The following is a 922746-nucleotide window of genomic DNA, read 5'->3' as shown; positions in this document are numbered from 1 at the left end:
CCAGAGGTTCACCCGCTCATGGAGGCTCGCCGACACCCACAAGGCGATGGGGGGCTCCCAGTGGACATCTGACGAATAGGCTTTGTCCCATTCTTTGGTCGAATTCCACCACGCACGACGCGCCCGGACATGCTCCAAGGCATCCCGACGACTCGGACCGACGACAAGGCGATCGGACGCGCACACGACATGGGTCGCACCAACTTGCAATAGCTGCTCCGTGGTCAGCCCATCGAACGCGACATGGGTGCCCTCGCCAATATCAACAAGGCTCGCCATATTCAATAGAACCCGCACTTGTAGCACTGCCTGAACTTGTAATCATGGCCCTTCAAACAATTTTCTTGACATACGGCACAGAGCGTTATCCCCTCATCAACAAAGCGCGAACAAGGCCATGGCATATCTATGCAGTCGACATACATGTCGGCACATGTCTTCATCGGCGTGCACGCTCCCGCCATCTCAAGCTCTGCGCTGCCCACTTCTTCGTCGTCCGGCTCGTCATCTGCGCCGTTGCTTGGATAATCTCCCGCACCTACAGATCCTGTCGGATATTCATCACCCGCACCTCCCGGCTCCACCGTGTCGCAGGTGTAGGTCAAGTCGCATGCCGACACGAGACCCATCGCGAGTCCGCACAGCACGAGTGCGCTCGCCTTCTTCAAGCCGTTTCCCATGTTTTCCTTCCTATTCCTGTTACCGAGCACGCTCTTTGATGGGCGTGCGATCCGCAGGTAGCGCTTGTGAAGCCTGCGAGAAAGGCTACGGCTTCAATGGGGCCGCCGCCTTTCAGCGGCGGAGAGGGTCACCGCGCTGTTCACCATCGACCTTCCACGAACCCTCGCTTCAATGGGGCCGCCGCCTTTCAGCGGCGGAGAGCGAGCCTCCCCGACACGCGCGGTGAGCTCGGCCTGGGTGCTTCAATGGGGCCGCCGCCTTTCAGCGGCGGAGAGCCACAGCTTTCCACGTGGCACGTTGATCGACTACGAGCTTCAATGGGGACGCCGCCTTTCAGCGGCGGAGAGGCTCGAGCTCTCGTCGTACGTGTACGTGACATAGAGGCTTCAATGGGGCCGCCGCCTTTCAGCGGCGGAGAGAGAGGCAGCGAGCCGCCGATGCTTCCCGACGCAGACGAGGGGCTTCAATGGGGCCGCCGCCTTTCAGCGGCGGAGAGCAGGTGCGCGAGGACGTGGCGACGCCGGCCGAGTCCGCTTCAATGGGGCCGCCGCCTTTCAGCGGCGGAGAGTCATGCTCTGGCCGAGCAACACGTCCGAGGACATGATGCTTCAATGGGGCCGCCGCCTTTCAGCGGCGGAGAGTGCGAATCTTCCACGGGGTGCCGCCCTCTGCCGTGTGCTTCAATGGGGCCGCCGCCTTTCAGCGGCGGAGAGCAAGGTCGTCCGGTTCGGCGCATGCTCCGCGGGCGTGGGCGTCAATGGGGCCGCCGCCTTTCAGCGGCGGAGAGACATCTGGCTTTCGGCGGATGACTACAACACCGCCCGCGCTTCAATGAGGCCGCCGCCTTTCAGCGGCGGAGAGCCAGCATGGAAGCGAGGTAGGTCATGCACCCTTACGAGCTTCAATGGGGCCGCCGCCTTTCAGCGGCGGAGAGGAGGCGCCTCGGCAGTCGACCGCCGAGAGCTCGAGATAGCTTCAATGGGGCCGCCGCCTTTCAGCGGCGGAGAGAATGGACATCGATGGACGCAAGGCGCGCATCCGCCTCGCTTCAATGGGGCCGCCGCCTTTCAGCGGCGGAGAGTGCCAGAGCGCGTGTCTGGCGATCCGGTCCTTGGTGACGCTTCAATGGGGCCGCCGCCTTTCAGCGGCGGAGAGTTCCTGCCGAAGGCGGTGCGCCACAACGCGCCGGCGCTTCAATGGGGCCGCCGCCTTTCAGCGGCGGAGAGAAGCGGAGCGCAAGAAAAAGAAGCTGAACGCCGACATGCTTCAATGGGGCCGCCGCCTTTCAGCGGCGGAGAGGGTGATGCGTCGCTCTCTCAGGTAGCGGCCATCGCACTGCTTCAATGGGGCCGCCGCCTTTCAGCGGCGGAGAGTCCAACGTCGCCGGGCGCTTCGGGACGAAGCAGGGGATGCTTCAATGGGGCCGCCGCCTTTCAGCGGCGGAGAGCTCGAAGTTTTGCCGAAGTGAGAACAGCGACCTGTTGGCTTCAATGGGGCCGCCGCCTTTCAGCGGCGGAGAGTCTCGGCAGCAGGGAACACGCTGTTGTCCACCGGGATGCTTCAATGGGGCCGCCGCCTTTCAGCGGCGGAGAGCCGGTATCGGTCCAGCGATTGAGTGCCTTGTGGGTGGTCTGCTTCAATGGGGCCGCCGCCTTTCAGCGGCGGAGAGCGGGGGATCCAGCCCCAGCCGATCGCAATTGGACCAGGTGCTTCAATGGGGCCGCCGCCTTTCAGCGGCGGAGAGGAGCCGAGCCTCCGTGGCGAAGAAGACGTGGCCAAGATCGCTTCAATGGGGCCGCCGCCTTTCAGCGGCGGAGAGAATAAGTAACTAAGGACCAGTATGGAGCCGGTACCCACTTGCTTCAATGGGGCCGCCGCCTTTCAGCGGCGGAGAGGTCGCGTTCGAGAGGCGCTGCGCGCCGCAGGCGGTCTGCTTCAATGGGGCCGCCGCCTTTCAGCGGCGGAGAGGGTGAGCTCGGCCCGGAGGCGCAGGCCAAGGGCGTGGCTTCAATGGGGCCGCCGCCTTTCAGCGGCGGAGAGCGAGCGCCCGGTTCGGCTCGCTCTTGAGGCTCGCGAGGCTTCAATGGGGCCGCCGCCTTTCAGCGGCGGAGAGCGGCCGGCAACCTGGTGCCGATCACCGCGAGCACGACGATGCTTCAATGGGGCCGCCGCCTTTCAGCGGCGGAGAGCACTCCTCCGGCGGGAACGCCGCGGTGCGGAGTCCGTAGATGCTTCAATGGGGCCGCCGCCTTTCAGCGGCGGAGAGCTGCCTGTCGGTTGGCCGCGCGCGCTTCTCACGATCGATGCTTCAATGGGGCCGCCGCCTTTCAGCGGCGGAGAGAGCGCGTGTTCGCCTACGCCCCGAAGGGGTACATCCTGCTTCAATGGGGCCGCCGCCTTTCAGCGGCGGAGAGCGCTGCCAGCCGCACGCGGGGGCCTACGGGGTGATCGGGCTTCAATGGGGCCGCCGCCTTTCAGCGGCGGAGAGCCCCGGACGATGCGAGCCCAGGAGAGGCGAGAGCATGCTTCAATGGGGCCGCCGCCTTTCAGCGGCGGAGAGTCCTAGGAGAATGCGCGCGATCTCTATGGGCATGGGCTGCTTCAATGGGGCCGCCGCCTTTCAGCGGCGGAGAGGAGTTGACTCCCTTCAGGAGCTTTTCTACGTTCACGTCCGCGCTTCAATGGGGCCGCCGCCTTTCAGCGGCGGAGAGCACCTTAAAAGCCGGGCGGTCGTCCGAGCCCTTGACGATGCTTCAATGGGGCCGCCGCCTTTCAACGGCGGAGAGCACTGACCACCAAGACGGGGTTACGGTCCGCCCTGTGTGCTTCAATGGGGCCGCCGCCTTTCAGCGGCGGAGAGCGTCCAGCGCAGCTGACGCCGAAAGCCCGCACGCCGCTTCAATGGGGCCGCCGCCTTTCAGCGGCGGAGAGAGCCCGGATCGGAGTCCTCAACAGGTGCAGCAACAGGCTTCAATGGGGCCGCCGCCTTTCAGCGGCGGAGAGGAACGTACGTGCCGAGGAGCTTGTCCAGGGTCCGCCAGGCTTCAATGGGGCCGCCGCCTTTCAGCGGCGGAGAGCACCTAATGAGGGCAAGATGAAGCTAAGAGAGTGGATCGCTTCAATGGGGCCGCCGCCTTTCAGCGGCGGAGAGGTGGAGAAGAAAGGTCGACAGAAGCGACCAGGTAGAGGCTTCAATGGGGCCGCCGCCTTTCAGCGGCGGAGAGGACGAGCACCGGCGCCAGCGGGTCGCGCGCGAGCAGCGTGCTTCAATGGGGCCGCCGCCTTTCAGCGGCGGAGAGTGCTCAGGCACTGGAAGGCGATCAGCGTCTACTGTAAGCTTCAATGGGGCCGCCGCCTTTCAGCGGCGGAGAGTGCGCCACGCCAAGCACGGCTGGATCGAGGTCCCGGCGCTTCAATGGGGCCGCCGCCTTTCAGCGGCGGAGAGCTGCGGCGAGAGCCTGGCGCGGGCCAGGGCGCGAAGAGGCGCTTCAATGGGGCCGCCGCCTTTCAGCGGCGGAGAGTACGTCGTGGGCATGCGCGCTCGCCTGGTCCAGGACGGCTTCAATGGGGCCGCCGCCTTTCAGCGGCGGAGAGCCGCCCGGACTCTGGGTCGGCAATAAAATAGGCCCTGTCGCCGCTTCAATGGGGCCGCCGCCTTTCAGCGGCGGAGAGCCGTGGGGGCTAGCGAGATCTGGCCGCGGTTCACGACCGCGCTTCAATGGGGCCGCCGCCTTTCAGCGGCGGAGAGAGGCCTCCCAGGGGTACCTGACATTTCGCGTACTTGCAAGCCGGTTTGCGAGAGGTTCCCGTTCGCCCCCCCTTCCCCGGGGGCCGGGGGCCTTCCGGAGGCACCCCTCCCTCTCGAAAACTTTCGTCATTTCAAACACCTGCCCGCCTTGCGAGCGCCCCCCGGGTTTTTCGCGTCACTCCACCGCTCGCAGCCGGTGTTCCCGCCCTCGTCATACCACACCCCGTCCTCTCCTCGGGCAGCCCTTCCGCTCTCGCCGGCGGCTCGGCTCGTACACTCGCCGGCGGCTGCGCTCGTGCCCCCCACCTCCGCCGCTCGCTGCCCCGCCTCCGGCGCTGTGTCCTCCGGCTCGCACGACGCATGCCCCACCTCGGCCACGTGGCCCCCCGCCTCGCTCGACTCATCCCCCACCTCGCCCGACTCATCCCCCACCTCGCCCGACTCATCCCCTGCGGGGCGCTTGCCCTCGGACCCGGGGGAGACGTCTTTCGCCGCGGGGCGCCCGTCTACCGCCTCGGGGCGCCCGCGCTTTCTGCGGGGACCTCGCCTTCCGAGACCCCGCGTGCATCGCCCGCCCCTGGGGGCCGCTCGTTCGACCCAGGTGTCCCTTCACCCTGGCCGGAGCGCCAGCTTGCCCGGCGCGTCCTGGGCGCACGTGACGCCTTCTGTCACGACGCGGCGCACTGCCGCGGTGTGGAAGCCCGATCCTTCGATGACGACAGCAGAGCACCTGAGCGGAACGCGCTGCCCTCCGCGAGGATTGCCGCCATCAACGCGTGCACGGGCCCCGAGGGAGGCGCCCCGCTCTCGGCGAGGGGGAGCCTCTATACCAGCTGCCGCACACGCAAATGCGGCCGACTCCGTTCGGAGGATGGGTGAGCAACCAGGCGAATGCGACCACGATCGCTGCCGCCGGCAGGAGGGCTGATTCGGTTCAGGGCGAGGCCCGCGGGGCGAGGCTGGCGGCGCGGCCGGCGCAGGCGGCGCGCGGCGGCATCGCGGAATTCGCCGCGGCGCATTTGCGTTGAATTTGCCGCGCCGCAGTGCGGTAATCGCCCGAGGAGCCCCCCGGATGCTCGGGGGACGCGGCTCGCGGCATCACCATGGACAGGGACGCGTGACGGGCGGACGAGACAGCGGCGGGGACCTTCCGGTGGGCGAGAGCGTCCCGCCCGCGCCCGTCGAGGCGAGCGGCTGCGAGGGCGCGCCCGGGGCCGAGCTGCGGTCGGTCGCGGCGGGCGGCGCCACGCTCTGGCTCACGCAGGCGCCCGGGTTCTCGCTGTGGCGCGGCGAGGTGGCCGCGCCGGATCGGCTGCGGATCGAGGGGCGCGACGGCTACCTCCACGAGCTCCGGCTCGAGCCGGTCGGCGCGCTGCGGCTCGGTCGCGTGGAGCGCGTGGGCGACGAGCGCAACGAGCTCGTCTACCCCGACGTGGCGTCGCGGCTCGCGGCCTCGCTGCGCCACGACGGCGTGCGCTGGTGGCTGCGCCGCCGCGAGGAGTGCAGCGTGCCCGTGCAGGTCGGCGCGCGGCACCTCGCGCGCGGGGAGGAGTCGCCGCTCGTGCACGGCACCTTCGTCTGCGTCGGCGGCATGCGCGCGACGTTCTTCGACCGCCGCTACGCCGCGCTGTCGGTCCCCGCCGGCGCGGTGGACCCGGCGACGGGCCTGCTCGCGCGCGCCGGGCTGGAGCAGGAGTGCGCGTCGCTGCTCGCGCGGAAGGGCCAGGGCGCGCTCGTCCTGCTGCGGCCGATCGAGGCGGGCGCGCCCTCGCGCGCGGCGGCCGCGCTGGTCGCGGTGCACCGGCTGTGGCCGGATCTGCCTGTCGGCGACGCGGACGGCACGGCGGTGGTGCTCGTGCGGGGCGGCGCCGCGGAGGCGGCCGCCGCGGCCCGGCAGGCCCTGGAGGCCGCCGAGGCCGCGGGGCTCGGGGCGTTCGCGTGCGGCTACTTCACGATCGCCGGCGAGGCGGACGTCGCCGGCCGCGAGGTCGAGCTCGGCCTGCACGCGATTGCGTCGCTCGCGGCGGAGCGCGAGCGGGGCGCGTCGCTCGCGGCGGAGCGCGAGCGCGGCGCATCGCTCGGGGCGGAGCGCGAGCGGGGCGCCTCACTCGGGGCGGAGCGCGAGCGCGGCGCGGCGGGCGCGAACGGCGCGTCCACCCCCGTGGCGGAGCTCCGCGACGGCACGGCCAGCGCGCGTTTCGCCGCGCCGTTCGAGGTGATCGAGGCGTCGCGGAGCGGGCGCCGGGCGACGGTCCTGTTCGGCATCGAGGAGCAGAGCGCGCTCGGCGGCGTCGGGCCGCACGTCATCGGGGCGCTCGCGCAGGAGCTCGCGGCGGTCGTCGCGACCCACGCGGGCGCCGGCGCGCTGATCGCGCCGCTCGCGCCCGGCGTGGTCGCCGCGTGTGTGCCCCGCAAGGCGGATCCTGCGGTGATGGCGAGCGCGGTGCAGTGCGACTGGCACGGCCGGCCGCCCATCCTCGACGGGAGGGTCGAGCACGCGCGGACCCTGTCGTGGGAGCTCCTGCACGACGCCGACGCGGGCGCGCGGGCGGCGGAGATCTCGCGCGAGTGCGGCGATCCGCACGGGGTGCTCTCGGCGCTGAGCGGCGGCCTGCCCTATCCCATCGCGGGGCGGGTGCGGGCGGCGATCGGGGCGTCGAGCGCGATCGAGCGGGTGAAGATGCTGTTCGACGTGCTCGAGGGCACGTGGCGCTTCATCGCGACGGTGCTCGTCTCGGCCTTCTTCAGCGGCGGCAGCGCGCCCCCGACCTCCGCGCGCGGCGGCGTCCCGAGCGGGCCGGGCGTGGGCGGGGGGAGCGCGGGCGCGAGCGGGCCGGGCGCGGGCGGGGCGCCTCCCGGGTGGAGCGCGCTCCTCGACTTCCACGGTCGCACGCGCACGCGCGACGGCCTGGCGCTCGGCGCGTGGCGCGAGCTCGCGCGCACGGCCGCGCGGGCGTTCGGCGATCGCGACGATCCGATCGGCTCGATGGCGAGGGAGGTGCTCGACGTCAAGCTGTCGCACAACCAGACGTTCGAGACGCTCTCGAACCTGATGCAGGCCGAGCGCAACCAGTTCGCGCACGGCCACTACACCGAGGCGCGGGCGGCCGCGGATCTGCCCGACTTCGAGCAGATGACGCGCGCGCTCCTGCGGGCGCAGCGGCCGCTCTGCGCGTGGACGCTGGTGACGGTCGAGAAGACGGAGCCGGACCTCTACGGCGATCTCCAGACGGTGGAGTTCATCGATCACACGGGCCCTTACGCGTCCGGGACGCGGCGGCGCATCGGCCTGAACTCCCCTGTTCGCCTGTCGAACGTGGTCTATCTGGCCCGCTTCCGCGAGGGGCTGATGCTGCCGCTCGAGCCGATGGTGCGGCGGCTCGCGCCGGACGACCGGTTCGATCTCTATTGGATGGATCACCTGCCGCGGCCGGGGACGTGCCATATGAGCGCGGTCGTCGCGGGCCGGGCGGTGAAGGCGCCCTGCGATCCGCGGCGCACGCCGCCGCTCCTGCGCGCGATGCTGGACGCCGCGGGCGGCTGAGGGGGTGGCGAGGCGACGGGGGCGGCGTCGGTCGGCGAGCGGACGAGCTTGCAGGTCGCGTCGACAGGAGCGCGGTTGAGGCAACCGCGATGAGCCGCGGAGGCCCACCCGCGTCGGCCCGCTCCGCCTTCGATCGTTCGTCGCTCTAGCTGGTCTCTTTGGGCTTTCGCGGCCGCGGGAGGTCGTATTTCTCGATCTTGCTGACGAGCGTGCGCCGCGAGACGCCGAGCATCTTCGCGGCATACGTCTGGTTCCCCACACACTTCTCGAGCGCCTCGATGATGCGCTGCCTCTCGTTCGGAGCCGACGCGAGCGCTTGCGACGGGCTCGCCTCTTTCCCGCGTGGGGCCATCGGCTCCTCAGGACGGCTCTTCGCATCGCGGTCGTCCACGGCGGCGCCCGGCGCCGGGACCCGAGGCGCGTCGCCGGCCGTCATCCTGGGCGGCAGGTGCTCCGGGAGCAGGCGATCGCCGGCGCAGAGCATGACGGCGCGCTCCATCACGTTGCGCAGCTCCCGGATGTTGCCCGGCCAAGGATAGCGCTCGAGCAGCGCGACGGCCTCGCCCGAGAGCGCGGGGATCTGCGATCGCTCGAACGCCTTGCACGCCCTCGCCGCGAAGAGCTCGGCGAGAGGGGCGATGTCGGCGATGCGCTGCCGCAGCGGCGGAATCGTGAGCGTCACCCCGTTGAGCCGGAAATAGAGATCTTGCCGGAAAGCCCCGCGCGCGACGTCGGCCTCGAGATCGCGGTGGGTGGCGGAGAGGAAGCGGACATCGATGCTGCGCGGGACCCGGCCGCCGACGCGGAGCACCTGGTGTTCTTCGAGCACGCGCAGGAGCTTGACCTGGATCGTCTGCGGCAGCTCGCCCACCTCGTCGAGGAACACCGTGCCCCCGTCGGCCGCCTCGAACAACCCCGGCCGCGCCTGCACCGCCCCGGTGAAGGCGCCCTTCTCGTGACCGAAGAGCTCGCTCTCCAGGAGCGACTCGGACAGAGCAGCACAGTTGAGCCCGAGAAACGGCCCTCGCGCGCGGGCAGGCGAGGAACGGCGGTGGATGGCCTGAGCCAGCACCTCCTTGCCGGTGCCGGTCTCTCCGAGCAGAAGGACGCTGATGCGGCCCGGGGCGGCGAGGTCGGCCTGCTCGTAGAGGGCCCGCATGGACGGGTCCCGCACGACGATATCGCTGCTCCGGCCGGACGCGGAGGGCGAGCGCCCGCCGGCGGAAGGTGCGCTCTCGGCGGTCTGGGTCCGGCGGACGACCACGAAGACCGAACCCAGGGTGATGCATTCGCCGGGCGCGATATCGATCGTCTGCTTCGAGACCTGCCGCAGCTCTTCTGTCTTCAGCGTCTCGACGGTCGCGAGCGGGGCCCGGACGAAGGTCGCGTTCGTGCCGCCGAGATCTTCGAGCCGCAGCTGGGGACCGAGGTGCAGGATCGCGTGCCGGCGCGAGACGGAGCGGTGGTTGATGCAGATGTCGTTGTCGGAGGAGCGGCCGATCGAGACGGAGCCGCTCTCGGGCAGGGGATAGGCCACGACCCCGTCGCTGGCGAACACCGCGAGCTCCCGGAGCACCTTCTCTCCGGAGAGGCACGCCGCGGCGCGATCCTTCGGGGGCACCGCGCTGGCCGGCTGGATCCGACGTGAACGATCCATACTCACCGATCCTTTCTACACCTCGATGGTGCTCCCAGGGAAGATGCGGTGAGCTCGACGTGCTGGAGTGCCCGGCGTGCAACGGTAGGATGAAGCGCGTCGCCGTGGTCGCGGAGCCGGAGAGCCGCCGCCAGCTCTCTGGCCGCGCTCGGCGAGCCGACCGAAGCTCCAGTACGCTCGCCTGGCATGGGGCTGTTGATGTGAAATGTTGCCGCTTTACTGTAAACGTGCCGTCCTGCTCTGCGAGACGCTCGGTGACGCTGCGTGGCCGCACGCACGGGTGCAGCGGGGCCGAGATAGCGCGCCACCGGCGGGCGCCCGACGCCTTGCCGGCTTTTGCCAGGAGGCAGTATCTTCGGCCGACATCGATGTGGACCAGAGGGCACCGCAGGCCATGACGCAAGCGCGACGCGACCATCTCGGCACGGGCGCCTCGACGGCGCCGGCGAGCGGGATAGCGACCGAGAACGTGCCTGGCCGCCCCGGCCTGCGCGACACCGACGCTCCGTCCGGACAGCACGAGCCGCTGCCACCGGGGACGCGTCTCCACCACTACGAGATCATCCGCGAGCTCGGGCACGGCGGCATGGGCGCTGTGTACCTCGCCCGCGACACCAAGCTCGGGCGCCGGGTCGCCATCAAGCTCATGCAGCGCGACCGGCCGTCGTTCACCGAGCGCTTCATCGTCGAGGCGCGGAACACCGCGCGGTGCAGCCACGAGAACATCGTCGTCATCCACGATGTCAGCGAGTTTCAGGGCAATCCGTTCATCGTGCTCGAGTACCTGAAAGGCCAGACCCTCCACGCCCTCGCGGCCGGCGGGACGATGCCGGTCGGCCGGGCGGTGCAGCTCATGGTGCCCGTGTTGCGCGCCCTGGCTTGCGCGCACGAGCACCAGATCATCCACCGCGATCTCAAGCCCGACAACATCTTCGTCACCGAGTCCGGCGCGATCAAGGTCCTCGACTTCGGCATTTCCAAGCTCGTCCACGAGAGCGAGCTCGAGCCGATCGTGACGGCGATGGCGACCACCGTGGAGGTGCTGCCGCCGGCTCGCCGGCTCACGCAGCGGGGCGCGCTCATCGGCACGCTGCCCTACCTGTCGCCCGAGCAGTGGAACGGCGAGGAGCTCGATTATCGATCCGATCTGTGGGCGATCGGGATCATCCTGTATCAGCTGCTGGTCGGCAAGCACCCGCTCTCGCCGCTGTCCTGGGAGCAGCTGCTGCTCACCGGGGTGCTCGAGCAGCCGATGCCCAGCGCTCACGACGCGAGCGTGGCCATCCCGCCCGCGCTCGCGGACGTCATCGATGGTTGCCTCCAGAAGCACCGGGACAAGCGCATCCCCAGCGCGACCGACGCCCTCGCGGCGCTCGAGCGCCTGCTCCCCGGCCGCGAGGGCCGAGAGCTCGGCGACGCCGAGAGCCCGTACGCTGGCCTCACCGCGTTCCAGGAGGCGGACGCGAACCGGTTCTTCGGCCGCTCGCGCGATATCGCCACGGTCATCGCGCGCCTGCCCGAACATCCGCTCATCGGCATCGTCGGCCCGTCCGGGGTCGGCAAATCGTCGTTCGTCCGCGCCGGTGTCATTCCGGCGCTCAAGCACTCGGGCGACGAGTGGGAGTCGTTCGTCGTGCGCCCGGGACGCCAGCCCGTCGCCGCGCTCGTCCGGATGCTGGCGACCGTCGCCCGCGACCGCAACGCGGACACGACCGACGCCGCCGACATCGCTGACGGGGATGAAGGCGGCCATCTCCGCGATCTGGCGAGCAGGCTCGGCAGCGAGCCGGGATTCCTCGGCGCGAGCCTGCGCGAGCGAGCGCGCAAACGAGGCTGCAAGATTGCCTTGTTCGTCGATCAGTTCGAAGAGCTCTACACGCTCACGCCCGACGCCAAGGAACGGCTGAAGTTCACCCAGGCGCTTCTGAGCGTGGCCGACGACCCGACGTCGCCGCTGCGCGTGATCCTGTCGATCCGCTCCGACTTCCTCGATCGTGTGGCCGAGGACGGCCAGTTCATGGCCGAGCTCGACAAGGCGCTGTATTTCCTCGTCCAGCCCGACCGCGAAGGCCTGCGCGAGGCCATCGTCAGGCCGGCCGAGCTGGTCGGCTACCGGTTCGAGGCCCCATCCATCGTCGCCGAGATGCTCGATCAGCTGGAAGCGTCGGCCGGGGCGCTGCCGCTCCTGCAGTTCGCGGCCAGCAAGCTCTGGGACGGCCGTGACGTGGCGCGGAAGCGCCTGACCCAGCGCGCGTACCAGGAGCTTGGCGGTGTCGAGGGCGCCCTGGCGAGCCACGCCAACGCGGTGCTGAGCGGGCTCGCACCGCAGGAACAGACCCTGGTCCGCGCCATCTTCCTGCAGCTCGTCACCCCGGAGCGGACGCGCGCGATCGCGTCGGTGAACGAGCTTCGCGAGCTGTGGCACGAGCCGGAGGTCATGCAGCGGCTGATCGACGAGCTGGTCGACGCCCGCCTGCTCGTGACCCAGCCCGGCGAGAGCGAGGCCGGCTCGCTGGTCGAGATCGTGCACGAATCGCTGATCCGCAGCTGGCCGATGCTCGAGCACTGGCTCGACGAGCACGCCGAGGACGCGCCCTACCTCGAACAGCTCGACGCCGTGGCCAGGCAGTGGGACCGGAAGGGCCGCCCGAACGGCCTGCTCTGGCGCGGCGAGGCGGCTGCCGAGGCGGAGGTGTGGTATCGCCGCTACCGCGGCCTGCTCCTGCGCGTACAGACCGACTACCTGCATGGCGTGCTGGCGCTGGCGGCGCACGGGCGGCGCACCAAGCGGCTGATGGTGGTCGCGACCATCGCCGTCCTGTCGTTGCTCGTCGTCACCGCGGGCATCGGGCTCATCGTCGTCAACGACGCCAGGAAGGAGGCCCGCGCCGCCGAGAGCGTGGCGGTGGAGAAGGAACGGACCATCCGGCAGCAGTACGACGAGCTCCAGGCCGAAAAGACGGCCAAGAAGCAAGCCGAGGACAAGGCCGACACGTTCAGGCAGAAGGCCGACGAAGCCTCGACCCAGGTCGAGCTCAGCAAAGATCAGCTGAAAGCGAAGAACCGCGAGCTGACCGCGGCGCTCGAACAGGCGCGCAGAAACGAGGAGGTCGCCAGGAAATCGGCCGAGCTGGCGCTGCACAAGACCGAGGAGGCCCGGCGCGCCAAGGACGAGCTGGAGGTCCTGTACAAGCTCGAACAGGACCGGCTCGATCGCGAGAAGGCGCGGGTCAAGGAGCTGGAGCGCGAGCTGGGCGCGAAGCGCAGCACGAAGTTGAACTAGGGAAAGGGCGATCCGCCCGTCAAGCTGATGGAATCATAGCCGGTGTTGTTGTTCTCGCTGGACTCGTTCACCCGGGACGAGCTGTCGGCGATGACGCCCACGTACTCGACGCCAGCGTGCCCCATGGGAATCGTGCCACGGCAGGTGACCACCTGCGATCCGCCCGCTGGAATGGAGAATGGACTGTCGCAGCTGCCGATCGATGCGCCCAAGCTGAAGTTGCTTGGGACCCGGGAGAGGTACATCGCGGTGCTGAACGAGCCCGCGGGGCCGCCTCCCTGATTGCCGATGCGCGCCGTGCAGCGGATCTCGCCGGGGGACGTCGCGCTCTGGGGACAGTCGACCGAGGACACCACCAGGTCGGCCAGGCCCTGCTGTAAGGAGACCGTGGCGTGACCGGTATTGTTGTTCTCGTTGGACTCGCTCACCCGGGAGGGGCTATCGGCGATGACCCCCACGTACTGGACGCCAGTCTGCCCCGCTGGGATGGATCCACTGCAGGTGATCGTCTGTGACTGCCCTGCGAAGAGGCTGGGGCCGTCGCAGGCGCCGATCCGGCTGCCGAAGCTGGCGATGTTTGCATCTCGAGATAGGCGCATCTCGATGCCGAACGAGCTTGCGTGGCTGCCTCCTTGATTGCTTATGCGCACCGAGCAGCTGATCTCGCCCGGGGACGTCGCGCTCCGGGGACACTCCACCGAGGATACCACCAGGTCGACCGGGCCCGGATCGATGCGGATCGAGGCATAACCGGTGTTGTTGTCACCGTTCGACTCAGGTGTGAAAGCCGGGTTGCCGATGATGATTACCACATTCCGGGAGCCGAAAATCCCCCCTGGGATGGCGCCGTCGCAGTTGATCGTCGTCGAGCTGCCTGCTGGCAAGCTGAAGCGATCGCAGGTGCCGAGCAGGGGGTCGAGAGTCGTAGCGTTCGTGAACTGAGACAGCCGCATTTCGCTGCTGATCGAGCTCGCGAAGCCGTCTCCTTGGTTGCTGATGCGCACCGAACAGGTGATCGCCCCCGGGGACGTCGCGCTCACCGGGCAGTCCACCGAGGATACTACCAGGTCTGGCGGGCCCTCCTCGATGAGGCGAAGATGCCAATCGTGCTCGGTGTTGTTGCTCTCGTCGGACTCGGGCACGGTGTCCTCGCTGTCGGCCACGGCGCCCACGAACCAGGAGCCGATCCTCATCTCCCCGGGCCTCGTGAAGGCGCAGGAGATCGTCTGTGACGACCCGGCTCCCACGCCGGAGACCTGGCACGTATTCAGGAGAAGATCGGGATCGGCGATGAGCGCGTCGCTGAATAGACGCAGATCGACGAGGAACGGACCGGCGTCCTGTTTGCCGATATTGGCGACGGTCACCGAGCACTCGAATTCATCGAGTTTTGAAGGCGACCGGCAGTACACCGAGGGAATGACCAGATCGGCTGGCGGCACGTAGTCTGAATCTACGACGACCGCCTCGCGGCCGAGGTTGTTGCTCTCGTCGAGCTCGACGACCGCGTCCGAGCTGTCGGCGACGAAAACCAGGTACCATGTGTCGGCCTCGGTCGCAGGCGGAACCGTGCCGTTGCAAGCGACGGTCGACGTCGAGCCAGCCGCGAGGCCGGCCGATCTACAACCGCCGAGCAGCGCGCCACCGCTGAAGACGGTCTCATCGCTCGAGAGCCACAGTTGATTGTCGAACTCACCTGTGTCGACGGTTCCCTGGTTGACGAGCACCACATCGCACGAAACCGGGCCGCCGGCTTCGATCGGCCGATCGCAGTCGATCGAGGCGACCGCCAGGTCGGCGACCCGAGGACCGCAATCGCTGTAGCACGTCGACGGCGTCTCCCAGGCGTCGCAGGTGCCATCGCCGCAGGCCTCGGGACAGGCTGCCTGCTCGCACGAGGCGTAGCGGACATCGCGTACGCACATCCAGGCGCCGTCCGAGGCGCTGCCCGCCAGAGGAGCGGCGGCGCAGCGGCTCTCTCCGGGCGACCAGTGCTCGACGGTCAGCTCGTAGCCGGGCTCGTCCAGCGATCTCGCCGGCTCGGCAAGCGGCAGACCCACGACGAACAGGCGCTGCGCTGCGCCCTCGGCGGGCGTGCCGTCAGCGTGCTCGCACGACCAGCGCGCGTGGTCGAGCCGATAGGCAGGCCCGAAGCCGGAGACCAGCGCGCCATCGATCTTCCAGCCCAGCGAGCGCTGCTCCACGACGATCTCGGCGGTGACGACGCCGGCGGTGGGGAGCGGGATGCCGTACTCGTCCTTCAACGCGCATTTGAGCTCATAATCCTGGGGAGCATGCGCTGGCAAGACCTCGTGACGCCCGTGCGGCGCGGTGGCGTCCAGATCCAGCTGCGGCGTGCTGTGGAGGCGCACGACGGGGCGGCACCTACGAGCTCGCTCATCGGTCGCGGAGCCGCACGGCCGGCGACACTCGAGAGCGACGGAGAAGCTGCGAGCCCAGTCTGGAGATCCACCATCCGTGCCTCGGGAGAGCGCTACTTCGATGACCTGGTCGTCCCCCAGCTGGGCGGCGAATTCGACGGCATACGTGCCCGGCCCACCGTCGACCGGCGGGTGCGCCACCATGGCCCCCACGCCGCGATTCAATCCCAGACACAGCCTTCCTGGAAGCGAACCGTCGACGTAGCTGTGCGAGTGTCGATGCTCGCACACCACGCGCGACTCCCACCCTGTGTTCAAGGACCACCCGTCGATGACCCCGAGCGGCACGGGCGACGGAGCCGCGCCGCCATTGCAGCCGAGCTCCGTGATCGGCTGGAGCGGGCCGGGAAACATGGTCTCCGGCGGCTCCGAGCAGGAGCACAGGACGATGGCACACAGCGCGCTCAGCAGGGTTCGGCTCTCATGGGTCATAGGCGTGTCTGTCGTGTCTTGTGTTCGGCGTTGTACCATTGCATGCTCTGGCAAGAGCTCGCGGCTCACTGCGGATTGCAGTCCGCCGGGCAGCTCTCTCCTGGGCTGCACAGGAAGTCGCCGCAGACCGGCGGGCAGACGCCGCAATCCTGCGGACAGAGGACACAGGTCTCCAGCTGCGCGTCGCAGACGTCATCTCCGCAGCGCGGGAGTGAATCGTCGCAGTCCCCGGCGCTGGTGGGAGGACAGGAGGGAGCGCAATACCTCCAGCAGTCGGGATCGTTGCATCCAATCAAGCCGTCGCCGTCGTTGTCGAACCCGTGGAGGCAGGTCTCGTAGACCTGGTCCCCGCGATGATAAGAGAATTGCCACGTGTCGGCCGTCGCGCTCGGGAAGTCCTCGCCGCCGCCGAAGAGCACGACGCGGTTGCGAACGGCGTCGTAGGCCATCGAGGCGAACGCCCTCGGCGCGGGGGAGGTGGCGGGTGTGACCTCGCTCCATAGGGCGCCATCCCACTCCCACGTATCGGCGCGGTAGATCCCGTCGAAGCCGCCGAGGAGCACGATGCGCCGGCGGGCGGGGTTGTAGACCATGGAATGGCCATACCGCGGGGACGGCGTGGTGCCGGAAGAGGTGAGCTCTGTCCATCGCGAACCGTCCCACCGCCAGGTGTCGCTGAGAGCTGAATCGCTTCGGCCGCCAAAGAGGACGACCCCGCCGCGCTCGGGGTCGTAGGCCATGGCGTGGTCGTATCGGGGAGGGGGAGAACGACCGGAGAGGGCCACCGCGATCCAGTCCGTGCCGTCCCACTCCCAGGTGTCGCCGCGAGCCTGGTCGGCGAACTCGCCACCAAAGAGGACAATCCTGCGACGCGCGGCATCGTACGCCATTGCATGTCCAAATCTCACGGGAGGAGAGCTGGCAGGGGTAAGTCGAGTCCAATCCGTGCCGTCCCACGCCCACGTCTCACCCCAGCCAACCAGGAAGGTGCGATCGCGGCCGACATCGTAGGCCATCTTGGCGCAACATGGGGGAGACGAGCTCGGGGTGCGCTCGGTCCAGGTCGCGCCGTTCCACTCCCACGTGTCGGTGGCCCCTGCGACGTCGCCGCCGAACAAGAGGACGCGGCTGCGCGCCGTGTCATAGGCCACCGCTGCGCTCCATCGACCGCCTGGCGAGGCGTCGGCGAAGGTACGCTTGGTCCACTCGGCGCCATCCCAGAGCCATGTCTCGCCATCGTCGACGGCGACGATGCGGCCGCGCGCGACGTCGTAAACCATCGCGTTGTCCACCGAGGAGGGCGAAGACCCGGCGGGGAGCCGCTTGGTCCAGCTGGCGCCGTCCCATTCCCAGGTGCTGGAGCCGAGCAGAAGGACGACGCGGTCACGAGGAGCGTCGTAAGCCATCGCGTGTGCGGCATCCCAAGCTAGCGAGGGGCCGACGGAGAGCCGCTCGGTCCATGTCGTCCCATCCCACTCCCAGGTATCCGGGAGAGTGGAAAGGTCCTGGAAACGAGCGTTGTAATAGATGCCCCCATAGAGCACGATGCGATTGCGCGCGGCGTCGTAGGCCATCATGTGATCGAATCGGGGAGACGGGCGGGACGAGCCCACGGGGGTGATCTCGGCCCAGGCTGTGCCGTCCCACTCCCAGGTGTCGTCGAGCCCAGTGTTCACCACGCGAGAGCCGCCAAACAGGGTGATCCGGCGTCGCGCAGGGTCGTAGGTCATGGTGTGAGCGTGCCGGGGCGCGGGCGAGGAGCCAGCCGGCCTGACCTCGGTCCACGTCCTTCCGTCCCACGTCCAGGTATCGCCGCGGCTCGTACCCCCGGCGAAGCCGCCAAACAGCACGACGCGCTTGCGTGCGGCGTCATAGGCCATCGCGTGATCGGCGCGAGGAGACGGAGAGGCTCCGGTGGGGGTGATCCTGGTCCAGGCCGCGCCGTCCCATTCCCACGTCTCGTTGTTCAGATCGTCGAAGCGGCCCTTGCCGCCGAACAGGACGGTGCGCCCGCGGGCGGCATCGTAGGCCATCGCATAGGCCGACGTGGACGGCAGCCCGGTGAAGACCTGCTCGACCCAGCGAGGCTCCTCGGCGACACAGCTCGACGTGCAGCCGTCGCAGCTCAGCTCATTGCCGTCGTCGCACTGCTCGCCGGGGATGATATCGATATATCCGTTGCCGCAGCTCTCGTCTGACTGGCAGTCCGGCGTGCAACCGTCGTCGGCGGCGAGGTTGCCGTCGTCGCACACCTCTCCGGCGTCCTGGATGCCGTCGCCGCATCGTCGCGGCTGGCAGTTCAGCCGACAGTCGGCGTCGGGCTCGCTCGAGTTGCCCGAGCCTTCATCACACGCTTCGTGGAACTCCTCGTCCAGGACCCCATCGCCGCAGAGCGGAATCACGCAGTTCGCCTGGCAACCGTCGCCATCGACGTTGTTGCCGTCGTCACAAGCCTCGCTCTCCGGATCGACCACCCCGTCGCCGCATTTCTCCGTCGAGCTGCAATCCGCTGAACAGCCGTCCCTGTCCAGGTTGTTGCCGTCATCGCAGACCTCGTCCGGGCGATCGACGACGCCATCGCCGCACCTGAACCGGATGCAGATGTCCCGGTTCGCCGCGCAGAAGGTTCCAGCGGGACATCGCCGTCCGTTGGGACACAGGGTCGATGTCGTCTCCACGCAGCCCGGGCCGGCCAGCCAGCAGCAAAGGAAGAGGGCGAACGCCGCCGTCCGCATCAAGCCATTCATCCGTCGGCTCCTGTTCTTGAGCGTGGTCCTGGCTCAGAATCGCCCGGCGATGGCCAGCCCGCCGCCGCGCGGGGACTGGGACAGCCCGAGCTTTATCCGCGCCTCTTCCGAGCTGCGGTCGAGGCGCACCGTGCGTGGCAGGTTGACGACGACGCCGACGATGCCGGCAGCGGCGACCAGGCCACCGGCGACATAGCTCCCCCAGGCGATCTGTTGCTGCAGCTCGCCCGTTCGGAGCCGCGGCGATGGCGAGGCGGCCTCGTTATCGTGGCATCCCAGCGGACAATCCCTGGCCAGCTCGTCGTCGAATCCCTTGATGTTGGAGCGCGCGCCCCAGTAGTGGAGGGCGCCTCCGGCCACGGTGATCCCCATTCCAGCGGCCACGACAGCCCACGGCTGCCAGGCCTTCCAGTAGCGTTCGTTCACCGTGAGCTCCTCCTCCGTGAACAGGCGGAGTCGAACCTCGACGGTCGCGCCGGAGTAGACCGGCAGCGATCGCGTGACGGTCCGAAACCCGCGCTTGCCGGCGACGAGCTGGTGCTCGCCGACGAGCACGAGCGCCCGCGCCGTTCCCGGGCCGGTGAGGACGAGCTTGCCGTCGAGCTTGACCTCCACGCCCGCCTGGGCGCAGCTCAGCTCGAGCTCGCCGATCTGTCTCCTCAGCAGCTGCTGATAGTTCTGCGCCTGCTTGTACTGCTCCGGATCGAGCGGCGCGGCGCCGTGACGAAGCGCCTGGGTGATCGTCCGGTAGGCCTCGATCGGCTGGTCGAGCTTGATGAGCGCGATCGCGAGGTTGTACTGGATGGCCGGGTGGGGCCAGCGCTCGATCGCCTGCCGGTACCTGGCCGCGGCCGTGGCGAACCCGAGGTTGTCGAGATATCCGTTGCCCTCCGCGAACAGCTCCTGCGCGCGACGCTGATCCTCCGCGGACACGCCGCTCGCCCACGGCCTCGGGTCGGGGTCGACGGCCGGCGGCGCCGATGCCTGTGGCGGTGGTGGTGGCGGTTCGTTCGCGTCTTGTTCGGAGGACGGCTGAGCGATGGCCGGCGAAGCCAGCGTGGCGGCCATGACCAACGTCAGCGTCAGCGAGGCCGGAAATCGACTCCCTTGTGACATGCGTTGACTCCCCGGGACTACCTTCCCGAACGATGCGGCGATCAGCCGACGCGCTGGCAGTCGCCGGAACAATGCACGATAACGCAAAACTGGCGCGGACGGCAACTCGGAATCATCACCCGTCCTCACCCGGCGCGGGCCAGCCGCCCGAACCTGGAACCGCAATCGTGGTCGCGCTCGTCTGGACGGACCTCGGAAAACGATGACCTCACGACGCTGGCCGCGCACCTTTCATGTGGAACGTCTCCGGGCAAATGACGGGGCCACCCGCACCCGGGGGTGGGGACCGTCGGGCACGTCTCCTCGACGAGCGGATGCCGCCACAGAGGAAACAAATTCGAGGCCATGGCGCGTACCCGCGCCGGAGATCCATGGAGCACGAGCGGCGGCCCGGGGTCCAGCCGTGGAAGCGCACCGGTCGGCAGGGGCGGTTGGATCGAACGGATCGATCCATTTGATCGAACGATCGACGATATCTGAGGTTCGCGAGGTTCGCGTGCCCTGAGCCGCAACCGGACCGTGCGCCGTGGCTCCCTCTCGTCGGCGGCACCTCCACGCTTGCTGAGGGGAAGCCGTAATGATCACGAAAAAGCGCGCGAGCGCACTAACCCTCGTGAACGCACGCTGCATTTCGCGAGCGGGCGACGCTCGTTCTCCTGCTCGCTCTTGCGCTCCACCCTCACCCTCAGGCTCACCCGATCGGTGCCGCACGGCGGCGGTCGTGGTACCCTCGGCGCAGGCATGTCAGCCATCGAGCCCACGGTCCGCCCGCCCGCTGCGCCTCGCGAACGGGTGCGGGCGCACGTCTACAGCCGCCCGCCCGAGCCGGTGTACTTCCCGGAGAGCGAAGAAGTGCCCGAGACGAACCGCCACCTGGAGCTCCGCACGGCGCTGTACCTGATCCTCAAGCGCGAGCTCGCGCAGGTGGCGACCCTCGGGTCGGACCAGTTCGTCTACTGGGATCCGACGACGCCGAAGAAGCGCCTCGCCCCCGACGCCTTCGTCCGGCTGGGCGTGCCTCACCGGACCTTCCGCACCTGGAAGACGTGGCTGCATGGGGCGCCCGACCTCGCGGTCGAGATCGTGAGCGAGTCGGATGAGGGCGAGCCCGACTGGGAGGAGAAGCTCGCGCGCTACCGTGCCTCGGGCATCCGCGAGGTCGTGCGCTTCCATCCCGACGATCGAGAGCGGCCAATCCGCGTCTGGGACGCGCACGACGGCGATCTCGTGGAGCGGGCGTCCGGCGACCCGGAGCTCCACGCGTGCGAGGCGCTGGGGCTCTGGTGGACCGTGGTGGACGACCCGTCGGTCGGCCCGATGCTTCGGCTGGCGCGCGATCGCGAAGGCCACGAACTGCTGCCGACCCCGGACGAGGCCGAGGCGAGGGCGCGCGAGGGCGAGGCCAGGGCGCGCGAGGCGAACAAGCAGCTGGAAGCCGAGGTGGAGGCGTTGCGGGCGGAGCTCGCGCAGGCCAAGGGGAAGCGGCGGACGCGGCGACGCTCGCCGGGATGAGGCGCTCGCCTGGCCCCGGCGTGGCTTCAGGGCCGCCCGGCGCGCTCGGCGGACTCCGCCGGAGGTAGCGAATCACCACCTTCCAGCGCGCGGCTCGGGCTCCCCCGAAGGTGGTTGAGCGCCGCCCCGACAGCGCGCTGGGCTCCGCCGGGAGCGCTGGGCCACGTTCCGCTGCATCGATGGCTATCACAGCGACGGAGACGTCCCTCGGCATCCCATCACGCCACGCTCCGCGGCGCTCCTTCCTCCCGCTCGTGACGCGGAGCGCGCGCCCGGTCGCGTGCACAGCGCACCTTCTCACTTTGTGCAAATCGCTAGCTCAGTTTGCGCATCGCTTGTGTAACAGCCCCTCTCCGCAGCCGGCGAGTCCCCGCTAGAGGCGCCTCCCGCCCGCCCGCAGCCCGCTGAAAGATCCCCGTTTTCCTCGAGGATCTCGCCGTCCTTCCCGTGACACGCACCTCGGACGCTCCGCGCCCGGGGCCCCGCCGCGGCCCCTGGTACGGCGCGTGCGATATCCGCTGGCGAACGGACGACGCCGCTCTCACGAGGGTTCCGGCGAGCGCTCACGAGGTGCCCCTCCTCGATGACGCTCGCCGACGGCCAGCGTGGGTCCTGATTGCCACTCATGATCTCATGAGCGGCAGTCCGGCCATCGAGCGGATCGCCCGCGGAAATCCCTGCAACAGCGGCCCTCCGGCCGCTCGATGGAGAGGTGCGATCATGGCTCGTCACATCCTGAAGTCTCTTGGTCTGTCTTCGCTCTTCCTCGCTGGCCTCGTCTCGACGCTGTCCGCGACCGCGTGTGTCGCGTCGAGCGAGGACAGCCCCTGTGGGCTCGGCGCTGGGGCCGGCAGTGAGCATGGTGATGGCGCCTGTGATGAGGAGGGCGCGGGCGAGAGCGCGGACGAGGAGGCGCCCGCAGGCGAGGAGGACGCCCCGAGCGTGAAGGCGCCCTCGAGCACGCCTCAGGTGATGTGCCAGCCGTTCTGCGGTCGCATCTGACGCGCAGGGCGAGGAGGCCGGTACGCGCGCGCCGCCGCGCTCAGAGCGACAGCTGCGATCGCAGCCACGTCGCGCAGGTTCGCTCCCACTGCTCCGACGGCGCGCGCGTCTCCAGCGACGCGCGCGCCGCGGCGTGCTTGCCGGCCATCCGGTAGGCGAGCGCGCGGTGGAACGCCTCCGTGAACGAGCCCGGGGCGCCCACCTTCCCGAGCCAGCCCACGGCGGCGTCGGGATCCGTCCACAGGTACGCGCCGGCCACCGCGGTGGCCACGTACGGGTTCTTCGCCGCGCCCTCCTGGAACTGCCGCTCCAGCACGGCGAGGCGCTGCTCCAGCCGGGTGTTGCCCGGCTCCCCCTTCTGACGCGCGATGCGCAGGAGCCCCCGGATCGAGGTGGCCTCGAACGGCCTGTCGGCCTTCGCCCCGGTGTCGGCGGCGAGCTCCTCCGAGAGCTCCCGCCGCGCCTCGTCCAGCCGATCCTGGCGCAGCAAGACCGCGGCGCGGAGCAGGTGGGCGCCCGGCTCCGGCAAGACGCCCATCCGCCGGGCGATGCCGCGCGCTCCGAGCGCCCGCTGCTCCTCCTCGAAGGCGAGGAGCCGGAGCGACACCCGATCTGCGACTTCCCACCTGTCCTCTTGCACGGCGAGCATGATGCGATGTCGCAGGACCCTGCCCGACAGGCTACGATCCAGCTCGATCGCCTGCTCGGCGACCTGATCGACCAGGTCGCTCTGGCACGTGTCGTCGTAGAGCCGCGTGAACACGAGGAGCACGTCCGCCGACCCGGGATCGGCGTGGCGCGCGGCCTCGCAGGCGTCGAGCGCGGCCTTGTTGTCGGCGTCCGCCGCGTGGTCCTGGGCCTGGCGCTTCACCTGGAGGACGCGGCAGCGCATGACCAGCGCCTGCGCGTCGTCCGGCGCGCGCGAGAGGGCGCGATCCAGGTCGCCGAGCGCCGACGCGTACAGCGAGGGCTCGTCCTGCGCGTAGGCGTGCAACGACCGGAGATAGGCCCGCTCCGCGAGCGCCGGCACGTAGCCGGGATCGGCGGCGAGCGCCTCGTCGAGCAGGCGCTCGCCCTCCGCGTGGTGCTGCGGGCGCGGCGCGGGGCCGATCAGCTTGTAGTACTGGAGCAGCCTCGCCCTGGCCGTGGCGTCGCTCGTCCCGCGGACGGCGCGATCCTGGCGGTGATGGTCCCGCCACAGGAGCCGGACCTCGTCGATGGCGCGGCTCCGCAGCGCCTCGAGCAGCCGCGGCACCTCGCCCGGGTCGCCGTCGATCTCGATCGGCTCGCCCGCGACCGGGCCGCCGGTCGCCCGGAGCTGCGCCGAGAGGCGGAGGCTCGCCCCCACGCGCTGGAGGGTGCCCGTGAGGACCCAGGTCGCGCTCCGCCGCATCGCCTCGGCCGCCGGATTGCCGGGCGGCGCCGAGCCGAGCGCGCGCACCTGCGGCATGGTGCGGAGCCCGCCGAGGATCGCCTCCGCGGCTCCCTGGCCGAGCCCGGCCCACGTGGGGTCGTCGGTCAGGTTGTCGAAGGGCATCACCACGACGGAGGGGCGGGGGTCCTCGGGAGGGGCCGAGCGCGCGCCCTGCGCCTGCTCCTCGGGCGGGGCGACCTCGAGGGAGGCCGCCTGCCCGCCGCCGGCGGCGCGCCAGGCGACGGCCGCGAGCCCGATCGCCGACGCCGCCGCGAGGGCCGCACTCCACCGCCGCCTGCGGGGCGGCAGCGACGTGTGGCCGCCGGGGGGCGCCGCGCTCGCCGCCGGCGGCAACGGGACGCCAGGCGTCGTCGCGTCCAGCGTGATCGACAGCGACGCCCGGCCGTCCGGCAGCGTCGGGGCGAGCGCGCATGCAGGCATCGACGGGCCGCGGCGCGGCATCGCCTCGCCCGTCGCCGTCGTCCTGCCGTTCGCCTCGTCCAGATCGGCGATGACCGCCGCGAGCGCGGCCTCGAAGCCGGCGGCCGAGGAGAAGCGCTCTTCCGGGCGCTTGGCCATGGCGCGCGCGAGCAACGCATCCAGCGCGCAGACGGTACCCGCCGGTAGCGCCGGCACCTCGAGGCGCTGCGGTGGATCTTGCAGGATGCCGCTCGCGATCACGAGGGGCGCGCCGCTGCCGAAGGGGGAGCGACCGGTGAGCAGCTCGAAGCCGAGGATGCCGAGCGAGAAGACGTCGCTGGCCGGGCTCAGGGGCTCGCCGCGCAGCTGCTCCGGAGACATGTACGCGGGCGTGCCGGCGATGCTGTCGACGGTCGACGCCTGGGCGAGCGTGCCGCGCGCGAGGCCGAAATCCGCGACGATCGCCCGCCCGTCGCGCCGCACCAGCACGTTCTCCGGCTTGAGATCGCGGTGGATGATCCCCTGCTCGTGCACCGCGGCGAGCCCGCTCGCCACCTCGTGGAGGAGCGAGAGCGCCCGCTTCGGATCGAGGGCGCCTTCCACGAGGACGGCCCGCAGCGTCTGGCCCTCGACGAGCTCCATGGTCAGGAAGCGCAGCCCGTCGGCCTCGCCCAGCTCGAAGACGCGGCAGACATTGGGATGGGAGATCCTGCGCGCGAGCTTCAGCTCACGGTGGAAGCGCGCCACCATGATCGGCGCGCTCGACCGATCGGCGAGGAGGACCTTGACGGCGACCTCCTCGTCCAACGCGCGATCGAGGGCGCGCCACACGGCGCCCATGCCGCCCACGCCGAGCCGAGAGAGGATCTCGTACCGGCCGGCGATGACGTGCCCAGGGCCGAGGTCGGCGCCGGTGCAGGCGCGCAGGACGGGCGGCGCGTGGGGGGAAGTCGACGCGTCGAGGACCCGCGGTGCGTCGGGCGCCGTCGGGATGTCTGGCGACTCGTGCTGCGTCATGCTCAACAACGCAGACTACCCGAAAAGTGACCTGGACCGGCAATGGTCGCGCTCCGCGGCGTGAGGCGCTGCGGACCGGGCGAGGCGGGGGAAGGAGAGGAGAGGTGGGGTGAGCTGATGAACCTGGATCCATCGCGCCCGTGAGCGTGAACCGTGTCCGGCCGGGGGCTGATCGGCCGTCGTCGCTGTATCGGTGCGCGGTCCGCGGGGTGGTGAGCGGGGGGCGGCCTCGCCGCGCGCGGCGAGGCGCGCGGACCGGGGGCGCTCGGTGGGAAGAGCGGCGCTGGAGGATCAGAAGGTGCCGCCGACGGCGAGCCCCGGGGTGTCCGGCCGCCCTGCGAACTGGTGGGTGGGGGCGACGAAGAGGCTCCCTCGCTGTTCGCTCGAAGGGCTCTTGTTCAGCGCCCCGCGCGATCCCGCGTTCGTCGCGATGCCCCAGAGCATGATCGGGAGGCCGATGCCCATCGGGAGAAAGACGCCCGTGCAGAAGGCCGCGCCCTCGGTCTCGCACTTCGGGAGCCCCACCGCGAGGTTGAGGGCGCCGTACGCGGTGACGATGCCGCCGAGCACACCGGCGGTGGAGCCGGGATGATCGATGTCCGCGATGTCGCTTCGCGGGATGGTCTCCTGTCCGCCCAAAGGCGTCTCGACGTACACGTCGTGGCGGTCGCCGCCTACGATCTTGGCCTCGACCGCGGGGCCGTTGACGCGCGTGATGGTGGCGGTGGTGCCGCAGCCGGTCAGGAACACGAGCCCGAGCATCGACAACTTGATCGTCATGGATAACTCCTTCCGTTGAGGGGCTATTGAACAGGTGGGCATCCGAGCGCGTCTCTGCCGCGCTCTCCGCGAGGGGACCCCTTCAACGATTCTGCTCGAGCGATTCAGCAATCCCCGGGCCAGCGCGCTCGGAGGCCGGAGGAGGCCCGACGGCGGCGCCGGGCTGGCGCGCGGATGGATCGAGCGGATCAACCTGCTTGATCAAACGATCAACTCCGGTATCCTGCGCGATGTCGGCCTTCGTGTTCCATGGGCCGGGCGCCGCTCGACGCCCGCGCCAGGTTCGGCCCGGACCTCTCATGGCATGCGCGGTGCCTGGGGCCGCCGCAACGCGCGCCGGGAGCGGCGTCGCGCCGGACGGAAGGGAATCCATGCGCAAGAACGACTTGATCTGGGGTTTGCTGCTGTTGACAGCCTGCACCGCGCCCTGGCAGCAGTCCTCCGGCGATCACGGCGGAGGCGGCGCCGACGCGTCGAGCGCCGGGAGCGGCGATCCCTCGGGAACCACGGCGAGCGGGCCGGCCACCGTCGGTGGCACGGGCGCGGGTACCGGCGGAGAGGGCGTGGGTGGGCATGGCGGCGTGAGCGTGGGTGGTCATGGCGGCGACGGCGGCGCGGGCGGCGACGGCGGCGCGGGCGGCGATGGCGGCGCGGGTACCGGCGGTGAGGGCGCGGGAGGTGTGATCGGCAGGCACACGTACACGACCGATCCTGGCTACTTCGACGTTGTGCTGGACACCGAACGAGACAGGGTGTTCTTGAGCTACGGCGGCGATGGTCGGGTGAACGTGGTGGACCTTGCGTCCGGGGTCGTGACCGCGGTCCCCACCGGGTGGCGCGCCGAGTTCATGCATTTCGACCCCATCCTCGATCAGGTGATCGTCTCGCTGCCGATCGACGATCATTCAGCGTACTGGTGGGACGACGAGCAGGAAGGCTACGTCGCCGCGATCGACGCCGTGACGCTCGCGGCGCCAGCGCCGGTCTGGATCCCCCTCGATCCGTGGCAGGTCGTGTCGGACGGGACAGGCCACGTGCATGTGGCGGGCGGCTCGGGGCAGTGGACCTCCGTGGCCTCGGTCGACGTCGCCACGGGGTGGTACACGCTCTCCGGGACCATCCGCCATAACACCAACATCAAGCTCCATCCGAGCCGGGACCGCTTCTACGGGGCGGATACCGATGTCTCGCCGAGCGACATCGAGCGGTGGAACCTCGCGGACGGGGCGGCCAGACCGGCCTACGACAGCCCGTACCACGGCACCTACCCGATGTGCGGCGATCTCCGGATCCACCCCGCCGGGGCCACGATCTACACCCGGTGCGGCCATATCTTCCTTGCGAGCAACTCGAGTCCGTCGGACATGACGTGGGTCGCCGACATGGGGCTCTCCTGGAGCGATCTCGCCTTCGGCCCTGGCGGCAAGCTGGCCTACATGCTCGCGGGGACCGCGCCAGTGCTTCACGTGTACAACACCGAGACGCTCGAGCCCGAGGCGACCCACTCCATGGATGCGGCCGCGCAACGCCTCCTGGCCGGGCCCGAGTACCTCGTCCTGGTCCGGAACATCCTCGGCGGCAGCCCGCACACGGAGATCGAGGTCGTCCCGTTCGACGAGCTCTGAGATCGGCCCGGCGGAGGCGATCGTTCGATCAAGCCGATCGATCGTTCGATCCATCGCCCGGCCCGCTGGACGCCGCCGCGCGGGGGCGAAAGCCCAGCGCGGCGGCGAGCGCCGGCGCACGCGGTCTGCTGCGAAGCCCTGCGAGCGCACGGCGGACGCCGGCGGCTACCCCCGGGCCCTTCCGCCGCGAAGACCGGCGCGTCCGTGATGGCATGGCCGTTGCGATGACGGATGGCCGACTGACCGACTGACCGACTGACCAGACGCCGACGCGCGACGCTCACGCGCATGTCGGCAGCAGCCGCGGCGCACAGCGCGACCGCCGGCATCGATCGCCACACGCAGGCTGACAGCGATGACGATCCCGCCGCCTCGTCCCGGCGCGATCGACGTCGAGGCCAGGCTGCGCCCCACGCGCCGAGCACGCAGAAGGATGGATGATCAGATGAAATTCAGGTGGTTTTCTCTCGGATTTGCGCTCCTCTTCTCCGCAGGAGCGATGACGACGATCGGTTGCACGTCGCCCGTGGACTCGCAGGACGAGCAGGCTGCCGGGAGGGTCAGCCTGCCGCTCGTGACGTCGGCGGGAGGCGAGTTCCGCCTCCACAACGCCGTGTTCGCCATCCACTCGACGAACGGCGCCCACGCTGCCACCCTCGATTCCGAGAGCGATCCGGGCGCGGCGACGCTGACGGCGGCCCTGTTCCAGGGGCCTTACACGGTCCGCCTGGCGGACGGCTGGGAGCTCGCCAAGATCGAGCCGGACGGCACGGAGTCTCCCGTCTCCGCGGCGCTGCTCTCGCCGAACCCCCAGGCATTCGAGGTCAGCGCGTCAGCGACGACGGAGCTCTCGTTCACGTTCACGACCGGACAGGGCGCCATCACCCTCGGCGATGGCTCGGTCGGCATCCGCTTCGATGTCGCCTCGAACGAGGATCGGGGGGAGTGCAACCTGGTCCCTTCCTATTATTCTTACAGCTACTGCCCGTCGGGGCAGGCGTGCCTCCTCGCGGACTCGAGCGGCCGTACCTTCTGTGCATCCCCGGGATCGCTGCCGGTGGGGTCTCCATGCACCTCGGATCAGTGCGTCGCGGGCGCCCAGTGCCTCAAGGTGGATCAAGCCACCCCGGACCAGGGCTCGTGCGTCAAGTTCTGCCGCGTGAGCGACGCGACGTTCGGCGTCAACTGCCTGAGCCTCGGCCTCCCGGACAGCGACATCGGCTTCGAGGGGCCCGCGCCCGAGGGGACGTGCGATCTCTTGACGCAGACGGGATGTGCCGCCGGCGAAGCGTGCCAGTACACCGGCGGCAGCTTCGCGAGCTGCGCCCAGCCGGGCTCGACGCCCGCGGGGGGGGCCTGCTCCGGGGAGACCTGCGGGGCCGGCTACCAGTGTTATGACGGCAGGTGCGCCAGGATCTGCGACGCGCGCCTGGGGTACATCGGCGAGCCGGGCTGCTACGTCTGTATCAGCGTGGGGACCGGCAACGCCGGGCGCTGCTACAACTAGCCTCTTCGGCGCCGCGTCGGGTCCGCCGCCACGCGGCGGCCGACCGGCCCCGGCGCGCCGCGCGAGGCCCCCCCGTTTCCGGACGGCGAGCAGCGGGGCCCGCGGCGCGGCCAGGCCAGGGTGAGCGCGATAGCGCCCCCATCTCGTGTCATTGCGCCGCTCCGTCATCGTGGGCGACAATGCCGCGGGCTCCGACGCCCGCGCCCATGCCCTACCTCGTCGTCCGTGAACCCGGCCAGGTGTCGTACACGCTCCCGCTCCGCGAAGGCCTGCGCCTCGGCAGGAGCGAGCAGAACGACGTCGTGCTCGACGATCATCAGGTCTCGCGCTTCCACGCCCGGTTCACCCGATCGGAGCAGGGCTGGCTCGTCGAGGATCTCGGGTCGACGCACGGCACGCTGGTCAACACCGTCAGGATCACGACCCACCTCCTCAACGCCGGCGACCGCATCCAGGCGGGCAACACCCTGCTCGCGTTCCGCGACGACGGGGAGCCGGAGTTGGTCCACCAGCAAGCCACGGCGGCCTTCGCGCCCCTGCGCCACGACAGCGACCGCCGCCTCGAGCTCGTCTACGAGCTGAGCCGCGCCGCCTTCGGCCTCGCGGACCGCGACGAGCTGCTCGGCAGGATGCTCCAGGCCATCCTCGACGCGCTCGGCTGCGAGCGCGCCCTGGTCGGCCTCGCGGAGCCGGGCGCGCGGGGCTTCCGCCGCGTCGCGCGGACGCGCGCGGGCGGCCCGGGGGCCGACGACATCGCCGTGAGCCGCACGCTCCTCGAGGCGGTCACGGTGCGGCGCGAGGGGGTCATCTTCCACAACACCGGGGAGCGCGGCGCCCCGAAGACCCTCGTGCGGGAGGGGATCCTGACGGCGATGGCGGTCCCGCTCCAGGCGGGCTCGCTCCTCCTCGGCTTCCTGTACGTCGACGCGCGGCAGCGGCCGGCGCTCTTCACGCCGCAGGATCTCGATTTTCTCCTGGCGCTCGGGCACCTGGCCGCGGCGGCGCTCGAGAGCGCGCAGCGCTACCGGCGGATGGAAGCCCTCGCCGAGGCGCTCGGGCCAGGCGGCCCGGCCAGCGAGCTGCTCGGCGCGAGCGAGCCGATGCGACAGCTCAAGACCGAGATCCAGCGGTACGGCGCGTCCACCGCCCACGTGCTCATCCAGGGCGAGAGCGGGACGGGGAAGGAGCTCGTCGCGCGCACGCTCCACGGCGTGTCCCCGCGCGCGGCGGGCCCGTTCGTGGCGCTGAACTGCGCCGCGATCCCGGAGTCGATGGTCGAGAGCGAGCTCTTCGGCCACGAGAAGGGCGCGTTCACGGGCGCCGTCGCGAAGAAGCGCGGCAAGTTCGCGCTGGCCGACGGCGGGACGCTGTTCCTCGACGAGATCGGCGATCTCCACCTCGCCGCGCAGGCCAAGGTCCTTCGCGCGCTCCAGGAGGGGGAGATCCATCCGCTCGGCGCCGAGAGGCCGGTGCACGTCAGCGTGCGCGTCGTGTCGGCCACGCACAAGGACCTCGCCGAGGAGATCGCCAACAAGCGGTTCCGCGAGGACCTCTATTACCGGCTCAACGTGGTGGAGCTGTCGGTGCCCCCGCTGCGCGAGCGCGGCGACGACATCGAGCTCCTGGCGCGGGCGCTGCTCGGGGCGGCGGCGTCGAGCATGGGCAAGCGGGAGCTGGAGTTCACGCCGGCCGCCCTGGCGGCCCTGAAGGCGTACAGCTGGCCGGGCAACGTCCGGGAGCTCCGCAACGAGATGGAGCGCGCGGCCATCAACGCCGAGCTCCCGATCGTGGACCTGCACAACCTGAGTGCGCGGCTCCGCAAGGGGCCCAGGGAGGCGCCGGGGGGGCGCGAAGGCATGTCGCTCGCCGAGCAGTTCGCGGCGCTCGATTCGACCGAGCGGCGGCTCATCGAGGAGGCGCTCAAGGCCGCGCGCGGCAATCTGTCCGAGGCGGCGCGGCTGCTCGGGATCACCCGGATCATGATCAAGCGGCGTATCGACCGGTTCGGGCTCGGCTTCCGCGACGAGTGATCCCGGCAGTCACCGGAGGTTCGGCGGCGTCCACGTCATCCACCGGCTCAGGTCGGCCTTCGCCCCGTCGCCCTCGAGCAGGTTGGTGTCGTCGGTGCCGCCTCGGACGAGGAACTGATGGGGAACCGATCGGGGACTGATGGGGAACCGATCGGGAACTGATGGGGAACTGATGGGGAACCGATCGGGAACTGATGGGGAACTGATGGGGAACTGATTGTTTGAAATTTTACTTGTTTGATCCCGCGAGAATCGTCGGTGGTCATCACCCGATGAGGCGGTCCTGACCCAACGAATTGCGGGGCGGAAGCAATCTTGCGCCAGCACGAAAATACGAGAAAACTCGTGATCTGCGACCCATGACAAGGCATTCTATGTCTGGGTGATGGCCGATGTAAGAGCCCCTCGGATGAGGTGAGTGTTATGAACACGTGGGCGAGACGGTTCATCGTTCCTGTGCTGCTCACGGCGAGTTATGCAGCCATGGGCGGTTGCACCGCGATGATAGGCGGCGACGACCCTGAGGCGAGCAGCGGCTCTGGCGACGGGCCTGGGAGCGGGTCTGGCGACGGGCCCGGGAGCGGGTCTGGCAACGGGCCTGGCAGCGGGTCTGGCAGCGGAAGCGGCGCCGGAGGGGGCGGCCCCGGCGTCGAGCCGACGGTATGCGTGCCGGGCGTCCCGCAAACGTCGGCGCTGCCGCGCCTGACGAGGACGCAATACGACAACACGATTCGCGATCTGGTCGGCATCGAGAACCAGCCGTCGTCGATGCTCGCTCCGGACGGGGTCGGGAGCGTCGATCAGCGCGCGTGGGACGGGTACAAGACCGCCGCAGCGACGGTGGCGGCGGCGGTGATGGCAGACGCGAGGGCGCGCGCCAAGACCATCCCGTGCACGCCAGCAGGCGACGGCACCGCGTGCGCGAACCAGCTCATCGATACGCTGGGACGGCGCGCCTTCCGGCGACCGCTCACCGAGGAGGAGCGAGGGCTCTTCCAGGCCCTCTACGCCCGCCGCCAGGCGCTCACGCCGACCGGCTCGTTCGAGGACGGCGCCCAGCTGATCATCGAAGGGTTCTTGCTCTCGCCCTCCTTCCTGATGCGCGCAGAGATCAGCGAGAAGCCCGAGGGCGAGTACTTCGTGCTGAACAGCCACGAGGTGGCGTCGCGCCTCTCGTACCTGATCTGGGGAACCATGCCGGACGACGAGCTCTTCGCCGCCGCAGACGCCGACGCGCTGCAGACGCCGGAGCAGATCCTCGCGCAGGCACAGCGAATGCTGGCGGATCCCAAGAGCCGCGGGATGGTCAAGGCCTTCCACGAGCTCTACCTCCACATGGGCCCCGGCACGCGCTGGTCGGACATCCAGCGTGATCCGGCCGCCTTCCCGGACTTCAACGCGTCGATGATCCCGCTCTTGTCGGAGGAGACCGATCGCTTCATCGAGCACGTGGTCTTCGACAAGGCCGGGACGTTCCAGGATCTGGTCACCACGCCGGTGGGCTTCGTCAACGCCTCCCTGGCGCCGCTCTATGACCTGGATCCTGCGGAGTTCAACGGCGCGGAGCTCGTGCCTGTCGAGCTCGACCCGACGCAGCGCTCTGGCCTCTTCACCCGCCTGGGCTTCCTTGTGTCGCACTCGGGGTACGACCGGACGTCGCCCATCCTGCGCGGGGCGTTCTTGCAGAAGGAGGTCCTCTGCGCGGACATCCCGCCGCCGCCGCCGATGGTGGAGGGCACGCCGCTGCCCACGGACGCGAACCTCACGACCAACCGTGCCCGGGTCGACGCGCAGACGGCGGGAGACTCCTGCGCGTTCTGCCATCACACGTACATCAACCCAGCGGGCTTCGCGCTCGAGGCGTACGACGCCGTGGGCGCCTTCCAGCAGACCGAATCGTTCTCTGGCGCGCCCATCGACACGCGGGTGGACGTCGGCGTGGGCGAGGACGTCGTGGCGGTCGACGGCCCGGTGGCGCTCTCCGAGGCCATCGCGAGCTCCCCGGCCGCGCACACGTGCTACGTGCGAAAGTGGGTCTCGTTCGCCTACCAGCGCGAGCTGAACAACGAGGACTCGTGCACCGTGGACGAGCTGACCGCCAAGCTCACCCAGGGCGGCTACACGGTGCTCGACCTCATCGCAGACCTCACACAGAGCCAATCGTTCCGAGTTCGTGCCCTGCAGGCGGAGGTGGAGCCGTGAACCGAAGACTGTTCCTGCGCGGAATTGGCGGCGCGGCGCTCGCCGTCCCCTTCTTGAATTCGCTCGGCCGCTCGGCGCGAGCGCAGGAGGCGCCGTCGCCGCGCCGCCTCGTGATCTTCTACACCAACAACGGTTGCCTGACGAACCGCTGGTTCCCGACGGGGATCGAGAACGGGGCCGGGGCCGTCACCGCGGCGTCCCTGGAGACGACGCAGGCGGACGGGAAGCCCCGGACCCTCGCCGCGCTCGCGCCCTTCGCGGCGAAGCTGCTCTTCCCGCGCGGGCTCGCGATGCCGCTGAACGGCTTCAACAACAAGGTGGACGGCACGGCTTATTTCGATCCCCACGATCAGGGCATGGGCAGCAAGCTGACCTGCGCGCCCCTCGATCCCGCCGGCGATCACTGGGCGCTGTCGCACTCGCTCGATCACGAGATCGCGCAGCGCTTCAACCCGGGCACCAACAAGGTCCCGCTCGTGCTCTCCGTCGGTAATGCCTTCACGAACGTCAAGGGCATCGTGTCGTACTCGGCGCCAAAGACGCCGTACGCGCCCGTGACCAACGCGCGCACGGTGTACAGCAGCCTGACCGGGCTCTTCGTGAGCGGCTCCGAGACCGAAGCGGATTATCGCGTGGCTCGCGGCGAGAGCATCATTGATCTGGTGAGCCGCGACCTGAACGCCTACAAGGCCCGCAAGATGAGCGGCGCCGATCGGAAGAAGATCGACGACTGGCTCTCCCTGCTCCGCGAGACGGAGCAGCGGGTCATCCCCTCTGCTTGCACAGCGGAGTCGGCGACCGCCCTCGGCGTCACGGACGCCGCCCTCACCGAGGCGGGTTACCCCGCCCGCGGCGGCGGCTTCCCCAACAACGAGAAGGTGTACACCCTGGGCAGCGAGATGATGATCCGCCTCATCGCCCTCACGATGATGTGCGACAACAACCGTTCCATCGTGCTCCAGTGGCCGGGCTTCGTGACGTTCAAGTGGGACGGCATCGCGCACACCCATGATCATCACGGGCTCTCGCACCGGAACGGGAGCGCCGCCGTCGGAGGCCAGTGCGTGAGCGGCGTCATCGAGCAGATCCACGAGATCGACCGCTGGTATGCGGGGCGCTTCGCCAAGCTGGTGAAGACCATCGACAGCATCGAGGAGGGGGGCGGCACCATGCTCGACAACTCCGCGGTCATGTGGCTGCCGGAGCTCGCCGACGGCAACGCGCACAACAACAACAACCTGCCCATCGTGATCGCCGGCGGCGCCGGCGGTTACCTCAAGCAGGGCGTCTCGGTGAACGTCGCGGGCGGGAAGCTCGAGGCAGGCAACAGCGAAGCCACCTGCTCGAGCGGCACGGAGGGCGAGGACAACAGCGGCAACACCGGCTCGTCGGGCGGAACCGTCCCGCTGAACAAGCTCTACACGACGTTGATCAACGCGCTCGGCGCCGGGATGCCCGACTGGCGTCCGGTCGATCGCTTCGGCGTCTCGGATGCGGTCGCGGTTGGCTTCGGTGGCAGCGGGCCGTCGTTCACCACCGACGGCGCAGGCAAGGTCACCGACGGGCCTGGCATCAGCAACCCGGGGGAGCTCGACGCCATCAAGGCGTGAGGCGACCGAAAGCCGCCGCAGTCCCGGGCCTGCGCGTGCACGAGAGCGCCGTCGGCGCTCTCCGACTTCCACGATCGGTTCGAGCGTGACCGCCCGACCTCACCTCGCCGGCGGGCGCGCGCGGGCTGGCCCCGAGGGCAGCGGCGCGCTCATCCCGGTCGACTGGCCGGCGCGGCGGAGCGCATAGGCGATACCGCTCTGAAGGGTGCCCATGGTGACGATGGACTTCAGCTCGATGTCCAGGCCCACCATCGCCTGGGCGACCTCGGCGCGCGTGCCGGTGAGCACGGCCTCCGTGCCGAGCAGCCGCAGCGCGTTGGCGGTCCCCACGAGCGTCTGCGCGATCTGGGTATCGATGTGCTTCATCCCGGTGATGTCCAGGATCACGACGCGCGCCTGGTGGCGCTGGGCGCCGTCGAGCGCGACCTCCAGCACCTGGGCCGCCCGCGCGGCGTCCATGGTGCCGATGAGCGGCATCACCATGATCCGGTCGGTGATCGGGATGAGCGGCGTCGAGAGCTCCGCCAGCCTCGTCTGCTGCGCCTCGAACATCTGCCGCTGCAGCGCGGCCCGCTCCCGCTCCGCCTGCTCGCGCTGCGTGAGCTCGATCTTCAGGCGCTCGTTGCTCGCGCTGAGCTGGGCGTTGGAGCGCTGGAGCTCCTCGGTGCGCTGCGCGACCTCGGCCTCGAGCCGCCGGTTGGCGTTCTGGACCTGCTCCTTCACCTCCCGCATGCCCGAGAGGAGCAGCGCATTTTCAATGGATATCGCGGCCTGGGACGACAACAGGCCGAGCAGCTCGACGCGGCTCGCGTTGAACGCCCTGCTCGCGGCGTTGTTCTCCAGATAAAGGACGCCGTTCATGCGGCCCTGGTGGAGCAGCGGAAGGCACAGGACGGATCGCGTGCCCTGCCCGAGGATGCACGGATCGTCGGAGAACCGGGCGTCGGCGCTGGCGTCGTCGAGGACCAGCGGCTCGCGGGTGCGAGCGACGAACAGCGCCACCTTGTGCGGCAGGTCGGGGCGCGTATCGAGCGGCTCGCTCGGCCCGAGCGCGAGCGTCCCGGGCTCGACCCCGAAGGTCGCCTCGACGAAGAGCCGCCCGTCCCGCTCCAGGACGAGCGCCCCCCGCTGCGCGCCGGAGTTCCCGAGCACGAGCGTCACGAGGCGCTCGATCACCCGCTCGAGCTCCGTCTCGCCGGCGATGCCCTGCACGGCGCGCACGATCAGCGCGGCGTCCCGCAGGTTGCCGACCGTCGTCCGGCCGAGGATGGTCCCCGCGTGCGCCGGGCCCGACGTCGCCGAGGGGATGGACGAGATCGGCACGCTGTCGCCCGAAGAGGGCAGCAGCGCGGCGTGATCGCGCGCGAGCGCGTCCGCCTTGGCCGTCGCTCCCCAGTGCCGGTAGCCGAGGTACGCGTCCGCCATGTACGCGCGCGCCACCTTCGTCCTGCCCTCGTGGAGGTGCAGCTTCGCGCACAGCTCGTTCGCGAGCGCCTCGTCGTGAGGAAACCCGTTCTCCCGGGCCAGGGAGATCGCCCGGTCGTAAAGGCCCATGGCCTCGAGCTGGTCGCCGGCGACGCGCGCCTCCTCGGCCTGGACGAGCAGCAGCAGGTGCTGGAAGTTCATGGGGGCGCTCGCCGCGAGGCCCGCGATCCGCTCCTTGTGGCGGGTGATGGTCTGCGCGCGGCGCTCCGCCTCTTCGGGCGACGCCGCGGCGGGCAGCCCGAGGAACGCCATGCAAGTGTAGAAATGCAGCTTCGTCGGTTGATACAAACCGAGCATGCCGGCGCCGTAGGCCTCGGCGTCCGCGGCGTGCGCCGAGGCCCTCTCGCAATCGCCGTACAGATAGGGGAGCTGCAGCTTGAGCAGCGCGTAAAAGAAGAGGCCCGTGATCAAGTTCCTCTCTCGGAGGCGCGCGACGAACTCGCCCTCGTCGAACTGGTCGTCGCTCAGGCTGTCGGGGGCCCGCGTCCGCCCCTGCAGGCTCGCGATCGCCTGCCTCATGAGCGTCATCACGGCCGTGCCGCTGACATCCGCGGTTCGCCGCAACACGACGAGGCCTCGCTCCACCTCCTCGCGCAGCTCCTCGAGCGGATAGCCCGCGGTGAACATGTTGCTTGTCACGCAGTTCCACAAGTTGCTGAGGTGGGGGAAGTCGCCCGATTCCAGCAGCCCTTGCCGCGCCTGCATGAAGCGAGAAATGCCGTCGCGCACGTCGTGGAACAGGTGGGAATACGTGGCGAAGATGAAGCTAACCCTGGCGGCCAGAGCGGCGTTCGAGAACCTGTCGCTCAAGGTGATGGCGAGGCGGCCGAACGCATGGCCGTCCGCGGGCCGCCCCTGCAAGACCGCGAGCAGGAACCCGTACGAGGTGTACGCGAGGGCGGACACGTCGGCGTGGCCGTACCGCAGGGAGATGTTGACCTGCTTGAGGACGAACAGCGGGTAAAGCTCCGGCCTCAGGCAGAAGACCGGCCCCATCATATCGCTGATGAGCTGGACGAGCGCCCTTTGCTCCGGGTTGTCCATCACCGGCGCGTCGATCAGGTCTTCTATGCGCCGGCCTGCCAGGTTCGCGTCCACCTCTGCAAGCTCGGCCCCGACGCGCGCCTCTAGCTCCGCCTCGCTGCTCGGCAGCGTGAAGCCGAGGGCGCCGGTGCCCTCGCCGCCCAGGCGCACCGCGTCCGCGAGGTTCCCCAGCGTCACGTGGAGCAGCACGCGAAGGCTGTAGATCTGCGCCCGCTCCACGTTCGACCGCGCCCGGGGCATGAGGGACGTGAAGAGCTCCTCGGCCCGCTCGGGCGCGCCGCTCAGGTACACGCACTCCGCGTTCTCGCGGCTGAGCGCGAAGCAGAGCTCCTCGTGGCGCTCCCAGCGCGCGTCCCCGAGGAGCTCGAGCCCCGCGCTGAAGTGGTCTGCGGCCGCCTGATAGGCTGTCCTGAGCTTGGCAGCCCTGCCCGCCCGCTGGTTGAGCCGGGCCAGGGCCAGCCGCTCGGCCTCGCCGGTGATGCCCCGCGCGCCCAGGTTCAGGTGGCGGACGATCTCGATCAGGTCCTCGTCCGGCGGCGTCTCGCCGGCCCGCGCCCAGAGCAGCCGGCCGATCGAAAGGTGCAGCGCTTCCCTGCGCGAGGGCTCGACCAGCGAGTAGGCCGCGTGGCGCACCCGGTCGTGCAGGAACCGGTACGATACCTTGATCTCCTGGGGGGCCGAGGGCTCGGTGTCCGCGCTCTCGTCGAAGAAGCGATAAGCGCTGTCACGCGGCACGATCAGGCCCCCGCGCAGCGCGTCCCACAGGTCGGCGGCCGTCGCGGCGGGCGATTTCTCGTGGACGGCCGCCAGCGTGGTGAGATCGAACGTGTGGCCCAGGCACGCGGCGAGCTTCAGCGCGCGCTGCGTCGCCGGCGGGAGCCGGTGCAGCCTGTCGAGCATGAGGTCGACCACGTTGTCCGCGGCGACCGCCTCCCGGACGCGCGCCTCGTCCCATGCCCAGGCTTCCGTGGGCGCGTCGAACCACAGCGCCCCCGCGTCGTGGAGCACGCCGAGGAGCTGGCCCAGGAAGAAGGGGTTGCCCTCGGTCTTCTCGAAGACCAGCGTCGCGAGCGGCGCGACAGCGTGCGGCCGCGCGCTCAGCGTGTCGGCGACGATCTGCGTGACCGTCGGCATGTCGAGGGGCTTGAGCGTGAGCTCGGCGATGGCCACGCCCGACTTGCGAAGCTCACCCAGCGTCGCGTGCAGCGGGTGGGCGGCGTCCACCTCGTTGTCCCGATAGGCGCCGATGATCAGGAGGTGGTTGCCCTCCACGTCCGTGAGGAGGCGGTCGAGGATCCTGAGCGACGCCGGATCGGCCCACTGCAGATCGTCGAGGAAGAGGGTCAGCGGGTGGGTCGGCGCAGCGAAGACCCGCAGGAAGCGCTGCACCAGCAGATCGAAGCGGTTCCTCGCCTCGGTCGGCCCGAGCTCCGGCACGGCCGGCTGAGGCCCGAGGATCAGCTCGAGCTCCGGGATCAGCTCGATGAGGAGCTGCCCGTTCGCGCTGACCGCGGCGAGCAGCTTGCGTCTCCACTCCTCGACGGCCGCCGCCGACTCCGTCAGCACCTGCCGGATGAGCTCGCGGAAGGCCTGCGCCACCGACGCGAGCGCGACATCCCGGTTGATCGGATCGAACTTCCCTCTCGCGAAATACCCCCCATGACGGGCGATGGGCTTGTGGATCTCGTTCACCAGCGTGGTCTTGCCGACGCCGGAGTAGCCCGAGATGAGCACCAGCCCGGCCGCGCCCCGGCGAGCCCGCTGAAAGGCGGACAGGAGCACGTTCACCTCGTGATCCCGGCCATAGAGCCGCTGGGGAACGCGCAGATCCAGCGGCCGGTCGTGCTGGCCCAGCGGGAACGGATCGGCGCGGCCCGTCGCCTCCCACCGCCGGAGGCACTCTTCCAGGTCGAGCTTGACCCCGCGGGCGCTCTGGTACCGATCCTCCGGCATCTTGGCCAGGAGCTTCACGATCACGTCCGACAGCGCGCGGGGCACCCCCGGCGCGCGCTCGTGCGGCGGCGTCGGCATGCGCGCCATGTGGCTGTGGATGAGCGCGGTGGGATCGCCCTCCTGGAAGGGGAGGGCCCCTGTCAGCATCTCGTAGAGCGTGACGCCGAACGAGTAGAGATCGGCGCGCAGATCCACGCTCCGGTTCATGCGGCCAGTCTGCTCAGGGGCGATATACGACAAGGTGCCCTCGAGCGCGTCCGGCGGGAGCGTCTCGGGGGTCTCCCGCGAGAGGCGCGCCGCGATGCCGAAATCGACGAGCCGCGGGCTCTGCGTCTTCTCGTCGATCAGGATGTTGTGCGGCTTGATGTCCTTGTGAATGATCCGGAGTCCGTGGAGCGTGTCGAGGGTGCCGGCGAGCGCGATGGCGGTGCGGAGCGCCGTGCCCACGTCGAGCCTGTGCGCCCTCAGGACGGCGTGCAGCGAGGAGGGGCCGAGGTCCTCCATGATGAGCGCGAGGCCTCTGCCGCACTTCTCGATGGCGTGCGCCTTGACGACGCCGGCCACCTCGCCCGCGTCCCGAAGGATGGCGAACTCGCGCCGCAGCCGCGCGAGATCCCTGGCGGTCGGGAACTCGGACCGAGGCATCTTGACCGCGACCGGCGCGCCGTCCTCGTTCCGTCGGCCGCGGTACAGCACGGTCTCGGAGCCTTCGTATACCCTCTCGAACAGCGTATGACCTGACAGATCGATCATTGCAGCAAGACCCCGTATTCCGCGTCAGCCATCCAAAGGAGCGTGACGCCCCCCACACATCAGCTCGAGCTCCCGCCGTCCCCCGTCGGACAGAGACCCGCCCGCCGGCAGAATACGCGGCAAGGCATGGAAGTCCAGCCTGGCGGCGCTCAGCGCTTCTCGCGACCTCGGGGCGACTCCCCGCTACAGCGCTGGTGGATCGGCTCGATGCGGTGTCGCTGAAACCGTGGATTCAGAGGTTGGTGGCCGCGAGCACGCCCCGATACACGTCGTCCACGCCGATCTCGCACCCCACCGACGACAGCGCAGCCCGAGCGCCGGGGCCGTAGACGCGGAGCACCCAGCTCCCGTCGGCCTGGCGCGCGAACACCTCGATGCGAGGCGCCTTCTGTGACGCCAGGACGACCTCTCGGATCGACGCCACGGTCTGGTAATGCGCGAACTTGTCGCCGCGATCGTACGCCTCGCTCGAGTCGGAGAGCACCTCGATCACGAGGACTGGGTTCAGGAGGGTGTCGCGCCGCTCGTCCTCGAACTCGGGGCGGCCGCAGACGACCGAGCCGTCCGGGTAGACGTAGCGATCCGCGGCGGGGATCTTGATGCGCATGTCGGATTTGAGCGCCACGCTTCCGCGCTCGCCCAGCGCGTTGCCGAGCAGTCGGCCGATGTTCGCGGCGATGGCGCTGTGCTCGAACGTGCCGCCGGACATCGCGAAGAGCTCGCCGCCGGCGTACTCGTGCCTCGCCTCCGATGCGCGCTCGAGATCGAGGTACTCTTCCGGCGAGAGCTTCCTTCGCGGCGCCGCTTCTCCCATGTGCGGCAGTGTCGCGCGCCGGGCTTCCGATGTCCACGCGCAGCCGGGCGGACCGCCGCGGCGCCGGGGACCGCGGTGAGCGCGACCGTCCACCTCTCGCCGCGCCGGTGATACCGTCGTCTCGCGATGGACCGCACGCTCGTCGACGAGGGGAGCTCCTCCCGCGATCCGGGCCCGGTGCCCATGCCCGCGGGCGGGCTCGCGCACGCCCCCGGCGACGTGCTCGACCGCCGCTACCGGCTCCGCGTCCGTCTCGGCCGCGGCGGCTTCGGCGACGTGTGGCGCGCCGAGGAGCTCCTGCCCGACGGCGCGCCGTTCCGCGAGGTCGCCCTCAAGCTGCTCGTCTCGGACTTCGCCGACGCCGCCGACTGGGCCGACGAGGCCAAGCTCCTCGCCTCGTTCCGCCACCCGTCGCTCGTCACCATCTACGCCGCCGGCATCCTGCACGGCGCGCCGAGGACCCCGTTCGTCTCGATGGAGCTCCTTGAGGGCCGCAACCTCGCCGACCTGATCCGCTTCCGCCGCCGCATCCCCTGGCGCCGCGTCGTCGCCTGGGCCCGCGACGTCGCCGGCGCGCTCGACGTCATCCACGCGCGCGGCGTCGTCCACCTCGACCTCAAGCCCGCCAACCTGTTCCTCACCCAGGACGGCGCGCTCAAGGTCCTCGACTTCGGCATCTCGCGGCGCGCGGGCGCCCCCGTCTCCCGCGCCCCCGCCGTCGCCGTCGGCGGCGGTCATGACAGCGGCGGCGGCGACCTCGGCACGGCGGCCTTCCTCGCCGAGCGCGACGTCTACGCCTCCACGCGCCGCGCCTTCGTCGGCGCGGACAGCCCCGCCGCCGCGCGCAACGTCATCGGAACGCCGGGCTTCATGGCGCCGGAGGTGCTCGAGATGGCCGAGCCCACCGCCGCCACCGACGCCTATGCCCTCGCCGTCTGCATCGCGCAGCTCGCCACCGGGCGCCTCCCGCACGCCGTGCCCGACGAGCCGGACGACTGCTCCGACCCCGCGAGCGTCTCCGCCTGGTGGACCGAGCTCCGCGCCGCGACCCTGCGCGGCACCATGCGCGACCTCGAGCGCGACCCCGCGCGGCTGCCGCGCGGCCTCGTCGCGCTCCTCCAGCGGCTCCTGTCCGTCGATCCAGCGCACCGGCGCGTCGCGCCAGGGAAGCTGACGCAGCTGATCGACGAGGCCTGGGAGCGGCCCCACGGCGTCCCCGATCGGCCCTACAGGGGCCTCGCGGCGCTCTCGTCCACCGACGAGGGGCTCCTGTTCGGGCGCGACGACGACACCGCGCGCCTCGGGCGCGAGCTCGAGTTCGAGCCGTGCGTCGTGCTCCAGGGGCCGCGCGGATCGGGCAAGAGCTCGCTCGCCTCCGCGGGGCTCGTGCCCCACCTCGCGCGCCGCCACGTCGACCAGAAGGACGACTGGATCGAGGCGCGCCTCACCCCGGGCGACGACCCCGACGGCGCCCTCGCCCGCGCGCTCGCCGCCGTCTCGCCGGAGCTCGAGGCCGCGGACCTCGACGCCCTCACCAGGTTCTGCATGGCGTCCGCCGTCGGCGTCGCGCTGATCGTCGACCCCATCGCGCCCCTCGGCGACGGGCGCCTCGCCGCCCTCGTGGGCGCGCTCGCGACCGGCGAGCCGCGGCGAGGCCTCCGGCTCATCGGTGTGCTCGACGAGGCCGACGACCGCACCGCGGCCCTCCTCGCCACCCCGGCCGGCGAGGGCCTCCGGGCCGCGCTGCGCTACGTGGGGCTGCCCGCCGCCGCCGCCGTGAAGGACCTCGTCGCGGGCCCGGCGAAGCTCGCCGGCGCCGAGGTGCGCGGGCTCGCCCAGGTCGCGGCCGAGGCGCAGCGCGAGCTCCGGCGCGGCGGCGCGGCGCTCTCGTTCATCGCGCTCGCCCTCGCCGAGTGGTGGGAGCGCGCGCGCGCCCTTCGCGGCGCGCTGAGCGGCGAGGCCTGGCAGGAGCTCGGCGGCGTGCGCGGCGCCCTCGCGCGGCACGCCGACGCCGCCCTCGCCGCCCTCGCCCCGGAGGACCGCGCGATCGCCGACGAGGCGCTGCTCCGGCTCGGCGCGATGGACGGGTCGCGCGTCCGCTGGCTCGAGGCGGAGCTCGCCGAGGCCGTCGCCGCGCCGCCCGACGATGTCGACCGCGTCCTCGGCGCCCTCGAGCGCGCGCGCCTCCTCGTCCGCCGCGACAGGTCCGTGGAGCTCGCCCACGAGTCGCTCGTCTCGAGCTGGCCGCACGCCGCCGCCACCCGCGCGCTGCACATGGAGCGGCTCATCCTGCTCGAGCGGCTCCGCGAGGCCGCCGACGTGTGGGATCGCTCCGGCGAGAGCCCCGATCTCCTCCTGCGCCGCGACCTGCTCGAGCAGGTGCAGAAGAGCGCGGCCCTCGCTTCGCGGCTGCCGCGGCGCGAGCAGGCGCTCGTGCGGGAGAGCCTCCGGCGCGCCCGCGCCCAGCGCGCCAAGAACATCGGCGCGGCCCTGGCGCTCGGGCTCACCGTCGCCTCGGGGTTCGTGGCCGAGCGGTGGGTCGCGGCGCGCCAGGCGCAGGCCGAGGCCAAGGCGCGCGAGGCCGAGGAGCGCGCCGAGCTCGCCGAGCTCATCGGCAAGGCGCGCCGCACGGAGGACCCGTACCACCGCGCCGCGTGGATCGCCGCGGCCCTCGCGCGGCGCGCGGACGACGCGGCGCTGCCGCTCGATCTCGCGTCGGCCGCGGTGGGCCTGCCGCGCGCGCGCTTCCTGACCGTCGACGGCGTGGTGGGGCCGGCGCTGCCGTGGGACGATCGGTGGGTCATCGCCGGCGGCCCCGGGGGCTCGCTGCTCGTCGCCGACCTGCGCCCGCCCGACCCGGAGGTCATCGACGACGTGGCGCTCGACGCCGACCCGGAGAGCATCGAGCGCGCCAAATCGCCGCGCGTCCTCGCGCTGCGGCCGCACGACGCCCCGCACGTGGAGCGCGTGCCGTTCGCGTTCGACACGGCGCTCGCGACGCGCTCGGTCACCGGCGAGGTCCGCGTCTTCCGGCTGCGGGAGGGCGGCACCGTCGCGCTGGCCGCTGTCGCGCCGGTGCGCTGCAGCAGCGCCGTCCACGCGGCCGAGGCGGCGCCCGTCCTCGCTTGCTCGACCGACGGCGGGATCGCGCGCTGGGACATGCGGCGCGGCGGCGGCGCCGAGGCGGTCGATCGGCACCCGTTCCGCGGCAACGTGCTCGGCGTCTCGCCCGACGGCGCGCGCGTGGCGGCGGTGCTCGGGCGCAGGGCGCTGCTCTGGGGGTCGGGCGGCGGCGCGGGCGCCGAGATCACCCTGGGCGCGCCCGCCGTGCTCGGCCGCTTCAGCCCGCGCGATCCCGTGATCGCGCTCGTGCAGCAGAGCAGGACGTCGATCTACGCCCTCGACCGGCCCGAGGCGCCGCTCTTCGAGCTCGACACGGATCCGGCGCCCGCGTCGGCGCGCTGGGACGCGGGCGGGCTCGATCTGGGCGTGTGCGGCGGCGGCGGCAGCGTCTGGCACTACCTCCGGAAGGGCGGCCGCGCCGCGGGCGATCCGCCGCCCGAGGGCTCGCCGTGCGAGGCGACCCCGGGCAAGGGCGCGCCGCGGCCGCTGCGCGCGCGCGGCGAGGTGGCCGACATCGCCGAGCGCGACGTCGGCCCGCACGCGCTCCTCGGCGGGTGGCGGCTGCCGGACCGGCGCGTGCTCACGCGCGATCTCGTCCTGTTCAGCCCGGGCGCGCCCGCCGCGGAGCGCCTCCTCGGCTTCGAGGGGCTCGACCCGGAGGGGAGCCCCGAGGTGCGCGGCGCGGCCGCCTCGGCCGCGGCCGCGCTGCGGCGCGGGGGCGTCGTCGCCTTCGAGCTCGGCGGCGAGGTGCGCCTGTACGACGAGGGCTCGCGGCGCCGCACGGCCGCGCGGCGGGGCCACCTCTTGCGCGCCTGCGACGACGGCCGGCTCATGGCGTACCGGCGGGACGAGGGGGTGTGGACGCTGTTCGACGCGACGACCGGCGCGACGGTGGAGGTGGTGCCGAGGGCGCCGGCGCTCGTGCTCGGCGTCGACGCCGCCTGCCGGACGCTGTTCACGCAGGAGCTCGACGGAAACGTCGTCGCGACGTCGCTCCGCGACCTGTCGTCCCGCACGATCGCGGTGACCGACGGCTATGTCTACGAGGCGCGCCCGAGCGCCGCGCGCGGCGACGTCGGCCCCGGGCTGTGGCTTTCGTTCAGCTCGGGCGCGCTGGCGCGCATCGACGAGGCGCGGGGCGAGGTGCGGGTCCTCGGGTATGCCACGCCGCGCGCGACCGCGATCGCGGACGGCCCCCTGCCGGGGGACGCGGCCTTCGCGGACGCGACGGGCGTCGTCGTGATCCGCCGCGCCGGCCTCACGGAGCGGGTGCTCGAGGGCGTGAGCGGGGCGGAGTGGGAGGACATCGCCGCCGCGCCCGACGGCAAGACGTTGCTGCTCTCGTCGGCGGACCGGATCGCGGCGCTCGACCTGGAGCGGCACGAGATCGTCGGCGCCATGCCGTCCGAAGGCCGCGAGCGGCTCGCGCCGTGGGACGCCGACGGCTCGGTGCTCTCATGGTCCTTCGGCCGCGTGGGCGGGGCGACCGGCCTCGTGGTGCCCCGGGGGCTGCCGCTCGCCCAGCGCGTGGGAGAGGCGGTGTCGAACCTGAGGGCCCAGGGCAAGCGGCTCGTCCCGCGGCTATGAGGCCGCGGTCGACGCGGCAGGTCAAAGCCAAAGTCAAAGCCAAAGCCAAAGCCAAAGCCCGCCGTCGCGCCGTATTGTAGGGCCTGCCCTCACCCGCGCGCTCGCGACCGCGCTCGCGCGAGAGCAGAAGGCGTTGGCTCCGCTGCGGGAACGACGTAGGCTGTGGCAATCGTGCCCGCGTCCGAACCGAACCTGAATGCATCACTTTTCCTGTGCATCACGTTCTTCCCGAGCGACCGCCTGGCGACCGCGGTGCTGCGGCTCGTGTCCAGTTTCTGCGGGATGATCCTGGACGACGCGAACGTGAGCTCGCGGTTCTACATGGCCGCGCACGAGCTCGCCGAGAACATCACCAAGTATTCGACGGGCCCCAAGGTCAGCCTGGAGCTCGCGCTGGAGGAGGCCGAGAGCTCCTGTATCCTGAAGATCCGCGCGCGGAACGAGGCCTCTGCCGATCGCCTGCGCGAGGTGGAGAGGCGGCTGCTCGAGCTGAAGACGACGAGCGATCCGGTGAAGCACTACGACGAGCTTATCCATGAGACGGCGATGGTAGACGGGGTGTCGGGGCTCGGCCTCGCGCGGGTGCGCGCGGAGGGCGGGCTCGACGTGGACTACAAGATCGAGGGGAACGAGCTGACGATCATCGCGCACGCGCCGGTTGGGAGATGGAGGGGAGATGAGCAGCTTGAGGGTTGAGTCCGTCGTCACGGACAGCTTCGGGATCGAGCCGACCCTGAGGGAGGACACCCTCAGCGTCAAGCTCACCGGCACGGGCGACATGGCGGCGGCCGCGCCGCTCGGCTCCTACTGCAAGGCCCTCCAGGCGGAGGTGGTGCGCCTCTCCGTGAGCGCCGTGGAGTTCGACGTAAGGTCTCTTTACTTTTTGAACTCGAGCTGCCTGAAGGCGTTCATCGGCTTCATCTGCGGGCTCGCGGGCCTGGGGCTGAAGTGCAAGGTGCAGTTCCTCACGGACGCGAGGCTGGGGTGGCAGCGGCGGAGCCTGACGGCGCTCGAGCGCATGTCCCCCGAGCTGGTCTCCATCGCGGACGCCTGAGGCGAGGACTGCAGGGCACGATGAAGAAGCGCCGGACGATCGCCCTCCTCATGGACTACGTACGAGGCGAGTACCAGTCCGAGGTGCGCTTCGGGGTCGAGCGCGCCGCCGAGGCGCACGACGTCAATCTCATCATCGCCTTCGGCGAGACGCTCGCGCTGCCCGGGGCGGCCAGCACGGCCCAGAACAGCATGTATCACCTCATCGGCGCGGAGACGGTCGACGGCATCATCGTCGCCTCGACGACGCTCTGCCACCACGTCGGCACCGAGGGGATGAAGCGGTTCTGCCGGTCCTACGCGCCGCTGCCGATCTGCAGCCTCGGGATGGCGATCGACGGCATCCCGAGCCTCCTGGTCGACAACGGCCTCGGGCTCGATCTCTCGGTCGGACACCTCGTCGACGGCCACGGGTGCCAGCGCGTCGCGTACATCGGCGGGCCGCCGAGCAACGAGGAGGCGGAGGTCCGCGCCGACGCCTACCGGAGGGCGCTCGCGGACCGCTCGCTCCGCGCCGACGAGCGCCTCGTCGCGTTCGGCGGCTTCACGATCGACACGGGGCGCGCCGCGATGCGGGAGATCATCGGGCGCGGGGCCGCGTTCGACGCCGTTGTCGCCGCCAACGACAACATGGCGCTCGGGGCCATCGAGGAGCTCAAGGCGCACGGCCTGAGCGTCCCGAAGGACCTCCCCGTGTGCGGCTTCGACGACGCCGTCATCGCGCGCTTCGCGAAGCCGTCGCTGTCCACCATCCGCCAGCCCATCAAGCGCATCGGCGCGCGCGCCGTGGACATGATCGTGCGCATGATCGAGGGCGAGCCGGTCCCCGAGTACAACCTGTTCCCGGTCGAGCTCACGCTGCGCGAGTCCTGCGGCTGCGGGTACCAGGTGGAGCCCGCGGGCGCGCCCCCGAGCAAGGCGTGGAGCGCGCCGCTCCCGTCCGCTGGCCAGCGGGACAATCTGGAGCGCCTGCTCGAGAAGAGCGTCGCGATCCCCGCCGGGTCGCTCGACGGCTGGGCCCGCCTGCTCCTGTCGGCGCTGGAGGAGGAGCTCGCGGGGACCGAGGGCCGCTTCCTGCGCGCTGTCGAGTCGCTCCTCGACGCGGCGGGGCGCGAGGGCGCGATCCTCGAGCACTTCCAGGGCATGATCACGCTGCTCCGCGAGCAGTTCCGCCGGGGTAACGGGGCCCTCCGGGACGCGGTCCTCGACGAGGCGCTCGAGCGGATCTGGCACGCCTCGCGGATCGTCATCGGGAGCGCGTCCGTGCGCGCCGAGGGGCAGCAGCGGCTCAACGTGGAGCTCGCGTCGCTCTACCTGAGCTGGAGCGCGCGGAGCTTCTCGACCTGCCTGAGCCTGCCCATCCTGCGGCGCATGATGGCGTCGGAGCTGCCGCGGATGCAGTTCTCGCGGGTCGCGGTGTCGCTCTATGACACCGCGCACGACCCGCAGCGCACCACCATGAAGGCGCTCTTCCTGATGGAGGACGGCCGCGAGCTGGAGCCGCCGGCGGAGAGCTTCCCGGCGCGCCGCCTCGCGCCCGAAGGGTTCCTGGGAGGCCGGGAGCGCACGAGCATGATCGCGCTCCCCGTCGCGTTCGGCGACGAGGAGAAGTTCGGTGTCGCGGTGCTCAACAGCGGCGCGAACGAGATGGTCTATGACGCCCTGCGCCTCCAGATCGGCTCGGCGGTCAAGGCCGCGGCGCTGCACTGGGAGGTCGTGCGGCAGGTGGAGCTGCGCGAGCGGCTGGAGCAGGAGAAGGTCCGCCAGGAGAGCGTCGTCGCGGCGCGCATCCAGACGACGCTGGTGCCGGCGCAGCTCTCGGTCGAGGGCCTCGAGCTCTCCGCCGTCATGAAGCCGGCCGCGGAGGTCGGCGGCGATTACTACGACGTGCTCGCGACGGACGAGGGCGGTTGGCTCGGGATCGGCGACGTCGCGGGGCACGGGCTCGCTGCGGGGCTCGTGATGCTGATGATCCAGAGCATGATCTCGGCCCTGACGCGCAACGACCCGCGCGCCAGCCCCGGGGACATCCTCTCTGCGGTGAACGGGGCGGTGTACGAGAACGTCCGCAGTCGGCTGAAGCGGGACGAGCACGCGACGCTGCTCCTCTTGCGGTACGAGCGGAGCGGGCGGGTGACGTTCGCGGGGGCGCACGACGACATCATCGTGTGCCGCGCGCGCACCCGCCGCTGCGTGTGCATCCCGAGCTCGGGCGTCTGGATCGGCGCGCTGCCCGCCATTGACGCGATGACGCGAGACGCCGAGTTCGTCCTGGAGGACGGGGACGTGCTCGTGCTCTACAGCGACGGCGTGACGGAGGCGCGCAACGCGCACCACGAGCAGTTCGGCCTCGAGCGGCTGTGCTCCACCATCGAGTCCTCCCAGAGCGCGCCCGCCGAGGCGATCCGGGACCGGATCCTCGGCGAGGTCGAGGGCTGGTGCCCGAGCCCCGATGACGACATCACGGTGGTCGTGGCGAGGTACAGCGCGCCTCGAACACTGTAACTGTGGCAACTGTGGCCCGAGGCCGCCCGCTTTCCTACATGAGCGCTATCGTCGGTGTCAGCAGAAGGGATTGGATCCGGGTTGAGAACCACGTACGCTGCGCCAATCGTGTCAGTGTCCGAACCGAGTCCGAACGGGTCACTGTTTCTATGCATCTCGTTCCATCCGAGCGAGCGTATGGCCAACAGCGTGCTTCGGCTGGTGTCCAGCTTCTGCAGCATGGTGCTGGACGACGCCAACGTGAGCTCGCGGTTCTACATGGCCGCGCACGAGCTCGCCGAGAACATCATCAAGTACTCCTCGGGCCCCAAGGTCAGCCTCGAGCTCGCGCTGGAGGAGCGCGAGAGCTCCTGCGTCATGAAGATCTCCGCGCGGAACGAGGCGTCGCCGGAGCGGCTGCGCGAGGTGGAGAGGCGGCTCTTCGAGCTGAAGGCGGCGAGCGATCCTGTGAAGCACTATGACGAACTCATCTGTGAGACGGCGATGGTAGAAGGGGTGTCGGGGCTCGGCCTCGCGCGGGTGCGCGCGGAGGGCGGGCTCGACGTGGACTACACGATCGAGGGCAACGAGCTGACGATCATCGCGCACGCGCCGGTGGGGAGGTGGAGGGTCGATGAGCAGCTTAAGGGTTGAGCCCGTCGTCACGGACAGCTTCGGGATCGAGCCGTCCCTGAGGGACGACACCCTCATCGTCAAGCTCACCGGCACGGGCGACATGGCGGCGGTCGCGCCGCTCGGTCTGCTGCTCAAGGACCTCCACGCCGAGGCGGCGCGCCTCCGCGTGAGCGCCATCGAGTTCGACGTGAGGGCCCTTTACTTCCTGAACTCGAGCTGCCTGAAGGCGTTCATCAGCTTCATCGCCGGCGTCGCGAGCCAGGGGCCGAAGTGCAAGGTGGAGTTCCTCACCGACGCGAGGCTCGGCTGGCAGCGGCGGAGCCTGACGGCCATCGAGCGCATGTCTCCGGAGCTCGTCTCCATCGCCGATACCTGACGCGAGAGCCGCGGGAGATGAGCGAGAAGCGCCGGACGATCGCCTTCCTGATGGACTATGTCGGGGGAGACTACCAGTCCGAGGTGCGCTTCGGCATCGAGCGCGCCGCGGAGGCCCACGACGTCAATCTCGTGATCGCCTTCGGAGAGACGCTCGCGCTGCCCGGCGAGGGGGGGGCGGCTCAGAACAGCGTCTATCAGCTCATCGGCCCGGAGACGGTCGACGGCATCATCGTCGCCTCGGCGACCCTCTGCCATCACATCGGCATCGAGGGGATGCGCGAGTTCTTCCGGGCTTACGCGCCGCTGCCCGTCTTCAGCATCGGGATGGCGATCGACGGTATCCCGAGCCTCATCGTGAACAACGGCCTCGGGATCGAGCTCTCGGTCGGGCACATGATCGACGTCCACGGGCGCCGGAACATCGCGTACGTCGGCGGACCGTCCAACAACGAGGAGGCCAGGGCGCGCGCCGACGCCTACTGGGCGGCGCTCGCGGCGCGCGGCCTCCCGCTCGACGAGCGCCTCTTCGCGGCGGGCGCGTTCACGATCGACAGCGGCCGCGTCGCGGTGCGCGACATCCTGGACCGCGGGGTCGAGGTCGACGCCGTGGTCGCCGCCAACGACAAGATGGCCCTCGGCGTGATCGAGCTGCTCGCGGAGCGGGGGCTCCGCGCCCCGCAGGACATCCTCGTGTCCGGCTTCGACGACGCCTTCATCGCGCGCTTCTCCAAGCCGTCGCTCACCACCGTTCGCCAGCCCATGAAGCGGCTCGGGGCCCAGGCGGTGGACACGATGATGCGCATGCTCGACGGCGAGGTCGTCGAGGACGTGGCGCTCCTCGACGTCGAGCTCACCTGCCGTGAGTCGTGCGGCTGCCGGGTCCAGGCGAGCGCCTCGCTCGCGCCGTCGGCCTCGACGCCGCGCGACGGGGCGTCCCTGATCGCGGCGCGGCGGGAGTCGCTGGAGACCGCGCTCAGGAGGAGCGTGGCCATCCCGACGGGCTCGCTCGATGGCTGGCCTGGCGAGCTCCTGTCGGCGCTGGAGGACGAGCTCGCGGGGCGGGAGCACCGCTTCCGGCACGCGCTCGAGGCGCTGCTCGACGCGGCGGGGCGCGCGGGCGCGATCCTCGATCACTTCCAGGGCGTGATCGACGTGCTCCGGGAGCGGCTCGGCCGGCCGCCGTCGGGCGGCGGGGGCGTCGCTCTCTACGACGCCCTCGAGCGGCTCTGGCACGTATCGCGCATGGTCATTTCGAGCGCGTCGATGCGCGTCGAGGGGGAGCGGCGGCTGACCGTGGAGCTCGCGGCGACGTACCTCAGCTGGAGCGCGCGGAGCTTCTCGACGTGCCTGAGCCTGCCCGGCCTGAAGCGCGTGCTCGCGTCGGAGCTGCCGGTCCTCGGGATATCGCGGGCCGCTGTGTCGCTGTATGACGACGCTCCCGAGGCGCAACGAGGTGTCATGCGGTCGCTCTTCCTGATGGGGGACGGCCGCGAGGTGGACCCGCCGGCGGCGAGCTTCCCGGCGCGGCGCCTCGCGCCCGACGGGTTCCTTGGAGGCCGGGAGCGCACGACCATGATCGCGCTTCCGGTCGCGTTCGGCGACGAGGAGAAGTTCGGTGTCGCCGTGTTCAGCAGCGGCGCGCACGAGCTGATCTACGACGCGCTCCGCCTCCAGATCGGCTCCGCGACCAAGGCCGCGGCGCTGCACCGGGAGATGGTCCGCCAGGTGGAGGCGCGCGAGCGGCTGGAGCAGGAGAGGGTCCGCCAGGAGAGCGTCGTCGCGGCGCGCATCCAGACGACGCTGGTCCCGGAGCGGCTGTCGGTCGCGGGGCTCTCGCTCTGCGCCGTCATGAAGCCGGCCGCCGAGGTGGGCGGCGACTACTACGACGTGCTCGCGACCGCCGACGGCGGCTGGCTCGGGATCGGCGACGTGGCGGGGCACGGGCTCGCGGCGGGGCTCGTGATGCTGATGATCCAGAGCATGGTCTCGGCGCTGACGCGCAGGGACCCGAGGGCGAGCCCCGCCAGGGTGATCTCGGCCATCAACGCGGCGCTGTACGAGAACGTCCGCGGCCGCCTGAAGCGGGACGAGCACGCGACGCTGCTCCTGCTCCGGTACGAGCGGAGCGGGCGGGTGACGTTCGCCGGGGCGCACGACGACATCCTCGTGTGCCGCGCCAAGACCCGCCGCTGCGTGTGCATCCCGAGCTCGGGCGTCTGGATCGGCACGCTGCCATCCATCAACGAATTGACGCGAGACGCCGAGTTCGTCCTGGAGGACGGCGACGTCCTCGTGCTCTACAGCGATGGAGTGACCGAGGCGCGCGACGCCCACCATGAGCAGTTCGGCCTCGAGCGGCTCTGCACCACCATCGAGGCCGTGCAGACCGAATCCGTCGTGGTCATTCGTGACAGGATCCTGAAGGAGGTCGAGGGGTGGTGCCCGAGCCCCGACGACGACATCACGGTCGTCGTGGCGAGGTACCGCGCCCCCCGGCAGCCCTGATGCATCGGTCGAGGCGCGGCGGCGCGCCGGCGAAGCGGCGAGCGCCGTGGTCGAGAGGGACACCGTGAACGGGAACGGCGCGCCGGGGCGCTCGCGATCGTTCGCTCGCCTACATGGGCACACGGCCGATCAAGGGGGATTGGATCCGGTGCAAGAATTACGTACGCTGCGTGAACCGTGTTAGCTTCCGGACTGAGCCAGGACGCTTCACCGTTCTTGTGCATCACGTTTTTCCCGAGTGAACGGATGGCTAGCGCGGTGTTACGGCTGGTGTCCAGCTTCTGTGGGATGGTGCTGGACGATGAGAGTGAGAGCTCGCGGTTCTACATGGCCGCGCACGAGCTCGTCGAGAACCTCATCAAGTACTCGTCCGGCCCGGAGGTCAGCCTCGAGCTCGCGCTGGAGGGGGGCGAGGGCGCGCGGGTGCTCGTGATCCGCGCGCGGAACGAGGCGTCGCCGGAGCGGCTGCGCGAGGTGGAGCGGCGGCTCTCCGCGCTGAGGTCGGCGAGCGATCCTGTGAGGCACTATGACGAGCTCATCCGTGAGACGGCGATGGTAGAAGGGGTATCGGGGCTCGGCCTCGCGCGGGTGCGCGCGGAGGGCGGGCTCGACGTGGACTGCACGATCGAGGGGAGCAGGCTGACGATCATCGCGCAGGCGCCGGTTGCGGGATGGAGGGGAGATGAGCGGTTTACGGGTTGAGCCTGTCGTCACGGACAGCTTCGGGATCGAGCCGACCCTGAGGGACGACACCCTCGGCGTCAAGCTCACCGGCACGGGCGACATGGCGGCGGCGGCGCCGCTCGGCCTTTGCCTCAAGGCCCTCCAGGGAGAGGTCATGCGCCTCTCCATCAGCGCGGTGCAGTTCGATATAAGGGCTCTTTACTTTCTCAACTCGAGCTGCCTGAAGGCGTTCATCAGCTTCATCTGCGGGCTCGCGGGCCAGGGGCTGAAGTGCAAGGTGCAGTTCCGCACGGACGCGCGGCTAGGATGGCAAAGACGGAGCCTGGCGGCGCTCGAGCGCATGTCTCCGGAGCTGGTCTCGATCGAGGACACCTGACCGGAGAGCCGCAGGACAAGATGAAGAAGCGCCGGACGATCGCCCTCGTGATGGACTATGTGCGCGGCGAGTACCAATCCGCGCTGCGGATCGGGGTCGAGCGCGCCGCCGAGGCGCACGACGTCAACCTCGTGATCGCCGTCGGGGAGACGCTCTCCGCCCACGGCCCCTCCGAGGCCGCCCAGAACAGCATCTACCGCCTCGTCAGCGCGGAGGCGGTCGACGGCATCGTTGTCGCGTCGGCGACGCTGTGCAATTTCGTCGGCGCCGAGGGGGTGCAGCGCTTCTGCCTGGACTACGCGCCGATGCCCCTGTGCAGCATCGGGATCCCGCTGGAGGGCATCCCGAGCATCGTCGTGGACAACGGCCTCGGGATCGAGATGGCGTCCGGCCACCTGCTCGACGATCACGCGTGCCGGCGCGTCGCGTACATCGGCGGGCCGGTCAACAACGGGGAGGCGAGGATCCGCGCCGACGCGTTCCGCAAGGCGCTCGCCGCGCGCGCGATCCCGTACGACGAGCGCCTGGTCGCGAGCGCCCAGTTCACGATCGAGACGGGCCGCACCGCGATGGCCGAGATCCTGGACCGCGGGGTCGAGATCGACGCCGTCGTCGCGGCGAACGACAACATGGCCCTCGGCGCGATCGAGCTCCTGAAGGCGCGGGGCCTCGACGTGCCGAGGGACATCCTTGTGTGTGGCTTCGACGACGTGGGCGTGGCGCGCTACGCGAAGCCGTCCTTGACGACGGTTCGCCAGCCGATCAAGCGGCTCGGGGAGATCGCGCTCGAGACGGTCGTGCGCATGCTCGACGGCGAGCCCGTCCCCGATCGGAACATGCAGCAGATCGAGCTGACGCGGCGCGAATCCTGCGGCTGCGCGTACCAGGCGATCGCGATGCGGCCGCTCACGAACCCGCCGCGCGTCGGGGCGATGTCGCTCGGCGGCCGGCGCGACGAGCTGGAGCGCGCGCTCGAGCAGGCCGTGGGGATCCCGACCGCGTCGCTCGACGGCTGGGCCGGCGGGCTCCTGTCGGCGCTGGAGGAGGAGCTCGACGGACACGACGGGTGCTTCCTGCACGTGCTGGAGCGCGTCCTCGACACGGCCGGGCGCGAGGGGGTGTTCCTCGATCTGTTCCAGGGCGTGGTGACGCTCCTGCGCGCGCGGCTCCGGCGGCCGGTCGAGGAGGGGGGCGACGCCGCCGTGAACGAGGCCCTGGAGCAGCTGTGGCATGCGTGCCGCGTCCTCATCGGGAGCGCGTCCGTGCGCGTGGAGGGGCGGCAGCGCCTCGACGTCGAGGTCGCCTCGATCGACCTGAGCTGGAGCGGGCGGTGGTTCTCGACGTGCCTGAGCTTGCCCCTCTTCCAGCGCATGCTGGCCTCGGAGATGCCCAGGCTGCACTTCACGCGCGCCGCGGTCTCGCTCTACGACGACGCCCAGCGAGCCACCATGAAGACGCTGTTCCTGATGGAGGACGGCCACGCGGTGACGCCGCCGACCGAGGGCTTCCCGTCGCGCACCCTGGCCCCTCCCGGGTTCCTGAGCCCGAGCGAGCGCACGAGCGTCGTCGTGATGCCGCTCACGTTCGGTGAGACCGAGTATTTCGGGGTGATGGCGCTGAACAGCGGCATGAACGAGATGGTCTACGACGCGCTGCGGCTCCAGATCGGCTCCGCGGTGAAGACGGTGGCGCTGCACCGGGAGATGGTGCGTCAGGTGGAGCTGCGCGAGCGGCTGGAGCAGGAGAGCGAGCGGCAGGAGACGGCGCTCGCGGCGCGCCTCCAGACGACGCTGGTGCCGGAGCAGCTGCACATCGAGGGGCTGGAGCTCTCGGCGGCCATGACGCCGGCGGCCGAGGTGGGCGGCGACTACTACGACGTCATCGCGACGCCCGAGGGGGGGTGGCTCGGGATCGGCGACGTTGCGGGGCACGGGCTCGCTGCGGGGCTCGTGATGCTGATGATCCAGAGCATGGTGTCGGCGCTGACGAGCAGGGACCCGGGCGCGAGCCCGAGCGAGCTGCTCGCGGCGCTCAACAAGGCGCTCTACAAGAACGTGCGCGGCCGCCTGAAGCGGGACGAGCACGCGACGCTGCTGCTGCTCCGGTACGAGCGGGGCGGGCGGGTGACGTTCGCCGGGGCGCACGACGACATCATCGTGTGCTCGGCGCGCACGCGGCGGTGCGTGTGCATCCCGAGCTCGGGCGTCTGGATCGGCGTGTTGCCCGTCATCGACGAGGTGACACGGGACGCCCAGTTCGTCCTGGAGGACGGGGACGTGCTCGTGCTCTACAGCGACGGGGTGACGGAGGCGCGCAACGCGCACCGCGAGCAGTTCGGGCTGGAGCGGCTCTGCACCGCCATCGAGGCCGCGCAGACCGCGCCGGTCGAGGCGATCCGCGACAGGATCCTGAGGGAGGTCGAGGGGTGGTGCCCGAGCCCGGACGACGACATCACGGTCGTCGTGGCGCGGTACCGCGCGCCGGCGTAGCGCCCGAGGCTGGTTACCGTCGCGACCCAACCTGGGTGGGCAGCCCGGACGGCCCAACCCGGACGGCCCAACCTGGGTGGGCAGCCCGGATGGCCCAACCTGGGTGGGTGGCCGCGGATGACCCAACCCGGGTGGGGAGGCGCGGATGGCCCAACCCGGGTGGGTGGCCGCGGATGACCCAACCCGGGTGGGGAGGCGCGGATGACCCAACCTGGGTGGGTGGCCGCGGATGGCCCAACCCGGGTGGGGAGGCGCGGATGACCCAACCCGGGTGGGTAGGCCGGCCAGGCCCGCTCCGGCTCAGTCGACCGAAGGCACGGTGGCGTCGACCCGGGTTGGGAGCCCGCGCGCGCCTGCGGGCGCGCGGAACGCTGCGCCCGACAGCTCCCGCCGCATGCAGGTGGCCGCCTCGTCGTAGCGGGGGTCGGACGCACTCCCGATGATCGTCGGCACCACGATATAGCCCTCGGCGTCGACGTTGAACTCCACCCGGATGGCGTCAGGCGGCAGCAGGCTCCCGCCCGGGCCGCGGCAGCGCTGCACGAGGTCCCAGTAGAGCTGCGCCCGCGCCGCCTTCTCGATCGCCGGGCTCGACATGTTGGCCTGCACCATGGGCGCGCCGATCTCGACGCGCGAGCGGGGGGCAGGGGTGGGGGCGGGCGCCGGCTCCGGCGGGGGCGCGGAAGGCGCCGGGAGGCCGGTGCTCGTGCCGATCTTCGCGACGCTCACGCCATCGGCCGGCCCGGGGGCGGCCTCCCGCGCGGCGGCGAGGATCTCCTCGAGCGCATCCGGCTCGACGGACCCCACCGCCGGCGCGCTGTCCGTCCGGAGGCGGGCGCCGCGGTCGTCCAGCGACGCGGCGGCGCCGCGCGCCCAGGGGGTGAGCGCCCCGGCGTCGGCCCCCGCCGGCGGCGCGGGCGGCGGGCGCTCGCAGGCCGCGAGCAGCGGGAGCAGGGCCACGAGCGCGGTGCGCACGAGGAGAGGGTCGATCGAATGCGCGTCGCGCGCAACAGCGCCGGCAGTGTACCGTGGCATCGCACGTCGATGCGCGCGCTCCTCGCGATCCTGCGGATCGGTCTTCGCTCGCTGCGCGAGGGGAGCGTGTCGCCCATGTCGTCGTCATCGGGAGGCTCGCGAGGCGGCTCTTCCAGCGCCGCCGCGCGCCTCGCCCTCGTCGTGGCGCTGTCGTCGCTCGCGGGCGCGCTGTCCGGCCTGCTCCCGGCGATGGCCGGCGTGGCCATCGGCGCCGTCTCCGGACGCGAGGCGCCGCCCTCGGGCGGCATCGGCGGCGCGCTCGCCCGGCTGCTCGCCGGCGCACCGCCGGCGGCCGTGGTCCTCGCAGCGCTCGGCGCCACGCTCGTGTCCGCCTCCCTGGCGGTGCTCTCGGGCCGGAAGAGCTCGGAGCTCGGCGGCGACCTCACCGCCGCGCTCCGCGTCGCGCTCTTCCGGGCGGCGCTCTCCGCCTCGCCCCGCGACGTGGACGCCGCCGGGCGCGCGCTCATCGCGGCGCAGGCGGCGGGGCCCGCGCCGCGGCCGCCGAGCGCCGGGCCCGCGCCGCCCGTCCGGGGCGCGGAGGTCGTGCGGCTCGCGATCGCGCGGGACGCCGGCCTCGTCGCCGATTTCGCGATCGCCGTCGCGACCGGCTTGCCCCAGGCGCTCGCGACGCTCGCCGTCCTCGCCGGGTCGCTGGTCTCGAGCGGCATGGCGCTCGTCCTCGCGGGCGGCGCGGCGCTGTTCGCGGCCTCGCGCCTCGCGGCCGACCGGGCCTCGGGCCGCGTGGCGCGCGCGATACGGGAGATGCAGCACGCCGACACGGCCGTCTTCGGCGCGGTGGGCGAGGCGCTTTCGGGAGCGGAGGACCTCCGCCTGCTCGGCGCGCGCGCCCAGGCCGAGGGAGAGCTCGCCGCGGCCGCGCGCCGGGTCGCGGACGCGCGCCGCCGCTTCGGCCAGGCGCTCGCCGTCTCCGGCCAGATCAAGGGCACGCTCGCCGCGCTCTCGCCGCTCGTCATCGTCGCCGCGCTCGCGGCCTCTCGCGGGGTCGCCGGCGCGGGTCAGGTCGGAGAGCTCCTGCTCGTGGTGCCGCTGCTGATGGCGCGCCTCGAGGCGCTCGACGCCCTCCGCGCCGGCTTCATCGAGCGCGCCTCCCTGCTGCGCGCGACGCTCGCGCTGCTGCGCCTGCCCGAGCACCCGCCGCGCCCCTCCGGCGGCCTCGCGGTGCAGCTGGACGGCGAGGCGAGGCGCCCCCTGTCGATCGCCTTCGAGGGGGTCACGTTCACGCCGCCGGGCGCGAGCCGCCCCGTCCTCGATGGCGTGTCGCTCTCGATCCCCGCCGGAGCGGTCGTCGGCGTCTGCGGTCGCTCCGGCAGCGGCAAGTCGATGCTCCTGCGCCTGCTCCTGCGCCTCGACGAGCCGTCGTCGGGCGCGATCGCCGTGGGTGGCGTGGATCTGCGGCAGATCCCGCCCGAGGAGCTCCCGCGGCTGTTCGGCGTGGTGGGGCAATCGACGCGGCTGTTCGAGCGGAGCATCGCGGACAACCTGGCGCTCGGCCTCGATCCCGCGCCCACGGAGGAGCGCATGCGCGAGGCGCTCCGCCGGGTGGAGCTCGACGAGCTCGCAGGCGCGCCGCCGGCGGGGGGCGAGGCGCGGCCTGCGCGCGGCCTCGCGACGGAGGTGCGCGCCTCACCGCCGAGCCTGTCGGGCGGTGAGGCGCGGCGGCTGCTGCTCGCGCGGGTGCTGCTGCGCGAGCCGCGGGTCTTCGTGCTGGACGAGCCGGAGGCGGGCCTGCCGGGCGCCACAGCCGAGGCGGTCCTCCGCACGGCGTGCGAGGTCGCCGCCGGGCGCACGGCCATCGTCGTGACCCACGCGCCGCACCTCCTCAGGTCGACGTTCAACGTGCTGCTCGACGGCGGTCGGGTCGCGGCGGTGGGCACGCACGAATCCCTCCGCGAGAGCTCGCCGCTCTACCGGTCGCTCCTGGCCGAGGCGCTGCAGCGAGCGCCTGCTCCCGCGAGGCCGGCTTCGGGCTGACCCAGGGAGGTCGTGGCTCTCGAAGCGGCGCTGCGGCAGGAAGAGCATGGACTGTTCATAAATGTTGAGAAGGATTCGATGGATAGCCAGGGAGCGGTTCGTCGACAGCTCCTTGACCGCGAGCGGCCCAAGGAGATCGACGGAGCCGAGATCCTGCCTGCGAAACGGCCTGTTCCACGGGGTCTTCGGCGAGAGGTCGGCCGGTAGATCGAAGGCGGGGGAGGAGAGATACTGTTGAATCGAGTGCATCGCTTCGCTTTCTTGGCGTTCGTCTGGCCGCGAGCGTGGCGGTCGTGCGGGGACCGACGCACGAGCCCGAGCGGGGCTCGCAGCGCCACCGTGCTCGGCGCAATTGGGCGGGGTCGTCGCCCTCAGGCTCGGCGCGCGAGTGCAATCCACAGACCATGCCCGCACGGAAGGTCGGAGCGGCTTGAATCTGACCGAGGCGCGCACCCCTGGAGCGGGCAGCGGGAGAGCCTCCGCGCGGTCATGGCGCTCGGCAGGGCTTCTGCGCGCAGGGGTCTTGCTCGATCGAGCAACGGTTGGAGACGATGCGGGCAGACTGGACGACGCTTCTCGGGCTCGTGCGCTGAGCACCAGCGCTTCGAGCGACACACGAGCTGCCTATCGGCCGGGCGCATCGGGACGCCCACGGACAGCGCCCGTGCCGCGCCTTTTCAGCTGGGTAACGGGCTCATCACGGGCGCGGTGTTTCGCGTAGAAGGCCGCGCCGGCTCGTCGGATCCACACGTGGGCCGCGTGTGCTGTCCTGCCGAGTCCGGCATCAGCGCCGCTCTTGTTCATGAGGCGGCCTCCATGGTTGTGCGTCAGGTGTCTATTGAGAAGTAGTATTTATAAAGCGGCTGCCGCCGACGAGCGCGACGGCAGCGACGAGGAGCAGGAGGCGACAGGTGAGGCCGCAAGGCGGTTCAGCTCAGGGCGCGCCGCGGGCCGTGCGGATCGAGGGATAGAGGGCGCTCGCCTGACGGGGCTCCGCTGCCGTGCAGATTGGCCGCTCGTCCGGATATCATGGTTGGAAGGGGTCGTGCGCTCGCCTGCGCGGCCTCACCGGTCGCCGGGGCCGCTCGCTCTCACGGTCTGGTTGGCGATCTGCTCGGTATCGCTGCCGGGGCGGAGCGCCTCCTCCGGCACGTCCGCCGGTACATCGGGGGGGCGGCCTGCGAGCCCTCGCGCGAGGCAGACGAGGATGGAAGCGGTCCCCCAGGCGAGCGCGAACGCGACGCCTGCGTCGACGATCGCGCGGTACGGCGGGGGCATCTGCCGGACGAGCACGATGAGCGCCACGATGCCCGCGATGAGCACCCACGTCGCGATCAGCCGGCGGCGCGTCGTGTGAAAGAGCGCCATGCAGTAGAGCGGCGCCAGCGCCACGTGCAGCGGACGACGGTGGTCCGCGAGGTGGAGCGCGCGCGCGACTACCCGCGGCGAGAAGCGCTGCTGAAAGCCGCGATACCCCTCGAAATAGGCGATCGCGACCGTCCAGACCCCAAGCAGGACGAGCTGGCCTGTCGTGAGATCGTGGGCTGTCAGGATGCGAACCGCCGTGGCCCCGAGGCGGTAGATGGCCTCGACCAGGACGGCCACGACGCCGAGGACACCCCAGAGGACGACGGCGAGACGGCGCTGCTGCTCGCGGGTGGACGAGCTCATCGGACCCGCGCCGGATCGAGGGGCCTCGCGGCCGCGGGGCGCGAGCCGTCTGCCGCGTACGGGGGCGATCGCTTCGGACGGTGCGCAAGGCAGCCGAATCGCGGCATGTCGTCGCATGCTAGGAGAGGTTCGGAGCACGTCAACCGGAACCTCAGCCGGCAGGAGACCGCCTGTGGCACCTGCGCCGGCAGCGCTGCACCGGGCCTCTGCCGGCTGTCGGCGCGCCGGCATCGCGCCGGCGGCATCGCCGGCATCGCCGGCATCGACCCGGGTTGGGGGCGCGAGGCGACCCGGGTTGGGGGCGCGAGGCGACCCGGGTTGGGGGCGCGAGGCGACCCGGGTTGGGGGCGCGAGGCGACCCGGGTTGGGGGCGCGAGGCGACCCGGGTTGGGGGCGCGAGGCGACCCGGGTTGGGCGACCGGTGGGCGACCGGGGTTGGGCGCGCGCGCGGAGCGGCTCGCGGAGCGGCTCGGCGGGGAGCGGCTCGGCGCGGGCGTCATTGCGGTTCGCTCGAGGGCCCTCCGGCGGTAGCATCGGCGGCCCATGCCGCTCGCCGCCCGCTCCGCGCCGGGTGTCCCGCCCGCCCCGGCGCGGGCCCTCCCGCCCCACCCGCACGCGTTGCGCTCGCCGCTCGCGCCCTTCACGGCGCGCCTGCGCGACCTGCTCTCGACCGTCGAGTCGGCGGCGCTCCTCGGCGCGGTGGAGGCGCGGGTGCGCGGGCTCGGGGAGCACCTGCGCTTCGCGTGCCTCGCGATGCCGTGCTCGGAGGCGCTCGTCGCGCTCGAGATGGAAACGCTCGGGCGGCTCACGGTCCCCGTCGTCGCTGACGCTGTCGGCTTCCGCGCCCCGGGCGCGGAGCTGCCGCCGAGCGGTACCCCGTTCGCGTACCTGCTCGGTGGCGGCGGCGGGCACGCGGTGGAGCTGTCCGACGGCGACCCGATGATCGCGCCGCTCCGGCCGCTCCTGGCCGCCGCGCCGGCGTCCGCGATCTTCGTGCCCATCCGCATCGGCGCAGCGACCGTGGGCGGCGCCGCGCTGTTCTCGCACGAGGCGCCCCTCGGCGGGCGGGAGCTCGACCTGGCCGAGCGGCTGGCCGAGGTCCTCGCGCTCACCGTGGAGTCGTTCCGCACCGAGCGCGTCGTCTTCGAGCTCTTCGCGCGCGCGATGCCGGACCTGCTCGCGCAGGCGCCAGGCCAGCCGGCGGCGGGGCCGGGCGGGCGCGCAGCGTCGGGCGCGGAACCCCCCATCCCGGAAGGGGCGGCCCCGCCGCCGACCTCGCTCCGCGCCGCGCTGGAGCGGCACATCCACGCGCTGCGCCTCACGCCCGAGTACCGCCGCCGCCTGGAGCTCGCCGCGGTGGTGGGCAGGCTCGCCGAGCGCGGCGAGGCGGAGGCCCGCCTGGCCCTCGATCTCCTCGCGCGGATCGACGCCTACGCGAGCGGCGCCGGCGATGCTGGGGAGCCCGCCTCCGCAGGGGAGGGGAGCTCCGCGTGACCACGGCTTCTCCCGCAGGACCGGGCGGCGAGCTCCACGGCGCGCCACGCCCGGGCGCGCGAAGCGGCGCCGGCGTGCGCGTCGCGCTGATCGACTCCGGCGTCGATGCCTCGCACCCCGCGCTGCGCGCAGCGGCGCTGCGGCACGTCGCCCTGGTCCAGCGCGGCGCTGGCGGCGGCGCGTACGGGGTCGCGCCGTGCGCTCCGGGAGATCTCAGCGGGCACGGGACGGCGTGCGCGGGCATCGTCCACCGCATGGCGCCCGCGGCCGAGATCACGAGCGTCCGCGCGCTCGGCGATGACGGGCGGTGCTCGCGTGACGGGCTCGTCGCCGCGCTGCGCTTCTGCGTCCGCGAGCGATTCTCCGTGGTCAACCTGAGCCTCGGCATCGACATCCCGAAGAACGCGCCGCTCCGCCCGGGCGACTACCGCTCGCTGGTCGAGCTCTACGAGGTCGCGGACGCCGCCTACACCGCGGAGGTCGTGCTCGTGGCCGCCGGCCCGAACGCGGCGGCGTTCCGCACCTATCCAGGCCGCTTCAAGTCGCTGATTGGCGTCGGCAGAGGGGACTTCCAGGACCCGGAGGCGCTCCGGAGCGAGCTCACGCTCGACCACGAGATCCTCGCGCCCGGTGACGACGTGCTCGCGCCCGCGCCCGGCGGCGGCGAGCGGCGCTGGACCGGTACGTCGTTCGCTGCGCCCCACGTGACCGCGCACGTCGCGCGGATCCGCGCCGCCTGGCCGGAGCTCTCGATCGAGGCGGTGAAGGCGGCGCTGCACGGGCTCGCGCGCGGGGCGCGCGGCGAGGGGGTGGAGGAGCGCGGTGCTCCCGCTTGATCCGATCGACAGCGTGTCGCCGCTGTCACGGCTGCTGCGGAGCGCGCCGGGCGCGGAGGTCCGCGCCGAGCTCGACCGCGTCGAGGGGCTCCTCGGTGTCGGCCGCGATCCTGCGGCGGCGGTGCTCGAGGGCGGGCCGCTCGTCGCGGCGGCGCTCGGCTTCGGGCGCGGCGCGCTCGCGTTGCGTGAGGGAGCGCTGGACGCGGCCGTGCTGCACCTCGAGGGCGCTGTCGCCGCGTTCGACCGAGGAGGGGCCGCCGAGGCCCGGGACCTCGCGCGGTGCGAGGCGGCGCTCGCGCGCTTGCGCCGCGACGTCCGAGCGGCCTGTGCGTCCGCCATCGAGGAGCTCGACGCCATCGCGGCCGCAGGCGATCCAGGACGCCGCGCCGCGGTCGTCGCCGTCCATTACCGCGGTACGGCCGAGCGGCTCCTCGGCGACGCGGCGGCTGCGCAGCGCACGCTGCTGTCGGCGCTGCGCCGCTCGGAGCCGTTCCTCGGCGAGCGCGCGCAGATCCTGAACTCGCTCGGCACGCTCTATGTGACCCTCGGCGCGCACGGCGCGGCCGAGGCGCTGCTCGAGCACGCGGCCGAGCTCCACCGCCGCCGGGGCGACTCCGTAGGCGAGGCGATCGCCTGCGGCCAGCTCGGCGCGGCGGCGCTCGGCCTCGGCGCGCTGGAGCGCGCCCGAGCCCCGCTCCAGCGACAGGAGTGGCTGTGCGCGCGTCTCGGCGACGCCTTCGGCCGGGCGCGCGCACTCACGTTCCTCTCCGAGCTAGCGCTCGAGCTCGGCCGCGCCGACGATGCCCTCGCGCTCGCGACTTCCGCCCGCGACATTGCCGAGCACGCCGCGCCGCCGCTCCGAACCTGGGTCGCTTACGCATCGCGGGCGATCGGGCGCGCGCGGCGGGATCTCGGCGATCCGGGTGCGGCGGCGGCGCTGGATGAGGCGGGCGCGCTCTTTCGCGCGCTCGGCCTTCCGCTCGGCGAGGCGCTCGCCGCCTGGGATCGCGCCTCGACCGAGGCGCTCGCGCTCGCGGAGCCAGCGGACTGGTTCTCCGCCGCCTGGTCGCTCGGCTCCCTGGGTCTGTCCTCGCGGGTCGCGCAGCTCCTTCGGGAGCGTCTGGAAATCGAGCAAGCCGCGCCGCTGCCAGAGAGGGGAGGGCCGGCGCCGGACGGCGAGGCCTGCGAGCGGGCGCTTGCCGCGGCGGCGCAGACCTCGCCTCACGTGGCGATGCAGCGCGAGGTCGAGCTCGTTTACGATCGTCCCGACCACCTTGCCGCGATCGCCGCTCGCCGGACGGCGGCTCAGCGCAACCTCGGTCGGCTCGCGGCGTTGACGCTCGCCCGGCCGGGGCTCATCGTCGCCGCGATCGCGGCATCACCCCTCGGTGCCCGTGGCCGCGCGCTCCCCCCCGAGCGCGCGATGGCGGTCTGCGTGGCCGACCTGCCCGGCCTCACGGTATGGATCTGGCCGGCGGCTGCCACGCCAGCCACCATCGGCAACGATCTAGCCGTGCTGCGCGCGACGCTGGGCGAGCCGCTGCGCGCAGCGCTGGCGTTCGCGCCTGCAGGGCGCGTGCTGTGTCCGCCGTTCGCGGGCGACACTGGCGCGGAGCTCGATGCGGTCGAGCTCGTTGGTCTGATGGCGCTGCCCGCCGTGCTCGCGCCGGGCGAGCTTCGCCTAGATCCGCAGCTCGGCTGGGACGGCGACGCTCGTGCGAGCGTGGAGGCACTGGGATTCGTCGTCACGAACAACCCGTGCCACCCAGGTTGACCCGAGAGCGGCGCGCGCTACCTCACCCAGGTTGTCCCTGCCCTTTTACCCTCAAAGTACCTACATCGCGAGCACAACATCGGCCATATTGGCGCCGTGAAACGTGCACATCCACCACGTCCCTGCCGGGAATACCACGCTGCGCACGCCGGCACGCCACCGCTCGAGCGCCGCGCGGTACAAGGCGCGAAACCCGCGTACAGTGGCACGAGCCGCGCGCCACGCGTCACCCTGCTTCCGGCCGACAGCAAACGTCGGATTGACAGCGCGCGGCGCCTCGAGGCTCGTGATGCGCTCATGGGGCGAGACCTTGCCGGCTTGTTCGGCGCCGAGGAAGCGGCCCCCTCGCTGCTTCACCTCCGCTTGCGCCTGCAATTCTTGCCTCTCGAGCTCGGCGGCGATGGCGTGGCGAAAGTCCTCCGCGCTGTCATGCTCGATGGTCGGCGGCAGCGTGAGTGACAGCGTTGCTTCCTCCGGCCACTGTGGATTTTTTGGGTTGAAGTATGCGGCGGGACGCGCCGCGCACAACACGCCCCGGCCGATCTCGCCCACCTTCACTTTGGCGCCCGGCCACTCATGCGCATGCGGGACGAGTCCAGCGGCCACAGGGTTTGCGAGGACATAGGCGATCTTCTCCACCACCGCCGCGTGTGTCAGCAACCGCACCACGCTCGTGGCCTCATGATCCCATACCGGCCCTTCCCACGCGCGGAGCACCTTCGTGCCGAGCGCGACGATGCGATGGAAGAACTGCAGGAAGCGCGGCAGGACGCCGTTCACGTCGGTCACGACGAGGTGCAGGTGCGTCGACATCGCGCAATGCGCGTGGACCTCGATGCCGTAGCGGTGGGTCGAGACCGCGAGGGCGTAGACCAAGAGCTGAGTGATGGCTGCGTCGGGCCGGAAGAGGAGATGCCGGCGCAGGACGCGACGGGTGATCAGGTAGGTTGCGCCGGGCGCGATCTGGCGGGGCTGGCTCATGGTCGGGCAGAATTCCAAGAGCCGTGCCGGCGATCGTGGTGAACGATCTCAAGTACTTACCAAGTACTTACCCATGCCTGCGGGTGGCGGCGCCATGGCGGACCGTGCTCCGTCACCCGGCGGGTCGGGTCAACCTGGGTGGGTCGGGTTTGGGTGGGTCGGGTTTCCCCGGTCAACCTGGGTCGGATCAACCTGGTTGCAGGTCAGCCTGGGTGGGTCAGGTCCTGGTTGGGTCAGGTCAACCTGGTTGGGTCGCGCCCGCGCGGATCGCCTTGCTGAGCCAGGAGCGCAGCCAGCGATGGCCTGGATCGTCGTGCACGCGCTCGTGCCAGACAGCCGAAGATCGGTCCACGCCGAGCTCGACGGGGGGCCGGGCCGCGCGTAGGCCGAAGGGCGTCGACACCGCCGCGAGCGTCGCTGGACACGTCACCACGAGGTCCGAGGCCGCGATCAGGAAAGGCACCGTCACGAAGTGCTGGACCTGCGCGACGATCCGCCGCCGCCGCCCACGCGCTTCCAGCGCGCGATCGACAAGGCTGCCCGGCATGCCGTGCGGAGCGATGAGCACGTGCCCGAGCTCCAGGTAGCGCTCCAGGGTCAGCCGCCGTGACGCTGCGGGGTGGTCCCTGCGCATCAGCGTCACGAATCCCTCCTCCGGCAAGCGCAGCTGTCGTGACGACGGGGGCACGAGGAACTCCGGGACGAACGCGAGATCCGCCGTTCCCCGCTCGAGCCGCCTCACGAAGTCCGCTTCGGCGCGGTCGACCTGCACCGTGATGTACGGTGCCTCGCGCGCCAGCAGGGGCAAGAGCCGCGGCAGCGCTACCGCCTCCAGCAGGTCGTTGCCGAGCAGCACGAAGCGGCGCTCGGACATCGCTGGGTCGAACGGCGCGCCGGCCTGGACCGCCGCCCGCAAGCTCGCGAGCGCCTGTGCCAGCGGATCGGCGAGCGCCTCGGCGCGCGGCGTGAGGGCCAGCAGCGGCCGCCCCGGAGCGAGCAGCGCATCGCCGAAGAACTCGCGCAGCCGCCCGAGCCGCTGGCTCGCAGCCGACTGCGTGATGCCGAGCCGCTTCGCCGCGCGCGTCACGTGCCGCTCGCGCAGCAGCACGTCAAGCGCGAGCAGGAGGTTCAGGTCGTCGGGGAGCGCCTCGAGCATTAGACACACTGATACATCATAGTAGAGCGATTTCCTGTACTAATCGTTTGAGCCGCCTCAATCTCTGCGCATGGCCGTCGCTCGCGGAGCCCGGTCACACGTCCTCTGGAGGATGGAGCGCATCATGGAGAGGAAACTCAAGGTCTCGCGGCGGCGCCTGCTGGAAGGCGTCGCGACGCTCGCCGTGGCCGCGGGAGCGGGCTGGTACGCTGCTGGCCGGGGTGTGTTCGACGATCGGACGGGCGAGCCGTTCGCCCCTTGGACCGCGTTCCGCGGGCAGCGCGGCGGCGAGCTCGCCGAGCTCGTGCGCGCGGCGGTGCTCGCCGCGAGCCCGCACAACACGCAACCCTGGCTGTTCGAGGTCCACCCGGATCGCATCGACGTACTCTCGGACAGGTCTCGATCGCTCGGCACGATGGATCCGTTCCTGCGCGAGATGCACATCGGGCTCGGTTGCGCGATAGAGAACCTGGCGCTCGCGGCGGGTTCGATGGGATGGGCCCCCCGCGTCGAACTCGAAGCCGGCCCTCTGCCGGGCTCCGACCCGGAGGGATCTCGCGCTCGCGAGCGCGCGGCGCCGCGGGCGATCCGGGTGGCGAGCGTCCGTATCGAGCCAGGCGCAGCGGCGTCCCCGCTGGCGGAGGTCATCGCACGGCGACACACGAACCGCGGCCCGTACAAGGCGCAGCGCGTACCTGGCTCGGCGCTCCAGGAGCTCTCGCGCCTGAGCGAAGCGGGCTCCGATGGTGAGGTCGTCTGGCTGGAGCACCCCGATCAGCGCGAGAGCTTCGCCGCTCACACGCTGCGCGCCACCGAGACCATCGTCCGCGACGCGGCGATGGTGCGGGACAGCGACGCGTGGTTCCGGCTGGCGCCGGAGGCGGTACCGAGCCATAGGGACGGGCTGACCCTCGATGTGATGGGGCTCGGCCCGCTGCTCACCGCGGCCGTCAAGCTCCTGCCGCGTCCGTCGGCGGAACAGATGCACGACGACTGGCTCCGCGTCACCCGCGAGGTCCACCTCGCCGGCGATCCCGCCATCGGCGTCATCACGGTCCGCGACCGCTACGACCTGGGCGCGACGCTCCGCGCCGGGCGCCTGTGGCAACGCATGCATCTCTGGGCGACCGCGCGCGGCATCGCGATGCACCCGCTGAACCAGGTGCCGGAGGTCATCGACCGGGAGCGTATGCTCGGACGAGCGCCGGCGATGGAGCGCTCGTTCACCGAGGCGCTGGGTCCAGGCGACCGGCAGCTCACCTTCGCGTTCCGGCTGGGCTTTCCGGAGCGAGAGGGCGTGTGCGGCCCGCGCCGCGCCGCGGAGGAGGTGATCCGCGCCGCGTGAGCGCCGCGCCCCGGCTGGCGTGCTGACCGAGCGCGGCGAACCCTGGACGCCGAGGAACGACCGTCACCGCACGGCGATGCCCTGGGCGCCGCCGCCGGGCGTCAATCCACCCGCCTCCCCGCGTGGGATCAGGCTGCCGTCGCGGCTCACCTGGAACGCCGCGATCGTCCCGGTGCCCGCGTTGAGGGTGTACAGAAACCGGCCGTCGCGCGTCATCGCGAGGTCGATCGGCGCCGTTCCGGTGGGGAACGAGGCGGACACGCCGTCGTCGAGCAGCGTCAGCGCGCCCCGGGCGTCGACCTGGAGCCCGGAGAGCGTGTTGCTGCCCGTGTTGGCCGTGAAGACATAGCGGCTCCCAGGGGCGCCGGTGATCCAGCAGGTCGCCCGCTGGAAGGTGTCGACCGTGTCGCTGATGACAGCGAGGCTCCCGTCGTGCCCGATTTTATACGAGGACACCACGCTCGTGTCGCCGGTCGCGGGCACGCCGTCGCCGCCGACCTCCGCCACGATGAGGTGGCCGCGACGATCGAAGGCGAAATCGAACGGGACAAGGCCCCTGGAGATCGTCGTGACCGGCGCGTCGCTGGGCAGTCCGCGGCCGCTCATGGGGAACACGTGGAGCTGATTGGACCCCTTGCCCGCCACGACCAGCGCCTCGCCGTCGGGAGAGAAGCCGATCTGACCCGGCGTGGCGCCGAGCGACGGCGGCGTCGTGCCGCCGAGGCCGAGGCCGCGGTTCGATCCGTCGAGCGGGACGAGCTCGCCGCACGGGTTCACTTCAAAGCCGGCGATGTTGCCTTCGCCACCCACGTTGAGGACATAGAGCAGGTCGCCGTGCGAGGCGACGCTCACCGGGAAGTCGCCGCCCGAGTCGACCACATCGAGCAGCGTCAGGCCGCGCGGGCCGACGCGGAACATCGACACCTCGCTGCTGCCCGCGTTCACGGCGAACAGGAGCTTCCCGTCCTCGCTGAGGACGAGCGAGCCCTGGGATCCGAGCGCGTTGATCGGCCGGGTCGGCGCGCCGAGCCCTCCGGTCGCGTACGTGCCGGCGTACGAGAGCGAGCCGTCCGCCGCCCGGTCATACGCCATCACGGCGTTGCCGTCTCCGGCGTTGGTCATGACGAAGATCTGGCCGTGCCGGTGGGCGCCGCTGCCGTGCGCCATGGCGTCGCCGGGCGCGCCCGCCGCGAAGAGACCGAAGCTCAGGGCCGTGATGCTCATCGTGCTGCGAAACATGAGAAAGCTCCTGGGGAATGGCGCCGCGAACCCAGCGGCGCGGGCTTGTCGGTGCGTCGATCGTCGAGGCGCATCTCCGTCGTGGCGACGGGCACGGCGCGCCCCGAGCTCGCGGGCGCGCGGCTCTGCGCGCTCCGCCGAGCGGGTTCATCCGCTGCTACGCGGAAGCCCCTCCGCGGTTTCGCTGCCGTCGACCGGTCCGCTCCGGCGCGCCTCAGCCCTTCACTCGAGCGTCGATCCGCCTGCGGCAGCCTGGTCGGCGTGCGTGCGTGGCCCTGCCTTGCGTGACGAGGGACCGATGACGTCTCCGCTGGCGTCGCCCAACCTGCAGATCGCCCAACCTGGGTCGGGTTGCCTGCCGGATCGCCCAACCTGGGTAGATCGGATCGCCCAACCTGGGTAGATCGCCCAACCTGGGTCGGGTTGCCTGCCGGATCGCCCAACCTGGGTCGGGTTGCCCAACCTGGGGTCGGGTCGCAGTCGTCCGGGTCGGATCGCCGCCGGATCGCCCAACCTGGGTCGGGTCGCGCTCGTCCCAACCTGGGTCGGGTCCGCCGGGTCGCAGTCGTCCGGGTCGGATCGCCGCCGGATCGCCCAACCTGGGTCGGGTCGCGCTCGTCCCAACCTGGGCCGGGTCCGCCGGGTCGGGTCCGCCCCGGTCCGCCCCCGGGTCAGGTCGCTGCCCCCGCTGCCCCAATCTGGGTCAGGCCGCTCCCCAACCTGGGTCGGGTCGCTGGTCGGGTCGCTCACGGCTTCTTGCGTACCTGAGCAACCGTTCGCCGGGCGCCACGGCACCCCCGCCCTCGGCGGCCCGGATCCAGCGCGAGGTGCCGCGGAAACCGCGCTTCCCCCAGGGCGATGACGCGTGGCATCGCCGATGCTTCGGACGCGATCGCGAAAATCCATCCACTCTCCAACGGGAGTTGAACCATGTCCGTCTCGAACGCCCCGCTCACTGGAACCCCCGACGCTCGCCGGCCCGCCCGCGGCTGCGAGCCCGACGCAGGCGCCAGTGTTCGGGACGAGTTCCTCACGCTCGCGTCGCACGAGCTCCTGACGCCGCTGACCTCGCTCAAGTTGCAGGTCCAGCGGATGAAGCGGCTGAGCGAGCAACGGGCGGAGGACGGGTCAACGTGGGTCGCCTCGCTCGAGGTCGTCGGCCGGCAGGTCAACCGGCTCACCCGGCTCTGCGATGACATGCTCCAGGCGATCCGGCTCCGATCAGGCCCGCTCGATCCCGAGCGCGAGACCGTCGATCTCGGGGCGCTCGTCCGGGAGGTGATCGCCGAGCTCTCGGTGGAGCTCCGCTCCCCGTCCTCCACGATCTCCATCGACGCCCCGGAGGGCGTCGTCGGCCGCTGGGATCGGGAGCAGATGGGACGCCTCGTGTTCCATCTCGTCAAGAACGCCATCCAGTTCGGCGCGGGCCGGCCGATATCCATCGAGGTGAAGGCCTGTCCCGGCGGAGCGGAGCTCCTCGTCCGCGATCGCGGCGCGGGCATCGCGGAGGAGGACCAGGCCCGCATCTTCAGGTGCTTCGAGCGCGCGGGCGGCGTTGTGCACTTCGGCGGCCTCGGGCTCGGGCTCTACATCGCGCGCGAGATCGTGCGCGCTCACGGCGGAACCATCGGCGTGGAGAGCTCGCCGGGCTGCGGCTCGACGTTCATGATCGAGCTTCCCCTCGAGCCCGAGCCCGCCAGTCGCGCCGCCATCTCGCTCGCTCCCTGACACCGTCGCTCCCTGAGACGTCCTCCCACACGCCGTCTCCCTCCCCATCCCGTCGTCGAGCGCGCGCCCACACCGCGAGGCGCCGCGCATCCCCCACCATCGACGTGAGCTCATCGGTCGCGCGCGTCGCGCGCGTCGCGCGCGTCGCGCGCGGCGCGCCCGACGCCCGCCGCAGCGCAGGCACGCGCCCGCGCGACTTGTCCGCTCGCCGCGAGATCTCGTGATCTCCCGCCTCGCAGAGGACGCCATCACCCGTCGACAACGGGGCGTGCCCTCCCTGGCACGCAATCCATTGCTCGATCGTGTAGCGGTCCGCGCGCTCATCCCCGCTCGCGCGGCCAGCGCCCCGATATCCCCGTGAATCTGCGCGAGCTCCGCCGGCACGAGGTGTGCTCTGGCTCACGTGAGAGCTAGGGCCAGATAGGCAATCCGCGTTCGACGAATGCTCGATCGAAGCGGAGCCGATCGATCGATGGGGCGTCGTCGTGGCGCCCGCGTCGCAGGGAGAACCATGAAGATCGAAGCGACCAGCGACCTCATCCGCATTGTGCTCGGCAAAGGTCACCCCACCATCGTCTCGGAGGCCGCGAAGAGCACCGAGGCTCACGGCGCGCGTCATTCCATGAGCGCGCGACCCGCCGGCCTCGCGGAGCTCGACGGGGAGAGGGCGGCTTCCGGCCGCCCCGCCGCCCCTCGCTACCAGAGCGCCGTGACCCAGCCGGCCGCCGGCCTCGCCAAGGCGCCGGAGCTCCTCGCCGCGAAGCAGCGCGTGCTGTCCGGCAGCAGGCTACCTGCGGCCTCGGTCCGCTTCGCCGGGCCTGCAGAGATCGACGTCTTCCTCGGCGAGCTCGATCAGGCGATCCGTCCTTTCGAGGACTGCTTGCGGAAGGCAGGGGCCCGACACGGCGACAGGGCCGCCCAGCTCAAGGCCATCATCAAGAAGGCCTCGATCCAGACCAGCAAGACCCGGTTCGAGTGCCCCCGCGACATGGCCGAGTTCGACGCCAGGCTCGAGCGGATCGTGCGGACGGGTGAGCCCATCGTGCTGGCCATGCCGGAGGGCGGCGGCAAGGTGCCAGTGCCGCTCAAGACAGGCAGGTTCGGCCGGGGGCCCGATTTCGCGGAGTTCCTCGGCATCAAGATGCGAGCGGCGCTGGCGCGCGTCCTGCGCGAGTTCCACCCTGGCGGCGCCCACGTGGTGGTCGTGCCGGATACGTGCCTTCACACCCGCGACATGGGCTTCTGCGCGGACGAGGTCCGGAGCCACCTCGAGCAGCTCTGGCGCGATCTACCCCGCCTCGGCGTCCGTGACGAGGTGATCGTCGCCGATACCCTCGCGTACCTGCCCGCGGACTGGGGCAGCGTCGTCGAGCGCAGCGCCGCGGAGGTGGTCGCCTCGATCGCGGAGGATGAAGCGGTGAGGGAGGCGGCCGCCGCCCAGTCGAGATCGCTGATGTTCATCAAGGACTGCGGCCTCTCCGACGAGGACGAAGCGGTGCTGTTCTATGCCGCCGTGGCCGGGCACCCGGACGGGATCCCCACCGCGCTCGCCGCCCAGGCCAGGGCCTTCCAGGCGGCGACGGACGAGGTGACGCCCCTCTACATGGCCATCAACCATCATGGCATCCGGGGCCTCGGCCTGATCGAGCGGGTGGTCGACGGGCTCGGCTTCTCGAGCGCCAGCTACCTCCGCGCGAGCGTCCACGCCAAGCCCGGCTGTCCGCGGCCCGCCCTCAGCGTCTTCCATGCCCTGGCGCCGGTCGCCCTCTTGCCGATGCACGCCCTCGGCGTGCGCGTGATCGACGAGACGCCTCGCTGGGGGCTCTCGTTCGATGTCGTCGGGCGGATGCGCGGCTGGCAGGCCGTCTGCGAGGCGACCACCGGGCGCTTCCTGTTCTATGAAACCACGCAGGAAGGCGCGGAGATGGGCGGCGCCTGTGCCGAGCGGGCAGCCGCGTGACAGCGCCGCGGAGGCCGGCGGGGGCGCCTGCCTCACCCCCTGTCCAGGAACCGAGGAGGACGCGCGTGCAAGAGTTCGATACGATCGTGGTCGGCGCCGGCATCACCGGCCTCTACTGCAGCTTTCGCCTCGCCCGGCGGGACCCCGGCCGCACCGTCGGGCTCTTCGAAGCCTCGGAGCGGTTCGGGGGCCGGATCGAGACGGTCGAGCTCGATGGTTTCCTCGCCGAGTGCGGCCCCATGCGCTTCGAGAAGCGCCGGCAGCGCCTGCTGATGGGGCTGCTCGACGAGCTCGGCCTGAAGACCAGGCCGTTCACCGCGTACGCGGCCGAGCCCGCCCAGGGGCCGCGGTTCTCCCTCGCCCCCGACGAGGCCGGACCCGCTCATCGCCCCCACACGACGCTCGAGCTGATGAAGCTCGGTATCCTGAGGATCTTGAGGGACACCCCGTGGGCGAGCCCCGGCAACCCGGACGACCCCAGGGACGCGAAGCACCGGGAATGGCTGAGGCGCCTCGCGGAGGACGATTATGCCAGCATGCGCCGCGGCGCCAGGCTGGGAGGCGCCTTCCTCCACGAACAGGGGTTCTGGAACGCGCTGAGCGACGTCCTCAGCCACGGGGCCGTGCTCGCGATCCGCGATCAGGGCACGTTCTTCCACCTGATTCCCGAGAACCCCAACGCCATGGACTGGATCGTCTTCTGGCTTCGCGCGCTGTCCAGCGAGGGGGAGGGGGACGCCTCGCTCGTCAGCATCGAAGGCGGCTCCCGGGCGCTGCCCCTCGCCCTGGTGCGGGAGCTCGAGCGGCGCCCCGAGCAGGTCGCCATCCACCTTCGCCACGCGCTCACGTCGCTCGCGGCGGCGGAAGGAGGGAAGATCCGCCTGCAGTTCGCCCGCGGCGCGGAGACGGTGGAGGCCGTCGCGAAGCACGTGATCCTCGCCTTGCCCCGCAGCCCCCTGATGCGGCTCGCCGGCTGCTTCTCCCGGGAGATCCAGCGGGATCTCGACGCGGTCTTCGGGTTTCCGCTCCTCAAGTGCTTCCTGGTCACGGACGCGCCGTGGTGGACGGCGCGCACGCCGCCCCACAGGAACGCGTCGCTGATGCCCGCCAGGGAGGTCCATACCACCTACCGCGAGAGCGACGGCAAGGGCATGATCATGCTCTACACCGATCGACCGGCCACGGAGTTCTGGAAGGTCTATGTCCAGGGCGAGGCCCACGATCGCGCGGAGATCGACGGCAGCGAGGCGCTGAAGCGGCAGCTCCTGAAATACCTCGGCGTGGATCTCCAGGACCCGGCCGGGCGGCAGCGCGCCGCCGGCGCCGTGACGACCTGGGCCATCCGGGACTGGAGCCGGGAGCCCTACGGGGCGGGGGCCCATACCTGGCGGCCAGGCGTCAGGTCGTGGGAGGTCCTCGAGAGGCTGAGGGCGTTCGACCTCCCCGGCAGCAACGCGCCTGTCGGCAGCGTCCATGTCTGTGGCGAGGCCTACTGCGATTATCAAGGGATCGAGGGCGCGCTCCGCTCGGCCGAGAGCGCGCTCCAGACCGTGCCCTGATCGTCGATGCGGCGCGCGCTACGGCTCCCGCGGGGGCGCGTACCCGAGCCGCTTGATGCCGAGCGCCTTGAGCTTGTACACGAGCGTGCGCAGCGGCATGCCCAGCGCGCGCGCCGCCTCCGTCTGGTTCCCGCTCGCCTTGCGGAGCGCCTCGACGATCAGCTCGGCCTCGCAGCGCTGCAGCCGCGTCTTCAGGTAGTCCCCGCCCGGGGCCGCGGCGGTGAGCTCTCCGACCTGGTACGGCAGCTCCCCCTCCGCCGGCTCGGAGGAGGGCGCCGCCCGGGCGCGCTCAGGCAGATCCTCCTCGGCGATCCACTCGCCCTCGGCGATGACCACGGCCCGCTCGATCGCGTTCCGCAGCTCCCGCGCGTTCCCCGGCCAGGAGTACGCCCGGAGCCGCGCGAGCGACTCGGCGTCGAAGCCGCGGATCGCCCGGCCGTTCGCCTGGTTCGCCTGGTCGAGGAAGCGCAGCGCGAGCGGCTCGATGTCCTCCGGGCGCGCCCGGAGCGGCGGGATCGTCATCGTCATCGTGTTCAGGCGGTAGAACAGATCGCTGCGGAACGCGCCGGACGCGCACATCGCCTCGACGTCGCGGTGGGTCGCCGCGACGACGCGCGCGTCGACGTCGATCGGCTTGTTCGAGCCGACGCGGGTCACCTGCCGCGTCTCGAGGACGCGCAGGAGCGCGGCCTGCACCGCGGCCGGCAGCTCGCCGATCTCGTCGAGGAAGACCGTCCCGCCGTCCGCCGCCTCGAACACCCCTCGCTGCTGCTGCCACGCCCCGGTGAACGCGCCGCGCTCGTGGCCGAAGAGCGTGCTCTCGACGAGCTGCTGCGGGATCGCCCCGCAGTTGACGCACACCATCGGCTTGCCGCTCCGCGGGCCGCTGTCGTGGATCGCCCGCGCCACGACCTCCTTGCCCGTCCCCGTCTCGCCCAGCAAGAGGACCGGGATCGACGAGCGCGAGACCCGCTTGACGATCTCGAAGACGCGGCGCATCGCCGAGCTCACGACGACCGGCTCGAAATTGCAGGCGCCCGGGCCGCTCTTCCAGGTCCCGCCCGGCGCCGAGCGCACCGGCTGCTCCACCGTCGCGCTGCGCACGGCGCTCCAGCACCGATCGAGCAGCTCCTCCGCCACGGTCCCCGCGTCGGGGAACGTCGCGAACCCCGCGAGCACGACGGGCGACCCGCCCCCGGGCGGCGCGGCGAGCGCGCGCGCCACGTCGAGCGCCACCTCCGTCCCGGCCTCGAGCAGCAGCGCCGCCACCACGTCCGAGCTGTAGAGCGCGATCCGGTCGACGGGGCGCAGCAGCGCCCGCACGCGCGGGAACAGGTGGCTCACGTGGGCGCCGGGCTGGCGGGCGACCCGGGCCATCACGACGGCGAAGCTCCGCCCGAAGTACCGCGCGCGCTTCACCTCCTCCTCGAGGGCGACGCGGAGCTGCTCGTGGCTCATCAGCCCTGGCAGCTCGTCCTCGGCCGCCGTGATCGAGCGGACGGCGACAACGACCTTGCCGAGGATCACCTCCTCCCCCGGCTTCACCTCGCCTCGCGTGATGCGCTCGCCGCCGAGCCAGGTGCCGTTGGTCGAGCGCAGATCCTCGATGACGACCTTGTCGCCGGACTGGGTGAAGCGGGCGTGCTCGCGCGAGAGGCTGACGTCGCCGATCTGGACCTGCGACGGCGGCGCCCGGCCGATCACGACCGGCACGCCCGGGCTCAGCACGGCGCGCTCGGCGCCGTCGCGGTGGTAGACGAGCAGGGCGACGCGTCGATCGTCCTGCCTGACCCCCTGGATCGCATCGATGAAGCTGCTGGACAGCGGCGTTGTCTCCGGGCCGATGTCCGTCTCGCGAATGACTGCCACGCTGTTCACCCCCTTCTCACACGACCTCGCCCCCGGGCTCGCGCGCCCCCGCGGCGTGCACCGGCGAGCCCGCCCGCCCGCGCTCCAGGCAGGCGCTCGCTGACGCTGAATTGCGCACCAGCACGGGCGTCTCCGGCGGGCGTCGACGCACCAGCTTGTCCATCAGGGTCCGGTGTTCATGAAGCGCATCCCACGCACTCCGCGCCTCCAACGCGTTCAATGCACCCGGCGCACCTTGCAATTCAAGCACCACCTGGGCGTCGAGCTCGCTGGTGACAAGGAGACCGTGTTCCTGATCGGCGAGCGCGAGCGCACCATGCTCCGCGGCCGTGTCGTTCACCTCGTGGGGCCGCCGCTCGACGGCCGGCGGACGGCGGACGAGCTCGTCGCCGCGCTCGACGAGAGGAACCCTGGCCGGATGTCTGACCTGCGGCACCAGACCAGAGGAGATGTCCCGTGCGCGACGGCTATCGCATCCTCGACGCGGATCGTCACGTGATCGAGCCGCTCGATCTGTGGAAGACCCACCTCGAGCCGGAGCTCCGCGCTCACGCGCCGTACCTCGCGTACGCCGGCGACGGCGAGCCCCTGGCCGACCGCGTGGCGCACCTCGGGCCGGAGGGGCTGCTCCGGCTCCCCCCGCAGCCGATGGTGGATGGCCGGCCGGTCCATCACCGGATGAGCGCGCGGACCTGGCGCGCGATCGCCGCCGCCGGCCGCCGGCGGCTCGGGGCGCTCGCGTCGCTCGGGCGGCTCGATCAGCCGCAAGCGCAGCTCGACGACATGGATCGCGAGGGCATCGACGTGGCGTTCCTCTACCCGACGCTCGCGCTGGCGCTCCTCGGCATGACCCCGCTGGAGCCCGCCCTGGCGAGCGCGCTCGCCAGGGCGTACAATACCTGGTTACGGGGCTTCTGCGATCACGACCCCTCGCGCCTCCGTGGCGTGGCCCTGATGAGCCCGCACGATCCGGCGCAGATGGTGCTCGAGCTCGCGCGCGCGGCCGCGCTCGGCTTCCGCGCCGTCGTGCTCCGGCCGAACCCCGTCGCGGGGCGGACGCTGGGCGACCCTGCTTATGAGGCGTTCTGGGCCGAGTCCGAGCGGCGCTCGATCGCCGTCGCCATCCACGAGGGCACACACGCCTCCTTGCCCGCAGCCGGCGCCGATCGCTTCCGCAGCCGCTTCGCCCTGCACGCCTGCTCGCACCCGATGGAGCAGATGATGGCCTTGCTCGCGCTGATCGAGGGCGGCGTGCTCGAGCGCCACCCCGGCCTGCGGGTGGCCTTCCTCGAGGCCGGCTGCGGGTGGCTGCCTTACTGGCTCTGGCGCCTCGACGAGATCGAGTACCGGGGCCTGGCCGAGGAGGTCGCGCCGCACGTCCGCCGCGAGCCGTCCGCGTACTTCCGCCGCCAGTGCTTCATCGAGATCGAGCCGGACGAGCCGTGCCTGGAGCAGGCGATCCCATGGCTCGGCGAGGACAGGGCGATCTTCGGGACGGACTTCCCCCACATCGATCACGACGCAGGCATGGTGGAGCGGGCGCTCGCGCTCCGCGGCAAGCTCCCAGGAGAGAGCCTCCGCAAGATCCTCTGGGACAACGCCGCCAGCTTCTACGGCGTCGAGGGTTGACTCAGCAGATGATGCAAGACGAGCCGGGGTCGCTCGTGAGCTCGGCCAGCGCGACGGGCTGATCCTTCAGCTCCGGCGCTGGTGGGATACAGAGCGTGATGGCGCCCGCCGACGGGTCCCAGCCCCTGCGCTGCTCGCAGAAGCGCAGCGCGTCGCCGCCCGGCGAGCCTGGCTCCCGCGCCTCGCGGATGGTGAGGTCGATCCCCGGCGGCAACGCATAGCCGCAGCGAGCCATCAAGTACCCCCGCGGGTCGCTCTTCAACCGATCGCGCTGCGTCGGATCTTCCCAGCAGAGCGCGACGGCGCGCAACCAGGCTCCTTCCAGCCCCAGGAGCCGTTCCTCCATCGCTCCTCGCTCGTGCAGGAGGCGCGCCTCCTCGTCGAGATGCGCGGGAGCACCGTCGGTTTCCGCGATCCTGGACATGTATTTGAATGATTGATGGGAAAACATGGCCACCTCCAATATCGCCGGTGCCGCAGGCCCTGGCATGGGATATGGATCTCATTGAACCGGCGCCGCGCGTCGTCGAGCCCTTCGCGCATCCAATGCAAATGAACGCAGATCCAGATGCGCTGAAAGCGACCGAGGTGCCGCCGCGGCAGATCAATCGGTCACTTCCTGGAGCAGCGCTCGCGCCCTGGCAAAATCGGGAAGATCGGCGCACTCCACAGGCCAGTCGGTGAGCTGCCTCAGCAGGGGACGCGCCTCGTCGCGTCGGGCCTGCTGCACGAGCATCTGGCAGAGCGCCAGCGTCGAGCGCAGCTCGAACGTCCTCGCGCCCTGCTCCCGCGCGACGGCGATCGATCGCCGCAAGCACCGCTCGCTCTCCTGATCCGCGTCGGCGCCCAAGGCGTGAAGAGACAGCCCCTTCAGGCGGTAGAGCTCCGCGACGTAGTACACGTCCCCCGACTCCTCGGCGAGCAGCAGGCAGCCCGCGAGCTGCTCCACCGCGGCCTCGTGTTGCCCGCGCTCGGCCTCGAGCTCTGCCACGAGAGAGAGCCAGTACGGTAGGCCGCTCTGCTGGCCGCCGTCCCGGATCGTCTCGATGTGCTGCCTCAGCTGCTCGAGGTCTCGCTGCGTCCAGCAGCGCAGGGCCCAGCAGTGGGCCGTGACCCAGAGCTGATGATGCTCCGTCAGCTGGAGGAGGGAGTCGAGCATCGCGGAGACCTGCTCCCGTTCGCGGGCATAGTGGTAGACGCCGGCCAGGTGGAGCAGCGCCATCCCAAGGCTGTTCAGGTGATCGAGCTCGCGCGCCCACGCCACCGCGGCCTGCCCGTGGGCGAGCGCCTGAGCTGGACAGCCCATCAGGTAGAGCACCACCGCGAGCGTGTACTGGGCCCACACCTTGACGTCGACGCCGGAGAAGAACGCGTGCTCCCGATGTGCCTGAGGGTCGTAGAGCGCGATGCCGCCATCGAGTTGCTGGCGGGCGTCTGAGAGCTTTCCTTCGAAGAACGAGCACTGTCCCAGCAGCACCATCGACGAGACCAGCTGCGCGGCGTCCTGCGACCGCCTGGCCAGGTCGAGCCACCGCTCCGCTGTCGCCCGCGCCTCGCGGCGATGGCTCCGCATGTGGTGGTACCAGAACATCGCCCAGAGCGTCGGCGGGGTCATCGAGCTCTCCCCGAGCTCGTCGCTCAGCTCCTCGCAGCGGTGGACCGCCGCCTCGAGCTCCCTCGGCATGTACCCGCGCCGGCGTACGAGCGCCAGGATCAGCAGGCTGTTCAGGCGCAGCTCCGCCAGCGCGCGCTCCCGCGCGTCCGCGATCGCCGGCAGCCAGCCGAGCGCCTGCGTCACGTGGACGATCGCCTCGGTGTCGTCGGCGTTCGCGGGCCGCTTCAGCGCGCGCTCCGCCGCGATCTCCGCGTACGCGATCGCCCGCTCCAGCTGCTCGGCCGCCGCGTGGTGGTGCGCGAGCAGGTTGGGCCGCGCCGCGACGATCTCGGGGAAGCGCGCCTCGAGCGTCCGGGCGATGATCGCGTGCACCTTCCGCCGGCTCCGCTTCGAGAGCGACTCGTAGGCCGCGTCCCGGATGAGCACGTGCTTGAACTGGTACGTCGGGTTGCTCAGCCGCCGCTTCCTGTGGATGAGATCCGCGGCCATCAGCCGCTCGAGGTCCTCCTGGACCTGCTCCCCGCCGAGCGCGGACACGGCGCAGAGCACGTCCTGGCAGAACTCCCGGCCGAGCGCCGCGGCGATGCGGGCCGTCTCCTTGGCCCTGCCGAGCCGGTCGAGGCGCGCCACCAGGAGGCCCCGCAGCGTCGTGGGGATCGCGAGCTCCGAGAGCGGCTCGGCGAGGCGGTAGTGGTCCCCCTCCTCCACGAGCGCCCCGGACTCGAGCACCATCCGCGTCAGCTCCTCGACGTAGAGCGGGACGCCGTCGGTCCGGTCGACCACCTGCGAAAGCACGGGCCCAGGCAGGGCGCGGCCGCCGGCGAGGCGCGCCACCAGGTGCTCGACGTCCGACCGATCCAGGCGGCTCAGCTGGATCTGGAGCATGCCCGACATCGACCAGGGCGGCGAGAACTCGGGCCGCGCGGTGAAGACCGCCATCAGCCGCGCCGAGGGCACGTCGGCGATCATCACGCCCAGCCACTCGAGGGTCGTCGGATCGGCCCACTGCAGGTCCTCGACCATGAACAGGACGGGCTGCTCCTCGGCCATGTCGAAGAGCATCGTCACGAGCACGTTGAGCGTCCGCTCCTTCTGCCGCGGCGGCGGGTCCAGCGGGGCCGAGTAGCGCCCGTCCAGGGGGATCGACAGCAGCGCCGCCAGCAGCGGCACCATCTCCGGAAGGTCGAAGCCGCGGCGCGAGAGGAGCGCCTCGAGCCGGGCGAGCCGGCGCCCCGGCGCGTCGTCCCGGCCCGTCTCGATCAACCGCTCCAGGAGCTCGATCAACGGGTAGAGCGCGCTGCTCCGCTGATCGGGCACGCAGCGGCACTCCAGGCAGCTGTGCCGCTCGCCGTGGAGCCGCCGGACGAGCTCCCCGGTGAGGCGCGACTTGCCGATCCCGGGGCCGCCGGTGACGAGGATGCTCTGCCCGATGCCCTGCCGGACCTGGCCCCAGCGCTGGAGCAGGAGATCGAGCTCCTGGCTCCTCCCGATCGGCGGCTCGGTGTCGCGGCCGGCGATGTCCTGGTCCTGGGCCGGGGGAGGGATCTCCTGCCCCATGCGGTAGATCGCGAGCGGGCGCGCGACGGACGAGAGATCGGGCGGCGCCATCGGCTCGAGCGCGAACCGGCCCCGGAGCAGCCTGAAGGTCTCGCCGCTGACCACGACCGTGCCCGGCGCCGCGGCCGCGCTCAGCCGGGCGGCGATCTGCGGTGTCGTCCCGAGGTGCTGTGTGTACCGATGGAGCTGGCCGGCGACCACGAGGCCGGTGTGGAGCCCGATCCGGACCTCGAGCGCCACGCCCCGCGCCTCCGTGAGCCGCGCGCTGCGCGCCTCCACGTCCGCCACGACCTCAAGCGCCGCGCGGGCGGCGCGCCGGGCGTCGTCCTCCTGCGCGGAGGGATAGCCGAAGTGCAAGAGGATCTGATCCCCCAGCGCGCCCGCGAAGCGCCCCCGGTGGCGGCGGGCGATCTCGGCGCAGACGTCCTGTTGCTCGTCGAGCAGATCGTCGATCTCCTCGACGTCGGTGGTCTTCAGCCCCGGGCCCGAGGCCGTGAAGGTGCAGCAGACGACGGTGAGGGGCCGCCGCTCGCCGTCGGGTCGCTCCAGCGCCGGTGCCTCTGGTCCCGGCGGGGCCGGCGCGTCCACGCGCCGGGGCGTGGCCGGAGACGGCATCGTCTCGGCCGCCGCGCGGTCGCTCGGCGGCGCCCGGGGCTCCCGCGAGGGCGCGTCGATCGGCGCCGTCTCGCTCGCGACGACGCGCCACGGGCTCGCGTCCGCCGCGCCTCGTGTCGGGGCCGGCGGCGAGCGCGGCGCTCGCGCGGGCTCGACGAGGTCCTCGCGGCTCAGCGCGTCCACGTCGCAGGCCTCGAGCTCGCGCAGCAGGCTCGAGGCCGTGACGACGCGCGCGGCCATGTCCTTGAGGGTCGCGCGCCGGAGCAGGGCGCCGAGCGGGTGCCCGAGGAGCGCCGGGGGGATCGGGATCGGCTCGGGGCTGGCCTGCCGGAAGAGCACCTCTTGCAGCGATCTGCCGGTGATCGACGGCTTGCCGGTGAGGCACTCGAGGAAGACGAGCCCCCAGGCGTACAGGTCCGAACGCACGCTCACCGGCTGTCCGAGGAGCTGCTCCGGCGCCGCGTAGGCGGGCGTGCAGAGGATCTCGTTGCTCGGGGTGAGCTTGGGATCCACGCCCTCCATGGCCCCGGCGATGACCGCGCCGATGCCGAAGTCGAGCACCAGCGCGTTTCGCCGCGCCCCGGTCGAGACGATCATGATGTTGCTGGGCTTGAGGTCGCGGTGGACGACGTTCTGCGCGTGGGCGCAGCCGAGGGCGTCGAGGACCTGGAGCATCAGGTACCGCGCCTCGCGCGGATCGAGGGCGATCTCTTCGGCCAGCACCTCCGCCAGGTTCTGGCCGGGCACGAACTCGAAGATGGTGTAGAGGGTGCCGTCGTCCGTCTGTCCGGCGTCGATGAGCCGGACGATGTTGGGGTGGTGGAGCTGCGCGCAGAACCGCGCCTCCTGGTGGAAGCGGGCGCAGCGCCGCGCGACGTCGGCGGGCTTGCTGCCCCGGATCGGGTGCATGACCTTGATGGCCACGGTCTGTCCGGTGGCGAGCTGACGCCCCTTGTAGACGTCGGCGAAGCCGCTCTCGCGCAGCGCGGCGACGATCTCGTAGCGCTCCTGGAACACGGCGCCCGAGGCGATGGCGCTGCGGCTCATCCCATCTCCCTCCGCCGGGCGGCCCGGCGCGACCGGGGGAGCGGGCGTGATCGGGGAAGGGCGGCGCGCTGCGCCTGTCGGCCCGCCTCATCGATGAAGCGTCTGGACACACCGGCTGTCGATCTCGTCAGCACAGCTTGTCCGCGGCCGACCTCGCTGCTCACGTGGGTGCATATAGGGTGGAACTCCTTCGACGTCCGTCGATGCCGACCGGCTTCCGGCGCCTTCGGCGAAGAAACCCCCGGAAGACGCTCGCGCCCGGTCGGCTCCGTGGGGTGCGGCTCCGGAGGCGGGCAGACGTGCGCGGGCTCGACTCTCGCGGGGCGGCGGCCGAGCTCCGCCTGCATGTTCGCTTCGGCTACAATCTTCTATCGTGGCTGCTGTCGTGGCGACCGAGCAAGCCGCGGTGAACAGCGGCGAGTTGACCTCTGGCACGGCCGGTGAGAGGGCGGATACGCGGACTTCGTCGGCGCTCGACGCGCGCGGGGCGCCGAGAGCGTTCCTTGGGCGGTGAGCGACGATTCAATGCTTTTTCAATCCTTTGTGGAAGGAGCACGAAACATGCTGAGGCAACTGGCGACCCACATCGTTTTGCTCGCGCTGGCGGCGGCTGGTCCGGTCGCGTGCGGGGGCTCGGGTGACAGCCCCGCGGACGCCGGCAGCGTCGCCAGCGGGAGCGGCGGCGCGGCCGCTTCCGGCGGACAGACCTCGGGAAGCGGCGCGACCGGCGGAGGGGGAGACGGTGGAGCGGGCGGCAGCGCCTCGGGGAGCGGCGGCGCGGGCGCGGGCGAAGCGGGCACGGGTGGCGGCGGTGCGGGTGACGGCGGCGCGGGTGACGGCGGCGCGGGCGCGGGCGAAGCGGGCACGGGCGGCGCGGGCACGGGCGGCGCGGGCACGGGCGGCGCGGGCGGCGCGGGCGCCGGCTGCCCGGGGACGGGGGGAATCACCTACACGCTCGCGAAGGTCGCCTCGCCGACGGCGGAGCAGCAGTCTGCGTACGACAAGATCACGAGCGCGATGGACGAGGCGCTGTCGCACTACAACTGTCAAACGAGCATCGAGAAGCGCCTGTCGGTGTCCTACGTGCCGTCGGTCGCGACGGCGGACGGCAACGTCAATGGGTCCATCCGGTTCGGCGCGACGAGCTCCATGAACTACATCACCGCGATGCACGAGATCGGTCACACCCTGGGGGTCGGCAGCCGTGAGTTCGGCGCGCTGGTGGTGGACGGCGTCTTCACGGGCGAGGCGGCGACGCGCCAGCTCAGGGCCATCACGGGCAACGAGAGCGACGTCGTGCACGCGGACACGCAGCACTTCTGGCCGTACGGTCTCAACTACACGACCGAGGTCAAGTCGACGGACGATCTCGTGAACCACTGCAAGATCGTGGTCGCCATCCGCGAGGACATCGGGTTCTGACGGAGCGATTCCGCGGGGGTGAACCGGTGCGATCCGTCGGATCGCGAGAGCTCTCGCACCTGACGCATGAACGAACGTACCGGGGTCGTCGGACAGAGCCCAGCTCCGCCCGCCAGAAGTCCGGCCATCTCTGGCCGGACTTCTGCGCCGCTTCGCGGCGGCTTCGGGCGGGCGGCACTGGCTTTGTTTCCTCGGGCCTCCGCCCCGAACCCCAGCGCCGGCTTCGCGCCGCGGGCTCTGCCGATTCCAGGGCGACGCCTCAGTGAGCGCGGCTGGACGTCGCGCGCGCCGGGCCGACGCCACGGCAGTTGCCGGCGCAAAGCGTCGCCTGCAGGAAGTCTTCGCGGAGCTGCAGGTCGGTGGTGAGCAGGAACGGCGAGAGCCGGCCCGTGCCGTCCGAGCCCCCCGTGCGCAGCGGCGATACGTGGTAGAAGTTGTCGATCACCGGCGCCTCCGCTGCGTGACAACCGTTGCACGTCTGCTGGGCGAAGGCGTGGCGCACCTGCTCGCTGACCCCCGGGACCGTCCATTCGAAGTCCGCGTCCGACTCACCGCCGAGCATCCACCCAGGGACGATCGCGGTGCCAGCAAGGATCGCCGACGCGTTGCGGGAGACGTAGCTCGCAAGCTCCGCGGAGCGTTCGAACGCGAACGACTTGGCAGGCGTCTGCTTGGTGGTGGTGATCCGTAGGCGCGCCGGGCTGTCTGCGACCAGGTTGAACTCGCGCAGCTGCCAGGGGGAGAACAACGGATCGAGCAACTCGTTGGTGCGCAGCTGGCCGAGCGCGCTTCCGTTCACGCCGGCCAGGTTCGCGCCGCGCGCTGCGTACTGGTCGGTGATCATCTGCAGCCGCGCATTGTAGTTCTCGCCGAAGGGCAGCGTGCCGAGCGCGTGGAACCGCTGCGTCCACACCTCCCGCGACGCGCTCGCGGGCAGCTTGTACTCGAAAATGACGGTCATCGCCTGCGCGGATCCGCCCTGGTTCAGGCCGAAGACGAAGCGACCTTCACCCGCTCCGCCTCCCGAGGCGAGATCGATCCGGTTCACGATGGCGAGCAGCTTGAACGGGGATTGGCTGAGATCGATCTTGTTCGTCCCCGGGATCTTCGGCCATGAATCGATCAGCGCCATCACGTTCACCCGATCCTGGACGGGGTATTCATTGACGGTCCCCGCCGCGAACCCCTTGCTCAGCCAGCTCGCGACGAACTCCGACGGGTCCGCGCCCGGGGTCACCATCTGCTCCATGAGCCAGCGGAAGCTCCAGTGCCCGTTCTGCGCGCTGGAGGCGCGCACCGGATCGTTCACCACCGAGGGATTCACGATCATCAGCTCCTTGAACCGCGAGACGGTCTCCTCCGTGGTCCGGGCGCAGAACACGCCGGGGCCGATGGGATCGCAGGCGGCGCCGATGTCCCCCTGGAGCACCGTGTCCTCGAACAGCACGACCGGCGAGCTCGGGGTATCGCCGCTCCGGAGGTTGACCCGGTTCAGCCCGATGACCGGTGACGAGGAGGTGATCTCGACCCACCCGACCGAGCGTCCGTTGGCGGGATCCGAGGCCGGCAGCGAGAGCCACTCGGGATCGGCGCCCGAGCGCCACATGCCACGCCCGGCGATCTGCCGGGTGAAGAACGTCAGATCGCCCGAGCCGTCCACCTTGTGAATCCGGACGGTGATGGTCGCCGGGGAGCTGCTGGGGTTGTTGACGACCAGATCGGTCCACTGCGTGTATCCCGCCGTGCTCGGCCATTTCTTCAGGTAAAACGTCGCGAAGCTCTGGCTGCCGGTGGTCTGGACGAGCGGCTCGTCGTCGAACAGCTTGAAGGGCGAGCTGGCCGTGTTTCCGTCGCGGAACATCACCCGGTTGAGACCGAACACAGGCTGGCTCGCGGTGATCTCGGTCCAGCCGATGAGGCCGGCGGCGCTGGACCAGCTCGCGTCGCCGAAGGCGTTCCACCAGCCCATGGCCGGGATCGTCCTCGAGAACGAGGCGAGGTCCGGGAGGGTGCCGTCCGGCCGCCGCACGACGACGTTGATGGTCGTGGGCGTCGGGTTGGGATTGACGACGACGGGGTGTGACCACTGGGTGCTCGTCCCGCCCGCCGTCGAGCCCTTGAGGAAGAGGGGCGCGCGCAGGGTATGGGCGGCTCCGGCCTGGAAGCCGGAGTCATCGAGGAGGAGGGGCGACGCGTCGTACGTGGCGCCGCTGCGCTTCGCGAGCCGGCTGGAGGCGACGACCGGCGCGTCCGAGAGCACCTCGATCCAGCCGATAGCGCCGCCGTTGCCGGGGTCGGTGGGCGGGATGTTCAGCCACTCGGGTTTGCCGTAGGATGACCAGGAGCCCTTCGCGGGCACGGTGACGTTCCGGGTCGCGTGCACCCCGCTCCCGTCAATCTTGTGCACCCGCACCGTGACGTGCGCCGGCGCGGCGTTCGGGTTGTTCACGGTGACGTCCGTCCACTGGGTGACGCCGGTCGTCCCCGTGGGCCACTTTCGCAGGAAATAGGGAGAGAAGAGCCGCAGCGACGGGGAGTTCAGGAACGGAGCATCATTGAAGAGCGCGACCGGGGAGTTGAACGTCGTGCCCGTCCGCACGTCCAGCCGGTTGTTCGCCACCACGGGCACATCGGAGGTGAGCTCGATCCAGCCGGCCGAGCGATGGTTCACCGGATCTGTCTCCGTTGCGCCGAGCCAGTCTGGCTGGCCGTACGAGTTGTACCAGCCGCGCGCGGGAATCGTCTTCGAGAGCACGGCGAGCGTTCCGGTCCCGTCGTTGCGGTGGATGGTGAGCGTGACCGTGGCCGGGGTGGGGTTCGGGTTGTTGATGACGACGCTGGACCACTGCGTCCGTCCGTCGGTCGTCGGGACGTTCTTGAGGTAATCACCGGCGAACTGATGCGTGGAGCTGGCGATGGACTGTTGGGCGCTGCCGAGCGGCTCGTCCATCGTCCCGTCATCGTTGCCGCCTGCGCAGCCCGCGGCCAAAGCGAGCGCCCCGTACACGGCTGCTGTTCGTATGATCTTGAGCATGACTTCCTCTTTCGATGTTCGTTTTCAAGCGATCAGATGTGATTCATCCGTCTCGCGCGTCCGGCATACGCATGACGTCGAGCTTGCCGCTCGAGGTGCGCACGAGGCACGCCCGCGACGACTGGACCAGCGCCCTGGCCGACGCGTACCGGTCAGGAGCACAGACCACGAAGTTATCCGTCCGGTATCGATGGCCGCGCGTGCGCGCGTGACAGCCATCCCCTGGCGTGGCGTGGCCGGGGGGAGCCTCGCCCTCGGTGAGCGATCAAGCTAGGGTGCGACCTCTTCGACGCAGGAGAGGTTGCGCGACCGAGTTGAATGTACCTTAGCCGCGGCGTGAAACGTCGACGAGCTGGGTGTGTACGCCGTGTGAAAGCAGCGGGAGGCGGATGGTGAACATCGCTCCCTGCCCCGGTGGCGAGGCGACGGCGATGGATCCCCCGTGCGCCTCGACGATGGCCTTCGTGAGCGCGAGGCCGAGGCCGGTACCCCGGCCGCCGGGCCGGTCGGTGAAGAACCGGTCGAAGATCCGGTGCACGTTCTCGGGCGCGATCCCCGGCCCCGTGTCGCTCACCTCGATCTCGCACGCGCCCTCGACGGCGCGCACCCGGGTCACCACGGCGCCCCCCTCGCCGGCGAAGGAGACCGCGTTGTCGAGCAGATTGCGGAGCGCGACCTCGATCCGCCCAGCAATACCCAGGACCCTGGCGGGGGTAGCGTCAACCTCGAAGCGGAGGCCGGCGTGCCGCTCGTCGATGCGCATGGCATCGACCATCCCGCGGAGGAGCTCCGCGACGTCGATCTCGGCACGCTCCTCGTTGGGCAGGCCCGCCTCGGCGCGCGCGAGGTCGAGGAACTGGGTCACGAGCGCGTCCAGTCTGCGGCCACTCTCGAGCAGCGCACGGCCCAGGCGCTCCGCTCGCGACGCGGCGAGCGGCCCCTCGCGCATCGCGTCCGCGGCCGTGAGCACGACGGCGACCGGGCTCTTGAGCTCGTGCACGAGGTCTGTCATGAAGTCGTGATTGCGGCGATTTCGTTCGGCGATGGCAGCGAGGAGCGTGTTGAAAGCACCGGCGACATCGGCGATCTCCACAGGCCCGCGCAGATCGATGACCTCCCCCGACAGCGGCGTGCGGGCGCGTGAGAGCACCTGGTGCCGCAGCTCGTGGAGCGGCGCGATCATGCGCCGGACGAGCCAAGTCGCGACGAGGAAGCCGACCAGGAGCATGTATAAAGTATACTTGAGCACTGGATAGCGCACGTCGTAGAGCGCGAGGAACGCCAATCGCGCGCTTTTTTGCGAGAGCACTACCCGCGAGCCTCCTGGCCCCGCCGTCCGGATCGCCGTATGGCAGACGAGCAACGTGCCGTTGATCGTGCGAACGCAGCCATCGTCGCGGCCATCCGCGAGCGCACGACGGATCTCGGGACGCTCTGGAAGCGGCAGCGCTGCCTCCTCGTAGGTGCGCAGGGTCGGCGGGCCTTCGGGGCCCCAGAAGAGCTCGCCGATCCGGTCCCGGAGCGAGGTGGCGGGCTCATGATCGCAGTCCACGATCACGCGGCCGTCAGCGTCGATCACCCGAACGCGCACCTGGTTGTGAAGGGATGCCGCGTCGACCGCGGCGCGAAGCGCGCTCCCGTCGCGATCATCCATTTCCACGACGGCCTGGGCAGCCTCGGCGCCACGCAGGGCGCGCTCCTGGTTCCGGCGGATCGTCTCATCCGTACTGTCGAGGATCCTTGAAGCGAAGAAGAGCGCGGCGACGGGCAGCGCCAGCACGGTCAGGATCCCGGCGTAAGTCTGACGGCGTAGCGAACCCCTGCTAAGCACCAGGCTCCCTCCAGCGATAGCCCGCGCCGATGACGGTCTCGATGCGCTCGAACGCCGGGTCTATCGCCTCGATCTTGCGGCGCAGGCGCCGGACGTAGGTGTCGACGAGGCGTACGTCGACGGTGGAGTCGTCGCCGCGCGCAAGATCGAGGAGCCGATCACGCGAGAAGACCACGCCTGGCCGTGCCGCAAGCGCCTCGAGGAGCCGAAACTCGGTGAGCGTGACGGTGATCGGCGCGCCGCGGTAACGTGCTTCTAGCCGCTCCGGGTCGAGATCGAGCGCTCCGACTGCCACGACGCGGCGTGCGTTCGGCGAGCCCGCGCGGATCTCCTGCCGCCGGAGGAGAGCGTTGACGCGCGCGAGGAGCACCCGGGTGCTGAAGGGCTTGACCACGTAGTCGTCTGCTCCGAGTTCCAGGCCGAGCGCCTGGTCGATCTCGGCGTCGCGCGACGTGAGCAGGACGATCGGAACGAGGTTCTTGGCCTCGCGCAGGCGACGGCAGAGGCTGAAGCCGTCGAGGCGTGGCATGTTCACGTCGCTGATCACGAGATCCGGCACGTCGCGCTCGATGCGCCGGAGCCCATCGAGACCGTCGTGCGCCCGGAGGACCGCGTGCCCGGCGTCCTCGAACGCGAGCGAGAGCACGTCGACGAGCGCGGCGTCGTCCTCGATGAGAAGAATCCTTTTCATGGGTATCACAAGTCTCGCGAGGGCCTGAATCTCGTCCTCGCGGCGGGCCGGACGAGGTGACCCGAGGGTAACACGGCGTCCTGGTCGCTGAGGGCGCGCGCGCGGGACGCGACCGCATCGCGCCGCGTCCACCGCAGCCCGCCCTAGGTGCGGGGGCATCGCGGGCGCGAATTGCGGCGTGTCCTCGTGCGCCTCCTCCGAGGCCTCGGGTGCGGGCGCCCCCGGGGGAGCGCGCAGCGGGCGCGCACGCACCGCGGCGAGCGCGCCCCCGGCGCGAGCGCGGGCGGGTCAGTACGTGAGCGAGGGCGTCGTGCAGCCCAGGCCGAAGGCGCCGATGGCTCCGCCCTCGACGACGGTCTGAACGAGGTTCGCGACCTGGTCTGCACCGCAGAAGGTGTCCGGGAACTCGCCGCCGCCGTCGCCGCCCACGCCGTCCGGCCACGTGACGGGGCCGATCTCGACGCGGAGATCGCCGGGAGGTCCCGTCACGAGGAGCGGCGCACAGGCGATGAAGAGCAGATCGAGGTACCTGCCAGATGAGCCGCTGAAGCCCACCACCACCTCGTTCTCCGGGCACACCATCTCCCAGGGCTCGGGGCCCTCGCTGCCCCGGAAAGGGGTCACGTCGCCGGGCATCGTGGTGATTGTGTACGGGCCGTCTCCCGTGAGCTCCAGGTGGCCGCACTGCGCCTGGATCTTGGCATGGATGAGCGACTCACCCAGCGGTCCCAGGGACCCTCGAAACCCGAGGAGCACCTGGCTCTCCGGGCACCGGTCCATGGCAGGGGTGGCCGTACCGGGGCTGCCGTGCAGCTCGGTGTAGGTCTGCTCCACGACGTCGACGCCTGTCGGCGCCGGGCACGGCTCCCCGTTGCACGCGCCGCCGCCGCCCGCGCCGCCGCCGCCCGCGCCGCCCGCCGCGCCGCCGCCGCCCGCGCCGCCCGCCTCACCGCCGCCACCGCCCAGCCCGCCACCCCCATCGCCAGGCGGGGCGCCGCCTCCTCCGCTGGCGGCCACGCCGTCGAAGGTCAGGCTGCCGATACCCGAGATCGCATTGCATCCGGCGAGGACGAGACCGGAGATCAACGCGGAGAGGCCGAGCAGATGGCGCGTCACCGAGATCAAGTACCCGATCCGCGGCCGGACCGGTAGCTGCTCGCCCGAATGCCGCGCGGGCTGATCGAGGAGATCCCGAAGGTCACGCATCGCGGGCATGCTGACAAGGATGTGCCGATAGACACGTGGGTCGTGCACGCGCACGCGCACGCGCACGAACACGCGCACGAACACGAACACGAACACGAACACGAACACGAACACGCGTTCGTGCCGTGTGATGGCCTGCCCCTTTTCCTTGTGGGGAGGCGTACATATGCGACGCTGGGGTGAACTTCACCGGATTCCCGACCGGGTTGCCGCGATCATCAACACTCGGGGATGAGCGGCGAGAAACGATTCCCGAACAGATCCTCCTGCGTCTTCTCAAAGCAGCGGCAATAGGCCGCAGCTGGGGCTCGACGTCTCCAAAGCGTTTGGATTTTCTTCCCTACATGGAGGCTTCCCGAGGCTGCACAGCAGCAGCGACGGCCATGCGCAGGCGTCGAGCCATGGTGACGCAGGCCACCAGCTGGGCGCGCAAGGAAGCGCTCGAGCTGCACAGGAGCCCTGACATTGTATGATAGAACACCAAAATGCATGCGCAGGAGGGCTGCCGGGGCTGCGCAGGAGCCCTGCGATCCTGCGATAGGACACCCAAATGGGTGCGCGGGAGGGTCGCCTGGGCTGCGCAGGAGGGCGCCGAGGCCGCACAGGAGGCGGCTGGGGGCCGCGCAGCAGGGCCGCCGGGGTTGCACAGGAGGGCGCCGAGGCCGCACAGGAGGCGGCTGGGGACCGCGCAGCAGGGCCGCCGGGGTTGCACAGGAGGACGCCGAGGCCGCACAGGAGGCGGCCGGGGACCGCGCAGCAGGGCCGCCGGGGTTGCGAGGGAGGAGGCCGAGGCTGCACAGGTGTACGAGCGGAGCCCTGGTAACACTTCTGACCGGGAGCTGCGGTGACACTTCCTTGAGCCACGGGGCCCTGCTCCGGGAGGACTGGAAACAGGGACCGGATCCTCGTCGACGCGACACGCTCGCCGCACGTTCTCGGACCGCCAGGATCGAACCACGAACCGCTCCCCGTTGGCGCGGTACACACGCGGCTCTCCTCATGATCCGGCGCGCGCGCCGGCGGGGATCACTCGAGGTACGCGGCCAGGCCGAGCTTCTGATCGCGGACCGCGCCGGCCATGACCTTCGCGATCTGCTCCGCGCCGGAGCGCGAGAAGTGCGTGTGATCATCGCAGAAGAACTCGCCCACGGGGCCGCTGGTCGTCGCGCTCACGTCGCCCCCGGGGACCGGGCAGAAGCCCAGGGAGCCGTAGAGCGCGACGCTGAGCTCGTGCAGGTCGATCACCGGCACGCCGTACTCCTTGCCCGCCTCGTGGGTCGCGGTCACGTAGCCGCCGCGCGTCCCCCGGGCCGTGCTCCCGCTGCAGGAGATCGCGCTCACGGGGGTCACGAACACAGGCTGGGCGCCTCGCTCCTCCGCGGCGCGGGCCATCATCCCGTAGCTCGACTTGAAGGCGTCGAGCCCCACGTGCCGATCGCACGTGCGCGAGCCGTCGTTGATGCCGAACTGGATGAACAGGTAATCGCCCCGCTTCATGCCGTCGAGCATCTGGACCCACCTGGCCTGCAGCACGGGCTCGCCGCTCGAGTCGCGCGCGAGCTCGCACTCCCCCGCGCTATCCATGGTGGTCTGCACGTTGTAGAGCCACGTCCGCACGCTGCGGCCGCCGACGGCGCTGTTCACCACGGTGACCCGGTCGTCGAAGAGCGCCGCGAACCGGCCGCCCCAGCCGGCCGGGCAGGGGGTCTGCCCGTTGGCGACCGTGGAGTCCCCCGCGATCCAGATCGTGATGTCCGGCAGCGGCCCCGCGCCGCCCGCGCCGCCCGCGCCCGCGCCGCCGCCGCCGCTGCCGCTCGGCCCACCTGAAGATCCCGCCGAGCCTCCCGATCCGGCGGGCACGTCGCCCCCGGCCCCCGCGCCGCCCGTGGAGCCGGCCGAGATCGCGCTGCTGCCCGCGCTCGCGCTCGAGCTGCTCCCTTCCGGTTGCGAGCTCCCGCCCGCGCCGCCCGTCCCCCCGCCTCCGCCGGCGCCGCCCGCGCCGGTCTCCGGATCAGGGGAGCAGGCGGCGGTGAGCAACGCGAGGCAGGACACCCGGGCAAGCATCCGGCCGCGCGCGCGCGCGGCCGATCGAACGTTCCAGTCCATGAACATGCCTTTCCTCCAGTCACGACACGAGCATCAGCCCATCCACGCCGGATGGCGCTGGCCCGTCGCCTCCCGGTCCCGCAGGCCGCCAGGGCACGCTCGGTCGAGGTGCCGGGCCGGCGGCGCGACGAGCGCGCACCGCCGCGGGCGCAGGGCGCGCCGCGAGCGGCAAGGCAACGCCGGCGAGGCGAGCGGCGGGGGCGACGGGGGGCGAGCACGGCTCGCGTCACTGTGTCGGGAACGGCTCCCAACCAATCACGGACAGGAGTTTTTTTTCGGATCTGCGTGCCGGAGTGCGCTCCGGAGCACACCCATCGCAAGTCTGAAGCAGTGGCGGAATCCAGGCCCAGGCGAGCGCCGGCGCGAGCGCGCCCGTCTGTCCACCCGCCGCACCGACGCCGCGCTCGTGGAGAGGAGACCCGCGGCGGTTCGTTCACGACACATGGCGATGTCCGGCGACGGATTGGCCAGGTGGCTGTGCATCCAGGGCAATCACGCGGATGCAGCGCAGCGCAGCGCAAGGAGCATGAGGGCGGAAGGTGGACGGAAATCCGTTGAACGGAGATGTGCTGTGGAAGGTATTATTATGCCGTTGACTGACACAAACTTTGTCACGTATGTTTATCAAGGGTGACGCTGGTTGAGGGGTGGCGTCGCACCAAGCGTGTAGACGTGCAGACGTGACCGATGGCACGGATCGGCCAGGCGCGCTCTCGTGCGCCCGCGACGCAGCGGCGCGAGGCTCGGGTGCGCCATGGCCCCAGGGAGACGGCGCTTGTGTCAGTGTCTTTAAGAACTCATCCCGAGCTCTCCCACGGTCGAGGCGACGGCGGCGTCGGCGCGATGGTGCAGAGAAGGGTTCGAGTGCTGCTCGCTGGCGGCGACGGGCGAGCCGCGCTGCGCGCGAGGGCCGAGGAGGGTGGATCGGCATGAACAGCTGGGATCCCCTGGGTGCGGCGGAGCAGGCCGCGGTCGCGGACGAGATCCTGTCCGTGCTGCGTCACGACCTGCGCAACCGCTTTGCGATCGTCCGGAATGCGTCGTTCTACATCAAGCGGAAGGTCGCGCGAGACGCGGCCTACACGGCGGATCCGAGGATCGAGGAGTTCTTCGGGATCATCGAGGAGGAGGTGATCGCGGCGAGCGCGCGGCTCGAGGAGTCGGTCGACGCCGCGAGGCTCTTCACCCGCAGGAGCGTGTGCGTGAGCGCGGCGGGCTGCGTGCGCCGCGCGGCGGCGTGCGCGCGCATCGGCGCGTCCGGGGCCCGCATCGTCCTCTCGGCTCAGGACGGCGACGTCGAGGCGGACCCGATCGAGCTCGCCGTCGCGGTGCGGTGCCTGATCGAGAGCGCCGTGGAGTCGACGCCGGGGGACGGCGTGGTCACGGTCCGGGGCACCTCGATCGGGGCGCGGTACTGCATCGAGGTCACGGACGCGGCGACCGTCCCCTGCGAGTCGGACAGCGAGGCGATCCTGCGGCCGTTCTACACGACCAAGCCGGGTCACTCCGGCCTGGCGCTGAACATCGCGAGGCGGGTCGCCCGTCGCTACAGCGGGTCGCTCGCCGTCGAGCCCCGGGCGCACGGCTCGTCGGTCGTCATCGCGCTGCCGCTCGCCGCCGCGCCGGTGCTCCGTGGCGCCGGATCGGAGCCGGCGCCGTGAGCGCGGGCGGTCCGCCCGCAGGGCGCGCGCCGGAGGCCCGGGAGCCAGCGGCCGGGCCCTCCGCGCGGCGGGCGCGCCCCCGGGCCTCGCTGGTCTCGCTCCTTGTCGCGTCGACGGCGGCCGCGCCCGCGGAGCCGGAGCGGACGGAGGCAGAGGACGAACCGGCGCGGCCGCCGATCGAGGAGCTTTTCCTCGGCGAGACGGCCTTTCCGCAGGAGGCGCTCGAGCTGCAGATCACGAGCGCGCCGAGGTGGGAACGCGACGGGCGCCAGGTCGGCTTCCGCGTCCCGCTGCTGCTGGAGCTCGGGATCACCGATCGCCTGCAGCTCGGGGGAGAGCTCCCCCTGGAGCTCGCGCGCCAGGACAGCGGCGTCGTGGCCGGGCTCGGCTCTGTCGAGCTGGAGGCCCTGTACAACCTCGTCAACGAGCGGGGGCTCGGGCTCGCGCTGTCCGCGGGGCTCGGGGTCGGGCTCCCCGCCGGCGCGCGCGAGCTCGGCGCGCCGGGTTACGCGCTGGAGCCGTTCGTGAGCCTCGACAAGGCGATCGGGGGCGTGCACGTGGGCATCTCCGCGTCGGCCGAGATCCGGCTCCCGGCCGCCGGGAGCGACGCCACGGAGCTCAGCCCCGGCGCCTCGCTGGGCTTGATCCTGCCGCTCGGCGACGTGGTGCCGACCATCGAGCTCGCCGCCGAGATCGAAGACACGACGTCGCTGCTCCTCGCGCCCGGCGTGCTCTGGCACCCGGCGCCCGGCCTGGAGCTCGGCGCAGCGCTCGAGCTCGGCCTCGCGGGGGAGGCGCCCGACGCCGGGCTCATGCTCCTCGTCACGCGGGAGTTCGAGCTCGCGGGCGACGGCGACGACCACGCGAAGCACGCGAGCAGGAGCCGCTCCCCATGAGCATTCGAGCCACACTGGCCGCCATCTTCGGCGTCGCGCTGGCGGCGGTCCTCGTCGCCGGCGGCGCCTTCTACTTCGCCGTCGCGGAGATGCTCGTCTTTCAGCGGCGCGCCGAGGCGTCCTACGACGACCTGAAGCTGCACGTCACCCTCGCCAGCAACGCCAGCCGCTACATGAACGAGGCGGTCAAGTCGGTGCTCCACGGCAGCGTCAGCGAGGAGCTCACGAGCGCGGCCGAGGCCACGGAGCGCGATCTCGACGCCATCGAGGCGCGCAAGAGGGCGATGATCGCCGACGAGGAGATCAGGGAGAGCGACGAGGAATCGGCGGAGGAGATCGAGCACATCGGCTTCATGCGAGCGAGCTTCGAGCGCATCGTCGAAGGCGTGGCGGCCGCGACCCATGTCGAGCGCGAGCGCACGAACGAGCGGCACGAGATGCTCGTGCAGCTCTCCGACCGCGAGTACAAGGCGGGGTTCCTCCCGCACATCAGCGCGGCCGTGCGCGACGCGGAGCGCGACGTGGCCAGGATCCTCGACGACGAGCGCCACCTCCGGGCGCGGGTGGCGTTGCTCGGCGCGGCGGCGACCGGCGGCGCGCTGCTCGTCCTCGTCGTGCTGCTCGGGCGGCTCCTCCGCTCGGTGGACCGCGGCTTCAACTCGCTGATCGACGGCTCCCGGCGGATCGCCCAGGGAGATCTCGGGCTGCGCCTCTCGGTGCTCGACGAGCACGAGTTCGGTCGCATGAGCGCGGCGTTCAACGAGATGGCCTCCAGCCTCCGCGACGCCCAGGAGGCCAGGATGCGCATGGAGAAGCTCGCCGCGGTGGGGCAGCTCGCGGCGAGCGTCGGGCACGACCTGAGGAACCCGCTCGGCGCCGTCCGGAACGCGACCCATTACCTCAAGAAGCGGATTGCAGGGACAGAGCTCGGCGCGGAGCCCCGCGTGGCGCAGTTCCTCTCGATCATCGAGAAAGAGCTCGCGGCGTGCGCCAGGATCATCGGCAACCTGCTCGACTTCGCGCGCGAGCGGCGGCCGCGCTTCGCGGCGTGCGCGCTGAGGCCCCTCGTGGACGACGCCATCTCGGTCGTCGAGATCCCGCCGCGCGTGCGCGTCGACAACGACGTGCCGGACACGCTCCCCGTCGTGGAGATCGACAAGGACCAGGTCCGGCAGGTGCTCGTGAACCTGATCCAGAACGCGGCCGAGGCGATCCCGGCCGAGCGCGAGGGGCGCGTGCGCATCGCCGCGGAGCGGACGGGCGACGGGGTGACGCTCTCGGTCGCCGACGACGGGACGGGCATCTCCGAGGAGACGCTCGCGCGGATCTTCGAGCCGCTGTTCAGCACCAAGCTGAAGGGGACGGGCCTCGGCCTGGCGATCAGCGCCGGGATCGTGGAGCGGCACGGCGGCACGATCGAGGCGACGAGCGCGCTCGGCGACGGCACGACCTTCGTCGTGCGGCTGCCGGTGCGCGAGGCGCCCGAGGCCGCGGAGCCAGCGCTGACGCCGACCGGAACCCAGGGCGTATGACGGGGGGCAAGCCATGCAGGTGCAGGAGCCCGCGCAGCGGGGCAAGCGGGTGCTCGTGATCGACGACGAGGAGGGCATGCGCGTCACGCTCGCCGCCAGCCTCGAGCTCGAGGGCTACGAGGTGGTGGAGGCGAGGGACGGCATCCACGCGCTCGAGCTCGTCCGGCAGCAGGCGTTCACGCTGGTCATCAGCGACATCCGCATGCCCGGGCTCAACGGCGTCGAGACGTTCCGGGAGCTCAAGAGGATCCAGCCGGAGCTCACCGTCGTGCTGATGACCGCGTTCGCGCTCGAGAGGCTCATCGAGGAGGCGATCGCCGAGGGCGTGTACACGGTGATCCACAAGCCGTTCTCGATGGACCACCTCGCGCGCATCGTCGCCCGCGCGGTGGACTCGCCGGCCGTCCTCGTGGTGGACGACGTCCCGAAGGTCGCCGACTCGATCGTGGCGGTGCTCCGGGCCGCGGGGCTGTCGGCCCACGCCGTCCACGATGGGCGGGCCGCCGTCCAGCACGTCGTCGAGCGGGGCATCGACGTCTGCGTGCTCGATCTCGTGATGCCCGATCAGGACGGCGTGACGACGTGCGCGCAGATGCGGGGGCTGAAGAAGCGCGTCACGGTGATCGCCATGACCGGGCACGCGGTCCCGGAGATGGTCAGCGCGATCATGAGCAAGGGCGGGTACGCGTGCCTGCACAAGCCGTTCGACGCGCGCGAGCTCATCCACACGATCGCCCGCGCGCGCGGGGACGCGGCGCATGGATGAGCGCGCGCGCCCGCCTCACGCGGGCGCGCGCCCGGCCGGGGAGGGGATCTCGCCGAGCCACGCGCGCGCGAGCGAGAGCGTGCGGGCGTTGGCGGAGACGTCCTCGAGGAAGCCCCTCCTGAACGCGGGGTCGCCGATCCGGTCGGCGCGCGCGAGCAGATCGTCGCGCGCCGCGCGGAGGATCTCGCGGGCCTCCTCGACGTCGCCCTTCGCGCGGAGCGCCTGGGCGTAGAGCGCTGGGAGCGCCTCCTGACGAGGCGTGAAGACCACGCCGGCGCGCCGGTCCGCCGCGAGCGCCTCGCGGGCGAGCGCGGCCGCTTCCTCCGCGCGCCCCTGCCGGAGCCGGATCTCGGCCATCAAGGACAGGTGCGTCGCCTGGAGCGGCGGCATCAGCGCGGCCGGGTCCCCCACCGCGCGGAGCTCCTCCTCCGCCTCGACGAGCTCGCCCCGGAGGCAGCGCGCCTCGACGCGGAGCAGGCGCGTCGTCGCGCTGCGGCTCCTGGCGATGGGCGTCGTGGCTTCCCGCTGGAGCGCGGCGCCGGTTTGCTCGAGCGCCTCCGTGAGCCTCCGCCGCTCGAGGAGCGAGACGATCCGGAACGTCAGCGCGCGGCTCGAGACGAAGCCGGGCGCGCCCTCCGCGGCGAGCACGCGATCGAGGTGCTGCTCGGCGGCGTCGAAGGCGCCGAGCCACACGCAGTCCATGGCAGCGAGCACCGACGCCACGAGCCCGTAGAGGTGATGGCCGAGCGACTCGAAGTGCCGCACCACGGCGAGGTGCGCGTCGAGCGCCCCCCACGGGTCGCCCGCCGCCTGGCACAGCCAGGCGCCCCGCGCGATCCGGACGCAGATCTCGGCGTGACGATCGCCCGCGAGCGCCGTGGCGACGTCGCCCTCGAGCCGGCTCAGGTAGCGCTCGGCCAGATCGGGCCTCCCTTCCCACAGCAGGCAGAGGATGATCCGGCACGCGAGCTCCGCTCCCCGGAGATCGGCGGGGAGATCCGCTGGATCGAGCCGCGGGAGCAGCGCGTCGAGCGCCGCCCGGTCGTCGAAGCTCACGACGTAGCCCAGCGCGCCGATCAGGGCGCGCCGGTAGGTGTGACTGCCGGGGGCGGAGGCCTCGAGCGCCCGGAGCGCGGCCCTGTAGGCCTCGTCGTGGGCGTCGCTCCAGAGGAGGCCGTCCATCTGGCGCACATGGAGAGCGGCCAGCGTCTCTCCCGTGGCCCCGCAGTCGAGCCCCTTCTGCGCGCGCGCGAGCGCCGCGGGCACGTCGGCGCGGCGCAGCGCGAGCTCGGCCGCGCGCAGGTGCTGCTCCGCGGCGCGCGCGGGGTCGTCGCCCCGCGCGAAGTGGTCGGCCAGCACCATCGGATCCTGCTCGCCGGCCTCGATCAGCCACTCGCCGGCGAGCCGGTGGCCGAGCGCCCGGTCGCGATCCGTCAGCATCGCGTAGGCCGCCTCCCGCAAGAGCGGGTGGCAGAAGGCGATCTCCTCCTCGCCCGCGAACCGGGAGCTCGGCCGTCGCTCGATGATCTCGCGCTCGACCAGCTCGGCCCACGCGTCGCGCTCGCTCGTCCCCGGCGCACCGGCGCCGAGCAGCGCGCGCACGCCGCCCACCCAGGCGACCTCCCCGAAGACGCTCGCCGCCCGCAGCTGCCGCCGCGCCTCGGGCCCGAGCGCCGCGAGGCGCGCCTCCGCCATGCCCAGCACCGTCTCCGGCAGCGCGCCGCCGCGCCCCTCCGCCAGGGCCCGGATGAGCTCCTCGAGATAGAAGGCGTTGCCCCCGGCCCGCTGGACGAGCGCGGAGATCTCCCCGGGCGCGAGCTGCCCGCCCGCGCCGCCGAGCGCGCTCCGCACGAGCTGCTCGGCCGCGCGGGCGGGCAGCTCGCGCAACCGGAGCTCCGAGAGGCCCCGCTCGGCCCAGAGCCTCGGGAAGACCGCGTGAACCTCGGGCCGGGCGAAGGCGAGCAGCGCGTACGGCCGGTCGCCGAGCTCCCGCAGCGCCCGGTCGAAGATCCCCATCGAGGGCGCGTCCCCCCAGTGCAGGTCCTCGAGCACGACGAGCACGGGGCGCGCGGCCGTCACGGCGCGCGCGTAGTCGAGGTACGCGCGCTGGATCCCCTCGGCCATCAGCGCCGGGTTGTGCCGCGCGGCCCGCAGCGCCGGCAGATCCTCGTCGGGGAGGGGGGCGACGCCGAGCAGCTCGCCCAGGAACCCGCCCACCCGCAGCCCTCCCTCGCCAGAGAAGAGCGGCGCGAGGGCCTGCGCGAGCTTCCGTCGCCGCGCGTCGACGGCCTCGCCCGCGGCGATCCCGAGCGCGCCCCGCAGCGACCCGGCGAGCATCGCGAACGCGGCGCCCGTGCCGATCGAGTCGCCGCGGACGACGCTCAGGCTCACGTCGGGGTGGCGCTGGCGCAGCACCTCGACGGCCTCGTGGCGCAGGCGCGACTTGCCCATGCCCGCCGCGGCGGTCACCAGCGCCACCGCGGCGCGCCGCTCGGCGAAGCTCTCGTCGACGAGGTCGAGCAGGTGGCGCAGCTCCCGCTCGCGCCCGACGTGGGGGCTCGGCTTGCCCAGGAGCTTGCGCGGCCCCTCGCCGATCTCCCGCTCCGCCCTGAGCCAGGAGAGCCCGCCCCGCTCCACGACCTCGAAGCGCACGTCGAGCAGGGCGCGCGTCACCGCGTCGATGTGGACCCCCTCGCGCAGGCTCTCCGCGCGGCCGGTCGCGGCGGCCTCGTCGAGCAGGGCGGCCGCCCTGTCCAGCACCTCGCTGAGCGGCGATCGACCCGCCGGCTCGCCCCACCCCGTCACCAGCACGACCGCCGCGCCGGGGAGCTGCGCGCAGATCTCGAGCGCGCAGCGCGCCACGAGCGCCGCCTGGTCGGTCGCGCTGCCCGCGCTCACCACGAGCGTCACCACCATCCCGTCGCCGAGCTCTTCGACCTGCGCGCTCAGCGGCATGGCCGCGCGGCGCACGACGGCGAGCGTGTTCGGCGGTGACGCGTGCAGATCGAGCGACTCTGTCGACTCGAAGAACGAGGCTTGCGCCGGCCGGACCGCCACCATCGAGACCAGGCGCTTCTCGCCCGTGGTGATGACCGCGCCGGGAAGGGGGGCCGAGGACACCTTGCTCCTCGTCCAGGCGCCGAGCGTGTCCAGGGTGCGCGCCACGGCCGCGCCGTCCTCGGGCCGCGCCGAGGGATCCTTGGCCAGCATCTGCGCGACGAGCTCGTCGAGCGCGTGGGGCACGTCGGGCCGCAGCTCCCTCGCCCTCGGCGGCTCCTCCAGGAGCAGCTTCCACACGAGCGCCATCGGGTGTTGCTTGCGGAACGCCGGCTTCCCGGTGAGGCACTCGTAGAGCACGCATCCGAGCGAGAAGATGTCCGCGCGCGCGTCGAGGGTGTCCCGCTCGCCCCGCGCCTGCTCCGGCGCCATGTAGCCCAGCGTGCCCAGCACCGCCTCCGTCCGCGTCAGCCGCGTCGAGGCGTCCGCCAGCTGCGCGATGCCGAAGTCGAGGAGCTTGACCTTATCGAGCGCGCGTTCGACCAGGAAGAGGTTGCTGGGCTTGATGTCGCGGTGCACGATCCCGCGCGCGTGCGCCGCGCCGAGCGCGTCCGCCACCGTCCTCACGAGGGCGATCGACTCGTCGATGCGCAGCTCCTGCCGCGCCAGCCGATCCGAGAGGCTCTCGCCGGAGAGCCACTCCATCGCGAGGTACAGCTCCCCCGTCGGCGCCATGCCGTGCGTCGCGTAGCGCACGATGTGGGGGTGCTCCAGCCGGGAGAGCGTCTCTGCCTCGCGGAGAAAGCGCGCCTGCGCGCGCGCGTCCGCCGCCTTGCGCAGCAGCTTGACGGCGACCACCGTCCCGCTCGAGCGATCGAAGGCCCGGTAAACGGTGCCCATGCCTCCGGATCCGGCGATCTCCGCCAGCTCGAAGCGGCCGTCCAGCAGCCTGCCAGGCAGCATGCGCGTGAAGGATGCACTCTCCTCGGAGCGTGAGGCAAGGCGGACGAACGGTGCAAATGTGCCGTGGCACCCGCGCGGGGAGGCTGGGTCGCCTCGATGCGTCAGGTCTTCGGGTCGGCGCCCGATCCGCGCCGGAGCTGCTCCAGCAAGAGCGGCATCGCGCCGGTGCCGGCCGCGAGGAGGCGCTCGTCGAGCGCGGCCAGGCCGCAGCGGTACTCATAGACCCTGAGCTGCGCCTCGTTGTGAAAATACCTGAGGTTCAGGCCGGCGCCGGTGGCCGCGTCGATATCCATGGCGACGATGCGGAACCCTGCTTTCAGCTTGGCGATGATCACCGCGTTGTTGCAAGGGGCGTGCTCGCTGACCACGTAGTCGAAGCCGAGCTCTCGCGTGTAGGCGAGGACCCGGCGGAGGAACTCCCGGTACAGGCCGCGCCGGCGGTACTCGGGGTGAATGACCGAGTGCCACATGCGGTAGGTCTCCGCGTCCCGCTGGTGGCCCGCGAACATGGCCACGACCGCCTCCCCGTCGCGCACCGCCCAGAAGTCTGCGAGGCGGTGGGCACCCTCCGACGCCGTGAGGCGGGAGCGGGCGCGCTCCCCCTCCTCGCCGGACAGCGCCCGGAGGTCGAAGAAGACCTCGGGCGGGAAATGGCGGAGCATCTCGGCTTTGTGCAGCGCCCAGTAGGCCTCGCCGTCGGCGAGGCGCTCGAGCGGGTAGAGGCCTCCGAGCGGCTCGCCGAAGTGCTTCTGTCGTAGCGGCACGACCCAGTCCCACGCGGTGCTCATGGCTCGAGCCCTATCATGGGGGCTCGCTCCACCCCAAGAGGCGTGTTCGCGGAGGCGCTCAGTCCGTTCAAAGGCCCGTGGACCGCGTTAAACAGGAGCCGTTACGAAGCGCTGTCGCCGCGATCGAGGTCGAGCCGCATGGCGCAGCGCTGCGTCGGGTCGAGGCCCTGGCGCGCCTCGTTCTCGAGGATCTCCGCGAGCCGCGGGGACGCCTCGGCCGGCGACAGCTCGCGGAAGCCCATGGAGGCGTAGAACGGCCCGTTCCAGGGGATGGTCCGGAAGGTGGTCAGGGTCAGCGCCTTCAGCCTCGCTGCCCGCGCCCACGCGATGACGTGGGCGAGCAGGCGTCGCCCCAGCCCTTGCCCCTGGCGGTCGAGGACGACGTCGAGCTCGCGGATGTGGAGCTCCTCGCCGGCCGCCTCGGCGCCCAGGAACGCGATCGGCTCGCCGGCGCCGTCGTCCATCACCCAGAGCGTCCCGGCCCGGAGCGCGCCGCGCCAGCCCTCCGCCGGCGTCACGTTCGCCAGGGCCTCGACGTCGAGGTCCGTCCGCCGGAACGCGTCGCTCGCCGAGCGCTCGATCTCGGGTAGGTGAGGCAGGTCGGGCTCGACGGCAGGTCGGATGAACGTTGATGCCATCGGGGCTGCGCAGGCTAGAGCAACGCTCACGTTGAAACCCGGAGAATTTTCACCGGGAGGCGGGGAGGCGGGGAGGAAGAAAAAAATGAATTTCTTTCTCTTGCCGTCTCTCGCTCCCCGCCTCCCCACCTCCCGGTGAAATTCCTGCTTTTTGGCCGTCGCGGACGAAAGAGCGGCGTCGATTGAACGTTCCGCGCGCGTCCGGGAACCGAGGTCCATCCAGTCACGCCGCGGCGCCCCCCACGGAGGGAGGCCCGAGGCGTGCTCGCAAGGAGCCCCAGATGACGCTCGTCTCCTCGGCCCGCGTGGCGCGGAGCTCCGCGCCGCGATCCGCCCGGCGCCGGCTCGTGAAGCCGCTCCTCGGCCTCACGGTCTTCGCGGCGCTCTTCCTCGTGCTCGCGTGGCGGCTCGACACGCCTTCTGTGGCCGCCGGGCCGCTCGACGCGGCGGCCGGGAACCCGCTCGGCCAGCTCTCCCGCGGCGCCGCCGACAGGGCGCCCATCGCCGGTGTCGTCGAGGAGCGACTCCCGGCTGGCTCGTACACCTATGTCGCCGTGCGCACCGGCGAGAGCCTCACATGGGCTGTCACCGTCGGCGACGCGCCGCCGCCCGGCACCCCGGTGCAGGTGCGGAGCATGGGTCGCAAGGCGAATTTCCACTCTCGACGCCTCGCGCGGACGTTCCCGGACCTCGTCTTCGGGATCGTCTCGCGCGCTGACTGAGCCCCCGACAACGGACAGAGCCTCCGGCAACGGACAGAGCAGAGAGGACATGACCATGACGACACGTGGATTCGACCAGATTCCGGGCGCGACGATCGCGCGATCCTCGGGCGCGCTCGCCGCCGCCGTCATCGCGGCGCTCGGCGCGATCCTGTCGGGGTGCAGCTCCGATTCCGGCGGGAAGACGACCGACGCTCCCCTTCCCGAGCTTCCCGAGTGCACGGGGGGCGTGCTCGAAGCCGATCTGGAGGCAGACCCGCTGAGCGGGCCCGGCGTCGATCCGGAGACCGGGAAGCTCCGGCCGCCTCCGGAGGGGTCGTCGTACGCGGTCAGCGCGACGTACGGGGTTCCACGGCCGGGCGACGCCGTGATGCAGCGATACGTGCAGATCTTCGGGGCGATCCAGGCGGAGCTCGCGTCGCAGCCCGGCCTCCTGGCCATTCAGCTGGGCCAGTCGCCGTCCTGCGGCTCCGGGCGCACGCTGGCCGTGTGGGCCTCGACCGACGCGATGTACGAGTTCGTCATGGGCCCGGCCCACCTCGCGGCGGTCAACGCCGCGGACGAGCTGCTCGAGCCCACCTATGTGGTCACCCACTGGGAGACGGCCGAGACCGATGGCATCACGCTGGCCGACTCGGTCAGTCGCATCCGGGCGCTCGACGCTCGTGCGCCATGAGCCGGCGCGGCGGCGGCCTCGCCCTGCGCGCGCCGCCGACGCCCGCCCCGGCGCCCGAGCTCTGGGGGCGGGCCCCCGGGCTCAGCGGGCGGCCGCGCGCTGCGCGCTGAGGCGGCTCATCGCGTAGGCGAGCCCGCTCTGGAGCGTGCCTTGCGTGGTGATCCGGCCGAAGTCGATGCCCAGCCCGACCAGCGTCCTGGCGATCTCCGGGCCGATGCCCACCATCACGCTCCGGCAGCCGAGCAGCTCCGCCGCCTGCACCGCGCGCACCAGGTGGCGCGCCACGGCGGAGTCGATCACCGGCACGCCGGTGATGTCGAGGATCACGAACTCCGCGCGCCGCTGCCCGATGGCCGCGAGCAGGCTCTCCAGCGCCTGGGCCGCGCGCCGATCGCTCATCTCGCCGACCAGCGGGATGAGCAGGATCCCCTCCCAGACCTGGATGACCGGCATGGCCACCCGATCGAGCAGCTCCGCCTGCATCTGGATGATCGCGCGCTGCTCCCGGTTCTCGGCCGCCATCCGCTCGGCCTCCATGTGCCGCTGCTTCAGGTCGGTGATGTCCGTGATGAGCCCGCACAGGCCGACCACCTCCCCCTGAGCGTTCTTCATGGGGAACTTGCGGGTCCAGATCGTGCGCGCCACCCCGTCCGAGCCCGTGGCGCTCTCCTCGTTCTCGCTCGGCTCACCCGAGTTGAAGACGACGTCGTCGTAGCTCCAGAAGACCTCCGCCTGCTCCTTCGGCCAGTAGTCCGGGTCGCTGCGGCCGATCAGATCGTCGTAGCGCTGCCCGATCAACCTGCAGAAGCCCGGGTTGCAGGCGATCCAGCGATGTTGCCGATCCTTGACGAAGATGGGATCCGGGATGGTGTCGATCACCAGCTGGAGCAGCCCGAAGGTCTTCCAGTCCGAGACGTCGATACAGCGGAGTGTGAACGCCATTCAGCCAAGCCCATCTCCCCCGACCCCGACCAGCCTCCCTTTATCAGCCATCGTGGATGGCCATGCAAGGGCAGAAATGCGGCGGATCACCGCGGAGACCCGGAGACGTTCGCGCCGCTTCAGGGAGCGCCTGAGTGTGCCTCCCCTTGCTAACTGCCGCTACACGATGACGCGAGGGTTCGACGGGAGGCGCGCGCGAACTCGACTCTATAACGAGGATGCCGTGGTCGCCCTCCAGCGGTTCGCGGAGGAGCGCGGCATGAGAGGAGACGCAGCGCCTGGACAGCGAGCGGCGGTGAACCCCCAGCGTGGCTCCGGCGTGACAGCGCGGCGCGGCAGCGACCTCGGCGCGCCGCCCTCCCGGAGGTCCCCTGCGGCGTCGTCGACGAGCTCGAGCCCTCCGTCCAGATTCGACCGCGAGGTGTGATCAGGGCGACACCGCCCGGGAATTCATCGGGGCCGTACGGCAGGCCCCGCGCAAGCGAGGCCTCCACATGGAGAACCCGCCACCTCGCCGGTTCATTCCCCGCTTTCTGCACGAGGAAGATCGAGCGAGGCGCGTCGGAGGCAGGTGTCCCTGCCCGCTGGGATGCCTTTGTCGAGGCACATTGGACCGCTGGGGGCCCTGGAGTCCCGTCCCGCATGAAAATCGTCGACATCCGCGCCACCACCGTCACCGTGCCGCTAGAAGCGCCCCTGCGTCACGCCAACGGCTGTCACTGGGGTCGCTTCGTGCGCACGATCGTCGAGATCGAGGCGGATAACGGGTTGATCGGCCTCGGTGAGATGGGCGGCGGCGGCGAGTCGGCCGAGGCCGTGTTCCGGGCGATGAAGGGCTACCTCGTCGGCCACGATCCCGCCCGCCTCGAGGAGATGCGGTTCAAGATCGCGAACCCGACGGCCTCTCTTTATAACAACCGCACCCAGGTCCTCGCCGCGCTGGAGTTCGCGTGCCTCGACCTGCTCGGGCAGGCCTTCGGCGTGCCGGTCCACGATCTCCTCGGCGGCAAGCTGCAGGACGAGGTGCCGTTCGCGTCCTACCTCTTCTTCCGCTACCCGAACGCCGACGGGTCAGGCGAGGTGCGGACGCCAACGCAGCTCGTCGAGCAGGCGAAGGCGCTGAAGAAGACGCACGGGTTCACCTCGCACAAGCTCAAGGGCGGGGTTTTCCACCCGGACTACGAGCTCGAGTGTTACCGCGCGGTCGCCGCCGCCGTGGGCGAGGATCGCGTCCGCTTCGATCCGAACGCGGTCTGGTCGACGGAGCAGGGAATCCGCTTCGGGCAGGCGATCGAGGACCTGAACAACGACTACCTCGAGGACCCCGTCTTCGGCCTCCACGCGATGCGGCGCACCCGCGAGAAGGTGCGGATGCCGCTCGCGACGAACACCGTGGTCGTGGGCTTCGAGCAGCTCGCCGCGAACGTCCTCGACACGGCGGTCGACGTCATCCTGCTCGACACGACGTTCTGGGGCGGCATCCGGCCGTGCGTGAAGGCGGCGGGGATCTGCGAGACGTTCGGCCTCGGCGTCGCCGTCCACTCCTCGGGCGAGCTCGGCGTGCAGCTCGCGACGATGCTGCACCTCGGCGCCGTCATCCCGAACCTCTCGTTCGCCGCCGACGCGCACTATCACCACCTGCGCGACGACGTGATCCAGGGCGGCCCGCTCCCGTACCGGAACGGCCGTATCCGCGTCCCCGCTGGTCCCGGCCTGGGCGTCCGCCTCGATCGCGAGAAGCTCGCTCACTACGCCGAGGAGTACCGCCGGCTGGGCTCCTATCCGTACGACAAGGACCCGCTGCGGCCGGCCTGGTGCGCGACCGTGCCGAACGACCGCTGGGCCGATCCGAAGGACGACCGAACCCCCGAGGTGCCGAGATGACCCTCGCCGAGCGCGTGGCCGCGGCCGTCGACGCCGCGCCCATCATCGATCTTCACACCCACCTCTTCGCGCCCCAGTTCCCCGCGCTGAACCTCTGGGGCGTCGACGAGCTCCTCACGTACCATTACCTCGTCGCCGAGACCCTGCGCGCCGAGCCGAAGGTCACGCCCGAGGTGTTCTTCGCGCTCGACAAGAAGGCGCAGGCCGATCTCGTGTGGGCGTCGCTCTTCGTCCGCCGATCGCCGCTGTCCGAGGCCACCGCGGGCGTGGCGACGGTGCTCGCCGCGTTCGGGCTCGACCCCGCCGCGCCGGATCTGCGCGAGGCCCGCGCCTTCTTCGCCGAGCGCCGGGTCGAGGATCACCTGGAGGACGTGCTGCGGCTCTCGGGCGTGAGCGCGCTCGCGATGACGAACGATCCGACCGACCCGGTGGAGCGCGCGATCTGGGACGCGGGCGCCACGCCCGATCCTCGGTTCTACACGGCGCTGCGCCTCGATCGGCTCATCCTCACGAAGGATCTCGCGCCCGAGCTCGAGCGGTGGATCGCCCGCATGCGGCCGCGCTACCTGGCGATCTCGGTCAACGAGGTCTCGGCGCCGCCCCGGGCCGTGCTGGACGCGTGCCGCGATCACGGGCTGCCGTTCGCGATGATGATCGGCGTCCGGCGCGCGGTGAACCCCCGCCTCGGCGTGGCCGGCGACGGGGTGAGCACGGTCGACCTGACCCCGCTCGAGCGGCTCGCCCACGAGAACCCCGACGTGCGCTTCCTCGTCACGACGCTCGCGCGCGAGAACACGCACCCCCTCTGCGTCGTGGCGCGCAAGTTCGCCAACGTCCTGCCGTTCGGCTGCTGGTGGTTCATGAACAACCCGAGCCTCATCGAGGAGACGACGATGATGCGCCTGGAGATGCTCGGGCCGACCTTCGTGCCGCAGCACTCCGACGCGCGCGTCCTCGATCAGCTGATCTACAAGTGGCGCCACTCGCGGCGGTCGATCGCCTCGGCGCTGACCCGGCGCTACGGGGCGATGCCCGTCCCGCCGACCGACGCGCAGATCGAGCGCGACGCGCGGGCGCTCCTCGGGGGCATCGCGAAGGAGTGGCTGGGATCATGACGAGCCGCTTCGACATCTCGGGCCGCACGGCCGTCGTGGTCGGTGGCACCTCCGGTATCGGGCGTGCGATCGCCCTCGGCCTCGCCGAGGCGGGCGCCCACACCGTGGCCACGGGCACCCGCGCGGACCGCGTGCAGGCGGTCGCCGCCGAGATCCGCGAGCGGGGCGTCCGCTCGATCGAGGCGGCGTGCGACGTCGGCGATCGCGCGACGCTCGACGCCCTGCGCGACCGCGTGATCGAGGCGTTCGGCGGCGTCGACATCCTCGTCAACTGCGCCGGTCGGACCTTCCGGAAGCCCACTGTCGATGTGGGAGAGGCCGAGTGGGGCGGCCTGCTCGACACGAACGTCACCGGCATGCTGCGCGCCTGCCAGGCCTTTCATGGTCCGCTGAAGGACAGCGGCCGGGGCCGCATCGTCAACATCGCCTCGCTGTCGAGCTTCGTCGCGTTCCACGAGGTCGCGGCCTACGGGGCGTCGAAGGCGGCCGTGCTGGCGCTCACCCGGAGCCTCGGCGCCGAGTGGGCGAAGCACGGTATCCGGACGAACGCGCTCGTGCCGGGCGTGTTCGTGACGGACCTCAACCGGGCCCTCCTCAACGGCACGGGGCGCGGGCAGGAGCTTCTCGCTCGCACGCCGCTCGGCCGCTTCGGCGACACGCAGGAGCTGGTCGGCGCGGCCCTCTTTCTCTGCTCTGACGCGGTGAGCTTCATCACCGGTACGAGCATCACAGTCGACGGTGGATTCCTCGCCTCCGGGGTGAACCAATGACCGCAGCGTCTCCCGTGGCCCCGGCGACCGCCGGCGTCATGTCCCGCACGCGCTGGACCATCTGCGCGCTCCTCTTCTTCGCGACGACGATCAACTACCTCGATCGGCAGCTGTTCTCCCTGCTGATCCCGTTCTTCGAGAACGAGCTGCGCCTCGGGCCGACGGACCTCGCGCTCATCAACGTGAGCTTCCTGCTCGCCTACGGCTTCGGCATGGTGTTCGTCGGCCGCTGGATCGACCGCGTCGGGCCGCGCAAGGGGCTCAGCGTGACGTTCCTGCTCTGGAACATCGCCTCGGCCGGCCACGCCATCGTCGGCAGCTTCGCCGGCTTCGCCGGTATCCGCTTCCTGCTCGGGGTCGGCGAGGCCGGCAACTTCCCGGCCGCCGTCCGCACCGTGGCCGAGTGGTTCCCCAAGAAGGAGAGGGCGCTCGCGACCGGGCTGTTCAACTGCGGCTCGAACGTCGGCGCCATCCTGGCCCCGCTCCTGGCGGTGCGCATCGCGGAGGCCTACGGATGGCGGACCTGCTTCCTCATCCTGGGCGGCGTCGGCGTCGTGTGGATCTTCTTCTGGACGCGCCTTTATCGGCGGCCCGAGGAGCACCCGAAGGTGTCGCCCGAGGAGCTCGCGCACATCCGCTCCGACCCGAAGGAGGCGACAGAGTCCCTCGGCGTCGGCGAGGTGTTCGGGATGCGGCCCGTCTACGCGGTCGCGGCGGCGAAGTTCTTCACCGACGCGCCGTGGTGGTTCTACCTCACCTGGCTACCGAAGTTCCTTGTCAGCGAGTTCAACCTGAAGCCGACCTTCATGGCCTACGCCATCCCCGTCGTGTTCCTCGTGGCGGACGGCGGCGCGATCGGCGGCGGCTGGCTGTCCTCCAGGCTCATCGCGAGCGGCCGCTCGGTCGGCACGGCGCGGAAGCTCGCGATGCTCGCGTGCGCGCTCTCCGCGGTGCCGGTCATGTCCGTCGGGCTGCTCGTCGATGTCCCGAGCGTCGCGGGCATCCCCACGATCTACGTCGCTGTCGCGATCCTGTCGATCGCCGCCGCGGCGCACCAGGGCTGGAGCAGCAATCTCTACACGCTCGTCTCGGACGCCCTCCCGCGCCCGGCGATGGCCACGGTGGTCGGCGTCATGACTGCGTTCGGCGTCGTCGGCGGGGCGCTCTTCCAGATCTTCGTCGGCTGGGCGCTCACGGCCACGGGCTCGTACGTCCTGCCGTTCCTGCTCGCGGGGACGCTGTACCTCGTCGGCCTGCTGGCGCTGCACCTCATCCTGCCGCGCGTCGAGCCGGTCGCGCCGAAGCGGCGCGTGCCGAACGCGGCGGTCGTCGCCGGCGGCCTGGTGATGCTCGCCAGCATCGCGGGGCTGCAATTCGCCCTCAACCGCCCTGCGTACACCTCGGTCGACCAGTACCGGGCGACGCGGCCGGCCCAGCTGAAAGCGACGGGCGCGCCGGTCGAGGGCCCCGCCGCCCACGTGGGCTGGATGGACGCGCGCTGGTACCTCTGGCCGACGGACGCGGGGACCAAGGCGGAGCTCGTCAAGTTCGACCGCGATGGGCGGCCCATCGTCGAGGGGAAGGGCGCAGCCGCCAAGGGCTACACAGGCCCGTCCGCCGCGGAGGTCGAGTCGTCCCGCGCGCCAGGAGGCGATCGGTAATCACCGCCATCGGCGCGCCTCATCGCGATACCCGCGATGGAGGCGGCCCCTTGAACCCTGCCTGTCCACCAGCTCTTCCGCCTCACGGCCTGCACCACTGCAAGGTAGCCATGTCCTTCACGCTCCGTGATCCTTCCACCTGCCGCTGGGATCTCGTGTCCCTCGGCGAGGTCATGCTGCGCCTCGATCCCGGCGACGGGCGGATCTCCACCGCCCGCAGCTTCCACGCCTGGGAGGGAGGCGGCGAGTACAACGTCGCCCGCGGCCTGCGCCGCTGTTTCCGGCTCAGGTCGGCCATCGTGACCGCCCTCGCGGACAACCCCGTCGGCCGCCTGCTCGAAGATCTGATGCTGCAGGGCGGCGTGGATCTCACGCACGTCCGCTGGGCGACGCACGACGGCGTGGGGCGCCTCGTGCGCAACGGCCTGAACTTCACCGAGCGGGGCTTCGGCATTCGCGGGGCGGTCGGCCTCTCGGACCGTGGCCACACGGCCGCGTCTCAGCTGAAGCCCGGCGAGATCGACTGGGATACGATCTTCGGCGCCCAGGGCGCGCGGTGGTTCCATACCGGCGGGATCTTCGCCGCGCTCTCCGAGACCACGCCTGCCGTGGCGAAGGAGGCGATGGAGGCGGCCAGGCGGCACGGCGTCGTCGTCTCCTACGATCTCAACTACCGCCCGTCGCTCTGGAAATCGATCGGTGGTCAGGCCCGCGCGCAGGAGGTCAATCGAGCGCTCGCGCCGTACGTCGATGTGATGCTGGGCAACGAGGAGGACTTCACGGCTGCCCTGGGCTTCGAGGTCGAGGGCGTCGACGAGGGGCACGCCAACCTGCGCGTCGGCGCGTTCGAGGGCATGATCGAGCGCGTCCTCTCGGTGTTCCCGAACATCCAGGCGGTGGCGACGACGCTCCGCGTGGCGACCTCGGCGACGCGCAACGACTGGAGCGCGGTGCTGTACCAGGGCGGCCAGCTCTACAGGGCGCCCGAGCGCAAGGACCTGGAGATCTTCGACCGCGTGGGCGGCGGCGACTCGTTCGCCTCGGGGCTCATCTACGGCTTCTTGATGGGCAAGGGGCCGCAGTGGGCGGTCGATTGCGGCGCGGCGCACGGGGCGCTCGCGATGACGACGCCCGGCGACACGACGATGGCGACCCTCGATGAAGTGCTCAAGGCGATGAAGATGGGCACGGCCCGGGTGGACCGATGAACAAGCAATCCGTGCTCGAGTGGATCGCGCGCGGGCGCATCGTCCCTGTTGTGCGCGCCGGCTCGGCCGGCGAGGCGCTGCAGGCGGTCGAGGCCCTCCTCGAGGGGGGGATCGACGTGCTCGAGATCACGATGACCGTGCCCGGCGCGGTGGAGGTCGTGCGCGAGGTCGCCGCGCGCCACGGCGAGCGGGCGCTGGTCGGCGCGGGGACGGTGCTCGACGCTCGCACCGCCGAGGCGTGCATCGAGGCCGGGGCGCGCTTCGTTGTCAGCCCCGCGCTCGACGAGGCGACGGTGAGGGCGTGCGTCGCGATGAACGTCGTCCACGCTCCCGGCGCGCTCACGCCCACCGAGGTCGTGGCGGCGCACCGGGCGGGCGGAGATGTCGTGAAGGTGTTCCCCTGCGATGCCCTCGGCGGCGCCTCGTACCTCAAATCGCTCAAGGCGCCTCTGCCCCATATCCCGCTCATGCCCACGGGCGGCGTGACGCTGGAGAACGTGGGCACTTTCTTCGCGGCGGGCGCGGTGGCGGTCGGCGTCGGCGGTAACCTCGTGGATCTCAAGCTCCTGCGCGACGGGCGGCGCGACGAGCTCGTCGCCCGCGCCCGCGCGTTCTGCGACGCGGGCCGCGCGCCCTGAGGGAGCGCGCAGGAGGCGCGCCCGCCGTTCACCCTGTCGATTCCAGCGGCTCCCCGGGGGGAGACGGCCGTGGTGCGCGCGCTGCGCGGTGCGACGTAAAACGTAGTTAAAACCAATAGTTGCGGCGTTTGCAGGGGATTCCTGGCGCCATGGATAACCCAGGGGCTTCGAACATGAATCAATCGAAGATTGCGAACCTAGTCGGTGCGTCGATTTTCTTCGTGGCGGCGGTCGCGCACGCCCAGACCCCCCCGCCGGCGCCGGACGCGGCCGCTCCGCAGGCCGCTGCGCCGGCCACGCCGGCGGACGCGCAGGCGCCGGCCACGCCGCCTGCGGAGGTGGCGGCTCCGGCGGCGCCGCCGGCGGAGGCCGTCAAGCCGGCCTCCAAGGATCCTGTTCCGGTGACCTCCAAGTGGAAGGCCACGATCTACGGGATGGCGGAGTTCGACATCATGCACGACACCACCGAGAGCTTCGGGGAGTCGGTGGGGGCCACGGTCATCCAGCGCGAGGACACCTACGCCGGCTCGCACGGGCGCACGCACTTCACGGCGCGTAACTCCAGGTTCGGCGTCAGGGTGAACGCGCCCGAGGTGTCCGGGATCAAGACAACGGCCGTGCTGGAGCTCGACTTCTTCGGCAATCAGCCGCCCACCGTCTCCGAGGCCTCGCTGGTGAGCAGCGGCACCTTCCGCTTGCGTCAGGCCCACATCAAGGTCGAGTCGGACTACGTCGACCTGCTGATCGGACAGGGCTATCACCTGTTCGGGTGGCAGCCGTTCTTCTTCCCGGCCACGACGTCCTTCTTCCCGGTGATGAACCAGGTCTTCGGGCGGATGCCGCAGCTGCGCGTCGGCCACAACTTCAAGTCGGACGCCGCCAACGTGGAGATCGCCGCTGCCGTCCTCAAGCCGCCGCAGCGCGACTCCGAGGTGCCTGACATGCAGGCGGGGTTGCGCATCGGGATCAACGGCTGGAAGGGAATCCACACGCTCGGCGCCGGCGGGATGTTGCACGATCCGCTGTCGATCGGCGTCTCGGGCGTGTTCCGCCATCTCAGGGTCAACGAGCACTCCGCGACCCCGCTCGAGCTGCGCTCGGCCAACGGCTACGGGCTCTCGGTCGACGCGATGGTCCCGATCATCCCGGCCGAGGCGCTGGACGACGCCGGGAACGCGCTGACGTTGACCGGCTCGTTCTTCTCTGGCACGGGCATCGCGGACATCGTCGGCGTCGCGAGCAACGTGCCGCACCCGCCGCTCCCTGACGGAGCCGTCTATACACCGAACATCGACAACGGCCTCGTCGTGTTCGACGCGAACAACAACCTGAAGACGATCGGCTGGACGGGGTTCATGGTCGGGCTCCAGTACTATCTGCCGCCCTCGGGGCGCTTCTCCGTCTCCGGCAACTACACCCAGGGCTCGAACGACCGTGTGACCGAGGAGAACGGCTACCGCGATCTCCGCACGGCCTACCACAAGTCGCGCTACATCGACGGCAACCTGTTCGCCGACATCACGCCGGCCATCCGCGCGGGCCTCTCGTTCCAGTACTCGGAGCAGACCTTCGCGGACGGCGTGACCGCGACCAACGAGCGCATCAAGCTGTCCCTCTACAGCTTCTTCTGAGCGACGGCGGCGGGCGACCCGACCCGGGTCGAGGCGAGCCGACCCGGGGGGGCGGCGAGCTGACCTGGGTCGAGCGACGATCCTCGGCGAGAAAGCTCCGGATCGAGCGGCCTGGAGCGTACTATCGCTCCAGACCGACCATGGATGCCGTCACGACCTACGAGGTCTTCTCCGCCGCGCAGTGGGCCGGCCTGCGCGCGGCCACGCCGCTGCCCCTCACCGAGGCCGACCTGATGGTCCTTCGGGGCCTCAACGAGCGGCTCTCGCTCGACGAGGTCGCGACGATCTACCTGCCGCTCTCGCGGCTGCTCAACCTGCACGTCGGCGCGGCGCAGCAGCTCCGCCGCGTGAAGGACACCTTCCTCGGCCGCCCCGCCGGGCGGCGGCCTTTCGTGATCGGCATCGCGGGCTCGGTCGCGGTGGGCAAGAGCACGACGGCGCGCGTGCTGCAGGCGCTGCTCGCGCGGTGGCCCGACCACCCGCGGGTGGATCTGGTGACCACCGACGGCTTCCTGTACCCCAACGCGGTGCTCGCGTCGCGCGCTGGCCTGCACCGCAAGGGCTTTCCCGAGAGCTATGATCTGCGGCGGCTCGTGCAGTTCCTCGCCGACCTGGAGGCCGGCGTCGAAGCGATCGACGTGCCGGTGTACTCGCACGCCACCTACGACGTGCTCGCCGGGATGGCGCAGACCGTGAGGCAGCCCGACATCGTGATCCTCGAGGGGCTGAACGTCCTGCAGGGCCCCGACCGCGCCGCGGCGATCGCCGTCAGCGACTTCTTTGACCTCGGGATCTACGTCCATGCGGACGAGGCCGACCTCGAACGATGGTACATCGAGCGCTTCTTCGCGCTGCGGGCCACGGCGTTTCGCGACCCGTCGTCCTATTTTCATCGCTATGCCGCGATGGGCGACGACGAGGCGCGCGCGTTCGCGCTCCAGATCTGGCGCACGATCAACGGCCCCAACCTCACCGAGAACATCCTGCCGACGCGCGCGCGCGCCGACGTCGTGCTCGAGAAGGGGCCTGACCACGCCGTGCGCGCCGTGTGGCTCCGCCGGCTCTGATGCGAGAAATGGAGTGCTATTGCCATGGACTGGAAAGAGGGTTGTCGCGCCCGCCTCCGCGCGCACCTCGATGCGCACGGTGACATCGCTCCGCCGTGGGAGCGCTTCCCCGACTACGAGCGCTACACGATCGGCTGGCGCATGGGCTCCGGTGAAGACTGGCTGGGGATGTGGGGGGTCTTTCTCGAACAGCTCGCGCCGGACCGCGAAACACGCGTCGCCTACCTGCGGCGCCACCCTCCGGCGCCGATCACCTGGGCAGAGGCCGTTCACAAGGTCTTGCACCCGACGGAGGAACGGGCAGATGACGAGGACGGCGACGAGGAGGACGGCGACGAGGAGGAGGACCCGAGCGCGGCGGCCTCGCGTCGATCGGCGCTCCTGGAGCAGGGGTTCATCGCGGTCGACGTCTCCTTCACCATCTGGCTCAGCCAGCAGGACGGCGTGCGCTGGCCATGGCAATCGTACGAGACGCCCGAGAAGGCGGCCCGCTACAACACCCGCGAGCTCTGGTTCTGGTCGCGCCAGGTCGCCGAGCTCCGGAGAGGCGACGGGTGGATGCCTCCCGCCGTGCCGGAGGGTTGGCGAGCGTGCGCGACCGCGCTCGCGAGCGGCGACGCAGGGCCGATCGCGCCTCGCGACGGGCTCCTTTCGCTGGCTCGGCTGCTCTGCGCCGGGCACGTCAAGGCGCCCTGGCAGCTCGGCCTGGAGCTCGCCGACTTCGCCGATTCATTTGACGACGACATGGGTTACGTCGACGCGTTTCGCCTGTGGGGAATGTCCGCCTTCGACGACGCCCACCAGCTGCGTAGCTACCTCGAGGCCACCCGAGCGCCGCCGGGCTGGGAGGCCTGGATCGCGGAACAGTTCCCCGTGGATTGAGCGGCGGGACCGGTCTTGCCGACTCGACCCGGGTCAGCCGACGCAACCTGGGTCAGGTCGCCACACCGGCCGACGCCGCCTGGGTCGGATGACCTCCGGGGCCGGGTGGGCGCCCAACCTGGGTCGGGTCGGCGGCCGGCGGCGTGGCCGAGCGGGCCAACAACTTGGCCGTACGGGCAAAGGCCGGCGCCGGCCGCGGCGCGTAGCTTCCCGGCATGCTGCTCGCTGCTCATCGCACCTCGCGCTTCCTCCAGACCCGCGCCCTCGTGGCCGCCGCCCTGCTGGTCGGGCTCGTGCTGGTCGGGCTCGTGGCCGCCGGCGGCTCGCTCGCAGTCCACGCCGCTGCGCATCCTCGGGCGCACGCTGACCGGGACGTCGCGGGAGACGCGCCGCCCGGCAGCCCGCTAGGCGACCTGTCGAGATCCCTCGGCGACCTCGCGCCCGTGGTCGGCGTCGTCGAGGAGCGGCTCGCGGCAGGGAGTTACACCTACCTCGCCGTGCGGCCGGACGGCGGCAGCCCGATGTGGGCCGTGACCCTCGGCGGCGGACAGCCGGTGGGCGCGCGCGTCTCGGTCAGGAGCTTCGGCCGGCGCACGGAGTTCGTGTCTCGCCGCCTGCAGCGGACCTTTCCCGTCGTCGTCTTCGGCGTGGTCTCGCCCGCGCGCGCGGATGAGCGCTGATTCGCACCCGACACCATCACCTTCTTTCCTGTCATGAGGTCCATCATGTCTCGAATCGACTTTTCTCTCTCTCGCGTCGCGCTCGTCCCGCTCCTCGTCGCGGTCGCCGCGCTCGTCCCGGCTTGCGGCGGGGACGACGGGACACCGAGCGACACGAACGGCGGCTCCGGCACACAGACCGCCGCCTCCGAGTTCACGTGCACGGATGACGATCTGCAGAGCGCCCCGTTCGGCGGGCCCGGGTTCGCGGACGGCGCGCTCACGGGCGCCGCGCAGGACTCCTATATCGTCTCGTCGACCCTGCTCTGGCTCAAGACCGACGAGGCGGCGCAGCAGAGGTTCGGCGAGGTGATGGGGCCCATCCTCGCCCAGCTGCCCGCGCAGGAAGGGCTGATCGGCTTCACGCTCGGAACGTCGGCGAAGTGCGGCTATGCGAGGACGATCACGGTGTGGAAGGACGAAGAGGCGATGGGGAAGTTCGTGATGTCGGACGCCCACCTCTCGGCGATGAGCGCGGCGAGCGCCGTCAGCGTCCACGGCGTCGTGACCCAGTGGACCGTCGGCGCGGGGGATCTCCCGCTGTCGTGGGAAGCGGCGAGAGAGAAGGTCGCCGCCGCCGAGATATCGTACTGAGGCCGGGCGCGCTGGACGGCCGCGGCCCGAGGCCCCGGGCCAGGGGGCCATCGCCCCGGCGGTCAGCCGTCGTCCGCCGCGCGGGCCACGCCCGCCGCGGCGCGGCGCCCCGGGGCGCCGCGCGCCTCCTCACGGAACCGGCCGGGCGTCCTCCCGGACCAGCGCTTGAAGGCCCGCGCGAAGGCCGTCACCTCCGAGAACCCCAGCAGAAAGGCGATCTCCGACATCGACGTGTCGCTCTCGCGGAGCAGCTCCTCGGCGGTCTGACGGCGCACCTCGCCGACGATCTGCCGCAGCGTCGTCCCCTCGTCCTCGAGGTGCCGCCGCAGCGTGCGCTCGCTCGTCCCGAGCCGCCGCGCGACGGCGGCCGCCGACGGCTCGCCCGAGGCGAGGAGGTGCGCGATGACGTCACGCACCCGATCGGACATGGGCGACGCGTCGGCGACGCGACGGCGGCGCAGCTCCTCCGCGTGCTGGTGGAAGAACGCGCTCAGGGCCGGGTTCGCGTCGCGAGGCACGAGGTCCAGCAACGACGCTGGGAAGGCAAAGCCATCACGGGGCGCGTCGAACTCGACAGGGCACCGGAAGAAGTCCCGGTGCGTGGCGAGATCGCGCGGCGCGGCGTGCCGGAAGCTGACCCGGAGCGGCGAGAACTCGACGCCAGCGCACTGGCGGAAGCAACGGACGTGAATCGCCAGGCTGCACTCGGTCGCGACGCGCGCGCCCAGCGTGAAGCGGGGCGAGCGGTGCAGCTCCGCGAACGGCGCGTCCCGGTCCGTCGTAGTATCGGTCACCCAGCGCGGCGTATCCGCCAGGAGCACCATGTAGCGGTCGACACGGTCGAGCGACTCACGGGCGCTCGTGCTCGTCATGACCGCGAAGCCCATGACATGCATCTCCTCCATGCGCGTCTGCGCGGCGAGGCGGATGGGCGCCCCGGGATCGTCGAGCGCGCGTACCACGTGCGCCCACAGCGCGTCGAACGACGTCACCGGCAAGCGGCTGTCCGCGTCGGTCAGCGACTCGGCGGAGACGCCGGCGACCTCGAGAAGATCGCCGCGGCGGAGGCCGCGAGAGGCGGCATACGAGATCACCCGGCCGGCGAGGGCCGTGGACACCGTGGGCCGCGACGGAGAAGACGGCATGCCCGAGCGAGTCTATCATCCGCCGTGGACCGCGAGATGAGCGGGGTGGGCAGGGTGAGCACTGCGGCTCGCCGAGCGCCCGTGATACGGCACGACGGCGACGGGCTCGATGGCCGCGTCAAGTTGTCGTTATATCCGGTACACAAGAAATTCATGGCGACGATTCGTCGTAAACGCGGTTCGAGCCCGCGCTCCGACGTGAAACGGCGCGCATCGAGCGACCAACAGAGGACATCGCCGCGTGGCACCGATGTTGCTCAGTATCCGATGTTGCTCGACATCCACGAGCATCCGATGGAGGTGTGACGATGTCGTTCCGATCCGAGCGCGTCGCTGCGATCGACCGGCCAGGCCAGGGCCGCGAAGCGCCCCGGCCGCCCACCTCGCAGCCTGCTCCGGCGCGGTATCGGATCCCGGTGGCGTCGGCGCTCCGGCGCTGCCTTGCCAAGGGGTACGGCCTCGGGGATCTCCAGGCCGACCTCCTGGCGGGCACCGTCGTCGGCGTCGTGGCGCTCCCTCTCTCCATGGCCCTCGCCATCGCGGTGGGGGCTCCTCCTCAGCACGGGCTCTACACGGCGATCGTGGCCGGCGCGCTCGTGGCGCTGCTGGGCGGCTGCAAGTTCCAGGTCACCGGCCCGACGGCGGCGTTCGTGGTGATCCTCGCGCCCATCGTGGCGGAGCACGGGCTGTCCGGGCTGATGACGGCGGGGCTCCTGGCCGGCGTGCTGCTCGTGATCATGGGGCTCGCGCGGCTCGGCCGGCTCATCGAGTACATCCCGTACCCGGTGACCACGGGCTTCACCGCCGGGATCGCCACCGTGATCGCGACGCTCCAGGTGAAGGACGTCCTGGGCCTCCAGGCCGGGCCGCTCCCGGAGCACTACACCGCCAAGGTGGCGGCCTTGTGGGCCGCGCGCGGGACGGCCGACCTCTTCGAGCTTGCCGTCGCCGCATCGACGCTCGCCCTGCTCTTGCTCGTCCCCCGCGTCATCAAGAAGGTGCCGGCGCCCCTCATCGCCATCACCGTCGTGTCGCTCGCCGTGGCGGCCGTCGACGCGGTTTACCCCGCGTTCTCCGTGGCGACGATCGGCAGCCGCTTTCGCTCCACCGCCTTCGGCGTGGAGATCGCCGGCATCCCGTCGATCCTCCCGACGCCCTCGCTGCCGTGGGGTGATGGGCTCTCGCTCGAGCTCGTGAGGGAGCTGCTCCCCGCCGCCTTCGCGATCGCCATGCTCGGCGCCATCGAATCGCTGCTGTCGGCGGTCATCGCCGACGGCATGACAGGGACCAAGCACGATCCGGACTCGGAGCTCATCGGCCTCGGTATCGGGAACATCGTCGCGCCGATCTTCGGCGGCATCGCGGCGACCGGAGCGCTCGCGCGGACGGCCACGAACATCCGGGCCGGCGCGCGCTCTCCGATCGCGTCCGCGACCCACGCCGTGGTCGTCCTCCTGTCGATCGTCGTCTTCGCCCCGCTCGTGGCCTACGTCCCCATGGCGTCGCTGGCGGCGCTGCTGCTGCTCGTCGCGTGGAACATGTCCGAGCTCCACCATTTCATCCGCATCGTGAGGCTCGCGCCGAGGAGCGATGTGTTCGTGCTCCTGACCTGTTATGGTCTCACCGTCCTCCTCGACATGGTGATCGCCGTGTCGGCCGGCGTGATCCTCGCCGCCATCCTCTTCATGCGCCGGATGGCCGAGCTGACAGGGAGCCGGACGGTGCTGGACGCCGCCGGCGGATCGAGCGAAGTCGAGCTCCCGAGGCGGGTCGCCCTCTACGAGATCAACGGCCCGCTGTTCTTCGGCGCCGCCCAGAACGCGATGGCGGCGCTGCACGCCATCCGCGGGGACAGCTACGAGGTGATGATCCTCGACCTCGGCAAGGTGCCGTTCATCGACAGCACGGGGTTCGTCGCCCTCGAGAACGCGCTCGACGGGCTCGCGCGGCGCCAGAAGGCGGTGATCCTGGCCGGTCCGCTGCCCAGGCCGCGCGAGATCTTCGACAAGGCGCGCCTCCCGGAGCGGTACCAGCGCATGTACGTCGCGGAGGATCTGGCGGCGGCGCTCCGCCTCGCCGGCGAGCTGGTGAACGGCTGAGCGCTCGCCGCCGGCAGGTCCGCTGTACCGCTCCTCTCTCGCCGGACACCGCTGCGGCCTCTGCGCGCGCCGCGCGGCGCGCTACTTCAGCGCGTCGCTCAGCCGGGCCGCCTGCGTCGCCAGATAGCTCTGCTCCGGGATGCTCGTCGTGCGGCTGGCCGCGCGCCTGTAGTGCGCGATCGCCGCCTCGTGATCGCCGGCCCGCTCCAGGAGGTGCGCGCGGGCGGCGTCGAGGCGGTGATGACCCGAGAGGCGCGCGTCGGCGTCGAGCGCGTCCAGCAGATCGAGCCCCGCCCGGGGGCCGTGCACCATGGCGGTCGCGATCGCGTGGCTGAGCGCCACCATCGGGTTGTCGGACATCCGCATCAGCACGCCGTACAGCGCCAGGATCTGCGGCCAGTCCGTGTCCTCGGCCCGCGCTGCCTCGTCGTGCACCGCCGCGATCGCGGCTTGCAGCTGGTAGGCGCCGACCGAGCCCCTGGACAGCGCCGCCGTGACGAGCGCGACGCCCTCGGCGATCGCGCGCTGATCCCACAGGCCCCGATCCTGCTCCGCGAGCGGGATCAGCTCGCCCAGAGGCCCTGTCCGCGCCGCGCGCCGCGCGTCGGTCAGGAGCATGAGCGCGAGGAGGCCCGCGACCTCGCCGTCGTCCGGGAGGAGCGCGTGCACGGCGCGCGTCAGGCGGATCGCCTCGCCCGACAGATCGTCGCGGTGCAGCGCGGGGCCGGAGCTCGAGGTGTAGCCCTCGTTGAAGATCAGGTAGAGCACGTGCAGGACGGCGCCGAGGCGCGCTGTGCGCGCCTCGGGCGTCGGCCGCTCGAAGGGCACGCCGGACGCCTTGATGCTCTGCTTCGCCCGGCTGATCCGCTGCGCCATGGTCGCCTCCGGGACCAGGAACGCCCTTGCGATCTCGGCCGTCGTCAGGCCGCCGACGGCGCGCAGGGTCAGCGCGATCGCGGACGGCGTGGACAGCGCGGGGTGGCAGCACATGAACAGCAAGGTGAGCGTGTCGTCCTCGAGCGCCGCCTCGTCGCTGTCGGCGGCGAGGGCGATCTGCAGCTCGGGCGGCACGAGGCTGACCACGATCGCCTCGCGGCGGCGGCGCGCCGCCTCGCTCCGGACGTGATCGGCGATGCGCCGCGACGCCACGTGGATCAGCCAGGCGCGCGGCTCGTCGGGCACGCCCTCGCGCGGCCACTGCGAGGCCGCCGCGATCAGCGCCTCCTGGACCGCGTCCTCCGCGGCGCCGAAATCTCGGAATCGCCGCATGACGGCGCCGAGCACCTGCGGCGCGAGATCGCGCAGCAGGCGCTCGGCCGTGGCGCCCTGGGACGGAGAGGTCACTAGAGATCGCGGGGCGGCGCGCTCATCACCTCGCGCACCTCGATCCCCATGTTGAGCGGCGCGCCGCCGGGGCCGGGCGCGGCGGACGCTTGCGCGGCGATCTCGTACGCGCGCTCGGGGCTCTCGACCTCCACGATCCAGTAGCCGGCGAGGAACTCCTTGGTCTCCGGGAACACCCCGTCGGTGATCGGCGCGCCGTCCTTGCCAGCGCGCACGAGCTTGGCCTGGTCGGGCCCCGCCAGGCCCTCGGCCGCCACGAGCTCGCCCGACGCGCTGAGCTTCCTGTGGAAGCTCTTCATGAACGCGATGTGCGCCTGGAAGTCCTTCTGCTGCCAGTTGGCGACCTGGTACGGCCCCCCGCTCGGGGTGTTCATCATCAGGATGTACTTCATGATCGGCTCCTTCTCTTCGCTGTCGCCCCGGGATCGGGCGCGCGTTCGTGGGGTTGTCGGAGCCGAGGGCGGGTCCTCGACATCCCGGGCGACGATAGCGAAAAAATCCGAACCCCGACACAAGGGACGGCCGCGTGTGGGTGTAGGTACGCCTGCGGCGCCAGCGGGAGTGTGCAGGTCCGTCGTCGCGAGCGTGTGTCCTCCGCGGTGCGATGTGCTCCATGGTCGCAGGTAGTCGGCGGAGGAGGGGAGATGTGCGTCGTCTTCGCAGGTCGCCGATCGCAGGGCGGCCCATCACGGGCGGATTCCGCGGATGACGTCCGGCGCGCCCCCACGCGACCTCTCTGCTGACGAAGCGCTCGGGCGTGGTGATTCCGCGCGTCGCCGGCCGTCGTGATCGGTGAAGCGCGCGCCGGCGGACCGCCCTGCGAGTCGACTCTTTGGCTCAGGCGCGGGACATGCACCCTCGCGCTCCGATTCTCACGGATGCATGAACCTGGAGGAGCGTCGATGGAGAAGCGTGTTCCGCAAGGGAAACTTGGACGCCGGCAATTCGCCGGCGGCGCGATGGCCACCGCGGGGGTCTCGCTGCTCGCCACACCGAGCCTCGCGCAGCCCGACAAGAGCTACGCGGTCTGCGAGTCGATCGCGCCCCTCGCCCTCCCGGCAGGGGCCGCCTATACGCCCGGCATCTCGGTCGACCGGCGCTCGAGGAAGCCGGTCTTCCTGCCCGCCCCAGGCGCCGGCTATGCAGCGCACGCCGTCTCGGAGGTCCTCTTCTGGACGGACCAGATGATGGAACATGCGTTCTTCATCGCGCTGCTCATGCCCGGCGACCATCTCCGCGGGCCCCGGGACGAGGCGCGGCAGTACCAGAACCTCTTCGCCAGGCACTTCCTCGCGGCGCGCGACCGGGGGTATGGCGATTACGGGATCTCCTCGCTCCTCACCTCGACGCGGTCGAGCGTCCAGCGCTTCATCGAGTACAAGCGCCGCATGCAGCGCGCGCAGGAGAGCGGCTCGCTCCGGAGCCTCGTTTGGCCGCTCTTCTTCGACCACATCGCGCGGGAGGCCGAGCGCTTCGTCGCCCGGCTCGATCGGCTCGCGTACGGCGACATCGCGCTCCAGAGCGACGAGGTCTCGGCGTTCTGGACGACGATCATGGCGGATCACCTCGAGTTCATCGCGCACCTGCTCGACCCGCAGGAGCGCGCGCTCATCGACCAGGCGACCGCGCGCGCCGGGCAGATGTACCAGGCGCACGCGTTCCGCGTCGACAGCGGGCAGCTCGCGACGATGGCCGACGAGGTCATCGATTTCAAGTCGGCCGCGGAGCAGGGCATCGAGACGGGGCAGATCAAGAGCATCATCGATCCGACGCTCGCCGATCACGTGCTCCGCGAGGCGGTGAGGTTCTCCGACGAGGTCAGGCGCGCCCTGTGAGGCCCTGGGCGCCGCGCGGCGGGGGCGAGCCTGGCCCCGCCTCCTGCTCGCCGCGCGACGCCTGTACAGCGGCCGCGCGCCGGGATACTCCTGGTCGCGGGCCCGGCGGAGCTCTCCGCCGAGCCCGCGGCGCAGAGGCCGTGTCGGAGGGATGGCCGCCTCTGGCGCAGGCAGACCTCGAGCTCGATCGCTCACCACGCACGCCGATTCCGAGCGCGATCCAGGCTGTGCCGTACAGCCATCGAGAAGAACGGTTCTTGTTCATGCCGACCTGAAGCATCCCCCAGAATTTCGGGAAATTCACAGGGAGGCGGGGAGACGGGGAGAAAAATCCAACCAATCTCCCCGTCTCCCTGTTCAATTCCTCTCGCAAGCTGAACGATCGTGGCCGGCGATTGTCATCGAGCCGGCCGCGCGGTCACCGGGGCGCCGCCCTCAGCGAGGAGGCGGGGTGCAGGTGAAGCACCCGCCGCACTCGTAGTGCTGCGTCGTGGTGCCCCACGCGATCCGGTTGTTGCAGCAGTCGCGGCCGTACTGGCCGACGACGGTGGTGTAGCTCTCGTCGCTGTAATAGGTGCAGTTTCCCCCGGGCGCCGCCTCGCTCGAGGGGACCAGCAGGGCAGTGGTTCCCAACATCGCGGTGCCTGCCGTCAGGGCAGCGAAGAAGTAACGAACGCGGGCAGCAGGACTGAGACGGCGCATGGACGCTCCTCTTGTAATGGGGGGCCTGTTTCGGCCTCCGAAGCTATGTGAAGCAGCTTAGACCGCTCGCTCGGCTCGAGCAAGCGCTCCGGCCGGAGTGGGCTTTGCGGAGCTCTGCAAAGTTTCATTCGGCGGTGGGAGGCGGCGAGCTCATGTGCGCGCTTCACGAGGGCAAGAGAGGCATCCTGCCCCGAGGCCGGCTGAGTGATTGCGGTGTCAAGGAAATTCAGCCGCCCCGATGGGGCTTGGGCCGGCGTATCGACGCGGTACGCATCGAGAGGGTCGTTGAGGCAGGCAAGCGAGCGTCCCCAGCGTGACGGCGCCGAGGATGGCTGGACTCGGCCGTGGTAAAAAAGCAGGTGTTCCCCATGACGAGACAGCTCACCGGCCAGCGCGACCGCGTCGAGGAGCGGACCGGCGCGGGCCGCGTCGAGGAAGCGAGCGCCGGGGCCGGGCCGGATCCGGCCTGCGGCGCGCTCGCGGGCGGCGGGGAGATGGGGGCGCTGATACGCTCGATCGACTGGTCGCAGACGGCGCTGGGCCCGGTCGAGGCATGGCCCGAGTCGCTGCGGACCGCGCTGTCCATCCTGCTCTCGTCCGAACACCCCATGTTCCTCTGGTGGGGTCGGGAGCTCATCCAGTTTTACAACGACGCCTACCGCCCGATCCTCGGATCCAAGAAGCACCCGGCCGCCATGGGCCAGGCGGGCCGCGAGTGCTGGAAGGAGATCTGGGACATCCTCGGGCCGATGCTCGAGAAGGCCTTCGCGGGAGAGGCCACCTACGTCCGCGATGGCCTGCTCGCCCTCGATCGGCACGGCTTCATGGAGGAGTGCTACTTCAGCTACGGTCAGAGCCCCCTCCGGGACGAGAGCGGCGCCGTCGCGGGCATCCTCGTCGCGTGCTCCGAGAGCACGGGGTACATCCTCGGCCAGCGGCGGCTGCAGGTCCTCGGGGCGCTGGCGGCGAGGGCGGCTGACGCCAGGAGCGTTCATGAGGTCTGCCGGGTGATGATGGAGACCCTGGCGCAGGACGGGCGCGACGTGCCCTTCGCCCTGCTCTATCTCGTCGACGATGACGGCGCGCACGCCCGCCTCGCGGGGACCGCGGGGCTCGACCCGGACCACGCGGCGGCGCCGGCCACGGTGGGCCTCGGCGCGGCGGCCGGCGCGGTGTGGCCGCTGCATCGCGCCCTGCGCGAGGACGTGGAGGTGGAGCTGTCGGCGCTGCCCGCGCGCGTCGGCCCCCTTCCGGGAGGGCCGTGGCCGGAGGCCGCGCGCCAGGCGGTGGTGCTGCCGCTCCCCCGCGCCGGCGCCGGAGGCCGACCGGCCGGCTTCCTCGTCGCGGGCGTAAGCCCCCGGCTGGTGCTGGACGACGACTACCGCCGCTTCCTGCGGCTCCTGGCCGGCCACGGCGCGGCGGCGCTGCAGAACGCCCGGGCCAGCGAGGAGGAGCGGCGCAGGCTGGACGCGCTCGCCGAGCTCGACCGCGCCAAGACGGCGTTCTTCAGCAACATCAGCCACGAGTTCCGCACGCCGCTCACGCTGATCCTGGGCCCCGTCGAGGACGGCCTCTCGGACGCCGAGCACCCCTTGCCCGCGCCGCAGCGCGACCGCCTCGCGATCGTCTACCGCAACAGCCTCCGGCTCCTCCGGCTCGTCAACACGCTGCTCGACTTCTCGCGCATCGAGGCGGGCCGCATCCGGGCCAGCTACCAGCCTACCGATCTCGGCTCCTTCACCGCGGAGCTCGCGAGCTCGTTCCGCTCGCTCATGGATCGGGCCGGCCTCGCCCTCACGGTGGAGTGCCCGCCCCTCTCCGAGCCGGCCTACGTCGACCGCGAGCTCTGGGAGAAGATCGTGCTCAACCTCGTCTCGAACGCCTTCAAGTTCACGTTTTCGGGGGGCGTCCGGGTGACGCTGGAGGAGGCCGGGGGGCGGATCGTCCTGGCGGTCGAGGACACGGGCACCGGCATTCCGGAGGAGGAGCTGCCGCGCGTGTTCGATCGGTTCTACCGCGTCGAGGGGGCCAGGGGCCGCAGCTACGAGGGCAGCGGCATCGGCCTCGCGCTGGTGCGGGAGCTCGCGAAGCTCCACGGCGGCAGCGTGGCCGTGGAGAGCCGCCTCGGCGCGGGCAGCCGCTTCTCGGTCGCCATCCCGCTCGGGAAGGCGCACCTGCCCGCGGATCGCATCGACCTCGCCCCCGCGCCGGCCGCGGAGGGGCGCGGCGCGGCCCCCTTCCTCGACGAGGCCGCGCAGTGGGAACGCGACGAGCGGGCTCCGGATGCCCTGCCGGCGGAGGGGCGCCCGGCCCCGAAGCAGCCGGGGCACATCCTCGTCGCGGACGACAACGCGGACATGCGCGATTACGTGCAGCGGCTACTCCTCGACGAGCGGTGGACGGTCGAGGCCGTGGCCGACGGTCAGGCCGCGCTGGAGAGCGCCCGCGCCCACGTCCCGGACCTCGTGCTCACCGACGTGATGATGCCGCGGCTCGACGGCTTCGGCCTGCTCAAGGCGCTGCGCGCCGACGAGCGCACCCGCGGCGTCGCCGTGATGATGCTCTCCGCGCGCGCGGGCGAGGAGGTGCGCGTCGACAGCCTCGGGGCCGGCGCCGACGACTTCCTCGTGAAGCCGTTCTCCGCGCGGGAGCTCCTCGCGCGGGTCCGCATCCACGTGGAGCTCGCGCGCCGGCGGCGGGAAGCCGAGGGGCAGCGCCAGTACCTGAACGACCTCTTCATGCAGGCCCCGGGGCCCATCGCGATCCTCCGCGGGCCGGAGCACGTCTTCGAGGTGGTCAATCCGCTCTACCAGCAGCTCGTCGGCGGGCGAGCGCAGGTGGGCAAGCCCATCCTGGCCGCCCTGCCCGAGCTCGCGGGGCAATCCATCCTGGATCTCCTGGACACCGTGACCCGCACCGGTGAGCCCTACGTGGGAAGGGAGCTCGCCGTGCGGCTCGATCGCAAGGGCGACGGCACGACGGAGGAGCGCTTCTTCAACTTCGTCTTCCAGCCGATGCGCGACCGCGACGGGGCGATCGAGGGCATCTTCGTGTTCGCCTTCGAGGTGACCGACCAGGTGAGCGCCCGCCGGCGCGTGGAGGCGCTCGTCGAGGCGCTGAGGCTCGCCGATCAGCGCAAGGACGAGTTCCTCGCGATGCTCGCGCACGAGCTCAGAAACCCCCTGGCCGCCATCAGCCTGTCGCTCACGCTGCTCGGCGATCTCGCGGGCGAGGCGCCCAGATCGGCGCGCTACCGCGAGATCGCCCGGCGGCAGGTGGGCAACCTGGTGCGCCTTGTGGACGATCTGCTCGACGTGTCGCGCATCACGCGCGGCACGGTGGAGCTGCGCCTGGAGGACGTCGATCTCGCGGCGGACGAGGCGCCCCCAGTGTATCGGCGTGGAGTTGAGGTGGAGCTGCGCCTGGAGGACGTCGATCTCGCGGCGGCGGTGCGGAACGCCGCCGCCGCGGTGAGCCCGGCCGTGGAGGCGCGGCGCCACGCGCTCTCGGTCGAGGTCGGGCCGGGGGACTTCGGCATGCGGGCCGACGCCACGCGGCTGGAGCAGGTGGTCACGAACCTCCTGACGAACGCCGCGAAGTACACGCCGCCGGAGGGAGCCATCTCGGTGCGGCTGACCCGCGAGGCGGCGGGCGCCGCGCCCGAGGCCGTGCTGCGGGTGCGCGACACGGGCCGCGGCATCCCGGCGGCGATGCTCGAGCGGGTGTTCGAGCTCTTCACGCAGGTCGATCAGACCATCGACCGCAGCACGGGCGGCCTGGGCCTCGGGCTCACGCTGGTGCGGCGGCTGGTGGAGATGCACGGCGGCAGCGTCGTCGCGGAGAGCGCCGGACCGGGCCTGGGCAGCGAGTTCATCGTGCGCCTTCCGCTCGGCCGGGGCGCGGCGCCGCAGCTCGCGCCCGGCGCGGCGCCCCCGCTCGCGCCCGGCGCCGAGCCGCCCGCCGCCCCGCCGCCGGCGGAGGCCGCCGAGCGGCGCCGGGTGCTCGTCGTGGAGGACGTGGAGGACGTGCGCCGGGTGATGAGCGAGTTCATCGAGGCGCTGGGGCACGAGGTGACGGTGGCGGTGGACGGGCTGGACGGCGTGACGAAGCTCCTGGAGCTGCGCCCCGAGGTGGCCTTCATCGACATCGGCCTGCCGGACATCGATGGCCACGAGGTCGCCCGCCGGGCGCGGGCCGCGCCCGGGGGCGGCGCGCTCTGCCTTGTGGCGATCTCGGGCTACGGTGGACCCGAGGACCAGGCCAGGTCGAGGCAGGCCGGCTTCGACCTGCACCTCACGAAGCCCGTGGGCGGCGCGACGCTGCGTCAGGTGCTCGCCGAGCGGCGCGCGTGAGCGAGCGCGCGCCGGCAGGGCTACGACTGGATCGCCTCGGGGGCCATCCAGACGACCTCCCAGTGGTGACCATCGATGTCGTAGAAGCTCCAGCCGTACATGAAGCCGTGATCCTGCGGATCCATGGCGTGCGACCCGCCCGCCGCGATCGCCTTCTTCACGATCTCGTCGACCTCGGCCCGGCTGCTGCACGAGAGCGCGAACATCCCCTCCGTGTGCGTGCGCGTGTTGCAGATCTCCCGCTTCGTGAAGCCCTTGAAGAACGGCTCCGTGAGGAGCATCACGAAGGCTTCCTGGCTGACGATCATGCAGGCGGCGTTGTTGTCCGTGAACTGCGGGTTGAACTCGAAGCCGAGCTTCGCGAAGAACTCCATCGACCGCTTCAGGTCGCTGACGGCCAGGTTGACGAAGATCTTGCGGGCGCTGTTCGTTGTCATGGTCCTCTTCTCCTGTTCGAGCATGGATGCCGGGTGATGCCGGCCACGATCGCGGTCATGCGGGCCGTCGTGCCGGAGTTCACCCCATAGACCCCCGCCTGCGCGGGGACTCATCGGTCGACCGGAAAAAAAGATCGCCGCCCCGATCCGGCCGGGCGCGGGGGCTACGCGGGGAGCTCGAGCGGCAGGCCGAACCGCGGGAAGATCGTCTCGGTGTCGAGGAAGGACGTCATGCCGGTGATGCGGTCCTCCGCGAGATCGAGCACGATGAGCGCCCAGGCCCGGTGGCCGCCCTCCGGCGCCGGGCGGTACTGGGCGAACGCCGGCGAGCCGCAGGCGGCCGTCGGCACGAGCCGCGACCCGCGGCAGCCCGCGCCCGGGCCCAGCAGCCACGCGCGGATGGCGTCGGGGCCGCGAAGCCAGAGGGTGAAAGGCGGCATCGACAGGGTCGCGTCCTCGTGCAGCAGCGCCGCGAGCCGGTCCACGTCGTACTGCTCGAAGGCGGTGACGTAGCGGTCGAGCAAGGCGGACTGCGGCTCCGGCAGCGTGGCGCGCACGTCGTCGAGATCGCGGCTCGCGAGCGTCGCCCGCGCGCGCTGGAGCGCGCTGTTGATCGCGGCGACCGAGGTGCTGAGGCTGTCGGCGACCTCCGCGGCGGACCACCCGAGCACCTCCGTGAGCAGGAGCGCGGCGCGCTGCTTCGGCGGCAGGTGCTGGAGCGCCGCGACGAACGCGAGGCGGATGCTCTGGCGGAGCACCACCCGCTCCGCGGCGTCGATGTCCGCCGGGAGGGCGTGCGCGTCGGGGACGGGCTCCAGCCAGTGCGTGCGCGGGCGCGTCTGGAGCTCGTCGTCCACGGTGCCGACCGGGCCTTCCTCGATGGGGCGCGCTCGGCGCGCGCGATCGGCCCGCGCGTCGAGGCAGACGTTCGTCGCGATGCGGTACAGCCAGGTGCGCAGCGACGACCGCCCGTCGAACTTGTCGAGGCTCCGCCAGGCGCGCACCATGGTCTCCTGGACGGCGTCGTCGGCGTCGACCACGGAGCCGAGCATCCTGTAGCAGTGCCCGGTGAGCGCCGAGCGGTGTTCCTCGAGCTGATCCACGCTCCCCGACATCGCGGCGACGGTACCACCGGTCTTCGGGCGGATCCACGGTCACGCTCCCTCGCCGCGCGACACGCGCGCCTCGGGCAGGGCGCTGGTCTCGACTCGGGCCTTTTTGTCGGCCTGGTCGGCCTGCGGCCGCGCTCGGCCGGCGACGCACCCGGGACGGCACGCCGCGGGTCGCGCGGTCACGACGAGGTCGCGCGGCCACGGCGCCACGGCCAATCGGCTAGGATGGGCGACGGTCAGGGCGGCGCTGGCGCGCCGCGAGGGCTCCGTTCGGCAAACTGGCAACCTTGAACCCGGATATGGACGACCAGGAACTGCAGCGCAGAGTCGGCGCCGTGTTGTGCGGGAAGTGGACGATCGAGCGGCTGCTCGGCTCGGGCGGCATGGCCGCCGTCTACGTCGGCGTGCACAAGATCGGGCGGCGAGATGCCATCAAGATCCTCCACCCCGAGATCGCGCGCATGCCCGAGCTGCGTGCGCGGTTCGATCAGGAAGCGCAAGCCGTCAATCGATTCGTCCATCCCGGCGCGGTGGAAATACGCGATATCGACGCGACGGCGGACGGCTGCCCGTTCCTCGTCATGGAGCTGCTCGACGGTGAGTCGCTCGCCGGGTACGCCAGGCGCCTCGGCAGGATGGACATGGCCGAGCTGCTGGCCATGGTGGACGGGCTGCTGGACGTGCTGGCAGCGGCCCACGCGCACGGCATCATCCACCGCGACATCAAGCCAGACAACCTGTTCCGCCTCCGCGACGGGCGCCTGAAGGTGCTCGACTTCGGCGTCGCCCGTGTCAGGCAGGCCGCGGCCGACTACGTTCGGACGCGCACGGGAACGACGCTCGGCACGGTCGCCTACATGCCACCGGAGCAAGTCAGAGGCGACGAGATCGACGCGCGTGCCGACCTGTTCGCTGTCGGAGCGACGATGTTCCGTCTGATCACGAAGCGGCGCATCCATGACGCGAGCTCTGACACCGATCTGGTCGTCAGGATGGCCACGCTGCCTGCGCCGCCGCTCGCGAGCGTCGCTCCGGAGACCCCGCCGTGGGTGTGTACCGTCGTCGATCGCGCGCTCGCGTTCGATCGAGGCGAGCGCTACCCGAGCGCGACGGTCATGCAGCAGGACGTGCGCGCGGTCCTGGCCGGTCAGCCGCCCGCTTTTGCTCTGCGGTTCGGCGCGGCCGGGCTTCCCGCCCCCGCGGCGGATCCGCTCAGCACCGCCACGACGGTGTGGATACCCCAGGGGCTCGCCCCTTCCTCGGCCGTACCGGTGCGCGCCGCGGGCGCCGGTGGTCTGCATCCCGCCCCGCCGCCGGCGGGTGGCATGGGGAGCGTCCTCCGCGATGTCTCCATCGCCAGCGTCCCGAATGCGTCGAGCGCGCAGGGCGCCCCGGGCGGCGGATCGGCCGTCGCTCCGGCTCGTGCCCCCGCGCCGGCGGCATCGGCGTTCACCCAGGCGACGCAGTGGACGCCGACCACGGTACGTGGACGGAGGCTGCGATGGGCCGTGCTGGCGTTCCCGCTGCTCGCCGCGGGCGTGCTCGCCGCCGTGTATCTCCGTGCGGTGAACGTCGAGCCCGACGCGAGATCGCCGGGGGCGACCGGCGCGCAGCGACCGGCGGCCTCACCGCCCGCCAAGGTTCCCGGCGGTCCGGCGGCGGATCGCCTCCTGGCGAAGGCTCCGGAGCCCGGCCCCGAGAAGAAGGGCGACACGAGAGCTCGCCTCCCTGACTCACCGAGCCCCGGCCCCGAGCAGGGGCGCGGCGCGTCGCAGCGGGCCAGCTGTATGCAGACAAACGACTGCGATCACGTGTGTGATGAAGCGTGCCAGATTGCTTGTCAGGACGGGACCGTCTGCGACATCGGGGCGCGCCGGGACGCGCTGGTCAACTGCATGGGATCGGGGATGCACAAGATCTGGTGCGAGGGCGATTGCTCGGTCAATTGCATGACGAGCGCTCCCTGTCTGGTGTACTGCACGCCTGGATCCGATTGCGTCATCGGCACGTGTCTCGGGCAGATAGAAGCCTGTCCTGGCAACGTCATCGCGTGCGGGGCCCCATGCCCCGACTGATCGTCGCGTCGCGCTCATGCGCTGCTCTCATGGCGTCTGCGAGGAGGGCGCCGCGGCACGCGCGCTCGGCCCGCACCGCGGAGGAGTTGGATGGACATGGACCGGTTCGGCCGTCGTGACGACCTCGCGTCCCCCTCGCCGCGCGGCGAGGATCCCCGCCGTGACGAAGCGGCGGTGGGGGAGCCCGCGACACAGCTCTGGGTGCGCTCGCCGCAGGCCACCCCGCCGATCCCCGAAGAGGGGGCTCGCCAGGCCGGACCGGAGCGACCGACGCTACCGTGGTCGCCGCCGCCCGGGGGCGGCGCCGCACGGTCGTCGCCGGCCGATGCCTCCGCCCAGCCGGCCGTACAAGGCGCGCTGCCGGCGCGGCGGCTCGCGAGGGCCGCTGGTCGGATCGCATCGGCGCTGGGTGCTCTGTCGAGCGCGATCGAGCGCGCCGTGGCGGCCCGCCGGGCGCGGGAGCAGGGACATCCGCGCCCGCGAAAGGTCCAGTGGAAACGACGCTTGCGGCGATGGGCGTGGCGCATCGCGATGGCCGCTTCGACGCTGCTGGGCCTCGGTCTGCTGATGTTTGCGGGGCTCCTCTGGTACTACGGCCACGACCTGCCGCGGACCTCGGAGCTGAGGAGCTATCGTCCGCCGGAGGTCACGCGCATCCTCGCGCGCGACGGGACACCGCTCGCGGAGCTCTTCGTCGAGCGACGCACCGTCGTCCCGATCTCGGCGGTGCCGGCGAGCATGAGGCTCGCCGTTCTGGCCGCGGAGGACGCGAACTTCTACAAGCACGAGGGGCTGAACTACCTCGGCATCCTGCGGGCGCTCCTCGTGAACCTGCGGTCCGCGCAGGCCCGCCAGGGAGGCAGCACGATCACCCAGCAGGTGATCAAGAACGTGCTCCTCACGCCGGAGCGCACCTTCGCGCGCAAGATCCGTGAGCTCATCCTCGCGCGCCGCATCGAACAGGAGCTCACGAAGGACGAGATCCTGGAGCTTTATCTCAACGACATCTATTTCGGGCACGGGCGTTACGGCGTCGAGGAAGCCGCGCGGTACTACTTCGGGAAGAGCGTTCGAGACGTGCAGCTCGCCGAAGCGGCCCTGCTCGCAGGCCTGGTCAAGGGGCCCAGCATCTACTCTCCGCGCGTGGACCTCGCCCGCGCCGAGGAGCGGCGCAGCTACGTGCTCCAGCAGCTGGGCGACAAAAAGTTCGTATCGCGCGCCGACGTGGACGCCGCCGCTCGCCAGAAGATCGCCCTGGCTCCCCCGCCGGAACACGCTTCCGAGCTGGCGCCCGAGGTCGTCGCCGAGGTCGAGCGCGCGCTGGTCGCCGCGGTCGGCCCGCAGGCCAACCGTGGCGGGTACACCGTGACGACCACGATCGATCCGGCGCTGCAGAGGGCCGCGAGAGCGGCGGTGCGCAGCAATCTCGACGCGTACGCCGCGCGCCGCGGGCTCATCGCCCCGCTGAAGCGTGGCAAGGGAGATCCGGCCCCCTTCGAAGGAGCTCCCACGCAGGGCAGCGAGCGCGTCTACCACGGCGTGGTCACGAAGGCCGACGACGCGGCGGGCACGCTCACCGTGCGCGTGGGCACGGCGCAGGGCGTCGTGAAGCTGGAGCGAGCGGCGCGCTACAATCCACGCAACCTGCCCCCGAGCCAGTTCGCCGAGATCGGCAAGGTCGTGCGCGTCACCTTTGTCGGCGGCGACCCGCGCAGCGGACGGCTGGAACTCGCGCTCGGGCCCCAGAGCGCGCTCGTCGCCCTCGACGTCCGGACGGCCGAGGTGCTCGCGGTCGTCGGCGGCTACGACGCGGTGCGCGGCGCCCTCAACCGGGCAAGGTCGGCGCGCCGCCAGCCTGCATCGACGTTCAAGGCGATCGTGTACAGCTACGGGATCCAGACGCGGGCATTCTCCGCGGCGTCCATCCTCGAGACCGATCCAGCCGCGCTCGGCGGGAAATACAGGCCCGACAACTACGACGAGAGCGACGGACAGGCGCCGCGCCGGCTGCGCGAAGCGTTCGCCCAGAGCGTCAATGTTGCCGCCGTATGGGTCCTCGATCGGCTCGGGCCGGCCAAGGTCGCCGAGTGGGCGCGATCGCTCGGAGTCACGTCGAAGCTCGGCGCGGACCTGTCGTTGGCGCTCGGCGCATACGAGGTGACGCCGTTCGAGATGGTCGGTGCGTTCAACGTGTTCGCCGCGGGCGGCACGTACCGCGATCCAGCGCTCATTCGCAGCATCATCGGCCCGGGCGGCCAGCCGCTGCCGCTGCCCGCCGCGGCGCCGGCGCGCCGGGTGATGGGCGAAGCCGAGGCGTACATCACGACGAGCCTCCTGCGTTCCGTCGTCGACTCGGGGACAGCCAAGCGCGCGCGATCCATGAGCACGCCGGTCGCGGGCAAGACGGGCACCTCGAACGCCGCGAAAGACGCGTGGTTCGTGGGTTACTCGACCGACATCGCGTGCGCCGTCTGGACGGGCTACGATGACGCCGTCCCGCTCGGCGCCGGCGAGACGGGCGGCGCGACCTCCCTGCCGGCCTTCATCGCGTTCATGCAGGACGCACACAAGGCGAGACCGCGCACCGACTTCGCCGCGCCGCCGGACGGGCTCGTGCGCGTGCTGATCGACGCGACGACCGGTCAACTCGCGCTGCCGGGCGCCGCGGGGGCGATCGAGGAGGTGTTCCTTGCAGGCACCGAGCCGGCGGCGTACGCCGAGCTTCCGTCGAGCGGCGAGGTACCCCGCATCATGTGGCCATTTTGAGCCTCGGTCAGCTCGGGGGCTGCCTGCTACACCCCGTCTGTCGTACACACCGCGCCGGGCTCGCAGTGGACCACGCAGTCTCCCGAGCCGGGGCACCGCACGTCGCAGTCGCCCTTGCAGACCACATCACAGTCGCCCGACCCGGTGCAGTCCACGGTCGAGCCATGGCCGACCGTGAGCGTACAGTTGCCCGAGCCGGTGCAGGCGACGTCGCAGTCAGGGCCGCAGTCGAAGTCGCAGCTCCCGGAGCCGGCGCACTGGAGACCGCACTCGGCGGTGCAGAAGATCGCGCAGTCGCCGGACGAGGGGCAAATGCATTCGGCGCCGTTGCACTCGCACGTCGGGCCCTCGTTGGGATCGCCGACCGTGCAGTCGTCGGCGGGGTCATCGCCGCATGCGGCGATTCCGCCCCAGAGGAGGGCGAGGAGCGACAGAGCGACTACGTGGTGGGTACGAATGTGCTGGCGCATGGGTCCTCCGATCGGGGTGGATGAATGCAGGGGCGGAACCGACGGCGTCCCCCGAGCTTTGGTGGAGCGGCGAGCTCCTCGCGTCGTGTGGTCATCTGGAGTCCTGGTCAACTCGGGGCCGCGGGCCGCGTTGCCGCGGTCAGTCGCACACGACGGGTGGCAGAGCTTCCAGCGGCGCGACACCGTAGTTGTCGAGCAGCGTCGCGTTGCTCGACGGCACCACCGTCTCACTACAAAACACGTTTCGTACGAACGCCCCCGCGTTGCCCGTGATGCTGACATTGCCCCGGACGAGCGAGAAGCTGATCCCGAAATTGTTGCCTCTCGACGTGAGATCGCCCGTGATCGTCAGGCCTCGCAGCCGTACCTCTTCGCCTGCCGCCGTGACGCTGCCGTCGATGACCACCGCGCGATCGAGGAAATCCTCGCCGTAGAGGAGCGTGCCCTTCCCGGTGATCGTGATGCTGCCGACGTACGTACCCGGGCGCAGCACGACGACCCGATCGTCCTCGGCCAGGTGACCTTCGATGTCTGCCAGGGGCACCGACGGATCGAGGAAGATGGCGCCCGATGCCTCGCTGACAGCGTAGCGGATGGGCGTGTTGTCGAAGAAGGCCGCAGCCGACCCGGAGAACGCGACAGGCGCATCCACGACATCGCCCTCTGCCTGGACCGTATGCGCGAGGCTGGCTCCCGAGACATCGAGCTCGATGCCGCCGGGCGCCACGCCCACGACCGCGACGCCGTCCGCTGTGACGTCGCTGTCGCCCGGCCTGGCGGTCACCGTGAGCCCATCGCGCGCGTCCCCGAGCTCGTCGGGAACTCCCGTCGTGTGGGGCGTGTTCACCACCGGGTTGACGATCGCCACGATCGCCGTGGCGCCCGCCGCGACGTCGACATCATCCGGGGTTCCCGTCGCGTCATCACCGCCGCAGCTGACGGAGCCGATGCACGCGAGCGCGAACAGGGCTCGTCGTGCAGAGAGGGCGCGCGACGGGATCGTGCCGCCGAAGCCAGCTTTCTCCTCACATGCGTCGTTTTGGCCAGTCATGGCGAGATGTCCCTCCGGGTGAAGACCTTCACTGCGTGATCGCGGGAACGTGGATCGTGAAGCGGGCCGCGGCGCGGCGCGCTTTCATCATCACTTCCAGCGCCATTTGCCCTTGCCCTTCCACTTGCCCTTTCCCTTGCGGACGACGATGACCCGGCGGCCGTCGTCGTCATCGTCGTCGTGCACCACCACGGTCGGCTTGACGTTGACCTTCACGGCCCACGTGGTGGCCACCAGGATGCCGATCACGGGCGCGCTCGCGCCGACCACGATCACCGAGCGTGGGTGGTAGTTGCAGAGGACCACGTGCGTGCGCCCGCCGTCCTTGAGCACCACCGTGATCTTGGTCGGGTTGACCTTCACCTTCAGCTTGCCCGTGAAGTAGAGCCGATCGGGGCCGGGCGCGAGCACGAGCACGTCCGGGCCCGACGCCGTCTGGATCGCGAGCTTGATCTCGCGCTGGCCGATCGGGACCGGCTTGAGGTCGAGATCCAGCACGTACACGCGCACGTCGCCCGTCGCCTTGTCCGCGACGATCTCCACGATGTCGTCCCCGACGGGCTGGAGCACGCCCCCGTTCGGCCCCTTCTTCCCCTCGACCTTGAGCGCCTGGTTCTCCTTCGCGCTCTCCTGGAGCTCCCGGGTTCCGCCGCGCGGCACGTGCAGCGCCCCCTTGAACGGCTCACCCTTGACCTTGAGCTCGTAGCCGACCTCCGTGAGCTCGTCCTCGAGCGGCGGGATCTTGGCGACCAGGACTCCCCCCGCCTTGGGCTCCGGCACGAGCTCTGCCGTCGCGGGGGCTCCCTCCTTGCCAGGCACCTTGACCGTGAGGTTGCCCGACACGCCCTCCTCGATGGGCTTGCCATCGCGGTCCTTGACGAGCGCCGTCACCTTCCCATCCGGGGCTACCGTCATGACGACCGAGCCGGGCTCGTGCTGCTCCGTCAGCGCCCAGTTGTCCTCGATGCTCTCCGCCGTGATCTGCGGCGGCTTGCTGCAGGCAGGCGAGGCGAGCGCCATGGAGGCGACCGCGAGCGAGAAGAGCACGGAGCGGAGACAACGTTGGATTCGCATACAACCCTCTCTGGCGACACCTTGAAGGCTTGATCGCCTCACACCTGCTTGCGCGTCACGGACCAGATGAAACCGTCGTACCAGAAGTGCAGCAGGGCGACGCGGGAGCAGGAAGAACGCCCAGTCGTACCAGCGGCTGACGATGTACGCTTCGCTGCCCGGTGAGGCGAGGAGCGCAGGAGACGCGGGCTCGGCTCGGGCGCTCATGCCGCACGCTCGACCGCCGCGGGCCGCGGCTCCGGAGCTGCCTGCGAGAAGCCGATCGTCCACCCCTGCACGCCGAGATGGTCGACGAGCGAGAGCAGGAAGAGATTCACGCCGAGCATCTCCATCGACTCCTCGACGAAATCGATGAGCCCATAGACGAGGTTGTTGCTCCCGGCCTGTTCGGTCCAGTACCCGAGCGGCAGCTCGAGGACGAGCGCGCCGGTGACATAGATGCAGCCCGAGAGCAAGAACCGGTTCCTGGTGCCGCGCGGGAGGTGCGCGAGGAACCTGAGGTACGCGACCGCGAACGCCGCCACCACGACGGCCGCCGGGATCACCCAGCTGAAGTAGAGGACCCCACCCAGATCGAACCAGGAGCTCGCCGCTTCATGGATCTGCACGACCTCGTCGAACGAGATGTAGAGGAACGCGGCGGCGAGCCCCCACCAGTGCTTCACGAACCGGCCCTCGCGGCGGGCACCGGCGGCGATCGCCGCGAGGGTGAGAGCGCACGTGAACAGCAGACACGATGTGTACCACGTGGGCACGTTCTGCTCGTAGCTCAGCGAGAGCAGCGGGACGACGCCGCTGCGGCTCCTCAAATTGAGGATCGGCTTGAGCACCTCGACGGCGAGCCCGGCGCTCGCGACGGCCGCCAACAAGGCGAACAGCGCGACCTGCAGCCTGGCTCTGGCGAGGGTGATCTGCATCGACAAGGAACAGCTACACGACTGCGTGAGTCGCGGTCAATGTGCGTAGCACCGGTGTTGCAGCGCAGGTGCGCCCATGGCGAACGGGCTCAAGCGCGCTCGCACGCCTTCGCGAGGCCATCAACGGCACAACACCGCTTGCGCAAGAGTGACACCGTTGTTCGTCCTCACGGTAGCCGCTACCCCGCCGTGCTGGCCGCCATCGTGGCCAGGTATACGGGCGCAAAGCACAACGTCAGGCACGCTGGCGGCAACGCAAATCGCAGGTACATGAGCGCACATCGCCCCCCATGCAGGGATTGTCTGAAGGAGCAGTCGCATCGCCGCTCGTCGACGGCTCAACAATCGGCAGCTCGGCCGCCCGCCGGCGGTGTCTCCTGTGCGGGGGACCGCCGCTCTGCTGCGGCTCTGGATGGTGCAGAGGGGGGCGGAGACCGCTGTCGTACTAGGCGACAGGCGACGCGCCGTTGGGCGCTGGGCCGGACACCGCCGCGCCGGGCGGTGCAGCGCCGGACACCGCCGGTGCCGCCGTGTCCCGCGGCACGACCGGAGGCGCGGCGCCCGGCGACGCCGGCGGGCCAGCAGGGGCGCCGTCCTCCGGCGCCTCGGCGGTATCGCTCGACGACGCGGCGCGACCGCCGCGGCCCTTGTACAGCGACGGCGCGATCGTGTCGGCGTCCCCCTCGTTCCAGCGGAGGTAGGCGATGGCCCGGCGTGTCTGATCGTAGGCGTGCACGAGCAGCGCGAGCCTGTCCAGCTGCCTGCCGCTAACCGGATCCGGTTTCCCGGGGCTGCCCAGCTGCCTGCCGGCAATCCGGTCCGGTTTCGCGAGGCTGCTCTTTCTCTCGCTGCTTCACCTTGCCACCCGGTCGCGTGTGAACCCGAGGCTTCGTGGTGCGCTCCTCCTCCGCAGCGAGGCGCCTCGCGAGCGCTTCCTGCGCGCCGTGGAGCGCTCTCGTGCGCCACTTGTACGCCGTGCTGAGGGGCACGTCTCTCGTCTCGGCGATGTCTCTCATGGGGATCTCGTAGAGGTCGCGCTGGACCAGCACCGAACGCAGCTCGAACGGCAGCTCCCGGACGAGTGATCTCAGCAGGCGCCGCCGCTCCGCTGTGAGCAGGAGCTCGAGGGCGGTCGCGCTCTCGCCGGCCTCGCTCAGCTCCACGGGATCCGTGATGACCTCGTGCCGCCGAGAAGCCTTCGCGTGGTAACGTGCAGCCAGGTTCACCGCGAGGCCGTTCAGCCACCGCCCGATCGGGCCACGCGAGGGGTCATAGTTGCCGAAGCTCATGACAGCCGCCAGGAAGACATCCTGGCTCAGGTCGTGCCGATCGCGCTCGGGCACACGGAGCCGCGCGAGCCACCGGCGAACGCGCCGAATCGTTTCTCCCTGAAGGAGGCATTGGAACGCATGAGCCCGAGACGGGCTCGTGGCAGGCTTCACCTCGTTCCTCCGGGGTCCCGGCTGCGCCGCCGTCCGCTGCGCGGTGCGAGGCGCGCCGGATGCGCTCGAACGAACCGACCTGTCGTGCCGCGACGGAGGAGCCGCCCCCTCGGCGAAGACGTGTGTTCTGATGGAATGCATCATCACCCCTCGCGAGGGCAGCGCCAGGAGCTCCATGGCTCGCCTCCAGGTGAAACGTGAATGCTCCGCGCGAACGCTCGTCCGCGCGCGGACACGATCGCTCCTCTGCGGGCGTCGCTCGGCGCGCGACGCCCTCTCAGGAGGCGCTCAATCCGCTACGACGAAGGCCGCGAACCACGGTGGTCCAGCGCCGCCTCCGTGACGAAGGCGCACGTCGTGTGCGCAGCGATGCCTATGGCGCGGTCATCACCTGAGCCCGGCCAGCTGCGCCTCGCGTTCACCCGCCAGGCGACCGCGCGGGAATCTCCGCCCGTGCTCCTCCAGCAGGCGTCGCGCCTCGACGAGCGACACGACATCACCGGCCGCCATGGCCGTCCGTGCGCGGGCGATCAGCTCCTGCTCGCGGGAGCTGATCCTCGGGCGGCGCTGCGCCGCTCGCCAGCCTGTCGGCGTGGCGGGGACGGCACCGGCCGTCACCACCCCATCCAGCGCCGGAGGGGCCATCACCGCCCCGTCCAGCGCACCGCTCACGCGCGCCGGCTGGGCGGGGTCCCGCGCGGCCTGTCCGGTCGCTGGCTCGGTCGTCCTCCTGGAGAGCAGGGGGGTCAAGCAGGGGCGGAGAGGCTCGACGGGCTCCATCGGGCCCACGGCCAGCGCGCCGAGCGCCGCGGCGCAGGCGACGGCGAAGCCTCGGGCCATCCAGCGCGCGGGAGCGCCTCGCCGCCAGGAACACCGCTCCAGGAGCCAGGGCGGGAACAGCGCGGCGCGCAGCCGGCGAGCGCCGCGGCCTCGTTGCCTCGCTTCCCAGCGGGCCGCCGCCTCTTCGAACTCCTCCCAGGCCCGGCGCAGCCGACTTCGTGCCGTCTCCAGCGGGATCTCCTGCTCTCGGGCGACGTCGGCGATCGGCCGCTCCAGGAGCTCGCACGCGATGAAAACCCCGCGGCACCGCTCGCCGATCTTCTCGATGAGCTGCCGCACCAGCGCCGCCTCCTGGCGAGCGATGGCGTGATCCTCGGGGCTCTCTCGCTCGTCGCAGAGCGCCGCCTCGTCGAGGCCCGTGAGCGCTTCCTCGCGCCTGCGCGACGCCCGCCGGTGATCGCGGGCCGTGTTCAGGACGACGCTGTCGCACCACGCGCTCGGGTTCCTTGCCGATCGGGCCTGCTCCCGCCGCTCCCAGAGCCGCACCATCGCGTCTTGCGCGACGTCATCGCGGTCCCGCTCGGGCACGCCAGCGTAGCTGATGAGCGATCTCACGCGGGCGGGTACAGGGCAGGTCGGCGTTGGTCGGTCCACGCTCCAGCAGACGATCCTAGCCCGGCCCGACGGTCAAAAAATCGACCGAGCCCTCGCAAGAGGCGCGGCGAGTGGCTCCACGGCGGGCGATCCCGAAGAGACGAGCCGGCGCTCGGTGAGGTCTCCTCCGCCGCCACACCTCCGCCCGCTTCGGATCTCAACGGATGCCGAGCAGGCGTGGGTGCGATGCTCGTTCCGTCCCCAAGGCGCTCCGAGCGGAGCCACGCATTGCATCATCATTGCTGAAATTCTCGTGCATCCGGTGGCTTGAGGACGATTTCTGATCATCGTGAGCTCACTGGACCACGAGGCGAAACTACGAGGCGGCTCGGCGGTCGTGGGGGAACCTGCGCGTTGACATGGGCTTGCGTGCAGGAGTATCCAGCGTGGCGTGCGCCATGCGCTCCTCTCCGTCTTGCCGTGCGTCTTTCTCGGCGTCGTCGCGGTGCTGGAGGGCGTGGCGAGCGCGCAGGCTCCCCATGGGCTTGCGGGGCCGCAGGAGACATCGACCGCGGAGGATCTGCTGCGCCGCGCTCGGCAGGCGCGCGACGCCAGGCGATGGGGCGAGGCCGAGGCGGCGTACGAGGCGGCGCTGAAGGCGGCCGACGCGGCGTGGACGACCGACGCGGAGCGCGCCGAGATCGCCGCGGAGCTCGGCCTGTGCGAGCTCGCGCTGGGCAGCTATCGAGACGCGGCAGACCACCTGGCGCAGAGCTTGAGACACCGCGGCGCGCTCCGCAGCCCGCTGGCGGAGCGGGCCGAAGAAGGATTGTTGAAGGCCGAGCGCCGGGTGGTGACGCTCTACCTGGGTGTGAGTCCACCGGACGCCGAGGTCTTCGTCGATGGCAAGGCGCTGGGTCGACGGGCGCCGACGTACGAGCTGTTCCTGGAGCCGGGGCAGCACACCGTGCGGGCGCGGCTGGACGGCCACGGCGAGGCGGTGGGCGCGTTCGACGGGCAGGCGGGCAAGACCAGCTCGCTGACCCTGAAGCTGCCTCGCGCGCCGGAGCGCGGCGCGCCGGGGGCGGCAGGCGCCGGCCCGGCGCGGCCGGCGGCCCCGTCGCCTCCTCCGGCAGCGCGGCGGGCGCTTCCGCTGACAGAGCTGCGGATCGGGGGCGCGGTGCTGGCGACGGCCGCGGTGGCGGCCGGCACGGTGTTCCTGCTGCGGGCCCATGTGATCGATGACGATGCCGCCGAGCGCGAGGTGGCGCTCCGCCGGCAAGGCTGGACGCCGACGACATGCTGGTGGCCGAACGCGCCCTCGGCGTGTGTGGAGATCCGCGACGACGTGGCGGAGCGGGATCTGTTCGCCACGCTTGGCAACGTGGCGCTGGCGACTGGCGCGGTGTTCGGGATCGCGACGGCGGGCTCCTTCCTTGCAGAGAAGTGGATCCTCGACGAGACGCCGGTCCGCGGGCGCGTGAAGGTGGTGCCGAGCACGACGGGAATGCAGGCCGGGTTCGTCCTTCAGGGCGTGTGGTGAGGCGAAGCGGAGCGATGGGGATGCGCGGGGGGCGACGTCGAGGAAGGCTGCGTTCGATCGCGATGATCGCGCTCGGCTGCGCGAGCGCCGCGGGGGGCGCCGGGTGTTATTATGCCGAGGATTGCGCGAGGACGTTCACGTGCCATCCGCTTCCCGGCGAGATGCCGCCCGTCCTGCCGGCGTCGCCGTGTGACGGCGATCCCGCGACGAGCCCGGCGAAGGACGGGTGCGGGGTGTTCGTCGCGCGGCGCGGGGACGACGCGAGCGACGGGACGAGGGAAGCGCCCGTCAGGACGCTGCAGCGCGCGGTGGAGCAGGCATCGAAGCCCGGGGGGACGCGGCGGGTGTACGCGTGCGCGGAGGACTTCGAGGAGGCGGTCACGCTGCCGTCGGGCGTCGCGATCTGGGGCGGCCGGGACTGCGCCACGGCGGCGTGGACCTGGGGCGGCAAGGACCGCCTCACCGAGATCGCGCCGGGACCGGAGCGGGTGCCGCTCGTCGTGGAGGCGCGCGAGGAGAGCATGACGTCGGCGGTGTTCGGCGTGCGGCTCGTGGCGGCGGACGCGACGCGGCCGAGCGGGTCGGCCATCGGGATGATCGTGCGGGAGGGCGCCGCGGTGGACGTGGTGTCGAGCGAGATCCTGGCGGGGAACGGCGCGGATGGGGCGGATGGCGAGAGCGCTCCGCAGGCATGGCGGGCGCCGGATGGGGCCCCTGGCCACCCGGGCGCGCCCGGGTGCCTGGCGGACTGGACCGAGGGCGCTCCGCCGGCGATGACTGTGTGCGAGGACGGGACGACGTCCATCGGCGGCGCGGGCGGCGACGGCGACGTCGCTGCGGGCGGCGAGGGCGAGCCAGGCGCACCGGCGGCCGGCGTGGCACCGGGGCCTGGCTCGATGGAGGACGGCGAAGGGGGAACGGGCGGGCCGATGACCTGCACATCCGGCGAGAAGGGCGGCGCTGGGGAGGCCGGCGCGCACGGGGTCGGCGGCGGGACGGGCGTGGACGACCGGCTCAAGTACGGAAGCATCAGCGCGCGCGGCTGGCAGGGTTTCTCGGGGCGGGACGGCCAGAACGGGAAGATCGGCCAGGGAGGCGGCGGCGGGGGCGGCGTCGGAACGAACGGGCAGTGCCGCCCTGTGGATCCGCAAGGCGGACCATCCGGCGGCTCGGGCGGGGGCGGCGGCTGCGGGGGGCGGGGCGGCCGAGGCGGCGGCTACGGGGGCGGTAGCTTCGGGATCATCGCCCTGCATGCGCACGTCCTGGTGGACAAGACCGCCATCATCACCGGCAACGGGGGTCGCGGCGGGAACGGAGGGCGGGGGCAAGACGGTGGCCGAGGCGGGGCTGAGGGCCAGGAGGGAGCTATCGTAGGCACGGCCTACCGCGCATGCGAGGGTGGGCTCGGGGGCGATGGAGGCAAAGGCGGCTACGGCGGCGGAGGGCTCGGGGGCGTTTCCGTCGCCATCGCGCGCGTGGACAGCAGCGTCCACTTCACGGAGAGCGCAGGCTGGATCGGGGGAGAAGCCGGTGCTGGTGGCGTCGGAGGCGACCCGACCATGGAAGAAGCCTGGGGGGAGCCCGGCACGTTTGCCCAGATCTGGGACTTCCCCGAGCTGGTCGTGCCGCCCCAATGAGATGGTTCACGCGGGGATGAACAGGAAGCGAAGAACATGAAGTTCACAGCCGCTGCATGGGTCCTTCTGCTGTCCTCCCCGGCCGCCCTGGGGTGTGGAGCGGAGACGTCCACCCCGCCGTGCGCGGAGGGTGGCACCTGCGACGCAGACCCCTCGGCCGAGCCCTCGGAGGAGGCGTGTCTCGAGAGCCTCGCCGCACGGCGCGTGCTAGACCGCTGCGGGGTGTTCGTGACCGCGGTCTGGGGGGACGACGGCAACCCCGGCACGAAGGAGGAGCCGGTGAAGACGCTCGCCCATGCGATCGCGATCGCGCCGCGTGCACGTGGGCGGGTGATCGTCTGCAACGAGAATTACTTCGAGGCCATCACCCTGCCCTCCGGCATCGACCTGTTGGGTGGCTACGATTGCTTCGGGACCAGGCCATGGTGGAAGCACCACACGGAAAGGATGACCAACTTCTTGGTAACGCTCCGACCACCGCTGGACAACGCCGTCCCGATCACCGTGGTGGCAGCGCAGGACGACGGCGAGGGGGCCACCGACGGCGTATCGACGATCGTGGACATCCAGGTGCTGCAGGAGTGGAGATTGGGGCTGGGCCTCTCGTCTATCGCGATGAGGCTCCGGCCGGGCGCGGTCGTGGAGGTGCTCCGGAGCGTGATCCAGGCGGACGGTGCCGAGAAAGGCGAAGACGGCGAGGACGCGGGGTACTTTGCCCCAGCGGCATCGTATGGGGAGATCGGCGCGATCGGCAGGGACGCTTGCTCGGCAGCGACGGTGGCCGGCGCGCCCGCCGTAAGGACCGTGTGCGGCGATCTGGTCTCGACTGGCGGCAAAGGGGGCGACGGCTATCCTGATCGCGGCGGCGATGCTGCGGACGGCAAGCCGCTGCCGACGCCGAATCCCGGGGACACGGGCCTGGGCGGCTTGGGCGCGAAGGACGGCGCCACGTGCGATGACGGCCGCCGTGGAGAAGACGGCGCGCCGGGCGCGCCAGGCGCAGCCGGCCAGGGTGGACGCCTCACCGAGGCCGGGTGGGAAGGCGTGCCCGGCCGCCAGGGCGGCACGGGAGCGCCCGGCCAGGGGGGCGGCGGCGGCGGCGGGGCGCCGGGCGGCCGGAGCGCCTGCGGCAACGCGGCGCTGGGCGGCGCGTCGGGCGGCTCGGGCGGTGGTGGCGGGTGCGGCGGCACGGGCGGCAAGGGCGGCGGCGGGGGCGGCGCGAGCATCGCGATCTTCGCCCACGCGGGCAGCAAGCTGACCCTCCGGGAAACGCGCGTCATTACGGGCAGGGGCGGCTACGGTGGCCGGGGAGGCGAAGGCCAGATGGGCGGGCAAGGCGTGCAAGGAGGCCCGCCGGGGCTGGATCCGCCCATGCTCGGTGAACACGCCTGCCGAGGCGGCTACGGCGGCTGGGGCGGCAAGGGCGGCTACGGCGGCGGGGGCTCCGGCGGGCCCTCGATCGGCATCGCCTATGCCGACGACGAGCAGCTCACCCTGGATCGCGTCACGTTCGAGATCGGCCCAGGGGGCCTGGGCGGCATCGCGGATGTGTTCGACGAGACGCGCGACAAGGCGAACCGAGGCAGCGACGGCTTCTCCGCCGAGACGATGCGCTTCTCGCCATAGCGATCCACCTGCGCCCAGGCGCGCTGCCGTCGCCACCTCGACAACGACGCCGAGATCCGTCCAGACGGTCACCAGCGCGGACGCCGCGGCCCTGGGGGCGTCGACGCACTCCGGCGAGCGCGCGCCGCGCGTACTCCGCCCAGGAGCGCAAATCTACTTTGGGAGTACGGGCACGGGGCGGGATGGCATCGCAAGGACATTTGCGTGTCCCAGATCACTATTGACGCCGCGCTTCAGCGAGAAAACCATAGCCAAGTTCGGAACGGACAAGGCGATCCATCTGCGTTTTGTGATTCACATCACTCACCATGCCTGTTCTGCGGCGTGGTGCCGCTCGCCAGGACAGCGCCCGCGTCGGGTCCGGATGCAACGCCGCTTCCCTGGACGCGAGCGACCCGCGCATGGGCCATGCATCGCCGCCCGTCACGCGTGCGGGGCGCGGGACGTGAGCTTGCCCCCCAAAGGAGATTCGCATGAAGCGATTCGTTTTGCGCGCTGTGGTGCTCATGTTTGCTCTTTGCTCAATCGGAGGAAAGGAATGCACTCCCGGCATCGGAGCTTCTAGTCAAAACTCGGGCCTGCCTTTCTGTCATTCGGACCCGCCCATCTTCTGCGCCGCATATTGCTCTGGTTATGATAGCGTCACATTCAGGCCCGAGTGCTCGGACATCGGCGCTGACACGCTGGAGATCCTATTCGAGCTAAAGGTAATGAGTCTCTATCAGGAGCAACTAAACCAGGACATTCACCTGTGCACCCAAGCCGATCCATTCACGTTCGTGACGCCGTGCCAGGTTGGCATCATTCCCCAGGAGTGGCCAAATCAGGACCATGAAGTTTGCCAGCCTGTACCCCCAGGCTGTCCGTTGTAGCCGTGAGATGCGCCATGACAATTCGTAGCTCGGTTGCACTCATACTCATTGCCGGCGTTGTCGGCGTCTTCATCGGACGCGCCGTGCCGCACGATGCACCAAACGCCCAAGCGGCGCCGAGCACATCATCCGCGCCTTCGGCCGCGACGCCTGCCGGCCATAACTGCAAGGCTGAACGCGCCGAAGTCGCATCGACCAAAGCGCAACTGGCTATCTGCATGGCATTCGATACGCGTTTTTTCGAGGCTGAACCGTCCGGCGTTCCCGAGCTATCCGAACCCACAGACCCGCAACGCAGGTCGAGAGCCGAGGAGATCCAGCGGAATCGCAAGCTCTTGAAGACCTATCCCGAGGCCGTGATCGTGCAACACCATGACGGGAGGACCGGTGTCTATCGATCCGACGAATGGCCCATCGACGGTGATGGAGTAATCGTCGCGAGAAAGTTACCAAGTGGAGACATTGGATGGTATTCTGGGCCCGATGCCGGACCACGTTCGGATCCTGCCGCATTCCACATCTTCTCCGCGTCGTCCGATTTCATGGAGCCCATCATCGAGACTGCGCCGGACGGAACGATCATGGTAAATGGCGAGCCCGCTGATCCTGTCGTGCAGCGCATGGTTGGCGGAAGGGTCAAGCCGAAGCAGGGAGATGCACCATGACGATTCATCGCTACATCGCCCTTGCGCTCGCACTCATGGCCGGCATCGCCGGCGCCGTCATCGGATACGAAGTGCCGCGCAATGCACCTAGAGCCCAAACGGTCGCGAGCGCATCACCCGCGCCTGACACGGCGCCCGCCGTCCATGACTGCAACGCTGAACGCACTGAGCTTGCCTCCACGAAGGTGCAACTGGCTATCTGCATGGCCACCAGCACACGGGCTCCCGCGACCGCGCCGCATGACGTCCCTGACGCATCTACCCCCAATCCTCAAGAATTTGAGTCTCCAGAGGTCAAGCGCAATCGTGAGCTGTTGGAGAGCGATGCCGAGGCTGTGATCGTCCGGCGCACGGATGGAACGATCGGCATCTATGAACCCGATGAATGGCCGGCCGACGGCGACGGACTGATTATTGGGCGAAAGTTTCCTGATCGACAGATCGGATGGTACTCCAGACCAGTTGCCGGGCCGCGTTCGGACGCTGCCGCATTCGGGCAACCCATTCCCCCAATCTTCCGGGGGACATCTATCGAGCTTGAGCCAGATGGAAAGATCTCAGTACGTGGAAAGCCTCCGCCGCCTTGGGTGACGCGCATGCTCGGCGGAAATGTTGATGAGCCGGCCGGAAACTGACTCTGAGGGCCAGGTGTCGCGTGGAGGCGTCGCCGCCGCACGCGTGAACAGCAGCGTTCACCGCACGGAGAGCGCTACCTGGACCTCCGGAGAAGCCGGCGCTGGTGGGCTCGGCGGCGGAGGCGATCCGAACGACAAGACAGCCAGGGAAATGAGCAGTCGGACCGCCTTCCTCTGGGATTTCCTTCCCCGCGCTGATTGTCCACGGGGTGATCGGAGCGATCGGCAAGGACGCTTGCTCGGCAGCAACCGTGGCCGGCGCGCCCGCCGTGACGACCGTGTGCGGCGACCTGGTGTCGACGGGCGGCAAAGGGGGCGACGGGACCCAGGACAGTGGTGGCGATGCCGAGGACGGCAAGCCGCTGCCGCCCCCGAACCCCAGGGATGCGGGCCTGGGCGGGGTGGGCGCGAAGGACGGCGCCCCGTGCGCGGATGGCCGTCGTGGGGATGACGGTGCGCCGGACGCGCCCGGCGCTGGCGGCCAGGGGGGCGCCTCACCGAGGCCGGGTGGGAAGGCGTGCCCGGCCGCCAGAGCGGCACGGGAGCGCCCGGCCAGGGGGGCGGGGGCGGCGGCGCGCCGGGCGGCCGGAGCGCCTGCGGCAACGCGGCGCTGGGCGGCGCGTCGGGCGGCTCGGGCGGCGGCGGCGGCTGCGGCGGCACGGGCGGCCGCGGCTGCGGCGCGGGCGGCGCGAGCATCGCGATCTTCGCCCACGCGGGCAGCAAACTGGCCCTGCGGGAAACGCGCGTCATCACGGGCCGGGGCGGCGCCGGAGGCAGGGGGGTGAAGGCCGGACGGGCGGGCAAGGCGTGCAAGGAGGCCCGCCGGGGCGGGCGCCGGACCTGGGCGGCGAACACGCCTGCCGAGGCGGCTACGGCGGCTGGGGCGGCACGGGTGGCTACGGCGGCGGGGGCTCCGGCGGGCCCTCGATTGGCATCGCGTATGCCGATGACGAGCAACTCACCCTGGATCGCGTCACGTTCGAGATCGGCCCGGAGGGTTTGGGCGGCATCGCGGATGTGCTCGACGAGACGCGCGACAAGGCGAACCGAGGCAGCGACGGCTTCTCCGTCGAGATGATGCGCTTCTCGCGGTAGGTTCGCGCGCGGGAGCGCCGCGACCGGTTCCCCTGCCCGATCGGGAGAAGGGACGGCCTCTCGGGTGGAAGCGAGCGCCGCTTCCCGCTGCCCCAGGTTCGCCGCCCGAGGAGCCGTCGATGCCGGACACGGTGCGCTGCGGGGTCGTGCGTGACGGCGTTTGGACGAGCTCAGCGTGGTGTAGACAATGTCACACGGTCGAGTGAGCTCGTCGGAGCTGGTGGCCTTTCGCGCTCGCTCCTGGTGAACGGGATGGTACCCTCCGCCCGCTCGATGGACGACGAGGAGCTCGCGGCGCGGCGTATCGGCACCCAGATCGGGACCTGGACGGTGGAGCGCGTGCTCGGGGGCGGCGGGATGGCGAGCGTCTTCCTTGGCCGGCGCGCTGACGGCCAGGTCGCGGCGGTGAAGGTCCTGCACCCGTCGCTGAGCCAGATCGAGGAGCTCCGGAAGCGCTTCCTGCGCGAGGGCCCGATCGGCAGCGCCCTGGCGGCTGTCGGCCCGCTCTGCGAGGGGTTGCCGCTCGTGCTGGAGTCGGGCATCGCGGAGGACGGCGCCGCTTACCTTGCGATGGAGGTGCTCGAGGGCGAGACGGTCTTCGACCACATGGCCCGCGTGGGGACGCTCGCGGTGGGCTATGTGCTGGCGCTCGCCGAGCGGGTCCTCGATGTGCTGGTCGTGGCGCACGCGCACGGCGTCGTTCACCGGGACATCAAGCCCGAGAACCTGCATATCGGGAGCGATGGGCGGGTGAAGGTGCTCGATTTCGGGATCGCCCGCGTGCTCGATCCGCTTCCTTTCGGGATGGGGGAGCTGCCGGAGAAGACGGCCACGAAGACGGGCGTGGCGCTCGGCACGTGCGAGTACATGGCGCCGGAGCAGGCGAGGGGGATGGTCCGCGAGATCGACGGCCGGACCGACGTCTTCGGCCTGGGCGCCACGATGTTTCGGCTGCTCTCCGGTCGCGCGATCCACGGCCACGTGGCCGAGGCGCGCCTGCTCATCGCCGCGGCGACGGCGCGGGCGCCGTCGCTCGCGCAGTGCGCGCCGGACGTGCCCTCGGAGGTGTGCGACGTCGTGGATCGTGCCCTCGCGTTCGACAAGGTCGAGCGTTACCCGGACGCAGCGACGATGCGCGCCGACGTCCGCGCGGTGCGTGCGGGCCGCCTGCCGCCGTACGTCGTGGCCGTCGAGGAAGGGCGGATCCCGGCGGGGGCCCCGCTTCCTCGTCGCTGAGGGAGCCCACCTCGCGAAGGGCGCCGTGCGCGGCCGTGGCGCGCATCAGCGGCGGGGAGACCGAACCGACGCGGCTCATGGAGCTGCCGTCGAGCGACGAGCCTGCTCCCTCGATGTGGCCTTTCCACGTCTCTGTCAGCTGAGCAGGATGGCGATCAAGAGCGCGACGCTGAGCGAGAGCGATACGACGATGGACGCGATGAGCCACGGCCGCATCGCCGGCGAGGTCCACCTGGACGCGAGCGGTGTCGCGCTCGTCTGGCGCCCCGGAGCGCCGGGCTGCATCGCAACGGTCGGCTCGAGCTGCCTCGGCGCGCCCTCCATCGCCGCGATGGCCCCGTCGATGGCCGCGATCACATTCGTAGCCGTCGGATAGCGCTGGATCGGGTCTCGCTGGACGAGCCGCATCACGAGCGCCTCCACGTCGGGGCGGATACCCGATCCCGGAGCACGCTGGCGGAGCGGGGGCGCATCTTCGAGGAGCCGCTTCCGGAAGGAAGATTGGCCGTCGCTCGCGTCGAACGGGCTTCTCCCGGACAGCATTTCGTACATGATGATTCCAAGCGCATAAAGATCTGCGCGAGCATCGACGGCATCCATGCCGCGCACGGCCTCCGGCGCGAGATAACTGAGCGTGCCGAGGACCTGGTCGGCGGCGGTGAGGTCCTGGCCTTTGAGCGCGGCCTCGCGGCTTTCGGTGGACAGGAGCTCCACATTCACCTTGGCGAGGCCGAAATCGATGAGCTTCACCTGATCACGGGCGCCGAGGAGGATGTTCTGCGGCTTCACGTCGCGGTGCACGATCCCCTTCGCGTGCACCGCCTCCAGAGCCGACGCGATCTGCCGCGCGATGTGGAGCGCGCGTCGCGCGGGGAGCGGCGCCGAGGCGATCACGTCCTGGAGCGGGGTGCCCTCGACATACTCGAGGACGAGAAAATGCGATCGATCCGCGAGCTGGCCGAAGTCGCTTGCCGAGACCACGTTCGGATGCTGGATATGCGCTCCCGCGATCGCCTCGCGCTCGAACCGCGCCACGATCTGGGGGAGGTTCCGGGCGCCCGGCTGGAGTACTTTGATCGCGACCTGCTTGCGGAGGTGCACCTGCTCGCCGCGGTACACGGCGCCCATGCCGCCTTCCCCGATGAGCTCGTGGACGCGGTACCGCTCCGAGATCAAGCTCCCGATCAGCGCTGGCGCTCTGTCGTCTGAGCGCACCAGCGTCGGTGCGTCGTCCGACCACGGCCGCGCCGCGGTCTCGATTTCTTCCACCAGCGCCGAGCTTGTGAGCTCGACGACGGATGCGTCGCGTTGTCTCCCGAGCATCGGCACCGTGACGTCGTCGGTGCTCGAGCGCTCCTTGGGTGGGATTGTCCCTGGCATGCCGGGGAGTGTACACGCACAGAGGTGCTGAGAGCGGAGGAACCGCACCGCCGTCCGAGCGGACATCACGCTCAATCCACGCATCGCACGGAAAAACTGTGCAGTTTCGCGATGTTCGTGGATCTGGATCCATGCACCGGTATCAGCCTACAAGGATGTCCACAGTGCATCGAGCCGTGGCTCGCTGGTCGCCGCCCGCATCGCCGGAACCTCCAGCCCCGAAGGCGCGATGAAGACGTCGGTGGCCAGCGATCGAAGAGCTGGGCGGCGGCGCGCTCTTCGGCACGCCGGCACGGTACGAGACAAGGCCGCCGCACCTCACAAAGCTATTGCCATTGAAGCTGGGAGGGGTGGTAGGCTTTGAGGCCGTCAATCGGGATGGGCCCGTCGGGGGTGCCGCTGCACACTTTGACGCCCTCGTCATTCGTGCGTACTGGATAGGCGTGTTTCAGCTTCGACGTGACGCAGAATGGATATTTCCCGTCTTTGATGAGGAGGCGATACTTGCTATCGGAGGCGGGCCGGCGCGTCGGTGGGGGGGCAGCGGTCGAGGATGGCATGGATGGCGTGGATGGCGTGGATGGCGTGGATGGCGTGCTGGTAGTGGAAGACGTGGCCATCGTGCGAGCGCTGCCGCTCGCCTTGTCCTCTTGCGATGTCTCATCGTCCGCGCTCTCACGAGCGTCTTCGGCGGGGGCTCGCGAACGAACAACGAAGAAGACAGCGGCGAGGCAAACGGCGACGGCAAGCGAGCCGATCACTGCAATGATCAAGAATGGCGGATTCGAGCTCGCTCGTGGGCTGGTTGCAGCAGATCGAGGCGGCACCGGCACGACCATCGGCGCCTGCATCGCTTGGCCGGGAGCAGGAGCGACCATCGTCGGGCCATCGACGCTGATTGGAGACGACGCGTCGGCTCGGAACGACACCGGGGCTGGCGCGTGAGGGGTAGCCTTGGCGCCCAGGACCCGCTCGATGTCTTCGCGCATGGCGCGGGCCGTCGGATAGCGGCACGACAGATCGAAAGCGAGCGCGCGATCGACGATGGCGCAGACCTCTGGGCTGACAGAGGGGGCAACGGTGCGCAGGGCCGGCGCATGCTGCGTCGCCATCTTGATGAGGAGCTCGCTCTCCGTGGAGCCCTCGTGCACATGGCGTTTTGTCAGGATTCGAAACATCGTCGCGCCAACGGCGAAGACGTCGGTCCGCCCGTCGATCTGGCCACCCGTGATCTGTTCGGGCGACATGTAAGGTGTAGTCCCGAGCACCGCGCCGGTGCGTGTATGAACATTGGAGCCGCCCTGCTTCATCCGAGCGATCCCGAAGTCGAGGACCTTGACGCCGCCTGAAGAGGTCAAAAATAGATTGTCAGGCTTGATGTCTCGATGGACGATGCCGAGCCCGTGCGCGACGTCGAGCACTTCGAGCACGGTCGAGACGATGCGGAGCAGCTCGCGCTCCTCGATGCCGCCGGAGCCGCGGGCGCGCTTGCCGAGCGAGTCACCGTCGAGCAGCTCCATCACCAGGAACGGCGAGCCATCTTCGCTCGTATCGATGTCGAGGACATTGACGGCCGCGGGGTGGCCGAGCTGGTTTACCGCGAGCGCCTCTTGCTCGAACCTGGCTCGAAGCTCCTTCGAGACCGCGATCTCCGGATGGAGGATCTTGATCGCGCAGCGCCGGCCGATCCTGTGTGTCGCCTCGTAAACCGCGGCCATCCCGCCGACGCCGATGAGCGAATCGATGCGCCATTTGCCCCGGAGGACCGTCCCGATGCGTGCTGTACAGTGTGCTAGCTGGGGATCATCATTCATCGAGGTTCAGGCTCCAATGTATCCCGGAGGCGAGGAGCTGAACAACATGCTCGGCATGGCCACGGGGAGCGCCGGCGCACGCCCTCGCGCTTGTCTCCCCGGCACAGGCCTGCTGGTTGCCGACAACACGTTGCCGGAGGCCTCCGGGGGCGCTTCGGCGCGCAACCGCTGCGCACGGGCGATCTCGGCAGAGCCCGCGGGCGCTGGCGAGCCGCGAGCGCCCGCGCCGGCGGCTTCCCGCGCCCCGCGGTTCGCGCGAGCATGGGGCCATGAGCATCGACCGCGCCGTGCTGGAGCAGCTCGATCGGGTCGGCGCCCGCCTCTCCGAGGGCAAGGCGCTCCGGCTGCTCGAGGACATCGCCTGGCCTCGCGAGGTCGAGGAGCGCTTCTTCGCCGCCGGCGAGGACCGCCTCCCCGAGGTCGAGCGCCGCGTGGATCGCGACGGGCTCGCGCGGCGCATCGCCGAGCTGCGCGAGCTCCTCGGCTCGATCGACGGCGACGCGCCCGCGCTCGACTGGCTGCGGGACAACGTCCGCGCGCAGATCCAGGCCGCGGAGCTGCTCGAGGCGGCGGGGACCCGCGAGTTCTCCGAGCGGTCGCGGGCGCTCTACGGCGGCGCGCGCTCGCGGTTCTTCGGCGGCGAGGTCCGCAACATCGACCTCGCCGAGCACCTCACCGCGCGCCTGCGCGTCCACGGCTGGGACGAGGCCAGCGATCCCGACGAGGCGCCGCTCGACGCCGGCGCGCTCCGGGAGCTGCTCGCCGCCCGCGTCGCCGCGCGGAGGCCGCCGCTCGACATCGAGATCGTGCTCGACCCGAGGATCACGGCCAAGGTGGTGGCGGGCATGAGCCGCGTCCGCATCCGCCCCGAGGCCACGTTCGCGTCCTGGGAGGCCGAGGGGCTGTGGCACCACGAGGTGGAGACGCACGCGCTCACGGCGCACAACGGCGCGGCGCAGCCGCGGTGCGCGTTCCTGCGGTCGGGCGGCCCGCGCACGACGCGCACGCAGGAGGGGCTCGCGATCTTCGCCGAGCTGTACAGCCGCTCGCTCTCCATCGGCCGTCTCACCCGGCTCGCCGAGCGGGTGCGGCTCGTGGACATGGCCGAGCAGGGCGCGAGCTTCCTCGATCTCTACCGGTACCTGCGCGAGCGCGGCGCCGGGCGCCGCGACGCCTATTTCGACGCCCAGCGCGTCTGCCGCGGCGGGCTCGTCGAGGGCGGCGCGCCCTTCACGAAGGACGCCTGTTACCTGGCCGGCCTGCTCGAGGTCTACGCCTTCCTGGCCGCGGTCCTGCGCGGCGGCCTGCGCGACGAGGTGGAGCTGCTCGTCTGCGGCAGGATCGCGCTCGACGACATCGCTGTCCTGGCGGAGCTGCGCGCGGTCGGCGTGCTGGAGCGGCCGCGCTACCTGCCGGGCTGGCTGCGCGCCTGGCAGACGCTGCTGCCCTACTTCGCGTTCACCTCGTTCATGGATGGCATCGACCTCGGCCCGGTGGAGCGGCACTTCCAGGAGCTGCTCCGCGTGGCCGCCGAGGCGCGGCCGGTCGGGGACGGGGAGGGGAGCAAGCGTCGCGGCCGGCCGCGGGAGAGGTGAGCGCGCCGCGATCGCGGGCGCAAACCGGACGAGCGGGACAAGGCGGATGTCCCTCCGCCACGGTTGAGGTATGCCGCTCGCTGATGGGACGAGTCCATTCTTGCTTCGCGCATCCCAGCGCGCCCCCGGCGCGCGCGTCTTCCACTGCCGCGACCGCGGTGCGCCGCCGCCTCGTCGCGTTGGCGCTCGCCCTTGCCGGCGCGGCGCTCGCGTCGAGCGCGGCCGCGCAGGCGCCGGCGGAGGGCGCGGAGCGCGCGCCGCCCCCGCAGCTCGCGCCCTCCGCGCCCCCTGCCGCGCCGGCCGCGGAGGAGCTCCCGCCGCAGGCCATGTGGGAGGCGACGGTCGCTGCGTACGAGGCGAGGATCGAGGCGCTCAAGCACGAGGCGGACGCCGTCCACGATTTTGTTGAAGACGAAGACATGCGAGACGCCCGGGGGCGCCAGATCGAGCTGGAGATCGAGGCGACGAAGAGAGAGCTCCGCAACTTCATGGAGCGGACGACCGAGCGGAACAGCACGGTCATGATGGTCTCGGGGATCGTCCTCGCGGGCCTCGGAGCAGCCGCCCTCGTCACCGGCGCCGTGCTGATCACCGCGAAACACGACGAGGGCGCCACGAAGCACCGTGACACGTACACGGTGGCCGTGGCGACGGCGGCCGGGGGCGTGGCCGCCGTTGGCGTCGGCCTGCCGCTCTACGTGATCGGCAAGAAGCGGGTGCTGCGGCAGGGGCTCGATATGCGCGGGCTGGCCGCCGCGCGCCTCCTCGTCGGTCCGGGCGCCGTCGGCGGGTCGCCTGGAGCGATCCCCCTCGGCGTGGGGCTGCGCTTGACGTTCTGAGCGGTGGCTCGGCGCGCCCGTGCGAGCTCCTGCCGCTCGTGGAGCGGGGGGGAGAAGCAGACGTTGAATGAGGAGAGGAACGCTCCGCGAGGACAGCGCTCCTCCACAGACACAGAACGTGGGTGGTGGGGGAATTCCCCCACCCTGCCGGAATGACCGCCAAGAGACGCCAAGAGACGCCAAAAGACGCCAAGAAAACACAAAAATTTTGGCGTCTCTTGGCGTCTTTTGGCGGTTCAAAAGACCCCATTCTCGGCCGAAGCACCCCACCACCAGAAAATGCTGGGCGATCTCGGGCTCCGGTGCTAGCGTTGCTCTCGACGCGTCGCCCGCGTCAATCATGGACACTTCCCTCTGATACCACCGCTCCGTCACGCGGCCCCGAGGGGTGAGCGCCTGTTGCCCAGGTAGGCACGGCGCCCTTCTGTTGCCGCGCGTGAGCAGCCACGACAGCCGCCCGCGGAACCCCGCGCGAGCGTGGTCGTGTGCTCGCGGGGACGGAGCGTGGCCGACATGCGAACGAGTCCGATGCGCTGGAGGTCGCTGACCTCGCGGGCGCAGCCCCTCGCTCGCTGGCCGCTCGCGCGAAGCACCGAGCCGGATGGTTCGTGGCGCGGCGGGCCGACTCGCCATCTCTCCTGACGGCGAGGCGCTGAGGCGCCTTGCCAGGGGGCGTGTGGTGAGGCGGACCGCCCTGCCCCGGCGATGCGTGGAGGTGCGTCCATCGCGCGAGAGCGCCAGTCGAGCGGCCTTTGGGCGGCGTCCGGAGCCAGCGTCCGTCGCGGCATCGGTGTGCCTGCAATCCGGGGTCGTACGATGAATGGAGGGTGTATGAGAGCTGGTTCCTCGAAGGGTTCGTTCAGCCTTGCTGCTCTTTCTGCCGTGGTGATGTGTGATCGAATGGAGGATTCCATGACCGAGCGACCCGCCCATCTCCCCGAGCGCGCGCTGGAGCTCGGCTCGGCCAAGACGCCCGAGCGGCGCCCGCCGCAGACGGGGCATGTCCCCGCGCCGAAGCCCGCGCATCGGGAGCCGCGCCCGCCGAGCAAGCTCCCGAACCAGGACCGCTCCCGGCCGGCGCTGAACATCCCGCAGCGCCGCCGCATGGGTGTGCAGCGGTAGATCCGCTGCCGCCCCGGCGCCGGGGCGCCGCGAACGGGCGGCGCTCCGGCCGTGCGCGCCGGCGGCGTGGAGCCGGAAGGCCTAGACTTCCGCGACTCCACGCCGTCCGGCTGCACCATGGCGGCTCCGATCGTGATTGGGCCAGGGCGAGGGCTGCGGTAAGACCTCGCCACCCGCGCGGCCTCGCCGCCGAGGCCGCAGGGGTCCCACCATGATCCAAGCCGAACCGTTCGAAGCCCGCCTCGCCGCCGTCCGGCCTCTCAGCCCCTTCGTGCGAGAGCTCTCGTTCGAGCGCGCTGACGGCAGGGCGTTCCTGTTCGAGGCCGGGCAATGGGTCAACCTCGTCCTCCCGCTCCCGGGCGGCGAGGTGAAGCGCGCCTACTCGATCGCTTCTGCTCCCGACGGCTCGCCTCGCTTCGATCTGGCGGTCACCCGCGTGGAGGGCGGGGCCGGCTCGGAGTACCTGCACCGGCTGGAGCCCGGCGCGACGCTCCGCGCCGTCGGCCCGCACGGGCTCTTCACGCGCGATCCCGGGAGCCCTGCGCCCTCGCTGTTCGTCGCCACCGGCACCGGCGTCACGCCGCTCCGGAGCATGCTGCATGCGTCGCTGCGCGCCGGGGCGGCCGCGCACCTGTGGATCCTGTTCGGCGCGCGCTTCGAGGAGGACATCATCTACCGCGACGAGCTCGAGGCGCTCGCGCGCGGCTCGGACCGGATCCGCTACGAGATCACGCTCTCGCGCGGCGGCCCGTCCTGGTCGGGCCGCCGCGGCTACGTGCAGGCGCACGTGCCCGAGCTCTACCGGGAGCTGGCCGGGGCGAGCGGGGATCCGGCCCCGCACGTCTTCATCTGCGGCCTCGATCGGATGGTCTCGTCCGTGCGCGAGCTCGCCCGCGGCGAGCTCGGCGTCCCCCGCAAGCACGTCCACGTCGAGCGCTACGACTGAGCCGCCGTCCCGGCGAGCGCGTCCGCGTCGAGCGCCGCGGCGGAGCCGCCGGCCTCGCCAGGACGGAGCCGCCGATCTCGAGCGGGCGCGAGCGCGGATCGCCCTCCGGTGACGCGGCGCGCCTTGAGCGTTACCCTGGGTACGACGTAGGATGCGCGCCCCCGCGGGCGGTACCTGCGGGGTCAGTTCTGCAGGTGATCACGTGACGACCAAGAAGACGTTCCGCACCATCGATCCAGCGACGCTCCCGAAGCACTTCGACTCGCCCGTCGCCGAGCAGCGCCTGGCCGACGCGTGGGAGGCCGACGGGACGTACCGTTATGACCCCTCGCGCCCCCGCGAGGAGACCTTCGTGGTCGACACGCCTCCGCCGACCGCCTCGGGCTCGCTGCACATCGGCCACGTCTTCAGCTACACGCACACGGACGTCATCGTCCGGCAGCGCCGGATGCTCGGCTTCAACATCTTCTATCCCATGGGCTGGGACGACAACGGCCTGCCCACCGAGCGGCGCGTGCAGAACTATTTCCACGTCCGCACGGACGTGCGCACGCCGTACGAGCGCGGCCTCTCGCTGCCGCAGGCGGCGCCGGAGGCGCTCAAGAAGGAGCAGCCGCGCATCGTGTCGCGGCCGAACTTCATCGAGCTCTGCCACAAGGTCACGCGCGAGGACGAGCAGGTCTTCAAGGCGCTCTTCCGCCGGGTGGGCCTCTCGGTCGACTGGCAGTACGAGTATGCCACCATCGATGATCACTGCCGCAGGACGGCGCAGCTGTCGTTCCTGGATCTGCACGAGAAGGGCCACCTCTACTCGGTCTTCGCGCCCACGATGTGGGACGTCGATTTCCAGACCGCGGTCGCCCAGGCGGAGGTCGAGGATCGCCCGCAGTCCGGCGCGTTCCACGACATCGCGTTCGCGGTGGAGGGCACGGGCGAGCAGCTCGTGATCGCCACGACGCGCCCGGAGCTCCTGGCGGCCTGCGTGGGCGTGACGGCGCACCCCGAGGATCCGCGGTATCAGCACCTCTTTGGCAAGACGGCGCTCACGCCGATCTTCCGCGCGCCGGTGCCCATCTTCCCGAGCACGCTCGTGGATCGCGAGAAGGGCACGGGCATCCTGATGGTCTGCACCTTCGGCGACGCGACGGACGTGATCTGGTGGCGGGAGCAGAAGCTCCCTCTCCGGCAGATGCTCGGCAAGAACGGCCGACTCCTCCCGGTGACGTTCGGGGAGGGCGACTTTCAGAGCCGCGATCCGGCCGCCGCGAACGCCGCGTATGCCCCGCTCCAGGGCAAGGGGGTGAAGCAGGCGCGCACGGCCGTCGTCGAGCTCCTCCGCCGCGAGGAGCACGCGGCGGTGCCCGGCACAGGCCCGGCGCTGCGGGGCGAGCCGAAGCCGATCGAGCGGGCGGTGAAGTTCTTCGAGAAGGGCGATCAGCCGCTCGAGTTCGTGCCCACGCGGCAGTGGTTCGTCCGGCTCGCCGACAAGAAGGAAAAGCTCCTCGAGCTCGGCGACAAGATCGAGTGGCACCCGGATTTCATGCGCCTCAGGTACCGCAACTGGACCGAGGGCCTCCAGGGCGACTGGTGCATCAGCCGCCAGCGGTATTTCGGCGTGCAGTTCCCGGTCTGGTATCCGCTCGACGCCGAGGGCAACCCGGATCACGGTAGGCCGCTGCTCGCGACGCGCGAGGTGCTCCCGGTCGATCCGACGGTCGACGTGCCGCCCGGGTACGACGCGTCCCAGCGGGACAAGCCGGGCGGCTTCACGGCGGAGTCCGACGTGTTCGACACGTGGTTCACGAGCTCGCTCACGCCGCAGATCAGCTCGCACTGGGGGCTCGACGAGGGGCGCCACGCGCGGCTGTTCCCGGCCGATCTGCGCCCGCAGGCGCACGACATCATCCGGACGTGGGCGTTCTACACGATCGCGAAGGCGATGCTGCACGAGGCGTCGGTGCCGTGGCGTCACATCGCGATCTCGGGGTGGATCCTCGACCCCGATCGCAAGAAGATGTCGAAGAGCAAGGGCAACGTCGTGACGCCGATGCACCTGCTCGACAACTACTCGTCGGACGCGGTCCGCTACTGGTCGGCGAGCGCGCGGCTCGGCACGGACACGGCCTTTGACGAGAAGGTGCTGAAGATCGGCAAGCGCCTCGTCACGAAGATCTGGAATGCGGGCAAGTACGTGCTCAGCCAGTCGGCGGAGGTCCATCCGGTCTCCGAGGAGCTGGATCGGGCGTTTTTGCACAAGCTGTCGGCGGTGGTGGCGGACGCGTCGCGCTCGTTCGAGGCGCAGGAGTTCGCGGCGGCGCTCGAGCGGACGGAGGATTTCTTCTGGCGCTGGTTCACCGACGCTTACCTGGAGCTGGCCAAGGCGCGTGCGCGCGGCGAGGGCGGCGCTGGTGAGGCGGCGCGGGGCTCGGCCGTGGCCGCGCTGCGGCTCGGGCTCTCGGTGCTGCTGCGGCTGTTCGCGCCGGTGCTCCCGTACATCACCGACGAGGTCTGGGCCTGGGTGTACGCGGAGGAGACGGGGCAGCGGTCGATCCACCGGGCGAAGTGGCCGTCGGCGGGGGATTTCGCGGAGGTCGCGGCGCCGGCGGACGCGGGGCTCCTGGAGCTTTCGGCCGCGGCGATGGCGGCGGTCAACAAGCGGAAGAGCGAGCTCGGGGCGAGCGTGGGGCGCGTGGTGACGGATCTGGCGCTCGGGGCGAACGCGGCGACGCTGGCGCGGCTCGGGCCGGCGCTGGGGGACGTGCTCGCGGCGGTGCGGGCAGGGGGGGCGCACGAGCTCGTGGAGCGGGCGGAGCTGGCGGACGGCGAGGTCCAGGTGGTGCGCTGCGAGCTGGAGGTGGCGGCCGCGGCGGCGGCCGGGGCAGGGGAGGCGGCGGCGGCCACGGAGTAGCCCGGATCGAGGTGGCCCGGCCCTCGTGGAGAGAGCACGCCGCGCGGCGGGCTCCCTCCGCGACGGCCTACGGTTCTTGCTGAAGGGGGGAGAGCGTGGCGGTATCCCGGGGCATGCGGAGCCTGGGGCATCGAGGGGAGCCCAACGCTCAGATGATGGGAATCACCTCGCTTTTGTGGTGGTCTGTGCCGGCCGCGCGCGAGAAGCAGGCACCCGGGTGCTCGTGCAAAGTACATAGGGACGGTGATGCGCGCTTCGGACGTGGTCGAGGATCGGTTCGAGATCGAGCGGCTCGCCGGATCTGGTGGGATGGGCGACGTCTACCGTGCGCGGGACCGGCGCTCCGGGGAGGTCGTCGCGCTGAAGGTGCTGCATAGCGCGAACGTACGCGACCTGAGCCGGCTCTCCAGGGAGGCCGAGGCGCTCGTCACACTCCGGCTGCCAGGGGTCGTGCAGTACGTGGCGCACGGAATGACCGCCACAGGGCGGCCCTACCTTGCCATGGAGTGGCTCGACGGCATCACCCTGGAGGAGAGGCTCGCCCAAGGACCGCTCTCGATTGCTGAGAGCGTGACCTTGGTGGCGCAGCTGGCGACCACGCTCGGCGCGGTCCACCAGCTCGGCATCGTTCACCGCGACCTGAAGCCGAGCAACCTGATGCTGGTAGATGGCGCCGTCGAGCGCGCTACGCTGCTCGACTTCGGCATTGCTCGGGATATCCGGCTCGTGCGGAGCCTGACGGCGCATGGCGCGATCCTCGGCACACCCGGGTACATGGCTCCCGAGCAAGCACGCGGGGAGGCGTCGATCGATGCCCGCGCCGACGTGTTCGCGCTCGGGTGCGTTCTGTTCGAGTGCCTCGCGGGCCGCCCGCCGTTCGTCGGCGGCAACGCGCTCGCGCTGCTCGTCAAGGTCGTGCTGGAAGAGCCGCCGCGGCTCGGGGAGCTGCGCGACGGCATCCCCGAGCCGCTCGAGCGCCTCGTGGCCCGGATGCTGTCGAAAGAGGCGGGGCAGCGGCCGCGCGATGGCGCCGCTGTCGCCGAGGAGCTCGCAACCCTGGCGCACGGGGTGCTCCCAGGCGGAGAGGGCGAGACCGCGGAGCTGCCCGCGCCGAGCGTAGAGATCACGACGGCGGAGCGCCGGGTTATCTGCGTCATCCTGGCCGCTGATGGCAGCGCGGAGACGGACACCACGCTCTCGGAGGCCGAGTGCGCCGCTCGTACAGAGGCGCTGCGGGACATCGCCGCGCGTCACGGCGGGCGCCTCGAACTCCTTCAGTCGCAGTGGTTGCTCATCGCGCTGTCCAGCGCCGAGGCCCCGACCGATCTCGCCGCGCGTGCGGCGCATTGCGCGTTCGCGCTGCGGGTTGAACTCGGCGGTGTGCCCATGTCCATCGCCACGGGGATGGCCGAGGTCGCCGGGCGGCTGCCCGTCGGCGCGCTGATTGACCGCGTCGTACAGCTCTTTCCGCAGCGCGCTCGGTTGCCAGAGTCGGGCATCCGGCTCGACAGCGCGACGGCGGGCCTGCTCGCCAGATCCTTCGACATGGCGCAGGCGGACGAAGGAGCGTGGCTCCGCGGCTCGAAGGAGGAGCCGGACAGCGTCCCTCGGCTCCTCGGCAAGCCGACGCCCTGCGTGGGGCGCGAGCGCGAGCTTTCGCAGCTCGCGGCCGAGTGGCGCCATTGCGTGGACGAGCCCACGGCGAGCGCCGTGGTCGTCGTCGGCGCTCCCGGGCTAGGCAAGTCGCGCCTCGCCTGGGAGTTCCTCCGTGAGAGGAGCGAGGCCGCCGGGGTCTGGATCGGGAGGGCCGACCCCATGGCCGCCGGCTCTGCGTTCGGCCTCCTCGCCCAGGCGCTCCGCCGCGCCATGGGCATCCTCGACGGCGAGCCGCTGGAGGTGCGGCGGCGCAAGGTGCTCGCCCGGGTGGAGCGGCTCGGCGAGCTCGGGGCCAAGGCCCCACACGTCGCGGCGTTCCTCGGCGAGCTGGTGGGGGCGCCCTTCCCTGGCGAGGGCGATGTGCAGCTCCAGGCGGCGCGCCAGAGCCCCGTGCTGATGGGGGACCGCCTCCGCGAGGCGTTCGAGGACTTCGTTCAGGCCGAGTGTCAACGGCAGCCGGTGCTCCTCGTGCTGGAGGACCTGCACTGGGGCGACCTGCCCACGGTGACGCTGATCGACGCCGCGCTCCAGCGCGCCGGGGATCTGCCGTTCTTCGTGCTGGCGCTCGCCCGCCCGGAAGTCCACGAGCTCTTTCCGACGCTCTGGAGCGAGCGCCACGGGCTCCGTCTTCGCCTTGCGCCGCTGTCCCGGCGCGAGAGCGAGCGGCTCGTTCGGGAGGTGCTCGGCGATGGCGTCGGGCCCGAGCAGGTGGAAGCGCTCGTCGCGCGCGCCGAGGGCAATGCGTTCGTGCTGGAGGAGCAGATTCGCGCCGTGGCCGAGGGCAGGGGTGAGGGTATGCCCGAGACGGCGCTGGCGATGGTGCAGGCGCGGCTCGGGGCGCTAGGCGTCGAGGAGCGCCGCGTGCTGCGCGCGGCGAGCGTCTTTGGCGAGACGTTTTGGGAAGGCGGGGTAGTCGCTCTGGTAGGCGGCGCGCCGGTGGCGCGGCAGCTCACCGAGCTCGCCCGTCGAGAGCTCATCCGGCGGCGGCGCGAGGCGCGCGTCGCGGGCGAGGTGGAGTACGAGTTCCGGCACGCGCTGGTGCGAGAAGCAGCTTACGAGATGCTCACCGAGCGCGATCGCCGCGTCGGGCATGGCCTTGCGGGCGACTGGCTGGACCGCGCCGGCGGCGCGGATGCGATGTCGCTGGCCGAGCATTTCGAGATTGGCGGCGCGCCGGCGCGGGCGGCGGAGGCGTACCTGCGCGCCGCCGAAGAGGCGCTTCGCGGCGGCGATCTCGGGGCGGCGATCGCGCGGGCCGACCGGGGCATCGGCTGCAGCGCGGCCGGGGACACCGCCGGCAGGCTCCGCCGGGTTCAAGCGGAGGCGCATAGCTGGCGCGGTGATCTCGCGCTTGCCGCGGAGCGGGGGAGCGAGGCGCTGGGCTTGGTGGAGCGCGGCTCGGCCGCATGGTTCTTGGCCATCATCCCCATGGTATGGGCCGCCTTTAAGCTGGGGCGCTCGGACGAGGTCGACCGCTGGACGACCGAGGCAGTGAACGTGGCCGCTCCAGACGACGCGCAGGGCGCGAAGCTCCGCTGCCTGTCTGAGGGCGCGAGCGCGCTGTCGATGGGTGGACGGTACGTTGAAGGCGCCGCATTGCTCGCTGTCGTCCAGCGCGCCATCGAGAACGCGGAAGTGCGAGATCTCGAGGTGATCGCGCACCTGAATGACGCGCGCTCGGCCTACGAGATCTGCACTGGCGATCTGGGCGCCGGAGCTGCCAGTCTGGAGGCCGCATTGCTCGCCTTCGAGCAAGCCGGCGACCATCGAAATGCATGTAGTGCTCGCGCAAATTTGGGTGTCATATACGGGGAGCTCGGCGATTTTGATAGGGCAGAGTCCATGCTGCGCGCGGGACGGGTCGAGGCTGGCCGGATGCACCTGCATGAGCAGAAGCTGGGCACCGATATAAACCTCGCGCAGCTTCTTGCGCACCGTGGTCAGCTCGCCGACGGGTGGGTGCTTGCCGAGTCTGCGGCTGCGTCCAGCCGACGAGCGGGCCTGGTGCGCTGGGAGCTAGGTGCTCGCTGTTACCTCGCCAAAATCGCCTCTGCCATGGGCGATTTCGAGGCCGCTGAGCGCGAAGCGCGCGCCTCCATCGCGCTCTCCCAGCATGCACCGACGCTCGCCGTGCAAGCTTTTTCCATCCTCGCGCGCACGCTGCTCGGGCTCGGGCGTATCGACGAGGCGGTGTGGGCTGCCACCGAGGCGAACTCGCGGCTGGTGGAGTTCGGCACCGTGGAAGAAGGCGAGTCGCTCGTCCGGCTGACCTACGCCGAGGCGCTCGCCGCGAGCGGCAGACTCGCGGAGGCTGCCGCTGCGATCGCGTCGGCCAGGACGGCGCTGCTCGCGCGCGCCGAGAAGCTCAGCGACCCGACCTGGCGCGAGCGCTTCCTCCGCGACGTGCCGGACAACGCCCGCACGCTCGAACTCGCGCGGCAGTGGCTCGGCGGGTAAACGATCGGGGGCTGGGCGAGGTCGATGCACCCCTGCACACATGCCATGTCCCGGTGCGCCACGAAGGTTGGCCAGAGTGCCCGCGAGGTGCCGCGTTTCAGCGCAGCGGCGGCGCTGTCGTCAGCGACCCACACCGAGGTGGCGGGAGGCGCAGGCAGCCCCTGGCGTGGGATCGCGCATCGCTGAAACCCGGAGAGATCAGGCGCGAATCACGACGACCTCGCGTCCCGCGGGGGTCAACGCGTGCTCGCGGCGCGTGCGCTCGGCGATGGGAGGCTGTCCCGAGCGCTGGTCGAAGAGGATGAGCCACCCGCGATGGAGCCCCAGCCCGGCGAGGTACTCGTCGAGCTGAGCGAGCCCCTCGGCGAGGGGATCGGGCCGGCCGTCGCGCCAGACCTTGAGCTCTATCGCGAGCGTCTCGCCAGCATAACGAACGCAGAGATCCATCCTGCCCCGACCGATAGCGTACTCGCGCTCGATGCTGCCGCCGCCGTTCACGACGCGGTGGAGGAAGGCCATGACCACGAGGTGCGGGGCGATCTCGTGGTAGGGCGCCGCTCTGAGCAGCGGCTCGCCGTGCTGGCGCCAGAAGGAGAGGAAGGCGTCGAGGAGGTGATCGGCGTCGAGGCGACCGTCCTGCGTGAGCCAGGTCGCCGGGATGCGCGGCAGCGAGTCGCGCACGCCGCTCGCGAGCTCACGGACGATGATCTCGCGGTAGATCGGGTTGGCGATGGCGAGACCGCCTTCCGCCGTGCGGCGCACGAGGCCCAGGTCGACGGCGAAGCGCCGGTCGTCTTCAGGGACGTCGCCCAGGGTGGTGCCGGCGAGCATGGGCTCGATCACGGCGCGGATGCGCGGCTGGCGCAGCCGGTCCACCAGGCTGTCGAGGTGCGTGTCCTGCCGCTCGATGAGGATCTCCCTGGCGCGATCGACGTCCGCGGCCGTGATGGGCAGCGCGCGATCCTTGACCAGGACATCGACGAGCTGGCGGGCGAGCGCGTTCACGAGCCATGGCTGACCCTGGGTGAGCTCGAAGGCCCGGTCCACGGCGTCCGGACGGAAGACCTGGCCGGTTTCGGCCGTGTGCTGGGCGTAAAGCGCCGCGACCTCGTCGTGCGTGAAGTTGCGCAGGGTGAGGGACTCGACCTTGATGTTGAAGGGGCTCGACGTCCCGAGCCTGTCGCTGCCGCCGGACGTGACCTTGTAGTCGCGCACATCGCGCAGGCCGACGAGCGCGAGCGCGTGCGGGAAGTCACTCGGGCGATCGGGATAGCCGCTGCGGATCTGGCGCAGCAGGGAGACGAGCGTCGCGTCGCGCAGGGCGTCGGCCTCATCGAGGAAGACGACGAGCGGACGCGGCGCAGCCTTGGCCCAGGCGCGCAGGGCCGCTCCGATGCGCTGGCCGGGGGGGGCATCGGGGAACGGTGGCGGCCGCAGATCGGCCGGGAGCTGCGAGCCGGCGGTGCCGCGCCATTCGGCGAGCATCGCGAGCTCGGCTGCGCCAGGGTCGTCCGGGAAGGGAGCGCCGATCTCCGCCGAGACGAGGACCGCCACATAGCGCCCTTCGGCCGTGAGATCCCGGGCGAGCGTACGCAGCGAGGTCGTCTTTCCGATCTGCCGCGGCGCGTGCAGGACGAAGTAGGCTTTGCGATCGATGAGCTCGCGCACCCCGGGCAGGCGCTCCTCGGCCGGGAGCATGTAGTGATCGGCCGGATTGCAGGGGCCTGCCGTGTTGAACCAGCGGTGCATCGCGGCGGTGAGCCTAAGGGCGGCGGCGCCGGGTGACCAGCGCGGCGACGCCGGTCGCGTTCGCCCGGCGGCGAACCTCGATGGGATAGGATGCGTGGCAATGTCGAACGGGCGATTCGGAAGCGGCGCGGCGGGGCTGGGCGCGATCGCCCTGGCGGCGGCGATCGGCGGCTGCAGCGGCGCGCCGCCGGCGCAGCCGCAGCCGACGCAGCTCACGCCGGCCGCCCCTCCGGAGGCCTGGCCGCCGCCGGGAGCGCGGCTGGCGAAGCCGGAGGGGCACCTCGCGAAGGGCTGGCCAGCGCGGCGATGTCGGCCGCGTTCGCCCGGCGGCGGCGCCACAGCGAGCGCACCGGCGTCGTCACAGCGGCCAGCGTCGGCAGCGACGCCGCCGAGACGCCGCGCGGGGGCGTGTTCACGCAGGCGCTCGTCGGGGCCTGGACCGACCCGGCGGCCGTGGATCCCGAAGGAGCCCGTGCGTATCGGCGTGTACGCGGTCGACAAGACGTCGTCGCGAATGCCCCCGGACGCCCGGGCACCGGAACGCGCTGTCGTCGCGAATGTCCCCGGGCGCCCGAGCACCAGAGCGCGTTGTGGTCGCGCTGCGACCCAGGTACCCGAGACCGGCCACACGCCGGGGTTATCGTGGTGTAGATTACATCTATCTCCCGACAGGGTACCGTGATCCTGCGGGTGAGGGCCGTCGCTGGAGGCCCTTGTGAACGACATCGCAGACGCAATGCGCGATTTGGACGTGGTCGAGGATCGGTTCGAGATCGAGCGGTTCGCCGGTTCGGGCGGGATGGGGGAGGTCTATCGCGCGCGTGACCGGCGGTCGGGGGAGGCGGTCGCGCTCAAGGTGCTGCACAGCGCGAGCGCGGGCGATCTGCGGCGGTTCGCGCGGGAGGCGAAGGCGCTCGTCACGCTCCGGCTGCCAGGGGTGGTGCGGTACGTGGCGCACGGGACGACGGGCGCAGGACAGCCGTACCTCGCGATGGAGTGGCTGGAGGGCGTGACGCTGGAGCAGAGGCTCGCTCAAGGGCCGCTCTCGATGGCGGAGAGCGTGACGCTGGCGGCGCAGGTGGCGACGACGCTGGGCGCGGTGCACCAGCAGGGCATCGTCCACCGCGACCTGAAGCCGAGCAACCTGATGCTGGTGGGCGGCGCGGTGGAGCGAGCGACGCTGCTCGACTTCGGCATCGCGCGCGAGCTCTGGCACACGCAGAGCCTGACGGCGCCCGGAGCGATCCTTGGGACGCCCGGGTACATGGCCCCCGAGCAGGTGAGCGGCGAGGCGCCGGTGGACGCCCGCGCGGATGTGTTCTCGCTGGGGTGCATCCTGTTCGAGTGCCTCGCGGGGCGCCGGCCGTTCGTGGGCGACAACCTGCTGTCGCTGCTCGTGAAGGTCGTGCTGGAAGAGCCGCCGCGGCTCGGGGAGCTGCGCGACGGCATCCCCGAGCCGCTCGAGCGCCTCGTGGGCCGGATGCTGTCGAAGTCGGCGGAGCACCGGCCGCGCGACGGCGCCGCCGTCGCGGCGGAGCTGGCCGTCTTCGCCGGTGAGGGGCTCGCCGCAGGAGGGAGCGCGATCGCGGCGCGGCGCGCGTCCAGCGAGGAGATCACGACGTCGGAGCGGCGGGTGATGTGCGTCATCCTGGCCGCGCATGGCAGCGAGGAGACCGACGCGACGCTGGCGGAGGCCGATGGGGTCGCGCAGGCGCAGGCGCTGCGGGACATCGCGGCACGCCACGGTGGGAGGCTCGAGGTCCTGCGGTCGAAGTGGCTGCTCGTCGCGCTGTCGGGGGCCGAGTCTCCGACGGACCTCGCGGTGCGAGCGGCCCACTGCGCGCTCGCGCTCCGGACCGTGGTCGGGGGCGTGCCCATGTCGGTCGCGACGGGGCTTGCGGAGATCGAGGGGAGGCTGCCTGTGGGTGAGCTGGTCGAGCGGGTGGCGCAGCAGCTCGTGGGGCGCGACGGCCCGCCGTCCGGGGGGATCCGGCTCGACAGCGCGACGGCGAGCCTGCTCGCGAGCCGCTTCGATACGGGGCGGGGGCCCGAAGGATGCTGGCTGCGCGGCCGGAAGGAGGAGCCGGACACGGTGCCGAGGCTGCTCGGGAAGCCGACGCCGTGCGTGGGGCGCGAGCGAGAGCTCTCGCAGCTCGCGGCCGAGTGGCGTCATTGCGTGGACGAGCCGACGGCGAGCGCGGTGGTCGTCGTGGGGGCCGCGGGCATGGGCAAGTCGCGCCTCGCCTGGGAGTTCCTGCGCGCCATCAAGGAGCGGCGCGAGGCCGTCGAGGTGTGGATCGGCAGGGCCGATCCGATGGCGGCCGGCTCGGCGTTCGGCCTCGTCGCCCAGGCGCTGCGCCGCGCCATGGGGCTGCTCGACGGCGAGGCGCTGGACGTGCGGCGGAGCAAGGTGCTGGCGCGGGTAGAGCGGCTCGACGGGCTGGGGAGCAAGGGGCCGCACGTGGCGGCGTTCCTCGGCGAGCTGGTGGGGGCGCCCTTCCCCGACGAGGGCGATGTGCAGCTGCAGGCGGCGCGGCAGAGCCCGGTGCTGATGGGCGACCGCATCCGCGAGGCGTTCGAGGACTTCATCCGGGCCGAGTGCGAGCGGCAGCCGGTGCTGCTGGTGCTGGAGGATCTGCACTGGGGCGACCTGCCGACGGTGCGGCTGATCGGCGCGGCGCTGCAGCACGCGAGGGACCTGCCGCTGCTGGTGCTGGCGCTGGCGCGCCCCGAGGTGGACGAGCTGTTTCCGGAGCTGTGGCGCCAGCAGGTCGGGCTTCGGCTGCGGCTGGCGGCGCTGCCCCGGCGCGCGAGCGAGCGGCTGGTGCGGGAAGTGCTGGGCGAGGGCGTGAGCGCGGCGCAGGTGGACGAGCTGCTGGCGCGGGCCGAGGGCAACGCGTTCGTGCTGGAGGAGCAGCTCCGCGCGGTGGCCGAGGGGCGGGGCGAGGGGATGCCGGAGACGGCGCTGGCGATGGTGCAGGCGCGGCTGGAGGCGCTGGGCGTGGAGGAGCGGCGGGTGCTGCGCGCGGCGAGCGTGTTCGGCGAGACGTCGTGGGAAGGCGCGGTGGCTGCGCTGGTGGGCGGCGCGCCGGTGGCGCAGCCGCTGGCGGAGCTGGGGCGGCGGGAGCTCTTGGTGCGGCGGCGCGAGGCGCGGATCGCGGGCGAGGTGGAATACGAGTTCCGGCACGCGCTGGTGCGGGAGGCGGCCTACGGCATGCTGACCGAGCGCGACCGCCGCGTCGGGCACGGCCTTGCGGGCGACTGGCTGGCGCGCGCCGGCGGGGCGGACGCGACGGTGCTGGCGGAGCACTTCGAGCTCGGCGGGGCGCCGGCGCGGGCGGCGGAGGCGTACCTGCGCGCGGCGGAGCAGGCGCTCCGGGGCGGCGATCTGGACGCGGCGATAGCGCGGGTCGACCGGGGCATCGGCTGCGGCGCGGCCGGGGACGCCGCCGGCAGGCTGCGCTGGGTCCAGGCGGAGGCTCACGTGTGGCGCGGCGAGCTCGCGCTGTCCGCGGAGCGGGGGAGCGAGGCGCTGGGCCTTGTGGAGCGGGGCTCGGCCGCGTGGTTCTCGGCCATCATCCCCCTGGTATGGGCCACGTCCAAGCTGGGTCGGCTGGACGAGGTGGAACGCTGGACGACCGAGGCGGTGGGCGTGGCCGCCTCCGGCGACGCGCAGAGCGCGAAGCTGCGCTGCCTGTCCGTGGGCGCGGGCGCGCTGGCGCTGGGGGGGCGGTACGCCGAAGGCGCCGCGTTGCTCGATGTGGTGCAGCGCGCCCTCGCGAGCTCGGAGACGAGGGATCTCGAGGTGGTCGCGAATCTCCACGACGCGCGCGCGGCCTATGAGATGTGCAGAGGCGACCTGGGCTCCTGTGCCGCCAGCCAGGAAGCCGCGTTGCTCGCCTTCGAGCAGGCCGGCGATCATCGCAACGCGCTCAGCGCCAGGGCGAGCCTGGGCGCCGTGTGCATGGAGCTCGGCGACTTCGAGACGGCGCAGTCGATGCTGCGGGCAGCCCTGGAGGCGGCCGACCGGATGCACCTGGACGAGCTGAAGGTCTCTGCACAGGCCAACCTCGCGCAGGTCCTCGGGTACCGTGGTCAGCTCGCCGAGGGGCGGGCGCTCGCCGAGGAGGCGGTCGCGTCGAGCCAGGGAGCGGGCATGGTGCGCACGGAGCTCTTCGCTCGCTGCTACCTTGCGAAGATCGCCCTCGCCATGGGCGATCTCGAGGCCGCCGAGCGCGAGGCGCGCGGGGCCATCGCGCTCTTCGAGAGCGCGCCGACGCTGGGCGTGCAGGCATTTTCCATCCTCGCGCGCGTGCTGCTCGGGCTCGGGCGCATCGACGAGGCGACGCAGGCTGCGGCCGAGGCGAGCGCGCGGCTCTCGGAGTTCGGCACGCTGGAAGAGGGGGAATCGCTCGTCCGCCTGGCCCATGTCGAGGCGCTCGCCGCGAGCGGCAGGCGCGCCGAGGCCGAGGCAGCGATCGCGTCGGCCAGGACGGCGCTGCTCGCGCGCGCCGGGCAGCTCAGCGATCCGGCCTGGCGCGAGCGCTTCCTCCGCGACGTGCCGGACAACGCCCGCACGCTCGATCTCGCGCGGCAGTGGCTCGGCGGCTGAGCCCGCGGCGCACGAAGCGGCACGCCGGTGCCGGCGCCACGGGCCCCTCGCTTGCCGGCGCTTACTTCGTGGCGAGCTTCGTCAGGTCGAGCATTTCGTCGACGTCCGGCAGCACGATCAGGTCGCACCGGCGGTTCTTCTGCTTGCCGGCCGGCGTGTTGTTGCTCGCGATGGGGTCCGTGTCCGCGAACCCGGCTGCGCTCCAGTGCCTCGTCGGCAGCTGGCCCTCCTTGCCGATCAGGAACAGCAGCACGGCCCGGGCGCGCATCAGCGACAGCCCCCAGTTGTCCTGGAACGGGCCGCTCTTGTAGCGCTGGCTGTCGGTGTGCCCGGCGACCTGGTAGTCGCGGTCCACGAGCGACTTGTCGCCCCGGATGACGTCCGAGATCTTCTTCAGGATCTGCTGGCCGTCCTTGCTCAGCGTGTCCTTGCCCGAGTCGAACAGGACGTCTCCGGGCAGCGAGATGACCATCCGGTTCCTGCGGACCTGGACCTCCAGGCCGAGCTTGACGAGCTCCTCGAGCTTCTTCCGGAGCAGGTCGAACCGCGCCTGGATCGCCTCGAGCTGCTTCGCGCGCGCCTTGTACTCGGCCAGCGCCTTCTCGCGGTCCTCCAGCGTCGAGCTCATCTTCGAGATGTCGGCGCCCTGGTCCGCGAGCTTCTTCTCGAGCTCCTCGACGCGCTGCTTCGCGTCGGCGAGCTCCTTCTCGAGCTCGGCCTCCCTCTTCTGGCTCCGGTTCTGGAGCTGGTTGTACTTGTCGAGCTGCGATTTCCACTCCTGCTCGGAGTGGCCGCAGCCCGCGGCGAGCAGCGACGACAGCGCGAGGGGTAGTGCAATGAGTGTCCGGTTCATGAGCGCTTTCTCCATGGCTCCGTCGGCGGGAGCGGGATGCTGCGGGCGAGAGCGTCGCTCAGCTCGGGCGAGAGATCCAGAGGGGAGGACGGCGAGATCCTCCCGTCCGCGCGGCCGTGCGCTGCAGGTGAGGCGGGATCGGGGCTCCGGCGGCGCAGGTGAGAGCGGCGACGGCGCGGCCGGCGACGGCGCTGGCGCGAGCGAGGTGGCCCCGACCGAGGTTGAGGTGGACCCGACCGAGGTTGGGCGGCCCCGACCGAGGTTGAGGCGGACCCGACCGAGGTTGAGGCGGACCCGCCACCCCGACCGAGGTTGAGGTGGCCCCGCCAGCCGTCCCTGCCAGCCGACCGGGGTTGAGGTGGCCGGCGGCCCCTGCTCCGATGCGTCCCGGGTGTGTATCCGTGACCGGGTTCCAGGGCCCGGGGCCGAGCGGTGCCTTGACCACACAGGCCGGGCGTGAGACATCGGCCCCCGGCCTCCGGGCCACCGAGAGCTCGGATCTTCAACCTCTTCCTGCGCGCGGGGCGAAAACGCGCGAACGAAACCAAGCAGATGCCCATCTCGTCGCGGTCTCCGGGTACGTCGTGCCGCCCTGGCTCCCCTCGCCGTCGCCTCCGGTCGGGCCTCGCGCTCGCGCTCGTGCTGGGCGCGTCTTCCGCGTCCGCCCAGCCGGCACGCCGGCCGGCGCAGCCGCCGGCGGCCCCAGCGCAGCCGCCCGCCGGGCAGGCGGGCACCCCCGCAGCGCAGCCGGCCGCGCCGGCCCAGCCCGGCGCAGCGCCGCCCGCCGCGCCGGCCCAGCCCGGCGCGGCGCCTGCGCAGCCCGGCGCGGCGCCGGACGGCGCCGAGACGCCCGAACCCCCGGCGGCGCGCCAGCCGCTCCTGCCGCCAGCCGACACGGCCGCTCCCTCCGCGCCGCAGCCGGCCACGCCGGCGGCCTCGGAGGCGCCCGCTGCCGCTGCGGCGGCCGAGCAGCCCGAGCGGCAGGCGATCCAGGCGGAGATCGGCGCCCGGCCCAGCGAGGTCTACGCCGAGGACTGGTGGTCCCACGCGCGACCGACGTTCGAGTTCCACGGCTACTACCGGCTCCGTTGGGAGCTCTTCAACAGCTTCGCCCTCGGCCGCACCGGCCTCCGTAATGAGGCGCTCTGGCCGCAGCCGGCCGACAACTCCTACACGGGGCACGTGCTCGAGCGCTGCAACCCGAGCGAGACCACGAGCGGCGGCACGCGCTCGTTCGACTCGTGCAAGAACGACACCCAGGCCGGCGCGAACATGCGGTTCCGCCTCAATCCCGAGCTGCACATCAGCGACAACCTGCGCATCCTCACTCAGGTCGATCTCCTCGACAACGTGGTGCTCGGCTCGACCCCGGACGGCTACGCGAACCAGCCGGCGGCGGGCGGCGGCTACCAGGTCGCCCGCCGGGGCGGCTACTCGCCGCTCGGGGCCTTCTCCAGCACCCAGTGGGCGCCCAGCGCCGGCATCAACTCGACGAAGGACTCGATCTCCGTCAAGCGGGTCTGGGGAGAGTACATGACCCCCGTCGGTCTCCTCCGCTTCGGCCGCATGCCGAACCACTGGGGCCTCGGTATGGTGGCGAACAGCGGTGACGGGTACGACTCAGACTACCAGTCGACCGTCGATCGGCTGATGTTCGTCACGGGCATCAAGAAATACGACATCTACTTCGCCGGTGCGTGGGACTGGGCCAACGAGGGCGCGACGAGCGCGTCGATCCAGGACCTCGAGGGCCAGCCGTACGACCTCGCCCAGTCCGATGACGTCGATCAGTACGTGCTCGTCGCCGTCCGCCGCAAGAATCCCGAGCTCCAGAAGCTCGAGCTCGCCCGCGGCAACATGGTCATGAACGGCGGCGTCTACTTCGCTTACCGGCAGCAGACGCTGGCGAACGACATCACCGCCGGCGACACCAACGACGACCTGTCCGCGTCGCTCGGCCAGAGCGCCGACAACGTCGCGGCGGGGTACGTGCATCGGGGTGCGGAGATGATCATCCCCGACGTGTGGTTCCAGCTCCTTTACAAGAAGTTCCGCTTCGAGCTCGAGGCGGCGATGATCTACGGATCCCTCGATCTGCGCGGGCAGGACGAGAGCGATTATGCGAACGTCCTCTCGCCGAAGGACACCGGCTGGGGCGTCCGGCAGTTCGGGCTCGCCACGCAGGCCGAGCTCACCGAGATGGAGGGCCGGCTGCGCGTCCACTTCGGCTTCGGGTACGCGACCGGCGACGACGACGTGCCCGCCCTCGAGCCGCGAGGGACGGAGCTCGGGGCCATGGATCCCCAGAACTCGACCGATCGCACCTACTCGACATTCCGCTTCCACCCCGATTACCGGGTCGACCAGATCCTCTTCAGGAACATCCTCTCTCGGGTCCAGGGCGCCTATTATTTCCGGCCTGGCGTCGACTGGGACTTCGCCCGCGACAAGAACGGCCAGCGCGCCGGCCTCGGCGCCGCGGCCATCTGGAGCCGCGCCTCCGAGTTCCTCCAGGCTCCCGGCAACTCCCGGGATCTCGGCATCGAGCTGAACGCGCAGCTGTACTTCCAGTCCAAGGACGGGACGCTCAACGACGACCCCGACAAGATGGGCGGCTTCTACACGGCGGTGCAGTACGGCGTGCTGTTTCCTCTCGGCGGGCTCGGCCAGCTCAGGGGTGAAGAAACGGTCCAGAAGATCGATCTCGAGACCGCACAGACGGTGCGCTGGTATCTCGGTATCCTCTTCTGAGCCGAAGCCGCCCGGCGCTCAGCCAGCCTCGCGCGTCGCCGCGTGTCTGGAAATGAGCGCTGGGGGCGGCGAAGCCGCGCCAAACGGTGCGAAACGGCGACGTCGTCGCTCTCGTCACGAGTCCTGCATGAGCCATCCGGGGCCAAACAGCCCTTGATCTCGCGACCGTCCTGGCCAAGGATAAGGATTGTCTGGACGCCAGGCGCGTCGCGATACTTCCGTGGCTCACCGAGGAGAACGGGTGGCGCAAGCCGCCGTTCTCCGGAGGGACGTGATGGTTCGTCGTCTCCTCATTGCGATGTTCTTGGCGGCGTCGATGGTGCTCGGGTCGACCGCCCTGTCCGTCGCCCAGGACGCAGACACGTCCGCTTTTCGCGACATCGCGGTCGGCAAGGACTACCGGCTCCGTGTCGCGGCGGCCCTGTCGCTCAGCAGGTCGAAGAGCCCCGGCGCGCGGCCAGCCCTCGAGAAGGCGCTCAGGGATCCACACCCGGCGGTGCGCGCGTCGGCCGCGGCGGCGCTCGGCGCGATGGGCAATCCCGCGGCCGTCCCGGCGCTCAAGGCGGCGCTCAACCTCGAGCCTGCCCCCAACCTGAAGCGCCCGATCGCGGCCGCCATCGAGAAGCTGTCGCGCTCGTCGCCCAAGGCGCGCTTCCTGGTCAGCCTGGGCAAGTTCGAGAACCGCTCCGGCGTGAAGGACGCGAAGCTCGGACCGCAGCTCAAGCAGCAGACGCGCAACCGCGTGGCGCAGTTCGCCGACATCGAGATCGTGGCCGACGGCACGGACCTGGCTGCGGAGGGCAAGAGCCGCAAGCTGCCGGCCTTCACGCTGGACGGCTCGGTCACGCACCTGAGCAAGCGCCATGGGGCGGACGGGGTCGGCTTCGCCGCCAAGGTCGAGTACGTGATCCGCGAGATGCCGAGCCAGACGCTGAAGGGCTCGATGACCGGCTCGGCCCAGGCGCTCGCCGAGGCGAAGCGCGCCCAGGGCCTGAGGGAGCTCGCCCAGCTGCAGAGCGACGCCGTCGCGGGCGCGATCGAGAGCGCGCTCCATCGGGCGCCGCTCGCCCTCGAGGCCGCCTCCGGCAGCAGCGTCGTCGCCTCCGGCCGCTGACCCGGCGGTCCGGCCTCGCCGGCGTGGGCCGGCGCGCGCCGGCTCGCGCACCGGCCCGGCGCAAACCGGCCCGGCGCGCGCGTCTTCCGCGGCGGGCGTCGCGGGCGCGTCGAGCAGGCGGAAGCCGCTCTCCGGTCGTGCTAGACCGCGCGTCCTCCTATGTCCATCGCAACGCCTGCCAGCTCCGACCTGCTCCGCCGCACATTCCTCGAGTTCTTCGCCCAGCGCGGGCACGAGATCGTCCCGAGCGCGCCGCTCGTGCCCCAGAACGATCCGACGCTGATGTTCGTGAACGCGGGCATGGTGCAGTTCAAGGACGTCTTCACGGGCAAGGACAGGCGCCCGTACCAGCGCGCCACCTCGAGCCAGAAGTGCATCCGGATCAGCGGCAAGCACAACGATCTCGAGAACGTCGGCGTCACCGCGCGCCACCAGACGTTCTTCGAGATGCTCGGCAACTTCAGCTTTGGCGACTACTTCAAGGAAGACGCGATCGCCTTCGCCTGGGAGCTCCTGACGAAGGTCTACGATATCTCGCCGTCGCGGCTCGTCGTCACCATCTACAACGGCGAGGGGGGCTTCCCGGCCGACGACGAGGCCGCGGCGATCTGGCGCAAGGTCACGGGCTTCGGCGACGACCGGATCCTCCGGCTCGGCCTGGCCGACAACTTCTGGACGATGGGTGACGTCGGCCCGTGCGGCCCCTGCTCGGAGATCCACTTCTTCCACGGGAAGGAGCCCGATGTCGCGCGCTTCGGCGAGGAGCCGCGCATCGACGGCACGGGCTGGACCGAGATCTGGAACAACGTGTTCATGCAGTACGACCGCGTCGAGAAGGACGGCCCGCTCGTGCCGCTGCCGGCACCGAGCATCGACACCGGCATGGGCCTGGAGCGGCTCGCGAGCGTGCTCCAGGGCGTGACGTCGAACTACGACACGGACCTGCTCCGCGGGCTCGTCGACAAGGCCGCCGAGCTCAGCGGCAAGCCGTACACGGGGGGCAGCGCCGACGACGACGTGTCGATGCGGGTCATCGCGGATCACGCGCGGACGGCCGCGTTCCTGATCGCCGAAGGGGTGATGCCCGAGAAGCAGCGGCGCGAGTACGTGCTCCGCCGGGTGATGCGCCGCGCGATCCGCCACGGGCACCGGCTCGGGATCGATCGGCCGTTCCTTCACGAGGTCGCGCTCGAGGTGGTCCGCCGGATGGGCGAGACGTACCCCGAGCTCCGCGACCGGCGAGAGCTCATCGCCCGCGTCACCGAGGACGAGGAGGTCCGCTTCCGCTCCACGCTGAAGCGCGGGATGAAGATCCTCGACGAGCGCTTCGACGAGATGCGCTCGTCCGGCGAGCGGACGCTCCCGGCCGCCGCTGCGGCCGATCTCTACACCACCTACGGCTTCCCGCTCGATCTGACCCAGGTCATCTGCGCCGAGTCGAACTTCGACGTCGACGTCCAGGGGGTCGAGGCGATCATCAAGGGCGCCGGCGAGGCGGACGAGGCGGACGGCCCGATCGATCCGACCTCCGCGGTGGACCCCGCGCACCGCGAGGCCCGCGCCAAGCTCGCGCAGCCGGTGGTGTTCACGGGCTACGAGCACGAGGAGGGCGACAGCGAGGTCGTCGCGATCGTCCGGGTCGAGGTCCAGGGCGAAGGCGACCGGGCGCGCAAGGTCCGTGCGCTTGTCGAGCGCGCGGAGGCGGGGGCGACGGTCGAGATCGTCGTGCGCGAGACGCCGTTCTACGCCGAGTCGGGCGGCCAGGTCGGCGACGTCGGCGAGGCGACGGCGGACGGGGCGCGCGTCGAGGTGAAGGACACGAAGAAGCCGCTCGCCGGGCTGGTCGTGCACGAGGGCGTGGTCAGCGAGGGGGCGATCGCCGTGGGGCAGCGCGTCCACCTGGCGGTGGACCACGCGGCGCGGTCGGCGACGCGGCGCAACCACTCGGCCACGCACGTCCTGCACTGGGCGCTGCGCAAGGTGCTCGGCGAGCACGCGCAGCAGAAGGGCTCGCGGGTCGGCCCGGACGTCCTCCGCTTCGACTTCACGCACAACCGGCCCCTCACCCGCGAGGAGATCGCGCGGATTGAGGATCTGGTGAACGAGAAGGTCCTGACGAACGCGAAGGTGACGACCGAGATCCTGCCGATGGACGAGGCGCGGCGGCGGGGCGCGATGGCGATCTTCGAGGAGAAGTACGGCGACACGGTGCGGATGCTCACGATGACACCCGAGGTGGTGGAGCTCTGCGGCGGCACGCACGCGTGCGCGCTGGGGGACATCGGGCTGTTCAAGATCACGAGCGAGGGCGGCGTGGCCGCGGGCGTGCGACGGATCCTTGCGTCGACCGGCCTGAACGCGCTCGCGTATGCGCGGGACGTCGAGGCCGAGCTCGCCCGGGCGCGCCAGGTCGCGAAGGCGCAGGGCGGCGATCTCGCCGAGAAGATCGGGAAGATCGTGGCGCACGAGCGGGAGCTCGAGAAGAAGGTCGCCGAGCTCGAGCGCCGGATCCTGGAGGGTGCGGGCCCCGCGCAGGGCGGCGGCGGCATCGACGCGATGCTGGACGGCGCCCGGGACATCGGCGGGATCAAGGTGCTCGCGCGCCGGGTGCCGGACGGCACGAACCCGGGCGCGCTGCGCGATCTCGCGGAGAAGCTGCGCGACAAGCTCGGCGATCGCTCGGCGGTGCTGCTCGGCGCGGCCGTGGGCGACAAGGCGCAGCTCGCCGTGATGCTCTCGAAGTCGGCCACCGAGCGGCTCAAGGCCGGCGAGCTCATCAAGCCGATCGCCCGCATCGTGGGCGGCTCCGGCGGCGGCCGCCCGGACATGGCGCAGGCCGGCGGGACCGACGTGGCGCAGCTCGACGCGGCGATCGCGGCGCTCTACACCGAGGTCGAGCGGGCGCTCGCGTCGTAACGCGCGCTGCCTGCGCCCTGCCGGGACAGCGGTTCAGGCGTCACGCCACTTGGTGCGGGCGAGCGGGAGCAGCTTCGGGGCTTTCCCGCCCCGCGCGGGGCGCGCCGGCAGCCGCGCTGGCTCGCCCGGCGCGGCCGCCCGGGGCCGCGCGCCTCGGCCGTGAGCGCCGATGGTCGCGCGGACGATCGGCGGCAGGAACACGGACTCCAGATCGACGCGCGCGAGCGCGGCCGCGACCGTGGCGATGCGATCCGGCAGCGACGCGTTGGCGTCGACCAGGATGATCCGCCGGCCGAGCACCGTGCAGAGCCCGCCCCGCGGATTGCGCGCGTCCGACAGGTGCGGATCGAACGCTTCCATCCTGACGGCGATGCCGACCTTGTCCGCCGCCAGGGTGAGCTCGTCGAGCAACCGCGAAAGCTCCACCCACACAGCGTAACCCTCCTGTCCGGCAGATGGCAAAGCGCAAAAGCGCTGTTGTCCGCGCCGCGCCGCGCCGCGCCGCGCCACCGCTGGCCGGGCGAGCTGCGGCCGTGACGACCGCGCGCCGACCGGGGTGCGCCGTCCGGGAGCGCCCGTCCACGCGTAGTTACGCGTGGTTACGCATGAACACGCGCGGTCACGCATGAACACGCGCGCTCATGTACGGTGATGCCCGGTCCGTCCAGCGCGCTTCGACCAATCGCTTCCTCCATCATCGCATAGCGCTCCTCGGCCGCGCGGCGGTGGTGCTGTCGTGCGGCGATGCGGTGAGTCGAGGGAGAGCCTTCGACTCCTGGACTCCCGGACCTGTCGTCGCACTCGACACTTCGCCTCAACAGATCAACCCATCGACTCCTCTTCTCCCGTGGTCTTCTCCCGCGCTCCGGACTGGCCGACATCCGCTCGCGAGCCACATCGATGCTCGTCCACGGGCCCGCGCGCGCCGCTGACTGCGCGCCGCGCGTTCATCGTTCATCCAGCCTGCCGTCGCCGGCCGCCGCGCGCTCGCCTCGGCGCGGCGCCCGGTCGATCCGGGCATCGCGCCGCCCGGCCCCCGGTTCCGTGCCCTAGAGGTCGGCCAGCGGCTTCTCTTGAGCCGGATCGCGCGTCCCGTTGACCGCCGTTTCCGAGCATGCTACGAGCAGGCCGTTCCGCGCGTCGTGGCCGAGTGGGAGCGAATGTGCGTTTCCCGGCTGCGGTGGGGTATCCCGCGCGCTTCGTCAGCCACTTTGGACGGGGCGGCCGCGATGGGGACGACGAGGGCGCCCGCCGGGCGGCGCGCCCGAAGGGCGAACAAAGATGACGTTCACGGATGCAGCCGCCGAGGTGCTTCGCCTCATCGGTAGACCGCTTCACTATAAAGAGATCACCGATATCGCGATCGAGAAGAACCTCCTTAGCCATGTTGGAAAGAGCCCAGAGGTGACGATGGGCGCCCGCCTGGCGGCGACGTTGAAGAAGGACACGGCGGACAACCCCCTGGTGCGCGTGAAGCCGGGCGTGTTCGCGCTGCGCGAGTGGGACGAGAAGACCATCAAGTCCGGGCTCGACGGCAAGAAGGCGAAGCGCGGCGGAAAGCCCGAGGCGGCCAAGGCGCGCAAGGACGAGGAGCAGCCGACCCTGTTCGACGCGGGCGCCGACGACGACGCGGCGGAAGAGAGCGAGCTTGGCGCTCCCGCGGAGATCGAGGCGGAGAGCGGCGCGGTCGAGGTCGAGGTCGGCGCCGCGGACGCGGCGGCGCAGGCCGCGCCTGCGATCGACGATGAGGACGAGGACGACGAGAAGGTCGCCGCCGGCGCGACGAGCGCGGCCGGGCTGAACGGCGTGGAGATCGCGGCAGCGCGCGAGCCCGTGCCGCCGCCGACGCCGTCGTCCCCGCGCGCCGCGAGCACGTACATCGACGAGGAAGAGGGCGAGCTCGACGACGCGGAGCCGCCGGGCCCGGACGAGGCGATGCGGGCCGAGGCCGTCGCCGGCGCCGCGGAGCTCTTCGACGAAGAGGACGACGACGATCAGCCGATCCTCGGCGGCGAGGACCGCGCGACGCCCGGCTCGTCGGGCGAGCAGGGCGAGGGCCGTCGCCGCCGCCGCCGTCGCCGCCGCGGCCGCGGGACCGCGGAGGCCAACCCGAGCACCGGTGGCCTGCCTTCCTACGTCGCGACGCCGGTGTTCGAGGCGCGGCGCGAGAACGGCCGCGAGCCGCCGCGCTCCGACCGGACCGAGCGCTTCGATCGTCCCGAGCGAGGCGAGCGCACCGACCGGGTCGAGCGCACCGACCGGGCCGAGCGCATCGACCGCGCGGAACGCCCCGACAGCTTCGGCGCCGAGCCCGTCTACCGCGGTCCGCAGGTCATCGAGCTCACGGGCGGCGAAGGGCACGCGCTCGACGACCTCGCCGGCCGGGATCTCGCCGATGCGGTCGCGGGCATCCTCTCGACCTTCGATCGGAACGCGGGCGCGGTCTCGCTCCGGCAGATCGCGGAGACGGCGCAGCGCCGCGGCCGCCTCGCCGGCGATGTGCAGCTCGTGCAGTCCCAGGTCGCGGCCGCCGTGCGCGCCGACAACGCGCGCCGCACCGCCGCGGGGCAGCGGCCCCGCTTCCGCTTCGCCGGCGGCAGGATCGCGCTGACGGACTGGCTGTTGCCGGGCGACCTGGCGCGGCTGGAGCAGGAAGCGCTCGCCGCGGTGGAGCGCTACCGCGACGCCGCGCGGCGCGCCTTCGTGCGCAAGCTCTCCGAGCTCCCGGGCCATGCCTTCGTCGAGATCTGCGTCCTCGCCCTCGAGCGCATCGGCATCGGCCAGCTGCGCGCGGTGCGCCGCGCCGGGGCGCCGGGCGGCGAGAGCCACTTCTCCGGCGCGCTCCGCACGGCGGGTGACGAGATCAAGCTCGCGCTGGTCATCCGGCGGGACGGCCGCGAGGTCGGCCGCGAGCGGGTCACCGAGCTGCGCGGCTCGCTCCACCACTACGGCCCCGCGACCGCCGGCTGGATCCTGACCGCCGGTCAGATGCTCTCCGGTGCGCGCGAAGAGGCCGCGATCGTGGGGACCGCGCCCATCTCCCTCTTCGATGGGCTCGCTGTGGCTCGCCTCTGCGAGGACAACGACGTCGCCGTCCTCCGCGCCCGCCTCCCGGTCGCGATCCCCGACGTCGATCTGCTCGAGGCGCTCCGGGCGTCCTGATCCCGCTCGCGCGCGTCCGGCCGGGGGCCCGCCCCGGGCCGGACGCGCGGCCCTCCTCGTCGCCGTCTTCCGGGCCCTCGGCCCTCGCTCGACACCCCTCCTCCACGGCCACGCCCCTCGCGCCGCTCCGCCGGCGGATGAACTCGGCGCCGCTTCCGCGGTTGACGGGCTCGGCGATCCTTGCCAGCGTCCGCGCCCATGCGCCATCGCGCGATCGCCTGGGCCGCGCCCCTCGCCGTGCTCGTGACCGGCTGTGCCTCCGTGGATCCGCCCGCGTCCCGGTTCCCGACCGCCGACGCGGCGCTCGACCGGATGAAGGCCACCTATGCCTGCGTGAACGGCGTCCAGGGCACCGCCAAGGTCGACCATTTCTCGCGCCAGGGGCGGCTCCGCGGGGACATGTACATCCTCGCGGTCAATCCGGATCGGGTGCGCTTCGACGTGGTGAGCCCGTTCGGCGCGACGCTCTTCACGCTCACGTCGAATGGCACCCAGTTCCAGATGCTCGATGTCGGGGAGAAGCAGCTCCTGCACGGGCCCGCGAGCGCGTGCAACCTGGCGCGGCTCACCCGGGTGCCCATCCCCGGGCACGCCCTCGTCTCGCTGCTCCGCGGCGAGGCGCCGGTGCTCGCTCACGAGCCGCGCGGCGCCTCGATCGCCTGGGACGGCGATGGGTTCTACCGCGTGCTGATCCAGGGCTCCCGCGACGCGGTGGAGGAGATCCACCTCGAGCCGCACCCCCGCGACTTTCTCGCGCCGTGGAGCCAGCAGCGCCTGCGCGTCCGCGAGGTCCGTGTCGCGCAGCGCGGGACAGACCTCTATCACGTGGAGCTGAGCCATCACGCGGCCATCCGCACCGCGCCGCCGCGCGTCGATCCGGAGGGGATCGACGATCCGATCCCGCCGAGCGGCGGCGCCTGCCTGGCCGAGATCCCCCGCTCGATCCGCATGCGGGTGCCCAACACCGAGGACGACGTGATCTTTCAGTACAAGGAGGCGAAGTGGAATCCGCCCATCATCTCGGGGGCGTTCACCCAGCCGGTCCCGGGCGGCGTCGCCCGCCGTCATGTCGACTGCCAGGACTAAGGTGCTCTGAGCAGGCGCGTTCAGGCGGCTCCTGAAAGGACAATGGCCATCACGGCTGGCGCCCGCTGGCTCGTGGCAGCGCTCGCCTGATGGCGTGGACGCCGCTCGCTCGAACGTCTAGACAGACGAATTCCACCTCGCCGTGGCCGGAGGAGTCGGCGATGGACGTCGAGCCGGGAACGATCGTCGGCGACAAGTACCGCCTGGAAGGGCCGCTCTCGCGGGGCGGGATGGGCTCGGTGTGGCTGGCCCGGCACCTCCAGCTGGGGGCGCCGGCGGCGATCAAGTTCATGGATCCGGAGCACGCGGCCTCGCCGGAGTTCCGCGCGCGCTTCTACCGCGAGGCGCGGACCGCGGCGAACCTCGGTAGCCCGCACGTGGTGAGCGTGCAGGACTACGGGATCTGGAGGGCTGTCCCGTACCTCGTCATGGAGCTGCTCCGGGGCGAGGATCTCAGCCGTCGCCTGAGGCGGGTCCGCCGCCTCTCCCTCGCCGAGGCGGCGCGCATCGCGGTCCAGACCGGCAAGGCGCTGCGCCGCGCGCACGAGTCCGGGCTCGTCCACCGCGACCTCAAGCCAGGCAACCTGTTCCTCTCGCGCGTCGACGAGGACGAGGAGATCGTCAAGATCCTCGACTTCGGCATCGCCAAGCAGCTCACCGGCAAGCTCCTCACCGACGAGACCACGAGGACCGGCGAGCTTTTGGGCTCGCCGTTCTACATGAGCCCGGAGCAGGCGCGCGGCGACAGGAACCTCGACGCGCGGAGCGACCTGTGGTCGCTCGGGGTGATCCTCTTCCGCGCGGTGACGGGCAAGCTGCCGTTCGAGGGTGACGTGCTCGGCGCGGTCCTGTCGCGCATCCTCGTCGAGCCGATCCCGCTCGCGACGCACCTCGCGCCCGACGTGCCGGCCGATCTCGACGTCTTCTTCCTGCGCGCCCTCTCGCGCGACAGGGCTCAGCGGTTCCAGTCGGCGCAGGAGATGGTGCACGCCTTCGTCGTCGCGATGGGCGATCCGGGCATCCCGCTGCCCGTGCCCTCGACGCCGGCGCCCGTGACGTCGCGGCCGGCGCCCGTGACGTCGCGCACGGGGACGCTGCTCGGGCTGTCGCCGGGCGGCACCGGCGCGCTGGAGGGCTCAGGGGAGCTCGCCCCGCTCTCCCGACCCGGGGACCAGGGCCCGCGCTCGCTGCAGGACACGCTCGCCTCGCTGGCCGATCCGTCCCAGCCCGGCACGCTGACGGCGGCAGCGGCCGGCGAGGTGCGCGCGGACCGCAGGCCTCACGCGAGCGCGACGCTCCGCTGGCTCGTGGCGTGCGGCGCGCTGTCCGCGATCAGCGCGACGGTCGCGGTCACGGCGCTGCGGCCCGTCGGCGTGGAGGGCGCCGCGCCCTACCACGTGGCCGCGCCGATCGAGCCCGAGAGCGTGAGCTCGGCTGCGCCGCCTCTGGAGGTGGTCCGCGCATCGACCCCGGTGATGGCACGCGTGCCCCTGGCCGAGGACGTGCCCGCCGCGGACGCCGCGCGGCGGGCGGCCACGGCGGAGCCGGCGGCGTCCGCCGAGCGAAAGGCCCCGCCGGCTCCGTCGGCCCCGCGCCGGGGCCCGCGCCGCTCGCGCGAGATCATCGACCCCTGGCAGCGAAGGTAGCGCGCGGCCGCGCCTGTCCGACGAAGCCGGCTACGCGAGCGCGTCGCGGATGCGGCGCGGCGCGTCCGTGATGAGCCCGTCGACGCCGAGCGCCGCGAGGTCCTGCGCTTCCCGCGGGTCGTTCACGGTCCACACGTTGATCACGCGGCCCTGCCGCTTCAGGAGCGCGATGCGCTCCGGGGACGCGATCGTCCGCTCGATGTGCGCGGCGAGCGCGCCGAGCGCCGGCGCGAGGCGCACGGCCGTGTCGTGGTAGCGGCTCCGGTGCACGAGGAGCGCGCGCGGGACGGCGGGCACCAGGGCGCCGAGGGAGGCGATCATGACAGGATCGAACGACGAGACGAGCAAGGCGTGGCGCGGATCCCAGGCGCGCACGAGCCGCGCGGTCGCGAGCACGACGGCGGTGCGATCGGGCACGTCCCGCTTCATCTCGATGTTGACGGCGAGCCGAAGGCCGCGCGCGAACGCGAGCACCTCGGACAGGAGCGGCACCCGGTCGCCGCGGAGGTCGACCCGCCGGAGCTCCTCCCAGGGGAGCGCCGCGGCGGCGCGCGGGTCCGCGCCCCCGGTCACCCGCGCGAGGTCCGGGTCGTGCAGCGCGACGAGCTCGCCCGAGCCGCACACCCGCACGTCGAGCTCGATCCCGTCGGCCCCCTGCGCCGCGGCTTGCTCGAAGGCGGCGAGGGTGTTCTCCGCGGGGGCGCCCTCGCCGCGCACGCCCCGGTGCCCGAAGAGGAGCGGCGCGCGCGTGGCCCGCGCGCGTGACGACGCTGCCCGCCCCGTCTCGCGCGCGCTCCTGCGGAAGCGCTGCTCGGCCCAGGTCACCGCGCGGGCTCCCCGTCGAGCTCCTCGGCGACGGCGCGGGCCGCCTCGCGCGCGCGCTCGAGCGCGGAGAGCGGGAAGGACGCCGCGCCGACCGCCGGGTGCCCGCCCCCCTCGTAGCGGCGGCAGATGGGGGCGATGTCGCGATCGCGGGGGACGCCGCACCAGGGGTTGTAGCCGACCGAGAGCTTGTAGTGCTGCTTCTGCCGGGAGAGCGTGACCGAGTACACGCAGTCCGGGTACATCGCGTACGTCATGAACTTGCCGACCGCCTCGAGCGGCGCGTCGGAGAGGTCGACGAGCACCACGCGGCCGAGCTTCCGCGCGCCGCGCTCGATGCGCGTGACGAACGTCTGCCGCGAGACGGAGAGCGGACGCCAGAGCTCCTGGATGTCCGCCTCGCGCGCCACCTCGCTCACCGGCCGCTCGACGAGCCGGGGCACCACGGAGGCGAGGAACGGCCCGTCGCCGTGGTGCTCCACCACGGAGGCGAGCTGCATGATCGGCTCCTCCCGGCTCACGGCGGCCTCGGCCGAGGGGAAGCGCGCGGTGTCGATGAGGTCGGCCCACCGGATGAGCTCATCGGCGCCGGCCATCTCGACGCCGAAGTGATCGCGGGCGACGTCCGCGATGAGCTTCGTGCACGAGCCGTAGGCGGCGTCGTAGAAGACCTGAGGCGCGTCGCCCGCGACCTTCGCGCGCGACGCGCCGGCGAGCGCCGCGTCGCGCTCCTCGTCCGAGCCGAACCCGGTGACGTGGTGGTCGAAGTACCACGTCAGCTTCTTCGTCGGCGTGTAGCGGAAGTCGAGGATCGCGTTCTCGTCGCCGTCGAGCCACGAAGGCGGGATCATCGTCATGCCCGGGCCGTACCCGCAGGAGCGGTACCGCAGCGCGAGCGGCTCGCCGGGGCGGAGCGCCTGCATCAGGCGGGTGAACAGCGCCGCGCTCGCCATGCCGTCGAAGCAGTGACCATGCGTCGCGACGACGATGTCCCTGGGTTTCATCGGGCGAGTGGGTAGCACGACCCACGGCCGGCCGCTCGCAGACCGAGCGCGGCGCGGCGGTTCTGGTAGGCTCCGCGCGGTGCGGCGCGCGCTCGCTCTCGTCGAACTCCGTCCGTTCGGGCCGGCGCGCCGCCTGCTCGCTGCGTCGCTCGCGCTCGCCGTGTCGGCGTGCGGCGGAGAGCGCGCCGAGCTCCTGCGCCCTAGCCCGCCGCCTCCGCCGGCCTCCTCGCCCGCGCCCGACGCGCCGCGGAACCCGCCGCCTCCGCGCGACGCGCCCGGGCCGGACCCGGAGGCGTTGCGCCTGTTCCTGAGCCGCGCGGCGGAGCAGCGGCCCGCGGCGAGCGCGCCGGTGCCGCGCGTGACGGCGCTCGCGCTCGCCAACACCGCGCGCGGGGAGGCGAGGGGCATGGAGCCGCTCGGCGACGTCGCGTCGCTCGCCATCGAGGAAGGGGAGAGCGCCGCGATCCCCGTGCGCGTCCCGCGCGGTGTTGACGAGTGCGCGGTGTTCATCGCGCAGGGCGGGCTCGGCGTGATCGAGGTCGACCTCTTCGTCACGAGGGGCGCGCCGCCCGCGCTCGAGATCGTCGCCCAGGACGCGGATCGCGGGCCTGTCGCGGTGATCGGCGGCCGGGGAGCGTGTTTCTCGGCGCCCGGCGCCGCGCCGCTCGCCGTGGAGCTCCACGCGCAGGTGCGGCGCGGCGCGGGCGTCGTGCTCGTCCAGGGCTTCCGCGGCGCGCGCCCGGCCCCGCCGCCCGGCGCCGCGCCGCCCGGCGCGACCCCGCCTGACACGGCGCCGCCGAGCGCCGCGCCTCGCGCGCCGCCCCGGTAGCGCGGCGACCGCGCAGGGAGCGGGCGGCCGCGCGCTCCTCGCGCCGCGATCCTCATTTCGCGCAACTCGTCCCGGGCGTCGGTCGACACGCCGCGTATGGCGTCGATCGAGATCCAGCCCGCAGATCCCTCCTACCCCGCGCAGCTCTGGGCCCTCGTGACGGAGACCGAGGCCGCGCCGCCGACGCTCTACCTCCGCGGCGCGCTCCCGGCGTGCCCGGGCGTCGCGATCGTCGGGACGCGCGCCGCGAGCGACGAGGCGCTCCGGTTCACCCGCGCGCTCGCCGCGGCGCTCGGCGAGGCGGGCTTCTCGATCTGGTCGGGCGGCGCGCGCGGCGTCGACGCGGCCGCGCACGAGGGCGCGCTCGACGCGCGCGCGCCGACGGTCGTCGTCGGCGGCGGCGGCCACGCGCGCCCGTACCCGCGCGAGCACGCGGCGCTGTTCGCGCGCGTCCTCGCCGCGGGCGGCGCGCTGCTCGCGCGCGTCCCCGACGACACGCCGCCGCTGCCGGCGCTGTTCCTCCAGCGCAACGCGGTCCTCGCCGCGCTCACGCTCGCGACCGTCGTGGTCGAGGCGGGGGTCGAGAGCGGCGCCCGCTCCGCCGCCGCCGCGGCCCGCCGCCTCGGCCGCCACCTCTGCGTCGTCCCCCACGCCCCGTGGAGCCCGCGCGGCGTGGGCTGCGCGCTGGAGCTCGTCTCCGGCGCGCGCCCCATCACGCGCGCGGCCGACGTCATCGAGGTCCTCGGCGGGCAGGCGCCGCCGCCCCGCGCCCGACGCCGCGCGCGGCGCTCGGCGCGCAACAGGTCGCCCGGCGGGGGCACGCTGCCGCTCCCGGAGGCCGCCTTCGGGGCGCGGACGGGCGTTTTGCCCGAGGAAAATGGGCCACCTCCGTCGATGAGCGCGGCCGAGCGCGCCGTCCTCGACGCCCTGGACGCCCGGCCGGCGCACGTGGATGAGGTCTGCGAGAGGACGGGGCTTCCGCCCAGACGCGCCGTGGAGGCACTCTTGACGTTGACGCTCCAGGCCGTAGTAGTAGAGGGGCCCGCCGGGTTGTTTCGGCGGGCTCTTCGTTGAAGGGGCGCGCCGGCTCACCCTGCCCAGTGCGGTTTCCGGGTGGCCGCCTCCTCGCGGGGGGGCCTCCCTCGCACCGAAGGGCGCCCTTCAATCCTCACAAGCCCGATCTCGTTGCTCAGAAGGTGGTGATGGCCAAGACGCTCGTCATCGTGGAGTCGCCGGCGAAGGCGAAGACCATCAAGAAATATCTCGGCAACGGGTACGAGGTGTTCGCCTCGAAGGGGCACGTCAAGGACCTGCCCAAGAAGCAGAACGCCGTCGACGTGCAGAACGATTTTGCCGAGACCTACGAGGTCATCGAGGGCAAGGAGAAGGTCCTGGAGGAGCTGAAGTCCGCCGCGAAGAAGGCGGACGAGGTGCTCCTGGCGACCGACCCCGATCGCGAAGGGGAGGCGATCGCGTTCCACATCTCGGAGGAGATCAAGAACCCGAAGCTGAAGGTGGCGCGGGTCGAGTTCCACGAGATCACGAAGAAGGGGGTCGACCACGGCGTCCACAACCCCCGCAAGCTCGACGAGAACCTGTACGACGCGCAGCGGGCGCGGCGCGTGCTCGATCGCATCGTCGGCTACGACGTGTCGGCGCTCGTCTGGTCGAAGCTCGCGTTCGGCCTGTCGGCGGGGCGGGTGCAGTCGGTCGCGCTGCGGCTCATCGTGGACCGCGAGCGCGAGGTCGAGGCGTTCGTCCCGGAGGAGTACTGGAACATCGCGGTCGGCCTCGGCGCGGCGAGCCCGCCGCAGCGCGCCCCGTTCGTGGCGAAGCTCGCCTCCGCCGACGGCAAGAAGCTCGAGGTGACGAACGGCGAGGTCGCCGGGAAGGTGCGCGCCGATCTCGAGACCGCGCGCTACAAGGTGGCGAAGGTCGTGCGGCGCGAGCAGAAGCGCAACCCGCCCGCGCCGTACACCACCTCGAAGCTCCAGCAGGACGCGACGAACTACCTGCACTTCGGCGCCAAGCGGACGATGCAGATCGCCCAGGCGCTCTACGAGGGCATCGACCTCAAGCGCGACGGCGGCCCGGTCGGCCTCATCACGTACATGCGTACCGACTCGACGCGCGTCAGCGACGACGCGATCGCCGAGGTGCGCGGCGTGGTCGCGAAGCGGTACGGCAAGGAGTTCGTCCCCGAGCGCCCGAACGTCTACAAGTCGAAGAAGAACGCGCAGGACGCGCACGAGGCGATCCGGCCGACGAGCGTCGAGATCCACCCGGACTCGATCAAGAAGCACCTCAAGGACGAGCAGTACAAGCTGTACAAGCTCATCTGGAACCGCTTCGTCGCCTCGCAGATGACCCCGGCGGTGTACGACCGCACGACGCTCGAGATCGACGTCGCGCCGACGGTCGCGGCGCCCGCGTACCGGAGCTACCTCGCCCGGGCGACAGGGCGGATCCTCAAGTTCGCCGGCTGGCTGCAGGTGACCGAGGGCCAGCAGGAGTTCGCCGGCGAGGAGGAGAGCGCAGGCGCCGCCGCGGAGGGCGGCGCCGCCGCGCCGGCGCCCGAGGCGACCGCCGCCGAGGCGGAGCGCGCGGCGCCGGGGCCCTCGGCCGAGGAGGACTCGGAGGCGCTCCTGCCCGACATGAAGGAGGGCGAGGCGCTCTCCGTGTCGCCCCCGGGGGTCATCACCGACCAGAAGTTCACGCAGCCGCCGCCCCGCTACAACGAGGGCTCGCTCGTGCGCGAGCTGGAGAAGCGCGGCATCGGCCGCCCGTCGACGTACGCCGAGATCATCAGCAAGGTGCAGCAGCGCGCGTACGTCGAGAAGCGGGACGGCGGCGCGTTCCAGCCGACGCTCCTCGGGAAGTTCGTGGTCGACGGCCTCGTCCGGTCGAACCTCGACATCATGGATCCGAACTTCACGGCGCAGATGGAGGAGGAGCTCGACGCGGTCGGCGCCGGCAGCCTGAAGCGCGAGCAGCTGCTCAAGAGCTTCTACAAGAAGTTCAGGGAGCAGCTCGACAAGTCGAAGAAGCTCGCGCCGTGGAAGCCCGAGGCCGAGAAGACCGACATCGTCTGCGACGAGTGCGGGTCGATGATGCTCAAGAAGTGGGGCAAGAACGGCTGGTTCTTGAGCTGCGAGCGCTACCCGAAGTGCAAGGCGACGCGCGACCTGTCCGACGCGCGGGGGACCGCCGCCGTCCGTGAGACCGACATCTCGTGCGACAAGTGCGGGAAGCCGATGATCATCAAGACGGGCCGCTTCGGCGACTTCCTGTCGTGCACCGGGTACCCGGCCTGCAAGAACACGCGCCCGGTCCCGCTCGGCGTCGCGTGCCCGAGCTGCGGCGGCGATCTCATCGAGATCCGGCCGCGCAAGAAGGGCGGGCGCACCTTCTACGGCTGCTCCAACTGGAACGCCGAGCAGAAGTGCGAGTTCAAGCTCTGGCAGAAGCCGGTGCCGGTCCCGTGCCCGCAGTGCGGCGCGAAGTTCGTCACGCGCACCGCCGGCAAGAAGGCGATGCTCGTCTGCGCGACGAAGGACTGCGGCTTCAAGCAGGAGATCGTCGAGGGGGAAGGGGAGGACGGCGCCGCCGACGGCACCGCCACCCCGGACGCCGCGGCGGTCGTCGCGAGCGCCGCCCCGGCGCCGGCCGCCCGGCCCGCGCCGGCGGAGCCCACGCCAGCCGGCCGGCCCGAGGCCGCGCCAGAGGGCGCTGGTGCGGCCCAGGGGGCCGCCGAAAAGCCGGCGCGGGCCGTGCGCGCCCGCCGCACGGCGAGCTAAGAAGCCCGCGAGACCCCCACCCTGGTGAGCTGTATGAACGGAGCGGAGAGCCCGCACGACGTCGTCGTCGTCGGGGGCGGCCTGGCCGGTTGCGAGGCGGCGTACCAGCTCGCGCAGCGCGGGCTGCGCGTGCGCCTCGTCGAGATGAAACCTCACCGGCGCACGCCTGCGCAGACGAGCGATCGGCTGGCCGAGCTCGTGTGCTCGAACTCGCTGCGCGGCGCCGCGCTGAGCAACGCGGTGGGGCTCCTCAAGGAAGAGCTCCGGCGCGTGGGCTCGCTCGCCTTGCGGTGCGCCGACGAGACCTCGGTGCCGGCCGGCGGCGCGCTGGCGGTCGACCGCGAGCGGTTCGCCGAGGCGATGACGCGGGCGATCGAAGCCCACCCCCGGATCACCGTCGAGCACCGGGAGGTGACGGAGATCCCCGCCGAGCGGCCCGTGATCCTCGCGACGGGGCCGCTCACCTCCGACGCCCTCGCGGCGAGCCTCGCCGCGGCCGTCGGCGCCGAGCACCTCGCCTACTACGACGCGATCGCGCCGATCGTCAGCGCCGACTCGATCGACTGGTCGCGCGTGTGGAAGCAGTCGCGCTACGGCAAGGGGGGCGCCGTCCGCGGCGACCGGGGCGCGCAGCGGGAGCAAACCGCGCCGCCGGACCGGGCCGCGCAGCGGGAGCAAACCGCGCCGCCGGAGGACGCGGCCGAGCGCCGCGACGACGCCGAGGCCGGCGACGAGGCGTACGTGAACTGCCCCTTCGACGAGGCGCAGTACAAGGCGTTCGTCCAGGCCCTCGTCGCGTCGGAGAAGGTGGAGGCCCGCGCCTTCGAGGAGGTGCGCTACTTCGAGGGGTGCCTGCCCTGCGAGGTGATGGCGGCGCGCGGCGAGCAGACGCTCTCGTTCGGGCCGATGAAGCCGGTGGGGCTCACCGATCCGCGCACCGGCCGGCGCCCCTACGCGGTGCTCCAGCTGCGCCCGGAGGACGAGGCGGCGACGGCGTACAACCTGGTCGGGTTCCAGACGCGCATGAAGTACGCAGAGCAGCTGCGGGTGTTCCGGATGGTGCCCGGCCTCGAGGAGGCCGAGTTCCTCCGCATGGGCTCCGTGCACCGCAACACCTTCGTCGACGCGCCGGCGCTCCTCGGCCCCGCGATGGAGCTCCGCGCGCTGCCGGGCGTGCACCTGGCCGGCCAGATCGCGGGCGTCGAGGGCTACGTGGAGAGCGCCGCGGCGGGGTTCGTGTGCGCCGTCCTCCTCGCGCAGCAGCTGCGGAACGAGCCGCTCCGGCCGCCGCCGCCCACGACGGCGCTCGGCGGCATCCTCACGCACCTCGGCCGGAAGCAGCCCACGTATCAGCCGTCCAACATCACCTGGGCGCACATCGCGCCGCTCGATCCAGCGCACGGCAAGCTGCGCAAGCGCGCCCGCTACGAGGTGATGGCCGAGCGCGCCCTCCGCGACCTCGACGCGTGGTGGGCCGCGGGCTGACGGCGGCTCGCGGCGCTCCCGCATGGCGCGCGGCGCGCCAATCGTGCCCGGGCTGCCCGCCGCGCGCGGGCTTGGATAGCCTGGCGGTGGTGCGCCGCGCGCCGCCCGCGCGCCTCGAGAGCCCGCCCGCGCGGACCCGCGCCCATGGAGGTAGCCGATGAAACTTCGCTTGTTCGCGCTCCTTGCGCTCGCCGTTCCTTCCGCGACGCTCCTGTCATCACCGCGCGAGGCGCTCGCCTGCGGCGGGTGCTTCGCCCCGCCCACCGAGACGACGGTCGTCAACGCGCACCGGATGGTGCTCTCCGTGTCGCCCGTCCAGTCGGTGCTCTGGGATCAGATCCAGTACTCCGGCGATCCGAGCGCGTTCGGGTGGGTGCTCCCGGTGAAGCGCGGAGCGATCCTCGAGGAAGGCTCGGACGCCTGGTTCGAGACGCTCGAGGCGGCCACGTCGGTGCGCATCACCGCGCCGAGCTCCACCTGCGCCCGCAGCGGCGGGGGCTGCGGCTCGACCCTCGGCTCCGCGGACGCGGCGGGGGAGGCGTTCGGCGGCGGCGATCACGTCACCGTGCTCCACCGCGGCACCGTCGGTCCGTACGACACCGTGACGCTCGCGACCGACACGCCTGGCGTGCTGAACGCGTGGTTCGACAGGAACGGCTTCAACGTGGACGAGTCGACGCAGCCGATCATCGACGCCTATGTCGACGAGGGCTTCGACTTCATCGCCATCAGGCTCCAGCCGGGCAAGGACGTGAAGGAGATGACGCCGGTGCGGGTCGTCACGCCGGGGGCGAACGCCGCGCTCCCGCTCCGGATGGTCGCCGCCGGGACGGGCGCGAACGTCGCGATCACCCTCTTCACCATCAGCGAGGCGCGGCTCGCCCCCGAGGGGTTCGCGGCCGCGGCCGTCCCCATCGACCTCCTCGCGTGGGACTTCGCCTCGCAGGAGTCGAACTACGGCGTGCTCCGCGAGAAGGCGATCGCGGCGGCCGACGGCGGCCGCGCGTTCCTCACCTCCTACGCGCAGCAGGGGTCGCTGTTCTCGCCCGTCTCGAGCCCCGGGGCGCCGTTCGGCGTGCGCTACACGACGAGCGGCTCGACCACCCCGGTCGACACGATCGCCGCCGCGTTCGCCCAGCAGGGGCTCGCCAACGGCGAGACCGGCGAGGTCCAGGACGCCGCGTGCGCCGTGCGCTTCGCCGAGATCGCGACAGAGAGCCGCGCCGTGGCGAACCCGTGCCCGGCCGGCGTCCCGCTGTCGGATCCGAGCTGCGGGGAGGTCGCCGCAGGCCAGATCGACGCGCGCGAGCTCGCGTGCGGGGCGCTCGACGACCTCGCGATCGCGATGGTCGGCCTGCACCCGAAGGACGTCTGGCTGACGCGTCTCGAGGCGAACCTGCCGCGCGCCGCGCTCGACACGGACCTCGTCCTGAGCCCCGCGCCGCAGGAGCGGGTCGACAACTGGCTGCGCGCCCGCGTCAGCGTCCACGCCGACGTGCTCTGCGGCGGGGCGACCCCGGTCCTCGACGGCGATCGCCCCTCGCGGACCCGCGGGCAGGGCACGCTCGTCGGCATGACGCTCGGCGCCCTCGCCCTCGCGGCGGCGATCGCCCGGCGCGGCGCGCGCCGCCTCGCCTCCCGCCCGGCCTGACCGGCGTCTCTCGGCGTCGCGTTCGCGCCGTTCTTCGACGTCGAGCGGCTGCGCGACCTGCAGCGTGAGCAGGGCGGCGCCGGATCGAGGCGCTGAGGAGCGAGGCAGCGCCGGCGTTCGCCGGGCGCGGCGTGCCTGGGTCCTCACCGGCCGTTCATGGCCGCGTCGATGGCGCGGAGAAACATGCTGTCAGGGAAGGCCGCGCGGAATCGCTCGGCTCGCGCGTCGGCGTCGGCGCGCAGCCCGGCCTCGATGAGGGCCTGGATGGCCAGCGCCTCGCGCTGCTCGGCTCTCGGGCTGCGCGGATGGTTCCGTGCGTGCAGGGCCAGCACGTCGAGCGCTCCTGTCGCGTTCCCTTCGCTGAGCGCAAGGACGGCGCTGCTGAGCAAGGCGCTCTCCTCGGTCGCGTCGTGCTCGCCGGGCGGGGCGGCCTTGCGAGAGGGGGCGCGTGACGGCGCCGCGGCCGCCACGTCCACGGCCCCCGGGGGCCCGGCGTCCATGACGGCGTCGGCCACGACGAGCCCGCCCGCGGCGCGCTCGCCGACGGCGTCGGCCACGACGAGCCCGCCCGTGGCGCGCCCGCCGCGCCCTGCGCCGGTGCGCTCGGCTCGGTCGGACGCGGCGCCTTCGTCCTCGGCGCTGACGGACACCACCTCGGCGCTGACGGACACCGCTGGCGCCGCGGCAGGCGGCGCGAACGCGGCATAGACCACGACGGCGCCCGTCCCGGCTCCCCCGAGGAACAGCGCCACGCCTGCCTTGATGAGCCTGGATCGCGCGATCGTGACGACCGGCGGCGTGCGCTTCTCGCCGGTGGCGCCGGCGGCCTCCACCGCGTTTCCGGGACGGCGCTGGTGCGACGAGATAGCGCCTGTATCGGGCTGTGTTGCAGGGCTGTCGGAGATGCCGTCCGTGCCGCGGGCCAGCCCTCCGGTCGAGGCGAGCGACCGCTGAAGCCGCGCCCACAGCGGTCCGGCGAGCTCCTGCGAAACGCCGATCCGGACCCTGCCTGCGTCGAGCAGCATGGGCCTGTCGGCCAGGGTGAACGGCACCAGGGCGAAGCGCAGGCCGCGAAGGCCGAGCGCGTCCGGGTCCCGCGCGGAGAGCCGTTTGACCGCGGCCGTGAACTCGTTGCGGGCGCGCCTCAGCCGATCCCATGCCGTGTTCACGGAAATCTGGAGTGCCTGGGCGATGTCGTGCATGTCGCAGCCATCGAGGTCGTAGAGCACGAACACCGCACGTCGTTCCTTCTCGATGTGCTGGATGAGCTCGCGGACGATGCGCTGGGTCTCGGCCTGCGCAACCCGGCGCTCCGCGTCGAGCCCGGGGTCCGCGAGCTCGACGGGCTCGGCGCCGTCGAACTCGAGCAGCTCCCGCTGGTTCCGCGCGAGCTCCCGGTGGCGGAGGGCGACGTGCGCGCTGATGCCCGCGACCCACGATTTGAGCGACCGGCGAGGCACATGGTCCTCGAGGCGCCGGTGAACGACGAGAAACACCTCGTGAGCGACATCGTGGAGATCCCGAGACGCGACGCCGAGCCGCCAGAGCACCGCGAGGACGTACGGGAACAAGGTCTGGTAGACCTCCTCGAACGAGGGCTTCGGGGACGACCCGATGGCGGGCGCAGAATCACGACCGGGTGCGGTGGCGGGCTCCGGCGCGGGCGCGAGCGCCGCCTCTGGAGCGGGTGCAGGTGCCGCCGCCGGGGCGGGCGGAGGGGCGAGGGCGGGCGCAGGAGGGGACGCGGGGCGTGGTCGGGGTTCTTTCATGGATAGGTAGTCCGGCGAGGCGGCCCGGCTCGTTGCGAAATCGTACAAGGGCTCGACGCGACCGGCCGAGCGGGCCCGAGCGTGGACCGAGAGGAGGCCTCGCCCCGGCGCCGGTGTCACCGAGCGGCGCCCGCACTGAAACCGCAGCCTCGATGAGGCGAGCCTTTCGGCCAGCGCCCTCCTGGCACGACGCAGCCGGCTTGCGGCGGAGTTGGGGTTCATGCGGCGCTTTCGTGCCCAGGCCACGAGGCTGAGGCGCCCGGCCGCCGCGAGGAGGATATCGCGATGGCCCCTGGGCAGCGCGGCGACCTCGCGGAGCGCGGCGCGGGCGAGGAGCGCTCCTTGGATCTCGACGTGCGCCTGGCCGGCGGGCGCGAGGGGCGCGCCGAGCAGGATCTCGCAACGAACATGGGCCCTTTCCCGGTAATGGGACACCTGGTGCCAGACGACGCCGTGCAACCAGGCGCGCAGCGCGTGGCGCGGGTGCCGCAGCGGGTCCGGGCGGTACCTGCGCGCTCGGATGGCTTTCCAGGCGCCGAGGAGCACCGTCTGGAGGAGATCGTCTCGATCGCGGGCGGGAACGTGGAGGGCGCGGAGCAGGAGGGCGACGAACGGCCGCTCGGCCCAGAGGACCTCGATCGAGGGTGAGGCTACCGGGTGGAGCACCGCTTTCGGCGCGCTGCGTGCGCGACGGCGCGTCCGGGCTCCCGGCGCATCGGTGGACGGGCGGCGGGCTTCCCGCCGGGGAGGGATCGGCAATGGGGTCTTCATCGGAGCGGAGTCCGGGACTGCCCCGCTTCTCGTTGCACAATCGACGGGCCAGCGTACCCGGGAGTGCCAGAGCGCGCGTTCTGGGGGCAGGCGGGGGACGGGTGCACGACGAGGACAGGTCGACCCCTCGCGAAGGGGCGATGTGCGCTGTCGGCTGGCGAAAAAATGAGAAAAATATCTCGCTCTACATAATGCGATCGAACGTGGGTGGTCTGCCCGGGGTTGGTCTGGCGGCGCCCTTGGGTTCCCTGGTAACGTGGCCGCACTTACGGCGGCGCGCCGTCAGCGGCGCCGCAGATCATGAGGAGCGGCGATGGCGACGCGGGCGCGACGTTGGCAGCGTGAGATCGTGGCGGTTTGTTGTGCGAGCGCGCTCGGGCTCGGTGTCGCGTCCAGCGGGTGCGGGACGCCGACGACGTACTTCTGCCCCTGGGATGAGGATGAAGGACCCAAGGGAACGCCTTGTGAAGCGACGGAGCCCCCCGATGCCGGCGGAGCTGGCGGGTGTGGCGGCGGTGGCGGCGATGGCGGCGATGCCTGCGCGGCCGAGGACGACACGGACGCCGCCATCGCGTCCGATTTCGGCGATCTGATCCCGTCAGTAGAGGTCTGCGCAGGGCAGTGCGTACCGAAGGAGCCGCTCGGGTGGTCCGAGCCGGCGCTGCTCTGGATCGGCTCTCCTGATGCCGTGCCGAGCTGCCCTGCGACCGCTCCGAGCGTCGGCTACGAGGGCTACGCGGATTTCGCGGCTCCAGTCCCGCACCAGTGCCCCGCCTGCGCGTGCGACCCGCCGGAGGCGACATGCGAGGTGCCGGCGGAATGGAGCGCCTACGCCAGCTTCCCTTGCGGCGGCCCCGAGGCTCCCGCGATCTCATTCGCTGCCCCGGAGGGGTGGGACGGGACCTGCACCTCAGCGAATGCCGTCGAGGCCGGACGGACCTGCGATGGCGCCCCGTGCGTGCAGTCGCTCGCGATCCAGGCGCCTCGCGTCGTCTCCGCAGGTTGCGCACCGAGGGTCGCCGAGGTGCCAGAGAGCCCCGACGAGTTCGCGACGACGGGGAGCTTCGCGATCGTCGCCCGGGCGTGCACCGGAAACGCGTCCCCCCCGTGCGCGGATCCGGGCATGACCTGCACGCCGGCACCGCCGAGCGGTGACGCCGCGCCGCCGGAGGGGTTTCTCACGTGCATCCACCACGAGGGAGAGCAGGACTGCCCCGCCACGTACCCGGACCGATACGTTTTCTATGCCGGCGTCGAGGACACCCGCGGCTGCGCTCCTTGCGGCTGCACGGAGCCCACCGGAGCGACCTGCAGCGTCCTGGCCTCCGCGTTCAGCGACGAAGGGTGCTCGCAGCTCGTTGCGGCCCAGGTGATCACGGCCGCCGCCCCCGACTGCGGGACGGTCGCGACCGGCACGGCGCTCGGAAGCAAGTCGGTGAGCGTCGTCAGCCTTGACCCCGGACGATGCGAAGCGTTCGGCGGCGAGCCGGTCGGCAGCATCGCGCCGACCGCGGCGGCGACGTTCTGCTGTCATCGCACCAGCGCTGTACCGGCCTGAGTCGACGGCTCGTTCCGCATGGGACGCGGCAGCAACCTCTCACGGAGGTGGCAGGCCGCGAAGGACGCGCCTGCGACCCCAGCGCGCCGCACGCGCTCGCAACCCCCGCATGGAAATCGCTCCCGCGCGCGCGTCCGATGCTTCGCGAAACCGCACGAAGGTTTAGAAGAAAGCGATCAGACGGAGCGCCACGGCCTCCGAGATGGGCGCGGCGGACCACCCTTCGCCATCGATTGGCCGAAAGTGCGGCCGAAGCATGTTGACCAAGAGGTCTCCGCTGAGCTGCCCGGCGAGGCGAGCCGAAAGCGGCGCCTCCAGCCCCACACGAAACCCGAGCGCTGCGTAGGGCACTGCGCGCTCTCTGGCGGTGCTTTCCCTGACGTGCCACACCCCGCCTGCCGTGGCGAGGGCGCAGCCGAAGAACCAGTCCGCGTGGCCGCAGGGAACCAGCGAGCCGCCCAGCCCCGACACCTCAATGATCCTCCCGTGGTAGGGCTCAGTGTCGATCGGAAGATCCCCGCGGGCCTCCAGCGAGAGCGAGAACCTCTCCCAGCGGAGACCGGCGACCCCCGAGAACCCGACCGCCACGGAGGGCGCCACGCCGGCGCCGAGCAGGACCCCGGCGCCCACCTGAAGGCGAGGGCGCTCCGGCGGCGGCCCCGGGCGCGGAGCGAGTCGGGCTGGCGCAGCGACGGGGCGGGGCGGCTCCGAGGCCGGCGCCTCGGGCGGCGCGTCCGGTGGGGTGGGTCGAGCGGCCTCCCCCGGCGCCGGCGGAGGCGACGCTGCGTGGGGCGGCGCGCTCGGCGAGACGGATGGAGCGGCCTCCCCCGGCGCCGTCGGGGTCGGCGGCCCTGAGGGCGGCGTGGGAGCGCCCCCCGGTGCAGGCCGTGGTGGCAGGAACGGGCGCATGAAGATGCTGAGGGAGAGGCCGATGTGCTGCACGAGCACGCCGCAGACCGGGTTCGAGAGCTCCTGGCGGCCGAGCTCCCGGCCATCGCGGTCATGGAGCACGATCTCTCCCTGGAACACCGTCCCCTTGCGCTGGACGACGACCTCGATGTGCCGCGCACCGTCGTGAACGAACGGGTCGACCCCGGCGAGCTGGCTGGCGACGATCGCCCGGAGGCTCGGCTCCTCGAGGCACCCCTCGGCGCCAGGCCCCCGCGTGTAGGACAGCCGCGCGCCGCGCTGCGCGCCCTGCGCGAGCGCCGCGGGCGCCGCCAGGAAGAGCGAGGCGGCGAGCGACAGCACGGCGCGATTCATCCTCCGGATCCGGTTGCGGGCGAGCGCGAGGCGGACATGAGCGGAGCTCCCTCCTCTGTACTATTTACGATGTCCGGCAAGGTCCTCCGGATCGTTGCGAAATCGTGCGCCGGAGCCGAAGAAAGAACGAGCCGGCGAGGCGCCGTCCGTGCGCCGATTCGGCCGGAGGCCCCGGCCGCCGCGCCGGGCTGAGAGCCTCCGCGGCGCCGGGCGCCCGCGCCGCTCACCCCCTCGGACAGCAGCCGCCCGCGCCTCCCGCCCGGCCTGACCGCCGCTCACACGCCTTCGTCCCGCGTCCTGGCCGGGGAGACGGGCAGGCCGTGGCCCTGCTCCGGGACGATGGTGAGAGCGCCGTCCGCCTCCAGGATGGCCCATCGCACCTGGGAGAAGCGCTCCAGCCCGCTCTTGTGCATCTCGGACAGGATCTCCTCCGGCTGGATCCGCTCGCGATTGCACGCCTCCTCCAGGATACGGCCCTTCGCGACCAGCACCGTGGGCGAGCCGTCGATGACCTCGGACGCCTTCGGGAAGAGGTGCGTCAGGAGGGACGTCAGGAACACGAGCACGAGGACGGTGGACACGCCCGCGAGCGCGTTCGCGAGCGACGCCTCGCGCACGAGGGCCTGAGAGACGATCTCGGGGATCAGCATGAGCGTGACGAGCTCGAACGGCGACATCGAGCTGAGCTCGCGCTTGCCGAGCACGCGGAACGCGGCGGCGAGGAACACATAAACGAAGGCGACGCGGGCGACGGTCTCCATGGTGATCTCACGGGAAGATGAACGTGCGGAGCGGCACGTGGACGCCGCGCTCCTCACCGCACGACAGGGTCGCGTTGCCCGAGGCGAGCCAGCTGCGCTCGCCGCGGAGCTCGACGTCGATCCGGCGGCGCTCGCCGGGCGCGAGGTCGCCCAGCGCGAAGCGCCCGAACGCCGCCTCCAGAGGCGTTGTGTGGTGCTCCTCGAAGCTGTCCAGGTACGCCTCGTCGATCGTGAGGGCGGCCGCCCGGCAGGGTTCGTCTGCCGTGTTCTCCACGTCGAACGTGACCCGCTCCATGTCGCGGAAGCGCATCCGCTCGGGGTAGGCGACGCGCAGCGTGAGCCCCTGCGCCGTCGCCTCGCGCGTCCCCCGCGCGTGCATGAACAAGGCGCTCGCGGCCACGCAGGCGAGCGCGAGCGCGCCGATCGCGTGCAGAGGATCCAGGGCGAGCCGGCGCCGCAGGGGCGGCGCGGACGGCGGTGTGGGCTCGGGCTCGGACGGCGCCCGGCGTGACCTGGTGCGCGTCCGGGCGGGCCGAGGAGCGGAGAGCTCGCGGGCGGCGGGGATCATCGCGCCCACGCCGTTCAAGACTGGTGCCGCGGCCCGCTCGCGCCCGCGCGGCCCGCTCGCGCCCGCGCGGCCCGCTCGCGAGGCGGCCGCTGCGCCGGAGAGGCCGCTTGCCCCGCAGGCGCCGCGGACGGCGCCGTGGGCGTGGCGCTTTGCCACGTGGTGAGCCTCCTGTTGCTGACTTCCCCGCGCGATCGCGCCCTGGCAATGTGGCACACGGGCTGCTTGAGCCACGGCGGTGAGGGCGCGCGGGCCCCTGTGGCAATCGAGCTGCAGCCGCCCGGCGTTCGGGACTCGACATGACCTGCTCGGCGCCGACGTTTCCTGGCTCCAGGGCGGACTCCAGCACCGGTCGCGCTGGGGCAGGGGGCGCTCTCCACACGACGCGCCTCCTCCCCGGGATGAAATGGGTGCTCGAGTCGCTCCTCGACGACATCGCGCTCGCCCGGGAGCGGATATGGATCTCCACGTACATCTACCGCAACGATCTCATGGGTCGTCGCTTCGCCGACGCCTTCGCGAGCGCCGCGCGGCGCGGCGTGGATGTCCGGCTCCTGTACGACGCGCTCGGCAGCCACACGACGCCGGCGGCGTTCTTCGAGGACATGCGGGCTCGCGGCATCCGCGCCCGCGCCTACAGGCCGCTGGGCGCCGTGCTCCGCGGGGGCGCCCTGTTCCCGCGGGAGCACTCGCGCATCGTGGTGATCGACGGCGCCGGGTACGTCGGCGGCGCCGCGTGGGCCGACGAGTGGCTGCCGCGCGACGAGGGCGGCGACGGATGGCACGAGGTCTGTAGCCGGGTGATGGGGCCCTGCGTGACCGACATGGCGCGGGCGTTCGAGTGCCGCTGGATGCTCGCCGACGAGCTCGCGGGGCGCTCCTTCGATTACTGGACGGGCGGCGTCTACGGCGACGTGGAGTTCATCACCGACGCGCCCGCGCCGCCCGCGGTCATCTACGCGCGCCACCTCGCGCGGGTGCGCGCGGCGAGGCGGCGGGTGTGGATCGAGAACGCGTACTTCTGCCCTCCGCGCGGGCTCGAGCGCGAGCTCATCGACGCCGCGCGCCGCGGGATCGACGTGAAGATCATCGTGCCGCGCGACTCCGACCTCCCGGCCATCCGCCACGCGAGCCTCGCGCGGTACACCTCATGGCTGGAGAACGGGCTCCAGATCCACGAGTTCCTCCCGTCGATGCTCCACGCGAAGTTCGCGGTGATCGACGACGACTGGGCGACGGTGGGGACCTTCAACGCGAACCCGACGAGCCTGAGGTGGGTGAGCGAGGCGAACCTCATCGTCAAGCAGCCCGCCTTCGTGAGGGACGCGGCCCGCCTGTTCGAACAGGACCTCGGGCGGAGCGAGGCTGTACGCCTCGACAACCTGCCCAGGCAGGGCCTCTTCGCGCAGGCGCGCAACGCGCTGTGGAGCTTCGGCCTCGACCTGGTGGAGCCTCGCTATGCGGGCGCGGGCGCGCTCCACGAGGCCGAGCGCGAGGGCGGGTTTCTGCGGGCGCTCGGCGTCTAGAGCGCCCATCTCATCGATCCACCGAGAGATGAACCGCCAAGCGCGCCAAGGACGCCAAGAAGAGGATAAAAATCCTGGCATCCTTGGCGTCCTTGGCAGTTCGAAACTCTGCCCTGTTCAGGCGGTTTCAACCGGTGTCCGAGGCGCTACGGCGCCGCTGGAGCGCTCGAAGAGCCCTCCGCTGCGCCGGCGTCCGCCGCCGGCGGCCCCTCCTCGGTGGTCGCCGGATGGTGGACGCCCGGCTCCTTCTCGGCCGTCCCGGCGTCATCGTAGACCTCCACGGGGCTCGTCGGCGCCTCGGCGGCCGGCGCCGGCGGGCAGGCCGCTTCCCCGCCTTCCCGGCCTTCGCCAGCCGGACAGTCGGCGCTCCCTGGCGCCTGCGCCGAGCCGGCGGCGACCGGCTGCGCAGTCGAGGCCGGCGCCTCCGCGCCCGCGCTGGGCCCGGGCGACCCGGGCGGCGCGCTCGCCGCCGGCGCCGGCGGCTTCCCTGTCGCGGCTGGCGTGCTCGCCGCCGGCGCCGCGATCGCGGCCCGCGTGGCGGCCGCGGCCGGCGCCTGAGGCGCGGGGGCCGCGGCCTTCAGCGCGCGCGCCGGGCGCGGCGTCGTGGGCCCGGCCGGCGGCGCCGCGGCCGCGCTCCCGTGCGCCACGCCGGCCGGAGGGGAGCTCACCTCGAGCGCTGGCTGCGCCGGAGACGGCGCCGCGGCCACCCTCGCCACGGGCTGGACCGGCAGCGCCGGCGTCGACCCGCCCGCGCGACCGGCCTTGCCCAGCGCGACGCTCCACACCGCCGCTCCCGCCAGGGCCACGAGCCCGGCCGCCGCGACGCCGCGGAGCGGAAAGCGCTCCCGCCACGACGACCGCGGCGACGGAGGCGCCGCCCCCGGCAGATTCACCATCGCGGTCGCCTCGGACCACGCGCGCTCCCCGCTCTCCTCGATCCCCTTGCGCTCCGCCGCCCCCGGCGCGCCGTGACCCGCCGCCGCCCCCGGCGCGCCGTGACCCGCCGCGGCCGTCGCGGGCAACGGCAGCTCCAGGGAGTCGTCCGCGCGGCGCGAGTGCAGCGTCGGCGCGGAGCTCACCGCATCCAGCCGCGGCGACGGCGACGGGATCTGGCTGGACCGCTCGTCCAGCCATTGCGCGCGGAGCGACGCGCCGCACACGTCCTCCGAGACTCCCCTCGAGACAAGCCACGTCGCGAGCGCGCTGCCCAGCTCGCGCATGCTCCCCCAGCGATCCGCCGGATCCTTGCGCAGCCCGCGCTCGATGATCGACCACAGCGCCGGATCCGAGCCGCACCGCTCGACGAGCGAGCGCACCGGATCCTGGATGATCGCGCGCAGCGTCCCGAACCCGTTCTCCCCGGCATACGGCGTCTCACCCGCGATCACCTCGTACAGCATCGTGCAGAGCGCCCAGACGTCCGCGCGATGATCGATGTGGCCTTGCCCGAGCGCCTGCTCCGGCGGCATGTACTGCGGAGTCCCGATCACGGCCGCGCCCGTCGATCCGGACTCGGGCTCGGTCCACGTCACCTTCGCGATCCCGAAATCGACGACCTTGGGCCTTATCCGCCCGTCGCCCTGATTCGCGAGCATCACGTTGTCCGGCTTGAGATCCCGGTGGACGACGCCCCGCTCGTGGGCCGCGTGCATCGCGCTCGCGACCGGCAGCACGATCGCGACCGCCACCTCGGGGGCGAGCCGGCGCTCGCGGCAGAGCACGTCCCGGAGGGCCTCGCCCTCCAGGAGCTCCATCACGATGTACGGGGTGCCGCCCGCGGTCTTGCCGAGATCGAAGACACGCACGATCCCGGGGTGGCTGAGCTTCGCCGCGGCCCGCGCCTCGCGCAGCAGGCGCTCGGCGATCGCGGGAGAGCGCATCTCCGGCCGCAGCACCTTGATGGCCACATTGGCCTCGAGCGCCGTGTTCGCGGCGACCCAGACAGACCCCATCGCGCCCTCTCCCGCTTTGCGCAGGAGCTGGTATTTCTCGCCCACCACCGTGCCCACCTCGAAGCATTCCCCTGAGGTGTGCTCGAACGCCTGGGTCATGTTGCTCGACATGCGCTCTCCTGCCGTCTGCTCCGGCCATCCGCCGCTCGCCACGCGCCGAGTCTGGAGCATCGCGTGTGCCAGGCGAACCGCTCGGGGAGCTCCTGAAACCCTGCACGGGCGCGTCAGCGGCAGCGCGCCTCAGCGAGGCAAGTTGCCACGTGCCTCCCGCCTTCCCCGCGACCGCTCAGATGAAGCTGTCGTAAGGACGCCGCTGCGAGCTGTCGCTCCGGACGTCCTCGGCGCCGGCATACTCGAGGATCAATTCCAGGATCTCTGCGTCTCGCTCGGAGGAAGCATTTACGCCCACGAGGATCGCGCCTTGTCGTAGGCCGCTGTCGTAGATGCTCGCCCGGTGCTCGGGAATGCCGGCGCTGACGAGCGCGTCGACGAGCCCGCCGGCCGCGCCGCCCGCGCATGCTCCGGCGAGCGCGGCCCCGATGGGCCCCGCCGCCACGAGCCCCAGGCCAGGGAACACCACGCCCGTGCCGAGCACCACGAGCGCGGTCGAGGCCGCCCCCGCCGCCCCGCCGAGGCCCGCCGCCGCGCCCGCGGCTCCGTCCACGGCGCGATGGTCGCGCCCCGCGCTCATGACAAGGCTGATGGCGTCACGCGTGTATCCGCAGCTCATCACGCGCTCAACCGACCTCTCGGCGTCCGACCACGTCCTGACAAGACCGGTCACCAGCTTTGGCCTCACCTACAGCTCCTTTCCCGATCAACGTCCTCGCGCGCGCGCCCTGCCTGTATTCTGGAAACCCACATCGCCACAGAAGGCGACAGCAGGCGGCATGCCAAATGAAAATGCGGAAAATGCTCGGTACTCTGCGCAGTCGATCACCCGTGGGCCGCGCAAGAGCTTGCGCAGGTGCGCCACACTGAGGCGTCGTTGCAGCGCGGACGAAACTGCCGGACGTGCTCGGGGGCGATCGCGGGGCGTTGTGTGGAGAGTGGCGGTGACGGGAGATGGAGCGAGCTCAGCGATGCAGCCAGATGCGGAGCTGCGCCAGCAGCTGCTCCGTGTCGACAGGCTTCGAGGTGTAGTCGGTCGCGCCCGCCTCCAGGCACTTCTCCCGATCGCCTTTCATCGCCCTCGCCGTGACGGCGATGATCGGCAGCGTCTGGAATGCCGGCTGTTTGCGGATTGCGCGGATCGTGTCGTATCCGTCCATCTCCGGCATCATGATGTCCATGAGCACGACGTCGATCCCGCTCGTGCTCCCCAGGAGCTCGATGGCGGCCTTCCCCGTCTCGGCGGTGAGGGGGGTCATCCCGTAGCTCTCGAGGACGGTCTTCAGCGCATAGATGTTGCGGAAATCGTCGTCGACGATCAGCGCACACTTGCCGGCGAGCGCGGCGGTCGACTCGTGGAGCTGCTCCACGATGAGCCGCGCCGGCTCCGGCAGATCCGAGAGCCGGCGGTGCAGCGCGAGCGTAATCTCGTCGAGCAGGCGCTCTCTCGACTGGACATGCTTCACGGGCAGCTTCTGCGCCAGCCGGGAGAGCTGCGCCTCGTCCTCCCCGGCGACGCCGGCCGGCGCGTACACGATGGCCGTGAGATCCGCGAAGCGCCCCGCGCGATCGAGGCGCTCGATGAGCTCGAGGCCGGGCATGTCCGGCAGGCGCAGGTCGATCACGATCGCGTCGAACGCCTCGCGATCGAGCGCGTCGAGCGCCTCCTCGGCCGTCGCCGCGCTGGCGACCGTGACCGCCTCGTCCCCGAGCAGCTCGGTCACCGGGGCGAAGGAGGCCTCGTCCGGCGCGACGACGAGCAGCCGGCGCCGCGGCGAGCCGATCAGCCCGGCGAGCCGCGCGAACGCCTCGTCGAGCGCCGTCCTGCTGCTGAGCGGCTTGTTGAGCAGGCCCACCGCGCCCATCCGCCGCGCGCGGCTCCGCTCCTCCTCCGTCTCTGTCGTGATCACCTGGACCGGGATGTGCCGCGCCGAGAGATCCCGCTTCAGGCAGTCGAGCACGCGCCACCCGTCGACGTCGGGCATGTTGATGTCCAGCGTGATCGCCGCGGGCTGGATCTCTCGCACCAGCGCGAGCGCTGTCGCGCTGCGGAGCGCGACGACCGCCTTGAAGCCGTGCTCCCGCGCGACATCCACGAGGAAGCGGGCGAACACGGTGTCGTTCTCCACGATCAGGATCGCGCGGTCGCCGGGGCGGACGCTCTCGCTGTCGTCGATGATCTGGACGTCCGCGCTCGCGGACGTGCGATCCGACGGCCGGCTGCTGTGGACGGCATCCTCGATGGACGGCGGCGCGTCGAGGACGTGAGTCGGCTGCCGCCGCGCCGCCCGCACGGGCCGGAAGGTGCGCGGCAGGTAGAGCGTGAACGTGCTGCCGCGGCCGGGCGCGCTGACCAGCGTGAGATCGCCGCCGAGCATCCCCGCGATCTCCCGGCTGATCGCGAGCCCGAGCCCGGTGCCGCCGTACTTGCGGCTGGTGCTCCCGTCCGCCTGCTGGAACGCCTCGAAGACGATCTGCTGCTTGTCCGGCGCGATCCCGATCCCCGTGTCATGGACGGAGAGGGCTATCACCACATCGGCCCGGCTGAGCACTTCGTTCTCACGGCTCCAGCCGCCGCGGGCCACTGTCACCTCCAGGACCACCTTGCCGCGCTCGGTGAACTTGAAGGCGTTGGAGAGCAGGTTCTTGATCACCTGCTGGAGCCGCTTCGCGTCGGTGAACATCGACGCCGGCAGCGTCGACGAGAAGGAGAGCTCGAAATCGAGCTTCTTCGCCTCGGCGACGTGCCGGAACGTGCGGCGAACGTAGTCCGAGAGGTCCGTGAAGCTGATCTCTCCGACGTCGACGACGACGGTGCCCGACTCGATCTTCGTGAGATCGAGGATGTCGTTGATGAGCCCCAGCAGATCGGTGCCTGACGCGTGGATCGTCTTCGCGTACTCGACCTGCCTCGCGGTGAGGTTCTGGTCGTTGTTCCTGGAGAGCTGGTCCGACAGGATGAGGAGGCTGTTCAGCGGGGTCCTGAGCTCATGGGACATGTTGGCCATGAACTCCGACTTGTACTTGGACGTGAGGGCGAGCTGGCGCGCCTTCTCCTCCAGGGCCTGGCGGGCCTGCTCGACCTCGTGGTTCTTCCGCTCGACCTCCACGTTCTGCTCCGCCAGGAGGCGCGCCTTCTCGCCGAGCGCGGCGTTCGTCTCCTGGAGCTCCTCCTGCTGGCTCTGGAGCTCGCGCGCCAGCGACTGGGACTGCTTGAGCAGGTCCTCGGTGCGCATGTTGGCCTCGATCGTGTTGAGCACGATGCCGATCGACTCGGTGAGCTGATCGAGGAACGCCTGGTGGGTCGGGCTGAAGCGCTCGAGCGACGCGAGCTCGATGACGGCCTTCACCTGCCCCTCGAAGAGCACCGGCATCACGATGATGTTGACCGGGGGCGCGTCGCCGAGGCCGCTCGTGATCGTGATGTAATCGGGGGGCGCGTTGACGAGGAGGATCTTCTCCTTCTCGAGGGCGCACTGCCCGACGAGCCCCTCGCCCAGCTTGAACTGGTTGTCGACGTGCTTGCGCTCCTTGAACGCGTAGCTCGCGAGCAGCTTCAGGACGGGCTCCTCGCCGGAGGCATCCATGATGTAAAAGACGCCCTGCTGCGCCGTCACGACGGTGGCGAGCTCGGACAGGATCCTCCGGCCGACGGTGAGCAGATCCTTCTGCCCCTGGAGCATGCGCGAGAACTTGGCGAGGTTGCTCTTGAGCCAGTCCGTCTCGCTGTTCTTCAGCGTCGTGTCCTTGAGGTTCCGGATCATCTCGTTGATGTTGTCCTTCAGCGCGGCGACCTCGCCCTGCGCCTCGACCTTGATGGACCGGGTGAGATCGCCCTTGGTCACGGCGGTGGCGACCTCGGCGATCGCGCGCACCTGCGTGGTGAGGTTCGCCGCGAGCTGGTTCACGTTGTCGGTGAGGTCCTTCCACGTGCCGGCCGCGCCGGGCACGCTCGCCTGCCCGCCGAGCTTGCCCTCGACGCCGACCTCGCGCGCCACCGTCGTCACCTGATCCGCGAACGTCGCGAGCGTCTCGATCATGCCGTTGATCGTGTCCGCGAGCGCGGCGATCTCCCCCTTGGCGTCGACGACCAGCTTGCGCTTGAGATCGCCGTTGGCGACCGCGGTCACGACCTTGGCGATGCCGCGCACCTGGTTCGTCAGGTTGCCGGCCATCGAGTTCACGTTGTCGGTGAGGTCCTTCCAGGTGCCGGCGACGCCGCGGACGTCGGCCTGCCCGCCGAGCTTTCCCTCGGTGCCGACCTCGCGGGCGACGCGGGTGACCTCGGAGGCGAAGGAGCGGAGCTGATCGACCATCGTGTTGATTGTGTTCTTGAGCTCCAGGATCTCTCCCTTCACGTCGACCGTGATCTTCTCGGAGAGATCGCCGTTGGCGACGGCGGTCGTGACGGCGGCGATGTTGCGCACCTGGGAGGTGAGGTTGCCTGCCATCGAGTTCACGGAGTCGGTGAGGTCCTTCCAGGTGCCAGCGACGCCGCGGACGTCGGCCTGCCCGCCGAGCTTTCCCTCGGTGCCGACCTCGCGGGCGACGCGGGTGACCTCGGAGGCGAAGGAGTTGAGCTGGTCGACCATCGTGTTGATGGTGTTCTTGAGCTCCAGGATCTCGCCCTTCACGTCGACGGTGATCTTCTTCGAGAGATCGCCCTTGGCGACGGCGGTCGTGACGGTCGCGATGTTGCGCACCTGGGCCGTGAGGTTCGACGCCATCGAGTTGACGGAGTCGGTGAGGTCCTTCCAGGTGCCAGCGACGCCGCGGACGTCGGCCTGCCCGCCGAGCTTTCCCTCGGTGCCGACCTCGCGGGCGACGCGGGTGACCTCGGAGGCGAAGGAGTTGAGCTGATCGACCATCGTGTTGATGGTGTTCTTGAGCTCAAGGATCTCGCCCTTGACGTCGACGGTGATCTTCTTCGAGAGATCGCCGTTGGCGACGGCGGTCGTGACGGCGGCGATGTTGCGCACCTGGGAGGTGAGGTTGCCTGCCATCGAGTTGACGGAGTCGGTGAGGTCCTTCCAGGTGCCGGCGACGCCGCGGACGTCGGCCTGCCCGCCGAGCTTTCCCTCGGTGCCGACCTCGCGGGCGACGCGGGTGACCTCGGAGGCGAAGGAGCGGAGCTGATCGACCATCGTGTTGATGGTGTCCTTGAGCTCCAGGATCTCGCCCTTGACGTCGACGGTGATCTTCTTCGAGAGATCGCCCGTGGCGACGGCGGTCGTGACGGCGGCGATGTTGCGCACCTGGGAGGTGAGGTTGCCTGCCATCGAGTTGACGGAGTCGGTGAGGTCCTTCCAGCTGCCGGCGACGCCGCGGACGTCGGCCTGCCCGCCGAGCTTGCCCTCGGTGCCGACCTCGCGGGCCACGCGGATGACCTCGGAGGCGAAGGAGCCGAGCTGCTCGACCATCGTGTTGACGGTCTTGGCGGTCCGGAGGAACTCGCCGTCGAGCGGCCTGCCGTCCACCTCGAGGGCCATCGTCTGCGAGAGATCGCCCTTGGCCACGGCGCCGATGACGCGCGCCGTCTCGGCGGTGGGGTGGACGAGATCGCCGATCAGCGCGTTGATGCACGCGATCTCGTCGGCCCACGCGCCGCTCACCTCGCCGATGAAGGCGCGCTGGGAGAGCTTGCCCTCCTTGCCCACCGCGCGGCTCAGGCGGGCGAGCTCCTTCGCGAGCTTCTCGTTGCGCTCGACGACATCGTTGAACGTATCGGCGATCTTCCCGTCGAGCCCGAGCCAGTGGACGGGCAGCCGCACCGAGAAATCGCCCTTCTTCAGGCCCGTCAGCGACATCAGCAGCGTCCGACGGTCGAGCTCGTCGCTCTCGAGCGGCGCGGCGGCGCGGGGGCGCTCGGCCGGGCGGGCCTTCCTCGCGCGCGCGGCGCCGTCCTGCAGCCCATCCCCGGACGCGGCCTTCTTGCTCTTGCCATTGGCGGCTCTCGCCTTGCGGGCCGCCTTGTCGAGGTCGCTTCGCTGCTCCATGCCGCTGTTCTCCTGGTCCCGCCTGTTGACAGGACCGATCGGTCAGTAAGTCGGTCAGTAAGAAAAATGAGCGCGCGCCCCGGGCGCGGAGGGGCCCAGGGGCGCTCTGGGCCGTCGGAGCCGGTGCCCCGGCGTGATCCCAGGGCGCCGCGCGAGAGGACGGCAGGAGGACAGGCCCTCTCGCCTGGATGGCGGACTCATCCGTAGAGGCTGCGATGGGGCTCTCTGCAGCCGAGGAGCGGGGCCCTCGCTGAAAGGCCGCGAGGCGGCCGTCGGGGCCCCCTCGGGTTCAGGCTTCATGGCACGTCGGCCATGCGCTTCTGCTCCCACCGCGCAGCAGCATGGGCTCGTATTACTAGCAGGCGCTCGGCCGGGCAAGCTTCGCGCCACGCGCAGCACGCAGCGCGCGCGCACGGCGCGCAAGGCGCGCGCGCCCGCGGCGCGCGGTCGGCAGAGCGCGCGCGTGAAGCCGCGGCGGGACACCGGCGGAAGCGGCCCCCCGCGCCGGCGGGGCGGCCCTCCGAGCCGGCGCCTCAGGCCACGTCGGACTTGGGCGTGCGGCGCCTCGTCGGGAGATCGCTCGGCTTGTTGCGCGGCGTGATGATGCTGTAACGCCCTGCCTCTCCCACCCTCTCATGGACGCCCGACTCCATGGCATCTCTCGCGGTCCTGAGCGGCGGCAGCCATCGCGACACGTTCGCGAGGCACGAGGTGCGCTCGGGAAAGGGAGAGTGACGGGGGGGCGGCCTCTCCGTCGCTCCGCGGAGCGGCCGCTCCGACGCCGCGTCGTGCGCCCGCTCTTCGGCGGCTTCAACCGGCCGCTCCGGTGGCCCGTCAACCGGCCGTTCCGCGGCGGTGTCGTACGGCCGTTCCGCGGCGGCGTCGCACGGACGCTCCGGGGTCGCGCTGTGCGTCCGCTCCGGGGGGGACCCGTGCGGCGGCGCGAACGGGGCGGCGCTCTGCGCTGGGAGCGTGCCGGAGGACGCGCGCCGCTTCGCGGTGGTCGCGGCGATCCGGTGCCGGAGATCCTCGACGTGCCTCGCGAGCCGCTCGGTCTCCTGCGTGAGCCGCGTGAAATCCTCCTCGGTGAGCCGAGTGAAATCATCGACCTGGCTTCTGCGCTCTGACATAAACGATCCCTTTGCCGCGTCTCTTCAGCCGATCTCGACGCGCCGTCGGCTCTGCTGCACCTCCCGTTGCGTTTGCACACCGCATGCCGCGCCGCTCGGGTCGGTCGCACGCACCCGGCGCGGGTCGAGCGACGCTGGCGCGGATCGCCGCAATGGGGCGCGCCGGCCTTCATCCGTCCTCGCGAGCTCTCGTCGTCGAGCGGCGGAGATAGGGCTGGACGCGCGGGGGAGGGGGCCGCGGCACGCCGTGTGCCGTGGGGAACGCCGCACACACGATGGATGAGCCCGGCGCGCCTCGCTTGGTAAGGGCCCTCTCCACCGCTCTCCAGAGCGCGGCGGGGAGGCCCGTGTCCCCGGGGCTCCAGGCCACGGAGGCGCGCGCGGCGCTGGTGCGCTGGTGAAGGAGTGGACGCATGCAGAGCTCGAACTTTGAATCGCTCGGCGCCCGGCTGGGGATCCCGGGGGATGGAGTGTGGCCGTGGGTGATCGTCGCGGCGAGCGTTCCGGTCGGCTTCGGGCTCGCTCGGATCGCCGCGGGCGTCTTCCGGCGCGCCGGTTCGGTCGTCGCCCGGCGGACCGCGACGCCGTGGGACGAAAAGACACTCGACGCGGCAATCGGCCCCGTGACCCTTTGTCTCGGGGTCGTCCTGACAGCGGGGCTCGCCAAGCTCACGCGGCTCGGCCAGGGCCTCGTGACCGATCTGCGCTCGCTGCTCTCGGCGCTGTTCATCGGCGGGGTGGCGTGGCTCCTTCTGCGCATCGTGGGGATCCTCACCGAGGTGCTGGACGCGCGCGCCTTGCGTCACCTCGAGGAGGGGAGCGAGTCGTCCCGCGGGCTCCGCACCCAGGCGCGCGTTCTCGGGCGGGTCGCGCGGGTGCTCATCGTGATCGTGGCGAGCGCGCTCGTGCTCCTGAACTTCGAGGCGGTGAGGAACGTCGGCGTCTCGTTGCTGGCGTCGGCTGGCATCGCGGGCGTCGTGCTCGGCCTCGCGGCGCAGAAGCCGGTCGGCGCGATCCTGTCGGGCCTCCACATCCTGTTCACCCGCCCCATCGACCTCGGCGACAAGGTCGTTGTGGACGGTGAGTTCGGGACGATCGAGGAGATCCGGCTGACCCACGTGGTCGTGAAGATCTGGGACGAGCGGCGGCTCATCGTCCCGACGGCGAGGCTCCTGGACCAGTCGTTTCAGAACTGGACGAAGCACGGGGCGGCGAAGCTGGGCACCGTCGAGATCTACGTGGATTACCGGACCCCGGTGGACGCCCTGCGGCGGCATTTCGAGTCGCTCCTCCCGAGCAGCGCGCTCTGGGACGAGCGCGTGAAGGCCGTTCAGGTCACGAAGGTGACGGAGCGCACGATCGAGGTGCGTCTCCTCGTCTCGGCGCGCGATCCTGGGCAGCTGTTCGATCTGCGGTGCTGGCTTCGCGAGCAGATGCTCCGCTGGGTCCAGGAGCAGGAGGGCGGCGCGTACCTGCCGCAGGAGCGTTTGACCCGGAGCGCCTCTCTCTCGGAAGCGGCAGAGGGTCGTGGTCCGGCCTCGGGCCGCGCGCGCCGGGCTGGAGCGGGCGACAGGCTGCCCGATGTGGCGCCGTGACGGTGTGCGCCCACCATGTAGCGGAACGCCACACCGCGGCATTCAGGCGACGTGTGATGAGCCCGGCATTCGCTGCGTCCCCCGAAATGGCTCCGCGCGCCGCTCCCTCGCAGGTGAGGCGCAGGAAATCGGCATGTGATTTGCAGTAAAATCAGAAAGATCTGGGACAAATGCCCGTCCGCCGAGCCGTTGTCGAGCGCGCGACGAGGTGTTCGCCACGCCCCGGGGGAGGGGGCAGTGGCACGTCGGAACTGCGCCTCTCGCCATGTGCAGGTGCCTTCGGGAACCCAGGAGCAACACACCATGAAGTCGGTCATCAGGATCACGCGGCTCGGCGGTGTTGATGTGTTTGTGCATGCGGCGTTCGGCCTGCTGCTCCCGATCGGGGCGCTCCAGTGGGGAGCGCGGCACGGCTGGAGCGGCGCGCTCTTCGGCTGCGCGCTGGGCGCGGCGCTGCTCGGGTGCGTGGGGCTCCAGGCGCTCGTGCAGGGGATCGTGGCCAGGCAGCTGGGGCTGAGGCTGCGGGAGATCCAGCTCTCGCCGCTCGGCCCGATCGTCAGCCGCTCGCGTCCTGCTGTGGGACGGGCGCAGGGCGGCGCGCTCGGCCTTGCGGCGAACGTGGCCCTCGCGGCGCTCTTCGCGCTGGCCGTCGAGGCCGAGCGCGGGGTGGGCGAGCTCGGGTGGATCTCGGCCCTTCAGGCCGCCGAGGCGCCCTCGCGCGAGGCCGCGATCGTGTGGATCGCCAGCGCGAACCTTGGGATCGCCCTGCTCGGCCTGCTGCCGGCGTTGCCGCTCGCGGGGGGGCGCGCGCTGCGCGAGGCGCTCTCGCCGCTCACCGGCGCCTGGCTCGCGACGTCGATGACGGCGGCGCTCGGGCAAGCGGCGGCGGCGGTGCTGTTCTTTATGGGCCTGTTCGGCGGCCAGCTCGTCGTGGCCGCGCTGTCGGCGCTCCTCTTCGTGGAGGCGCGGCGGGAGTGGAGCGCGGCGCAGGCGGTGATGGCGCCCGTGGCGCCGCCCGAAGAGCCTCCGAGCGAGGGCAGGGCGGTCCAGCTGTGGCCTGGCGAGCTCGTGGGCGACGCCGCGCGGCGGATCCTCGCGAGCCAGGAGCCGGACTTCCCGGTCGTCTACGAGGACCGCGTGATCGGGGTCGTGACGCGCACGGACGTCATGTGCGCGCTGGCCGCCGGCCAGGAGGGGTCGTTCATCGCGTGGATCATGCGCTGCGACGTGCCCCGGGTGGAGGCGGACGTGTCGCTCGACGAGGTGGGGCGGCAGATGATCGAGAAGAACACGCCGGTGGTCGCCGTCTTCGACGGAGAGAGCTACCTCGGGCTCGTCAAGCACTCGGACATCGCGGGCGCGCTCACGCGCGGGGGCCGGCTCGGCAGGATTCACCTGGCTCTTCAGGTCGGCTCGGCATAAGCGTTAACCAAGCTTCCCGCCGCGTCCTCCCACAGCCGAACGTTCACGTAAACGTTCACGTTGGTGACCGATGGGGGCTCGGCGGGATTCCCGCCCTCCGGGATCGGGAGCGAGCGTGGTTCCGGACTCAACGACGCTCGAGCAAAGCGCCCCGCCAACCCGGAGAGGGGGCGGGGCGCTTGTCGGCAACCGCGAAGCTCAATCGCCTCGAACGAAATTGAGCTTGAAGGAGACCACGAGCACGAGCGCGTCCTGACTGATGCGGCGCTTGCCCCAGGCGACCCCGATGTGCAGCCCCTCGATCGGATCGAGGTTGGAGGGGAGCCCCACGGTGTGCGTCAGCGTCTTCGTGAAGTTCCACTCAGGCCGCTTGTTCGCGAGCGCCGCGTTGACCGCCTTCATGACGGTGTGATCGAGGATCGAGGGGATCCCCCGGATGTCCGCCTCCTCGAGCTCGACGTTGAACGCCAGGACACTCCCCTTGTTCCTCTCGATGATCTCGGGGCAAATCAGCACCTTGAGCTCATCGAGCCGGATGGTGGGGTTGACGCCCGCGATGGACCACTGGAGCTCCGCCGGGCAGGTGACCCGCAAGCCCAGGTCGTCGGCCAGGGCAATCTCGGTCGCCTTGCCCAGGTACAGCCAGCGATCGGTCGACTCGTCGTCGTCCAGGTGGATCTTCACCGGGAGGAACTCGCCCAGGATCTGCGCGAGATCCTCCCGCGTGATGATGGCTTCGAGCCACACGGCCAGCGCCTCAGCTCAGGTGATGGCCGCTCTCGCCGCCGTGGGACAGCCCAGCTCCCTCGATGCCGTAATGCGAGTTCGCGGAGCCCGCGTCGGACGGCGCGACCGCGCCCTTCACCGCGTCGACCGCGCTGCCGACCTTGTCCTGGACCTTGCGCTCGGCCTGCTCGACCCCGCGGGTCGCCTGGCGCTTCAGGCCGTCGAGGCGGGTCAGGAGCTCGCGGCGCAGCGCCTCGCCCGACGTCGGCGAGAGCAGCAGGGCCACGCCCGCGCCCACCGCGAGGCCGGCGCCGAAGAGGCCGAGCGCCGTGAGCGGGCTCCGCTTGCGCGAGAGCCCGACCCAGCCGAGCACGTCGTCGAAGCCGAGCGCCCCGACCGTGGCGGCGACGCCGGCGACCGCCTTCGCGACGTCGAACGCCGTCGTCTTCGCCGCCGTCGCGGCGACGCCCGCGCCGGTAGCCGCCGACTCAACCACACCCTTCGCAGTCCCCACCGCGCTGTTCATTCGGTTCGTCATGGCTCTTGTCTCCTCGTGACGGACACGACATCCGCCGGTTCGTGTCAGGAAACCATTGCAGGGCCCGGACCAACCGAGAGCTTGCGCCCCGAGCGCCTGTCCCCGGGGCCGCGGAGCGCCGCCGTGGCGCTCGCGTGACGAAACGCCACAGCTGTCGTGACGCGCCTCGGGCGCAACACGCGCCGTGAGACGGGCGCCGGTGAACCAAGGGCCGCGGCGCGCGGCGCCGTCGCCAACGGAAGAGATGGAATTGGAGGAGGAGAGCCGCCCTGCCGAGAGGGAGAGAGCCAGCTGCAGCGCCGCTCCGGCAGGGCTCCGAGCCGCGTCCGCCGAGCGGGCGAGCGGGCGAGCGCGCGCGTCACCGGGGGGCATGGGCGACGCCGATCAGCGCGACGTCGACCCTGCGATCATAGCCATAGGAGTACATCGGTTGAGCTCCGACCGCCCCTGCGGCGCCCGTCGCGCGCGTCGTGATGCGATCCGCAGGGATGCCCTCCCTCACGAGGATCTCCTTCACCCGCGCGGCGCGGCGGAGCGAGAGCTCCTGGTTGTACGCCGGGGTGCCGCGCGGATCGGCGCGGCCGACGAGCTCTATCCTCGCGCCCTTCAGGCTCGATGAGCGCAGGCAGTCGACGAGCGCCCGGAGCTCCACGTGCTCCTGCGGGAGCGGCTCGGAGGAGTCGAAGGCGAAGCTCGTCTTGGGAAGGCGGCAGACATCGGCGATGTCGGCCCCGAGGGTGAGGCCGATGAAGCGATCTTCGCCTTCCCTGAGATCGGGCCATTCGACCTTGTAGACTCCATCCGGGCCCGGGCTCGGCAACCTCGGCTCGGGCCGAGCCTGCTGCGGGGGTGGCGCCGCGGCGCACGCGGTGAACAGCGAGAGCGCAAGCGCGCCCAGGCAGAGCCTGGGCAGGTTGGACATCGACAGCATGGGAACCCTCCTTTCGAGGTCGGCCGCGACAAGCCGCCTTGTGTTTGGAGGAGGTCGTTCAAGCTCCGTGCCTGTCCGGCGATCGAGGCGTGTCGCCGCGCGCCACGCCCCGCGCTCGAGGCGGGCTCATCAGGGGGATGAAGGCTCCCTGGCCTCGATCTTGGGCCAGGTGAACCGGAAGGTGGCGCCGGCGCCGACGGCGGACTCGACCCAGGCGCGCCCGCCCTTGCTCTGGACGATCTTCTGCACGACCGACAGGCCGATGCCGGTGCCCTCGACCTTGTCGCGCGCCTTCAGCGTCTGAAAGATGCCCCAGATGCGGTCGTGGTACTCGGGCGCGATGCCCGCCCCGTTGTCGGAGACCGAGAACTCCCAGAACGGCCCGGCGTCGCGCGCGCTGATCCGGACCTCCGGATCGGCGCCCCCGGCGTGCTTCAGCGCGTTGCCGATCAGGTTCAGGAACGTTTGCTGGAGCGGCGCGCGCTCGGTGACGAGGACGGGCATGTCGGGGGCGATCTCCACGAGCGTCTCCGGCGGGGGCGCGAGCAGCTCGATGACCTCCCGGAGGAGCTTGCCGACGTCGATCGCCTCGGGCTTCTCGCGGGCGCGGCCCGCCCGCGAGTAGCTCAGGATCCCGTCGATGAGGTTCTCGAGCCGGTGGACGCGCCCGCGCAGCAGATCGAGCTGCTTGCGGCTCTCCGCCGTCATCTTGTCGTTCAGGTCCTCCTCGATCCACTGCGAGAGGTTGGCGATGCCCCTGAGCGGCGCCTTGAGGTCGTGGCTCGTGACGTACGCGAACTGATCGAGCTCCTTGTTGCTGCGCTCCAGCGCCTGGACGAGCCGCTGCCGCTCCTCCTCGGCGCGCTTCTGATCGTCGATGTCCGTGTACGTGCCGAACCAGCGGACGATGCGGCCCGATCCGTCGCGCGCGGCGACCGCCCGGCCGATGAACCAGCGGTACACGCCGTCCGCGCGCCGGAGGCGGCACTGGCTCTCGTACGGCTCGCCCGTGCGGAGCGCCTCCCGGAAGGCCTCGATCGCGCGCTCGTGCTCGTCGGGGTGGATGATCCGGCTCCAGCCCTCGCCGCCGGTGTCCTCCGCGGTGAGCCCCGTGTAGTCGTACCAGCGCCGGTTGAAGTACTCGTGATGACCGTCCGGGCGGTTCGTCCACACGAGCTGCGGCATCGTCTCGGCGAGCAGCCGGAACTGCGCCTCGCTGTGCTTCAGCTCCTCCGCGAGCGTCTCGACCTCCTTGCGCACGGTGACCTCGCGCTCGAAGAGGAGGGCGTTGTCGACGCTGAGGGCGGCGCGCCGGGCGAGCTCCTCGGCGAACTGCACGTCGACCTTCGTGTAGTGCCGGCCCGACTCGGCGTGCGCGAGCGTGATCGCGCCGAGGACGCGGCCGCGCGCCGCCAGCGGCACGACAAGGTACGACCGGAGGCCGAGCTCGCGCGCCATCCGGAGGTGCTCCTCGTCCCGCGCGTTCTCGACGAGCAGGGAGTCCGAGAAATCGGAGGCCCACTCGGCCTCGCCCGTCCGGAGCACCTTCGGCACACCGCGGCTCGCCGCGGGATCGACAGGATAGCTCTGCTCGATCTGGCGGATGAGCTCCGCCTTCTGCGGGTCGGTGTGCAGGACGGCGACGCGCTGGATCGCGCCGTCCTGGCCCTGGATGTCCACGGCGCACCAGTCGGCGAGCAGCGGAACGACGAGCCGGGCGAGCTGCCCGAGCGTCTCGCGGAAGTCGAGCGAGGACGAGAGGATCTCGCCCGCGCCGGCGAGGAGGCTGACGTTGGCCTCGGCGCGCTTGCGCTCGCTGATGTCGAGCACGTAGGTGAGGTTGCGCCGCTGCGTCTCGATGCGGGCGGACCCGACGAGGACAGCGACGCGCTTGCCGTCCTTGCGGATGTACTCCTTCTCGAACTGCCTCGTGACGCCGTGGAGGCTCAGCTCGTTGACCGCGTCGTGGTGGACGTGCTCGTACTCCGGCGGGGAGAGCTCCTGCCAGCTGAGCCGCCCCGCCTTGAGGTCCTCGCGGGTGTAGCCGATCATCGAGAGGAAACAGTCGTTCGCCTCGATGACGCGCCCCTCGTAGTCGCTGAAGAGCAGGCCCATCATGCTGGTGTCCATGATGCGCCGGAACACCTCGTCGCTCGCCTGGCGCTCCAGCTGGCGGAGCGCGGCCTCCTGCCGCTTGATCTGCTCGGCCCTCCGGTGCAGCTCGACGAAGACCGCCACCTTGGCGCGGAGGATGTCGGGATTGAACGGCTTGACGACATAATCGACCGCGCCCTCGCGGTAGCCGCGATACCGTCGGTCCTCGTCCTCCGGCAGCCCCGAGATGAAGATGATCGGCGTGTGCCTCGCCCGATCGAGCCCCCTCACGCGGGCGGCCGTCTCGAAGCCGTCGATTCCGCGCATCTTCACGTCCATGAGGATCAGCGCGAACTCCTCGCGGTTGAGGTGCTCCAGCGCCTCCTCGCCGGATTGCGCGGTGACGAGCCGCTGGCGCAGAGGATCGAGCACGGCCTCGAGGGCGAGGAGGTTCGCGCGGTGATCGTCGACGAGCAGGATGCTCGCCACCGGCTCGGACGGAGCGGACGGGAGGGGAGCGCCCGGCTGGACCGAGGACCTCACCTGAAGCGGGCTCAGCCCTGGCTTTCGGTCGGGCATGACGAAGACGGTTAACGGCGCCCGGACCTTCTGGCAAGCGAAAGCGGCGCTCGCGCGGCGAGGGCCATTCTCCTGCTCCAAGCAGGTATCTCCGGCTCGCCGCGGCACCTCCAGCGCGCAGCGACGAGGCCGCGCGGGATCGGGCTCCGCGCGCCACGCTGTGGCGATCCGTCACGCGCGCCGAACGGAGCGGACCGTCGTGGATGCGGCGCCGCGACGCCGCGGCCGGCAGCGCATGGCTGGCATGGGGCCTGCTGGACGTGCCGCAGAGGGAGCTCGTATGCGATTCGGACTCAAGCTGGCTTCATTCGTTGGAGCGCTCGTGGGCGCGCTGCTGCCGTCGCCGGCGGCGGCGGCCGACGGAGCGGGGCTCTTCGCGCTCCCGCCGAGCCGGCTCGACGCGGCGGACGGCGCGGGGATGCCGACCTCCGAGCCGCCTGCGATGTCCGGAGGGACGTTCGTCGAGCTGATGGCGCGCGCGGTGATGGCCGTGCTGTCGCCGCCTCCGTCGGAGCTCCGCGTGGCGCCCCTCGTGGGCCGAGGTGGCGGCGGAGGGCTCCGCCTCGTCCTGCCCGTGTGCGAGGACGGCTGTTCGCGCTACGCGTCCCGCGCCGTCTTCCTCGTCGCGCAGAGCGCGCCCGACTCGCCGTTTGCGTGGCTCGCCGCGGTGACCCACCGCGGCGGGCGATCGCCCGAGGGGCCGCCCGGCCTCGCGGCCGTCCGGGAGGAGGCCCGCCGCGCGCGCGCGAAGGTGCCTCAGGAGGAGGCCAGCGCGCTGCCCGAGTAGGCGCCCGCTCACCGCGTCACCGCGTGGCCCGGGTCGACGTGACTGCCTCGTGGAGGGCGCGGAACATCGCAGCGAGCCTGTCCGGCTGGTAGCTGGCGTTGAGCCCGCTGGGGTTCGGAAGCACCCAGAGCCGCGTTGCGCCGAGCGTCTCTGTCTGGGGGCCGGGCACGGCGCGGGGCCTGCCGAACGCGCCTCGATAGGCGCCAATCCCGAGCACGGCGAGGAAGCGAGGGCGGTAGCGTCGCACCGTGGCCTCGAGCCGCCGCCCGCCCGCGGCGAGCTCCTCGGCGGACAGCTCGTCCGCCGATGCTGTCGCGCGCTCGACCACGTTGGTGATCCCGTACCCCAGCTCGAGCAGCTCGCGCTCCTCGGACGGGGAGAGCACGCGATCGGTGAACCCGCCGGCGTGCAGCGCCGGCCAGAACCGGTTGCCGGGGCGGGCGAAGTTGTGCCCGACGGCGGCGGTGTAGAGGCCCGGGTTGATGCCGCAGAAGAGGACGTCGAGGTCCGGGGCGATGACGTCCGGCACCGTCTTGCCGGCGGCGGCGAGGAGCTCGTCGCGGGTGGGTCGTCGGGGGCGGGGAGGGGAGTGCACAGGCTTTCCGGGCGGGCGCAGGGCGCCGCGGCTGCAGCTTACGACGCCGCTGCGCGAAGGCGCGCGGGCGCCGAGGGCGAGGAGCGCGGGCGCCGGGGACGACGGGCGCGGCCGCCGGGGGCGACGGCGTGGGGGGGCGAGGACGTGGATCGGCGCTGGACGGGGGCGCGACAACGGATACCGTCGTGCTTTCCCCGGATGCTGGTGCGCTCGCTCGGTCTGATCTCGGCTCTCCTCGCGGCCGCCTGCGCGCGTGCGCCCGAGCCGAGCCCGGCGAGCGGCGCGGGGGCTCGGGCCGCGCGTGCGCCGGGCGCGACCGGCTCCGCCAGCGCTGCCCCGGCGGGGGCGCGCTATTTCCAGGCGCTCTCCGAGGGCGTGTTCCGGGCAACGCACGACGGACCGGCCGCGGCCGTCGCGGCGCGCGTCGTCATGGAGGGCGCGCGGCTCGAGCTCGGCGGAGACGGGCGCGTCGCCGCGGCGGCGTGGGAGGCCGATCTGTGGGCGTCCGGCGAGCCGGTCGTCGGATCGCTCGCGATCGCGCCCCACCTCGGCGGGGGCTTCCTGCACTGGACCCGGCGCAGGGCGTTCCGCTCGCGCGGCTTCACGGGGCCGCTCGCGGAGGTGGCGCTCGGCGGCGGCGGCGCGGTGCGGGGCGCCCGCAACGGCCTGCGAGGCGTCGTTGTCTTCACGGAGCAGGGGCCGCGGGAGCTCCTGCCGGGCGAGGATCGGGGCCGGGCGCTCGACACGCCGGCCATCCACGATCTGGCCGCGCTGGACGCCGCGCGCGCGGCGCGCCTCGACGTCTTCGGCCGCGCCGCGACGACGGCGGACGGCGGCAGGACGTGGATCGACGCCGGCCAGCGGCTCGGGCTCGCCGTGCGCGCCCTGAGCGTCGCCCCGGACGCGCTCTCGCTCGACACGGCGCTCGGGCGCGTGGCCGTCCTCCCGGACGGCTCGCTCGGCCGGCCCGACGGCGATCCCCGCGCGATCTGGCAGCCGAGCGGGTCGTTCCAGCTGCTCTTCGCGGGCGCCCAGGCCGCCTCGCGCGACGCCCCCGTCCTCGACGATCTCGCGCCGCTCGCGGCGGCCGTCTCCGCGGGCGCGCTCTTGCCCGACGGGACAGCGCTCGCGGTGTTCGACGGCGGCGTCGCGCGGATCGACGTGAGCACGGGCGCGGTGCGCGAGCGGTTCTCCGGCTGGCTCCCGGACGGGCTGGGCTGCGCGCCGGTGCCCGCGAAGGACGGGCCGCTCTTCCTCTGCGCGTGGGACGATTACGACGGCTACGGCAGCTACGTCCTGCGCTCCGAGCGCGGCGAGGCGCCGCGGATGGAGCGCGCCTTCAGCGACGAGGGGTTCTTCGTGGCCGACGATGGCGGCGCGCTCGGCTACGTCGGCGGCTGCGCGGCGTCGCCGCGGGTCGCCAGCGACGAGGAGCGAGATCGCCGCTACGGCGAGGTCGTGATCCACCCGAGGATCTGCGTGCGGCGCGGCCCGGACGACTGGGTCGAGCATGCGGTCGAGCTCGGCGAGTCGCAGGCGCTCGTCGGCTGGGCGCCGCGCCGCGACGGGAGCGCGATCGCGCTGCTGAGGGGCGAGCGCGACGCGCGGCTGCCACCGCCCGCCGGGGCGCCGCGGGGCCGCGACGAGGGGGGCGCGCGGGTCGTGCAGCTCCGCGGGCACCTCCCCGGCTGGTACTGGACGCCGCCCCTGCGCGACGGGACACGGGCGCTCGTCGACAGGCGCTTCCGCGCGCGCGAGGACGGCGGGGTCGACGGGTGGCTGTCGTCGGTCGAGTGGCCCGATCCCGTCGGGCAGGGGAGCCTGGGCGTCACGATCGCGGACGACGGGACGGTCTCGCCGCACGCCCTGCCGCCGGATCCGGCGGGGATGGTGGTGACGGGCGACAACGGCGTGCTCGTCACGGCCGGCGCGGAGCTCTACGAGACGCTCGATCACGGCCGCACGTGGCGCGCCGCAGGGCGCTCGCCGGTGCCCCCGCCGTCGTTCCAGGGCGGGTGCTCCGCGCTCGGCTGTGCGTTGAGCGGCGTGGTGCGGCTCGGCTGGGGCGCGGGCGAGCCGTCGCCGGCCATCGCCGCCGCGCCGGGTCCCGGCTGCGGGGCGGCGGGGGCCGGCCGCGCGGGCGGCGCCGGGGCGGGCGCGGCGGCTTGCGCGGGCGGCGCCGGCCGGATCGACGGGCCGCCGGAGGCGCTGCCGTCGCTCTCCTGTGCGCCGATCGAGCTGCCGGCGCTGCGCCCGCGCGCCGCGCCCGAGGCTGGCTCGGACCGCTGGACCGTGCCGACGCCGTATGGCGAGACGCTCGAGGTCGTCGCCGACGCGCCGGCGCCTGGGCGCGCCGCGCGGCCGGCCGAGGAGGCGCCGCCCGCCGAGGAGGCCGCGCCCGAGGAGGCGCCGCCGAGCGGCGCGGCGCCGGGCAAGGGCGGCGGGGCGCCGGGAAAGGGAGGCCCGAAGGTCGCGGCGGTCCGGACGCACAGCGTGCTCTACCTCCCGCCGTTCGATCTGCGCGGCGAGGCGCTGCGGCTGAACGCGACCGAGCTCGCGCTGCGCGGCGGGCACGGCGGGAGGCGCGGCGCGTCGATGCCGCTGCTCGCCGCGAGCGGCGAGGTCGGGCTGCTCGTCCTCGCCGAGGGGGGCGAGCTGCTGCTCGGCCCGCAGGGCGCGCTGGCGCTCCCGGCGTTCGAGCCGCGCCGAGGTTACGCGGACACCGCGCCGGGGCGGGCCCCGGGTCTCCTGCTCGGCCCTGGCCGCGCGCTCGTGCTCGGCGAGCTCCGGCGCCGCGTGGCCGTCGAGGAGCACACGCCGGAGCCCCGGCGGCCTGCGCGCCTCGTGGCGCTCGACCGCGAGGAGCTCCGGGGCCGGCCGATGACCCTCGCGTGGCGCGACGACGGCGAGGCCGGCGTGCTGGTGCTCGACGGCGCGGCCCTCGAGATCGCGGGCGCGGCGGTGCTGGACCGCATGGGGGGGACCGCGGGCGAGGTGGTCGCGCTCGCGCCCTGGGCGACGTTGACCGCCGCCAGCGACGCGCGCTGCCGCGCCCAGAGCGGCGCGTGGCGCGCGCTCGTGGCGCTCGATCCGGAGCGCGCGCTGCGCCTCGACAGGAGGGCGCTGCCCGCGATCGCGCTCGGGAACCAGGGCCTCGCGCTGGTGCGCTGGGGGCGCGAGCGCGTCTGCCTCGAAGCGCTGCACCTCGCGGCCTCCGACTCGAGGCGGCGCGGTGAGCGCGCGGAGGACGCGGCGCTGATCGCGCGGTGGACGGCCGCGCGGGGGCAGGGGGGCGGCGCCGGCGCAGGACAAGGCGCGCTGCGAGCGCAGGCGACGACGCAGCGCCTCGTGTGCTCCGTGGGCGCGCGGCCCGAGGACGGCTGAGGCGCGGCGTGGATGTGGGTCTGCCGCTCCGAAGACCCCCCGCGAGCACGATCGGCTCGGACGAATGATGCGCCCGGCGGACGGATAGGTTGGTACCATCACCATTTCCAATGCACGGCGACGGGACAGAACGGTCGAAGGACATCGATAGTACAGCGTCAATGCAATTTCGTGCTCCGTTCTCTCGGCAGACCAGCGCCGGGGCGGGGCTCGTGTTGCTCTACGCCGACAACTACGAGCAATTCCGTCCTGCGTACCCCGTGCTCGAGCAAGGCTCGGTCCTCGGCCGCGATCCGACAGCGGATGTGTCCGTGCCGACGCGGAGCGCTTCGCGCCATCATGCCCGGATCGAGCGGCGGGGCGGCGTCTGGCGGCTGACCGACCTCGGCGGCCGCAACGGCACGCTCTGCAACGGCGCGTTCGTCACGGAGGCGCCCATCGCGCACCTCGACCAGGTCCGGGTGGGCGACGCCATCTTCAAGTTCGTCGAGCGCGACGTCGAGAGCTACGCCCGCTACCGCATCGACGGGGCCTACGTCGAGGCGCCGGGCTCGCAGGAGGGGCCGCCGAGCTTCTCGATGGGGCGGATCGTGGGCGGCTACCAGACCCGGACCCTCGCCCGCAGCCTGTACGAGATCGCGCGCAGCGAGCTCTCGGTGCTGATCCGCGGCGAGAGCGGGACGGGAAAGGAGATCTTCGCCCAGCAGCTCCACGACTGGAGCGGCCGGCGCGGCCCGTTCCTGGCCGTCAACTGCGCCGCCATCCCCGCCGCCCTCGTCGAGGGGGAGCTCTTCGGGCACCGGCGCGGCGCGTTCTCGGGCGCCGACCGCGACAGGGCGGGCATCCTCCGCGCGGCCCACGAGGGCACGCTCTTCCTCGACGAGATCGGGGACATGCCGGCGGAAGCCCAGGCGAAGCTCCTCCGGGTGATCCAGTCGAAGGAGTTCACGCCGCTCGGCGGGACGCAGGCCGAGCGGATCGACGTGCGGATCGTCGCCGCCACGCACCGCGATCTCGACAAGCTCCAGCAGACGGGCGCCTTCCGCGCCGATCTGTTCGGTCGCCTGAACGAGCACAGCGTGACCCTGCCCCCCCTCCGCGAGCGCAAGGAAGACATGTTCTTGCTCTGCACCGCGCTCGCGGCGCGCCACGGCCGGTCCGAGATCCGGCCCAGCATGGTCTCCATGACGGCCCTGCTCCACCACGATTTCCCCTACAATGTGCGGGAGCTCGAGGCGCTCCTGAAGCGCTGGGCCGCCGCGGATCGCGGCGCCGAGTTCGGCATCCAGGATCTCAGCGACAGCATCCGCGATCGGATGAAGACGTACGGGGCCCGGGGCGCTGCCCTCGCGAGCCCGCTCGCGGAGGACGCCCGCGCCACGGTCTACCCGCAGTACGACGAGGAGCCCGCGGAGGACGGAGCGTCCGCGCCGGGCGGGCCGCTGCCGCCGAGGACCGCCCCGGAGGAGAGCGTGCTCCGGGATCTCCTGGCGAGGCACCAGGGGAACGTCGCCGCCGTGGCGCGCGTGCTGGGGAGGGATCGCGTGCAGGTGCACCGCTGGATGAGGCGGTACAACCTCAAGCCCGACACGTTTCGCGGGTAGCACGCGCTCGAGGCCGCGCAGAGCGGCTACACTCGCGCCGAACGGGAAGGACACGCGCTGAGCGGCCTGCCCTCGATCGCGCCGAGCACCGCACGGGATGGATCCTGCCCGCCTGAGACTGGATGTCGTGGCTCCTCTCCTCGCCGCGCTCGCGCTCGCGGCGTGCGGCGCGGCCGAGCCGGCGGCCGCGCCGCACGGCGCGCTCGAACCGCCTCCCCGCGCCCCCTCGACCGTCGCGCTCGGCCCGGCCCGGTACGTCGCGCAGCCGTACTTCGGCCTCGTCGAGCGCGTGGTCATCGACGGCCGGGAGGTCGACAGGGCGATCGTCAACGGCCAGCGCGCCGAGCTGCACGGCCTCGATCGGCTCGATCCGCTGGGCGCGGACCGCGTGGTGCTCGCCGGCGGCGCGGCGTTCCCCGCGTGGGCCCGGCCCGGCGGGCGCGCAGCCGGCGTCGCGCGCGTCGCGCCCGCCGCGCGCTACCTGTTCTGGAGCGGCGGCGACATCTACGCCGCCGAGAGCTTCGGCGGGGAGCTCCGCAAGCTCGCGACCCTGCCGGGCGACGTCGCCAGCGCGTTCCCATGGCTCGACGGCATCGGGCTGCTCACGGCGGCCGGGAGCTTCGTCGTCCAGGGCGCGAGCGGCGCGCTGCGGCCGCTCGGCGCGCCGTCCCTCGTCGCGGCCGCGGCGGCCAGCGAGCGCCGCGCGCTCGTCCTGACCGTCTTCGGGCGCGCGCTCCTCACGCTCGACGCGGGCGCTTCGTACCGCGACGTCACGGCGGAGCTCGGCGACGCGATCGCGCTCGACGTCCGCGGCGAGGAGATCGTCGCCTCGCTGGCCTTCGGCCTCGAGCGCGCCGTCGAGCCGAGCGGTCGCCTCGGCGAGCCCCGCGCGCGGCGCGCGCCGCCGGAGGCCGGCGTCGATCCGGGGTGGCTCGGCCGCGCGCCCTTCCAGCAGCTCGCGGAGGCCGTCGCCTCGGGCCTGCCGCTCGCCGACGGCGGGGCCGCGCTCGCCGTGGACGGCCTCATCGGCCGCGTCGACCTCGCCACCGGCCGCGCCTCGTCCGTCGCGCCGCTCCCGCCCGGCAGCGGCGAGTGCGCGCCGTTCCGCGCGGGCGACGCGCTGCTCGCTGTCTGCGCCGGCCCGGAGCGCGCGAGCGTCGTCGACCTCTCCAGCGACGCGCGCGCGCTCCGCGTCGAGCGCTCGTTCGAGCTCCTGCCCGAGCCGGCGCGGGAGACCGATCGCTTCGTCGGCGTCGACGGCGAGGCGCTCGGTTACGTGGGGCCGTGCGAGGGGCGGCCGAGGCCGCGGATCGATCTCCGCGCGCTCTCTCAACAAGGGGCGCTCGGCGGCGACGCGACGCAACAGAGCGCGGTGTTCTGCGTGCGGCGCGGGCCGGGGGACTGGGTCGAGCACCGCCTCGACGCGGCGGACGCGAGCGACGTCCTCGCGTGGATCCCGCGCCGCGGCGGGGGCGCGGTCGCGCTCATCGCGCGCCCCGGCACGTTCCTGCCGGACGGCGAGCGCGTCGAGGTGCGCGGCGCGCTGCGCGTCGTGCGGCTCGCGCGGGGCGAGCCGCCGCTCCTCTGGCCTCCGTACGGTGAAGAGCAGGCGGAGCTGCTCTCGCGCGCGCTCGCCGCGCGCGCGGACGGCGCCATCGAGGGCTGGCTCCCCGTGCACGGCTACGCGGCCGATCCCGCGCCGATCACGATCGACCCCGCCGGCCGGCTGCGCCGCCGCGCCGTGCCGGCGCGCGCGCGCTCGATCGCGGCGTCGGGCCCCTTCGCGCTCGCCGAGACCGAGGACGGCGAGCTCTTCGAGACGATCGATCGAGGGCAGCGGTGGGCGCCCGTCGCGCCGCCGCCGGGCGGCGGGGCCGCGCGCCTCGACGCCTGCTCGGCGGTGGGCTGCAGCCTCGGCACGTTCCTCCGGCTCGGGTGGGCGTCGGCCCCGCGCTCCGGCGGCGGCGGCGGCGCCGGAGGCCGCGCCGCGTCGCCGCCCGGCGCGGCCCTTTCGGAGCCGCCCCTCGCGCGGCCCGCGCCGGATCGCGACAGGGCGGCGCGGCCTCCGGCGCCGCCGCCCCTCGCGCGGCTCGCCTGCAGCTTCGCGGGGCCGCTCGACGCCGCGCGCGTGCCGGAGTCGTCCGGGTTCGGCGCCGTCGCCGCGCCGCCCTCGCGCATGGCGGGCACGCTGCGGCTCGGCACCCTCGGGATGCTGGCGCTGCCGTCGTTCAACGTCGGCCAGCCGGGCAGCGTCGGCCCGTCGGGCGGCGGCGGCCTGCCGGGCTCCTCCTTTGCCGACGCGGAGCTCGCGTGGATCGCGCCGCTCGACCTGCGCGCCGAGATCCACCGCGCCACCGTGCCGCTCGCGAGCGCCGGGCTGCTCCAGCTCGCGTACCGGCCGTACGAGGCGCCGATCGGGCTCGTCATCGATCGCGAGGGGCGCGTCGCCCCGGTCGCGGCCGGCCCGGCGGAGGCGTGCCTCGCCGGCCTGCTGGACGCCGCGCGCGTCACGCGGCCGGTCGGCGGCTGCGCCCCCCAGCCCGCGATCGGCGTCGATCTCGGCGATCGCGCGGTGTTCCTGAGCCCGCGGCACGACGGCCTCGCGGTGAGCTCGGTCGACCTCCGCGGCGCGCGCGGCGAGGCTCCTCTCGCGCGGCCCGCGGGCGGCGGGCCGCCTCCGGCGATCCGGGAGCTCCACGTGCAGCGCACCGCGCGCGCGGCGGCGGCGCAGCGGGCGCGCTTCGCCTTCGGCGCGGGCGCTCGCGCGGGCGCGCCCGTCTTCGTGGCGGTCGCCGGAGACGGCGGCGCGGTGCTCTCGGTGGTCGACCCCGTGCTCGGCACCCTGGGGCCCGAGGAAGCGCTCGCCCCGCTCGGCGCGCTCGGCGCGGGCGGCGACCCCGCCTGCGCGCCGCGCGCCTTCGATGCGCGCGTGGTCCTGTCGTTCGACACGGAGATCGGCCTCGTGCCCGGCGCGCTGCCGGGGATCACCGCGGCCGGGACGGCCGGCGTCGCGGTGATCCGGTGGTCGCGCGAGCGCGCGTGCCTCGACGCCGTCGAGCTCGTCGTGCGCGACGAGCGCTACGAGGGCGGCCTCGGCTTCTACGAGCCGCCCGGCGTCGTGAAGAAGCTCATCGCGCGCTTCGCGGGGCCGACGCCCGCGGCGCCGCTCGGCGCGTACGCGAAGGGAGGGCGCGGCGGGCCGAGCCCCGCGGCGGCGCGGCGGAGCGAGCCGGTCGAGCGCGCCGGGGGAGGCACCCTCGCGCTCGTGCTGCAGGGCCAGGAGATCCGGCAGCCGGTCGAGTGCAAGGCGGTCGTGAGGGGGCCCTGAGCAGTCTCTGCGCTCTCCAGCGTGGCCTCCGCGCCCCTGCTGTGCGGCCCTGGCGCCCCTGCTGCGCAGCCTCGGCGCCCTCCAGCGCGGCCTCCGCGCCCCTGCTGTGCGGCCCTGGCGCCCCTGCTGCGCAGCCTCGGCGCCCTCCAGCGTGGCCTCCGCGCCCCCGCTGCGCGGCCCTGGCGCCCCTGCTGCGCAGCCTCGGCGCCCTCCAGCGTGGCCTCCGCGCCCCTCCTGTGCACCCCCTTGTGTGTCCTGCGTCACGATCACGTGGGTCCAGCGCGGCCCTGGCGCCCCTCCTGCGGCGTCTCAGCGGTCTCCAGCGCGGCCCTGGCGCCCCTCCTGCGCACCCCTCCCCAGAGCGACAAGCGGGTTGAAGCCACGAGAAAAAGCAGGAATTTCACAGGGAGACGGGGAGGCGGGGAGCGAGAGACGGCAAGAGGGAGAAATTCATTTCTTCTTCCTCCCCGCCTCCCCGCCTCCCTGTGAAAATTCTCCGGGTTTCAACGTGAATCGGTGTCCTGGGAGCCATGGAGGATGCTGAAAGCCTTCCTCATCCTCTGAGATCGACACCTCGCTGCCCGCTCCGGTGTGCTTTGGGATCGTCTACAGTGCCCTGCGTGGTCCCCTGGGAGGGCGACGGAGGCGCAGGTCATGGAACGGCAGACCGGACCCGGAACGACGCTCGCCCCGGACCTCATCCGCACCACGACGGCCGCCGGCGTGCTCTGCTGAAGCCGCGGCGATCGCTCCTCCGCCTCGCGACGCTCGCCGCTGCGATCCCGTCCCGCGCAGGCGTCCTCCTCGGGCTCGCCCTCGCCGCTGCCTGCAGCGCAGCCCCGGAGCGCCCTCCGCGGCCTGCGCAGCCTCCGGCCGCGGCGCTCGCCGACCCGCTATCGCTCTCTCCCGCGCGCTACGTCCTCACCGAGGACATCGGCGTCCTCCTCGACGCCGCCGCCGGGGCCGACGAACGCGCGCCCGCGCCCCGCCCGGAGCCCGCGCTCTTCGAAGGGCGCCGCGTTCGCCTCGACGGGGGCGTCGTGCTCGCCGACGCCCCTGCGGCCGAGCTGCTCCGCGGGTTCCGGTCGATCCCGGCGCGCCTCGGGGGCGGGTTCCTCCTGTGGTCCGAGGGCCGCGTCTACCGCGCCGCCGACTTCCTCGGCGAGCTCGCGCCCATCGCCGACGTCGGCGCCCCCGGCGGCGCGCGGCCGTACCTCGACGCGATCCTGCTGCGCAGCGATCGGGGGCTCCTCGAGATCGATCCCTCCACGCTCGCCGTTCGCCGCTTCGGCGCCGCGGGCATCGTCGACGCGGTGGCCGTCGACGCGCGCCGCGCGGCGCGCCTCGACCTGTTCGGCCGCGCCTCGGTCACCCTGGACGGGGGCGCCACCTGGATCGACGTGCTCGAGACGCGCGGGCTCGCCACGTCGCTCCTCGAGGAGCAGGACGGCGGCAGAGCGGTCGCGCTCCTGGCTCCGCTCGGCGGCGCCACGCTCCACGTGAGCGCCGCCGGCCTCGCACCCGCGCTGCCCCCTCCGCCGCGGGCCGGGCCGAGCGCCTCGCTCTCTCTCCCGCCTGCGCGGGACCCCACGCTCGGCGCCTCCTCGGTCCGCGCGCTGGCCCCGGCAGGGCTCGCGCTTGCCGCGGCCACCGGCGCGCTCCTCCCTGGCGGCCGGTTGCTCGTCGCTCGCGACGGCGTCCTCGCCGTGTTCGCGGCGGCGACCGCCCAGCCCCTCGCGGAGGCGGCGATCGAGAGCCTCGACCCGAGTTATGCGCGCTGCCAGCCGTTCCGCTCGGGCGACGACGTCTTGCTCGCGTGCGCGCACGAGGGCGCCCAGGTGCTCCGGCTCGAGACGACGCTCTCCGCGCCGCAGCTGGAGGCCACGTTCCCGCCCCGCGGCCGAGGCCTCGATCCGATCGCGGGCCCGCAGGGCGCGTTCGTCGGCGACGATCGCGGACGCCTCGCCTTCCTCGGCCGGTGCGGCAGCGTCCCCCCTGGGCTCCACGACTTTCCGGAGAGCCCGGGAGGCGCCGGCCCGACGGACGACGAGGCGCCATGGCCCCCGCGCTTCGCGCGGCTTTCGCCGGACGAGCCGCGAGAGGACGCCGCGAGCCGCGAGCCCGCAGAGGAAGGCGTCGCGCGCGTGTGTGTGCGCGTCGGCGGCGGCCGCTGGGTCGAGCGCCGGATCGAGGGCGAGGACGCCGACCGCCTCTACCGCTGGATCGTCGGCGAGCGCGGGACCGTCACCGCGCTCGTGCTGGAGGCGCCGGAGGGGCCGCGGCCGCGGCCGCGGCCGCGGCACTCCGAGGAGGAGGAGGACGAGGAATCTGCCGAGGAAGTGCGCCGGCCCTCCGAGGGCGAAGAGGAGGACGGCGCGCCGCGGAGGTCACCTCCCGGTTCCCCCCCGCGCGCGCGCGAACATCGTCCTGCGGGCCCGCCCGAGGGCGTCCGCGTGGTCCGCGTGCGCGATCGCGACCCGGCGCTCGCGGGCGGCGCCTTCCCGGCGCTCGCGGGCGGCGTCTTCGCGGGGGCCGCCGACGCCTCATCGCCGCCGCGCCTCATCGACACCGATTTCTGGGAGGACGACGACGGCGCCGTGCGCGGCTGGCTGCACCTGCCCGAGGAGGCCTATGGCGTCTCGCCCGCCCGCGAGGCGCTGCCGGAGGCGGGCTCTCTCTCTCGCGCCCGTCGAGCGGAGCGCCTGCTCTCGCGCCGCCGCGGCGGCCGCATCGCCGGCCTGCGCATCGACGCGCGCGGCGGTGTCACCGTCTTTCCCCTCCCGGCCGGCGTCCAGAACGTCGTCGTCGGCGGGCGGTTCGCGCTCGCCGCCACCGGCGACGACCCGCCGGCCTTCTTCGAGTCGACCGACGGCGGCCGCTCGTGGCGCCCGGCCGAGGGCCCGCCCGCCCGCCAGATCGAGCCTCCATTCGACGAGGGGGCCCCCTTCGCCTGCTCCCCGATCGGCTGCGCGATGGGTGAGCACGGCCTCGTCCGCCTCGGCTGGGGCGGCCCTCCGCCCTCGCCGCGCGGCGCGCCGCCGCCCTTCGCTCCCGCGGTGAACCCATTGCTCCGCGCCGCTCCTCCGCCGCTCGTCTCCTGCCGCCTCGACGACGACCCCTCGTCCTTCCCGCCGCCGTCGGCCGCCCCGGCGCCGCCCCCCTCGGGTCGCCGCGCTCCCCGGGGCACGCCCGCGGCAGGGGGCGTGCCCGCCACGGCCCGCCTGGCCGGCGGCGCGCCCCCTGTCGTCTCGCTGTCGACCGCCCCGTCCTCGCCCCTGGGCGCGCTCCGCGACGGCACCTTCACCGCGAGCGTGCTCCTGCCGTTCGCGCGCGCCGGAGCGCCGCGCCGCCTGTCGCTCCGCGACGGCTCGCTCGGCGCCGCGTCCGGCGACATCGTCCCCGTGCTGCTCGCGCCAGGCGCCAGGGCGCCCGCGGATCTGCTGCTTCTATTCGACGCGAGCGGGCCGCACGGGCGGCGCGGCCTCCGCGTGCGCGCGGGCGCCGAGCCCCCGGCGCTCCTGCCGTTCGACAACGCCGGCACGATCGCCGCCGCGGTCGAGCTGCCGGGCGGCGAGCTGCTCGCCCTCGACGCCGGGAGGCGCAGCTTACTCGTCGCCGTGCGGCAGGGCACCTTCCCGGCCTTCGGGCTCGCGCGTGTCCCCGAGCTCGCGGGCGCCCGCCTCACCCTGGGCCGCCGGCTCGACGCCCCTGGCGTCGCCCTCATCGGCTACTCCGTCGCTTCGGGGGAGGTGGTCGCGGGGCCGATCGACGTCGCCCGTGGCCAGGTCGGCCCGATCGAGCCGCTCGGGACCCTCGCGTCGCTCGCGGAGATGGGCGCCGGCGGCTGCGGCGGCGCGCGGCCGTCGCACCGGTTCATCGCCGAGCTGCCCGCCACGCTGCGGGTGGCGTCGAGGAGCGGGGCGCCGCTGTTCGAGGGGGAGGCCCCCGCGTCCGCGCTGCTCTCCGGCGGCCGCGGCGCCCTGTGCGTCGAGGCGATCGAGATCCGCGCCGCGGCCCGGGGCGGGCTGGACCTCGGCGTGGTCTTCGGCCCCGACGGCGCCGCCGCGCTCCGCGACGGCGGGGGCGGCGGCGCCGTGAGACTCCGCTGCGAGCTTCTGCCAAACCGGCCATGACGGGCGGCGAGCATCCGGAGATTCCGCGTCGGCGGGCCTCCCGTGCTAGGGTCCGCCAATGCCCGCCCTTCGATCCTTGGCCCTGCCGATCGCGGTGGCCGCGTCGATGCTCGCGCTGAACGCATGCTCTGAGCGGCCCACCAACTTCCCCGATCGCGACGGTGTCATCGCCGCCCAGGCCGAGTGGTGCGCCGCGCTCGCCAAGCTCCAGCGCGCCGGTTCTTCCTGGGAGCACCTCAACGCGTGCAAGGCCGCCTACCCGACCTCGTCGCCAACGTACCTCCGCGCGATGACGAGCTGCTTCTCGCGCCGCATGGAAGCCGCCGCCGAGAGCTCGCCGGACCGGAGCCAGATCATCCTGGAGTGCAACGACGAGGTGGCCGTCAAGCTCAACCCGGACGAGCCCACGGCGGCGCCGGTCATCGAGTCCCGCTGCGCGCGCATGGCCCGCTGCGAGAGGGTGCCCGTCCCCGCGTGCAAGAGCGCGTTCAGCAAGCTCGAGGCGGCCCAGCGCGCGATGTTCACCACCATCTACAACGCCTCCGGCCGCTACGAGATCATCGACTGCCTCGAGAACGCGAGCTGCACCGACAACGAGGAGGCGGGCCGCCAGGCCTGTTACAAGCCCACCTCCGACGCGCTGCTCTGGTTCCCGGACTGAGCCCCGCGCGCCGGCGGTCGCCGCCTCGTCCACGCTGGCGGTGATCTTCTCGTCCACGCTGCCAGCCCTCTCGTCGTCCGCGCCGGAAGCCCCATCGTCCGCGGCTCGTTTCCACGAAATCCCTGGTAGCGTGCCGCGTATGCGAACCGCCCGATCTCGAACCGGTCCCCTGTCTCAGCTCGGCGCGCGGCGTCCGCGCGCCGAGCGTCCTCACGCCCGCCCCGCCGCGACCCAGCCCGGCGCGGCGCGCCGCCTCTTCCTCGCCGCGCGCGTGGTCGCCGCCGCGCTCGCGCTGATCGGGGCGTGGCTGCCCGCGAGCGCCGCGCACGCGGCGGGCACCGTCACCATCGTCGACCGCTCGCCCAAGGAGGACAGCGGCCGATGGAAGCTGAAGATGACGATGAACTACGGAGGGATGCCGCACCTCGGGCACATCCCGATGCTGTTCTCGTTCACGCCGACGGTGCACTACGAGCGAGCGCTCACCGACAAGTCGCCCGAGACCCCGGTCCTCGTCCGCATCCCGCTCCAGAACCAGCAGTCGATCAACGAGAGCATGGACGTCGGCTTCTCCGACAGCAGCGGCAAGGTCTATGCGATCACCAAGTTCGACTTCGTCCTCCGGCGCGATCGGGGCTTCGAGGCCGGCGAGTACGAGCTCGTGATAAAGCGCGCGAGCGACGGCGTGCAGATGGGGCAGAAGCAGAAGATCACCCTGCAGGGCGAGAACCCCGTCATCGATCGCCGCGCGATCGTCTTCAGCGGCGAGAAGAAAAAGAAGGACGAGAAGACGGACAAGGCCGAGGCCGAGAAGAGCGACGAGCCCGCCAAGGAAGAGGCGCCCGAGGGCGCGCCCGAGGAGGGCGCCGCCGAGGCGGAGGCGCCCGTCGACGACGCGCCGCCGGCCGAGGCGCCGCCGCCGGTGGAGCCCAAGCAGGGCGGCTGCGGCTGCCGGCTCTCGCCCGACGAGGCCGCGACGCCCCTCGCCCTGCCGCTCGTCGCCCTCGGCGCGGCCGCCGCGCTCGCGCGAAGGCGCGGCGAGCGCCGCGCGCGCCGCGCCTGACGGCGCCCGCGCCGCGAGCGCCCGGGATCGAGCGAGGCCGCCTCTGTGCTGGACGTTGCGCGCGTGGCCTCGGCCGGCCGCGCCTGCAGCTCATCGTGATCCCGCTTGCAGGGACCACCCGAGCGCGCAGACAATCCCCGGCCGACGCCCGCTGTCCGCGACTCCCTCGCGGGCCCCGCCGTCCCCAATCCAATCGATGAGCTCCCTAGTCCCTGCCCACCAGCACCCCCTGCTGTACGCGATCTTCGTGCGTGTCTGGCTCCACGAGCTCTCGCGCGCCGCCAAGGCCAGGGTGACGCTCGCCAGCGTGCCCGACGCGGCGCTCGACCGGCTCGCCGCGCTCGGGGTCGACTACGTGCACCTGATGGGCGTCTGGTCGCTCGGCGAGGAGGGCCCGCGCCGCTCGCTCACGGATCCCGACCTGCGCGCCGAGTACGACCGCGTGCTGCCGGACTGGACCGAGGCCGACGTGGCCGGCTCCCCGTTCGCTGTCGCGCGCTACGAGGTGAACCCCGCGTTCGGCGGCGACGCCGGCCTCGCGGATCTGCGCCGGCGCCTCGCGGCGCGGGGCATCGGGGTCATCCTCGACTTCGTGCCCAACCACGTCGCGCGCGATCACCACTGGGTGGCGGAGAAGCCCGAGCTCTTCATCGCCGGCGACGACGGCGCCCCGCTCAGCGGGCGCGATCCCTACATCCCGCCGTGGCCCGACACGGCCCAGCTCGACTACCGCCTCGCGGCGACGCGCGCCGCGTCCGTCGAGGCGCTCCGCGGCGTCGCGTCGCGCTGCGACGGCGTCCGCTGCGACATGGCGATGCTGGTGCTCGACGACGTCTTCCGGCGCACGTGGTCCAAGCGCCCGCCGGCGGAGCGAAAGGCCGAGGCCGCCGGCGAGTTCTGGGCCGAGGCCATCGACGCCGTCCGCCGCGACCACCCGAGCTTCGTCTTCATCGCCGAGGCGTTCTGGGACCTCGAGTGGCGCCTGCAGATGCTCGGGTTCGACTACACGTTCGACAAGAGCCTTTACGATCGGCTGAGCCACGCCTCCGCGTCGTCGGTCCGCGGCCACCTCGCGGCGACGCCCGACTACCAGCGGCGGAGCGTCCGCTTCATCGAGCACCACGACGAGCCGCGCATCGCGGCCGTGCTCCCGCCGGATCGGCGCCGGGCCGCCGAGTTCATCGCGGCGACGGTGCCCGGGATGCGGTTCATCCACCACGGCCAGCTCGAGGGGCGGACGGTGCGCGCCTCGCTGCACCTCGCCCGCGCCCCCGAGGAGCCGGTCGATCAGGCCTGCCTCGCCTTCCACGAGCGGCTGCTCGCGGCCGTGCGCCGCCCCATCCTGCGCACCGGGAGCTTCGCCACGCTCACCGCGCGCGGGCCGGGCGCCGACGCGTTCGTCGCCTACCGGTGGGAGCCGCTCCCGGCCTGCGGCGCGCCCCGGAGCGCGGCGCCCCTCGTGGCCGTGATCAACTTCGCCCCGTCGCGCAGCGGGTGCCGCATCCCGCTCGACATCGCCGGCATCGCCGGCCGCAAGGTCCTGCTCGCCGACCTCATGACCGGCAACGAGCACCCGCGCGACGGCGACGAGCTCGTCGATCTGTCGCGCGGCCTCGGCGTCGAGCTCCCCGCGTACGGCATCCACCTCTTCGAGATCCGGCGCTGAGGCGCGCCTCGCGCCCGCGTCGCCCGGGGCCCTTGGAAATTCTTTATGCCTGATCCTGGCGCGCGCGCGCCCCTCCGCCTCATCACCATTCCCTGGAGCCACTTCTGCGAGAAGGCGCGGTGGGCGCTCGATCGCGCCGGCGCGCGGTACAGGGAGGACGCCTACCTCCCGCTCGCCCACGCGCTCCCTTCGCTGAGGGCCGGCGGGCGCCGCTCCGTCCCGGTGCTCGTCTCGCCGGCGGGCGTGCTCGGCGACTCGACCGACATCCTGCGCTACGCCGACACGCTCGTGCCGCCGGAGCGCGCGCTCTTCTTCCAGCTCCAGGGTGCCCGCGAGCCCGACGCGGCCCGCGCCGAGGTCGAGGCGCTCGAGCAGCGCTTCGACGTCGACCTCGGCCCCGCGATCCGCCGCGTCGCGTACTTTCACCTCCTGCCCGACGCGGAGGGCGCGTTCGCCTTCATGGGCGGATCGTTCCGCTCGCTCGATGGCGCTGGCGCGGCGCCGCCGTGGTGGTTCGGGCGGGGCACCTTCCGCGCTTACTACCCGGTCGCGCGGGCGGTCATGAAGCGCGTCATGCGCATCGACGCCGCCGCCGCCGAGCGCTCGCGAGGCAAGCTCCGCGCGGTCTTCGACGCGGTGAACGAACGCCTGCGCGATGGGCGCCCGTACCTCGTCGGAGACCGCTTTTCGGCCGCGGATCTCACCTTCGCCGCGCTCGCCGCGCCGCTGCTCGCGCCCGAGCACCACCCGTCGCCGCTGCCGCCGCCCTCCGAGCTGCCGTCCGAGCTCCGCGCGCTCGCCGAAGGGCTCCGCGGCGAGCCGGCCGGCGCCTTCGCCCTGCGCATGTACCGCGAGCACCGGCGCGCGAAACCTGAGCGAAGCGCCGGCGGGTGACGCTCGACGCCGCCCGGCCGCGTGCCGGCGCTCACGCGAGCGGCGCGCTCACGCGAGCGCGCGCTCACGCGAGCGGCGCGCTCACGCGAGCGCCGGCACGCCCGCGAGGAGATCCCGCGCCCCGGGCCCTGCCTTCAGCGGGTCGCGGTGCGCGCCGAAGTGCCGCGCGTGATCCCGGACCGCGCCGATCGCCGCCTCGGGGGAGAGGCCGTGCCGGGCGCGCAGCCACGCTGCCAGCACGACGCCCGCGCGGCCCGCGCCGGACGCGCAGTGCACGACGGCGGGCGCGCCGCTGGACTCGGCGCGCCTGAGCGCGTCGAGCGCGCGCTCCAGCGCGTCGGGCGAGGGGAGCGCGCCCCCGTCGAGCGGCACGTGCGTCACCCGGAGGAACTCGCGCTGGTAGCGGCCGAGGAGCGGGATCCGGTGGAGCGCCAGCTCTCCCTCGTCGAGCAGGCAGAGCACCTCGCGCATCCCGTGCCGCGCCATGAAGGCGAGCCACGCCTCGACGGGCGCGTCGCTCGGATCCGCGTGCGCCGCCGGGCTCGGCGGCGCGACGACGGACGAGCGGATCCCGGAAGCCGACCAGCTCGCCATCCCGAAGCCGGGCCGCTCCGCGCCGTGGACGATCCGGTCGAGCGGCGACGCGGGCGCGAAGTTGAAGGGCGCCGGCGTCGCCTGCTCGTGCGCGCTGCGGTAGAACAGCTCGAACTCCGCGACCGACACCTCGAGCTCGGGGTCGTCGATGGAGCCTGGCCGCACGCGCCGCACCTCGGCGATGGCCTCGGACGCCGATCTGCCCAGCGACACGAGGCGGCACGCCAGGACGACCCCGGTGCGCCCGACGCCGCCCTCCCCGTGAACGGCGATCGGCCGCGGCGCCCGGCCGAGGAACGCCACGGCGCGGAGGAGGTCCACGCCCGGGATGCGCGTGAAGTCGGCGAGCGGGCAATGCAGGTGGATGAGCGGGCCCACCGCCGCGGGCGGCGGCGCCCGACGCGAGAGCGACACCAGGCTGCGGAAGCCGAGCTCCGCGAGCTCCTCGACCGCCTGGGGCGCGTGGGGATAGGCCATGCCGGCGAGCTCGCCGGGGATCACGAACGAGAAATTTTCGAGCTCACTCATGGCCGTCGCTCGGTGCACAGGAGGTCGTGGCGCGCGCCTCGGGGTGGGGCATCCGTCTGCACCTCACCTCGAGATCGCAGCTCGTCGCAGCGCTTCGCCGCCTCGCGCTGCGAGGCGACCGGGAGCGGCTGCTCCGGGCCGTCGGGCGGCGGCCGCTCGTCCGTCCTGCGGGCGAGCGGGGCGCCGGGCGGGCGGCGGCGGCGAGGCCGAGGACCGCCGGGAGCGTGGGCCTGGGCGCAAGGGCATTCCTCATGGTGGGGGAGCATTGTAACGGCAGTTCACCGCCGCATGGCAGCCGTCACCGCGGGGTGGTTCGTCCAGGTCACGCCGACCCGTGCGAATCGCGGACGGTACGGGTGAATCGCGGACGGTGCGGGTGACTCGCGGAGGGTGCGGGTGAATCCGGAGGGGCGGCGCGGCGGGGTCGCGCCCCGACGATCACACGTCGCTCCTGGTTCCCTCGGCACGGTCCGGCGTGTATGAAGGGCCCGTGGTCCGCTTTGCCCACGCCCGGACGGCCATCGCGCGTCCGCTGATGCTCGTCGCGCTCGGGCTGGGCGCGGCGTGCAGCGGCGCCGCTCCGCCGGCGGCGGCGACAGCGCCGCCGCGCCAGGGGGAGGAGGCGCCCGCGACCCCGGCGCCCGCGGAGGCCGCCCCCCCGCAGGCGGCGCCGCCCGGCCCGGCCGAGGCGGAGGCCTTCGTGGCCGCCGTCGACCGGGAGCTGCGCCGGCTGCGGATCCAGTCCGCGCGCGCGTCCTGGGTCAACCAGACCTACCTCACGGACGACACCGACGCGCTCGCCGCCTCCGCCGAGGAGGCGAGCATGGAGTACCTGAGCCGCACGATGAAGGCGGCGGCGCGCTTCGACGGGCTCGCGTTGCCCGCGGACGTCGCCCGCCAGCTTTCGCTCCTCAAGATCTCGACCTCCCTCCCGGCGCCGAGCGACCCGGCGGAGCGCGCCGAGCTCGCCGCGCTCTCGGTCGAGATGACGAGCCTGTACGGCAAGGGCAAGCACTGCCCGAAGGCCAGGCCAGGGCGGGCGGCGACCGCGGGCTTGGGCGCGGCGCGCGCCGCGCGCGCGGGCGCCGGGGCCGAGCCGAAGTGCCTCGCGCTCGACGAGCTCTCCAGCCTCCTGAAGACCAGCCGCGACTGGGACGAGCTGCTCGATGCATGGGCGGGCTGGCACGCGATCGCCCCGCCGCTCCGGCCGAAGTTCGAGCGTTACGTCGCCCTCGGCAACAAGGGGGCGGCGGAGCTCGGCCTCCCGGACGTCGGCGCGCTCTGGCGAGCCGGATACGACATGTCCCCCGACGCGTTCGAGGCCGAGACCGAGCGGCTCTGGGGCAAAGTGAAGCCGCTCTACGACGAGCTGCACTGCTATGTGCGCGCGAGGCTGCGCGCGATCCATGGCAAGGACAGGATCGGCGAGAAGGCCCCGATCCCGGCGCACCTCCTCGGCAACATGTGGGCGCAGGAGTGGTCGAACGTCTACGGGCTCATGGAGCCGTACAAGGGCCAGCCCTCGCTCGACGTGACGCGGAAGATCAAGGCGAAGAAGCTCGACGAGAAGCAGATGGTCTCGCTCGGCGAGCGGTTCTTCACCTCGCTCGGGTTCGACCCGCTGCCTGCGACCTTCTGGGAGCGATCGCTGCTCAAGAAGCCGGCCGACCGCGAGGTCGTCTGCCACGCGAACGCCTGGGACGTGGGCGACCGGGGCGATCTCCGCCTCAAGATGTGCGTCGAGCCGAGCGAGGAGGATCTCATCACGATCCACCACGAGCTCGGGCACGTCTACTACTTCCACCAGTACTACAAGCTCCCGATCCTGTTCCAGTCGGGCGCCAACGAGGGCTTCCACGAGGGGATCGGGGACACGCTGGCCCTCTCCGTGACGCCGCGCTACCTGAGGTCGCTGGGGCTGCTCGACAGGGTGTCCGAGGACGAGAAGGGGGTCATCAACTTCCTCTTCAAGAAGGCGCTCGACAAGATCGCGTTCCTCCCGTTCGGCAAGCTCATCGACCAGTGGCGGTGGGATGTCTTCTCGGGCAGGACGAAGCCGGCCGACTACAACGCGGCGTGGTGGGCGCTGCGGCTGAAGTACCAGGGCGTCGCGCCGCCGGTGCAGCGCAGCGAGGCCGATTTCGACCCGGGGGCGAAGTACCACGTTGCGGCGGGCGTCCCGTACATGCGCTACTTCCTCGCGCACATCTACCAGTTCCAGTTCCACCGCGCGCTGTGCAAGACGGCCGGGCACACGGGGCCGCTCCACGCGTGCTCGATCCACGGCAGCGCGGCCGCGGGCGAGAAGCTGCGCGCCATGCTCTCGCTCGGCGCGAGCCGCCCGTGGCAGGAGGCGATGCGGGCGGTGACGGGGGAGACCGCGGCCGATCCGGGCGCCATGCTGGAGTACTTCGAGCCGCTCCGGAGGTGGCTCAAGGAGCAGAACAAGGGTGAAGTCTGTGGGTGGTAATTGAGCGTGGGTGAGCGTAGGTGAGCTGTGCGCGTCTTCGTCGCCGTTGATCCGGGAGCCGAGCTCCTCGCCAAGGTCGGAGATCTCCTGCGGGAGATCTCGCCGCGGGCTCCGTCCGCCAAGTGGGTGGAGCCTGCTGGGCTGCATATCACGCTCGCCTTCATGGGCGAGATCGGAGAGGAGCGCCTGCCGCTCGTCATCGCTGCTGCCGGGAGCGTCGCCGCGTTCCACAGGCCGCTCACGTTGCGCATCGAGAAGGGCGGCGCGTTCGGAACGCGGCGTCGCCCGCGCGTGCTCTGGCTCGGCGTGGGCGGCGCTGTCGGCGCCCTCACCGCGATCCACCGCGACCTGGAGCAGACGCTCTCGATGTCGACGGGCTACGTCCCCGAGGACCGGCCGTTCGAGCCGCACCTCACCCTCGCCCGCTCGCGCGATCCGCGCGGCGATCCGGCGCTCGACGCGTGCGCGCAGGCGGTCGGCAACGTCGACTTCGGCGAGACGCGGGTCCAGGAGATCATCGTCTACCAGAGCGAGCTGACCCCGAAGGGGGCGCGCTACACGGCGCTCGCGCGCGTGCCGCTCGAGGGGATCGGCGCCCCCGAGCCGGCGCGCTGAGCGTCGTCCTCCGTGGAGGCGCTGCGCTCCGTCCTTCGAGAGGACGGCGTCTCGCTCGGGCTCCTCAGCGCTTGCGCGGCCCGGCCGGGGGGATGAGCCCGAGGCGCACCGCCTCCTTGTAGGCGAACGATCGGCTCAGCCCGAGCAGCCGTCCGGCCGTCGCCGCGTTGCCGCCCGCTGCCCGGAACGCTCGGGCGAACGCCTCGCGGCGGGCCCTCTCGAGCGCCTCTGCCAGGAGCTCCACGGGCTGCTCCAGCGGCGCGTCCGCGAGCCGCAGCCGCTCGCCGGGGAGCTCGATCCGCGGGGCGAGCGAGCGCTCCTGCGCGCCGCCGTCGATCGCGTCGAGATCCTCGCGCCGCACGACGAGCGCCCTGCCGGCCGCGCTCTTGCCGTCCGCGATCGTCCGGCGAAGCACGGCGCGCTCCACGGCGTTCTTCAGCTCGCGGACGTTGCCCGGCCACGCCCCCTGGGCGAGCGCGCCCAGCGCCGGCTCGGTGAAGCCGACCCGCGCCGCGCCGAGCTCGGCCGCGAGCTCGGCGGCGAAGCGCTCGCAGAGGGCGGGGATGTCCTCGCGCCGCTCGCGCAGGGGCGGCACGCAGATCGGGTAGACCCAGAGCCGGTGGAACAGATCGGCGCGAAAGCGCCCCTCGGCGACCTCCCGCCGGAGATCGCGGTTCGTGGCCGCGACGACCCGCGCGTCGACGCGGCGCGCCCGGTCCTCGCCCACGGGCTGGATCTCCCCCTCCTGCAGCGCGCGCAGGAGCTGCGCCTGCGCCGAGAGCGGGAGCTCGCCGATCTCGTCGAGGAAGATCGTCCCGCCGTGCGCCGCCTCGAACCTTCCGGCGCGCGCGGCCGTGGCGCCGGTGAACGCGCCTCTCCTGTGGCCGAAGAGCTCCGACTCGACCAGCTGCGCGGGGATCGCCGCGCAGTTGACGATCACGAGCGCCCGGCTCGCCCGGGGCGATCGCTCGTGCAGCGCGCGGGCGACGAGCTCTTTCCCCACGCCCGTCTCGCCCGTGACGAGCACCGGCACCGACAGCGGGGCGAGCACCGCGATCTCGCGCTCGATCCGCAGCATCCCGGCCGAGCGGCTCGCAGGCGCCGGGCCGATCGACGCCGGGCCGATCGCGCGGCGCGCCTCCGGGCCGGCGTCGAGCAGCACGGCGCCGGCGTCGAGCCGCAGCGCGCCGGCGCAGAGCCCCGCGAACACGCGCGCGTCCTCGTCGCGCAGGCCGCGGAGGCCGTGGGGATCGCAGGCGTCGAGCGTGAGCAGCCCGGCGAGGCGGCCCTGCACGTGCAGCGGCACGGCCATGCAGGCGTGGATCGGGTGGATCTCTCCCGGGCTGCCGAGCAGCCAGCCGCTGTAGGGGTCGGGCTCGCTCGGGTCGAGGAAGCGGATCGGGCCGGCCGCCTGCGTCGCCCTGCGGAGCCGCGGGTGCTCCGCGGGCCGGAAGCTCATCCCCAGGGCGGCCGGCGACAGCCCGATCTGCGCGGCGACGCCGACCGAGCCGTCCTCCGCCGCCGTGAGCACCGAGAGCGCGTCCGCCGCCGACACCCGCGCGAGCGCGCGCAGGATCCGCTGCAGCGCCTCGTCGCGGGCGGGCGCTTCGGACAGGCTGAGCACGGCGTCGAGCAGGGTCACGCGGGTTCCTCGAGGAGACGGAGGCGGCGGAGGTTTCCTGTCGGAGACTCCGGCAGGAAACACCGTGGGGTGCAGCGGAGCAAGGCGCGCGGCGGGGCGGCGCGCGGGTGGGCGCGCGGGTGGGCGCCGCCGGCGCGGCCGCGCTCGGCAGCCGGCCAGGTTTCCCGTGGGAAACCGCCGCAGGTCGCCGGGCGCGCCGACCCGGCGAGGATCGAGGCGATCCACGGAGAAACGCCCCTGGCACAGCCCGTGCGAACGCGTTCGGCCAGCGCGTGCCGTCGGGCGAATCGATCGCCGACGACGGCTAGCACGGGCACCTCGCCCGGCCTGGAGGTTTGTCATGGGATTGAATGTTGGCTTGCTGCGGGAGAGCTTCGAGCTCGTGATCGAGAGGGCGCCCAACCTCACGCACCGTTTCTACGGGATCCTGTTCTCTCGGTATCCGCAGGTGAAGCCGCTCTTCGGGCGCAATAGCCAGGAGCAGCAGGAGAAGATGCTCACGGAGGCGCTCGCCGCGGTCATCGACCGGCTGGAGGACGCGTCGTGGCTCGAGGAGAAGCTCATGGCGATGGGGGCGAAGCACGTCGACTACGGCGTCACGGACGCGATGTACCCCTGGGTCGCCGACGCGTTGATCTCCGCGATGGCCGAGGTCGCGGCCGCGGACTGGTCCCCGGCGCACAAGGAGGCCTGGACCGACGCGCTCGGCGCGATCGCCTCGCTCATGCAGCGCGGGGCGAGGGAGTACGGCGCCGCGAGGCCCCACGCGCCGCAACCCGCGGCGCCCGCGGGCGGCTAGGGAGACGAGCGCCCTCGACCCTGTCGCCCGCGGAGCCCGCGCGCCGGCCGGCGGTGTCACTCCCCCATCGCCTTCACGACGACGCGCTTGCGCCGGCCGCCATCGAACTCCGCGTAGAAGATCTGCTGCCACGGCCCGAGATCGAGCTTCCCCGCGGTGATGGGCACGATCACCTGGTGGTGCACGAGGATCGATTTGAGGTGGGCGTCGCCGTTGTCCTCGCCGGTCCTGTGGTGCTTGTAGTCGGGCCCCTCGGGGGCGAGCTGCTGGAGCCACGCCCAGATGTCCTCCCAGAGGCCCGGCTCGTGGTCGTTCACGAACACGCCGGCGGTGATGTGCATGGCGCTCACGAGGACCATGCCCTCCCGGATGCCGCTGGCGGTGACGACGGCCGCGACGCGCTCGGTGACGTTGATGAGCTCGCGCCTGGCCTTCGTCTCGAAGTAGAAATAGTCGGTCTTCGATTTCATGGCTTCTCCCCGGCGCGGGTCACGGGGCGTGACGGAGCGCGCCTGATCGACGATCGCGCCGCGCTCAGGGGTAGAGCCGCTCGACGCGCCAGCCGTCGCCGTGGCGGACGTACACGACGCGGTCGTGCAGGCGGTTCTCCTGGCCGTACCAGAACTCGACGCGCTCCGGCACCACCCGGTAGCCGCCCCAGAACTCCGGCCGAGGCACCGGCCGGCCCTCGAAGCGGCGCTCGATCTCGCGCACCCGATCGAGGAGCGCCTCGCGCGAGGGCAGCGGCGCGCTCTGCCGGGACGCCCACGCGCCGATCTGGCTGCCCCGCCCGCGGGTCTCGAAGTAGGCGTCCGACTCCGCGTCGCTGACCCGCTCGATCCGCCCCTCGACGCGGATCTGCTCCGCGGCCTTCGCCCAGTGGATGCACAGCGCGGCGAACGGGTTCGCCGCGAGATCCATCGACTTGCGGCTCTCGTAGTTGGTGAAGAACACGAACCCGCGATCGTCGATGCCCTTCAGCAGCACCATCCGCGCCGAGGGGCGCCCGGACGCGTCCGCCGTGGCCAGCGTCATGGCGGTCGCGTCGGTCGGTTCGGTGGTTTGCCGCTGCTCGAGGAGCTCGCGCGCGAGGACGAACGGTTCGGTCGGCTCGGTGATCATGGTGAAGCGGTGCTCATGGTGAAATTGCGTCATGCATATACAAGCAGAGCGCGCCGCTGGCGAACCCGCGATGCGAGCAATGCGCGCAATCTCGGGTGGCAGCGTGGCAGCGTGGCTGCGTGGCTGCGTGGCCGGGTGGCTATGGCGGCGCGGCGGTTTCCCTCGCCCCTCGCTGATTTCCGGGAAAGCTCGCGTTGTCGCGCCCGCGCCGTTTTGATACTAGCGGAGGGGCGGAGCGAGGGCGTGCATGGTCGTACCGGTGAGCGTGGGGGACGTCCTCGCGGAGAAATACGAGGTCGAGCGCGTCCTCGGTGAAGGCGGGATGGGCGTGGTCGTCGCCGCCCGCCATCTCCTGCTCGGCGAGCGGGTCGCCATCAAGTTCCTGCGGCCCCAGGCCCGCGAGCGCGCGGACCTCGTCGCCCGCTTCCTGCGCGAGGGGCAGGTCGCGGCGCGCATCCGGAGCGAGCACGTGACGCGCGTGTACGACGTCGGCACGCTCGCGCGCGGCGAGCCTTACCTCGTCATGGAGTACCTCGAGGGGACCGACCTGAAGGCCGTCCTGCGCGATCGCGGGCCGCTCCCGAGCGCGCTCGCCTGCGACTACCTGCTCCAGGCGTGCGACGCGCTCGCGGAGGCGCACGCGCTCGGCATCATCCATCGGGACCTGAAGCCGGGCAACCTGTTCCTGACCCAGCGGGCCGACGGCAGCCCGCTCATCAAGGTCATCGACTTCGGCATCTCCAAGATGGCCCTCGCGGCGGAGGCGACCGGGCCCAAGGCGCACGACATGACCGAGAGCTCGACGATGCTGGGCTCGCCGTTCTACATGGCGCCCGAGCAGATGGTCTCCTCGAAGAGCGTCGACGCGCGGGCCGACGTCTGGTCGATGGGCGCCATGCTCTATCAGCTGCTCACGGGCGCCGTCCCCTTCCGGGGCGACTCCGCGATGGCCATCTACGACCGCATCCTGGAGGGGCCGCCGCGGATCGACGCGCAGCGGCCCGACGTGCCCGAGCGCCTCGGCTGGGTGGTCCAGCGCTGCCTCCAGAAGAGCCCTGCCGATCGCTTCGGCAACATCGCCGAGCTCGCCGCCGAGCTCGCTCGGTTCGCGCCGCCGCACGCGCAGCACCTGGCCGATCGCGCCGCGCGGGTGCTGCAGATCCGCCTCGACGCGGGCGCCGAGGCGGGCCGCGCGCCCGGGCCGCCCCGGCGCTCGAGCTCCACGTCGCCTGGGCCCGCCGGCGGGACGCCGTCGTCCAGCGACCCGGATGGAAAGGGCGTGGCGGCCGGCTCCGCGTGGTCTGGCGCGCCCACGGCGCTCCTCTCGGACGGCGCGGCGACGGATCGCTCCTGGGGCGGCACGCGCGCCTCGTCGGGCCAGGGCGGCGGGGCGCGCACCCTGGGGATCGCGGCGGCCCTCACGGCCGCGCTCGTGGGCGCCGCGGGGCTCGCGTGGCTCGTGTGGTTCGCGCTCCGCGTCCCCGCGTCGGGTGGGGCGCCGCTCGCCGCGTCGGCGCCCTCGGAGGCGCCGCTGGCGCCGGAGGCACCCTCGCGCGACGCGGCGGTGCCCGCGGCCGATCTGGCTGCGGGCAAGGCGGCCGAGCTCCTCGACGGCGGCCCTGCGCCGCCGCCTGAAGCGCCCGTGTCCGAGGTCGCGACCGCGCGCCCGGCCGCGAGCGGGCCTGCGGCGCCGCGGCCGCCGGCGTCGTCGAAGGGCGCGCGGCCGTCGGGGCGGACCCCGCCGCCGACCCGCCCCACATCGACCGCGCCGCAAGACCTCTTTTCCGATCCGCGATGACATCCCGTGAGCCCAGGAGAGCTGCCGTCTTGCTTTGCCATCGTCGTCTCTCGAGCCCCTGTCCGGAGTCCGGCTGCCCTGCTGCGGTCTCCCGCGCCCCGCTTTCCGGGGCCGGCCGCCGTCGAGCGGTAGCGCTCCTGTCGGCGCTCGCTGCGCTCGCCTCGCTCGCGCCGGCCGCGCGCGCCGCCGAGCCGACCCGGGAGGAGCGCGCCGCCGCTGTCGCGCTGTTCGACGAGGGCCGCGCGCTGATGGCCGCGGGGAAGCACGCCGAGGCCTGTCCGAAGCTCGCCGAGAGCCATGCGATCGACCCCGGCGTCGGCACCCTCTTCAACCTCTCCGACTGCTACGAGCGCACCGGCAAGATCGCGACGGCGTGGATCGGCTTTCGCGACGTCGCGGCCGCCTCGCTCTCTGCCGGGCAGACGGAGCGCGAGCGGGTGGCGCGCGCCCGGGCCGCCGCGCTCGAGCCGCGGCTCTCCCGCCTCCAGATCGTGGTCCCGCCCGCGGCGTCGATCGCGGGGCTGGGCCTCACGCGGGACGGCGTCGCCGTGGGCAGGGCGCTCTGGGGGACGGCGGTGCCGCTCGACCCGGGTGAGCATCGGATCGCCGCCTCCGCGCCCGGGTACGAGCCCTGGGAGGTGAAGGTCGCGATCGACAAGCCGGGCGTGGTGACCGTCACGGTGCCGGCGCTCGAGCGCGCCACGGAGCCGGCCTCCGCCCCGGGATCGAGCGGCGCGTCGACGCCGGCGGTCGCGCCGCCGCCTCCTGTCCGTCCGCCGGCGAGCGACCCGCCCTCGGCGCAGGGCGGGAGCATCCGCAAGCCGCTCGGCATCGTCGGGGTCGGGCTCGGCGTGGTCGGGCTCGGCGTCGGCACGGCGCTCGGCTTCATGGCGAAATCGACGTTCGACAAGGCCACCGAGGGCGGCCATTGCGACGAGGCGGGCCGCTGCGTCGATCAGACGGGCCTCGATCTGCGCGACGACGCGGTGGCGAAGGGCAACATCGGGACGGCGGTGTTCATCGCGGGCGCGGCCTTCGCCGTGGGCGGGGCGATCCTCTGGATCACCGCGCCGTCTGCGCCTGACGCCGCGGCGTCAGCGCGCGGCCGCGGGCCGACGGCCGACGCCCCCTGGAGCGCGCGCGTCGGCCTGGGCCCCGGGAGCGTGTGGATCGCGGGCACTCTCTGAGCAGAGCGCCACAGGAGCAGGAGGGGGCGTCGTCGCTGCGGGGGAGCTCGCGGGACGCCGTACGACGTGCGGCGTCGAGCCGGGTGAGCCGATTGGCACCGACGGCAGAGGAGAGCCGGAGTGAGCGAGGGCGTCCGGAGATTCCGGCGTTCAGCGCGGCGCTCCGATTGACACGGATCTCCTCTCCGACATGGCGCCGTGCGGCGAGCTGACCGATGATGCCGAGTCGGCCGGCATCGATTGCGGTGCACGGGTGAAACACAGCACGTCTCTCCGCCGGGCTCGTCCGGCGCGGTGAGCCAGGCGCCGTCGCGCCATGGCGCGGCGCGGCTGGCCTGCTGGTGACGCCGCGCGCCGCCGGCGAGCGTCGGCGGCGCGGGCGTGGTGAGCGATGATCCGTCGCAGGCGATGATCAGAAGGGGCCTGGACGGGAATATAGCCCCGGCCCCGAGCGGACCTCGGGGACTCGCACGTACCGCTCTGTTTCAAATATCCATCTCGACGAGTGAGCAGCGCATCGATGGCCCACGTCCGCGTGCGCCAGGCGCATTTCATCTGAACGGCTGATCAAATCGTGGGCAATGCTGCTCGACGCCGGTCGAGGGGCGCTGTTCTCCCATGGCTCGATTGCGGTGGCGACCAGGCGAGCGAGCCTGTCGAATGCCCTTGAGCCCACACGCCCTGGGGAGACGCGCGCCGCCGGCGTCTCCGAGCTCGCATCGAGCAAACGTGCGCCGTCGGCCGGCCAGGCGAGCGCGTGTTGACGTCCTGCAGGCATGATCCGTCACCTGCTCACCCCGGGCTCCGATGTCCTGTTCTTTCGCCCGGCGATAGTTCATGAGTGCGCCACGGCGCCTGTCATGTATAGAATGCGCCTCATGACGAAACAGCGTTCAACCTTGGCTTTGTGGATGACCTTCGCGCTGGGTGGCGGCGCGTGTCTCGCGCTGGGCGCCGGTGCGTGCAGCGACGACGGGGCGACCAGCTCTGGCGACGCCGTGACGAGCGGGGGGAACCAGGGCTCCTCCGGTGCGCAGACGGGGACGGGGGCCGGCGCTGGCTCCGCCTCCAGCTCCGGCGCGGGCGCTGGCTCCGGCTCTGGTTCCGGCGCAGGCGCTGGTTCCGGCGCAGGCTCCGGCACCGGCGGCGGCAGCAGCACCACGTCGTCGTCCGGGACCACCACGGGAGAGGGCGGCTCCGGCGCCGGCGGCGGCGACCCGGTGGAGTGCAATGCCAGCGCGGCGCCCGACGTCGGGAAGCTGGCGCTCGCTCCCGTCGTCACCGGCGTGGACAAGCTGGTTTACGCCGCTCAGCCGAAGGGGTCGAGCGACTGGTATCTCGTGCTGCAGACCGGGCAGATCCGCGTGTTCTCCGGCGGCCAGCTCCGCAGCGGGGCCTTCCTCGACGTGAGCAATCAGATCACGCTCGGCTCCGGGCCCTTCGACGACGAGCGCGGGCTCATCAGCATGGCGTTCCCGCCCGACTACGCGACGAGCGGCAAGTTCTACATCATGATGACGGCGACCACGGGCACGAACATGAACCGTGACATGGTGGTCGAGTACAAGCGGTCCAGCGATCCTTACGTGGCGGATGCAAATTCGGCGAAGACGATCGTGCGCCTCGACGCGTCCGCGGTGAATCACAACGGCGGCCATATCGCGTTCGGGCCCGACGGCATGCTCTACGTCGGCACGGGCGACGGGGGCGGGTCCTGCAACAGCGACAAGCCTGGCGGTTCGCAGGACCCGGCCTCGCTGTTCGGCAAGATCCTGCGCCTCGATCCGAATGCTGCCGAGCCGTACGCCGCGGCCGGCAATCCCTTGGACGGCGCGGCCTCGCGGACCTGGCACTATGGTCTGCGCAACCCGTATACCTTCACCTTCGATCGGGGGACGGGCGATCTCTTCATCGGCGATGTCGGCCAGGATGGCTACGAGGAGGTCGACTACGTTCCTGCCGGCACCTCGGGGCTGAACTTCGGCTGGCCGAAGTGGGAAGGCACCCACGCGGATACCTGCCAGGGGCGCACCATGCGCGCGGGCGATACGCACACCCCGCCCATCGCCGACATGGATCGGCGGCAGAGCGCGACAGGGCCGTACCGCGACTACAAGTCCGTCGTCAGCGGGTTCGTGTACCGGGGCAGCCAGGTGCCGCAGCTCCGGGGCGTCTACCTGTTCGGCGACTACACCGGCGGGAAAATGGGCGCGCTCATGCAGTGCGGGGCGCAGACGTCGCCCATCACGATCATCAACAAGAACCCCGATCCGAACGCGCCGAACGCTCCGGCGTTCGCGCGTCAGGGCAGCCTGCCGACCTTCAACGCGCTCACCGCGATCGTCGAGGACAACGACGGCGAGCAATACTTCGTCGCGAACCGCAACAGCCTGGTGAAGATCGTTCCCGGGACCTGACCAGGGCGCGGGCGCCGGAATCTCGCGCCCGGCCCTGGATCCGGCGCGCGAGCTCCCGCACGGCTCCTGCACGTTCTTGCACGCGGGCGGCCACGCGCGTCCGCTGCCTCCTCCGCGCAGCCAACCCCGCGCAGCCGCCGTCGCGCCGCCTCCGATGGCGGCGGACGGCGCGCCCCCCTTCCGAGCGCCCAGCGGATGTGCTTCGCTTGCCCCGCTCGTTCAGGAGGAGTCCCATGAAGAATGTCTTGACAGTGCTTGTTGCGCTCGGCGCGATGTGTCTCTTCGGCTGCGAGGGCAAGCCCCAGGCGACGCCCGAGGCGAAGCCCGCGGCCACGACCGAGGCGGCGAAGCCCGCGCCCAAGGCCGAGCCGGCGAAGGCGGCGCCGGCCGAGACCGCGAAGCCGGCGAGCACCGGCGGCTGGTGATCGGCGCGGCGGCTCGGCCCGCTGCACCGCGGCGCAGGCGCATGGCCGCGGTCCGCCTTGCGCTCTCGCTCGGCCTGGCCGCCGTGGCGTGCGACGGCCGCCCTGCGCCCCCGGTCCACGGCGGGGCGCCCGATCCGGACCCGCTCGAGCCGCTGCGGCGCTTCGAGGCGGCGCGCCGCGCGGAGGCCGATTTCTCCCGCGCACCCGGCTCCGACCGGCTGTTCGGGCCCGACCCGATCGCGCTCCGCCCCGTGGATCCGCTGGGCCGCCCCGCCGCGCCGGGCGCGCCCGCGCTGCTCTCTCCGCTCCGCGGCCGCGACGCGCTCGTCCTGCTCGACCCGTCGCTTCGCGAGCTCTCCCGCGCCCCCGCGCCGGCCTCGCCGACAGGGGTCGCGGTCACGCCCACCGGCGAGGTCTTCGCGAGCGGCGAGGCGTCGCCCTCGCTCTTCCGCTACGCCGTCCGCGGCGCCTCGCTCGAGCCCGCGGGGCGCATCGAGCTCGCGGGCCTCCACGGCGTCCGCGACGTCGCGGCCGGCCCCGAGGGCCTTCTTTACGCGCTCGACGAGCGCGCCGGCACGCTCGTCACGCTGCGCCCTGGTCGCACCGGCGCGGACGGGCGCATCGAGGTCGAGCGCTGGGACGAGCCGATCGGCGCTGGCCCGTTCCGCGTCGTGCGCCTCCCGCATCACCTGATCGTCGATTGCCTCCTCGACCAGACGCTCGTCGTGCTCCCGGTCGGCGCCGACGGCCGCCCGCTCGCGGGCGGCGCGGCGCGCGTCCGCCACGACGGCCCGATCTGGAGCTTCGACGCGCTCGAGACGGGCGGCGCCGGGGGCGGGCTCCTTCTCGCGGCCGGCGGGGTCGAGGATCACCCGCTCGACCGGACCGGCGGCTCGTTCGGGTACATCGACTCGTTCGTCTTCCTCTACCGCGTCGCCGCCGGCGCCCGGCCCGAGGTGACACGGCTCTCGGCCGTCAACGTCTCGGAGCTCGGCGTGCTTACCCCGAAGGCCGTCGCGCTCTCGGCGATCCCCGGATCCAGCGGCGTTCGGGTGATCGCGACCGGCTATGGCGGCGATCGCCGGGCCGAGCTCCTCTTCCGCGCCACGGACGCCGGCCTCGCGAGCGCGCCGGAGGTCTCCACCCGCCCGCTTTCCCCCGGCGTGGCCGCCGTGGCCGCGCTCGGCGGCGGCGCCTTCGCCTATGCGAACCCGTTGCTCGACGCGTGGCTGCTCGACGCGGGCGACGGCGCGGTCGTGAAGCAGCCGGTCCTGGACGGCGGCGAGGACGCCCGCTCCGACGAGATCCGCCTCGGCGAGGCGCTCTTCTTCACCTCGCTGATGGCCCCGTGGAACAAGGCCGACGGCCCGCTCAGCCGGTTCACGTGCGAGACGTGCCACTTCGAGGGCTACGTCGACGGCCGCACGCACCACACGGGTCGAGGCGACGTGCGCGCCACGACCAAGCCGCTGCTCGGCCTGTTCAACAACCGCCCCCACTTCTCCCGCGCCCTCGATCCGGATCTCACCGCGGTGGCGGACAACGAGTTCCGCGTCGCCGGCGCGCTGAGCGGCCACGACCCATGGTTCTCGATCTCGAGCGAGGCCGCGCCGTGGCTCGCCGATCTCGGGCTCGCCGACGCCGGGCGCGCCGCGCGGCCGCCCGAGGCGCTCCGCCGCGCGCTCATGGGCTTCCTCATGGCGTTCTCGCACCGCGCGAACCCCGCCGTCCTCGGCCGGACGAGCTTCACCCCGCTCGAGCGCGGCGGCGCCCGGGGGTTCCGGGACCGCTGCGCCCGCTGCCATGCGCCGGTGCTCCGCAGCGACGACCCCGGCTCCGCGGCCCCGTTCGAGCGCTGGGAGGCGCTCGTGCTCGCGCCCGAGGGCCCGATCGTGTGGGGGAGGGCCGGCTACGAGAAGACCGGCGTCGTGCCGTACGTGCACGAGGACGGCGCGCGGGTGCCATCGCTCCGGCGGCTCTACAAGAAGCGGCCCTACTTCACGAACGGCTCCGCGAAGACGCTGCGCGATGTGCTCGAGCGGGCGCGCTTCGAGGACACGGGCGGCCGCGCCGCCGGCGATCACCGCAGCACGGCCGCTGCCGCTGCGCCGGGCGCCTTCTTCCACGACGGCGCGCCCGCGGGCGAGGGCCTCGTCGCGCTGGACGCCGGCGCGATCGAGGCGCTCCTCGCCTTCCTCGATCTGCTCTGATCGCGCGGCGCGCCCGCTCGCCCGCGGGCAGGCAGACCGCGGGCACGCCGCGCGGAGCGCGCGTGTCCGCGTGCGCCCCGCGTGCACCCCGCGTGCACCCGATTCCGGCTGCGGCCAGCCCTGAGCCCGCCCGCGCGGATCCCCCAGCATCGCCGCGCGATCCGCGGTAAATGGGGGAGATGCGACAGCACCCCACGTTCCCCCGCCCGTCGGCGTCGGCCATCGACAAGGCGCGCCGGCTCCTCGAGCGCGCGCTCGGCCCGTCGAAGGTCATCACGTCGGCCGACGGGTGCGCGGCCTACGCGGGCGACGAGTCCGATCAGCCGCCGGTGAGCCCGGATGCGGTCGTGCTCGCGTCCTCGGCCGCCGACATCGAGAAGGCGGTGCGGGCGGCGAGCGAGGCGGAGGTGCCGGTCGTGCCGCGCGCCGCTGGCAGCGGCAAGTCGGGCGGCGCGGTGCCGGTCGGGGGCGGGATCGTCATCGCCACGATCGGCATGAGCTCCATCAAGGAGATCAGCCGCGAGGAGCAGATCGCGGTCGTCGAGCCGGGCGTCATCCTCGCCGACCTGCACGCGGCGGTCGAGGCCGAGGGGCTCTTCTACCCGCCCGATCCGAACTCGCTCAAGATGTGCGCGCTCGGCGGCAACATCGCCGAGAACGCCGCCGGCCCGCGCGCCTTCAAGTACGGCGTCACGCGCGAGTACGTGCTCGGGCTCGACGCGATCCTCATCGATGGCACGCGCCTCCGCACCGGCCGGCGCACCGTGAAGGGCGTGACGGGGTACGACGTCACCGCGCTGCTCGTCGGCAGCGAGGGCACGCTGGCGATCACGACGGAGGCGACGCTCCGGCTCATCGCGAAGCCCCCGTCGGTCATGACGCTGCTCTGCCTGTTCCCGGACGTGCGCGCCAGCGGGCGCGCGGTGAGCGCCCTGGTCGCCGCCGGCGTCGTCCCGCGCTGCCTCGAGCTGCTCGATCGCCCCACGCTCGACGCGGTGCGCGCGCGCGGCGTCGGGGTCGACGAGCGCGCGGGCGCGATGCTGATCATCGAGGTCGACGGCGAGCCCGCGGACTGCGAGATCCAGGCCGAGCGGGTGGGGGAGGTCTGCATGGATGCCGGGGCGCTCGACGTGCTCGTCGCGCAGGACGAGGCGCAGCGCGAGCGGCTCTGGGAGGCGCGCCGCCAGCTCTCGCCCACGACGCGCGCCATGGCGCGCTACAAGATCTCGGAGGACGTCGTGGTCCCGCGCGACAAGATCCCGGCGCTGCTCGACGAGGTCGCGGAGATCTCGGCGGCGACGGGCGTCCGCATGCTGACGTACGGCCACGCCGGGGACGGCAACCTCCACGTCAACCTGCTCTGGAACGACCCGGACCTCGTCCCCCAGGTGGAGACGGCGCTGTCGCGCCTGTTCCGCGCCGTGATCGGCATGCGCGGCACGCTGAGCGGCGAGCACGGCATCGGGACGTCGAAGGCGGACTTCCTCGCGCTCGAGCAGTCGCCGGAGCTCATCGCGATCGAGCGCAAGATCAAGGCGCTGTTCGACCCGAAGGGCCTGCTCAACCCGCACAAGATCTTCCCGCGGCGGACGCTCGAGGCGGCCGAGCGGGGCGATCGCGACGGGGGGGCCGAGCGCGCGCCGGGCTTCCCGGCCCACGTCGTGGCGCCCTCGCACGGGGCCTGCTGAGCCGATGCGGGTCCTCGGCATCGACCCCGGCTCGCGCCACCTCGGGTGGGGCCTGCTCGTGCGGCAGGGCACGCGCATCGAGCACGTCGCGCACGGCGTCATCGACATCGACACGAGCGGGACGTTCGCCGCCCGGCTCGTGGAGATCGACGACGAGCTCGGCAAGGTGATCGCGTCGCTCGCGCCCGACGCGGCCGCGGTGGAGAGCCTGTTCTTCGCCAAGGACGCGCAGAGCGCGGCGAAGCTCGGCCACGCGCGCGGGGTCGTGCTGCTGCGGCTGGCGCGCGCGGGCGTGCCGATCTCGGAGTATCCGCCGGCGCTGGTGAAGCGGACCATCGTCGGCCGGGGCGCGGCCGAGAAGGCGCAGGTCGCGCAGGTGATGACCGCGGTCCTGCGCCTCGCCGCGCCTCCGCGGCCGGACGCCGCCGACGCGCTGGCCATCGCGATGACCCACCTCAGCGCCGCTGGCTTCGCGGCCGCGCTGGCGGCGTCGGGCGCGCCCGTCCCGCGCCGCGCCCGGCCGCGACGGGCGCGCCTCGGGTGAGCGTGGGCCGACGCGGCTCCCTGGTTGCGCATGGGGACGCCGGGGAGGCGCCTCGGCTGACCGCTGACCGGGGGCCGGCGGGGGCGGTCCTGGCGCACATCCCGTGTGCTATGGAGCCTGCATCGGACGCTCCCGCGCCGCGTCCAACATGAAAATGTGCGGCGCGCCCCGGCTTCAGCGAGGGTGCGGCTGCCAGGGCACGGAACCGGCGGTGCATCGCCGGCGCCCCCGTCGCCGACGGGTGGGGGCGAGACGCCTCTGGACATCAAAGGAGATCGGGAAGGATGACGCGAACCTCACTCAACCGCCTCGCCGCCGCGTGCCTCATCGGGCTGACGGCGCCCCTCACGGTCGTGCTCGCGACGCTCGCGACCGCCGGCGAGTCCCAGGCCGCGGGTCCCACCGCCGAAGAGCTCGGCAGGCGCGTCCAGCAGTTCTACGACTCCACGAAGACCTTCAAGGCGAGCTTCACCCAGACCTACACGATCAAGGTCCAGGACGTGAAGAAGGTCTCCACCGGCAAGGTGACCTTCGAGAAGCCGGGCAAGATGAGCTGGATCTACGACGCGCCGAACGGAAACCGGGTCGTCTCCGACGGCGTCACGATCAAGGTCTACGAGAAGGACAACGAGCAGATGTTCGAGACCCCGGTGAAGGGCTCTCAGTATCCGGCGGCGCTCGCGTTCTTGATGGGCAAGGGGCAGCTCACGAAGGATTTCTCGCTGCGCCTGCTCGATCCTGCGCAGATGAAGTTCGAGGGCGGCTATGTCCTCGAGGGGACGCCGAAGGAGGCGACCCCTGCGTATCAGAAGATGCTCCTCTACGTGGACGGGCAGACCAACCAGGTCCGCCGCGTGCTGATCCTCGACGCGCAGGGCAACCGGAACCGGTTCGATTTCTCGTCGCCGGTCGTGAATCAGCCGGTCGGGAAGACCGAGTTCGATTTCACGCCTCCGCCGGGCACGCGCGTCGTCCGCCCCTGACGTTCTCCCGCCACGTTCCCGGCGCGGAGGAGCCGCTGCCGCGTTACCCCGCCGACCCCCGACAGCTCGTGGAACCCGTGGAAGCGGAGCGTCACAGCCTCCGCGCTCTTCGCCGGCAGCGCGCCGTGGCGAAGCTGCTGGGATATATGCCCGGCGCGTCCCCGCCGTGGTAGAAATATTCCGTGATACTTCGATCCCACGGGCGTGAGCGACAGCTCCGAGGCTGGCGTCGCCCGCCGCGGATCGTCACCGCTGCTTTCGGCTCCACGCGCGCGGCGGGGATTCGCCTCGGCTGAACGGTCACCCGCTGTCACGAGGCTTTCGCGAGAGCGCTCGATCCATGAACAATCCCCACGGACATCGTCCCGATTCCCCCGGCGTGCCGCAACAACCCCGGCCGGCGGAGCGCTTGAGCGAGCGCGCGCAGGGCCCTTCGGGGTATCCGGCGCAAGGTGCGGGGCAGAGCTCCATGGGGCAACCGCCGCATGGGCAGCAGGGCCACGGGCAGGCGCCGCAGGGGTACGCGCACGCGCAGCCAGCGCAGGGCTACGGGCAGGGGCACGCGTATCCGCAGGGGCCGCAGGGCTATGCGCACGGACCGCAGGGGCACGCGTATCCGCAGGGGCCGCAGGGCTATGCGCAAGGGCCGCAGGGCTATGCGCAAGGGCCGCAGGGCTATGCGCAAGGGCCGCAGGGGCACGCGTATTCGCAGGGGCCGCAGGGCTACGCGCGGGGGCCGCAGGGTCACGCGTATGCGCATCACCACGCGGGCTACCCGGCGGCCGCTCGGAGGTTCGACCCCGACCGGCGGCTGCGCATCGCCGGGCTGTGGCTGTGGGCCATCGGCCTCATCGCGGGCGCGGTCCTCAACGTGCTCTTCACGCTCCTCGGCGTCATCGAGTCCGGGGGGAGCATGCTGAGCGCCATGCTCGTCGGGGCGCTCTTCGCGTTCCCACCGCTCGTCCTCTACCTGTTCGTCCCGATGATCATCGATCGGTACGATCCCGAGCCGTGGTGGTGCTTGCTGATGGCGTTCCTCTGGGGCGCGCTCGCGGCGACCGGCTTCTCGATCCTGATCAACACGGGCGTCCACATCGGCGTCTCGAGCAACTTCGGCGAGCCGGCCGGCGAGCTCGTCAGCGCGTCGGTCAGCGCGCCGTTCGCAGAGGAGCTCTTCAAGGGGCTCGGCGTGTTCGGCTTCTTCTACTTCCTGCGCCGGGAGTTCGACGGGATCGTCGACGGCATCATCTACGCCACGTTCTGCGCGCTCGGCTTCGCCGCGGTGGAGAACGTGCTCTATTACGCGCGCGCCTCGATGCAGGGCAGCGACGTCCTCGCCGGCACGTTCGTCCTGCGGGGCGTCTTCACGCCCTGGCTCCACCCGCTGTTCACGTCGATGACCGGCATCGGCTTCGGGCTCGCCCGGGAGTCGTCGAAGACGTGGGTGCGCGCGGCGGCCCCGATCGGCGGCTACCTGCTCGGCGTCGCGCTGCACGCGGTGTGGAACTTCCTCCCCACCGCGCTGGGGCGCGCGATGGGGGACATCTTCATGCCGTGGCTCCTGCTCTGGTTGTGCTTCGTCGCGTCGTTCTTCGGGATCATCGTGGCGCTCGTGATCCGCAAGGGCTGGGTGATCCGGGATCATCTGCGCGACGAGGTCGCGCTCGGCATGCTCACCCAGGACGAACTCGAGCTCGTCTGCTCGCCGATCGGCCGGCTCCGGTGCACCCTGGGCTGGCGCGGCGCCACAGGGCGGAGCTTCATCCGCGCCGGCGCGCGGCTCGCGCTCAGCAAGTGGCACACGGCGCGCGCGCTGCAGGGCCGGAACCGCACCCTGAGCGCCGATTTCATCGGCCCGCTCCGGCAAGAGATCGCAGAGCTCAGGCAAGAGCTCCTCTCCCGGGCGCCTCGATAGAGCGCCGGTCAGCTCTGCGAGCTGTTCGTCCCGTCCGCGGCCGGGCGCGCGGCGGGCCGGGCGGCGCGGTCCTCGCGCCGCTGCACGGGCTTCGCGGGGATGCCCACGACCGTGGTGTTCGGCGCGACATCGTGCACGACCACGGCATTGGCGCCGATCCTGGCGCCGTCACCGACCGTGACCCCGCCGACGATCTTCGCCCCCGCGCCGATGAAGAGGTCGCTCCCGAGCACCGGTGTCTGCCGCCGATCGGCGCCGATGGTCACCTGGTGCTCGATGAGCACGTTCGATCCGCCGCGGACGTTGCCATTGATGACAACGCCGTTCGAGTGGATGAGCACGAACCCGGGCCCGAAGTCCGCGCCGCGCCCGATCACGCAGCCGCCGGCCAGGTTGGTCGCCTTGTTGAGCACCATCTCGAGCACCGGCATCCGGTGGGCCCGCGCGGCCTGCGTGAACCTGTAGAGGACCATCGCCGCCGTGCCGTCGGTCGCCAGCGTCTTCAGGATGGTCGGCAGTGGATCGCTGCCGTAGCACCATGTGGCCTTCTGGCGCACGTCGGCCGCGATGAGTCGCAAAGTCCGCAGCATCCCGGCGAGACTAGCGCATCTCGCCCCGCCCGTGCGACCTTTCGCCGCGCGCCTGCGGGGCACCTCGTCTGTCTCGTCTCGTCTCGTCTCGTCGCGCCGCGCCGCGCCGCGCCGCGCCCGCGTGACCTTTCGCCGTGCCTGCGCTCCCCTACCACATCCCGCCGTGCGTCCGCCGCGCCTGCGTGCCCGTGCGGTCTTTTCGGGGCCGCACCGCCCTGTTGCGATCCGGTCATCGGTCCGTCACATCGCTCGGGTACACGCGCTCTTCACCATGGCGCGGATTTTGGTCATCGAGGACGAGCCGGCGCTCCAGAAGGTGCTCGATTACAACCTCAGGCAAGCCGGGCATGAGGTGCTTCTCGCGGGGCAGGGCGGTGAAGGGGTCCGGCTGGCCGTGGACCAGCGGCCCGATCTCGTCTTGCTGGATCTCATGCTGCCCGACATCCCGGGGACCGAGGTGTGCCGTGCTCTCCAGCAGAGCGATGGCACCCAGCGGATCCCCCTGATGATCGTGTCGGCGCGCGGGGACGAGGTCGACCGCATCGTCGGCTTCGAGCTCGGCGCCATCGACTACGTCGTCAAACCGTTCAGCGTGCGGGAGCTCGTGCTGCGCGTGCAAGCCGTGCTCCGCCGCGCGAAGTCCTCCGGAGAGGGAGAGCGGAGCATCGAGTTCGGGTGCCTGCGGATCGACGAGGGCGCTCACCGCGTGTGGGTCGAGCGCGAGGAGATCGAGCTGACGCTCCTCGAGTTCAAGCTCCTCGTCGCGCTGTACGAGGCGCGCGAGCGCGTGCAGACGCGCACCGCGCTCCTCGACGGCGTGTGGGGCATCGACGTGAGCATCACGACGAGGACCGTGGACACCCACGTCAAGCGGCTTCGCGACAAGCTGCGCCGCGCCGGCGATTACATCCAGACCGTCCGCGGCATCGGCTATCGATTCGCCGCTTCGCCCGACCTCCCCGAGAGCCGCAGCGCCTGAGCGCCCGGCCGGGCGAGCACGACAATCGTTGCCCCGCCGTCACCGGGCCGCAACGGCAGCCAGTGTACCGTGCAGACGGTGATTCACATGCTGGGCGACATCGTTGAAGCGTGCAGGTCCCTCTCATGAGGTCAGGTGGAGCTCTGGTGTCGTCGCCGGCGTGTGCCGGGAGCCTCGATGTATCTTGAAACGTGGAATGCAGGGGAGGCCGATCCTGAGCGGGCAAAGCGCCTCGCGATCGGGGTTGCGGCAGGGCTGCTGCTGTTCGCGGCCATCGGGCTCGCCGCCGCCCGCCTGAGCGGCGCGATCGCGCATCCTCCGCCCGAAGAGGATGTCGTCGAGGTGAAGCTCGCCACCCAGGTCCCCGAGGCGCCCCCCGTCGCCCCGGCGCCCGCGCCCGCGCCCCCGCCGCCGGCGGCGGAGGCTCCGGCGCCTCGCCCCGCGGCGCCCAGACGTCCGGCGCTCGTCGCGCCGACCGCCGTGCCCAGCGAGGCGCCGGCGGAGGCGGACCCGAGCCAGGCCAAGGCGAGCGACGACGACACCTACGGAGAGCCTGGAGGCGTACCGGGCGGCGTGCCCGGCGGGGTCCCCGGCGGCACGGGGACGGCCGCCGTGGCTGCGCCCGCGCCGCCGCCACCGCCGCCTCCTCCTCCGCAGCCGAAAGGGCCGATTCACCTCCCCGAGAACGCCACGCCGCCTGTCGCGCTCTCCAATTCCCTCCCTCCCATCCCCGAGGGGGCGCGGAGCGCGGGCATAGAAGCCACCGTGGTCGTCAGGTTCGTGGTGACCGAGACCGGCGAGGTCACGAACGTGACCATCGTCCGCGGCCATCCGCTGTTTAACGACGTGGTGCTCGCGACAGTGAAGACGTGGCGCTACCGGCCGGCGATCCACGAGGGGAGGCCGGTGTCGACCTTCAAGACGGTCCGGATCCCGTTCAAGGCGAAGAGATGACGTCGAGCGCGCGGCCGCGGACGCGGCCTCTCGCGCGAGGAACGAAGGAGGTTGTAACCATGATGCAGTTTGATCTCGGGCACATCTGGGCGACCATGGGGCTTTTGAGCAAGCTCGTCGCGTTCGCCCTCGTGCTCATGGCGCTGGCGAGCGTCGCCGTCGTGGTGGAGCGGCTCATCGCGCTCGCGCGTCAGGCGTCGGAGACCCGGCGCTTCGCGAGGGAGGCGCGCCCCGTGATGGAGGCCTGGGACACCGCGCGGCTCGTCTCGATCGCCGACGGCTATGGACGCTCCGCGCTGGCCCGGCTCGTCGGTGCGGCCGTGCGCCGCTTCCAGCGCGCCGTCGAGGCCGGCGACGGCGGCGTGCCGCCGGTGGAGCTCGCGCGCCGCGAGGTGTCGCGGCGCCGGGAGGCGATCTCCGCCGACCTGCGCCGCGGCCTGTCGGTGCTCGCGACGGTCGGCTCGGTGGCCCCGTTCGTCGGGCTGCTCGGCACCGTCATCGGCATCATCACGGCCTTCCAGACCATCGCCTCGACCGGCTCGGGCGGCCTCGGCGCCGTGAGCGCCGGCATCGCCGAGGCGCTCATCGTCACCGCGCTCGGGCTCGGGGTCGCCATCCCGGCGGTGCTTTGCTTCAACTACCTCACCACCCGGATCGCCGCGGTGGAGCTCGCGCTCGAGCGCAGCGCGGGTGAGCTCATCGACGAGATGGAGAACGAACATGGGCGTTCGAGCGGAGAGCGGTCGCTCGGGTCGGCAGCAGCCGCCTGAGCCGGAGATCAACGTCACGCCGCTCGTCGACGTGGTGCTCGTGCTCCTCATCATCTTCATGGTGATCGCGCCCCAGATGGAGCACGGCGAGCGGGTCGAGCTCCCGGCGGTGTTTCAGCCGGATCCGAAGTCGAAATCGAAGCTCGATCCGATCTACGTGACGATCACCGGCGCAGGCACCATGTTCCTCGAGAAGGAGGCCGTCGCCGACCTCGGCGCGCTCGGCGAGCGGCTGCGGGCCATCCGCGCCGCCGAGCCGGAGCGCCGGGTGGTCATCAAGGGCGACTCCTCGGTGCGGTACGGCCGCGTCCGGGAGGCCTTCGCGCTGTGCCAGGAGGTCGGGTTCGCCGGGATCTCGCTGCAGGTGAGCCAGCGGGGCGGCGGGGCGTCCGCGGCGCCGGAGGAGGGATAGCGCCGTGGGGATGAGCGTTCCGCAGGGCGGAGGCAGCGGAGGGAAGACGCGCGGCGTCGCGCCGAGCATGAACGTGACGCCGCTCGTCGACGTGGTGCTCGTACTCCTCATCATCTTCATGGTCGTGACGCCGCTGCTCGCCAAGCAGCTCTGGCTGAACCTGCCCAAGAAGGACGACACCGCGAAGCTCGCGCCGCCTCCCATCGACGCCGACAAGCCCGTGGTGCTCACGGTGGATCAGCGCGGCGTCCTCCGCATCAACCAGGCCGAGGTGCAGCGCGGCGAGCTGAAGGAGCGGCTCGCGCGCATCTTCGCGGCGCGCTCGGACAACGTTCTTTACTTCGACGCGGATGACGAGGCCGTCTACGCGGTCGCCGTGGAGGCCATGGACGCCGCGCGCATGGGCGGGGCCAAGACGATCGCCGTCCTGACGGAGAAGCCCGCGCGCTGAGCCAGGGCAGAGGCCCGATGAGGTGAAGTCGAGGCGCGCGGGAGCCGCCGCCGCGTCGCTCGAGCGCGCGGGCGCGGCGGGGTGCACGGGAGAGGGCGCGAGGTGGCCCTCCGCTCTCCTCATCAGACGGGCGCGCGTGCGCCCGGCCATCGAATCGAGAGTCGCGCCCGGGCTCGGAGCGCGCGAAGGGACAGGTGCATGAGTCGCAGAAGGATCTCGGGGGTAGTCGCAGCGCTGGTGACACCGCTTTGCTGGGGGGCCACGGCCCTCGCGCAGGGCGACCCCGGAGCCGCCGCGCCGCAGCCAGACGGCGCGGCGCCTCAGGCCGGTGGTCCTGCGGCGGAGGACGTCGCGGGGCTCGACGAGCCGAGCCCGTCGCGCCCGCCGCCCGCGGGGAAAGGCGTGGTGTGGGGCGTCGTCACCGACACCGCCACGAAAGAGCCCTTGCTCGACGCCCAGGTGTCCGTCGTGGGGACGAAGCTCAAGGCGATCGCGGACCTCGACGGGCGGTATCGCCTGGAGCTCCCGCCGGGCACCCATCAGCTGCGCGTCTGGTACGAGGCGCACAAGCCGCAGCGCGTGCAGGACGTACGTGTGACGGCCGGGCAGGTGGTCCAGGTCGATGTCGGCCTCGATCCCGATCAGCAGACAGAGGAGGTCATCGAGGTCGAGTTCGAGCCGGAGCGGGCGAGCGTCGCGGCGCAGCTGCTCATCCGGAAGAACGCGGCCCACGTGGGCGATGCCGTGGGCGCGAAGGAGATCGCGAAGACACCCGATCGCAACGCCGCCGAGGCCGCGAAGCGCATCGTCGGCGCGACCGTCGTCGACAACAGGTACGTCTACGTCCGCGGCCTGGGAGAGCGCTACACGAACGCGCTCCTGAACGGCGCCCCCCTGCCGAGCCCCGAGCCCGACCGGCAGGCCGTCCCGCTGGACCTCTTTCCGTCGCTGGTCCTCAGCGACATCACCGTCGTCAAGACGTTCACGCCCGATCTCCCCGGCGACTTCGCGGGCGGCTCGGTCCAGATCAACACGCGCGAGCTCCCGACCCAATTCCTGTTCCAGGCATCGCTGTCGCTCGGGTTGAACAGCCAGGCGACGTTCCGTGATCGCCTGACCTACGCCGGATCGGGCACCGACTGGCTCGGGATCGACGGCGGCGCGCGCGCGCTCCCCGCCGAGATCCCCGACTACAAGGTGGTGCGGCTCGGCCCCAAGCCTGGCGGCGGCACCGTCACGAGGGACGAGATGACGGCCTATGGGCGGGCGATCAACTCGTCGATGGCGACGACGCGGTCCTTCACCCCGCCGAACGGGAGCGGCAGCGTGGTCGTCGGCGACACCCTGAAGCTCGGCGGCGAGCAGCGCCTCGGTTACATCGCCACCCTGAGCTATGGCCGGAAGTTCGCTCCGCGCACTGAAGAGCGCACCAGAACCTTCGATCCCGATCCTCTGGGCGGCGAGCCCGTACCCAACGGCGACACCAGCACCGGAAGCATCCGTGATCAGGTGTCCTGGGGCTCCTTCGCCAGCGTCACCTACAACCCGGATCAAAACCACAAGGTGACGATCACCGGACTCCACAGCCGCTCGTCGGAGGATCTGGCCAGCGAGATCAGCGGGAACCCTACAGACGGCAGCAGCGCGTTTCGCGACACCCTGCAGCGGTTCATCTCCCGCGCCCTCTCCTTGGGTCAGCTCCAGGGAGAGCACCGCTTCGGAGCGCTGGACGGCGGCACCCTCGACTGGAAGGCGTCCATCTCCCACGCGTCCTCGGACGAGCCCGATACGAGGGAGACCGTCTACATCAGGGACGACACGAGCGGAGCCTACGCGTGGGACGAGGGCACGCTGAGCGGCGCCCACTTCTTCAGCGACATGACCGACACGAACTACGGTGGGCAGCTCTCCTATACCCAGCCTCTCGTTCGTGGGGACACCCCGACCCGGGTGAAGCTGGGCGGTCTGTTCAACCTTCGAGAGCGCGAGTTCAACGCGCGCCGGTTCCGGTTCAAGCAGCGCCCGGGCTCGGACCCGACGATCCTGCGCCAGGAACCGGGCCAGCTGTTCTCGGACGAGAACATCGGCACGGCGCTCGAGCTGGAGGAGATCACGCGCGAGACCGACTCCTACACGGCGAACAGCGATCTCTATGCAGGCTACGTGATGACCGACGCCGCCATCACACGATGGCTCCGCGCGGTGCTCGGCGCCCGGATCGAGGCCTCCACGCTGTCGCTGCGGGCGTTCGACAGGTACTCCCCGGCAAGCCCGGAGATCAAGGAGGAGAGCGACAAGGTCGATATTTTGCCTGCGGCCAACGTCATCTTCAAGGCGAGCTCGATCTCGAATGTCAGGCTCGGCGTATCCAGGACGCTGGCCCGACCCCAGCTCCGCGAGCTCAGCCCGACCTTGTATCAGGAAGGATACAGCGGGATGGAGGCGGAAGGCAATCCGGACCTCGGGCGGACGAGCGTCGTGAACGCCGATCTCCGCTTCGAGACCTTCCCGACGGCCGGTGAGGTGGCCGCGGTCAGCGTCTTTTACAAGCACTTCCAGGATCCGATCGAGGAGATCATCTTCCCGAACGGCGGCAGGGGCAGGCTCAGCTACGTGAACGCAGAAGCCGGTTATGTCGCCGGGGTCGAGCTCGAGCTCAGGAAGGGCCTGGGCTTCATCACCCCGCTCCTGAAGGACGTCACGGCGCTCGGAAACCTCACGTTCGTGCAGTCGGAAGTGACGATCGATCCCGATGACAACGAGGGAGGGGTCACCATCGAGAGCACCCCGACGCACCCTCTTCAGGGGCAATCCCCCTTCGTGGTGAACCTGGGGCTCGATTACGCCAGCGAGTCGACGGGCACGAGCGCCCGGCTCCTCTACAACGTGTTCGGCGCCCGGCTCAAGCGGGTGGGTCGCAAGGGGCTGGCGGACGAGTACGAGCAGCCGCGACACCAGATCGACCTGACCCTGGCCCAGCGCCTCGGCGAGCACATCGAGCTGAAGCTGGCCGGCGAGAACCTCATCGATGCGCCCATCCGCGTCACCAAGGGGAGCGACGGCGATGAGGACAAGATCGTCAGCCAGTACAGTGTCGGAACGACTGTGACGTTGAGCGCAGCGTTCACCTACTGAGCACCTGCCATTGAATCGTCACGCCGCGCTCGTCACGAGTTTTCCTACATGCGCCATGTTGGGGGAGGAGGTAGAATAAATTGCGTACATTCAAATTGGGCTTGGTTTGCGCCTCGGCGCTCTCCGTCGCGGCGTTCGCCGCGTGCGGCGATGACGACTCGGTCTCCCCGACCTCGACAAGCACCTCGTCCGCGAGCAGCTCCGCCAGCGGCGGTGACGGTGGTGGTGGCGGCGAGGGCGGCGGTGGCGAAGGCGGCGGTGGTGGCGACGTCAGCGCCGATTGCTCCTCCCCGGTGGAGGTCAGCGAGGCGATCACCGCCAGCACGACGTGGACCGCCGACAAGTGCTACCTCATGAAGGGGATCCTCTTTGTCGAGCGCGGCGCGACCCTGACCATCGAGCCCGGCACGAAGATCATGGGCGAGAAGGTGAGCCTCGCCACGCTCGTCGTGAAGCCCGGCGCCAAGATCAACGCCAAGGGCACGGCGAGCAAGCCCATCGTGTTCACGAGCCAGGGCGAGGAGGGCGATCGCGCCGCTGGCGACTGGGGCGGCGTCATCCTGCTCGGCGAGGCGCCCGTCAACGTCGAAGGCGGCAAGGCCAGCGTCGAGGGCATCACCGGCGAAGGCACGGAGTACGGCGGCGACAAGCCCGCGGACAGCAGCGGTGTCCTCGAGTACGTGCGCATCGAGTACAGCGGGATCCTCCTCTCCCAGGACAACGAGGTCAACGGCCTCACCTTCGCCGGCGTGGGCTCCGGGACGACCGTCGATCACGTGATGGTGCACCACACGCTCGACGATTGCTTCGAGTTCTTCGGCGGCACCGTCAACGCGAAGCACCTCATCTGCGCGCAGAACGGCGACGACGGCTTCGACTTCGACCTCGGCTACACCGGCAAGCTCCAGTTCCTCGCGCTCCAGCAGGATCCGTCCGTCGCCGACGAGACGAACGGCTTCGAGGGCGACAACGACGCCGACTCGTCGGCCAACACGCCCCTCAGCGAGCCGACGATCTACAACGCGACCCTGTGCGGCAAGAACAAGGAGGTCGACAAGCAGCAGTACGGCATGCTGCTCCGCCGCTCGACGAAGGCCCACGTCTTCAACACCATCGTGACCGGCTTCGAGGCGGGGGTGGATCTCCGGAACGAGCTCACCGAGGTCGAGCTCGCGAGCTCGATCTTCTTCGGCAACATCGAGGCGAACATCGCCTACGAAGAGACCGACACCGAGGCGGCGACCGAGTCGAAGCTCGACGACGACGACGACGCTGGCACGGACGAGGTCGCGTGGTTCGAGGGCGAGGCGACCAACAGCACCGAGGATCCTGGGCTCGCCGACTGCTTCGCCGCCACGCCCGACTTCCGGCCTGAGGCCACGCTCACCGAGAACGCGGCGACCCCGCCGGATGACGGCTTCTTCGACCCGGAGGCGAGCTACATCGGCGCCTTCAAGGCCGATGACACCTGGGCGACGGGCGCCTGGGTCTCGTTCGACGCGAACTGACGCGGCGCCGTCCGCGTCGGCCCTCCGCGATGCGGCGGGCGGACAGGATCCGTGGCGAGAGAAATGACGAAGGCCGGCTCTTCAGCCGGCCTTTATCGTCTCTGGCGTCACGACTCCGCCGCAGGCGCTCAGCGCACCCGCGGCGTGAACCCGGACACACTGCTGCGATGCTCGCTGCATACGCCTCGCGCGTCCGCGGTCTCCTTGAATGACACCCTTCCGCACACCTCGCAGATGCACAGGTGTGCGCGATAGAACTCCCGGTCGAGCAGGATGTCGGCGGCGAGCAAACTGAGCACAATGTCGCCGAGGAAGTCGATCTCGCGCGGCGAAGCGACCCAGACGGGACGGCCGCCGACCGCCGCCCGGCGGACCCTGCCCCCGTAGATCGCCGCGTTCAGGAATCGATCGTCGGCGACGGGCGCGATCAGCCCCCGGAGGGCCGTGATGACGCGCCCGCGGGCCTTGTGGATGAGCTCCTCGAGGTTGCTGCCGCCGTCGGCCCGGGGATCGAGCATGACGGGCGTCGCGCCGGGCTCGCGCACGATCTGGGGGCGCTTCATCAGGCCCGGGGTCACGAGGTGGTCCACGAACCACTCCTGGAGGTCCTTGGGCGTCCACTCGGACGCCGGCCACTCCAGGAACTCGAGAGCGCCGCGGAGGCCGCTGATGCTCTGGAGGCCGGGGTGGGTGGGGAGGCTCGGCAGGGTGCGGGATGTGTGCAGACGCCGGGACGAGCGGCGGCTCGCCTCCTCGATGTTGCGGCCGGATCCCATGTTCACCTCGAGGGCAGACCCCCGGTCCCGATGGATGCGAGCTCTTGCAGAGGCCACCATGCCGAGGGAACAAGCACAACTTGTGCCGAACCTGGCGAACGGGGCGACCTGGATTTGCTGGGAGTTCTGCCCAGAGAGCCTTCGCAGGCCGTTGGGATGGCCGGCCACTGGCCGGCCAGGTTCTTCAACGGGTAAGATTGTGCCCGATGGACCACTCCACCGTCCGCGTCTCGGTTTCACCGGAGCCCTCGGTCGCCGAGCCTGTCCCCGGCATCGTGCTGATCTTCTCGGGGGATCAGCCGCGCTGCGCTCCCATCCCGCTGGATCGTGGCTCCGTGGTGGTGGGTCGCGGAGGCGTCGGCGGCGTGCCGCTCATGGACGACTCGCTCATGTCGCGGCGACACGCCCGCATCGCGTACGACGGCGGCGCCTGGACCGTGGAGGACCTCGGCAGCACCAACGGGACGTCGGTCAACGGCGAGCCCATCCGCGGCGAGGTGCGGAGGGACGCGATCCAGGTCGTCGGCGCGGGGACGTCGGTGTTCCTCGCGCTCAGCGACATCCGGAGCTTCGCGCGCGGGGGCGTGCGCCTCGAAAAGGAGAGCGTCCTCGGGCCGAGGCTGCAGCTGATTTACGACACGATCATCCGCGCCGCGGCCGGGGGAGACAGCCTCCTCGTGACGGGCGAGAGCGGCACGGGCAAAGAGCTCGCGGCGCGCGCCTACCACGAGGCGGGCCCGCAGGCGCGCGGCCCGTTCGTCGCCGTCAACTGCGCGGCCATCCCGGAGGGCCTGGCGGAGCGGCTCCTCTTCGGCGCCAGGCGCGGCGCTTACTCCGGCGCGACGCACGACACCGACGGCTATGTGCAGGCCGCCCACGGAGGCACGCTCTTCCTCGACGAGGTGGCGGAGCTCGACGCGGCCGTCCAGGCGAAGCTGCTGCGGACGATCGACACCCGGCAGGTCCTCGAGCTCGGCGCGGTCGCGCCTCGCCCGGTGCAGATCCGGATCTGCGCGGCGACACACGACCTCCGCGCCCGCGTCGCCCAGGGCCGCTTCCGGGATGATCTCTACTACCGTATCGGCCGGCCCGAGGTCCGGCTCCCGCCCCTCCGCGAGCGGACCGAGGAGATCCCGTGGCTGTTCGCGCAATGCGCAAAGGCGGTCGGCGCGGCCGCTCAAAGCGCGCCGCCCGCGATTCACCATTCGATGATCATCGCGTGCGCGATGCGCCGATGGCCGGGGAATCTGCGCGAGTTCGTCGGCGAGGCGCGGCGCGCCGTGACGCGCGCGCTCGACGAGGGGCGGCGCACGGTCGAGGCCAAGGATCTGGATCCGCTCGCCGGCGTCGGGCTGAGCCCGGAGGCGGTCGAGCCGCAGGCCCGGCCGACGGCGAGCGATGTTCGATCGGCGCGCGCAGGCCAGGCGCCGCCCGAAGACGAGATCGCCGAGGCGCTTCGCCTCGAGCGAGGCAATGTGTCTCGCGCGGCCATCCGGCTCGGAGTGCACAGGAATCGAATTCGACGCTGGCTCGAGAAGAATGGCGTCGATCGCTCCCACTTCGCCGAGGGAAGCGACGTGTCCGATAACGACTGAACCGCTGGCGCCCGCCGTCGCATGCACAGGTGCAGGAGTGCGTCAATGGTGCCGCCGCGTCGCCGGAGAGCGCTCGTCCTCCGGCTGCGTTGCGATGACGAAGTCGCTCCCGGCGTAGGCTGCTGAGCCCGATGGGGCGGTCGTTCCATACATCACCTCCAGCAAACGCTCTGCTCTTTCCGAAGGCCTGAAGGCCGTCGCGGCGCTGTTTCTCGGGCAGGGGAGCGCCCGATCGTCGCAGGGTTGCCTCCATCTGGCGACGCAACGTGGGCTCGATCGACCGAACGGCCATGTATAGGGACTTTACAGAGCTGATTATGCGGGTTGTAATGTGGTGTGTAAGCCCCGTCTCCAGCGAGGTGCTGTCACGACCACGGTCAACTCAACGAGTCCGGCGCGTGCTCGCCAGGTCGGAGCCCACGATGCGCCCTGAAGAGACCATCGGTGAAGTGTTCCGTGGCCCGTGCGTCGCGCGCGGCCTGCGTCATCGAGGCCGCGCTCCTCGCGATCCGCGCGCGCCGCGGCCGGCGGGGCTTCCGCCTGCGGCGCGATCACGCGCGCCTCGCGGGACGCCTACGAGTGCCTACGTCTGTCGCCAGAAGACAGGCTCGGACGGCGCGCGGAACACGAGGACGGGGGCGCGACGCACAATGACGATCTTGGACTTGACCGGGCGGGCGGCTTCATCGATGTACAAAGAGTTGTCTGTCGGGTCTCCCTGCGAGCTCAGGTCGCGTCACGGGTGGGCGCCGCGCTTCGCGGCCTCGCCGCGGGCGCGCGGCCGCCGAGCGCCTGCCCCTTGCTCGCCGTCGGGCTCTCCCTCAGCGACATGTGCAAACATTGAAACCCCTGGCTCCTGCGAGGTGGTCGACGTCATGCGTTCTCGCCTGAAATCGGCTGCCCGCGGAGAGCCCAGCCAGGACGGCGGGCTGCCTGGTTGAACAGCCCTGGACACCATGAACGCGATCCGTAGACACGAATCGGCCGAAGAGGCGCCTCTTAGCCTGCGAGCGCACATCGAGGGGCCCACCAGCTCGACCGCGTCCAGCCCAGGGCAGCAGCCGAGCTCGGGGACCCGCCAAACCCACTCGCGTCGCCGCCCGTTCCTGAGCCGCCTCCTGGCGGCGGGCGAGGCGATCGACGCGGGGGATACCGAGCGCGCGAGGGCCCTCATCGAGGGCATCCTGCGGGCCGAGCCCGATACGGGGGACGCGTCCGAGCGCATCTCTGGGGTGTTTGGCCGGGCGCTGCTCGCCCGCCTGGACGGAGATCGCTCCGGCGACGGGAATCTGTACCTGCGCAGCGCCGGGCCGCGGGACATGCTCGCGGCGTTTCAGCTGCTCGTCCACGCGACGCCGCTCATCCGGTTCGGCTACCTCAGCGCGAACGCGGCCATCGTCGAGGCGTTCCAGGACGAGGGGGAGATCCATGTCATCGACATCGGCGTTGGCGGCGGTACGCAGTGGCCATTCCTGCTACACCGGCTGGCGACGCGGCCCGGCGGCCCGCCGCGGGTCCGGCTGACCGGCATCGATCTGCCGTGCCGGGGCCCCGATCCCGAGCAGCGGTTGCGCTGGGCGGGCGCGTTCATCGGGGGGTGGGCGGAGCGGCTGAAGGTCCCCTTCGAGTTCCACGGCGTCGCGTCCTCGGTGGAGCGCGTCGACTGGAGCCGTATCGCGTCCCGCTCCACGGCGCCCATCGCGGTCAATGCGGCGTTCGCATTGCACCACGTGCCGGATGCCTCGGTGCACGCCACCGCGAACCGCGACACCATCCTCACGAGGATCCGCGCGCTGTCGCCGCGCGTGCTGACGCTCGTCGAGCCGGATGTGGAGCACAACGCACATCAATTCCTCCCGAGGCTGTCGGAGGCGATCGGCCACTACTACGCGGTATTCCAGGCGCTCGAGGCGCTGCTCCCGCCGCACATCGCCGCGCGGGAGACCATCGAGCAGGTCTTCTTCGGGCAGGAGGTGATGAACGTGGTGGTGGGCGAGGGGGCCGCGCGGGTCGAGCGGCACGAGCGCCGGGGCGCCTGGCAGCGCCGCCTCCGCATGAACGGCTTCGAGCCGCTCCGCGTCTCGCCGCACGAGTCGCTGGTCCGCGGAGCGCTCCGCCTGAGCCAGGGGTTCGACGTCCGGAGCGACGAGCCCGCGCTCCTGCTCATGCGCAACGGCGTGTCCATCGTGGCCGCGTCGGCGTGGCGTCCGCGGCAGCTCCCGCCGCCATCGCGGTTCATGTCCGGCCTGTTCCGCCGCTAGGAGCGCCGCACAGCGCAGGTGCGCCCATAACGCACGACCGGACGAGCTGACCGAGCTGACCAGCGCGCGGAGCTCAGCGGGTGACGAGCACCTTGAGGGCGCCGGGCGCCGCGGCGGCCGTCAGCGCCTCTGCGGCGCGCTCCAGCGGGAGTCGCGCCGACACGAGGGAGCGGACGTCGACGGCCCGGGCCTCGAGGGCGCGCAGCGCTGGCCCGAACAGCCCGCAGCGCGACCCGACGACGGTGATCTCGTTGATGACGAGCTCCGCGAGGTGGACGCTGGAGAGCCCGGCCACCGTGCTCTTGAGCACGAGCGTGCCCCTGGGCCGGGTCGCGCGGACGGCCCGCACGAACCCCTCGGCGGTGCCTGTGGCCTCGACCACCAGCTCAGCCGGATCTCCGGCCCAGGCGCCCAGAGGCGGCGAGGCACCGGCGTCGGGCTGGCCCGAGGGCCCCGGGCGAACGAGCTCGGTCGCGATGCCCTGCGCGCGCAGCAGGGCGAGCTTCTCCTCGTGTTTGCCGACCGCGAGGACGCGGGCGCCAGCCTGGTGGAGGACCTGCGCGATGAGCAGGCCGAGCTTGCCGTCGCCGAACACGAGCGCCGACGCGCCCGGCGACACGCGCACCTGCTCCAGGATCGCGAACGCCGCCGCGAGCGGCTCCGCGAACACCGCCTCCTCGTCGTCGACCCCGTCGGCCACGGCGTGGAGGTTCACCACGGGCACCGCGACGCGCTCCGCCAGCGCGCCGTCGGCGCCGACGATGCCCATGACCGTGCGCGTCGGGCAGTGCCTGCCCAGCCCGCGCGCGCAGCTCTCGCAGCGGCCGCATGCGAAGTTGATCTCGCCCACCACGCGGCGGCCGAGCCAGGCGGCCGGGCCCTCCACGACATCGCCGACGAACTCGTGCCCGAGCGTGCCGCGGAAGCCCATGTAACCTTGGATGATCTCGAGATCCGTGTTGCAGATCCCGGCGCACCGCACCTCGACCACGGCCATGCCGGCCGTGGTCGAGGGGGGGTCGCGGTCGATGACGCGCGCGGCCGTTCCGTCCCAGACCAGCGCTCGCACGGTCGAGCTCTAGCCCGCCGCGAGCGCCAGCCGGCGCTTCGCCGGCTGCATCAGGTACGCGTCGACCGCGTCCGCGGCCTTGCGCCCCTCGGCGATGGCCCAGACGACGAGGCTCTGTCCGCGCGACATGTCGCCGGCGGCGAAGACGCCCTCCACGCTGGTGCGCCCGCCGTGGGCCTTCACGTTGCCGCGCTGGTCCATCTCGACGCCGAGCTGCTCGAGCAGCCCCTCGCGCTCGGAGCCGACGAAGCCCATCGCGAGCAGGACGAGCTCGCACGGGATCTCGAACTCGCTCCCCGGGACCGGCGCGAACTTCCCGCCTTCCAGCTTCACCCGCGTCGCCTGGAGCGCGCGGACGTGGCCGTGCTCGTCCCCGAGGAACGCGGTGGTCGACACCGACCAGTCGCGCTCGCCGCCCTCCTCGTGGGAGGACGAGGTGCGGAGGATGAGCGGCCACGCGGGCCACGGGTTCGTCAGCGAGCGCTGCTCGGGGGGGCGGGGGAGGAGCTCGAGCTGCGTCACGTGCGCCGCGCGGTGGCGGTGGCTCGTGCCGAGGCAGTCGGAGCCGGTGTCGCCGCCGCCGATGACGACCACCCGCTTGTCCGTGGCGAAGATCGCCTCGCTGTCGGGGATCACGTCGCCGGCGACCCGCTTGTTCTGCTGGGTCAGGAAATCCATCGCGAAGTGGACGCCCTTCAGCTCCCGGCCGGGCACCGGCAGGTCGCGCGGCCGGCGCGCCCCGCCGCACAGCACGACGGCGTCGTACTGCTCGCGCAGGGCGTCGCCGGTGATGTCGACGCCGCAGTGGACGCCCGTGCGGAACGTCACCCCCTCGGCCTGCATCTGCTCCATGCGCCGGTCGATGAGGTGCTTCTCCATCTTGAAGTCGGGGATGCCGTACCGGAGCAGGCCGCCGATGCGGTCGTCGCGCTCGAAGAGCGTCACATCGTGGCCCTTGCGCGCGAGCTGCTGGGCAGCAGCGAGCCCGGCGGGCCCCGAGCCGATCACCGCGACCTTCTTGCCCGTGCGCTGCTTCGCGATGACCGGCACGACCAGGTTCCGGTCGAACGCGCGATCCGCGATCGCGCGCTCGACGTTCTTGATGGTGACCGGCTTGCTCTCGATGTTCAGAACGCACCCCGCCTCGCAAGGCGCGGGGCACACGCGCCCGGTGAACTCGGGGAAGTTGTTCGTCGCGTCGAGCGACGCGATCGCCTCGGGGAGGCGATCGCGGAACATGTGATCGTTCCAGTCGGGGATCAGGTTCCCGAGCGGACATCCGTCGTGACAGAACGGGATGCCGCAGTCCATGCACCGCGCTGCCTGATCGCGCAGCTCGGCGTCGGGGACCGGGAGCTCGAACTCCTGCCAGTCGTTCAAACGCTCGGAGACGGGCCGCTTCTTGATGTCGACCCGCTGGATCTCGAGGAAGCCTCGTACCTTACCCATGGGCGGCCGACCTCTCTCCCGTGCTCAGGGGACCCGCGTTGGCGGGGATGTAACGTCCGGTGGAAACATAGGGGGTGGAAGGAGAAAGGAGAGACACGAGCCTGTCGGACCCGTCCGCCCCGTTCGTCGCGGGCGACGCCGCGGCCTCCAGGGCGCGGCGGTACTCGCTCGGGACGACCTTCACGAACTTCGACAGGACGGCCTGCCAGGACTCGAGCAGCTCGATCGCCTTCCGGCTGCCCGTGCGCCGCACGTGCTCCTCGAGCAGCGCCCGCACCGACTCGGCGTCGGCGGCGGTCATCGTCTCGAGCTGCACCATCTCCTTGTTGCAGCGCGCCTCGAAGAGCGCGTCCTCGTCGAAGACGTAGGCGAGCCCGCCGCTCATGCCGGCCCCGAAGTTGCGGCCGGTGGTGCCGAGGATGATCACGGTGCCGCCCGTCATGTACTCGCAGCCGTGGTCGCCCACGCCCTCGACGACGGTGGTGGCCCCGCTGTTCCGGACCGCGAAGCGCTCGCCCGCGCGGCCGTTGAAGAACGCGCGGCCGCCCGTCGCGCCGTACAGCACGACGTTGCCCACGATGACCTGATCGTCCGGCCGGAACGGCGCCTCGCGCGGCGGCCGCACCGCGACCACGCCGCCCGAGAGGCCCTTGCCGACGTAGTCGTTCGCGTCGCCTTCGAGCTCGAGGGTCATGCCCCGCGAGGCGAAGGCGCCGAAGCTCTGGCCCGCGCTGCCGGCGCACTTGACCACGATGCTGTCCTCGGGGAGCCCGGCGCTGCCGTGGCGGCGCGCGATCTCGCCGCTCAGCATCGCGCCGAGCGTCCGATCCGAGTTCTTGACGCGGGTCTCGATGACGACGGGCGCCCCGCCGTCGATCGTCGCGCGCGCCTTCTCGATCAGCTTGAGGTCGAGCACCCGGTCGAGCTTGTGGTCCTGCAGCTCCACGCAGTGGGTCGGGCTCGTGAGCGCCTCCTTCGGGCGGTACAGCACCTCGGAGCAGTCGATCTTCCTCGCCTTCGGGTGGAGCCCGGCGCTCCGCTGCACGATGCAGTCGGAGCGCCCGACCATCTCGGTCAGCGTGCGGAAGCCCAGGCGCGCCATGATCTGCCGGAGCTCCTCGGCCACGTAGAAGAAGAAGTTGATGACGTGCTCCGGCGCGCCCGTGAACTTCTTGCGGAGCTCGGGGTCCTGCGTGGCGATGCCGACCGGGCAGGTGTTGAGGTGGCACTTGCGCATCATGATGCAGCCGGTCGCGACCAGCGGCGCCGTGGAGAAGCCGAACTCCTCGGCGCCGAGCAGCGCGGCGAACGCGACGTCGCGGCCCGTCATCAGCTTGCCGTCGGTCTGCACGATGGCGCGGCCGCGGAGCCCGTTCATCACGAGCACCTGGTGCGCCTCGGCGAGGCCGAGCTCCCACGCGACGCCCGCGTGGTGGATCGACGTAAGCGGGGAGGCGCCGGTGCCGCCCGAGTCGCCGCTGATCAGCACCACGTCGGCGTGCGCCTTCACGACGCCCGCGGCGATCGTGCCGACGCCCGCCTCGGCGACGAGCTTCACGCTGATGCGCGCCTTCGAGTTGATGTTCTTCAGGTCGAAGATGAGCTGCGCGAGATCCTCGATCGAGTAGATGTCGTGGTGCGGCGGCGGCGAGATGAGCGTCACGCCGGGCGTCGAGTGGCGCACCTTCGCGATCACCGCGTCGACCTTGTGGCCCGGGAGCTGGCCGCCCTCGCCGGGCTTGGCCCCCTGCGCCATCTTGATCTGCAGCTCGTCGGCGTTCACGAGGTACTCGGCCGTGACGCCGAACCGCGCCGAGGCGACCTGCTTCACCGCGCTCCGCTTCGAGTCGCCGTTCGGCAGCCGGAGGAAGCGCACCGGGTCCTCGCCGCCCTCGCCGGTGTTCGACCGCGCGCCGATCCGGTTCATCGCGATCGCGAGCGTCTCGTGCGCCTCCTTCGAGATGCTCCCGAAGGACATGGCGCCCGTGGCGAAGCGCTTCACGATCGAGGCGGCGGGCTCGACCTCCTCGATCGGCACCGGCGGGCCCGCGGGCCTGAAGTCCCACAGGCCGCGGAGCGACATCGGGTGCTCCTGCTGCTCGTTGATGATGGAGGCGTACTCGGCGTAGCTCTTCGCGTCGTCGAGGCGGACCGCCCGCTGGAGCGACGCGATCGACTGCGGCGTCCAGAGGTGCCGCTCGCCGGACACGCGGAAGTGGTGGTGGCCGCCGACGTCGAGGTGCGCGCGCGCCCGCTCGCCGTAGGCCGCGTGGTGGCGCGCGAGCGCCTCCTCCGCGATCTCGCGCAGCCCGACGCCGCGGACGCGCGACGCCGTGCCGGTGAAGTACGCGTCGATGACGAGCTGATCGATGCCGATCGCCTCGAAGATCTGCGCGCCCTGGTAGCTGGAGAGCGCGCTGATCCCCATCTTCGACATGATCTTCAGGATGCCCTTCTTGAGCCCCTTCACGTACCGCGAGCCCGCCGCGGTCGGCGAGAGGTCGGCGCCGAGGGTCTTGTCGCGGCACATCGCCGCGATCGACTCGAACGCGAGGTACGGGTTCACCGCGCCGGCGCCGTAGCCGATGAGCAGCGCGATGTGGCCGACCTCGCGCGCCTCGCCGGTCTCGACGATGATGCCCGCGCGCGTGCGCGCCCCCTCGTTGATGAGGTGGTGGTGCACGGCGCCCACCGCGAGCAGGCTCGGGATGGGGGCGAGCGTCTCGTCGATGCCGCGGTCGCTGAGGATGAGGATGCTCGCGCCGTCGGCGATCGCGCGGCTCGCGTCCTTGCAGAGCTTCGCGAGCGCGGCGCGCAGGTTGTCCTCCGGGTCGCCGTCGACCGGGAAGTACATGGGCAGCGTGGCCGCGCGGAAGTCGGGGAAGACGTTCTTCCGCAGCTTCGACAGGTCGTCCTGCGTGAGGATCGGGTGCGGCAGCTCGAGCATCCGGCACTGGCGGGGCGTCTCCTCGAGGAGGTTGCCCTCGCCGCCGACGCAGCTCACGAGCGACATCACGATCTCCTCGCGGAGCGGGTCGATCGGCGGGTTCGTGACCTGCGCGAACAGCTGCTTGAAGTAGCGGAAGAGCAGCTGGGGCCTCTCGGAGAGCACGGCGAGCGGGATGTCGATGCCCATCGAGCCCACCGGCTCCTCGCCGAGGGTGGCCATCGGCCCGAGGATCATCCGCAGGTCCTCCTCGGTGTAGCCGAACGCCTGCTGCAGGCCCCGGAGGTCCGCGTGCGGGATGGTGTAGAGGCTCGGCACGTCCTCGAGGGCGCGCAGATCAATCTTGTTCTCGGCGACCCACGCCGCGTAGGGCTTCTGCGTCGCGACGCGGCGCTTGATCTCGTCGTCGCTGACGACGCGACCCTCGGTCGTGTCGACGAGGAACATCTTGCCCGGCTGGAGGCGCCCCTTCTGGATCACGCGCGCCGGCTCGATGTCGAGGACGCCGAACTCGCTCGCGAGCACGACGAGCCCGTCGCTCGTCACGACGTACTTCGCGGGGCGCAGCCCGTTCCGGTCGAGCGTCGCGCCGATCAGCCGTCCGTCCGTGAAGCACAGCGCCGCGGGGCCGTCCCACGGCTCGATCAGACAGCCGTGGTACTCGTAGAACGCCTTCTTCTCGGCCGACATGTCCGGGTCGAGCGCCCAGGCCTCGGGCACGAGCATCATCATCACGTGGGGCAGCGAGCGGCCGCTCGCGAGCAGGAAGTCGACCACGTTGTCGAGCGCGGACGAGTCGGAGCCGCCCGGGCGGATGATCGGCTTGAAGTCCTCGATCGCGTTCGCGAAGACATCGCTCTTCAGCAGCGCCTCGCGCGCCGACATCCACGCGGTGTTGCCGCGCACGGTGTTGATCTCGCCGTTGTGCGCGATGACCCGGTACGGGTGCGCGCGCTCCCACGTGGGGAAGGTGTTCGTGGAGAAGCGCGAGTGCACCATCGCGAGCCGCGACACGGTGCGCTTGTCGGACAGATCGGGGTAGAACGCCGCGACCTGCTCCGCGAGCATCAGGCCCTTGTAGACGACCGTCCGCGACGAGCACGACGTGATGTAGAAGTCGTCGGCGTTGGCGGCGCGGCCGGCGCGCTTGCGGATCGCATACAGGACCTGCTCGAAGGACTGGCGCGGCGCGACCCTGCCGATGAACAGCTGGCGGATCGCGGGGCGCGAGTCACGCGCGGTCGGGCCGATCGCCGCGTCGTCGATGGGGACGTCGCGCCAGCCGAGGACGCGCTGTCCGTGGTGCACGACCGCGGCCTCGAGGATCGCCTCGCACTGGCGGCGCCGCGACGGGAGCTGGGAGAAGAACGCCGTCGCGACGGCGTAGTCGCCGGGAGCAGGCAGCGCGATGCCAAGGGCGGCCAGGGACGTGGCGTACAGCTCGTGCGGGATCTGGAGGAGGACGCCCGCGCCATCGCCGGTGCAGGGGTCGCAGCCAGCGGCGCCGCGATGGGTTAGATTTTCGAGGATCTCGAGCGCTTGGCAAACGACCTCGTGCGTCGCTTCACGGCGGAGCGTGGCGACGAATCCGAGACCGCATGCGTCGTGTTCGAAAGCCGGATCGTAAAGACCTTGTCGTTGGGGCAGAGGCATGGTGCTGACTTCACACGCGCGTAGCACAGATGGCACAAGGATTGGAGCCCTAGTTTAATGCGGCGCGCCAGGAGCCGCGGAACCGGGCCCAAAATGGGGGAGGGCAGTCGCCTTGCCCCGGGGACCGCTCCGCCCGGCGGCGGCGCTCGGCAGTGGACGCCCGTCGTCGGCCGTGGTGTGGGTGGGGGCGGCCGGCTCGCCGGTCCGGCCCCCGGCGGCGCGGTATTCGGATGAAGCTCTTCGCACTCAGCGATCTCCACGTCGGGTATGCGGAGAACCGGTGGGCCATCGAGCGCATGACGCCGCGGCCGAGCGACTGGCTCATCCTCGCCGGTGATCTCGGGGAGACGGAGCAGCACCTCATCTACGTCCTCGAGACCCTGGGTCCGCGGTTCAAGCGGCTCGTGTGGACGCCGGGCAACCACGAGCTCTATACGATGCCGAGTGAGCGCGGCGGCCCGCGCGGCCAGGCCCGGTACGAGCGGCTGGTCGAGCTGTGTCGGAGCCGCGGCGTGCTCACGCCGGAGGACCCCTACGCGATCTGGGACGGCGAGGGCGGACCGCACGTGCTGGCGCCGATGTTCCTGCTCTACGACTACAGCTTCCGGCCGGACGGCGTGCCCGAGCGCGACGCGGTGGCGTGGGCGATGGAGAGCGGCGTCCTCTGCAGCGACGAGGAGCTGCTCGACCCGGCCCCCTACGCGAGCCGGCCCGCGTGGTGCCGGGCCCGCCTCGCCGCGACGGAGGCCCGCCTCGGCGCGATCGAGGGGCGCCCCACGGTGCTCATCAACCACTTCCCGCTGCGCGAAGAGCTCGTGCGGCTGCGGCACATCCCGCGTTTCTCGATCTGGTGCGGGACGCGGCGCACGCACGACTGGCACACGCGGTTCCGCGCGCGGGTGGTCGTGTCAGGGCACCTCCACATCCCCCGCACCGACTGGATCGACGGTGTTCGTTTCGAGGAGGTGTCGTTCGGATACCCGCGCCAGCGGCCCGTCGAGCGCAGCGCCGACAGCTGTCTTCGGGAGATCCTGCCGGGCCCTGCAGGCGCGGCGCCGCCGAGGATGATGTAGATGCTCACGATCGGCCCCGGCGCCGCGCACCTCTGGTACGTCTTCTGCGACTCGGCTCGCGACGAGGCGTTGCTCGAGGCGTACCACCGGCTGATGGCGCCTGACGAGGCGGCGCAGCAGGCGCGCTTCCTGTTCGCCGAGAACCGGCACGAGTACCTGCTCACCCGCGCCCTCGTGCGCACGGTCCTCTCGAAGTACGCGAACGTCGCGCCCGAGGCGTGGTCGTTCGTCCGGAACGAGTTCGGCCGCCCGCAGATCGCCGGACCTCCGGGCGTGCCGCCGATCCGGTTCAACCTGTCGAACACGCGGGGGCTGATCGCCTGCCTGGTCGCGCTGGATCGCGACGTGGGCGTCGACGTCGAGGACACCGAGCGCGCGAGCGGCGCGGTGGACATCGCCGATCGCTTCTTCTCGCCGGGCGAGGTGAGGGCGCTGCGCGCGCTGCCGCCGGAGAGGCAGCGCGCGCGCTTCTTCGAGTACTGGACGCTCAAGGAGTCGTACATCAAGGCGCGCGGGATGGGGCTCGCGATCCCGCTCGATCAGTTCTCGTTCCACCTGGACGATGGCCCTTCGATCGGCATCTCGTTCGATCCTCGGCTCGGCGACGACCGCTCGGCCTGGCAGTTCGCGCTCTACCAGCCCTCGGCGCGGCACACGATGGCCGCCGCGATCCGCAGCGGGGGCGGACCCCCGCTGTCGATCGAGCTGCGGGAGACGGTGCCGCTGCGCGACGGCGGATGAGCGACGGCCGGGGCCGCCCGCGCGAGGCCGGCGCGCGGCGCGCGAGGTCAGTCGGGCCGCGCGATCGAGAGCTCGACGTTGCGCCACGAGGGCTCTCCGCGGCCGTCGTCGCCGAAGCCGGAGGTGACGTCCACGACGGCCCGGCGGCGCCCTTCGGCGGCGATCGGGTCGTCGTCGACGGCGTAGTCGAGGGCGGCGCCCCGGATGGCGAGGAAGCCGTTGTCCTCGTCCCAGATCTCGATGACGCGGACCTGATGGGGGTAGTCGGCGAGCGCTGAGGTCTCGAGCTCCCAGTACGCGTGCCCGCCGGCTGGAGAGACCCGGGTCACCCGGTGCACGTGGGTGTGTCCGGCGAGGTGGAGCAGGACGTTGTCGTAGCCGCCGACGAGCGACTGCCACGCATCGACGTCGATCGCGCCGGGCACGGCGGGGGTGCCCGTCGCGGCGAAGGAGCCGTCCCCGAGCGAGCGCGACGCGTGGTGGGACGTGAGGATGACCCACCTGCGCTCGCGCTTCGCGCGGTCGAGCGCGGGACGGATGAACCGATCGACGTCGTCCTGGAGGATCACGCCGTTCGGCCCGCCCGTCTCGGCGGCCGTATCGAGCACGATGACGCGAAGGGGGGTGTCCTTCATGTCGAACTCGTAGAACGCCTTGCCGTACGCGCGCTCGTCGGGCCCGATCCCGTGCCCGTCGCCGGTCGCCGCGACCCGATCGAGCACCTCGGGGCGGCTCAGGAGCGCTCTCCTCGGGTCGGGGACGACCTCGCCCGTGATCACCGGAGCGCCGGGGAGAGACCAGTCGCGCGTCCCGCCGTCCGACCAGCTCCCCGTCGCGAGCTCGGCGCGCGTGTGCACCGGGAAGTTCCCCTGGTGCAGGACATCGTGGTTGCCGGTCACCCATCGCCAGGGCACGAGCAGCCCCTCGGCGAAGAACGGATCCTTGGGATCGTTGTCGGGGCCTGGCTCGGGATCGTCGTCAGCGCCCGAGTCGCACTCGACGCGCTCGGCGCCGTCGAGGATGGCCGAGAACCACGCGATCTCGTTCGTCTGCGCGCTGTCGGCGTTGTCGCCGCCGAGCAGGACGAAGTCGATCGGCGCGCTGCGATGGAGCGCGTTGATCGTGCGGACGGCGGCGTTGAGGATCCGGCACTCGTGCCCTTCCTGCGGGCGGAACGCCGACGCGAACACGCCGGGCGAGTCGAAGATCGCCAGCCGAGCGGGCGACTCGTCGTCCGCGAGCTGGGTGTCGGCGAGGTGGACGAACCTCGTCAGGAGCGTCGGCCGCTCGCCGCGCGGCGGTGGAGGGGTGTCGTCGAGCGTCGCCGGGGCGAGCGGCTGCCCCGGCCCGCCCTCGAGCTCGCCGTAGCCCTCCGCGAGCATCTGCTCGATCTCCGCCGGGACCGCGGGGTTCCTGTCCGGCGGATCGGCCACCGCGGCGCGCGGCGCCCAGGTGCGAGCGGTCGTCAGCGGCGCGCCGCTGAGCGCTGGCAGCGGGACCGGCGCAGGGAGCGGCGCCGGAGCGATGGACTCCTCCCCGGCGCACGCCGCGAGCGCGAGGGATGCAAGGAAGAAGCGCGCCGCGGGGCGACCTGGGCGCGCTCGCGCGATCCTCCGCCGACCGGGCTCCCATGTTGCGATGCCCACCGCTCGTGTCTGGCTCATCGCTTCCTTACATGACAACACCACAGCGCCCGATCAAGAAATGTTCACTCGAGCGGTAGCGCTGCCGTTGGGGGCCGGCGCCGACCGAGGAAGAGAGAGCGCAGAACGCGCGTAGTACGTCCCACATCGCGCCGCGCGGCGGCGGACGTCGGCCGAGCGTCACGTCGAGGCGTACGAGCGAGCCGAGCCATGGTAGGGCGGAGCCGCCGGCCGGCGCGCCGGCGGCTGCTAGGATGCGGCGCGTCCGAGCCGGAGGCGCTCGTCTCGAGGTCATCTATGGTCATTTCGCGATTCCTGGGTTGCGCGCTCGCGGCGGCGATGCTGGTGAGCTGCAGCGATCCCGAGCCCATCATCGAATACCGCTACAGGGCCTACGAAGGCGACGCGTATCCGGACCGACTCCCCGAGATCACGATTCCGGAGGGCGGGATGGGCCTGGTGAGCGATAGCCTCTCCGATACGATCTCTCTCGTCTCGCTCGCGACCGGGGAGCGGTTCGGCGTCCACCCCGTGGGCCGCGATCCCGTGACGATCGACGGGCCTCACCATGTGGCCGTGGACGCCGAGGGCGGCGCCGTTTACGTCGCGCTGTCGTACCCTGACATCGCCGGCGCGATCGGCCCCCACGCGGTGCACGGCGGGAGCGTGGTGGCGGGCTACGTCCAGAAGCTCGCGCTCGACGATCTGCGCATCCTCGGGCAGGTGCGCGTCGAGGCCAACCCGGGCGATATCGTGATCTCGGAGGACGGCAAGCGCGTGGTCGTCTCTCATTTCGATCTGAAACGCGTGCTCGACAACCCGGGCGACGCCGAGGCGGCGCGCTCGTCCCTCGCGGTGATCGATCCCGAGGAGGTCCTGCTCTCGGGGTCGCCCGAGCCGGAGTTCATCCCGGTCTGCATGGCCGCCCACGGAATCGCCCTCTCGCGCCCGGACGGCGCCCGCGCCTACGTCGCTTGTTACGGTGAGGACGTGCTCGCGATCGTCGACCTGACGGACCCTTCCGCCGAGGTGAAGCGCGTGCCGGTGGGGTCCACCTCCAGCCCGTCGCCCCATGCCAACAACTACGGGCCCTACGCCGCCGTCATGTCGCCCGATGGGAAGACCATCGCCGTGAGCAGCACGGAGAGCAGGGACGTGCGCTTCTTCGACGTCGCGTCGGAGACGTTCGACGATTCCCGGAAGATCCTCACGATCGGCGCGCCCTACTTCCCCGCGTGGACCCCCGACGGGAGCGCCATCTATGTGCCGACCCAGGTGCCCGACACCATCGTGAGGATCGGCGTGACCGCGGACGACGACGGCGTCGTCACCCGGAACATCGCCGACGAATGCATGCGGCCGCACCTCGCGCAGCTCGACGAGGAGCACGGGCTCTTCCTCGTCTGCGAGGGCGACAGGAGCGCGACGCCCGGCAGGGTGCTCCGGCTCGATCCAGAGACGCTGGAGACGCTCAGCGACACGGAGGTGGGCCTCTATCCCGACGGGCTCGTGCGCGTCGCGCCGGAGGCGCCGTGAGGGCGCCCGTCAGCCTTGCGGCCGCGCTCGCGTGCGCGGCGCTCCTCTGCGGCTGTCCGGGTGATCCCGAGACGAAGGTCGTCGACGCGACGGCCGTCGACCACGGCGCGGCGCTCTTCCGGGACCCGTCGATCGCGGAGACGCGCTTCAATCGCTATTCCTGCGCGACGTGCCATGAAGCTGTCGCCGGCGACGCGGGCGACGCCATGCTCCCGGGCGCCCCGCTGGCCGGCGCCGTCGAGCGCCCGCATTACTGGGGCGGGCAAGAGGTCGAGCTCCTCGGCGCGATCAACCATTGCCTCTATTACTTCATGACGAAGGACCTGCCCTGGACGGCGGACGACGACGCCGCGCAGGCGATCTATGCCTACCTGGAGTCGCTGCCCGGCGATGCAGGCGCGGCCGAGGCCGTCCCCTTCACGCCGGTCTACGAGCTGAGCCAGATCCCGGCTGGCGACGCGGCCGCGGGCGGGCGCATCCACGAGCGCGCCTGCGCCTCGTGCCACGGGCGCGCCCATTCGGGGGAAGGCCGGCTCGTGGCGCGGGCGCCGGCGCTGCCCGACAAGACGCTGGAGGAGCACCCGCTCGGCGAGTACACGGAGGCCGACCGGCGGCTGGTCTTCATCGAGAAGGTCCGGCACGGCGGGTTCGTCGGCTACGGCGGGCAGATGCCGCCTTTCTCGCGCGAGGTCCTCTCCGATGAAGAGCTCGGCGATCTGCTCTCGTTCTACGGGCTGCCCTGGCCGCCGTGAAGCGCGCCGAGAAAGCCGCGAGGATCGCCGAGATCCTCGACCGATTGTACCCGGCCCCGCCCATTCCGCTGGCCCACGACGATCCGTATTCGCTGCTCGTCGCGGTGATGCTCAGCGCCCAGACGACGGACAAGATGGTCAACGCGGTGATGCCGGCGCTCCTCGCGCGCGCCCGGACGCCCGCGGCCATGGCGGCGGTGCCCACCGAGGAGATCGCCCAGCTCATCCGGAGGATCGGGTTCGCGCCCACCAAGGCGCGGCACCTGAAGGCGCTGAGCGAGCGGATCGCGACCGAGCACGGCGGCGTCGTCCCCGCCTCGTTCGAGGCCCTGGAGGCCCTCCCGGGGGTCGGTCACAAGACGGCCTCGGTGGTCATGGCGCAGGCCTTCGGCCACCCCGCCTTCCCGGTCGATACCCACATTCACCGGCTCGCGTTCCGCTGGGGGCTGTCGTCCGGAAGGGACGTCGTCGAGACGGAGCGCGACCTGAAGCGCACGTTCCCGCCCGAGCAGTGGAACAAGCTCCACCTGCAGCTCATCTACTTCGGCCGCGAGCACTGCCCGGCGCTGCGCCACGACATGACCGGCTGCCCCATCTGCAGCTGGGCCGCCCGCCGACGATGATCGCGGCGCCCGGCGGCCGCCGACGACGGGGGCGGGTACAACGCCGCCAGAGCGGCTGGCAGGCTATCGAGGCGGCGCGTTTCCGTCAAGCAGGGTGCAACGTCCCGGCGAGCTCATGAGCGTGACCACCGCCCGCCGCGCTGCGGCGCGAGGCGGCCGGGCGCGGTCGTGTGCGGGTGTGCGGTTCCCGGTCGCGGCGCGCCTGCGGTTCAGGTAAGGCACTTCTGTGACAAAGATTGGATTTGAGATCATCGGGACGGGCCACTACGTGCCCGGAGAACCTGTCACCAACGACGACCTCGCGCGGGTGATCACGACCTCCGACGAGTGGATTTACCAGCGCTCCGGTATCCGCCAGCGCCATTACGCGCCGGACGGCGTGGGGGTGAGCGATCTCGCGTGCGAAGCGGCGAAGCGCGCGATCGAGTCGGCGCGCATCGCGCCGTCGGAGATCGATTACATCCTCTTTGCCACGATGACGCCGGACTATATTTTCCCTGGCTCCGGGGCGCTGCTCGGCGCGAAGCTGGGCATTCCGGGCGTCCCCGCGCTCGACATCCGGCAGCAGTGTGCCGCGATGCTGTTCGGCCTCCAGACGATCGACGGGCTGATCCAGACCGGGGCCGCCAAGACCATCCTGTTCGTGGGCGCAGAGGCGCACGCCGGCTTCATGCCCTGGGAGGACTGGGGAGCGCTCGACCCGAAGAATGGCCGCTCCGCGACGCCGGAGGCGCGGGCGCACGCCGACCGCCACCGGAACCTCGCCGTCCTGTTCGGGGACGGGTCGGGGGCGCTCGTCCTCCGCGCGACCGATCGCGACGCGGGCCTGCGCGGCAACAAGATCTGCTCCGATGGACGCTTCGCCGAGCTCCTCTTCGTGCCGGGCGGCGGCTTCCGCTCGCGCCCGTACTGGAAGCCGACGTCGTTCGACGAGGATCTGCATATCCCCCGCATGGATGGCCGCGAGCTCTTCAAGTTCGCGGTGACCAAGCTCCCGGCGACGGCGCGGGAGCTCTGCGCCTCTCAGGGCCTCGCGATCGAGCAGATCGACGTGTTCCTGGCGCACCAGGCGAACGGCCGGATCAACGAGCACATTCGCAAGGACCTCGGCGTGCCCGTCGAGAAGCTCCCGAGCAACATCGATCGATTCGGCAACACGAGCGGCGCCACCGTGCCCATCCTCATCGACGAGGAGATGCGCGCCGGAAGGGTGAAGAAAGGGCAGCTCGCCATGGTGCTCGCGCTCGGGACCGGCGTCCACTGGGGCTGCGCGCTCTGGAAGCTCTGAGCGGCTGAGCGGCGGCGCCTCGCTCGCAGGCGTCACCGTCCTCCTCGTCATCGTCATCGTCATCGAGCCGCGCCGGTTGCGCGTGGCGTATTGCGTCCGGCGCGGAACGTCGCGGAAATTTCGTGCGATCGTGTCGCGACGGATTGCACGTGGCGTATCCCTTGTTACGTTTCCATCAACGCCCGCAGCAGACCCCGTGTTTGCAATGCGATCGACCTTGCGCGGGCGCTACCGGGAAGGGAGTCACCTCAGGGCTCGGCGGCACGGCCCCTTCCCGGCCAGCGGCGAATTGCGCACGAAGCACCCAACGCGCAGCAGGTAACGCGCAGCAGGTAACGCGCAGCAGCCAAAGCGCAGCGCGGGACCTACGTGCGGGGGTGCGGTGTTCGTGAATGCGCGTGTGTGCGTGTGTTTGGATGTCGTCTCTTGCCGCTCTTGCTCATACGATTGTAGGCCATTCACTTCATTGGAGCATGTTTTCCTTGATGGCGAGGACGCAAACTCTTCGCATTGACTCGGACGCACAATTATCGGATTTTGCACACTGAGGTGAGTGTGATCGGAGAACACGGAGCGTCGATCTTGAGAGACACACCGACCCAGCTTGGGCTCGGCCGGTATCGTCCCATCGCGAAGCTCGGCCGCGGCGGGATGGCGGACGTCTTCCTCGCGATGGCTCACGGGCCCGCCTCGGTGAACAAGCTGGTCGTCGTCAAGCGTCTCCGCAGCTCCGGGGACGAGGAGGATCGCCAGGTCCTCATGTTCATGGACGAGGCCAAGCTCTCGGCTCGCATGAACCACCCGAATGTCGTCCAGACCTACGAGGTCGGCAGCGATCGGGACGGCTATTTCATTGTGATGGAGTACCTGGAGGGCCAGCCGCTGAAGCGCGTCATGAAGGCGGCTGTCGAGCGGGAGTCCGGCACGGGCGGGCTCGTCCGCGGCACGTGGATCCGGATCGTGGCCGAGGTGCTGCGCGGGCTCCATTACGCGCATGAGCTCTGCGATTTCGACGGTCGGCCTCTCGGCATCGTGCATCGCGACGTCTCGCCGCACAACATCTTCATCACGTACGACGGCGCGGTGAAGCTCGTGGATTTCGGCGTGGCCAAGGCCGCCGTCAACGCCTCCAGCACCGAGAGCGGGACCTTCAAGGGCAAGCTGACGTATATGGCGCCCGAGCAGGTCACGGCGGGCAAGACGGTGGACCGCCGGGCGGACATCTTCGCGGTCGGCGTCGTGCTCTGGGAGCTCCTCGCCGGGCGGCGGCTGTTCGAGGGCGATCAGATCACCGTGATGCACCAGCTCCTGCTGGGGAAGATACCGCGGCTCTCCACCGTCGTTCCGGGCATCCCCATCGCGCTCGATCAGATCACCGCGAGGGCCCTCGATCGCGAGCCATCGAGGCGCTTCGCGACGGCGCAGGAGATGTGCGATGTGCTCGAGAACTACCTTCAGTGGTCGGGCGAGGACGTCCGCAGCGAGTTCCTCGGCGCCTGCATGCGGGGGATCTTCGCCGAGAGCCGGGCCTCCATACGCCAGCAGATCAAGGCGCAGATCGAGCGGGTGGCCAGCGCGTCGCTGCTGAGCGACGCCTCCAGCCAGGTGACGATGAGCGGCATCGGCGTCGCGATGGCTCCCTCGGGCTCCGGCTCGGGCAGCAGGCTGCCCTATGTCGGGGAGTCCAGCCGGTCGGGCGTCGAGCGCGTGTCGGGCTTCGAGCGGGCGTCGGGCGTCGAGCGGCCCAGGACCCCCGTGAGCGACTCGGTGAGCCTGCGAGCGACAACGTCGGGGCCCGTGTCGGCCTCGAAGCGCGGCTACCTCATCGGCGCGTCCGCCCTGACCGCGCTGGTCGCGCTGGTCGGTGGCGCGGTTCACGTCGCGAACCAGCACGCGCCCGCCCTCGATGCTCCTGCGGCCGTGGTCGCCTCGCGCGGCGCCGAGGCCGGGGAGACCGTCGAGAAGAAGCCCGAGGAGGGCCCCAGGGCGAGCGTGACGATCGCGAGCGATCCGCCCGACGCGACCGTGAGCTGGAAGGGAAAGACGCTCGGCAAGACGCCGCTCAAGACCGAGCTGCCCGTGGGCACGCAGGTCGTCGTCGTCTCGAGGTCCGACTGCTTCGATGAGACGCTCATGCTGGCGCTCTCACCCGCGGAGGCCGTGGAGCGCTCCGTAAAGCTCCGCCCCAAAAACTTCACCCACTAGAGCGGCGGGCACCCGCTTCGGATACGGGCCCACCTCGGCGTTTTCGGTGCTCAGCGCACGGGAGTGCGCTTCCGCGCCGAAAACGCCGATCTGGGCCCGTCTCCTGTGCGGGTGACCGCCGCTCTGCTGCGGCTCGGGATGGGGCAGAGGGGGGGCGGAAGGCGGGTGATCCGGGGGGCATCCGCTCGGCGGCGACCGGGGGCACCGCCTTGACTGCGGCCAGGTCGACGGCCTCAGGGCGTCATGAGCCGTGACGGATGTAGGAGATCACCTTGGTGACGCCATCGGCGTCCATTGCCTCCTTCACCGCCTCGGTCGCCTCCTTCACGCTGGCGACGGTGCCTTGCAGCGTGACCACGCCGTCGCGCACCGTGACGTGCAGCTTCTTCACCGCGTCATGATCGCTCTCCGCGAGCTTGCCGCCGACCGCGTTGCGGAGCGTCTCGTCGGACGGGCGCGCGCCGGTCCGCTTCGCCTCCTTCGTGGCGATGACCGAGCCGTCACGGCCGAAGGTGACCTGATAGTCGTTGTCCTTCGCTGCCTGCGTCCACTCGTCGCGCGTCATCGCGGCGGCATTTCCCTCCTGCTTCTTGGCTCCCTCGGCCTGGCCCTGTTGCGGGGGCTGCGGCGCGGCCTTGTCCTTGGGAGCGGCAGGCGGCGCCGACTGCGGGCGCGCGCCCTGGTCGTCCTTGAGCGCGCCGGTCTGCTCGCCGACCCTGTTCATCTGGTCGCCGACATCGCGGCCCGCCTGGCGCCCGCGCTCGGCGAGCTGCTCGGCCTTCTCGCGCGTCTCCTGGCCGAGCTGCTGGCCCTCCCGGGCGAGCTGCTCTGCCTTGTCACCCGCGCGCCCGGCCTGCTCTCGCGCCTCCTTGCCGAGCTCCTTGCCCTCCTGGGCGAGCTGCTCCGCCTTTTCGCCCACGCGCCCGGCCTGCTCGCGCAGGTCTTTGCCGGGCGTCTGGTCCGGGCCCGGAGGCGGTTCGCCTCTCCTGATCGTCTGGTCACCGGGCTCGCGGACCGCTCCTTCAGCTCTCTCGCTCTCGCTCCTGCAGGCCGTGCCGGCGAGCGCGAGCGCGAGGACGGTTGGGCCGGAGAACCAGCGTATTCTGCTCATCGTGCAGCGATAGCTCATGGTGCATCTCCGGGCGCACACCGAGGCAGACGTCGTGCCAGGAACTCGGTCGTTCCCGGCCGCCCGGGAACAACGGCGCGCCGCGCGTGTCGACGGGGGCATGCCGAGACCCTCCCTGGCCACCGCGCAGCGGCGGCACCGGACACCGGACGAGCGCTCCGGCCCGACGCATCGTAGTAGGCTCGAGGTCGTGAGCGCGGCGCCGCCGGAACCCGTCCTGCCTGACGCCCCGCCAGGACAGCGCTCCGCGCCCGATCTCCTCTCGCACCGGCCGGCGCTCCGGGTCGACGCGCGGGCGGTCAAGGAGTCGCTGGCGTTCGCGTTCGCGGGCGGCGCGCCCGCGGGGGCGTTCGATCGGCACGTCGAGTCGGCCTCGCTGCCCGCGTCGACGTGGGATCCCGCCCGCTTCGCGCAGCACGTCTTCCTGCGCGAGCTCATCGTGGGCTGCCTCCCTTTCACGAGCGAAGGCCGCACGTACATCCCGAGCCCGGCGCTGCTGGGCCGCGCCCTCTCCCAGCCGCCGAGCGATCGCGACACCGTCGAGCTCCGGCGCGCGATCTTCCGGGAGCTCACCGGGTCGGAGGCGCAGCGCCGCGATCTCGAGCGCGCTTACGCGGCGCTGCGCCGCTGGGTGCGCCAGATCGAGACGATCCCCATCTCTCGCGGCGAAGGCAGCCGGCGCCGGCTGGACATCCTCGCCGCCGCCAAGGACGCGTTCGACGCGCTCGCCGGTGGGTTCGCGGGCGCTCGCTCGGGCCTGTCGCGGCTCTCGGCGTTCGGCGCGGCCGTGCGCGAGGGCGAGGGGTACCGCCGCCTCGCGGATCTGCTCGCGTACGACGAGGAGATCGCGACGCTGGACGTCCGGATCCGCGTCGGCTCCGACGGCCATGTCCGCGATCTGCGCGCCCTGTCGATCCGCGAGAACAGCGAGAACCGCTTCCACCAGTCGCCGCTCGGGCGCCTGGTCACGAAGCTCGTGATGCTGTGGAGGGGGTACCGGTTCAGCGACGACGAGCTGCTCGCCCGCCACGTCAACAGCGTGTTCGACGGCATCGAGGACGATCTCGTCGCGCTCGTCCAGCTGCTCGGAGATCTCGAGTTCTACCTCGCCGGCCTCGCGCTGCGCGACCGCGCCCGCGCGGCCGGGCTCTCCGTCTGTCTGCCCGAGCTCGCCTCGCCGGGCTCGTCGGGCGGCGCGCACGGCGCGCGCGGCGGGAGCCCTGGGCGCGAGCTCAAGGGGCTGTTCAACCCGCTGCTCCTGGCGAGCTCGGCGAGCACGGTCCCGTGCGACATCGCGACCGATCACCACGACGCGACCGTCATCGTGACCGGGCCGAACTCGGGGGGGAAGACCCGGCTGCTCGAGGCGCTCTCGCTGGCCCAGATGATGGGGCAGGCGGGCTTCTTCGTGCCGGCCGCGGAGGCGCGCCTCTCGCCGTGCCACGGGCTCTTCGTGTCGCTGATCGAGCAGGCGCAGGCCGATCAGAGCGAGGGCCGCCTCGGGATGGAGCTGCTCCGCATCAGGTCGCTGTTCGAGGCGATGCAGGTCGGCGACATGGTGGTGCTCGACGAGCTCTGCTCGGGCACGAACCCGTCGGAGGGCGAGGAGATCTTCCAGCTCGTGATCTCGCTCCTCTCGGAGCTCCGCCCTCAGGCCTTCATCACGACGCACTTCCTCGAGCTCGCGGCGCGGCTCGAGCGGGAGCGGCCGGTCGATCGGCTCGTGTTCCTGCAGGTCGAGCTCGACGCGCAGCAGTGGCCGACATACCAGTTCGTCGACGGGGTGGCCCGGACCTCGCTCGCGCACCGGACGGCGGCGCGGCTCGGGGTCACGCGCGAGGAGCTCGTCGCGCTCGTCGAGCGCAGCAAGCGCGCGCACCGCCGCCGCGGGGCCGAGCCCGCCTGAGCGCGGCCACGCTCGCCGTGGCGGGGGAAATCTGGTTGTATGCGCCGCCATGGAGTATCGATCTCTTGGCAGGACGGGCTTCCGCGTCTCCTCGGTGAGCTTCGGGGCCTGGGCGATCGGGGGCACCTGGGGCGACGTCGACGACAAGGAGTCGCTCGCGGCGTTGCACCGGGCCGTCGATCGAGGCGTGAATTTCTTCGACACCGCGGACGTGTACGGGGACGGCCGGAGCGAGCGGCTGCTCGCGCGGCTCAGGCGCGAGCGGCGCGAGGAGATCGTCGTCGCGACGAAGGCGGGCCGGCGCCTGAGCCCGCACACGGCGGCAGGCTACACCGAGGGGAACCTCACGGCCTTCATCGAGCGCAGCCTGAAGAACCTCGAGACGGACGCGCTCGACCTCGTCCAGCTGCACTGCCCGCCGACGGACGTCTACTACCGGCCCGAGGTGTTCGACGCCCTCGATGGGCTCGTGAAGGCAGGCAAGATCCGGTTTTACGGCGTCAGCGTCGAGCGGGTGGAAGAGGCGCTCAAGGCCATCGAGTACCCCGGCGTGCAGTCGGTGCAGATCATCTACAACGTCCTCCGGCAGCGCCCGGCCGAGCTCTTCTTCCCCGAGGCGAAGCGCCGGCAGGTCGGGGTCCTGGCGCGACTGCCGCTCTCCTCGGGGCTGCTCACCGGGAAGATGAGCGCGGCGACCCGGTTCGCGGCCGACGATCACCGCAATTTCAACCGCGAGGGCGCCGCGTTCGACAAGGGCGAGACGTTCTCGGGCGTCGACTACAACCTGGGCCTCGAGGTCGTCGACGAGCTCCGCCCGCTCGTGCCCGCCGGCGTGAGCATGGGCGCGTGGACGATGCGCTGGATCCTGATGCAGGACGCGGTGACGTGCGTGATCCCCGGCGCGAAGCGGCCCGAGCAGGTGGACGAGAACGCGAGCGCGGCGGACCTTCTGCCCGTGCCAGAGGAGACGATGGCGAAGATCCGCGAGATCTACGACCGGCGGCTCCGGCCTCGGGTTCACCAGCTCTGGTAGACGCCGCCCGGGCGAGGGCTGCGAAGGCTCACAAGATGCGCGGCAACAGCCATCCTGCGAACGAGATGAGGGCCGCCGTGCCGAAGAGCGGCCCTAGCCCCCGGATCTCGAAATCGTCGATGAGCTTGTCGGTGACGTAGATCAGCACCGAGTTCACGACGAGGCCGAAGAAGAGATACGCAAGGCCCAGCGTGAGGATGGCGGCGGGCAGGAGCGCCACCGCGACCAGGAACTTCACGAGCCAGCCGAGCAGCAGGTTGAGGACGGTGAACACGGCGGCGACGACGAGCGCCGTCTGGGTCTTTCGGATCCGCACGCCGGGCAGGATCTTCGTTCCGACGAGGACCGCGAGGCCCGCGGCGAGTGCCTGGATGATGAGCGCCTTCATGACCACCTCCCTGGGCCGGCACCGCTCGGGCGGGCCGGCGTTCGCACCTTCCTCGTGACCCAGGCAGGTGCCGGGCGCAACCTCGTCCGGCGCGGCGCGGCGCGGCGTGAGCGGAGCCGGGGCGCGGCCTCCGCTCAGCCTCAGCGGCGCCGCCCCGGCTCATTCCTTCGGCTTGTCGCCGCCGAGCAGCTCGCCGATGGCGGGGGCGCCGCCCGGGCCGAGGGCCTGCGTGCTCTCGATGAGGTGGATCAGGAACTGGCGGTTGTCCGTCACCGAGAGGTTCTGGAGCTCGAGCGCGCCGATGCGGTCCTCGGGGGTGAAATAGGCCTCCTCGACCTTCTCCATCGAGAGCTTGTGCGGCGCATAGGCCATGTAGTCGGCGCGCGTGTTCAAGATGTTGTAGTCGTCGCCGCGGCGCAGCTCGAGCGTCACCTCGCCGGTCACGCCGGGGGCGATCCAGCGCGAGAGCGCGTCCTTCAGCATCATGGCCTCGGGGTCGTACCACTTGCCCTCGTAGAGCAGACGCCCGAGGCGCCTGCCCTGGGTGAAGTACACGTCGAGGGTGTTCTCGTTGTGAATGGCGGACAGGAGCCGCTCGTAGACGGCGTGGAGCAGGGCCATGCCCGGCGCCTCGTAGATGCCGCGGCTCTTCGCGTCGATCACCCGGTTCTCGATCTGGTCGCTCATGCCGAGCCCGTGGCGCCCGCCGATCCGGTTGCACTCGACGAACAGCTCGAACAGGGAGCCGAAGCGCTTGCCGTTGATCGTCGTCGGGACGCCGCGCTCGAACCCGAGGGTCACCGTCTCGGCCTCGATGGCGACCTCCGGCCGGAAGGAGGCGACGCCCATGATGGGCTGGACGATCTTGATGCCGGTGTTCAGGTGCTCGAGGTCCTTCGCCTCGTGCGTCGCGCCGAGCACGTTGGCGTCGGTGCTGTACGCCTTCTCCGTCCCCATGCGGTAGGGCAGCCCGTGGCGCTCGAGGTACTCGCTCATCTCCTTGCGCCCGCCGAGCTCTCCCACGAACCTCGGATCGAGCCAGGGCTTGTAGATCTTGAGCGAGGGGTCGACGAAGATGCCGTAACGGTAGAACCGCTGGATGTCGTTGCCCTTGTGCGTGCTGCCGTCGCCGAAGACGTGGACGTCGTCGTCGCGCATCGCGCGGACGATCGCGGTCGTGGTCACCGCGCGGCCGAGCGGCGTGGTGTTGAAGTACTTCTTGCCGCCCGTCGAGAGGTGGAAGGCGCCGCACTGGATGGCGAGGATGCCCTCGCGGACGAGCGCCTCGCGACAGTCCACCAGCTTCGCGGAGACCGCGCCGTGCTGCAGGGCGATCGGCGGGATGTCGCCGGGGGAGTCCTCGTCCGGCTGCGCCAGATCGGCGGTGTACGCGTGCACCTTGAGCCCGTTGCGCGAGAGCCACGCCACCGCGCAGCGCGTGTCGAGGCCGCCCGAGAACGCGATGCCGAGGTGGGTGCCCGCCGGGGGGAGTGAACGGAAGATCCTGCTCATGGCGGCGCAGCATAATCGCAACGCCCGCGAGCGCGCGAGCGGAGATCGCGGGGCGGCGGAGGCGCCTGACGGCGCGTGTGCGCGACGTCAGAGGCTCCGTCCGCTCCGCCGGGGCGGCGCTGCCGCGCGCTGGCTTGCACGAAACGGCGCAGACCGGGCCTCATCGGACTAGGATGGAGGACACCGTGTCGCGCGAGCCCTGCTCGCAAACGAGGTGCACGTCCATGCCGAAGCTGTCGTACGCCGAGATCGCCCGGATCGAGGAGCGCCGGCTGGCGGTCAGCATCGCCGCCGTGGTCGCCTGCGCGGAGCCCATCGCGGGCGGGTGGATGGCCTTTGATGGAGAGGGCTCCTGGGGAAACTTCGCTGTCGGGCTCGGGCTCGATGGGCCTGTCTCCGGCGAGGATCTCGATCACCTCGTGGCGTTCTACGCGGCGCGCGGCGCGGAGCCGCAGATACAGGTCTGCCCCTTCGCGCACGGATCGCTGGTGCGCGGCCTCGCCGAACGAGGGTTCGTGCTGCGCGAGTTCGAGAACGTGCTGGCGCGCGAGCTCGCGCCGGACGAGGACCTCCGCGCGCTGGCGTCGTATGGTGGCCCCGGGGAGCTGGAGATCGTGCGCATCGATCCGGGCGACGAGGCGCAGGTCCGGGTGTTCATCGAGATCGCGACGAGCGGCTTCCGGCCCGCGGACGCGCCGATCTCGCCGGTGCTCTTCGAGATCACGCGCCGCGTGGTCGCGCACCCCGGATGCGACTCGTACCTGGCGCTCGTGAACGGCGAGCCCGCCGGCGGCGGCAGCGTGGAGATCTCCGGCGAGGGCGCCGCGCTCTTCGGCGCCTCGGTGCTCCCCCGGTTTCGCGAGCGCGGCGTCCAGCAGGCGCTCATCGCCCGCCGCCTGGAGCGGGTGCGCGAGCAGGGTCGCCTGCTGGCGTGCATCAGCGCGAGCCCCGGTATCCCCACGGAGCGCAACGCGATGCGGCTCGGCTTCTTCATGGCGTACAGCAAGGGGATCTTCACGCGGCGGACCGAGAGCCCAGAGACGCCTGCCTGAGCCGCTCCCGGGCGCCCCGGGCCTCGTCGGCGGCGGCGCACAGTTCGCACATTTCAGGTGTGCAGCGCTGCTCGTGCAGAACCGAAATGAACGCCCAGGACATCCATGCGAAATGCCCGACCCTGACGGAAGTGCGCCATGGCACGCCTCATGCTGATATTCTGGTTCAGCGCCGCTGGCGTGGCCTTTCCCCCCCCGAGGCCCCGGCGGCGCTTTTTCATTTCGCCGCCAGCGCCCCGCTTCACCGATCGACCGTCACCGCCCGCCGCTCCGCTGCAGCTCGGTGACCGCGTTCCTCACGAGCCGGAGCCCCACGTTGTCGTCCTGCGACAGGATCGACTCCGGATGGAACTGGACGGCCGCGACGGGCAGCTCCGTGTGCTCGATCGCCATCACGACTCCATCCTCGGTCTCGGCCGTGATCTTCAGCGACGCGGGGAGCGCGTCGCGCAACGCGTAGAGCGAGTGGTAGCGACCCGCGCGGAACTCGCGCGGCAGCCCCTCGAAGAGGCGCCCGCCGAGCACGCGCACCTGCGAGGCCTTGCCGTGCATCGGGTAGTCGAGGACGCCGAGCTTGCCGCCGAAGTGCTCGACCATCCCCTGCAGGCCGAGGCAGACGCCGAAGACGGGTAGCCGGCGCTGGAGCAGCGCCGCGAGCGTGCCCGAGAGATCGAAATCGCTCGGCGTGCCGGGGCCGGGCGAGAGCACAACGAGGTCGGGAGCGTAGGCGTCGAGCTCCTCGTGAGGGAAGCCGGCGCGGAGCGTCATCACCTCGGCGCCCGTCTGCCGGAGGTAGTTGGCCAGCGTGTGCACGAAGGAGTCCTGGTGATCCACGAGGAGGACCTTGCGCGTGCCGCCAGGCACCGGGTGGATGGCCGCCGGGGGCGGCGTGGCGATGCCGCGAGGCCTCCGGATCGCGTCGAGGAGCGCCGACGCCTTCACCTGGGTCTCGCGCTCCTCCTCGTCGGGATCGGAGTCGAAGAGCAGCGTCGCGCCGACCCGGACCTGGGCCACGCCGTCCTTGACCCGGATCGTGCGCAGCGTGAGCCCCGTGTTCATGCTGCCGTCGAAGCCGACGATGCCGACCGCCGCCCCGTACCAGGCGCGCGGCGAGCGCTCGTGATCCTCGATGAACTGCATGGCCCAGGCCTTCGGCGCCCCCGTGACCGTGACCGCCCACGTGTGCGCCAGGAACGCGTCGAGCGCGTCGAAGCCGTCGCGCAGGCGGCCCTCGATGTGATCGACCGTGTGGATCAGCCGCGAGTACATCTCGATCTGCCGGCGCCCGATCACCCGGACGCTCCCCGGGACGCAGATGCGGGACTTGTCGTTGCGATCGACGTCGGTGCACATCGTGAGCTCCGACTCGTCCTTCGCGGACGCGAGCAGGCGCGCGATCTGCGCGGCGTCGGCGAGCGGGTCGCTGCCGCGCGGGATCGTGCCCGAGATGGGGCAGGTCTCGACGCGATTGCCCTCGACGCGGACGTACATCTCCGGCGAGGCGCCGATCAGGTACTCGGCGTTGCCGAGGTTCATCAAAAAGCCGTAGGGCGCCGGGTTGCGCTCGCGCAGGCGGTAGAACAGCTCGGTGGGCGCGACCGGGCACGGCTCGTAGAGCGTCTGCCCCGGGACGACCTCGAAGAGATCGCCCCGCTTGAAGGACTCGCGCGCCACCCGGACGAGCTCGGCGTACTCGCCCGGCGCGTACTCGTTCTGGGGCGCGCGGTCGGCGCCGACGTAGGCGTGCGTCGCGCCCTCGCGCGGCAGCCCTTCGGTCGAGCGATCGCCGAACTTCAGCTCGTAGCGCGTGCGCGTCGCGCGCTCGCGGCGGTGGTCGACGGCGACGATCTCGTCGGGGAGGTAGAGGACGAGATCCCGCTGATCCGCCGGGCGCTCCAGGCGGAGGCGGATGGGCTCGAACTGGAAGGCGAGATCGTACGCGAACGCGCCGTAGAGCCCGAAGAGCGGGTCGCCGGGGACCCCGAAGAGCTCGATGAGCCGGCGCAGCACCGAGAAGATGGACGGCTGCCGGCTGCGCAGCTCCTCCGGCACCCGCTCGCCCGGCGGCCGGACCGCGCCGACCACCTCGTCGCCGCGCCGCTCGAGGGCCGCGACCGCGTCGAGATCACGGAGGGCCTCGTCGATGGCCGGCAGCAGCACGCGCCCGCGCTCGTTCAGCGCGGTGAACCGGAAGTCGCGGCCCCGGGAGACGAGCACGAGCGGCGGATCGACGAAGCCGATGTCCCAGCGCGTGTACCGGCCCGGGACCTCGTAGCTGGACGCCAGGACCACGCCGAGGTGGCTGTCGAGCGCCTCGACGATGGGCTGGATGGCGCCGTCGACGGCGAGGTCCTCGACCGTCCGCCGCACCGCGACGCCCCTCCGCGTAATGTTGCTCTCTCGTTTCACGACCGCGTCTCCTTCTGTGCGATGAGTATACGCGGTGCGGCATGCGCGCCGTACCGGCATCTTGCCGCGTGCACGTCTGCGTCGGGCGCGTCATCCGCGCAGCGCGCTCGTCGCGCGCACTTCTTGCGCGGACGCCCGGCCTCCGTCCGCGGCTCGCTCCGCGAGGTAGATGGCGCGGAGCAGGGGGAAGCTCTTGACGAGGACCTCCTCGTACTCGGCCTCCGCGCTCGACTCCGCGACCACCGCGCCGCCGCTGCCGAAGCTGAGCGCCCGGCCGTCGGCGATGAGGGTCCGTATGGCGATGTTCATGTCCATGGGGCCCTCGTACGCGAGGTACCCGATCGAGCCCGTGTACACGCCCCGCGTGCGCCGCTCCAGCGCGTCGATGATCGAGATCGTCCGATGCTTCGGCGCGCCGGTGATGGACCCGCCGGGGAAGCACGCCTCGAGCGCGTCGAGCGCGCCCTTCCCCTCGCGCAGCGCGCCCGTGACCACCGAGGAGAGCTGGAGCAGGGTCGCGTGCTCCGTGATCCGCTGGAGCGCCTCGACGTCGATCGAGCCCATGGCGCAGACGCGGCTGAGGTCGTTGCGGACGAGGTCGGTGATCATGAGGAGCTCGGAGCGGTCCTTGTCGCTGGTCGCGAGATCGCGGCGCAGGGCCAGGGTCTCTTCCTCGGTGGCGCCCTTCGGTCGCGTCCCCTTGATGGGCTCGCTGCGCACCCGCCGCTCCCGGTCGACCGCCAGGAACCGCTCCGGCGACGACGAGAGCACCGCGCCCTCCGGCATCCTGAGGAACGCCGAGAACTGCGCGGGGTTCGTGCGGCGCAGGACGCGGTAGAGGGCGAACGGATCGAGCGAGGTCCGCACGTGGAACTCGTTCGTGAGGCACACCTCGTACGTCTCGCCCTCGCGGATCTCGCGGAGGATGGCCTCGATGGCGTCGAGGTGCTCCCGTCGCGACAGGCGCGGCGCGTGCGCGATCCGGTCGGCGAAGCCCTCCGGGACGGGCGGCAGGAGCGGCTCCGAGAGCGCCGGGAGGCCCTGGAGGCGCGCCGCGATCTCGTCCAGCCACGGTCCGGACGGGGGCGACGCAGGCTCCTCGGCGTCGAGCGCGTCGATCGCGTCGAGCGCGTCGAGCGCGTCGATCGCGCACGCGTACACCGCGCGCTCGACGTGGTCGAAGGCCAGGATCCGCCGCGCGATCATCATCGCGCTGTCCGGGAGCGCGCGGCGCGGGTGAGCGGACGCGCCGAAGCCGAGGTGCTCCTTGAGCTCGTAGCCGAGGTAGCCCACGAGGCCACCGGTGAAGTGGAAGGGCAGGCCGCTCGGATCGAGCGATATCGAGGCGAGCTCCCGCCGGAGCGCGACGAACGGGCTCCCCTCGGACGTGGTCGAGGTGAGGGCGTCCCCGGGGCCGCCGGCGCTCCACCGCGTCACGGCGGCGCCGCGGCTCTCGATCGCCTCGGTCGCGCTCCCCATGAACGAGAAGCGCCCGTCCCGGCCGGTCGCGCTCGAGTCGAGCCAGAACGCGTAAGGGGCCGCGGCGAAGAGCCCGGCGAAGGCCCGCTCGGGATCGACCCACGGGAGCCGGAGGTGACGCACGCGCCCGCGTCGCCGCGCGCCCGGCGCGCAACCGCCCGGCGCGCCTGCGGAGAGGCCCGGCGCGCGCGCGATCCGGCGGAGCGCCGCGCCCCTCCGGTCGCGCGGCGTGTTCATGGCGATATTCCTGAAGTTGCTGATGATCCTCTTGCCGTGCTCGGTGCCGATCGACTCGGGGTGAAACTGCACGCCGTAGAACGGCCGGTCCTTGATCTTCAGGGCCATGATGAGCCCGTCGCCGCGCGTGCGCGCGGTCACCTGGATCTCCGCCGGCAGCTCGCCGTCGCCGACGATGAGCGAGTGGTAGCGCACCACCTGGAACGGGCTGGGCACGCCCTCGAAGAGCCCGGCGCCGTCGTGCTCGATCTCCACGATCTTGCCGTGCATGACCCGCGGGGCGTGCTGGACGCGCCCGCCGAAGCGCGCGGCGAGCCCCTGGTGGCCAAGGCAGACGCCGAGGATTGGCGTCCCGGCGAGGGCCTCGATCACCTCGGCGCAGACGCCGAAATCGGCCCGTCGCTCCGGGCGGCCGGGGCCGGGCGAGATGACGATGCTGTCGAGCTCCAGGCCCTCGATCTCGGCGAGCGAGAGGCTGTCGTTCTTGACGATGATCGGCTCCTCGCCGCTCACCTCCCAGAGGTACTGCCCGAGGATGTGGGTGTACGAGTCGTAGTTGTCGATGAGGAGTGTCTTCACGGCGAAGCTCGCCTCGGGGCCCGCATCGAGGCGGTCGATGCAGGCGAGCCGGCGCGGATCCCGGCTCGGGTGAGGCGCCCCGGCGGCGGGCGCGGCATCAGGGGCGGATGATGGCCGCGAGCATGGCCTGGAGCTTGAGCTGCGTCTCGACCAGCTCGGCCTCCGGGTTCGAGCCCGCGACGACCCCGACGCCCGCGACCATCCGCGCGCGCGCGCCGTCGACCGTGGCGCTGCGGATGCCGATGAACCAGTCGCCGTCGCCGCGGGCGTCGACCCAGCCCACGAGCCCCGCGTAGAGCCCGCGCCGGATGCCCTCGTGCGCGCCCAGCCAGGCCTCCGCCGCCTCGCGCGGCGTGCCGCACACGGCGGGCGTCGGGTGGAGCCGCGCGGCGAGCGTGAGGGCGTCCGGCGCCGCCTCCGCGAGCTGGCCGTGGATCGGGGTGCCGAGGTGCATCACGTTGCGCAGGCTCAGGATCGACGGCTCGCTGGGGACCTCGAGCGACGCGCACTCGGGCGCGAGCGCGGCGGCCACGGCGTCGACCACGAAGCGGTGCTCGCGCTGGTCCTTGGCCGAGCGCCGCAGGACCTCGGCGAACCGGCGGTCGGCGTCGACGTCGGCGGAGACCGCGTAGGTGCCGGCGAGCGGGTGCGAGGAGACGGCGCGCCCGCGGCGCGAGAGCAGGAGCTCGGGGCTCGCGCCGAGGAAGCCGTCGACGTGGAAGATCGCGCACGAGGGGTAGAGCGCGGTCAGGCGGCGCAGGACCTCCTCGACGACGATGGGGCGGTTCGCCTCGACGTCGACCGCGCGGGCCAGCACGACCTTGGAGAGGGCCCCCTGCTGGATGTCGGCCACCGCGCGCGCGACGCGCCCGCACCACTCCTCGTGCGGGAGCGCCGAGCGGAGCGTGAAGCTGTCGGGCGAGCGCCGGTGGCCCTCGGCCCGCTCCAGGTGCGGCGCCGGGGCGGCGCCCTCGCCGATGGTCGTGACCCACGCGGTCCCGTCGGGGGCCGCGCCGACGATCTGGGCCGGCACGACGAGCGCGGCCGGCTCGGTCCGGTCGAACGGCAGGGCGCCGAGCGCCACCGGGCCGCAGCCCGGGCGTCCCACGGCGTCGGCGGCCTCGATCGACGCGAGCGCCTCCTTGATCCACCCCACGCCGCCCTCGATGCCGTGCGGCAGCTCCAGGCGGGCGGCGACCCCGTGCGCGACCAGCTGGGTGCCCGGGTGCAGCCAGACGCGCGCGCCGTCTCCCATGAGCGACGAGACGCCGCCGGGCAGCTTCGCGAGCATGTCGGCGTCGAGCCGGAAGGTGCGGGCGACGAGCCGCGCCGCCTGGCGGGGGGCGTCGGCCGAGGAGGAGAACGTCAGGGGAGTCATGCACCGCCGTGCGCAGGCCGGTTCGGGCTCGTCCTGCTCGGCAGGACCAGCCTGGAGCCAGCAGGCCACGAGCCCGCGGCACCGTGCCGGATCGCGAGCGCCGGCCACGCAGCATCGGCTCTACCGCCTCCGGAAAGGCTCCGCAAGCGCAAAGCAGCCCACGTTCGGGGCGCGTGCGACGCGCGCCTACCGCTGAATTGCCGCTGAAATTGCGCTTCGAGGCGAGGTGGTGGCGTCGGCGCGCGCACACGCACGTATTGCGCGCGTTGCGTCCGCGCGACGCAGGCGCATCGCGTTTCGTCTCACCTCATCTCGCCGCCAGCGCGCGTCGTGTCGCGTCTCGCGGCCAGCGCTGCTGTCTCGTCTCACCTCGCCGCCAGCGCGCGTCGCGTCTCCGCGCGGCACATCGCGCTTCGCGCTTCGCGCCGCGCGCCTTCGCGACGCGCTGTGTGCGGCGCGCCGCGCGCCGTCTGCTGCGCTGCCAGCGAGCAGAGCAGTGCCGAGCAGCTAGCAGCGAGCAGAGCAGTGCCGAGCAGCGCGCGCTCCGTCCCGTCTGTGATCGACGGCTCTTTCCTGGGCTTTTTACCCCTGCAGAGGTGGCGCGATCGCTTGCCCCCGAGCGCGCATCTGGTCGATGCTGCCGCGGGCACTCGCCCTTCGCGGCGCGGGCGTGAGCGGCGCGTCTCGATAGCCCTGCCGGCCACCGGGAATGCGAAAACTCTCCAGAACAGAGCTCAGAAAGGATCCTGCGATGGACCCCACTCGGCAGCATCATCTCCGCGCATGGCGAACCGCAGCGCTGCTCCTCTTCGTCGTCGGGCTGTGCGCCTGCCGCGGAGACAAGAGCCCGCCTGCCCGCGAGAACCCCCCTGCCGCCGCCGCCACGACGGCGGCCGCGGTGTCGGAGGCGCCGGGCGACAAGGCGATCAAGGCGCAGCCCCCCGCCGTGCCGAACGCCGCCGAGGCGAAGCGGTACGCCGGCAGCAAGCTCAAGTATTACAGCGAGCCGGTGGGCGTGGGCGCCGAGCTCGACAGGGTGATGATCCAGCAGTTCCAGAAGGACACCGGCATCGAGGTGACGATCATCCCCCGTCCCAAGGACGCGACCGAGACTTACTCCGTCTACCAGCGCCTCTTCCAGGCGCAGTCCGGGGACATCGACGTCATGATGCTGGACGTCATCTGGCCCGGCGCCTTCGCGCAGAACCTCGTCGATCTGAGCGAGAAGCTCGGCGAGGCGGCGAAGCAGCACATCGAGAGCATCGTCCAGAACAACACGGTCGACGGCAAGCTCGTGGCGATGCCGTGGTTCACCGACTTCGGGCTGCTCTACTACCGCACCGATCTCCTGGAGAAGTACGGCTATCAGAAGCCGCCGGAGACGTGGGACGAGCTGGAGCAGATGGCGAAGAAGATCCAGGACGGCGAGCGGGCGGCGAGCCCGAACTTCCTCGGCTTCGTCTGGCAGGGCAAGGCCTACGAGGGGCTGACCTGCAACGCGCTGGAGTGGATCGCCTCCCACGGCGGCGGCGCGATCATCGAGGAGGGCAAGATCACCGTGAACAACCCGGAAGCCCAGAAGGCGCTCGCGCGCGCCAGGGGCTGGGTGGGCTCGATCTCCTCCGCCGGCGTGACGAGCTACGAGGAAGAGGACGCGCGCAACGCGTTCCAGGGCGGCAACGCCGCCTTCATGCGCAACTGGCCTTATGCCTACGCGGCGGGCAACGCCGAGCGGTCGCCGATCAAGGGCAAGTTCGCGGCGGGCCCGCTGCCGCACGAGCCCGGACAGAAGAGCGCGGGCACCATCGGCGGATGGCAGCTCGCGGTGTCGAAGTTCTCGCCGAACAAGGACGCGGCGATCGAGCTCGTCCGCTACATGACGAGCCCCGAGGCGCAGCGGTTCCGCGCGACCGCGGGCTCCTTCCTCCCGACGATCCGAGCGGTGCAGCAGGACCCGGAGGTGGTGAAGTCGCTGCCCTTCCTGGCGAGCGCGAAGGACATCGCGCTCGTGCCGCGCCCCTCGAACAGCACCGGCGCCCGGTACAACGAGGCGTCGATCGCCTTCTTCCAGGGGGTGAGCCAGGTCCTGCAGGGCAAGGAGCCGAAGGCGGTGCTCGGGCAGGTGGAGCAGCGGCTCACGCGCGCGCTTCGCTGACACCGCGCGCTCGCGAGAACGGATATCCCATCCCATGAGCAGCATGCCGGCGAACCCAGCGGCCACGAGCGCGGCGGCCCCTCTAGACCACCTATCGCTCGACGCGCGGCGACGGCGGCGCGCCTGGCTGTTCCTCCTGCCGACGCTCTCGGTCGTCGCGTTCATCGCCCTCTATCCCCTCGCCGAGACGTTCTACCTGAGCTTCACGAACGCGCGCCTCGGCGCCGGGGAGCCGGCCAGGATCATCGGGGCGCAGAACTACGTCGATCTCGTGCAGGACAGCTACTTCCACGACGCGGTCCTGCTCACGGTGCTCTTCACGGTCGTCACCGTGCTCGGCGAGCTCGCCCTCGGGCTCGGCGTCGCGCTCGTCGTCAACTCCCGCTTCAAGGGGCGCTCGGCGGTGCGCGCGGCCATGCTCATCCCCTGGGCCATACCGACCGTCATCTCGGCCCAGATGTGGAAGTGGATGTACAACGACGTCTACGGCGTCTTCAACGACCTGCTCGTCAACCAGCTCGGCGTCCTCGACCGCAACATCGCCTTCGTCGCCGATCCTGCGGTGTCGTTCTGGGCCGTGGCGCTCATCGACGTCTGGAAGACGACGCCGTTCATGGCGCTCCTCCTCCTCGCCGGGCTGCAGCTCATCCCGCACGATCTCTACGAGGCCGCGCGGGTCGACGGCGCGACGGCGCTCCAGCAGTTCACCCGGATCACGCTGCCGCTCCTCAGGCCCGCGATGCTCGTCGCGCTCATCTTCCGCACGCTCGACGCGCTCCGGGTGTTCGACGTCTTCTTCGTCATGTTCGGCAACCGGCCGGACATGCAGACGATGGCGACGTACGCGCAGCAGACCCTCGTCAGCGTCTCGAACATCGGCTACGGCTCGGCGATCTCCGTCGCGCTCTTCCTCATCATCGCGGTGTTCATCACGATCTATCTCGCGGTGTTCCGCGCCGAGGAGGTGTGAGATGAGCGGCGCGTCGCGGGGCGCAGGGCGGCGCCGTTCGCTGGGACAGGGCGCCTTGCGGGCCCTGCTCTACCTGATCGTCGCCGCGGTGCTCGTGTTCACCGTCTTCCCGTTCGTCTGGGCGTTCGTCTCCTCCATCAAGCCCGACGACGAGCTCTTCACGACTCCGGTCCGCTACTGGCCCGGCCGCGCGACGCTCGACAACTACCGCCTCGTGCTGGCGAACGGCGAGTTCCAGACGGCGCTCCTGAACAGCGTGATCGTCGCCGTCTCGGTCACCGCGGTGTCGCTCGCCGTCGGCTCGCTGGCCGCCTACGCGCTGGGGAGGTTCCGCTTCCGAGGGCGCAGCCTCGTGCTCTACGTGGTCCTGGGGATGACCATCTTTCCGCAGATCGCCGTGCTCGGCGCCCTGTTCCAGATGATCAACTTCTTCAAGCTGTACAACCAGCTCCCCGCGCTGATCCTGACGTACCTCATCTTCACGCTCCCCTTCACGGTGTGGGTGCTCACCGGCTTCATGAAGGCGATCCCGCGCGAGATCGAGGAGGCGGCCTACGTCGACGGCGCGACGCACTGGCAGGTGTTCACCCGGGTCATGCTGCCGCTCTCGGTCCCCGGGATGGCGACGACGGGCATCCTCGCCTTCATCGCCGCCTGGAACGAGTTCCTGTTCGCGCTCTCCTTCACCCAGACGCCGGACAAGCGCACCGTGACCTACGCGATCCAGGCGTTCTCGACGACGAGCAGCGGGCTCTACGAGATCCCCTGGGGGCAGACCATGGCGGCCTCCATCGTCGTGACGGTGCCGCTCGTGGTGCTGACGCTTGTCTTCCAGCGGCGGATCCTCGCGGGGCTCACGGCGGGCGCGGTGAAGGGCTGACGGCGCGTCAGGCGGCGCGCGCGGCGCGGGCGCCGGCTCACGCGCGCCCCCACGGGAAGCGCAGCCAGCGAGGCCCGCAGGCGGCGCCGAGGTCGCGCAGCCCCGAGAGCAGCACGCCTGCGGCCATGAGCGGCAGGATCACGCGGAGCGAGAGCGGCGCGTCCCAGCGGGAAAAGCCGGTGGGGCCGCGCGCCCAGCGCCAGATCTCGGGGACGAGGTGGGCGAGCGCGCCGCCGTAAATGATGCCCATTACGGCGTGCATCACCCGCTCCCCCGGGTAGACGCCGCCGAGCGGCCGCCGGACCGTGTCCTCGACGACGAAATCGCGGAGCGTGATCGCGATCTCCGCGAGGAGCAGCGCCGCGAGCGCCCACGCGGCGAGCCCCTCCCAGCGCACGAACGGCAAGGAGGCGAAGAGCACCGCGTACAGGAGATCGCGCGCACCGTGGAGGACGAGCTCGGGCGCCGTGCCCGGCACGCCGCCGGGCAGGCGCGCCCGCCACTCGTGGTAATAGAGCGTGTCGAAGGCGCCGAGCGCGCCCTGCACGGCGAGGAGCACGAGCGCCGTGATCATGCGTGGGGCTCCGGCGCTGACAGCGCGGTCGATTCCGGCGTGGACCGGCCGGCGCGAGCAGGGGGCGCGTCGCCGCCCGCGTCGTTCGCCACGCGCCCCTCGTACGCGACGAGCAGCCCGGCGACCGGCGCGAAGATCCGCACGTCGACGTGGACCTCGTCCTGGAGCGGCCCGGCCCGCCCCTCGATCCGCGGGGCGAGCCACCGGGGCAGCGGCAGGCCGAGGCGGCGGAGCCCGAGCGTCGACCGCACCTGCTCGAACACGAGCGCGCCGCCCTCGGCGCGGAGCCGGAACCAGCACTGGACGAGGCCGAGCCCCTCCACCAGGAGATCACCCGCGCGCCACTGCGAGGAGAAGAGCGGGCGAACCCCGAAGGTGCGGAGCCACCGCTCGCCGTCGCCCGCCGGCTCGACGGCGAGCGTCACGGCCACGTCCTCGGCCGCCTCCGGCATGCGCAGCAGGCCGGCGACCAGGCGCGCCGCGAGCCCCCGGCCGCGCCGCACGCGGAAGCGGCCGCGGGCGCGCACGCCGCCCGCGTGGAGGCGCTGCACCGGCGGCGCGAGCGCGGCCCACGCGGCGCCGAGGAGGGCAGGGTAGAGCGCAGGCGCTGGAACACCCCGCGCCGCGCTCGAGCAGGGCGCGGGAGCTCCCCGGGGTCGACTGTCAGGCGCCCCGGCGGAGCCGCGCATCAGGCGTCCTCTGGGAGCATCTCCCGCGGCACCGCAGGGCTCCTCGGGGCGACGGCCGCGTCGGCGAGATCGCGGATCTTGACGATGATCGCGTCGTCCGAGTCGCTCCGCGCCTCCTCGCAGTACGACCGGATCTGCCAGAGCAGCTTGCGGGTGCGCCGCAGCTCGAAGACGAGCCATCGGGTCTCCGGCTTCGCCTCCTGGGGGTGGCGCTCCAGCTCGACCTCGATCTCGCGGATGCGCTCCTCGATCTGCTCTCCGGTCGGGAGGATGCGGCCGTTTCCGTGACAGTCCTTGCACAGATAGGGGCCGGAGTCCGTGTTGATCTCGCCTTCGCCATAACAGCTCGCGCACGTCACCAGCTCGTAGGAGTTCATGCGGCGCACTCTATCCGATCCCGTGCCGTGCTCGCGACCGGCGTTGCCGTCGTTCGATCGGCCGCTCGGTCGCGCCACGGGCGGCGGCGTCGTGCCCTCCGGCGTGGCAGGCGGCGACGCCTCCGCCATGGAACGCGCGCCGTCGCGACCGGCGTCGCCCGCAGGCGCCGGGGGCCTGGCCGTCTGGAGGTCTTGCCCTCGCGGCGATTTCGCCCAAGGCCACAGCGCTCTGCGCGTCCTAATTCCGCTTGCGCCGTTCCTTGCGGTAATGGGAGGCATCCTGTGACCTGCCCTCATCCCTCGCGTCGAGGCGCGCTGTGCGTCCTGGCCGTGTGCGCCTTTTCCCTCGGTTGGCCGAGCGTCGTCGTGGCTGCCCCGCTCCCGCGGCTCGCGGTCCAGCGAGCGCCCGCTGCGGCCGACTGCCCGGACGCGCCGTCGCTTGCCGTCGCGGTCGAGCGGGTGATGGAGAGGCGGGCTCTCGACCCCGTGAGCACCGCCGGCCCGCCCACCGGCGCCGGCGCCCCTACCGGCGGCACGGCGAACGCGGGCGGCGCTCCTTCTGGCGACCCGTCAACGAACGCGGGGAGCGCCCCTCCTGGCGACACGCCGGCGAACGCGGGCGGCGCCCTGGCGAGCGCGAACGGGGCGACCGAGCTCGAGGTCCGCTTTCTCCACGACGGCGCCACGTACACCGCCGTCCTTCAGGCAGGTGGTCGCACCCGGCAGCTCTCGTCCGAGGTGGGGGCGTCCTGCGGCGAGCTCGTCGAGGCGGTGGCGCTGACCCTCGCCATCCTGCTCGACAGCGATCCGCCTGCGCCGGCCCCTGTAGCGCCCGCGCCGGTAGCGCCCGCGCCTGCGCCGGCCCCTGTAGCGCCCGCGCCGGTAGCGCCCGCGCCTGCGCCGGCCCCTGTAGCGCCCGCGCTGGCTCCTGCCGCGCCCGCGCGGGCGCCTGTCGTACCGGCGCCGCCGCGTCCTCCGCCTCGGGCGGCGCGCGGGGACGTCTCGATGGAGCTCGGCGCCGCGCAGACCATGGGCATGCTCGATCCCTTCCGGGCGGCCGCGATCGCCGATGTTTCCCTGCGGCGCCGCGCGTGGTCCGCTGGCGTCGGCGGGGTATGGCTGCCCCCCCAGGACACCGAGCTCGCGCCGGGCGTCGTCTCCCTCGGGCTCGGCGCCGCCACGGCGCGCGGCTGCGCCACGATCGCGGGTGATCTCGACGGCCTCCGGCTCTCGGCCTGCGCGGTGGCGGTGCTGGGCGCCGTTTACGGCTCCGGCAAGGGGTTCGCCCCGGACCGCGAGGCCTCCGCTCCCTGGTTCGCCCTCGGCGGCTCGGCCGTCGCGGAAGGGACCCTCCTCGGCTCCAGCGCGCTGGGCTGGTCCGCGCGCGCGACGCTGCTCGCGCCGGTCGCGCGGGCACGCTTCACGGTCGAGCGCCGCGCGGGCGGCGAGGCCGGCACGCCCCTGACGCAGGACGTGGCGCTCGACCCCTCCCCGGTGGGGCTGCTCGTCGGCCTGAGCGCCCGCGTGTCGATTTTCTGATGGCGAGCCACGGGACCCGCCACGGAGGCGATGGGCATGGCGAGAAGCGGCAGGACAGGATGACCTTCGGAGAGGTCTATGCGCAGCACTTCCGGTTCGTGTGGCGGTCGCTGCGACGCCTCGGTGTGCCCGAGAGCGACGTCGCCGACGCGGTCCAGGACGTGTTCCTGGTCGTCCATCGGCGGCTGTCCGAATTCGAGGGTCGGTCGAAGATTACGACCTGGCTCTACAGCATCTGCTTTCACGCCGCCCGTGACCGGCGCAAGCTCGCGCATATGAGGCGGCGCGCTCACGACGACGAGCCGCTGCTCGACTGCGCCGATGACCGGGCCGACGTCGGCGCGGAGGCGGAGCGGCGGCAGGCGATCACGCTGCTCGAGGCGATCCTCGACGAGCTGCCCCTCGAGCAGCGCGCCGTGTTCACGCTCTTCGAGCTCGACGGCATGGGCGGCGAGGAGGTCGCCGATCTGCTCGACGTCCCGCTGGGGACCGTCTACTCGCGCCTCCGCCTCGCCCGCGACGCGTTTCGCCGCGCCGTCGCGCGCCTGAAGGCGCGCGACGAGTTCCACGTGGGCGGGCCCCGGGTCATGCGGTCGCAGCCCGTGTTGAAGGCGGCCGTCGAGGCAGCGCCGGTGCCCGAGGGGCATCCCTCGGTCGTGCTTCCGCTGCCGGAGGTGGAGCGGCAACCCGTCTGGAAGCGCGCGGGAGGGGAGCGATGAGCGATCCGGTGCGCTGGCTCGACGCCGAGGCGAACGCGCTCGCGATGGAGCGCGAGCTCCTGCGAGCAGCGCCGTCGGCGGACCCGCCCGACGGGGCGCAGGAGCGGGTGTGGGCCGCGATGGCCGCGCAGATCGGCCTCGCCGGAGCCGCCGGGCTCGGAGGGGCTCAAGGCGCCGCGGGAGGGGCGCTCCCGGTGAACGTGGGTGGCGCGGCGAGCGCGGGCGCTGGCGAGATCGCCGCGGCCGTGTCCGCGGGCAAGGTGGCGTCCGCAGCGGCGGGCGCCGGCGCTGCCGGCGCGACGGTCACCGGCGGCGTGGCCGCAGCGGCGGGCGCTGCGGGTATCCTGAAGGCGATGCTGTTCGGCGCCGCCTGCGGGGGCCTGATCGTCGCCGGCTATGTCGTCGTGGCTCCGTCGAGCGAGGCGCCGCCGGCTCGGATCGTCGAGGCCGCGGAGGCCGTCGCGGCGCCGGTATCCGCGCCGGTTTCGCCGCCGGAGGGCCAGGGGCCTGCCGCGCAGGCCGAGCCGGCACCTGCCGAGCCGCCGCCTGTCGAGCTGGCGCCGCCTGCCGAGCCGCCGCCGGTCGAGGCGCCGCTGCGATTCAGGCCGCTTCCGCCGGCCGAGCCGCCGCTGCCGGACAGGCCCCCCGCGCGGACCGGCCCCCGCGCGGCCACGAGACCCGCGAGCCCGGGCGCGCCGCTATCGGAGCGCGCCGCGAGCGCGCGGCCCGCGGCCGGGACGGACGTCCTCGAAGCGGCGCCCGCGCCGGAAGCCATTGGCGCGGAGCTCGGCGCGGAGGGCGCGTCCAGCCCGGGGTTGCGGGAGAGCCGGCTGCGCGAGGAGCTGACGCTCCTCGGCGACGCGCGCGCGGCGCTCCGGCGCGGCGACGCCTCCGGCGCGCTGAGGATCGCCGAGCAGGCGCGGCTCCGCTTCCCCGGCGGCGCGCTGGCGCAGGAGCGCGAGGCGCTCACCATCGAGGCGCTCTGGCAGAGCGGCGATCGCGCGGCGGCCGCGCAGCGCGCGTCGGCGTTCCTCCTCGCTTATCCGTCGAGCCCGCACATCCCTCGCCTCCGCTCCTTCACCACTCACTAGACCGAGGGGCAGAAGTCCTGACAGGGATCTGCCTCGCGACCCGCGAGAGTTCAACGCAAAGGCGCCAAGACGCAAAGACGCAAAAAATCACGAGAATTTGTTCTTTCTTTTGCGCCTTCGCCTTTGCGCCTTGGCGCCTTTGCGTTGAACTCTCTCTCCGGACTTCTGGTGGGTGGCATTTGAGCGAAGCGCTCCCGCTTCGGAGACGGATCCATCGCGACGCTTTCGGTGCTCAGCGCGCTTGAGTGTGTTTTCGCGCCGAAAACGACGAGCTGGGCCCGTCTCCTGTGCGAGAGCGCCCCGCTCTGCGATCTGCGGGGGGCGATCCGGGGGAGGGGCGGGAAGGGGGGCTGTCCGCGGCGTTTTGGGCCAGGTGTTTTTTTTGAAATGGGAAGCAGGGCGGGCGTCCCTTCACGTTCGGTCACTGCCGGTGTTTGACGGCGCGTCATGGCACCGCGCGCAAGGAGGAATTATGTCTTCGAGACTATCAAGAACACTCTCACCCTTTCTCGTCCTGAGCGCCGTCTCGCTCGTGGCATGTCAAGTCGAGCTCTCCCTCGGCGGGGCCGGCGACAGCTCCAGCTCCACCACCAGCTCGGGAGTCGGCGGCAGCGACGGTACCGGGGGCAGCGGCGGCAGCGATGGTACCGGGGGCAGCGGCGGCAGCGATGGTACCGGGGGCAGCGGCGGCAGCGATGGTACCGGGGGTGGCAGCTGGGTTCCGCCGCAGTTCACGCCGGACAAGGTCGATCTCCTCTTCGTGGTCGACAACTCCGCCTCGATGTCGGACAAGCAGGAAGTGATGCGCCTGGCGCTCGCCGACTTCGTCGACGGCTTGACCAACCCGCTCTGCGTGGATCCGACCGGCGTTGCTCCGGGCGTCCAGCCCGCGAGCGGGTTGAGCGCATGCCCCGCAGGCACATTGCGCGTGCGCACTCCGGTGCAGGACATGCACATCGGTGTCATCAGCAGCAGCCTCGGCGGCCACGGGTCGAGCACCTGCCAGGCGCAGACGTCGCCTTCGAACGTCGACATGGCCCGCCTCCTCGCGCGCTCTGAGGCGTCGAGCGAGAACGATCTGCCGACCTACCAGGACAAGGGGTTCCTCGTGTGGGACCCGGCCGGAAGCCACGTCCCCGCGGGAGACTCCGATCCGGTGGCGCTCGCCGGAAAGCTCAGCGACATCGTGCAAGGGGTCGGGCAAGCCGGGTGCGGCTACGAGGCGCCGCTCGAGAGCTTCTATCGCTTCCTCGTCGATCCCGAGCCGTATGAGACGATCGGTCTCGTGAACGAAAGCGCCGTACCGGCAGGGCTCGACACGACGCTCCTGGCGCAGCGGAAGGCCTTTCTCCGGCCGGACTCGCTCCTGCTCATCGTGATGCTCTCCGACGAGAACGACTGCTCGATCAGGGAGGAAGGCAAGAACTACCTCGTCGCCGAGACGGGAGCGGGCTTCAGGATGTGGCGGCCGCGGAGCGAGTGCGCCACCAACCCGAACGATCCGTGCTGCAGGAACTGCTCCCAGAGACAGGACGGTTGCCCCAGCGATCCGGTCTGCACCGGTCCCGATGGCAACACCGCCAGGCTCTCCGCGGCGGAAGACCCGGTGAACAGCCGGTGCTGGGACCAGAAGCGCCGCTTCGGGTTTGACTTCCTCTACCCGGTCGATCGGTACACCCGGGCGCTCACGGAGCCCATGGTGGCGTCGAGGAGCGGAGAGCTCGTGCCGAACCCGATCTTCTCGGATCTGGACCCGAGCGACGACAACACCCGGACCCGAGGGCCGCAGCACATCGTGTTCACCGGCATCGTCGGCGTCCCGTGGCAGGACCTCGCGCGCCAGAACGCGCTCGGCGAGCCCGATCTCCTGGACGGCCTGAACCAGCTCGGCCAGCCGGTCGGCGGGCTCAAGAACGCCGCCGAGCTCGCCGATCCGCCGTCCGGGACGACCCTCAGCAGCACCTGGGGAGCCATCCTCGGCGATCCGGCGAACTACATCCCGCCCGCGGATCCGCTCATGGTCGAGTCGGCGGCGCCCCGCTCGGGCGTGAACCCGATCACCGGTGACGCGACCGTCCACCCGAGCAACGCGGGCTGGAACCCGATCAACGGCCGCGAGTACACGATCCCGCCGGGGAGCACTGGAGATCTCCAGTACGCCTGCATCTTCCCCCTCGCCGAGGAGCGCGTTTGCGAGGGGAGTGCCCAGTCGTGCGATTGCAGGTCGATCGCCGGCACGCCCAGCGACAACCCGCTGTGCAGGCCCGAAGGCACGAACGACCCGGCCGACCCCGGGGCGCGGTCCACGACGCAGGACCACGCCAAGGCCTACCCCGGCCTCCGTGAGCTGCAGCTGATCCGGAGCCTCGGGGAGCGCGGGGTCGCCGGCTCGATCTGCCCGGCGCAGCTGGCCGACACCACGTCGGCTGACTACGGCTATCGGCCGATCATGAACGCCGTGCTCGACCGGCTCTCCACCGCGCTCTGACGCGTCGGCGCCCCCGTCGACGCGGCCCGCCCAGGGGCGGCGCGCGGAATGCATACAAAGCATACGCCGCCCCTGGGCTCGCGGAGGAGACGACTTCCGCGCGCTCCCGCGGATCCTCCCGTCAAGCCGCTGGCACAACCGCGACACAGCAAGACACCGCGATCGCGGTGCCCGCGCCGAAAACCGCGCGCTCCGCCCGAATTGCGTCCGCTTCCCGTGGCACCGAAGCTGCTTCATGGTGGGGTTCGGACAAACGCAACGCGGAGGTTCTGATGCGCCACAAAGGGATGGCTCTCTTGCTGATCGTGATCGGGCTCGTGGGCTGCCACAGGGACGGCGGCGGCGACACCGGAGGGCCGCCGGATCCGCCCGGATCAGAGACCTGCGGCGGGTTCCTCGGGACCCCCTGTCCCGACGGGCTCGCCTGCGTCGACGATCCGGGCGACGACTGCGACCCCGAGCACGGCGGCGCGGACTGTCCCGGCGTGTGCGTCGAGGACCCGCCGACGACGATGTGCGGGGGATTCGCGGGTTTCCCGTGTCCCGACGGGCTCGAGTGCGTCGACGATCCGAGCGACGACTGCGACCCGGAGCGCGGCGGGGCGGACTGCGGCGGCATCTGCGTGGAACCGACGCCCAAGCCGCCGTTTTGCGGGGGGTTCGCGGGGATCGAGTGCCCCGAGGGGCTCGTGTGCATCGACGATCCGAGCGACGACTGCGACCCGAAGCACGGCGGGGCGGACTGCGGCGGCATCTGCGTGGTGCCTGACGAACGGGCGCGCCCGCTGCGCGACGGCGCTCAGTAGCGGTGCTTCCAGAGCAGGTCGAGGCTCGTCGCCGGGTTCGCGCCGGTGGCCATCGCCGCCCGCAGGGACCAGTCCCGGCGGAAGCGCCACTCGAGGCTCACCTCGGTGCGCGCCTGCGCGCCGGTGTTGCCGCCCCCGGACCCCGGCCCCTGTCCTTGCCCCGTCGGCCCCGCCTCGTAGGTCGCGCTCGCGGTCACCTGCTGCCCGAGCTGGTAGCCCACGGTCGTCTTCAGCGCGCCTTCTTCGGTCGTGCCCAGCCTCGTCTCGAAGTTCCGGAGCGGACCGATGCTCTGGAGGATCATGTTGAGCTGCGCGGACGCGAGCCCCGTCCCCACGCTGGCCGCGACCCCGCCGGCGGCGCTGCCGCCGCCCGACGCGGGCTGCTCGGACGTGCCGCCCGCCAGCGTCCCTTCCGCGAACTCCCTGCCGAGCAGGAGCTCGGCGATCACCTCGTTCTCCGGGCGCGGCGGCTCCGAACGGAAGGTGATCTTGTCCTCGGTGATCGGGTTGAGCTGCCCCACATAGTCGATGAAGATGCGCGTCCCCTCCGGCGTGTCGTGGAACGCCCTCACGTTCAGGAACGGGTTCGACGGATCCCCCTGCAGGGCGACCACGCCAGGCTCGATCTCGAACTCCTTGCCGAGCACCTCGAGCCTGCCCGACACGATGTTCACGTTGCCCCGGATCTCGGTCTCTCCCGCGACCTTGATGCGGAGGGGGTGCGCCCGATCCCCCGACAGCGAGGCCCGCACCATGTCGCCCTCGACGCCGATCCTGCCCAGGTGGACCTCCATGGCGATCGGCGTGCCGCCCGCGCTCTCCTTCGCCTGCTCCGGCGGCTCGGCCGGGGCTCGCCGCGCCTCGTAGTCCTCCTGGCTGAGCGGCGCCGACGTCGTGATGGTCGGGTTCTCGCCGAGCGGCTGCACGCTCCGCCCGATCGTGGGCGGCAGCGTCAGAGCGAGCGAGGGCACGTCGACGCGGACGGCGATCTCCCCGGCGCGCTTCTCCGCCGCGAGCGCCACCCGGCCGCGCACCTCGCCCATCGGGACGCCCTCCAGCGTGATCGGGAGGGCCCGGCCGCTGGGGATCGAGAGCTCGGCGCGGGCGTTCCGGAACGCGAGCCCTTCCATCTGGAGGGTCGCGCTCCCGCGCACCTGGCCGTTGCCTGCGTCGGCGCGGAGGTCGTCGACGCGGAGCTCGCCGGAGGGGCTCGCGGCGACGCGGAACGAGGCGTTCTCGAACGGCTGGCCGATCGTGGCCACCTGGACGACGCCGCCCTCGAGGCGCATCTCGCCGGAGAAGCCCGCCTGCGCGCCGAGCCCGAGCCGCACCTCGCCGTCGAGCGTGCCGTCGAGCCGGTTCACCGAGCCCTGCACGAACGGCTCCAGCGCCCTCAGGCGGAAGCGATCGACAGCGAGCGACACCGAGGCGTTCCGATCGTCGGTGAGCGTCGGGATCGCGTTCGCCTCCCACACCATGGGCGCCTGGGCCCTGGCCTCGAGCCGGCCGCCGTCGCGCCCCTCGAGCCGCACGCTGGCCACGGCCGCGGTGCGCCCCGCGCCGCCCGGCGGCGCGATGTCGAGCGACGCCTCGGCGGTCTCGTACCGCGCGTCGGGGCCGAGCGTGAGGCCCGGGACCTGGAGGTGCGCCCTGACCTCGGGCGCGGCCTCGAACAGCCCGCGCACGGAGATCTCGCCGCGCGCCTCGCCGCCGATCTGCATGTCGGCGAGGACGGGCACCTCCGCGAGCGGCAGATCCGCGATCTTCGCCTCGAGGCTGCCATTGCTGAAGCGCCGAGCGGAAGGGGCCCCGCCGAGGAGGGCGGCGGCGTCCGCGCCGAGCTTCGCCTTCGCCGTCATGTACGTGATCGGTCCGCGGAACGCGTACGCGTCGAGCGCGGCTTCGCGCCCGTCATAGACGAGCAGCGTGTCGAGCCGGACCTTGCCGAAGAGCGAGGGGCCGGCCGTGCCGCTCACGTTCACCGCCGTCGCGCGGGCCACGAGCCGGGGCTCGGCGAGCTTCCCCGCGAAGTACACGTCGAGCCCCGCGGAGCCGGAGAGCACCGGCGTCCGCTTCCCGAGGGCGGCCAGCTCGGTGAGATCGTTGAGCCGGCGGCGCGGCACGCGGAGGTGCGCGGCGATCGACGCCCGCGGGAGCGCGGCGGCCGGATCGGCGAGGAGCGCCGGCAGATCGGCGTCGAGCGCGGCCGAGAGCTCCGCCACGAGCTGGCGATCGAACACCGACAGCGTGACGTGGGCGTCGCCGGTCTTCGCGTCGAGATCCCCCGCGATCCGCGCGTCGAGCTTCCTCGACACCCACGCCGGCGCGCCCGTCTGCGCGTCGATCGGCCCGGCCGCGCGCAGGCCCTCCGTGCGGACAAGGAGGCTCCGCACCGACGGGAGCCGCTCTCCCGCCTCGCGCGCCACCGCGAGGCGCGCGGTGAGCCGGCCCGAGAGCTCGCTCAGCGCGAGCTGGACCGGCGACACCTGCGCCAGGCACCCGAGCTGCCACGCGTCGGCGTCCATGCGGGCCGAGCCGGTGACGGTCTGCCAGGTGCGCGCCGAGAGGAGCGGCCCGCGCAGCCTCGCCGCGCTCCCGTCGACCAGCACGCGCGCGATGGCGCCGTGGCACACCGGCGGGGGTGGCGCCTTCTGCTGCGACGCCGCGTCGAAGGCCGTGGTCAACGTCGGGTCGGGCGTTGCGCCCCGGCGCTGGGCCTCCTGCCCCTGCGCGGGCGGCGGCTCGGGCGGCGCGAGCAGCCGGACCAGGCCGTCCGCCTTCAGCGCCTCCCCGTCGAGGCGCGCCGTCACGTTCATCGAGAGCCGCGGCGCCACGCCCGGCGCCGAGCCGTCCTCGAGCTCGATCTGGAAGCGCCCCGCGCGGCGCGCCCCCCGGCCGTGCACCGACACGTCGAGGTTGGCGAGGCCTCCTATCCCGAGCGGCGCGCCGGTGATGTCGGCGATGCGCGCGAGGTCGATCGCGGTGCCGCGGAGGTCTCCTTCGATCTCGTCCCCGGCGAGCGAGAGGCTCCCCTCGATCTCCCCCACGCCGTCGCCGCGCAGCGCGAGCCCGCGGAGGGCGATCCCGCGGTCCCACGCGACGCGGGCGGCCTGCGCTGTCACCTCGTCCTCCCCGCGCGCCACCTCGACGCGGAGCTGCCGCGCCTCGCTCCGCGGCAGATCGAGGCGGGCGGAGGCCGTGATCCGGCGCTCCGCGCTGGCCAGCGACACGCGGACGCGCGGCGCCGTGACGGGCCCCGCGGCGCTCGCCGCCACGCTGCGGAACGCGTACTGCTGGGCGCGGAGGTCGGCGCCGCGGAACACGCCGTCGATCGTGAGCTTGTCGAGCGGCCCCCTGGCCTTGGCCCGGACCTCGCCGCGCCCGAGCTTCAGATCGGACCCGACGCGGAGCCCGGCGACGCGCACGGTCGCCTCGGCGTCGAGCGCCTCGTCCCTGAGCGATCCCTCGACGTGGAGCGCGGCGCTGCCGTGGATGCCGCGCGGGACGCGCTGCACCGCGCCGAGCGACGGGATCTCGCTCTGCGCCTCGAACCTGAGCGCCCCGTCCTTCGAGCGGGCGACGCTGGCCTCGATGGGCGCGCCGGGCTCGTGGATCGTCGCCGCGGCCCGCAGCGCGCCGCGCTCGAGCGTCGCGCGCGCCTCCGTCGCCGGCACGCGCTGCCCCGCGACGACGAACGGCTCCGTCCTGGCCTCGGCGACGATGCGCGGCCCGCCCTCCTCGTCGAGGTGGATCTCCCCGCGGGCCTCCGCGCTCACCCGCGCGGCGGGCGCCGCCCCGACGAAGGCGCGCGGGTCGAGCTCCGAGATCCGCACCTCGGCCGTGATGCGCTTCGGATCGAGCGCGTCGAGCCGGGCGCTGGCGGTGACCTCGCCGGTCACGGCGTCGCTCGCGACGAGCGGATCGAGGACCGCGACGCGCGCCGTGACGGCCAGGTCCGAGAGCGCTCCGTCGGCCGTCACCAGCACCGAGAGCGGCCGGGCGAGCGGCGCGCTCGGATCGATCGCGAGGGCCGCCTCGGGCGTCACGCGCGCGGACGAGACCCGCGCCGTGAGGCGCTCGTCCTTCAAGGTCCCCTCGGCCGTGAGCGGGATCGCGCCGACGCTCCCTTCGAGCTTCGCGGTGAGCTCCATCGGCGCGTCCGCGGGCACGCTGACGCTCCCTTCGATCCTTGTCGCCTCGACCGGGACCGGCAGCAGGCGCCGCTCCGTGATGCGCACGCGCTCGAGCGCGTACCGGCTCCGGTCCGCGACGACGACGCCGCCGGCGAGGTCCTCGATCGTGGCGTCGATGGGGCTCCCTGGCGCGACGGTGCCGTGGAGCGCCGCGCGATCGAGCACGACGCGCGACAGCTCGAGGCGGAGCGGCCGCGCAGGCTCGGCGGGCGGCTCCTCCGGCGGCTCCGACGGCGTCGGCGTGAACGCCTCGGCCAGGGTGAGCGCGCCTTGCTCGTCCTGCTCGAGCAGCACGTCCGCGTCCGCGATCCGGACGAGCGGGATCGTGACGGCGAGGTCGCCGTCGCCGAGGAGGAGCTCCCTGGCGATCGACAGCGCGTTGAAGTCCGCGTGGACGCCGCTGACGCGCAGGAGCTCGGTTCCGTTCGGGTGGCTCACCGTCACCCTGGAGATGTCGGCGGTGAAGAGGCCGAGGCGGTCGACGTGCTCGATCTCGATCCGCCCCTCGAGGCTGGACCGCAGGGTATCGTTGACGAGCTGCCTTGTCAGGTTGCGGGTCGACCCGGCGTTCAGGTGGATGACGGCGCCGACCGCCGCCGCAGCGACGAAGACGCCGCCCAGGCCGATCACACTGGCCGACACCGCGGCCGCGCGGGCCAGCGCCCGGCGAAAGCGGCCTTGCCGGCGCGGGACGCCGGTGCCGGGCGCGGGAGGGCGGGCGGGAGTCTCTGGCATATCGCCTAGGGACCGCTCCGGGCGCGCGGGAAATCGTGGCCGGGGACCTCGTGAGGCGGCGGCGCCGGGATCTCCTGCGTGTGCGCGGGCGCAGGCACCTCGGGCTGGTGCCTCGTCCCCGGATCTCCTCCGGGCTGTGGCGTCCCCGGGAGCTGGATCTCCCGGTCCGGCGACGTGCGACCAGGCGAGCCGGGGGTCGCTGGCGGCGCCGGCGTTTCGCCGGGGGGGCTCGCCGCCGGCTGCGGCGCGCCGGGCTTCCAGGGTTCACCGTTCGGCGAGATGTCCGGCGCGCTGTTCGACGCGCTGTCCAACGTGCTGTCCAACGTAGCGTTCCTCTCACCGTTCCGCGGTTGCGACGCGTTCTTCATGGCCTCCACCCTGTCTCCGGATCATGCCGGCATGCGGCGCCCGAGCGCGAGCGAAATCACGGCGAGCACCAGGAACGCGACGAACAGGATCTTCGCGATCGACGCGGCGCTGGCGGCGATCCCGCCGAAGCCGAAGATTGCGGCGATGATCGCGATGATGAAGAAGGTGACAGTCCAGCCGAGCATGATGTCCTCCAAAGGGGGTCTCAGGGGTCGATCCGTTGTCTTCGTGGGGACGACCTCAACGTGGTTCCTGACGGCGGCTGTTCGCCGCGGTTCCTTGCTGTTCCCTGACGTGGCCAGTTGCAGCCCCCGTGCCGCCCGGCGGCAGAGGCCGTCGGCCGGCGCGCTCTCGCCGGCGCGAGGCGGGCAGCGTCGAGATCGGCCCAGCCGCTTCCGTCCGGGCGCGCGCGCGGCGCCTCGCGCCTGGGGCAAGATGCCTCGATCGTGACAGGGTGGACCTGCGCGGCGGGGCGCGGGCGTCGGGCGAGCGCGCGCCTGCGCCGCGCTGCTCCATGCCGGCAGCGTCTGCACGGAGGCTCCACGCGGACGCCCCGCAACTTCCCGGAACGGGCGACTCTGGACGGGTTATAAGGGCCCCGCCATGCCGAAATCGAAGGTCGCTGTGATCCGCACGTCGCCTGCGACGGTGCTCTCGGACTACCACCGGCTGATGAACCTGGCCGGTTACCAGGATGTGGTCGCCAAGGACGCCGACACGGCGCTCAAGGTGAACATCTCCTGGCACTTCTTCTACCCGAGCTCATCCACGACGCCCTGGCAGCTCGAGGGGGTCATCCGGGCGATGACGCAGGACGGGTACTCGAAGGACCTGATCCACGCCTGCCACAACCGCACGGTCGTCATCGACGCCCACCTCGGCGAGCGCGAGAACAAGCAGATCGACGTCGTGCAGGCGCACGGCCTGCGCAACGTCCACCTCTACGAAGGGGAGGAGTGGATCCCGATCGGGGACGCGGTCGGCGATCTGCGGAAGAAGTTCCTCTGTCTGAACGAGGTGTACCCGAAGGGGTTCTCGATCCCGAAGCGCTTCATCGGGGAGAACATCATCCACCTGCCGACGGTGAAGACCCACATCTTCACGACGACGACGGGCGCGATGAAGAACGCGTTCGGCGGCCTCCTGAACGAGCACCGGCACTGGACGCACCCGGTGATCCACGAGACGCTCGTGGATCTGCTGATGATCCAGAAGAAGATCCACCGCGGGGTCTTCGCGGTGATGGACGGGACGTTCGCGGGGGACGGCCCGGGGCCGCGCTGCATGGTGCCGCACGTGAAGAACGTGCTGCTCGCGTCCTCGGACCAGGTGGCGATCGACGCCGTGGCGGCGAAGCTGATGGGGTTCGATCCGCTGCGCGATCTCAAGTTCGTGCGGCTGGCGCACGACCTCGGCCTCGGGACGGGCGACGTGCGCGACATCGAGCTCGTGGGCGACGTGGACGCGGCGAACGAGCAGTGGAACTTCGATGGACCCTTCAAGGAGATGACGTTCGCCTCGCGCAACCAGCACCGCATCTACTGGGGTCCCCTGAAGAAGCCGATCGAGTGGTCGCTCAAGACGTGGCTCGCCCCCTGGGCCTACGTGGCGTCGGTCACGTATCACGACATGTTCTGGTACCCGCGCTACGCGAAGGAGAAGATGGCCCCCGTGCTGGAGAGCCCCTGGGGGCGCCTCTTCGCGAACTGGGGCAAGGTGCAGCCCGACGCGGCGGGGCAGGGCTACCCGGAGGTCGGCGAGGCGAGCCACGAGCTCGTCCGGAGCGGGGTGAAGCACTTCCTGGAGGGCATGCGCCTCGTGGGGATGGCGGTCGCGGAGTCGCCGGAGATCATGGTCCGCAAGCGGGCGCGCGCGCAGGCGGCCAGCGGGGGCGGGGCGGCGGCGGTGTAGTCCTGGAGCGGCGGCTCCGCGCCGGCCGAGCGCCGAGCGGAGCCGCTCAACCGCTCGTGGGCCGAGCGAAGACCTTGAGGTAGAGCTCGTCCACTGCCAGATCGCAGCCGATCGACGCGATCTGGAGCCGCTCGCCCGGCCCGAGCACGCGGAGCAGCCAGGTCCCGTCCGGCTGGCGACGGAAGTGCTCGACCTCCACCTGCTTCTGGGACAGCAGGATGTAATCGGCGATGGATGGAATGCCCCGATACAGGGCGAATTTGCCGCCGCGGTCGTAGCTCTCCGAGGAGTCGGAGAGCACCTCGAAGACGGCTGTGGGGTTGAGCAGGGTGTCGCGGTGTTCGTCCTCGAACAGGGGCTGGCCGCAGACGACCGAGGCGTCCGGGTAGACGTAGCGGCCCGTCGTCACGTTCTTGATCCGCAGGTCGGACGCGTGCGCCTCGCAGGGACGCGCTCGCAGCGCGCCGCGGAGCTCACCCACAACGTTGGCCGCGATGAGGCTGTGCTCGCGCGTGCCGCCCGACATCGCGAACACCTCGCCGCCAGCGTACTCGTGCTTCACCTCGGAGGAGCGCTCGAGCGCGAGGTACTCCTCCGGGGACAGCTTCGCCTGGGGCGCCTTCTGGGCCATGCCGGGTTCTACCATGCCCTCCCGAGGGCAGGCGGCCGGCGGGAGCGGAGCGGCGGCGGTATAGCGCCGGGTGGGCGGCCCCAGGCGCCGCCCGCGACCCGCCGCGCCTTTCAGCCGACGCCGCCGCCCATGGCCGTGCCGTCCGAACGATAACACGCGTAATGATAGCCGAGCTGCCCCGGTACCCCCCGCTCCGTGTAGCTCGCCGTCAGGTAGTACGTCATCGCCCAGCCCCACTGGCCGAGCGAGTACGAGTAGCCGTAGGACCAGCTCCCGCTCGTCGAGTCGACGTAGAACTTCGAGACGCCGTTGAGCGGACCGCTGTACATCGTGCCGATCGTCGCTCCGCCGGGCTGGTTGCGGAGCGTGAGGGACTGGGCGCAGGCGGCGTTCACCGCGCCCTTCGTCTCCGCCTGCTCGGCGACGGCGGTCTGCTCGTCGACCTCCGCGTCGTCCCCCAGCTCCGACGAGGAGTCCGCATCGACGACGCACCCCGTCAGCGCGAACACCGAACCCAGGATTGCGAATGCATTGAAACTTTTCATTCTATGATGCCTTTGAACTCCACCGCGCGACGACCCGCACGCGGCTTCCCCAAGCAAGCGCGCCGAAGGCGCATGTCCTATCGACTCCCGGAGCCTCCTCCTGTGCTTCGCTGGCTCGGGGGCTCGGGGGCGACGGACCTCCAACGAAGGAATTTAACCGATCGTGAAGGCTTGTGGGAAGCCCATTTGATCCGTCGTTGATGCATCGATGATGCATCGATTCATCGCGTGTGCGACGACAGGCCGCTTTCACCTCACGTCGGACGACATCGCCGTCGCGGCGCGCGGCCACGCAAGCAAGCCACCCATGCCATCGTCCGCGGATCCGCGCCTCGATGCGCGACGGCGAGCCATCGCGTGATGCGTCGATCGCCGTTCCTGTGCGGATCGAGGCTCAGCGTGCCGCGCTGGTCGCGTGCGACGGCCGTCGCCCCGACGTCACGGCCGGCGCGGCGCCCGCGACGAACCTGACGCGCACCGGCCTCGGCCGGAGCGGCGGCAACGACCGGGCGAGCCGCTCGTAGGCGTCGCGCCCCACGCGCCGCTCCTCGTGGACGAGCGTCGCCCAGATCTCCGCCTCGCGCGCCTCCGCGTGCTCGGCGGCGCGCGGATCGAAGCGCAGCCCGCGCTCGATGGCGCTGGCTCCGGGGATGCCGTCGTCGGGGCGGCGCGCCGCGCGATCGCGGAAGACGCCGGGGCCGAAGCGGTCGTACTGGAGGATCGTGTGCGCGGTCGACACGGCGCCGGCCCACGGATAGCTGCGCAAGGTCCAGCCGCGCGACAGGTCGGAGAGCCGCGCGTCGACGTCGGCGCGCTCGGCGTCGGTCTTCCACGGCTCCCGCGGGACGAAGAACAGGCCGAGCCCGAGCTCGTCGCCCTCGAGCGCGAACACCTCGTCGATCCCGAAGCGCTCCGGGGTCTGCGCGACGAGCGAGCCGTGCGTCAGCCCGAACTCGCCGACGATGTAGACCGCGAGCGCCTCCCGCCGCGCGCGCAGGAAGTCGAGCGTCTCGACGGCCTCGGCGTGCGTCTCGGTGGGGAAGTCCGTGAAGCACATCGCCTCGGCGGCCACGCCCGCGGACGCGAGGTGGTCGATGACGTCGGAGACGACCTCGACGGGCGCGCCCTTGTCGATGAGGCCGAGGACGCGCGGCGACGCGGACTCGACGCCGAGCGCGCACGCGACGGCGCCCGCGCGGCGCAGCACGTCCGCGCGCTCCCTGGTCAGGTACTTCTCCGGCTTGAGGTCGGTGGCCCACCGCACGTCGAGGCCGGCGTCGAGGATCGCCTGCGCCATCTTCACGAGCGTCTTCGGCGCGACCGAGTCCTGCGACAGGTAGAAGTGGCGCGTGCCGTGCCGCGCGCCGAGGGCCGCGAGGTGCGCCACGATGGTCTCGACGGCGCGCTCGCGGTACGCCGCCGTGCCGACCTCCGCGAGCCCGTAATGGCAGAAGGTGCATTTGCCCCAGTAGCAGCCCCGCGTCGGGTCGTACGGGAGCACGAGCGCCGGCGCGAGGTACGCCTCGAGGGGGAGCCCACTGAAGTCGGGCGCGGGGAGCGCCTTCAGGTCCTCCATGCCGTGACCGGGCGTCCAGCGCGCGCCCATCAGGCGATCGCGCGCGACGACGTTCGGCACGTCCCGGAGCGGCCGGCCCTCGTCGAGCGCGCGCGCGAGCGCGAGGAGGGTGTGCTCGCCCTCGAACAGGCACGCCGAGTCGAACGGGCCGAGCGCGCGCGCGAGCCGCTCGCCCGACAGCCGGAGGAGCAGCTGCGTGACGCCGGGGCCGCCGCACGTGACGTGCGCGCCGGGCAGCGCCTCCTTGATCTTGCGCGCGAACGCGTACGCGGGCTGGAGCTGGCCCGGGAAGCACACGGAGAGGCCCACGATGTCGGCGCGCGCGTCGCGGAGCCGGGGCACGAGCGTCTGCTGCACCCAGGCGTCGAAGGGGTCGTGCTCCGGCCGGCTCGACCGGGCGATCTCGTCCATCGACGTGAGGCCGAACGGCGTGCGGTACGCCGTGAAGTCGAGCTTGAGCGGGTGGTGCGTGGCGGACACGACGCCGAGCGCCGCGTCGAGCGTCGCGACCGCGCGGGCGTAGGCGTCCGGATCGTAGAAGGCGTCAGGGGAGCGGAGCGTGGCCTTGGCGAGGTCCACCGCCTCCGGGACGGCGTGCGCGTCGCCGCGGGCGCGGGCGAGGGCGACGTACTCGAGCTGCTCGACGTGCGGGAGCGCGGGGCGGCGGTCGAGCTCCCCGAGGCGCGCCTCGAGGCGGTCGCGGAGGTCGGCCATGCGCTGCGCCGTGAGGAGCGCGTCGAAGGCCTCGACGTTCGCGTCGACGGGCAGGACCTCCACGCCGTTCGCGCGGAGGAAGCCGGTCAGCATCGGCACCGCGAGGTACGGGGCCGTGGGATCGCAGGTCGGCGGATAAACGAGCGCGATGCGCATCGGGGCGGCGGTCTAGCACAGGGCTGGAGGAGCGTCCGGCCCGGGCGTCCGGCCTCACGGCGCGGCGCGGCGAGGGGCTCGGGCGCGTCCGACGGCGCGTATCCCTGCATCCGCGGTGGTATCTTCTCCGCCATGTCGCACGCGTCGATGTCTGCGTCCGGCCAGCGAGTCGCCATCACCCCGCTCGGCCCGGCCGTCGCCGCGACGGTCTCCTGGCGTCTTCGCGGCCGGCTCCATGTCACCGTCGTCGTGAAGGCGACGTTCGCGCTCGTCCCCGAGGGGCGCATGTCGCTCGTCGCCCCGGAACCGATCGCGGCGGAGGAGCAGCCGGATCCTTCTGGTCAGCGGCTCCAGATCGCGAGCGATCTCGCGCCGTACCTCGATCCGTGCGGTGTCGTGGTGACCGGCCATGCAGAGCTGCCGCCGGGCTTCTCGTCGCCGCACGCCATGGTCCGGCTCACGGTCGTGCAGGACGGCCAGGTCCGCATCGACAAGCAAGCTCAGCTCGACGGCTCCGCGCGCGTCGGGCCAGCCCGTTGCCACGTCCGTATCGACGGCCTGGGGCCGCTTCCCCGCACATCACCGCTGCGCAGCCGGCTGCTCGGCGCGGTCGACGCGCGTCGCGTTCACGGCTCGCTGCTCGACCTCCCCGAGGGGCTCGACTGGAGCTACTTCCAGGCGGCGCCCATGGATCAGCGCATCCCGGCGCTGCGCGGCGACGAGTGGATCGTGCTCGGCGGCATGATCGCGCAGCGGCCGAAGCTCCGGACGCAGCTGCCCGAGGCGCGCGGCGTCGCGCGGCTGTACCGCCAGAAGCTCGCCGCGCCGCGCGCCGGGGAGCCGATCCCGCTCCGCGCCGACGCGGTGCACGTCGACGTGGATCGGCGGCGCTGCGCTGTGGTGTGGCGAGGCCATGCGCCCGTCGAGGAGGCGGAGATCCAGTCGCTGCGCGTGCTCGCGGGTGTGGAGCTCCCGGCGCAGCCGATCGCGTGGGCCGATCCGTTCGCCGCCGGCAGCGCGCCCGCTGCGCGCGCGGCGCCCTCGGGATCGGCCGCGCAGCAGAACCCCAGGGCCAGCACGCTCGACGGCACCAACCAGCTCAGCCCCGAGGACGCGGCCAGGCTGGTCGCGGCGGCGGCGACGCCGTTCAGCGCGACGCGAAGGCCCACGCCGGCGGCGTTGCAGCCGGCCGCCGCCCCGCAGGCTGCGGCCGCCGCGCCGGCGCGGCCCGGCGGCGTCCGCGATCTGCTCGGGGAGACGGACGCGCTCGATCCCGAGGACGCGGCCAGGCTGGTGGCCGCCGGGGCGATGCCGTTCAGCGCGACGCGAGGGCCTTCGGAGCCCGCGCGCTCGGCGACGCCGGCGACGTGGCAGCCGGCCGTCGCCCCGCGCGCGGCAGCCGTCGCGCCGGCGCGGCCCGGCGGCGTTCGCGATCCGCTCGCGCAGACGACCTCACTCGAGCCCGAGGACGCGGCGAGGGCGATCGCCTCCGCCGCGACGCCGTTCGACGCGCGCCGGGCTCCGATCGCCGCGCCTGCCGGGCCTCCGCGCCAGGCAGCGTCATCCAGCGCGCCTCCAGCGCCCCCTTCGCTTCTCTCGCCAGCGCCTCTCGTCGCCGCGCAGGTCCATGCGGCGCCGCCCATCGTGCACCCGCAGCGCCTCGGCGATGCGGGCGCCTTGCCGGAGGCGCTCGGCGCTCAGTTCCTTGCCGCGATGGCCGAGGCAGGGCTGCTTCACGGCTAGCACCCCCCGGGACTGCCGAGGCCGCGCCGCTCCGGCGCGCGCCCGTCGCCGCGCCAACGTCGCGTTCGGCTGTCCCGGCGCGCCTCAGGCATCGAGCTCAGCCGTCCATTGCGGTCGAGCGGTCGCAGCATGTAGGATGACTCCGGTTGAATGCTGCCCGCGGTCTGTCCGCGCACGCGCTCTGAACAGGGGAGAGTCCATGCACTCGTTTCAGGTCGACGGACTGGAGCACGAGCTCCGTGTGACGCGGTTCGAGGGGCGCGAGGGCATCTCCGAGCTCTTCCATTTCGATGTGCTCGTCGCTTGCGCGGACAGGGACATCGCGTTCGCGGACGTCGTGGGCAAGACGGCGCTGCTCACCTGGCAGGTCGGCGAGCTGCCGAGGCACCTTCACGGTGTCGTCGCGAGCTTCGAGCAAGGTGAGGAGGGCAAGCGGGTCACGGCGTATCACGCCACGATCGTGCCCGACGTCTCCCGCCTCAAGCACCGCAGGAACAGCCGGATCTTCCAGGCGCTCTCCACCCCGGAGATCATCGAAAAGGTCCTGGGCGCGGCCGGGATCGCGAGCAAGGGGTATCGCTTCGTGCTGAGCGGCGCCTATCGCCCGCGGGAGTACTGCGTGCAGTACCGGGAGAGCGACTTCGCCTTCGTGTCGCGCCTGCTCGAGGAGGAGGGCATCTGTTATTACTTCGAGCACGACGAGGGCGGCCACGTGCTCGTGTTCTCCGACGGTGCGTCGGGGCACGGGCCGATCGCGGGGGAGAGCACCGTCGTGTTCCGGCCGCCGCTCGGCGCGCTCCACCAGAGTGAGCACGTCTCCCGCTTCCGTTATGCCGAGCGGGTGCGCTCCGGGAAGGTGACGCTGCGCGACTACAACTTCAAGAAGCCCAGCCTGTCGCTCGAGAGCAACGCCCAGGCCGAGGCGGACGACGATCTCGAGGTCTACGACTATCCTGGGGACTACGACGCGCCCGGCGCGGGATCGAGCATCGCCAAGATCCGGCTCGAGCAGCTCCAGACCTCACGCAAGACCGGCAGCGGCGAGGGCGTCTGCCCGCGCTTCGTTCCTGGCCAGACCTTCACGCTCGCGGAGCACGCGCGCGACGATTTCAACCGGGAGTATCTGCTGGTGTCCGTGCGCCATGAGGGCCACGAGCCCGTGGTGGACGCTGTCCCCGAGGGCGACGCCGCGGCCTACCGGAACGAGTTCCATGTCGTGCCGTCCGACGTCCCCTTCCGTCCGCAGTCGGTGACGCCTTGGCCGACGATCAAGGGGATCCAGACAGCGATCGTCGTCGGTCCTGCTGGCGAGGAGGTCTATACGGACGAGCATGGCCGCATCAAGGTCCAGTTCCACTGGGATCGGGAGGGCAAGAAGGACGCCCAGAGCTCGTGCTGGATCCGCGTGAGCCAGATCTGGGCGGGCTCCGCGTGGGGCGCGGTGTTCCTGCCGCGCATCGGCCACGAGGTGGTCGTCGACTTCCTCGAGGGCGATCCGGACCGGCCGCTCGTGGTGGGGAGCGTCTATCATGGCACCAACGTGCCGCCGTACGCGCTCCCTGCGGAGAAGACGAAGAGCACCCTCAAGTCGAACAGCTCGAAGGGCGGCGGGGGGTCCAACGAGCTCCGGTTCGAGGACAAGAAGGGCTCGGAGGAGATCTTCCTGCACGGCCAGAAGGACTGGAACATCGCGATCGAGCACGACAAGAAGCAGTGGATCGGGAACGACGAGGCGCTCGAGGTGGACCACGACCGGAGCAAGGTGGTGGGGAACGACCAGAGCGAGCAGATCGGCGGCAACAAGAGCATCGACGTCGCGAAGAGCCACACGGAGAGCATCGGCGAGGACGAGACCCTCTCGGTCGGGGGGAGCCGTTCGGTCACCGTGGAGGGGGATCACACCGAGTCGGTCGGGGGGAGCCAGTCGATCGACGTGGGCAAGAGCCAGAGCGCGTCGATCGGCAAGAACAAGAGCGAGACGGTGGGCGGCTCGAGCTCGGAGAGCGTCTCCAAGGGGAAGTCGACGAGCGTGGACGAGGGCTACACCGTGACGGTGGGCAAGGACATGACGGTGACGATCGGGAAGAGCGCGAAGGAGGAGGTGAAGGAGAAGAAGACGATGATCATCGGCGAGAAGCTCTCGATCCAGTGCGGGGACGCCACGATCACGGTCGAGAAGAACGGGAACGTGACGGTGCAGGGGAAGAAGATCACGGTGAAGGGCGAGGGGCCGATCCGGGTCGAGGGGAAGAAGCTCGACGTGAAGAGCGAGGGGGCGGTGAACGTCGAGGCGTCGGGGAACGTGAAGATCAAGGGGAGCAACGTGGGGGTGAACTGAGGCGGATGGGGGGATCTCGGGCGCTTCGGGGATGAGGGGGAGCAGAGGAGCTGGGCAATGAGAGACGACGGGCGGGCACCGGCGGCGGAGCCGAGCGGCGAGGTGATCCTGATCGAGGAGGGGGAAGAGGAGGCGGCGGCAGCCGGCGGGGAGGTGGCGGACGAGGGCGGGGGAGAAGCGGGAGCGAGCGAGGGAGCGGAGGGGCTCCTCGAGCTGGTGGTCGCGGCGCACGAGGAGCGTGTCCGGGCCGAGGCGGAGAAGGCCGGGCCGATCGAGGGCGTCGTTGTCGGGCGGATCGTGGGGTTCGCGCAGAGCGGTGAGCCGCTCGTCGAGGCGGCTGTCCTGGGAGAGGGGGCGCGCGGGGGGATCGCTGCGCGGGCGATGACGGCGCTCGGGCCCGAGGACGAGGGGCGGGAGGTGGCGCTCCTGTTCGAGGGCGGGCGGCGCGACAGGCCTGTGGTGATGGGGCGGATGCACGTGGCGGGGGAGAGCGCGAGCGCGGCGGTGCGCGACGGGGCGACGGCGACCGCGGACGGCGAGCGGCTTGTGTTCACCGCGGAGAAGGAGATCGTGCTCCAGTGCGGGAAGGCCAGCATCACGCTGACGCGCGCCGGGAAGATCTTGATTCGTGGGGCGTATCTGCTGACCCGGTCCTCCGGCGTGAACCGGATCCAGGGCGGCTCGGTGCAGATCAATTGATCTCGACGATCGAGGTCGAGATCTTCGGGCAGCACGCCTCGGAGGCGGCGTTCCTGTGGTCGTACAGGGACGCTGCGGTGGTGGATCCGCTCTACGATTTGCAGAGCCTCGGTGAGCTGGACGAGCGGCTGGAGGCGCATGTCGACGGGCTGCGGCTGGCGGGTGATGCGGGATGGGAGATCTGCAAGGACGCCATCGACGAGGAGGAGCCCGGGAGTCTGTTTGCGCCCATGGTGCTCGCCGTGGAGCGGCGGGATCTGCGGGGCATCGCCGGGGTGCTCGACGTGGGCGGGAGCGTGCCGGCGCTGTCGCGGGCGATCGTGTCGGCGCTGGGGTGGGTGAGTTTTGACAAGGTGCGGGGGATCCTTCCGGGGCTGCTCTCGCACCGGGTCGGGCCGGAGCTGCACCGCATCGGGATCGCGGGGTGCGCGGTCCAGCGGCAGGACCCGGGGGCGGCTTTGGGATACGCGGTGATGGCGAGCGACCTGCGCCTGAGGGCGCGGGCGCTGCGCGCCGTGGGGGAGCTCGGGCGGGGGGATCTGCTGGGCGAGGTGCGCGGAGCGCTGGGCAGCGAGGACGAGGCGTGCCGGTTTGCAGCGGCGTGGTCGGCGGCGTTGCTCGGCGATGCGGCGGCGCTGAGGGTGCTCGGGACAATCTCGGATCGTGGCGGGCCGTTCGCGGAGAGGGCTTGCGCGATGGCGATGCGGAAGATGGATCCGGGGGTGGCGTCCACATGGCTGCGCGCGATCGCCGGGACGATGCGGGGGGCGCGCGTGGCACTCGCGGGGGCGGCGGCGCTCGGGGATCCGGCGCTGATGCCGTGGATCATCGAGTGCATGGGGACGCCCGAGCTTGCGCGGGTGGCGGGCGGGGCGTTCACGATGATCACCGGGGTGGACCTCGAGGCGGCGAAGCTGCGGGGGGCGCGGCCGCCGGGGTTTCAGGCCGGGCCGAGCGATGATCCAGAAGACGAGGACGTGGCGATGGATCCGGACGAGAGCCTCTCGTGGCCGGACAGGGAGAAGATCGCGACGTGGTGGGGCAGCCGGGGGAAGGAGCTGAAGCGGGGAACGCGGTACCTGCTGGGGAGGCCGATGGCGGTGGAGTGGATGGGCGAGGTGCTGCAGAGGGGGAGCCAGCCGGCGAGGGGGGCGGCTGCGGTGGAGCTGGGCTTGGGCAGCGCGGGGCCGGGCATGGTCGAGGTGCGTGCGCCGGCGCGATGCCGTCGGCGGGAGCCGTAGCCAGCGAGGCTCTCGATGACCCTCGTTGACGCTCTCCGGTCGATACCCTCGGATGAACGAGGCGTTGCTCATCCATGACGCACGCAAGCGGCGCCATCGGCTTCGGGATCACGGCACTGGGAATGGTCAGCGCGCTAGGCCGTGATGTGGAGACCTCATGCGCCGCCGCCCGGGCCGGGCTCAGCGCTGCTTCCGAGCTGACGGTCATGGACTTCCGGACCCAGGCGCTCTTCGGCTCGGAGACCCTCGACGGGCCGCCGATCGTGTTCGGCCACGTCGTCAGGGAGGTGGCCGAGGGGTTTGCTGGGCCTGGCAAGGCCCTTGTCCTTGGTGCGGCGGCGCTCCAGAATCTGATGCGGCGCAGGGGCCTGTCGCATCGCGAGCTTCGCCACACCGGGCTGGTCGTCAACCTATCCGATGCGGCGGTGCAGGACGCCGACGCGCGCGGCAGCTCTTCCGACGTCCACGGGGCCTCTCCCTCCGCCGCATGGCGAGCCCGCACGGCGTCCTTGGCGCAGCGGCTCGCGGACATGGCCGAGATGCCCATTCCAGGCCAGCTTCAGGCCGTGCGCCACGCCGGCAACGCAGGCATGTCGCTCGCGGTAGCGGACGCGATGACCATGATCCGGGATGGAAGAGCCGAGCGCTGCCTCGTCGGAGGCGTCGACTCGCGCGTGGAGCCGGGGTTCCTCAAGGCGGCTGCCCGCCTGAGGTTGCTCCGGACCAACGAGAACCCGGTTGGCCTGGTCCCTGGCGAGGGGGCGGCGTTCTTCCTCATCGAGCCGATCGATTCACGCCGGGCCCCCACCGCTCCCACAGGCGCTCCGCTCGCCTTCATCGAGTCCGCGGTGTCCGCCGGCGATCCAGTCGGTCTGCTGTCCGAGGCCACCCCGAACGGGGACGCGCTCGCCCGGGCCGTGCTCGGGTCGCTCTCGCCGAGGCACGTCGTCGAGCGGCCGATGTCGGCATGGCTCATCGGAGACCTGAACGGCACCGAACGGCGAGCCATGGAGTGGGGCGGCGCCCTGATGCGGGTGCGCGAAAAGATCGACATCGGCGGCCTGTCCTGCTGGTTCCCGGCGACGTCGTTTGGAGATACGGGGGCGGCGAGCGCAGCGATGGCCCTATGCATGGCAGCGCGGGCGTTCGAGCGAGGCTATGCGCCCGCGCGAAGATGCGTGATCTGGATGTCCTCGGAAGGCGGCGCCAAGGGCGCTGTCGTGCTGCACGGCGGCTCGGGCTGACTGCGCGAAAGAGGTGGAGCGTGAGCAACAGGCATATGGAGGAGGCCAACGGCTGGAAGTTCAAGCGCCACCGCGACGGCGACAAGCACGAGAAAAATTGCTCCGACGGGTACTACCGCACGCTGACCATCCGCGACGGGACGGAGAAAACCAGGGGGGAACGGCGGGTCACCGAGATCCACCACGTGCTCTGCGTGCATGCCTGCTCGGACGAGACATTCCCGCCCACCTTCACCCAGGAGAGGATCGGCTTCATCCACAAATTGCTTGCGATCACCGACTGGGACATCAACGGATCCGGCAACAATATCGGTCTTCCGAAGAAGTGGGCCTATGTTCTCGATCCTGGCAACACGACACAGTGGGGCGGGTTGCCGTGCCACCAGGTAGATCACGACATCTATCTTGATGCGCTCGAGCTGTGGATGGCCGAGAACGTATGGGACAAGATCGAGGAGAATAAGCAGCAAAAAAAATGTGAGAAAATGGCCCCCGAGTCTGTCAAGGAGTTGTTCGAGTGCGGGAGCATCGAATGGAAAAAGTTCTTGAAGAAGAGAGGCACGGATCACGGCGGCACCAAGGCGTGCCTCGATTACTGCCTCACCGGGTCGAACGACCCAGCCAAGGAGAGCGTATGGCACATACCGTTCTCTATGGCATGTCCGGAGAGTGACGTACGACGCCGCGTCAAGCCGCCGGCGGGGGCCTCGGTGGCAAGGAAGCACCTCCTGGCTGCTGCGGTTAAGTAGAGTCGAATAGCTGCCGGGATGTCGCAAAGAAAGGAGTGGATGAACGTATGAGCTTCTTGCTGTGGAGGCCGGGGCGAAACATCGACGGTATCTGCAAGATCCTGGACGTGGAGGGGGTGGAGGACGCCTTCGAGCTAGCGCAGGGGGTGTCTCGGGCCACCGGCTGGCCCAAGGACGCGCGCTGCCGGATGGACCCTCGCAAGCCGAAGGACATCGCACTGGCGGATAGCCTGCTCGGAGCGAAGCGCCTGGTCGTCTCCGGGCGGGTGAAGAAGGCGCTCGAAGACGCCGAGGTCAGCAACGTCGAGCTCTTGCCGATCGCGATCATCAACCACAAGGGCCACACCGCATCGGCTGACTATTTCATCGTCAACCCGCAGGACGTCTGCGACTGTATCGATGTGGCGCAGTCGGGCGTCAAGTGGAACGCGCTCGATCCCGATTCGATCTGCGCCTGCGACTCGCTCGTGCTCAGGCAAGACGTGGTGCCCGCTTCGTACAAGGTGTTCCGCCTCCACAAGTGGCGGAACCTGGTTGTGATTCGCCGGGAGCTGGCTGATTCCATGCTGGCGCAGGGGCTTTCCGGGCTGAGCTTCATCGAGCCCTCCAAGTACACAGGGCTCGGCTGAGATGGATATTGCCGACGTTCATGCGGAGCTGGTCTCCGAGATTCATTACAACATGCTCTGCGTCGGCAAGGCGCCCATTGCAGAACTCGGCGATATCTTTGATGAGCTCGCCGCTCAATTCGGAGCTCTCGGGATCTGTCACCTGCTCGAGTTCGCGGATGTCGGCGAGTTTCGTACGAACCTGATCCGCAGCGGGCATTCACGGCGGTACTTCTTGCGGCGCTCGCGCGCGGAGGGCAACGTGCGCGACAGGCACCTGGCGCTCAACCGGACGAACTCCGTCCTCGACGCCGTCGTCGCCGGCGACCTCGCGCTAGCGCGCCAGATCGCGGACGAGTCAACCGAAGTGTGGAATCCCGATTGGGAATACGAGGATGACCATTGCTTCTTCCTGCTGCTTCACAGGATGCTGCAGAACCCGGGTACCTCCCCACCGCCCGATGCACCGGTGCTCCTGACGCGCTTCGAGCGCTCCCTGGAAAATCGGCGATCGCCGCGGTATGACGTATGTCGATCGCTGGTGGCACGGGACTCGGAGGGGTTCGAAGCGTCGGTATCGGCGCTGCTGGAGGAGGAGGCGGGGAGGAACGACGAGGCTCGTGATTCAGCGGCTGTGCACGAGGGTGACGTCGTGTACTGGCCGCGCAGTTATCTCTCCCTCGAGGGCCTGGCGCTCATCAAAATCGCCGAGCTTCTGGGCATGAAGGTGAGCGGCGAGCTGGCCCGCTGCCCCAGGATCGCGCGTCTGCCCTGGGCCAGTCACTCCGTCGAGGATCTCTTCGCGGCGATCGAGGGCCTGCCCTGACGTGTCCGTGCGGCCCAAGAGGCCGCCGTGCACGTGCACAGCGGGCTCGGCCGCTATTTCAGAATTCCTTTTCGCACGCGGCGCACACCCGCTTCGGCGCCTGCCCTGCTGGCAGGATCACCACCACCGGCCCCTGCATCACCGGGAACGGCGGCGTGTTCTTGTCGTTGTGCAGCATCAGGTCGAACGCCCTCGCCACGTTCTTCCCCTCGAACTTCACGTCGAACGAGAAGTTCACGAACTCCGCCTTCCCCTTGGTCTTGCTCGACACGATCCCGCCGAGCGAGCCGGCCTCGTCCCCGGTGCTCGTGCTGAAGTTCGAGTCCTTGACGCAGACCGACTCCCCGTCGCACTTCACCTTCTTCGTGCCCTTGGCCGTGTCGCCGCTCTTGGCGATGTTCGGGTAGGGGATCGGCAGGGGCGGCGCGGGCGGCGCCGGGGTCTTGCAGACGTCCGGGAATGCGATCGTGATCCCGCTGCTCTTCGCGTGGACCACTGACATCATGTTCACGCCTACGGTCACGCCCATCGCCATCTCCTCAATAGGCCAGCGTTCACTGAGGCCGAGCCGGCTCACGGGACCATCCCGAGGGGACCTGTCTCCGGACAGCGCCCAGATCTTCCTCGATCGCGATCGTGCGCACGTCGTGCGGTCCGTCCCGCAGCACGACGTGCCCTCGGTACAGCAGCAGCACCCGATCAGCATCGGTGTCCACGACCACCGTATCGAGCCGGAGCTCCACGGAGGCGTCGTCCTGCCGCACCAGCCCTACCCGGCACCTCGGCGCGCTGAGCCCTGGCAGCCGGAACGAGAGCCTCCCGAACGGCGACGCGTTCTCCACCAGCACCGGCTCGTCGCCCCGCAGGTATCCCGGCGCGACGAGCCCCCTCGACGCCGCGTTGAAGAAGCGCCGGTCGAAGTCCTTTGGCAGGAGCGGCATCCGCTCCTTCGACCATGCCTCGTCGTAGGTGCCGGCCAGCGCGGCCCGAGGCTGCCAGCCCGGCGAGACGAACCCGAGCCCCGCCGGCGCGACCACCTGACCATAGCGCTGGAGGGGGTCGTTCGGATCCTCGATGTTTGGTAGCCGGAGCCCCTCTTCGCTCGCCGCGTTCGGCGCACGGAAGCCGATTCCCACGGGGTTCCTCGGCTCGAGCGTGTGCTTCGCCGGATCCGGGTGGCTCCGGTCCCAGCCACCGAAGGCGTGCTCGTAGTTGAGCGGGACGCGATCGAACGGCCGCGGCCGCGAGGGAACGAGCCCCCCCGGGCTCTGCACCCACGCCCGATCGCCGACGACCCGCACGGCCTTCCCGACCGGTCCGACGCGGAACGCCACCTGGAGCTCCGGGACAGCATGGCGCGGCACCTGGGCGTGGCCGAGCAGGACCACGTCCGTAGCGGGCTTGAAGAAGGCGAACGCCGGCTCGATCTTGTAGCTCGACGTGGCGGCGTCGGCCCCCCACAGCTCGCCTGCGAGGCTCGGGGGCAGCTGTTGCTCGGCGCGCTCGAGGCCGCGCAGGGCGTGCAGCGTGAAGGTCGCCTGCACCAGCACGACGAGGAGCGGGCGGTTCTCTTCATCGGCGAGGAAGACCGGCTCGATGGCAAACGGCGTCGTGTTGTCGATCGCAGGATGCCCCACGGATGGCAGAATCTCCGATCCGCCAGAGCGGCGCAATGGCCTCAGCGCGCCGTCCTCACCGCTCCCGCCGCTCTCCTCACCGCACCACCCGGGGCGCGCCGCCGCAGCTGCCGACGACGACCGGTATCTGCATTGTGCTCTCGTCGGCGTCTGCAGTAGCGGGGCTCCCCCGGGCCGCCGCAACTCGCCGCGCGGGCGGGGCGCTCCTTCGGCTCGGAGGGTTCCTTCGAGGGCCATAGCTCAGCGCCGTGATAGCGGAGAGGACGAACGCACAGTCTTGACAACACGTCGGCGCGCGGCGAGCAGCAGCCCCAGCAACACGCCGACCTCGCCGCTGCCTCCCGACGGGGCGCCGCCCATGGCGCAGCCGTTGCCGTGCACCCTCAGCTGATCACGAGGCTCAGGGCTCATGCCAGGCGCACCGCCAGCGTCCTGGCCGCTCGCTTCGCCGCCTCCGGTGCCTCCGCCGATGCTGCTGCTGACGCCCGTGGAACCATCGTTCGCGCCCTCGCCGCCGGTTCCCGCGTTGGAACTGCTGTCCTCGCCCCCGGAGCCGTTGCCAGGGATCTGGTCGATTAGGCAGGTGCCGGCAAAGCACTCCCCGCGCTGGTCCCCAACGACGCAGGGGGTACGTTCGAGCTTCGGGACGGGTGCGCAGGCCCCCGTGCGAGGGTTGCACCACCCGGCGACGCACACCGCCACGTCGAGGCAGGTGACGGCGGCGCCGCTGAGGCAGACACCGTCCTGGCAGGTGTCGCCCCGGGTGCAGAGGTCGCCATCATCACAGGCGGCGCCGTCGGGCCTTGGGGGGCTCGCGCAGTCGCAGGCGTCCCCGCGACCGTCCCCGTTCGCATCGGCCTGGGCGGGGTTCGGGAGCGTCGGGCAGTTGTCGGTCGGGTCGGGCACGCCGTCGCCGTCGGTGTCGAGGGTGCAGACGCCACCGAGGCACTGGGCGCTCAGGCACTCGTTGGCCGCCGTGCACGCGGCACCGAGCGGCTTCTTCGGCGAGCAGGTGCCGGAGGCGCAGTACGCCTCGGGCACGCACGCGGCATCGTCGGCGCACGTCGTGGGGCAGGTGGCCTCCGCGCATAGGAAGAGGCCGCAGCTCTGGGAACCGCCATCCGTGCAGGTGCCGCGGCCGTCGCACTGATCGGGTAGCTCCAGCATGGCGCCGCTACAAGCTGACGGGCCGCAGAGGACACCGGCAGGCTTGAAAGGATAGGCGCACTGGCCGGTAGCAGGCTGGCAGATCCCAGGCTCGTGGCAGGCGCTGGGCGGCGCGCACACGACAGGGTTCGAGCCGACGCAGGCGCCTGCCTGACAGGTGTCCGTTTTGGTGCACGCGTTGCCATCATTGCACGCGGGCCCGGTCACCGGAGCACAGACGCCGTCGGCCACGGCTCCAGCAGCGACCGAGCACTTCTCGCATGGGCCAGCACAGGTCGAGTCGCAGCAGGTGCCGTCGACGCAGAAGCCGCTCGCACATTCGAGCGCGGTGGTGCATGAGCTGCCGAGTTCAAGCCGGAGACGGAAGACGTAAGCCGAGCCGGAATCAAAGCCCGCGTCGTCGTCAAGCACAGCTCCGACCAGCGCAGTGTCACCCGACAACGCGACCGACGCGCCGAAGTCGTCACTTGCCGACACATCAGCCGCGATCAGGTTATCCTGCTGGGACCATGCTGCGCCGTGACGAACGAAGATATGTGCTGTTCCAGATTCTAGGCTTAAGTCGTCTTTTCGGATTGCTCCAAGCAGCGCTATGTTGCCTGATAGCGCAACTGATTTCCAGAAAAGGTTATCATCCGTATTAATCAGCTTGGCCTGCTGGGGCCATGTTGCGCCACTGCGAACGAATATATACGCCGGGCCGGGGTTTTGATTCGTGCCGTACAGTCCGTCCGCTGTAGCTAACGCGGTGTCACCTGACAGTGCAACCAATTTCCCAAAATTGTCGTTGGGTCCCCCATCGGAAGCAACCAATTTGGCCTGTTGGGACCATGTTGTGCCGCTGCGGGCGAAGACATAGGCGGATCCATGCTTTGCCCCGTCGCTGTCATTCGCATAGGCTCCAATTAGCGCGGTTTCGTTGTGTAGTGCAATCGATGTGCCAAAACGGTCTCTTGCTGTCCCGTCGGAGGCAAACAGTTTGGTCTGTTGGGACCATGTTGCGCCGCTGCGAACGAAGACATAGGCCGAGCCAGAATCTGTACTAGCGCCATCGCTGTATGGTGATCCGATTAGCGCAGTGTCGCCAAATATCGCCACCGAGTGACCGAACCCATCGTTTTCCCTACGATCGGAAGCAACTAGCTTGGCCTGCTGGGACCATATTGTGCCGCTGCGAACAAAAATATATGCTGAGCCGGACGGTGTGCCGGTGTCGTTGTTTTGGCTGTCTCCAATTATTGCGGTGTCGCCGGAGAGTGCAACCGATCCGCCAAACATGCGACTCGAGGCGTCGTCGAAAGCAATCAGCTTGGCCTGCTGAGACCATGTTCCGCCGCTACGAACGAAAACATAAGCCGAGCTAGCGTCGCGACCATGGATGGATCCAATTAATGCCGTGTCGGCTGACAGTGCAACCGAGTGGCCGAATTCGTCGTTTGCCGCCCCGTCGTCTGCCAGCAACTTCGCCTCCTGCAGTACGATCAAAGGATCGACCATCACTGGATACGCCGCCCGCCGCACGTCTACTCGAATGGCCACCTCTCTATCTTGCACCTCCAGCCTTGCCGGCAGCACCTGCCCAGCCGCATCGTGCACGAACAATTCTCCATAGCGCGCGACCCGCGCCCCATCTGGCTCGCGCAGCACCACCGCGCCGCCCCCGTCCACCGGCTGTACTGGCACCGCGCCGGCTACCGACAGCTCGATCACCACTTCGTCCGGCTGCGTTCCGTTGCCGCAGTCCGGCGCCGCTGGCAGCGTAAACCCCTGTTCGAGCCCGAGCGGACCGTTGACGTACCACTCCACCAGGCCCACCCCCGCGGCCTCATCGCGGCGATACTCCACTCGGTTCTTCTCGCCCGTGGGTTCGACGGAGCTGACCGGATGCAGCGCGCCCGCGCACCCGTAGTGCGCGGTCGCCAGGGAGAAGCTCCATCCCTCGTGCTCCAGCCGCACTCCTTTTGCCGTGAGCTCTACACCGAGCCGTTGCCTCGGGTTGCGGGCCCGTAGCCTGCCCGTAGTCTCTGGCGTCACGTGATACGCCGCCGGTGCCCCGGCCTGGATTGCCGCGATGTGCGCGGCGCGCAACCCGGGCGGCGCGGCATCGTTCCGCGCAGGCCGTCTGGGCCGTCGCGGCCAGGGATCCGGCATCGCGCCCGTGGCCTCGGCCGCGGGCTGTTCGCCTCCGGCGCCTGAGTCGACCTCCAGGCTGGCGCAACCCAGGCCTGCCGCCTGAACTGCACCCACCACCAGCAGAGCAACGCGCCGCGCCGCCACACCAAATTTCTCCATTATGATGCGGCGTACCCTCTCAAGAAATGCTCGCGGATGCAACGAGCGCCGCGGAAGTTGCCAACGGGTTTGAGACAGGCCGGACGAGAATCCTATGAGGAGATCGTGCTGAGGGGCGCGTTCCGGCACTGGGCCCCCACCAGTCGAGGTCGGGGCGGCCGCGTCACAGCGGCGGGCGTTGCGCCAGGTTCGGCCACGGCGCTGCTCGTGCCCGTATGCGGCCCCGCGGCCTCGTCGTCAACGGACAGCGGATTGATGGCTACCGAAGCGGGCGGCCGACGCACGACGGGCGGACCGTTCGGGAAGCGTTCCGGGTGCGCGGCGTAGGCTGTGTCGAGGGCGACTTGGCGCCGAGCCGCGACATCTTCGACTCGGTCGTTGAATACATTAGCAGGTGTGAAGAGCGCAAGGCCAGAATGCTGATGAAGGTCATTATACCAGCCGAAGAACTCCTGGCACCACGCTTGTGCATGAGCCAGCGAGGCAAAGCGGTCCGGATAGTCGGGCTGGTACTTGAGCGTCTTGAACTGCGACTCGGAGAACGCGTTGTCATCGCTGACGTGAGGCCTGCTGAAGCTACGAACGACGCCAAGCGAGCCGAGGAGCTGAGCGAGCCCCTCCGACCTCATCGCGGAGCCGCGGTCGGCGTGCACGGTGAGCGAGCCGGGCTCGACGCCGTGGCGGGCGACCGTCTCTGCGAAGAGCTGCTCGGCGAGCTGCGCGCTCTCGCGCTCGGCGAGCAGCCAGCCAACGGTCATGCGACTGAACAGGTCGAGGACGACGTACAGGCAGTAAAAGACTCCAGGGAGCGGCCCGCGCAGTTTGGTGATATCCCACGTCCAGATCTGGTTGGGGGCCGTGGCGGTGAGCGTCGGCTTGGCATGCTTCATCGGCCCACGCTGCGCGCGTCGCTCGCCGCTCTCGCCGGACGCCGCGAGCAGGCGGTACATCGTGCGGATGGAGGCGAGATAGACGCCGCGCGACAGCAGCGTCGCGTAGACCTCCGGCGGGGGCTGGTCGACGAACTCGTCGCTGTGCAACACATCGAGCACGGCTTGCCGCTCGGGGTCACTGAGCCGGCGTGGGCTCGGAGCGCTCCCGTGCAGCGCACGCGGCATCGCGGGCTGGGTCTGCCGGTAGAGTGTGGCGCGGCTGATGCCGAGTGCCGCACACGCCTGCGCGATCGGGACGTGTGGATCATCGAGCTCTTCGATGACGTCCATCAGCGCTCTTCGTCGTTCGTGAGGTTGATGCCCAGAATGGCAGAGACTTTTTTTGGAGATCTATGAGCTTCTCAGCGAGCGCAAGCTTCTCCTCGAGCCGGGCCGAGCGCTTCTCGAGCTCGGCGATGCGCCGATCCTTCGCGTCCTGCTTCGGCTTGCGGCCGGGCTTACGTCCCGCGAGAGCCTCGCTGCCGTGGAGGGCGAGCTGCTTGCGCCATGCCGTCAGCAGGGAGCTGTAGATGCCCTCGCGGCGCAGCAGCGCCTCGATGTCGCCGCGCTGGGTGCATGCGGCCGCCTCGCGAACGATGCGCAACTTCTCCGCCGCCGAGAATTTCCGCCTCTTGCCCGGCTTCGGCACAGTCTCGACGGTGACGCCACTCGATCGGGGAGCAGCGCCCTGCGCCGCTGGGGCGGGCGTAGGATCGACGGATCGGAGATGGGAAGGCTTTGGCACGGGTCAGGTCCATTCTCCGCCCTCTCACCACAGATTTCCAGGGGGAGCTTGTCTCACCCGACGTTGGCACAGAGGGTCCACGCGGACCGCTGAACCACGCCGCGCCGGGCAGGTGTGGAGCGGTCGACGTGTGCTGCCTCGCTGTGGACGACCGCGGGGATCGCACGCTGCGCGGGCGCAGTTACGAGGGAGGGACGAGCAGGTCGCCGCGGTAAGGCGTCGGGCTCAGGGGTACTGGTTGGCGGGCAGCAGCTGTGCGATGAAGAACTGGCCGTCGAACCACCATCCCAGGCGGTGCGGACGGCCCTCGTGCAGAAGTGCGCCGCCGGCGTCGAGCGTGCCGGCGCGGAGCGCCGCCCAGACCTCGCGCGAGGACAGAACCCCGCCCCAGGTCGGCGAGCCCGCCCCGTTCGCGCCTTGAGCGCCGCGTGGGTCACGGAGCGCGGGGGGGGCGGCAGTTCCGGGACCGTCCATCGCGCCTGGCCCGGCTCGGGCCACTCGACGAGGGACAGGCAGAGGCGCAGGTCCCCATCGGGCGCGAACGTTCCTCCCGCCATGCTCGCGCCGAGCGATCAGTAATCGAGCCGCGCAGCCGCCGCGAGCAGATTGGCCTCAAGGAGCGGTCACGGCGGCTGGAGCCCACGCACATCGGCCGGAGCCCGCTTCAACGGATCCCAGGGGTGCGCGCGACGTGACCAACGGACAGGCGAGCCAGGTGCCCTTTCTTCGTCGAGCAGAACCCGCGAGAGCAGCAGAGGTCCGCTTCGCAGCGCTTTCCCGTCCCGCTCGGTGTACAACCGCCATCCCCGTCTCCGAGGTGTCCGACCCGTGGCAAGGCCACATCAGCCAAGCAGGTCCCCATGCGCAAGATCGTCGTCCACGCCCCCGGCAGCCACGACAAGCTCCGCGTCGAGGAGCACCCCGATCCGACCCCCGCGCCCGGCGAGGTGCTCGTCGACGTCCAAGCGGCGGGCGTCAACTACGCCGACTGCGTCGTCCGCATGGGCCTTTACGAGTCGGCGAAGAAGTACGTCGGCTGGCCGATCACGCCCGGCTTCGAGTTTGCCGGCACCGTCGCCGCGCTCGGCGAGGGCGTCTCCGATGGTCTCGCGCCGGGAGCGCCTGTCTTCGGCGTGATGCGCTTCGGCGGCTACGCCTCGCGCGTCGCGGTCCCGCGCCACCAGGTATTCCCGCTGCCGGCGCGGCTCACGCCGGAGGAGGCGGCCGGCTTCCCGGCGGTGTTCATGACGGCGTACTACGCGCTCTTCGAGCTCGTGCGGCTGCGGCCGGGCATGTCCTTGCTCGTGCACTCGGCCGCCGGCGGCGTGGGCAGCGCCCTGGTGCAGCTAGGCAAGATCGCCGGCTGTCGGGTGGTCGGCGTGGTGGGCGCGGCGCACAAGGTCGAGGCGGCGAGGCGCCTCGGCGCGGACGCGGTGATCGACAAGAGCAGCGAGCCGCTCTGGGCGGCGGCGGAGCGGCTCGCGCCCGAGGGCTACGACGTGGTGCTCGACGCGAACGGGGTCGAGACGCTGCGGCAGAGCTACCGGCACGTGGCCTCGGCCGGCAAGCTCGTCGTGTACGGATTCCACACGATGCTTCCGCGGCAGGGCGGCCGCCCGAGCTACCCGAAGCTCGCTGTCGACTTCCTCCGGATGCCGCGCTTCAACCCGCTCGATCTCTGCAACGACAACAAGAGCGTGCTGGCCTTCAACCTCTCGTATCTCTTCCACAGGACGGAGATCCTGCGCGAGGCCATGGAGCGGCTCATCGGCTGGGTGGAGGAGGGTCGCCTCTCGGCGCCGCCGGTGAAGACGTTCCCGCTGGAGAGAGCCGGCGAGGCGCACAGGGCGATCGAGTCGGGCAGCACCGTGGGCAAGCTGGTGCTGACGCTGTAGGGCGGCGGCCGCCAAAGGCCATGAGCCAGCTCGCCCAGAACGGCTGTCGCGCGGCTTCGTCCAGGCCGGCGCTGGGGTCGAGGATTTCTGAAGAAGACGGATGCGGTCATTCGTTCTCGGAATACTCGATTCGAGAATTGCGGGCATGGCTGGACAACTACCATTGCTCTGGTAGCGTAACGCCGTCGCGACGTGCTGCGGCGTATTCCTCGCCCGCAACCCCGAGGGGGGAGCGCGTTCGAGCGTGACGGCCGCGTCAAATGGTGGGGGCGCAACGGCCATGGCCAGCTCGGACTGGGCGACGCGAAGCCCCGTGGCCACGAGCCCGGCACGATGGGCGATGCTCTCCCCGCGGTCGAGCTCTTCAAGAGCCCCTGACCCGTCCAAGGATCGCCCTCCGCGCGCCCGGCGACCCGGACACGCCTCGCAGGGGGGCACCGCGCTGGCTTCACCGAGAGGCGTGCGTCCGGGGCTCCCGGCGCGTTTCATCCCGCTCTCTTGCCGGAGGTAGGTGAATGGATCCCATCGAGTGCAGGAAAGGATCTTCCTTGATGATCGTCGCCGCCGTCCTCGCTGGCTGCGGATCGCCGGAGCCCCTGGGGACGGCCGCGGAGCGCGCTGTGGCAGGCGAGCCGGGCAGCAGCCGCGAGCCGAGCCCGGCTGGAGACATCTGGATCCACGTGGCGAGCGGGGGCCGCGATCGCGCGGCCCTCCTGCACGTTCCGAGCTCTCTTCAGAACAAGAAGAAGCGCGCCCCGCTCGTGCTCGACTTTCATCACTTCAATGGCACGCCCGAGCGCGAAGCGGCGCTCTCCGGCCTCAGCGCGCTCGCGGACGAACGAAAGCTCCTGGTCGCCTATCCCGCGGGTATCGGCGGGAGCTGGAATGCAGGCCGGTGCTGCGGCCAGGCGTGGGAGGAAGGCGTCGACGACGTGGCCTTCACACGAGATCTGATCGACGCGATCTCCGCGGAGCACAGCGTCGACCCGAGCCGCATCTTCGTGACCGGCATGTCCGGTGGCGCGCTCATGGCGCACCGCCTCGGCTGCGAGCTCGCGGACAGGATCGCGGCGATCGCCCCGATCGCCGGCGTCCTGCACATGCCGCCGGAGACCTGCGAGCCGGTGCGCCCCATCTCCGTCCTGCATGTGCACGGGACCGCGGACTCCGTCATTCCCTACGGCGGAGGCCTGGGGCAGGTCCCGGTTCCGGTGCCGGGGAGCCTCGAGTTCATCTCCGTGGCCCAGAGCCTCGCCATCTGGCGCGATCGCGACGGCTGCGCCGATGTCTCGCACCGCACCTATGCGCATGGCGATACCACCTGCAGGGCGTGGTCGATCTGCGCTGACGAGGTCGAGGTCGAGCACTGCGCGGTCGAGGGGGGCGGGCACACGTGGCCCGGCGGAGGAGATCTGCCGCCGGTGTTCGGGCCGAAGAGCGAGACGTTCCACGCGAGCGAACGGCTGCTCGATTTCTTCGAGGAGCACCCGAGGTGACGGGCGAGCCCGCCGCACGGGAGCCTTCGCTCCGCGTCCCCGGCGCGGCGATGCGCGGCAGGGAGCCAGGCTGGGTCGCGTCGCGCCCCCGGAGAGGCTCCCGGGAGAGATGAACCTCTGGGCGGAGGCTGTCGAGAGGCTCCCGGGAGAGATGAACCTCTGGGCGGAGGCTGTCGAGAGGCTCCCGGGAGAGATGAACCTCTGGGCGGAGGCTGTCGAGAGTCCTGCGGGTCTCTTTTTCTCGTGTTGGTGAAACTTCGCGCAGGCAGGGCCCGTGCCCGACGGAGCCGCAAAGAAATCGACCGACCCAGGTCGATTGTCGTGACCCGATCGGGGTCGCGCTCCCGATTGATCTCCTCGACGGGACGGAAGGACGCCGGGCGACGGATCCCCTTCGCGCGACGCGCTCGGTCCCGGTGGCCCTGGTCCATCGTTCGCTCGCGCTGCCTGCGCGGCGCGGCGACGGCTCGGGTCGAACGCAACCAACAGCCTCCCTTTCGAGGAGATTTCAGGAGGAGAGATATGCCTGCTGTGACGAAGTCGAAGAAGCGCTCCGCGACCGCTGCCGCCTCTGGAGAGCCATCGTACGCTCCGCCCATTTACGACCCCGCGGCTGGAAAGAAGGCGCTCGAGGCGCTCGCCCCGGAGCTCGACCGCCTCGCCGAGGCCGAGCTCATCACCGTGAGGATCGATGTCGAGGCGGCCACGTACGCCGCCCTCGGCGTCGTCGGGTTCGTGTCCTCGCCCGACGTGCGCGCGCGCTTCGCGCGGCTGCCCCGGGAGGAGTTCGACGTCACGCACGTCGACGAGCTGGAGCTCGCGTGCTTCGCCGTGCTGCACGCGCTCGCGGAGGCCCGGGCAGCCGGCGCGCTCGAGACGGAGGCGCGGCTGCCGATCGCGCTGGTCACCGAGGGGCTGGAGGTCGAGGCGCGCATGCAGGCGCTGTGCGAGTACCAGCTCGCGGACGACCCCGCGATCAAGCCGGAGCTCGATCGGCTGCGGCCGGGCACCGGGCACCGCGACCTCGCGAACGATCTGCTCGGCTACGCGCGGATCTACGAGCTGCGCGCCGACGTCGTGAAGGCGGACGCGAAGCACTACCGGGCTGACGACGCGGCGCGCGCGCGGGAGCTGGCCGGGGCGATGATCCAGAAGCTCTCGACGGCGATGACGCCGAGGGCCCGGCAGGCCTTCGACCGGTACGTGCGGGTCTGGACGTTGCTCTGCCTGCGCTACGAGGAGGTGCGGGCGGCAGCGCTGTGGCTGTGGCGGAAGAGCTCGCGCACCCAGGAGCGGTTCCCGTCGCTGTTCGCGGTGGGCAGGCCCAACTCGGCCCGGTCGTCGAGGAAGGAGGCGCCGAAGGGAGGCGAGGGGGACGGGCGCGGTGATGGCGGAGGCGGCGGTGGGAGCGACAGCGGCGAGCAGCCGGGGGCGACGCCTGTCGTCCCGGAGCTCGTGACGGAGAGCCCTGGCTGAGCTGGCGCCGAGGCGCTGCGCTGCGCGCTCCCGGTCAGCGTGCAGCGCGGCGGCGAAGCGCCCCCGGGCCTCGGCCGAACCGCCGAAAATGACGCCCGGGCCTCCACAGGACAGGCTTCACCGGCTGGTCCCACGGGCGTACCTTTCCGCCTGCCCGTGGCGCCTGACGCGGCGGGCGGCCCCGGATGCCGCTGCTCTCCGGCCAGGGGAAGCTCGACCTGTAGGAATTTCCGCATGATCACGTCCGTTCGACTCCAGGAATTCAAGGGCCATCGGGACAGCACCGTCGCGCTCGGCCGGCTCACCGTGCTCGTCGGCCCGAACGGGTCCGGGAAGACGAGCGTGCTCGAGGCGCTCGCGCTTCAGAGCCGCCTCGTGCGCTACGCGCCCCGAAACTTGCTGACAGGTGATTGGTCGCCCGGGGATCTGCTTCGCCGGGGGACCAAAGAAGGGGCGATCGCGCTGACGTCACGGGGCACATGGGAGGACGAGGCATGGAGCTTCCGGACCGTGCTCTCGGAATCGTCGGTGCTCGTCGACTGGGAACGGACCGGCGATGCGCGGCAGTTCACCGCTGAAGGCCACCGCCCCCTCCGCGGTCAGGTGCCGCGGCTGGACGAGATCGTCGCACCCACGACCGTCTACAAGCTCAACGCGGAGCGCATCGCCGCCGCAGCGTACAGCGATGAGCTCGCGCCCACCGTCGGCTACGACGGGACCAACACCGCTGTCGCGCTCGCCGCAATCAAACTCGGCCACGACGAAGTGTTCGATCGTATCGAAGAGTCGCTCCGTCGGATCATTCCGAACGTGGAGCGGGTTCGCATCCGGCAGGCCAGGGTCAGACGCCCGAACCCAGAGCTGCCTCACAAGGCCGAGGACGTCGTCGGAAGCAAGGTGTACTTCGATTTTCGCGGAGCCCCTTCCGTCCCCGCGCACGCGGCGAGCGAGGGGACCCTCATCACGCTGGCGCTCCTGACCGTGCTTCATGGCCCGAACCGCCCGGAAGTCCTGCTCCTGGATGACTTCGCCGAGTCGCTCCACCCGCAGGCGCAGATGGAGCTGGTGCGGCTGGTCAGACGCCTGCTCGAGGAGTTCAGCGATCTCCAGATCGTCGCCACGACGCACTCGCCCTACATCCTCGACGAGCTCGACCCCTCCGAGATCTACGCCTTCGCGCTCCGCGACGACGGCACCGTCGCCCTCAAGCGCCTCTCCGAGCACCCGCAGGCGAAGGAGGTGAAAGGCACGCTCTCGGCGGGCCAGCTCTGGAGCATGGATCCAGAGCGAGACTGGGTGCTCGCCGAGAGCGCGCCGTGAAGCTCCTGGTCTTCTGTGAGGCCACCGCCGACTTCCTGACAGCGAGCGCTCTCGTGGACCGCGTGCTTCACGACGAGGGGCCCGCCTGGGTGAGCGACCTCCTGCGTTCCCACCCGGAGTCCATCCGTGAATGGGCGAGCGACGGCCACGGCAAGGAGTTCTTCGACATCCACAAACTCGAGGCGTACAGGCGAGGCCTCGGCAACGTGCGCTTCATGCCGGGGCATTTCGACGGAAAGCCGGGGGCGGCGGGCGCCCAGGCCGCGAGGAACGCATTCGCGATCGCGCGCGAGGTAGGGAAGCGGGATCCGCCGACCCGCCTGGGAGCGGTCTTCATCGTCTGGGACATGGATGATCAGGGGGAGCTCCGCCGGAAAGGGCTTGCTCAAGCCCGGACCGAGGCCTCGCGGTGGGCGTCTTTTCAAATCGTCCTCGGCTGCCCTGATCCGATGCGCGAGGCCTGGGTGCTCGCGGGGTTCGAGCCCGAGTCGGACGAAGAGCGCGCTCGCCTCGGCGAGCTTCGACGCGAGCTCGGCTTCTCCCCCTGCGACGAGGCGCACCAGCTCAACGCGAAGGACGAGCAGGCGAAGCGGAACCCGAAGAGGGTGCTCCACCGGCTCACGGGCGACGATCGCGAGCGCGAGGCGCGCTGCTTGACCGAAGCGCCGCTCGAGCGGTTGCGGGAGCGGGGGGCCGCCTCTGGGCTGCGCGCGTTTCTCGAGGAGGTGAAGGCGCGCGTCGTGCCGCTGTGCCAAGGGTCTCCTGCGAGCTCTCGGTATGCTCGACCGCAAGAATAGCGGCAGCGGGGAGACGCTCCGCCTGGCGCTCTACCCGGACGTCGCGCCAGCCAGCCCCACCCGATCCGGCGCGGCGGCGCCGCCCTGCGCGCGCTCCCGGTCCGCTCGCAGCGCGCCGGCGAACCGCTTCTGGGCCTCCGCGCTGCGCCGCTTCGCGGTCCGCTCCGAGCAGCCGAGCGCCGCGCCGATCGCGTGCCAGGTCCGCTCCTCGACGTGGCGGAGCACGAGGACGCGCCGCTCCTCGTCCGGGAGCCGCGACAGGGCGGCCTCCACCGCGCGGATGGCGCGGTCGTACGCGGCGCGGAGCCGCTCGCCCTCCTCGCCCTGCGCCGTCAGCGCGCGGCCGACGAGGCCGAGCACCGCGGCGGCCGCGACCTGGTCGGCCATCCCGTCGGCCTGCGCGGTCGTCTCGGCGTCGCCGTCGGCGAGCACGTCGCTCGTGTCCTGCGCCGCCTCGGCGGCGTCGTAGCCGTCCTCGCGGGCGGCGCGCCAGTGCTTCGACTCCTGCTGCAGCGCGTCCGACAGCGCGCCGTCGACGCGCCGCCATGCGTAGACCTGGAAGGGGACGCCGCGGGCGGGATCGTAGCCGAGCGCGGCCTCGTGGAGCGCCTGGACCGCGGCGGAGCGGAGATCGTCGGCCACGTAGTGCGCGCGCGTCCGCCGGAGGAAGTGACCGCAGAGCTTCTCGACGAGCGGCACGGCCTCCGCGACGAGCGCCTGCTGGTCGGGGCGGAGGGGCCTCCGCGGCCGGTCGCCGTGGCTCATCGGGCGCCGCCTTGCCCTCGGCCCTTGGCGGCGCCCGCCTTCGCGGCGAGCCGCTGCGCGGCCTCGGCCAGCGCCGCGGGCTCGCGCCGGTCGACCTCGCCGCTCGCGGCGGGCGGCGTGCGCGGGCGGAGCCGGTCGACGAGCGGGGCGGCGACGGGGTGCGTCGCGAGGAAGCGCGAGGTCAGCGCGCGCAGCGCCTCGAGATCCTCCGCGGGCAGGAGATCGGCGTACGGCGCGACGGCGTGGGCGACGCGGGCCTCGAGGGTCGGATCGCCGTCATCGGGGTCGGGGCGGGGGCTCGACATCGGGCTCCGGGGGCGCGCTGCCCGCTGGCGCTGCATGCGCTCGGCGCGCTTCGCGCGATGGACACCCGACGCTACCTTTCCCGGGGAGGGTCAACAAGGGCAGAGAAGCGGGGAGGGCCGGGCGCTCTTTCGCTATCGTCAGCGGCTGCGAGGTAGGGTGTCGCGAGGTGACGAGCGTCGATGAGCCGCTGAGCCCCGGGGCGCTGTTCCAGGGGCGCTTCCTGATCGATCGCCTCCTCGGACGCGGCGGGATGGGCGAGGTCTGGGCCGCCCTCGACATGGCGCTGGAGCGGCCGGTGGCGATCAAGATCATCCATCGCGCCCTCGCGGGGGAGGCGCGTTACGCCGAGCGCTTCCTCCGGGAGACGAAGCTCGCGGCGCGGGTCGCGCACCCGAACATCGTGCGGCTGTACGACGCCGGCAGGGCCGCGGACGGGCGGCTCTTCATGGTGATGGAGCGCGCCTCGGGCGTGCCGCTGCGGGAGATCATCGCGGGCGGCGCGCGGCTCGATCCAGTGCGCGCGCTCCACTACGCGATCCAGATCGCGGACGCGCTCTCGACGGCGCACGAGGCCGACCTCGTGCACCGCGACGTGAAGCCCGAGAACATCCTGGTGAGCGACGGCGTGCGCGCGCGGCTCGTCGACTTCGGCGTGGCGAAGGACGCGCGGGGCGTGGGCCTCGGGCTGACCGGGCAAGGCAGGGCGGTCGGGACGTCGCGCTACATGGCGCCGGAGCAGGTGGCCGGGGGCGCCGTGGACGCGCGCGCGGATCTGTATGCGCTCGGCGTGGTCACGTACGAGATGCTGGCGGGGGCGCACCCGTACGCGGTGCTCGACGAGGCGTCGGGCATCGGGGAGACGGAGATCCTTGCGGCGCACGTGCACCTGGAAGCGATGCCCCTGCCGGAGGTGCTCCCGGGGTGTCCGGAGGCGCTCTGGACCGCGGTGGCCAGGTGCCTTGCCAAGAGGCCCGAAGCCCGGTTTGCGCGGGCGGCGGAGCTCGCGGCGGCGCTGCGCGAGGTGGCGGGGACCGCGGTGACGGCCGAGAGGGCCGTGGACGACGTGGCCGCGCGGCAGCTCCTGAGCGAGGCGGCGGACGCGGCAAGGGAGCGGGCGATCCGCGAGCGCGGGGGGGCGCCTCGGGAGGAGAGGGCGGCGGGCGCGGTGCAGCTCGTGGCGGCGCTGCCGGGGCAGGGCGTGATGGCGGGGAGCGCGGCGCCGGGCGCGGATGCGCGGAGCAGGCTGGCGATGGCGCAGAGCTTCCGGGTGGAGCCGGCGTGGGAGCTGGGTGCGGCGAGCGCGGGGACGGGGACCCGGCGCGAGGATGCGGCTGCCGGGCAGCCACTGCGGGGGCCGGTGCTGCCGGCAGCAGCAGGGGGTGAAGTGGCGGGGCCGGCACCGGGGGAAGGCGCGAGCGTGATCGAAGCCGGCGCGGGAACCAGCCTGCTGGTGAGCACGGAGCGGTGGGAGGGGGCGGCTGCTCCAGTGACAGGAGCGGGGACGCGGGGGAGCACGGAGCGGTGGGACGGGGCAGCGGCCATCGCGGCGGCGGTGCCTGGTGCAGAGCGGCTGGCGAGGACGGAGCCCTGGGATGCCGCGAGGGCTGGCGCGCGATCGTCGAGAGCGCGCGCGGCGTCTCCGCGGACCAGGTGGGGGCTCGTCGTGCTCGTCATGCTCGCGCTCGGCGTGGCCATGGCGCTGATCGCTGCGGTGATGCTGGGTCTCGCCCCGGCGTGACGCATCGCCGTCGGCGGGCTGTGGTTCGAGAGTCCAGGCTCCACATCCGCGATTCCTGGCGTACTCTTCGCCTCCGTCCATGCCCAGCGAGCGCCAGGTGTTCGACCTCCTGTCCCGTGACGAGCTCGCGGAGCTCGTCGGCCGCTGCGATCCGCTCGTCCAGGAGGGTCGCTCCAAGGCTCAGCTCGTCGGCCGCGGGCGCTTCCGTGGCGCCGAGCCCCGGCCTGAAGTCCTCCGGCATGAACCGAGCTGGCGCGGCTTCGAGCGGCTGCAAGCCTTCCCCCGCCTTCCGGAGCGGCTCGACCTGCGGACGGAGAGCGTGCACGCCCTTCAGCGCAGGCGAGCGGCCGACGCCCACGTGGAGCTGCGATGATTCACACCTTCTACGCTCGGAACTACGGCTGCCTGGTCGATACCGAGGCCTCGCTGACCCCGCTTCATGCGTTCATCGGCCCGAACGATAGCGGCAAGAGCACACTGCTGCACGGCCTGCGGACCCTGGTGCAGTTCGCCGGGGCCCACTTTCGGCAGGATGATCAGGGTAGATGGGAGCCCTTCGAACCCTATCTGCCCACGAGCTATCCACCCTCTCAATCACCGAGGAAACCGCACGATATCCTGCTCGAGTGCGGCGTCGACGAAGGCTGGTTCGCCATCGAAACGGGGCTGCGAAACCTGGAAGAGCGTGCCGGGAAGCGGCGTAGCAGCGACACGTCTGCAGGTCACGATCGGTCGAATGTTCCGCGGCACTGGGAATCTCTCGGCGTACTGCGGAAAACCCAGCATCCATGGGAACAGCGGATCCTGAGCCAGCTCCGTCAGGCGAGGCTTGTTCGTTTCGACCCTGATGCGCTGCGTGAACCAAGCGGTCTGATCCCCGAAACGCAGCCGGTCGGCTTCCTCGACGACCGGGGTCATGGCCTGGCCGGCATCTACTTCGCCATCCGCAACCGCAACGACGATGCTTTTTCCCGCATCGTCGACGACGTTCGCCGCCACTTCCCGACGATCAATGGCCTTCGTGTCAAGGCAGTGACGAGCAGCAAGGTCGTCTTGGAGGTCGAGCTCGTGAATGGCGCGCGGGTGGAAGCCGCTCGGCTCAGCGAGGGCCTCCTTTACTATCTCGCGTTCGCCGCGCTCCGCTACATGGCTCCGGTCTCGCTCCTGCTCGTGGAAGAGCCCGAGAACGGCCTGCATCCGGCGCGCATCGCCGAGGTCATGCGCATCCTCCGTGCCATCGTCGAGGAGAGCGGCACACAGGTCCTCATGGCGACCCATAGCCCGCTCGTCGTGAACGAGCTCAAGCCCGACGAGGTGTCCGTCGTCACCCGCACCGCCGAGGGGGGGACCCGGGTCAAGCGCATCAAGGATACGCCCGATTTCGAAGAGCGCTCCAAGGTCTACGCGCTCGGCGAGCTGTGGATCGCCTATGCCAACGGCGAGGACGAGGCGCCGCTCCTCGAGGGCACCGAGCCTTGATCCGCGTCATTCTCGCCGGTGAGGGAAAGAACGAGCTCGGCGGTTTCGCAGTCGAGCCGAGCTTCCGCGACGACAACCCCGAGCCCGGTGTGGTCGAGGCGCTGCTCCGGCAGGTCCGTCCCGAGGGGTGGAAGGTCGTGGACGCCATCCTCTGGAAGAGCATCCCCAAGCTCCGCGTGGGTATCGGTGGAAAGGGCGAGGAGCTCAACGTCCAGCGCGCCTTCCACCATGCCAAGAAGCGTGGGTGCGAGGTCTTTGCGTTCACGCGCGACCGTGACAAGGCCAAGTTCGCCCACCGCGAGGACGGCATTGAACGGGCGATCGAAGGGCTGGGAAGTACCGCGGACCAGCCGCCGGCTGTCGTTGGCGGTGTTGCCATCGAGAAGCTGGAGTCGTGGCTGGTGGCCGTTGCCGGCCACCATGGCTCCGAAGCGATGCGCAGGCCGCAAGAGAGGCTCGCCGAGCTCGGGATGAACGAGAAGGACACCGCCGCCATGGTGCGCCTCGTGGAGGAGAGCGGCCTGACCAGCATCCCCGCTGACGCGCACTCGTTGCGGCGATGGATCGGGCGCGCGCGCCAGGCGCTCGGCGAATCCACGTAGAGCCGCGCCGATCCCGCATGAGCTCGTACGGCCTGCGGTGTCCGGGACGCGCCGGCTCAACCGGTGGATTACACACGCGCCGCCGCGGCTCGTGGACCACTCGCCCGAGCAGGAGAGTTCTCTGCTCGGCGCGTACATGGCCGCACCCAGCGCGTCACCTGCTCGCCCCCAGGGCAGCGAACACGCTGGCATTCACTTTGAGCCACCTTCGAGATTTGAACTCGAGACCTACGGTTTACGAAACCGTTGCTCTACCACTGAGCTAAGGTGGCACGCCTCTCGTCGAGGAGGCGCGCAGATTACCCACTCGCCATGCCGAGTCAAGCTCTTTTATTTCCGTCCTCGAGCGAGCCGGTTCCGTTCGCTGCTGCGGCTGCGCCCGCTCCTCCCGCGCCTCGCGCTCCTCGCCTGATTCCCTGGCCCGCCGCGTCCCCGGCGTCTCCTCCCGCGGCGAAGAAGTCGCCCAGCCGCTCCGCCAGCTCCGCCGCCGCCGACCAGTGCATCATGTGCCCGGCCTCCGGCAGCTCGACGTGCTCCGCGCGCTTGAGCCTCGCCACCCGCTCCGCTTCGTCCTCCGGGTGCCACCCCGTCGGCCCGCCGCTCACGAGCAGCGTCGGGCACGCGATGCGCTCCAGGAACGTCATGAACGCCTCCACCTGGAACAGCAGCGGCGAGGTCGTCCGGTGCATCGGATCGTACGCCCACGCGAGCCCGCCGTCCGGCTCTTCCCGCGTGAGCAGCGGCGCGCGCGTCGCCAGCACGTCGCGCGGCACGCGCGGGTGGTTCGCCACGAGCCGCGCGATCGCGTCCTGCATCGACGAGAGCTTCCGCGGCGCGCGATCGAGCTCCGCCATCTGGCGCAGCCACGCCTCGACGCGCGCGACGGCCACCTCGGGGCCGCTCGCCGGCGGCCCCATGCCCTCGAGCAGCGCCAGGCGCTCGACGCGGCCGGGGCACGCGCCCGCGTAGTACACGGCGACCGCGCCGCCCATCGAGTGGCCCACCACGCCGAGGCGCGCCGGCGCGAGCGCGTCCACGAGCGCCGCGACGTCGGCGATGTAGTCGGGGAAGTAGTAGTAGCTGCCCGCGCCGACGCGGGCGCTCCGGCCGAACCCGCGCAGGTCCGGCGCGACGACGTCGTGCCCCGCCCGCGCGAGCGGCTCGGCCACGAGGTCCCACGTGCTCCCGGCGTCGAGGAAGCCGTGGAGCAGCAGCAGCGTGAGGCCCGTCGGCCGCGCGTGGTCGTCGCGGAAGCGATGGACGCAGAGATCCAACCCGTTGGTGTTCAAAAATTCCGACGACCTACGCACCACGCGCGCGCTCCCGTCTGCAGATCTCCCGTCAGCCCTCCGCGCGGCCCGCGCGGTCAGCGCGCGGCCCGCCGGCGCTCCTGCGCCGCGTGCGCGCGCGGGCGTCACCGCCTCGCCGGCGGACCTTTCGCCGGGGGCGCCGCGGGGGCCGCCGGGGGCAGCATCGTCCCCGTCGCCACCGGAGCGGCCGTGGCCGGCTCCGCCGCGCCCGCAGGCGCCGCCGCGGGCGCCGCCGCGGGCGCCGCCCCGGTGGCGGCCGGCGCCGCGGTGTCCGGCGCGGCCGGCGCTGCGCTGCCCGGCGCCGCTGGCGCGACCGGGAGCGCGGCGCCCGTGAGCTGCGCGGCGTCCTTCAGCACCTCGTCCGCGTGCACCCCGGGATCCACGTCCGGATAGACCTTCGCGATCTTGCCGTCCGGATCGACGAGGAACGTCACGCGCGCCGTCGCGCCGAGCCGCATCGGCACGCCGAACGCCGTGGCCCACGCGTGATCGGTGTCGACGAGGATCGGGAACGGCAGCTTGTTCTCGGTCGCGAACTTCTCGTGCGACTCGCGGGTGTCGGACGACACGCCGAAGACCTGCACGTTGGCCTGCTTGAAGCGATCCCACGCGTCGCGGAACGCGCACGCCTCCGCGGTGCAGCCCGGCGTCCCGTCCTTCGGATAGAAGTACACGACCACGGCCCGACCCCGCTGGTCGGACAGCCGCTGGATCGCGCCGTGCTGATCCGCGGCGAACACGTCGGGCGCCGCCGCGCCGACCGGGATCAGCCCTTGTCCACCATCGGGTCGCTCGGCCGCGCCACACCCGAGCAGCGAGGCAAAGGCAAAGACGACAGCAAGTACGACAAAAACGACGGCAATCGGGAAGCGTCTCTTCATCAGAGCGCCACGTTAGCACGCACTCGGTAGGATCGATCGGACGCTTCTGGTACGTTCCCGCGCCAGGAGACGAGGCCGATGGCGATCTTCGGAAACGACAGCGGCGCCGCGCCCGGCGTGGTGCGCCAGGGCAGGGAGGTCACCTACCCCGATTTCTCTTCGCCCACCGTGGATAAGGTCATGGTCGAAGAGCGCGCAGCCGGGCTCGGCAAAAGGAGCATCAAAGGCCCCGCCAAGGTCGCCGGCCTCAAGCTCGCCATCTCGATGATGGACCTCACCACCCTGGAGGGGAAAGACTCCCCGGGAAAAGTTGAGCAGCTCTGTCAGAAGGCGCTTCGACCCCACGAGCGCGCGGACATCCCTTCCTGTGCGGCGGTGTGCGTCTATCCCAAGCTCGTCGCTGTGGCGAAGCGAGCGGTCTCGGGCTCGGCGGTCAAGGTGGCCAGTGTGGCGACCGCCTTCCCGAGCGGCCTCTCCACGCTCGCCGTCAAGCTCGCCGACGTCCGCCAGGCGGTCGAGCTCGGCGCCGACGAGATCGACATGGTGATCGACCGCGGCGCGATGCTCTCCGGCGAGTACGGCGCGGTGTACGACGAGATCGCCGCGACCAAGGAGGCGTGCGGGCACGCGCACCTCAAGGTGATCCTGGAGACGGGCGAGCTCGGGTCCTACGATCGCGTCCGCAAGGCGAGCCGCATCGCGATGCTCGCGGGCGCCGACTTCATCAAGACCTCGACCGGGAAGATCACGCCGGCGGCGACGCCCCCGGTGACGCTGGTGATGCTGGAGGCGATCCGCGATCACGCGCAGGCGACCGGGCGGCGCGTCGGGATGAAGCCGGCCGGCGGGATCCGCACCGCGAAGCAGGCGCTCCACTACCTCGTGCTGGTCAAGGAGACCCTCGGCGACGCCTGGCTCACGAGCGACCTGTTCCGCTTCGGCGCGTCGACGCTCCTCAACGACGTGCTCATGCAGCTCGAGAAGGAGCGGACGGGCGCCTACCAGAGCGGGGATCATTTCAGCAAGGACTGACCGCGCCGCGAGGGCGGGGCCGCGTCGGTGTTCAACGCGCGGCCGCGGGCGTAGAGTGCGCCGCATGAGCGACAACAGCACCGCCGCGGCTGGCGGCGACGGGGGCTCGCCCCGGGACGCGACCGCGGCGCGCGACGCGGCCGTCGTGTTCGGCGACGCCTGGCGCTACGCGCCGGCGCCCGAGGGGCGCGACCACGTGAAGATCGCGCCGCGGTACGAGCTCTTCATCGGCGGCGCGTGGCGCGCTCCGGCCTCGGGCCGCTACCTCGACAGCATCAGCCCGTCGACCGAGGAGAAGCTCTGCGAGTTCGCCGAGGCCTCGGAGCAGGACGTCGATCTCGCCGTGCAGGCGGCGCGGGCCGCGTACGAGAAGCACTGGTCGCGCATGCGCCCGCTCGATCGCGGCAAGTACCTCTACCGCGTCGCCCGGGCCCTCCAGGAGAAGGCGCGCGAGCTCGCCGTCGCCGAGTCGCTCGACGGGGGCAAGCCCATCAAGGAGTCCCGCGACGTCGATTTCCCGCTCGCGGCCGCGCATTTCTTCTACCACGCGGGCTGGGCGGACAAGCTCGAGCACGCCTTTCCCGGGCGCGATCCCCGGCCGCTCGGCGTCGCGGGCCAGGTGATCCCGTGGAACTTCCCGCTGCTCATGGCGGCGTGGAAGCTCGCCCCGGCGCTCGCGGCGGGCAACACGTGCGTCCTCAAGCCCGCCGAGACGACGCCGCTCACCGCGCTGCTCCTCGCGAAGATCATCGAGGAGGCCGATCTCCCGCCCGGCGTCGTCAACGTGGTCACGGGCGCCGGCGCGACCGGCGCCGCGGTCGTCGGCCACCCTGGCGTCGACAAGGTCGCGTTCACCGGATCGACCGAGGTCGGCAAGCGCATCCAGCGCGCGCTCGCCGGCACCGGGAAGCGGCTCACCCTCGAGCTCGGCGGCAAGGCCGCGAACATCGTGTTCGAGGACGCGCCGCTCGATCAGGCCGTCGAGGGGATCATCGGCGGCATCTTCTTCAACCAGGGCCACGTCTGCTGCGCGGGCTCGCGCCTCCTCGTCGAGGAGAGCGTCCACGACGCGCTCCTCTTCAAGCTGCGCGAGCGCATGGCGACCCTGCGCGTCGGCGATCCGCTCGACAAGAACACGGACGTGGGCGCCATCAACTCGCGGGCGCAGCTCGCGAAGATCGAGGAGCTCGTGGCGGCGGGGGAGCGCGAGGGGGCCGCGCGCTTCTCGGTGAGCTGCGCGCTCCCGCAGCGGGGCTACTGGTTCGCGCCGACGCTCTTCACGGGCGTCGCGCAGTCGCACCGGATCGCGCGCGAGGAGATCTTCGGCCCGGTGCTCTCGATCTTGACCTTCCGCACGCCCGAGGAGGCGATCGAGAAGGCGAACAACACGATGTACGGGCTGTCGGCGGGCGTCTGGACCGGCAAGGGCTCGAAGAGCTTCTGGGTCGCGCAGCGGCTCCGCGCCGGCGTCGTCTGGGCGAACACCTTCAACAAGTTCGATCCCAGCGCGCCGTTCGGCGGCTACAAGGAGAGCGGCTTCGGCCGCGAGGGCGGGCGCCAAGGGCTGCTCGCCTACCTCGAGGTGGACTGATGGCGCTCGGCGACAAGGACAGCGGCGGCGACGAGGGGTGCACGTCGATCGGGGAGTGCGCCGGCGCGGCCGCGCTCGACGCTCCTCCCGGCGAGGCGCGCGCGCGGGTCGGCGTGCGCAAGGCGTACAAGATGTTCGTCGGCGGCGCGTTCGTGCGCTCGGAGTCCGGGAGGTACACGCAGGTGCGCGATCACGGAGGCGCGGGCGCGGTCGAGAACATCCCGCGCGCCTCGCGCAAGGACGGGCGCGACGCCGTGCTCGCGGCGGCCGGCGCGCTCGGCGGGTGGTCGGCGCGCGCCGCGTACAACCGCGGGCAGATCCTCTACCGCCTCGCCGAGATGCTCGAGGCGCGGCGCGCGGAGCTCGCGGCCTCGCTCGAGCGCGGCGGGCAGGGCGCAGGCGCCGCCGAGCGCGAGGTCCTCGCGGCGATCGATCGCGCTGTCGCTTATGCGGGCTGGGCCGACAAGTACCAGAGCCTCTTCGCGAGCCTGAACCCCGTGTCCGGCCCGCACTTCACCTTCACCGTGCCCGAGCCGATGGGGGTCGTCGTCATCGCGGCGCCGCCGCGGCCGGCGCTGCTCGGCCTCGCGGGCGCTCTCCTGCCGGTGATCACCGCCGGCAACACCTGCGTCGTGCTCGCGAGCGAGGCGGATCCGCGCACGGCGCTCGTCTTCGGCGAGGCGCTCGCCACGAGCGATCTCCCGGGCGGCGTCGTCAACGTCCTCACCGGCCAGCTCGCGGAGGTGCTGCCGCACCTCGCCGCGCACATGGACGTCGCCGCGCTCGATCTGCACGGCGTGGACGCGGCGCTGGTGAAGCGCCTCGAGGAGGCGGCCGCGGCCAGCGTCAAGCGGGTGCGGGCCCGCTCGCTCGGCGAGGCGGAGTGGTTCGACGACAGGGCGGCGACGTCCCCCCGCTGGATCGAGCGGTTCGTCGAGATGAAGACGATCTGGCACCCGGCCGGGCCGTGACGCCGGCGGCGCTCGACGACCGGGCGCCGTGACGCGGGCGGCGCTCAACGACGGGGCGCCGTGACGCGGGCGGCGCTCATCGACCGAGCACCATCCCCGTCTGGAGCGTCCGCCCGGCGACGAGGTCCGCCGCCGCGAGCGGCTTCCGCCCCTCGACCTGGGCTCGCACGATCTGGATCGCGCCCGCGCCGCAGGCGACGATCACGACGCTGCGGCCGGCCATCACCACGGTCCCCGGCGGCGCGCCGGCCTGGTCGGCCTCGCTCTCGACATGCGCGGCCAGCACCTTGAGCGCCTTGCCGTCGATCGTCGTGAAGGCGCCTGGCCACGAGGTCATCCCCCGGATGTGATCGTGGATCTGCCGGGCGCTCCGCTCCCACCGGATGCGCCCGTCTTCCTTCTTCAGGAGCGCCGCGTGCGTCGCCGCCTCGTGGTCCTGCGGCGTCGGCGCGAGCTCGCCGTCCACCGCGCGGCGGAGATCCTCGCGCACGACGCGCGCGGCGAGCGCCCCGAGATCGATCGCGAGCTCGTCGGCGGTCGTGTCCGGGCCGATCGGCGTCCGGCGCACCGCGTAGACGGGCCCCGTGTCCATGCCCTCGTCCATCTGCATCAGCGAGATGCCCGTCTCGGCCTCGCCCCCGACGATCGCCCAGGTGATCGGCGCGGCGCCGCGGTAGCGCGGCAGGATCGACGCGTGCAGGTTCATGCAGCCGCGCCGCGGCGCCTCGAGCACCGCCTTCGGCAGGATGCGCCCGTAGGCGATCACCAGCGCGACGTCCGCTCCGGCGCCCGCGACCCACGCGGCGAACTCGGGCGTGCGGACCTTCTCGGGCTGCAGCACGGGCACGCCGAGCTCCAGCGCCTTCACCTTCACCGGCGGCGCCTTCAGCTCGAGCCCGCGGCCGGCCGGCCGATCCGGCTGACAGACGACGCCGACGACGTCCGCGATCGACGCGAGCGCCTCGAGCGACGGCACGGCGATGGCGGGGGTACCGAAGAACAGGGCGCGCACGCCCTGGCTTCTAGCAGGACCTGCGCCCGTCGTGCCGCCTTCTTCGCTCGCGGCGAGCGCCGCCGTGGAGGCTCGGCCTCAGGGGCCGGGCGCTCGCCCGCCGCGCTCGTCGTCCGCCGCGGGCGCCGCCGCGCCGCGCGAAGGGAGCGCCGAGCGCGGATCGGCGCAGCAGCGGAAGCCGGTCTCGTAGAACACGAACTTCGGATCGTGCGCGTCGTTCGTCCCGCGGCAGCCCGTCCACGGCTTGGCCCAGAAGCCGCCCATGAGCGCGCCTGGCCACCGGCGGCCGCGGCGCGAGGCGACCCACTCCTCGACGTTGCCCATCATGTCGAAGATGCCGAAGGTCGAGGCGCACCCGGGATGGGAGCCGCTCGGCGCGCCCTGCCAGAGCCGCTCGACCTCGCGCTGCGCCACCTCGCCGGAGGCGCCGAGCTTCCGCTCGTCGACCGGCCGCCAGGCCTTGCCGCTGTTGCAGACCGCCTTGTCCACGCGCCAGCCGTAGGCGAGGGGACGCCGCTCGGGGCCCTCGCACGCGAGCTCCCACTCCTGCTCGGCGCACACCCGCTTGCCGCGCGCGGCGCACCACGCGGTCGCCGTCTCGAACGACTGCATGACGAGCGGCTTCGCCCCCCGCTGGTTCGGCGCCTCGAACTGGTCCATGCACACGGAGATCTCGGTCGACGGCCCCTCCTCGGCCGTGATGTCCTCCCAGTACGCGAAGCAGTGGGTCGCCTTGCCGCTCTTGACCGGCTCCACGCAGACGTGCTGCACGTCGTCGCGGTGCGTGCCGGTGACGAGCCGCATGTCCGCCGGGCACGCCGGGCTGGGCCCTGGATCGAGCGACGGCGCCGCCGGAAGGCCGAGCATCGCGATCGCGAGCGCGCCGAGGCCGAGCAGGGGATCGATCATCGTTCAGCGAGGGCCAGGGTGTCGCTCCGTGCCGGGCGCAGCCTCGGCCTTGCCGCGCCGAGCGGCAAGGCCGACGCGCGCCTCCTTGGCGCGCGTCGTTGACCCGGCGACCCGGCCGCCGGGGATCCTGCGCCGCGTCGCGCGCGCGCCAGCAGGTGGTGACGAGCGTGACGAGCGAGCGCTGCAGGTCGGAGTCGGAGCCGACCACCCGCAGCGTATCCTCATTCAAAAAAATGGCCAGGGCTGTGGCACGCGGCATGCGCCGTGTCTATGGTGAGTTCCCGTAGCCTCGCGGGCTGTCTTCCACCAAGAGCTGCCAGCAGGGCTCCGCGTTGCACCATCCGCATCCGTCTGGATGCAAGCCAAGATGACCGGGGCGCGCGGTGGCCGCGCGGCCCGGCTGCGTGTTGATGAAGGGGTTTACCTCCCCCGGTCGGGTGCCTAGAGGAGATCGCCATGTCCGAGAAAAAGAACCCGCCGATGCCGCCGCGCTCCGAGGAAGAGGTCGTCTTCGGCGACGAGCTGCCGGTTCTGCCGATCCGCAATGCGGTGCTGTTCCCGGGCGCCGTCGCGCCCTTCGATGTCGGCCGCGAGAAGTCGGTCGCGCTGGTGGAGGATGTCGACAACCTCCCCGGCCCGGTCATCGCGATCTTCGCCCAGCGCGATCCGTCGACCGACGATCCCGGGGCGGAGGACCTGTACCCGATGGGCTGCGCCGCGCGCGTGCTGAAGGCGCTGAAGCACAGCTCGGGCAACTACTCGTTGATCTTGCAGGGCCTCACGCGGATCAGGCTCGATAGCGTCACGGCCCACACGCCGTACCTGCGCGCCAAGATCCGCCGCATGGACGAGCCGGCGACGGAGGACGTCGAGGCGGAGGCGCTGGCGATGAGCCTGCGCGACATCGCGAAGCAGGTCATCCAGCTGATGCCGGAGCTCCCGCGCGAGGCGGGCTCGCTCATCGACTCCATCCAGGCGCCCGGCGCGCTCGCCGATCTCGTCGCGGCGAACCTCGACGCTCCGGTCGAGGAGAAGGCGCAGCTCATCGAGACGATCGACGTCAAGGAGCGCATCCGCAAGGTGCTGCGGCTGCTCACGCGGCAGCTCGAGATCCTGAAGATGCGCGAGCGCATCAACTCCCAGATCAAGGAGGAGATGGGCAAGAACCAGCGCGAGTACGTGCTGCGCCAGCAGCTCAAGGCCATCAAGGAGGAGCTGGGCGAGGACGACGGCGATCAGGGCGATCTCGACGGGCTCGAGGATCGCATCGCGAAGGCGAACCTGCCGACCGAGGCGGAGACCGTCGCGAAGAAGCAGCTGAAGCGGCTGCGCACGATGCAGGTCGGGTCGGCCGAGTACACCGTGGTGCGGACGTACCTCGACTGGATCCTCGACGTGCCCTGGACGCAGTCGACGCAGGACAACCTCGACATCGGCAGCGTCCGCAAGGTGCTCGACGAGGACCACTACGGCCTGGAGAAGGTCAAGAAGCGCATCCTCGAGTACCTGGCGGTCCGCAAGCTGAAGCAGGACAAGAAGGGCCCGATCCTCTGCCTGCTCGGGCCTCCCGGCGTCGGCAAGACGTCGCTCGGCCGGAGCATCGCGCGCGCCCTCGGCCGCAAGTTCCACCGGGTCTCGCTCGGCGGCGTGCACGACGAGGCGGCGATCCGCGGCCACCGGCGCACCTACGTCGGCGCGCTCCCTGGCCAGATCATCCAGGGCATGAAGAAGTCGGGGACGATCAACCCGGTCTTCATGATGGATGAGGTCGACAAGATCGGGCACGACTTCCGCGGCGACCCGTCGGCGGCGCTGCTCGAGGTGCTCGATCCGGAGCAGAACAACACGTTCGCGGATCACTACCTGGAGATCCCGTACGACCTGTCGCACGTGATGTTCGTCGCGACCGCGAACGTGGCAGATCCGATCCCGCCGCCCCTCCGCGACCGCATGGAGATCCTCGAGATCCCCGGCTACACGCGGAAGGAGAAGCTCGCGATCGCGCGGCAGCACCTGCTCCCGAAGCAGCTGTCGGAGCACGGGCTCACGACCGAGCAGCTGGAGGTCACGGACAAGGCGCTGGAGGAGATCATCGATCACTACACGCGCGAGGCCGGCGTCCGGTCGCTCGAGCGGCAGATCGCGGGCGTCATCCGCGGCGTGGCGGTGAAGGTCGCCGAGGGCGACACGCAGAAGCGGCGCGTCGACAACGAGGACGACCTGCACGAGTTCCTCGGCCCGGCGAAGTACACGAGCGAGGTCGCGGAGCGCACCGCCGAGAGCGGCGTCGCGACGGGCCTCGCGTGGACGAGCGTCGGCGGCGAGATCCTCTTCATCGAGGCGACGCGGATGTACGGCACGGGCAAGCTCCAGCTGACCGGCCAGCTCGGCGACGTGATGAAGGAGTCGGCGCAGGCGGCGCTGTCGTTCGTGCGCAGCAACGCGTCGAGGTACAGCATCGCGAAGGACTTCCTCGAGAAGAGCGATCTGCACATCCACATCCCCGCCGGCGCGATGCCCAAGGACGGGCCGAGCGCGGGCGTGACGATGTTCACGGCGCTCGTCTCGCTCCTCACCGGGATCAAGGTCCGCCACGACGTCGCGATGACGGGCGAGATCACGCTCCGCGGCCGCGTGCTCCCGATCGGCGGCCTGAAGGAGAAGGTGCTGGCGGCGCACCGCGCCGGCATCAAGCGCATCATCGTCCCCGAGCGCAACCGGGCGGATCTCGAGGAGGTCCCGAAGGAGGTCGTGGACGAGCTGCAGTTCTTCTTCGTGAGCCGGATGGAGCAGGTCCTGGAGGCCGCGCTCGAGCGGCTGCCCGAGCCCGCGCCCGCGACCGAGGAGTCGAAGGACGGCGAGAAGAAGGAGATCGAGAAGTCGGAGAAGAGCTCGATCGCCAGCAACTGATGACGGCCGTCGCCAGCGATCGCTGAGCGACCTGTCTGCGAGGCGCCGCGCGGCTCGAACGCGCGGCGCCTTTTTTCGTGCTTCTTTCGTGATTCGTGAAGACGCCCGCGCGGCGGCGACGGACACGTCTCCCTCTCGGCGAGCTTGGCGCGCTCGCGTCGCAGCGCGTGGCAGCGGCGTCGCATGGCCTGCGCCGCGCGGCTTGAACGCGCGGCGTGCTCGCGCGCTCTCGCCAAAGCGCGGCTTTCACCTCGACGGATGTCAAGCGAATCGGTAGCCTCGAGTCCGCATGAGGCCGTGTCCGAACTGCGCGTGGATGCTCAAGGAGACCGACGCTGCCTGCTCGATGTGCGGTACGAGCGTGGCGGGCGCAGCGCCTGGAGCCTCTGTTCCGGTCGCGCCTCCGCCGGTGCAGGCGGGGGCTGGCGCCTATGCTCCGCCTGGCCCGCCTGGCTATCCAGGGCAGCCAGCCGTCTCGGGTTATGGCGGCGCGGCGTCGCCAGGCTACGCGGCGGGGGGCGCGCAGGGCGCCTATCCACCTCCTCCTCAGGCCTACGGGGTCGGGGGAGGCGGGCTCGCGGTGCCGGCATCGCCGGGGGGAGGCGTCGCCTTCTCGACGGGCGCGGAAGCTCCCTTCCCGGTCTCACCCTGGGCCCGAGCGGCGCCTTCCGCGGGGCTCACGTCGCAGCCGGCGTCTCCTCCGATGAACGCGCCGGGCGTCCCGCCGGTCCAGCCGGCGCTCGGGGCGCCGGGGCCGGGTATGGTGCCCGGCGCGTCGATGGGTGGCGCGATGGGGCAGCAGCCCGTGGCGCCGGCGCCGGTCTTCGGCGCGCCTCCACAGATGGTTGCGCCCCCGCCGATGGTCGTGCCGACGGGGGCGCCGGGGCTGGTCGCGCCGCCGATGGTGCAGCCGGGCGTGGTGGCGCCGCCGCCGATGGTGCAGCCGGGCGTGGTGGCGCCGCCGCCGATGGTGCAGGGGGGCGCGGTCGCGCCGCCGCAGATGGTGCAGGGCGGGGTGCCGGCGGTCGCTCAGGCCAGGGCGCCTGCGATCGTCGCGCCGCCGATCGTCCAGGGCGCGGTCTCGGGCGCGGTGCCGCAGGTGGCGGCGCAGCCCGCGCGTGTCCTCGTCGGCTTCATCGTGACGTTCCAGAACGATCCCGGAGGCAGCTTCTGGCCGATCTACAGCGGCCGGACGCAGGTGGGGCGCGCCGGGGCGGACCCGGCGACGGAGATCGGGCTCGCGGATGCGAGCGCCTCCTCACGGCACGCGTCGATCCACGCGGATCCGACGACGGGTCAGGTCTTCATCGAGGACGACGGCTCGCGCAACGGCACCTTCGTCAACGAGCAGCGCCTCGGGCAGGGCGAGCGCCGGCAGCTGCGCGACAACGACCGGCTGCGCCTCGGGAGCACGACGTTCGTGGTGAAGGTGCTGGTCGCCTGAGCGGAGAGCGAGGCTACTGGCCGCCTGCGCCGCCTGCGCCGCCTGAGCCGCCTGCGCCTGCACCGCTTCCGGTGGTGGCGCTTGCGCTGCTGCTGGCAGCTGCCTGGCATTTGAGGAAGCCGCTGCTGTCGGTTCTGCACGTGCCGGTCGCGCAGTCGCTGTCCAGAGCACAGGACTGGCTTTCCGCACACCGCTTCGTGCAGAGCGTGCCTCCGCAGTCGATGTCGGTCTCCAGGCCGTCCTTCTCGCCGTCGAAGCAGAGCGGCGCCGGAGCTGGGATACGGCAGTTGAAGTACTCGACCACGACAGGCGGTTGCTCCACCCGCGTTTTTCCCTTCTCGAACTCCACTATCGAGTTGCTCTGCGGATAGTGAACGTTGAGCTTGACGGAGCCTGCGTAGTCGCCTGTCATCGTGGGGTCGGCATCAGGCGGGGGCTGGTTGCCCGCGTTCGCCTCGAGCACGGCCCGAGGCTGCAGCTGGTCTTGTCCTTCCGTCGCGCACTCCTGGATGTCGACGCGATTGAAGTGGTGCGATGACCCGTTCGTGCAGCTCACGTCGAGGGTGCTCCTGCCCTCCGGAGTCGCGAGGGTCATCGTCTTGCCGATCTTGATGGTGCTATCGGCGCCGGCGTCCGCGCACTCCGCCACGCCACCCTCTATCTCGTCCGCGGTGCAGGGCACCTGGACGGTCACGGAGTAGCTGAACTCTCCTGAGAACGTGACGGAGCCGCACTCCGCTGCCGTCCGATCGAGGCGCTTGAAGGCCATGGTCTTCGGGGGGAATGCTGCGATATCGAGAGGGGGATCGAAGACGATCTGGCCACCTTCATCGAGGAAGCAGACATCGAGCTTGTCGCGGCTCGCAAAGGCGCCGCTTGGTCCGTTTCCTGCGCCCGGCGTCCAGCACCCAGCCGCGGTTTCAGATTGGAACGCGTGGTAGCAGCTCTCGGGATCGTTGAGGAACGCGCAGATGTTCTCGAACTCCTCGCTGCAGCCGGGCACGGAGACGGCTGCGGTCACGGCGAGGATCGGAGCGACGGCGGCGGCGAGCAAGACGTAACGGCGCATGGGCGCAGTCTACGCGTTCTCCCCGAGCGTGGGCCAGCTTCGCAGAGGTCGCCGACGGCGCGCCGGCGGCGTGCGCCGCCTCCACCCCGCGCGGCGCCGGCTCCCCTCACAGCTCGGCGTAGGGCCCGGGGACGACGTACGCGTCGTCGTTGGCCGCGTACGTGAAGACGCCCCAGCAGACGAGCTTGTACTTGATGGCGAACGCCATCGCCTCCCTCAGGCTCGCCTTCGGCGCGAGCACGGCGAGGTTCGAGCGGCGGACGCCCCACCAGCCTGGCCCGTGCTGCAGCACCGCGTCGTGGAGATCCTGCGTCGCGTGCTTGGCGTCCTCGAGCACCGCAAGGCGCAGCCGGATGAACGACTTGTCGCGCGCGGGGAAGTCGAACCAGTACAGGTTCGACCTCGCCAGCTTCGGGGTGATGCTCCCGGCGCCCTGCGCCGCGAGGAAGCGGCTGAGATCCTCGGGCGAGAGCTTCTGGGTGACCGGGTGCGTGTCGACGCCGCTGCACGTCTCGGGGCCGATCTTGAACTCGCCCAGCGCGAGCGGCGCCTCGGGGCCGTTCTCGGGAGTCAAGAGGTTCCGATCGATCGCGGGCAGGTCGTCCGGGTACTCCACGCCGGCGTCGATGCCGCTGCACGCAGGGGCCCCCAGCGCAAGCGCGAAGGCTGCCGCGAGCGCGGGGCGCCGGGGCGCGCGGCGGCCAGGCGCCGGACGCTCGTGGCCCTGGCTCGTGCGGGTGGAGGGGGGGCTCGGCGCGCTCGCCGCCGGTGCTCCGGCGGGCTCGCCCTTGCGACTCGGTTTGCTTTCGTTGGACATGTCTCTCTCACGGCACGGGGTACCGCCTCGATCGGCGGGCGCAGCGCTGCCCGGGCCGGGCAATCATTCAATGCCGGGCACCCCGAGGGCAAACTCCTCGGCGAACATTTGGCTGGCGTGCCCTCGCTGGCCTAGAGTTCCCCCGATGAGGCACCTCGGAATGCCGATGCTCGCGCACGTCCCCGCCTTCCGCGCCCGCCGTCCGCTCGCCGCCGGAGCGGGGCGCGCGGGCGTGGCCTGCGCCGCCGTGGCCGCGATCGCGCTGCTCGCCGGCTGCGGCGGCTCCCCGACCGCCCCCAAGCAGGACGACGTCTTCTACCTCCACGGCGCGGCCGGCTCCCTGAGCAAGGACTCTAGCTTCGAGGTGTACTTCCCGCCGCTCGACGCGCCGGCGACGGACCGGGTGCCGCGCCGGATAGGCGTGGGCCTCATGAACGGCGACGTCCGCATGAGCCGCCCGATGGACTGGAACGTCGGCGGCGCCGACTACACGCCCGAGCGCCGCTTCATCACGTACCAGTCCCCGCGGCAGTTCCTGTTCTCGATCTACGAGCGCATCGACAGCCCCGAGGATCCGTGGCCCGACGTGCTCAAGCGCTACGAGGCGGACCTCGAGGAGCAGGGCGCGGAGATCCTCTCCGGCCGCGCGCCCGTGGCCACGGCGAACACCCAGGGGCGCAGCTACCTCGTCAAGGCGAAGATCCCGTCGAAGCCCATCTCGGACGCCTTCGCCCACGAGATCCTGCTCCGGAGCCCCCGCCGCATCCTGCTCGTGCAGATCGTGCACCACGAGAACGTCGACGCGAACGCCGACGAGATCTCGGCCGCGCTGCAGAGCCTCACCGTTTACTGAGCGCAGGGCGGGGCCGCGGCGCTCGCGCCTCCCGGCGGGCCCGCGGCGGCGGCGCTCGGCCTGGGTCACATCGGCGGGGGCTCGCCCCGATCGTCGTCGTCCTCGTCGTCGCCGCCCGCGAGGTGCTTGTCGTCGAGGGGGATCGTGATCACGAGCCGCTCCGCCGCAGAGCCGCCGATCCACGCGGTGCGCTTGAGCGTCGCGGCGCGCGGCGAGCCGAGCTGGAACCGCGGCGCCTCCTCCGTGTCCACGTGGATCTCGAGCATCACGTCGTGGATGCCCGGCGTGAACGTCTCGATGACGCCGCGGACCAGATCCTGCCGCCGACCCCCGGGCAAGAAGGAGAGGTACTCGTCGTAGCCCACCGGGCCGAGCACGACCTTGTAGCGGCCGGAGCCGTCGAACACGTAGCGCCCCAGGGTCAGGCTCTCGCCCAGCTGATGGTTCATCACGCCGAGCTTGTTCCTGAACGGCTTCTCGATCTTCGTCCAGTGGCCGACGAACTGCTCGATCTTCACGCCGATGTTGCCGAGCATCTCGGACAGCACCGTCTCCAGGTTCCTCGCCGAGCGCGACTTCGAGGCGAGGACCGACGCGTAGCGGAGGAAGAAGAAGCGATCGAGCGGCGTCTCGTAGCCGCGGAAGCCGTCGATGCCGACCGCGCAGAGCATCCGGCGCGAGAAGGGATCGGCGCCCTGCTTGCGGTACGTGACGGGCAGGCGGTACTTCGTCCACGCGCGGTAGAGCAGCGACAGGAGCCGGTGGTGGAAGACGTCGAGGAGCTCGCGGATCGGCTGCGGGCCGCCCTGGTAGTCGGCCTGCGCGATCTGCTCGATGAAGTACGCCGGCAGCGGCGACACCGAGCCGTACAGGGCGAGGAACGTGGTCGAGACGCGGGCGCGCTCCACGCCGTCGGCGGCCTTGACCGGCGCGAGCTCGCTTACGTCGCTCGAGGCGAAGATGAGCGAGGGGTCGCCGCGCAGCCGGATGCGCTCGTCCTGCACCGGCCCGAGCTGGCCCACCGGCGGCGCGGCAGGGAAGAGCCGCTCGAGCAGGTAGATGAGGCGGTAGTACGAGAAGCGTGGCGCGGTATCCGCGAAGCGCCGGAGCGTCTCCAGCGCGACGGGGTCGGCGCTCGCGGCGCCTCTCGGCGCAGCCGGCTTCAGATCAGCGTCAGGCTGCCGCTCTTCGGGTCCCATTTGTGCACCACGCGTGTATTCGTGCCGGTGACCGTCAGCTGCGTGAACGAGTTCAGCGAGACGTAGGACCCGAGCATCTCGTTCAGGATGCTCGCGAACAGGTACATCTCGCCCTCGCCGACGAACCCGCCCTCGTCGAGCTCGACGTCGACCGCGACGCCGCGCACCGGCGCCCCTCGGTACAGCCGATCCGTCGGCCGCACCCGGATCGCCTTGATCGCGGCCAGGCGGAGCTGGTTCGCGCGCGCCGCCTGACGATCGATGATCGCCTGGAAATTGTAGAGATCGACCGTCGCCCGGAGCACCTCGAGCTCGGTGATCGAGCGGTAGCTCATCGCCATGTGGGCCAAGACGCGCCACTGCAGCTCGCGCCCGAGCGGCGGCGGGAGCGGCGCGGTGACGCCCGTGAGGTTGGTGAAGCTCGCCACGGCGGGTGAGGTCGCCGTCGGCACCCTGAGATCGCCGAGCTTCAGCTGCGCCGGCAGGCGGCGGTTCGTGCTCGTCGCCTCGATGCTGATCACGTCGAACTCGGGGAGGGCACCCGCGTCCTGCGGGGAGCCGAACGAGAGGTACATGTCGATGCCGTCGCCGATGGCGGCCGGGCGGAGGTGCGCCTGGTAGAAGATCGTCCGCGCGGCGGCCTCGGGATCGAGCTCGTGCTGGAAGCTGAAGAACGAGGGGATCTCGACGCGCTGGCTCGTGCGCCGGGCGATGCCGACGACCTTGTCGATGCTGTGGATCTCGAAGGCCGAGGGCGCCGCGCCCGCCGGGCGGCAGAGGTACTCGTGCTTCGTGGCCTCGGGCTTGATCGGATCGCTCGTGTGCTCGAACAGGTTCACGACCGGCGAGCAGAACAGCCGGATGTTCTCCTTGCCGAGCCGCGTCCCCGGCGGGAGCCCGTCCCTGAACTGCAGCAGGATCGCGAAGCGGTCGGAGATCCGCTCCGCCGAGAGCGCCTGCAGGCCGGTCACCTCGAAGAACGCGAACTTCTGCGGGAGCGTGAAGAACTCCTGCAGGAGCCGGAACCCCGGGTAGACCGTCTTCGGGTACGGGATCAGCGACTCTTCATCGGAGAAGCCGGTGAGCCGCACGGCGCGCGCCGGGAGCGACGCGATCGTCGTGTCGCGCCCCGCGGCGTCCACCGCGGCGAGCGCGACGGTGTCGACGTGCGCCCCGACCCAGAGGCGGAGGTCGTCCTGCAGCCTGCGCTCGCCGTGGATGTAGAAGCGCAGCGAGGAGAGCGACAGGCCCGACAGCGCGGCGCCGCCGGTCAGGCGGAGCTCGATGCGGAGCGTCTGCGCGAGCTGCGCGCCCGTGTCGACGCGCACGTCCTCCACCGCGAGCGGCACGAGCTCGACGTCCTGGGTCGTGCGGAACCGGCACGAGACGCCGTCGACCGGCACCGACCCGACCTCCGCGTGCCGAGCGACGACGAGCTTCTCGCGCACCACGTTCGGGAGCGGCGTGAACTCGATGATCGAGGTCGCCGGGATCTGGCGGAGGTAGTGCGGAAAGAGCAGCGACGCGACCGAGTGGATCACCTCGGGGAGCTCGTCGTCGAGCTTCTGGCGGATCTTGCCGGTCAGGAACGCGACGCCCTCGAGCAGGCGCTCGACGTCGGGGTCCCCGCCTTTCTCCGCGAGCATGGGCGCGATCCCGGGGTAGGCGGCCGCGAACTCGCGCCCCAGATCCCTCAGGTAGGTGAGCTCGTCCTGGTAGTACTTGTTGAACATCCTCTCGCCACCGCCAGTCGACCGCCGGGGCCGAAGGCTGTCAACCGCCGTGAGCCAGGCCGCCGGGCGGGGGCTACGTCATCCGGACGTTGCCGCTCTGATCCACTGCAGCGCCGAGCCGGAGCGCTTGGCGACGGCCATCGGGAAAGTGGATCTGCGCGGTGATCTCGAACTCGAGGACCATCGACTGGATCGCGTCGCTGCGCAGGTGCCGGACCTGCACGTTCTTCAGCCGCGGCTCGTAGGTCTGGATGCAGTTCTTGAGCGAGCGCTGCACCAGGCCGATCGCCTCGGGGAACTCATGCAGCACCTCCGAGACCTCCATGAGGCCGTAGTCCGGGCAGGTCAGCGAGCTCCCCTGGCGGGTGTTCAGCATGTGCCCGAGGTGCGTCAGGATGGCCGACTCGAGGTCGTGATCCCGGTAGGTGTGCCGCTCCGTCGAGTGCGGGTCGGCCGCGTGCGCGATTCGGGTGAGGAGGGAGGCGCCGGCCACCGCGGGATCGTAGATCAGCTCGCCCCTCGAGCGGAAGCCCGCCCGCTCAGCGCGGGGTGAGCCAGTCGTCCTCCGCGGAGGCACCCCCGTCGTTCCAGGTCCAGACGACCTTCTGGTACGTGAACGCGACCTCCTCCTGCTCGGGCAGGCGCGATTGCCCCGGGTTCCTCACGTTGAGCATGTGGAACTGGATGCTCGAGATGTTCGCGTTCGTGAGCTGGACCGTGAAGACAGGCCTCTCGACGCCGATCGCGATCGACCTGTAGAACTGGAGCTCCCAGCGGGGGATGCTCTCGTTGTGGCTGAGAATGCTGAGGAGGAGCGGCGTGGACCGATCGAGGTCCTTCGTGACGATGAAGGGCTTGTGCATCCGCTTGCCCGTCGGGCGCCCGGTGACCGGGTCGCGCGGCCCCACCAGCGAGTGGAACACCTCGGTGACGAGGATGCTACCTTCTCGCCCCTTCTGGGTGACGGAGCCCCTGATTTCCCCTTGTCTTTCGCCGACGAGTCTGAGGTAGGCGCTGAGGGGCATGCCAACATTCTGAGCTTGCTGCGCGTGATGGCCATGCCTGATTTTGAGGAACCCCCTGATGCCCCAACGTCAGGACGACAAACGCAACCGGGCGACCCGAAGGTCGCCCGGTGCGACGAGACCTCAGCAGCTAGGTACTACCCCTGCGGCGTCTCCCAGTCGTCGTCCGCCTGACGCGCGCCGTCGCCGTCATCGAACGACCACTCGATCTTCTGGTACGTGAAGGAGACCCGCTCGTACTCCGGCCGATCCTTCGCGCCGTCCCCGCCGCGCGTGTTGTCCATGTGGAAGTCGATGCTCGCGACCGTCGCGTTCGTGAGCTTGACCGTGTAGTGGTTCTGCTCCTTGCCGACGTTCTTCGACGCCGCGGTGCCCGGCGTGTAGAACTTGAGCGTCCACTCCGAGATGCTCTCGTTGTTGACCAGGGCGTTGTAAAGAAGGGGGGTTGCCTTGTCGAGCTCCTTCGTGATCACGAAGGGCTTGTGCTGGCGCTTCCCGCTGGGCAGCCCGGTCGCCGGGTCACGCGGGCTCACGACCTGATGCTGCACCGAGATGACAGCGATCGACTTCTCGCGACCCTTCTGGGTGACCGAGCCATCGATCGGGCCCTGGGTAACGCCCTTCAAAACGAGGTGAGCTTGCAACGCCATGATCAAATGCCTCTTCCTTCAAGAACTCGCCGCCTGGGCTCAGTCTACGCCCCATTGCGCGCTGGCAGACGGTGCGCTCCGTCGGGACTAGGAGTTCAGAGACGCAGAGATAAGACTCTTATCGTATCTCTACCCCTGTTCGTCTCAGGGAGTCCAGAAGGTAACTCCCTCTTTGGGAGCGTCAAGACTTTTGTGTCCGGGAGCGGTGCGGGTTTCTTGGCATTCGGTTCGCTTTTGGTTGGGGTTTGGCTCGCGTCTGGTTCCTGAGGGCGCGCAATATTCCGTCGCGAAGCCATCGCTTCCATAAGAGGACGCGGGCGTGTCCATCGCGTTGCGGGCGTGTGGGGAACGTGACGACGCGCGGGGCGGCGGCGTGATCTGGCATGCGCGCGACCGCCGACCCGGAGAGAACGAGGCGGGCTGGCCGGCCAGAGCCGTTGGCCGGCCAGGGCCGTTGGCCGGCCAGCCCCGTTGGCCGGCCAGGGCGTTGGGTCGCGAACTCGCCTTGGCGACGCCTTGCATGATACGAAGAGCGCGTGAGCATCGTTCGCTTCGGCTCCGTCGTCGGCCTGGGGCTCGCCGCCGCCCTCGCGGGCTGCGGATCGTACCCAGAGCAGCCACACGGCGAGCTCCAGACACGCAAGCAGAATCCGATCCCGGTGTGCACGACCCAGCTGCCGCCTGCGAAGCGCGGGGCGGGCGGCAAAGCGGCCGTCCGCACCCTCGATCCAGACCAGTGGCTGAGCGTCGTCGTTCCCGGCTACAGCGAGGAACGGGGGATCGGGCCGACCGACGTCGACTGTACCGGCCACTACGTGTTCGCCAACGAGACCCTGCGCGGCGGCATCTCCAAGTCCGGCTGGCCGCGCAAGATCGACCCCGACGAGGTCGAGATCCGCTCCGGGCCGGAGGGGCTTCGCGCCGTGTGGGTGCGCGTCCTCAAGTTCGAGAACGGCGACGAGGGCGGCCTCGTCGCGCTCGTGCGAGCGGCCGGCGATCGCGCGGACGTCTACGGGGTCGGCAGCTTCCGCGCGCCCGCGAAGGGGACCAAGCTGTCCCCGGTGCGCCTCGGCAACGACAACCTCGTCGTGGCCGAGACGAAGGACTGCCCTGATCCCGACGACTGCCGACAACGAGCGCACTTCTACCTTGCGCGAAGGGGACGGCTGATCGAGGCGGCGTCCGTCGACCTGGAGCGGACGGCGGTGGTGCCCTCCGTCACCGAGCGCGGGCTCTACGCCCGCTACGCGCTGCGCACCGACGTCTCCTACAAGCCGAACGGCATTCAGCTGCTCGAGCAGGTGCGGGTGAAGATCGTGAAGCACGACGACGGCAACCGCGACAGCGACCGCGAGCTCCGCCGCGTCGAGTTCCAGCGATTCCTCCGGGTGGAGCGGGATACGATCTTCTCGTCGAACGATCCGCTCTGGGAGCGCGTCGTCGGCCAGGACTAGAGCGGCGGTCACCCGCTTCGGATACGGGCCCATCTCGACGTTTTCGGTGCTCAGCGCACCGGAGTGCGCTTGCGCGCCGAAAACGCCGAGCTGGGCCCGTCTCCTGTGCGGGTGACCGCCGCTCTGCGACGCTCGTGCCAGGGGCGGGCGGAAACCGCTGTAGAATGGCGGCCGAGGCCAGGGGGGCGCGGGGGACGGGCGGCCCCCTGGCTGCTCCCGCGAGCGGAGGGATGCCTGGCGGGGAGGCGGCTACCAGCAGAACAGCGCGTTGCCGTAGCCGCAGTTCGGGCGCTGGAGCATCGCGTAGGCGGTGCCGACGGCGAGGCCGCTCAGGAAGCCGGTGACGCCGCCGATCGCGATCTGACCGGCGTTCTCGTGCGGCCGCGTGTCGCCGGGGGCGACGCCGCGGGCGATGGTGGTGACGACCGAGGCGGTGAGGGGGATGGCCACATTGCCGATGAAGGCGCCGGCGTTGAAGCGGCCAGACGAGTAGCGGAACGTGTCGACCACGAAGATGCCCGTGCCCGCGCCCGTCGCGCCCCAGGAGGCGAACGCGTGCGTCGACGGGCCGCCGAACGACTCGCAGCCCGAGTCGGACACCGCCGCCTTCGTCTCGTCGATCGAGCAGCCAGGGCGCGTCGACTCGAGCGCGTTCTTGATAGGCAGGTCCACGAGCAGCGTCAGCGCGGTCATCGTCATGGCGGGCGCCATGACCGAGAAATGCCAGCGCCCCTTCCAGCCGACCGTGGCCTCGGGATCGCTGTAATAGACACGCGGCATCAGGAAAACGACGGAGCTTCCCAGCACGAGGCTCACGTCCGAGACCGTGGCCCAGTTCTTATCGCGTTGGACCGTCGTCTGCGCGGCCGCCTCGCGCGGGGCGAGGAGGCACGCGGCGACGGCCAGACAACCTGCTGCTACGACTTTCTCCCTGATTCGCATGAACGGCGCCTCGCGTTCCGCCGCGCCTCCGGCGAAGATCGGCGAGCCCAAGGCGCGGCTCGCCGCGCGAAGCCCCGCCGTTGTGGGGCGCTAGCGTTTGTTCGGATTCCCAGAGCCGGGGAAGCGGACGATGCTCCGGCCTCCCGACTCGCCGGACGACCCATAGTCCTCTGCGGCGGTCGCAGCGTACGCCCGAGAGAACTGCTCGCCAAATATTTCCCGAAAGGTCTCCTTGTCCTCCCCCGAATAGTCGCCGTGGCGGCGCTCGTAGAGCTTCCAGAGCTCCTCGTACCTGTTCGAGAACAGCCCGCCTTTCTTGCCCGCGCGCTCGAGCTTCTCCTCGAGCGTCTTCGGGGAGAGCTTCACGAGCAGCGACCTCACGCCCCCCATCACGCCGTTCAGGAGCGCGATCTGGTGGCTCATGACATCCACGAAGATCTCGTGGAGGTGCCGCGCGGCGTCCGGGCCCCCGACCGGCGTGAGCAGGACCGTGCCGAGCTCCTTCGCGTCCTGCGCGTTCGCGACCTTGTCCGTCTCGGCGGAGCGATCGCGCGCCAGCACCTCGGCCTCGAACTCCTGATAGCCGTCGCGCAGGCTCACGAAGCACTTCAGGAAGACGTCCATCGTGTCGCGGAGCCGCCGCGCGAAGTTGACGATGCCCGCGACGTCGTCCGGGGGCTTCGCGCCGGGCGCGAGGGCGCCCGCGAGCTCGGAGAGCGCTGCGAACGCCGCGTTCGCGGGGGCCAGCTCGCCGAGCGTGCGGTAGTCCACGCCGTAGTACTGAGAGATCTTCTGAAAGTCCCGCTCCGCGAGCACGCTCGGGTGCTCCTCGCCGAGCCGGCGCAAGTAGCTCTGGCGCGCGTCGGGCGGGAGGCGCGCGAGGTGATCCCAGATCATCCGGTAGACCGCGGCCCACGCGGTCCGGTACGCCTCCAGGTACGGGACCACCTGACGCAGGTAGGGGTCTTCTCCGCCGGGAGCGGCGCGCTTCTGCGGGCTGATCAGCGCGGAGAGGTTGTCTCCGCCCGTGCCGAGCAGCGTGCCGTCGTTCGGGCTCTCGGACTTCAGCGGCGCCTCGATGATCGCGAGCCGGATCTGGATCGGGCCGATCGTGATCTCCGGCTGGCCGGTCACGTCCACCGAGGTGTCGCGCGCCAGCCGGTGCCCCGCGAACATCGTCCCGTTGGTGGAGCCGAGGTCGCGCACGAAGATCCGGCGATCGCGGACGTCCACCGCCGCATGGAACTGGGAGATGTAGGGCCGGTCGATGTGAAGGTCGTTCAGCTGATTCCTGCCGATCCGGACAGGGAAGCGCTCGAACGAAACGTCGAAGCTTTGGTTGGCCTGGGTGTCGGACACGCGGGCCGAGAGCGCCGCCGGCATGGGGGCAGACTAGCAGACCCGCTCCGCCGGACGGGAGTGCCTGACGTCCATCCGCACCCTACGGCCCGCCAGTCTGCGTGCAGCCCACCCAGAGGCCACGCCGAGGCCCGAGAGGGCGCCGAGGCCGGCCGAGAGGGCGCCGAGGCCGGCCCCCCAGCGGCGCGCCACGCCCGGCTCGCCCGGGCCGGCCGGTTTGTTGACCGGTTTGCCTACATGGTGCGACGTTGAACCACACACCAATGAGCCTCGTCCACAAGATCCCTCCCCTGGTCTCGGCCCTGGCGTTTGGCTACGGGGTCGGGATGGCGGCGCCCCAGTCGGCGATCACGTCGGTCCAGTCGGCGGTATCGACCTACCAGCTGGGGGCAGCGCGGGCCACGGCGCCGGTCGGGGCGCTCGCCGCGGCGCCGCCGCCGTACGCGGCGCCGGCGCGCGGGCTCGACGGCCCGGCAGCGCCGCCGGGGGGCGAGTCGCGGGAGCTGTGGCGGCTGCGCGAGGCGGCGGGGCGCGACGCGCGGGAGGGCGCCGCGTGCGAGCTCGATCGGCCGAGCTTCTCGCGGCCGCCGCGCGCGTTCTCGGCCGAAGGCAGCTACGCCGACGACGTGGACGACCTCGACTCGGCCGGCGCCGAGGCGCTCTCGAAGCTGCAGCTGCCCGACCTCCGGCTCTCCGTGTCGCGCCGCACCCTGAAGTACGTCCGCTTCTTCACGCGCACCGACCGCGGGCGGCAGATGTTCGAGACGTGGCTGAAGCGGAGCGGGCGCTACCAGGAGATGATCCAGGCCGAGCTCAGGGAACGACGGCTCCCGGAGGATCTCATCTGGGTGGCCATGATCGAGAGCGGCTTCGACCCGCGGGCGAAATCGCCCGTCGGCGCCGTGGGGCTCTGGCAGTTCATGCCCGCCACCGGCGCGGTCTACGGGCTCCAGCAGACGCGGCACCTCGACCAGCGGAAGAACCCGCGCCTCGCCACGCAGGCGGCGGCGCACCACCTGCGCGATCTCTACCTGCGCTTCGGCAGCTGGGACCTCGCGCTCGCGGCCTACAACATGGGCTACGAGCAGCTGCTCGACCGCATCGATCGCTACGGGACGTCCGACTTCAACGAGCTGGCGCGCCAGGAGGCGATCCCCTCGGAGACGGCCGCGTACGTGCCGAAGATCGGGGCGGCGGCGATCGTGGCGAACAACCTGGAGCGGTTCGGGTTCGATGAGGTCGCGGTGAGCCGGCCGATCGACGCCGCCGAGATCGCGGTGTCCCCGGGGACGCCGCTCAAGACGCTGGCGAAGGCCGCCGGCATCGGGACCTCGGCGCTGCGGAAGCTGAACCCCGACATCCTGGGGGACCGCGTGCCGCCCGGACGGGGAGACTACCTCGTGATGCTCCCGCCGGACACGCTCGCTCGAGCGCAGGCCGCCCTGCCCGCGATGCTCTCCACGGAGCTGAACTCCACGGACGACGCGTCGATCCTCGATCCGGTCGATCTGCTCGGCGGACGCGACTTCGCGCCGCGGAGGGGGAGCCGGGACGACGAGAGCCTGCTCTCGCTGCTCCCGAAGCCCGCGCGGAAGCGGACGGCCCAGACGGCGGACGCGGACGACGCCGGCCGGTCCGCGCTCGGCAAGCGGCGCTCGATGCGCGATCCCGTGGCCACGTCCTCGCTCGACGACGGCGCGGAGGGCTCGTCCGACGACGACGCGGTCGACGTCTCGCGCGCCCCGCTGCGGACGGGCGCCGCGCGCGGTCAGCCGCGGTCCGCGCGCGAGGTGATGCTCTACCGCGTCGCGCCCGGCGATACGCTGATCGGCGTGGCGCGGCAGTTCGTCATAGACGTCGAGGACGTCGCGCGCGATAACCGTATTGAGCCGGACCAGAAGCTCCGCGTCGGCGCCCTGCTCAAGCTGCGGATACGGCCCGACATGGTGGACCGCGTCGCGGCCGGCGAGCCGCTCGCCGCGCAGCAAAAGGACGAGAGCGCCCACGACGCCGCGCCGGCGCCGCAAGGCGACGCGACCCGCGGGGGGGCCAAGCCGGCCGCGCGGGAGCGCGGAGAGGCGGGCGGGGCGGCGGGCCGCGCCCCGGAGGCCGCGGAGAAGAAGCGCAAGGGGCGAGGCTGACGAGGCGCTTTCGGACGAGGGCGCGCCTCGGCTAGCATGCCGCGCATGCAGCTCGTCGACACCAAAGCCATCGTCAAGCGACTCACCAAGAACTGCACCTCTGCCCTCGAGGCGGCGATTGGCCAGTGTGTCAACGCGCGCCACTACGAGGTCACGCTCGAGCACCTGCTCCTCGCGCTGCTCGACGACGCGAACTCCGACATCGCGTTTCTCGTATCCCACTATGATCTCGACCCGTCGCACCTCCGCGCCGCGCTCCAGCGCAGCCTGGAAGAGCTGAGGAAGGGCAACGCCGGGAGGCCCGTGCTCTCGCCGACGATGCTCGAGTGGATGCAGGACGCCTATCTCGTCGGATCCATGGAGTACGGCTACCAGCGGGTCCGGAGCGGCGTGCTCTTCCAGCGCCTCGTCCAGCAGCCGACCCGGTACTCGGTGAGCAGCATCGGCGCGTATCTCGAGGGCATCTCGAAAGACGATCTCAAGAACAACCTCCCCAAGATCGTCTCCGGCTCCAAGGAGGAGGCGGAGGCCGCCGCGGCGGCGGGCGCAGGCGCGCCCGGGGCCGGGAAGCTGCCGGCCGGGATGGCGAGCGCCGGGCCCGATTCGGCGCTGGCGAAGTTCTGCGTCGACTACACGGGGAAGGCGCGCGCGGGGCAGATCGATCCGATCTTCGGCCGCGAGCGGGAGATCCGGCAGGTCATCGATATCCTCGCGCGGCGGCGCAAGAACAACCCGATCATCGTCGGCGACGCGGGCGTCGGGAAGACGGCGCTCGTCGAGGGGCTCGCGCTGCTCATCGTCGAGAGCACGCCGGAGAACCCGAAGGTGCCGCCGCTCCTGCAGGGCGTCGACATCCTCGGGCTCGACATGGGGCTGCTCCAGGCAGGGGCCGGCGTGAAGGGCGAGTTCGAGAACCGGATGAAGCAGGTGATCGCCGAGGTGAAGGGGTCGTCGAAGCCGATCATCCTCTTCATCGACGAGGCGCACACGCTCATCGGCGCGGGCGGCCAGCAGGGCGGCGGCGACGCGGCCAACCTGCTCAAGCCGGCGCTCGCCCGCGGCGAGCTCCGGACGATCGCGGCTACGACGTGGAGCGAGTACAAGAAATACTTCGAGAAGGACGCGGCGCTGGAGCGGCGCTTCCAGCCGGTGAAGGTCGACGAGCCGAGCGAGCCGGCGGCCGTCGTCATGCTCCGGGGGCTCCGGCCGAAGTTCGAGGCGGCCCACAACGTCATCATCCAGGACGAGGCGGTGACCGCGGCCGTGCGGCTGTCGGCGCGCTACCTGACCGGCAGGCAGCTGCCGGACAAGGCGGTCGACCTGCTCGACACCTGCGCGGCCCGCGTGAAGGTCGCGCTGCAGCAGCGCCCCGCCGCGGTCGAGGACGCCGAGATCCTCATCGTGAACACAGAGACCGAGCTCAAGGCGCTCGAGCGGGATCGGGACAAGGGCGTCCACATCGATGAAGAGCGGGTCGCGGAGCTCAAGGACAAGCTCGCCAAGGCGAAGGCCGAGCTCGAGTCGGTGCGCGCCGACTACGCGAAGGAGACGGCGGGCACGCAGCGGGTCATCGACGCCCGCAAGAAGATGGACGAGGCCAAGACGACCGAGGAGCGGGACGCCGCGCGCCGCGACGTGGTGAAGGCCCTCGACGAGCTCAAGCAGAGCCAGGGCGAGGTGCCGCTGATCCGGCCGGACGTCGACGAGGCCATGGTCGCGAGCGTTGTCGCCGCGTGGACGGGCATCCCCGTCGGCAAGATGGTCCAGGACGACGTGAAGGCGCTCCTCGAGATGGAGGACCGGCTGACCCGGCGGATCAAGGGGCAGACGCACGGCATCGTGAGCATCTCGAAGGAGCTCCGGAGCGCGCGCGCGGGCCTGAAGCCGCTGAGCACGCCGCAGGGCGTGTTCCTGCTCGTGGGGCCCAGCGGCGTCGGCAAGACGGAGACCGCGCTCGGGATCGCCGACCTCATGTTCGGCGGCGAGCGGATGATGACGGTCATCAACATGTCCGAGTTCCAGGAGAAGCACACCGTCTCCCGGCTCATCGGCTCGCCCCCCGGCTACGTCGGCTACGGCGAGGGCGGCATGCTCACCGAGGCCGTGCGCCAGCGGCCCTACACGGTGGTGCTCCTCGACGAGGTCGAGAAGGCCGACCCCGACGTGATGAACCTGTTCTACCAGGTGTTCGACAAGGGCATGCTGAGCGACGGCGAGGGGCGGCTCGTCGACTTCAAGAACACGGTCATCATCCTGACGAGCAACCTCGCGACCGACAAGATCACGAACATGACGGTCGCCGCGCGGGAAGAAGACCCATCGCGCCGCCTCGACGCGGACGGCGAGTTTATCAAGGAGATCGTCGAGTCGATCAAGCCGACGCTCTCCGCGCACTTCAAGCCGGCGCTGCTCGCGCGCATGACGACGGTGCCGTACCTGCCGATCTCGCCCGACGCGCTCGGCGAGATCACGCGGCTCAAGCTCGACGCGCTCGTCGACCGCCTGCGCAAGAGCCAGCGGATCGAGGCGTCGTACTCGGACGCGCTCGTCGAGACGATCGCGGCGCGCTGCACCGAGGTCGACACGGGGGCGCGCAACATCGACCATATCCTCCGGGCGTCGCTCCTGCCCCTGCTCTCGGTCGCCGTCCTCGAGAAGATGGCGGAGGGGCCGCTCCCCAAGCGGCTCCAGATCGGGGTCGACGCCGAAAAGAACTTCACGATCGCCTTCTCGGACTGAATCCGTTCTCGGACCGATCGACGCCGCTCGCACACCGAAAGTTGTACTGGCCGCGAGACTCCGCATAAATTGGGCGGAGCATGGTCCCGTTCGCCAAGCTCCTACAGCGTTCGATGTGGATCGGGGAGCCCCGTTCGCCCTCCCCCGCAGGGGAGGGCTCGGCGCGCCAGCCGGGGCCTCGGCGTCGGCCGGCGTCGCTCCTCCGCGGGGCGGCCCCGGCGAAGGTCGCGGCGGCCGTCGCCGCGGCGACCTTCGCCGCCTTCCTCGGGGCCGCGCTGCCCGCCGCGCTCTCGGGCTGCACGTCCGCCGCGCCGCCGCCCGCGGCCCCCGAGCCGTGCGACGTCCAGATCGTGACGCTCTCGATCTACGCGTCCGACAACATCAACCCCAACGAGAACGGGAACCCCCGGCCCGTGGTCGTGCGGCTCTACCAGCTGAAGAGCAGCGCGCGCATGGAGAACGCGACCTACGACCAGATCCTCCTCAAGGACAAGGAGACGCTCGAGGACGACCTCGCCAAGGTCGACGAGGTCGAGGTCTTCCCGAACGACCTCGTCGAGGTGAAGTTCGAGCGCCTGCCCGACGCGAGCCACCTCGTCGGCGCCGCCCTGTTCCACAGCCCGAAGGGCAACAGCTGGAAGACCTTCTACGAGTTCCCGCTCCCGCCCGGAGAGGCGCAGTGCGGCGGCCGCGAGCCCGACGCGGGTCCGCCCGTGGCCGATCCGCGGGTCGCGTTCTTCATCGACTCGACCAAGATCGACAACGGGGTCGAGTTCGACGAGTCGATGTTCCCCAACGCGAGCGCCGTTCGCCGGCTCAGCCTGCCGAAGAAGGTGGCCGCGCCGGAGGCGCCCGCCCGCTCGGGGAAGTGATCGCCGTGGCGCGCGCAGGTCGTCCTCCCAGCGGCAGTCCGCGCGGCGTGCGCGACGCGACCGCGCGGCCGTCGGCGACGACGAGCGGCCCGATGCGCGCAGCGCCGCGTCGGCGCTCCCCGCGCCTGACCCGCTTTCGCGACGCCGCGCACGGCACATCTGGTAAGACTGGACGGGCGACATGATTCACCCGCGCAAGCCGGTCTGGACCGAGGGGCTCTTCATGACCCCTCAGCACCTGCAGCAAACGGACGCCTACCACGAGACGCTGCTCCACGCGCGCCTCCATGCCGTCGTGGGCTACGACTGGGGCATCACGTCCGCCCAGTTCGATGAGCGCGCGCTCTCCGCCGGGCAGTTCAAGGTCGTCAAATGCCATGGCGTCTTCCCCGACGGCACGCCGTTCTTCATCGGCGATCGCGGCGAAGACCAGGTCGAGGCGCGGCCGCTCGAGGGCGCTTTCCCGGCCGCGTTGAAGACGCTCGACGTCTTCCTCGGCATCCCGAACCTGCGCGAGACCGCGGCGAACATCAGCCTGGACCCGGCGAAGGCGGGCCCCGCCCAGCGGTTCGTGGCCGCCCAGACGACGGTCCCGGACGTGAACTCCGGCCGCAACGAGCAGTCGGTCACCTGGGCCCGCACCAACCTGCGGCTCCTCTTCGGCACCGAGCCGCGCGACGCGTACCAGACCGTGCGCATCGCGCAGCTCGTCCGCGACAGCTCCGGCGCGATCGCGCTGCGGAAGAGCTTCATCCCGTCGGTCCTTCGCATCAACACGTCGGACCACATCATGTCCGGCCTCCGCCGCGTGCTCTCGGCGCTCGTCGGCAAGCAGAAGTCGCTCGTCGAGGGGCGGCGCATGCGCAACGCGGCGTCGGTCGACTTCCAGGCCTCCGACCTCACCAAGTTCTGGCTGCTCCACACCCTGAACTCGTACATCCCGATCGTGTCGCACCTCGTCGACCACGGCGGCGCGCACCCGGAGCAGTGTTATGTCGTCCTCGGCTCGCTCATCGGAGAGCTCTGCACCTTCGCGGCCACCGACAGCGATCCGACGACGATCCCCAAGTTCAACTACCTCGAGCTCGATGGCGTCCTCGACCCGATGTTCGACCGGGCCTACCGGCTCATCAACGAGGTTGTCACGGAGCAGTTCGTCATCGTGCCGCTCGAGAAGCGCGAGGACGGCATGTACCTCGGCAGGTTCGAGGACCCGAAGCTGCCCCGCAGCCACGAGATGTTCCTCGAGGCGAAGGGCACGGACGAGGGCACGCTGCGCGAGCGGCTCCCGCGCCTGCTCAAGATCGGCTCGTGGACGCAGATCGGCCACATCCTGCACTCCGCGACGCCCGGCGTGAACGTCGCCATCGAGTACCGGCCGCCGGGCGCCATCCCGGTCAAGCCGGGGCTCGTCTACCTCCGCGTCAACCAGAACGGCGATTACTGGAACGATATCCTCGGCTCTGGCACGATCGCTATCTACCAGCCGATCGAACCGCAAAAGGTCGATCTCCGGCTGATCGCCGTCCCGGCAGGAAAGTGAACGTGTCAGGCCGCCCCTTCCGGGTGAGGAGCCCATGAGCCTCTCGCAGACGATGTACTTTGTGTGCTCCGACGTGCTCTCGCTGATCCTGCAGCTCAGGAACTCGCGCGACCTCCCGGCGCCCGACATCCTCCAGCGGCGCGTCCTCGGCCTGTTCGACACGATGATGCAGAACGGCCGGGAGGCGCGCATCCCCGAGCAGGACATGATCGACGCGAAGTTCGCGCTCGCGGCCTTCGCCGACGAGGTGATCTTCAACTCGAACTGGCCGGGGAGGACGCAGTGGCTCCAGAACCCGCTGCAGTTCCAGTTCTTCCAGCTGAACACGGCCGGCGACGGGTTCTTCACGAACCTCGACAACCTCTACGGCCAGCGCGGGAGGAACCACGTCGCGCAAATCTACTTCCTCTGCTTGGCCCTCGGCTTCCAGGGGAAATATCGTCTGCGCCAGCAGGAGGGCCTCGGCGCCGTCATCGAGGGCGTGGGCAACCACGTCGCTGTCGCCGAGGGCGGCGGTGAGGCCCTCGCGCCGAACGCGGAGCGCAAGGACGGCGGCGCGAACGCGGTTCGCCGCGAGCTGCCCTACCTGGCCATCGCGCTCGGGCTGCTCGTGCTGGCCGTCCTCGTGGTCATCGTGCTCCGGCTCGTCGTGGCCTCGGACGCGGAGGGCGTGGCCGACCAGATCAAGAAGCTGATCAGCACGGGGACCTAGGCGACTCCGCCGTCCTCTGCTGTTCCCGAGGGAGACTTCCGATGTGGCTGTGGATCCTGAGCGCCCTGTTCCTCACCGCCGTGTGGGGAGTGTGGTTCATGCTGCGCCCGGCGGCAGGGGAGGGGGCCGAGGCGTTCCCGATCGAGATCCCGCTCGTGGCGACGGCGGTCGTCCTCGCCCTGCTCGTCGGGCTGGCGGTCTATCGGCGCATCCGCGCGGCGCGCGCCGCGCGGGCGCTCGAGAAGGCGATCGCGCAGCAGGCGCAGGAGCAGGTGATCAACGCGAAGCCGGAGCGGCGCGCGGAGATCCAGGAGCTCAACCGGCAGATGCAGGAGGGCATCGCCGCGCTCAAGGCCTCGAAGCTCGGCGGAGGCAAGCGGGGCGCTGACGCGCTCTACGTCCTCCCCTGGTACGTGATGGTCGGCCCGCCCGGGGCAGGCAAGACGACCGCCCTCCGGCACTCCGGGCTCGTGTTCCCGTACATCGACCCCGAGCGCACCGGCGTGCGCGGCGTCGGCGGCACCAGGAACTGCGAGTGGTGGTTCACGAACGAGGCGATCCTCCTCGACACCGCCGGCCGGTACACGACCGAGAGCGACGACCACGACGAGTGGATGGCGTTCCTCGAGACGCTGCTGCAGCACCGCGAGCAGAAGCCGCTGAACGGCGTCATCGTCGCGGTGAGCCTGAGCGAGCTGCTCGACGCGAGCGACGAGCAGATCGATCAGACCGGCAAGAAGATCCGCGCGCGCATCGACGAGATGCAGCAGACGCTGCACATGGTCCTGCCGGTCTACGTGCTCTTCACGAAGAGCGACCTGGTGGCGGGCTTCACCGAGTACTTCGGCGACCTGAAGAAGAGCGAGCGCGCCCAGGCGTGGGGCGCCACCGTGCGGCTCGACGAGAACAAGGACGAGCCCGGGAAGATCTTCGATCGCGAGTTCGACGTGCTCGTCGAGAAGCTCCACGCGCGCCTGACGAAGCGGCTCATCGGCGAGCGCAACCGCGAGGTGAAGGAGAAGAGCTACCAGTTCCCGCTCGAGTTCGCGGCGGTGAAGCGCAACCTGTCGGACTTCATCGCGGCGGCGTTCGCGCCCAAGGCGGGCGCGGCGCCCACGCCGATCCTGCGCGGGTTCTACTTCACGAGCGGCGTCCAGGAGGGGCGGCCGCTCGACCGCGTGGTCGGGGCGATGGGGCGCGCGTTCGGGCTCCGCGCCGGGCTCGGCGAGGGCGAGGAGGACGCGGCGGCCCCGAAGGAGTCGAAGAGCTTCTTCCTGCACGACGTCTTCACCAACGTCGTCTTCCCGGATCAGGACCTCGCCGCGCGCTCCGAGGCGGAGCTCCGGCGGCGGCGGATGCAGCGGATCCTGGTGGCGGCGGCCGCGGCGCTCGTGGCGCTGCTGTTCCTCCTGCCGGCGGTGATCTCGTACTTCAACAACAAGGGGCTCGTCGCCGAGACCCGGCGCATCTCGGACGAGATCGCGTTCGTGGACTGGTCGGGGCGGAGCGGCGCGCCGCCGAACGTGCGCGCGAACATCGACAAGCTCGATCGGCTGCAGGAGCACGTGGGGCGGCTCGACGGGTACGTCGAGAACACGCCGATCGAGTACGGCTGGTTCATGTTCCAGGGGGACAAGCTGTTCCCGCCGACGATGGGCCAGTACATCATGAGCTTGAAGCAGGGCTTCGTCAGCCCTGCGAAGGCGCAGCTCGAGGCGAAGCTCGAGAAGGTGCGCGAGGGGGAGTTCCTGGACGGCTACAACGCCCTGCGGAGCTACCTCCTGCTCGGCAAGGAGTACCAGGGCCACATGGATGAGCAGGCGGCGCGGTGGCAGACCGGGCGGCTCGTCCAGGTCTGGGCCGACACCCTGAAGCCGTTCACCGATCTGCCCGAGAGCGAGCTCAAGGAGCGGCTCACGCCGCACGTCGCCTACTACATCGACCTCGTGCGGCGGAAGAAGCTCGAGGCCGAGGAGCTGAACGAGCCGCTCGTCGCCCGGGCGCGCGCCGACCTGCTGCGGGTCGATCCGACGAAGCGCTACTACGATCAGTTTGTAACGAGCCTGATCGATCAGAAGTACGACGAGTCGGGGCCGAACACGCCGGAGAACCTGAAGTACCCGCCGGTGTCGCTCAACGAGATGTTCGCGGATCGGCCCGAGGTGCTGACCGTCGTCCACAGCGCGCAGAAGAACCGGGGCGGGACGTGGTTCGAGGTGCAGGGGCCCTACACGGCCAAGGGGCACGCGCAGGTGCTCGAGTCGCTGAAGGAGGGGAGGAAGAAGCTCGAGCGCGAGCTCTGGGTGCTCCCCCTGTCGAGCGACGAGAAGCGGCAGGGCGACCAGATCCAGAAGGAGCTCGACCGCGTCCGGCAGGACTACGACAACGCGTACATCGCGCAGTGGGAGGCGTTCTTCCGCGACATCCAGGTCGACGTCCCGAAGACGAACCGGGAGGCGATCCACGAGTTCAGGGTGCTCTCCACGCCCGACTGGCCCTACCGGCGGCTGCTCCAGCGGCTCTCGGACGAGACGCAGTTCGGGAAGGACGAGAAGCCGAGCCTGCTGACAGCGGACGGCGGCCTGCTCGACAGGGCCAAGGACATGATCGCGCAGAAGGTCGATCAGCGGACGGGCGTGCGGATCGACTCGATGCTCACGGGGAACCAGCGCCAGCACTACGATCCGGTGCCTGACAAGTTCGAGTCGATGGCCAGCTTCGGGGTGCCCCAGCCGCCGGCGGGCGAAGGGCAGCCCCCGCCGCCCCCGCCCAAGCTCGGCCAGTACGTGGGCCACCTCGAGCGGCTGGCAGGGGAGATGAGCGTGGTCGAGGACGGGCCGCCGGACGCGGACACCTCGAAGGCCACGGAGGCGTTCCAGGACGCGGTGAAGGAGACGCAGGGGCTGCTGCTCTCGATGGACCAGACCGGGCAGCGGCTGATGGAGCCGCTCCTCATGAACCCGCTCCGGCAGGCGTACAAGGCCGTCGTGCGGCGCGCGGGCGGCGCGGCGAGCGGGATCTGGGAGGTCGAGGTCTGGCCGCACTACCGCGACAAGATCAAAGACCGCTACCCGTTCAACCTCGCGTCGTCACGCGACGCCTCGCTCGAGGACGCGATGGCCTTCTTCAAGCCGAAGGACGGGGTGCTCTGGGGCTTCTACGAGACGTACCTCAAGGGCTTCCACTACCAGGTCGGGCACGAGTTCTTCCCGAAGGCGCACCTGTCGGGGCAGCCGCAGGCGGCGAAGCCGTTCACGCCGTTCAGCGCGAACCTGTACAACTGCCTGAGGCGCTCGAACGAGATCTCCGACGCGCTCTTCGGGAACAGCGGCGGGGCGGAGCCGAAGGTCGTCTTCCACATCAACATGAAGACGGTCAGCCCGATCGTGAGCGAGGTGGTCTTCGAGGTCGACGGCCAGAAGAGGCTCTATCGAAACGAGAAGGAGTTCTGGCACACCTTCAACTGGCCGGGCGAAGGCGCGAAGGGGGCGAGGATCCAGGTGCGCGGCGCGGGGGGGCTCGACGAGGAGCTCGTGCGCGAAGGGCCGTGGGGGATCTTCCGGCTCTTCGAGGCCGGGACGACCACCGCCCAGAAGGACAACGACGAGCTGTTCACGGTGACCTGGCAGATGACGGCGCCGCCGGTGACCGTGACCATGGAGATCAGGCCGACCCGGGGGAACCACCCGTTCCCGACGAGCTTCTTCCGGGCGACCAACTGCCCTGCCAGCATCGGCGATCGCTTCGGTAAAGGGTGATCTAGGCAGCAACGGAGCCAGCGGGGGAGGGGGTGTCGTGCGGGGGGCCGGCGGGGACCCCCTCCCGCGAACTCGCGCCTTTTGGGGGGCTATTGCCGTGAGAACGGGGGGCCGAGACCGCGCGCGACCAGCTCCGGGGCGGGCCGGCGCTCGGGTTCGCGGGGCCCTCCCCCGCCGGCCCCCCGCACGACACCCCCTCCCCCGCTGGCTCTTTGTGAAAAGGGGGGGAGAGGGGGAGAGAGGATCCGGGACGGGGGCGCGCCCCCTCCCCGCACGCTCCCGCCGCAACCGGGAAGGTGGTAGCGCTCGGTGAGCAGTTCGTGGTTCACTCCCAGCAGTCATGTTCTGGCGCCGCAAGAAGGGCCCTGCCGCTCCGCCGCAGATCGGCTGCTTCGGCAAGCTTCCCGCCACGGGCGATTTCATCCGGCTGAACGCAGGTGGCGAAGAGCTCGCGGCCTTCGACCGCTGGCTGGGCGCGTCCATCGATTTCGCCCGGCGCGCCATGGGCGCCCATTTCGATGCGCACTACCAGACGGCCCTGGGCCTCTTCGTCTTCCACGGCGAACCGAAAGGCGACGAGCCGCCCACCCGCGGGCTCGTGGGCGCCTGGGCCGCCAGCGGCGATAACGCCGGGCGGCTCTACCCGATGGTGGTGTTCGGGTCCTACGATTACGATCAACTCGTCTCCGCCGGGCCGTCGCTCCCCATCACCCTGTTCCCCCTCCTCGCCGCCGCCCACGACGCCGCGACGAACGGCAGGACCCTGCCCGTCGACGCCTTCCTCCACCGCGTCTCCCAGATCGCGCCGCCGTCGCTCGACGACCCCGAATCGGCGCAGGCCGCCTACCGCGCATGGCTGAAGACCCAGCCGATGAAGGCGCTCTGGGACGCCGGCTTCGGCACCGACGCGAGCCGCTTCTGGGTGCTGCAGAACATCCTCGACTCGGTGGTCCCATTCCGCGGTCAGGAGCTCCCGAGGACAGGGCTCGCCCTCAGGCTGCCGCTCGGCGCAGGAGACGCCTACGCCGCCGCCGTGTGGATGGACATGACCCGCCGCCTGTCGAAATGGGGACGCACGCTGATGAACGCGTTCTGGACACCACAGCGCACCCTGCTCCTCCACCTCGGTACCCCCCACGTGGGCTCGTTCCGCGAGATGATCGCGCCCACCACCCAGGCCGAGCACATCGCCGACCTCTGCGGACCCCCACGCGTCGAGGAGCACGTTTCCCGACATGCGCTCGGGCCAGAGCTCGACGCGCTCGTCGCCCGGACCGATCTGTCGCTCGACAGCTTCCTGGAAGCCCTCGGCTGAGCCGGGGCCGAAGGCACCCGCTCCACCCCGCGCACGGCCGCTCCGGGGCGCCGCCCGGCTCACCGCCGAAGTCGCCGTGCAGCGGTCGCGCAGTCGTCGTGCGGTCGCCGTCTGATTCGCCGTCTGATTCGCCGTCCACACCCGGGACGCCTTGATATCCTGCGCGCCCCATGGCCGCTGAAGACGCCGTCCAACAATCCAAAGAGCGGATCGAGGCGCTGTACGCGCCCATCAACGGCGGCGTCGGCGCCGACGTCACCTACGACGAGGCGTTCGAGGGCCTCAAGAACGAGGTCGACAAGCTGCAGTCGCTCGCGGGCGGCAAGGTCGACTGGGGGCGCATCGCGAGCGTCGCGGACGAGCTCCTGAGCGAGAAGTCCAAGGACTTCCGCGTCGCGCTCTACTACGGGGCGGCGAAGTCGCAGGTCGACAAGCTGCCCGGCCTGCTCGACGGGCTCGTGCTCGTGCAGGAGCTGAACAACGCGTTCTGGGACACCATGTATCCCGCGATCAAGCGGCCCAAGGCGCGCGGCAACCTGTGCGCCTGGTTCGGAGACCTCGCGGCAGGGACGCTCACCGGCATCACCGTCTCCGCCGCGGACCGCGACGTGGTGAACGCCATCGACCAGGTGAGCCGCGCGCTGGACGTCGACCTCGCCGACAAGCTCGGCGACGCGTACGGAGGGCTCGGCCCGCTCCGGAACGCGATCCGCAGCCTCGTCGCTAGCCTGCCCGCGGAGGCGCCGCCTCCGCCGCCGCCTCCTCCGCCCCCGCCGCCTCCTCCTCCGCGGGTCGAGCCGCCGAAGGCCGAAGCGCCGCCGGCGGTCACGGTTGCGGCCGCCGCGCCGCCGCCCCCGCCCGCGCCCGTCGCCGCCGCGGGCGATCCGGCGCTCAGCCTCGAGGCGATCGTCGACGAAGACTCCGCGCTCACCGCCCTCGGCAAGTGCTCGCCCCTGATGGCGCGCGCGGGCGACGCGCTGCGGGCGGCGGATCCGAAGCGGGCGTCCGCGTACCGCGTCCTCCGGGTCGGGCTCTGGGTCGACCTCCTCGACGATCCGGGCGCGTCGTCTCCGACGGGCAGCACGGCGATCCCGCCGCCGCCCGAGCACGTGCTGCAGACGCTCCCGGCGCTCACGACCCAGGGGGCGTTCGCCGATCTGCTGCAGGTCGCCGACGAGTACGCGCAGAGCTACCCCCTCTGGCTCGATCCGCACAGGTACGTCGCGAACGCGCTCGAGCAGCTCGGCGACGACTACGCCGACGCCAAGCGGGCGGTGCTCGTCGAGGTGGGCGCCCTGCTGCTCCGCGCGCCGCTCCTGCCGACCCTCAAGTTCAGCGACGGCACGCCGTTCGCGGACGGCGAGACGCAGGCGTGGCTCTCGTCCGAGGTCGCGGCCGCGCTCGGCGGCTCGGGCGCGAGCGGCGCCGCGGCCCCGGCGAGGCCCCGGAGCTACCTCGACAAGCCGCTCTCCGAGGCCCGAGGGCTCGTCGCGAACCAGCAGCCCATCGACGCGATGGCGCTCCTCGAGAAGGCCGCCGCCGCGGCGCCGACGGCGCTGGACCGCTTCCGCGTGAGGCTCGCGATGGCCCAGATCAACATCGAGCTGTCCCAGTTCCTCGTGGCGCGGGCGCAGCTCGAGGCGCTGGAGCACCTCGTCGACCACCACCGACTCACCACCTGGCAGCCGGATCTCTGCGCGGAGCTCTACGCCGCGCTCCACACGTGCTACCGGGTCCTGAACCAGGGCTACGAGACCACCCCCGAGGCCAAGGCGAAGGAGACGCTCTGCTTCGAGCGCGTCTGCCAGCTCGACGCGGCGCTCGCCTTGAAGATGTCGCTGGGGGAGTGAGCCGGGGGGCAGGGGAGGCTGCGTGGCAAAGACGGGGATGCGCGTCGCGCCGAGAAGCTTGCCCGAGGGGCGGGGGTTTTGTTCTATGCTCGTTCGGCCTGCGGGCGCTCCGCCCGCTGCTGACGGGGAAAGGAGCCTGCGATGAAAGAGGGATCGGTCGCGCCGAAAGAGCGCGTGAACATCACGTACAAGCCGGCCACCGGGAACGCGAAGGAGGACGTCGAGCTGCCGCTGAAGCTCCTGATGCTCGGCGACTACACGCAGCGGCCGGATCCGCGGCCCCTCGAGGACCGCAAGCCCATCAACGTGGACAAGGACAACTTCCAGAAGGTCATGAGCGAGCAGAAGCTCGCGCTCACCTTCAACGTGAAGGACGTCTTGTCCGAGCAGGAGAACAGCGAGCTCACGGTCAACCTCAAGTTCCGCCGGCTGAGCGACATGGAGCCCGAGGCGATCGCGAACCAGGTGCCGGAGCTCAAGAAGCTGCTCGACCTGCGCGCCGCGCTGACGGCCCTCAAGGGCCCGCTCGGAAACGAGAAGGCGTTCCGCAACAAGATTCAGCAGATCCTGAGCGACCCGGCTCAGCGCAACAAGATCGTGAGCGAGCTCGGGCTCGACAAGGAAGGGGAGTGAGCGATGGCGACGGAGACACAGGCCGCGGGGAGCGCGGGCGTCCAGACCCTCGAGGGGGGGTCGCTGCTCGACGAGATCCTCGCCGAGACGAAGATGACGCCCGGCGACGAGGGGTACGAGATCGCCAAGCGGGGCGTGCAGGCCTTCATCTCGGAGCTCGTCGCCCCGCGGCGCGAGGGCGAGAAGGTCGACAAGGCCTTCGTCGACGCGCTGATCGCGGAGATCGACGTCAAGCTGTCGCGGCAGATCGACGAGATCCTCCACAACCCGAGCTTCCAGAAGCTCGAGTCCGCGTGGCGCGGCCTCAAGTTCGTCATCGACCGGTGTGACTTCCGCGAGAACGTCAAGGTCGAGATGCTCAACTGCTCCAAGGATGACCTCCTCGCCGATTTCGAGGACGCCCCCGAGGTGCCGAAGAGCGGGCTCTACAAGATCGTCTACTCGGCCGAGTTCGGGCAGTTCGGCGGCAAGCCGGTCGGCGCGATCATCGCGAACTACGAGTTCGGCCCGGGCCCGCAGGACATCGCGCTCCTCCAGAAGTGCGCCGCGGTCGCGACGATGTCGCACGCGCCCTTCATCGCGGCGGCCGGGCCGCAGTTCTTCGGCCTGAAGGACTTCCAGGGGCTGCCCAACCTGAAGGACCTCAAGGCGCTCTTCGAGGGGCCGCAGTACACGAAGTGGAACGCGTTCCGCGAGACCGAGGACGCGCGCTACGTCGGGCTCGTGATGCCGCGCTTCCTGCTCCGCCTGCCCTTCGGCGCCAACACCGTCCCGGTGAAGGCGTTCAACTACGAGGAGGACGTGGTCGGCAAGCACGACGCGTACTGCTGGGGCAACGCGACGTACGCGTTCGCCACCCGGCTCGCCGACAGCTTCGCCAAGTACCGCTGGTGTCCGAACATCATCGGCCCCCAGGCGGGCGGCTCCGTGGAGAACCTGCCGCTCCACCAGTACGAGGCGATGGGCGAGATCCAGACGAAGGTGCCGACCGAGATCATGCTCACCGAGCGGCGCGAGTTCGAGCTCTCCGAGGAGGGCTTCATCGGGCTCACGTTCCGCAAGGACTCGGACAACGCCTGCTTCTTCTCGGCCAACTCCGCTCAGAAGGCGAAGTTCTTCGGGCAGAGCGACGAGGGCAGGGCGGCCGAGATGAACTACCGGCTCGGCACGCAGCTGCCGTACATGTTCATCATGTGCCGCATCGCGCACTACCTGAAGGTGCTGCAGCGCGAGCAGATCGGTACGTGGAAGGAGCGCGGCGATCTCGAGAAGGAGCTCAACGACTGGATCGGCCAGTACGTCGCCGATCAGGACGTCGTCTCCGCGGCGACCCGCGGGCGCAGGCCGCTCCGCAAGGCGCGCATCATCGTGACCGAGGTGCCGGGGAACGCCGGCTGGTACAAGGTCGACATGCAGGTGCGCCCGCACTTCAAGTACATGGGCGCCTTCTTCACGCTGAGCCTCGTCGGCAAGCTCGACAAGGAGTGACCCGCCGGCCACGGCACCGCCGCCGCGCGGGGGTGCCGGGCCGCGGCGCGGGGGCGCCAGGGCGCGCCGCCGGGGAGAAGGCTACCCTCCACGGCGCGCCGGCCCACCGCTCCCCGCTTGGACGAGCTCGCCGGCCGGCGTAGGCTCGGGCCCATGAGAACGCTCTCCAGGATCTGCGTTTACTGCGGGTCGAACCCCGGCGCGTCGCCGGCCTACCGCGAGGCGGCCGTGCGGCTCGGTGAGCTGCTCGCGGCGAGAGGGATCGGGCTCGTGTACGGCGGGGGCCGCGTCGGGCTCATGGGCGTGATCGCCGACGCGGTGCTCGCGCGCGGCGGTGAGGTGATCGGCGTCATCCCGGGGTTCCTCAACCAGCGGGAGATCGAGCACCGCGGGCTGACCGATCTCCGCGTGGTCGAGACGATGCACCAGCGCAAGGCGGAGATGGCCGCCCTCGCGGACGCGTTCATCGCCCTGCCGGGGGGCATCGGGACGCTGGAAGAGCTGTTCGAGGTGTGGACATGGACGCAGCTCGGCTCTCAGGACAAGCCGGTCGGGCTGCTCGACGTGGCGGGGTATTACCGCCCGCTGATCGCCTTTCTGGATCACGTCGTGGCCGAGCAGTTCATGAAGCCGGCCCACCGCGCCGTGCTGCAGGTCGCCGAGGAGGCGCCGGCCCTCCTGGATCTGCTCGCCGCGTGGCGCCCGGGCGCCGAGCCCAAGTGGATGACGCCCGGCGAGCGGTAGGCGCCGCGGCGCCGTGTGATCGCGCCGCTGCCCTTCAGAACACGCGCGCGAGGACCACGACCGAGTAGCCGACCGCCGGCTGCTTGCCGGGGTTGTGGTACGAGTGGCGCTGATCGCCGCGGAACACGGCGACGTCGCCGGAGCCGAGCGTGAACCGCTCTCCGCTGACGACGAGCTGGAGCTCCCCCGACTCGCACGTCAGGTACTCGCGGGTGCCCGGGGTGTGCGGGACGCCCGTCATCCGCCCGCCCGGGGGGATCGCGATGCGATCCATCTCCATGCCCGGGATCGGGTCCGGCAGGAGCTTGCGGACGAGCGCCTGCCCGGGCGAGCGCGTGGGGAGCGCGTCGCGCGCGTAGAGCTGGCACGTGGCGCGGGGCGCGGAGAGCATCTCCTCGATGGACACCTGGAGCGCGGCGGCGGCCCGGTGCAGCACGCCGAGCGTCGGGTTCGCCGCGCCGGACTCGAGGTGCGCCCAGGTCGCCCGCGGCACGCCGGCGAGCTTGGCCAGCTGCTGCTGCGTCAGCCCGCGGGCCTCGCGCAGCTGCTTGATGTTCTTCGCCAGCCGCCCCGCGAGCTCCGCGTCCTGGTCCATGCCCGGAGATTAGCACTCTTCCAGGATATTGGCGCCCGCTCCAACGAGAGAACCCGCGCGGCGTAGGCTGGTGTCGAGGAGGAAGGCACCATGAACGACGAATCGACCGGAAGCGAGGCGCTGATCCAGGCCGAAGCGAGCTCCCGCCCGTCGCTCGCCCGCGCCGCGCGGGGCGAGCGGTTCGCGCCACGGGCGGCGCTGGTCACCGGGGCGAGCCGCGGGCTCGGCGCCGCGCTCGCCAGGGAGCTCGCCCGGCGGGGCGCGAAGGTGGTCCTCGTGGCGCGCGAGCGCGCGCCGCTCGAGGCCGTCGCGGCCGAGATCGCCGCGCAGGGCGGGGAGGCGCACGCGCTCGCGGCGGACATCGGGGACAAGGGCCAGACGCACGCGATCGCCGGCGCGGCGGCGGCGCTTGTCGGGCCGATCGATCTGCTCATCCACAACGCGAGCACGCTCGGCAAGACGCCGCTGCCGATCCTGCTCGACACCGAGTGCGAGGATCTCGGGCGCGTGCTCGAGGTCAACGTGGTCGGGCCGTTCCGCCTGACGAAGGTGGTCGCCGGCGCGATGGCGCTGCGGCGGCGCGGGGTCGTCGTCCACGTCAGCTCGGACGCGGCGGTGAACGCCTATCCGCGGTGGGGCGCGTACGGCGCCTCGAAGGCGGCGCTCGATCACCTGAGCCGCACCTGGGCCGCCGAGCTCGAGGGGACGGGCGTCGCGTTCTACGCGGTGGACCCGGGCGAGATGAACACGCGGATGCACGCGGAGGCCATCCCCGACGCCGACCCGAGCACGCTGGCCGATCCAGCCGACGTGGCGAGGCGCATCGTCGCGCTCGTCGGCCGCGCCGGCGAGGTGCCGAGCGGCGCGCGCCTCGAGGCCGCGCGCCTCGAGGAGGCGCCATGAGCCCCGCCGTGTGGCCTCGCGAGAACCCGCTCGAGGAGCGGCTCCTCCACGTGGACCCGCGAGCGGGGTGCCTGCGCGACGCGCGCATCGCGGATCTGCCCGCGCTCCTCGAGCCGGGTGATCTCCTGGTCGTCAACGACGGCGCCACGCTGCCGGCGTCGCTCCACGGCGCGACCGAGCGCGGTGAGGAGGTGGAAGTCCGTCTCATCGGCGAGCTGTCCGAGGGGCGCTATTCCGCCCTGCTGTTCGGCGCCGGCGACTGGCACACGCGCACCGAGGATCGCCCGGCGCCGCCTGCTCTTGGGCCGGGGGACGCGGTGACGTTCGGCGAGGACCTGTCGGCCACGGTCGAGCGCGTGTCTCCGGCCTCGCCGCGCCTCGTCGAGATCGCCTTTCGCGAGCGGGGCGCCGCGCTCTGGTCGGCGCTCTACCGGCGGGGGCGCCCGATCCAGTATGCGTACGTCGCGGGCCCGCTCGAGATCTGGCACACGCAGACGCGTTATGCGAGCCGGCCTCTCTGCGCCGAGCTCCCCTCGGCCGGCCGGCCGCTCGTCTGGGGGCTGCTGCTCGAGCTGATCCGCCGCGGCGTGCGCGTCGCCTCGCTCACGCACGCCGCCGGGATCTCGTCGACGGGCGAGCCGGCCCTCGACGCCCTGCTGCCCTTGCCGGAGCGCTTCGACATCCCCGAAGAGACGGTGGCGGCGGTGCGCGAGGCCAAGGCGCGCGGGCGCCGCGTCATCGCGGTCGGCACGACGGTGACGCGCGCGCTCGAGGGCTGCGCTGCCCAGCACGGGGGTGAGCTCCAGGCCGGGCCGGGGGTCACCGACCTGGTCCTTCACCACGGCTTCCGGCCGAGGGTGGTCGACGGGCTCTTGACCGGCGTGCACGATCCGACAGAGAGCCACTTCCGGCTCCTCGAGGCGTTCGCGCCGGCCTCACTGCTCCACCGCGCGAACTCCTATGCCGAGGAGGCAGGGTATCTCTGTCACGAGTTCGGCGACTCCTATCTTGTCCTGAGCTGACGCGGGCGACGGAAAATCATCGCGCGGAAACCACGGCGAAACTCCTGTCCGCACATCATCGACCGCGTTGGGTGTCGTGCTCGGCCGGCGCGGCGAGCCCGAGCGCAGCCGCCTTCCCGGGCGCCCTCGTGACGAGAGGGCGTGTGGTAGGGCCGCCCCGCCGTCGCGGGTCGGTGGGATTCGTCCGGCGTTGCCGTCGCCTCGGAGCCATCCATGGAAGGAAATCCGGTTCGGGTCAGTTTCGTTGCAGGTTCCGCCGGGGAGTGGCGGGTCGAGAGGACGGTCCTGGTGCGAGGCGAGGAGCTGCCCGCGGCGCCGCGGCTGCAGCGCGTCGAGGGGAGCAGCTTCGTCGCGCCGCCGGGAGCGGCCTGGGTCCTGAACGGCGTGAGGAGCAACGAGCGCTACGTCGAGCTCGAGGAGAGAAGGCGCCTCGTCGCTGTCCAGGAGGACCTCGGCCGGGCGTCGAGCACGCAGGCGGCGCTGATCCCGCTCAGAAAATCGAAGGCGTGGTGGGCGCTCGCGCAGGACGAGCGGCGGGCCATCTTCGAGGCGAGGTCGCGCCATATCAAGATCGGGCTGGAGTACCTGCCGGCCGTGGCGAGGCGGCTCTACCACAGCCGGGATCTCGGCGGCCCGTTCGACTTCCTGACCTGGTTCGAGTTCGCCGAGGGCGACGCCGGCGCCTTCGACGAGCTCGTGGGCAGGCTGCGCGAGACGGAGGAGTGGTCCTACGTGGAGCGGGAGGTCGAGGTGCGGTTGTCGCGCGCGTAGTACGGAGTCGGCTCGCGACGGCCGACCCGTCTTTGCGAGCGTTCTCGCCCCGACTCGAGATCTGCTGCACCCCGAGCGCGCCGACAGAACGAAGAAGGCGCCCAGGTTGCCCCGGGCGCTCTCCACGCTGTCGCGATCACTCGCAGGCGTGCGTCGTCGTGTTGCACGTGGCCGGCGAGGTGCAGCTCGAGTCGTCGTTGCACTCGACGCACGTGCCGGCCGCGAGCCCGCCGCCGCACACCGTCTTGCCGGGCAGGCCGTCGGCGGTGCAGTCGGTGCCCGCCGGCGCCGTCGTGAAGCTCGGCATGGCCGGCGTGCCCGTGCACACGGGGTCCATCAAGCAGACGGTCGCTGACACCGGGACATCGGTGACGTCTTCGTCCGTCGTGGTGCCGCCGGCGCCGTTGCACACGCGCTGCTGGCAATCGCCCGGCGTCTGCCCGGACGGCACCACCGTGCCCGCTGCGTAGCGCTGGCAGGCGCCCGCACCGTCGCAGGACCCGTTGGTCCCGCACGACGCCGCGCCCGTGTCCGGGCACTCGCCGTCCGGATCGCCTCCGGCCGCGATGTAGCCGCAGACGCCGTCGGAGCCGCCGAGCTTCTTGGCCGCGGAGCACGCCTGGCAGGCGCCGGTGCACGCCGTGTTGCAACAGACGCCGTCGACGCAGCGCGCGCTCGCGCACTCGGCGTTGGTCGCGCAGGACGCGCCGTCCGGCTTGGCCGCGCAGGTGCCGCCGCCGCAGAAGCCGGTGGTGCAGTCGCTCGCGACGTCGCACTTCTGTCCGACACCGCACTTGTTGCAAGCCGGAGCGCGCTGGAAGGAGGCGCCGCCGCAGTCGACGTCGGTCTCGTTCCCGTTCTGGTCGGTGTCCATGCAGCTGGGTGTCGCGCACAGGCCGGCCGTGTTGCAGTAGCCGCTCGCGCAGTCCGAATCGAGCGCGCACTCCAGGTCGTCGGCGCAGGGCGCGCAGCCGGAGCCGGCGTCGACGCCGCCGCAGTCGACGTCGGTCTCGCCGCCGTTCAGCGCGCCGTCGGTGCAAGACACGTCCACGCACGTGCGCGTGCCCGTCGGATCGCAGACCTGGGGCGCGGAGCAGTCCGTGTCCGCGAGGCAGTCGACGCAGGCGCCGTTGCCATCGCAGACCTTGCCGCCGGTGGTGCACCTCGTGCCAGCGGTCTTCGGTGTGCTGCCCGGAGAGCCGCCCGGGCACGTGCCGACGTTGCATTCGTCGTCGGCCGGCGTGTCGCTGTCGTCGCGGATCGACGTCGTGCCGCCGTGGCCGTCGCAGACCTGCTGCTTGCAGTCCCCCGCAACCTGGCCCGCCATCGTGGCGGTGCCATCGGGCACGCTGGTCGTGCCGCAGCACCGTGCTTCGCACGTGGCCTTCACGCACTCCGCGGCCGGGGCCGGGCAGTCGCCGATCGCGTCGCACGGTGTCGCGCCGCCGGCGCACGTCATTGAGCCACCGGAGCCGTCGGAGCCACCGGAGCCGTCGGAGCCACCGGAGCCGTCGGAGCCGCCCGTGCCATCCGAGCCGCCGGAGCCGCCCATGCCGCCGGTGCCTGATGACGAACTGGCGCTGCTGCTCGTCGTCGTGCCGCCGCCGGAGCCACCGGTCCCGCCGGCGCCGCCCGTGTCGGAGATCCGGCTGCGATCGACGGCGACGATGAGCTCGCAGCCAGTCACGTTCACCGTGAGCGCGCCCGCCGCGAGCACCAACGCAGGGAGGAATATCGCTTTCTGGTTCATGCCAACAAGCACATTGGCCAGGGGACAGACCTGACCTCGGGCCGAGCCTACAGCAAAAGGCACAAGGGATCGCCGGCTTTCTCTTTCTGAGCCAACGAGGGCCCGGCCGCCGACGCCCGAGATGGGAGATCCCGCGCCAGGCGCCCTGTTCCACCGCGCGAGCGGGACGCGGCCAGATCGCGCCCTTGACCGCCGTCCGTTCATGAGTAAATAAACATTTACCTGATGCCGGGAGACGAGAAAAAGGAAACGCGACGGGCGCTCCTCGACGCTGCCGCCGAGGAGTTCGCGCGGCATGGGCCCGAGGGGGCTCGCGTGCACGCCATCGTGAGGCGCGCCGGGGTCAACGAGCGCATGATTTACCATCACTTCGGGAGCAAGGACGGCCTCTACCGCGCGGTCCTCGAGGACCAGTGGTCCGGCCTCATGGAGGGGTGGCGGCCGGCGCTCGAGGAATCGGCGGCGCTCGAGCCGCGCGAGGGCCTCTGGCACGCGTTCACCATGTTCTTCCGGCTGCTCCTCTCGCGCCCCCTGTGCATGCCGCTCGCGATGCACGAGGCGATGAGCGGCTGGCAGGCCGCGCCGCCCGCGACGCTCGCGATGCTGCCGTCGCAGCTGCGCGATCTCTACGAGCGAGGTCAAGCCAGCGGTGTGTTCCGGCGCGACTGCGAGTTCGAGCTCCTGTATTGCACCGCCGTGGGCGCGCTGGCCGGGATCGGCATCTTCGGGCCGCGCTTCTCGGACCTCCGGGCGCGCCTCTCGTGCGATCTCGAGCTCGCCGCGCGCCTCGGCGAGCAGACCGTGAGCCTCGTGCTGGATGGCGTGACCACGCCTGGATGGGGCGGCCGCGCGGGCACCGGAGAGGCCACGTGACGTGAGCCTCGTTCATCCCTCATCGCGCGCAGGTCGTCGCTGAACCATCGTTGTCAATCGATCGTTGCTCGACAAGGAGAACGCTTATGAACGTCGATGTCGTCATCGTGGGCGGCGGTCCGACCGGGTTGATGCTGGCCTGCGAGCTGCGGCTGGCCGGCGTGCGCCCCGTCGTGCTGGAGCGGCTTCCCGAGCCCACGGGGCTCTCCAAGGCGCTCGGCCTCGGCGGGCGCGCCGTGGAGATCCTCGACCACAGGGGCCTCCTCGATCGCTTCCGCGCGGAGCAGAGCGCCGCAGAAATGACGCGCTTCGTGCACTTCGGCGGGATACCGCTGGCCCTCGGCGGCGACCACGCGCGCGTCTCCAGGCGCTTCCTGAGCATCCATCAGGCGCGCATAGAGGCGCTGCTGGAAGAGCGGGCGCGCGAGCTGACGACGGAGATCCGTCGAGGTCACGAGCTCATCGCGCTGACTCAGGACGGGGAGGGCGCGACGGTCACCGTCCGAGGCCCGGACGGCGATTACCCGCTTCGGGCGCGCTTCGTGGTGGGGTGTGACGGCGGCCGCAGCGCCGTGCGCAAGCTGTCCGGGATCGGCTTTCCTGGACTCCCACCCTCCCGGCTCCTGCGCCTCGCCGACGTCACGCTGGCCGAGGGCGCGACGGAGGACGGGCACCTCGTCCTCTCCGGCGGGCGCCGCGTTCGGTTCGGGCTCGGCGGGATCGCCCTCGTTCCCCTGGGAGCGGGCGTGTTTCGCGTGGTCACGTCGGAGCCGTATCCGCCGGACTTCGACCGGGACGCGCCGATGACGCTCGACGAGCTGCAGGCCAGCGTTCGCGCGGCGCTCGGCGAGGATCTGCCCGTCCGCGAGGTGCGGTGGTTGTCCCGGTTCACCGACGCGAGCCGCCAGGCGGAGACGTACCGCGCGGGCCGCGTGCTGCTCGTGGGCGACGCGGCGCACATCCATCTCCCCGCCGGCGGGCCAGGCCTCACCACCGGATTGCAGGATGCGGTCAACCTCGGCTGGAAGCTGGCCGCGGAGGTCCACGGCTGGGCGCCGCCGGGGCTCCTCGACACCTACCACGCGGAGCGGCACCCCGAGGGCAAGCGCGTGATCATGCACACCCGGGCGCAGGGCGCGCTGATGATGCGGGACGAGCGCGTCGCCGCGCTGCGTGAGCTGGTCGGCGAGCTGCTCAAGCACGAGCAGAGCCTGCGGTATGTCGTCGAGATGCTGGACGCGGCCGACGTCCGTTACGAGATGCCGACCGAGCCCGGCGAGCAGCACCCGCTGCTCGGGCGATGGGCGCCGGACGTTTCGGTGACCACGCAGAAGGGGGAGACGCGCGTCGCGCAGCTCATGCACGGGGCCAGGGGCGTGCTGCTCGACCTGACCGGCGGCGCCGCGCTCGGCGGCGTGGCCGCGCCCTGGGGCGATCGCGTGGACGTCGTGAGCGCGCGCTGCGCTGCGCTGCCGCGCCCCGCGGAGGCGCTGCTGATTCGCCCCGACGGCTACGTGGCCTGGGCGGCCGCGGCAGGTGAGCCCGAGGCCTCCGCCCATCGCCGGCTGCGCCGCGCGCTCGCTGCGTGGTTCGGCGCGGCCTGCGGCAGCTCCGCGGCGGCCTGAGCCAGCGGCGTGCAGCGCCGGCGCAAATCCGGTAGAGGGCATCGTTTATGGCCGAGCCGTCCGAGACCCCTTTCGATCTGCTGGGCGGCGAGCCGGCGGTGCGCCGGCTCGTCGAGCGCTTCTACGACCTCATGGGCCGCGACGAGCCGGCGCTCGCGCGCCTCCACGTCTGCGACGAGGGCGACCAGGTCGCCCGGGAGAGCCGCGACCGATTCGCGCTCTTCCTGATCGGCTGGCTGGGCGGGCCGCAGGACTACATCGCCGCGCACGGCCACCCGCGGCTGCGGATGCGCCACGCGCGCGTCCCGGTCGACGTGGCGATGCGCGACGCCTGGATGCGCTGCATGCGGGCGGCCATGGCCGAGCTCGACGTGCCCGCGCCGCTCCGCGCCTTCCTCGACCAGCGCTTCGCCGAGGTGGCGGACTTCATGCGAAACCGTCCGGGCTGAGCGCCAGATCCGAGCGTCGGAAACTCCGCCAGAAAACCCGGTCGATGACGAGTGGCCGCCGGAAACAGCAGCAAATTTGATAGTTTTCGCATGTTTCGCCGCCGAGGGCAGCTCCGGTGTGGCCCGACGGGACGCTCTCCGCCGCTTCCCCAGCCCGAGCCGTGAGCGCGCTCGGGCTCGCTCCCCGTCGGCCGCGCGGTCTCCCCGATCGTCCGCCGGCGCTCACCGACCTTCGATGATCAGGTCGCGGAGCGTGTCGTCGAGCTCGGCGCGCGCCATGGCCACGTCCTCGATGCGCTGGGTGATCTTCGCGCCGATCTCCTCCGACTGTCGGGCCACCTCGGCGAGCCGGTCGAGCAGGGTTTGGCGGAGCTTGCCGGCCTGGGGCGTGCGCTCGATGGTCCTCAGGCTCTCGCGCAGCTCGGCCGCGCGGTCGATCAGCTCGGCGCGCCTCCGCCGGAGCGGGTCGAGCTCGTCGTTCGCCGCGTCGAGCGCGCGCCGGAGCGCGAGCGCGCGGTCCAGCCTCGCGCGGAGCTCGGCCGGGAGGCTCGAGCCCTTCAGGTAGAGCGAGAGCCGCTCGCTGTCGGCCTGGACGAGCGGGATCTCGCGCTGAGACAGCCGCGTCTCCTCGACCGCGACCTTCTGGGGCGCGCCGGGCGCGAGCTTCTTCTCGACGAGGCAGGCGTCCGGCGTCGCGTCCGTGCACCCCGGGAGGCCTTGCGGCTCGAACCCCGTCGCCCTCGCGTGGCGGATGAGCAATGTCTCCGGCACGTCCCGGCCGGGCCTCACATCATAGACCGTCACGCGCCGGTACCGATCCTCCACGCGCAGCGCGCCGCGGAACAGCGACACGACCCGCACCGGCACCTCCGTGGTCATGCTCGTCGCGCGCACCTCGGTCGAGCTGTCGATGGCGTACGGGATCGTCGCCCTCTGCCCGGGCAAAAGGCGCGTGAGCACACCCTCGCCCACGAAGGTCCCGCCGGAGAAGATCGACACGGATCCGGGCTGGAGACCGAGCGCGCTCCGGTTCTCGATCTGCGCTGCGCGGAAGGGGTGGGTCGCGCTCGCGGGCGCCGCGGGATCGGGGCGGAACAGGAGGACGTCCTCGCCCGCGACCGGGCGGTTGATGAGCGTGATCAGCGCCGACGACTTCTTCGGGAGCGTCACCGGGTTCGCGATCGCGTACCGGAAGGCCCCGGCCACGGCGTCCACGCTCGCCGCGCCCTCCGGCGCCTTCTCCATCGCCTCGGGCGTGACGGCCGGCGCCTCGCGCCCCGGGTTGGGGGCCTGCGCGTGCCTGACGTCCGTGGCGCGCAGGAGGACGCGGCGGTTGCGCTGCCGGGCTTCCTCGGTGTCGCTGGCGACGAGGGGCATCTCGGCGCCGCGCGAGCGCGTCACGAGCTCGGCCGTGACCCCGAGCTGGAGGAGCGCCGCGCGCACGGCCGCGGCGCGCCGGGCCGCGAGATCCGCCGCGCCGGCCTCGTCGGACGACGCATGCCCCTCGACCTCGAACGCGCGGAGGTGCGGGACGCTCTTGATCGTGCGCGCGATCTCCTCGATGAGCGGCCTCGCGCGCGGCGGGATGACGTCCGATCCCTTGTCGAAGGGCACGGGGGTCAGGATCTGGATCTCGCTGCTGGTGGCGCGGACGGCGTGCGGGCAGCCGTGCCGGCCGGGTTGCGGGCTCGCCGAGCCGGGTTCGCGCGGGCAGGCGTCCTCGTGGTCGAGCACGCCATCGCGGTCGGCGTCGGGCCCGGGCGAGCTCTCCGCGAGCACCGGGGCGAGCGCGCCGCCCTCGCCGTCGTAGACGCCCTTCAGCTCCGGCCTGTCGAGCATCGCCGGCGCGCGCAGGTTCGAGACGTAGGAGAGCGGCGCGCCCGTCGCGAGCGTCACGTTGACCTCGCTCCAGTCCTCGTCGCCGATGTTGCTGATGAGCGCCCAGGCCTGGAGGAGCGCCCGCTTCTCCTTCTGCCCCTTGGCTGGGAGGATCACGCGGTAGGTCGCCTTCCAGGCGGCGGTCGGCACCGCGTACGCGATCGACACGGGCCTCCTCGCGGCCGGCGAGAAGACGAGCTCGATCTCGGTGGGATCCTCGGGCCCGCCCGCCTGCCCGGAGCGCGGCAAGAGCGCGCTCACGGTGGAGGGCGTCTCGTTCGGCCCGAGGTCTTGCTCGACGACCACCATGCTCTTCAGCACGTCGTCGACCTCGCGCTCCCGGAACCGGAGCGTGAGCCGCTCGCCCGGCATGACGCCGGTGCGCTCGAAGTAGCCGAGGCCGTTCTGGTAGAGGACGACGTTCCGCAGGCGGAGATCGACCGACGGCCCTTTCGCCAGCGGTCCGGCGCACGCGCTGAGGGCCAGCGAGAGCGCCGCGAGGAACGCGTGCTTCATGGGGGCGAGCTTTCTGTGAAGAAGTAGGTGGAGGCGCTGATGCGCCGGCAGTGTACCCGACGCAGAGCGACGGCAAGCGGCCGAGCACGGCGGCGGTGCAGCAGCTCCCGGCTCGCCCGGCCGCCGCGAAGGCGCATACCGCGATCCCGGCGTCGTCCGCCTCGTACGATGTCGTCGTGCTCGCGCCGCCGCTCACGGGATCCGCGACAGATTTGTTGCTCCCGGGGGCGCTGCCCCTGCGTTAAACCTTTCGTTGCCGGCGGACGGCGCGTGAGCACGCGACGCGCTCTCCGCGGAGCGGCACGAGCTCCCCTGGGTGAAGATCCAAAAGGAGCACGTCTTCGTGGGCCGAGCGGGCGCGCGTCGCTCCGCGATTTGTTCGAGAGACCGTCGTCACGTGGACGCTCACAGAAGTCCACGACGGCGCCCGGATTCGCCTGGTGCATGCCGGTTTCTGCGCGACGAAGTATGATATTTCGCTCGAGAGCATGAGCGAAGCGCTGGTCCCGAGGGCGCGCTCGGCGTATGGACACGGCCACCATGCATCGGGTGTTCATCGACGGACAGGAAGGTACGACGGGGCTCCAGATCCGCGAGCGGCTGCAGGGCCGCGGCGACCTCCAGCTGCTCGAGATCGACCCCGAGCGCCGCAAGGACCCGGCGGCGCGCCGCGCGCTGATCAACGAGGCGGATGTGCTCATCACGTGCCTGCCCGACGACGCCGCCCGCGAATCCATCGGGTGGATCGAGAACCCGAGGACGCGCGTCATCGATCCGAGCACCGCGCACCGCACGGCCGACGGGTGGGTGTACGGCTTCCCGGAGCTCCGCCCCGGCCAGCGCGAGGCCGTCCGCGGCGCGCGGCGCGTCGCCGTCCCCGGGTGCCACGCGACCGGGTTCCTCGCGCTCGTGGCGCCGCTCGTCGACCAGGGGCTCCTGCCCAGGGACGCCCGCGTGATCGCGCACTCGCTCACCGGCTACAGCGGCGGCGGGCGCAAGATGATCCAGGCCTACGAGCAGGCCGACGGGGCGCGCCGCGAGCAGCTCCGCGGCCCGCGCCCGTACGGGCTCACGCTGCAGCACAAACACCTGCCGGAGATGCGCGCCATCGCGGGCCTCGACAGGGCGCCGCTGTTCCAGCCGGTCGTGGGCGACTTCTACAAGGGCATGCTCGTCTCGGTGCCCCTGTTCGCGGACGCCCTGGCCCGGCCGGCGACGCCCGCCGCGGTCCACGAGCTCTACACGTCCCATTACGCCGGCGAGCCGTTCATCCGGGTGATGCCGCTCGGCGGCCAGGGCGCGCTGGACGACGGCTACCTCGGCGCGGTGGAGTGCAACGACACGAACCGGCTCGACGTGTTCGTGTTCGGCAAGCCGGACCAGATCCTCGTCGTGGCGCGCCTCGACAACCTCGGCAAGGGCGCCTCCGGCGCGGCGGTGCAGAACCTGAACCTGATGCTGGGCGCGCCGGAGGCCACCGGCCTCGACTGAGCGTCATCCGGGTCACCGGGTCACCGGGTCACCCGGCGCGCGTGTAGAGCCGCGGCGCCGAGCTCTCGAGGGCGGCGATCAGCCGCTCCGCGGCGTCGGCCGACGCGCGCCGGAACGCGATCCGCCAGGGCCGGCGGAGCGGGCCCGACGAGAGCCGCTTGACCAGGAGGTCGCCGCTGCCGAGATAAGCTTCCGCCACCCATTCCGAGAGGGTCGCGATCCCCATCCCGGCGCGCGCCGCGTCGACCACGGCCTCCGTGAGCGGGAAGCGCAGGAGCTCGATCTTGGGCCGCTGCCGCCCGAAGACGGCGCTCATGAACCAGCGCGCCTCGGCCGGCGTCGCGTTCGGCGTGATCAGCGGGCCCTCACGGAGGTGGTCGCGCGTGAGCGACGCCCGCCCGGCGAGCGGGTGCGAGGTCGAGATCACGAAGACGACCTCGTCCGAGAAGAGGGGCCGCTCCACGAGCGCGCAGCCCGCCTCGCGGTCGGTCGGCAGGGACGACGTGGTGAGCAGCGCGACGTCGATGTCCCCCCGGACGAGCGCGGCGACCGGATCGTGGGTGTGCTCGACCGCGAGCACGATCTCGAGGCGGGGCAGCCTTCGCCGGAGGCTCGTCATCGCGGAGGGCAGCCAGCGGTACGCCGTGTAGCACTCGCACACGAGGCGGACGCGCGTCGTCGCGGCGACCGGCGCCGCGACCTCTCGCTCGAGCTCCCGGAGCTGCGCGAGGACGAGCCCGGCCCCCGCGATGAGCCGCTCGCCTGCGGCGGTCGGCGCGACCCCGCGCGCGGTGCGCTCGAAGAGGCGCGCGCCGGCGCGATCCTCCGCCTGGGCGAGCGCCCGGCTCACGGCGGACTGCGTGATGTGCATCGCCGAGGCGGCGCCGGCCGTGCTCCCGGCGGCCGCCAGCGAGAGGACGAGCTCCAGATCGCGGATCTCGAGCCGAGGCCGCGGCCCGATCGCGGGAGGCGCAGGGGAAGACGGTATGCGTGACACGCATAGACTCTATCACGACGATGCGTTGGACGCACAGCCCCGCGAGGCGCACCTTGGGCGCCGTCAGGAGGTTTTCATGAAGCTCTATTTCGCTCCGCTCGCATGTTCTCTCGCCACGCGCATCGCCTTGTACGAGGCCGGCGCGGAGGCCTCGTATGTGGAGGTCGACCTGAAGGCGCAGCGGACCGAGGGGGGCGCCGACTACCGTTCGATCCACCCGCTCGGGTTCGTCCCCGCGCTCGAGATCGAAGGAGGCGAGATCCTCGCCGAGAACGCGGCGATCCTCCAGCTCGTGGCGGATCGGTTCCCGCAGGCGGAGCTCGCGCCGCGGGATCCGCTCGGCCGGGCGCGCCTCCAGCAGTGGCTCGGCTTCATCGGGAGCGAGCTCCACAAGGCGGTCTACATGCCGCTCCTGGACAAGACCGCCTCGGCCGAGGTCAAGGCGTATGCGCTGGCCGGCGCGCCGCGCCGCCTCGGCTGGGTGGCGGATCGGCTCGAAGGGCGGGAGTTCCTCCTCGACCGTTTCTCGGTCGCCGACGCGTACCTCTTCGCGGTGCTCAACTGGTCCGTCGTCACGCCGATCGACCTGAAGTCCTGGCCGGCGCTCGCCGCGTACCATGCGCGCCTCCACGGACGTCCGAGCGTGGCGCGCGCCTTCGCCGAGGAGCGGGAGGGCTACTTCCGGGAGCAAGCGCGGCACGCGAAGGCCGCCGAGGCCGTCGCCGCGCCGGCGCCGAGCATCTGACCGGCCAATCGCCGCATGGCCGGCCAATGGCCGCATGGCCGGCCAGTCGCCGCATGGCCGATGGACGCGCGACGTCATGGAGCCCTCCCGAATCCAGCTTTTCACGCGCGATCGGCTCTGATACGACAGTCATCATGAGACACTTGCGACAACTCTTCGTATGTTCGGTCCTGGCCATTGCTGCGATCCCGGTCGGTTGCACGGCGGACGCGCCGGATGACGCCGCGCGGGAGTCCGAGGTCGGCTCGCTCAGCCTGGCCCTCGTCGGGAACAGCTCCTCGGGCACGACGTACCGCCTGTCCCAAGCGTGGTTCGATATCCACGGCCCGACGGCGCGGACCCTCTACGGAGGTGGCGACACGTCGGCGCTCACGGAGGTGCTGCCGGTCGGCCCCTATGACGTGATGCTCCGGCCGGGCTGGGTCCTCGAGCGGTGGACCGGCGGGGGTTACCAGCCCGTCTCGGCGTCCCTCACGTCGGCGAACCCGACGTGGGTCTACATCGGCGAAGGTGCGACGTCGACCGTGGCGTTCCAGTTCCGGGCAGACGGCGATGTCATCTCGGTCGGGCATGGAAGGCTCGACATCGTTATCGGCGTCGACGATACGACACCACTGCGGGAGGACACCGATTGGGCCTGCAGCAATGGCTACGATGACGACTTGGACGGCCTCGCGGATTGCGCCGATCCGGAGTGCCAGTGGAGGCCGTTCTGCGCGCCGCCGCGCGAGGACAACGAGTGGGCGTGCAGCAACGGCTACGACGACGACATGGACGGCCTCCCGGATTGCGCCGATCCGGAATGCCAGGTGTATCCGTTCTGCTCGCCGTGGCGCGAGGACACCGATTGGGCGTGCAGCAACGGCTCCGATGACGACGGGGACGGCCTCGCGGATTGCGCCGATCCGGAGTGCCAGTGGATGCCGTACTGCATGCCGGTGCGCGAGGACACCGACTGGACGTGCAGCAACGGCGCCGACGACGACGGGGACGGTCTCACGGATTGCGCCGATCTGGACTGCCAGTCGCAGCCGTACTGCATGCCGGTGCGCGAGGACACCGATTGGGCGTGCAGCAACGGCTCCGATGACGATGCGGACGGTCTCACGGATTGCTCCGATCCGGACTGCGTGTGGTTGCCCGTCTGCGCGATGCCGGGCCTCGTCATCGAGGACTTCGAGGACGGCGATTTCCACTTCTCCCCGCCGTACGCGGGCAGCGCCCCGCCGTTCACGGGGCCGTGGGTGACGTACGACGACGGGACCGTCCCGCCGGTCGACCTGTTGCCCGCTCCGGGGCCTTTCAGCTCGACGGCGCTCGCGGCGTACTCCCCTGGGGTGCCGTCCGTGTCGGGGGCTGGCGTGACGCTGGCCTTCGAGATGTGGCCCGTCGATGTGTCGTCGTTCCAGGGCATCCGCTTCCACATCCGTGGCCAGGGCACGCAGGTTCGCTTCGACGTCGGCACGCTCCTTACGACGCCTGAGGGCGGGCTCTGCTCGGCTTGCTACGACAGCCACGGTATCGACCTCTGGGTCGGCACGGAGTGGGTCACCGTCGAGCTGCGCTGGTGGGATCTGATTCAGCAGGGGTGGGGCACGCTGGTGCCGTTCGAGCCGTCGAGCGTCATGAACCTGAACTGGCGCACGCCCGTGGGACAGCCGCTGCGCATCGAGATCGATGACGTCCAGCTGTTCTGAGCTCGGTCGCCCAGGGAGCAGCGCCAGCGCCGGCGCTGCTCCCGGGCGCCTCGTCCTCCGCTTCCGTGTCAGGCGACGTCGCGGGGGGGCGGCGCCGGGCGCGCGGTCAAACGCCGCATGCAGTGCATCAGGCCGGCCCGCAGGTTGGCCTTGGTGACGATGGCGCTGAGGTCGAGCCCCAGCGCCACCATCGTCTGCGCCACCGTCGGGCGGATTCCGCAGATGATCCCCTCGGCGCCCAGCAGCTGGATGGCTCGCACGAGCTTGATCAGGTGATCGGCGACCTTCGTGTCCACCATCTGCACGCCGGTGAGGTCCAGGACCGCGAAGCGCGCGCCGCGGCTCGAGATCGCCTCGAGCAGGCTCTCCATCGCGTCGGCCGTCCTCGCGCTGTCGACGACGCCGATCATGGGCAGCGCCAGCACGCCGTCCCATACCTCGATGATCGGCGCCGCGAGCTCCCGGATGACCCGCTGCTGCGCCTCGATCACGTCGAGCTTCGTCTGGAGGGCCTGCTGCGCGCGCTGCCCCTCCGTCACGTCGAGCGAGAACCCGACGGCGGTGCTGACGTGCCCCCCTTCCTCCGCGAGGGGGACGATCCAGCTCTCCCATACACAGCCGTGCGTCTCGGCCAGCCCGTGCACCGGGTCACCGGCCAGCGCGCGCGTGACGGCGCCCCTGGCCTCGCCGTAGAGGTCAAAGATGTTCTCGCCGACGAGCTGTCCAGGTTGATGGCCGACGGCCTCCAGCCCCTTGCCTTCATGGTAGAGATACGTTCCGTCGGTATCGACGGCCCACATCGCTATCGGAAGCGTGTTGATCAAGGCGCGGAGCATCCTGTCCCGTGCCCTCAGCTCGGTCAGCTCGTCGAGCGCGCCGTCGCCGACCGGCGCGTCACGGAACGAGCCGTAGACCAGCCCATCCGAGCGCGCGCCGCGCACGACGCAGGCGAGCGGTCTGTAGCTGCGCTCCGCGCTCACGACGCGGCCGTGGACGTGAATGGGGGCCGTGCTCTCGCGCACTTGCTCCCACCTTCGGGTGAGCGCGCCGCGGTCCTCCGGGTGGAAGAGCTCGGTCAACGGGGTTCCTTGCGCGAGCGCGGGCCCGATCGTCTGGCCCAGCGCGTCGCTCCATCGCAGCAGCGCGCCGTCGCCTCCGGCGACGAACAGCATCTCCGTCGAGTGTGCGATAAAGTCATCCAGCGAGCTCAGTGCTCCGTTTGCGTCAGCCATCGTATTCCCCTCCGCAACCGGACAGGCATACCGGGATTGCGCATAACAAGGTAGATCGATGACCGCACGCGAATAGTAGGGTGCAATCCGCGACGCGCACGAAGGCATGGCCTTACTCCAATCGTCGGAGCGCACGAGGGGGACATACCGCCTCGGGCGACGCTCGCCGCGGGATCTCCGGCGATCCGTACGACCGGTACGTACCGGTTCGTCCGCGCCGGAGCGGCTCAGCCGCCGGCGTCGCGGGTAGGAATGCCGAGCAGATAGAGCTTCTTCGCTCTCCCGCCGATCACGCCCTTCTCCCATCTGTAGTCTTCGCTCCGGAGCCCGCTCAACAGCTCATCGAGGTCATCGAGCGTGTAGGTCCTCGCGTTCGAGACCGCCCCGTCCCACGCGAAGCACAGCGGGATGATCGGCACGATATAGGTGAAGACGAGCTGCCGCACGGTCATGGGCCTCGCCAGGGGCGTGATGAGGAGGCACATCACGAAGTTGATCGGGAGGGCGAGCCAGCCGAGGAACAGCGGATGACTGTTGTCGCTGATCTCGAAGATACAGATGGGCTGCCTGCTCCTCTGGGCCGACTCCAGTATCTTCCTCGCGTCGTCCGGCCTCATGTGATGAAAGCTGCTGACCATGGTTCTGAGACCCGCGAGACCTGCGGCACCCGTGGAGCCAGCTATCTCGCCGTCGATCTTCGTGGCGTCCACCGGGCTCGTCCGGTAGGATACGTTGCTCCCTTTCTGGTCGTTGATGAGCTCCGCCGCTTCCATGCTCGGGTACAGGTCCGTGAGCGTCAGCTGGATGCCCTCGAACCCGGGCTTCTCGCGCAGCGTCCGCACGACGTCGATCATCGGCCCGCCGCTCCCGGAGCAGAGGTCGACGATGTTCGATGTGTTCGACTCCTTCAATGCCCTGGCGATCAGCTCGACCAGCGCCTCGCGCGTGCCCAGCGCCCTGTGCATGATCACGAGCAGGCGTGTCATGCAGGCCCGTAGCCACCCGGGAAACCAGCTGAAATCCTCTATCTCGAACAGGTGTATGCGCTTCATTCGCTCCTCGGGGTCGTGCCGCCTGACCGCGCGCTGCAGCGCGGGTCGAGCGCTGGCTCCGTCGGGCGGCCGGTCGTCTCTCCGGCTGCCCGCTCGGAACGAGACTATTCAATTTTGCTCTGCGGCGCGATGGCATGGAGGTGCGGCGTGAAGCGCATGATCTTCGAGATGGAGACCGCGGACCCGGATGATTTCATGACGCTGCTCTGGCTCGCCGATCACCCCGACGTCGAGCTGCTCGGCGTGCTCGTCACGCCCGGCTCCGAGGATCAGTGCCGGCTGGTCCGCTGGGGGCTGGATGGCTGCGGGCGGGCGGAGGTCCCGATCGGCGCGCTGCACGGCCCCGCGTGGTGGGCGACGAGCGAGGGCAAGAAGGCGCGGGTCTCCGGCTTCCACCAGGCGTGCTACGGCCCCGGCGTCCTGGAGCACCCGGCCGGCGAGGTCGCGGGCGGCCCCGCGCTGCTCGCCGAGCTGCTCCGCGACCCGGACGCCACGGTGCTCGTCGGGGCCGCGCCCAAGAACATCGGCAAGGCGTTCAGGGACGTCCCCGAGCTCCGGCTCGCTCGCTGGGTCCAGCAAGGCGGCTTCGCGGGCGACAACCTGGTCGCCGAGCCGCTCGAGAAGTTCCGCGGGCGCCTCACCTGCCCGAGCTATAACCCCGGCGGCGCGCCCCGGGAGACGCTCGCGCTGCTCGCCTCACCGCAGATCGGAGAGCGCAGGTTCGTCTCGAAGAACGTATGTCACGGGGTCGTCTACACCGAGGCCATGCGCGAGGCGCTGAGCCGCCGGGTCTCCGGGCGATCGCCGCGGAGCGGCCTGACGAGGATGATCGACGCGCTCGATCGGTACCTGGCAGACAAGGGCGCGGGCAAGGCGATGCACGATCTCGTGGCGGCCGCCTGCGCGCTCGACGAGCGCGTCTGCGACTTCGTCGAGGTCGAGATCTACCGCGAGAAGGGCGCGTGGGGGGCGCGCGCCATGGAGGGCACGAACACGCGGATCTCGGTCGGGTTCCACGAGGAGCGCTTCCTCGACGTGCTCGCGCGCTGAGCCGCCGGCGGAGCCCGCCTCACCGGGCTGCGCAGGTCTTGCGGAGGGCGCGCGCCCTGTCGATGCACGCGGCGAGGGCGTCCTCGGGCGGCTCGTCCGGGCACGCGGCCTCGAAGGCGCGGATCGCGTCGCGGAGGCCCCCCGCGCCGCCGGCGCCGAGATCGAGCTTGTGCTTGCGATCCTCGTCGTCGTCGTCGCCGCCGACGAGCAGGAGCGTCCCGACGACCGCCCCCACGACGACGACGCCCGTGACGACGCCCGCCACGATCACGCCCGTCTTGCCGTCCACGTCCGGCGGCTCCGCGTCCGGGAGCGACGGCGTGCCCGCCGGGATCGGCTTGGCCTCGAGGCCCGCGGCGAGCGCGGTGGTGGCGATGCCGCCAGCGAGCCCGAGGCCGCCGATGACGAGGCTCGACAGCGTGAGCGCGCTCGGCCCCGCGTCCGCGCGCGCGCTCACGCTGGCTTCGATGCGCACCTGCGCCGCGTTGCACGCGGCGTAAGCGTCGAGGCGGTGGATCTCGAGCGATGCGCGGGGCGCGGTCTCGGGCGGCAGCTTCGCGGCGAGGATGATGTCGTCCGCCGATCGCCGGAACGTGAGCGGTGCGAGCGGCTCGGGGGCGGCCGCGGGCGGCGTGGAGGCCTTGCCGCAGCCGGCCAGTCCACACGCGATGAGCAAGAGCGTCGTGCAGGAGAGGGCATGATCGCGCCTTTGGGTCATACAGCCACGCTACGCCGAACGAGCGCGGTTTCGTCGAGCGAAATGGGCCTCGTCGCAGATCGGAACGACCGCCGGCGAGCGGGCTGAGCCTGGATGACAACGTGGTGTGGCCGACGCGCCGAGGAGCGGAAGGTGCGATATGCGCAGGCCTGTTGGCCGTCCCGAACGTGAGCTCCACCGCGTGTGTTAAGATACCCTCCCTGGCGGGCGGCCTCGTGCTCCGCGGGAAGAGGGCCGGTCACGGCGAGGGTCTTCGCAGGATGGGATTCGAGCAGGCGTCGCGCGAGGTCAGGAGATGAGCACGGCCGATCGCCGGCGACCGGCGGACGTCCTCGAGGCGCTCGTCCGGGAGCCGCAGCGTCGCGCGCTCTGGCACGCGTCGGCCAGAGCGCTCCTGCCGCCCCGCGGCGGTCCGGTGCCCGCGGAGCTCTCGGCCGAGCTTCTGGTGCGGGTCCTCGCCCTGCGACGTGTTGCGGAGGGGTACGACGAGAAGCTCCATGCACGTCTGGACGTCGCGCACCTGCGCGGACACGTGGCGCGCACGCTCGGGAGGATGGGCCGTCGCGCCGCCACCACGGTGCCGGCGCTCGTCGAGACGCTGCGTGAGCCGCTCGGGGAGCGGTGCTCGCCCATGTGCTGCTCGGCCTCGTCGGTGCGTCACGAGCAGATCCTCGCCCGGGTCAGCGTGCTCGATGCGCTGCGCCGGCTGGGCCCGGAGGCGGGGAGGAGCGTGCCGGCCGACGTCGTGGCGGAGCTCCTCGCGCCGGCGTCCCGCAGGATCGCCCTGAGCGCGGCGGAGCTCCTCGCGCGACATCCGGAGAGCGCGCTTCAGCACCGCGCGGCGCTGCTCGAGGCGCTCGAGCATCCGTACGCGCCCGTGGTCGAGGCGGCCGCGCGCGGGCTCTCGCGGGCGGCCCCGAGCGCCGCGCGCGAGGCGGTGCGTCCCCTGACGACGCTGCTCCGACACGAGCAGGGCGGCGTGCGGCGCGCCGCGATCCGGGCGCTCGTCGCGATGCGCCCGGGCGCGAGGGGAAGCGAGATCGCGCGGGCGGAGGAGCGCTTCGTGTGGCTCGCCGAGCGCGATCCGGACGCCGCCGTTCGGGTGGTGGCCCGCCGCGCTCTCAGGTCGCTCGAGGGCCCGTCGACGGTCGAAGCTGGCTAGGACTTCCGCTCGCCGCCGTCGCCGAGCATCCCCTCGGGCTTGAGCCCGATCACGAACTTCCCTCCGGCCTTCGCCATCTCCCCGAGCGCCTCGATCTCGCGCAGCTTGAGCAGCGCGGGGTTGTCGGCGACCGCCCGCGCCTCCTCGATCTGGGCCGTCAGCTTGAGCTGAATCCGCTCCTTCTCCGCCTCGGCCATGAGGCGCGTCTGTTGCATCGTCGCCTCGATCTTCTGGCGCGCGCGCTCGTTCTCCGCCTCGGCCTGGATACGGAGCGCCTCGGCGTCCTTGCGCGCCTGGATCACCTTGGCCTCGGCGCGCCGCTCGGTCTCGAGCACCTGATTCATGATCTCGCGGAGGTTGCCGGGGAAGACGAGGTCCTTCACGTCGGCGCGCACGATCTCCACGCCGTAGCGGGCGGCGGTGCCCTTCACGTCGTCGCGCACGGCGTCCGAGATCTCGTTCCGGTCGCTGAGGATCGCCTCGAGGCTCCGGCTCGCGAGGAAGCGCCGCGCGGCGAGCTGCACGTCCTCGTAGATGCGCTCCTCGTAGGAGGCGACGTTGTGGACCGCCGCGGGGGCGTCGGTGATCTTGAAGTACACGAGGAGGCTCACCCGGATCGCGACCTTGTCGGCGGTGAGGATCTCCTGCCCCTTGATGGTCAACGAGCGCTCGCGCATGTCGACGAGCGTCACCGTGCGGACGACGTCGTCGAACCACCCGCGCTTGAGCTGCGCCTTGCCGGGGGGCAGCACGGCCTTGAAGGCGCCGTCCTCGTAGAGGAGGCCGACGAACGACTGCTGGATGATGACCTCTGTCTTCGTCTTGCTCATGGCAGGTGGCGAGGAGGATGGGGGGACGCGCGGCACGGAGAGAGAGCGCCGGCGCCTACACACTGGCGATGTGCAGTACGGGCCTGGGAGGACGATGGCTTCTGATCTCTTGGAAGGAGACCGATCGCCCCAGCCCGCTACGGCCAGGTGGGCGCCGACCGCGACAGGTTACGCGGCCCGCCACGCAGCGCAAAGGCCCAGCCTGCGCGCCCCGCGCCCTCTGGAAGGTACGCCGCGCTCCTCGGGGGAAGCGGGATTGACATCGCTGCCGTTCGCCAGATAGCCTGAACAGGTTGGACGGACTTGGGTGGACTCATGGAACGGTAGTTCGGCCGGCGGATGGTTGGACGACGACCACCGGCTCGGGGGCCCGAACCATCGCGCGACAGGTGTGAGCGCGTCGCACGTCGCCTCGTGACCGACGTGATCCCACCGAGACCCCGACAAGGCACGCGGACGCCGAAAAGCCAGCCTGCGCGCCGGCAAGGATGCTCCGTGAGGTCTGGTGACGTGTTGTCGTGTCCGAACCTTCGAGAAGGTTGATCCAATGGGTGCCATCAGCGAATGGGATCGTGACTACAACCTCGTCGAGGCGAGGAAGCATCCGTCGAAGAAAGCCGAGGCGCCGCACCAGACGGAGGCCCTCGCGAGGCTCCGGGTGTGGTACGAGTCAGCGCCCACGCCCGATGCGGGAGGACTGCTCGTCCTTCCGACCGGAGGAGGCAAGACCTTCACGGCGGTGCGGTTCCTTTGCCGCAATCCGCTGAGCGATGGCTACAAGGTGCTGTGGCTCGCGCACACGCACCACCTCCTGGAACAAGCCCTGGATGGCTTTGGAAAGCGCAGCGACGGGGCCGAGGCGATGGAAGTCGGCTTGATTCACGAGCCGAAGGAGCGGCTGCGGGCGAGGGTCGTCTCGGGGACGCCGGGGCACAGCAAGATTGCAGCCGTCAAGCGCGATGACGACGTGGTGATCTGCACGCTGCAGACCGCCGTGCGCGCTCACCGCGAAAATCACGCTGCTCTGCGCGCGTTCCTGACCGCGGCGAAGGGGAAGCTGATGGTGGTGTTCGACGAGGCGCACCACGCGCCCGCCCCGTCGTACACCGAGTTCCTCCTCGCGCTGCGCGAGCAGGCGCCGAAGATGAAGCTGCTCGGGCTCACCGCGACCCCGATGTACAACGACAAGAGGGGAGAAGGCTGGCTGGCGAAGCTCTTCCCGCAGAGGATCCTGTTCGAGGTGAGCGCCTCCAAGCTCATGGCGATGGGCATCCTCGCCAAGCCGATCCCGATTCCATGCAGCACGAAGTTCGAGCCAAAGGTCGACGCCGGGCAACTTCAGCGGTGGCACGCGACCTTCCAGGATATGCCAGAAGAGATCATCACCCGGCTCGCGGAGAACCAGGAGCGTAACGACAAGATCTGGAAGACCTACGTCGACCGTCGCCAGGAGTTCGGGAAGACGATCATCTTTGCCGACCGGTGGTTCCAGTGCGACTACCTGCGCGAGAAGCTCCGCGCGCACGGCGTGCGCGCCGATGTCATGTACTCGCACGTCGAGGTGAAGCAGGGCTCTGTCGAGGCCCGAAATCAACAGTCGCGCGACAAGAACGCCGCCGTCCTGAAGAAGTTCCATGAAGGCAAGCTCGACGTGCTGATCAACGTGCGCATGCTGACGGAAGGCACCGACGTCCCCAACGTCCAGAGCGTCTTCCTCACGCGACAGACGACGAGCCCGATCCTGCTGCGCCAGATGGTCGGCCGCGCCCTCCGCGGGCCGAAGTTCGGTGGAACCTCCACAGCGAACATCGTCCTCTTCATGGACGAATGGCGCGAGGCCATCCAGTGGGCGCATTTCGATGACGTCTGGGGCACGGGCACCGACAGACCGAAGCCTGAGCCGAGAAAGAGAATGCCGCTCCAGCTGGTGTCGATCGCGCTGGTCCGGCAGCTCGCACGGTGGATCGAGCTCGGCGAGATCGCGCCGGCGTCGTTCCTCGAGATGCTGCCGCTCGGCTGGTACTTGCCCGAGTTCGACGTCGAGGTGTCGGGCTCCGAGGACACCGAACACGCGCGCCCGATGGTCCTTGTCTACGGAGACGAGAAGGGGCACTACGACGCGTTCCTTGTGCACGCGGCCAAGGCCGATCTCGGGCGCTTCGCGGATCCAGAGGTACAGTACGACGCCGTCGAGGCGCAGATGGAACGCTGGTGCAAGAAGTTCTTCGCCCACGCGGGCAAGTCCGCGAGCGGGCTCGGCATGAACCTGTTCCATCTGGTTCGACACCTCGCGCAGACGGGCGGGAAGCCTCCGCCGTTCTCCCCGTTCGAGCACCGCGAAGAGCACGATCTGACGCCGCTGGCGAAGGTCGCCGCGGCGGAAGACTGGGGGCCTGCGCGGACGCGGCAGCAGCTCGAGGCGATCTACATCGACGAGCGGCGCTTCTGGCGCGCGATGATCCCCACGTTCGATCTCTTCCGCGAGCAGTTCCGCATGCTGGTCGAAGCGGAGATCCAGCGCACGACGGGCGCAGGTGGCGCTCGTCGGGCGGGTGGCGTGATCGCGCCGGCTCAGCGGCTCGTCGATCAGGAGCCGCCCGAGCAGGTCAAGCGGGAGGTCATCCGTCGTGACGGGGAGCGCTGCCTCTGCTGCGGCGAGACGCGGCGAAAGAGGCTGCAGGTGGACCACATCATCTCGCTCTATCACGGCGGGACGAACGAGCCCCACAACCTGCAGACGCTGTGCTCCGTGTGCAACCGCGACAAAAGCATCAAGGAGATGCACTTCCGCAAGACAGAGACGACCCTGAAGTCGGCGCCACCGCTGAAGTTCCCGGCCGGATTCGACTCGGCGGAGCTCGACCAGCTCATGCTCGACATCCAGCGCACGATCAACATGTTCTACCAGTGCGCTGCGGTCGATGAAATCGAGATGAAGAGCAAGGGAGTCAAGCGCAGAGAGTGGCGCATCCGGCTGCGTTCGAACAATCCGCGTGCGTGGTTCGAAGGGCATATGGATGCCCTTTTTGGTCGGATTGTCGAGGCGCAGAAGGACGGTCGAACCGAGCCAGTTCGCAGCATCGTTCTCGACGCCCCCGGACACGAGGACGGTTTCTGCGTCTACTCGAAACAGATCGGCGATATCCAACCTCTCCGCATTTCCGAGATCCGGCCGCGGATGTCGGTTGCGGTCTACTGGCCCTTGGGGCCGGGGGTGCCGAACGAGCCTCTCGCCGCCAAGGTGATTCGCGTCGACGCCCGGCGGAGAGAGGCACACGTCCGTGCGACGATCGGCCGCTTCGCGCGCGAGCTCACGAACGTGCCGTTCGATGCGCTGTTCGCCTCTCGCGCCGCGCTTCGCGAGGAGGAGCAGGAATGAAAGCTCGCGCCCGGGTCCCTCACGCTGTGAATGCCCGCAGCAGCCGATCGCGCTGCGCCCGCAAATAGCGGATGTCCTCTTCGTACAGCGCAGGGTGCCCGGCCGCGATGTGCGCCTGGGACGCGACGTCGCCAGCCGCGGCATGCGCGCGCATGGAGGCGAGCAGCGCCGCGAGTCGGTCGGCCATGGTGTCGAGCAACAGGGGCCCTGGCGGGAGGCCATAAGCGCGGCAGAACCGAGCTGCGTGCCGCGCCTGGTCCTCGAGGCTGCCGGCGCTGTCCGGGTTGCTCGGCGCGTGCAGCGGCGCGAAACGGTAGACGGCATACGCCACGTCCCACACGCGCGGGCCCGGATGAGCGGTGTCGAAATCGATGAAGCCGACGACCCGGCCGCCGCGGACGACACAGTTGTACGGCGCGAGGTCGCCGTGACAGATCACCTCGGCCGGTGGGCGGGGCGGGAGCTGCCACCGGTCGTCCGATCCTGACACGAACGTCGCGCTCGCGTCGTGGAACCGGCGCAGCAGGATGGCGGCGGACGCGAGGAGCTCGGGCGTGCGCAGCTCGGCCGGGAGCGGGTTGTGTACCTCGCCATCGAGGTACGACAGCACCTCGTTCCCCTCGTCGTCGCGCCCGAGCGGCTCCGGCGCCGCGTCGAAGCCCGCCGCCCGGACGTGCCGCAGGAGCCGGTGGATGGCAGGCGTGGCCGCCGTCGCGGGCCGGTGGACCCTGTCGCCGCGCCGGCGCACGGTGTTGACGCCGCCCTTGAATACCTGCTCGTCGACCATGCAAAGCCCTCTCCGCCGGGGCGCCAGCTCCGCGGTGGCGGAGTCGGCCCCTGTTTCGTCGCTGGTTGCGGAAAAGCGGGTCTCCCCTGGTGCACCTCGACCGCCTCGGCGCGCTACGGCCGGAGGAGGAGCTCCTCGAGGACGGTGGTCAGCTCGTCGACCCTCACCGGCTTGGTCAGGTACCGATAGAACCCGGCCTGCTCGGCGCGGCGGGTATCCCGGGCCATCGCCGCCGCGCTGAGCGCGATCACGGGAATGTCGCGCGTCTCCGGCCACTCCTCGAGCTTGCGCATGGCCTCGTAGCCGCTCATCCCGGGGAGGTTGATATCCATGATGACGACCTCGGGCTGCCGCGAGCGCGCGAGCTCGATGCCGATCTCGGCGTTCGGCGCGGTGATCAGGTGGACGCGCTCGAACTCGGAGATGAGCTCCTCCATGAACGCGATGTTCGACGGGTTGTCTTCGACGTACAGGACCGAATGGCGGACGCCGCCGGGCCCGGCGAGCGGCGACGCCTCCAGGCGCGCATCCGCCTGCGCCGGGGCGGCGACCGCCGGCGGCTCCTGGTGCGCCGGGAGCTCGATCCAGAACTCGGACCCTTCGCCCGGTATGCTGGCGAAGCCGACGCCGCCGCCCATGAGCTCCGCGAGCCGCTTCGTGATGGCAAGGCCGATCCCGGTCCCCTCGATCGGCCCCGTCTCCTGCCCTGCGCGCTGGAAGGGCTGGAAGATCTTCGCGTGCTGCTCCTGGGGGATGCCGATGCCGTTGTCGATCACGCAGATCTTCACGACCCCGTCCTCGGGCAGCGACACCGCGATCGTGGCGCGACCCCCCCTGCGGCCGTACTTGATCGCGTTCGAGCCGTAGTTCATGAGGATCTGCGCGAAGCGCGTGCGATCCGCCGTGATCTTCGGGAGGTCGGCGGGGAGGGGCGCGAGCGCGATCTCGATCCCGGCGCGCTGGGCCATCGGGTCGAGCGTCGTCTTCACCTCGATCAGCACCTCGGGGACGTTCACCGGCTCGATCGACACCGTGACGCGGCCCGCCTCGATGCGCGAGAGATCCAGGATGTCGTCGATGAGCTTGAGCAGGTGCTCGCCGCCCTTGAGGACGTGCTCTATCCGCTCCTTCTGCCGATCGGTGAGCGGCGTCTTCCTGTCGCGGTGCAAGAGCTGCGCGAAGCCGAGGATCGCGTTGAGCGGCGTGCGGAGCTCGTGGCTCATCGAGGCGAGGAACTCGCTCTTCGCGGAGCTCGCGGCCTCGGCGATGCCTCGCGCCTTGCGCAGCTCCTCCTCGCGATGCACGTCGCCGGTCATGTCCCAGAGGGTGCACACCGTCCCGCCCTCGGCCGTGCGGCGCTCGGTCGCGCGCAGGCTGCGCCCGTCGCTCGTGCAGAGATCCAGCGTGCCGTCCGGCTCCGCGTGGTAGGCGAGCATCCTCTCGCGGAAGGCGGCCGGAGGCTCGCCGCCGAGGGCGAACAGCCCCGCGGCGAGGCCCTCGCCGACGATCTCGTCATAGCTCCGCCCGATCATGGGGCCGCTCACCCGCGCGCCGAGCCAGTGCCGGTAGACGCTGTTGCAGAGCGCGAGCCGATCCTGCGCGTCGAACACGGCGAACGCGCCCTGGAAGCTCTCGACCGCGCTCCGCAGGAGGTCGCTCGTGCGCTGCGCCACGGCCTCCAGGCGCTTGCGGTCGCTGATGTCGCGGATGGCGCTCGAGAAGAGCGTGCCCCCCTCGGTCGTCAGCGGGCTGAGGCTGATCTCGACCGGGAACTCGCTGCCGTCCCTCCGGCGGCCGAACAGCTCCAGCCCCGAACCCATGGGGCGCGCCCTGGGCGCGGCGATGAACGCCGAGCGGTTCGCGACATGAGACCGCTGGAATCGCTCCGGGAGCAGGATCTCGATCGCCTGTCCGAGGAGCTCGCCGCGCGTGTAGCCGAACATCCGCTCGGTCTGGACGTTGACGAACACGATACGTCCCTGCTCGTCGACGACCACCATGGCGTCGGGCGCCGCGTCGATGAGCAGGCGGAACGTGCCGTCATCGAGCTGGCGAGCGCCAGGCCCGTGGGGCGCCTGCTCGGGTGCTGACAGGCGTTCGGCGGAGGAGATCTCATGTGTCATCGGGGAGCCTCACACAGAACACGGCGCCAGGGGCGTTGTCCTCGATCCGGATGTCGCCGCCGTGCGCCTCGACGGCCATCTTGCAGAACGCGAGCCCCAGGCCGCGGCCCGCGCGGTGGAGGGCCGGAGCGTCGCCTCCGAGCTGGACGAAGCGATCGAACACCTGCGCGCGCATCTCGGCGGGGATGCCCGGCCCCGCGTCCGCCACGCGGATCTCCACGTCAGCGCCGCGCTTCACGGCGCCCACGGTCACCGCCGTCCCGGCCGGGGCGTGGACGATCGCGTTCTCGAGGAGGTTCTCGAGCGTGCGGCGGAGCAGGTCCGGATCGGCCCTGACGGCGGGCACCTCGACGGCCTCGCGCAGCGAGAGCGATCGGGAGCTCGCGCGCAGGTCGAGCGCGGCGAACGTCTCGAGGACGAGCGCGCGGAGATCGACGCTCGTCCGCTCGGGGGCGAGCCTCCCCTCCTCGCTCTTGCTGATGTCGAGCAGGTTGTAGATGAGCCGCAGCAGGGCCCGCGCCTGGTCGCGGATGTGCCGCGCGGAGTCGCGCGCCTGCTCCGGGAGCGCGCGGTCCCGGAGCAGGAACTGCGCGTGCAGGTCCATGGTGCTCACCGGGTTCTTCAGATCGTGCACGACGAACGCCATGAGCCGCTCCTTCTGGAGCTGGAGGCGCATCAGCGCGTCGCGCTGCTGCCGGACGAGCTCGACGTGCTCGCGCAGCTCCGCGCCGAGCCGGCGCAGCCTCAGGGCGGCCTGGACCCGCACGAGCAGCTCCGACGGGCGGATCGGCTTCGTCAGGAAGTCGTCGCCGCCGGCGCGCAGCGCGCTGTCGAACGTGTCGACGTCGCGGAGCGCCGTCAAGAAGACGATCGGCGTGCTCGCGCCCTCGGGCAGGCCGCGGATCCGTGCGCACACGGCGAACCCGTCCATCCCCGGCATCCGCACGTCGAGCAGCACGCAATCCGGCTTGTGGCGCTGGAATTGCTCGATTCCCTCCTCGCCCGTGACGGCGAGCACGACCTCGTAGCCGTCGTCCTCGAGCGTGGCCTGGGCCAGAGCGCGGTTCTGTTCGTTGTCATCGACGACCAGCACCTTGGATCTCGGCTCGTGCTGTTCCATGCGGCCTCGGCTCCGGGCGCGAGGTTACATGAGCGGCAAGTGCCCTACCACAGCGTTCAGGTCATGGCGTCGACGTGTCGTTCGCGGGCAACCGCCTCACTGCGAGCGGGAAGCGCGAGGAGAAGGAGACGTAGCTGGACGCCCCTCGGTCCGCGGCGCTCGACGCTGGCGCTCACGAGGCAGAACAACGCATTCGGTTGCGACCCAATCAACGGACGACTGTCCTGGTGCGCGTCGCGCGCACCGCCAGCGCCGCGAGCAGCGCGCACAGCCACGCGACGCCGTAAGCGGTCGCCGAGGACACCCGCGCGAGCCCGATGTGCAGCGCCACGAAGAAAGAGGCGAAGCCGAGCAGGCCACGCAAGAAGCCCGCGAGCAAGGCCACCGTGGCGGCCGCGCCGTGCCGGGGCAGGGTGAAGCACGGCAGGACGTTGCCGGTGATCGGGATCGCGAGCAGCAGCCCGCTGAAGCCCACCGGCGCGGCGCCAGCGCTGCGCACGATGCACCAGGCCATGGCCATCGCCGCGGCCACGCGGCAGGCGAGCTCGACGCGCGGAATGGCCACCACCGCGGGCGGCTCGCGCAGGCGTGACAAGGAGAGCGCGCCCAGGGCGGGCGACGCCAGCGCCGCGGCGCACGCGAGCAGCGGGGGCAGCCGCAGCGCGAGCAGCGCCGCGCCCACCGACAGGAACGCCGCGTTGGCCGCGAGCAGCGCCACGCCCCAGCGCCGCCCCCGCCGCGCGCACCAGGCGAAGGTGAGCACATGAACGATCGTGGCCGGGACGCACACCAGCGTCGCGAGCGCGATCGCGCCCGCGTGGGCGGGCGTCTCCTGCAGCAGCACGAAGCCCATGATCGGGCCCACGATCATGGGCAGCCCGGCGAGCGTGCCGCCCACCGCGTGGCCGAAGCGGCGCGCCGCCAGCGAGGAGAGCAGCACCGACGCGCCCACCAGCGCGAGCTTCAGCAGCACGAAGGCCCGCGCCTCCATCGATCGCGCCGCACGACACGCATGGCTCGCGGGGCCCTGTAGGGCCACGCCCCGTGTAAGACAATGCCAGAGGCTCTCCTGCTCGGCGCCTCGAGGTGGTCAGACCTCCGGCGCGCGCCTCGCGCCCCGCGGGGCCGCGAAGCCGGGCCTCGACGCGGGCGGCTCGGCGCCGAAAGGACGCCTCACGCTGCGCCCGCCCGCCGGAGGCCGGAGCACAGCGCGCCCGCCGGTTTGCGACGCTCGGTGGCTCTGGGCTGCGCCGGGCTCCCCGTGTACGCTCTCCGTGGCTTTCTCATGTCGACATGCCCTACGTGCCGAACCGAGCATGCGGACGGCGTCGCTGCCTGCGCGACGAACGTCGAGACGCTCGCGGCGGAGCCCGCGCCGCCTGGCGCCGATCCGGAGCTCGCGCCGGGAACGCCGGTCGGCGAGTACCGCGTCGAGGCCAAGATCGGGGCAGGGGGCTTCGGCACGGTCTACCGCGCGATCCACCCCGTCATCGGCAAGGCGGCGGCCATCAAGGTCCTGAGCCGCCAGTGCTCCGCGAACCCGCAGCTCGTCTCCCGCTTCGTCGCGGAGGCGCGGGCCGTGAACCAGATCAGGCACCGCAACATCATCGACATCTTCTCGTTCGGCGCCCTCGAGGACGGCCGGCACTACTACGTGATGGAGCTGCTCGAGGGGATGACCCTCGACGCCTACCGCCGCAAGCGCGGGCGCCTCCCGCCCGCCGAGGCGCTGCCCATCCTCGTCAAGATCGCGCGCGCGCTCGACGCGGCGCACGCGGCGGGCATCGCGCACCGCGACCTCAAGCCCGAGAACGTGTTCCTGGTCTTCGACGAGGACGGCGCGATCTTCCCGAAGCTGCTCGACTTCGGCATCGCCAAGCTGCTCGGCGAGTCGTCGAGCGCCGTGCACAAGACGCGGACGGGGCACCTGATCGGGACGCCGCTCTACATGTCCCCCGAGCAGTGCCGCGGCAAGAACGTCGATCACCGGACGGACATCTACTCGTTCGGGATCCTCGCGCACGAGCTGCTCGCCGGCGCGCCGCCGTTCGACGGCGAGAACGCGTTCGACCTCCTGATCAAGCACACGTCGGAGGCGGCGCCCCCTGTGTCGACCGTGGCGACGCACCTCTCGCCGGCGCTCGACGCGCCGCTCCTGCGGATGCTCGAGAAGGACCCCGCGAGCCGCCCGGCGTCGCTGCTCGAGGCGACCGTGGCGCTCGTGGAGGCCGCGCGCGGCGCGGGATACGAGCTGCCCGGCGGCCTCCTGCGGGCGAGCGACGCCGCCGTCGGGCGAGGCGCCGCCGCGCGGGACCGCGCGCGCGGCGCGGCCGTGGAGGCGCTGGACGCCGGGCTCGCGCCGACGCAGCGCGGCCCCGCCGCGGAAGCGAGCTCGGGGCTGCACGGGAACGAGACGTTGCTGCAGGGATCGCTGCCGAGCAACCTGGAGAGCAAGCCGGCCACGGCGTCGCGGCGGAGGGCGGCGCTCGCGGCGGTCGCCGTCCTCGGCATCGGCGCGGCCGCGGCGCTCACGCTGCACTTCGGGCACATGCAGATCGGCCACGGCGAGCCGGCGGCCGATGCCCCGCGCGCGCCCGCGTCGGCCGCGGCGATGCCGAGGACGGAGGCCGCGCTGGTCGCGCCGGTCCTGCCGGCTTCCGCCGCCGCCGCGGCCGCCCCGGAGTCGGCCGCGCCGTCTCCGCCGCTGGAGGCGACAGCCGCAGCCGCGGCGAGCGCCGACGCGGCGCCGCCCGACGTCGAGCTCCGGATCCGGGCGACGCCGAAGGAGCTCGAGGTATGGAGCGAGGGCAAGCTCGTCGGCAAGGCGCCGGGGCCGCTGCGCCTGCCGCGCGGGCGCGCCGTGAAGCTCACCTTCAAGGCGCCCGGGTACCAGGAGCAGGCGCAGGAGGTCCCGGCCGAGGCGGACGGCGCGATCACCGTGTCGTTGAAGAGGGTGGCGCCGACAGCGAGGGGCGCCGTCAGGAAGGGCGACCTGGAAAACCCGTTCCAGTGAGCATGCGCGCGAGGCCCGGCTTCAGGCGATACGTGCGGGCGATCGGGGCGGCCGCGGCGCTGCTCGTCGCGGCCGCCGGCTCCGCCGGGTGCGTGGAGCTCGGCGAGATCTCCCCGGGCGTGTGCGGCAACGGCGTCATCGAGCCGTCGCGCAACGAGGACTGCGACTGCTTCGAGGCGCGCGAGCCCTGCGAGGTGACGACGCGGGATGCGCAGGGCGCCACCTCGACGAGCTGGTGCAACCCGCGCGGAAGCGAGAACGAGTGCCGCTTCGTGTGCAACGACGTGGACGCCGCGTGCCCGAGCGGGTGGGGCTGCGGGGTCGACGGCGTGTGCCGCGCTTCGACGGGCAATTTCAAGCCGCTCGGCGCCGCGCTGCCGCTCGGCGTGCAGCGGCTGATCACGGGTGATCTCGACGGCGACGGCCGCGGCGACCTCGTGGGCGTCGGCTCGACGAGCCTCGAGGCGCTCTATTTCGATGCGAACAGCACGGTGGGGACCCAGGTGTCGATCCCCTCGGCGGGGGACACGCCCGCGCTCGCGCGCCTCACCGACGACGAGACGACGGACATCGCGCTCAGCGTGGGGCCCGGCGTGGCGATCCTGAGCGGCGAGCCGGGCCGCACGTTCGCGCCGGTCCCCGTGCTCGCGTCGGTGTTTCCCCTGGGCTCGCTGCTCGGCGCGGCGTCCGAGACGACGACCCTCCGCGGCGCGCGGCTCTTGCCCGTCGGCAGCACGCGCGAGGACGGACAGACGTGGGTCGCCCTGGTCGTCGGGACCGACACGCGTGGGGCGGCGCCGGAGGATGTCATCGCCGTCGTGCAGGGGTCGGAGAGCGGCCAGCTGGCGTTCATCGATCGGCAGCGCGGGCTGCGCGACGTCGCCGGTCCGCTCGTGAGCGCGGAGCTCGGCGGCGGCCCGCTCCACGAGGTGGTCGTCGCCCTCGCGGACGACTCGGCCGTGCACATCTACTCGCCGGACGACGGCGCGCACACCGCGGTGGAGCTCCCGGCGGGCGCGCGGATCGCGGGCGCGGCCTTCCTCCGGGACGTGAGCGGCGACGGCGTCCTCGATCTGCTCGTGGGCGCCACGTGCGCGCAGCCTGACCCCCGCTTGCCCGCGGGCGCGCCTTGCTACGCGCTCGACGTCGCGGAGGGCGCAGGCGGCGGCGCGTTCGGCGCCATGGCGCCGTACGGCGATCTCTCGTACCCGGCGGGCGACATGAGCTCCGGGCGCTTGCCCGGCTTCGGGGCCCCCGTCGCGATCGGCGATCTCAACGGCGACGGGGTGATCGACATCGTGGACCCCGACGCCGTGAGGCTCGGAAAGGCTCGGCCGTCTCCTCCCTACCAGGTCGAGTTCGACCGGCTCGCGCCGGCGAACGGCCGGCGCTGGACCAGCGCGGTGATCGCAGACCTGACCGGCAACGGCGCGCCCGACGTCGTCGCCGGCTCCGCGGACGCGACGGATCTGACGTTCTTCAACGGCGTCCCCGGCGCAGAGGCCTCCGATTTCAAGCTCAACGAGCTCAAGATCCCGACGCTGGGCAACGTCTCGAGCTTCGTCGTGGGCGACTTCGACGGCGATCTCCTGCCGGATCTCTCGTTCGCCGAGAGCGCCGGGAGCTCGCTGTCGAGCGCGGACCACCCGACGCTGGCCGTCTGCTTCGGCCGGTACATGAAGGCGCCGGAGCCGCCGGTGCGGCTCGGCGCCTTCGAGGGGCTCCTCGACATCGCGGCGGTGCGGCTCCCCGAGCCGGACGACGCCGTGGACGACATCAGCGTGCTCTTCTCGCACGGCGGCGACGTCGCGTTCAGCCTCATCGAGGGCAGCAGCTCGCGGTCGCTGCTGCCGCCGCTACCGCTCGTCCGCCCGGGCGACGCGCGGCAGGCAGGCGAGCTGCGCGCCGTGAGGAGCATCGCCGGCCGCTTCGGGGGCGATCGGGCGGAGGTCGCGTCGCTGACGATCGCTCCTCCGAGCCCTGGCTCCTCCCGGGGCTCGGCCGAGCTCTGGCTCTTGCCGGCGGTCGACTCGGGCGTCATCGCCATGGTCGACGAGGTCAAGCACAGCGTCTCGCTCCCCGCGGAGCTCGTTCCCTCCCGGGAGCCCGCGTGGGCGCTGGATGGGGTCGCCGTCGATCTCGACGGCGATGGAACCGATGAGCTCGTCCTCTCGCTGCCGATCGAGGTCGCGGCGGAGGACGCGGCGGCGGAGCCGGGGACGCCGGCCCTGGCCGGCGCGGTCACCCTCGTGCGCCGCGGCGCGAGCGGCGCCTTCGAGGCGCCGGAGGCGGCCTTCTCGCCCGCGCCTCACACGCTGTACGCGGGGCTCCGCGCCGGCGACATGGACGGCGATGGCCACGCGGACGTCGTGGGCATCGCGTACGAGCTGGCGAAAGGGACGCGAACGATCACGGCGAGCCGGCTCGCCGTCTTCTGGAACACGGGCGAGGGCGCGCTCGACGCGCCGATCGAGCTCGAGGTGCCCGACCCCAGCCTCGTGGATCTGGCGAGCGACGTCACCAGCGCCGACTTCGCCCGCGTCGACGACGGGATGGGAAGGTCGCTCGTCGTGCTCACGCGCAGCGTGGCCTACGCGCTCGACGTGTGCGGCGACGGCGCGGCGGGCTGCCATGATCTCGGCCAGCTCCAGCTCCGCAAGCTGGACGGCATCCCCGGCGGCTCCGCGATCGCGACGTGCGACGTCCTCGGAGATGGGGTGGACGATCTCGCGGTGCTCAGCGACGGCGCGCTCCGCGTCTACGAAGGAGTGCCGATCCGCCGATGAAGACCTCGCTGTGCGTCGTGCTCATGGCCTTCGCGACGACCGCGCTCGCGCCGAGCGCGGCCTCGGCGGAGGAGGACATCGAGCAGGCGAAGGCGCTCTACAACGCCGGCGCCCAGGCCTACGCCGCGACACGGTACCGCGACGCGGTGCAGTCGTTCGAGGCGGCGTACAGGAAGGCGCCGCGCCCTGCCCTCCTGTTCTCGCTGGCCCAGGCCTACCGGCGCCTGTACGTGGTCGAGCAGAGCCCCGAGGCGCTGCGGGCCGCGATCGCGAACTACCGGCGCTACCTGGAGCAGGTCCCGCAGGGCGGGCGCCGCGCGGACGCGACCGAGGCCCTGAGCGAGCTCGGGGTGATCGCCGCGCGCCTCGAGGCGAGCGCTCCGTCGTCGCCCGCCGCGCCGGAGGCGGCGCCGCCCGACACAAGGCCGCGGACCCGCATCAACGTCACCTCGCCGACCGCGGGGGCCCGCGTATCCATCGACGGCGGCGCGCTGGCCGACGTGCCGCTGATGGCCGAGGTGCAGCCGGGCAAGCACCGGATCAAGATCACGGCCGACGGCCACGTCGACGAGGAGCGCGAGGTGGTCGCGATCGAGGGGGACATCCTCGGGATCGACCGGGAGCTGCGCGAGCGGCCGGCGCTCCTCCAGGTGAAGGGCCCCGTCGGCGCGCAGGTCACGCTGGACGGGCGCTTCGTCGGTACGACGCCGCTGCCGCTCCTCCAGGTCGCCCCGGGCAAGCGGTTCTTCGTCGCCACGAAGAACGGACACCGGCCGTTCTCTCGCGAGCTGTCGCTCCGCCGCGGCGAGCGCCTCGTCATCGAGGTGGGCCTCACGAGCTCCTTCCAGCGGAAGATGTCCTATGGCCTCGTCGCGATGGGGGTCCTGTCCGCCGGCGTCGGCGTGCTGACGCTGGCCTCGGGCCTCGAGGAAGAGGACCAGGCGCGCGAGATCGCGGAGAAGCGCGCGGCGCAGGGGATCTCGGAGAAGGAGCTGGGCGACTACCGCGCTCACCTCGACACGCGCGACGAGCTCGCGAACGCGACCGTCGGCCTGTTCGGCACGGCCGCGGCGTTCGCCCTCGGCGGCTTCGTGTTCTACGCGTTCGACACGCCGAACCCGCCGCCGCTGCCCGCGCGCACGGACCCCGCGCCCGCGCGCACCGGCGGCCCGATGCTCGAGCTCTCGGCCGCGCCGATCCTCGGGCCGGGGCTCGGCGGGGTGGGGCTCGTCGGCCGGTTCTGGTGAAGGCACTGCGGAGCCCCGGGCCGCCGAGGGCGGCCATCGCGAGCTAGCGGCGGTAGCTGGGAGGAGGTCGACCCGAGCGACGCGCGGCGCTGCGCCGGCGTCGCGGGCCCGCGGGGGAGGCGTCGAACGACGCCTTCGCCCCGCGTGCCCGCCTTCGCTCGATCAGTTGGGGAACCCGTCGAGCTGGCAGGTCAGGCTGCAGCCGTCGCCGCCCGTGCGGTTGCCGTCGTCGCACGCCTCGTAGGCGCTGTGCACCTTGCCGTCGCCGCAGTACGGGCCGTAGACGCAGCCCGGCGCGCACTTGCCGTAGCCGCCGGTGTTGTTGCCGTCGCCGTCGTCGCACTGCTCCGGGCCGTTGCGGATGCCGTCGCCGCAGCGCGGGCCGAGCTGGCAGCGCGGGCCGCACTGGCCGTAGCCGCCGTCGTTCTTGCCGTCGTCGCACTGCTCGCCGGGCTGGACCACGCCGTCGCCGCACTGCCCGCCGAGGCGGCAGTTGTTGCTGCAGCCCGTGGCCTCGTTCGGGGGATCGCACTGCTCGCCCCACTCCTCGTCGACCCGGCGGTCACCGCACTTCGCCGCCGGGCTGCAGTCGGGCATGCAGCTCCCGTAGAAGCCGTCGTTCACGCCGTCGTCGCAGGTCTCGGCGCCGTTGACGCGGCCGTCGCCGCAGTACGGCCCGTACTGGCAGAGGGCGTCGCAGCCGTCGTACTCGCCGCTGTTGTTGCCCTCGCCGAGATCGCAGTCCTCCTCCACGGGCTGGACGATGCCGTCACCGCAGCGCGGCCCGAAGATGCACGAGGGGCCGCACTTGCCGTACTCGCCGTCGTTGATCCCGTCGTCGCACTCCTCGCCGAACTGCGGCTGGATCACCCCGTCGCCGCAGTGCGCGCCGAGCCGGCAGCTCACGCAGTTCGGGTCGGTCGCGCTGTCGCACTCCTCGCCCCAGTCCGCGTCGACGCGGTTGTCGCCGCACCTCGGCGCCGGCGTGCAGCCCGGCGCGCAGGTGCCGTAGGTGCCGTCGTTCACGCCGTCGTCGCACGGCTCGGCGCCGTTCCTGATGCCGTCGCCGCAGTACGGCCCGTAGTCGCAGGTCGCGGTGCACCCGCCGTACCCGCCGGTGTTCTGCGCGCTGCCGAGATCGCAGTCCTCCTCGGTGGGCTGGACGATGCCGTCGCCGCAGCGCGGGCCGTGGAGGCACGCGGGGCCGCACTGGCCGTACCCGCCGTCGTTGACGCCGTCGTCGCACTCCTCGCCGAGGGCCGGCTGCGTGATCCCGTTGCCGCACTGCGCGGGGAGCCGGCAGCTCACGCAGCTCGGGTCAGCCGCGTTGTCGCACTCCTCGCCCCACTCGGTGTCGACGCGGTTGTCGCCGCACCTCGGCGCCGGCGTGCAGCTCGGGTTGCAGGTGCCGTAAGCGCCGTCGTTCACGCCGTCGTCGCACCCCTCGGCGCCGTTCCTGATGCCGTCGCCGCAGTACGGACCGTAGTTGCAGGTCGCGGTGCACCCGCCGTACCCGCCCGTGTTCTGCGCGCTGCCGAGGTCGCAGCGCTCTTCGTCGGGCTGGACGATGCCGTCGCCGCAGCGCGGGCCGTAGAGGCACGCGGGGCCGCACTGGCCGTACCCGCCGTCGTTGACGCCGTCGTCGCACTCCTCGCCGAGGGCCGGCTGCGTGATCCCGTTGCCGCATTGCGGGGGAAGCTGGCAGTTCAGGCAGTTCGGGTCGGCCGCGTTGTCGCACTCCTCGCCCCACTCGGTGTCGACGCGGTTGTCGCCGCACCTCGGGGCCAGCGTGCAGCTCTCGTTGCAGGTGCCGTAAGCGCCGTCGTTCACGCCGTCGTCGCACCCCTCGGCGCCGTTCCTGATGCCGTCGCCGCAGTACGGACCGTAGTTGCAGGTCGCGGTGCACCCGCCGTACCCGCCGGTGTTCTGCCCGCTGCCGAGGTCGCAGCGCTCTTCCTCGGGCTGGACGATGCCGTCGCCGCAGCGCGGCCCGTAGAGGCACGAGAGCCCGCACTGGCCGTACCCGCCGTCGTTGACGCCGTCGTCGCACTCCTCGCCGAGGTCCCGCTGCGTGGTCCCGTCGCCGCAGTGCTCGCCGCGCTGGCAGCTCACGCAGTTCGAGTCGGCCGGGTCGTCGCACTCCTCGCCCCAGTCGGCGTCGACGCGGTTGTCGCCGCACATCGGCGCCGGCGTGCAGTTCGGGTTGCAGGTGCCGTAGAAGCCGTCGTTGACGCCGTCATCGCACCCCTCGGCGCCGTTCCTCGTGCCGTCGCCGCAGGACGGCCCGATCTGGCACTCGCGCGTGCAGCCGCCGTAGCCGTTCGCCGTGTTGCCGGAGCCGAGGTCGCACGCCTCGTACGGCGCGTTGACCGCGCCGTCGCCGCACCGGGGCGGGGCCACGCACCCGGGCGCGCAGGCGTTCGAGGCGTTGGCGTACGTGCTGTTGTTGACCCCGTTGTCGCAGGTCTCCATGCCGTTCCTGACGCCGTCGCCGCAGTACGGCCCGAGCTGGCAGTTGTTGCACTGGCCGTAGCCCGTCCCGTTCTCGCTGCCGTCGTCGCACTCCTCGCCCGGCGTCACGACCGGCGGGTCGACCCCGCACTGCGGCGTGCACACCGACGTGCCGGCGCCGAAGCCCGACAGCGTGAGCTGGTAGTTCGACCCGGTGACGTGGCGCTCGGCCTGGAACACCGCGATCTCGTAGACCTTGCCCGGCTCGAGGTTCAGGTCGACGTCGTAGGTGGCGCCCCGGTTCGTGCAGCCGGCAGCGGCGGTGCACGGGGTCACGCGCGCGTCGCCGTTGTCCAGGATGGTCACGCTCTCCTGGAGCTGCCCGTGGATGCCGCCGATGTCCGCGGTCAGCGTGTTCTTGATGAACACCCAGACGTCGTCGTCACCGAAGAAGGTGAGCACCGGATCGGCCGCGGCGCCGTTCGGGTTGAACTGGAACCAGTACCGGACCTCGCTCGTGAAGTAGAAGTTGTGCCCCTGATCGCGCGCCCGCTCCAGCCCGGCGGAGACCAGGTTGTCGAGCACCGGATCGCCGTTCGTCTGGGTGCGATCCACGGGCCAGAACGGGTTCCGCTGGTACACGTACCTGGCGGCGTCCGGGCGCAGCTCGATGGTGGTGACGAGCGTCCTATTGTACGTCTGGTTGTCCCGGTACCACCACTGGAAGTTGGTTTGCCCCGTGGTCCAGCCGTTGTTCGCGGTCGGCAGGAAGGGGCCGGCGCCGTAGGCATTCACGGGCTTGCCCGCGCTGTCGAGCGTCGGCAGGACGGTGTAGTCGGTCTGCCCGTTGCCCGTGATCTCGAAGTCGAAGTGCCCGATGCGGTTGTCCGCCAGGTTGGCGTCGCAGTCGGTGTTGTTCGAGCTGCTGTTGTTGCCCTCCGGGCACCAGCCGATGAAGTCGCGGATGACCATCGGCAGCCGCATCTCGGTGGGCTGAACGGCGCAGGTGTAGCCCGGCTCGATCGTGCACGTCGCGGAGCATCCGTCGCCGCTCACGGTGTTGCCGTCGTCGCACGCCTCGGTGGTGTCCCCGGGCAGGAGCATGCCGTCGCCGCACCTCGAGACGCACGCGCCGCCGCTGCAGTCCGGCTCGCCCTTGCAGTCCGGCGTGCAGCCGTCGCGCCAGTTGCCGTTGCCGTCGTCGCAGGCCTCGGTGCCCTCGCGGATGTTGTTGCCGCAGACCGAGAAGCCCGTGCAGTCCTGGGGCTCCCCGTCGTCGCAGACGCTGCCGGGCTCGATCCGGCAGGTCTCGTCGCAGCCGTCGTCCGAGAAGGGATTGCCGTCGTCGCACTGCTCGGCGCCGTTCTTGAACCCGTCGCCGCAGACGGTCTTGCAGGGGAACCCCACGCGCGAGCAATCCCACCCGTCCTCGATCGTCTGGCAATCGGCGCTGCAGCCGTCCCCGCTCGCCGGGGGCTGCTGCCCGTCGTCGCACACCTCGGTGCCGCCGATCTTGCCGTCGCCGCACACGGGCGGCGGCGGCGGGGTGCAGCGCCCGCCGCCCGGCGGGCACATCCAGCCGACCTCGATCTTGCACTGCGCGGTGCAGCCGTCGCCGCCGACAGGGGTCTCCCCGCCGCCGTCGTCGCACTGCTCGCCGAGCTGCACCGTGCCGTCGCCGCAATAGGTCCTCACGGTGCAGGGCTGGCCGGGCTTGCAGATGAAGCCCTCCTCGAGCCGGCAATCCGCCGTGCAGCCGTCGCCCGACACGGAGTCGCCGTCGTCGCACTCCTCGCCGTTGTTCACCCGCCCATCGCCGCACTGATAGACGAGGACGCAGGCCCTGCCCGGCTCGGGGCACACGTACGCCGGGTCCACCGCCTTGCAATCCGCGCTGCAGCCGTCGCCGCCCGCGGTGTTGCCGTCGTCGCAGAGCTCGCCGGGGTTCACGGCGCCATCGCCGCACCGGAACAGGAGCACGCAGGGCTGGCCTGGGGTCGGGCAGCTGTAGAAGGACTCCTGCCGGCACAGGCTCGAGCAGCCGTCGCCGCCCGCGGTGTTGCCGTCATCGCACTGCTCGCCGGTCTCCCTGAGGCCGTTGCCGCAGGCCGGCAGCCGCGCGCACGGCTGGCCCGGCCGGCTGCACTGATACCCCGGCTCGCGCATGCAGTCCGCGCTGCACCCGTCGCCGCTCACGGTGTTGCCGTCCTCGCACTGCTCGCCGTCGTTCACGCGGCCGTCGCCGCACCAGTAGTTGAGGGTGCAGGGCTGACCCGGCGTGGTGCACGTGTAGATCGGGTCCACCCCGCTGCAATCGGCGCTGCAGCCGTCGCCGCCCACGGTGTTGCCGTCGTCGCAGACCTCGCCCGGGCTGAGCACGCTGTCGCCGCACCGGATCAAGAACTCGCAGGGCTGGCCCGGGGTCGGGCAGCTGTAGAAGGACTCCTGCCGGCACAGGCTCGAGCAGCCGTCGCCGCCCGCGGTGTTGCCGTCATCGCACTGCTCGCCGGTCTCCCTGAGGCCGTTGCCGCAGGCCGGCGGCCGGGTGCACGGCTGACCGGGGCGGCTGCACTGATACCCCTCCTCGCGCATGCAGTCGGCGCTGCAGCCGTCGCCGCTCCGGGTGTTGCCGTCCTCGCACTGCTCGCCCTCGTTCACGCGGCCGTCACCGCACCAGTAGAGGCGGGTGCAGGGCTGACCCGGCCTGGGGCACGTGTAGATCGGCTCCACCGCGCTGCAGTCGGCGCTGCAGCCGTCGCCGCTCACCGTATTGCCGTCGTCGCAGACCTCGCCCGGGTTGATCGCGCCGTCGCCGCACCAGTAGAGGAGGGTGCAGGGCCGACCCGGGGTCGGGCAGGTGTAGAAGGACTCCTGCCGGCACAGGCTCGAGCAGCCGTCGCCGCCCGCGGTGTTGCCGTCGTCGCACTGCTCGCCGCTCTCCAGGGCGCCGTTGCCGCAGACCGGCAGGAGCTCGCACGGCTGCCCGGGCTTCGAGCACACGAAGCCGGGCTCGCGCATGCAGGTCGCGCTGCAGCCGTCGCCGGAGGCGGGCGGGTCGTCGCCGTCCTCGCACTGCTCGCCGTTGTTCACGCGCCCGTCGCCGCAGCGATAGAGGAGGATGCAGGGCTTCCCCGGCTCGGAGCACGCGTAAAGCGGGTCCAGCGTCTTGCAGTCGGCGCTGCAGCCGTCGCCGCCCTGGGCGTTGCCGTCGTCGCAGATCTCGCCCGGATCCACGGCGCCGTCGCCGCACCGGATCAGGAGCTCGCAGGGCTGCCCCGGGGTCGTGCAGACGTAGAAGGACTCCTGTCGGCACAGGCTCGAGCAGCCGTCGCCGCTCGCGGCGTTGCCGTCGTCGCAGTGCTCGCCGGCCTCCTTGACCCCGTTGCCGCAGACCGGCAGGCGCTCGCACGGCTGCCCGGGCTTCGGGCACACGAAGCCCGCCTCCCGCTTGCAGTCCGCGCCGCAGCCGTCGCCGGGCGTCTCGTTGCGGTCGTCGCACTCCTCGGAGCCGTTCACGCGGCCATCGCCGCAGTCGTAGAGCAGCGTGCACGGCTCGCCCGGCCTCGGACAGACGTACGAGGGGTCGACGACGATGCAGTCCGCGCTGCAGCCGTCGCCGTCAGCGGTGTTGCCGTCGTCGCAGAACTCGCCCGGATCGACCACGCCATCGCCGCAGGCGATGGTCAGCACGCACGGCTCGCCGGGCGTCGGACATGCACAGTAAGGCTCGATCTCGCACAGACCGGAACAGCAATCGCCGGGCAGGCTGTTGCCGTCGTCGCACGCCTCGCTGGCCTGGTTGATCTCGCCGTCGCCGCAGGCGGGCTCCTGGGGCAAGAGGCACTCGGGGGGCGGGTCGTCGACGGCGCAGGGATCGGGCCCGCCGCCGCTTCCGCCGCCGCCGGAGGCGACGCCAGAGCCGAAGTCACTGCCGCCGCCGCCGTCGCCGGAGCCGCTGGAGGTCACGCTTCCCGCGCCGCCTACGCCAGGATCGCCCGTGGTGGAGGGCGCGCCCCCTCCACAGGCGGCGACTATTTGCAGCAATCCCACGGTCAAAGCCAGATAAGACGTTCTCAACCTCACGACACACCTCGACGAACACGAGCGGCTGCGCTCGGGCAGGACCAGGACGAACACGAGCGGCTGCGCTCGGGCAGAAAGGCCGACGACCCGTCTCCAGGGTACCCCGGCCGCCCTTCGCACCCCTAGACGAAAATCACTTCATCCTGCGCCACTCCGCCACACCCGAAGGAGCGCCCGTTCGCGGCGGAGCCTGCGGAGCATCGCTGACGAATGACGCGCGTTGCGCGACGCAGCGACGGATGGACACGGTGTTTCATTTCAGCTGCTGGTGCACAGGCGCGCGAGCCAGGCTGGCAGCCCGGTTCGGTCTTGACAATCGCGCGGTGACGGGGCTCGGAGATGGTTTGTGTCCCAGGGAGGCGCGGAGATCGCCGCGCCCCGCGGATCCCGGCTGCCGCGCGCTATCCGCCGGCTCGCCTGAGCGCGCCGCCGAGGCCCATCCACGCGATGTACGCCCGCTGCACGTCCTCGGTCCTGCGGTTGATCTCCTCCGCGGCGCCGTTGCCCAGCGGGTCGAGCACGGTGCGCAGCGGCCGCTCCCCGGCCGGCAGCGCCGTGAGCTTCAGGATCGCGTCCGCGATCTGCTGCGGGTCTGCGCCACGGTGAACGCCTCGATCGGCCCCTGCGACAGGACGCCCGCGTTGTTGATCACGACGTCGACGCCGCCCGCCTCGTCGAGCACGCGCGCGACGCCCGCGTCGACCGAGGCGTCGCTCGTCACGTCGAGCTCGAACACGCGGAGCGCGAGCCCCTCGCGCGCGGCGAGCTCCGCGAGCTCGGACGCCGGCCCCGCGTTCTTCGACGTGGTCGCGCGCATCCCGGCGAAGACGCGGTGTCCCGCGCGGGCGAGGGTGACGGCGGTCGCGCGGCCGAAGCCGCTGCTGGATCCTGTGATGAGGGAACGGAGCTCTCGGGTCATTCTCACGCTCGCTTTCCGAAGGGGGAGCAAGGAGCGTATCGCGATGGATCCCTCCGGTGGAACCGGCGAACGGCGATCGTCGGGGTGCGCGGGACAATTTGCCACGCCCTCATCTGGGTATCGTCGCGACAGGATCGATTTCAATGCGAATTGCAGCGGTCGATTCGCAGGCTCGCGCGTGCGCGCGCCGAGATAGTTTCATTGGTCCTGGAGCGGCCGACTCGGCGGATGGCCGGGCGGCGCGATCCACCCACGGATTGCCTGCCTTGACCCCTTCGGGTTGAACCGTATAGTCAGCCAGACGGTCGGGCTGCCCACAAATCGTGTCTGCCGGACCGTCGAGCACACGGCCGCCGCCCTGCGCGGGTCGCGGACGTGTGCGCCGTGGTTGCATCGTCCACCATCACATCATCGGAGGTTCGAATGGAACACCTGATTCGGCAGATCGCCCAGGATCGTCTCTGGAAGCAGTGGATCGCGGCCAACACGTCCGGTGCGCCGACACTCGACGCCGGCTGCATCTCGCGGAAGGAAGGCTGTATCTCGAAGAAGGCCGGCTGTATCTCGAAGAAGGCCGGCTGCATCTCGAAGAAGGCCGGCTGTATCTCGAAGAAGGCCGGCTGCATCAGCTGACGGAGCCGCCGGGGCCGCGGGCGAGGCGGCAGGACCAGGTTCATCTTGCCGTGGTCTTCTGCCTCGCTCGCGCGCGCCCGGACCGATGGGGGCTGCGCTTCTCGATGGCTGTTCAACCTTTTTCCTGGAGTCGACCGATGGACGCCCACGGACCGACGCTCGCGGCGATGATCGATCAGGTCAGGGACATCCCTATCTACCGACAGTCGATCGAGAAGGGCTCTTTCCCGATCCTGGACAAGCCGGAGATCGCAAGAGGCTTTCCGGACAACTGGATGACCCCGAGGCTCGCCGAGGCGCTGAAGGCCGGCGAGGCGGAGCTCGTGCTCTCGACCGGGACCAACCACGCGCGGATGCAGATCATCCGCCCGCCCTTCTTCCTTCTGAAGTCGTACTACCGCCTGTGGAGCGAGCACCCCGACATCGCGGTCACCTGGCATGAGGGCTGCCAGCGCGTCTCGATCACCACGGTGCTGGCGACCGAGCACGTGGCGCGGCTCGCCGCGAGGCGGCGCGGCGCCGAGGCGTCGGCGCTCCCCAGCCTCGAGGAGCGCCGGCTCGACGAGCGGACGCTCTATGTCAACCTGCGGCTCGACCCGGGGCTCTGGGATCGCGGCGACGTCGAGCGCATGCTCGACGAGATGACCGCCGTCCGAGAGGCGCATCCGCGGCGTCTTTACCACCTCGACTGCGATGGCTACCACCTCGCTCACCTGGTGAAGAAGGCCATGGACATCGGAGCGTGGGAGCGCTTTCCGAGGCCGGCCAGCGTCGTTCACGCCTACGAGCTCACGCCGAGGAACGTGCGGCGGTTCCTGGCGGAGCACGTCGAGTGCCCGATCGTCGACCTGTTCGGCAGCACCGAGCTCGGATATCTGTATTACAGCGATCGTCACGGCCGCTACTGGCCTTACCTGGACCAGATGCACCTGGAGCTGATCCCTGTCGAGGAGGGCAGCGCGATCTACAGCCTCATCGTCTCGAGCGTGCGCAACCCCTGCATGCCGCTCATCCGCTATCGCTCGGGCGACTGCGCCGAGACGGTCGACGGCTCCCCCGATCCGCTCCGGATCCGCCGGTTCTGCGGGCGCGAGCGGGAGCTCTTCTGGGCCGAGGAGAGGGGACCGATCTCGCAGGCCGATCTCGATGACTGGATCGCCGTCTCCGCGCCGTCCGTCTTCGTCTATCAGCTCCACGCGGAGGGACAGCGGCGGGGCCGGTTGCTCTATACCACCTTCGACGGCGCGCCCGTCGGCCCGGCCGCGGCGCGCTCGCTGCGAGAGCGGATCTGGGAGGGCGCCGGCCTCGACTGCGTCCTCGAGCACCGCGCCCAAATCGCGATCGGCAAGTCCGGGAAGTACGCATGGCTGGTGCAGGGCGGCGAGGCCGCGGTGCGAGGTGGCTCGTGACGACGGAACGACCCAGGGTGACGGCCGCCGCGCTGAAGGCGCGGCTCGACGGCGCGTTCTTCTCCGGCGTGGTGCGCCATTTCGTGCGGACCACCGGCGAGGAGCCCGCCTATGTCGAGCGTCAGGTGCTCGAATGCCTGCGGTACCTCTACCTGATATCGCGCTATCCGGAGCCGCTGGCCGGGCTGTTCCTGCCGGTGGAGCAGGCGATCGACGAGGTCTGGCATTACCTGATCTTGCAGACGCGGGAGTACCGCGAGCTGTGCGAGGAGCGCCTCCCGGGGCGCTTCTTCATCCATCACCGCAGCCTGCCCTACGAGGACTATCAGGAGGCGCAGGCCAGCCGGGAGCAGGCGATCGAGGAGGCGCTGCGCTGGCTGCCGCTCTACCGCGACGAGTTCGGCCCCTTCGACGAGGGCGCGCTGCCTCACTGGACGATGGTGCGCTTCCTCCACGAGCGCCTGGGCCTCTCTCTCGAGGCGATCGCCGCGCTCGACGCGGGGAACGGGGCCGCCCTGCCTTCCGTGGAGGGCGTCCGTTGAGCCGTCAGGCTGTCGTGCCCGCGCCCGCGCCCGCCACGTCCGTCAACACGCTGGTCCTGCTGCTTTGCCAGGTCCTGGGGATCGCTTCTGTTGTGTCGGTCCAGTTCGCCGGCAGCGTGGTGGGTGAGCGGCTCGCGCGGGACATGCGGCTCGCGACGCTCCCGGTGGCCGTGCTCGTGCTGTCCTCGGCCCTGGGCACCTGGCCGGCCAGCCAGCTGATGCGCCGCTTCGGGCGCAAGCCCTGCTTCATCGCCGCGGCGCTCCTGTCCGCCGGCTGCCTCGCGCTCGCGGCGCGCGCGGTGGACCGCGCCGATCTCCCGCTGTTCTGCGCGGCGGTCTCCGGCGTCGGCCTGCACGGCGCCTTCGTGCAGCAATATCGCTTCGCGATCCTCGAAGGGCAGGAGAGCCACCGGGCGCCGCGCCTCTTGACCATGATCCAGCTCGCCAGCGCGCTCGGCGTCGTCCCTGGCATCTCGCTCTTCGGCCTGCTGGAAGGACGGACGTCGAGCGAGCTGCCCTCTGCCCTGCTCGTCCTCTCGGCGCTCCAGCTCGTCGCGGCGCTCGCGTTCGTGTCGTACCGGCCGCAGGAAGCGCGGGTCGCGGAGGCCTCCGCCGCGGCCGACGCGGGGGCTCCGGCGCTGTACTGGCCCATGGTGGCGATGGGCGCCGGCGCTTTCCTCGTGATGAGCCTGATCATGGTGCCGACGCCCCTCCAGATGTGCGGCGTCGAGCAGCGCTCGATCCGGCAGGCGGGCTGGGTGATCGAGGTGCACCTCCTGAGCATGTACCTGCCTTCGCTCTCGGTCGGCGCCCTCCTGCAGCGGATGTCGATCGCGGCGCTCCAGGGGCTCGGGCTGCTGTTCTTGCTCGCGGGGTTCGTGATCAGCCTGGCCCCAGGGTTCGGAGGGCACCTTGTCGGGCTCTCGCTTGTCGGGGTCGGGTGGTGTTATGTCTTCGTGACCGCGACGACCCTGGTCGCGCGCAGCCGGTCCGGTCCCGAGCGTTTCCGGGCGCAGGGGGTCAATGATCTGTGCGTGTTCACCGCCAGCGGCGCGGCGTCGCTCACGTCCGGCGCGCTCCTGTCGGCGCTCGGGTGGAGCGGCCTCGTGCACCTCGGGGTGGTGCTGGTCCTGAGCCTGATGGCGCTCGCCCTTCGCGTCCACCGCGCCCCACGCCCGGCGCCGGCGCAGGGCGGCGCGCGTCTCTGAAGCGATCGCGCGGGGCCTCGAGCGGCCTCCCGCGCACCCATGTCCGGAGAGGGAGGCGAACATCATGTCTGACGTGCAGTCGAATCGTTCAGGAGACACCCCGGCGCCTCTGGGCCGCGTCGACGCCGTCGTCGTCGGCGCCGGGTTCGCGGGTCTGTACATGCTCTACCGCCTGCGCCGGCTCGGCCTCTCGGTCCGCGTCTACGAGGCGGGCGGCGGGGTGGGCGGCACCTGGTACTGGAACCGCTACCCCGGCGCGCGCTGCGACATCGCGAGCATGGACTACTCCTATTCGTTCTCTCCCGAGCTCCAGCAGGAATGGACGTGGACCGAGCGATACGCCACGCAGCCGGAGATCCTGCGTTATCTCGAGCACGTCGCGGACAGGTTCGAGCTCCGCGCGCACATCCAGCTCCGGACGCGGGTGACCGCGGCCGCCTTCGACGAGGCGGCGGATCGGTGGGTGATCCGGACCGACGACGGCGCCAGCGTGTCCGCCGGGTTCTTGATCATGGCGACAGGCTGCCTGTCCGCCGCGAAGGTGCCCGACGTCGAGGGGCTCGAGGCATTCCGGGGCGAGCGATACCACACGAGCCACTGGCCGCACGGCGGCGTCGACTTCACCGGCAAGCGCGTCGGCGTCATCGGCACGGGCTCGTCCGGCGTCCAGGTCATCCCCGCCATTGCCGAGCAGGCGGCGCGCCTCTTCGTCTTCCAGCGGACCCCGTGCTTCAGCGTGCCAGCGCGCAACGCACCCCTGGAGGCCGCTTACGAATCGTGGATGAAGGCGAACTACGCGGAGCACCGGCAGAGGGCCCGCGAGACGCGCGCCGGGGTCGTCATGGACGTCGACCCGCGGTCCGCGCTGGAGGTGCCGCCCGAGGAGCGGGAGCGCGCGTATCAGGCTCGCTGGGAGCAGGGCGGCACCGGCTTCCTCGCCACGTTCTCGGACGTGATGCGGTCCCGGGAAGCCAACGAGACAGCCGCCGAGTTCGTCCGTTCCCGGATCCGCGCGACGGTCCGCGACCCTGCCGTCGCCGAGGCGCTGTCGCCGAGGGGGTATCCGCTGGGCACCCGGCGGCTCTGCGTCGACACCGGTTATTACGAGACCTTCAACCGGGAGAACGTCACGCTCGTCGACGTCAAGGCGTCGCCCATCGAGGAGATCACGGAGACGGGGCTCCGGACGCGGAGCGCGGAGTACACGCTCGACAGCCTCGTGCTCGCCACGGGCTTCGATGCCATGACGGGCGCCCTGACCAGGATCGAGCTCCGCGGGAGGGGCGGCGAGCCGCTCACGGCGAGGTGGGCCGACGGCCCGCGCACGTTCCTCGGCGTCGCCGTCGCCGGCTTCCCGAACCTGTTCACGATCACCGGGCCTGGGAGCCCGTCCGTGTTCAGCAATGCGATCGTCTCCATCGAGCAGCACGTGGAATGGATCGCGGACTGCATCGCGTACCTGCGAGAGCGAGGCTTCGCGTGCATCGAGGCCACCGCCGAGGCGGAGGAGGGGTGGGTCGCGCACGCCAGCGAGGTGGCCGGCGGCACGCTGTATCCGCTGGCCAGCTCCTGGTACGTCGGGGCGAACATCCCTGGCAAGCCGCGCGTCCTCATGCCCTATGCCGGGGGCGTCGGCGCCTACAGAAAGCGGTGCGAGGCGGTCGCGGCTCAGGGATATGAGGGGTTCTCCCTGTCGAGGGCAGGGTAGTTGCGGTTGACCGGGGTGGGCCCTCGTGATGGGCGCGATCGGCGCGGAGGCCGAGCGCGGCGGTCCCCGCTCGCCCAGCGCCCCGTCGGCGCGGCTCGCTGGCTCGAAGGAAGACGCGCGAGGGGGTCATCTGCAGCGCACGGCCGCCGGCTGCCCACCGCCTGGCAACTGTGGTAGCTGACCGCGGTGAACGCCACACATGAACCGTCGTACCTGGTCCCGGAGGCCGTCGCCGCCTTCGACGAGGGAGCGCGGCAGGCGGTCTACGACGTCATCGCCCTGCGGCGGGACGTGCGGCATTTCGAGCCGGGGCGCGCGCTCGACCGGGCCGTCCTGCGGCGCATCCTCGAGGCCGCCCACCTGGCGCCCAGCGTGGGGTTCTCCCAGCCCTGGGGCTTCGTCGTTGTGCGCGACGAGGCGCAGCGCGCGCGGATCCGCGAGAGCTTCCTTCGCTGCCGTCAGGCGGAGGCTGCCCGTTTTCCGGAGGGCCGGCGCGAGCAGTACCTCTCCTATCGCCTCGAGGGGATCCTCGAGGCGTCGCTCAACGTGTGCGTCGCGGTCGACTTGAGGCCGCGCGGGGAGGCGATCCTGGGCACCATCGTCCAGCCGGAGGCGGTGCGCGCGAGCGCGTGCTGCGCCGTGCAGAACCTCTGGCTCGCCGCGCGCGCCGAGGGCGTCGGCGTCGGCTGGGTCAGCATCGTGGAGCCCGCCGTCCTCCGCGCCGAGCTGCGTCTCCCGCCGGGCGTGGAGCCGATTGCGTATCTCTGCCTGGGCCACCCCGTCGCGTTCCGGCGGCGACCGATGCTGGAAGAGAGCGGCTGGCGAGCGCGGCGCGCGGTCGATGAGGTCGTCCACGAACATGGCATCTGGCAAGACCGCGACGACGCCAGCACGCCCGCGGCGGGCCGCGCGAGCGAGCCGCCGCGCTCATCGCTCCGCACGACGGCGATCTCACCGCTCGACGCCGCCGCCATGGAGGCCTCGCGTGCGCACCAGGCCACGCTCGGCCTGCCGGCGGGCAGCCTGGGGCGGCTCGGGCAGCTCGCGGCGTGGTGGGCCGGCGTGCGCGGCGAGCTGCCGCTCCCGCTGCCCGCGCCGGGGCTGGCCGTGTTCTGCGCGGACCACGGCGTCGTCGCGGAGGGCGTGAGCGCTCACCCCTCGTCGGCGACGACGGCGAGGCTCGCGAGCGTGATGGCCGGGGGCGCGGCGGTCTCCGCGCTGGCGGCGCGCCACGGCGTGCGGCTCGTCGCGGTCGACGTCGGCCTGTCGGGCGATCTCTCGGCGCTGCCGTGCGCGCCTGTCGTCCCGCTGGCGCCGCGGGTGGTGCGGCGTGGCACAGGCAACCTGCGGCGCGAGCCGGCGATGACGCGCGACGAGGCGGCATGCGCGATGGAGGCGGGGGCCGAGGCCGCCCGCGCGCTCGCCGCGGAGGGCGTCACGCTCGCGGGCGCCGGCGACATCGGCGTCGGCAACACGACCGCGGCGACAGCCGTCCTGTGCGCCCTCACGGGCGCGCCGCCGGCGAGCCTCGCGGGGCCGGGCGCCGGCCTCGACGCGGAGGGCGTCGCGCGCAAGGCCGGCGTCGTCGCCGACGCGCTCGCGCTCCACGCGCCCGATCCCACGGACCCTCTCGATGTGCTGGCGAAGGTCGGTGGGCTGGAGATCGCCGCGATGGCCGGCTTCGCGCTGGAGGCCGCGCGGCTGCGCATGGGCGTCGTCGTCGACGGGCTGACGGCGTGCACCGCGGCCCTCTGCGCCGTCAGGATGGCCCCAGCGCTCCGCCCATGGCTCCTCGCCGCGCACCGCTCGGCCGAGCCGGCGGCGGCCCTCGCGCTCACCGAGCTCGGGCTCGAGCCGTTCTTCGATCTCGGACTAGGGGCGGGCGAGGGGATCGGCGTCGTGCTCGGGTTGCACCTCGTCGGCACCTGCATCTCGATGTCGAGCGGGCTCCACCCTCGTCGCGAGCTCGCGCGCAGCTCCGGCGCTCACGGGGTCGTGGCCTCGGGCTCCGTCTCCGGCGCCGGCTCCTTGTAGAACGCCACGTCGTCGATCCACACGCTGAATTGACGGCTCGCCGCGAAGCGGAACTGGACGGCCCAGACCTGCGTCAGGTCGGCCGCGTCGAACGCCTGGCCCCAGCCGGACTGCTTGAGGCTGGCGAAGGGCACCTTGATTTGAGTCCAGCACTTCGTCAGCGTGACGGTCCTGGTGAAGTGATCGCTGCACCCGCCGTCAGCATCGGTGCAGATGCCGCCATCCTGCCAGGTCTGCGCGTCGACGACGTCCACGAGAACCTTGTTGTAGGAGCCTTCGTCGGCGTAGGCAAAGAAGGTGACGCCGCTGAACTCGGAGACGTTGTAGAGGCCCAGCTGGGACGACGAAGGGCTGTTCAGCTGGAAGCCGAAGAGGGCTCCCCAGCTCTCGAACAAGTCGTCGGCCACGACGTGCGCTGCCAGCGTGCTGTCGCCGCGCGGCGGTTCGAGGAGGCTCATCACGAACTGCTCGCCCACTCCGGGCGTTTGCGTCCCCTTGCCATCGTTCGCTACGAACCAGAGCCCTCGCCGTGGGTTCGTCTCATCTTCCACGTCGATGATGAAATGGTCGTCATCTTCCATGTCGTCGATCAACGACAGCTCCAGCGTGGGGTCGCCCAGCGGCGGCTCCGGGCATCCTGCCCCCTCTCCTCCACCTCCCGCATCCCCGCCGGCGCCGCCCTCGCCGCCAGCGCCCCCGCCTCCCGCGTTCGTGCCGCTGGTGCTGCCGGTTGTACCGCCCTCGCCGCCGGCGCCCCCGCCTCCCGTGTTCCCGCCTTCGCCGCCTTCGCCGCCAGCTCCCCCGCCTCCGGTGTTGCCCTGCGCGACCTCGTACAGCTTATCGAAGCCGAAGATCTGGGCACATCCAACCCCGAGCACCGCAATGAGGCACCCGCTGGTCCACCGCGCAAAAGCCAGCTTGCTGTTCATGGTCATGGAAGGGATCTCCGAGAAGCTTCAGCCAATCACGATAGGACGCTGCGTGCCAGAATGGAAGCGCGTCGGTCGCGACGCGAGCCGCCGCGGCGCGGGCTCGAGACAACGGTTTCAGGCCCCTCGCCGGCCCAGCGCTGCTCAGCCTGTCGAATCAAGGCAGCTCGACTGCGCCGAGCGACCGTTCCCTACATGAACTGTCGGCGTGAGGAAGCCTCCGCCATCGCCTGTCGGCGACTCGGTAGCTCTGGCGAGCTCCGTGGTGACAGCCCTGCGTGTCACGGCGCTGCGGGAGCGCCCTTCCCCGACCGCGCATTGGCCAGGTGGCGCTCGACCGGGGCGATGAGCTCGGCGTGATCGAGCGGCCTCGAGAGGCAATCCGCGGCTCCGCGATTCACGGCGTCGACGGCCGCCTTCACGGTGGCGTGGCCGTCATGAGCGCGAGTCAACACGCGCCTTCCGCGCGGCGGCCGCGGGCCGCGCCGGCGAGCGCGAGCCCGAGCAGCGCTGCCTGGACGAGGCATGTCTCGACCGCGGGGTCGATGCCGAGCGCGGTGAATCGAGGGAGCGGCAGCCGGTGGAGCGGCAGCAACCCGCAGAGCTGGAAGGCGGCCACGGCGCGGCCGGCGAGCGGGACGCACAGCAGACAGGCCAGCCATGCGGGAGGGCTCGCCCAGCGGCGCGCGGCCGCCCGGCTCGCGCGGGCGACCAGCGCCGCGCCGGCGGCGAGCAGCGCGAGCGTGAACAACACCCCGGCCACGGCGGACGGCGCGACGGCGAGCGACACCCCGAGCGCGGCGTCGAGCGCCGAGAACGCCGCGCCGAAGCCGGCCAGCAGCGCGGCCGCGAACACCGCCGCTCGGCCGCCTCGCGACAGGCCGCCATGCAATGGCTCGTGCGAGCTCACCTGCCGCGCGCCGCGCCGCCGGCCGAGCGCCGCCGCGCCGGCGAGCGCCGCGAGCGCGAGCGAGATCGTCGCGCCTGCCGTGAGCGTTCGCCAGAAGCCGGCCATGTGCCCGAGCACCGCCGCGACCCAGGCGGCGAGCGCGAGCAGCAGCGCCGCGCCCGACGCGACGTGGACGACTCGCCGGCTCCGTGACGACGCGACGGCGGCGAGCGCGGCGAGGAAGAGCGCCGCAGCGGCGAGCTCGCGCAGCGCCAAGCGGCTCGAGACCTGGGCCACGAGCCGACCTTCCGCGCGCCCGGACCGCGCGAGCGCGACCTCGGCGTAGGTCGCGTCGCGCAGGAGCGTGGCCATGCCCGCGTCGAGCGTGTCTGTCGTCGCGCCTGCCGCGAGCGCCGCTCGGAGGGCGAAGGCGCCGTCGCCGAGGTCGTCCGCGAGCGCCTCCTTCACGGTGCGGACGCTCGCCTCGGCCACGTCGATGCCGTCGAGCTGGGCTGTGCTGAGCGCCTCCCGCGCGTCGACGAGCCTGCCCTCGCGCAGCGCGGCGCGCCCCCTGTCGAGCGCGGCGCGCGCGATGGAGAGGGGGTGTGACGCGGCCTCGCCGCCATAGGCGACGCGCCGCCGGAGCTCCGCGAGGAGCGCCGCGTGCCGCTCGGCGGGGATCCCGCGCGCGGAGAGCTCGGCGCGCAGGTCCGCGTCGGAGCGGACCGCGAGCTCGACCATGGAGTAGTCCGGCAGATCGAGCGGCCTCGGGCCTTCGCCGGGCTCGGGGTGGTGGAGGCCGGCGACGTGGAAGGCGAGGTCCCAGCGGTCGCGGGCGGAGAGAAAGGTGAACGGCACCATGGCCGTGCCGCTGACGCCGAATCGAACCGCGGACTCGACGCCGATGGGCGCGAGCTGCTCGGCGAGGATCGCGTCGTGGAAGTTCGCCGGGGGCGGGACCAGGCTCGCCGCGCGCCGGGTATCGGCGTGCCCCGTCGGGCCGTGGCAGGTGGCGCAGTTCTCCTGGTAGAGGGCCGCGCCGCGCTCCGCGTCGGGCCGCGAGAGCGGCGCCTCCGCCAGCCGGAAGGCGGACGCGACCCGGTCGCGCGCGCCCCTGGCCGCGAGGGCGACTCGATCCGCGGCGACCTTCGCCTCGACGAGCTCGCGCACGCCGACGATGCCCTGCGCGAGGTCGCCCGCCCCGCTCTCGAGCGCGGACGGCTGGATGCGGGTGGCGACGTGGATCGCCTCGCCGAGCAGCGCCAGCTGCTCGTCATACTCGATGACGCTGGTGACGGCGCCGTTCGCGACGCTCCCGCCATAGTCCATGGCGACATAGCCGAGCACATGGACGAGGCGGCGCGCCTCGACCTCGGCCGGCTCCCCCGGATCCGCCAGCGCAGGGCGCTCGCCCAGGAGCAGGACGGCGGCCATGGCGGCCGCGCTGACCGCCGCCATGGCGGTGAGCCCGGCCGTCGTTGCTCGCGGGATATGCGGGAATCGCGGAAGTCGCGGAAGTCGCGGAAGTCGCGGGAGGCGCGGGGTGGAGCCGGCCCGCGCCGGCGATCCAGCGCGCACCCCCGTCGCGATCATGCGCCCGGGTCCCGCGCGGAAAGTCAGAAATCGCGATGACACATATCCCTCATACAATCGAAAAAGAGTTCATGCTAGCTTCCCTCGATCGTGCAGCGACCCCGCTGCTCGACGACAATGCTTTGAGGTCCTCATGATGATCCTGCCGCGTGGCGCTCAGGGGCGCCGCACCAGCTGGCCAGGGAGCAGAAAGGTTTTGCAAGACTGACCTACCGTTGTCGCGCGAGGCCGCTACGGGCGAAGGCCCCGGCGTCCATCCTCCGTGCGAGAGCAAGCGGACGCGGAGGACGCGGAGGACGCGACTGAGCGCTGGGACGACGAGCGCCGACCGTCGGCGCCGTGCACGCATTCAGTGTTGGCCAGTGTTGGCGCATTCGTTCGACAGTGGCGACGGAATTCTGTTGTGCTTTGAGCGCGCCCCGGCAATCGCTGCCCTCCGGCCCCCACTCAGAGACAGAGGCAGAGACAGAGACCGGAGTGGCCTGCCGCCAGCGCGAGGCTCTCCGATTTAAGATGATCCCCCACGTGTGTGTTCGGTAAGATGGTAGCAGCGCATTCACGTCCGATGCGCTGATAGCGCACGGTATCAGGCGCGATGCGATCGCTGGCGTGACCGGCCGGGAAGGCGCTCGGCTCGCCGCACGGCGATCGTTTGTTGGAGGCAAGGCGGGATGAATCAGGAAGCTCGGAGGGTGAAGCAATGAAATTGAACCCCGGACATCTGACCGCGGCGTCGGTGGCAGTGACGATGGCGTGGGCCGGTCAGGCGGCCGCCCAGTCGGTGATGAGGCAGCCCTATCTGCAGTCGTTGACGCCCAGCTCGGTCTACGTGGTGTGGACGACCGACGTGGGCACGGACAGCCGCGTGCGCTACGGGACCGATCCGGCGAATCTGACGCAGACGGTGGATCTCGGCGCGCTCGCGACCCAGCACGAGGTGCTCATCGGCGGGCTCACGCCGGACACCCGCTACTACTACAGCGTCGGTACGTCGAGCGCGGTGCTGGCCGGCGGCTCCTCCTCCTTCTACTTCGAGACGGCGCCGCCCGTGTCCACGCCGAAGAAGTTCCGGGCGTGGATCATCGGCGACACCGGCTACGGCGGCACGGCGCCCTGGGCGACGCGAGACGCGATGCTGAACGTCGTCGGCGCGTACCGCCCCAACCTGTTCCTGCACATGGGGGACATGGCGTACAACTTCGGCACCACCGAGGAGTTCACCAACGGCTTCTTCAATCAGTACGCGGAGATCCTTCGCAACACCGTCGTGTGGCCGACGTTCGGCAACCACGAGGGCCTGAGCTCCGACTCGGCGACGCAGACCGGTCCTTACTACACCGCCTACGTGCTCCCCACCGCCGGGGAGGCCGGCGGGGTCCCCTCCGGTACGGAGGCTTACTACTCGTACGACTACGCGAATGTCCACTTCGTCGTGTTCGACGGCTATGGCTCCTCGCGGTACTCGACCGGCGCGATGGCGGCCTGGCTCGCCGCCGATCTCGCCGCGACGGAACAGGACTGGATCATCGCGTACATGCACTTTCCGATGTACACGAAGGGCACGCACGACTCGGACGAGGACTGGCTGATCATCGAGCACCGGGAGTACCTCGCGCCCATCCTCGACGCGGGCGGGGTCGACCTGGTGCTCGCGGGCCATTCGCACAACTACGAGCGCTCGTTCCTCGTGGACGGCGCCTACGATACGCCGACCACGGCGGACGGGCACATCGTCGACGGGCGCGACGGCAAGCCGCTCGGCGACGGCCCCTACGTGAAGCTCCCTGGCAAAGGGAGCCACGAAGGGGCGGTCCATGTCGTCGCCGGCCACGGCACGTACGTGGGCGGCTCTGGAGGCCACCCGCTCATGTACTTCAACGAGGCGCAGAGCGGCTCGTGCCTCCTCGACGTCGAGGACAACCGGCTCACGGTGTCCAACGTTCGCTACGACGGCGTGATCAGCGATCGCTTCGCCATCGTGAAGGGAACGGCCCTCGACGTCGCGGCGCCCGACGGCGGGGAGCGCCTGCCGCCGGGCGGCATCTTCCCGATCCGCTGGGCGACCGTGGGGAACATCCCCACCGTCCGGATCGAGTACACGACCGACGACGGCGCGACCTGGACCACGATCACGAACAGCACCGCCAACACGGGCCGCTACAACTGGGTGGTTCCCTCCATCGACACGACGACGGCCCTCGTGCGCGTCTCCGACGCCGAGCACCCGCTGCTCTCCGACGAGAGCAACGCCGGCTTCACGATCCAGAGCCTCCCCCGCACGGCCGTCTACTTCGGCGATTACTGGGTTTACGACGACCTGGGCGTCGACCGGGGTACGGAGTGGCGGAGCCTCACGTTCGACGACTCGTCGTGGAAGGGGGGCTGGGGGCAGCTCGGCTACGGCGACGGCGGGGAGAGCACGGCCCTTTACCGGGCCACGCCGTCGTATCCCACGGCCTACTTCCGCAAGATCATCCCGATCGACGGGCCGGTCGCGCAGGCGACCATGAAGCTCATCCACGACGACGGCGTCGTCGTCTGGCTCAACGGCGCCCAGGTGGCATCGAAGCGCGTGACCGGCACGGCCTACGGTGACTATGCGTCCGCGGAGTCGCGCGACGACGAGCTCACCACGGTGACGCTCTCCCCGAGCTCTTTCGTGGTCGGAAGCAACATCCTCGCCGTGATGGTCAAGCAATCGGCCCCCAATTCGACCGATCTGTCCTTCGACATGGAGCTGACGCTCACCTATGCGCCACCCGGCAGCGGGAGCAGCAGCTCGAGCTCGTCCAGCAGCTCGAGCTCGTCCAGCACGAGCGCCTCGAGCACGAGCGCCTCGAGCACGACCAGCAGCACGAGCAGCAGCACGAGCGCCTCGAGCACGAGCGCCTCGAGCACGAGCGCCTCGAGCACGAGCAGCAGCACGAGCGCCTCGAGCACGAGCACGGGCAGCGTCATGATGAGCAGCGCGATGAGCGTGGGCAGCACCGGCGCGGGCGGCGCGGGCGGCGCCGGCTCTGGAGGCACGCCCGTCTGCAGGACCGTGCAGCGCGGCGTCTTCGGCACGGTCTGGGACGCGACGCTCTGGTCGGCCTCGCCGACCTACAAGGAAGGGTCGTACGTGTCGATCTATACGGGCGGAGCCGGCACCGGAGGCTTCCGTGCTGCGCTGGTCTGGTTCGACCTCTCGTTCATCCCCGCGGGCGCGCCGGTCTACTCGGCCACCTTGACGATGAATCAGGTGTACAAGTCGTCGGTCACCACCGTTCATCTCCACGAGGCCCTCGCGCCCTGGGGCGAGACGACCGTGAGCTGGTCCAGCTACAACCAGAGCTGGGAGCCGCTCAGCTTCGCGTCGATCGTCACCGTCAACGGCGCCGGCGATCGGACAGCCAACCTCACCGACCTGGTGCAGGACTGGGTGAACGGCGTCCTCCCGAATTACGGGTTCGTGATGGAAGAGGACGTGGCGGGGGCGTCGCAGTGGCGGGCCAGCGAAGACTCCACGCCGTCGCGCCGCCCGCGCCTCGAGGTCTGCTACGCAGAGTGACCGCGCGCGGCGACGCCCCGGCGGGCACCGCCGGCCAGCCTCGTCGCCCCCTGCGCGTCCACGATCTCCGCCCCATCCCTGGTGAGCGCTGAGCGCCGCGCTGGCCAGCTCGGTTGCGCGGCCCAGCCGCACTGTCTACGCTCGTCCGCCGAACAGCGAGTGATCCGCGTGCGCCGCGGCGGGCTGTCGAGGCCCGCCGCTTTCGCGCGATGGCGCTGAAAGGGAGGGGATCGTCCATGTGCGGCATTGCTGGATGGGTGGACTACGAGCGCGATCTGACGCTGGAGCGTGATGTCCTGCAGACGATGACGGCGACGATGAGGCTCCGCGGCCCGGACGACGAAGGGGTATGGCTCGCTCCGCGCGCGGCCCTCGGGCACCGCCGCCTCGCCATCATCGATCTCGACGGGGGCCGCCAGCCGATGATCGCCGACCAGGACGGCGCGCCGGTGGCCGTGCTCATCTACACGGGCGAGGTCTACAATTTCCGCGAGCTGCGCGGCGAGCTCGAGGCCCGGGGCCACCGCTTCAAGACGCACAGCGACACCGAGGTCGTGCTCCATGCGTATCTCGAGTGGGGCGCGGGCTTCCCCCGGCGGCTCAACGGAATGTTCGCCTTCGCCCTCTGGGACGTCCGCGCCGAGGAGCTGCTGCTCGTCCGGGATCGGCTGGGCATCAAGCCGCTGTTCTACCAGCGGATCGGCTCGGCGGTGCTCTTCGGCTCGGAGCCCAAGGCGATCCTCGCGAACCCGCTCGCGTCGCCGGTCGTCGACGCGGGCGGCCTGCGGGAGCTCCTCGCCTTCGTCAAGACGCCCGGAGCCTCCGTGTTCCGCGACATGCGCGAGGTCCGCCCAGGCCATGTCGTGCACGTGCGGAGGGATGGGATCTCCGAGCGCCGCTACTGGGCGCTCGAGGTGAGGCCGCACGAGGACGACCTGCAGGCCACGATCCGCGCGATCCGCGGGCTGCTCGAGGACACCGTGGCGCGACAGCTCATCTCCGATGTGCCCCTCTGCTCCCTCCTGTCGGGAGGGCTCGACTCGAGCGCGGTGACCGCCCTCGCGCAGCGGGCGCTCAGGGCGGAGGGCGCGGGGCCCGTGCGCTCCTTCTCCGTCGAGTTCGCGGGGCACGCCGAGCACTTCACGCCGGACGCGCTGCGGAGCACGCAGGACACGCCGTACGTCGCCGAGGTCGCGCGGCACGTCGGGTCGGACCACGCGGGGATCGTGCTCTCCGCAGCCCAGCTGGCCGACCCCGAGATCCGCGCCGCCGTGCTGCGCGCCCGGGATGTCCCGATCGCCTTCGGTGACCTGGATACTTCGCTGTACCTCCTCTTCCGCGCCATCCGGGAGCGCTCCACGGTGGCGCTCTCCGGCGAGTCGGCCGACGAGGTCTTCGGCGGATACCCCTGGTTCCACGACCCGGAGATGGTGGCGGCAGAGACGTTCCCCTGGCTCGCCATGCGCATGAAGATCCGGGGCGCGAGCGCCGCCGCTCAGCTGCTCGCCCCCGCGCTCCTCGCGCAGATCGACCTTCAGGGCCATGTCGCCGCGCGCTACCGGGAAGCCCTCGCCGAGGTCCCGCGCCTGCCGGGCGAGGACGGAGCGGAGCGGCGCATGCGGGAGATAGGTTATCTGCACCTGACGCGGTTCCTGCCGATCCTGCTCGACCGCAAGGATCGCATGAGCATGGCGACCGGCCTCGAGGTCCGGGTCCCGTTCTGCGACCACCGGCTCGTGGAGTACGTCTTCAACGCCCCCTGGTCGATGAAGACCTTCGACGGGCGCGAGAAGAGCCTGCTGCGCGCGGCGTCCGAGGATCTCCTGCCGCGCTCGGTGCTCGACCGTCGCAAGAGCCCGTATCCGACGACGCAGGATCCAGCGTATACGGAGCGGCTCCGAGGCCAGCTCGCGGGGCTCCTCGCCCGGAAGGACGCGCCGGTGCTGCCGCTCGTCGACGTGGCACGCGCCCGCGCCGTCGCCTCGGAGTCCGCAGGAGCGGTCGACGAGCTCGCCCGGTCGAGCATGCATCAGGTCCTCCTGCTCAACGACTGGCTGACTCGTTATCGGATCGAGCTGGCGCTCTGAGCCGCCGCGGCAGGCGCCGCCGACGAGCGCGACCGCTGCCGCGCCCGGAGGGCAGGCTCGCGCCGTCGAGCCGCCTGCGGGCTCATGTGTCAACCGCCGGTTGACGTCGTTGACGTCGGCCCATGACAGCGGCGAGCGTGCCTGTCCGCCGGAGCGGGTGAAACGCTGTCCTTCAGCGGAAAAATGCAATCATGGTGCCCTGATCTGCGGCGGCGGGTGACGGCGCGCCGTGGCCTGGGCATTGCTCTCGCGCCAAGACAAGACAAGACAAGACAAGAGAAGACAGGACAGGACATCTCGTAGACATCGCGAGGCCACGACGACCCGTGGGGGAGGGTATGCAGAGGGAGTGAAGGGTGGGGTCGTCGGTCGCGCGCAACGTTAACGATCGAGGGATAAAATCATGAGCTTGAAATTGACCTATGCTTTCGGTGCCCTGTTGTCGTTCGGCCTCGCCGGCTGCCTCGCGGCGGACGGCGCCGACCTGGATGTGGACGTGGACTCGGCGAGCGACGCGCTCAGCGCCGTCAGGATCGAGGCCGAGAACCAGAGCTGGTCCATCTCGTCGGGCGACAGGATCGAAGACAACGCGGACAACGTGAAGCTCCGCGCCAACCAGAGCGGGGACACCTTCAAGTTCTCCGCGTCGGTCGCGTCAGGCACATACAAGATCGTCCTTCGTTACGCCAAGCGGAACGTGTACGGCAAATACGAGCTCGCCGTGAAGGGATCGTCGGTGAAGTCCTTCGACGCTTATGGCTCCTCCACCGGTGACAGCTGGACGACAGCGACGCTCGGGGAGAAATCGCTCTCTGGCAATGTCGAGTTCGCGCTCACGTGCAAGGGCAGGAGCTCCTCGTCGTCGGGGTATGACCTGAAGGTCGACTACATCGAGCTCGTGCCGGTGGGCGGCGGCGACTCTGGCGGGAGCTCGGGCGGCGGCAGCTCGGGCGGCGGCACCACCACGGCGGGCAACGGCGGCGTCGTCAGCTCGACGATCATCGTGAAGGCGGGCGAGACGTTCGACGGCGGCGGCAAGCGGTACATCGCCGACAAGAACACGCTCGGGGACGGCAGCCAGGCCGAGGGCCAGAAGCCGGTGTTCAAGCTCGAGGACGGCGCGAAGCTGAAGAACGTGGTCCTCGGCGCGCCGGCGGCCGACGGCATTCACACGTACGGCAACGTCACGCTCGAGAACATCGTCTGGGAGGACATCGGCGAAGACGCCCTGACGGTCAAGAAGTCCGGCACCGTGGTGCTGAACGGCGGCTCCGCGAAGAACGGCGACGACAAGGTGTTCCAGATCAACGCGGCCAGCACCTTCAAGGTGTCGAATTTCACGGCGCAGAACGCCGGCAAGTTCATCCGGCAGAACGGGGGGACCGACTTCAAGGTCGACGTCTTCATCGACCGGTGCGACATCTCGAAGATGAAGGAGTCCATCTTCAGGACGGACAGCAGCAGCAGCAGCGTGACGATGACGAACACCCGCTACAGCGGCATCGGCAAGGCGCTCTTCATGGGCGTGAGCTCCTCGAAGATCACGACGTCCAACAACACGCAATATTGACCCAGCGGTTCTGCACATTTCCGCCAGGGCAGGAGCGTCCTCGCGGGCGCTCCTGCCCGCTCTTGCGCGGTGTCAAGGGTCAAGGGCCCTCCGCTCCGCCTCTTCCTCTCTGGCGAGCAGGCGAGAGACCTGGAGCGATGTCTCGCGCAGGGCGCGCTCATGTCAACGTTCACATTCTTCGATCACTCACTGTTCCGGGAAATGTACCGCTAAATTGCGGATCTTTGTCGCAAGGGGAGAAGCGACTGTCATCGCGATAGGAACGCCGGTGTGGCATCATGCGCCAATGCGTACCATCACGGATAGGCTCACACGTAGCGCTCGATACCTCGCCTTCGCGGCCCTGCCGTTCGCCATACTGAACTGCTCGAGCGGCGATCCCGATGAGTCCGGGAACGGCGGGAGCACCGCGGCGAGCACCAGCTCCCAGAGCGCCAGCAACAGCAACAGCAGCAGCAGCGCCGACAGCTCGAGCTCGAGCTCGAGCGGCGGCGACCCCACGACCACCACGACGTCGGGGGTCGGGGGCAGCGGAGAGGGTGGCGCGACGGGAGTCGGCGGGAGCGGAGAGGGCGGCTCCGGAGGGAGCGGCGGCGCGCCCTCCGAGGAGTTCGCGCTCGCGAGCACCAATCACGAGGAAGGCGCCAAGTTCGCCGACAAGTACACCTGCCAGACCGCCGGCTTCCAGAACAGCGTCATGCCGGAGCTCCACTGGACCCCGGGGCCTGCGGGCACGAAGAGCTACGCCATCACCTTCATCGATGTCACCCTGGCGCACGCGACGCCGTCGCAGCCCAACGGCTACCACTGGGTTCTGTACAACATTCCTGCCACCACCACCTCGCTGCCCGAGGGGTTCAAGCAGGCGGACGCGACGCAGCTCCGCGCCATGCAGAACTCGAACTACCTCGGGCCTTGCCCCAATTTCGGCTCCAGCAGCGGCACGAAGACCGACACCTACGAGTTCACGATCTACGCGCTCGCCGAGGAGTCGATCACGATCACGGGGACCGGCACGGCTGCAGTGAGGGACGCGGAGACCAAGCTCGAGGCGAAGAACCTGGGCAGCGCGAAGCTCACCGGCACGTCCAACGCCTTCTCGACTCGATGAAGCGGTAGCCGCTTTCTCGGTCTGAAGCATCCTCTCGAATGTTTCGAGGAGATTCACAGGGAGGCGGAGAGTCGGGGAGTAGAATCTCGCGAACCTCCCTGTCTCGACGCCTCCCTGTTCAAGTTTCTCTCCCCAGAATGCCAACGAAATGAGGGGATCCGTCGGCTCTACAGCCTGACCCCGGGGTCGCAGGTGTGCTGTCTCGGTGACCGTCGTTGGACGCGCAGCGCCTGCCGACTCGATCCGTCCGTCATCCAGACGTGGGCTTCCGGCGGCGGCCATCCGGACGCTTCGGGGCCTGCCGCGTGGAAGACAGGCTCTCTGCCAGCTTGCCGCTCCCCTGGTCGATCACCTTCTTCTCGTACCAGGGCCGTGTGGCCTGCGCGCGAGCGAGGTAGGCGAGCGCGATGACGCCGAGGAGCGGCAAGGCGGCGTAGGCCGCGGAGTGGGCCGTCACGCCGGGGCCGATCGCGCTGGCTGAGCTCCACGAGGGGACATGACGCGCCTTCACCGTCTCGCCCTCGCGGAGCCTGGCGAATGCGCGGTGGGACACCTCGTCGGAGAAGGCGCCGCCCTCGCCCCGCATCGTGACCTCGAAGCGGGTGTGGTCGCCGTCCTCCTTCTCCTGGAGCTGCGTCACCCGGACGTCCACCGTCTCGCCCAGCCAGCGGCGCGCATGGAAAGCCGCGAACGCCATGTTGAACGCGAGCGACGCGACGGTCGCGGTGATGGCCCACCGCTTGTGGAACGCCGCCCTGCGCGCGAACCGCTCGCCGAGCGGCTCGGACGAGAGGAGCATGCGCCCCCCGCGCGGAGGCGCGAGCAGGTATCCCTGCGCCTGCTCGCGGTACCCTTGGGCTTGCGCCTCGGGATCGGGCGCGCGCCGGAGCTCGCCTATCGCGAAGACCCGCTCGCCGGGGATGAGCTCGGCCACGCGGACGCGCCGGGTGAGATCGACCCGGATCATGCCGTCGAGCGCGTCGACGAGCTGCACGTCCTCGCCCGGCTCGACCCGGATGCGCGCGCCGGACGCGTGGCGGAGATAGAAAGAGTGGACACGGACCTTGCGGCCGGTCTCGGCCCACTGGTGGGTCCAGACCCCGGAGGTCTCGGACTCGGACCCTTTCTGCTCGACCTCGACGCGCACCGCCACGTCCGCGCCTTGCTCCCGCTCGACGGTGCCGACGACGACGGCCTCGCCGGGCGCGAGCGCGGCGCCGGGCGTGAACGAGGCCTCGGCCTGCGCGGCGGCGCGGCGCTGCCGGCGCGAGAGCCGGAGCGCGAGCGCCGCGAGGACGAGCAAGCAGGCCGTCGCGACGCCGTCCACCAGGAGCGACGACAGCCCGGCGTCGAGGTGGTATCGGCTCACGAGCAGCCAGATCCGGGGTTCCATGGCCCGACATGAGAGCGCAAACCGGCGCGCCCGTGCGAAAAACCCGGCGCGCCTACCTTCCGGAGGAACGATGCCTGCCACGCCGCCTCCCTTCCGCGTCCACGAGCCTGAAACGGCGGGGCCGATCGTCGTCGAGGTCCCGCACGCGAGCCTCGTCGTGGACGAGCTCGCGGCGCGCTTCACGCGCGTGCCGGAGCGCGCCCTCGCGGCCGACGCGGACGTCGCGGCGGACGCGCTCTTCGGCGACGTCACGCTCGAGGGCGCCGCGCTCGTCGTGGCGACGGCGAGCCGCTTCGTCATCGACCTCAACACGGCCCCGCGCGTGCCCACGCCCTACGAGGACAAGCTCCCCTACGGGCTGCGGGAGGTGCGGCGGCGCTCCGCGAGCGGCGAGCAGTGGCTCGAGAGCCCGCCACCCCGCGCGGAGGTCGAGCGCCGCGTCCGCGACGTGTTCGAGCCGTACCACGCGGAGGTCGCCGCGCGCCTCGCCGACGCGCGCGCGCGCCGCGGCGTCGCGATCCTCGTCTCCGGCCACACGTACCCCGACGTCATGTTCCCGGGCGCGGCCGACGTCGTGCTCGGGACCCGGCGCGGCGAGAGCGCGGCGAGCTGGGCGCGCGACGCGGTCGCCGAGGTCGCGCTGGCGCACGGCCTCTCGCTCGCGCTCGACGATCCGTTCCTCGGCGGCCACGCGCTCGAGCGGCACGCGCGCCGCGACGAAGGGATCCACGCGCTCCAGATCGAGATCGCCCGCAGGCTCTACTGCGACGCGCGCACCCTCGCCCTTCGCCACGACGACGTCGCTCGCCTTCGCGGCTTCACCCGCAGCGTCATCGCCGCGCTCGCGAGTGCAGCCGCGCGATAACGCGGCACGCACACGGTACGGTCGCAGCGCGCACACGGTACGGTCGCAGCGCGCACACGGTACGCGCGCAGGGCACACACGGTACGCGGCGCACGCGCGGTGAAGGCGCGATTCGCGCGCGCAACGACCTCGGCAGGCGCGCGCCATCTGGCCCGCGCTGCTCGGCGAACGTCGCACAGGTGCGCGCTCGTCCCACTACCGGATCCGCTGTTCCACAGCACGCTCGTGGCGCATGCAGACGTTGACGCCGCGACGCGATGCACGGAGATTCCGCCCTCAACACCAGGCCAGGGATGGGGAGGCTCTCCATGCGCCCAGACGGTTTCTCGCTCTCGTGCTCGGCACTCGCCAGCGTTGCTTTCATCGGTTTCCGCGGTACCGAGCACGTCTCGCAGCCGTACGAGTTCGAGCTCTTCTTCTCCGTCCCGACGAGCACCGACGTGCGCAAGGCGGTGGGCGAGCGGGCGACTGTGCGCGCGAGCCGCGGCGACGGGAAGGACCCGCTCGTCGTGCACGGCGTCATCGCGAGCGTCCGCCTCTTGCACCAGAACGCGGACCGGGCGCTGTACCAGGCGCTGCTCGTGCCGAAGCTCTGGTTCCTGCGCCACTTCTGGCGCAGCCACGTCTTCACGAACCAGCCCGTCAAGGAGTTCCTCTCCGCGACGCTCCAGAACGGCGGGCTCGCGGGCGGCGACTTCCGCTTCTCGATCAACGACGGCGACTACCCGGTCGAGGAGTTCGTCGCGCAGTACCGCGAGACGCACCTCGCGTTCTTTCACCGGTGGCTGGAGCGCGAGGGCCTCTACTACTTCTTCGAGCACCCGGAGGACGGGCCCGGCGAGGTGCTCGTCATCGTCGACGATCGCGGGCTGCACGACGACTTCCCGGGCGGCGGGGTCGTGCGCTACGTCCCGCTCTTCGGCGACGACGTGACCGCGCCGCCGGGCCTGCACCAGATCGAGCAGAACGTGCAGTGGCTGCCGAAGACGGTCACCATCGCCGACTACAACTACTCGAACCCGTCCGCGTCGGTGAAGGGCGAGAGCAGCATCACCGCGAACGGGGTGGGCGCGATCCGCGAGTACGGCTTCCGCGTCTTCGTGCAGAGCGACGCCGAGCGCCTGGCGCAGGTGCGCGCGCAGTCGATCGGCTGCCGCGAGGTGACCCTGCGCGGGAGCGGCGACGCGCTCGGGCCGCGGGCGGGGTACCGGTTCTCGCTGGACGATCAGCCCGCCGACATCGTCGACCAGTGGCTCGCGCTCGAGGTGCAGCACAGCGCGTCGATCGCCGGGATCACGCCCGAGGTCGCGCGGCTGACGGGGCTCTCGGCCAGGGACATCTACGCGATCAAGCTGCTGGCGATCCCGGCCGACGTGCAGTTCCGCGCGCCGCAGGCGACGCAGTGGCCGCGCATCTACGGGTTCGAGAACGCGATCGTCTGCGGCCCCGCCGACAGCCAGTACGCGCAGATCGACGCCGACGGCCGCTACCTCGTGCGCTTCGAGTTCGACACGAGCGGCCTGCCCGACGCGCGCATCTCGACGCGGGTGCGCATGATGCAGCCGCACGGCGGGACGACGGAGGGCTTCCATTTCCCGCTGCGCAAGGGCACCGAGGTGATGATCGCCTTCCTCGGCGGCGACCCGGACCGGCCCTTCATCGCCGGCGTCGTGCCCAACGCGCACCGGCCGAGCGTCGTCGCGGAGCGCAACCTCAGCCAGAACATCATCCGGACCGGGAGCGGCAACCAGCTCGTGCTCGAGGACGAGCAGGGCAAGGAGTTCATCTTCCTCCACACGCCGAACAACCGCACCGGCATCTACATGGGGACGCCGAGCGGCAACCACGGCTCGGTCTACACGGGCGACGGCGACACGCAGACCGGCACGTTCCTGTCCCCCGAGAACGCCGACCCGGCCATCGCCGGCAGCAGCCTCGTCGACGTCACGTTCAGCTACCTGGAGACGACGTGTGGGGACGGGGGCTCATGGATCGGCGGCGACTCCTGGGAGAACGTCAGCGGCGACAAGTTCAGCATGGTCGTGGGCAACCTCTGGGCGGGCGTCGGCGCGACGTACACGCTCCAGGTCACCGGCGCGGCGGAGGAGACGTACTACGCGACGCGCACGACCACGATCAAGACGGGCCGCGTGGACACCGTGGAAGCCGGCGGCATGAAGCAGACGATCACCGACGGGATGGAGCTGACCATCACGAGCGGCGGGATGAAGCACGACGTCCACGGCGTCTTCGAGCAGACGATCGAGCCGGAGGGCTCGTCGACGGTGACCGGGCCGTGGATGCACAAGGTCACGGCCGAGAACTTCGACGACTACAAGAGCTGGAAGACGGAGGTCGCCACCACCTGGAAAGGCCACTTCGGCGGCGACGTCGACCTGAAGTCCGACACGAACTTCCTGATCAAGGCGCCCAACGCGAAGATCACGGCCACCAACCTGAAGTGGGAGGTGCTCGGGCTGACGTTCGACCTCACCCCGAACAAGCACGAGCTCTACTTCTACAAGGGGGCGACCGGCGTCATCAAGACGGACCACGCCGCGCTCGCCCAGCAGGCCTACTTGCTCAAGCTCGAGACGTCGTTGATCAAGCTCGACTTCGCCGCGTTCGATAAGAAGGCCGTCGGCGCCAAGATGGATCAGTTCGGCACCTACCTGAAGCATCAGGCGGTCGCCCTGACCCTCGCGGGGCTCATCGCGTGGAACAGCGCCTTCACGAAGATCTGAGCGCAGATGCGAGTCGTCAAACCCCTCAAGGTCCCGGCGCTCACGCGCGTCGTCGAGGTCGCGCGGCGCCTCAGGTTCCACGTGGGCGCCATGATGGCGTTCCCCCTCGACGCGCCGCGCGCGCTCGTCGATGAGATGTCGTTCTGGCAGGCCGCGACGGCGGCGCTCGGGAGCATCCCGCTCGACGACGGCATCACGAAGGCGCGCGGCGAGCTGCTCGTCGCGGGCCGGTGCTACGCCCCGGAGGGCCGCCGCGTCGGCGCGTCGTTCGTCCGCACGCGGCTCGGCTCCGTCGACAAGCGCCTGGCCGTGCTGGGCGACCGGCACTGGAGCGGCCACGGCTTCACGGAGCCGGAGCCGTTCTCGGAGATGCCCATCGACTGGGCGCGCGCGCTCGGCGGGCCGAAGGACGCGGCGAACCCGTACGGGAAGGGGATCGAGGAGGTCGAGCGCGGCGGGCAGCGCGTCCGGCCGCTGCCGAACGTGGAGCACTACGGCGCGCTGATCCGCTCGCCCGGCGACCGGCCAGGCCCGGCGTCCTTCCTCGCGATGGACGTGACGTTCGCCCAGCGCCGCGCCCGCGCGGGGACGTACGGCGCCGACTACGCCGAGAAGTGGGCGCCCGGCCTGCCGCCCGACGTCGATCCCGCCTTCTTCAACGTCGCGCCGAGCGATCAATGGATCGCCGAGCCGCTCCGCGGCGACGAGGCGTTCCTCGTGGAGAACATGCACCCGACGCGGCCGCGCATCGAGGGCGCGCTCCCCGGCCTCGCCGCGCGCGTGCTCGTCACCCGCCGCGACGCGAGCGGGGAGGCGTTCCTGGAGCTGCCCGTCCGCTGCGACACGGTGTGGCTCTTCCCCTCGGCCAACCTCGGCGTCGTGATCTTCCACGGCTCGATGCCCGTGGCCGACGACGACGCCGGGGAGATCGTCGACCTCGTCGTCGCCTGCGAGGAGATCGGCCGCCCCCGGCCGATCGAGCACTACCGCGAGGCGCTCGCCCGGCGGATCGACAAGGACCGGGGCTCGATCGCGTCCCTCAGCGACAGCGATCTCATGCCGCCGCGCGAGTCGGGCGTCGCCGCGAACGTCGCCGGGATCGAGATGGTGCAGTGGCTCAAGAGCGAGAACCTCGCCACGCAGAACCTGCGGCGCGGCGCGGAGCGGGAGCGCGAGCGCCGCCGCGAGGAGCTGCTCGCGGACGGCATCGACCCGGCCCGCTTCGGCCTCGACGCGCCGCTGCCGGAGGAGGAAGCGCCTCCGCCGGTCGACGATCTCGACGCGCTGGTGACGTACCTCGACGCGGCGTCGCGGAAGATGGAGGAGGAGAAGGAGAGGGCCGAGCGCCTGAAGAAGGAGGCCGAGGAGCGCATGAAGGCGCAGGCCGCCGAGATGGACGTGTCCGAGGAGGCGCTCCGTCGCGGCCAGACCGGGGAGGAGCCGCCGGGCGGCCCGCCGCGCTTCTCGGCCAAGGCGCAGCTCCAGCAGTACGCGGAGCTGGCCGAGGCGGCGCGCCTCGGCGGCGTGCCGAACCTCGAGCTGGAGGCGATGCTCGCGGATCCAGGCTTCCCCGAGCAGCTGCTCCGCCTCGAGCAGGCGGCGCGCGAGGGCTACCGCGGCTCGGCGCACCTGAGGTCCGCGGCCCTGCCGATGACCGCCGAGGCCTCGCAGATGGCGCGCGTCGTCGTCGACGCCGCGCGCGAGGCGGGCGAGCCGCTCGACGAGCGCGACCTCACCGGCGCGGACTTCCGCGGGGTCGACCTGCGGGGGATGCGCTTCGCGCGCGCGTTCCTGGAGGGGGCCGACCTGCGCGGCTGCGACCTCTCGGGCGCGGTGCTCGAGGGCGCGGTGCTCGCGAAGGCCGACCTCTCGGGGGCGAACCTCACGGGCGCGCGGCTCCGGGGCGCGAACCTGGGCAAGGCGAACCTGGAGGGCGCGGTGTTCGACGACGCCGATCTGACCGAGGCCGTGCTGATGGGCGCGAGGCTCGCCGGGGCGAGCCTGAAGCGGGCGAAGCTCGAGCGCGCCGACGCCCTCCAGGTGAGCTGGGGCGGCGTGGATCTCTCGGGCGCGGATCTCTCGCTCTGCTCGTTCCTCCAGACGAGCTTCGCCGGGGCGAACCTCGCCGGGGCGAACCTCGAGCGGGCGATGCTGCTCGAGTGCTCGCTCGACGGCGCGGACTTCTCGGGCGCTCGGCTGCACAAGACGTCGCTGATGAGCTGCACCGGGGCGAAGGCGCGCTTCGCGGGGGCGCGCTTCTCCGAGGGGGTCGCCGTCCACAAGAGCGGCCTGCCGGAGGCCGACTTCCGCGACGCCGTGCTCGACAAGACCTGCTTCCGGACGACGGACCTGCGCGGCGCGCGCTTCGATCGAGCCCAGATGACGATGACCGATCTCTCCGAGGCGGACGCGACGGGCGCGACCTTCGACCGCGCCGTCATGAAGAACGCCCTCTTGATCCGGACGAACCTCGACCGCGCGTCGCTCCGCGGGTGCAACCTGACGGAGGCGATCCTCTCGAAATCGCGCCTGGCGGGGGCCGACTTCACGGGCGCGCAGCTCTGCCGGGCCGATTTCAGCCGCGCGCGCGGCGACAACCGGACGACGTTCGCCGAGGCGAGCGTCGAGTTCACCCGGTTCGACCGGCAGGCGGCGCCGGCTCCTGGAGGCGCGACATGAACCGCGACGAGGTGCTCGACAAGGTCCGCCACGGGGACCCGATCCAGGCCGTGGACATCTCCGGGCTCGACCTGACGGGCGCGGATCTCTCGGGCGCGGTGTTCGACCGGGTCCGCATGCCGCGCGCGATGCGGGGCGCGCTCGTCAAGGAGTCGACGTTCTCGGAGTGCGACTTGTCGGGCGTGGACGCGGCGGGCGTGGACCTTCACCTGACGACGTTCTTCCGGAGCCGCCTCGACGGGGCGACGCTCTCGGGGGCGAGGCTCGTCGGCGTGAGCTTCATCGAGTCGACGTTCGAGGGCGCGGCGCTGTCGGGCGCGGAGGCGCCCGTCGCGACGTGGGCGACATGCTCGCTCGAGCGCGCCTCGTTCGAGGGGGCGAACCTCGACCGGGCGAACCTCGTCGAGGTCAAGGCCGGCGGCGCGAACTTCTCCCGCGCGAACCTCGAGAAGGCGACGCTGTACAAGCTCGACCTGCGCACCGCGCTGCTCGACGGCGCGAACCTGACGCTCACGACGCTGGTCGAGACGGCGCTTGGCGCGCGGGCGTTCCAGGGGACGAAGCTGTTCCGCACGCAGTTCATGCGCGGCAGCGTCGCTGGCTCGAGCTTCGCGGGCTGCGACGCGACGCAGTGCAACTTCACCGGGGTCGACGTGTCCGACTGCGACTTCTCCGATGCGGTCCTGACGCAGGCGCTCTTTGGCGATGCGAACGCGGCGAAGGCGCGGTTTCCGCGGGCGAAGCTGCAGAACGCCATCTTCGAGCGGGCCGCGCTCGCCGAGGCCGACTTCTCGGGGGCGGAGCTCGTCGAGGCGTACCTCGCCTTCGCGTCGTGCGCCGGCGCGCGCTTCGTCGGCGCGAAGCTCGCGTACGCGGACCTCTCGCACTGCGACCTCTCGGGCGCGGACTTCACGCAGGCGGCGATGTTCCGCACCAAGCTGCACCGCGCTCGCCGCGACGGGGCGAAGGTGCCGGCGGGCGCAGGCTGGCTCGGCGACGACGAGAAGCTCGCCGCGCTCGAGGACTGGAAGCCGCGCCGCGGCGGCGAGCGTGATGGGCAGCGCGCGTGACCGTGCCTGCTGCGCGGGCCGTGCGGAACCACGAAGTTGTGCGGAACCACGAAGCCGTGCGGAACCACGCGACACGAGACACAAGACTGCGGCCGCGACCCGTGAGACTCGGGACGACGCCGCGTTCCACGAACTTCATTGATTCCTGCCGTGAAATGGTTGAAACTAGCGTTGCGGCGCGCACGTCCTGACCGGGCGGATCCAGGCCGAGGAGACCCGAGATGCAGAGCATGGCGGCCCGCGAGCCCCTGACGGTGGCACACGACGACAGCGCGCAGGACGACCTCCTGGCCGCGGTGGATCTGCCGGCGATCGAGCGCTCGCCCTCGCCCTCGCCGCGACGCGTGCCGTCGCTGGAGACGGGCGTCGTCCGGGGCACGGCGTCGGGGCTCGTGGTCGAGCTCGGCGGCGGGCCGGTCGCGGCGCGGCGCGCGAAGAGCTGCCTCGTCGCGCCGGACGCGGGGGATCGGGTGCTCTGCGCGGTGGACGGCGAGCAGGTCTTCGTCCTCGCGGTGCTGGAGGGCGAGGCGGGCGCGACGACGCGGATCGTCGCCGAGGGCGATATGAAGGTGCAGGCGACGGGGCGGCTCGGCCTCGGCGCTGGCGACCAGATCGAGATCGCCGCCGCCAGGGAGGTCGGGCTGTTCGCGGGCAAGCTCCAGGTCCGCGCGCAGGCGGCGGCGGCGGCGATCGAGGAGATCGGGCTCGTCGGCCGGTCGCTCGAGGCGCACTTCCAGAAGGCCGTCGTCGTCGCCGAGCGCATGGAGGCGCGCGCGGATCGGCTCGTCCAGCGCGCGAAGCAGGCGTTCCGCTTCGTCGAGGCGCTCGAGCAGGTGCGCGCGGGCGTCTTCGATCTCCGCGCGGAGGGCCTCGCGGCGGTGCGCGGGGAGAACACGATCGTCGCCGCGCGGACGCTCGCGAAGCTCGACGGCGAGCAGGTCAAGATCGGCTGAAGGGGCGCGCCGCGCGGGGCCGCGGGCGCCAGCAACGACGAGGGGTGAAGCGATGCTCGCGAAGACGACCGCAGGGGGGATGTGCCTGGCGTTCCCGGACGTGTGCCTGACCCCGACGCCGGCCCCGGTGCCGATCCCGTACCCGAACATCTCGCTCCATCCGATGAGCGTGCTCTTCGTGCCGAACGTGCTCGTCACGTGCGCGCCGGCGCACAACATGCTGACGGTCGCGCCGCTCACGATGGGGGACAACCCGGGCGTCGCGCTCGGCGTCGCCTCCGGGATGGTGATGGGCCCGTCGCGCAACGTGACCGCGGCCTTCACGGTCATCGTCGGCTGCGCGCCCATGACGCGCCTGACGAGCATCTCGATCCAGAACAGCACGAACGCTCCGGGCATGGCCATCGTACCGAGCGTCACCACCGTCCTCGTGCTCGCGCCGTGAGGAGCGCGAGCAAGGGGTCGGCCACGGATTCAGGGACGGCGCCGGAGAAGAGCGCGCTGACCGAGGCGCTCGCGAAGCTCGAGGCGGCGATGCGCAGGCCGACGGGCAGCAGCGCCGATCCGGATCGGCGCCGCGTGGCGGCCCGGCTCGCGGATCTCGCTCGATGCGAGGACGACGAGCTCAACGCGTTCGCCAGGCGGCACCTGCCTGGCCGCGCGGCGGACGAGGCGGCGCTGCGCGCCGCGCGAGAGATGCTCCTGGCGATCGGCCGCGTCCTCGGTCCGGAGGGCGAGAGCGCCGAGGCGCTGGCCGTGCTCAAGGACGCGCACGGGGCGCTCGACGAGCGGCTGGCGGAGGCGAAGCGGGCCGCGGCGCAGCGCGCGGCGGACGAGGCGGCGGCGCAGCGCGCGGCGGAGGAGGCCGCCGCGACGACGGGCGCGCCGGCGCTGGTCGAGGCGCAGGGGCCGCTGTCTCGCCTGGGCGGAGGGCTGCCCTTCGTGCCGCCGAGCGCGGCGAAGTACGAAGCGGAGGAGGTCACCGCGACGACGAGCGCGCCGGCGCTGGTCGAGGCGCATGGGCCGCTGTCTCGCCTGGGCGGGGGGCTGCCCTTCGTGCCGGCGGCAGCGCCGACGGCGGAGCCGATGCCCGCGCCGATGGCGGTGCTGGGGTCAACGGTGGTGCCAGGGCCGGCGCCGCTCGGTGTGCCCGCACCGATGGCGGTATCCGCGCCGACACCGATGGCGGTACCTGTGACCGTGCCCGCACCGGTGGCCGTGCCCGCACCGGTGGCCGCGCCCGCACCGGTGGCCGTGCCCGCACCGGTGGCCGCGCCCGCACCGGTGGCCGCGCCCGCACCGGTGGCCGCGCCCGCACCGGTGGCCGCGCCTGCACCGGTGGCCGCGCCCGAGCCCGAGCCCGCCCCGGCACCCGCGTCCACACCCGCCCCCCAATCCGTCACCCAGCCCGCGATCGTGCCTGTTCCCGCGCCTGCGTCGGTTCCTCGGACGGACCCGCCGGTGAGCGGCGCGGAGTCGAAGCCTCTGAGCAAGACGTTCCCCGATACGCCGCGGGTCATCGACTCCGCGCTGCCCTTCATCCCGGTGGCCTCCGAAGAGCGCCCTCGGCCGTCCGTCGCTCGTTTCGACTCGGCGCTGCCGTTTCAGCCCGTCGCCAGCCCCGATGGACAGCCGGTGCGCGAGCCTGGTCCGGCGCCCGCGCACCACTCCCCGGCGGTGCCGCTCCACGACGAGCGTCATTCCGTTGCGGCCACGCCGAGCGCGCAGGCCGCTGCCACGGCGAGCCCGCTGCCGGTCGCTGCGTCGAGCGCGCAGGCCGCTGCCACGGCGAGCCCGCTGCCGGTCGCTGCGTCGAGCGCGCAGGCCGCTGCCACGGCGAGCTCGCTGCCGGTCGCCACGCCGAGCGCGCCGCCGGCCGCCGCGCCGAGCGCGCCGCTGGTCGCCACGCCGAGCGCGCTGCCGGCCTCCGCGTCGGGCGCGCTGCCCGTCGCCACGCCGAGTGTCCCGCCCGCCTCCACGCCGGCCCCCGCGAGCGTGAGCGACCCGCTCAGCGTGCGCCCGCCACCCTCGCTCACGCTCAACCAGTACGCCGGCCTCGTCGTCGCGTGCGAGCTGTACCCCGCCTACGTGGAGAGCACGAACGCACGCTACGGGGTGCCGACCCCCGCGGCGCGCGCCGCCCTCGACGCCTTCTGGGCAGGCCGCTTCGCCGCAGATCCCGCGCTTGCCCAGCGCTGGCCCGAGCTCTGCGAGGCCGCGCGCAGGTACTTCCTGCAATCGCGCTGAACGCCGGCGCCGCACGCGCAGCGCCTCGCAGGAACACCTCGTGGAGCAGCAGCCGCACCGGTACGCTGAAGCCGACCGAGGTTCGAAACCACAAGGCGCCGGACGCCAGGAAGAGATCCAGATCTCGGCGCCGGTGACGCTCTGGTGGATTTTTCCTTCGTTGAACGGTGTGCCGGCGCCAGCGTTCAGCCGGCGGCGCTCGAGCAGGCTCGGATGAGCTCGGCCACGAGCGGCGGCAGCCGACCGGCGAGCGCGGCGCGCTCCGGCTGGAACAGCGTGGCGACGAAGAACGGATGGCCGTCGAGCTCCACGGCGCGCACGTCGCCGGCGTCGTCCTCGGCTCCGATGCGCAGCGGGCCCGAGACCAGCGCGGCCTGGAACTCCGGGTTCAGGCCGTAGCGGCACCGATACCCTTCCGTGGCCTCAGGGCGGCCGTAGGCCCGCGCGATGCGGGTTCCGGCGTTGAAGCGGATCTTGCCGGTGGCCTCGACCAGCGAGCACGCGAGCGGCGCGATCACCGCGCGCTGCGCCTCTGGCGCGGTCTCCGCGTGCTCGGCGTCCGACCAGCCCAGCACATGGCGCGCGTACTCGACGACCGCGTGCTGGAAGCCCCCGCAGGTGCCGAGGAACGGGCGCCGCTGCTCGCGGGCGAAGCGGATCGCGCGCAGCGCGCCATCCATGCTCCGGTACGGGCTCGCCGGAACGCACCACAGGGCGTCATAACGAGCCACCCGCGAGGCGTCGGTCACCTCCTCGGTCGGCACCCAGTCAAAGGAGAGCGGCGCGGATAGCGCCTCTCCCGCCAGCCGCAGCGCCACCGGGATGGCCCGGTGGGCCGTCACGGCGTCGTCGCGGTCACCGATGAGCCCAACATGAAGCATCGTCTGCATCGTGGCCTCAACGCCGCCAGGTGTACGGCGGTGCGACCGTCACCTCGGTGACCGTCGAGACGCCCGCCCAGTCGTCGGGGACGAACCCGTAGAACGTGTTGCTCGATTTCGACGTGGCGACGAACTCGACATCCCCGAGCAGCGTTGCTGTCCCGGAGACGGACTGGCGATCGCCGAACCAGCCGAGCGGATAGAAGGTGGTCTGCACGTTCGCCGAGCCGCTCACGCTGAACCCGCGCGCCTGGATGCCCGAGCCGCGTTGCCCGACCAGGCTGAGCGCGCCGACACGGCCGCCGGAGATCACGCCGTTGACGATGGTCGCATGATCCTCGACGCGGACGTCGCCGCTCACCTCTCCGCCGAGGATGGTCGCGTAAGGACCGACGTGGACGCTCGACGGCGTGCCCGCGGGCGCGCAGCCCCCGCCGTTCGTGTGTCTCGCCGTGCCCCGCGGACACGCATCGAGCTGACCGTCCTGAAACCCGGCGGGCCACGCTCCATCGAGCTCCACCATGTACGGATAGCGGTAGATCGACGGGTACGCCGGCCCGTCCGAGGGCTTCGTCCAGACCAGCTTCTGGTATTCGGTCGGCGTCGCGACCACGACCAAGTAGACGTTCTCGCCGGGGCTGACGCAGAAGTCCATCTCGCCGTCGCTCCCCCGCTGCAGAGGGCTGTAGCGCGATGTGGTCAGCTCCGGGTCCGTCGCGACGAGGCCCCAGCGCCAGCCGGAGTCGGCGCCGGCCTGCGTCACGCCCCGGAACACGACGCGCACGCTGGTCGCGTCCGATTTCGGGTGCAGGCGCACGACGTTGTAACCCCAGCGCTGCGGCGCCCAGTGATACGGCGAGACGAAGCGGCGATTCTGCGCCCAGTCCGCGTCGAGCGCCTCGAGCCGCGTGAGACGAAGCCGGCGATCGGTGCGGCCGTTCGACGTCATGTCGGCCTCGATCGAGCCGTATTTCCGTCGATACACGCCGGAGGGATCGCCTCCGTCCGTGGGCGGAGGGTCCTTGTAGTCCCAGGTGATGTTGTGCATCGCCCACTCGCCGAACTCGTCGTTGAGCCGCTCGATGTCCCAGCCACGGCTCAGCATGAGCTTCTGCCATGGGTCGCCCTGGCCGCGCGGCGCCTCGTGGGCCCACATGTCGTTGACCGCGCTGTAGCAGTGCTTGTCCTTCAGGAACTCGAAGAACTGCCAGTTGCAATAGCGGTTGCGGGTGTTGCCGTAGTAGAGGTGCGGCATGTTCGGCAGCATGTCCGAGCAGTGCACGTTGTCCCGCCATATCTGATGCGGCATCCAGTTCGCGTGGCTCTCGAAGACCCAGCAGCCGTCGCCGCCGCAATCAGGGAACGCCTGCGTCGTCGACTGCACGCCGTGCATGAACTCATGGGCGAGCCCCCACGGGTCGCGTGCGGCGTCGGGGCCGATCCACATCCCCATGTAATTGATGCCGTTGCGGCTCCACCCGCCGCCCCAGAGCGGGAAGCTGTTGTCGAAATGGACCGCGGCCTTCCATTTTTCCGCTGATTTGCAGTACGGCTCGGGGAAGAAGATGGGGCTGCCGAAGTACGCGCTCCAGATGCTCTCGAGCGTGTCCGCCGCCTCCTCCGCCTGGCTCAGGTTGATGTCCGTCCCCTCGGGCCAGTAGAAGGCGAAGTGCGCCGACTCGTGGCGCAGCGGCGCGCGCGTCTCGCCGCCGTCGCGCGGCGCCCTCCAGGTGCCTGCCGTGCAGCTGGCCGCCGTGGTCTGGCAGCTCGTCGCCCACGCCGTGCTCGTCGTGCCCTGCTCGCAGGCACCGGGGTTGCCGCCTGCAGCCCCGGTCGAGCCGCCGGTTCCCGCCGCCTCGGCCGTCGAGTCGGCGGTGCTGCCGGTAGCGCCGGCGCCGCCGGCGCTGCCGGTGCTGCCGGTGCTGCCGGTGCTGCCGGTGCCGGCTGCGCCTGAGGTCGCCGTCGTGCCGCCGCCGGACCCCGATCCCGGAGCAGGTTCCTCCGGCGCCGGACCGCACGCAGCGAGGATCGCGGCGACAGCGAGCGTCGAGCCGTTCACGAGAAGCTGCTGGAACAATGTGCGAGTCGCGCGACGAACGCCCGCGAGGGTGCGGCATGTGTAAGTGAAGCTCTCCCCGGCTGCGTGTTTGTGTAGCGCGGATGAGTCATAAGCTGGGTCGAGCATGCTGTATTCTCGTTCGGAGCGCGCTCTCCATGCAAAAGAAAACAAGGCCGGGGTGAGACCCGACCCAGGTTGGACCGATCCAGATCCGACCTCATCCACATCCAGACCAGACCCATCCAGACCTGACGCTGACCCATCCAACACAACACAGCTGACCCAGGTTGAGACCTGACCCAGGGTGACCACAGACCGACCCAGGTTGAGACCTGACCCAGGTGAGACCTGACCCAGGTTGGACCCGCAGACCGGACCCAGGTCGGAGACTCGACGCAGGTCGTCCCAAGACACGACTTACATTTGCTCCTAAATCTTAACCTATGTTGGGTTGAAGGGAGGGAGGGGAGAGGTTGGTGGAGGTGGCGGGGGATGGGCTGCGATGTCTAGATGTGGTGAATATAACATTCGCGGTGGAAGACGGCATGGCGGCCGCCACCTCTGGCGCAGTGATCGCCACCCGCGGGGGCGTGGCAAGTGCTTGAAATGATTGACTACAATCTCTGGCACAGCGTTTGTTGATATGCACGGGCCATGAGCCACCCCCGCGAGATCTCGCCCGGCGCTACCTATATGATCACCCGTCGCGTCTTGCGTCGGCACCTGCTCTTGCGCCCCGACGCAGCGATCACCCAGCTCTTGGTCTACGCCCTCGCGGTCTCGGCTGGTCGCTTCGGGATCGAGGTACACGCGTTCTGCGCGATGTCAACGCATCTGCACCTGGTCGTGACCGACGTGAATGGCGTCCTGCCGCGTTTCTTGCAGTTCTTTCATCGCATTGTGGCGCTCGGGACCAAGGTGCTTCGCGCGTGGGAAGGGCCGGTATGGGACCACGAAGCCACGAGCGTTGTGCGCCTCCTGACGCGCGCTGCTGTCGTGGAGAAGATCGCCTACGTGCTCGCGAACCCTGTGGCCGCAGGCCTCGTCCGGCATGCGCGTGAGTGGCCCGGAGCGAAAGTCGATGTGAGAGAGCTCGGCTGCGGCGTGCTGCGTGCGGCGCGTCCTGTGGCGTATCTTGACCCGGAAAATCCACAGTGGCCCGAGGAAGTGATGCTGCCTCTCGCGCTGCCACCGGCGGTCGAGCAGGATGGCATCGATGACTTTCGGCACTTGGTCGCCGCCGCGCTCGAAGAACAGGAGGCGCTGGCCCATGCGGCGCTCCAGCGGCAAGGGCGTCGCTTCCTTGGTGCTGAGCGAGTCAGCAAGATCTCCCCGTACGAGCGCGTCACGAGCTTCGAGGCGCTGGGCGAACGCAATCCGACATTTGCGGTTGGTCGCGAGCAGGGTGATGTACGGCGAATCGCTGGTGCTGCGGTGCGGGCGTTTCGTGCGTCGTACCGCGCGGCGCTTGAACGGTGGCGCGCCGGGGTACGCGGTGTGGAGTTCCCGGCGGGAACCTGGTGGATGCGCACGTTTCACGGCGCCAGCGTGATGGACCTCAGACTCGTGGTGTAGATACCGCATGGCGCCGTTCTCAGCGATGCGAAAAGCGCGGGAGCGGGTTCGACGCGTTGCTGTCGTGTTGTGGAGAACGTCCGTCTGGAGAAGCCGGAGCGGGCGGAACGTTTGTCTGGTGCTGCGCGTAGGCCCAAGAATGGGGTATGCCGGATCGAGCGCGTATGCGGCGATTGGTATGGTGACGTTAGATAGGTTCTGACTGACAGAGCGGGACGGTTATGGGCCGATAGGTGAGACGAAGTGATTGAATCAACCCGGGGCAACCCATAGATTGCGGGCGCGCAGATCCGGTGGCCGACCACCCGGGTCGAGTTTCCTCTTGCGTACGCTTTCGCGATGATGGCTCAACCTGGGTCGGTCGGGTGGGGCGGGTCGGGCCGCTGGGTCGCTCTCACCTGTACATACGGTCGATCCGCTCTTCGGGGGCGCGCGGGTCGAGCAGAAGGAGCGTCAGGTAGAACGCCCACTCCAGCGGCTTCATCGCGAGATAGATGACATCGGCGGCCCAAGCGGCGCCGATGTATCGGCTCACGGGCAGCCCCATTCGGTCGTAGAGCTGGCGCGCCGCGCGGCCGAAGCGCGGCCAGCGCTCGTGCAGCAGATCCTCGAAGGCGTTGGCGATGGCGAGCTGGCGATTGACGAGGATCGGCGTGCCGCCCCGCCGTCCGAGCCGGATCGGGCGCACAAGCCAGGCGTGGCCGCGCGCAGCGACGGTGCATAAGTAGTGGCAATCACCGGGCAGCTTCACGATCGGGAGCTGCGACAGCGTGTACCCGCACGTGCGGGTGAAGACCTGGAGGGCGGCTGCCGGATGTCCCAGCCAAGCCGCGTGCAGGACGGCGTGAACCCCGAGCAGCAGCGGGGTAGCCGCGAGGGCGCGCCACAACGTGGGTCGGTGAATCGCGGGCGGCGGCGGCAGCGGGACTTGCGGCGGCCCTGTGCGATAGGCGGGATCGGCAGCGGCCAACGGAGCGGGCGCGCTGGCCTCGACGCCCCGCCTCAGGAGGCGCGCGCGCAGCTCGGCGGAATAGAAGACGACCGTGAACACTGGCGCGACGCACGGCAGGAGCAGCGGCGGCACGAGCAGGCCGGCCGCCACCCAGGGGCCGAAGTGCACCGCCAGCAGGACGTGGAGCGCGATTCCGACGATCAGCGCTGCATGGACGACGAGCTCTGCAGGGCCAGGCAGCGCTTCTTTCCGGCGCCGTGACACGACATAGGCGAGCGCGGTGAGGGCGTGCAGCGCGATCAGGCCGTGGACTTCCGGCTCGGCGAGCGGCCGGAACGCCGTGGTGCCGACGTCGCATGCCGGGACGGCGCACGTCCCGGGGGCATCGTGGCTGTATGCCAGGCCCCAGGCGGGCAGGAGGAGCAGCGTGAGCACCTCGGCCGCCACCTGGAAGGGGGCGCGCCCCCGGCGCCGTATCGCGTGGTATGTCCGCACGGTCAGGCCGATCCAACCCGCCAGCCCGAGTGCTCCGGCGACGAAGATCGCGCCATCGAGTTGGACCAGCATCGTCGCGCCGAAGAGCGGCGCTGCGAGCACCGGAACGCCGTAGCCGGTGGCCACCAACGCGGCGAGAGCGCCGTCTGTCAGCGAGAAGGGCTGCTCGGGCGGCGATTGCTGCGGCTCGGGCGGTGGCTGCTGCGGCTCGGGCGGTGACTGCTGCGGCATGCATCCACCATGCTAACGGCTCCAGTCTCAGGAGATCCATCCTGGGAGGTGGAGCGCGCGTCCTTCGCGAGCCACGTCGCACGTTGGAGAGTGAGCCGTGCTGGCTGCTCGCGCAGGGAACCCCGGTTGCGTCGAACGGATGCTGATAGGATCCAAGGGATCTGGCATGAGCCCGGACCGAAAGCGCCGTCTGCGCCCCGCAATCTCTGCCGAAGGGCGGCCGCTCCGGCGGTGGGGGGCGTCTACGGCGATCGCCATCGATCGCCCGTGACGATCGCCCGTGAGGTGGTTGGGTCGCGACGACGTGGTTGGGTCACGACGTGGTTGGGTCGCGACGCGGACGCCGCGCTAGCGCCCCGCGGGGTCGAGCGGGCGCCCCTCGGTCGGAGGCGTCGGCCCGGAGGACGTCTCCAGCACGAGCTCGCCGCCGTGGGTCAGCACGTGCCAGCGCGGATCCCGCGGCTCGGGCGGCAGAGGCCCCGGCATTCCCTTGACGTCCGGCGCAGGATTTGGACGCACGCGGAACCACACCTGCCCGTCCCGTATCTCCATCCGCGTCAGGTCCTGGTCGACCTCCACGTTGCGCGCCAGGGGGAGCGCCGGCTGCCCAAAGCGATCCAGCGTCACATCGAGGCGTTTGCCGGCCGAGGCCGCGGGCGAGCTCGCGAGAAGCGCCGCGCCGCCGGGAGCGGGAAGCGCCGCGACGCCGTCCGGCGCCGTGATCCGGCGCCACGCTTGCGGTGCGCCGAGCGGCAGCGGGCTTCGCACGAGCGCCTGCAGCGGCTCGCGCTGCAGGGCGCCTGCGGGCGGCGCCGACTGGAGCAGGAGCAGCGTGCCATCCGGTGCCGCGGCGATCCACTTGAGGGCCTCGGCCGGGGTCGCCTGGCTTCCCTCCGCGTGCCACGGACCTTGCGCGCCCCGCACGAAGAGGGTCGCGCTCCCGCTGCCTCCGCGGCAGATCAGCACGCCGACGCCGGCCGCGTTGTGCAGCGCGACCGGTTGCGGGCACCCCTCGGGCGCCGCGACGGGCGTCACGGTGCTCGCGATGTGGTCGACGACCGCGAACGTCGGTGGCCGCGTGACGTGCGCGGCGCAGGCGCTGCCGGGCGGTCGCGCGCTCGTCGGTTCGCAGATCCCGTCGCCGAACGTCGCGATCCGTGTGCGCGTCGGCTGTGGCAGCGGCGTGGCGCTTTCGAGCAGACAGAGCGCGCCTCCGCACGAGGCGCCGAGCACACCCATGAGTCCGAGACCGCCCACGACGCCGCCGCCGTCGCTCTTGCACGGCGGCTCCCGCCCGACCGCGGCGCCCCCGCGCGGGGGCGGCTCGGGCGCCGGCGGGGCGACGGCCGAGCGGAACGAGCCGGCCTCGATGGCGCGGATCGCGGGGGAGAGGTGCAGCGCGATGCCCAACGTGGGTCGGGCGTAAAGGCCAGCAGCGGCCCTGGTCCACGCCTGGCCGTCGCGGCTCAGCACGGCGGGGCAGCTCGCATCGCCGTTCCAGATCCAGGATCCCGCGCGCTCGATCGAGCGCGGCTGAAACGCGGATCGCTTCCAGGTTTTCCCGCGATCCAGCGAGAGGAACGAGTCTGGCGCCGCCGGCTGCTGGCCGCGCGCCGGCGCCTGGACCACGGCCGCGAGCACGCCGTCGGGTCGCACGAACACCGCGCGCACCGGCTTGCCGGGCGCGACGACGGCTGAGGTGAAGCTGCGGCCCTCGTCGGCGGAGACGCTGACACGCTCTCCCGCCGCGGCCGCGATGAGGGTACCGGCGGCGTCCCAGGTCGTCGCACCAGGCACGCTGCCGCGCGGCTCGAAGCCGTCCGGCCTCAGCGCACCGCGGACGCCGGCGGCGCGGTGGAGCACGCCCTCCGGCGTGGCCGCATAGAGCGCGTCGACCTGCGGTCCGGCGACGCCAACCCAGGTGAAGCGAGCGGGCAGCTTCAATGGGCCGACGACGCCGAGCTTCTCGTCGACCGCGAACGCCCCGCCCGCGGGATCGGCGCCGCCTCCCTTCGCCGCGAAGATCGCGACGCGCTCGCCGAGGGCGATCTCGCTGTGCTCGCGGAACGGGTCCCGAGCGGCCCTCGCCCGCTCCTTCTCTCCGAGGGGCGGCTCGACCCAGGTTGCCGGCGGGGCCGCGGCGATCGGCAATATCAGCGGGGCCGAGGGATCCACGGCCGGCGCGCCCGCGGCGCGCGCGGGCGCTTCCAGCGGGGCCGCGGGGATGGCGACCCAAGCCGGCGCGAGCGCCGCGGGGGCCGACCCGGCGGCGGGACCACACGAAGCGGCGAGAAGCGGGAGGGGGAGGAGCGCGAGCCGCGAAGCCGTCATGCAGGGAGGGTCTCCTGGTCCACCCTTACCAGGCTCCCCGACGAGGATCACCAGGCGGGCCCCCCGACAATCTCGCTGCCTGGAGCGACAGGCTCACGGCTCGGGCAGCACGTCGCGGAGAGCGGCGATCAGCTGGCCATGGTCTGCGATCAAGCGGGCAGCGGCGATCGACATGGGCAGCCAGTAGAGATCGAAGGCGATCGGCTCACGAGCACCGTCCGATCCATCCCGCTCGTGGTGTCTCCACCTCTCCGGGACGGGGGCCACGACCGGCAGGTGGAAGAAGTGGCGAAGGTGCATCTCTTCCTTCCCCACGCGTCGTGCGTCGAACTCCGACGTGCCGATGAACTCCACCGCCGAAAACGCGCCCAGCCCGGTCTCCTCCCGCGCCTCGCGGACCACGGCCGTATCAGGTGGTTCGCCTGGAAGGATCGTCCCGGCGGGCACCTGGAGGCCCGCCTCCGGGAAGTCCGCGTGCTCGAAGACCAGCAGTCTCCCTCCATTCGTGATGTAAGCGAACGCCTTTCCCACCACGCGCACAGCGGCCGCCCTCCCTCCGGAACCGCTCTATCATTCCCCCGCGTCGGCCAGGAGGGCCATCGGCACGGACAGCGACGCCGCCTCGCGCGCGCCGCGCCGTGACAGCCCGCCTTCCTCCGGGGATCTCCTGAAGATCGCGTCGAGGAGCACGCCAGCGAGGCGGCCGACCTCCGGCACCTCCCTGGCCCGGGGGCGTGGCAGATCCACCGCGACGCTCTCCACGACGCGCCCCTCATCGAACACCAGCACGCGATCTCCGAGCAGGACCGCCTCCTCCACGTCGTGCGTCACCAGGATGGCCGTGAAGCGGCGCTGCGCCCACAGCGACTCGACGAGGCGTTGCGCCCCGATCCGCGTCAGGGCGTCGAGCGCGCCGAACGGCTCGTCGAGCAGCAGCACCTTCGGGTCGTGCACGAGCGCGCGCGCGAGGGCGACCCGCTGCCGCTGACCTCCCGAGAGCACGCCCGGGTAGTCGTTCAGCCGATCTCCGAGCCCGACCCGGTCGAGCACGTCGCGCGCGCGCGCGTCGCGCCCTCTCGGCCCGCCGATGCACGTGTTCTCCAGCACCGTGCGCCAGGGCAGCAGGCGGGGCTCCTGGAAGACGACGCGCACGGCCTCGCGCGCCGCGACCTCCCTCGAGGCCAGGACGCGCGCCGCGCCGCGCGTCGGCTGCTCGAGGCCGCACAGGACGCGGAGCAGCGTGCTCTTGCCCGAGCCGCTCCGCCCGACGATCGTCACGAACTCGCCAGGGCGGATGTCGAGCGCGATGCCCGAGAGCGCCAGCCGGTCGCCGTACCGCTTGTCGACCTGCTCCAGCACGACGCGCGCGCCGGCGGTCTGATCGCCCGAACCGCTCATTCGCTCACCTCGCCTCGAGCCGCTGCAGCTGCGGCTGCCACGGCAGGAGCCGGCGCTCGAGCCACCGCGCCAGGGAGTCGGCCAGCTTGCCGAGGATGGCCCAGAGCACGATCGTGAGCACCAGGAGATCCATCTGCATGAACTCGCGGGCGTTCATCGCGACATAGCCCAGGCCCTGGCTCGCGCCGAGGGTCTCCGCGACGATGAGCACGAGCCACGAGAGCCCGAGCGCGAAGCGCAGACCCACGAGGATCGAGGGGAGCGCGCCCGGGAAGATGACCTCGCGGTAGAGCGCGAACCCCCGCACGTCGTAGACCTGCGCCATCTCGATGAGCTGCGGATCCACGCTGCGCACCCCGTGGAACGTGTTCAGGTAGACGGGGAACAGCACCGTGATCGCGACGATGAAGAGCTTCGCTGTCTCGCCGAGCCCGAACCACAGGATCACGAGCGGCACGAGCGCCAGCGCGGGGATCGCCCGGAGCATCTGCAGCGGCCCGTCGATGACCAGCTGCAGCGGGCGCGAGAGCCCCGTGCCGAGGCCGAGCGCGAGCCCGACGGCGGCGCCGACGACGAGCCCGCCGGCCGCCCGCAGCGCGCTCACGCCGAGGTGCGCGGGCAGATCGCCGCTCCTCGTGGCGTTCGACGCGGCCACGAGCACCTCGACGGGCGACGGCAGCAGGCTTTTCGGGATGATCTGCAGCCGCGACAGGACCTCCCAGAGGATCACGAGGGCCAGCGGGGCCAGCCAGGGCGCGATGCGCACGCCGAACCCGCGCGCCGCGCCGCCTCGGATCGGCGCTTCGCCGGCCGTCATCGCGCGCCTCCGACGATCGCGGCGCCCGGCAGGAGCGCCTCCTCGACGCGGATGTCGCGCGGGATGATCGCGAGCTTGTGGAACGTATCGGCGATGGCTTGCTGCCTTTGCACGATCTCGGGCGTGATCGGCAGGATCTGGAACGCGCGCCGGTGCTCGGACCGCAGGAACGCCTCGTACGAGATCCCCGAAGATCTCGCGAGGATCTGCGAGGCTTCCTCGCGGTGCCCGTCCTCCCAGGCGCTCAGGGCGCGGTACTCGTCGAACACGATCTGCAAGATCGCCGGCTGCTCTTCCGCGAACTCTCGCCGGACGACATAGAAGAGGCGGTTGTCGACGAGCCCCTCGCCGTCCTGGAGGACACGGGCCCCGGCGAGCTCGGCCGCTGCCAGGAAAGGATCCCAGATCACCCAGGCATCGACATTGCCACCCTCGAACGCGGTCCGCGCGTCGGCGGGCGCCAGGAAGACGACCTGGATGTCGTCCAGCGTCAGCCCGGCGCTCTCGAGGGCCCGAACCAGCAGGTAATGCACGTTGGAGCCGCGGTTGAGGGCGACGCGCTTGCCTTTCAAGGCCGCGAGCGTTCGGATCGGAGAGTCCTTCTTGACGACGATCGCCTCGGCCCTGGGCGCCGGCGCGTCGGTGGCGGCATAGATGAAGGGCACGCCGCCCGCCTGCGCGAACACAGGCGGCGTCTCGCCGACGTGGCCGACGTCCACGGCGCCCGCGCGCATCGCCTCGAGCAGCGGAGGACCGGCCTGAAACTCGACCCACTCGGCGCGGGCGTTCCTCGCCTCGAGCGCCCTCGTCAGGGCCTCCGCGCGCTCCTTGAGGAGAAACGGCGTGCCGATCTTCTGGTACCCCAGCCGGACCACCACCGCCGCCCGCGTGTCCTCGGCCGCCTGTCCGGCGTTCGCCGCCTTCTCGCCCGTGGCGCCCACCTCGCCCCCGTCGCGGCCGCACCCGAGCAGCAACAAGCTCGAGAGAGCTGCGCAGCCCAGCAGCGCGGAGCGGATCGTCGTGAACGAGATGTACCTGCTCATGAGGGCTCTTTCGCCTCCTCTACAACCCACGTCAGCACGCAAGAATTCTATGTTCGATGCAAAATTGCATCTGTGACGGAGGCGAGGTGGTGAGTTTGGTCCAGCAGCCCCTGTGCCAGGTCGAGGCGCGGCGCTCCGCCGGGGAGGCCCCGTGGAGGAGCCGTCGATTGCTGCTTCATCAGCAGTCGATCCGCAGTTGGTGTTGCTGGGGCAGCAGCGGCGTCGCGGCGGCCTGCCCGGCGAGGTTCCTTGGCGCCGCGGGCTCGAGCGCGCGGCGGCGCGCGGTGCGGATCGTGCTCTCGCGCGCCTGACCCGGCGACCCACGGGCGAGGAGCTTCTCCATCGATGAACGTCTTCTGGTTTCTCCCAACGCACGGGGACGGCCGCTATCTTGGCACCGCCGAGGGCGCGCGCCCCGTCACGCTCCCTTATCTTCGTCAGATCGCGCAGGCCGCCGACGACCTCGGCTATCACGGCGTGCTGGTCCCCACCGGGCGATCGTGCGAGGACGCCTGGGCGGTCGCGTCGGCGATGATCCCGCTGACGCAGCGGCTTCGCTTCCTCGTCGCCGTGCGGCCGGGCGTCGTCTCGCCCACGTGGGCCGCCCGCATGGCGTCCACCGTCGATCGCCTGTCGGACGGCCGCCTGCTCGTCAACGTCGTGACCGGCGGCGATCCGGCGGAGTCCGAGGGGGACGGCGTCTTCCTGAAGCACGACGAGCGCTACGTCGTCACCGACGAGTTCCTCGGCATCTGGCGGCGCGTCATGGCCGGCGAGACGGTCGACTTCACGGGGCAGCACCTGCGCGTGAAGGGCGCGAAGATCTTGTTTCCGCCGCTCCAGGCGCCGCACCCGCCGCTCTACTTCGGGGGGTCGTCGCCCGCGGCGCACGCGCTCGCGGCGCGCCACGTCGACGTTTATCTGACCTGGGGAGAGCCTCCGGCCGCCGTGGCCGAGAAGATCGCGGACGTGCGCCGCCGCGCGGCCGCGGAGCAGCGCGCGGTGCGCTTCGGGATCCGCCTTCACGTCATCGTCCGCGAGACGGCCGAGGCGGCGTGGGCCGCCGCGAACGACCTGATCCGGCACCTCGACGACAGCACCATCGCAGCGGCGCAGCAGGCCTTCGGGCGCCTCGACTCCGAGGGGCAGCGGCGCATGGCGGCGCTGCACAAGGGGCGGCGCGACGCCCTCGAGGTGAGCCCGAACCTCTGGGCCGGCGTGGGCCTCGTGCGCGGCGGGGCCGGAACGGCGCTCGTGGGCGACGCGGAGACGGTCGCGCGCCGCATGAAGGAGTACGCGGAGCTCGGGATCGAGACGTTCATCCTGTCGGGGTACCCGCACCTCGAAGAGGCCTATCGGGTCGCCGAGCTGCTCTTCCCGCGGCTCCCCGTCGAGCGGAGGGCCGCAGGCGTCCGCCCGAACCTCACGGGGCCGTTCGGCGAGATCATCGCCAACGACATCGTCCCGCACCGATCGCAGAGCTGAGGCGGCCGATCCCCCCCGAGACGATCACCTTGTCAGATAGGCCTCCCAGGTTCCAGGCTCGGGAGCGCCCGGTCGATCCAGCTCGAGGCCCCTCGCGCCGTCAATGTCGGGTTCACTGCCGACGCCCTCGTCGTCCTCGCCGGAGCGTGGCTCCAGGCCAACCCGGGAGGGTTTCTGGATGCTGCGCCAGCGCCAGGCCAACCCGGGAGGGTTTCTGGATGCTGCGCCAGCGCCAGGCCAACCCGGGAGGGTTTCTGGATGCTGCGCCAGCGCCAGGCCAACCCGGGAGCGTTTCTGGATGCTGCGCTCGAACACCGGGTGGGCGCCGATGAAACTGCGCGTGGACCTGCGGTAGATCGCCCGGACCACCTCGGCGGCGATCCGATCGGGCTCGTCGACCAGGATCTCCGCTGACACGTGGGAGACGATGGGCGCGGCCATCTCCGGCTGGAAACGCAGGAGACGCAGGGGGGAGGCGGCGGAGAGCTCGCCGGCCACCGGTCCCCGAAGACGATCAGCGTCAAAAAATCGATGCCACGAGAATTTCCATGGCAGCGGTCCGGGACGGAACTACGGCGCCCCTTGTGCGGCGGATTCGTCCCGGAATCGATGAGGACGTTACGATTTCATGAAGGGCGACCGGGCCTGACCGCATCCAGTGAGCAGGAGCGGGTGCAATGAACCTGGCCCACGCAGGTCCCGCGGCTGGGGCTTGACGTCTCCGAAGCGACTGGACTCTCCCCCGGGCCCGCTCCCTTCGAAGGCGGCCTGGCGGCTCGTCACGTCGTGAGCCCCGAGCCTGCGCGTGGGTTCGAGGTCTGGAGTCCGTGATTCCAGACACGCTCGCGTCCGCTGTTGTCACGCGCTTTTTCCGACATCACAGAGGCACAATGCGCAACGTTTTGTCCGCCCATCGCAGCGGGTTTCTTGTTCTCTGCCTCGCGCTCTCCGCCTGCAGCGCTGCGACGGAGGAGGGTGAGGCGGAGGAGGTCGAGTCGATCTCCGCCGTCCAGCAGCCGGCCATCGTCGGCGGCTTCAAGGTCGCGGCGATCTTCATCCGATTCAAGAACAGCCCGGCTCCGACCTACACCATCAATGACGTGCGGGACCGCCTCTTCAACGACCCGGATTCGGCCAACAACTTCTTCATTGAAGCCTCGTACGGAAAGATGAACCTGACCGGCCACATCAACCCCGACGGGGACTATTACGGCTGGTACACGATCAACGCGGAGATGCCCACGATCTGCGATCTCGGCCTGCACATGGCGCTGGGCAGGCAAGCGGCCGCGAACCTCGGGGGCTACGTGGAGGCCAACTACGATAACACGATGCACTTTTTCAACGGGTTTCCGTCGAGCTGTGCCGGCGCTTATTCCTCGGGGTCCCACACGTGGTATCCCAGCCCCACCGACGCTGGCACGTATGCGCACGAGCTGGGGCACAGCATGGGCCTGGTCCACGCCAATGTGCTGAATTGCGCCGACAGCGCTGGCAACTGGGCGCCGATGAGCACGACCTGCGCGCAGCCCAATCTGCCTTGGTGCGCCAACCCCGGTCAGCTCAACGCGGGGAACACGAGCTGCGTCCAAGATATGGGAGACTCGTTCAGCCCGGTGGGTGGGGGGTACATGCACTACAGTGCTCCGGAGAAGGCGCTGTTCGGCTGGTTCAATCCGGAGAACACGGCGACCGTGAGCGCGAGCGGGACCTCCATCGTCAGCGTCAAGCCGATCGAGGTCATCTCGACGGGCGTGCAGCGGCTCGTCATCCCCATCCCCGGCGGGGACGAGACGTACCAGGTCGAATATCGTCAGCCGATCGGCTTCGATCAATATCGTCAGTCCACCCCCGATAGGGTCGACGGGTTCACGGCAAACGCGCCGGTCGCTCGCGGGATCCTCGTGCACCGAGGCCCGCTGGAGGGGAGCCCGAAGGGCATCGTCAACATGACGCCCTCGTGGCCGATCATCGACTTCGCTCATCTTCAGGCAGACGCCTCGCGCGAGGCGCTCCCCTGGGGTCATACGTTCGTTGATCGCGACGCGGACCTCGCCATCTCGTTGCTCGGGGTCTCGTCGTCCGAGGCGACGGTCAAGGTGACCCGCGGCACGGCGGCAGCGCCGATCCCCGCCTGCGCCGGCGCGCCCAGCCACTGGTACCTGAAGTGTGGCGCGACCGGCGTGACCTCATGGAATGCAGCGACCGAGCTCGCGGCGGCCGGCGGTGATGCCCTTGAGCTCACGTACCAGGTCAGCCAGACAATCGCGAACCAGAGCGGTGGAGACGCCTGCGTGCTCGTCCAGACGCACACGGCTGGGCAGTCGGATGCGTGCACGCAGTTCTGGAAGCCGGAGGGCGGCGCGCTGGCGTCGGGGGAGACGAAGACCCTCTCGCCCAATAGCGCCGTGTTCCACATCACCTATCCTGCGCCCGGGAGCTACAAGGCGTCCCTCAGCGCCAAGGGCGCGCTCAGCGTCACGCCCGCTCCCTGATCGCGGGCGCCCCTCGGGGGCGCGGCCCGTCACCGTGATCTTCTACAGGAGGTCTCATGTTGTTCAAGCATTCGAGTTCGAGCATTTCGGTGCGCTCATGGTCTGGTCCCGGCTCTGCCCGTGCGAGGCGGAGAACGCGAAACGCCGCGCTGGCCACGCTCGCCCTCCTTCCTGCCGCGTGCTCGGACTTCAGGCCGGAGGACGGCGGGCTGGCCGGGGCCGGTGAGCTGGCCGAGCTCGCGGAGAGCGAGATCGCCGCGGCCGCCCAGCAGCTCACGCTGCCGTTCCCGATCGATCCGCGGAAGTCACTCGTCGTCACGGACGTCGACATCGTGTCCAGCTTCACGCTGCAGACGGTGCTGCAGCAGCTGATCAACCAGTCGGGGGCCACGGGCCGGACGCCCCTCACGCTGTTCCGTCAGTTCATGGACACCCACCGGACAGCCGCGACAGCGACCTTCTTCTCCGCCCCGCACTGCGACGATGTGCCGGCCAACACCGCCGATATCTACCCCCCCGGCTCCTCGGCCCCGGCCGAGCAACCCACCGGCTCGATCAACGGGTGGCCGGTCCTCTGCCCGCGTACTGCGGACGAAGCCGCGAACGATCCTTTCGCCGACCCGAACGCCGACAGCGCGTACATGGCCACGACGCTCTCGAACCGCTTCGACCTCGCCCCGCCGGACGGCTCCAATTGCGGGGAGTACCGGATCGTCTTCGCGAGGCGCAGCGGCCGGACGGATGCCGGCAACTTCAATCGGAATTTCATCATCTTCGAGGGCCGGCTGCCGAACCCGAACCCGAGCCTCGGCCGGGAAGCTTGCCTCCCGGTCGTCCAGTTCTGGCTGAACCAGTCGGATCCCGCGAAGAGCGTGGCGACGCGGAGGATCGAGCTCTGGCAGTTCTACTTCCTGGGCCTGCCCGGGTTCGAGCCCGTCTTCCACATCGACCATTACGGCCACGCCGCGGGGCCCGACCGCGGCCAGATCCGAACCAACGAGTTCCTGAACGGCACGGGGTCGCCGGAAGCCTGGTCGCTCCGTGAGTTCAGGCTCGTCCACGGCACGAGCGGCAGCCCTTCGCTCAATATCGTCCCGTCCTTCGTCAAGGACAACCCGGGCGCGAGGCTCTTCTCGCCCGCCGCATCGAGCGACCCGCGGGTCACGGACTTCCGGCACAACATCTTTCCAGGCGCGGTGGAGCGGCTCGCGGCTGCCGACGATATCAACCGCTTCGGCTACCCGTCGGCCCTGCCCGATGCGATCAACGGGGGCGAGAGCCTGATGATCCCCCTCCAGAACAACTACTTGAACGCGCTCGGCACCGGGACGTCGACCCTCCGGACCAACATCGAGAACCAGCTGGCCGCCATGGGCAGCGACCTGTCCGGCACGCCCGGCAACCTGTCCGTCGACCAGATCGTCGGGCGCGCGCAGACCCTCGCGTGCTCGGGGTGCCACGAGCCGGCTGACCGTAATGGCGACCCGTCGAGCACCTTCGATGTAGGCCTGTCCGCTCCGTTTCCGAGCACCCTGGTCTTCACCCACACCTCCGAGAGGACGGAGCCTGTCGACCCGAGCAACCCGAGCGGTCCGCAGCGCTTCATGATCTCGCCGGCCCTCATCAACGTGTTCCTCCCGTTCCGCCAGCAGGTGATGACCGAGTACCTGCTCAACAACCCGATCCTCGGGTTCGAGACGCCGGGCGCGTGGACGTCGCCGGACGCCCAGCTCGCGACCCACACGGGCCGAGTGAGGGAGGGCATCTCGTCGCTGGAGATCAGGAGCTCGCTCTGGCAAAGCGAGATCATCAGCCCGATCTTCAGCACCTCGGGCCTCACGCCGGTTGGGGACAAGATCAAGGTCGATCTCTTCTTGCCCGTCGCCGTGCCGGCCCCGGCGAACAACGGCGCCCTCCAGGTGTTTATCGAGATCCCGTCCGCCAGCATCTCCCAGCTGTCGGTCGGGCTGGTCAGTCTCAACGGCCTCACCCGGGGCGCATTCAACACCGTCGCGTTCCCGCTCCCGACGCTCCCGGCGATCCAGGCCGCGCTCAACGCAGGGCCGAGCGACGTGAAGCTGAAGCTCAGGCTCACCGTGCCCCCCAACTCCGGCTCCTACTATCTGGACAACGTTCGATTCGAGGACTGATCCGCGTCGCGCTCTCGTGACGGGGCGCCCGGCTCGCGTCCCGTTCGGCGCTTCCGGCGGCCTCCGCTCAGGTCCGATCGAGGCGAGCGCGGAGCCGATTGACGCGCGGGAGGGCGAGGCGGCATGAGGGCGCGACGGCGATCGCGCGGTTGCGTGGTGGCCACCTCGGACGATGACGATGAAGACAGAGATGGCTCCTCCTCCGAAGACCGGCGGCAGGCGCAGCGCCGAAGGAAGGCAGCCGGCGGAAGGGAGGCGGAACGCCGGAGGCGAGCAGAAGGCCGAGGGGAGCCCGCGCCGCATGGGCCGGCCGCGCAAGGCGCCGCAGCGGAGCGATCTCGCGCCGCGGGAGCAGATTCTGCAGGTGGCGGGACGGCTGTTCGCCGAGCGGGGGGTGGCCGAGGTGTCGATGCTGGAGGTCGCGCAGGCGGCGGGGCTCCGGCAGTCGTCGCTGTACTACTGGTTCCGGCGCAAGGAGCTGATCGTCGCGGAGATCCTGCAGCAGGTGAACCGGCTGCCGCTGTCGTACGCGCGGAGCCTCGAGGCGGCCGGCGAGACGGCGGACGTGCAGCTATGGCGCTTCGTGCGCTTCGACGTGCAGACGGTGTGCGGGTTTCCGCTGGAGATCACGGAGATCCACCGGTTCAGCGAGCGGGATCCGGCGGCGTTCGCGACGTACTGGGCCGAGCGGCGCGCGCTGACCGAGGCCGTGGCCGCGATGGTGGGGCGCGGGATGGGGGAGGGGAGGTTCCGCGAGGTGGACGCCTACCTGTGCGCGCTGACGGTGCTGGCGCAGGACGAGAGCGTGCAGAACTGGTGCCGTCCCGAGGGAGGAGCGCGCGTGCATCCGCTCGCGGCCAGCGACCCGGCGGCGCTGGGCTACGGGCCGGAGCAGATCGCGGAGCTCGTCGCGGATCAGACGGTGGGCGGGCTGCTGGTGCGGCCGTCGAGGCTCGCGGCGCTCCGGAAGAAGGCAGGGGGAGCCGACCCAGGGGGAGCCGACCCGGGTTGAAGCGGACCCGACCCAGAGCGGACCCGACCAGCGGACCCGACCCAGGTTGAGGCGACCGGAGCCGACCCAGGTTGAAGCGGACCCGACCCAGAGCGGACCCGACCCAGGTTGAGGCGACCCGGAGGCGACCCGACCCAGGCGACCCGACCCAGGTTGAGGCGACCCGACCCAGGTTGAGGCGACCCGACCCAGGTTGAGCGGAACCGGGCGACCCGACCCAGGTTGGGATCGCCGCAGGTTGGGATCGCCGCAGGATCGCGCCGACCCAGGTTGGGATCGCCCAGGTTGGGATCGCCGGGGCGCTCAGAGCGGGTTGAAAGGCGCAAGCCCAGGGAGGTCCTTCGGCCTGCGCCCCGCGGCACCGACCGCCGGCACCTCCTTGATCTTCTCGCGAGCACGCCCCGTGCCGTCATCCACCACGGTCCATTCATTCCAGAAGTGACCGTCGACGACGAACAGCTGCGGGTGATCGAACGGCGCCTCCTCGAACCGGACCCGCTCGTCCGTGAGCGTCGCCAGGAACGCCACGAGCGCCTTCTTCTCATCTTCCGTCAGCCCGAGCGGCTGAATGTTCGGAGCCAGGTTCGTCCCGTTGGTCCCAAACCCGGTGGTGTCACCGCCCTCCCGTTCTCGCCGGCCGCCGCCACGGTTGTAAAATTCGACGACTTGCCGCAGCGTCAGCGCGCCTCCGTTGTGGAAATAGGGGCCCGTCAGCTCGATGTTCCGGAGCGTCGGGACCTTGAAGGCGCCGTCGACCGCATCGCGCTCGCCCGATGCGATCGGCACCCCTGGTTCGACCTCGAACGACGCCGGGTTGATGCCGAATACGTCCGGGGCGCCCTCGCCCGTGGCGAGCAGCTTCCCTTGCCGCGCGAACGAGAACGGATGACCGAAGGGGTCGACCCCCCCGACGCCGATGTCCTCCTCGCTCGGTCGAACGCCAATGTTGTAGTAGCCCCTGTCGTACAGCGCGGCGCCGCCGTCCCCGACCCGCATCCGCGAGATCAAGCCGCCCACCTGCTCCTCGCGCTGCGGGCGGGTGGCGGCGCTGGTGAACTCGGGGCCATGGTGGCAGTTGATGCACCTGCCCTTGCCCTGGAAGATCGCGAGCCCCGCGCGCTCCTCGTCGCTCAGGGCGGCGCTGTCCCCGTCGGCGAAGCGATCGAACCGGCTGTTGTCGGACACGAGCGTGGCCTCGTAGAGCTGGATGGCGAGGCCAAAGAAGAGCGAGAAGTTCGCCTCCACGAGCGGCCGATCGCCGACGCGCTGATCCGACCGCCAGTACGCGTCCATGAAGGCCTCTTCGACGAGCTGCCCATAGGACGGAGCGAGCCCTTTTCCGCTCGAATCCCGGAGCTCACCGAGGATGCTGTCCGTGGGGTCCACGATCTGGAGAGCGAGCGGCCTGCGCGGCAAGAGCTTCGCGGCGACGTCAGCGTACGTCCTCCCCTCACACGACATCTCGAAGGGGTTGACCGGCGGGCCCACGGCCTGAGATGCGAGGCTCGAGTTCTCCAGGTCGACCCTCTCGCGGACCAGGACGCCATCGCGCACGGCGTGGACGGCGGCGTCCGGATCTCGCCTGCCGAACGGGTTCACTCCGTTGAAATGGTTGCTTGCGCGTCCGTCCCAGAAGTTGCGGAAGTTGAACACTGCGTTGATGACGGTGGGCGTCTGCCGCGGCTCGACGCGCCGCACGTTCACCCCTTGCACCTGGAAGACGTCCGGCAGCAGCGTGCAGTCGTCCTTCTCGCTCCCGGGCACGATGCCGTTGAATCGAGCGTGGAACACCCCCTGCGAAGAGATGACGTCATCGGCATCCGCGGGGAAGTCGCGGCGGAAGGTCCAGTCGCTCGCCACGAGCGCGTAGTTCGGTCCGCCCTTCCCGTCCGACCTCGTGGCTTCAAACCTCGTGCGCCGCTCGGGATCCTGGTTGTTGATACCCGGGTTGATCTGGTTTCGCTTGCGGTGGTCGGCGCCGGCGTGGAAGTGGCACGTCGCGCACGCCACGCCGTCGCTGCCGACCTGCATGTCCCAGAACAGCGCCTTTCCGAGGGCCACGGCCGTCTCCCTGCTCTTGACGTAGCGGGACAGGTCGCGCGGCTCCGGGACGGCGACGCCTCGGAGCGAGCCGACGGACGGCGGCGGAGTGGCTGGCGCGGGCGTCGCGCCGTCGTCCGGCGGATCCGACGGCGAGTCGCCGCTCCCGGGCGTGACCGGCGACGAGGACCCGCCGTCCCCGAGCGACGAAGACCCGCCGTCCCCGAGCGATGCTGAGCCGCCGTCCCCGAGCGACGAAGCCCCGCCGCTCCCGAGCGACGAAGACGGTCCGGGCCTCCCGCATCCCGAGCACGGTGGCTCGCGTCCCTCGGGCCAGCAGCCGGCGGTTGACGATAGACCCATCAGGACGACGAGGATGCACGCCCCGATCTCGCCCGTGCGCGGGTCTTCAGAACGAGCTCTAACCATCACGAGGAAGCCTCCTTCGCTGCTGCGCGAGTGAATGACAGGCGGAGCGATCCAGCGTCCTCGCGGGACACCGCGGGTCGCCGGCATGTTCGTCCGACCTGCGATGAGCGGATGTCGCGAGCGCCGACGCTCGACGCGGTTCCGCCCGGCATCGTTCGAGTCTCTTCAAGTCATCCGATCTTCAGAAAGACAGCGCGTGTCCAGGGTGCGCATCGACGTCTCGTCCTGTCTCGTCTCGGCCGGGCGTCTCCCCGTGTCGCGAGCGCACCGGCTCGCGCGGGGGATTCGAGGGAGAAGACGACCTCTGTCGAGGACCGGACGAAGTGGGATGAAGGGACAGGACATATCCCTTCATCGCGCCGTCACCGCGCCGAGCAGGCGCGGCCGTGTGCGTCGCCGAAACCCTGACTCATCCACCGAGTTCGGGCAATGTCGTCGATGAGGAAGCGCGGGAGTGAGCCGATCGAGCGCGGATCGCCTGGTGAACGAGGCGAAGGCGAGAGGGCTAGACTCTGGTCTTCGAGGAGGCCTCGAAGGAACGGAAAGCGCGCCGCGGGAGCTTCGCTGTCCGCGCCCGAGGCGAGGTGGCGCCGCGCGACCGACCCGGGCGGAGCGCCCCCGGCCTCGACGGCGCCCCTCGGCGGGCTTCCCGCGTCAAGGCGCCTGGATCTTCTGCTTCACCCACCGCCCCGACTCGGTCAGCTGGCCATCCGACCACGGGCCGCCGGCGCTCGCGCCGGGCCTGAGCGCGGCGCAGGACTCGGCCTTGTCGACGATGGACCAGTTGAGCCAGCTGATGCTGTTGCCGGCCATGAAGTCGAGCCACCGCTGCGCCTCGGCGAGATCCAGCGCGCCGTCCCCGGTGGAAGCGCAGGTGCCCCACTCGGTGACGAACAGCGCGAGGCCCTTGGTCATCGCGGTCGTCGCCTTGGCGCGCAGCCAATCCTTGTGCGTCGCCGCATAGAAGTGGAGCGTGTAGGCGATGTTGTCGTGGCTCGTGATCGGGTTGTTGGCGGCGACGTCCACGTCCTGCGACCAGTTCGGCGACCCGACGATCACGAGGTTGTCGGAGCCGGCGCCGCGGATCTCCCGGATCACCTCCTCGGCATACGCCTTCACCTGCGCCCAGGTCTCGGTGTCGGGCTCGTTGAACACCTCGAAGATCACGGCGGGCTCATCGCCGTACTCCGCCGCCATCTCCCGGAAGAAGCGCTTCGCGGCCTCCTTGTTCTGGATGGCGTCATGATCATGCCAGTCGACGATCACGTAGATGCCTCTGGCGATGGCGGCGTCGACGATCGCCTTGACCTTCCGCTTCTCCGCGTCCGGGTTGTTGACGTAGCCGAGCCGCGATGTGTTGGCGGTCATCGCGGCGCGGACGACGGTCGCATCCCAGTCGTTCACGAGCGTGTCGACGGCGGACGTGTTGTAGAACTTCTCGCCCTCCCAGACGCTCCAGAACATGCTCATGCCCTTGAGCTGGAGCTCTTCGCCGTGCTCGTCGACGACGCGGTTGCCCCTCACCTTCAGGCGGCCGTGCCGCTCCACCGGCGTCCTCGCGAGGGGGCCCGTGCCGGTCGAGGTGGTCGAGCTCGTGCCGCTCGAGGCGGTGGTCGCGCTCGACGTCGAGGCATCGCCGCCACCCATGCCGCCGCCCGAGGAGGCCGACGAGGATGCTACGGCCGACGTCGAGGCATCGCCGCCGCCCGCGCCGCCGCTGCCGGACGAGGCCGATGAGGAGGCCACGGTCGACGTCGAGGCATCGCCGCCGCCCGTGCCACCGGCGCTGCTCGAGGAGGCCGACGAGGAGGCCACGGTCGACGTCGAAGCGCCGGTACCGCTCGAGGACGCCGACGAGGACGCGGCGGTCGACGCGTCATCGCCTCCTGTGCCGCCAGCGCCGCTCGTGCCGCCCGAGGAGGCCGACGAGGAGGCCACGGTCGACGCATCGTCGCCGCCGACGCCGCCTGAGCCGCCGTTTCCGGCCGCGCCGCCCGAGCCGCCGTTGCCGCCCGAGCCGCCATTGCCGCCTGAGCCGCCCGAGCCGCCATTGCCGCCTGAGCCGCCCGAGCCGCCATTGCCGCCTGAGCCGCCCGAGCCGCCGTTGCCGCCCGAGCCGCCATTGCCGCCCGAGCCGCCATTGCCACCGTTGCCGCCCGAGCCGCCGTTGCCGCCCGAGCCGCCGTTGCCGCCCGAGCCGCCGTTGCCGCCCGAGGAGGCCGACGCCGTCGTGTCGACGCCGCCGCCCGAGGAGGTCGACGCCGACGCCACGCTCGATGCGTCGCCGCCGCCTGATGCCGAGTCTTCCGACGGGCCGCCGCATGCGAGCAGCACCATCGCCGGCAAGGCGAGCTGCAGAAGACCGCGCGTCCACTTCGGCCCGGTGAACCGTCCGGGGGTCAAGTCATGGGTCATCGTAATTCTCCAAGGAAGGCGCCTTGCACGGCGCGCCCGGCCTCTATCGCGGGCGTCAAGCAAGGACATCGGCAAAGAAGGCAACCCACTGCATAGCAGGCCCGGCGCGACGGGTGAAGGTGAAAGTGGGAGAGCCACCGAGGCCTGCACGCGCGATCCACACGATTCGCGATCCACACGATTCGCGATCCGCGCGATCCCGCGCGGGATCACCCGTCACTCCACCCGTGGGCGTCTCTCTCGGAGCCTGACGGCGCGAGGGGCCGACGGCCCCTCCCTACGCGCGGCGGACGATGTCTTGCAGCGCGCTCTCCAGCCGGCGCTCGATGGCGGGGTCGTCGAGCGTCGGCGTGATCTCCTCGGGCACGACGCGCGCGCGCATGATGACCCGCGCATAGATGAACGCGTCGCGCGCGTTCGGAGGGTCCTTGTCGCCGAGACAGGAGCGGAGCAGCTGGTACGCTCGGCCTTTCACCACGCCTCCGCTGTTCGCGCGCGCTCGACGGTGGTGATGATCCGGCGCACCGCGGCGGTCGCGGTCTCGTGCGCCGCGAACGCGTCCCGCACGACGTGCGCTGCCCTCGCGGCGGCGCCCTCGTCGAGCGTGCCCTCGAGCACGCTCTCGGCGAGCCGGACGAGCGGGCTGATCTCGACCATGTCCCGCGTGAGGGACCGCGTCGCCTGGGCGAGCTCGGACGCCGCCTCGGCCGGAGCGGAGCGCGAGAGGGCCATGGCGTCGTCGGCCAGCTCGGCCGCGATCGCGAACATGTCCCGGTAGCAGTCGACCGCCGCGCGCAGATCGTCCGGGCCCGGCGCGAGCTGCGGCGCCTCCGGCAGCGTCGCCGCCGCGCGCTGCGCCTCGGCGATCACGGGAGCGATGGCCATGAGCGCGCGCTCCAGCGCGCGCGCGGTCTGCCCGAACCGGGCGAGGCGCTCCCGCGCGGTGCGGCTCGGCGGCGGCGTGTCGCTCTCCAGCGCCTCGAGCCGCGCGCCGGCCTCGGCGGCGATCCGATGGAGGCCCTCGACGACGCCGGGCTCGAACGTGCGCGGGACGAGGTCAATCACGCAGAGCGAACCGACCACGTGCCGTCGCACCCGCACCGGCACTCCCGCGTACGCGCGGATGCCGTAACGCTCCACCAGCTCCTTGGGCACGCGCTCGTCGTGCACGGCGTCCTCGACAACGAGCGGCTTCTCGTGGCGCACCACGAGCTGGCAGAACGAGCTGCTCCGTGAGGTCGCGCAGCTGACGCCCAGGTCGGGCGGCAGGCCCCGGTGCGCGCGGAACAGCTGGATGTGTCGGACCACCAGGCTCACGAGCGCCATCGGCGCCCGGGCGAGCTCGGCCGCCCGCTCGACGCAGGCGTCCAGGATGGCGTCCGCGTCGTCGCGCAGCAGCACGTGGTGCAGCTCGGCGAGGCGCGCGGGATCGTTCAAATCGGCCATGGGGGTGTTCTTGCCGGGGCGACAGGGCGGGCTCAACCGCGAGCGCCGCCGTGCCTGCGCCCGGCTCACGACCTTACCGCAACCCGGCGCCTCGAGCTGCCCCCGCGGGCGCTTCATCGGCTCCGCGCTCCAGGAGACACGACCCCACCCTTTTTACTCGCGTGCGAGCGGCAGCGCCCAGGGCCCTCCGGCGCCGGCGCGAGAGATCACCTGGGGCAACGCGTCGCTCGCCCGCTCGGGCGTGTAGTCGTAGGGGGGCTCGAAGACGTCATCCGCTGGCTCCCCGTCTCCCCCCAGGTGAACGCCGCTCTCGTCGCGGTAGAGGTTCGAGCCAGGGACGGCCAGGAGGAGTCCCCGGCCCGTCCCGTCGCTGCAGTCCGAGCGCCGCGTCGCTGCCTCGGCGTTCTCGAACACGCTCGCCTCGAGCAGCACCTGCCCCTCACAGGCGGCGCCGACCGCCCAGTCCGAGATGTTCGAGAACACATTGTTGAAGAGGTGGGCGCGCGCTCGGGGGCCGGTGGCGAGGGGGGCGCGCGTCCTCACTTCATCGAAGCGACAGTGGTGCATCGTCACCTCGGCGTCGGTGATCGTGCAGGCCCAGCGCTCGCGGCCGCCGCACTCGGCCTCGTTGCTGCCGTCGAAATGGCCGTAGGAGAAGGTGACCCCGCTCGTGCCCGCGTGGACGTCGGCGAAGGCGTCGCCGATCCGCTGGATGGTCGTGTGATCGATCCAGACCCTGGAGGCTTGGGTCAGCGTGAACGCATCGCCCGCTTCGTGCACGTTCGAGTTCAGATCGTAGAGGGCGAGATTGCGGATGATCACGTTCTCGCTCTGGTTGAGATCCATGTTCACGCCCGGCAGCGCCGCGCCGCGGCCGAGCCCGACGACGGTCTTGTTGGAGCCGAACTGGAGGACGCGATGGTTCCGCGTCGCCCCGACGAGCGGACGCTCGCAGGTCGCATCCCCGGTGAGGACCTCTTGGAACGTCTTCTCGGGCTCCTCCGAGCAGGTGCTGGGACAGACCTCGATGTCCTGGACCTCCGATCCCGTGCGGCGGAAGTCGTAGAGGCCTTCGGCGAGCAAGATCACGGCCGGCTCGTCCGAGCGGGCGAGCGCCTCGAGCTCGGTCCAGCTCGAGACAAGCACGGGCGTCGCCCCCGCGCCCCCCGTGGTGCCCTCGCCAAAGCCGATCGCCTCGACCCGTATCACCTTGCGGAGGGCGATGGGCCCCCGCGTCCCCGGCGCGGGCCCGATCCAGCGCGCCTCCGTGCTCGCGGGGAACGCCGCCTCGGGATCGCAGCCCGGCAGATCGCCAGCGCTCCCCAGCTCGCGCGCCGCCGTCCAGCCGCTGTCGTCGTAGCCGGGCGCGGTCCAGTCTCCTTCCGGCGCTGTGCTCAGCTTCCAGTCGCTGCCGCTCCCATAACTGCGCTCGAGCTCGTCGAGGTGGATGAGCGCCGCGGGGGTCCCGACTGCGGCGTGAACGCTCACGGCGATCACGTTCTCTCCCGGCAACAAGGAGAGGGGCACGAAGATCGGAGCGCGCGCCGACTCGCTCGCGGCGATGAGATCCCCGTTGACGTGGACGCGGAAGGTATCGCGCGCCGTGATCGAGAGACCGGGGCCCTCGAGCGCGCCGTAGCTCGCGCTGACGAGCGGCGAACTCGCGAGCTCCTCTCCCTCTCCGAAGGCGGCCCCCGGAGGGAGCTCCGCCGCGGGCGGCTCGCCGTCGCAGGCGAGCTCCGTGAGCGTAGGAGAGCTGCCGCCGACACCCGCGTTCCCCGGGGGTCGGGTGGCCGTCTGGATGAGCTGATCCTCGCAGGAGAGCCCCCAGGCCAAGGCCGAGAGCGCGGCGACTCGGAGCAGCCAGGTGCGGCAGGAGAGGCGCATGGCGAACAGGGCAAAGCTGCGGGGCGACGCCCGGGAGCGCAACCCAAATGCTCCGAGTTGCCTGCTCCGATCCAGCGTCCTGGCGGCGGGCGAATTTTTCTGGAGGCTCGGGATGCCCCCAAGTAACTAGGAGCGAGTGGCTCAACCCACGCGCTCCGCCCCGCCGCCCGGACCCACCTTGGCCCGCTTCCCCGCCGACAGGCGGTCGGACGCGAGCTTGGTCGCTGGCGCCGCCGCTGGAGAGCGGGAGGCCCTCGCCGTCATCTGGGACAGGTACTCGGGTCTCGTGCGAGGTGTGCTGTATGGCGCCCTCGGTCCCGATACGATCCTCGAAGATCTGGTCCAGGAGGTCTTTCTCGGCCTGATCCAGGGGGCCGCGCGCATCCAGGACGGGGGGGCCCTCCGTGGCTATCTTGCGTCCATGGCGGCGCGGCAGGCAGCGCTCGAGATCCGGAAGCGCAAGATACGCCGCTGGGTGGGCCTTTCCCCGAGCGGAGAGCTCCCCGAGCGCGCCTTCGAGCGCGTCGACTTCGAGCATCGCGAGGTGCTCAGCGCCCTCCACCGTGTGCTCGACAGGCTGAGCACGCGCCGGCGCATGGCCTTCGTGCTGCGCCACGTGCAAGGCCTCGAGATGCTCGAGACGGCCGCGGCGCTCGGCGTGTCCGAGTCGACGGTGCGCCGTGAGCTCGAGAGCGCGCGCGCGTTCTTGCTCAAGGCGCGCGAGCCAGCCCTCCAGGAGTTCCTGTCCCGGTGTGAAGGACGTTGGCCATGAGCGAACCCGAACGACAGCTCGATCCCGTCGCGGCCCTCCTGCAGAGAGCCGCTCAGCTGAGCGAGCCGGAGCGCCGCGAGGCGCGCGCCGCCTTCCTGCGCCGCGTCGACGAGGCGCAGGCGCGCGCGAGCAAGGCGCGGGTGGTCGTTCGCTGGGTGGCTCCGCTCGCCTTCGCCGCGAGCGTGCTGATGGTCGTTTTCTTCTTCTGGCGAGCGGAGCGAGGTCTCGATTACGTCGTCGAGGGCGCGGTGAACGAGAGCGGCTATGTGCGCGTACCCGTCGATCACCCGGCCGCCATCACCTTTTCCGATCAGACGCGGATCCAGGCCGCGTCAGGGACGCGGCTTCGTATCGACGAGACCAGAAACGAGCGCGGCGCCCGCATCTCGGTCGAGCGCGGCCGGGTCGAAGCCGAGGTCACGCACACCGGGCACAGCGAGTGGCGCTTCGTCGCGGGTCCCTTCGTGGTCCGCGTGGTGGGCACGCGCTTCGAGCTCCTCTGGGACGCCGACCGCGAGCGGCTCGAGGTGATTCTGCGCGAGGGGGCGGTCGAGGTGGAGGGCTACGCCGGCTCTGGCGCCGTGAGCGTGCGCGCGGGGCAGCGCTTTGTGGGGGACGCTCAGGCGAGGACCCTGCACGTCAGCGACACGACGGCGCAAGCCCTCGACACGGCGGCGCAAGCCCCCGACACGGCGGCGCAAGCCCCCGACACGGCGGCGCAAGGCCCCGAGCCCGCGCCTCCGGCGGCGCAGGGACAGCTCGCCGAGGTCGCGGCACCGCCGCCGGAGCCCGCTGCTCCCCCGGCGCCGAGCTCCGCTGAAACCCCGGCGCCCCTGGTCGCCCCGCCGAGCACCAGACCGCCCTGGAGCAAGCTCGTTTCCCAGGGCGAGTTCCGGCGCGTCGTCCAGGAGGCCGCGGCGCGGGGCACGCAGAGCTGTCTCACCTCCTGCGATGCCGCCGACTTGAACGCTCTGGCCGACGCCGCTCGCTACGTGGGCCAGAACGAGCTCGCCGAGCAGGCCCTGCTCGCCCTGCGCGCGCGCTACGCATCGACCGCGGGGAGCCGCGCGGCCTTCTTGCTCGGGCGCCTTCACGAGAGCCGCGGTGCCGCCGCGCGCGCCAGGACCTGGTACGAGACGGCCCTCCGCGAGGCGCCGGGCGGCGCCTTTGCCGCCGAAGCGCTCGCGGGGAAGATGCGCGCGGTCCAGAGCCTCGAGGGACCGGCCGCCGCGCGCGCCGTGGCGCAAGAATACCTGCGCCTCTATCCGAGCGGGGTCCACGCCAAGACGGCTCGACAGCTCGCCGCTCAGCCCTGATCCATGGTCCGGCGAGCGCGAACGCTCCTCGTCCTGCTCCTGCTGCTCGTCTGCCCTCGACTGGCGTGGGCGCAGCGCGTGCTCGTCGTCCGACCGGACCCGCGCGACGCCACGCTCTTCGAGGCCTTCGGGCGGCTCTCCGCCGAGCTGGAGCTGCAGTCCTTCGAGGTCATCGTGCTCGGGAGCGCCGCGCGATCGCCCGGGGCCGAGGAGCTCGAGCGAGAGGCGCAGGAGAGCGGGGCCTTTGCGGCCGTTGCGCTGCGGCGCGACGGGAGCGGCACGGCGGCCGAGGTGTGCATCGTGGATCGCGTGACCGGCAAGACGACCACGCGAAAGCTCCTCATCGATCCCTCCAGCGATGGCCCGATGCTCCTCGCCGTGCGCGCCGTCGATCTGCTGCGTGCAAGCCTCCTCGAGCTGGGCCCGGGCCAGGCGCCCGCTCGGGATGTGCTCGGCGTCGAGGCCCAGCCGCCCGCCCCCGAGGTGCTCCGCTTCTCCCGGGAGCCGCCCCGCTTTCACGTGCGCACAGGAGGGCTCGTGCTCTTCACGCCTCCGGTGGGCGGCGGCGTCGGCGCGCAGATCGGGGCGCACACCCGCCTCGACGAGCGCTTCCGTCTCGGCCTGCTCCTCGGTGGTCCCCTCTTCGGCGCCGAGTTCCGCGCAGCAAGCGGCGCCGCCCGGGTGCGCCAGGAGCTCGCGCTCCTCCGGGCCAGCTGGAACCTCGGGCAAACAGGTGCCGGTCTTCACTGGGAATGGGGGCCGCTCCTTGGCGTCGGCGCCTACCACCTCCAGGCCACCGGCCATGTCGAGCCACCTCTCCAGGGGCGCAGCGAGGAGTTCTTCAGCTTCGCCGCGGACGCGGGGCTGAGCGTGCAGTACTTCTTTCATCCGAGCGTGGGCCTCGGCCTCGAGCTCACCTGCCTCACGCTCCTGCCGCGCCCCGTCATCGCCGTCGACGAGGAGCGCACCGCTCCGCTCATCGCTCAAGCCCTGGGCACGCTCAGCCTGGGGGTCTCGTTCTGAGGGAGCATGGCGAGGCCCGCGTGCGTCCTCGAGGCGTCACGGGACGAGGGAGTTGATGTACTCCTCGAGGTTCGTCCAGCCGTCGCCGTCGCGGTCGCCATTGCGATCCTCCGGGTCGCGAGGATCGAGCGAGGCGGAGACCTCCCACGCATCGGGCATCCCGTCCTGATCCGTGTCCGTGGGCGCAGGGCCCCCCGGGATGTCTCCAACGGTGCTGGGGAGGCCGAGGCTCTTCTCGTCGCTGATCGTGGCGCCCTCGGTCCCGAGGGACGCGAGCTCGTCCATCACGAAATCGTCGACCGGGTCACGCCAGAGAGACGCCCCGGCGTGCTTCATCACGTGGTCGAAGGCGTCCTCCGCGCTCATCGCGGGCACGTCGGGGACCTCGACGCTCGGCGCCGTCTCCCAGGTCACCGAGCCGAAGTCCCCCTGGCCGAGCAGGCGGCCGTTCAGGACTCCATCCTTGTTGCTGTCGTACCAGTTGTCGGCGGCATGGAGGTGGTACTCGGGCGTGGGGCTGTCCAGGGTGCCGCCCTTCGTCTCCGGGCCGGGGATCAGCGTATTGCCGACCATCACCCCGTCCGAGCGCCCGCTCGTGTCGCCCAGGATGTACCCCGAGGCGACCCAGTTGTAGACGACGTTGTTGACGAACTGCAGCGTCCCGCGGGCCTTGGGGTTACGGGAATTGTTGTCGATGTACAAGGAACGGATGATCGACGTGCCGGTCGTGTTGACGATGCCGCCCGTGCTGTGGGTCTGGAGCCCCTGTGCGACGATCGAATCTTGAAGCGTGATGTTGTAGAGCTCCGCCCCGCTCTCCCGGTTCAGATCGAAGGTGCCGTCGCGCCCCCAGCTCAGGGAGCAATGGTCCCAGATCACGTCGTGCCCGCTCGCCATGGTGACGGTGTCCTTGCCGGAGTCGCCGATCTTGCCCATGCGAAACCGCACGTAACGAACGATCGTGTTCGACGCGCCGGAGAAGGACGTGCCGTTCCCGTACACGGTGATGCCGCCGCCGGGCGCGGTTTGCCCGGCGATCGTCTGGTTATTCTTGAACACCAGGCGGGAGTCGATCTTGATGACGCCGCCGACGTCGAAGACCACGGTGCGATTCGGCTGGCTGATGGCGTCCCGCAGGGAGCCGGGCCCCGCATCGTTCAGGTTGGTGACATGGTAGACGTCGCCGCCGCGGGCGCCGGTGGCCATCCGCCCGAAACCCTCGGCGCCAGGGAAGGCCCCGAACGCGACGGCGCCCGACCCGCCCGTCCCAGCGCCGCCGCCCACTCCCGCGCTCGGTGCGCCGCCGCCCGCGCCCGGGCCCGGCGCGCCGCCGCCCGCGCCCGGGCCCGGCGCGCCGCCGCCCGCGCCCGGGCCCGGCGCGCCGCCGGCCCCTCCAGCGCCCGTCGTCACCCCGGAGGCGGCGTCGCTGCCCGATGCCTCTCCACCCGGCGTCGCTCCGCCAGCGCCAACAGGATCCGTCGAGGGAGCCCCGCCGCCCCCGGAGCCGTCGTGCGGCGCCCCAGAACACGCCCACGCGGCCGCACCCAGAGCACAAAGTGACAGCCAAGAGGTGCTCGCCCGGCCTGGCGGGCATCGCGCCCAGGTCTTCATGCGCCCGGAGTTGATCCAGCCCCTGCTCACCTTTCAGAAATCGTCACCCGCGGCGTGGCCGTCCTCCTTGCTGATCCTCCGCAATGAGCCCACAGCAAGCCAGGAGAACTCATCCGCAGCCCTGGAGATGCGGCGCAGGTCCCGCCCGCCATACGGTGTTTGGTGACCGGACGGCCCGGTCCACCTTGGAGAGGATGGCAGGGGACACCATGGGCACACTGAGCACTTCCAGACGGATCCTGGTCACCGGCGCGTCGCGCGGGATCGGACGCGCGGCCGCGCTCGCGCTCGGCAAGCAGGGGCACACGGTGGTGCTCGCCGCGCGCGACGAGCACGCGTTGAGGTCGCTCGCCGGCGAGATCGCTGGCGCGGGCGGGCGGGCCGAGGTCGTCCCGATGGATGTCACGGACGACGGGAGCGTCGAGCGCGGGATCGCGCGGCTCCTCGAGGCGGGGCCGTGCGACGTCGTGATCAACAACGCAGGTTCCTGCGACCAGACGGATTTCATGGCGCAGGACATGAGCGCGCGACGCGCCGAGATGGATCTCAATTACTGGGGTGCGGTGCGGGTGACGCGCGCGCTGCTGCCGTCGATGCTGGCGCGCCGCTCGGGCGTCATCGTGAACGTCTCGTCGTTGCTCGGGATCGTCGCTTCGCCGACGACGGCCAATTATTCGGCGACGAAGGCGGCGCTCGGCGCGTGGTCGCACGCGCTCCGAGGCGAGGTGGGCCGCTTCGGCATCAAGGTCGTCGTGTTCGTGGCGCCCCACACCGACACGGCGTGCGGCCGCGGCGCCCGCTTCGACGGCGTGGTGAGCTTGCCTGTCGAGTACACGGCGAAGGAGCTGCTCCGCGCCGTCGATCGGGCGCCCCGGCAATTTGCGGGGAGCCCCGTCTATCGGCTCCTCGTGCGGCTCGCCGGGTTTTTTCCGGCCTTCCTCGAGGCGCGGGTCGCCGCGTCGGCGCGGGCTCATCTGCTGCCTGGCTATGGGCCGTAGGAGCGAGCGCGGCGGTCTGTCCCGAGAGCCCCGGAGAGCCCGCTCGCGCCGGTCACCGCGCTACCGCAGGATCTCCTCGAGGAGCGCGTTCGGCACGCCGCGGCGATCCTCGCCGAACGACGAGACGCCCAGGCCGTAGTACTGGTTCATGATGGTGAACCACAGATCGCGGAGCTGGCGATCGCTGCCGAGGGCGTCGTAGGCGACGTGCGCGTCGTTCAAGAAGACGCCGTCGCCGCCGAGGAGCACGATGGGCAGGTCGTACCCGTCGTGGTCGTGCGACCGCATCTCGCTCATGTGCACCATGACGCAGTGATCGAGCACCGTGCCGTCGCCCTCGGGGATCGCGTCGAGCCGCTGCGCGAGCTGCGCGGTCTTCTGGGCGAGCCAGCAGTTGATCGCCGCGTAGTCGAGGTTGCTCTGCGCGATGATCTTGTACTGGCCGTCCTGGGTCGCGCGGTCCAGGTTGCCGGCGGCGTGCTGGGAGGAGTGGAAGTGCAGGCTGGCCTCTCTCCTGTACGCGAGCCCCACCTTGGCGCGGACGTCCTCCGGGATGCACCGGTACTCGAACTCGGAGCGCATGTCGTCGAGCATGTGGGTGATCACGCGCGTCACGTCGCATTGAATGGCCATGACGATGAGGTCGATCATGACCTGCGCGTGATCTTCGTGCTTGTACGGGCCGGCTCCCGTGTTGTCGTTCTCGTTGAGCCCCTCCGCCTGGCCCGGCGGCTCGGGGACGACGCCGGGCTGGCTGATCGGGCTGCAGCCAAGGCCCGTCGAGGGGGTCATCGTCGACTGGACGCGGGTCGCGTTCTTCTCGATCTCGCGCAGCGAGTCCAGGTATTGCTGGACGATCTTGCGATCGTCGGAGCCGACCCGGTTCATGAGCGAGTTCGCGTCCGCCAGCACGCCGTCGATGACGCTCTTCTCCATCGCCGCGCGGCGCTCCGCCTCGATCCTGGCCTCCTCGTCGCTCTGCCCTGGCATGGACCCCACCGCGCCCGCGCCGACGAGCGCGTCGAACACCGCCTTCGGGTTGACCGAGCGCTTCAGCGGCTCGCGCGGGCTCTTCCAGGAGAGGACCTGGTTGTAGGCGTAGCTGCGCTGGTCGAAGAAGCCGGGCTTGACGCCGAGCCCCGTCTGCAGCGACGGGATGCGGGTCGCCTGCTCCGGGCCTGCCTTCTGGACGATGAGCTGGTCGACCGAGACGCCGTTGCCCACCCACTCGCCGAGGTCCCGGCGCGCCTCCCTCCCCAGCTGATCGGCGTCCACGCAGGTCGAGAGCGCCGCGCCGAGGCGCGAGTGGGAAGGCTCGATGTAGGGGTGCTGCTCCGTGCTCCACGTGTAGTTGCCGAGGCGGCTTATCATGAGCATCTTCGACTTCACCGGCGCGAAGTGCTCGAGCACCCTCGGCAGCTTGAAATCGGCGCCCTTCAGCGTCTTTCCGAACGCCGGGGCCGTCTCCCACCAGTGATGGGGCGCCCCGTTCGGGAAGGTGCAGAGCACGAAGCGCTTCGGGGTGCCGGGCTCCCCGCCGCGCGCGCTGCGCGGCGCGAGGCTCTCGAGGAACGGCAGAGCCAGGCAGACGCCGGCGCCGCGCAACAAATTTCTGCGTGTCATCAAGCGTTTCATGTGCGCATCGCTCCTTCGTGCTTCGTCTTGTGCAGAAACAACGCGTGCGGCCTCACCGCGCCTTGTCCTTCGCTCGAAGGCGGAACGCCTCGCTGGTCACCACCTGCTTCACCAGATCCGCGATCGTGCCGCCGCCCCAGCGCGCGGCGATCTCCTTGATCCTGGTCCTGTCCCCGGCGCTCGGGCGCCGGCGCAGGGCATAGCTGAAGACCTGCTCGGAGGGGCAGGTCCCCGACCGGGCGGCCTCCACGAGCGCCGGCACGAGGCCGGAGATGTCCTCGAACGCTTCGCCCTCGTACACCCCCGTCGCGTCGATCGGGTCGCCGTTCGGGTACTGGGTCCGGTAGGCGCCGATCGGGTCGAAGTGCTCCAGGCTCAGCCCGATCGGGTCGAGCACGTCGTGGCAGCCCGCGCAGTCGGGCGACGCGCGGTGCTTCTCGAGCTCCTTGCGCACGTTGGTGACGCCGCCCTCCTCCCCGTCCGCAGCGCCGAGCTCCGGGATATCCACGTTGGCGGGCGGCACCATGGGCGCGCAGAAGAGCTGCTCCAGGATCGTCTTCGCGCGGGACGTGGGAGAGGTCCTGTCGGCGCGGGACGACAGCGTCAGGAACGCTGGGAGCGTGAGGAACCCTTCGCGCACGCCCTCGGGGTCGTTCGCATAGAGCGGCTCGATCAGCCGGCTCTCCGGGTGGGGCGCCGTGAGGAACTCCGACCACGGCCGCCCGCCGGTCGTGAAGCCGGCGAAGTACTCGTTGACCTGGTCGAGCATCGCGCCCTTCAGCTCATCGTCCCAGCTCGGGAACTGGGTCGTGTCGGCGTTGTGGCTGGGGAGCGTGCGCGTGCCGAGCCACTGGCCGTAGAAGTTCTGGAAGAAGGCGGCGCTCTTCGGGTCGGCCAGCATGCGGTCCACCTGCTGCCCGAGCTCGCCCTCGGTGACCAGCTGATCGCCCTCCGCCGCGTCGAAGAGCTCGTCGTCCGGGAGCGAGCTCCAGAGCAGGTAGGAGAGGCGCGACGCGACCTCGTAGCCGTTGAGGGCGCCCGGCGATCTCGCCGAGTCGGGGCCCAGCTCGATCCGGAGGAGGAAATGCGGCGACGTGAGCACGGTCCGGACGACGTGCTGCACCGCCTCGACGGGGGACATCTCGAGGGTGGTCCGCGCGTCGTCGTACTGCGCCGCGTACCGGTCGACCTCCGCCGCCTCGAGCGGGCGCCGGAACGCGCGCAGCCCGAAGCGCTCGATGATCTCGCGCGCGCACGCGTCGTCCGCGCCCGCGCCCTCTGCCGGGTCGCACACGAGGATCTTGGCGCGCTGCGCCTCGTCCGAGAACGCGTCCTCGGCGAGCGTCCTGGCGGCGTCGTAATACCCCTGCACCAGAACCTGCGAGAGGTTCGAGAGCGCATTCACGTTTGCGTCGAAGCCCTTCGCGCCGAAGGCCGGGAAGCCGTCCGCGGGCCTCAGGCTCGTTCCCAGGAGGTGGGCGACGGTGGAGTTGTACTCCGACGCTGTCATGTGGTGCAGCGGCATCCCGTCGATGGCGATGGCGGCGTCCTGCTCCGGAGTCTGCTCCGGAGGGCTATCGTCCCCGAGGGCGCCAGTGCACGAGATGCTCAGGAGGCACCCCCCGGCAGCGATCCAGGGACTCGCGAACACTCGGTCCAGTCTGAATGTCATTGTCGGCTCCCCGTGTGGAATCGGCAGTTCTCGTTTTGTGACCGGAGCACACGATCTTCGTGATCTTCACCCCGCGGGGCGCGCTCGTCTGGATCTACTGCTCCAAGCTCGCCCTTCGAGAGGAATCGCAATCCGCATGGGACATCTCCCCCTGTTCCTGGCTCGACCTCTCGAGAGCGCGGCATGGATAACCCCTTCAGAGGGCCCGGATTTCAACATGACGGCGCCGCGCGTCAGGGGCGGGGAGCGGGAGATATTTCTGACAAAGCGATGCTATATCAACAGATGAACAGCAGCTGCAATCGCTGCTGCACAAAGGTGCTGCTTGCCAGGGCTGCGATTCCAGCCGCGGGCAATTTGATTGAGCTCACCGTTGCCCGCGTCCGCGACGACCGAGCGAATCGACGCCGATGTCGATCGGCGACATCAAGGTCTCGGCGCGCGTGGCGACCCCTCCAGCGGGGAAGCGAAAGGATACCCGCAGACGCATATTGTGAACGCTCACATTCGCAGTGTCAACCCCTATCGGCGGGACCGCGGCCAACTCCTCGAGCGCGAGGGAGGGCACGGCTGGCGGGGCTCCTCCGGAGCGCCGGTCCGAGAGGCGACGCTCGGCGTGCATTGCTATCGAAACGGGGCAGCCGTGCTGGACCTGCTCGAGACGATTCGCGAGGAGGGGTGGGAGATCCCGGCTCGCACAGCCGTCCCGGCGTGGACGGCCGTCGCTCAGCGAAGGCCGGGGAGCGCGCGGAGGCAGACCTCGATGCCGGCGCGGAGGTTGCCATGTGTGGTGACGCCGGAGAGGTCGACCCCGATGCCGCACATGGATTGGGCGACGGCGGGCCCGATGCCGGTCAGGACGCCGCTCGCGCCGAGCAGGCGGATCGCGCGGACGATGCGGACGAGGTGGTCGGCCGTCGCGGCGTCGACGCTCTCGATGCCGGTGACGTCGATGATGGCGAAGCGAGCGCCTGTGCGCACGACCTCGTCGAGGAGCTTGCTTGTGACGTCGGCCGCGCGGGCGTCGTCGAGCGCGCCGATGAGGGGCACGGCGAGCACGCCCTGGGCGACCTGGAGGATGGGCGTGGACAGCGCGCGGATGAGCGCCTGCTGGCGCTGGATGACCGCGAGCTGATCGACGATGGCCTGCTTCTGCCGCTCGAGCTCGGCGATGGTCGCCGTCATGTGCTCCTCGTGCTCCCGCTGCGCCGTGATGTCCGTTCCAATGGCGAGGATGTGCGCCGTGCCGTCCTGCTCGACGAGAGGCACCTTGACGACGGACATCCACCGCGTCTTGCTGTTCGGGCGCGTGACGGGCTGAACCCTCGAGACCGGCTGCATGCGCGCGAGCACCTCCCGGTCCATCTCGCTGATGACGGAGAGCTCGGCGTGGGAGCGCGGCAGATCGTCAACGGTCTTTCCCACCGCGCCCTCCGCCGTGGTGTTGTACAGCTCGGCGTAGCTCTTGCTGACGAGCTTCATCTTGCCGTCCCGATCCTTGACCGTGACGACGATCGGGATGGTGTCGAGCACGAGGCGGATGAACTGCCGCTCGCGCTCGAGGGCGAGCTCTGCCTCCTTGAGCGCGGTGGTGTCGATCCGCAGGCCGACGAAGCCGCCGTCGGGGAGGCGGCCGCTCTTGAGGGCGATCCAGCGGTCCCCGAACCGCCGCACGTAGACGTCCCCGGGGCGGCGATGCTCCGCGAGGCGAGCGGCCACCCACTCCTCTTCGCCGAGGCCGCTGTGGAGGTGGATCCCGTTCCGGCAGCCCTCGCGGACGACATCTTCGAACGTAGTGCCCATCTGAAGGGCGGCGGCACATTCGGGGTAGAGCGATTTGTAAGCTGTGTTGAAGAAGCGGAGCCGCTCCTCGACGTCGTAGATGACGAAGCCGACGTCGAGCGCCTCGACGGCCGCTTGCAGGCGCGCTCCTCGATCGCACGCCGCCCGCTCGGCCCGGCGTTGCTCGGTCACGTCGCGCAGCGCGAGGAGCACGGCGGCGCACGCGCCCGCAGGGTCGACGAGCGGGCTGAGGCTGCCTTCGGCGAGGACGACGCGCTCGTCCGCGAGGTGGAGCGTGAAGCCGGGCGGCAGGGCGCGCGGGGCGCGATCGCGGAGCACCTGCTCGAGCAGCGCGCCGAGGGGCGCATCGGGCCGCAGGACCTCATCGACGGGCCTCCCCCGCGCGGTCGCCCCGGGCGTGGAGGAGAGGCGCTCGGCGGCGGGGTTCAGCGCCAGGATCAGACCGCTTCCATCGAGCAAGAGCAGCGGCTCGACGCTGCAGGTGAAGGCGAGCGAGCAGAGATCAGCAGGAGCGTCGCTGGGCATCGGGAGGAGCGTAGATCAAGAGCTCCTCAGGGTGTCGGCCTCGGTGACCTCATGAGACGCATCGGCAGGCAGCGGAGCCGCTGGCCGAGCTCAGCCGAGGCTCGGTTTTGCGAACCGCCGGACGAGGGCCGCCGGCGCCGCGCCGCCTGGAGCACCGCGCGCCGCGGCACACCGGCAGGCCGCCTGGTATTGCCCGCCCATGCGCTCATACACTGTGTGATTTGTCCCTCTGTTCCTCTCCTCGTCGCCGAGCTCGCCTGGTCACTTGCGCTGTTCGTCTCACCATCGAGGCCATCGGGCAGAGCGGGACGGTGGCCGCGAGTCGGCGCAAGCGCGAGAGCGGATGGAGAGAGCGCCGCTCCACGCCCTTGACGAAGACGCGCGTCAACGATCCTGCAGCCATCGCGCCCTCCTCCGCCCGACCCCCGTCGCGGCAGCAAAATTCCTGTCGCCTGACAACGGCTCGCCTCGAGGCATAGGCGGGTATGCCTATGCCTCGAGCCAGAAGGCTCGGGTACGAAGTCGTTGCAGTCACCTCGGGTCCGTCACGCTTCACCAGCTACGTTCAAACACCGCATCGGTTCGGCTGCCGCCGGCTGCAACCATCCCGGGCAACGGGAACGAAACGGGAGGTTTCCCCATGGGCGCATCGCCCCCCCACGCGCCGCGCGGCGCCGTCACGCTGTCGCTGTGCTTCTTGATCGCGCTGCTGGAAGGGTTCGACATCCAGGCGGTCGGCGTGGCCGCCCCCCTGCTGATCCCCGCCTTGGGCCTGACGCCAGGGCAGGCGGGCGTCGTGTTCGGGGCCGGCATGGCCGGGCTGGTCTGCGGCGCGCTGGCCGGCGGCTGGATGGCCGACCGCATGGGCCGGAAGCCGCTGCTGATGCTGGCCGTCGGCGTCTTCGGCCTGTTCACGCTGGCCACCGTGGTGGCGGGAGGGCCGGTGTCGCTGGGCATCTACCGGCTCCTGGCCGGGGCAGGGCTGGGGGCGGCGATGCCCACCCTGGTGGCCATCGCCCTGGAGATCGCCCCGGCCGACCGGCGGACCCGCACCACCACGTTGATGTTCAGCGGCATGCCGGCCGGCGGCGCGCTGGCGGCGCTGTTCGCGGCCGGCTTCCTTGCGCAGTTCGGCTGGAAAAGCATCTTCGTGGTCGGCGGCGTGCTGCCGCTGCTGCTGCTGCCGGTCATGGCGTGGCTGATGCCCGACAGCCGCACCGCAGCGGCCAGCGGCGCTGAGCAGCCGGGCGGGGGGCAAGCGCTGTTCGGCCAGGGCCGGCTGCTTGTCACGCTGCTGGCCTGGTTCACCTTCGGCCTGACGCTGCTGGTGCTGTATCTGCTGCTGAACTGGCTGCCGTCGCTGGTGGCGGCCAAGGGCCTGGGCGGAACGGGGGGCGCTGGCGCCGCCTTCGCCTTCAATGTTGGCAGCGTGATCGGCTGCGGGGTCATCGGCATGCTGGTGGACCGGTTCGGGCCGCGCGTTCCCATCATCGCGGCCTATCCCGCCCTGGCCCTGTCGCTGTTCGGGCTGGCGGGGGCCGACAGCCTCCTTCCGGTGGTGGTGCTGGCCGGCCTGGCGGGGTTCTTCTTGCTGGGCGCGCAGTATTCGCTCTATGGCGTCATCCCGCTCTATTACCCGGCGCGGGCGCGCGGGCTGGCCACCGGCGCCTCCATCGCCGCCGGCCGGCTGGGTTCCATCGGCGGTCCGATGGTGGCGGGCCACCTGCTGGGGCAGGGCTGGGGTCCCGCCGGCGTGGCCATGGCCATGGTGCCCGTGGTCCTGTCGGCCGGGGTGGCGGCGGCGGTGATGACCATTCGTGGGCGTTATGCCGCTGATTGAGCAAAGGGCGGAGGCGATCCGCGCCCGGCCGCGCGCCGGGCGCCATCCGGGCGGCGGGGCCTTCGGCCTGCGCTGTCCCGAGGGTCGCCGCCCGCTGGATCGTTCGAGTGGACTGGCTGCTGCTGGCGCTGGCGGCGCTGCTCGTCGCGCGCTTCGCCCGCTCGGCGGCGGCTTCAACGAGGTGCGGCGTCATGCCGCATGTCTGCGGGAGGACTCATGCAGGTAATCGTCGCGGGCGCCGGGATCGGCGGCCTGGCCGCAGCTCTGGCGCTACACGCCTCGGGCCATGAGGTGACGGTGTTCGAGGCCGTGCCCACCATCCTGCCGCTCGGGGTCGGCATCAACCTCCTGCCCCACGCCGCCGAGGTGCTGGACGAGCTGGGCCTTGTCCAGGCCTTGATGGCCCACGGGGTGGCGACCCGCGAGCTTGTCTATTTCAACCGCTTCGGCCAGCGCATCTGGGGCGAGCCGCGCGGCCGCTTCGCGGGTCACGCCGCGCCGCAGATCTCCCTGCACCGCGGCGCCCTCCAAGGCGTGCTGTTCGACGCCGCCGTCGAGCGGCTGGGCACAGACCGGGTGATCTGCGATCGGCGCCTCCTGGCCCACGAAGAGGGCGAGGGCCGCATCGTCGCGCGCTTCGTCGACCGCGAGGGCGTGGTCAGGGCGGTTCCAGCCGATCTCCTGATCTGCGCCGACGGCATCCATTCGGCGGCGCGCGCCGGCCTCTATCCGGACGAGGGGCCGCCGGTCTACGGCGGTCGCATCCTGTGGCGGGCGACCAGCCTGGCGGCGCCCTTCCTCACCGGCGCCAGCATGATCATGGCCGGGCATCAGGACCAGAAGTTCGTCGCTTATCCCATCTCCCCACCGGGGCCGGACGGTCGCCAGACGATCAACTGGATCGCCGAGCTCACCGTCGCCGAGAGCCTGCGGCGGGAGGACTGGAACCGGCGGGGCGATCCCGCCGACTTCCTGCCCAGGTTCGAGGCCTGGCGCTTCGACTGGCTGGATGTGCCCGGCCTGATTCGGGGCGCCGAGGCGATCTACGAGTTCCCGCTGGTCGACCGCGATCCGCTGCCGCGCTGGAGCCATGGGCGCATGACGCTGCTGGGGGACGCCGCCCATCCGATGTATCCCATCGGCTCCAACGGGGCGAGCCAGGCCATCCTGGACGCCCGCGCCCTGGTCCGCGCGCTCGCCGCCCACGCCGATCCAGCGGAAGCGCTGGCCGCGTACGAGGCGCAGCGCCTGCCCGCCACCGCCGCCATCGTTGCGGCCAATCGCGGCAACGGCCCGGAGCAGTGCATGCAGATGGCCCAGGACCGCGCGCCCGACGGGTTCGAACGTATCGAGGACGTCTTCGCCCCGGGCGAGCTGGAGGCCATCGCCGCCCGCTACAAGGTGCTGACCGGGCTGAAGCGCGCCTCGGAGCCCCGCGCGTGAGCCCTCCTCTCATCCCTCTGATGACACTCGAGGTGGCGGTGGACCCGCCGGTCACCGTCAATCCGGGCTCGCCCGGCCGGCGCTTCATCCCGATCGTCGGCGGCACGGTGGCCGGCGGCCTCGAGGGGCGGGTGCTGCCGGGCGGCGACTGGCAGACGATCTGGGCCGACGGGCGGATGGAGATCTCCGCCCACTACATCCTCGACATCGCCGGCCATGGGACCGTGGAGATCCTCTCCGAAGGCGTCCGCGCCGGGCCGCCGGAGGTGCTGGCGGCGCTCGGGCGCGGCGAGGCCGTGGACCCCGGGCTCTACTACTTCCGCACCGCCATCCGCATGCGCACCTCGGCGCCAGGCCTCCTGCGGCTGAACGCCGTGCTGGCCCTGTCCGTGGGCGAGCGGCTGGCCGACCGGGTGCGGCTCACGGTGTACGAGATCGGCTAGGGGGCGCGAGCGCGGCTGAGAGCTTCAAGGCCTCGGATGGCCTGACACGGAGAACGCATGAGCACACAGACGAGAGCGGCGAGACGCCGGGGCGATATCGGCGCAGGGTTCTTGGCCGTCATCCTCGGCATCACCTCCTTCCATCGCTCGGCAGGGGCACAACCGCCGCCCGAGGCGCCGCCGGCGCCCCCGGGCGAGACTCCGCCGGATGCGGCCCCCGCCGCGGACGCGAGCGCGGCGCCGGCGCCGCCTGCGGAAGCCCTCGCCGGCGCGCCGGCGCCCGAGAGCGCTGCCGGGCCCGGCTCAGCCGCGACGGCACCGCCGGCGGAGAAGGAGCCATGGAAGAAGCCGATCAGCGTCGCGGCCTGGGCCCGCGTCGGAGGTCGCTTGCAGAACCCCGGCGCGCGCGAGAAGATGGACCGGCTGCTCGGGGACGGAGAGCTGGATCTGATGGTCTCGGGCGAGATCAACCGGTTCATCGGCCTGCAGGGCGCGTTCGTCGCTCAGTTCGGGCCGACCCCGACAGGGGGCAACATCACGGGCAGCGCGACCATCCGTGACGTCATCGCCAAGTTCCAGTTCCATGATCTGCTGAACGTCTGGATCGGCCGGATGATCGTGCCGTCGGATCGCTCCGCCTTCTCCGGGCCGTGGTCGATGGGGCCGTGGAACTATCCCGGGTTCTTCGAGCCCTATGCGCCGCCGATCGGGCCGAGACAGGGGCCTCTCGGGCGCAACGATGGGGTGACCGCCTGGGGCAAGGCGGCGGGCGGCCTGTTCAAGTATTACGTGGGGGCTTTCAACCTGCATGACTCGTCGGTGAGCCCGCTTTACACGGCCAGGCTCAACCTGAGCTTGCTCGACCCGGAGCCAGCCTATTACCAGAAGGCCACATACCTCGGGGAGAAGAGCATCCTCGCGCTCGGCGTGGCGGGTGAGGTGCAGAAGGAAGGTTCGGTCGAGTCGCTGCCGCCCCCTGCGGCGGGCGAGCCCGCGGGCGTCCCGCGCAAGGACACCTACGGCGAGGTCAACGCCGACCTCCTGTTCGAGAAGAACCTCGGCGCGTCGGGCACCCTCACGCTCGAGGGCGCGTTCTACAAGTACTTCGGCGACTTCGAGAGGTTCGACTATTCTTATTTTGCGCTCGCGAGCTACCTCACGCCGAGCAACGTCGGCGTCGGGAAGCTGCAGCCTCTGGTCCGACTGCAACAGGCGAAGCCGAAGAACGCCGACGCCTATCTGCTCATCGACGCCCAGATGGGCTACATCATCGAGGGGCACGCCGCGCGTGTCGCGCTCGGCTATCAAAGAAGCGATCTGTCGGGGGCGAAGGGGAACGCCCTGTTCCTCGGCGTCCAGCTGCAAAAGTGATCCCCAGGACGGTGGGGGTTCGCGCCCACGACCCGCGGCATGGGCGCGTATGCCTATGTCGCGAGCCAGGGGGATCGGGTACGAAATCGTCGCAATCACCTCCATGGCGCGCCGCGCGAGATCGTGGGGCGTCGTGAAACCATCCAATCCGGTGTTCATGCGGATCCGTTCAACCGGTTACCCGGTGCACAGCGCGCAAACGAGGACGAGCCCTGGCAGGCGCGACGGGGTTTCTGCTCGTCCGGCGGAGACGATGCCACTGCCGGGGCGCCACGGGGAGCTCGCACGCGCATGAAGCTCGCCTCTCTCCGCAGCCCCGGCCGCGATGGCACGCTCGTCGTCGTCCGCCGCGACGGCCTCGCCTACGCGCCTGCCGGCGAGGCCTTCCCCACGCTCCAGGCCGCGCTCGACGACTGGGAGCGCGCCGAGCCCGCGCTCCGCCGCATCGCGGCCGACGTCGAGCGCGGCGGCGCGGCGGTGACCCCGCTCGCCGTGGAAGATCTCGCCGCGCCGCTGCCCCGCGCTTACGAGTGGGTCGACGGCTCGGCGTACATCCACCACATCGTGCTCGTGCGCAAGGCGCGCGGCGCGGAGCCCCCCGAGACGCTGACGACCGATCCGCTCGTGTACCAGGGCGGCTCCGGCGTCCTCCTCGGCCCGGCCGACGACATCGTCCTGCGCGACGAGGCCTGGGGCCTCGATTTCGAGGCCGAGGTCTGCGCCGTCCTCGGCGACACCCCGCAGGGCACGCGCCGCGAAGAGGCCCACCGGCACATCCGCCTCTTCCTGCTGGCCAACGACGTGACGCTGCGCAACCTCGTGCCCGCCGAGCTCGCGAAGGGGTTCGGGTTCTTCTGCTCCAAGCCCGCCACCGCGTTCTCGCCGTTCGCGATCACGCCCGACGAGCTCGGGGATGCATTCCGCGACGGGCGCGTGCACCTGCGGCTCCGCTCGACCTACAACGGCGCGCTCATCGGTGATCCCGAGGCCGGCCCGGAGATGCATTTCTCGTTCTTCGATCTCATCGAGCACATCGCCCGGACCCGCGGCTTCACGGCGGGGACGCTCCTCGGCAGCGGCACCGTCTCGAACCGGGATCCGGCGCGCGGCGTGTCGTGCCTGGCCGAGAAGCGCATGCTCGAGATCCTCGCGCACGGCGCGGCCACGACACCTTTCATGAAGCCAGGAGACACGATCATGATCGAGATGCTGAATCGCGCGGGAGAGAGCCTGTTCGGGCGCATCGCGCAGCGGGTGGTACCCGGATGAGCGCCAAGGTGGAGTCGATCGGCATCAAGCGCGTGGAGGCGCTGCACTACTACGTGCGCGACCTGGAGCGGAGCCGCAGGTTCTACACCGAGAAGCTCGATTTCCAGGAGATCGCCGCGAGCTCGCCGGAGCTCACGGCGGCGGCGGCGCAGCAGTCGGTCGTCTTCCAGGCCGGCGAGTGCGTCGTCGTCTGCTCGCAGCCGATCGCCGAGGGCGGGCGGGCGTGGCGCTACCTGCGCAAGCACCCCGACGGCGTGGGCACGGTGATCTTCGAGGTGGAGGACATCGATCGCGCCTTCCGGCTGCTCGACGGCCGCGGGGGCACGCCGATCGACGAGATCCACCGGGCGACGGACGAGGGCGGCGCGTTCGCGTCGTTCTCGATCACGACGCCGTTCGGCGACACCACCTTTCGCTTCGTGGAGCGGCGCGGATACCGTGCGCTGTTCCCCGGCTGCGTGGCCTACGACGCGCCGCGCGGCGGCGAGAACCGCTTCGGGATCGCCCGGTTCGATCACATCACCTCGAACTTCCAGACGATGGCGCCCGCCCTGCTCTGGATGGAGCACGTGCTCGGGCTCGAGCCGTTCTGGCAGATCGCGTTCCACACGAACGACGTCGCGAAGGACGCCAACCACGGCTCGGGCCTGCGCTCGGCCGTGATGTGGGACCCGGCCTCGGGCGTGAAGTTCGCGAACAACGAGCCTTACCGGCCGCACTTCAAGAGCTCGCAGATCAACGTCTTCAACGAGGAGCACCGCGGCGACGGCGTGCAGCACGTGGCGCTCGCCGTCGACGACATCCTCGCCGCCGTGCGCGCGATGCGCGGCCGGGGCGTGGAGTTCATGCCGACCCCGGCCGCCTATTACGACATGCTTCCCGAGCGCCTGCAGCGGCTCGGCATCGGGCAGATCGACGAGGACGCGGCGGCGCTGCGCGAGCTCGAGGTGCTGGTCGACGGCGACGGCGCGAGGTCGTACCTCCTCCAGATCTTCCTCAAGGAGTCGTCGGGCACGCACCGCGATCCCGAGGCCGGGCCGTTCTTCTTCGAGCTCATCCAGCGCAAGGGGGACCGCGGCTTCGGCGCCGGCAATTTCCGGGCGCTGTTCGAGAGCATCGAGCGGCAGCAGAAGGCGGGGAGCGGCTGATGCTCGATCGCGTCGTCGCCGGGATCGTCCCGCCCAAGCACCACATCGCCCTGCGCAGCGAGGCGGGGGATCTCCGCTACGAGGAGTGCCTGACGCGGGCGGGCTTCGACGGCCCCTACACGATCGCCTACCACGAGCGCCGGCCGCACGAGCACCGGGTCGCGGAGGCCGCGCACGGCTTCGCGCTGCCGGTCGCCGCGCCGGCGCGCCCGCTCGCGAAGCGGCACTACCGGTCGCAGGATCTGCCGCGGCGGGGCGGGCCCGCCGTCGACTGCCGCGTGCCGCTGCTCTTCAACGACGACGTGGTGATCGGGCTCGTCCAGCCGGACGCGGCCGATCCAGTGTACTTCGCGAACGCGGACGCCGACGAGCTGTTCTTCGTCTTCCACGGGGGCGGCGTCCTGCGCACGATGCTCGGCGATCTCCGCTTCGAGCAGGACGACTACGTCGTCATCCCGAAGGGGCTCTTCTACCGCTTCCTGCCGGACGCCGCGCCCCAGCGGTGGCTGTCGATCGAGGCCGCGGACATCCACCTCCCGCGCAAGTGGCGCAACGAGGTCGGCCAGCTGCGGATGGACGCGCCGTACTCGCACCGCGATTTCCGGCGGCCCACGTTCGTCGGCCCGCTCGACGAGGGCCTCCGCGCGCTCGTCGTCAAGCGCGGCAGCGCCTTCCACGGCTTCACCCTCGAGCGCTCGCCGCTCGACGTCGTCGGCTGGGACGGAGCTGTGTACCCGTTCGCGTTCCCCATCCAGCGCTTCCAGGCGCGCGTCGGGCTCGTGCACCTGCCTCCGGACTGGCACGGGACGTTCGCCGCGCGCGGCGCCCTCGTCTGCAGCTTCGTGCCGCGCCCGGCCGACTTCCACCCGGAGGCGATCCCCTGCCCGTACCCCCACGCGTCGGTCGATTGCGACGAGTTCCTGTTCTACTGCCGCGGCAACTTCACCTCGCGCCGCGGCGTCGGCCCCGGCAGCATCTCGCACCATCCGGCCGGCGTCCCGCATGGGCCGCACCCAGGCGCGTACGAGGCGAGCCTCGGGGCCCGCGAGACGAGCGAGCTCGCGGTCATGCTCGACACGACCCGCCCGCTCTCGGCCACCGCGGCCGCGCTCGCGGTGGAGGACCCGGGCTACCAGGACAGCTTCATCGCGGGCCCATGATCGAGGTCAGGCGCCCGGCCGACGATCTTCTCGCTGGATTCCAGCGCGCGCCGGACGTCGAGAATCGACAAGGGACAGGCGACAGCGCGCTACTCGAGGTGCCACACCACGATGGCGATCGTCAGCGAGCCCAGCACGCCCGTGACGTAGATCGCGGCGGCGTGCTCCGGGAAGACCGCGGCGGCCGCCGCGCACGCCGCGCAGAGCGCGGCCGCTAGCCAGCTCGCCCTCGGCAGGCTCGGCGCGGCGGTCGCGTGGACGGCCGCGAAGAGGAGCAGGTTCGTCGCGAGCGCGCGCTCCACGGGCTCGTCCGTGATCACGGCGAGCGCCCGATGAAGGAGCATCGCGACGAGCAGCACCTTCACCACGTGGCCGATCCGCCGGTTCACCGCGCTCTTCGAGAGCGGGCGGCGGAAGACCCGGAGCAGCGTGAGCCCCGCGAGCGCCGTGACGCAGCCCATGGCGAAGAGGTCCACGGGGCGGACCACCGGGACGACGCGGCCGATACCCACCGTCGCCATCACCACGCCGAGGGCGCCGATCAGGAGGCCGAAGCGGATGCGCTCGCGCCTGGAGACGGTGAGATCGAACTCGGAGCTCCTCGCCAGCTCGTCGGCGAGGACGCCCAGCAGATCGTCGAGCCTCGGCCACCGCTCCTCCGGCCGCGCGCGGAGCCCGCGCGCGAGCGCGCCGCGGACCCGCGCGGGCACCTTCGAGCCGGCCGGCGCGGGCCTCAGGAGATCGCGCCGCGCCCCGTCGAGCCGCGCTCGGACGTCCTCGCCCTCGAACGGCGGCTCCCCGTAGAGCGCCTCGTAGAGCGTCGCGCAGAAGCTCCACTGATCGCTCCTCGCCGTCGCCGGCCTCCGCTCGGCCTGCTCGGGCGCCATGTACGCCGGCGTCCCCATGAACGCGCTCCCGGCTGTGAGCGGCGCGCGGAGCGCGTCCTCCCCGGGAATCTCGGCTCCGGGGCCCCCGCTGGAGAGGGGCCGGTCCTCCTCGACGTGGAGGCGCGCGAGCCCGAAATCGGCGATGCGCGCCCGGCCGTCCTTGCCGATCAGGATGTTGTCCGGCTTGACGTCGCGGTGGACGAGCCCCTCCTGGTGCGCCGCCGCGAGGCCGCGGCCCGCCTGGATCCCCGCGGCGAGCGCGGCCTCCCAGGCGCGGGGCTGCTCGCCGCGCAGGTCGCGGAGCGTCCGGCCGTCGACGAACTCCATCGCCACGAACACGCCCCGCTCGTGCTCGCCGATCTCGTAGATGGGGACGACGTTCGGGTGCGAGAGCCTGGCCATCACCTGCGCCTCGCGCACGAGGCGGGCCCGGTCGTCGGGATCGACCCTCCCCGGCGCGATGAGCTTGAGGGCGACGCGGCGGTCGAGCTCCGCGTCGTAGGCCGCGTAGACGACGCCCATCCCGCCCTGTCCGGCCTTGGCGAGCACCGTGAACCGCCCGATGCGCGCGCCGGGGCTCAGCGGTTCGTCGCGGCCGGGGAGGGCGACGGCGGCGCCTTTCAAGAAGCCGTCCGGCTGGGCGCCGTCGCTCCGGAGCAGGCTCCACACCTCCCGGAGGAGCTCCGGGCGGCCCGCGCACCGCGCCTCGAGGAACGCCCGGCGGTGCTCGTGGCGCTCATCGAGCGCCGCCTCGAAGAGCGCCTCTACCTCGCTCGGATCAAGGGGCGGGCTCATCTCCGCCGTGGAGCGCGCGGTAGAGCCACGCCTTGGCGAAGCGCCAGTCGCGCTCGACCGTGCGCGTCGTCACGCCCGAGAGCTCGGCGATCTCGTCCTCGGTCAGGCCCGCGAAGTAGCGCAGCATCACGATCTCGGCCTTGCGCGGGTGCTCCTGGCTCATCTTGCGCAGGGCCTCGTCGAGGGCGAGGAGGTCCTCGACGGGGAGATCGAGCGCGAGGGGCAGCTCGTGGAGGTCCTCCTCGGGGGCGCGCACCTGATCGCCGCCCCGCTTCCGGGCGGCCTTGTGGCGCGCGTAATCGACGAGGAGATCGCGCATGGCCTGGGAGGCGGCGCCGAAGAAATGGGCGCGGCTCTGGAAGCGGGCCTCGCCGTCCCGGAAGAGCTTCTCGTACGCCTCGTGGACGAGCGCGGTGGGGCCGAGGGTCTGCCCGGCGCGGAGGTGGCGGACGCGGGCCAGGGCGATCGTCTTGAGCTCGGCATAGACGGCGCGGAGCAGGGCGTCCGCGGCGTCCCTCTGGCCCTCCTGGGCGGCGTGCAGGAGGCCCGTGATGGCCTCGCCGGCGCTCGGTCCGGGGGCGCGTCGGTCGCTCGCGTTCATGGGGGCGCCTCGATCAGGCCGGAGCGTACACCAAGTGGCCGCGCCGACGAGCCCGACCGCGCGCTCCACGCCACGGCGGGCCGCGCGCCGCTCCGCCGCCCGATCGGCCGAGACGAGGCACGCCCGCCCCGCGGCCGGGCGCGGCCCCGCGGTGGCGGCGATCTCACGTCGCCTTGCGCTTGCCCGACCGTGCCTTCCGCTGCGTCGGCGCCCTCCGCTGCGTCCGCTCGGGGGCCGCCGCCTTCTCGGGCCGCGTGGCCAGGGCCACGACGCAGCCGAGCTCCTCGCGGAGCGCGTCGGCCCTGCTCTCGCCGAGCTGCTCGCGGACGTGCTTCTGCGTCCGCTCCCACAGCGGGAACGCCGCCTCGATCGCGCGCTCTCCCTGGCGCGTCAGGGAGATGATGCGGACGCGCGCGTCGCCGGGCGCCCGCGCCACGCGGAGCAGGCCCGCCTTCTCGAGCGGCACGAGGTTCCTCGTGAGCGTCGTGCGATCCATGACGAGCCCGTCCGCGAGCGCGCTGAGCTGCACGCCCTCGTCGCCGCAGGTCGCGACCGCGGCGAGCATCGTGAGCTGCGTCGACTGGAGCCCAGCCGCGCGCAGGCTGTCGTCGTAGAGCCGCGTCAGCGCGCGCGACGCGCGGCGGACACGCACGAGGGCGCACTGGCTCGCGATGATCTGGGCTGCGCGGGCAAAATCGGTCACCAGTGTATCTACACTATTTCGACCAGGTCCGTCAAATCGCGGCCAGGATCCCTGCTTGACATACGTTCAGGTGTGGCTACACCTATCTCGTCCTCGACGACGTGGATCCGCCTCGTCTGCTCGACCGCCTGCTCGGCGTCGGCGGTCCGGGCGGCCCCGGCGCGCGCTGGCCGATCCCTCGATCGATCGGTCATCCGTCGCCAGGGCCATGGCGGCGCCGAGGCGAGCACCGCGGCATCACCCGCGCGGCCGGGGGCCATGGGCCCGCGGCGCGCTCCGAGCATTTACGTGTAGGTACACTTATTCGAGCGGCCCGAGCGGCGCAGCGGTGAAAAGCGCACGAAACATCGGCTGGCACGCGGTGCCAGGCGTGCGTCGACGCGTGCGCGGGCGGGTCGCGTGGAGAGGATCTATGGGCGAGTTCTTCGTCGTTCCGTACTGCGTGAAGTTCGAGGACAGCATGGCCTATGGCAGCCATCACTACCTCACGAACTTCCGCTTCCAGTGCATCGCGCGCGAGACGCTCTACTTCGCCGAGGCCGCGGACGGCACGCTCCCGCACGAGGAGGATCGCGCCGCGATCCGGCTGCTCACCACCGAGGGGTACAGCCGGAACCTCGCGCCGGTGCGCGTGGGCGAGCGCGTCGCGATCTTCATGAGCCTCGGCGCCGTGACGCGCTCGAGCGCGTACGGCTACTTCCGCACGGTCCGCTTCGACGGCGAGCCCGTGGCGTGCGGCTACCAGCGCATCGTCGCCGTCTCCTCGGGGAGCGACGAGCTCGCGCCGCTGCCCAGGTCGGTGACGGCGCACGTCGGGGCCCTCGACGAGCGCGTGCCGCACCAGCGCTTCGTCGAGCTCTGCCTGCGCGGCGGCTCCGCGCTGCGCGAGCTCTTCCCCGAGCGCCTGCTCCGGCACGCCGCCGAGGTCGCGCGCGGGCCGCTCCACGAGGCGCGCCCGCACAGGGCGCGGTGGGGCGCGGAGACCGCGGCGGGCGGGGAGGCCGCGCAGGGGCGCTCCGGGGAGGCCGCGCGGGAGAGCGGCGGCGTCGCCGGCAAGATCGCGCTGCTCCTGCCGGGCCAGGGCTCGTTCGACCTCCGGCTCCTGCGAGCGCTCCACGCGCGCTTTGACGCCGCGCGCGAGGCCGTCGCCGCGGCCGAGCCCGCGGCGCGCGAGCTGCTCGGCGCCTCGCTCGCGGCGCTCGTGACCGCCGGCGAGGCGGAGGCGCGGGCCGCCCTGGAGGCGTGCGTCGATCTCGATCAGCTCGGGATCCTCGTCCAGGACCACGTCGCCGTCGCGCTGCTCCGGTCCGCCGGGCTCGAGCCGGACGTCGTGGCGGGGCACAGCCTCGGGGAGATCGCCGCGCTGGCCGCGGGCGGCGCGTTTCCCCTCGCGACGGCCGCCGAGGTCGTCTGCCGCCGGGTGCTCGCCCTCCGCGGCGCGCCGCCCGGCCGCATGCTCGCCGCCCACACCGGCGCGGAGCGCCTGCGCGACGAGGTGCATGCGCTCGGCCGGGACGACGTGTTCGTCGCGGTGGTGAACGCGGCCGATCAGGCGGTCGCGTCGGGCACGGCGGACGGCATCGCGGCGCTCGAGCGGCGGCTCACCGGCGCCGGCGTTCGCGCGACGGTGCTCGCGAGCCGCTACGCCTTCCACTCGCCGCTGCTCGCGCCGGCGGTCGGTCCGTTCGCGAGCGCCCTCGCGCGCGCCGGCGCGGCGCGGCCCGCGCTGGCCACGTACTCGCCGATCGATCGCGTCCACTACGGCGACGGACCGCTCGCGCCCGCGCGCCTGCTGCCGATGCACCTCGTGACGCCGCTCGACTTCGAGGCGGCCGTGCGCGACCTCCACGCGGCGGGGGTCCGCACCTTCGTCGAGTGCGGCGGCGGCGGCGCCCTGACCGCGCTCGCGCGGCGGAGCGCGCCGCCCGGGCCCGATCTGCGCGTGATCTCGACCTTCCGCGCCGGAGAGGACGTCGTGGCCGAGCACCGGCGCGTGATCGACGCGCTGCGCGCCGCGGGGCGCCCGCTCACGGCGGTCGCGCCGCTCCCGGAGGCGGAGCCGGACGGCCGCCGCCCGCGCGAGGCAGCGAGCCCCGCCGCCGCCGCGAGCCCGCGCGACGACGCCGCCTCCGCTGCGGGGGCGGCGCCGATCGCGATCGTGGGCATGGGCGCGGTGCTGCCGGGGGCCGGCGGCGTCGACGCCTACCTCGCGCAGCTGCTCGCGGGCACGTGCGGGATCGCCGACACCGGCGAGCGACACCCGGAGCTCGCGACCGACTTCCTGAACCGCGGCCGCGCCGCCGACAAGACCTACAGCCTGCTGGTCGGCACGGTCGACGCCCTCGGCCCGTACGCCGAGCAGACCGGCTACGACGCGGCCACGCTCGAGCGGCTGCCCAAGACGGCCCGCATGCTGGCGTGCGCGCTCGCCGAGGCCCGATCACACGCGGCCGCGCTCCGCGGCGGCGCGCCCCTGCGGATCGTGTGCCTCCTCGGGTCCACGGCCGACGGCTCGATCGAGCACGACGAGGCCACGCTGCTGCTCGGCGTCGAGCGCGCGCTCGACGGCGCCGCCGCGGACGAGGCGGCCCGCGCCGCCGTGATGGACGCGCTGGCGGCCGAGCTCGGGCTCGACGCCGGCCGGCGCGCGGCGTGCCGCGGCCACCTCGAGCCGCTCGCGCGCGTCGTGCGCGACGTGGTGGGGGAGGGCGCGCGCACCGTCCTCGTCGACGCGGCCTGCGCGTCGTCGATGCACGCGGTGCACCTGGGCGCCGCGATGCTCCGCCGCGGCCTCGCCGACGTCGTGATCGCCGGCGGCGCCTACCAGCCCGGCCCGACGAACGCGTGCCAGTTCTCGCAGTTCGGCGGGCTCTCGGCGACCGGCAGCCGCCCCTTCGACGCGTCCGCCGACGGCGTCGTGTTCGGCGAGGGCGCCGCGGTCGTCGTGCTCGAGCGGCTCGACGACGCCCGATCGCGGGGCGATCGCGTCGACGCCGTGCTCCTGGGCAGCGGCCTGTCGAGCGACGGCCCGAGCCCGTCGGTCACGGTGCCGCAGCGCCGCGGGCAGGCCCTGGCGATGCGGCGCGCCCACGCGCGGGCCGGCGTCGAGGCGCGGAGCGTCCAGTACGTCGAGGCGCACGCCACGGCGACGCCCGTCGGCGACGCCACCGAGTTCCAGGCGCTCGCCGAGGTGTTCGCGAGCGACGCCGGCGACGCGGGCGCCCCGCGCATCGCCCTGGGCAGCGTCAAGTCGCTGCTGGGCCACACGGGCTGGACCGCGGGCGTCGCGTCGCTCATCAAGGTCGTGCTCGCGATCCGCGAGCGCACGCTCTTCCCGCAGCACGGGTTCCAGGCGCCGAGCGCGCGCATCGATCTGGCGCGCTCGCCGTTCGCCATCCCGACGGCGGCCGCCCCCTGGAGCGCCGAGGGCGGAGCCCCGCTGCGCGCCGCGCTCGACAGCTTCGGCTTCGGCGGCACCAACGCGCACCTCGTCGTCGAGGAGCACCGCCCCGAGCGCCACCCCGCGCGCCCGCGCCCGCGCGACGGCGCCCGCGCCCTGTGCGTCGTCGGGCTCGGGTCCGTGTTCCCAGCCACAGGAGGCGCGACCGCGGGCGCCCCGTCGGACGTGCTCGCGTTCGACGAGGGCGCGCTCCGGCTGCCGGCCCGCGCGCCGGTCCTCCCGGACGCCCTCGAGGCGATGGACCCGACGCAGCTGCTCGCGGCGATGGCCGCGGAGGAGGCGCTCGCGGCGCTGCCCGCGCGCGAGCTCTGCGAGCGCATCGGCGTCGTCGTCGGCCACGAGGGCAAGACGCGCCGCGGCGCGCGCGCCAACGAGCGCATCTTCGCCGACCGCGTGGCGCGGGCGCTCCGGGCGCGCGGCGTCGGCCCCGCGCTGGCCTCCGCGACGGCCGACGCGCTCCGCGCGGGATCGCCCGCGACGGGGCCGTACACGCAGCCGGGCAACATGCCCAACGTCATCTCCGGGCGCGTCGCCAACGTCTTCGGCCTGCGCGGGCCGAACTTCGTCGTCGACACCTCGGCGACCTCGCTGCTCGACGCGCTCGCTGCCGCCGATCTCGTGCTCGACGAGGACTGCGACGTCGCGCTCGCGGGGGCCGTCAACGCCTTCAGCGACGACGTCGCGCGGGGCGCGTCCGCTACCTGTGACCCGCGGCCGGTCGGCGAGGCGGCGCTGCTCGTCGCGCTGTGCACCGAGGACACCGCCGCGCGCCACGCCTGGCCGGTGCTCGCTCGCCTGCGCCTCGTCGGCGGCGCGGCGGAGGGCGCCGCCGGCGCGGCGGGGCGCGGCCCCTCGGCCCGCGATCTCGCGGTCGGCGGATCGCGCGCGCGGCTGCGCGGGGCCGAGGGCGCCGTCGAGCTCCACGCGGCGATCCGCGGCGCGCGCGCGCACGGCGCCGCGCTGGTGCGCTGGCCGTCCGATCCCCGCGCCGTCCAGGTCACGCCTCCCGAGGCCGCGGCGGTCGCGCCGGCGCGAGCGGCCTCGGGCTTCGCGACGGGCACGCCGATCCACGGCTTCGTCCCCGAGATCGCCCCCGCGCCGGCGACGGGGCCGGCGGCGCGCGTCCCGTCCCGCGTCCTCTACGTCTGCACCGACGCGGCGCTCGCCATGGAGGTGCGGCGCGCCGCCCGCTCCGGCGAGGAGCGCGCGCGCGTCCTCGCGCTCGCCGTCGAGGAGGCGTCCGGCACGGCGGAGCCCGGGATCCCGCGCGACCTCGCGGCGCCTGGGGCCGAGGCGTCCGGCGGCGCGCCCTCGCTCGACGCCCGCGACGAGGCGCGGCTCGGCGCGTCGTTCGCGGCCCTGGCCCCCGATGACGTCGACGCGGTCGTCGTGCTCACCCGCGCCACGGACGCGCTCGCGTTCGTCGACGGCGCGCCGGGCTCGTACAGGCCGGCGCTGCGCGCGCTGTTCGGCGCTGCGCGCCGCTATTACGGCGCCATCGCGCGCGGCGAGGTGGCCTTCGCCGCCGTCGTCGCCTCCGCCGTGGACCTCCACGGGCGGCTCGCGCCGGTGAGCGGCGCCGTCGGCGGCTTCGTGAAGTCCCTGGCGCGCGAGCTCCCGGGCGGCGACGTGCGCGTCGTCCACACCGACGCGCGCGACGTCGCGGCCGCGCTCGGCGCGCTCTCCGAGGAGTGGCGGCGCGCCCGGCCCGCCGTTCCCGAGGAGGTGGTCGATCTCGGCGGCGCGCGGCACGCCGTGCAGCTCGCCCACGCCTCCGCGAGGCCGCGCGCGCGCGCCGTACCGCAGCTCGGCGCCGACTCGGTCGTGCTCGTGACGGGCGGCGCGCGCGGCATCACGGCGGAGCTCGTCGAGGGCCTGCTCGACCGCTTCGGCTGCCGCGCCGTGCTCCTCGGCCGCTCGCGGCTGGAGGACGCTCCGGCCCGCGCGCTCGCGATGACCGACGCGGCGTTCGACGCGTACGAGCGGGACTTCTATGCAGAGGCCCTGCGCGAGAGCCCGGGCCTGCGGATGGGCGTCCTGCGCGAGCGCTACGCGCGCCTCCGCGCGGCGCGCGAGGCGCACCGGGTCCTCGCCCAGCTGCGCGCCGGGGGCGCCGGTGGTCGCGTCGTCGACTACCACGCCGTCGACGTGACGCGCGGCGAGGACGTCGACCGCGCCGTCGCGGCGGTCGCGGCGGCGTACGGCCGGGTCGATCTGGTCGTGCACGGCGCCGGCATCCAGGTGTCGAGCCGGCTCACGTCGAAGCCGCTCGAGCTGTTCGAGCGGATCGTCGACACGAAGCTCGCCGGCCTCGCCCACCTCCGCCGCGCCCTCGCGCGCCACCTGCCCGACGCGCGCCCGCACGTCCACCTCGTCACCTCGGCGTTCAGCGTGCTCGGCAACGACGGGCAGCCGGACTACGGCGCCGCGAACGAGGCGATGAACCGCGCGGCCGCGTACTTCGCCGCCGAGGCGGGCGCGGGCCCGTGGTCGAGCATCGCGTGGCTCGGCTGGAACGGCGTCGGCATGACCGCCGGCTCCGAGTACAGCGCGCTCGGCGCGGCGCGCGGGCTCCGGGGCGTCGAGCCGGAGGAGGGGAGGCGGATCTTCCTCGACCTCGTCGCCGAGCCGCCCGCCGGCGCGGCGCATGTCCTGCTCGGCGACGGCGAGATCGAGCGCTTCGCCCCGCGCCTCGTCGCGGCGGATGCGGCGGTCGCGGCGGACGCGTCGGGGAGCGCGCCCGCGAGCGCGTGGACGCTCGATCCGCGCGTCGATCCGTGGCTCTCCGACCACCGCGCGCGCTCGAGCGCCGTCGCTGCCGGGGCCTTCCTCGTCGACCTGGCCGTCCGGCACGCGCTCGCGACCTCCGGCGGCGGCGCGCTCGTCCGCGAGGTCCGCGACGTGCGCTTCCTCGAGTTCCTGCGCCTCGCCGACGACGCGCCGCGCGACGTGCGCGCGGTGACGACCCGCCGCGAGCGCCTCGCCGGCGGCCGCGTCGCGTGCGCCGTCGAGGTGCGCGGCGACTTCGTGCACCGGTCGGGCGTGACCCTCCGCGCCGGCGTTGTCTTCGCGACCTGCGTGGTCGAGCTCGCCCCGATCCACGTCGGGCGCGATGGCCTCGCTTCGCGGCACGCCGGGCGGATCGACGGGCCCCTGGTCCGCGACCCCTACGCGAGCCCTGGCTCGCCGGTCCGGCACGCGGGCTGGTTCGATCACCTCGGCACCTTCGTGCTCGGCGCCGCGCTCAAGGAGGCCCGGTTCCGCCTCACGACCGACGGCGCCCTCGCAGGGCAGCGCGGGGCCGCCACGCCGTTCCTCCTGCTCGACGCGCTCCTGTCGCTGGGCACCCTGCGCCGCGACGAGGCGGGCGCGTTCCCGGTGTGCGCCGCGGGCGGCGTCGACCGGATCCGCTTCGGGACGGCGGCCAACGACCTCGCGCTCCGCGACGCGGGCGTCCCCGTCCGGCTCGTCGCCACGGCCCCGACCGCGGCGGGCGACCGCGTCCTCGGCGCGTGGGCGCAGGCGCTCGACCCCTCGGGCGGCGTGCTCCTGGAGGTCGAGGGGCTCGAGGGCCGCGTCGTGGGGCGCGTGGCCGCGGACGTCCGCCCGGCGGCGCAGGCGACGCTGACGCTGGGGGCGCCGTGACGCCGCCGCTCGCCATCGCGGTCGCGCGGGCGGACGCCGAGGCCGCGGCGCGCCTCGAGCCCTACCTGACGGCCGGCGAGCGCCGCGCGTGCGCCGCGCAGCGCGTCGCGGCCCGGCGGGCGCAGTCCGCGTGCGCGCGCGTCGCGGCGAAGTGGCTGCGCCTCGAGCTCGCCGCCGGCCGCGGCGCGCCGCTTGTCGCGCTGGACGCGGCCTCGCTCGAGGCGCACCCGCGCGCCGCCTACCTCGCCTGCGCGGTGACGGGGCCGTGCGGCCGTCGCCCGCGCTTCGAGGACGGCGCGTTCGCGCTGTCGCTCTCGCACGCGGGCGAGCTCGCGGCGGCCGCGGTCACCACGGCGCGCGCGGTCGGCGTCGACGTCGAGCGGGTCGAGGCGCGCGCGGCGAGCTTCGCCGACGAGCACTTCACCCCGCGCGAGCGCGAGGGCCTCGCGCGGGGCGCCGCGGCGGGCGCCCCGCGCGCCGCCCTCGAGACGTTGCTCTGGAGCGCCAAGGAGGCGCTCTACAAGACGGGGGCGCTCGCGCTGCCGGCGCGGTTCTCGTTCCGGGACATCGACGTCGCGTTCCCGCCGGGGGGCGCGCGCCTCGCGCAGCCCTCGATCCGCTCCTTCGCGCTGGGCGCGCGGGGCGGGCAGTTCTTCGGCCGGGCCGTGCTGACCGGTGCGTTCGCGCTCGTCGCGGCCGTCCCGCTCCCGCCGGCCGCCGCTCTCGGATGAATGGCACTCACCAAACACGAGGTTTCGACGATGCAATCTCATGATCTCCTCGACCACGTTCGCTCCGTCTTCGTGCGCATGACGCGTTACCCCGACGAGGTCGTCGTCGCCGACGCCGATCTGGAGCAGGACCTCGGCATCGACTCCGTGAAGCGCGGCGAGATCCTCGCGACGCTGCGCGCCGATTTCGGTCTCCCGAACGCCCTCAAGGCGGCGCCCGACGAGCTGCGCACGGTGGCCCGCGTCAGCGAGCTCCTGTCGCGAACGATCGCGGCCAGCGCGGAGGCCGGAGAGCACGCCAAGGGTCACGTGGAGACCGGAAGCCACGCCAATGGCCATGTCGAGGCCGGAGCGCACGCCAAGGGGCACGTGGAGACCGGAAGTCACGCCAATGGCCATGTCGAGGCCGGAGCGCACGCCAATGGCCACGTGGAAGCTGAAGGGCGCGCCAATGGCCATGTTGGGGCGGCGAAGCACGCCAATGGTCATGTGGAAGCCGGAGGGCATGCCAATGGCCACGTGGAGGCCGGAAGGCACGCCAATGGCCACGTGGAGGCCGGAAGGCACGCCAATGGCCACGCGGGCGAGGCGCTCCATGTCGTGGTCCAGGCGCTCGCGGACGCGACCCGCCACCCGGTCGATCTGCTCGTCCCCGACGCGCGCCTCGAGGAGGACCTCGGGGTCGACCGCCGCCGGCGCGACGAGCTCCGCGCGCTCCTCTGGCAGCGCGGCGCCCAGCCGGGCGCGCTCGAGGTGGCGCTCGACGAGGCCCGCACGGTCGGCGATCTCGCGCGCCTCGTCGAATCCGCGCCGCCCGCGCAGGTCACCGCGGCGCGCGCGCCCGCGGCCTCCGCGGCGCAGCGGGCGCTCCCTGCCCCCGGGGTGGCGCTCGCGGGCAAGACGGTCCTCGTGACCGGATCGAGCCGCGGGCTGGGCCGCGCCATCGCCGCGAAGCTCGGGCGCGCCGGCGCGCGGGTCGTCGTCAACAGCTTCCACTCGCGGGACGACGGCGAGGCGGTCGCCGACGAGATCCGCGGGGCCGGCGGCGACGCGGTGCACGTCTGGGGCTCGGTCGCCAACCCCGCGCACATCGACAGGCTCTTCGACGCGATCGCGCGCGACGTCGGCGAGCTGGACCACTTCGTCAGCAACGCGTCGAACGGCCGCTTCGGCCCCCTCGAGCAGACGACCCCGGAGCACTGGGAGCTGGCCTTCCGCACGAACGTCATCGGCTACCACCTGTGCGCCATGCGCGCGGCGCGCCTGATGGAGCGCCACGGCGGCGGGCGGATCGTCGCGCTCTCGTCGAACGGCTCGTCGAGGTACCTCGAGCACTTCGGCGCCATGGGCGCCGTGAAGGCCGCGGTGGAGTCGCTCACGCGCGCGCTCGCCGTCGAGCTCGCCCCGCGCAACGTGCAGGTCAACTGCGTCTCCGCCGGGCCGATCTATGGCCATGTGACGAGCAACTACCCGGATCACGAGCGGATCCTCCCGTACTGGGAGTCGCGCACGCCGGGCGGCCGGCTCTGCACCGAGGACGACGTCGCCGAGGCCGTCCTGCTGCTGCTCTCGGACGGGGCGCGGAGGATCAACGGCGCGACGCTCACCGTCGACGGCGGAGGCTCGCTGTGCGTCTGACCGCGCCGATGCGCGGCGCCGGGGTGCGCTCGGCGCGGGTCCGCGCGGAACAGCTCACGTCAGCTTCCTTGAAGCTCGCGAAGAAGGAGGAATCATGAGTGCCACGCTCGATCGGCAGCCCCCGGGCCCCGGCCCGCTCGCCAGCCTGCGGTACCTGGCGAATTTCAGGACCGGTGACATGCGTCATTACGAGGACCTCTTCGCGCGTTACGGCGACGTCGTGCGCCTGCGGGCGCCCGGGGCCGAGGACTTCGTCATGGCGTTTCACCCGAACGACATCGCGCACGTGCTTCGCGCGAACGTCCGGAACTACCCCAAGGGGAAGCGCTACCACGAGCTCGCGCCCGTGCTGGGCTGGGGCCTCGTGAACAGCGAGGGTGAGCTCTGGCGGCGCCAGCGCAGGCACGTGCAGCCCCAGTTCAACCACGCCAACACGCTCACGTTCGTCCCCCTCATCGTCGAGCACATGGAGGCGGCGCTCCGGCGCTGGGACGCCCAGCCGGGCGAGTTCGAGCGGGACATCAACGACGACATGATGGACGTGACGTTCGGCATCGCGGGCGAGGCGTTCTTCGGCGCCGCGCTGGAGGCCCACACGGACACCGTCCGCGAGGCGTTCAAATATGCGCTCTCGATCGCGCTCAAGCGGATGTACTCGCTGGTCAACCCGCCCCTGTCCTGGCCGCTGCCCAGCCACCTGCGCTTCCGCCGGGCCATGGACCGCGTGCACACCGTGATCGACGGCATCATCGACGGCTACCAGCGCGGCGCGGGCGGCGAGGACAACGTGCTCGTCCGCCTCATGAACTCCGTCGACCCCGAGACCGGCGCGAAGATGGACCGCGCGCAGCTGCGGGACGAGATCAAGACCATCCTGATGGTCGGGCACGAGACATCGAGCGTCACCGCCTCGTGGGCGCTGTACCAGGTCGCGCAGCACCCCGAGGTGTGCGCTCGCCTCACCGACGAGATCGATCGCGTCCTCGGCGGCCGGTCTCCGACGGCCAGGGACATCGAGTCGATGCCTTACCTCACCATGGTCTTCAACGAGTGCCTCCGGCTCCTGCCCTCCGTGCCGTTCATCCTCCGCAGCCCGCTGGAGGACGACGTCCTCGGCGGCTACAAGGTCGCCGCGGGGTCGACGGTGGCCATCGTCCCGTGGGTCACGCACCGGCACCCGGAGTTCTGGAGCGATCCGCTGGAGTTCAAGCCCGAGCGCTTCGCGAACCACCGGCGGAGCGCGGACGACAAGCTCGCCTTCATCCCCTTCGGCGCCGGCCAGCGGATCTGCCTGGGGGAGTTCATGGGGCAGCTCGAGGGCAAGATCATGGTCGCGATGGCGCTGCAGCGTTATCGGCTCCGGCTGGTCCCCGGCTTCGACCCGCGTTGCCGCGGGTTCATCTCGCTGCAGCCGGTGAACGGGATGCGCATGATCCTGAAGCGGCGGGAGCCGTCGAGCGCCGTACGCGCGGCGCCGGCGGGGCGGGAGGAGCCCGTGGTGACGGAGCCCGTGGCGGCCGCCATGAGAGCCCACGGCTGCCCGTACAGCGCCCGCGCCTGAGGGCCTGGGCCCGGTGCACCTGGCCGGCGGCGCGACCGCCCGGCCTCTCCTCTCTGGTGGAGCCCCCGCCATCATTTTTCTCTCGGTCCATGTCAGGCCCCGGGGAGCCGCGGCGAAGTAGCAGGCAGGCAGGCGGACGGCTCGGGACGAACCCCTGAGCGCTAGATCATGACGCGCGCTTCCCACGCTTCCCACGCTTCCCACCCAAGTTCCGGCCTCGTTGTCTGTATCATCGCCTCATGAGGCACCGCGGGGGACGGGGCTCGAGGGGATGGCCATCACGGCGGCTCGGGCCGACAGGACCGCTGGCCGTCGCCGTCCCGCTCCTCTGTGCCTCGCTGTGGCCGTCGGTGGCCCGCGCCGACAGCTACGAGCGGTGCGTCCGCGAGGCGGCGACCCAGGCCGAGATCGACGCCTGTGCCCCCAAGGACGAGCCCCTCGAGGTGAGGGTGCGGGCGAAGCCGCCGGCCCGGAGCGCCTCCGACGTCGAGGCGGACGCGCAGGTCCTCGCCGCGGCGCCGCACGGCTCGGGCGCCGACGTGCTGCGGGTCCTCCCGGGCGTCTTCATGAGCGATCGCGGCCTGCCCGGTCGCGCGCCGCGCCTGTCGCTGCGCGGCTTCGACGGCACCTCGGGTCAAGACGTCGAGATCTTCGCCGGCAACATCCCGATGAACCAGGTCTCGCACATCCGTGCTCCCGGATATGCCGACATGCGCCTCATCATGCCGGAGGTGGTCCGCTCCGTCCGGATCGCCAGCGGCCCGCACGATCCGAGGCAAGGCGATTTCGGCGTCGCCGGCTCGCTCCGCATGGATCTCGGCCTGGAGGCGCCGGGCTTCTGGTTGAAGGGGGGAGTCGGCTCGTTCGGGACGAGGCGTGTCCTCATCGCGTTTGCGCCCGAGCACGACGAGATGATGGACACGTTCGCGGCCTTCGAGACCGACGCCACGGACGGGCCGGGCGGCGTGCGCGGCGGCGAGCGCAGCTCCTTCGTCGGGCAGCTCGGCGGGGGCGAAAACCGGGTCCAGTTCCGCGCGACGGTGGCCATCGGCTCGGCGCGCTTCGACTTTCCCGGCTACCTGCCGCAGGGCCCCGTGGAGCGGGGCGCCGACCCCTACGCGGCGCAGCGGCCGCTCGGCCGCGATAGGACGTCGCAGGCGCTCGTCGGCTCCGATGTCCTCTGGAGCCTAGGCGAGGGCACGATGGGCATCGGCGGCTTCGCGGGCAAGACCAAGACGACGTTTCACCAGAACCTCACCGGGTACGCGCTCGACCAGCTCGCCGGCGAGCCGATCGTCCGGAGCGACGACAGCGAGATGGTGAACGACGCCGCGACCTTCGGCCTCACGGTGCTTTACCGCCATGGCGTCGAGATCACCTCGAAGCGCGATTCCATCGAGATGGGCGCCTACGCGCGCGTGGACACGGTCGACCAGACCGACACGCGCCTGTTCGAGGACGGCACGAGGAACGCCGCGCTCGTCGACGCGACGATCGACGCCACGAACGTGGCCGCGTATGCCGATCTCTCGCTCTATCCGATCAAGCGCGTGGTCGTCCGTGGCGGCGCGCGCCTCGACTCGCTCTCGTACGGCGTGCGGGATCGCACGAGCAACGCCGGGCTCGAGCGCACCGCGCAGGGCTTCGTCGTCTCGAGCAAGGCCATGGCCGACATCGCGGTCCGCGGCGGCGTACACCTCGTGGCGAGCTACGGCGAGGGGTTCCGTTCCCCGCAGGCGCGCGACCTCGACGAGGGCGAGCGCGTGCCGTTCACCAGGGTGCGCAGCGTCGAGGCGGGCGTCCGGCTCAAGGAGGGCAAGACCTTCCAGGGCTCGGCCGTGGGGTTCGGCTCGTGGCTCGGCAACGACCGTGTGTTCGACGCGGCGTCCCGGCAGCACGTCGAGGCGCCGCCGTCGGTGCGCGCCGGCGCGCAGGTCGTGATGAGCGCGCGCTCCGGCCCGTTCGGCGCGCACCTGAGCGGGACGTACACCCACGCTCGCTTCACCGGCTCCGACGCGCGCTTCGCGGAGGGCGACCCGGTGCCCAATGCGCCGGCGTTCGTCCTGCGCGACGACGTGTTCGCCTCGGGGGTCGTCGGCCGGCTCTCCGGCAAGGAGGTGACGGTCCGCGTGGGCGCCGGCGTCGAGGGCATGGCGGGTCGCTCCCTCCCGGGCGGGCGGGACGGCAAGGACGCTGTCAGCCTCGATGCCGTCGCAGCGGTCGGCTGGCGCGGCATGGAGCTCGCCCTGAACGGCACGAACCTCCTGGGCCTGCAGTATTACGACGCGCAGTACGTCTACGCCTCGAGCTTCGTGAAGGACAGCGCGCCCCCGCTGCCGTCGCCGCACGTGCTCGTCGCGGCGCCGACCGCGTGGATGCTGACGCTCCAGATCCACCTCCGTGGCAAGGAGCGCGAGCCGAGGCCAGGCCTATAGCAGCCCCTTTCAGCGGAGAAATTGAACAGGGAGGCGGGGAGTCAGGGAGTATTTGAAAAATTCCCTCCCCGTCTCCTCGCCTCCCTGTGAATTTCCGAAGAACTGAAGGGGATCCCTTAGGCTGTCCCCTGTGTGGACGTCACCCGATCTCGCGGTAGTCGAACCAGTCGAAGTCCGCGTGCAGGCGTGTGCCGGCCAGGTCCTGGCACGCCATCCCGACGAAATTGCCCGTGAACCCGCAGGGCACCGCGTGCTCGTCCGACAGGATCGACGCGTCGTGCTCCCACCCCACCGCGTGGTAGGTGACGCCATCCCGCGAGTAGAAGAACGATATCCGCTCGTCCTTGATCTCGAGCCGCAGGAAGATGTTCTCCACCCCGTCCAGCACGTACTCCTTCTCGACCGGGAACGTCAGGTTCCCGCGCTCGCACTTCATGAGCGAGAGGGCCTTCTCGGCGTGGTCCGCCCGTGAGACGTAGAGATAGTAGAACGAGTCCGTGCTGTAGAACGCGACGAGGCCCGCCATCTGCTGGAAGTGCTGAGGGGCGAACTGCATGCACGTCGTCGCTTGCACGTGTTTGGCCTGCTGGCGCCGCGCGACGAGGCTCTGCTGGAAGTTCGAGGTGATGCTCTCGCGCCCGATCAGGCGCAGGTACCCGGGTCGGGCGGCGAGGCTGCTCACGTCCGCCGGCCGCACGCGCGGCGACTGCCACTCGATGTCCAGCGCGGGCTTGTCGAAGTCGTCGCGCTCGGGTGTCTTCGGCCATTCGTGGCGAGCCAGGTTCGGCCCCTCGTAGACGTCCAGCGGAACCTGCCCGCCCGAGGTCAGCCGCGGCCACCCCTCGACCCAGGTGATCCCCTGGAGCGCCGTCTCGCGTCCCAGCGTCGACCGGCCATTCTTCAGCGGGCGGCGGCACAGGTGCGCGAACACCCACGAGCCGTCCTTGTTCTCCACGAAGCTGCCGTGACCGGCGCTCTGGAGCTGCAGCTCGGGGTGGGACGCGCTGGAGATGAGCGGATTGTTGGGCATGACCTCGTAAGGGCCGTGAATCGAGCGAGAGCGGGCCACCGTCGCGGCGTGCGTGATGAACGTGCCACCCTCCGCGGTGAGCAGGTAGTAGTAGCCATCTCGCTTGTAGAGGTGCGGCCCCTCCACGAGCCCGAGCGCCGTGCCTCGGAAGATGTTCTCCACCGGACCGACGAGCTTCTTCTCCTTCGGGCTGTACTCCTGGAGCAAGATCCCACCGAACGGGTTGTTGCCCGGCCGGTGATCCCACACCATGTTCACGAGCCACTTGCGGCCGTCGTCGTCGTGGAACAGCGAAGGATCGAACCCCGAGCTGTTCAGGTAGATGGGCTCCGACCACGGACCGGTGATGGAAGGCGCGGTGACCAGGTAGTTGTGGACGTCCTTGAACGCCCCCGCCCAGCGGCGCGAATTCGTGTAGATGAGGTGAAACAAGCCGTCCGCGTAGGTCAGGCACGGCGCCCAGATCCCGCCGGAGTTCGGGTTGCCGCGCATGTCCAGCTGCGAGTACCGCTCCAGCGGCCGCGCGACCACCCGCCAGTTGGCGAGGTCTTTCGAGTGGGAGATCTGGACGCCCGGGAACCACTCGAACGTCGAGGTCGCGATGTAATAATCGTCCCCCACGCGAACGATCGACGGATCGGGGTTGAACCCTCTCAGTGCCGGATTTTCCACCTTGCTCATTCACTCACCTTGATTGTCTCGTTGTGTTCCAGCGCAGCCAGTCCTGCTTCCAGAGCTCGACGGATACGCCCGGCACCGCAGGCGCTCCCTGCCCAGGTCCCACCGCTCGCGCGCTGGAGGAGGCACCGCAGGTGCGTGTCCACAGGCGGCTCGCGACGCGGCGCGAGCTCGGGATGCGGCGTGGGGGAGAAGGCATCATAAGGGAACGTGGCGTCTGCAACGTCGCCCCTGCTGGTTCCCGCGTCTGCCGTCTGTGGCCGCGCTGCCGGACCCGCCGGAGGAGCTCCGCCGTCGGCGCGCGAGGGTAGCACCGCGCGCGCGCGCGTCCAGGCGCTTCGTCTCGCCGCGCGGGCGCCTCCGGCGGGCTCTGGCGACCGCGCGCCCGCTCACTCCGCTGCCGCCGCGAGCTGCGCCGCATCCGCCGGCCGCGCGCGGTTCCACGCGGACGCCACGGCGGCGAGCGACGCCATGTCGGCGTCCCCGTGCGTCCCCGCCCCGAAGCTGCGCTTGCGCCCGACCGAGAGGGCCACATACGCCGCCGTCTCGTCGCCGGCGCTCCTCGGGAGCGCGTGCGCCGCGTGCTCGTCCACCGCGATCGCGATCCCCGCGTGGCGCGAGAGCGCGCTCGCGAGCGCCTCGGCGGGGCTTTCGCCGGCGGCGCTCAGCACGTGGGCGGCGCCCCGGATCTGCACATGGAACTCGTGTCGTTCGTCCGCGCCCTGGCCGACGCGCCTGTGCCGGGTGACGCGGAGCGGCCCTGCGCGGTTCACGTACTCCCGCTCGAAGATCGCCAGGATCTCGGCCTTCTGCACCTCGCCCTCGGTCCGCTCCGCCCTGCGCTGCACGGCCTGGCTCACCTCGACGGCGAGCCCCCTCGGCAGCGCGTAGCCGTGGTCGTGCTCGAGCACGTAGGCCACGCCGCCTTTGCCCGACTGGCTGTTCACGCGGATCACCGCCTCGTAGCTGCGGCCGACGTCCTGCGGATCGATGGGCAGGTACGGCACCTCCCAGAGCGGGCTCCCGCCCTCGCGCAGCGCCTTGAACCCCTTCTTGATCGCGTCCTGGTGCGACCCGGAGAAGGCCGTGTACACGAGCTCGCCGACGTACGGGTGGCGCGGGTGGACCGGCAGGCGGTTGCAGTGCTCGACCGTCTCCTTGATCGCCTGGACGTCATGGATCTCGAGCTCGGGATCCACGCCCTGGGACATCAGGTTGAGCGCCAGCGTCACGACGTCGACGTTGCCCGTGCGCTCGCCGTTCCCGAACAGCGTGCCCTCGACGCGGTCGGCGCCCGCCATCACGGCGAGCTCCGCCGCGGCCACGGCGGTGCCGCGGTCGTTGTGCGGGTGCACGCTCAGCACGATGCTGTCGCGCTGCTTCAGGTTCCTGTGCATCCACTCGATCTGATCCGCGTACACGTTGGGCGTCGACATCTCGACGGTGGCGGGCAGGTTCAGGATGATCTTCCGTGATGGCGTGGGCTCCCAGACGTCCATCACGGCCTCGCAGATCTCCTTCGCGAAATCGAGCTCGGTGCCCGTGAAGCTCTCGGGGGAGTACTCCAGCACGATTTCAGTCCCGGGCGACCGCGCCGCGAGCTCCTTCACGAGCCGGGCCCCGCGCACGGCGATCTCGGCGATGCCCGCGCGATCCAGGCCGAACACCACGCGCCGCTGGAGCGTGGAGGTGGAGTTGTAGAGGTGGACGATGGCGCGGCGCGCCCCGCGGATGGCCTCGAAGGTGCGCTCGATCAGCTCGGCGCGCGCCTGGGTGAGCACCTGGATCGTCACGTCGTCCGGGATGAGCCCCTGGTCGATGATCCAGCGCACGAAGTCGAAGTCGGGCTGCGACGCGCTGGGGAAGCCGACCTCGATCTCCTTGAACCCCATGCGCAGCAGCTCGTGCCACATGCGGAGCTTCCGCTCGAGGCCCATGGGCTCGACCAGGGCCTGGTTGCCGTCGCGCAGGTCCACGCTGCACCAGCGCGGCGCCCTCTCGATCACGCGGCTGGGCCAGCGGCGATCGGGCAGGTGGATGGGCTGAAAGGGCTTGTACTTGTGGACAGGCATCGTGGACATGACGGGACTCCCTGAAAGCTAGCGATGGGAGTCGTCACGACACGACGACGATGCGGACGACCCCACCTGGACCAAGAGAACCGAGCGGGCCGTACTGCGAGGAGCGACGTCGATCAGCAGCGCGCGCAAAGGCCCCCGGGCCGTAGGCCTGGGCAGGGGCGTAGGGAGCGCGCGCGAGGGACGGACATCGATGTGCAGCCTAGCGAACATCCGCGCGCCTGTCCAGCGCGGCGGCGGGTGTGGGGTTCAACACCGCCGGCGCGACGCTCTGCGCCTGCTCGGACCTGACCCGTCTCGTGTAGGCTCGTCTGTCGGGCGCTGCCGGCGCGAGGTCACGGGGCATGCGAGAGCGGGGGGCTGAAATGTGGAATCGAGGATCGGTTGAACGATGGTCGCTCGCCGTGGCGACCTGGCTTGTTGTCTCCTTCTCTGGCGCGGAGCACGCACGGGCGGACGACGGGACATTGCCGGCTCCGCCGCTCGTGCAAGGACAACCCACGCTCGCGCCACAGCCGCTGCCCGCGGACATCCGGGGCCACGGCGCCCTGCCCGCGGCTCCGAAGGTGCTCCCCTGGAGGGAGGGCGAGCCGGTGCTGCCCGGCTATCATCCGGAGACGCGCGTCCGCAAGGGGCTCGTGATCAGCGGCTCGATCGTCTTCGGAACCGTCTACCTGTTCACCGCGATCGGCGGCGGCGACGCGGTATACCGTGGCTCCCCTGGCTATGCGGCGCTGTTCGTGCCGTGCGCGGGCCCCTTCATCACCCTGGCGACGACCCGGCAGGACGACCTCGAGACGATGGCGCTCGTCCTCGACGGGCTCGTCCAGATCACGGGAGCCGCCCTGCTCATCCCCGGCCTCCTCGTGCCGCGAAGTGTGCTGGTCCGCGACGACGTCAGCCAGCCGTTCGTGCTCCCGGCGCCGGTGGCGCTAGGCCCGAGCAGCGCCGGGCTCGGCCTCGTCGGTCGGTTTTGATCGCCCCTCAGCTACATGCCGAGCAGAGCGGCGGTCTCCCGCACAGGAGACGGGCCCAGATCGGCGTTTTCGGCGCGGAAGCGCATTCAGTGCGCTGAGCACCGAAAACGTCGAGGTGGGCCCGTCTCCGAAGCGGGTGACCGCCGCTCTAGGGGGTGTCGAACTCGGGGATGAGCTTGCCGATCTGGCGGATGCTGCCCATGACCTGCTCGTGCGACAGGCGCCCGACCTGCTGGAAGCTTAGCAGGCGATCGATGCCGAGGTCCTCGTAGAATTTGATCTTCTGCCGGCACGTCTCCGGGCTGCCGACGATGAGCGAGTTCTGCTCCTTCAGGGCGTCGAACACCTCCTCGTTCGGGACGTCCTCGTTCTGCATGATGCGGGCGAGGACGGCGTTGGCCTTGGTCTCGGCCGGCGTCTTCCCCGCGCGGTCGCGCAGGAGCTGGCCCACGAGGCCTCCGCCCGCCGGGTCCTTGGCCAGCGCCTGCTCCTCGGCGTGGGTCCGCAGGAAGTGCTCCTTCGCCTCGAAGAACGTGAAGGACCCGTTCGTGTACCACGCGGCCGCGGAGGCGGCGCCGTTCTCCATGGCCTGCTGGTCCGTCTCGGCGCAGTGAGCGAACGTGAAGAACCCGACCTGGTTGTTGATGAACGCGCCGACGGGCCGCTCACACCGGCGGATGGCCTCGCGGTAGATGCCGATCCACTCCTTCACCTGGTCGGGCGGCGCCCACAGCGTGACGCCGAGCGCGCCGACCCCGTTGCGCCCGGCCTGCTCGAACGAGGCCAGGCTCGAGCAGGCCTGCCAGAGGGGCGGGTGGGGCTTCTGGTACGGCTTCGGGAGGATGGGCACGTTGTTGATCTCGGCGTCCTCGCTCTTCCAGGAGAACCGCTCCTGCGTCCACATCTTCGGGATCATCTCGAACGCCTGCTGCATCTGATCGCGCGTCCGGTCCGGAGGGATGTTGAACGCGCGCCACTCCGGGATGGTCGAGCGGGCCAGGCCGAGCTCCAGGCGCCCGCCGCTCAGGTGATCGAGCATCGCCGCGCGCTCGGCGACGCGGATGGGGTGGTTGAACCGGAACGGCGACAGCACCGAGGAGTGCCCGAGCCGCATCGACGTCGTGTGCTGCGAGATCGCCGCGAGCATCACCTCCGGCGCCGACGAGTAGCTGAACTCCTCGGCCGTATGGTGCTCGACCTGCCACCAGCAGCCGTACCCGAGCCGATCGGCGAGCTTCGCCTGCTCGAGGGTGTTCATGATGATCCTGTGCTCGTGGTCCTCCGACCACGGACGGGGACTCTGCATCTCTGTGAACAGGTCGATCTTCATTACTTCCTCCCGCGCGATGGCTGCGCGCCAAGCATCGATCCGTCACGTACAAAACGGCAATGTGTGGTTTGGCGCACACCGATCTACATGTCGATGGATCACCGGAGTCGGGCGCTCAGAGGCTGTGATGTGCGTGTGGACCGTCGCGGGAGACCTCCCGTGGAGGGCTCCTCGGGCGCCGGCGGTCCCGGCCCCGGGGCGCTCCGGGGGCGCGCGCCGTCGCCACGTCTTCGCCACAACCTCTCCGCGTTTGTTCCTCGTCGGGCGCGCGGGTGCGCCTCACCCGGGGGGTACGCCCAGGGAGGTCTGCGGCGGTCGTGACCAGGCCGCGCAGCGCTCACCCCGAAGGAGGTCCACGTGCAGGTGCAAGCTACCTGTCTCCCCCTGACGTCATCGCTCGAGGCCGGCACGGACGCCGGCGCAAACGAGCCCGCGGCGCGTCGAGACGACGCTCCCGCGGCCCCCGTGCCCGGCCCCGCCGTGGAGCCCGCCGAAGGCGCCGGACACCGCGGCTGGACGGCCGCCCTCCTCGCGGAGCGGCCTTCGGCCTCGCTCCGCGAGGAGCTGTCCCGGTTCGGCGTCGGCGTCGGCCTTGCCTCGCTCTACGGGCTCTCGCTCGGCGCGCGGCACGGCGGCGTGTCGTTCGCTCACCACGCCGCCGGCGTCCCTGCGGCCATGGTCGCCGTCGCCTTCGTCGGCGTGCCGGCGCTCACGATCGTGCTGACCCTCTTCGACGCGCCGCTCGACCCGCCCCGCGCGCTGTCGGCGACGGCGCGCGCCGCCGCCGCGACGGGCCTCGTGCTCGGCGGCCTCGCGCCCGCCTCGGCGCTCTTCGTGGTGACGGGCGGGTCGGACCTGACGGCGGCCCTCATGGGGCTGCTCGGCCTCGCGGTGGGCGGCGTGGTCGGCGTCGGCGTCCTGCTGCGCGATCTCGGCGCGGCGCTCCGGCGCGACGGCGGTCTCGTCAGGCTCTCCGGGGCGACCGCGGCGCTCGTCGGGTTCGCTGTGTTCGCCGCGGTGCTCGCGCTGCGCGTGTGGGTGGAGACGCTCCCGATGCTGAAGGGGGGGGCCTCGTGAGCGCCTCCGTCGTGAGCCGTCTGCTCCGGGCGCCCGCCGAGGTGGCCGCGAGCTGCCGTGAAGACAGGGACATCCGCGCCATCGCGCTCGCGTCGCTCGGCGCCATCGCCCTCGGCTCGGCCGTGTTCGGCGGCGTGGTCGGCAGCTTCCGCGGCAGGGAGCAGATCGTCTATGCGGCCATCAAGGTGCCGCTGGCGATGCTGATCACGCTCGCGATCTCGGCCCCGGCGCTCCACGCGTTCTCGGCCGTGCTCGGGCGCCCGTGGCCCATGCGGTCCGTCATCGCGCTCGCCCTCGCGTCGGCGGGCCGCTCGTCGCTCGTGCTGCTCGCGTTCGCGCCCGTGCTCTGGCTGGCCATCGACGTGGGGCTCGGCTACCACGCGTCGTCGGTCGCGGCCTGGCTCGCCTACGCCGTCGCGGGCCTCGCGGCGCTCGGCGTGCTCGTGCGGGGCATCGGCGCGGGCCCGGGCCGCTGGCTCACCGCGGTCGCCTTCATGGCCGTCTTCTTCGCCGTCGGCGGTCAGGCCGCGTGGATCCTCCGGCCCTACCTCGGGCGGCCGAGCGAGAAGGAGGTCCCGTTCCTGCGCGCCAGCGAGGGGAGCTTCTCCGACGCGCTCTTCCGGAGCTTCCGATCTGCGCGCGGGATCTACGACGACGACGGGCTTCCGCCCGATCCGGACGACCACGCGCACGGCCACCGCTACCCGTACGAGAACGAGGACGGCGGCGCGCGCGACGGCCTGACGGGGAGCGAGCGATGAGCCTGCGCGACCTGGCGGTCCTGTACCTGATCGCGGGGCTCGCGTGCGCTGTGGCGGTCTACCGCGGCGCGCGCCCTGACGGCCAAGGCGCGCGCCGCCGCGCCGCCCTGTCCGCGGCCCTCTGCGTGCCGCTCTGGCCGATCTGGGCGCCCGTCGCGCTCACGGCGGGCCGCGGAGAGAGCGGTGGGCGCCCTGGCGGCGCCGCGGGCGAGGCCGCCGCGCGCGTCCTGGGCGCGCTGCGCGAGGGGGTCAGCGCGTGCGCTGGCACCGCGTTCGAGGCGCTCCTGTCGCGCGAGGCGGCCTCGCGGATCGAGGCCGAGGTGGCGCGCGCCGCCGCCCGCCACGCCGAGCTCGACGCGCTCTTGCGCCAGAGCGGCTTCGACGAGGGCGCCGCCGCGGCGCGCGTCGCGGAGATCGAGCGGGGCGGCGGCGGCGCGGGCGCGCGGTCGCTGGCGACGGCGCACCTGCACCTCGAGAACATCCGGCGCCTGCGGGCGATGCGCGACCGCGACGCCCGAGCCCTCGAGGAGCTCGCGGATCTCGTCCAGGCGCTGCGCACGCAGCTCGTGCTGGCGCGCTTCGCCGGGTCCTCGGTCGAGGGCGTCGGTGGTATCGTGTCCGAGGTCTGGGCGCGCGTGGAGGGCCTCGGCGCGGCGATCGACGCGCACGGCGCCGGAACGGACGGAACAGACGGAACAGTGGGACCGATCGCGACGTGAGCAAGCACATCCTGGTCGTCGACGATGAGGCGCGCATCCGCGAGGTGCTGCTCTACGCCCTGCAAAAGGAGGGGTACGCCGTGACGGCGGTGGCCGACGGGCGCGCCGCCGTCGAGGCGGCGGGGGCGGGCACGGTGGACCTCGTGGTGCTGGACGTGATGCTCCCCGAGCTCGACGGCCTCGAGGTGTGCCGGCGGCTGCGCGCCGGGAGCAGGACGCCGATCCTGTTCCTGTCGGCGCGCGCCGACGAGGTCGACCGCATCGTCGGCCTGGAGCTCGGCGGCGACGACTACCTCACGAAGCCGTTCTCGCCGCGGGAGCTCGTGGCGCGGGTGCGCGCGCTGCTCCGGCGGACCGAGGCGCCGCCTCCCGCGCCCGCGCCGGCGTCCGCCGGCGCGCGCGCCGCGGTCCTCCGCCACGGCCCGATCGAGGTCGACACCGAGCGTCACGAGGCGCGGTACCTCGGCCAGCCGGTGTCGCTCACGGCGACGGAGCTCGGCGTGCTCGGCGCGCTGCTGGAGCGGCCCGGGGTGGTGCTCTCGCGCGGGCAGCTCATGCAGCGCGCCTACCGCTACGACAACCTGATCACGGAGCGCACCATCGACACGCACGTCCGCCGGATCCGCGCGAAGTTCCGCGTGGTTGGCGGCGATCCGATCGCGACCGTGCACGGCGTCGGCTACAAGCTGCAGGGGGCGTAGCCGGGCCGCGATGCCTGGCCGCACGATGCGCGCGATGCGCACGATGATCGAGCGCCTGCGCTGGGAGCTCGGCCGGATCCGCGTCCGGCTGCTCGTCGTGAACCTGGTTGTGCTGCTCGTGCCGGTGGCGGGGCTCGAGTTCGCGCGCCTCTACGAGCGGCAGCTGCTCGGCTCGCTGGAGCGCGACATGGCGAACCAGGCGGTCCTGGTAGCCGCGATGCTCGCGTCGGATCTCGACCGGGGTGTCGAGCTTGGCGCGCTCGATCACCGCCACGTCTTGACCCGGGCCGCGAGGCACACGCGCACGCGCGTCCGGATCCTCGACAGCGCGGGCGCGGTCGTCGTGGACTCGCACGAGAACGGCCCGCCCGAGGGGCCCGAGCCGGCGGTTCCGCGTCTCCTCTCGACGAGCGGCCGTGGACCTGGCTCGTCGGGCCTCGCGGATCTCGCCAGCGGGGTGCGCCATTTCGGCGAGAACGCGCGCGAGAGCTGGCCCGAGGTCGGGGACCGCTCGGAGGTGCGCGAGGCGCTCGCCGGGCGCCGCGCCGCATGGACGCGCGTGCGGGAGCGGCAGCCGGCGGTGTTCCTGTTCCTGGCCGAGCCGATCTGGCGGGGCGGCGAGGTGGTGGGCGCTGTCTACGTGGTGCGCTCGACGCAGCCGGTGCTGGTCGAGCTGCACAGGATCCGCTCGGGGCTCATCCGGGTGCTCGTCGTCGCGAGCCTGTTCACCGGCCTCGTCACGCTGGCGCTCGCGTGGTCGATCTCGAGGCCGCTCGGCAAGCTGTCGCGCGCGGCGAAGCGCGTCGCGGCCGGCGAGCGCGACGTCGTGGTGCCCGTGTCGGGGAGCGGCGAGATCCGCGAGCTCGGCGCGTCGTTCGCCGCGATGAACGAGCGGCTGGGGGCGCGCCTGCGGTACATCTCGGATTTCGCGGCCGACGTGGCGCACGAGTTCAAGTCGCCGCTGACGTCGATCCGGGGCGCCGCCGAGCTGCTCGACGAGGGGGCGGCGGACGATCTCGAGGCGCGGCGGCGCTTCCTGCGGAACATCGAGCTCGACGTGGCGCGGCTCGACCGGCTCGTGTCGAGGCTGCTGGAGCTGAGCCGGATCGAGGCCTCGAGCGAGGCGATGACGGTGCTCGATCTGGAGGCGCTCGTGGCGCGCGTGGTGGAGCGGCGCGCGAGCCCGGGGCAGCCGGTGGAGCTGCGGTACGAGATGCGGACGCGGCTGCTCCGGGCGCGGCAGACGGACCTGGAGACGGCGCTCTCGAACCTCGTCGACAACGCGGTGAAGTTCTCGCCGCCGGGAGAGGCGGTGGTGGTGACCGTCGGGGGCGGGGAGGGGCGGGAAGGGGAGAGGACGGCGAGGATCGCGGTGCGCGACCGGGGGCCGGGGGTGCCGCCGCAGCACCTGCCGAGGATCTTCGACAGGTTCTTCACGACCGACGAGGGCCGCGACGGGACGGGGCTGGGGCTGGCGATCGTGAAGAGCGTCGTCGAGGCGCACGGCGGGGCGGTGACCGTGGAGAGCGCGCCGGGGGAGGGGGCGAGCTTCGTGGTGGAGCTGCCGGTGCGGCAGTGAGGAGCGGGCGGGGAGGGCTGCGGGCAGCGCTCTCCGTGCTCTTTTCGAGGCGAGCGGAGCACGGCGTGGGATGTCGCCGCCCCCTGATACGAGCTACCCCGTCATCTTGTTTTCTTCGGAAAAGACGGAAAGCGTTGGAGCGGACCGCTGGCTTACCGGGCGTGGTGATCTTCATCCGTGCGACGGGTGGCGGGCGCTCGGATACCCGGTGGTCGCTCGGCCTCTTCCGCAGGGGCACGATGCGTTGCTGCTCGCAGGCGCAGCCACGATGCTGCGGCGTAGCTCGCGCGTGGCTGCTAGGATCGCGCCTCGGTCCCGCGGCGAGAGGCAAGGTACGGTGAGACGTCGGCATATCGAAGCCGTGTGTCGCGAAAGTGGCTTTCGGCCACCCATCATCTGCACTCCGGAGGAGCTCGCTTTCGAGGAAAAACCATGACACCTGACCCGATTGTGGACGAGGTCCGTGCGATCCGCGATGCTATCGCTAAGGAGCACGACTATGACATTGACGCCATCTTCGAGGCGCTTCGGCGCCAGGGGGCGGCCGGCGGAACACCCACTGTTCCAATTGTCGCCCGACGAACGCCTGATTTGCAGGATTCCCCCTTGCCGGACTCACCGGAAGAGCCCGCTGAGCAGGGTACTGCGGCGGACGATGTCGAGCGCGATCGCTGAGCGCTGAATCGCACGGCATAACCGATAGTACGCACTCGTGCTGTGGGCCGCCGGTCGTCCATGTCCCTCTGGAGTTCGTCGAGGAATAGCGCGATACGACAGCCTGATCCGATAGTCGACGAGGTTCGCGCAGCCCGCGGAGCCGTGGCGAAGGAGTTCGACTATGACATCGAGAGGGACGCGCGCGCCTTCAAGGCTTGAGAGGTCCACAGCGGGCGCGACGTCGTGCGCCTGCCTCGAAGAATGGCGCCTCGCGGACCCATCGTTCGAAGAGTCCGACTTCGAGCGTGCGCGCGCCGAGGCGATGCTGCGGCAGCTACGGGCGAGGGAGATCGTGGAGCGCACGTACTGGGCTGAGAACGCTATCCCCTTCAGCCTGCGCGTGAAAGCGTTGGAAACCGGGCTGTGGAGCGCGGAGGAGGCGATCGACGGGCTCCGGCGCATCGACTTCGTGAGCCGTCACGTGTTCGTCTTCCATCACCTTCGGCTGTTTCCCGATGCCTCGCTTCGCGCCGTGCTCGCGCTCGTGCGGCAGCCGCAGCCCGGCGATGGCGCGGAGTGGTTCCCCGACGAGGCGGCGCTGACCGCGGTCGCGGTGCGCGCGGTCGCGGTGCGCCTCGCGCGCGCTGAGGGCGCGCCGCGGCGAGGCGCTGCGCTCATGCGCGCCGTCGAGGCGATAGCCGCGGTGATGCCGCTCGTCCCGGCGGTGCGCGCCGTGGAGCTCGCCGGGCGGGTGCTCGAGACGGTCGCGGAGGGGCAGATCGGCAGGACGCAGGCAAGCCATCGGCTAATGGCCATTCCGGATCCGGCTTGGGCCGCGCTGCCGGCCTCCCGGTGGGAGCCGGCGCTGCGCTGGGCGCTGGAGGAAGGGGCGGAGTTCTTCGATTGGACATCCTGGCGGCAGAAGACCTTGCCACGCGAGGTCTGCGCCTTGATCGAGGTGCATGCCAACGCGTCTTCGCCCGCGTGTGAGGGCGAAGTAGAGGCATCGCCGAGCGCCCCCGAACCCGATGTTGGGGGCGCGGGAGGAGAGCTGTCGCCCGAGCAGCGGCTCCGCCGGTGGGCCAGCGAGGCGGCGTTGCTGTCCGAGGCCGAGCGCGCGGCCCTCGCGCCGGAGATCGACGCCGCCGTGCGCTCCGTTCTCGCGCAGCCGGACACGAAGGACGGCGTGCTCTGCGACACGATGGCGAGCCTGCTCGACGCCGCGCTCCGGGCGATCTGGTCGGCGCGCGCACGCGCCGACGCGTGGCGACGCACCATCGACATCAGCGATCCCGCCCTCTTCGCCTATCTCCCGTCGGAGCACTACCTCCACGCTGGGGCCGTCCTCCAGCTCATCCTGCGGCTCGGCGGCGCCTCGGCGCTCTGCGACTTCGGGCGCATGCTCGTCGGCCTTCGACACGAGTCCGCTGCTTGATGCCCTTGATCCGGAGGGCAGGTCAGGGCGCGGGTGGCTCACGCACGCTCATGATCAGATCGATCGCGCCCTGCACCTGCGCCAGCCGCTCCGTGGGCGACAGGCTGAGCATCCAGCGGACGAGGGAGCGGTCCACGCCGTTCTCGTCGTAGGGGCTGTCGTCCCGCTCCTCGGCGGGAGGGGCCAGACGCTCGGGCATGCTCGGAGTCTAGCACCAGGGGGCCGTGGGCACCTCTGCGAGGCGCTCGCCGGGATCCGCGCCAGAGTGGGCGCATGGTCGTGCGCCTGGCCCCCAAGAGAATCATCCCCACACAGAAGGCATGGTAAGCTGCGAGCCCAGGCGTCTGTCGCATACAGCGCCGCTCCCGATCGCGTGAAGCCTTTCCCACCGGGCGCTGCTTGCGCCACGCGCTCAGCCTGCCAGCACGCCCCGGATCCGCGGCTCGAATACCGTCCAGAAGAATCTTACTGAGTCGATGATCTGTGCCCGGTAAGGCGCGAGGTCGTTCCAGTACTCCCCCGTTGCCCCCTCGTAGCGGTAGGCGGGCCACCAAGCGCTGGTGACGAGCTTGTGCGGTTTGATGAGGCCGGCCTCCGCGAACGCCGCACGAAGCTGCTTCGATACCTCCTTGCCGCCGTCAAGGTTATTATTCACCCACACACCGGTGTACGCGCAGCCAGGAGATGTAGTGAAGTTCAGGCGGCCCGATCTGTTCCACTCCAGGCCGATCCCGATCTTCGGAACGAGCTCTCCTTCGCTCGAATCCAGCCATCCTGGCGGAAGCACGAGGACCTTCGGCCAGTCTGCTTCCAGATCTTTGTGAACGTGGGCGTCTAGAGATAGCTCCGAGGCGAGCCCGGCGATCTCATCTGCGCAAGAGCACAGAAACGAGTGCGTGAGCTCGGCGGCGGACTTGCTGACGGCGGCCCACTCCTCGATCAGCGTCTGATGTCGAAGGTAGAATACGGCACGCGGATCGTCGATGCGGTTCATTGAAATTCCCTCTCCAGCGTTGCGAGATAATTGGACACTACCTCACGCCCGCGGGCCGTCGCGCCCTTCCCAGGAGCACGTGCCCACGATGACCGGAGCATCGAGGCGATATCAGCATAGCTAACCTTCTGGAACGCTTCCCGCGCGCTGCCCGTGGCGGTCTCAGGAGCCCGTCCGGAGGGCGACAGGAATACGAACAACGCACCCGGCTCTCGCCCGAAGCTCTCGAAGAGCCGATCGCATTGTCGGGGCTGCTCCCCCGCATCGACCTTGTTCTCGATCACGAGGCAGAGTCCAGGCCCAGCTACGACGACATCGGCACGCGCATTTCCCTTGAACACCTCGAGTGCCGGCTGGGCGCGGTGCAGCTCGGCCGTGAGCGGGGCCGATGTGCAACGGCGCAGCAAGTCCTCGAGAAAGCGGGACCCTAGAGGACCGATCAGGTTGATTTTGCGGTAATTCTATGCGCTTCGATGGAAGGCTCGACCGTCTCGCCGGGCCATGATCTCGTCCGCGGCCGGAGGTGCACGGATGGAACGATGGTCGCCGCCGGTGGAGCTGTCGCGGCAGGAGCAGTCGCTGATGAAGCGGCTGACACGCGTGAGAGCACTGTTCGGCTTTCTCAGGTTGCACCGGCACGAGCTGTTCGATGAGACGTTCCAGGAGCAGCTGGAGGGCATGTACCGGACGACGGGGGCAGGCGAGCCGCCGCATCCGCCGGCGCTGATGTGCATGGTCACGCTGCTCCAAGGCTACGTAGGCGCATCGGATGCCGAGGCGGTGGAGCTGTCCGTGGTCGACCTGCGCTGGCAGATGGTGCTCGGCTGCCTGGGTGCGGCTACGCCCCCGTTCTCGCAGGGCGCGCTGCAAGCATTCCGAGAGCGGATGCTCGCGCACGAGATGGACCGAGTGCTGCTGGAGCGGACCGTGGCGCTCGTTCGGTCCGGCGCTATGACGGAGGGCGAGAGGCGTGCGGTGTCCAAAGCGCTGCGCGTGGCCATTGATAGCCGCCCTTTAGCGGGGGCCGGGCGGGTTGAGGACACGATCAACCTGCTCGGCCATGCTGCACGCAGCATCGTACGCGTCGTGTCGAAGATCATGGATCGACCGCCCGAGGAGATATGCCGCAAGGCTCGCATCCCCCTGCTCCTGGCGCCCAGCATCAAGGCCGGGCTCGACCTCGACTGGAGCGACCCGAAACAGAAGGTGCTGGCCATCCAGATGCTGGAGCGGCAGGTGTCCTCGCTACAGCAGTGGGTGGACCGTCACCTCGACGACGTCGTCGAGCAACCCCTTCGTCCCTACCTCGATGCCATCACACAGGTTCGGGGCCAGGACCTGGAAACAGCCGAAGACGGGACCGTTCGCATCCGGCAAGGCGTCGCGCCTGACCGCCGCGTCTCCATTGAGGATGCCGAGATGCGCCACGGCAGAAAGAGCCGCTCGAAACGGTTTGACGGCTACAAGGAACATATCGCACGAGACCTTGACCTTCCCGTCATTGTCGCCTGCGCGGTCACGCCCGCGAATCGGCCCGAAGAAGAGGGAGCCGTGCCGATCGCCAAAGACATCCAGCATCAGCGGCTGCGCATCGCCGAACTCCACATTGATCGCGCCTACGTGAATAGTCCCGTCGTTGGCGACGTGATCCACGCGAAGGGTAAGGTGTTCTCGAAGCCTTGGGGCCAGCGGGCTCGCAGTCCCGACTTGTTCAGCAAGCGCGACTTCAACATCGACCTGCGCACCAAGACGATCACGTGCCCGGCGGGACAGGTCGAAGCGTTCGAGCCCGGCGACACGGTCGAGTTCGATCCTGAGGAGTGTGGCGCATGCCCCCTCCGAACCAGATGCACCCAAGCCGCCTCGGGACGAGGGCGGACCGTGTCCATCGCCGAAGACGAAGCGCTGCAGAGCAAGTTCCGGGAGCTACAGCAGACCGCACCAGGACGCGCCGTGCTCAGGCAGCGCACCGCTGTGGAGCATGCGCTCGCCCACATCGCGGCGCGGAAAGGACACAGCGCGCGCTACATGGGCGCCAGGAGAAACCTGTTCGACCTCCGGCGCGCCGCAGCGATCCAGAATCTCGAGGCTGCCCAGCGGCTGGTCCAGGAGGCTGCGTAAACTATTGGAATCAGACAATTTTCAATATGTTCGCTGCTCTAGGCCATGCCGGCCCCGGGGATCGAGAAGCCACGCCAGCAGCGCAGAATGGAATAGCTCCTTTCGGCCAAGGCCGAGGATGCTCAGCATGTCGTCCGGTCCACCGACCCAGGCGCCATCACGCACGAGCTCATCGTGCTCGGCGCGGAGATCGGCGAACCGGATTTCCCACATAGCCGCCAGCGCCGTGCTGCTCTGTTGCTCGGCCACCAGGATGGCGCGCCATTCATCCGCGAGGGTGTTGAGCTGCGACTCGTCCGCCGTGAGCTGCGCCGTCCCCTTGGCCCGCTCGTCCGCCAGGATGGCGCGCCACTCGGCGGCTAGGGCGGCGAACTGCGACTCATCGGTTTCAAGCCCTGGTGCGACGTTGGTCATCGGTCTCCTCCACCGGTACCTCCCCTGAAGTAGCCAGAACACGGTCCACGGACAGGGCGAATCCTCGAGATTCGGGCTCGTTGGCTACCCCCGTCCGAGCTTGTGTCCGTCACGCCGCCCACTCCAGCGCGAGCAGCTCGGCCTGCTTGAGCACCGTGTCGACCGCCTTCTCCGTCTTGTCGGGCGGGTAGCCGAACTTCTTCAGCTTGCGGCGCACGAGGGTGCGGAGCTTCGCCCGCACTGTCTCCTTCACCGCCCAGTCGATGGTCACCGAGTTGCGGATGGTCTCGGTCAGCTCGCGAGCGATCTGCGCGAGCACCGCGTCGCCGAGGACCTTCACGGCCGAGTCGTTCGCCTCCAGGGCGTCATAGAAGGCGAGCTCGGCATCGCTGAGCTTCAGGTCCTCGCCTCGCTGCTGGGCGGACTTCATCTCCTTGGCGATCCGGATCAGCTCCTCGATCACCTGCGCCGTCTCCACGGCGCGGTTGCGGTACCGAGCGACGGTCCTCTCCAGTTTCTCGGAGAACGCCTCCGACTGAACCAGGTTGGTGCGCTTCCGGACCTTCAGCTCGTCGTGCAGGAGCTTCCGCAGGAGCTCCAGGGCGAGGTTCTTGTGCTGCATCGCGTTCACGTCGGCGAGGAACTCCTCCGACAGGATGGAGATGTCCGGCCGCTTCAGCCCGGCGGCGGCGAACACGTCGAACACGCCGTCCGTCGAGATGGCCTTCGACACGATCTGGCGGATCGCCAGCTCGACCTCGGCCTCCGACTTGCCCGAGGCCGACAGCGAGGTCTTCACGACGGCGGCCTTCACGGCCTGGTAGAACGCCACCTCGTCGCGGATGGCTAGGGCTTCCTCGTGCGGTACCGAGAGCGCGAACGCCTTGCTCAGCTCCATCACGGCCTTCACGAGCCGGTCGCGCCCGCCGTCGAGCGCGAAGATGTGCTCCTGGGCGGCCGGCAGGAGCATGAGCCGCTCGATCGGCGAGCCGTGCATGAACGCCATGACATCGAAGCCGTGGAACAGGTCGCGACAGATCTCGACCTTCTCCAGCATGACCGGCACCGCCTCGTCCTGCACCTGGGCGGCGTCGCCCTTGCCGCCGCTCTCGGTGTACGTGTCGAGCGCCTTGCGCAGGCTCTCGGCGAGGCCCAGGTAGTCGACGACCAGCCCGCCCGGCTTGTCGCGGAACACGCGGTTCACGCGCGCGATGGCCTGCATGAGGCCGTGTCCCTGCATCGGCTTGTCCACGTAGAGCGTGTGCAGACAGGGTGCGTCGAACCCCGTGAGCCACATGTCGCGCACGATGACGACTTTGAGGGGGTCGTTCGGATCCTTCAGCCGGTCGGCGAGGTCGCGGAGGCGTGCCTTGTTGCGGATGTGCTGCTGCCAGGCCAGCGGGTCGGACGCCGAGCCGGTCATCACGACCTTGATGGCGCCCTTGTCGTCGTCCGGGTCGTGCCAGTCGGGCCGGAGCGCGACGAGCGCGGCGTACATGTCGACGCAGATGCGGCGCGACATGCAGACCACCATCGCCTTGCCGGCCATCGTCTCGATCCTTGCATCGAAGTGCCGGACCAGGTCCTCGGCGATCATCTTCACGCGCTTCTCGGCGCCGACGACGGCCTCCAGCGCGGCCCACCTCGACTTGAGCCGTTCCTTTCGCGACTCCTCTTCTTGCTCGGTGACCTCCTCGAATTCGTCGTCGATGACCTTCTTGAGATCGTCGTTCAGGTCGAGCTTCGCGATGCGGCTCTCGTAGTAGATGGGGACGGTCGCCCCGTCCTCGACAGCGCGCTGGATGTCGTAGACCGAGATGTAATCTCCGAAGACGGCGCGGGTGTTCTTGTCGATGGCATCGACGGGCGTGCCGGTGAAGCCGATGAACGACGCGTTCGGCAGGGCGTCGCGCATGTGCTGCGCGAAGCCGGGCACGAGGTAGCCGCCCTCCTTCGTCTTGACGAGCTTGCTCTTGAATCCGTACTGGCTGCGGTGCGCCTCGTCGGCGATGACGACCACGTTCCGTCGATCGGAGAGCTTCGGGAACCTGTCGCCCTTCTCCTCGGGCAGGAACTTCTGGACGGTCGTGAAGACGACGCCGCCGGCCGCGACCTCCAGCAACTCGCGCAGGTGGCTGCGGTCGCGCGCCTGGACCGGCTTCTGTCGGAGCAGCTCGTGGCAGCGCCCGAAGGTCCCGAAGAGCTGGTCGTCGAGGTCGTTGCGATCCGTGATGACCACGAGCGTGGGGTTCTCCATGACCGGGTCCAGCACGACCTTGCCCGCGTAGAAGGTCATGGTCAGCGACTTGCCCGAGCCCTGCGTGTGCCACACGACGCCGACCTTGCGGTCGCCGCCGGGGCGGGTGGCGCGGACCGTCGCCTCCACGGCGGTGCGCACGGCGTGGAACTGGTGGTAGCCGGCGATCTTCTTCACGACCTCGTCGCGGTCTTCCTCGAACACGACGAAGTGGTGGACGAGATCGAGGAGGCGCGCCCGGTCGAAGACGCCCTCGAGCAGTGTGACCATCTCCAGGGTGCCCGGCGCGGCCACGGCGCTGCCGTCGACCGTGCGCCAGGGGCCGAAGCGTTCCCAGGAGGACGTGAGGGTTCCGAGGCGTGCCGTCACCCCGTCCGAGACAACGAGCAGCTCGTTGTAGACGAAGAGCGACGGGATCTGCGCCTTGTAGGTCTGGAGCTGGTTGAACGCGCCCTGGACCGTGGCGTTCTCGTCGGCGGCGCTCTTGAGCTCGACGACGGCGAGGGGGATGCCGTTCACGAAGACGACGATGTCGGGGCGGCGGTGGTTGTGCTGCCCCTCGATGACGGTGAGCTGGTTGACGACGAGGTATTCGTTCTCGTCGATATCATCGAAGTCGAAGAGGCGGAGGCGCTCTCCGCGGACCTCGCCGCCGGGCGTCGCGATCTCGACCTCGATGCCATCGCGGAGCAGGCGGTGGAAGCGGCGGTTGTTCTGGAGGAGCGAGGGGGTTTCGGGGACGAGGATCTTGCGGAGCGCCTCGTGGATGGTGGTCTGCGGGACGCCGGGGTTGAGGCGGCGGAGCGCCTCGTCGAGGCGGCCGCGAAGGACGACGTCGGCGTAGGTGAAGCGCTCCTCGGCGGGCTCGCCGGGAGCGATATCCGGGCCGTGAAGGCACTCGTAGCCGAGGCGGGCGAAGGTCTGGAGGGCGAGCTCCTCGACGGCCGACTCGGTCACGGCGGGTACGCTGGCGGCGGGGCTCACAGGGCGGCCTCGGCGAGTTTTTCGGCGTCCTTGATGCGGAGCTCGCCGGAGAGGAGGCGGGGGAGGAGGGTGTCGCGCAGGGCTGAGAGCGTCGCATTCTCAGCCTGATTCGCGTGAATTCGAGCCCAGATAGGGTTCGCGAACTTTTCAAAGCGCTCCACGAGCCGAGCATCGGGCTGCAGCACGGGGTACTCGGGGAAATCTTTAAGCCAGATGCGATCGACGGTGGAACCAGGTTGCTTGTGGGCTTGCAGAAAGCTCTGGAACGGCGGCGAGACGAACCAGTGGAACAGAAAATGATTGTTTCTCGCATCCGAGCTCGGGCGCACAAGGGCCGTTCGCCGCCCTAAGCAGCAGCGAAGCCCGGGCGGAATCAGTGCGAAATAGCCGAGCGTTGCCTCATAAGTGAAGACGATGTCCCGATGCGCCGGGATAATGCGCTTCGTCCATGCGGGCCAGTCGACCTCAGAGATATAGCGAGCCTTGGTGAGGTCGAGCGATGTCGGAGTGAAGCACGGTATGCCAAGAAAGATTGCGCCGGTGTCCGATTCCGGCGGTGTTGCGTGTGGGCCATCATATAGTCCCTCCGAGACATCGCGAACCGAATGATACGCCCAGTGCCTTGGAATCGGCCCCAGCTCCGCGTCCTCGAAGCTGTCGGGGAAGAGCGCCGCCGTCTCCGCGTCCATCCCGGCGGGAGCCCGCCCCTCCATCTTCGCCCGCACCGGGTCGAAGTCGACGAACCAGCTCTTGAAGAGCGCCCGCGCCATCGCCTCCAGCGTCTCGTTCATTAGCCGGTTCAGCTCGATCTTGTCGTCAAGGGAGCCGAGAATGGAGGCGATAGCGCGCTGCTCGGCGAGGGGAGGGACCGGAACGCGCAAGCTGTTTATGGACGTAATGTTTATATTCTGCTGGACTGATCCGGTAGCGATCGTTCCGATGAGGTTGCGCCCCATTGGAGAGTTGAATAGGTATCGAAAGAAGAATGGGTCGGCGACGTTGCGATGCAATCGAAAGCGTACAAGAAAGGCTCCGGGGAGAACAGGAATTTGGAATCCAGTGAAGACTGCTGCGGTTCCTACACGGCCACTGCGGGTGATGACCAGATCGTTTACCTTGAGGATATGCTGCTCGAATTTGGATAGATCGAGCTTAGCTAGCGGCATGGACGAGTAGCAAATGTGTCCGTCTTCGGCTATGTCGGTCGTGCGCAGAGTCGCAACGTTGCCGTCTGTCGAGTAAGATGCTCCGCTGAATCTTGGGCCGAATGCACTGTGCTCGCACAAGCTGCCGAAAGGTTCTTCGCGAATCATCCCAGCCTCTGCAGGTTCCTGCGAATCACCGTTTCCAGGCGTCTCGCGTCGGCGAAGTGCGCCTCGAGCTTTGCCACCAGCTTCGGAAATCGCTCCTCGAAAGGCTCGTCGTCGTCCTCCACGTCCTCTGCGCCGACGTACCGTCCCGGCGCCACCACATGCTGGTGCGCACGCACCTCAACGAGCGTCGCGCTTTTGCAGAAGGCGGCAACATCCTCGTATCTCCCCGCGCCTTCGTCGCCGCGCCAGGCGTGATAGGTGCCCGCGACGCGTGCAACGTCCTCGTCGGCCAGCTCCCGCTGCGTCCGGTCGATCATCCGCCCGAGCTTGCGGGCATCGATGAACAGGATCTGCCCCCGCCGATCTCGAAACCGCCCATTCTTCTTGTCCCGGGCCAGGAGCCAGAAGCACACGGGGATCTGCGTCGAGTAGAAGAGCTGCCCTGGCAAGGCGACCATGCAGTCGACGAGGTCCGCCTCGATGATCGCTTTCCGGATCTCGCCCTCGCCTGACTGGTTCGACGACATCGAGCCGTTCGCCAGAACGAACCCTGCCTGCCCCGCTGGCGCGAGGTGATGGATGAAGTGCTGAACCCACGCGAAGTTCGCGCTTCCGGCGGGCGGCGTGCCGTACTTCCACCGCACGTCCTCCTTCAGCCGCTCCTGCCCCCAGTCCTTCGCGTTGAAAGGCGGATTTGCCAGGATGTAGTCGGCCTTCAAATCCTTGTGCAGATCGCGGTGGAACGTGTCCGCGTTCTCCGGGCCGAGGTTCGCCTCAATGCCGCGGATGGCCAGGTTCATCTTGGCGAGCCGCCACGTCGTCGGGTTCGACTCCTGCCCGTACACGCTGATGTCGCCGACGCGGCCGCCGTGCTGCTCGATGAACTTTTCGGACTGCACGAACATCCCGCCCGACCCGCAGCACGGGTCGTAGACGCGGCCCTTGTACGGCGCGAGCATCTCGACGAGCAGCCGCACGACCGAGCCCGGCGTGTAGAACTGCCCGCCCTTCTTACCCTCGGCGAGCGCGAACTCGCTCAGGAAGTACTCGTACACCCGGCCGAGGATGTCCTTCGACTTGTTCCGCTTGTCTCCGAAGCCGATGGTCCCGATGAGATCGACGAGCTCCCCGAGCCGCTGCTTGTCGAGCTGGGGGCGGCCGTAGTTCTTCGGCAGCACGCCCTTCAGCGACGGGTTGTCGCGCTCGATGGCGACCATGGCATCGTCGATGAGCTGGCCGATCTTGGCCTGCTTCGCGTTCGCCTGGACTGCTGCCCAGCGGGCCTCCTTCGGGACCCAGAAGACACGCTCGGCGCGGTACTCGTCCCGGTCCTCGGGGTCGGCGCCCTCGTCGACCTGCGCGGTGAGCCGCTGGTGCAGCTCGTCGAAGGCGTCGCTGATGTACTTGAGGAAGATGAGCCCGAGGACGACGTGCTTGTACTCGGCCGCGTCCATGTTGTTCCGCAGCTTGTCGGCCGCCTGGAAGAGCTTGCGCTCGAAGCCCAGGTCGCCGCCGCCGCGCCCTTCGGCCTGCCCGCCGCCGTTCGCCGCCTTCCCGTTCGCCCTGGCCGCGGCCTTCCCGTGGACCTCCGCCGCGGCCTTCCCGTTCGCCTTCTCGGCCGCCCTGGGCTTCGGTCCTGGCGCCGCCTGCTCGAACGGCAGCGCGCGCTGCGCCTCGGCCGCCGCGGTCGCGGTCTTGCCGAGCAGCCGATCGACGATCGGCGCCTTCTCCTTGCCATGATCGTCGAGGCTGAGCTTCCGGCAGAGCTCTTTCAGCCGGTCGCGGGGGTAGCCGAGGAGGACCTCGGACAGGTCGGCGCTGCGGGCCTGGACGATGGCGTCGATGAGCTGATCGCGGACGCGTCGGTCGCTGACGGGGAGTTCGAAGCGGGCCACCACGGCCAGGAGCTCGTCCCGGGTGAGATGGGTGAGAAGGTCTCGCTTGGTCGGCATGCGGTGCGAGCAGATTACGCCTGCGCCGAATGAGCGATCAACGCCGAGCGCTGCACGTAACGCCGCACGGACGCTGGATGTCTGGCGAGGATGTCAGCGCATGGCCCCTGCCGGCCTACCTCGACGGCGGTCGCTTCGCCCGCGTGCTGCGCGGCCTCCCGCGCGTCACCGCCGGCAGCACGGCGCGGCGCAGCAGAACGCCTGGCTCGACGCCGAGCGCGTCGGCGAGCCGGACCAGCACCACGACCCCAACGTTCGTCTTCCCCCTCTCGACGCGCTGCAGGAAGCCCGTGCTGATGTCCGCCGCCTCGGCGAGCGCCTCCTGGCTCAGGCCCAGGCGCACACGGAGGCGATGCACGTTGGCTCCGATGTACTCGAGCACCACGTCCGCGTGATCGCGCTCCATGCGCCGGGCCTACCTTCGGGCGCGCCACGAAAACACAATCTATACATTGTGTTCTATTGACCGCGCCGGAGCGCGCTCGGTAAGCTGCAAGGCGCACAAAGAAGTGCAGCCCGCGGGCGCGCCAACGCCCCGGGCTGCGTGGCCGAACCCCGAAGAAAGCGAGGTCCGACGTGCAGATCGTTCGCATACTCCCCGATCCCGGGCAAAGTCCCCGTTCCTTCGAGCCCCGCCGCCGCTGCGCTTACCAGGCGCTCGCGCCGGCGGACCGCCCTCCGTCGCGCGGAGGTGCTCGATGAAGCCCGCTCCCGTCGACGTCCCTGCGATGCCCGACGCGGCCCTGCTGGATCTCCTGCTCGGCCGGGCCGACGCGGGCCGCCGCGCGCTCCCGGCCGAGGACCTCCCGGCGCTCGCCCGCCTCTCCCCCGTCGCGCTGGCGGAGCGCGCCGAGGTCGCCCTCCAGGCGGCGACCCGCCTCGCGGCCGCTTTCGAGCTCGGGCGGCGTCTTCACGCCGCGCGCTCGCGCCGCTCGCAGCGCCTGCGGCGCCCGCGCGACGTCGCCCGCTTCTTCCACGCAACGCTCGCGCCGCTCGTCCACGAGGAGGTCTGGATCGCCGCGCTCGACGTGCACGACCGCGCCCGAGGCGCCCGCATGATCAGCCGCGGCGGCCTCCTCTCCGCGTCCGTGCGCCCCGCCGACGTCCTCCGCGCGGCCCTCGAGCTCGGCGCCGTCACGTTCGTGATGGCCCACAACCACCCGGGCGGCGACCCCGCGCCGTCCGCCGACGACGTGCTGCTCACCCAGGAGATCGAGCACGCCGCGCACCTGATCGACGTACCTCTTCGTGACCACGTCATCGTGACGCCTTCCGGGCGCTTCTCCTCCGTCTTCCGGGCCGGCTCGTCCCTCTGAACCAAGGCTCCCGGCGAAGCGGCGCGTTTGCCGCAATAGCCAAATCAGTGCCAACCACTCTATCCCCGCAACATCCCTCGATCTTCTCTCCTCCCGTTCCTCTGCCATCGCCCGCGGACAGCAGGAATTCGACACCGCACCTTCTTCTGCAAATCGCCCTCCCATCAAAATATCCCTGGACAACCATCTTCATCTCATCGATAGCTCACGATGGCCCGTCTGGCATTCCAGCGCAATCCCGCGCTCGTGCCGCGGACGAGGGTGATCTCATGAGCAAATACACAGCATCGGAAGTGATCCAGCTCCCCCGCTTCACGGCCGTGGGGGCGATGGCGCTCGGCGAGCAGCTGCTCACGGCGGCGAAGCCGGCGAAGAAGCAGCTCGTGAAGGGCGTCGCGCGGGTGCTCGCCACGCTGGCGTCACGCCACGACGACCTCGCGTCGGCGCTGCGCGATCAGGTGTCGCTGTCGGAGGGAGGGGAGGCGAGCGAGGATGCTGTCCAGTGCGATCGCGTCCTCGACAATTGCTGGAGCGGTCTCCACGACTTCCTGACGGCGTACACCAAGCTGCCGTCCGGCGCGCCCGAGGCCGCCGAGGCGAGCGCGCTGAAGGCGGCCATCTTCACCGGAGGGCTCAAGTTCCTCCAGCTCACGTATGTCCTGGAGTGGTCCGAGAGCGAGCTCCGGATCCAGCGCATCCGCAAGAGCGGCCTCGACGCGCGCATCGAGGCGCTCGGCGGCAAGCGCTTCCTCGCCGCGCTCGAGGCCGCGCACGCCGCGTACGGCAAGGCGCTCGGCGTCACCGCGCCTGCGGCCACGGCCGCGGCGGCGCCGCCCAGCGTGCGCGACGCGCTCGCCGCATTCACCGAGGCGCTGCGCGCCTACGTGATCAAGGTGATGGGCTCCGTCGAGCCCGACGAGCCGGAGACGCAGGAGCTCGCCGACAAGCTGCTCGCGCCGCTCGCGAGCTGGAGCGTCGGGTCGAGCGGCCGCGGCGCGCCCCGGAAGAACGACAAACCCGAGGGCGACACCGCGGCGCCCGCCCCGCCCGGCGCCCCCCTCCAGCCCGGCGCGCCGACGGCCGCGCCCGTGGCCGCCGATAGCTGATCCCGGCTGCCTGACGCGCACCGCCGGCGCCGCGATCTTCTCCCGCCTCGTCCCCTCCTCGTGACCCCGTCCCGGGGCCAAGACCCCGCAGATCCCTCTGTACGCTCCGGACGGCGTGGCCGTCGCCGCCGCGGCTGTGCCATCCGGGTCCACCGGCACATCCCGGGGCGGCCGGCGCCGCACCCTGTGCCACCTCGGCCTCGGTCTGTGCCAAGTCAGGAGGGTCCGACACTGGCTCAACCGCAATGCATTGCGACACACCGGGGACCGGACCCCTCCGAGGCGCTCCGGAGAGCGTCTCACCAGGGTCAAGTTGTGTCAAAGTTCGCTGTCCATCTCGTTTTTCTGTGCCATCGACCCCCGGATCCGCAGCGTATTGTGCCAGATGGAGGGGTCCGGACCCCTCCCGACCGCAATGAAGAGCGCTTGCCGGGGTGCCGGACCCCCTCCGGACCGCAACGCAGAGAGCCCGCGCGGGCGCCGGACCCCTCCGGATCGCAGCGCAGAGCGGCCGCTGGCCGACCGCCCATCCCCTCGGGCGTCGCGGACCGACCCACGTTGAGGCACCGCCAACCCACGTTGAGGCACCGCCACCGCCCGCCGCCGACCGAGGTTGAGGTTCCGGAGCCGGATCGAGGCCTCGATTGAGGCGATGACGGTGCTCGATCTGGAGGCGCTCGTGGCGCGCGTCGTGGAGCGGCGCGCGAGCCCCGGGCAGCCGGTGGAGCTGCGCGGTACGAGCTGCCGACGCGGCTGCTCCGGGCGCGGCAGACGGACCTGGAGACGGCGCTCTCGAACCTGGTGGACAACGCGGTGAAGTTCTCGCCGCCGGGGGAGCCGGTGGTGGTGACCGTCGAGGGCGGGGAGGGCCGGGAAGGGGAGCGGACGGCGAGGATCTCGGTGCGCGACCGGGGGCCGGGGGTGCCGCCGCAGCACCTGCCGAGGATCTTCGACAGGTTCTTCACGACCGACGAGGGCCGCGACGGGACGGGGCTCGGGCTGGCGATCGTGAAGAGCGTCGTCGAGGCGCACGGTGGGGTGGGGTGGGGCGGGGCGGGGCGGGGCGGGGCGGTGACGGTGGAGAGCGCGCCGGGCAGGGGGCTAGCTTCGTGGTGGAGCTGCCGGTGCGGCAGTGAGGAGTGGGCGGGGAGGCTTGCCCGTGCGGCTCGATGTAGCGGTCAGGGCGCTCGACGCTTTTCGTCGAGGGTCGCCTGGAGCAGAAGGAGCATCGCCCGGTCCTTGGGCCTGGTCAGCTTCGCCTTGATCTCGATCAACCGTTCCAGCGACAAAACGCGGACGCGTACGCCGGCTACCTCGAGCACCGTCGAGTCGGGCAGAAGATCGTCATAGGACGTCGACTCCTCGATCGTCGCCAGCACGTCGAGCAGACCGTGCTTCGTCTGGAGCAGCTTGTGCCCCGCCGAGCGCAGGTGCGACTCGTTCGGGACGAGCCGTCGTGGGTCGGTGCGGAAGACGGCTTCCAGGTTTGCCAGGGCCGCCATGAGCCGGGCGATGTTCTCGTCGGAACGCGAGTACACGATATCGATGTCGAGGGTGTTCACCGGGGCGCCCTGCAGCGCCGCAGCCATGCCTCCCACGACGATGAACTCGACGTCGTGGTGTACCAGCGCGTGCAGGACGTCAGCGAGCGCCATCGGATGGCTCGCGCACGCTCATGACCAGATCGATCGCCCCCTGCACCTGCGCCAGTCGCTCCGTGGGAGACAGGCTGAGCATCCAGCGGATGAGGGAGCGGTCCACCCCGTTCTCGTCGTAGGGGTTGTCGTCCCGCTCCTCGGCGGGAGGGTCCAGAGGCTTGGGCATGCTCGGAGCCTAGCATGCGGGGGCCGGCAAGCCGCGGGCACCCTGCTTCGGGTCGACCTGCGCGTCGAGGCCTGACCCAGGTTGAGGCACCGCCCCGCCACCTGTCCGATGCTCCGGCCGCCCGCCCTCGCCAGCCGCACTGCCTCCACCTTGAACTCGGGCGTGACCGCCCCTCCGCCTTCCCCGTCCCATCCGTACCTCCTGGTGTCGTCGGGCGTGTTCGCGGACGCGGGGGAGCACCAGACCGAGCCAGCCTCAACGCCCGCGCTTCTTCCGTGCGCGCTCCTTGAGAACCGCGGCCACTATCTCGCCCACGCGCTCCGTTTCCTCATCCACGAGCTTTTCGAGTCTGCGCTGAAACCAGAGCCCGAACGGACCATCTACAGGAAGCGGCAGCCCGATGTCTCCGGGCTCCTGACCCAGCCATGTGATCGGCAGCCCGGAGTTCTCGATCGCGTGTTGCGCATACCGCATGGCACTTTGGATTGCCTGGACGGCGTCGACCCCTTCGGCATACTTGATGTCCGGCTCCAGCCCATCAAGAGAAACAGGGCACGTCCACGAGCCGCTCGGCGAGGCAGGTTGTATTGGTTCGCCGATCTTCAGGACGATCTCGCGATCTGGTTCACCTTCGACGCCATACCGACGAACGGCTATGACCTTGTATTTTCGTCGAGCCACCCACGCAGGGTAGCTAAAACCCGTCGTCGAGGCCCGACCCAGGTTGAGGCACCGCCGCTGCCGCTCACCGGGGTTGATGTTCCCGATCTCGGCGCCGCCCGCGCGGCAACGCTCGCGCGCCGAGCTGGCTCGCCCACCCCCCTCGCCTCGCCTCGCCTCGCCGAGCCCGCGCGGCGCCCTCCTCGACCGCCCCGCCCGCTCGTCGATGTCTCGCGGGGCGTTGCCAGGTCGCGATCGCTTCGCTATCTTCTCGCTCGCCGAAAGAGGTAGGCCGGTTCAGGCGAGCCCCGGCCACTCCCATGACGGGAGCCCATGTCCCCTCCACCACGGAGTGAGGTCCCACGGCACCTGGACGCACGTGCGTCCTCCGTGGAGGCTCCCATGCAGCTCAATCACATCGATCTCCAGGTCCCCGACGTCCTCGAAGCGGCCGCGTTCTTCGAGCGGCACTTCCAGTTCGAGGTCCACGGCAACCGGCGCTCGCCGGCGCTCGCCATCCTCACGGGGGCCGGCGGCTTCACGCTCGTCCTCCAGCGCCGGCGCGAGCCGGACGGCCCTTATCCGGAGGGCTTCCACATCGGCTTCATCATCGACGACGTGGCCGCCGTGTACGACAAGCACGCGACGATCGTCGCGGCGGGCGTCGACAGCGGCCCCGTGAGCGAGGACGGCCGCGGTGTGATGTTCTATTTCAAGGCGCCCGGCGACATCCTCGTCGAGGTGAGCTGCCGCCGCCGCCCGCTCCCGGCGGCGCGCGCCGGCGCAGGAGGCACCGACCCAGGTTGAGGTGCTGCCGGACGCGCCGCAAGGCGGCTCACGTCATGCCCTGACCCGCCTGCGCGGCCATCGCTGCCCAGCACGGCGGCTTCCCTCGCATGTCTTCCATGTGCGACCATCTCACCACCATGGGCAAGGTCACCGCGCTCCACATGGACACCATCACCGAGAAATCCGGTCACCAGATGACCGGCATGGCGGTGAGCGTGTGTCTCACCCCTGCCGCCCCGAGCCCCTTGCCGATCCCCTATCCCACGATGGGCACCGTGGCCGAGGGGATCATCGATCCGTGCATGCGCACCAAGATCGAAGGCGCGAAGATCCTCACCGTGGGCGGCTGCATGAAGGCATGCCACGGCAACGAGCCCGGCACGCTCAAGGAGGTCGTCAGTCTCAACACGGGCGGCCCCTGCTTCCCGTGGCTCGGCGCGCCGAACGTCATCATCGAGCTCGGAATGGCCGGCATTACCGGCAGCATGGGGCAGATGAACAAGTCGATCACTGTCGGCGCGGGCGCGATGGTGAGCGGCGCGGGCGGCGGCGCCGGGGGAGGGGGCGGCGGCGGCGGCGGCGGCGGCGCAGGCGGGCCGGGCGGGGGCGGGCCGCAGGGCGCCGGCAATGGCGGTGGAGGCGGCGGCGGGAGCAATCAGGGGGCAGGGCCGCCCAGCCCCCCGGCGCCCCCGGGTACGGAGGGGCAGGCAGCCGGTGGCCACCCCATCGACGTCGTAACAGGCACGCTGTTCACAGAGCCTGTCGTCGACTTCCAGCTCCCGGGCTTCTTATGGGTCACGCTGATCCGACACTACAGGACCTCGTCGGTCGCGTTCGACGCCGGCATAGGGCGTGGATGGTCGCACAGCCTGCTCTGGTACGCAGAGCGCCACGGCGACCACCTCGTGCTCGTCGATGAGACGTTCCGGCGGACCACGCTTGCCCTACCGAGCGCCGATGAAACGCTGCTGCTCCCCTACGGGCGGCGCCTCTGGCGCGAGCAAGACCGCCTCTTCGTCGACCTGCAGGATGGCATCCTCCGCGTGCTCGCGCCCTCGCCGACGCGTCATCGGTGGGAGCTCGCGGAGCTACGCGATCTGAGCGGGAACGTCGCCGAGGTCCGCTGGCGGGACGGCGCGGTCGTCGAGATCGTCGACTCGGTGGGGCGACGCGCTTGGCTCGAACGCGACGACCGGTTCGTGAGCTGGTGGGTCGCTGCGTCGGACGAACAGGGACACGAGCACCGCCAGCGCCTGGTCACCTACGAGCTCAATGAGCGCGGGGACCTGGTGGGCGCCGTGGATGCTGGTGGGGCCGAGACGCGCTACGAGTACGATGAAGACCATTACCTCGTGCTCGAGGAGCGGCCGGACAAAATTCGCTACCATTTCGTCTACAAGACCGCGTTCGGACAGCGGCGCTGCGTCGAGACATGGGGCGACCTGAGAGGCGAGGACGTGCTCGCAGCGCTCGGCGCGCCGGAGGCAAACGCGCCAGACCGGCCGAAAGGCATCTTTCACACCCGCTTCGCGTACGGGCCAGGACTCCACGAGACCACGATGGTCGACGCGTGCGGTGGTGTCCATCGCTACTGGGGCAACGAGCTCGGCCTCATCACGCATTACATCGATCCGTGCGGATACGCGACGCACTTCACCTACGATGCAGCCGGGCGGGCCGTCTCCTCCATCCAGCCGAACGGACTCCGATGGTCGCGTGCGTACGACGCCACCGGCACGCCGGCGCGCACGAGCGCCAACGACGCCCGCGCGCAGGTGAGCGTCAAGGACGGCGCGCGGATCAGCCGGCTGCCGAACGGGCTGTACGTGACCGAGTGCACGCGCAACGGGCGCACGCTCGAGCACCTCTCCCCCTCGGGCGCCGCCACGCGCGCGTCGTACGACGATCGCGGCAAGAATCGCGCAATCGACTGGCCGGACGGCTCCACGACCCGCTTCCAGTACGATGCCCACGGCAACGTGCGCGAGATCATCGACGCGGCGGGGGCCGTCTGGCAGTACACGTTCGACCTGTTCGGTTTGCCGGTCCGCCTCCGACTCCCGACCGGCGCCACCTTCGATCTGTCCTACGACTCGCGCGGAGACCTCGTCGCGATCGAGGGGCCCGAGGGGCAGCGCACGAGGTGGACGATCGATGCCGCGCAGCACGTCGTCGACGTCGAGTGGCCAGGCGGCGGCCGCGAGTCGTTCCGCCATATAGCCGGTGCTCTCGTCGAGCGGATGCGGCCGGACGGCACGCGCATCCGCGCCGGATACGACGCCCTGCTCCGGCTGCGTTGGATCGAGAACCCGGCCGGCGAGCGCCACGAGCGACAGTACGACGGCCGCGGGCGGCTCGTCAGCGAGCGGTCGTTCGCGGGTCTGTGGACCCGCTTCGACTACGATGGCGGCGATCGGCCCGTCACGATCACCCGCCCGGACGGGATGTTCGTGCGCTTCGTCCTCGACCACCTCGGCCGCGTCGTCGAGCGCCAGCACTCCAGCGGCGAGCGCGCGCGGTTCGACTACGACGCGTTCGGCGAAGTGCGCCGCGCCTCGAACGCCTCCACGTCGGTCCTCTTCGAACGCGACCCGCTCGGCCGCGTGGTGCGGGAGGTACAGGAGTGCGGCGGCCACCGTTTCACGGTGGAGTACACGCACGACCTCCTCGGTCGGATCGTCGCGCGACGCTACTCGACCGGATGGTCGGCCGAGCTGCAGCGCGGCGCTGGCGGCTGGCTCGCCCGCGTCGGGTCGCGCGAGGACGAACGCGGCACGGCGTCGCTCGATCTGTCCCTCGAGCGCGACCACGAGCGTCGCGAGGTCGCGCGCTCGCTCGGGGATCTTCGCCTCACGACCGAGCGCAGCGCCCTCGGGTTCCCGACGCGCGTCTCGCTGCGGCGGGCGGACCAGACCCTGCGCACACGCGCGTACGCGTGGGATCCGCGCGGGCCCGTCGCCCACATCGACGACGATCGCCACGGCGCGCGGAGCTACGCGCTCGATCCGATCGGGCGGCCGCTCTCGGTGCGCGGGCTCGGGGCGAACGAGGCATTCGAGATCGCCCCTCAGGGGACCGCGGTGCCGCGCGGCGCCAGCTGGCAGCTCGGCCCGGGCGGGCGGCCACTCCGTACCACCGCCGCCGAGCTCTCCTGGGACGACCGCGGCCGGCTCGTGCGGAAGGTGACCGGTAGCGCAGCGAGGAGCTGGACGTTCGAGTACGACGCCGAGGACCGGCTCGTCATCGCGCGCTCCGACGCCGGCCACCGCGTGCGCTACGTCTACGATGCCTTCGGACGACGACTCGCGGAGCGCGGCGACGACGGCCGGAGCACGTTCTTCCTCTGGGACGATGAGGCGCTCGTCGAGGAGGTCGATTCGAGTCATCTGCGCTCGGTAAGGCGTGTCTTCGATGACGACGGCTTCACGCCGCTCGCCGAGCGCACCGTGGAGGGAGAGTGGCGCCTCATTGCCACGGACCTGACCGCGACGCCCTGGCTCTACGCGGCGCCGAGCGGCGAGCTCGCCGACGTCGACCTGTCAGCGTGGGGCCGCGTCGCGCGCTCGAGCGGCGCGATCGGCACGCTGCGCTTCGCTGGGCACCGCGCCGATCCGCGGACGGGCCTGCATTACAACCGGTTCCGGTACTACGACCCTGACCTCGGCGTCTATCTTACGCCAGACCCGCTCGGCTTTCCGGCCTCGTTTCAGGACATCGGGTTCCTGCCGAACGCGACCTTCCACCTCGACCCGCTCGGGCTCGTCGTCATCATCCAGGGGAGCAACGACAAGGTCATCAACGACTCGGTGGCCATGTACCAGAAGCAGTATCCCGGAGCGACGGTGATCCAGGGACACCAGCTGCCGAGCGCGAACCTCGCCGGTGAAGATCACGTGATCGTGGTTTCCCACGGCGATCCAGGCTCGATCGAGTGGAACGGCAAGAAGAAGAGCATCGGGGGCAGGGAGCTCGGCAAGCAGCTCAACGCCGCTGGATTCAACGGCGCGGCGCCCGGCGCCAAGGTCGACGTCGCCTCCTGCAACGGCGCCACCAAGCCGCTCTTCGGGCCGAGCATGGCGCAGGGGGTGGCCGACATGACGCTCGCGCCGACCTCGGGCGCCAAGGCGGACAGCCGTGTCGGCGCCTACCTCGGCTCCGACGCGATCATAGGGAAGATCGTCCCCTCGTATGGCGCGACGATCACCAAACCCGGCCCCCCGGTCCACGAGAAGGTCATCAAGGGCTCATGGACCACGGTGGATCCGCGGCCCTTCTAGCTAGGAGCCGCGCTCACCCGCTCATCCAGGCTCCACAGGAACGAACGCCGCGCCCGACTGCAGCCACGCGGCGAAGTACGGCGCCGGCGCGCCGGCGCGCCGCAGCGCGAGCAAGAACGGTCCGTCGCACACGAGCTCGCGCCCACGGCGACGGCGGCTCTTCATGCCGAGCGCGAGCGCCTCGGACACGAGCCGCGCTCCGTGCTCGTCGAGGTCGAGCTCCAGCGTCTGACACGCGGCGACGAGGACGCGATCCCCCGGCACGATGTGCTTGCCGACGAGCTCGTCGAAGGACGCATCGACGCGCAGCGACACGACCGGGACTTGGAAGATGTCGTCGTCCTGCAGCGAGGTCTGCCCCCACAGACGAGCCCAGCGGCCAGGCCCACGATCGACCGCGCCGAGCGCGTCGTGCGTCGCCTCCGCGAGCGTCGACCAGCCTCCACGGCGAGCGACGACGACCGACGCGCCGCCGCGGCCGCGGAGCTCGATGACGAAATCGCCCGGCGACTCGTAACGGTGTACGGTCGCGGCGCCCGCATAGGCGCTCGCCCCGGCGCCGCCCCAGTGGCCGAAGCACTGCACGCGGCCACCCAGGAACGAAAGCCCCGCAGAGCGATCGCGGACAAAGGGCCGCTCGAATGCAACCCTGGTCCGCAGCAAGGCGAACGCCACGAGAGTGTGCGCCGGCACGCTCTGCGGCAAGAGCCGCGTCTGCGCATCGCCGAACCGGCGAGCCAGCTCGGCACGGATCGCAGCGACCGCCGCATCACCCTCTCCTGCGCAGGCAAATGACTCCGCCGAATCCACGGCGCCGGCGGCGACGGCAGCTGCGCGGCCCAGCGCCCGCGAGAGCTCCGTGGGCTCGACCAGCACGTCCTCGGATCCGAGCAGCCGCTGGAGCTCCGCCCACGCGAGCGCGAACGTCGCACAGTGGACGAGGTCACGGTCGATCGGCAGCGCGTGCTCGAGCGTCGGCGTCACCAGGGGGGCGGTCATGAGCTGCTCGCCGTGCACTGTACGTCGATCAGGAGGAAATCGGCACCTGGGATCGCTGACACGCGGCGATCGTCGCGGCGGGCATCGACAGCGGCCCCGTGAGCGAGAACGGCCGCGGCGTGATGTTCTATCTCAAGGCGCCCGGCGACATCCTCATCGAGGTGAGCTGCCGGCGCCGCCCGCTTCCGGCGGCGCGCGCCGGCGGTTGACGGCGGCGCGCCGCCGGGACGCGCGGTGACCGGCGCAGGGAGAGCCCGAGATCTCGCGGACATTCCGCCGCTTCCACCGCCGGCCCGCCGAGGTCGACGTTCCGGGCCTCCCCCCACGTGTCCGGGCCGGCTACTGCAGCTTGATGAACTTCGCGACCGACGGGACACCCTGCGTCGAGACGACGAAGAGCATGTAGTAGCCAGGCGGCGCGACCTTGCCGTTCGGCGGAGCCGTGAGCGTCAGGGTGCTGCCCGACTGCCCGGTGATCGCGAGCTTGACGGCGCGCTGGCTCTGGTCGAATCCGTGCGTGACCGAGCCGGGAGACATGAGCATCGCGCTGCCGATGCCCGTGGCGGCCACCGCCGAGGACAACGTCACCGAGATGGACTGGCCGTACGACGCGGTCGAGGCCACCGACTGGATCACCGGGCGCGCGTTGCCGCTCAGGAGATAGGGGGGCGTGAAGATCTCGACCCGCCGCTCGGGCCATTTGTAGGGGAGCTCGTTGAAGGCGTGGTCCCGGCCCGCCGTGAGCACGCGCGCGTCGGGCAAGAGCAATGCGGTCGAGTGATAGAGCCGAGCCACGCGCATCGGACACATCTTGGTCCAGGTGTCATTGCTCGGGTTGTAGATCTCGGGCGTCATGACCGGCACCGTCGCGTGGTCGGACGAGCCTCGCGCGCTGCCTCCCACGACGAACACCTTGCCGTCCGGGAGCAGCACGGCGGTGTTCAGCACGCGCGCGTAGCTCATCGACGCCTTGTAGGCCCACGCCGGCGACGCCGCGCCGAGGTCGAGGAGCTCCGTGGTGGCCGTGGCGGGGATCGGGGTGTCGTTCGGGTCGCTCGTCGCCGCGTTCGAGACGGCCCCGCCTCCGCCGATGAGCATGACGCGCGCGCGGTAGCTGTCGGTCGGCGAGAGCGGCAAGAGCACCGAGCTCCCGTAACCGGGGTACGTGCGGGAGTTGGCGTACTGCGTCGTGTACTGCGTCGCGCTCCAGGTGTTGTTGCTCGTCGTCAGCAGCCGTGAGCCTCGGCCCGAGTGGACGAACACCTTGCCGTCCGGCAGCTGGTAGACGAACGGGTAGAGCTGTATCGGGCGCCCGTCGCTCGTGAACGGCTCCGGCACATCGTTCCGCGCGGAGAGGGTGCCCGCGGTGTTCAGCGTCTGCCAGCTGCTGTTCACCGGCTTGGTGCTCGAGATTCGCCCCGTCTTCGTCGTGCCGGAGATGGCCAGCACCGAGCCGCCGTCGAGGCGCGTGAGCGTGGGGTACCAGCGCCCGAGGGTCATGTCCGTGAGCGAGGCCCACGTCGAGCTCGAGGGGTCGAACCGGTGCGAGCCCTTGACGTGGGGGTCATTATGGCCCCCCGCGACCCAGAGGCGGCCGTCGCTCAGAAACGCGTGGCCAGAGCAGAAGGCGTGCGGCTGCGTCCCGCTCGGCAAGGACGCCTGGCCCGTCGCCGGATCGAACACCTCGGAGTACCCCTGGTCCGCGTCATCCGTGAACCCGAAGAGCAGCACCTTGCCCGTCCGCAGGAGCGCCGCGTGGATGCCGATCGCCCCCGCGTAGAGCGGGTCGCTCCACTGCCCCTTCGTCGCGGGATCGCAGCACGGCTCACCTCCGAAGACCGAGCCCGCCCACACGGTGCTGCCGGAGGCGTCCTTGCCGTGCCTCACCCAGCCGCCGTTGTAATAGAAGGACGCCAGCGACCCATCGGCGCTCCGCCGGCCGACGACCTCCAGGTTGTCGTAATCGCTCCAGATCACGCCCGCGGCCGAGTACGCGTTGATCGGATCGACCCACGTGGCCGACGTCTTCCAGGGGTACGCGCTGTCGTCGTTGTCGCGGTAGTAGTGCCGCAAGCCGCCGCTCGAGAGCGGCACGACGAGCTCGAAATTCCCTTTGGTCCCGGACTTTCCCTGGATGAACTGATGCACCCCGGTCGCCGAGATCGCCTGGTTGTTGTCCACGCGGATCTCGGCCGGCGTCGTCCAGCTGCGGTCATCCCTGCGATACATGGAGTAGAGCGTCGATCCGGAGCGCGCGATCACCTCCAGGCGGTTCGTGCCGAAGTTGCTCTCGACCACGCTCACCGCGGAGTACGTTCGGCCCGTCGCGAACGTGGTGCCCGAGCTCCATGGATGGGACGCGACCGAGTTGTCGCGCCAGTAGTGGGCGAGGCCGCCGCTGGCGAGCGGCACCACGACCTCGAAATTGCCGGGCGATAGCTTGGCCTGCACGATCCCAGGCTGCCCGGTGACGCCCGTCGCGACCGTCGTTCCGCTCGACCAGTCCTTCGTGGATTGATTGCGGTAGTAGTGCACGAGGCTGCTGCCCTGCACGGCGATGACCTCGAGGTTCCCGCCGCTCGAGTTCTCGAGCATGCTGATCCCGTTCACGTCCGCCGAGCCCACCTTCTTCGGGCCGAACCAGGTCGGGGTCGACACGAGCGAGGTGGTCGCGTTGTTCCGGTAGTAAGCCGAAAACCCGCCACCCGTGTGCGGCACCACGAGCTCGAAGTTGGGGACCGTCCCGGTGCCGTCCGAGCCCTGAACGAACCCGATTCCGAACGTCGGGCTGCAGGTGCACCCGGCTCCGCTGCACACGAGCTCATCGCTCTCGGTATCCAGACTGAGCTCGTCCCCGTTCGTCCACTCGGCGCAAGCCGCGCCACCCAGCGCCAAGCCGCCGAGCGCCAGCAGCGTCCTCGGCCCACTCCTCCACCCACCGAGCAACCGCATCATCTTGCTGTTCATGTTCTCCTTACTGCTTCAGAGGGGCGGTGCCTCGGATGGACTCAAGCTCCAGAGCGAGCGACATCTTGACGTCCTGCGCGCTGATCGACGCTTCCTACCCCGTCTGGCGCGAGCATCGACGACGGTTGAAAGCTCACCTCATCCCGGGGCTCTTACGTCGGGCAGCGCTCACACATAGAATGCATTGTCAGGGACGGCAGAGCACCAACTTTTTTCGTGTTTTTGTGCTGGCGCAAGTTTGTTTCGGCCACGAAATTCCCATCGATGACGTGCTCTGGGGATCGATGCCACGGGCGTTGGGAGTCAGGTGGCATGCGGCTCCCTGGCGCTGCTGGGACGAGCTGTTGAGGCCTCCACCGCGTGATGGACCGCGACGAGCACGCCCAGCGGAGGAGGCACGCCCAGCCGAGCGCGGGTTTCTCCGAGTGGATGAGTGAACGTTCGCGGGACGGTGGGGATAGGCCGAGCTCGACGAGCGGAGCCAGGTTTACGACGACACGAAAGAGGGATCGGCTCTCTGGCAGGCCCTCCCCGCGCGGGATCTGCCTTGTCTCGTCTGCGCGTACAAAAGCGCTGTCCTCGGAGAATCGATGGGCTCGCGCAGGCGTGTGCGCGGGGATGCCGTCGCGCTGGCCGCCCAGGTGAATCCTCGGTTGCGACCGCCACCGCGGCGAGTCGCATGCACCTGGTTTCTCGACGCCTTGCTGGTCATGGCGGCTCGCCCGCCCGATGCGACGGCGACGCGCCGTGGTTGGGCGCGCGGCCGGGGGTCACGCGACGGCGAGCGAGGCGGCGACGCCCGGGGAGAGCGGCGTGCGGGGGCTCCAGCTCGTGGCGGCCTGGAAGCGGCGGGGATCGCCGACCAGCCACGGGGGCTCGCCGGCGCGCGGCGGACGGGCGCCGAAATCGAGGAGCGACTCCGGCGCGCCGAGCTGCCGCGCGACCTCGAGGCAGACCTCGCGCACGCTCGTGGGGCGCCCCGAGCAGACGTTGTAGGCGGCGCCGGGCTCGAGCCCCGCGGTCGTCGCGCCGAGCAGCAGCGCCTCCACGACGTCCTCCACGAAGGTGAGATCGCGGCGCTGCGTGCCGGCGGTGAGGTCGACGCGCTCCCGCGCGCGGAGCCGCGCCCCGAGGTGCGGGATGAGGCGATGGGGCGCCTCGCCAGGGCCGTAGACGCCGAAGAGGCGGAGCGTCACGAGCGGCACCGACAGGGCCTGTGCCACGGCGCGCCCGTAGTCGTGGGCGGCTGCCTTGGCGGCGCCGTAGAGGTCCGAGGGGGCGCGCGGCGCGCCCTCGTCGACGAGCTGCCCCTCGACGACCGCGCTGTACTCCGAGCACGATCCCGTGAAGACGACCCGCGCCCCGCCCCAGCGGGCGGCGGCCTCCAGCGTCGCGACGAGGGCCGCGACGTTGCCCTCGAGGAGCACGCCCGGCGCGCGCTCTCCCGGGTTCACCCCGGCCGACGCCAGGTGGAAGACCGCGCCCGGCGGCTCGTCGCCGGCCGCTTCGAGGAGCGCGTCCCGCGTCAGCCGATCGAGCGGGAGCCGCCGGAGCCGCTGGCGCGGCGAGAGGCGCGCCCACCCCGCCGATCGCGCCGGCGCGGTCGCGACGACGTCGCTCCCGCCGGCGAGGAGCCGCCGGACGAGCGCCGAGCCGATGAACCCGGTCGCGCCCGTGACCAGCGCCTTGCCGAGCCTCACGCGAGCCCCGTGGCGAGCCGGAGCTGCTCCTCGACGAGAGGCCGCGCGCGCCCGCGATCGTCGAGGTACCGCGCGTACCACGCGCTCGTGAGCTGGATGGCGCGATCGGTGTCGAGCAGCGGGCGCCAGCCGAGCCGGGACCGCGCCTTGCTGCAGTCGAGCCGCAGCGTGCCGGCCTCGTGGAGCCGCTCGCCGTCCGAGGGCTCGGCCAGCTCCAGCGCCCGCCCGAGCTCGCGGACGATCGCCTCCGCGAGGACGCGCACCGTCCGCGGCTCGGCGTCGTCCGGGCCGAAGTTCCAGGCGCCGCTGTACCGCAGCGGATCGTCCCAGAGCCGGCGCGCGAGCAGGAGGTACCCCGAGAGCGGATCGAGGACGTGCTGCCAGGGGCGCACGGCGCGCGGGTGCCGGATGCGCACGGCCTTGCCCGCGGCGACGCTGCGGACGATGTCCGGTACGATGCGGTCCTCGGCCCAGTCTCCCCCGCCGATGACGTTGCCGGCGCGGGCGGTCGCGAGCGCCACCTCCCGCCCGTAGAACGACTGCCGGTACGCCGCCGCGACGAGCTCGGCGCAGGCCTTGCTCGCGCTGTACGTGTCGTGGCCGCCGAGGGGATCGGTCTCGCGATAGCCCCAGACCCACTCGTGGTTCTCGTAACACTTGTCCGTCGTCACCACGAGGACGACCCGCACCGACGGGAGGCGCCGCGCCGCCTCGAGCACGTGCGCCGTCCCGAGGACGTTCGTCGAGAAGGTCTCCAGCGGCCGCGCGTACGACCTCCGGACGAGCGCCTGCGCCGCGAGGTGGAGCACGATCTCGGGCTCGGCCTCGCCCATCGCCCGCGCGAGGTGATCCGCGTCGCAGACGTCGCCGAGGATCGAGGTGATCCCGTCGTCGATCCGCGCGTCGGCGAAGAGGCTCGGCGCGCCCTCCGGCGGCAGCGAGTACCCGGTGACCTGCGCGCCGAGCAGGCGCAGCCAGGCGGTGAGCCAGGAGCCCTTGAACCCCGTGTGCCCGGTGACGAACACGCGGCGGCCCGCATAGAAGTCGAGGTGCTCGCTCATCGTCAGGCCCTCCAGGGCGCGCGCCCGTCGTCCCAGAGCCGCTCGAGGAGACGCTTGTCGCGCAGGGTATCCATCGGCTGCCAGAAGCCCTCGTGCTGGTAGGCCATGAGCTGCCCGTCGCCGGCGAGCCGCTCGAGCGGCTCGCGCTCGAGCGGCGTCGCGTCGTCGCAGTCGAGGTACTCGAGGGCGCCGGGCTGGAAGACGAAGAAGCCGCCGTTGATCCAACCCGCCTCGGCCTGCGGCTTCTCGGTGAACGCCGCGACCTCGCTGCCCCGGAGATCGAGGACGCCGAACCGGGCCGGCGGGCGGACCGCGGTGATCGTGGCGAGCTTGCCGTGGGCGCGGTGGAAGGCGACGAGCTTCGCGAGATCGATGTCCCCGACCCCGTCGCCGTAGGTGACCATGAACGGCTCCCGCCCGAGCACGCCACTCAGCCGGCGGATGCGCCCGCCCGTCTGGGTGTGGAGCCCCGTGTCGATGAGCGTCACGCGCCAGCTCGGGCAGTGGACGCCGAGCGCGTCGATTTCACCGCTCCGCAGGTTTACCGTGAAGTCCGCGCGGCGCGTCCGGAGCCCGGCGAACCAGTCCTTGATGACGTCGCCCTTGTAGCCGCAGGCCACGACGAAGTCGTCGAAGCCGTACGCGGCGTACCTCTGCATGATGTGCCAGAGGATGGGCTGGCCGCCGATCTCGACCATCGGCTTCGGCCGGTCGACGGTCTCTTCACTGAGACGGGTCCCGAGCCCGCCGGCGAGCAACACGGTCTTCATCGCTGGACCTCCTGTGCGTGGTTCTCCTGCGCCGCGAGCGCGCGGCGCACCGCGCCGGCGACCGCGGGGTCGTCGGCGAAGGCCCACGAGAGCGGCTCGTGGGTCACGGTCGCGTCGCTCGCGACGTGGAAGAACAAGAGCGCCTTCACCGCGGGGTGGCGCTCGGCGAAGCCCGTCAGGGCCTCCTCGTACCAGCGTGCGCGGTCCCCGCCGGCGGCGAGCGTGCCGAGCTCGGCGATCATCAGCGGCTTGCCGAGCGGCGCGAGGCGCTCGTAGTGCCGCGCGAAGAGCTCCTGGAACGAATACCACCTGGACCAGCGGACGGCGGTCCCGTAGTTGAGGACGCCCGTCGCGACCCAGTCGACCCACGCGCTTCCCGGGTAGTACTCCCAGTAGTTCTCGTACGAGACGCTCGGCGCCCAGACCCAGAGGACGTTCCCCGCCCCGGCGGCGCGGAAGCGCCCGACGACGTGCCGCCACGCGCGGATGAACTCCCGCGGGTCCGGGTTGTTCACCGGCCCCCAGGGGTAGCGGTAGCCGTCGTTCATCTCGTGCGCGAAGCGGAGGAGGATCGGGTGGCCGTGCTCCGCCGCCGCCTTCGCCCAGCTGTCGATGTAGGCGTCGTACGCGCCGCCGGCGATGTCGGTGAGGCCACCGTGGTCCGGCGTCGCCGCCGGGCGGAGCGAGAGGCGCGGGCGCTGGAACGCGCTGAGCCAGGGCTCCCACGTGATGACCGGCACCGAGCCCACGGCCCAGATGGCCCGCGCGGCCCGGCTCGGGAAGCGCTGCTCCGCGCCGTCTCCCCAGGCCGCGTAGATCTGCGTGAGGAGGAGCGTCTGGCCCACCGCCTCCTCGAGGGCGAGGTACCCGCCGACGTCGCCCGGCAGGCCCCCGTCGTGCGCGCCGTAGAGGAGGCGCGCCGGGGCGCGGAGCTCCGAGAGCTGGCGCGACGCGCGCTCCGCGGACACGCGGGCGAGCCGCGCGTCCCGCTCGGGATCGGCGATCCAGGAGAGCTCCGCCGAGGCCACCGCCGCGCTCGCCGTGCCGAAGAGCGACGAGAGCCAGAGCTCGGCGGGCGCGCGCCCGTAGGTCGAGGAGAGCACCGCGAGGGCGGCGCCTGTCGTGGCGGCCGCGGCCAGCGCGGCGCGGTGGGAGCGCTTCATGGTCATCCTCCTGGGGTGATCGTGGTGATCGTCGTGGTCGTGGCTCCGGGCGCGGGGAGCCGCTCCCAGGGGTCGGCGCGCGGCGCGCGGCGCGGCGCGCGCGCGGCCCAGGCGATCGCGCCGCTCATCGAGGCGGCCCCGAGCGCGCCGAAGACGAGCGTCGCCCAGTAGGACTCCGCGTCGCTCCAGCGCTCGGCGAGCCCGCGCGCGGAGGCCCGGAGCCAGAGGCTCGCGGCCGTCGTGGCGAGGAACGACACGACGACGAGCAGGTGCGGCCACGCGAGCGGCAGGAGCCGGCCGCCGAGCCCGCGCTTGGGCGTGGGCACGTAGCGGACGAGGCGCTTCGCGATCGCCAGGGCCACCCCGAGCGTGTAGATGGGAAAGGCGGCGAGCTTGAGGAGGAGGGCGCGCCAGTGGACGCCGCCCTCCGAGGCGCGGTCGCAGAACCACCGCTGCCCGTAGGCGTGGAGCGCGACCGCCGCCGCGGCGACGGGGGCGCCCGCGGCGACGAACCCCGCCGGATCCACGCGCATGGGCCAGAGGTCGCCCCAGAGCGCGAGGAGCGGCAGCGCGAGGTACGTCAGCGTGGCGGGGCCGGTGAGGTAGTACGTGCCGATGGCCACGTACGAGAGCCGCTGGCGCGCGCTCAGCCGGAAGAAGCGCGGCACGACCTCGGAGAAGAGCGCGTCGACCGCGCCGGTGGCCCACTTGAGCTGCTGGGCGAAGTACCCGCCGAGGTCGTCGGGGACGAGCCCGCGGCTCACGATCTCCGGGACGTAGACCGATCGCCACCCGGCCGCGTGCAACCGGACGGACGTCATGAGGTCCTCCGCGAGCCCCACGGCGTGCCCGCGGACGGACGCGAGCGCGGCGCGGCGAAAGGTGCAGTTGGCGCCGATGGCGACCGCGCAGCCGAGCCCGTGGAGCCCGAGCTGCATCGGCCCATAGAACCCGTAGGTCTGCTCGGCCGCGCCGCGGGCGATCGGGGAGTCGGCCTGGTTGTAGTAGCCCTGCGAGACCTGCACGAAGCCCACGCGCGGGTCGTCGAAGTGCCCGAGGACCCGGTCGAGGAACTCCGGGAACGCCAGGTGGTCCGGGTCGAGGACGAGGACGAAGTCCTCCGTGGTCCGCGCGAGGGCCGCGTTGATCTTGCCCGCCTTGGCGCCCGGGACGCCGTCCGAGTCGAGCCACGCCGCGCCGTGCCGCTCGGCGAGGGCGCGGAAGCGCGGGTCGGCCGTGCCGTCGAGGAGGTAGGTGCGGTGCGGGTAGCGGACGCGGGCGAGCGCCGCGAGGGTCGCCTCGAACATCGCGAGGGGCTCGCCCGGCGCGGCCGTCGTGAAGACCGCGACCGAGAGCCCCGGGGGCGCCGGGCGGTGCTCGACGCGGTCCACCGCGAGGTACCCGATCCAGGCGAGGACGATGCGGCTGATGCCGTACCAGACCGCGATCGACAGCGCGACGAAGGCCGCGAGGTGGGCGACGTGGCGCTCCTGGAACCAGAAGCTCGCGAAGCCGGCGACGCCGACGAGCCCGAAGGCCACGAGCGCCCAGACGATGACGCGATCGACGAGCCGCACGGGCGCGGCCGACGACCACCGGAAGAGCTCCGGCTCAAAGAGGGAGCTCGAGACGGATCGCCGCGTCATGGACGTGGTAGTGGAGGTTCTGGTTGTGGTGGTAGGTGGCGCCCACGCGGGCGCCGCCGAGGTCGAGCGAGGCGCCCGCGCGGAGGTCGACGTGAGCGCTGTCGACGCGCGACGTGACGCCCCAGGCGAGCGCGGTCGGATCGAGCTCGCTCGCCTGCACGGCGACGTCGCCGCTCGCGTCGAAGCGGAGCTTGCCGAGCGAGAGCGCCGCGACGACGATGGGTCCGTGGCGGCGCAGGCCGAGGGGCGTGAAGTACGGCGAGTAGGTCCGCGTCGCGAGGGACCAGCGCGAGCGCGAGGTGTCGGCCCAGGCCGCCCCCCACCCGGCCTTGAGGCCGAGCGCGCCGCGCAGGACCGGCGCCACGGCCCAGCCGCAGGCGAGGACGCCGTCGTTGCCGTCGGAGTACCAGCGCCCCTCGCCGCGGAGCTCTCCGCTCCAGCCGCTCCAGTCGGTGACGGCGAGCGCGCCGCCCGCCGCGGCGACGAAGGCGTGCTCCCGGATCGCCGCGTGGGTGTCGAGGAGCTCGTCGCGGCGCGCCGAGGCGCGGAGCCGCAGCGGCGAGAGCCACCGCCCCTCGATCTCGCCGCTCCCCGACACCTGCGCGCTGCCGTCCGCCCAGACCCGCCCGAGCCCCGTCGCGCTGACGTCGAGGTCGGCCCGGGCCGGGCGGAACAGGAGCCCCACGAGCCCGCCCACAGCGTGGGCCGGCGTGGCGCGGCCGCGGGTCTCCGCCGTCGCGCCCGGGGCGCTCGGGTACCACAGACCGAGCGCGCGGAGCCGCAGCTGCAGGCTCGCGTTCGGCCAGAACGACAGCCCGGCGCTCTGCGACCAGCGGTCGAGCGGTTGCGTGTCGGCGAGGGCGCGGGTCTCGAGCTCGAGGCGCGGGGCAAGTGCCGCGTCGAGCTGGCCGCGCAGGATGTCGGCGTCGCGCGCCGCCTCGCTCCCCGGGGGGATCCGCGCGAGGAGGTCCTCGACCGCCGCGTGATCGGCGATCGCGAGCCGCTCCTGCGCCTCGGCGATGTGGCGCCAATCTCCGGGGAGCTGGGGCGGCGCGGCGCCGGCGGCGCCCGCGAGGGCGGCGGCGGCGACGAAGCAAGAAGCGAAGGCGGCGAGGTGCATGGCAGGGGAGGGGACGGCGCGTCCCGGTCGACCCCAAGGGACCGCCTCCGCCCAGGGACGGCTCACAGGAGCGAACCGAGACGATCCGTGAGCCGTCTCGGACCCCTGCCGGTCCCTTGACGGAGAGCCGTGCCCACCCGCATCGAAGCCGCCCCGCCCCGCAGCGCCGCGCCACGGCCCGGCGACCTCGCAGCGTCCCGTCGAGGAGGCCGCCGTGCCTAGCGGATCTCGCTCGGCGCTGCCGCACCCCGCGAGCCGCGCCGGCGCCGCGCCGAGCGGCGGGCAGCTCGTCGCGCTGCCGGTGGAGCGCGACGACGCCGAGCTCCTCCGACGGCTCCAGCGCGGGGACCCCTGGGCGAAGGCGATGCTCTTCGAGCGTTACGGCGCCCTCGTCGAGCGCATCGCGCGCCGCATCCTCGGGACCGAGCGGCACACGACCTTCGAGGACGTCGTGCACGACGCCTTCGTGTCGGCCTACTCGAGCGTCCACCAGGTGAGCGACGCGGCGGCGCTGACGTCGTGGATGAGGTCGGTCGCCGTCCACACGGCGTGCAAGAGCATCCGCAAGGCCCGGAGCTGGCTGAGCTTCCTCTCACCGGAGGACCTCCCCGAGCTCCCGGCGCGCGGCGCCGACGCGGAGCTCCGGGAGGCTCATGATCGGACCTACCGGCTGCTCGAGTCCTTCCCGCTCGACGAGCGCGTGGCCTTCGCGCTGCGCTACATCGAAGGGATGGAGCTCACCGAGGCCGCGGCCGCCGGCGGCGTGTCGCTCGCGACGATCAAGCGGCGGATCGCCCGGGCCGAGGCGCGCTTCGTGAGCGCTGCCCGGCGAGACCCCGTGCTCGCAGCCTGGATCGAGGAGGGCGCGCGATGGACCCCGTGACACGACGCATCGAGGCCCTCGGGGCCGAGGTGGCCCGCACATCCGACGAGCGCGCCAGGCCGGCCGAGACGCTGGCCGCGGCCCGCGCGCGGCTCTTCGCCGCCGAGGTCGAGGCTCGGCCGCGCCGGGCGCGCTACCCGCTCTGGGCCGCGGCCGCCGCGCTGCTGCTCGCGGCGGGGGGCGCCGCGAGCTTCCGCGCGGCCTGGGCGCCCGAGCGCGGTCCCGGGCTCGCCGCCGCGCCGAGCGCGGCCCCCGCGGGCGAGCCGGCGCCGGGCGCGGGCGCGCGGGTCGAGGCGCGCGACGCGCCCGTCGCCTTCACCTTCGCCGAGGGGACCTCCGTGCGGCTCGACGCGGCGTCCGCGCTGCAGGTCCTCGCGACCGACGCGCGCGGCGCGGAGCTGCGCGTGGAGCGGGGCGCCGTGGACTTCCGCGTCGTCCACCGGAGCGACACGCGCTGGGTCGTCCACGCCGGGCCCTACGCGGTGCGCGTGACCGGGACGCGCTTCGCGGCGGGCTGGGCGCCCGAGGCGCGGCGCTTCACGCTCGCGCTCGCCGAGGGGAGCGTCGAGGTGACGGGCCCGGAGCTCGGGACGGCGCGGCTCTCGGCGGGCGATCGGCTCGACCTCACCGCGCCGAACGAGCCCGCGGCGAGCGACGCGTCCGCTGCCCCCTCGGCAGGCGCGAGCGCCGCGGCCGCGGCGCCGCCCGGGGACGGGGATCGCTCCGCGCGCGCGCCGGGGGCCGGCGGGACAGACGCCGCGCCGCGCTGGCAGTCCCTGGCGAGCGCGGGGCGCCACGAGGAGGCGCTCGCGGCGGTCGAGCGGCTGGGGATCGACGCCGTGCTCGCGCGGGCCGCGCCCGACGAGCTCCGGCTGCTCGCCGACGCCGCCCGCTACGCGGGGCGCCCGCACGCGGCGCGCGCCGCGCTGCTCGCCCTGCGCGCGCGGCACGGCGCGCGCGGCGACTCGGCGTTCCTCCTCGGCAAGCTCGCCGCAGATCAGCTCGGCGATTCCGCCGACGCGCTCGCCTGGTTCGACACGTACCTCCGCGAGGCGCCGGGGGGCGCGCTGCGCGAGCAGGCGCTCGGGCGGAGCCTGGAGCTCCAGCAACGGCGGGACCGGGAGGTCGCGCGCCGCGCGGCGCTCCGGTACCTCGCCGAGTACCCCCACGGCGCCTACGCGCCCCTCGCGCGCTCGCTCGCGGATGCGCGCTGAGCGCTACCCCGCGCGCCGCGCGGCCGCCGGTCTCCGCCTCGCCGCGGCGCTCGTGGCGCTGCCGGGCCTCCTCGGCGCGGCGCCGGACGCGGCGGGAGCCCCGGCCAGCGCCAGCGCGCCCGCGCGGGCCACGGTGTCCCTCTCCGGCGACCCGGCGGACGCGACGTTCCAGCGGATCCGCGACGAGCTCCGCGCGCTCGATGTGCGCATCACCACGGGTGACCCCGAGGACGCCGACGCGCGCGTCGTCGTCGCCCGCAAGCGCGCGACCATCACCCTCGCCGCGCGGCACGGGGGCGGCGAGCTCGACGTCGCGGTGCGCCGCGGCGAGGGCCCCGAGGTCCTCGCCCTGGCCGCCGTCGAGCTCCTTCGCGCCCGCCTCCTGCACCGCGACGCCTCCCGCCCTCCCTCGACCGGCGTCGCCGCTGCTGGCGGCCACGGTCACCCGCCCTCGGCGTCCAGCCCCGAGAGCGGGTCCGCCGCGCGTCCGGCGGCCTCTGCCGCGACGACCTCTCAGGCGTCTCCCGCTACCCGCGCGCTCGCTTCGAGCTCCACCTCGCCCGCCGATCAACCCTCCTCCCAGCGCGCCGGCGGCGGTGCGCGGCCACGCACGCGCCTCGCCGCCTCGGTCGGCCCCACGCTGCTCGTCGCCTTCGGCGACGTCCCCGCGACGCCGGCGCTCTCGATCGGCGCGTCCGCGATCTTCCGCGGCTGGTACGTCGCGGTGGACGGGACCACGACGCTCGGCGGCACCTCCTGGAGCGTCCCCGGCGGGCGGATCGAGCACGGTGTCTCCTTCGTCGGCGCCGCGGCGGGCGGCGCGCATTCCTTCGCGAGCGGCCACGGCCTCGCGACGCTCGGGGCGGGCGCGTCCGTGCTGCGCCTCCATCACCAGACGCTCCTCGCGTCGCCGGTGTTCGACGGCGCCTCCGGCGCCGCGTGGGCGGCGGTTCCGCACGTCGAGGCGGCCGTGCGCTGGTATGTGCACGATCACGCGGGCTTTCGCCTCGGCGGCCTTGCCGGCGCCGCGCTTCCAGCCATCGATATCCCGTACCCCGAGCGCAGCGCCGGCAGCCCGGGCTCCGCCGCAGGCGCGACCCGCTACGGCCGCCCGCTCCTCGCCGTCTCGCTCTCCCTGGAGGCGCGCCTCTGACGGATCGAGGTGAGCGCTGGCGACCCGATCTCGTCCCTCGCGGAGGCCGCCACGGGCGGCGCTCACATCCCTGCCCCGAGTCTCCCGCGCCGGCCACTCCGCCGCCCGAGGCGCCAGGCGAGCCGCTCTCCTGGCCGGTCCCCGGGTCTCCGCCGCACCCGGTGAGACCCATCATCCCTGCGCAGACCGCCGCGCACCATGCACTGAGATCCATGCCGTACTCCCTCTCCTTCGGGCGCCGTGCCATTCCCATTCATGGCGCGGTCCGATGAAGTTCAATCGTCGAACGCTCGTGAACACGCGCGCGGTTCACTGGCTCCGGCGGCTCGCGAGGCCTGCCAGGCCGGCGGGCGCGCCAAAAGGTGCTGTTGGGTTGGGGTGGGTCAGCCTGGCCGTGCGCTCATTCGAGTTGTCGCCTCAGTTCCGGGAGGCGCTCTTGCCACCAGGCGCTCAGCGTGGAGACCGCGTCGGCGGCGCCGTCGGCGAGGGCGGGGTCGGCGTCGATGGGCGCAGCGGCAACGCTGAGGACGCGGTCGAGCTCGGCGTCCACGAAAGACGCGGTGATCTCTTCGTCGAGGATTTGCTGGACGATGGCGAGGTAGTCGGCTTCCCAGTGGCTGAAGAACGCGTCGGTGAAGGCGGTGGTGCCCCCGGGCACGCTGCCGTTGGTGATGTTCACCGAGGCCGACATGGTGGTGTCGAGATCCCAGGGGAAGTAGGTGCGCTTCCCGCCGACGGAGTCGTAATGGTAGTAGTTGTTGTCCTTGTAGAGCAGGCCGTCGGTGTTGCCGATGATGGCGTTGACGGCGCCCAGGCGATGCATCTGCGGGATGTCGGCGCGCGTGGGTAGCTGTTCGGCCAGCGTCGCGTCGTCAGGGCTGGCACAGCCGCCCTTCTTCAGGAAACAGTACCATGCCTCGTGGGGGTTCTCGACGCCGTCGCTCTCGTGCGTCTTCAAGCCGTCGCCGTCGCCGCCGGACTTCTTGTAGAGCCAGCCGTCGTCTTCGCCCAGCCGATCCTGAAGGAAACGTTTGTCGACCTGTTCGACATGCACGTACACCATCGCCGGGCCGCCGTTGACGCTGATCTTGGCCAACGCGCTGCGGCTGGCCATGACGCCCGCTGCGCGCATCAAGCGCCAGCCGAGATACTCCGCGATCACGTCGCGCGGCGTGGCATCATCCTGATTGGAGCCGGAGCTCGTGCCGTTGTCGAACCTCAGCTTCTTCAAGCCGTGGAAGGTCTGCTCGGCGACCGTCGAATTCAGGTCGACCTTGAGGCCCACCTTCGTGGCGCCTCCCGAGCGCTTGCGCTCGATGGCGACTTGCATGGGCGCACCGCCGTTGCAGCTGAATTCCCCGGGGGCGGAGAGCGAGAACGTGGTGTCGGCGAGGATGGCGGCGTAATCGTCGGGCGCCATCGTGATGGCGTACTCCAGCATCTGATCGGGATTGAACACGCCGGAGCAGCCGGTGTCCGTGTCCAGCGAGAATGTGCCGCCGCCGCCACCGACGCCCGTGCCGCCACCGACGCCCGTGCCGCCACCGATGCCCGTGCCGCCACCGACACCCGTGCCGCCACCGACACCCGTGCCGCCACCGATGCCGCCGCTGCCGGCACCGCTGCCGCCACTGCCGGCACCGCTGCCGCCGCCGCCACCGACGCCCGTGCCGGCATCGCTGCCGTCGCTGCCGCAACCGACCATGGCGACGCTCGACGCCGCCATCATGATGAAGCCAAGAAATCGATTCATTTCATATACTCCTTCGAACGCATGCGCGGACAGGATCGCGCAGGATCGCGGCGCGTCCCGGTCGACCCAAGGGACCGCCTCCGCCCCCGGACGGCTCACAGGAATGAACCGAGACGATCCGTGAGCCGCCTCGGACCGCTGCCGGTCCTTTGACGGAGGGCTGTGCCCACTCGCATCGAAGCCCCCCCGCAGTGCCGCGCCACGGTCCGGCAACCTTGCGGCGCCCGTGATGAGGCTCGTGAGGCCCTACCGAGGTTGACACCCCGGCCGAGCCTCCGACCGAGGTTGAGGTCCTCAAGAGGTCCCCATCAACTGAATCGGTTCAGTTTTTTCTGCGCCTCCGTGCTATGGCCGGTCATGGTTTCCACCACGCGGCCTGGCGATCGACGCTCCGGGCCGCGCGATCACCCGGCCCGCTCGTGCAGCGGCAAGGAGCCAACATGCGACAATCTTCGTTCTTGAGCCTCGGTTCGTCAGGCACGCTCGCTCTCCTCCTCGCGGCGTTCGGATGCGACTCGTCGGACGGGACGTCCTCTGGCGCCGGCGGTCAGGGCGCCGGCGGTCAGGGCGCGACGAGCAGCGCGAGCGGCTCCGGCGGCGCGGGCGGTCAGGGCGCGACAGGCAGCGCGAGCGGCTCCGGCGGCGCGGCGGGCACCGGCGGCGCCGGCGAAGGGGGCGGCGGCGCCGCAGGCACCGGCGGCGCTGGCGGCGCTGGCGAAGGGGGCGGCGGCGCGCCGGCGGCGCCGCTCTGGGACTGGAGCGGCATCGTCGGGACGGGACAGAGCCTCTCGGTCGGCGCGGAGGGCACGCCGCCCCGCACCACCACGCAGCGCTTTCACAACCTCAAGCTGTCCCTCGGGAACGCGGGCGTGCCCCCCTTCGACGCGGCGAACACGGCCCTCTCCCTGGTGCCGCTCGTCGAGCCGATCCGCGGGTTCGCGACGACCTACCCCAGCGCTTACCCGAAGAACATCTATGGCGAGACGCCGCACACGGCCATGGCCGACCAGATCTCATCCCTCGCGGAGGCGTCCGCCGGCGGCGACCACGTCACGGTGCACACCGTCGTCGGCGAGAGCGGGCAGCCCATGAGCGTCCTCCGGAAGGGCGCCACCCAGACGGCCACGGGCGACACGTCGATGGGCCGCGCCTACGCGGCGACGCTGTTCGAGGCCGAGGCCATCGCGCGCCTCGCCAGGGAGGCCGGCAAGACGTATGGCGTCGGCGCCGTCGTGATCACGCACGGCGAGTCCGACGCCGGCAGCGCGACCTACGGGGATGAGCTGGTAAAGCTGTGGTCCGACTACAACCAGGATCTCCTCCGGATCACCGGCCAGTCGCGGAGCATTCCCCTGCTCGTGTCCCAGCAGAACTCGGTGCACACCGACGCCGGCACGCGGTCGACGTCGACGCAGGCGCAGTGGCGCGTGGGCGTGGATCACCCGGGTGATATCGTCTGCTCGGGTCCGAAGTACCAGTATCCGTATGCCGGCGATCACATCCACCTGAACGCGAACGGCTACCAGCAGCTCGGCGAGAAATTCGGCCAGATCTACTTCGAGAAGGTCGTCCTCGGGAAGGACTGGCAGCCGCTCCAGCCGACGCGCGTCGAGCGCAGCGGCGACGTCGTCACCGTGCACTTCCATGTCCCGGTGCCGCCGCTCGCCTGGGACAGCGCGCTGCCGTCTCCCCACCAGACCGCGTTCACGGAGTGGGCGCAGGGCCGCGGCTTCGAGCTCTGGAGCGGCAACACCCGGATCCCGATCAGCGGCGTGGAGATCTCCGGCGATTCGGTGCAGATCACCGCGCAAAACCTCCCCGCGTCGGGCGTGATGGTCGGCTACGCGATGACGACCGACGGGACGTCGATGACGGGCGGCACGATCCGCTGGGGTCAGCTGCGCGACTCCGACCCGTTCGTCGGCTCGACGACGGGCAAGGCCCAGCCGAACTACAGCGTGGCGTTCGAGATGAACGTCCCCTGACGGGTGGCTCCAGCGCGGCGTTCCGCGCGGCGTTCCGATCGGAGGGCCTGCGGGCGGCGGTCCGCAGGCGCCTCTCCGCGCGCTTGACAAGACAGACCTGTCTGTCTAGATCAGCGTCGTGCGGGACGCCAGGCGCCACATCCTCGAGGTCGCGGAGCGCCTCTTCTACGCCGAGGGGTACCGCGCCGTCGGCGTCGATCGCTTGATCGCCGAGGCGGACGTCGCCAAGGCCACCTTTTACCGCCACTTCCCGACGAAGGACGACCTGCTCGTGGCGGTGCTGGACGCGCGCGACGCGCGCTTTCGCGAGTGGCTTGCCGTGCGAGTCGAGGCGCTCGCGGACGATCCGCGGGACCGGCCGCTCGCGGTCTTCGACGCGCTCGCCGAGCTGTTCGCCGCGGACGACTTTCGCGGCTGCGCGTTCCTCAACACGATGGTCGAGGTCGCGAGCCGGAGCCACCCGGCGCACGAGGCCGCGCAGCGCCACAAGCAGCGGCTCATCGACTATTTCGATCGGCTCTTGCGCGAGGCCGGCGTGCCTTCGGCCAGCGCGATGGCGCCGCAGATCCTGCTGCTGATCGACGGCGCGATCGTGACCGCCGTCCGCGAGGGGGGACCGGGCGCCGCCGCGCGCGCGCGGTCCCTCGCCGAGAACCTCATCGCAACAGCGCGGCCAGGAAGGCGACGACGATGAACAGCATCACGGGTGTCCCGAGCAGGTGGAATGGACGTGCCGAGCAGCTCCCGCAGCCCGCCGGGGCCGAGCCCGGCGCAGGCGCGCCCTCGATGCGTCGCCCGCGCAGGCCGCGGGCGCCCGTGGGCTCGGCGGTCGCGGCGCTGCTCGCGCTCTCCCTGACGGCCTGTGCTTCGCCGGACCGCGGCGGCGCCAGCGCGCCGCCGGCCGGCGCGCCGGCCGCGATCGCGCCGCCGGCCGGCGAAGCCGCCGCGGCCGAGGCCTCGAGCGGGCGCCTCCAGTGGCGCGGCGGCCCGACGGCGATCCTCGAGCGCGACGGCCTCCGGCTGCTCACCGATCCCGTCCTCGGCCCGCGCGGGCCAGCGGCGTTCGTGCTCCCCAAGCACCCGTCGACCGGCGTCGAGAACGCGCCGGTCGCCCGCTATACCGATCCTCCTGCGGAGCCGCTCGGGCACCTCGACGTCATCCTCCTCAGCCACAACCATGCTGACCATTTCGACGCCGTCGCGAGGGAGACGCTCCCGAAGGACGTCACCTTCATCCTACCTCCCGACGCGGTCGGCGCGGCGCGCGCCGCCGGATTCACGAAGCTGACGCCGCTCGACTGGGACAACGAGGCCGTGCTCCCGACCCGCGCCGGCCGCCTGCGGATCCTCGCCGTGCCGGCGAACCACGCCCACGATGCGGCGCTCGACGCGACGCTCGGCAAGGGCAACGGCTATGTGCTCCGCTGGGAGGGCGCGGCGCCCTATTCGGTCTACTGGACCGGCGATTCGGTCTTCACCGAGCCGATGCGCGCGGTGGCGGCCCGCTTCGCGCCCATCGATCTCTGGCTCCCGCACCTCGGCGCGGTCGGCGTCGACGGCGCGCGGGGCCTCCGCACGATGGACGCGGAGGAGGCGGTCGCCGCCGCCGCGCTGCTCCGCGTCCGCCACGTGATCCCCATCCACCACACCACGTTCGCCCATTACCGCGAGCCCGTGACGGCGTTCACCCAGCGCGCCGCCTCGAAGAACCTGCCCGCGCAGGTCCACGTCCCGACGGACGGCGCGTGGATGCCCCTGCCGCGCTGAGCCTGCCGCGGCGCCCCCGCCGCGCCGGCGCTGCGGCGTTCAGACCAGCCACTTCAGGAGGAAGAGGCCCACGGTGGCGGCGAAGCCGATGATCCAGACAGCGGTCCGGGCAGAGGCCTTGTCGCCGATGTACATGACCAGATAGAGAACGCGCGCGGCGACGTGGGTGACGGCGAGGATGGCGCTCCAGCGAGCGTCGGCGCCCGCGAGGTGGGCCGTGAAGACGGCGGCGGCGAAGGGCGCAAACCCCTCGAAGGCGTTCTGGTGGGCGGCGAGGGCGCGGCGCCCGACGCCGGTGAGCTTGGCCTGCTGGTCGCGCGGGTTGCGGTTGTCCAGGCCCTCGGGCTGCTGTGCCTGCGCCCTGGCGACGAACAGGCGGGCCACGTAGATCAAGAGAAATGAGATGAAGACGCACGTCAACGGAATGGTCATCGGATCCCTCTCGAGCGCACAGGCTCCTCGGAGCGCGGAGCGACTCTAACGAGCTCCCGCCGCCGGCGCGAGCGCCAACCGTCGTGGCCGCTCAAACCGCGCCTGCGCCGGAGCGGGCAGGGCGGTCCCGCGGGGCGGCGCGCTCGAGCGACGGGCGCGCGCCGATGGCAGGGCGGGAGCGGCCGGTCCGCGGCACGGCCCTGGGGAGCTTCGCGTGAAAAGGGGTTGCCGGGGATGGGAGATTCGAGGAAGGTTCGTTCAGGTGCACCTTGAGCGAAGATCCTGTCGTGTCGCGCCCGCCGCTGCCGCCCTTCACCGCAGAGACCGCCGCCCGGAAAGCGCGGCTGGCGGAGGACGCCTGGAACAGCCGGGATCCCGCGCGCGTGGCTCAGGCCTACACGGTCGATAGCCGCTGGCGGAACCGGGCCGAGTTCTTCGAGGGGCGGGCGGCGATCGAGGCGTTTCTGCACCGCAAATGGCAGCGGGAGCTGGACTACCGCCTGATCAAGGAGGTCTGGGCGTTCACCGGGGACCGGATCGCGGTGCGCTTCGCCTATGAATGGCACGACGACAGCGGCAACTGGTACCGGTCCCACGGCAACGAGCAGTGGGAGTTCGATGCGCAGGGGCTGATGCGGCGGCGCGAGGCGAGCATCAATGACGTGCGGATCGCGACGGAGGAGCGGAAGTTCCACTGGCCGCTCGGGCGTCGACCCGACGAACATCCGGGGCTGAGCGAGCTCAGCTTGTGATGACGAGCGAGCTCATGTCCAGCTCTCCGGACAAGCCCGAGATCGCCACGGCCTACGATCGCTGGGCCGCGACGTACGATGACGATGTCAACCGGACGCGCGAGCTGGCGGCCGAGGTCCTCCGGCAGCGCGGCCTGGCGCTGGCTGGCCGGGACGTGCTCGAGATCGGCTGCGGCACCGGGCGCAACACGCAGTGGCTCGACGAGCACGCGAGGAGCGTCCTCGCGCTGGATTTCTCCGAGGGGATGTTGCGTCGCGCGAGGGCCCGCGTGTCTTCTCCCCGCGTCCGGTTCGTACAGCACGACATCCGCGATCCCTGGCCCCTCGCGGAGGGCTCGTCGGACGTCGTGATTGCCATGCTCGTGCTGGAGCACATCGAGCACATCGACGCGGTCTTCGCCGAGGCTGCCCGCGTCTTGCGCGCGGGAGGAGAGCTCTTCCTGTGCGAGCTGCACCCCGTGCGACAGATGCGCGGGGGGCAGGCCAATTTCATCAACCCGGAGACGGGCCAGCCGGAGCGTGTGACAGCGTTCCTGCATGACGTGTCACAGTACGTGAACGGCGGCCTGGGGGCCGGGTTCGAGCTCGTTCACCTGGGTGAGTGGCGCGACGCAGAGGCCGCCAGGAGCGACCCGCCGCGGCTCCTGTCCGTGCAGCTCAGGCGCACTCCTCACTCGCCTGGCCAGCGGCTGAGTCCGTAGCACACAAATCTGCGCTCCGCTGTAGAGCCCATCGTTGCGTTCTGGATCGCCGTTCGGGTGACGTGGATTGGGCCATCGGTCTAGAGCGGCTTTCAGCCGAGTCTGCTACAGCCCGAGCTCGACCGCACCGGATCGTGGCACAGGACCTGCCCAAGGTCTGCCCCATGAGCCCGTACAGTCTCGATCTGCGCCGGCGAATCGTCGATGCCTACGTCAACGGCGAGGGGAGCATTCGGGAAATAGCGGAGCGTTTCTCGGTCGCGCCGAACACTGTGCAGAATTACCTCACCCAGGTGCGCGCGACAGGCAGCCTTGCGCCCTTGCCGCACGGTGGTGGAGTGGGGCCGAAGATCGACCGGGCGGGGCTGGATGAGGTGCGCAAGCTGGTCGAGGAAAAGAACGACCGGACGCTGGCCGAGTTGGCTGAGCAGTTCGAGCAGCGGCAGGAGGTGCGTGTCAGCATCCCGACGATGCATCGGGCGCTGCAGCGGCTGGGCATCACGAGAAAAAAAAACGCTTCGAGCGAGCGAGCAGTATCGGCCCGCCGTCCGCAAGCGCCGCGCTCAGTTCCGGCGGCGAGCACGAAGAGTAGGCGCACGCCACATCACCTTCTTCGACGAGTTCGGTCTGCATCGCGGGATGGCGCGGCGGTACGGTCGTGCGCGTCGCGGGCGTCGGGCGCACGGCAGGGTGCCGTGTAACACCGACCCGAAGATCACGCTCATCGTCGGGCTGAATCTCGGCGGCGCTGTAGAACCGATGGCCTTCGAGGGGTCCATGAACGGCGCCATCTTCGAGGCGTACATCCGCGACCGGATCGCTCCTCGAGTGCAGCCCGGCGATGTGATCGTTGTCGACGGGCTGGGTGCACACCGTGCTCCCGGTGCTCGCGCTGCCGTCGAGGAGCGCGGGGCAAAGTTCTGGATTTTGCCGCCTTATTCGCCTGACCTGTCGCCGGTGGAAGGCTGCGGCAGCAAAGTCAAGGAGCTCACCCGCGCCGCCGCCCCGCGCTCGGTTCCGCAGGTATACCGAGCCATGGGCCGAGCCATCGGTCTGGTAACTGATCGCGACGCCAAAGGTTGGTTTCAGCACGCCGGCTACATCCGTCCACCGCGTCGCCCACCTCCCTCGCGTGCCGGCGCAACCCGGAGGATGGCGCCGCCCGGCGAGCGCTCTCGCGCTCCGCCAGCGGGGATGCCCTGCAGCATAGGGAATCAGTGAGCCCGAGCAGCAGCTTTTGTACCAGACCCAGCTGAAAACCGCTCTAGGATGGCCGCCATGAAGCTCTCGTCGCGCCGGCGCCGCCGCGCGCTCGCGTCCTCGTTCGTCGTCACGGTGGCCGGCGGCGCGGCGGGTTGTGGCACGGCTCAGCCGCCGTCCGATAACCCGCCGCGCCTGGATCTCACGCCGACGTATTCGTCGGGCGTGGAGGATGCGGTCGCGCCCAGCGACGCCGGGACGACGGAGACGCAGGACGCGGCGGCTCCGGAGACGTCACAGGACGCCGGGACGACGTCGGCGCTGGCCGCATCCAGTGCGCCCCACGGCGCAGGGGCGACGGCGGCGCAGGGCGAGGAGGAGCCGCTCCCGCCGCCCGCGCAGGGAGGGAAGGTGATCCGGGGCCCGGACGGCACGTGCAGGCAGTTTTTCCCGAACCCCTGCCCGCGGCCTCGGCCCTCTCGCGACGGAGGCCCTCCCGTGGTCGTCATGTGCAACCCGCCGCCGCCCCAGCGGGTCGCGTGCCCGCCGGAAGGCAGCCCGCCCTGAGCGCGGGGGTGCCCTCCGGAGCGGGCGATACGACTCCCGTGGATCCCGCACTCCTCGAGCGCGCGTTTGCGCTCTACGGCTTCGATCCGGCGACCTGCCGGCACATCGGCGGCTTCGAGAGCCAGGTGTTCGAGGCGCGGCGGCGCGACGGTACCTTCGTCCTGAAGCTCGGGGATCCCGGGCGCAGGTCCCTGGACGCGGTCGAGGCGGAGTGCGAATGGCTGGAGTACCTGACAGCCAATGGCGTCCGCGCCGCCCCGGCGATCAGGGCCGCTGACGGCAGCTACGCAGCGTTGCTCGGCGGGGCCGGCCAGGCCGTCTGTGTGCGCGCGTACGCGAAGGCGCCAGGCGCTCCGCTCTCTGCCGACGATCTGACGCCGGACGTGGCGACCGCCTGGGGGCGGCTCCTGGGGCGACTTCACGCCGCGACCAAGGTGTATGTTCCGCCGTCGGCGAGGCGGCGTCATGCGTGGCATGAGGACGGCGACTTCACCAGCGCGCGGGAGCTCTTGCCGGAGGACGAGCGCGACCCGATTGGCGGTCGGCTAGAGCGGCTCGTCGCGGAGCTCCGGGCCTTGCCGACGGACCGCGACGCCTTCGGCCTGGTGCACACCGACGCCCACTTCGGGAACGTGCTCAAGGACGGCGGCGCGCTGACGCTGATCGATTTCGACGACTGCGCCTACGAGTGGTTCGCGAGCGATCTCGGGATCGTCCTCTTCTATGTCGCGATCGACCCGCTCGGCCCCGGGCGGCCGCCCGAGCTCCTCCGGAGGTTCCGCGACAGGTTCCTGGACGGCTACGCCCGGGAGAACGCGCTCTCCGCGCGGTGGCTGGCGGAGATAAACCGGTTCATGAAGCTGCGCGAGCTCGTGCTCTACACGGCGATCCGCCGGGTCAGCCGGCGCGGGGCGCTGGACGCCTGGTGTCGCGCTTACCTGGAGCGCCACAAGCCGCGGATCCTCGGCGATCGGCCGGCGTGGCCGGAGCCTGGTTGAGCGCGCGTCGCTCAGCCGCCCTGTCGAGCTAACCCACCCCCCGAGGCGGCCGCGGCGCGAGCATCGGGTGCAGCTCGGCGAGCCCGAGCCGCGCGCGCCCCGCGAACTCGTAGGCGTCGTCGGTCGCGGCGATGTGCTGCGTCGCCGCGTGGATGTCCCGGAAGCACCGCTGCAGCGGGCTCGCCGCGTAGAGCGCGCCCCCGCCGCCGGCCCGGTAGGCGAAGCCCGTGACCTCCGCGGCGACGTCGGTCACAACCGTCTGGACGAGCCGGATCGCCGCCCAGTCCTCGATCGAGAGCGCCTCTCCAGCGCGCGCCTGGTCCCACATCCGCCCGAGCACGTCGAACGCATAGGCCCGCGCCGCCGCGAGCTTCGCCTCCGCGCGCCCGAGGTCCATGTGGAAGGCCGCGTGGCTGCCCAGCGCGAGCTGCGGCCAGGCCTTCACGCGGCGCGGGGCGACCGCGGCGATCTCGTCGAGCGCGCGCCGCCCGACGCCGAGCGCGAAGCCGACGTGACCGGCCGCGAGCAGGGCAAGCAACGGCAGCGAGTACAGCGCGCCGCCGCGCCGCTGAGGCGCCGCGGGGAAGGGGCACGTCCGCGCCTCGGGCACGAGCGCGCCCTCGATCCGGTAATGGTCGCTCCCCGTGCCGCGCAGGCCGGCCACGTCCCACGTGTCCTCGATCACCACCTGCTCGCGCGGGACAGCGAGGCTGATCATCTCGGGCGGCCCCGCCGGAGGGGCCCCGCCCTCCGGGGCCACGACGGCGCAGGTGAACACCCACGACGCGTGCCGCACGCCGCTGCCGAAGGCCCAGCGGCCCTCGAGCGCGTACCCCCCGGAGGCGCGCCGCGCGAGGCCGGTCGGAATCTGGAGCCCCGCGAACGTCGGGAACGGCCCTGCGAACACCTGGCGGGCCCCCTCGTCCGGCAGGGTGCCCCCGGCGAGCGCGGCGAGCAGCGCGCTGATCATCAGCGACCACCCCGCCGACGCGTCCGCGCGCGCCATCGCCTCGAAGACCTCGACCTGCGTCAGCGGGTCGCTCTCGACGCCGCCGAGCGCGCGCGGCGCGGCCATCGCGAGCAGGCCGCTCGATTGCAGGGCGTCGACGACCGCGGGCGCGAGCGTGCGCAGCCGCTCGGACGCCTCGGCGTGGGCGGTGGCGACGCCGCGGACGCGCTCCACGGCGGCAAGGAGGCGTTCGCGCTCGGGGGATCGACGGGGCTCGGACATACGGGGCTCCTTTCCTGGATCAGGTGCAGCGCGCCGGCCACCCGGCCGCCCGCGCGCCCGATGATGACACTGACAACATGGGGAAAGTTTCCGCTGCCTCCATTTTCTTCGCGACGACCAGCAGCTCCTGAGCTCGCGGCCCTGCATCCGCGATCCCGGGCCCCGCGGCTCGGTGGGACCGCGGCCTTCGTGGTACCGTGTGCCTGCGCTGTGGCTTCCCCCGCAAGGCGCCGCCGTCCGAGCGCGCGCACCTCACCCGCAACCGCGCCGCGTCCTTCATCCGCGCCGCACCCTTCAGCCGCGCCTGCGTCGCGCCCCGCCGACCGGCCCTACCACCACGGCGACCTCCGGCGCGCTGTGCTGGAGGAGGCGCTCTCGCTGATCGAGGAGCAAGGGAACGCGAGCTTCACGCTGCGCGAGGTCGCGCGGCGCATCGGCGTCTCGCACGCCGCGCCTTACCGCCACTTCTCGGACAAGCGCGCCTTGATGACCGAGCTCGCCGTCCAGGCGAGCGCGGCGCTCGGCGCGCGGATCTCGGCCGCCCTCGAGGGCGCCGGGGGCGACCTCCGGGCGCGGTTCCTGGCCGCCGGCTTCGCCTACGTCGCCTTCGCGCTGGAGCACCCCGCGCCCTTCCACGTGATGTACTCCGGCGAGGTGGACGTGGACGACCCGCGGGTCGCGGCGGCCACCTCGCACAACCTGGGGGTGCTCCTCGGGTTCATCGAGGAGGCGCAGCGCGCCGGCGCGTTCCCGCCCGGCGATCCGTGGGCGCTCGCGGTCCCGATCTGGGCGATGCACCACGGCCTCGCCACCCTCGCTGCGTCGGGGGCCCTTTCCAAGGCCGGGCCGACGGCGCTCCGGAACCTGGTCGACGACGCCCACGCGCGCCTGCTCGACGGGCTGCTCCTCGCCACGCCGGGGCCGTCGCGCGCCTGACGCCCGCGACGGATTTCCGTGCCCCTCCACCCCGGCTACGCTCGCGCCCCTCATGCGTGCTACCGCCGCGCTCGCGCTCTCCGCCTTCCTCGTCGCCGTCTCGTCCTCGCCGGCCGCTGCCGCCGACCCGTCCCCCGAGCTCACGTACCGACCCGAGATCGATCTGCCCATCACCGTCGTCGGCGGCGCCGCATGGATCGCGTCCGAGCTCGCCAAGAAGGGCCTCGCCCCCGGATCGTGCCGCTGGTGCGCGGCCAACGCCCTCGACACGTCGATCCGCGACGCGCTGGTCTGGAGAGGCAACCCGAACACCGCTCATGATCTCAGCAACGTGACGGTCCTCGGCGTCGCGCCCGCCGCGGCGCTGGGCCTCACGGCGCTCGCCGCGTGGTACGACGGCCGCTCCGACAACATCGCCGCCGATCTCGTGATCGTCACCGAAGCGATGGTGGTGGCGATGAACACGAACCAGATCACCAAGTACATCGTCGGCCGCCAGCGGCCCTATGCCCACCACGACAACCCGGATGTGCTCCGCGCGGGCGAGGGCCCCTCGGGTCCGCTCCCGCACGACGACGATCTCTCGTTCTTCTCCGGCCACTCCACGGCTGCCTTCTCGCTCGCCGCCGCGAGCGGCACGGTCGCGTCGATGCGCGGCTATCGCGCGGCGCCGTGGGTATGGGCGAACGGAATGGCGATCGCCGCGCTCTCCGGCTACCTGCGCATCGCCGGCGATCGCCATTATTTCACCGATGTGCTCACGGCCGCCGTGTTCGGCGCCGCCTCCGGCGTGCTGATCCCGGCTCTGTTTCATGCCCCGCGCGCGGGCGTTGCAAGCTCTGGCACCCGGCGTTTTCGCCTCTCGCTCGCGCCGGCGGGCGGCGGCGCGGGCGTGGGCGTCGCCGGCGCCTTCTGAGCCGAGTAGGGCGATCTCGGCCATCGACAAGCGGCAGCGCCGCTCTCGGACGGCGTAAGTAAGCCGTGTTGACAAATCGATGGTTCATTTTTACAATACGCCTGTCAGCTAGGAATGCTGGTGCTCGGGCCGTCGTTGCTGGAGCGCTAGCTCATTACGTCGAATACGCCGTGCCGCCCTGGCGGCCATGGCGACGGCGAGCTGCGGTCCCGCAATGGGCACGCGCGCTTTCGCGGGCGCGTCTCGACGGGGATCCGCCAGCTCGGCCCCATGAAGGAGCCGACGACATGCATGTCGTTCACCATTCGTCACACACCCGGTGGATCGCGGGAGGCCTCGCCGCCCCGCTCCTCGCCCTCCTCGCAGGTTGCAGCGATCAAGCGCTCGGGGCGCCCGTGCCGGCGCCCGGCGCCGATCTGCCGCCGCGGTCCGCGCCCGGCGTGGGCCGGGAGCTGCCCCAGGGGAGCGCCGGTCAGGGCGAGCCCACGCTTCGGCCCGCCGCGACGGCGGCCGCGCAGCTGGAGCGCGACGAGCTGCTCCGGGAGGCCGGGCGGCTCGCGGAGATCAGGGCGGTGCTCGCGCGATCGCCGGAGGCGCCGCTCGCCCTGCTCGACGAGCACCGGGCCGAGTTCCCGGAGGGGCGCCTCGCGGCCGACCGGGAGATCGTCGCGATCGACGCGCTGCTACGCAGCGGGCGCGCCGGCCAGGCGCGCGCCCGCGCCGGGGAATTCCTCTCGCATTTCCCGGCGAGCCCCCACGCGGACCGGGTCCGCCGCCTGACCGGCGCCGCGCCATGAGACGATTCGATACCACCCGTCGTGGGTAAAAGGCGCGCACGTCTTGCCAGAACACGACGGCCAGGCAACGCCCTGCAGCCGCGCGGGGCGGCCCCCCGCCGGAGGAGGCCTGTCGACACGGCACCACGGCGCGTTCGTCCCGCCGATACCGGCCCTCGCCCGGCGCGGAGCCGTCGCCGTCGTCACGCGCCGGAGCGAAGCGGCGGACTCAGCCGTTCAGGCGTCATTCGGGCTGCCCTCGGTGGGCCGCGCCAGCCGCGGCCACCTCGGGCAGCGACCCTGACCGCCCCGCGCGAAGCACGCGCAGGATCAAGCGAGGATCCAGGAGCGCCTCCGGCCCGTCGAGCATGTGCAACGCGCGCACGAAGCGCACATAGACCTCGCGATCGACCTGCGCGGCCCGGTGCAGCATCCCGGTGTACCAGCGCATGATCGGCTGGAGGATCGGCCGCCGGCCCCTGGTCTCGGGGTAGGCGAGGTCTTCCCCCGTGGACATCCGCCACGGCAGGTCGACCGCCTTGGCCGCGGCCGCGTGGTAGCGGCGGGTGAGGCCCGCGATCGCGCCGCGCCCCGCGCGGCGGCGCTGCTCCTTGAGCGCGGCGTCGAGCGCCAGCGCCTGGAGGCAGGCCGACGTCATCCCCTGGCCGTAAACGGGGTTGAAGCTGGCGAGCGCGTCGCCCAGCACGGCGAGCCCCTCGGGCATCCGCGCCATCCGCTCGTAGTGCCGCCGGAGGTGCGCCGGGAACTTGGAGACGGCGACGTCCGTCACCGGCTCGGCCCCGAGCAGCGCCCGGTAGAGCGCGTCGTTGGGCAGGCCCCGGGCGAACTCCAGGAAGCCCTCGGGATCGGCGGGCGGGTGATCGCCGAACAGGCCCGCCAGCACCACGATCCAGCGCCCGCCCTCGATCGGCGCGATGCAGCCGAACCGCCGGCTGTCGGACGGCGAGCCGAGGACGTACAGCGACTTCCACGGGAGCTCCGCCGGATCCCGCGGCCGGTACTGACGGCTGGCGTACCCCACCCGGACCTGGATGGTCGACTCGTCGGGCCGCCGGTAGCCGAGCGCCTCGAGCCACGCCGGCGCGCGCGAGCCGCGCCCGCTGGCGTCCACCACGAGCTCCGCCGGCAGCCGCTCGATCTGGCCGCCCTCGTCGCGTTGCCGGAGCACGACGCCCGTGATCCGGGAGCGATCGCGAGACGCCGAGAGCTCCACCACCTCGCGCTCGTCCAGGCGCCGCACCCTCGGCAGCGCGAACGCGCGGCGGCGCACGTGCGCCTCGAGCAGCGGACGGGTCATGCACACGGTCCGCACCCCCGTCTCGAAGCGCGGCTTCCAGGCGCCGTGGTGGTGCCACGCCAAGCCGAGCCCGAAGTCGTACGCGATGGCTCCGTCCTGGAGCAAATCCCCGGTGAAGCCGGGGAACAGGTCGTTCAGGATCCGCTCTCCCTGGGCGAGCAGCCCGTGGAGCTGGCGAGCCTGGGGCACCCCCTTGCGGGCCTCGCGGAGGTCATCCGGGATGGCGTCGCGCTCGACGACGGCCACCTCGCCGAAATGGTCGGCGAGCACGCGGGCTGCGACCAGGCCCGCGATGCTCCCACCGATCACCACCGCCCTGCGGCCGGCGAACGGGCGATTGGAGCGGATGTCCTCCTGGGTGCAGGGCTTCATGAAGCCGCCAGGATTGCAATCCTCGGGCCGCCCCTGAGGACCGCAAGGCCGGCGCAATGCTCGCTTCGTGATGAGGCGCTCAACCCGCGTTGCGCGCGCTGCGCACATCGCGCGCGACCCGCGCGACGTGCCAGCGCCCGACTGAGCAGCTGCGCAACTACGCAACTCCACGCGCTCCGTCGAGATGAAAGCGACGATCACTCCCGCGCTCTTCGTCGCCATCAAAGATGGAGCTCCGGCGCGGCAGGCGCGGAGAGGCCGTATCGAGGCGCCGCCGCCCGCCGGCAGGTGGCCGCTCCGCGGCGGGTGTGAGAGAGAGCACCGCTCGCGATCCGGTCCTCGCGTCTTCGTGAGAGACGCTCGACGTGCATTGCAATGCCGCGCGCCCGGAGCCGCGCGACGTGACCCGTCGACCCCGCGATGGGCGCCGGGCTACTTCTTGCGGCAGCCGCAGTCGGACGTCGGCGCTTGCGGCGCCGCAGGCCGCTGGCACGTGGTCACGAGGGTGCTCAGGACAGCGAGGAGGATCGCTACGCGGAGCCGCATGCCGGCGATCCTCCCCCGCGCGCCGGGCGGCGTCAATCCGGGGCGCTCAGCCGAGCGGCATCTCGAGCGACACCTCGTCGAGCCCCACGCCGAGGAAGCGGCGCGGGCGCACCGTGACCGCGATCTGCGCGCCGCCCTCGCCGCGGCCCGCCTTGACGGTGAGCTCGATGCTGGCGGGCGGCGCGTTCTCGAACAGCGCCCAGAGGGCGCCCTCGACGACCGGCTGGACCTCCGCCGGGTCGCTGTCCGGGGGCAGCTTCGAGCACAGCGCGCGCAGGAACTGGACGACGCGCGCGACGAAGAGCTGATCGACGAGCGAGACGCGCTCGAGGCGCTCGTCCGGCTCGGCCGTCGGGCTGTCGTACGTGAGCTTCTCCGGCGGAACGTAGGCCGTCGGCGCGGCGAGGACGTACACCGCGTCGCTGTTCGGGGCCGACGCGAGCAGGAGCACGCCGCTCTTCGAGAGCTCGCGCTGGGTGTCCGTGGACACGAACGCCTCGGTCGGGATCGCGACGCCCTCGTCGCCCTCGTACGCGCCCTTGACCTCGTGCACCGGAAGGTCCCCGAGCGTGCCGCCGCCCTTCGCGCCCGTGACGCGGCAGGGCCACGCCGTCTCGCGGAAGCTCCCCGCGATCAGCGCGCCGACGACGTACGCCGGCGAGATCCAGACGCGGCCGCCCTCATCGCCGGGCTGCTCGGCGATCGCCGCTTCCCGGATCCGGGAGGTCGACCGGTCGTACGGCATCCGGCCGAGCACGCGGTTCATCGCGATCGCGACCCACCGCGCGCCGTGCCGCGCCGCAGCGGAGCGCCACGGCGCGCGGTGCGGCGCCCGGAACAGCGCGGCCTTGTTGTCGAGCCGCTCGACGCCGCCGAGATCGTCGACCCCGAGCAGGCGCGCGTCGCCGTTCACCACGGCGGGGAGCGCGTGCGCCTCGGCGACGCGCGCGATCTCCTCGAGCCGCGCGAGCGACGCGGCGCTGCCGTCGATCGCGACGTCCACGATGGCGACCGACGCCGGCGGCTCGGAGCTCGCCGTCTGCGCGAGCACCCGCGCGAGCGCGCCGGCCGCCTCGTCCGGGCGCGCGCTGACGACGTCGAACCGGACGCCCTCCGCCGCCTTCGCGCGCTCCACGAGCAGGCTCAGCCCGCGCCACGCCTCCTCGAGGCGCCGCACCTCGGGGTGCTGCAGGATCGCGCCGAGCTGCGCGCCGATCGCGCGCTCGATCTGCGCGATCGCCTCCGCGGGCCGAGCGGGCTGGCCCGCGCGCGGGCGGGCGCTCGCCGCCACGGTCGCGATGAGCTCCGAGAACCGCCCCGCCTCCGCCGGCTTCTGATCGAGGCTGCCCGGCGTCGCGGGTGGGGGCGCCGCCTCGGCGCCCTCGCCCCCGCCGAGGTCGACCATCGAGAGCAGCGCGTCCACGTCCGAGCCGGGCGCGGGCGCGGGCGCCGCGGGCCGCTCCGCGGCGGGCGCGGAGCGGCCGGGCGAGGCGTCCCGGCGCTCCGGGACGAGGCCCAGGATGTCGCGCACCAGCGGGGAGCCGCCCCAGAGCCGATCGAGCTCGGCGCGCGCCTGGTCGAGCGTGGCCGAGCCGTCGCGCAGCCGATCCAGGACCCGGCGGCCGTCGAGCAGCGAGCGCAGCAGCGGCACCTCGGCGCACAGCGCGTCGGGCCGGAAGCTCTTCATCCCGGCGGGCGCGAGATCGACGCGCACCGCCCGGCCCGCCGCGAGCACGCTCGGCACCTCGATCGCGAGCCGTGGCCGGAGCATCGTGAAGAGGTTATCGAAGCGGGTCGCGTCGACGCGGATCGCGCCCGCGGGCGGGCTCGCGCCGGCGTTGTGCGGATCGCGCGGGGTGAGATCGGCGACGACGAGCACGCGCAGCGGGAGCAGCGGCCCCCGCTCCACGGCGCCCCCGTCCTCGCCCACGTGGAACCTGAACTCGTCGCCCAGAACGCCCTTTTCCGTCATGGCCAGCGCAGCATAGGCGTCACCTATCGGCGCGAGAAGCGCTAAGCTCCGCGCGCATGAAGACGGAAGGCGGTCCGCCCTTGAACTTGAACCCTGAACCTCACGCCGCCAGCGATCGCAGGCGCCTCCGCGGGGGCGCCCCGATCCAGATCGGGCTCCTGGGCTGCGGGACGGTCGGCGGCGGCGTCCTGCGCCTCCTGGCCGAGAACTCCGGCTACCTGGCGGAGCGCGCGGGCGTCCCCCTCGTCGTGAAGCGCGTGGTCGTGCGCGACCTCGAGAAGGAGCGCGTCGCCGCCCTGGATCGCGGCCTGCTCACCACGAACCCCGAGGAGGTCGTCGACGACCCCTCGATCGACGTCGTCGTCGAGGTGATGGGCGGCGAGACGCCCGCGCGCGCGCTGATCGAGCGCGCCATCGACCGCGGCAAGGGCGTGGTCACCGCGAACAAGCTGCTGCTCGCCGCCCACGGCCCCGCGCTCCTCGCGCGGGCCTCGGCGCGGCAGGTCGACCTCGCGTTCGAGGGGGCGGTCGGCGGCGGCATCCCGATCATCCGGACGCTCCGGGACGCGTTCGCGAGCGACTGGGTCGAGCGCGTCACCGCGATCCTGAACGGCACCTGCAACTACATCCTCACGCGCATGCGCGACACGGGCGCGTCGTTCGACGCCGCGCTGCGCGAGGCGCAGGAGCTCGGCTACGCCGAGGCCGAACCGTCGCTCGACGTCGACGGCCACGACGCCGCGCACAAGCTCATCGTCCTGGCGATGCTCGCCTTCGGGGCGCAGGTCGACAGCGCCGACGTGCACACCTCCGGGATCCGGAGCATCGAGGAGGCCGATCACCGCTACGCCGATCGGTTCGGCTACACCATCAAGCACCTGGCGATCGGCCGCGACCTCGGCGATTCCATCGAGCTGCGCGTGCATCCCACGCTGATCCCGAAGCAGAGCGTGCTCGCCAACGTCTCCGGCGTGCTCAACGCCGTGCTGCTCGAGGGGCGCGCCGTCGGCCCGTCGCTCGTCTACGGCCGCGGCGCCGGCGACCTGCCGACCGCGGTCAGCGTCGTCTCCGACATCCTCGACGTCGCGCGCTCGATCGCGTCGGGCGTCGCGGGCATGCAGGGCCGCGGCATGTCGATCAAGCCCCGCGCGGTCCGCCCGCTCGGCGAGATCGTCTCCCGGTACTACCTGCGCTTCGCGGTCGAGGACCGGCCCGGCGTCATGGGGCGCCTCGCCGGCGCGCTCGGCGACGCGGGCGTCAGCATCGAGCAGATCGTGCAGCAGGGGCCGACGAGCTCGGGCTCGGGCGCGGCGCCCGCGGACGAAGCGGCCGCTCGCCAGCCCGCGGTGGACGTCGTGCTCATCACGCACGACGCGCGGGAGGGGCTCGTGCGGAACGCGCTCGACGCGATCGCGCGCGAGCAGTTCCTCCGCGAGCCGGTGCACCTGTTCCGCATCGAGGAGCCGTGACGTCCCACGGCGACGCGCCGCTCGGCGTGTTCGACTCGGGCCTCGGCGGCCTCACGGTCGTGCGCGCGCTGCGCAGGCGCTGCCCGGCGGAGGACATCGTCTACCTGGGCGACACGGCGCGGGTCCCGTACGGCACGCGGTCGCCGGAGACGGTGGTCCGCTACGCGCTCGGCTGCGCGCGCGTGCTCATCGGCCGCGGCGTCAAGGCGATCGTCGTCGCGTGCAACACGGTGAGCGCCGTCGCGATCGACATGCTCCGGGTCGAGCTGGATCTGCCCGTCCTCGGGGTCATCCTGCCCGGCGCCCGCGCCGCCGTCGCCGCGTCGCGCGGCGCCACGATCGGCGTGCTCGGGACGGCCGGGACGATCGCGTCCGGCGCCTATCCCCGCGCCGTGGCGTCGCTCAGCACCCGCACCGAGGTCGCCGGCCAGGCGGCCCCGCTGCTCGTCTCGCTGGCGGAGGAGGGGTGGCTCGAGGGCGAGGTCCCGCGGCTCGTCGCGCGGCGGTACCTGGAGCCGCTCATCGGCGCGGGCGCCCGCTCGATCGTGCTCGGGTGCACGCACTTCCCGCTCCTCCGCGCGGCCATCGAGGCCGAGACGGCGTCGCTCGCAGGCGGGCCTCTCCCGATCGTGGACAGCGCCTCGGCGACCGCCGAGGAGGTGGCCTCGTTCCTCGCCGAGCGGGGGCTCGCGACCTCCCGGAGCACGCCGGGCGGCCTCTCGCTGCTCGTCACGGATCTGCCGAAGAGCTTCGCCTCCGTGGCGGCCAGGTTCCTCGGGGAGCCGGTCGTTGCGGACGGCGCCGTACGCCCCTCGACCCAGGCTGGCGCCGCTGTCCGCTCCCCGACCCAGGTTGGCGGAGACGCCACCGGCCGTTCTTCCCATTTTTCCGCCCAAGGCGTCGACGTGGAGCAGATCGACCTGTAATACGCAGCAAGCTTCGCCCGGGGCTCCGGGCGCGGAGGAGGTTTTCCACACGATGACGCAGCTCAGGTGGCTTTCGGCCGGCGAGTCGCACGGGCCGGAGCTCGTGGCGACCGTCGAGGGTATTCCGGCGGGCATGCCGCTCCTCGCGGAGGACATCGACGAGGATCTGGCGCGTCGCCAGCGCGGCTACGGGCGCGGCGGGCGGATGAAGATCGAGACCGATCGCGTCCGCCTCGTCGCCGGCGTGCGCGGCGGCGAGACGCTCGGCGGGCCCATCGCCATGGTGATCGAGAACCGCGATCACGCGAGCTGGGCCGGGCGGATGGGCCCCGAGCCGTTCCCCGAGCCGCCCGAGGCGCTGACCCGCCCGCGCCCTGGCCACGCGGATCTGGCCGGCGGCCTGAAGTACGCCCGGCGGGACCTGCGCGACGTGCTCGAGCGGGCGAGCGCGCGCGAGACCGCGGCGCGGGTCGCGGTGGGCGGCGTCTGCCGCAAGCTCCTCCGGTCCGTCGGCGTCGAGGTCTTCGCCCACGTCCTGTCGATCGGCCCGGTGGCGTCGCCGACCTCCGCCGCCTCGGGCGGGGGTGAGCTCCCGCTCGCCGAGCTCCGGGAGCGCGCCCGCGCCTCGGATCTCGCGTGCGTCGACGCCGCTGCCGCGCAGGCGATGCGCGACGCCATCCGCGAGGCCGCGCACCGGGGCGACACCCTCGGCGGCGTCTTCGAGGTGATCGCCACGGGCCTGCCGCCCGGGCTCGGGAGCCACGTGCAGTGGGACCGCAAGCTCGACGGACGGCTCGCGCAGGCGCTGATGAGCATCCAGGCGATCAAGGGCGTCGAGATCGGCATCGGCTTCGAGGCCGCGCGCATCTCGGGCTCCGAGGTGCACGACCCCATCGCCTACGATCAGGGGGCGCACGCGTTCACCCGCCCGTCGAACCGCGCCGGCGGCCTCGAGGGCGGCATCACGAACGGCATGCCGCTCATCTGCCGCGCCGCCATGAAGCCGATCGCGACGCTCAAGCGCGCGCTCCCGTCGGTCGACGTGCGCACCAAGGAGCAGTTCGACGCCGCCTTCGAGCGCAGCGACGTCTGCGCCGTCGCGGCCGCCTCGGTCGTCGGCGAGGCGATGGTGGCGATCACGCTCGCCGCCGCCCTTCTCGAGAAATTCGGCGGCGACAGCCTCACGGAGCTCTCGCGCAACGTCGACAGCTACCTCCAGCAGGTCCGCTCTTACTGAAGGCCATGGAATTCCCTTCCGACGCACCTCCGCTCCTGCTCACCGGCTTCATGGGGGCAGGCAAGTCCACCGTGGGCCGCATCGCCGCCGCGCGCACGGGGCTCCCGTTCCTCGATCTCGACGACGCCATCGTCGAGGAGGCCGGCGAGAGCGTCCCTTCGCTCTTCGCCACGCGCGGCGAGGCTGGCTTCCGCGCGCTGGAGGCGGCGACCCTGCGCCGGCTCCTCGGGGCGCGCGGCCCGCGCATCATCGCCCTCGGCGGCGGCGCCCTCGTCGATCCCGCGCTCCGCGCCGAGGCGCTCGAGCGCGGCTGCGTCGTCGCGCTCACCGCCACCCCGCGCACGATCGCGGCGCGCACGCCGAACGGCAACCGCCCGCTGCTCGACGGCGCGCCGGATCGTGAGGCGCGCATCCGGGAGCTCCTGGCCGCGCGCGCCCCCGTCTATGCCGAGGCCCACGCGCGCGTCGCGACCGACGGCGTCTCCCCCGCGGACGTCGCGGCGCGGGTCCTCCGCGCCTACGCGGATCGCCCGCTCTTCGTGCCGCTCGGCGACAAGAGCTACGCTGTGCGCATCGCCTCCGACGGGGCGGCGTCCACGGCGGACGCCATCGCCGCGCTGGCGCCGACCTCCGTCTTCGTCGTCACGGACGAGAACGTGAGCCGCCTCTGGGGCGCGCCGCTGCTCGCCGCGCTCGCGGCGCAGGGGACGCCGGCCGCGGCCGTCACGGTGCTCAAGCCCGGCGAGGAGCACAAGCGGCTCGCGGCCGTCGAGGCGGCGCTGACGGCGATGATCGACGCGGGCGCCGATCGCGGCGCGGTGGTGCTCGCGCAGGGTGGGGGTGTGGTGACCGACATCGGCGGGTTCGCTGCGTCCACGCTGCTGCGGGGTGTCCGCTGGGTCGCGGCGCCGACCACGCTCCTCGCGATGGTCGACGCCTCGGTCGGCGGCAAGACCGGGGTCGACCTCGGCCCCGCGAAGAACGCCGTCGGGACGTTCCACCAGCCGTCCGCGGTCGTCGCGAGCCCGGCGGCGCTCGCCACCGAGACCGACCGCGCCTACCGGAGCGGGCTCGCGGAGGTGGTGAAGTCGGCCTGCATCGGCGATCCCGAGCTGCTCACGCTGCTAGAGCGCGAGGCCGACCGCGTCCTCGCGCGCGACCCCGGCCTGCTCGCCGAGATCATCCGCCGCTCGATCGCCGTGAAGGCGGCCATCGTCGCCCGCGACGAGCGCGAGTCGGGCGACCGCGCCCTCCTGAACCTCGGCCACACGCTCGGGCACGCCCTCGAGGCCGAGGGGGGGTTCGTCCGGCTGGCGCACGGCGAGGCGGTGGCGCTCGGCATGGTCGCCATGTTCCGCGTCGGCTGCGCGCTGGGCGTGACCGATCGCGCGGCGGCCGACCGGGCGACCCGCTTGCTCGCGCGGCTCGGTCTGCCCACCCGGATCGAGGACGAGCCGGTCTCCGCCGCGCTGCGCTTCCTGTCGCTCGACAAGAAGCGCCGGGGCTCGTCGGTCCGGACGGTGCTGATGCGGGACATCGGCAGCACGTTCGTGGAGCCGATGCCGCTCGATCGCCTCGCCTCGCTCCTCGAGCGCGCGGCCGCCCGCGCGACCTGACCCTCGGGCGCCGAGCGGTGTGCCTGAGACAGCCCTGCTCCGGGCGAAACCCCTGCGTCGGCGCCGTACGCCCTCCTGGCTGAGCGCCTCCGGCGCAGACGGCGCGTGCGCTGTCGGTGAATAAAATCGATGTGTTTCCAACGTTCTTCGGAAAAAAATCCCGGCACACCGCCCGCATCGTCCGCTCCGCGCTATCTTTCTCGGCGCCGATGGTGACCGCGACGAAGAAGAGAATCCTGGTGGTGGAGGACGAGCAGGACACGGCGGCGATGATCGCCCGGTTCCTCGGCGACGAGTTCGACACCGTGGTCGCGACGAACGGGATCGATGGGCTCGCGCTGGCCCAGCAGGAGCCGTGGCCCGATCTGGTGATCGTGGACATCATGATGCCGAAGCTCGACGGGGTGAGCATGACGAAGCGGCTCCGCGAGCACGAGCCGACGCGCCGGGTGCCCATCATCTTCCTGACCGCCAAGTCGGATCCGATGGACGTCATCGCCGGCATCCAGGCGGGCGCGCGCCATTACATCACGAAGCCCTTCGTCCTCGACGATCTCAAGAAAAAGGTCCGCAAAGCCGTCTACGGCCGCTAGAGCGGCGGTCACTCGCTTCGGATACGGGCCCACCTCGGCGTTTTCGGTGCTCAGCGCACAGGAGTGCGCTTGCGCGCCGAAAACGCCGATCTGGGCCCGTCTCCTGTGCGAGAGACCGCCGCTCTGCCCCGGCGGACAGCGGGGCGGGGCGGGGCGGGGCGGGGGGAAACCGCAGCAGGGGGCGGGACTGGCTGGGAGGCCCGCTGGTCATTGAGAAGGAGCTCAAAGAAGGCCGACTGGCGATCTTGGCATCTCCGAGGTCTCTCGCCTCGATCCGGTCCGTTTCTCGCGTGCTGCGTGGGGCCGCAGGGCAGGAATCCCGGCGGTCTCTACCGCCGTCGCGCGCCGGCGCCGCGGGGCGCTCGCCTTGGGTTCTATGAGGTTCTTCGGAGATGTCGTATCGCCGTTCGGGCTCGGCGCCGGTCGTGCGCGGCGCTGCCAGGGGGGCCCGCGTCAGCTGCCGCCGCGGTGCGGGACGCTGCAGGCCCTGAACGCCTTCTCGAACAGCTCGAGCGAGCGGGAGATGCTCGAATGCACCCGGCGGATCTCCTCGGCGGAGGTGGTCGCGAGCTTCACGATCTCGAGCGCCTCGCGCGGGTGGGCGTCATCGTAGTTCGCATGCGCGGCGAGCCACGTCAGCGACTTGCTCCCCTCGCCATAGAGCTTCGTAAAGCTCGGCAGCACCACGCGAGAACACTCGCCGATGACCCCCTCGATCGCATAGTTCACCGCGCCGACCGCCTCCGCGAGCGAGCCGCGGTACGACACCGACCAGAGCCACTCGAAGAGCGACGCGATCTCCGGGCTCGGGCGGTGGCTCGTGATGTCCGAGGTGCTGTGCCCGTGCCACGCCGCCCAGTCGAGGTACCAGCGCACGTGCAGCGCCTCGACCCGGATGTTGCCGATGAGCCAGTCTCGCACCAGGGAGTCGCGCGGCGTCTGGCCATAGGTCGTCTTGGCGAGGCTGAGCCCCATGTACTTCGGGAACGCCTCGACCACGCAGAAGAACTCGCGGAGGAGCCCCTTCCACATCTCCTGATCGACCGGCTCCGTCATCGTCTGCGCGATCGGCGGCGTGTAGACCGCAGCCTTCCACTGGTCGGCCAGAGACTCGAGCATGTCCTCGACCCAGACCGGGTGCGGCGTCGCCTGAAGGCTGTCCTTGACTTCCTTGTGCCGCTGCGAGCGAGGTGACAGCATGAAATTACCTGTAGGGTTGCTGGGTCAATCTGCCTCGTGGCTGCCCGCCGGCCTCTACCCCACCGAACCCCCGCAGGCTGACCGGTCAGCGGCCGTCAGGAGACAATCCGCAGAGCAGGCACGATGCTGACCCCGAGCACGAAAGACGAGAGGGGCAGCGCGAGAACCTCACCATGGGAGGCTTCGCGTACATGTGTCCTGCCTGCATCCAGTCTGGATCAAGGTGAAGGAGCAAGTCAATAGGCAAACGAGGGCGCCGCCGCAACGACAAGAGGGCCGATCTCGCTCAGGTCGCTCACCATACGACCTCGGAGAGGCACTCCGTCGCGCCGCGAAACCGGCACCGCTGGTGGGTTACCTTGGGGGTGGATGCGCCGCACAGGAGGAGCGCCTGCTCGACCCAGCCGCAGACGCCCTCTCCGCAGTTCATCGCGGAGGGCCCCTCGTCGTCCCCGGTCGGGCCTGTGATGGTCAGCACCCACTCCCGCGGCTTCACCATGCGCGGGAAGACCTTCCCGGAGTCGAAGTAGCGCGACCAGAACATTCCAGTCCGGGCGACGATCGTGTCGGGCATGGCGATCGAGAGCGCGAACTTCAACACCGTATTGAGGTCGCGATCCGCGACATAGCGGGCAAACCGCTTGAGCTCAGCGGTTTGGTCGCTCGCAGTCCGCGCGTGCGTCCGCAAGGCGCGGTTCCAGACGCCGATCGGATACCAGCTGCTCGCGAGCAGCGGCTGAGAGAGTACGTCCCGGTCTGACTTGGGCAGCGACGTCACCAGGCGCTCCCATGCACCGGCGTCGCGGGTCGTCGTGACGAACGACCGGAGGTTGACCAGCAACGTTCCTTTGCATCTACCGGCGGGGATCGAGGTCTTGGTCTTCGTCTCGTGCGTCTTCATCGCGGCGAACCTACGGCGGGAAGGCCCCGGCGAAGCTGAGCCCGATCGGGGGCGCGGCGCACGTACCCTCGGGCGGGAAACCCTGCCCGGGAGCACATCGTCGGGGCAACTCCAGGAGTCGTGGTTGTACCTTGCAGGGGAGCGTGAGTCGGGCTCGATGGCAAGAGATGATTACGTGGGAGCAGCCGTGCGACACGAGCCGACGTGGCCCTGCGCAAGATCACGCCGGTTGTCCAGCTCTCCTTTCGACCCGAGACGCCAAACCCCCGGCGACCGCCGCAGACGTCAGCGCGCGCAATGGTGTGATGCGCATTACGTGATTTCGCGCCGCGCTCGTCGGTCGTCGGTCGTCGTGGCCGTCGGCGGGCGCTCGTCGCGATGACGGGGGGCTCGCAGCGGCGACGGGCGCTCGCGGTAGGGGGCTGCGCGTCGCGGAGGTGCTGCGCGTCCGCCTGCGGAGGTGCTGCGCCTGGCAGTTGCCGTCCTCCCCGAACCTCGGTACCCCTACGCCCATGAGCGAACCCACCACGGGCCGGCCCGCCGCCGGCCACGCGGAGCCCGAGCTGCCGCACATCGACGTCGCCGAGCGGGGGGCGCCGCGCGACGGCCGGCCGCAGGTCATCGACGGCCGGCTGTTCATGCAGCTGCTCGTGTTCCGTTGCCCCGGCGACGCCGATCCGGCGGAGCTGACCCGCGCAGCCGGCCAGGCGCTTGCGTCGCAGCGCGTCGGCGCCGTCGTCTACGAGGACATCAACGATCCGCGCGGGATCGCCGTGCTCACGTGGGCGGAGGACCCCGCCGTCTTCGTCCAGACCGTCCGCCCGGCGCTCAACCGCAGCGAGCTCCGGGCCCTGGAGCTCCGCCCCGATTTCACCATGCTGGGGCGCACGTACTCGACCGGCTACGAGCAGGATCTCGACTTCTGGCTGCTCCGGCGCCCGGCGGAGACCGTCTTGAACCCCGCCTGGCCGTGGGCGGTGTGGTACCCGCTCCGCCGCAGCGGCGCGTTCTCCAAGCTCGAGGGGCGCGAGCAAGGGAGCATCCTGCGCGAGCACGGCACCATCGGCAGGGCCTACGGCGCCCAGGACCTCGCCCACGACATCCGCCTCGCGTGCCACGGCCTCGACGCCCGCGACAACGAGTTCGTGATCGGGCTCGTCGGCAAGGAGCTCCACCCGCTCTCCCACATCGTGCAGACGATGCGGAAGACCCGCCAGACCTCGGAGTTCATCAGCCAGATGGGCCCGTTCTTCGTCGGCCGCGCCGCCTTCCGCAGCCCTGGCGGCTGACGGGGCCGCTCCCCCTCAGCCGATGCCGGCGAGGCCCGAGAACGCCAGGGCCAGGGCGTCGAGCCGCACCGCCGCGCGGGCCTCGGCGTCGCCCAGCGGCTCGTCCGCGGCGACCTCCTCGCGCACGTCGAAGTAGAACTTGATCTTCGGCTCCGTCCCGCTCGGGCGGGCGATGAGCCGGCTCCCGTCGTCGAGCTCGTACACGAGCACGTTGCTCGGAGGCAGCACGAGCGGCTCGACGAGGCCGTCGCTCGTCGTGCGCGTGCGCGCCTCGAAATCGCGCCACGCCACCACGGGGACGCCGCCGATCGCGGCAGGCGGCCTCTTCCTCAGCGCGTCCATGATCGCCGCGATCTTCTCGAGGCCGTCGACGCCGCGCAGGGTGTACGAGCGCTGCGCGCTCATGTAGAGGCCGTACTTGCGGGTGATCGCCTGGAGCTCGTCGAGCAGGGTCCTGCCCTCGGCCTTGCGCACCGCCGCGAGCTCGGCGACCAGCGCCGCGGCGCTGATGCCGTCCTTGTCGCGCACGACCGGGCCGACGGTGTAGCCGAGCGCCTCCTCGAAGCCGAACACGAAGCGGGCGCCGGTCGAGCGCTCGATGTCCATCGCCCGGTTGGCGATCCACTTGAACCCGGTCAGGGTCTCCTCGTAGTGAACCCCGAGCGCCGCGGCGATGACGCCGAGCATCGGGGTCGAGACACACGACGCCAGCACGAGCCGGCGCTCGTCCGCGCCCTGCGCGCGCCCCTCGGTGAGCAGGTAATGGCCGAGGAGCACGCCGACCTGGTTGCCCGTGAGCTGCACGTACTCGCCGTCAGGGCGCCTCACCGCCACGGCGAGCCGGTCGACGTCGGGATCGTTGGCGAGGACGAGGTCGGCGCCCTCCCGCTTCGCCAGGGCGAACGCCAGGTCCATGGCGCCCTTCTCCTCGGGGTTCGGGAACGCGACCGTGGGGAACGCGCCGTCCGGCTCGGCCTGCTCGGGCACGCTCGCCACGCGCGTGAAGCCGGCCTCGCAGAGCGCCTTTCGGACCAGGCGATCGCCGACGCCGTGGAGCGGCGTGTACACGATGCAGAGGTCGCGATCCCCGTCGCTCCGCACCGCGAGGCCGCGGATCGCGCCGAGGTAGCTCCGCTCCAGCTCCTCGGGGAAGTCGCGCACCAGCCCGAGCGTCCTCGCCTCGTCGAGGGGCATGCGGGGGACCTCATCCGCCGGCGGCGAGGCGTCGATCGCCGTCGCGATGCCGGTGTCGTGGGGTGGGATGATCTGCGCGGCGTTGTCCCAGTACACCTTGAAGCCGTTGTACTCGGGCGGGTTGTGGCTCGCCGTCACCATCACGCCCGCGGCCGCGCCGAGGTGGCCGACCGCGAACGCGGCGATCGGCGTGGGGCAGGGGACGGGCGAGAGGTGGCTCGGGATGCCCGCGGCGGCGAGGGCGCAGGCGGTGTCCTCCGCGAACTCTCGGCTCATCCGGCGACCGTCGTAGCCGATGACGACGCCGGCGCTCCGCGCCTTGTCGCCGATCGTTTCGAGGAGGTGGCGGGCGAGCCCCGCGGTCGTGCGGAGGATGACGGCGCGGTTCATCCGGCTCTCGCCGGCCCCGAGGACGCCGCGGATGCCCGCGGTGCCGAACTCCAGCGGGCCGGCGAAGCGCTCGGCGAGCTCGGCGCGGACGCCGTCCTCGCCCGCCCTGGCCGCGTCGATGAGCTGGCGCAGCTCGCTCTGGGTCTCCGGATCGGGGTCGTGGGCAAGCCAGCGTTCGGCGGGCTCGAGGACGAAGTCGTGGCTCACGCCTGGTATTTAGTTCATGCCGGCCGTGGTTTGCACCACGAGCGCGCGATTCAGCCGCGGGCGGTGACCGCCGCGCGCCGACCCGCCGGCCCGCCGCCGACGTAGCCGGCGGGTCCAGCTCGGACCGCTCAGTCCGCTCGGTCGAGCGTCATCCGGCCTTCTTGCCGGCAGCGAGCGCCTCGGCGAAGCGCGTGTCGTACTGCCCGCCGCGGAAATCACCGTCCTGCAGGATCTGGCGGAGGAACGCGAGGTTGGTCGCGGCGGGCCCGACCGGACCGGTGAGCTCGATCGTCGTCTCGGCGAGCGCCCGGTCGAGGCGAGCGATCGCCTCGTCGCGCGTCGGGCCGTGGGCGACGATCTTGGCGAGCAGCGGGTCGTAGAACGGCGTCACCTCGAGCCCCTCGGCGACGCCTGTCTCGATCCGAAGGTCGTCCCCGGCGGCCGGCCAGCGGAGCGCTGTGATGCGGCCGGGCTGGGGGGCGAACTTCTTCGCCGGATCCTCCGCGTAGAGGCGCGCCTCGACGGCGTGGCCGCGGTAGGTGTGGTCCCGGACCTCCGGCGCGAGCGGCTCGCCCGACGCGATGCGGATCTGGTGCTCGACAAGGTCGAGCCCGGTGCACATCTCCGTGACGCAGTGCTCGACCTGGAGCCGCGCGTTCACCTCCAGGAAGAAGAGCTCGCCGCTCTCCGCCGCGACGAACTCGACGGTGCCCGCGCCGACGTAGCCGGCGGCCGTCACGACCCGGAGGGCGCTGTCGTGGAGCTCCTTCCGGCGGACCTCGCCCGCCGCTCCCTGGAAGAACGCGGCCGGCGACGGGGTCTCCTCGACGATCTTCTGGTGCCGGCGCTGCGCGCTGCACTCGCGCTCGCCGAGCGCGACGGCGCCGCCCTGCCCGTCGCAGAGCACCTGCACCTCGATGTGGCGCGGGCGCTCGATGTACCGCTCCATGTACACGCGCGGGTCCCCGAACGCCGCGCGGCCGCGGTCGGAGCACGCGGTGAGGGCGCGCGACAGCTTGCCTGGATCGGTGACGACCTGCATGCCGATGCCGCCGCCGCCGCCCGCAGCCTTGACGAGCAGCGGGAAGCCGATGCTCTCGGCGGCGCGCTGGGCGGCCTCGACGTCGGCGGGGTCGACCGGACCGCCCGTGCCCGGCGGCGGGAACACGCCGGCCCCGCGCGCGTGATCCCGCGCGAGGATCTTGTCGCCGAACGCGTGGAGCACCGTGGTCGGCGGACCGATGAACGTGACGCCGGCCTCGACGACGGCCTCGGCGAAGGCCTGGTTCTCGCTCAGCAGCCCGTACCCGGGGTGGATTCCGTCGGCGCCCGTCGCGCGGGCCGCCTCGATGATCGCATGGATGACCAGGTAGCTGTCCCGGACAGGCGGCGGCCCGATGCGCACCGCCTCGTCGGCCATCGCGACGTGCGGCGCGCTCGCGTCCGCGTCGGAGTACACGGCGACCGTCGCGATCCCGAGCCGTTTGCAGGTCCGGAGGACGCGGCAGGCGATCTCTCCACGGTTGGCGACGAGGATCTTCTTCAACACGGCCGACAGCTACGCCCCCGCGCGGCGGCGCGTCAAGCCACCCGCTGCGGGCGGCGCTCGCTCGCGCGCTCCCGGGGGGCGGCGCGCGCGAGCGTGCGAGCGTGCGATCGTGCGATGTCAGCCGAGCGCCCGCCGCACCTTCGGCTTGGCCCCGAGCAGCACGAGCTGCCCGCAGGCCGCCGAGACGTCATCGCCGCGCCGGCGGCGAACGAAGCAGGAGTACCCCGCCTGGGTGAGCACCTCCTGGAACGCCGCCACGCGCTCCTGGGCGGGCGGGCCCAGCGAGGAGGCCTCGATCGGGTTCATCGGGATGAGGTTGATCTTCACCGGGAGCCCGCGCAGGAGCTTCGCCAGCCGCCGCGCCTCGGCGGGATCGTCGTTCTGCCCGGCGACCAGCGTGTATTCGATGGTGATGCGCCGGCGCCGCGGCAGCGGGTAAGCGCGCAGCGCCGCGAGCAGCTCGTCGAGCGGGTGCTTGCGGTTGATGGGCATCAGCGCCGAGCGCGTCTCGTCGTCCGCGGCGTGCAGCGAGATCGCCAGCGCGATCTGCCCGCCAAAATCCGCTCCGAGCCGCGCGATCTCGGGCACGAGGCCCGACGTGGACACCGTGACCCGCCGCGTCGAGAGGTTGATCCCTTCCGGGTGCGTGAGCAGGCGCAGCGAGCGAGCGGTCGCTTCGTAGTTGTGGAGCGGCTCGCCCATGCCCATGTACACGACGTTGCGGAGCTCCTCGCCCTCCTCGAGCATCGCCCGCCCGAGGAGCACCTGGCCCGCGATCTCCTCGGCCCCGAGGTGGCGCTTGAGCCCCGCCACGCCGCTCGCGCAGAAGCCGCACCCCATGGCGCAGCCGACCTGCGTCGAGATGCACTGGGTGACGCGGACGCGCGGCGCGGCGCCCGCCTCCGCGGCCGCATCGTCGTCCTCGTCGTCATCGAGCGCCGCCGCCGCGTCGGCGTCGAGCTGCGCCTGCGAGCCGGGGCCCGACACCGACGGGAGCAGGACGGTCTCGATGGTCGCGCCGTCGCGGAGGCGCAGGAGCAGCTTGCGCGTGCCGTCCTCGGAGCGATGAACCCGCTCGGGCGTCAGCACCTCGCCCAGCCCCTCCGCGGCGAGGTGCTCGCGCAGCCGCGCCGGGAGGTTCGTCATCGCGGCCGGATCGAGGACGCCGCGGCGATGGATCCACTGGAATACCTGCTTCGCCGTGAACGACCGCTCTCCGCGGGCGGCCAGCGAGGCCGACCATTCTTCAGGCAGCCGGGCGACAGGGTGAAGCGGCGTGGAGCGCACCTGCCTGGACTACTGCGCGCCGCCCCCAGCGGCAAGGGCAGCAGGCGGGCGACCAGGCCAGAGCGTCAGCCGCTCTGGCTCTCGACCTGGGGCGCCGTGAGCTGCCCGTCGCGCTCGCGGCGCGCGCGCGTCCGGCTGGCGGCCTCGAGCACCTCGCGGGTGTAGCGCTCGAACGCCTCGGCCCGGTGCATCGCCGTGTGCTCGGCGAAGACGCGCTGCCTCGCCCGCTGGCCCACCGTGAGGCGCTTGTCCTCCTTCATCTCCCTGAGCTTCCGGAGCACGTCCTCCGGCGAGCGCACGAGCAGGATCTCCTCGCCGGGCTGGAAGAACGTCTCGATACCCGGCCAGGTGTCGCTCAGGACAGGGGTCCCGCACGCGGCCGCCTCGAACAGGCGCGCGCTCGGCGACCACCCGGACTCGACCATCGCACGGCGGGTCAGGTTCAGCGTGAAGCGCTGGGAGTTGTAGAAGATGCGGTGCTCGTCCGGCGGGAGGTGCTCCGTCCGGGAGACGTTCTCCGGCCACGCGAGCGACGCCGGGTACTGCGCGCCCGCCACCGCGAAGCGCCCGCGGCGCATGCGCCGCGCCGGCTCGAGGAGGAGCCGCTCGACGGCCGCCTGCCGGTCGTCGCTGTAGGTCCCGAGGTAGCCGAGATCCCAGCGCATCGGCGCCGGCTGGGGATGGTACACGTCCGTGTCCGCCGAGCAGTAGAGCGCCCGCGCGCGCACCGCGCCGTGGCTGCGCTCCAGCCGCTCCAGCGTCGGGCCCCCCGTCGCCGACAGATAGAGATCATACCGCGGGATCAGCGCCGGCGTCAGGTACGCGTGATCCCCGTGCGCCAGCCGGCCCAGCGTGACGGGGGTGTCCAGATCGTAGAACGCGGCCTTTCCGCGGGCCTCCTCCGTGATCCATGCCCCGACCGTCGCCCCTTCCGGTACGAAGGAGCCGACGATCACGAGATCGGCTTCGCGCACGGCGCGTGAGAATCTATCGCGGAGCTCGGTAATGCTCGAGTACTGCTCGGTCGTGCCGTAAGGCGGGTTGGGCAGGTCGCGGTGCTGATCGTAGATGGGGAGGTTCCGCTCCAGAAAGAGCATCCGGTGGCCGCGCGACGCGAGCGCCCGGAGGAGCGCTCTGTACGTCGTGGCGTGGCCGTTGCCCCACGAAGACGTGATGGAGAGCCCCAGGAAGACATAGCGGTAGGTAGTTGTCGTCATAACGTGGTGGCGGCAAGGGTTGAGAGATCCCAGATGGCGTGCCGGCCCGGAATGCGCCGGTCCCGAGGTACACCGCGGCGGCCCCGGAGAGGCGAAAGACGCCTCGCGGACACCTGCGCGACGTGCGCAACATGCGTAACACGCGCAAAACGAGCGGCACGCCGATCCAGTTGCCCTGGCGCCGCGCGAGAGGGCGCGGCGACGAGCGCACCCGGGATTAACATGCGTGCTCACCCTCTGCAATGCTGTGAGATGCAGTTTCTTGATCGAAGGTGCGTATTCCTCGTCAGACGCCGGGCGGTGAGGCCCGCCCTTTTCCCGTGACGACGAAGCGCGCGAAATCGCCGCTTGCTCCGGGATAACGCGGCTCGTTCGGGTAAAGCACCCGACGGCAACCGTCCTCGCATCGCAGAGGAACCGGCCTGTGCGGTAAACGCTGTTCAGAAGCGATGATGGTGAGAAAAAGAGGGGCGTTGTCGCAATGGTCGGTGACGGCTGCTGGTCGAACGGAGCGTCGACGGGGGAGCCCTGCTCCGGAACGCCGGGGCAGCGCTGGCGAAGCGCCGCCCAGGCCGGCGCGCGCTGTCGGACGCATACGCCGCGGAGCGACGGGGCCTGGGGACGCGGCCGGCGGCAGGGGATTCCGCCGTCCAGCCGAGCTCGACGGCGGACCGGCGGCCTCGGCCGGGCAGGGGCGCCTGGCCTCGCGGAGAAATCGGGCGGGGGAGCAGGAAGGCAGCAAGCGCGCTGCGCTGTCTGGGCGCCTTCCTGTCGGTGCGGGGACGCTGCGGTGGAATCGGCAGGCCGGGTGTCCAGCCTTCAGCGGCGGTGGGGCCGCGCGAGAGCCGTCGAGACGTTCAGGTGGCGTGGCTCAGCGCCTGCCAGCCCTGGATCACCTCGGCGATGCTCGCGAAGCGGCGGTCCGGGCTGTGCGCCAGCCCCCTGTTCACGAACACCTCGATCTCCCGGTCGACCGGCGGAGGCATCAGGCTGCCCAGGCGGCGCGGCGGCGTCCTCGTCTTGAGATCGGCGAGCATCATCAGATTGCGCGCGGCGTAGGGGAGCTCGCCGGTGAGCGCGTGAAAGATCACCGTCATGGCCGCATAGAGGTCGGCCCGGTGATCCACCGTCTTCCCCTTCGTGAGCTGCTCGGGCGGCGCGAACCTGAAATCACCGAGACACCGGCTCGGTAACGTCGGCGCCGCGTCGGAGAGCTCGGGAGGGAGCTTGCACGAGCCGAGATCCAGGAGCGTCAGCCGCTCGCCGTCAGGGCCCTGGTCGAGGAGCACGTTCGCGGAGCTGATGTCGCGGTGGATGATGCCAATCTCGTGCAGCTCGGCGATCGCCGACCAGAGCTGCTCGCCCAGCGGGTGAACGGCGCTGAACGGGAGCGGCCCCTGCCGGGCGATGCGCTCGCTGAGGAGCTCCCCCTCGCGCAGCTCGAACACGAGGAGAGGACCGTGCGCCGGGTCCTTGCCGCCGTCGACCGAGGGCAGTGTGTGCGGGCCCCGCAGCCGCTCGCACGCCACCGCCTCTCGCCGGAAGCGCGCCTCGGCCTCCTGCAGGGGCATGCGCTCTGGCGTGTTGAGCACGCCTCCCGGCTCCTGGCGCATCGGGGGTTCCCCGAGCACCTTGACCGCGACGCGCCGGCCGGTGCTCGCGTCCTCGGCGCTGAACACCTCACCGAGGCCTTCGCGGCGGAGATGACGTACCACGCGGTAGCGCTGGAGCAGAACGGTTCCGGGCACGATTGACAAGAGCGGCCTCCTTCGCTTGACAAAGGGGGTCCAGCGCGTTCCGGTCGCCTCCCCCCTCTCCCCAGACAAGCTCATTTATCACGCAGACGCGACAGAGGAAGCGCCGCGCGCAGCGTCACACGACGAAGGGCCCCGGCGCCTTGTTTTTTGTTTTCCGGCGCGCGCCGCTTCACATCGGCCGCCCGTCGCACCCGAGGTCGCCTGGACGAAAAAGCCGCGGGGCACGGGACGGGGAAAACCGGGGCGCGCCCGCGGGACAGCGGGGCGCAGGCGGTCCGGGGAGCCGGGGCGCGGGCCGCCGGCCGAGGCGCGTCGCGGCGGCGGGAGCGGCCAGCGCCTGGGCCGCCACGGCCGCGCCGGCACCAGCGGCCGGGCCGCGCCGGTGTGCCGCATTGCCCTCGTCGCGCGCCGCCGGAGCGCCGAGCGGGTGCCTCGCCGGAGCGCGCTCCGGTCGACGGCGGTGGAGCGCCGGACTGCCCTCGTGGCCGGGGCCGCCGGCGCTTCGACGCTGCAGAGTTGCCCCTCGCCGCGCTCTCTGGTGACGATGCGCACCGGAGCGCGGCAATCGGTGGTGTCGGTGGTGATTGCATGACAGCGGCGGCGCCTCGCGGCGCCCGCTTCCGGTGACACGCCCGTAACCCCGAACCGCTGGCCATTCAGGTGAACTTCGCGTAGCTCCCACACAGGGCGGACGATCCGGAGCGATGGCAGGCAATGCGAGCGGGAGACGTCATCGACGGCCGGTTCGAGATCATGGAGCTCGCGGGCGCCGGCGGCATGGGCCACGTCTTCCGCTCGCGCGACCTCAAGACCGGCGAGACCATCGCCCTCAAGGTCCTCCAGAACGCCGCCTCCCAGGACTCGAACCGCCTCGCGCGCGAGGCGCAGGCGCTCGCCACGCTGCGGGTGCCGGGGGTGGTGCGGTACATCTCGCACGGCCGCACGGAGCACGGCCACCCCTACCTCGCCATGGAGTGGCTCACCGGCGAGACCCTCTCCCAGCGCCTTGCCCGGCAGGCGTTCACCCTGGAGGAGAGCCTCAAGCTCGCCCGGCGCGTCGCGACCACCCTCGGCTCCGTGCACCGGCTCGGCGTCGTCCACCGCGATCTCAAGCCGAGCAACCTGCTCCTCGTCGGCGGCACCATCGATCGCATCACGCTCATCGATTTCGGCGTCGTCCGGCTGTCCGGCATCGACCAGCAGCTCACCATGCCCGGCGCCATCCTCGGCACCCCCGGCTACATGGCGCCGGAGCAGGCCCGCGGCGAGGCGCACGTCGACGCGCGCGCCGACGTCTTCGCGCTCGGCTGCCTGCTCTACAAGTGCATCTCGGGGCGCGCCCCGTTCCGCGGCGCGCGCGGGCTCGCCGTGCTCGTCAAGGTGCTCATCGAGGAGCCGCCGTCGCTCCGGTGGCTCCGCGACGACGTGCCCGAGGCGCTCGACGCGCTGGTCCAGCGGATGTTGTCGAAGTCGCCCGAGGGGCGGCCGAGCGACGGCAACGCGGTCGCGATCGAGCTCGCCGGGCTCATGGATCCCGCGGCGATCTCCGTCCGCCCGCCCTCGATGTCCGTCCGCCCGCCGGAGCTCACGACCGGCGAGCGCAAGGTGATGTGCCTCGTCCTCGCGCGCGACGGCCTCTCCGCCGCCGATCCGTCCCCCTCCGAGGTCGACGAGCAGGCGCGCGCGCAGGCGCTCTCGACCACGGCGGCGCGCTACAAGGGCCAGCTCGAGCTCGTCGACGCGCGGCTGCCGCTCGTCGTGCTGTCCGGCGCGGGCGCGACGACCGATCTCGCGGCCCGGGCCGCCCGCTGCGCGCTCGCCGTCCAGGCGCTCCTCGGCGGCGCGCCGGTCGCGGTCGTCACGGGCAGGGCGGAGATCGCCTCGCGCATGCCGATCGGCGACCTCATCGACCGCGTGGTCCAGCTGCTCCCCGAGGGCCGAGCGACGTCCCGCGCGCCGGCGATCCGCATCGACGAGGTGACGGCGGGCCTGCTCGGCGCGCGGTTCGAGATCACGTCCGACGGGGGCGGCCCCTGGCTCCACGGCGCGCGCGAGGAGCCGGAGGCGCCGCCCCACGTGCTCGGCAAGGCGACGTCGTGCGTCGGGCGCGAGCGGGAGCTCGCGCTGATCCGGGACGAGCTCGCCCGCTGCATCGAGGAGTCGACCCCGAGCGTCGTGCTCGTCACGGGGCCGGCGGGCATCGGCAAGTCGCGGCTCCGCCACGAGCTCGTCCGCGCGATCCGGGAGGACGGCGAGCCGGTCGAGGTGTGGCTCGGCCAGGTGGATCCGATGAGCGCCGGGTCGGCCTTCGGCCTGCTCGCGCACGCGCTCCGCCGGGCGATCGGCCTCACGGACGCCGATCCCGTCGAGGAGCGGCGGCGCAAGGTGCGGGCGCGCGTCGAGCGGCACGCGGCGCTCGACGCCGCGCGGGTCGCGCCGTTCCTCGGGGAGCTCGTCGGCGCGCCGTTCCCGGACGACGACGTGCAGCTCCGGGCGGCGCGGCGCAACCCGATGCTCATGGGCGATCAGCTGCGCCTCGCCTGGGAGGACTTCCTGCGCGCCGAGTGCGCGGTGCAGCCGGTCCTCCTCGTGCTCGAGGACCTGCACTGGGGCGACCTGCCCACGGTCACGATGGTCGACGCCGCGCTCCGGAACCTGAAGGACCGGCCGTTCATGGTCATGGCGCTCGGCCGGCCCGAGGTGCACGAGCTCTTCCCGAAGCTGTGGGACGAGCGGCGCGGGCACAAGCTCCGCCTCGCGGGGATCTCGCGCCGGTCGAGCGAGCGGCTCGTGCGCCAGGTGCTCGGCGAGCGCGAGAGCCCGGCGCTCGTGGCGACGCTGGTCGAGCGCGCGGACGGCAACGCCTTCTACCTCGAGGAGCAGATCCGCGCGGCGGCGGCGGGCAAGGGCGTGGACCTGCCCGAGACGGTGCTGGCGATGGTGCAGGCGGAGCTCGACGCGCTCGACGTGGGCGCGCGGCGGGCGCTGCGGGCCGGGGCGATCTTCGGCGAGACCTTCTCGCGGGGCGGGGTCGCCGCGCTGGTCGGCCGGGCGGAGGTCGAGCCGCTGCTCGCCGAGCTCGAGGTGCGGGAGCTCATCGTCCGGCGCTCCGTGGAGGGCGCGCCGGAGGCCGCCGAGTACCGGTTCCGGCACGCGCTCGTGCGCGAGGCGGCGTACGGGATGCTGACCGATCACGATCGCCGCCTCGGCCACCGGCTCGCCGGCGAGTGGCTCGAGCGGACGGGCGTGGCGGATCCGATGGCCCTGGCCGAGCATTTCGAGCGCGGCGGCGAGCCGGCGCGGGCCGCGGCGGCGACCCTGCGCGCGGCCGAGCAGGCGCTGCTCGGGAGCGACCTGGGCGCGGCGATCGAGCGCGTCGAGCGCGGCATCGCGCGGGGCGCCACGAAGGCGACGGCCGGGGCGCTGCGGCTCTGCCAGGCGGAGGCGCACCTCTGGCGGGGCGAGTTCGCGCTGGCGGAGCGGCGGGGGACCGAGGCCCTGGAGCGGCTCGCGCCCGGCTCGGCGCCGTGGTTCTCGGCGCTCACGCAGGTGATCCTCGCGGCCTCGAAGCGCGGCAACCACGACCAGGTCGAGGGCCTGCTGCGCCTGGCGCAGGGCACCGAGGCGCGGCGGTCGGCGCGCCCCGCGCGCAGCGTGTGCCTGTGCGCGGGCGCCGGGCGGCTCGTGTTCGGAGGGCGGTACCAGCTCGCGGACGAGCTGCTCGACGGGATCGAGCAGGACGCCGAGGAGACCGAGCAGGAGGTCGAGGTGCTGGCGCGGCTCCACGAGGCGCGCGCGTACCGGGCGATGGCGGTCGGCGATCCCGGCGCGTGCCTCGCGGGCTTCGAGGCGGCGCTCGCGGCGTTCGAGCACGCGGGCGATCGCCGCAACGCCTGCTGGGCGAGGAACAACCTGGGCTCCTGCTACGCGGAGCTCGGCGATTTCGAGGGCGCCGACGCGGCGCTGCGCGCGTCGCTCGCGGACGCGGAGCGGATGGGCCTGTCGGACGTCCGGCTCGGCGCGCTCCTCAACCTCGGTCCGGTGCTCGCGCAGCGGGGCCTCGTCGAGGAGGCGCGGCGGACGGCGGAGGAGGCGATCGCGACGTCCCAGCGCCTCGGCGACGCGCGCGGGGAGGGCGCCGGGCGGGCGTGCCTCGCGAGGATCATGCTCCAGGCGGGCGATCTCGAGGGGGCCGAGCGCGAGGCGCGCGCCGCGGTCGCGATCCTGTACGGCGCGCCGCCCTTGCGGGCCTTCGCGTACGCGGTGCTCGGGCGGGCGCTGCTCGACGCGGGGCAGGCGGTGGACGCGCTCGCGGCGACGACGGAGGCGCTCTGCCTGCTGGAGTCGATGGGGGCCGAGGTGGGCGAGTCGCTCGTGCGCCTCTCGCACGCCGAGGCGCTCTCGGCCTGCGGCCACCGGCGGGAGGCGATGATGGCGATCGCCTCGGCGCGGGAGCGCCTGATCGAGCGGGCGCGGAAGATCGGCGATCCGGTGTGGCGCGGGAAGTTCCTCGGCAACGTGCCGGACAACGTGGCCACGCTGGAGCTAGAGCGGCGCTGGCTCGATGAGGCCTAGGTCGCCGGCGCGCTCAGAGGAACTCGCAGAGGTAGCCGGTGGGCTGCGTGGCCCTGACGTCGAAGCCGCTCTTGCCTGCCACCTCGAACGACGTTCCTGCCGGATAGGCGCGCCACTCCGTGGAGCCGTCGACGCGGATCACGAGCTCGCCGGCGACGACCGTCATCCGCTCCGGCGCGTCGGTCGAGAAGTGGAACTCGCCGGTGTCGATGACACCCACCGTCTGCCGGCGCCCGTGGCGCTCGAAGCCGACGCTCTGGACGTTGCCGTTGAAGTAGCTGTTGTGCTTGAGCATGGCGCCCTCCTACCGCGTCCCGCCGCGAGAGACCAGCCCGGACACGCGCGCTCGCCGCGTCGCCGCGACAGCGCCAGGCCCTCTGCGCGCGTCAGGCCCGCTGCGCGGCGCGCGTGGCGGTCTTCGTGGCGAGGGTCACGAGGAGAAGAGCAGCTTCGCGAAGCTCTTGTGTCGCGCGTGACCGTAGTGATGGTGCGGCGCACCCCATGCGGGCGCCGCCGGGGGGACGGCGTGCATCGGCGGCGGCGGGGGTGGGGCCCACTGGCCCTCCAGGCGAGACAGGGCCTCGAGCTCGCCGTAATCCAGGAAGATCCCGCGGCAGCCGTCGCACTGCTCGATTTGAACTCCATTGCGGTTATAGGTCCGCATCGATGCGTGGCACTTGGGACACTGGAGCATAGAACCCTCCTTCAATCGCAGCTTCCCGCGGAGAGGAGCTGCCTTGATTGCACATCACACATGCGGAGCTCTGTCAACGCGGACCATTCGCCGGCACGCATCGACGAGCGCTGTCTCCACGTCATCGAGAGGACGGCCTTCCCGGCTGGCCGCTGCGACGGCGAGGGCGGCCGCCTGCACGGCCAGCGCGCGCGCTGGCACGTCGAGCGCTGGCCACGGGTCGCCCTCGGCGGGCACGGCGCGCCCGCCCGACGCCCGGTAGGCGGAGAGGAACCGCCGCCACGCCTCGGGCGGCAGCAGCCCGGCGGCATACCAGGCGGCCAGCCGCGCGAGATCCCAGGCCGGATCGCCCACCCCGAGATCGTCGATGTCGATGAGCCGGAAGCCTCCGCGCCGGTCGGCCCGAGGCTCCTCTCGCGCCTCTGGCGCGCCGGCCGGCCCCGCGCCGCCCGCGCGTGCCTCCGCCAGGCGAACCACCTGTCCGAGGTGAAAGTCCCCGTGCACGAGGACGTCGCTCCGCTCCCGCGGCCAGCGCACCCCCTCTCGACCGGGGGGCTCGGCCTCACCGCCGCGCGCCGGCGGCGCCAGCCTGGCGAAGGCCTCTTCCACCTCGATGCCCGCCGGCGTCCGGCCCGCGGCGCGCAGGCGCGCCATGGCGCGGGCCACCCGACCTGGCGCGCCCGCCCGAGGCAACCGGCCCGCGGGGGCGACGGCGGTGAGCGCCGTCGCGTGCAGGCGCGCGAGCAGCCGCGCTGCCTCTTCCCATGGTGCGGCGTCCGGGTCGTCAGGGCTCACCGGCGCGCCCGCCGGCCAGGCCGTGACCAGCCGGCCGCGCACCTGCATCGCGAGCCCCGCGTGCGCGTCGTCCGCCGCGCCATCGACAGGCGCGCTGCCGGGCGGCGCGTCCCGCCACGACGGCGGCGGGACGCCGAGCGGGGAGAGCAGCACGGAGCGCAGCCGGGGGCTCGCCGCGAGCTGCAGCCGCGTCACGAGAGCGCGCGCGTCGGTCTCGTGCGCATGGGCCTTGACCACCACGCCGCCGATCCGCACGACCAGGCTGTCCGCGCGGCCGGACAGCACGACCGCGGCGCCGAGAGGGCCGGCGTCGCCCGAGAGGGACGCCCCGATCCGGACGAGGTCGCTGGCGAGCCCGCTCTCGGGCGGAGGGACGGCGCGCACATCCGGAATTGAGCACACCGGCTCGGCGCTGGCCATCGCCGGCGGCGAGCTGGGCGGCTCTCCCGCGAGCGGGCGGCGGGCAAGCGTCGGTCGTGCGCGCGCTCGTAGGCCTTCGCCCAGCGCTTGACGGTGACGTCGAGGCTCGCGTTGAGCCAGTCGTCCAGCTTGCGCAGGTCGAGGCCGGCGAACGACCCGGCGTGCTGCCGGGCGAACTTCCAGAACGTGGACTGGGAGGGCGAGCTCGGTCGCATGCTGGGACAGCGGCGCGGCGCTGACGGGCGGCGCCACGCGCGTCGTGGCGCGGGGGCGGCGGGCGCCGGCGCTCGAGAGGCGTGCGGCCCTCATCGGGGCGTGTCGATGGCGTCGGCGCCCTGCGCGGCTGTCGTCGTGCCGGGCGCCGGGGGGTGATCAGGGCAGGATACCCGCGTCGCCGTGCTCGCCTGTTCTCCGCACCCCTGGCTCGGGGCCGCCCGGCTCGGTGGCGGGGACGGCCGCATCGTCGTCCTGCGGAGCCTGCTCCGTCTTGCTGCCCGCGTAGCGCTTGCCCGCGCGGCCCGAGGCCCGGAGCACGGGCCCGCGGATGAGCTCGATATCGCGCGCCGGAGCGCGGGATATATCGATGTTGGAGAGCACGAGAGACACGATCTTGAACCACTGGCTGCGCGCGGCCTGGATCGTGCTCGTGCTCGGGGGCGTGGCGGTCTCGGTGGCCTCGATCTCCCCGCGGGCGCGCTCGAGCGTCTGGAGCTCCCGGCCCTTGGCGAGCCAGCGCTTCACGACGTCGAGCAGCGACGCCTTGCCGCGGGCGGGGATGGACCTGAGGAAGTCGGCGATCCCGGGCTCGTCCTCGAGGAGGCGGGCGATGCGCGCCGTGTTGCCCGCCTCGGCGAGCGTCGAGGCGTTGACGATGGACAGGCCGCCCGGGAAGAGCTGTTTCTGGACGGCATCGCACTGCGCGGCGCGGGCGGCGTCCGAGGGCTCCTCGGCGAGGCAGAGCTCGCGGTGCGCGTCGATACCGTACGATACGGCCCGCGCGAGGTGGTCGTGGCGCCGGTCGACCTTGCTGGTCTCGTCGACGATGGCGCGCAGCTTCGACGACACGCGGCCTCCGCGGCTGCTCGGCTGGACCGCGAGCACCGCGTCGTGGGCCTCCACGACCCGCGGGTGGAGCGCCGCGATCTCGGGGATCGCCAGGAAGAGCCGGCGTTGCTCCCGGTCCTCGACCCACGGGGAGAGGAGCGCGACCATCTCGTCGATATTCAGATGCTTCAGCATGAGAGACACCTCCTGATGGGGTGATAAGGCAATGCCTGAGGGCGCATTGCTGATGAACAGGCAAGGGATGTCCTGCTGTGCCGTCCGTCAAGGGCGGTGCTGCGCCGGTTTCGTGCGGTGCTCGCGCGGGAGCTGGAACTTTGCAGGTGGCTTGAGCGTCCGGGATCGGGGGATTGGGTAGGGGCGGTGGGTCTGGAGCAGTCGTCTCGCACCGGAGAGCATTTCCGAGGGCGGTCGGGTCGGTGCGGGGTCGAGGTAGGTGGCCTCGGAGGCGGCGCGGAGAGGTCGCGACGTGGCGGGGCCGGCTCGAGAGGGGGGCGGGTCGGTGCGGGACCGAGAGAAGCGGCCTCGGAAGGTGGTGCGGAGAGGTCGCGACGTGGCCGAGGAGGCTCGGGAGGGGGGATGGGTCGGTGCGGGACCGAGAGGGGCGGCCTCGGAAGGCGGCGCGGAGAGGTCGCGACGTGGCAGAGCCGGCTCGGGCGGCGGCGGGTAGATCTGGGATCGAAACGGATGGCCTCGAGAGGGGGGCCGAGTCGATCCGAGATCGCCTTGGATGGGCGGGACCGGGATCAGGAGCGGCCAGGAATCCTGGCGCTCGTGTCGTGCCCCGCTTGCGCAGACGGCCGCGGAGCATCCGGCCCGGCGTCTGTGTCTCCCTTCAAGGCAGCGTCCGAGAAGACAGGCACCAGGCGGGCCTCGACCTCGCTCAGGAAGGCGGCGAGGCCGTTATCGCTGCCTCGCTGCCGCAAATGGCCAAGGTCAGGCTCGGTCCAGCACCGCGCCTCGCGCTCGTGCTCGCCCCCGGTGAGGCGATCGAGGACGCGCTTCGGGCTCTTCTTCGCCGTCTTGCTCGATGCGTCGAGCTCGTGCGATCTGACGGAGGGATCGAACCCGAGCTCCTTCCGGAGGGCCGCGAGCGATGTCTCCTCTCGCTTGCCCTCCGGGACGAGGCCGGCGAGCACCCAGCACTCCCGCATCGGGTGGGCGACGCCGAGGAGCACCTCGAAGGGCCAGGGAGAGTCCTGCCGGGCCTGCTCCAGACCTTGCCGGCGCTCGGCCTCCTTGCCGTCGCTGTCACGCATCAGAACGACCGCTTGGGGTTGCGGTTCCCGTGCGACGAAACAGCGGAGCGCGAGCACGGCCGTACGAGCGTCCTCGAGCGCCGGCTTTCCGCCGAAGTGTCCGTGCCTCCGCGGCACCCGATGTTGATGCACCGCGCTCCATGTGACGAAGGTCGCGCCGGCATCGAGCCCACAAAAGGTTCGAGCTCGCGCGAGCTGGCCCGTGAGCGCGGGGACCGCGTTCACGAGGACCCGATCGACGAGACCGTGCACCGTCCTCGCGTCATCCGGCCCTTCGACCACCATCCCGACGAGGCGGGCGGTCACGCTCATTCGTGCGCCTGAGGCGCGCCCGCCCGCTGCGCGACCCAGTCCTCGCCGACGAAGCTCCAGAGCTCGCCGGAGCGCGTCGTGGTCTTCCATCTGTCGAAATCGGGGTGCTCGGCGAGCGGGGCGCAGGCGGTGGAGCCATCGGGCAAGAGCGCCGTGAGGAGCACGTCCTGCGCATCGAAGTGATCCAGCAGGTACGGCGAGTGGCTTGTTGCGATCACCTGGAGCTCGGGCGAAAGCTCCAGGATCCTTCGGATTTGCGCGACCAGCTCCTCCTGCGCGCGGGGGTGCAGCGCCTTGTCGATATCGTCGAGGAGCAGCAGCCTGGGTCTCGGGGCCATCCAGAGCGCGGTCAGCAGGCCGATGACGAGCAGGGTGCCCTCGCTCGCGAGCGGCGCCGGGACGTCGGGCGCACCCTTGAAGTCGAGCACGAGCTGCTGGCCCCAGTAGGAGCGAGCCACGGCGTGCTGCATCGGCGCGTCGTCGATGCGGACCTCTTGGTATTCTCGCCTCTGTACCTTGGCGCGACGCGTGCGAATCCGATCGAGCGCCGGAATGACCCGGCGCGCAGCCTCCTGGATCGATTGGAATGTCTCGGGCGTGCGGGTTGCCGCGTCGGCCAGCACCGACGCGAGATCGCGGCCGTCCATCGCGAGGCGAGGCGTCTCTTCCTCGCTGTAGGACGGCGCCGCGAGCGCCTCGACATCGAGTCGGAGCTTGCGCGAGGAGCCGAGCTCGCTGGCAAGCTCAGCCATCTCAGGGCGGTGATACGACCGTAGGCGCCCAGGCGTCTCGGGCGGCAATCGAGCCAGCGAAACGGGGGGGGGCGGCTTGATGTGCCGCAGCTCCGCCGCTGACTCGGCGGTCTCCTCGACGGCATCACCCCAGCGCAGAGCGACGGTCGCGCTCCAGTACGACGTGCCGCTCGCATCGCTGTCGCACTCGACGCCGACTTCGACTCCGGCGGTCACATCGTGGAAGCTGCCGGTGACCGCGAGCCTCATCGCGTCCGTGGAGCCGCGGCTCTTCAGGTTGGGAGGGTCAAACGTTCCACGCATGACGCTCGCAAGCGGCGCTTGCGTCGTGCGCGCGAGGTAGTGCAGGCCGTCGAGGATGCTCGTCTTTCCTGAGCCGTTCGGCCCGACGATGACCATGAAGCGCCCGAGGCGAGCGTCGACCCTGCGCAGGGACTTGAAGTTGGTGAACGAGACCTGTTGGAGCATGGTTGTCGCCGCCTGCCACGCGTCCGAGCCCGGGCGAGCCGGCCGTCGAGCTATATAACCCGACGCCGGCACCGGGGACGAGCAAGCGGCCTCCCGGCGTTCCAGCCCGCCAACCCCCCCGCTCAGCCCCCGCGCTCAGCCCCCCGCGCCGACCGGCAGCCGCAGCGCGACCTCGAGGCCGCCGCCGTCCGCGTTCCTCGCCTCGACCTCGCCGCCGTGGATCCGCACCGCGCGGTGCGTGATGGCCAGCCCGATCCCCGTGCCGCCCGCGCCGCGCGCCCTGTGGTCGTCGACCCGGTAGAACGGCTTCCAGAGGTCCCCGAGCGCGCCCTCGGGGACGCCCGGGCCGCGGTCGCGGACGCGCACCTGGGCCGTCCCGCCGGAGCACTCGAGATCGACGCGGACCGCGGTGCCCGGCTCGGTGAAGCGCACCGCGTTGCGCACGACGTTCTCGATGGCGCGCCGGAGCAGCTCCTCGTTCCCGTCCAGCGAGCACGCGTCGCGCGCCCCGAGCTCGACCGAGCAACCCCGCTGCTCGGCCTCGAACGCGGCGTCCTCGACCAGCTGCTCCAGGAGCGCCGTGAGATCGACCCGCTCGGTGCGCTCCATGCCCCGGCCCGACTCCAGGCGGCTCAGCGTGAGCAGCTCGCCGATCATCCCGTTGAGCCGCTCCGTCTCCCGCTCGATCCGGTCGAACGCCGGCTCCACGTCCGGCGGCGAGCGCCGGCGGACGAGCTCGAGCGCGATGTTGAGCCGCGCGAGCGGCGACCGGAGCTCGTGCGAGACGTCGCGAAGGAGCCGGCGCTGCGTCTCCAGGAGCTCGTCGATGCGCTCGGCCATCCGGTCCATGTCGCGCCCGAGCGCCAGCGTCTCGCCGTCCGCGCCCGCGAGCTTCTGCGCGACGCGCACCGAGAGATCGCCCGCGGCCATCCGCTGCGTGGCGCCGCGCAGGATGCGGATCGGACGGGACAGGTACCGCGCGAGGAGCACCGCGACGAGCCCGGTGACGGCGACGATCGCGAGGAGCCGCTGGGGCAACGTCTCCGGCACAATGAAGAACATCCACGGCGACCGGACGGGGCCGGCCGCGACCGCGGCGAAGGCAGGGTCGCGGCGCAGGACGACCGCGACGAGCTCCCGCTCCTCGCCGACCTCGATGGCGATGCCGTCGGCCGAGCGCCTCGCCCTGTCCTCGACGAGCGGCGCGCCCTCGATGGGCTCGCCCATCACGAGCGCGCCGGCCCGGTAGACCGCGACGCGCTGATCCCGCGGATCGAGCGGCGCGAGGCCCTTCTCGCAGCCGGGGAGCCCGTCCCGCGCGCAGGCGAGCGCGCCCTCCGCCCGGAGCTCGACGCTGCGCGTGTTCAGGCGGCGGCGCAGCCCGCTCGGCTCGGCGGAGAACGCCCAGCCGTGGATCACCGCGAGCAGGCCGACGAGCAGCGCCATGGCGAGCCACAGCGAGACGAGGAGGCGCAAAAAGAGGCTCTTCACGGCCGCCCTCCGGGGACGAAGCGCTTCACGCGCGCTCCCGCGCGAGGATGTAGCCCGCGTTGCGGACCGTCTTGATGCGCTCGCCGCCGCCCGGCCCAGGCCCGAGCTTGCGGCGGAGGTTCGAGACGTGCATGTCGATGCCGCGGTCGTACGCCGCGAGCCGGCGTCCGAGGACGCGCCGCGCGAGATCCTCGCGCGAGACCACCGTCCCCGCCTGCCGGGCCAGGACCTCGAGCAGGTCGAACTCGGCCGTGGTGAGCCGGACCTCCTCGCCACGGACACGGACGCGCCGCGCGGCGGGGAGCACCTCGAGATCGTCGACCGTCAGCGCGCCCTGCGCCTCGGCGGTGGAAGGACCGGCCGCCGCGCCCGGCCCAGCCGCCGCGCCAGCGTGAGAGGCGCGCCGGTGGAGCGCGCGCACGCGGGCGACCAGCTCGCGCGGGTTGAACGGCTTCGGCAGGTAGTCGTCGGCGCCCATCTCGAGGCCGACGATGCGGTCGACGTCCTCGCCCCGCGCGGTGAGCATCAGGACGGGGACGCGCGAGCTCTGCCGCAGCCGCGTCAGGACCTCGAACCCGTTGAGCCCAGGCAGCATCACGTCGAGCACGACGAGCGTGAACGGCCTCTCCCTCTCCTCCTGCGCGCGCGCGAGGCCGGAGATCGCGTCGCGCGCGCTCTCCACCGCGTAACCCTCCTGACCGAGCAGCTCGGCCAGGAGCTCGCAGAGCTCGGCGTCGTCGTCGATGACCAGGATCTGGGGCGGATCCGCCATGTCGCGACTGTAGCGCGGCCGTCGCACCGCCGTGTAAGGCCTGGTCAAGAGGCGTCTTGACGAATCTTTACACGACCAGGACACCTCTTGAGACACTGCCCGTTAGCTTGCGGCGCATGACGTTCTCTCGCTCCGTTCCCTTGCCGTGGCTGGCGTCTCTCGCCCTCGCCGCCACGTGCTCGCTGAGCGTCGCGGCGCGCGCCGAGACGCTCACCGCCGAGGAGGCGGTCCGCCGCGCCGCCTCCCAGAACCCGTCCCTCCGCGCGGCGCTGCTCGAGGCCACCGCGGCGCGGCAGGCTGTCGCCGCCGAGGAGGGCGCCCGCAGGCCCACGCTCTCGGCCTCGGTGACCGGACAGTACCAGGAGTCCTACGGCAGGATCGCCGACGCCAACGGCGACGCCCCGGGCAACGGCGCCGGCGCGCTCCAGCGCTCTGGCGGCACGTCCGTCGCGTCGAACGCGGCGCTGCGGTACACGACCGACGTCGGGACGAGCCTCGAGGTGGGCGCGTCGGCGCGCTCGCCCGCGGACGGGACCCCGGGGCCGAACTACGGCGCGCAGGCGTACGTCTCGGCGCGGCAGCCGCTCCTGCGGGGGGCCGGGACCGACGCGGTCCTCGCGCCGTACGCGCAGGCGCAGGCGTCGGCCGTCGCCGCGGAGCAGGAGCGCGAGCTCGCCGCGAGCCAGACCGCGCTCGACGTGCTCGGGGCGTACTGGGAGCTCTGGTACGCGGAGCAGGCGATCGTCGTGCAGGAGCAGGCGCTCGCGGCCGCAGAGCGGCTGCGCGCCGACGCGAAGGCGCGCGCCGAGACCCTCGGCACCGGCACGAAGGTGGACGTCCTGCGCTTCTCGACCTCGGCCGCGTCGATCGCGGATTCGCTGTCGCAGGCGCGGGCGACGCGCGCGGCGCGGGCCATCGCGCTCGGGCGCGCGCTCGGCATGCCCCCGGCGAGCGCGGCGTCGCTCGCCCCGACAGGCGCGCCGCCGTCGCTCGGGGCCCTGCCGTCGGCCGACGCGCTCGTGCGCGCGGCGAGCGAGCGGTCCCTGGAGCTCGCGGCCCTGCGCGCCGACCTCGACGCGCAGCGCGCGCGGGTGAGCGCGGCGGAGGACGCGGACCAGATCCGCCTCGACCTGTTCGCGACGGCCTCGATGGACGGGCAGTGGGTGCGCGACGGCCTGCCAGGGCTCTCGCTGCCCGGCGGCCGGCCAGCGTTCGGGGTGCTGGGCGGGATCGAGATCGAGCTGCCGCTCGGCGGCGGGCGGGCGTCCGCGGACGCGGCCCGCGCGCGGACGCAGCTCGCGGCCGCGGAGGCGCGGTACCAGGCGCGCGCCGAGGCGATCGCGGCCGACGTGAGCTCGCTGCGCGCGAGCCTCGAGGCCGCGGCCGAGCAGGTCGCGCTGGCCACCGAGACGGCGCGCATGGCGGGCGAGCTGGCCGAGGCCGAGCGCCAGCGGCTCTCGCTCGGGACCGCGACGTCGGCGGACGTGGTGCAGGCGGAGCAGACGCGGAGGGAGGCGGAGCTCCGCAGGCTGCGGGCGGCGGTGACGGAGCTGACGTCGCGCCTCCAGCTCGATCACGAGACGGGCGCGCTGCTCGTCCGCTTCGCGTCGGTGCTGCCCAGGAGGTCGTCATGAACAGGAACAAGAAGCGCTACCTGATGTCCGGCGTGGCCGCGTTGACCGTGGCGAGCTTCGCGATCGGCGGGTACGCCTGGTACAAGCAGCCGGCGAAGACCCCCGCCGGCCCGACCGTCGAGATCCGCCGCGGGAGCCTGACCGAGACCGCCGCCGCGTCCGGGAAGATCGAGCCCGACGTGCAGGTCGAGGTGAAGTCGCGCGCCCCGGGCCAGGTCATCGAGGTCCTCGTGAAGGAGGGCGATACGGTCGAGGCAGGGCAGCTCCTCGTGCGCCTGGACCCGACGGACGCGGAGCGCGATCTCGCCGCGGCGCGCGTGGCGCGCGACCGCGTGAAGGCCGATCTCGCCGCGGCGAACGCGTCGGTCGCGGTCGCCGAGCTCGAGCGCAAGAACAGCCAGGCGAGCCAGGAGGTCGCCGAGAAGAGCGCGGAGATGGGCCTCGGGCCGACCGACGCGGCCCGCACGGCGGCGCACTCGACGAAGGTCGCGGGCGCGAACATCACGCTGCGGCGGGCGCAGCTGAACGCGACCCAGGCGCAGCTCAAGACGGCCGAGCTCGCGGTGCAGGACGCCGAGCTGCGGCTCAAGGAGACGCAGATCTACGCGCCGATCGCCGGGACGGTGCTCGACGTGGCCGTGGAGAAGGGGACGCTCGTCTCGTCGGCGCTCACCAACGTGAGCGGCGGCAGCGCCGTGATGACGCTCGCCGATCTGTCGAACCTGCGCATCGTCGGCGCGATCGACGAGGCGCAGATCGGGCGCGTCGCGCCGGGGCAGCGGGTCGACATCCGCGTCGACGCCTACGGGGACCGGGTGTTCCAGGGCGTCGTCGACCGGGTGAGCCCGCTCGGCAAGGAGGTGTCGAGCGTCGTGACGTTCGACGTCGAGATCGTCGTCAAGGACAAGGACGCGTCGCTGCTCCGGTCGGGGATGAGCGCGGACGTGGAGATCGTGACCGCGGAGCAGAAGGACGTGCTGCTCGTGCCGCTCCTGGCCGTGCAGTCGCAGGGCAAGCGGCGGTTCGTGCGGCTCGCGAGCGGCGAGGAGCGGCCGATCCAGACCGGGGCGACGGACGGCTCGCGGATGGTCGTGACCGAGGGCCTGAGCGAGGGCGACGACGTGCTCGCGAGCGCGCCCGCCGCGAGCGCGGCGGGGCCGCAAGGCCAGGGGCAGCGGCAGGGCGGCGGCCAGAACCCGATGCGGGGGATGGGCATGGGGATGGGCGCCGGCCGAGGGGGGCGCTGAGATGGACGTCCCGGTCCTCGTGAGCGGGCTCTCGAAGGTGTACCACGCCGATCGCGAGGACCTCGCGGTGCGGGCGGTCGACCGGATCGGCTTCGAGGTGCGCCGGGGCGAGTCGGTCGCGATCATCGGGCCCTCCGGCTGCGGGAAGTCGAGCCTGCTGAACATCCTCGGGTGCCTGGATCGGCCGACGGAGGGCACGTACCGGCTCGGGGGGCGCAACGTGGCGGAGCTCGACGACGACGAGCTCGCGGCGCTCAGGAACCGCCACATCGGGTTCGTGTTCCAGAGCTTCAACCTGCTGCCGCGGATGACGGCGGCGGAGAACGTCGAGCTGCCGCTGCTCTACGGGGCGGTGAAGAACAGCCGCGCGCTCGCGGAGGGCGCGCTCGATCGCGTGGGGCTCGCGGCGCGCGCGCGGCACCTGCCGTCGGAGCTCTCCGGCGGGCAGCGGCAGCGCGTGGCGATCGCGCGGGCGATCGTGACGCGGCCGTCGATCCTGCTGTGCGACGAGCCGACGGGCGCGCTCGACAGCAAGACGGGGCGCGACGTGCTGGAGCTGCTCCTGTCGCTGAACGCGGACGGGACGACGCTGATCATGGTGACCCACGACCTCGGCGTGGCGCGGTCGCTCTCGCGCGCCATCCACATGAGGGACGGGCACATCGTGGCCGACGGGCCTTCGGCCGACGTGGTGTCGGCGTTCCACGCGGGCGAGATGGAGGCGGCATGCTGATCAAGGAGACGGCGAAGAGCGCGTGGCGCTCGCTCGCCTCGAACCGCCTGCGCACGCTGCTGACGATGCTCGGCATGATCATCGGGACGGCGGCGGTCGTGGCGGTGCTCGGGATCGGGGAGGGCGCGCGCAGCAGCGTCGAGGGGCGGATCCGGTCGCTCGGCGCGAACCTGCTGATGGTGCGCCCGGGGTCCGCGTCGGCGAGCGGAGTGCGGTCGGGCACGGTGAAGACGCTGACCGAGGACGACGCCGAGGCGCTCAAGGGGCTCGACGGCGTGGCGGCGGTCGCGCCGGAGCGGAGCGGCAGCGCGCAGCTGCGGTACATGGCGAGCAACCTGAACGCGTCCGTGACGGGGATCACGCCGGCGTACCTCGAGGTCCGCTCGCTGTCGGTGGCGAGCGGCGTCTCGTTCTCCGACCTGGACGAGCAGCAGCGGGCGCGCGTCGTCGTGCTCGGGGCAAATGTCGCGCGGCAGCTCTATCCGGGGGCTTCGCCGCTCGGGACGCGGCTCCAGATCAACGGGAATGCGTTCCGGGTGGTCGGGGTGCTGACGGAGAAGGGGTCGGGCATGGGGTCGCCGGACGACGGGGTGTTCGTGCCGCTGTCGACGCACCGGTCGGTGCTGTTCGGGCAGGATCACCTGTCGACGATCTCGCTGCAGCTGGCGAGCGAGGAGCGGTCCGACGCGGTGATCGCGCAGCTGGAGCAGCTGCTGCGCCTGCGCCACCGGCTGCGCGCGGATCAGGCGAGCGATTTCGAGGTGCGGTCGCAGGCCGAGATGCTGGCGACGATGGGGCAGATCACGGGCACCTTCACGATGCTGCTCGGCAGCGTGGCGGCGGTGTCGCTCATCGTGGGTGGCATCGGGATCATGAACATCATGCTTGTCTCGGTGCGGGAGCGGACGCGCGAGATCGGCGTGCGGATGGCGGTGGGGGCGCGGCGCGGGGACATCCTGCGGCAGTTCCTTGTCGAGGCGGTCGTCGTGTCGCTCGCGGGCGGCGTGGCCGGGGTGGGCCTCGGGTACGGGGCGGCGGTGCTGCTGTCGCGGTTCGGGGAGTGGGCCACCATCGTGCCGACGTACGCGGTCGGGCTGGCGCTCGGGGTGTCGATCCTCATCGGGATCACGTTCGGCGTGGGGCCGGCGAGGCGCGCGTCGAGGCTCGATCCGGTGGAGGCGCTGCGGTTCGAGTGAGCGGCAATGGGGGCGGCACGGGTTGAAGGCGCGAGTCTCGGGCGTGCGGGACGATCAACCAACATGACCAACACACATGACCGCCGGTCGTCGTCCCGAGAACCGAACTCGCTGGCCTGAATGAAGGAGGCTCGTTCCCGCCGCCCGCGCCCACCGCGAGGGAATGCAGACGCCGCTGGCTCTGGGCCGCACATCGGTCCACGCACACCCGAACCCACGCCGCTGCGCGGCGGTCCGTTCTGGCCGATCACGCAGCATTTGCCGGTGCAGCGCTGAGCTCGCCATTGCTTTTCAGTGCCGGCGCGCCGCCGGCTCGCTATCCTGTGGTGGGATGGATGTCCTGCTGCAGAACGACCACCTGACGGTCACCCTCGATCAGGAGATGTCGATCGTCCGCAGCACCCGCTCCGAGCTCCCCTATCCGTCACCCGACGATTTCATCCGGGTCCACTCCGACGCGCTCAAGGTCTACGAATCGCTGGATCGCTGGTGCCTCGGCCACCTGATCGACCTCCGCCGGGCTCCGATGAACAACGATCCGGCGTTCGAGGCCGCGACGATGCGCACGCGCAGCATGCTCGTCAGCGAGTTCACGTGCGTCGCCATCGTCGTGCGGACGGCGGTCGGCGCCCTCCAGGTGAACCGGCTCCTGCGTGAGGAGAACAACGACCATGTCGTCGTGCTTCAGGACGATGACGCCGCCGTGGGAGTTCTCCTCGAGGAGCTCGGAAAGCAGGTGCGCCGGTCCAGCGCGCCGCCGCACAGCCGCCCCCGGAGCTCCCATCCCCATCCCTGGATGCGCTCCGCCAGGCAGCGCTGAGCCCGATCATCCGTCCGGCGACGTGAAGGCGGCGCCGGCGCCAGGAGCGAGGGCGCCTGTCATCGCGCTTCTCGTGAGCGCTCCGGGCCTCTAGACTCCCAGGGTGCGCGCCGATCGCAGCCCGTGCCCGCGATGCGGCCTCCTGATCGACGCGGAGGGGCGCTGTTATCCGGGGTGCCAGGGGCCGCTCGCCACCGTGCGCTGCGGCGGCTGCTACCAGCTGAACCTCCCCGACGCGGAGCGCTGCGACGGGTGCGGGCACGAGCTCGGCCTGGAGCCCATCCCCGAGCCCGACGCGCTCCTCTGCGCCGATTGCGGCGTGCCCTTCTCGGCGTTCCGCGCCGCGGCCGGCCTCCTGCGCGACTGCGGCCGGTGCGGCGGCCAGCTCGTCGACCACGCGCTCTTGCGGGACCTCCTGGAGCGCCGGGAGAGCTATGGGACGAGCGCGCCGAGGCCGCCGCGGCAGCCGGAGCACGTCGACGTCCGCGTGCGCTACGTCCGGTGCCCGGCGTGCGGCCAGCGGATGAACCGCAAGAACTTCGCCGGCAAGAGCGGCATCATCGTCGACATCTGCAGGGAACACGGCACCTGGTTCGACCGGGGCGAGCTCCCGCAGCTGCTCGCCTTCGCCGCGTCGGGCGGCACCGCGCGGGCGAGGCAGCAGCAGATCGAGGAAGAGGCGCGGTCGCGCCGGGAGGCCGAGATCGCCAGGGAGGCGGCGCGTCGGGCGAGCGCCGTCGTGGCCGCCTCGTCCTGGGAATCCCGCTGGAACAACCGGCGGGCCGCCGTGCAGGAGCTGCTCGAGCTCCTGTGGCAGATCACCCGCTGAGCGTCCGCGCGCGCTGGCCGCACCGGTGAAGAGACGGGTGAAGAGACGTTAAGGGGCGTGCAGGACGGACGGGGGCGTCGTATGACGTGCCGCCACGACATGACGTCCCTCGACCAGCGCCTGTCGGCGCTCGATCTGTCCGTCCTGCCGACCTGGGTCTACGACCACGGCCGGCACCGGTTCCCCTGGGTGAACGCGAAGGCCCTCCAGTTCTGGCACGCGACGGATCGCGCCGAGCTGCTCTCCCGCGACCTCTCGGACCTGTCGCCGGCCGTCCGCGCGCGGCTCGACGGCTACCTGCGCGTCCTCGCGGAAGGGGAGACGGTGCTGGAAGACTGGACGCTCTACCCGCGCGGGACGCCCGCGACCGTGACGCTCCACGGGCAGCCGATCGACCTCGATGACGGGCGGCTCGCGATCCTGTTCCAGGCGCTCCCCCAGGCCGCCAGCGTCGGCGCCTCGATGGTGCGCGGCGTGGAGGCGGTCCGCCACTCGTCGGTACTGGTCAGCCTCGTCGACCGGGAGGGGAAGGTGCTCTTCCACAACCCCGCGGCCCTGCGCGCCCTCGGCGACGCGCCGGCGATCGACGCGGCGTTCCCGGACGAGGGCGTGTGCGCGGCGGTCCGCGGCGCGATCGACGCCGAGGCGGCGTGGGCAGGGGAGGTGCGGGTCGTCACGACCGACGGCGAGCGGTGGCACCAGGTGGAGGCGCGCCCCACGACCGATCCCGTGACCGGCGCGCGCGCGGTGCTCGTGCAGCAGCTCGACGTCACGGCGCAGCGGCGCGCCGAGGGGCAGGTCGAGGAGCAGGGCCGGCTCATCGACCAGCTGAACCGCTCGCTCGCCCTCGTGGAGGAGCAACGGCGGCAGATCCTGAACCTCTCCGCGCCGATCCTCGACGTCGGCCGGGGCACGCTCGCGGTGCCGCTCATCGGGCGGCTCGACGCGGAGCGCGGCAGCGAGCTCGGAGAGCGGCTCCTCCCCGCGATCGTGGCGCAGCGGGCGTCCCACGTGGTCCTCGACGTCACCGGCGCGGAGGCGCTCGATCCGGACGGCGCCGCGGCGCTGGAGCGGCTGGCGCACGCGATCCAGCTGCTCGGCTCCAGGCCGATCCTCACCGGCGTCCGCCCGGAGGTCGCGCGCGCGCTCGTCGACGTCGACCTCGGCGAGGAGCTGCTCGTCCTGCGCAGCCTCGGCCGCGGCCTGGAGGTCAGCCGGAGGCGCGCGCGTGGAGGCGCGCGGCGCCGGGCGTAGGCGCCGGCGCGCGCGGCGCCGCCCGGAGCAGCGCCACCCGAAAGGGCGTCCCCGCGCGCCTGCGACCGCCGCAGCGCTTTTCGAGCTGCCAGGCCGGACGGCCTCTGCCATAAGAGGCCGCCATGACGCTTGAAATTCGTGGAAAGTGGGCGCTGGTCACCGGCGCGAGCCGGGGTATCGGAAAGCGGATCGCGCGCGGCCTCGCGGACCTCGGCTGCAACGTCGTCCTGCACAGCCGCGACGCGGCGCACACGCGCGAGCTCGAAGGGGAGCTCGCCGGCAAGGGGATCCGGGTGAGCGCCGTCTCGGGCGAGCTGTCGGATCAGGCGGCGGTCGACCGCATGCTGGACGACGCCATCGCGGCGTCGGGCGGGATCGACCTCCTGTTCAACAACGCCGCCATCATGACGCCGTTCCGCGCTTCGCACCTGCAGACGCCGGCGGACGATTACCGGCTCAGCTTCGAGGTGAACGTCATCAGCCCGATACGGATCACGTACCGGCTGCTGCCGACGATGCTGGAGCGGCGCTTCGGGCGAATCGTGCAGGTGACCTCCGGGATCCAGGATCAGCCCGAGCTGATGGCCTACGCGGCGTCGAAGGCCGCGCTCGACAAGTTCGTGCGCGACATGGCGCCCTCGCTCCGCGGCACGGGCGTGCTGATGAACCTCCTCGATCCGGGGTGGCTGCGGACCGATCTCGGCGGGCCGAAGGCGCCGAACGACGTCGAGTCGGTGCTGCCCGGGGCGCTCGTCCCGGCGCTGGTCGACGGCGAGGTCCACGGGGTGCTCTTCCGCGCGCAGGACTACGCGCGTCCCGCGGCGCGCTGACACGCGCGGGGCGTGCTTCTGACGTCCGCGCGCCCCGCGTGAATCGCGCCGGCTCGACAAGTTGTGCCGCGTCGCCGGTGCGCGTCTTGCTAGCGTCGTGGGAGATGAACGAGAGCTCGGGACCTGGGGCGGACACGACACCTCGCGCGGGCTGCGGCGCGGGGGAGGCTCCCACGGCGCGCGCGACGGCGGCCGTCGCGCGTGCGGCGCGATGGGGGCGCTGGGCGGCGCTCTTGCCGGTGCTGGCCTGCGCGTGCTCGCTGGAGGGGTTGTCCGCCGCGTGGGACGCCTCGCCGGCGGCCGCGGGAGGCGGGAGCAGCTCGTTCAGGATCAGGATCGAGGCCGAGGACTGCGAGCTCTCCGGCCGCTTCGAGCGAGTGGACGACCCGCTGGCGAGCGGCGGGACGTACGTGGCGGTCCCCGAGGAGGCGAATTGCGAGAGCGACCGGGTCGACTGCTCGTTCGACATCGGCGAGGCCGGCACGTTCCAGATCAGGGCCAGGGTCGCCACGGGGCCCGACGAGAGCACGGACAACTCGTTCCTGGTCCGCGTGGACCATGAGCCGGAGCTCGGGACCAGGTACGACTTCAACGGGACCGAGTTCCACGAGGATTACGTTCACGACTCGAAGGACGCGACAGGGCTGCTGCTCAAGTTCGCGCTCGATCCAGGCATGCACATCGTCTCGTTCGGGTGCCGCGAGGACGCGGCGAGGCTCGACTGGGTCGAGCTCGTTCGAATCGGCCCCTGATCCCCGGGAGGCGCCGCGGAGCCGAGCACGGGACCACGCCGCGGCGCTCGATATCGCGGGCATCGTACAGCGCCAGGGCTGATGACGCGGTGTTGCACGTGTCCACCGTGTCAACCGGTGGTTGACAGCCTCGGTCGCGGCGCCTGCCCGGGAGCGCCGGAGGAGAGCTGCGGCGCGGCAGAGATCCGTGCGGGAAATGCGGTGAAGCCGTGTGATCCTGACAGGGCTGGTTCGTTCTGAACTGATGGCATGTGTGTTGCTGTGAAGCTCGAGCGAACGGCTTGTGTGCTGTCCGGCGTCTCCGCCCGCGTCGCGCGAGCTGCTTGGCCTTGGCTCATCACGGAAAGGTGACTTGCTCATGAAGTGCGAATCTCGAGTCGCTTGGGCTGCGCTGCTCGCGCTCGGCATCCTCGGCGTTTCGGTGGTCGGGTGCGGCTCGGAGACGTCAGAGCCGGAAGACGACGCGGGGCAGCCGACGAGCAGCGGGAGCGCAGGCTCCACGGCGAGCGTCGGCGCCGCCGGGACCGGTGGGACCGGCGCGGGCAGCGGCGCTGGCAGCTCCAGCGGCGGGACCGGGGGCTCCGGCAGCGGCGAGGGCGGCTCCGGCAGCGGTGAGGGCGGCTCGGACGAAGGCACCGGCGGCTCCAGCAGCGGCGCGGGCGGCTCGGACGAAGGCACCGGCGGCTCCGGCAGCGGCGCGGGCGGCTCGGGCAGCGGCGCCGGCGGCGGCGACCCCGGCGCGGTCGACTTCAGGATCTACGGCTATGCCACGACCGGCGACGGCACCACCGGCGGCAAGGGCGGACAGGTCGTCTCCGTGAGCTCGCTCGACGCCCTGAGGAGGGAGGCCGCGAGGGACGGCGCCCTGATCATCCAGATCACCGGCAAGATCAGCGGTAGCGGCGACGACGTGGACGTCACCTCCGACAAGACGATCGTGGGGGTCGGGTCGAGCGGAGAGCTGGAGGGGATCGGGCTCAATCTGAGGAGGGCCTCCAACATCATCGTCCGCAACCTGAAGATTCACCACGTGCTGGCCAGCAGCGGCAACGGCGACGGCATCCACATGGACGAGAGCCACAACGTCTGGATCGACCACTGCGAGCTCTGGGCCGAGTCCCCCGCCGTGAACTCCGACAAGGACAAGTACGATGGCCTCATCGACGCGACCCACGAGTCCTCGAACATCACGATCTCGTGGAGCTACCTGCACGACCACTGGAAGGGCATGCTGGTCGGCTCGTCGGACAAGGACAACAGCGACCGCCGCATCACCTTCCATCACAACCGCTTCCGCAACGTGAACTCCCGCATCCCGAGCTACCGCGGCGGCAACGGGCACGTCTTCAACAACTACTTCGAGGACGTCCCCACGTCGGGGGTGAACTCACGGGTCGGCGCCTGCCTGAGGGTGGAGGGCAATCACTTCTACAAGGTGAAGAACCCCATCACCACCCTGGACAGCCCGGCCGGCGGTACACACCGCATCGACAACGTGTTCGAGCAGACCACCGGGACGCAGGCGTCGGGTGAAGACTGCTCCTGGACCGCGCCGTACGAGTACCCGCTCGACCGCGCGGCCGCCGTCAAGGCGCTCGTCCTTCAGCACGCGGGCGTCGGCAAGACGGACCCGCTGGCGAACCTGCCCTGAGCGCCGCCGCCGCCGCGCCCCTCGTCCCGGCGGCTCCAGGCGGGAGCGCGGCCGAGCGCGCGTCCACCGACTGAGCCATTCCCGGCCCGTCGGGGTACATAGGGAGCATGAACCCCGAGCCGCCCCTCCGCGCCTGGGTGCGACCGCCCCTCACCCAGGGGAGCGTGGCGCGCCAGTGGCAGCGCATCGAGGAGCGGATCGAGGCCCGGGGCGCTCGCCACGGCCGCCGGTGGCTCTGGGCCGGCTCGCTCGCCGGAGCGCTCGCCCTGGGGGCGGCCGCGCTGTGGGTGGGGGCGCGCGGCGGCTCGTCCAGCGCGCCGCCGGCCGCTGTCGCGGCGGTGGGCTCGGTGCTGTCCCTGGCGGACGGCTCGACGATCTCGCTCGACCAGGGCGCGGAGCTCGAGGTGCAGCGCGACGAGCCGCGCCACGTCGCGACCGCGCTGCGCTCGGGCGCGGCCCGCTTCGAGGTCGTCCCCGACGCCGCGCGGTCGTTCACCGTCGTGGCGCGCGGCGTGGAGGTCCGCGTCGTCGGCACCGAGTTCCGCGTGGCCGTCGACGGGGCGACGGAGGAGGTCACCGTCTCGGTGACGAAGGGGATCGTCGAGGTCCGTCACCCCGCGCGGCCCGACGACGTGAAGCGGCTGCACGCGGGCGAGTCGTGGTCGACGAGGCCCGAGCCCGCGAAGGCGGAGCCGCCCGCGGGCGCGGTGCCCGCCCAGCCCCCGCCCGCCCAGCCGCTCGCCACGGGCGTCCCTGCCGCGCCAGCGCAGGGGAGCGCAGCGGCCGCGCCCTCCGCGCCGAGCGCCGACGCCGCGCAGAGGCTCTTCGAGGCGGCCAACCAGGCGCGGCGGGCAGGGGATCTCGCGCGCGCCGCGACGCTGTACCGGCAGCTCGTTGCGAGGCACCCCGGCGACGCGCGCGCGCAGATCGCGGCGCTCGAGCTCGGCCGCATCGAGATGGAGCGAGGCCAGGGCACGAACGCCGAGGACGCGCTCAAGACCGCCGCCTCGTCGGCGGCAGGCTCGTCGGTCCACGAAGATGCGCTCGCCCGCCTCGTCCGGCTCTACGATGGCCAGGGGAAACGAGCCGCGTGCGAAGAGGCCCGACGTCGCTACCTCACGACCTACCCGAGCGGCGTCCACGTCGCCGCCGTGAAGGCCGCCTGCGCGCCGCGGTGATGGCGGCGGGGCGCGGGCTCGTGCTTCCGGCCCTCCTCGCCGCCTCCGCCGGGGTCGCGCGCGCCGAGGGAGACGCCTGCGGCGGCGATGCGCCGCCGATCGCCGTGCTCGTCGAGGGAGCGACGCCGGAGCTCGAGCGCGCGATCTTCGTGGACCTGGCCGCCGAGCTCGCCCGCACCGACCTCTGCGCGCGGCTCGAGGCGGGCGCCTCGCCCGACGCGCGCGGCGCGGGGCGCGAGCGGGCGATCGCGCGCGTGACCATCCGCATCTCGCCGGAAGGCGTCGCCGCGGTCCACATCGACGATGCCGTGACCCAGAAGCGCCTCGAGCGCACGGTGGACGTGGCCGGGCTGAAGGACGACGGCCGCGCGCTCGCGCTCGCGATCGCCGCCGACGAGCTCCTCCGGGCGAGCTGGGTCGAGCCCACGCTGAGGCGGCGGGCCGCGATGGCGAGCGCCGCGCCGGCGCCGACGGCGGCGCCGGCGCCCGCGGGCGGGGTCCGCGAGGCGCCGGGCGCGGGCGGCGGAGCGGATCGGCGCGCGAACGAGATCGGCGTGCGCGCGACGGTGGACGCGTACGGCGGCGGCCAGGTGCAGCTCGGGGGCGCGCTCTTCCTCCGCCGGGACGTGCTGCCCTGGCTCGCTGGCTCGGTGTTCGTGTACGCGCGCGAGGCGCTGCCCGCGTCCGCCGCGCTCGGGACGGTGCTCGGGCACGCCGCGGGCGGCGGCGCCTCGCTGTCGGCGTACGTCGCGCGGACGGGGCGCGCACGGCTCGGCTTCGAGGCGGCCGTCGAGGTTGGCTACGTGCTGTTCGAGGGGCGCGCCGAGGAGGGCGCGTCGGCGTCGCGCTTCGGGGGGCCGAGCGCGTTCGGCGCGCTCGGCGTGACCGCGGACGTCGAGGTGCGGCCCGTGCGCTTCGGCGCGAGCGTCGGCGCGCTCGCGCCCTTCATGAGGGTGGAGGCGCTCGCGGGCGACGCGGTCGTCACGAGCACGGGCGGCCCAGGCGTGCTCGCCGCGCTGGGCGCTGGGGTGGTGTTCTGACTCGGCGCTCGACGCGGCCGCGGGCGTGGCGCGCGATCGCCGTCGCCGTCGCCGTGGGGGCGTGCACCCAGAGCGGCGTCGTCCTCGAGGCGGGGCCGGGCGGCGCCGGCGCGGGCGGCGCCGGCGCCGCTGGAACAGCGGGTGCGGGCGGCGCCGGTGCAGCGGGCGCCGGCGCGGGCGGCGCTGCCGAGGACACCGTCCTGCGCGTCGACGGCCTCGTCGCGGGCCCGTACCACACGTGCGTCATCCAGGGCGGGCGGCTCTCCTGCTGGGGGGCCAACGACGCGGGGCAGCTCGGCGTCGGGGACACGGAGGACCGGACCACCCCGGCCGCGGTCGAGGGCGACGGCTGGGCCGAGAGCGCCATCGGCGAGCTCCACAGCTGCGCGAGGCGGCTCGACGGCAGCCTGTGGTGCTGGGGCGCGAACGGCGAGGGGCAGCTCGGGATCGGGTCCGCTGCCTCCCAGGTCACGCCGGCGTTGGTCAGCAGCGCGGCGCGGATGGCGCAGATCGGGAGCACGTACCTGCACACGTGCGGGGTGGACGTCGATGCGGCGCTCTGGTGCTGGGGCGACAACGAGGAGGGCCAGCTCGGCCTCGACGATCCCTTCCCCGAGGATGGCGTCGACCGCGACCAGCCCACGCGCGTCGGGTCGGCGAACGACTGGACGCTCGTCGACGGCGGCCAGGGCCACAGCTGCGGTATCCGCGCGCCGGGCCACCTCTACTGCTGGGGGCGCAACTCCAGGGGTGAGCTCGGCCTCGGCGACGACGCCGAGATACAGCTGCGCGATCCGCGCCGCGTCGGCGACGCCGCGGACTGGATCGACGTCCGCACCGGCCAGAACGGGGCCTGCGGGCTGCGCGACGCAGGACGCGGAGGCCACGAGGGCGCGCTGTACTGCTGGGGCGAGAACTCGTTCGGCGAGGCGGGCGTCGGGCACGAGGAGATCCTCCGGGCGCCGGCGCGCGTCGGCGCGCTCGACGACTGGGTGAGCTTCTCGATCGACACCTTCCACACGTGCGGCGTGCGCGCGAACGGCGAGCTCTACTGCTGGGGCTACAACCTGGAGGGCCAGCTCGGCCTGGGCGACATGAGCGATCACACGACGCCGGTGCGCGTCGGCGACGCCTCCGACTGGGCGTCGGTCGCGGCCGGGCGGCACCACACGTGCGCGCGGAAGCGCGACGGCGCGGTCCTGTGCGCCGGGCTCAACGATCGCGGCCAGCTCGGCGCCGGAGACCTCGATCGGCGCCTCGTCTTCACGCCGGTCGCGGGCGCGCCGTGAGCGCCGTCACGCGCCCGGCTTGCGCGGGCGCCCGGCCTGCGCCGAGAGGCGCTCCTCGGCGGCCGCGATGCGCCGCTTGACGGTCGCGAGCGACGCGCCCGTCGCCTCGGCGACCTCTTCCAGCGACATGCCCTCGACGCGCCGGAGCAGGAGGGCGACCCGCTCGGCGACCGGGAGCGCCTCGACCTGCGCGTAGAGCTGCCGCACCTCGACGGCGACGTCCTGCGGGCAGTCCGCGCCGACGACGTCGTCGAACGACACCTCCCCGCGGCGCGCGAGCCCGAGCCGCTCGGCGATGCGCTGGCGCCGCAGCTGCTTGTGCGTGAGCCGCACCGCCATCGAGGCGATCCACGAGGCGAAGGCCTGGGGGTTCTCGAGCTTGTGGAGGGAGACGAACGCCGTGAAGAACACGTCCTGCACCACGTCGTCGAGGTCCGCGCGGTTCGGGATCAGGCGCCAGAGGATCCCCGAGACGTACGGCACGTGCCGCAGGAAGAGCGCCTCCTGCGCCCAGCGCTCCCCCGCGCGCGCGGCCAGGACGAGCTCCGCGTCGGAGGGGCCCGCCTTGGCCGCGGGCGGCGCGCCTGGCGTCGTCGCGCTCCCGCGTGCGCTGGGCGGACTCTGGCTCACGACGGACGATATACAATAGGGGATCGTCGCCGGACGAACTGTGAGCTCAGGGGAGGGGCGAGGTGCGCCGCCTGACGCTTCCCGATCCGGAGAGCTTCCGGGAGGTCCCGTCGGCACGGGAGAAGCGGCGCGTCGCACGGCGGAGCTGCCCGCGCGGGAGCCGAGTGTGGCGAGCGCCGACGATGTAGTCCGTTCAGCGCCGGGGGTCGTCTCGAAGGTGTCTCGTGGCGTCCGGTGATTCCGTCGTCTCCTGATGTATAAGGGCCTATCGGGCCCCGCCGAATTGGGCGATGCGCCGCTCGGGGAGCTCGGCTCTCTCGAACGGCCCGGAACCTGGGGGAAGATCTCGTCATGTTGACCTTCGCGGCGCTTTGTGCTCAGAGCCGGGCGATTTCACGGATGGCGTTCGATCGGAAGTACCCGCACGCCTGGCTGCTCCGGGAGCTCGGCCCCGATGACCAACCTCCCCCGTCGTTCAAGACCCTCGTCGCCGGGACCTCGCCTGGCATGAGCGGCCAGCCGATCTCGTCCCGTCACCGGATCTCGTCGGGGATGATCGCCACGTCGCACGGCTGCGAGCTCCTGCCGGTGGCGAAGCGCCCCGAGAGCCCCTGGCAGGATCGCATCCTCATCGGGCGGGCGCTGAACAGCGATGTCGTGCTCCGCGACGCGTCCGTGTCCAAGGTCCACGCCCACATCTCGGTGCTGGTCGCGGACACCCCGATGCTCCACGCGAGAAAGAGCACCAACGGGACCTTCCTGAACGACCGGCTCCTGGCGCCGTCCGGGGACGGCGTGCCTCTCCGCAGCGGCGACATGCTCCAGCTCGGCAACGTCCTCTGCGAGTTCATCGTGAACGCCGATCTCTACCGGCTCGTCGCTCGCTGAGGGCGGGGCTTCCCCGCTGCTGCGCTCGCCCGTCGGATCGCCCGAGCCCTGACTGATGATCGCCGGCGCCGGCGCCGGGATCAGCTCCGCTCCGGGTGGGGCGCGCGGAAGAGCACCTCCACCGGGCCCGCGTGCGTCTCCACGACGTAGCTCGCCTCCACCGGGTCGCCGCCGCGGAACGCCCTCGTGACCTCCTTGCGCCGCTTCATCAGCTCGACCAGGCCGAGCGCGAGCGCCTCGGAGGCGGTGAGCTCCTTCGGCGTCGGCTTGCGGCCGATGAGGTCCTCGTCGACCATCGCGAGCGTGGGGTAGGCGTCCGGGTCGGCCAGCTCCCAGCGCTGCTCGGCGACCTCGGCGCGCAGCGCGGGGTGCAGGTCGCTCGCGCGATCGAAGCTCAGCGAGAAGAAGCTCGCCGGCAGCGACGCGGGCGGCGCGTCCGGGAGCTTGGCGGTCTCGGCCAGGTAGAGCGCGAACCCGCGCGCGCTCTCGAACAGGAGGACGCCGTGGCTCTGGCCAGCCTGCCCGACGACGCACAGCGCGAGATCGCGCGCGCCGAGCGACGGGATCGACAGCGCCATGATGTCGGCGTCGCTGGGCACCGCCTTCCAGGGCGTCACGCGGTAGAGCGCGGCCGCCGCGCGGAAGAACGAGGCCATCGCCGGCGCCTCGATGCCGCCCCCGAGGAAGCTCGGCGTCAGGCGGCCGTCCCGCGCGCCGAGGTGCGCCTCCAGGTCCTCGGCCACGACGTCGATCTCCGGCGTGGGCGCGACGCGGACCTCGACCTCCGGGCCGAGCCGCGCCCGCAGGGCCTCCGCGAGCGCCGGCGAGGCCACGCGCACGCGCTCGGGCAGCCGCGGCTTGCCCTCCAGGGGACCTCTGGCGGCGGCCTCGAAGCTGTCGACCGCGCCCGTCACGACGTCGCCGGGGCGCAGCGCGGCGCAACTCAGGACGAAGCCGCGCTCGGTCATCCAGACGACCGCCTCGGGGCGGTACGCGTCGTCGCCCTCGTGCACGAACGCGCGCAGGGAGAAGAAGCCGCCGATCCACTCCTCGTCCCTGCGAGGCAGCGAGCGCGCGCTCTTCTTGGACCGCTTCTTCTTGGGGGCTGGCACGGAGGACATCAGGGCACCTGTTCGCGAGGGCGCTCCAGCCGGCACGCTCGACGACCTGGGAGCGAGGGCGAGACCGGAACCGAGAGGAACAGAGAGGAACCGCGAGGAACCAGAGGAACCGCGAGGAACCGCGAGGAACCGAGAGCGGAACGCTAGCGCAAAGGCCGCGTGCGTCGAAGCGCGAACACGGCGCAACGGGCGCAACGGGCGCAACGGGCACGCAAGGGACGTGCAAGGGGCACGCAAGGGACGCGCAAGAGGCACGCAAGGGACGCGGCGTGGCGGCTGGCGCGGGGGTCTTTCGTCTGGCGCTCGTCGCGGTGCCCTGTTATCGGTCATCGTGGTCCAGCGCGGGGACCTGAAGCAGGTGTCGCTCGCCGACCTTCCAGGGGACTCGATGCCTGAAGCGATCAGCAGAGGCTCCCGGCGCTCCGCAAAGGGTGTGGGGCGCGCGGGGCGAAGGGGGCTCGGTCAGCCCGCGCTCGGGCTCCTCGTGACGCTGGCCGCCTGCGCGCAGGCGGGCGTGGCACGGGCCGAGCAGACCGCCGCAGAGGTGTCCGAGGACGTGAAGGCGCTCCCGGTGACGCGCGACGGCGTGGCCGCGAAAGGGGCCAGCGCGGCCCGCCCTGTCGAGCCGGGGAAGCGCAAGGTCATCGCGGCTGCGCCCGCGAGGTACGCCCTCGCGCGCGACGTCGAGGTGACGCGGCCGGGAGAGGCCGTCGAGGTCCCCGTGAGGGCGCTCGCGCCCAGCGCGGCAGCGCAGGATCCCGCGCCTTCCACCGGCGACATCGAGCCGCGCAGGCCGACGCCTTACGACGCAAGGCCGGATCCGATCCACCGGAACCTGATGTGGGTGACGGGCGGGCTCACGCTGGCGGGCATCGCGCTCGGAAGCACCTTCGGTGGCCTGGCTATCTCCACGTGGGACAAGGTCGACGACGCGGCGAAGACGGCGTGCGCGAACCCGAGGCGTTACCGGGACTGCGCGCAGCCGGTGCCCGATCTGGCCAGCAAGGCGATGTCGTATGCGACAGTGTCCGATTTCTCCTTCATCGCCGCGAGCGTGGCGCTCGCCGGCACGGCCGTCCTCTGGCTGACGCTGCCCTCGGACGGGCCGCGCGCGGCCGCCCGCGTCCAGCTCGCTCCGGGCGTCGTCGGTGGCTCCGTCGTCGGGGCGTTCTGATGACGATGAGGCTCGAAAGGCGCGCTCGGCTGTGGCTGGCGAGCTCTCTCGTCGCGGCGAGCAGCGCGGGCTGCGCGGAGATCGTGGGCATTCAGCTCATCGACGAGCAAGGCGTCGGGGGCGGCTCGTTCAGCGAGCCCGGCTATACGTGCCAGTGGGCGATGTCTTTCGGTGGCGCCGAGACAACGCTCGGCGGGATCGCGGCCGACGAGGACGGCACGCTGTGGCTGGCGGGCGGCTTCAAGGGGGACCTCACCGTTGCCGGCGGCGCCCCGCTCACGGCGGGCGGCGCCGGCAAGGACGTCTTCGTGGCGCACCTCGCGCGGGACGGGAACCACGTGTGGAGCGAGCGCTTCGGGAACGCGGAGAACGACACAGCGACCCACGTCCACCAGGCGACCGCGATCGCGCTGGACGGCGGCAGCGTCTACGTGGCGGGCGACTTCACGGGCAGCCTGTCGTTCGGCGCGGACTGCGGGCTGCCCGAGGGCGCCGGCGACGCGTTCGTGGCGCGGCTCGACAAGAGCGATCCCGACGGGGTAGCGGCGTGCGTGACGCACGGGTCCAGCGGTCTTGACGAGGCGAAGGCGGTCGCGGCGGAGGGCGACCGCGTCTTCGTCCTGACGTCGCTCCAGGGCGGGCTGGACATCGGGTTCTCCAGCTACGATGCGCAGACCCTCCTGAACCCGTGCAGCGGCGTCTTTGCGGGCCGTGAGGGAGCGCGTTTCTGGCCTCGCGATCTCCGCGTGGCCTCCGGCGATGCCTTCGTGATCGCCGATTTCGAGGGCCGCGTGAGCGTGGGCTTCCCCGGCTTCGAGAGCGCGCTGCCGCCCGGCGGCGCGGCCTCGGACGGGATCGACGCGCTCCTGGCGTCGTTTCCGGCGTCGTGGATCTGCGATGGATGGAGCGCCGAGGGGGCGGACGTCTGGTATCGACACTACGCCGCTCTCCGCGGCGATCAGCGCACCAGCGCCGTGGCGATGCACGAGGCGGGCGTCGTCTTGACCGGCTCGTTCGAGGGGCAGATCGATCTCGCCGGAGAGATCGCCTCCACAGGAGAGGACGGCTTCGCCGCGCACCTCGACCGGAGCGGCGCCGCCACGTGGGCCAAGCAGCTCGGGGGCAGCGGGGCGCAATCGGCGCAGGTCGTCGGCGTCGACGAGCTCGGAAAGATCGTCGTGGCCGGGCATTTCGATCAGCAGATGAAGGTCGATGACGTCGAGATCGGCGGGGAGGCCGGCGAGGGGAACGCCTTCCTCGCGCGGCTCCGGGCCACGGACGGCGAGGTCGAGTGGCTGGACGCGCTCGGCGGCCCTGCGCTCCAGCGGATCCTGGCGCTCGCCGTCTCCGGGACGGACGTGTTCCTCGCAGGCGCGTCCGGCGCCGACTTCGCGCTCCTGAACTGCCCTGTCGAGGCCGAGGACGGTCAGCTGTTCGTCGCCAAGCTGTCGGTCTCCTCGCGCTGACGGCCGTCCGCCGGGCGCGGGCGGCTGCGCTCGATGCCGCCGCCGCCGCGCGAGAGCAGCGCCCGCGCGCAGGGCGCGATGACCTGAGCGAGCGCGCGCTCCCGGATCGCGCGCCGGTGCTGCGGGGAGAGCACGCCGAAGCCGAGCAGCGGGCCGCGGTGGCTGGCCTCGCTCGGGGCGGGGAGCTCCGCGGAGGCCGCGGCGAGCTCGTCGATGATGGCGCTCGCGAGGGAAGGATCGCGGTCGAGGGCCCAGGCCGCGAACCGGAAGGCGAGCTCGGCGTGCCGCGTCTCGTCCTCGGCGATCTTCTCGAGCGCGCGCCGCACCGAGGGATCGGTCGCGTGGAGGGCGGCCTCGGCCGCTTCGATCGCGGCGATGGTCTCGCCGATGCACCCCTCGCGGAGGGTCGTCACGAGGATCTCGCGGGCGCCTTCGCCGCCGAGGGCGCCGTCGATGGCGAGCGGCCCTGGGCCGACGCCGCGGCCGGCGAACGCGCTGGCCAGCTCGAAGCACGTGCGCGCGTGGTCGGCCTCGTCGCCCATGGCCGCCTGCGCGGCACCGACGAGCGCCGGCGGCGCGCCGAGCGACAGGAGCTGCAGCGCGAAGCGCGCGAACGCGGCGATCGACGCGTGCTCGAGGAGGGCGGCGCGGGTCCAGTGCTCGGCGAGGGCCGCCCGTTGCTCGATGGACAGCTCTTCCAGGCGAGGCGGCGCGTCCGGAGCGGCGGTCCGCCAGTCGTCGCGCGCGGCGGGCTGCGCGGTGCGCACGACGCCTTCCACGAGGAACGGCCGGCCGATCGCGCAGATCTCCGCCGTGCAGGTGTGCCGCAGGGCCTCGAGCGAGCATTGCTCGTCCCCTGAGCAGTCCTGGTCGCTGGCGCACTCGTCGGCGGGCGTCTGGCACGCGAAGGCGGTCCCGCCGCATCCGGGGTGCAGGACGTAGCTGGAGCAGAGCAGCCTTCCGCAGTCCTGGTCGCTGGTGCACCGCGAGGGCACGCACCGCCCGACCGGATCGCCGCACAGGCAGATCTGTCCCTCGCCGCAGTCGGCGTCGGTCGTGCACCCGTACTGGCAGAAGCACCCTGGAGCCACCTCGCCTCCGGTCATGACGTCGCAGTAGCCGTGTGGCTGCTCGGTGCAGTCGGCGTCGGAGGTGCAGTTCCCCGTCGCGCCGCTCGGGTCCGCGCAGGCCTTGGCACGCGGGAGCGGGCTGGGACAGGTGACGACCTCCGCGCGGTGGATCCAGCCGTCGGCGCAGCGCACGTACCCGGTGTTCTGGTCCGCGACGATGATGGGCTCCGGATCGTCGCAAGCGAACGGAAACCCTTCCGGTGGCAGGCCTCCTGTGCTGCTGGAGGCGCCTTGGCCTGTGCTGCTGGAGGTGCCTTCACCTGTGCTGCTGGAGGTGCCTTCACCTGTGCTGCTGGAGGCGCCTTCACCTGTGCTGCTGGAGGCGCCTTCACCTGTGCCGCCGCCCGAGCCTTCAGCGGACGTGACGTTTCCACCGCAGCTCAGCGCAGGCGCGATCGCCAGCACCGAGAGCAGCCTCGCACCCCAAGAGTCCATCGAGACGAGCAATCGCATGGTATGTCCCTCGTTCCAGGATCTTACCCGGGTTCGGCGCCGCGGTCGCGGGCGCCACGAGCGTCGTTGCCGCGTCCGGCGCGCCGTGCGAGCGTCGCGTGATGCGGGCGTTGATCGCGGGCGGGGGGATCGGCGGGCTGACGGCGGCCCTGAGCCTGCACGCGGCCGGCATCGATGCGTGTGTCGTGGAGGCCGCGCGAGAGATCAGGCCGCTCGGCGTCGGCATCAACCTCCTCCCTCACGCCGTGCGAGAGCTGACGGAGCTTGGCCTCGCAGACGCGCTGGTGGCGACAGGGATCCCGACCGCCGAGCTCGTGCACCACGATCGGTTCGGCGGTCGGATCTGGGGCCATCCGCGGGGTATCTCCGCCGGGTATCGCTGGCCACAGGTGTCGATCCACCGTGGTGAGCTCCAGTTGATGTTGCTCGCGGCGGTGCAGCGGCGCCTGGGGGCCTCCAGCGTGCGCGTCGGGCTGGCGGTGGAGAAGTTCGAGCAGACGACGTCCGAGGTGCAGGTCACGGTGCGGGATCGGCGGACCGGTGAGCGCGACGTGGTCCCTGCGGACGTGCTTGTCGGGGCCGACGGCATCCACTCCGTGGTTCGCGCGCAGCTCCACCCGGCGGAGGGGCCGCCCAGGTGGAACGGCATTCACATGTGGCGCGGCGTGACCGAGGGCGAGCCGTTCCTGGGGGGGCGCAGCATGATCATGGCCGGCAGCAACCTGGCCGCCAAGTTCGTCGCGTATCCCATCTCCCGCCGCGCGGAGCTCCGCGGCCGGGCCGCGATCAACTGGGTGGCGGAGGTGCGGCTGCACGAGGGGGCGGCGGTCGCGCCGGGGAGCTGGAACCGGCAAGGACGCCTGGAGGACGTGCTGCCCCACTTCGCGGCGTGGCGCTTCTCCTGGCTCGACATTCCGGCGCTCATCGCCGCGGCGCCCGTCATCTTCGAGTATCCCATGATCGATCGCGATCCGCTGCCGTGGTGGGGCGCTGGCCGGGTCACCCTGCTCGGCGACGCTGCACATCCCATGTACCCTGTCGGTTCCAACGGGGCCTCCCAGGCAATCCTCGATGCTCGCGTGCTGGCCTGGCACCTCGCCCAGACGAGCGCCCCCGAAGAGGCGCTCGCCGCCTATGAAGCTGCGCGCCGTCCGCCGACGAGCTCCCTCGTCCTCGCGAACCGAGCGATGGGCGCCGACCGGGTCCTCTCGATGGTGGAGCAGCGAGCGCCGGCGGGCTTCGCCCGGATCGAGGACGTGCTGAGCAGCGCCGAGCTCGAGGCGATGGGTCGCAGCTACACGGAGATGATTGGAACCGACGTTGAGGAGCTCAACGCCCGGCCGTCGTGGGGCGTCGGCGGGGGACGGGAGGCGCCGGGAGAGCGGAACGGCTCCAGCTGATCGGCGCGGTTCCGGCGAGCCGGTGGCCGAAGGCCGCCACGCTCCGATCGCAGCGCTGCAAGCTGCGATTCCACGACCGCAAGGTGCACGTCTATCGCTGCAGGAAAAGCATCTGAAATCAGGCAGGGGCGTCCTTGGCTCGCCTCCTGCAAGAGGCGCAAGCAGAGCGCCCGTGACGGTTTCCCCCCCACCGTCGAATGGGCGCTCTGTTTTTTTGTGCTCCTGCCATAGGCGCCGTGCGGGGGGGCAGGAGGAGTGTCTGGCTCGGCTCATGGGGCCTGGCGGACGTCCATGACGGATGCGCTCGCGCCTGCTGGCCGCTTCCGGCGCTTTCTCAAGGCAGACGATGGAATCTATCCATCCTCTCGGTGACCGGCCCGACGACGGCCGGGCTTCGATGCCATGATCGGTCACGGCGCCTTCGTCCGCGGTATCCGCCGCCTTCAACCCGGGTCGGGCAGAGCTCCCGCCGCCTTCAACCCGGGTCGGGTAGAGCTCGGGCAGAGCTCCCGCCGCCTTCAACCCGGGTCGGGTAGAGCTCGGGCAGAGCTCCCGCCGCCTTCAACCCGGGTCGGGTAGAGCTCGGGCAGAGCTCCCGCCGCCTTCAACCCGGGTCGGGTAGAGCTCCCGAGTTGAGCAGCTTTTCGTCGCCAGGGATTCGGCGAACCACCGTGGACGGATCTCGGCACGTTCGCGGCGTGTCACCGCCTGATCGAGCGCCATGAAGGCGCCGCTCTATGGCGTGCGTAGGGCGACCGTCATCAGCGTCGATCGCCGCAGATCGCCGACAACAGCGACACAACCACGGCGACAGCGACACAACCACGGTGCGGGCGTGACCCAAGACCAGGCGGGGGCACCTACAGGGCCCGCACGCGAAGTCAACGTGGGAGAAGCGTCCGCAATAACCGCTCTTCCACACCTACGTCCCAGTCGAAGTCATGGCAAAGCGGCTTGATTCGTGTTTCGAGATGGAATACTAAGTTTTATGTATGCTGCCTCGTAAAAATCTATTTTCTTTCACATCGAAAGACCCCTCGGCGTTCGGGATCCATCTCGCCGCTGCGGCGAGGGAGCACTCCGTCTATTTCGACGAGGGACTCGGCGTGCCGGTCGTACTCCGCGGGGCCGATGTGGCCGCGGTGCTGCGCGACAGCGAGACCTTCAGCACCCGGGCCTACGACACCGGGATCATGAAAGGGACGCTCGTGACACTTGGCGGTGAGTCGCACACGCGCATGCGGCGGCTCTTCAACGCGGTCCTCTCCCCACGCGTGATCTCCCGCTACGAGGAGGCGACCGTGACCCCGGTGGCGCGCAGGGTCGTGGAACGGCTCGTGCGGAAGGAGCGGGCGGATCTTTTCGATGATTTTGCGATGTCGATGCCCATGGGCGTGACGAGCGCCCTCTTCGGGCTCCCGGAGGAGCGGATCGCCGAGAATGACGTGCTGATTCGCAAGATGATCCGCAGCGTCGTGATGCCGCAGGATCCCGTCGTCATGGCCGAAGGACGGAGCGCCCACGCCGCGATGGAGGCGCAGCTCCGGGAGATCGCTGAGCGCGAGGTGGCGCACCCGAGCGATACGCTGCTCGGCGAGATCGCGCGGGCGATCGTCGCGGAGGGGCTGGGTGGTGTGGAGGCGTGCGAGGGGGTCGTGCTCACGTTGATCCTCGCCAGCTACGAGACGACCAGCTGGATGCTGGCCAACCTGCTCGTGGCGCTGCTCGCCCACCCCGACGCGATGAACCAGCTGCGTCAGCAACCTTCGCTCCTGCCGCAGGCCATCGAGGAGTCGACCCGCTGGTGCAACAGCGCGGCGGGCATCGTGCGGTTCGTCGAGCGTGAGGCGACGATCGGCGGCGAGACGCTGGCTGCGGGGACGATCCTCTACCTGTCGCTGATCGCTCGCCATTACGACGAGGAGATCTACCCGCGACCGGAGACCTTCGACATCCATCGACGACCCGTGGGGATGCTGAACTTCGGCGGCGGTCCGCACTACTGTGTCGGGGCGCCGCTTGCGCGGATGGAGGCGAGGATCGGCGTGTCCCTCCTGCTCGAGCGCTTTCCGGCGCTGCGGGCCGATCCGACCGTGCAACCGACGTTCTCAACGGCGCCGCGCGGCGCGGCCGCGTTCGGACCTGACCAGATTCCGGCGCTGCTCGTGTAATTTTCGCGACCCGACCCAGGTTGGCGGCGGCGGCGGCCCGCGGCGCGGCGCGGCCCGCGGCGCGGCGCGGCGGCCCGACCCAGGTTGGCGGCGGCGGCGGCCCGCGGCGCGGCGTGGCCCGCGGCGCGGCGCGGCGGCCCGACCCAGGTTGGCGGCGGCGCGCGGCGGCCCGACCCAGGTTGACGCCGACCCGGGACCCGACCCGACCCGCGACCTAACCCCCGCGCGATCCGACCCAGGTTGGGCGGCGAGGACCGCGAGGACCCGACCCAGGTTGTGGACTCTGGATTCCGTGGACTCGACCCAGGTGGGGCGATCCGAGTGGCATGGCGGCCGCCACCCCTGGCGTAGGAGCCGCCACCTGCGGGGCGCCGCAATTCCTTGAAATGATTGACTGCGATCTCTGGCACAGCGTTTGTTGATGTGGACGGGCCATGAGCCACCCCCGCGAGATCGCGCCCGGCGCTACCTATATGATCACCCGTCGCGTCTTGCGTCGGCACCTGCTCTTTCGCCCCGACGCAGCCATCACCCAGCTCCTGGTCTACTCGCTCGCGGTCTCGGCCCCGCGCTTCGGAATCGAGGTTCACGCGTTCTGCGCGATGTCAACGCATCTGCACCTGGTCGTGACGGACGTGAATGGCGTCCTGCCGCGCTTCTTGCAGTTCTTTCATCGTATTGTGGCGCTCGGGACCAAGGTGCTTCGCGCATGGGAAGGACCGGTATGGGACCACGAAGCCACGAGCGTCGTGCGACTCCTGACGCGCGCTGCCGTGGTGGAAAAAATAGCGTACGTACTCGCAAACCCTGTAGCCGCTGGCCTCGTCCGGCATGCGCGTGAGTGGCCGGGGGCGAAAGTCGATGTGGGAGAGCTCGGCTGCGGCGTGCTGCGAGCGGCGCGTCCCGTGGCGTATCTGGACCCGGAAAATCCACAGTGGCCCGAGGAAGTGACGTTACCTCTCGCGTTGCCGCCGGCGGTAGAGCAGGACAGCATCGATGACTTTCGCCACGAGGTTGCAGTTGAACTCAACGTACGGGAGGCGCAGGCCCATTCTGCGCTTCAGCAGCAGGGGCGCCGTTTTCTTGGTGCTGAGCGAGTCACCACGATCTCGCCGTACGAGCGCGTAACGAGCTTTGAGGCGCTGGGTGAACGCAATCCGACCTTTGCAGTCGGCCGCGAGCAGGGGGACGTACGACGAATCGCTGGCGCCGCTGTGCGGGCGTTTCGCGCGTCGTACCGCGCGGCGCTCGAGCGGTGGCGCGCCGGGGTACGCAGTGTGGTATTTCCGGCGGGGACGTGGTGGATGTGCACGTTCCACGGCGCCAGCACGAGGGACTTCGGGCTCACGGTGTAGATGTCGGGCGGCGATCTCCACAGCGGTCCGGAATAGGAAGGGCGGCTCCGACGCGTCGTTGCCGTCGCATGGGAACATCCGTTTGGGGGAGCTGGCGCGGGCGGGCGAAGTGTTCATGGGGCGCTGCGCGCCCCTCACGAACGGGGGATGTGGTGTCGATCGCCGATGGATCAGCCCCGGGTGACGCCGATTGCGTTTGATCGGCGGACGCCGATATTTCACCGGTTGTTGGGACGATCTGGAGCGGCTCGTCGTGCAGAGAGCGCGCTTGGCATCCGTTGCGCCGGGTCGTTGCAGACAATGCCGTTGTGGTCAACCCGGGTCGCGCATCCGGCTTGTTCCGACTGTGGGCCCCGAGAAGGCCGCCGCGAAGCGGCGCCGGAAATCCGTATCCGCGATCAGCTTGTCGCGCAGCGTTCGGGACATCTCAACATGGTAGAATGGTGCGCCCATCTGACGCGACCAGCGTGCTTGCACGTTCGTGGCACCCCCCAACCTATCAATCTCCGTGGGGTAGGCGAGGACCTTTCCCTCGTTGATGATCGCCCGTAGAGGGGCGAGCAGTCGGTCCAGCGCGGCGCCGTGCCCCACCGCGCTGGCGATAATGGCGGCATTCGGAGCCGAACGGTCTTGAAAGCCGTGCAGCTGCACGGTGGGCGTGCCGGGGAAGCTCTGGAGCAGCGCCCGGTGCACGGACAGGAAGAACGAACGCTCGGCGTGGGCTACGTCTGCGAAGGCGAGCGACGCAATCAGCCGCTCTCGGGAAGCACGGTTATCTCCACGAGCGCTGCCGCCGGTGCCCTGGGCGCCGTCCTGCGTGGTGTTGCCGTCGACGGCTTCATCACCGCCGTCCTCGCCACCAGCGCCTTCCGTGCTCTCGTCACCATCCGCGGTGTGACCCGGGTTGCGCCCGCCCCCGACAGCGGCACCCAGGTTGGGGCGCCCGCCTTCTGCGCCGTCTTCGTCCGCGCTGGCGTTGCGTGGGTTGGGACCCCCGCCGTACCGGTGCGACGTATTCACGAGCAGCGCGCGCGCCCGTTGCGCCTCGAAGATGGCCAGCGCGACGGGCAGCGTTCCCCGATCGAAGAACGTGTGCGGCGCCTCGACGATCAACGGCACGGCCGCTCCTACGCGCAGCACGACCGCGGCTGCGCCGCGGCGGCGCGTGCCGTCCTCGGACAACACCCACAGGTCGCGCCCGCGGACCGCCCGTAGCGTGAACCCCGGTGGTGCGGCCGGCGGCGGCTGCCTGTTCTGCGCGGCGAGCCCTGCCGCCGCGATCCATGCGGCGTACGTCACCTCCTCGGCGTCGTCCGGCGGCTCCGCGATGAGGTGGCGCCCGCCCTTGCGCAGCGGGGTGATCTCCTCGTCCAGCACCTCCTGCTCGCCGCTGTTGACCAGGGCCGCCGTCACGGGCTCCTCCGCAGCTGCTCCCGGGTTCGGCGCCGTGCCCGGCGCGCTCCCGATACTCCGACACACCCCCTGCGAGCAGCCGGCGATCGCGAGCAGCACCACATAGCCTGCGCTCTTCATGGTCGTCCTCGTCGTCGGCGCCTCGATGCCCTCCTTACTTTTCTCATGCTACGGCCTCGGAAGCCAGGATGACGCTCTGCGATAGCGCGCCCTGCATCGTCTCCTCTTCCGCGTCCGCTTCCGCTTCCTCTGCCTCCGCTTCCGGAGCGGGGGCGGTTTGCGCTAGTAGCACTGCATGCCTCGTTCCTTCGAGCCCGTGAAGGCACCGCCGCTCCCCGAGCAGGTCGGTCGTACGTTTCCGCGCATGGTCGAGCTGATGCAGCGGCTCCTCGCTCCCGACGGATGTCCTTGGGATCGCGAGCAGAGCTTCGCGACGCTCAGGCGCTACGTGCTCGAGGAGGCGTGCGAGGTCATCGATGCCATCGACGGCGGCGACCGTAAGGAGCTGTGCGCCGAGCTCGGCGATCTCTTGCTCCAGGTCGTCTTCCAGGCCGAGCTCGCCCGGGCCGAGGGGGCGTTCGGGCCGGACGATGTGATCGCTGCGATCTGCGAGAAGCTCGTGCGGCGCCACCCCCACGTGTTCGCGGACGAGAGCGCCGAGAACGCGGACGAGGTGCTTCAGAACTGGGAGCGCATCAAGGCGGACGAGCGGGCGAGGCAGGGGAAGGACCGCGGCGTGCTCGGCGGCGTTCCCCGCAGCCTGCCGGCGCTGACCCGGGCGCAGCGGGTCGGAGAGAAGGTCGCGCGCGTGGGTTTCGATTGGCCGGACGCGCGGGGCTCGCGCGCGAAGGTGGACGAGGAGCTCGGGGAGCTCGATCGGGCCCTCGATGGCGGCGATTCCGCCGCGATCGAGGAGGAACTCGGGGACGTGCTCTTCGCGCTCGGGAACCTGGCGCGCCACGCCGGCGTCGATGCGGAGGGGGCCCTGCGTCGGACGATCGACAAGTTCACCCGGCGCTTCGATCACGTCGAACGGCGGGTCATCGAGCGGCACGGGGGCTGGCCTGTCAAGGCGTCCCACGACACGCTCACGCTGGAGGAGCTCGACGGCTACTGGGACGAGGCCAAGCGCGCGGAGCGGCAGACCTGACCGAGGCGCGCGGACGGTCCTGGCGAGATGCGCGCCGGGGAGACGCCGGCAGCATCCGGCGTCACCCATGCGGCCTCTCCAGGCGGCCAATCCAGGTCGAGCGGCGCGCTCCGACGGCGTAGCAAGCGGCCAATCCAGGTCGAGCGACGCGCTCCGACGGCGTCGAGACCGACGCGACGCTGCCTCCGCTGGCTGGCCCTCGGAGCGGTCAAGTAGGCGCCATCGCATCAAAATTCGGCCTGATCATGACGAGATTCACGTAATCCGTTCGCATTTGTCGCGTCAATCTGTCGTTTTGTGCCGCTGTTCTCCGAAAGGGTCGTCGGCTCTCCCATCGCGATAGGCGCGTCCTCAAGGTTCTTGCGCCTTTCACGAGGCGGCCCACGGCTTGCTAGACGCCCGGGCAGCCATGGCAAACCGCTCCTCCGCCAGGTTGCTCCACGTCGCCGTCGTCGCGGACAATCCGGAGACGATCGACGCGCTTCATGCCTACTTCAGCCAGGCCGGGGTTGCGTCGAACGGCAAAAGGACATTGAACGACGCGCACAGGATGGCGCCCGCGGCGACCGCCCTGGTCCTGTTCCCCGACGACTTCGATCCCGGCGACATCGTGACGTTCATCACGTCGCTGCGGAGCGCGCGACCGAAGCTCCTCATCCTCCTCGTGACGGGCACACCACAGTCCTTTCGCTCCGCGCTGGGGCCAGACGGCCATTCCTTGCCACCCATGGTGCTGCCGAAGCCGGCGTTTGGCTGGACCATCCTCGACGCTCTTCGCGCGCACGCTCATTCGGAGTCCATATGACTGCTTCAATCATTCGGCGGAATTCACCTCCTGCCGGCGCGGCGCGACGCGCCAGCCGACGTCGCGAGAGGACAGCAAGGTGACGGGATCTCTGCTCCTCAGCGTGCCCGTGCTGCTCGTCGGGGCGGCGCTCTCGCTGGGCCTGCGCTCGAACGGCGCGCGAGGCGCGGCCGCGATCGCCTCGCAAGCGCTGGCCGCCGCGCTCGCGCTCGCGAGGGCCGTCCCCATCCTCCGAGGCGGCGAGGCGCTGGAGATCGTGTGGCGCTGGCCGACGCCCATCGACAGCATGGCGTTCCGCGTCGACGCGCTCGGAGCGTTCTTCCTCGCGTGGTCCCTTCCGATGACGCTGCTCGGCACGATCTACGCCGTCGGATACCTCCGCCCCTACTTCGATCGAGGGAGGAACGGCGGCCCACACTTCGCTCTCTTGAACATGGTCGCGCTGTCCTTCGTGCTGATCTACTCGGTGCAGAACGCCCTCGTGTTCTTGCTGGGATGGGAGATCGCCGCCCTCGCAGCGTGGCTGCTCGTCATCTGGGATTACCGCAACCAGAAGATCCGCTTCGCCGGCTTCAACTATCTCATTTCAACCCATGTCGGGCTCTTCGTCCTCGTCGCGGCGTTCATGCTGCTCCACAGCAAGACCGACTCCATGGACCTCGCCGTGTTCGGCGAGTTCCTGTCGAGCCAGGACCCGGCGCGGGGGACGCTCTTCCTGCTCCTCGGGGTGTCGTTCGCGCTGAAATCCGCGTTCTTTCCGTTTCACACGTGGCTTCCCCGGGCTCACTCCGCGGCGCCGGCGCACATCTCGGCGCTCATGTCGGGCGTGATTCACAAGGCCGGCCTCTTCGCCTTTCTCCGCTTCACGCTGCTCATGGGACGACCCGACGAGTGGATGGGATGGAGCGTGCTCGGCTTCGGCGCGCTCTCCGCGTTCTTCGGCGTCCTCTCCACGTCGGCCGAGCGCGATCTGAAGCGCCTGCTCGGGTACTCGTCGACCGAGAACGTCGGCATCGCGGCGATGGGCCTCGGGGTGGGATACCTCGGATGGACCTGGGGAGTCCCCGCGCTGACCCTGTGCGGCTTCGGCGGCGGGCTCCTGCACATCCTGAATCACGCGCTGTTCAAGTGCCTCCTGTTCTACGCCGCTGGAGCGATCTACCGCGCTGCGCACACCGTCGATCTCGAGCGGCTCGGCGGGCTCGCGAAGCGCCTCCCGCGGACATCCGTCCTCTTCCTCATCGGATGCCTGGCCATCTCGGCGCTCCCGCCGCTCAACGGCTTCGTCAGCGAGCTCCTGATCTACGCCGGGCTCCTCGCGGGGCGCGCGCCTTCCAGTCAAGGCAGCGCGGTGACCATCGCTGCGGCGGCGGCGCTGGCCTTCGTCGGCGCGGTGAGCGCGCTGTCGATGACGCGGGCCTTCGGCCTCACCTTCCTCGGCGTGCCTCGGGAGCCAGGGCTCCACGTCGGCGAGGACGCGCCGGGTTCGATGCTCTGGCCCATGGTGGTTCACGCCGCGTTCGTGATCGCCATCGGCGTCGCTCCAGACCTGGGCATCGCAGCGATAGGCGCCGCGCTGAGGCTCTTTCCCATCGAGTCCAGCGCGAGCACGCTGCCAGCCCTGCTCACCCCGCTCGCATGGGCCAGCCGCGCGCTCGCCGGCGCCCTGCTCGTCGCCGGCGTGATCGGCTGGCGTCGAGGTCTGGCGGCGCGGCGGAGCGTCACGTGGGGGTGCGGAACCACCGCCACCTCCGCTCGCATGCAGTACACGGGGAGCTCGTTCTCCGAGCAGTTCACGCGAATCTTCGCATCCTTCTTGCCGTCGCTTCGAAGGGAGCGGCTGCCCGAAGGGCCATTCCCGCAGCAGCCCGGCCATCTTTCAACACACCACGTCGACGCCGTCGAGCGACGCATGTTCGAGGTGCTCGGGCACGGAGAGAGCTTCATCGCTCAAGCGTTTGAGCGCATCCCAGAACAGCCGCGCTTCGCGTTCTCCGCAGGGTTCGTCGTGCTCGTCATCATCGGCGCGATGGTGATCGGAGGGGTCGGCCGATGATGCTCACCCGCCTCGCGAACGTCGCCGCGCTCGTCGTCATGCCGTTCGTCCTCACCGGTGTGATCAACCGCGTGAAGTCGCTGTGGTCCGGACGCAAGGGACCGCCGATCCTTCAGCTCGCCCATGACGTGAGGCGACTCTTCCGGAAATCGTCTGTCTACAGCACGACGACGACACCGATCTTCCGGATCGCGCCGTACGTGTTCCTCGCGACCGCGGTGGGCTCCGCCCTCATCGCGCCTCTCCTCGGTTCGACGCCCCTCGCGTCGTTCCAGCTCGATTTCGTGTGGTTCGCGTACGTGTGGGGGCTCGGCCGCGTCGCCGTCATGCTCGCCGCGCTCGACACGGGGAGCGCGTTCGAGGGGATGGGCGCAGCGCGGGAGGCCGTGTTCTCGTCGCTCCTCGAGCCTGCGCTGTTCCTCGTCACCGGCGCGCTGAGCTTCGTCGGGGGCCGACGTACCCTGCACGAGGCGCTGGCGCCGCACCTCCACGCCGGCGCACCCGCGTTCGTCTGGGGCGCCGCGGTCGTGGCGATGCTCATCGTGCTTCAGGTCGAGACGGCGCGCATGCCCGTCGACGACCCGACGACCCACCTCGAGCTCACGATGGTGCATGAGGTCATGATCCTCGACCACAGCGGCCCGGATCTCGCGTGCATCCACCTCGGCTCCGCGATCAAGCTCTTCGTCGGCGCGTCCATCGTCGCGACGCTCCTCAACCCGTGGGCGGGCTCCGGCGGCGCGGCCTGCGCCACCGCGAACCTCGCCTTGACCCTCGCGGCCGGCGTCGTGATTGGCACGATCGAATCCCTGGTAGCCCGGCTGAAGCTGCGCTCTGTTCCCCAGTACATCGTCGTCGCGCTCGCCGCTGGCGTCGTCGCGCTCCTCGCGACCGTGTGGCGGGCGGGGGCCCCCGAATGAGCCCTCTCTTGAATACGCTGCTCGGCGTGCTGCTCATCCCCCTGTTCGTCGCGACGTGGCGGACGAGCCTGCTCGGCCTGTCCTGTCAAGGGTTCTTGATGGCGTGGGTGGCGTACCGCCTGCATCCGGACCTCGACACCGTGAGCGACTGGGTCACCCTGGGCGATCTGGTCCTCCTGCGCGGGCTCGCCGCGCCGATCGCGCTCTACCGCGTGCTTCGATCGCAGAACGCGCCCAAGCGCAACGACGTCATCTCGCCGAACCTGCTCTCTTGGACGATCGCCCTCGGCATCGTCCTCCTCGCCTTCAACTTCTCCGAATCGCTCGTCCCCGAGCACGGAGAACGGCGAACGCTCGTCGCGGTGGCCGCGGCTGGGGTGCTGCTCGGCTTCCTGGTGCTATCGACGCAATCCGGTCCGTTCAGCCAGATGGTGGGCGTTCTTCGCATCGAGAACGCGATCGCCCTGTTCGAGCTCAGCGGTGCGCATGAGCATGACGCGCTCGCCATTCAGCTCGGTCAGGTCGCCGTCGTCGCGGTGACGATCGCGCTCTATCGCTGGTACCTCAAGATGCTCGGCGCGAGCACCGTCGCGCAGCCCGAGAGCCCTGTGGAGGGGCCCACGTTATGAGCTCGATCGCCCTCGTCCTGCTTCCTGCGCTGGCATCCGTGGCGCTCCTCGCGCGCGCCGCCCGCGAACGAGCCACGCTGGTCCTGGTCGGCGCTTCTGCGATCACCACCGCCCTCGCGATCATGGGAGCCGCGACGCCCCCCGACGTCCCGGGCCTCCTCGGGGGCTTCCTTCGCGTGGACGCGACTTCACGGCTCTTCATGACCGTCGTGGACTCGATCTTCCTCGGCATCTCTTTGTACGTGATGCATCGGGTGTACACGACCCCGGCGCTCCGCAAGGACATCGCGCGGTTCGTGTGGCTGGCTCTCTTGTTCCTGGCTGCAGCGAACGCGGCGCTGCTCGCGAATCACCTGGTGTTGCTCTGGATCGCGCTCGAGGCGACCACCCTCGCGGCCGCGCCCCTCATCGCGCGACCCGGCATCCCCGCGTCCCATCGGGCGTCATGGCGCTATTTGCTCTTCTCGTCCGTCGGGCTCGGCGTGCTCCTCGTCGGCTTCATCTGCCTCGGGCGCGGGCTCGAGGCCGGCGGCCAGGCTCCGACGTTCTTCCTCGATCGCCTCCTCGCGCCTCCCGCGCTCCCGGTGAACAGCTGGACGAAGCTCGGGGCCGCGCTGGCGCTCCTCGGGCTGGGCACCAAGCTCGGCCTCGCGCCGATGTACAGCTGGCTTCCGGAGGCCTACGACGAAGCCCCGCCGGCCGTCGCGGCGCTCCTCGGCGCCATCCAGTTCAACTGCGTCCTCGTCGCGCTCTTCCGCGTCGTTCAGGTGCTCCGACCGACCCATGCGGCGCTTCTGGCAGGCGAGCTCCTCACGATGGGCATCGTCTCGGTGGTCGTGTCGACGGTCGGCATCATTGCGACTCGCAACCTGAAGCGCCTCATCGCTTATGCGTCGATCAACCACGCCGGAGTGATCGCGATCGGCCTCGGCGTCGGCAAGTCGGCGTCCTACGGACTTCTGCTCTACGTCCTCAGCAACGCCTTCATCAAGGCGCTCCTCTTCCTCACGGCGGGCACGATCAAGGCTCACTATCACACCAAGGACACGCGCGCGATATCGGGCCTCATCGAGGACCTCCCGTACAGCGGTGGGTTCTTGATGGTAGGCACCTTCGCCCTGCTCGGCTTCCCCCCGTTCGGCAGCTTTCTCGGAGAGCTCCTGATCCTGTCTGCCCTCGTCGGCTCGGGGCAGATGCTCGTCTTCGCCGCCTTCTGCGTGCTGATCACGATGACGTTCGTGGCGACGGGACGAGCGGTGTTCCCGATGATCTGGGGTGAGCCCACGAGGCAGCGCAGCTGGCCTCGGCAGACGCTGCCGGTCGCGCTGCCCAAGCTCGGGTTCCTCGTCGCGCTGGTCGTGCTGGGCGTCTACATCCCGCCGCCCATCAACGCGCTGCTCGCACAGGTGGCTGGTTGCCTGGAGGGGCCGTGAGAGAGTCGACGACCGTCCACCAGGTCGCCGTGGGCGCGATCCCGAGGCTCGAGCCGGGGCCGTGGCGCGACGAGCTCTTGCAGCAGCTCCGCGCGGACATGCGTGTGGTCACGCTGTATGGCAGGCGCGACGTCGACCGTGTCGCGGTCACGGCGGTCCTTCAGGCGCCGGACCGCGCCCTGCACGTCTCGAGGACCGAGGTGGCCGCGGAGCGCGGGTACCACGCGATGACGACAGAGCATGCCGCGCTTCACTGCTTCGAGCGCGAGCTCCACGAGCAGACCGGCGTGCGGATCGCCGGACATCCGTGGCTCAAGCCGATCCGCTACGAGGGGCAGGAGCAGTCGGCGATGAGCTCGCACCCGTTCTACAAGATCGAAGGGAAGGAGGTGCACGAGGTCGCTGTCGGCCCCATCCATGCCGGGGTGATCGAGCCCGGCTCCTTTCGCTTCATGTGCCTGGGGGAGCAGGTGCATCACCTGGAGATCCATCTCGGTTATCAGCACCGCGGCGTCGAGCGCCGCCTCCTCGAGCGTGACCCGCGGAGCCTGACCCCGCTCATCGAGACCATCGCGGGAGATACAAGCGTCGCTCACGCATGGGCGCACTGTTCCGCCCTCGAGAGCCTCGCGGGATGCCGGCTGGACATCGAGGTCGAGCTCGCCAGGGCGGTCGCCCTCGAGCTCGAGCGGGTCGCGATGCACCTGTCGACGCTCGCCGGCATGGCGGCGGACGTCGGGTTTCTGCAGGGAGCGACGACGTACGGCCGACTCCGAACCACGGCGATCAACACGATGATGCGGCTCTGTGGCAGCCGCTTCGGCAAAGGAGCGCTACGCCCCGGTGGAGTCCGGATGCGGCTGCCGCCGGAGACGCTGCCTGACATCCGGGCGAACCTCGACCTGCTGCAAGCAGATCTGCCGATCATCAACGATTGCTTTCTCATGGCGCGAACGGTCCAGCACCGCCTGCGTTCCACGGGGACGTTGACGACCGCGCAAGCGCGGGAGCTCGGGCTCGTCGGGCTGGCCGCGCGCGCCTCGGGGATCGAGCTCGACGCGCGCCACCTCACGGAGCACGGGGCGTACAGCGTGGTGCCCATCCAGCCCGCCGTCTTGCCGGACGGCGACTGCTGGGCACGTGCGCGTATCCGCATCGCGGAGATCGAGGCGTCCCTGTCGTGGATGTCGGCCGTCATCGCGCTCTACGCGAACTGGGAGCGCCCGCGGCCATCGATCGGCGAGCTCGCGCCGAACCAGCTCGCCATCTCGGTCGTCGAGGGCTTTCGGGGAGAGGTCGTCCACTGCATCGAGACCGGCGCGCACGGTGAGGTGGTCCATTACAAGGTCCAGGATCCATCGCTCCGCAACTGGATGGGCCTCGCCCTCGCGGTGCGCGGCAACGAGATCTCGGACTTCCCGATCTGCAACAAGAGCTTCGACCTCTCCTACTGCGGGAACGATCTATGAGCATGTTCTTGTCGCTCCGTGTACGTGCCTCCCAGGGCACGCAGGCCATCGCGGATCTCCGCAAGGCAACGCCGACCGGGTTCCGCGGTCGCCCGAGGATCCGTCGCGACCCGTGCGCGGCCGATTGCAGCGCGTGCCGTGACGCGTGTCCGACCCAGGCCATCCGGCTGGCTCCGGTGACGCTCGATCTGGGCCGCTGCGTCTTCTGCGACGCCTGCGCGGAGGGCTGCCCCGAGGCGAAGATCGAGTTCACGCCGGAGCCGAGGATGGGCGGGAACGAGCCCTCTGATCTCACGGTCCGAGAGGGCGAGGAGGAGATCGTGCGGGTCCGCGCCTCCGCGGCGTTCTCGAGGTTGTTCGGGCGGTCTCTGAAGATGCGCCAGGTCTCGGCCGGCGGCTGCAACGCCTGTGAGCTCGAGCTGAACGCCGTCACCAACGTCAACTTCGATGTGCAGCGGTTCGGGATCGAGTGGGTGGCCTCTCCGCGGCACGCGGATGCGCTCGTCCTGACAGGCCCGCTCACGCGCACCATGAAGGAGGCGGTTCAGCTGGCCTGGGATGCGATGCCCGAGCCGCGGTTCATCGTCGCCGTGGGGGCCTGCGCCATCTCCGGGGGGCTCTACGACGGCGCCGCGGGCGTCGACCGCGGCTTCCTGGAGCGCGTCGGCCCTTCACTCTACGTCCCTGGATGTCCGCCGCACCCGCTCACCTTCGTGAACGCGATACTCGATCTGCTCGGGATCGCGTGACGCGCAGCGGCGCGTCACGCGTCGTCGTGGTGATCAGAGCTCGTCCGCAGGTAGGCCCGGACCGGCAGCCACGAGGCGCGCCTTTCGCCACATCCGCAGGACGTTTGGGAGCTCCCGATCGACGCGGACTTCGTCATAGCTGTCCGGCACCCGCCCGCCGAATCCGTTGTACGTCAGGAGATAGGTCCCGAGCGGCGCCTCGTTGAGGAGCTCTTCGGCGGCCGCGGTGTCGCGCTGGTATCGATCGACCCCCAGCTCGACGTCTTCATCGAGGTGGTCTTCTCGTCCGAAGAGATTCTCGCCGAACGGGTTGAAGAAGTAGTAGGCGTCCGCGCGAGGGACTTCCGCTCTCCCCAGGGCGGCCTCGACGAAACGAACGCGGTCCTCGATCTCGTAGACCCGCGCGAGGCCGCGCGCCGCCATGACCAGCCGAGATCGCTGCTCGATCCCCGTGAAGTGGCTGCGTCCCGCCAGCGCCGCCGCCACGCAGAACTTGCCGGCGCCCGACCCGACGTCGACGACGGTGCGCACGTCGTGCTCGTCCAGCCACTGGGCCGCGCGAACAGCGACCTCGATCGGCGTCCAGAACTGAGCGGAGACGCGGCGCAGCTCGTCGGGAAGGAAGCGGTCGAAGTCGTGATTTCGGGGGCTGCGCCCCGCTCGCAGCGCCTGCGCGACGGCGCCTGCCAGTGGTCCGGCCGCGCGGCCATCTATGGAGGAAATGTTTGTGTCGCGGCAGACGTTCGCCGCCGAAGTTTTGGTATGGTCTTCCACGAGTTCTCCCAGATCAGCTCAATGCAGCGAATCGTGCAGCCGCTTGACGAGCGATCGGTGCTCGGCCAGCAGCGCCGCGGGGAGTCGATCCGCGAACTTGCGAAGGAACTCGAGGACGCCGTCGGCTTCCCTCAACCACGCGCCGCTGTCGACCGCGAGCAGCTGGAAGAGCGCGTCTTTCGAGAGGTCCATCCCGGTCAGGTCGATTCCCCCTTCATGCGGAAGGAGGCCGATCGCGGACTCGCGCGCGGTCGCCGTGCCCTCGACACGCTCGAGAATCCACTTGAGGACGCGGATATTGTCGCCGAACCCGGGCCACAGGGGGCGCCCGTCGTCCCCCGTCCGGAACCAGTTGACATGAAAGATCTTCGGCGGACGACTGAGTCCCTTCCCAACGGCCATCCAGTGCGCAAAGTAATCGCCCATATTGTACCCGCAGAAGGGGAGCATCGCCATGGGATCGTTTCTGAGGACGCCCACAGCGCCGGTCGCCGCGGCGGTCGTCTCGCTCGCCATGGTCGCACCGACGTAGACGCCGTGACGAAAGCTCCGCGCTTCGTAGACGAGGGGGGCGAGCTTCGATCGGCGCCCCCCGAAGAGGATGGCCGAGATCGGCACCCCCGTGGCGAGATCGAAGGAGCCTGCCGCGCTGGGACACTGCCGCAGCGGGACGGTGAAGCGCGAGTTCGGATGCGCGGCAGGAGACGTCGCGGAGCCTTTCGTCCACTTCGCGCCGCGCCAATCCTCGATGACCTCGTGCTCGTCGAGCTGGGACATCCCCTCCCACCATACGCGACGGCCCGCGCGCAGCGCGACGTTCGTGAAGATCACATCGTGCGCGAGCGACTTCATCGCGTTCGGGTTGGTCTTGAGGCTGGTCCCTGGTGCGACGCCGAACATGCCGTTCTCCGGGTTGATGGCCCAGAGCCGTCCGTCGCTGCCAGGGTGCATCCAGCAAATATCGTCACCCACCGTCTCGACCTTCCACCCCGGGATCGAGGGGACGAGCATCGCCAGGTTGGTCTTGCCGCACGCGCTCGGGAAGGCAGCCGTGACGTAGTGCGTGCGCCCCTCGGGGCTCGTCAAGCCGAGGATGAGCATGTGCTCGGCGAGCCAGCCTTCCGCGCGCGCTTGCGCGCTCGCAATGCGCAGCGCGTGGCACTTCTTGCTGAGCAAGGCGTTGCCGCCATACCCCGAGCCGATGCTCCAGATCTCGAGGGTCTCGGGAAAATGGACGACGAAGCGCCTGTCCGGCGAGAGGTCCCCGAGGCTGTGGAGGCCACGAACGAAGCTCTCCGTGGCGCCGAGGTGACCGAGCGCCGCGCGGCCCATGCGGGTCATGATCCGGAGATTGAGAGCGACGTATGGGCTGTCGGTAAGCTCGACCCCGACGCGGCTGAAGGGCGAACCCGCGGGGCCCATCAGGTACGGCACAACGTACATCGTCCGGTCCTTCATCGCGCCTGCGAAGAGCGGCCATACGCGCGCCTGCGCCTCCTCTCGGCTCATCCAGTGGTTCGTGGGCCCCGCGTCCTCCTGTCGTCGCGTCGAGATGAAGGTGAGGTGCTCCGTCCTCGCGACGTCCGTTGGATCCGATCGATGCAGGAATGAACGAGGGTGGGTCCGTGGATCCAGCTCGATGAACGAACCGGAGAGCGCCATGTCGCGCTCGAGGGTGGCCCGCTCCTCCTCGCTCCCGTCGCACCAACGGATGCGTGCGGGGCGCGTGTGTTCGGCGATCGCCTGGACCCAGGCGCGGAGCGCGCGGTTCGTCGTGGGAGTTTCGTTCATGGTCTTGGTCTTGGTCACAGCAGAATCCGTGCCGGAGCAGGGGCTGGCCGTGCACCGCGCCAGGAGCGCTCGAAGCGGCGCGCTTTCTCGGCATTTCCAGGGCGAACAGCCGACGAATTTCGCCAGTCGAGGGGCGACGTGGATCGCGGGAGCCGATCTCGCGGTCGGGCTTGCAGGTTGCGACAAGATCGCCCACTATTTCTCGCGTGCGAGAGCGAAAACGACGACCTGACGTGGTGTTTGAGCCGATCATGCGCTCCCACGCCATGAAGAAGGCGGACCAGATCCTTCGCGCCGTCGCCGCGAAGGACGTCACCCTGACGCTGATCGGCGAGAGCGGCTCCGGCAAGGAGGTGCTGGCGAGGCGCGCGCACGAGCTCTCGGAGCGCCGGCGGGGGCCGTTCGTGCCCATCAATTGCGCGGCCATCCCCGACGCGCTCTTCGAAAGCGAGCTCTTCGGTCACGAGCGCGGCGCGTTCACCGGGGCAAGCGAGCGGGCGAAGGGAAAAGTCGAAGCGGCCGAGCGGGGCACGCTCTTGCTCGACGAGATCGGTGATATGCCGATGCCGATGCAGGCGAAGCTCCTGCGATTCCTCGAAAACCGCCGCTACATGCGCGTCGGCGGCGCGACGAAGATCGACGCGGATGTCCGGTTGATGTTCGCCACGCTACGACCCCTCGATCAGGAGGTGCGCGCGGGTCGTTTTCGCGCCGACCTGTTCTATCGAATCCAGGGCATCACGCTCAATGTCCCCGCTTTGCGTGAGCGACGCGCTGACATCCAGCCCCTGCTGAATCAGTTCACCGCGCAGCACTCGGCGCGACACGGGGTCCGCCCGCCGAGGTTCAGCCGGCAGGCCAAGGCGCTGCTGCTCCGTTACGACTGGCCTGGCAACGTGCGCGAGCTCCGGAACGTCGTGGAGACGCTCTGCTTGCTCCGGGATGGGCGGCAGGTGCGCGTGGCCGATCTGCCCGAGAGCGTCCGTTCGCTGGCCGTGTCGGAAGAAGCCGCGGCGGGCGTGTCGCGCGCCAGCACCTCGCCCGCGCTCGACCTCGACGACGGGTTGGAGTCGCTCATCCAGCAGATCGTCGAGGCGGCGCTGGAGCGCGACGGGGGCGACAAGGTCAAGGCGGCGGCGCGACTTCGGATCAGCCTGAGGACGGTGCAACGCTACGTCGCAGCGGGGCGCGTGCGGGTGCCAAGCGGGCCTGTCCGTGGAGAGCAGAGGGCGGCGAAGAAATGAGCCGCGTCGGCCCGGCCGGCTGCCGACTACCGAGGTTGGGGCTGCCTGCAGGTCGCGGTAACGACCGGAGCCGACCAGGTCGCGGTAACATGTCTCGCTGGGCTCACTCGCGTTCAGCTATCAGAACGAAGCGCTCGCGCACGCGCGCCTCATTCGACTCGTGACGGACGTGGATCTCATACCGGCCCGGCTGAGCCACGGCCACGCCGAGCGGCGCGTCGCCGCGGTAGCTCGTCAGCCTGTGTGAGCAGCGCTCCTGCCGGCAGTGCTGCTCCAGCGATCCACCTTCGCCGTCGGGCAGCCGCACGCGCACGTGCTCCGGCACCTTAAGCTGGACCACCGCCGGCTCGTCCGCGTGGCGGTGAGTCCACAGATCGAGGTGCGTCCACGCGTGCCCTTCGTCAGGCAAGGCGACGGCACGCTCCTCGGATCGCTCGATCGCCGGAGAGCACGCGCCCCTGTCGCCCGCCGCGAAGACGGCGACCGCCAGCGCGGCAAGCGCCGGGGCTGCGATGAACGCCCTCCACCCCCAGCTGTCGCTCGCCCGCTGCGAGCGCGCGCCGCCGGCCGCCGCCGGGCGCTCAGGTCGCTCGGGGAGCTTGCTCAGCGCGCGCTCGACGCGCTCTCTCCGGCGGCGGCCTTCGCCGCGCTCGGCGCCTACCTGCTGCTCCTTCGCACGCCGAGCGAGCGGGTCGTGTCGCGCGTCGTGCTCTCCACGCTCGCGCTCTCGCTCGCGGCCTCGCTGGCGATATGGCTCTCGGCCGTCACGGCGCCCTACGCGGTCGTCCCGGTGGCGCTCGGCCGCTGGTTCGAGCTCGGCGACCATGCGTTCGAGGTCGTCCTGCTCGTCGAGCGGCTGTCGGCGACGATGATGCTCCTCGTCTCGCTGATCGCGCTCCTGGTCGGCAGGTTCTCGGTGGCGTACCTGCACCGCAAGCCGGGCTTCGCGCGCTTCTTCCTGCTCCTCGCGCTGTTCTCGACGGGGATGCTGGGGCTCGTGTCGGCGGGCTCCGTCGACCTCCTCTTCGCCGGCTGGGAGCTCGCCGGCGCGACGAGCGTGCTGCTCGTGGCCTCCTTCCACGAGCGCGAGGCGCCGCCGCGGGCCGCGGTGCGGGTGTACATCACCTACCGGCTCTGCGACATCGGGCTGCTCGGGGGCGCGGTGCTCATGCACGACGTCGCCCGCTCCTCGCAGTGGGGCGAGGTGTTCGGCGGCTCGCCGTGGCCCGGGGGCGCCGCGTCGCTCGGGCCCGGCGCGGCCACGGCGCTCGCGCTGTGCCTGTTCCTCGCCGCGATGGGCAAGAGCGCGCAGCTTCCTCTGGGCAGCTGGCTGCCGCGGGCCATGGAGGGGCCGACGCCATCGAGCGCGCTCTTCTACGGCGCCATCTCGGTGCACGCCGGGGTGTACCAGCTGCTGCGCGCCCCCTCGGCGCTCCGCGACGCGCAGGACATCCGGGCCGCGCACGCCGGCGAGCCGCTGCCGCACCTCGGGCTCGCTGGCCGTCTCTTGCCGGCGGCGCTCGTGCGGCGCGCGTACTGGCTGTCGCTCGACCGCGGGCTGCAGGAGCGGCTGGTCGCGGCGCCGCTGATGCGCCTCGGGCGCCTGCTCGACCGGAGCGAGCGCCGCTGGGGGGCGGCGCTGAGCGGCTGGCCTGAGCGCACCCCCGCGGCGCCCGGCGACGAGGGCGCGCGCGGAGAGACAGAGATCGCGGCGGCCTTCCAGCCCCGCGCGCGCGACACGAAGAGGGCTCGCACGTGAACGCCTTTCCGCTCCTCGGGACGCTCGTCCTCACGCCCGCGATCGCGGCGCTGTTCGCCGCCCGGGCGCGCAGCGACGAGCGCGCGCGCCGCGTCGCCCTCATCGGCGCGGCGCTCACCCTGCTCCTCTCGCTGCTGCCGCTCGCGCTCTCCCACGCCGGCGTCGCGCTCACCGCCGGGGGGCCCACCCTGCCGCTCCTCGGCGCGCGCCTCCGCCTCGGCGTCGACGGCTTCACCATCACGTTGCTCCCGCTGCTCGGCTTCGTCCTGCTCGCCCTGCTCGCCGCGAGCCCGCGCGCCGCGATCGATCCGCCCGGCGCCGCCGCGCTGCTCGCCACCGGCAGCGCCATCCTCGGCGTGTTCTGCGCGGTCGATCTCGCGGTGCTCGCGGCCGCGTGGGTCGCCGCCCTCGTGCCGGTGGATCGCCTGGTCGCCAGGAAGGGCGCCGAGGACCCGCTCCTCCGGCGCACCTGCCGCATCTTCCTGCTGGGAGGCACGGCGCCGCTCGTCGTGGCGATCGGCGCCATCGCCGTGCTCGCCGCGCGCCAGGGCGCGGCCCTGCCGTTCGACGTCGAGGAGATCGCCCGCGCCGGCGTCCCCGAAGCATGGCAGTCGCCGCTGTTCGCGCTCGTCGGCATCGCCGTGCTGATGCGCATGGCCGCCGTGCCGTTCCACGGCTGGCTGCCGGTGCTGCTGGAGCGGGGGCCGCTCGGCGTGACCATCCTGCTCGCGCAGATGCAGGTCGGCGTCTGCGTGCTCGTCCGCGTGGGGGTGACGCTCCTGCCCGCGGGCTCGGCCGACGGCATGCCGATCCTCGCCGTGCTCGGCCTGATCAGCGCGCTGCACGGCGCGGTGCTCGCGCTGGTCCAGACCGATCTGCGCCGGCTGCTCGGCTACCTCGTGGCGAGCCAGAAGGGGCTCGTGCTCCTGGGGGTCGCCTCGCTGAGCCCGCAGAGCGTGAGCGGCGCGCTCCTGCAGAGCGTCGCCTTGTCGATCGCGATCACGGGGCTCGCGATGGTCGTCGGCGCGATCGAGGCGCGCGCCAGTACGGCGGACACGCGGGAGCTCGGCGGCCTCGTCGCCCGGACGCCCCGCATGGCCGCCTTTTTCTTCCTGCTCGCGTGCGCCATGATCGGGATGCCGGGGGCGCTCTCGTTCGTGAGCGAGGACCTGCTCCTGCATGGAATCTTGCACGCCCATCCCGTGCTCGCGGTGCTGGCGCTGACGGCGGCGGCGCTCAACGGGATCACGCTGTTCCGGGCGTTCCAGCGGACCTTCCTGGGGCCGCTCCGCCGCCACCTGAAGGGCGCCGCGCTGGAGGCGCTCGTGCTCCGCGAGCGAGCGTTCCTGCTCGCGCTGGTCGCGCTCACCCTGGTCCTGGGGGTGGCCCCGACGCGGCTGATCGCGATCCATGCGCCGGTGGTCGAGCGGGTCCTCCACGACGTGGCGCACGGCGCGCAGGCGCGCCTCGCGGCGGCGGCGAACCGCCGCTCCATCGACGCGGACGGCCGAGCGCCCCGCCGTGACGGACGAACGTCGCCCTGAGCCGCGTCCGGCGGATGGCGCGCGCTGCGCCCGCCGCCGCCGGGGGTGGCTCAGAGCAGGTAGCGCTCTCCCGAGTCGGGCAGCACGGTCACGATCGTCCCGCGCACCCTGCGCGCGATCTCCACGGCCGCGTGGACGTTGGCGCCGGAGCTCGGCCCGACGAGGAGCCCCTCCTCGCGGGCGAGCCGCCGCGCCATGCGCGAGGCGCCGGCCTCGGTCACCGTGAGGATCTCGTCGATGAGCGATCGCTCGAGGATCGCCGGGACGAAGCCGGGGCCGAGGCCCTGGATGCCGTGGGGGCCGGGGCCTCGCCCGGAGAGCACGGCGCTCTTCGCCGGCTCGACGGCGCAGATGCGGACAGCGCCGCCGAGCTGATCCCGGAGCACGCGCCCGCAGCCGGTCAGCGTGCCGCCGGTGCCCACGCCGACGACGAAGGCCGCGATGTCGCCGCCGGTCTGCGCGATGATCTCGAGGCCGGTGGCGCGCGCGTGGGCGCCGGGGTTCGCCGGGTTCTGGAACTGCTGGCTCATCCACCCGCCGGGGGTCGCCTCGCAGATCTCGATCGCGCGGGCGACCGCGCCGGCCATGCCCTGGCCCTCGGGCGTGAGGACGATCTCGGCGCCGTAAGCGCGGAGGACGTGCCGGCGCTCGACGCTCATGTCCTCGGGCATGACCACCACGCAGCGGTAGCCGCGCACGGCGGCGATCATCGCGAGGCTGATCCCCGTGTTGCCGCTCGTCGCCTCGACGATGGTCGACCCTCTCCTGAGGATCCCTTCGCGCTCGGCGCAGAGCACCATGCCGAGCGCCGCCCTGTCCTTGACGCTGCCGCCCGGGTTCATCGACTCGAGCTTGCCGTAGACGACGCCCCCGCCCTCGGGCGAGATCCGGGCAAGGCGGACGAGCGGCGTGCCGCCGATGAGCGACAGGGCGTCCGCAACGACCGGACCGACGCGGAGCGCGCCAGCAGGCGGAGGAGCCGAGCTCTCACCAGGCGCGTCGGGCGGACTCGGCGGTCCGTCGCCCGGTGCTCGAGGGGACGACATGCCGCCAGTGTACACGTGAACAGGGCATCCCCGGGCAACGTGCCGGAGCGCACGCCCCTCCAGGGGCGCCGGCCCGCTTTACATCGAGATCTCCGAGAGAACCCCGTAATGATCCGATGCGGCGACGCCGTTGCGGATCTCCTCGAAGACGACCCTCGACGAGAGCGGCTTGCCTCGCCCCTGCGCGTCCGGGCCGCGGACGAAGACGTAATCGATGCGGCGCGGGTACTCGTTCGTGATGGCCGCGAACGGGTTCCGCACCGGATCGAAGGTGAATCCGGGGCCCTTGCCCGTCTGGTCGAAGGTGTCGGCGAAGTACACGCTCTTCTGGTTCAGGGCGTGCAGCCCCTTCATGAACCGGATCTCCGTGGCCTCGGGCTGCGCGTTGAAGTCGCCGACGACGATGGGCGGCAGGCCCTCCATGGGCGCCTCGCGCATGACGATGTCGGCCACGGCCGCGACCTGCGCCTCGCGCACGGCGCCGTGGTGGAACTTCCAGTTGAGGTGGGTGACGAAGAACGGGATCGCGCCGTGGGGCGACCCGAGCTCGGCGAGCAGGATCGAGCGCTTCTCGTCGGTCTCACCCGTGGGCAGGGGGAACGCCTGGCTCCGCGCGATCGGCCAGCGCGACAGCACGGCGTTGCCGAAGAGCACGCCGCCGCCGAGGTCGTGCGCGGCGCCGAACGCGACCTCGTAGCCGAGCCCGTCCGCGATGCCGTCGGCCAGCGAGCGGCCCTCGTACGACAGCACCTCCTGGAGGCCGACCACGTCGGGATCGAGCTCGCGGAGACCCTCCCGGATGACCTCGAGGCGCGCCTCCCACGGGTCGTGGCGGTTCCAGATGTTCAGGCTGAGCACCCGGAGGGAGCTGCGAACACGGATGCCGGATCCGCCGTGCGGGGAGCCGCTGATCCCGGAGCCTTCTCGAGGACGTTCCATGCCGACGGGCTACGCCAGCTGCGCGCCCGGATCCAGCCGTGATACGAAGGGCCCGGCGCAGGCCGCTGCCCCTCCGGCGCGGAAGGGCGGCCTTGACCGGGAGAACCTGAATGATCACGTGTGCTCGTCGACGCGGGCGGCCAGGATCGGCCTCCTTCCGACCTCGGACCTCGCTCCGCATGACCGCGAGCTTCCTCCTGCTCGCGCTGGTCGCCGGTTGCGAGAGCAAGATGGATCCCAAGGAGTGCGACAAAGTCCGCGGCGACGCCTTCGAGATGGTGAACAAGGCGCAGCACTGCAACACGGACGCCGACTGCCGTCAGAGCGAGTGGCCGGGCTGTGCGAAGCCCATCAGCAACGCGACCTTCGACAAGATCAAGCCCCTCTCGGAGAGCTACAAGACGGGCAAGTGCGAGGAGCCCAAGGTCGACTGCAAGCCCCCGCCGGACGCCTACTGCAAGCAGGGGCTCTGCGTGCACCGCGAGATCGGCACGCCGGAAGGGGCGGGCAACACGCCCGCCGACCAGATCCAGATCCAGTGATCCCCGCCACGCCGTCCGCCAGCGAGCCCCGCGGCCCCGCGCGCGGCGCGGGCCGGCGCGCGGCGCGCTCGGGCAGCGCCGCGCGCGGGGCCGCGCTGCCGGGCGCAAACGGGCGCGCCGCCTCGGTACGCGCTTGACGCGCGAACCCGCAGGGGCCACGGACGCGGCCGTGAGCGAAGGCTTCTATCGCGGCAAGCGCGTCGTGGTGACCGGCGCCGGCGGGTTCATCGGCAGCCACCTCGTCGAGGCGCTGGTCCGGGAGGGCGCGCGCGTGAGGGCGCTCGTCCGGTACACCTCGGGCTCGCGGCGCGGGCACCTCGACCGGCTCCCCGAGGACGTGCTCGCGCAGGTCGAGGTCGCCCCCGGCAACGTGGAGGACGCGGGCGCGGTCCGGTCGCTCGTGCGCGGCGCCGACGTCGTGTTCCACCTCGCTGCCCTGATCGGGATCCCGTACTCGTACGTGGCCCCGCAGCAGTACGTGGCGACGAACGTGCAGGGCACGCTGAACGTCCTCGAGGCGGCGCGCGAGCACGGCGCGCGCGTGGTCCACACGTCGACGAGCGAGACCTACGGCACGGCGCGCTACACGCCCATCGACGAGGCGCACCCCCTGACCGGCCAGTCCCCGTACTCGGCCACGAAGATCGGCGCCGACAAGCTCGCCGAGAGCTATCACCTCTCGTTCGACCTCGAGGTGGCGACCATCCGGCCGTTCAACACCTACGGCCCGCGGCAGTCGTCGCGCGCGATCATCCCGAGCGTGATGCAGCAGCTCGCCGCCGGCAGCGCCGTTCTCCGCCTCGGGAGCACCACGCCGGTGCGGGACCTCAACTTCGTGACCGACACCGTCGCCGGCTTCCTCCTCGTCGGATCGAGCGCGCGGGCCGTGGGGCAGACGCTCAACGTCGGGAGCGGGCGCGCCATCTCCATCGGCGATCTGGTCCGCCTCATCTTCGAGGTGACGGGCAAGCGCGCGGAGCTCGTGACGGACGAGGCCCGGGTGCGCCCCGACGCGAGCGAGGTCATGGTGCTGCTCGCCGATTTCCGTCGCGCCGCGGAGCTCGTCGGCTACGCGCCCCGCGTGCCGCTCGAGGAGGGGCTCGCGCGGACGTACGCCTATGTCGAGCGTCACCTCACCGATTACCGGCCGCGCGAGTACGCGATCTGACGCGCGCCGCCGCGCGGCCGGGGGCCGGCGCCTCGCGCGCCCTCTCCGCGGGGCGCCGGCTGGATGGATGGAAGGCCATGTGGAAGATACCTCTCAGCGATCTCTCGTTCGGGCCTGAAGAAGCCGAGGCCGCGCGGCAGGTCGTCGCGTCGGGCTGGTTGACGATGGGGGAGCGGACGGCGCAGTTCGAGCGGGCGCTCGGCGAGGCGCTCGGCACCCCGAGGGTGCTCGCCGTGACGAACTGCACCGCCGCGCTGCACCTCGCGTACACCGCGCTCTCCGTGGGCCCCGGCGACGAGGTCATCTGCCCGAGCCTCACGTTCGTGGCGACCGCCAACGCCGCGCTCCTGTGCGGGGCCAACGTGGTGCTCGCCGACATCGTCGGCGGCGACGACCTCAGCGTCGATCCCGCCGACATCGTCCGCAAGATCACCCCGAGGACGCGGGCGATCGCGGTCGTCCATTACGCCGGCTACCCTTGCGACATGGACGCCATCTGCGCGATCGCGGCCGAGCGGGGGCTCGCGGTGGTCGAGGACGCGGCGCACGCGCCGCTCGCGAGCTACCGGGGCAGGGCGCTCGGGACGCTGGGGGACGTCGGCTGCCTGAGCTTCTTCTCGAACAAGAACCTCGCGGTCGGCGAGGGGGGCGCCGTGATCGCGAGGGACGACGCGCTCCACGCGCGCATGCGGCTCCTCCGCGCGCACGGGATGACGACGCTCACCCTCGATCGGCACAAGGGGCACGCGTTCACCTATGACGTCGTGGACGCGGGCATGAACTACCGCATCGACGAGATCCGCAGCGCCATCGGCCTCGTGCAGCTCGGCCGGCTCGCGGCGGGCAACGCGCGTCGGCGCGCGCTCGCGGCGCGCTACCACGAGCGCCTCGCCGGGGCGCGGGGCCTCGGGCTGCCGTACCGCGACTTCTACGCGCGCGGGCTGGGGGAGAGCGCGCACCACCTCATGCCGGTGCTCCTGCCCGAGGGCACCTCGCGCGAGGCCGTGATGGAGGCCATGAAGGCGCGCGGGGTCCAGACGAGCGTGCACTACACGCCGATCCACCGCTTCTCGCACCACGGCGCCTCGGACCGGGTGCGCAAGGAGGGGCTCTCGCGGACGGACGCGATCGCGGGCCGCGAGCTCACGCTGCCGCTCCACCCGCGCATGGCCGACGCCGACGTCGACGCCGTGTGTGAGGCGCTCGCCGCGTCACTCCGGTAGGTACCGCTGCCGGTTCTTCTCGAACTCGTCCTGCGCCTCGGCGAAGTCGTCGCTCCTTCCGATGTCGAGCCAGTGGCCCCGGAAGGGGAAGGTGGCCACCGGCTCGCCGGCGCCGAGCAGCGCGTGCATCAGGTCGTCGAACCCGAACGGCCGGCCCTCGGGGATGAAGCGCAGCACGCCGCGGCTCATCGCGTAGATGCCCATGCTGACCCAGAACGTGTACGTTGGCTTCTCGCGGAAGCTGACGACGCGCCCGTCGGCGCCGAGGTCGAGCACCCCCAGGTCGATCTTCGAGGCGCGCTCGCAGACGGCGACGGTGAGCGGCGATCCGGTCGACTCGCCCGTCCGGTGGAGCGCCGAGAAGTCGAGATCGCTGAGGATGTCGCCGTTCATCACGAGGAAGCGCTCCGGCAGGTCCCGCTCGATGACCCGGAGCGGGCCCACGGTCCCGAGCGGCGCGTCCTCGCGCTGGTAGGCGATGCGCAGCCCGTATCGGCTCCCCTCGCCGACGACCGCCTCGATGAGCGCGGCCTGGTGGCCGACGCACATCACGACGTCGGTGACCCCCGCCCGCGCCAGCTGCCGGAGGAGGATCTCGACGATCGTGTGATCCCCGATCGGCATGAGCGGCTTCGGGATAAGGGCGGTGTAGGGGCGGAGCCGGGAGCCTTTGCCGCCGGCGAGCACGACTGCCTTCATGCGATGACGTATACCCACGCGCTGCCCGGACGGGGGACCATTCAGCAGAATTTCACGCTCGCCCGGCCCGCGGCGTCCTCTCCGATTGACTCTCTTCGGGCTGCTCTATTACTGGTTGGAGAGCGTCCCGCGGCAGGTCAGCCCCGGCGTGGGGCGATTCACCCCTCACAGGCGACTTGGGCAGCAATCATGACGATGGTACCTCCGTCCCGTACCCCCGCCAGGAAGCGCCGGAAGCTCGGATATCGAGGCAGCGGCACCTTCGCCATGTGCAGCGCCGGCCCGCACCCGGGCGGTCCGCTCTTCCGGCAGCTGTGCACGCTCGCCGACCGCTTCAACGCGTGCGAGGGCGATCCGGCCGCGGCGCAGATCGGGAGCGTGCTCTCGCTGCTCGCCCTCTACGCGACCAAGCCGAACGACAGGGATTTCCGGTTGCCGTTCGGCTCCTTCGTCATGGATCTCGCCCTCGCCGACGAGGCGCGGACCCGGGCGCCGGGCGCCGGGCCCGTCCCGTACGGGCGCCCGCTGCTCGCTCGCTGACCTGGGCTTCATGAGCACGCGAGAGCTACCGACACGACCAGCGGGGCGCAGCAAGCGGACGGCGTCGGCCTCGGTGGTGCTCATCGTGAGCGCCAGCGAGCAGCTCGCGGAGCGTTGCCGGCGGCTGGTCTTCGTCGAAGGCGCCGACCTGCTCGCGTGCGATCTCGTGTCGCTGCGCGGCAGCGCGGCATGGCTGCACCCGCTGGCCATCGTGATGACGCAGGACGTGCGGGCGTTCGATCCGGAAGGGTTCATGGAGCTGTCGCGGCGCATCGGCGCCGAGCTCGTGGTGCTTCCCTCCGAGAACGTGTCGGACACACAGCTCACCGCGATGATCACGGCGGCGCTGGACATCGCCCAGCGCCGCCGTACCGACTGACGGCGAAGCGCGGCGGTCGAGGGCGCGTCAGTCGCGCGGCGGGAGGACGTCGCCGGACCGGCTCGCCCGCAGGCACCCCTCGTCGAGGCCCAGCTTGCACGCCTTCGTGAACAGCTCGACCGCCTTCCGGTCGTCGCGCTTCACGCCCTCGCCCTCCGCGTGGAGATGTCCGAGCTCGACGCAGGCGGGGGCGTTCCCGCGCTCGCAGACGCGCTGGAACAGCGCGGCCGCGCGCCCGGGATCGGCGCTCGCGCCCTGGCCGTGGAGGTAGGCCCTGCCTGCCGCGAGGCATCCGAGGTTCGCGCCGGCGTGGCATGCGCGCGCGTGCCAGTAGAGCGCCGCCTCGTCCGCCTCGCTCGCCCCGCCGGCGCCGCCCGCGCGCGCGAGCCGATCGTGGTAGGCGTCGCCGAGCCGCAGGCAGCCGCGCGCGCTCCCCTCCGCGCACGCCCTCTCGAACAGCGTCATCGCTCGCTCCACGTCGATCGAGACGATCGCTCCGCCCAGGTACATCGATCCCAGCGTCGCGCAGTCCTCGATCTGGTGGTCGGCGCAGCCGTTCGTACAGCCGACGAGATCGTCCGCCTCGCACGGCAGCCGCAGCGGCGGCGGGGCCGCCTCGGCGCTCGCCGCGGCTCGCGGTGTCGCCGCGCGCCCCTCGGGTGCAGGCCGGCCCGGATCGGCAGGGCGCCGCGCCGCGGTCGCGCTGCTGCAGCCGCAGAGGAAGAGCGCGCCGAGGAGCGACTGGGCGAGTTCGCGCACGTGCATGCTCGAACTCATGACACACAGGGAGCGCTCTCCCAATGCCGCCCCTCGGGCACTTTCAACCCCGCCGCGTTTGCCCCGGGCGCGCGGGGTAAGGGGAGCGCTCCAGGGCTGGTCCCGCGCCGGGCCTCGGTGTACACGGAGACGATGCCCCAGATGAGCCCTCCTCCGCTGCAAACGCTTGATGAGCCGAACCTCGAGGCGCTCGTCGAGCTGATGTTCCTCGCGGCGTTCGCCGACGGCGAGTTCAGCCCGGAGGAGAAGATCCATTTCGCCCGGAGCGTAGAGTCGCTCACGGATCGACGGATCCCGCAGAGCACCATGGACACGCTCCTCCAGACCGTGGTGGAGCAGCTCCACAAGGAGGGCCGCGCGGCCCGGCTCGCGTCGCTCAAGGAACGGCTCGCCAGCCCGCAGGCCCGAAAGGTCGCCTTCTTCCTGGCCGCTCAGGTCGTGGTCGCCGACGGGATCGTCAGGAGCAGCGAGCGCGAGCTCTTGCTCGACGTCGCCGCGGCGCTCGAGCTCGATCAGGCCGAGGCCGCGGAGATCGTGCGGAAGCTCGCCGCTTCATGAGCGGCCGGCCGCCCTCGGCGCGCCGCGCGCGGGGGGACAGGGGCGCCCCCTGCGCCGCGAACGCGGGCCGCTGCGCGGGGCGCGCGCGGCGGGGTGAACGGGCGCCGGCGTTTTCGGTTACGATGGCCTCGCCGTGACCTGGTCTTCCACTGGTAGTTTCCTGATCCCGTTTCCGGTGCCGGGCTCAGCGCTGACCTCCACCCGGGGGACGTACGTGATCGGGGCGCTCATCGGCGACGGGCAGTATGGCTCGGTCTACGAGTGCAGCGGGCCGTTCGATCAGGTGTACGCCCTGAAGATGCTGCGGCCGGCGAACAAGCCCTACCAGGTCGTCAAGGAAGAGTGGTCGCGCGAGATGCTCCGCCTGGAGAGCTTCCGCCACCCGAACATCGTCTACATCCACGACGCGTTCGAGGTGAATTACCTGTTCTACCTGGCGCTCGAGCGGTGCGACACGAGCCTCCGGGCGCTGCTCGGCGCCCCGTTCCAGCCGCCGCTGCTCCTGGAGCTCGCGCGCCAGCTGCTGATGACGCTGCAGTACCTGCACGACAACGGCGTCGTGCACGCCGACCTGCACGCGGGCAACGTGCTCATCTCCCAGCTCGACCACAGGCCGCTCGTCAAGCTCACCGACTTCGGCGTGGCGCACCAGCTCGACGGCGTCACCCGCTGGTTCCGCCCGCAGGTCGCGAACCCGAAGATCCTCGTGCCGGAGCTCGTGACGGCGGGCTACACGACGACGCAGAGCGACCTCTACCAGCTCGGCCTGCTCATGTACCAGATGCACACCGGGCAGCCGGCCATCGACGTCAACGTCGCCTACGAGGAGATCACGCGGCAGATCGCCGAGGGCACCCCCCGGCAGAAGGCCGAGGCGCTCGGCACGCCGCTCAGCCAGGTGATCGCCAAGCTGCTGCGCCGCCGCGACGCCTACCGCTACCACTCCGCGCGCGATGTCTGGGACGATCTGCGCCAGCTCCGCTGGGCGTAGCGCGATCTCCGCTGCGCCCCGCGCGCGTTCCGGGCTAGATCTCGCGGCATGATCGCCGCCGAAACGCCACGCGTCGTCTCGCTCACGCCCGCGGTCTTCCACCTGCCGGACGCGGTGAACCAGGTCTCCCGCACCTACGGAGAGAGCCCGATCGTCCCGCGCGGCCCCCGGCTCCGGCCGCTGCTCGACCGGGCACGGCACGGCATCGTCGAGGCCCTCGGCGCGTCCAGCTACGAGGCCATCCTCCTCACGGGCTCGGGATCGACCTCCATGGCCGCCGTGCTCGGCTCCTGCTTGCGGCGCGACGAGCGGCTCCTCGTCGTCCGGAACGGCGCCTACGGCGACCGGATCTTCGAGTACGCCGCCACGCTCGGCCAGCCAGTCGTCGACATGTGCCTGCCCTACGGCGAGCGGCCGGACCTCGCGAAGATCGAGGCCATCCTGGCGGCGGACGAGGTCGACGCGGTGGCCATGGTCTACGGGGGCACGTCGACGTGCACGTTGAACCCCTTGCCCGAGGTGGGCGCGCTCGCCCGGAAGTACGGCAAGAAGCTCCTCGTCGACGGCATCAGCGCGCTCTTCGTCGAGCCGCTGGCCCTCGAGGGCTCGGGCATCGCCGCCGTCATGGGCTCGTGCAACAAGGGCCTGCACAGCCACCCGAACCTGACGGTGGCGCTGGTCCGGAAGGACCTGCTCGCCGAGATGGAGCGGATCCCCGCCCGCGTCCCGAGCCTGGAGCTCCACAAGACCTGGCGCGCCCAGCAGGGCGGCGCGCACCCCTACACGATCGACCCGATGAGCCTCTGCCAGGTGATCGCGGCGCTCGATCACCTCGCCGCCACCGGCGGCGTCGCCGGGCGTCACGCCGTGTACCAGGCGCGCTGCGCGATCCTGCGCCCCGGCTACGAGCGCCTCGGGCTGACGATCGCGCGCTGGGAGAACATGCCGCTCCAGTCGATCGGGACGGCGCTGCACATCCCGGCCGGGCGGACCTACGACCAGATGGCGAGCCGGCTCGCCAGCGAGCCGGTCGATGGGCACGTGTTCGAGATCTACGCCGCCCAGGGGAAGCTCTCGGACCGGCTGTTCCGGATCTTCCACATGGGTGAGTACCCGCTCGAGGCCTACGAGATCTTCCTCAAGGCGCTCGCGCGCGTCGTCTGAGCGCGGGGCCCGCGGCTCACGCCGCGCGGGGCCCGCGGCCCTCGTCGCGCGGCGGCCTGCGGCTCACTTCGCCTCCTTGGGCGCCTACTTCTTCTCGGCCGGCGCGGCGGGCTTGTCGCCCTTGGCCGCCTTGTCGCCCGCGGGCTTGGCCGCCTTGTCGGCCGTGGTCTTCCCGGCCTTGGCGTCCCCGGCCGCGTCCTTCGCCGCGTCGCCGACGCCGAGCAGCTCGATGTCGAAGACCAGCGTCGCCTTGGCCGGGATCTTCGGCGGGCTGCCCGTGTCGCCGTAGCCCAGCCGGGAGGGGATCGTGAGCTTGCGCTTGCCGCCCACCTTCATCCCGGCCACGCCCTGGTCCCAGCCCTTGATGACCTCCGACGCGCCGAGCGTGAACTCGAACGGCTCGCGGCCGACGGAGGAGTCGAACTCGGCGTTGTTCTTCAGCAGGCGCCCCGTGTAGTGGACGCGGACTTTGTCGCCGTCCTTCGCCTCCGGGCCGGTGCCCACGACGGTGTCTTCCTTGGTGAGATCGGCGGGCTCCGGCTCGGCGGGCTTCACCACCGGCACGGCGCTGCCCGGCGGCAGATCCGGCTCGGGGACCTTCTCCTCGCAGCCCGCGACCGGGCCGAGGAGGACAGCGCAGGAGATGGCGATGACGATTTGGAGGGGCTTCATGGCGCCACGTCTTACGCACCCGGCGCTGGGCGATCAACGGTCACCCGACGCGCCCGGGGGCCTCCCGGCCGTCCGGGTTTCCGTTGCAGCGCTCCGGCCCGCGCGGTTAGGGTGCGGCCACCTTGGCCCGCGCGTTCTCCGTCGCTGCCCTGGCGATCGCCGAGGGGGGCGCCAATGCCGTTGGCGCGGTGCGCTTCACCTGCGCCGAGGCGGAGCTCGAGGTCGAGCTGGTCCGCGTGGCCGGCTACTCGGAGGGGTTCGCCCTTGGCGCCGTAGCGGCGCCGGTCCGCTTCGGGGTGCCCTACACCGCGATCCGCGGCCTCTTCCGGCGCGGCAAGGCGCTCTGCGTCGCGCTCGATCCGTCCGCGTGCTCGCCGCACAACTGCTTCGTCCTCGCGCGCTTCGAGGGCGATCTGCCCGGCGTGCCCGGCGTGACCTCGCCGGCGGCGATGGAGGCGATGGAGAGCGCCTACCGCGCGCGCCTCCACGCCCGCATGGCGAGCTGGATCGCGCCGGCGCCGCTCGGCGTGCTCGCGGCCGCCCTGTCCCCCGACTATCTCGCGAGCGGCCCGCTCGGGACCGCGTCGCTCGCGTGCCTCGTCGCGCTCGCGACCTGGCTCGCGTTGCGCTTCGTCGCGCGGCTCGCGACCTGGGGAGGGCCGCCCTCGGACCGCCTGCGCGACGCGCTCGTGGCGGAGATGTCGAGCCGCATGGGCTTCGCGTCGGAGCGGCTCGCGGCCTCGTCCCCCGGCTCGCCGGCCGCGCCCGTGTTCGCGCCCCGCCCGACGCCGCTCGGCGAGCGGCCGGGGCGCGAACAGAGGCGCGGCGTCGAGGAGGGGATCGACGCGCTCCCGCTCCGGGCCCGCGTGCTCGTGCCCGCGGCGCTCGCGGTGATCGGCATCGTGGCGACGATGGCGTTCGTGCAGCGGTTCGCGGCCCCCCGCGATCTGCCGCCGGCCGAGCGGCAGGCGGCGCGCGGCGTCGGGCAGGCGACCCGGGGAGCCACGGCCGCGCTCCTCGCGAGCGAGGCCCGGGAGCGCGCCGAGCCGTCGTTCCCGCACTGCCTCTGCGACCGCGCCGACTCGCCGCTCTGGCGGGCGGGGGTGCCGATCCTCAGCCTGCTCGGAGCGACGGGGCCGGACGACGGCGCCGGGGTGATCGCGCCGATCCTGCGGCGAGACCGCGCGGACGACGACGCGGAGAGCGAGGCCGGCGCGGGGCAGGGCGACGCCGCCGGGGAGCAGGGCGACGCCGGAGCGGAGCCGAGCGACGCGGGCCGGGCCGGCCGCGCGACGCGGCCGGCGCGCGGCCGCTACGACTTCGAGCTCGCGGTCGTGAACAACAGCGGCGCGCCCGTCAGCGACTTCCGCGTGCTGCTCACGTTCGCGCGGCGCGATCGCCGCGGCGAGCGCGCCGGCATCACCGAGCGCGGGCTGTTCTGGGAAGGCGCGCTCGGGCCGGGGCGCGCGGTGAAGTGGCACGTCGAGGCGCCCGGGACGGAGGTGAAGATCGAGCCGGGCGTGACGGGCATGCTCGACGGCGAGACCGGCGTGGCGTCGCCCGACGCCTTCTTCCAGCTGACGCGCGCGCGCTACCGCGTGGTGCGCATCCACGCGGCGATGATGCTCGCCTGGCTCCGCGACCCGCGCGCCCGCGACGCGCTCGTGGCGCTCCTGCCCGCCGCGCCCGCGGAGGAGGCGATGCTCGGCCGGATCCGGCGCGCGACGGCCGATGTCATCCCGTGCTCGGCCGCGGTCGTCGAGGGGCGGCTGCGCGCGTGCCTCTTCAACGGCGGCGTGAATCCGGTGCGCGGCGCGACGCTGCGCGAGGTCGCTGCGGGCGAGGGCAGCGCGCCGCGCTCCTGGCCCGTCGGGGCGACCCTTCCGGTGCACGAGGGGGTGGAGGTGACGCTGCCCCTCGAGGGGAGCGCGGCGCCCGAGGAGCTCGAGGTGGTCCCGCAGGAGCGATGAGCCGATGATGGGGGAATGAAGAGAGGCTTCAGGGCCGCGCTCGCCCTTGTCGCCCCGCTCGCCGCCGCGCTGGCGCAGCTCGCGGGGGCCCGCGAGGCCGCCGCGTGGGCGCCGCTCGATCTCGAGGTCGTCCCCCGCTGGCGCGCGCTGCCGGCCCGCTACCACATCAACGGGGCGACGATCCCGGGGCCGCTCTCCAGCTTCGCCGCCGCCAGCATCGAGGCCGGCTTCGCGGCCTGGTCGAGCCCCGGATGCACGGCGTGGGAGGCCGAGCTCCTCGGCGACACGGGGGACGGCTACGACTTCGACGACGGCAAGAGCGTATTTCTCTGGATCAGCGACGGCTGGCCTGGCGAGCTCGGGCGAGCCGACTCGGTCATCGCCGTCACGATGCCGGTCTGGGATGCCGACGGCGTCATCGGCGAGGCCGACATGATCTTCAACAACGTCGGCTTCTGCTGGAACGACACGGGCGAAGGAGACTGCATCGATGTTCGATCGATCGCCACGCACGAAGAGGGGCACTTCCTTGGCCTGGGCCACACGAGCGTGCGCGGCGCGACGATGCTGGGGTTCTACCCGGGCGGCACGTCGGCGCGCACGCTCGAGGACGACGACATCGAAGGGGTCTGCGCCCTCTACCCGATCGCCGGGATGAGCGCCGCGAGCTCGGGCGGCGGCGGCTCCGGCGCGGGCGCGACGGCGACCTCGGGCGGAGCGGGCGGCGCGGCGTCGGGGAGCGAGGACAGGCCGAAGAGCGGCAACGTGGACGAGGCCGAGGGCGACGCCGGTTGCTCCTGCTCGGGCGCTGGCCAGCCGCCGATCGCTCTCGGCGCCCTCCCGATGACGGCGCTCGGCGCGCTGCTGGCCTTCTGGCGCCGGAGCCTGCGCGAGCGGCAGCGATCGGGCGGGGCAGGAGAGCGCGCCCCCCGTGTTGTCGCGCGGACGGGTGCGCTTTACAACCCAGCGCAGCCGGGGCAAACGTCCCGCCATGCCCGAGCCGAGCACCGCAGCGTTCGAGGCGGAGGTCGCGCGTGCCCTCCGCTCCCTTGAGGCCGACAGCTCCGTTTCCGCCCTCGATCCGCTCGGCGATCCGGCCGGGGCGGCGCGCGTCCTCTTGGCGGAGGGCGGCGGCGCGCCGCTGATCCTCCGGGTGGCGCCCGAGCTTGGCGCGCTGCGGCGGGAGCAGGATACAGGCTTCGGCCCGGCGCCGCGGGACCCCGTATGGCTCCGGATCGAGCGCGGCGCGAGCGCCCTCCGGCTCGCGCCGCTGAGGCTCGCGGGCGCCCGCCACGCGCAGCCCGAGGCAGGCGGCGCGGGCGGGGCCGGGGAGGGCACGGCCGAGCTTCGCGAGGCGGTGGGCGTCCAGGTGATCTCGGAGCGGCGCCCATGCTGCGGCGCCCCCACGTGCGCGCACGAGCGGACGTACGTCGCCGCCTGGCTCGGGCTCGCCGCGCCCGCGCCTGCGCGCGCCACGGCGGCGCGGCGCCTGCTCGTCGCCGAGGCGCAGGATCTCGAGGCCGCGCGGGCGGAGGCGCTCGTCGAGGCGGTGGCGGCGCCGCTCGCGGCCGCGCTGGGCGTCCCGCTGGAGACGGCGCGGGGTACCGAGCCGCCCGGCGCCATCGCGCCGCGGCCCCTGCCGGAGCCTGCGCCGACTCCACTGCCAGCGCTGCCGGCCGCCGCGCTGTCGCGGTTCGCGATCCGGAGCGAGGGGGAGCTCCTCGTCTTGCGGGATTACGCGAGCCACGGCCCGCGCGGCTCCGCGGCCCGCAACGCGCTCATCGGGGCCGCGTTGCTGCTCGGCGCGCTCGCGCTCTGGATCCAGGTCATGCGGAGCGTCTCCGCGGGGGACAGCGGCATCGCCATCGGCGTCGGCAGCGCCGCCGTGCTGCTCTCGCTCGCGGGCTACGCCTTCCTGGGCGTCGCGAGGTTCTCGTCCCGTTATGCGGCGCGCTCCGCCCCGGTCGTGTCGTTCGGCCCGGGCCGCTTCGTCGTCGCCCCCTGGGTGAGCCGCACCGGCGCGATCGACCTGCGCCCCGAGGGCCGGCTGGGAGCGGCCATCTCTGCCGGGGAGGTCCGCGAGATCCGCGTGCTCCCGCGCGGCGACCGGTTCGCGGTCGAGATCGAGACCGACCACGGGCCCATCGACGCCCTCCTCACCGAGCGCGAGGACGTCGCGCGCTACTGGCGGGACGCGATGGATCGCGCCGTCGCCTCGGTGCGCCACGCCGGCGGCCCGTCCGCCAAGCAGCGCCTCCGGGCGCGCGCCCAGGCGCAGCAGGCCCCCGCGGCGGGCTGAGCCGTACCGGCGATCGCCGCCTGCGCGGGGGGATACGCAAAAAGATGTCCGACGGGCGTCCTCCACCGGCGTCCTCAACCTGGGTCGGATGCCCCTCAACCTGGGTCGGATGCCCCGATGCCCCACCGCAACCTGGGTCGGATGCCCCAATTCTCCTTGTGTGCCGCTCTTTCTCATGTAATGAACTCGTTCAGTGAACGCGTTCACTCAAAGGCCCGGCCGGCGCGACGCCCAGAAAGACGCGACGCGCGCCCGGATCCTCGAGGCCGCGCGCGACCACTTCGAGCGCCACGGCTTCGAGGCCGCCAACGTCCGCGCTATCGCCGCGGACGCGGGCGTGGCCGCCGGCACGGTCCTCCTCCATTTCGCCGACAAGCGCGACCTGCTCCACGCCGCGCTGTTCGACGACCTCGCCGCCACCGCGGCCGAGGCCGTCCGCGACGAGGAGCCCGGCTCCCTCGAGCAGCGGCTCCACCGGCTCGGGGCCGCCTTCTTCGCGTACTACGCCCGCCGGCCGGCCCTCTCGAAGACGCTGCTCCGCGACGCGCTGTTCGCCGACCCGCCCTGGCAGGCCCGCTTCACCGAGCAGGTCGCCGCCGTGCACGGCCGCGTCGTCGAGCTCTTCAACGCCGCCCGCGCGCAGGGGGAGGTCGCCGACGACGCCGACCCCGCGCTCTTCGGCGTCGCCTTCTTCTCCTTCTACTACTTCGCGCTGATCGCCTGGGCCCAGGGCGCGCATCCGTCGCCCATCGCCCTGCTCGATCGGCTCGTCGCTCAGCACCTCTGCGGCCTCCGCCCCGCAGCCAACGTCAGGAGGGCTCGATGACGTCATCCATCATGTTCCGCAGTCCAGCGGCGCGCGCGCGCATCGCGGCGTGGTTCGACAGGTTCCACGAGAAGCTCCCGGTCCCGACCCGATCGCGCGAGATCTCCACCCGCTTCGGCGCCACGCACGTCCTCATCGCCGGCCCCGAGGACGCCCCGCCGCTCGTCTGCCTGCACGGCGCGCTCGCCAGCTCCGCGCACCTCATGCCCGAGCTCGGCCCGCTCCTCGCGCGCTACCGCCTCCACGTCGTCGACGTCATCGGCCAGTCCGTCAAGAGCGCCGACGTCCGCCTGCCGATCGACGGGCCCGCCTACGCCGAGTGGCTCACCGACGTCCTCGACGCGCTCGGCCTCGCGCGCCCCCACCTCCTCGGCGTCAGCTGGGGCGGCTTCGCGGCCCTGCGCATGGCCCAGGTCGCGCCCGCCCGCATTGACAGGCTCGTCCTGATCGTGCCGGCGGCCCTGGTGTCGGGCTCGGCGTGGCAAGGCCTCACCCGCATCGCGATCCCGATGGCCCTCTACCGCGCCTTCCCCTCGGAAGAGCGCCTCGCGCGCCTCGTCTCCGGGCTCTTCTCCACGCACGACGACATGTGGTGCTCCTACTTCGGCGACGCCGTCCGCAGCTACCGGCTCGATTTCCGCCCCCCGCAGCTCGCCACGCCCGCGTCCCTCGCCGGGTTCACGCGGCCCGCGCTCGTGTTCGGCGCCGACGACGACGTGAGCTTCCCCGGCGCGAAGCTGCTCGCGCGCGCGAAGGAGCTCCTGCCCCACGCCGAGACCGAGCTGCTCGAGGGGTGCCGCCACTCGCCCCCCACCGACGACGCCTTCCGCGCGCGGCTCTGCGGGCGGATCTCGCGCTTCCTCGGGAACGACGCCGCGCGCGACGCCGCCGACGTCGCGCCGCCCCCCGCGCCGCCCGGGCTCGCCGCGCCGGTCGCGTGAACCCCGCGCCGCGCTCCCGCTGGCGAGCGTCCCTCAGTGCCCCGACACGTCGTCGACCTGCGCGAACGCCTCGATGAGGCGTTCGCGCGCCCGCGCCGACAGCGGCGGCGCCTCGATCGAGCGCACGTTCTCCAGGAGGTGCTTCACGCTGCTCGTCCCCGACAGGATCACGTGCGCCCCGGGCTCGTCCCTGCAGAAGCGGTACGCCGCGTCCGGGAGCGACGACGCCTCCTCTCCTTCCAGGAGCCGGTCCAGCCCCTCGTCGCCGAGCTCGGGCGACACCTTGCCGCGCGCGGCCAGGTCCGCGAGCAGCTCCCGCAGCCGATCGGGCCGGCTCAGCGCGCGCCGGACCGCGAACATGATCAGCGTCCCGATGTCCTTCGCCCGCGTCAGCGGGAACACCCGCGCTCGCGCCGACTGGTTCAGGAGGTTGAACCCGACCATCACGACGTCCCACACATCGTCGCGGAGCGCCTGCTCGAGCGTCGCGTGCGCCGGATCGGCGGCGAACGCCTCCGTGATGCCGAGGAAGCGGATCTTCCCCTGCTCGCGCAGGCGCAGCAGCACGGGGACGATCCGCTCGCGCAGATCGGCGTACTGATCCGGCAGCACGCCGTGCAGATGGTAGACGTCGACGTGATCCGTGCCGAGCCGCTCGAGGCTCGCATGCAGCGACGACACGACGTCTTCCGGCCGCAGCGGCGCCTCGAGGCGCGTCGTCTTCTTCGTCGAGAGCACCACGCTGTCGCGCGGCACCTCGCGGAGCGCCTTGCCGATGAGCCCCTCGGTCCCGTACGCCTCCGCCGTGTCGATGAAGTTCACGCCGCGCTCGATGGCCGCACGGACGAGCCGGAGCGACTCGGCCTCCGCGATGCGCCCGGACCCGAGCCGGCTGTCGCCGCCCGCGCCCAGGCCGAGCACGCTGACCTCGAGGCCGGTCCGGCCCAGGATGATTCGATTCACGATGGTCCTCTCCCTCGATGAACGGTGATCGTCACGGCGCCCACGCCGGGCCAGGGCTCACTCCTTCGGGGCGACCTTCCACGACGTGAACCGCCGCTCGACGCGCATGAGCAGGTGATTGAACGTCAGCCCGAGCGCCGTGATGGTCAAGATGCCGACATACATGCTCGGGATCTGGAAATTGTATTGCGCGTAGATGATCAGGTATCCGAGGCCCGCCTTGGCCCCGATCATCTCCGCCGCGACGAGGACGAGCAGCGAGTACGCGCCCGCCAGGCGGATACCGACGAAGATCGTCGGGACCGCGGCCGGCAGGATGACCTTGCGGAACAGCTGGAGCGGCGACAGCCCCATCGTGCGCGCCGACTTGATGAGCAGCGGATCGACCCCGCGCACCCCGCTGATCGTGTTGAGCAGGATCGGCCAGGTGCACGAGTAGATGACGAGCGCGATCTTCGAGGACTCCCCGATCCCGAGCAGCAGCAGGAACACGGGCAGGAGCGCGAGCGCCGCGGTGTTGCGCAGCACCTCGAGCAGCGGATTGAGCGCGTCCGCCACGCCCTTGTACCACCCGATCGCGAGCCCGAGCGGCACGCCCACCGAGATCGCCAGCGTGAAGCCGACGAGGGAGCGCGACAGGCTCGCCTTGATGTGGCTCAGGAGCTGCCCGTTCTGGAGCAGCTGCCACCCCGACCCCAGCACCTCGGACAGCGGCGGAAGGAACGCCCCCTCCACGAGGCCCGCCCGCGGCGCCGTCTCCCACAGGGCGGCGACCGCGAGGAGGATCCCCGACCGCGCGATGGCGCGGCCGATCCACCGCGCCGCGTCACCCACGAGCTGCCCTTGCTGCGACTCCTCGGGCAGCGAAATCGATTGCTCCAGGCTAGCCATTGACCGCCACCACGCCCGCCACGGGGCGGCTCTCGGCCGCGCGCTTCTGCCGCTTGCTCCGCTCCTGCTCCTCGGCCTTCAGCACCTCTTCGCGCAGCAGCGTCCAGATCTCGTGCCGCAGCCGTCCGAACTCCGGAGTCGACCGCGCGTCCTCATAGCCCCGGATCTCCTCCGGGATATCGATCACCCGCTTCACCCGGCCGGGCCGGGACGTCATGATAGCGACCCGCTGCCCGAGGAACACCGCCTCGTCGATGCTGTGCGTGATGAACAGGATCGTCTTGCGCGACTTCTCCCAGATCCGGAGCAGCTCCGCCTGCAGCGACTCGCGCGTCTGCGCGTCCAGCGCCGCGAACGGCTCGTCCATCATCAGCACCTCCGGGTCGTAGGCGAGGCTCCTCGCGATGGCCACCCGCTGCTTCATGCCGCCCGACAGCTCGTGCGGATACCGATCCTCGAAGCCGGAGAGGCTGACCAGATCCAGGTAATCCTGGGCGATCTCCTTGCGCCGGCTCTCCGGGATGCCCTTGGCCTCAAGCCCGAACTCGACGTTCTCGCGCGCCGTCCGCCACGGGAACAGCGCGTACTGCTGGAACACGATCCCTCGATCGAGGGCCGGGCCCGTGATCGGCTTGCCGTCGAGCAGGAGCTTGCCGCTGCTCGGCTTCGACAGGCCGCCGAGCAGATCGATGAGCGTCGACTTGCCGCACCCGCTCGGCCCGACGAGGACCATCAGCTCGCCGGCCCTCACGTCGAGGTTGAGGTCCTCGATGGCCGTGAACCGCGCGCTCTCCTTGGCGCCCGCCGGCCCTTTGACGGCGAATGTCTTGCTCACATTGTGGAACTGGATCTTGTTGCTCATGGCTCCTCCTGCTCCCGAACCTCGATGAGGGGGGGCCCCTTCACGGACCGCCGTTGAGCACGCCCCGTACCAAGCGTGAGCCGGCTTCCTGGACGCAAATCCGCTATAACAGATGACGGCCTGCTGCTGGAGCAGCAGGCGCTTGCTCACGGAGTGTTGCTACAGCAACAATGGATCCGTCCTTACGAACCCAGGGCGGTCCGACGAAGACGAATGGCAGTTATTTCGACGTGCGCGAACGCCCAGGGTAAATTTCCACCCCATGACCGCCGCCACCACGTCCTGGGGAGAAATCGACGCCGAGAAACTCGCGGGCAAGCGCGCACGCCTCTTCGAGCGAGCGCCGGTCGCGATCGTCCAGTACGGCAAGGAGCTCACGATCGAGGACTGGAACGGCGCGGCCGAGCGCCTGCTCGGCCACGCGCGGATGGAGGCGCTCGGCCAGCGCGTGGACGCGCTCCTGCCGGCGTCCGGCAGCCCCGACGGGTGGCAGCAGCTCCTCGCGGAGGACGGGGCGGCCCCCCGGGTGTGGAGCCACGTCAGGAAGGACGGCGCCGTGGTGAGCGTCGAGTGGCGCCACGAGCGCATCCTCGACGAGCACGGAGAGATCATCGGCGTCGGCGTCTTCGGGCAGGACGTGACGGAGCGGACCGAGCAGGCCCATCGCCACCATCAGAGAGAGGTGATCCTGCAGGCCATCACGCAGTCGCTCCCGATCATCGTCTGGGCCATCGATCGCGAGGGGATCTTCACGTGCCACGAGGGCAAGGCGCTCGAGGGCATCGGGCTCCAGCAGGGCGCGCACATCGGCAAGAACGTGTTCGACCTCTACGCGAGCAACCCGCAGGGGTGCGAGGTGCTGCGGCGGGCGCTCGCGGGCGAAGCGAGCCATTCGGAGTCCCTGACGCACGGGGTGTTCTGGGACAACTGGGAGGTCCCCATGCGCGACGAGAAGGGCGAGGTGTTCTCGGTCGTCGGCTTCACGCTCGATATCAGCAAGCCGAAGAACACCGAGCAGGAGCTCCGGGCCAGGCTGGAGCTCATCGAGCGGCAACAGCGGGTCATCCGCGACCTGTCGACTCCCATCATCCAGGTGTGGGACGGCGTGTTGACCTTGCCGATGATCGGCGTGCTCGACAGCGCCAGGACAGCGGAGGTGATGGATACCCTGCTCGACGCGATCGTCCGCACGGGCTCGCGCTTCGCCATCCTCGATCTCACCGGCGTCGAGCTGGTCGACACGAAGACCGCGAGCTACCTCCTCGATCTCGTCGCCGCGATCAGGCTGCTCGGCGCCGAGGGCATCGTCGCGGGCATCCGCTCGAACGTCGCCCAGACCATCGTGAGCCTCGGGCTCGATCTGGCCAACATCACCACCCTCGGGAACCTCCGGGCGGCGCTCCAGTACTGCATCCGTCAGATGACCAAGGAGCGCGCGGCCGGCGCGGCGCACGCTTCGCTCCACGGCGCTGCTCCGCGGCCCGCGTGACAGCGCCGCGCGGGCGACCGCCTCGGCGCGGCGCTCGCTCGGCTCCCCTGCGCTCCCTCACGAGCTCAGGCCACGCGATCGATCGCCCCCTCCACGCCTTCCTGCTTGGAGCAGTGCGCACAGCAGTAGAACGCCCCGCCGGCCTCGATGCCGTGCCCCACGATGCGGCAGGCGCAGTGCGCGCACACGGGCGCGAGCTTGTGAATCGCGCACTCGAAGCAATCGAAGGTGTAGCTCGTGCCGCTCACCATGATCTGAAATGCCTTGTCGTAGCTGTTGCCGCAGCAGTCACACGTGTTCATGGAAACCTCTCGACGGTTAGGGGACGACGTTGCGCCGCGCGCCGAGCGCGGCCGGCCCTCGCGATCACCCCGGGCTCCTTGGGGGGCTGTCCCGGCGCCGGTGGGTCTTCGATCTCCGGAGAGCGCTCTCCGGGCGCTGGTGGAGGGGGCGGGGGATCCCGACGCGCCGGCTCGCCAGGATCGGGATCGCGCCGCGGGGGCTCGCGCGGCGCCGGATCCTCCGCCGGCGGACCCCGTCCGGGATCACCGACGGGCTCGGGGCTGGGCGTTCTTCGGGAGGGGGGCGCATTCACCGGCATGGACGGTTCTTTCCTCGCGCGTCCTTGGCTGACCTCGTGTTGACGCGGTGCAAACAAGGTTGCATGAACCGCGCCACGAGCGCCTCCGAGCGGAGCGGCTCGACAGCGCGACGTGCTGCGCCCGCGCGGTCCTGGTACGCGCTCTCCGCGGCCCTCCACGGCGCGCATTCCTGTCACAGTGAGGCGCGGCTGCATGGCTGGGGCCGGCGCGGCGAGCCGGATGGGCCCGCCCGCCGACCGCCGGCGCTTCATTTCGGGAGGAAATGAAGGATCTGCCCGAGCGCCTTGGTGAGGCTCTCGGCTTCCAGCACGTCGGGCAGCACGAGCACGCCGAGCACGCTGAGGCCGATGCCCATCAGCGAGCCTCCGGCGATCACGCCCGCGCAGATGGCCTCGGTGTTCTCCGCGGCGAGCGCGTACCAGGGCCGCGCGGGCGGCGCGTCCGAGCGCCCGCCCGGCGCCGTCTCGCTGAGCCGCGTCTCCTGCTCGCGCTTCTTGTGCCAGAGCGCGGCGCGCCGCTCGAGCAGCCAGAAGAGGAACGAGCCGAGGAACATCGACCAGATATCGGTGAAGTTGAGGATGAACGCGAGCCCCAGGGCGACCGCGGAGAGGGGGAATCGGTTCTTCGTGACCTGCCTCGTGATCTCGACGAGGAGCCCGACGATCGCCCCGACAACCACCGCGGACTTGGCCGTCGGGTGGAGGAAATCGAGCCCCTTCATCAGCACCTCGGCGACGGCCTTCCACGTGAGCGCGCTCGGGACCGGCAGCCGCTCCGTCCCGTAGCGGCCGATGTCGCCCTGGATGAGCACGAGGTACCAGATGGGCACCGACAGCACGAGCCCCGCGACCGTCCCGAGCACGTGCCCCATCGCCTGGTGGCGCGGCTTGCCGCCGAGCATGTAGCCCGGCTTGATATCCATCAGCAGGTTCGCCGTGTTGCTCGCGACCTCGGCGGTGATCCCGGCCGTCATCAGGTTCGTCGTGATGTTCTTCGGCGCGAGCGCGCCGTAGGTGAGCTGCGTCAGCTTGCCGAGCGCCCCGGTCGGGGTGATCGCCGTGATGGCCGTCGAGTTGACCGCGATGAGCGAGAAGATGAAGACGAGCGGGATCGCGAGCGCCCCGAGCCACCACGAGATCCCGAACCAGAGCTGCCCGAGCACCACGATCACCACGCCGACGATGGGTATGCCGATGATCGACAGCTTCACCGGGAGCTCGATGTCCGCGAGCACGTCGGTCGCTCCACCCTTCTTGGCGAGGCCCTTGAACGCGTCGATGATCACCTTTGGCTTGGAGAAGAAGGCGTAGAGAGAGGACGTCGTCATGCACGCGACGCCGCCCCACAGCGCCCAGAGGGTGATCGCGCCGAACCCGAAATGCCCGTTCTTCGGCAGGATGATCCCGCGCTCGATCAGCATCGGGGCGAGGATCCAGTAGTTGAGGATGCCGCCGAGGAGGAGCGACACGCCGGTCCGGATGCCCATCAGGCCGCCTGTGGCGACGAAGATGATGCTCGTGTCGAACCGGATGGTGAGCTCGTTCAGGGGGGTGCCGCGGATGGCCGGCGAGAGGCCCCAGCGCTTGAGCAGATCGGCGAAGCCCCCGCCATAGAGGAGCTCGTCGTAGTAATGGGGGATGTTCTTCAGCGCGAAGAGCGCGCGCATCACCTTGTCGTCGCGGAGGAGCTCGAGCGCGGCGCTCAGCAGGCCGCCGCCGAGGAGGAGCTTCGCCTTGAAGAGGCCCTCCTTCTCGTCGCTCTCGTGCAGCGCGTCCATCACGACGCCGGCGGCCATCCCCTCGGGGAAGGGCTGCTGCTCGTCGTTGATGAAGCGCTTCTTCATCGGGAAGGCGAAGAGCACGCCCAGGATGGCGAGGACGAACATCCAGATCATCGCCTGACCCATGGGGATGATCGTCGTCGTGACCATCGAGTAGGCCGCGAGGCTCGTGAAGAGCGGCGCGTTCATGTATCCGGCCGACGTCGCGATGGACTGCATCGCGTTGTTCTCGAGCACGGTCATGTCGCTGCCGAGGCCGAGCCTGGAGAGCACCTTGAAGAGCCCGAAGGCCAGGATCACGCTCGTGATCCCGACGCCGAGCGACCAGCCGGTGCGCGCGCCGATGTACAGGTTCGTGAGCGACAGGAACGCGCCGAGGAGCATGCCCGTGATCGCCGAGCGCCACGTGAGCTGGGGCATGTCGCCGCGGTAGACGTTCTTCAGCCACCATGCGTCCTTCTCTTCGAGCGACATGGTGTGAACCTGCTCTGGCGTGAGCTGTTTGATGGCCATTGCGCGGCGACCTCCTCGCACCTTGTACCATGGTGGGCGACGCGCCGTGCATCCGTTCGGAGAGCGCCGGCGGCGCAGATCTCGCCGATTCCCCGTTCGCCACAGCCTCCGCGCGCCCGTCGCCGATCCCGGCGAAGCCACGCTGCGACGGAATTGCTGGCCCCGTGTCACGGGCCTCGCGCCCGTCGCGCGGCGCGGAGGCGGGCAGAGGCTCCCTCAACGCGCCTCGGGGCGGAGCAGGCGGACCATCGCCTCGGCGACGCCCGCGGCCGACGCAGGGTTTTGCCCGGTCACCAGGCGCTCGGCGACGACGACCTGCTTCTGCCACGGCGCTGCAGGTTGGAAGAGCGCGCCGCGCTCGACGAGCCGATCCTGGAGCAGGAACGGCACCACGGCGTCGAGCTTCACCGCCCGTTCCTCTTCGTTCGTGAACGCGCTCACCGCCTTTCTGGCGACGAGGTGCTGTCCGGACGAGAGGCGCACGTTCACGAGCGCCGCGGGCCCGTGGCACACGGCGCCCACGACGCCGCCGCGCTCGTAGATGCTCGAGCGCTACCCCGGCATACGCGTCGATATCCACGTCGTGTTCCAGATGCCGCGCTCGGGTCGGGCGCTCCCGTGGGTCTTCCACCCCGGCCCGACCACGCTCGTCCCCGACGCCCACTACCGGTGCTCGGAGGACGTGCTCGGCATCATCGGCCTCGCGCGCGCCGGCGTCGGGCTCGTGCAGACGTACGACTTCCTCGTCGAGGACGACGTCGCGCGCGGCACGCTGGTGCAAGTGCTCGTGCCTTTCCGCGGCGCGAGCAGGCCGTTCTCGCTGATTCACCCGAAAGGCACCGTGCTGTCGCCCGCCGCCCGCGCGCTCAAGGCGTTCGTCATCGAGCGCGAGGCGGCGCGCGTGAAGTGAGGGCACGAGCGCGGCTCGCTGCGTCACCATCGCATACGCCAATCCGAGTCGAGCCGCCCGCGCGAACCGGGGTCGGGCCGTGTCAACCTCGGCTCGAGTCGGCGCCTATCATCCGATCCGAGAGGACCTCTTCGTGACCACCACGACGTGCGCCCTTCCCACCCTCATTGTCTGGGGTGACAGTGACCGCATCAGCACGCCCGACGTATGCCAACAGCTTCCAGGTGGCGAACGCGGGGCAGCTCGTCCAATCCCGCCTCCCACAGGTGTACCGACGTTATCGGTTTCTCGGGTAGCGCTGGCCTCTCCCGAGCTCCCCGGCGACCGCCGCCGCGGCCTCCGCCTCCGCCTCCGCCTGGACGGCGACGTCGTCCGGCGGCGGCGGCGCCTGAACCGCAGGGAACCGCGCGCCGAACACGCCGGCGCCCGCGGTGATCGGCTCCACGCGCTCGCTCGTGGTCCGCGCGTCGAACTCGACGATCCGGTTCACCGCGCGCTGCATGGCGATGGCGACGAACAGCCAGGTGATCGGGCCGGTAAAGAGCTGGAGGTACGGGATGACGCTCGCCACACACGCCGCGATGACCAGGCCCCGCGGCACGCCGTCGGGCATGCCCCGCAGGCGGCACTGCAGGTTCACGCGATCACAGAGCCGGAGGCCGTTCCAGAAGATCCAGTAGTAGTTGAAGTACGGGGCGAAGTGCAGGACGATGGCCTTCCCCATGGAGGGATCGTCGCGCTCGGCCCGGGGCAGCTGGGCGTGCATCGCGTTGAAGCGGATGAACGACACGATTCCGAACGTCATGACGTGCAGCAGCGCCGTGGCCCACACCGGAAACGCCTCGAGCTGATGCCGCGCGAGGGCGACCCGCTCGCCCGCGCCCAGCGCGGCCACGCCGCCCCGATAGCTGTTGGAGGCGACAGGCTGCCCGCCGACGCGCTGCGCCAGCAGGGCGTGACGCATGGCCTCGTTCTGTCGGCGCAGGCGCTCGTTCTCGGCCTGAACGTCGTCGAGCTTGCCCGCGAGCGCGTCTCGATCGGAACGGAACACGGGGCAAGTATAGCGCCGCGCCCGGGCCCAGCAGGCCGAAGCGGAGGGTCGAGCGAGTGATGAGGCCCCGATGGCCCGCGCGAGGCACGAGAGGGAGAGCCGTGGCGCTCTCGGCGCAGGGCAGATGGGGTATCAGTCGCTGTCTCGGCCGCTGCCTGTGAATCCGTCTTCCCGGCGGGCGAAGAGGACGTTGAACGTCGTGAGCGTCCCGTAACAGCCCGTGATGTACGCCTGGAGCTGGACCTTCTCCGCGTCGCTCAGCCCCTCGTGCCCGTTGATCTTCTGCTCCAGCACGCGCAGCTTGTCGCGGAGCATCACGATCTTGTGGAAGAACACGTCGAGCGGGATGCGCTTCTCGGCCGTGCCCTCCTTCCCGGGCCGGAGCACGATCTCCCCGCCTTCCCAGCGGCCGCCCAGCTCCGCGCGGCCGACGCCGAGCTCCTCGGACAGCACCTCGCGCAGCACACGGCGGAACTCGTCGATATCCATGTCGATGTCGATCTCCCTTGGCAGCGGCGAACGGAAGGGCTGCGGCGCCGCGCTCGTCCGGCGCTCGGGCGACGGGGCGCGCTCGGGCGCCCGCGGCCTGACGCCGGAGCCGCGCGGCTGGCCCGCCGCCCGGGGTGGCGGTGGCGGCGGAGGCGCGCCCTTGGCACGGTAGCGGGCGCACGTCGCTGTCGCCTTGATCGGCGGCGGGTACACCTCGAGGGCGCACTCGCCGACGCGGCCGCGCGCTGGATCGTCGTGCGCCCGGGTGAATGCCGCGCAGCTGCCGCACCGACCCGCGTAATCGTTCACTGCGGCGGGACTGTACCAGCTTTGCGGCCGTCGGGGAGCGCCTTGTCGACGCACGGAGGCGCCTGCCAGCGACGCCGCGATCCGGTCCCGGTGCCGCGCTCGGTCCCGGTGCCGCGCTCGCCTGTCGCAGCGAGGGCGAGCTCGCCGCGGTTCGGCTACCATGTCTGGCCGTGCGTGCCCCGGCCCTGCTCCCCGCCCTCGTCTCCGCCGCCGCCCTCGCTGCCTGCGCCGCCGAGCCGCCGCCACGCGCGCCGTCGCCTCCGGCCGCCGCGCCGTCGCCGCCAGCCGCGGCGCCCTCGCCAGCTGCCGGGCCGGAGCCGGCGGCCGCGCGGCCGCCGCTCGAGTTCATCCACGACGACGTGCCGCGGGCGCGCGAGAAGGCCCGGGCCGAGGGCAAGGCGCTGTTCGTCGATGCGTGGGCGCCGTGGTGCCACACGTGCCTGAGCATGAAGCACTACGTGCTGACCGATCCGTCGCTGCGCCCGTTCGCCGATCGGGTGGTGTTCGCGGACGTCGACACGGATCGACCGGAGAGCGCGCCGTTCCTGGAGCGGCACGAGGTGACGGTGTGGCCGACGTTCTTCGTCCTCGAGCCGGCGGGCGGCGAGGTGATCGGGCTCTGGCGGGGCGCCGCCTCGGTCGAGGAGCTGCGCGAGCTCATCCGCGAGGCGCTGCTCGCGATGGATTCGCAGGCTGCGTCGGCGCTGCCCGCGGACGATCCGAACCGCCTGCTTGTCGAGGCGAAGCGGGCCCACAGCGCGGGGGACCACGCCGCGGCGGTGTCCGCCTACCGGCGCGCCCTTGCCCGGGGCGGAGAGGCCTGGCCGCGGCGCAGCGAGGCGCTGCTCGGCCTCCTGGCGGCGCTCTACCGCAAGAAGGACGCCGCGGCGTGCGCGGAGCTCGGCAGCGCGCACGTCGGCGAGGTGAAGGGCGCGGCGCTGCCCGCCGATTTCGCGAGCATCCTGCTCTCCTGCGCGGCCGCGCTCCCCGGCGGCAAGGCCCAGCGGGCCGCGCGCGAGGCGGCGGTCGCCCGGCTGCGGTCGATCGTCGCGAGCCCGCCCGCGGACGCGAGCGCGGACGACAGGGCCGACGCGTGGGGCCTGCTCGCCGAGGGGCTCGAGGCGCTCGGCGACGCGGGCGGGGCCCGCGCTGCGAGCGAGTCGAAGCTCGCCGTGCTGGAGCGGGCCGCGAAGGAGGCGAAGACGCCCGAGGCGGCCGCCGCGTACGACTACGGGCGCGCCATGGCGTATATCGCGCTCGGCCGCGGCGAGGAGGCGGTCGCGATGCTCTCGCAGCGCGAGGCGCAGATGCCCGCCTCGTACGAGCCGCCCGCGCGGCTCGCGCAGGTGCTCCACGCGATGGGCCGCGAGGCGGAGGCGCTCGCCGCGGTGGAGCGGGCCATCGGCCGCGCCTATGGCCCCCGCCGGCTGCGCTACCTGAAGCTCCGCGCGGAGATCCAGCAGCGGCTCGGGCGGGGCGCGGAGCAGATCGCCACGCTGCGCGAGGAGGTGGCCGGCTACGAGGCGCTCCCCAGGGGACACGCCAGCCAGGCGGCCCTGGACGACGCGCGGCGGCGGCTCGCCGAGGCGGAGAAGGCCCAGCGCGGCGGCGGTGTGAAGAAGCGCTGACGGCGGCGGCGTCTGGCGACCCCCGAAGAGCAGCGAGGACAGGCGTGCGTGGCTCACGTGCGCTGTATGCCACGCTCCCGCTTCACAGCGTCGGCAGCACGCCGCGATCCCGGCCGAGGGGGAAGGCCGTCTCGAGGCGGGCGATGTCCTCGCTGCTGAGGCGCAGATCGCCCGCGGCCGCGTTGTCGAGCGCGTGTGCGGCGTTCGCGGCCTTGGGGATCACGAAGACCGGCTGGCGGCGCAGCAGGAAGCGCAGCGCGACCTGCCACGGCGTCGCGCGGTGGGCGGCGGCGACGGACGCGAGCACCCTGCCCGCCGCGCTGTGCGGCGCCGGGAACCGGCCCGAGCCGAACGGGCTGTAGGCGACGACCGCGATGCCGTGCCGCTCGCAGAGTGGCAGCACCCGGTGCTCGATCGACCGCTCGAGCAGGTGATAGAGCACCTGGTTGCAGGCGATCTCGCGCGCTCCGGCGATGGTGATCGCCTTCGACAGCTCCGCCTGGTCGAAGTTGCTGACGCCGAAATACCGGATCTTGCCCTGGTCCCTCAGGTCCTTGAAGGCGCGGAACGTCTCCTCGAGCGGGTGCGTCCCGGGCCAGTGGAGGAGGTAGAGGTCGAGCCTGTCGGTGCGGAGCTGCTCCAGGCTTCGCTCGCACGCCGCGATCGTACCGGCGTAGCTCGCGTTGCTGGGCAGCACCTTGGAGGCGAGGAACACCTCGTCGCGGCGGCCGGCGATCGCCTTGCCGACGATCGCCTCGACCGCGCCCGAGCCGTACATCTCCGCCGTGTCGATGTGCGTCATGCCCGCGTCGATCCCCCGCCGGATGGCGTCGATGCAGGCCGCCTCATCGTCCATCTCCATCTGCCAGGTGCCCTGTCCGACGACCGGGATCGTGACGCCAGTAGAACCGAGTACGCGCTGCTCCATGATGATGAACCTCCGCTTTTGTCACCGGGGGCCGCACGCGCCGCCCCCGCCCCGCCGGCAGAGCCGGCGGGGCCCCCACGCGGTCCGTGCTGGCCTCCCTTCACGGAGAGCCGCATGGACACAGCAATTCTACCTGATCGGCGTTGCAGAGGCGCCCCTCCGCCCCGGGTGGGATCGCTGAATTCACCACGAAAAGCAAGCCCGAGCGCCTTCATCGGGCTGAGTCCGGCGGTTCGCGACGTCGGTCGCTGGCGCCATATCCATAGAAAATTCCTTGCTTGAGGACGTCGCAGACAGACGATGAGCCGCTGTGTAGATTGCGCTGCCCGCGGGCCCCGAGGAGGTGGATCGATGCGTTGCATGCTGATGGGATCGTTCGTACTGGCCGCCGTGATGTCGTTCGCTGGCGTGAGCCGCGCGCACATCGACCTCACGTCCCCCGCGCCGAGGCACGCGGATGACCAGCAGAAGGTGGCGCCTTGCGGTGCTCGCGGCGATGCGCGGGGCGAGACCGTCACCGTGTTCGAGCCGGGCGAGACCATCACGGTGACGTGGAACGAGACGATCGATCACCCCGGGCATTTCCGGATCATGTTCGACGACGACGGCTTCGACGATTTTCCGGAGCCGACCGATGAGAACGATCTCTGCGAGCCGGGGGTGGACAAGGGCTGCCTGCTCGACGGCATCGCCGACAAGCGCGGAGGGTCGTATTCGGCGGAGGTCACGCTCCCGGACGTGGAGTGTGACAACTGCACGCTTCAGCTCATCCAGGTCATGACGGACAGGAGGCCGGCCACCCTCTACTACCGTTGTGCGGATCTGGTGCTCAAGTCCTCCGACCCTGGCGCCGCGACGAGCGCCGCGAGCTCCGGCGCCGGCACGGGCGGCGGCGCGACGGGCGCTGGCGGGGACGCGGCGACGAGCGCGAGCAGCAGCGCCACGGTGGGCGCGGGCGGAGACGCGACGACGGGCGCGGGCACGGGCGGGGGCGGCGGGGGCGCAACGACAGGGGCGGGCGCGGGCACGGGCGGGGGCGCAACGACGGGCGCCGGCGTCGACGAGGGATCTGGCGCGGCGGAGGACGACGGCGGGTGCAGCTTCCGCGGCGCGGCGGGCGGGGCTCCGATCTCGGCGGGGCTCGGCGCGCTCGCCGCCCTCGCGCTCGCGGCGCGCGGGCGGAGGCGAGGCCGGCCGGCGCCGCGGCAGGACGCTGCCGGTCGCGGGCCGCGGCGCTCGTGATCGCGGGGCCGGCGCGCCGTCAGGAGCGGCGCGTCGGCCCTTCGGAGAACCTGGCGATCTCGACGATCTCCGCGGCGCGGTCGCTGGCCGGCGGAGCGAGCCAGGGGCCGTCGAACCGCGTGACCAGCGCGGTCACGTTGTCGCGGCCTCCGGCGGCGAGCGCGGCGTCGATCAGGGCGCTGGCGGCCGCCGCGGGGTCGGGGTGGGCGTCGAGCGTGGCGGCGATGTGTTGATCGTCGACGAGGTCGCTCAGCCCGTCGGTGCAGAGCAGCAGGGTGTCCTCGCGGCGGAGCTCGACGGCGGAGAGCGCGATCCTGAGGTGTTCGCGGAGCCCGAGCGCCTGGAGCATCACGCCCCTGTGCTCGAAGGTGGCGGCCTCTTCGGGCCGCAGCTTGCCGCTGTCGAGCAGCGACTGGAGGAGGGTCTGGTCGCGGGTGAGCTGGGTGAGGACGCCGCTGCGGAGGAGGTAGGCGCGGCTGTCGCCGACCTGCGCGAGCAGGAGGCGCTCATCGCAGAGCGCGGCCACGGTGGCCGTGGTGCCGCTGTTCCGGTGCTGCGAGCTCCGGCGGGCGTTGTCGCGGACGGCGCGCCCGGCCTCGCCGATCGCCTCGAGGAGGCTCCGCTCGAGGGCGTCGCTCGATCGGGGCGCGGAGCGGGTGAGGATGGCCTGGACGATGCGCGCGGCGAGCCGGCTCGCCGCGTCGGGGGACGACGCGCCGCCGGAGCCGTCGTAGACGCCGAGCGACAGGGCGAGCGGCGGCTCGACGGACGCCTGGGCGGCCGCGGGCCCATGGGCGAGCCCGCGCGCGAGATCGCTGATCAGGAAGGTATCCTCGTTGTGCTCGCGGCTGAGGCCCACGTCGGTCCGGGCCGCCACGGCGACCGCCGCGGCGTGTTCGGCGGCGGACGTGCGGTACACGGGCATGCGCGCATCGTACCGCGGGGGCGCCGTCCGAGGGAGGGCGCTCGACGCGCGGCGCGCCTCGTGCCTCAAATGAAGAGAGACCGCATGAGGCTGCTCCCCAACCCCGAGCGCGCGTGGGAGCGCGCCGCGCACGTCCAGACCCTCGCGCGCGCCGAGATCGAGCGGCGGGTCCCGTCGTTCACCGCCGAAGCGGAGGTGCTCTCCGGCGGGCACGCCAACGTGACCGTGCGCCTCGGCGCCGAGCGCGTGCTGCGGGTGTACCGCCGAGACGCGGCCGCGGCGCCGAAGGAGGCCAGCCTGCTGGCGCGGGGCTGGAGGTCGTTCCGCGTCCCGGCGGTCCTGTCGGCGGGTGAGGATTTCCTCGTCCTCGAGCACGTCCCGCACGTTCCGCTCCAGGACACCGCGACGTGCGGCGCTGCGGTCGGGCGCGCGCTCGCGGAGATCCACGGCGTCGGCTACGACAGCGCGGGTTTCCTGGGGCCGGAGCTCGCCGTGTCCGTGCCGTTCGCCGACTGCATCGGCGCGCTGCGGGGTCATGTGGACGCGGTCCTCGACAGGCTGGCTCCTGCCCTGCGCGGCGAGCTGAGCGAGCGCGTGCGCGCGTTCCTCGACGCGAACACGGCGGCGCTGCGCGCGCTGGCGTCGGCGCCCGTGCTGCTCCACGGGGATTTCAAGGCGTCGAACCTGCACTGGCTGTCGTCGGGCGAGCTCCTCGTGCTCGACTGGGAGTTCGCGTACGCGGGACCGAGCCTGATGGACGTCGGCCAGCTCCTGCGCTGGAGCCCGGGGCCCGAGTTCATCGCGGCGTTCGCGGGCGCTTACCGCGAGAGCGCGCCGCTTCCCGAGGGGTTCGAGCGCTGGGCCGCGGCGTTCGACCTGTTCAACCTGGTGGGGCTCCTCGACGGGGCGGAGCCTGGCTCGCGCCGGGCGGCCGATGTCCGTGGCCGCATCCTTCAGACCACGGGGTAAACGAAGGCTGAGGTGGCTTGAAGGCGTCCAATCCGGATGGCTCGTTCATCCTCATTGACGGGCGCCGCAGCTTGAATAGTTGTTTTTCGTGATGAGCGCGGAGCTCCTCGCGTAAGGATGCTTGTCGCGGATCTTCCGCTCTATCTTGTGGTCCATTCACCGTGATGCGGTTAGGGTGCGACGCCGATGCACAACGGCGCTGACCAGTTCGCGAAGAACATTCTGCGCGAGGCGCTGAGCCGATCCTCGTCTCCGGAGACGGAGGTAGAGGTGCTCGCGGCGACGCAGAAGATCGATGTCTACAGCGTGCCCGATCCGGCGCGGGACGCTGAGCGCGCCGGGATGGGCTTGCTGGGCGAGCTCTCCGCGGAGCCGAGCCTGTTCGAGCCGTTTCATCGCACGCCCGGCCTGCGGCAGGTCCGCTCGTGCCTGCGCAAGCAGCTCACCTGGTATCACGAGCTCGAACGCCGGGCCCGCGCGCAGGCGTCTCCAGTCGGCGCCTCGTCGAACGATGCGGAACCCGACGCATCGACCCAGCCGGCCGTGGCTTTCCCTACGCTCGTTGTCATCAGCTCGGGCCGGCCGGAGGGCGTGCTTGCAGCGTACGAGTGCCGCAAGGCGAAGCCCGGCGTGTCCCACGCGGCGCCGGGGCTCGCGCTTCGCATCGTCGTGCTGTCCGAGCTGCCCCGGACGCAGGAGACGCTGCTCTTGCGCCTGCTCGGCTCCGGGCGCGTGCTGCGCGAGGCGCTCGCCGATCTGGCGGCGATGCCGGAGGATTCCTGGGAGAGGAGCGTCGCCACGCCTCTCCTGGTACATTTCCAGCTCGGACTCGATGAGCAGGCGACGAGCGAGGAGGACGACGTGAGCGCAGAGATCCGGGCGTGGTTCGAGGATTACCAGCAAAAGCTGCGCAACGAAGGGCGCGACGAGGGGCTGAAGGAAGGCCGCGACGAGGGGCTGAAGGAAGGCCGCGACGAGGGGCTGAAGGAAGGGCGCGACGAGGGGCTGAAGGAAGGGGGGCGCAACCTCCTGCTGCGGCAGCTCCGGGCCCGTTTCGGCGAGCTGCCCGCCGCCGTCGTCGCTCGCATCGATGCAGCCGACCTGGCCGAGCTCGAGCGGTGGGGCGAGCGGGTGCTCGGCGCGCGGACGCTCGACGAGGTGCTCCGCGCCCCGAGCTGAAGCGTTGAGGAGGGCCCGCCGCGCGTGGACGCCCGACAGCGCGGCCGCGCAGGGGCGGCAGTGATGCACCGGCGTCCCCGGCGTCCCCGGCGTCCCCGGCGTCGCCGACCACCCCGTCGCTCTCTGCGCAGAAGACGCCCGCTCAGGGCGGGCCGGCAGGCGTCAGGACGACGCCTTCACCCAGGCGGGACGCTCGCTGATCCGCTTCCACCACGCCCCGACGTTCGGCCGATCGGTGATGAGATCCCCGAGCTTCGACACAACGAGACACTGGAGGTACGGCATCCACGAGATGTCGGCCAGCGAGTAGCTCGAGCCCGCGAGGTACTCGTGGCCGGCCAGCGCCTTCTCGACCGCGTCGAGCGCCTTCGAGACCTCGGCCTTGGACGCATCGACGATCGCCTCGTCGCCTGGCTTGCCCTGCATCGGCAGGAAGACCCGCTGGAAGCAGATCTTGACCGCCGGGGTGGCGAAGTACGATTGCTCCACGCTGAGCCACTGATCCATGAGCGCCCTGGCCCTGAGCTCGGTCGGCGTCAGCGGAGCTCCCGGAAGCTTGTGATCGAGGTAACGCATGATCGCCCTCGACTCGTAGAGCGTGAAGTCCTCGTCCTCGAGCACCGGGATCACGCCGAAGGGGTGGCGCGCGAGGTAATCGGGCTGCTTGTGCGCGCCCTTCATCAGGTCGACGAGCACGAACTGCGCCTCCTGGCCCTTCTCGGCGAGCACCGTCAGGACCTTGCGCGTACACGTGCTCATGGGATGTCCGTAGATCTTCATCGTGTCTCCTGTCCTGTGTTTCGTCGCGAGGCGCCGACCGGCGGCGGCCTCCGCGGCGCGCTAGCCTAAACGGATTTCTCCGACCGCGATCGCCCAGATGGCGCGGCCGATCACGGCGCGCGGTCAGCCCTCGCGCCGCCGATCCTCCTGCCACTCGGCGTCGCGGGCCGCGGCGAAGACCGGGAGGCGCGCGAGCCACCGCTCGCCGGCGTTCGGGCGCTCGAGCGCGATGCGCAGGGCCGCGATCAGCTCGAGCGGCGCGGCGTCGAGGCCCTGCTCCTTCGCGGCCCAGCCCAGGCCGGCGAGGACGGCGTTGGCGACCTCGTAGCCCGGGCGGTGCATCGGCGCCGTGGGCACGGACGCGGGCGCGGCGAAGTGGCGCTCGCACGCGGCGGCGTCGAGGGAGCTCCAGCCCGCGCACACGATCGGGCGGACAGCGTGGATCGAGCAGGCGCCGCGCCCGTCGAGCAGCGGGCAGGGGACGCCGGCCTCGGCGCGTTCCAGGCGGGACAGGCCGCGCGTCGCCGCGTCGGCGGCGCGGACGCGCTCCTCCAGCGCGGCGAGCTCCGCCTGGCTCCGCGTGGCGCGCAGGTGGGCCGCGATGCGGAGCACCTCCGGCGCCAGCACGAGCACCTTGCTGACGCAGCAGGTCGCGCAGCCGGCCCTGCAGTCGATGGGCCGAGCGGGCGGCTCGGCGGCGACCGACGCCCCCTGGAGCGCCTCCGCCCGCGCGAGCGCCGAGGCCGCGGCCGACACAGCGCCGGCCTCGGTGCGCGCGGCGAGCGACAGCGCGAGCGCGGCGCGCTCCCCGTCGGCGATCCCCTCGAGGACGGCGGGGGTGTACCGCGTCGCGGGGGCGAGCGGCAGGGAGCGCTTCCGGCGCGTCATCGCGGCGCTACGCGGTCTCCGGGAGCCGCCAGTCGATCTCGTCGGCGCCGCGGGCGCGGAGGGCGCTGTTGATGGTCGAGAACGGCTTGCTGCCGAAGAAGCCGCTCCTCGCCGACAGCGGCGAGGGGTGCGCCGCCTTGATGACCGTGTGGCGCTTCGCGTCGATGAGCTTCGCCTTCTTCTGCGCGTGGCCGCCCCAGAGCACGAACACCACCCCGTCGGGCCTGTCGTTGACCTTCTTGATGACGGCGTCGGTGAACGACTCCCAGCCCTGGTTCTTGTGGGAGTTCGGCGTGTGCGCCCGGACGGTGAGCACGGTGTTCAGCAGCAGCACGCCCTGGGTGGCCCACGTCGTGAGGCAGCCGTGGCGCGGGATCGTGAAGCCCGGCAGATCCGAGACCGCCTCCTTGTACATGTTGGCCAGCGACGGCGGCGGCGTCACGCCCGGGCGCACGGAGAAGCACAGCCCGTGGGCCTGCCCGTCGTCGTGGTACGGGTCCTGGCCGAGGAGCAGCACGCGGACGCTCTCGTACGGCGTGAGCTTGAACGCGGCGAAGACGTCCTCCTCTGCCGGAAACACCTGGTGCGCCTTCCGCTCGTCCTCGACGAAGCGCGCCAGCTTCTTGAAGTACGGCTGCTCGAGCTCTCCGGCGAGCACGCGCTCCCACGAGGCAGGTAGATCGATCTTCATCTCTCGCTCAGACCCCTTCCTTCGGACAGAACTCGCTCATCCGGCACTCCCCGCACTTCGGCTTCCTGGCGACGCAGGTGTAGCGGCCGTGCAGCACCAGCGCAGGGCCGAAGAACGTCCATTGGTCCTTCGGCACGATCTTCATCAGGTCTTCCTCGATCTGCTCGGGCTTCTCGCGCTTCGAGAGGCCGATGCGCCCGCTGAGGCGGGCGACGTGGGTGTCGACGATGATCCCCGAGGGGATGTCGAACGCCGTGTTGAGCACGACGTTCGCTGTCTTCCTGGCCACGCCCGGCAGCGTGGTGAGCTCGGCCATGGTCGCGGGCACCTCGCCGCCGAAGCGCGCGACGAGCTCCCTGCACGTGGCCTGCACCGTCTTCGTCTTCTGGCGGTAGAAGCCGGTCGGCTTGAGCTCTTCCTCGAGCTCCGCCGTGGGCGCGTCGGCGTACGCCTGCGCCGTCGGGTACTTCGGGAAGAGCGTGGCGGTCACCCGGTTGACGCGCTCGTCCGTGCACTGCGCGGCCAGGATGGTCGCGACGAGCAGATCGAGCGGCGTCTTCCAGTCGAGCTCGTAACGCGCGTCGGGGTGCTCCTTGCGCAGCTGCTCGAGGAGGAGGGGGATGCGGTCTCGGGCGTTCATGGGGGTCGTCGCAGCGTACCCCAGCCCCGGGCCGCCCGTCAGCGGGGCTCGGCCCCTCAGCGACGCCGGGCGACGAGGCTGTGCGCGGCGAGCGCGGGGCGTCGGCGCTCGCCTTCCCGAGCGGCCAGCGCCGCTCACGCCTTCTTGCCGAGCGCCACGTCGACGAGCACGTCGCCGAGCGGTGCTTCCAGGAGCAGGTGCACGCTCTCTCCTGCCGGCCTCCAGTGTACGATGGCGCGCGGCTCCACCTGGAAGCGCGCCGACGTCGTGATCGCCCCGCCGTCGATCCGGAGGACGGCGTGCTCTCCCGGCGCGTGCTCGACGAGCACGTAGAGCCCGTCATCGCCGGCTGCGAGGTGGATGGGTCGACCTTCGAGCTTGGCGGACCCGGAGCACGCACCCTCCCAGGCGACGAGGTTGAGCCCCGGCGCGAACCACGCGAGCGCGCGTGTCGCTACCGCGCGCGGCAGTGGCGCCCCGGTCGCGCCGAGCTTCGCGTACGCTTCCTCCTCCTCTTCGTCAATCTCGAGGAAGACGGGCATTGGCTCCTGCGCTTCCGCCCGCTCTGCGCAGCGTCGCCGCGCGCGCTCCCAGCGCGCGCGCGCGACGCCGTAGGAAAGCGGCGAGCGCACGATGCGGGACCAGAGGCTGGGCTCGGTTGCGACGACCGGTCCCCCTGGCGTCGATACCTCGCAGACGCGGCCGTTTAGCAGGAAGAATGCCCGCCCGTTGCGCGCGAAGAGGGGGGTGTGCACGCCCGGGAGCTCGAACAGGATTTGCCCCTCGGGCGCGCCGGCGCTGAACCGGGTGATGGAGAGCCCGTCCAGCGCATCGACGTGATCGCCGTCTCGGCAAATCCGAGAGAGGCGACCGTGCTGCGCCGCCGCGAGGAGCCGTGTGCCCTCGGGAGCGGCCAGCGGAGCGGGAGCGAGCGCTGCCTCGAGAGCGCGGCTGCTCCCCTCGACCCCCGAGGTCCGCGCGGCCTCCCGCAGGGCCACCAGGGTTCCTGCGAGCCGCTCGCGTCGCCGCTTCTGATCCGCGCGGGTCGCGATTGTCTCCGCGACGAAGCGAGCCGCTCCGCGCCGCGCTGCGGCCGAGCTCAGCCCGGCGCGGATGGCGTCGTCCACCACGGCATCCCCGAGCACGCGGAGCAGCGCGAGCGGCACGGGATCGCTGTGCGGGGCGGCCGTCCAGGCGCCCGCGTCATGACCGAGCCATTCCAGCAGTTCCGTGGCCTGATCCAGAGGCGCCGGACGCGCTTTCCCCAGCACCGACAACGCCTCGACGGCTCCCCCGAGGCGGCCCGCTTCCGGGGCTGCGAGCGCCCCGCGGAGCGGCGCGAGATCTGGCGGAGCGCCCTCCGGCCAGCGGGGCCCTTCCGCCGCGCTCTCGGGCCCGGCGCCCGGCGTCCCACCCGGCGGCGCGAGACACCCCCGCTCGGCCAGCCAGCGCGCGAGTTTCTCCGGGCGCGCGAGCGGGGCGGCTGCGTTCCAGCCGGGATAGCCGACCGCGAGCCCGTGATGCAGCGTCAGCGTTGCGACGCGCTCGCCCTGGCCGATCAGCTCGAGCACCGGCGCCTCATGCCATGCACTCTCGGCCGGTGGCGCCCCGTCGCCGATCTGGAGCAGCGGCCGGAGCTCGGCGAGCGCGCTGCGGTCGACCCACGAGAGCGTCGGCGTGACGCTGCGCCCTGGCGCCGGCGGTCGCGCCAGCACGCGCCCGAAGCTGGCCCGCGAGAGCAGCGCGTCGATATCTGCCTGCCGGGGCAGCCCGCCAAAGGGGGATGGTACGCCCGCGAGACGAGGGCTCATGGCTTGAACGGGACGCCGCTGACCGATCCGGATGGCGTCACTCCGACGTAGTAGCCTTGATGCACGAAGGGGCCCTTGGGCGTGGGGCACATCTCGCCAGGACGATAGGGATACTGGGGGGGCTTCCCCCAGAATTTCCAGGAAGGTTTGTTGCGCCCATCGTGGGGTAGGGGATGGGCGACGGCCGTCAGCGACGCCGCGCGACGGGCCCCGCGCGCCTGCGGCCGAAGTAGATCTCGAGCAGCTCGCGCCCCACGAGGTTCGCCTTGGTGCGCCACGCGATGTCGTTGGCCAGCATCACGGAGACCGCGATCTCGGGTCGATCCGACGGCGCGAACGAGGCGAACCACGAGAACATCCGCGACGGCTTGCCGCCGACGAGCGTGCCGGTCTTGGCGGCGACGGGCATGGTGCCGAGGGCGCGGGTGCCGTCGGGCTTGCGGAACGCCTTGGCGCAGGTGCCCCGCCGCGTCGTGACCTCGAGCATCGACCGGAGGGTGCGCGCGACGTCGGCCCGCAGGCCGCGGCCGTCGGTGCTCCGAGGCGTGACGGCGCCCGCGTCCTCGCGGTCCTGCGCGCCCGGCGGCGCGAGCAGCGAGAGGCGGACGCGCTCGCCGTCGTTGGCGATCGTCTGCATCGCGAACAGGGCGCCGAGCGGGCTGAGGCGCCCGCTCCAGAAGCCCGCGGCGGCGCGGGCGAGGCCGAGCCCGGCGGCGGGGATGTTGGCGGTGCTCGGCGCGACGGGGATGTCGATGGGGACCTCGCCGTCGAAGCCGAGGTCGCGGGCCTTGTTGCGCAGGTCGTCGGCCGTGAGGTGCCGGCCTGCGAGGCGGGCGAAGACGCCGTTGATGCTGCGGCCGAGCGCCTCGCCGAAGACGGTGCACGTGGCGCCGCGGCCCTCCAGATCGGCCGCGGTGATCGCGCTCATGCCGCCCGTGTAGCAGACGGGCGTGGCGACGTTCACCTTGCGGCCCTCGAGCAGTGCCGCCGCGGTGACGATCTTGAAGAGGCTCGCGCTCGGGGCGAGCGGGGTGGCGACGTAGTCCCGGTCTCCGCGGCTCGCCCACACGAGGATGCGGCCGGTGCGCACGTCGGAGGCGACGATGGCGCCCTCGGGGGCGCCGGAGCGGGCGAGGAGGCGCTCGGCGGCGCGCTGGAGCTCGGGATCGAGCGTGAGGCGCACCTGCTTGCCCGACGCGCCGACCGTGGCGTGGACCGCGCCGGCCTCGACGTGGAGCTTTCGGACGCCCGGCGGCGCCGGAGATGCCGTCGCCGGCGCGATCCCGACGGCTATCGCGGCGGCGAGCGCGAGGAAGAGACGCGATCGCACCCCGCCGAGATGCCAGGCGGCGCGCGGGAGGGCCAAGTTCCGCGCGCTGGCCGCGACGGGTACCTCGTCGCCCACGGAGGAGGGGGGAGGGGTTCATGAGGTGCAGCGCCCGCTCCCCGGCTTTGCCCTGGAGCGGCTCAGCGTTCTTGTTCCAGGGCGATCCGATGGCCATCGGGATCGACGACCGTCACGGGCGAGCTGCCCTCGGAGCCCATGGCGCCGACTACCGCGCCCAGCGCTCGGAGCGACTCCAGGATCCGATCGAGGTCGGAGACGACGAGCCCCAGGCGGAGGCCGGACGTCGGCCTGTCCGAGAGCGGATAGAGCTCGAGGATCATCCCACCCACGTTGCACGCGTAGTGCTTCGCTCCATTGCCGTGCTGCTCTGGTGACAATCGCAGGCCAAGGCCTTCGTAGAACCGCCGCGAGCGCTCGAGGTCCGCGCACCGGAGGACCACGTAGGCAACACGTTGCACGCTCATTGGAAGGGATCCGGGCGCCCTGGCCGAGGTCAGCGCCGCCCTTCCGGCACGATCGTTTCTCCGCGCGCCAGCATCTCCACCAGCGCCGCGATCTTCTTCGCGCGCCCGGCGGGCGTCTTCATGTTGTTCGTGCGAAACGCCAGCGCGAAGAGGTTCTGGCGCCCGAGGGTCTGGAACGTCTTGCGCGCCCGTGGGTTCGCCTCGATGGCCGCGCGAAGGTCGTCGGGGAGGGTGTCTCCGGTCGCGCGGCGGATGGGGGCGTAGGCGGCCTCCCAGCGACCATCCGCCTTCGCGGCGTCGACGTGCCGCTGGCCGTGCGGGGTCATGCGGCCGGCTGCCGTCAGCCGAGCGACGTGCTCCCTGTTGATCTGGCTCCAGACGCTCCTCGCCTTGCGAGGGGTGTACCGCTGCAGAAACGAGACCTCGTCGAAGGTCTTCCGGATGCCGTCGATCCACCCCCAGCACAGGGCCACGTCCAGCGCCTGCGCGTAGGTCACCGTCGGCACGCCCGAGTCCTTCTTGTGAATCTTCAGCCACAGCTCGGTCTCGCGGGCGTGATTCGCGGCCATCCAGGCTTCGAAGGCCGCCTCGGTGGGGAAGCTCTTGATCTTGTCTGGGTTCGGAATGATCGGCGCCATGAAAAAGGTCCTGGTTGAAGCCTATCGATCAAGGATCCAAGGGAGCCGGCGCGCCGGGGGCACTGCACGTACCAGAGCTCTCCTACGCAGCTCGGTGCTTACAGCCGATCTTTCCACGCGTCCGGATGGCGGTGCAGATGAAGCACCGCTATCACGAGCACCAAGGGTTCTTCGAGTACGAAGAAGACGCCGTAAGGAAAGATTCGAACCAGTGCGCGACGAATGCCGGGCTCGATCTCAGGAAACTGGAGAGGATTCTCTATGGTACGGCGGATCGTGGCATCCACTTCAGACTCGAATCGGAATCCGAGATCGCGTCGCTCCCGCTCGTAGCGAAGCGCATCCTCAAAGATTTCAACCTCCGCTTCCTGGCGGATTTCAAGCCGTCTCATCGCTGCGCGGCGCGCAGGCGCGAGAGCAGGTCTCGGCGGGCCTCCTCCCACGAGCGGCTTGAACCCTGACCAGCTCGGTGCGCCGCCAGGCGTTCCGCGATGATCTCGCGATGCCACTCCAGGGCGGGAACTGCCTCAGGATGGAGCGCGACGCGGTCCCAGAGGGCCTGGACGTAATCAAGCTTCTCTGCGGGGGAGAGATCGTCGAAACCTGGAGGGGGCATCGCCGGGAGGGACATATCCGCAAATATACCGCAAACGCCACGGGAGATCACGCCCAGCGGGCCGTGCCTCACGCCAGGGTGTCCGCGGGCCATTTCTGTCCGCATTGTCCAACGATTCCAGAATCTTATGCGATGCCCGCGCCAGTCCGGGGCCGTGCCGGCCGAGAGGGCTCGGCCCCCACGCGCGGGTAGAGCAGAGACAACCCTGCACTCCGCGCACGGGACGGAGAGAGCGGTCGGGAGCATGATCGACGAGACCTCTCTCTGGCTGAGTTCTCCAGTCTAACGGCTGGCCGCCGCGCAGCGGGCCAGGCGGCCGAGTGAAGCGAGGCTGCCCGGATCATCGCGCATCAGCGGCTTGTTGGACGGTTGTTCCTCCCCTCGGCTCTATGCATGAGGCCTTTCCTCGTTGACGACCTCAAGCACATCGAACTCCTCGATCGACAACTCCACGAACTCTGCCAGCGGCTGCCAACCATTCGGGGCGGCCCCGCGTTGCCACGTGAACCGGGCAATCGCCTGCACGCCACCGCACACGGTGGCCTCAAGAACCACGCCGTCGAGAACTCCGACCTGCTCGAGCGGCCGACGGACGGGAACTTGCAGTTCCTCCAGCTTCTGGAGCAATCGCCATAGCGCTGCGGGCTTGGCTGCGACTTGATCGTAACCAACCACGAGATCGGCTCCCGCGCTGGTCGAGAGAGAGCGGAAGAGGTGCAGGTTGCCGACGTCGCCACGGATCTCGTAACATACGCCTGCTCGCCACGATGGACGACGAACGAATTGTGCCTGCAGGGAGCCCACGCCGGGAAATCCCCAGGTCATGTCGTGCGGAGCGCGCGGCGTGGCGACGGCGAGCTCGATCTCTTGGCGTCGCTCGTTTTCGAGACGCATCTGCCGGCGTTTCTTCTTCGGGCTCATGATTCGCTCTGGTATACACGCGCATCCGCCCAACAGCTACAGCTTCTGCCGCGCGTGGGTGCGCACAGGGCACCCACGCGTCGGTCACCAGCGCCATGTTGGGCGGCTTGTGTGGGGATTCGCCCGGTGTCACGTCGCCGTCTGCAGAAGAGCCTGGGTGCGGGACAAGACGCCATTTGCCAGGTCGCGTGCGCGTGCGAGGTTCCCGATCAGTTGAGCAAGCACGTTGACCGCCTCCTGGCGGACCGCATCGAGTTCGTAGGTCAGTTTCGGCAGTAGCCCAAAACTGTCTCGATACTGCTCAAGCGCTTCGGCTGCTTCCCCCAATTGGTCTCGATAGCCTTCGACCACTGCAGCGTTCGCTTCAAGAGTCTCACGAGATCGAGAAGGAGGCAGGCTGCCAAGGAGGTGCGTGATCCCACTCATGGATCCAAAAACCTCCTGAATAGATTGCGAGAAGCTCGGCAGCTGGGCGAATAGTGCGTTCTTTATGTCTGTCATAGCGCTTACAAAATTATTGGTGATGCGCAGTCGCTCCTTGTTGGACATCCGCCGAAGCTCTTCGCCGCTCATGGTGGCGAGGCGTCGATTAAGAGAGCGCGTTTGCCCGTTGAAGAGCGCCATGGCAGACGCGATGTTCCTAGCACTTTCGAGCAGGATGCCGGTATGCCGGTCCAGCATTTCCCGGTGATCCAAAAGACAGTCTTCGGAGGCGATAAAGTCGGAGCTGATCAGAGGTACGATGACCGTGGCAGCGCTGAGTCGTTGCTGAATGGTCGAGTCGCGCTCGGCTCCCGGTTCAAGCAGTCCGTCGTGCCACGTTGAGATCAGCCCCTGGTACGTCAACGCTGCAAGGTGTGCCAGCAATTCGTCGCGAAGCGAACGATCCTCGTGCGCGGAGATCAGTACCACTTCAACTGGCGAAAAAATCATAGACATCCCGTTACGTAAAGCTTGCCCATCCAACGATTTTCCGGTCTGCCGGCGGCGCGCAGCGCCGCCGGCAGCAGCTCGTTGGGCGGCCTCATGGCTCAATCCTCGGGCGGATGCCAACCCGCGATGACCCAGCCCCGCCGGGCTTCCACGAGCTCGGCGCGGTTCAGGCGCACCGCAGCGATCGTAGCTCGGCCAGTTGGCGTCTTGCCGATGATCAGAGATCCCTCCGTATTCCAGCCGAAATGATCCAGCCAGACCTGCTGTCGTGGGTTGAAGAGACGCACGACTTCCCCGGTGTGCGGGTCGGGAGCAGCGATTCGATTGCCCTTGTGATCGTTGCACATCGAGCATGCGAGCCAGAGGTTTTCTCTGGCAGTAGGCCCGCCCAGCGACTCAGGGATAATGTGGTCGATCTCCATCGGTGTGCCGATGATACGCGCCGAGGTCAGGCAATAACCGCAGCGATGGCGCGCCTCACCGGCGACCTGCTCACGCAGCGCCCTCCCGATGTAGCTACGGCTCATGTCCTTGGTGAAGCCCCGAGACGTCATGGCCTCGCTGCTTGAGCAGCGCGGCAGATCGGGAGCGAACCAGCATGATCCGCGTGTACTCCTTCATGAGCGTCGCGAGCGCCTCGATGTCCGACGCGGAGAGCCCCTCGCTCTGGCGCTTGATGTGCAGATCCTCGAGGTCTGCTGCCTTCTCCGGGGCGAGGCTCTGCCTGGCGGCCCGCCAGAGATCCTCGTCACCTAGCAGGTGCAGCGCGGCGATGGCCTCCGCCATGTCGACCGCCAGCTCGTCCGGTTCGTCAGGGAGGGAGGTTGCCACCGCGTCGACGAGCTCGGCCTCGACGGTTCGTTGCGTTTTCTGCGCGCGGCGAGCCAGGCGCTCGTACAGCGGCTCGGGCAGGTTCACGGTAACGGCTTGAACGGCCATATCCTAGTTTACGATGGGCCGTCGAGGCCAGCAAGCTCGGCGGTGCAAGGCGCAGCGTGACGCGCAACCGGCCGTTCTCCTCTGCCGTGCCATGATCGGTATCCTCGTCGGCCCAACACTGAGCCCGTGATGGCGAGGGAGATCCACGCGTGGCTAGGGTTCCCGCTGGAAGCTCCGGAATGCCGAGCGCGCGAGCCCACGGAAGGGATGCCCCGGTCTGACGGGCCCGCGTGCGGGAGGCCCGCCGCCGCGGCGGTCGTCGCCGAGCGCCGGGTCTGGTAGGGTGCGCAGAGAGGTGCCTGTGCTCAAGCTGCCGAAAGATCTCGTCGCCGATCCGCGCCATGACGCGGTGTCCGACCTCCTCACCAAGCATGCGGGTCTCTTGTGGGAGAGCGGTCGAAACCGGGTGGCGACGCTCCCGATGACCGACGCGCTGGCCGCGGAGCTCCGCGGCGCGCTCGCGGCCGAGCACGCCTGCCACGGCCTCGAGCTCATCGCCGACAAGCTCGCCAGCGAGCAGAAGGGGCTGGACGCCGCGGCCAGGCGAGCCCCGGAGAGCCCGCAGAACGCCCGCGCGTCGCGCATCCTCTTTCTCGCGAGCGACGGCAGCACCCGCTTCTATCGCGACTGCGACGCGCTCCTCTCCCGCTACCCGCAGCGCCTCCTGGCCTGCCGGCTCGAGATCGCCGGCGAGGCGCTGGGCGAGAAGCTCACCGGGAGCGCAAGGCTGATCCGGAGCGTGCTTGTCCTCGACAAGAGGGTCGCCGCCCGAGCGCTGCTCGCCCTGCTCCCGCCGGGCTGACATCCGACGCCGCCACGGCGCGCTCCAGCACCGCGCGTCCTCCGTCCACGCTGCGCTCGCGCGCCGTCAACACCGCCGGCGCGGCCTCCTGGAGAGGCACGCCTCTGCGCCTGGAGGTCCTGGCCTCCAGGCCACAGCCTCCACATCGGCGCCTGGAGCATTTTGGCAGAGCTGTTGGCGTGCTCCCTTCCCGGCGCTCGCTCCACGAGCGCCCCCTCGAGAACACCGCAAATCCACGCCCGCCGAGGCGGCACGCTGCGTGCTCAGCGTGCTCAGGGGGAAGGACAGTCAATCGATCCATCAATCCCCCACGGGAGAGAACCCATCATGAAATCTACCGCATTCATCCTCAGCAGCCTCGTTGTCCCCTTCGCCCTCGTCGGTTGCGTCTCGGACTCCGAACCTCACGACGAGGGGCTCATGGACGTCGAGGAGGCCGCCGCCTCCCCCGAGGCCGCCCGCGCCCCGGTGGAGGTGCAGCCGTCCGAAGGCATCGGCGCGCAGAACACGGCGCCGGGCGAGGACGCCCTCGCCCAGCAGGCGCTGAGCCCCGCCGGGAAGTCTGCCGCAGAGATCGTCGTCGGCTCCGGCGGCGCGCAGTCCCTCGTCCTCCTCCAGCTCCCGATCGTCAACCTGCTTATCAACCCCGGCTTCGAGAACGCGCAGGCCGGCATCCCCTCGGGCTTCATCGATCATGGCAGCGCCAACGCGTCCTGGTTCGCCGGCTGGGGCACCGCGGCGGACTCCTGGCCTGCCACGAGCAATGACCTGAACTACGGCGCCATCGCGACATGGCTCAAGACCGACGTCGTGCACACCGCCAACAAGCGCAGCCTCCTCGTGTCCGCGACGACGACCAACGGCGGCATCGCCCAGCAGTACTGGACCTCCGCAAGCCCGCCGCCGAACAACGCCTACCTGCGGTTCAGCGTCTGGGTCTATACGGTGACCGGGCAGGTCACGATAGGGCTCGGCAGCGGCGGGACGGGTTACACCACCAGGACCTCGACCCAGACCGGAAAGTGGGAGTACCTCCAGACCTGCGGCACGTCGTTCAACAACCAGGTCCTTATCTACACGATCGGCGGGCCGGCCGTTTACTACGTGGACGACGCCAACGTGTCGGCGACGCCTTCGCCCCTCCTCGACCAGTATTGCTCGCCCGGCGCCGTCGTCTTCTGAACCACGCCGCCGTCGCTCGGCGCGCACGTCGGGAGATCCGCACCGGGCGCACCGAACATGGGCTCCGCGCCGCATCGCTCAGTCGGTGCAGCACGGGGCCCCGCCGGGGGCGTCGCAGGTCGCCGGATCGTCGCTGCACGGCAGCCCCCAGGCCACGGTGGCGCCGAGGACGACCTCCACCTGCGCCGCGTGCTTCGTCGAGCCGTCGTCGTTGCGCGCCTCCGCCGCGAGGATCACGTGGGTCCCCTCCTCGAGCACGGCTTCCGGCTCCCACTGCCCTCCCGGGAGGAACGCGATGAGCCCGAACGCGTGCGGGAACTCCCCGGGGAGGAGCTCGACCATCCCCTCCTGCGGCACGCCAGGCGGGAACAGGTCCCCGGTCGCAGGGTCCTTGACGCTGTACCGCACGCGGACCCTCGCGCCGCAATCGCTGCAGCCGACGGCGAACCAGAGATGATATCCGCCCTGGGGCCCGGCCATCACCGGGAGCGTGGCGCCCTCCTCGATGCTCTCGAAGCAGGTCTCGCCGGTCCCGATCTCGAACACAGCGGGGTCGTCCGGCAGGCGGCACCCGCCGCCACCGCCCGCCCCCGTGGAGCTTCCGCCGCCGCCTTCCCCCGTGGAGCTGCCGCCTTCGCCAGCGGAGCCGCCGGCGCCTTTCCCCGTGGAGCCGCCAGCGCCCGATCCATTCGAGCTTCCGGCGCCGCCGCCGCCCTCGCCGGTCGAGGTGCTGTCGACGCTCCCCTCGCTGGTGGAGCTACCGCCGCCGCCCTCGCCGGTGGAGCCGCCACCCATCGCGTCCGCCTCGATGCTCGAGCCGCAGTGGAGACACAGCAGCGCGAGGGCGAGGGTGAGCACGAGAGTCGCTTGCCAGCGGGTCGATGCGCGAAGGAAAGATCTCATGGGGATCACCTGGAACACGCGAGGGCGCTGTAAAGAGGAGAGCCGGAGCGCTCCCTCCTTCAGGCGCGATGTCCCGGAGGGCCGCGGCGGGCTCGACGCGAGGCTCGGCCCTGGCAGACTTGGCAGCAACCGTTCCATCGCGCGCTCCGCGCAATCCAGGCGCTTTCCCGAGCGCGCTCGCCAGCGCGCTGCGCCACGTGTGCCAGGCGCAGACAGCCCTGGCACAGGGGGACCGGGCCCTCCCGACCCGGCCGGCGCGGCGTGCGCGCTGGAGGCGCGGCGTGCGCGCTGGAGAGGTGCGGCGACGGCGCGCCCAGCCCGGCGGGCGTCTTCGAGACCCACGCCGTGCCTTGGCGCGCTATGGTGTCGTCATCCCGGCCGGGGGGTCGGGGTTCCTTGCCGCCCATGCCGACGACCCGCCTGTTGCACAGCGCCGAGATCCCCCAGGCCGACAACCTGGCCAACGTGCGGCGCGTGCTGGAGGTGCTCTCGGGCGGGGTGACCGAGAAGGAGCGGATCTCCGAGCAGACGGGCATCTCGGTGCGGCACGTCGGCTATGCGCTCGCCGCTGCCCGCGTCCTCGGCTGGCTCGGCGACGACGGCGCCTCGATCACGCCTGCGGCGCGCGAGCTCCTCGCCACCTCGTCCGGCTCTGCCGACGAGCGGACGCACCTCAGGCGCGCGATCTTCGCGTGCGAGGTCGTGAAGGAGGTCGCGCCGGATCTCTTCGAGCCCGCGGCGCCGACGCGCGAGGCGCTCGCGCGGCGCATCTTCCGCTTCACCGCGGGCATCGGGAAGGAGACGGCGCGCCGGCGCGCGCAGACCCTGCTCGCCTGGCGGAGCCAGGTGCTGGAGCGGCAGCTCCCGCTCTTCCCGAAGCGCCCGAGGAAGCGCGGCGCCGCGGCCGCAGCGAGCGCCGGCGAGGAGACAGCGCCGGGCGAGGAGACGGCCTCCGGCGAGGAGACGGCGCCGCGGCGCTGACCTCGCCGGATCCCGCTATTCCGGGTCGGGGAAGGCGCATAACCTGGGATCCTCGGCGCGCGGCGCCCAGCGAGACCGCGCCTGAACGCGCGCCGGGAAGGAAGAACGCATGAACCCTTATGCACCTCCGACTGCCTCCATCGAGCCTCACGCCGCGGGCGTCGCGCAGATCAGCCCGGAGCAGCGCCTCGAGATCCAGAAGAAGCTGAGTCGCTACAGCAACTTGAGCCTCCTGTGCGGGGTGCCCGGGTTCCTTCTGCAATCGGTGGGGCGCGCGATGGACAACGCTGCCATCTCGCTCCTCGGCGTCGCCCTGTTCATCACCGCCCTCGTGTATTACGCGAAGATGCGCGGCCGGAGCGGCGCGTGGGGGATCGTGGGGGTGGTCACCTGCGTCGGCCTGGCGCTCCTCTACTTCCTGCCGAAGCACTGCCTGAACTGCGCGGCGAAGCACTCGTACCGAACGAAGGGTTGCGATCGCTGCGGCGCGCCGCTCGGCTCTTGAGAGGGCGCGCTCGGCGGCTCCCCGCCGCCGCGGCAGGCGGACCGCGGGCCTCGATCTCGGGCCCCGTGCGGCGCTGCGAGGGGTAGGATGCCGCCCATGAACCGCGTTTCCAGGAGGGTGACGGCCACGGTGATCGCGCTCGCGGGGGTCGCAGCCGGCTACGGGCTCCTGAGCTCGCGCGCTTCCGACCCGAAGACGCTCGTCGGCCGCGTCTGGATCGAGCGGCTCCCGAAGGGCGACACGGACCTTGTCGAGCTCGTCGTGCTGCTCGCCGACGAGCCGATCGGCGTCTTCCGGCGTTCGTCCCAGTACGAGGGCTCGTTTGCCCTGTTTCGTTACGAGCTCCGCGGCAACGACAAGGTGCAGCTGCTCTTCCCGCAGGACAAATCGAGGCACGAGGTCGCCTTCGATGCGCGGCCGTGTGATGTGAAGGGCTTCGACTACTGCCTCGATCTGAGCGGCGCTCCGCGGGGCGCCGCGAAGTACTACAGCCGGAAGGAATGGGAGATCGAGGGGAGCGACCTGCCGGCGCTGGAGAGCGCGCTGCGAGCGCTCGGTGATGAGCTGGTCCGGTCCGCGCCGGAGCCGTGAACGGAGCAGGTCGGCCACGGCTCGCCGGCCACGGCTCGCCGCGCGCTCGCCTCGGAGCTACCGCGCTGCCGGCGCCTTGCGCGCGGGGCGCGCCGCGCGCAGCTCGTCGGCGCTCACCTTGCCGTCGCGGTTCGCGTCCGCCGCCTTCACCCGCTCCCAGCGCTTGTCACCCACCTCGTCCCTGGTGAGGAAGCCGTCGCCGTTCTTGTCCTTCTTGGCGAAGCGCGCCTTCTGCTTCGCCGCCCGGTCCTTCATGCGCAGCTCGGCGTGCGCCTTGAGCTCCTCGGCCGACAGGGTGCCGTCGTTGTTCGTGTCGGCCTTGCCGAGCCGCTTCTGCGCCTTCTCGGGGAGCTCGGCGACGGTCAGCTTGCCGTCGCCGTTCTTGTCGAAGCGCTTGATGAGGCGGGCCGGGTCCTTCGGGCCGTGATGGCGGCGGGCGTCCTTGCCCTGGCCCTGGTGCAGCGCCGGCTTGCCCCCCGTTCCGCCCGCGCCGTTCGCGGCGTAGGCCGCTCCGCCGCCGGCGAGGACGGCGGCCGCGAGAAAGCTGCCGAGGACGAGGCGACGGATCGCGCTGTGGGTCTTGTGGGAGAAGAGGGCGAGGGTCATGGGGGTCGTGCTCCTTGGTGCAAGGGCCAGCCTGTTCTTGCCGGCTTCTGTTCGTGAGACGCGCCCCGGGCCGCCCTCCCTACGCGCCCCTCGATCTTTTTTCAGCGGGCGCGGGTGTGCGCCGCGGCACGTCGCTCGGCCCCGGCCCGCCACCACCCGCCCGGGCGCAGGGGCCGCGCGCGGCCCGCCGGTGTGAGCCTCCGCGCGTCGCATCGAGGTCGCAGCGCCGGCTCTGGCAGGCGGACGCTGAGATCCACGTCCAGCGGGGGTATAAAGGAAGCGGAGACGACGATGATCTTGTACCGACCCGTGGGCCTCGCCGAGCTCCGGCTCATCGCGGAGGCCGGCTATCGCGCGTTCCCGCCGCGCCTGTCGCATCAGCCGATCTTCTATCCGGTGCTGACCGAGGAGTACGCGCGCAAGATCGCCCGCGACTGGAACACCGCCGATGAGACCTCCGGGTTCGCGGGGTGGGTGACGCGGTTCGAGGTCGAGGACGACTTCGCCCGCAGGTATCCTGTGCAGATCGCGGGCGGACGCTCCCACGAGGAGCTCTGGGTGCCCGCCGAGGAGCTGGAGGAGTTCAACCGGCATCTCGTCGGGACCATCGAGGTCACCGAGGTCTATTGCGGGCCGAAGTTTCAGGGAGACATCGATCCTGCGACCCATCTCCCCCTCGGTTGGCTCCGCAACCCGCCCACGAAGGGAAGGTGAGGCCATGGATCTCTCCACCCCCGCAGCCAGCCCCCCTCCCGGCGAGATCGAGTTGCGCCTGGAGCAGCACCGGCAGAGCTGACCGGCCACTGTTCCCGGATGCTCGGCTCCGCGTTCGACGCGGACGACGCCCGCTCTTCGGGCCTGCCCTTGCGGCCCGAGACGTAGCTTGAACGACCAGCCGCGTCCTGTTCCCGGTGGACGCGGACGGCCTACTCGCCGGGGCAGGCGATGAACAGCGTGGCCCCCTGCTGGGCTTCTTCACCTCCGCCGACGAACCGGATCTTGCGGCGCTCGTCCGCCCGGCAGTCGGCGACGATGGCCGGGTCGCCGCGGCCGTTCGCCGGGTCGACGTAGCACCACCCGTGTACCGGCTCGCCGCCCGCCTCGACATCGTCGCTCGCGTCGTGCCTGCACGCCTCGCCCTCTGCGCCTGCGAGCTGCTCGATCTCGCACACGCAATCCCAGCCGGCGGCCGCTGCGATCGGATCGGCGAGCACCTCTTCCTTCGCCGCCGCGTGCTCCTCCGTGACGTCGGCGCGCGCCGGGATGTCAGCGCAGCTGCACGCGCCCTGGGAGTTGCGCGCCTCGAGGATCAGACAGGCGACCTCCCCTCCAGCGTCGGGCGTCAGCGTGCGCTGCAGGCACCGGCTGTCGAGCCCCGTCTTCAGACGCTCGATGACAGCGCCGATCGCCGGCCGGTAGCCGAAGTCGGCCGCGTTGGCGTCCGTGAGCTGGCGCGGGCACACCGAGCCGACGATGCCCTGGGGGCCGAGCTCCCGGATGAGCTGGAGCTCGCGGAGGCTCGGGTAGGCCTTCACCTTGATCTGCGTCGTCGACCTGGGTCCCGGATCCTCCTGGTCGTTCCCCGCTTCCGGCTCGCACAGCGGGTTGTCGGTCGCCTGACCCCCCACCGCTCTGCAGTCGCAGCTCTGAGCCTGCCCATCGCAGCGCTTCACCGCGTCCCTGGGGAGATCGAAGATGCAAGCGTACTGGAGGTCCCCCGTGCTCTCCGCCGGGATCGTGTACTCGCGGCCGTTGATGGCGTTCCAGCCGGTCTCCTCCGGCGGGACGATCGTGTCGCCGGTGATCGGGTTCGCGCCCGAGCGAGGCTTCATCGACTCGACCATGAAGGGATCCTTCGGCGCCTGGTACTTCGCGGGATCGCCGAGGATGAGCTCCCAGGTGCTGCCGTGGTCGCCCACCGGAGCGCTGAGCTCGTCGGCGTTCTTGAGCCCGCCGACCGGCTCGCCTTCCTGGTTGAGGCCGTTCAGCAGGTCGGGCTGGCCTTGCGCGTTCTGGCGCGCGATGTCCTGCCATGGCACGCCGACGATGCCGGCGAAGAAGACGAGCCCGGGATCGCGGATGCCGTAGTCGAGGTCGTCCGGGTTCAGATCGCTGAAGATCGGGTTCGGGACCAGCTCGCCCCTGCGGTTCGGGATCTCCGCCTCGGTGAAGGCGCGCCTGTAGCGGTCGATCGGATAGAGGAAGTTGAAGCCGAACCGGCGCTTCTGGTCCCAGCAGCGAGAGTTGATCGGGTCCTCCGCGGCGGTCAGCCTGGCCGCGTCGCCGTCCGGGCCTGTGCACGCCGGGTCCTCGGTGCAGCCCGTCTGATCCTGGCGGCACGACCTGCAGCACGTGTTGCCCGGGTCCTGGGCGCACTCGGCGCGCGGCCGCCACATCCGGAAGCCCGGCGCTGTCTCCGCGACGAGGTAGTCCATGCCCTCCTCGCGGATCGAGCAGTCGTTCTCGTCGGTGAGCATGAGGATCGCGAGGAGGGAGCTCGGCCGCAGGAAGTCGGCGCGCTGCTTCTTGACGACGGCATCCTCGCCGGAGACGACGATGTACTCGGTGGCCGGGTCGACGCTGATCGTCGCGTAGGGCTCCGGGTCGACGAGGAAGCGGTACACGCTCTCGAGCTGCGCCTCGAAGCCGCAGCCGGTCTGCCCCGTGCCCCTGACCATCGCGGTGAGCTGCCCGACCAGCGACGTGTCGTTGAGGTCGGCGTTCGAATCATTGGGGCCGATGTCCGCCTCGCCGTCGAGCGGATCCGGCGTATCCGGCTCGCCGTCGAGCTTCTGATCCGGATCCCAGGCCAGGAAGCCCCGGTCGAGGTAGGTCGGGAGGTCGTTTGTGGTGGAGTTCTCGTCGCTGCGCGCGAGGAGGTGCGCCATGTCCACGTTCGAGGCGCTCGTCGTCCCCGGGCAGGCGCCCGACCCGTGGCCGCCGAGGCTCGAGCTGATGATGCCGATGTGAAGGTCCTTGATCGGCGCGAACTCACGCTTGTAGTCCTGCGGACAGGGCGTGATGGGCGAGGCGACCGTGGTCGGGGGCATCGCGCCGGCCTCGTGGATGCAGCGCGGGTTGACGAGACCGTGGACGAGGTCGGGGATCGCGATGGCGAGGACGTCCTGCTTGTCGGCCATCGAGCTCGAGTTGTCGATCGCCAGGAGGAGGTCGATCTTGTCGGCCGAGCCCTGCACCAGCCGCTCGGGGTGCACCGTCGCCGGTCCTGGCTCCGACATGCCCCCTGCGCCACCCGTCCCTGGGCTCTGCCCACCGTCGCCCGGCTCCACGCGGATATTCTGCGCGCAGCCGCCAGGCGCAACCGTGGCAACGGCCCAGAGCCAGACCGCCGCTGCTGCTGCCCTGCTCCTGCCCCTCATGGCGCAGAGCCTCTGGCGGTGTGCTTCGCAAGTCAAGCGCTCCGCTCGGCGCGATCCTGCTGACGGGCTTCCTGGGCGGCGCCGTCGCGCACGCACGTGCGCGTCGACTGAGTCAGAGCAGGTCGCGCGGTCTGTGATGGAGGAGCGCCCGGCGTGCCGGGCGAGCACCCAAGGGACGATGCGATGCTTGATGCTGTGATGGTCACTGCGAGGTGCTACCGCTGATGGATGGGCCTCCGCCCTCCTGAGCGCGCGAGCTACGACGATTACACCCTCATGTGAATTGTGCAGTGTGACGGCTGTCTGAAGCCTCCGGCCAGAGTTTCATCTCTGCCGGGAGGGTGTCGACAGCTTCCGGCCAGAGTTTCATCTCTGCCGGGAGGGTGTCGACAGCTTCCGGCCAGAGTTTCATCTCTGCCGGGAGGGTGTCGACAGCTTCCGGCCAGAGCTTCATCTCTGCCGGGAAGGTGTCGGCACCCTCCGCCCGGTGGTCCGAGCGTGGTCTGTCGCCCGCGAGCGCGGCGGAGCGGGTGGCGGGGGAGGTTCCGCGATCGGGGCTTGACGTTTCCGAAATGCTTGGACTCCGTTCCACGGAACGGCCGTGATTCCTGGCGCGGTGATTCCGGGCGTGGCCGTCACCCCCCCGCACGCCCGACCGCGGCCCGCCCGTTGCTCCCGGGGGGAGCGGAAGGGCAGGAGGCTCATGGCTATCGACGCGTATACCGCGCGCAAATCGGTCATGCAGGGAGAGGCGCTCGGGTTTCACGTGAGCAACACCGCGGCAGATCCCGCGGTGCAGATGGCCATCGAGCGGATCGGGGCGCGCGCGTCGCTCGGCGCTTCTGTCCGGTTCTCCGCAGGCGCCCACGCGACGCCGCCGGACGCCTACGCGGTGGGCTGCGGCTGGCCCCGCGCCCATGAATGGCTCATCCCTCCCGATTGGCCGAGCGGCGTCTATCTGGCCACCCTGAAGAACGCGGATGGCGAGGAGGCGTCGCTGCGCTTCGTGGTGAGAGCCCGCGCCCCTGGCGCGAGCATCCTCGTCTGCATCCCGTTCTTCACGGACCAGGCCTACAATGGCTGGGGTGGCAACCGGCTCTATCCATGGGCCTCGCCGGACCGCTCCAGGAGGGTGTCCTTCGAGCGCCCCGGCGGCACGGAAGCGAAGAGCGCGCTGCCGCTCGTGCGCTGGCTGGAGAGGGAGCAGATCGCGGTCGACTATTGCTCCAGCATGGACCTGCACGCGGAGCCCGACCTCTTGCGAGGTGTTCAGCTCCTCGTCAGCACGGGCCACGACGAGTACTGGTCCAGAGAGATGCGCGATGCGGTCGAGGCGTTCGTGCGCTCGGGCGGCAACGTGGCGTTCCTGAGCGGCAACACGTGCTACTGGCAGGTCCGCATCGAGGACCAGGGCCGCACGATGGTCTGCTACCGCGACGCCGTCGAGGATCCGCTGGCGGGGATCGACAACGATCGTGTGACCGTGCAATGGGCCAGCGCCCCCGTGGATCGCCCGGAGAACCACATGACGGGCGTGGGCTACCGGGTCGGCGCCGGCAACTGGCTCGACCCGGAGGCGCAGAAGGAGGCGGTCTACCGGGTGAATTTCCCCGAGCACTGGGTCTTCGACGGCACGGGGCTCGCGCTCGGAGATGCCTTCGGGAGAGGCTCGGTCGGCTACGAGACCGACGCGGCCGAACTCGTCGATGTCGACGGGATCGCGCGCGCGACCGGGCAGGGCGGCACGCCGCCGACGTTCGTGGTGCTGGCCGTCGCCGATCTCCGGCAATGGCGGGCGCAGGGGCAAGGCGGGCTCGCGACCATGGGCATCTACCGCCGCGGAGGCACGGTGTTCACGGCCGCGAGCGTCGACTGGGCGGCCCCGTTCGACAGGGGGACCGCTCCGGAGATCGAGCGCATCACGCGCAATGTGCTCGAGAAGCTCTCGCGCCGGTACCCCGAGCACGGCTGGCAGCGGGTGGGCAGCGCGCCGCGCATCGCGGCGATGACGGGCGCCGAGGGCCTCCTCTTCGCGGCCACCGAGGACGGCGCGCTGCTGTGGCGGGAGCCGTCGAGCCAGAACCTCCCCTGGAGGTCCGCGGGGGTGGCCCGCGGCGTCGTCGCCATGGCGTGCCCGGTCGAGGCCGAGGCGGAGCAGCCGATCGGGATCTTCCTTGTGACCGCCGACGGGCGCCTCTTCTTCCGCGACCCCCTGCGCGAGGAGGTCGTCTGGCGGCCGGTCGGCGCTGGGCCCGGTATCGTGGCGATGGCCACGACCCATTTCGATCTGTTCGCCGCGACGAGCGGCGGCCTCTTGCTCACGCGCCCCACGCGGGGCGGCGACGTCCCCTGGAAGCCCATCGGGCGCGCGGAGGGTGTTGTCGCCATGGCGGCGATCAACGGGAAGGTGTACTCGGTCACGGGGGAGGGGCGCCTCTCATGGCGGGCGCCGGTGCGCCACGAGAGCCCATGGGTCTCGATCGGAGAGGCGAAGGACGTGCGCGCGCTCGCGGGCGCGCAGGGGCGGCTCTTCGCAGCGACGGGCACGGGCGCGCTGCTGGCGAGGGACGGTTTCTAAGGCTGCAGCGGGAACTTGCCCCGGATAGGCGGAAGACCGCCACGGCGGTTCGTCGCCGCGCCGCCGCGCCGGCTGCCTCTTGACTCCGGCCGCCCGCTACCTCTTACGGTGGCGTCCGCCGCCGCCTCTCCGCGGCGCCAAGGAGCCCAACCATGCACACACGCAAGCTCGGAACTCTCCAGGTCTCCGCCCTCGGCCTCGGCTGCATGGGCATGAGCGATTTCTACGGCGAGCGCGATGAGGCCGAGTCGATCGCCACGATCCACCGCGCCATCGAGCTCGGCGTCACGCTGCTCGACACCGCGGACATGTATGGTCCCTTCACGAACGAGGAGCTCGTCGGCCGGGCCATCGCGGGCCGGCGCGATCGCGTCGTGCTCGCGACCAAGTGCGGCATCGTCCGCGACCCGAACGACGTCACGGTCCGCGGCATCAACGGCGCGCCGGAGTACATCCGCTCGGCGTGCGACGCGAGCCTGCGGCGCCTGCGCGTCGATGTGATCGATCTCTACCAGCTGCACCGCGTGGATCCGAGGACGCCCATCGAGGACAGCGTCGGCGCGATGGCGGACCTCGTGAAGGCCGGCAAGGTGCGCGCGATCGGCCTCTCGGAGGCGAGCTCGTCGACGCTCCGGCGCGCCCACGCCGTGCACCCGCTCGCGTCGGTGCAGACGGAGTACTCGCTCTGGACGCGTGATCCCGAGGACGACGTGCTCGCCACGTGCCGCGAGCTGGGCATCGGCTTCCTCGCGTACAGCCCCCTCGGCCGCGGCTTCCTCACGGGGCAGATCCGGCGCTTCGAGGATCTCGCGCCGGACGACTACCGCCGCATCTCGCCGCGATTCCAGGGCGAGAACTTCCAGCGGAACCTCGATCTCGTCGCGAAGGTCGAGGGCGTCGCGCGGGAGAAGGGCGTGAAGGCGTCGCAGCTCGCGCTCGCGTGGGTGCTCGCGCAAGGGGACTTCATCGTCCCGATCCCCGGCACGAAGCGCCGCAGCTACCTCGAGGAGAACGTCGCCGCGGCGGCGATCGAGCTGACCGAAAGCGATCTGCGGCGCCTCGACGCGGTGGCGCCGAAGGGCGCGGCCGTCGGCCTCCGCTATCCGGAGCCCGGCATGCAGTTCGTGAACCGGTGACCGAGGCAGCCTGAAGAGCGCGGCTCGGCCCGCGGCTGCGAGCGCCGAGGGAGGGCTACTGGCACGCGGTGGGCACGCTGCCCCAGTGGCTCTTGGCGACGACGAACCCGTCCGGGCCGGACGTCGAGTGTGAGCCGCACAGCCCATTGGCGTCCGAGATCACGGAGTCGATGCCGATGCCGTACTCCCAGTATTTGACCTCGAGGCTCGAGTCGTTGGTCGTGCCGCTTCGCACCGGGATGGAGGGGACGAGGATGCCGCTCGACTCGTAGAACTCGAAGCCCTCGATCGAGATCGAGAGCGTCACGTTGCGCACCTGGCCGACGCAGGTCGTCCTGCACGTGGGGTAGCCGGCGGTGCTCTCCACCGTGAAGCCGGAAGGGCAGCCGGACGTATACGTGCAGTAGCCGGTGCATTTGACGGGCAGGGGCCCCGGCAGGTCGACGCACTCGTACTCTGCTCTGCCCTGGATCGTCTGGCGCCGGGTCTCGAACCCCCCTGACGTCACCGAGGTTCGGCTGCCGAGCTCTCGGTACAACACGTAGTCGTTCTTGAACGACTCGTCGTTCGTGCAGAGGCCGCCGTTGCAGTGGGCGACCGCGGCGAACAGCCCGGACTCATGGTCTTCCAGGAGATAGCGCTCCCCCGCGATCTCGACCGCACGGTCTTCACCACCCAGCTCGCCGATCAAGCTCGCCTTCGCCACGGCGATCTCGTCGGGCGAGCCGATCGACACGCCGGCCACCTTGATGGGCCGGCCGCCCTCGTCTCGTTCGACCGCCACCGGGCCCATCTCGAGCTCTTCGGCCCGCCTGGCGACCCACCCGAGCGCGTCGTGCTCGCTCGCGAAGCGCAGCCCGCCGTCAGCCGAGGGCTGGGCGAGAGGGGCGGCGTCGTCCACCTCGGTCGACGCGGCGGTGCAGCCCATCATGAACGCCGCGGCGAGCAGGGGCGCGGCTCGGTACGTTCGACGAGGCGTGTTGGCGAGAAGCCTGTGAGTTCTATCGGTCATGGAGCGATCCTTTAATCACGCTCCGTGCCACGCCCCGCGTCGAGGGCCCACGACCTGGCCAGGCGCTCCGGGGACGCGAGGCCGCGCGGCGCGAGCGCGGGGAGGCCTGCGCTGGTTTGCTCAACTTGAGCAGGAACTCGCGCAATCGGGGCGGCGTTGCGCAGGAATGGCCAAGCGCGCGGGGCACAGCGGCGGGGACATCCGCGTGGCACGAGGGCGCGTTGCACAGGGTGCCAGCCCGTGCAGATCGCGCTCCGCTTCGGGCGGCGGGGTCATTGGACCGAAAGTGGGGTCTTTTGAACCGCCAAGCGCGCCACAAGACGCCAAGAAAAACACAAGAATCTTGGCGTCTTGTGGCGGCTTGGCGGTTCCATCATTCTGGCAGCGGGGGGTAAGTACCCCACCACCGCCGGGAGCGTGCAGGTCTTCGCCCAAGAGGTGGGGCGGGCAGGGGCGAGGCGGTCGTCACGGGGCGTCGGGTGGGGAGGGCAGGGCGGAGAGGACGGCGGTGGCGAGATCGAGCGCGTGGCGGTTCTGGGCACGCTTGGCGAAAGGGATGGCGCGCGCGGCGGCGACACGGGCTTCAGTGGCTTGACCGAGGAGCGCGTGGGTGCCGGCGAGGTTAGCGAGGCCATTGGAGAGAACGAGGGCATCGTCGATGGCCTCGTACAGCGCCAGCGCGGCCTCGTAGTGGGGCAGGGCGGCTGCGGGGTTCTCGCGGGCGATCTCCACGTCGCCGCGTGCTTGAAGGACGTTTGCCTGCCCGAGGCGGGAGTCGACGAGGAGGTAGAGCTCCAGAGCGCGCTCGTAGTCGAGGAGAGCGCCGTCGAGGTCGTCCTTTCTTCGTCGGAGGTCGCCGCGTGCTTGAAGGACGTTTGCCTGTCCGAGGCGGGAGTCGACGAGGAGGTAGAGCTCGAGAGCGCGCTCGTAGTCGAGGAGAGCGCTGTCGAGGTCGTCCTTTCTTCGTCGGAGGTCGCCGCGTGCTTTCAGGACGTTTGCCTGTCCGAGGCGGTATCCTGTCTGGTCGAACGAAACGAGCGCTTGCTCCAGATCCTGAAGGCTCGTCTCCACATCGTCCGACGCCAGTGCGCGCTTCACGAAGATGCGTCCGCAATCCGAGGCTCGTTCGAGTGCCTGGTACATCGCCAGCGCGCGACCATAGGCGGCCACGCCTTCGCGGGGGCTATGCAGCCACACATCGACGTCCCCCCGCAGCTCCTCGCAGAGCGCCTCCTCGTACGTGCCGTGCAACGACGGGAGGCCTCTCAGGATCGCGGCCCCCTCGGCAAGACGCGCTTCGGCGCTCCGTGGCTCTCCCTGAGAGAGGAGCTCCTGCGCATGCCGCAGCAGCAGCCGCCCCAGGTTCCTGTCATCCCCGACCTTCCGCGCCGCCTCGATCAGGCGCGGCGTCTCGTCGCGATCGGCCTCGGAGCTCCCCGGCATCATCGTCGAGGACGCTCGCTGCATGTCGTGCACGCCGAGCAGCGGGATCCGGAACGTCAGATCGCGGATCGACCAGAGATCCGGCGCCTCCTCCCACGTCGCGTTCAGGAACGTCCGGAGCCCACACCAGACCAGCGTCTTCCCGAGCCGCTTCGCCAGCGTGTCGCGCTGCAAATTGAGCCGGTTCAGGCCCTCGCGAACGTCGTCCGTCACGTCCCGCGGTCCGAGCACGATCACCATGTCCACGTCGCTCGCCGGCACGGCCAGCAAGGTCGCCGCGAATTCGACGCCCTGCCCCGGCGTCACCACAACGCGCGCTACCTTCGTGCCCGCCCGCTCGAACGACGCCGCGAGCTCGCGGCCGACGTCCATCGAAGGCACCTCTACCGGCGCGAGCACGAAGCCCTCGTGCAGCGCGAGCGCCGCGCGCAGCTCCGCGAAGTGCCCGAGGTAGGGCCGCGCGAACGGCGGCGCCTCCGCGGTCGGGCTCAGCCCCCGCTCGGCGCGATCGAGCTCGGCTTCGCCAGGCGCGCTCGGACCCTCGGATCCCGGCGCGCCATCGGATGCAGGTCGTACCATTCCTTCCCGTTCCTGTAGGCCAGCACGAGCCAGCGATCGAGCAGGCGGATGAACCGCGCCACCTCTCCGTCGTTGTCCAGCGGGACCGCGTTCGTCTTCGCGACCTCGACGAGCACGTCGATCTCGTCCCCGTAGAGCGCCATCGCGTAGTCCTGCGCGAGCCGGTCGATCTGCCGCTCGACCTGCTCGGGCGTCACCGGAAAGCCGCCGCCCGAGGTGAGCAGATTGCGCACGACGCGCAGGAGATCCCGCGGATAACCGCCCGTCGCGAGGAGGATGGGGTCGAGCGCGCGCGACGGCTCGGCGCCGAAGATGCTCTCGAGATCGAGCCGCTTGCCGATGACCTCCGTCAAGCACGCGATGCCTTCCCGCACCGGCTCCTCTCCCCCGGGCATCGCGACCTTCACCATGGGCAGGACGAGCGGCTCGCCGTCGTAGGTCGCTCCGAGAGATGTCGATGTACTCTTCGAGATCGACGTAGACGACGTGGGTGGGCAGGTCCTTCGCCTCGTCGAGGCGCTGCTGGAGCCGGCGGAGCTCGGTGGTCTTCCCCGTCCCGGGGAACCCGGTGAAGAGCTGACACGACTCCTCGGCGATGAGGACCGTCTGCTCCAGGAGGTCCACGCAGCTCGGCCCGATGCTGCCACGGGCCCGGTCGAGGGGGACGTACCGCTCGTCCGTCCCCGAGAGGGACTTGTTCGGATCGCAGGCGGCGTAGAAGCGCTTCAGATCTTCACGCGGGACCGTCATCGCGCGGCACGGTACCGCGGAGCGCACGCGGGCGCCAAGGAGGCCGCGGGAGGTCGCCCGTCAAGGCGTCCCAGGCAGAGGCGCGGGGAGCTCCGGCGGTCTCGCCTTTGGCCTGCGCGCTCCCCGGCGCCGCGGCGTCGCGCGACGAGGGTGAGGCCGAAGAGGGAGACGGCGAGCCCGACATTGCCGGGCGGGTCGGCGCCGCCGCGGAAGCTGCACTGCGTGCCGTCGCCGGGGCAGCTGGGCCCGTCATCGCCGCCGCTGGAGGCAGAGACGCTGGACGGGCGCTTCGCGATGCCAGCGATCGAGCGAGCGGCGTCCGCAGCGTCGATCCGGGCGCTCACGCGCACGACGAGATCGCCGAGGCCACCTGGCCGCGCGGGGAACCGGAACGCCTGCTGTCCTGCTCGCGGCTACTTCGATGCAGCGACTTCCGCGCGCTCCCGCAGGCACGCCGCGAGCCTCGCCTCTTCGGGCACCCCGGGCAGCCGGAGGACGCGCAGGGGGCCCTCGGACGAGACCAGACCGGCGAGCGCCGGGTCGGTCATCACCTCGTGGAGATCGCGCTCCGCGCCGTCGACCGTGCAGCGTCGCCGCACGAGGCGGACGACCTGCGAGTAGTCCACGTGATCCGGATCGTGCGCGAGCCCGAGAGGTTGCCACAGGGTGTGCTGGCCGTGCCTGTGGGCCGCGCCCGGGTCGAACCAGCCGTAGTTGGCGGCCCGGTCGGGGCGGTCCGCGAGGCGGTTGGTCAGTACCCAGTGCTTGCCCACGTTCTCGATGAGCCCGGTCCTCCCCGAGACCCGCTCCTCGAGGCGGCGGTGGTGCTCCAGCATGCGCGAGGTGTTCGCCATCGAGGCGTCCGGGGCGCCGATGCACGGCGGGATCCGCACGGTGGCCTGCTCCCACACGAGGTCGCAGAGGCGCGTCGTCAGCATCGCGCACTTGAGCAGATCCGCGATTCGCTGGGCCGTCCGGGCCGAGGCGTTGACGCGGACGGAGTCCTCCGCGTCGCCGATGCGGAGCGCGTCGGCGCTCACGAGGAACGTCGCGCGGCGCTCGTCGCGCTGGCTGTACACAGGGACCCACGAGATCGGCGCCACGTGGCCGGCCTGCACCGCTTCGAGGATGGCCTCCTCGCGCGCGGCGCACGCGTGCTCTGGAAGGCCTGCGACGAAATCGGTGCCTCTCAGGACGTCTGTCATGCTCCCCCTCCCGCGCGCGCGACCGCGGCGCTCGAGGTGGAAGCGTGAGCGGAAGCGGGCGCGGCAGGAAGAGGTTTCGCGCTCTCGCCTGCGGCGCGCCCCCGGCCGCGCGCTCCTGCGCCGCTTTGCGCTGTCCGTCCGCTCGCCCTAAGCTCCGCCCCATGTCGCCCTCGGCGAGCCGCCTCTCCCCGCGTCCATCCCGCGCTTCGCGCTTCCTCCTCGCCGCCTGCGCCGCGCTCCTGGTCGCGCTGGCCGCCGGCTGCGGCTCGAGCGCCGCCAGGGGGCCCGAAGCGGGCGCCGAGCTCGCGTCGATCGACGCGCGCCTGCGCGGCAGCTTCCGGCTCGTCCGGTTCGAGCCCGAGGTCCCGCTCGAGCCGATGCTCGCGTCGATGCTCGAGTTCCAGTACGCGCACCTGGTCGTCCGCTTCGACGGAAAGCGCATCCTCGCCGACTCGCCCGGCCTCCACGTGGACCGCGCCTACGAGATCCGCGATCCCGCGTGGGATCGGTTCAAGCTGGTCTCCTACGACGAGGCGGGGGTCGCCTACGAGGCGCTGTGCGAGTTCTCGGCCCAGGGAGAGCTCGTCGTTCATGCGCAGACGCCGCCCTGGAAGGGCGTCGCCACGCTCCGGCGGGCGCAGTGAGTCTCTTTGGCTGAGAAAATCGAACCGGCTCCGGCAATGCGCTGAATCCACTCGTCGGATGAGAAATTACGACGCCTCGGCGTAATGCTCCGGCTGCCGTTCTGCGCGCGCAGCTCGGCGTTATTGACCTTGCGTCACCGCCCCGGCGGCTCTAGTCCGTCGCGCACGGCCTGACTGTCGGCTCATGGCGAGTCGACTCCACAGGGGAGACCTCGTGTCGCAACGCGGTGAAGGCGCGTCGGGTGATCGGCTCATCCCGCGCGCCCCAGGTGACGCCCGGGCGCTTCCGGTCCCGTCGCGCGGCCGGGCAGCGGTGGACGGAGCGGCGGTGGACGGAGCGGCGCGAGCGCTCCCGGCAGCGAGCGCCTCGCTCGCCGAGCTCGCCCAGATCGCGTCGCCCCAGCCTGCCTGGAAGGGCCGGCGGTCGGCTCGGCCCTGGCTCGCGGACCCCTACCTCGGTGAGCCGTTCGGCGCGCGCCTTCCTGCCGCTCCTGCCGTACCCGTCAACCAGGCCGACGAGCGCCCCGCGCCGGCTCGCGGGCGAGCCCGTCGACGTCGCGGCGCAGGTGCTTGATCTGCCGCGCGAGGCGGCCGACGCCCTCCTCCACCTGGATCCCGAGCTGCGTGACCTGCCGCTCCAGGCTGCGGAGGCGCTCCTCGTGCGCGGCGAGCGTCGGCGGTGTCTCGGGGCCTCCGAGCTCGTAGACCGTGGTGCGCGACACCCGCATCGTCTCCGGCTCCTTCGCGGTGGAGGGCGGCTGCGTCACCTCGCCCCCCGACCAGAGCCTCGCGGACGCGCGCGGCGAGCGCCGGCGCCCGGGCGCGGTCACGTCGCCTTGAGGAACCTGCGGGCGCCTTCCCATACCGCACCTTCCAGCTCTGCTGCCATGTCCGGGCCCAGCGTCAGCGCGTGTCGCCCCGAGGCCACGAGGACGAGCTCCGTCGCGCGGAGGAGCGCGACGGACAGCCGCGCCACCGGTCCGCTCGGCGGATCGACGGACCACGCGACGGCCGTCTGGGTCAGCCGGTGCGAGCGCGCGATCGACGGCCTCGACTTGAGCCTGAGCGCCGGGATCGGCCTGTAGGCCCCTTCATCGATCACGAAGGTCGCCGTCACATCGACGCTCGCCGCCTGGCCCCCTGGCCAGCCTGTCGCGATGCGGTGAAGCACCTTCGGCCACCCTCCGACGGCGCGGCTGGAGCCCTTGATCCGCTGCGGGATGGACCCCTCCGGCATCATCTCCCAGCGCAGCTTGAGGTGGGCGCTCGTCTCCTCCCCGGGGACCGGACGGAGATCTCCGTAGAGGTACAGGGGCTCCACCTCCGCGGTCGTCCCCGTCGGGAGCGCGTAGAAATAAGCGGAGTAGTCGACCTTCGTCCCGCTCTTCCCCGCACCCGGGATCGCCGACATGCCCGTGGCCTCGACGAACCTGCCCCACTCCCGCGGCGAGGCGCTGGCGCGGAGCACCGCCTCCAGCGAGTCGAGCGTGACGCCGCGCCCGCGCTTCCTCGACGCCGGCTCCGGCCCACCTCCGGCACTGCCCTTCACCCGCGCAGCACGTGCTGACACAGGCATGTGATACACGTGACCATTGTATCGACGGAGAAAAAATTATCAGTTCACGAAGACATTTTGTGATTTTTGTAGGTTGATGTATGTCTTTGTGGTTTGTTGGCGGTGGGTGCTTCCCTCGGGGAGCGACGCGCGCGCCATCTACGTTCGCTCCCGCGGTGGGGTCGGGGCCCGCGGGCGCGATGTGGCCTTCCGGTGGGTTCTCGTCGGGTCGCCGCGGAGTCGCCATGTCCGTCGAGGCGCGCTGTGCGCCTGTCAGCGCGGTGTTCGGTCCGCCGGTGAGCGCCACGCATCGAGCCATGACGTTCACGGCGCTTCCCGCGCGGCCCTGGGTGCCTGTCTTGCGGCGGGGCGACGGCTCATCCGGGCCCGTGGAGTCGTCGCGCCCTGAAGCGTACGCTCGCACACGGAACCCACCGCGAGATGCGTGGAGCAGGCAGCGGATCCGCTGCGTCAGGGTGCGTCGACGGGACAGGAGGACATGCGCTGTCGGAGGCGCTGCGCGTGCCTTCCTCGTGCTCGAAGTTCACCCGGCGGGGTCGTCCTTTGATAAGATAGCTAGGACGGACGTAACTGTCCACACGGCGCGCCAAGGAATCACCGGATCATGAATAACGGCGAAGCGGATGTTCTCGCTGCGATGCGAGCGGAATTGGAGGTGCTCCGCTGGCGCAACGCCGAGCTCGAGCGGGAGCTCGCCGAGAAGCAGCGCGTGGAGACCGCGCTGCGGGAGAGCGAGGCGCGCTACCGGGGCATCGTCGAGGACCAGACCGAGCTCATTTGCCGCTTTCGGATGGATGGCACGCTGACCTTCGTCAACGACATCTACTGCCGGTACTTCGAGAAGACGCGGGAGGAGCTGGTCGGCCACCGCTTCATGCCGATGGTCCCCGAGGAGGAGGGGCCGTACCTCGCCCGGCAGTTCGCGAAGCTCGGCCCCGAGAACCCGATCGTCCACACAGAGCACCGCGTCATCCTCCCGAACGGCGCGGTCCGCTGGTTGCACTGGACCAACCGCGCCCCGCTCGGCGAGGGGGGGCCGCTCGCCGAGTTCCAGGCGATCGGCGTCGACGTCACCGAGCGCCGGCACGCCGAGGACGAGGTGAGGCGCCTCAACGGCGAGCTCGAGCTGCGCGTGGCGGACAAGACCAAGCGGCTCGAGCAGATGGTCCGCGAGCTGTCGACCCCGCTCATGCCGGTGGCGGATCAGGTCATCGCGGTGCCGCTGATCGGCTTCCTCGACAGCGACCGCGCCGCCTCGACGCTCGAGACGGTGCTCAACGGGGTCGTCACGCACAGCGCCAGGACGGTGGTCCTCGACATCACCGGCGTGGGGGTCATCGACTCGCAGGTAGCCGACTCGCTCATCCGGCTGGCCAAGGCGGTGAACCTCCTCGGCTCCCAGGTGGTGCTCACCGGCATCCAGCCGCGGATCGCGCAGACGCTGGTCGCGCAGGGCGTCGGTGTGGGCGGCATCGTGACGCTCCGGACCCTGAAAGAGGGTATCGCGTTCGCCCTGCGGCGCGGGCTCACCGCCTCTCCGCCTCCGGCCCGCCTGGGCAGCTAGCGCCGAGCCTCGGCGTGCGCCGGAGAGGGCGCGCCTGTCCACTATCCCGTCTCACGTGCGATCGTGTAGCCTCATCGACGATGGCGCACACGCAAACGACTGCTCAACCCGACGTGCATTCGGCTGCTCACGGCGCGAAGGCCAGCGAGGGCTTTCAGCAGACAGGAGGGGACATCGACTCGCGCTACATCAACGAGGATATCGCGCCCGTGCGCCTGGACCAGCGCAAATGGGGGATGAAGGACATCGCCGCGCTGTGGGTCTCCATGTGCGCCTGCACCCCGACGTACATGCTCGCCTCGGGCCTGATCGCCGAGGGGATGAGCTGGGGGCAGGCCGTCCTCACGATCCTCCTCGGCAACGTCATCGTGCTCATGCCCATGATCCTCAACGCGCACGCGGGCACGAAGTACGGCATCCCGTTCCCCGTCTACTGCCGGAGCGCCTTCGGCGTCCGGGGGGCGAACGTGCCCGCGGTGCTGCGCGCCCTCGTGGCCTGCGGCTGGTTCGGGATCGGGACGTGGCTCGGCGGGTGGGCCATCTACAAGATCGTGGCGGTCTTCGCCCCGTCGATAGAGCAGATGCCCCCGACGCCGCTGGGCATCAACCTCGCGCAGCTCGCCTGCTTCCTGCTCTTCTGGGGCGTCAACATCTGGATCATTCGCATGGGCATCGAGTCGATCCGGATCCTGCTGAACATCAAGGCGCCTCTCCTGATCGGCCTCGGCCTGGCGCTGCTCCTCTGGGCCTACAGCCGCGCCGGCGGGTTCGGCCCGATGCTCGAGAAGCCCTCGTCCTTCGGGGTGGGGCAGCCCAAGGAGGGCCAGTTCTGGGTCTTCTTCTTCCCCGCGCTCACGGCGATGGTCGGCTTCTGGGCGACCCTGGCCCTCAACATCCCGGACTTCACGCGCTACGCGCATTCGCAGCGCGATCAGGTCATCGGGCAGGCGATCGGCCTGCCGCCCACGATGGCGTTCTTCTCGTTCATCGGCGTCGCCGTCACCTCCGCCACGGTCGTCATCTACGGCGAGACGCTCTGGGATCCGGTCGTCGTCATCACCCGCTTCGAGAACCCGGTCGTCCTGATCATCTCGCTCGCGGCCCTCTGCATCGCCAACCTGGCGACCAACATCGCCGCGAACGTCGTGAGCCCGGCCAACGATTTCTCGAACCTCTGGCCGTCGCGGATCTCCTTCCGCACCGGCGGCCTCATCACCGGGATCATCGGGATCCTGATGCAGCCGTGGCGGCTCGTCAGCGACCCGACGGGGTACATCTTCACCTGGCTCGTCGGCTACTCCGCGCTGCTCGGCCCCCTCGGCGCGATCCTGATCGCGGAGTACTACGTCGTCCGCAGGACCAACCTCGATGTCACCCAGCTCTACAAGCGGGAAGGGATCTACTGGTACGCGGGCGGGTGGAACCCCATCGCGATCGTCGCCCTCGTCGCCGGCGTCGTGCCCAACTTGCCTGGCTTCCTCGGCACCATCCAGGTCGCGACGGTCTCCAAGGCATGGATGGATCTCTACAGCTACGCCTGGTTCACGGGCTTCGCCATCTCGTTCGTCGTCTACGTCGCCCTCTCGCTGATTCGCCGCCCGGCCAAGCTCGCCGCGGCCTGACCCTCATCGCCTCGCGCCGAGGCGCGCGACCCCACCGCCCGTCCAACTCGGCATCAGCGCCGCCGGCCGCGAACGCCGCACCTCCCCCGCGGCGCGCGCCCCCGCGGCCCCCCCTGCCTCGGGAGCGCCGCCGGCGCCTCGCCGGCGCGCCGCCCCGATGGGTCGCTCATTTTTTTTGTACGCGGGCATTCATCTCGTGATCAACGACGAGGCTCGCCAATGGCAACAACGTTGTTGTGGGTCGGGGCCCCACCGTGGGAGACCTGTGGTGTCTTGTGGAGCGCTCCTGCCGCCGAGGCGCTCCGCGCTTTAAAAGTGTCTTGCCAAACAACGTGGGTTGATTCCATCCGTCTGTCTCTTGCTCCGTGGGTGCCTTTCGATGGATCATGAAATGTCGCTCTTCTCCCGCCTTCGAGGTGCCCATGAACAAGATCGTCCTGTGGTCGCTCCCGGCTCTCGCCCTGGCCGCATGCGCTGAACACGGCACGCCTGTCGACGAAACCCCGGCCGTCGCGGGCGCCCCGATCACGGTCGCCGCCGCCCGGCCTTACTCCCTCTTCGAGAGCGGCCAGGTCCGCCCTCTCGCCCTCTCGCCCGACGGGTCGATGCTCTTCGCCGTCAACACGCCTGACAACCGGCTCGAGATCTTCAAGGTCAGGAGCGGCACGCTCGAGCACCGCGGCTCCGTCTCCGTGGGCCTGGAGCCGGTCGCCGTCGCGGCCCGCACCGACGACGAGGTCTGGGTCGTCAACCACCTCTCCGACAGTGTGAGCGTGGTCGACGTCTCGAGGCCGAGGAGGCCCCGCGTCGCGCGCACCCTCCTCGTGGGCGACGAGCCTCGCGATATCGTCTTTGCCGGCGCCGGCAAGAGCCGCGCCTTCATCACGACGGCGCACCGCGGCCAGAACAGCCCTGTGGATCCGGCGCTCACCACGCCGGGCGTGGGCCGCGCCGACGTCTGGGTCTTCTCGGCGGCGAGCCCGAGCCCCGCGCCGCTCAACATCATCACCCTCTTCAGCGACACGCCGCGCGCGCTCGCCGCCACGCCCGACGGCTCACGCGTCTATGCGGCGGCCTTCCACTCAGGAAACCGCACCACGGTGATCGAGACCAACGTGGTGAACCTGGGCCTCGGCCTGCCCCCGCCGACGACCAACGCCGCCGGGGTCGCGCAGCCCTCGGCGCCCCTCATCGTCAAATTCAACGGCACGCACTGGGTGGACGAGCTGAATCGATCCTGGGACGACAAGGTGAACCTCTCGTTGCCCGACAAGGACGTCTTCGTCATCGACGCCCTGGCCAGCCCGCCCGCGCCCGTCGAGGGGCCCGGGGGCGTGTTCCGGGGGGTCGGCACGGTCCTCTACAACATGGCCGTCAACCCGGTGAGCGGGCGCGTCTACGTGGCCAACACGGAGGCGTTCAACGAGAACCGCTTCGAGGGCCCCGGCGTCTTCGCCGGCCACACCGTGCGCGGCCGGTTCAACCACAACAACATCACGGTGATCGATCCCGCGACGGGCGGCGTCGCCCCGCGGCACCTGAACAAACACATCGACTACAACACGTGCTGCGCGCCGGTCCCGAACGCCGAGAACCGCAAGAGCCTCGCGCTGCCCACGGGCATGGCCGTCTCCAGCAACGGGAAGAAGCTCTACGTCGCCGCGCTCGGCTCGGACAAGATCGGCGTCTTCAACACCGCGGCGCTCGAGGCGGACACCTTCGTGCCGAGGCTCGCGCGCCAGATCCCGGTCTCCGGCGGCGGGCCGACCGGCGTGGTGCTGGACGAGGCGCGCGGGCAGCTCTACGCCCTCACGCGCTTCGACAACTCCATCTCGATCATCGACGTCGGCGCCAGGGCCGAGATCGCGCACGTGCCCATGTACAGCCCCGAGCCGGAGAGCGTGGTCCGCGGCCGCCGCTTCCTCTACGACGCGTCGTTCACGTCGAGCCACGGCGACTCGGCGTGCGCGAGCTGCCATGTCTTCGGCGATCTCGACAGCCTGGCGTGGGACCTCGGCGACCCCGACGCGGTGAACACGCCGATGCCAGGCCCGTTCGTGCTCGATCCGGCCATCTTCGGCGCGCCCCGCGAGTTCGCCGCGCTCAAGGGGCCGATGACGACGCAGAGCCTGCGCGGGCTCGCCAACCACGGGCCGATGCACTGGCGCGGAGACCGCACCGGCGGGAACGACGCGCCGAGCGCGCAGCCGGACAGCGGCACCTTCGACGAGGACGCCGCGTTCAAGAAATTCAGCGTCGCCTTCGTCGGCCTGCTCGGGCGGAACGCGCCCATCCCCGCGGCGGACATGCAGGCGTTCACCGACTTCACCATGCAGATGATGTATCCGCCCAACCCCATCCGTCAGCTGGACAACTCGCTCACGGCCGATCAGGCGGCGGGCAAGGCCTTCTTCACCCTGCCGGCCAGCGAGGGAGGCGCGTGCGCCTCGTGCCACGTGCTCGATCCAGCGGCCAACGCCGAGCACGGGGTCGCGTTCCCCGGCTTCTTCGGGACCGACGGGCGTTACACGTTCGACTTCATCTTCCAGAGCTTCAAGGTCGCCCAGCTCCGCAACGTCTATCAGAAGGTGGGTATGTTCGGCATGGTGCAGAACCCGCGCTTCAACAACCGGAACTTCGAGTTCCAGGGCGATCAGATCCGCGGGTTCGGCTTTGGCCACGACGGGACGATGGATACGATCTTCCGCTTCCACGATCAGAACGGCTTCAACGAGGCGCCTGGGATCGCCGGCTTCCCGCCGGGCGCGGCGGGCGACGTGCTGCGCGGGCAGGTGACCGACTTCCTGCACGCCTTCGACAGCAACCTGGCGCCCATCGTGGGCCAGCAAGCGACGCTCGCCGGCGCGGGCGACACGGCCGCCGAGCTGCGGGTGGATCTCCTGATCGCGCGCGCCGGCGCGGGGGAGTGCGATCTGGTCGCGAAGGTCCGCAGGCACGGGAATGAGGAGGGCTTCCTCTATCAACAGGGCGCCGGCACATTCCTGCGGGACAGGGCGGCGAGCGCGGCGATCAGCGCGGCGGCGCTGCGCGCGATCGCGGGGCCGAACAAGGCGCTGACCTTCACGTGCGCGCCGCCGGGATCGGGGGTGCGGATGGCGCTCGACCGCGACAGCGATGGGGCGCTCGACGGCGACGAGGCGGACGCGGGGACCGACCCGGCCGATCCGGCGAGCGTGCCCTGAGCCCGCCGGCGCTCGCGTCACCGGCGCCGGAGGGCCGGCCAGATCAGGTGATGGTGAGTCGGACGCTCCCTGCCTCATCCTCCGCTCGCTGGAGCTGATGGGCGAGCATGCGCCTCCAGGGGATCTCCCCGAGGAGGATGTCGTCGATCGCCCAGGTGAGGTGCTCCATGGCGGCTCCCAGGGCCTTCATCCCGTTCATGAAGATGAGCTCCGTGTCGGGCGTGGTGAACGGCCGCGGCTCCAGGGCCCCCGCGGCGGCGATCGCGGGCGTCATCAGGACCGGGCCCGCGGCGATCACGTCGGGCAGGTGCTCGACGCGGGTGCCGGCCCGCCGGGCGGCGGCCACGCGCCGCTTCACCGCCTCCGCCGGGTTTCCCTCCAGGGCCTTGTCGACGCGGAGGTTCAGCGCCCAGATGGCCGCGTACCAGGGGTTGCGGATCGCCGGAAAGCCCCTGTCCCGCTGGATGGCCCCGTCCTCCAGCCAGATCCTCGGCGCGATCATCTCCAGCGGCACGGGGGCGCGCGTCAGCCGCTTCACCGCCGCCACCTGGCGACACGCCTTCACGACGGACTGCCCCTGGCTCTTCGCGGGCACCTTCGCCTGCGCATACAGCGTGTGCTTGACCTCGATGTACGCCAGGACGGCCTCGGCTGGCACGCGCTCCCGGATCGCGAGGTCGCCGCCCAGCCCGCGCAGCGTCGGGAAGCGGGCGGCGTCGTAGATGATGATGTCCTCGCCCTGCTTGTCCCCCGTGACATCCACCACCCAGCCGCGGCAGACGCCGGCGCGCTCGGGGAGGAACTTCCGGAGCGCATGGCACATCGCGATCTCCAGCTCGGGACCGAGCTCGAGGGTCGCGAGGGCGCGGAGCTTCCGGAACTCGTCTTCCAGGTGCTCGACGATCTCCTCGGACCAGCCGTCGTAGAACCCGCCGCGCGGCGGGGCCCCGCCGCCGCGCTTCGACGCGGCGATCCCTGGCCGCGTGGTCGTCTTCGCGCGCTTGCCTGCCATCGTCACGTCACCACCGCCGAGGCTTCCTCGCGAGCCACGCCCTGTCTCCCCACGGGCACGTGAAATCGAGCGGCTTCGTCAGGATCCAGAGCACCGGCAGCGGCGGCGGCGCCGGGGGCGTGGGCCCCGCGCCGTCCGTGAAATAGATCACGCCGGAGACCTTCCGCGCCGCCAGGAACTCCGGGGCGAACACCGGCCGCAGATCGGTCCCGCCGCGGCCGCCGACCTCGTCGAGCCGCCCATCGAACGCGTACACGCGGCCGATCTCCACGTCGCACTCGACCACGGTGATGCGCGCCGACTCGCTCATCACCTGCAGCTGCCGGGCGATCTCCGAGAGCTCCTCGCGCCGCATGCTCATCGACGTGTCGATCGCGACGAGCACCGACGGCTTCGTGATCGCGCGGGGCGCGTACGTCCTGCCCGGGACCTCGCCGACGCGGCCCGGGAAGCGCCGGTTCGGGCGCGCGTAGGTGTGCACCGGCGCGCGCTCCCTCGCCACGAACATCCTGAGCGCGGTCTTCCAGTCGAGCGGGTGCGCGGGCGGGCCCAGCGCGTCCGTCAGCTCCTCGATGAGCCGCCCCGGCGTCTTGCCCGCGAGCAAGAGGCCGGGCACGTCCGCCGGATCGCCGTCGTCCGCGAGCGCGTCCGCCTCCTCGGCGGCGCGCAGCAGGAGCTGCCGCGTCTGCTCCACAGCGCCCGGCTCCCGCGAGGGGCGCCGGAGCACGCGGTGATCGTCGACGGCCTCGCCGCCGCGCTGCGGGAGCTTGCCCTCGCGCGCCGCGCTCACGAGCAGCTCGTAGCGCTCGAGCGTGCTCTGGCCGCCGCGCAGGCCGATCGGGGCGTAGGGCTGCCAGCGGATCGGATCGGGCAGCGGCTCCTCGATGTACTCGTTGGCCGACATCTCCAGGGCGAGGTCCATGAGCTCCGGCTCGTCCGCGCCCGCGAACTTGGGGTGGCACAGGTGCCCGAGCGCGACGTGGTGCACCTCGTGGAGGAGCACGCCCCGCAGGAACACGGGCTCGTTCATGAACGACTCCACGTTGACGTGGAGGAAGAAGCGGCCGTCGAACAGCGAGACGGCCATGCGCTTGACCGAGGGGTCCGCGACCGGCGCGAGCCGCGCGAGGATCGCCGCGTAGCAGGGGTACTTCTCCAGGAAGCCGGGATCGCGCACGAAGGCGTCGAGCCACGCGGCGAGCGCGTCCTCTGGCACCTCGCGCACCTCGCGCACCTCGCCGCGCCCCGCTGTCTCGCTCATTGCGGCCGGACCGGCGTGACGCCGTGCTTCTTCAGCGTCCCCGCGAGCCGGAGGGCCCAGCGCTCCGGCAGCTGCGCGAGCAGCTGGCCCAGGCACACGCGCGCGACGTTGCTCCGCCGCACGTCGACGAGCTTCGCCTGCTGCGCGAGGTGCGCCGACAGCGCGGTCACGACGAGCCCCACGCGGTGCTGCCGCAGCGGATCGGCGCGCCACGCCAGCACCTTCTGCTCGGCGGCGCTGCCGGCGTAGTTCTGGAGCAGCTCCTCGGGGCGGACGTCGATGAGCTGCGTGGCCGTCGCGTTGCCGCCGAGCGCGTCCTGGAGCCGCTCGCGGTGGTCGCCCGGCAGGTCGGCGAGCAGCGCCTCGAACGCCCCCAGCGACAGCTTGCGCTGCGCCGCGAGCACGCCGACCTCCGGCCCCTCGAGCAGCGGCGCGAGCCGCGTCGTCACCTCGTCGAACCGGTCGGTCTCCCCGCGCTCGCGCGCCCCGCGCAGCACCTTGCCCGCCGGCGAGCTCGGCCCGTAATCGGCGAGCAGCGCGCGCAGATCGAACGGCAACCGCGTCGACCAGGTGTCCTTCGACGCGAGCAGGAGCTCGACCCAGCTCGGGGGCAGGTACCCGCCCAGGGTGTCGCGCAGGAGCACGCCGTCCGCGAGCTCCTCGGGGCGGAGCGCGCTCAGCACGTGCGACGCATAGGTCCAGGTGCGCGGGGGCACGTCGTCCAGGATGCGCTCGTGCCCCTGCGCGAGGGCGATCACGCCCGGGTGGAGCCCGTTCACCTGCGCCCAGGCGAGCCACGACGCCCGGTCCGCGCGGACGTTCAGGTGGAGGAACCGCGCGCGGAGCGCGCGATCGAGGGGGGTCACCTGGTAATCGGCCGACTCGGGGTTGACGGCGGCGAAGCACACCCAGCCCGCGGGCAGCTCGTACTCGTGCAGCCGCCGGGCGCTGAGCAGCTGGAGCGCCGGCTGCTGGATGTACCGCTCCGCCCGGTTGAGCTCCTCGAGCATCAGGATGCCGGCGCCGTCCTGGGGCAGCACCGACGGCGCCGCGTAGCTGGTCCGGCCGTCCCGGATGACCGGCAGGCCCACGAGGTCGGGCGGCTCGAGCAGGCTCAGATCGAGCACGACGGTGGCGATGCCGAGCCGCTCGGCGAGCTGCCGGACGAGCTCGCTCTTGCCGATCCCCGTGGGTCCCTCGAGCAGCACCGCGCGGCGCGCGCGGTAGGCGAGCTCGAGCACAGCCTCGAGGCGCGGCCCGACCGGGATGGGCGCGGAGCGTCCTTCGAGGAGGTTCGGTGAAGTCGCCGGGGCCGGCCGGCCCGGCGCGTTGCCATCGGATCTGGGCTTCGTCACGGAGAAAGAGGGGGTGCCGCGCGAGGGCGCGAAGAAAGGACCGCCGAGGCCCGGGGCCCAGCCCTTCCGTACCCGACGGGCTTCCGGCGCGCTTCGTCTTTCTTGCCGGGCCGCCCCGAGCTCTAGCAGCCGCTGCGCGACCTGTCATTCACCACCGCCCACGCGACGGTGCGGGCGCGGGGCGACTGGGCGCTCAGGCGCCAAGGAGCAGCCCGAGGGCGGCCGCCAGCGCGGCGTCGCTCCACGAGGACAGCCCGCGGGGCAGGAGCACGGTCGCGTGATGAGGCTGGCCTTCGCAGCGACGCGACCCCTCGTAGGTGCGCCCCGTCCGCGTGAGCTCGTAGCTGCAGCGCCCGATCGTGCCCGTGAGCTGCCGCTCGTCCAGCCGGTAGTCGGAGAGGGCGCCGGCCAGGAGGCCCTGCGCGCGGAGCCCTGCCTCTGCCCGGGTCACCGAGAGCTCCAGCGGCATGGCGCCGACGATGCCGGCCGCGCGCTGGTCCGTCGCCGTGACGTTCACGGTCCGGTTGAACGCCACGCCCCGGACTGTCTGCCCGTCTCGCCCTCTGTCGGCGGCGTACACGCCGAGGTTCACGTCCGGCCCGACGACGCGCCCCGGCTCGATGTCGGCGCTGACGAGCTCGCCCCGGGCGGTCAGCAGGATGAACTCGTTCGGCCCCGCGGCGCGGAAGATGTCCTCGCGCGCCGGGGATTCCGCGCCCGGCGCCGTCCCGCACGCCGCGGCGAGCGACAGCGCGAGCGCGAGTAGCCAGTGACCGCGCCCGGAAAGAAGGTTCATCCGCATCGCAACACCTCGCCGCCCGATCGGGTGTGCCCGATCGGCCACGTGCAACGTGATGCCGGCGACGCCGGACCGGTAGACGCCTGTCCCGCCGGGAGCGCGCTTCCCGGCTCCGTCCCTGATGCCATCAAGGACCCCCCTGACGAGTCCGTCCTCCGTCCCAAGGCTCCTCCCATTCCGCCCACCTCATGCACCATGCCGATCAGAGCGGCGGTCGCCCGCACAGGAGACGGGCCCAGATCGGCGTTTTCGGCGCGGAAGCGTACTCTCGTACGCTGAGCACCGAAAACGTCGAGATGGGCCCGTATCCGAAGCGGGCGACCGTCGCTCTAGCGGGGGAGATCTAGGGGGGCACAGGTCGAGACGCCGGCGCCGACGATGCGGAAGCCGATGTTCGTCATGTAGTCCGTGTCGATCGAGCCGTCGGACGGGCGATAGCGGCTCACGTTGGTGGTGCGCGACGGGGACCCGAGCTCGCTCGGGGCGGTGTAGAAATAGAAGTCGCCACCCCAGAACGAGAACGCCCAGGCGCTGGGGGTCTCGATGCCCGGCAGGTCCGTGGCCTCGATGATCTCGCCGGTCTCCTTGTCGATCTCGGCGAGCTGCACCGGGGTGGTCGTGAAGAAGCCGAAGAGGCGTCCATCCCCGGTGCCGGTGAGCTCCGCCGAGATGTCGCGCATCGAGCCGCTGAACTCGCCGACCGGCGTCACCGACGGGCCGTCGATCCTCCCCAGCCCGATGCCCGGCGTGCCCGTGGCGCCCGCCACGAACAGCTCCTCGGTGTCCGGGCGCGAGAGGTCGCTCGAGAAGCCCATGCCGAGCCGGGCCCACCCGCCGGCGAGCGTGGCCCCGGAGGGCTCGCAGCTCGCGTCCTCGGTGCTGACCTTGAACAACGTCCCCTCGCTGTCGTCGGGCTCCACGTAGTTGACCCACGCCACCGCGTTGCGATCGATCGCCATCGAGTTCGGATCCATGCCGGTCCGGCACCCCAGGACACCAATCTTCGTGAACTCCTTGCGATCGGGCCTGAAGCTGTAGAGCTCGTTGTCCTGTGAGAGCACATACACGAGGGATGCTCGCTCGATGCACCCGTTGTCAGGGGCCCCACTCCCATTGCCCCCATTCCCGACGTCTCCGCTGTTCCCGCCGATATCGGCGCCGGAGCCAAACGGGTCGTCCTGGCCGCCCGCGCCGCCCCCTTCACCGCTCCCTTCGCCGCTCTCTCCGGCGCCCGAGGACGGGTCGGCCTCCGTCGCGGACGTGCCGCGGTTGGACGCGCTGCAACCGGCCGCGGCGAGCGCGATCCAGAAGCACCATCGTGCGATTCGCATATCCGCTCTCCCTTTCGCGTGATTCGCTCTTATAGCCGCGAAGCACACGCACGGGTACACGAAGTCGCATCCTCGCTCAATGGGGCGTCCGGGTCGAACAGCCCTTGGCGGGCGGGGTCATCAGTAGATAGGGATGACCTCGTCTGACTGGCAGCAATAGTAGGCCAGGCTCTCCGGCGTCACCTGGCCCGTGGCGACTCCTCCGGTCGGGGCGCACCGGCCTGGGTCGTCCCTGATCCATCGCGCCTCCATGCTCTCGAGCCGCAGATCCGGCCCCGCGACGCACTTTGGCCCGGCCATCGTCACCGTCTCTGCGCCGAGGAGCTCGCGACAGGCGCCGTCCTCGTAGACCGACACGAGCGCGGCGCACGTGGCGTCCTCGAGCTGCTCGCACGCGCAAGGCGTGCAGCTGCGCGTGTCGTCGAAGCCCTCGGCGACCGCCAGCAGATCGGGATACGGCTCAGGGCACTCCGGCGTGTGCTGGAGGAGATAGCGGATGCACATCGTGAAGCCCCCGGACCGCTGCCTGGGGGCCGCGACACACATCGTCGAGGGATCTCTGCACTTGTTCTTGTCGGCCGCGCCGGTGCACGCGCGCACCCGGGTGCTCGCGGGGGCGGCCAGCTCGGGCGGCGCTCCTCCGGGATCGTGCGCCGGGGCGCACGCGCTCACGGTCGGCGCCGGGATGAGGAGCGCGCCGAGCTCGCCCGAGGTCGCCGCGGCCGGCGCCGTGCACGCGCCGCTCCACCCCTCGGGGGCGGCGAACGACGTGGACGCGGTCCCGTCGCACGTGGCCGAGGCGCTCCCCAGAAGGCCTGAAGGCAGCTCGCAAGAGGGCTTCGTGCAAAGGCACGTCGGACACGTGTGCTCGCCGCCGAACCCGCTGTAACCGTCGAACAGGAGATCCGGCGCCTCCACCGGGCACTCCGGTGGGGACGTCCCGCCTGTCGCGTCGCCCCTCCAGAGCAGGATGGGATCGTCGAACCCGAGCGACGGCGGCGGCGGCACGCACGCGCCGTCGCACACGGGGCACGGATCATTGCACTCGTGAGCATCCAGGCTGAAGCACGGCTCGTTGCACGAATAGATCTGGACAGCGCCGCCTTCCCAGCAGCCCGCGAAGCTGCCGGCGCCGGCGAGCGCGAGCGCGATGCCGAACGGGTCCTTCCTTCTCCTCATCGTGATGGTCCTTCTCTCGCGTGTCGCGTTTCGGCTCTTCGGCAGGGGGCACCGCGACGATCGCTCGGCGCTGCCCCAAGCCTCTCTCTTCCCGCTCCTTCACGCCGGCGAGGCGACCCGACCGGGGGCGCGCGGCGCCCTTGTCACTTCGGAGCCAAGGAGAGCTCGCACGCCTATTTCATACTTGGGCAGGCGAGGACAAGGAAGCCGAATCTGTCGTGAAGGCGCGATGACTCGAGTGTATATCGAATGTATTTTACGATAGGCCCCGAGAAGATCTCAGCATTTGTTGATCGCGCGCTTTTCGTGAGAATCTCACCGCGGAGGGTGGAAAGCACGGTGGCGCTGCCGCGCTGCCGGCGGGGATCGGGCCGCGCAGGGCGTGGCGGGCGGCGCGCGCAGGGAGGTGCGGGCAGCGCGCGCGGCGGCGGGCGAGGGCAACCTGAGCAGCCGAGGGCCTCGCGTGGCTCCGGAGCGTCCGTGGCGGAGCGCCACAGCGACGGTCCCTGTGCCGTGCGTTCAGGAGGAGCAGACGCTTGTCCAGGTCCAAACCATACCGTATGGTATTGTTTGAAGGTGAGGCCCTGATGGATTCACTTCTATCGAGCGCGGCGGTCGTCGCCGCGCTCATCGTGCTTGTCGCCGGCGTATCCCGGCTCGGGGCGCCGCGCCGGGTGTCTCCGTGGACGCTGCTCGGCCTGCTCGCGATCCTGTGCGCGGCCGGGGCGCTGGGTGTCGGGGTCCCACGGCGCGACGTGCTTGCCCTGGCGTCGGGCGGCGCCCTCGGGGGGCTCGCGGCGATCCACGTCTACTGGGGCCTGGGAGGCGCGTGGCCCGGGGATGCGCGGCACGAGAAGGTGGAGATGGTGGTCGGCTTGCCGAAGGGGAGTCCCTTTCCTTCCCTGGGCGCGTGTCTCGTCGTGGCGTGTCTCCTCGCGTCGTCCGCCGCGCTGGTGCTGGCCCAGCGGTACGGCGGCGGCGGTTCGCAGGCGCTGCTCCGGCTCGGCGCGTGGGCCGTCGCGCTGGTGCTCGGGGCGCGGGGCGTCGGCGGCTACCTCGACGCTCGCCTGCGGCCCGGCACGCGCGCGCTGCCGTATCACCGGCTGAACCGCCTCGTGTACTCGCCGCTCTCGCTCACCCTCGCGGCCGCCGTCGCGGGCGCCACGCTCGACTGACCCGCATGGCGCGCACCTCGAGGAACGACTGGCTCGACAAGGGGCTCGACGCGCTCCGCGACGGCGGCGAGGGCGCGCTGACGATCGACGGGCTCTGCGCGAGGCTCGGGCGAACGAAGGGCTCGTTCTATCACCACTTCGAGGACGTCGCGGCGTTCCTCGCGGCGCTCCTCGCTCGCTGGGAGGAGCGGCAGACGTCGGCGCCGATCCACCACGCCGAGGCGGGCGGGAGCGCCGAGCAGAAGCGGCAGCGGCTCTCCGCGGTCGTGCGCTCGCTCGACGGCCGGCTCGAGCTCGCCGTGCGGGCGTGGGCGCTCCGAGACGAGCGCGCCGCGGCCGTGCTTCGGCGCGTCGACGCGCGCCGCGTCGAGTACCTGGCGTCCCTGTACGCCTCCGAGGGGCGCGCGCGCGGCGCCGCCTTGCTGCTCGCGCGGCTGGAGTACGCGGCCTTCGTCGGCGCGCAGATGCTCTTCTCCGACCTCTCGGCCGAGGGCGCGCGCTCGCTGGGGCTCGCGCTCGATCGCGCGCTCGAGCTCCTGGCCAAGGACGAGCGTGTCGCGCGTCCGCCGGGCGCGGCGCGGAGGCGGCGAGCGACGTGAGGCCTGGCGGCGCGGGCGCGCCTATCGCTGCGACCGATCGAGCGCGTCCACCGCGTCGAGCTGAGGCCGGAGCAGGGCGCGCTCCTCGTCGGAGAGCGGCGCCTCGTCGATCTCGTCGCGCAGGGCGCGGGCGCGCGCCTGTTCACCCAGGGCGACAGCGAGCTCCAGCCGGGCGGCGAGGGCGCGGGCGCGCTCGAGCGGGTCGTCCGGCCCCTTCCGGGCGAGCGCCACGTCGAGGACCTTGGCGGCCGCGGCGTCGTCGTTCTTGAAGTCGCGCAGCCGCGCCGCCGCGCGCAGGGCCTTGCCCAGCCTCGAGTCCGAGCGCGATCCGGCGGCCCCCTCGTCGTCGTCCGGCGCGTCCCGCCGGATGAAGATCACCGAGTTGCCCGCGACGTCGACCACCGTGAAGCGGCTCTGCCCCTTCTTCATGCGCGAGATCCTGGGCAGGCCGGAGATCGGCAGCTTGCCGTACGCCCGCCGCAGCCCCTCCGCGAACGTCTCGTGGAGCTGCTCGACCTCGGGGACGATCACAAGGCACGTGCTGTACGCCTGTCTGGGATCCAGCCCCTTGAGGCCCATGAAGTGCAGGTGGACCTCCCCGCGGCGCGTCGCCGCATACACGTTCGGCGCTGTCTGCTGGTGGGTGACCTCGAAGCCCAGGGCGCCGTAGAACGCCAGGGTCTCGGGCAGCGACACGCACGGGAGCACGGGAATCGTCATCGCTCCGCTCATGGGATCACGCCTTTCGAGCGGGTCGCGCAGGCGACGCCGCGTCCTCTTCGAGCACACGTCGGGCCTGTCGCAGCGCATCGAGGGTCGCGTGCAGGCTCGACAGGTCGAGCCGCTTGCCGATCCGATCTGCCCACGCGGCGTGGCGCGCCTCCACCTGCCGCAGGGCCTCGCGCCCTGCCGCCGTCATCGCGATGAGCTTGGCCGTGCGGTGGTGAGGGTTCTCGACATACTCGACGAACCCTTCGCGCTCGAGGGCGTCGGCTATCTGCTGCACGCCCTGGCGGGTCAGCCCCATCGTCCGAGCGACGTTCGAGACCGGCGCAGGGCCGTGGTCGACGACGCCGAGCACCTGCCAGCGCGCGCTCGTGAGCCCCGCCGGCCTGGCCAGGGCGTCCCCGGCCTCGAGCGCCAGACCATTCAAGCGGAACACCTCGAGCACCAGCTCGCTGAGCGCGGTCGCCTCCGCGGTGAGCCTCGTCATTGGAAGTAACCTGTCATATTGACAGCTACCTGTCAAATTGAGTGCTGTGCCGACGTCCTCGGCCTGGCTTGCATCTCAGGGAGCTCGGCGCGGCAGGGAGGCCCGGCGGGATGTTTCAAGGCGCGGATCCCATGCCATGTTTGAAAGCATAGATTTCAGAATCGAAAGATGTCGGGGGTGTCCTTAAGGGTAACCCCAGGAACAGAGAAGGGGAGAGCCTTGGCCCGTGTCCTGCTAAGCATGGAGGCCAGAGCGCCCGTGACGGCTTCCCCCCCCCGCCGTCGAATGGGCGCTCTGTTTTTTGTCTCCCCGGATCGGGTGAGGGGACGCGCCGCCCGTCGATGGGGCCGACGGGCGCCTCGCGAGCGCGGAGACGCGTCCAGGGCGCGTGGGGGGCCGGGCGTGCATGGACTCCCTGGCTTCCGTCGAGCCGCTGGATTTGCTAATTCCGGGGCGCCACGGGGGAGGTTCTCCCGGCTGCCCGGCGGCGCATTTACGACATCCGCGTGAGATCCCCAGGCGCACTCTTCTCCCTCGCGCTCGCGGCCGCCGCCACCTTGCATGCGGGCGAGGCGCGCCCTCAACCTGCAGGCCGCCCGGCCGGTGAGCCGGCGGGAGCCGGTGAGCCGGCAGGAACCGAGGCGGCGCAGGCGCCCGGCGCGGCCCCGGCCGAGCCGCCGGCTCCCGTGGTCACCGAAGGACAGGCCGCCGCGCCCGCCGGGATCGAGGTCACCGTCGAGGGCAACCGGGCTCCGCCGGGTTCGGTCTCGCTCACGCGGCGCGACGTCCGCGAGCTGCCCGGCGCGCTCGGCGACCCCTACCGCGCCATCGAGATCCAGCCCGGCGTGACCTCCATCGCGAGCGGCATGCCGTACTACTACATCCGCGGCGCGCCGCCGGGGAACATCGGCTACTTCTTCAACGGCATCCAGGTCCCGCTCCTCTTTCACGTGGGCGCCGGCCCCAGCGTCATCCCGGCCGCGATGGTCCAGCGCGTCGAGATGCACCTCGGCCCCTATCCCGCGGACATCGGGCGGCTCGCGGGCGCGGCGATCGAGGCCGAGAGCGCGCCGCCGTCCGACGTCTGGCGCGGGGAGGGGAGCCTCCGGTTCGTCGACCTCGGCGGCGTCGTGGAGGGGCCGATGGACAGGGACACCCACGTCCTCGTGGGAGGGCGCTACGCCGCCGGCGCGGCGCTCACGTCGGCGCTCGTCCCGAGCGTCGACGTGGGCTACGCCGACTACCAGGGCCGGATGACGCACCGGCTCGGGCCGGAGGAGCGCATCACCGTGTTCGCCTTCGGCGCGTACGACTACCTCGCCAGCATCGGCGAGGAGGGCGGCGCCGAGGTGACCGACGTCCTCCTCGACAGCGACTTCCACCGCCTGGACATGCGCTACGACCGAGACGACGCCGCGTCGGGCGCGCGCGTCCGATCGGCGCTCACCCTCGGGCTCGACCGGTCGCGCGGGGTCGGCGTGGAGAGCGCCGAGGCGTGGAAGCTCAACGCGCGGATGAGCCTGGCCCGGCCCCTCCTCGGCGGGCGCGCGCTCGTGCGGGTGGGCGTCGACGCCGCGGTCGACCGTTACGTGGTGACGCCGCGCCCCGGCGCGTCGGACGGCGAGCCCGGAGGCGGCGCGTCCGCCGAGGGCGCGTCCGCCGAGGAGGACACGCCCGCCGAGGGGACGGCCCAGCTCGACGAGAGCTTCCCCGAGCTCTTCCGCAGCCGGCTCGACCTCGCGCTGGGCGCGTGGGCCGACGCGCTGCTCGTGCTCGACGAGCGCTCGACGATCACGCCCGGCGTGCGCGTGGACCACTACACCTCGCTCGGCAAGAGCGCGCTCGCCGTCGACCCGAGGATCGTCGGCCGCTTCGGAATCGGCGACCACGTGCGGCTCATCCCGGCGTTCGGCCTCGCCTCGCAGCTGCCCGGCCTCGCCCCGCTGCCGGCGCTCCAGATCGGCGGCATCCCGGGGGGGCTGCAGCGCAGCCTGCAGTCGAGCTTCGGCGTCGAGGTCGACGCGGGCCCCGTCAACCTCAGCGCCACGGTGTTTCGACAGGCGACCTTCGGCCTGAGTGATCCGATCGGGACGGGCCGAGGCACGACCCTCAGCACGGAGCGCTTCCTCACGCGGAGCCTCGGCGACACGTACGGTCTGGAGCTCGGGGCGCGCGGGGCGCTCCGCCGCGACATGTTCTTCCTGGCGTCGTACACGCTGTCGCGCTCCACGCGCACGCGGGGCGGGTCGACGATCCCCTCCGCCTACGACCGGACGCACGTGGCGCACCTCGCGCTGCTCTACGACCTCGGCGGGGGCTGGCGCGCCGGGATCCGCCACGTCTTCTACACCGGCTTTCCCGCCGACGAGGCCGCCCCGGGCCGCCCCCCGAGCGAGCACCCGGATCGCGTCGCGCCGTTCTACCGGCTCGACATGCGCCTGTCGAAGCGCTGGGCGCTGGGCGCGCGGAGCTACCTCGGGCTCGTCTTCGACGTGCAGAACGCGACGCTGGCGAAGGAGGTGTTCGACGTGAGCTGCGATGACAGCGGGTGCACGCCGCGGAAGATCGGGCCCATCACGATGCCGGGGCTCGCGATCGAGGGCGGTTTCTGAGGGGAAGCCGAGGGGAACGGGGAACGCGGCCGGCGACGCCGCGGCAGACCGGCTGATCCGGCGGCTGCGGGAGCTACCGGTGGAGCACCTCGAAGAGCTGCTTCAGCATGAGGTACGTCAGCCCCCAGACGACCCGCTCGTCCACGAGCAGGCACGGGAGCTGGAGGACGTTTCCCTCGTGCGTGTACGCATAACGCGAGGTGCGCTCGCCGCGCGCGAGCGGCCCGAGCGGCGTCCAGAGCGCCTCGGCCACCTCGCCGCTCAGGGTGAGCTCCGGCGTGGAGCGCAGGGCGAAGACGAACGGGGCGACGATCATCCCGGCGCGCCGCCCGCGCGCGACCGCGGGGACCTCGGGCAGGCGCGCGAGCAGGGTCCCGTGCGCCGCGAGATCGATCCCCACCTCCTCCCGCGTCTCGCGGATCGCGGTGGCGAGCAGGCTCTCGTCCGCCGGCTCGCGCCGCCCGCCCGGGAGCGCCATGTGCCCCGACCAGGGATCGGCCGGGTGATCGGCCCGGCGGATCAGGAGGAGCTCGGCCTCCCCGGGCTCCCGGCCCCCCGCAAGAGGATCGAACGCCGCGCCCAGAGGCCCCGCCGGCGCCCGCAAGATAGCGGCGACCGCGGCCTGGCGCTCCTGCGTGAGCAGGTCGAGCGCGGCCTCGCGCCCGTCGAGGCGGGCCATGATGGCGGCGAGGTCGTAGGAGGAGAGCACCGTGGTCAGGATAGCATAATATCTATCGCTATTTAGCGCGCGGCGGCGGCGGCGCTCGGGGATCGCGCTCGCGGCGGGCCCGGACTCAAGACTCAAGCCGCGCAGGCCGCTCGCCGGGCCTCGGCCATGGCGTGACGCGCCGCGGCCCTCCGCGCGAGCACCGTCAGAGGGCCGCCGTGGCGAAGGTGTCCCATGCGTCGCAGAGCTCTCCCTTCAGGCCGGCCTGCGGCGCGATGTCGAGACCGAGGGTGAGGCTCTCGTCCCCCTCCGCTTCATACCTCGGCCACGCGACGGCGCCCTCGCCGTTGGGGTCCCCGCTCGCCGCGTGGCGCGACCAGTACCCCATGATCTGCTGCGACATCTCGAGCTCACCGTCGGTCAGCGGCTCCGGCAACACCAGCGTCGGGTTGCCGAACACGAACTTGATCTCGGCAGAATGGAAGGCGCCGAGATCGCCGAGCAGCGAGCTCTCGGGCGCATAGGTGAAATGATAGAGATACGTCGCCGCTCCGCCGCCCGCGATCGCGCGCGCCGCCCGCCGCGTCGGGCACACGAACATCGAGTCGCCCAGCGCCGCGATCGCCGCCGCCTGCGCCGAGCCGTAGGTCTCGCTCGGGTAGAGCGCCACCACCTCCTCGCCGTGTCCCGGGGCGAGCGTCTCGGCGAACGCCTCGAACGCGGCGTCGTCGGCGACCGCCGCGGACTCGCCCCAGAGCGTGACGAAGAGCGTGCCCTCGTCCGCGTTGCTGCCGAGGATCGTCGGCACCTTCTCGAAGCTCCCGGCCTCGAGGAGCTTGCCCGGCGTGTCGGGGAGGTTCCACCCGTCGACGACAGGGAACCACGTCGGGCCGGCGCCCTCGAGGAAGGCCGCGCCCCGCGGCAGCGCGCTCATGATCTCCTCGGCCGACTTGCCGCGAAGGCACTCGAGGACGGAAGGCGCGTCGGCGCAGCCCAGCGCCTCGACGAACTCTTGCCCCTGCGCGCTGGCCGTCGCCTCGTCCGCGGCGGAGTCGCACGGTCCGCTCTCGATGATGGCGGTCTGGAACAGGCCTTTGCTCCTGGGCGACACAAGGTGCATGCAGACGCTGATGCCGCCCGCGGACTCGCCGAACAGGGTGACCCTTCCAGGATCCCCGCCGAACGCGGCGATGTTGGCCTTGACCCATTCGAGCGCGGCGCGCTGGTCCTCCAGGCCGTACGCGCCCGTCGAGGGGTGATCGGGATCCTCCGACTTGAGCTCCGGGAGGGCGAGGAACCCGAGCGGGCCAAGGCGGTAGTTGAAGGTGACAACCACCGATCCGGTCGCCTCGGAGAGCGCCCGGCCGTCGTAATCGGCCTCCCCGCCGCTGCCGAGCTCGAAGCCGCCGCCATGGATCCAGACGAGGACGGGTAGGGACGAGGACGCCGGGCGCTCGGGCGCCCAGACGTTCAGGGTGAGGCAGTCCTCTCCCGAGCTCTCATTGAAGCCCGGGGTGAGCAGGTTCAGCTGCGAGCAGGGGATGCCCACCTCGACGGCAGCCCGCGGCTCGGTCCACGGCGCGTGCGGCGCGGGCGATCTCCAGCGCAGCTCCCCGACCGGCGGCGCGGCATACGGGATGCCCAGGAAGGCGCGCGTCGCGCCCACGAGCGCGCCCTCCACCGGACCCGCCTCCGTCTCGACGAGCGGCGCCGCCGCCTCGCCGCCCGAGCCACCGGCGCCGCCCGAGCCACCGGCGCCGCCCGAGCCACCGGCGCCGCCCGCGCCACCGGCGCCCTCCAGAGCCGGCTCGCTCGAGCCGCAGGCGGCAGCGAGCAGGCCAAGAAGAATGGTGTGCGACAATGAAGGTCGAATGGGCATGATCGTCTCCATCAAGAGCAAATCGTGAATGCAGGATCGTGGGAAAAGGAGAGCGCGGCGCCGAGGACGTAGGGGGCGATGAAGGCCGCCAGTCGGCGGAGCGACGTTCTGTGCACGCGGAATTCAACCATGAAGGGCGAGCGGTGGTGCTGGAATTTGACGTCGATGTCTGAGAAGCTCTCACGGTGACAGCTTCGTGCCGTGGGACAGGGCCACCTTGACATGGCGAAGGGCACGAACTCCTTCTGTGCCCATGGCAACTCATGGGAAAGACGGGATCGCGGGCGGCGCTGGGCGTCCAGGGGCTTCGGCGATGAGCCACAACCTCGTGCGCCTCGCGGACGGCCGCACGGTGCTCCACGTGATCAACCACGAGTACAGCGCAGGTGTGGTGGAGCAGGTAGGGGTGACGGCGAGCTTCCCCGTGGACGCGAGCCCGACGCAGGTCACTGTCGCGTCGATCGACTTCGAGGAAGATCGCGTGGTGCCCTTCTCGTACGAGGATGGCGTGGTCACGGCGGCGATCGGGGCGCTGCCGGTTTCCATCGCGATCGTCGCCGAGTGAGCGGGGCGGCGCCGCGGGCTCCGCTGTCCATGCCGGGACGCCTGGGGGGTCGTTACTGGCCTGTGACGTAGAAGACGCCGCGCAGATCCTCTGTCGCGGAGATGGCGCCCGGCTCGCCGCCCGGGGAGCGCCAGGAGGTCACGCGGAACTGATAGTACATGCCCGGATCGAGGGGACCGCCGTACTCGACCGAGACCTCGTCGACGCCGCTCGATCCCGGGATGCTCGGCCCAGCGCACGTCGGGTCGTCCCCGAGGCACCACACGAGGTCGCCATAGGCGTTGTAGACGACCACGGTATAGAAGTCCTCGCTGGCGTCGTCTCCCCACCGGAGCGTGGGCGCGGCCGTCACCGGCTCGGGATCCGTCGCGCCCGGGCCGATCAACGGCAGCGACTCGGTGATCTTGAACGAGGTCGGCAGCGAGACGTCCTCGCCGGGGCTCGGCATCTCCACGGTGACGAGCTGCGTGCCGGCGATGTTCGGATCGGGATCGCGGACGAGGCTGTCGTTCTCGAACGCGGCCAGCACCACGTATTTGCCCGCGGGCACGCCGGAGATGCTGAACTCGCCGCTCACGTCGGGCGGCCCGCTGAGCGGCGTGCGCAGCCCGCGCGGCACCTCCCCGCGGACGAAGGCGTCGTTGAACGTGGACGCGACGACGACCACGACGCTGGTGGTCGAACCGCCAGGAGCGTCGACGATGTTGAGCGTGCCAGTCAGGGTGCCGAGGGCGGCGTCCGAGCGCGCCAGATCCACGCCCGTCACCGCCGTGTCACCGACCTCCGCGGCCTTCGGATCGAGCGCGAGCCCCGCCGCGTAGCCGCTCACCGAGTAGCCGCCGGCCGGTACGTTGAAGATCGTGTAGGCGCCGCCGCGATCGGTCACCGCGCTGAACCCCTTGCCGCCCTCGTCCTCGGCCACGACGAGCACGCCGCCGGACTGCTCGTCCGCGAGCACCGCGCCCGAGATGCTCGGCAGCCCCCGCTGGTCCTCGGGCAGCGGGATCAGCGCGATATCCGTGAGCGCGGTCTCGATGCTCCACCCGTCGTCGCCCGACGTCGCCTCGCTCGAGGCGATCGGCAGGGCGGTGCGGAGCCCGCCCGGGAAGGGCTGGTGGTCCTGCGCGCTCGCCCGCAGCGTGAAGATCACGTCCCCGATCGGCGCGCCGTCCTCCGTGCGAGGCACCGGCACCTCGAGCACGTAATTCCCTGCGGCGTCGGTGGTCGTCACGTCCGTGATCGCGGTCGCCTGATCGTCGAGCGCGAGAACGAGCGCGCCCTCGATGCCCGCGGTGCTCTCGGAGTCGAAGACGCTCCCTCTCGCCAGCACGGGCGGATAACACGCATGGCCGCCTGCGACGAGCTCGGCGCAGGTGAGCCCGCCCGCGCACAGCGGGGCCTCCGGATCGCACGCGCCGCCTTCGGCGATGCCACAGATTCCCCCGCCGTCTCGCGTCTTGCCGCAGACCGCGTCGTCGAGGCAGAGATCGGGGCCCGCTGGATCGCACGCGCCGCCAGGCGGGGTCTGGCAGGTTCCGTCAGCGCCGCACGTCGTGCCTTCTGCGCAGAAGTCCTTCGCGTCCCCGGCGCAGGGGCCTCCGAGCGGAACTCGGCATGTGCCGTCGTCGCCGCAGACGGCATCGCCCAGGCAATAGTCGGTGCCGCCCGCATCGCAGCCGGCGCCCGGCGGCGCATAACAGATGTGATCCTCGCCGCCGTCGGCGCACACGAGGCCGTTCGGGCAGCCGTCATCCGGAGCACATTCATCGCCGGCCTTCTCCGGGTCAGGCCCGCAGCCCAGCGCGACGAGCGGGAGAGCGATTGCGGCGGCCTGCGCGGCCAGACGAGCGTACTCGGCAACTTTCATTGAAGTGTCCTCCCTCTTGTAAGTTGAAATGCGACGCGGTCGCCAGCGAGGCTCAGCGCTCACTCGCCCGGGCAATCTGGATGACATGAGGAGATTGCCTCTCTCGCCCTGGGTGAACGAGCTGGCCAGCACATGCCCCCTGCAGTGCCCGGGCGATCCGTGGACGGCTCAGCTTTTATATTGTCCGAGGAAGTGCCACTTTCCGGGCCAACGACCACGCAGGCCGACACGCGCGCTCGCGCGACGCCAGAGGTGTGTCCGGCGGCGCGCTGAGGCACACAGCAGCGCTATTGCGCGAGCGGCGGCGCGTGCTCGTCCGTGCGGGGGGCGCCGGAGCGCGGCTCGACCGACATCTCGCCGGTGAGCACCGTCAGCGCGACCTTGATGGCGATCGTGAGCACCATGAACCCGACGGCCCAGATGCCCGCCGTGATCTTCCACTCGGCCATCGAGGGCACGTACTCGACGAGCTCGTGCAGGGTGCTCGGCACGAAGCCCGGGATGATGAGGCCCATGCCCTTCTCGATCCAGACGCCGGCGAAGGCGGCGACGCAGGCCGCGTTGAGGTAGGCGCGGCTCCCGCGGCTCGCCGGCAGGTGCAGGAGCGCCGCGGAGGCCACGTTCAGCGCGACCGCCGACCAGATCCACGGCACGAGCGCGCTCTTGCCGTGCAGGCCGAAGAACAGGTAGGTCACCGCGGCGCCGTGCGTGCCGCCGGTGTAGAGCGACGTGAAGAGCTCCGAGCCCAGCATGAACAGGTTGAGCAGGACGGTCACGCGGAGCACGGAGGTGAGCGTGCGGATCGGCCCGTCGCCCACGCGAAACCGGGTCAGCCGGGCGACGAGCTGGAGCAGCAGGATCACGAAGGCCGGGCCCGTGATGAAGGCAGAGGCGATGAAGCGGGGGGCGAGCAGCGCCGAGTTCCAGAAGGGGCGGCCGCCGAGGCCCGAGTAGAGGAACGCCGTCACCGTGTGGATCGACACCGCCCAGCCGATCGACAGGAACACGAAGGGCAGATACCACTTCCTGTCCGGCTTCCTGCCCAGGTACCTCGTGTAGATGAGGTAACCCGAGATGTGCAGGTTGATGAACAGATAGCCGTTCAGGACGATGACGTCCCAGGTCAGCATCGAGATCGGCCAGTTGAACCGCCCGAGCCCGGGCAAGATGTGCCAGAACCTGTCCGGGCGCCCCATGTCGGCCACGATGAACAGGAGGCACACGACGATGGCGGCGATCGCGAGCAGCTCGCCGAGGATCACGACGTCGTGCATCTCGTGGTCGTCGTAGAGGTACGCCGGGATCACCATCATCACGGCGCCCGCCGCGAGCCCCACGCCGAAGGTGAAGTTCGCGATGTAAAGGCCCCACGAGACGTGATCGCTCATGCCGGTGACCCGCATGCCCTCGGCGAGCTGGTGGGCCCAGGCGTTCGCGCCGACGAGGGCGATCGCCGTGAGCACGGTCATCCAGAGATAGAAGCGCCACGAGCCCTCGAAGCTCTGGCCGATGACCCGGAGCAGGAAGCGCGGGTAGGTGATGGCGTGTGTGTCCTTGCCCATCGTGGCTCCGCTCGCTCAGACGTCGAAGAAGTAGAAGAAGCGCGGCCGCGTGCCGAGCTCCTCCTTGAGGATGAAGATCCGCTTGTTCTCGAGCACCCAGCGGATCTCGCTCTTCGGATCCAGGAGGTTGCCGAAGACGCGCGCGCCCGTGGGGCAGGCCTCGAGGCAGGCCGGCATCCGGCCCTCGCGCGTCCGATGCAGGCAGAAGGTGCATTTCTCCACGACGCCCTGGGGCCGGATGCGGTTCGACAGGTAGCCCTGGTCCGGGTTGATCTCGTCCGCGGGCACCTCGGGCTTCGTCCAGTTGAAGCGCCGCGCGTGGTAGGGGCAGGCGGCCTCGCAGTAGCGGCAGCCGATGCACCAGTTGTAATCGACGGCGACGATGCCGTCGGGCTCCTTCCAGGTCGCCTGGACGGGGCAGACCTTCACGCAAGGCGCGTTGTCGCACTGCTGGCACTGCACCGGCAGGTAGTACTTGCCCTTCGCGGGCACGGCGTGCTCGTACGTCGCGTCGCCCTTCTCCATGTCGAAGCTGCCCTGATCCATCTCGAGCACGCGGATGTAGGAGTTGTTCGTGCGCCGATCGTGGTTGTTCTCCACGTGGCACGCCTCCACGCACTTGCGGCAGCCGATGCACACGCTCAGGCTGAGCGCGTAGCCGAACTGCACCCCTTCCTGCGGGCGGACGTCGCGGATCGTGACCTCGCGGCCGTACTCCTCGCGCGTCTCTCGCTCGAGGCGGTCGATGACCTCGGCGAGCTCTTCCCGCGTGAGCTCCTTGTAATGGCGCTGCAGGAACTGATCGAGCGAGAGGTCCTTGCTCCACGCGCGGAGCGGCTCCATCGCGTGGGCGAACGCGGAGGCGCCGAGCGTGGCTCCGAGCACCTTGAGCGCGACGCGCCTGGATGTCTGGGTCATCTGTGGGCTCCTTCTCCTGCGCCGCGCGCCTCCACGAAGCGGTCGCGCGGGGGCAGGACGGGCATCGACGGCTGGAACGCCGGCACGTGCGGATCGTGGCAGTCGACGCAGTGGTTGCGCACCCGCGCGCCGCCCGCGTAACTGCCGTTCATCCCGCCATGAGCCCCGTTCGCGTAGTCGCGGAGCTGCGGGCCGTGGCACTGGGCGCAGAGCTGCATGGCGTCGCGCATCGGGAGGAGCGCGCCATCGGCCTTGCGCAGCGTGTCCTGCTCGCCGATCACGTGGCACGAGGCGCAGCTCAGCCCGCCGTGCTCGAACCTCAGCCCGACGTGGAACTCGTCGAGCTCCGCCGTCGAGGTCGGCAGCGCGTCGGGCCTGCGGAGCGAGTGGCACGTCACGCACGCCGCGCGGATCGGCCGGCCCAGCGAGTCCCGCTTGTCCGTGGCGACACCGGAGAGCTTGTCAGGGCGGTGGATGCTCGCGGAGGCGATCGGCGTCGCGTCGAGCGCGGGGCGCAGCCCGAGCGGCTGGTCGCGATCCTGGCAGCCTGCCGCGTGCGCCACGCACAGGAGCCCCAGGATCGCGGCGGCCCCGGGAAGATGAAGAGAGGAGTGCACGGGTCGATTCACATCGCACGCCACGTGCCATCGCGCGCGTCCGGGGCGGCGCCGCGGCCCGCGGCTCGGCGCGGTGCAGGGAGCGCGTCCGGACGCACCGTTTGCGCTGCCCCGCGGTCCGCGCGCGCCAGGGATCTCCGGTGAGGCGCTGGGCGCAGGCCGCGATGGACGGGCGTCCCGGCGACGATCTCGCGTGGCGTGGACCTTGCGATGTCGTGAGCCGACGCTCGACCCGCTCGATCACATCCACCCGATCAACCCCAGACAGGCGTTCCGATGCCCCTCAGTGCTCTTGTTATCACGCTCTCCGATGAGCCCAGCGCGCGAGCGCGGGCGTGTCGCTCGCTCGCCGCGGAGGCGGCGCTCTCGCTCGGTCCGCCGTGTGGTTCGAGGCTGCCCGCGATCGCCGAGACAGCGACCCTGCTCGCGGGGGAAGAGCTCGTGGAGCGGGTGTTCCGCACCGATGGGGTGGACTTCGTCGATGTGGTCTCGGTCGACTTCTCGGATCTGGAGCCATGATGGATCGCCGCGACTTTCTGAGGTGCTCCGCGATGGGCGCGGCGACCGTGGCCGCCAGTCGGCTCGCGCTGGGCAAGGACGGCGTCGCCGCCGCGCAGGCGGCGCCCGGGGCGGGGAGCGCCTCCGATGTGGTCTGGAACAAGGCGCCGTGCAGGTTCTGCGGCACCGGCTGCCACGTCCAGGTGGGCGTGCGAGGGGGCCGCGTTGTCGCGGTCGCGGGCGACCAGAGCGCGGACGTCAACAAGGGCCTGCTCTGCGTGAAGGGGTATCACGTCGGCCTCGCCCTCTACGGCAGAGATCGGCTCACGAAGCCGCTGCTCCGCAAGAACGGCAAGCTCGAGCCCATCGGCTGGGATGAGGCCATCGCGATCGTCGCGCGGCGCGCGATGCAGAACCCGGCGGGGTTCGCGCTCTACGGCAGCGGCCAGTGGACGATCCCCGAGGGGTACGCGGCGAACAAGCTCGTGAAGGCGGGGCTCGGGAACAACCAGATCGACCCGAACGCGCGCCTCTGCATGTCGTCCGCGGTGACAGGCTTCCTCTCCACCTACGGCGTGGACGAGCCGGCCGGCTGCTACGAGGATCTCGACAGGTGCGATGTCCTCCTCATGTGGGGGAACAACCCGGCCGAGATGCACCCCGTGCTCTTCTCGCGCGTCGTCGACCGGCGGTCGAGGGGCGAGCAGGTGCTCCTCATCGATCTCACGACGCGGCGCACCCGCACCTCGGCCTTCTGCCAGCACACGCTGGTTTTCAAGCCGAACACCGATCTCGCGATCGCGAACGGCATCGCGCACCTGCTCGTCGAGCGCGGGACGTTCGACCGGGCGTTCGTCGACAGGTTCTGCAACTTCCGCAAGCGGACCGAGCCCCCGACCCTCGACGGGCAGCCGATGAGCTTCGAGGAGTACAGGACGGCGCTCGCCGAGTACACGCCGGAGCGGGTGGAGGCGATCTCGGGCGTCGCCGCGAAGGACATCCGGATGCTGGCGGATCTCTTCGGGCGCCGCGATCTGAGGATCACGAGCCTCTGGTGCATGGGGATGAACCAGCACACCCGCGGCACCGCGATCAACGATCTGGTGCACGGCGTGCACCTGCTCAGCGGCCATTTCGGCAAGCCCGGCGACGCCCCGACCAGCCTGACGGGCCAGCCGTCGGCCTGCGGCACGGTGCGCGAGGTCGGCACGCTGGCCCACGGGCTCCCCGGCGGCCTCGTCGTCACGAACGCAGAGCACCGGAAAGAGGCCGAGCACCTCTGGAACCTGCCCGAGGGGCGGATCAACCCGAAGCCCGGCTACCACACGGTCGACCTCTGGAAGCGCTTCTCGACCCCGAAGGAGCAGGGGGGCGACATCGACACGATCTGGGTGATGGTGACCAATCCAGGCCAGTCGTTGCCGAACACGAACGAGCTCTTCGACGCGAGCCGCAAGATCCCGGGCAAGTTCCTGATCGTGTCCGACGTCTACCCGACGGCCACGGTGCGCGCCGCGGATCTCGTGTTGCCCTCGGCCATGTGGGTCGAGAAGAACGGGATGTTCGGCAACTCCGAGCGCCGCACGCAGCAGTGGTTCAAGATGGTCGAGCCGCCCGGCGAGGCGCGGGACGATGCATGGCAGATCATCGCCGTGGCGCGCAAGCTCCACGACATGGGCTTCGCCGGGATGAAGGACAAGGACGGCCGTTTCCTGTTCGACATCCGGAAGGACGGCAAGGAGGTGCCGGTCTGGGACTACAAGCATTACCACGACGTCAACGTCGACGAGCAGCTCTTCGAGGAGTACCGCGAGTTCAGCCGGTTCAAGCACAAGGACCTGGCGCCGTACCGCGAGTACGTCAAGGCGCGAGGCCTGCGCTGGCCCGTCGTCGAGCAGCCCGACGGCTCGTGGCGGGAGACGCGGTTCCGCTTCGCGAGGTTCGACGACCCTTATGCCACGAAGGCGGAGATCCAGTTTTACCACTCGGTGACCAAGGACGACCGGGCGCTCATCTGGTTTCACCCCTACGAGCCGCCGCCCGAGTCGCCCGACGCGGAGTATCCCTTCTGGCTGTGCACGGGCCGCGTCCTCGAGCACTGGCACACGGGGTCGCTCACCATGAGGATACCCCAGCTGCAGCGGGCGATGCCGCAGTCGTACCTGGAGATGAGCCGCGAGGACGCGCGGAGGCTCGGTGTCGGCGACGGCGAGGTCGTGATCCTGGAGAGCCGGCGCGGCGCGCTCGAGCTGCCTGTCTGGATCGAGGGCAGGGGCGCGCCGCCGCCTGGCACGGTGTTCGTGCCGTTCTTCGATGAGACCGTGATGGTGAACCGCGCGACGCTCGAGGCGCACGATCCGCTCTCGAAGCAGCCGGACTACAAGAAATGCGCGGTCAGGATCCGTCGCAAGCCGCAGGGCAAGCGGGGAGAGGCGCGATGAAGGACGCCCGCGGCCTGCACGTCGGCCTCGCCGCGATCGTCGCCGTCGCGGCGGCGGGCTACTTCTCGGGGGTCCGCGGCACGGAGCAGGGGGTCGCCGAGCTGCGCGGCGATCCCGCTCCGCCCTCGGCGAGCGTCGAGGCGCGCAGCTACGCCGACATGCGCGAGCGCGCGCACGGCCCGAACGCCGGCATGTACGAGGGCGCATTCGCACGGCTCGAGGCGGCGGACGCCGATCTCTACGCGCCTGTCGAGCCGTCGGAGGCCGATCGAGAGGCGGCGCTCGAGCGGCGCGCTTCCCGCCGCGCCTACGACGGCGCGCCGCCCACGATCCCGCATCGCATCGAGCAGCTCGGCGCCCCGGATTGCCTCTCGTGCCACGAGCGCGGGCTGCGCGTCGCGAACCTCACAGCGCCCAGGATGAGCCACCGTCGCTACGAGAGCTGCACGCAGTGCCATGTCGTCGGCGCCGACCCGAGGCCGCTCGCGGAGACGCCGCCTCCGCCCGACAACACCTTTGCTGGCATGCCGTCGCCGCGGCGAGGCGCCCGCGCCTACGAGGGCGCGCCGCCCACGATCCCGCACCCGACGCTGATGCGCTCGGAGTGCGCGAGCTGCCATGGCGTCCATGGCGCCCTGGGCATTCGCTCGACCCACCCTTACCGGCAGAGCTGCACCCAGTGCCACGCGCCTTCGGCCGAGCTGGATCAGCGCGCGCCCAGGCCCCTCTCGGCGTGGCCGCCGCCGAGCGTGGGAGCGGACAGGCCATGAAGCTCCCCTCCAGGCATGAGACGGATGTCGCTCCCGAGATCCCGCTGCCTCCCTTGCAGGAGGCGGTGCTCGACGAGGCGACCCTCGATCAGCTCTTCTTCGACCTCGCCGAGGCCGCGGAGCTCGTCTCGGTGTCGCTCAAGGCCGGTGCGACCTCCCGCGCGGGGGATCTCCAGCGGGCCGGCAGCGCGGGCGGCGAGCTCGCCCTCGCCCGCCGCGCGCTCGGCGACGGGACCGCGCTCGGGGTGCAGATCCGTTATCGCTTCGCGGGCTCGGAGTGGTGGGACACGCTGCTCCGGGGGCCCTCCGGCGTGCGCCTCGTGCGCGTCCGGCTCGAGGACGCGCTCGGATAGCGCGCCGCGCACGCGTGGCGCCATCTCCCGATGAGCAGAGTCACCGGGGCGACCGCATGCCCTCTACAGTGCCCGCGCGATCTGCCGGCGGCTCACCTTTCGTAACTGGCTGAAGCCGATCCACGTCGTGGACGAATGAACATGCCGACCGAGCAGGCGCCCTCGGCCAATCCGCGCGCGGCGAGCGCCGCTCGCGAGGCGCGCAGCCGCCCGGACACGGGGTAGAACACCTCGGTTCGGCGCGGCTGCCCATGTCCTTGTCCTGGTTGGACAGCCCTGTGCCTTGGCTTTCCATTCGTTGGGTGATTCTCTTGTCAGCCAGCAAATCCACCGTATACTGATTGTGAGTCGCGCTCCTGCCGTCCGCCATGTCGTCCTGAGGCGTGTCGCAGCGCTCGTGTCGATTCGCCGGATAAGGCTCCGACCATTCCAGGTCCGTTCTTGCGATGCCCTGGACGGCGCGCTCGCCGCTGGTGCTTGCGAGCTGAGCGGACATGGCGCTGAGGGGGAGCGCCGCTGCCGTCGCTCTGCTGCGAGGCCCGGCGGAGCGGCGGCGGACGGCGCGCGGGGTTGTGTGGAAGGGAGGGGGAGATGCTGCGGTTTCACCTGGTGACCGATGTCGCCGAGCTCGTCGCGATGCGTGGGGCGTGGGAAGAGCTGATGGGGCGGAGCGGCATGAACGAGCCGATGCTCACGCCGGACTGGATGCTCGCCTGGTGGCGCGTGTTCGGGGCGCAGGGCCGCTCGCTGCGCGCCGCGCTCTTCTTCGATGGGTCTCGCCTGGTCGGCTTCGCGCCGCTGCTGGAGCGCCGCTGCCGGCACCGCAGCGGCATCGTGTTCCGCCGGCTGGAGCTCATCGCCTCGGGGGAGGATCAGGCCGACGAGGTCTGCTCTTGCAACCTCGGCGTCATCGCCGAGCGGGGCGCCGAGGCCGACGTCGCGCACGCGCTCGCCCGCGCGCTTACGGGCGCGGCGCTCGGGGCCTGGGACGAGCTCGTGATGCCGGCCATGCGCCCCGACGGCGCGCTCGCCGTGATCCTCTCGCGCGAGCTCCGGCGGCACGGCATCGACGCGCGGATCGAGGTCACGGACGCCTCGCCCTACATCCCGCTGCCGTCCAGCTGGGAGAAGTACCTGAGCGCGCTCTCCGCGTCGCGCCGCTACCTCGTGCGCCGCTCGACGCGCGATCTCGAGGCGTGGGCGGGCGGCACGCTGACGTTCGATCGGGCGAGGACGCGCGCGGAGCTCGAGCGCGCGCGCGAGATCCTGCTCCGCCTGCACGCCGAGCGCTGGTCGGCCGATGGGCGCGCCGGCGTGTTCGCCTCGCAGCGCTTCCGCGAGTTCCACGACGAGGTGATGCCTGCGATGTTCGAGCGCGGCGCCCTCGATCTCGCGTGGCTCTCGGCGCGCGGCGAGCCCATCGCGGCGCTCTATAACCTTGTCTGGAACAACAAGATCTATTTCTACCAGTGCGGGCGCAGGGTCGACCTGCCGAAGGGGCTCCGGCCGGGGACCGTGATCCACGCCTTTGCCATCCGCGCTGCGATCGCGGAGGGGCGGCGCGAGTACGATTTTCTGGACAGCCCTTGCCAGTACAAGCTGGCCCTCTCGCTATCGGCGCGGCCGCTCATCGAGCTCCGGGCCGCGCGCCCCTCGGTGAACGACAGCGCCCGCCGCGCCGCCGAGCTCGCCGCGCACGAGCTCCGCGCGCTGAAGCGGCGCGTCCTCGCGACGTGGCGCGCCGCAGCCGGGTCGCTCGCGCGCGGGCCCGCGGATGGGCAGGAGACCCCGCGCGGCGAGCCCGCAGTCGCCCAGGGAGATCCCGCCATCGGGAACATGGGAAGAACAGCTCAATGATCTCCCCACCTTCATGGAAGCTCTCGCCGGGGAAATGCGACCGCTGCCCGGCGTCGCGGCGCGTCTCTCGCGGTGGCCTCAGAGGCCGACGGTGGCCCGGAAGAGCTGGCCGTGTCCCTCGATGGCGTAGCTCCCCGACGAGAACGGGACGAAGATCGAGCCCCCCTGGCGGAGCTCGCGGGCAGCGCCGCGCGCGTCGACCAGCGAGGCCTGTCCCCGGGTGCAGAGGACGATCTCGGGGCCTCGGCGGTCATCGGTCCTCCAGGGGACCGCGGCGTCGAGGTCGATGCGGGAGAGCCGGAACTCCGGCGCTGGGGTGTCATAAAAGGACTCCACGCCCACCTGGCGCGGCACGACGGGCTCGACACGCCACGGCGCGAAATCGAGGACGCGAACGAGCTCGTCGACGTTGACGCGCTTCGGCGTGAGCCCGCCGCGCAGCACGTTGTCGGAGCTCGCCATGATCTCGATCCCGACCCCTTGCACATAGGCGTGCAGACGGCGCGGCGGCAGGTACAGGGCCTCGCCCGGCTCGAGGTGCACGTCGTTGAGCAGGAGCGCGATCACGACGCCGACGTCGCCCGGGTAGAGCTCGTGCAGGCGGAGCGCCCAGCCAGCGGCCCGCGCGAGCCATCCGCCCGCCTGGGCGCGTGCGCGGCACGCCTCGACCACCGAGGACACGAGCTCTCGCCGGGCGGCCGGTTCGAGCGCGAGCAGGCCCTGGACGAGCCGCGCGACCGCGGCCGCGTCGATCACATCGGCGCCGCGCGGGACGAGCGCGTCCCCTGGGCCTCGGGCGAGGAGCTCGAAGACCTCCGGCAGCGCGGTGGCCGGCCGGAAACCGCAGAGGGCGTCGAACGGGGTGAGCGCGCAGATGAGCTCGGGTTTGTGGTGCGGGTCGCGGTAGGTGCGCTCGGGGGCGTCGACCGGGACGCCGGCGGCGTTCTCCGCGTCGAACCCGCGCCGCGCCTGCGCTTCGTCCGGGTGTGCCTGCAGCGACAGCGGCTGGTCGGCCGCGAGCACCTTGAGCAGAAAGGGGAGCCGAGCGCCGAAGCGTTCGCGCGTCGGTCCGCCGAGGAAGGCGTCGGCGTGCCTGGAGATGGCGTCGATCAGGCGCTCTCGACCCCCGTCGAGCTCGATGCACGAGGAGGCCGCCGGGTGGGCTCCCATCCAGAGCTCGGCTTGCGGTTTGTCGGAGGGGCGCTGTCCGAGCAGCGTCGCGATGGCGTCCCGGGAGCCCCAGGCGTACTCCTGAACACGGTTCTCGAGCGAAAACATGGGGATAGCGTGCTCCTGCAAGGCGTCACCCTACCTCATGGCACCGGAGAAATCAGCTCTTGAGCGGGCTGTGAGGAGGCGCCGTTCCGGCTTTACGAGGTCGTGCGGGCGCTCTACGCTCGCCGGATGACGATGCGCCAGGACGACGCGAGGTTCACGCCCATCCTTGGAAGGCTGCGCGACGCCGCGCTGGCCTATCCCGAGGCGGTGGAGGAGTTCCCCTGGGGCGACCGTGTCGCCAAGGTGCGCGGGAAGATCTTCGTCTTCCTCAACACCCACGAAGGGAAGCTCCATGTCACGGCCAAGCTCCCGCAGTCGGGCGAGGCCGCGCTCATGCTGCCGTTCGCGGAGCCCACGGGGTACAACCTCGGCAAGAGCGGCTGGGTGACGGCGCGCTTCGGCCCGAAGGATCGCGTGCCCGAGGCGATGCTGCTCGAGTGGATCGAGGAGAGCTATCGCGCTGTGGCGCCGAAGCGGGCGTTGCAATTGCTGGATGGGGCGGCGCTGGCCTTGGGGAACGCGGGGAAGGCTGCGGCGAAGAAGGGGACTCCCGCCAAGAAGGCGGCGGCGGAGCAGGGGTCTCCCGCCAAGAAGGCTGCGGCGGAGAAGGGGTCTCCCGCCAAGAAGGCTGCGGCGAAGAAGGGGTCTCCCGCCAAGAAGGCTGCGGCGGAGAAGGGGTCTCCCGCCAAGAAGGCTGCGGCGAAGAAGGGGTCTCCCGCCAAGGAGGCGGCGGCGAAGAAGGGGTCTCCCGCCAAGAAGGCGGTGGAGAAGGAGAGCCGGCGAAGTCCATAACGCTTGTGAACGCGGCGGCGCCAGCGGACGCGGCCCGCGAGCCCGGCCGGTGAGGCTGAGTGCGTTCGCCGCCGCCCCCGCGCGTCGAGACGGACTCTACACGCCGACGGAGGAACATCGATGCGCCACCGCGAGCCATCCAGGGATGCGTCGACCGAGCCACAACCGCAACCCGAAAGGCCTCCTTCTTCCCCACCGCGCTGGCGCCGGCTGCGGTTCTTCGTGCTCGCCGTCGCCGTGCTCTACCTCCTCGCGGTCGCGTCGATCTGGCTCGCCCTGCCCATCGTGGGCGACCGGTGGTGGCCAGGGACGCTCTTTCTCTTCGGCCCGCGCCAGATCGTCGCCCTACCTCTCCTCGTGATCGTGCCCGCCGCGCTCCTCGTGCAGCGCCGCGCTCTCCTCCCGGCGGCGCTGGCATCGGCGATCGTCGCCGGACCGATCCTCGGTTTCACGCTCTCGCTCCGCGCCCTCTCAGGAGCCGCCGACGGCGCCGATCTGCGCGTCGCCTCCTTCAACACGGGGAGCCGCGCCATGAACATCGATCGACTCAAGGGCTTCGTGGCCGAGACCCGGCCCGACGTGCTCGCGCTGCAGGAGTGCTCGGCGCCGGAGCCGGAGCTGAGCGCAGCGTTCCCGGGGTGGTCCGTCCACGTCGAGCAGGGGATGTGCCTTGTGAGCCGGCACCCTCTCCTCAAGGTCGAGTCCAGGGATCGTCGCGACGTCTGGGATAAAGGCGGCCACGGCGCGATCCTCCGCTACGCCATCGCGCTGCCGGACGCGCCACAGCCGAGCTCAGGGCAGCCGCGCGGGACCCGTGTCTTCAGCCTGCTCAACCTGCACCTGGAGACGCCCCGCGAGGCGATCGAGGCGCTGATGCACGGCCTGTGGAAGCAGGCAGCGGAGCACGACCGCGTCATCGCATTGCGTGTCTGGGAGTCCGAGCTCGCACGGCAGTGGGTCGACGAGGCGCCCTATCCGGTCGTCATCGCCGGCGACTTCAACATGCCGGTCGACAGCGCCATCTACCGGCGCTTCTGGGCAGGCTTCGAGAACGCGTTCTCGCGCGCCGGCCTGGGGTTCGGCGCGACGAAGCGCACGCGCTGGTTCGGCGTCCGCATCGACCACGTGCTCGCCGGGCCTGGCTGGACGACCGAGCGCGCGTGGATCGGCCCGGATCTCGGCTCGGATCACCGCCCCATCGTCGCCGATCTGCGCTGGAGCGGCACCCCGCGCGAAGGGCGGGCGGAGCGCTAGCGCGGCGTCGCCGCGAGGACGAGCGGGGGCGGTTCGAGCCGGCCCGTCATGCGCGCGCGGGGCGCGGGCCGCACAGCGGGCGCAGCGCCTCGCGCTCGGCCGCGGACAGCACCGTGATGGGGTACTTCGGCTTGCCGCTCGCGCGATCGAAGAACGGATGCGGCCACGCCTTGCCGCGCAGCTTCCAGCCGAGCAGCTTCCGGGCCACGTGCGCGAGGAAGCGCACGCTCGGCCTCAGCGACCCGGGCGGCGGCTCGCCGATGGCGAACTTGCCCAGGATCGCGCCGCGCGGCGCGCCGAAGATCTCGTCGCACGGGCGCGCGCTCGGGGCTTGCTGGAACAGCTCGGTGGTGATGCCGATGAACGGCAGTCGCGGCGTCAACGTGTTGCCGAGCGGCGTCTTGCAGCAGCTCGCGTACCAGCGATAGAGGCCCTTGGGCGCCAGCCGCGCGGCGACGACGAACTCGTCGCCGCGGTCGAAGGAGACCGCCGAAGGAGCCACCTGCACGATGTCCGTGCCGCCCTGCTCATCGAGCAGGTCGGCGCGGCCGAGGTGGTGCAAGAACGCCTGACAGTCGTCGCAGTAGCAGACGGCGCGGTTCACCGCGTCCGGCGATGCACCGCGCAGCCATCCGTGGACCTTTCCGCAGCGACACTGGAGCTCGACGTCTCTGGACATTCGGCTCGCATAGCACGGCTCGACGCGCGCCGCGCGCGCTTCTCATCGTCAGCGGTCGAGGAAGTCCATCAGCCAGGTCATGGCCGGCCGCATGGTGCCGTTCGACTGCTGGAGGCCCGTGTTGGCCCTCCAGGTGGAGCCTACGATGTAACCCCACAGCGTGATGCCGGGGACGGACGGGTGATTCCAGAACATCGTGAACTGTTCCTGCATCACCCGGCGCTGCTCCTCGTCGTTCGCGATGCCGATGTCGTACTCGGTGATGTACACGGGCTTGCCCAGCGACGCGAGCTTGTCGATGTACCCTTTCACCGTGTTGGTGTTGAGCTTGTATGCGTCGTGGGCCTGCGCGCCGAGCGCGTCGACGGGGGCGCCCGCGTTGATCACCGCCCTCGCGATCCGCATGAAGTTCTGGTGATCACCCTCGTACTCGATGTTGTTGTAGTCGTTGAGGATCAGCTTCGCGTTCGGGCAGAACTCGCGAGCCCACTTGAAGGAGTTGACGATCCAGTCATAGCCGCTGGCGCCGTCGCCGCCGATGCCGTTCTTGTAAGAGGGCGTCGTGTGGGGCGGCGGCTCGTTGACGACGTCGATGTACTTGGTGTCGGGGTAGCGCGTGCAGAACGACCGCATCCAGTCCCTCACGGCCGCCTGCTGGTCCGACCCGGAGAGGCCCGCGAGCCAGTCCGGCTGCTGGCTGCCCCACACGAAGGTGTGCTGCTTGAACGGGATGCCGTTGTCCTTCGCGTACTTGTAGATCGCGTCGAGCTGCCTCCAGTCTTTCTGGCCGCGCGTCCTCTCGACGGAGCCCCACTTGCCCTCGTTCTCGGGCGTGATCTGGTTCCAGTAGTTCGCGAAGCCGGTGCGCACGGCGCCATTCGTCGTGATGTTGCCCACGAACTTCGCTCCGGTCGGGGTGCCGCCTCCGGAGCCGCCGGAGCCGCCTGAACCGCCCCCGCCACCGGAGCCGCCTGAACCGCCCCCGCCGCTGCTCGCCGAGGAGCTCGAGCTGCTGCTGCTCGATGAGGAAGCGCTCGTGCTGGTGCTCGAGCCTCCATTGCCCTTGACCGAGACGATCGTGGGGCTCCCGGTGCCGCTCGCGCAGAACCCCCATGACGTCGAACGGCCTGCAGCGACCGAACCGTTGTAGCTCTCGTTGGTGACGTTCATCTGCCCGCCGGACGTCGTGTAGCGCGCGTTCCACAGGCTGGTCACCGTGGCGCCGTTGAGCCCGACGACCAGACCCCAGGACGTGGCCGGGCCGTTGCTCGTGTTCGTCACCGTCACGTTCGCGCAGTACCCGCCGGTCCATTGCGACTGGAACGCGAGCTCGGCCTTCATCGTGTTGTCCGGGCTGCTCAACCCCGACTCGAGGGCGTCGCTGTCCTCCAGGTCAGCAGGCTCCATGGCGCAGGCGACCAGGCAGCACGCGAACGAAAAGGAGACAGTGCCAAGTAAGCGATTGATATGCATAAGGTCCTCCATGATCCGGCCGGCCGAGCCGCAGGGTTGTGCTCAAAGCGAATAAGTAAAATAGAGTTGCGCCTGCGAGCCCTGCCGCCCATCGGGTCGAATTTGTAAGATTGCGGCCGGAGCGATACGCGATCGACAACGGCCGTTGCACGATCACACCGTGACTGTCGAAGCAAGGTTTACACATGCCATGCGCGGCGCGAGGCGATGCCGAGCATGGCATATGACTTAAGCATGCAACTGGGAACCGATGTCAAGCGCTCCGCGCGATCGGTTTCCTGATACAGTCACGTTGCATTCACTGGGCCGCGACGGAACGACGTGCGTGCCGTCCGCCCTCCTGAAGCTGCGACGAGGATTCGATGGCCGAGCTGTGCGCTCAGGGGGATACCGTTGCTCCCGCGGCCTGCGGGCGCGAGGTCAGAAGCCCGGGCGGATGTGTGGCCCGCGGGCCGCGCTCACCCCGCGGGGTGTGTCTCGGCGTCCGCGCAGCAGCGGAAGCCGACCTCGTAGCCGTAGTCGTCTTCCTTGTGAAAGGTCGTCATCGGGCGGCACTGGCTCCGGATCGGACCCCACCATCCGCCCTTGAGCCCGCTGCGGTAAGGGGCCTTCTGATCGGTGCGCACCACCCACTCGTTGACGTTGCCGTTCAGGTCGAAGACGCCCGCCCACGAGGCGCACTCCGCGCGCCCGCCGGCCGGCTCGCGGCCGTCCAGGCGCGCGAGCTCGGCGGCGCATCGCGCGTTCTGCTGGCACGCTGCGTAGTGGAGCAGCCGCTGCGAGTGGTCTGGAAAGCGGTAGTCTCGGTCCTGATTGCACGTCTCGGCGTTCCGCTCGTAGCCGTAGACGTAAGGCAGCGATTCGGGGCCTTCGCAGGCGAAATTGAACTCGGCCTCGGTGCAGAGCCGCTTGCCCTCGGCCGCGCAGAGCCCTGCGGCTTGCTCCCACGAGGTCAGCGTGCGCGGCAGCGCGCCCGGGACATTCGGGTATTCGTACCGGTCCATGCAGAACGAGAGGTGCTCGGTCTTCTCGGCGACGCACCGCGACGGCTCGCGGAATCGCAAGCATCGGGCGGCAACCCCCGGCTCGCCGTGGCGCTTTGTCCATTCGGGATGGTACTCGAGGCACTCCTGCACCACGGCGCTGCAATACTCGCCCTCCACCCGCACCATCCCGTCGGGGCAGCCCTGGGTCGAGCCGGGCAGCGCGATCGGCACCTCGATCATCGCCGGCTGGTCCAGCGGCTCGTCGTTCTCCGCGGCCGGGGGCTCGGCCGGCAGCGGGTCCGTCATCTCCGCCTCCGTCGCCGGCGTCTCGACCGGCAGCGGGTCGGACATCTCCGCCGACTGCTCGGGAATCTCGGCGTGCCGGGCGTCGCCTCCACCTCCGCCCCCGCTCCCGCCGCTGTCCGAGGGACCGGAGCAGCTCAAGGTCGCAACGCCGAGCAGTGTCAGTACCGTGAAACCCAGGATACGCACGTTGACCTCTTCCCACGTTTGGCTACATCAGCCTACAGACGTGGGCCAAAATTGATGCTGACCCGGGCTCGCCTCGATTTCTCGCGAGCGTCGGGAGCCATCCGGAGGCACTGCAAAATCTCGGCCTGCCTCCGCACCCCGGAAAGCCGGGCTACAGGGCTGTTGGCCGTGGCTTTGTCCCGTGGCGTGGCCGCCCGGTGGTCCAGGATGGCCGGCCAGCGCGGCCACCCCGGGCACATCGGCCAGCGCGCGAACTGCGCGCCCTGCGTCCTCTTGCGCGGCTGGCTGGTCGCCGGCCGCCGTGGGCGCTCCGCGGGAGTCCGCTCGATGGATGGGGCTAAGCTACGTTATGGTGAATACCACGAGGTAATGAGGTGCCCGTTGCGGGCGTCGAGGCCAGGGCCGCCGCGTCTACGCGGGGTTCCCCTCGTCGTCCCACGTGGAGAAGCCGTGCGCGTCCGGATGATGGGTCTTCACCACGCAGAAGCGCTGGCCGGTCGGCGCCTCGAGCACCCACCACGTCGAGGCCTGCGTGATCCGCTTGGCGCCGAGCCGCTCGAGGCGGCGCACCTCGGCTTCGACGTCGTCGGTCTCGATGTCGAGGTGAACGCGGCTCCCGTGCTTCACGCTCTGCACCTCGACCGAAAGATCGCGCGCAGACGCGTCCAGGCGGACGTAGGCCTCGCCATCCTGGCCGCGCGATCGCATGCCCAGGGCCGCGCTCCAGAAGCGGGCGGCGCCATCGAGATCATCGGTCCGGCAGTCGATGATGAACCCAGCCAGGCGACTCTTGTGCATGCGCTCTGCTAGCACGGCCACCACGCTGCGGCCGCGACCCGATGCGCCCAGGTGAGATTGCTGCCCACGCACCAGTCGATGGGGTGCGTCGCCGTGGTCAGAGGTCCAGCGTCGGCTCCTGGAGCATCAGGCTCACGTCCGCCACGCCGGGCAACGCCTGCAGGCTCGTCACGAGGCCGGCCCGCATGTCGGGGTGGCGAACGCGGATCTGGTAGGCGTGCTCCATGACCGTGCCCTGCGCCGCCTCGCGCAGGGTCACGAGCGAGAAGGTGCCGCAGTGCTCGCGGAGGATGCCCGCGATCGGGCCGGAGATCTCCGCGCCGGCCTGGCCGGCCGGCGCCACGAACCGGAGCAGCCCGTCCGGCTGCCGGCGCGACCCGTAGCCGGTGACGTGGAGCAAGAGCGTCGCGACGCCGAACATCGCCGCCCCCGCGATCGCCGCGCCGTAGGCCCGCGCGCCGCTCGCCATGCCGATGGTGAGCGACGCGAAGACGAACACGACGTCGCGCGGGTCGCGCATCGTGGTGCGGAACCGGATCGCGGAGACACCCCCCGCGATCCCGATGCCGGCCGCGATGTTGTTGCCGACGGCGAGCATGAGCGTGCACGTGATGATGCTGCCGAGCGCCATGCTCTGGACGACCGTCCGGGAGTACGAGAGGCCGCGGAACGTGAGCATGTAGACGCCGGCGATGCCCTGCGTGAGCCCGAAGGCGACGAGCAGGGCGACGAGCGCGTCGCGCCACTCGACGGCCTCGCCGTGCGAGAGCGCTGCAAGCCAGTCCATCATTGCCACCCTGCGACCCGGGCCGCCCGCACCTCCGGGAGCATCAGCTGCGCGGTGACGCTGTAGCAGTACTTGGAGAACGAGTGCCGGACGAGGTCGAGGCGCCGCACGAGCGCCACCATCCACGCAGGCGGCCTGCGCTCGAACTTGAGCTCGAGGACGCAGACGGGCTCCGGCGTCTGCGTCTGGACGGGGTGATCGACCGGGCGCCACCCCCCGTCGGTGGCGTCGAGATCCAGCGTCTCCCTGCGCTGACAGACGATCTTCCGGTCGAACGTCAGGCGCGCGTAGCTGTCGAGGGTGCTCTCGTACGCCTCGCGCTCATAGTCGACAAGGAGCATCGGCCTGAGGTCGTGGCGGTGGAACGCGCCGATGAACTTCTCCGCGCCCTTCCGCGCGTTCGGCGCGAGCCGATCGAGCGAGGGGGGGCGGCCGGGCGCGAGCAGATCGCGCCACTCGCTCGCTGGCACCGCCGCGCGCGACTTGATGATCACATCCTGGACGCGCCGCTTGACCTCCAGGAAGGCCGGGCTGGTCTTCCCGGGATAGGTGCGCACCCGCAGCTTGAAGCGGTCGCGCTGCTCGCGGGCGTTGGCCCAGTAGAGGTCGAACCCGCGGGTGTCGAGGTAGAGCGACCGGATGCGGTACACGCCGCCCGGGCCGGCGTACCGGTCCAGCCGGCCGATCGCGCAGGCGGTGGCCCGGATCGCCGGGACCAGACGCTCCGGTACCAGGTATTTGAACTCGTATCGTTCGATGACGTCCAGGACTCTCGCCTCCTCGGTCGTCAAGGGCAAGCGCGCCGCGCAGCTGCGCGTCGCAAAGTTGTTACGGTAACCGCGCAATAATGACACAAATTTCGCCGGCGTCCGCAAGCGGAATCCATGACCGCTTCCCGAGATCTTTGCGCTTTCCCTGCAACCTGCGCGCCTGCGGCTGCGCCGCGGGGGGAGCGCCCGGCGCGGCTCGGGGCCCGCGCCGGCGCTGCTCCTTGCCGTGGGCCGACAGGGCTCGGGGTCGGCGCCAGCGGGGGCCTTCGGCTGCCGGGGTGACGCGGGCCGGCGCGCTCCCCGGCATCGGCCCGCGCCGCGCGCGAGCGGAGGTCGCTGCCTGTTTGTGCCACGAGCGCCCAGCTCGTGATCGCACCGTCATGAGTCGATGTCGTGAGCGGCTCCTCGCGAGGTGCGCCGCCTCTCGGCCGCGCAGCCGCTTCCGATCCCCGATTGACCCGATCGATCGATCACGCGCGAAGTTGTTGAAGGCCGCCTGGATCCAGGCGAGATCGTCGAACGATCCGCATGCGTCAGGTACCCGACCTCCTCGCCGTCCTCCAGCAGATCGTGCGGCGGGCCATGGCCGTCGTGCCGCACGCGCCGCGCGGGAGCCTGCTGCTGCGCGAGGGCGACCGCCTCGTGGCCCGAGCGCTTGTCGGGTTCGACGCGGTGCCTGGGGTCTCCTCGCGCGTTCCGGTCGGCGCGGAGGTCGAGGGGGGCGCGCCCGGCGCGGCGGCGCCCTCCGACGGCGCGCACGCGAGCCGCATCGTCGATGCGCGGGCGTGGTACCGGACGTACCTGCCTTTCGCGCTCGAGGCGGGCTGCGGCGTCCCCGAAGGCGCCGGGGTGCTGGTCGCGCCCATCCAGCTGTGCGGCGAGCCGGCCGGCTATCTCGCCATCGAGCTGGCCACCATGGAGTCTCCGGGCGAGGAGCGCCGCGCCACGATCGAGGTCCTCGCGGGCACGGCCGGAGATGCGCTGGAGCGGCACAGGCTCTATGACGACAAGGCGAGCGCGGCGCAGGAGATCCGCCTGTTCGAGCGGCTGCTCCACGCGGTGGGCACGACGCTCGCGCTGCACGACCTCATCGAGACCATCGCGCACGGCATCAAGAGCGTGCAGCTCGATCCGAGCTGGGACACGGTGGAGATCTGGCTGCTCGAGGAGGACCGCGTCGGGGACGGCCCCGGGCTCGCGCGGGGCGACCTCTGCGCCCGCGTCTACCGGGCTCCGGCGTCGGAGCCGACGACCTACTTCCAGAACGTCCGCGCCGGCGCGGACAGCGCCGCGCGGCCCCTCGGCGTCTCCATCGACTGGCGGACCGGCCACGGCGGCGAAGGCGACGGCTCTCAGCGCGCCCTGCTCGATGAGGCGATCGACCGGCGCATGTCCGGCATCATCGTTGCGCCCAGCAACCCCGAGAGCGCGGAGGACGCGTTCCGGCGGGCGGCCGAGAGGGACATCCCGGTCGTCGTGATCGACACGCCCCCGCTCCCGGGCAGCCGGGCGCCGCTCTACATCGGGACGGACAACGTGGCGTCGGGCAGGTTGGCGGCCGAGGTGATGAAGCGGCTGCTCCCGGGCGGCGGCGTCGTCGCGTCCCTCGGCGCCGTGGGGCTCGCGCTGAACATCCGCGAGCGCGTCGATGGCTTCTGGGCGGCGGCGCTCGGATCGAACCTGACGGTGCTGCCGACGATCCCGTGCGACTGGGATCAGGAGACCGGGACGAGGCTCGCCACGGTGGCGCTGGAGGGGCGGCCCGACGTCGCGGGCGCCTTCGGCGCCGCGGCGGACAACGGGCCGTCCTGGGGCCGCGCGGCGCGAGCCCTCGGCAGGGCCGGAGATCTCAAGGTCGTCGGCTTCGATCTCGTCGCCCGTACGGTCGCCCTGCTCCGGCAGGGGGCGATCCACGCGACGATCGTCCAGCGCGAGGACGACATGGGCTTCCGCGCCATCGAGACGATCCACCGGATGATCACGCGCGGCGTCGGGCCGACCCTCGCCGAGCTGCCGCCTTCCCGCGTCCTCCACACCCGCGTCGACTGCGTCACCCTCGAGCAGACGCCGTGGTCCACGACGCTGAGCGATTACCTCTCTCTCGAGGCCGCCCGCCGGGCCGCGGCCGGGAACGGCGGTCGGATCGCGCCCGTCACCCCTGCGATCGAGGTCATGATGATCGGGCTCCCGCCCCCCTCGAGCTCCGTGGTCGAGGACCAGGTCTCGATCCCGGCGCGCTCGCTCGTGCGCCGCGCGATCGCGGCGGGCCGCCCGGTCGTGATCGACCCCGCCGAGGAGGGCGTGGACGCCGCCCTGCCTGCCGCGCACGACGGCGCGCGCACGGCCATCGCGGTGCCGCTGCAAGGCCGCGGCGACGTCCTCGGCGCCCTCGTCCTGAGCAGCGCTCGCAGGGAGGCGTGCGGCGCGTGCGACGTGGCGTTCCTGGTCCGCGTCGCCGGCACGGTGGCGATCGGCGTCGAGAACGCCCGCCTGCTCCGCCGCGCCTCCGCGCGGAGCGAGGAGCTCGAGCGCGCGAACCTGCAGCAAGCGGCGATGCTCCAGACGATCCGCGAGCTCTCGAGCCCCGTGGTGCCCATCGCGGACGGCATCCTCGTGATGCCCGTCGTGGGCGTCATGGATGCCCAGCGCTCCAGCGACTTCATCGCGTCGATGCTCCGCGAGATCGACGCGACGCGCGCGCACGTCGTGCTGATCGACGTCACCGGCATGGCGTTCGTCGACGCGACGGCGGCGTCCCGGCTCGTCGAGGCGGCGCAGGCGGCCGCGCTGCTCGGCGCCGAGGCGGTGCTCGTCGGCATCCGGCCGGAGGCCGCGCAGATGATGGTCCGGCAAGGCCTGGACGTCGGCTCCATGGTGACGCACGCCAACCTGGCGAGCGGCTTCCGCCATGCGCTCTCGAGGGTGCGCCGCCGCGAGGCGAAGCGCGGCTGACCGCGCGGCGGCTACTCTCCTGCCCGCGGCGCGATCACCCGGGGCACGCCGCGGCGCAAGCCGCGCCGCCGCAGTCGACGCCGGCCTCGTCGCCGTTCTTCACGCCGTCGGTGCATGTGGGCTCCTCGCAGACGCCGCTCCAGCACACGCGGCTCAGGCAGTCTGCGCCGGTCTCGCAGCCCCCGCCTGGCGGGCAGCGCGGGCAATATTGCTTGCCGCAGTCGACGCCGGCCTCACGGCCGTTCTTCACGCCATCGCTGCACGTCGGGATCATGCAGCTTCCGTTCGTGCACACGCCGCTCTCACAGTCCGTGGCGGCCTCGCAGCGCTCGCCCGATGGGCAGGGACGGCATGAACCGCCGCAGTCCAATCCTGTCTCGCGGAGCCCCTCATCTCGTGCGCCGTTCACGCAGTGCTCCGGCACGCACCAGACACCATCACACGCGAGCCCGCCAGGGCACAGCGGCGTCGGGTCTGTGTCCACGCACTGCACGCACGCGCCCTCATGGCATCGTCCGGCCCCCGAGGCGGGACATGCGACACCATCCAACAGGAGATGTCGCGGCTCGTCGATGTCGCAGGCGTCGAGGGTGCACTGGTTGCCGTCGTCGTAAGGGTCGACGGCCGCCACGCTGACCACGCGGCCGTCGGCCGTGCACTCCTCGACCTTGCAGTCGCCGCGGATCTGCGAGGCGATCGGGCCCCGCTCGATCTCCACGACGCACGCGCCGTCCACGCACCTTCCCACGCCGCACCGCGGGTCCGGCGGGCCCGCGCAGTCCGCGTCGTCCTCGCAGCCCCCCGGCGGAACCGGCACCCCCGAGCCCGAGCACTCCTCCGTGCCCTCGGCGCACTCGTCGCAGGTCCGGCACTCCTCGAAGCAGTTCGGCGTGTCGTCATCGCGCGCGCAGCAGATGACCTTCCCCGGCTCGCCACACTCGCAGTGCTCGTTGACGCAGATCGTGCCCGGCACATTCTGCTGGTCCGACTGGCAGTGGTCCGTCGTCGCGCACCTTCCACCCACGTAGGGCCCATCGCCGCAGGCAAAGAAGGTCGCCGAGGTGATGAGAAAGAGCAGAGCAGCAGCACAACGCGCGATGGGTCTACCCATGCGTCCAGTCCTCCGGCACGAGGCTGTGGCGCCGGCACCCAGGCGGCCCCAATCCGCCGAGGTGTCGTTTGCCAGGTCGTCTCGGGGCGCAGTATGCCGCGGTCAGGCGGCCGCCGTCACGCAAGTTTTCGCAAGATCGCGCAGCGTGCGAAGCGGCCTTCGCTCAGAGCAGGCGCAAGTTCGAAGCGCACATCAAAACGTGCTCGTCAACGTAAGCCCCTTGGCTGACACCGTGATCTCTGCCGGCCCGCGCGGATAGAACGTGTAACCGAGCGTGGCGGCCAGGACGGCCCCTCCCGCGATGAGGCCGGCGAGGCCCACGCCCCGGTAAGCGATCGCGTCGTCGTAGGCCGACGCCGACTGCTGGCAAATCGGCCGGGTCAGCCGGAAGCAACGGTTCGGCCCTGCGGAGAGCGCAGCGGTGTCGCCCGCGTCGTCCTTCTTCTCCGCGCCGACGAGCATCACGCCGCCGATCGCCGCCAGGGTGGCGGAGAGCCCGAAGCCCCCGGCGACGAGCTCCGGCCGCGGCCCGGGCCGGGGAGGCGGCGGAGCGAGGGGAGCGAGGGGGGAGACACGGGGGCCGGGGGGCGGCGCCGGCGCGCCTGCGGGCGCGGCCGAGGGGCCTGGGAGCGGCGCAGGGACGCCGGCGGGCCGGGCAGCGAACGTGAGCACGACTTCCCGCGCCTCGCCGCGCGGCACGTCGATATCGGCCGTCGCGACGTTGCCGTCCAGCACGGCGCGCACCACGTGGTGGCCGGGGGCGACGGGGATGGGCTTGTCGCCCTCGAGCTCGGCGGGCGCGCCGTCGATCGTGATCTTCGAGCCCGCGGGGGCGATCACGTGGAGCTCGCCGGCGAGCTGCCGCGCGCGGGCCAGGTCGCTGAGCCGCGACGCGACGAGCGCGCGCTCCGCGGGCGTCCTGGGCGCGCGCATGATCTCCTGGCATAGCGACAGCCAGCGCACGGCGGCCGGCGCGTCGCCGAGCCGGAGCGACAGCGCCCCGATGTTGCACGCGGCGACCTGGGCGCGCTCCAGCCGCCAGACCGCCATCCACAGGTCGCGCGAGTCGGCGAGCCGATCCTCGCGAGCGGCCGCGTTCGCCTGCGCCATGAGCCGGGCGACCGCCTCCGGAGGGGCCTCGGCGCGACCCTCCGCCGCGCCGGCCAGCAGGGCGATGCACAGCGGGAGCGCGGCGACGCGGCGTGTGTTCCTTAACACGGGTGCGGATCTCCTTGGCCGAGCCTCGGTCTGAAGGGCCGCTCCGGAGCGAGGGCCCCGGGCGACGGCCCCACGTACCAGAAGGAGGCTGTCGGTGGAAGCCCCGGAAGCCGCCGGGATGCCGGGGGGGCAGGCGATGAGGGCTGGCCAGGCGCGAGCTCGGTGCGCTGTGGCGGAGCGCGCCAGATCTCTTGCCGGGATCGAGGGCTGATAGCCCGGCGATGCTTTACGATGTCCGTGTCGATGCCTGGCGCGAGGTGGGGCGAGCGGGCAGCCCTACTTGACGAACACCAGCAGCTTCTTGACGCCGTCGACGTCGAACACCTTGACCGCGACGACATCGCTGACGTCGACGTCGTTGTTGCTGAGGACGTCGCCGACCTTGATCCCGTTGGCGACGTCGACATCCTCCAGCACGTTTTGCAGGTTGAGGATCTGGAGGTTCACGATGAGGTTGTTCAGCGTCTTGTTCACGTTCACGAGCTGGTCGCCCGTGAGGATGTCATCGAGGTACACGATCTTGATGCTGTCGACGTCGATGACCTCGTCATTCAGATCCAGGACATCCGTGATCAGGACAGGGATGGCCACGAGCGCGGCGGTCAAGTTGCCGTAGTCCGGAAAGTCGGAGGCGGACGGGACGTCATAGCTCGCCAGCGCGGTGGTCGACACGCCGAGAGCGACGAGAGCAGCGCCAACGCCCGAGAGAACGCGAGACTTGAGAGGCTTCATCTTGTATGTCCTCGAAAATTGGGTTTTCGGTTTGCTGCTATTTTTGCTCAGAGCGCGGCGCGCCGGTCTGTCATCTGCCTGTCACTGTGCTGTTCAGCCGATCGTATCGTCGGGCGGCTCGGCACCCTCCGATGCGCGCCTGTTTCGAATTGGCTCCGGTGCTCACGCGCTCTGCTGAAGACCATTTCGTCCTCGTGTCGCCGCTTATTCACGCGTGATGCCAGGTGTAAGTTCAATGGCAGTGTCTGGAATTGTCGAGAAATTCAGCTGTGTTGTTGATTTGTGTGGCCCAGGTGACAATCGTGCCTCACCAGGCTGTGACAGCGAGACAATCGGCTACGCGATGCCGGCGGCCTCTGGGCATGGCGCGCGTCAGGCGTTGTTGAGCTCGATGCTTGACGAGCTCATCCTTCAGCGCTCGACATGATGAAAGCAGGCCGCGTGTCGATGGGGCCGCCGGCGCGAGCGGCTCGTGCGGTCTGAAGATGCGGCTCGCTCCCAGGCAGCGGCCGAGGCGAGGATGCGCGCGTCCTCGGGCACGTTCTCGAGGTAGCCCCGGTGGCGCTCGGGGTCCTCGATCTTTCCTTGCCGCGCGTGAGAGCAAGAGGTCGCGGGCCTCGATCAACACGGCCCACGCTCGGACGCCGTCACCCATCGCGTGCAGATCTCTCGCGGCGCGGGGAGGACCTCAGGCGGCGAGCCCCGCCCTTCTATCGCTCTCCCGCGCTCAGCCCACCGCAGGCCCGGCCTTCCGCTGCGCGCTGTCGCAGACCCAGCGGACCACCCCGGGAACGACCCCCTGCGCGATCGCGCTCACCCGCGAGCCCACGTCGGGGTAGATCTCGAACCGCCCGCGCGCCATGCCGTCGGCCATGCTGCGCGCCACGGCGTCCGGCTCGAGCGTCTTCACGTTGCCCGCGATGGCCTTCGTCTCCGCCGGCTTGTACTGGTTCTCGAACGCCAGCTGCGGAGTGTCGGTGTCGGGCGGCATGCACACGCTCACCCGCACGCCGTGAGGCCACATCTCCGCGCGCAGCGCCTGCGAGAAGCCGATCAGCGCGAACTTGCTCGCCGCGTACGGCGTGTAACCGTAGATGCCGATCACGCCCGCGAGCGACGAGACGTTGAGCACATGGCCGCTGCCGCGCGCCGCCATCGCAGGGAGCACCGCCTTGCACAGGTGCACCGCGCCAAAGAAGTTCACGTCCATCATGCCCCGGAACTGATCCATCGGCAGCTCGAGGAAGCGCCCCGGCATCACCACGCCCGCGTTGTTCACGAGGTGATCGATCGGCCGGTCGGCGAGCCGCGACTCCATCGCCCGCGCCACGTCGTCCGCCCGGCTGATGTCGAGCTCCAGGACGTCGACCCGCGCGGACGGGTGCTCGCGCCGGATGCCCACGGCGGCCTCGTCGAGGAGGGCGCGGCGGCGCGCCACCAGCGTCACCGCGGCGCCGTACCCCGCGACGAGCCTCGCGAACGACAGCCCGATGCCGCTCGAACCGCCGGTGATGAGAACGCTCTTGCCCTGGAAATAAGTTCGGGTGTCCATCGGCGGCCGAACCTACCCCAGGACCGCCCGAGGCGCGAGGCGCTCGTGCAGGCCCGCGGCGGCGCGCCTCATGACGGCTGCGAAAGCTCGACGTCGGGGTTCGCTCTCCCCGATACGCCATTGGCCAGCTTCGAACCGCCCATCGCGCTCGCCCACGCCCTCACCTTCCGGCTCACGGCGGTCTTCGCGCTGCTCAGATAGTTTCTCGCCTCACCGCTGTACAGGCCGGCGGCGAACACCGCTGCGAGGCTCGCCGCCGCGGCCACCGGCTGGAGGGCTCTCCGGCCGAGCTTGTTGAGCTTCCTCTTTTGCTTCTTCGAGAGCTTCGCCTTCATGATCCCATCAGCTCAGCAGGGGTCGTGCCATGGCGATCGAGGCCGAAGCGCGGTGACGAGCGCAATGCGCCCCGGTGACACGCGCCCCGCAAACAGGACGTTTTGCCTCGGTGTGGTGGAAATGCGCCTTCCCATGGGGAATGCCGCCCGCGTTACGACCAGCGATGTTGGGAAGCTCACAGCCTGGGCGGACTTGCGGCCGCCAGCGGGCGGCCTCGTCCGGCCGCTGCGGGCGGAGCCGCTGGCGATCGGGGCCGAGTTCGTTTACTCCGTTGTAAGCAGGCTCATGCGAGGTCTCAGGTAAGGCGGGGACGAGATGCGCGTGGGAGACGTCATCGACCGTCGCTTCCTGATCGAGCGCCTCGCCAGCTCGGGCGGGATGGGGGACGTCTACCGCGCCTGCGATCTGGTCACGAACGAGCCGGTGGCGCTGAAGGTCCTGCAGCGTCGGGGGCTCCAGGAGGCGATCCGGTTCGCGCGCGAGGTCGAGGCGCTCGAGGCGCTCACCGCGCTGCGGCACCCGGGCATCGTGCGCTACATCGCGCACGGCGCGACCGACGCGGGGCAGCCCTACCTCGCGATGGAGTGGCTCGCCGGCGAGACGCTGACCGAGCGGCTCACCCGCAGCTCGCTCACGATCGCCGAGAGCATCGCGCTCGCGTCGCGCATCGCGTCGACGCTCGGCGTCGTGCACCGCGCCGGCATCGTCCACCGCGACCTCAAGCCGAGCAACCTGCTCCTCGTGGGCGGCGCGATCGAGGGGGTCACGCTCATCGACTTCGGCGTGGTGCGCCTCGGCGCCATGGACCGGCACCTCACCATGCCCGGGACGATGCTCGGCACCCCGGGCTACATGGCGCCGGAGCAGGCCCGCAGCGAGCCGAACATCGACCCCCGCGCCGACGTCTTCTCGCTCGGCTGCGTGCTCTTCAAGTGCCTCACCGGGCGCTCGGCGTTCCAGGGCGCCGACGGGCTCTCGGTGCTCATCAAGGTCATCCTCGAGGAGCCGCCGCGGCTCCGGGAGCTGCGCGGCGACATCCCCGAGGCGCTCGACGACCTCGTCGCGCGCATGCTCGCGAAGCCGCCGAAGGACCGGCCCCGCGACGGCGACGCGGTCGCGGCGGAGCTGCTGGCGCTCGACGACGCGGGCGCCGGCGCCGCGAGCAGCCGCCCGTCGAACACCCTGCGCGGGGGCGAGATCACCACGAACGAGCGCAAGATGATGTGCCTCGTGCTCGCGCGCGACGCGAGCGGCGACGCCGAGGCGACGCGCTCGCAGGAGGAGGACCTGGAGCGCAGCAAGGCGCTCATCGCCGTCGCCGAGCGCTACCAGGGCGAGCTCGAGATCCTGGAGTCGCGCTCGCCGCTCATCGTGCTCACCGCCGGCGGCGCCCCGACCGACCTCGCGGCGCAGTCCGCCCGCTGCGCGCTCGCGCTGAACGCGCTGCTCGGCAGCGTGCCGGTCGCGCTCGTCACAGGCCGCGCGGAGATGTCCGCGCGGCTGCCGGTCGGCGAGCTCATCGACCGCGCGGTCCACCTGCTGCCGCCCGCGCACGCGCCCGCCGGCGCCGGCGCCGACGCCGTCTGCATGGACGAGGTGACCGCGGGGCTGCTCGGCGCCCGGTTCGACGTGACCCGCGACGCGGGCCGCCTCCGCCTGCACGGCGAGCGCGAGGAGCTCGCCTCCACGCCGCCCCTGCTCGGCAAGCCGACGCCCTGCGTCGGGCGCGACCGCGAGCTCGCGCTGCTGGAGGCGGCGTTCTCGCACTGCGTCGAGGAGTCGACGCCGAGCGCCGTGCTCGTGACCGCCCCCGCGGGCGCGGGGAAATCCCGCCTGCGCTCCGAGCTGATCCGGCGGCTCCGCGACCGCGGCGAGGACCTGGAGGTGTGGATCGGGCGCGGCGACCCGATGAGCGCCGGCTCGGCCTTCGCGCTGCTCGCCCCGGCGCTGCGGCGCGCGATCGGCCTCTTCGAGGGCGAGCCCATGGAGGCGCGGCAGCGCAAGCTCCGCGCGCGCGTCGCGCGGTACGGCCACGCCGAGTCGGCGCGCACCGCGGCGTTCCTCGGGGAGCTCGTCGGCGTGCCGTTCCCCGACGGCGACAGCGTGCAGCTGATGGCGGCGCGGCGCAGCCCCGTGCTGATGAGCGACCAGATCCGCGTCGCCTGGGAGGAGCTCCTCAGGGCCGAGTGCTCGGCGAGGCCCGTGCTGCTCGTGCTCGAGGACCTGCACTGGGGCGATCTGCCGAGCGTGCTGCTCGTCGACTCGGCGCTCCGCAACCTCGGCGATCAGCGGCTGATGGTGCTCGCGCTCGGCCGGCCAGAGGTGCGGGAGCTCTTCCCGAAGCTCTGGGCGGGGCGCGGCGTCCACGAGGTGCAGCTGTCGGGGCTGCCGCGGCGCGCGAGCGAGCGGCTGGTGCGCCAGGTGCTCGGCGAGGACGTCGCGCCGGAGCTCCTCGCGATGATCGTCGACCGCGCCGACGGCAACGCGTTCTACCTGGAGGAGCAGCTCCGCGCGGTGGCCGACGGCAAGGGCGCCGACCTGCCCGAGACGGTGGTGGCGATGGTGCAGGCGCGCATCGAGGCGCTCGACATCGAGGCGCGGCGGGCGCTGCGGGCGGCGAGCGTCTTCGGGCAGACGTTCTGGCAGGGCGGGGTGTCGGCGCTCGTGGGCGGGGCGCAGGTCGCGCCGAAGCTGGTCGAGCTGGAGCAGCGCGAGGTGATCTCCCGGCGCGGCGAGGGCAGCCTCCCCGGCGAGGTGGAGTACGGCTTCCAGCACGCGATCGTGCGGGAGGCGGCCTACGGGATGCTGACGGACGGCGACCGGCGGCTCGGGCACCGGCTCGCCGGCGAGTGGCTGTCGCGCGCGGGCGCGGGCGCGGTGGACGCGATGGCGCTCGGCGAGCACTTCGAGCGCGGCGGCGAGCTGTCGCGGGCCGCGGCCGCGTACTGCCGCGCGGCGGAGCAGGCGCTGCGGGCGCAGGACCTCGCCGCGGCGATCGAGCGCGCCGAGCGCGGCGTCGCGTGCGGCCCGAACGCGCAGGCGCTCGGCGCGCTGCGCCTCGTGGAGGCCGAGGCGCACGTCTGGCGCGGGGAGCTCGCGCTCGCGGAGCAGCGCGGGACCGAGGCGGTGGACCGGCTGCCCGCCGGCTCCGCGGCGTGGTTCTCGGCGATCAAGCACGTCGCCATGGCCGCGGGCAAGCTGGGCGGCTTCGAGCGGGTGGAGCGCTGGATGAGCGCGGCGCAGGCCGCCGAGGCGGAGGCGGAGGGCGCGCTCGTGGCGAAGCACATGTGCCTCGGCGAGGGGGCGCAGCTGCTCGTGTTCGGCGGGCGCTACGCGTTCGCGGACGCGCTGATCGAGGCGATCGAGGGCGACGGGACGGATCTCGCGGAGCGGGAGGTCGAGGTGGTGGCGCGGCTGCATGCGGCGCGGTCGGCCCGGGCGCTCGTGAGCGGCGATCCCAGCGCGTGCCTCGCGGGGCTGTCCGCGGCGCTCGCGGCGTTCGAGCGCGCGGGCGACCGGGGCAACGCGTGCGCGTTCCGCATGAACGTCGGGTACATGCACGCGGAGCTCGGGGATTTCGCGGGCGCGGAGGAGGTGCTGCGCAGCGCGCTCTCGGGCGCGGAGCGGATGGGGTTGCACGATCTCGCGGTCGCGACGCTCAGCAACCTGGGGCACGTCCTCGGCTACCGGGGGCGGATCGAGGAGGCGGAGCGGACCGAGCGCGAGGCGATCGCCCTGTCGCAGCGGCTCGGGGATCCGCGCACGGAGGGGAGCGCGCGGACGTACCTCGCGCGGATCGCGCTGCTCGCGCGGGACTTCGAGGGGGCGGAGCAGGAGGCGAGGGCGGCGGCGGAGATCCTGCAGAGCGCGCCGCCGCTGCGCGCGGCGGCGGTGGCGGCGAGGGCGAGGGCGCTGCTCGGCCTGGGGAGGTTCGACGAGGCGCTGTCGGCGGCGGGGGAGGCGTTCTCGATGCTGAACGCGATCGGGGCGATCGAGGAGGGGGAGTCCGCGGTGAGGAACGTCTACGCGGAGGCGCTGGCGGCGAACGGGATGGAGGCGGACTGCGCGGCGGCGATCGCGGCGGCGAGGGAGAGGTTGATGGAAAGGGCGGGGAAGATCAGCGATCCGGTGTGGAGGGAGCGGTTCCTCACGATCCCGGAGAACCAGCGGACGCTGGAGATGGCCGAGCGGTGGGCGGGATAGGAGGGACGGACGGGGGGCTCAGCCCTCGCGGGGCTCGGCCGGCAGGCCGGCGTTCTTGCGGAGGGTGGCGATCAGGCGGTCCATCGCCTCGCGGTAGGTCTTCTGGGCCGCGGCGATGCGCTCCTCCATCGTCTCGTCGATCTGCTTCGCCTGGGTCGCGGACGAGTCGAGCATCGCCTTGCTGCGCCCGAGCTCCTCGATGCGCGCCTCCGACGCCTTCTTCTCCTCGTCGGTGCGGCTGCCAGAGGACTGGAATGCTCGCTCCGCCTGGACCGCCTCGTCGATCGACTTCTTGATGGTCTCGATCTCCTCGAGCATCCGGCGGAGCCGGAGCTTGTGCTCGACCATGTCGATGTGGACGACGTAGCTCACGAAGCTCACGGCGTCGGCCTGCTTCTCGAGCGTCGCGGCGTTCTCCTTGCCGAGCGAGGCGCGGTAGCGCTCGAGGCGGCGGTGCGCCTCGCTGCGCTCGCGGACGTACTTCTCGAGCTGGCGCTCGACGCCCTCCTCGAGCGCGTGCGCCGTGGCCCCGGTGACGTCGACGTCGCACCCCTTCTGCTTGACGACGTACTGCGCGGCGCCGCTCACCTTGCGGGTGAGGTCCTCCTTGTTGTCGTTGAAGAACGCCACCGCGCCGTCGACGGCGCGCACGCGCTCCACGTAGTCGTAGCTCCGGCCCGCCGCGTCCGCCTGCTCGATGACGTCGAGGACCTGCTTCCAGTCCGGCTTCTTGAGCTGGTCGGGATAGCCCGCGAACTGCTCTGTAGCGCGCTTCGCGAGGTCCACGCGCTCGCCGAACGACGTCGCCGTGGCCTGTAGCTCGGCCGGGTAGCGCTCCGCGTAGCCGCTCTGCGAGGCCGACGACGCGATCTCGGGCTCCGGCTTGGGGGCGCTGCAGCCGAGCGCGAAGAGCTGGCCGGCCAGGAAGAGCGCGCCGGCGATAAGGTACGGTCGGTTCATGGACGCTGGCCTATAGCCCATCTCCGCCCTGGCCGCGCGTGCTCCGCGCCGACGCCACCTCGGTCAAGGGTCACGTGACCCACATCCGCGCAGCCCGGCGCAATCAGGGCGACGCACGCGCGACACCACGGCACAAGGAGCCATGTTGCGCGTCGTGTGCGCGTCGTGTTGAAACGCGGAGAACGCCGGAATCGCTTCCCTTTCGTACCCGCCCTTGGCATCGTCACGGGCCCGCTCTGCGCGTTCAGTTTGCGTTCCAGACGGTCGAGGACGGTTGTTCCTTCACTCTGCATTTCACAAGCGCCGGCGCCTGTCACGGAGGCGCCGGCCACCTTCGCGAGGGATGTGAGGCATGGGAGCTCTGAAAGACAAGGTCGTCATCGTCACGGGCGCGAGCTCGGGCATCGGCAGGGCGACGGCCGTCGCGCTGGCCGCCGAGGGCGCCAAGGTCGTCGCGAGCGCGCGGCGCGAGGCGCAAGGGCGCGAGCTCGTCGCGGCCGTCAAGGATCGCGGCGGGGAGATCACCTGGGTCACCGCCGACATGCGGGTCGAGGGCGACGTCGAGGCGCTCGTGAAGGCCACGGTGTCCACCTACGGGCGCCTCGACTGCAGCTTCAACAACGCCGGAGCCGGCTTCTTGGTGCCGCTCGCCGACATGTCCAACGCCGACTACGACCTGGTCATGGACACGAACCTCCGCGGCGTCTTCTGGTGCATGAAGTACCAGCTCAAAGCCATGCTCGCGAGCGGCGGGGGCTCGATCGTCAACTGCGCGTCGGTGGCCACGTCGCGCTTCTTCCCCGGGCTCGCGATCTACGCTGCATCCAAGGCCGGCCTCGTCGCGCTCACGCGCACCGCCGCGGTCGAGTACGCGCAGAAGGGGATCCGCATCAACGCGGTGAGCCCCGGCGTCGTCGAGTCGGAGATGTCGACGGCCGGCTGGCGCCTCGACGATCCCCAGGGCCGCGCCTTCGCCGCGTCGCTCCACGCCATGAACCGCGTCGGCGGGCCCCACGAGGTGGCCGCGCTCGTCACCTTCCTCTTCAGCGACAAGGCCTCGTTCATCACCGGCCAGGAGGTCGCCGTCGATGGCGGCCTCCTCTCGGCGGCGTGGCCCGCCAACTACGCGGGCGGGGGCTGATCCGCGCGCCGCTGCTGCGCCCGGGGGAGCGCGCCGCGGCGGAGCCCGGCCGCAGGCCGCGCGCCTCACCCCGCCGCGCTCGGATCCTCCGAATCGCCGGTTCCCGAGCCTCCTGCGCCCCATACTTCGGCCATGGGTCAGCCTGAAGCGGAGCCGCCCCCCGCGGCGGGTCGTGGTGAGCACCCGGCGGCCTCTGCCCCGTCGCTGTTGCGCGCGCTCCGCCACCGGAACTACCAGCTCTTCTTCGCCGGCCAGCTCGTCTCGCTGGTCGGCACCTGGATGCAGTCGGTCGCCCAGTCGTGGCTCGTCTACCGGCTGACGGGCTCGTCGCTGCTGCTCGGCGCCGTCGGGTTCGCGACGCAGATCCCCGTCTTCCTGCTCGCCCCGATCGGCGGCACGGTGGCCGACCGGCGGAGCCGCCACCGCATCCTGCTCGCCACGCAGTCCGCCGCGATGGCGCTCGCCTTCGGGCTCGGCGCGCTCACCCTGAGCGGGCACGTCCAGGTCCCGCACATCCTCGGGTTCAGCGTGCTCCTCGGCGTCGTGAACGCGTTCGACATCCCGACGCGGCAGGCGTTCGTCGTCGAGATGGTGGGCAGGGAGGACCTCGCCAACGCCATCGCGCTCAACTCCTCGATGTTCAACGGCGCGCGGATCCTCGGCCCGGCGGTGGCGGGCATCCTCGTCGGCGCGATCGGCGAGGGGTGGTGCTTCGTCGCGAACGGGGTGAGCTTCCTTGCCGTGCTCGGGAGCCTCCTGGCGATGCGCGTCGCGCCCCGTCCGGCCGCGGCCGGGCGCGGCTCCGCGTTCGCCCATACGGCCGAGGGCTTCCGGTTCGTCGCGCGCACCAGGGCCATCCGCGCGCTCCTCCTCCTGCTCGGGGTCGTGAGCGTCACCGCGATGCCGTACGCGGTGCTGATGCCGATCTTCGCCGATCGGATCCTGCGCGGCGGGGCGCAGGGGCTCGGCATCCTGATGGGCGCGTCGGGCGCCGGGGCGCTGCTCGGCGCGCTCGTCCTCGCCAGCCGGAGGCGGCTCCGGGGCCTCGGCCGCTGGGTCGCCGCGGCCTGCGCGGGGTTCGGGGTGGCGCTCGGGCTGTTCGCGCTGTCGCGGTCGTTCTGGCTCTCGGCGCTCCTGCTCGTGCCCGTCGGCTTCTCGATGATGGTGCAGATGGCGGGGTCGAACACGCTCGTGCAGGCGATGGTGCCGGACGCGCTCCGCGGGCGCGTCATGGCGGTCTACGCGATGATGTTCATGGGGATGGCCCCGCTCGGCGCGCTGCTCGCCGGCTGGCTCGCGGGCAAGATCGGCGCGCCCGCGACCGTGGCCTCGGGCGGCGTGTGCTGCGTCGCCGCGGCGGCGGTGTTCGCCGCCAGGCTCCCCGGGCTGCGGCAGCAGGCGCGGGAGCTGATCATCGCCCAGCAGATGGCCGCCGGGACGCCCTCGGAGCAGCTCACCCAGCCGGTCGCGGCGGGGGCCGCCTCGGAGGCGCAGGGCGCGGCGCGGCCGGCGTGAGCGGGCGGGGCCGGCGCGGTCCGGCACCTCGCATGCACGCCGCGGGTCGAGGCGGGCGTGTGTGCGGTCGACGCACTGCGCGCCGGGCGAGGGAGGGGATCATGGGGCAAAAGGCCAAGCAGCGGTCCGAGGCGCAGGCGCAGGCGCAGAAGAACGCGCGGTTCGACGAGGTCGATCAATCGAAGGGGATCTTCCGGCTCGACGGGCCGCACCCCAAGGACGCCGAGCTCCGCGCGCCGGGCTCGCTCGGCGGCGGGCCGTACGAGGAGTCGGGCCGCGGCGGCCCCGCGGGCTCGCTCGAGCTGCGGGAGACCGGCGCCGAGGCCACGGCCGCGGGCGCGGCGGCCCCGCCCGAGGAAGAGCCGCCGCCGGAGAGCGGCGCGACCGAGCAGGTGCAGCCGAGAGGCGCGTTGCCCCAGCACGAGGAGCCGGGCGCGAAGGAGCGCAAGGCCGCCGGGCAGAGATAGCGGGGCGCGGCGCCCCGGCGGCGCTCGCGCCGGCGCCTCGCGCGCTCACCGCGGGGCGACGACGCTCGCGACGCCGAGGGCGACGTATCTGCCGACGGTGCCGGCCACGCCCATCGTGTCGCGGAAGCCCTTCATGAGCCGGCTGGGCAAGACCAGGTCGTCGAGCAGGAAGCCGCCGAGCGCCGACAGCGCGCCCGTGAGCGCGCCGCCGCGCCGCCCCGCCGCGTCGAGCGCTTTCTCGTAGCCGATGCCCCACACGAGCAGGCCCCCGGCGAGCGCCGCGATCCCTGCGGGCGTGGCGATCGGATCGAACCGGTCCTTCGCGCGCCGCCCTCCGAGGCCGACCGCCGCCGCCATGGCGTTCATGGCGGCCCAGGGCGAGCCGCGCTTGAGGGTGGACGCTGCCATCATCGTGCACATCGTCGCTGCCGTCAGCACAACGCCGGTCCGCAGCCCGCGCGTGACGATCTCGCTCATCCGGATCGCCTGCTGAGGGCGCTGCGCCGCTGCGCGAGGCGTCGCCCAGGGAGACCCGGGCGTCGCCGCGGGCGGCAGGGCGGTCGCCTCGGGCGGCAGCGCCGTTGCCTCGGGCGGCGAGGCGATCGGCGCGGCGGCCACCGAGGCGGCTTCGGGCGGCGGGGACGTCGCCTGGAGAGGTGAAGTCACCCCCTCGGAAGGCGGGACCAGCGCCTCGGGCTGATCCGGCTCCGCGCCCTCCCGGCGGCCGACATGGAGGTAATCCTCGCGGCCGTCATGGTACGTGTAGGGGACCGGCCTGGGACCCTGGTGCTCCGGCTCCGCCGTTCCTGCGGCGCGTTCCGGGTTCATTCGATTGTCCATCTGGCACCTTTCAGCGATTTCTGCGGATACGTGGGTTCCTCTCCCCGGCATGTGCCAACTCCGTGCCAGGTCCGAGCTGGCCAGTCCATCGAGTCGGGGCGCCGTCGGTTCGTGGCCGGCGAGAGCGCCGCGGTCCGACGGCGGCGACCCGGTCGCTCCGCCGGCCCGACCGATCCGTCCTCCGCCGCCCGACGGCTGTGGTTTGCCGCTCGCATGGGGGCGCGCTCAGGAGGATTTCATGAGCACAGCCCGCCCGCTGGAGAGCACCACCGCCACGAGGACATCACGCGCCGTGAAGACGGCGGGGGTGATCTTCGGCATGGGCGCAGGTGGCCTGATCGACGGCATCCTGTTTCATCAGCTCCTGCAGTGGCATCATCTGATCTGCTTCAGCTGCCATCCAGGCGCGACCATCGACGATGTGAGGCGGAACATCTTCGTCGACGGTCTGTTCGGCGTTGTCGCATTGGGCCTCACCGTGGCAGGTGTCATCAAGCTCTGGAGCGCCCTGCGCGCGGGCGGAGCCGAGCTCCCCGGACGGATGCTCCCGGGCGCCGCCGCCATGGGCTGGGGGCTGTTCAACCTGGTCGAGGGGGTGATCGATCATCACCTCTTGCAGATCCACCATGTCCGTCCGGGTCCGGGGCAGGTCGGCTGGGACGTGGCCTTCCTCGCGTCCGGTGTCCTGCTGATGCTGGTCGGCCGGCGCCTGATGCGCGAGGCGCCCGCGTCAGCGGCCGCGCCGGCTCGGACCTGAGTCGCCCCCGCGCCAGGCCAGCTGGACCAGGCGGTGCAGCAGCGACAGCGACGGCGCCTGAGGGCCTGCCTCGAGCGACGGAAACGCGCTCGTCAGCTGGGCCGCGGCGAACGGCGTCTTCCTGGCGATGAGCAGCTCGCAGCGGCCGTTGAACACCGCGGGGTCCCGGGGCGAGGCGGGGGGGGCCAGCGAGAGCGCCTCCGGGAGCTCGGCGACGGCCCGCCTCAGGTCGTCGAGCTCCTCGATCGCGAGGCGCCGCTCGTGCGGCGCTTCTGCGCCGTCGCCGCCCGCGCGCAGCAGCGCGTGCCCGCTGGCCTGCGAGCGGAACGGGCCGTCCGAGGACGGGGACAGCGAGAGCTCGACCTTGACCCAGCGGCGCCCTCCGCCGGCCGGCGCGATGCCCTCGAGGACGAGCAGCCAGTCGGGGGCCGCGGGCCGGCGCGCCAGCGCGCGCCTCGCCCAGCGGCGCTGCGCTCCTGGCCCGACCCACGGCGAGAGCCCCGCGTGCCACGCGCGGAACGCGAGCTCATCGCGGTACGCCGCGCCCGGGAGCCACCCCCTGGCCACGCCGATCGACTCCCAGACCGCGAGCCCGGCCGCGAGCGCCGGACCCACGCTGATGCACTGGACCAGCCCCGGAATGCAGGCGCCGGCCGCCGCGAGCACGGCGCCTCCGGCCGCCGTCGAGGCGGCGAGCTGGACCGCGCCGAGCCCGAGCTCCCACGGCTTGCAGCCCCGGCACCGCTGCCGCAGCTCGGCGGTGCTCAGCTCGCTCGGATCGCGCAGGTCGCATGCCGCTCTGGTCATAGTCCTCGTCGCCGCCGGGCGCCGGACCGGAGGCGAGCTCTGCCATCATACCGCGGATCCCGCGGCGCGCGCGTTCAATCCGCGTCGCCGCCTGGCGACGGGTTCAATCCGCGTCGCCGCCTGGCGACGGGTCAATCCGCGTCGCCGCCTGGCGACGGGTCAATCCGCGTCGCCGCCTGGCGACGGGTTCAATCCGCGTCGCCGTCAGGCGACGCGATGGCGCCGACCTTCGCCCTGGTCGCGCGCAGATAATCGCCGGGAGCGATGAGGATCTGCGTGCCGCGCACGCCGGCCGAGACGGAGACGACCTCGAAGAGCTCGATCGTCTCGTCTGCATAGACGGGATAGGCCTTCTTCGCGCCCAGCGCCGTGACCCCGCCGCGCACGTAACCGGTGAGCGGCTGGACCTCCTTCAGCGACACCGTGTCGACCTTCCGGTCGCCGGTGAGCCTGGCCATCGCCTTCAGATCGAGCTGGGCGTTGCCCGGCACCACCGCGAAGCAGACGCCGTGGCGATCGCCGCGCGCCACCAGCGTCTTCCACACCTGCTCTGGCGGCAGGCCGATCTTCCTGGCCACGGTGCCCGCGGTCAGGTCGCTCGGGTCGACCTCGTAGGTGCGCAGCTCGTACGGGATGCCGAGGCTGTCGAGGATGCGCGCGGCGTTGGTCTTCATGGGAATGGGCCGGCCCATGTTATACCCGAACCGGCTCCGGTTCGGGTTCTGCTCGGTCCTCGCGCGCCTCGACGTCGAGGCCGACTACGCCGCGGTCGAGGGCGCCTTCCTGCGGGAGGCGGGGTTGCTCGGGTAGGCGCCGCTCGGGTAGGCGGCCGGGCGCGGGGCGCCGGCTCAGCGCGGGCGCCGGTCGTGGAAGAGGAGCATCTCGATGGTGCCGGCCTCGCGGAGCCAGGGCTGGTCGTGCGGCCCCGGCAGGACGCGGAGGGTGTGGGGGATGGACCGCTTCGCGAGCTGCGCGGCCAGGGCGGCGTTCGCGTCGCGGAACGGGTCTCCCTCGCTGGTGAGCAGGTGGAGGTCGCGCGGGCCCGTCGCGGCGACGGCCCTGGCGAGCCGGTCGGCGTAGGCAGGGGCGCGGTGGGCGCTGATGGCGGACTGCACGCCGCCGAGGGCCCCGAAGAGCTCGGGCCGGCGGAGGAACACCTCGATCCCGATGAAGCCGCCGAGGGAGCAGCCGTCGAGCGAGGTGCGGGCCGCGTCGTCGAACGCGGGCGCCTCGGCGCGGGCGCGGGGGACGACCACCTCCGCGAGCCAGCGCGCGTAGCCGTCGAGCGCCGCGGAGGGGTTCGGGGCCTTGTGGACGTTGGGCGTGAAGGGGCACGCGATCGCGAGGCCGCGGAACGGCCGCGCCGCGAGCGCGGCGTTGACCTCGGCGAGCCGCGCGTCAGTCCAGTCCTTCCGGCGCGAGGTGCGGCCGACCGGCGGGCTGCGCAGCCGCTCATAGGCCGACCCGAGGCCGTACCGCTCCAGCCACGCGAAGGCGCCGAGGCGCTCGTCGCCGGTCTCGCCGAGGCCGTGGAGGAGCACGAGCAGCGGCACGCGCTCGCCCGGGGCGAGGTGCTTCGGGGCGAGCAGCGTGAACCGCCTGCCGAGCGCGCGATCGCCGGGGACCTGGAGGTCGCGGACGTCGAAGGCGGGCGGGGAAGCGGCGGGCGGCGGCGAGGGCGGCGCTGCGCCGGCGGGCGGCGGCGAGGGCGGCGCTGCGCCGGCGGGGTCGGCGAGGGCGGCGCGCGGGGCGAGGGCGGCGGCGCACACGGCCAGGAAGGGGCGCCGGTGGAGGAGCATGCGCGGAGTGTCGCAGCTCCGCGGCCGTCAGTCAGCCCGCACCCGCGCTCCGAGGCGCGCGGCGCCTGCGAGCGGCGTCCGGGCGCTGCGCTGCGGGGGCGGTGGCCGTTCGGGATCTGACGCCAGGTCGACGAGCCCAGAGTCTCTGGGAAGTTGCTCTTCCAACGCATGTCCAAGACACCGAGCAACGGAGTCGCCCTTCGCTGTCCGCGGCTTGACTCGGCTGTGTGTGGTCGTAGGCTCCCTGCGAAATTGCCGCGCCGCTGCGCGCTGTTCTGGGTGGATCGCGGCGACGCGCTGATGGATCCATACCGTGCTCGAGAGAGCCGGTCAGCGGAAACGAGCTATCGAAGGCTTCGGACCTGCGGTGTTGGCGAACGCGGGCGTCGCCACCGGACTTGTCGAAGGGGGGACGGTCATGTGGATTCAGACGGGGGCGATCGCGCTCGCGGCGGTCGCGGCGGCCGGCTGCGCGCACGCGAAGGGCGGCCGGGGCGCGGGCGATGTCGTGTACCTCGACCAGGGATGGGGCGATGAGGAGCGCCGGATCTTCTACCGCGCCTCCCAGGGTGCCAGGCTGATCCCGCTCGGGTGGTTCCTTGCGCTCGAGCGGGAAGACGGCGCCGAACGGTTCGCCGCGAGCGACTATGTGGCGCGCTATCGCTTCATCGACGATCCGGACGCGAAGAACAACCCGGAGCGCCTCCCGGTGGGGTTCGCCAGGGACGTCGACCCCCCGACGCGCGAGGTGTACGTCGGGTTCACGTGCGCGACTTGCCACACCCGCCAGATCTCCTACCGTGGAGCGAGGATCCGGATCGACGGCGGCCCGGCGACGATCGACGTGGTCGCCTTCACCGACGCGATCTTCGGCGCGCTCGACCGCACGCTGGAGACGCCGGAGAAGCTGGATCGCTTCGCGAGGACGGTCCTCAAGGACCGTTACGGCGAGGACTCCACGCGCGCCTTGCGAGCGCAGATGGAAGAGAGGCTGGAGGTGGTCCGCCTACAAGCGTTCACCCGGGGCGCGGCGGGGCCCCACGCCGCCGTTGACGGGTTTGGCAGGCTGGACGCGCTCGGGCGCGCCGGCAACCTGCTGTTCGGTCCTCTCAGTCCGGAGAACCTCCGCGCGGCCAACGCGCCGGTCGACTATCCTCACCTCTGGGATGCGCCGAGCTACGACTGGGGCCAATGGAGCGGATCCATCATGCAGCCGATGGGGCGCAACATCGGGGAGGCCCTGGGGGTGGGCACGCACACGCGGCTCGACCCCACGCCACAGGGGGCGAGGGTGCAGCTCCAGTCGAGCATCCGGGTGGACAACCTGCACCTGATCGAGCAGCAGGTCGAGAAGCTCCGCGCGCCGCGCTGGCCAGAGCACCTGCTCGGCAGCATCGACCGGGAGCGGGCGGCACGCGGCGGGCGTCTCTACAGGATGCACTGTGCGAGCTGTCATGACCCTGGGTGGACTCCACCGGATGAACACGGCAAGCGCTTCCGGCGAGCGATGATGTCCCCGCTCGAGTTGATCGGCACCGATCCGACACACGCCGTGAATTTCAACGAGCGCACGGCGGATCTGGGGACGCTCGGGCTCGGGGAGATGGGGATGGCGCAGGCGCTGGAGTTCGGCACGTCGGCGATCCGCGAGCTGAAGTACGAGGAGTACGGCCTGTCGGCGGAGCAACGGCTTGTGTGGAATGGGTATCGCCCGAACCGGTGGCGCGCGCCGCGCGCGTACAAGGCGCGGGAGCTCAACGGGATCTGGGCCACAGCGCCGTATCTTCACAATGGCTCCGTCCCTAACCTGTACGAGCTGCTCCTGCCGGCGGACCGGCGTTCGAAGAGGTTCTACCTCGGCAGTGCGGAGTTCGACCCGAAGCACGTCGGCCTCCAGGTGAAGCCCTTTCAGGGAGGGTTCGAGCTCGCGACGGACATCCCCGGAAACTCGAACGCCGGGCACGAATACCGCGACGGGCAGCGCGGAAACGGCGTCATCGGGCCCGCGCTGACCGAGCAGGAGCGCTGGGATCTGGTCGAGTACCTGAAGACGCTGTGACGGGCGCGCGCCTGGCGAGGTGCGCCGAGCGATGGCGGCGCGGGGGGAGCGCCGGCCTGCTGGTCTGCCAGAGCGGGCTCGATGGTCGCCGTGGAGGAGGTCCAGGGCTGGCAGGTGCTGACAGGAAATGCCCGAGGCGCGCGCGGCGGGGTGGACGCGCCGGGGGCGCAGCGGGTACACCGATGCGCCCATGGACACGACGCACGACGCAACGGACGACGAGGTTGGGCAGACGCGCCCGATCCGCCCTGAAGATCAGGACCCCAAGCTGTGGAAGGGGAACGGGTGGACGGCGCGGGTGATCAAGAACGAGGACGACGACGGGTGGGCAGTCGAGATGACATGCGACGGCCAGAGCGAGCCCTCGCTGGTGGGGCCGTGGACGATGGGGCGTGACAAGAAGAACCCGAAGCCCCTCGACGCCAGCGCCTTCGCTACCTTGGTGAAGACGGCGAACGAGGTCCTCTCGCGGCACGTCCAGCAACGCCGGGCGCAGCTGCACCGGAGCGTGACGACGGTCGTCGGGGGCGGCGCCCGGATGCGGGTGGACCTCGACATCGTACCCGACGAGGACGATCCCCATGCCATCCTCACGGGGCGAGACGCGGCAGGAGAGACCGTCAGGCGGTCGAGGGTGCCCCCGGACTTCAAGCTCACCGCCGAGAGCGCGCGGACGTGGCTCGAAGAGGGCGTTCCCGAGCCGTGACGGGCGCGTAGCCGGCGATGGCCGGGTGAGAAGGCACGATCGACGGATTGACCTCCTTCAGGCACGCCCACGCGCGTGGCTTTCGCCGAGGCGATCTGCCGGGCACGGACGAGAGCGCGGACTTCAAGGAATCATGGCTTCGCTACCACAGCCACCCTCACCGTGGTAGCTTTTTACAGTGGGGCCTACGCCGTCTCCGCGGCGCGGGCGTTGGCTTTCGTTCCGTGGGGAGCGCTCGCGCGCGCTGTCAGGAAGGGGATGGAACGTCATGTCAGATCAAGACAATCGGGTTGCAGAGCCGTTGGTGAGCAGAAAAACGCCTGAGCCTCCGGTCGCCATCGTGTTGACCGGCGCGGGGGCCCGCGGCGCATACGAGGCCGGCTTCGTCTCCAGGCTGCTGCCCGAGCTCGGGAAGACCCGACCGACGATCCTGATCGGCACCAGCGCCGGCGCCATCAACGCCGCCCTGATCGCGTCGCTGGCCGCCAGGACCCCGGAGGAGGCCGGCGCCGAGCTCGTCGAGCGCTGGCAACGCATCCACAAAGAGATGGTCCTCGGTCCTGTCTGGCTCTCCTTGGTTCGCGCCGGCCTGGATTACGCCGCCGGCTTGCTGTTCGGCACGGACGGCCCCACGAGCTTGCTCGACACGAGACCGCTGCGGAGAAACCTCGCGAACCGGACCCTGATCGACTGGGATGTCATCAGCGACAACCTGCAAGTCAACCCCAAGTACTGCGGGCGCGGCGGGAGGGTGGACGGCAACAGGCCCATGGTCGATGTGCTCGCGGTTGCCACGACGGAGTCCGGGTCGGGGCGAACCAAAATATTCTACCAGATGGGCACCAACAGCCGTGCGAAAATACCGCAGAACGACGACGATCGGGCCATCGACTACGTCCCTACCCAGCTGTCCTCGGACCACGTGCTGGCGTCGGCCGCGATCCCGGTCCTGTTCTCTCCGACCCGGATCGGCTCGTCGGCTCGCGGCCGCTTCTACGTCGACGGCGGCGTGCGCCTCAACGCGCCGCTGCGGCCCGCGATCGATTTCGGCGCCAAGGGCATCATCGTCGTCTCGACGGACTCCCGGCGATATGGCGCCTCCGCAGCGGTGAACATCCACGAGTGGCCAACGCTGCAGGATCACGTATTGCAGATGATGCGCGTGATCACCTCCGATCGCATGATCGAGGAGGTCCGCAAGCAGCTGGAAGCGAACGAGACATCCGGGGAGACCCCCATCCCGATCATCTTCGGCGGCCCATCAGGGCAAGAAGACGTCGGCTCCGTGGCGGCGAGAGCTCTGGAGGACATCCTGCGTGGCACGCGCAAGCTAGAGCATCACGACCTCGCCCTGCTTTACTGGCTCACCTCCGTGAGCCCGCACAGCCGTCCCGATGTGCTCAGCTATGTGCTGTTCAACGAGATCTTCATCAGCGACGCGTTGCGGGCGGGCATTCAAGACGCCGATGAGTTCATCGAAGACGCCTACACGTTCAGCGTAGGCGGTTCGGACGAGGCGAAGCTCTGGAATGCGCTGCAGAAGAGGCACGACGAGAAGATGAACCGTCCGCGGTCATGCCCGTGAGCGTTCGCCGCCTGCACGCCATGGTTGAATCCGCTGGATATCGTCCGGAGCGCCTGCTGCATCGCGCGGTGCGTGAGGCCGCCGGCAGCCGCCATGCCGCGGCGCTCAGCCCGGGTGGATCGGCGTCCAGGCCGGCGGGTCGCTCGCCGGGAACGACTCGTCCGACGCCTCGTCCACCGGCTCCCACGCCTCGCGCTGCGAGAGCGACCCCCCGCGATCGAGCGGCGTCTGCCGGCTCCGCTCCTCGCGCGTCTTCGCCCTCGTCGCCTCGGGGCCGGCCGCGGCGCCTTCCGGCGATTCCGGCTGTCGCTCCGCTGCCTTCTTCTCGTTCGTTCCCATGCGTCACCCTCCGGCGCTCCCGTGCCCGACACGACAGGTGGAGCCGGCGAGGCGTGCCGCAAGGGGGACCCCGCGCTGGATCGCGACCGCTCTCGCTCGCTCCTCCCCGCTCAGCGCGCCGGCTGATCCTCGACGAACCGCTCGAGCACGGCCTTGCGCAGCAGCTCCGGCGGCAGGATCCCCTGGGCGAGCACGAAATCGTGAAATCGCTGCGCGTCGAAGCGGGGGCCCATCATGGACTCGACCTCTTCCCGGAGCTCCATCAGCCGGGTGAACCCGTAGAAATACGATGTCGCCTGTCCCGGCGCGCGGAACGTGTAGCGCTCCACCTCGGACCGAGCGAACGGCGCCGACAGCACCACCTCCTGCTCCAGGAAGGCGCGCGCGGCCGCGGGCGTGATCTTGCCGGCCTGGAGCTCCGGGTCCAGGAAGGCGCGCGCGGCCCGCAGCAGGCGGAATTGCAGCGAGACGAGCTGACCCTCGGGCGGCATGAACGGGAACACGAGCGCCTCGGAGTACAGCCCCCACCCCTCGGCGTTGGCGCTGTTCATCGCGAAGACCGCCCGGGCGATCGAGACGCCGCGCTCGACGAGCGAGGCGAACTGAAGCTCGTGTCCGGGGCGCGCCTCGTGGGCGGTGAGCGTCCACGACGCCGCTGCATGGGTGAAGTCATCGACCTTCTGCAGCTCGTCCGCGGCGCCGAGAGGGCCCGGGAGGCTGAGCGGCAACACGAACTCCCCCACTTCCCCCTGGTTGCCGATCAGCCGCGGCGGCCGCATGTGAGGCGCTGGCGTCTCGGCGCTCTCGGCGGCGGTGCCGAGCCGGATGCGCGCAGGCCGCTCGGGCAGCGTGACGAGGCGCTCTTTCCTGATGATGTCCTCTATCTGGGCCAGCCGCGCCTTGTAATGCGGCAAGATGGCCTCGCCCACCAGCTGCTCTTTCTTCAGGGCGCGGATCACGTCGCGGTAATCCGCGCCTGGCAGCTCGCGCGCCCTGGCGACCGATCTCGAGAGCTCCTGCATCCGCGCCGTCAGATCCTCGAAGGCGGCGTGGGCCAGGGGCGCGAGCTCGGCGGGCGGCAGATCGACGCCGTACGACTCGAGCGCGAACGCATAGAGCGGCCGCGGCAACGCGAAGTCGGTCCGCGCCCGGGGGAGCACGTCGCTGCGCAGCGCCGCGTCGTACGCCTCGAGCTGGCGGTTCAGCGCCGCGAGCGGCTCGTCATGGCCGCTGATGCCGTATTTCCTGAACAGCTCACCGATGCCCTCCCGCACGCGGGCGTTCGTGGCGAGGTGCCGCTCGATCTCCATCCTGGGCGGGGCGAGCAATCCGGGCTTCTCGAGGTCCTGGAGGAGCCTGGCCATGGCCTGCTCGGCGATGGGCACGTAGCCCGCCTCCATGCCGGCATAGCGCCGGAGGCGCGTGCGGGCCGCAGCTCGCCGCGCCGGGGATACGCGGTCGTCCAGCAGGCTCGAGATGCCGTCGAACACGAGCCCCGTGACGTGCACGTAGGTGACGCTGTACTTCTCCTCGAGCTCCGAGCTCTGAACGGCCCGGCCCGCGGCGTCCAGCAAGATCTGCAGATCTTCGGCGACCGCCGGGTCCTTCTCGGTCTCTCGCCGTTTCTGGAGCTCCACGATGGCCGCGCGGAAGGCCGCGCGTTTCTGCGCCTCGACCCCGGGCGAGAGGTCCGCGATCTCCCGGTCCGCGCGCTCGATCCCCAGCGCTCCGGCGCGCTCCGGCGAGAACCGGACGAGCACGTCGAGGAGGACCTTTGCGTGCTCGTTGCTGCGCTCGACCCAGGCCGGGGGTCGCCGGGCCGCGGCAGGCGCCGATCGCGCGGCGGGCGCGGTGCTCGTGGCCGCCGAGGGCGGCGGCGAGGGCAGGGGAGCCGGCGCGGCGGCAGGAGGCGGGGCGCCTCGGGCGCACGCAGCGGCGAACAGGGGGACGAGGAGGGAGGTGCGAAGTGCGCGCAGGGCCATGCCGCACATCTTGCGACGGCGCCGCCGCGCGCCAGCCGCGACGCGGAGCAAATGCGGCCGGCGTGAGCCCAGCTCAGCTGTGCTCGAGCGGAAGCCCCGCCTTCACCCAGCCGCTCGTGCCGCCATCCAGGTTGTAGAGCTGGTTGAACCCGAGCCGCTCGGCGAGCTTCGCCGCCGTCAGGCTGCGGGCGCCCTTCGCGCACACGAACACCACCCTATCGCGCGGCAGGGCCCGCTGCGGATCCGCTCTCAGCTGATCGAGGGGCACCAGCCGCGCGTGCGGCACGTGGCCGACCGACCACTCGCGTGGCTCACGCACATCCACAACGTCCACCTCCCCGCTCTTGATGAGCTCGTCCGCGTCCCTGGGCGATATCGTCTGGATCATTCGTCCATTATAACGGACGCGTCCGACAGTGGCAACCCGGGGGACACAAGTTCGCCGTCGAGACGAAAACCTTCGAAATCCCGTGTGTACCGCCTGTTTCGAGGATCCAGCCAGGGGGTTGGGCGGCGTGGGCGGCTGGCAGGGAGCCCGGCGGCGTCCGTCTCAGCGGACAGCCGCCGGGCGGCCAGTCAGCGGGACCTCCCGATCTGGATCCTATGCAGCGCGTCAACCAGCGCGTCGATGTCCTCGCAGGTGTTGTAGGGGGCGAGCGACGCGCGCACGGTGCTCTCCAGGCCGAAGCGGCGCAGGATGGGCTGCGCGCAGTGGTGGCCCGAGCGCACCGCGATGCCCTCCCGGTCGAGCGCCCCGCCCACGTCCTCGGTGCGCTGCCCATCGAGGACGAAGGAGAGCACGCCCGCCTTGTCGGCCGCGGTGCCGATGAGCCGCAGCCCGGGCACGGTCGCGAGGGCGTGGGTGGCGTAGTGGAGCAGCTCGTGCTCGTAGCGGCCGATGTTCTCGATCCCGATCCGCGTCACGTAGTCGAGCGCGGCCCCGAGGCCGACCGCGTCCGCGATGTTGCCGGTGCCGGCCTCGAAGCGCGCGGGCGGCGGGTGGTAGATCGTCCGCTCGAAGGTGACGTCCGCGATCATGTTGCCGCCGCCCTGCCAGGGCGGCATCGCGTCGAGCACCTCGCTCTTGCCGAAGACGGCGCCGATGCCCGTGGGGCCGAACACCTTGTGGCCCGAGAACACGTAGAAGTCGCAGTCGAGGAGCTGCACGTCCGCGCGCATGTGGGACACCGCTTGCGCGCCGTCCACGACCACGCGCGCGCCGTGCCGGTGCGCCATCGCCACCATCTCGCGGGCGGGCGTGATCGTGCCGAGCGCGTTCGAGACCTGCGTGATCGAGACGAGGCGCGTCCGCGGGCCGAGCAGCTTCTCGTACTCCTCGAGGATCACCTGGCCCCGGTCGTCCACCGGAGCGACACGGAGCCTTGCGCCCTTCTCGGAGCAGAGCTGCTGCCACGGCACGATGTTGGCGTGGTGCTCGAGCCACGTGATGACGATCTCGTCGCCCGGGCCCACGTTCCTCCGGTCCCAGCTCTGGGCGATCAGGTTGAGCCCCTCGGTGGTGCCGCGCACGAACACGATCTCGCGCGTGGACGGGGCGTTGATGAAGCGGCGCGTCGCCTCGCGCGCCGCCTCGTACGCGTCCGTCGCGCGGGCCGCGAGCGCGTGCGCCGCGCGGTGGATGTTGGAGTTCTCGTGCTCGTAGAAGTACGAGAGACGATCGATGACGGCCCGGGGCTTCTGGGTCGTCGCCGCGTTGTCGAGCCAGACGAGCCGCTTGTTGTGGACCCGCTCCTCGAGGATGGGGAAGTCGCGGCGGATCGCGTGGGGGTCCAGGATGCCGGCCGAGCCGCTCACGCCGCGGACCAGCGCCGGATCCACGGCGCGGATCTCGTGCGCTTCGACCTGGGGAGGGCCGACAGGCGACTCGATGCCCAGCGCGGACGCGCCGGGCACGAAGTACGGGTCGGCGTCGCGGCCCGCGAGATCGCCCAGCACCGGGACGCGGAGCACCTCGTCGGCCGCTCCCAGGCTCAGCGGATCGGAGCCCACGAGCGGGACGCGGACGAAGCCGGCGCGCACCGTCGCGTCCGGCAGCGCCACCTCGCCGGGGAAGGCGGGCGTCGCGCCGGAAGAAGCGAGGACCGCGCCGGGAGCCGGCAGTGCGGCGCCGGAATAGGGCGGGACAGAGCCGGAATAGGCGGGGACAGAGCCGGAGTAGGCGGGGACAGAGCCGGAGTAGGCGGGGGCTGACCCGGGGTAGACGGGGGCCGCCGCCGCGGACGGCCCCGGTACAGGGGACGGCGCCGCGCCAGCCACCGCCAGGTGCGGGACGGGTGACTGCGACGGCGCGGCGCCAGGCAGCGGGGCCGCCTGCGCCGCCGCCCCCTGATTCAACGGCGCGCCGAGCATCTCGTTCGCGAGCTGCGCGATCACCGCGGCCAGCGAGGCGGGGTCGAAGCCAGGGCCGGCGGGCGCCGGCGCGGGAGCGCCGCCCGGCGCCGAGAGCGGCACGTTCAAGGGCGCGATCCCAGAGCTCCCCACGGCGTGAGTCACCTGCAGCAGCGCAGCCTGGAGATCCGCTGTCTGGATCTCACTTGTACTCATAGTAGCTGTCCACCTGGACGCCCTCGAGCACGCCGAGCGCATCTTCGGTCAGAACCGCCGCCGAGCAATAGAGGGACGCGAGGTACGAGGCAGCCCCGAGCTGGTTGATGCCCATGAAGCGGATCGACAGGCTCGGGCTCACCTCGCCCTGGATCCCCGGCTGGAACAGGCCCACGACACCGCGCTTCTTCTCGCCGGTGCGGACCAGCAGGATATCGGTCTTGTTGCCCGCGAGGTGCAGCTTGTCGGTGGGGATGAGCGGGAGGCCGCGCCACGTGAGGAACGGCGAGCCGAACAGGGTCACCGTGGGCGGCGGAACGCCGCGCTTCGTGCATTCGCGACCGAACGCCGCGATGGCGCGCGGGTGCGCCAGGAAAAAGGCGGGCTCCTTCCACACCTTCGTGATCAGCTCATCGAGATCGTCCGGCGTGGGGCCAGCGCCGCGCGGCTTGACCCGCATGCTCTCATGCACGCTGTTCAGCAGGCCGTAGTTGCCGTTGTTGATCAGCTCGTCCTCTTGCTTCTCCTTGAGCTTCTCGACGAGGACGGTGAGCTGCTCCTTCACCTGATCCATCGGGCTGCGGAACAGGTCGGAGATCCGGGTGTGCACCTGGATCGTCGTGGTCACCGTGTTGAGCACGAACTCGCGCGGCTGCTCTTCATAGTGGATGCGCGCGGTGGGCAGCTCGGCCGCGTCATCCGGGCTGCAATCGACCGCGAAATCGTTATCGACGACCCGGTTGAGGCGGTACACGCCTGCTTCGACGGGCGTCCAGGGGAGCAGCTGCACGAGCCAACGCGGGGTGGAGCCGGCCCACTGGGGCGGAGTCTTGCTCGTGTTGGCGTGTTGCCTTGCGGCGCGCTCGCCAAGGTGATGGCGCACCGGCCCCGAGCCGCCGGCGCGCCACCGACGCGCCACGACGACTGAGCGGCGACGGCGTTGGCGGGCACAAGGTGCTTGGCGGGCTTTGTCCGTTATGTTAGATGAATATCCGCTGGTAATCAAGCGCGGCGTTCGCTGCCCGCTCGACGTCCTCCGACCTCGAGGACGCGGAGGCATGCCGTCGCACCCCAGAGGGCCCATGTCGAACGTCACACGCGGCCGGTTCGAAGACAGCGCAGAATCCATCGGCCGCACGCCGCTCGTGCGCCTCCGTCGCGTCGTCGACGGCGCGGGCGCGCTCGTGCTCGCGAAGATCGAGGGCCGCAACCCGGCGTACTCCGTCAAGTGCCGTCTCGGCGCGGCGCTCGTGTGGGACGCCGAGGAGCGGGGGCTGCTCGGTCCGGGGAAGGAGATCGTCGAGCCGACTAGCGGCAACACGGGCATCGCGCTGGCCTTCGTCGCGGCGGCGCGGCTATCAGCTCGGGCGGCAGGCGCTGCCGTCGCGCGAGGTGCTCGTCGGCATCGCGCGCGATCTGCGCGCCGTGTTCTTCCCGGCGCACTTCGGGCCCGCGGATCTCACCGAGGAGGGGACGGACTACTTCGTCGGGCACACGCTCGACGCGGCGCTGCTCGCGCTGCACGAGCAGGTCCGGAGGGGCCTTGGCTTCCCGAGGGAGCTCGACGCCCGCGAGGCCGCCCGCCGCGAGGGCCGCGCCGCCGAGATCGTGCGCGACTTCGCCGCGGGCCTCCCCGCGGTGCAGGAGCTGCTCGAGACCGACGTGCGCGCGGCGTTCGAGGGCGACCCGGCGGTGACCAGCATCGACGAGGCGGTGTTCTGCTATCCGGGCATCACCGCGATCATGCACCACCGGATCGCGCACCTGCTCTACACGCTCGGCGTACCGCTCATCCCGCGCATCCTCTCCGAGATCGCGCACGCCGACACCGGCATCGACATCCACCCCGGCGCCGAGATCGGGGCGAGCTTCTTCATCGATCACGGGACGGGCGTCGTCATCGGCGAGACGTGCCGTATCGGCGAGCGCGTGCGCCTCTACCAGGGCGTCACGCTCGGCGCGAAGAGCTTCCCGCGCGACGCGAGCGGCAACCCCATCAAGGGGATCGACCGCCACCCCATCGTCGAGGACCAGGTGGTGGTGTACGCCGGCGCGACGATCCTCGGGCGCATCACCATCGGCCGCGGATCGAGCATCGGCGGCAACGTGTGGCTCACGCGCAGCGTCCCGCCGAACAGCCGTATCAGCCAGGCCCAGGTGCGGAGCGACGTCTTCGAGGACGGCGGCGGCATCTGACGGGGGGCCGAGCGCGCCGTCACGGCGCGCTCGGCGCGGGCGAGATCCCGCTCGTGCCCGGCGCCGGCGCGGTGTATGAGCGCCGGCCTTCCGCCGAGGCCGCCCCGCGATGATCCCCCGCCGCCGCCTGCACCGCGCCGTCTTCGCGCTGGCTGCCCTCTACAACGCCTGCTGGGGGCTCTACGCCGCCGCCGACCCGCAGTGGCTCTTTCGCTTCGCGGGCATGGAACCCCTCAATCACCCGCAGATCTTCGCCTGTCTGGGGATGGTCGTCGGGGTGTACGCCATCCTCTACGCGGAGGTCGCGCGCGCGCCCGAGCGCGGGTTCCTCCTTGCGGGCGTCGGGCTGCTCGGCAAGGTGCTCGGGCCGATCGGCCTCGCGGCGCTGCTCGTCACCGGGCAGTGGCCGCCTCGGTCCGCCGTCCTCTGCTTGACGAACGATCTCGTCTGGTGGATCCCCTTCGGCCTGTACCTCCACGACGCGTGGCCGTTCTTCGTGCGGCAGTGGAGGGATGCGCCGGGGAGCCCGTAGCGCCTCCGGGGGGCTGACCTCCGGGCCGAGCCGGGGACGAGCTCGGCCGGCATGTGTCGTTCGCGCGGGTCAGGGCGGCTACACTGCCGCGGTTCGCCGGCGCGAGGGCCGGCGGGAGGGTGCGCGTTCATGAGCTCGAACAAGGCAGCGGTCGTCGTCGGCGTCGGCCCCGGACTCGGGGCCGCTGTGTCGAGGCGCTTCGCGCGCGAGGGGTTCTCCGTCGGCCTCATGGCCCGGACGGCCGCCGCGTGCGAGGCCGTGCAGCGGGAGATCGAGGGAGCCGGAGGGCGCGCCTTGAGCGTCCCGGGGGACGCCACCGACGCGGCCTCCGTCGCGGCGGCCTTCGCGCGCGTGGAGGCGTCGCTCGGGCCGGTGGAGGTGCTGATCTACAACGCCAGCGCCTTCCGCGTGGCCGGCGCGCTGGAGCTCACGCCGCGAGAGCTCGAGGACGACTGGAAGATCAGCTGCCTCGGCGGCTTCGTCAGCGCGCAGGCGGCGCTGCCCGGCATGCTCGAGCGCGGCCGGGGGACGATCCTCTTCACGGGCGCCACCGCCTCGCTCCGCGGCGGAGCCCGCTTCGCGGCCCTCGCGGTCGGCAAGTTCGGCCTGCGCGCCGTCGCGCAGTCGCTCGCGCGCGAGCTCGGCCCGCGCGGCATCCACGTGGCGCACGTCGTCATCGACGGGCTGATCGACACCCCGCGGGTGCGCGCCATGGTGCCCGGGAGGAAGGCCGACACCCTGCTATCGCCGGAGGCGCTGGCGGAGACCTATTTCCAGCTCCACGCCCAGGCGCCGAGCGCCTGGACCCACGAGATCGACGTGCGCCCGTCGGTGGAGAAGTTCTGATATCGTGGTGAGCTGGCCGTGGCGCCCGCCGGCGAGCGTGCAGCCGCGGAGGCGGGCGCGCGCCGCGTGCAGGCGCGGCGCGCTCGCAAGGAACGAAGGATGACAGAGAGAGACAGGCAATCGACTCCCGCGGCGACGGAGCTGTGGGGAAACGGGCGCGGTTACGGCCCGATCTCGCCGCGGCACCCGCTCGGCGGCGAGATGACGGACGTGGTGCGCGGCATCTTCACGCGCCTCAGGCTCCCGTGGCTCCTCCAGCGCTACTCCAAGATACCCGTGCTCGCGGTCTTCAGCTGCGTGAACGGGTTCGTGAGCATCGGTCTGATGGCGGCCCTCGCCGTGGTGACGAAGTCGCCCTTCGTCTTTCCGTCGCTCGGGCCAACTGCCTTCCTGTTCTTTTACACTCCCACGGCGGCGTCGGCCGCGCCGCGCACCACCATCGTTGGGCACAGCATCGGCATCGCGGTCGCGTACATGAGCCTGCTCATCACCGGGCTCACGCACGCAGGTCCGGCGACCGCGACCGGGGTGACCCTGCCGCGCGCCATCGCCGCGGCGCTCTCGCTGGGGCTCACGGCCGGCCTCATGGTGCTCGCCCGCGCGCCGCACCCTCCCGCGGGCGCGACGACGCTCATCGTCTCGCTGGGCATCCTGTCCCGGCCTCCGATGCTCCTCGTGCTCCTCGGCGGGGTCGTGCTGCTCACGCTCCAGGCCATCCTCATCAATCGCCTCGCCGGCGTCGACTACCCGCTGTGGGCCCCGCGGCAGGCGCGCCCGGAGCAGGATCCGCCGCCGCCTCCTCCTCCTTAAGAGCCAAGGGCCTCCCGTCGCCGAGCGGTTGAGGCGCCAAGGGCGCCAAGAACACCTCGAAGACTCTGGGTCCTTGACCTCCTTGGTAATTGGGCGGTTCCATCCAGCGCTCCGCCGGGCGGCGCGCCCGGCGCCGCGGCGTCACTCCGCGAGCGCTGCGTCGCCCAGCGTGTTCACGTAGCCCGACTCGATGATCCTTTTAAGGAGCATCAGGAACACGCCCGCGTCGCGCCAGCACTCCGCCGGCAGGCTCGCCACGCCGCCGCGCACGACGTCGACGAACCGCTCGACGACGCGGTTATCCCCGGCGCTGTCGTCGGCGGCGAGGTCGCGCAGCGTCGCCGCGATGACGTCCTCGTCATCGACGCCGACGAACCGCAGGGTGGCCTCGACGAGCCTCCGGTTCGGATGGTTGAAGAGGTTGAGATCGAACCGGCCCCGGGGGCCCGAGCGCCGATCGGCGTCCTGATCTCCCACGTCGTCGAAGATGCGCGAAGCCGCGTCGGCGAATCGCTCGCACACGCGCCTGACCGCCGGGGAGGCCAGCACCTGTCCTGTCGTGGGGAGCTCGGGGCGCGCGCTCCGGTAGAGGCTGTAGACGACGGCGACCGTGCCGGCCGTTTGGATGCTCCCGATCGCATGCGCGACGAAATCGTCGGCGTGGTCGTCCCAGAACGCACCCTCTTCGCGCTCGAGATAACGCTGGCTGAGCTGCCGCATGGCGGAGCCATGGCTCAAGAAGCCGGCGACGGGCGACTCGATGAGCGCGCCCGCGTCCTCGGGAGAGCTCAGGCGACGCAGCAGGCGCGCCACCTCCGCCAGAGGTCGAGCGCGCGCCGCGACGAGGGCAGGATCGGGGCGCGGCGCCCTGGCCGCGTCGAGCTCGCTCCGGAGGACGGTGGACGCCAGCCGCTTCGCGTCGTTCGACGCGGGAACGTGCAGGCGCGGCGCGTGAACCTCGATGAACCGGTGCGTCGCGACCACCATCGCCAGGTCCCCGTCGTCCATCAGGCCGTCGAACAGGAACAGGAGCCCAAAGACGATGGAGACCTCGGCGAGGCGCTCGACCTCCTCGATCTCGATCGCGATCGCGGCGCAGAACGCGGTCGCCTTGGGGCCGATCTGGCGCACGACGCGCTCGACGTGCTCCGGATCGAGATCGGGTAAGGCGCCCTGGACGATCGGGCGGAACCTCTCGAGAAAACACGCGTGGACGGCGCGCATCCTCTCGGAGAGCGCGCGGCGGCCCACGGCGGTCGGGTAGGAGTCGCCGAAGACGTGGCTTTGCCACGTCCTTTCCATCAGATCGTCTAGCTTTCCCATGACGGTTGCGACACGAGGAGCGCGCCGAGGATCCACGCGCGGTCCACCCGCGCCGGGCAATACAGCTCCTTGCCGATCCAGCGGAGATCTTCCTGGCCGGCGCCGACGTCATGGTTCGATATCAGCCAGTCGCGCCCCCGTCGCCAGGCGCCCCGCGCCATCGATTCGAGCTCGCGGTTCCTCCGGGCGGCGCGGAGCGCGAGCACGGCGTACGCCGTCTCTGCCGCGGTGGGCGCGCCGCCGGCTCCCCAGCCGCCGTCGCCGCGCTGGGCGCGCAGCAGCGCCTCCATACCCCGCTTCACGGCGGGCAGCTGCCCCTCGTGCGAGAGGGCGAGGATGACCTGGCTTGTCGTGTAGAGCCAGGAGCTGTGCCATTTGTCGCCAACCCACCGTCCGTCCGGCTGCTGACGCTCGAGGAGGTACCGCGCCGGCTCCGACGCCTCCTCCCCGCGGGACGCGAGGGCGTGCATCGCGTGGGCGTTGGTCGTGAGCGAGGGTTGCAGCTCGTTCGCATACGTGATGAACATGCCGCCTCGCTCGAAGCGCCGCAGCGCCTCGATGGCGCGGGGCGCCGCGAGCTCTCCCAGCGTGGCGATGACCGTCGAGGTGATGTCGCCGTCCTGCGTGAACGCGTCGCTCATGCCGATGCCCTCGGGGCGAAGCGCGGCGCCGAGGTCGAGCAGCTGCGGCCGCGCCACGTCGCCCAGCCGGGGATGGTCGAGGAGATCGAAGGCCCGAAGCGCGTACAGGACCCAGGCCTGCTCGAATCGGCCGATGGGCCACACCGTGGGGACGACGCCGGGGATCCCGACCTCGGTCGCGTCGCTCGCTCGAAGCAGGTACTCGCGCGCCGCCGCTCGTGCGGCCGCGAGGCCGACCTTGTCCCGGGACGCGTGAAGCCAGGCGGCCGTTGCCGCGGGGCTGTGCCCGACGCCGCCGCTCACGTCGAGGAGGTCGGGCGAGGGGCCGCTCCCCCAGCCCTCCCACGAGTGCGACGCCGCGCTGCCGGCCCCCGGCCGGGCCTTGCCGATCAAGGCCCGGCGCCGCTCGCCGAGCGCGATGAGCGCCCTGTACGGGCCCCAATCGACGCCGAGGCCGAGCGAGGAGGCCCGGTCGAGCAGCCTGGGCATGAGCAGCTCCAGCCCGACAGGGATGTCGTCCGGCAAGGACGTCCCCCAGTGCGCCGCCTGGTCGCGCAGGAACGCGAGGCCCCCCTCGCAGGCGCGGCGCACCTGCGGCATGAGCTCGCGGTAGGGATGGAGGGCCACGAGCGACGCCAGCGTCGGGAGATCGCGCGCGCGTGGGACCGACGAGAGCCCCCAGCCCCCATCCGACCGCTGCTGATCCAGGAGCCATGGGATGATGCTCGCCCTGGCATCGGGAAAGACATCGAACATCAGCACGGTGGCGGTGTCGTACACCGACGGGCTGACGAGACCCCCGCCTCGCCCGAGCTCCGCCACGAGCTCGCGAAGGACGGCCAGAGCGTGATCGGAAGGACTCGAATGTGGTGAGGTGTTCATGTGCTGATCCACCCGGTGAGGGCCGGTTGCCGCCGGCGACCGTGTTCATGGTGAGCGGCGTCGCCCCGCCGGCGATCGCGGTCGATGGCTCGATGCGTCGGGGGGCTCGGGCTCTTCCCGTTCAGCACCGGCGAAAGGCGACCCGTGTCGCGGCCGTCGGGTGCCCGGTCGGGAAGTACACGTGCTTCGGTGAAGCGCCCTCCAAGTGTGGAACGACCCCGGCGCGGCGCAACGCCCGGACGAGGATGAACTGAAGCTGGAGCGCCTCGATGCAAGCGACGTTGTATCCAAGACAGAAGTGCGGCCCCCCGCCGAACGCGGCCAGCTCCAGCGGACCTGGTGGGTTCGCGCGATCTCTCCAGCGGCTCGGATCGAAGCGGTCGGGGTCCGGGAACAGCGATGAATCATAACCGAACTGCGCGGGGCTGAGGGCCAGCGGCGTATGTCGAGGGATGCGTCTGCCGTTCAGCGTGATCGTCTCGGTGACCGTCCGGGGAATGAACCAGACCGGCGTGTACATCCGCAGGACTTCCCGGAAGATGGCGTTGGCGACGGGGAGCCGGTCCGCCTCTCTCGCGGACATGGGCACGGGCGCGTCCGGCGCGGCCGCGTGCTCGTCGCAGAGCGCGCTCCACACCTCGCTCCGGCGCGACAGGACGATGACGATCCAGGCCAGGATGGAGGCGCTTGTCTCGTGTCCGGCGAGCAATATCGCGCGAAGGTTGTCGACGATGCCTTGGTCCGACAGGGGCTCGCCCTCGTCGTCGCGAGCATTCGAGAGCATCTCGACGAGAGAGCCCGCGGCGCCGCCCCCGCGAGCGAGCGCAAGGAGCTTCCGCAGGCGGTCGTCTATCCAGGCGCGCGCGCGATCCGAGCGGTACGCGGGCATGCCCGGCAGACGGCCCGGGATGGGGTAAACACCCAGGAACAGCTCGCGATAGGCCCGGCTCCAGGCGCGCACGTCCCCTGTCGGGACGCCGCAGATGCGAAGGATGATGTCGAGGGTCAGATCCCGCATGGCGGGATGGACCGCGAAGCTCTCTTGCTGGAGCCAGGCATCGATGTTCGCGGCGATCGCGGAGGCGATGGAGGCGGCGGCCTTCCTGGCGAACCCCTGCGGGGAGAACGAGGGGTTGATGGCCGAGCGCATGTGCCGGTGCAGGGGCCCGTCCTGCGCGGCCATCGAGCGGCCCACGATCCCCTCGAGGTGCTCCGGATGGTCCATGACCACCTCGGGCGCGCGCAGGAGATCGAGGGCGTCGGCTCCGACATAGAAGAGCCGGCGCTGCGCGAACCCGAGGTTGACCCAGAAGAGCGGGCCCAGCGCGCTCCTGCTGCGGCGCAGCAGGCCGATGGCGTCCCGGTAAAGGACGGGCAGGTGACCGAGCACCGGCAGCTCTCCGGCCGCGGTGGGGAAGCTGTCTTGGTCGGTTCGACCCAGGGAGAGCATGACGCGCGAGCAGGAGGGGAGGGGCCGCGGGTCAGCGGCCCGAGGGGCCGTTCGTCGCCGGCGTCGACGCGGGCTGGCGCATCTGGTTGATGCAGAACATGATTCCAGCCCGCAGGTTCGACCGCGTGACCATGCTGTTCAGATCGAGGCCCAGCTCGACGATCGTCTGCGCGACCGACGGCCTGATGCCGCAGATGATCCCGCCCGCGCCGAGGAGCCGGATGGCGTTCACGAGCTTGATCAGGTGATTCGCGACCTGCGTGTCCACCATCTCGACGCCCGTGAGATCCAGGATGGCATACCGCGCGCTGGTGCGGACGATCTCGTCGAGCAGGTTCTGCATGACGTCGGCCGTCCTCGCGCTGTCGACGACGCCGACCATCGGCAGCGCGACCACGCCGTCCCAGACCTGGATGATGGGCGTCGAGAGCTTGCCGATGACCTCCTGCTGCTTCTGGATCTGAAGCAGCCGCAGCCGGAGCTCCTCTTCCGCTCTCTTCGCCTCCGAGACATCGAGCGAGAGCCCGATCACGGACTCGACGTTTCCGAGCGGACTCTGGATCGGCACCATCCAGTTCTCCCAGAACGAATTGTTGGTGGGGACGTGGCTCATCGAATGGGAGGGAGACCCGCGGAGCGCCCTCCTCACGTTCTCCGTGCCTTCGGGAGCGTTGGCGAAGACGTCGAACAGGTTCGTCCCGACGAGCTGCCCCCGCTTGAGGCCGAGCCCCGCCAGGCCCCTCCCGTCGTGGCGGGTGATGACGCCCGCCGCGTCGCATGACCAGACGATGACAGGGAGGTTGTCGGAGAGGGCGCGGAGCATGTCCGCGTCCTCTCCCTTCCCCGGCTCGGCAACGGGGTGATCGTCGGCGCCGGACGCCGCGTGCAGCGAGCCGTAGACCGCCTGGCCGTGCGGCGCTCTGCGCAGCACGCAGGAGAAGGACGCATACACGTTCCCGGCCGTCATCACCCGCCCGCGGAGCTCGACGGCCCCGGTCGCCTCCAGGAGCCCGGACCACTTCGCCCGGGCCGCCTCCCGGTCGTCGTCGTGGAAGAGCTGGAAGAACGCCGTCCCCGGCGTGGCCGCGTGCCCGACCGTGCGGCCGAATGACTCGCTCCAGTGCGACAGCGTGCCGTCGACATTCGCTACGAACAGCGCCTCGGGGGAGTAGAGATAGGCTGCCTCCCACGTGTCGCGTGAACTCGTGTAATACTGTGTCATGACGAATGTTGCCCTCCCCCAAGCCCGATTCAGGCCTCCTACCGGTGCTCACCTCGTTCGTAGGGGCCGTGGATCGCGCATGTACTTTGACCAAGAATCGGCGTCAGCGGACTCACCCCTCTCAGGACCCGCGAGCGCGATGACGAGCGCCCGGAGATGTCCAAATGCTTCGATCCCAGCGAGGGTTCCAGCTTGCATTGCGAGATTACAAGCCGCACATCTCCGGCTGAGGCCGGGTAGATCCGGAACTCGCGCTAAGGCCATTCCCGATGTGTGATCGAGATCGGCGTCCAGGATGCTGTTCAATCCGTTCGGCCCGGAACGCCGCGAGGCGAGGGGGTCGGGCGAGATGCGAAGACTGCGCTCCTCATGACGGTGATCGGACGTTGATCGCGCGGATGCCGCCCGGAGCTCCATGGGGTCACCTATGCTGTCGTCACGCCAGGGAAAGGACTTGACTTCCACGAACCGCTTGGATGTGCTGTCCGGCAGCGCGGCCGCGCCGCTCTGAGCTCGACATGGAAACCGAGACCGCCCCGAGCCCCTCGCCCGAGCAGATCGACCTCTCCGCGCCTTCGGTGATAGCCGATCCTTACCCCGCGTACCGCGCGCTGCGCGGGCGATCTCCGGTGCTCTATGCGCGCGTGCCCGCGGGCGGCGCCGCGGGCCTCGGCGAGCCAATCCGGTCCTACGCGCTCCTGCGCCACGCGGAGGTGCTCGCCGCGCTGCGGGATCCCCAGACGTTCTCGTCGAACGTCACCGAGAAGATCCGTGTCTTGCCGCGGATCACGCTGCTGCACGACGATCCGCCCCGGCACACCCACCTCCGCAGGCTCGTCAGCCGGACGTTCACGCCGCGGCGCATCGCGGAGCTCGAGCCGTGGATTGGCCGCCTCGCCGCCTCGCTGCTCGAGGCGACGGGCGACGGGCCGTCAGACCTCATGGGCGCCTACGCGATGCCCCTGCCGATGATGGTGATCGCCACCCTGCTCGGTATCCCGGCGGAGCGCTATGTGCAATTTCGGAGCTGGTCCGAGTCCGTGATGTCCTACAGCGGTATCCCGGCGGAGGAGCGCGCGAGCCGCGGCAAGGCGATGGTCGACTTCTTCGCGGAGGAGCTCGAGGCGCGGCGGCGCGCGCCGTCAGGCGATCTCATCTCGGCGCTCGTCGAGGCCGAGATCGACGGCGCGCGCCTCGACACGCCCGAGGCGGTCGGCTTCTGCGTCGGCCTGCTCGTCGCCGGCAACGACACCACGACGAACCTCATCGGCAACATGGCGCACCTCCTGTCCGAGCGGCCCGAGCTCTACCGGCGCGCGCAGCAGGATCGGAGCCTCGTGGAGCCGATCATCGAGGAGACGCTGCGCCATTCGAGCCCGGTGCAGCGCCTCCTGCGCGTCGCCACGCGGCCGGTCGAGGTGAGCGGCGTGATGATACCGGCCGGGCACCTGGTCGACGTCGTGTTCGGCGCGGCGAACCGGGATCCGGCCGTCTTCGAGGAGCCGGACGCGTTCCGGCTCGACCGGCCTCCGGCGGAGCACCTGGCGTTCGGACAGGGGACCCATTTCTGCATCGGCGCGGCGCTGGCGCGGATGGAGGCGCGGATCGCCCTGAACGCGCTCCTCGACTGCTATGCGTCCATCACGCCCGGCGAGGCGCCTCCGCTGCGGCAGACGCGGGCGATGATGCCGCTCGGGTTCGAGTCGCTCCCGCTCGTCCTGCGCCGGAGCCGCATCAACCCCTGATCTCGGAGCGCTAGAGCGTGAGCTCTCTCTCGATCTCCGCCAGCGTGATCCTCGCCATCGCCAGGTTGGCCCGCGCGCGGTCGAGGGCCACGTAGAAGAAGAGCGATTGCTTGCTCCGCAGCGGCCTTAACAGGTGATATTGCTTGGAGAGCGAGATCAGGATGTCCTCGATGTCGTCCTTCAGGTTGAGGTTGCGGATCGCCTTGCGCTTGGCCCTCACCACCTCGGTGTTGCTCGCGCCGGCGATCTCGAGGTTGAGCGAGCCGCCGCCCTCCTGGCCGAGCAGCATCCCGCTCTCGGAGTCGACGAGCGCTGCGCCGACAAAGCCGTCGATGCTGTTCAACCTGCTGAGGCATTGCTTGATGTCCATGGGTTCCTCCTGCGTTGACAAGGTCTCGTCGTCCCAGATCATGTCGATAATCAAGTGATCGCCGCCATGGCTCGCGGGCGGCGCCGCTCCGACGCGCATCGTCGGCGGGCCCGTGGCCGAATGTCCCTCCTGTGCGCCGGCGCCCGGCGTCGTGGCGAGGCTCCACCCGGCCTTGGAGGCCGGTCCGGTCGAGGACTCCAGCGTGCGCCGGCGCTCGTCGATGAGCCGGCAGCTCTCCATGATGAGCTCGGTCCAGCTGGCGTGGATCGTCTGCTCGGGCGCCTTCAGCCCGAGCTGCATGGTGAACTCGCCCCCGCTCCAGAGCATGACCTGGTAGAAGGCGTCGACGCCGGCCGCCGTGGAGGTCGACGCGTGGACGATCCTCCCGCGCTCGAACCAGATGCGCCCCTCGCCCGTCCGGTGGCGGACCCGGAGCACGCCGGTCGCGTTGGACAGGGCGTAGAGCTGCACGATGTCGGGGAGCGTCTGGACCGAGATGGCCCCGGAGAAGCCGACCCGCTTCCGCTCCAGCACCTCATCGACGCTCCGAAGGAAGCGCTCGAACTCGAACGGCTTCTCGAGGTACTCGATCGATCCCCGCATCGCGACCTCCCGGTGGATATCGGCGGTCGGATAGGCCGTCATGACGATCACCGGCAGCGCCGGCAGGAGCTTGCGCGCAGCCATGATGAGCTCGAGCCCGTGCATCCCCTGCATGCAGATGTCGGTGATCAGGAGATCGACCGGCCCCGAATCGAAGAGCCGGAGCGCCGCGTGCCCGTCCGTCACCGACTCCACCGCATAGCCGGGTCGCTGCTTGATGATGCGGTTGGACAGCGACCAGACCAGCGCCTCCTCGTCATCGACGAGGATGATGCGCAGCTTCGCGTCGTCCATCGGTTCGTCGCTCATCGCTTCGGACTCCATCGGATGGCTCGCGCCTGCGCTCCCGTCGAACAGGTCAAGCAGGCGCCGTGCCGCGCGCCGCCGCCGCGCCGAGGCGCTGTATCCGCGGACAATCACGGAGCCGCGGCGGGCAGGCCGTGACCGGCGGTCACGCGCGTACCGGCTCGGCGCGGACCAGCCGGTCAATCGCGGACCATGGCGGCCGCCGCGAACCACCGGAGCGCGAGCGCGCGCGCCTCCGCGCGGCGCGGACGTCGCTGGGACAGCGCCGAGCCACCCGTGCGGGGCTCAGGTGCTCGCCGCGCTCCGTTCCTGGTCCGTGAGGTAGAGTCGCAGGTGTCGCCGCAGGCAGACTCGGGTGATGCCGAGGGCGCCGGCGGTGCGCGTCACGTTGCCGCTGTGCGCGGCATAGACCGAGAGGATGTGACGACGGACGGCCGCTTCGAGCGACAGGGTGGTGTCGGCCGCGGGCGCCACGGCGGCGGGAGGGAGCGCCATGGCGCCGGCGGCGGACGGCGCAGGGGGCGCGGGCGCGGCGGCGCCGATCTCCGGCGGCAGGTGCTCGACGTCGATGACGCCGCCGCGCGCGAGCACGAGCGCGCGCTCGATGACGTTCCGGAGCTCGCGGACATTGCCGGGCCAGCCGTAGAGCTCCAGCAGCGCGACCGCGCGCGGCGTGATCGTCGTCGCGCGGAGCCCCATCTCGGCCCCGAGCGCCGCTATCCAGTGCACGACCAGCCTGCGGACGTCGCCGGTGCGGTGCCGGAGCGCCGGCAGCGACAGCTGGAACACGCCGAGGCGGAAATAGAGATCCTCCCGGAACGTCCCCGCCGCCACCATCGCTTGCAGATCGCGGTTCGTCGCCGAGACGACGCGCACGTCGGTCAGGAGCTCCCGTTGCCCGCCGACCCTGCGGAACGGGTGACCCTCGAGGACGCGCAGGAGCTTCGGCTGGAGCTCGAGGGGGAACTCGCCGATCTCGTCGAGGAACAGCGTCCCGCGGTGGGCCAGCTCGAACAGCCCCTGCCGCGACGAGCGCGCGTCGGTGAACGCCCCGGCCTCGTGGCCGAAGAGCTCGGACTCGAGGATCTGCGCCGGGAGGCAGGCCGCGTTGACGGTCACGAACGGGCCGGCGGAGCGCGGGCTCGACGCGTGGAGGAGGCGCGCGACGAGCTCCTTTCCGGTGCCCGACTCCCCCGTGATCAACACCGAGGCGCGCGAGCGCTCGGCGAGGAGGTGGAGCTCGTCGAGCACGCGCGTCCACGTCGGGGAGGCCCCCACGAGGCCTCGGTCCTGGATGGCCTGCCTCGCCTGCTGCACCTCGCGGCGCAGGGCCGACTCCTCGCCGGCGCGGGCGACCGCGCGCAAGAGCTCCTCCCGCTCGAAGGGCTTGACCAGGTAATCGGCGGCGCCCGCGCGCAGCGCGCCCACGGCCGCGCGCGCGTCGTCGCGGCCCGTCAGGACGACGACGCGGCAGCTCGGATCGGCGCCGAGGAGCGCGGTCAGGACCGCGGCGCCCTCCGCGTCCGGCAGCCCGAGGTCGAGGACGACGACGTCGACGGTCGCTTGCGTCGCGATGGCGAGCGCCTCGCGCGCCGTCGCCGCCATGAACATCCCGCTCGCCTGCTTCTCCAGCGCCCGGGAGATCGCGTGTCGCACGTCATCGTCGTCATCGACGACGAGGAGCCGCGTCATCCAGTCCCCGGCAGCTCGATGGAGAAGACGCTGCCGCGCCCCACCGTCGACCGGATCCGGACCCTCCCCTGGTTCTCGCGGAGCAGCTTGAGGGCGATCGAGAGGCCGAGCCCGGTCCCCCGCGCCTTGCGCGTGAAGAAGGGGTTGAATATCTGGCTCAGGATGTCGTGCGGTATCCCCGGCCCATCGTCCTCGATGTCGACGTAGACCCGCCCGCCGCGGCCGATCGATGGCTCGCCGTCCTCGGGCGGTCCATCGTGGATGCGGACCCGGACCTGATCCGCGCTGCCGGCGGCCTCGATCGCGTTCTCGAGCAGGATGACGAGCACTTGCACCATCTGGTGCTCGTCGATGACGACGGTGGGGGCCTCGGCGTCGCACGAGACCCGGATAGGACCGCCGGGCGTCGTGCGCAGGCGGGCGCCGAGCAGATCCAGGGCGCTCGCCACGAGCAGGCTTGCGTCGTGCTCCTTGCGGATGGGCCGCTCGGGCTGCACGAGGCGGAGCGAGCTGCGCACGAGCCGCTCGATGCGGGCGATGAGGCCGCTGAGGCGCGAGATGTCCCGGCCCCACTGCTCCTCGGCCGCGGGCTCTGCCGAGAGATCCTCGACGATGGACTTCAGCGCCGCGAGCGGGTTGCGGACCTCGTGCGCGAAGCCGGCGATCATCTGGCCCATCGCGGCGAGCTGGTCGCTCGACGGTCCGCCCGCGGCGCCGGCGCCGTCCGCGGGCGATATCAGGCACAGATAACGGAGCGGGCCGCGTCCCGACAGGCGCCGGACCGTCAGCGTGGTCGGCCGGGGCGTGCCGTGCTCGTTCCAGAGCTCGAGGTTGTAGGTGTGCACGCCTCCGTCGCGGTTGCTGAGCTCTTCGCGGAGGCTGCAGCTGAAGTTCAGCACCGCCTGGGCGGGCTGCCCTTCCCAGCCGTACAGCCCGAGCCGGAGCAGATCCCGCGCCCTCTCGTTCGCCACGATCACGAGCTCGGCGTCGTCCAGCCCGAGGATCGGAGCAGGGATGTCTTCGACTCCGACCCTGTACCCGTGGACGTAATTGGCCGGCTGACCCGATATCGCGCCTTTCATGAGCGCGTTCAGCACGGTCATCCCCGAGTCGACCGTTATCTCCCGCGGCGTCGCGTCCGGGTGCTCAGGCGGTGATACGCAGGCACGTTCGGTGAAGTGCATCAGGCCCCCCCTCCTGCACGTTCAGATTCCTGCGGACGGACTCGCTGGGACCGCCCTCGTCGATGCTGGAGAGGTCATGGTACGCCTCCGTTCTGGGCTTGAAAAGAGAGAACAACCCGGCGGATTCGTGTGCTTATGTCCGCGGCGGCGCTCATGTGCTCTCGGCCGGACTCGCCTGGACGATGGCCTGCAACATCGACGGAACGCTCGACTCGCCTCATGCGCCGAGGCGCCGACTGGCGTGCAGCGACGAGGCGCGCCGGCTCGTCACGCGCGCGGGAGGAACGTCACCTTGCCGGTCTCGAGGGCGTACTCGGCGCCCACGATCAGCATGCCTTCCTCGGTGCACAGCCGCTCGAGGAGCCGGCTGCCGTGCCGGAGGTGATCGCATGAGTTGCGCACGTTGGCGCGCACCGCCTCGCGCAGGAGAAAGCTCCTGTCGGCGTCGCGGCCGGCGGCGCTCACCACCGTCTCGACGGGAGCTCGGCAGCGCTCGACGATATCGCGGATGTTGTCGGTGACGGGGCCGCCGTTGTCCTCGTGGAGCAGCTCGCACAGCGTGGCGTCGATGGCGCCGCAACGCGAGTGGCCCATCACCACGGCAAGGCGGGTCCCGAAGGCGGCGGCGGCGAACTCCACGCTGCCCACGAGCGAGGGCGCCACCACGTTGCCCGCGACCCGGATGACGAACAGGTCCCCGAGCCCCTGGTCGAAGATGAGCTCCGACGGCGCCCGCGAGTCCGAGCAGCTGAGGATGATGGCGAAGGGCTGCTGCCCCTCCACGAGGGCGGCCCGCGCCCGCTGTCCCATCATGACGTGCTCGCCGCGGATGTTGTCCACGAAGCGCCGGTTGCCCTCGATCAGGCGTTCCAGCGCCTGGTCGGCCGTCACGACGGGAGAGGCGGGCGGAGCGTTGCTGAGTCCCATGCTTACCGGCCACCGTGGGGGACCGGGCCGCGGGCGTCAATGGGTGAAACTTACGCCTCCCATGTCAGCTGCCGGGCTCATCGCTCAGGGTTCATGGTTCATGGCTCATGGCTCATCGCTCACCCGGCGCCGCCTCCTCGCGAACGCCGCGAGCGCCGCGGCGGCACCGAGCGCGGCCATCGGCCCGCGCGGCGCGCCCCCCGGGATCGCGCACCCGCAGCCTTCGCCTCCAGCTTCCGGCTCCTTCGCCGGATCGACCACCACGCTGACCTGGTCGGTCGCCTCCAGGATCCCGTCGCTGACCGTCACCTCGAACGACAGGGCCGTCGTCGCGGCGACCTCGGGCGCCACGAAGGTCGCCCGCGCGCCCTCGCCGATCAGCTCGACCGCGGGCCCCGCCGTCTGCACCCAGGAGAACGTCAGCGCGTCCTCCTCGGGGTCCGAGCTCCCCGAGGCGTCGAGCGTCACGAGCTCGCCGATCGCGACCGCCTGGTCCACCCCCGCGTCGGCCACGGGCCCGCCCTGGCAGGAGGCGGTGTCCTCGACCACCGTCGCGAACGGCTTGTTCTTCAGGCCCGCGAACCCGATGTCGTCGAGCTCCCAGCCGGCGTCGCCCGCGGCCGCGTCCGTGCCGACGCGGAACCGCACCTGCACCGTCTCCCCGGCGAACGTGGTCCCCAGGTCGATCGCCACGTGGTCGACCTCGGGCCACGAGGGGCTCTGGCCGACGAAGGCCCTCCGCCTGCCCAGCGGATTGCCCGACTCGGCGGTGACCCTCCCGCTGTAGCCGGGCTGCGCGCGACCCCCGATGTCCCGCCATGTCGCGCCGCCGTCGGCGCTGAGCTCGACCACCGCGCCGTCCCAGGACGTCTCGTCGCTCGTCTCGAACCGGTGCCGGTGCGCGAACGTCAGCACGAAGCGCTCGGACTCGCTGACCTCCAGGGCCGGCGACACGAGCGCCGTGTCGGACACGCTCCCGAGGTTGACGCCGCGCCACACGCGGTCCGGCGAGGTGCCCTCGGCGCGCGACCAGACGAGCTCGCTGGAGAGCCCCTCGACGCGCCAGGTCGTGCGCTGCGCCTCCACGTCGTCGACCGCCGAGGACCCCGGCAGCTCGTCGAAGTTCACGCGGCGCACCAGCGCCTCCACCCGCACCGGCGTGCACGCCGCGGCGCTCTTCAGCGTCAGGCCGAGCTCGAGGTCCTCGGCGGGCGCCACGGTCCGGTCGAGCTTCACTGCCACGGTCGCGGTCCCGGTCGCGAACGGCGCGATGTCGCCGAACGACGCGCGCGCGCCGTCCGGGAACGTCACCCCGGCGGAAGGCACCTCGATGGACGCCACCGCCCCGGTCAGGGGCGCCGCGCCGCGGTTGACGATCTCGATCGTGATCGTGCCGGACTCCTCCGCGTCGAGCAGGCCGTCGCGGTCGCAGGAGCCGGCGCTGTCGTCGAGCTCCGCCCGGACCAGCGAGATCTCGGGCTGGACGCTGAAGCTCTCCACGACGCCGGAGAAATCGCGCGAGTCGGCGCGCGGGGACACGGCGCACGTGCCGGCGCCGCGCCGGGCGAACGCCTCCGCCATCGCCAGGAAGTCGCCCTGATCGCTGGCGAGCGCGGCCGCGAGCAGGGCGTCGCGCTGCTCGGTGAACGTCGGGCTCACCGGCGCGAGCTGCATGCCGGCCACCACGTAATCGCTCATCCGCCGCCGGGTCTGCTCGAACGCGCGCGGCGGGGTCAGGCCGCTGCCGTGCCGGATCAGCCCGACGTAGGCCTCGAACAGCATGCTCGCCCAGACCTCTCCGGCGTTGTGCTCCTCGGAGTTGTCGGAGGACGAGCCGTTGAGCGGGTGGTCGGGGAGGCGGGCGCCCTCCGAGATGTGCTTGAACGTCAGCCCGTTCCTCGTGAAGTCGACGGAGTAGGGGGCGCGGCGGATGCCGAAGTAGCTGTCGCCGAGCGCCGCGCTCCCGTAGCTCGAGAGCGGGAAGACGCCGTCGAGGTCGTCGCCGTCGCGCAGCGCCATGTGCAGGGCGATGAAGTCGCCCCACCCCTCGCTCTGCGCGCCGCACATCTTCGTGCCGCAGGCGACCTGGCGGAGGTGGATGTAGTGGCCCCACTCGTGCGCCACGATGCTGTTGTCGATCGTGCCGTCGCGCTCGACGCCGGGCTCGCGGGTCATGGTGACCGTGAGCGGCGCGTCCGCGGCGGCGAGCGCCGCCTTGAGCGCGCTGCCGTCCTCGTGCGAGACGCTCTGGGCGGGGGTCGTCACCTCGGGGGCCTCGCCGGACAGCCGCGGGGCCCCGTCGCTCTCGCGGCTGTTGGCGATGATCACGCCGATGGCGCCTGCCGCCTGCGCGCTCTCTGCCTTCTCGGCGAAGGTGCACCCGCCCCGGTCGACGAGGGCGATCTTGCCGGCCACGTCGCTCGTGATCGGCCCGCACGCGTCGCCGCGGGGCTCGACGCCGTCGAGGGCGAGGGCGAGCTCGCCGGTGACCTCGTAGCGCCGCGGCCCGAACAGGGCGGTGTTCGACGCGTAGCTGGCGTTCAGCGGCGTGACGCTCAGCGAGCGCTGATCCGGCCCGGACCACAGGTACATCTGCATCCGGGGCGACGCGCCGTCGTACGTCGCGTCCATGTTCGCGTTGTCGCGGCTGCCGCCGGTCGCGTCGTCCTGCGCCTCCGCGAGCAGCGGATCGCCGTCGAGGCCGCCCCGACCGAGGTTGTCGCGCTGGGCGTTGCCCGCGGCCTCGGTGAAGCCGGAGTCGTAGTACCAGTCATGGAGCCAGTTCGTGACGTAGAAGATCTGGGTGACGGCCGCCATGGTCTGCTCGGGCGTGGCGAGCGGCTCGGCGAGCGGGTCATAGATGTGGTCGAACGAGCCCGGCCCCGAGAGCGCCGCGCGGAGATCGCCGCTGGAGAACCCGTCGGGCGCGTTGTGGTCCGCGTAGGCGTCGACGTTGTTGCCGCGGGTCGAGGTCGCGCCGGCCGGCAGCCACGGATCGGCCCCGCCGTCGAGGTTCGTGTTGAAGCCATCGATGGAGATGAGGCTCGGCGCGACGAACCGAGGGACGTGGCCGTCGGGCCGCCCGGTCGGGTGCGGCGACAGATCCGCGAGGGGGCCGTCGAGCGGCCTGTGATCGCCCCCTTCCTCCGCCCAGACCCGGTAATCGAACGCGGCGTGGGACAGGTTCTCCCGGGAGAGCAGCTGCCCGTCGCCGGCCCCGAACACCCAGGCGTACGCCGAGGAGCTCGTGCCGCCGGCGTCGCCCGAGACGAGCTCGACGAAGTAGCCGGCGACGAGCCGGTCGGGCAGCGGAAAGAGCACCTTCCTGACCCGCGCCGGCTGCGTGAAGCGCAGGCTCCCGGCGCGCTGGCGCGCGTGATCGGTGTCCGCGATGTCGAAGAGCCGATACCCGCCCTTCGCCTCGCCGAGCTCGCGGAGGTCGGCCGTCTTGACGTCGATGCTGTGCGCGTCGCGCAGGGCGCGGACGACCGCCTGCGCCGGCGAGCCGGAGAACGCCCGGCCGCGGAGCGAGCCGGCCGCCGGCGAGGCGGCGCCGGGCGAAAGGGGGACGGCCGACGCGTGGAGGTTGCCCGCGAGGGCGACGAGCCCGAGGTCGCGCTTCATGAGCACCTTCAGCCCGCTCCGGAAGACCGGGATCCCGTCGACGTCCTGGCCCAGCGTCACGACGATGCCGCCGCGCCCGGTGTCGTGGATGTGGCGCACAACGGCCGTGTCGAGCGCGGCCTGCGGAAGACCGTAGAGGCGCGCGTACCGCTGCACGTACCACCGGGCCGCGGCCTCGGGCGTCGCGTGGGTCGCGGCCGGCGGGCGGTGGCCCGGGGCCGTCGCCCACACGAAGGTGGGCACCCCGCGCTGCGGATCGGTCGACGCCACGACGGCGCCCGGCGTCGACGCGCGCTCGTCGACGTCGATGACGCGCGCGCGGCGCGCCGCGCGGACGGGCGGCGCGGGTGGGGCCTTGAAGTAGGCATCGTAGTCCGGGCGCTCCCGCGCGTGGGCGATGGGGCCTGCGAGCAGCGCGAGCGACAGCGCGGTGTACCGAACTGAGACCTTCATGTTCCTCGATTCTCCGACTCCGAGCGGACGACGCATGACCGGCCGCGCGCGGGTAGGCCGCGCGCTTCCTCCCCGGGCGCCTCGCGCCCACCCGTCGAATCCGCGGCGCGAGGCAACCTAGCCCCAGCGTGCGCGCAGGGAAAGCGCGACGGCTCTCGCTCCGTCCGGCGTCGTAAGGCGCCTCTCATGCGATTTCGTCCGGGCGCTCCCGAGAGCGCGAGTCACGCGGCGCCGGGACCAGGATGGAATAGAGAAGCACTCCTTGCTGGCGCATTGCATGAATCCATGAATTGCCGTGTCATGTGTCCTCGCGAGGCGAGCCGAGCGGTTCCCTCGGTCGCCGCCGGGTGGGCAGGAGGGTGGTTGTCGCGCCCGCGAGTGGTTGTCGCGCCCGCGAGTGGTTGTCGCGCCCGCGAGCGGTTGTCGCGCCCGCGAGCGGTTGTCGCGCCCGCGAGCGGTTGTCGCGCCCGCGAGTGGTTGTCGCGCCCGCGAGCGGCGCCGGGACCCGGACGGCGTCGGGTCGGCTCGCGCGGCGCGTCGTGCAGGGCCGGCTCGCGGGGGGGCGGGCTCGCGCGGCGCGTCGTGCGGCGCCGGCTCACGGGGTGCGGGCTCGCGCGGCGCGTCGTGCAGGGCCGGCTCGTGCGGTGCGAGCTCGTGTGGTGCGGACTCATGCAGGGCTGGCGCCGCGAGCCAGCTCACGTGCGGGGTGCCGGTATGACGAAGCGCTGACATGGCGCCCGACCCCCGGCGATTATCTTCGCAAAACCCAACGTGATTCACGCCTTGCACATCGAGACCAAGCTCGTCTCCGAAGAGCTCTGCGTACTGTTGCGTCAGGTCGATCCCGCCGTCTTCGTCTTCCATGACGAACCCGAGGTTCGCGCCCGGGTCGAGCGGGTGGCGTCGCGGCTCCGCGAGCTCGTCGTGGCGGCCGAGCGCGACGATGCCGGGGGCACGATCGAGCGGCTCCGCGAGCGGCTCCGCGTGCTGCTCGCGGCGGTCGAGCGGGCGACCCCGACCGGAACACCCTCGCCCAAGGCGGCGTGGATTGCGTTCCAGCGAGAGGTGCAGCCTGCCTACGAGTCGCTGCTGCTGACGCTCCGCGGCGTGGTCGGCGCGCCGCCGAGCGTCAGGCCGACGAACCATGCGCGCAGCCTGTGGCACGTGGGCATGGGGCTCCTGGTGCTCGGGCTGATCCAGCTGCTGCCGGAGCGCGGCTGGCTCGTGGCCGCGAGCGGCGCGTTCGTCGTGGCGGTGTGGTCGATGGAGATCGCCCGCCGGGTCAGCGAGCGGGTCAATGAGCGGCTGATGGGGGTCTTCCGGCTCGTGGCGCACCCGCACGAGCGCTACCGGGTGAACTCGTCGACCTGGTACGTGACAGCGCTCTTCTTGCTGGCGCTGTTCGGGACGCGGCTGAGCCAGTCGCTCGCCGTGGTGGTGCTGGCGGTGGCCGACCCGGCGGCGGCCCTCATCGGCCGCCGCTTCGGCCGCACGCGGCTGCGCGACGGCCGCTCGCTGGAGGGCACGCTCGCCTTCTTCGTGGCGGGCGCGCTGAGCGCCCTCGCCGTGATGTGGGCGCTCGGCCCGGCGTCGCTCTCCTCGCGGCTCCTCCTGGCCGCCGTCGCGGGCCTTGCCGGGGCGGCGACCGAGCTGTTCTCCACGCGGATGGACGACAACTTCACGATCCCGGTGGCCGTGGCGGCCGCGGTGACGGTCGCGGGCGCGGGCTGACGTCGTCTGACGGTCAGTTGACGTCGGCTCGCGTCAGCTAACGTAAGCTTACGTCAGCTTACGTCAGCCGCCATCTCGCCGCCGATCTCCAGCGCGAGGCGAGCGAGGTACTGTCTCATGAACTCCGCGCGTCGCGCGCCCTCGCGGCGCCCTGCGGCCGTCGTGAGGCTCTCGGCGGTCTTGAACAGCTTCACGTGGAAGTGGTCGATCGCGTTCACCCGGTCGTCCCACGGCCTCCGCTCGGCGAACGGGTCCCCTGGATCGTAGAACCGCACGCCGAGCAGGCCGCCCACGGCGAAGCAGCGGGCGATCCCGATCGCCCCCAGGCCGTCGAGGCGGTCGGCGTCCTGGACCACCCTGGCCTCGAGGGTCGTCGGCGCGATCCCCGCGCTGTAGCTGTGGCTCTCGATGGCGTGGGCGATGTCGGGGAGGAACGCCTCGGGGTACTCCACGCTCCGCAGGAAGCAGAGCGCCTCCTCCGCGGAGAGCCGCGACGCCTGGGAGCGCCTGGGGTCGTTCTTGGGGACGTTGACGAGATCGTGCAGCCACGCCGCGGGGACGACGATCTCGAGCCTTGCCCCTTCGTCCGCCGCGAGCGCCTTGGCCGTGGCGACGACCCTCGCGAAATGCGCCAGATCATGGGCCGGATCCTTGCCGAGGTCGGTCTCCTCGAGCTTCTTTGCGAAGAGCGCTTCCCAGTCCTTCATCTCCCGCCTCATAGACGCGGACCCCGACCCGCGCAACGGCTCTGCGCGGCGCCCGCGCCTTCAGGGACGCCACCTCCCTTCGCTCTGAAGCATCCTCTCTACTTTCTTGTTCGGGAAAATTCACAGGGAGACGGGGAGACGGGGAGTAAAATCCCACAAATCTCCCCGTCTCCCTGCCTCCCTGTTCACTCTCTTTCTTCGCTCGGTCACCGGCGCACATCGAAGTGCCCGAGGGGGTGCGCCACGCCGTTGACCATCACATCGATGCTGTGGCGACCGGGATAGTGACGGCGGGTCGTCATCTCCTCGAAGGAGACCTTGCCGGTGATCTCGGCTCGACCCGACGGCGGCAGGACGAGCTTCCGCAGCTTGAAGACCTTTGGCCGCGTCGAGCCGTTCGCCTTCACGAAGTGCACGGCGCAGTCGACGACGAGCTCCTGGTCGCGCGGCGCCGTCGACGCGAGCTCGAACGAGAAGCGTAGCTCTCCGCCGAGCCTCACCGATCGCGGGGACAGCGCCGCCGAGGCGATCGCGACGCTCGGCGCCGCGCCGAAGCCGAGCGCGTCGAGCGCGCCGCGATCACCCTTCTTGACGAGCGAGCGCAGCGCGTGGCGCACGATCCATTGCCGCCCGGGCGGCGCGCCCTCGAGCCAGCGCCGGCAGAGGCTCGCCGCGATGTCCGGGTGGTCCTTGCCGATGTCATTGATGTTGTTGGCGACGGAGCGCTGCACGTAGCGCTCCGGATCGTCCTTCAAAAGCTCGAGCAGCTCGATGACCGGGCCTGGATCCTGCTGGAAGGCGCGGAGCCGCGGGGCCCACGGCAGCCGCGGGCGCGTCCCCTCGGAGACGAGCCGCCGGACATGGACGTTCGGGTCGGCGGCCCACGCGCGGAGCCGGCGGAGCGTCGCGTCGGGGTACCTCGTCAGGAACGCGCGGATGCTGAACTCGGCGGAGAACCGCTTCGTCAGCTCGACTTGCGCTGTCATCGCGTCCTCGAAGTGATCGAGACCGCGCTTCGCCACATAGAACACGTGCGGCATGTACTGCAGCGGCGCGAGGCCGAACGCGTCGCTCCGATCGAGCTCGGGCCCGAGCGAGGCGACGATCACGCGAGCGGCCTCCGGAAAGGGCTGCGGCAGGTGGTGGTGCATGACGTCCGCGATGTGGGAGGCGCGGCCCGTGAGCTCCAGATCGGAGAGGCCGGTCAGGCAGTCGCGGGCGAAGCCCCGCTCGTCGAGGCCAGGGTGCGCCGAGCTGAGGTTGCGGGAGATCGAGCGGACGCACCGCTCGTCGAAGAGGTCCTTCAGCCGGTCGGCCATGGGTACCTGCCGGTGAGGACGCCGAGGCCGATTGGCCAGGTGTTCGCCACGTTGGACATGGGCGTTGACTAGCGCGAGACCCTGACAGATTCTGTCACCATATGTCGCGCGCCGTCCGGGTCATGGAGCTCTCCGACCTGCTTCGCGCGCGGGGAGCGACGACGGTCGGTGAGCTGGCCGCGACGCTCGGGGTCAGCGCCCGCACCGTGCGCAGGGATCTCGCGACGCTGAGGGAGCGCGGCCTCGACATCGAGGGCGAGGCCGGCCCCGGCGGGGGGATCCGGCTCGACGCGGGCCGGGGCGTCACCGCCGTGCACCTCTCGGTCGCCGAGATCGTGACGCTCTGGCTCTCCGCGCGCCTCTCCCAGGCCGCGAGCGACCTTCCGTGGAGCGACGCCGCCAGCTCCGCCCTGGCCAAGCTGCTCAGCAGCCTTCCTCCTGAACGAGCGCGGGAGCTGCGCGCCCTCTGCCGCAGGGTCATCGTCGGCGATCCGGCGAGCGAGCCAGTGCGCACCGGCGCCGGGGCGCCCCCTGCAGAGCTGGTGAGGCTCTTCGAGGAGTCGTTCTCCGCCGGCGTCGGTCTCGGGTTCGACTACCGCGACCGCGAGGGGAGGACGTCGAGGCGACGCGTGGAGCCGCACGGCCTCCTGATCCAGAGCCCCGTCTGGTACGTGCTCGCCCTGGACACGGGGAAGAACGAGCCGCGAATGTTCAGGATGGATCGCATCTCGACGCCCCGCGTCCTGCGGGAGATCGCGTTTCGTCCGAGCGCCCACGTCATCTGGGCGCTCTTGCCGGAGGAGTGCGCGTGGCGGCCGCTCCTCGGCGAACGACCATGAAGCTCGGCCAAAACGGACGGACATCCGTCAGGCTCCGGCGCTGTGCCCACCACGCTTCGATCGAGCGGAGCCCGGGAGTCAGGGTGTCGGATGGTCGCGCATCGGCGCTGGCGGATGGCTTAGGTTGGATACCGAATTCTGGCGACCCAGCTTCCACGAGGCGTCCTGGGAGAACGCGAACAGCCGCATCTACCACGGCCCCGGCCAGCCTCTCAGTTCATGAGCCGGGAGCGAGCGGGCGCCCACCGCTCGGGCCGCGGTGCGGAGAGCGGGCCCGCGTGGTGGTGGACCATCTTCCATTGCCCGTCCTCGAGGACGAACACGTTGGTTGCGCACAGGTGTGCGGGCTCATCGCCGTTCGCCTCGTAGCACGTGACGAAGGCGAAGTCCCCGAAGAGGTGCGCCGAGGCGCCCTGGCAGCGCATGCGCAGGGGCGAGGTCTGGCGCAAGAGCTGGCTCCAGCTCTCGAGCACGCTGGCGCGCCCCGAGAGCGCCTCCATGCCGGGATGGGCGCAGGCCAGGGGCGCCCGCTCGGCCCACACCCGGCACATCGCCTGGTAATCCCCGGCGCGGAACGCCTCGTAAAAGGCCTCATTGGCGGCCAGGACAAGCCGTTCCGCCGCGACGCGCTCCTCGACGCTCATGCAGCGACCATGCTCCCCGGCTAGCGCGGGCGCAAGGGCCTCGACGGCGTCGTCTCGGCGCCTCGCCCGCTCGACCCCGCGCCCGGGCTGCCTGGGACGGGCCCTTGCTCCGCTGGTGGAAGGACGAGCTGTGTCCGGTTCATCCGCTTGATGCAGGGCATCCCGGCCGCGCGCGGGGGCAGGGCGCGCGCGGCCGATCGGCGGAGCGTCAGGCCGTCGGGTGGATCTCCGAGCCTGCGGCGCGGTGGGGAGGCGCCGCCGCGAGCTGGTTGATGTGCACGTGCTGGCTCGGGACGGGGAGCCCCATCTTGCCGAGCTCCTCGCGGATGATCTTGGTCGTGGCGAAGTAGACGTCCCAGTAATGATCGGTGTGGCAGAAGGGCCGGACGGCCAGCACGGGCCCGGCGAGGGTGAAATCCAGGATCTCGACGCTGGGCGCAGGGGTCTTCGCGACGTTGGGGATGAGCGCGAGGTGCGTCTTGAGCCGGGCGATCGCCGCCTCGTGATCCGCGCCGTGGGCGAGCTGCGCGGTGCAGTCGACGCGGCGGACCGGGTTCGTGCTGAAGTTCTGGATCGTGTCGCTGAAGATCTTGTTGTTGCCCACGATGGTGCGGACGTTGTCGGGCGTATCGAGGGTGGTCGCGAACAGGCCGATCGAGTGGACGGTGCCTGTCACGCCGCCGGCCGTCACGAAATCCCCGGTCTTGAAGGGGCGCAGGAGGACCATGAAGATGCCGGCCGCGAGGTTCGACAGGAGGCCGGACCATGCCATGCCGACGGCGATGCCGATCGCGGCGAGCAGGCTGGCGAAGGTGGTCGTCTCGACGCCGAAGACGCTGAGCACGGCGATGACGAGCAGGATGTTCAGCAGCACGGACGCCGCCGACTCCAGGTAATGAGCCAGCGTCGTGTCGAGCTTCTTCAGCGCGGAGCTGCGCTGCATCATCGACAGGAGCCCCCGGACGATCATGCGGCCGATGATCCAGACCAGGATCGCGCCCACGATCTTCCCGCCGACGCTCACCCCGAGCGCTACCCCCATGTCCACGTACCGCTGAACCCTCTCGTCCATCTCAAGCCTCCTGGCGACGTATGCGCCGCTCGCGGGGGCCCCCGTGCAAGGCGCATGCGCGACGCGCCTTGCTGGATCTGCCCCCCGGCGGCCAGCTTTATCACACCGGCGGGCCGCACCGCGAGGGGCGCGACCGAGATTTTCTAGCCTCAGCGCTGCGGCCTGCGGACATCAGGCGGCTGCGGAGCGGATACCTCGTTGTAGCGAAGGAGCAACGGGCGGCGCGGCCGATCGCGGCGTGCGGAGAGCGGACGCGGGCCAGCGGCGTGGGCGGAGAACGGCGTGGCCGGCGTACGGGGCTGTGAACCGGCTCAATGAAGACTGTGTCCAAAGGCTCTCGGGTTGATCGGGAACTTCAAGCCAATGACCAGCCCGTACTCCGTGCCGTAAGAAGGCATCGTCGCGCCAGCTCTCCCGTCGAACGGAAGGGCGAGTCGAAAGCCCGCGTAGGCGATGGGGATCGCGATGAAGGGGACGATCTGCGCCCCATACGTCCGGGCGTTCGACCGGCCCGCGCCCTCGGTGTACATCGAGAGCTCGGCGCCGACCGGGCCGAACCCACCCTGGAAGCCGAGCGCCAACCTCTCGTGGACCGGTCGGTCGGCGACGAGCTGCGCCTGCACCACGGCGCCTATCCAGGCGAACGAGCGCTGTCCGTACCACGCGAGGCTCCCCTCCACGCCGGCGCCCACGGCGTCATCGGCGTTCTCGCGGCCAGTATAGCTGAAGAGGCCGCCCACGCTCACGACCGGGTCGCCAGGGCGCCCCACGTTGGGCCAGCCTTCCGCGGGATACACCGCGGGGGGAGGGCCCCCCGCCGGGGGCACGCCGTCCGCCTGCGCCGATGCAGCGCCGACGAGAAGGCAAGCGCCGACAAGGACCGCTGTGACCGCCGACTGGTTCATGCACCTGTGATCTAGCCCATGCGACTCGGCCCGTCACGATGCAGGCGCGGGCGAGCGGTAGACGCGCTCCGGGAGCGCCGTGCTAGGCTCTCCTGCCATGGTGCAGCTCTCGCGCGCGGAGCAGGTGGCGGCGCTCGCGCGCATGATCGCCGCGCTCGACGCCCGGCCGGCGCCGCATTTCGACGCCTTCGCGGCCCTGTTTCACGGCAAGAGCCTCAGGAAGGGCGAGGCGTTCGTGCGGGCGGGCGAGGCGAGCGACTCGGTGGCGCTCGTCAACTCCGGCATCGCGAGGATGTTTTACACGCGGAGCGATGGGAAGGAGTTCAACAAGGGGTTCGTCTCCGCGCCGGACTTCATGTCGGTGCTGGAGGCGCTGATCACCAGGGAGCCCGCCCGGCTGACGATCCAGGCGCTGACGCCGATGCAGCTCTTCGTCGCGCCCTACTCGCGGCTGAGCGAGCTCTGTGAGCGCGACATCTACTGGGAGCGGGTGAGCCGCCGGATCGTCGAGCGGGTGTACCTGAAGAAGGTGCGCCGCGAGGCGTCGCTGCTGATGGATCCGGCCGCCGAGCGCTATCGCGCGTTCCTCGCAGAGCACGGGGCCGTGGCGCGCCGCGTGCCCGACTACCACATCGCCGCCTATCTCGGCATCACACCCGAGGCTTTGAGCCGCCTGAAGCGCGCCGTGACCAGGACCGCTGCTTCTTGATCTGGATCAAGGTGCGGGCTCGTTCCGCTGGTCATGGTCTCCCGCATGACGACGGAACGAACGAAGCGAGACGGCGAGCGCCCGGCGACGGAACCCACGCGCGGCCCGGGGCGCCGCAGAGCGCCGCGGGGCGCGGCCCGAAGGACGGCGCTGATCGCGGGCCTCGCGGTCGTGCTCGCCGGCTCGGCGCTTGTCGCGTGCGGCGCGGCCGCGCCGAGGCTCCACCCCGTGTTCCCCGGGCGTCCGGTGGCAGAGAAACCCAGAGGAAAGATCCTGTTCGTCCTCAGCGCCGCGCGAGAGCAGACGCTCGCCGACAGCTCGAAGCGCGCGACCGGCACCTTCCTCGGCGAGTTCTACGAGCCGTACCTGGCCCTCACCGGCGCGGGGCACGAGGTCGTGTTCGCGACCGACGGGGGCGCTGCCCCGGCGATCGACCCGGAGAGCCTCGACGAGCGGTACTGGGGAGACGGAGCGCGGCGCTCGCAAGCGCAGCGCTTCGTCGAGCGCGCCCCGGAGGTCCGCGCGCCGCTCAGCCTCAAGGCGGCGCGCGCCGCGGCCGACTCGTTCGACGGCATCGTCGTTCCCGGCGGACAGGGCGTGATGGTCGACCTGCTCGACAACGCGGATCTGCACGCGCTGCTCGCTCACTTTGGCGCGAAACACCAGCCCGTGGGGCTCATCTGCCACGCGCCGGCGGTGCTCACCCGCATGCGGCAGCCGCATCCGCTCAGCGGTCGGACGGTGACGTCGGTCTCGTCGTTCGAGGAGTTCTATATCGAGACCTTCGTGATGGGGGCCGACGCCCAGGTCCGGGGCATCGGCGAGCAGCTCGAGGATCACGGTTACGAGCACGAGGCCGCATTCCCCGGGAGCGCCTACGCGCAGCGGGATTGCAACCTCGTGACCAGCCAGAATCCGTTCTCCACCGATCGGTTCAGCGCGCTTTATCTGGAGGCCCTGGCCGACTACCGGCGCGGCGCCCGCTGCGCCGAGGGGGCCCGCGAGGGCCACCGATAGGCCTGCTCGGCGGAGCGAGGGCCATGGGATTTCCCTGGCCCGTTCGGCCCGCGGCGCTACGACGTGAGCGACAGTCCGCGCACGTGCTCGGCGAGCGCCCGCTCCGCGCTGCCCACCGCCTCCCGCCCGCCCGGGAGCTTCGCCGACGCCCCCCCGCGGAAAACGGCGCCTCCCCCGATGCCGCCGCATGGCCGCCTTCGCGAGGACGACGGGCGCATGTTCAGTATCGACGCGCCACGCGCGCCGGGTTGCAATCGCGGCGAATTCACAGAGGGGTGACGAAGATGCTCATCGACGAGCGACCGAGCCATTATCAGGGCGACCTTTCGTGGGACAGCCTCAAGCAGCTCATTGAAGGTTACGACGACAACGAATTCCAGGGTCTCGTGCAGGGGCCGGTGGGCTACGCTATCAAGGTCGTACGCGGAGCGCACGACGGGAGTTTTTATCCGTCTTACGGGTCGAACTACTATTTCAGTTTCACGGCCACCCACGCGCTTGGCGAGAGCGGCACTCATCACGCGATCCTGGACTCGAGCGGAACCAAGATCCTGGGAATCGAGCCGCCGCTGTGACGGAACGATCTCTGCCGCACACCGAGGGGGCCCGTCCAGCCCGAGCCATCACGCGTGAACTGCGGTGACCTCAGCGTAGCAACCCCAGCTCTTTTCCAGACACCATGATGGGGGTGCTCAGGAGGTCGCCAGGGCGGCGCAGGAGCAGCTCGTTTGTGAGACAGGACACCGATGGGGGTGCGGAGGAGGGGAGCGGAGGCCGCGCTGGAGGGCGCCTGGCCCGCGCAGGAGCAGTGCCGAGGCTGCGCAGGAGGGGAGCGGAGGCCGCGCAGGAGGGCGCCGGGCCCGCGCAGGAGCAGTGCCGAGCCTGCGCAGGAGGGGAGCGGAGGCCGCGCAGGAGGGCGCCGGGCCCGCGCAGCAGGGCTCCGAGGGCCGGGCAGCTCGGCACGACCCCCGCGCAGCCGGGGACGATCTCGGTCGACTCCAGAGCTACGTCGTGAGCGACAGGCCGCGCACGTACTCGGCGAGCGCCCGCTCCGCGCTGGCCACCGCCTCCCGCGCGCCCGGGAGCTTCGCCGACACCGCCGCGATCCGGTCTTCCTGCTCGCTGAGCGTCTTGAGGTAGCGCTCGTGGAGCGCGCTCCCCGGGGGCACGACCTTGAGGTTGTCGCGCACGCGCCCCTGCTCGGCGCGGAGCGCCTCGATCTCGGACTTGAGGGCCGAGAGCGCGCGCTGCCTCTCGGCGAGCGCGGCCCTGAGCTCCGCGAGCCGCGCGAGCGCCGCGCGCAGCGCCTCGGGGATCTCGCGCGACGACAGGACCACCTCGATCTGCTCGTCGGAGAGGCCCGTGAGCGCCACCGTGTGCGAGATGGGCTGCTCCAGCGCCACGGTCACGCGCGCCGTCTCGCCCGCGGCGACCTCGCGCCGGACGCGGTAGCGATCGCGCGTCGCCTCGACGCCTTCCGTGGGCTCGGCGAGGTCCCAGCCGGCGATGCGCGGGTGCTCGATGAGCAGGACGCGCGGCTCGCGCGCCGCGCCCGCGATCGTGTAGACCGTCACCTTGCGGGCGGTCCTGACGATCTCGAGCATGCCGCCCTGGATCTTGGCGCGCGAGAACACCTCCTCGCCCCGCTCCTCGCGGTCGATTCGCACCTTCCGGTCCACGGCGAAGCTCACGATCCGCGATTCGCCCGGCGGCAGCGGCGAGAGGCGCGCGTCGCCGACGTAGGTGACGACCCCCCGGCCCGAGCGCTCGAAGACCGTGATCGCGCCGGCCGGGAGGGTCGTGTCGCCGTCGTTCCTCAGGCGGACCGAGGCGAGCGGGCTGCGCGCGCTCGCCTCGGGCTGATAGAGCCACAGCCGCTCTGCCGGGATCTCGCGCTGGATGATCGGGAGGAGCGCCGTCTGGCCGCTCGCGATCGTGAGCGGCGCGGGGAAGTGGAACACGACCTGCGTCGCCGCCTCCGCGGGCTCCGGCTCGACCTTCTCGGCGGGCACGGTGACCGCCGCGGCGGGCGCGCGGGCCTCGTCGGCGCCCCCGCCGGCGCGGTGGCCCATGCGCCGCGCCGCCCTGGCCGCGAGCCCCGCGGCGCCCTCGTCGAGCCGCGGCAGCACGCGCTCGGCGACGTCGACGGGCACCTCCGGCCGGGCCACGTAATAGATCTCGTAGAGCGCCTGGCGGAACGTCACCGGGTCCCCCGACACCAGGGTGAAATCCACGTTCTGCCAGTCGCTGCCGCTCTGGTTCTCGACGACGGCCCACCCGGCGAGCGCCCCGGTCTTCGTCTGCGCGTCCTCCGGCACCGTGAGCCGATACGTCGTCTTCCAGAGCGGCACCTCGATGACGTAGGCCACGCGGACCACCCGCTCGCCCTCGCCGGCCGTGCGCACGACGAGCTCGCGGCGGTTGCGCTCCCGCCGGATCGAGAGCCCGACCAGCGCCGCGCCGACCTGCTGCCGCAGCCGCTCCTCGACGAGCTCCACGCTCTCGAGCTCCTCCAGGACGACCTGCTTCAGCGCGCCCTCCGACATCAGCGAGAGCCGGTGCCGGTCCTCCGAGCCGCCGTGCGGCAGCGCCGCCTGCGCCGTTGTGACCGCGACGATCCGCCCGGCGATGGCCCCTTGCGCCCCTCGCGTCCGCACCTCGGCGCCGCGGAGCGCGTTCAGCAGGGCGGCCTCGGACTCGAGCGCGTCCTCGTCGAACGGGAGCTCGCGGAACAGATCGCGCAGCGGCTCCCTCCCGGGAAGCGTGATATTCCCTATCACGCCGCGATCGTCATAGACGACGATGCTCTTCAATACATCGTCGACCTGATCGAGCCGCACCTCGAGCCGGAGCTCGGCGTCGCCGCGCACGCGCGCCTCGTGCTCGAAATATCCGACTCCGCCCGTCGAGAGCACCACCCGCCTCAGCAGCAGCGTGTCCGGCGCGGCCCCCGATCGGGCCGGATCCATCGCGGCGGCCCGCAGCGTCGCTGTGGTCCTCAATCCATGGTTCATCGTCGCCTCCCCCGGCGGAGGCGTGCGATGGCCCCGCCCTGGGGGGTCCATAACGCCCCTCCGGGGGGCGTCAACGACGGTGGCTCGCCGGGAGATCGGGCGCGGCGCCGCGCGTCAGCCGCGCCGCGAGGCCTCGAGCTGCTTCACGACCGCGAGCGCCTCGTCGACGTGGCGGGTCGCGCGGAGCTGGGAGGAGAAGGCATGTCGAACGATGCCGTCGCGATCGATGACGAACGTCACGCGGCCCGGGAGGAGGCCAAAGAGCGACTTGACGCCGTAGCGCGCGGCGGTCTCCCCGCCAGGGTCGCTGAGCAGCGTCATGGGCAGGCGGTATTTGTCGGCGAACTGCTGGTGAGACCCCGCCGAGTCGGCGCTCACGCCGAGGACCTCGGCGCCCGCCTCCGCGAACGCATCGTAATGGTCGCGGAACGCGCACGACTCCGCCGTGCATCCCGGGGTGTCGTCCTTGGGATAGAAGAACAGGACAACGGTCTTCTTGCCCCGGAAGTCGGAGAGCTTGACCGTCTCCCGCTTCTGCGATTGCAGGCTGAAATCAGGCGCTGTCTCGCCGACGGACAGGGTGGATTTTCCGAGCATGGCGTCTCCTCTACCCGATGCGCCGCGCCGCGTCCAAGGCCCCCGCGGAGCGCGGCGGCTCGCCTGCCGTGACGGCCGCCTGCGCCCCGGATCAGGAAGAACTTGAGGAAGCGGTCATGTTGGCGCGCCGGGCGCGACGGACGCCGGCGCGGGCCGGAGATCGGGTTACCCTGAGCGCCCCATGGCCACCACGTTCGCAGCGTTGATCTTTCGACCCGCCGACATCCCGGACCGCGCGCTGTCCCAGGGCTTTGCCGTGGCGCTCGGTGGCTGGGACGTCGCCTCGCCGCGCCTGTTCATCGCGCCGCTCCCCGGCGTGCCCGGGCACGCGGCCGCGTTCTACTCGAGCGGCGAGCCCGCCGGCGGCGGGGACGACGAGCTCGACCACCTCGCCGAGCTCTTCGAGGACGAGCTCTCTCCGCCCGTCGCCGTGCTCGACGCGGCCGCCGAGCTCGGCCACCCCGGCGCGACGGTCTTCGCGCTCGTGTTCTCGGAGGACGTCGTCCACGACGACGGCTGGCGCTTCGAGGCGAGCGGGTTCGTCCGCCACTTCGTGAGGGAAGGGGACGAGGGCGTCGAGGCCGGCGTGGAGGCGCCCGACCGGAGCGACCTCGTCGAGGTCGACGTCGACCTGCCGGAGGGCGCGACAGCGGCGGAGGAGCGCGAGGCCATGGACCGGGCGATCCGGCCGCACCGCGGCTCGACGTTCCTCGCGGCCGAGCTGGGCGCCCCGGTGCTGGGCGCGCTCATGGGCGGCCTCTTCGCGCCCGAGCGCCGCGTCCAGGTGCACCTCGTCGCGCCGGGGCCGGGGTCGATCGCCGACGAGGTCGCGCGGCTCAACCGGGTGCTCCGCCGCGAGGACGGCCGCGGCGCGCCCGCGTCCCCGCCGCCCGTCCGCGGCGTCGCCCCGCCGGCGACGTACGCGGCGTTCGTGCGCGCGTACGACTGGGCCGATCCGGCGGATCCGGAGGACCTCTACCGCGAGCTCGCGATCGGCGCCGTCGAGGGCACGCTGCGCTTCCTCCGCGAGGGCGAGCTCCTCGCCCACGACCGCGAGCCGGGCTGGGAGGCGGCGGCGGCGCGACAGCTCTACCCGATCGCGCGGCTCTCGGGCTCGGCGCTCGGCGGCGGCGCGGCCCAGCGGTCGGTCGTCGCGCTCGGGGCCGACGGCGAGCAGCTCTGGGTCGTCCGCGGCGGCACGAGCGCGGCGCTGGCCGGCCCGACGTTCGGCGAGCTGCTGCGCTACCTCTCGCTGGGCTGGTCGCGCAGGAGCGACGCGGAGGAAGACCTCATCGGCGCGCTGATGCTGCGCGCGCGGCTCAGGTCGCTCGGGGGTTGAGCCCGCGCCGCGGCGCGGGATCCGCCTGCCGGGGTGAGGCGCTTTGCCTCGCGACGCGCGCGCCTCGGCTCAAAACGACGTGTCGTACGCGTGGTGCCGGTGGGCTTCCGTGTGGAACGACGTCATGTGCGGGTCGTCCAGGACCAGGTGGAGCAGGCCGACGTCGCGCTCGCTGCGCGCGAAGACGCTCACGAGGATCCCGCCCTGCCGGACGCCGGCCTCGTAGCGTTCCGCCCAGTGCCTCGGGACGCCCGCGGTGAGGAGGATCTCGCGCAGGCCGCCCGTGATCCCGGCGCCGACCGCGCTGGCCACGACAGCGGCCAGCGGCCCGGCGACCACGAACCCGAGGTCGGGGACCACGACGCTCATCGAGACAGCGGCGCCGAACGTGCTCGACGGCGGCGCCACATCCGGGCTCGGAAAGCACCTGTCGCGTGTCGCCTCGGTCATCAGCAGGCTGACCTCCTGTCGTGTGTAGCCGCAGTCGATGATGCGTTCCGCCGCGGCTTCCGCGTCGTCGTGCGTCTGCACCAGGCCAATTACGAGCTTCTCCATGGAAGAGACCTCCTTCGCGTTGAGCGCGTCCTCGCTCTGGGCCCCGGCGACGGATACCGCACGCTCTGTGCCAATCCGGAATTCTCACGCCTCGGTGCGTTCGCGCCGATTTCTCTGCCCCTTCCGCTGGAGGAGCGAGGCGGGATGTCGCAGTGCGCCCCGTGGGCCTCACCTTCCGATGTCGACATCGCCCGTGCCAGCGCGGTTGATTCCATCTTTTGCTGTCGAGCCGCGCGAGCGCCCCATTTCGACGGGCTCCGTCTGACCAGGTCGTGCGAAGGCCGCGTACATCGGCGCCCGGGGCGGCCGGTGCGCGGTGAGGCCGGAGGCCGCGTCAGAAGCCGATCGTGTCCTCGACCGGCGCGGGCGGCTTCGTCCCCGTCGGGCGGCCCGTCGATGTCTCCCGCGGCGCGGCGCGGCCGCGCCCCGCCGAGGTGCCGCGCGGCGCCGCCGTCGCGCCCGGCCTCCCTGCCGCGCCGGTGCGGGCAGCGCCCGCCGGCTGCGCGGTCGCCGCCGTGGCCGCCGGCTGCGCGGTCGCCGCCGCGGCCGCCGGCTGCGCGGTCTCGGCCGGGGCCGCTGGCTGCGCGGTCTCGGCCGCGGGCGTCGCGCTCGCCGGCTCTGCCGGCACCGGCGCGGCGGCGCTCGCTGGCGCCGGCACCACCGGCTGCGCCGGGACGGGCGCGGCCTGCCGGGCCGGCGCCTCCGACGAGGGGGTGACCTCGGCCGTGGGCGACTGCTTCGTGGCCAGGAAGACGACCGCCGCCACCAGTGCTCCGAACGCGAGCGCGGCCGCCAGGATGGCCGGCGCCCACCTCCGGGCCCCGTCCGTCCCCGAGGTCGCCATGCCGGCGAGCGTCCGCCCCGGCGCGCCGTCCGTCGAGAGCCGCGCGCCCGGCGCCGACGACGGCGGCGTGCCGGTCGTCGAGAGCCGCGCGCCCGGCGCCGGCGGCAGCGGCGTCGGCTCCCCGAACAGCACCGGCTGCGACGCGCTCCCGTGGAGGGCTCGCTCCCCCGCGGACGAGGGCTCGGTCGTGAACGCCGTTCGCGCGATCCCGAGGACCGCGCGCTCCAGCGCCTCCGCCATCTGCCGCGCCGACGCGAAGCGCGCCGCCGGATCGTGCGCCAGCGCCTTCTTCATCCAGGCGTCGATCGCCGGAGAGAGCTCCGGCCTCACCTCGCTCGGCGGCGTGAAGATCCCGGTGTGCAGCACCACCGACAGCGCGCCCAGCGTCTCGCCCCGGAACGGGACCTGCGCGGTGAGCGCGTGGTAAGCGACCACCGCGAGCCCCCAGAGATCCGCGCGGAAGTCGACGTGCTTCGCGCTGAGCAGCTGCTCGGGGCTCATGTAGAGCGGCGTGCCCAGCACGCTCCCGGTCGACGTCATGCCGAGCTCGCCCTGGACCCGCTTGGCCACGCCGAAGTCGAGCACCTTCACGAACAGCTCGCCCTCGACGTCGAGCAGGAAGATGTTGTCCGGCTTGATGTCGCGGTGGACGATCCCGACCTGGTGCGCCCGGCCGAGCGCCTTGGCCGTCTGCGACACGATCGCCGTGACCTCGACGGGCGGCAGCGCGCCCAGCCGCTGCATGCGGCTCTTGAGGTCCTCGCCCTCGAGCAGCTCCATCACGATGAACGGCACCCCGTCCGGCGTGACGCCGTGGTCGAAGACCTGCGCGACGTGCGGGCTCTTGATCTGCGCGGCCGCCATCGCCTCCCGCCGGAAGCGCTCCACGAAGCCCGTCTGGTCCGCGTAGGCCGGCGCCATGAACTTCACCGCCACCTGCGTCCCGAGCGCGAGGTGATCGGCCACCCACACGCTCCCCATCGCCCCCTTCCCGAGCTCGCGCGCCAGCCTGAGCGTGCTCGTCACCTGCTGTCCGGGGTTCATCGGGGGTCCCTCTTCCAGATCGGCCGAGTCGACGACCCTGGAGGGGCGTCCTGTGCGCGCGACGCAGCCCTCTGGGTGTCGGAGCGTGTCGGCGCGCACAGCGTACAACAAACACCCTGGACCGTCACCACCGAGCGCTCGCGCCGCGCACCTGACGGGAGCTCTCGGATAAGCTGGCACCATGCGCGAGGGCACGCTGGTCGCAGGCCGGTTCGAGGTGCACCGCCTTGCCGGCGCCGGCGGGATGGGCACGGTCTACCGGGCGATCGATCAGCTGACCGGGCGCCCCGTCGCGCTCAAGGTCGCGCCCCCGGAGCTCGCCGCCCGCTTCCGGCGCGAGGCGCGCATGCTCGAGGCCGTGCAGCACCCGCTCATCGTGCAGCACATCGCGCACGGCACGGGCGACGACGGCGCCCTGTGGCTCGCGATGGAGTGGCTCGAGGGCGTCACGCTCGACGCGCGCCTAGAGGAGGGGGCGCTCCCCGTGGCCGACGCGCTGCTCGTCGCGCACCAGATCGCGGAGGCGCTCGCCTCGATCCACGCGATCGGGATCACGCACCGCGATCTCAAGCCGAGCAACGTGCTCCTGCGCGACGGCAGGGTCGACGGCGTGGTCCTGCTCGACTTCGGCGTCGCCCGGGCGGCGGCGTCGACCTCGCTCGTCACGGAGGCCAGCTCGCTCGTCGGCTCGCTCGGCTACGTCGCGCCCGAGCAGGCGCGCGGCGACGTCGAGGTCGACGCGCGCGCCGACGTCTTCGGGCTCGGCGTCCTGCTCTTCGAGTGCCTCGCCGGGCAGCGCCCCTTCGCGGCCGACGACCCGCTCGCCGAGGTGTGCCGCATCCTCCTCGAGGAGGCGCCGCGCCTCGTCGAGCGGCGCCCGGACGCGCCGCCCTTCCTCGACGAGCTCGCCGCGCGCCTCCTGGCCAAGGATCCGGCGGCGCGCCCCGCGGACGGCCGCGCGGCGGCGGCCGCGCTCGCGGACGCGCGCGCCCTGCTCGCGCGCGCGTCCAGCGCGGGCGCGGACGGCGCGCCGGCGTCGGTCACCGACGACGAGCGGCGGCTCGTCAGCGTCGTCCTGGTCGATCTGGGCGCCGCCGACCCGGAGCCGGCGAGCGATCGCGGCGTCGAGCGGATCGTCGGGGACCTCGCCGAGGCGTTCGGCGGCGACCGCGTGCGGCTCCCGGGCGGCACGCGCATGGTGCTCCTTTCCTCGCAGACCGACGAGGTGTTCTCCGGCCGCGGCGGCGCCGGCACGATGGCCGCCTTCGACCTCGCGGCGCGCGCCGCGCAGTGCGCGCTCGCGCTGAAGGCGCGCCTGCCCGGGCGCCCTGTCGCGCTCGCCACGGGCCGCGCGCAGGTGGGCGAGCGCCTGCCCGCGGGCGACGTCATCGACCGCGCGGTCGCCCGCCTCCGCGAGGCCGAGGGCGACGTGCGCATCGACGAGGTCACCGCGGGGCTCGCGGCGCCGCGCTTCGAGGTGATCGGCGACGGCCCCTCGTTCCTGCTGAAGGGCGAGCGCGACGGCACCGAGCCCGAGCGCACGCTCTTCGGCCGCGTCACCTCGTTCGTCGGGCGCGACCGCGAGCTCGCGACGCTGCTCGGCCTCTTCGAGCAGAGCGCCGACGAGCCCGTGGCGCGCGCCGCGCTCGTCCTCGGCGAGGCCGGCATCGGCAAGACGCGCCTCCGCTGCGAGCTCATCCGCGCCGTGCGCGAGCGCGACGCGCGCGCGTCGGTCTACGTGGCGCGGGGCGACCCCCTCGGCTCGGGCGCGCCGTTCGGCATGCTGGGCGAGATCGTCCTCGCGGCCGCCGGCTGCCTGCCCGGCGAGGCGCTCGAGGCGCGCCGCGCCAAGATCCGCGAGCACGTCGCGCGGGCCCTGCCCGCGCCGGCCGACGACGCCCCGCGCGTCGCCTGGTACCTCGGCGAGATCGCGGGCACGCCGTTCGACGACCCCGACGCCGAGCTGCGCGCCGCCCGCGGGGACGCGGTCGCCCTGAGCGATCAGGCCCGCCGCGCCGTGCTCGAGTGGCTCGCCGCGCGCTCGGGCGAGGGGCCGGTCGTCGTGGCGCTCGAGGACATGCACTGGAGCGATCACGCCTCGGTCTCGGTGCTGGACGAGGCGCTCCAGGCGCTCTCGGATCGCCCGCTCCTCGTGCTCGGCTTCGCGCGCCACAGCGTGATGGAGACGTTCCCCGGCCTCTGGGGCTCGCGCGGCGTGCAGCACATCAAGCTCGGCGCGCTCAGCCAGCGCGCGGCCGAGCGCCTCGTCCGCAGCGTGTTCGGCGAGGAGCTCGCGCTGCCCGAGGTGGCGCGGCTCGTCGAGCACGCCGACGGCCACCCCTTCTTCCTCGAGGAGCTCATGCGCGCGCGCGCGGAGGGCCGGAGCGACATGCCGCCCACGGTCGTGGCCCTGATGCACGCGCGCATCGAGGCGCTGCCGGCCGAGGCGCGGCGCACGCTGCGGGCGGCGAGCCTGTTCGGCGGCAGCTTCTGGCCGGAGGGCGTGCGGCAGCTGCTCGGCGCCGGCACCTCGGCCGAGTCGCTCGACCGCTGGCTCAAGAGCCTGCTCTCGGAGGAGCTCGTCGCCCGGCGCGGCGTCTCGCGCTACCCGGGGCACGACGAGCTCACGTTCCGTCACGCCCTCGTGCGCGACGCCGCCTACGGGATGCTCACGGACGGCGATCGCGCCGCCGGCCACCGGGCCGCGGCGCGCTGGCTGCGCTCGGTGGGCGAGACCGACGAGCGGGTGCTGGCCGAGCACGCCGAGCGCGGCGGCGACGCCCCCACGGACGGCGAGGGCCTCGTCGCCCGCGGCCCTGCGCAGGATCGCGGCGGAGGAGGAGGAGGGCAGGGGCGCCCCCCGGAGCGCAAATCCGAGCGTGAACGGAGCGAAGCGCAGGGGGGCCAAGGTTGATGAACAACCATTGACGTGATAACCCGCCGCCCGGAGCAGTGAGCATGGATTCTTCTGACCTGGGCGCCGTCGGTCCTTACGAGCTGCTGTTGCAGCTGGCCAGGGGCGGCTCGGCCGAGGTCTTCATCGCGCGTCGCGCCCGCGCTGCAGGCGGAGGGGACGCGGGCGGCGCGGGTCCGGAGCGCAGGTCGCTCGTGGCGGTGAAGCGGATCCGGGCCGATCTGCGCTACGAGTCGAGCTATGCGTCCATGCTCTTCGACGAGGCGGGCATCGCGTCGCGCGTCGCGAGCCCCCATTTCGTTCCCGTCCTCGATTACGGCCTCGACGAGGGCGCGCCGTACATCGTCATGGAGCTCGTCGTGGGGGTCACGCTCAAGCACCTCACCCGGGCTCCCGAGGCGCTCGGGGTCGGCGACGCGATCGAGCTCATCGCGCAGGCCGCCGAGGGGCTGCACGCGGCGCACGAGGCGCGCGACAGCGCGGGGGAGCTGCTCCAGGTGATCCACCGGGACGTCTCGCCCTCCAACATCCTTGTCGGCGTCGACGGCCGGGCGTCCATCTGCGATCTCGGGCTCGCGTATGCCCTGCGCCGCACGACGCGGACGAAGACCGGGATGGTGAAGGGGAAGCTGAGCTATTTCTCGCCAGAGCAGGCGAACGCGAGGCCGCTGGATCGGCGCTCGGACGTGTTCTCGCTCGGGGTCGTGGCGTGGGAGGTGCTGGCGGGCAGGCGGCTGTTCGCCGGCGGCAACATGGTCTCGACGCTCCACGCCGTCCTGGAGCGCGAGGTGCCGCCGCTCTCGAGCGAGCGCGAGGGCGTGGGCCAGGCCGTCACGGCCGCCGTCGCGCGGGCGATCGAGCGCGATCGCGACGCGCGCTGGCCGACGGCGGCCGATTTCGCGCGGGCGCTCCGGGCCGCCGCCGGGGAGGAGGGGCACGCGGCGTCGCGCGACGCCATCGGCGCGCGGGTCGCCGAGGTGCTCCCGCCGCCGCTGAAGCCGCTCGCGCCGTCCTACGTCTCGGGCGGGCCGCGCGTCACGGAGGAGATCGTCGCTGCCTTGCAGTCGATGCGCGCGGCGGGGCCGGTGGGCGAGGGGGAATCGGGCGGGCTCCTGGAACAGCGGCAGTCCTCGCGCGGCTGAGCGCGCTGCTGCGGTTCCGGCGTCCGCTCCTGTTGACGCGGCGCTTCGGAGGAGCTCCGCCGACCTTATCCTCCCTCGGGCTGGCGGACGCGCGCGGGCCGATCGATAGGCGTTGACATCCTGCATGTGAGCGTTCACATTGCGGGGGTATCCTTTCGCTTTGCTCTGGGTGGGTCGCCATGCGCATTGCGCGCTTCGTGGTCGGGTATCGGGTCGATCCTGGTGCCGGTTACGTTCGTTCGGTCGTCGCGCAGACGATCGTCGAACGATGGTGATCGGCGTTTCGCCAGGCGTGAGCCACCAGAGGACGCGACAGACATCGATTGTTCCACGATCGTCGTGAAAAATCATTGGTATTGCTCACGCAGCGTGCCCACAGCGGGCGAAGAGAGAGAACCATGGTTAGGCCCTCAGATCATGAGCAGGCGCGTCCTCTCCTAGGCGCCCGGTCAGCCGTCTCGATCGCGTTGATCGTGGCCAGCGGCTGCACGGGAGACCTGGGCGGGTTTCGCTCCGACGATTCCGATTCCACCACGACAGACCCGCCGCCGACCACCTCGACGGGCACGGGCCCGACGGACCCGGCCGCTTGCGAGGACGGCGCGGTGTACCCCGGGCGAGCCCCGCTGCGGCGGCTGACGCGCTTCGAGTACAACCAGACCGTCCGCGACCTCCTGGGCGACACGACGGATCCAGGCTATTCGCTTCCGAGCGAGGATGTCGGGAACGGCTTCGGCAATGACGCGGACACGCTGTCGGTCTCGAGCCTGCTCGCCGGGCAGCTGGGCACCGTCGCGGAGGGCGTCGCCAAGCGCGCGACCGCCACCCCGGAGGCGCTCGCGAAGCTCGACCCTTGCGCGAGCAGCGTGACGAGGGAGAGCGAGGAGGTGTGCGCGCGCACGATCATCGAGCGGATCGCGCCGCTCGCTTACCGGAGGCCGCTCGCCGACGGCGAGGCGGACGAGCTCCTCACGCTGTACAGCGCCGGCCGGACGGACGCCACGTTCGACGTCGGCATCGCGACGGTGATCGAGGGGCTGCTCCAATCGCCGGATTTCCTCTACCGCATCGAGTTCGGCACACCCGACCCGGAGCGCCCCGAGCTCCGCCGGCCCACGGGCGACGAGATGGCGACGCGCCTATCGTACCTGCTCTGGGGCACGATGCCCGACGAGGAGCTGCGCACCGCGGCGCGAGCAGGTGAGCTCTCGACCAGGGAAGGCGTGCGCGCTCATGCCGAGCGCATGCTCGAGGATCCTCGGTCCCGGGCCACCGTCCGGTACTTCTTCGACAACCTGCTCCCCATCAGCAGCCTCGCGGATCTCGAGCGAAAAGCGGAGTCGTTCCCGACCTTCTCGCGGAAGATCGGCTCGCTCATGCACGAAGAGACGCAGCGATTGCTCGCGCACGAGATCTTCGAGGAGAACGGCACCTGGGCGTCCATCTTGACGGCCCCGTACACGTTCATGAACGGGCCCCTCGCGGAGTTCTACGGCGTCCCCGGCGTGACGGGCGACGAGTTCCAGCGGGTGGAGCTCGACACGACCCAGCGCCTCGGGCTCCTTACGCAGGCCGGTATGATGGCCGGGACGACGCACTCGAACAACACGAACCCCGTGGTCCGCGGCGCGTTCGTGCTCGACAAGCTGATGTGCCAGAAGATCCCGCTCCCCACCGGCGACATCCTGGAGCGGGTGAAGCCGCCGGATCCGTACACCGGCGCGACGGCGCGGGAGCGCTTCAGCCAGCACAGCAAGGACCCTGTCTGCGCGGGGTGCCACCAGTTCATGGATCCGGTCGGGTTCGCGCTCGAGAACTACGACGCGGTCGGGCTGTTCCGCACGACGGAGAACGACGTCCCGATCGACGCGAGCGGCGGGGTCCCGGGCACGGACATCAAGGTGAGCGGGCCGATCGAGCTGGTGCAGGGGCTCGCCCAGACCGAGGCGGTGCAGAGCTGCTTCGCGACGCGCTGGGCCGAGTACGGCTATGGTCTCACGCTTCGCGCCGGGGACGCTTGCACCAAGAAGGCTGTCACGGACGCCTTCAAGGCGTCCGGATACAATGTAAAGCAGCTCCTGATCGAGCTCACGCAGACGGATGCTTTCCACTACATGGCTGCCCAGGAGGAGTGATGGTTATGTCGAACTTTCGTTTGAGCCGACGTGCCGTGCTGCGCGGCGCTGGCGCCATCGCCATCGCGCTCCCCTGGCTGGAGATCATGGGCACCGAGCGCACGGCGAGCGCGCAAGCCGCCCCCGCCAAGCGTTTCCTCTCCGTCTACACGCCGGGCGGGACCGTGATCAACCGCTGGCGGCCGACCGGCACCGAGACGAACTTCACCCTGGGGCCCATCCTGTCGCCGCTCGCGCCGGTGCAGGACAAGCTGCTCGTCGTCGACGGCCTCGACATGAAGAGCGCGGTCGGTGAGCAGCACCAGGCCGGGATCATCGCCTGGCTCTCGGGCACGACCCAGGCCCCGAACGGCGGCTACGGGGGCGGACCGTCCATCGATCAGGTGATCGCTTCCCGGATCTCCGCCGGTAAAAAGGCCAAGGCGAGCATCGAGATCGCGGTGCGCTGGGCGACGGGCAAGTCCCACGGCCTGCTGTCACCGATGAACGCCGCGAATTTCGAGAGCGCCGCGCCGTTCAGGCCGATCCCGCCGCGCCTCGATCCGACGGAGATCTTCACCGATCTCTTCGGCACGCTGGATCCCAGCGCCGGCAACGATGCCGCCCGCCGGCTCGCGCGCAAGAAATCGATCCTCGACTTCCTCGACGGGCGCTACTCCGCCCTGTCCTCGCGGCTCGGCGCCGCCGACGCGCAGAAGATCGACCAGCACCTGACGAAGATCCGCGAGATCGAGAAGGGCCTCAGCAGCGTCCCGGTCGAGACGAGCGCCTGCAAGGCGCCGGAGAGGGTCGACACGTCCGACTACAACCCGCGCACCGGGCTGAACTCCTCCGACAACGGCTCGATCAAGGACACCTCGACCGACGCGGCGATCCCCAAGGTCGGCAAGCTCCTGATGGATATGCTGGTGATGTCGTTCGCCTGCGACATGACCGCGGTCGGCACGCTGCAGTGGAGCGACACCGAGGCGAAGCACACCTTCCCCTGGCTGAACCTGACCGAGCACCACCATTTCTACCAGCACGACGGCGGCTTCAGGCCAAACGAGTGCGAGCTCATCTGCAACTGGTATTCGAAGCAGCACCTCTATCTGCTGCAGGAGATGGCGAAGGTCGACATGGGTGGACACTCGCTGCTCGACGAGAGCGTCGTCTTCTTCGGGTCCGAGCTCTCGGATCCGCCGAGCCACAACAAGTCGAACATGCCGTTCCTGCTGGCCGGCGGCGGCGGAGGCCTGCGCACTGGACGCTGGGTCCGGTACCCCAACCTCCCGCACAACAACCTGCTCGTCTCGATCTTGAACCTGTTCGGCGACAGCCGAACGACGTTCGGCGACCCGAGGTTCTGCACCGGGCCGCTCACGAACCTGACGTAGCCGTCACAAGGGCGGAATGCCGGCCGGCGCGAGCTCAACGACGCCGGCCGGCGGTATCCTGTCCGGGAGCTCCGCTGTCGGAAATCCGGCGTGCGTTCGCCTTTCGATTTCAGCGGAGGTACGGGTTCAACGCCTGGAACCAGACCTCGGCCATGCGGTTATACCCTGCCTGGTTCGGGTGGAGATTGTCGGCGAAGAGGGACTGCTTGTAGTTCGGGTCGTTGGTGAACGCTGTGTACATGTCCACCAGCACGATGTGCTGCCCCTTGCTGACGCGCGTCGAAACCAGGTCGGGCATGGCCGCGTTGTAGGCCTTGATGGCGTTGTTCGTGCCGTCCGTTCTCGACGGCACGATCTGCGCGAGCACCACGAGGATGTTCGGATCACGCGTGAAAATCGAGTCGAGCAGCTTGCCCAGGCGATTCGGTGCGTCCGCAACGTTGATGTTACCGTTGATGTCGTTCGTTCCGATCATCAACGTAACGATGTTGGGCTTGTAATTCGGAATGCTGGTGTCTACGAGCTTCGCGATGCCGTTGTTGCCCTCGATCGTCCAGCCGCCGTGACCCTCGTGGTTCCTCGGGAACGTCACTCCGTCCACCGTGGGCACGCTGTAGTCATTGGCGGAACCGACGAAGGTGATGTCGCGGCTCGCTTCGAGCGCGAGGTGGAACAGCGGGGCGCGGTAGCCGCCGGCGACGTTGAAACCCTGCGTGATTGAATCGCCGAAGGGCATGATCTTGCAGGGGCCGCTCGCCGGGCAGGGCTGGAATGCCGGGCCGCCGCCCGCGCCGGCGCTGCCCCCTGCACCTCCGTCGCCCCCGGTACCTCCGACACCGTCGGATGCGCCGCCCATGCCACCCGAGCCCGCTCCGCCGGCGCCCCCGGTGCCGCCGGCGCCCCCGGTGCCGCCGTCGCCGCCCGAGCCTGCCGAGCCGCTCGTGGCGACTCCCCCTCCAGCGCTCCCGCTGGTCACGCCGCCGCTCGTCACCCCCCCGCTGGTCGCGCCCGTCGTAGCGCTTGCGTCGGCTCCGGAGCTGGTCGACGTCGCTCCTTCCGGATCATCGGAACACCCGCTGAGCATCGCCACCAGCGCGGCAGTCCCCACCAGCGTGGCCCACGTCGAGCGGCGCGGTCTCCGGATCTCCGCATCGTTCCGCTCGCGCGACCCACACAGCGAACCATTCTCTTGAACCATACGCATCGCATTCCTCCGTCCCACGCACGCCGAAGCGGAGAGCCGCAGGATGCGAGCTCCGCTGCGCTGTCGGGATGATCGACCGAGAGCCGCCGAAACGACACGCGGCGCCCTCGCGACCTCGCCGTTGCTCGCGTCCGCGACGACCAGGCGAATGGAATCGGCGCAGAGGGCGAGCCCGAGCCCAGGGACGAAGGGCCGGCGCGCACGACGGCCTGTTCAGGGCAACGCGAAAGGAAACCCCGAGGCGCACTGTGAGCGTTCACACTGCTGGTGTCAAAGGAAATGGACCGGCGCGCGGCCTTCGAGCACGGCGGTCACGCCCGGCGTGCGCGCGAGCGTCGCGGCGAGCTCGTCGCCGGATCGCGCGCGGGAGGCGCCGGGCAGGGGAGGGGCCTCCGGCCCCTTTGCCATGCGGCCAGGGCGCGCTTCACCGGGCGACGCGCGGGCGCTCCGTGGGCCGGAGCGCGTACGCGATGCCGCTCTGCAAGGTGCCCATCGTGACGATGCCGGTGAGGTCCGCGCCGAGCTCGATCAGGGCGCGCGCCACCTCGGGGCGGATGCCCGTGAGCACCACGCGCGCGCCGAGCATCTGGGCGGCGCGCGCGGTCCGCGTCAGCGCATCGGCGATGAGCGTGTCGACGGCGCGAACGCCGGTGATGTCCAGGATCGCGGTGTGGGCGCGCTGGCTGCCGATCCCGGTGAGCAGCGTCTCCATGATCTGCCCCGCGCGCGCGCCGTCCACCGTCCCGACGAGCGGCATGGCCAGGACGCCGTCGGCGAGCGGGATGAGCGGCGTCGACAGCTCCCGGAGCGCGTCCTGCTGCGCGGCGATGATCTGCTCCTGCAGCGCGGCCCGCTCCGCCTCCGCGCGCCTCAGGTCGGTGTCCTCTCGCACGACGCCGCCGACGCCGACCAGCTCGCCGCGCTCGTTGCGAACCGGGAACTTGGCCGTGAAGAAATAGAATTTCTCGCTGCCGTAGTCCAGGACCTCCTGGTACCGCATGGCCTGGCCGCTCTCGAACACCTCCCGTTCCTTCGCCACGATCCGGTCGGCGACGCCGGGCGGCGTGGCGCCGAACTCATGCTCGTCCTTGCCGAGGAACTCGATGGCGTGCCGCCCGAGGGCCCGCGCATAATGGCGGTTGAGGAACACGTAGCGACCCTCCGCGTCCTTGATGAACATGACGTTCGGCGAGTTGTCCACGAGCTGCACGAGCATCTGATAGCGTTCGTGCAGCAGGCGCTCCCTCTGCCGCGGATCGTCGCCTTCATCCACGATGGCCGCGATCTCCCGGACGTCGCCTCGCTCGTCGCGCAGCACGGCGTAGGTCCACCGGCAGGTGATCTCGTTTCCCTCTCTCGTCCTGCTCGCGCTCGTGGTCATCGCGAAGAGGCTCTCGCCAGGATCGTGGTTGAACGCCTCCACCTCCTCTGGCGACACCGGATCCGCGGCCACGAGCTCTTCGATCCGGCGGCCCACGGCCTCGCCCTCGCTCCAGCCGAAGAGGTACCCCGCGGCGTCGTTCCAGCGCGTCACGGTGCCGTCCTGGCGCCAGTGGATCAGCGCCGGCACCTGCGTGGCGCCCAGAGCGAACGGAGCGTCGAGGTACGCCGCCGCCGCGCTGACCAACCCTCTCTCGCGCCCGAGCTCGTCGCGCCGACTGGCCAGCTCATTCTCCAGCTGCTCGATGCGCGCGCGCAGCGCCCAGCACTCTGCCTTGTAGTCGATCTCGCCATCGATCTCGCCATCGATGCGCGCGGGCACCCCGCCCGGCGCGGGGCGCCCGTCGAGCTTGTAGGGCCCCCCCGCCGCGCTCCCTGCTTCCGAGTCGAGGTCCCCTCCGGACACCCCGCCCGCGTCCGCGCCCCCGAACGGCCCGCATACCCGCTCGCCCCCGTCGCGACCCATGCTCGCTCCTCCGCGCGCTGATCGACGAGCGCGCCGCCCGTAGTCTACTGGTTCCGCAAGTCGATCTCGCCGGAAAGTGAAGGCCCGCCGCGAGGCGCACCTGCCGCCCCCCGCGGCGGCGATGGCCCAGCGACGAGCGCCTGCACCCCCGCGACGGGCCTGTCGTCGAGCCGCCGGAGCGCGTCAATACGGGTGCAGCCGATCCGGCTTGAGCTCAAGTGTGTGAACGAACACATTCTCCAGGGCCACCGCTCCGGCCTGGCCCGGGACTGGGGTCGTCATGAGCCCCGGTGGCGTGATGCCGCTCAGGCGAGCATGCCGTCGATGGGCCCGGAGCCCTTGCCCTCGCCGAAGTTCTCCGTCCACTCGGTCTTGTCCCGAACGGCGGCGGCGATGAGGCCGTTGAAGAGCCGGTTGTTCGTGACGCCTCCGGCGTCGATGTAAGCACCCTGCTTCAGGTAGCCACCGCCGTCCCCGGCGATGATCGTCGGAACGTTCTGGAAGCTGTGCGACGGGCCGTCCGACACGTGGTTCGTCCACATGAGGATGGACTTGTCGAACAGGCCGCGCGCCTTGAACTGATCGAGGCCGTGGAGCAGCGTCTGCATGCGGACCACGTCGATCTCGGCGTGCGCTTGCTCGGCCGTCGGGTTGCTGCCCGAAGAGGCGTCCGACTGCACACGATGGCTGATGTGGTGGAAGGGCCACCCGAGCTTCTCGTTCGACGGCACCGCATACTTCGTCTGATCCGTGCCGTCGCCGTGCTGCAGCGTCGCCACGCGGTTGAAGTTGCAGGCGAACGCCAGCGCCACGAGCTCGAGGTGGAGCTTCGCGACGTCTTCTATCATGCCGTTCGTCTTGAACGCGAAGCCGCTCTTGAGCGCGTCGAGCTCCGACGTCGAGAGGCCCGCCTGGCTGCAGGTCCCGGCGGCCATCTCGCCCATCGTGACCTCGGCGTCGCGGATGGCGTCGAAATGCTGCTGGAGGCGGTGCTTGTCCGCGGAGCTCAGCGCCGACATGCGCATCAGGCTGTTCAGCTCCTCGCGCACGAAGTCGTTCGCGCTCTTGCGGCTGCGGATGAGCTCCTCGGCGACCTGCGCGCCGCTGCCGCCGCTGCTGCTGCCACCGCCGCTGCTCGTCAGGCCGACGAGCTTGGAATAGAGCGTGTACGGGTTGTCGTCCGCGGAGCGCACCTGTCCGGAGCCGCCGCCCTTGAACGAGATGCGCTCGGCGATGTACCCGTTCCTGAGGTTGCCGGCGTAGAGCGTGAGCGGATCGGCTCCGCCCTCGTTCACCAGCTTGGCGACGACCACGTCAGCGGACACGCCGGTAGAGGCGACGGTCCTGCCGCCGCCCTGCGCCGGGCGCGCGGTGAGCGACTGACTCAGACCCTGCGCGTGGCCGCAGTTGGTGGGCCCATTCATCGGGAAGTTGATACCGCGGATGAACAGCAGGTTCGCGGCGTGAGGCGCGAGCACGTGCGTCGCCTTGTCCGTCATGGCGGCGAGCCCTTCGGTCGTGAGCTGGCCCGTCTTGTCCGGGAAGAACTTCTTGCCCACCACGCCGCACGCCGCCACGATGTAGAGGCTGAACACGGGCGGGCTGTCCGCGGCCCAGGCGGAGCGCGCCGGCAGACCCTCGAGGAACGGAAGGGCGATGGCGACGCCGCCCGCGCGCAGGAACGCGCGCCGGTTCATGCCGCGCCGGTGCGCCGTGCTCGGAGGAGCGAGGTTCATTGCGATCTTGGGGTTCACAGCGTACCTCCCATGCGAGTCCGGAATGCTTCCTTCTTCACGAGCTCGAGCATAATCGCCTTCACCGAGCCGCTGGCGCCGCGGCTCACCTCGGCGAGCGTCTCGACGAGCGGCAGGTCCGACGGGACAACGTCGCGCTGGAGCGCGAAGCTCGCGAGCTTCTTCGCGTAGCAGAGGTGAGCCTGCTCGCCCTCCGCCATGTGGTGCATCAGCTCGCCGGCGTCCGCGAACGACTTGTCCCCTTCGGAGAACGTGTAGACACCGCTGCTGTCGATCGGCAAGCCTCCGTTCTCCTCGTCCCGATATATCCCCATGCCGTCGAAGTGCTCGAAGGCGAAGCCGACGGGGTTGATGAGCTGGTTGTGGCACGCGCCGCCGCAGGCGGAGGTGAGCCGCGTGATGCGCTGGCGGTTCGTCTGCCCGGGCTCGAGCGGCGGGACCGGCGGAATGTTGGGGGCCGGCGCGCCGAGCGGCGTGCACAGCACGTCGAGGTTGATGCTGACGCCGCGGTGGATCGAGTCCGACTCCTCGTTCAGAGCGTTCAGCGTCAGGTAAGGGAGCTGCGAGAAGAAGCCGACGCGATCGGGGCCGAGGTCTCGCTCCGCGACGCGGCTCCCGCTCGGCGAAAGGCCGTAGAGGCTCGCCATCCCCGGCCCCACGAAGCCCTTGGTGGACGTGAGGATCTCCTTGACGCCGAGACCCTCGGTGAAGATCTTGTCGAAGAACAGGTACGCGCTCTCCTCGTACTCCGCGTTCAACGATTCGTCGTAGCTCGGCACGCCGAGCTTGCTGATCGTGGAGTAGCGATCGAAGTGGAGCAGCTCGCGATGGAAGTACCGCATGCCCTCCACCGCGGAGGGCTCCTCCAGCATGGTCTCGGCGACCGCGGCGATCGCCTCCGGCGTCGTGAGCGTGGGCGCCTTGTCGAGCAGCTCGTCGCTCGGCGCGGCGTCGCGCAGCCAGAGCGACAGCTTCGCCGCGATCTCGTAACCATCGAGCGGCTTGCGATCCTGGCCGAGCTCCGTGCGGTAGAGGAAGTGCGGCGACTGGAGCATCGTCCGGAGCACGAGCTCGGCGCCCTTGGCGAACGCGCTCTTCGAGCCCGACATCGCCGTTCCGGTCTCGAAGAGATCCGTGTACCTGGCGATCTCGTCGTCCGTCAGCGGACGGCGATACGCACGGCGCCCCACGGTCTCGATGAAGCCGGCGGCGTCCGTACCCGGGTAAACATCGGCGAGCGCCTCCGCCGAAGCCGTCACCTCCTCGGCGAGCGCCTCCGCCGCCGATTGGTACTCGCCCCACAAGCGCTGGTTCACGCTCAGCAGGTGCTCGTTGTTCGTGAAGTCCGTCGTGCCGGAGACGGGCTTCTCGAACCCGTCGGACAGCGACGGAGGCGCGGCGAGGTTCAGGACCACCTGGACGCTGCGCGCCCACTGCGAGTTCGTGAGCCGCACGAACCGGTGGTACTGCGGCCCACCCGGCATGTCGATGCCGCGCGCCACCCCGCCGGTGACTGGGCCGTTCACGTCCGGCGGCGCCGGGTCGCCGCTGTCCTCCGGATCGCCCAGGGCGCCCGTGCATCCCGCGAGCAGCAGCGCGGTGACGCAGAGCCCCGCGCCCAGCGCCCGCCTGCCGCGTGGCAAGCCGGTCATGAAAAAAGACGGTGGGGTCATGATTGCCTCCTGACCAAGCTCGGGTGACGAATCAGCTATTCAGCCCAGTTGCAATGCAGCCATCATCCAGTAACGGTCTTGTCCATCCGAAAGTCGACGATCCATGCATCGAAGAGATCACGTTCAGTCCACCGCCTGCGAGAGGCCGCGTTCCCTCACGGCCTGCGCGGCTCACTTGAGCGACTGGAAGAAGCGCCAGGCTCGCCCGCCCGCGCCGGACGGTACGTTGTGGCCGCCGGGGTGCGTGCAGTACACGACCGGCTGGCCCTCCTTGCAGCCCTGGTACTCGACGCACGAGTCGCCGAAGCTCGACCGCATCGTGGTCGCCTGGCAGCCGTTCCGGCCGCGCCAGAAGTCTCGGGTCGCCTGTCCCAGCTGGGGGGTCACGGTCCCGTCGGTGTCGCCTTGCGTTTGAATCAGCGCGTGCGCGGCGCTGGCGTCGCTGCACGTGGGCTGGGATCCGTTGGGGCCCCACCCGGCGACCGGGGCGAGGCCGCGGAACACGGAGGCGCGCTGGCAGCCGAGCGTGTTCGTCATGAAACCACCTTGGCTGAACCCGACCGCGAAGACGCGCTTCGTGTCCACGCAGTAGTTCGTCTTGGCGTGCTCCAGCATGGCATCGAAGAACGCCAGGTCGGCCGTCATGCGCGCCTGATTGGCGTTGGGCGGCGGACCGCCCCAGTTGGAGTCTGCAGTGCCCCACTGCGATTCGGTGCTCGGCGGCGTGGATTGCCCGTTCGCCGGCAAGCCCTGCGGGTAGATGAGCAGCGCCTGGTTGTTGGTCTCCTGGATGAGCTGGAATCCGCTGTTGTCGTGAGCGGCCCACACGTTGTTCATGTTCAGGCCGTGGATACCGAAGACCAGCGGCAGCGGCTTGCTCGGGTCGTAGTTCTCCGGCACGTGCATCAGGTAGTAGCGCGTCACCCCGCCGACCATCAGCGTCTGCTGCGTGCGAGGGTTGGGGCGCGTCACGGCCTTGCCGCAGCCCACCGAGCCGCCGTCGCCAGGGTTCATCGAGCCGCCGGCGCCCGTCGAGCCGCCGTCGCCGGCGCCTGTCGAGCCGCCGTCGCCAGCGCCCGTCGAGCCGCCGTCGCCGGCGCCCGTCGAACCGCCGGTGCCGGTGCCGGACGAGTCGCCGCCCGTGCCGGAAGAGCTGCTCGTGCTCGCGGCCGTGCCCGCGCCGCTGCTGGACGTTCCGCCCGACGTCGCTCCCGAGGTGGGGCCGCTGCTCGTGGATGCGCCAGAGGAGCCGCCAGCGCCGGGGTCGACGGGATCCGCCTCCGAGCCGCATGCGGCCAGCGCCGCCGCCACGCCCACGGTGAAGAGAACGTTCAGTCCAAACACAGATCGACTCATAAGGACACCACCTCGATAGCTTCTGCTCGCCGGGGGCTCGGGCGAGCGCGGGTCGTTCGCCACGCCCCCCCTCGGCTGGTTGATACGGGCGTCATGCACCGGGCGCCGCCGGGCCAATCATGATCCTCAATAGGTCGAGAACAGGCTCCAGAGGAACTTGGGCGCGAACGCGGGCCAACCATGATTGGTGTTCTGGTAGTTCGGGTCCCCGTGCTGGCACCAGTAGACCGGATAGCCCTCGTCGCAGCCCTGAGCCAGGACGCAGTTCGAGAGATCGTCCGTGTACCCGTCGACCGGCGTCGTGCCCGCCTCGCAGTGGTTCAGCGCGGTATAGAAGTCGCGCGTCTTCGGGCCGTTGTCCGTCCCGACCACGGAGTCGCGCTTTCCGTGGATCACGACCGCCGTGACCTGCCCGGTACACTTCCGGGTGCCGGCGTTGAGCGGGTACTGCTGCACGTTCTTGGTGGCGCACGGGCCCACCGCGCGCAGCTTGTCCGCGTGCTCGCAGCCGAGGATGCTCGAGAAGTCGCCGCCCGAGCTCTCGCCCGCCGCGAACACGCGGGCCTTGTCGATGCAGAGGTTGCCCGTGATCTGATCGTAGAACGGCTGAAAGAAGGAGACGTCGTTCGCCCCCCAGCCCGAGCTGGAGTTGGCCGGGTGAGGGTAGACCCGGATCCAGGCTTCCTTGGGGCCGGTCGCCTCGAAGCCCGCGTTCTGCTCTGCCCAGCTGATCGGGTTGCCCGTCGGGTTGAACATGATCATCACCGGATACGGCTTGCTGGCGTCGTAGTTGGTCGGCAGCTTCACGTAGTACTGGTGACCCGATACGGTGAGCGGGCTCTGCGCGCTGCCCGTCTGCGGATTGGCCTTGCCGCAACCCGTGCTCGGCTGCGGGGGGACCTTGCCTTCCGTCGATCCGCCCTCACCGCCCGTCCCTGGCGAACCGCCGCTTCCGCTCGTTCCTCCTTCACCGCCCGACCCACCCGCGGACGCGCTGCTGTCGCCGGTCGTGGCGCCGCCGCTGGTCGTGGCGCTGCTGCTGGTCGTGGTGCTACCGCTGCTGCCCGAGACGGCGGCCCCGCCCGTCCCGGCGTGAGGGTCGTCGCCTGACGAGCTCGCGCCGTCATCGGCGCCCCCCCCGCAAGCCGAGAGAGCGCAAGAGCCGGCCAGCGCCGCGAACAATGTGGCTCGAACGAGTGTAGATCGGTTCGTCATTCGAATACCCAGGCGCAATTTTTCCCCCACCGGCGGCGTTCCACGAGGCGCGCCCGCAGCGTGAGGTCGTTTCCAGTTGATTGAAGGACCCGAGTCCGACGGCTGAGCCGGGATTCAGCGAGGTGGTGCGACTTTGATGTAAACAAGCCGTCTCGCTGGATTTCCGCTCGCCGCGCTCACGACAAGGCATTCATTGTGATCGTTCACATGATCGATGTCAACTCTTGTCGACGAAACCGCGGAGTTCCTCGATCCCGAGGGAGGACAGGGCTGACGCGGCTCCTCCGACGAAGCGGCGCGTCAATCGGGGCACCGGGTCGCGGGACGCCATCTCCGCGATTGGGGCCATCGGACGGTGTGGGACCTCACCTGGTCGCGCAACTGGCTCGAAGCCGACCAGAGCACTCGGGATCGAGGAGAGCCGCGCGCTGGTCAATTTTGTTTGACGCCCTGAATGTGATCGTTCACGGTGCGCCTTCGGGGGTCCTGCTGCTGACATCGTATTTGCGCAGGCACACGAGCCGCGATGGCGAATCGATGGTCCAGCGGAGCGGATCGAGGCATCGCGCCGGGGGCCGCCGGACGCTGCGGGCGCCAGCAGCTCGCTCGTGATGTGAACCTGGTTGGTGTCAGTGCATTTTTCTGCGATTCGTGAATGAGCCATCGAGTCGCGCGCCAAGGGGCCTCGGAGAACCACGAGCGCTCGGCAGCGCGCCCAGAACGGGCTGATCTCGTCCCTGGAGTGAGCATGACGACGCGTCGATTCCTTTCGTCACTGGCCTCTATCGGCTGCGCGCTGTCGCTCGCCGCCTGCGGGAGCGAGGATGCCGGCAGCGGCGCCGCCTCCAGCGGCCAAGGTGGGGGCGGCGCCAGCGCGCCTGGCGCCGCCTCCAGCGGCCCCGGCGGGGGCTCTCCTGGAGGCGCCTCGGCCAGCGCGGGCGGCCCAGCGGGCGCCGGCACGGGCGGCGGAGCGCCCAGCGGCGGGACGGCGGCGGCCGGCGGCGAGGGCGGCGCCGCAGGGGAGGGCGGGGCGGGCGGGGCGGGCGGTTCAGACGAATTCGAGCCGGTGACCATCTGGTTCGGGACCACGCTCGATCCGCGCACCCAGGTGCTCGAGGCGCGGGCGCTCGCCGAGTCCGTCGCCGATCCCGGATCTCCGCAGTGGCGCGCCAAAGGCGACCAGCGCAGGACGTATCGCTTTCCAGAAGCGGGCGCGGACGTTCCTTACCGCGTCTGCGTCCCGAAGGGCTGGGACGGCACGTCGAAGCTGCCCCTCGTGATGTTCTTGCACGGCGCTTCGAACGACGAGAGCTCGTACCTGGATCAGAACAACAGGCAGATGGTGAATCTCGCCGACCAGCATGGCGTGCTCCTTGTCTCGCCGCTCGGCTATCAGGGCGCCTACGGCAACTTCCTGCGGCTGCCGGCCGTGTTCGGGCAACCCGAGGAGGCGGAGAAGCTCCTGGCCATGCGTACGCCCGAGCGAGAACGCGCGCAGGAGCTCAGCGAGAAGGACGTCATCAACGTCCTGGAGCTGGTGCTGAACGAGTACCCCATCGATCGCGGCGCGATGTTCCTCACCGGACACTCGATGGGGAGCGGCGGCACCTGGTACATCGGCGGTAAATACGCCGACTACTGGGCGGCTCTGGCGCCCATGTCCGGCCCCTTCGTCCAGGAGTCGGGCTATCCGTGGGACCGGCTGCTCGACGTGCCCATCTTCGTGACGGAAGGGACCGTCGGCACACCTTCCCTGACCGGCAGCCGGGCGCTGCGCGACTGGATGATGGCTGGCGGCTACACGATCACATACAAGGAAGTCGACGCGGACCATGCAGGCATGGTTCCGCTCGTGCTGCCCGACGTCTTCGACTTCTTCGACCGCTGACGACCTCCGCGCTCGTCGCGCGCCTTCACGTCGCGCGCCTTCACGTCGCTCGATGTACGCAACGGCGCTCTCAGCATGGGTGTCGCCGGCGGAAAGTTCCAGTCCTCACGGTCCCACGGCCAAGCCAGCGTCCTCGCTCGGGCCGGAGGAACCATGCGGGCGGGTCGATTGGGTTTGACATCGATCTTGTGATCGTTCACATTGCCTCGGAGCGGTATCCTTTTGTTTCGTCTTGGGTGGGCCGTCACGCGGACCGAGACCTTCGTCCTTGGATGGATGTCGGCACCGGCACCGCTCGCTCGGCGGTGCGCGCCGCGGGCGGCGGATCGGCGCTGAAGTGGCCGCCCGGTCGCCAGCGCTTTACCAGGAGAGAGAGGAGAGAGAGACGATGACCCCACCGTCTATTTCGATGATCCTCCTGCCTCGCTGGAGGCGCGCGCTGGGCGCGCCGCTCTGCGCTGCGGCGGTCCTGCTCGCGGGGTGCACGGGCTCTCTGGGCGCCCACGAGGAGGGCGACGGCCCCTTGCCGGGCGGCGCGGCGGCGCCGCAGGTCGCCGAGCGCAGCATGTTTCCGCGGCTGAGCCACGCGCAGTGGGAGAACACGGTGCGCGATCTCCTGCGCCTCGACGACACGCCCGGCCTCTCGGCGTCCTTCACGAGCGATCCGCTCGGCGGGGTGTTCGACAACAACGAAGCTGCGCTCCTCGTGACGCCGGGCCTCTGGAGCGACTACCAGCGCGCCGCGGAGGAGCTCGCGGCGATGGTGACCACCGACGAGGACAAGCTCGGTCGGATCGTGCCCGCCGACCTCCCGGTCGAGCCGGAGGCGCGGGCGCAGGCGTTCATCGAGCGGTTCGGCGAGCGGGCTTTCCGGCGCCCGCTCACGTCCGAGGAGCGGGACACGTATGTCGCGCTGTTCCGTCGCGGCGAGCAGCTCTTCGAGGGCGAGGAGCCGTTCGCGGCGGGCGTGCGCGCGGCGCTCGAGGCGTTTTTGCAGTCACCCCATTTCGTCTACCGGGTCGAGCGCGGCGCCGGGCCGGCGAAGGGCGGGCTCATCCCGCTGAGCGGCCACGAGATCGCGGCCAAGCTCTCGTACCTCTTCTGGAGCTCGATGCCGTCCGACGCGCTCCTCGAGGCGGCGAAGGCGGGCGAGCTCTCGACCCGCGAGGCCGTCCGCGCGTACGCCGAGGGGATGCTCGACGACCCGCGCGCCCGCGAGGTCGTCCGCGCGTTCCATCGGCAGCTCTACGATTACGAGCAGTACCACGACCTCAACAAGGACAAGGCGCTCTACCCCGAGTTCGTCCCCGAGATGGGCGGCGATATGCAGCGCGAGGCGGAGCGCTTCGTGGATCATGTCGTCTTCGAGAGGGAGGGTGGCCTCACCGAGCTGCTCACCTCGCGCACGGCGTTCGTGAACGACCGCCTCGCGGCGGTCTACGGCGTCGGGGGCGACTTCTCGGACGAGCTCGAGCAGGTGGAGCTCGACGAGGCCGAGCGCTCGGGGCTGCTCACGCGCCTCGGCTTCCTCGCGGCCAAGGCGACGGCGCGGCAGCCGGACTCGATCCACCGCGGCGTCTTCGTGAACCTCAGGATCCTCTGCGCCTCGCTGCCGCCGCCGCCCGACGACGCGACCTCGCTGCCGCCGGGCGAGCAGGCGACCAACCGCGAGCGCGTCGAGGCGCACACGGGCAAGGGGACGTGCGGCGCGTCGTGCCATGGGGCGCTCATCAACCCGGTGGGGTTCGCCTTCGAGCATTACGACGCGATCGGCAAATACCGCACGACCGACAACGGGATGCCGGTCAACTCCGCCGACACCTACACGCTCGGCGGCCAGCCGCGGAAGTACGCGGATGCCATCGAGTTCAGCCAGCTGCTCGCCGAGAGCCGCGAGGCGCACGCGTGCTACGCGGAGCGCTGGCTCGAGTTCACCCACGGCCGCGACGCGGGCGTGAAGGACAAGACGTTCGTCGAGCAGCTCGGCGAGGCGTCGCGCGGCGGCTCCTCGACCAAGGAGCTCCTCCTCGAGATCGTCTCCTCCACGCCGTTCCTCGCTCGAGTTCCCGCGGAGGCGCCATGATCACCCGACGACGTGTGCTTCGAGGCCTGTTCGGCGTCACGGTCGCGCTCCCGTTCCTGGAGACCTTCGCGCCGCGGCGCGCCTCGGCCGGCACGGGGGACGTGCCGCCCTTCGCGATCTTCATGCGCCAGGCGAACGGCGTCGCGCAGGCGGCCGGCGACGAGCCCGAGATGTTCTGGCCCAGCGAGACAGGCGCGCTGACCGCCGCGTCGATGGAGCGGGACGGCGACCGCGCGGTCAGCGAGCTCAAGGACCACGCGAGCAAGCTCATCCTGCTGCGCGGCGTGGATTTCGCGTTCAAGGCCAACGGGTGCGGCCACTCCGGCGGCGGCAACCAGTGCCTCACGGCCGCGCGCGTGTCGGACCAGCCGGCGGGCAACGAGTCGCTCGCGATGGGCGAGTCGATCGACAACCGCATCGCGACCGAGCTCAACCCGGCGGGCGTCGAGCCGCTGACGCTCTACGCGGGCAGGATGTCCGGCTACATCAACGAGGTGCTCTCGTACCGCGGGCCGAAGCAGCTGCGCGCCGCCGAGCGCAACCCGGCCAACGCGTACAAGAAGCTCTTCGGGCTCGCCGACGTGGACACCGAGGTCCAGCAGTCGCTCGTCGAGCGCCGCACCAGCGTCAACGACCTGGTGCGCGGGGAGATGAAGGCGCTCATGAGCCGGAAGGACATCAGCAAGAGCGATCGCGAGCGGCTACAGCTCCACTTCGACAGCATCCGCGATCTCGAGGTCGCGCTCGCGTGCAAGCTCCCGGAGGAGCAGGTCGCCGAGATGGAGGCGATCTCGCCGAACGTCGGCAAATCCGAGAACGTGGAGGCCGTCACGCGGATGCAGATGGATATCATCGCGCTCGCGATGGCGTGCGGCGTCACGCGCGTGGCGACGCTCCAGGTGGGCGACGGCAACGACGGGACCGAGTACACGATCAACGGCGTCCGGCAGAAGAGCTACCACAAGATCTCCCACCGCATCGACAGCGACGGCACCTCGGGCCCGCCGATCGAGGGCGCTCAGGAGCTGCACCACCAGATCGACAGGATCCACGCGCGGCTCTTCAAGCACCTGCTCGACAGGCTCTCGTCGTACGAGCTCGGCTCGGGGACGCTCCTCGATCACGGCGTGGCGGTGTGGCTCAATGACAACGCGGACAAGTTCCACGGGTTCCGGAAGGTCCCTTACATCCTCGCCGGCGGTGCCGCGGGCTACCTCAAGACCGGCCAGTTCGTCGACGTGAAGATCACCAACAACAAGCTGCTCAACACGATCGGCGCGGCGGTCGGATGCACCAACAGCCAGGGAGGGCCGCTCGACGACTTCGGCGACGAGAGCCTCGAAGGCGGGCTCGTCGATCCGATCATCGCCTGAAGAGGCAAAGAGTCCAGACGTTTCGGAGGCCGAGCCGCGCCTGTCGGCTCGCCGCTCAAAGCATCGCGATCTTCAATCGCTCAACTTGCGGAAATCCAACATGAATAAGAACCGTTCTTCTCGATGGCTGCGCGGTACGACGTGGATCGCGCTCGGGGTCGCGGCTCTCGCTGCATGCGGCGATGGGGGCGACGGCGGTGGCGCGGGCGGCGAGGGAGGAGCTGGCAGCACGACCAGCGCCGGCACGACCAGCAACGGCACGACCAGCAACGGCACGACCGGCAACGGCACGACCGGCAGCAGCACGACCAGCAACGGCACGACAAGCGCCGGCACCGGCGGATCAAACGAAGGCGGCGGCGGTGCGGGCGCCTCGAGCAGCACGTCGAGCAGCACGTCCAGCAGCACGTCGAGCAGCACGTCCGCCGGAGCCGGCGGCTCCGAGCCCACGGGGAAGTTCGTCGGCAACATCACGACGCGGGGCGCCGTGCGCGACGGCTTCGCGAATTACTGGAACCAGATCACGCCCGAGAACGAGGGCAAGTGGGGCGAGGTCGAGAAGAGCCGCGGGAACAAGGACTGGAGCAAGCTCGACAGGATCTACAAGTACGCGCAGGACAACAACATCATCTTCAAGCACCACGTCTTCGTGTGGGGCTCCCAGCAGCCCAGCTGGGTCGGGAACCTCCCCGGCAACGAGCAGCAGGCGGCCGTGCGGGACTGGATGAAGTCGTTCTGCGAGCGTTACCCCAACACGAAGTACATCGACGTGGTCAACGAGCCGCCGCCCCACACCACGCCCTCTTACAAGAACGGCATCGGCGGCGACGGCGCCAGCGGCTGGGACTGGATCGTCAACTCCTTCAAGTGGGCCCGCGAGTTCTGCCCGAACGCGGTCCTGATCCTCAACGACTACAACAACATCGAGTACCAGAACGACCACAACAACTTCATGAAGATCGCGCGGGCGGTGATCGCAGCGGGCGCCCCGGTCGACGCCATCGGCGCGCAGGCCCACGACGCGTACAAGATCAACACCAACACGGTCAAGGGCTTCGTCGACCAGCTCGCCTCGCTGGGCAAGCCTGTTTACATCACCGAGTACGACATCGGCGAGGCGAACGACAACAGGCAGAAGCAGATCATGGAGGAGCAGTTCACGATGTACTGGAACCACCCCTCGGTCCAGGGCATCACCTTGTGGGGCTACATCGTCGGCACCACCTGGCGGGACAACACCGGCATCCAGTATGATGACAACAGGATGCGGCCGGCCATGCAGTGGCTGATGGACTTCCTGGATAGCCAGTGATCGATATCGCGCTGAAGAACAACGGCCGGGCGGCGCACACCCCCTCGCCGAAGGACAACGGCCAGCCGTCGACCTAGCGCGCCGATCACGTTGAAACCCGGAGAGTTTTCACAGGGAGGCGGGGAGGCGGGGAGGAAGAAGAAAATGAATTTCTCCCCCTCGCCGTCTCTCGCCCCCCGCCTCCCCGCCTCCCTGTGAAATTCCTGTTCTTTCTCGTGGTTTCAACCCGCCTGTCGCTCCAGGATCCTCGCGAGGTATTGGATTTCTTCGCGCAGCTCTGAGCTGCGGGTCGAGCGGCGCTCGGCGCGCCTCGCCGGAGAGCCGCCGGGCCGGGGAGCTCGAGGAGCCGGGCGGAGCGGATCCGCCGCGAATTGACGGTTGGTGCAATCATTGGAGGTTTGATCATGTTCACGAGAGTCCGCGCAGGTCTGATGCTCGCCGCTGCCTCGCTGGCGCTCGCGGTCAGCTCGACCGCGGCAGCGAAGCCGTACAAGGGCGCAGAGCTTTACTCGGCCCAGAGCTATCTTCATGGCCGCATCGAGATGCGCATGCGCATGGTGCGCGGGAGCGGCATCCTGTCGACCTTCTTCACCTACAAGAACGGCTCAGAGATGTCCGGCGCGTTCTGGGAGGAGATCGACATCGAGGTCTTCGGGAAGGACGACGCCCGGATCTGGCAGTCCAACATCATCACAGGGATGGGCACGAGGGTGACGTCGGAGGGGGAGCACGACGCGGGCGTCTCCCTCGCGGACGGCTATCACACCTACGCGCTGGAGTGGACGCCGGACTACGTGGCCTGGAGCCTCGACGGGCGAGAGATCAAGCGGTCGACGGGGGCGCAGGTGACCGCCCTGAAGAATGCCCAGTCCTTCCGCTTCAACACGTGGTCCTCGGATGCCACCGAATGGGTCGGACCGTTCGACGATTCCGTGCTCCCGGCGCACCAGTTCGTCAACTGGATCAAGTACTATCGCTACAACAACGGAAACTTCGAGCTCGCGTGGCAGGACGACTTCAACACCCTGGACAGCGCGCGATGGAGCAAAGCGGACTGGACGTTCGACGGGAACCGCGTGGATTTCGACCCGCAGAACGTGACGGTGAAGGACGGCACGCTGGTGCTGTCGCTGACCCGGGAGGGCCAGACCGGGTTCAACGGGAATGTGCCCCGAGATGAGGACACCGGGTCGGGCGCGGGCGGGGCGACGACCGCGGCCAGCACCTCCGCCACCGGCGCGGGCGGGGCGGAGACGGCGGCCAGCTCCTCTGGCAGCGGCGAGGGCGGGGCGGCGACGGCGGCCAGCTCGTCTGGCAGCGGCGAGGGCGGGGCGGCGACCGCGGCCAGCTCCTCCGGCAACGGCGTGGTCGCGGCAGGGACGGCGGCCAGCTCGTCCGGCAGCGGCAGCGCATCGGGCGAGGGCGGTGGGGGCGGCGGAACCACGCCGGACGAGGAGTCCTCCGACGAAGGTTGCGGGTGCGTCGCCGCCGGAGCCAGCTCCACGTCGAGCTCGTGGGCCGCGGCGCTCGCCGTGGGGCTCTCCGCCCTGGCGATGCGGCGGCGCCGCTCCCGCGGCTGATCTCCTCAGGATGCTCGAAGGCGCCGCGGGGCGGGGGCGTGCGCCCTCGCCGCCGCGGCCGTGACGCGGGCGGTCGCCCCGGGGCGTCGCTAGACCTTCTCCCAGCGCCTGCTCTCGGCGGAACGGAACAGCGCGTCGATGACCCGCATGTTGCCGACCGCGACGTCGATCGAATTCTCGACCGGGCTGCCCGTGCGGATGGCGCGCGAGAACGCCTCGCTCTGCAGCTGGTACTGGTCGGCGACGGGGAACGAGGTGACCTTGGCCGAGCTGCAGTCCAGCGTCGAGCCGTCATCGAGGAAGATCTTGCACGGCCGGTCGGCAGGCGCGTTGAACGGGATCTCGATCTCGATGCGGCCCTTCGTGCCGAGCGCGTTCACGCGCTGGTAGGCCACCGCCTGCGTGCTGCACGTGAACGTCAGGTGCGCGCCGCCGTAATCGAGCAGGCCCGAGGTCAAGCGATCAGTGCCGAACTCGGGATCGCGCTCGACGAGCACCATCGCCCGCACGGCCTCGCGCCCGAACAGCAAGCGCGACGTGTTCACCGCGTAACAGCCGATGTCGTAGAGCGCGCCGCCCCCGACCTGTTCCCTGTTGCGGATGTTGGTCGCGTCCCGGTTGAAATACGAGAACGCCGCCTGGACGCTGACCAGCTCGCCGATCCGGCCGCTTCGCACCCAGTCCCTGGCCTGCTGCCACTGCGGGTGATAGCGGACCATGAACGCCTCGGCGATCCGGTTGCCCGTCTCGTGCTGGACGTCGACGAGCGCCGCGGCGTCCTTGGCGCTGAGCGCGATCGGCTTCTCGCACAGGACGTGCTTGCCGGCGCGGGCCGCGCGCGCCGACCACTTCACGTGCAGGTGGTTGGGCAGCGGGATGTAGACGGCCTCGATCTCCGGATCGTCGAGCAGCTCGTCGTAGCTCCCGTACGCCTTCGGGATCCCGAGCGACTCCGCGGCGGCGCGCGCCTTGTCGATGTCGCGCGAGGCCAGCGCGGCGACCTGGGTCAGGGGCCCTCGGCTCATGCTGGGCAGGCTGACCTTCAACGCGAAGTTGCTCGCCCCGAGGACGCCCCAGCGCACGGGGGTGATGGATTCGCTCGACTTCGGATCTTGCGCGGATGTGGACATGGACACCTTGCAGCGCGCGACGCTGGCGGCCGACGGCGCGTCTGAGAACGCTCGACGTGAATCGACCCGACGGGTCAGGCCAGGGGATGGAGGGAGAGCGCCCGCCCTGCGCGAGGAGCGGAGAGGGCGAGCGCAGGGCGCGGCGCCTCAGGAGGCGTCATCACGGTGCTTCGCCTCGTACTCCACCGTGCACAGAGCCGTCTTGATCCAGCCCCTGTATCGGACAGGCTCTCTGTCCTTTGTCGCCGCAGCTGAAATCCTTCCGTTCGGCGACGGATGCGGGGACGTCCCCCGTCCCGCCCGCGGCCCATGCTGCGCCCGCAAAGCCGCCCGCAAACCCGAAGGCAAAGCCAGTGCCGACGCTCATCATCACGGCCCCCATCAGCTTCACGCTCATCCACATCCGATGTCTCCTGATCAGGGAAGGGGCAAGCTCAGCCGCGCGATCGCAGCTCAGAGACGGATTGTGATCGTTCACATAATCGAGGTCAATCAAAATGGACCGGTGTGCAGCCATCCTCGGCCGCGGTCAATGCGTGGCGGCGGCCGGCGATGCGTGGCGGCGGCCGGCCGCGGCGCCCGCGTGAGCTGTCATACGAGCTTGGCTCGTGCGAGATCGTGGGTTCCGGGGAGCCCGGAGGGGGCTCTTGCGCTGCACCGGCTCGGCCTCGACCGGGATGGGCGCGGCTCTGGAGGACCCCGCCGGCGTCGTCCTCCCTCGGGATCGAGGGGGCCCGCGCGCCGGTCGATTGGCGTTGACTCCAGCCATGTGATCGTTCACATTGCGCTCAGGGGCTCCTTTTGCTTCGCCCTCGGTGGGGCGTCCTGCGCCGAGACCTTCGTCCTCTTGATCGGTCCCGGCGCCGATTCCGTTCGATCGGCCGTCGCTGAAGCGGTCGCCGATCATGGTGCTTGGTGTGTCGCCAGAGGTGATCACCAGAGGCCACGACATGCCTTGCTGATTCGATGGCTGTCGTGAACCCCTGGGTGCTGTTCACTGGAAATTTCTTGGGAGTCCGGCGAAGCGGCCGGATGGCAACTTCGGGGGCGGCGTGACCTGTGTTGCGGCGGGCTATGCTCAACCCCTCCTCGGGCGCAGCAGTGTCATCACACGGGCCCCGTCCTGTATCTGGTGCTCCGGGATCCATCACGCGGGGCGAGATGGGCTCCGTGATGCGAGCGCCTGCTCTGAGGCATGGTCGCGAGATGTGGGGCCCCGCGCGTCGTCACCCCCCTTGCATTATCGGAGAGCAAGATGAAGAAGCCGTCATGGCACGAGCTCCGTTTCTCGAGAGAAGTCGCCGCCGTTTGCGCGCTCGCGTTCGCTGCCGCGTGCACGGGCGCGCTGGGTGACCCGACGGAGGAGGGCCCTGGGGCGTCCTCTTCCTCCACCGGGGGAGATGAGCCGCCGACGACGGGCTCGAACCCGCCGCAGTTCCAGCCCGCGGCCGGGATGCTGCGCCGCTTGACGAGGACGCAGTTCCGCAACGCCGTGCGCGACATGCTGGGCGTCGAGGTCGATACCCATCAGCTCGACGCCGACAGCTGGAACGGGAACTTCGCGGTCATCGGCGCCGCGACCGTCGTGACCTCGGAGCGAGGCGTCGAGCAGTACCACGCGGCCATCGAGGGCGCCGTCGACGCGGTGTTCGCGGATCCCGCGAGGCGAGACCAGTTCATCGGCTGCGCGCCCAGCGGCGCGGAGGACGACGCTTGCGTGCGTGGTTTCATCGAGGCGCAGGGGCGCCGCGCGTGGCGCCGCCCGCTCGAGGCGACCGAGGTCAACCGGCTCGCGGCCGTCGCCGCGAAGGCCGCGGCCGAGCTCGAGAGCGCCGTCGAGGGGGCCCGCTGGGCGACGGTGGCGCTCTTCACGTCTCCGAACTTCCTGTATCGCCCGGAGCTCGGCGCTCCGAGCGCCGACGGATCGCTTCGCTTGACGGGCTACGAGATGGCGTCCCGGCTCGCGTTCCTCGTGTGGAACAGCCTGCCAGACCAGGAGCTGCTCGACCAGGCCGCGAGCGGGGCGCTCGGAACGGCGGAGGGGATCCGCGCGGCGGCGACGCGGCTGCTCGAGGCGCCCGCGGGGCGCGAGGCGGTCGGCGCCTTCGCCGAGGAGTACATGCGGCTCGATCGGATCAGCACGCAGGCAAAAGACACGGCGCTCTTTCCGGAGTACAGCCCCGCGCTGCGAGCGGCGATGGTCCGCGACATGCGAGGCACCTGGGAGGTCCTCGCGTTCGACGAGGGAGCGAGCGCGCTCGAGCTGTTCTCGACAACGAAGGTCGTCGTCAACACCGACCTCGCCCAGCTCTACGGTCTCGACACGGCCGGCCTCGGCTCGGACGCCTTCGAGGTCCGCTCGTTGCCCGCGGACGGCCCGCGCATCGGGATCCTCAGCAAAGCGGGCTTCCTCTCGCAGTTCGCGAACCAGAAGGAGGGCTCTCCCACCTTGCGCGGCAAGTTCATGCGCGACGCCCTCATGTGCACGCCCATCCCGCCGCCCCCCGGCGACGTCGCCCTCGAGCTGCCGGAGCCGCCCGCGGACAAGCCCCTGACGAAGCGTCAGCGGCTCGAGATCCACCGGACCGAGCCCGCCTGCGCCGGCTGCCATTCGTTCATGGACCCGCTGGGCCTGCCGCTCGAGACCTTCGACGCGATCGGCCGCTTCCGCACGACCGACCACGGCCTGCCGATCGACCCGAGCGGCGAGTTCGACGGCGTGCCGGTCGCGGACGCGCGCGCGCTCGGCGTGACCCTCAGCTCGAACGCCTCGGTCGCTGAGTGCCTCGTCCGCAAGTACTACACGTATGCAGCAGGTCACGAGGAGAGAAAGGTGGACAGGCGCGTGCTGGACGCGCTGACCGCCTCGTTCGAAGGGTCGGGGTACAGGCTGCGCGAGCTGGTCCTCGACGTCGTGACGAACGCCGCTTTCTCGTCCGTCGCCCCCCAACCCTGATTGCAGGTACCCCCCATGACGAACAAAGTTTTGAACCGACGAACTGTTCTCCGGGGCATGCTGGCGACGGGCGCCGCCGTCACCATCCCGCTCCCCTTGCTGGAGATCATGCTGAACGAGAGCGGCACGGCGCACGCTCAGACGAAGACGCCTGTGTCGCCGCTCTACGTCACGTGGTTCTTCGGGAACGGCACGCTGCCCGGTCGCTGGAAGCCGACGCGCACGGGCTCCGGTCAGGCCTGGGCGCTCAGCCCCGAGCTGGAGCCCCTCGCGGACCTCAAGTCGTATCTCACGGTGATCAGCGGCCTCGAGAACAAGCTCGTGGTCTCCGGCGTCGAGCACCCCACGGGGTCGGCGGGGGCCACGACCGGCGCGCCGCTCAGCGGGAACGCCGTGCGGGCCGCGTCCATCGATCAGGTCGTCGCGAACGCCATCTCGGAGGGGGCGCCGTACCGCTCCCTCGAGGTGGGATTGACGCCGGCGACGCCGGGCGGCCCTCAGGACTCGCTGCACACGGTCTCGCACAGGGGGCCGAACGCGCGCAACAACCCGGAGTTCGATCCGAAGGCCGTGTTCAATCGATTGTTCATGAACGGCTTGCCCGAGCCCACCGACGACGGCGCGGAGCGGGCCGCGAAGCTCGCGAACGTCCGGAAGAGCGTGCTCGACTCCGTCCTGCAGGACGGCGCGAGCCTGAAGCAGCGGCTCGGGGCGGCCGACAGGCATCGTATCGAGGAGCACCTCGAGTCGATCCGGGCCATCGAGCAGCGCCTCGAGACCATGCCGTCCGGCGGCGGCGCGACGGCGGCGTGCAAGAGCCCGACGGCCCCCACCGCCGGCAAGGACTCACAGAGCGAGGCGCCCCCTGCGGTGAACGCCGCCATGGTCGAGCTCTCGGCGCTCGCGCTCGCCTGCGAGAGGACCCGCGTGCTCTCGTTCATGTTCTCGCTGCCCGCCGCGCACGTCTACTACCGGCACCTCGCGCAGGACATGAACGACGACTTCCACGACACCATCTGCCACGGAGATGCCGGGGATCAATCGAGCCAGCCTCGCGTCGACAAGGGCGTGATGTACACGATGCGCTGCCTGAACGAGTTCTTGACGAAGCTCAAGAACACGCCTCACGGCAGCTCGAACCTGCTCGACAGCTCGCTCGTGTACGTCACGTCCGACACCGCGTGGGGCAAGGTGCACACGAGGACGGAATGGCCGGTGCTCTTCGCCGGGAAGGCCGGAGGGAGGCTGCGCGGCGATGAGCACCGCAACTTCCCCGGCGACAACCTGAGCAAGGCGCTCCTGACGATCGCCCAGGTCATGGGCTTGAACGTGACGGAGATCGGCGTCGACGCGGGGCGGGTCACGTCGCCGCTCGCTGGCATCCAGGTCTGACCGCGGCGCCGCCGCGTCTGGAAGAGGCGCTCGGCAGGCGCTCGCCGCCTGCCGGCGCCGCCCCATCGTCCCCGGCTCGAGGACAACCCACCTCGCGGTGTCAGCGTGACGGAGGGCTCGTTCGACGTGCCGTTCGTCAGAGGCGAGTGAGGCTCACCGGCACGGGAAGTCGTTGAAGCGGCCGCAAACGGACAGGTCGGTGCGGCCAGCGCCCACGGATAGATCCCACGCGATCGCCGAAGGCGCCCCGACGTAGGGCTCGATCGTGAGCGTGCCGGTGACGAGATCGGGCTGCAAGCCCCTGGCGGCCAGCGCCACGCCGTGCGGCGTCTCGACGCCGAGCGTGAACGTTCCCGGTTGCCCGTCCCACCTCACGATCCCGAACACGAGCACATCGTCCAAGACGTCCGGCGCGGGCACACAGCCGGAGCCCCTCGGCGAGATCTCCACGAGGAGCGTCGAGCCGGCGGGCTCGCAATCGATATGGCTGTAGACCCGATCGGGCGGCTCCGTCCAACCGGGTGACGAGGACGAGCTGCTTGTGTCGCTGCCCCCGGCGCCTGGTGCTGACGTTCCGCCGCCGCCGCCGTCGCTCGCGCCATGGCCGTCCTCAGGAACGATGACGGTGCTGTCACAGGCGCTCGTGAAGAGGAGCGCACCCAGGAGGACCACCCACACCATGCGGGCCATGTTAACACGCGCGAAGGATCCCAGCGAGGGTCGCCCCGCAGGCTGTGGCTGTGCAGTGAAGGCGGCGCTTTCAATGCGTGAAAAAGGTTTCGATAGTACGTTGCTTCTTCCAGAGGTGGTGGATCGCATAAAAATGCTCTGTCGGCGAGGAAGCAAGCTCCAAGGGAAAGGAATGCGGGAAAGAGGGGTACCGCAAGGGCGCAAGGGGCCAGAGACGAAAACCTCTCTTACCCGCCGCTCGCGCCCTTGCGGCTCGTCTTCTCTTCTGTTGATTTTCTCGGACTCAGACGTAACAGTGTTCTAGCGAGCCGGCTTCAACAGGCCGAGGCGGTATGGGAGCTGCGAGTATTCGCCGCCCGAGCTCGGGTTGCGTCCTTGGTACAGGAACTGCAGATTGCAGGTGTCGATCGTCGCGGTTTCGTCGTTGCCATCACGCACCAGCTCGCCATGGCTGACGTCGTCGCTCCAGTCCGCCACGCCCGGCGCGTAGGTGACGTTGTTTTGACCTGCGAAGGGGGCGTTCCAGCTATGCGCGAGCGGGGTCCACGCGCCGTCGAGGCGATCCGCGGTGAACGAGCGATAGAACCTGGCGCCCGTCGGGCCGATGGCCTCGATCAGGGTCAAATACTTGTTCATGCCCTTGATCTTGTACGTGGAGCTCCCCTCGAACAGGTTGTTGCGGTTCGAGTCCTGAAGGGCGATCGAGACCGGGCCGAACCCGTTCGGGAAGTTCTGCAGTGTGGTCTGGCTGCGGTACATCCGACCGTCGTCGCCGGTGAAGAAGAGGTAACAGTTGGCGCTGTCGCAGATCACCCAGTAATCGATCGGCAGGCTGGGCATGCCGGCGGGCGTGGACGCGAAGAAGTTCTGGGGCCTGGTCCACGTGTCCGGGCGGCTCGGGTCGCTGGTCGTGGAGAACTGCGGCGGCTGCGATTGATAGATGAGGTACCACTTGTTCTGAGGCCTGAAGAAGAACATCTGCGGCGCGCACCGGTAGCCGCTGAAGCCAGGCGTACGATCCATGTAGTAATGCGACGCGGACGCGGCCTGGGACCAGTCGGCGAAGTTCAGGTACGTCATCTGCCAGTTCCCGGCGGTGTTCGCCGTGGTGGCGTAGATGTGCCATCGATCGTTGAAGAAGGAGACCGTCGGATCCTTGATGGACACGATGTTGTGAGTCGCGTCGGACTTCGGGCTTACCAGCATGCCGCTCGACTGCCAGCGGAAGGTGGTGGGCAAGCCGCAACCTTCGCTGCCCCCGCTGCCCCCGCTGCCCCCGCTGCCCCCGCTGCCCCCGCTGCCCCCGCTGCCGCCGGTGCCTCCCGTGCCGCCGGTGCCGGCGCCCGAGCTCACGGGCGTGATCCGGAATTGCTGGTTGGTCCCGCCGTTCGATGCCCATTGAATCACGGCGGTGCCGTCCGCGGTGCCGCGGCCGTAGACGTCCAGGGACTTGCCGCTGTTGCGTGCGGTGAGGCGGACGACGCCGCTGGCGACGTCCGTGAAGGACCACTGCTGGTTCTCCCCGCTCCAGCAGGAGTATTGCTGGATGCGGGCGCCGTCGCTGGTGGAGGCGCCCGCGACGTCCATGCAACGGTTGCTGTTGACGTTGCGGATGCGATAGTAGCCGCCGCCCGCGGATTCCATGCGGAACTGTTGCCGCGTCGAGCCGTTGCAGCTGGCGATCTGCATGGCCGCTGCGTCAGCGGTGCTGCCACCAGCCACCTCGACGCACTTTCCGCTCTGGACGCCGACGATCGTGTAGGTCGCCGCGGTGTCGATGGTGACGCTCTCGGCCAGCTCGTCGAGCTCGGGGCCGTCTTCATCGAGCTGCTCGGCGGAGACGCACGCGGCCGTGGCGGCGAGCGTCGTGAGCAGCGACCATCGTCTGAATCGGATTTTCATCATGATCCCCTCTGTTCAAAGGCATACGAAGCGGGAAGCAAGACACATGGGAAAGCGCCCGGGATCGGCCGCGCGGGCGCTGGCCTTGCGGGTCGACTCCGTCGACCTGCGACCGTGCCTGCGCGGCGATCTCCGGGCGCGTGGATCTCCGTGAAGGGCGCGTCGGCGCGCCCGGCGTCAGCGCCCCAGGTAGCTCATCAGCCAGGACATGGCGGGCCGCATCTGGCCGCTGCTGCTCATGAGCCCTGAGTTCGCCACCCACGTCTGGCCGCTGATGTACCCCCACAGCGTGATGCCTTTCACGCTCGGATGCTCGTAGAACATGGGGAACTGGCTCTGCATCACGTTGAGCTGCTGCGTGTCGTTCGCCAGGTTGATGTCGTACTCGGTGATATAGACCGGCAGGCCGGTGCCGGCGAGTCGGTCGAGGAAGCCCTTGACGGTGCTGGTGTTGAGCTTGTACGCGTCGTGAGCCTGAGCCCCGATGCCATCGATGGGAGCCCCTGCCGCCCGGATCCGATTGACGATGTTGAGCGTGTTCTGGTTGTCACTGCTGTACTCGATGTTGTTGTAGTCGTTGAGCAGCAGCTTGGCGTTCGGGCAGTACTGCCGCGCCCACTTGAACGCTTGCACGATCCAGTCGTACCCGCTCGACCCCGCGCCGCCGAGGGCGTTCATGTACGACGGGGTGGTGTGCGGGGGCGGCTCGTTCACGACGTCGATGATGGCGACGTCCGGGTAGCGCTGGCAGAACGCCTGGATCCACTCTTCTACCTCTGCGCGCTGCTCGCTCTGCGACAGATTGGCGATCCAGCCCGGCTGCTGGGCACCCCAGATCAGGGTGTGGCCCTTGTAGGGAATGCCCTTCTGGCGAGCGTAATCCCGGACTCGGTCCATGCCGGCCCAGTTCATGACGTCCCGCGTGGGTTCGACGGAGCCCCACTTGCCCTCGTTCTCCGGGCTGAGCTGGTTCCAGTACCGGGACAGATCCGCTCGCACCTGCCCGCCGGTTGTGATGTTGCCGACGAACTTGCCGCCGGTGCCGCCGCCACCACCACCGCCGCCGCCGCCGCCGGTGCCGCCGCTGCCCCCGGTGCCCCCGGTGCCGCCGGTGCCCGAGCTCACGGGCGTGATCCGGAATTGCTGGTTGGTCCCGCCGTTCGATGCCCATTGAATCACGGCGGTGCCGTCCGCGGTGCCGCGGCCGTAGACGTCCAGGGACTTGCCGCTGTTGCGTGCGGTGAGGCGGACGACGCCGCTGGCGACGTCCGTGAAGGACCACTGCTGGTTCTCCCCGCTCCAGCAGGAGTATTGCTGGATGCGGGCGCCGTCGCTGGTGGAGGCGCCCGCGACGTCCATGCAACGGTTGCTGTTGACGTTGCGGATGCGATAGTAGCCGCCGCCCGCGGATTCCATGCGGAACTGTTGCCGCGTCGAGCCGTTGCAGCTGGCGATCTGCATGGCCGCTGCGTCAGCGGTGCTGCCACCAGCCACCTCGACGCACTTTCCGCTCTGGACGCCGGTGATCGTGTAGGTCGCCGCGGTGTCGATGGTGACGCTCTCGGCCAGCTCGTCGAGCTCGTAGCCGTCTTCATCGAGCTGCTCGGCGGAGATGCACGCGCTGAGCGCGATCGTCGTCAGCAAGGTCCATCGTTCAAATCGCATTCTCATAAGGTTCTCCTGTACTTAAGCGGGAATGTCGCGGTGGCGTGAAAGCGGCCCCTTCGACGCGTAGATGAGCTGTTGAGCTGGCGTCGCTCTCCCGTGGGGCCGGATCACATGGAAAGATGTTCTGTCAACATAGGGCAGCTCCCGCAGTCGGGGCTCGATGCCGAGGCGCCATCGGAACGTTCGGGCTCGCCGTCGCTCGCGCCCGTGACGACCGAGCGAGCGGAACCGATGCCGAGATCGATCGGCTGACGAAGATCTCAGTGCGCATGACTGCCTTTCCGAAGCGAAGCAAAAGAATACCGACGAGCGCCAATGTGAACGCTCACATCTCCGATGTCAATCGCGGAAGGCCGTTGAGGGGAGGCGGCTCCTTGGATTCACAGGTAAGTTGTTGATATGGTGTCGATTTTTCGGGGACGCCGGAGTGCGTGGAAAAATGTTCTGTCGCTCCAGGGCAGCTTCCGCGGTTGGGACTTGACGTCTCCGGAGGGGCCGGGCTCCCCTCTCCGTCTCTCCACATTGGACTTCCTTCTCCCACATTGCGGGACGTGGTCGAGCCTACGCGGGCAGGGACGAGCTGCTGTTGCAGCTGGCCAAGGGCGGCGCGGGGCTGCGCCGGTTCACCCCTGTCACACCTGACACGTGCCACACCGGTCAGTGTGGCAGGCGCCAGGCCGCCGCGCGTGTGCGCTCCGGCGCTCCCAGGGGAGGGGGTGTCCTCTGGGCGGCAGGGGACAGCGCGCGAGATTCATCGGACACGGCCGCGTGTCGCGCGATATCTCGGCGCGTCATCGCTGCTGGCCCCGCTCTTGCGATGTGCTGCGGTGAAGGCCGCCGCGACGCGCTGACGAGCCGACACGCCCGCGGGTGGCCCGCGGGCGCGCCGGATCCGTCGTGTGCGAGGGGGGTTCGCGCGCCGGCCGCCGCGCGGGCGGGAGCCCGCGCTCAACCCACGTAGGACCGAGGAGAATGATCATGACCTTGAATTCGATGCTCCGTGTTGTCTCGATGGCTCGCACCGCCCGCCGCGCCGCGGCCCTCGCGCTGGGGCTCTGCGCCCTCGGCGGCTGCGCCGTGGGGCAGGAGCCGGCGGACGAGGCGGTCGAGGAGGGGCTCGCCCCGATCACGAGCCTGCAGCTCTCGAACGGCGCCGAGGTTCATTTCTACGAGCCGGAGGAGGGCCGCGTCCTGGCCTTCACCACCGGCGAGATCGACGAGTCCATGGAGCGGCTGGCCCCCGTCGCGCTCTACGAGGCGCTCTCGCGACAGGTCGCGCCGCCGGCGCTGATCGCGGCGCAGGAGCGCATGGACGCCGCCCGGCTCGCGGGCGGCGCGCGCCGCGCGCCGATCGCGCCCGGCGTGGACGTGATCGAGGAGGCGCAGCCGGCGCCGGCGCGGCGACCGAGCGCCGGAGAGGAGTTCGGGACCGCCGCGCAAGCCCTGACGGCGAGCGATTTCGTGGCGAGTTATTGCAGCCCGAGCAGCGTCGATTTCGATTATTGCTGGACCGACAGCACCGTCAACCGCACGGTCACGGTCAATGGCACCAGGTGGTATCACGCCCACGCGGACTCCACCTCGGGCACCATCCAGATGGCGGTGTACTACAGGAACATGTGGGGCAACGATGTCCTGGTCTTCGTCCGGACCGTCACGTCGACGGGGGGCGTGTTCTCGTACGAGACGGAAAACAACGATACGTACACGGTCGCCATCTCGCAGGTGGACCCCGGCAACACCTATCATCTCTCGGTCCACGGCGATCAGTAGGCGGCGGCCCGCCGCGCCCTTCCGCGCGGCGAGCCGCCCGGGCGAGATCGGCCGCCCTCGGGCCGGTCTCGCCTGGGCGCACCCTCGCGGGGACGATAGTCTGGGCGAGGATGGAGCCCATCTTCGTCCTGATGATCATCTCGGGGATCGCGGGGCTCGCGCGCTTCTTCGCGCACGCGCGCAACGACGCGCGGCGGGCGGCCGAGGCCCGCTGGCGGCTCGCGCGGCCCATGTGGCAGCGCGCGGCGGCCCTCGTCGGGGGGGAGTTCCGGTCGGGTCCGGGCCCATCGGGAGACCCGCGGATGCAGATCTCCGCGGCGCTCGACGGCGTCGCGCTCCTCGTCGACCACGACGTCGATCGCAGCGGCGCGGCCGTCGTGCGCTACAGCACCCGCATCACGGGCACGGTGAGCAACCCGTCGGGCCTCAGGCTCCGGGTCAACGAGAAGCAGCTCGACAGGTCGAGCGGCGGGGGCTTCCGGGCGCGGCGGGTGGACGCCGGCGACGCGGCGGACGACGGCGCCTTCGTCGTGCAGGCGAGCAGCCCGGCGCTCGCGCGCTGGTGGCTCACGCGGGAGCTGCGCGAGGCGCTCCGCGCGGCGGCCGAATACCAGCTCACGCTCGAGTCGCACCGGCTGACCGCGATCCGCGCCGGGCTGGAGGACGACGCCGAGAAGCTCGCGAGCGCCATCCGCGCCGCGGCGCTCGTCGCCGGCCGCGGCCGGGCGCTCGCGAAGGAGCTGCGGGCGCTGTCGCAACAGCTCGGCGGGCGCCTGCTGTCCGGCGCGGGGACCGCCTCGCCCGGAGGAGGCATGACCATCGAGCTCGAGCACCGCGGCCGGCGCCTCACCGTGGCGTTCGGCCGGGATGGAACGCGGGGGGCGTTCGGCACGCAGGTGCGCGTCGCCCGCGCCGCGTCCCCGTCGGAGCGGTTCATCGTGAGGCGCCGGCAGAGGCGCGGGCCGGACCCGGTGAACGCCGGGCAGCCCGACGACGGCGGCCTGTCGCGGGCGTACGAGGTGCAGGCCGACGCGCCGGACCGGGTGGCGTGGCGCCTGACCGACGAGGTGAAGCGCGAGATCGCCGCGCTCCGCCCGGCGGCCGTCGTGGGGGATGAGGCCGCGGTCAAGCTGGTGTTCGGCCGCATCGAGACGGGGCGCGACCGGATCGAGCGCGCGATCGCGATCGTCTCCTCCCTCGCGGCGCCCGCGCCGCAGGGGCCCTACCGCTGACGGCCCGGCGAGCCGCCCTGAAAGCTCGGGGCGCCGCGACAGGACGACCAGCGCGTGAGCTCCGCGCGCCTGAGCTTGCTCCACTGGCTGGCGGGGCGTGATAGATCGTGGGCCTGCGGCATGCAGCCTCGGGTCGATTCCCTGGCGCCTCCTCCGTGCGCGGCCTGCCAGGGGCGGAGAGGGGCAGGATGAGCGCGGGTCGGGACGAGCCGACGACGCTGGTCCGCACCCGGCGGCACGCCAGCTCCGCGGCCGAGCCGCGGCCGTTCCTCTTCCTCGTCTTGCAGTGCCAGCGGCCGATGGATCCGCCCGCGCGGCTGGCGCTCGACGGGGTCGACGAGGTGCGGTTCGGGCGAGGCCCGGTGCGGTCGATCGACCGGCGGACCGAGGCGGACCGGGCGCTGCTCGACGTGCGCCTCGAGGACGGCTGGGTGTCGTCCCGCCACGCGCGGATCACGCGCGACGGCGGCCAGCTCTGCCTGGAGGACCTCGGCTCGACGAACGGCACCTTCGTGAACGGGGTGCCACGGCGGAGCGCGACGCTCGCCGAGGGGGACCTGATCGAGCTCGGGCACACGTTCTTCCTGTTCCGCGAGGTCGCCGTGCCCGACGAGGCGGCGAGCGACGCGGTCCAGGCGGCGGATCAGCCGTTCGGCCTCGCCACCTTCTCGCCCGAGCTGGCCGAGCGCTTCGCCTCGCTCCGGGCCGTCGCGCCCGCGCCCATCCCCGTCGTCCTCCAGGGCGAGAGCGGCACCGGCAAGGAGGTCGTCGCGCGCGCCGTCCACGCGCTCTCGGGGCGGCCCGGCCCGTTCGTCGCCATCAACTGCGGCGCGCTGCCCGAGAGCCTCATCGAGTCCGAGCTGTTCGGCCACAAGAAGGGCGCCTTCTCCGGCGCCGCCGAGGACCGGCCCGGCCTCATCCGCGCGTCCGACCGCGGCACGCTCTTCCTCGACGAGATCGGCGATCTGCCCGCGGCGTCGCAGACGGCGTTCCTGCGCGTGCTGCAGGAGTCGGAGGTCGTCGCGGTGGGCGCGACGCGCCCCGTGAAGGTCGACCTCCGCGTGGTCGTTGCCACGCACCGCGACCTCCCGGCGATGGTCGAGCGCGGCGACTTCCGGGGCGATCTCTTCGCGCGCCTCTCGGGCTTCGTGCTCGAGCTGCCGCCCCTGCGCAGGCGCCGGGAGGATCTCGGGCTGCTCATCGCCGCGCTGCTCCGCCGCGCCGCCCCGGACCGGGCCGCGTCGATTTCGCTGGGCTGCGAGGCGGCGCGCGCGCTCCTCCTGCGCGAGTGGCGGCTCAACGTCCGAGAGCTGGAGAAGTGCCTGGCGACCGCGATCGTGCTCGCCGGCGGCGGCCGGGTGGAGCAGAGCCACCTGCCGCCGCCCGTCGTCGTGCCGCGGAGCAGCCACCCGCCCGAGGCCTCGAAGCCCGACGCCCAGCCCGCCGAGCGCCAGCGGCCCGCCGAGGAGGACCAGCAGCGGCGCGAGGCGCTCATCCGCCTCTTCCGCGAGCACCGCGGGAACGTCAGCGCCGTGGCGCGGGCGATGGGGAAGGGGAGAACGCAGATCCACCGGTGGATCGCGCGTTATGGCATCGAGCCTGGCGACTACAGGGACGGGTGAGCGCGCGATTGGGTGACGGCGCGGCCGCGCGACGGCGCGGCCGCGTGGCCGCCGCTCAGGGACAGTACTGCGCGCCGGCGGACAGCGGGCTTCCGGGCAACATCGGCGCGAACGGGGAGAACGGGAAGTCCCGGACGACATCCGAAGGGTGGTTGAGAAACACGGTGATCGGATGGCGCCATGTGCGCCCGCCGCCCTTGCACTGCTGGAAGTCCCTGTCGCCCTCCACGAGCCCCCCGTCGTCGACGGCGCACTGGTGGAGCGTCGGACACTCCGCGACGAGGAGCGATTCGTCGCAGGCGCCGACCGGGGTCGCGACGCAGTCGACGTCGCCCTCGGCGCCGGCGCAGAGGCGCTCCCCCACGTACGCGGCGTGATCGGTCCAGTATTCACCCGTGCACGCGAAGGCGTGCTGATAGATGGCCTGCCCGGAGTCCTCCCCGGCGGTCGGAGCAGGGTGGAATTTGCCCTTCTCGTCCACTTCATTCATCCCCACCTGGAGCCGGGGGTGGAGGGGCTCATCGCCCCACAGGTTCCCGAAGAACGCGCCCTCGCGCCAGCCGAAGACATCGATCTCCGCCGCCGGATACACCGCGGGGCGGAACGTCGCCTCGTTGATGGAGATGGCGCCGGGCGGCGGCGGGGGGCTCGGCCGCGGGTGGCTCGCGACGCTGAAGCGGCGGCTCCTCTCCAGCACCGCGGTGAGGCCTCCGCCCGGCGCCAGGAGGCCGGCGCGGCCGCTCGTCCGCGGGCCGCTCATGAGGCTGAAGTAGGCGCTTTGAGGGCAGACGAAGCGGAGCGCGGGCTCGGCGCGGCCGTCGCAGCGCACCTCGCTCGGATCGATGTGATCGGGTGAGTCGGCGTCGCAGCCCCGGACACCGCTGCAGACGCGGAGCACCGTATCGCTGGCGGGCAGCCCGGTGGCGCTCGCCGGGTCGTCGGCGCAGTCGGTCAGGGGCGCTTCGCCGGTCGCGATGAACACGGTCGAGCCCGGGGTGCACGAGCCGACGTCCTGGGCCGTCCATCCACAGTTGCGCGACGCGCCCTGGGAATCGATCGCGCACCGCCTGAAGCTCGAAATGGTGTCGCCGTCCTCCGTGTTCCTCACCACGCGGACGGAGGGCGCCGGCGTGAGGAGCCCCGGCCGGTGCTCCGGGAACGCCTGGCCTCGCAGCGAGACGGTGATCGAGCGGCCCATGGCGTTCACGAGCGAGAGCATGCACGCCGAGACGAGCTGCTGGCACTTCGGCCCCGCCTTGTCGACGGCCCAGACAGGGCAGATCCCGATCTTGCCGTCGAACGTGAATTCCTCGCCTGTCGACGTGTCGGTGTACGAGACGCTCTGGCCCTGCTCGAGGGCGCAGGCGACGAGGTAGTCCATCACCTCGCGCGTGGGCTCGTGGCGGAGCTGGTAGCGGAGCTCCGGGTACTTGCTGTCGTCGGCGTAGCTCGCGGTCGCGAGCGGGACGGTCACCATGACGGGATTGGCCCGCGGGTTCGCGATCAGCGCGTTGCGGGTGAGCGCCTCGGCGGAGAGGCCGTTGCCCCAGACGCCCTGCACCGCGTCCGCGATGGCCGCCACCAGATCGCTGGCCGACCCGCCGCTGGCCGACCCGCCGCTGGCCGGCCCGACGACCGACCCGGTCGATGAGCCGCTCCCCGCCGGCGCCGCGCGCGGCCGCCCGTCGAGCGGGGAGGCGTCGCCGCCCGCGACGGCGCAGCCCGCGCCCACGAGCGAGAGCCCGAAACACAGCGCAATCAACCCTCGTGTCCGGTAAATCTTCACGCGGTCAGATCCTTTCTTGTCTCTGCTCCGGGCGATACGACCGGTCGGTTCACGCGGCGCCGGTCGCTCCGGGCGTGAGCAGGGCGCGCTCGATCTCGTCGAACCGCTGCTGCCAGAAGCCCGCCGACGTCGCCCTCGCCTCGGCGAGGAACAGGCGCGCTTCGCCGCCCTCGCCCGCGCGGAGCGCCGAGAGGGCCGCGCTGTGGAGCGCCTCGGCGTGCTCGTGAAGGATCGCGGTCTGCCGCGCCTCGTCCACGAGCGCGCGCCATGCCGCAGCGTCGAACCGACCGGCTGCCCGGTCGTCCAGGGCCTGTTGCACCAGGCGTGCCAGCGTCCGGGCGCACGGGGTGAGGTCGGGCTCGGGGAGGCTCGCGCGGGCCTCGGCCAGGTGGCGCGCCGCCTCGTCGTGCTCGCCCCGGGCGAGGTGGATGCGGGCGAGGAGGAGGACGTCGTCCGGCGAAGGGCGCTGGTTGAAATAACGCCGCTGGAGGTCGAGGCTGCGGCGCGCGAGCGGGAGGGCCTCGTCCGGCGCGCCCAGCCAGTACCGCAGCTCCGCCAGGTTCAGCGTGGCCCAGCGCTCGAGCTGGGCGTGGCCGAGCTCGCGGGCGAGGCGGACGGCCTCCCGCTGGTCCGCGACAGCGCGCCCTTCCTCCCGCCGCTTCACCCACATGAAGACGCGGTTGATGTACGCGGTGCACAGGTGGAAGACGTCGCCGGCGCGCAGGCAGGCCTCGACGACGGCCTCGGCGTGGCGCTCGGCCTCGTCGAGGCGGCGGGCCACCGACAGCGAGGCGACGAGCACGAGCCGGGCGATGACGTGCGCCTCGTGATCGCCGGCGGCGAGCGCGCCGCGGGCGGCCCGCTCCAGCTTGGGGATCCCCTCGTCGACGCGCTGGTCGCGGCAGTCCGAGCGGCCGCCCGCGAGCAGGCAGCGCGCGTCGAGGCGGGCGTCGCCGAGGCCGGCGCAGAGCTCGGCGGCGCGCGCCGCGAGCGCCGCGGAGGCGGGGAAGTCCTCGAGCCAGTCGAGCGCGGTCGCCTCCTCGAGCAGGAGCTCGGCCGCGCCGGCCCGGTCGCCCGCGGCCTCGGCCAGCGCGCGGGCGGCGCGCAGATCGGCGAGCGACTCCTCGAAGCGCTGCAGGCGGTAGCGCGCGCGGCCTCGGCCCGCGAGCGCGCGGGCGCGGGCGCGGGTCGAGGCGTCGTCGCGCTCGAGGAGGCCGGCGAGGCGCAGGGCCGCGGTGAAGCGCTGCTCGGCCTCGACGACGTCGTGCCGGGCGAGCGCCTCGTCCGCGAGCTCGGCGTGCGCCGCCGCCGCGGCGGCCAGGTCTCCCGCGGCGGCCGCGTGGCGCGCGATCCGGGCGCGCGCCCCCGCGGCGCGCGGCGCGCCGAGGAGGCCCTGGAGGACGGCGGCGTGCAGCGCGCGGCGGCGGGCGGGCGGGATGCGCGCCTCGACGGCCTCGCGCAGGAGCGGGTGCCGGAAGGCGTAGCGCGGCGGCGACGCCGAGCGCGCGACGAGCACGCCCGCCCTGGCGAGGCGCGCGAGGCCGACGCCCGGGTCCAGCGCGCCGGCCGGCGGCGGCGCGCCGGTGGCGCGATCCTGCGCCCGCAGGGCGGCCTCGAGGTCGGCCGGGGAGAGGTCGTCGCCGAGGATCGCCGCGCCCTCGAGCAGGTCGACGAGCGGCGGCGGCAGGGCCGCGAGCGCGCGCTCGGCGAGGCGCTCGCCGAGCGGCGCGGCCGACAGGGAGAGCAGCTCGTCCGGCGCGAGCGTCCAGCCCTCGCCGCCCCGGGCGCGCTGGATCGCGCCGCCGACGCGCAGGGCGCACGCCACCTCGACGAGGTCGCGCGGGACGCCGCGCGCCAGCGCGTGGAGGCGATCGAGCACGGCGCGGGGGACGAACTCGACGGGGCGGAGGCGGTCCTGGAGCAGCGCGCCCGCGGCCTCGGCGTCGAGCGGGCCGAGGTCGAGCGCCACGCGGCGGGCGGCGCGCTCCCCGAGCCCCGGACGGAGCGACGCGATCGAGGGCCGCGCGGCGAGCACGATCGCGAGGCGCGCCGCGCTGCCCTCGGCCGTGGCGAGCTCGATCGCGTCGAGCGCGGACGCGTCGGCGCGATCGGCGTCGTCGAGCAGCAGCGCGAGCGGCGCGGCGGCCGCGAGGGCGGCCGCGAGCGCGCGGGCCTCGGCGTGGCGGCGCGCGCCCGGCGCCCCGAGCAGCGGCGCGGCGGCCGGGTCTCCCGGGGCGAGCCGCCCAAGGGCGAGCCCGACGGCCGGCCAGGCGCGCGCGGCCTCCGCCGCGCCGAGCCGCTGGACGAGCGCCTCCTCGGCATCCGCGTCGCGCTCGCCGCTGGCCGGCAGAGCCAGGGCCGCGCGCAGGAGCGCGACGAGCGTCGCGCCGTTCTCGGCCGCCTCTGGCCGGAGGGCCGCCGCGGCGTGCACGGCCGCGCCGCCGGCGTGGAGCGCCGCCGCGAGCGCCCCGAGGAACCGGCTCTTTCCGTGCCCTTCCGCGCCGAGCGCGGCGACGAGCGCCGGCCCGCCGCCGGCGAGCGCCTCCTGCGCGGCGGCGAGGGCCGCGCAGAGCGCCGCGTCGCGGCCGCGCAGGGCGGTCTCGCCGGGCTCGTCGGGGGGCGCGTCGCGCGGAGAGGGTGGGGTGTCGTGCAGGCCGTCCGCGAGCGCGCGCCGCGCTTCGGCCGTGAGGATCGCCGGCGGCATGGCGTCCGCGTCGCCCGGGCCGGCGCCCCAGGTCTCCGCGTCCTCGAGCGCAGCGCCCGCGAGCGTGACGCCGCGCGTGCCCTCGCGCACCCGGAGCGGAGCCAGGTGGACCACGAGGGGCGGCACCGCTGCGCCGGCCGCGGCGAGGCGCTGGGCCACCCGCGCCGCCGCGCGCACGCCGTCGCCCGGCGCGTCGGCGGCGGGGAAGGCGAGCACCATGCGCTCCCCGCGAAAGCGCGCCAGGATGCCGCCTTCGGCGCGGGCGATCTCGACGAGCGCGTCCGCGCGCTCCCGCGTGCGCAGGGCGAGCAGCGCCACCGCCCGGCGCGGGTCGGCGGTGGGAGCGGGCGCGCCGGAGGAAGCCGCGCGCCCTCGGGGCGGGGCGACGCGCGCTTCCAGCGACGCCGCGAGCGCGCGCGCCACGTCGCTCGCGCGGGCCGGGCGGGCCTCGGGATCCTTCGCGAGGCAGCGGAGGACCGCCTCGTCGGCGCCCTCGGGCAGCGGCGCGAGCGACGACGGCGGGTCGGGGCGGCGCGCCACGTGGGCCTGCCGCACCTCGGCCGCCTCGCCGACGAACGGCGGCCGGCCGGTGAGCAGCTCGAAGAGCATCGCGCCGAGCGCGTAGATGTCGGCGCGCGCGTCGACGGCGCGCGCGCCGAGGCACTGCTCCGGCGCCATGTACGCCGCCGTCCCGAGGATCGCGCCGGTCTGCGTCAGGTCGGGGCCGAGCGCCGCGCGCGCATCGCCGCCGGCGCGCGCCTGCGCGGCCAGGCCGAAGTCGATCAGCGCGACCTCCCCGCCCGGCCGAAGCCACACGTTCTCGGGCTTGAGATCGCGGTGCACAAGCCCGGCGTCGTGCGCCGCGTCCAGCGCGACCGAGAGCGCGCGCGCGATCGCCGACGCCTGCTCGAGCGGCATCGCGCCGGTGCCCGGCAGGTCCGCGAGGCAGCGCGCGAGCGAGCTGCCCTCGAGCCGCTCGAGCACGAGGAACGGGCCGAGCTCCCCCGAGCGCCCGCGGCCGAGCAGCGCGGGGGCCAGCGGCGGCGCGAGGCGGGCGAGCGCCGCGGCCTCCCGCTCGATCCGGCCGTCGTCTTGCCGGTCTTGCCGGCGCGCCACCTTGAGCGCCACGGCGCGGCCGTCGCCCTCGCGCGTCGCCGCGTAGACGCGCGCGAACCCGCCTTGCCCGAGCAGCCGCTCGACACGGAGCCCTTCGACGCGGAGCCCGGGCACCAGCGGCGACGGATCCCGATCGAGCGCCTCGAGCTCGCGCTCGTCGGCGCTCGTCGCCGGCGATGGGGCCAGAGGGTGCGCCGGGCACGCGGCGCCGGCCCGCGCTGGGAGGCGGCGATGGCACTCGGAGCAGCGCATGGGGCGCGAGTATACTGGGGTAGGTGCCATGCGGACGCCTGCCGAGCCCCACCAGGACGAGACAGCCGTCATCTCGGGCCGACAGCTGGAGCTCGAGGCGAGCGCCGCCGGCGACGCGCTCCCCGCCGGCGCGGTGGTCGGGGGTTACGTGCTCGACGACGTGCGGCTCGGAGGCGGCTTCGGCGTCGTGCACCGCGCCGTCCCGGTCGGGGGCGGCGCGCCGGTCGCCCTGAAGGTCCTCCGCCGCGGCCTGTCGCTCCTGCCGGCGATCCTCCGGCGCTTCCAGCGGGAGGCGGAGGTGCTCGCGCGGCTCAAGCACCCGGCGATCGTCGAGGTCCGCGGCGTGGGCGCCCTGGACGACGGCCGGCCGTACATCGCGATGGAGTGGGTCGAGGGCCGGAGCCTCGCGGCGGAGCTGAGCGCGCGGGGCGCCTTCTCGCTGCCCGAGGCGGTCGCGCTGCTCGAGGAGGTCGGCGGCGCGCTCGCCGCCGCGCACGCGATCGGCGTCGTGCACCGCGACGTGAAGGCCCAGAACGTCATGGTCTGCCCTGGCGCGGGCGGGCTCGGCGCGCCGGGCGTGAAGCTGGTCGACTTCGGCATCGCCAAGCTCCTCCGCCCGCGCGACGTCGATCGCGCGCGCGGCGCCAAGAGCAGCAGCCTGATCCTCGGCACGCCGCTCACGATGGCCCCGGAGCAGATCCTCGGCGGCGCGGTGGACGCGCGCACGGACATCTACGCGGTGGGCCTGCTCGCCTACCAGCTCGTGACGGGCGAGCTGCCGTTCCAGGGCGCCGATGCGGTCGAGACCGAGGAGATGCACCTGCGCGCGCCGCCGCCCTGCCCGAGCGACCGCGCGCCCGTGTCGGCCGCGTTCGGCGCGGTGGTGCGCCGCTGCCTCGCCAAGGAGCCGGCGGACAGGTACGCGGGCGTGCCCGAGCTGCTGGCCGCGCTCCGCCAGGCGGTCGCCCGGGCGGTCGGCGCGCCGGGCCGAAAGACCGTGGCGCCCGCGGCGCGCTCGCCGCTCGACGCTCGCCTCGCGGGCGCCCGCGCGCAGGGGCCGTGCGCCGCGCTGCTCGTCGAGGCCCGGCTCTCGGCGCCGGACGAGGCCGGCGACGAGGCGCTCGCCGACGTGGAGCGCCTGGTCCAGGCGGCGCGCGCGGCGCTCGTCCGGCTCGGGGCGACGCTCGTCGTCGAGAGCGCCGACGCGCTGCTGGCGGCGCTGCCCGCGCCGTACGATCGCGCGCCGGAGCGGGCGCTCGGCTGGGCCCTCGAGCTCTGGGCGGAGCTCGGCGCGCGGGCCGGCGCGAGCCCCGAGGTCCTCCCGCGCCTCGCGCTGCACGCGGCCGAGCCCGAGGCGCTGCGCGGCTGGGCGCCCGCCGCGACAGGGGCGGGCGTGTTCGTGACCGACGCGTTCGCCGAGGGGCTCCCCGGGGAGGTCGGGGAAGGGGAGGAGAGCGACCGCGCGCCGCTCCGGGGCGAGGGCGGCGCGCTGCGCCGGGTGGTGCCGTGAGCGCCGCGGCCTGACGCGGACGCGCGCTGCCACAGGGTGTCACAGCGGCGGTGTGACAGGGGACAGCCGGGCTGTGGCAGGCGGGGCGCCCGCGCGGCGCGGAGCCGCAACGCCGCGGCCAACGTCACGAGGATGGCCGAGCCGCGTGCCATCGAGGTGCTTGGATACATACCGGTCAACACCGCCGATGAGGTCTTGCGCTGCAATGAGCGCCTCGAGCGCGTCAATGGCCGGGCGTCGAAGCGGCGTACATCCCGACAGGGAGGTTCGAGGCCGGGTAAGACGCCCGCGCACAGCCGGACGAACAGCGGATCGGCCGCGAGGGATTCAAGCCCGAAGATGTGGAGCTCGCCCACGACGAACAGGTCGATCCGTCGGCGGAGCTGGATGCCCGTGACGTAGACCGTCCTGTCGCCGATCTTGAGATCGGTTGAAGGGCTTCTGGATCACGCGATCGACGCCCAGCTTGTACAGCTGTCCCTCGCGAATTAGCGTTCGTTTACGCTGGTCATCTCCGTGTCGCCGGGAGGCGACCGACGGCGCTCTGGCTTGACGCGCTCGACGTCGGGCACAAGAGCGGATCCATGTTGGGTATTCGAGCGCGACAATGGCTGGGTCGAACGTGGCAATGGCTGGGCGTCGGTCTCCTCGCGGCGCTCATCGTCCTCGGCACACAGCTCCTCAAGCGGCGCGCAGGAGCTGGAGCCCGCTCCGTGGCCACGGTGACGTACGCCTGGATGCAGCGGCGGGGGCCACATGGGCCGAACGTCAGCGTCGATCTCTACGCGCCGCCGCGCGCGAGCAAGCGCGGCCCGCTGGTCGTTCTCTTGCAGGGGAATGAGCCCTCGCAGCCCGACGAGCGGCTCGCCTTCGCTGCAAACGTAGGCGACTCCCTACAGCGAAACGGGGTCGCCGCCGCGGCCGTCTCGTTCAACATCCACACCGGCTACACGCTGCGCGCGTGCGCGGCGGACGTCGCCCGGGTCTTGCAAGAGGTCACCAGCGCGCGCAACCCGACGCGCGTGGTCCTCGTCGGCCGCGGCGTCGGCGCGTGGATGGCGTCCCTCCTTGCGCTCGATCGGCGGCTCCTCCAGGGGGCCGGCATGGATCCCGGGCGCGTCGATGGCGTCATCCTGTTGCGCGGCACCTACGACCTCGGCGAGGCGGCGCTCGAGGGGCACCCCGACGCGGCGTTCTTCGCGGCCTCGGTCGAAGATCGCAGGGAGTCCTCGCCCATCACGTACGCGCGGTCCGATGCGCCGCCGTTCTTGATGCTGTTCGGCGCGGAGGACGACATCGGCTGGGCGCGTCTCGCTCGCCCCTTCGCGCGCGCGCTCCAGAATGCGGGCGCGCCCGACATCGACCATTTCGTCGTCCCCAGGCGCGATGCGCACAGCATCGTGCACTGGGGCGGAAGGGGAGACATGGTCGGCGATCTGGTGTTCCCCTTCGTCGCCTCGGGCCTCAAGGACCTCCCCATCGACAGCCCCTTCGGCGTGCTCCGCCGCTGGGGTGCGCGGCCGCCCCTCGACATGTCGGAGCTCCGCAAGGATCCTCGGGCCATCAGCACCTACCCGGTCGACGCCGCGCTGCGGGAGACGATAAGCGCCCTCTTCGGCAAGGGGGGCCTCGAGCGCTACCCCTTGCCCGGCAGGACGTATCAGGCCATCGATCTGCTCGCCTACCTGGCCGCGCGGCCGAAGTCCGAGGTGGGCGAAGGTGACTGGCTGGTGGTCTCGAACCTTCGGGGAGAGCAACAGTACTTCCCGCGCGAGGCGCTGAAGAAGGCGCAGGCGGTCATCGTGGTCGGACTCGACGACGAGGACAATCTCTACCGCATCGTCGATTTTTACCGGCTGAAGCGCGCCTACTCGTGGATCGAGGGCGAGGAGCCAATGCCAATGATGATCCGGCCGCTCGGCGCGTTCCTGCACTTCCGGACGCCGCTGCCCGCGGGCCTGGGGAACAAGACCTACGCGGCATTCGGGCTCGACGCGGCGAGCTTTCGCTGGGTAGAGAGCGATCCGCTCGCGCCGTTCCGCTCGCTCTCCGGCGGGCTGCGCGAGGCGCTGACCGGCGAGCAAGGGTGCGTCAAGTGCCACAGCTTCCGTGGCGTCAACGTACGAGCGCACCACGCGCTGGCGCTCGACGGCACGCCGTACGGGGCGTACGCGCTGCCGCTCGAGGAGTATCCGAGCGAGGTGCTGCGGCGCTTCTTGTTCGAGCAGGACGCGGTGGCAGCGAGCTTCGGGGTCATGCCGCTCCGGGTGGACGAGACCGTCGCGGGGCAGCTCCTCGACCTGGTGAACCACGAGAAGAACGAGAAGAACGAGGAGAAGTAGCGGCCCCAAACCTCAGGGGTCTACCTGTTCGTGGAGCGCCGCCGCCCACTCGGCGTGCGCGCGCGCCGAGGGGTGCAGGCCGTCGCTGGCGAGCATCTTCGCCTCCGCCTGCTTGTGCATGAGCGGATAGAGGTCCACGTAGCGCGCGCCGGCGGCTCCTGCCTCGTCGCGCAGGATGGTGTTGAAGGCGACGATGCCCGCGCCGATCTGCCGCGGATCTCCGAATGAAGCGGCGGCCGGAGAGAGCGACCAATCGGGCTGCGGGAGCGCCACGATCCGATCCGGCGCGACGCCAGCGTCGATGATCGCCCGGAGGAGCACCCGCACGCGCGAGCGGTAGACGTCCGCGCTAAATCGACGCACGTAGTCGTTGGCGCCCACCGCGAGCGTCACGAACGTGGGGCGAAATGGCGCCACCTCCGGGATCTCCCGCTCTTGCACGTCTTCGGTGGTGTAGCCGTTGACCGCCACGTTCTTGAGGGTCACGCGGCGGCCCTGCGCGCGCCAGAGGTCAGCGAGACGCGAGGGGAACGCGTCGGACGGCGGGTTCCCGGTCCCTGCCGTGAACGAGTCGCCGAGCGCCAGATAGCGGATCTCCTGGAGCCCGCGCGTGGGCGCGACATCCTCGCTGGCACCGGTGGTCGCGCTCCGTGGATAGCCCCCGAGCAGCGGCAAGGCGAGCAGGAGAATCCCGCCGAGCAGCAGCAAAACGGGCAGGAGAAGCGGGCGGATCCAGCGCATCAAGAAGGTTAGCATCACCTCATCACCGAGCCAGATATCCGTCGAATCGCTCCTCGCGGGCTGACCACGGGCCCAGCCAAGGGGCATGATGACGTGGACGATTCGTCGATTCGCGGCGCGCCGTCCGTCCGGACGTGGCAGCGACGCCACCCGCGAGCTGCGAGGTATCCATACAATCCGCCTCACGCCGCTCGCCGAGCTTCAGGCGCTCCCGAGGGACGGAAGCCCGTTGTCCTGTGAGACGAACGATCGGAATGAGGATTGGATCGATGTCCTGACGGGGATCCGACGCTCGGTCGACACGCTCGCAGGGCGAGTCAGCGCAATCAGCGCAATCAGCGCAATCAGCGCAATCAGCGCCAGGTGACGGGAAGGACGTGCCCATCGAGCGCGCTCCCGGGCCTATCTTTCCACGGCGGGATCGTGCATCATCGAACGATGGTGCCCTGCGGATACGCCGCGATCGCGCGGCGGGGTTGGACGGAGGACGTGAGCGCATGACGACCCCCCTCCGCCCCGAGGAAGCGCTCGCGAGCCTGCGCCGCGCGGGCCTCGCGACACAGATCGACGCCGCGGCCTTCGCGGCGGCGTGCGACCAGGAGCGAGGCGGCGCGCCGCTCGACGCCGAGATCGCGCTCTCGGCGCTGGCGTCGGTCTACGGCGTGCGCGGTCCCTCGGACGCGAGCGCCGTGGACCGCGCGTTCGTGGTGGACGAGCACGCCGCGGCCGACCCGGCGGTCCTCGGCGCCGCGTGGCTCGCGCTCGAGCGATGGCTGGAGCACCCGATCCCCGTCTCGGTGGCGACGGACCTCGACGAGCTCGTCTCGTATGCGGGCGACGTGTGCTTTCTTCGCCGGCACGCCGACGCCGCGGGCGAGGCGCCGTATCTCTTCTCCATCGACCTGTGGCGCGCGGGTGATGACACGCCTTACTCGCTCTACGTGCTGCGGAGCGACGGCGCGCCGCTTTATGCGCTCGGCGTGCCGGTCCAGCTCCACGTGCACCCGGACACGGAGGCCGCGGCTGCCGGCGTCTTCCGCACGGACGGCCTCACGCCGAGCTACAGCGAGCACGCGGCGGGGTGCGCCGCGTGCCGCGACGCGCTCCGGCGCGCCGCGGACCGAGGTGTCCTGCCCGACGTGTTCCGGCCGCTCCTGAGGTAGGGTACGGACAGGTGGCCTGGTAACGGTTCAGACCGGCAGCCTGGGTAGCACCTCGACGGACGAGGGATTTGATCAGCGGGTGGCTCTCGACGAACGTGAGCTGGGAAGAGCGTCACGGGCTCGCCGTCAGCGCGCTGTGCTTGCGGCTGTAGCCGAAGTAGATCGCGAACCCGAGGAGGAGCCAGGCGGCGAGGCGCAGCCAGTTCTCGGTGGGCAGCGAGAACATGAGGAGGAGACAGATCACGATCCCGAGGATCGGGGTGAGCGGGTAGAGCGGCACCCGGAACGGGCGCGGCGCGTCCGGCGCCGTCCGGCGCATGATCAGGACCGCCGCGCAGACGAACAGGAACGCAAGGAGCGTCCCGATGTTGACGAGCTCCGCGAGGATCCGCAGCGGGAGGAGCGCCGAGAGGGTGGCGACCACGAACCCGGTGAGCAAGGTGGACTTCCACGGTGTCTTGAAGACCGGGTGCACCGATCCGAAGAAGCGCCTGGGCAGGAGCCCGTCACGGGCCATGGCGAGCAGCACGCGCGGCTGGCTGAGCATGAGCACGAGCAACACGGAGGTGATCCCGGCGACCGCCCCGAGGGAGATGATGAACTGCGCCCACGGGAGGCCGACGCGCGCGAAGGCATCGGAGACCGGCGCGTCGATGCTCAGCTCGGTGTAGGGCACCATGCCCGTCAGGATCGCCGCGACGGCGACGTAGAGGACGGTGCAGATCACGAGCGAGGCCACGATGCCCGTGGGCAGATCGCGCTGCGGGTGCTTCGCCTCCTCGGCGTGGGTCGAGACCGAATCGAACCCGATGTAGGCGAAGAAGATGGTCGCGGCGCCGGCGAGCATCCCGAGCGGCTCTCCCCCTTTACCGGTCTCGCCGAAGACCGTGTGACCGAAGAAGCTGAGCCCCGCGAGCCCGAACGGCGCGAACGGCCGCCAGTTGTCCGGGTCGACGTAAAACGCGCCCACCGCGATCACGAAGAGCACGACCGCGAGCTTGAGCGCGACCATCACGGCGTTGAGCGTCGCGCTCTCGCGGATGCCCTTGAGCAGGATCACCGTGACCGCGATCGTCACGAGAGCGGCGGGGAGATCGATGATCGACCCCGTGGACACGAGCTCGCCGAGCGCTGGTTCGTAGTCGAACGGCGCGCTCCTGAGCTCTCTCGGCAGCTCTATCCCGAAGATCCCGATGAAGTCCTGGAAATAATGGGACCACCCGTGCGCCACGGTGGCGGCGCCGACGGCGTACTCGAGGACGAGATCCCACCCGATGATCCACGCCGGCAGCTCGCCGAGCGTCGCGTACGAGTACGCGTAGGCCGAGCCCGCGACCGGCACCATCGCCGCGAACTCCGCGTAACAGAGGGCCGCGAACACGCAGGCCATCCCCGCGACCACGAAGGAGAGCATCAGGGAAGGACCTGCCTTGTCGTGCGCGGCCTGACCGGTGAGCACGAAGATGCCTGTCCCGATGATGGCGCCGATCCCGAGGCTCGTGAGCTGCAGCGGCCCGAGGATCCGCCGGAGGCGGTGCTCCCCCTGCAGCTCTTCTTTCATGACCGACAGCGGTTTGCGGACGAGCAGCCGGCTCCCCATGATCTTCGGTGTGCTGGCTCTGCGGCCCGGTCCCCGGCACGTCAAGCCGGAGGCCCGTCGGGTCAGGAGCGGCCCCGCGCCGCCGGACAAGCGGAGCCTGCCGCGCCGAGCGCCCCCGCGCCCGGAGACGGCCCCGTGCGGACTCCCTGGCCGCCAGGCGGGTCAAGGAGAAGAGCCTTGCCCTGAGGAACGTGGTGACCTTGTTCCCGGACGAAGGGGAGAAATACCTGAGCGAACGATGGTTCTCGCGATGAACCGCGGCGCTCTCGTCCTGCGATCCCGCGGCCGCGCGTGGAAGGCCTCGCCCCTCGTCGCGCCCCTTAGGTCGGTTGTCCCCGCTGGACGGGGCCGATGCGGTACGCCCGCATCATCTCGTTGTCTTCGTGTTCGAGGATGTGGCAGTGCCACACGTACTGGCCGGCGGTGGCGAAACGCGCCCGGATGCGCGTCACCTCGCCTGGATAGGCGATCACCGTGTCCTTGTAGCCCGTCTCCCACGGCTCCGGCGGACGTGCTGCGCCGACGAGCGGCGGCAGCTGCCCTCCCGGCGAGGCCTCGATGTCCAGGGCCTTCCGATTGACCACCTCGAACAGGGTCTCGTGGATGTGGATGGGATGGGCGTCGCCCGTCAAGTTGTGGAGCTCCCAGACCTCCGTGTCCCCCACCTGCGGATTCTCGGTGACATCGTCCTCCCACGTCAGCAGCTCGACCTCACCGTCCCTGCTCCTCCCGAGCATCGCCGCCACCGGCGCATCCGGGAAGCGCGCCGACATGACCTCGCCCAGGACGAGCGCTCGCGCCCTGTCCTCGCGCAGCGGCGGCGGAGCGGGCGGCAACAGCAGGAAGCGCGGCGGTGTGCTGTGATCGCATCCCGGCGCGTGCATCACGTCGAAAGCCATGATCTGCCCGGTGGAGGCCGCGTCCGCCGGGTCGAAATCGACGCCTGGCGCGCCGCCGCGGAACGGCTCGTCCGGGCCGACGTTGGCGAGGATGTGGCGGCCCTTCGGGACACGGCCGAAGTCGACGATGAGATCCGCGCGCTCGGCCGGCGCCATGAGCAGGCGGTTGCCGTTGGTCGCGGTGAGGTTCACGGGTGAATCCAGAAAGCCGCCCTCGTTTCCAATCATCCAGACTTCCACGGCCGGGATCCGATTGAAATCCAGGATCAAGAAACGCGACTGGCAGCCGTTGAGGAAGCGGAAGCGGTAGCGGCGCTGCTTGACCGCCAGGAACGGCCAGGTAGTGCCGTTTACCATGATCATGTTGCCGAAAAACTCGGGATTCCAGAGCGGCGGGACGTCGGTTTGCGGGATGAACGGACCCGTGACGCCGTCGAAGAAGGCCCGGGTGCCCGGGTAGAACAGCGACCCGTCCGAGTTGAACGAGCGATCTTGGATCGCGATCGGGATCTCGCGATAGTGGATGTCGGGGGCGTCGCCCCGCGAAGGGGCCGGACCGGGGAGCACGGCCGGCCTGTGGGTGCGCGCGTCGAGCACCAGGTCGCTCTGGCCGCCGCGGACCAGGTAGAAGCCCGCCGGACCGGCGTACACGTTCGCGCGCGTCATCCCGAGGGTGTGATCGTGATACCATTCGGTGGAGGCTCGACCCGCGTTCGGATACTGGGCGATCGCGAATCCAGGCCCCCAGGTCACGCCGAATTTGGCGAGCGCCTTCGCCGCGAAGAAATCGTACCAGGTCCCCCTGGTAGCAAACCCCGGTGGGATGTTGGCGGCGGCGGGCAGATACCACGCCTCGGGGTAACCGTCGCTCTCGTCGCCGACTCTCACGGCGCCGTGCACGTGGGTGACGATGGGCACGGGGCCGGTGTAAGGTCCCGGCGTCTCCTCGAGCTCTGGGCGCATGTCGCGGCCCGCCGTGCCTCCCGGCGGGTTCGCCCAGTGCAAGGTCTGGTCGACCGGCAAGAGATGAGGCAAGTAGTTGCCGCCGGCGTCCACCAGCTCGTTGATCCATTTGATCCGCACCGGTCGTTCGTATTCAGCCTCGATCGTGAGCGACGGCGCGTGGAAGATCCGGGGCTCGCCCTGGGCGACCTTCGGCCCGTATCCCCACACGGTCGTCGCCGGGTAGGAAGGAGGCAGGATCTGCTGCGCGAACTGCCGCACGGCGATCTCGTAGCAGTCGGTGAACCGGCCGCCGTGGAGCGTGATCTCGCCGGCTCGCGGCATCGCGGGCGGGACGAGCAGCGGCGTCACGTACTTGTCGACGCCCAGCGGGTCGAGCGTGCCGCCGGGGATCGCCGCGCACGCCGTGCGAACGGAGCCGCCGACCCTGTCGAGGAGGAGGAGGGTCGTGCCCCCCGCCCCGATCGTGAAGAACTGACGTCGTGTGAACATCCCCCCACCCTCCGTGTCGAACGCTGGCCCGCAAGCATAGAGGCTGTTCGCTTCGACGCAACCACGGTGTCCTACCACGCGACTCTCGTCGTCGAGGCCGCAAGGCCGCCACCGACACCGATGTTTGCAAGGACACGCTCGCTCGGCGCCGGGCCCACGCCCGTGCGTCGAGCGAGCGTCAGCACACGAAATTGACGGTGATAGGCTGTGTCACGCCCTCGAACGGCTCCCCCTCACCGTTCCGGGCAGCGACGTATCGGCTCGACAGCGCGCACTTCGTCGCGGCCGCTCCGAACCCGTGATCCGGACCCGACACGAGGTGCGCTGACACGGGCTTTCCGTCCGGGCGGGGTGCCAGGGCCTCGCGCTCCTGGGCAATACCGCTGCAGCGTCCACCGCACCGGGGTCGCGCCTGGGCGCCGGACAATCATCACAGGACGATCGGCGCCGTCGCGAGCGGCGGGCTTCGGGGCGTCGATGAAGAGCTCTGCCGAGCGCCGCAAGCCCGCCCGGCTCGCGTCATGATCGCCGGGGAGGGGTCCTGGCGGCAGGTGGATCCTGGACGAGCCGGGGCGCCTCCACCCCGGAGACGGGCATAGGCGTTCACCAAGCCTCGCGCCGCATTCTCCTACATCCGAACGTTTACGTAAACGTTCATGTAAACGTTCATGTAAACGTTCACGTTGGTGGTCGAACGAGCTTGGTGAACGCCTATGCCCGGAGACGGGTGCGATCCGTCTTTTCTTGGAGACCCGTCCACCGGGAGACGGTGGGCACCATCTCCTGCTGGAGCCGTGTCCACGCCGGAGACGGGTGCGATCCATCTTTTCTTGGAGGCCCGTCCACCAGGAGACGGGCGCCACCCATCTTTTGCTGGAGGCGTGTCCACCTCGGAGATGACGGCGACCCGTCTTTTGTTGGAGGCGGGTCCACCGGGAGACGGGTGCCAGGCATCTCCCGCGTGGACGCGCCGGCGCACCCGGATGGGTTCACGGCGTACCGCCCGCCTCGACCGGAGGCGCCGAGACGGCTTCGGCCTTCCTGGCTGGGGCTCTCCGGCGGGATCTCGCGAGGTCGTCGACCATCTCGACGTAGGGCGCCAGCAGGAACGCGGCCAGCGCCTCGCTCCCCGGGATCTCCGGGTCGGCGTGGCTCTCGATCTTCTGGATCAGGCTCCGCAGCGCATCCCGGGCGGCGCTCCACTGCGGCCGGCCGTCGGTCTGCCCGCGCCCGCCCTCCTTGGCGGCGGCCACGGCCGTGAACCCGTACGCGTCGCCGAAGCGCGCGTGGGCGGCGACGAGCTGGCGGTGGTGCCGGGTGCCGCCGAACCCCTCGATCACCGCCTGCGCGCGCTGCTCCTCGAGCGTCTTCATCCGCTGCACCATCGCGGTCCACTGGACCCGGGGCCGGCGCGTGATGAAGCGAAGCCCATCGGGCGCCGGGAAGAGCTGCGCATAGAGCCAGCGCGCCTCGGACGGCGCCGGCGCCTCCCCGTCGTCGGAGAGCCCGGCGGCTCCCGCGTTCCACTGCTCGAACGCGCGCCACCGGTCGTCGCTGTCGATGTTCGCGGCGCTCCGCTCGGCCTCGCTCGCCGCCGCGTGGCGACGGTCGGCCTGCGCGCTCGCCCGCATGCTGCGGAAACCCTGAAGCTCTGTCGTGGCCGCGTCGAAGCGCTTCCAGGGCCTGTCGATGTGGGGCGGCAGCGCCGCGAGGAGCTCGACCCCCCTGGGCAGCGGCGCGTCGCCCTCCCTGCGCTTGCCGCTCTTGGGCCGGAGCACGGCCGCGATTCGCGCGCTCACCTGATCTCGGACAGCGATGACATCGTCGGCGACGAGCTCCGGGGGGAGGACGAGGGTCGAAAACATCGGTGATTCACTCACGGGGAAAACCTCCTGTGATGTCTGATGGGATCCGGCCTGCCGCCGCGGCGACACGCCGTGGTTTCGTTGCGGCGTTGCGGCATGGCAACACGTGTGCCGGTGCGAGGTGAGCCCGTGGCTCGGCGCTGCCGCGCAGGACGGAGAGGAGGGGGAGAGGAGGGGAGCGCAACGCCCTGCCGTGAACCGCAACGGATTGCGCCGTTGCGCAGCGGTTCGCTGGTTGAGAAAGCGGGGGCTTCTCGAGGATCGATCGCCCCGTCGAGGAGCGGTCTACCGAGGCAAGCGAGAAGAGCGCGCTGGATGCTCGTGCCGACGCAGCGATGCGCGGAGGGGGGTTCGTGCGGCTCGGGTGCTCGCGGCCGCGAATGCGGGTAAGCCGTGGCCGTCGCGCCGGCCCGGTGGGGGACGCGGGCGGTGGTGGCGCTGCCGCGCGGCTACGCTTGTGGTAGCGTCCGCCCCGGAGCTCCCGTGCCATGAGCAACGCCCCGATCGCCACCCTCCGCGGCCACGCGGTCTCCAGCCGCGTGCTGACCCCGCCGCCCGCGCAGAACCTGGACGATGCCGTCCGCCTCTGCGACCCCTACTCGCCGCTGGACCCCCGGGAAGACTCGAGCCTGTTCGCCAACCTGACGGCCATCCGCGGCAGCGATCGCCTCGGCCGGATCGTCCGCAACATCCGCCGGTCCGGTGGGATCCCCACCCTCCACTTCGTCAGCGGTCACCTCGGGAGCGGGAAGACCACCGAGCTCCTCCGGATGAAGGTCCAGCTGGAGACGGCCGCTCACGGCGCGCCGCTCGCGACGGTCCTGTTCCTCGACGCCGACGTGATGCTGAACCGGACCGACATCGATCTGGAGGACATCCTCCTCGCGCTGTGGAAGCTCGTTGATGAGCAGCGGAAGGCGGCGGCCGTGAAGGTGCTCATGCCGCTGTGGAAGGACCAGATCAAGGAGGCGCTCAGCAAGACGATCACCAACCTTCCCGGCGACATCTCGGAGGCGCTCACCCGGATCCTCGGCGAGGTCCGCCTGCCCAGCGCGGAGCGCCGGAAGGATATCCGCACCGCCCTGCGTTCCACGACGGCCGTGCTGATCGAGGGGCTGAACAAGGCCTTCGCCGCGACCAGGGAGGCGCCGGATGACGGCGCGGGTCCGCTGGTGGTGCTCATCGACAACATGGAGAAGCTGAGCCAGGCACACCATGAGGGGGTGGAGCGGCTCTACCGGGAGCGGATGGGCGCCCTGAAGAGCCTCGACGCGCACCTCGTCATCACGGTTCCGCTGTATCTCTGTTACGCGCCGGCCGGCGCGGGGCTGAGCGGGCTCTACGGCGGCGAGATCGTCGTCGTGCCGATGATCGAGGTCCGCCGGCGCGCCGCGGAGGGCGGCGGGGACAACCAGGGCGGCGTGACCGCGCTGGCCGACCTGCTCAGGAAGCGAGTGCGGTTCGATCGTCTGTTCGAGGAAGGCGACAGGGCGGCGGAGCGAATCGCGCGCCTCAGCGGCGGCTGCATCCGGCACGCGCTCCACATGGTGCGGGCAGCCAGCAACGAGCACGATGACCCCCCGGTGACCGCGGCCTCGGTCGAGCGGGCCGCCGCCATCTTGCAGGCCGATTTCGAGCGGGCGCTGCCCGAGGGATATGTGCCGATCCTGCGCCAGATCGCAGAGACGAATCGATTTCCGGACCAGTGCGACGTAGGGGTGAAGCGCGACCTGCTGCTCAACCTGTTCGTCCTCGAATATCAGAACGGCGGTCCGGACCCGTGGCACGCGGTCCACCCGCTCGTGGAGCGGTGCCGGAAGTACCGTGAGCACGGGTGAACCCGCGGGCGGGGGGTCGTATTTGCCAGGGTCGGCTGGCGAGCCCATCGCCAGCCTGACCGACGAGTCCGAGGAGCGGCTCAGGGCGCTCCGCCGGGGACTGCGGCGCGCGGACCGGTTCGCGTTGTTCGTGGTGCTGGCGTCCGGCGCAGCGCGGGCCGAGGTGTTGCGGCGGATGCGAGGATGGAGCGGGCAGGAGGGGCTCCCGACGCTCAAGTTCCTGCCGGATGGAGCGCAGGGCGTGCGCGCCGTGGAAGAGCTCCTGGAGACCGCGGGGCCTGTCCAGCCGCTCCGGGGTGTCGTCGTGCCTGATACAGCGTCGTTGCTCGACGCTGCGGAAGGCCGCGCGATTCAGGCGCTCAACGTCGCGCGCGACACGCTGGCGCGCGTGATCGTGGGGCCGCTCGTGCTGGTGCTTTCGCCGGACCGCGCGGCCGATCTGCCTCGGGTGGCTCCTGATCTGTTCGACGTACGATCAGGGACATGCGAGGTGGAGGCGCTCCCAGGTGCCACGCTGGGCGATGCAGGGGGGCTCGCAGCGCCGCCCGAAGAAGCGGGACGCCCGGCGGGATCCACCGATGAGCTGGACGAGTTGAGGGCGACAGCAGTCCGGCTTCGCGAGGCGATGGCTTCGTCGGAGGCGCCGCCGCCGGCCGCGCTGGCCGATGCATGGCTGAATCTCGGGCAGAAGCTGCTAATTCATCACTATGCCCTCGACGAGGTGCTGGCTAGCTCAAGCGAGGCGAGGCGCCTGGCGGAGGGTATCGGCTATCACGGGGCAGTTGCCGCTGCCTTGGTCCTTGAAGGCATCGTGGCGATGCTCCGTGGAGATCGCGAGCGCTCAAGGAAGGCATACGAGCATGGCCTGGAGATCTCTCGAGCGGCCCAGGATCGCCTTGGCGAGGCCACCTGCCTGAAGAGCCTCGGCGACCTCGACATGCGCGTCGATGACCTCGATACCGCTCGCGCTTCCTACACCCTTGCTTTGCCCATCTTTCGCGAGATTCGCGATCGCCTCGGAGAGGCCAACTGCCTGAAGAGCCTCGGCGACCTCGACATGCGCGTCGACGACCTGGATGCCGCTCGCGCCTCCTACACCCTCGCTCTGCCCATCTTTCGCGAGATTCGCGATCGCCTCGGAGAGGCCAACTGCCTTCAGAGCCTTGGTCTCCTGGCGCTCGCGGCCGGCGAGCCCAGGGAAGCCTTTCAGCGCTTCCTGGAGGTGCTCGCCCGCCATCGCGAGATCCGGAATCGAGTTGGCGAGCAGGCTGCTCACGGCTACCTCGCACGCGCAGCCGCGGCTGTCGGCGCTCTGGACCAGGCGTTGATCCTCGTAGAGCGCTCTCTGGACATCGGCCGGCGGATACACGCTCGCTTTGGCCAGAGAATCACACTGGAGCTCCAGCTCCGGCTCTTCTCCAGCCTAAAGGACGACCGAGCGTTCCTCGCCACCGCCCTTCTGCTCCGGGATCTCTGCACCTCCCTCCGCGAGGTCGAGCGCGCCCAGGGCTACGCTGCCCTCCTTGAAGAGGCACAGCGCACGCTGCCCGCCGAGGCGTGGGCCGACCTCCAGCAACACGCGGAAGCCATCCGCCTGGCGGCCGTCGCTGCAGCGTCTCAGCGCCTCCAGGACGCCGGCCGCGACCCCTACGCCCTCCCCAGCCCTCCTGATGCCACGACTCCGTGACTCTTCAGCCGTTCAGGGCGCGTCGCGGCCTGTGTCCGCGAGAGCGCTCAGGGCGCCCGCTCCTCGACGGGGATCGCGGAGCTCGTCCCGGTGCCGTCGCCGAGCTGACCCAGGGTGCCTCTGCCCCAGCACAGGACCTGGCCAGGGCCCGTGGGGCCGCACGCCCCCTCGACGATCGCGCACGTGTGGAAGATGCCGGCGCTCACCGCGACGACCTTGGCGAGGGGTCGGAGCTGGCTGTCGATGGCGAAGGTCGCCTGCTCGGTCAACGCGATCTGCGTGATTGTCGCCGCGCCGAGCGACGCGGGAAAAAGCACGCTCATCGGCGTGCTCGAGGAGACCGCCATCGCGCGCGGAACACCCAGCTGGCCGAACGAGTTGTCCCCCCAGCAGGTGAGAGAGCCGTCATGCCGGATCGCGCACGTATGGCTGGCGCCCGCAGCCACCATGATTCCGTGCGCCTCGCCCCTCCGCGGCCATGGACCGCCGCGTGAGCCGTCACCCGTTGCTGCGCTTTTCTCGACTACAGATGAGAAATTTCGGCGCGTGCGCGCAATGCACGGATGGAACACGCAGCGCTTCTGCACGCTCGCCCGGGTCAGCGATGTGATATCAAAGGCAACGCCGCGCTGAACGGGTCAGCGCGGCGTTGTGGTCCCCCTCGTTTGCGCCGATGTGAACCGTGCGTGCGTCTAGTCTACGAGGCCATCTGTGGCAAGCGGCCGCCCTGGCAGCCGTCCTTGCCTCCACGTTCCAAGCCGCGGCCGCGGACCCTCCCCCGCGGTCCCGCGAGGTCCAGGAGCTCATCGACGAGGCGGAGAAGGCCGCCAAGCGGCTCGAGCTCGCTCGCGCTCGCGATCTCTGGGCGCGGGTCAACGCGCTCGAGCCCTCGACGATGGCCGTGTGTCAGCTCGGGGTGTTCGACTTGCGGCTCGAGCGCATCGAGAAGGCCGCGGAGGAGCTCACCGCGTGCGTCGCGCAGATGCCCGAGCCAACCAACGACGTCGAGCGCCGTCGCTACGAGGTGAGACGCGCCGATCTCGCGGCGGTGCGGCAACGCGTGGCCGAGCTCCACGTGAGCGCCCCGCGGGGCACGGCGCGGATCCTCGTGGACGGTCGCAGGGTGAGCGAGGGCCGTTCCGTCTTCGTCGCGCCCGGACAGCACGAGGTGACGGCGACCGGACCGCAGGGGCAAGAAGCCCGTGCGGCCGTGAAGGTGGCAGCGGGCGAGTCGCAGCACGTGTCGCTCGCCTTCAAGGCCACGAAGGCTGCCGCAAGTGCTCCAGCGCAGGCGCGCAATCCTTGGATCATCGGCTCCGGCGCGGCCGCATCGGCGGCCCTGCTCGGCGCCGGCGCAGGGCTTCACGTCGCAGGCGACTTCGCCGGGCGCGAAACCGTTGCCAAGGTGGCCCGCCTGAACGACGGCTCGATGCTCCACAGCAGCGCGGAGTACCGCCAGATCTATGACGAAGCGGATGCGGCCGACACGCGAGCGAGCCTGTTCCGTGGCCTGGGCTCGGCTGCGCTCGTCGCCGGCGCCGCGCTCGGTGCCGCGACGATCGTCTACGTCGTCTGGCCGCGGAAGGCCGAGATCCGCCCGCGAGGCGCCGGCGCGGAGGTCACGCTCGTATGGTAGCGGCGGGTGAAATCTGGGAAGGCCACGAGCTGCTCAACGAGGAACGCGGCCTGGTCCGTCATTTCCTCGCGCGGCAGGTCGGCGACAAAGGAGACCTCGTCTGGTTGCACGTCCACGAGGGCTCGGGCCTCGACGCGGGCGCGTTTGCTGAGGAGCTCGCGCGCCTGCAGCGCCTCTCCGACGATGTCCCGGAGATCGTCCGCGTGCTCTATGGGGGGGTGAGCGGCTCCGTCGCGTGGGCAGCGACCCCCGTGCTCAGCGGCGCGGTCCCGCTCCTCGACGCCATGCGGGGGCAGGACCTCGGCTCGGCCGCGCTCAAGGTGCTGATCGACCTTGGCCGCTGTCTCGAGCGCGCTCATGAGCTCTCCATGATCCATGGCGCCCTCAGTCCGGACCGTGTCTTCGTCGTGAGCGAGGGCCGGTACGCGATAACGCACTTCGGATTCGTTCGGCTCTTTCAGCTCGGCCCAGACGACGCTCTGCGCGATCCGTACGGGTACGCACCGCCGGAGCGCTTCTCCGGTGGACACATAGGACTTCGCGCGGATGTCTACGGCTTCGGCACCGTCATGTACGAGCTCTTGTGCCAACGCCCCCTCTCGATGTGGACCGAGCCCACGAGCTTCCCCGTCGGGATGCCTCCGATGCTTCGGATGATGATCAAGGGGGCCCTCGAGGAGAACCCCAAGCGACGGCTGGTGAGCGTCCGAAGGATGCTCCTTGTTCTGACGCCCTTCACCCGCGCGTGGGAAGAGCTCGGCGAGCCGCCGGAGCTTCCCCACGCGGACATCTTCGCCGCGCCGTCCGGCGCGCGGCGCAAGCTGGACGAAGAAGCGCCGATCTCGATGGAGGACGAGGCGGAACCGCTCGGCTCGGGTGAACAGGTGGGCCGAGCCAGCGCGGTCCCCACGCCGCGCCCCTCGGAAGCGCCCGACACGGCCAGGAGCGCGCCGCCGCGGGACGCGCAGGACCACGCCACCCACGCGGCGCCGGTTGCACCGCCGCGCCCTCCCGATACGCCCGACACGCTCAGGAGCGCCGTCCCGCCGCGGGACGCGCAGGATCACGTCGCCCACGCGCCGCCGGTTGCGCCGTCGGCGCCTCCAGCGCCCGAGCTCCCGGACCTCGATCCGCGGCTGCCGGTAGCGTCGGCGCCTTCGATCGCTCCGCCTTCTCCGCTGCTGCCGGTCGCGCCGGCGCCCTCGACCCCTCGGGATTCAAGCACCACCCCGGAGCGACGCTCCCGCGCGCGCTGGTACGGTGCGGTGCTCGCGCTGGCGTTCGTGCTGGGCAGCGCGGCCGCGGTCCTCTGGCGCGAGCCCCCCCGCCGAGCCGCGCCACGCCTGGGGCCGGTGGTCCAGGCTGCTGCGGTTCGAGCCACGCCGCCGCCCTCCGTTCGACCGCTCGCTCGAGGCCCTGAGCCGCTCCCCGAGGCCGCGCCGCCGCCCGTCCCGCCGCGGCCTCGCGCGACCCGCCCCGCCGCTCCCGCACGGCAGGCCATGAAGACGCCGACCCAGGAGTTCGATCCCTGCGACGGCCTGATCCCTTGTCAGAAGGACTTTTACTGAGCGGCGGGAGGGGTTCTGATGCGGTCGAGCGCTTGTTTTGTAAGTGTCGCCGTCATGCTGACAGCGTGTGGAGACGGGCTCGATGCGTACGGTGTCTATGCCCCGCGGACGGACGACAACGCCGTATGGCTCTGGGTTGACGAGAGTCCCGATGCGCCAGCATGTCCGGGGCACCGGCTGGACTTCTGGGAGGGTTGGGCTGACGTGCGTGCCGTCGAGGAGTGCGGCGTGTGCACGTGCGGACCGGCCCTGTGCACGTTGCCGTCGAGCGTGACAGCACACAGGTCGCTGCGCTGTGGCGACTACGGAACCCAGATCGTCTTCGATGAGCAAGACGCGGACGAGGATCACGGGGGCATGTGCCGCAAGGCTGCCCCTCCTGTACCAAGCGAGGTATTCGCCTCGGTCACCTTCGATCCGCCGGCACTCGCTGCCGAGTGCGCCCCATCGTCGGCGTTCGACCCGCCGCCGATCTTCGGCAACTTTGCAAAGGCCTGTCCGATGGTATTAGGCATTCGACCAGAGCGTGAATGGCGAGCGTGCATCTCCCCCGAGTATGACGGATTGTGTCCGCCAGGATTCGATGTCCGACTGGAGTTCAAGGAGCGAATCGCAGACGCACGCACGTGCACTCCATGTTCCTGCGAGGCTCCGGTGGGTGGGAGCTGCGAGGCGGAATTCCTCGTGTATGCCGAAACCAGCTGCACTACCAAGATCATCGGTGGCGGGTTCGGCGTCGACCAGAACGACAGTCGGTGCACCGACATCGATCCCCTTCCGATCGCGGCGATGCGTGCGGTGCTAACCCATCAAAAGCCGGGCACGTGCGCGCCGACGTTGCACGTCTCCCAGGTAATCGGCGATCTTGTCAGCGGAGAACCGCGCGTTTTCTGCTGCTCCGACAAATTTAACTGAAGGGCGGTACCCACGATGCGATCAAATGCATCACTTGTCCTTGCAGTGTTCGCACTGCTCGGGTGCTACTCGATAGACCTTCCACCAGAGCTACCAAAGCCCGATCCGACCAAGGAAGTATTTGTCCTCGTGGAGGGCGCTGGCGCATTCAAGCAATGCGAGGCGTTCAACGATGAGCTTGCGTGGGAAGGGTACTTCGAAGCAGAGGGGTTCAGCGCGGAGGACAAGTGTGAGCCCTGCGAGTGTACGCCGGCCGAGTGCGAACTGCCGTCGAAGGTGACCGCCAGCGCGTCGGTCTGTTCTCGCGAGGACGCCGTCGGCACGCTCGACTTCGGCGCGTCATGGGACGGTTCCTGTTCAGCGGCCGAAGAGCCGATCCCGGGAGACGCCGTCGCTACAGTGACGTTCGAGCCGTCGACCCTCGCCCCGTGCGCTCCGGTGTCTCCGGTACCGAAACCGTCGATGGGCAGCCTACAGTTCGTCAGGGCCTGCAAGTCCGATCCTCCCGGGTACGCACCGACGCTCAGCATGACGTGCTACCCTCCTCAGGAAAACGGCGAGTGCTGGAAGGGTTACGACCGCAAGTTCGAGTATCCCATGCTCAACGACACCCGCGAATGCTCTCCGTGCTCTTGCGGCGCGCCGAGCGGCGGAAGCTGCACGGCGGAAGTCATGCTGTACCAGGATCCCGACTGCATCAGCGAGGTCGCATCCGAGTACACCACCAATCACAGCAACCCTGTTTGCACCAGGGCGACGAGCGCGTCGCTTGCGGCGATGCGCTCGGTGTTCTTGAAGAGCGAGCCTGGAACGTGCGCTCCGTCGACCGACTCCGAGATCGTGAGCGGTTCCCTGGAACGCGGCGTCACACACGTCTTGTGCTGTGATCGCTAGCGGTCGCCGTCGTGCCCCCGCGTCGATGAGCGCCCCGGCCGGCGCGCCGCCGGACCCCTGCACCTCGCCGCCTTGCCGCGCCGCTCGTCCCCGGGCAGGCTTCCGCCATGGGCCCGCCCGCCGCCAAGCAGCGCCGCGCGACGTACGCCGATCTCGAGGCCGTCCCGCCGACCAAGGTGGCGGAGCTCATCGCGGGCACCTTGCACGTGTTCCCCAGGCCGGCGCCGCCTCATGCACGCGCATCGTCTCGCCTCGGCATCGAGCTCGGCGGTCCGTTCGATGCAGGGAAAGGGGGGCCTGGCGGCTGGTGGATCCTGGACGCGCCCGAACTGCATTTCCCGGACCCAGCGGTGCCGGGTGAGGTGGAGGCGGTCGTACCGGACATCGCTGGCTGGCGTCGAGAACGCATGCCCGAGCTGCCGACGACAGCTTTCTTCCCGCTCGCCCCGGATTGGGTCTGTGAGGTGCTGAGCCCTTCGACCGAGGACGTGGACCGCGACGAGAAGATGCCGATCTATGCGCGCGAGGGCGTGCGGCACGTGTGGCTGGTCGACCCGCTCGCGCGGACGTTGGAGGTCTTCTCGCTCTCCTCGGGTCGGGGGTGGGGGCCCGCCGCCGTCCACCGCGACGCCGCTCGCGTCCGCGTCGAGCCCTTCGAGGCGATCGAGCTCGATCTCTCGGTCCTCTGGGCGAGGTAGCCGGCCACCGTCCCGAGCTCCTGGACGGCCCCGCCCGCGTCCTGACGAGGCGGACGCGGCGCGAGATCCGCGATCAGGGCGCTTTGCCCCGGCCTTCCAGGAGGCGCGCCGTCATCGCCTGCGCGGCGTCCGCGACCCGGGCGGCGGCGCGCGCCCCGTCGCGGACCACCTCGTCCACGCGCCGCGCGCCGTCGCTCCCGGCCCGCCCCCAGAGCAGCGCCGCGGGCAGCGCGATCCCGAGCGCCAGCGCCGCCCCGGCCGCCGCGACGCGAAAGCGCCGCCGCCGCGGCGCTGCCGGCGGCGCCACCGGCACCCCCGCCGCGGCCTCGAAGGAAGAGAGCATCGCCTGGACGCTGGGGAACCGCTCCGACGGGCTGATGGCGAAGGCGCGCGCGAACCACGCCTCCAGGGCGGGCGGCGCCCCCGGGCACAACGTGGCCAGCGGGGGGCGCCCGCTGACCAGGATGGCCGCGAGCACCGCGGCCAGGTTGCGGCCCGGGAACGGCTGCCGCCCGGTCAGCGCCTCGTGCGCGACGACCGCGAGCGACCACATGTCGAGCTGCGGGCCGCCCAGGCCGTCACACGTGTGCTCCGGGCTCAAGTAGGCCGGCGTGCCCAGCACGACGCCGTCCGCGGTGCGGCGGCGGAAGTCGGCCGGCCGATCCTGGCCGACCCACTTGGCGATCCCGAAGTCGGTGATCTTGGCGCAGAGATGGCCGTCGCTGCTCTCGACAAGAAGAATGTTCGACGGCTTGATGTCCCGGTGCACGACGCCAAGGCCGTGCGCCACCGACAGCGCCTCTCCCAGCTGGCGGAGCAGCGACGCGAGCTCGACGGCGGGGATCGTCCCTCGCTCCTCCAGCAGCTGACGCAGCGACCTGCCGCGCACGTGCTCCATCACGATGTACGGGCCCGCCGCCAGGTCCTCGCCGGCGTCGAGCACGGCGACGACGCCGCGGGTCTTCTGTCCGAGCTGCGCGGCGACCCGCGCCTCCAGGCGGAACCGCTCGATCGCGTCGACGTTCCGCCCGCCCCGCGCCACCGTGAGGAACTTCAGCGCGACATCGGCGCGCCGGACGCCGTCGTGCGCGCGCCAGACCTCGCCCATCGCGCCGCGACCGAGCAGCTGATCGACCTGGTAACGCCCGTCGATGAGGCGGCCTCGCAGCCGTACGGAGCGGCGCGAAGAGGCTGGGCGGGAGTCCGCCGGCCGATCGGCGAGCGCAACTACGCCGCGCGCGCTGTCTCTCCTCTGGGAATCAGGTTGTGAATCGAACGAGGAAGGATGGAACACGATCGAGCACCTCCGTGCCGCCTCTGTGCCCCAGCCACGTCGGTGTCCCTTTCGGGCGACGCGCTGGGGTCAGGGACCGGGGCATGCCCAGAGCGTATCGCGAACATGCGACCCTGGGAATCCCGGACTGCGCTCCTCCAGCAGAGTGTCAATCGCGGATACACGCTTACAAGGTCGCACGGCCGCGCTCGATGTCGGGCCGGCGCGCAGCGCGGCGCAGAGCCGGCGCGTCGCCTCGCGCAGCTCCTCTTCATCGAGCGGCGCGAACCCGAGCCGCGCGGCGCCGCACGCACCCGGCAGCGCGCTCGCTCGCGGGGGCCAGCGCGCCGGAACCCCTTGAACCGGGCCCTCGCACCGACGACGTTACGCCGCCCGTCATGCCCGGCGACACCCAGGCCGTCCTCCCCGTTCCCCCCGTAGCCCCTGCGGCGCCCTTCGAGACCCGCGCGGCCCTCCTCGCCTGGCTCGCGCAGCACGGCGTCGCGCACCTGGCTCGGCTGAGCCTCGAGGCGGTGGCGCCGCGCGTCGACCCCACGCTCTGGCCCGAGCTGCAGCTCCTCGGCGCGCGGCGGCGCCTCATCGACCTCGCGAGCGCCGAGTCGCTCGCGGAAGCGCGCGCGTGGCTCGCGCCCTCGCGCCTCCGCGACGTCCTGCCGCCCCTCGTGGCTCGCTTCCTGGAGGACGAGCGCGACGACGCCGCGCTCGCGCGCGCCGCGGCGCCGTCGCTCCTGCGCGCGCCGAGGAGCCGCGGGCCCTGTCGGCGCACGAGCGGCTCTGCGAGCTGCGCGCGCGCGTGCCGGACGCGGCGGCCCCGCGCCCCGAGCGGGCGCTCCGGGCCGCCGCGCTGCGGTTCGACGCCGCGCTCCCCGGCTTTCGCCTCGACGACCCGCGGCCCTTCGAGGCGCACCGCGCAGGCGCCGGCTTCGTCAGGCCGGAGGCGCGGCTGACCCTCGCGCCCGGGGCCCTCCGCGCCGAGTGCGACTGCGGCGCGGCCGGCTGCGTCCACGTGCTCGCGGCCATCGACGCCGCGCTGCTCTGGCTCCGCCAGCCCCCGAGCGCGGCCTTCTTCCAGGCGCTCGGCGAGCTCGGCCGCCCCGCCTGGGAGCGCGCCTTGCTGGCGCTCGACAGGGCCCTCGACGAGGGCCCCGGGGCGCGCGGCGGCGTCGAGCTCTCCTTCCGGCTGGACGTCGTCGAGGCGGCCGGCGTCGTTGTCGCGCCCTGGATCCACCGGATGGGCAAGAAGGGCCAGCGCGGCGCCGGGGCGCGGCTCGGCAAGAAGCGCCTCCTGCTGGAGCACGGCGGAAAGCTCTCCCCCGAGGACGCCCGCATCGCGTCCCTCCTGCCCGAAGGCAGCGCCTTCGCCTCGCGGGCGCTGCTCGACGCGCTCATCGGCCACCCGCGCCTCTTCCTCGACGAGGCGCCCGACGTCTCCGTGCGGATCGAGCGCGCGCCGGTGGGCGTCGTGGCCGAGCAGCGCCACGGCGCCGTGCGCGTGAGCGCCGGCGTCGAGGGTACGGCGCTGCCCCCTGCGCTGCTCGATCGCGCGCGCCGGGCCCGGCCCGAGGAGGTGCTGTTCCTCTGGGACTGGGACAAGGGCGCGCGGCGGCTCACGCTGCTCGACGTCAAGGCCGAGATCCGGGCGCTGCTCGACGTGCTCGCGCGCGAGGGCGACGTCTTCCCGCCCGAGAGCCACGGCGCGCTGCTCGCCGCGCTCTCGCGGTGGGCGGTGCGCGTGCCCGTGGCCATGCCGCGCAGCGTGATGGGCGAGTCGGTCCCGCCGGAGCTGCTCCCGGTGCTGCGGCTCACGGCCCAGCCCCGCGGCGCCGTGGAGGTCGAGCTGCGCGTGCGGCCGCTCGCGGACGCCCCGCCGCTCGTGCCGGGCGCGGGCGCGCGCGACGTCCACGTGCGGCGCGGCGACCGGGCCCTGCACGCGGTGCGCGACCTGCGCCGGGAGCAGGACTTCGCCGACGCGCTCGCCGCCGCGCTCCCGCTCGCCGGGGCCGAGCCGTTCGAGGATCGCCCGTTCCACTACCGCTTCGCCAGCGCGCAGGGCGCGCTCGATCTGCTCGCGGCCTGCGCGCGGCGCGAGCCGCCCCCGGAGCTCGAGTGGGTCAGCGAGCCCCTGCGCGTCGTGGGCGACGGCGGCCCCCGCGCGCTCAAGGTCGTCCTCGAGAAGCGGCGCGAGTGGTTCGGCGCCCTCGGCGGCCTGAGCGTCGCGGGGGAGCGCGTGGAGCTGGCCCGGCTGCTCGACTCGGCGCGCCGCCACGAGCGCTACGTGCAGGTCACGGCCACCACCTACGTGGAGCTGGGCGAGGCCCTGCGCGCGCACCTCGAGCGCCTGGCCGATCACGTCCACGACTCCCCGCGCGGCCTCTCGGTGGGCCCCTCGGCCGCCGCGGTGCTGTGGGAGCTCGAGCGGGCCGGCGCCGCGATCGAGGCGGACGGCGCGTTCCGGGGGCTCGTCGAGCGGGTCGTGGCCGCCGGCGAGCTCTGCCCCGCCGCGCCGGCGGCGCTCGCGGGTGAGCTCCGCCCTTACCAGCTCGATGGGTATCGCTGGCTCGTGCGCCTCGCGGCCTGGGGCGCGGGGGGCGTGCTCGCCGACGACATGGGCCTCGGCAAGACGGTGCAGGCGCTCGCCGTCCTGATCGAGCGCGGCGAGCGCGGGCCGGCGCTCGTCGTCGCGCCGACCTCGGTGGCCTTCAACTGGCAGGACGAGGCGCGGCGCTTCGCGCCCTCTCTCCGCATCACGCTCTACGCGGACGAGGCCGATCGCGACGACGCGCTCGCGCGGCTCGGCCCGGGCGACGTGCTGGTGCTCAGCTACGGCCTGCTCGTGCGCGACGCCGCGCGCCTCGCGGCGCGGCGCTTCGCCACCGTCGTCTTCGACGAGGCGCAGAGCCTGAAGAACGCGACCACCCAGCGCTTCCGCGCCGCGAGGGCGCTAAAGGCGGACTTCAGGTTCGCGCTCTCGGGCACGCCGATCGAGAACCACCTCGGCGAGCTCTGGAGCCTCTTCGCGCTCGTCTTCCCCGGCCTCCTCGGCGGCTGGGACGCGTTCCGCGACCGCTACGCCATGCCGATCGAGCGGCAGATCGACCCTGCCGCGGGGCCCGCGCTCGCGCGCGTGCTCGCCCCGTTCCTGCTCCGGCGGACCAAGGCGCAGGTGGAGGCCGAGCTGCCGGCGCGCACCGAGGTGCGCGTGCCGGTCGTGCTCGCGGGCGCCGAGTGGCAGCTGTACGAGGACGCGCGCCTCGCGGCGCTGTCCGACCTCGAGACGCCCCGGGCGGTCCGGCGCGAGCAGGAGCGGCGCGTCGAGGTGCTGGCGGCGCTCACGCGGCTCAGGCTGCTCGCGTCGCACCCGCGCCTCTACGACGCGCGCTCGACGCTCGACTCGTCCAAGCTCGCGCGCTTCCTCGGGCTCGTCGAGGAGCTGTGCGCGGAGGGGCAGCGGGCGCTCGTGTTCAGCCAGTTCACGTCGCACCTCGCGCTGGTGCGCGAGGCGCTCGAGGCGCGCGGCGTCGCGTACGTCTACCTCGACGGCGAGACGCCCCGGAAGGCCCGGGCCGAGCGGGTGCGCGAGTTCCAGGAGGGGTCGGCGCCGCTCTTTCTGATCTCGCTGAAGGCGGGGGGGTTCGGCATCAACCTCACGGCGGCCACCAACGTGATCCACCTCGACCCCTGGTGGAACCCCGCGGTCGAGGATCAGGCCTCGGACCGGGCGCACCGCCTGGGCCAGCGGCGGCCGGTCACCATCTATCGCCTGGTGGCGCTCGGGACGATCGAGGAGAAGATGCTGTCGCTGCACGCGGAGAAGCGCTCGCTCGTGGCGCAGGTGCTCGGCGGCAAGGACACCGCCGGCAAGCTCTCGACGCAGGAGCTCGTCGGCCTGCTCTCGGCGCAGCTCCGGGGGCCGGACGGCGGCGAGGGCGGGGACGGCGAGCTCTCGGACTCAAGCCCTCCGAGTCGCGCTCTTTGACTCGGGCTCTCTGACTCGTGCCGTACCTCCGAGAAAATTGAACAGGGAGACGGGGAGACGGGGAGGGAAATCTTCAAAATACTCCCCGTCTCCTCGCCTCCTTGTTCAATTCCCCCGCTGAAAAGGGCTGCAAAATGAGGGAGTTGTTCAGGTCGCCCAGAGCACGGCGAGATCGAGCTCGATGGCCTGGAAGGGCGTGGCGCGGACGCTCGCGGTGTCGCGGTGGGTGGCGATCGGCGCCCAGCTGCGGTCCGCGGCGAGCGTGAAGATCTCCAGGGTCCGCTGGAGGGGCGCGATCAACCAGACGTGCCGCACGCCCTCGCGCGCGTAGACGGGCATCTTCTCCTTGCGATCGTGCTGCTCGGTCGAGGGGCTCAGGACCTCGCAGATCCAGTCCGGAGCGAGCGAGAAGTAGGGCGTGTCGGGGAGCTCGGGCATGCGCTCCCGGCGCCACCCGGCGAGGTCCGGCACGACGACATCCACGTCGCCTGGCGAGGCCGGATCGGGGAAGTGGATCTCGGGCTCGTCCAGGATCCACCAGCCGCCCGGGCCGTTCTTGCCGTGATCGAAGGGACCGCCGAGCTCGATGCCCAGGCTCGACGCGGCGCGCGCGTGCCGCGGCGCTGGCCGGGGGAAGCGGTGAAGCTCGCCGCCGATGAGCTCTGCCACCTTGTTCGGCGGCGCCGCCTCGAGGTCGGCGTACGTCGCGCGTCGGCGCTTCTCGGCGGGATGGCCCATGGGCCCAGCGTTCCCTGGGAGGGGCGGCGACGCAAGCCCCAGGCCTTCGCGCAGGGCGGCCGGCCCGCAGGTGATGATGCCGTTGCTCACGAACGGTGAGGGCGAAGAACACGTGACACACGCCGACGGTAGGAAGGTCCGACTCTTGGGATGCTTCCTGTCGTCAGATCGGTTCCAAACGCTCCAATCGTCGATTGCATCAGGCTCCTCGCCTGGGAGCGGGGGAGAGCGGCCTCGTGGTGGGCAGTCCAATCGCGGCGTAACGTGGCGAACGCGCGGCGACCGTCCATCCCGCTGGCGCGCAGCTTGCAATCGGCCGACGCCGCTGAGCGCTCCTGCGCTGTCCACGAGCGCCAGCGAGGAGAAACGACATGCCGAAAGCGAAGTCCGCGAGCGCTTCCTGGAACCCGGGAGCGCGGCCCGCGCCGTCCGGGCCTTCCGAGGCGTCCCTGCCGCTGGCGCTCACCGCGGCCGAGCAGGACCTCCTGGGTCGCGCTCTCCGGTTCCTCGTCAACGTCCAGGCCGCGCCGTTCATCGCGCGGGCGCGTCGCGAGGGCTACGCGGCGAACGAGCACCGCGAGGGGTGGCGGCTATTCAAGCTCGCCTCGGGCGAGCAGCGCCCGCTCGAGCACCTCTTCGCGGAGGTCGCGAGCGGCGGAGGCGTCGAGGGCGCCGAGCGGATGCAGCTGCTCCGGGAGGTCGACGTCTTCGAGAACACGTGGTTCCCGCGCACGCGCGCGATCATCCGCCGCGTGGTGCCGCGCGAGCGGCGCGACGGCTTCGAGGCCGCGTTCTTCAAGCACCTGGAGCCGCAGCCGCTCGGGTCGACGGTGACCATGTCGGTCGGGACGTACCTCCGCCGCCTCGAGGGGCTCGCCAGGAACAGCGATGGCGACGCGAAGAAGGTCCACAAGGTGCTCGCGGCGCGCGGGCTGACCGAGGCGAAGGTGCAGCAGGTGCGCGATCTGCTGGCGAAGCTCGAGGCCGGCGCCGGGGCGCAGGCGCAGCCGCCCCGGGTGCCGGCGGCCGAGCTGGCGAGGGCCTGGCGGGAGCAACGGGAGGGGATCGAGGGCCTGCGGGGCTGGTTCAACGACTGGGCGACGACGCTGCGGCAGGTCTTCCCGGTGAAGGCGCAGATCCAGCTCGGCCTCACGGCCGTGAGGCGCACGGCGGCCGCCGGAGAGGTGATCGAGGAGGAGGTGTCGCTCGACGAGGACGAGGGCGCCGACGGCGAGGTCACCGGCGCGGAGCCGCCGGTCGGCTGACGCTCTCCGGCCGCCGCGATGCCGGACCGGCGCCCGCGGCGCCCGCGCTGCCAGCGCAGATCCCGCGCGCAGGCCGCACAGAGGGTGGGAGATGGGAGCCCGCGCGGCGCCAGGCCGCGGAGGCGGCTACGCAACCGCTTGCTCTCTTCCGCAATGGTTTGCGGGATCCAGCAAAAGATCGCGCTCCGAGGGCCCCGGCGGAACGTCCCGCACGGCGCGGGCACGGCTGCGTGCGGGCGGCCGCGCTGCAAGAGAGACTCGCCCCGTCGACTGGGCTCGTCGTCCGAGCCACAGCCCGGCTCCTCGCCTGATTCTGAGCGATGACTGGGCTCCTCACCTGAGCGATGACTGGGCTCCTCACCCGAGCGATGACCGGGCTCGTCGCCTGAGCCTCAGGCCGGCTCCTCGTATGCCAGGTCTCGGCACCTGGGAATTGCCGCAATGCCGAGCGGCTCGAAATGGCGGAAGAACAGGAGGAGAACGACGGGAGCGCTGGTGCGAAGGAGAGGGGCTGACGCATCCGAGGCGCCGACACCGGACGATGTGGGGGGGTATGCTATAGAACCTCCCAACAGGCAGCGACGGTTGGCTGCTTGAGCATCGGTCCGGGTACGCCGTCGGGTTCTCTCGCCAGAGCGGCGCGACGAGCTCGACATTCGGGAGCGTTGCGTGTCGACAGGGGGTGGGGACGTTTCACCCGGAGCCGCCGCGCGGGCGTGGCAGCGATCGGAGGGGCCAGGATGAGCCGCGAGACCCTCGCGCCAGGGACGGTGTTCCAGGGTCGCTATGAGATCCTGTCCTGCTGCCGAGCGAGCGGCCGAACGGTCGTTTACAGGGGCCGGCGCATCGGGGGCGGTCGGCCGATCGTCCTCCAGATTCTCCGTCTGCCTCGCGAGGGAGACCGCAGGCACCCTGCGCGGCGCTCCATCTCGCGGTTCCTGCGGGAGATGCGCTCTGGCACGCGGCTCCACCACGCTCCGATCGTCCGGCCCGTCGACTGGGGGCACGCCGGCGAGGGGCGGCTCTATACCGTCTTCGAGCTCATGCCGGGACACACCCTGCAGGAGGTGATGCCCTCGCAGGACGACCTGCAGCAACACGCGCTCGGCGCGACCCTGCCGCAGGCGACGCTCGAGCTCAAGGAGACCCCGCGCCGCGACGCCGAGGCCCAGGAGCAGAGACAGCCGGACCGGTCGGGATCGAGCGGAATGCGCGGCGAGCGTGGCGAACCGGCCGAGACCACGCTCGCGCTCGCCGGCCTGGCCCCCACGGAGGCGTCGGCCGGCGTGACGCCCGAGGAGCGAGCGCGCGAGGCCGCAGCGCCGTCGGTACACGACGCGCTCGACGCGCACGGCGCAACCGCGGCGGGGGGAGCGGCGCCGACGGGGCGCGGTCCGGGCTCCGCGCTGCCGGACGTCGGCGGCACGATCAAGCATTACGAGATCATCCGCAAGCTGGGCCGGGGCGGCATGGGGATCGTGTACCTGGCCCGCGACACCAAGCTCGGGCGCCTCGTGGCGATCAAGCTGCTGCTCGAGTTCAGCGGACAAGGAAACGAGCGCTTCCTGGACGAGGCGCGGGCCACGGCGCGCTGCCGTCACGAGAACATCGTTGTGATCCACGAGGTGGACGAGATCCGCGGACACCCGTACCTGGTGCTCGAGTACATCAAGGGCCGCACGCTGAGCGAATGGCTGACCCAGCGCGAGCACCCGAGCGCGCCAGGGCCGCTCGCCGCGATAGGGCCGTCCGGCCCGATGCCGCCCGGCCAGGTGGTGGAGCTGATGATCCCTGTGGTTCGCGCGCTGGTGTGCGCGCACGAGCTCGGGATCGTGCACCGCGATCTGAAGCCCGAGAACATCCTCATCGACGACGCGGGGAGCATCAAGGTGCTCGACTTCGGGATCGCGAAGCAGCTCGACGCCAGGGTGATGTCGACGCTCACGGGCACGCAGGCGACGCTCGCGCGAGGCCACGTCGACGGCCACCGGAGCGGGCTCATCGGCACGCCGGCCTACATGTCGCCCGAGCAATTGCTGGGCGGGGACATCGATCCTCGCAGCGACCTCTGGGCCGTGGGCATCCTCCTGTACACGCTGCTCGTGGGGGCGCATCCGCTCGACCCGTTCTCGGTCGCGCGGCTCGCGGACATCGTGAAGCTCGATCTCCCCATGCCGCGCGTGAGCGCGCGGCGGCCGGACGTGGGCGCGCTCGGCGACCTTGTCGATCGGTGCCTGAAGAAGCGCAAGCACGAGCGCATCGGCTCGGCCAAGGAGCTGCTCGCGGAGCTGGAGGCGCTGCTGCCCGGCCGAAAGGCGCTCGAGCTGGGCGACGACGAGAGCCCGTTCGCGGGGCTGTCCGCGTTCCAGGAGTCGGACGCGGCGCGCTTCTTCGGGCGCGATCGCCAGATCGCCGCCACGACGACGCGGCTGCGCTACCAGCCGCTCCTCACGGTCGTCGGGCCGTCGGGGGCGGGCAAGTCGTCGTTCGTGCGCGCGGGGGTGATCCCTGCGTTGAAGCGCGGCAGCGAGCGGTGGGAGACGTTCATCGTGCGGCCGGGGCGCCGGCCGCTGTCGGCGCTCGTCGATGTGCTCGTGCAGGTGGCCGAGTCCGAGGTGGCCAGCGCGGGGTCCGGGTCGGCCGAGCTCGCCGACCACGACGGGATCGTGGCCACGCTGCGCGCGCAGCCGGGGCACCTGGGCGCCCGGCTGCGCGCGCGCTGCCGCCGCGAGGGGACGAGGCACCATGTCCTGCTCTTCGTCGATCAGTTCGAGGAGCTGTACACGCTCGGCGCCAGCCGCGAGGAGCGGGCCGCGTTCGTGGCCTGCCTGGAAGGCGTGGCCGACGACGCGTCATCACCCCTGCGTGTGCTGCTCGCCGTCCGCTCGGATTTCCTCGATCACATGGCCGATGATCACGATTTCGTGATCGACGTGACGCGCGGTCTGTCGCTGCTGCCGCCGATGGGGCGCGACGGGCTGCGCGACGCGCTGACGAGGCCGCTGGAGGCGGCCGGTCATCGCTTCGAGACGGCCGAGATGATCGAGGACATGCTGGGCACGCTGGAGAGCACGCGGAGCCCGCTGCCGCTCTT

General features: G+C 71.5%; 685 protein-coding genes, 1 tRNA gene, 5 pseudogenes and 1 CRISPR repeat array (2 of these 692 only partly in view). Of the genes and pseudogenes, 380 read left to right on the top strand and 311 right to left on the bottom strand.

Annotation, left to right across the window (positions count from 1 at the left end; genetic code table 11):
* Both WMF22_RS28350 and WMF22_RS28345 read right to left on the bottom strand, forming a co-directional pair.
* On the bottom strand, nucleotides 1-279 hold the beginning of the coding sequence (locus tag WMF22_RS28350) for a hypothetical protein (protein ID WP_438031802.1). It extends 753 nt beyond the left edge of the window; the window shows 279 of its 1032 coding nt (coding positions 1-279); the start codon lies at nucleotides 277-279; its stop codon lies beyond the left edge, outside the window.
* A gap of 2 nt (nucleotides 280-281) precedes the next feature.
* Nucleotides 282-680: a hypothetical protein gene (locus WMF22_RS28345; protein ID WP_438031801.1), complete on the bottom strand. Its 399-nt coding sequence runs from the start codon at nucleotides 678-680 to the stop codon at nucleotides 282-284.
* Between the two features lie 90 nt (nucleotides 681-770).
* A CRISPR array of direct repeats spans nucleotides 771-4429; the repeat unit is 36 nt; unit sequence GCTTCAATGGGGCCGCCGCCTTTCAGCGGCGGAGAG.
* Between the two features lie 875 nt (nucleotides 4430-5304).
* On the opposite strand from WMF22_RS28345, the gene WMF22_RS28340 reads away from it, so the two are divergent.
* Nucleotides 5305-5457, top strand: coding sequence for a hypothetical protein (locus WMF22_RS28340; protein ID WP_438031800.1), 153 nt, complete (start codon nucleotides 5305-5307; stop codon nucleotides 5455-5457).
* An 89-nt stretch (nucleotides 5458-5546) separates the two neighbouring features.
* On the top strand, nucleotides 5547-7973 hold the full coding sequence (locus tag WMF22_RS28335) for a hypothetical protein (RefSeq protein WP_438031799.1): 2427 nt from the start codon (nucleotides 5547-5549) through the stop codon (nucleotides 7971-7973).
* Between the two features lie 145 nt (nucleotides 7974-8118).
* Here the strand turns inward: WMF22_RS28335 and WMF22_RS28330 are convergent, their stop codons facing one another.
* Nucleotides 8119-9630 carry a sigma 54-interacting transcriptional regulator gene (locus WMF22_RS28330; RefSeq protein WP_438031798.1) on the bottom strand — a complete coding sequence of 504 codons (1512 nt, stop codon included), beginning with the start codon at nucleotides 9628-9630 and terminating at the stop codon, nucleotides 8119-8121.
* Nucleotides 9631-10024: 394 nt separating this feature from the next.
* Between WMF22_RS28330 and WMF22_RS28325 the strand changes: the two genes are divergently transcribed.
* The gene (locus tag WMF22_RS28325; protein ID WP_438031797.1) at nucleotides 10025-12913 is read left to right on the top strand and encodes an nSTAND1 domain-containing NTPase; all 2889 of its coding nucleotides are present in this window, start codon (nucleotides 10025-10027) and stop codon (nucleotides 12911-12913) included.
* Here WMF22_RS28325 and WMF22_RS28320 read toward each other — a convergent pair.
* From WMF22_RS28320 to WMF22_RS28310, 3 genes are all read right to left on the bottom strand, one after another.
* Complete coding sequence (locus WMF22_RS28320; protein WP_438031796.1) at nucleotides 12910-15285, bottom strand: CARDB domain-containing protein; 2376 nt, start codon at nucleotides 15283-15285, stop codon at nucleotides 12910-12912. The genes WMF22_RS28325 and WMF22_RS28320 overlap by 4 nt on opposite strands.
* A gap of 566 nt (nucleotides 15286-15851) precedes the next feature.
* Nucleotides 15852-18533: a Kelch repeat-containing protein gene (locus WMF22_RS28315; RefSeq protein ID WP_438031795.1), complete on the bottom strand. Its 2682-nt coding sequence runs from the start codon at nucleotides 18531-18533 to the stop codon at nucleotides 15852-15854.
* Between the two features lie 33 nt (nucleotides 18534-18566).
* Complete coding sequence (locus WMF22_RS28310; RefSeq protein WP_438031794.1) at nucleotides 18567-19466, bottom strand: hypothetical protein; 900 nt, start codon at nucleotides 19464-19466, stop codon at nucleotides 18567-18569.
* Nucleotides 19467-20390: 924 nt separating this feature from the next.
* On the opposite strand from WMF22_RS28310, the gene WMF22_RS28305 reads away from it, so the two are divergent.
* Together WMF22_RS28305 and WMF22_RS28300 are read left to right on the top strand one after the other, a co-directional pair.
* Nucleotides 20391-21161, top strand: coding sequence for a Uma2 family endonuclease (locus tag WMF22_RS28305; RefSeq protein WP_438031793.1), 771 nt, complete (start codon nucleotides 20391-20393; stop codon nucleotides 21159-21161).
* Nucleotides 21162-21881: 720 nt separating this feature from the next.
* Complete coding sequence (locus WMF22_RS28300) at nucleotides 21882-22163, top strand: hypothetical protein (protein ID WP_438031792.1); 282 nt, start codon at nucleotides 21882-21884, stop codon at nucleotides 22161-22163.
* Between the two features lie 40 nt (nucleotides 22164-22203).
* On the opposite strand, the gene WMF22_RS28295 is transcribed toward WMF22_RS28300, so the two are convergent.
* The gene (locus tag WMF22_RS28295; RefSeq protein ID WP_438031791.1) at nucleotides 22204-25014 is read right to left on the bottom strand and encodes a protein kinase domain-containing protein; all 2811 of its coding nucleotides are present in this window, start codon (nucleotides 25012-25014) and stop codon (nucleotides 22204-22206) included.
* A 291-nt stretch (nucleotides 25015-25305) separates the two neighbouring features.
* Nucleotides 25306-25794: a hypothetical protein gene (locus WMF22_RS28290; RefSeq protein ID WP_438031790.1), complete on the bottom strand. Its 489-nt coding sequence runs from the start codon at nucleotides 25792-25794 to the stop codon at nucleotides 25306-25308.
* Nucleotides 25795-26165: 371 nt separating this feature from the next.
* Here WMF22_RS28290 and WMF22_RS28285 point away from each other — a divergent pair, with 371 nt between their 5' ends.
* The 5 genes from WMF22_RS28285 to WMF22_RS28265 all read left to right on the top strand — a co-directional run bounded on the left by WMF22_RS28285 (nucleotide 26166) and on the right by WMF22_RS28265 (nucleotide 34768).
* Entirely contained in the window at nucleotides 26166-27419 is a 1254-nt protein-coding gene (locus tag WMF22_RS28285; RefSeq protein ID WP_438031789.1) for a hypothetical protein, read from the top strand.
* Between the two features lie 499 nt (nucleotides 27420-27918).
* Nucleotides 27919-28926, top strand: a complete 1008-nt coding sequence (locus WMF22_RS28280; protein WP_438031788.1) for a hypothetical protein — start codon at nucleotides 27919-27921, stop codon at nucleotides 28924-28926.
* A gap of 206 nt (nucleotides 28927-29132) precedes the next feature.
* A complete protein-coding gene (locus WMF22_RS28275) occupies nucleotides 29133-30956 on the top strand; it encodes a sigma 54-interacting transcriptional regulator (RefSeq protein ID WP_438031787.1) in 1824 nt (607 codons plus the stop codon).
* 423 nt (nucleotides 30957-31379) lie between these two features.
* Nucleotides 31380-33158 (top strand): DUF1592 domain-containing protein, encoded by a 1779-nt coding sequence (locus tag WMF22_RS28270; RefSeq protein ID WP_437293116.1) that lies wholly within the window; start codon nucleotides 31380-31382, stop codon nucleotides 33156-33158.
* Entirely contained in the window at nucleotides 33155-34768 is a 1614-nt protein-coding gene (locus tag WMF22_RS28265) for a DUF1552 domain-containing protein (protein ID WP_437293115.1), read from the top strand. Before WMF22_RS28270 ends, WMF22_RS28265 begins: the two co-directional genes overlap by 4 nt.
* A 99-nt stretch (nucleotides 34769-34867) precedes the next feature.
* On the opposite strand, the gene WMF22_RS28260 is transcribed toward WMF22_RS28265, so the two are convergent.
* Both WMF22_RS28260 and WMF22_RS28255 read right to left on the bottom strand, forming a co-directional pair.
* Nucleotides 34868-40003, bottom strand: a complete 5136-nt coding sequence (locus WMF22_RS28260) for an AAA family ATPase (RefSeq protein ID WP_438031786.1) — start codon at nucleotides 40001-40003, stop codon at nucleotides 34868-34870.
* 232 nt (nucleotides 40004-40235) lie between these two features.
* On the bottom strand, nucleotides 40236-40817 hold the full coding sequence (locus tag WMF22_RS28255) for a Uma2 family endonuclease (RefSeq protein ID WP_438031785.1): 582 nt from the start codon (nucleotides 40815-40817) through the stop codon (nucleotides 40236-40238).
* A 126-nt stretch (nucleotides 40818-40943) separates the two neighbouring features.
* Here WMF22_RS28255 and WMF22_RS28250 point away from each other — a divergent pair, with 126 nt between their 5' ends.
* The 10 genes from WMF22_RS28250 (at nucleotide 40944) to WMF22_RS28205 (ending at nucleotide 56132) form a co-directional block, all read left to right on the top strand.
* Nucleotides 40944-45527: an nSTAND1 domain-containing NTPase gene (locus WMF22_RS28250; protein ID WP_438031784.1), complete on the top strand. Its 4584-nt coding sequence runs from the start codon at nucleotides 40944-40946 to the stop codon at nucleotides 45525-45527.
* A gap of 162 nt (nucleotides 45528-45689) precedes the next feature.
* Nucleotides 45690-46223 (top strand): hypothetical protein, encoded by a 534-nt coding sequence (locus WMF22_RS28245; RefSeq protein WP_438031783.1) that lies wholly within the window; start codon nucleotides 45690-45692, stop codon nucleotides 46221-46223.
* Nucleotides 46204-46581, top strand: a complete 378-nt coding sequence (locus WMF22_RS28240) for a hypothetical protein (protein ID WP_437293110.1) — start codon at nucleotides 46204-46206, stop codon at nucleotides 46579-46581. The genes WMF22_RS28245 and WMF22_RS28240 overlap by 20 nt, the downstream gene beginning before the upstream one ends.
* Nucleotides 46582-46601: 20 nt before the next feature.
* Nucleotides 46602-49085 carry a SpoIIE family protein phosphatase gene (locus tag WMF22_RS28235; protein WP_437293109.1) on the top strand — a complete coding sequence of 828 codons (2484 nt, stop codon included), beginning with the start codon at nucleotides 46602-46604 and terminating at the stop codon, nucleotides 49083-49085.
* Nucleotides 49086-49262: 177 nt separating this feature from the next.
* Nucleotides 49263-49718: a hypothetical protein gene (locus WMF22_RS28230; protein WP_437766227.1), complete on the top strand. Its 456-nt coding sequence runs from the start codon at nucleotides 49263-49265 to the stop codon at nucleotides 49716-49718.
* On the top strand, nucleotides 49699-50076 hold the full coding sequence (locus WMF22_RS28225; RefSeq protein WP_438031782.1) for a hypothetical protein: 378 nt from the start codon (nucleotides 49699-49701) through the stop codon (nucleotides 50074-50076). The genes WMF22_RS28230 and WMF22_RS28225 overlap by 20 nt, the downstream gene beginning before the upstream one ends.
* Before the next feature lie 17 nt (nucleotides 50077-50093).
* Nucleotides 50094-52583, top strand: coding sequence for a SpoIIE family protein phosphatase (locus tag WMF22_RS28220; protein ID WP_438031781.1), 2490 nt, complete (start codon nucleotides 50094-50096; stop codon nucleotides 52581-52583).
* Between the two features lie 288 nt (nucleotides 52584-52871).
* Nucleotides 52872-53285, top strand: coding sequence for a hypothetical protein (locus tag WMF22_RS28215; RefSeq protein WP_437293105.1), 414 nt, complete (start codon nucleotides 52872-52874; stop codon nucleotides 53283-53285).
* Complete coding sequence (locus tag WMF22_RS28210) at nucleotides 53266-53643, top strand: hypothetical protein (RefSeq protein ID WP_437293104.1); 378 nt, start codon at nucleotides 53266-53268, stop codon at nucleotides 53641-53643. Before WMF22_RS28215 ends, WMF22_RS28210 begins: the two co-directional genes overlap by 20 nt.
* A gap of 20 nt (nucleotides 53644-53663) precedes the next feature.
* On the top strand, nucleotides 53664-56132 hold the full coding sequence (locus WMF22_RS28205) for a SpoIIE family protein phosphatase (protein WP_438031780.1): 2469 nt from the start codon (nucleotides 53664-53666) through the stop codon (nucleotides 56130-56132).
* A gap of 300 nt (nucleotides 56133-56432) precedes the next feature.
* Here WMF22_RS28205 and WMF22_RS28200 read toward each other — a convergent pair whose 3' ends face one another.
* A complete protein-coding gene (locus WMF22_RS28200; RefSeq protein WP_437293102.1) occupies nucleotides 56433-57107 on the bottom strand; it encodes a hypothetical protein in 675 nt (224 codons plus the stop codon).
* Between the two features lie 18 nt (nucleotides 57108-57125).
* Between WMF22_RS28200 and WMF22_RS28195 the strand changes: the two genes are divergently transcribed.
* A complete protein-coding gene (locus WMF22_RS28195) occupies nucleotides 57126-59159 on the top strand; it encodes an ATP-binding cassette domain-containing protein (protein WP_438031779.1) in 2034 nt (677 codons plus the stop codon).
* Nucleotides 59160-60224: 1065 nt separating this feature from the next.
* Here WMF22_RS28195 and WMF22_RS28190 read toward each other — a convergent pair.
* Entirely contained in the window at nucleotides 60225-60830 is a 606-nt protein-coding gene (locus WMF22_RS28190; RefSeq protein ID WP_437293100.1) for a hypothetical protein, read from the bottom strand.
* A gap of 543 nt (nucleotides 60831-61373) precedes the next feature.
* Here WMF22_RS28190 and WMF22_RS28185 point away from each other — a divergent pair.
* Genes WMF22_RS28185 through WMF22_RS28175 form a run of 3 tightly spaced genes read left to right on the top strand, consistent with a single transcriptional unit; the run spans nucleotide 61374 to nucleotide 64934 of the window.
* On the top strand, nucleotides 61374-62324 hold the full coding sequence (locus WMF22_RS28185) for a hypothetical protein (RefSeq protein WP_437293099.1): 951 nt from the start codon (nucleotides 61374-61376) through the stop codon (nucleotides 62322-62324).
* The gene (locus tag WMF22_RS28180; RefSeq protein WP_437293098.1) at nucleotides 62321-63160 is read left to right on the top strand and encodes a S8 family peptidase; all 840 of its coding nucleotides are present in this window, start codon (nucleotides 62321-62323) and stop codon (nucleotides 63158-63160) included. The genes WMF22_RS28185 and WMF22_RS28180 overlap by 4 nt, the downstream gene beginning before the upstream one ends.
* Nucleotides 63147-64934, top strand: a complete 1788-nt coding sequence (locus WMF22_RS28175; protein WP_438031778.1) for a hypothetical protein — start codon at nucleotides 63147-63149, stop codon at nucleotides 64932-64934. The genes WMF22_RS28180 and WMF22_RS28175 overlap by 14 nt, the downstream gene beginning before the upstream one ends.
* A 60-nt stretch (nucleotides 64935-64994) precedes the next feature.
* Here WMF22_RS28175 and WMF22_RS28170 read toward each other — a convergent pair whose 3' ends face one another.
* On the bottom strand, nucleotides 64995-65915 hold the full coding sequence (locus WMF22_RS28170; RefSeq protein ID WP_437293096.1) for a transposase: 921 nt from the start codon (nucleotides 65913-65915) through the stop codon (nucleotides 64995-64997).
* Nucleotides 65916-66153: 238 nt separating this feature from the next.
* On the bottom strand, nucleotides 66154-67071 hold the full coding sequence (locus tag WMF22_RS28165) for a LysR family transcriptional regulator (RefSeq protein WP_438037292.1): 918 nt from the start codon (nucleotides 67069-67071) through the stop codon (nucleotides 66154-66156).
* Between the two features lie 124 nt (nucleotides 67072-67195).
* Between WMF22_RS28165 and WMF22_RS28160 the strand changes: the two genes are divergently transcribed.
* On the top strand, nucleotides 67196-68416 hold the full coding sequence (locus tag WMF22_RS28160; protein ID WP_437293094.1) for an Acg family FMN-binding oxidoreductase: 1221 nt from the start codon (nucleotides 67196-67198) through the stop codon (nucleotides 68414-68416).
* 63 nt (nucleotides 68417-68479) lie between these two features.
* Here WMF22_RS28160 and WMF22_RS28155 read toward each other — a convergent pair whose 3' ends face one another.
* Entirely contained in the window at nucleotides 68480-69655 is a 1176-nt protein-coding gene (locus tag WMF22_RS28155; RefSeq protein WP_438031777.1) for a lactonase family protein, read from the bottom strand.
* Between the two features lie 930 nt (nucleotides 69656-70585).
* Between WMF22_RS28155 and WMF22_RS28150 the strand changes: the two genes are divergently transcribed.
* From WMF22_RS28150 to WMF22_RS28140, 3 genes are all read left to right on the top strand, one after another.
* Complete coding sequence (locus tag WMF22_RS28150) at nucleotides 70586-71383, top strand: sensor histidine kinase (protein WP_438031776.1); 798 nt, start codon at nucleotides 70586-70588, stop codon at nucleotides 71381-71383.
* 511 nt (nucleotides 71384-71894) lie between these two features.
* Nucleotides 71895-73343 (top strand): hypothetical protein, encoded by a 1449-nt coding sequence (locus tag WMF22_RS28145; RefSeq protein ID WP_438031775.1) that lies wholly within the window; start codon nucleotides 71895-71897, stop codon nucleotides 73341-73343.
* 65 nt (nucleotides 73344-73408) lie between these two features.
* Complete coding sequence (locus WMF22_RS28140) at nucleotides 73409-74902, top strand: flavin monoamine oxidase family protein (RefSeq protein ID WP_438031774.1); 1494 nt, start codon at nucleotides 73409-73411, stop codon at nucleotides 74900-74902.
* An 18-nt stretch (nucleotides 74903-74920) separates the two neighbouring features.
* Here WMF22_RS28140 and WMF22_RS28135 read toward each other — a convergent pair whose 3' ends face one another.
* Together WMF22_RS28135 and WMF22_RS28130 are read right to left on the bottom strand one after the other, a co-directional pair.
* A complete protein-coding gene (locus tag WMF22_RS28135; RefSeq protein WP_437293089.1) occupies nucleotides 74921-76771 on the bottom strand; it encodes a sigma 54-interacting transcriptional regulator in 1851 nt (616 codons plus the stop codon).
* Between the two features lie 16 nt (nucleotides 76772-76787).
* Nucleotides 76788-77207: a hypothetical protein gene (locus tag WMF22_RS28130; protein ID WP_438031773.1), complete on the bottom strand. Its 420-nt coding sequence runs from the start codon at nucleotides 77205-77207 to the stop codon at nucleotides 76788-76790.
* A gap of 20 nt (nucleotides 77208-77227) precedes the next feature.
* On the opposite strand from WMF22_RS28130, the gene WMF22_RS28125 reads away from it, so the two are divergent.
* Nucleotides 77228-78400, top strand: coding sequence for an amidohydrolase family protein (locus tag WMF22_RS28125; protein ID WP_438031772.1), 1173 nt, complete (start codon nucleotides 77228-77230; stop codon nucleotides 78398-78400).
* Between the two features lies 1 nt (nucleotide 78401).
* Here the strand turns inward: WMF22_RS28125 and WMF22_RS28120 are convergent, their stop codons facing one another.
* Entirely contained in the window at nucleotides 78402-78824 is a 423-nt protein-coding gene (locus tag WMF22_RS28120; RefSeq protein WP_438031771.1) for a BMA_0021/BMA_0022 family TOMM bacteriocin, read from the bottom strand.
* A gap of 180 nt (nucleotides 78825-79004) precedes the next feature.
* Nucleotides 79005-83234, bottom strand: coding sequence for a TOMM system kinase/cyclase fusion protein (locus tag WMF22_RS28115; RefSeq protein WP_438031770.1), 4230 nt, complete (start codon nucleotides 83232-83234; stop codon nucleotides 79005-79007).
* Nucleotides 83235-83795: 561 nt separating this feature from the next.
* Between WMF22_RS28115 and WMF22_RS28110 the strand changes: the two genes are divergently transcribed.
* Nucleotides 83796-84656: a hypothetical protein gene (locus WMF22_RS28110; RefSeq protein WP_438031769.1), complete on the top strand. Its 861-nt coding sequence runs from the start codon at nucleotides 83796-83798 to the stop codon at nucleotides 84654-84656.
* A gap of 259 nt (nucleotides 84657-84915) precedes the next feature.
* Here the strand turns inward: WMF22_RS28110 and WMF22_RS28105 are convergent, their stop codons facing one another.
* From WMF22_RS28105 to WMF22_RS28080, 6 genes are all read right to left on the bottom strand, one after another.
* On the bottom strand, nucleotides 84916-87690 hold the full coding sequence (locus tag WMF22_RS28105; protein WP_438031768.1) for a hypothetical protein: 2775 nt from the start codon (nucleotides 87688-87690) through the stop codon (nucleotides 84916-84918).
* A 43-nt stretch (nucleotides 87691-87733) separates the two neighbouring features.
* Nucleotides 87734-87859 carry a hypothetical protein gene (locus tag WMF22_RS28100; RefSeq protein ID WP_437293081.1) on the bottom strand — a complete coding sequence of 42 codons (126 nt, stop codon included), beginning with the start codon at nucleotides 87857-87859 and terminating at the stop codon, nucleotides 87734-87736.
* A 156-nt stretch (nucleotides 87860-88015) separates the two neighbouring features.
* A complete protein-coding gene (locus WMF22_RS28095; RefSeq protein WP_438031767.1) occupies nucleotides 88016-89470 on the bottom strand; it encodes a sensor histidine kinase in 1455 nt (484 codons plus the stop codon).
* Between the two features lie 43 nt (nucleotides 89471-89513).
* The gene (locus tag WMF22_RS28090) at nucleotides 89514-90212 is read right to left on the bottom strand and encodes a response regulator transcription factor (protein ID WP_438031766.1); all 699 of its coding nucleotides are present in this window, start codon (nucleotides 90210-90212) and stop codon (nucleotides 89514-89516) included.
* A gap of 288 nt (nucleotides 90213-90500) precedes the next feature.
* Nucleotides 90501-91532, bottom strand: coding sequence for a hypothetical protein (locus WMF22_RS28085; RefSeq protein ID WP_438031765.1), 1032 nt, complete (start codon nucleotides 91530-91532; stop codon nucleotides 90501-90503).
* Nucleotides 91533-92444: 912 nt separating this feature from the next.
* Complete coding sequence (locus WMF22_RS28080) at nucleotides 92445-93524, bottom strand: GDSL-type esterase/lipase family protein (protein ID WP_438031764.1); 1080 nt, start codon at nucleotides 93522-93524, stop codon at nucleotides 92445-92447.
* Nucleotides 93525-94453: 929 nt separating this feature from the next.
* Between WMF22_RS28080 and WMF22_RS28075 the strand changes: the two genes are divergently transcribed.
* From WMF22_RS28075 to WMF22_RS28060, 4 genes are read left to right on the top strand one after another with little or no spacing between them, the layout of a single operon-like run.
* Nucleotides 94454-95185 (top strand): sensor histidine kinase, encoded by a 732-nt coding sequence (locus tag WMF22_RS28075; RefSeq protein WP_438031763.1) that lies wholly within the window; start codon nucleotides 94454-94456, stop codon nucleotides 95183-95185.
* Nucleotides 95182-96081 (top strand): hypothetical protein, encoded by a 900-nt coding sequence (locus WMF22_RS28070; protein ID WP_438031762.1) that lies wholly within the window; start codon nucleotides 95182-95184, stop codon nucleotides 96079-96081. Before WMF22_RS28075 ends, WMF22_RS28070 begins: the two co-directional genes overlap by 4 nt.
* Nucleotides 96078-97613, top strand: coding sequence for a sensor histidine kinase (locus WMF22_RS28065; RefSeq protein WP_438031761.1), 1536 nt, complete (start codon nucleotides 96078-96080; stop codon nucleotides 97611-97613). Before WMF22_RS28070 ends, WMF22_RS28065 begins: the two co-directional genes overlap by 4 nt.
* Nucleotides 97614-97626: 13 nt before the next feature.
* Nucleotides 97627-98379 carry a response regulator gene (locus WMF22_RS28060; RefSeq protein WP_437293072.1) on the top strand — a complete coding sequence of 251 codons (753 nt, stop codon included), beginning with the start codon at nucleotides 97627-97629 and terminating at the stop codon, nucleotides 98377-98379.
* Nucleotides 98380-98394: 15 nt separating this feature from the next.
* On the opposite strand, the gene WMF22_RS28055 is transcribed toward WMF22_RS28060, so the two are convergent.
* From WMF22_RS28055 to WMF22_RS28045, 3 genes are all read right to left on the bottom strand, one after another.
* Nucleotides 98395-102339: a protein kinase domain-containing protein gene (locus tag WMF22_RS28055; RefSeq protein ID WP_438031760.1), complete on the bottom strand. Its 3945-nt coding sequence runs from the start codon at nucleotides 102337-102339 to the stop codon at nucleotides 98395-98397.
* A 101-nt stretch (nucleotides 102340-102440) separates the two neighbouring features.
* Nucleotides 102441-103127 carry a GNAT family N-acetyltransferase gene (locus WMF22_RS28050; protein WP_438031759.1) on the bottom strand — a complete coding sequence of 229 codons (687 nt, stop codon included), beginning with the start codon at nucleotides 103125-103127 and terminating at the stop codon, nucleotides 102441-102443.
* 101 nt (nucleotides 103128-103228) lie between these two features.
* The gene (locus WMF22_RS28045; protein ID WP_437293069.1) at nucleotides 103229-103765 is read right to left on the bottom strand and encodes a GNAT family N-acetyltransferase; all 537 of its coding nucleotides are present in this window, start codon (nucleotides 103763-103765) and stop codon (nucleotides 103229-103231) included.
* A 281-nt stretch (nucleotides 103766-104046) separates the two neighbouring features.
* Between WMF22_RS28045 and WMF22_RS28040 the strand changes: the two genes are divergently transcribed.
* Both WMF22_RS28040 and WMF22_RS28035 read left to right on the top strand, forming a co-directional pair.
* On the top strand, nucleotides 104047-104487 hold the full coding sequence (locus WMF22_RS28040; protein ID WP_438031758.1) for a hypothetical protein: 441 nt from the start codon (nucleotides 104047-104049) through the stop codon (nucleotides 104485-104487).
* Nucleotides 104488-104542: 55 nt separating this feature from the next.
* Nucleotides 104543-105163: an antibiotic biosynthesis monooxygenase family protein gene (locus tag WMF22_RS28035; protein WP_437293067.1), complete on the top strand. Its 621-nt coding sequence runs from the start codon at nucleotides 104543-104545 to the stop codon at nucleotides 105161-105163.
* 81 nt (nucleotides 105164-105244) lie between these two features.
* On the opposite strand, the gene WMF22_RS28030 is transcribed toward WMF22_RS28035, so the two are convergent.
* Nucleotides 105245-106105, bottom strand: a complete 861-nt coding sequence (locus WMF22_RS28030; protein WP_437293066.1) for a PAS domain-containing protein — start codon at nucleotides 106103-106105, stop codon at nucleotides 105245-105247.
* Nucleotides 106106-106747: 642 nt separating this feature from the next.
* Between WMF22_RS28030 and WMF22_RS28025 the strand changes: the two genes are divergently transcribed.
* From WMF22_RS28025 to WMF22_RS27975, 11 genes are all read left to right on the top strand, one after another.
* Nucleotides 106748-107989, top strand: coding sequence for an enolase C-terminal domain-like protein (locus WMF22_RS28025; RefSeq protein ID WP_438031757.1), 1242 nt, complete (start codon nucleotides 106748-106750; stop codon nucleotides 107987-107989).
* Nucleotides 107986-109104, top strand: a complete 1119-nt coding sequence (locus tag WMF22_RS28020; protein ID WP_438031756.1) for a hypothetical protein — start codon at nucleotides 107986-107988, stop codon at nucleotides 109102-109104. The genes WMF22_RS28025 and WMF22_RS28020 overlap by 4 nt, the downstream gene beginning before the upstream one ends.
* Entirely contained in the window at nucleotides 109101-109874 is a 774-nt protein-coding gene (locus WMF22_RS28015) for an SDR family NAD(P)-dependent oxidoreductase (RefSeq protein WP_438031755.1), read from the top strand. The genes WMF22_RS28020 and WMF22_RS28015 overlap by 4 nt, the downstream gene beginning before the upstream one ends.
* Complete coding sequence (locus WMF22_RS28010) at nucleotides 109871-111535, top strand: MFS transporter (RefSeq protein WP_438031754.1); 1665 nt, start codon at nucleotides 109871-109873, stop codon at nucleotides 111533-111535. The genes WMF22_RS28015 and WMF22_RS28010 overlap by 4 nt, the downstream gene beginning before the upstream one ends.
* Before the next feature lie 110 nt (nucleotides 111536-111645).
* Nucleotides 111646-112743, top strand: coding sequence for a PfkB family carbohydrate kinase (locus WMF22_RS28005; RefSeq protein WP_438031753.1), 1098 nt, complete (start codon nucleotides 111646-111648; stop codon nucleotides 112741-112743).
* Nucleotides 112740-113381, top strand: a complete 642-nt coding sequence (locus WMF22_RS28000) for a bifunctional 4-hydroxy-2-oxoglutarate aldolase/2-dehydro-3-deoxy-phosphogluconate aldolase (protein ID WP_438031752.1) — start codon at nucleotides 112740-112742, stop codon at nucleotides 113379-113381. Before WMF22_RS28005 ends, WMF22_RS28000 begins: the two co-directional genes overlap by 4 nt.
* A 173-nt stretch (nucleotides 113382-113554) precedes the next feature.
* Nucleotides 113555-115012, top strand: coding sequence for a hypothetical protein (locus tag WMF22_RS27995; protein WP_437293059.1), 1458 nt, complete (start codon nucleotides 113555-113557; stop codon nucleotides 115010-115012).
* Between the two features lie 140 nt (nucleotides 115013-115152).
* Entirely contained in the window at nucleotides 115153-116079 is a 927-nt protein-coding gene (gene coaA, locus WMF22_RS27990; RefSeq protein ID WP_438031751.1) for a type I pantothenate kinase, read from the top strand.
* Nucleotides 116080-116103: 24 nt separating this feature from the next.
* Nucleotides 116104-116961 carry a hypothetical protein gene (locus tag WMF22_RS27985; protein ID WP_438031750.1) on the top strand — a complete coding sequence of 286 codons (858 nt, stop codon included), beginning with the start codon at nucleotides 116104-116106 and terminating at the stop codon, nucleotides 116959-116961.
* Between the two features lie 215 nt (nucleotides 116962-117176).
* A complete protein-coding gene (locus tag WMF22_RS27980; RefSeq protein ID WP_438031749.1) occupies nucleotides 117177-117641 on the top strand; it encodes a hypothetical protein in 465 nt (154 codons plus the stop codon).
* A gap of 45 nt (nucleotides 117642-117686) precedes the next feature.
* Entirely contained in the window at nucleotides 117687-118274 is a 588-nt protein-coding gene (locus WMF22_RS27975; protein ID WP_438031748.1) for a hypothetical protein, read from the top strand.
* 62 nt (nucleotides 118275-118336) lie between these two features.
* Here the strand turns inward: WMF22_RS27975 and WMF22_RS27970 are convergent, their stop codons facing one another.
* Nucleotides 118337-119419 carry an AraC family transcriptional regulator gene (locus WMF22_RS27970; RefSeq protein ID WP_438031747.1) on the bottom strand — a complete coding sequence of 361 codons (1083 nt, stop codon included), beginning with the start codon at nucleotides 119417-119419 and terminating at the stop codon, nucleotides 118337-118339.
* A 24-nt stretch (nucleotides 119420-119443) separates the two neighbouring features.
* Between WMF22_RS27970 and WMF22_RS27965 the strand changes: the two genes are divergently transcribed.
* Both WMF22_RS27965 and dauA read left to right on the top strand, forming a co-directional pair.
* Nucleotides 119444-119725, top strand: coding sequence for a hypothetical protein (locus WMF22_RS27965; protein WP_438031746.1), 282 nt, complete (start codon nucleotides 119444-119446; stop codon nucleotides 119723-119725).
* 2 nt (nucleotides 119726-119727) lie between these two features.
* Complete coding sequence (gene dauA, locus WMF22_RS27960) at nucleotides 119728-121518, top strand: C4-dicarboxylic acid transporter DauA (RefSeq protein ID WP_438031745.1); 1791 nt, start codon at nucleotides 119728-119730, stop codon at nucleotides 121516-121518.
* An 81-nt stretch (nucleotides 121519-121599) separates the two neighbouring features.
* Here the strand turns inward: dauA and WMF22_RS27955 are convergent, their stop codons facing one another.
* Nucleotides 121600-122862: an RNA polymerase sigma factor gene (locus WMF22_RS27955; RefSeq protein WP_437293051.1), complete on the bottom strand. Its 1263-nt coding sequence runs from the start codon at nucleotides 122860-122862 to the stop codon at nucleotides 121600-121602.
* A complete protein-coding gene (locus WMF22_RS27950; protein ID WP_437293050.1) occupies nucleotides 122862-123254 on the bottom strand; it encodes a YciI family protein in 393 nt (130 codons plus the stop codon). The genes WMF22_RS27955 and WMF22_RS27950 overlap by 1 nt, the downstream gene beginning before the upstream one ends.
* Nucleotides 123255-123764: 510 nt before the next feature.
* Here WMF22_RS27950 and WMF22_RS27945 point away from each other — a divergent pair.
* The gene (locus WMF22_RS27945; RefSeq protein WP_437293049.1) at nucleotides 123765-124697 is read left to right on the top strand and encodes a DUF2935 domain-containing protein; all 933 of its coding nucleotides are present in this window, start codon (nucleotides 123765-123767) and stop codon (nucleotides 124695-124697) included.
* A gap of 435 nt (nucleotides 124698-125132) precedes the next feature.
* Here the strand turns inward: WMF22_RS27945 and WMF22_RS27940 are convergent, their stop codons facing one another.
* The gene (locus WMF22_RS27940) at nucleotides 125133-125399 is read right to left on the bottom strand and encodes a DUF6289 family protein (RefSeq protein WP_437293048.1); all 267 of its coding nucleotides are present in this window, start codon (nucleotides 125397-125399) and stop codon (nucleotides 125133-125135) included.
* Between the two features lie 368 nt (nucleotides 125400-125767).
* Here WMF22_RS27940 and WMF22_RS27935 point away from each other — a divergent pair, with 368 nt between their 5' ends.
* Nucleotides 125768-129751, top strand: a complete 3984-nt coding sequence (locus WMF22_RS27935) for an ATP-binding protein (RefSeq protein ID WP_438031744.1) — start codon at nucleotides 125768-125770, stop codon at nucleotides 129749-129751.
* Nucleotides 129752-129771: 20 nt separating this feature from the next.
* On the opposite strand, the gene WMF22_RS27930 is transcribed toward WMF22_RS27935, so the two are convergent.
* Complete coding sequence (locus WMF22_RS27930) at nucleotides 129772-130188, bottom strand: VOC family protein (protein WP_012237773.1); 417 nt, start codon at nucleotides 130186-130188, stop codon at nucleotides 129772-129774.
* Nucleotides 130189-130352: 164 nt separating this feature from the next.
* Nucleotides 130353-131303 carry a sigma-70 family RNA polymerase sigma factor gene (locus WMF22_RS27925; RefSeq protein ID WP_437293046.1) on the bottom strand — a complete coding sequence of 317 codons (951 nt, stop codon included), beginning with the start codon at nucleotides 131301-131303 and terminating at the stop codon, nucleotides 130353-130355.
* A 296-nt stretch (nucleotides 131304-131599) separates the two neighbouring features.
* Here WMF22_RS27925 and WMF22_RS27920 point away from each other — a divergent pair, with 296 nt between their 5' ends.
* Together WMF22_RS27920 and WMF22_RS27915 are read left to right on the top strand one after the other, a co-directional pair.
* Entirely contained in the window at nucleotides 131600-133375 is a 1776-nt protein-coding gene (locus WMF22_RS27920) for a serine/threonine protein kinase (RefSeq protein ID WP_438031743.1), read from the top strand.
* 531 nt (nucleotides 133376-133906) lie between these two features.
* A complete protein-coding gene (locus WMF22_RS27915) occupies nucleotides 133907-136141 on the top strand; it encodes a penicillin-binding protein 1A (protein ID WP_438031742.1) in 2235 nt (744 codons plus the stop codon).
* A 26-nt stretch (nucleotides 136142-136167) separates the two neighbouring features.
* Here WMF22_RS27915 and WMF22_RS27910 read toward each other — a convergent pair whose 3' ends face one another.
* The 7 genes from WMF22_RS27910 to WMF22_RS27880 all read right to left on the bottom strand — a co-directional run bounded on the left by WMF22_RS27910 (nucleotide 136168) and on the right by WMF22_RS27880 (nucleotide 142490).
* Nucleotides 136168-136611, bottom strand: a complete 444-nt coding sequence (locus tag WMF22_RS27910) for a hypothetical protein (RefSeq protein WP_438031741.1) — start codon at nucleotides 136609-136611, stop codon at nucleotides 136168-136170.
* Between the two features lie 139 nt (nucleotides 136612-136750).
* Nucleotides 136751-137662, bottom strand: a complete 912-nt coding sequence (locus WMF22_RS27905) for a hypothetical protein (RefSeq protein WP_438031740.1) — start codon at nucleotides 137660-137662, stop codon at nucleotides 136751-136753.
* A gap of 90 nt (nucleotides 137663-137752) precedes the next feature.
* The gene (locus WMF22_RS27900) at nucleotides 137753-138736 is read right to left on the bottom strand and encodes a hypothetical protein (RefSeq protein WP_438031739.1); all 984 of its coding nucleotides are present in this window, start codon (nucleotides 138734-138736) and stop codon (nucleotides 137753-137755) included.
* A gap of 203 nt (nucleotides 138737-138939) precedes the next feature.
* Complete coding sequence (locus WMF22_RS27895) at nucleotides 138940-139653, bottom strand: hypothetical protein (RefSeq protein WP_438031738.1); 714 nt, start codon at nucleotides 139651-139653, stop codon at nucleotides 138940-138942.
* A 445-nt stretch (nucleotides 139654-140098) separates the two neighbouring features.
* Entirely contained in the window at nucleotides 140099-140389 is a 291-nt protein-coding gene (locus WMF22_RS27890; RefSeq protein ID WP_437293039.1) for a hypothetical protein, read from the bottom strand.
* A gap of 31 nt (nucleotides 140390-140420) precedes the next feature.
* Nucleotides 140421-141236 (bottom strand): RNA polymerase sigma factor, encoded by an 816-nt coding sequence (locus WMF22_RS27885; protein WP_438037291.1) that lies wholly within the window; start codon nucleotides 141234-141236, stop codon nucleotides 140421-140423.
* Between the two features lie 246 nt (nucleotides 141237-141482).
* Nucleotides 141483-142490, bottom strand: a complete 1008-nt coding sequence (locus WMF22_RS27880) for an RNA polymerase sigma factor (RefSeq protein WP_438031737.1) — start codon at nucleotides 142488-142490, stop codon at nucleotides 141483-141485.
* Nucleotides 142491-142920: 430 nt separating this feature from the next.
* On the opposite strand from WMF22_RS27880, the gene WMF22_RS27875 reads away from it, so the two are divergent.
* From WMF22_RS27875 to WMF22_RS27845, 7 genes are all read left to right on the top strand, one after another.
* The gene (locus WMF22_RS27875; protein WP_437293037.1) at nucleotides 142921-144012 is read left to right on the top strand and encodes a PEGA domain-containing protein; all 1092 of its coding nucleotides are present in this window, start codon (nucleotides 142921-142923) and stop codon (nucleotides 144010-144012) included.
* A gap of 62 nt (nucleotides 144013-144074) precedes the next feature.
* On the top strand, nucleotides 144075-145649 hold the full coding sequence (locus WMF22_RS27870) for a hypothetical protein (protein WP_438031736.1): 1575 nt from the start codon (nucleotides 144075-144077) through the stop codon (nucleotides 145647-145649).
* Nucleotides 145650-145685: 36 nt separating this feature from the next.
* Nucleotides 145686-147275 (top strand): hypothetical protein, encoded by a 1590-nt coding sequence (locus WMF22_RS27865; RefSeq protein WP_438031735.1) that lies wholly within the window; start codon nucleotides 145686-145688, stop codon nucleotides 147273-147275.
* Between the two features lie 886 nt (nucleotides 147276-148161).
* Nucleotides 148162-148812, top strand: a complete 651-nt coding sequence (locus tag WMF22_RS27860) for a hypothetical protein (protein ID WP_438031734.1) — start codon at nucleotides 148162-148164, stop codon at nucleotides 148810-148812.
* On the top strand, nucleotides 148809-149447 hold the full coding sequence (locus WMF22_RS27855; protein ID WP_437293033.1) for a hypothetical protein: 639 nt from the start codon (nucleotides 148809-148811) through the stop codon (nucleotides 149445-149447). Before WMF22_RS27860 ends, WMF22_RS27855 begins: the two co-directional genes overlap by 4 nt.
* Before the next feature lie 807 nt (nucleotides 149448-150254).
* Complete coding sequence (locus WMF22_RS27850; protein WP_438031733.1) at nucleotides 150255-150542, top strand: hypothetical protein; 288 nt, start codon at nucleotides 150255-150257, stop codon at nucleotides 150540-150542.
* 252 nt (nucleotides 150543-150794) lie between these two features.
* A complete protein-coding gene (locus WMF22_RS27845; RefSeq protein ID WP_437293031.1) occupies nucleotides 150795-151778 on the top strand; it encodes a serine/threonine-protein kinase in 984 nt (327 codons plus the stop codon).
* 135 nt (nucleotides 151779-151913) lie between these two features.
* On the opposite strand, the gene WMF22_RS27840 is transcribed toward WMF22_RS27845, so the two are convergent.
* Together WMF22_RS27840 and WMF22_RS27835 are read right to left on the bottom strand one after the other, a co-directional pair.
* Nucleotides 151914-153158 carry a serine/threonine-protein kinase gene (locus WMF22_RS27840; RefSeq protein ID WP_437293030.1) on the bottom strand — a complete coding sequence of 415 codons (1245 nt, stop codon included), beginning with the start codon at nucleotides 153156-153158 and terminating at the stop codon, nucleotides 151914-151916.
* A gap of 326 nt (nucleotides 153159-153484) precedes the next feature.
* Nucleotides 153485-154972, bottom strand: a complete 1488-nt coding sequence (locus tag WMF22_RS27835; RefSeq protein WP_438031732.1) for a serine/threonine protein kinase — start codon at nucleotides 154970-154972, stop codon at nucleotides 153485-153487.
* A 269-nt stretch (nucleotides 154973-155241) separates the two neighbouring features.
* Between WMF22_RS27835 and WMF22_RS27830 the strand changes: the two genes are divergently transcribed.
* From WMF22_RS27830 to WMF22_RS27805, 6 genes are all read left to right on the top strand, one after another.
* Nucleotides 155242-156567, top strand: coding sequence for a flavohemoglobin expression-modulating QEGLA motif protein (locus WMF22_RS27830; protein ID WP_438031731.1), 1326 nt, complete (start codon nucleotides 155242-155244; stop codon nucleotides 156565-156567).
* A 158-nt stretch (nucleotides 156568-156725) separates the two neighbouring features.
* Nucleotides 156726-157406 carry a hypothetical protein gene (locus tag WMF22_RS27825; protein ID WP_437293027.1) on the top strand — a complete coding sequence of 227 codons (681 nt, stop codon included), beginning with the start codon at nucleotides 156726-156728 and terminating at the stop codon, nucleotides 157404-157406.
* 912 nt (nucleotides 157407-158318) lie between these two features.
* Entirely contained in the window at nucleotides 158319-158528 is a 210-nt protein-coding gene (locus tag WMF22_RS27820; RefSeq protein WP_437293026.1) for a hypothetical protein, read from the top strand.
* A gap of 211 nt (nucleotides 158529-158739) precedes the next feature.
* Nucleotides 158740-159474, top strand: coding sequence for a ferredoxin--NADP reductase (locus WMF22_RS27815; RefSeq protein WP_438031730.1), 735 nt, complete (start codon nucleotides 158740-158742; stop codon nucleotides 159472-159474).
* 202 nt (nucleotides 159475-159676) lie between these two features.
* Nucleotides 159677-162382 carry a valine--tRNA ligase gene (gene valS / locus WMF22_RS27810; RefSeq protein ID WP_438031729.1) on the top strand — a complete coding sequence of 902 codons (2706 nt, stop codon included), beginning with the start codon at nucleotides 159677-159679 and terminating at the stop codon, nucleotides 162380-162382.
* A 246-nt stretch (nucleotides 162383-162628) separates the two neighbouring features.
* Nucleotides 162629-166495: a protein kinase domain-containing protein gene (locus tag WMF22_RS27805; RefSeq protein WP_438031728.1), complete on the top strand. Its 3867-nt coding sequence runs from the start codon at nucleotides 162629-162631 to the stop codon at nucleotides 166493-166495.
* A gap of 198 nt (nucleotides 166496-166693) precedes the next feature.
* On the opposite strand, the gene WMF22_RS27800 is transcribed toward WMF22_RS27805, so the two are convergent.
* Both WMF22_RS27800 and WMF22_RS27795 read right to left on the bottom strand, forming a co-directional pair.
* On the bottom strand, nucleotides 166694-168244 hold the full coding sequence (locus tag WMF22_RS27800) for an ATP-binding protein (RefSeq protein ID WP_438031727.1): 1551 nt from the start codon (nucleotides 168242-168244) through the stop codon (nucleotides 166694-166696).
* Nucleotides 168245-168456: 212 nt separating this feature from the next.
* A complete protein-coding gene (locus WMF22_RS27795; RefSeq protein WP_438031726.1) occupies nucleotides 168457-168660 on the bottom strand; it encodes a hypothetical protein in 204 nt (67 codons plus the stop codon).
* A gap of 320 nt (nucleotides 168661-168980) precedes the next feature.
* Here WMF22_RS27795 and WMF22_RS27790 point away from each other — a divergent pair, with 320 nt between their 5' ends.
* The gene (locus WMF22_RS27790) at nucleotides 168981-172856 is read left to right on the top strand and encodes a protein kinase domain-containing protein (protein WP_438031725.1); all 3876 of its coding nucleotides are present in this window, start codon (nucleotides 168981-168983) and stop codon (nucleotides 172854-172856) included.
* A 61-nt stretch (nucleotides 172857-172917) separates the two neighbouring features.
* Here the strand turns inward: WMF22_RS27790 and WMF22_RS27785 are convergent, their stop codons facing one another.
* On the bottom strand, nucleotides 172918-173709 hold the full coding sequence (locus tag WMF22_RS27785) for an OmpA family protein (protein ID WP_437293018.1): 792 nt from the start codon (nucleotides 173707-173709) through the stop codon (nucleotides 172918-172920).
* 552 nt (nucleotides 173710-174261) lie between these two features.
* Here WMF22_RS27785 and WMF22_RS27780 point away from each other — a divergent pair.
* The 3 genes from WMF22_RS27780 (at nucleotide 174262) to alaS (ending at nucleotide 180490) form a co-directional block, all read left to right on the top strand.
* Nucleotides 174262-176460: a TIGR04551 family protein gene (locus WMF22_RS27780; RefSeq protein WP_438031724.1), complete on the top strand. Its 2199-nt coding sequence runs from the start codon at nucleotides 174262-174264 to the stop codon at nucleotides 176458-176460.
* A gap of 274 nt (nucleotides 176461-176734) precedes the next feature.
* Nucleotides 176735-177574: a HEAT repeat domain-containing protein gene (locus WMF22_RS27775; protein ID WP_437293016.1), complete on the top strand. Its 840-nt coding sequence runs from the start codon at nucleotides 176735-176737 to the stop codon at nucleotides 177572-177574.
* A gap of 159 nt (nucleotides 177575-177733) precedes the next feature.
* Nucleotides 177734-180490: an alanine--tRNA ligase gene (gene alaS, locus WMF22_RS27770; protein WP_437293015.1), complete on the top strand. Its 2757-nt coding sequence runs from the start codon at nucleotides 177734-177736 to the stop codon at nucleotides 180488-180490.
* 33 nt (nucleotides 180491-180523) lie between these two features.
* Here the strand turns inward: alaS and WMF22_RS27765 are convergent, their stop codons facing one another.
* On the bottom strand, nucleotides 180524-180916 hold the full coding sequence (locus tag WMF22_RS27765) for a hypothetical protein (protein ID WP_438031723.1): 393 nt from the start codon (nucleotides 180914-180916) through the stop codon (nucleotides 180524-180526).
* A gap of 855 nt (nucleotides 180917-181771) precedes the next feature.
* Here WMF22_RS27765 and WMF22_RS27760 point away from each other — a divergent pair.
* From WMF22_RS27760 to WMF22_RS27750, 3 genes are all read left to right on the top strand, one after another.
* Nucleotides 181772-183652: an HTH domain-containing protein gene (locus tag WMF22_RS27760; protein ID WP_437293013.1), complete on the top strand. Its 1881-nt coding sequence runs from the start codon at nucleotides 181772-181774 to the stop codon at nucleotides 183650-183652.
* Nucleotides 183653-183850: 198 nt separating this feature from the next.
* Complete coding sequence (locus tag WMF22_RS27755; RefSeq protein ID WP_438031722.1) at nucleotides 183851-184738, top strand: LolA family protein; 888 nt, start codon at nucleotides 183851-183853, stop codon at nucleotides 184736-184738.
* A 161-nt stretch (nucleotides 184739-184899) separates the two neighbouring features.
* Nucleotides 184900-186384: a protein kinase domain-containing protein gene (locus tag WMF22_RS27750; RefSeq protein WP_437293011.1), complete on the top strand. Its 1485-nt coding sequence runs from the start codon at nucleotides 184900-184902 to the stop codon at nucleotides 186382-186384.
* Nucleotides 186385-186414: 30 nt separating this feature from the next.
* On the opposite strand, the gene WMF22_RS27745 is transcribed toward WMF22_RS27750, so the two are convergent.
* Together WMF22_RS27745 and WMF22_RS27740 are read right to left on the bottom strand one after the other, a co-directional pair.
* Entirely contained in the window at nucleotides 186415-187209 is a 795-nt protein-coding gene (locus tag WMF22_RS27745) for a glycerophosphodiester phosphodiesterase (RefSeq protein ID WP_438031721.1), read from the bottom strand.
* Nucleotides 187206-188210: a hypothetical protein gene (locus WMF22_RS27740; protein ID WP_437293009.1), complete on the bottom strand. Its 1005-nt coding sequence runs from the start codon at nucleotides 188208-188210 to the stop codon at nucleotides 187206-187208. Before WMF22_RS27740 ends, WMF22_RS27745 begins: the two co-directional genes overlap by 4 nt.
* A 79-nt stretch (nucleotides 188211-188289) precedes the next feature.
* On the opposite strand from WMF22_RS27740, the gene WMF22_RS27735 reads away from it, so the two are divergent.
* The 5 genes from WMF22_RS27735 (at nucleotide 188290) to WMF22_RS27715 (ending at nucleotide 195972) form a co-directional block, all read left to right on the top strand.
* On the top strand, nucleotides 188290-189039 hold the full coding sequence (locus WMF22_RS27735) for a hypothetical protein (RefSeq protein WP_438031720.1): 750 nt from the start codon (nucleotides 188290-188292) through the stop codon (nucleotides 189037-189039).
* Between the two features lie 96 nt (nucleotides 189040-189135).
* The gene (locus tag WMF22_RS27730; protein WP_438031719.1) at nucleotides 189136-190113 is read left to right on the top strand and encodes a DNA-processing protein DprA; all 978 of its coding nucleotides are present in this window, start codon (nucleotides 189136-189138) and stop codon (nucleotides 190111-190113) included.
* A 128-nt stretch (nucleotides 190114-190241) separates the two neighbouring features.
* On the top strand, nucleotides 190242-192836 hold the full coding sequence (topA, locus tag WMF22_RS27725) for a type I DNA topoisomerase (protein WP_437293006.1): 2595 nt from the start codon (nucleotides 190242-190244) through the stop codon (nucleotides 192834-192836).
* A gap of 33 nt (nucleotides 192837-192869) precedes the next feature.
* Nucleotides 192870-194321 (top strand): methylenetetrahydrofolate--tRNA-(uracil(54)-C(5))-methyltransferase (FADH(2)-oxidizing) TrmFO, encoded by a 1452-nt coding sequence (gene trmFO / locus WMF22_RS27720; protein WP_438031718.1) that lies wholly within the window; start codon nucleotides 192870-192872, stop codon nucleotides 194319-194321.
* 157 nt (nucleotides 194322-194478) lie between these two features.
* Entirely contained in the window at nucleotides 194479-195972 is a 1494-nt protein-coding gene (locus WMF22_RS27715) for a DUF2330 domain-containing protein (protein WP_438031717.1), read from the top strand.
* Nucleotides 195973-196115: 143 nt separating this feature from the next.
* Here WMF22_RS27715 and WMF22_RS27710 read toward each other — a convergent pair whose 3' ends face one another.
* Nucleotides 196116-197741 (bottom strand): RNA polymerase sigma factor, encoded by a 1626-nt coding sequence (locus tag WMF22_RS27710; RefSeq protein WP_438031716.1) that lies wholly within the window; start codon nucleotides 197739-197741, stop codon nucleotides 196116-196118.
* A 285-nt stretch (nucleotides 197742-198026) separates the two neighbouring features.
* Between WMF22_RS27710 and WMF22_RS27705 the strand changes: the two genes are divergently transcribed.
* Nucleotides 198027-198389: a hypothetical protein gene (locus WMF22_RS27705; protein WP_438031715.1), complete on the top strand. Its 363-nt coding sequence runs from the start codon at nucleotides 198027-198029 to the stop codon at nucleotides 198387-198389.
* Nucleotides 198390-198861: 472 nt separating this feature from the next.
* A complete protein-coding gene (locus tag WMF22_RS27700; RefSeq protein ID WP_438031714.1) occupies nucleotides 198862-200070 on the top strand; it encodes a hypothetical protein in 1209 nt (402 codons plus the stop codon).
* Between the two features lie 162 nt (nucleotides 200071-200232).
* Here WMF22_RS27700 and WMF22_RS27695 read toward each other — a convergent pair whose 3' ends face one another.
* The 3 genes from WMF22_RS27695 to WMF22_RS27685 all read right to left on the bottom strand — a co-directional run bounded on the left by WMF22_RS27695 (nucleotide 200233) and on the right by WMF22_RS27685 (nucleotide 202818).
* On the bottom strand, nucleotides 200233-201333 hold the full coding sequence (locus WMF22_RS27695) for a hypothetical protein (RefSeq protein WP_438031713.1): 1101 nt from the start codon (nucleotides 201331-201333) through the stop codon (nucleotides 200233-200235).
* A gap of 275 nt (nucleotides 201334-201608) precedes the next feature.
* Complete coding sequence (locus WMF22_RS27690) at nucleotides 201609-202094, bottom strand: DUF421 domain-containing protein (protein ID WP_437293000.1); 486 nt, start codon at nucleotides 202092-202094, stop codon at nucleotides 201609-201611.
* Between the two features lie 7 nt (nucleotides 202095-202101).
* The gene (locus WMF22_RS27685) at nucleotides 202102-202818 is read right to left on the bottom strand and encodes a hypothetical protein (protein WP_438031712.1); all 717 of its coding nucleotides are present in this window, start codon (nucleotides 202816-202818) and stop codon (nucleotides 202102-202104) included.
* A gap of 242 nt (nucleotides 202819-203060) precedes the next feature.
* On the opposite strand from WMF22_RS27685, the gene WMF22_RS27680 reads away from it, so the two are divergent.
* Entirely contained in the window at nucleotides 203061-204185 is a 1125-nt protein-coding gene (locus WMF22_RS27680) for a phospholipase D-like domain-containing protein (protein ID WP_437292998.1), read from the top strand.
* Nucleotides 204186-204331: 146 nt separating this feature from the next.
* Here the strand turns inward: WMF22_RS27680 and WMF22_RS27675 are convergent, their stop codons facing one another.
* The 4 genes from WMF22_RS27675 to WMF22_RS27660 all read right to left on the bottom strand — a co-directional run bounded on the left by WMF22_RS27675 (nucleotide 204332) and on the right by WMF22_RS27660 (nucleotide 213374).
* Entirely contained in the window at nucleotides 204332-206248 is a 1917-nt protein-coding gene (locus WMF22_RS27675; RefSeq protein ID WP_438031711.1) for a serine/threonine-protein kinase, read from the bottom strand.
* A gap of 175 nt (nucleotides 206249-206423) precedes the next feature.
* On the bottom strand, nucleotides 206424-206936 hold the full coding sequence (locus WMF22_RS27670) for a hypothetical protein (protein ID WP_438031710.1): 513 nt from the start codon (nucleotides 206934-206936) through the stop codon (nucleotides 206424-206426).
* A 277-nt stretch (nucleotides 206937-207213) separates the two neighbouring features.
* Nucleotides 207214-212244, bottom strand: coding sequence for a HAMP domain-containing protein (locus WMF22_RS27665; protein ID WP_438031709.1), 5031 nt, complete (start codon nucleotides 212242-212244; stop codon nucleotides 207214-207216).
* A 533-nt stretch (nucleotides 212245-212777) separates the two neighbouring features.
* Complete coding sequence (locus WMF22_RS27660) at nucleotides 212778-213374, bottom strand: hypothetical protein (protein ID WP_437292995.1); 597 nt, start codon at nucleotides 213372-213374, stop codon at nucleotides 212778-212780.
* A 413-nt stretch (nucleotides 213375-213787) separates the two neighbouring features.
* Between WMF22_RS27660 and WMF22_RS27655 the strand changes: the two genes are divergently transcribed.
* A complete protein-coding gene (locus WMF22_RS27655; RefSeq protein ID WP_438031708.1) occupies nucleotides 213788-214969 on the top strand; it encodes a mechanosensitive ion channel family protein in 1182 nt (393 codons plus the stop codon).
* 303 nt (nucleotides 214970-215272) lie between these two features.
* Nucleotides 215273-216391: a CBS domain-containing protein gene (locus tag WMF22_RS27650; protein ID WP_437292993.1), complete on the top strand. Its 1119-nt coding sequence runs from the start codon at nucleotides 215273-215275 to the stop codon at nucleotides 216389-216391.
* A gap of 198 nt (nucleotides 216392-216589) precedes the next feature.
* Here the strand turns inward: WMF22_RS27650 and WMF22_RS27645 are convergent, their stop codons facing one another.
* The 4 genes from WMF22_RS27645 to WMF22_RS27630 form a co-directional block, all read right to left on the bottom strand.
* On the bottom strand, nucleotides 216590-217138 hold the full coding sequence (locus WMF22_RS27645; RefSeq protein WP_437292992.1) for a hypothetical protein: 549 nt from the start codon (nucleotides 217136-217138) through the stop codon (nucleotides 216590-216592).
* A 10-nt stretch (nucleotides 217139-217148) separates the two neighbouring features.
* Nucleotides 217149-217655, bottom strand: coding sequence for a YtxH domain-containing protein (locus WMF22_RS27640; RefSeq protein ID WP_437292991.1), 507 nt, complete (start codon nucleotides 217653-217655; stop codon nucleotides 217149-217151).
* A 358-nt stretch (nucleotides 217656-218013) separates the two neighbouring features.
* Entirely contained in the window at nucleotides 218014-218586 is a 573-nt protein-coding gene (locus WMF22_RS27635) for an OmpA family protein (RefSeq protein ID WP_438031707.1), read from the bottom strand.
* 129 nt (nucleotides 218587-218715) lie between these two features.
* On the bottom strand, nucleotides 218716-221259 hold the full coding sequence (locus WMF22_RS27630) for a PAS domain S-box protein (RefSeq protein ID WP_437292989.1): 2544 nt from the start codon (nucleotides 221257-221259) through the stop codon (nucleotides 218716-218718).
* 280 nt (nucleotides 221260-221539) lie between these two features.
* On the opposite strand from WMF22_RS27630, the gene WMF22_RS27625 reads away from it, so the two are divergent.
* Complete coding sequence (locus WMF22_RS27625; protein WP_438031706.1) at nucleotides 221540-222046, top strand: hypothetical protein; 507 nt, start codon at nucleotides 221540-221542, stop codon at nucleotides 222044-222046.
* 16 nt (nucleotides 222047-222062) lie between these two features.
* Here the strand turns inward: WMF22_RS27625 and mug are convergent, their stop codons facing one another.
* Nucleotides 222063-222575 (bottom strand): G/U mismatch-specific DNA glycosylase, encoded by a 513-nt coding sequence (gene mug / locus WMF22_RS27620; RefSeq protein ID WP_438037290.1) that lies wholly within the window; start codon nucleotides 222573-222575, stop codon nucleotides 222063-222065.
* A 264-nt stretch (nucleotides 222576-222839) separates the two neighbouring features.
* Here mug and WMF22_RS27615 point away from each other — a divergent pair, with 264 nt between their 5' ends.
* The 8 genes from WMF22_RS27615 (at nucleotide 222840) to WMF22_RS27580 (ending at nucleotide 239374) form a co-directional block, all read left to right on the top strand.
* Complete coding sequence (locus WMF22_RS27615) at nucleotides 222840-226025, top strand: hypothetical protein (RefSeq protein WP_438031705.1); 3186 nt, start codon at nucleotides 222840-222842, stop codon at nucleotides 226023-226025.
* A 161-nt stretch (nucleotides 226026-226186) separates the two neighbouring features.
* Nucleotides 226187-227629 carry a sigma 54-interacting transcriptional regulator gene (locus WMF22_RS27610; RefSeq protein WP_437292986.1) on the top strand — a complete coding sequence of 481 codons (1443 nt, stop codon included), beginning with the start codon at nucleotides 226187-226189 and terminating at the stop codon, nucleotides 227627-227629.
* 127 nt (nucleotides 227630-227756) lie between these two features.
* The gene (locus WMF22_RS27605; protein WP_438031704.1) at nucleotides 227757-230957 is read left to right on the top strand and encodes a hypothetical protein; all 3201 of its coding nucleotides are present in this window, start codon (nucleotides 227757-227759) and stop codon (nucleotides 230955-230957) included.
* 611 nt (nucleotides 230958-231568) lie between these two features.
* Nucleotides 231569-235090, top strand: coding sequence for a hypothetical protein (locus WMF22_RS27600; RefSeq protein WP_438031703.1), 3522 nt, complete (start codon nucleotides 231569-231571; stop codon nucleotides 235088-235090).
* 58 nt (nucleotides 235091-235148) lie between these two features.
* Complete coding sequence (locus WMF22_RS27595) at nucleotides 235149-235751, top strand: hypothetical protein (protein WP_438031702.1); 603 nt, start codon at nucleotides 235149-235151, stop codon at nucleotides 235749-235751.
* A 139-nt stretch (nucleotides 235752-235890) separates the two neighbouring features.
* Nucleotides 235891-236814: an MYXO-CTERM sorting domain-containing protein gene (locus tag WMF22_RS27590; RefSeq protein ID WP_437292982.1), complete on the top strand. Its 924-nt coding sequence runs from the start codon at nucleotides 235891-235893 to the stop codon at nucleotides 236812-236814.
* Nucleotides 236815-237010: 196 nt separating this feature from the next.
* Entirely contained in the window at nucleotides 237011-238480 is a 1470-nt protein-coding gene (locus WMF22_RS27585) for an alpha-amylase family glycosyl hydrolase (protein WP_437292981.1), read from the top strand.
* Between the two features lie 45 nt (nucleotides 238481-238525).
* The gene (locus WMF22_RS27580; RefSeq protein WP_437292980.1) at nucleotides 238526-239374 is read left to right on the top strand and encodes a glutathione S-transferase family protein; all 849 of its coding nucleotides are present in this window, start codon (nucleotides 238526-238528) and stop codon (nucleotides 239372-239374) included.
* A gap of 81 nt (nucleotides 239375-239455) precedes the next feature.
* On the opposite strand, the gene WMF22_RS27575 is transcribed toward WMF22_RS27580, so the two are convergent.
* Nucleotides 239456-240496 carry a phosphatase domain-containing protein gene (locus WMF22_RS27575; RefSeq protein WP_437292979.1) on the bottom strand — a complete coding sequence of 347 codons (1041 nt, stop codon included), beginning with the start codon at nucleotides 240494-240496 and terminating at the stop codon, nucleotides 239456-239458.
* A gap of 535 nt (nucleotides 240497-241031) precedes the next feature.
* On the opposite strand from WMF22_RS27575, the gene WMF22_RS27570 reads away from it, so the two are divergent.
* Nucleotides 241032-242966: a M2 family metallopeptidase gene (locus WMF22_RS27570; protein WP_438037289.1), complete on the top strand. Its 1935-nt coding sequence runs from the start codon at nucleotides 241032-241034 to the stop codon at nucleotides 242964-242966.
* A gap of 27 nt (nucleotides 242967-242993) precedes the next feature.
* A complete protein-coding gene (gene thpR, locus WMF22_RS27565) occupies nucleotides 242994-243581 on the top strand; it encodes an RNA 2',3'-cyclic phosphodiesterase (RefSeq protein ID WP_437292978.1) in 588 nt (195 codons plus the stop codon).
* A gap of 64 nt (nucleotides 243582-243645) precedes the next feature.
* Here the strand turns inward: thpR and norR are convergent, their stop codons facing one another.
* On the bottom strand, nucleotides 243646-245223 hold the full coding sequence (gene norR / locus WMF22_RS27560) for a nitric oxide reductase transcriptional regulator NorR (RefSeq protein ID WP_438031701.1): 1578 nt from the start codon (nucleotides 245221-245223) through the stop codon (nucleotides 243646-243648).
* Nucleotides 245224-245563: 340 nt separating this feature from the next.
* Between norR and WMF22_RS27555 the strand changes: the two genes are divergently transcribed.
* Nucleotides 245564-246022: a globin domain-containing protein gene (locus tag WMF22_RS27555; protein ID WP_437292976.1), complete on the top strand. Its 459-nt coding sequence runs from the start codon at nucleotides 245564-245566 to the stop codon at nucleotides 246020-246022.
* Nucleotides 246023-246078: 56 nt separating this feature from the next.
* Here WMF22_RS27555 and WMF22_RS27550 read toward each other — a convergent pair whose 3' ends face one another.
* Together WMF22_RS27550 and pdxH are read right to left on the bottom strand one after the other, a co-directional pair.
* On the bottom strand, nucleotides 246079-246492 hold the full coding sequence (locus tag WMF22_RS27550; protein WP_437292975.1) for a secondary thiamine-phosphate synthase enzyme YjbQ: 414 nt from the start codon (nucleotides 246490-246492) through the stop codon (nucleotides 246079-246081).
* A gap of 64 nt (nucleotides 246493-246556) precedes the next feature.
* Nucleotides 246557-247177 (bottom strand): pyridoxamine 5'-phosphate oxidase, encoded by a 621-nt coding sequence (pdxH, locus tag WMF22_RS27545; protein WP_437292974.1) that lies wholly within the window; start codon nucleotides 247175-247177, stop codon nucleotides 246557-246559.
* A 214-nt stretch (nucleotides 247178-247391) separates the two neighbouring features.
* Here pdxH and WMF22_RS27540 point away from each other — a divergent pair, with 214 nt between their 5' ends.
* From WMF22_RS27540 to WMF22_RS27500, 9 genes are all read left to right on the top strand, one after another.
* On the top strand, nucleotides 247392-248942 hold the full coding sequence (locus tag WMF22_RS27540; RefSeq protein WP_437292973.1) for a protein kinase domain-containing protein: 1551 nt from the start codon (nucleotides 247392-247394) through the stop codon (nucleotides 248940-248942).
* 29 nt (nucleotides 248943-248971) lie between these two features.
* The gene (locus tag WMF22_RS27535; RefSeq protein ID WP_438031700.1) at nucleotides 248972-250129 is read left to right on the top strand and encodes a hypothetical protein; all 1158 of its coding nucleotides are present in this window, start codon (nucleotides 248972-248974) and stop codon (nucleotides 250127-250129) included.
* Between the two features lie 911 nt (nucleotides 250130-251040).
* Nucleotides 251041-252546 carry a PQQ-dependent sugar dehydrogenase gene (locus tag WMF22_RS27530; RefSeq protein ID WP_438031699.1) on the top strand — a complete coding sequence of 502 codons (1506 nt, stop codon included), beginning with the start codon at nucleotides 251041-251043 and terminating at the stop codon, nucleotides 252544-252546.
* 233 nt (nucleotides 252547-252779) lie between these two features.
* Nucleotides 252780-252971, top strand: a complete 192-nt coding sequence (locus WMF22_RS27525; RefSeq protein ID WP_438031698.1) for a hypothetical protein — start codon at nucleotides 252780-252782, stop codon at nucleotides 252969-252971.
* 41 nt (nucleotides 252972-253012) lie between these two features.
* Nucleotides 253013-255181 (top strand): hypothetical protein, encoded by a 2169-nt coding sequence (locus WMF22_RS27520; RefSeq protein ID WP_438031697.1) that lies wholly within the window; start codon nucleotides 253013-253015, stop codon nucleotides 255179-255181.
* A gap of 179 nt (nucleotides 255182-255360) precedes the next feature.
* Nucleotides 255361-256869, top strand: coding sequence for an FAD-binding oxidoreductase (locus tag WMF22_RS27515; protein WP_438031696.1), 1509 nt, complete (start codon nucleotides 255361-255363; stop codon nucleotides 256867-256869).
* Nucleotides 256870-256873: 4 nt separating this feature from the next.
* Nucleotides 256874-257413 (top strand): crossover junction endodeoxyribonuclease RuvC, encoded by a 540-nt coding sequence (gene ruvC, locus WMF22_RS27510; protein WP_437292967.1) that lies wholly within the window; start codon nucleotides 256874-256876, stop codon nucleotides 257411-257413.
* 284 nt (nucleotides 257414-257697) lie between these two features.
* Nucleotides 257698-258396 carry a LolA family protein gene (locus tag WMF22_RS27505; protein ID WP_012237707.1) on the top strand — a complete coding sequence of 233 codons (699 nt, stop codon included), beginning with the start codon at nucleotides 257698-257700 and terminating at the stop codon, nucleotides 258394-258396.
* A gap of 469 nt (nucleotides 258397-258865) precedes the next feature.
* The gene (locus tag WMF22_RS27500; protein WP_438031695.1) at nucleotides 258866-260311 is read left to right on the top strand and encodes a PrsW family glutamic-type intramembrane protease; all 1446 of its coding nucleotides are present in this window, start codon (nucleotides 258866-258868) and stop codon (nucleotides 260309-260311) included.
* An 8-nt stretch (nucleotides 260312-260319) separates the two neighbouring features.
* On the opposite strand, the gene WMF22_RS27495 is transcribed toward WMF22_RS27500, so the two are convergent.
* The gene (locus tag WMF22_RS27495; protein ID WP_438031694.1) at nucleotides 260320-260901 is read right to left on the bottom strand and encodes a serine O-acetyltransferase; all 582 of its coding nucleotides are present in this window, start codon (nucleotides 260899-260901) and stop codon (nucleotides 260320-260322) included.
* A gap of 271 nt (nucleotides 260902-261172) precedes the next feature.
* Between WMF22_RS27495 and WMF22_RS27490 the strand changes: the two genes are divergently transcribed.
* The 7 genes from WMF22_RS27490 (at nucleotide 261173) to WMF22_RS27460 (ending at nucleotide 269110) form a co-directional block, all read left to right on the top strand.
* Complete coding sequence (locus WMF22_RS27490) at nucleotides 261173-261880, top strand: response regulator (RefSeq protein WP_437292963.1); 708 nt, start codon at nucleotides 261173-261175, stop codon at nucleotides 261878-261880.
* Nucleotides 261881-262057: 177 nt separating this feature from the next.
* Nucleotides 262058-262834, top strand: coding sequence for an energy transducer TonB (locus tag WMF22_RS27485; protein WP_437292962.1), 777 nt, complete (start codon nucleotides 262058-262060; stop codon nucleotides 262832-262834).
* 59 nt (nucleotides 262835-262893) lie between these two features.
* Nucleotides 262894-263604, top strand: coding sequence for a MotA/TolQ/ExbB proton channel family protein (locus WMF22_RS27480; protein ID WP_437292961.1), 711 nt, complete (start codon nucleotides 262894-262896; stop codon nucleotides 263602-263604).
* On the top strand, nucleotides 263555-264016 hold the full coding sequence (locus WMF22_RS27475) for an ExbD/TolR family protein (protein ID WP_437292960.1): 462 nt from the start codon (nucleotides 263555-263557) through the stop codon (nucleotides 264014-264016). Before WMF22_RS27480 ends, WMF22_RS27475 begins: the two co-directional genes overlap by 50 nt.
* Nucleotides 264017-264026: 10 nt before the next feature.
* A complete protein-coding gene (locus WMF22_RS27470) occupies nucleotides 264027-264467 on the top strand; it encodes an ExbD/TolR family protein (RefSeq protein ID WP_438031693.1) in 441 nt (146 codons plus the stop codon).
* A gap of 198 nt (nucleotides 264468-264665) precedes the next feature.
* Nucleotides 264666-267602 carry a carboxypeptidase regulatory-like domain-containing protein gene (locus tag WMF22_RS27465; protein WP_438031692.1) on the top strand — a complete coding sequence of 979 codons (2937 nt, stop codon included), beginning with the start codon at nucleotides 264666-264668 and terminating at the stop codon, nucleotides 267600-267602.
* A 101-nt stretch (nucleotides 267603-267703) separates the two neighbouring features.
* Nucleotides 267704-269110: a hypothetical protein gene (locus WMF22_RS27460; RefSeq protein ID WP_438031691.1), complete on the top strand. Its 1407-nt coding sequence runs from the start codon at nucleotides 267704-267706 to the stop codon at nucleotides 269108-269110.
* A gap of 128 nt (nucleotides 269111-269238) precedes the next feature.
* Here WMF22_RS27460 and WMF22_RS27455 read toward each other — a convergent pair whose 3' ends face one another.
* Nucleotides 269239-269886, bottom strand: coding sequence for a hypothetical protein (locus WMF22_RS27455; RefSeq protein WP_437292956.1), 648 nt, complete (start codon nucleotides 269884-269886; stop codon nucleotides 269239-269241).
* A 206-nt stretch (nucleotides 269887-270092) separates the two neighbouring features.
* Here WMF22_RS27455 and WMF22_RS27450 point away from each other — a divergent pair, with 206 nt between their 5' ends.
* Together WMF22_RS27450 and WMF22_RS27445 are read left to right on the top strand one after the other, a co-directional pair.
* Nucleotides 270093-271481 (top strand): sigma 54-interacting transcriptional regulator, encoded by a 1389-nt coding sequence (locus tag WMF22_RS27450; RefSeq protein ID WP_438031690.1) that lies wholly within the window; start codon nucleotides 270093-270095, stop codon nucleotides 271479-271481.
* Nucleotides 271482-272437: 956 nt separating this feature from the next.
* Nucleotides 272438-273742: a GRAS family protein gene (locus tag WMF22_RS27445; RefSeq protein ID WP_437292954.1), complete on the top strand. Its 1305-nt coding sequence runs from the start codon at nucleotides 272438-272440 to the stop codon at nucleotides 273740-273742.
* Nucleotides 273743-273815: 73 nt separating this feature from the next.
* On the opposite strand, the gene WMF22_RS27440 is transcribed toward WMF22_RS27445, so the two are convergent.
* The 3 genes from WMF22_RS27440 to gltB are packed head-to-tail and all read right to left on the bottom strand — an operon-like array spanning nucleotide 273816 to nucleotide 280860.
* Nucleotides 273816-274811 carry an MDR/zinc-dependent alcohol dehydrogenase-like family protein gene (locus WMF22_RS27440; protein WP_438031689.1) on the bottom strand — a complete coding sequence of 332 codons (996 nt, stop codon included), beginning with the start codon at nucleotides 274809-274811 and terminating at the stop codon, nucleotides 273816-273818.
* A 9-nt stretch (nucleotides 274812-274820) separates the two neighbouring features.
* The gene (locus tag WMF22_RS27435) at nucleotides 274821-276260 is read right to left on the bottom strand and encodes a glutamate synthase subunit beta (protein WP_438031688.1); all 1440 of its coding nucleotides are present in this window, start codon (nucleotides 276258-276260) and stop codon (nucleotides 274821-274823) included.
* On the bottom strand, nucleotides 276253-280860 hold the full coding sequence (gene gltB / locus WMF22_RS27430; RefSeq protein ID WP_438031687.1) for a glutamate synthase large subunit: 4608 nt from the start codon (nucleotides 280858-280860) through the stop codon (nucleotides 276253-276255). The genes WMF22_RS27435 and gltB overlap by 8 nt, the downstream gene beginning before the upstream one ends.
* Before the next feature lie 230 nt (nucleotides 280861-281090).
* On the opposite strand from gltB, the gene WMF22_RS27425 reads away from it, so the two are divergent.
* Both WMF22_RS27425 and WMF22_RS27420 read left to right on the top strand, forming a co-directional pair.
* Nucleotides 281091-281933, top strand: coding sequence for a metallophosphoesterase family protein (locus WMF22_RS27425; RefSeq protein WP_437292950.1), 843 nt, complete (start codon nucleotides 281091-281093; stop codon nucleotides 281931-281933).
* Nucleotides 281934-282674 (top strand): 4'-phosphopantetheinyl transferase family protein, encoded by a 741-nt coding sequence (locus WMF22_RS27420; protein ID WP_437292949.1) that lies wholly within the window; start codon nucleotides 281934-281936, stop codon nucleotides 282672-282674.
* Between the two features lie 47 nt (nucleotides 282675-282721).
* Here WMF22_RS27420 and WMF22_RS27415 read toward each other — a convergent pair whose 3' ends face one another.
* Entirely contained in the window at nucleotides 282722-284338 is a 1617-nt protein-coding gene (locus WMF22_RS27415) for a metallophosphoesterase (protein ID WP_437292948.1), read from the bottom strand.
* Between the two features lie 276 nt (nucleotides 284339-284614).
* Here WMF22_RS27415 and WMF22_RS27410 point away from each other — a divergent pair, with 276 nt between their 5' ends.
* The 5 genes from WMF22_RS27410 to WMF22_RS27390 all read left to right on the top strand — a co-directional run bounded on the left by WMF22_RS27410 (nucleotide 284615) and on the right by WMF22_RS27390 (nucleotide 290721).
* Nucleotides 284615-285853 carry a YncE family protein gene (locus WMF22_RS27410; RefSeq protein ID WP_438031686.1) on the top strand — a complete coding sequence of 413 codons (1239 nt, stop codon included), beginning with the start codon at nucleotides 284615-284617 and terminating at the stop codon, nucleotides 285851-285853.
* Nucleotides 285850-286605, top strand: a complete 756-nt coding sequence (locus tag WMF22_RS27405) for a c-type cytochrome (RefSeq protein ID WP_437292946.1) — start codon at nucleotides 285850-285852, stop codon at nucleotides 286603-286605. Before WMF22_RS27410 ends, WMF22_RS27405 begins: the two co-directional genes overlap by 4 nt.
* Nucleotides 286602-287228, top strand: a complete 627-nt coding sequence (locus WMF22_RS27400) for an endonuclease III domain-containing protein (protein WP_012237685.1) — start codon at nucleotides 286602-286604, stop codon at nucleotides 287226-287228. Before WMF22_RS27405 ends, WMF22_RS27400 begins: the two co-directional genes overlap by 4 nt.
* A 226-nt stretch (nucleotides 287229-287454) precedes the next feature.
* Nucleotides 287455-288516, top strand: a complete 1062-nt coding sequence (locus WMF22_RS27395; protein ID WP_437292944.1) for a 3-oxoacyl-ACP synthase III family protein — start codon at nucleotides 287455-287457, stop codon at nucleotides 288514-288516.
* 582 nt (nucleotides 288517-289098) lie between these two features.
* The gene (locus WMF22_RS27390) at nucleotides 289099-290721 is read left to right on the top strand and encodes a protein kinase domain-containing protein (RefSeq protein WP_438031685.1); all 1623 of its coding nucleotides are present in this window, start codon (nucleotides 289099-289101) and stop codon (nucleotides 290719-290721) included.
* Between the two features lie 241 nt (nucleotides 290722-290962).
* On the opposite strand, the gene WMF22_RS27385 is transcribed toward WMF22_RS27390, so the two are convergent.
* Nucleotides 290963-291850, bottom strand: a complete 888-nt coding sequence (locus WMF22_RS27385) for a BON domain-containing protein (RefSeq protein ID WP_438031684.1) — start codon at nucleotides 291848-291850, stop codon at nucleotides 290963-290965.
* 190 nt (nucleotides 291851-292040) lie between these two features.
* Between WMF22_RS27385 and WMF22_RS27380 the strand changes: the two genes are divergently transcribed.
* Both WMF22_RS27380 and WMF22_RS27375 read left to right on the top strand, forming a co-directional pair.
* Entirely contained in the window at nucleotides 292041-293756 is a 1716-nt protein-coding gene (locus tag WMF22_RS27380; RefSeq protein ID WP_437292941.1) for a MutS-related protein, read from the top strand.
* A 49-nt stretch (nucleotides 293757-293805) separates the two neighbouring features.
* The gene (locus WMF22_RS27375; RefSeq protein WP_437292940.1) at nucleotides 293806-294789 is read left to right on the top strand and encodes an aldo/keto reductase; all 984 of its coding nucleotides are present in this window, start codon (nucleotides 293806-293808) and stop codon (nucleotides 294787-294789) included.
* A 28-nt stretch (nucleotides 294790-294817) separates the two neighbouring features.
* Here the strand turns inward: WMF22_RS27375 and WMF22_RS27370 are convergent, their stop codons facing one another.
* Nucleotides 294818-295177, bottom strand: coding sequence for a phage holin family protein (locus WMF22_RS27370; protein WP_437292939.1), 360 nt, complete (start codon nucleotides 295175-295177; stop codon nucleotides 294818-294820).
* A gap of 159 nt (nucleotides 295178-295336) precedes the next feature.
* Nucleotides 295337-296689 carry an argininosuccinate synthase gene (argG, locus tag WMF22_RS27365; protein ID WP_437274770.1) on the bottom strand — a complete coding sequence of 451 codons (1353 nt, stop codon included), beginning with the start codon at nucleotides 296687-296689 and terminating at the stop codon, nucleotides 295337-295339.
* Between the two features lie 224 nt (nucleotides 296690-296913).
* Between argG and WMF22_RS27360 the strand changes: the two genes are divergently transcribed.
* Nucleotides 296914-297741, top strand: a complete 828-nt coding sequence (locus WMF22_RS27360; protein WP_437292938.1) for a GNAT family N-acetyltransferase — start codon at nucleotides 296914-296916, stop codon at nucleotides 297739-297741.
* A 255-nt stretch (nucleotides 297742-297996) separates the two neighbouring features.
* Here the strand turns inward: WMF22_RS27360 and WMF22_RS27355 are convergent, their stop codons facing one another.
* From WMF22_RS27355 to WMF22_RS27345, 3 genes are all read right to left on the bottom strand, one after another.
* Nucleotides 297997-300210, bottom strand: a complete 2214-nt coding sequence (locus tag WMF22_RS27355) for an anthranilate synthase component I (RefSeq protein ID WP_437292937.1) — start codon at nucleotides 300208-300210, stop codon at nucleotides 297997-297999.
* Nucleotides 300211-300240: 30 nt separating this feature from the next.
* Nucleotides 300241-302445, bottom strand: a complete 2205-nt coding sequence (locus tag WMF22_RS27350) for a chorismate-binding protein (RefSeq protein WP_438031683.1) — start codon at nucleotides 302443-302445, stop codon at nucleotides 300241-300243.
* Between the two features lie 97 nt (nucleotides 302446-302542).
* Nucleotides 302543-303823, bottom strand: coding sequence for an isochorismate synthase (locus WMF22_RS27345; protein WP_438031682.1), 1281 nt, complete (start codon nucleotides 303821-303823; stop codon nucleotides 302543-302545).
* A 751-nt stretch (nucleotides 303824-304574) separates the two neighbouring features.
* Here WMF22_RS27345 and WMF22_RS27340 point away from each other — a divergent pair.
* From WMF22_RS27340 to WMF22_RS27330, 3 genes are read left to right on the top strand one after another with little or no spacing between them, the layout of a single operon-like run.
* Complete coding sequence (locus WMF22_RS27340) at nucleotides 304575-305978, top strand: ABC transporter substrate-binding protein (RefSeq protein ID WP_438031681.1); 1404 nt, start codon at nucleotides 304575-304577, stop codon at nucleotides 305976-305978.
* A gap of 43 nt (nucleotides 305979-306021) precedes the next feature.
* Complete coding sequence (locus WMF22_RS27335) at nucleotides 306022-306948, top strand: carbohydrate ABC transporter permease (protein WP_438037288.1); 927 nt, start codon at nucleotides 306022-306024, stop codon at nucleotides 306946-306948.
* 1 nt (nucleotide 306949) lies between these two features.
* Nucleotides 306950-307828, top strand: a complete 879-nt coding sequence (locus tag WMF22_RS27330) for a carbohydrate ABC transporter permease (RefSeq protein WP_437292932.1) — start codon at nucleotides 306950-306952, stop codon at nucleotides 307826-307828.
* A 37-nt stretch (nucleotides 307829-307865) separates the two neighbouring features.
* Here WMF22_RS27330 and WMF22_RS27325 read toward each other — a convergent pair whose 3' ends face one another.
* Genes WMF22_RS27325 through WMF22_RS27315 form a run of 3 tightly spaced genes read right to left on the bottom strand, consistent with a single transcriptional unit; the run spans nucleotide 307866 to nucleotide 309468 of the window.
* A complete protein-coding gene (locus WMF22_RS27325) occupies nucleotides 307866-308402 on the bottom strand; it encodes a hypothetical protein (RefSeq protein ID WP_437292931.1) in 537 nt (178 codons plus the stop codon).
* A complete protein-coding gene (locus WMF22_RS27320; protein WP_438031680.1) occupies nucleotides 308399-309091 on the bottom strand; it encodes a DUF4166 domain-containing protein in 693 nt (230 codons plus the stop codon). The genes WMF22_RS27325 and WMF22_RS27320 overlap by 4 nt, the downstream gene beginning before the upstream one ends.
* Nucleotides 309091-309468 carry a hypothetical protein gene (locus WMF22_RS27315; protein WP_437292929.1) on the bottom strand — a complete coding sequence of 126 codons (378 nt, stop codon included), beginning with the start codon at nucleotides 309466-309468 and terminating at the stop codon, nucleotides 309091-309093. The genes WMF22_RS27320 and WMF22_RS27315 overlap by 1 nt, the downstream gene beginning before the upstream one ends.
* Before the next feature lie 366 nt (nucleotides 309469-309834).
* Between WMF22_RS27315 and WMF22_RS27310 the strand changes: the two genes are divergently transcribed.
* The 5 genes from WMF22_RS27310 (at nucleotide 309835) to WMF22_RS27290 (ending at nucleotide 316111) form a co-directional block, all read left to right on the top strand.
* Nucleotides 309835-311007 carry a hypothetical protein gene (locus WMF22_RS27310; RefSeq protein WP_438031679.1) on the top strand — a complete coding sequence of 391 codons (1173 nt, stop codon included), beginning with the start codon at nucleotides 309835-309837 and terminating at the stop codon, nucleotides 311005-311007.
* Between the two features lie 59 nt (nucleotides 311008-311066).
* On the top strand, nucleotides 311067-311726 hold the full coding sequence (locus tag WMF22_RS27305; protein WP_437541511.1) for an RNA polymerase sigma factor: 660 nt from the start codon (nucleotides 311067-311069) through the stop codon (nucleotides 311724-311726).
* Nucleotides 311723-312817 carry a hypothetical protein gene (locus tag WMF22_RS27300; protein ID WP_438031678.1) on the top strand — a complete coding sequence of 365 codons (1095 nt, stop codon included), beginning with the start codon at nucleotides 311723-311725 and terminating at the stop codon, nucleotides 312815-312817. Before WMF22_RS27305 ends, WMF22_RS27300 begins: the two co-directional genes overlap by 4 nt.
* Before the next feature lie 532 nt (nucleotides 312818-313349).
* Nucleotides 313350-315305 (top strand): hypothetical protein, encoded by a 1956-nt coding sequence (locus WMF22_RS27295; RefSeq protein ID WP_438031677.1) that lies wholly within the window; start codon nucleotides 313350-313352, stop codon nucleotides 315303-315305.
* A gap of 287 nt (nucleotides 315306-315592) precedes the next feature.
* Nucleotides 315593-316111, top strand: coding sequence for a hypothetical protein (locus WMF22_RS27290; protein WP_438031676.1), 519 nt, complete (start codon nucleotides 315593-315595; stop codon nucleotides 316109-316111).
* On the opposite strand, the gene WMF22_RS27285 is transcribed toward WMF22_RS27290, so the two are convergent.
* The 3 genes from WMF22_RS27285 to WMF22_RS27275 all read right to left on the bottom strand — a co-directional run bounded on the left by WMF22_RS27285 (nucleotide 316105) and on the right by WMF22_RS27275 (nucleotide 321593).
* Nucleotides 316105-321039, bottom strand: a complete 4935-nt coding sequence (locus WMF22_RS27285) for a translocation/assembly module TamB domain-containing protein (protein WP_438031675.1) — start codon at nucleotides 321037-321039, stop codon at nucleotides 316105-316107. The two genes, WMF22_RS27290 and WMF22_RS27285, sit on opposite strands and share 7 nt — an antisense overlap.
* Before the next feature lie 5 nt (nucleotides 321040-321044).
* Nucleotides 321045-321362 carry a hypothetical protein gene (locus WMF22_RS27280; RefSeq protein ID WP_437292922.1) on the bottom strand — a complete coding sequence of 106 codons (318 nt, stop codon included), beginning with the start codon at nucleotides 321360-321362 and terminating at the stop codon, nucleotides 321045-321047.
* Between the two features lie 66 nt (nucleotides 321363-321428).
* Complete coding sequence (locus WMF22_RS27275) at nucleotides 321429-321593, bottom strand: DUF1328 family protein (RefSeq protein ID WP_012237660.1); 165 nt, start codon at nucleotides 321591-321593, stop codon at nucleotides 321429-321431.
* A 418-nt stretch (nucleotides 321594-322011) separates the two neighbouring features.
* Here WMF22_RS27275 and WMF22_RS27270 point away from each other — a divergent pair, with 418 nt between their 5' ends.
* On the top strand, nucleotides 322012-323319 hold the full coding sequence (locus tag WMF22_RS27270; protein ID WP_012237659.1) for a DUF362 domain-containing protein: 1308 nt from the start codon (nucleotides 322012-322014) through the stop codon (nucleotides 323317-323319).
* Between the two features lie 46 nt (nucleotides 323320-323365).
* Here the strand turns inward: WMF22_RS27270 and WMF22_RS27265 are convergent, their stop codons facing one another.
* The 3 genes from WMF22_RS27265 to WMF22_RS27255 form a co-directional block, all read right to left on the bottom strand.
* Entirely contained in the window at nucleotides 323366-323950 is a 585-nt protein-coding gene (locus tag WMF22_RS27265; RefSeq protein ID WP_437292920.1) for a Uma2 family endonuclease, read from the bottom strand.
* A gap of 110 nt (nucleotides 323951-324060) precedes the next feature.
* A complete protein-coding gene (locus tag WMF22_RS27260) occupies nucleotides 324061-324495 on the bottom strand; it encodes a hypothetical protein (RefSeq protein ID WP_438031674.1) in 435 nt (144 codons plus the stop codon).
* A 394-nt stretch (nucleotides 324496-324889) separates the two neighbouring features.
* On the bottom strand, nucleotides 324890-326941 hold the full coding sequence (locus WMF22_RS27255) for a B12-binding domain-containing radical SAM protein (protein ID WP_438031673.1): 2052 nt from the start codon (nucleotides 326939-326941) through the stop codon (nucleotides 324890-324892).
* A 132-nt stretch (nucleotides 326942-327073) separates the two neighbouring features.
* Between WMF22_RS27255 and WMF22_RS27250 the strand changes: the two genes are divergently transcribed.
* The 8 genes from WMF22_RS27250 to WMF22_RS27215 all read left to right on the top strand — a co-directional run bounded on the left by WMF22_RS27250 (nucleotide 327074) and on the right by WMF22_RS27215 (nucleotide 336389).
* Nucleotides 327074-328684: a DUF2169 domain-containing protein gene (locus WMF22_RS27250; protein WP_438031672.1), complete on the top strand. Its 1611-nt coding sequence runs from the start codon at nucleotides 327074-327076 to the stop codon at nucleotides 328682-328684.
* A gap of 199 nt (nucleotides 328685-328883) precedes the next feature.
* Complete coding sequence (locus WMF22_RS27245; RefSeq protein ID WP_438031671.1) at nucleotides 328884-331022, top strand: type VI secretion system Vgr family protein; 2139 nt, start codon at nucleotides 328884-328886, stop codon at nucleotides 331020-331022.
* A gap of 216 nt (nucleotides 331023-331238) precedes the next feature.
* Nucleotides 331239-331721 carry a DUF6484 domain-containing protein gene (locus tag WMF22_RS27240; protein ID WP_437979353.1) on the top strand — a complete coding sequence of 161 codons (483 nt, stop codon included), beginning with the start codon at nucleotides 331239-331241 and terminating at the stop codon, nucleotides 331719-331721.
* A complete protein-coding gene (locus WMF22_RS27235; RefSeq protein WP_437292915.1) occupies nucleotides 331718-332962 on the top strand; it encodes a TIGR02270 family protein in 1245 nt (414 codons plus the stop codon). Before WMF22_RS27240 ends, WMF22_RS27235 begins: the two co-directional genes overlap by 4 nt.
* Before the next feature lie 74 nt (nucleotides 332963-333036).
* The gene (locus WMF22_RS27230; RefSeq protein ID WP_438031670.1) at nucleotides 333037-334206 is read left to right on the top strand and encodes a beta-ketoacyl synthase N-terminal-like domain-containing protein; all 1170 of its coding nucleotides are present in this window, start codon (nucleotides 333037-333039) and stop codon (nucleotides 334204-334206) included.
* 20 nt (nucleotides 334207-334226) lie between these two features.
* Nucleotides 334227-334955, top strand: coding sequence for a hypothetical protein (locus tag WMF22_RS27225; protein WP_437292913.1), 729 nt, complete (start codon nucleotides 334227-334229; stop codon nucleotides 334953-334955).
* Nucleotides 334956-335002: 47 nt separating this feature from the next.
* Nucleotides 335003-335584, top strand: coding sequence for an imm11 family protein (locus tag WMF22_RS27220; RefSeq protein WP_272093933.1), 582 nt, complete (start codon nucleotides 335003-335005; stop codon nucleotides 335582-335584).
* Nucleotide 335585: 1 nt separating this feature from the next.
* Entirely contained in the window at nucleotides 335586-336389 is an 804-nt protein-coding gene (locus WMF22_RS27215) for an Imm49 family immunity protein (RefSeq protein ID WP_437292912.1), read from the top strand.
* Nucleotides 336390-336447: 58 nt separating this feature from the next.
* Here the strand turns inward: WMF22_RS27215 and WMF22_RS27210 are convergent, their stop codons facing one another.
* From WMF22_RS27210 to WMF22_RS27185, 6 genes are all read right to left on the bottom strand, one after another.
* Complete coding sequence (locus WMF22_RS27210) at nucleotides 336448-336918, bottom strand: DUF4150 domain-containing protein (RefSeq protein WP_437292911.1); 471 nt, start codon at nucleotides 336916-336918, stop codon at nucleotides 336448-336450.
* Between the two features lie 25 nt (nucleotides 336919-336943).
* Complete coding sequence (locus tag WMF22_RS27205) at nucleotides 336944-338026, bottom strand: DUF2169 family type VI secretion system accessory protein (protein ID WP_437292910.1); 1083 nt, start codon at nucleotides 338024-338026, stop codon at nucleotides 336944-336946.
* A 240-nt stretch (nucleotides 338027-338266) separates the two neighbouring features.
* Nucleotides 338267-341149, bottom strand: coding sequence for a thrombospondin type 3 repeat-containing protein (locus WMF22_RS27200; protein ID WP_438031669.1), 2883 nt, complete (start codon nucleotides 341147-341149; stop codon nucleotides 338267-338269).
* A gap of 428 nt (nucleotides 341150-341577) precedes the next feature.
* Nucleotides 341578-342708: an IS3 family transposase gene (locus WMF22_RS27195; RefSeq protein ID WP_438031668.1), complete on the bottom strand. Its 1131-nt coding sequence runs from the start codon at nucleotides 342706-342708 to the stop codon at nucleotides 341578-341580.
* Nucleotides 342683-343066 (bottom strand): transposase, encoded by a 384-nt coding sequence (locus WMF22_RS27190; protein ID WP_438031667.1) that lies wholly within the window; start codon nucleotides 343064-343066, stop codon nucleotides 342683-342685. The genes WMF22_RS27195 and WMF22_RS27190 overlap by 26 nt, the downstream gene beginning before the upstream one ends.
* Before the next feature lie 321 nt (nucleotides 343067-343387).
* On the bottom strand, nucleotides 343388-343636 hold the full coding sequence (locus WMF22_RS27185) for a hypothetical protein (RefSeq protein ID WP_438031666.1): 249 nt from the start codon (nucleotides 343634-343636) through the stop codon (nucleotides 343388-343390).
* 386 nt (nucleotides 343637-344022) lie between these two features.
* Between WMF22_RS27185 and WMF22_RS27180 the strand changes: the two genes are divergently transcribed.
* The 6 genes from WMF22_RS27180 (at nucleotide 344023) to WMF22_RS27155 (ending at nucleotide 350146) form a co-directional block, all read left to right on the top strand.
* A complete protein-coding gene (locus WMF22_RS27180) occupies nucleotides 344023-345057 on the top strand; it encodes a synaptic vesicle VAT-1 family membrane protein (RefSeq protein WP_438031665.1) in 1035 nt (344 codons plus the stop codon).
* A gap of 551 nt (nucleotides 345058-345608) precedes the next feature.
* The gene (locus tag WMF22_RS27175; protein ID WP_437292905.1) at nucleotides 345609-346553 is read left to right on the top strand and encodes an extracellular catalytic domain type 1 short-chain-length polyhydroxyalkanoate depolymerase; all 945 of its coding nucleotides are present in this window, start codon (nucleotides 345609-345611) and stop codon (nucleotides 346551-346553) included.
* A gap of 109 nt (nucleotides 346554-346662) precedes the next feature.
* A complete protein-coding gene (locus WMF22_RS27170) occupies nucleotides 346663-346806 on the top strand; it encodes a hypothetical protein (protein WP_437292904.1) in 144 nt (47 codons plus the stop codon).
* Nucleotides 346807-347075: 269 nt separating this feature from the next.
* Nucleotides 347076-348029, top strand: a complete 954-nt coding sequence (locus WMF22_RS27165; protein WP_437292903.1) for a hypothetical protein — start codon at nucleotides 347076-347078, stop codon at nucleotides 348027-348029.
* A gap of 234 nt (nucleotides 348030-348263) precedes the next feature.
* On the top strand, nucleotides 348264-349349 hold the full coding sequence (locus tag WMF22_RS27160; protein ID WP_437292902.1) for an AAA family ATPase: 1086 nt from the start codon (nucleotides 348264-348266) through the stop codon (nucleotides 349347-349349).
* On the top strand, nucleotides 349346-350146 hold the full coding sequence (locus WMF22_RS27155; RefSeq protein WP_437292901.1) for a hypothetical protein: 801 nt from the start codon (nucleotides 349346-349348) through the stop codon (nucleotides 350144-350146). The genes WMF22_RS27160 and WMF22_RS27155 overlap by 4 nt, the downstream gene beginning before the upstream one ends.
* Nucleotides 350147-350176: 30 nt before the next feature.
* Here the strand turns inward: WMF22_RS27155 and WMF22_RS27150 are convergent, their stop codons facing one another.
* Nucleotides 350177-350911 carry a sigma-70 family RNA polymerase sigma factor gene (locus tag WMF22_RS27150; protein WP_438031664.1) on the bottom strand — a complete coding sequence of 245 codons (735 nt, stop codon included), beginning with the start codon at nucleotides 350909-350911 and terminating at the stop codon, nucleotides 350177-350179.
* Complete coding sequence (locus WMF22_RS27145; protein WP_437292899.1) at nucleotides 350908-351216, bottom strand: hypothetical protein; 309 nt, start codon at nucleotides 351214-351216, stop codon at nucleotides 350908-350910. Before WMF22_RS27145 ends, WMF22_RS27150 begins: the two co-directional genes overlap by 4 nt.
* 167 nt (nucleotides 351217-351383) lie before the next feature.
* On the opposite strand from WMF22_RS27145, the gene WMF22_RS27140 reads away from it, so the two are divergent.
* The 4 genes from WMF22_RS27140 to WMF22_RS27125 all read left to right on the top strand — a co-directional run bounded on the left by WMF22_RS27140 (nucleotide 351384) and on the right by WMF22_RS27125 (nucleotide 355036).
* On the top strand, nucleotides 351384-352955 hold the full coding sequence (locus WMF22_RS27140) for a serine/threonine-protein kinase (protein WP_438031663.1): 1572 nt from the start codon (nucleotides 351384-351386) through the stop codon (nucleotides 352953-352955).
* A 79-nt stretch (nucleotides 352956-353034) separates the two neighbouring features.
* Entirely contained in the window at nucleotides 353035-353328 is a 294-nt protein-coding gene (locus WMF22_RS27135; protein WP_438031662.1) for a hypothetical protein, read from the top strand.
* A complete protein-coding gene (locus tag WMF22_RS27130; RefSeq protein WP_438031661.1) occupies nucleotides 353325-354434 on the top strand; it encodes an AAA family ATPase in 1110 nt (369 codons plus the stop codon). The genes WMF22_RS27135 and WMF22_RS27130 overlap by 4 nt, the downstream gene beginning before the upstream one ends.
* A gap of 89 nt (nucleotides 354435-354523) precedes the next feature.
* The gene (locus tag WMF22_RS27125) at nucleotides 354524-355036 is read left to right on the top strand and encodes a hypothetical protein (RefSeq protein WP_438031660.1); all 513 of its coding nucleotides are present in this window, start codon (nucleotides 354524-354526) and stop codon (nucleotides 355034-355036) included.
* A gap of 200 nt (nucleotides 355037-355236) precedes the next feature.
* Here WMF22_RS27125 and WMF22_RS27120 read toward each other — a convergent pair.
* The 3 genes from WMF22_RS27120 to WMF22_RS27110 all read right to left on the bottom strand — a co-directional run bounded on the left by WMF22_RS27120 (nucleotide 355237) and on the right by WMF22_RS27110 (nucleotide 357227).
* Nucleotides 355237-355308: transfer RNA gene (locus tag WMF22_RS27120), tRNA-Thr, on the bottom strand.
* A gap of 48 nt (nucleotides 355309-355356) precedes the next feature.
* The gene (locus tag WMF22_RS27115; protein WP_438031659.1) at nucleotides 355357-356349 is read right to left on the bottom strand and encodes an alpha/beta fold hydrolase; all 993 of its coding nucleotides are present in this window, start codon (nucleotides 356347-356349) and stop codon (nucleotides 355357-355359) included.
* Between the two features lie 101 nt (nucleotides 356350-356450).
* On the bottom strand, nucleotides 356451-357227 hold the full coding sequence (locus tag WMF22_RS27110) for a peroxiredoxin (RefSeq protein ID WP_438031658.1): 777 nt from the start codon (nucleotides 357225-357227) through the stop codon (nucleotides 356451-356453).
* 78 nt (nucleotides 357228-357305) lie between these two features.
* Between WMF22_RS27110 and deoC the strand changes: the two genes are divergently transcribed.
* From deoC to WMF22_RS27095, 3 genes are all read left to right on the top strand, one after another.
* Nucleotides 357306-358259, top strand: a complete 954-nt coding sequence (deoC, locus tag WMF22_RS27105) for a deoxyribose-phosphate aldolase (protein WP_437292894.1) — start codon at nucleotides 357306-357308, stop codon at nucleotides 358257-358259.
* A gap of 64 nt (nucleotides 358260-358323) precedes the next feature.
* The gene (locus tag WMF22_RS27100; protein WP_438031657.1) at nucleotides 358324-359850 is read left to right on the top strand and encodes an aldehyde dehydrogenase family protein; all 1527 of its coding nucleotides are present in this window, start codon (nucleotides 358324-358326) and stop codon (nucleotides 359848-359850) included.
* A gap of 131 nt (nucleotides 359851-359981) precedes the next feature.
* A complete protein-coding gene (locus WMF22_RS27095; RefSeq protein ID WP_437301614.1) occupies nucleotides 359982-360821 on the top strand; it encodes an aldehyde dehydrogenase family protein in 840 nt (279 codons plus the stop codon).
* Nucleotides 360822-360897: 76 nt separating this feature from the next.
* Here WMF22_RS27095 and fmt read toward each other — a convergent pair whose 3' ends face one another.
* Both fmt and WMF22_RS27085 read right to left on the bottom strand, forming a co-directional pair.
* Entirely contained in the window at nucleotides 360898-361833 is a 936-nt protein-coding gene (gene fmt / locus WMF22_RS27090) for a methionyl-tRNA formyltransferase (RefSeq protein WP_437292892.1), read from the bottom strand.
* 78 nt (nucleotides 361834-361911) lie between these two features.
* Complete coding sequence (locus WMF22_RS27085; protein WP_437292891.1) at nucleotides 361912-362742, bottom strand: formylglycine-generating enzyme family protein; 831 nt, start codon at nucleotides 362740-362742, stop codon at nucleotides 361912-361914.
* Nucleotides 362743-363198: 456 nt separating this feature from the next.
* Here WMF22_RS27085 and lon point away from each other — a divergent pair, with 456 nt between their 5' ends.
* Together lon and WMF22_RS27075 are read left to right on the top strand one after the other, a co-directional pair.
* Nucleotides 363199-365652: an endopeptidase La gene (gene lon, locus WMF22_RS27080; protein ID WP_012237635.1), complete on the top strand. Its 2454-nt coding sequence runs from the start codon at nucleotides 363199-363201 to the stop codon at nucleotides 365650-365652.
* Nucleotides 365653-365941: 289 nt separating this feature from the next.
* The gene (locus WMF22_RS27075; RefSeq protein ID WP_438031656.1) at nucleotides 365942-367096 is read left to right on the top strand and encodes an FHA domain-containing protein; all 1155 of its coding nucleotides are present in this window, start codon (nucleotides 365942-365944) and stop codon (nucleotides 367094-367096) included.
* 13 nt (nucleotides 367097-367109) lie between these two features.
* Here the strand turns inward: WMF22_RS27075 and WMF22_RS27070 are convergent, their stop codons facing one another.
* Both WMF22_RS27070 and WMF22_RS27065 read right to left on the bottom strand, forming a co-directional pair.
* Nucleotides 367110-368165, bottom strand: coding sequence for a hypothetical protein (locus WMF22_RS27070; RefSeq protein ID WP_438031655.1), 1056 nt, complete (start codon nucleotides 368163-368165; stop codon nucleotides 367110-367112).
* 106 nt (nucleotides 368166-368271) lie between these two features.
* Nucleotides 368272-368982, bottom strand: coding sequence for a hypothetical protein (locus tag WMF22_RS27065; protein WP_437292888.1), 711 nt, complete (start codon nucleotides 368980-368982; stop codon nucleotides 368272-368274).
* Nucleotides 368983-369127: 145 nt separating this feature from the next.
* Between WMF22_RS27065 and WMF22_RS27060 the strand changes: the two genes are divergently transcribed.
* Nucleotides 369128-369835 carry a hypothetical protein gene (locus WMF22_RS27060; RefSeq protein ID WP_437292887.1) on the top strand — a complete coding sequence of 236 codons (708 nt, stop codon included), beginning with the start codon at nucleotides 369128-369130 and terminating at the stop codon, nucleotides 369833-369835.
* Nucleotides 369836-369900: 65 nt separating this feature from the next.
* Here the strand turns inward: WMF22_RS27060 and tssG are convergent, their stop codons facing one another.
* The 5 genes from tssG to WMF22_RS27035 all read right to left on the bottom strand — a co-directional run bounded on the left by tssG (nucleotide 369901) and on the right by WMF22_RS27035 (nucleotide 374442).
* Nucleotides 369901-371034, bottom strand: coding sequence for a type VI secretion system baseplate subunit TssG (tssG, locus tag WMF22_RS27055; RefSeq protein WP_437292886.1), 1134 nt, complete (start codon nucleotides 371032-371034; stop codon nucleotides 369901-369903).
* Nucleotides 370998-372767: a type VI secretion system baseplate subunit TssF gene (gene tssF / locus WMF22_RS27050; protein WP_437292885.1), complete on the bottom strand. Its 1770-nt coding sequence runs from the start codon at nucleotides 372765-372767 to the stop codon at nucleotides 370998-371000. The genes tssG and tssF overlap by 37 nt, the downstream gene beginning before the upstream one ends.
* 73 nt (nucleotides 372768-372840) lie before the next feature.
* The gene (gene tssE / locus WMF22_RS27045) at nucleotides 372841-373260 is read right to left on the bottom strand and encodes a type VI secretion system baseplate subunit TssE (RefSeq protein ID WP_437541436.1); all 420 of its coding nucleotides are present in this window, start codon (nucleotides 373258-373260) and stop codon (nucleotides 372841-372843) included.
* A gap of 46 nt (nucleotides 373261-373306) precedes the next feature.
* Nucleotides 373307-373792, bottom strand: coding sequence for a type VI secretion system tube protein TssD (gene tssD / locus WMF22_RS27040; RefSeq protein WP_437292883.1), 486 nt, complete (start codon nucleotides 373790-373792; stop codon nucleotides 373307-373309).
* A gap of 137 nt (nucleotides 373793-373929) precedes the next feature.
* Nucleotides 373930-374442 (bottom strand): Hcp family type VI secretion system effector, encoded by a 513-nt coding sequence (locus WMF22_RS27035; protein ID WP_437292882.1) that lies wholly within the window; start codon nucleotides 374440-374442, stop codon nucleotides 373930-373932.
* A gap of 536 nt (nucleotides 374443-374978) precedes the next feature.
* Here WMF22_RS27035 and WMF22_RS27030 point away from each other — a divergent pair.
* Nucleotides 374979-375896, top strand: coding sequence for a hypothetical protein (locus WMF22_RS27030; protein ID WP_437292881.1), 918 nt, complete (start codon nucleotides 374979-374981; stop codon nucleotides 375894-375896).
* Nucleotides 375897-376145: 249 nt separating this feature from the next.
* Here the strand turns inward: WMF22_RS27030 and WMF22_RS27025 are convergent, their stop codons facing one another.
* Nucleotides 376146-376838, bottom strand: a complete 693-nt coding sequence (locus WMF22_RS27025) for a hypothetical protein (protein ID WP_437292880.1) — start codon at nucleotides 376836-376838, stop codon at nucleotides 376146-376148.
* A gap of 90 nt (nucleotides 376839-376928) precedes the next feature.
* The gene (locus WMF22_RS27020) at nucleotides 376929-378221 is read right to left on the bottom strand and encodes a type VI secretion system-associated FHA domain protein (protein WP_437292879.1); all 1293 of its coding nucleotides are present in this window, start codon (nucleotides 378219-378221) and stop codon (nucleotides 376929-376931) included.
* Nucleotides 378222-378460: 239 nt separating this feature from the next.
* Here WMF22_RS27020 and WMF22_RS27015 point away from each other — a divergent pair, with 239 nt between their 5' ends.
* From WMF22_RS27015 to WMF22_RS26965, 11 genes are all read left to right on the top strand, one after another.
* Nucleotides 378461-380338: a transglycosylase SLT domain-containing protein gene (locus WMF22_RS27015; RefSeq protein ID WP_438031654.1), complete on the top strand. Its 1878-nt coding sequence runs from the start codon at nucleotides 378461-378463 to the stop codon at nucleotides 380336-380338.
* A 36-nt stretch (nucleotides 380339-380374) separates the two neighbouring features.
* Nucleotides 380375-383077 (top strand): type VI secretion system ATPase TssH, encoded by a 2703-nt coding sequence (tssH, locus tag WMF22_RS27010; protein ID WP_438031653.1) that lies wholly within the window; start codon nucleotides 380375-380377, stop codon nucleotides 383075-383077.
* A 113-nt stretch (nucleotides 383078-383190) separates the two neighbouring features.
* Complete coding sequence (gene tssJ, locus WMF22_RS27005; protein WP_437292876.1) at nucleotides 383191-383949, top strand: type VI secretion system lipoprotein TssJ; 759 nt, start codon at nucleotides 383191-383193, stop codon at nucleotides 383947-383949.
* Nucleotides 383950-384130: 181 nt separating this feature from the next.
* On the top strand, nucleotides 384131-385492 hold the full coding sequence (gene tssK / locus WMF22_RS27000) for a type VI secretion system baseplate subunit TssK (RefSeq protein WP_437292875.1): 1362 nt from the start codon (nucleotides 384131-384133) through the stop codon (nucleotides 385490-385492).
* A gap of 34 nt (nucleotides 385493-385526) precedes the next feature.
* Nucleotides 385527-386204: a DotU family type IV/VI secretion system protein gene (locus WMF22_RS26995; RefSeq protein ID WP_437274698.1), complete on the top strand. Its 678-nt coding sequence runs from the start codon at nucleotides 385527-385529 to the stop codon at nucleotides 386202-386204.
* A 41-nt stretch (nucleotides 386205-386245) separates the two neighbouring features.
* Complete coding sequence (gene tssM, locus WMF22_RS26990) at nucleotides 386246-389962, top strand: type VI secretion system membrane subunit TssM (RefSeq protein ID WP_438031652.1); 3717 nt, start codon at nucleotides 386246-386248, stop codon at nucleotides 389960-389962.
* A 340-nt stretch (nucleotides 389963-390302) separates the two neighbouring features.
* Entirely contained in the window at nucleotides 390303-391277 is a 975-nt protein-coding gene (tagF, locus tag WMF22_RS26985) for a type VI secretion system-associated protein TagF (RefSeq protein ID WP_437292873.1), read from the top strand.
* Nucleotides 391278-391447: 170 nt separating this feature from the next.
* Nucleotides 391448-393127, top strand: coding sequence for a type VI secretion system protein TssA (gene tssA / locus WMF22_RS26980; protein WP_438031651.1), 1680 nt, complete (start codon nucleotides 391448-391450; stop codon nucleotides 393125-393127).
* A gap of 141 nt (nucleotides 393128-393268) precedes the next feature.
* A complete protein-coding gene (gene tssB, locus WMF22_RS26975; RefSeq protein WP_012237614.1) occupies nucleotides 393269-393760 on the top strand; it encodes a type VI secretion system contractile sheath small subunit in 492 nt (163 codons plus the stop codon).
* 3 nt (nucleotides 393761-393763) lie between these two features.
* Entirely contained in the window at nucleotides 393764-395248 is a 1485-nt protein-coding gene (gene tssC / locus WMF22_RS26970) for a type VI secretion system contractile sheath large subunit (protein ID WP_437292871.1), read from the top strand.
* A gap of 153 nt (nucleotides 395249-395401) precedes the next feature.
* Nucleotides 395402-395992 (top strand): TIGR00730 family Rossman fold protein, encoded by a 591-nt coding sequence (locus WMF22_RS26965; RefSeq protein WP_437292870.1) that lies wholly within the window; start codon nucleotides 395402-395404, stop codon nucleotides 395990-395992.
* 34 nt (nucleotides 395993-396026) lie between these two features.
* Here WMF22_RS26965 and WMF22_RS26960 read toward each other — a convergent pair whose 3' ends face one another.
* Entirely contained in the window at nucleotides 396027-396587 is a 561-nt protein-coding gene (locus tag WMF22_RS26960; RefSeq protein ID WP_438031650.1) for a helix-turn-helix domain-containing protein, read from the bottom strand.
* A 90-nt stretch (nucleotides 396588-396677) separates the two neighbouring features.
* On the opposite strand from WMF22_RS26960, the gene WMF22_RS26955 reads away from it, so the two are divergent.
* From WMF22_RS26955 to WMF22_RS26945, 3 genes are all read left to right on the top strand, one after another.
* Nucleotides 396678-397490 (top strand): SDR family NAD(P)-dependent oxidoreductase, encoded by an 813-nt coding sequence (locus WMF22_RS26955; protein WP_438031649.1) that lies wholly within the window; start codon nucleotides 396678-396680, stop codon nucleotides 397488-397490.
* Nucleotides 397487-398512 (top strand): S-adenosylmethionine:tRNA ribosyltransferase-isomerase, encoded by a 1026-nt coding sequence (locus WMF22_RS26950; protein ID WP_438031648.1) that lies wholly within the window; start codon nucleotides 397487-397489, stop codon nucleotides 398510-398512. The genes WMF22_RS26955 and WMF22_RS26950 overlap by 4 nt, the downstream gene beginning before the upstream one ends.
* A gap of 213 nt (nucleotides 398513-398725) precedes the next feature.
* Entirely contained in the window at nucleotides 398726-399283 is a 558-nt protein-coding gene (locus tag WMF22_RS26945; protein ID WP_437292866.1) for a chlorite dismutase family protein, read from the top strand.
* Between the two features lie 136 nt (nucleotides 399284-399419).
* On the opposite strand, the gene WMF22_RS26940 is transcribed toward WMF22_RS26945, so the two are convergent.
* The gene (locus WMF22_RS26940) at nucleotides 399420-401033 is read right to left on the bottom strand and encodes a hypothetical protein (protein WP_438031647.1); all 1614 of its coding nucleotides are present in this window, start codon (nucleotides 401031-401033) and stop codon (nucleotides 399420-399422) included.
* A 225-nt stretch (nucleotides 401034-401258) separates the two neighbouring features.
* Here WMF22_RS26940 and WMF22_RS26935 point away from each other — a divergent pair, with 225 nt between their 5' ends.
* From WMF22_RS26935 to WMF22_RS26925, 3 genes are all read left to right on the top strand, one after another.
* Nucleotides 401259-401906 carry a TetR/AcrR family transcriptional regulator gene (locus WMF22_RS26935; RefSeq protein ID WP_438031646.1) on the top strand — a complete coding sequence of 216 codons (648 nt, stop codon included), beginning with the start codon at nucleotides 401259-401261 and terminating at the stop codon, nucleotides 401904-401906.
* Between the two features lie 86 nt (nucleotides 401907-401992).
* Entirely contained in the window at nucleotides 401993-403531 is a 1539-nt protein-coding gene (locus WMF22_RS26930; protein ID WP_438031645.1) for an FAD-dependent monooxygenase, read from the top strand.
* 47 nt (nucleotides 403532-403578) lie between these two features.
* Nucleotides 403579-403980, top strand: coding sequence for a group II truncated hemoglobin (locus WMF22_RS26925; protein WP_438031644.1), 402 nt, complete (start codon nucleotides 403579-403581; stop codon nucleotides 403978-403980).
* Between the two features lie 222 nt (nucleotides 403981-404202).
* On the opposite strand, the gene WMF22_RS26920 is transcribed toward WMF22_RS26925, so the two are convergent.
* The gene (locus tag WMF22_RS26920) at nucleotides 404203-406374 is read right to left on the bottom strand and encodes an OmpA family protein (RefSeq protein ID WP_438031643.1); all 2172 of its coding nucleotides are present in this window, start codon (nucleotides 406372-406374) and stop codon (nucleotides 404203-404205) included.
* A gap of 50 nt (nucleotides 406375-406424) precedes the next feature.
* Here WMF22_RS26920 and WMF22_RS26915 point away from each other — a divergent pair, with 50 nt between their 5' ends.
* Together WMF22_RS26915 and argC are read left to right on the top strand one after the other, a co-directional pair.
* Nucleotides 406425-406619 (top strand): hypothetical protein, encoded by a 195-nt coding sequence (locus WMF22_RS26915; protein ID WP_438031642.1) that lies wholly within the window; start codon nucleotides 406425-406427, stop codon nucleotides 406617-406619.
* A 295-nt stretch (nucleotides 406620-406914) separates the two neighbouring features.
* Nucleotides 406915-407865, top strand: coding sequence for an N-acetyl-gamma-glutamyl-phosphate reductase (argC, locus tag WMF22_RS26910; protein WP_438031641.1), 951 nt, complete (start codon nucleotides 406915-406917; stop codon nucleotides 407863-407865).
* 28 nt (nucleotides 407866-407893) lie between these two features.
* Here the strand turns inward: argC and WMF22_RS26905 are convergent, their stop codons facing one another.
* Nucleotides 407894-408862 (bottom strand): LysR family transcriptional regulator, encoded by a 969-nt coding sequence (locus tag WMF22_RS26905; protein ID WP_437292856.1) that lies wholly within the window; start codon nucleotides 408860-408862, stop codon nucleotides 407894-407896.
* A gap of 76 nt (nucleotides 408863-408938) precedes the next feature.
* Here WMF22_RS26905 and WMF22_RS26900 point away from each other — a divergent pair, with 76 nt between their 5' ends.
* Both WMF22_RS26900 and WMF22_RS26895 read left to right on the top strand, forming a co-directional pair.
* Nucleotides 408939-409607 (top strand): glutathione binding-like protein, encoded by a 669-nt coding sequence (locus WMF22_RS26900; protein WP_437292855.1) that lies wholly within the window; start codon nucleotides 408939-408941, stop codon nucleotides 409605-409607.
* A 134-nt stretch (nucleotides 409608-409741) separates the two neighbouring features.
* Nucleotides 409742-411304 (top strand): hypothetical protein, encoded by a 1563-nt coding sequence (locus tag WMF22_RS26895; protein ID WP_438031640.1) that lies wholly within the window; start codon nucleotides 409742-409744, stop codon nucleotides 411302-411304.
* A gap of 68 nt (nucleotides 411305-411372) precedes the next feature.
* Here the strand turns inward: WMF22_RS26895 and WMF22_RS26890 are convergent, their stop codons facing one another.
* Together WMF22_RS26890 and WMF22_RS26885 are read right to left on the bottom strand one after the other, a co-directional pair.
* Entirely contained in the window at nucleotides 411373-412536 is a 1164-nt protein-coding gene (locus tag WMF22_RS26890; RefSeq protein WP_437292853.1) for a PAS domain-containing protein, read from the bottom strand.
* Between the two features lie 227 nt (nucleotides 412537-412763).
* A complete protein-coding gene (locus WMF22_RS26885; RefSeq protein ID WP_438031639.1) occupies nucleotides 412764-413588 on the bottom strand; it encodes a hypothetical protein in 825 nt (274 codons plus the stop codon).
* A gap of 147 nt (nucleotides 413589-413735) precedes the next feature.
* Here WMF22_RS26885 and WMF22_RS26880 point away from each other — a divergent pair, with 147 nt between their 5' ends.
* Nucleotides 413736-414638 carry a nucleoside hydrolase gene (locus WMF22_RS26880; RefSeq protein WP_438031638.1) on the top strand — a complete coding sequence of 301 codons (903 nt, stop codon included), beginning with the start codon at nucleotides 413736-413738 and terminating at the stop codon, nucleotides 414636-414638.
* Nucleotides 414639-414657: 19 nt separating this feature from the next.
* Here the strand turns inward: WMF22_RS26880 and WMF22_RS26875 are convergent, their stop codons facing one another.
* Nucleotides 414658-415356, bottom strand: coding sequence for a transcriptional regulator (locus WMF22_RS26875; RefSeq protein ID WP_437292850.1), 699 nt, complete (start codon nucleotides 415354-415356; stop codon nucleotides 414658-414660).
* Nucleotides 415357-415651: 295 nt separating this feature from the next.
* Here WMF22_RS26875 and WMF22_RS26870 point away from each other — a divergent pair, with 295 nt between their 5' ends.
* Nucleotides 415652-416518 (top strand): HEAT repeat domain-containing protein, encoded by an 867-nt coding sequence (locus WMF22_RS26870; protein WP_438031637.1) that lies wholly within the window; start codon nucleotides 415652-415654, stop codon nucleotides 416516-416518.
* Here WMF22_RS26870 and WMF22_RS26865 read toward each other — a convergent pair.
* On the bottom strand, nucleotides 416515-417348 hold the full coding sequence (locus WMF22_RS26865; RefSeq protein WP_437292848.1) for a slipin family protein: 834 nt from the start codon (nucleotides 417346-417348) through the stop codon (nucleotides 416515-416517). The two genes, WMF22_RS26870 and WMF22_RS26865, sit on opposite strands and share 4 nt — an antisense overlap.
* A 547-nt stretch (nucleotides 417349-417895) precedes the next feature.
* Between WMF22_RS26865 and WMF22_RS26860 the strand changes: the two genes are divergently transcribed.
* The gene (locus tag WMF22_RS26860; protein ID WP_438031636.1) at nucleotides 417896-420727 is read left to right on the top strand and encodes a DEAD/DEAH box helicase family protein; all 2832 of its coding nucleotides are present in this window, start codon (nucleotides 417896-417898) and stop codon (nucleotides 420725-420727) included.
* Nucleotides 420728-420746: 19 nt separating this feature from the next.
* On the opposite strand, the gene WMF22_RS26855 is transcribed toward WMF22_RS26860, so the two are convergent.
* The 4 genes from WMF22_RS26855 to WMF22_RS26840 form a co-directional block, all read right to left on the bottom strand.
* Complete coding sequence (locus WMF22_RS26855; RefSeq protein WP_437292846.1) at nucleotides 420747-421514, bottom strand: phosphotransferase enzyme family protein; 768 nt, start codon at nucleotides 421512-421514, stop codon at nucleotides 420747-420749.
* Nucleotides 421515-421627: 113 nt separating this feature from the next.
* Nucleotides 421628-423637: a PAS domain-containing hybrid sensor histidine kinase/response regulator gene (locus WMF22_RS26850; RefSeq protein WP_438031635.1), complete on the bottom strand. Its 2010-nt coding sequence runs from the start codon at nucleotides 423635-423637 to the stop codon at nucleotides 421628-421630.
* On the bottom strand, nucleotides 423627-424757 hold the full coding sequence (locus tag WMF22_RS26845) for a hybrid sensor histidine kinase/response regulator (protein WP_438031634.1): 1131 nt from the start codon (nucleotides 424755-424757) through the stop codon (nucleotides 423627-423629). The genes WMF22_RS26850 and WMF22_RS26845 overlap by 11 nt, the downstream gene beginning before the upstream one ends.
* A gap of 208 nt (nucleotides 424758-424965) precedes the next feature.
* Nucleotides 424966-425748 carry a hypothetical protein gene (locus tag WMF22_RS26840; protein ID WP_437292843.1) on the bottom strand — a complete coding sequence of 261 codons (783 nt, stop codon included), beginning with the start codon at nucleotides 425746-425748 and terminating at the stop codon, nucleotides 424966-424968.
* A 294-nt stretch (nucleotides 425749-426042) separates the two neighbouring features.
* On the opposite strand from WMF22_RS26840, the gene WMF22_RS26835 reads away from it, so the two are divergent.
* Genes WMF22_RS26835 through WMF22_RS26825 form a run of 3 tightly spaced genes read left to right on the top strand, consistent with a single transcriptional unit; the run spans nucleotide 426043 to nucleotide 431803 of the window.
* A complete protein-coding gene (locus WMF22_RS26835) occupies nucleotides 426043-427770 on the top strand; it encodes a serine/threonine-protein kinase (protein WP_438031633.1) in 1728 nt (575 codons plus the stop codon).
* Between the two features lie 2 nt (nucleotides 427771-427772).
* Nucleotides 427773-430556, top strand: coding sequence for an FG-GAP repeat domain-containing protein (locus WMF22_RS26830; protein WP_438031632.1), 2784 nt, complete (start codon nucleotides 427773-427775; stop codon nucleotides 430554-430556).
* On the top strand, nucleotides 430553-431803 hold the full coding sequence (locus WMF22_RS26825; protein ID WP_437292840.1) for a PEGA domain-containing protein: 1251 nt from the start codon (nucleotides 430553-430555) through the stop codon (nucleotides 431801-431803). The genes WMF22_RS26830 and WMF22_RS26825 overlap by 4 nt, the downstream gene beginning before the upstream one ends.
* 162 nt (nucleotides 431804-431965) lie before the next feature.
* On the opposite strand, the gene WMF22_RS26820 is transcribed toward WMF22_RS26825, so the two are convergent.
* Complete coding sequence (locus WMF22_RS26820; RefSeq protein ID WP_438037287.1) at nucleotides 431966-438337, bottom strand: DUF4215 domain-containing protein; 6372 nt, start codon at nucleotides 438335-438337, stop codon at nucleotides 431966-431968.
* A gap of 562 nt (nucleotides 438338-438899) precedes the next feature.
* Nucleotides 438900-439256, bottom strand: a complete 357-nt coding sequence (locus tag WMF22_RS26815; RefSeq protein ID WP_438037286.1) for an SDR family NAD(P)-dependent oxidoreductase — start codon at nucleotides 439254-439256, stop codon at nucleotides 438900-438902.
* Nucleotides 439257-439679: 423 nt separating this feature from the next.
* Between WMF22_RS26815 and WMF22_RS26810 the strand changes: the two genes are divergently transcribed.
* The 6 genes from WMF22_RS26810 (at nucleotide 439680) to cobT (ending at nucleotide 446790) form a co-directional block, all read left to right on the top strand.
* Complete coding sequence (locus tag WMF22_RS26810; RefSeq protein WP_438031631.1) at nucleotides 439680-439889, top strand: hypothetical protein; 210 nt, start codon at nucleotides 439680-439682, stop codon at nucleotides 439887-439889.
* A 137-nt stretch (nucleotides 439890-440026) separates the two neighbouring features.
* The gene (locus WMF22_RS26805; protein WP_438031630.1) at nucleotides 440027-441298 is read left to right on the top strand and encodes a hypothetical protein; all 1272 of its coding nucleotides are present in this window, start codon (nucleotides 440027-440029) and stop codon (nucleotides 441296-441298) included.
* Nucleotides 441295-441840: a glycine-rich domain-containing protein gene (locus tag WMF22_RS26800; protein ID WP_437292837.1), complete on the top strand. Its 546-nt coding sequence runs from the start codon at nucleotides 441295-441297 to the stop codon at nucleotides 441838-441840. Before WMF22_RS26805 ends, WMF22_RS26800 begins: the two co-directional genes overlap by 4 nt.
* Entirely contained in the window at nucleotides 441837-443048 is a 1212-nt protein-coding gene (locus WMF22_RS26795; protein ID WP_437292836.1) for an MFS transporter, read from the top strand. Before WMF22_RS26800 ends, WMF22_RS26795 begins: the two co-directional genes overlap by 4 nt.
* 64 nt (nucleotides 443049-443112) lie before the next feature.
* Nucleotides 443113-444756 carry a flavin-containing monooxygenase gene (locus WMF22_RS26790; RefSeq protein ID WP_438031629.1) on the top strand — a complete coding sequence of 548 codons (1644 nt, stop codon included), beginning with the start codon at nucleotides 443113-443115 and terminating at the stop codon, nucleotides 444754-444756.
* 186 nt (nucleotides 444757-444942) lie between these two features.
* Entirely contained in the window at nucleotides 444943-446790 is a 1848-nt protein-coding gene (gene cobT / locus WMF22_RS26785) for a nicotinate-nucleotide--dimethylbenzimidazole phosphoribosyltransferase (protein ID WP_438031628.1), read from the top strand.
* Here cobT and WMF22_RS26780 read toward each other — a convergent pair.
* Nucleotides 446742-447725, bottom strand: a complete 984-nt coding sequence (locus tag WMF22_RS26780; protein WP_438031627.1) for a hypothetical protein — start codon at nucleotides 447723-447725, stop codon at nucleotides 446742-446744. The two genes, cobT and WMF22_RS26780, sit on opposite strands and share 49 nt — an antisense overlap.
* Nucleotides 447726-448167: 442 nt before the next feature.
* Entirely contained in the window at nucleotides 448168-450066 is a 1899-nt protein-coding gene (locus tag WMF22_RS26775; RefSeq protein ID WP_438031626.1) for a c-type cytochrome, read from the bottom strand.
* 835 nt (nucleotides 450067-450901) lie between these two features.
* Here WMF22_RS26775 and WMF22_RS26770 point away from each other — a divergent pair.
* The 4 genes from WMF22_RS26770 to WMF22_RS26755 all read left to right on the top strand — a co-directional run bounded on the left by WMF22_RS26770 (nucleotide 450902) and on the right by WMF22_RS26755 (nucleotide 458519).
* Nucleotides 450902-453751: a DNRLRE domain-containing protein gene (locus WMF22_RS26770; protein ID WP_438031625.1), complete on the top strand. Its 2850-nt coding sequence runs from the start codon at nucleotides 450902-450904 to the stop codon at nucleotides 453749-453751.
* Between the two features lie 236 nt (nucleotides 453752-453987).
* Entirely contained in the window at nucleotides 453988-455838 is a 1851-nt protein-coding gene (asnB, locus tag WMF22_RS26765) for an asparagine synthase (glutamine-hydrolyzing) (protein WP_438031624.1), read from the top strand.
* 904 nt (nucleotides 455839-456742) lie between these two features.
* Nucleotides 456743-457408 (top strand): pectate lyase, encoded by a 666-nt coding sequence (locus tag WMF22_RS26760; protein WP_437301611.1) that lies wholly within the window; start codon nucleotides 456743-456745, stop codon nucleotides 457406-457408.
* A gap of 286 nt (nucleotides 457409-457694) precedes the next feature.
* The gene (locus WMF22_RS26755; RefSeq protein WP_438031623.1) at nucleotides 457695-458519 is read left to right on the top strand and encodes a YbhB/YbcL family Raf kinase inhibitor-like protein; all 825 of its coding nucleotides are present in this window, start codon (nucleotides 457695-457697) and stop codon (nucleotides 458517-458519) included.
* Between the two features lie 250 nt (nucleotides 458520-458769).
* Here WMF22_RS26755 and WMF22_RS26750 read toward each other — a convergent pair whose 3' ends face one another.
* Nucleotides 458770-459912, bottom strand: coding sequence for a hypothetical protein (locus WMF22_RS26750; RefSeq protein ID WP_438031622.1), 1143 nt, complete (start codon nucleotides 459910-459912; stop codon nucleotides 458770-458772).
* Between the two features lie 70 nt (nucleotides 459913-459982).
* Here WMF22_RS26750 and WMF22_RS26745 point away from each other — a divergent pair, with 70 nt between their 5' ends.
* The 7 genes from WMF22_RS26745 to WMF22_RS26715 all read left to right on the top strand — a co-directional run bounded on the left by WMF22_RS26745 (nucleotide 459983) and on the right by WMF22_RS26715 (nucleotide 470470).
* Nucleotides 459983-460777, top strand: a complete 795-nt coding sequence (locus WMF22_RS26745) for an N-formylglutamate amidohydrolase (RefSeq protein ID WP_438031621.1) — start codon at nucleotides 459983-459985, stop codon at nucleotides 460775-460777.
* Nucleotides 460778-461085: 308 nt separating this feature from the next.
* The gene (locus tag WMF22_RS26740; protein ID WP_438031620.1) at nucleotides 461086-463521 is read left to right on the top strand and encodes a type VI secretion system Vgr family protein; all 2436 of its coding nucleotides are present in this window, start codon (nucleotides 461086-461088) and stop codon (nucleotides 463519-463521) included.
* A gap of 6 nt (nucleotides 463522-463527) precedes the next feature.
* Nucleotides 463528-466200 carry a DUF2169 domain-containing protein gene (locus WMF22_RS26735; RefSeq protein ID WP_438031619.1) on the top strand — a complete coding sequence of 891 codons (2673 nt, stop codon included), beginning with the start codon at nucleotides 463528-463530 and terminating at the stop codon, nucleotides 466198-466200.
* The gene (locus WMF22_RS26730; protein WP_438031618.1) at nucleotides 466197-467270 is read left to right on the top strand and encodes a pentapeptide repeat-containing protein; all 1074 of its coding nucleotides are present in this window, start codon (nucleotides 466197-466199) and stop codon (nucleotides 467268-467270) included. Before WMF22_RS26735 ends, WMF22_RS26730 begins: the two co-directional genes overlap by 4 nt.
* A 221-nt stretch (nucleotides 467271-467491) precedes the next feature.
* Nucleotides 467492-468223, top strand: a complete 732-nt coding sequence (locus WMF22_RS26725; RefSeq protein ID WP_438031617.1) for a DUF3540 domain-containing protein — start codon at nucleotides 467492-467494, stop codon at nucleotides 468221-468223.
* Between the two features lie 52 nt (nucleotides 468224-468275).
* Nucleotides 468276-468668, top strand: coding sequence for a DUF4150 domain-containing protein (locus WMF22_RS26720; RefSeq protein ID WP_012237562.1), 393 nt, complete (start codon nucleotides 468276-468278; stop codon nucleotides 468666-468668).
* Nucleotides 468665-470470 carry a hypothetical protein gene (locus tag WMF22_RS26715; RefSeq protein ID WP_438031616.1) on the top strand — a complete coding sequence of 602 codons (1806 nt, stop codon included), beginning with the start codon at nucleotides 468665-468667 and terminating at the stop codon, nucleotides 470468-470470. Before WMF22_RS26720 ends, WMF22_RS26715 begins: the two co-directional genes overlap by 4 nt.
* 185 nt (nucleotides 470471-470655) lie before the next feature.
* Here the strand turns inward: WMF22_RS26715 and WMF22_RS26710 are convergent, their stop codons facing one another.
* A complete protein-coding gene (locus WMF22_RS26710) occupies nucleotides 470656-471360 on the bottom strand; it encodes a CTP synthase C-terminal region-related (seleno)protein (protein WP_438031615.1) in 705 nt (234 codons plus the stop codon).
* 7 nt (nucleotides 471361-471367) lie between these two features.
* A complete protein-coding gene (locus WMF22_RS26705; protein ID WP_438031614.1) occupies nucleotides 471368-473536 on the bottom strand; it encodes a DUF6055 domain-containing protein in 2169 nt (722 codons plus the stop codon).
* Between the two features lie 528 nt (nucleotides 473537-474064).
* Between WMF22_RS26705 and WMF22_RS26700 the strand changes: the two genes are divergently transcribed.
* A complete protein-coding gene (locus WMF22_RS26700) occupies nucleotides 474065-474985 on the top strand; it encodes a transposase (protein WP_437292818.1) in 921 nt (306 codons plus the stop codon).
* A gap of 394 nt (nucleotides 474986-475379) precedes the next feature.
* Here the strand turns inward: WMF22_RS26700 and WMF22_RS26695 are convergent, their stop codons facing one another.
* The 7 genes from WMF22_RS26695 to WMF22_RS26665 all read right to left on the bottom strand — a co-directional run bounded on the left by WMF22_RS26695 (nucleotide 475380) and on the right by WMF22_RS26665 (nucleotide 482595).
* A complete protein-coding gene (locus tag WMF22_RS26695; protein ID WP_438031613.1) occupies nucleotides 475380-476663 on the bottom strand; it encodes a DUF6688 family protein in 1284 nt (427 codons plus the stop codon).
* A gap of 348 nt (nucleotides 476664-477011) precedes the next feature.
* Complete coding sequence (locus WMF22_RS26690) at nucleotides 477012-478994, bottom strand: hypothetical protein (RefSeq protein WP_438031612.1); 1983 nt, start codon at nucleotides 478992-478994, stop codon at nucleotides 477012-477014.
* 93 nt (nucleotides 478995-479087) lie between these two features.
* Nucleotides 479088-479534, bottom strand: coding sequence for an NUDIX hydrolase (locus WMF22_RS26685; protein WP_438031611.1), 447 nt, complete (start codon nucleotides 479532-479534; stop codon nucleotides 479088-479090).
* Between the two features lie 30 nt (nucleotides 479535-479564).
* A complete protein-coding gene (locus WMF22_RS26680; RefSeq protein WP_437292814.1) occupies nucleotides 479565-480392 on the bottom strand; it encodes an ABC transporter ATP-binding protein in 828 nt (275 codons plus the stop codon).
* Between the two features lie 4 nt (nucleotides 480393-480396).
* The gene (locus WMF22_RS26675; RefSeq protein WP_437292813.1) at nucleotides 480397-481209 is read right to left on the bottom strand and encodes an ABC transporter permease subunit; all 813 of its coding nucleotides are present in this window, start codon (nucleotides 481207-481209) and stop codon (nucleotides 480397-480399) included.
* A complete protein-coding gene (locus WMF22_RS26670; protein WP_438031610.1) occupies nucleotides 481206-482252 on the bottom strand; it encodes a sulfonate ABC transporter substrate-binding protein in 1047 nt (348 codons plus the stop codon). The genes WMF22_RS26675 and WMF22_RS26670 overlap by 4 nt, the downstream gene beginning before the upstream one ends.
* A gap of 178 nt (nucleotides 482253-482430) precedes the next feature.
* Nucleotides 482431-482595, bottom strand: a complete 165-nt coding sequence (locus WMF22_RS26665; protein WP_438031609.1) for a hypothetical protein — start codon at nucleotides 482593-482595, stop codon at nucleotides 482431-482433.
* A gap of 2 nt (nucleotides 482596-482597) precedes the next feature.
* Here WMF22_RS26665 and ssuD point away from each other — a divergent pair, with 2 nt between their 5' ends.
* Complete coding sequence (ssuD, locus tag WMF22_RS26660; protein WP_438031608.1) at nucleotides 482598-483737, top strand: FMNH2-dependent alkanesulfonate monooxygenase; 1140 nt, start codon at nucleotides 482598-482600, stop codon at nucleotides 483735-483737.
* Between the two features lie 24 nt (nucleotides 483738-483761).
* On the opposite strand, the gene WMF22_RS26655 is transcribed toward ssuD, so the two are convergent.
* Nucleotides 483762-484178 (bottom strand): hypothetical protein, encoded by a 417-nt coding sequence (locus WMF22_RS26655; protein ID WP_438031607.1) that lies wholly within the window; start codon nucleotides 484176-484178, stop codon nucleotides 483762-483764.
* 449 nt (nucleotides 484179-484627) lie between these two features.
* Here WMF22_RS26655 and WMF22_RS26650 point away from each other — a divergent pair, with 449 nt between their 5' ends.
* The 3 genes from WMF22_RS26650 to WMF22_RS26640 all read left to right on the top strand — a co-directional run bounded on the left by WMF22_RS26650 (nucleotide 484628) and on the right by WMF22_RS26640 (nucleotide 489394).
* Entirely contained in the window at nucleotides 484628-486232 is a 1605-nt protein-coding gene (locus WMF22_RS26650; protein WP_438031606.1) for a hypothetical protein, read from the top strand.
* Between the two features lie 89 nt (nucleotides 486233-486321).
* Nucleotides 486322-488382 carry a hypothetical protein gene (locus WMF22_RS26645; protein ID WP_438031605.1) on the top strand — a complete coding sequence of 687 codons (2061 nt, stop codon included), beginning with the start codon at nucleotides 486322-486324 and terminating at the stop codon, nucleotides 488380-488382.
* Between the two features lie 178 nt (nucleotides 488383-488560).
* Nucleotides 488561-489394, top strand: coding sequence for a TetR/AcrR family transcriptional regulator (locus WMF22_RS26640; RefSeq protein ID WP_438031604.1), 834 nt, complete (start codon nucleotides 488561-488563; stop codon nucleotides 489392-489394).
* 303 nt (nucleotides 489395-489697) lie between these two features.
* Here WMF22_RS26640 and WMF22_RS26635 read toward each other — a convergent pair whose 3' ends face one another.
* From WMF22_RS26635 to WMF22_RS26615, 5 genes are all read right to left on the bottom strand, one after another.
* Entirely contained in the window at nucleotides 489698-491863 is a 2166-nt protein-coding gene (locus WMF22_RS26635) for a cytochrome-c peroxidase (RefSeq protein ID WP_438037285.1), read from the bottom strand.
* Nucleotides 491864-492517: 654 nt separating this feature from the next.
* Nucleotides 492518-494278: a glycoside hydrolase family 5 protein gene (locus WMF22_RS26630; protein WP_438031603.1), complete on the bottom strand. Its 1761-nt coding sequence runs from the start codon at nucleotides 494276-494278 to the stop codon at nucleotides 492518-492520.
* A 277-nt stretch (nucleotides 494279-494555) separates the two neighbouring features.
* Nucleotides 494556-494756 (bottom strand): hypothetical protein, encoded by a 201-nt coding sequence (locus WMF22_RS26625; protein WP_044965728.1) that lies wholly within the window; start codon nucleotides 494754-494756, stop codon nucleotides 494556-494558.
* Entirely contained in the window at nucleotides 494750-495724 is a 975-nt protein-coding gene (locus WMF22_RS26620; protein ID WP_437292805.1) for a GAF domain-containing protein, read from the bottom strand. The genes WMF22_RS26625 and WMF22_RS26620 overlap by 7 nt, the downstream gene beginning before the upstream one ends.
* A 153-nt stretch (nucleotides 495725-495877) precedes the next feature.
* Nucleotides 495878-497611 carry a pectate lyase family protein gene (locus WMF22_RS26615; RefSeq protein WP_437292804.1) on the bottom strand — a complete coding sequence of 578 codons (1734 nt, stop codon included), beginning with the start codon at nucleotides 497609-497611 and terminating at the stop codon, nucleotides 495878-495880.
* Nucleotides 497612-497747: 136 nt separating this feature from the next.
* Here WMF22_RS26615 and WMF22_RS26610 point away from each other — a divergent pair, with 136 nt between their 5' ends.
* Genes WMF22_RS26610 through WMF22_RS26600 form a run of 3 tightly spaced genes read left to right on the top strand, consistent with a single transcriptional unit; the run spans nucleotide 497748 to nucleotide 500722 of the window.
* Nucleotides 497748-498383 (top strand): RNA polymerase sigma factor, encoded by a 636-nt coding sequence (locus tag WMF22_RS26610; RefSeq protein WP_437292803.1) that lies wholly within the window; start codon nucleotides 497748-497750, stop codon nucleotides 498381-498383.
* Nucleotides 498380-499699: a FecR domain-containing protein gene (locus WMF22_RS26605; protein WP_438031602.1), complete on the top strand. Its 1320-nt coding sequence runs from the start codon at nucleotides 498380-498382 to the stop codon at nucleotides 499697-499699. The genes WMF22_RS26610 and WMF22_RS26605 overlap by 4 nt, the downstream gene beginning before the upstream one ends.
* Before the next feature lie 3 nt (nucleotides 499700-499702).
* Nucleotides 499703-500722 (top strand): hypothetical protein, encoded by a 1020-nt coding sequence (locus WMF22_RS26600; RefSeq protein ID WP_438031601.1) that lies wholly within the window; start codon nucleotides 499703-499705, stop codon nucleotides 500720-500722.
* A 36-nt stretch (nucleotides 500723-500758) separates the two neighbouring features.
* On the opposite strand, the gene WMF22_RS26595 is transcribed toward WMF22_RS26600, so the two are convergent.
* On the bottom strand, nucleotides 500759-502132 hold the full coding sequence (locus WMF22_RS26595; RefSeq protein ID WP_438031600.1) for a pectate lyase family protein: 1374 nt from the start codon (nucleotides 502130-502132) through the stop codon (nucleotides 500759-500761).
* A gap of 410 nt (nucleotides 502133-502542) precedes the next feature.
* Between WMF22_RS26595 and WMF22_RS26590 the strand changes: the two genes are divergently transcribed.
* Entirely contained in the window at nucleotides 502543-503331 is a 789-nt protein-coding gene (locus tag WMF22_RS26590) for an SDR family NAD(P)-dependent oxidoreductase (protein ID WP_437292799.1), read from the top strand.
* A 60-nt stretch (nucleotides 503332-503391) separates the two neighbouring features.
* Here the strand turns inward: WMF22_RS26590 and WMF22_RS26585 are convergent, their stop codons facing one another.
* The 3 genes from WMF22_RS26585 to WMF22_RS26575 all read right to left on the bottom strand — a co-directional run bounded on the left by WMF22_RS26585 (nucleotide 503392) and on the right by WMF22_RS26575 (nucleotide 508966).
* Nucleotides 503392-504954, bottom strand: a complete 1563-nt coding sequence (locus tag WMF22_RS26585) for a DUF1552 domain-containing protein (RefSeq protein WP_437292798.1) — start codon at nucleotides 504952-504954, stop codon at nucleotides 503392-503394.
* A gap of 64 nt (nucleotides 504955-505018) precedes the next feature.
* The gene (locus WMF22_RS26580; RefSeq protein WP_438031599.1) at nucleotides 505019-506617 is read right to left on the bottom strand and encodes a DUF1592 domain-containing protein; all 1599 of its coding nucleotides are present in this window, start codon (nucleotides 506615-506617) and stop codon (nucleotides 505019-505021) included.
* 747 nt (nucleotides 506618-507364) lie between these two features.
* A complete protein-coding gene (locus WMF22_RS26575; RefSeq protein WP_438031598.1) occupies nucleotides 507365-508966 on the bottom strand; it encodes a PAS domain-containing protein in 1602 nt (533 codons plus the stop codon).
* Nucleotides 508967-509606: 640 nt separating this feature from the next.
* Here WMF22_RS26575 and WMF22_RS26570 point away from each other — a divergent pair.
* The 7 genes from WMF22_RS26570 to WMF22_RS26540 all read left to right on the top strand — a co-directional run bounded on the left by WMF22_RS26570 (nucleotide 509607) and on the right by WMF22_RS26540 (nucleotide 517640).
* Entirely contained in the window at nucleotides 509607-510806 is a 1200-nt protein-coding gene (locus WMF22_RS26570; protein WP_437292795.1) for an MFS transporter, read from the top strand.
* Between the two features lie 216 nt (nucleotides 510807-511022).
* Complete coding sequence (locus WMF22_RS26565) at nucleotides 511023-512249, top strand: flavin-dependent oxidoreductase (protein ID WP_437292794.1); 1227 nt, start codon at nucleotides 511023-511025, stop codon at nucleotides 512247-512249.
* Nucleotides 512246-512692: a DUF3237 domain-containing protein gene (locus WMF22_RS26560; protein ID WP_437292793.1), complete on the top strand. Its 447-nt coding sequence runs from the start codon at nucleotides 512246-512248 to the stop codon at nucleotides 512690-512692. The genes WMF22_RS26565 and WMF22_RS26560 overlap by 4 nt, the downstream gene beginning before the upstream one ends.
* A gap of 57 nt (nucleotides 512693-512749) precedes the next feature.
* Nucleotides 512750-514063, top strand: coding sequence for a hypothetical protein (locus WMF22_RS26555; RefSeq protein WP_437292792.1), 1314 nt, complete (start codon nucleotides 512750-512752; stop codon nucleotides 514061-514063).
* Between the two features lie 291 nt (nucleotides 514064-514354).
* Complete coding sequence (locus tag WMF22_RS26550; protein WP_438031597.1) at nucleotides 514355-515332, top strand: fumarylacetoacetate hydrolase family protein; 978 nt, start codon at nucleotides 514355-514357, stop codon at nucleotides 515330-515332.
* Nucleotides 515329-516480 carry a 4-hydroxyphenylpyruvate dioxygenase family protein gene (locus WMF22_RS26545; RefSeq protein ID WP_438031596.1) on the top strand — a complete coding sequence of 384 codons (1152 nt, stop codon included), beginning with the start codon at nucleotides 515329-515331 and terminating at the stop codon, nucleotides 516478-516480. Before WMF22_RS26550 ends, WMF22_RS26545 begins: the two co-directional genes overlap by 4 nt.
* On the top strand, nucleotides 516480-517640 hold the full coding sequence (locus WMF22_RS26540) for a homogentisate 1,2-dioxygenase (RefSeq protein ID WP_438031595.1): 1161 nt from the start codon (nucleotides 516480-516482) through the stop codon (nucleotides 517638-517640). The genes WMF22_RS26545 and WMF22_RS26540 overlap by 1 nt, the downstream gene beginning before the upstream one ends.
* Nucleotides 517641-517729: 89 nt before the next feature.
* On the opposite strand, the gene WMF22_RS26535 is transcribed toward WMF22_RS26540, so the two are convergent.
* From WMF22_RS26535 to WMF22_RS26525, 3 genes are all read right to left on the bottom strand, one after another.
* On the bottom strand, nucleotides 517730-519322 hold the full coding sequence (locus tag WMF22_RS26535) for a serine/threonine-protein kinase (protein WP_438031594.1): 1593 nt from the start codon (nucleotides 519320-519322) through the stop codon (nucleotides 517730-517732).
* Nucleotides 519306-519923, bottom strand: a complete 618-nt coding sequence (locus WMF22_RS26530; RefSeq protein WP_012237522.1) for an ECF-type sigma factor — start codon at nucleotides 519921-519923, stop codon at nucleotides 519306-519308. Before WMF22_RS26530 ends, WMF22_RS26535 begins: the two co-directional genes overlap by 17 nt.
* A 163-nt stretch (nucleotides 519924-520086) precedes the next feature.
* Nucleotides 520087-520626, bottom strand: a complete 540-nt coding sequence (locus tag WMF22_RS26525; protein ID WP_437292787.1) for a MarR family winged helix-turn-helix transcriptional regulator — start codon at nucleotides 520624-520626, stop codon at nucleotides 520087-520089.
* 412 nt (nucleotides 520627-521038) lie between these two features.
* Here WMF22_RS26525 and WMF22_RS26520 point away from each other — a divergent pair, with 412 nt between their 5' ends.
* The 5 genes from WMF22_RS26520 (at nucleotide 521039) to WMF22_RS26500 (ending at nucleotide 534096) form a co-directional block, all read left to right on the top strand.
* Nucleotides 521039-527731 carry an SDR family NAD(P)-dependent oxidoreductase gene (locus WMF22_RS26520; protein ID WP_437292786.1) on the top strand — a complete coding sequence of 2231 codons (6693 nt, stop codon included), beginning with the start codon at nucleotides 521039-521041 and terminating at the stop codon, nucleotides 527729-527731.
* Nucleotides 527728-528462: a 4'-phosphopantetheinyl transferase superfamily protein gene (locus WMF22_RS26515; RefSeq protein WP_437292785.1), complete on the top strand. Its 735-nt coding sequence runs from the start codon at nucleotides 527728-527730 to the stop codon at nucleotides 528460-528462. The genes WMF22_RS26520 and WMF22_RS26515 overlap by 4 nt, the downstream gene beginning before the upstream one ends.
* Before the next feature lie 30 nt (nucleotides 528463-528492).
* Complete coding sequence (locus tag WMF22_RS26510; protein ID WP_438031593.1) at nucleotides 528493-530100, top strand: SDR family oxidoreductase; 1608 nt, start codon at nucleotides 528493-528495, stop codon at nucleotides 530098-530100.
* A 94-nt stretch (nucleotides 530101-530194) separates the two neighbouring features.
* Nucleotides 530195-531661, top strand: coding sequence for a cytochrome P450 (locus WMF22_RS26505; protein WP_437292783.1), 1467 nt, complete (start codon nucleotides 530195-530197; stop codon nucleotides 531659-531661).
* A gap of 350 nt (nucleotides 531662-532011) precedes the next feature.
* Entirely contained in the window at nucleotides 532012-534096 is a 2085-nt protein-coding gene (locus WMF22_RS26500) for a TonB-dependent receptor (RefSeq protein WP_438031592.1), read from the top strand.
* Between the two features lie 139 nt (nucleotides 534097-534235).
* Here the strand turns inward: WMF22_RS26500 and WMF22_RS26495 are convergent, their stop codons facing one another.
* Complete coding sequence (locus WMF22_RS26495) at nucleotides 534236-535807, bottom strand: glycoside hydrolase family 43 protein (RefSeq protein ID WP_438031591.1); 1572 nt, start codon at nucleotides 535805-535807, stop codon at nucleotides 534236-534238.
* A 386-nt stretch (nucleotides 535808-536193) separates the two neighbouring features.
* Nucleotides 536194-537885 (bottom strand): 2-isopropylmalate synthase, encoded by a 1692-nt coding sequence (gene leuA / locus WMF22_RS26490; RefSeq protein ID WP_438031590.1) that lies wholly within the window; start codon nucleotides 537883-537885, stop codon nucleotides 536194-536196.
* Between the two features lie 401 nt (nucleotides 537886-538286).
* Here leuA and WMF22_RS26485 point away from each other — a divergent pair, with 401 nt between their 5' ends.
* Entirely contained in the window at nucleotides 538287-538859 is a 573-nt protein-coding gene (locus tag WMF22_RS26485) for a hypothetical protein (RefSeq protein ID WP_438031589.1), read from the top strand.
* A 148-nt stretch (nucleotides 538860-539007) separates the two neighbouring features.
* Here the strand turns inward: WMF22_RS26485 and WMF22_RS26480 are convergent, their stop codons facing one another.
* Nucleotides 539008-540189: an LLM class flavin-dependent oxidoreductase gene (locus WMF22_RS26480; RefSeq protein ID WP_438031588.1), complete on the bottom strand. Its 1182-nt coding sequence runs from the start codon at nucleotides 540187-540189 to the stop codon at nucleotides 539008-539010.
* Nucleotides 540190-540546: 357 nt separating this feature from the next.
* Between WMF22_RS26480 and WMF22_RS26475 the strand changes: the two genes are divergently transcribed.
* The 7 genes from WMF22_RS26475 to WMF22_RS26445 all read left to right on the top strand — a co-directional run bounded on the left by WMF22_RS26475 (nucleotide 540547) and on the right by WMF22_RS26445 (nucleotide 547118).
* Nucleotides 540547-541266, top strand: coding sequence for a hypothetical protein (locus tag WMF22_RS26475; RefSeq protein ID WP_438031587.1), 720 nt, complete (start codon nucleotides 540547-540549; stop codon nucleotides 541264-541266).
* Nucleotides 541263-542027, top strand: coding sequence for a hypothetical protein (locus WMF22_RS26470; protein ID WP_438031586.1), 765 nt, complete (start codon nucleotides 541263-541265; stop codon nucleotides 542025-542027). Before WMF22_RS26475 ends, WMF22_RS26470 begins: the two co-directional genes overlap by 4 nt.
* On the top strand, nucleotides 542024-542746 hold the full coding sequence (locus WMF22_RS26465; RefSeq protein ID WP_438031585.1) for a hypothetical protein: 723 nt from the start codon (nucleotides 542024-542026) through the stop codon (nucleotides 542744-542746). Before WMF22_RS26470 ends, WMF22_RS26465 begins: the two co-directional genes overlap by 4 nt.
* A complete protein-coding gene (locus WMF22_RS26460) occupies nucleotides 542743-543447 on the top strand; it encodes a response regulator (protein ID WP_437292774.1) in 705 nt (234 codons plus the stop codon). The genes WMF22_RS26465 and WMF22_RS26460 overlap by 4 nt, the downstream gene beginning before the upstream one ends.
* Before the next feature lie 34 nt (nucleotides 543448-543481).
* Nucleotides 543482-545026 (top strand): ATP-binding protein, encoded by a 1545-nt coding sequence (locus tag WMF22_RS26455; protein WP_438031584.1) that lies wholly within the window; start codon nucleotides 543482-543484, stop codon nucleotides 545024-545026.
* 432 nt (nucleotides 545027-545458) lie between these two features.
* Nucleotides 545459-545701: a hypothetical protein gene (locus WMF22_RS26450; RefSeq protein ID WP_438031583.1), complete on the top strand. Its 243-nt coding sequence runs from the start codon at nucleotides 545459-545461 to the stop codon at nucleotides 545699-545701.
* Nucleotides 545702-546083: 382 nt separating this feature from the next.
* Nucleotides 546084-547118, top strand: a complete 1035-nt coding sequence (locus WMF22_RS26445; RefSeq protein WP_438031582.1) for a hypothetical protein — start codon at nucleotides 546084-546086, stop codon at nucleotides 547116-547118.
* 22 nt (nucleotides 547119-547140) lie between these two features.
* On the opposite strand, the gene WMF22_RS26440 is transcribed toward WMF22_RS26445, so the two are convergent.
* The 3 genes from WMF22_RS26440 to WMF22_RS26430 form a co-directional block, all read right to left on the bottom strand.
* Nucleotides 547141-547317 carry a hypothetical protein gene (locus WMF22_RS26440; RefSeq protein WP_438031581.1) on the bottom strand — a complete coding sequence of 59 codons (177 nt, stop codon included), beginning with the start codon at nucleotides 547315-547317 and terminating at the stop codon, nucleotides 547141-547143.
* Nucleotides 547318-547530: 213 nt separating this feature from the next.
* The gene (locus tag WMF22_RS26435; protein ID WP_438031580.1) at nucleotides 547531-548112 is read right to left on the bottom strand and encodes a hypothetical protein; all 582 of its coding nucleotides are present in this window, start codon (nucleotides 548110-548112) and stop codon (nucleotides 547531-547533) included.
* Nucleotides 548109-548519, bottom strand: coding sequence for a PD-(D/E)XK nuclease family protein (locus WMF22_RS26430; protein WP_438031579.1), 411 nt, complete (start codon nucleotides 548517-548519; stop codon nucleotides 548109-548111). The genes WMF22_RS26435 and WMF22_RS26430 overlap by 4 nt, the downstream gene beginning before the upstream one ends.
* A 124-nt stretch (nucleotides 548520-548643) precedes the next feature.
* Between WMF22_RS26430 and WMF22_RS26425 the strand changes: the two genes are divergently transcribed.
* The gene (locus WMF22_RS26425; RefSeq protein ID WP_438031578.1) at nucleotides 548644-550233 is read left to right on the top strand and encodes an IS1182 family transposase; all 1590 of its coding nucleotides are present in this window, start codon (nucleotides 548644-548646) and stop codon (nucleotides 550231-550233) included.
* A gap of 21 nt (nucleotides 550234-550254) precedes the next feature.
* Here WMF22_RS26425 and WMF22_RS26420 read toward each other — a convergent pair whose 3' ends face one another.
* The 5 genes from WMF22_RS26420 to WMF22_RS26400 form a co-directional block, all read right to left on the bottom strand.
* Complete coding sequence (locus WMF22_RS26420; protein WP_438031577.1) at nucleotides 550255-550647, bottom strand: PD-(D/E)XK nuclease family protein; 393 nt, start codon at nucleotides 550645-550647, stop codon at nucleotides 550255-550257.
* Nucleotides 550648-550756: 109 nt separating this feature from the next.
* Nucleotides 550757-553888: a type I restriction endonuclease subunit R gene (locus tag WMF22_RS26415; RefSeq protein ID WP_438031576.1), complete on the bottom strand. Its 3132-nt coding sequence runs from the start codon at nucleotides 553886-553888 to the stop codon at nucleotides 550757-550759.
* Nucleotides 553885-555054, bottom strand: coding sequence for a restriction endonuclease subunit S (locus WMF22_RS26410; protein ID WP_438031575.1), 1170 nt, complete (start codon nucleotides 555052-555054; stop codon nucleotides 553885-553887). The genes WMF22_RS26415 and WMF22_RS26410 overlap by 4 nt, the downstream gene beginning before the upstream one ends.
* 143 nt (nucleotides 555055-555197) lie before the next feature.
* Entirely contained in the window at nucleotides 555198-556706 is a 1509-nt protein-coding gene (locus WMF22_RS26405) for a type I restriction-modification system subunit M (protein ID WP_438037284.1), read from the bottom strand.
* A 562-nt stretch (nucleotides 556707-557268) separates the two neighbouring features.
* Nucleotides 557269-557559 (bottom strand): helix-turn-helix domain-containing protein, encoded by a 291-nt coding sequence (locus WMF22_RS26400; RefSeq protein ID WP_438031574.1) that lies wholly within the window; start codon nucleotides 557557-557559, stop codon nucleotides 557269-557271.
* A 292-nt stretch (nucleotides 557560-557851) separates the two neighbouring features.
* Between WMF22_RS26400 and WMF22_RS26395 the strand changes: the two genes are divergently transcribed.
* The 3 genes and pseudogenes from WMF22_RS26395 to WMF22_RS26385 all read left to right on the top strand — a co-directional run.
* Complete coding sequence (locus WMF22_RS26395; RefSeq protein WP_438031573.1) at nucleotides 557852-558469, top strand: JAB domain-containing protein; 618 nt, start codon at nucleotides 557852-557854, stop codon at nucleotides 558467-558469.
* Between the two features lie 269 nt (nucleotides 558470-558738).
* Nucleotides 558739-559575 carry a hypothetical protein gene (locus WMF22_RS26390; protein ID WP_438031572.1) on the top strand — a complete coding sequence of 279 codons (837 nt, stop codon included), beginning with the start codon at nucleotides 558739-558741 and terminating at the stop codon, nucleotides 559573-559575.
* Between the two features lie 801 nt (nucleotides 559576-560376).
* Nucleotides 560377-560619, top strand: a pseudogene (locus tag WMF22_RS26385) (sensor histidine kinase); the annotation flags it as partial.
* A 134-nt stretch (nucleotides 560620-560753) separates the two neighbouring features.
* Here the strand turns inward: WMF22_RS26385 and WMF22_RS26380 are convergent.
* The 3 genes from WMF22_RS26380 to WMF22_RS26370 form a co-directional block, all read right to left on the bottom strand.
* A complete protein-coding gene (locus WMF22_RS26380; RefSeq protein WP_438031571.1) occupies nucleotides 560754-561230 on the bottom strand; it encodes a nucleotidyltransferase domain-containing protein in 477 nt (158 codons plus the stop codon).
* Nucleotides 561217-561399 (bottom strand): hypothetical protein, encoded by a 183-nt coding sequence (locus WMF22_RS26375; RefSeq protein ID WP_438031570.1) that lies wholly within the window; start codon nucleotides 561397-561399, stop codon nucleotides 561217-561219. The genes WMF22_RS26380 and WMF22_RS26375 overlap by 14 nt, the downstream gene beginning before the upstream one ends.
* A 255-nt stretch (nucleotides 561400-561654) precedes the next feature.
* On the bottom strand, nucleotides 561655-562080 hold the full coding sequence (locus WMF22_RS26370; protein ID WP_438031569.1) for a DUF6968 family protein: 426 nt from the start codon (nucleotides 562078-562080) through the stop codon (nucleotides 561655-561657).
* A gap of 381 nt (nucleotides 562081-562461) precedes the next feature.
* On the opposite strand from WMF22_RS26370, the gene WMF22_RS26365 reads away from it, so the two are divergent.
* Both WMF22_RS26365 and WMF22_RS26360 read left to right on the top strand, forming a co-directional pair.
* Nucleotides 562462-562866, top strand: a complete 405-nt coding sequence (locus WMF22_RS26365; protein WP_438031568.1) for a VOC family protein — start codon at nucleotides 562462-562464, stop codon at nucleotides 562864-562866.
* 98 nt (nucleotides 562867-562964) lie between these two features.
* Nucleotides 562965-567125, top strand: coding sequence for a PAAR-like domain-containing protein (locus WMF22_RS26360; protein WP_438031567.1), 4161 nt, complete (start codon nucleotides 562965-562967; stop codon nucleotides 567123-567125).
* A gap of 21 nt (nucleotides 567126-567146) precedes the next feature.
* Here WMF22_RS26360 and WMF22_RS26355 read toward each other — a convergent pair whose 3' ends face one another.
* The 8 genes from WMF22_RS26355 to WMF22_RS26320 form a co-directional block, all read right to left on the bottom strand.
* Nucleotides 567147-568124 carry a hypothetical protein gene (locus tag WMF22_RS26355; protein WP_438031566.1) on the bottom strand — a complete coding sequence of 326 codons (978 nt, stop codon included), beginning with the start codon at nucleotides 568122-568124 and terminating at the stop codon, nucleotides 567147-567149.
* 339 nt (nucleotides 568125-568463) lie between these two features.
* Nucleotides 568464-571091, bottom strand: a complete 2628-nt coding sequence (locus WMF22_RS26350) for a galactose oxidase-like domain-containing protein (RefSeq protein ID WP_438031565.1) — start codon at nucleotides 571089-571091, stop codon at nucleotides 568464-568466.
* 770 nt (nucleotides 571092-571861) lie between these two features.
* Entirely contained in the window at nucleotides 571862-572791 is a 930-nt protein-coding gene (locus WMF22_RS26345; RefSeq protein ID WP_438031564.1) for an NAD-dependent epimerase/dehydratase family protein, read from the bottom strand.
* A complete protein-coding gene (gene rfbG / locus WMF22_RS26340; protein ID WP_438031563.1) occupies nucleotides 572788-573852 on the bottom strand; it encodes a CDP-glucose 4,6-dehydratase in 1065 nt (354 codons plus the stop codon). Before rfbG ends, WMF22_RS26345 begins: the two co-directional genes overlap by 4 nt.
* A 2-nt stretch (nucleotides 573853-573854) precedes the next feature.
* The gene (rfbF, locus tag WMF22_RS26335) at nucleotides 573855-574622 is read right to left on the bottom strand and encodes a glucose-1-phosphate cytidylyltransferase (RefSeq protein WP_438031562.1); all 768 of its coding nucleotides are present in this window, start codon (nucleotides 574620-574622) and stop codon (nucleotides 573855-573857) included.
* Nucleotides 574619-575785 (bottom strand): glycoside hydrolase family 26 protein, encoded by a 1167-nt coding sequence (locus WMF22_RS26330; protein ID WP_437292761.1) that lies wholly within the window; start codon nucleotides 575783-575785, stop codon nucleotides 574619-574621. The genes rfbF and WMF22_RS26330 overlap by 4 nt, the downstream gene beginning before the upstream one ends.
* 2 nt (nucleotides 575786-575787) lie before the next feature.
* Entirely contained in the window at nucleotides 575788-577431 is a 1644-nt protein-coding gene (locus WMF22_RS26325; protein WP_438031561.1) for a glycosyltransferase family 2 protein, read from the bottom strand.
* A complete protein-coding gene (locus WMF22_RS26320) occupies nucleotides 577397-578551 on the bottom strand; it encodes a hypothetical protein (RefSeq protein ID WP_438031560.1) in 1155 nt (384 codons plus the stop codon). The genes WMF22_RS26325 and WMF22_RS26320 overlap by 35 nt, the downstream gene beginning before the upstream one ends.
* A 214-nt stretch (nucleotides 578552-578765) precedes the next feature.
* Between WMF22_RS26320 and WMF22_RS26315 the strand changes: the two genes are divergently transcribed.
* From WMF22_RS26315 to WMF22_RS26305, 3 genes are read left to right on the top strand one after another with little or no spacing between them, the layout of a single operon-like run.
* Entirely contained in the window at nucleotides 578766-579434 is a 669-nt protein-coding gene (locus WMF22_RS26315) for an RNA polymerase sigma factor (RefSeq protein WP_438031559.1), read from the top strand.
* Entirely contained in the window at nucleotides 579422-580648 is a 1227-nt protein-coding gene (locus WMF22_RS26310; protein ID WP_437292757.1) for a FecR domain-containing protein, read from the top strand. The genes WMF22_RS26315 and WMF22_RS26310 overlap by 13 nt, the downstream gene beginning before the upstream one ends.
* A complete protein-coding gene (locus tag WMF22_RS26305) occupies nucleotides 580638-581801 on the top strand; it encodes a hypothetical protein (protein WP_438031558.1) in 1164 nt (387 codons plus the stop codon). The genes WMF22_RS26310 and WMF22_RS26305 overlap by 11 nt, the downstream gene beginning before the upstream one ends.
* Nucleotides 581802-582201: 400 nt before the next feature.
* On the opposite strand, the gene WMF22_RS26300 is transcribed toward WMF22_RS26305, so the two are convergent.
* Nucleotides 582202-583554, bottom strand: coding sequence for a CotH kinase family protein (locus WMF22_RS26300; protein WP_438031557.1), 1353 nt, complete (start codon nucleotides 583552-583554; stop codon nucleotides 582202-582204).
* A gap of 440 nt (nucleotides 583555-583994) precedes the next feature.
* On the opposite strand from WMF22_RS26300, the gene WMF22_RS26295 reads away from it, so the two are divergent.
* The 3 genes from WMF22_RS26295 to WMF22_RS26285 all read left to right on the top strand — a co-directional run bounded on the left by WMF22_RS26295 (nucleotide 583995) and on the right by WMF22_RS26285 (nucleotide 587306).
* Nucleotides 583995-585539, top strand: coding sequence for a dockerin (locus tag WMF22_RS26295; RefSeq protein ID WP_438031556.1), 1545 nt, complete (start codon nucleotides 583995-583997; stop codon nucleotides 585537-585539).
* A gap of 118 nt (nucleotides 585540-585657) precedes the next feature.
* The gene (locus WMF22_RS26290; protein ID WP_437292753.1) at nucleotides 585658-586233 is read left to right on the top strand and encodes a TetR/AcrR family transcriptional regulator; all 576 of its coding nucleotides are present in this window, start codon (nucleotides 585658-585660) and stop codon (nucleotides 586231-586233) included.
* Nucleotides 586230-587306, top strand: a complete 1077-nt coding sequence (locus WMF22_RS26285; protein ID WP_437292752.1) for an MBL fold metallo-hydrolase — start codon at nucleotides 586230-586232, stop codon at nucleotides 587304-587306. Before WMF22_RS26290 ends, WMF22_RS26285 begins: the two co-directional genes overlap by 4 nt.
* Nucleotides 587307-587345: 39 nt before the next feature.
* Here the strand turns inward: WMF22_RS26285 and WMF22_RS26280 are convergent, their stop codons facing one another.
* Nucleotides 587346-587738 carry an MAPEG family protein gene (locus WMF22_RS26280; protein WP_437292751.1) on the bottom strand — a complete coding sequence of 131 codons (393 nt, stop codon included), beginning with the start codon at nucleotides 587736-587738 and terminating at the stop codon, nucleotides 587346-587348.
* Nucleotides 587739-588025: 287 nt separating this feature from the next.
* Here WMF22_RS26280 and WMF22_RS26275 point away from each other — a divergent pair, with 287 nt between their 5' ends.
* The 6 genes from WMF22_RS26275 (at nucleotide 588026) to WMF22_RS26250 (ending at nucleotide 591956) form a co-directional block, all read left to right on the top strand.
* Entirely contained in the window at nucleotides 588026-588490 is a 465-nt protein-coding gene (locus tag WMF22_RS26275; protein WP_438031555.1) for a DUF1348 family protein, read from the top strand.
* A 14-nt stretch (nucleotides 588491-588504) separates the two neighbouring features.
* Nucleotides 588505-589191, top strand: a complete 687-nt coding sequence (locus WMF22_RS26270; RefSeq protein WP_438031554.1) for a class I SAM-dependent methyltransferase — start codon at nucleotides 588505-588507, stop codon at nucleotides 589189-589191.
* Between the two features lie 164 nt (nucleotides 589192-589355).
* Complete coding sequence (locus WMF22_RS26265) at nucleotides 589356-589892, top strand: IS630 transposase-related protein (protein ID WP_437294639.1); 537 nt, start codon at nucleotides 589356-589358, stop codon at nucleotides 589890-589892.
* The gene (locus WMF22_RS26260; RefSeq protein ID WP_437294640.1) at nucleotides 589831-590412 is read left to right on the top strand and encodes a transposase; all 582 of its coding nucleotides are present in this window, start codon (nucleotides 589831-589833) and stop codon (nucleotides 590410-590412) included. Before WMF22_RS26265 ends, WMF22_RS26260 begins: the two co-directional genes overlap by 62 nt.
* Before the next feature lie 57 nt (nucleotides 590413-590469).
* Nucleotides 590470-590958 (top strand): hypothetical protein, encoded by a 489-nt coding sequence (locus WMF22_RS26255; protein WP_437292748.1) that lies wholly within the window; start codon nucleotides 590470-590472, stop codon nucleotides 590956-590958.
* A 38-nt stretch (nucleotides 590959-590996) separates the two neighbouring features.
* On the top strand, nucleotides 590997-591956 hold the full coding sequence (locus WMF22_RS26250; protein ID WP_438031553.1) for a phosphotransferase enzyme family protein: 960 nt from the start codon (nucleotides 590997-590999) through the stop codon (nucleotides 591954-591956).
* A 28-nt stretch (nucleotides 591957-591984) separates the two neighbouring features.
* Here WMF22_RS26250 and WMF22_RS26245 read toward each other — a convergent pair whose 3' ends face one another.
* Nucleotides 591985-593187 carry an acyl-CoA dehydrogenase family protein gene (locus WMF22_RS26245; protein WP_438031552.1) on the bottom strand — a complete coding sequence of 401 codons (1203 nt, stop codon included), beginning with the start codon at nucleotides 593185-593187 and terminating at the stop codon, nucleotides 591985-591987.
* Nucleotides 593188-593544: 357 nt separating this feature from the next.
* On the opposite strand from WMF22_RS26245, the gene WMF22_RS26240 reads away from it, so the two are divergent.
* From WMF22_RS26240 to WMF22_RS26230, 3 genes are all read left to right on the top strand, one after another.
* Nucleotides 593545-594123, top strand: a complete 579-nt coding sequence (locus WMF22_RS26240; RefSeq protein WP_438031551.1) for a TetR/AcrR family transcriptional regulator — start codon at nucleotides 593545-593547, stop codon at nucleotides 594121-594123.
* Between the two features lie 52 nt (nucleotides 594124-594175).
* Complete coding sequence (locus tag WMF22_RS26235; RefSeq protein WP_438031550.1) at nucleotides 594176-595039, top strand: phosphatase PAP2 family protein; 864 nt, start codon at nucleotides 594176-594178, stop codon at nucleotides 595037-595039.
* Nucleotides 595040-595326: 287 nt separating this feature from the next.
* Complete coding sequence (locus WMF22_RS26230) at nucleotides 595327-595836, top strand: hypothetical protein (protein ID WP_438031549.1); 510 nt, start codon at nucleotides 595327-595329, stop codon at nucleotides 595834-595836.
* A gap of 223 nt (nucleotides 595837-596059) precedes the next feature.
* On the opposite strand, the gene WMF22_RS26225 is transcribed toward WMF22_RS26230, so the two are convergent.
* Complete coding sequence (locus WMF22_RS26225) at nucleotides 596060-597505, bottom strand: NAD(P)/FAD-dependent oxidoreductase (RefSeq protein ID WP_437292742.1); 1446 nt, start codon at nucleotides 597503-597505, stop codon at nucleotides 596060-596062.
* 592 nt (nucleotides 597506-598097) lie between these two features.
* Nucleotides 598098-600023: a type VI secretion system contractile sheath domain-containing protein gene (locus WMF22_RS26220; RefSeq protein WP_438031548.1), complete on the bottom strand. Its 1926-nt coding sequence runs from the start codon at nucleotides 600021-600023 to the stop codon at nucleotides 598098-598100.
* Between the two features lie 80 nt (nucleotides 600024-600103).
* Here WMF22_RS26220 and WMF22_RS26215 point away from each other — a divergent pair, with 80 nt between their 5' ends.
* The 5 genes from WMF22_RS26215 (at nucleotide 600104) to WMF22_RS26195 (ending at nucleotide 605864) form a co-directional block, all read left to right on the top strand.
* Nucleotides 600104-601492 carry a homoserine dehydrogenase gene (locus tag WMF22_RS26215; RefSeq protein WP_438031547.1) on the top strand — a complete coding sequence of 463 codons (1389 nt, stop codon included), beginning with the start codon at nucleotides 600104-600106 and terminating at the stop codon, nucleotides 601490-601492.
* On the top strand, nucleotides 601489-602418 hold the full coding sequence (gene murI, locus WMF22_RS26210) for a glutamate racemase (RefSeq protein ID WP_437292739.1): 930 nt from the start codon (nucleotides 601489-601491) through the stop codon (nucleotides 602416-602418). The genes WMF22_RS26215 and murI overlap by 4 nt, the downstream gene beginning before the upstream one ends.
* A 52-nt stretch (nucleotides 602419-602470) precedes the next feature.
* On the top strand, nucleotides 602471-603655 hold the full coding sequence (gene aroC / locus WMF22_RS26205) for a chorismate synthase (RefSeq protein WP_437292738.1): 1185 nt from the start codon (nucleotides 602471-602473) through the stop codon (nucleotides 603653-603655).
* Nucleotides 603656-603660: 5 nt separating this feature from the next.
* Entirely contained in the window at nucleotides 603661-605271 is a 1611-nt protein-coding gene (gene aroB / locus WMF22_RS26200) for a 3-dehydroquinate synthase (RefSeq protein ID WP_438031546.1), read from the top strand.
* Nucleotides 605272-605480: 209 nt separating this feature from the next.
* Nucleotides 605481-605864 carry a response regulator transcription factor gene (locus WMF22_RS26195; protein ID WP_437292736.1) on the top strand — a complete coding sequence of 128 codons (384 nt, stop codon included), beginning with the start codon at nucleotides 605481-605483 and terminating at the stop codon, nucleotides 605862-605864.
* Nucleotides 605865-606317: 453 nt separating this feature from the next.
* Here the strand turns inward: WMF22_RS26195 and WMF22_RS26190 are convergent, their stop codons facing one another.
* On the bottom strand, nucleotides 606318-607064 hold the full coding sequence (locus tag WMF22_RS26190) for a TenA family transcriptional regulator (protein ID WP_437292735.1): 747 nt from the start codon (nucleotides 607062-607064) through the stop codon (nucleotides 606318-606320).
* Between the two features lie 295 nt (nucleotides 607065-607359).
* Nucleotides 607360-607965 (bottom strand): hypothetical protein, encoded by a 606-nt coding sequence (locus WMF22_RS26185; RefSeq protein ID WP_012237471.1) that lies wholly within the window; start codon nucleotides 607963-607965, stop codon nucleotides 607360-607362.
* Nucleotides 607966-608477: 512 nt separating this feature from the next.
* Between WMF22_RS26185 and WMF22_RS26180 the strand changes: the two genes are divergently transcribed.
* Nucleotides 608478-609254 carry a chlorite dismutase family protein gene (locus WMF22_RS26180; protein ID WP_437739244.1) on the top strand — a complete coding sequence of 259 codons (777 nt, stop codon included), beginning with the start codon at nucleotides 608478-608480 and terminating at the stop codon, nucleotides 609252-609254.
* A gap of 15 nt (nucleotides 609255-609269) precedes the next feature.
* Here the strand turns inward: WMF22_RS26180 and WMF22_RS26175 are convergent, their stop codons facing one another.
* The 5 genes from WMF22_RS26175 to WMF22_RS26155 all read right to left on the bottom strand — a co-directional run bounded on the left by WMF22_RS26175 (nucleotide 609270) and on the right by WMF22_RS26155 (nucleotide 616846).
* Nucleotides 609270-611045 (bottom strand): phospho-sugar mutase, encoded by a 1776-nt coding sequence (locus tag WMF22_RS26175; protein WP_437292733.1) that lies wholly within the window; start codon nucleotides 611043-611045, stop codon nucleotides 609270-609272.
* A gap of 148 nt (nucleotides 611046-611193) precedes the next feature.
* Nucleotides 611194-612594, bottom strand: coding sequence for an acetyl-CoA carboxylase biotin carboxylase subunit (locus WMF22_RS26170; RefSeq protein WP_437292732.1), 1401 nt, complete (start codon nucleotides 612592-612594; stop codon nucleotides 611194-611196).
* A 117-nt stretch (nucleotides 612595-612711) separates the two neighbouring features.
* On the bottom strand, nucleotides 612712-613881 hold the full coding sequence (rlmN, locus tag WMF22_RS26165; protein WP_012237467.1) for a 23S rRNA (adenine(2503)-C(2))-methyltransferase RlmN: 1170 nt from the start codon (nucleotides 613879-613881) through the stop codon (nucleotides 612712-612714).
* 65 nt (nucleotides 613882-613946) lie between these two features.
* On the bottom strand, nucleotides 613947-615098 hold the full coding sequence (locus tag WMF22_RS26160; protein ID WP_437292730.1) for a CgeB family protein: 1152 nt from the start codon (nucleotides 615096-615098) through the stop codon (nucleotides 613947-613949).
* Between the two features lie 857 nt (nucleotides 615099-615955).
* Complete coding sequence (locus tag WMF22_RS26155) at nucleotides 615956-616846, bottom strand: serine/threonine-protein kinase (RefSeq protein WP_438037283.1); 891 nt, start codon at nucleotides 616844-616846, stop codon at nucleotides 615956-615958.
* Between the two features lie 723 nt (nucleotides 616847-617569).
* Between WMF22_RS26155 and WMF22_RS26150 the strand changes: the two genes are divergently transcribed.
* On the top strand, nucleotides 617570-621430 hold the full coding sequence (locus tag WMF22_RS26150; RefSeq protein ID WP_438031545.1) for a serine/threonine-protein kinase: 3861 nt from the start codon (nucleotides 617570-617572) through the stop codon (nucleotides 621428-621430).
* Between the two features lie 13 nt (nucleotides 621431-621443).
* Here the strand turns inward: WMF22_RS26150 and WMF22_RS26145 are convergent, their stop codons facing one another.
* The 8 genes from WMF22_RS26145 to WMF22_RS26110 all read right to left on the bottom strand — a co-directional run bounded on the left by WMF22_RS26145 (nucleotide 621444) and on the right by WMF22_RS26110 (nucleotide 629455).
* Nucleotides 621444-621725: a pyrimidine/purine nucleoside phosphorylase gene (locus tag WMF22_RS26145; protein ID WP_438031544.1), complete on the bottom strand. Its 282-nt coding sequence runs from the start codon at nucleotides 621723-621725 to the stop codon at nucleotides 621444-621446.
* A 135-nt stretch (nucleotides 621726-621860) separates the two neighbouring features.
* A complete protein-coding gene (locus WMF22_RS26140; RefSeq protein WP_438031543.1) occupies nucleotides 621861-622124 on the bottom strand; it encodes a zf-TFIIB domain-containing protein in 264 nt (87 codons plus the stop codon).
* Nucleotides 622125-622178: 54 nt separating this feature from the next.
* Nucleotides 622179-623303 (bottom strand): aminoglycoside phosphotransferase family protein, encoded by a 1125-nt coding sequence (locus WMF22_RS26135; protein ID WP_438031542.1) that lies wholly within the window; start codon nucleotides 623301-623303, stop codon nucleotides 622179-622181.
* A 408-nt stretch (nucleotides 623304-623711) separates the two neighbouring features.
* Nucleotides 623712-624578 carry a hypothetical protein gene (locus tag WMF22_RS26130; protein ID WP_438031541.1) on the bottom strand — a complete coding sequence of 289 codons (867 nt, stop codon included), beginning with the start codon at nucleotides 624576-624578 and terminating at the stop codon, nucleotides 623712-623714.
* A gap of 569 nt (nucleotides 624579-625147) precedes the next feature.
* Entirely contained in the window at nucleotides 625148-625660 is a 513-nt protein-coding gene (locus WMF22_RS26125; RefSeq protein WP_438031540.1) for a hypothetical protein, read from the bottom strand.
* A 308-nt stretch (nucleotides 625661-625968) separates the two neighbouring features.
* Complete coding sequence (locus WMF22_RS26120; protein ID WP_438031539.1) at nucleotides 625969-627192, bottom strand: AAA family ATPase; 1224 nt, start codon at nucleotides 627190-627192, stop codon at nucleotides 625969-625971.
* 135 nt (nucleotides 627193-627327) lie between these two features.
* On the bottom strand, nucleotides 627328-628683 hold the full coding sequence (locus WMF22_RS26115) for an ATP-binding protein (RefSeq protein ID WP_438031538.1): 1356 nt from the start codon (nucleotides 628681-628683) through the stop codon (nucleotides 627328-627330).
* 25 nt (nucleotides 628684-628708) lie between these two features.
* Nucleotides 628709-629455: a response regulator transcription factor gene (locus WMF22_RS26110; protein ID WP_437292722.1), complete on the bottom strand. Its 747-nt coding sequence runs from the start codon at nucleotides 629453-629455 to the stop codon at nucleotides 628709-628711.
* A gap of 116 nt (nucleotides 629456-629571) precedes the next feature.
* On the opposite strand from WMF22_RS26110, the gene WMF22_RS26105 reads away from it, so the two are divergent.
* From WMF22_RS26105 to WMF22_RS26045, 13 genes are all read left to right on the top strand, one after another.
* Nucleotides 629572-631089 carry a TolC family protein gene (locus tag WMF22_RS26105; RefSeq protein WP_438031537.1) on the top strand — a complete coding sequence of 506 codons (1518 nt, stop codon included), beginning with the start codon at nucleotides 629572-629574 and terminating at the stop codon, nucleotides 631087-631089.
* A complete protein-coding gene (locus tag WMF22_RS26100; RefSeq protein ID WP_438031536.1) occupies nucleotides 631086-632336 on the top strand; it encodes an efflux RND transporter periplasmic adaptor subunit in 1251 nt (416 codons plus the stop codon). Before WMF22_RS26105 ends, WMF22_RS26100 begins: the two co-directional genes overlap by 4 nt.
* A gap of 1 nt (nucleotide 632337) precedes the next feature.
* A complete protein-coding gene (locus WMF22_RS26095; protein ID WP_437292719.1) occupies nucleotides 632338-633069 on the top strand; it encodes an ABC transporter ATP-binding protein in 732 nt (243 codons plus the stop codon).
* The gene (locus WMF22_RS26090; protein WP_437292718.1) at nucleotides 633063-634265 is read left to right on the top strand and encodes an ABC transporter permease; all 1203 of its coding nucleotides are present in this window, start codon (nucleotides 633063-633065) and stop codon (nucleotides 634263-634265) included. The genes WMF22_RS26095 and WMF22_RS26090 overlap by 7 nt, the downstream gene beginning before the upstream one ends.
* A 331-nt stretch (nucleotides 634266-634596) precedes the next feature.
* A complete protein-coding gene (locus WMF22_RS26085; protein WP_437292717.1) occupies nucleotides 634597-635085 on the top strand; it encodes a hypothetical protein in 489 nt (162 codons plus the stop codon).
* 103 nt (nucleotides 635086-635188) lie between these two features.
* Nucleotides 635189-635914: a zf-TFIIB domain-containing protein gene (locus WMF22_RS26080; protein WP_437292716.1), complete on the top strand. Its 726-nt coding sequence runs from the start codon at nucleotides 635189-635191 to the stop codon at nucleotides 635912-635914.
* Nucleotides 635915-636013: 99 nt separating this feature from the next.
* Nucleotides 636014-637168: a PAS domain-containing protein gene (locus WMF22_RS26075; RefSeq protein ID WP_437292715.1), complete on the top strand. Its 1155-nt coding sequence runs from the start codon at nucleotides 636014-636016 to the stop codon at nucleotides 637166-637168.
* A gap of 122 nt (nucleotides 637169-637290) precedes the next feature.
* The gene (locus tag WMF22_RS26070) at nucleotides 637291-637998 is read left to right on the top strand and encodes an SDR family NAD(P)-dependent oxidoreductase (RefSeq protein WP_437292714.1); all 708 of its coding nucleotides are present in this window, start codon (nucleotides 637291-637293) and stop codon (nucleotides 637996-637998) included.
* Nucleotides 637999-638102: 104 nt separating this feature from the next.
* Nucleotides 638103-638750, top strand: a complete 648-nt coding sequence (locus WMF22_RS26065) for a hypothetical protein (protein ID WP_438031535.1) — start codon at nucleotides 638103-638105, stop codon at nucleotides 638748-638750.
* Nucleotides 638751-639108: 358 nt separating this feature from the next.
* Nucleotides 639109-640401, top strand: a complete 1293-nt coding sequence (locus WMF22_RS26060; protein WP_438031534.1) for a pectate lyase family protein — start codon at nucleotides 639109-639111, stop codon at nucleotides 640399-640401.
* A gap of 107 nt (nucleotides 640402-640508) precedes the next feature.
* The gene (locus WMF22_RS26055; RefSeq protein ID WP_438031533.1) at nucleotides 640509-641579 is read left to right on the top strand and encodes a FecR domain-containing protein; all 1071 of its coding nucleotides are present in this window, start codon (nucleotides 640509-640511) and stop codon (nucleotides 641577-641579) included.
* Nucleotides 641580-641599: 20 nt separating this feature from the next.
* Entirely contained in the window at nucleotides 641600-642619 is a 1020-nt protein-coding gene (locus tag WMF22_RS26050; RefSeq protein ID WP_438031532.1) for a hypothetical protein, read from the top strand.
* A gap of 53 nt (nucleotides 642620-642672) precedes the next feature.
* The gene (locus WMF22_RS26045) at nucleotides 642673-643908 is read left to right on the top strand and encodes an RCC1 domain-containing protein (protein ID WP_437292709.1); all 1236 of its coding nucleotides are present in this window, start codon (nucleotides 642673-642675) and stop codon (nucleotides 643906-643908) included.
* A gap of 6 nt (nucleotides 643909-643914) precedes the next feature.
* Here the strand turns inward: WMF22_RS26045 and WMF22_RS26040 are convergent, their stop codons facing one another.
* Nucleotides 643915-644538, bottom strand: coding sequence for an RNA polymerase sigma factor (locus tag WMF22_RS26040; protein ID WP_437292708.1), 624 nt, complete (start codon nucleotides 644536-644538; stop codon nucleotides 643915-643917).
* A gap of 399 nt (nucleotides 644539-644937) precedes the next feature.
* On the opposite strand from WMF22_RS26040, the gene WMF22_RS26035 reads away from it, so the two are divergent.
* On the top strand, nucleotides 644938-645426 hold the full coding sequence (locus WMF22_RS26035; RefSeq protein ID WP_437292707.1) for an FHA domain-containing protein: 489 nt from the start codon (nucleotides 644938-644940) through the stop codon (nucleotides 645424-645426).
* A gap of 80 nt (nucleotides 645427-645506) precedes the next feature.
* On the opposite strand, the gene WMF22_RS26030 is transcribed toward WMF22_RS26035, so the two are convergent.
* A complete protein-coding gene (locus WMF22_RS26030; RefSeq protein ID WP_437292706.1) occupies nucleotides 645507-646547 on the bottom strand; it encodes a hypothetical protein in 1041 nt (346 codons plus the stop codon).
* 388 nt (nucleotides 646548-646935) lie between these two features.
* Here WMF22_RS26030 and WMF22_RS26025 point away from each other — a divergent pair, with 388 nt between their 5' ends.
* Together WMF22_RS26025 and WMF22_RS26020 are read left to right on the top strand one after the other, a co-directional pair.
* Nucleotides 646936-647721: a hypothetical protein gene (locus WMF22_RS26025; protein WP_437292705.1), complete on the top strand. Its 786-nt coding sequence runs from the start codon at nucleotides 646936-646938 to the stop codon at nucleotides 647719-647721.
* A 5-nt stretch (nucleotides 647722-647726) separates the two neighbouring features.
* Nucleotides 647727-649187 (top strand): hypothetical protein, encoded by a 1461-nt coding sequence (locus WMF22_RS26020; RefSeq protein WP_438031531.1) that lies wholly within the window; start codon nucleotides 647727-647729, stop codon nucleotides 649185-649187.
* On the opposite strand, the gene WMF22_RS26015 is transcribed toward WMF22_RS26020, so the two are convergent.
* On the bottom strand, nucleotides 649148-650770 hold the full coding sequence (locus WMF22_RS26015; protein ID WP_438031530.1) for a ferritin-like domain-containing protein: 1623 nt from the start codon (nucleotides 650768-650770) through the stop codon (nucleotides 649148-649150). The two genes, WMF22_RS26020 and WMF22_RS26015, sit on opposite strands and share 40 nt — an antisense overlap.
* Before the next feature lie 101 nt (nucleotides 650771-650871).
* On the opposite strand from WMF22_RS26015, the gene WMF22_RS26010 reads away from it, so the two are divergent.
* The 3 genes from WMF22_RS26010 (at nucleotide 650872) to WMF22_RS26000 (ending at nucleotide 655696) form a co-directional block, all read left to right on the top strand.
* Nucleotides 650872-652170, top strand: a complete 1299-nt coding sequence (locus tag WMF22_RS26010) for a flavin-dependent oxidoreductase (RefSeq protein WP_438031529.1) — start codon at nucleotides 650872-650874, stop codon at nucleotides 652168-652170.
* Between the two features lie 992 nt (nucleotides 652171-653162).
* Nucleotides 653163-654341 (top strand): cytochrome P450, encoded by a 1179-nt coding sequence (locus WMF22_RS26005; protein WP_438031528.1) that lies wholly within the window; start codon nucleotides 653163-653165, stop codon nucleotides 654339-654341.
* 434 nt (nucleotides 654342-654775) lie between these two features.
* Nucleotides 654776-655696, top strand: coding sequence for a transposase (locus WMF22_RS26000; RefSeq protein ID WP_438031527.1), 921 nt, complete (start codon nucleotides 654776-654778; stop codon nucleotides 655694-655696).
* A gap of 312 nt (nucleotides 655697-656008) precedes the next feature.
* Here the strand turns inward: WMF22_RS26000 and WMF22_RS25995 are convergent, their stop codons facing one another.
* Nucleotides 656009-657229: a hypothetical protein gene (locus WMF22_RS25995; RefSeq protein WP_438031526.1), complete on the bottom strand. Its 1221-nt coding sequence runs from the start codon at nucleotides 657227-657229 to the stop codon at nucleotides 656009-656011.
* Between the two features lie 175 nt (nucleotides 657230-657404).
* On the opposite strand from WMF22_RS25995, the gene mazG reads away from it, so the two are divergent.
* The 8 genes from mazG (at nucleotide 657405) to WMF22_RS25955 (ending at nucleotide 666320) form a co-directional block, all read left to right on the top strand.
* Nucleotides 657405-658259 (top strand): nucleoside triphosphate pyrophosphohydrolase, encoded by an 855-nt coding sequence (gene mazG / locus WMF22_RS25990; protein ID WP_012237435.1) that lies wholly within the window; start codon nucleotides 657405-657407, stop codon nucleotides 658257-658259.
* 409 nt (nucleotides 658260-658668) lie between these two features.
* Complete coding sequence (locus WMF22_RS25985; RefSeq protein ID WP_437292698.1) at nucleotides 658669-659064, top strand: hypothetical protein; 396 nt, start codon at nucleotides 658669-658671, stop codon at nucleotides 659062-659064.
* Nucleotides 659009-661120, top strand: coding sequence for a proton-conducting transporter transmembrane domain-containing protein (locus WMF22_RS25980; protein WP_438031525.1), 2112 nt, complete (start codon nucleotides 659009-659011; stop codon nucleotides 661118-661120). Before WMF22_RS25985 ends, WMF22_RS25980 begins: the two co-directional genes overlap by 56 nt.
* Nucleotides 661117-662040, top strand: coding sequence for a respiratory chain complex I subunit 1 family protein (locus WMF22_RS25975; RefSeq protein ID WP_438031524.1), 924 nt, complete (start codon nucleotides 661117-661119; stop codon nucleotides 662038-662040). Before WMF22_RS25980 ends, WMF22_RS25975 begins: the two co-directional genes overlap by 4 nt.
* 8 nt (nucleotides 662041-662048) lie before the next feature.
* On the top strand, nucleotides 662049-662669 hold the full coding sequence (locus WMF22_RS25970) for a hypothetical protein (RefSeq protein WP_437292695.1): 621 nt from the start codon (nucleotides 662049-662051) through the stop codon (nucleotides 662667-662669).
* The gene (locus tag WMF22_RS25965; protein ID WP_438031523.1) at nucleotides 662666-664102 is read left to right on the top strand and encodes a proton-conducting transporter transmembrane domain-containing protein; all 1437 of its coding nucleotides are present in this window, start codon (nucleotides 662666-662668) and stop codon (nucleotides 664100-664102) included. Before WMF22_RS25970 ends, WMF22_RS25965 begins: the two co-directional genes overlap by 4 nt.
* Nucleotides 664099-665571, top strand: a complete 1473-nt coding sequence (locus WMF22_RS25960) for a hydrogenase (protein WP_438031522.1) — start codon at nucleotides 664099-664101, stop codon at nucleotides 665569-665571. The genes WMF22_RS25965 and WMF22_RS25960 overlap by 4 nt, the downstream gene beginning before the upstream one ends.
* 2 nt (nucleotides 665572-665573) lie before the next feature.
* Nucleotides 665574-666320: an NADH:ubiquinone oxidoreductase gene (locus WMF22_RS25955; protein ID WP_438031521.1), complete on the top strand. Its 747-nt coding sequence runs from the start codon at nucleotides 665574-665576 to the stop codon at nucleotides 666318-666320.
* Between the two features lie 33 nt (nucleotides 666321-666353).
* Here WMF22_RS25955 and WMF22_RS25950 read toward each other — a convergent pair whose 3' ends face one another.
* On the bottom strand, nucleotides 666354-666851 hold the full coding sequence (locus tag WMF22_RS25950) for a hypothetical protein (protein WP_438031520.1): 498 nt from the start codon (nucleotides 666849-666851) through the stop codon (nucleotides 666354-666356).
* 261 nt (nucleotides 666852-667112) lie between these two features.
* Entirely contained in the window at nucleotides 667113-668903 is a 1791-nt protein-coding gene (locus tag WMF22_RS25945; protein WP_438031519.1) for a phosphoenolpyruvate carboxykinase (GTP), read from the bottom strand.
* A 152-nt stretch (nucleotides 668904-669055) separates the two neighbouring features.
* On the opposite strand from WMF22_RS25945, the gene WMF22_RS25940 reads away from it, so the two are divergent.
* Nucleotides 669056-670129 carry a sigma-54 interaction domain-containing protein gene (locus WMF22_RS25940; RefSeq protein ID WP_438031518.1) on the top strand — a complete coding sequence of 358 codons (1074 nt, stop codon included), beginning with the start codon at nucleotides 669056-669058 and terminating at the stop codon, nucleotides 670127-670129.
* A 103-nt stretch (nucleotides 670130-670232) separates the two neighbouring features.
* Here the strand turns inward: WMF22_RS25940 and WMF22_RS25935 are convergent, their stop codons facing one another.
* Nucleotides 670233-670538 (bottom strand): hypothetical protein, encoded by a 306-nt coding sequence (locus WMF22_RS25935; protein ID WP_437292688.1) that lies wholly within the window; start codon nucleotides 670536-670538, stop codon nucleotides 670233-670235.
* Between WMF22_RS25935 and WMF22_RS25930 the strand changes: the two genes are divergently transcribed.
* Nucleotides 670521-671888, top strand: coding sequence for a proton-conducting transporter transmembrane domain-containing protein (locus WMF22_RS25930; protein ID WP_438031517.1), 1368 nt, complete (start codon nucleotides 670521-670523; stop codon nucleotides 671886-671888). The genes WMF22_RS25935 and WMF22_RS25930 overlap by 18 nt on opposite strands.
* On the top strand, nucleotides 671885-673432 hold the full coding sequence (locus tag WMF22_RS25925; RefSeq protein WP_438031516.1) for a complex I subunit 4 family protein: 1548 nt from the start codon (nucleotides 671885-671887) through the stop codon (nucleotides 673430-673432). Before WMF22_RS25930 ends, WMF22_RS25925 begins: the two co-directional genes overlap by 4 nt.
* 50 nt (nucleotides 673433-673482) lie before the next feature.
* Here the strand turns inward: WMF22_RS25925 and cysK are convergent, their stop codons facing one another.
* Nucleotides 673483-674478 (bottom strand): cysteine synthase A, encoded by a 996-nt coding sequence (cysK, locus tag WMF22_RS25920; protein WP_437292685.1) that lies wholly within the window; start codon nucleotides 674476-674478, stop codon nucleotides 673483-673485.
* A gap of 78 nt (nucleotides 674479-674556) precedes the next feature.
* Entirely contained in the window at nucleotides 674557-675417 is an 861-nt protein-coding gene (locus tag WMF22_RS25915; RefSeq protein WP_437292684.1) for an endonuclease/exonuclease/phosphatase family protein, read from the bottom strand.
* Nucleotides 675418-675596: 179 nt separating this feature from the next.
* On the opposite strand from WMF22_RS25915, the gene WMF22_RS25910 reads away from it, so the two are divergent.
* The 3 genes from WMF22_RS25910 to WMF22_RS25900 all read left to right on the top strand — a co-directional run bounded on the left by WMF22_RS25910 (nucleotide 675597) and on the right by WMF22_RS25900 (nucleotide 678350).
* Entirely contained in the window at nucleotides 675597-675959 is a 363-nt protein-coding gene (locus WMF22_RS25910) for a hypothetical protein (RefSeq protein ID WP_438031515.1), read from the top strand.
* A gap of 169 nt (nucleotides 675960-676128) precedes the next feature.
* Entirely contained in the window at nucleotides 676129-677127 is a 999-nt protein-coding gene (locus tag WMF22_RS25905; protein WP_438031514.1) for an SDR family NAD(P)-dependent oxidoreductase, read from the top strand.
* A gap of 77 nt (nucleotides 677128-677204) precedes the next feature.
* Complete coding sequence (locus tag WMF22_RS25900) at nucleotides 677205-678350, top strand: DegT/DnrJ/EryC1/StrS family aminotransferase (RefSeq protein ID WP_437292681.1); 1146 nt, start codon at nucleotides 677205-677207, stop codon at nucleotides 678348-678350.
* Here the strand turns inward: WMF22_RS25900 and WMF22_RS25895 are convergent.
* Nucleotides 678339-679049: a nucleotidyltransferase family protein gene (locus tag WMF22_RS25895; RefSeq protein ID WP_437292680.1), complete on the bottom strand. Its 711-nt coding sequence runs from the start codon at nucleotides 679047-679049 to the stop codon at nucleotides 678339-678341. The two genes, WMF22_RS25900 and WMF22_RS25895, sit on opposite strands and share 12 nt — an antisense overlap.
* Before the next feature lie 189 nt (nucleotides 679050-679238).
* On the opposite strand from WMF22_RS25895, the gene WMF22_RS25890 reads away from it, so the two are divergent.
* Together WMF22_RS25890 and WMF22_RS25885 are read left to right on the top strand one after the other, a co-directional pair.
* The gene (locus WMF22_RS25890) at nucleotides 679239-679589 is read left to right on the top strand and encodes a hypothetical protein (RefSeq protein ID WP_438031513.1); all 351 of its coding nucleotides are present in this window, start codon (nucleotides 679239-679241) and stop codon (nucleotides 679587-679589) included.
* 10 nt (nucleotides 679590-679599) lie between these two features.
* A complete protein-coding gene (locus WMF22_RS25885) occupies nucleotides 679600-679968 on the top strand; it encodes a hypothetical protein (RefSeq protein WP_012237412.1) in 369 nt (122 codons plus the stop codon).
* 27 nt (nucleotides 679969-679995) lie between these two features.
* Here the strand turns inward: WMF22_RS25885 and WMF22_RS25880 are convergent, their stop codons facing one another.
* Nucleotides 679996-680733, bottom strand: a complete 738-nt coding sequence (locus WMF22_RS25880) for a tetratricopeptide repeat protein (protein WP_437292678.1) — start codon at nucleotides 680731-680733, stop codon at nucleotides 679996-679998.
* A gap of 153 nt (nucleotides 680734-680886) precedes the next feature.
* Here WMF22_RS25880 and WMF22_RS25875 point away from each other — a divergent pair, with 153 nt between their 5' ends.
* The 3 genes from WMF22_RS25875 (at nucleotide 680887) to WMF22_RS25865 (ending at nucleotide 683458) form a co-directional block, all read left to right on the top strand.
* The gene (locus WMF22_RS25875; RefSeq protein ID WP_437292677.1) at nucleotides 680887-681303 is read left to right on the top strand and encodes a tellurite resistance TerB family protein; all 417 of its coding nucleotides are present in this window, start codon (nucleotides 680887-680889) and stop codon (nucleotides 681301-681303) included.
* 175 nt (nucleotides 681304-681478) lie between these two features.
* Complete coding sequence (locus WMF22_RS25870; RefSeq protein WP_157907782.1) at nucleotides 681479-682294, top strand: protein kinase domain-containing protein; 816 nt, start codon at nucleotides 681479-681481, stop codon at nucleotides 682292-682294.
* 48 nt (nucleotides 682295-682342) lie between these two features.
* Nucleotides 682343-683458 (top strand): pyridoxal-phosphate-dependent aminotransferase family protein, encoded by a 1116-nt coding sequence (locus tag WMF22_RS25865; protein WP_437292676.1) that lies wholly within the window; start codon nucleotides 682343-682345, stop codon nucleotides 683456-683458.
* A gap of 84 nt (nucleotides 683459-683542) precedes the next feature.
* On the opposite strand, the gene WMF22_RS25860 is transcribed toward WMF22_RS25865, so the two are convergent.
* A complete protein-coding gene (locus WMF22_RS25860) occupies nucleotides 683543-684130 on the bottom strand; it encodes an FKBP-type peptidyl-prolyl cis-trans isomerase (protein WP_438031512.1) in 588 nt (195 codons plus the stop codon).
* A gap of 122 nt (nucleotides 684131-684252) precedes the next feature.
* Between WMF22_RS25860 and WMF22_RS25855 the strand changes: the two genes are divergently transcribed.
* The 5 genes from WMF22_RS25855 (at nucleotide 684253) to WMF22_RS25835 (ending at nucleotide 690166) form a co-directional block, all read left to right on the top strand.
* Nucleotides 684253-686100, top strand: coding sequence for a hypothetical protein (locus WMF22_RS25855; RefSeq protein WP_437292674.1), 1848 nt, complete (start codon nucleotides 684253-684255; stop codon nucleotides 686098-686100).
* 15 nt (nucleotides 686101-686115) lie between these two features.
* Complete coding sequence (locus WMF22_RS25850; protein WP_437292673.1) at nucleotides 686116-687153, top strand: matrixin family metalloprotease; 1038 nt, start codon at nucleotides 686116-686118, stop codon at nucleotides 687151-687153.
* The gene (locus WMF22_RS25845) at nucleotides 687092-688399 is read left to right on the top strand and encodes a hypothetical protein (protein ID WP_437292672.1); all 1308 of its coding nucleotides are present in this window, start codon (nucleotides 687092-687094) and stop codon (nucleotides 688397-688399) included. Before WMF22_RS25850 ends, WMF22_RS25845 begins: the two co-directional genes overlap by 62 nt.
* Before the next feature lie 193 nt (nucleotides 688400-688592).
* The gene (locus WMF22_RS25840; RefSeq protein WP_438031511.1) at nucleotides 688593-689225 is read left to right on the top strand and encodes a TetR/AcrR family transcriptional regulator; all 633 of its coding nucleotides are present in this window, start codon (nucleotides 688593-688595) and stop codon (nucleotides 689223-689225) included.
* On the top strand, nucleotides 689222-690166 hold the full coding sequence (locus tag WMF22_RS25835; RefSeq protein ID WP_438031510.1) for an alpha/beta fold hydrolase: 945 nt from the start codon (nucleotides 689222-689224) through the stop codon (nucleotides 690164-690166). Before WMF22_RS25840 ends, WMF22_RS25835 begins: the two co-directional genes overlap by 4 nt.
* A gap of 33 nt (nucleotides 690167-690199) precedes the next feature.
* Here WMF22_RS25835 and WMF22_RS25830 read toward each other — a convergent pair whose 3' ends face one another.
* From WMF22_RS25830 to WMF22_RS25820, 3 genes are read right to left on the bottom strand one after another with little or no spacing between them, the layout of a single operon-like run.
* Entirely contained in the window at nucleotides 690200-691129 is a 930-nt protein-coding gene (locus tag WMF22_RS25830) for an aldo/keto reductase (protein WP_438031509.1), read from the bottom strand.
* Nucleotides 691130-691186: 57 nt separating this feature from the next.
* Nucleotides 691187-692020: an ABC transporter permease gene (locus WMF22_RS25825; RefSeq protein ID WP_437292668.1), complete on the bottom strand. Its 834-nt coding sequence runs from the start codon at nucleotides 692018-692020 to the stop codon at nucleotides 691187-691189.
* On the bottom strand, nucleotides 692013-692882 hold the full coding sequence (locus WMF22_RS25820; protein ID WP_437849613.1) for an ABC transporter ATP-binding protein: 870 nt from the start codon (nucleotides 692880-692882) through the stop codon (nucleotides 692013-692015). Before WMF22_RS25820 ends, WMF22_RS25825 begins: the two co-directional genes overlap by 8 nt.
* Nucleotides 692883-693144: 262 nt before the next feature.
* Between WMF22_RS25820 and WMF22_RS25815 the strand changes: the two genes are divergently transcribed.
* Nucleotides 693145-694371: a PAS domain S-box protein gene (locus tag WMF22_RS25815; protein WP_437292666.1), complete on the top strand. Its 1227-nt coding sequence runs from the start codon at nucleotides 693145-693147 to the stop codon at nucleotides 694369-694371.
* Between the two features lie 65 nt (nucleotides 694372-694436).
* Here the strand turns inward: WMF22_RS25815 and WMF22_RS25810 are convergent, their stop codons facing one another.
* From WMF22_RS25810 to WMF22_RS25800, 3 genes and pseudogenes are all read right to left on the bottom strand, one after another.
* A complete protein-coding gene (locus WMF22_RS25810; RefSeq protein WP_437292665.1) occupies nucleotides 694437-694673 on the bottom strand; it encodes a hypothetical protein in 237 nt (78 codons plus the stop codon).
* A gap of 547 nt (nucleotides 694674-695220) precedes the next feature.
* A complete protein-coding gene (locus WMF22_RS25805; protein ID WP_437292664.1) occupies nucleotides 695221-697266 on the bottom strand; it encodes an OPT family oligopeptide transporter in 2046 nt (681 codons plus the stop codon).
* Between the two features lie 216 nt (nucleotides 697267-697482).
* A pseudogene (locus tag WMF22_RS25800) lies at nucleotides 697483-697815 on the bottom strand (type 1 glutamine amidotransferase domain-containing protein); the annotation flags it as partial.
* Between WMF22_RS25800 and WMF22_RS25795 the strand changes: the two are divergent.
* On the top strand, nucleotides 697808-698176 hold the full coding sequence (locus WMF22_RS25795) for a LysR substrate-binding domain-containing protein (protein WP_437292663.1): 369 nt from the start codon (nucleotides 697808-697810) through the stop codon (nucleotides 698174-698176). The pseudogene WMF22_RS25800 and the gene WMF22_RS25795 sit on opposite strands and share 8 nt — an antisense overlap.
* Nucleotides 698177-698453: 277 nt before the next feature.
* Here the strand turns inward: WMF22_RS25795 and WMF22_RS25790 are convergent, their stop codons facing one another.
* On the bottom strand, nucleotides 698454-699227 hold the full coding sequence (locus tag WMF22_RS25790) for a hypothetical protein (protein ID WP_437292662.1): 774 nt from the start codon (nucleotides 699225-699227) through the stop codon (nucleotides 698454-698456).
* A gap of 132 nt (nucleotides 699228-699359) precedes the next feature.
* Entirely contained in the window at nucleotides 699360-700025 is a 666-nt protein-coding gene (locus WMF22_RS25785) for a hypothetical protein (protein ID WP_437292661.1), read from the bottom strand.
* Between the two features lie 170 nt (nucleotides 700026-700195).
* On the opposite strand from WMF22_RS25785, the gene WMF22_RS25780 reads away from it, so the two are divergent.
* Complete coding sequence (locus WMF22_RS25780) at nucleotides 700196-701653, top strand: thioredoxin family protein (protein WP_438031508.1); 1458 nt, start codon at nucleotides 700196-700198, stop codon at nucleotides 701651-701653.
* 82 nt (nucleotides 701654-701735) lie between these two features.
* Here the strand turns inward: WMF22_RS25780 and WMF22_RS25775 are convergent, their stop codons facing one another.
* Nucleotides 701736-702581: an aldo/keto reductase gene (locus WMF22_RS25775; protein ID WP_437292659.1), complete on the bottom strand. Its 846-nt coding sequence runs from the start codon at nucleotides 702579-702581 to the stop codon at nucleotides 701736-701738.
* Between the two features lie 351 nt (nucleotides 702582-702932).
* Here WMF22_RS25775 and WMF22_RS25770 point away from each other — a divergent pair, with 351 nt between their 5' ends.
* The gene (locus WMF22_RS25770; protein WP_438031507.1) at nucleotides 702933-703823 is read left to right on the top strand and encodes an SCE4755 family polysaccharide monooxygenase-like protein; all 891 of its coding nucleotides are present in this window, start codon (nucleotides 702933-702935) and stop codon (nucleotides 703821-703823) included.
* A gap of 19 nt (nucleotides 703824-703842) precedes the next feature.
* Here the strand turns inward: WMF22_RS25770 and WMF22_RS25765 are convergent, their stop codons facing one another.
* Nucleotides 703843-704748 carry a PP2C family protein-serine/threonine phosphatase gene (locus WMF22_RS25765; protein WP_438031506.1) on the bottom strand — a complete coding sequence of 302 codons (906 nt, stop codon included), beginning with the start codon at nucleotides 704746-704748 and terminating at the stop codon, nucleotides 703843-703845.
* Between the two features lie 84 nt (nucleotides 704749-704832).
* Between WMF22_RS25765 and WMF22_RS25760 the strand changes: the two genes are divergently transcribed.
* Nucleotides 704833-705717 (top strand): phosphotransferase family protein, encoded by an 885-nt coding sequence (locus WMF22_RS25760; RefSeq protein ID WP_438031505.1) that lies wholly within the window; start codon nucleotides 704833-704835, stop codon nucleotides 705715-705717.
* Nucleotides 705718-705903: 186 nt separating this feature from the next.
* Nucleotides 705904-706896: a DUF4351 domain-containing protein gene (locus WMF22_RS25755; protein WP_438031504.1), complete on the top strand. Its 993-nt coding sequence runs from the start codon at nucleotides 705904-705906 to the stop codon at nucleotides 706894-706896.
* Nucleotides 706897-707058: 162 nt separating this feature from the next.
* Here the strand turns inward: WMF22_RS25755 and WMF22_RS25750 are convergent, their stop codons facing one another.
* The 8 genes from WMF22_RS25750 to WMF22_RS25715 form a co-directional block, all read right to left on the bottom strand.
* Nucleotides 707059-707676 (bottom strand): glutathione S-transferase family protein, encoded by a 618-nt coding sequence (locus WMF22_RS25750; protein ID WP_437292654.1) that lies wholly within the window; start codon nucleotides 707674-707676, stop codon nucleotides 707059-707061.
* Between the two features lie 123 nt (nucleotides 707677-707799).
* Nucleotides 707800-708564: a YkgJ family cysteine cluster protein gene (locus tag WMF22_RS25745; RefSeq protein ID WP_438031503.1), complete on the bottom strand. Its 765-nt coding sequence runs from the start codon at nucleotides 708562-708564 to the stop codon at nucleotides 707800-707802.
* Nucleotides 708565-708571: 7 nt separating this feature from the next.
* Nucleotides 708572-709255, bottom strand: coding sequence for a uracil-DNA glycosylase (ung, locus tag WMF22_RS25740; RefSeq protein WP_437292652.1), 684 nt, complete (start codon nucleotides 709253-709255; stop codon nucleotides 708572-708574).
* A 7-nt stretch (nucleotides 709256-709262) separates the two neighbouring features.
* On the bottom strand, nucleotides 709263-709895 hold the full coding sequence (gene nth, locus WMF22_RS25735) for an endonuclease III (protein ID WP_437292651.1): 633 nt from the start codon (nucleotides 709893-709895) through the stop codon (nucleotides 709263-709265).
* A gap of 134 nt (nucleotides 709896-710029) precedes the next feature.
* Nucleotides 710030-711796 carry a hypothetical protein gene (locus WMF22_RS25730; protein WP_438031502.1) on the bottom strand — a complete coding sequence of 589 codons (1767 nt, stop codon included), beginning with the start codon at nucleotides 711794-711796 and terminating at the stop codon, nucleotides 710030-710032.
* Between the two features lie 97 nt (nucleotides 711797-711893).
* The gene (locus tag WMF22_RS25725; protein WP_437292649.1) at nucleotides 711894-713036 is read right to left on the bottom strand and encodes a penicillin-binding transpeptidase domain-containing protein; all 1143 of its coding nucleotides are present in this window, start codon (nucleotides 713034-713036) and stop codon (nucleotides 711894-711896) included.
* A gap of 137 nt (nucleotides 713037-713173) precedes the next feature.
* A complete protein-coding gene (locus tag WMF22_RS25720) occupies nucleotides 713174-713518 on the bottom strand; it encodes a VOC family protein (protein ID WP_438031501.1) in 345 nt (114 codons plus the stop codon).
* A 29-nt stretch (nucleotides 713519-713547) separates the two neighbouring features.
* Nucleotides 713548-714156, bottom strand: coding sequence for a YdeI/OmpD-associated family protein (locus tag WMF22_RS25715; protein WP_438031500.1), 609 nt, complete (start codon nucleotides 714154-714156; stop codon nucleotides 713548-713550).
* Nucleotides 714157-714293: 137 nt separating this feature from the next.
* Between WMF22_RS25715 and WMF22_RS25710 the strand changes: the two genes are divergently transcribed.
* Nucleotides 714294-714617: a hypothetical protein gene (locus tag WMF22_RS25710; RefSeq protein WP_437301701.1), complete on the top strand. Its 324-nt coding sequence runs from the start codon at nucleotides 714294-714296 to the stop codon at nucleotides 714615-714617.
* Here WMF22_RS25710 and WMF22_RS25705 read toward each other — a convergent pair.
* The 5 genes from WMF22_RS25705 to WMF22_RS25685 all read right to left on the bottom strand — a co-directional run bounded on the left by WMF22_RS25705 (nucleotide 714545) and on the right by WMF22_RS25685 (nucleotide 717565).
* Entirely contained in the window at nucleotides 714545-714772 is a 228-nt protein-coding gene (locus WMF22_RS25705) for an addiction module protein (RefSeq protein WP_437301609.1), read from the bottom strand. The genes WMF22_RS25710 and WMF22_RS25705 overlap by 73 nt on opposite strands.
* 387 nt (nucleotides 714773-715159) lie before the next feature.
* Nucleotides 715160-715693, bottom strand: coding sequence for a hypothetical protein (locus tag WMF22_RS25700; RefSeq protein ID WP_437292646.1), 534 nt, complete (start codon nucleotides 715691-715693; stop codon nucleotides 715160-715162).
* A gap of 129 nt (nucleotides 715694-715822) precedes the next feature.
* On the bottom strand, nucleotides 715823-716632 hold the full coding sequence (locus tag WMF22_RS25695) for a hypothetical protein (protein ID WP_438031499.1): 810 nt from the start codon (nucleotides 716630-716632) through the stop codon (nucleotides 715823-715825).
* A 92-nt stretch (nucleotides 716633-716724) separates the two neighbouring features.
* Nucleotides 716725-717180 carry an HNH endonuclease gene (locus WMF22_RS25690; RefSeq protein WP_437292644.1) on the bottom strand — a complete coding sequence of 152 codons (456 nt, stop codon included), beginning with the start codon at nucleotides 717178-717180 and terminating at the stop codon, nucleotides 716725-716727.
* On the bottom strand, nucleotides 717143-717565 hold the full coding sequence (locus WMF22_RS25685; RefSeq protein WP_438031498.1) for a hypothetical protein: 423 nt from the start codon (nucleotides 717563-717565) through the stop codon (nucleotides 717143-717145). The genes WMF22_RS25690 and WMF22_RS25685 overlap by 38 nt, the downstream gene beginning before the upstream one ends.
* 295 nt (nucleotides 717566-717860) lie before the next feature.
* Here WMF22_RS25685 and WMF22_RS25680 point away from each other — a divergent pair, with 295 nt between their 5' ends.
* Both WMF22_RS25680 and WMF22_RS25675 read left to right on the top strand, forming a co-directional pair.
* Nucleotides 717861-718367 carry a hypothetical protein gene (locus tag WMF22_RS25680; RefSeq protein WP_437292642.1) on the top strand — a complete coding sequence of 169 codons (507 nt, stop codon included), beginning with the start codon at nucleotides 717861-717863 and terminating at the stop codon, nucleotides 718365-718367.
* 327 nt (nucleotides 718368-718694) lie between these two features.
* Entirely contained in the window at nucleotides 718695-719549 is an 855-nt protein-coding gene (locus WMF22_RS25675; RefSeq protein WP_438031497.1) for a hypothetical protein, read from the top strand.
* Nucleotides 719550-719627: 78 nt separating this feature from the next.
* Here WMF22_RS25675 and WMF22_RS25670 read toward each other — a convergent pair whose 3' ends face one another.
* Nucleotides 719628-720452 (bottom strand): hypothetical protein, encoded by an 825-nt coding sequence (locus tag WMF22_RS25670; protein WP_438031496.1) that lies wholly within the window; start codon nucleotides 720450-720452, stop codon nucleotides 719628-719630.
* A 405-nt stretch (nucleotides 720453-720857) separates the two neighbouring features.
* On the opposite strand from WMF22_RS25670, the gene WMF22_RS25665 reads away from it, so the two are divergent.
* The 3 genes from WMF22_RS25665 (at nucleotide 720858) to WMF22_RS25655 (ending at nucleotide 722529) form a co-directional block, all read left to right on the top strand.
* Nucleotides 720858-721433 carry a hypothetical protein gene (locus tag WMF22_RS25665; protein WP_438031495.1) on the top strand — a complete coding sequence of 192 codons (576 nt, stop codon included), beginning with the start codon at nucleotides 720858-720860 and terminating at the stop codon, nucleotides 721431-721433.
* 109 nt (nucleotides 721434-721542) lie between these two features.
* Nucleotides 721543-721938, top strand: a complete 396-nt coding sequence (locus WMF22_RS25660; RefSeq protein ID WP_438031494.1) for a hypothetical protein — start codon at nucleotides 721543-721545, stop codon at nucleotides 721936-721938.
* 96 nt (nucleotides 721939-722034) lie between these two features.
* Nucleotides 722035-722529, top strand: a complete 495-nt coding sequence (locus tag WMF22_RS25655) for a hypothetical protein (protein WP_437292637.1) — start codon at nucleotides 722035-722037, stop codon at nucleotides 722527-722529.
* 57 nt (nucleotides 722530-722586) lie between these two features.
* On the opposite strand, the gene WMF22_RS25650 is transcribed toward WMF22_RS25655, so the two are convergent.
* Nucleotides 722587-723135 (bottom strand): EF-hand domain-containing protein, encoded by a 549-nt coding sequence (locus WMF22_RS25650; RefSeq protein WP_438031493.1) that lies wholly within the window; start codon nucleotides 723133-723135, stop codon nucleotides 722587-722589.
* A gap of 291 nt (nucleotides 723136-723426) precedes the next feature.
* On the opposite strand from WMF22_RS25650, the gene WMF22_RS25645 reads away from it, so the two are divergent.
* The gene (locus WMF22_RS25645; RefSeq protein ID WP_438031492.1) at nucleotides 723427-723849 is read left to right on the top strand and encodes an ADP-ribosylation/crystallin J1; all 423 of its coding nucleotides are present in this window, start codon (nucleotides 723427-723429) and stop codon (nucleotides 723847-723849) included.
* Between the two features lie 212 nt (nucleotides 723850-724061).
* Here the strand turns inward: WMF22_RS25645 and WMF22_RS25640 are convergent, their stop codons facing one another.
* Nucleotides 724062-726374, bottom strand: a complete 2313-nt coding sequence (locus WMF22_RS25640) for a hypothetical protein (RefSeq protein ID WP_438031491.1) — start codon at nucleotides 726372-726374, stop codon at nucleotides 724062-724064.
* Between the two features lie 844 nt (nucleotides 726375-727218).
* Between WMF22_RS25640 and WMF22_RS25635 the strand changes: the two genes are divergently transcribed.
* Nucleotides 727219-729093, top strand: coding sequence for a N,N-dimethylformamidase beta subunit family domain-containing protein (locus WMF22_RS25635; protein WP_438031490.1), 1875 nt, complete (start codon nucleotides 727219-727221; stop codon nucleotides 729091-729093).
* Between the two features lie 152 nt (nucleotides 729094-729245).
* Entirely contained in the window at nucleotides 729246-730229 is a 984-nt protein-coding gene (locus tag WMF22_RS25630; RefSeq protein WP_438031489.1) for an aldo/keto reductase, read from the top strand.
* A 55-nt stretch (nucleotides 730230-730284) separates the two neighbouring features.
* On the opposite strand, the gene WMF22_RS25625 is transcribed toward WMF22_RS25630, so the two are convergent.
* From WMF22_RS25625 to WMF22_RS25610, 4 genes are all read right to left on the bottom strand, one after another.
* Nucleotides 730285-731241: a hypothetical protein gene (locus WMF22_RS25625; protein ID WP_438031488.1), complete on the bottom strand. Its 957-nt coding sequence runs from the start codon at nucleotides 731239-731241 to the stop codon at nucleotides 730285-730287.
* Nucleotides 731242-731706: 465 nt separating this feature from the next.
* Nucleotides 731707-733263: a tetratricopeptide repeat protein gene (locus tag WMF22_RS25620; protein WP_438031487.1), complete on the bottom strand. Its 1557-nt coding sequence runs from the start codon at nucleotides 733261-733263 to the stop codon at nucleotides 731707-731709.
* Nucleotides 733173-733673 (bottom strand): hypothetical protein, encoded by a 501-nt coding sequence (locus WMF22_RS25615; protein ID WP_438031486.1) that lies wholly within the window; start codon nucleotides 733671-733673, stop codon nucleotides 733173-733175. The genes WMF22_RS25620 and WMF22_RS25615 overlap by 91 nt, the downstream gene beginning before the upstream one ends.
* Before the next feature lie 753 nt (nucleotides 733674-734426).
* On the bottom strand, nucleotides 734427-735218 hold the full coding sequence (locus tag WMF22_RS25610; protein ID WP_438031485.1) for a hypothetical protein: 792 nt from the start codon (nucleotides 735216-735218) through the stop codon (nucleotides 734427-734429).
* A 161-nt stretch (nucleotides 735219-735379) separates the two neighbouring features.
* Between WMF22_RS25610 and WMF22_RS25605 the strand changes: the two genes are divergently transcribed.
* A complete protein-coding gene (locus WMF22_RS25605) occupies nucleotides 735380-735862 on the top strand; it encodes a hypothetical protein (RefSeq protein WP_437292626.1) in 483 nt (160 codons plus the stop codon).
* 503 nt (nucleotides 735863-736365) lie between these two features.
* Here the strand turns inward: WMF22_RS25605 and WMF22_RS25600 are convergent.
* The gene (locus tag WMF22_RS25600) at nucleotides 736366-736692 is read right to left on the bottom strand and encodes a hypothetical protein (protein WP_438031484.1); all 327 of its coding nucleotides are present in this window, start codon (nucleotides 736690-736692) and stop codon (nucleotides 736366-736368) included.
* Nucleotides 736689-737411 (bottom strand): hypothetical protein, encoded by a 723-nt coding sequence (locus WMF22_RS25595; protein WP_438031483.1) that lies wholly within the window; start codon nucleotides 737409-737411, stop codon nucleotides 736689-736691. The genes WMF22_RS25600 and WMF22_RS25595 overlap by 4 nt, the downstream gene beginning before the upstream one ends.
* A gap of 664 nt (nucleotides 737412-738075) precedes the next feature.
* Here WMF22_RS25595 and WMF22_RS25590 point away from each other — a divergent pair.
* From WMF22_RS25590 to WMF22_RS25580, 3 genes are all read left to right on the top strand, one after another.
* Complete coding sequence (locus WMF22_RS25590) at nucleotides 738076-739002, top strand: PAS domain S-box protein (protein WP_438031482.1); 927 nt, start codon at nucleotides 738076-738078, stop codon at nucleotides 739000-739002.
* Between the two features lie 80 nt (nucleotides 739003-739082).
* Complete coding sequence (locus tag WMF22_RS25585; RefSeq protein ID WP_438031481.1) at nucleotides 739083-740624, top strand: NCS1 family nucleobase:cation symporter-1; 1542 nt, start codon at nucleotides 739083-739085, stop codon at nucleotides 740622-740624.
* Nucleotides 740625-741046: 422 nt separating this feature from the next.
* On the top strand, nucleotides 741047-743827 hold the full coding sequence (locus tag WMF22_RS25580; RefSeq protein WP_438031480.1) for a YncE family protein: 2781 nt from the start codon (nucleotides 741047-741049) through the stop codon (nucleotides 743825-743827).
* Between the two features lie 43 nt (nucleotides 743828-743870).
* Here the strand turns inward: WMF22_RS25580 and WMF22_RS25575 are convergent, their stop codons facing one another.
* The 6 genes from WMF22_RS25575 to WMF22_RS25550 form a co-directional block, all read right to left on the bottom strand.
* Nucleotides 743871-744839 (bottom strand): DUF6602 domain-containing protein, encoded by a 969-nt coding sequence (locus WMF22_RS25575; protein ID WP_437292620.1) that lies wholly within the window; start codon nucleotides 744837-744839, stop codon nucleotides 743871-743873.
* Between the two features lie 7 nt (nucleotides 744840-744846).
* Entirely contained in the window at nucleotides 744847-746100 is a 1254-nt protein-coding gene (locus tag WMF22_RS25570) for a vWA domain-containing protein (protein ID WP_438031479.1), read from the bottom strand.
* A complete protein-coding gene (locus tag WMF22_RS25565) occupies nucleotides 746097-747455 on the bottom strand; it encodes an AAA family ATPase (protein ID WP_438031478.1) in 1359 nt (452 codons plus the stop codon). The genes WMF22_RS25570 and WMF22_RS25565 overlap by 4 nt, the downstream gene beginning before the upstream one ends.
* Nucleotides 747456-747648: 193 nt before the next feature.
* Nucleotides 747649-748251: a hypothetical protein gene (locus WMF22_RS25560; RefSeq protein ID WP_438031477.1), complete on the bottom strand. Its 603-nt coding sequence runs from the start codon at nucleotides 748249-748251 to the stop codon at nucleotides 747649-747651.
* 332 nt (nucleotides 748252-748583) lie between these two features.
* Nucleotides 748584-749585, bottom strand: a complete 1002-nt coding sequence (locus WMF22_RS25555; protein WP_438031476.1) for a hypothetical protein — start codon at nucleotides 749583-749585, stop codon at nucleotides 748584-748586.
* Nucleotides 749586-749705: 120 nt separating this feature from the next.
* Nucleotides 749706-750764 (bottom strand): hypothetical protein, encoded by a 1059-nt coding sequence (locus WMF22_RS25550; protein ID WP_438031475.1) that lies wholly within the window; start codon nucleotides 750762-750764, stop codon nucleotides 749706-749708.
* Between the two features lie 587 nt (nucleotides 750765-751351).
* Here WMF22_RS25550 and WMF22_RS25545 point away from each other — a divergent pair.
* Nucleotides 751352-751939 carry a DUF3995 domain-containing protein gene (locus tag WMF22_RS25545; RefSeq protein WP_437292614.1) on the top strand — a complete coding sequence of 196 codons (588 nt, stop codon included), beginning with the start codon at nucleotides 751352-751354 and terminating at the stop codon, nucleotides 751937-751939.
* Nucleotides 751940-751944: 5 nt separating this feature from the next.
* Nucleotides 751945-752538, top strand: a complete 594-nt coding sequence (locus tag WMF22_RS25540; RefSeq protein WP_437292613.1) for a TetR/AcrR family transcriptional regulator — start codon at nucleotides 751945-751947, stop codon at nucleotides 752536-752538.
* A 21-nt stretch (nucleotides 752539-752559) separates the two neighbouring features.
* Here WMF22_RS25540 and WMF22_RS25535 read toward each other — a convergent pair whose 3' ends face one another.
* Nucleotides 752560-753258, bottom strand: coding sequence for a hypothetical protein (locus WMF22_RS25535; protein ID WP_437292612.1), 699 nt, complete (start codon nucleotides 753256-753258; stop codon nucleotides 752560-752562).
* Nucleotides 753259-753274: 16 nt separating this feature from the next.
* Entirely contained in the window at nucleotides 753275-753751 is a 477-nt protein-coding gene (locus tag WMF22_RS25530) for a MarR family winged helix-turn-helix transcriptional regulator (RefSeq protein ID WP_437292611.1), read from the bottom strand.
* Nucleotides 753752-754257: 506 nt separating this feature from the next.
* Here WMF22_RS25530 and WMF22_RS25525 point away from each other — a divergent pair.
* Nucleotides 754258-756363 carry a TonB-dependent receptor plug domain-containing protein gene (locus WMF22_RS25525; RefSeq protein WP_438031474.1) on the top strand — a complete coding sequence of 702 codons (2106 nt, stop codon included), beginning with the start codon at nucleotides 754258-754260 and terminating at the stop codon, nucleotides 756361-756363.
* Between the two features lie 73 nt (nucleotides 756364-756436).
* Here WMF22_RS25525 and WMF22_RS25520 read toward each other — a convergent pair whose 3' ends face one another.
* Nucleotides 756437-757072: an NUDIX hydrolase gene (locus tag WMF22_RS25520; RefSeq protein WP_438031473.1), complete on the bottom strand. Its 636-nt coding sequence runs from the start codon at nucleotides 757070-757072 to the stop codon at nucleotides 756437-756439.
* A 163-nt stretch (nucleotides 757073-757235) separates the two neighbouring features.
* Nucleotides 757236-758909: a carboxylesterase/lipase family protein gene (locus WMF22_RS25515; protein WP_438031472.1), complete on the bottom strand. Its 1674-nt coding sequence runs from the start codon at nucleotides 758907-758909 to the stop codon at nucleotides 757236-757238.
* A gap of 313 nt (nucleotides 758910-759222) precedes the next feature.
* Here WMF22_RS25515 and WMF22_RS25510 point away from each other — a divergent pair, with 313 nt between their 5' ends.
* On the top strand, nucleotides 759223-759474 hold the full coding sequence (locus WMF22_RS25510) for a hypothetical protein (RefSeq protein ID WP_438031471.1): 252 nt from the start codon (nucleotides 759223-759225) through the stop codon (nucleotides 759472-759474).
* Nucleotides 759475-759526: 52 nt separating this feature from the next.
* Here the strand turns inward: WMF22_RS25510 and WMF22_RS25505 are convergent, their stop codons facing one another.
* From WMF22_RS25505 to WMF22_RS25490, 4 genes are all read right to left on the bottom strand, one after another.
* Complete coding sequence (locus WMF22_RS25505) at nucleotides 759527-761341, bottom strand: carboxypeptidase-like regulatory domain-containing protein (protein ID WP_438031470.1); 1815 nt, start codon at nucleotides 761339-761341, stop codon at nucleotides 759527-759529.
* 287 nt (nucleotides 761342-761628) lie between these two features.
* Nucleotides 761629-762903, bottom strand: a complete 1275-nt coding sequence (gene dsrP, locus WMF22_RS25500) for a sulfate reduction electron transfer complex DsrMKJOP subunit DsrP (protein ID WP_438031469.1) — start codon at nucleotides 762901-762903, stop codon at nucleotides 761629-761631.
* A gap of 15 nt (nucleotides 762904-762918) precedes the next feature.
* Nucleotides 762919-763821, bottom strand: coding sequence for a 4Fe-4S dicluster domain-containing protein (locus WMF22_RS25495; protein ID WP_012237337.1), 903 nt, complete (start codon nucleotides 763819-763821; stop codon nucleotides 762919-762921).
* Entirely contained in the window at nucleotides 763818-764438 is a 621-nt protein-coding gene (locus WMF22_RS25490) for a hypothetical protein (RefSeq protein ID WP_438031468.1), read from the bottom strand. The genes WMF22_RS25495 and WMF22_RS25490 overlap by 4 nt, the downstream gene beginning before the upstream one ends.
* 276 nt (nucleotides 764439-764714) lie before the next feature.
* Between WMF22_RS25490 and WMF22_RS25485 the strand changes: the two genes are divergently transcribed.
* The 5 genes from WMF22_RS25485 to WMF22_RS25465 all read left to right on the top strand — a co-directional run bounded on the left by WMF22_RS25485 (nucleotide 764715) and on the right by WMF22_RS25465 (nucleotide 770357).
* On the top strand, nucleotides 764715-764957 hold the full coding sequence (locus tag WMF22_RS25485; protein ID WP_437292602.1) for a hypothetical protein: 243 nt from the start codon (nucleotides 764715-764717) through the stop codon (nucleotides 764955-764957).
* Nucleotides 764954-767377, top strand: a complete 2424-nt coding sequence (locus WMF22_RS25480) for a molybdopterin-dependent oxidoreductase (RefSeq protein ID WP_438031467.1) — start codon at nucleotides 764954-764956, stop codon at nucleotides 767375-767377. Before WMF22_RS25485 ends, WMF22_RS25480 begins: the two co-directional genes overlap by 4 nt.
* Nucleotides 767374-768147, top strand: coding sequence for a nitrate reductase cytochrome c-type subunit (locus WMF22_RS25475; RefSeq protein WP_437292600.1), 774 nt, complete (start codon nucleotides 767374-767376; stop codon nucleotides 768145-768147). The genes WMF22_RS25480 and WMF22_RS25475 overlap by 4 nt, the downstream gene beginning before the upstream one ends.
* The gene (locus WMF22_RS25470; RefSeq protein ID WP_438031466.1) at nucleotides 768144-768500 is read left to right on the top strand and encodes a hypothetical protein; all 357 of its coding nucleotides are present in this window, start codon (nucleotides 768144-768146) and stop codon (nucleotides 768498-768500) included. The genes WMF22_RS25475 and WMF22_RS25470 overlap by 4 nt, the downstream gene beginning before the upstream one ends.
* A gap of 591 nt (nucleotides 768501-769091) precedes the next feature.
* Complete coding sequence (locus WMF22_RS25465) at nucleotides 769092-770357, top strand: GNAT family N-acetyltransferase (RefSeq protein WP_438031465.1); 1266 nt, start codon at nucleotides 769092-769094, stop codon at nucleotides 770355-770357.
* A 78-nt stretch (nucleotides 770358-770435) separates the two neighbouring features.
* Here the strand turns inward: WMF22_RS25465 and manA are convergent, their stop codons facing one another.
* Complete coding sequence (manA, locus tag WMF22_RS25460) at nucleotides 770436-771635, bottom strand: mannose-6-phosphate isomerase, class I (protein WP_438031464.1); 1200 nt, start codon at nucleotides 771633-771635, stop codon at nucleotides 770436-770438.
* 126 nt (nucleotides 771636-771761) lie between these two features.
* On the opposite strand from manA, the gene WMF22_RS25455 reads away from it, so the two are divergent.
* Together WMF22_RS25455 and WMF22_RS25450 are read left to right on the top strand one after the other, a co-directional pair.
* Nucleotides 771762-772427, top strand: coding sequence for an MmcQ/YjbR family DNA-binding protein (locus tag WMF22_RS25455; protein ID WP_438031463.1), 666 nt, complete (start codon nucleotides 771762-771764; stop codon nucleotides 772425-772427).
* A gap of 222 nt (nucleotides 772428-772649) precedes the next feature.
* A complete protein-coding gene (locus tag WMF22_RS25450) occupies nucleotides 772650-773681 on the top strand; it encodes an endonuclease/exonuclease/phosphatase family protein (protein ID WP_438031462.1) in 1032 nt (343 codons plus the stop codon).
* 46 nt (nucleotides 773682-773727) lie between these two features.
* On the opposite strand, the gene WMF22_RS25445 is transcribed toward WMF22_RS25450, so the two are convergent.
* The 6 genes from WMF22_RS25445 to WMF22_RS25420 form a co-directional block, all read right to left on the bottom strand.
* Nucleotides 773728-774360 (bottom strand): DUF6151 family protein, encoded by a 633-nt coding sequence (locus tag WMF22_RS25445; RefSeq protein ID WP_437292594.1) that lies wholly within the window; start codon nucleotides 774358-774360, stop codon nucleotides 773728-773730.
* Between the two features lie 48 nt (nucleotides 774361-774408).
* Nucleotides 774409-775833 carry an endo-1,4-beta-xylanase gene (locus WMF22_RS25440; RefSeq protein WP_438031461.1) on the bottom strand — a complete coding sequence of 475 codons (1425 nt, stop codon included), beginning with the start codon at nucleotides 775831-775833 and terminating at the stop codon, nucleotides 774409-774411.
* A 458-nt stretch (nucleotides 775834-776291) separates the two neighbouring features.
* Nucleotides 776292-777311 carry an SUMF1/EgtB/PvdO family nonheme iron enzyme gene (locus WMF22_RS25435; RefSeq protein ID WP_438031460.1) on the bottom strand — a complete coding sequence of 340 codons (1020 nt, stop codon included), beginning with the start codon at nucleotides 777309-777311 and terminating at the stop codon, nucleotides 776292-776294.
* 411 nt (nucleotides 777312-777722) lie between these two features.
* Nucleotides 777723-778109, bottom strand: a complete 387-nt coding sequence (locus tag WMF22_RS25430; protein WP_437292591.1) for a VOC family protein — start codon at nucleotides 778107-778109, stop codon at nucleotides 777723-777725.
* Between the two features lie 97 nt (nucleotides 778110-778206).
* Nucleotides 778207-778899, bottom strand: coding sequence for a DUF4956 domain-containing protein (locus WMF22_RS25425; protein WP_437292590.1), 693 nt, complete (start codon nucleotides 778897-778899; stop codon nucleotides 778207-778209).
* Nucleotides 778896-779693: a polyphosphate polymerase domain-containing protein gene (locus tag WMF22_RS25420; RefSeq protein WP_437292589.1), complete on the bottom strand. Its 798-nt coding sequence runs from the start codon at nucleotides 779691-779693 to the stop codon at nucleotides 778896-778898. Before WMF22_RS25420 ends, WMF22_RS25425 begins: the two co-directional genes overlap by 4 nt.
* A 501-nt stretch (nucleotides 779694-780194) precedes the next feature.
* On the opposite strand from WMF22_RS25420, the gene WMF22_RS25415 reads away from it, so the two are divergent.
* Nucleotides 780195-782618 (top strand): substrate-binding domain-containing protein, encoded by a 2424-nt coding sequence (locus WMF22_RS25415; RefSeq protein ID WP_438031459.1) that lies wholly within the window; start codon nucleotides 780195-780197, stop codon nucleotides 782616-782618.
* A 34-nt stretch (nucleotides 782619-782652) separates the two neighbouring features.
* Here the strand turns inward: WMF22_RS25415 and WMF22_RS25410 are convergent, their stop codons facing one another.
* The 5 genes from WMF22_RS25410 to WMF22_RS25390 form a co-directional block, all read right to left on the bottom strand.
* Complete coding sequence (locus tag WMF22_RS25410) at nucleotides 782653-783729, bottom strand: hypothetical protein (protein ID WP_437292587.1); 1077 nt, start codon at nucleotides 783727-783729, stop codon at nucleotides 782653-782655.
* A gap of 192 nt (nucleotides 783730-783921) precedes the next feature.
* Nucleotides 783922-784947 carry a hypothetical protein gene (locus WMF22_RS25405; RefSeq protein ID WP_438031458.1) on the bottom strand — a complete coding sequence of 342 codons (1026 nt, stop codon included), beginning with the start codon at nucleotides 784945-784947 and terminating at the stop codon, nucleotides 783922-783924.
* 276 nt (nucleotides 784948-785223) lie between these two features.
* Complete coding sequence (locus WMF22_RS25400) at nucleotides 785224-785679, bottom strand: hypothetical protein (RefSeq protein ID WP_437292585.1); 456 nt, start codon at nucleotides 785677-785679, stop codon at nucleotides 785224-785226.
* Between the two features lie 727 nt (nucleotides 785680-786406).
* A complete protein-coding gene (locus tag WMF22_RS25395) occupies nucleotides 786407-787231 on the bottom strand; it encodes an SDR family oxidoreductase (protein ID WP_437292584.1) in 825 nt (274 codons plus the stop codon).
* A 68-nt stretch (nucleotides 787232-787299) separates the two neighbouring features.
* Nucleotides 787300-787566, bottom strand: coding sequence for a hypothetical protein (locus WMF22_RS25390; RefSeq protein WP_437292583.1), 267 nt, complete (start codon nucleotides 787564-787566; stop codon nucleotides 787300-787302).
* Nucleotides 787567-787882: 316 nt separating this feature from the next.
* Between WMF22_RS25390 and WMF22_RS25385 the strand changes: the two genes are divergently transcribed.
* Entirely contained in the window at nucleotides 787883-791770 is a 3888-nt protein-coding gene (locus WMF22_RS25385) for a serine/threonine-protein kinase (protein ID WP_437292582.1), read from the top strand.
* 18 nt (nucleotides 791771-791788) lie between these two features.
* Here the strand turns inward: WMF22_RS25385 and WMF22_RS25380 are convergent, their stop codons facing one another.
* Nucleotides 791789-792730 carry a hypothetical protein gene (locus WMF22_RS25380; protein ID WP_437292581.1) on the bottom strand — a complete coding sequence of 314 codons (942 nt, stop codon included), beginning with the start codon at nucleotides 792728-792730 and terminating at the stop codon, nucleotides 791789-791791.
* 352 nt (nucleotides 792731-793082) lie between these two features.
* On the opposite strand from WMF22_RS25380, the gene WMF22_RS25375 reads away from it, so the two are divergent.
* The 3 genes from WMF22_RS25375 (at nucleotide 793083) to WMF22_RS25365 (ending at nucleotide 795853) form a co-directional block, all read left to right on the top strand.
* Nucleotides 793083-793871 (top strand): SDR family NAD(P)-dependent oxidoreductase, encoded by a 789-nt coding sequence (locus tag WMF22_RS25375; RefSeq protein ID WP_437292580.1) that lies wholly within the window; start codon nucleotides 793083-793085, stop codon nucleotides 793869-793871.
* Between the two features lie 132 nt (nucleotides 793872-794003).
* A complete protein-coding gene (locus tag WMF22_RS25370; protein ID WP_438031457.1) occupies nucleotides 794004-795386 on the top strand; it encodes an MFS transporter in 1383 nt (460 codons plus the stop codon).
* 101 nt (nucleotides 795387-795487) lie between these two features.
* Nucleotides 795488-795853, top strand: coding sequence for a hypothetical protein (locus WMF22_RS25365; RefSeq protein WP_438031456.1), 366 nt, complete (start codon nucleotides 795488-795490; stop codon nucleotides 795851-795853).
* Between the two features lie 45 nt (nucleotides 795854-795898).
* Here WMF22_RS25365 and WMF22_RS25360 read toward each other — a convergent pair whose 3' ends face one another.
* A complete protein-coding gene (locus tag WMF22_RS25360; RefSeq protein WP_438031455.1) occupies nucleotides 795899-796681 on the bottom strand; it encodes a hypothetical protein in 783 nt (260 codons plus the stop codon).
* A 250-nt stretch (nucleotides 796682-796931) separates the two neighbouring features.
* Here WMF22_RS25360 and WMF22_RS25355 point away from each other — a divergent pair, with 250 nt between their 5' ends.
* On the top strand, nucleotides 796932-797450 hold the full coding sequence (locus WMF22_RS25355) for a DUF2243 domain-containing protein (RefSeq protein ID WP_438031454.1): 519 nt from the start codon (nucleotides 796932-796934) through the stop codon (nucleotides 797448-797450).
* On the opposite strand, the gene WMF22_RS25350 is transcribed toward WMF22_RS25355, so the two are convergent.
* From WMF22_RS25350 to WMF22_RS25340, 3 genes are all read right to left on the bottom strand, one after another.
* Nucleotides 797424-798257 (bottom strand): hypothetical protein, encoded by an 834-nt coding sequence (locus WMF22_RS25350; protein WP_437292575.1) that lies wholly within the window; start codon nucleotides 798255-798257, stop codon nucleotides 797424-797426. The two genes, WMF22_RS25355 and WMF22_RS25350, sit on opposite strands and share 27 nt — an antisense overlap.
* Before the next feature lie 188 nt (nucleotides 798258-798445).
* The gene (ybaK, locus tag WMF22_RS25345) at nucleotides 798446-798931 is read right to left on the bottom strand and encodes a Cys-tRNA(Pro) deacylase (RefSeq protein WP_437292574.1); all 486 of its coding nucleotides are present in this window, start codon (nucleotides 798929-798931) and stop codon (nucleotides 798446-798448) included.
* A gap of 174 nt (nucleotides 798932-799105) precedes the next feature.
* The gene (locus tag WMF22_RS25340; RefSeq protein ID WP_438031453.1) at nucleotides 799106-800056 is read right to left on the bottom strand and encodes a hypothetical protein; all 951 of its coding nucleotides are present in this window, start codon (nucleotides 800054-800056) and stop codon (nucleotides 799106-799108) included.
* 418 nt (nucleotides 800057-800474) lie between these two features.
* Between WMF22_RS25340 and WMF22_RS25335 the strand changes: the two genes are divergently transcribed.
* The 3 genes from WMF22_RS25335 (at nucleotide 800475) to WMF22_RS25325 (ending at nucleotide 804406) form a co-directional block, all read left to right on the top strand.
* Nucleotides 800475-802115, top strand: a complete 1641-nt coding sequence (locus tag WMF22_RS25335) for a di-heme-cytochrome C peroxidase (RefSeq protein ID WP_438031452.1) — start codon at nucleotides 800475-800477, stop codon at nucleotides 802113-802115.
* 190 nt (nucleotides 802116-802305) lie between these two features.
* Nucleotides 802306-802821, top strand: coding sequence for a hypothetical protein (locus tag WMF22_RS25330; RefSeq protein WP_437292571.1), 516 nt, complete (start codon nucleotides 802306-802308; stop codon nucleotides 802819-802821).
* Between the two features lie 268 nt (nucleotides 802822-803089).
* Nucleotides 803090-804406: a patatin-like phospholipase family protein gene (locus tag WMF22_RS25325; protein WP_438031451.1), complete on the top strand. Its 1317-nt coding sequence runs from the start codon at nucleotides 803090-803092 to the stop codon at nucleotides 804404-804406.
* 105 nt (nucleotides 804407-804511) lie between these two features.
* Here the strand turns inward: WMF22_RS25325 and WMF22_RS25320 are convergent, their stop codons facing one another.
* The 5 genes from WMF22_RS25320 to WMF22_RS25300 all read right to left on the bottom strand — a co-directional run bounded on the left by WMF22_RS25320 (nucleotide 804512) and on the right by WMF22_RS25300 (nucleotide 810175).
* A complete protein-coding gene (locus WMF22_RS25320; protein WP_438031450.1) occupies nucleotides 804512-804745 on the bottom strand; it encodes a hypothetical protein in 234 nt (77 codons plus the stop codon).
* 110 nt (nucleotides 804746-804855) lie between these two features.
* The gene (locus WMF22_RS25315; RefSeq protein ID WP_438031449.1) at nucleotides 804856-806736 is read right to left on the bottom strand and encodes a DUF885 domain-containing protein; all 1881 of its coding nucleotides are present in this window, start codon (nucleotides 806734-806736) and stop codon (nucleotides 804856-804858) included.
* A gap of 64 nt (nucleotides 806737-806800) precedes the next feature.
* Nucleotides 806801-807115, bottom strand: a complete 315-nt coding sequence (locus tag WMF22_RS25310) for a rhodanese-like domain-containing protein (RefSeq protein ID WP_272093559.1) — start codon at nucleotides 807113-807115, stop codon at nucleotides 806801-806803.
* 188 nt (nucleotides 807116-807303) lie between these two features.
* Nucleotides 807304-809292: a family 2A encapsulin nanocompartment cargo protein cysteine desulfurase gene (locus WMF22_RS25305; RefSeq protein ID WP_438031448.1), complete on the bottom strand. Its 1989-nt coding sequence runs from the start codon at nucleotides 809290-809292 to the stop codon at nucleotides 807304-807306.
* Nucleotides 809279-810175, bottom strand: a complete 897-nt coding sequence (locus tag WMF22_RS25300; RefSeq protein WP_437292566.1) for a family 2A encapsulin nanocompartment shell protein — start codon at nucleotides 810173-810175, stop codon at nucleotides 809279-809281. Before WMF22_RS25300 ends, WMF22_RS25305 begins: the two co-directional genes overlap by 14 nt.
* Nucleotides 810176-810374: 199 nt before the next feature.
* Between WMF22_RS25300 and WMF22_RS25295 the strand changes: the two are divergent.
* From WMF22_RS25295 to WMF22_RS25275, 5 genes and pseudogenes are all read left to right on the top strand, one after another.
* Nucleotides 810375-810647: pseudogene (locus WMF22_RS25295) on the top strand (pyridoxal-phosphate dependent enzyme); the annotation flags it as partial.
* A gap of 10 nt (nucleotides 810648-810657) precedes the next feature.
* Nucleotides 810658-811488: pseudogene (gene epsC, locus WMF22_RS25290) on the top strand (serine O-acetyltransferase EpsC); the annotation flags it as partial.
* A gap of 109 nt (nucleotides 811489-811597) precedes the next feature.
* Nucleotides 811598-812020 carry a hypothetical protein gene (locus WMF22_RS25285; RefSeq protein ID WP_437292564.1) on the top strand — a complete coding sequence of 141 codons (423 nt, stop codon included), beginning with the start codon at nucleotides 811598-811600 and terminating at the stop codon, nucleotides 812018-812020.
* A gap of 129 nt (nucleotides 812021-812149) precedes the next feature.
* Nucleotides 812150-812866 carry an SDR family NAD(P)-dependent oxidoreductase gene (locus WMF22_RS25280; RefSeq protein ID WP_437292563.1) on the top strand — a complete coding sequence of 239 codons (717 nt, stop codon included), beginning with the start codon at nucleotides 812150-812152 and terminating at the stop codon, nucleotides 812864-812866.
* Nucleotides 812867-812965: 99 nt separating this feature from the next.
* Nucleotides 812966-813676 (top strand): HPP family protein, encoded by a 711-nt coding sequence (locus WMF22_RS25275; RefSeq protein WP_437292562.1) that lies wholly within the window; start codon nucleotides 812966-812968, stop codon nucleotides 813674-813676.
* A gap of 141 nt (nucleotides 813677-813817) precedes the next feature.
* Here the strand turns inward: WMF22_RS25275 and WMF22_RS25270 are convergent, their stop codons facing one another.
* The 4 genes from WMF22_RS25270 to WMF22_RS25255 all read right to left on the bottom strand — a co-directional run bounded on the left by WMF22_RS25270 (nucleotide 813818) and on the right by WMF22_RS25255 (nucleotide 819194).
* Entirely contained in the window at nucleotides 813818-814999 is a 1182-nt protein-coding gene (locus tag WMF22_RS25270) for a hypothetical protein (protein WP_438031447.1), read from the bottom strand.
* Entirely contained in the window at nucleotides 814987-816522 is a 1536-nt protein-coding gene (locus tag WMF22_RS25265; protein ID WP_438031446.1) for a hypothetical protein, read from the bottom strand. Before WMF22_RS25265 ends, WMF22_RS25270 begins: the two co-directional genes overlap by 13 nt.
* Nucleotides 816523-816643: 121 nt before the next feature.
* Complete coding sequence (locus tag WMF22_RS25260; protein ID WP_438031445.1) at nucleotides 816644-817972, bottom strand: cytochrome P450; 1329 nt, start codon at nucleotides 817970-817972, stop codon at nucleotides 816644-816646.
* Between the two features lie 31 nt (nucleotides 817973-818003).
* Nucleotides 818004-819194: a PAS domain S-box protein gene (locus WMF22_RS25255; RefSeq protein WP_438031444.1), complete on the bottom strand. Its 1191-nt coding sequence runs from the start codon at nucleotides 819192-819194 to the stop codon at nucleotides 818004-818006.
* A gap of 518 nt (nucleotides 819195-819712) precedes the next feature.
* On the opposite strand from WMF22_RS25255, the gene WMF22_RS25250 reads away from it, so the two are divergent.
* On the top strand, nucleotides 819713-820939 hold the full coding sequence (locus tag WMF22_RS25250; protein WP_437292557.1) for a cytochrome P450: 1227 nt from the start codon (nucleotides 819713-819715) through the stop codon (nucleotides 820937-820939).
* A 10-nt stretch (nucleotides 820940-820949) separates the two neighbouring features.
* Here WMF22_RS25250 and WMF22_RS25245 read toward each other — a convergent pair whose 3' ends face one another.
* The 6 genes and pseudogenes from WMF22_RS25245 to WMF22_RS25220 all read right to left on the bottom strand — a co-directional run bounded on the left by WMF22_RS25245 (nucleotide 820950) and on the right by WMF22_RS25220 (nucleotide 830098).
* Nucleotides 820950-821309 carry a roadblock/LC7 domain-containing protein gene (locus tag WMF22_RS25245; protein ID WP_437301608.1) on the bottom strand — a complete coding sequence of 120 codons (360 nt, stop codon included), beginning with the start codon at nucleotides 821307-821309 and terminating at the stop codon, nucleotides 820950-820952.
* 222 nt (nucleotides 821310-821531) lie between these two features.
* Nucleotides 821532-822206 (bottom strand): annotated as a pseudogene (locus WMF22_RS25240) (response regulator); the annotation flags it as partial.
* 297 nt (nucleotides 822207-822503) lie between these two features.
* Complete coding sequence (locus tag WMF22_RS25235) at nucleotides 822504-823910, bottom strand: sigma-54-dependent transcriptional regulator (protein WP_438031443.1); 1407 nt, start codon at nucleotides 823908-823910, stop codon at nucleotides 822504-822506.
* Complete coding sequence (locus WMF22_RS25230; RefSeq protein WP_437292555.1) at nucleotides 823907-825094, bottom strand: sensor histidine kinase; 1188 nt, start codon at nucleotides 825092-825094, stop codon at nucleotides 823907-823909. Before WMF22_RS25230 ends, WMF22_RS25235 begins: the two co-directional genes overlap by 4 nt.
* Nucleotides 825095-825361: 267 nt before the next feature.
* Nucleotides 825362-826021 (bottom strand): carbonic anhydrase, encoded by a 660-nt coding sequence (locus WMF22_RS25225; RefSeq protein ID WP_437292554.1) that lies wholly within the window; start codon nucleotides 826019-826021, stop codon nucleotides 825362-825364.
* Nucleotides 826022-826126: 105 nt separating this feature from the next.
* Nucleotides 826127-830098, bottom strand: a complete 3972-nt coding sequence (locus WMF22_RS25220) for a M36 family metallopeptidase (RefSeq protein WP_438031442.1) — start codon at nucleotides 830096-830098, stop codon at nucleotides 826127-826129.
* A gap of 783 nt (nucleotides 830099-830881) precedes the next feature.
* On the opposite strand from WMF22_RS25220, the gene WMF22_RS25215 reads away from it, so the two are divergent.
* Nucleotides 830882-831829 carry a diacylglycerol/polyprenol kinase family protein gene (locus WMF22_RS25215; protein WP_437292552.1) on the top strand — a complete coding sequence of 316 codons (948 nt, stop codon included), beginning with the start codon at nucleotides 830882-830884 and terminating at the stop codon, nucleotides 831827-831829.
* 53 nt (nucleotides 831830-831882) lie between these two features.
* On the opposite strand, the gene WMF22_RS25210 is transcribed toward WMF22_RS25215, so the two are convergent.
* The gene (locus WMF22_RS25210) at nucleotides 831883-832536 is read right to left on the bottom strand and encodes an HD domain-containing protein (protein ID WP_438031441.1); all 654 of its coding nucleotides are present in this window, start codon (nucleotides 832534-832536) and stop codon (nucleotides 831883-831885) included.
* 206 nt (nucleotides 832537-832742) lie between these two features.
* Entirely contained in the window at nucleotides 832743-833855 is a 1113-nt protein-coding gene (locus WMF22_RS25205; protein ID WP_438031440.1) for a DNA alkylation repair protein, read from the bottom strand.
* Nucleotides 833856-833956: 101 nt separating this feature from the next.
* Here WMF22_RS25205 and WMF22_RS25200 point away from each other — a divergent pair, with 101 nt between their 5' ends.
* Nucleotides 833957-834694: a helix-turn-helix transcriptional regulator gene (locus tag WMF22_RS25200; protein ID WP_437292549.1), complete on the top strand. Its 738-nt coding sequence runs from the start codon at nucleotides 833957-833959 to the stop codon at nucleotides 834692-834694.
* 212 nt (nucleotides 834695-834906) lie between these two features.
* Here the strand turns inward: WMF22_RS25200 and WMF22_RS25195 are convergent, their stop codons facing one another.
* From WMF22_RS25195 to WMF22_RS25185, 3 genes are all read right to left on the bottom strand, one after another.
* Nucleotides 834907-835338, bottom strand: a complete 432-nt coding sequence (locus WMF22_RS25195; RefSeq protein ID WP_437292548.1) for a nuclear transport factor 2 family protein — start codon at nucleotides 835336-835338, stop codon at nucleotides 834907-834909.
* A gap of 208 nt (nucleotides 835339-835546) precedes the next feature.
* Nucleotides 835547-836410: a mechanosensitive ion channel family protein gene (locus tag WMF22_RS25190; RefSeq protein ID WP_437292547.1), complete on the bottom strand. Its 864-nt coding sequence runs from the start codon at nucleotides 836408-836410 to the stop codon at nucleotides 835547-835549.
* 311 nt (nucleotides 836411-836721) lie between these two features.
* Nucleotides 836722-837315 carry a hypothetical protein gene (locus tag WMF22_RS25185; protein ID WP_437292546.1) on the bottom strand — a complete coding sequence of 198 codons (594 nt, stop codon included), beginning with the start codon at nucleotides 837313-837315 and terminating at the stop codon, nucleotides 836722-836724.
* Nucleotides 837316-837412: 97 nt separating this feature from the next.
* On the opposite strand from WMF22_RS25185, the gene WMF22_RS25180 reads away from it, so the two are divergent.
* From WMF22_RS25180 to WMF22_RS25170, 3 genes are all read left to right on the top strand, one after another.
* On the top strand, nucleotides 837413-838024 hold the full coding sequence (locus WMF22_RS25180) for a Crp/Fnr family transcriptional regulator (RefSeq protein ID WP_437292545.1): 612 nt from the start codon (nucleotides 837413-837415) through the stop codon (nucleotides 838022-838024).
* A gap of 45 nt (nucleotides 838025-838069) precedes the next feature.
* Nucleotides 838070-839041 (top strand): type 1 glutamine amidotransferase domain-containing protein, encoded by a 972-nt coding sequence (locus WMF22_RS25175; protein WP_438031439.1) that lies wholly within the window; start codon nucleotides 838070-838072, stop codon nucleotides 839039-839041.
* Nucleotides 839042-839316: 275 nt separating this feature from the next.
* The gene (locus WMF22_RS25170) at nucleotides 839317-839616 is read left to right on the top strand and encodes a hypothetical protein (protein WP_438031438.1); all 300 of its coding nucleotides are present in this window, start codon (nucleotides 839317-839319) and stop codon (nucleotides 839614-839616) included.
* Nucleotides 839617-840045: 429 nt separating this feature from the next.
* Here WMF22_RS25170 and WMF22_RS25165 read toward each other — a convergent pair whose 3' ends face one another.
* Nucleotides 840046-842055, bottom strand: coding sequence for a DUF4139 domain-containing protein (locus tag WMF22_RS25165; RefSeq protein WP_437292542.1), 2010 nt, complete (start codon nucleotides 842053-842055; stop codon nucleotides 840046-840048).
* Between the two features lie 114 nt (nucleotides 842056-842169).
* The gene (locus WMF22_RS25160) at nucleotides 842170-842652 is read right to left on the bottom strand and encodes a peroxiredoxin (RefSeq protein ID WP_012237250.1); all 483 of its coding nucleotides are present in this window, start codon (nucleotides 842650-842652) and stop codon (nucleotides 842170-842172) included.
* 181 nt (nucleotides 842653-842833) lie between these two features.
* Between WMF22_RS25160 and WMF22_RS25155 the strand changes: the two genes are divergently transcribed.
* Nucleotides 842834-843991 carry a hypothetical protein gene (locus tag WMF22_RS25155; RefSeq protein ID WP_438031437.1) on the top strand — a complete coding sequence of 386 codons (1158 nt, stop codon included), beginning with the start codon at nucleotides 842834-842836 and terminating at the stop codon, nucleotides 843989-843991.
* Nucleotides 843992-844060: 69 nt separating this feature from the next.
* On the opposite strand, the gene WMF22_RS25150 is transcribed toward WMF22_RS25155, so the two are convergent.
* Complete coding sequence (locus WMF22_RS25150; protein WP_437292540.1) at nucleotides 844061-844546, bottom strand: hypothetical protein; 486 nt, start codon at nucleotides 844544-844546, stop codon at nucleotides 844061-844063.
* Nucleotides 844547-844880: 334 nt separating this feature from the next.
* The gene (locus WMF22_RS25145; protein ID WP_438031436.1) at nucleotides 844881-846434 is read right to left on the bottom strand and encodes a serine/threonine-protein kinase; all 1554 of its coding nucleotides are present in this window, start codon (nucleotides 846432-846434) and stop codon (nucleotides 844881-844883) included.
* Between the two features lie 181 nt (nucleotides 846435-846615).
* Here WMF22_RS25145 and WMF22_RS25140 point away from each other — a divergent pair, with 181 nt between their 5' ends.
* The 4 genes from WMF22_RS25140 to WMF22_RS25125 all read left to right on the top strand — a co-directional run bounded on the left by WMF22_RS25140 (nucleotide 846616) and on the right by WMF22_RS25125 (nucleotide 854001).
* A complete protein-coding gene (locus WMF22_RS25140; RefSeq protein WP_438031435.1) occupies nucleotides 846616-849348 on the top strand; it encodes a protein kinase domain-containing protein in 2733 nt (910 codons plus the stop codon).
* Nucleotides 849349-849392: 44 nt separating this feature from the next.
* Nucleotides 849393-850490: a serine/threonine-protein kinase gene (locus WMF22_RS25135; RefSeq protein ID WP_438031434.1), complete on the top strand. Its 1098-nt coding sequence runs from the start codon at nucleotides 849393-849395 to the stop codon at nucleotides 850488-850490.
* Nucleotides 850491-851095: 605 nt separating this feature from the next.
* Nucleotides 851096-852625 carry a DUF1592 domain-containing protein gene (locus WMF22_RS25130; protein ID WP_437292536.1) on the top strand — a complete coding sequence of 510 codons (1530 nt, stop codon included), beginning with the start codon at nucleotides 851096-851098 and terminating at the stop codon, nucleotides 852623-852625.
* A 35-nt stretch (nucleotides 852626-852660) separates the two neighbouring features.
* Nucleotides 852661-854001, top strand: coding sequence for a DUF1552 domain-containing protein (locus WMF22_RS25125; protein WP_438037282.1), 1341 nt, complete (start codon nucleotides 852661-852663; stop codon nucleotides 853999-854001).
* A 109-nt stretch (nucleotides 854002-854110) separates the two neighbouring features.
* On the opposite strand, the gene WMF22_RS25120 is transcribed toward WMF22_RS25125, so the two are convergent.
* The 7 genes from WMF22_RS25120 to WMF22_RS25090 form a co-directional block, all read right to left on the bottom strand.
* Nucleotides 854111-854977: an SGNH/GDSL hydrolase family protein gene (locus WMF22_RS25120; protein WP_438031433.1), complete on the bottom strand. Its 867-nt coding sequence runs from the start codon at nucleotides 854975-854977 to the stop codon at nucleotides 854111-854113.
* A gap of 498 nt (nucleotides 854978-855475) precedes the next feature.
* Entirely contained in the window at nucleotides 855476-855613 is a 138-nt protein-coding gene (locus WMF22_RS25115; protein ID WP_437292533.1) for a hypothetical protein, read from the bottom strand.
* 16 nt (nucleotides 855614-855629) lie between these two features.
* Nucleotides 855630-857111: a PAS domain-containing protein gene (locus WMF22_RS25110; protein WP_438031432.1), complete on the bottom strand. Its 1482-nt coding sequence runs from the start codon at nucleotides 857109-857111 to the stop codon at nucleotides 855630-855632.
* A gap of 305 nt (nucleotides 857112-857416) precedes the next feature.
* Nucleotides 857417-858865, bottom strand: coding sequence for a DUF1552 domain-containing protein (locus WMF22_RS25105; RefSeq protein ID WP_438031431.1), 1449 nt, complete (start codon nucleotides 858863-858865; stop codon nucleotides 857417-857419).
* Nucleotides 858862-860538 (bottom strand): DUF1592 domain-containing protein, encoded by a 1677-nt coding sequence (locus tag WMF22_RS25100; RefSeq protein ID WP_437292530.1) that lies wholly within the window; start codon nucleotides 860536-860538, stop codon nucleotides 858862-858864. The genes WMF22_RS25105 and WMF22_RS25100 overlap by 4 nt, the downstream gene beginning before the upstream one ends.
* A 171-nt stretch (nucleotides 860539-860709) precedes the next feature.
* Complete coding sequence (locus WMF22_RS25095; RefSeq protein ID WP_438031430.1) at nucleotides 860710-861882, bottom strand: alpha/beta hydrolase family esterase; 1173 nt, start codon at nucleotides 861880-861882, stop codon at nucleotides 860710-860712.
* A 138-nt stretch (nucleotides 861883-862020) separates the two neighbouring features.
* On the bottom strand, nucleotides 862021-863109 hold the full coding sequence (locus tag WMF22_RS25090; protein ID WP_438031429.1) for an alpha/beta hydrolase family esterase: 1089 nt from the start codon (nucleotides 863107-863109) through the stop codon (nucleotides 862021-862023).
* A gap of 748 nt (nucleotides 863110-863857) precedes the next feature.
* Here WMF22_RS25090 and WMF22_RS25085 point away from each other — a divergent pair.
* From WMF22_RS25085 to WMF22_RS25075, 3 genes are all read left to right on the top strand, one after another.
* Nucleotides 863858-864997: a hypothetical protein gene (locus WMF22_RS25085; protein ID WP_438031428.1), complete on the top strand. Its 1140-nt coding sequence runs from the start codon at nucleotides 863858-863860 to the stop codon at nucleotides 864995-864997.
* Nucleotides 864998-865385: 388 nt separating this feature from the next.
* On the top strand, nucleotides 865386-867080 hold the full coding sequence (locus tag WMF22_RS25080; RefSeq protein WP_438031427.1) for a DUF1592 domain-containing protein: 1695 nt from the start codon (nucleotides 865386-865388) through the stop codon (nucleotides 867078-867080).
* Nucleotides 867077-868453: a DUF1552 domain-containing protein gene (locus WMF22_RS25075; RefSeq protein WP_437292525.1), complete on the top strand. Its 1377-nt coding sequence runs from the start codon at nucleotides 867077-867079 to the stop codon at nucleotides 868451-868453. Before WMF22_RS25080 ends, WMF22_RS25075 begins: the two co-directional genes overlap by 4 nt.
* A 72-nt stretch (nucleotides 868454-868525) precedes the next feature.
* Here WMF22_RS25075 and WMF22_RS25070 read toward each other — a convergent pair whose 3' ends face one another.
* On the bottom strand, nucleotides 868526-868924 hold the full coding sequence (locus WMF22_RS25070; protein WP_438031426.1) for a hypothetical protein: 399 nt from the start codon (nucleotides 868922-868924) through the stop codon (nucleotides 868526-868528).
* 16 nt (nucleotides 868925-868940) lie between these two features.
* Between WMF22_RS25070 and WMF22_RS25065 the strand changes: the two genes are divergently transcribed.
* Both WMF22_RS25065 and WMF22_RS25060 read left to right on the top strand, forming a co-directional pair.
* Nucleotides 868941-869765, top strand: coding sequence for an endo-1,4-beta-xylanase (locus tag WMF22_RS25065; protein ID WP_438031425.1), 825 nt, complete (start codon nucleotides 868941-868943; stop codon nucleotides 869763-869765).
* A 404-nt stretch (nucleotides 869766-870169) separates the two neighbouring features.
* Complete coding sequence (locus WMF22_RS25060; RefSeq protein WP_438031424.1) at nucleotides 870170-871345, top strand: family 16 glycosylhydrolase; 1176 nt, start codon at nucleotides 870170-870172, stop codon at nucleotides 871343-871345.
* Between the two features lie 89 nt (nucleotides 871346-871434).
* Here WMF22_RS25060 and WMF22_RS25055 read toward each other — a convergent pair whose 3' ends face one another.
* The gene (locus WMF22_RS25055; protein ID WP_438031423.1) at nucleotides 871435-872475 is read right to left on the bottom strand and encodes a Gfo/Idh/MocA family protein; all 1041 of its coding nucleotides are present in this window, start codon (nucleotides 872473-872475) and stop codon (nucleotides 871435-871437) included.
* Between the two features lie 1255 nt (nucleotides 872476-873730).
* On the opposite strand from WMF22_RS25055, the gene WMF22_RS25050 reads away from it, so the two are divergent.
* Nucleotides 873731-875431, top strand: coding sequence for a DUF1592 domain-containing protein (locus WMF22_RS25050; RefSeq protein ID WP_438031422.1), 1701 nt, complete (start codon nucleotides 873731-873733; stop codon nucleotides 875429-875431).
* A 15-nt stretch (nucleotides 875432-875446) separates the two neighbouring features.
* Nucleotides 875447-876823: a DUF1552 domain-containing protein gene (locus tag WMF22_RS25045; RefSeq protein WP_437292520.1), complete on the top strand. Its 1377-nt coding sequence runs from the start codon at nucleotides 875447-875449 to the stop codon at nucleotides 876821-876823.
* Between the two features lie 153 nt (nucleotides 876824-876976).
* On the opposite strand, the gene WMF22_RS25040 is transcribed toward WMF22_RS25045, so the two are convergent.
* From WMF22_RS25040 to WMF22_RS25030, 3 genes are all read right to left on the bottom strand, one after another.
* Nucleotides 876977-877504: a hypothetical protein gene (locus WMF22_RS25040; protein WP_438031421.1), complete on the bottom strand. Its 528-nt coding sequence runs from the start codon at nucleotides 877502-877504 to the stop codon at nucleotides 876977-876979.
* A 309-nt stretch (nucleotides 877505-877813) separates the two neighbouring features.
* Nucleotides 877814-879418 carry a non-reducing end alpha-L-arabinofuranosidase family hydrolase gene (locus tag WMF22_RS25035; RefSeq protein WP_438031420.1) on the bottom strand — a complete coding sequence of 535 codons (1605 nt, stop codon included), beginning with the start codon at nucleotides 879416-879418 and terminating at the stop codon, nucleotides 877814-877816.
* 174 nt (nucleotides 879419-879592) lie between these two features.
* The gene (locus WMF22_RS25030) at nucleotides 879593-881086 is read right to left on the bottom strand and encodes an endo-1,4-beta-xylanase (RefSeq protein ID WP_438031419.1); all 1494 of its coding nucleotides are present in this window, start codon (nucleotides 881084-881086) and stop codon (nucleotides 879593-879595) included.
* Between the two features lie 975 nt (nucleotides 881087-882061).
* Here WMF22_RS25030 and WMF22_RS25025 point away from each other — a divergent pair.
* The 3 genes from WMF22_RS25025 to WMF22_RS25015 all read left to right on the top strand — a co-directional run bounded on the left by WMF22_RS25025 (nucleotide 882062) and on the right by WMF22_RS25015 (nucleotide 885710).
* Nucleotides 882062-882856, top strand: a complete 795-nt coding sequence (locus WMF22_RS25025; RefSeq protein WP_438031418.1) for a hypothetical protein — start codon at nucleotides 882062-882064, stop codon at nucleotides 882854-882856.
* A 110-nt stretch (nucleotides 882857-882966) separates the two neighbouring features.
* Entirely contained in the window at nucleotides 882967-884088 is a 1122-nt protein-coding gene (locus WMF22_RS25020; RefSeq protein ID WP_438031417.1) for a hypothetical protein, read from the top strand.
* 188 nt (nucleotides 884089-884276) lie between these two features.
* Nucleotides 884277-885710, top strand: a complete 1434-nt coding sequence (locus tag WMF22_RS25015) for a sigma 54-interacting transcriptional regulator (protein WP_437292514.1) — start codon at nucleotides 884277-884279, stop codon at nucleotides 885708-885710.
* Nucleotides 885711-885765: 55 nt separating this feature from the next.
* Here the strand turns inward: WMF22_RS25015 and WMF22_RS25010 are convergent, their stop codons facing one another.
* Together WMF22_RS25010 and WMF22_RS25005 are read right to left on the bottom strand one after the other, a co-directional pair.
* Complete coding sequence (locus tag WMF22_RS25010) at nucleotides 885766-887496, bottom strand: hypothetical protein (protein WP_438031416.1); 1731 nt, start codon at nucleotides 887494-887496, stop codon at nucleotides 885766-885768.
* 49 nt (nucleotides 887497-887545) lie between these two features.
* Nucleotides 887546-891568 (bottom strand): protein kinase domain-containing protein, encoded by a 4023-nt coding sequence (locus tag WMF22_RS25005; RefSeq protein ID WP_438031415.1) that lies wholly within the window; start codon nucleotides 891566-891568, stop codon nucleotides 887546-887548.
* 28 nt (nucleotides 891569-891596) lie between these two features.
* On the opposite strand from WMF22_RS25005, the gene WMF22_RS25000 reads away from it, so the two are divergent.
* Nucleotides 891597-893078, top strand: coding sequence for a serine/threonine-protein kinase (locus tag WMF22_RS25000; protein ID WP_438031414.1), 1482 nt, complete (start codon nucleotides 891597-891599; stop codon nucleotides 893076-893078).
* A gap of 584 nt (nucleotides 893079-893662) precedes the next feature.
* Nucleotides 893663-895420, top strand: coding sequence for an alpha/beta hydrolase family protein (locus WMF22_RS24995; protein WP_438031413.1), 1758 nt, complete (start codon nucleotides 893663-893665; stop codon nucleotides 895418-895420).
* Nucleotides 895421-895432: 12 nt separating this feature from the next.
* Here the strand turns inward: WMF22_RS24995 and WMF22_RS24990 are convergent, their stop codons facing one another.
* Complete coding sequence (locus tag WMF22_RS24990) at nucleotides 895433-896311, bottom strand: SGNH/GDSL hydrolase family protein (protein WP_438031412.1); 879 nt, start codon at nucleotides 896309-896311, stop codon at nucleotides 895433-895435.
* A gap of 347 nt (nucleotides 896312-896658) precedes the next feature.
* Here WMF22_RS24990 and WMF22_RS24985 point away from each other — a divergent pair, with 347 nt between their 5' ends.
* On the top strand, nucleotides 896659-897324 hold the full coding sequence (locus WMF22_RS24985) for a hypothetical protein (RefSeq protein WP_438031411.1): 666 nt from the start codon (nucleotides 896659-896661) through the stop codon (nucleotides 897322-897324).
* A gap of 112 nt (nucleotides 897325-897436) precedes the next feature.
* Here WMF22_RS24985 and WMF22_RS24980 read toward each other — a convergent pair whose 3' ends face one another.
* The 3 genes from WMF22_RS24980 to WMF22_RS24970 form a co-directional block, all read right to left on the bottom strand.
* Nucleotides 897437-898924: an amino acid permease gene (locus WMF22_RS24980; RefSeq protein WP_438031410.1), complete on the bottom strand. Its 1488-nt coding sequence runs from the start codon at nucleotides 898922-898924 to the stop codon at nucleotides 897437-897439.
* Nucleotides 898925-899244: 320 nt separating this feature from the next.
* On the bottom strand, nucleotides 899245-901278 hold the full coding sequence (locus WMF22_RS24975) for a multicopper oxidase family protein (RefSeq protein ID WP_438031409.1): 2034 nt from the start codon (nucleotides 901276-901278) through the stop codon (nucleotides 899245-899247).
* 989 nt (nucleotides 901279-902267) lie between these two features.
* A complete protein-coding gene (locus WMF22_RS24970; protein ID WP_438031408.1) occupies nucleotides 902268-903143 on the bottom strand; it encodes a hypothetical protein in 876 nt (291 codons plus the stop codon).
* 488 nt (nucleotides 903144-903631) lie between these two features.
* Here WMF22_RS24970 and WMF22_RS24965 point away from each other — a divergent pair, with 488 nt between their 5' ends.
* Entirely contained in the window at nucleotides 903632-904981 is a 1350-nt protein-coding gene (locus WMF22_RS24965; protein WP_438031407.1) for a hypothetical protein, read from the top strand.
* Nucleotides 904968-906668 carry a tetratricopeptide repeat protein gene (locus tag WMF22_RS24960; protein WP_438031406.1) on the top strand — a complete coding sequence of 567 codons (1701 nt, stop codon included), beginning with the start codon at nucleotides 904968-904970 and terminating at the stop codon, nucleotides 906666-906668. The genes WMF22_RS24965 and WMF22_RS24960 overlap by 14 nt, the downstream gene beginning before the upstream one ends.
* Before the next feature lie 47 nt (nucleotides 906669-906715).
* On the opposite strand, the gene WMF22_RS24955 is transcribed toward WMF22_RS24960, so the two are convergent.
* A complete protein-coding gene (locus tag WMF22_RS24955) occupies nucleotides 906716-907117 on the bottom strand; it encodes an RCC1 domain-containing protein (protein WP_437292503.1) in 402 nt (133 codons plus the stop codon).
* 233 nt (nucleotides 907118-907350) lie between these two features.
* Here WMF22_RS24955 and WMF22_RS24950 point away from each other — a divergent pair, with 233 nt between their 5' ends.
* The 5 genes from WMF22_RS24950 (at nucleotide 907351) to WMF22_RS24930 (ending at nucleotide 912379) form a co-directional block, all read left to right on the top strand.
* Nucleotides 907351-908304 (top strand): hypothetical protein, encoded by a 954-nt coding sequence (locus WMF22_RS24950; RefSeq protein ID WP_437292502.1) that lies wholly within the window; start codon nucleotides 907351-907353, stop codon nucleotides 908302-908304.
* Nucleotides 908298-909872, top strand: coding sequence for a protein kinase (locus tag WMF22_RS24945; protein WP_438031405.1), 1575 nt, complete (start codon nucleotides 908298-908300; stop codon nucleotides 909870-909872). Before WMF22_RS24950 ends, WMF22_RS24945 begins: the two co-directional genes overlap by 7 nt.
* Nucleotides 909873-910076: 204 nt before the next feature.
* Complete coding sequence (locus WMF22_RS24940; RefSeq protein ID WP_438031404.1) at nucleotides 910077-910787, top strand: hypothetical protein; 711 nt, start codon at nucleotides 910077-910079, stop codon at nucleotides 910785-910787.
* A 45-nt stretch (nucleotides 910788-910832) separates the two neighbouring features.
* Entirely contained in the window at nucleotides 910833-911681 is an 849-nt protein-coding gene (locus WMF22_RS24935; RefSeq protein WP_438031403.1) for a hypothetical protein, read from the top strand.
* Nucleotides 911682-911788: 107 nt separating this feature from the next.
* On the top strand, nucleotides 911789-912379 hold the full coding sequence (locus WMF22_RS24930) for a Uma2 family endonuclease (RefSeq protein ID WP_438031402.1): 591 nt from the start codon (nucleotides 911789-911791) through the stop codon (nucleotides 912377-912379).
* A gap of 73 nt (nucleotides 912380-912452) precedes the next feature.
* On the opposite strand, the gene WMF22_RS24925 is transcribed toward WMF22_RS24930, so the two are convergent.
* Nucleotides 912453-913673: a serine/threonine-protein kinase gene (locus WMF22_RS24925; protein WP_438031401.1), complete on the bottom strand. Its 1221-nt coding sequence runs from the start codon at nucleotides 913671-913673 to the stop codon at nucleotides 912453-912455.
* Between the two features lie 377 nt (nucleotides 913674-914050).
* On the opposite strand from WMF22_RS24925, the gene WMF22_RS24920 reads away from it, so the two are divergent.
* Nucleotides 914051-914620: a hypothetical protein gene (locus WMF22_RS24920; RefSeq protein WP_438031400.1), complete on the top strand. Its 570-nt coding sequence runs from the start codon at nucleotides 914051-914053 to the stop codon at nucleotides 914618-914620.
* A gap of 284 nt (nucleotides 914621-914904) precedes the next feature.
* A complete protein-coding gene (locus tag WMF22_RS24915; RefSeq protein ID WP_438037281.1) occupies nucleotides 914905-917649 on the top strand; it encodes a DEAD/DEAH box helicase in 2745 nt (914 codons plus the stop codon).
* 147 nt (nucleotides 917650-917796) lie between these two features.
* On the opposite strand, the gene WMF22_RS24910 is transcribed toward WMF22_RS24915, so the two are convergent.
* Nucleotides 917797-918387, bottom strand: a complete 591-nt coding sequence (locus tag WMF22_RS24910) for a Uma2 family endonuclease (protein WP_438031399.1) — start codon at nucleotides 918385-918387, stop codon at nucleotides 917797-917799.
* A gap of 371 nt (nucleotides 918388-918758) precedes the next feature.
* Between WMF22_RS24910 and WMF22_RS24905 the strand changes: the two genes are divergently transcribed.
* Nucleotides 918759-919652: a hypothetical protein gene (locus WMF22_RS24905; protein ID WP_437292495.1), complete on the top strand. Its 894-nt coding sequence runs from the start codon at nucleotides 918759-918761 to the stop codon at nucleotides 919650-919652.
* A 947-nt stretch (nucleotides 919653-920599) separates the two neighbouring features.
* A protein-coding gene (locus WMF22_RS24900; RefSeq protein WP_437292494.1) for an nSTAND1 domain-containing NTPase crosses the window boundary here: on the top strand, nucleotides 920600-922746 show its start. 2842 nt of this gene lie beyond the right edge of the window; only the first 2147 of its 4989 coding nucleotides appear in the window; it begins with the start codon at nucleotides 920600-920602; its stop codon lies off the right edge, out of view.

Origin of the sequence: Sorangium sp. So ce204 (genome assembly GCF_051526795.1) — a bacterium.
Classification (GTDB): Bacteria; Myxococcota_A; Polyangia; order Polyangiales; family Polyangiaceae; genus Sorangium; species Sorangium cellulosum_B.
Note: the sequence above shows the minus strand (reverse complement) of the source record. Positions and strands in the feature narration are given on the sequence as shown.

What these genes read in the sequence shown, in the direction of transcription:
- WMF22_RS28345 (WP_438031801.1), bottom strand. Translation starts at nt 680, where the DNA reads ATGGGAAACGGCTTGAAGAAGGCGAGCGCACTCGTGCTGTGCGGACTC.
- WMF22_RS28330 (WP_438031798.1), bottom strand. Translation starts at nt 9,630, where the DNA reads ATGGATCGTTCACGTCGGATCCAGCCGGCCAGCGCGGTGCCCCCGAAG.
- WMF22_RS28325 (WP_438031797.1), top strand. Translation starts at nt 10,025, where the DNA reads ATGACGCAAGCGCGACGCGACCATCTCGGCACGGGCGCCTCGACGGCG.
- WMF22_RS28315 (WP_438031795.1), bottom strand. Translation starts at nt 18,533, where the DNA reads ATGAATGGCTTGATGCGGACGGCGGCGTTCGCCCTCTTCCTTTGCTGC.
- WMF22_RS28305 (WP_438031793.1), top strand. Translation starts at nt 20,391, where the DNA reads ATGTCAGCCATCGAGCCCACGGTCCGCCCGCCCGCTGCGCCTCGCGAA.
- WMF22_RS28300 (WP_438031792.1), top strand. Translation starts at nt 21,882, where the DNA reads ATGGCTCGTCACATCCTGAAGTCTCTTGGTCTGTCTTCGCTCTTCCTC.
- WMF22_RS28295 (WP_438031791.1), bottom strand. Translation starts at nt 25,014, where the DNA reads ATGACGCAGCACGAGTCGCCAGACATCCCGACGGCGCCCGACGCACCG.
- WMF22_RS28290 (WP_438031790.1), bottom strand. Translation starts at nt 25,794, where the DNA reads ATGACGATCAAGTTGTCGATGCTCGGGCTCGTGTTCCTGACCGGCTGC.
- WMF22_RS28285 (WP_438031789.1), top strand. Translation starts at nt 26,166, where the DNA reads ATGCGCAAGAACGACTTGATCTGGGGTTTGCTGCTGTTGACAGCCTGC.
- WMF22_RS28280 (WP_438031788.1), top strand. Translation starts at nt 27,919, where the DNA reads ATGACGACGATCGGTTGCACGTCGCCCGTGGACTCGCAGGACGAGCAG.
- WMF22_RS28275 (WP_438031787.1), top strand. Translation starts at nt 29,133, where the DNA reads ATGCCCTACCTCGTCGTCCGTGAACCCGGCCAGGTGTCGTACACGCTC.
- WMF22_RS28270 (WP_437293116.1), top strand. Translation starts at nt 31,380, where the DNA reads ATGAACACGTGGGCGAGACGGTTCATCGTTCCTGTGCTGCTCACGGCG.
- WMF22_RS28260 (WP_438031786.1), bottom strand. Translation starts at nt 40,003, where the DNA reads ATGATCGATCTGTCAGGTCATACGCTGTTCGAGAGGGTATACGAAGGC.
- WMF22_RS28255 (WP_438031785.1), bottom strand. Translation starts at nt 40,817, where the DNA reads ATGGGAGAAGCGGCGCCGCGAAGGAAGCTCTCGCCGGAAGAGTACCTC.
- WMF22_RS28250 (WP_438031784.1), top strand. Translation starts at nt 40,944, where the DNA reads ATGGACCGCACGCTCGTCGACGAGGGGAGCTCCTCCCGCGATCCGGGC.
- WMF22_RS28240 (WP_437293110.1), top strand. Translation starts at nt 46,204, where the DNA reads ATGAGCAGCTTGAGGGTTGAGTCCGTCGTCACGGACAGCTTCGGGATC.
- WMF22_RS28235 (WP_437293109.1), top strand. Translation starts at nt 46,602, where the DNA reads ATGAAGAAGCGCCGGACGATCGCCCTCCTCATGGACTACGTACGAGGC.
- WMF22_RS28230 (WP_437766227.1), top strand. Translation starts at nt 49,263, where the DNA reads ATGGCCAACAGCGTGCTTCGGCTGGTGTCCAGCTTCTGCAGCATGGTG.
- WMF22_RS28225 (WP_438031782.1), top strand. Translation starts at nt 49,699, where the DNA reads ATGAGCAGCTTAAGGGTTGAGCCCGTCGTCACGGACAGCTTCGGGATC.
- WMF22_RS28220 (WP_438031781.1), top strand. Translation starts at nt 50,094, where the DNA reads ATGAGCGAGAAGCGCCGGACGATCGCCTTCCTGATGGACTATGTCGGG.
- WMF22_RS28215 (WP_437293105.1), top strand. Translation starts at nt 52,872, where the DNA reads ATGGTGCTGGACGATGAGAGTGAGAGCTCGCGGTTCTACATGGCCGCG.
- WMF22_RS28210 (WP_437293104.1), top strand. Translation starts at nt 53,266, where the DNA reads ATGAGCGGTTTACGGGTTGAGCCTGTCGTCACGGACAGCTTCGGGATC.
- WMF22_RS28205 (WP_438031780.1), top strand. Translation starts at nt 53,664, where the DNA reads ATGAAGAAGCGCCGGACGATCGCCCTCGTGATGGACTATGTGCGCGGC.
- WMF22_RS28195 (WP_438031779.1), top strand. Translation starts at nt 57,126, where the DNA reads ATGCGCGTCGCGCGCAACAGCGCCGGCAGTGTACCGTGGCATCGCACG.
- WMF22_RS28190 (WP_437293100.1), bottom strand. Translation starts at nt 60,830, where the DNA reads ATGAGCTCGTCCACCCGCGAGCAGCAGCGCCGTCTCGCCGTCGTCCTC.
- WMF22_RS28185 (WP_437293099.1), top strand. Translation starts at nt 61,374, where the DNA reads ATGCCGCTCGCCGCCCGCTCCGCGCCGGGTGTCCCGCCCGCCCCGGCG.
- WMF22_RS28170 (WP_437293096.1), bottom strand. Translation starts at nt 65,915, where the DNA reads ATGAGCCAGCCCCGCCAGATCGCGCCCGGCGCAACCTACCTGATCACC.
- WMF22_RS28165 (WP_438037292.1), bottom strand. Translation starts at nt 67,071, where the DNA reads ATGCTCGAGGCGCTCCCCGACGACCTGAACCTCCTGCTCGCGCTTGAC.
- WMF22_RS28160 (WP_437293094.1), top strand. Translation starts at nt 67,196, where the DNA reads ATGGAGAGGAAACTCAAGGTCTCGCGGCGGCGCCTGCTGGAAGGCGTC.
- WMF22_RS28155 (WP_438031777.1), bottom strand. Translation starts at nt 69,655, where the DNA reads ATGTTTCGCAGCACGATGAGCATCACGGCCCTGAGCTTCGGTCTCTTC.
- WMF22_RS28150 (WP_438031776.1), top strand. Translation starts at nt 70,586, where the DNA reads ATGTCCGTCTCGAACGCCCCGCTCACTGGAACCCCCGACGCTCGCCGG.
- WMF22_RS28145 (WP_438031775.1), top strand. Translation starts at nt 71,895, where the DNA reads ATGAAGATCGAAGCGACCAGCGACCTCATCCGCATTGTGCTCGGCAAA.
- WMF22_RS28120 (WP_438031771.1), bottom strand. Translation starts at nt 78,824, where the DNA reads ATGTCCAGGATCGCGGAAACCGACGGTGCTCCCGCGCATCTCGACGAG.
- WMF22_RS28115 (WP_438031770.1), bottom strand. Translation starts at nt 83,234, where the DNA reads ATGAGCCGCAGCGCCATCGCCTCGGGCGCCGTGTTCCAGGAGCGCTAC.
- WMF22_RS28110 (WP_438031769.1), top strand. Translation starts at nt 83,796, where the DNA reads ATGCTGAGGCAACTGGCGACCCACATCGTTTTGCTCGCGCTGGCGGCG.
- WMF22_RS28105 (WP_438031768.1), bottom strand. Translation starts at nt 87,690, where the DNA reads ATGCTCAAGATCATACGAACAGCAGCCGTGTACGGGGCGCTCGCTTTG.
- WMF22_RS28090 (WP_438031766.1), bottom strand. Translation starts at nt 90,212, where the DNA reads ATGAAAAGGATTCTTCTCATCGAGGACGACGCCGCGCTCGTCGACGTG.
- WMF22_RS28080 (WP_438031764.1), bottom strand. Translation starts at nt 93,524, where the DNA reads ATGGACTGGAACGTTCGATCGGCCGCGCGCGCGCGCGGCCGGATGCTT.
- WMF22_RS28075 (WP_438031763.1), top strand. Translation starts at nt 94,454, where the DNA reads ATGAACAGCTGGGATCCCCTGGGTGCGGCGGAGCAGGCCGCGGTCGCG.
- WMF22_RS28065 (WP_438031761.1), top strand. Translation starts at nt 96,078, where the DNA reads ATGAGCATTCGAGCCACACTGGCCGCCATCTTCGGCGTCGCGCTGGCG.
- WMF22_RS28060 (WP_437293072.1), top strand. Translation starts at nt 97,627, where the DNA reads ATGCAGGTGCAGGAGCCCGCGCAGCGGGGCAAGCGGGTGCTCGTGATC.
- WMF22_RS28055 (WP_438031760.1), bottom strand. Translation starts at nt 102,339, where the DNA reads ATGCTGCCTGGCAGGCTGCTGGACGGCCGCTTCGAGCTGGCGGAGATC.
- WMF22_RS28050 (WP_438031759.1), bottom strand. Translation starts at nt 103,127, where the DNA reads ATGAGCACCGCGTGGGACTGGGTCGTGCCGCTACGACAGAAGCACTTC.
- WMF22_RS28045 (WP_437293069.1), bottom strand. Translation starts at nt 103,765, where the DNA reads ATGGCATCAACGTTCATCCGACCTGCCGTCGAGCCCGACCTGCCTCAC.
- WMF22_RS28040 (WP_438031758.1), top strand. Translation starts at nt 104,047, where the DNA reads ATGACGCTCGTCTCCTCGGCCCGCGTGGCGCGGAGCTCCGCGCCGCGA.
- WMF22_RS28035 (WP_437293067.1), top strand. Translation starts at nt 104,543, where the DNA reads ATGACGACACGTGGATTCGACCAGATTCCGGGCGCGACGATCGCGCGA.
- WMF22_RS28030 (WP_437293066.1), bottom strand. Translation starts at nt 106,105, where the DNA reads ATGGCGTTCACACTCCGCTGTATCGACGTCTCGGACTGGAAGACCTTC.
- WMF22_RS28025 (WP_438031757.1), top strand. Translation starts at nt 106,748, where the DNA reads ATGAAAATCGTCGACATCCGCGCCACCACCGTCACCGTGCCGCTAGAA.
- WMF22_RS28020 (WP_438031756.1), top strand. Translation starts at nt 107,986, where the DNA reads ATGACCCTCGCCGAGCGCGTGGCCGCGGCCGTCGACGCCGCGCCCATC.
- WMF22_RS28015 (WP_438031755.1), top strand. Translation starts at nt 109,101, where the DNA reads ATGACGAGCCGCTTCGACATCTCGGGCCGCACGGCCGTCGTGGTCGGT.
- WMF22_RS28010 (WP_438031754.1), top strand. Translation starts at nt 109,871, where the DNA reads ATGACCGCAGCGTCTCCCGTGGCCCCGGCGACCGCCGGCGTCATGTCC.
- WMF22_RS28005 (WP_438031753.1), top strand. Translation starts at nt 111,646, where the DNA reads ATGTCCTTCACGCTCCGTGATCCTTCCACCTGCCGCTGGGATCTCGTG.
- WMF22_RS28000 (WP_438031752.1), top strand. Translation starts at nt 112,740, where the DNA reads ATGAACAAGCAATCCGTGCTCGAGTGGATCGCGCGCGGGCGCATCGTC.
- WMF22_RS27995 (WP_437293059.1), top strand. Translation starts at nt 113,555, where the DNA reads ATGAATCAATCGAAGATTGCGAACCTAGTCGGTGCGTCGATTTTCTTC.
- coaA (WP_438031751.1), top strand. Translation starts at nt 115,153, where the DNA reads ATGGATGCCGTCACGACCTACGAGGTCTTCTCCGCCGCGCAGTGGGCC.
- WMF22_RS27985 (WP_438031750.1), top strand. Translation starts at nt 116,104, where the DNA reads ATGGACTGGAAAGAGGGTTGTCGCGCCCGCCTCCGCGCGCACCTCGAT.
- WMF22_RS27980 (WP_438031749.1), top strand. Translation starts at nt 117,177, where the DNA reads ATGCTGCTCGCTGCTCATCGCACCTCGCGCTTCCTCCAGACCCGCGCC.
- WMF22_RS27975 (WP_438031748.1), top strand. Translation starts at nt 117,687, where the DNA reads ATGTCTCGAATCGACTTTTCTCTCTCTCGCGTCGCGCTCGTCCCGCTC.
- WMF22_RS27970 (WP_438031747.1), bottom strand. Translation starts at nt 119,419, where the DNA reads ATGCCGTCTTCTCCGTCGCGGCCCACGGTGTCCACGGCCCTCGCCGGC.
- dauA (WP_438031745.1), top strand. Translation starts at nt 119,728, where the DNA reads ATGTCGTTCCGATCCGAGCGCGTCGCTGCGATCGACCGGCCAGGCCAG.
- WMF22_RS27950 (WP_437293050.1), bottom strand. Translation starts at nt 123,254, where the DNA reads ATGAAGTACATCCTGATGATGAACACCCCGAGCGGGGGGCCGTACCAG.
- WMF22_RS27945 (WP_437293049.1), top strand. Translation starts at nt 123,765, where the DNA reads ATGGAGAAGCGTGTTCCGCAAGGGAAACTTGGACGCCGGCAATTCGCC.
- WMF22_RS27940 (WP_437293048.1), bottom strand. Translation starts at nt 125,399, where the DNA reads ATGCGCCGTCTCAGTCCTGCTGCCCGCGTTCGTTACTTCTTCGCTGCC.
- WMF22_RS27935 (WP_438031744.1), top strand. Translation starts at nt 125,768, where the DNA reads ATGACGAGACAGCTCACCGGCCAGCGCGACCGCGTCGAGGAGCGGACC.
- WMF22_RS27930 (WP_012237773.1), bottom strand. Translation starts at nt 130,188, where the DNA reads ATGACAACGAACAGCGCCCGCAAGATCTTCGTCAACCTGGCCGTCAGC.
- WMF22_RS27925 (WP_437293046.1), bottom strand. Translation starts at nt 131,303, where the DNA reads ATGTCGGGGAGCGTGGATCAGCTCGAGGAACACCGCTCGGCGCTCACC.
- WMF22_RS27920 (WP_438031743.1), top strand. Translation starts at nt 131,600, where the DNA reads ATGGACGACCAGGAACTGCAGCGCAGAGTCGGCGCCGTGTTGTGCGGG.
- WMF22_RS27915 (WP_438031742.1), top strand. Translation starts at nt 133,907, where the DNA reads ATGGCCGCTTCGACGCTGCTGGGCCTCGGTCTGCTGATGTTTGCGGGG.
- WMF22_RS27910 (WP_438031741.1), bottom strand. Translation starts at nt 136,611, where the DNA reads ATGCGCCAGCACATTCGTACCCACCACGTAGTCGCTCTGTCGCTCCTC.
- WMF22_RS27905 (WP_438031740.1), bottom strand. Translation starts at nt 137,662, where the DNA reads ATGACTGGCCAAAACGACGCATGTGAGGAGAAAGCTGGCTTCGGCGGC.
- WMF22_RS27900 (WP_438031739.1), bottom strand. Translation starts at nt 138,736, where the DNA reads ATGCGAATCCAACGTTGTCTCCGCTCCGTGCTCTTCTCGCTCGCGGTC.
- WMF22_RS27895 (WP_438031738.1), bottom strand. Translation starts at nt 139,653, where the DNA reads ATGCAGATCACCCTCGCCAGAGCCAGGCTGCAGGTCGCGCTGTTCGCC.
- WMF22_RS27885 (WP_438037291.1), bottom strand. Translation starts at nt 141,236, where the DNA reads ATGCATTCCATCAGAACACACGTCTTCGCCGAGGGGGCGGCTCCTCCG.
- WMF22_RS27870 (WP_438031736.1), top strand. Translation starts at nt 144,075, where the DNA reads ATGATCGCGCTCGGCTGCGCGAGCGCCGCGGGGGGCGCCGGGTGTTAT.
- WMF22_RS27865 (WP_438031735.1), top strand. Translation starts at nt 145,686, where the DNA reads ATGAAGTTCACAGCCGCTGCATGGGTCCTTCTGCTGTCCTCCCCGGCC.
- WMF22_RS27860 (WP_438031734.1), top strand. Translation starts at nt 148,162, where the DNA reads ATGACAATTCGTAGCTCGGTTGCACTCATACTCATTGCCGGCGTTGTC.
- WMF22_RS27855 (WP_437293033.1), top strand. Translation starts at nt 148,809, where the DNA reads ATGACGATTCATCGCTACATCGCCCTTGCGCTCGCACTCATGGCCGGC.
- WMF22_RS27845 (WP_437293031.1), top strand. Translation starts at nt 150,795, where the DNA reads ATGGTACCCTCCGCCCGCTCGATGGACGACGAGGAGCTCGCGGCGCGG.
- WMF22_RS27840 (WP_437293030.1), bottom strand. Translation starts at nt 153,158, where the DNA reads ATGCCAGGGACAATCCCACCCAAGGAGCGCTCGAGCACCGACGACGTC.
- WMF22_RS27835 (WP_438031732.1), bottom strand. Translation starts at nt 154,972, where the DNA reads ATGAATGATGATCCCCAGCTAGCACACTGTACAGCACGCATCGGGACG.
- WMF22_RS27830 (WP_438031731.1), top strand. Translation starts at nt 155,242, where the DNA reads ATGAGCATCGACCGCGCCGTGCTGGAGCAGCTCGATCGGGTCGGCGCC.
- WMF22_RS27820 (WP_437293026.1), top strand. Translation starts at nt 158,319, where the DNA reads ATGACCGAGCGACCCGCCCATCTCCCCGAGCGCGCGCTGGAGCTCGGC.
- WMF22_RS27815 (WP_438031730.1), top strand. Translation starts at nt 158,740, where the DNA reads ATGATCCAAGCCGAACCGTTCGAAGCCCGCCTCGCCGCCGTCCGGCCT.
- WMF22_RS27805 (WP_438031728.1), top strand. Translation starts at nt 162,629, where the DNA reads ATGCGCGCTTCGGACGTGGTCGAGGATCGGTTCGAGATCGAGCGGCTC.
- WMF22_RS27800 (WP_438031727.1), bottom strand. Translation starts at nt 168,244, where the DNA reads ATGCACCGCTGGTTCAACACGGCAGGCCCCTGCAATCCGGCCGATCAC.
- WMF22_RS27790 (WP_438031725.1), top strand. Translation starts at nt 168,981, where the DNA reads ATGCGCGATTTGGACGTGGTCGAGGATCGGTTCGAGATCGAGCGGTTC.
- WMF22_RS27785 (WP_437293018.1), bottom strand. Translation starts at nt 173,709, where the DNA reads ATGAACCGGACACTCATTGCACTACCCCTCGCGCTGTCGTCGCTGCTC.
- WMF22_RS27780 (WP_438031724.1), top strand. Translation starts at nt 174,262, where the DNA reads ATGCCCATCTCGTCGCGGTCTCCGGGTACGTCGTGCCGCCCTGGCTCC.
- WMF22_RS27775 (WP_437293016.1), top strand. Translation starts at nt 176,735, where the DNA reads ATGGTTCGTCGTCTCCTCATTGCGATGTTCTTGGCGGCGTCGATGGTG.
- alaS (WP_437293015.1), top strand. Translation starts at nt 177,734, where the DNA reads ATGTCCATCGCAACGCCTGCCAGCTCCGACCTGCTCCGCCGCACATTC.
- WMF22_RS27760 (WP_437293013.1), top strand. Translation starts at nt 181,772, where the DNA reads ATGACGTTCACGGATGCAGCCGCCGAGGTGCTTCGCCTCATCGGTAGA.
- WMF22_RS27755 (WP_438031722.1), top strand. Translation starts at nt 183,851, where the DNA reads ATGCGCCATCGCGCGATCGCCTGGGCCGCGCCCCTCGCCGTGCTCGTG.
- WMF22_RS27750 (WP_437293011.1), top strand. Translation starts at nt 184,900, where the DNA reads ATGGACGTCGAGCCGGGAACGATCGTCGGCGACAAGTACCGCCTGGAA.
- WMF22_RS27740 (WP_437293009.1), bottom strand. Translation starts at nt 188,210, where the DNA reads ATGAAACCCAGGGACATCGTCGTCGCGACGCATGGTCACTGCTTCGAC.
- WMF22_RS27730 (WP_438031719.1), top strand. Translation starts at nt 189,136, where the DNA reads ATGGCGTCGATCGAGATCCAGCCCGCAGATCCCTCCTACCCCGCGCAG.
- topA (WP_437293006.1), top strand. Translation starts at nt 190,242, where the DNA reads ATGGCCAAGACGCTCGTCATCGTGGAGTCGCCGGCGAAGGCGAAGACC.
- trmFO (WP_438031718.1), top strand. Translation starts at nt 192,870, where the DNA reads ATGAACGGAGCGGAGAGCCCGCACGACGTCGTCGTCGTCGGGGGCGGC.
- WMF22_RS27715 (WP_438031717.1), top strand. Translation starts at nt 194,479, where the DNA reads ATGAAACTTCGCTTGTTCGCGCTCCTTGCGCTCGCCGTTCCTTCCGCG.
- WMF22_RS27710 (WP_438031716.1), bottom strand. Translation starts at nt 197,741, where the DNA reads ATGAAAGAACCCCGACCACGCCCCGCGTCCCCTCCTGCGCCCGCCCTC.
- WMF22_RS27705 (WP_438031715.1), top strand. Translation starts at nt 198,027, where the DNA reads ATGGCCCCTGGGCAGCGCGGCGACCTCGCGGAGCGCGGCGCGGGCGAG.
- WMF22_RS27695 (WP_438031713.1), bottom strand. Translation starts at nt 201,333, where the DNA reads ATGAATCGCGCCGTGCTGTCGCTCGCCGCCTCGCTCTTCCTGGCGGCG.
- WMF22_RS27690 (WP_437293000.1), bottom strand. Translation starts at nt 202,094, where the DNA reads ATGGAGACCGTCGCCCGCGTCGCCTTCGTTTATGTGTTCCTCGCCGCC.
- WMF22_RS27680 (WP_437292998.1), top strand. Translation starts at nt 203,061, where the DNA reads ATGAAATGGGTGCTCGAGTCGCTCCTCGACGACATCGCGCTCGCCCGG.
- WMF22_RS27675 (WP_438031711.1), bottom strand. Translation starts at nt 206,248, where the DNA reads ATGTCGAGCAACATGACCCAGGCGTTCGAGCACACCTCAGGGGAATGC.
- WMF22_RS27665 (WP_438031709.1), bottom strand. Translation starts at nt 212,244, where the DNA reads ATGGAGCAGCGAAGCGACCTCGACAAGGCGGCCCGCAAGGCGAGAGCC.
- WMF22_RS27660 (WP_437292995.1), bottom strand. Translation starts at nt 213,374, where the DNA reads ATGTCAGAGCGCAGAAGCCAGGTCGATGATTTCACTCGGCTCACCGAG.
- WMF22_RS27655 (WP_438031708.1), top strand. Translation starts at nt 213,788, where the DNA reads ATGCAGAGCTCGAACTTTGAATCGCTCGGCGCCCGGCTGGGGATCCCG.
- WMF22_RS27650 (WP_437292993.1), top strand. Translation starts at nt 215,273, where the DNA reads ATGAAGTCGGTCATCAGGATCACGCGGCTCGGCGGTGTTGATGTGTTT.
- WMF22_RS27640 (WP_437292991.1), bottom strand. Translation starts at nt 217,655, where the DNA reads ATGACGAACCGAATGAACAGCGCGGTGGGGACTGCGAAGGGTGTGGTT.
- WMF22_RS27635 (WP_438031707.1), bottom strand. Translation starts at nt 218,586, where the DNA reads ATGCTGTCGATGTCCAACCTGCCCAGGCTCTGCCTGGGCGCGCTTGCG.
- WMF22_RS27630 (WP_437292989.1), bottom strand. Translation starts at nt 221,259, where the DNA reads ATGCCCGACCGAAAGCCAGGGCTGAGCCCGCTTCAGGTGAGGTCCTCG.
- WMF22_RS27625 (WP_438031706.1), top strand. Translation starts at nt 221,540, where the DNA reads ATGCGATTCGGACTCAAGCTGGCTTCATTCGTTGGAGCGCTCGTGGGC.
- WMF22_RS27615 (WP_438031705.1), top strand. Translation starts at nt 222,840, where the DNA reads ATGCTGGTGCGCTCGCTCGGTCTGATCTCGGCTCTCCTCGCGGCCGCC.
- WMF22_RS27610 (WP_437292986.1), top strand. Translation starts at nt 226,187, where the DNA reads ATGCAATTTCGTGCTCCGTTCTCTCGGCAGACCAGCGCCGGGGCGGGG.
- WMF22_RS27595 (WP_438031702.1), top strand. Translation starts at nt 235,149, where the DNA reads ATGCCCGCCCTTCGATCCTTGGCCCTGCCGATCGCGGTGGCCGCGTCG.
- WMF22_RS27590 (WP_437292982.1), top strand. Translation starts at nt 235,891, where the DNA reads ATGCGAACCGCCCGATCTCGAACCGGTCCCCTGTCTCAGCTCGGCGCG.
- WMF22_RS27585 (WP_437292981.1), top strand. Translation starts at nt 237,011, where the DNA reads ATGAGCTCCCTAGTCCCTGCCCACCAGCACCCCCTGCTGTACGCGATC.
- WMF22_RS27580 (WP_437292980.1), top strand. Translation starts at nt 238,526, where the DNA reads ATGCCTGATCCTGGCGCGCGCGCGCCCCTCCGCCTCATCACCATTCCC.
- WMF22_RS27575 (WP_437292979.1), bottom strand. Translation starts at nt 240,496, where the DNA reads ATGAGTGAGCTCGAAAATTTCTCGTTCGTGATCCCCGGCGAGCTCGCC.
- WMF22_RS27570 (WP_438037289.1), top strand. Translation starts at nt 241,032, where the DNA reads ATGCTCGTCGCGCTCGGGCTGGGCGCGGCGTGCAGCGGCGCCGCTCCG.
- WMF22_RS27555 (WP_437292976.1), top strand. Translation starts at nt 245,564, where the DNA reads ATGGGATTGAATGTTGGCTTGCTGCGGGAGAGCTTCGAGCTCGTGATC.
- WMF22_RS27550 (WP_437292975.1), bottom strand. Translation starts at nt 246,492, where the DNA reads ATGAAATCGAAGACCGACTATTTCTACTTCGAGACGAAGGCCAGGCGC.
- pdxH (WP_437292974.1), bottom strand. Translation starts at nt 247,177, where the DNA reads ATGACGCAATTTCACCATGAGCACCGCTTCACCATGATCACCGAGCCG.
- WMF22_RS27540 (WP_437292973.1), top strand. Translation starts at nt 247,392, where the DNA reads ATGGTCGTACCGGTGAGCGTGGGGGACGTCCTCGCGGAGAAATACGAG.
- WMF22_RS27530 (WP_438031699.1), top strand. Translation starts at nt 251,041, where the DNA reads ATGACCTTCGCGCTGGGTGGCGGCGCGTGTCTCGCGCTGGGCGCCGGT.
- WMF22_RS27525 (WP_438031698.1), top strand. Translation starts at nt 252,780, where the DNA reads ATGAAGAATGTCTTGACAGTGCTTGTTGCGCTCGGCGCGATGTGTCTC.
- WMF22_RS27520 (WP_438031697.1), top strand. Translation starts at nt 253,013, where the DNA reads ATGGCCGCGGTCCGCCTTGCGCTCTCGCTCGGCCTGGCCGCCGTGGCG.
- WMF22_RS27515 (WP_438031696.1), top strand. Translation starts at nt 255,361, where the DNA reads ATGCGACAGCACCCCACGTTCCCCCGCCCGTCGGCGTCGGCCATCGAC.
- ruvC (WP_437292967.1), top strand. Translation starts at nt 256,874, where the DNA reads ATGCGGGTCCTCGGCATCGACCCCGGCTCGCGCCACCTCGGGTGGGGC.
- WMF22_RS27505 (WP_012237707.1), top strand. Translation starts at nt 257,698, where the DNA reads ATGACGCGAACCTCACTCAACCGCCTCGCCGCCGCGTGCCTCATCGGG.
- WMF22_RS27500 (WP_438031695.1), top strand. Translation starts at nt 258,866, where the DNA reads ATGGGGCAACCGCCGCATGGGCAGCAGGGCCACGGGCAGGCGCCGCAG.
- WMF22_RS27495 (WP_438031694.1), bottom strand. Translation starts at nt 260,901, where the DNA reads ATGCTGCGGACTTTGCGACTCATCGCGGCCGACGTGCGCCAGAAGGCC.
- WMF22_RS27490 (WP_437292963.1), top strand. Translation starts at nt 261,173, where the DNA reads ATGGCGCGGATTTTGGTCATCGAGGACGAGCCGGCGCTCCAGAAGGTG.
- WMF22_RS27485 (WP_437292962.1), top strand. Translation starts at nt 262,058, where the DNA reads ATGTATCTTGAAACGTGGAATGCAGGGGAGGCCGATCCTGAGCGGGCA.
- WMF22_RS27480 (WP_437292961.1), top strand. Translation starts at nt 262,894, where the DNA reads ATGATGCAGTTTGATCTCGGGCACATCTGGGCGACCATGGGGCTTTTG.
- WMF22_RS27475 (WP_437292960.1), top strand. Translation starts at nt 263,555, where the DNA reads ATGGGCGTTCGAGCGGAGAGCGGTCGCTCGGGTCGGCAGCAGCCGCCT.
- WMF22_RS27470 (WP_438031693.1), top strand. Translation starts at nt 264,027, where the DNA reads ATGAGCGTTCCGCAGGGCGGAGGCAGCGGAGGGAAGACGCGCGGCGTC.
- WMF22_RS27465 (WP_438031692.1), top strand. Translation starts at nt 264,666, where the DNA reads ATGAGTCGCAGAAGGATCTCGGGGGTAGTCGCAGCGCTGGTGACACCG.
- WMF22_RS27455 (WP_437292956.1), bottom strand. Translation starts at nt 269,886, where the DNA reads ATGGGATCCGGCCGCAACATCGAGGAGGCGAGCCGCCGCTCGTCCCGG.
- WMF22_RS27450 (WP_438031690.1), top strand. Translation starts at nt 270,093, where the DNA reads ATGGACCACTCCACCGTCCGCGTCTCGGTTTCACCGGAGCCCTCGGTC.
- WMF22_RS27445 (WP_437292954.1), top strand. Translation starts at nt 272,438, where the DNA reads ATGAACGCGATCCGTAGACACGAATCGGCCGAAGAGGCGCCTCTTAGC.
- WMF22_RS27435 (WP_438031688.1), bottom strand. Translation starts at nt 276,260, where the DNA reads ATGGGTAAGGTACGAGGCTTCCTCGAGATCCAGCGGGTCGACATCAAG.
- gltB (WP_438031687.1), bottom strand. Translation starts at nt 280,860, where the DNA reads ATGCCTCTGCCCCAACGACAAGGTCTTTACGATCCGGCTTTCGAACAC.
- WMF22_RS27425 (WP_437292950.1), top strand. Translation starts at nt 281,091, where the DNA reads ATGAAGCTCTTCGCACTCAGCGATCTCCACGTCGGGTATGCGGAGAAC.
- WMF22_RS27420 (WP_437292949.1), top strand. Translation starts at nt 281,934, where the DNA reads ATGCTCACGATCGGCCCCGGCGCCGCGCACCTCTGGTACGTCTTCTGC.
- WMF22_RS27415 (WP_437292948.1), bottom strand. Translation starts at nt 284,338, where the DNA reads ATGAGCCAGACACGAGCGGTGGGCATCGCAACATGGGAGCCCGGTCGG.
- WMF22_RS27410 (WP_438031686.1), top strand. Translation starts at nt 284,615, where the DNA reads ATGGTCATTTCGCGATTCCTGGGTTGCGCGCTCGCGGCGGCGATGCTG.
- WMF22_RS27385 (WP_438031684.1), bottom strand. Translation starts at nt 291,850, where the DNA reads ATGAGCTATCGCTGCACGATGAGCAGAATACGCTGGTTCTCCGGCCCA.
- WMF22_RS27375 (WP_437292940.1), top strand. Translation starts at nt 293,806, where the DNA reads ATGGAGTATCGATCTCTTGGCAGGACGGGCTTCCGCGTCTCCTCGGTG.
- WMF22_RS27370 (WP_437292939.1), bottom strand. Translation starts at nt 295,177, where the DNA reads ATGAAGGCGCTCATCATCCAGGCACTCGCCGCGGGCCTCGCGGTCCTC.
- argG (WP_437274770.1), bottom strand. Translation starts at nt 296,689, where the DNA reads ATGAGCAGGATCTTCCGTTCACTCCCCCCGGCGGGCACCCACCTCGGC.
- WMF22_RS27360 (WP_437292938.1), top strand. Translation starts at nt 296,914, where the DNA reads ATGCCGAAGCTGTCGTACGCCGAGATCGCCCGGATCGAGGAGCGCCGG.
- WMF22_RS27355 (WP_437292937.1), bottom strand. Translation starts at nt 300,210, where the DNA reads ATGCCGGTACGGCGCGCATGCCGCACCGCGTATACTCATCGCACAGAA.
- WMF22_RS27345 (WP_438031682.1), bottom strand. Translation starts at nt 303,823, where the DNA reads ATGACTCCCCTGACGTTCTCCTCCTCGGCCGACGCCCCCCGCCAGGCG.
- WMF22_RS27340 (WP_438031681.1), top strand. Translation starts at nt 304,575, where the DNA reads ATGGACCCCACTCGGCAGCATCATCTCCGCGCATGGCGAACCGCAGCG.
- WMF22_RS27335 (WP_438037288.1), top strand. Translation starts at nt 306,022, where the DNA reads ATGCCGGCGAACCCAGCGGCCACGAGCGCGGCGGCCCCTCTAGACCAC.
- WMF22_RS27330 (WP_437292932.1), top strand. Translation starts at nt 306,950, where the DNA reads ATGAGCGGCGCGTCGCGGGGCGCAGGGCGGCGCCGTTCGCTGGGACAG.
- WMF22_RS27325 (WP_437292931.1), bottom strand. Translation starts at nt 308,402, where the DNA reads ATGATCACGGCGCTCGTGCTCCTCGCCGTGCAGGGCGCGCTCGGCGCC.
- WMF22_RS27320 (WP_438031680.1), bottom strand. Translation starts at nt 309,091, where the DNA reads ATGCGCGGCTCCGCCGGGGCGCCTGACAGTCGACCCCGGGGAGCTCCC.
- WMF22_RS27315 (WP_437292929.1), bottom strand. Translation starts at nt 309,468, where the DNA reads ATGAACTCCTACGAGCTGGTGACGTGCGCGAGCTGTTATGGCGAAGGC.
- WMF22_RS27305 (WP_437541511.1), top strand. Translation starts at nt 311,067, where the DNA reads ATGACCTTCGGAGAGGTCTATGCGCAGCACTTCCGGTTCGTGTGGCGG.
- WMF22_RS27300 (WP_438031678.1), top strand. Translation starts at nt 311,723, where the DNA reads ATGAGCGATCCGGTGCGCTGGCTCGACGCCGAGGCGAACGCGCTCGCG.
- WMF22_RS27290 (WP_438031676.1), top strand. Translation starts at nt 315,593, where the DNA reads ATGGCTCTCTTGCTGATCGTGATCGGGCTCGTGGGCTGCCACAGGGAC.
- WMF22_RS27285 (WP_438031675.1), bottom strand. Translation starts at nt 321,039, where the DNA reads ATGCCAGAGACTCCCGCCCGCCCTCCCGCGCCCGGCACCGGCGTCCCG.
- WMF22_RS27275 (WP_012237660.1), bottom strand. Translation starts at nt 321,593, where the DNA reads ATGCTCGGCTGGACTGTCACCTTCTTCATCATCGCGATCATCGCCGCA.
- WMF22_RS27270 (WP_012237659.1), top strand. Translation starts at nt 322,012, where the DNA reads ATGCCGAAATCGAAGGTCGCTGTGATCCGCACGTCGCCTGCGACGGTG.
- WMF22_RS27265 (WP_437292920.1), bottom strand. Translation starts at nt 323,950, where the DNA reads ATGGCCCAGAAGGCGCCCCAGGCGAAGCTGTCCCCGGAGGAGTACCTC.
- WMF22_RS27260 (WP_438031674.1), bottom strand. Translation starts at nt 324,495, where the DNA reads ATGAAAAGTTTCAATGCATTCGCAATCCTGGGTTCGGTGTTCGCGCTG.
- WMF22_RS27255 (WP_438031673.1), bottom strand. Translation starts at nt 326,941, where the DNA reads ATGCGCATCGCGCTCGTTTATCCGCCGACCTGCGATCCCACGGCCCCG.
- WMF22_RS27250 (WP_438031672.1), top strand. Translation starts at nt 327,074, where the DNA reads ATGTCGCACGCGTCGATGTCTGCGTCCGGCCAGCGAGTCGCCATCACC.
- WMF22_RS27245 (WP_438031671.1), top strand. Translation starts at nt 328,884, where the DNA reads ATGCACTCGTTTCAGGTCGACGGACTGGAGCACGAGCTCCGTGTGACG.
- WMF22_RS27230 (WP_438031670.1), top strand. Translation starts at nt 333,037, where the DNA reads ATGACGCACGCAAGCGGCGCCATCGGCTTCGGGATCACGGCACTGGGA.
- WMF22_RS27220 (WP_272093933.1), top strand. Translation starts at nt 335,003, where the DNA reads ATGAGCTTCTTGCTGTGGAGGCCGGGGCGAAACATCGACGGTATCTGC.
- WMF22_RS27215 (WP_437292912.1), top strand. Translation starts at nt 335,586, where the DNA reads ATGGATATTGCCGACGTTCATGCGGAGCTGGTCTCCGAGATTCATTAC.
- WMF22_RS27210 (WP_437292911.1), bottom strand. Translation starts at nt 336,918, where the DNA reads ATGGGCGTGACCGTAGGCGTGAACATGATGTCAGTGGTCCACGCGAAG.
- WMF22_RS27195 (WP_438031668.1), bottom strand. Translation starts at nt 342,708, where the DNA reads ATGGACGTCATCGAAGAGCTCGATGATCCACACGTCCCGATCGCGCAG.
- WMF22_RS27185 (WP_438031666.1), bottom strand. Translation starts at nt 343,636, where the DNA reads ATGGACGGTCCCGGAACTGCCGCCCCCCCCGCGCTCCGTGACCCACGC.
- WMF22_RS27180 (WP_438031665.1), top strand. Translation starts at nt 344,023, where the DNA reads ATGCGCAAGATCGTCGTCCACGCCCCCGGCAGCCACGACAAGCTCCGC.
- WMF22_RS27175 (WP_437292905.1), top strand. Translation starts at nt 345,609, where the DNA reads ATGATCGTCGCCGCCGTCCTCGCTGGCTGCGGATCGCCGGAGCCCCTG.
- WMF22_RS27170 (WP_437292904.1), top strand. Translation starts at nt 346,663, where the DNA reads ATGAACCTCTGGGCGGAGGCTGTCGAGAGGCTCCCGGGAGAGATGAAC.
- WMF22_RS27165 (WP_437292903.1), top strand. Translation starts at nt 347,076, where the DNA reads ATGCCTGCTGTGACGAAGTCGAAGAAGCGCTCCGCGACCGCTGCCGCC.
- WMF22_RS27160 (WP_437292902.1), top strand. Translation starts at nt 348,264, where the DNA reads ATGATCACGTCCGTTCGACTCCAGGAATTCAAGGGCCATCGGGACAGC.
- WMF22_RS27150 (WP_438031664.1), bottom strand. Translation starts at nt 350,911, where the DNA reads ATGAGCCACGGCGACCGGCCGCGGAGGCCCCTCCGCCCCGACCAGCAG.
- WMF22_RS27145 (WP_437292899.1), bottom strand. Translation starts at nt 351,216, where the DNA reads ATGTCGAGCCCCCGCCCCGACCCCGATGACGGCGATCCGACCCTCGAG.
- WMF22_RS27135 (WP_438031662.1), top strand. Translation starts at nt 353,035, where the DNA reads ATGCCCAGCGAGCGCCAGGTGTTCGACCTCCTGTCCCGTGACGAGCTC.
- WMF22_RS27130 (WP_438031661.1), top strand. Translation starts at nt 353,325, where the DNA reads ATGATTCACACCTTCTACGCTCGGAACTACGGCTGCCTGGTCGATACC.
- WMF22_RS27110 (WP_438031658.1), bottom strand. Translation starts at nt 357,227, where the DNA reads ATGAAGAGACGCTTCCCGATTGCCGTCGTTTTTGTCGTACTTGCTGTC.
- deoC (WP_437292894.1), top strand. Translation starts at nt 357,306, where the DNA reads ATGGCGATCTTCGGAAACGACAGCGGCGCCGCGCCCGGCGTGGTGCGC.
- WMF22_RS27100 (WP_438031657.1), top strand. Translation starts at nt 358,324, where the DNA reads ATGAGCGACAACAGCACCGCCGCGGCTGGCGGCGACGGGGGCTCGCCC.
- WMF22_RS27095 (WP_437301614.1), top strand. Translation starts at nt 359,982, where the DNA reads ATGTTCGTCGGCGGCGCGTTCGTGCGCTCGGAGTCCGGGAGGTACACG.
- WMF22_RS27085 (WP_437292891.1), bottom strand. Translation starts at nt 362,742, where the DNA reads ATGATCGATCCCCTGCTCGGCCTCGGCGCGCTCGCGATCGCGATGCTC.
- lon (WP_012237635.1), top strand. Translation starts at nt 363,199, where the DNA reads ATGTCCGAGAAAAAGAACCCGCCGATGCCGCCGCGCTCCGAGGAAGAG.
- WMF22_RS27075 (WP_438031656.1), top strand. Translation starts at nt 365,942, where the DNA reads ATGAGGCCGTGTCCGAACTGCGCGTGGATGCTCAAGGAGACCGACGCT.
- WMF22_RS27070 (WP_438031655.1), bottom strand. Translation starts at nt 368,165, where the DNA reads ATGCGCCGTTACGTCTTGCTCGCCGCCGCCGTCGCTCCGATCCTCGCC.
- WMF22_RS27065 (WP_437292888.1), bottom strand. Translation starts at nt 368,982, where the DNA reads ATGTCCAACGAAAGCAAACCGAGTCGCAAGGGCGAGCCCGCCGGAGCA.
- WMF22_RS27060 (WP_437292887.1), top strand. Translation starts at nt 369,128, where the DNA reads ATGAGGCACCTCGGAATGCCGATGCTCGCGCACGTCCCCGCCTTCCGC.
- tssG (WP_437292886.1), bottom strand. Translation starts at nt 371,034, where the DNA reads ATGGGACCCGAAGAGCGGCAGCCTGACGCTGATCTGAAGCCGGCTGCG.
- tssF (WP_437292885.1), bottom strand. Translation starts at nt 372,767, where the DNA reads ATGTTCAACAAGTACTACCAGGACGAGCTCACCTACCTGAGGGATCTG.
- tssD (WP_437292883.1), bottom strand. Translation starts at nt 373,792, where the DNA reads ATGCCCCTCAGCGCCTACCTCAGACTCGTCGGCGAAAGACAAGGGGAA.
- WMF22_RS27035 (WP_437292882.1), bottom strand. Translation starts at nt 374,442, where the DNA reads ATGGCGTTGCAAGCTCACCTCGTTTTGAAGGGCGTTACCCAGGGCCCG.
- WMF22_RS27025 (WP_437292880.1), bottom strand. Translation starts at nt 376,838, where the DNA reads ATGCGAATCAGGGAGAAAGTCGTAGCAGCAGGTTGTCTGGCCGTCGCC.
- WMF22_RS27020 (WP_437292879.1), bottom strand. Translation starts at nt 378,221, where the DNA reads ATGCCGGCGGCGCTCTCGGCCCGCGTGTCCGACACCCAGGCCAACCAA.
- WMF22_RS27015 (WP_438031654.1), top strand. Translation starts at nt 378,461, where the DNA reads ATGAGCCTCGTCCACAAGATCCCTCCCCTGGTCTCGGCCCTGGCGTTT.
- tssH (WP_438031653.1), top strand. Translation starts at nt 380,375, where the DNA reads ATGCCGCGCATGCAGCTCGTCGACACCAAAGCCATCGTCAAGCGACTC.
- tssJ (WP_437292876.1), top strand. Translation starts at nt 383,191, where the DNA reads ATGTGGATCGGGGAGCCCCGTTCGCCCTCCCCCGCAGGGGAGGGCTCG.
- tssK (WP_437292875.1), top strand. Translation starts at nt 384,131, where the DNA reads ATGATTCACCCGCGCAAGCCGGTCTGGACCGAGGGGCTCTTCATGACC.
- WMF22_RS26995 (WP_437274698.1), top strand. Translation starts at nt 385,527, where the DNA reads ATGAGCCTCTCGCAGACGATGTACTTTGTGTGCTCCGACGTGCTCTCG.
- tssM (WP_438031652.1), top strand. Translation starts at nt 386,246, where the DNA reads ATGTGGCTGTGGATCCTGAGCGCCCTGTTCCTCACCGCCGTGTGGGGA.
- tagF (WP_437292873.1), top strand. Translation starts at nt 390,303, where the DNA reads ATGTTCTGGCGCCGCAAGAAGGGCCCTGCCGCTCCGCCGCAGATCGGC.
- tssA (WP_438031651.1), top strand. Translation starts at nt 391,448, where the DNA reads ATGGCCGCTGAAGACGCCGTCCAACAATCCAAAGAGCGGATCGAGGCG.
- tssB (WP_012237614.1), top strand. Translation starts at nt 393,269, where the DNA reads ATGAAAGAGGGATCGGTCGCGCCGAAAGAGCGCGTGAACATCACGTAC.
- tssC (WP_437292871.1), top strand. Translation starts at nt 393,764, where the DNA reads ATGGCGACGGAGACACAGGCCGCGGGGAGCGCGGGCGTCCAGACCCTC.
- WMF22_RS26965 (WP_437292870.1), top strand. Translation starts at nt 395,402, where the DNA reads ATGAGAACGCTCTCCAGGATCTGCGTTTACTGCGGGTCGAACCCCGGC.
- WMF22_RS26960 (WP_438031650.1), bottom strand. Translation starts at nt 396,587, where the DNA reads ATGGACCAGGACGCGGAGCTCGCGGGGCGGCTGGCGAAGAACATCAAG.
- WMF22_RS26955 (WP_438031649.1), top strand. Translation starts at nt 396,678, where the DNA reads ATGAACGACGAATCGACCGGAAGCGAGGCGCTGATCCAGGCCGAAGCG.
- WMF22_RS26950 (WP_438031648.1), top strand. Translation starts at nt 397,487, where the DNA reads ATGAGCCCCGCCGTGTGGCCTCGCGAGAACCCGCTCGAGGAGCGGCTC.
- WMF22_RS26945 (WP_437292866.1), top strand. Translation starts at nt 398,726, where the DNA reads ATGGAAGGAAATCCGGTTCGGGTCAGTTTCGTTGCAGGTTCCGCCGGG.
- WMF22_RS26940 (WP_438031647.1), bottom strand. Translation starts at nt 401,033, where the DNA reads ATGAACCAGAAAGCGATATTCCTCCCTGCGTTGGTGCTCGCGGCGGGC.
- WMF22_RS26935 (WP_438031646.1), top strand. Translation starts at nt 401,259, where the DNA reads ATGCCGGGAGACGAGAAAAAGGAAACGCGACGGGCGCTCCTCGACGCT.
- WMF22_RS26930 (WP_438031645.1), top strand. Translation starts at nt 401,993, where the DNA reads ATGAACGTCGATGTCGTCATCGTGGGCGGCGGTCCGACCGGGTTGATG.
- WMF22_RS26925 (WP_438031644.1), top strand. Translation starts at nt 403,579, where the DNA reads ATGGCCGAGCCGTCCGAGACCCCTTTCGATCTGCTGGGCGGCGAGCCG.
- WMF22_RS26920 (WP_438031643.1), bottom strand. Translation starts at nt 406,374, where the DNA reads ATGAAGCACGCGTTCCTCGCGGCGCTCTCGCTGGCCCTCAGCGCGTGC.
- argC (WP_438031641.1), top strand. Translation starts at nt 406,915, where the DNA reads ATGCATCGGGTGTTCATCGACGGACAGGAAGGTACGACGGGGCTCCAG.
- WMF22_RS26900 (WP_437292855.1), top strand. Translation starts at nt 408,939, where the DNA reads ATGAAGCTCTATTTCGCTCCGCTCGCATGTTCTCTCGCCACGCGCATC.
- WMF22_RS26895 (WP_438031640.1), top strand. Translation starts at nt 409,742, where the DNA reads ATGAGACACTTGCGACAACTCTTCGTATGTTCGGTCCTGGCCATTGCT.
- WMF22_RS26890 (WP_437292853.1), bottom strand. Translation starts at nt 412,536, where the DNA reads ATGGCTGACGCAAACGGAGCACTGAGCTCGCTGGATGACTTTATCGCA.
- WMF22_RS26885 (WP_438031639.1), bottom strand. Translation starts at nt 413,588, where the DNA reads ATGAAGCGCATACACCTGTTCGAGATAGAGGATTTCAGCTGGTTTCCC.
- WMF22_RS26875 (WP_437292850.1), bottom strand. Translation starts at nt 415,356, where the DNA reads ATGACCCAAAGGCGCGATCATGCCCTCTCCTGCACGACGCTCTTGCTC.
- WMF22_RS26870 (WP_438031637.1), top strand. Translation starts at nt 415,652, where the DNA reads ATGAGCACGGCCGATCGCCGGCGACCGGCGGACGTCCTCGAGGCGCTC.
- WMF22_RS26865 (WP_437292848.1), bottom strand. Translation starts at nt 417,348, where the DNA reads ATGAGCAAGACGAAGACAGAGGTCATCATCCAGCAGTCGTTCGTCGGC.
- WMF22_RS26860 (WP_438031636.1), top strand. Translation starts at nt 417,896, where the DNA reads ATGGGTGCCATCAGCGAATGGGATCGTGACTACAACCTCGTCGAGGCG.
- WMF22_RS26855 (WP_437292846.1), bottom strand. Translation starts at nt 421,514, where the DNA reads ATGGTCGACGAGCAGGTATTCAAGGGCGGCGTCAACACCGTGCGCCGG.
- WMF22_RS26850 (WP_438031635.1), bottom strand. Translation starts at nt 423,637, where the DNA reads ATGACACATGAGATCTCCTCCGCCGAACGCCTGTCAGCACCCGAGCAG.
- WMF22_RS26845 (WP_438031634.1), bottom strand. Translation starts at nt 424,757, where the DNA reads ATGGAACAGCACGAGCCGAGATCCAAGGTGCTGGTCGTCGATGACAAC.
- WMF22_RS26840 (WP_437292843.1), bottom strand. Translation starts at nt 425,748, where the DNA reads ATGGAGGCGCGGGCCTTCGTGCTGCTGAAGCTCGCGCTGGTGGGCGCG.
- WMF22_RS26835 (WP_438031633.1), top strand. Translation starts at nt 426,043, where the DNA reads ATGTCGACATGCCCTACGTGCCGAACCGAGCATGCGGACGGCGTCGCT.
- WMF22_RS26830 (WP_438031632.1), top strand. Translation starts at nt 427,773, where the DNA reads ATGCGCGCGAGGCCCGGCTTCAGGCGATACGTGCGGGCGATCGGGGCG.
- WMF22_RS26825 (WP_437292840.1), top strand. Translation starts at nt 430,553, where the DNA reads ATGAAGACCTCGCTGTGCGTCGTGCTCATGGCCTTCGCGACGACCGCG.
- WMF22_RS26815 (WP_438037286.1), bottom strand. Translation starts at nt 439,256, where the DNA reads ATGACCCGAGAGCTCCGTTCCCTCATCACAGGATCCAGCAGCGGCTTC.
- WMF22_RS26810 (WP_438031631.1), top strand. Translation starts at nt 439,680, where the DNA reads ATGGAACACCTGATTCGGCAGATCGCCCAGGATCGTCTCTGGAAGCAG.
- WMF22_RS26805 (WP_438031630.1), top strand. Translation starts at nt 440,027, where the DNA reads ATGGACGCCCACGGACCGACGCTCGCGGCGATGATCGATCAGGTCAGG.
- WMF22_RS26790 (WP_438031629.1), top strand. Translation starts at nt 443,113, where the DNA reads ATGTCTGACGTGCAGTCGAATCGTTCAGGAGACACCCCGGCGCCTCTG.
- WMF22_RS26780 (WP_438031627.1), bottom strand. Translation starts at nt 447,725, where the DNA reads ATGACCATGAACAGCAAGCTGGCTTTTGCGCGGTGGACCAGCGGGTGC.
- WMF22_RS26775 (WP_438031626.1), bottom strand. Translation starts at nt 450,066, where the DNA reads ATGGCGGCGGTCAGCGCGGCCGCCATGGCCGCCGTCCTGCTCCTGGGC.
- WMF22_RS26770 (WP_438031625.1), top strand. Translation starts at nt 450,902, where the DNA reads ATGAAATTGAACCCCGGACATCTGACCGCGGCGTCGGTGGCAGTGACG.
- asnB (WP_438031624.1), top strand. Translation starts at nt 453,988, where the DNA reads ATGTGCGGCATTGCTGGATGGGTGGACTACGAGCGCGATCTGACGCTG.
- WMF22_RS26755 (WP_438031623.1), top strand. Translation starts at nt 457,695, where the DNA reads ATGCGTACCATCACGGATAGGCTCACACGTAGCGCTCGATACCTCGCC.
- WMF22_RS26750 (WP_438031622.1), bottom strand. Translation starts at nt 459,912, where the DNA reads ATGGAACCCCGGATCTGGCTGCTCGTGAGCCGATACCACCTCGACGCC.
- WMF22_RS26745 (WP_438031621.1), top strand. Translation starts at nt 459,983, where the DNA reads ATGCCTGCCACGCCGCCTCCCTTCCGCGTCCACGAGCCTGAAACGGCG.
- WMF22_RS26740 (WP_438031620.1), top strand. Translation starts at nt 461,086, where the DNA reads ATGCGCCCAGACGGTTTCTCGCTCTCGTGCTCGGCACTCGCCAGCGTT.
- WMF22_RS26735 (WP_438031619.1), top strand. Translation starts at nt 463,528, where the DNA reads ATGCGAGTCGTCAAACCCCTCAAGGTCCCGGCGCTCACGCGCGTCGTC.
- WMF22_RS26730 (WP_438031618.1), top strand. Translation starts at nt 466,197, where the DNA reads ATGAACCGCGACGAGGTGCTCGACAAGGTCCGCCACGGGGACCCGATC.
- WMF22_RS26725 (WP_438031617.1), top strand. Translation starts at nt 467,492, where the DNA reads ATGCAGAGCATGGCGGCCCGCGAGCCCCTGACGGTGGCACACGACGAC.
- WMF22_RS26720 (WP_012237562.1), top strand. Translation starts at nt 468,276, where the DNA reads ATGCTCGCGAAGACGACCGCAGGGGGGATGTGCCTGGCGTTCCCGGAC.
- WMF22_RS26710 (WP_438031615.1), bottom strand. Translation starts at nt 471,360, where the DNA reads ATGCAGACGATGCTTCATGTTGGGCTCATCGGTGACCGCGACGACGCC.
- WMF22_RS26705 (WP_438031614.1), bottom strand. Translation starts at nt 473,536, where the DNA reads ATGCTCGACCCAGCTTATGACTCATCCGCGCTACACAAACACGCAGCC.
- WMF22_RS26700 (WP_437292818.1), top strand. Translation starts at nt 474,065, where the DNA reads ATGAGCCACCCCCGCGAGATCTCGCCCGGCGCTACCTATATGATCACC.
- WMF22_RS26695 (WP_438031613.1), bottom strand. Translation starts at nt 476,663, where the DNA reads ATGCCGCAGCAGTCACCGCCCGAGCCGCAGCAGCCACCGCCCGAGCCG.
- WMF22_RS26690 (WP_438031612.1), bottom strand. Translation starts at nt 478,994, where the DNA reads ATGACGGCTTCGCGGCTCGCGCTCCTCCCCCTCCCGCTTCTCGCCGCT.
- WMF22_RS26680 (WP_437292814.1), bottom strand. Translation starts at nt 480,392, where the DNA reads ATGAGCGGTTCGGGCGATCAGACCGCCGGCGCGCGCGTCGTGCTGGAG.
- WMF22_RS26675 (WP_437292813.1), bottom strand. Translation starts at nt 481,209, where the DNA reads ATGACGGCCGGCGAAGCGCCGATCCGAGGCGGCGCGGCGCGCGGGTTC.
- WMF22_RS26670 (WP_438031610.1), bottom strand. Translation starts at nt 482,252, where the DNA reads ATGAGCAGGTACATCTCGTTCACGACGATCCGCTCCGCGCTGCTGGGC.
- WMF22_RS26665 (WP_438031609.1), bottom strand. Translation starts at nt 482,595, where the DNA reads ATGGAGAAGCTCCTCGCCCGTGGGTCGCCGGGTCAGGCGCGCGAGAGC.
- ssuD (WP_438031608.1), top strand. Translation starts at nt 482,598, where the DNA reads ATGAACGTCTTCTGGTTTCTCCCAACGCACGGGGACGGCCGCTATCTT.
- WMF22_RS26655 (WP_438031607.1), bottom strand. Translation starts at nt 484,178, where the DNA reads ATGGCCGCGCCCATCGTCTCCCACGTGTCAGCGGAGATCCTGGTCGAC.
- WMF22_RS26650 (WP_438031606.1), top strand. Translation starts at nt 484,628, where the DNA reads ATGCGCAACGTTTTGTCCGCCCATCGCAGCGGGTTTCTTGTTCTCTGC.
- WMF22_RS26640 (WP_438031604.1), top strand. Translation starts at nt 488,561, where the DNA reads ATGAAGACAGAGATGGCTCCTCCTCCGAAGACCGGCGGCAGGCGCAGC.
- WMF22_RS26635 (WP_438037285.1), bottom strand. Translation starts at nt 491,863, where the DNA reads ATGGTTAGAGCTCGTTCTGAAGACCCGCGCACGGGCGAGATCGGGGCG.
- WMF22_RS26630 (WP_438031603.1), bottom strand. Translation starts at nt 494,278, where the DNA reads ATGACCCATGACTTGACCCCCGGACGGTTCACCGGGCCGAAGTGGACG.
- WMF22_RS26620 (WP_437292805.1), bottom strand. Translation starts at nt 495,724, where the DNA reads ATGGCCGATTTGAACGATCCCGCGCGCCTCGCCGAGCTGCACCACGTG.
- WMF22_RS26615 (WP_437292804.1), bottom strand. Translation starts at nt 497,611, where the DNA reads ATGCGCCTCTCCTGCCGCACCTGGCTGCTCCGAGTCGCCGCGCTCTCG.
- WMF22_RS26605 (WP_438031602.1), top strand. Translation starts at nt 498,380, where the DNA reads ATGAGCGAACCCGAACGACAGCTCGATCCCGTCGCGGCCCTCCTGCAG.
- WMF22_RS26600 (WP_438031601.1), top strand. Translation starts at nt 499,703, where the DNA reads ATGGTCCGGCGAGCGCGAACGCTCCTCGTCCTGCTCCTGCTGCTCGTC.
- WMF22_RS26590 (WP_437292799.1), top strand. Translation starts at nt 502,543, where the DNA reads ATGGGCACACTGAGCACTTCCAGACGGATCCTGGTCACCGGCGCGTCG.
- WMF22_RS26585 (WP_437292798.1), bottom strand. Translation starts at nt 504,954, where the DNA reads ATGACACGCAGAAATTTGTTGCGCGGCGCCGGCGTCTGCCTGGCTCTG.
- WMF22_RS26575 (WP_438031598.1), bottom strand. Translation starts at nt 508,966, where the DNA reads ATGCCCAGCGACGCTCCTGCTGATCTCTGCTCGCTCGCCTTCACCTGC.
- WMF22_RS26570 (WP_437292795.1), top strand. Translation starts at nt 509,607, where the DNA reads ATGGGCGCATCGCCCCCCCACGCGCCGCGCGGCGCCGTCACGCTGTCG.
- WMF22_RS26565 (WP_437292794.1), top strand. Translation starts at nt 511,023, where the DNA reads ATGCAGGTAATCGTCGCGGGCGCCGGGATCGGCGGCCTGGCCGCAGCT.
- WMF22_RS26555 (WP_437292792.1), top strand. Translation starts at nt 512,750, where the DNA reads ATGAGCACACAGACGAGAGCGGCGAGACGCCGGGGCGATATCGGCGCA.
- WMF22_RS26550 (WP_438031597.1), top strand. Translation starts at nt 514,355, where the DNA reads ATGAAGCTCGCCTCTCTCCGCAGCCCCGGCCGCGATGGCACGCTCGTC.
- WMF22_RS26545 (WP_438031596.1), top strand. Translation starts at nt 515,329, where the DNA reads ATGAGCGCCAAGGTGGAGTCGATCGGCATCAAGCGCGTGGAGGCGCTG.
- WMF22_RS26540 (WP_438031595.1), top strand. Translation starts at nt 516,480, where the DNA reads ATGCTCGATCGCGTCGTCGCCGGGATCGTCCCGCCCAAGCACCACATC.
- WMF22_RS26535 (WP_438031594.1), bottom strand. Translation starts at nt 519,322, where the DNA reads ATGAGCCCGCCCCTTGATCCGAGCGAGGTAGAGGCGCTCTTCGAGGCG.
- WMF22_RS26530 (WP_012237522.1), bottom strand. Translation starts at nt 519,923, where the DNA reads ATGAACGCGAGCGACCGACGCGCCCCCGGACCGAGCGCCGGCGAGGCC.
- WMF22_RS26520 (WP_437292786.1), top strand. Translation starts at nt 521,039, where the DNA reads ATGGGCGAGTTCTTCGTCGTTCCGTACTGCGTGAAGTTCGAGGACAGC.
- WMF22_RS26510 (WP_438031593.1), top strand. Translation starts at nt 528,493, where the DNA reads ATGCAATCTCATGATCTCCTCGACCACGTTCGCTCCGTCTTCGTGCGC.
- WMF22_RS26505 (WP_437292783.1), top strand. Translation starts at nt 530,195, where the DNA reads ATGAGTGCCACGCTCGATCGGCAGCCCCCGGGCCCCGGCCCGCTCGCC.
- WMF22_RS26495 (WP_438031591.1), bottom strand. Translation starts at nt 535,807, where the DNA reads ATGAGCAAGGTGGAAAATCCGGCACTGAGAGGGTTCAACCCCGATCCG.
- leuA (WP_438031590.1), bottom strand. Translation starts at nt 537,885, where the DNA reads ATGTCCACGATGCCTGTCCACAAGTACAAGCCCTTTCAGCCCATCCAC.
- WMF22_RS26480 (WP_438031588.1), bottom strand. Translation starts at nt 540,189, where the DNA reads ATGAAGATCGACCTGTTCACAGAGATGCAGAGTCCCCGTCCGTGGTCG.
- WMF22_RS26465 (WP_438031585.1), top strand. Translation starts at nt 542,024, where the DNA reads ATGAGCCTGCGCGACCTGGCGGTCCTGTACCTGATCGCGGGGCTCGCG.
- WMF22_RS26455 (WP_438031584.1), top strand. Translation starts at nt 543,482, where the DNA reads ATGCGCACGATGATCGAGCGCCTGCGCTGGGAGCTCGGCCGGATCCGC.
- WMF22_RS26450 (WP_438031583.1), top strand. Translation starts at nt 545,459, where the DNA reads ATGACACCTGACCCGATTGTGGACGAGGTCCGTGCGATCCGCGATGCT.
- WMF22_RS26440 (WP_438031581.1), bottom strand. Translation starts at nt 547,317, where the DNA reads ATGCCCGAGCGTCTGGCCCCTCCCGCCGAGGAGCGGGACGACAGCCCC.
- WMF22_RS26435 (WP_438031580.1), bottom strand. Translation starts at nt 548,112, where the DNA reads ATGAACCGCATCGACGATCCGCGTGCCGTATTCTACCTTCGACATCAG.
- WMF22_RS26425 (WP_438031578.1), top strand. Translation starts at nt 548,644, where the DNA reads ATGGAACGATGGTCGCCGCCGGTGGAGCTGTCGCGGCAGGAGCAGTCG.
- WMF22_RS26420 (WP_438031577.1), bottom strand. Translation starts at nt 550,647, where the DNA reads ATGACCAACGTCGCACCAGGGCTTGAAACCGATGAGTCGCAGTTCGCC.
- WMF22_RS26410 (WP_438031575.1), bottom strand. Translation starts at nt 555,054, where the DNA reads ATGCCGCTAGCTAAGCTCGATCTATCCAAATTCGAGCAGCATATCCTC.
- WMF22_RS26400 (WP_438031574.1), bottom strand. Translation starts at nt 557,559, where the DNA reads ATGGAGCGCGATCACGCGGACGTGGTGCTCGAGTACATCGGAGCCAAC.
- WMF22_RS26395 (WP_438031573.1), top strand. Translation starts at nt 557,852, where the DNA reads ATGAAGCCCGCTCCCGTCGACGTCCCTGCGATGCCCGACGCGGCCCTG.
- WMF22_RS26390 (WP_438031572.1), top strand. Translation starts at nt 558,739, where the DNA reads ATGAGCAAATACACAGCATCGGAAGTGATCCAGCTCCCCCGCTTCACG.
- WMF22_RS26380 (WP_438031571.1), bottom strand. Translation starts at nt 561,230, where the DNA reads ATGGCGCTCGCTGACGTCCTGCACGCGCTGGTACACCACGACGTCGAG.
- WMF22_RS26375 (WP_438031570.1), bottom strand. Translation starts at nt 561,399, where the DNA reads ATGCCCAAGCCTCTGGACCCTCCCGCCGAGGAGCGGGACGACAACCCC.
- WMF22_RS26365 (WP_438031568.1), top strand. Translation starts at nt 562,462, where the DNA reads ATGCAGCTCAATCACATCGATCTCCAGGTCCCCGACGTCCTCGAAGCG.
- WMF22_RS26360 (WP_438031567.1), top strand. Translation starts at nt 562,965, where the DNA reads ATGTGCGACCATCTCACCACCATGGGCAAGGTCACCGCGCTCCACATG.
- WMF22_RS26355 (WP_438031566.1), bottom strand. Translation starts at nt 568,124, where the DNA reads ATGACCGCCCCCCTGGTGACGCCGACGCTCGAGCACGCGCTGCCGATC.
- WMF22_RS26350 (WP_438031565.1), bottom strand. Translation starts at nt 571,091, where the DNA reads ATGAACAGCAAGATGATGCGGTTGCTCGGTGGGTGGAGGAGTGGGCCG.
- rfbG (WP_438031563.1), bottom strand. Translation starts at nt 573,852, where the DNA reads ATGAGCGAGCACCTCGACTTCTATGCGGGCCGCCGCGTGTTCGTCACC.
- rfbF (WP_438031562.1), bottom strand. Translation starts at nt 574,622, where the DNA reads ATGAAGACCGTGTTGCTCGCCGGCGGGCTCGGGACCCGTCTCAGTGAA.
- WMF22_RS26330 (WP_437292761.1), bottom strand. Translation starts at nt 575,785, where the DNA reads ATGAAGCGCTCCCACCGCGCCGCGCTGGCCGCGGCCGCCACGACAGGC.
- WMF22_RS26325 (WP_438031561.1), bottom strand. Translation starts at nt 577,431, where the DNA reads ATGACGCGGCGATCCGTCTCGAGCTCCCTCTTTGAGCCGGAGCTCTTC.
- WMF22_RS26320 (WP_438031560.1), bottom strand. Translation starts at nt 578,551, where the DNA reads ATGCACCTCGCCGCCTTCGCTTCTTGCTTCGTCGCCGCCGCCGCCCTC.
- WMF22_RS26310 (WP_437292757.1), top strand. Translation starts at nt 579,422, where the DNA reads ATGGACCCCGTGACACGACGCATCGAGGCCCTCGGGGCCGAGGTGGCC.
- WMF22_RS26305 (WP_438031558.1), top strand. Translation starts at nt 580,638, where the DNA reads ATGCGCGCTGAGCGCTACCCCGCGCGCCGCGCGGCCGCCGGTCTCCGC.
- WMF22_RS26300 (WP_438031557.1), bottom strand. Translation starts at nt 583,554, where the DNA reads ATGAATCGATTTCTTGGCTTCATCATGATGGCGGCGTCGAGCGTCGCC.
- WMF22_RS26295 (WP_438031556.1), top strand. Translation starts at nt 583,995, where the DNA reads ATGCGACAATCTTCGTTCTTGAGCCTCGGTTCGTCAGGCACGCTCGCT.
- WMF22_RS26285 (WP_437292752.1), top strand. Translation starts at nt 586,230, where the DNA reads ATGAACAGCATCACGGGTGTCCCGAGCAGGTGGAATGGACGTGCCGAG.
- WMF22_RS26280 (WP_437292751.1), bottom strand. Translation starts at nt 587,738, where the DNA reads ATGACCATTCCGTTGACGTGCGTCTTCATCTCATTTCTCTTGATCTAC.
- WMF22_RS26270 (WP_438031554.1), top strand. Translation starts at nt 588,505, where the DNA reads ATGTCCAGCTCTCCGGACAAGCCCGAGATCGCCACGGCCTACGATCGC.
- WMF22_RS26265 (WP_437294639.1), top strand. Translation starts at nt 589,356, where the DNA reads ATGAGCCCGTACAGTCTCGATCTGCGCCGGCGAATCGTCGATGCCTAC.
- WMF22_RS26260 (WP_437294640.1), top strand. Translation starts at nt 589,831, where the DNA reads ATGGCGCGGCGGTACGGTCGTGCGCGTCGCGGGCGTCGGGCGCACGGC.
- WMF22_RS26255 (WP_437292748.1), top strand. Translation starts at nt 590,470, where the DNA reads ATGAAGCTCTCGTCGCGCCGGCGCCGCCGCGCGCTCGCGTCCTCGTTC.
- WMF22_RS26245 (WP_438031552.1), bottom strand. Translation starts at nt 593,187, where the DNA reads ATGTCCGAGCCCCGTCGATCCCCCGAGCGCGAACGCCTCCTTGCCGCC.
- WMF22_RS26235 (WP_438031550.1), top strand. Translation starts at nt 594,176, where the DNA reads ATGCGTGCTACCGCCGCGCTCGCGCTCTCCGCCTTCCTCGTCGCCGTC.
- WMF22_RS26230 (WP_438031549.1), top strand. Translation starts at nt 595,327, where the DNA reads ATGCATGTCGTTCACCATTCGTCACACACCCGGTGGATCGCGGGAGGC.
- WMF22_RS26225 (WP_437292742.1), bottom strand. Translation starts at nt 597,505, where the DNA reads ATGAAGCCCTGCACCCAGGAGGACATCCGCTCCAATCGCCCGTTCGCC.
- WMF22_RS26220 (WP_438031548.1), bottom strand. Translation starts at nt 600,023, where the DNA reads ATGACGGAAAAGGGCGTTCTGGGCGACGAGTTCAGGTTCCACGTGGGC.
- aroC (WP_437292738.1), top strand. Translation starts at nt 602,471, where the DNA reads ATGACGCAGCTCAGGTGGCTTTCGGCCGGCGAGTCGCACGGGCCGGAG.
- aroB (WP_438031546.1), top strand. Translation starts at nt 603,661, where the DNA reads ATGGAATTCCCTTCCGACGCACCTCCGCTCCTGCTCACCGGCTTCATG.
- WMF22_RS26195 (WP_437292736.1), top strand. Translation starts at nt 605,481, where the DNA reads ATGGTGACCGCGACGAAGAAGAGAATCCTGGTGGTGGAGGACGAGCAG.
- WMF22_RS26190 (WP_437292735.1), bottom strand. Translation starts at nt 607,064, where the DNA reads ATGCTGTCACCTCGCTCGCAGCGGCACAAGGAAGTCAAGGACAGCCTT.
- WMF22_RS26185 (WP_012237471.1), bottom strand. Translation starts at nt 607,965, where the DNA reads ATGAAGACGCACGAGACGAAGACCAAGACCTCGATCCCCGCCGGTAGA.
- WMF22_RS26180 (WP_437739244.1), top strand. Translation starts at nt 608,478, where the DNA reads ATGAGCGAACCCACCACGGGCCGGCCCGCCGCCGGCCACGCGGAGCCC.
- WMF22_RS26160 (WP_437292730.1), bottom strand. Translation starts at nt 615,098, where the DNA reads ATGACGACAACTACCTACCGCTATGTCTTCCTGGGGCTCTCCATCACG.
- WMF22_RS26150 (WP_438031545.1), top strand. Translation starts at nt 617,570, where the DNA reads ATGCGAGCGGGAGACGTCATCGACGGCCGGTTCGAGATCATGGAGCTC.
- WMF22_RS26145 (WP_438031544.1), bottom strand. Translation starts at nt 621,725, where the DNA reads ATGCTCAAGCACAACAGCTACTTCAACGGCAACGTCCAGAGCGTCGGC.
- WMF22_RS26140 (WP_438031543.1), bottom strand. Translation starts at nt 622,124, where the DNA reads ATGCTCCAGTGTCCCAAGTGCCACGCATCGATGCGGACCTATAACCGC.
- WMF22_RS26130 (WP_438031541.1), bottom strand. Translation starts at nt 624,578, where the DNA reads ATGCTGAAGCATCTGAATATCGACGAGATGGTCGCGCTCCTCTCCCCG.
- WMF22_RS26125 (WP_438031540.1), bottom strand. Translation starts at nt 625,660, where the DNA reads ATGCGTGACAGCGACGGCAAGGAGGCCGAGCGCCGGCAAGGTCTGGAG.
- WMF22_RS26120 (WP_438031539.1), bottom strand. Translation starts at nt 627,192, where the DNA reads ATGCTCCAACAGGTCTCGTTCACCAACTTCAAGTCCCTGCGCAGGGTC.
- WMF22_RS26110 (WP_437292722.1), bottom strand. Translation starts at nt 629,455, where the DNA reads ATGGCGGATCCGCCCCAGATCCTGGTCATCGACGACGACGCCGAGCTC.
- WMF22_RS26105 (WP_438031537.1), top strand. Translation starts at nt 629,572, where the DNA reads ATGACGTTCTCTCGCTCCGTTCCCTTGCCGTGGCTGGCGTCTCTCGCC.
- WMF22_RS26100 (WP_438031536.1), top strand. Translation starts at nt 631,086, where the DNA reads ATGAACAGGAACAAGAAGCGCTACCTGATGTCCGGCGTGGCCGCGTTG.
- WMF22_RS26095 (WP_437292719.1), top strand. Translation starts at nt 632,338, where the DNA reads ATGGACGTCCCGGTCCTCGTGAGCGGGCTCTCGAAGGTGTACCACGCC.
- WMF22_RS26090 (WP_437292718.1), top strand. Translation starts at nt 633,063, where the DNA reads ATGCTGATCAAGGAGACGGCGAAGAGCGCGTGGCGCTCGCTCGCCTCG.
- WMF22_RS26085 (WP_437292717.1), top strand. Translation starts at nt 634,597, where the DNA reads ATGGATGTCCTGCTGCAGAACGACCACCTGACGGTCACCCTCGATCAG.
- WMF22_RS26075 (WP_437292715.1), top strand. Translation starts at nt 636,014, where the DNA reads ATGACGTCCCTCGACCAGCGCCTGTCGGCGCTCGATCTGTCCGTCCTG.
- WMF22_RS26070 (WP_437292714.1), top strand. Translation starts at nt 637,291, where the DNA reads ATGACGCTTGAAATTCGTGGAAAGTGGGCGCTGGTCACCGGCGCGAGC.
- WMF22_RS26065 (WP_438031535.1), top strand. Translation starts at nt 638,103, where the DNA reads ATGAACGAGAGCTCGGGACCTGGGGCGGACACGACACCTCGCGCGGGC.
- WMF22_RS26060 (WP_438031534.1), top strand. Translation starts at nt 639,109, where the DNA reads ATGAAGTGCGAATCTCGAGTCGCTTGGGCTGCGCTGCTCGCGCTCGGC.
- WMF22_RS26055 (WP_438031533.1), top strand. Translation starts at nt 640,509, where the DNA reads ATGAACCCCGAGCCGCCCCTCCGCGCCTGGGTGCGACCGCCCCTCACC.
- WMF22_RS26035 (WP_437292707.1), top strand. Translation starts at nt 644,938, where the DNA reads ATGGCGTTCGATCGGAAGTACCCGCACGCCTGGCTGCTCCGGGAGCTC.
- WMF22_RS26030 (WP_437292706.1), bottom strand. Translation starts at nt 646,547, where the DNA reads ATGTCCTCCGTGCCAGCCCCCAAGAAGAAGCGGTCCAAGAAGAGCGCG.
- WMF22_RS26025 (WP_437292705.1), top strand. Translation starts at nt 646,936, where the DNA reads ATGCCTGAAGCGATCAGCAGAGGCTCCCGGCGCTCCGCAAAGGGTGTG.
- WMF22_RS26020 (WP_438031531.1), top strand. Translation starts at nt 647,727, where the DNA reads ATGAGGCTCGAAAGGCGCGCTCGGCTGTGGCTGGCGAGCTCTCTCGTC.
- WMF22_RS26015 (WP_438031530.1), bottom strand. Translation starts at nt 650,770, where the DNA reads ATGCGATTGCTCGTCTCGATGGACTCTTGGGGTGCGAGGCTGCTCTCG.
- WMF22_RS26010 (WP_438031529.1), top strand. Translation starts at nt 650,872, where the DNA reads ATGCGGGCGTTGATCGCGGGCGGGGGGATCGGCGGGCTGACGGCGGCC.
- WMF22_RS26005 (WP_438031528.1), top strand. Translation starts at nt 653,163, where the DNA reads ATGCTGCCTCGTAAAAATCTATTTTCTTTCACATCGAAAGACCCCTCG.
- WMF22_RS26000 (WP_438031527.1), top strand. Translation starts at nt 654,776, where the DNA reads ATGAGCCACCCCCGCGAGATCGCGCCCGGCGCTACCTATATGATCACC.
- WMF22_RS25995 (WP_438031526.1), bottom strand. Translation starts at nt 657,229, where the DNA reads ATGAAGAGCGCAGGCTATGTGGTGCTGCTCGCGATCGCCGGCTGCTCG.
- mazG (WP_012237435.1), top strand. Translation starts at nt 657,405, where the DNA reads ATGCCTCGTTCCTTCGAGCCCGTGAAGGCACCGCCGCTCCCCGAGCAG.
- WMF22_RS25985 (WP_437292698.1), top strand. Translation starts at nt 658,669, where the DNA reads ATGGCAAACCGCTCCTCCGCCAGGTTGCTCCACGTCGCCGTCGTCGCG.
- WMF22_RS25975 (WP_438031524.1), top strand. Translation starts at nt 661,117, where the DNA reads ATGATGCTCACCCGCCTCGCGAACGTCGCCGCGCTCGTCGTCATGCCG.
- WMF22_RS25965 (WP_438031523.1), top strand. Translation starts at nt 662,666, where the DNA reads ATGAGCTCGATCGCCCTCGTCCTGCTTCCTGCGCTGGCATCCGTGGCG.
- WMF22_RS25955 (WP_438031521.1), top strand. Translation starts at nt 665,574, where the DNA reads ATGTTCTTGTCGCTCCGTGTACGTGCCTCCCAGGGCACGCAGGCCATC.
- cysK (WP_437292685.1), bottom strand. Translation starts at nt 674,478, where the DNA reads ATGTCGTCCCCTCGAGCACCGGGCGACGGACCGCCGAGTCCGCCCGAC.
- WMF22_RS25915 (WP_437292684.1), bottom strand. Translation starts at nt 675,417, where the DNA reads ATGGAACGTCCTCGAGAAGGCTCCGGGATCAGCGGCTCCCCGCACGGC.
- WMF22_RS25910 (WP_438031515.1), top strand. Translation starts at nt 675,597, where the DNA reads ATGACCGCGAGCTTCCTCCTGCTCGCGCTGGTCGCCGGTTGCGAGAGC.
- WMF22_RS25900 (WP_437292681.1), top strand. Translation starts at nt 677,205, where the DNA reads ATGTGGAAGATACCTCTCAGCGATCTCTCGTTCGGGCCTGAAGAAGCC.
- WMF22_RS25895 (WP_437292680.1), bottom strand. Translation starts at nt 679,049, where the DNA reads ATGAAGGCAGTCGTGCTCGCCGGCGGCAAAGGCTCCCGGCTCCGCCCC.
- WMF22_RS25890 (WP_438031513.1), top strand. Translation starts at nt 679,239, where the DNA reads ATGACGATGGTACCTCCGTCCCGTACCCCCGCCAGGAAGCGCCGGAAG.
- WMF22_RS25885 (WP_012237412.1), top strand. Translation starts at nt 679,600, where the DNA reads ATGAGCACGCGAGAGCTACCGACACGACCAGCGGGGCGCAGCAAGCGG.
- WMF22_RS25880 (WP_437292678.1), bottom strand. Translation starts at nt 680,733, where the DNA reads ATGCACGTGCGCGAACTCGCCCAGTCGCTCCTCGGCGCGCTCTTCCTC.
- WMF22_RS25875 (WP_437292677.1), top strand. Translation starts at nt 680,887, where the DNA reads ATGAGCCCTCCTCCGCTGCAAACGCTTGATGAGCCGAACCTCGAGGCG.
- WMF22_RS25865 (WP_437292676.1), top strand. Translation starts at nt 682,343, where the DNA reads ATGATCGCCGCCGAAACGCCACGCGTCGTCTCGCTCACGCCCGCGGTC.
- WMF22_RS25860 (WP_438031512.1), bottom strand. Translation starts at nt 684,130, where the DNA reads ATGAAGCCCCTCCAAATCGTCATCGCCATCTCCTGCGCTGTCCTCCTC.
- WMF22_RS25850 (WP_437292673.1), top strand. Translation starts at nt 686,116, where the DNA reads ATGAAGAGAGGCTTCAGGGCCGCGCTCGCCCTTGTCGCCCCGCTCGCC.
- WMF22_RS25845 (WP_437292672.1), top strand. Translation starts at nt 687,092, where the DNA reads ATGCCCGAGCCGAGCACCGCAGCGTTCGAGGCGGAGGTCGCGCGTGCC.
- WMF22_RS25835 (WP_438031510.1), top strand. Translation starts at nt 689,222, where the DNA reads ATGACGTCATCCATCATGTTCCGCAGTCCAGCGGCGCGCGCGCGCATC.
- WMF22_RS25825 (WP_437292668.1), bottom strand. Translation starts at nt 692,020, where the DNA reads ATGGCTAGCCTGGAGCAATCGATTTCGCTGCCCGAGGAGTCGCAGCAA.
- WMF22_RS25820 (WP_437849613.1), bottom strand. Translation starts at nt 692,882, where the DNA reads ATGAGCAACAAGATCCAGTTCCACAATGTGAGCAAGACATTCGCCGTC.
- WMF22_RS25815 (WP_437292666.1), top strand. Translation starts at nt 693,145, where the DNA reads ATGACCGCCGCCACCACGTCCTGGGGAGAAATCGACGCCGAGAAACTC.
- WMF22_RS25810 (WP_437292665.1), bottom strand. Translation starts at nt 694,673, where the DNA reads ATGAACACGTGTGACTGCTGCGGCAACAGCTACGACAAGGCATTTCAG.
- WMF22_RS25805 (WP_437292664.1), bottom strand. Translation starts at nt 697,266, where the DNA reads ATGGCCATCAAACAGCTCACGCCAGAGCAGGTTCACACCATGTCGCTC.
- WMF22_RS25795 (WP_437292663.1), top strand. Translation starts at nt 697,808, where the DNA reads ATGCTCGAGCGCTACCCCGGCATACGCGTCGATATCCACGTCGTGTTC.
- WMF22_RS25775 (WP_437292659.1), bottom strand. Translation starts at nt 702,581, where the DNA reads ATGGAGCAGCGCGTACTCGGTTCTACTGGCGTCACGATCCCGGTCGTC.
- WMF22_RS25770 (WP_438031507.1), top strand. Translation starts at nt 702,933, where the DNA reads ATGCGTTGCATGCTGATGGGATCGTTCGTACTGGCCGCCGTGATGTCG.
- WMF22_RS25765 (WP_438031506.1), bottom strand. Translation starts at nt 704,748, where the DNA reads ATGCCCGTGTACCGCACGTCCGCCGCCGAACACGCCGCGGCGGTCGCC.
- WMF22_RS25760 (WP_438031505.1), top strand. Translation starts at nt 704,833, where the DNA reads ATGAGGCTGCTCCCCAACCCCGAGCGCGCGTGGGAGCGCGCCGCGCAC.
- WMF22_RS25755 (WP_438031504.1), top strand. Translation starts at nt 705,904, where the DNA reads ATGCACAACGGCGCTGACCAGTTCGCGAAGAACATTCTGCGCGAGGCG.
- WMF22_RS25750 (WP_437292654.1), bottom strand. Translation starts at nt 707,676, where the DNA reads ATGAAGATCTACGGACATCCCATGAGCACGTGTACGCGCAAGGTCCTG.
- WMF22_RS25745 (WP_438031503.1), bottom strand. Translation starts at nt 708,564, where the DNA reads ATGACGCGCCGGAAGCGCTCCCTGCCGCTCGCCCCCGCGACGCGGTAC.
- ung (WP_437292652.1), bottom strand. Translation starts at nt 709,255, where the DNA reads ATGAAGATCGATCTACCTGCCTCGTGGGAGCGCGTGCTCGCCGGAGAG.
- nth (WP_437292651.1), bottom strand. Translation starts at nt 709,895, where the DNA reads ATGAACGCCCGAGACCGCATCCCCCTCCTCCTCGAGCAGCTGCGCAAG.
- WMF22_RS25720 (WP_438031501.1), bottom strand. Translation starts at nt 713,518, where the DNA reads ATGAGCGTGCAACGTGTTGCCTACGTGGTCCTCCGGTGCGCGGACCTC.
- WMF22_RS25715 (WP_438031500.1), bottom strand. Translation starts at nt 714,156, where the DNA reads ATGGCGCCGATCATTCCGAACCCAGACAAGATCAAGAGCTTCCCCACC.
- WMF22_RS25710 (WP_437301701.1), top strand. Translation starts at nt 714,294, where the DNA reads ATGAAGCACCGCTATCACGAGCACCAAGGGTTCTTCGAGTACGAAGAA.
- WMF22_RS25705 (WP_437301609.1), bottom strand. Translation starts at nt 714,772, where the DNA reads ATGCCCCCTCCAGGTTTCGACGATCTCTCCCCCGCAGAGAAGCTTGAT.
- WMF22_RS25700 (WP_437292646.1), bottom strand. Translation starts at nt 715,693, where the DNA reads ATGAGCCCGAAGAAGAAACGCCGGCAGATGCGTCTCGAAAACGAGCGA.
- WMF22_RS25695 (WP_438031499.1), bottom strand. Translation starts at nt 716,632, where the DNA reads ATGTCTATGATTTTTTCGCCAGTTGAAGTGGTACTGATCTCCGCGCAC.
- WMF22_RS25690 (WP_437292644.1), bottom strand. Translation starts at nt 717,180, where the DNA reads ATGACGTCTCGGGGCTTCACCAAGGACATGAGCCGTAGCTACATCGGG.
- WMF22_RS25685 (WP_438031498.1), bottom strand. Translation starts at nt 717,565, where the DNA reads ATGGCCGTTCAAGCCGTTACCGTGAACCTGCCCGAGCCGCTGTACGAG.
- WMF22_RS25675 (WP_438031497.1), top strand. Translation starts at nt 718,695, where the DNA reads ATGAAATCTACCGCATTCATCCTCAGCAGCCTCGTTGTCCCCTTCGCC.
- WMF22_RS25670 (WP_438031496.1), bottom strand. Translation starts at nt 720,452, where the DNA reads ATGAGATCTTTCCTTCGCGCATCGACCCGCTGGCAAGCGACTCTCGTG.
- WMF22_RS25665 (WP_438031495.1), top strand. Translation starts at nt 720,858, where the DNA reads ATGCCGACGACCCGCCTGTTGCACAGCGCCGAGATCCCCCAGGCCGAC.
- WMF22_RS25660 (WP_438031494.1), top strand. Translation starts at nt 721,543, where the DNA reads ATGAACCCTTATGCACCTCCGACTGCCTCCATCGAGCCTCACGCCGCG.
- WMF22_RS25655 (WP_437292637.1), top strand. Translation starts at nt 722,035, where the DNA reads ATGAACCGCGTTTCCAGGAGGGTGACGGCCACGGTGATCGCGCTCGCG.
- WMF22_RS25650 (WP_438031493.1), bottom strand. Translation starts at nt 723,135, where the DNA reads ATGACCCTCGCCCTCTTCTCCCACAAGACCCACAGCGCGATCCGTCGC.
- WMF22_RS25645 (WP_438031492.1), top strand. Translation starts at nt 723,427, where the DNA reads ATGATCTTGTACCGACCCGTGGGCCTCGCCGAGCTCCGGCTCATCGCG.
- WMF22_RS25640 (WP_438031491.1), bottom strand. Translation starts at nt 726,374, where the DNA reads ATGTCGGAGCCAGGACCGGCGACGGTGCACCCCGAGCGGCTGGTGCAG.
- WMF22_RS25635 (WP_438031490.1), top strand. Translation starts at nt 727,219, where the DNA reads ATGGCTATCGACGCGTATACCGCGCGCAAATCGGTCATGCAGGGAGAG.
- WMF22_RS25630 (WP_438031489.1), top strand. Translation starts at nt 729,246, where the DNA reads ATGCACACACGCAAGCTCGGAACTCTCCAGGTCTCCGCCCTCGGCCTC.
- WMF22_RS25625 (WP_438031488.1), bottom strand. Translation starts at nt 731,241, where the DNA reads ATGACCGATAGAACTCACAGGCTTCTCGCCAACACGCCTCGTCGAACG.
- WMF22_RS25620 (WP_438031487.1), bottom strand. Translation starts at nt 733,263, where the DNA reads ATGGTACGACCTGCATCCGATGGCGCGCCGGGATCCGAGGGTCCGAGC.
- WMF22_RS25615 (WP_438031486.1), bottom strand. Translation starts at nt 733,673, where the DNA reads ATGGTGAAGGTCGCGATGCCCGGGGGAGAGGAGCCGGTGCGGGAAGGC.
- WMF22_RS25610 (WP_438031485.1), bottom strand. Translation starts at nt 735,218, where the DNA reads ATGACAGACGTCCTGAGAGGCACCGATTTCGTCGCAGGCCTTCCAGAG.
- WMF22_RS25605 (WP_437292626.1), top strand. Translation starts at nt 735,380, where the DNA reads ATGTCGCCCTCGGCGAGCCGCCTCTCCCCGCGTCCATCCCGCGCTTCG.
- WMF22_RS25590 (WP_438031482.1), top strand. Translation starts at nt 738,076, where the DNA reads ATGCGAGCGGAATTGGAGGTGCTCCGCTGGCGCAACGCCGAGCTCGAG.
- WMF22_RS25585 (WP_438031481.1), top strand. Translation starts at nt 739,083, where the DNA reads ATGGCGCACACGCAAACGACTGCTCAACCCGACGTGCATTCGGCTGCT.
- WMF22_RS25580 (WP_438031480.1), top strand. Translation starts at nt 741,047, where the DNA reads ATGAACAAGATCGTCCTGTGGTCGCTCCCGGCTCTCGCCCTGGCCGCA.
- WMF22_RS25575 (WP_437292620.1), bottom strand. Translation starts at nt 744,839, where the DNA reads ATGGCAGGCAAGCGCGCGAAGACGACCACGCGGCCAGGGATCGCCGCG.
- WMF22_RS25570 (WP_438031479.1), bottom strand. Translation starts at nt 746,100, where the DNA reads ATGAGCGAGACAGCGGGGCGCGGCGAGGTGCGCGAGGTGCGCGAGGTG.
- WMF22_RS25560 (WP_438031477.1), bottom strand. Translation starts at nt 748,251, where the DNA reads ATGAACCTTCTTTCCGGGCGCGGTCACTGGCTACTCGCGCTCGCGCTG.
- WMF22_RS25555 (WP_438031476.1), bottom strand. Translation starts at nt 749,585, where the DNA reads ATGCGAATCGCACGATGGTGCTTCTGGATCGCGCTCGCCGCGGCCGGT.
- WMF22_RS25550 (WP_438031475.1), bottom strand. Translation starts at nt 750,764, where the DNA reads ATGAGGAGAAGGAAGGACCCGTTCGGCATCGCGCTCGCGCTCGCCGGC.
- WMF22_RS25545 (WP_437292614.1), top strand. Translation starts at nt 751,352, where the DNA reads ATGGATTCACTTCTATCGAGCGCGGCGGTCGTCGCCGCGCTCATCGTG.
- WMF22_RS25540 (WP_437292613.1), top strand. Translation starts at nt 751,945, where the DNA reads ATGGCGCGCACCTCGAGGAACGACTGGCTCGACAAGGGGCTCGACGCG.
- WMF22_RS25535 (WP_437292612.1), bottom strand. Translation starts at nt 753,258, where the DNA reads ATGACGATTCCCGTGCTCCCGTGCGTGTCGCTGCCCGAGACCCTGGCG.
- WMF22_RS25530 (WP_437292611.1), bottom strand. Translation starts at nt 753,751, where the DNA reads ATGACGAGGCTCACCGCGGAGGCGACCGCGCTCAGCGAGCTGGTGCTC.
- WMF22_RS25515 (WP_438031472.1), bottom strand. Translation starts at nt 758,909, where the DNA reads ATGCCCATTCGACCTTCATTGTCGCACACCATTCTTCTTGGCCTGCTC.
- WMF22_RS25510 (WP_438031471.1), top strand. Translation starts at nt 759,223, where the DNA reads ATGAGCCACAACCTCGTGCGCCTCGCGGACGGCCGCACGGTGCTCCAC.
- WMF22_RS25505 (WP_438031470.1), bottom strand. Translation starts at nt 761,341, where the DNA reads ATGAAAGTTGCCGAGTACGCTCGTCTGGCCGCGCAGGCCGCCGCAATC.
- dsrP (WP_438031469.1), bottom strand. Translation starts at nt 762,903, where the DNA reads ATGGGCAAGGACACACACGCCATCACCTACCCGCGCTTCCTGCTCCGG.
- WMF22_RS25495 (WP_012237337.1), bottom strand. Translation starts at nt 763,821, where the DNA reads ATGACCCAGACATCCAGGCGCGTCGCGCTCAAGGTGCTCGGAGCCACG.
- WMF22_RS25485 (WP_437292602.1), top strand. Translation starts at nt 764,715, where the DNA reads ATGCCCCTCAGTGCTCTTGTTATCACGCTCTCCGATGAGCCCAGCGCG.
- WMF22_RS25480 (WP_438031467.1), top strand. Translation starts at nt 764,954, where the DNA reads ATGATGGATCGCCGCGACTTTCTGAGGTGCTCCGCGATGGGCGCGGCG.
- WMF22_RS25475 (WP_437292600.1), top strand. Translation starts at nt 767,374, where the DNA reads ATGAAGGACGCCCGCGGCCTGCACGTCGGCCTCGCCGCGATCGTCGCC.
- WMF22_RS25470 (WP_438031466.1), top strand. Translation starts at nt 768,144, where the DNA reads ATGAAGCTCCCCTCCAGGCATGAGACGGATGTCGCTCCCGAGATCCCG.
- WMF22_RS25465 (WP_438031465.1), top strand. Translation starts at nt 769,092, where the DNA reads ATGCTGCGGTTTCACCTGGTGACCGATGTCGCCGAGCTCGTCGCGATG.
- manA (WP_438031464.1), bottom strand. Translation starts at nt 771,635, where the DNA reads ATGTTTTCGCTCGAGAACCGTGTTCAGGAGTACGCCTGGGGCTCCCGG.
- WMF22_RS25455 (WP_438031463.1), top strand. Translation starts at nt 771,762, where the DNA reads ATGACGATGCGCCAGGACGACGCGAGGTTCACGCCCATCCTTGGAAGG.
- WMF22_RS25445 (WP_437292594.1), bottom strand. Translation starts at nt 774,360, where the DNA reads ATGTCCAGAGACGTCGAGCTCCAGTGTCGCTGCGGAAAGGTCCACGGA.
- WMF22_RS25440 (WP_438031461.1), bottom strand. Translation starts at nt 775,833, where the DNA reads ATGCATATCAATCGCTTACTTGGCACTGTCTCCTTTTCGTTCGCGTGC.
- WMF22_RS25430 (WP_437292591.1), bottom strand. Translation starts at nt 778,109, where the DNA reads ATGCACAAGAGTCGCCTGGCTGGGTTCATCATCGACTGCCGGACCGAT.
- WMF22_RS25425 (WP_437292590.1), bottom strand. Translation starts at nt 778,899, where the DNA reads ATGATGGACTGGCTTGCAGCGCTCTCGCACGGCGAGGCCGTCGAGTGG.
- WMF22_RS25415 (WP_438031459.1), top strand. Translation starts at nt 780,195, where the DNA reads ATGCGTCAGGTACCCGACCTCCTCGCCGTCCTCCAGCAGATCGTGCGG.
- WMF22_RS25410 (WP_437292587.1), bottom strand. Translation starts at nt 783,729, where the DNA reads ATGGGTAGACCCATCGCGCGTTGTGCTGCTGCTCTGCTCTTTCTCATC.
- WMF22_RS25400 (WP_437292585.1), bottom strand. Translation starts at nt 785,679, where the DNA reads ATGAAGCCTCTCAAGTCTCGCGTTCTCTCGGGCGTTGGCGCTGCTCTC.
- WMF22_RS25395 (WP_437292584.1), bottom strand. Translation starts at nt 787,231, where the DNA reads ATGGACACCCGAACTTATTTCCAGGGCAAGAGCGTTCTCATCACCGGC.
- WMF22_RS25390 (WP_437292583.1), bottom strand. Translation starts at nt 787,566, where the DNA reads ATGAAGGCGAAGCTCTCGAAGAAGCAAAAGAGGAAGCTCAACAAGCTC.
- WMF22_RS25385 (WP_437292582.1), top strand. Translation starts at nt 787,883, where the DNA reads ATGCGCGTGGGAGACGTCATCGACCGTCGCTTCCTGATCGAGCGCCTC.
- WMF22_RS25380 (WP_437292581.1), bottom strand. Translation starts at nt 792,730, where the DNA reads ATGAACCGACCGTACCTTATCGCCGGCGCGCTCTTCCTGGCCGGCCAG.
- WMF22_RS25375 (WP_437292580.1), top strand. Translation starts at nt 793,083, where the DNA reads ATGGGAGCTCTGAAAGACAAGGTCGTCATCGTCACGGGCGCGAGCTCG.
- WMF22_RS25370 (WP_438031457.1), top strand. Translation starts at nt 794,004, where the DNA reads ATGGGTCAGCCTGAAGCGGAGCCGCCCCCCGCGGCGGGTCGTGGTGAG.
- WMF22_RS25365 (WP_438031456.1), top strand. Translation starts at nt 795,488, where the DNA reads ATGGGGCAAAAGGCCAAGCAGCGGTCCGAGGCGCAGGCGCAGGCGCAG.
- WMF22_RS25360 (WP_438031455.1), bottom strand. Translation starts at nt 796,681, where the DNA reads ATGAACCCGGAACGCGCCGCAGGAACGGCGGAGCCGGAGCACCAGGGT.
- WMF22_RS25355 (WP_438031454.1), top strand. Translation starts at nt 796,932, where the DNA reads ATGAGCACAGCCCGCCCGCTGGAGAGCACCACCGCCACGAGGACATCA.
- WMF22_RS25350 (WP_437292575.1), bottom strand. Translation starts at nt 798,257, where the DNA reads ATGACCAGAGCGGCATGCGACCTGCGCGATCCGAGCGAGCTGAGCACC.
- ybaK (WP_437292574.1), bottom strand. Translation starts at nt 798,931, where the DNA reads ATGAAGACCAACGCCGCGCGCATCCTCGACAGCCTCGGCATCCCGTAC.
- WMF22_RS25340 (WP_438031453.1), bottom strand. Translation starts at nt 800,056, where the DNA reads ATGCTCCTCCACCGGCGCCCCTTCCTGGCCGTGTGCGCCGCCGCCCTC.
- WMF22_RS25335 (WP_438031452.1), top strand. Translation starts at nt 800,475, where the DNA reads ATGTGGATTCAGACGGGGGCGATCGCGCTCGCGGCGGTCGCGGCGGCC.
- WMF22_RS25330 (WP_437292571.1), top strand. Translation starts at nt 802,306, where the DNA reads ATGGACACGACGCACGACGCAACGGACGACGAGGTTGGGCAGACGCGC.
- WMF22_RS25325 (WP_438031451.1), top strand. Translation starts at nt 803,090, where the DNA reads ATGTCAGATCAAGACAATCGGGTTGCAGAGCCGTTGGTGAGCAGAAAA.
- WMF22_RS25320 (WP_438031450.1), bottom strand. Translation starts at nt 804,745, where the DNA reads ATGGGAACGAACGAGAAGAAGGCAGCGGAGCGACAGCCGGAATCGCCG.
- WMF22_RS25315 (WP_438031449.1), bottom strand. Translation starts at nt 806,736, where the DNA reads ATGTGCGGCATGGCCCTGCGCGCACTTCGCACCTCCCTCCTCGTCCCC.
- WMF22_RS25310 (WP_272093559.1), bottom strand. Translation starts at nt 807,115, where the DNA reads ATGATCCAGACGATATCGCCCAGGGACGCGGACGAGCTCATCAAGAGC.
- WMF22_RS25305 (WP_438031448.1), bottom strand. Translation starts at nt 809,292, where the DNA reads ATGAGTACAAGTGAGATCCAGACAGCGGATCTCCAGGCTGCGCTGCTG.
- WMF22_RS25285 (WP_437292564.1), top strand. Translation starts at nt 811,598, where the DNA reads ATGATCCCCCGCCGCCGCCTGCACCGCGCCGTCTTCGCGCTGGCTGCC.
- WMF22_RS25280 (WP_437292563.1), top strand. Translation starts at nt 812,150, where the DNA reads ATGAGCTCGAACAAGGCAGCGGTCGTCGTCGGCGTCGGCCCCGGACTC.
- WMF22_RS25275 (WP_437292562.1), top strand. Translation starts at nt 812,966, where the DNA reads ATGACAGAGAGAGACAGGCAATCGACTCCCGCGGCGACGGAGCTGTGG.
- WMF22_RS25270 (WP_438031447.1), bottom strand. Translation starts at nt 814,999, where the DNA reads ATGGGAAAGCTAGACGATCTGATGGAAAGGACGTGGCAAAGCCACGTC.
- WMF22_RS25265 (WP_438031446.1), bottom strand. Translation starts at nt 816,522, where the DNA reads ATGAACACCTCACCACATTCGAGTCCTTCCGATCACGCTCTGGCCGTC.
- WMF22_RS25260 (WP_438031445.1), bottom strand. Translation starts at nt 817,972, where the DNA reads ATGCTCTCCCTGGGTCGAACCGACCAAGACAGCTTCCCCACCGCGGCC.
- WMF22_RS25255 (WP_438031444.1), bottom strand. Translation starts at nt 819,194, where the DNA reads ATGACACAGTATTACACGAGTTCACGCGACACGTGGGAGGCAGCCTAT.
- WMF22_RS25250 (WP_437292557.1), top strand. Translation starts at nt 819,713, where the DNA reads ATGGAAACCGAGACCGCCCCGAGCCCCTCGCCCGAGCAGATCGACCTC.
- WMF22_RS25245 (WP_437301608.1), bottom strand. Translation starts at nt 821,309, where the DNA reads ATGGACATCAAGCAATGCCTCAGCAGGTTGAACAGCATCGACGGCTTT.
- WMF22_RS25235 (WP_438031443.1), bottom strand. Translation starts at nt 823,910, where the DNA reads ATGACGCGGCTCCTCGTCGTCGATGACGACGATGACGTGCGACACGCG.
- WMF22_RS25230 (WP_437292555.1), bottom strand. Translation starts at nt 825,094, where the DNA reads ATGCACTTCACCGAACGTGCCTGCGTATCACCGCCTGAGCACCCGGAC.
- WMF22_RS25225 (WP_437292554.1), bottom strand. Translation starts at nt 826,021, where the DNA reads ATGGGACTCAGCAACGCTCCGCCCGCCTCTCCCGTCGTGACGGCCGAC.
- WMF22_RS25220 (WP_438031442.1), bottom strand. Translation starts at nt 830,098, where the DNA reads ATGAAGGTCTCAGTTCGGTACACCGCGCTGTCGCTCGCGCTGCTCGCA.
- WMF22_RS25210 (WP_438031441.1), bottom strand. Translation starts at nt 832,536, where the DNA reads ATGAAGGACTGGGAAGCGCTCTTCGCAAAGAAGCTCGAGGAGACCGAC.
- WMF22_RS25205 (WP_438031440.1), bottom strand. Translation starts at nt 833,855, where the DNA reads ATGGCCGACCGGCTGAAGGACCTCTTCGACGAGCGGTGCGTCCGCTCG.
- WMF22_RS25200 (WP_437292549.1), top strand. Translation starts at nt 833,957, where the DNA reads ATGTCGCGCGCCGTCCGGGTCATGGAGCTCTCCGACCTGCTTCGCGCG.
- WMF22_RS25195 (WP_437292548.1), bottom strand. Translation starts at nt 835,338, where the DNA reads ATGAGCGTCGAGGAGCGCGTCGCGGCGGAACGGCTTGTCCTGGCCGCC.
- WMF22_RS25190 (WP_437292547.1), bottom strand. Translation starts at nt 836,410, where the DNA reads ATGGACGAGAGGGTTCAGCGGTACGTGGACATGGGGGTAGCGCTCGGG.
- WMF22_RS25185 (WP_437292546.1), bottom strand. Translation starts at nt 837,315, where the DNA reads ATGAACCAGTCGGCGGTCACAGCGGTCCTTGTCGGCGCTTGCCTTCTC.
- WMF22_RS25180 (WP_437292545.1), top strand. Translation starts at nt 837,413, where the DNA reads ATGGTGCAGCTCTCGCGCGCGGAGCAGGTGGCGGCGCTCGCGCGCATG.
- WMF22_RS25175 (WP_438031439.1), top strand. Translation starts at nt 838,070, where the DNA reads ATGACGACGGAACGAACGAAGCGAGACGGCGAGCGCCCGGCGACGGAA.
- WMF22_RS25165 (WP_437292542.1), bottom strand. Translation starts at nt 842,055, where the DNA reads ATGAACCATGGATTGAGGACCACAGCGACGCTGCGGGCCGCCGCGATG.
- WMF22_RS25160 (WP_012237250.1), bottom strand. Translation starts at nt 842,652, where the DNA reads ATGCTCGGAAAATCCACCCTGTCCGTCGGCGAGACAGCGCCTGATTTC.
- WMF22_RS25155 (WP_438031437.1), top strand. Translation starts at nt 842,834, where the DNA reads ATGGCCACCACGTTCGCAGCGTTGATCTTTCGACCCGCCGACATCCCG.
- WMF22_RS25150 (WP_437292540.1), bottom strand. Translation starts at nt 844,546, where the DNA reads ATGGAGAAGCTCGTAATTGGCCTGGTGCAGACGCACGACGACGCGGAA.
- WMF22_RS25145 (WP_438031436.1), bottom strand. Translation starts at nt 846,434, where the DNA reads ATGAACCCCGGACAGCAGGTGACGAGCACGCTCAGGCTGGCGCGCGAG.
- WMF22_RS25140 (WP_438031435.1), top strand. Translation starts at nt 846,616, where the DNA reads ATGCGCGAGGGCACGCTGGTCGCAGGCCGGTTCGAGGTGCACCGCCTT.
- WMF22_RS25135 (WP_438031434.1), top strand. Translation starts at nt 849,393, where the DNA reads ATGGATTCTTCTGACCTGGGCGCCGTCGGTCCTTACGAGCTGCTGTTG.
- WMF22_RS25115 (WP_437292533.1), bottom strand. Translation starts at nt 855,613, where the DNA reads ATGGCAAAGGGGCCGGAGGCCCCTCCCCTGCCCGGCGCCTCCCGCGCG.
- WMF22_RS25110 (WP_438031432.1), bottom strand. Translation starts at nt 857,111, where the DNA reads ATGGGTCGCGACGGGGGCGAGCGGGTATGCGGGCCGTTCGGGGGCGCG.
- WMF22_RS25100 (WP_437292530.1), bottom strand. Translation starts at nt 860,538, where the DNA reads ATGACCCCACCGTCTTTTTTCATGACCGGCTTGCCACGCGGCAGGCGG.
- WMF22_RS25090 (WP_438031429.1), bottom strand. Translation starts at nt 863,109, where the DNA reads ATGACGAACCGATCTACACTCGTTCGAGCCACATTGTTCGCGGCGCTG.
- WMF22_RS25085 (WP_438031428.1), top strand. Translation starts at nt 863,858, where the DNA reads ATGACGACGCGTCGATTCCTTTCGTCACTGGCCTCTATCGGCTGCGCG.
- WMF22_RS25080 (WP_438031427.1), top strand. Translation starts at nt 865,386, where the DNA reads ATGACCCCACCGTCTATTTCGATGATCCTCCTGCCTCGCTGGAGGCGC.
- WMF22_RS25075 (WP_437292525.1), top strand. Translation starts at nt 867,077, where the DNA reads ATGATCACCCGACGACGTGTGCTTCGAGGCCTGTTCGGCGTCACGGTC.
- WMF22_RS25070 (WP_438031426.1), bottom strand. Translation starts at nt 868,924, where the DNA reads ATGTTGCCGACGAACTTCCCCGTGGGCTCGGAGCCGCCGGCTCCGGCG.
- WMF22_RS25060 (WP_438031424.1), top strand. Translation starts at nt 870,170, where the DNA reads ATGTTCACGAGAGTCCGCGCAGGTCTGATGCTCGCCGCTGCCTCGCTG.
- WMF22_RS25055 (WP_438031423.1), bottom strand. Translation starts at nt 872,475, where the DNA reads ATGTCCACATCCGCGCAAGATCCGAAGTCGAGCGAATCCATCACCCCC.
- WMF22_RS25050 (WP_438031422.1), top strand. Translation starts at nt 873,731, where the DNA reads ATGAAGAAGCCGTCATGGCACGAGCTCCGTTTCTCGAGAGAAGTCGCC.
- WMF22_RS25045 (WP_437292520.1), top strand. Translation starts at nt 875,447, where the DNA reads ATGACGAACAAAGTTTTGAACCGACGAACTGTTCTCCGGGGCATGCTG.
- WMF22_RS25040 (WP_438031421.1), bottom strand. Translation starts at nt 877,504, where the DNA reads ATGGTGTGGGTGGTCCTCCTGGGTGCGCTCCTCTTCACGAGCGCCTGT.
- WMF22_RS25035 (WP_438031420.1), bottom strand. Translation starts at nt 879,418, where the DNA reads ATGATGAAAATCCGATTCAGACGATGGTCGCTGCTCACGACGCTCGCC.
- WMF22_RS25030 (WP_438031419.1), bottom strand. Translation starts at nt 881,086, where the DNA reads ATGAGAATGCGATTTGAACGATGGACCTTGCTGACGACGATCGCGCTC.
- WMF22_RS25025 (WP_438031418.1), top strand. Translation starts at nt 882,062, where the DNA reads ATGACCTTGAATTCGATGCTCCGTGTTGTCTCGATGGCTCGCACCGCC.
- WMF22_RS25020 (WP_438031417.1), top strand. Translation starts at nt 882,967, where the DNA reads ATGGAGCCCATCTTCGTCCTGATGATCATCTCGGGGATCGCGGGGCTC.
- WMF22_RS25015 (WP_437292514.1), top strand. Translation starts at nt 884,277, where the DNA reads ATGAGCGCGGGTCGGGACGAGCCGACGACGCTGGTCCGCACCCGGCGG.
- WMF22_RS25005 (WP_438031415.1), bottom strand. Translation starts at nt 891,568, where the DNA reads ATGCGCTGCTCCGAGTGCCATCGCCGCCTCCCAGCGCGGGCCGGCGCC.
- WMF22_RS25000 (WP_438031414.1), top strand. Translation starts at nt 891,597, where the DNA reads ATGCGGACGCCTGCCGAGCCCCACCAGGACGAGACAGCCGTCATCTCG.
- WMF22_RS24995 (WP_438031413.1), top strand. Translation starts at nt 893,663, where the DNA reads ATGTTGGGTATTCGAGCGCGACAATGGCTGGGTCGAACGTGGCAATGG.
- WMF22_RS24985 (WP_438031411.1), top strand. Translation starts at nt 896,659, where the DNA reads ATGACGACCCCCCTCCGCCCCGAGGAAGCGCTCGCGAGCCTGCGCCGC.
- WMF22_RS24980 (WP_438031410.1), bottom strand. Translation starts at nt 898,924, where the DNA reads ATGGGGAGCCGGCTGCTCGTCCGCAAACCGCTGTCGGTCATGAAAGAA.
- WMF22_RS24975 (WP_438031409.1), bottom strand. Translation starts at nt 901,278, where the DNA reads ATGTTCACACGACGTCAGTTCTTCACGATCGGGGCGGGGGGCACGACC.
- WMF22_RS24970 (WP_438031408.1), bottom strand. Translation starts at nt 903,143, where the DNA reads ATGTTTTCGACCCTCGTCCTCCCCCCGGAGCTCGTCGCCGACGATGTC.
- WMF22_RS24965 (WP_438031407.1), top strand. Translation starts at nt 903,632, where the DNA reads ATGAGCAACGCCCCGATCGCCACCCTCCGCGGCCACGCGGTCTCCAGC.
- WMF22_RS24955 (WP_437292503.1), bottom strand. Translation starts at nt 907,117, where the DNA reads ATGGTGGCTGCGGGCGCCAGCCATACGTGCGCGATCCGGCATGACGGC.
- WMF22_RS24945 (WP_438031405.1), top strand. Translation starts at nt 908,298, where the DNA reads ATGGTAGCGGCGGGTGAAATCTGGGAAGGCCACGAGCTGCTCAACGAG.
- WMF22_RS24930 (WP_438031402.1), top strand. Translation starts at nt 911,789, where the DNA reads ATGGGCCCGCCCGCCGCCAAGCAGCGCCGCGCGACGTACGCCGATCTC.
- WMF22_RS24920 (WP_438031400.1), top strand. Translation starts at nt 914,051, where the DNA reads ATGCCCGGCGACACCCAGGCCGTCCTCCCCGTTCCCCCCGTAGCCCCT.
- WMF22_RS24915 (WP_438037281.1), top strand. Translation starts at nt 914,905, where the DNA reads ATGGGCAAGAAGGGCCAGCGCGGCGCCGGGGCGCGGCTCGGCAAGAAG.
- WMF22_RS24910 (WP_438031399.1), bottom strand. Translation starts at nt 918,387, where the DNA reads ATGGGCCATCCCGCCGAGAAGCGCCGACGCGCGACGTACGCCGACCTC.
- WMF22_RS24905 (WP_437292495.1), top strand. Translation starts at nt 918,759, where the DNA reads ATGCCGAAAGCGAAGTCCGCGAGCGCTTCCTGGAACCCGGGAGCGCGG.